This window comes from Oryzomicrobium terrae (assembly GCF_008274805.1).
In the GTDB taxonomy this organism is placed as follows: Bacteria; Pseudomonadota; Gammaproteobacteria; order Burkholderiales; family Rhodocyclaceae; genus Oryzomicrobium; species Oryzomicrobium terrae.
Map to the genome: position 1 here is coordinate 395,502 of NZ_CP022579.1, position 898,769 is coordinate 1,294,270.

The following is an 898,769-nucleotide window of genomic DNA, read 5'->3' on the forward strand; positions in this document are numbered from 1 at the left end:
GCGGATCCAGGGTGGCGGCCGGGGTCAGCGCGGTCAGCGGGGGCGGGGCGGGCTCGTCTGCACCATCGGTGGCGGGGGACTCGTCCGATGGTGCGCTGGCCGCGGCGGTACCCGTTTCATCCTTAGCGCGATCGTCCGCTTCAGTCGCTGCGCCAACCTCCTCGCCAGTGCTTGCTTCCAGGGCAGGTGCCGTGGAGATTGGCGTGGATATTAGCTCTACAGGCAGGGGCTCTGGAGATCCTTTATCGGCGCGGGGAACCAGCACGGTCTCTGCTGCCGGGTCAGGGTCATTGCGGGGCACCAGAACGGTTTCACCGGCCGGGTCCCAGCCCGGTCCGGGGGCGAGCACGGTTTCTCCAGCGGGGTCCCAGGCCTGCTCCGGAGGCGTTGCAGCGGGGGGCTGAGGGATGGCCTCGGGCAGTGCAAATGCGGCGTCGTCCAGTTCGGCGGGCAGTCGCGTCGGCGCGTCCAGGGCCAAGTCGCCCAGGGGCAGGGGCGCTTCCGACGATTCGGGGGGCGAAAGCGGCTCCGGGGACGGGCTGGCGGGCGCGGCTTGCGCCGCCAGGGCCGGCAGGTCCGCCATGTCGATCACGATGGTTTCGGCGTTGGGGTCCGCTTCGAGGTGATCCAGGGCGTTGAAGACGTGCTGGCACTGGCCGCAGCGTACCCGGCCAGCTTTGGCGTTGAGCTGGTCCGGGGTGACGCGGAAGGTGGTCTGGCAAGCGGGGCAGCGGGTCTGCATGGCGAATTCCTGAGGCAGGCCGGGTCAGGTGTCGGCAGGGGGGCGATGGCCGGCCAGGCATACCCAGCCTTCCCGGCTGTCGGCCAGGGTCGTGGGCAGGTAGATGGAATAGAGGGCTACCATTTCCTCGGCCTGTTCGGCCAGGATACCCGACAACACCAGCCAGCCCCCCGGCTTGACGTGGCTGGCGAGGGCCGGAGCGAGCATCTTGAGCGGGTTGGAGAGGATGTTGGCGACGACCACGTCGAATTGGCCTTGTACGGCCTGGGCCGAGTCGTGGAAGTGGGAGACGTCGCTCACAGCGTTGCGCTCGGCATTGGCGATGGCGGCATCGACGGCCTGGGGGTCGATATCCACGCCGACCACTCGGGCGGCGCCCAGCTTGGCGGCGGCAATGGCCAGGATGCCCGAGCCGCAACCGTAGTCGAGCAGGGTCTCGCCGCCCTTCAGGTTGGCTTCCAGCCACTCCAGGCAGAGCCGGGTGGTGGGGTGGGAGCCGGTGCCGAAGGCCATGCCCGGGTCGAGGATGAGGTTCACCGCGGCCGGGTCCGGCGCCTCGTGCCAGGAGGGCACGATCCACAGCCGGCCGGAAATGGGAATGGGGTCGAACTGGCTCTGGGTGAGTTGCACCCAGTTTTGTTCTTCCACCGTCTCGGTGGTAAAGGCGGGCACCGTGTCGAGCCCCGCCTCACCGGCTGCCAGGTCCAGGGTGGTGGCCAGGTCGGCATCGGCGTCGAACAGGGCGACCACCGCCGAGCGCTTCCAGCCCGGCTGGGTGATCATCCCCGGTTCGCCGAATTGGGGCTCCTCGTCCGCGGTGCCGGCGTCGGCATCCTCGATCGAGGCAGTCAGCGCCCCGTGTTCCATCAATGCGTCGGCCAGCGCTTCGGCGCGGGCCGCGTCGGTAATCAGCCGCACCGAAAGCCAGGCCATACCTCAGTCCTTCTTCTTGATTTCGCCCTTGGCGGCGAGTTTTTCTTCCAAGTAGTGGATGCTGGTGCCGCCTTCGACGAAGCGGGCGTCCTGCATCAACTCCTGGTGCAGCGCGATGTTGGTCTTGATGCCGGTGACGGCCATTTCCGACAGAGCAATGCGCATGCGGCGGATGGCCTGCTCCCGGGTTTCCCCGTAAGCGATCACCTTGCCGATCATCGAGTCGTAGTGGGACGGCACCCGGTAGCCGGCGTAGACGTGGGAATCGACGCGGATGCCCGGGCCGCCGGGAGGATGCCAGCCTTCGATGACGCCCGGCGAGGGCACGAAGGTGAACGGGTCTTCGGCATTGATGCGGCACTCGATGGCGTGGCCCTTGAGCACGATGTCGCGCTGCTTGACGCGCAACTTCTCGCCGGCGGCGACGCGGATCTGCTCCTGGACGATGTCGATGCCAGTGATCAACTCGGTGACCGGGTGTTCCACCTGGACCCGGGTGTTCATCTCGATGAAGTAGAACTCGCCGTTCTCGTAGAGGAACTCGAAGGTGCCGGCGCCGCGGTAGCCGATCTTGCGGCAGGCTTCGGCGCAGCGTTCGCCCACCTTGGCGATCAACCGCGGGGGGATGCCCGGGGCCGGGGCCTCTTCGATCACCTTCTGGTGGCGGCGCTGCATCGAGCAGTCGCGTTCGCCCAGATAAACGGCGTTGCCGTGCTGGTCGGCGAGTACCTGGATTTCCACGTGGCGCGGGTTTTCCAGGAACTTCTCCATGTACACCGTCGGGTTGCCGAAGGCGGTTTGGGCCTCCTGGCGGGTCATCTGCACGGCGCTGACCAGGGCGGCCTCGGTGTGCACCACGCGCATGCCGCGGCCACCGCCGCCACCGGCGGCCTTGATGATCACCGGGTAGCCGACGGCGCGGCCGATCTTGACGATTTCCTTGGGGTCTTCGGGCAGGGCGCCGTCAGAGCCGGGCACGCAGGGCACGCCGGCCGCTTTCATGGCGTCCTTGGCCGAGACCTTGTCACCCATCAGACGGATGGTTTCGGCTTTGGGGCCGATGAAGACGAAACCGGAGGATTCGACCCGCTCGGCGAAATCGGCGTTTTCCGAGAGGAAGCCGTAGCCCGGGTGGATGGCCTGGGCGTCGGTGACTTCCGCCGCCGAAATGATGGCGGGGATGTTCAGGTAGCTCTGGGCCGAGGGGGCCGGGCCGATGCACACCGACTCGTCGGCGAGCTTGACGTACTTGGCTTCGCGGTCGGCCTCGGAGTGCACCACTACCGTCTTGATGCCCAGTTCCCGGCAGGCGCGCTGCACGCGCAGCGCGATCTCGCCCCGGTTGGCGATAAGAACCTTGTCAAACATGCTGGCCGGCTCCTTAGCCGATGACGAACAGCGGCTCGCCAAATTCCACCGGCTGGCCGTTTTCGACGAGGATGGCCTTCACGGTACCGGACACTTCGGCCTCGATCTCGTTGAGCAGCTTCATGGCTTCGATGATGCACAGGGTGTCGCCGGCCTTGACCGCCTGGCCGACCTCGACGAAGGCGCTGGCGCCAGGGGAGGGGGAACGGTAGAAGGTGCCGACCATCGGGCTCTTCAGCACGTTGCCTTCGGGCAGGGCGTCTTCTGCCGGGGCGGCGGCTGCGGCGGGGGCAGCGGCGGGGGCAGCGGCCACGGGGGCGGCCGTGGGCATCACGTAGGCCTGGGGAGCGGCAGCCGGGGCGGCCAGATGCTTGGCGATGCGGACTTTTTCTTCGCCTTCGGTCACTTCGAGCTCGGAGATGCCGGATTCTTGCACCAGGTCGATCAGTTTCTTGAGCTTACGCAGATCCATTTTTCATGCTCCCTAGAAAAAAGCGCGCAACGAGGCGCACGGGATGATTTTTGAAGGACGTTTGAACTTGCTTGGACGGCGGCACGCGCCGCCATGGAGAATCGGACCGGGCTGGGGGACGGACTGAGCGATCAGGCCGTATCGCTGGCGACGCGGGCCAGTAGGTATTCCAGGGCCAGCGAGTAGCCCTCGGCCCCCAGGCCGCAGATCACGCCCACGGCCAGGTCGGAGAAATACGAGTGCTGCCGGAAAGGCTCCCGGGCATGCACGTTCGACAGATGCACCTCGATGAAAGGGATCCCGACGCCGGCCAGGGCGTCGCGCAGGGCGACACTGGTATGGGTGTACGCCGCTGGATTGATGATGATGTATGCCACCCCTTCGGCCCGAGCCGCGTGGATGCGCTCGATCAGCGCGCCCTCGTGGTTGCTCTGGAACGACACCAGTTCCACGCCGGCAGCCTCGGCCCGGCGCGCTAGCGCCAGGTTAATGTCGGCCAGGGTGGTGGAACCGTAGATTTGCGGCTCCCGGGTGCCCAGCAGGTTAAGGTTGGGGCCGTGCAAGACCAACAGCCGCGGCGCCAGGGCTTCTGTCGAGGCCTTTGACGCGGATTCTTGGGCGTGGTTGGTTTTGCCGGAGGTGGATTTTCGGCGCTGCATGGCGGCAAGTTTGCCGGAAATCGCCGCAGTTTGTCCAGACGGGTATTACCTAGGGTGGTGTTCCACCCCCGCCTTCATGCCGTTGCGTTGGGTCAAAATCTGCGGGCAAAACAGGGCGCGATCAGGGGTTGGGGCTGTTATCCCTTGCGGGAACTGGGTTTCGAGCCGTAGGGGGCCTGGTCCCTCGGGCGTCATGGAAAGACGGCGGCATGGCGAGTGGCTGGTTGCCCCGCGGGATTAACTTTTTACTTACTCGCCTGTTCGGCGAAGATGGCTGTAATTCGCTTCAAAGTTTCTTGGCGAGCCCAGAGTGCCAGCGTCGCTGGGGCGCTCACCAAGGAACACGGTGCGCGCTCAGATGCTGGCGGCGACCAGCATCTCCACCGTCTCGCGACGGGCCCGCTCCCGTACCCGGCCGTCCCGGGAGCGGAAGGTGATGCGCTCGTCGTCCGGCGGGTAGATCACCAGGTTCACCGGGGCGCCGTGCCAATCGAGTTGCAGTACGGCCTCGACCCGGTCGCTGCGCGGCGCGACGTGTTCGAAGGGAATGTCCCGGTTGAGCAGGTAGATTTCCACGTCCTTGGCCGAATCCGGGTAGAGCAGCAGGTCGATCTCGGCGTAGCGCCCGGCGGTGCCGTCGAGCACCGAACCGGTCAGGTAGGGGCTGAAGCGCTCGAATTCGCGCATCGCCTCCACCGCCACCTGGCGCATGCCCTGCAACCGGTCCCGCTGCTCGTCGCCCTGGTAAAGCGCCTGGTGGGTGCGCAAGGCGGTTTCCACTTCGGCGTTGGTGGGCAGTCCGTCGCCGTCGGACAGGTTGAGTTGGCGTGCCGCCTTGCGCTTGGCCAGCTCGTAGTCGAGGGAACCGTCCTCGGCGATCAGCCGGGCGGCCACCGAGGCGATGGTCTGGCGCTGTACCTCGGCCTGACGGGGGCTGACCGGGTGCTGGCGGCGGGAGGGGGTAGGTGTGTTGCGGCGGGGCATGGCGGTCGGATCGGGGTACGGTGGTGGCCTCGGGTAGAATTCTGTCCAGTCTCGAACCTCGTGGGCTGCGTCTCCTGGCGTTCTCGCCGGCGCAGCCGTCGGATCATTGTATCCCGCGCCCAACCCATTCTCGTTACAACATGCACATTCACATTCTCGGTGTCTGCGGCACCTTCATGGGCGGTATTGCCCAGCTCGCCCGGGCCGCCGGCCACCGGGTCACCGGCTGTGACCTGAACGTCTATCCGCCCATGAGCGACCAGCTCAGCGCCGCCGGGATCGAATTGATCAGCGGCTACGGCGAGGAGCAATTGGCCCTGGCGCCCGACCTGTTCGTGATCGGCAACGCCATTTCCCGGGGTAACCCGCTGCTGGAGGCCATTCTCGACCAGGGGCTGCCCTACGTCTCCGGCCCCCAGTGGTTTGCCGAGCACATCTTGCAAGGCCGCTGGGTGCTGGCGGTGGCCGGCACCCACGGCAAGACCACTACCTCGTCGATGCTGGCCTGGATTCTCGAAGACTGCGGCTACGCCCCGGGTTTCCTGATCGGTGGGGTGCCGCTCAACTTCGGCGTGTCGGCCCGGTTCGGCGAGTCGCCCTTCTTCGTGGTAGAGGCCGACGAGTACGACACGGCCTTCTGCGACAAGCGCTCCAAGTTCATCCACTACCGGCCCAAGACCGCCATCCTCAACAACCTGGAGTTCGATCACGCCGACATCTTCGCCGACCTGGCGGCGATCGAAACCCAGTTTCACCACCTGGTGCGGACCATGCCGCGCATCGGCCAGATCGTCACCAACCGGGGCGAAGCCAGCCTGGAACGGGTGCTGGCCCGGGGCTGCTGGTCCGAGCAGGTGGGCTTCAACGACCCCGCTGGATTTCATGCCAAGGGCGACGATGCCAGCGGTGCTTTCGCCCTCTACGAAGGCGAGCGCCTGGTGGGCGAAACCACCTGGGAGGTGACTGGCGACCACAACCGGGCCAACGCCGTGGCCGCCCTGCTTGCCGCCCGCCACGTCGGCGTGCGTCTGGAGGATGGTCTGGCCGCCCTGTCCCGCTTCAAGAACGTCAAGCGGCGCATGGAAGTGCGCGGTGTGGCCGGTGGCGTGACGGTGGTGGACGACTTCGCCCATCATCCGACCGCCATCGCCACCACCGTGGCCGGCCTGCGCCGCAAGGTGGGGGCGGATACCCGCATCCTGGCGGTGCTTGAGCCCCGCTCCAACACCATGAAGCTGGGGGTGATGAAGGATGCCCTGCCCGGCTCCCTGGTCCAGGCCGACCGGGTGTTCTGCTACGGCGCCAACCTGGGTTGGGACGCCGCCAGCGCCCTGGCGCCCCTCGGCGACAAGGCTGTGGTGCGTGACGACTTGGCGGCCCTGGTGGCTGACGTGGTGGCGGTGGCCCGTCCCGGCGACCAGGTGCTGGTGATGAGCAACGGCGGTTTTGGCGGCATCCACGGCAAGCTGCTCGACGCCCTGGCGGCGCGGGGCTAGTGGTCGTGGGGGCGGCTACAGCCGCCCAGCCGTTCAATAGCCGCGGTAGCTCGGTCCGCGCCGGTTGTCGTATTCCATCTGGCGCAGCAGGGCCTTGTCCCGTTCCAGGCGCATTTGCGCCTCGCGCAGCTGCTCCCGCTCCTGATTGCGCCGCTGCTGCTCCTGGTAGCGGGCTTCCTGGGCCGCTTGGCTGGCCGCCCGTTCCTGGGCGCGCAGGGCGTAGTTGGCCTGGCTGCTGGCCGCTTCGAAATTACGCCGGGATTCGTATTCGGCCTGGGCCTGGCGCCGGGCCTCGGCGGCTTCCTGGGCGATCCGCGCCTTTTCCGTTTCGGCGGCGAGTTCGATTTCCCGGCGCTCCCGGGCTTGCCGCTCGGCTTCCGCCAGAGCCCGGGCTTTCTCGTACTCGAGCTTGCTGTGGTAGTGCCAGCCCCCTCCGGCGGCACCGAGCACCAGTAGGCCGACCAGCCATATCCAGAGCCGAGAAGCTGGCGACGGTGCTGCGTCGGCCTGAGCTTCGGCCGCCAGGCGCTGGTCGTAGCGCTGGCGCAACTCGGGCTGAGCCAGAGTGCGAAAGGCGTCGTTGATGGCCTTGTACAGGTTGAGAGCGTCCGGGTTGTCCTGATTGCCGGGGTGCTGCGGGTGGTATTTCTCGGCGAGGCGCTTGTGTGCTGCAGAAATTGCTTCCGGCGAGGCGCCGGGAGAGACCTCGAGGAGGTCGTAAAGGGTTTTTGCCATGATGGCCGAGGTGCTTGATTAGGTTGTTTTCGTGACGATGACATAAGCGTGGCGGCGAATCAAATTCACGCGGGTTCTCTTGCGGCAGTGCACGAAAAAAACCGTCGGCAGGGTTCTAAGCACATCAGCAAAAGGTATTTGGTTAGGCCCGGCGGGCTGTCCAGAATGAACTCACCTGTTCCTTCTTCGGAGACCCACCATGGCTTCCCTGCGCCTGGGCGACACCGCCCCCGATTTTCAGCAAGATTCTTCCCTCGGCCCGATTCGCTTTCACGAGTGGCTGGGGGACAGCTGGGGCATCTTGTTCTCCCACCCGGCCGATTTCACCCCGGTGTGCACCACCGAGCTGGGCTTTACCGCCAAGCTGGCCGATGAATTCAAGAAGCGCAACGTCAAGGTCATTGCCCTGTCGGTGGACCCGGTGGAGTCCCACAAACGCTGGATCGAGGACATCAACGAGACCCAGAAGACGGTGGTCAACTTCCCCATCATCGCCGACGCCGACCGCAAGGTGTCCGAGCTCTACGACCTGATCCACCCCAATGCCAGCACCACCGCCACGGTGCGCTCCCTGTTCGTCATCGATCCGCAGAAGAAGGTGCGTCTGACCATCACCTACCCGGCCAGCACCGGGCGCAACTTCAACGAAATCCTGCGGGTGGTGGATTCGCTCCAGCTCACCGAGTACCACAGCGTGGCCACCCCGGCGAACTGGCAGGACGGCGACGACGTGGTGATCGTGCCCTCCCTGACCGATCCCGAGGTGCTCAAGGCCAAGTTCCCCAAAGGCTGGAATGCGATCAAGCCCTACCTGCGCCTGACGCCCCAGCCCAACCGCTGATCGCCGGACACTTTCGTCCCACGGAAAAAAGCCCGCTGCGTGCGGGTTTTTGCCGTTATGAGGTGTTTTTGGCGCGATCGGCGGCAAACGTCGGTCAATCGTTGTCGGGATGCGGCGCCATTCACCCGGCTGGATGCAACTGGCGCCAGCCACCGGGCCGGGGTGCCGGTGCGTCCCGATCCCGCCGGGGCGCCCGGGCCAGGCGGTGGCAGAGCGCCAGGGCGCCGGCCAGGAGCAGGGCAGCTCCCGTGTTGTGGGCCACCGCCAGCGGCAGGGGCAAGGTTGCCAGCACGTTGGCGACCCCCAGCCCGGCCTGGAGCAGCGTCAGCCCTGTCACGGTGGCGGCCGCGCCGCGATGGCCCTGGCGCAGCAAGGCCAGGGCCAGGGCTGCGGCGGCGGCCAGCACCGCCAGGGCGCCGGCCCGGTGGGCCAGGTGGATGGCGGTCAGGGCCGCGCCGGGCAGCAGCGCGCCGTCGGCGGTGGCGCCCAGGCTGCGGTCCAGGGTGAAGGCGTGGTGCCAGTCCGCCGCTGGCCAGGTCAGCCCGCCGGTGCAGGCAGGGAAATCGCCGCAGGCCAGGGCCGCGTAGTTGCTGCTCACCCAGCCCCCCAGGGCGATCTGGCCCAGCACCAGCAGCACGAACAGGGCGGCCCCCCGGCGCAGCCCCGGGCTGGCCGCCGGCAGCCGCTCCGGCGCCGGCGTCAGGTTCGGGCGCAGCTGCAGGTTGAGGGCCAGCAGCCCGCCCCAGGTGAGCATGCCGCCCAGCAGGTGGGCGGTGACCACCAGAGGCTTGAGCAGCAGGGTCACGGTCCACATGCCGAGCAGGGCCTGGAACAGCACCAGCCCGACCAGGGCCGTGGGCAGGGCGCGGCGCAGCGGCCCGCGCTCGGTCCACACCCCGCGCCAGGCGCCCACTGCCAGGGCGGCGATGAGCAGGCCCAGGGTGCCGGCGGCGTAGCGGTGGATCATCTCCTTCCATGCCTTGGCCGCTTCCACCGGCCGGTCGGGGAACAGCCGGGCCGCCTGGGCGTGCTCGTGGGGCGCGTCCGGTACCCCCACCAGGTGGCCATAGCAGCCGGGCCAGTCGGGGCAGCCCAGGCCGGCGTCGGACAGGCGCACGTAGGCCCCCAGGGCGACCACCCCCAGGGCGAGGAGGGCGGCGAGCAGGGCGAGGCGGCGGTAGCGGGCGAAGGTCATGATGGGCTCGGGGGGGGAGGGCAAGAATGGGAACAGGGGAGCGGGCGCGGACGCCGTGGCGTTGGCCTGCACCCGGCGGGCCGTGGCGGACAATGTATTAATAAAATTCATGTGTTTTCCTGGCCTTAAATACAAGGTCCGCGCCAGTATTGGAGTTTGGCGATGTGCCCGTTGGGATGCATAAACGAAATTGATATATCGGGGCCGCCGCCTCAGACCGCGCCCGGCAGACCCAGGAAGTGGTCGGCCAGCAGAGCGGCGAACAGGCCGAACAAATAGACGATCGAAGTGCGAAACACCTTGCGTGCCAGGGCGTCGGAATAGGCCCGCCACAGCTGCCAGGTGCGCGCCAGGAACAGGGCGTCGAGGGCCAGCACCGCCGCCAGGTAGAGGCCGCCGGCCATGCCGATGGCCACCGGCAGCAGGCTCACGCCGCACAGGGCGATCACGTACACCAGGCTCTGGGTGCAGGTGTGGGCCACCCCGTGGGTCACCGGCAGCATGGGCAGGCCGGCCCGGGCGTAGTCGTCGCGCCGGTAGCAGGCCAGGGGCCAGAAGTGGGGCGGGGTCCAGGTGAAGACGATGAGGAACAGGGCCAGGGCCTCGGCCCCCACCTGGCCCGTTATCGCCGCCCAGCCGAGCAGGGGCGGCATGGCCCCGGAGGCGCCGCCGATGACGATGTTCATGGGGGTGGCCGGCTTAAGGATGACCGTGTAGATCACCGCGTAGCCGAGAAAGGTGGCCAGGGTCAGCCACATGGTCAGGTCGTTCACCCACAGGTGCAGCACGGTCAGCCCGGTGCCCCCCACCAGGGTGGCCAGGGTGAGGGTTTCGACGGCGCTGATCTCGCCGCGCACCAGGGGGCGGCCTCGGGTGCGGGCCATGCGCGCGTCGATGTGTCGCTCCACCAGACAGTTGATCGCCGCCGCAGCACCCGCCACCAGGGCGATGCCCAGGGAGGCGGCGACGAACCGGCCAAGACTCGGCAGGGTCGGTGTCGCCAGCACCATGCCGATCATGGCGGTGAACACGATCAGGCTGTTCACCCGCGGTTTGCACTCGCGCCAGAAGGCGGCGAGCTTGAGGGAGAGCGGCTGGGTGCGGGCCAGGGTGGCGACGGGCAAACCGGGGCGGGATGGCGCCGGGGCGCCGGGGGTAGGCGTGGCGGTGAGCATGGGGGTCTCCTCCTTTTTTGTCGGGGCCTGGCCGGCAGATGGCCTCAGCCCACCCAGGAATACTTGAGCAATCGTTCCAGGTCCTGGCGTAGATCGTTCCACGGCACGTCGGCCGGGTAGGCGAGGATCAGTCGCCCGGCCGGATCGGCCAGGTAGAAACGGTAAGCGGGGAGCGGCGCACCGGCGGCCGTGCCCGCGGCGCCCGGGGGAAGGGCGGCGACCGGCAGATCCGCCTGCGGCGCGGCCACTTCGCGCAGGGATACCCGGTCGGCGTACTTGCCCAGGGTGGCGCGCAATTGGGTCAGGGCGCGCCGCGCCGCCAGGCAGTCGCTAGCGCAGGGGCCGCGGCCGACCAGCAGTACCTGCCAGCGTCCGCGGGCGTCGTCCGCAGCCAGGGCGGCAGGCAAGGGCTGGGGCGGCTGGAGCAAGGCGCCGTGGGGCTGGCCGGTGGGTTGCCAGCCGAGGAAGAACAATCCCCAGCCCAGGGCCAGGGGTAGCAGGAATACCCCGGCCACCAGCCACAGGGGGCGGCGCGAGGAACGGGCCGGAGCGGGCGTGGTGGGTATGGTGGGTGTGGTGTGAGGCCGGGGCCGGGCCGGTGCCGGACGCAGGGGGATCAGGGTGGCGGTCATGGGCGGCGCCTCAGGTTGAGTCCAAGGTAGAGCGCCGCCAGGGTGGCGGCGAAAGCGAACCATTGCCAGGCGTAGGCCCGGTTGCGGGCCGCACCGTCGTCCGGGGGCAGGGGCGTGACCGGCAGGGGCGTCAGGCGGCTGTTGGCTGCCGCCGCGTCCTGGCGCGGGCCGGTGGTGGCAATCCCGGGGGGCGGGGTATCGGCGGGCAGCGAGCCAGCGGTGCTGGCCGTGGTCGGGGAACCATTGACCGTGTCCCAGGCCGGGGGCGTTGGGGGGGCGCCCACGGCCGCCGGCGACGGCGTGTCGGCGGCCAGGACGAGGAGCACCGGGGCCACGTCGGCGGCTTGGCCGGGGTGCTCCTGGTGGCGCGCGGCGGCGTAGCGCTCCGGCGTGAGGTACTGCCAAACCCCGCGCCAGTGCTCGTTCTCCAGGGAGGCTGCCTCGGGCGCCAATAGGAATGCGGCTTTCAAGGGAGGCTGCCCGGTACCCCGCGCCAGTACTGGGCCTTGGGGCACCGGTATATGGGGGACCAGGCGTCGGTCGGCGGGGGCCGGCACCCAGCCCCGGTTCACCAGGATCTGCCGGGTGCTGCCGGCCAGAGTCAGGGGGGTGATGACGTGGTAGCCGGCCTGGCCGTCCTGCACCTGGTTGTCGAGCAGCATCTGGTGGGCGGCGTCGTAGCGGCCGAGCACGCCCAGATGGCGGTAGGCGAGGGCGTCCGCGGCGGGCCAGGGGGCGCTGCCATCCAGGGACAGTTCGGGCAACTGAGCCTGCTGGGCGAGGGCGGCGCGGCGCGCCTCCTTGGTGGCGGCCCGGTCGAGCTGCCAGACACCGAGGGCAAGCAGCAGGGGCAGCAGCAGGGCGGTGGCCAGGGTGGGCAGCCAGCCGGGACGAAAGACGAGGCGCCCACGGGCGGCGAGGGGCGGCGCCAATGGTGCTGACGATGCCAACGTCACCTGGCCCGCCGGTGCAGCCGGTGCATAATCGTTGCCACAGCCGCGCCCGATGGGGGACGCGGGAGCACAACCGGGAGCTTCGCCCATGGTGTTCAAACTGGTGGTGATCGGCGTGCTGCTGGCCATTGTCGGCAGCCTCTTTTCCGGCCTGTTCTTTCTCTATCGCGACCGGGGCCAGGGTACCCGGGCGGTGCGGGCGCTGACGGTGCGCATCGGCTTGTCCATCGTGCTGTTCCTCCTCTTGCTGGGCGCCTTTCGCCTGGGCTGGCTGCCGGCGTTGCGCTGATCGGGGGGGGCTCAGGGCTGGGCCTGGGGCTTGGGGTCGGGCTGAATGAAGAAGGCGTAGGACAGGGTGACGTCGCGCACGTCCGCGTCCAGGGCCGGCTCGACGATGAAGACCACCGGCAGCTCCCGGGTTTCGCCCGGGGCCAGGGTCTGCTGCTGGAAGCAGAAGCAGTCGAGCTTGGTGAAATACTGGGCGGCGGTGCCCGGCGAAACGCTCGGGATGGCCTGGCCGACAATGGGCCGGTCGGAGCGGTTGTGCACCAGGAAACGGGCTTGATGGACTTCACCCGGATGCAGGTCGAGGCGCCCGGTCAGGGGGCGCACCTCCCAGGGCAGGCCGGGCATGGCGGTGCCGACGAATTCGAGGGAAACGGTGCGCTGCAGATCGACCCGGGAGGCGGGCACGGCGGCGGCCCCGGTGACCACGGAGCGCCCCGGCACGTTGATGGTCTTGCCGTTGATGCCGGTGAGACGGCACAGGGTGTCGTAGAGGGGGACCAGGGCAAAGCCGAAGGCAAAGGCGGCCACCACCAGCCACAGCAGGCGCTTCACCACCCGGCGGTTGGCCTGGGCGGTGGCCGCTCCGGCGTAGGGCACCGGCAGGGGGTTGGTCGGCGGTACAAGCGGAGGCATCATCCCGAACTCCCGGGCAGGAAACCGATGAGGCAGACGAGGCAGGGCGATCGGCAGCCGCTTGGCAGTGTTCGGCCGCGAATCGCTTCGGGGGGTTTGAAGCCGGCAAGGGGCGTTAAGTTTCGTCGCGGCGCCTATGCAACGCGAATTTTTTTGCCGCGATCCGTGCTGCGCTGCAAGGCGATGCTGCCCGGTGGCTGCCGGGATGAGGCGGTGAAACGGCGGCGATCCCCCTATCCATCACTTTCGAGGAAGAGACCAGGCGATGCTGCAACGAACAATGACAGGGATGATCCGCTGGCGCCCCTGGGCCGGGGCGGCGCTGCTGTCCGCGCTGCTGCTTGCCGGGTGCGGCGACGGCGCCCCGCCCCCCCCTCCCTTCCACGCCACCGACATCACCGGCGCCACGGTGGGGCCCGACTTCCCCCGTCCCCTCACCGACAGTCACGGTCAGCCGCGCCGCCTGGCCGACTACCGGGGCAAGGTGGTGGTGCTGTTTTTCGGCTATACCCACTGCCCCGACATCTGCCCCACCGCCCTGAGCCGCTTCGCGGCGGTGATGCAGGCGCTGGGCGACGAGGCGAAGCGGGTCCAGGTGGTGTTCGTCAGCATCGACCCGGCCCGGGATACCCCGGAACAGCTGGCGAGCTACGTGCCCTGGTTCCATCCTGACTTCGTCGGCCTGACCGGCAGCACCGCCGACGTGTCCGCCGCCGCCCAGGCCTTCCGCGTCTATGCGGCGCGCCGCGAAGTGGACGGCAGCATGGGCTACGTGATGGACCATTCCGCCGGCGCCTACGTGCTCGATGGCGCCGGCCGCCCACGCCTGTACGTACGCGACGACGCTAGCGTCGAGGACATCGCCGCCGACCTGCACCGGCTCCTGGCTCGCGGCTAGCCTTCCGTCCCGATCCAGGGCTAATCCACCGCTGATCCGCGGTGACCGCTGCCGCCGCGGCGCCACCTCCGCATCTGCCCGAACCCCCGGTATCCACGGGCCTCGCCGGGCATCGACCCTGTGCCCTGGTCATGCCGTTGGGAACTGTTTGGCTGCAACGTACTCCCATGCCATGAGTTTCGTCGGCTGCGCGGCCTCGGCTGGATGGGCGCCTTCCGGCACGACGAAGCGCCCGCCATGGACCGTCCGCCCGGCCCGTGGCCTCGCCGGGAGTGCGGAGGGCTGACGTTGCGGCCCGTGCCGTTCCTCCCGCCGTTGAGGAGGGGTCGATGAAGAAAAAAGATGGATGGAGACAGGCGATGGATGCGGGGTCGTGCCAGGCATGGCACCGTCTTCGCGTTATCTGCGCCGCTGCGCTTTCTTCCTGCCGGGGCGGGCTTGCGGCCCTGGCCATCGGGTTATTGCCGGGCGGTGCCCGGGCCGAGTTCGGGATCAACCTGCAACCGCCGGCGACGATCATCGCCCGGCAGATCGACGATCTGCACACCACCATCCTGTGGATCTGTGCCGTCATCCTGGTGGTGGTCTTCCTGCCCCTGGTCTATGCCCTGATCCGCTTCCGCCGCTCCCGGGGCGCCCAGGCCAGCACGTTCCACGACAACACGCCCCTGGAGATCGTCTGGACGATCATTCCGGTGGTGATCCTGGTGGCCATGGCCTGGCCGGCTACCGAGACAGTGCTGGCGATGAAGGACACCAGCGCGGCGGACATGACCGTCAAGGTCACCGGCCACCAGTGGAAGTGGGAGTACGAGTACCTGGCACGGGACGGCACCCCGGAAGGCAGCGAACCGGTGCGCTTCTTCAGCAATCTGGCCACGCCCCGGGAACAGATCGGCAACCAGGCGGACAAGGGCGAGCACTACTTGCTCGAAGTGGACAATCCCCTGGTAGTGCCCACGGGCAAGAAGATCCGGGTGGTGCTGACCGCCGCCGACGTGATCCATTCCTGGTGGGTGCCGGCCTTCGGCGTCAAGCAGGACGCCATTCCCGGCTTCATCCGCGACACCTGGTTCAAGGTGGACGAGCCCGGCACCTACCGGGGCCAGTGCGCCGAGCTGTGCGGGGTGAACCATGGCTACATGCCGGTGGTGGTGAAGGCGGTGCCGCCCGCCGAGTTCGATGCCTGGATGGCCGAGCAGAAAGCCCAGCGGGCCATTGCCAAGGCCGCGGCGGCCAAGACCTACACCCTGGCCCAGCTGAAGGATCAGGGCGAGAAACTCTACGCCACCAACTGTGCCGCCTGCCACCAGCCCAACGGCAAGGGGCTGCCCGGCGCTTTCCCGGCCCTGGACGGTTCCAAGGTGGCGACCGGGCCGGTGGACGGGCACCTGGACGTGGTGTTGCACGGCCGTCCCGGCACCGCCATGCAGGCCTTCGGCAAGCAGCTGTCCGATCTGGAAATCGCCGCGATACTGACCTACGAACGCAACGCCTGGGGCAACCGGGCTGGCGACGTGGTGCAACCCGCCATGGTGGCGGCCCGGCGCAATGCCGGTGCCGTGGCTTCCGCCCCGGCAAGCAATTGAGCAGACGACGAGGAGGCTCCATGGACGCCCATTCCGCCAATCCCGCAATTCCAGGCGTTCCCGGCCATCCGCCCCGGGACTACGCCGAGGAGCACCACGGCGCCCCGGGTGGGCTGCGCCGCTGGCTGACGTCCACCAACCACAAGGACATCGGCACCCTCTACCTGTGGTTCTCCTTCGCCATGTTCCTGTTCGCCGGGGCCCTGGCCATGCTGATCCGGGCCGAACTGGCGCGACCGGGCATCCAGCTGGTGGACCCGGCGGTATTCAATCAACTGACCGCCATGCACGGGCTGATCATGATCTTCGGCGCGATCATGCCGGCCTTCGTCGGCTTCGCGAACTGGATGGTGCCGCTACAGATCGGCGCGCCGGACATGGCCTTTCCGCGCATGAACAACTGGAGTTTCTGGCTGCTGCCGGCGGCGGGGACCCTGCTCATCTCGTCCTTCTTCGTTCCCGGCGGGGCGGCCGCGGCGGGGTGGACCATGTACCCGCCCCTCTACATGCAGGGCGGCATCGCCTACGACATGACCATCCTGGCGATTCACATCCTGGGCCTGTCGTCGATCATGGGGGCGATCAACATCATCGTCACCATCCTCAACATGCGGGCCACCGGCATGACCCTGATGAAGATGCCCTTGTTCGTGTGGACCTGGCTGATCACCGCCTACCTGCTGGTGGCGGTGATGCCGGTGCTGGCCTGCGCCATCACCATGATGCTCACCGACCGGCACTTCGGCACCCACTTCTTCTCGGCGGCCGGCGGCGGCGATCCGGTGCTGTTCCAGCACGTCTTCTGGTTCTTCGGCCATCCCGAGGTGTACATCATGATCCTGCCGGCTTTCGGCATCGTCTCGACCATCCTGCCCACTTTCGCGCGCAAGCCCCTGTTTGGCTACACCTCGATGGTCTACGCGGTGGCCTCGATTGCCTTCCTGTCGTTCCTGGTGTGGGCCCACCACATGTTCACCACCGGCATGCCGGCCGCCGGCCAGCTGTTCTTCATGTACACCACCATGCTGATCGCCGTGCCCACCGGGGTGAAGGTGTTCAACTGGGTGGCCACCCTATGGCGCGGCTCCCTGACCTTCGAGACGCCGATGCTGTTCGCCATCGCCTTCGTCTGCCTGTTCACCATCGGCGGCTTCTCCGGGCTGGTGCTGGCCCTGGTGCCGGTGGACATCCAGTTGCAGGACACCTACTACGTGGTGGCCCACTTCCACTATGTGCTGTTCTCCGGGGCAGCCATGAGCATCATGGCGGGGGTCTATTACTGGCTGCCGAAATGGACCGGCCACATGTACAACGAGGCCCTGGGCAAGACCCACTTCTGGCTCACCGCCATTGCCTTCAACGTCACCTTCTTCCCCATGCATTTCCTCGGCCTGGCCGGTATGCCGCGGCGCATTCCCGACTATGCCCTGCAATTCGCCGAGTTCAACCTGATCGCCAGCCTGGGGGCCTTCGTCCTCGGGGCGGCCCAGCTGCTCTTCCTCTATAACGTGATCAGCTGCATCCGCGGCGGCAAGCCCGCCGGGGCCAAACCCTGGGAAGGGGCGGACACCCTGGAGTGGACCCTGTCTTCACCGCCGCCCTACCACTCCTTCACCACCCCACCCACGGTCCGTTAGCCGCTGCTCCTGCCGTTCCCGGAGGCCCGCCATGTCTCAGAACGCTGCTCATACCGCTCCCGGCGGCTATTACACGCCGCCGCCGTCCTGGTGGCCCCTGGTCGGCTCGGTGGCCCTGCTGACCTTGGCGTCGGGCTTCATCCTGCTGCTCGCCAAAGTCGGCATCGGCCCCTGGGTGATGGCGCTGGGCGCCGCCATCCTGGTGTTCATGCTGTTCGGCTGGTTCGGCAACGTGATCCGCGAGAGCCTGGCCGGGCGTTACAACGGCCAGGTGGACCGCTCGTTCCGCTGGGGCATGGTGTGGTTCATCTTCTCCGAAGTGATGTTCTTTGCCGGCTTCTTCGGCGCGCTCTTCTACGTGCGTGAGTTCGCCATTCCCTGGTTGTCCCACACCCCCTTGCTGTGGCCCGGTTACGACGGGGCCTGGCCCACCCAGGGGCCCGGGCTGAAGGAGGCGTTCACCCCCATGGCGGCCTGGGGGCTGCCGGCGATCAACACCTTGATCCTGCTCACGTCCGGGGCCACCGTCACCTGGGCCCACTGGGGGCTGAAGCAGGGGCGGCGCGGCCAGCTCACCTTGGGGCTGCTGCTCACCGTGCTGCTTGGCGCCTTGTTCCTCACCTTCCAGGCCTACGAGTACCACGAGGCCTCGTTCTCGCTGAAGACCGGCATCTACGGCGCCACCTTCTTCATGCTCACCGGCTTCCACGGCCTGCACGTCACCCTGGGGGCGGTGATGCTGACGGTGATCCTGCTGCGCGTGCTGGCCGGCCACTTCACCCCGGACCATCACTTCGCCTTCGAGGCGGTGTCCTGGTATTGGCACTTCGTGGACGTGGTCTGGCTGCTGCTCTTCGTCTTCGTCTATTGGCTGTAGAACGGTCCCGGCTAGTGCTGGTCGAAGTTCTTGTAGTGCTTGGCGGTTATTGCAAAGGGGCTCAGGGAGAAGCTAGCAGTACGCGTTACGCCTGAAAGGAGGCACGTCATGAGTCCGATGATGTTCCCGAAAATGTTGTCGTCCCATGCAGAGGGTTGGGACTGGTTGATGAAGGTCCACCCCTCCGTCACCAAAATGTTCTGGATGTATGTGGTGCCCATGTCCCTGGTGCCCCCGGCAATGTTGCTCTACGCCTGGTCGGCCTACCACGAGACGGTCAACCTGCCGACCATCAGCCGGGAGATGTTGATGGGCATCGTCACCCTGTTCTACGTCACCGAACTGGTGGCGGTCCCGGTGATGGCGCGCATCATCCAGCAACTGGGCGATGTTATCGATGCCCGGCCGCCCTACCAGGATGCCTTTACCCTCGCGGCGGTAGCGCCCACGCCCCTGTGGATCGCGCCGGTGGCCTTCTTCGTGCCCAGCGTGCTGTTCGCCGTGGTGGTGGCCTTGGTGGCCCTGGTGGCGGTGAGCGCGTTGATCTACCAAGGGGTGAACCGGGTCTTCCACATGGGCGACGACGACGGCCATGCCCTGCTGCTGTGGGGCTCGGTGTTGGCCGCCGGCCTGTGCGCCTGGGTGGTGATGATGCTGCTCACCTTTGTCGCCCTGGGCTGGGCGGTGAGTTGATGCGTAGGGCGATCCTGGCGTGACGCCAGGGCGTTCAACCACAAGTTTTCGCCATCACCATGCATCAACGACAACGGCCGGCATGCGTGGGCATGCCGGCCGTTGTTTTGGGGTGCCAGGGCGCTTAGGCGGCGAGCACGCCACGCAAAGATTTCAAGGCCTTGGCCTCGATCTGGCGGATGCGCTCGGCGGAAACGCTGAACTCGGCGGCCAGGTCGTGCAGGGTGGCGCCGCCGTCCTCGGCCAGCCAGCGTGCCTCGATGATGCGGCGGCTGCGCGGGTCCAGAGTGGACAAGGCGGTATGCAGGCCTTCGCTGTGCAGCCGTTCCTCTTCCCGGGCTTCCAACACCCGGGTCGGTTCCAGGCGGCTGTCGGCCAGGGTGGCGATCGGCGCCAGACGGCCTTCCTCGTCGTCCGGGTTGCCTTCCAGGGCCAGGTCGTGGCCGGTCAGGCGGGTTTCCATCTCCACCACTTCCTCGGGCTTTACGCCCAGGGTGGCCGCCACCTCGTTGGCCTGCTCCGGAGTCAGGGTCTCGCTGCCCGGCTTCATGCTGCGCAGGTTGAAGAACAGCTTGCGCTGGGCCTTGGTGGTCGCCACCTTGACCAGCCGCCAGTTCTTCACGATGTATTCGTGGATCTCGGCCTTGATCCAGTGGATGGCAAAGGACACCAGGCGCACGCCCCGTTCCGGGTCGAAACGCTTCACCGCCTTCATCAGGCCGATGTTGCCCTCCTGAATCAGGTCGGCGTGGGGCAGGCCATAGCCCAGGTAGCCCCGGGCGATGGCGATCACCACCCGCAGGTGCGACAGCACCAGATCACGGGCGGCATCAAGGTCGTTGTCGTCGCGGAAACGACGGGCCAAGGCCTTCTCTTCCTCGTCGGAAAGAAGCGGAAAGCGCTGGGCGGTTTGGATGTAGGCGTCCAAATTGCCCATCGCCACCGGTAATTGCATCAGCGAAACGGTTTGGGTCATGGAGGTCCTCCAAAAGGGTTCAAGACAATTTTAGCACTCGTAGCATTGGAGTGCTAAAAGGGGCGGGGAGTTCTGGGAACAGGCGCTCTCCCCGGCAAAGCAAGCCGAGAACCGGGCCAGGGCTGGGGCATCTAATTTAGGAGTAGAGCACCTTTACCGGGTCGACTCTGTATCGAATTGCCCGCGTCCGCTTTGCCGACATGGCTGCGCCTTGTTGGTGGCGGCAGATTTTCCAGTCGGCAGCAAGTTGCAACAGTCGGTAAATCCAGGGGCGGCGGGTCGGCGCGGCGGTGGTTTCGGGCGTTAAATGGACATGCATCACCCCTGCCACTGCTTCCCAGCAAGGAATTGCCATGCGTACCAAACTACTGCTCGTTGCTCTCACTGCCGCCGCGGCCCTGTCGGGCTGTGTGGTCGCTCCGGCCGGCCGCCCCTATTACGGCGGGCCGGTCTATTCAGAACCGGTGATGGTGGCGCCGCCGCCGCCCCGGGTCGAATACGTGGGACCGCCCCCGGTCGTGGGCCAGGTCTGGATCGGCGGTTTCTGGAACTGGACTGGCCAGCGGCACGACTGGGTACCCGGCCACTGGGAGAACCCGCGCCCTGGCTATACCTGGACGCCCCATCGCTGGGAACGGGCCGGTGACGGCTGGCGCCATGCCGGCGGCCACTGGGAGGAAGACCGGGGCCGAGGCGAGCGCCGCGACTGGCGCTGATACATCCACTGTGATGGTGTAGCGCCGTTGCCCGCAAAGGGCCGGCAGCGTGAAGCATTCACGCTGCCGGCCCTTTTCATTTGTTTTGCCCTGCTCTGCCCCGCTTGCGCTGGCCTTGTGCGCTGTCCAGGAAGCGGCCGCTGGCTGTGCCATTCCGTCGTCGGCAGGCCTGTCGAGTCGGTTCGGTGCAGGTTGCAAATTCCCTTAATCGAAACGTGTTGCATATCAAAGAAGCGGTGCTAATATATCAGCCAGCTACACTGAAATATCAGAGTGGCATCCCTAAAAAACAGAGGAGACAAACATGGTTGCTGGTATCAAGGCCCGTCACGGCAGGCTGTTGGGTGCATTGGCCGTTTCCCTGCTGTTCGCCACCGCCGCCCAGGCGGCCGATCCGGACAAGTTCAAGATCGGCGGGGTGGTGTCCCTGTCCGGCACCTACGGCATCTTCGGCGAGGACATGCGCAAGGGCGTCGAGATCGCCATCGAGCAGCGCGGCGGCAAGGTCCTCGGCAAGCCCATCCAGGTGATCTGGGAAGACGACGAGACCAAGCCCCAACCGGCGGTGCAGAAGACCACCCGGCTGATCTCCGAAGGGGTGCAGATGATCTTCGGCGCGGTCAGTTCGGCCTCCAGCATCGCCATCATGAACATCGCCAAGCAGCGCAAGATTCCCCACCTGGTGACCATGTCCGCCGACGACAAGATCACCGTGCCCAACGGCTCTCGCTACACCTTCCGCACCTCCAACACCCTGGGCATGGAACAGCGCATGGCCCTCAGTTTCACCAAGGAGCAGAAGCTCAAGCGCGTCTATGGCGTCACCGCTGACTACCAGGCCACCCGCGACAGCTGGGAGTGGTACCGCCGTGAGGCGGAGAAGGCCGGGGTCGAGATCGTCGGCGCCGACTTTGCCCCCCTGGGCAACCGGGACTACTCCTCGATTGTGGACAAGATCGCCCGTTCCAACGCCGACGGCGTGGCCCTGTTCATGACCGGCTCCGACGCCGTGACCATGGTCAAGCAAGCCGGCCAGGTGGATCTGGGCAAGACGCGCAAGATATTCGGCCCAGTGATCGCCGACGAAACCATGGCGGCGGGGGTGGGCCCCGCCTCCATCGGCGTCTATTCCGGGGTGCGCTACCACTTCAGCGTCGATAACCCGGCCAACCGCAAGTTCGTCGAAGCCTTCCGTAAGAAATACAACGAACTGCCCTCCAGCGCCGCCGGCGAAGCCTACGACGGCATGGCCTGGTGGCTCGACGTCGTCGAGCAGACCGGCTCCTGGGACAAGGAGAAATGGGTCGCGGCCTTCGAGAACAGCGTCCGCGACAACTCGGTGGAAGGGCGCAAGGCCATGCGCGCCTGCGACCACCAGGCCATGCAGGACGGCCTGTGGGGCGTGGTCGAGAAGGGCGTCGCCCCGGCGCCGGCCTACACCATGAAGATCGCCAAGGTGTTCCCGCCCAACGCCGTCTTCGACGCCTGTCAGCCCTGAGCACGCCTGCTGCTCGCCCCCGGGCGGCGCGTCCGGCCTAGCGCCTGACCGTCGCCCCGAGGGGCCGGGTTTCCCGCCGGTGCCGCGCGCACCGGCCGACTGACCGATGGAAGGAGTCCCCCGGAGGCGGCTTGGCCGACCTCCCGGGCGGTGCTCGTCCTTCCGCTGCGGAGATACTCAATGTCCACCCTCATCATCGGGCTCAGCCTGGGGATGCTGCTGTTCCTGCTCGCCTCGGGGCTGACCCTCATCTTCGGCATGCTGGGCGTGATCAACTTCGCTCATGGCGCCCTCTACATGCTCGGGGCCTACATCGCTTTCGACATCGGCCGCCACACCGGCTCCTTCGTCGCCGGGCTGATCGGCGCCACCGTGCTGGTGGCCGTCGCCGGCGCCCTGATCGAGCGCCTGGCCCTGCGTCCGCTCTACAACCGGCCCCACTTCTACCAGTTGATCCTGACCTTCGGCGTGATCCTGGTGATCAGCGAGCTGGTCAAGATCGTCTGGGGCCTGGGCTACCAGGAATCGACCATGCCCGAGGCCCTGGCCGGCACGGTGGAGCTGTTCGGCAGCACCATCCCGGTCTACCGCCTGTTCGTCATCGGTTTCGGCGCCCTGGTCTCCGGCGGCCTGTTCCTGCTCATCGAGAAGAGCACCTTCGGCATGCTGGTGCGGGCCGCCAGCAGCGACGGCGAAATGGTGCGCCTGCTCGGCCTGCCCGTGTCGTCGGTGCGCATGGCCGTGTTCGCCCTCGGCTCGGGGCTGGCCGGCCTGGCCGGCGCCATCGCCGCGCCGCTCTTTCCCATCGAGCTGGGCATGGCCACCAACACCATCATCGACTGCTTCATCGTCGTCATCCTCGGCGGCCTGGGCAACATCCGCGGCGCCGTGGCGGCTTCGCTGCTGATCGGCCTGGTGCGCGCCATCGGTTACTCCTACATGCCGAGCTGGGTGGACATCCTCACCTTCGCCCTGCTCATCGCGACCCTGCTCACCCGGCCCCAGGGCCTCTTCTTCCGCGCAACGAGGTCCGCATGAACGTCTCCCGTTTCGACCTGTGGCTGGGCCTGCCCCTGGCGGCCATCGCCCTGCTGCTGCCGTTCTCCGGCCCGAGCGATTTCGTGCTCAACCTGGCGACCCTGGTGATGATCTGGGCAATCTTCGCCATCGGCTTCGACTTCGTCTTCGGCCTGCTCGGCATGGTCTCCTTCGGCCACGCCAGCTTCCTCGGCCTGGGGGGCTACGCCCTGGCCCTGGCCACCCAGCTGTGGGTGCTGCCCTTCAGCGCCGGCCTGGGCCTGGCGATCGTCGTCGGCGCCTTGTGCGCCTGGTTGTTCAGCTTCTTCGCCCTGCGCGTCTCGGGCATTTTCTTTGCCCTGGTCACCTTGGCCCTGTCCCAGCTGCTCTACATCCTGGCCGACTCCAAGCTGCGCGCCTGGACCGGCGGCGCCGACGGCCTGCCCGGGGTGGAGCGGCCCGGCCTGGGCGGTATCGACTTCTTCGACTCGACCCACTTCTACTGGTACGTGGTGGCGGTGTTCGCCCTGGTCATGGCGGCGGTGGCAGTGCTGCGCCGCTCGCCCTTCGGCCGGGTCATCGCCGGCATCCGCCAGAACGAGACGCGGGCCGAGCAGTTGGGCTTCGACGTGCACCGCTACAAGCAGATCACCTTCATCGTCTCCGGCGGCATCAGCGGCCTGGCCGGAGCCCTGCTGGCCTCCCTGCTGATGTACGTGAACCCGCAGATGCTGCATTGGACCACCTCCGGCGACGTCATCATCATGACCCTGCTCGGCGGCGCCGGCACCCTGTGGGGGCCGGTGGTGGGCGTGCTCGCCTTCGAGGTGCTCAAGGAGTGGCTGAGCGGCTGGACCCAATACTGGTACGGCGTGCTCGGCCTGGTCTTCATCCTCGCCACCCTGTTCTTCCCCAAGGGCATCGTCGGCGAATTGCAGGAGCGCTTTGGGCAATGGCAGGACAAGGCCGCCCGGCGCGACGGGAGGTCCTCATGAACGACATCGCCCTGAAATGCGACGGCGTGACGGTGAGCTACGGCGCCCTCAAGGCTATCGACGGTGTCAGCCATTCGTTCGAGAAGGGCCGCATCTACGGGCTGATCGGCCCCAACGGGGCGGGCAAGACCACCCTGCTCAACGTTCTGGCCGGGCGGCAGATGCGCCATAGCGGCAGCATCCACTGCTTCGGCGCCGACATCACCCGCACCCCGCCCCACGAGCGCGCCCACCTGGGCATCGGCCGCAGCTTCCAGATCACCAAGATCTTTGCCGAGATGACGGTGCTGGACAACCTGCGCATCGCCGCCCAGATCAAGCACTCGCGCTTCCAGCCGTTCTGGATCGCGCCGCGCTACGAGCGGCGCCTGGCCGGCGACATCGACGCCATGCTCGAACTGACCGGGCTCACCGCCCGCCGCGACGCCATCGCCGGGACCCTCTCCTACGGTCTGCAACGGGCCCTGGAATTGGGCATCACCCTGATGCCGGACCCGCGCATCCTGCTCCTCGACGAGCCCCTGGCCGGGGTCGGCCAGCACGAGATCGAAAGCTCGACGCGCCTGATCAAGGCCGTGTCGGCCGGGCGCACCGTGTTGCTGATCGAGCACAACATGGACGCCATCATGTCGCTCTCCGAGGAGATTGTGGTGATGAGCAACGGCCGGGTGATCGCCGTCGGCGCCCCGGAACAGATCCGCAACGACGCCACCGTGCGCTCGGTTTATCTCGGGGAGGATGCATCGTGATCGCACTCGAACACGCCAGCGTCAAGTACGGCCACGCCCTGGCCCTGGAAGACATTTCGATCGAGGTCGGGCTGCACGAGATCGTCGCCATCGTCGGCCGCAACGGCGCCGGCAAATCCACCACCCTCAAGACCCTGGTCGGCCTGCTGCCGCTGGTGGCGGGGCGGCGGGTGTTCGGCGAGCGCGACATCTCGCGCCTGTCGGTGGAGCAGATCGCCCGTCTGGGCATCGCCCTGGTGCCCGACACCCGGCGCATCTTCCCCAACCTGTCGGTGCGCGAAAACCTGCGCATCGGCGCCGTCGCCCACCAGCCCGGCTACTGGACCGAGGCGCGGGTACTGGAGATCTTCCCCCGCCTGGGCGAGCGCATCGACTTCGGCGGCGACCAGTTGTCCGGCGGCGAACAGCAGATGCTGGCGATTGCCCGGGCCCTGCTCGGCAACCCGCGCATCCTGCTCCTCGACGAGCCCACCGAGGGCCTGGCGCCCCTGATCGTGGACCAGCTGGTGGAGGTGTTCGCCCACGTCCACCGCCAGGGCACCGGCATCGTCCTGGTCGAGCAGAACCTCAAGGTGCCGATGAAGCTGGCCCACCGCCAGTACGTGCTCGACCACGGCCAGGTGGTCTGGTCGGGCACCTCGGCCGAACTGCAACAACAGCGGCAACTCGTGGAAAACCTCATCACTACCGGAGCGGCACAATGAGCAAGCAGAACCTCTACATCGTCGGCGTCGGCATCACCCACTTCGCCAAGCACCCGGACAAGACCGTCAAGGACCTGGTCCGCGAGGTCGTCGAGGGCGCCCTCCAGGACGCCGGCTGTGGCCGCGAGCTGATCCAGGCCGCCTACTTCGCCACCGCCGGCCAGGGGGTGATCGAAGGCCAGCACATGGTGGCCGGCGAGGTGGCCCTCAAGGCCATGGGCATCACCGGCATCCCGGTGACCAACGTCGAGAACGCCTGCGCCAGCTCCAGTACCGCCCTCAACGCCGCCCAGCTGTACGTGGCCGCCGGCGCCGGCGACATCTGCCTGGCGGTGGGCGTGGACAAGCTGTTCTCGCCGGACAAGGAAAAGAGCTTCAGCGTCTTCGACGGCGCCTTCGACGTGAACAACCGGGACGGCCAGCTGGCCCTGCTGCACGGCCTGGCGCCGACGATCAAGCCGCCGGCGGGGACCAAGGAAGCGGACCAGCGCAGCATCTTCATGGATATCTACGCCAGCTTGGCGCGGCTGCACATGGAGCGCTTCGGCACCACCCAGCGCCAGATCGCCGCGGTGGCCGCCAAGAACCACGTCCATTCCACCCGCAACCCCCTGGCCCAGTTCCAGTACCCCCTGACCATCGACGAGGTGCTGGCGGCGCGCACCATCGCCTGGCCCCTCACCCTGCCCATGTGCGCCCCCATCGGCGACGGGGCGGCGGCGGCCATCGTCTGCAACGAGGATGGCCTGCGCAAACTTGAGCGCAGCCGCGCCGTGCGTCTCATGGCCAGCGTGCTGCGCACCGCCACCGAGCGGCCCGCCGACCAGTACGAGCGCCACCTCTGCCACCTGGCCGCCTTCGAAGCCTACGAGCGGGCCGGGGTCGGCCCCGAGGACATGTCCCTGGCCGAGGTGCACGACGCCACCGCCTTCGCCGAGATCCAGCAGACCGAGGCCCTGGGCTTCTGTCCCTTTGGCGAGGGCGGCCCGATGGCCGAATCCGGCGCCACCAGCCTGGGCGGGCGCATCCCCATCAACGTCTCCGGCGGCCTGCTCTCCCGCGGCCACCCGATCGGCGCCACCGGCCTCGCCCAGGTCTACGAGATGGTCACCCAGCTGCGCGGCGAGGCCGGCGCCCGCCAGGTGGACAACGCCCGCTTTGCCATCGCCGAGAACGGCGGCGGCTTCAACGGCGTCGAAGAAGCCGTCACCTGCATCACCATCCTGGGCCGCTGATGCGGCGGATCGTCCCTCCGCCCCTTTTCTTGCCGAGAGAGCCATGCATCTGAACCAACTGTTCCAACGCACCGTGCGCCTGCACGGCGACCGCCCCGCCCTGGCCCGCGGCCGGGGCCCGAGCCTGACCTACCGGGAACTGAACCGCCGCGTCGGCGCCCTGGCCGGCTGGCTGCGCCACGACCTGGGCCTGCAACCCGGCGACCGGGTCACCCTGGCGATGAAGAACTGCATCCAGTACGCCGAGGCCCAGCTCGCCATCTGGCACGCCGGCCTGTGCGCCGTGCCGGTCAACGCCAAGCTGCACCCCAACGAGCTGGAATACGTGCTGCAAAATTCCGGCTCTGCCGCCTGCCTGTCCAGCGGTGACCTGTACCAGGGGTTGCTGCCGGTGGCCGAACGCCTGCCCGGCCTGCAGCTGATCGACGTGGAGGCGGCCGACTACGCCGCCGCCCTGGCCCGGGAGCCGATTGCCCCGGTAGCCGGCGACGGCGGCGACATCGCCTGGTTGTTCTACACCAGCGGCACCACCGGGCGGCCGAAGGGGGTGATGCTGACCCACGACAACCTGCTCGCCACCTCTCTCAACTTCTACGCCGACGTCCAGCCTCTCAATGGCGACGACGTGCTGGTGCACGTGGCCCCCATGTCCCACGGCAGCGGCCTGTACGGCGTGCCCTATTTCATCCGCGGCGCCTTGCAGGTGGTGCCCGAGAGCGGTGGCTTCGACGAAGCCGAACTGTTCGAACTGCTCGGCCACTACCGCTCGGCCAGCCTGTTCGCCGCGCCGACCATCGTCCAGCGCATGATCCAGCACGTGGACGCCCACGGCAGCGCCTTCCCCGGCCTGCGTGCCCTGATCGTCGGTGGTGCGCCGTTCTACGTCGAAGACATCAAGGCGGCGGTGGCCTGCTTTGGCCCGCGCATCGCCCAGATCTACGGCCAGGGCGAAAGCCCGATGTCGATCACCGCCCTGTCGGCGGAACAGACCGCCGCCGCCGTGGCCAGCAACGACCTGGCCGTGCTGGCCTCGGTGGGGGCCAGCCAGACCTCGGTGGAGGTGGCGGTGCTCGGCCCCGATGGCCAGCCGGCCCCGGTCGGCACCCTGGGCGAGGTGGTGGCCCGGGGCCCCTCGGTGATGAAGGGCTACTGGAACAACCCGGAGGCCACCCGCCAGACCCTGGCCGGCGGCTGGCTGCACACCGGCGACGTGGGCGTGCTCGACGAGCGCGGCCTGCTCCAGCTTAAAGACCGCTCTAAGGACGTCATCATCAGCGGCGGCACCAACATCTACCCCCGGGAAGTGGAGGAGGTGCTGCTCCAGCACGCCGCGGTCCAGGAGGTGTCGGTGATCGGCGTGGCCGACCGGGAATGGGGCGAGTCGATCGCCGCCTTCGTCGTCTGCCAGGACGGTGTCACGGTCAGCGAGGCCGAACTGGAAGCCCTCTGCCTGCGCTCCATTGCCCGCTTCAAACGGCCGCGTTGGTACTTCTTCGTCGCCGAACTGCCGAAGAACAGCACTGGTAAAGTGCTGAAAACCGAACTGCGCAAACTCGCCACGCCGACCTCATGACCGACGCCGACGCCAATCCCCTCTTTGCCCGCCAGACCGCCAGCCAGACCGAAAAGGCCTATTGCGCCCTCGAAGAGATGGTCGTTACCGGCGAGCTGCCGCCGGGCAGCCAGTGGTCCGAAGCCGCCCTGAGCGAAAAGGTCGGCTTCGGCCGCACCCCCACCCGGGAGGCCCTGCACAAGCTGGCCTACCAGCGCCTGGTGCACATCGCGCCGCGGCAGGGGGTGTTCATCTCCGAGATCGACTACCAGGGCCAGCTTAAGATCATCCAGGCGCGCCGCGAGATCGAGCGCCTGATCGTCGCCCAGGCGGCCCTGTGCGCCAGCGCCGCCGAGCGGGCCGCGTTGCGTCAGCTGGCGAGCGAACTGGAGGGGCTGAAGACCCTCAACGACATGCGGGTCTACATGCGGCTGCACTTCTGCCTCACCAGCCGGCTCGGCGAGGCGGCGCGCAACACCTATGCCGCCGAGTTCTACGCCATGCTGCAGACCCTGGCGCGGCGCTTCCTGTATTTCCACCAGAAGCGCCATTCCAACCTGGTGCAGATCTGCGACCTGCACATCGCCCAGATCAACGCCATCGCCGATGGCGACGCGGAGCGGGCGATGGCGGCGGCCACGGCGCGCAACGATTATGCCGAGCAACTGGCGCGCAACATCCTGATGGAACTGATCGTCACCTCGGCGGTGACGATCAGCCCGGCCGAGCGCTGAGCGGGCTCGGCCAGGTCGCGGAGTGTGCGGGATCTGCGCCTCGACCTGTGCCGAAAGACCGATAACCAACGAGGTGCGCCGCTACCGGCAGGCGTACCCAGGAGACGTTCCATGACCCCACCCCAACCGGGCCGCCGCGCCCTCGTCACCGGCTCGCTGCAAGGCATCGGGCTGGCCATCGCCACCGCCCTGGCCGCAGAGCAATGCCACTTGGTCCTGCACGGGCTGGGGGACGCCGAGCAGCAGGAAAATGCCCGCCAGACGGTGCTTGCCGCCGGCGCCCTGTCGGTCACCGTCCATGGCCACGACCTGAGCGACGCCACCCAGGTCCAGGCCTTGATGGCTGCCGTCCTGGCCGACGGCCCCCTGGACATCCTGGTCAACAACGCCGGCATCCAGCAGACCGTGCCCCTGGCTGAGGTGCCCCTGGAACTGTGGCAGCGCTTTCTGGCGGTGAACCTGTCGGCCGCCTTCCTCACCATGCAGGCCGCCCTGCCGCGCATGGCGGCGCGGGGCTACGGCCGGGTGGTGAACATCGCCTCGGTGCACGGCCTGGTGGCCTCGCCGCACAAGGCGCCTTACGTGGCCTCCAAGTTCGGCCTGGTCGGGGTGAGCAAGGTGGCGGCCCTGGAGTACGCCCGGGCCGGCAGCCGGGAGCAGGGCGGCGTGACGGTCAACTGCATCTGCCCGGGCTGGACCGAGACCACCCTGCTCGAACCCCAGATACTGGACCGGGCCGCCCAAGTCGGTGGCGACCGGGAAGCCGGGGTGCGTTCACTGCTCGCCGAGAAGCAGCCGAGTCAGCGCATGTCGCTGCCGGCCGAGATTGCTCAGCTGGCGGCCTGGCTGTGCCACCCCGTGGCCCACAACATCACCGGGGCGGCGATTCCCGTCGAGGGCGGCTGGACCAGCCAGTAAGCGGGATGGAGCGGCGCCATTGCGCCGCGACCATGAGCGTGCGAGCGGCGCGGGGGGCCCCCTCCCGCCGCCTTACGGCCTGACCGTTACTCAAAGGAAATTTCGCTCGGCTTGACCACCGGGCGGCTGTCCTCTTGCCAGCCCTCGAAGCCCCCCGCCAGGGACACCACGTTCTCGAAACCCATGGCGTGCAGGGCGACCACGGACAGTGCCGCCCGGCCGCTGGTCTTGCAATAGACGATGATCGGACGGGTCACGTCCTGCAGCGCCGGGTCGTTGGAAATCTTGAATTCGAGCATGCCGCGGGGAATGTTCACCGCGCCGGGCAGATGCCCCTGGCGGTACTCGTCGGGCTCCCGGACATCGAGCAGCAAGGTGTCCGGTTCGGACATCCGCGCGTGGATGTCCGCCGGGGAGCATTCCTGGATGGACTTCTTGGCGGCTTGGACCAGGGTATGGGCAGGCGTGAACATGGATGTCTCCAGTAGGGGCAGCGAAAAGCGGTCGAGCCGGGCAGCGGTCGCCCGGAGAATAAGACTTCTCTAATCTAGCATGGCGTGCGGCGCCGTTGCTTCCGGGTTCGATCGGCCGGCCGCCGCGTGGTTGCCGCTTGCACCGACCCGCGCCGGGATTGGCAGGACGGATGGCCGCCTGGCGGGAGTCGGGCGGAGCGGGGCGGTGCCGCGGGCGGTGCCGCGGGCGGACCCGTGGGGGCTCCCTGCCGAATTTACCGATTGCCGCGGCCGGCGCGGGGCCTACACTGGAGGCTCTTTCTTCCCCCTTCGCCGCAATCATCATGACGCGCCGCCCCCCTGCCGACCTGCCCCTGGTCTATTCCTGCTCGGGCTGTTCCAGCGCCGCCCAACTGGCCAACCACATCGCCGTGCGCCTGGACCGGCAGGACGAGGCCGAGATGTCCTGCATCGCCGGGGTCGGCGGCGACGTGCCGCACCTGGTGCGCATCGCCCGTTCCGGCCGGCCGATCCTGGCCCTGGACGGCTGCCCGCTGCAATGCGTCAAACACAGCCTGGCCCAGCGTGGGGTGGTGCCGACCCGTCAGCTGTTGCTCCACGAGTACGGCATCAAGAAGCGCATGCGCACCGATTTCGACCTGGACGATGCCCATCGGTTGCTCGATGTGGCGGTGGCTGCCGCCCGCGCCCTGCGCACTACGGCCCCTGCGGAGTCCGACGCCGGCGCCGCCGCGGTGGATGTGCCCGGCTCCCCCGCTACGGTGGAGGCGTAAATGGCCAAGGTCGCGATCTGGGTCGATGCCGACGCCTGCCCCAAGGTCATCAAGGAAATCCTCTTTCGCGTCGCCACCCGGGCTGAGGTGCTGGTCACCCTGGTGGCCAACCAGCCCCTGTTCGCACCGCCCTCGCCGTTCCTGCGCAGCCTCCAGGTGCCGCGTGGCTTCGACGTGGCCGACCAGGCCATCGTCGAGCGGGTGGCGGCCGGCGACCTGGTGATCACCGCCGACATTCCCCTGGCCGCCGAGGTCATCGCCAAGGGCGCCCGGGTGCTCACGCCCCGGGGCGAACCCTACGGGCCGGACACCATCCAGGCCGCCCTGACCCTGCGCAACTTCATGGACACCCTGCGCTCCTCCGGGGTGGAAACCGGCGGGCCGGCGGCCTTCAGCCTCAATGATCGGCGCGCCTTCGCCCAACAACTGGAGCGCTTCGTCGCCCGGGCCGGGCGCCGGGGGGATTAGCCCGCCATCCCCCGGCATTGCCGTGGCGACGCGCCTGGTGAGGCCTTCCTTATCGCGACCTGCGCCCCTGCCTGCATGAGGGGGCGGGCCTCAGTCGGCGTCGTAGTCCCACAGCCGGTGGGCGTCCAGCTCCAGCCGGTAGCGGGCTTCCAGGGCATCCAGCCGGGTCAGTTCGGCGGCCAGCCGGCCTTCGCCGGCCTGGCGGCGGGCGAGCAGCACTTCGGCCAGTCCGGCTTCGCCCAGGGCCAGGGCTCGGGCGCTCAGGTCGGCGGTGGCTTCCAGCTGGCGGGCCGCCTGGTCGGCCCGTTCCCAGGCGAGCTGGGCGGCGCTGGCGGTGGCGTGGCGACTGGCGATGTCGGCGTTGACCTGCTGGCGCAGGGCCTCTTCCCGGTAGGCGACCGCGTTGGCCCGGGCTGCCTGGCTGCGCGCCGCGGCGCGGCGGGCGTCGCCGGCGAAGGGAATCGACAGGGACACCCCCACCAGTTTTTCCTCCCCCCCCCGGTCGCTGCCGACATGGACGCCGACCACCGGGTCCGGGGTGCGTTCGGCTTCGGCCCGTTGCGCCGCCAGGCGGGCCTGGCGGGTTTCGGCGCCGGCCAGGGCCAGTTCGTGGCTCTTGCTGGCGATGCTGTCCTGCCAGGCGGCCAGGCTGCCGACCAGGGGCTCGGGGGACGGCAGACGCACGTCGTCGGGCTGGGCAATGGCCGGGAAGCGCACGCGCAGCTCCTGGCTGGTCGCCTGCAGACGGGCCTGGGCTTGGCGCCACTGGGCATCGGCCTGGGCGGCAGCGGCATCGGCCTGCATGGCTTCGAGGCGGGCCGCATCTCCCAGCGTGTGGCGGCGGGCGGTGCTGCCGGCCAGCTGGCTGAGCAGCTTGGCCTGGGCCTGGCTCTGGTCGGCAGCGACCCGGGCGCGCAGCCACTGGAACCAGGCGGCGAGCAGCTGCCGGGCGGTTTCGTGCTGGGCGTCCTCCACGGCGATGCGCGCGGTGGTCTCGCCCTGTTCGCCCAGGGCGGCGTCGGCCTCGGCCTTGGCCGGCAGGCGCACCGGCCGTTCCAGGGCGACGCTCCACTCGTTGAAGGGGCCCCGCGGGCCTTCATTGGGGGCATTGCGCAGGCGGCGCTGCTGGTCGCTGAGACGGGTGGTCCATTCGTAGGGGCCGGCGTTGAGCCGTTCCCGGTTGGCGCTTTCCGCCGTCAGTCCAGCCCGGGCGGCGGCCACCAGCGGCGCCGCGGCAATGGCCGCCTTGACCTCGTTGGCCGGGGGCAGGTCCGCCGCACCCCAGGCGGAGCCGGCCAGCAGCGCAGTTACCAGGAATGCCAGGGGGCGTTGCCGCCGGCACAGCGGGAATTCACGGAAGGTCATGACGGTTGCACCACGGAAGAGTTGTTGCCGCCCGCGCTGTCATCGCTCTCGGCGTCCCGGGGGACGCCGAAGCGGCGGTAGAGGATGGGCAGCAGCACCAGGGTGAGCAGGGTCGAGCTGATCAGCCCGCCCACCACGACGATGGCCAGGGGGCGTTGGATTTCCGAGCCGGGGCCACTGGCGAAGAGCAGGGGAACCAGGCCGAAGGCGGTGATCGAGGCGGTCATCAGCACCGGGCGCAGCCGCCGCCGGGCGCCTTCGCGCACCACTTCGTCCAGGGACAGGCCCTGGTCGCGCAGGGTGTTGAAGTAGCTGACCAGCACCACCCCGTTGAGTACGGCGATGCCGAGCAGGGCGATGAAGCCCACCGAGGCCGGTACCGACAGGTATTCGCCGGAGAGGAACAGGCTGATGGCACCGCCCACCAGGGCGAAGGGGATGTTGGCCAGCACCAGGGTGGCCTGGGGCAGGGAACCGAAGGTGACGAAGAGCAGGCCGAAGATCAGCAGCAGGGCCATCGGCACCACCAGGGCCAGGCGTGCCGCGGCGCGCTGCTGGTTCTCGAACTGGCCGCCCCAGGCGATGCGATAGCCGGCGGGCAGCTTGACGTGGGCGGCCACGGCGGCCTTGGCGTCATCGACGAAACCCACCAGGTCCCGGTCGCGCACGTTGCTCTGCACCACCACGTAGCGTTGGGCGTTTTCCCGGTCTACCTTGACCGGGCCTTCCACCCGCTTCAGGGTCGCCACCGCCGATAGGGGCACGGCACGGCCGTCGGGCAGTTGCAGGCGCAGGTCGGCCAGGGCCGGGGTGGCGGTATCGGCGCCGGGGCCGCGCAGCAGCAGGGGCGTGCGCCGTCCCGGTTCCACCACCACCCCCACCGGCGTGCCTTCGATCAGGCGTTTCAGATCCGCTTCCAGGGCATTTACTGCGAAGCCGAGGCGGCCGGCGGCGAGGCGGTCGATGTTCACCGCCAGGTACTGCACCCCCTCGTTCTTCACCGTAATCACGTCCTCGGCCCCGGTGACGCCTTTCACCGCGCCCTGCACCTGGGCGGCCAGGCCGTTGAGGGTGTCCAGATTGGGGCCGTAGATCTTGATCGCCACGTCGCCGCGTACGCCGGTGAGCATTTCCGAGACGCGCATCTCGATGGGCTGGGTGAAGCTGTAGACCACCCCGGGAAACTCGTCGAGAACCTTGCGCAGCTGGTCGGCCAGCCAGGCCTTGTCCGGGGTGCGCCATTCGGCCATGGGCTTGAGCACCAGGAAGGTGTCGGTCTGGTTGAGGCCCATCGGATCCAGTCCCAACTCGTCGGCGCCGGTGCGGGCGACGATGCGCCGGACCTCCGGGATGTCCTTGAGGATCGCCGCCTGGACGCGCTGGTCCAGGGCCGCCGAGGCGGCCAGGCTGATCGAGGGCAGCTTCTCCAGCTGGACGATCATGTCGCCCTCGTCTAGGGTCGGCATGAAGCTCTTGCCCGTGCCCAGGTAGGCGCCCACCGCCAGCACCAGGGAGAGTCCGGCGCCGATCAGCACCGGCTTGGGATTGGCCAGGGCGCGGGGCAGCAGCCGGTCGTACACGGCGTTGAGCTTGCGCACCAGCCAGGGCTCGCCCGTGGCCGGCTTGAGCAACAGCGAGGCGCCCACCGGCACCACGGTGAACGCCAGCAGCAGCGAGGCCACCAGGGCGAAGACGATGGCTAGGGCCACCGGCATGAACAGCTTGCCTTCCAGGCCCTCCAGGGTGAGCAGGGGGAGGAAGACGATGGTGATGATCGCCACGCCGGAGGCCACCGGCGGCGCCACTTCCGCCACCGCCCGGAAAACCAGGGCGAGATTGTCGTGGGCGCTCAGCTTGCCGTGCTGCCCGGCCCGGGCGTGTAGGTGGGCCTCGATGTTCTCGACCACCACCACGGCGCCGTCCACCAGCATGCCGATGGCGATGGCCAGGCCGCCCAGGCTCATCAGGTTGGCCGACAGGCCGTAGTGGTTCATCAGGATGAAGGTGGCCAGGGCCGACAGGGGCAGGATCGCCGCCACCACCACGGCGGCGCGCAGGCTGCCGAGGAAGGCGAACAGCAGCACCGCCACCAGCACCACCGCTTCGAGCAGGGCCTTGGTCACGGTGTGCACCGCCCGCCCCACCAGTTCGCCCCGGTTGTAGAAGGGCACCAGCCGGGTGCCTGCGGGCAGGGTCGGCTCGATCTCGGCCAGTTTGGCCGCCACCGCTTCCACCACCGCCTGGGCGTTGGCGCCGCGCAGGCCGAGCACCAGGCCTTCCACCGCCTCGCCCTGGGCCAGGACATTGTCCTTGTCGTCCGGCGCGTGCTGCGAATGTTGGGTCACCGCGCCGTAGCGGGTCAGGGCGCCGATGCGCACCTCGGCCACGTCGCCGATGCGCACCGGGGTGTTGCCGCGCACCGCCACCACCACGTTGCGCAGGTCGTCCACGTCGCGGATGGCGCCTTCGGCGCGCACCAGCAGGGCCTCCTCCCCCTCGTTGACCCGGCCGGCGCCGTCGTTGCGGTTGTTCTCGGCGAGCGCGTTTTCCAGGTCGGTGAGCGACAGCTGACGGGCATTGAGGGCCGCCACGTCGGGCACCACCTCGAAGGCCCGGGCGTAGCCCCCCAGGGTGTTTACGTCGGCCACGCCGCGCAGGGTGCGCAGCTGGGGACGGATCGTCCAGTCGAGCAGATTGCGCTTCTCTTCCAGCGACAGGGGCCCTTCGACGGTGAACATGAACATCTCGCCCAGGGGCGTGGTGATCGGCGCCAGGCCGCCGGACGCCTGGCTCGGCAAGTCCTTGAGCACGTTGCCGAGGCGCTCGCCGACCTGCTGGCGGGCCCAGTAGATGTCGGTGCCGTCGTCGAAGTCGATGGTGATGTCGGCCAGGGCGTACTTGGAGGTGGAGCGCAGGATGCGCTGCTTGGGAATGCCCAGCATCTCCTGCTCGATCGGCACGGTGATGCGGGTTTCCACCTCTTCCGGGGTCATGCCCGGGGACTTGATGATGATCTTGACCTGGGTGGTGGAAACGTCGGGGAAGGCGTCGATGGGGAGGCTCTGCAGGCTCACCACGCCGTAGCCGGCGAGCAGCAGGGCGGCCACCCCGACCAGCAGGCGCTGGGCCAGGGACAGGGCGACCAGTTGGGAGAAGAAGCGGGCGATCATGGCCGGCGGGCTCCCTTATTCGCCGCTCTGGCCGAGCCAGGCGGCCTTCAGCGCCGCCACTCCGGCTACCGCCACCCGGGCCTTGTCGGCGAAGGGGATGGCGCCGGCCGGCTTGACCAGCCAGCCCCCGGGCAGGGGGCCGAGCACCGTCACCGGAAAGGGCCGGTACAGCCCTTCCTGCTCGTGCACGAACACGTAGGCCGACGTGGCCTGGCCCGCATTGCCGGCGTTGCTTGCCGCGCCGCTGCGGTAGGTGAGGGCCGCGCCGGGGATGCGCACCGCCCCGGCCAGGGCCGCCTGGCCGGCCAGACTGATCTCGGCTTCCACCGCCTGGCCGGGGCGCAGGGGCAGGCTGGCGGCACCGGCACCCGGGCGCTCCAGGCTGGCGCGCACCGCCACGGTCTGGGCGGCGCCGACCTGGCGGCCGACGCTCACCACCTTGCCGCGCAGGGTGCGGCCGTCGGCCAGGATGGTGCGCACCGGGGCGCCGTCCGGCAACAGGGCGGCCAGGCTGGCGGCCACCTGGATTTCCAGCCCCAGGGCGCTGCTGTCGGCCAGTGAGAACAGGGGGGCGGCGGCGTCGACCCGCTGGCCCGGGGTGGCCAGCTGTTCGAGCACGTAGCCGGAGAGCGGCGCTACGAGGGCGGCGGCGCCGCTCGGGCCGCCCTTGGCGGGCAGGCCGGCCACCCCCAGGGCGAGGCGTTTTTCCTCGGCCTGGGCGGCGGCCTGGGCGGCGTTGGCCCGAGTCGCCTCCAGGCGGGCGGCGGCGATGATGCCTTCGGCAAACAGGGCCTCGTCGCGGCGCCGGGCGCTGGCGGCCAGTTCGGCCTGGCTGCGGGCGACGCTGGCTTCCCGTTGCAGGGCGAGCAGCTCCGGGCTGGCGAAGGTGGCCAGCACGTCGCCCTTGCGCACCTGCTGGCCGGGCACCACCTTGACTGTTTCCACCATGCCGGCGGCGGGGGCGGCCACCATGCGCAGCTGGCCGACCGGCACGCTGACCGTGGCCGGCAGATGGGCCAGGGCGGTGCCGCTGCCGGCCGCCGCCGGGACAACCGGTTCGCTGCGCACGCCGAGGGCCTGGACCTGGCTGGCGGAGAGGGGGATCGGGGCCGTGGCGCCGGCCGGTGCTGTCGCGCTGGCCGGGGCGGCCGCGGCGGGCGGGGGGGCGCCGGGGGCGGCCAGGGCCGGTCCGGCGAGCAAGGCGGCGAACAGGACCGCGGGCAGGGCGGCGCTGCGACCCGGCCGTCGTCCGGCCGTGCCTGACGGCATCGTTGCCGGGGTGTCGGGCTGGAGGCCGCGCCAGATCTCGATCTCCAGAGGGGTGCCGTGAAGATCGAGCAGGGGCGCGGGGTTTGGCATGGGGTGGCTCAACGACAAGGCAGGACGCGGGGTTTGGCGCATGGCGGACGGAATACGGCAAAAGGGACAATGACCGACAGGATAGCCGGCCCAGATTAAGGCCGCCTTAAGGCGTAAACGTTGCGCGACGCTGGCCAAGCGGCCGGCGCTGGCGTCATTGGCCGCTCGAGCGACGACATTGCCGGGGGCATGGCGGGTGTTGTCATTGGAATGCCTTCCGGCGGCGTCCCCGTTACAATGCATTTTCGAAAAACCTTATAAAGGGCGCGGCCGCGCTGTGGCCCGCCCGCCATAACCACACTCCCCAGCGACGCACCATGACCCTTGCCGCCACTCCCCCTGCTTCCGCTTCTCCGCAACGCACCCTGGCTTCGGTGCTGTTGTTCGCCGCCCTGATCGTCTGCGTGTCGATGGGCATCCGTCACACCTTTGGCCTGTTCCTCGCCCCCATGACCAGCGCCCACGGCTGGAGCCGGGAGCTGTTCTCCTTCGCCATCGCCGTGCAGAACCTGATGTGGGGCGTCAGCCAGCCCTTCGCCGGCCTGCTCGCCGACCGCTTCGGCGCCAAGCGGGTGCTGTGGGTGGCCAGCCTGCTCTACATGCTCGGCCTGGTGGGCATGGCCTACTCGGCCAGCGGCACCGGCCTGGCCGCCACCGCCGGGGTCTTGATCGGCCTGGCCCAGAGCGGCACCACCTACAGCGTGGTGTTCTCGGCCATGGGCAAGCTGATCGCCCCCAACCGGCGCAGCTGGGCCATGGGCATCGTCGCTGCCGCCGGTTCCTTCGGCCAGTTCCTGATGATTCCGGTGGCCTCCGGGCTGATCGGCGGGCTGGGCTGGTTCGGCACCCTGCTGATCTTCGCCGCCGCCGCCTTCCTGATCGTGCCCCTGGGGGCGTCCCTCACCAAGGGTGTCGCTGCCGGGGCCGGCGCCCATGGCCAGACCGCCGGCGAGGCCTTCCGCGAGGCGATGCGCGAGAAGAGCTTCATCTTCCTCATGCTCGGCTACTTCGTTTGCGGCTTCCAGGTGGTGTTCATCGGCGTGCACCTGCCCACCTACCTGCTCGACAAAGGCCTGCCGGCCTCGGTGGGTATGACCGCCCTGGCCCTGATCGGCCTGTTCAACGTGTTCGGCACCTATACCGTGGGCCACCTGGGCAACCGCTTCCCCAAGCGCTACCTGCTCGCCACCATCTACTTCTGCCGCAGCATCGCCATCAGCCTGTTCCTGCTGGCGCCCCTCACGCCCCTGAGCGTCTATGCCTTCGCCGCGGTGATCGGCTTCCTGTGGCTGTCCACGGTGCCGCCGACCAACGCCATCGTCGCCCAGGTGTTCGGCGTGCGCTTCCTCGGCATGCTCTCCGGCTTCGTCTTCTGCGCCCACCAGATCGGCAGCTTTCTCGGCGTCTGGCTGGGGGGCAAGCTGTTCGACGCCACCGGGTCCTACGACACCGTGTGGGGCATCTGCATCGCCCTCGGGGTGATGGCCGCCCTGATCAACCTGCCCATCGACGAGCGCAGTCTGGAATCGCGCCGCGCTGCGCCGGCGGCGGCCTGAGCCGCGCCATAACACCATGCGCCTACTCCTCGTCGAAGACGATCTGCTGCTCGGCGACGGGTTGTGCGCCGGGCTGAACCACTACGGCTTCCAGGTGGACTGGGTGCGTAGCGTCGCCGCGGCCCTGTCGGCCCTGGCCACCGACACCTACGCCGGCTTGGTGCTCGATCTGGGCCTGCCCGACGGCGACGGCACGGCGGTGCTCGATGCGGCCCGCAACGGCAAGGCCGGCACTGGCGGCAACAGCGCCGTGCCGGTGCTGCTGCTCACCGCCCGGGACGCCAAGGAAGACAAGCTGCGCGCCTTTGCCGCCGGGGCCGACGACTACGTGGTCAAGCCGGTGGATCTGGACGAACTGGCCGCCCGCCTGCGCGCCCTGATCCGGCGCAGCCACGGCCGGGCCGTACCGCGCATTGTCGCCGGTCGCGTCGCCTTCGACCCGGAAGCCCGCCAGGCCTACCTGGACGAGGCGCCTGTGGATCTTTCCGGGCGCGAACTGGCGATTCTTGAACTGCTTCTCGAACGTCTCGGCCGGGTGGTCTCCCGGCCCCAGCTCGAAGCGGCCCTGTACCGCTGGGGCGAGGGGGTGGAGAGCAACGCCATCGAGGTGCACATCCACCACCTGCGCAAGAAGCTCGGCACCGACTTCATCCAGACCCGGCGTGGTCTGGGCTACCTGGTGGAAAAGCCGTGATTCCCCGCTGGCTGGCGTCGCTGCACGGTCGCCTGATCCTGATCGTGCTGGTCTGCGTCACCGGAGTGGACGGTCTCACCGGCCTGCTCGGCTACCGCCAGGCCACCCGGGAAGCCGCCGAACTGATGGACGCCCAGCTGGTGGAAATCGCCCACGTGCTGGCCACCACCGCCGGACGGGCCGCCACTGCCGTGGTCAGCGCCGACGGCACCGCCCGGGAGGCGCACCGCTACCACAAGCGCCTGGTCTTCCAGGTCTGGCAGCCGGCCCCGCGCCCGGGTGGAGCGCCCCAGCTGGTGGCCCGTTCCGATACGGCCCCCGACATCCCCCTGGAGGCTTTGGCAGCCCTCCGTGGCGACGGTTACGTGACCCTGCCCTGGCACGACGGCGACTGGCGTTTCTACGTGGCCGGCAGCGATCCGCAAGGGCTGCGCGTGGTGGTCGGGCAGCAGGGCGTGGTGCGCAACAAGCTGGCCCGGGAAGTGGCCCTCAACGCCCTCTACCCGCACCTGGCCAGTTGGGCGGTGCTGCTCGGCCTGTTGCTGGTGGGCATCCGCCAGGCCCTGACGCCGCTGCGCCAGCTGGCCGAACAGGTGCGCCAGCGCTCCCCCGACCACCTCGTGCCGGTCCAGGTCGAGGCCCCGCCGGCGGAGATCGTGCCGGTGGTGGGGGCGGTAAACACCTTGCTGGTCCGGGTCGAGCAAGCCCTGGAGCGGGAGCGGCGCTTTACTGCCGATGCCGCCCACGAACTGCGCACGCCTCTGGCGGCGCTGAAGATCCAGGCCCAGGTGGCGCATATCGCCGACGACGCGGCGGCCCGCCAGTCGGCCCTGCGCAACGTCATCCGCGGTACCGACCGGCTGGCCCACCTGGTGGAGCAACTGCTCACTCTGGCCCGGGTCGACACCGCCGGTGGCGTGTTCGCTGCGGAACGGGTCGATCTGGCCGCCCTGGCCGGGGAGGTGGTGGCCAGCCAGGCGGGCCTGGCGCAGCGCCGCGAGGTGGCCCTGGAACTGGCGTTGCCGGAGGTGGCAGGGGAGGGGGCCTGGGCGTCGGGCCAGCCCGAGTTGCTCGCCGTCCTGCTGCGCAACCTGGTGGATAACGCCCTGCGCTATACCCCGGCCGGCGGCCGGGTGGTGGTGCGGGTGGCGGCCGAACCCGGGGGCGGCTGGCGGTTGAGCGTGGCCGACGACGGCCCGGGCATTCCTCCCGAGCAGCAGCAGCGCGCCCAGGAGCGTTTCGTCCGGTTGGCCAGTTCGGCCGAGGAACCGGGGGGCGGTAGCGGCCTGGGGCTGTCGATCGCCGGGCGGATCGCCCAATTGCATGGCGCCGCCCTGGCAATGGGGCCAGGGCTGGCCGGCCGTGGCCTGACCATCGGCGTGGTGCTGGGCGCGCCGGGCGGCGCGGTGGCGCGCTAGGCCGACAGGGGGGCGGTCCGCACCGAGGATGGGGCTGCGCTGGATTCGGGATAGGGGCCGTTTATAAGCTCGGCCAGGGGGAGGGGCGGCGAGAGGGCGTAGCCCTGGCTGTAGCCCACCTCCAGGTCGGTCACCCAGCGCAGCACCCCGGGGTTGTGCACGAATTCGGCCACGGTGCCGACGCCCAGGCGGTGGGCCACGCGCACGATCGACGCGACGATCTCCCGATCCACCGGGCTGCTTTCCAGATCCTTGACGAACGACCCGTCGATCTTCACGTAGTCCACCGGAAAGCGTTTCAGGTAGTCGTAGGTGGCCAGGCCGGTGCCGAAGTCGTCCAGGGCGATGCGGCAGCCGAGCGCCTTGAGGCCGAGCAGCAGGTCGCTGGCCGCCTGGTCGTTGAGAATGGCCTGGCTTTCGGTGATCTCGAAGGCGAAGGGCGCCGTGGGCAGGCCGTGGGCGCGCAGACGGTCGCGGATGAAGGGCAGCATGTCCGGATCGGACAGGCTGGCACCGGTCAGGTTGAGGGCGCATTTGCCGACCCGGGCGAGCTGTTCCGGGTGGGCGGCGAAATGGGCGAAGGCGGCCTCGATCACCGCCCGGTCCAGTTCCAGGGCCAGGGGGCGCTGGGTCAGGGCGGCGATGACCTCGGGCATGGGGATGACGTTGCCGCCCTCGTCGAGCACCCGCACCAGTACTTCGAAGTCGTGGCGCAGCGGGGCGCCCGGTGCAGGGGGGCGGTTGGCCACCAGGGGCTGGGCGAGCAGGCGGATGCGTCCTTCGCCGAGGGCGGCACGCACCGCCTCGATGCGCCGGGCGTGGGCGCGGCGGGTGTCGGCCTGGTGGCGCGACACCGGCTCCGGCAGCACCCGCCGGTCGGGCTTGAGGGCCGCCTCGCTCAGGGCTTCGCGCAGGGCGATGAGAATCTCGTCGAGGGTTTCCTGGGCTTGCGCGGGCACGTACAGGCCGGCGCGCAGGGGTTGCAGGCGTAGCGCCGTGCCGTTGCCCGCCAGGTGCAGGGGGCCCCGGCGGAAGCCGGCCTCGACGCGCAGGAAGGCTTCCTCCACCGCCGCCGGGCTGCCGAAGGGCAACAGGGCGGCGAATACCCCGGGCTGGAGCCGGGCCACGGCGCTCAGGTCGTCCGCGGCGCGTAGCCGGGCCGCCAGCTCGCGCTCGAAGTCGGCGATGGTGGCCAGCCCTACCAGATGGCCGGCGGATTCCAGGTTCTCGACGCCGAGGATGAACAGGCCGCGGCCATCGCGGCGTCGCGCCCGTTCCCGGCGGCTGTGCTCCATGGCGGTGAGAAAGCCCCGCTCGTTGAGGCAGTCGGTGACGTTGTCCAGCTCGGCCTGGCGCGCCAGCTTGCGGTAGGCGGCGCGGCGGTCGGCGGCGATGGCCTGGAGAATCTGGCCGAAGGCGGCGGCCACCAGCAGCACCAGGGCGGTCTGGAAAATGGCGAAGCGCAGGGCCTGGGCATCCATGGTGGAGAACGCCTTGGCCGACAGGATCAGGATGGCCGTGGCGATCAGGGTCAGGCCGGTGGTGGCGGCCTCGCGGCGCATGGCGCAGGCGGCGATGGCCGGAAAGTACAGGTAGGCCAGGGCCGTGGCGTAGTCGCTGGCGCCGTTCCAGGTGAGCAGGGTCAGGGCCAGGGCGATGGAGACGGCGGCCACCAGGGTGGGGCGGTCCAGGGCCGCCAGCCACTGCCGGGGGCGGATGTTCTCCTGCCACAGGGTGAGCAGGGCGGGGGCGAACAGGATGCCGCCGATGGCATCGACCAGCCAGTAGGCGAGAAAAACGTCGAGGGCCGAGGCGGCGGGGAACAACCCGCCCAGCTTGAAGCCCAGGGTGCCGATCAGGGCCGACAGGGGGGCGGCGATACCGACCTCGATGCGGTAGAAGGCAAGCAGATCGCGCACCCCGCTGCGCCGTTCCGGCATGGTGACCGGGCTGGCTTGCAGTAGGCGGCGCAGCACCCAGGCGCCCACCGCCGGCCCGGTGCACGAGGCGACGATGGCCAGGGCCGCCACCAGGGGCACCTGGTAGTAAGAGAGCAGGCTCCAGGCCCCCAGCCCCAGGGCCAGGGGCCACAACCCGGGCAGGCCGTAGCGCCACACCAGGGCAAAGCCGATGCCGGCCGGCGGCCAGAACAGGGAGAAGCTGAGGTCGGAGAAGGTGCTGCCGGAAAACGACAACAGGCGGGAGAGCGCGGCGCCGAGGAAGACGGCGACCGCCGTCCACAGGCCCGCCTGGACCGCGAGGCGGGGGCGGGGCAGGGTGCCGGGGCTGAAGATACGGGGCATGTCCGTGGGCAGGCTCGCAAAAGGGGGGAGCAACGGCGGGACGGCAGGCCAGGAGGGCGCTTCGTCCCACCGCGGCGGTGTTGGTCTGACCGGGCCGGCTCCCAGATGTTTCCGGGGCCGGCCCTGGCGGTAATCTTACTGGGGCTGCTGGCGCAGGTAGAGGGCCACCGACAGGCGGGCACCGAGCCAGCCGAGCAGGGCACCGGCGGCGCACAGGGCGCCCACTTCGGCCATACTCGGGCCGCGCAGGCGGAAACCGCTGCCGTAGAGGCGGGTCAGCTCCCCCACCGGCCCGGACAGGAAGAAGAAGGCCAGGGCCACGAGGGCCGCGGCGAGCAGCCCGCCGAGAATACCCTGCAGGGCGCCGTAGTAGGCGTAGGGCCGGGAGACGAAGCCCGGGGTGGCGCCGATCAGCCGGGCCACCTCGATCTCCTGGGCCCGGGCCAGCATCTGCAGGCGGATGGTGTTGAAGGTGGCGGCGATCAGACCGACGCCGAACACCCCGGCGAGCAGCACCACCGCCAGGCGCCCCAGGCGCAGGAAGGCATCGAGGCGGCGCATCCAGGCCGAATCGAACTGGACGTGGGCGACCCGGGGCCATTCGCCGGCAGTCTTGACGAAGCGCTCCACCGCGGTGGCGTCGCGTCCCGCCATGTCGGCGACGAAGGCATCGGGCAGGGGGTTCTTCGGCAGGTTGGCGACCAGGTCGGCCAGCCCTTCCCGGGCTTTCAGCCGTTCCAGGGCGGCGTCCTTGGCAACGAAACGGTAGGGCGCGCCGGCGTCGCGCAGCTTCTGCTCGACGGCCTTCACCTCGTCGCGGCCGGCGCCGGGCTCGAGGAACAGGCTGACTTCGGGCGCCTCGGCCAGACCGCTGGCGGCCAGGCGCACGTTGTCCAGGGCGACCCAGCCGGCAGCGGGCAGGGCCAAGGCGATGCCGATCACCAGCAGCGACAGCAGGGCGTTGAAGGGGGCGTCGCGCAGACGGACCAGGGCGGTGGTCAGGGCCTGGTGGTGGTGGGCGAGGCTCACGAGGCGGCCTCCTCGGTCAGGTTGGCGGGGGGCGACAGGGGGGCGAGCTGGGCCGGCGCCTGCTCAGGCAGGCCTTCATGCAGCTTGCCCTTTTCCAGCCACAGCACCCGGGGGGCGAGCTTGTCCACCCACTGCAGGTCGTGGGTGGCGAGGATGACGGTGACGCCGACCTGGTTGAAGCTCTTGAAGATGGACAGGATCTGGCCGGCCGAAGTGGCGTCCAGGTTGGCGGTGGGCTCGTCAGCGAGCAGGATGGCGGGACGGTTCACCACGGCCCGGGCGATTGCCAGGCGTTGTTGCTCGCCGCCGGACAGGGTGATCGGCAGGGCCTTCTCCCGGTCGAGCAGACCGACCTTGTCGAGGGCCGCCAGGGCGCGTTTGCGGGCTTCCTTGGGCGGAGTGCCGGCGATTTCCAGGGGCAGCAGCACGTTGGCCAGCACCGGGCGGTCGAACAGCAGTTTCTGGTCCTGGAAGACCAGGCCGAAATTGCGCCGCAGGAAGGGCAGGGCGGACGGGCGCAGGGCCGAGAGGTTCTGGCCATTGACGATGATGCCGCCGCTGGTGGGCCGCTCGATGGCGGCCATCAGCTTGACCAGGGTGGTCTTGCCGGCGCCGGAGTGGCCGGTGACGAAGACGAACTCGCCGGCGGTGATGTCCAGACTCACGTCCCGCAGGGCCTCGAACCCGGTGGGGTAGCGCTTGGTGACGTTGGCGAAGGTGATCATGGCGGTCGGGGGGTCAGGCCAGGTTGTCCTGGCCAAACAGGGCGTCGGTGAAGTCCCGGGCCGAGAAGGGGCGCAGGTCGTCGATGGCCTCGCCGACGCCGATGAAGCGCACCGGCTTCGGGCACTGGCGCGAGATGGCCGCCAGCACGCCGCCCTTGGCGGTCCCGTCGAGCTTGGTCACCACCAGGCCGGTGACGCCGATGGCCTTGTCGAAGGCCTTCACCTGGGCGATGGCGTTCTGGCCGATGTTGGCGTCGAGCACCAGCAGCACTTCGTGGGGGCCGCTGGCGTCGGCCTTCTGGATGACGCGGCGCACCTTGGCGATCTCTTCCATCAGGTGCAGCTGGGTGGGCAGGCGGCCGGCGGTGTCGGCCAGCACCACGTCGATGCCCCGGGCGCGGGCGGCGGCGATGGCGTCGAACACCACGGCGGCCGGGTCGCCCGATTCCTGGGCGATGACGGTGACGTTGTTGCGCTCGCCCCAGGTCATCAGCTGTTCCCGGGCGGCGGCGCGGAAGGTGTCGCCGGCGGCCAGCAGCACGCTCTTGCCCTGGCTTTGGAAGTACTTTGCCAGTTTGCCGATGGAGGTGGTCTTACCGGCGCCGTTGACCCCGGCGATCATGATGATGAAGGGCTGGTGGCTGGCCACGTCGAGGGGCACTTCCAGGGGGGCGAGCAGCTCGTAGAGGGTGTCGGACAGGGCCTGCTGGATCGCCTCCGGGGTGTCGAGCTTGTCGCTCTTGGCCTTCTTCTTCAGGGCGTCGAGAAGGTGCTGGGTGGCTTCCACGCCGACGTCGGCGGTGAGCAGCAGGGTTTCCAGTTCCTCGAGCAGCTCGTCGTCTACCTTGCCCCGGGCGAACAAAGACTTGAGGCCGCCGGACAACTGGCTGCGGGTGCGGGTCAGGCCGGCGAACAGACGCTCGCGCCAGGAGCGCTTGGCTTCCGGGGCGGCCGGGATGGGGGCAGAGGCTGGGGCGGCGGCGGGGGGCGCGTCAGTACCGCTCGGGGGGGCGGGCGGGGTGGCCTCGGCCGGCGATTTCTTGAACAAACCAAACATGCGGGAATCCAGTCGTAGCGGGGCATGGCGCCGGGATCGGCGCGGTAGGCGGGCTGCCGGTACTGGCCGTGCGGCGAGGGGCGGAGGTAACATGCAGCCCCACTCACTGGCACCCAATCCCGAGCCCGGGAAGGCTGGATTTTATCCCACCCCGGGCCCGTCCCGTTTTAATTGCCGTTGCCAACCGATTTCCCGCGATATCCATCCTTCCCGCCACCCGTTGAGGATCCCCATGAAACGAATGTTGCGCGGTCTGCTTTGCCTTGCCCTGTCGCTGAATGCCGCCCTGGCCGTGGCGGCCGGCGCTCCCGTGTTCGAAACCCGTCTCGACAACGGCCTCAAGGTGCTGGTCATGGAAGACCGGCGCGCCCCCACCGCCGTGCAGATGGTGTGGTACCGGGTGGGTAGCGTCGATGAGGTCAACGGCACCACCGGCCTGGCCCACGCCCTGGAGCACATGATGTTCAAGGGCACTCCCAAGGTCGGCGTCGGTGGGTTCTCGAAGCGGGTGGCCGCCGCCGGTGGGCGTGAGAATGCCTTTACCAACCGGGACTACACCGCCTACTTCCAGCAGATTCCCAAGGAGCGGCTCCACGAAATGATGGTCCTGGAGGCCGACCGGATGCGCCACCTGAGCCTGGCCCCGGCCGAGTTCGCCAAGGAGATCCAGGTCGTCATGGAAGAGCGCCGCCTGCGCACCGAGGATCAGCCCGGCTCCCTGCTCTATGAGGGATTGAATGCCGCCGCCTTCCAGGCCAGCCCCTACCGGGTGCCGGTGATCGGCTGGATGGACGACCTGAAGCACATGACCGTAGCCGACCTGCGCGCCTTCTACGACCGCTGGTACGTACCCAACAACGCCACCCTGGTGGTGGTGGGGGACGTGGACCACCAGCAGGTGTTCCGCTGGGCCAAGGAAACCTATGGTCCCCTCAAGGCCCGCCCGCTGCCGGTGCGCAAGCCCCAGGACGAGCCGGTTCAGACCGGCATCCGCCGGGTGACGGTGAAGGCTCCGGCCGAGCTGCCCTCGGTGATGCTGGCCTGGAAAGCGCCCAAGGTCACCGGCATGGACGCCAAGGCCCAGGCCCAGGATGGCGATACCTATGCCCTGGATGTGCTGGCGGCCCTGCTCGACGGTTACGACGGCGCGCGCCTGACCACCCGGCTGGTCAAGGAGGCCCGCATCGCCCAGGACGTGGGCGTGGGCTACGACAACGTGGGCCGCGGCCCGGCCCTGTTCATGGTTCAGGCCACCCCAGCCCCGGGCAAGACCCCGGCCGAGGTCGAAGCCGCGGTGCGCGCCGAGATCGCCCGCATCGCCACGGAGGGTGTCAAGGACGAGGAGCTGGTGCGGGCCCGGGCCCAGATGCTGGCCAGCCAGATCTACAAGCGCGACTCGATGTTCGCCCAGGCCATGGAGATGGGCGAGCTGGAAACCGTCGGCCTCGGCTGGCAGGCCAGCGACCGCATGATCGAGCGCCTCAAGGCGGTGACCGCCGCGGACGTGGTGCGGGTGGCCAAGACCTACTTCGGCGACGACACCCTCACCGTCGGTGTGCTCGACCCCCAGCCCCTCAAGGACCGCCCGGCGGCCAAGGCCCGAGGTGATGCCGTGCCCGCCGCCGGCCTGCGCCACTAACCGCTGCCTTCGTTGCCCGCCCTGCTTACGGAGAAGATCATGAGCCTTTCCCTTGCCGCCCTGCGGCGCATCGCCTCCCTCGCCCCCTTGCTGCTGGGCCTGACGGCGGCTTTCCTGCCTCTGGCCGTCGAGGCCGGTCCGCGCATCGATACCTGGACTGCGCCGTCCGGTGCCCGGGTGCTGTTCGTCGAATCCCATGTCCTGCCGGTGGTGGATGTGCAGGTCGATTTCGCTGCCGGCTCGGCCTATGCCCCGGCAGGCAAGGCCGGCGTCGCCGGGCTGACCCGGGGGCTGCTCGCCCAGGGGGCGGGGGAGCTTTCCGAGCAGGCCATCGCCGATCGCCTCGCCGACCTGGGCGCCCAGCTGGGTGGTGGCGTGGATACCGACCGGGCCAGCCTGTCTCTGCGTACCCTGTCCGACGCTCCGACCCGGGACGGCGCCCTGGAGGTGCTGCGCACCGTGCTCGCCGCACCGAGCTTTCCCCCGGCGGTGGTGGCCCGGGAGCGGGACCGGGCGGTGGCCGGCCTGAAGGAGGCCCTGACCCGGCCCGAGACCCTGGCCAGCCGCGCCTTCTGGCAGGGGCTCTACGGCGACCATCCCTACGGCCGCCAGCCCACCCCGGAATCCATCGCCGCCCTGACCCGGGACGACCTGGTCGACTACTGGAAAACCTTCTATTCGGCCAAGCGCGCCACCGTCACCCTGGTGGGGGACCTGACCCGGAGCCAGGCCGAAGCCGTGGCCCAGCAACTGACTGCCGGCCTGCCCGCCGACAGCGGCGCCCCCCTGGCCCTGCCCGCCGTCACGCCGCCGGCCGCCGGTACGGTGTCCATCGCCCACCCGGCCGCCCAGTCCCACCTGTTCATCGGCACCCCCACCTTCAAGCGCGGCGATGCGGACTTCTTCCCCCTGGTGGTGGGCAATTACGTGCTCGGGGGCGGCGGTTTCGTCTCCCGGCTGATGAAGGAAGTGCGCGAGAAGCGCGGCTACGCCTACAGCGTCTATTCCTACTTCCTGCCGCTCAAGGAGGAGGGGCCCTTCCAGATCGGCCTGCAGACCAAGCGGGAGCAAGCCGACGACGCCCTCAAGGTCGTGCGCGAGACCCTGGCCGAATTCGTCGCCAAGGGCCCCAGCGCCGCCGAACTCAAAGCCGCCAAGGACAACCTGGTGGGCGGCTTCCCGCTGCGCCTCGACAGCAACCGCAAGCTGCTCGACCAGGTCGCCACCATCGGCTTCTACGGTCTGCCCCTGGACTGGCTCGACCGCTACACCGAGCGGGTCCAGGCGGTAACCGTGACCCAGATCAAGGATGCCTTCGCCCGCCACGTGCAAGCTGCACGGCTGGTGACGGTGGAAGTGGCAACCGACGGGGCAACCGAAGCAGCCGGCGGCAAGGCTGCGGCGGCACCGGCCAAGTAATGGGGAGCCTGCGCATCATCGGCGGCGCTCATCGCCGTCGGGTATTGAAGTTTCCCGACGTGCCCGGGCTGCGGCCGACACCGGATCGGGTACGCGAAACCCTGTTCAACTGGCTCGGCCAGGACCTGACCGGGCAGACCTGCCTCGATCTGTTCGCCGGCAGCGGCGCCCTGGGGCTGGAAGCGGCCTCCCGGGGGGCGGCGCGGGTGGTGATGGTGGAGCGTTCGCCCCAGGTGGCGGCAGCCCTCAAGGCCAATGCCCGGTTGCTCGGTTTGACCTGTGTGGAGGTGGTGGTCGCGGATGCGCTACAATTCGCGGCCTCCGCCGGGGTGCCCCCGGGCGGGTTCGACGTGGTTTTCCTCGATCCGCCCTACCGACAGGGGTTCCTGGCGCGGTTGGAGACGCACCTGCCGCGCCTTTTGCAGCCGGAGGGAGCGCTCTACGCCGAGGCAGAAGCGCCCTTGGCCGGGCTGGCGGGCTGGACCACGGTCCGCAATGGCCAGGCCGGGCAGGTTTTCTACCACTTGATGCGGCAGGTTGAACACGACGGCGCTTCCGCTGCCTAAGCGGTGGACGTTCCCGTCGGTTTCCGGCCCCTCCTGGAGCTTTGATGGAATTGAGCAAGCGCGTCGCCATCTACCCCGGTACTTTCGATCCGTTCACCAAGGGCCACGAGGACTTGGTGCGGCGGGCCGCCCGGCTCTTCGACCACGTCATCGTGGCGGTGGCCGACAGTCGTTCGAAGCGGCCTTTCTTCCCCATGGCCGAGCGGGTCGAGATCGCCACCCAGGTGGTATCCGCCTACCCGAACGTCGAGGTCAAGGGCTTCTCGTGCCTGCTCATGGAGTTCCTCCATCAGCAAGGCGCCAAGGTCATCCTGCGGGGACTGCGGGCCGTCTCGGATTTCGAGTACGAATTCCAGATGGCCGGCATGAACCGCAACCTCTACCCGGACGTGGAAACCGTGTTTCTCACCCCGGGCGAGCAGTACATGTTCATTTCCGCGACCATGGTCCGGGAAATCGCCCTGCTGGGCGGTGATGTTTCGAAGTTCGTGCAGCCGGCGGTCGCCGAGCGGTTGGCTGCCAAAGTGTCCGAAATTCGGCAAGCAACGAGTGCGTAAGGAAGAGCAGCCATGGCTTTGTGGATTACCGACGAATGCATCAACTGTGACGTTTGCGAGCCGGAGTGCCCGAACGAAGCAATTTCCCAGGGCGCCGAGATCTATGAGATCAATCCGTCCAAGTGCACCGAGTGCGTCGGTCACTACGACACGCCCCAGTGCATGGAAGTGTGTCCGGTGGATTGCATCGGCAAGAGCCCGGAGCATCCGGAAACCAACGATCAGCTGTGGGCCAAGTACGAGCAGCTGACTGGCAACAAGCGCGCCTGATCGCGCCCGGCTGCCCTGCGGGGTGGCCGCCGGCGTGTCTGCGGATGCGCCAAAAACACAGGGCTCCCGGCCGGCAACGGCGGGAGCCCTGTGTTTTTGGGTCGTGCGATTGACCGTGCCGCGCTGAAACCAAGGAAGGGCGCGGTGTTTCAGCGGGGCACCGCGAAACCCCGCGCCAGTCCTAGAGTTTCACGGTGCCTGCCCGGAGCGCCTTTATTGGTGCGGGTTTCCGGTGGGTGGGTGTGGTTCAGGCGGCGCGGGCGCGGGCCACTTCGACCGGTGGGGCGGCGTCGAGCCGCGCATCCAGGCTGGCCTTGAGCTGGGCCAGGGCGTGCAGCTGGGTCTTGAGCTCGCCATCCACGTGGGTCAGTTCGGCGATGCGGTCTTCCAGGGTCTCGGTGGCCTGGTGGATGCGCTTGATGCTTTCCAGGCGCCGCTTGAGCGTGATCTGGTGCTCGCGCACCTGGGTTTCCATGGGCGCCATGACCGCCTTCAACCACAACTCCGCATCCCGATTGGCGTGCTCGAAGGCGCGCCGCACCTGGGTCGCCACTTCCTCGAAGAACTTAGCGATGACGTTGCGCTTCTCGTGGGTGAGCAACTGGCGGGGGGTGTTGAGGTTGTCGTTGCACCAACGCTCCAGGCGCAGGATTTCCTTCTCGTAGCGCTGCAGCGAGAACACCGTGGGCGAGCCGAGCTTGAGGCCGTGCTCGACGCTGAACTGCTTGTACACCGAGCCCATCATCGCGGCGATTTCGCTGACTTCGCCGGAGGACTTGCCCAGGTTGCCACGCACCACGACGAAGAAGCGGGTCATGGCCTCGGACAGGTGCCGGGAGAAGCTGGCTTCCACCATGCTTTCCCGGGTGGCCTGGGTGAGGGTCTTGAGGGCTTCCATGCCCAGGTGGCCGAACAGGTTGTTGGTCAGGGTGGAGAACACGCTGCGCACCGCGTAGTAGCGCTGCAGGCCGGTTTCGAACTCTTCCTTCTCGGCCTGGATCTTGCCCATCATGTACTCGACCACGCCCCGGTTCTTGCCGCGCAGTTCGGTCAGTTCGGTGAGCTGCTCGGTGAGGCCGCTCTGGCGGGCGTCGAGCAGGCGCTGGATGCGCTGGTGCAGTTCGTTCAGTTCGCCGGCGGCGCCGTCGCGGACGATTTCGCGCTTGGCCGGGATCAGCTCGCCGGCCAGGGCCCGCTCCAGGTCGGCCAGCTGGCTGCGTGCGAGGAGCGCCGCGTCGCCGTTGATCTTGGCTACCAGGCCCTTTTGCGCCGAGACCGGGAACACCTGGCCGTCGGGCACACCGAGGATGGCGGCGCAGCTGTGCTGCTGCCGGGCAATCTCGCCGGCCACCTCGGCGTCGCTCTTCAGCTCGTCCCAAAGGCCGTCGATCTTGTTCAGCACCACCAGGCGGCCGCGGCCCGGGGCGCGGGGGCTGCCGGCGGCGCCCTGGCCGATGATGTGCTCCTGCCAGATTTCCAGGTCGGACTGGGTCACGCCGGTGTCGGCGGAGAGGATGAACAGCACCGCGTGGGCATTGGGCAGCAGCGACAGGGTCAGTTCCGGCTCGGCGCCGATGGCGTTGAGCCCCGGGGTGTCGAGGATCACCAGGCCCTGCTGCAGCAAGGGGTGGGGGAAATTGATCAGGGCGTGGCGCCAGCGCGGGATTTCGACCAGGCCGTCGTCGCCGATCCGGTAGGCGCCGTGGCTCTCCTCGCCAAGGGGGAAGCCCAGGGCGGCGGCTTTTTCCGGTGTCACCCGGATCACCTCGGAAACCTGCTTGAGTGCGGCCTGCATGGCCTCGGCGGAGGTGGTGTCGAGGGGCACCCGGTGCCACTCGTCCGGGTAGCGCTTGAGTTCGGCGATGCCGGTGTTGCCTTCCCGGGTGGCGATCGGCAGGAGTTCGATGGCCGGCGCCTTGGCCGGGTCGAACAGCAGCTCGGTCGGGCACATGGTGGTGCGGCCGGCCGAGGAGGGCAGCATGCGGTTGCCGTAGTCGGCGAAGAAGATGGCGTTGATCAGCTCCGACTTGCCCCGGGAGAATTCGGCGACGAAGGCGACGTTGAGCCGGTCTTCCTTGAGGCGTTCGAGCAGGTGCTCGAGCTTCAGCTCGGTCTGGCCGTCGTTCAGCTCGTTGTCGGCAAGCCAGTTGCGGAAGCGCTCGATGCCTTCCCGCAGGCCGGCGCGCCATTGTCCGTAGGCGGCGAAATCCTGGGCGATCGTCATGAAAAGATTCCCCGTGAAATGAGGCGGGCACGTCGTTGAGAGTATGGGGGGCAATGTATCACAGCGGCCCGCCTTTCCCGCGTAGGCGGACCAGCGGCGTCAGCGGGCCTGGCAGTGAGGGCAATAGAAGGTGGAGCGGCCGCCCTGGCGGATCTGCCGGATCGGCGTGGCGCAGACCCGGCAGGGGGCGCCGGCCCGGCCGTAAACGGCGCAGCTGAGTTGATAGCCCCCCATGCCGCCGTCGCTGTGCACGTAATCCCGCACCGAGCTGCCGCCCAGGGCGATGGACTCGGCCAGTACGGCGCGGACCGCGGTGGCGAGCTTGGCGCAGCGGGCCGCCGACAGCCGGCCGGCCGGTGCGGTGGGGGAGATGCCGGCGCGGAACAGGGCTTCGGCCGCGTAAATGTTGCCGACCCCGACCACCAGGTGCGCATCCATCAGGGCCTGCTTGATCGCCACGGTCTTGCCGGCCAGGGCGCGGTGCAGCCAGGGGCCGGTGAAGGTTTCGTCCAGGGGCTCGATGCCGAGCACCGCCAGGCGCGGGTCCCGTTCCGGATGGGGGCCAGCATGCCAGACCATCAGGCCGAAGCGGCGCGGGTCCCGGTAGCGCAGCACGGTGTGGGGAAAACGCAGGTCCACGTGGTCGTGGGGCGCCGCCGGGGTGTCGGCCGCCACCAGGCGCAGGCTGCCGGACATGCCGAGGTGGACGATCAGCCAGCCTTCCTGGTCGCCGGCGATGCCGGCGCGAGGTGTCCATTCGAACAGCAGGTACTTGCCGCGGCGGTGGATGGCGCTCAGCAGGCGGCCTTCGAGCAGGGCGTTGAGGTCGGGCAGGGGCAGGCGCAGCCGGGGCGCCCGGGTTATCGCCCCCAGGCAGGGCATGCCCGGCAGGTGGGGGAGCAGGCCGCGGCGGCTGACTTCGACTTCGGGGAGTTCGGGCATGACAGGAGGAACGGGGTCAGGATAGGGAAGGGGGGCGGGCTGGCGGCGGGGCGGCGTTGTCGGCCCCGGGAAAAGGCCCTACCATCGGGCCCTGCCGCCGGAATAATTGAAAACCGCTACAAAGCAGCCACAAACTATTGCCCGCCAACGGGTTCTAATCAAGCTCTCTCATTTTCCTTCGTCGGCGCCCCGGGAGCCATGGCCCCGCCGGTCGCCGGATTGGATTCTTCTATGCCCTCCGCTCCGTCGAGCCCGCCCCATTCCCGGCCCTTCGCCCCGCCCCGCCCTCCTTTCGCCCTGGCTGCCTGGGCCACCCTGGCGGGGGCCCTCTGCCTGTCGCTGTCGGCACCGCTCTGGGCGGTCGAGCCGGGGGCGGCGGCGCCGAGCGTCGCCCCCAGTGCCCAGGCCAAGCCGCGGGCCGGCAAGGCCGAGCGCAGCGAGGTGCGGGCTGCTCGTCCGGCCGGCGCCGCCAATGCCACTGGCACTCCCGGCGCCGCCAGCGCTGGCGAGGTGTCCGAGGGCCAGGGCGTATATCAATTACTGATCGGCGAATTTGCCGTGCGGCGCGGCCAGGCGGATCTGGCCACCTCGGCCCTGGCCGATCTGGCGGTGCGTACCGGCGACCCCAAGATCCTGGCGCGCACCGTGGAAGTGGCCGGCTACGCCCGGCGCTTCGACGTGGCCCTGGAGGCCGCCCAGCGCTGGGTCGCCCTCCAGCCCGATGCCCTGGAGGCCCGCCAGGCCCTGGTCAGCCTGCTGGTGGTGACCAACCGGTTTGACGAATTGCCGCCCCAGCTGGCCTACCTGCTGGAGCGGGAGAAGGCCCAGCTGCCGGCCAATCTGCTCAGTCTCAACCGCCTCTTTCCCCGCGGCGCGGACCGCCAGGCGGCACTGCGCGTGATCGCCGAGGTTGTGGCGCCTTACAGCACCCTGGCCGAGTCCCACTTCGCCCTGGCCCAGGCGGCGATCAATGCCGGCGACCTGCCCCGCGGCCGGGTCGAGATCGGCCGCGCCCTGGCGATCCGACCCGACTGGGAGAACGCTGCCCTGGTGCGCGCCCAGCTGCTGGCCCGGGAGGATGTCCGGGCATCGCTCGATTCCCAGGCCGAGTTCCTCGACAAGTACCCCAAGGCCAAGGACGTGCGTCTCCATTACGCCCGTCAGCTGGTGTTGGAGCGGCGCTTCGAGGATGCCCAGGTGCAGTTCCGTCAGTTGCTCAAGGACGAGCCCGACCGGGCCGACGTGGTGTACGCCGCCGCCCTCCTGGCCGTGCAGCAGCGTGATTACGCCTTTGCCGAAACCCAATTGAAGCGGTTGCTCGACCTCGGTCCGGCGGACCCGGGTCTGGTCCGCTATCAGCTTGGCCAGTTGGCGGAGGAACAGAAAAAGCCCGAGGCGGCGGTGGGCTGGTATCGCCAGGTGGGTGAGGGGGAGCAGTTCGTGCCGGCCAAGAGCCGGGCGGCCCAGTTGCTCGTGCGCCAGGGCGATGTGGATGGGGCCCTGGCCTTGCTCAAGGCGGCCCGGGTGCAACAACCCAAGGACGAGTTGCCCCTGCTCGCTGCCGAGGCCCAGGTGCTGCGCGACGCCAATCGTGGCGAGGAAGGACTGACCCTGCTCGACCAGGCCCTGGCCCGGGCACCGAACAATCCCGATCTGCTCTACGACTCCGCCCTGCTCGCCGAGCGCATGGGCAAGGTCGAACTGTCCGAGACCCGGCTGAAAAAGCTGATCGCCATCCAGCCGGACCACGCCCATGCCTACAACGCCCTCGGCTATTCCTACGCCGAGCGCAACGTGCGCTTGGGGGAGGCCCGGCGCCTGATCGAAAAGGCGGTGGAGTTGGCCCCGGAAGACCCGTTCATCATCGATAGCCTGGGCTGGGTGCTGTTCCGCCAGGGCGACCTGCCCGGGGCCTTGGTCCAGTTGCAGAAGGCCTATGCCCTGCGTGCCGACCCGGAGATCGCCGCCCACCTCGGCGAAGTGCTGTGGGGGCTGGGACGCCAGGACGAGGCCCGGGGCGTGTGGAAGGAGGCGGCCAGCCGCTTCCCCGACAACGACGCGCTTTCCGCCGTGCAGCGGCGCTTGCAGCCGTGAGGGCGGGGGTGACGCGGGCGAAGCCGTCGCCGTCCCTGCCACGCCGCCGGCTGTTGCAGGCGGCTCTGGGCGCTCCCTTGTTGCTGGCCCTGGCGGCCTGTAGCAGCAAGGCGCCCAAACCCGATCAGACGATTGCCCGGCCGCTGCCGGAGCGGGACGAGCTGACGGCCTTCCTGGTCTCCGGCCGCTTTGCCGTGCGCCATGGCGAGCACAGCGCCGCCGGCGGTTTTTCCTGGCGCCGGGCGCCGGAATGGCGCGGTACGGCGGCGAACGGTGGCCAGTCGAACGTTGCCCAGGATCGGGACCAGGTCTTCTTCTACTCCCCCCTGGGGCAGACCGTGGCCGAATTGGTGATCACCCCGGAAGGGGCGACCCTGGTGGCCGACGGCCGTTCCGAATCGGCGAGCAGCGCCGACACTCTGGTGCAGCGCGCCCTGGGCCTGGAGCTGCCCCTGGCCGGTGGTGCCGACTGGTTGCTCGCCCGGGGCGGCGAGGTGCTGAACCGGGATATCGCCGGCCGGCCGCAGCGCATCGAGGACCGGGGCTGGCGTCTCGACTACGCCTACCCCAACGACCGCCCGGGCGCCTTGCCGGAACGGGTCGTGGCGGTGCGCCTGATGGACGACGTGGAAGTGCGTCTCAAGCTCGACGAATGGGAGGCCCTGGGGCTCGAGGCCTTGACGGGGCGTAAACCGTGACCGGACGCGCCACGGCCCCCGCGCCGGTCTGGGGCTGGGAGAGTGCCTACCCGGCCCCGGCCAAGCTCAACCTGTTCCTGCACTTGGTCGGGCGGCGCGCCGACGGCTATCACCTGCTGCAAACCGTCTTCCGCTTCATCGACCGGGCCGACGTGCTGCGTTTCGCCCCCCGGACCGATGGCCAGGTGGTGTTGGCAACGCCCCTGCCCGACGTACCGGCGGACACGGATCTGACCGTACGGGCCGCCCGCCTGCTGCAGGTCGAGAGCGGCACGGGCCGGGGCGTGACGATCACCCTGGAGAAACGGCTGCCCCTGGGCGGCGGCATCGGCGGCGGCAGTTCCGATGCCGCGACGGTGCTGCTGGCGCTCAATCACTTATGGGGGCTGGGCCTGTCGCGCCAACGCCTGCAGGCGTTGGGGCTGACCCTGGGGGCCGATGTGCCGGTGTTTGTTTATGGCCGGCCGGCGTTCGCCGGCGGCGTAGGGGAAGAGCTCACCCCAGTGGCCGTGCCCGACGAAACCTATCTGGTGGTGGAGTCCCCGGTGGCGGTGCCGACACCGCTGATCTTCTCTGCGCCCGAACTGGTGCGCGACACCCCGGCCATCGACCCGGCCGGCTGGCGTCCCGGCCAGGGGCATAACGATCTGGAGGCGGTGGCTTGCGCGCGCTTCCCGCAGGTGGCCGAGCGCCTGGCCTGGCTCACCGGAGCTGCCCGTGACCACGGCGGCGGGGTGGCCCGGATGACCGGTTCCGGGGCCTGCGTGTTCGCCGGGTTTTCCCGGCGCGATGCCGCAGAGCAAGCATTGGCGCGGCTTCCCGCTGGATGGGTCGGCTGGGTGGCGGCCGGTTTGCAGGACCATCCGCTGCGCGGCCTGCTGGCCGATTGAGGGCGGGGCGGCGGTTTTTTTCGCGGGTTTTTGCAAAAAGTTGGCACAACGGAAAAAATTTCTGTATTATCCGCGCCTCGCCACTGACGCATTGAGCACACAGCCCGATGCGGTCCAGGCACCGAATTCCAGGCTTCTTCGGAAGTCGTGAAAAAGGTCACTGGGGAGTCGCCAAGTTGGTTAAGGCACCGGATTTTGATTCCGGCATGCGAGGGTTCGAGTCCTTCCTCCCCAGCCAAAATTTTGCAAAACACGGGCAGGCTAATCCCTGCCCGTATTGCTTTCCGGGGTCGCCTCATGGCCTACAACAGCCTGATGGTCTTTACCGGCAACGCCAATCCCAAACTGGCGTCCGCCGTCGCGCAAAAGCTCAATATCCAACTCGGCCGGGCCAAGGTGGGCCGCTTTTCCGACGGTGAGGTGAGCGTCGAGCTTGAAGAGCATGTCCGCGGTCGCGACGTGTTCGTGCTGCAACCGACCTGCGCCCCGTCCAACGACAATCTGATGGAACTGCTGGTGATGGTGGACGCGCTCAAGCGCGCTTCCGCCGGCCGCATCACCGCCGCGATCCCCTACTTCGGCTACGCCCGCCAGGATCGCCGCTCCCGCTCCTCCCGGGTGCCCATCGCCGCCAAGCTGGTGGCCAACATGCTCACCGCCGCGGGTGTGGACCGGGTGCTGACCATGGACCTGCATGCCGAGCAGATCCAGGGCTTCTTCGATATCCCCGTCGATAACATCTACGCCCAGCCGATCCTGCTGGACGACATCCAGACCCGTCGCAAGGACTGGGGTGAGGACCTGATGGTCGTTTCCCCCGACCACGGCGGCGTGGTGCGCGCCCGGGCCCTGGCCAAGTGCCTGGAGAGCGACCTGGCGATCATCGACAAGCGCCGTCCCAAGGCCAACGTCTCCGAGGTGATGAACATCATCGGCGACGTGCAGGGCCGCTCCTGCATCATCATGGACGACATCGTCGATACCGCCGGCACCCTGTGCAAGGCCGCCCAGGCCCTCAAGAACCACGGTGCCAAGGCGGTGCGGGCCTACTGTACCCATGCCGTGCTGTCCGGCGCAGCGATCGAGCGGATCAGCGATTCCGAACTCGACGAACTGGTGGTTACCGACACCATTCCCCTGCGCGACGAGGCGGCCGCCTGTTCGCGCATCCGCCAGCTTTCCGCGGCGGACCTGATGGCCGAGACCATCCGCCGCATCAGCTGCGAAGATTCGGTGTCCGAGCTGTTCGACTAAGTTTTTTCAGCCCCCGGTCATTGCCGGGGGTTGTTCCGTCAGCCGCCTGGTCGCGGGCGGCTTAATTTTTGGAGTCATCATGAAAATCGAAATCAACGCCAAAAAGCGTGACGTGCAGGGTTCGAGTGCGAGCCGCCGCCTGCGCCGCGCCTCCCAGGTCCCGGGCATCGTGTACGGTGGCGAAGCCGCTCCCGCATCCATCGTCTTCGACCACAACGAGCTGTACCAGGCCATGCGCAAGGAAGCCTTCCACTCGTCCGTGCTGACCCTGGCCGTCGACGGTGCCAAGGAACTGGTGCTGCTGCGCGACTACCAGATGCACGCTTACAAGCCCCAGATCCTGCACGTGGACTTCCAGCGCGTTGACGCCAAGCAGAAGCTGCACACCAAGGTGCCGTTCCACTTCGTGAACGCCGATCTGGCCCCGGGCGTGAAGCTGTCCGGCGGCATCGTCTCCCACGTCATGAACGAAGTCGAAGTCGAGTGCCTGCCCGCCGACCTGCCCGAGTTCATCGAAGTGGATCTGAAGGACCTGAACGCCGGTCACTCCATCCACGTTTCCGACCTGAAGCTGCCCAAGGGCGTGAAGCCTGTGCTGCACACCGAAAGCAGCCCGGTTGTCGCCACCATCCTCGCCATCCGTGGCGGGGCTGCTGACGAAGCCGCTGCCGAAGCGCCGGCCGCCTAAGCCTGCGCTGGCCGCTGAAGCCGCAGGGAGGGGCGCTGCCTTTCCCTGCGGCTTTTTCCTTTTTATCCGCCCCATTTCGCCATGACCCCTCCGCGCCTCATCGTTGGCCTGGGTAATCCCGGTCCTGACTACGAAGACACCCGCCACAACGCCGGCTTCTGGTTTATCGACCGGCTCGCCGCCGACCTCAAGGTGAGCCTGGCGCCCCAGGCCAAATTCTTCGGCGAGGCAGGGCGGGCCGGTGATGTCTGGCTGCTCAAGCCGGCAACCTTCATGAACCGTTCCGGCCAGGCGGTGGCCGCCCTGGCCCGCTTCTACAAGATCACGCCGGAAGAGGTGCTGGTGGTGCACGACGAACTGGACCTGCTGCCCGGCGCCATCCGCGTCAAGCAAGGCGGCGGCAACGGCGGCCACAATGGCCTGAAGGACATTCAGGCCCAACTCGGCACCCCCAATTTCTGGCGCCTGCGCCTGGGTATCGGCCATCCCCGCTCCCTGGAATTGAAGCAGGAAGTGGTGGATTTTGTGCTGCACCGGCCTCGGGCCGACGAGCAGCGCGCCATCGACGAAGCCATCGACCGCTGCCGCATTGCCTGGCCCAAGTTGGCCGCCGGGGATTACGCGGCCGCTCAACAACAGCTGCATGGGAAGCCCGCCTGATGAGTACCAAGCTACCGCCCTTGATGGGCCGCCTGCTGGCCCTGTTGCCCAGCCGGGGGCTGCGCCTCGAACCCCAGGACGACACGCTGCTGGCTGGCGGCCTGGAGCGGGAGGGGGCCCGTTTCGGCCTGATGCTCGGCACCCGCGAGGATGAGCGTCTGCTCATCGCCCTGGTACATTTTCTCGTCGATATTCCCGATGCCTTGCTGTCCGATTGCGCGCTGCTACTGGCCGGGCTCAACCGGGGCTTGGCCCGGGGGCGCTTCGAGCTGGATCTGGCCGAAGGCCAGGTGCATTACTTCTGGTCTGCCGATTTCGCCGAAACCGAACTGAGCGCCACCCGCCTCGACCGCTTTCTCCTGCCGGTGCTGGAGCAAGGCTTTCGTGCCTGCCCCTTGATCGAAGCCTTCGCCACCGGCCGGTTATCGCTCGACGAGGCCTTTGCACGCATTGCCGACGTGCGGGTGGAACTGGACCAGGTTCCCGGGGTGAGCCTCGGCTGAAAGCCGGTCCGGCCCACCCCCGGTGATACAATCCGGGCGCCCCGCTTGGGTGCCCCTTAAATGTCGCAACGCTAGGAAAACGAGATGAGCCTCAAGTGCGGTATCGTCGGCCTGCCCAACGTGGGCAAGTCCACCCTCTTCAATGCCCTGACCAAGGCCGGCATCGCCGCCGAGAATTACCCCTTCTGCACCATCGAGCCCAACGTGGGCATCGTCGAGGTGCCGGACCCGCGTCTCGATGCCCTGTCCAAGATCGTCAAGCCCCAGCGCATCCAGCCGGCCATCGTCGAGTTCGTGGACATCGCCGGTCTGGTGGCGGGTGCCTCCAAGGGCGAAGGCCTGGGCAACCAGTTCCTGGCCAACATCCGCGAAACCGACGCCATCGTGAACGTGGTGCGCTGTTTCGACGATCCCAATGTGGTGCACGTCTCCGGCCGGGTGGACCCGATCGCCGACATCGAGACCATCGTCACCGAACTGGCCCTGGCCGACCTGGCCGCCGTCGAGCGCACCATCAACCGGGACGGCAAGAAAGCCAAAGCCGGCGACAAGGATGCGCAGAAGCTGGTGGCCGTGCTGGAAAAGCTGCTGCCCCACCTCAACGAAGGCCAGCCGGCCCGCACCGCCGGCCTGTCCGACGACGACAAGGCTCTTCTCAAGCCCCTCTGTCTGCTCACCATCAAGCCGGCCATGTATGTGGGCAACGTGCTTGAAGACGGTTTCGAGAACAACCCCTACCTGGATCGCCTGAAGGAATTTGCCGCCAAGGAGAGCGCTCCGGTGGTGGCCGTGTGCGCCAAGATCGAAGCCGAACTGGCTGATCTTGAAGATGAGGACAAGGCCGCCTTCCTGGCCGATCTGGGCCTGGAAGAGCCGGGCCTGAACCGTCTGATCCGCGCCGGTTATGACCTGCTCGGCCTGCAGACCTACTTCACCGCGGGGGTCAAGGAAGTGCGTGCCTGGACCATCCACAAGGGCGACACTGCGCCCCAGGCCGCCGGCGTGATCCACACCGACTTCGAGAAGGGCTTCATCCGCGCCCAGACCATCTCCTTCGCCGACTTCATCGCCCACGGCGGCGAACAGGGCGCCAAGGAGGCTGGCAAGATGCGCGCCGAAGGCAAGGACTACGTGGTTCAGGACGGCGATGTGCTGAACTTCCTGTTCAACGTCTAAGCGCTGCAGCATCCGCCACGATCGAGCCCCACCATGGTGGGGCTCTTTTTTTGTCGGGGCTCCTGCGGGTTGCTCGTGCTCACCCCGTTGGAGGTTGGTCTTGGCGTGCAGATCTATGCCCTCGGGTTAGCTTTTTGTCATTAATTGGCAATGGCCCCGCCGTTACAATCGCGGGTTTCGATTGCCGTCGTGCGCGGCGTGCGCCGTGGGACTATGGAAATCCTTGCAAGTATCTTTGCCGGTCTGGGCCTGTTCTTCATTGGCATCCGCCTGATCGGCAACCATCTCAAGCAATTGGCCGGGCGCCGGATGCGCGCCCTGATTGCCCGGGCGGTGTCGGGGCGGGGCGCCGTCACCCTGTTCGGTCTTGTCGCCGGTGCGATCATGCAGAGCGTCAATGCCGTGACCTATGTGCTGGTCGCCCTGGTGACGGCCGGAGCGATCGAGAATCGGCGCGCTTTTCCGGTCATCAGCTGGGCCAACATCGGCACGTCGATGCTGGTGATCGTGGCGGCCCTCAACCTGCACCTGCTGGCGCTGTTCCTGGTCGGTGCCATCGGCATCGCCTTCTATCTCAACCTCGACCAGTCGGCGCGCTATCGCCATGCGGTCGGGGCGCTGCTGGGGGTAGGGCTGCTGTTCCTCGGCATCGACCTGATCAAGTCCGGTTCGTCGATCCTCAAACAAGTGGACTGGCTCAAGGACGGCATGCTGTATGCCGCCCACTACCCCGTGCTGAGCTTTGCCATCGGCACCGGAGTCGCCCTGGTGGCGCAATCGTCGTCCACCATCACCATCGTAGCCATGGCCATGGCAACCGCCGGATTGCTCTCCTTCGAGGCCGGGGCCATGGTCGTCATCGGCGCCGGCTGCGGTTCGGCGCTTTCGGCGTGGGCCTTGGCCGGGCGCCTGCAGGGGAGCGCACGGCAGCTGGTGCTGTACCAGATCGTCCTCAAGGGCTTGGGCGTCGCGTCGTTGCTGCTATTGTTCGTTATCGACCAGTTCGAGGGGCAGACCCTGGTTGTGCCGCTGCTGGCGCACTTGAAGCTCTCCCCGGCGGCCCAACTGGCGGCCGTCTATGTCGTGCTGCAACTGGCCTCGGATCTGGCCATGCGGGTGCTGAACCGGCCGGTACTGGCCCTGATCGAGCGGTGTGCGCCGCCCTCGATGGCAGAGGTTCTGGGGCGCCCGCACTACCTGCAGGATGGCGCTCTGGCCGAGTCGGAAAGCGCCCTGCTGCTGGTGGACAAGGAGCAGCAACGGCTGCTGGCCAGTCTGGCGCTCTACCTCGATCCCCTTCGCGCAGAGGGACAGAAAGAGACCTTGCTGCTCGATGCGCGTTACGACGCCGAGCGCAACGTGATGCGCGAGTGCGATCAGTTTCTGACCGAGGTTGCCGACCGCAACCACAGCCGGGAAGTGCTGGAGCAGACCATCGTCTTCCGCGACCGCAACGCCTTGATCGCCTCGCTGCAGGACAGCCTGTTCGAACTGGCCAGCCTGGCGGGCAGCTCCAGCCATGCCCGTGAGGTGCGGGGGTTGATCGACAACCTGGTCGAAAGTCTGCACATGATGCTGGAAGTGCTGGCCGAAGCCGCGGCTTCGCCCGAGGCGGAAGACCTGCACCTGCTGCGTGCCCTGACCCATGACCGCTCGGAGTTGATGGACGGCATCCGCAAACGTTTGCAGGGTGGCGAGGCGGACATCGCGCCCGATGTGCAGCAGGCGGCGTTTGCCGCCACCACCCTGTTCGAGCGCTGCGTCTGGCTGTTGCGCCGCTACGTGCTGCTGCTCGACACCCGGACCGGCGCGGCAGCCGGCCAGGCCTGATGTACCTGGCGGGTGGCGCGGGTTGTCAGGCCTGGAGTTGCGCCAGGGCCAGATCCTGGTTTTCGGCGATATTCAGGATTTTCAGGAAGCCGCTGATCTCGAAGACTTCGCGCACGTGGGGCTGCAGGTTGCACAGGACGAGTTGCCCCTGGCTTTGCTTGGAGCGCTTGGCCGCCATCAGGACCACCCGCAGCCCGGCGCTGGAGATGTAGTCCAGGCCCGAGAAGTCCATGAGCACCCGGCGGGCGGGGTGGAGGAAAAGGTCATGCAGGGTCTTTTCGAAACCGGGGGCGGTGGCGCTGTCGAGGCGGCCGGCGAGGGTGACCGTCTGGGCGATGTCGCCGGCGAGGATGTCGGATTGAAAACTCACGGGTGCTCCTTGCAAAGTAGGGGGCCAAGTAGGCGCGGCGCGCCGGACGAGACGCCCGGGGCGGAAACCGGCAGCGCTTACTGGCGCAGGGTCTTGAGCAGGACGATCAGGTTGCCGCTGCCGTCGTAGTAGGCGCGTACATCGTCCATCATCGTCTTGACCAGATGGACCCCGAGCCCGCCGATCGGACGCGCATCGACGTCGGCCTCGAGTTCGGGGGCGGGGGCTTCGGAGAAGGGGTCGAAGGGCGGCGCATCGTCCTTCAAAAGGATTTCCAGCCACTCGTCGGAGATGCTCAGGCGCACATGGATGCGGCGGTCCTGGGCACCCTGCAGCCCGTGCTGGATGGTGTTGGTCGCCAATTCCTCAAGGCACAGGTTGGCGGCAAAGGCCAGGTCGGGACGCTCTGGGAGCGAACGCTCCACGGCACTGGAAAGGTGGGCAATTTCGTCGAGCTGGCTGGGCAGGTCGTACTCCAGCAGCAGCCTCTTGTTCTTCAGAATGAACGGTGCGCTATCCATGGGGTGGTGTCCCTATTTGCGGCAGAGAATCAGGCTCGTCAGGTCGTCGGAGGCTTCGGCGCCGGCCACGAAGGTTTCGACATCGCGGACCAGGCTGGCAATGATTGTGGCAGCGGCTGTGTCGGGGGCGATACGAGCCAGCCAGGCGTGCAGGCGCGCATCGCCATAGGCCTCGCCGCTGGCGGCAAAGGCTTCGGTGACGCCGTCGGTGTAGAGCAGGAGAGCGTCGCCGCGTTGCAGGGTGACCTGCTGGTCGCTGTAGGCCATGTCCGACATGACGCCCAGCGCCACGTCCATGGGGCTGGGCAGCGCCTCGACAGTGCCCGCGGCCTGGCGCCGCAACGGGGAGGCGTGGCCGGCATTGGCATAGGTGAACAGGCCCGTGACGGGGTCGTAGATGGCATAGCAGGCGGTAACGAACAGCTCCATCGGGTTGCGTTCGCAGAGCAGGTCGTTGGCGTGGGCGAGCACCCAGGATGGAGCGTTACCGGTGACGGCCAGATCGAGCAGGACGGTGTGGGACACCGCCATGAAGAAGGCCGCCCCCACACCCTTGCCCGAGACGTCGGCGATCAGCAGCCCGTAGCGGCCATCCGGCAGGGGGAAACAGTCGTAGAAGTCCCCACCCAGCTCCCGGGCGGGGTACATCGCCGCATGTACCGCCCAGTGCGTTTCGTCGGGGAAGCGTTGCGGCAGGATGGCCCGTTGCATGTTGCGCGCCAGCATCAATTCTTCCTGGACCCGCTCTCCCGCGATGCGCAAGGCCTCGTTCTTCTCGGCCAACTCGCTGGTGCGGGCGGCCACCTGCTCTTCCAGTTCGCGCTGCCGCGATGCGTTCTGCTCGCGGATCACTTCCAGCAGTTGTTCGAACTTGCTCGCCACCGTATTGAAGTTGCGGGCGACAAAGACGAGCTCGTCGCGGGTGTCGAGGCGGATACGGGTATCGAGCCGACCACTGCAGAATGCCTCCGTGCCATCGGCGAGGTGGCGCAGCGAGCCGAGGGTCGACAAGTAGATGCCGGCGAACAGGTAAGCTATGGCGCCGATGGTGCCAACCAGGAGGACGGCAATCAGCAATTGGGAACGTTGCAGGGCGCTGATGCGTGCGCGCAGCGCGTCGTCGGCGTGCTGGATCGTGGCGAACAGCAGGGAGCGGGTGCGGTGCACGTTGCTGTTGGCGAGGGCGCGCAATTCGGCCAGAGCCGTGGGGCTGTCGAGGGTCTGCTCGGCGCTGCTCTGCTGCTCGGCGATGTGCTCCAGCAGCTCCGCCAGTTCCTGTTGCAACGGTGTGGCTTGAGGGTGAACGCGGGTCAGCTGGGTAATGCCGGCCTGAAGGCTGGGGGCCGACTCCGAGAGCACGACCTGGGCGCCCAGCGCGTAGGAGGCCATCTTGCCGTTGGGCCGGGCCCGGGCCTTGGTGCCATAGAGTGTCCGGTAAGAGGTCCCTTGCTGCCCGGCGATGCGTTCCAGCAGGTCGTCGAGGTTTTGCTGCAGGTCGGCGATCTCGGGATGCCCGGCAGCGAGCTTGGCCAGGCCGGCCTGCAGGGCGGCGGCCGAATCGGACAGGGCCTGGGAGCCGAGCGCCGACGAGGCCATCTCCCGTGAGTTGAGGGTCAGGGCGTCCCGTTGCCGTGCCAGGGTTTCCGCCACCTGGGGGAGCCGGGTGGTCAGCATGTCGAAGGTCGCGCCGAGTTCGCCGTCCTGGGGCAGCCGGTAGGCCCGGGAGCTGTCCCGGATCAGTTCGAGCAGGGCGGTGAGGGTGCTGTTGAGGGCTGTGAATCGCCGTGCCTGGTTGGCGTCATCCTTGCCGTTGCCCCGGGCCTGGCGCCAGTCGCTCTGCAGGCGTGCCACCACCGTGCTGCTTTCCTTGGTGGGGAGCTGCGCCCAGTGGTCCTGAAGTGCCACGAACAGGGCATCGACGGTGGCCTGGTTGGCCTGCCCCGCGACCGTTGCGCTGCGTTGTTCGACCAGGGCGAACAGGGTGTCGATCTGCCGGGCGTATTCCTTCAAGCCCTGGCGCTCCGTCTGGGCCTGAAGAATCTCCGTATGCACCTGGCGGAGCAGGGGGACGCTCAGGGCGGTGAGGGCGGACAGCACCACGGCGCCCACCAGCATGTACTTGCGTGAAAAGCTGAGGCGTCCGGACAACCAGATGGTTGGGGCAAGGAAGCGTTGCAAGCGTGATTTTCTGGTGCGGCGGCCGGACTCGCCGGCCGTGCCGGGAAGGGCGACGGATGGCGGTGATGCGGCGTTGGCGGGGGATGAGGTCGATTCGGTCACGTGAAGCTGCTACGGCGGGAGGCGCCAGATTCGGCTGGGCTTCCCGCGCTTTGTTTCCACCGCAAGGACGGAGGCGGCGGGATGTTGTGCAGTGGGAGCCCTTTTTAGGCAGGGCCTGGGGGCTGGTTTGATTCTTTTGGAATAATGCCATTTGTTTATTTCGGCAAGGTTACGGTTTGATGTCGGCGCGCGGGGCGAAGGGGGAGGTATGTGCACCCGGGCGTGGTGTCTGTGCGCCGTGCGCAGCCATGAAGCGCCTGCTTCCTTATGGTTGCGCTGCGTTTTGCATGGCGTACCCCTTTGTCGCCGCACCAGTAAAAAGCCCCGCATTGCGGGGCTGTTTAAGTCGTTCGGGCGGTTTCCCGCCGTGCAGCGGTCGAGCGTGGCGCCGCCATCAGCGGTGCAGGGTGCCGGTAGGAGTGTCCGGAGGCTGCAGACTCCATTCGACGATGCCGACGAAGCCATCCTGGACGGCGATCAACATCTGCATGGCGTTGACGTGGACCAGGGCTCCGGGGCGGAAACTGTGGCTTTCCTCCCAGCCGACCGCCTTGTGGACGTACACGGTGACCTCGTTGACCACGGCCAGGCATTCGATCTGGCCGAAGGCCCGGACCCGGCGCAGGATGGCCGCGACCGGTTGGGTCAGGTCCAGGGTTCGGTCTGCTGTGGTCCATAGTTTGAAATAGGTCCCTTCGCCCTGGGGGCGGGCATTCTGCCAATAATCGGTGAAATTGCCCGCGACATCGGCGGCCAGGGTTCTGGCCGCCATCTGAACCTTCAGGTCGAGGGACTCGTGGCTTTCGTCGGGAGCAAGGGGGAAATTTCGGCTGGCCAGGATTGGGCCGCTGTCGAACTCCGGGTCGAGCCGGTGGCAGGTGACGCCCCAGGTGTCGTAGCCGCCAAGAATGGCCGCAACGATCGGGTAGGCTCCCCGGGCCTGGGGCAGGGGCGAGGGGTGAAAGTTCACCGCGTAGCGCAGGTAAGGGCGCCAGTCGCCGATGCGCCAGCTGTAGCTGGCGACGATCAGTGCATCACAGCCCCGGTGGGCCAGGTCTGCCAGGTCTGCTTCACCGAGAGGCGAGATCTGGGCGTCGATGCCCTGCGCCCGGGCGTAGTTCAGCACTGCCTGGTTATGGTGCAGGCGATTGTCCACCGGCGTGGTGAACAGCTTGACCGGCTCCCAGCCCTGGGCGACGAAGGCTTCCCAAACCCCCAGGTAGCGGTCGCTTGCAGTGATGGCGAATTTCATCGGTGGGGCGTCATGGATTGCGTTGGCTACAACGTGGCGAGTGCCGGGGCGGGCAAGCAATGCTGTTGCGGACTCGGCGGCAGCTACTTTATCCGGGCAAGGTGGCGGGAATGTCTCCGAGCCGTAAGCAAATGTAAGGGCGCTGGCCTGGTGGGAAAGGAGCGCAGCCGCAGCGCTTTCCTGTCGCCGTTGCCGCAGTCGGGTCGGTCTGCAGATGTGTCGTGCTTGGGGACTACGCAGGCAAAGCCGCCGGCCGCCAATCGGTCGCCAAGGCGTCCAACACAAGGCCCGCACTGATACTGGCGTTTTCGTGGCTAGGAGCGGCGGCAAGAGGCAGTAGGGGACGGGAAGGGGGGTTAACGGCCAAGGGCGAGCCGGATGGCTCGCCCTTGGCTATGTCCCGCAGCGGAAACTTAATGCTTTTGGATCAGCTCGATCTTGTAGCCGTCCGGATCCTCGACGAAGGCGATCACCGTGGTGCCGTGCTTCATCGGACCGGCTTCGCGCACCACCTTGCCACCGCGGGCCTTGATCGCCGTGCAGGCGGCGTAGGCGTCGTCCACTTCCAGGGCGATGTGGCCGTAGCCGGTACCCAGGTCATAGGCGGTGGTATCCCAGTTGTGGGTCAGTTCGATCACGGCGCCTTCGCTCTCCGGGCCGTAGCCGACGAAGGCCAGGGTGAAGCGGCCTTCCGGGTAGTCGTGCTTGCGCAGCAGTTGCATGCCCAGCACCTCGGTGTAGAAGGCCAGGGATTGTTCGAGGTTGCCGACGCGGATCATGGTGTGCAGCAGGCGCATGGGAGTCTCCTGAGATATGGGGCCGCAATGCGGCGGAAGGTGGCGGCAAGGTGGAAGCGCCGTCACCGCTTACCAGGTGGGTAAGGTGGCGGAAAGGCGGCGCAGTTCCTCGCGGGCGTGCCGCCAGTCCGGATAGAGGGTTTCGACCACGGCCCAGAAGCGGGGGCTATGGTTCATTTCCCGGGTGTGGGCCAGTTCGTGGGCGACCACGTAGTCGATGATCGCCAGGGGCATGAAGATCAAGCGCCAGTTGAGGCGGATCGCGTATGCCCCGGCCTCGGTGGCGGCTGCAGCCGGGTTGCGGCTGCAGCTGCCCCAGCGGGTGCGCGCCGAGGACAGGGCCAGGGACGGCGGTGCGATGCCTAGCCGGGGGAGGAAATGGGCCAGCCGTTCGGCAAAGACCTCCCGGGCCCGGGCCTGGAGCGCCCGGGTGAGAAGGGTTTCCGGATCGCGCCCGGGCACGGCGAATAAGGTCAGCTGGGGATGGGCGCAGTCGGCGTGCCACACTGCCCGGGCGCGCCGCGTACCGGTGGCCAGGCGTAGGGTCAGGTTGCCGCCGAGCAAGGGCAGGATGGCGCCGTCGGCTACGCGCAGGGGCTCGGGACGGCGGCGGTTGCGCCATTCGTCGAGCTTGGTGAGTACCCACTCGCTGTGATGGCGAAGCGTGGCTTCGATATCGGCAATCGAGGAGCGGGGCGGTGCACCGACGGTCAGGCCGCGATGGTCGATGGTCAGACCGATGGTGCGCCGCCGGCCGCGGCGCAACTGGTAGGGCACGATACGGTCGGCCAGGGCGATGGTGCGGCTATCGGCACCGGGTCGCGGCAGGCTCTCGCCGGGGAGGGAGAGCGCCAGTTGGGGCGAGCGGGACGGCGGGGAACGGCGGGCGTGGGTCAATGCGCGGCTATGGAAAAACGGGCGGGCGAACGCGGCTCAGGCGTCGTTGGCGGCAACCGGGGTGCGGGGGTAGCGGTGGGGAGCGATGCGGGCCATTTCAGCCTCGATCCAGGCTTCCACTCGCCGGTTGACCTCTTCCACCGTCAGGCCGGTGGCGTCGATGGCCGGGCCGAAGCTGATGGTGATGGTGCCGGCCTTCTTGACGAAGGCATTGCGCGGCCACAGTTCGCCGGCGTTGTGGGCCACCGGCACCACCTTGGCGGCGGCCTGCACCGCCAGGTGGGCGCCACCGCCCTTGTAGCGGCGTTTCTGGCCGGGAGGCACCCGGGTGCCTTCGGGGAAGATGATCACGCTGATGCCGTTGCGCAGCCGGTCGGTGCCCTGCTCGGCCACCTGGGCCAGGGCGTCCAGGCCGGCCTTGCGGTCGATGGCGATCATGCCAATGGCGCTGAAGGCCCAACCCAGGATGGGCAGCTTGAGCAGTTCCTTCTTGAGCACGAAGACCATACGCGGAAACCACTGCTGCAGGGCCACCGTCTCCCAGGCCGACTGGTGCTTGGACAACACCACCACGGCCTCGTCGGGGATGTTGTCGGCGCCCCACACCTCGGTGCGGATGCCGAGCACGCCGCGCACCAGCCCCTTCATGAAGCAGAAGCGCCAGGCGTCGATCAGCACGTAGGCCGTCTTGGGCGAGAAGGGAGCGGTGAGAACCACCAGGAGGCCGAAGACGGCGGTGAGCGGGATGGTCAGCAGGAGGAACAGGGTCGAGCGGAGTTGGGCCATGGCAGGTCTCGTCAGCGGGCGGTACGGGGCGGGGCGGCGAGCAGGTGATCCACTGCGGCGGCCAGATCGGGGAAGACCTGGGTGCCTTCGGGCAGTCCGCCGTCGGCCTGGGTCTTCTCCCCCTTGCCGGTGAGCACCAGGTAGGGGGCGCAGCCCTGGGACGTGCCGGCCACCAGGTCGCGCAGGGAGTCGCCGACGGTGGGCACGCCTTCCAGGTCCACGTTGTACACCCCGGCAATGCGCTGGAACATGCCGGGCTTGGGTTTGCGGCAGGCGCAGTCGGAGTCGGCGGCGTGGGGGCAGTAGAAGATGGCGTCGATGCGGCCGCCGGCGGCGGTCACGGTCTTGTGCATCTTGTCGTGGATGGCGTTGAGGGTGTCCATGTCGAACAACCCGCGCCCCACCCCCGACTGGTTGGTCGCCACCACCACCCGGTAGCCCGCCTGGTTCAACTTGGCGATGGCTTCCGGGCTGCCCGGGATGGGCTTCCACTCGGCCGGGCTCTTGATGAACTGGGCCGAGTCGAAGTTGATGACGCCGTCGCGGTCGAGAATGATCAGCTTCATGCCGAGAGCTTGGAGATGTCCGCCACCTGGTTCATGGCCAGGTGCAGGGTGGCCAGCAGGCCGAGGCGGTTGGCGCGCAGGGTCGGGTCTTCGGCATTGACCATGACGTCGGTGAAGAAGGTGTCCACCGGTGCCTTCAGTGCCGCCAGGGATTGCAGCGAAGCGGCGTAGTCGCCCTGGGCGAAGGCTGCGTCGGCGGCCGGTTTCACTTCGGCCAGCGCCTGGGCCAGGGCTACTTCGGCGGCCTCCTTGAGCAGGGCGGCGTCGATCGTGGCAGCGACATCACCTTCCACCTTCTTGAGGATGTTGCCGACGCGCTTGTTGGCGGCGGCCAGGGCGGCGGATTCCGGCAAGGCGGCGAACGAACGCACGGCGGCCAGGCGCTTGGGAATGTCACCCAGGCGCTGGGGCCGTTGGGAGACCACCGCGTCCACTTCCTGGGCGGTGAAGCCCTGGTCGCGCAGGCTGCCGGCGAGGCGCTCGTAGATGAAGTCGGCCAGGGCCCCGGTGTTGGCCTTGAAGCCATCGACGGCGGCGAAGGTGGCGGCGGCAGACGCCAGCAATTGATCCAGGGGCAGGCCCAGGTCGCCCTCGGCCAGCATGCGGATCACGCCCAGGGCGTGGCGACGCAGGGCGAAGGGGTCCTTGTCGCCGGTGGGAATCTGGCCGATGCCGAACAGGCCCACCAGGGTTTCCAGCTTGTCGGCCAGGGCCACGGTGGTGCCCACCGGATTGCGCGGCAACTCGTCGCCGGCGAAGCGGGGCTTGTAGTGGTCCTCGATGGCGTCGGCGATGTCGGTAGAGAGGCCGTCATGCAGCGCGTAGTAGCGGCCCATGATGCCCTGCAGTTCGGGGAACTCGCCCACCATGTCGGTGAGCAGGTCGGCCTTGGCCAGCAGGGCGGCCTGTTCGGCCTGCAACGCCAGGGTTTCGCCCCCGAGTTGCTGGCCGAGTTTTTCACCAATCGCCTTGGCGATGGCGCAGACCCGCTGCACCCGCTCGCCCTGGGTGCCCAGCTTGTTGTGATAGACCACCTTGGCCAGGCCGAGGACGCGGGATTCCAGGGTCTTCTTGCGATCCTGGTCGAAGAAGAACTTGGCGTCGGCCAGACGGGGGCGCACCACCCGCTCGTTGCCGCCGATGACGGCGGACGGATCGGCCGGGGCGATGTTGCTCACCACCAGGAACTGGTTGGTCAGCTTGCCGCTGGCGTCCAGCAGGGGGAAGTACTTCTGGTTGGCCTTCATGGTGAGGATCAGGCATTCCTGGGGCACGGCCAGGAATTCGGCTTCGAACTTGCCGATCAGCACGTTGGGGCGCTCCACCAGTGCGGTGACCTCGTCCAGCAGGGCTTCGTCCTGAATGGGGGTGAGGTTGGGGCCGGCCTTGGCGGCGGCGGCTTCGAGCTGACGCACGATCTCGGCGCGGCGCTCGGCAAAGCTGGCGATGACGGCGCCGTCCCGCTTCAGGGTGTCGGCATAGCTGTCGGCATCGGCGAAGGTCACCACGTCCTTGGCCGCTTCAAAACGGTGGCCCAGGGTGGTATTGCCGGAGGTCAGGCCGAGGATGGACAGGGGCACCACGTCGCTGCCGTGCAGGGCCACCAGGCGGTGGGCGGGACGCACGAAATTGACGCTGGTCCAGCCGTCCTGCAGCTGGTAGGTCATCACCTTGGGGATGGGCAGGGCGGCGAGGGCCGCTTCCAGGGCCTTCTGCAGGCCGGCCGCCAGGGTGGCACCCTTGGCCAGGCTGTCGTAGAACAGCACTTCGGCCTTGCCGTCGTTGACGCGGCGCAGGCTGGGCACCACGGAAGCATCGGCCCCCAGGGCGGCGAGCTTCTTCACCAGGGCCGGAGTGGCGTTGCCGGCCGCATCCAGGCCGACAGCCACGGGCATCAGTTTTTGCTCCACGGGCTTGTCGGCCGCCGCACTCACCACGCCGGTGATGTGGGCCGCCAGGCGGCGGGGAGAGGCGAAGGGGGTGACCACGGCGGCGGCATCGGCCAGGCCGGAGGCCTTGAGGGACTGGGCCAGAGTTTGGGCGAACACGTCGCCCAGCTTCTTCAGGGCCTTGGGCGGCAGTTCCTCGACGAACAGTTCAACGAGCAGATTCTTTGCGGTCATGGTCAGGCGACTTTCTTCTCAATCTGGGCGAGGACTTCGGCCGCCCATTCCTTGGGCGCCATGGGGAAGCCGAGGCGGGCGCGGCTGTCCAGGTAGGCCTGGGCCACGGCGCGGGCCAGGTTGCGGATGCGGCCGATGTAGGCGGCCCGCTCGGTGACGGAAATGGCGCCTCGGGCATCGAGCAGATTGAAGGTGTGAGCGGCTTTGAGCACCTGCTCGTAGGCGGGCAGGGCGAGCTGGGCGGCCATCAGGTGCTGGGCCTGCTTCTCATGGGCACCGAAGGCGGTGAACAGGAAGTCGGCGTCGCTGTGCTCGAAGTTGTAGGTGGATTGCTCCACCTCGTTCTGGTGGTACACGTCGCCGTAGGTGAGGCCCTCGGTCCACTTCAGGTCGTAGACGTTTTCCACGCCCTGCAGGTACATGGAGAGGCGCTCCAGGCCGTAGGTGATCTCGCCGGTGATGGGTTTGCAGTCGATGCCGCCGACCTGTTGGAAGTAGGTGAACTGGGTCACTTCCATGCCGTTCAGCCACACCTCCCAGCCCAGGCCCCAGGCGCCCAGGGTGGGGTTTTCCCAGTCGTCCTCGACGAAGCGGATGTCGTTCTTCTTCAGGTCGAAGCCGAGGGCTTCCAGGGAGCCCAGGTACAACTCCAGGATGTTGTCCGGAGCGGGCTTCAACACCACCTGGAACTGGTAGTAGTGCTGCAGGCGGTTGGGGTTCTCGCCGTAGCGGCCGTCCTTGGGACGACGGGACGGCTGGACGTAGGCGGCCTTCCAGGGCTCGGGGCCGATGGCCCGCAGGAAGGTGGCGGTGTGGCTGGTGCCGGCGCCCACTTCCATGTCGTAGGGTTGCAGGAGGGCGCAGCCCTGTTTGTTCCAGTAGTCCTGCAGGCGCAGGATCACTTCCTGAAAGGTCAGCATGACAGCAATCCGTAAGAGGCGTGAAGAACGCGTGGGAAAACCTTGAATTCTACCGTTTTTCGCCCGCTTTCGCCGACGCCGGCCATGCCGCGCAACGGTGCGGCGGGCTTAGCGGTCCCGTCGCGGCTGTGCCAGAATTTCTCTATCGCTTAAGGAGCAGTTGCCATGCGTCTCGACGACGATACGGAAAGCCAGAACGTGGAAGACCGCCGCAGCGGCGGCATGGGCGGATTGCCCATCGGCCGGGGCGGCCTGGGCGTGGGGACGGTGGTACTGGCCCTGGTGGCCTGGTATTTCGGCATCGATCCGTCGGTGGTGATCAACGGCGCGCGCATGCTTGAGCAGCAGGCGCCGGTGTCGGCGCCGGCAGGCAAGCCCCTGGCCAGCGACGCCCGGGAGGATGCCACCGCCCATTTCGTCGCCAAGGTGCTCAACGACACCGAGAAGACCTGGCACCAGGTTTTCCAGGAAGCCGGACGAACCTACGAGGAGCCCAAGCTGGTGCTGTTCCGCGGCGCCACCCAGACCGCCTGCGGCGCGGGCCAGGCGGCCATGGGGCCGTTCTACTGCCCCCTGGACCGCAAGGTGTACATCGACCTGGCCTTCTACGATGAACTGCGCCAGCATTTCCACGCCCCGGGCGACTTCGCCGAGGCCTATGTGATCGCCCACGAGATCGGCCACCACGTACAGAACCTGCTGGGCATCTCCGAGCGGGTGCATCAGGCCCAGCAACGGGCCTCCAAGACCCAGGCCAACGCCCTGTCGGTGCGCCTCGAATTGCAGGCCGACTGCCTGGCCGGAGTGTGGGCGAGCCGGGCCGATGCGGCGCGCAAGATTCTCGAAACCGGCGACGTGGACGAAGCCCTGCGGGCCGCCACCGCCATCGGCGACGACACCCTGCAAAAGCAGAGCCAGGGCGTGGTGGTGCCGGAATCCTTCACCCACGGCACCTCGGCCCAGCGGGTGCGCTGGTTCCGGCAGGGGCTGGAGAGCGGCAGCGTCGCCCAGTGCGACACCTTCCAGGCGGCGCGGCTGTAGCCCTGGCCTGGACGGCCCGTCAGGCGCCGTTGGGCGCCGGAGCGACGATACGCCGGGCAGCGACGAGCAGGCCCAGGGAGAGCAGGGCGAAGGTCAGGCAGAACAGCAGCACGGCCGGCGCCAGACCGAAATGATCGGCGAGGAAGCCCACCCCCAGCACCGGCAGGATGGTGCCCAGATAGCCCACCGAAAAGAACGACGACAGGATGCCCGCCCGGGTGTGGGGCGTGGTGGCGGCGCTGGCAGTGGCCAGCGCCGCCATGAAGGCCATGCCGTGCCCCGCCCCGGTCACCAGAATGGTGACGATGAACAGTGCGCTGGATTGGGTTTCCAGTGCGGCGGCCAGCAACCCCACTCCCACGCTCAGCCCGGCCAGCCCCTGCACCAGGTTGCGCTGCACCGGGCGGTGGCGCAGGGTGAATTGGATGCCCGCCGAACAGAGCAGGAAGAGGGCCAGGGCGCTGCCGCTGATGGCCGGGCCGTGAAGATGCAGCAGGGCCTTGAGGAAGGACGGCGCCAGGGAACCGAACAGGCTGAAGATGGCGAAGACGCTGAAGGTGGTCAGGGCCGCCACCCAGAACCCGGGCCGGGCCGGCGGGGCCGGCAGGACGAAGCGCGGGCGCAGCGACAGGGGCGGCGGCGAGGCCCGGCGGGTGGCGCGGAAGCCGCACAGGGCCGCCAACACCACCGTCACCAGCAGCATCACCACCACGTAGGATGTCAGCAGGGGCGCCGGGGCAAACTGGGCCATCAGCCCGGCGGCCAGGGGCCCTAGGCCGAAGCCGATGATGCTGGTGATCGATCCGGCCAGGGAGGCGTGGCGCTTGGCCGCCGGCGGCGCAACTTCCACCAGGCCGGCGGTGGCCGAGGCGATGATCAGGCCCGAGGCGATGCCGATCACCGCCCGGCCGGCGAACAGTTCGGCCAGCCCTGCCGCCACATTGGCCGGCCCCGCCATGCCGGCGGCGGCCGACAGCCCCATGCCCGCCAGGATCAGCACCAGGGCGGCGCGCAGCACCGGCAGCGGGCCGAAGCGGTCGGACAGGCGGCCGAGGAAGACGAAGGTGCCCAGCACCGCCACCATGTAGGCGACGAAGATCAGGGTGATGGTGCTGGCCGTCAGGTGCCAGCGCTCCTGGTAGAGCGGATAGAGGGGGCTGGCCAGGGCGGTGCCCATGGTGCCGGCGCACAGGGCTAGGGCGACCCAGCAGAAGAGGGGCCAGCCCGGCGGTGCGGGAGCCAGATCGGGATCAGAGGGCATGGTGGGAAAGCAACTGCGGCCCGGACTGTGCCGGGCCCTTCATGGCGATTGGGGGCGGAACAACAAGGTGGCGTGCAATGGACGCCATGGCGGGGGCGAAGGTTCCAGGGAGGTGCGAACGGGGCGCCCAAGGCCGGAAGCAATCGCCAGGGAACGATTTTACGCCGCGCCCGTGTGTTCGGGAGTGCTGGCCGGGATGGACCTGGGGAGGCGCCGGCCAGGCCATCGTGGCCCAGGCCGGCCGCGGGGCGGCGGCGCTGCCCCTGGGCGTGTTCACGCACAACCCGGCCGATCGGGGAAAATGCTGCGGGCCGCGTCGCAACGCGGCCCGCAGGCAGATCGGCGGTGTCGGTAGGGGGCTAGGGGGCTTACTTTTTCGCCAGCTGTTTTTCCAGCTCGTCCACCCGGCGCTTCAGGGCGTTGATCTGGCCATTGAGCTGGCCGGTCAGGGCGCCGACATTGAGGAAGGTCTCGTTTTCCACCGGCGCCGACAGCTTGGCCGCCCAGCCCAGCCAGGACGAGTCGTACACCTTCACATCCTTGAAGCCCAGGGTTTCCAGCACCGCGGCGGTTTCCGAGGCGCGCACGCCGGACTGGCAATAGACGATGGTTTCCTTGTTGCGGTCCAGGTCCTTGTACAGGGCTTCCAGGGCGGAGCGATCCTTGAGGGCCAGGCCGGCAGTGCTGCTCACTTCCTTGCGGGCCAGCTTCTGCGGCGCCTCCGGGTCCTGCCAGTTCTGCTCCACCGGGATGCTGATGGCGCCGGGGATGTGGCCACCGCGGATGGCGCGGATGTCGTCGCCGGAAAATTCCTTCTTGGTGCGCACGTCGAGTACCTGCACGCCGGGGGCGTTGAAGCGTTTCACCACCTCGTCGGTGGAGGCCGCCAGGGCCGGGGTCGGGGTCAGCTTGAGGGCGATCTTGGCGCGCTGCTGCGGCTCGGTGGTGACCGGCTTGCCCGCCTCCTGCCAGCCTTCGAAACCGTCGTGGAAGACGCTCACGTTGCGGCCGCCGAAGTAGCGCACCGCGTAGCCGCCAAAGTAGGCGTAGGCGTTGCCGCGGCCACCGTAGACGACGATCTCCTGGCGCGGATCGAGGCCCGCCTCGCCGAACAGCTTTTCGATGGCGGCGGTGGGCAGGAAATCCTCTTTCTGCTCGTCGCGCAGCACCTTGCCGGCGTCGCCGAAGTTGATCGCGCCGGGCAGGTGGCCGCGCTTGTAGTCGTCGGCGGAACGCACGTCCCAGACGATGGCGCCGCGGGCGATGGCCGCTTCCACCTGGGCGATGGTCGCGATACCGGTGGCGCTGGCGCTGGCCGGGGCCGGGGCGGCGGCGTGCACCGGGGCGGCGTGCAGGGCCAGTCCGGTCAGGCAGAAGAGGCCGACGGCCAGGGTGCGCAGGGTCTTGGCCGGGGCAACGTCGAGGTGGCGGGTGAGGTGGAGGGCGTACGTCAGAGCGAGCATGGTCGGGCTTTCGGGGCGGGTGACGGGTGGCTGCGATGGGCCCACTGTAGTCCGCGCGTTATGTTCGCAAAAGTCGATTTTCTTCTTCGCTTATGGCTAAAAAGCATGAAGGCGCCCGCCGTTACCGGCGGGCGCCTTCATCGCCAGCAGCCGGCGCCGGGCGCCGGTCTGCCGCGGGTGGGTCAGGAGAACAGGTCGGCGTACATGCCGGTGGCCCAGCCGAAGTCTTCCTTGACCAGCCGGTGGCTGCGTACGTTGTCGTCCACCTGGGTCTGCTGGATGATCCCCTGCTCGTTCACCTTGTAGTCGAAGGTGACCAGCAGGTCTTCCTGGGGGCCGCCGTTCAGGCCGCCGTTGACCATCATGTAGCAGAGGTTGTCGGGCAGGGCGTATTTGGGCGTCTTGCCGGCGGCGCGCTGGGCGATGTAGCCGGCGACGATGCGGCCGAGGCGGTGGGCGACGTGGGCGCTCTTCGGGTAGAAGCCGAAGTGGGGCGAGACGAAGCCGACCGAATCGCCCACCACGTAGGTGTCCGGATCGTCCTTCAGGTTGAGCATGAACTGGTCCACGTTGGCCCAGCCGGTGGGCTTGCCCTCGGCGTTCTTGCCGATGCCGCCGGCCTTCCACACCATGTCGCCGGCCTGGTGCGGGGTCATCAGGATGGCGTGGTCCCACTTGAAGTCGCCGGCCTCGGTGACGATGCGCTTGTTGTACGGGTCCACCGACTGGACCCGGGCGTTGGGCACGTAGGTGACCATGCCCGGATACAGCTCTTCCCAGGCCTCCTTGAAGCCGGGGCCCAGGGGGCGGGGGGAGTCCTTGGGGTCGAGGATGGTGATGTGGCCCTTGACCTTCTTCACCGTGAACATCCAGGCCAGCAGCGTCGCCCGTTCGTAGGGCGAGGGCGGACAGCGGTGGGGCGGCGGGGGCAGGGTCATCACCAGGTCGCCGCCCTTGAATTCCTGAATGCCCTTCTTCAACCGGAACATCTCGTTGTTGGGGATATAGGCCGAGGGGAAATGGGTGCGGGTGTAGTTCGCCGCCGCCACGTCGTCGCCGAACCACGCCTCGAAGTTGTAGCGGATGCCGGCGGCCAGCACCAGGAAGTCGTATTCCAGATAGCCCTGGGCGGTATAGACCCGCTTACGGTCGCGCTCGAAGCCGGTGACTTCGGCCTGGATGAAGCGGTAGCCGTACTTGTCGGCCACCTGCAGGTAGTCGTGCTGGAGGAACTGGGTGTCCACGATGTCCACCAGCCACTTGTTGCTCATCGGGCCGGAGAAGAAGCTCGGATTCTTCTCGAGCAGGATCACCTCCAGGCTGGGGTCGGCCTGGCGCAGGTGCTTGGCGGCGGACAGACCGCCCCAGCCGCCGCCGCAGATCACCACCCGCTTGGCCTTGCCCTTGGGCAGGATCGGCTGCACCGAGGTGGTGATCAGGATCGGCAGTTGCTGGGGAAAGACCGGCTGGGCCGCTGCCGGCGTGGCGCCTTGTGCCAGGGCCGGCGTGGCGGCCAGGGTGGCGGAGGCGGCGGTGGTGGCGCCGGCGGCAGCCAGGAAGCGGCGCCGCGACAGGTGCGGTGTGGAATCGGACATCGGAGTTCTCCCATGGGTATCGTTGCTCGCCCGAGCGGGGATGGCGTCCGGGCGTAGGAATGCCGCCGGGGTGGCCGGCGGCGATGCAAGGGCCGCACACAGGCGGCGGGGGGAGTTTACCCGATGCGGGCGGCGGCCTCTGGGGGACGGTGAGCGCCGTGGCGATGTCGGGACGCTATGCGGCTGCCCGGAGCTGGCCCGGAATTGGCCCGGAGGGCGGCCGCGGGCCGGAGCGGGAAAGGGGCGGGCGTCAGCCCGCCGGAGGGGGCGCCGGGCGGCGGCCGAGAAGGGCCAGGGCGAGGGTGGCCACGGCCAGCAGCAGGGCTGGCAGGTTGCCGAAACGCACGTAGGGCGTGGTGCCGGTGGTGCCGGTGACGGTGGCCACCAGGCCGTCCCGGGTGAACGGGGCGAGCACGTCGGCGACGCGGCCGTCCGGAGTGACGTGGGCGGTCATGCCGGTGTTGGTGGCGCGCAGCATCGGGCGGCCCGTTTCCACGGCGCGCATGCGCGAGATCTGCAAATGCTGGGGCTGGGCCAGGGAATGGCCGAACCAGGCGGTGTTCGACAGGTTCACCAGCACCGTGGCGTCTTGCGCCCCCCGGGCGATCTGGTCGGGGAACAGATCCTCATAGCAGATGTTCACCGCCACCTTCTGCCCGGCCAGGAGCAGGGGGCGTTGGGGATCGGGGCCGGCGTAGAAGTCGCCCATGGGGATCTTCATCAGCTTCAAGAACCAGTCGAAGCCGGGCGGGATGTACTCGCCGAAGGGCACCAGATGGGCCTTGTTGTACCGCTGCTCGGCCTGGCCGTCGGGCCCCAGGGTGAGGGCGCTGTTGGCGTAGCCGCCGGGCTCCCGGGTCGGTGCGCCGACCAGCAGCTCTCCCGGGGCGGCGGCCTGGCGCAGGGTGGCCAGGTAGTCGCCGGGCAGGTGCTCGAAGAGCAGGGGCAGGGCGGTTTCCGGCAGCACGGTGAGGTCGGCGGGGTGTTCCCGGGTCAGGGCCAGATAGGTGACCAGGGAATCGCGCAGGCGCTCCGGTTCCCATTTCAGGGACTGGGGGATGTTGCCTTGCAGGAGGGCCACCCGGATCGGTGCTCCGCTGGGCTGGGTCCAGGAAATGCCCGCCAGGAGCCAACCTCCAAGGAGGGTGCTCGCCAAGGCGCATGAATGCTTGATCGCCAGAGGGTGTGCCCGGAGAACGAGGCTGGACGCGGCGTTCCACAGGAGTGCCCCGCACAGGGCGGCGATGCCCGAGACGCCATAGACGCCGAACAGGGGGGCGAAACCGGCCAGGGGCGAGGGCGGCGTCTGGCTGTAGCCCAGGGCCAGCCAGGGGAAGCCGGTGAGCAGCCAGCCGCGCAGCCATTCGCTCAGGGCGATCAGGGCGGCGAAGACCAGGGCGGCGGCGAAGGGCGCCAGGGGGCGGCGCACGGCGCGACTCAGGACGGCGCAGGCCAGGGCCGGAAACAGGGCCAGGTAGGCGGACAGGGCCAGAGCGGCCAGGGCTGCGATGGGGGCGGGCATGCCGCCCACGTCGTGCATTGACACATAGACCCAGGAGACGCCGCCCAGGTACAGGCCGAGGCCGAAGCACAGGCCGATCAGGGCGGCGCGTCCGGGGCTGGCGGCCAGGCGGACGAGGGCGAACAGGCCGCCCCAGGCGACGAAGGCCAGGGGCCAGCACTCGAACGGGGCGAAGGCCAATACGCCGAGGGCGCCGAGCAACAGGGCGGCGCCCAGGGATTTGCCGCGGCCGAAGTTAGCGGCCGTGGGGGACATCGGGTTGGTCGGTGTCGGCCGTGTCGGCGGAGGCCGGCTGGCGCGGGGCATCCACCAGCAGGGTGTACAGGCGGCGGCTGTCGGCGCGCAGCACCTGGAAGGTGACCGGGCCGATGCGCACGATCTCGTTGCGCTTGGGCACCCGGCCCAGGTGATGCAGCACCAGGCCGCCGATGGTGTCGGACTGCTCGTCGGCCAGGGTGGTGCCGAAGGCTTCGTTGAAGTCCTCCAGCTCGGTCTGGGCCTTGACCCGGTAGCGGCCGGCGGCGTCGAGGCGGATGTGGTCCTCGGTTTCGTCGAAGTCGTACTCGTCCTCGATGTCGCCGACGATCTGCTCCAGTACGTCCTCGATGGTTACCAGGCCGGACACGCCGCCGTACTCGTCCACCACGATAGCCATGTGGTTGCGGCTGACGCGGAACTCGCGCAGCAGCACGTTGAGGCGCTTCGATTCGGGGATGAACACGGCCGGGCGCAGCCAGTCGCGCAGGTTGAAGTTTTCTTCGCTGATGGAGCGCAGCAGATCCTTGGCGAGCAGGATGCCGAGGACGTCGTCCTTGTTCTCTCCGATCACCGGGAAACGGGAGTGGGCGGTGTCGATGACGAAGCGGATCAGGTCCGGCAGCTGGGCGTCGGCCTCCACCACGTCCATCTGGGCGCGGGGAACCATGATGTCGCGCACCGCGGTCTCGGAAGCGGCCAGGGCCCCTTCGATGATGGTCAGGGCGTCGGCGTCGAGCAGGCTTTTTTCGTAGGAGGCGTGGAGCAGGTCGAGCAACTGCTCCCGGTCTTCCGGCTCGCGCAGGAGCAGGGAAGAGAGACGTTCGAGGAAGGAAGGCTTGGGACTACTTGTGGAACTGTCCATTTCGGCGTGGGCAGGATGCAGGAGTCAGGAAGGCCGGCTGGCGCCCTGGGTCGGACGCCCGCCGGCGGTCCTCAGTCGTGAACCCTGGGGGCGGGGGAGTCTTTTTCGGCGGCGTAGGGGTCCGGGTAGCCCAGGCTGGCGAGGATGTCGGTTTCCAGAGCCTCCATGGCCTCGGCCTCGTCGTCGTCCTCGTGGTCGAACCCTTGCAGGTGCAGCATACCATGCACCACCAGGTGGGCATGGTGGTGCTCCAGGGGCTTGCCCTGCGCGACCGCTTCCCGGGCTACCACGGCGGCGCAGACGATCAGGTCGCCCATCACCACCGGTTCGGTATCGTAGGGAAAGGACAGCACGTTGGTGGCGTAGTCCTTGCCCCGGTAGTCCCGGTTCAGCTCCTGGCCCTCGGCGGGTTCGACGAAGCGTACCGTGACCTGGCCGCCGCGTTGGGCGTCCACGGCGTCCAGAGTTGCCCGGGCCCAGCGGCGCACCTGCTCCCGGGAGGGTAGCCCGTCCTTGTTGCAGGCGTATTGCACCGACAGGTTGAGGCGGCGCGATGCCGCCGGAGGCGCGCCGGCGTTCATGCCTCGCTCCCTTCCGGGCCGTGCTGCCCGGCGCCGTGGTGGGCGTTGCGGGCGGCGGCCTGGGCTGCCTTTTGGGCGGTTTCCACGGCCTTGGTGTGGGCCTCGTAGGCGGTGACGATGCGCGCCACCAGCGGGTGGCGCACCACGTCTTCCCGGTTGAAATGGACGAAGGCCAGGCCGCGCACGTCCTTCAATACCTCGGCGGCCTCCTTGAGACCGCTCTTCTGGCCCTTGGGCAGATCCACCTGGGAGGGGTCGCCGGTGACCACCGCCTTGGCGCCGATGCCGATGCGGGTGAGGAACATCTTCATCTGCTCGGGCGTGGTGTTCTGCGCCTCGTCGAGGATGATGAAGGCGTTGTTCAGGGTGCGGCCGCGCATGTAGGCCAGGGGCGCGATCTCGATGTTGCCCTTCTCGAACAGCTTGCCCACCCGGTCGAAGCCCATCAGGTCGTAGAGGGCGTCGTAGAGGGGGCGCAGGTAGGGGTCCACCTTCTGGGCCAGGTCGCCGGGCAGAAAGCCCAGGCGCTCGCCGGCTTCCACCGCCGGGCGGGTCAGGACGATGCGCTCGACCAGCTCCCGCTCGAAGGCGTCCACCGCGCTGGCCACTGCCAGGTAGGTCTTGCCGGTGCCAGCCGGGCCGATGCCGAAGGTGATGTCGTGTTCCTGGATCGCCTTCAGGTAGTCGCCCTGGCGCGGCGTGCGGCCGTGCAGTTCGGCCTTGCGCGTGACCAGCTGCACCGTGGCGGTGTCCTGGGGGCTGACCCGGCGCACCGGTTGGTTGACCAGCTCGATCAGGCCGAGTTGCAGGGTGTCCACGCCGATCGGCTCGCCGGACTTGCCGTAGAAGTAGCGGATGGCGTCCTCGGCGCGGCGCATGGCCTCGATCTCGCCGCGCAGGGTGAAGTGTTCGCCGCGGCGGGCGATGGCCACGTCGAAGGCGGCCTCGATCTGGCGCAGGTTCTCGTCCAGGGCGCCGCACAGGTTGGCCAGGCGCAGGTTGTCGTGGTCGTCCAGGGAAAAGCTGAGGGGGCGCTGCTTGGGGGCGTTCACCTGGATTTACTCCTTGACCACGATTTCGCCGCGCAGGCTGTGGGGCAGGGCGGCGGTGATGGTCACGTCGACAAACTGGTGGATCAGGCGCGGGTTGCCGACGAAGTTCACCACCCGGTTGTTGTCGGTACGGCCGGCCAGCTCGTTGGGGTCTTTCTTCGACAGCCCTTCCACCAGTACCCGCTGCACGGTGCCGACCATGGCCTGGGAGATGGCCTGGGCCTGGTCCTCGATGCGCTTTTGCAGGCGCATCAGGCGCTTCAGCTTGACGTCCTGGGGCGTGGTGTCGGCCAGCTCCACCGCCGGGGTGCCGGGGCGGGGCGAGTAGACGAAGGAGAAGGAGGTGTCGAAGCCCACGTCCTCGATCAGCTTCATGGTCTTCTCGAAGTCTTCCTCGGTCTCGCCGGGGAAGCCGACGATGAAGTCGGAGGACAGGGAAATGTCCGGGCGCGCGGCGCGCAGCTTGCGGATCAGGCTCTTGTATTCGAGCCCGGTGTAGCCGCGCTTCATCGCCGCCAGCACCTGGTCCGAGCCGGCCTGCACCGGCAGGTGCAGGTGGGACACCAGCTTGGGCACCTTGGCGTAGGTGTCGATCAGGCGCTGGGTCATCTCCCGCGGGTGGGAGGTGGTGTAGCGGATGCGCTCGATGCCGGGGATATCGGCGATGTACTCGATCAGCATGGCCAGGTCGGCGATCTCGCTGGAGCCGTCCATGACGCCCCGGTAGGCGTTCACGTTCTGGCCGAGCAGGGTCACTTCCTTGACGCCCTGGTCGGCCAGGCCGGCCACCTCGGTGAGCACGTCGCCGAAGGGGCGCGACACTTCTTCGCCCCGGGTGTAGGGGACGATGCAGAAGGTGCAGTACTTGGAGCAGCCTTCCATGATCGAGACGAAGGCGGTGGCGCCCTCGGTGCGCGCCGGCGGCAGGGCGTCGAACTTCTCGATCTCGGGGAAGGATACGTCCACCGCCGCCTTGCCCTTGCTGCGCCGCTCGGCGATCAACTGGGGCAGCCGGTGCAGGGTCTGGGGGCCGAAGACCACGTCGACGAAGGGCGCCCGGGCGACGATGGCGTCGCCCTCCTGGCTGGCCACGCAGCCGCCGACGCCGATCACCAGGTCCGGGTTCTGCTGCTTCAGGTGGCGCACCCGGCCCAGGTCGTGGAAGACCTTTTCCTGGGCCTTCTCCCGCACCGAGCAGGTGTTGAAGAGGATGATGTCCGCCTCTTCCGGGTTGTCGGTCTTGACCACCCCCTCGGCGGCGTCGAGCACGTCGGCCATCTTGTCCGAGTCGTACTCGTTCATCTGGCAGCCAAAGGTCTTGATGTACAGCTTTTTCACGGCAAACAACCTACACAAAAAAGAGCGCCGGGGCGCGGAAAACGGGGGCGGCATGCGGCCGCCGCGTGCTTACTTGGCCAGGGCCTGGGCTTCATCCTCGGTCAGTAGCCACAGCTTCCAGACCTGACCTTGGGCGTCCCACTGCACCCGCACCGGCTGATCCTTGTACTCCCCCGCCACCGTCATCGGCAGCACGATCAGGTTCTGCCGGTTGCGGATCTGGACGCCGGGGGCCAGGGGGAAATCGGTTTTGCCGATGCGCACCCAGCCCTGGCCGATGGCACTCAGCTTGCCCACTTCGGTATTGGCCGGAAACGTGCGCAATTGGGCCAGGGCCGGCAGACTCGTCCCCCAGGTCGCCAGCACGGCGAAAACGGCCAGCAGGCGGCGCAGGGCGGGGGCGGCGGTCATGGCGGCTCCAGGAACGGTGATCGGACGGTGGGGCGGGATGGATAGGGATGTGGCGGTCGGCCGAAAGTTGCAACGCCACTCCCGTCCGGGGCGCCGTGGCGGGCGACGAGTCTCGACAAATGATGGAGGTTTCGCCCGAATCCCGGCTAAAAACAGCAATTTGCGCAAGTATAGCCGATTCCTGTACAGTGCATCTGTTGACGGCGAGTGGCGTTTTGCCTATTATTTGCGCCCTTCGTGGTGATGTAGCTCAGTCTGGTTAGAGCGGCGGATTCATAACCCGCAGGTCGGCAGTTCGATCCTGCCCATCACCACCAGAATCCCGCAAAAAGCCCGCTGGCGTGTCCAGCGGGCTTTTTTGTTGGTTTTGTCCGGGCGAGCGATCTGGAGTGTGGAAGATGTCCCAGGAAAAATCCCCTGATTTCGACGTGCTCATCGTCGGCGGCGGCCTGGCCGGGCTGAGCCTGGCGGTGGGGCTGCGGGACGCCCGGCTCAAGGTGGCCCTGGTCGAGGCCCAGCCGCCGCGCCGGCCCACCGAGGGCTGGGACGCCCGGATCTACGCGGTGAGCCCGGCCAACGCCCGCTTCCTGCGCCAGCTTGGCGTGTGGGACCGGCTCGATCTCACCCGGGTGGCACCGGTGGAGCGCATGGCGGTGGCCGGCGACGCCGGCGGCCAGCTCGATTTTTCCGCTTACGAAGCCGGTGTCCCGGAGCTGGCCTGGATCGCCGAATCGTCCCTGATCGCCGACGAGCTGTGGCAGACCGCCCTGCGCCAGGCCAACCTGACCCTTTATTCTCCGGCCCGCCCCGCCGCCGTGCGCTGGAACGAGCAGGCCGCCCACCTCACCCTGGACGACGGCCGCGCCCTCTCCGCCCGCCTGCTGGTGGCCGCCGACGGCCGCGATTCCTGGCTGCGCGGCCAGGCCGGACTGCCGGCCCACACCACGCCCTACAACGAGGTCGGGGTGGTGGCCAACTTCGACATCTCCCGTCCCCACCTGGGTGTCGCCCACCAGTGGTTCCGCGACGACGGGGTGCTGGCCTACCTGCCCCTGCCCGGCGACCGCATGTCGATCGTCTGGTCCACCCCGGACGCCCACGCCAAGGAACTGCTGGCCCTGGAGCCGGCGGCCTTCTGCGACACGGTGGCGGCTGCCGGCGGCCGGGTGCTCGGCGAGCTGTCCCTGATCACCCCGCCGGTGGGCTTCCCCCTGCGCCTGATCCGCGTGCCGCGCACCGTGGCGCCGCGCCTGGCCCTGCTCGGCGACGCCGCCCACGGCATTCACCCGCTCTCGGGCCACGGCATCAACCTGGGCTTCCAGGACGCCCGGGCCCTAGCCGAATTGTTGTCCGGCGCCTCGCCGTGGCAGGATGTGGGCGACGAACGTTTCCTCGCCCGATACCAGCGCGCCCGCAAGGAAGAGGTGGTGATGCTGCAGACCGTCACCGACGGCCTGCGCCGCCTGTTCCGCGAACCCATGCCCCTGCTGCGGGCGGTGCGCAACGCCGGCATGTCCCTGACCAACCGGTTGGGCCCGGTCAAGAGCAGCCTGATCCGCTACGCCCTGGAAACCTGAGCGCCCCTTTTCTTCTGGAGTCCCCTATGACCCTGCGTTTTTCCCGCCGTCCCCTCGCCCTGCTGGCCGCCCTGGCCGTGTCCGCCGGCATCGCCGCGATCGGTAGCGCCGCCCTGGCGGCCGACGACGGCCATGCCCGCCTCAAGGCCGACCTGGAGAGCAAGCTCAACATCAAGGTCGACAGCATCACCAAGAGTGGCTACCTGGGCCTCTACGAGGTCTACGCTGACGGCACCCTGTTCTACACCGACGAGAAGGGCAGCGCCTATGTCTTCGGCAACCTGGTGGACGCCAAGACCCGCCAGAGCGTGACCGAGGCGCGTATGGCCAAGCTCAACGCCATCAAGTTCGCCGACCTGCCGCTGGAGTCGGCGGTGAAGCAGGTCAAGGGCAACGGCAGCCGCACCCTGGTGACCTTCGAGGACCCCAACTGCGGCTACTGCAAGCGCCTGGCCAAGGACCTGCAGAAGCTCGACAACGTCACCATCTACACCTTCCTCTACCCGATCCTGTCCCAGGATTCGGTGGATAAGGCCAAGCAGATCTGGTGCTCCGCCGACAAGGCCAAGGCCTGGAACGACCTGATGGTCGACGGCCGCGCCCCCAGCGGTAAGGGCGACTGCGCCACCCCGACGCAGAAGATCGTCGAGCTGGGCCAGAAGTACAACATCCGTGGCACGCCGACCCTGGTGTTCACCGACGGCGAGCGCATTCCCGGCGCCGTGCCCCTGGACCGTATCGAGAAGAAGCTGGCCAGCCTGGGCAAGTAAGCCGGCTGGAAACCTAAGCGGGGCGCGCCTCTCCGGCTGCCCCCTGCGGAGAGGCCCGTCTGACGTGCCTTTCGGAGGACACCCCCTGGAGAACGCCATTTGGCGCGCCTTTCCAGGGGGTGTTGTTTTTGATGGGTAGCGTGGAGGCGGCTGACCCCGCTTGCCGCCGCCGGCGGTGCTTCAGCGCAGCACCGCCGAGACCTTGAACTGGCCCATCAGCCGGTTCAGCGCCTGGGCGGCGCCGCCGGTCTGTTCGGCACTACGGTGAGCCTCCTGGATCGCCGTGCGCACCGAGTCGGCGCTCTCGGCCATGGATTCGATGCGGTTGCCGTTGGTGCGGGTGGCGGCGGCCAGTTCGTCGATGGTGGCGAACAGGCGTTCCAGAATGTCCTGCACCTCCTTCTTGTCGCTGGCCGCGTCCATGGCCAGCTTGAGGCCTTCTTCCAGCTCGTCCATGCCCGAATCCATGGTGCTCACCGCCTCCTCGGCCCGGTTCTGCACCGTGGCGATCATGCCGCCGATCTCCTGGGTGGATTGGGCAGTGCGGTCGGCCAGCTTGCGTACCTCGTCGGCCACCACGGCAAAGCCCCGACCCGCCTCGCCGGCCCGGGCCGCCTCAATGGCTGCGTTGAGCGCCAACAGGTTGGTCTGGCTGGCGATGTCGTTGATCACCGTGACGATGCGGCCGATTTCCGAGGCGCTGTCCTTGAGCTGGCGGATGGTCTGGGTGGCGGCTCCCACCGAATCGCGGATCTGGCCGCTACGCGCCTCCACCCGCTGGAATTGCTCGCGGGCCTCGGCGGTGGCCTGGTGCACCGCCTCGCGCATGGTTTCGACCTCGGCGCTGGCGGCGTCCAGCTCCTCGGCCTGCAGGCGCACGCTGGCCAGGGTGTCCACCAGGGTCTCGTGGAGCTGTCCCGAGGCGCTCATGGTCTTGCGGCTGGTGCCCTGCAGGGCCGCGTTGGCGCGGCCGATCTCCTGGTTGGTGGCGATCACCCGGCCGATCAACTGCTCCAGGTTGTCGATCAGGCTGTTGATCCACTGGGCGATCACCGTCGCCTCGTCGCCCCGGCCCTCCGGGCGGGGCAGGCGCTCCGCCAGGTTGCCGCCCCCCTCGGCGATGGTGCGCAGCACCCGGCTGGTGTCGCGCAGCCGGTGCGACAGTGCGGCCGCCCCCAGGTGCTTGAAGAGGAAGGCACCACCCAGCACCAGGGCTAGTTGGCCGAGCGCCACGGCGGCAAAGGGCAGGTCGGTGAGGCCGTGGATGGCGGCGCCGGCGCCCCACACCCCCAGGGTCATGGCCAGGTACAGGCGCGATAGCTGGTAGCCCAGGCTGCGGTAGCGGTACACCTCTTCCAGGTCGGCCTCGCACATCATCCCCCAGGTGTCCGGGGAGCCGGGCATGGTGAACGTGACCCCCTTGCCGATTACCGGGATGTGCCGGTAGTCCGAATAGCCCGGGTAGGTGACGAACAGGTTCTGTCCCTGGCGGATGGTCTCCCGCACCCCGGGGTGGAGCTGGCCGGTGGCCGGGTCGTTGAAGATCACTTCGAATTCGGTGTGCTCGCGGATCTGCACCGTGCCGAAGTCGGTGCGCACCCCCTGCTTGAGGTTGTCGCCCAGGGAGAAGGTGCTGTCCTCGAAGCGCGAGCGGGACAGGGCGGTGCCCGGCTTGATCGTTGGATCGAAGCGGGACTGGACCATGAACAGGTAGTTGTCCCCGGACTCGTGGAAGATGTGCCCGGCCTCGCGCTGGATCAGGTCGCCCACCACGTCGTTGGGCACCCGGGCCAGCAGGGCGGCCTTGCCCCCGGCCACCGCCAGGGGGCGGTAGAACATCAGGGTCACGCCGTCGTGAAAGGCCGAGGTGGACGGCCCCAAGGCGCGGGTTACCGGATCCACGTAAGGGCCGTGCAGGAAGCGGCCGGCCAGTCCCGCCGCCACCGCCTTGGGGGGCAGGTCCCGGGCGCCGACACGCTCGGCGCGGGTCGAGGTCAGCACCGTGCCGTCGGCGCCGATCACGGCGATCTCGCTGGCGTCGCGTAGCAGCTTCTGCTGGTCGGCGAGCAGGCTGGCCGGTACGCCGGGGAATGCCTGTTCGACCTCCCGGGACAGGGCGTCGAGCTGGTCCCAGACCTGTTCCGCCCAGGATTGCAGGATGCGCATCCGGGTTGCGGCGAAGCCCTCGAAGGCCTGCTCCAGCACCGGGTAGCGGTCCCGGTTGACCCGGGTCGCCCAGCCCATGGCCAGTTTGCCGGTCTTGCCCAGCCAGGGCAGCCAACCTCGCTCGCTGGCGGAAAGTTGCATTGCGTCGCTTTTCAGCATGTTGTCCTCTATTGGAAAGTGTTTATTTTTCTAGTCGGACGATGAGCAAGTGCCGTTCCATCTTTGGGCGTTCTGCCTAACGCATTGATCCAGGAAGGAAATTAACAACATGGAGGGATGCTTCCGTATGCGCTGGGCACTGTTGTGGTGCCAAAGCCAAACGCACGGTCGAACGTCTTTACAGATATGGCACGGTTTTGGTGCATTGGCCGTTCATTGCTGGAGATGAGTGGCAAGTTAAAAGCGATTTTTATTTTGTTTTTTTAAGCCCCGCAAGGTTTTTGACTTTGTTCGCCCCGCACCTAGACTTTCAGTGCGCTGTGAATTTTCCAAGAACAACGGGGGATGCCATGAAAACCATTTCGTTTGCTGCCAGTGCCTTGGTAATTGGCGGCATGATTGCCTTTCCGACTTGTGTCGTGGCGCAGACGCTACATAAAGTCGCGGCGGAAAATAAAATAACCGTGGGTTACCGGGAAGCTGCGGTTCCTTTCAGTTACCTGCTGGGACCACGCAAGGCCGTGGGCTTTTCCGTGGAGTTGACCGAGGCCATTCTCGATGACGTGCGTGCTTGGCTGAAGCGGCCGTACCTGGAGGTGGCCTACATTCCCGTCACGGGTCAGAACCGTATTCCGCTCTTGGTCAATGGCACCTACGATCTGGAGTGCGGGTCGACGACCAATACCTCTGCCCGGGGTAAGGAGGTTGCGTTTTCGGTAAGTTATTTTTATGCCGGCACCCGGCTTTTGACGAAAAATGATTCGGGTGTAAAGGATTATTCCGATCTGACCAACAAAACGGTGGCGACTGCAGCCGGAAGCACCAATGAAAAAGTGATTCGCGCCTATGGCGATTCCCATAATCTCAATCTGAAAATCACCACCGGAAAAGATTATGCCGAGGCGTTTCAATTGCTGGAAAACGGAAGCGCGGCCGCCCTGGCCCTGGATGACATCCTGCTCTTCGGCTTGCGGGCCAATGCCCACAATCCGGGCGAGTTCGCCGTAGTGGGCGATGGGCTGCAGATCGAACCTTACGGCTGCATGGTGCGCAAGGACGACCCCCAGTTCAAGGCGCTGGTGGACGACGCCCTGAAGCGTCTGATGCGTTCCGGCGAGTTCGCCCGGCTCTACACGAAATGGTTCGAACGACCGATTCCGCCCAAGGGCGTCAATCTGGCCATGCCGATGAGTCCCGCCTTGAAAGCCAACCTAAAGGCATTCAGCGACAAGCCGGCCTACTGAGTTCGAAGTTGCCCGCCCCGACCGGAGGCTCGTCCACAAAAGGCCTGATTCCTGGATTGGGCCTTCTTCTTTTGAATGGCTCCCGCTCGATGCCGGTATGGGCTGCCCTTGAAATTGGATGTGGGCAGCGTGCTCATGACCAACGTGCGCCAAATCCAGTTGTATGCGGATGCGTCACTGTGCCGACCGCTATGAGTGAACGCCCCTCTCATTAAAATCATCCAGGCTGTCTTCCACCCGCGGCCCGCAGTGACCTTGCACTGAGCTGGCGGGCGCCCCGCCTTCGCCTGAGGAGCGGCGTGGGCCACACTTTTGCTAAGCTAGCGGCCTTTTCCGGCTGACCTTTTCAGCCTAACCCACGTCAGGAAGCGGCACCTATGGCCTCTTTGCAAGATCAGTTTTTGAAAGCCGGCCTCGTTAGCCAAAAGAAGGTCAAACAGGCCAACCACGAAAAGAGCAAGCAGAAGAAGGACGAGCGCCGCACCGGCGTGCAGGCGGTTGATGACGTGCGCCTGGCGGCCCAGGAAGCCCAGCGCAAGAATGCCGAGCGCGCCCGCGAGCTCAATGCCCAGCGCGCGGCCGCCGCCGCCCAGAATGCCGTTGCGGCGCAGATTGCCCAGATGGTGCAGCAGAGCCGGCAGAGCAAGGGCGGCGGTGACATCGCCTATAACTTCACCTACGGCAACAAGATCGAACGGCTGTACGTGTCGGCCGCGGTTCAGGCCCATCTGACCGCCGGGCGCCTGGTGATCGTCCGCCAGGGAGCATCCTTCGAACTGGTACCCAAGGTGGTCGCCGACAAGATTGCCGAGCGGGACGCCTCCATCGTCGTGCGGGTTAACAAGCCCAGTACCGAGGTGGAGGGAGACGACCCCTACGCCGACTACAAGATCCCGGACGATTTCTCGTGGTAAAGCAGGCGCTTGCCCCCCGTGAGAAAGAAGGCGATAGCCCGTCAGTGCCCTTGAAGGGTCGCTAGGATTTCGGTTGCGCAATGGCTGCTAGGGTTGAACACCACTGCGCCAGAAACACAAAGCCCGGCATTCGCCGGGCTTTGATCATTTACGGTCTGACAGACTTTATTCTTAGCCGACAGACTCTATTGCTTCCTTGTTACCGCACAATACATTATTGAAAGCATGGAAGATCATACACTTGTAGTCGTGGTTTCAGACTATCGGTTCAATTGGTTAAATTTCTCAATGCGGCGTAGAAATGTAACTAACTAATTTTGCTAGCGTTCAAGAAACTATTGGTTAGTAGACGGCTGAGGGAGCTCGTGTAGAGGTCGGATTTCAAGATACTCAAAGGGTGGGAGTGACCTTCGCTAGCCATTCTCGATCATGGCGTTCCAACCACGCCAATCCATTCCCCTCTACTGACTTCAATGTCTTGATTGACGCCCCTTGCATGGTATTGAACAACTCCAGGGCATGAGCTCTATGGTGATCACGAAGCCGTTCAAATCGCCTCACCCTCCAGGCATCCCGCAAGAGCTGATTTGAGGCTGCGAATGCTCGGACAAGGCTCTTCTTCAAACCCGTTTTCTCAGCGATCTGCCCGTAATCGTCGCCGGCAATCAGCATGCTACTGAGCAGCGCTTTGGCTTGGTCGGTCAGAATTCGAGGCCGATGGCCATATGGCACGCCGACCGAATCCAGCCACCTGCATGCTTGGCACAGCGGTATCCCCGTTGCTTTGGCCGCACGAGACACTGACCATTTCTCGAACTCCACGAGCCGTCGCAAAGCCTTGCGGAAGTTTCCAGCCACGGCGTCGGCCTCGTTGGAAATGTCTGTCACCGTAGCAGCTCGATACGCGTCGATGAAATGTGCCACCGAGTCAAACAGGAACGCGATCAGCACAGCATGCTTTACTGGGTGGTGCAGCCCAGGAAAGCGTCGTGTCAACAAACCAATGACACCTGCACCATTGGGGTCCGCATCGGCCAGAAAACTGAACGCTGGCAGGGCCACGAGTTCACCGTAATCGGCTGTAAGGTGTCGCGTCATCGTCAACGTGCGGAGTGACCCGTCAAACGCGGCACATCCCCGATCTCGTGCACCCAGTCGATATGCAATCCTCAGTCGGTCGTCATCAAAAATTGCTGAGATCTGCGCAATGCTCGCGCTTATCGAAGCAATGTGTGCCAGCTTTTCGATTGAAGTTGCTCTGAGTTCCGGCAGACGTTCCCATTCGCCATCGGAATGGTCCTCCGGCATCGTCCAAGCCCGAAGTTCGCGTGGCTGCAAGTGACCTGCCAGGCGCTGGAGCGGGGTGCCGTGGCGCCGGCAAATCCAAACAGAGGGCCACTGATGCTCCAGAATCCATCGAGAAAACCCCAATTCATCCAAGTCGTGTTGTATGCACTCGGGACATGCCTTTAGGGGATGTGACGCACCGACTCGACTGGCCATCAACCCGAGCAGGTGCTTGGGCTCCGCCATTCGCTGACCACAAAGAGCCTCCAACGCCCGCTGGTAACGTGGTGGGGGAATGAATGGCGCATAGTATCCCAGCAGCGTTCGTTCCAATGCCAACGTTTCTGGGGCACCTAAACAGTTACGAGTTCTGTTGCAAAGCTCCGACAGATTCCTTGGGAAATCATGCTTTAGCGCAGGACGATGGGCTCCAAATAATTGGGCACAAGAATGTCCTGCAATCGCATTCCCACTTAGCCGGTGATACCTCGCGCACCAAGAGTACAAGGACTCCCCTTCAACCAACGACGGCAGGTTGATTGGGTGATTGTCGAAGAGGCCGAGGCCGGCTCCCATGAACTTCGCAACCGTAGCTTCCGCTCACGTCTTCCCGGTGAAGTCCGGTGGAGCATAAGCGGTTATTACCCCTGTCTTTTGATAGCCGCGTCCCGCTTTACGATACACCTTTTCCGGGCAAGGGCCTGACCAGTCCCGAGCAATCCCCTTTGCCTCGAGTTGCTTCACAAAAGGGGCAATCGGAACAATGGCCGACGAAACGAGATAGTGATAGACGTCAGTCGCACGGTGATGTTCGAGCCCAGCATCTTCGGTAATGAGGCTTCTGGCGACCGCCTTCCCGTGATAGCGGGCCATCGCCCACATGACGCGCCGTGCATAGAAATGCCACTGCGACTCCTGTAATGTCGCGCACGCGGCGCGGGTAAGCGGGAAGCTGATGGCATCCGGCCAAGTGGCTGGCTGAAATTTCGTATTTCTAACCAACGATGCAATTGAAATTCGCGTCGGCCGGCCGGGCTCGCTAAAGAGACGAGAGGCAGTCTTCTTGATCTCCTCTGCCCAATCAGCATCTTTCGGATGAACCTTCTTAGCCGACGACCGCCCGTGTTTCTTGGCGGACTTCATGCCATTCTGCTCAATCGCTTTCTTCAAGGCTTCAATGCCTGCTTTCGACCCGGAGACGGCAATTCGCTTCATGGCGCCATAGTAGTCGCGCCACAAATCACTGATCTCGAGATTTTCGGCTATCGCGATCGACGTCAGTCGTTCAATGAGAACGTTCACGCCGTTGGTGGTGCGATTCATCTGACTGGGAGAGTGCATGTCATGGGGGGATATCTCTACGGCGGCTACAAACGGGCCCTGTGTTTCAATCTCGGCTAGCTTTGCCAGAAACGCTTCTGCATCTTGAAACAGATAGTTTGCGAGCAATAAATTTCGGTTAAACGGCCCCTCGATAGCCTCTTTCGTCAATCCGAGAAAGTTGAACCAGTTCTTTGTCTTTGCCGTCGCGTACGCTCGATCCAGTCGGGCCAAGAGTGTCGGTGAATAATGGGACTCCATTGCTGCTTTAAGACTTTTCCGGTCGACTTTCTCCTTGCCCCAGCGAAATCCCATCTCGAGAGCCCTGTCGCGGAGGACCCGGGGTAGGTTCTCCGCGAGCATCCTCTCCGGTACATGGGTCAAGACAAGGCTCGCAAACCTCGCGATATCATTTTCTTTACTGGATGCCACATAGTCTGACGGCTCTTGCTCCGCTAGCTCGAATCGGTATCCGCAATAGCACCCTAGCCAGGGGGCGAGTGTCAGATCTTTCGGTGATTCGATTGGGCAGCCGCATTCTGGGCAATGATCCAGCAGTCTCCACCCGTGCTTCCAACAGGCTGTCACAGCTGGAATTTGATGTGACCGGTGAAGATAAACCGTTTCGAATTGGCTTACATCTTCCTTGATACATTGGAGACAGATTCGCGTTGAGCCCGATTCGCCCACACTCCGTCGTACGTAATCAGCCGAAGCCCAAGTTGTCGTGCTGGCGGTGAAGAGCCGAGCAATAGGAAGCAATGTGCCTTCGTGAATTAGTTTCTCTACGTTCGCATGTGGGTTACCGGGCAACCGTTGTGCCAGCGCTTCGATTCGCGGCAGGAACAAGTTTGACAGCGCGAATGGCGATGAGCCGAATAGCTCCTGGTAAGTCTCTCGTGTCTTTGCATTTCCACGTTCGAAGTGGAATCGCGTGACTCGAGACGCCAAGGATTCGTCGGGTAACGACATCGGGAAGAACGGCAGAATCGGCCTTTTTCCGAGGGGCATTGTGGCCACAAAAGCGGATTGATTACTTACATAAGCTGGCCGCATGCGAGCTCCGTTCTATGCGAGTGGTTTAGGCAACGTCTCGGAATGCATCGAAACCATTGATCAGGAATTTCTTCAGCCCATCATTGCGAAGGTCATCGTCGCTGCACTCAGTTTTCACCGCTGCTCTTTTTTTGTCGGCTTTGGCTCGTTTCGTGGCGATTTGCTTTGCGATAGCCTGCTCTCGGGCATGGGGGCTCTTTGCTTGACCAGCTGGGTTCCGGGGCTCTGACTCTGGTTCGGCAGGCTGACGCAACTTACTGCCATAGTGCTCGGCAGCTGGCTCTGGGGAAACGTCCTTCTCCCGGGTCGGTACCAATCCCCATTTACGGGCATAGTGCTCACAGCGAACGTCTTCGAAATCCAGCAGACGCATCGGATCTTGATTGGCGAAACCTTCGATGAGGTCGCGATCCTTTGGCGAGAAATCAGCGCCCTCGTAGGCCTGCTGGAGATGCTCCACGGTGAGTGCACACTCATTCAAGTCGAGCGCCAGCCGTTGCGCGGAATGGCATATCCTGCACGCATAGTCGCGAAACCCGCCGCTGTATTTGAAGAGGATTTCACCCCTTTCATCGCTAAAGGTCATCGGCTTGGGAAGCACGTAGTAGCGCCAGACGCCCGGTGCTATGCATTTGTACCAGTCGAACTCATCCAGCCCGATAGGCTCGAAGTCGAACGATCCGGCAGAACTCGTCCGTCGAACATCCTGAGAATAGCGATCCAGCGCTCCGAGGCCATACGGATTGCCCATCAGTACTATCGGTATCCCAAAGTTCAGCAGACGGAGAAAGAACAGCGCAGCCAGACCTCCATGCGCCATTCCGGAGAAATTGCGCTGTTGAAGTTCGTCAATTACCAGAACGCCAACTGCATGAATTCTGAGAATGATGCCAACGTGGACGGCGAGTTTCTCGTTGCTCAGACGGATTAGAGACGGTTGCGTCGAATAGCTTGTTCCGATTGCTTCGTCGATTGCGCAGAGAATATTAAGCAAGAGTCCGCCAAGAGTTCCGTCATGCGACATGGGGACATACAACCACACTAGTTGTACAAGGTGCGACCAGCCAGCTGCCTTGTTTTCCGGGTGCACGATGCACTGCGGCAGTTGTCGAAGCGCATTCTTAATTTCGTAGCTTTTCCCCGTTCCCGTCTCTCCGGACACGCGGATGCATTGGGCGTAGGTGTCAAATGACGGAAGCTCGGACAGCTGCTTGCCGCCGCATCTGGCCAATGCCATCGTCTCTTTTCGTACGCTTAACTGCCGCGGGTCTCTCGATAAGTAACCGCGACGAATCATGCGGAACAGCCTGGTCGTCAATTCCAAAGTGGCTGTTGTGGGCTCGAACAGTCGTTCCTGCATAAGGTCGAGCAAGACGTGACGCTCGCCGTTGCTCAGGTTCGTCACATCGATTCCATCGAGCGGCGAATACCGGATGCGGGGCAAGATATCGTCCACCCGGAGCGCCGCGGCCAAGGGAGACAAGAGCGGATGACTCTCGTCGGTGAATTGTCCGAGTTCTATCGACATGAGTCAGCGCCCCGTATTCTGAAACTTTGTTAGTCGCTCACTCAGTGCATTTTTCAGTTTTGATGATGAACTGATCGAAACGACGTTACTCGCTGACTGCCCGGCTGCATTGGGATCACTCTGCCGCCATCCCGTGGTTGGTGCAGTAGCTAGGCTTGCGGCTCGTCTTGTGGCTTCGTCGAGTTGCGCACGCTTTTCCTGTCGCTGGTTTTCGCGCACGCTCTCTCGCGAAACTTTGGCTCCAGGTGGACGGCCTGTTGCTTTTGTTTTCTTCTGTCTTGCCCGAGCCTCTTCGACCTCGGTCATCCTGGACATTCTTTGGTCAGACAGTGCCTGATCATCCTCGGACTTCGTTTCGACCCGATTCAATCGATTCGCTTCATTGCTCGCAATCAAGTCCGCAACGTAATACTCACGTACAAGGATTACGTCGCGGGAGATATTGGGAATCGTATGAATCCCCTGCGCATCAACAAGAAGAATCTCAGAAAGGTCGTCTGGGTCGACTCTCACTTCCACGTGCCGGGGCTCGTTGAATGCGAAGTTGTGATACAGACACGACTGCTCGATGTAATCACTGCTGAAAAGCGCATCGTTGAGCAGTTCAACACGATTTTCGGAGCTTGGCCGATGAAGGACCAGCCCGTTCCGCTGGACACTTGCTGTGTAAGTAGGAAGGAGATTAGAGCGCAGATACAGTTCGTTGACCGGCCGCTTATTGACGTATCCTTCTCTCTCGGCCCATCGATAGATTTCAATTCGGGTGGGGTTGTAAGCCTGTCCTGCCAGCGCGCGCTTCATCTCGGTCGGAACCAGATGCGGTACTCGCTGTTTGGTGTTGGCCCAATGCATCCATTGCCACAACAAACGTTCGTAACCGAACAAAGACAGGAGCGCATTGCGGATTGGTAGCGTCTCGCCGCGTTTCGGTAGCCGACCGTAGGTTGTTCCGGGCAGCTTGTGATCGATTCCCGCGTGCCGCGCGTGATGACCGCCTTCTGACGGTGAGTTTCTGTCGGCTCGCCCGCTTTCGACGAACTCGATCGAGACACGGACTTTCTTCGCACATGCTTCTATTCCTCCTATTGCACGAAGTTCCCCGTTGTCGGATAGCAGGCGAGTGAAAAGCAGGCCGGGAAAATCGTCTGGGGGAATGTCGGTTAGCCCGAGTCGATTGAGGACTTTCTCTTTGCTGAGTGCCGCCCGCAGAATGGTCAGGTTGGCGTCTGCTGTGCTGGGGCTGCCAATGACGTTATGTGCGCCGCACCAAAGGCCGAATAAGGCTTCGCGAACAAAGAGACCACGCGGCACACCGATTGGGCGGGTGCTGTCGAAGCAAGCCACCAGATTTACGTCGATCGGCGAGGCATCTATCGATCCGACCTGTCCGACCGCATGTATACCGTCGCGCGCCGAACCAACAAGCGGTCGGAAGTTTTTTGCCCACTCACCTTCCCCCATCATCCGGGCTAAAGTCGCCTCGCGGTCCGAACTATCTGGTCCATGGCAGAAGAACTCGCGCGCGGTGGGACGCTGGTGTGCCGGCAGGAGAAGCGGAAGCCGGCGGCCATTCTCATTCTTGTAACCATCGCTGTAAAAGGTCGAACTGAAAGCAATGAATTGATCGCTTTTTGACACCCCGTGCCGGGCGAATATGAAGTAACCATCACGAATGTTCTGGCGGTCCTGCTCATCGCAGATCTTTCCCGCCAACTCGCTATTTCCGACTTTTTTTGCCTGGTTGGGGGCGCCCAGTCGAACGCCGTTTTTTCCAAAGCGCGGCTTGCCTTTGCCCCCACTATTGGGAGTGTTGGGAAGCAAGGCATCCTTGTTCTGGCCGAAGGCGTAGTAGCGATGCAGCGCATCGTAAATCTTGTTGGCCCCGACCTGGGCTTCTCGTGCTCGCGCGGGAACGTGTGCATCCAGTTCGGCAATACATGGCACCGTCCCCGCTTCTGCCATGGCAACTAGCGGCTCGATCAGGTGCCATTTCATCTCCCGCTTTTGAACCTCAGGAGCGGCCCATTCTTCGCCGATTTTTACCCACCGCCTTCTCGGACAAGAGGCCAGCAACTCTGCATCCGACTTTCCCCACCATGGCAGGATTGGCGGCCCCTCTGACTCGTGTACCTTCCATTCGTCTAGTAGGCCGTTCAGAGTATCTAGGCGTATGTATTGGAATCCCTTTGCGTAGTAGCTTGGCTGCTTCTTTCCAATCTCCCGTGGTGGAGGTGGCTCGGGAATTTGGATGATCACGAGGGGACAATCCGGGCTATCGCTGACGCCCAACTTGTCGATGACTCGATACAGGCCGCGGCAAAGTGGGGCGGAGTCCTGCTGCGCCCTGAAAATGAAGCCGACACCGACAGCCTTCATTTTGCCCTCCCTTCGAAGAGTGAGCGCCGCAGACGTTCGCGTAGCGTCCGACCACTTCTACGCGCAGGGTAGGAGGTCAACAGCGGGGTAGAAAGATCAATGTCGATCGCCTGAGTCCAGGCGCAATGACGAAAAACGGCCCAGCCTTCTTCCAGAGACAGCTGTTGGCTCTCGGAGGCGCGAGCAACGGCGTCGGAGACAGCCAGATTCGGCGCGGATGTGAATTCGCGAGAAAATCCGAGAACGCTTTGGGCGAGGTGTGGGGTGTCGGCGAGACTGGCGCGCTCCATGCACCATTCCAGTTGTCCCGCCATCAAAATTGGGACGAAACGCGAACTGATAATGAGATAGCGGATTCCGTTGCGTTCGGCATAGCGTCGCTCAAGCTCCAAGCGTTCGAGAGTTCGCCACTTAACCTCTTGAGCCGGATCCTCGATCGGTTTGCAGGAAATTGCAACTAGGTCAAAGTCGCTGCCGTCTCGGACGGTGACGAGAAAGTCGATCGTGGCAACATAGGGAATATCGGTTCCCGGGAAGTGACCGTGCTCAATCCCCGCTTCCGCCGCAATGTCAAGGAGACCGGTACAGTAGCCGAGCTGTAGCCCATCTGTTCCCGGGGCACCATACAACGGATGAGGATGAGCAATTGGCCAAAGGGGGTACTGCTCCCGGAGATCATGAATCCCCAGCCATAGGAGTAAGAGCGCGATCTGATATTCCCCTCGGGAAAAGAAATATCCTGGTCGATGCAGCGGATGAAGGTGTGCTGCAACTTGATTGGATTCACGAGACGAATTTTTGCGACGGAGGGTCAGCCATGGCTGATAGTCAGCACCATGTCCCATGCCGTATCCCTGCTGGATACGTGTGTTGAGCTTGTCCCACGTCATTACACGTCGACGCTTTTTCAACGTGCTAGTTGGCGTGTCGATGGTGGCCAGCCAGTGCAGCAGCGTTTCTTTTCTGGACGGACTTTCGAGTGCGGCACGTCGATGCTTGTCGACCAATGTGCCGATATCCCGCTCGATCTGCTCAGCAAGTTCCATTGGCACGCCTCCGAGTATTCGGTTCGGCTGTTCATGCCGCGATGAACGTCCAATTTCGGACGTAGCTACGTCATCAAAATGGCTTAATCCCTAGCGCCATCGAGCCTGAGAACGAAACAGCGTTGAAACCCTCAGGGGGGGGCATAGTCGCTCCGAGAGTGGCCACGGTGTAGCTTTACTACTACAAAACAAAAACGGGACAGGTTCACAAGGCCTGTCCCGTTTCAATTTTTACCTTCTTCTTTTCGGTCCTTATTGCTCATGCGCCGACGAAGGCGCTCTGTGGATGCCGGCTCAACGGCGATTGCCTGCGTGAAATTCAGGGCAACTCGGATCAGTTCGATTTGCGCCGGATGCAGCCGATCTATCTGCTGTCTCAGTTCATTCACCATCCGATAGACGCTTTCCGGGGCATCAGCGGGAATCACGATGCGACGTTGAGATGCGACGTGCGCCTCTCGGAGTCGCTTCTCCCACGCCTCGTCCAGATCGAACACGCGTACGGCGCGTTCAAGAAAAACTTCAGGTGGAGGGCCCTTGATCCCGACCTCCAAAGCCGAGATGTAGGTTTGTTCATAGCCGAGCAGTTCCGCAACTTCGGACTGGCGCAATCTTTTCGTCGCGCGCAGCTCACGTAGCGTCATTGCAAATGGACTCATCAACCCACCTTGGTCGTAATAACATATGACTATAAGTAGGGTAGTAACTTTATTGACATTGTCAAACACGCGAGCTGATGCATATTAGGTGCAAGACGAGCCAGATCGTGGACCGACAGCTACGGTCGAACAGATGCCTCAAGTAGAAGGCAGCGGGCAACGGCAAAGGTCGCTTTATGAACGGCCTTTGTCGTATCTGTATAGGTAGAGAGGGTAATTGTGGCTGGCACCGTCATGACTTTGTGTGGGGTGGAAACGTTAGATCAAACCTAGTAAGGCCGTTTTCTGACGCCACCGTGGCATCTCCCCCATGGGCGTGCATAATCGACTGAGTTATTGCCAACCCTAGGCCTGTTCCATCTCCTGTGCGTTGCCTTGCCGCATCCCCCCGATAGAAGCGATCGAAAAGGCGGGGGCGTTGCTCGGGAGGAATGGTGGGGCCGGTGTTCTCAACAGATAGCATCACTCCATCCCCCCCCCATTTGATGCGGACTACCACCGTCCCGCGCTCGGGGGTATGGCGGATAGCGTTGGACAAGAGGTTGCTAACTGCTCTTCTAAGCATCAACGGATCGCCGATGACAATGCCATCCCCTTCGAGGGAAAGTTCAATATCCTTCTCCTCGGCGAGGATGTTGTAGAACTCCAATAGAGCCTGAACCTCGACTGCCAAATTTACTTCCTTGCTGTTAAGTGAGATCAAGTCGTTGTCGGATTTCGCTAGAAAAAGCATGTCTCCGATCATGCGTGAGAGGCGCTCTAACTCTTCCGAATTGGATGCAAGCACGTCCTGATATTTATTGAGCGTCCTAGTCTTGCTCAGCGTTACCTGAGTCTGCGTAAGCAGATTGCTGACAGGGGTGCGGAGCTCGTGAGCAAGATCGGATGAAAAGTCTGAGAGCCGGCGGAAAGAGCTTTCCAATCGGGCCAGCATGGCATTCAGGGTTTCTGCCACCTCTGCCAGTTCGAGTGGAAAATCATTTGCCGCAAGCCGCTGATTCAGGCGGTCGGCGGTAATGGCAGCCGCACTACGCCGGATATCCTGAAGGGGGGCCAATCCTCTCCATGCGGCCAGCCAACCCAAAAAGCCGGTAAGCAATGCAGCCAACGCCATGACGGTCCAAAGCGTAGTCCGGAATGACTCCATGAAATGCTCATGCATACGCAGCGAGGTGGCTACTACAGCGATGATGGGGGGAGCATCCGCAATGCTGGTCTGGATATCTGCCGAAATACCCCGGTATGACATGTTCGCCTCATCCACCCACAGGTAGGGCTGTTGGTGTGCACGTTGCTCAGGGGTCAAGAGTGCATCAGGTAGCATGGTGCCGCTGGTTAGATAGAGCGGTTTCTTCTCCCCTAGGTAGAGAGCCACCTCAAGACCTGAATGCCCATTCAGTACGTCATTGAGTTTGTGCGGAAGCTCGTTGAGCTCTTTCTGGGTTTTGATGTCACTTAGCGCATGTTTGAGAAACTCTAATTTCCCCGTAAGGACCTCCGTATCCATCTCCTCGAAGTGTTTCTCCACCAGGGTGCCAATGAGCAATCCTAGAAGCAGGAGAACGATCGTTGAGACGGTGGCAAAGAGCAGCGTCAGGCGAAAGGTGAGAGATTTTGGCGCGAGGAAGATCACTCGACGCTCTCCAGAACGTAGCCCATGCCGCGCACTGTCCGGATCAGCTTCAGAGGGAAATCGTCATCTACCTTGGCCCGGAGGCGCCGTACAGCAACCTCGATCACGTTGGTGTCGCTGTCGAAATTCATGTCCCACACCTGGGAGGCGATCAGAGATCGACTTAGTACTTCCCCCTGCCGGCGCAGCAGCAATTCAAGGAGCGCAAATTCCTTGGCCGTCAGATCGATCTTCTGCCCACCCCGGACCACGCGTCGGCGTATCAAATCCAATTCCAGATCGGCGGCTTTGAGTATTTCCGCCTCCCTGTTCTTACTCCCACGCCGGAGCAGGGTTCGAACTCGGGCCAGCAGTTCAGAGAAGGCAAAAGGCTTCACCAAGTAGTCATCAGCACCTAGCTCCAGACCCTTGACCCGGTCGGCGATCTCATCGCGGGCAGTCAGGAACAATACCGGCATTTCCTTGTTTGCACGGCGGGCCCCTTGCAAGATTTGCCATCCGTCAATCCCAGGCAGCATGACGTCAAGAATGATCAAGTCATACGTCCCCGTCAGCACCAGGTGCAAACCATCAAGACCGTCACGCGCCAAGTCCACGATAAACCCTGCCTCCACCAGACCTTGGCGGAGATAGTCACCGGTCTTCAACTCGTCTTCGACCACTAGCACTTTCATAGCCGCACTGCCTTCACTGAACCCAAAGCCTCATTGTCCGTTTTCATATCCGCGCTAGGGACTAGATTACGTAAATGTAATCCTGCGGTCAGTTCTCCGTTAATCCCCCTACGGACAATACCCAGGCTTAGGTAAAACGAGAGGTTGCGATGCGGCAGGTGATCGTGGGGATAGTGCTGGGGCTGGGATTGGTATTGGCAGCGGTTATCGGCGTCGTATGGAGTGGGAGGCTCAACGTGTCAGCGGACGAACCGCACCCATATCCCGTGCTTCGTTTTATTACCTGGGCACGTGAGCGCTCCATCGCAAAGCATGCTGCCGACATCGTTCTGCCTGAGGATTTGTCGGACCATGAGCGCATACGGCGTGGTGCCGGCAACTATGATGCGATGTGTGTGGAGTGTCACCTTCGACCGGGGATGGCATCCAGTGAAATCCGTCGGGGTTTATCCCCCCAGCCCCCGGAACTGGGCTCGCTTGCGCAGGTCGCAACTGGTGATTCCGGAGTTCAGCGCCAGTTTTGGATCATCAAACACGGCATCGTGGGGTCGGCGATGCCCGCCTGGTCTAAGGGAGGTATTGGTGATGAGTCGATCTGGGATCTCGTGGCGTTCCTCAACGCCTTGCCCACACTCAGCCCCTTCCAGTATCGGCAGCTGGTCTCGGCCAGTGATGGGCACACCCACTCAGGTGCAGATGCGCATCAGCATGCCCCCCTCGCCCCAGAGGACCATGGCCGCCATGACCCCCCCCACCCCAACGCTCATCACGCGCATTAGGGCCAATTCAATCAGGGCGAAGATTACAGAAATGTAATCCATGCGTCAGCCTGTTGTTTGGATGCCGCCTCCAGAATTCGTGGACCCTTTTCTCATCCTGGAGTTGTCCATGAAGCGCCTCTTCGCTACCTCCCTTTTCGCATTGGCGTCGGTCGCCGCATTTAACCCCGCACTTGCAGCTGAGCATGGCGATCACGGGATGATGCACTCCCAAGGTACGGGACAAACCCTGGCTGACGCCACGGTAAAGAAGGTCGACCAGGCCGCAGGGAAGATCACCTTGTCTCATGGCCCGCTACCCAACGGCATGCCGGCGATGACTATGTCGTTCCGTTTGAAAGATCCCTCCTGGGCCAACAAGGTGAAAGAAGGGCAAAAAGTCCGCTTTGCCTCGGCTCAGATCGATGGCGCCATGACGGTTACTCGGCTGGAACCCGCTAACTAATGTTCCCGCGCTGCCCGGTGATTCAAGGAAGAAAAATGAAAACCACTGTTCGTCCCCTGGCTCTGGCTGTACTGGTGAGTTTCTGGTGGGCTGCCGCCCAGGCAGAAAGCCAGCCGCCGGGTGCTAGTGTCGATAGCCTGCTGGCCATCGCGAAGGAACAGAACCCTGAATACGCCGGGTTCCGCTATGAGGCGGAGGCTGCGACAGAGCGAGTGGTACCGGCAGGGGCCTTGCCGGATCCCAAGCTGCGGAGCGAGTTTCGGGATATCACCCGGATGGGTGAGCAAAATGCCACGCTTGCACCGACCCGGGTTGGCAGTACCCGGTACCTCCTGATGCAGGATGTCCCCTGGTTCGGTAAGCGCGATCTGAGGCGGGAAATTGCCGAGCTTGAGGCACAAGGAGCCCAAGGGCGTGCGCTCGGTAGCTGGACGGAAATATCGACTAAGGTCAAAACGCTATACGCCCAGTTGTACTACCTCAGCCGCAACGAGCGACTGACTCGGGAAATCCTGGATTTGATGGTCCGTCTGGAGAAAGTAGCCCAGGTTCGATATGCCGGAGGACTTGCGGCCCAGCAGGATGTCGTCCGGGCTCAGGTCGAACAGACGGGTATGCGCAACGAACTGGTAGCGCTGGCTAGTGAACGCCGCCAGCTTCAAGCTCGCCTAAACGCCCTACTTGGCCGGCCAGCCATTGCTCCGCTGGCCGAACCGGAGGCTCTGCGCAAGCTTCCCGCACCAGCCAAGCTTGAATACGCCGCTCTGGAAGATCGGGTAAGGGGGAGGAATCCTTTGCTCTATGCCGCTAATTCGCAGGTCCAGGCGGCTGAAAAATCCCGAGAGTTGACCTACAAGAACCGCTACCCGGACTTCACCCTGGGGGTATCGCCCATCCAATATCAGAACGCGGTCAAGGAATGGGAGGTTATGGTCGAACTCAACATCCCCCTGCAGCAATCGTCCCGACGTGCCCAGGAGCGGGAAGCAGAGGCCATGCTGACCTCGGCCAAGCTGAAACGGGACGCCACTGCCAACCAGGTGCTTGCCGACCTGGCTGAAAACTTATCGGGTATCGACGCAGCCCGCCAAACGGAAACCCTAGTCAACGACAGCCTGTTGCCACAAGCCCAGCTGACCTATCAAGCCGCACTTGCCGGGTACGAGACCGGGAAAGTCGATTTCGCCACGCTCCTCGACGCACAGCGACAGATTCGCGTGGCGAAACAGAATCAGATCAAGGCCCAAGCGGACGGCCAAGTCCGCCTGGCAGAAATCGAGCGTCTTTTGGGAGAGGGGTTATGAAGCAAGGGGGCAAGCTGGTTGCCGGCGTGCTTACAGTTGCCGTATTGGCTGCTGCGACCGGCTATTGGGTTGGTGCACGCAACATGACTGACCACGAAATCGCCGCCGTTGGCCAAGCAGGGGGTGCTGCCGGAGAGTCCAAATCACGCAAGGTCCTCTATTACCGCAATCCCATGGGACTGCCAGATACCTCGCCTGTGCCGAAAAAAGACCCCATGGGGATGGACTACATCCCGGTCTATGAAGGTGAGCAGGATGAGGAACCCTCTGGTGCCAACCAGATACGGATCAGTACGGAGAAGATCCAGAAGCTGGGCGTGCGCACCGAGCCGGCGACATTGCGCACCCTGGAACGCTCGATCCGGGCAGCCGGACGCATCGAGCCGGATGAGCGACGTCTTTATGCCATAACCCCAAAATTCGAAGGTTATGTCGAGCGCCTCCATGTCAGCACGACGGGGCAGCCGGTCGCCAAAGGCCAGCCCCTGTTCGAGGTCTACAGCCCTGAGCTCGTCTCGGCACAACGGGAATATGCCATTGCCGCGCAAGGCGTTCAGGCGCTGAAGGAGGCAAGTGCGGAGACGCAGGCCGGAATGAAACAGCTGGCGGAATCGAGCTTGCTACGCCTTCGCAACTGGGATGTCTCGGAAGAGCAGATCAAGGCCCTGAGCAAATCCGGCGAGGTACGACGGACGCTTACTTTTCGTGCGCCAGTCGGCGGAATCGTGACAGAAAAGAAAGCTGTGCAAGGCATGCGTTTCATGCCGGGCGAGGCTCTCTATCAGGTCGCCGATCTGTCGTCGGTCTGGGTCGTGGCCGACGTGTTCGAGCAGGATATTGGACAAATCACGCAAGGTGCAAAAGCGAAGGTTCGGATTAATTCCTATCCGGACAAAACCTTCGAAGGCTCCATCACCTACGTTTATCCCACTCTCAAGGCGGAAACCCGCACAGTACCGGTACGGATTGAGTTGCCCAACCCGGGCATCCTGCTCAAGCCCGGTATGTTCGCGCAGGTTGAATTGCCGGCTGCTGGCAACTCAGCCAAAACAGCGGTGGTGACAGTCCCACTCTCTGCCGTGATTGACAGCGGTGTGCGCCAGATCGTCCTGGTTGAAGCCAAGGAAGGGCGTTTTGAACCACGCGAGGTCAAGCTTGGCAATCGTGGTAACGATTTTGTCGAGGTTCGCGAAGGCGTTAAGGAAGGGGAGCGCGTTGTCGTTGCCGCCAACTTCCTGATCGATGCAGAAAGCAACCTGAAGGCGGCGGTCGGCAACTTCGGTCACGCGAGCCATGGCGATGCAGGCAAATCCCAAGGTGCTGCATCAACGGGCCATCACGCTACGGGCACCGTAGAAGAGATCGATATGAAGGCTGGAACGGCCAGTGTTAGCCACGGTCCGGTCGAGTCGCTCAAGTGGCCAGCCATGACCATGGAGTTCAAAGTGGCCAATGACGCCCTGCTCCAAACGCTACGTCCTGGCGCAAACATCATCTTCGAGTTTGTCGAGCGGGGGCCAGGCGAATGGGTCATCACCTCAGCCAAGCCGGCAGGCAGCAATACGGTTGGAACTGCTCCCGCCTCTGCCCATCGCGGCCACTGACGGGAATCCGCCATGCTTGCCAAAATCATCGACTGGTCCGGGCGGAACCGTTTCCTGGTTCTACTCGCGGCGCTCTTCATCGTCATCGCAGGCATTGTTGCCGTCCTGCGCACGCCCCTGGATGCCTTGCCTGATCTATCGGACGTCCAGGTCATCGTCTACACGGAGTATCCAGGCCAGGCGCCCCAGGTGGTAGAGGACCAGGTCACCTATCCCCTGACGACAGCCATGCTGTCGGTACCGAAGTCCAAGGTGGTGCGGGGCTTCTCCTTCTTTGGCGCCTCCTTTGTCTACATCATTTTCGAGGACGGCACCGATATCTACTGGGCCCGATCCCGGGTGCTCGAGTACCTGAATTTCGCCTCAGGCCGCATGCCCAAGGGAGTCACACCACAGATTGGTCCCGATGCTACGGGGGTAGGCTGGGTCTACCAGTACGCCCTGCTGGCTAAGGACAAGAATCTGGCTGAATTGCGTACCCTGCAAGACTGGTACGTCCGCTACCAACTCACCAAAGCGCACGGTGTGGCCGAGGTGGCCTCCATTGGCGGCTTTGTACAGACCTACCAGGTCACCGTGGATCCGGTGAAATTACGCGCCTATGGCATTCCCCTGGCCAAGGTGACCCAGGTCATTCGCGACTCGAATCGTGACGTTGGCGGACGTGTCGTTGAAATGGCCGAGACCGAGTACATGGTCCGTGGCAAAGGTTACCTGCGCGGTGCCAGTGACATTGAGAACCTTGTCGTCAAAAGCGATAAGGGCACCCCCGTCTTGATTCGGGATATCGCTCGGGTTGAACTGGCCCCGGACGAGCGGCGCGGCCTGACCGAACTCAACGGTGAAGGCGAAGTAGTGTCTGGGATCGCCATGGCGCGCTACGGCCAGAATGCTCTGGAGGTGATCCACAACCTCAAGGAGAAAATCGGTGAAATCTCCTCTGGGTTGCCCGACGGCGTCAGCATCCAGACGGTCTACGACCGCTCCGACCTTATCCATCGCGCCATCGAGACCCTGAAGCACACTCTGCTTGAGGAAAGCCTGATCGTCGCACTGGTATGCATAGTCTTCCTGTTGCACGTCCGCAGTGCCCTGGTGGCCATCCTGATGCTCCCGGTGGGCGTGCTGATTGCTTTCATCGCCATGCGCTTGCTGGGCATGAATTCCAACCTGATGAGCCTGGGGGGGATCGCCATCGCTATCGGTGCCATGGTCGATGCGGCCATCGTCATGATCGAGAACGCGCACAAGCACCTGGAGCGCCTCAAGGAGGGGGAGTCACGCACTGAGGCGATGATTTCGGCATGCAAGGAAGTGGGCCCCGCCTTGTTCTTCTCGCTGCTGATCATCACTGTCTCATTCCTGCCGGTGTTCACCCTGGAATCTCAGGAGGGTCGCCTGTTCTCGCCGCTGGCCTATACCAAGACCTTCGCCATGGCCGGCGCGGCCTTCCTCTCGGTCACCCTGGTGCCTGTCCTGATGCTGCTGTTCATCCGCGGGCGGATCATGCCGGAGGCCAAGAATCCGGTGAATCGCTTCCTGATCTGGCTGTACCGACCGATCATCGCCGGGGTGATGCAGTGGAAGAAAACCACCATCGCTGTGGCTGTAGGAATCCTGGCATTGTCGATCTACCCGGCGTCCCGCCTGGGCTCTGAGTTCATGCCGACCTTGAATGAGGGCTCGCTCCTTTATATGCCGGCCTCCCTGCCGGGGATGTCGATCACAAAAGCCGCCGAGTTGCTGCAGACTCAGAACAAGCTGATCAAGAGCTTCCCCGAAGTGGAATCGGTCTACGGCAAGGCTGGACGGGCAAATACCGCCACGGACCCCGCGCCGACGGAGATGTTCGAGACTGTGATCAACCTGAAGCCGGAATCGGAATGGCGTAAGGGCATGACCACCGACAAGCTCATCGCGGAAATGGACAAAGCGCTCCAATTCCCCGGCGTCTCCAACGCCTGGACCATGCCGATCAAAGCGCGGATCGATATGCTGTCCACCGGTATCCGCACACCCATTGGCATCAAGGTGTTCGGTAAAGATCTTGCCGAGATGGAGCGTCTGGCTAAGGAAATCGAGGCCGTAGTAAAGACGGTCCCGGGGACTAGCTCCGCGTTTGCCGAGCGGATCACCGGTGGGTACTACCTGAACATCGAACCGGACCGCGAGCAACTGGCCCGCTACGGCCTCGGTGTCGGTGAATTGCAGGACGTGATCGGCACTGCGCTTGGTGGGGAAATGGTCACCACGACGGTCGAAGGCCGGGAGCGTTTCGGGGTGAATGTTCGCTACCCGCGGGAACTACGCTCCGATCCTCAGCAGATCGCCCGGGAAGTGCTGGTGCCAACACCGGATGGCGCCATGGTGCCGTTGGGGCAACTGGCGCGAGTCGAGGTTGCCCAGGGCGCCCCCGGCATTCGGACTGAGAATGCCCTGCTTTCCGCTTACATCTACGTAGATATCCGGGACCGGGATATCGGTAGCTATGTGGCGGAAGCCAGGCGTGTCGTCAATGAACAGGTCAAGTTTCCCGCTGGCTACTACGCGACCTGGAGCGGCCAATTTGAATCCATGGAGCGCGCCATCGAAAAGATGAAGATCGTGGTGCCGGTCACTCTCTTGATCATCTTCCTGCTCCTCTACCTGAACTTCAAACGCCTCACCGAAACCCTGATCGTCATGCTGTCGGTGCCCTTCGCCTTGGTTGGCGGTGTCTGGCTGATGTGGCTGCTTGGCTACAACCTGTCAGTGGCTGTCGCCGTGGGCTTCATCGCCCTGGCGGGGGTTGCCGCCGAAACCGGTGTGGTGATGCTGATCTACCTGGACCACGCCTGGGAAGGGATCAAGGAGCGGAGCCGTCTGGCTGGCCGCACACCAAGTGTTGCCGATCTCTACGAGGCTGTTATGGAAGGTGCCGTGGAGCGGGTCCGCCCTAAGATGATGACGGTGGTCGCCATCATGGCAGGCTTGCTTCCGATCATGTGGAGCACCGGCACGGGATCCGAGGTCATGAGCCGCATTGCAGCCCCCATGGTTGGGGGGATGATTTCCTCCACGGTACTGACCCTGGCCGTAATTCCTGCGTTGTATGCCCTCATTAAGCAGTGGCGCCTGAATCGAGGTATTGAGCAATGACACAGCAACAACATTCCCTCCGCCGGCTACGCTGGTTCAGGCTCGGCCTCCTTCTGATGGCGATGCTGGGACAAGGGGCCTGGGCGCAGTCGTATGCCGTGCCCAAACCTAGCCCAGGATTGATGCCGAACCCCGGAGTGGGGAAAGGGCTTTATGGAAAATTCTGCGCCAGTTGCCATGGCGTCGATTTGCAGGGATCCGCCAAGGGCCCACCGTTTCTGCACAAGATCTACGAGCCCGCGCACCACGGCGATGCAGCGTTCCAACTGGCGGCGAAGAATGGGGTCCGTGCCCATCACTGGACATTTGGTGACATGGCGCCGATCCCTCTAGTTTCTCCAGATGAGGTGGCCCATATCACCGCCTATGTTCGCGTGGAGCAACGCAAGGTAGGTATCCAGTAAGGAGCAGTCATGAGCGCAGACCATGTACACCACGAGGGGCGGCATCATTCACCCCTTCCGTCGAAAGCGGTGATTGATCCGGTTTGCGGCATGACGGTGAAGCCGGAATCGCCTCATGAGTCCTGGTTGGACGGCACGTTGCACCGCTTCTGCAGCAGCAAGTGCAAGGGTAAGTTCGATGCGGACCCCGGGCATTATCTCCACCCGGTGCCGGATGTGGCGGTAGAGAATCTTCCGGCAGGAACCGAGTACGTCTGTCCGATGCACCCGGAGGTCCGCCAGCCGGGACCGGGCACTTGCCCGAAGTGCGGTATGACCTTAGAGCCAGTCCTTCCCAACCTTGAGGAAGGAGAAGACAACGCCGAATACCATGACTTCCGTCGGCGCTTCTGGGCCACCTTGCCCCTGTCCATCATCGTGGTGGCGCTCGCAATGGCCGGGCACCGCCTCGAAATGCTCCCGGTCACCCTAAGGACCTGGGCAGAACTGATCCTCAGCCTCCCCATTGTCCTCTGGGCAGGTAACCCATTCTTCGTCCGTGGTTGGCAGTCCGTTGTTCAGCGCAGCCCAAACATGTGGACCTTGATTGGCCTGGGGACCGGCGCCGCCTTCCTCTACAGCGTGGTGGCCACCTTTGCTCCGGGCATTTTCCCAGAATCATTCCGTGCCCATGGCCGGATTGGCGTTTATTTCGAAGCAGCCGCGGTAATCATCTCCCTCACCCTGCTGGGCCAGATGCTGGAATTGCGAGCTCGCTCGCAGACCTCTGCGGCCATCAAGTCCTTGCTCGGCCTCGCGCCGAAGACGGCGCGGCGGATCAATTCTGATGGCGGAGAAGAAGACATCCCGCTCACGCATGTTCATGTTGGGGATCTCCTGCGTATCCGTCCCGGGGAGAAGGTGCCGGTGGATGGGGTAGTTACCGAAGGCTCCAGCGCCATTGACGAATCGATGCTGACGGGGGAGCCTCTGCCGGTCACCAAACGCCCAGGGGACAAGGTTATCGGCGCCACCATCAACACCTCGGGCAGCCTGGTGATGCGCTCGGAAAAAATCGGCGCCCAAACCATGCTGGCCCAGATTGTCCAGATGGTCGCCCAGGCCCAGCGTTCCAAGGCTCCCATGCAGCGCCTGGCCGACGTGGTGGCGGGCTACTTTGTCGTGGTGGTGGTACTGATCGCCCTAGCGAGCTTCTTGGCCTGGGGGTTGTTGGGCGGTCCGCAGGGCTGGGTGTTCGGCCTGATCAACGGGGTGGCCGTGCTGATCATCGCCTGTCCCTGCGCCTTGGGGTTGGCCACTCCTATGTCGATCATGGTGTCCACGGGCAAAGCCGCCACCCAGGGGGTACTGTTTCGTGACGCCGCCGCCATCGAGCGTCTGCGTGACATCGACACCCTGATCGTGGACAAGACCGGCACCTTGACCGAAGGGCGCCCTGCCTTCCAGACCGCCATCCCAGTCCCGGGCATCGACCGGGACGAGGTACTCCGCCTTGCTGCCAGTCTGGATCAAGGCAGTGAGCATCCCCTGGCCGATGCCATCGTGCGAGCGGCACGAGGGCAAGGGCTCGCCCTCGACAAGGTCGAGGGATTCGAGTCTGCGACAGGAATTGGTGTCCGAGGGGTGGTTGCTGGAAAGCGCTTGGCTCTAGGGAATGGTGCCTTGATGGCACAGGACGGCGTGGTGGTCGAATCGTTGCGGGACGAGGCGGAAACCCTTCGGCGCTCGGGTGCGAGCGTCATGCACCTGGCCGCCGACGGTGTGCTGATGGGGTTGCTTGCCGTTGCTGACCCGGTCAAGTCCAGCACGCCGGAGGCGCTGGCCGTCTTGCGCCAGAGCGGCCTGCGGGTCGTCATGGCAACGGGAGACGGCCTTACCACCGCCCGCGCCGTCGGCGATCAATTGGGCATTGACGAGGTTCACGGCGAAGTGAAGCCTGCAGACAAGCTGGCGCTGGTTGAGCGCCTCCAGGCAGAGGGCCGGGTGGTGGCGATGGCCGGTGATGGCATCAACGACGCTCCGGCCTTGGCCAAGGCTGATGTTGGGATTGCAATGGGAACCGGGACAGATGTGGCGATGAACAGCGCCCAGGTCACCCTGGTGAAGGGGGATTTGCGCGGCATCGCTCGGGCACGCCAACTGTCGACGGCGACAGTGCGCAACATGCGACAAAACCTGGCATTCGCCTTTCTCTATAACGCACTGGGGGTGCCAATCGCGGCGGGCATCCTGTACCCCTCATTCGGTTTGGTGCTTTCTCCCATTATCGCCGCCGCTGCGATGAGCCTTTCTTCGGTGAGTGTCGTGGGAAACGCGTTACGTCTGCGAGGTGTCTGATTATTTCGGGACCCGGACGGTACCGAATTCGTCTGACAGAAATGTAATCGTTGCGTCATGTTTGTGACGGTCAGACGTAACCATGCTTAGTGTGTCTGCCCCTCTTTTACAGAAGGTCAGCGCTCAACTCACCTTGGGAGATCCGTCATGAAACTGTCTGCTACCCTCGCCACTGCTGCCTTTCTTGCTACCTCTGCCATCGCCTTGGGGGCGCACGCCGCCGAAGGCGACAAACCCATGGGAGCCGACGCGCCCATGATGTCTCCAGACAAGGGAATGGACATGAAGCACCACTCCCATGTCGAAGATAAGACGGGTGTGCCGCAGAAGCCGGTCCCCAAACCTGAGGAGCAAAAGCGCAAGACGCCGGCGAAAGACAAGCACTACCACCCGCGCGACGGCAAGTAATGCCTCGAGAGGGGGCTCTGGTATTGCTAGCCCCCTTCCCTGATGCAGACGGCCTCCCGCGTTTATGTACCAGGAGTAGTCATGTCCGGTGAACATGAGTCTCAGCCCAATGGCGATCAGAAGCACGACCATCGGGGAGTCGTATGGGTCTGGTGGGTCTTTGCGGCTATTGCTGCCTTTTACCTATTCACGGAACACCACGCCCATCTTTTCGGCATCTTGCCCTATTTGCTCTTTCTGGCCTGTCCGCTGATGCACTTCTTCATGCATCGCCACCATGGACACCACCCACAAGACTCTCAGAGTTCGAAGAGAGATGATCATGAGCACTGAGACGGGAGACTATGGCTTGTGGGCCCTGGTGGCATTGAATTCGGCGTTTTTTATCTTTTTTGCCGCCAGCTTCTTTAAGCCACGCACGAGCCAGGATTGGCGCACGTTTGGCTTGTTTTCGGCTTTTATCGTGGCGCTCTTTACCGAGATGTACGGTTTCCCGCTGACCATCTATCTGCTGTCAGGTTGGCTGTCCAAGCACTTTCCCGGCATCAACCCATTTTCACATGATGCCGGTCACCTTCTCGAACTGATGTTTGGATGGAAGTCTAACCCCCACTGGGGGCCTTTCCATCTCCTGTCGACACTTTTTATCTTCGGCGGATTCTGGCTACTCGTTAAGGCCTGGCCAGTGCTTTACAGTGCCCAGCGTCACCATTGCATGGCTAATCAGGGACCCTATGCCCGGGTTCGGCACCCTCAATATTTGGCTTTTATTATCATCATGGTGGGGTTTCTCTTGCAATGGCCTACCCTTCTGACACTCATCCTATTTCCAATTCTAGTAATCACATATATGCGCTTGGCAAAAAAGGAAGAGGATGAAGCGTTGAAAGAATTTGGAGAGGAGTATAGGAGTTACATGCAATCCACTCCAGCTTGGTTCCCAAGAAAAGGGCGGCCTCCTTCTGTCGGAATGCAATAAATAAAGATAAAACAATGGGCCTCGTCGGGGCCCATTGTTTTTATACATTCTTGGATTTTTTGAAACCCATTAGCCGCCTTGATAGGCAGGGTTCTCAGCCACATAGACCATAATGTTCTCTGCGCCAGGGATGATTTTGGACAGCGGGAAAACTTGAAGTCCAAGAGTGTCGAAGAACCAGGTCACAGATTTGTCGCCGACCTTGATTTCAACCGTCTCCAAGCGAGTTACGTTCAGGTATTTCGTTTCATCCGTCACCGTCACAGCTCGGTGTGCAGGGGCAGAAACGGCGTAACCCTCGGGTTGTTGCTGGTTAGCTGGGGCTTGGGCGCTCTGCTCGCCGACATGAGATAGCCAATGGAAGGTACTAGCCTCAGAACTATCTTCATGTGCAAGAGCATTGGTGGCCCCCCCAATGGCGAAGATTGCGGTAACTAAATATTTCATTGTTTGAGCTTTCATGGGGGTCTCCATATGAAGTAAGCGTGTGTATGTGAAATTGAATCAACTTGTCACGCACAAATCATAGAAGCCAGCGCCCCACAAAAACATTGCTTAAAAATTACAGTTTGGAAAAAAACAATTGAATCCTAACGGTGGTGTAAGAATTGAATTAACTATTCCATCTTGGCGCAGATTTGATAATGACTTGAATTCCTCGCTTAGATTTACGGCATAGCTATGAATCCAAGCGACAAAAGCTACTGAGCAAGGATCTGCGCTACTTTACAAAGCTGGCGACTACCGGTGGAGACAACGAAGACCACTCAATGAGTGCCCTTCGTCTTGTCAGTGGTGCATCAGCGGATACAGAGCCAGCCCGATGGCGGCGGCCGCTATAACGATGACCGGCTCCTGGAGCTTCTTGAACTTCCACAGCAGGGCCGTGGTGCCGATGGCCAGCAGGGCCGTGGGGAGGTCGGTAATCGAGCGCTGGGCGATGACGATCACGGAGCCCGTGATGGCGCCGACCGCCGCCGCCGTGATGCCATCGACGAAGGCGACGATGCCAGGCCGCTTACCGTACTTCTTGAAATAGGGCGCCGGGATGATGGTGAACAGGTAACACGGCAGGAAGGTTCCCAAGGCCGCCACGCAGGCCCCGGGCAGCCCCGCCACCAGGTACTCCATTGTTTTGATGGAGTTTCAAGACTTTTTGTGTCATTTCAAGAAACTATTGTCCGGAAACATTCCTATCACCGATATCACCATAGGCTTTCCCGTTCCGGGGTGGCGGTGATGTTGTGGATCGACAGGTCGGCGCCGTTATATTCGTCTTCCGGGTCGAGGCGTAGGCCGAGAATGGCGCGCAGGGTGCCATACACGATGGCGGAGCCGGCCAGGGCGACGGCGATGGCGAGCAGGGTCATCAGCAGCTGGGGCAGGAAGGCCACGCCACCGGAGCCGCCCAGGGCATGGCTGCCGAAGATGCCGCAGGCCAGGCCGCCCCAGGCGCCGCACAGGCCGTGCAGGGGCCACACGCCGAGCACGTCGTCGATCTTCCAGCGGTTCTGGGTGAGGGTGAACATGTAGACGAACAGGGCGCCGGCGACCACGCCGGTGACCAGTGCCCCCATCGGGTGCATCACGTCGGAGCCGGCGCAGACGGCCACCAGCCCGGCCAGGGGGCCGTTATGGATGAAGCCCGGGTCATTCTTGCCCACCACCAGGGCGGCGAGAATGCCGCCGACCATGGCCATCAGGGAGTTGATTGCCACCAGGCCGGAAATCTTGTCCAGGGTCTGAGCGCTCATGACGTTGAAGCCGAACCAGCCCACCGCCAGGATCCAGGCGCCCAGGGCGAGGAAGGGGATGGAGGAGGGCGGGTGGGCGGCAATGGCGCCGTCCTTGCTGTAGCGGCCGCGCCGGGCGCCGAGCAGCAGCACCGCCGGCAGGGCCAGCCAGCCGCCCATGGCGTGCACCACCACCGAGCCGGCGAAGTCGTGGAACTCGGCGCCGAAGCTGGCTTTCAGCCATTCCTGAATGCCGAAGGCCTGGTTCCAGGCGATGCCTTCATAGAACGGGTAGACAAAGCCCACCAGGCAGAAGGTGGCGGCCAGCTGGGGGTTGAACTTGGCCCGCTCGGCGATGCCGCCGGAGATGATCGCTGGAATGGCCGCAGCGAAGGTGAGCAGGAAGAAAAATTTGGTCAGTTCGAAGCCGTGGTTGGCCGAGAGCACGTCGGCGCCATGGAAGAAGTGGGTACCGTAGGCGACGCCGTAGCCGATGAAGAAATAGGCGATGGTCGATACGGCGAAGTCGGACAGGATTTTGACCAGGGCATTGACCTGGTTCTTCTTGCGGACGGTGCCCAGTTCGAGAAAGGCGAAGCCGGCGTGCATGGCCAGCACCATGATGGCGCCGAGCAAGACGAAAAGGGTGTCCGAAGCGGACTGATGGTTCTCCATGGTGCCTCCTGAAAACGGATGCACCGCAATTGCAATAGTCGTTCCAGCTTGATGCTGGAAAAAACATTCAACAAATCAGACGATTATGAGTTTGACGCGAGGCTGACAGCCCTAAAGCGGTGCATGCGCCGCATAGGAGAACCAAATCGGTGCGTCCGGCACCGATTTGGTGAGCGTGTCGGCGACAGTTGCGCCGCTCAGCGCGGCCCCACGCCCGGGGGCAACAGCACCCACATGCGGCCCTTTTGCTTCATCCGTCCGGCCAGACTGCCGGCGTCCGGGCCGAAGCCCCAGAAGAAGTCGGCCCGCACCACGCCCTTGATGGCGCCGCCCGTGTCCTGGGCCAGCATCAGGCGGTTGAGGGGGCGCTCCTCGTTGGGCCAGGTGGTGGCGAGGAACACCGGTGCGCCGAGCGGCGTGGTGCGCGGGTCCACCGCCAGGCTGCGGGTGTCGCTCAGGGGCACGCCGAGGGCGCCGATGGGGCCACCCTCGGCGTTCTTCAGTTCACGGAAGAACACGTAGCTGGGGTTCTCGTTGAGCAGGGCCTGGACCTTGGTCGGATTGGCCCGGGCCCAGCCCTGGATGCCCTGCATGCTCGCCTGCTCCGGCTTCAGCTCGCCCCGCTCGATCAACACCCGGCCGATGGACTGGTAGGGGTGGCCGTTCTGGTCGGCGTAGCCGACGCGCAGGAGCGAGCCGTCCGGCAGCTTGACCCGGCCCGAGCCCTGGATTTGCAGGAAAAACAGCTCGATCGGGTCGTCCACCCAGGCGATCGCCTTTTCGCCCAGCTTGGCTTCCCGGGGCGCCAGCTCGGCCCGGGACCAGTAGGGCACCACCTTGTTGCCCTGCAGGCGGCCGCGTAGGCGCAGGTTCTTCAGCTCGGGGAAGAGGTCGGAAAGCTCGATGGTGAGCAGGTCGGCGGGCACCGGCAGCACCGGGTGCTGGGTTGGATTGAGCCGTTGCCGGCTGCCGCTGAGCAGGGGTTCGTAGTAGCCGGTGATCAGGCCGTTGTCGGCGCCGTCCGGATTGACGAGGCGCCAGGGGATCAGGCGGGATTCGAAGAAGCGCCGTGCGGTGGTGCTGTCCGGCGTGCCCAGGGTCGCCGCCTCTTCACAGGTGCCGCGCCACAGGGGCCAGTCGCGGCGCGATTTCATGCCGCGGCAGGAATTGAGAAAGCCCGGCCAGGCAGCGGCGAGATCGTCGTCCTGCCAGCCCGGCAGTTCGTCGAAGCGGGCCGGTTGCAGCGGCGGCGCGGCGGGGGCGGTGGGCGCGGCCGGCTTTTCACCGGGGCAGACCGGACAGGGGGCGGGGGGCCGGGTGGCGCAGCCGGCAGTCACCAGGGCGAGGGCCAGCGCGGCGGCCCCGGCCAGGCGTTGGAGGCGTTGGTGGGGGGCAGGGATTCGGCTAAGGTGTCGCATTCGCAAAGTATACCCCGGGCGAAAAGCTGCCTTCGCCCGGCACCGTCCACCTTACTTGTGTGTTTCTGCCATGGCCCGACTTCCCGCTGCCTCCAAGAAATCCGCTGCACCGGCCCAGCCGGTGTCCCCCGTCGTTGCTGCTGATGCCGCCGATCCCCTGCTGGTCTTCCTTGCCCGGGCCGAAAGCGTTCTGGCCCGGCTGGAGCCCCTGCTGCCGCCGGTGCCCGCTGAGCCCGACTGGGCCGCCCCCGCCTTCCGCTGGGTCAAGACCGGCGGTTTGGGCAACGTGGGCCACACCGGTCGCCTGGTGGCGGTACAACGCCTGGCGCCGATGCGCCTGGCCGACTTGCGCGACATCGACGAGCAGAAGGCCCGGGTGGTCGCCAACACCCGCCAGTTCCTCGCCGGCAAGCCGGCCAACAACGTGCTGATGACCGGCACCCGGGGGTGCGGCAAGTCGTCCCTGGTACGCGCCCTGCTCAACGAGTTTTCCGGCCGCGGCCTGCGTGGCATCGAGGTGGACAAGGCCGACCTGGTGGATCTTCCGGAAATCGTCGCCCGGGTGGCCCACCGCCCCGAGAAGTTCCTGGTGTTCTGCGACGACCTGTCCTTCGAAACCGGCGAAGTCGCCTACAAGGCGCTGAAGTCGGTGCTCGACGGGTCCCTCGCCGACGTGCCGCCCAACGTGCTGATCTATGCCACTTCCAACCGCCGCCATCTGATGCCCGAGTACTTCTCGGAAAACGCCGAAACCAAGGTGGTGGACGGCGAGATCCATCCCGGCGAGGCGGTGGAGGAAAAGGTATCCCTGTCCGAGCGCTTCGGCCTGTGGGTGTCCTTCTACCCCTTCGACCAGGACGCCTACCTGAACATCGTCAACCACTGGCTCGCCCACTTCGGCCTGACCCCGGCGGAAATCGCCGCCGCCGAGCGGGATGCCCTCAACTGGGCCCTGGGCCGCGGCTCCCGCTCCGGCCGGGTGGGCTGGCAGTTCGCCAAGGACTACGCCGCCCAGCGCAAGGCCCCGGTCCCGGCCAAGGCGAAGGTTGCCGCGACGAAGCCGAGCTCCGCGACGACGGCGATCGCAAAGCCGGCAGCCAAGCCTGCTGCGAAGCCCGCTGCCAAGTCTGCGGCAAAGACATCGGCCAAGGCGCCGGCCAAAACCGGTGCAAAGGCTGTGGCCAAGCCGGTGGCGAGCGCACCGTCCACCACCAAGGCGGCTCCGCGCAAGACGGCCACGGCCCGCACCGCCGGGGGGCGCAAGTGAGCGACAACGCCGCAACCACCGCTTGCGCCGATACTGCCGCGCCGCGTCCGGTCACCCACGTGGCGGCGGCGGTGCTGCTGCGCCAGGGGCCGGCCGGCACCGAGTTCCTGCTCGCCCGGCGCCCCGAGGGCAAGGTCTACGCCGGCTGGTGGGAGTTTCCCGGCGGCAAGGTGGAACGGGGCGAAACCGATGCCCAGTGCCTGGTACGGGAGCTGCAGGAGGAGATGGCCATCACCGTCACCGCCGCCACCCCCTGGATCACCCGCCGCTTCGAATATCCCCACGCCTCGGTACGCCTCAAGTTCTTCAAGGTGACCGCCTGGGAGGGGGGCGCCGCCGACGGCGACATCCACGCGGTGGAGCACGACGCGGTGGCCTGGACGCCCCTGGGCGCTCCGGCCGCGGTGGCGCCGGTGCTCCCCGCCAACGGGCCGATCCTGGAGGCCCTGGGACTGCCCGAGGTCTATGCCGTCACCGATGCCGGCGCCCATGGCGTGGCGGCCGAACTGGCCCGCCTCGACGCTGCCTTGGCCGGCGGCCTGCGCCTGGTCCAGGTGCGGGAGAAGGGTGATGGCCTGGATGGCGCGGCGCGGCGCGATTTCGCCGCTGCCGTGGTGGCCCGGGTCCATGCCGTCGGCGGCCGGGTGCTGGTCAACGACGATGTGGAACTGGCCCGGGCGGTGGGGGCCGACGGGGTGCATCTATCCTCGTCCGCCCTGCGCGCTGCCGCCGTCCGGCCGGACATGCCCCTGGTGGCTGCGTCCTGCCACGACGCGGCGGAACTGGATGCGGCCATCGCCCTGGGTTGCCAGTTCGCCGTACTGGGGCCGGTGGCCCCCACTGCCAGCCATCCGGGGACGGCGCCCCTGGGCTGGGGGCGCTTTGCCGAGCTGGTGGAGGAAAGCCCGATCCCGGTCTATGGGTTGGGCGGCTTGAGCGCCGCCGACCTGCCGGCGGCCCGGGCCGCCAACGCCCACGGCGTGGCCGCCCTGCGCGGCTGGTGAGGCGTCGCTCAGGAGGAAGAAGGGCCGCGCTGTCGCGGCCCTTTTCTTTTGTCTGCCGGTACTGCCACCCGAAGGAGCGCAGGCACCGCGCTTTGCGCGCTGTGCGTCGCGGTGAATGCGGGGTGTCGCCTACCGGCTTCCGGTCGGCGCGTCGGCCTGCCATTGCCGGCGCGGCAGACGGTACAGGCAGTGACGCTGCAGGGGATGACCGGCGGGCAGGTCGGGGTGGTCGAAGTCCCCCGCGTCGTCCCGGGCCATGCCCAGCCGCGCCATCAGCGCCCGGGAGCGGGCGTTGGCCAGGGTGGTGAAGGCCACGATCTCGTCCAGGCTGAGTGCGTCGAAGCCGAACCCCAGGGCGGCCCGGGCCCCTTCGCAGGCCAGGCCCTGGCCCCACCAGGCCCGGGCCAGTCGCCAGCTGATCTCGACGCCGGGGGAGAAGGGCAGGGCGGCGGCCGGCACGTGCAGCCCGATCAGGCCGATACAGGTGCCGGCGGCCTTGGCTTCCACCGCCCACAGGCCCCAGCCCCGCGCGGCGATCAGGCTGGTGCAGCGCTCCACGATGGCGTCGCTCTCGGCCCGGGCCAGGGGGGCGGGAAAGCAGGCCATCACCTCGGGGTCGGCGCACAGGGCGGCAAAGGGCGCCCGGTCGGCCTCCCGCCACTGGCGCAGGATCAGGCGGTCGGTTTCGAGGATGGGGAGGGATGGGGTCATGTCGTGGCTGTGGGCACGGTTGGTCTTAGTCGCCGGTGGGCGAGATGCGGAAGGCGCGCACCTGGGGGAGCCGGCGCAGGGCGTCGGCGAGGCGCGAGGTGTTGGTCGGGTCGATGGTGCGAATGACCATGCGGTACTCGAAGGACAGTCCGTCGTCGGATACCCGGTAGCTCATGTTGGCGATGGTGAAGCCGTGGCTTACCAGCAGCGCGCGTACCTCCGCTTCGGGCATGGCCGCGTCCCGGTCGAAGCGCAGGGCGTGGTGGGCGTAGGAATGGGACGGCAGGCGGGCCTCGATCCAGCGGAAGGCGGAGAGGATGCCCAGGGTGAGCAGGGTCGCCAGGATCGCCGGGAAGTAGAAGCCGACGCCGATCAGGATGCCGATGGCGGCGGTGATCCAGATCGAAGCGGCGGTGGTCAGGCCGCGCACGCTTAGGCCTTCCTTGAAGATCACGCCGGCGCCGAGAAAGCCGATGCCGGTCATGATGCCCTGGGCCATCCGGGTCGGGTCGGTGCGCACCGTGTCCAGGGGCACGCCGGGCAGCCACTTCCACTGGTAGAGGGTCACCAGCATCAGCAGGCTGGAGGCGAGGCAGACCAGGGTGTGGGTGCGAAAGCCGGCGGGGCGGGCGTGAAAGCTGCGCTCCAGCCCGATGATGCCGCCGGCGACCAGGGCGCCGATGAGATGGATGGCGATTTCGGGGATGTCCGTGTCCATGGAGCCTCCTGGAAAAACGGGGGGATGTCGCCGCCGCCACGGGAAAGAGCGGCCGCGGCGCGGCGAGCGAGCAATGCCGATGGCATTGGTCGATTGTCCCGACGGGCTGCCGCCCCGGTCAAGGTTCGCAGCAGCATCGGGCAGAAAACGGCGGTGCCTTCACCGGCATGCCGGAAGTCCGCGCCCCTGGCCGAAAAGCAACGGGCCGCTGCGAAGAGCGGCCCTGGGTGCGGAGTTCCAAGGGGGCTGGCTGGAGAGCCGCGCCCCGCTTAGGGTTTAGGCCGACGGTTCGTCGAGCCCCCCGTCGTTTTCGGCCAGCGGCACCCGGTAGCTTTCGGTCGCCCAGGCCCCCAGGTCGATCAGCTTGCAGCGTTCCGAACAGAACGGCCGCCACGGATTTTCCGGGGACCAGGGTTGTTCCTTGCCGCAGGTGGGGCAGGGAACCTTGGGGGCGGTGGACGGTGCGGGGGCGGGCGTGCTCATGGCGCGGATTTTCTCACGCCAGCTTGAAGCGAGCCACCGAGGAACGCAGGGCGTCGGCCAGTTGTTCGAGGGACTGGGCGGTCTGGGCGGTTTCCTTGACCGAACGGTTGTTGTCCTCGGCCATCTGGGCGATGCGTTCCACGTTGCCGGCCACGTCGTTGGCGGCACTGCTCTGCTCCTTGAGCGCCGAGGAGATTTCCTGGACGTGGGAGAGCACCGCCTCGGAGCCTTCGCGGATGCGGGTGATGGCCGAGCCGGCTTCGGCGGCCAGGTCGCGGCCTTCGGTCACCTGGGCCAGGCTGGCCTGCATGTTGGCCACCGCCTGGCGGGTGCCGTTCTGGATCTGGCCGATCATGTCGGCGATCTCGCGGGTCGAGGTGGCGGTGCGTTCGGCCAGCTTGCGCACTTCATCGGCAACCACGGCGAAGCCGCGCCCCTGCTCGCCGGCCCGGGCCGCCTCGATGGCGGCATTGAGCGCCAGCAGATTGGTCTGCTCGGCGATTTCCTGGATCACGCCGACGATCGACGAAATCTCGCCGGAGCGGCGCTCCAGTTCGACGATGTCCTGGGAGGTGGCGGTCACCGTGTCGGCAATCTGCTGAATGCGGCTGACGGTGCGTTCGATCACCGCGCTGCCGGTCTGGGCGATGTTGCCGGATTCGTGGGCGATGGCGGCGGACTCGCCGGCACTGCTGGCGACGTGGTTCACGCTCACAGTGAGCTGCTCCATGCCGGCGGCCATGGCCGAGGAGGCCTCGCTCTGGTTGGCCGAGGACTGTTCCAGGTCGCCGGCGGCGGCGCAGATCTGGCGCGCCGAACTGGCCACCGTAGCGGCGTTGGCGGCGATGTCGGTGAGCATGGTGCGCAGCTGTTGCTGCATGGTGGCGATGGCCTGGAGCAGGGCGCCGATCTCGTCGCCGCCCTCCCGCTGCACCACCATGGTCAGGTCGCCCCGGGCGGTAGCCTCGGCGGCCTGCACGGCGCGGCGCAGGCGTTTGACGATGCTGGCCGACAGGGTCATGGCGACCACGACCGCGATCGCGGCAGCGAGCAGGCCGCTGCCCATCAGGGACCAGTTGGTCAGCTTGCGCAGTTGTTCGAGTTCGGCGGTCTGGTCGGCCAGGCGGCCCCGTTCTTCGTCGGCGATTTCCAGGAGCAGGCTACGCATCGCTTCCAGGCGCTCGCGGCCGCGGCCGGAGGCCACCAGGGCTTCCAGATCGGTCAGCTTGCCGTAGCCCGAGCTGATGTCGTCGCGCATTTCCACCATCGGCGCCACCGCCAGGTTGGACCACTTGATTGCCGAGACCTCCAGGCTGGCCAGGCGGTCCTGCTGCGCGGGATTGTCCTCGGTGAGCTTCTTGGTCTCGTCGATCAGGGTCTTGAAGCGTTCGCGGCCGTGGTTGAGCGGCGTCAGGAACTCCGGCTGGCCGGCCAGGGCGTACCCCTGGGCGCCGGCCTCCATGCTGACCAGGGCTTCCTTGATGCCCTCGACGTTCACGATCACGTTGTAGGTGTGCTCGGTGACCCGGTTGGCCTCTTCGAGGCGGGCCAGGTTGCGCCCGGTGAGGGCGATGATGACGATGAAAATGGCGAGAATGACGCCGAAACCGAGAAAGAGCTTGGTCTTTACGGCCAATTTGCCCATGGTGCAGTCCTCCTTGGGGGATGGAAGAGGTGGAAAGGTTGGTGAATTGTTGTGTGCCCGCCAGGGGGCTTCCGACCTCGGTGCGACCGATGGTAAAGGCCTTTCGGCCTTTTTTCCAGCCTCTTCAACTAGTGGAAATCACTGATATTCCAGAAGAATTTAACCGTTTTTTTGATAGGGGAATGGGGGCTGCCTGCCCACGGTTGGCATAACCAGCCTGGCCGTGCGTCAGGGACCCCGCCCCGGGCCGTGACCCGAACCTCGGCGGCATGGCGATGCCGCAAACGAAAAGCCCCGCGAGGGGCGGGGCTGTGTCGGGGGGCCTGGGAAAGCGGCGAGGCTCAGAGATTGCAGAAGGTCATCTCGAAATCCACGTCCTGGTCGGTGTGCCGGGGACGCAGGCTGCCGTCGGGGCAGGCGAAGCGGACGTTGAGGGCGTACTTGTTGGCGCTGATCTCGGGAATCACCGCCACGGCCAGGGGGAGGCGCAAGCGCACCATCTGGGCCGAACTGCCGCCGAGCATGAGCTGGAAGGCGCCGGACTTGGCGACGAAGTGATCGGGGCGGCCGGAGGCGCGCAGCAGGCGCAGCACGATGGTGAGCGCGTCGCGCAGGGGCAGGAACGGCCGGGTCCAGCCTTCCAGGGCAGCACGCCGGGTTTCCGCCGGGTGATGCAGCCAGAAGTGGTAGGAGGGCACGTCGAACTCACACACCCCACCGGGGATGGCGGCGCGGCTCTTGATGCCCATCAGCCATTCGTTGTCGCGCAGGTGCTGGCCGATGCGGCCGGTCATGGCCAGCAGCGCCGCCGAAGCCTGCTCGATTTCGTAGAGGGCTCCGGACAGGGCCTCTTCGGAAATTTCCGGGTTGTTGCGGAAGGACAGCAGGGTCTGGCGTTGCCGTTCCAGTTCCTGGATCAGGTCGAGCTTGAGGTCGGCCCGGGAGGCGGTTTCCAGGATGTCGAACAGGGTGACCAACGCGACGTGGTGTTCGAGGGGGCCGTCGTGTCCACTGAAGTGGGCGGTTTTCTCGAACAGGTCTTCCAGGCGCAGCAGGGTGCGGATCCGCTCGTTGAAGGGGTATTCGTAGGTGATCACGACCGGAACGGAGCCTGGGAGAGAGTTATCGCTGGTTTTATGCCGAAGAATTCGGGAGGAGGATGGCGCCGCTGGCGCCGGGCCGTTACTCGACGCGGCAGGTTGGTCGAGGAAAAAGTTCCTGAATTCTGGCCCAGTTACGAGGAAATCTCAACACATCGCGCGAAGTTATGCGATGGAAGCCGGTGGTGGGGCTGACGGGAGGTCGGAACCGGCGAGCTCGCGGTAGCGCTGGTCGAGCGCGGCGACCTGCCCATCGAGCTGTTCCAGACGGCCGTCATTGGTGATTACATCGTCGGCGGCAGCCAGCCGTTCCGCCCGGCTGGCCTGGGCGGCGAGGATGGCGCGGACTTCGTCTTCGCTGAGCTGGTTGCGTGCCATCACCCGGGTGATCTGCAGCGCTTCGGGGCAATCCACCACCAGGATGCGCCGGCAGCGTTCCCGGTAACTGCCCGATTCGATCAGTAGAGGCACGGCGAGCAGCACGTACGGATGGCCGGCTGCGGCGGCTTCAGTCTGGCGGGCGCTCTCGGTGCGGATCAGGGGGTGCAGGATGGCTTCCAGGCGTTGCCGCGCCGCCGGATCGGAAAAGGCCAGGCGGCGCATGGCCGGCCGGTCCAGGGCTCCGTCGCCGCGCATCACGCCAGGGCCGAAAGCCGCCGCGATGGCCGCCATGGCGGCGCCGCCGGGGCCGGTCAGGGCGTGGGCGATGGCGTCCGTGTCCACGATTGCCGCGCCCCGGGCGGCAAAGCGCTCGGCCACGGCGCTCTTGCCGCTGCCGATGCCGCCGGTGAGTCCCACGACGAAGGGGGGGGGCATGGTCATGGGGTCAGCCGCAGCTGCCGCTCTGGACCTTGGGCAGGATCTTGGCGGCACTGCCCTTGGCGGCACCGATGGCATCCTGGTCGCCCCGGGCTTGCAGGCTCACCACTTCACCCTTGCCGGCCCGGGGGCCGACCTTGGCGGAGCGCACGCCCTGCGCCCTGAGGTTTTCCAGGTGGTCCTTGGCGCCGTTTTCCGAGGAGAACACGCCAAGGGAAATGGCAAAGTGGTTGGCGCCACTTTCCTGGACGATGAAGAACTCGCTAATGCCCATCTGCTTCAGTTCGCCGGCCTTGCGGTCCACGTCGGCCTTGCTCGGCAGGGGCGGGATGAACACCCACCACTGGCTCACCTCGGCCGGTTGGCTGCGCCGGGTGAGCTTGAGCGGACGGTCCTTGAACAGCCCGGTCAGCCGGTCCGCCTCGGCGACACTGAGGCCGTTCCAGGCCAGACAGACCTCGGGCTTGGCGGAGGCCTTCGCTTCGGCCGGCTTGGGCTCGGCCTTGGTCCCGCTGGCCTTGGCAGGCGCTGCCTTGGCCGGCGCTTCGCTGTCCCGTTCCGGCGGCTGGGCCGGAGCGGGGGCTTTGGCCTCGGCGGCGGCCTTGTTCTCGCTGCTGTCCTTGTCGTTGCCGCTGTTTTCCTTGGCGCTGGCGGGAGGCGCTGGCGGGGTGTCGCCCCGGCCCACCACCCGCAGCTGCTCCGGCGCGACCGGCCGGGGCGGAGGCGTGGTCGAGGCGCTGTTGCCGAAGAAGCCCTGGGTAAAGGCCAGGAAGAGCAGGTTGGCGAGGATCAGCAGGAAAACGGCGATGGGCACGGTGGGGACCTTGGCGGTGAGCGGGGGTTAGCCGACCTTGGGCAGGTGTTCCAGGGAGGCCCGGATGGCATCCGCGGGATAGGCGAAGTCCTCCAGCTGGCCGCTGAAGTAGCGGTCGTAGGAGGTCATGTCGAAATGGCCGTGGCCGGTGAGGTTGAACAGGATCACCTTGGGCTCGCCGCTGGCCTTGGCCGCCAGGGCTTCGTCGATGGCGGCACGGATGGCGTGGCAGGACTCGGGGGCGGGGATGATGCCCTCGCTGCGGGCGAACTGCACCCCGGCGTCGAAGGTGGCCAGCTGGGGCACGGCCAGGGGCTCCACCAGCCCCTCGTGGGTCAGCTGCGACACCAGGGACGAGGCGCCGTGGTAGCGCAGCCCGCCGGCATGAATGCCCGGGGGCATGAAGTCGTGGCCCAGGGTGTACATCTTCATCAGCGGGGTGAAACCGGAGGCGTCGCCGAAGTCGTAGGCGTAGGCGCCCTGGGTCAGGGTCGGGCAGGAGGTGGGTTCCACCGCCACGCAGCGCAGGCGCTCGGCCCGCTTCTCGCCGGCGGCCTTGTCGGCGAGGAAGGGAAAGGCGATGCCGCCGAAGGACGAGCCGCCGCCGCAGGGGCCGACGATCACATCCGGGTAGAGGCCGATCTTGTCGAACTGCGTCTTCGCTTCCAGGCCGATGATGCTCTGGTGCAGCAGCACGTGGTTGAGCACCGAGCCCAGGGTGTAGTTAGTGTCGGCGCGGGAGGCGGCTTCTTCCACCGCTTCCGAGATGGCCAGGCCCAGGGAGCCCGGGTTGTTGGCGTCCTTGGCCAGGGCGTCACGGCCGGTCTGGGTCAACTCGGACGGGCTGGCGAACACCTCGGCCCCCCAGGTCTGCATCATCAGGCGCCGATAGGGCTTCTGGTGGTAGCTGACGTTGACCATGTACACCCGCACGTCCAGGCCGAACATCTGGCCGGCGAAGGAGATGGAGGAGCCCCACTGGCCGGCGCCGGTCTCGGTGGTCAGGCGCTTGATGCCGGCCTGCTTGTTGTAGAAGGCCTGGGGCACGGCGGAGTTGGGCTTGTGGGAGCCGGCGGGGGAGACGCCTTCGTACTTGTAGAAAATTTTGGCCGGGGTGCCCAGGGCCGCTTCCAGGCGGTGGGCGCGCACCAGGGGGCTGGGCCGCCACAGGCGGTAGATGTCGCGAACTTCCTCGGGGATTTCGATCCAGCGCTGGGCGCTCATCTCCTGCTCGATGATCGCATCGGGGAAGATGGCCTGCATCTGCTCGGGCTTGACCACCTCGCCGTCCGGGCCCAGGGGCGGGGCGGGCGGGGTAGGCAGGTCGGCGGCGACGTTGTACCAGTGGGTCGGCATTTCCGCCGGGTCGAGGTAGATGCGGCTGGGTTCGAGGCTGCTCATTGGAAGGTCTCCCTGATTGTGGTTATGTCGTGCGACTAGGGGCGGCGAGGGCGCTACGGTAGCGCAAGCGCCGAATCGGGTCGAGCCGGCGGACTGGTTTCAGCAATGTGGGCCAGGCCGTCGAGCACCAGGCCATGGGCGAGCACTGCCGGCAGATGGCCGAGCAGTGGCGCCAGCCGGTCGGCGTCGCCGCCGGCCAGCAGCACCGGACTGCCGGCGGGCAACTGGCGGGCCATGCGTTCGATGGCGCCGGCCTGGGCGGAGAGGCAGCCGGTGGCGATGGCGTCTTCGGTGAGCCGCGGCAGGGGGGTGAACTGGCCGCCTTCCCCCGGGAGTTGCGCCGTGCCCTGGCCCAGGGCGCGCCGCATGAGGGCATAGCCGGGCAGGATCATGCCGCCGGCGAAGATGCCTTCCCCGTCGCCGGCCTGGAGCACGTCCACGGTGGTGGCGGTGCCGGCACAAACCACCAGGCAGGCGCGCTGCTCCCGGTGCCAGGCGCCGATCAGGGCGGCCCAGCGGTCGGCGCCGAGACGTTCCGGGTGTTGGTAGCTGTTACGCACCCCGTGCGCCTGGGCCGAGGGCTGCAGCCAGCACAGCGGAATGGCGGCCGCGTCGAGGAGGGCCTGGAGCGGGGCGATCTGGGCATCCCCGGCGACCCGGCAGCCAAGGGCCGTGTCGATGCCCGGATGCTGGCGCAGCAGCGCCGCCAGGGCGCCGGCAGCTTCCGCCCAGGGCCAGGCGCCGTAGGCCAGCCAGTGGCCGTGGTCGCGTAGACCCCACTTGAGGCGGCTGTTGCCGGCATCGAGGATCAGCCGGGGGCCGTTGCGCGAGGCGACGGCCGGGCGCAGGGACAGGTCGCCGACCAGGTGGCGCTCTGTTCCGGCGCCGGTTTCGATGAGTAGGGCGCCGCTGTCGTCCACGCCCAGGCAACAGCCTTCCTGGCGGCTGTGCTCGCCGGTCAGGCAGACCCGCTGCTGCTGGTAGGCATGGCGGGCTTCCCAGGCCGGGCGCAACGCCGCGAAGCCGTCCCGGGCGAACGTGTCGAGCACTTGGGCCAGTTCGCTGAGGACGGCGGCCAGTACGGTGTGGCGGTCGGGGGGCGCCGTCCCGGCAGCACGGCAGGCGTCGGCCAGGGCGGCCACGGGCTGGCCGGGATCGGGCGGGGCCTCCAGATTGAGGCCGATGCCGATGATGGCGGCGGCACCGCTACGCTCCAGGCTGGTTTCCACCAGGATGCCGCCGAGCTTGGCCAGGGGCGCGTCGGTGCTTTGCAACAGGATGTCGTTGGGCCATTTCAGGCGCACCCCGGCGATGCCCAGGGATTCCAGGGCTTGGGCGACGGCCAGGCCGACGGCCAGGGATAGCCCGCTGAGCCGTTCCGGCCGGCCGGCTGGACCATTGAATCGCCACAACAGGGAAAACGTCAGGCCGGCACCCGGGGGCGATACCCAGGTCCGGCCACGGCGCCCCCGGCCCGCCGACTGGGCGTCGGCAACCACCACCGTGCCCGATGGCGCCTGGGGGCGCCGCGCTAGCTCCAGGTTGGTCGAGTCACAGTGGTCCAGGGCGTCGACGTCGAAGCGTCCGGCCGCCGGGCCGAGGCAGGCCTTGAGGCGGGTCAGGTCGATTAGGGGAGCGGCCGGGGCGTCCGGCGACAGGGATGGCGGGGGGCGGAGGCTCACGGGTGGAAAGGGCCGGGGGCGGAACGGCCAAAACGGTTAGCCCGTAATTATGACCGATTTGCCCTCGTCCTTTCTGCGCGGCTGGCGTGGCGGCCCATGACCGCTGGTTCCCGCTCGTTCCCGCGATTCTTGCAGATGCTGGCTCAGTCGCCGCTGGCCGCCGCTTCCCGCGGGTTGTCCAGGCCCAGTTCCTGGATCTTGCGGGTGATGGTGTTGCGACCGATGCCCAGGGCGGTGGCGGCCTCGATGCGCCGGCCGGCGGTGTGGGCCAGGGCCCGGTTGATCAGGATGCGCTCGAAGATGCGGGTGAGCTTGTCGTGCACATCGCCACCGCTGCGCGTGAGCAACCGGTCCACCTCGGCGGCCAGGGCTGTTTCCCAGTCGCCGTAGGCACCGCCACTCCCGCTGCTGGCGGCTTCCTCGCGGATTTCCGGGGGAAGGTCGGTGAGCTCCACGGTCTGGCCCGGGGCCATCACGGTCAGCCAGTGGCAGAGGTTTTCCAGCTGGCGCACGTTGCCGGGGAAGTCCAACCCCATCAGGTGCTTGAGAGCGCTGTCGGAGAGGCGCTTGGCCTCCACGCCGAGCTCTTGGGCGCTCTTGGCCAGGAAGTGGCGGGCTAGCAGGGGGATGTCCTCGCGCCGTTCCTTGAGGGACGGCAGGCGGATGCGGATGACGTTGAGGCGGTGGAACAGGTCTTCCCGGAACAACCCTTCCTTGACCCGGGTTTCCAGGTTCTGGTGGGTGGCGGCGATGACCCGCACGTTGGCCTTGAGCGGCTGGTGGCCGCCGACCCGGTAATAGTGGCCGTCGGACAGCACCCGCAGCAGGCGGGTTTGCAGTTCCGGGGGCATGTCGCCGATCTCGTCGAGGAACAGGGTGCCACCGGCGGCTTCCTCGAAGCGGCCGCGACGCTGGGCGGTGGCCCCGGTAAAGGCGCCGCGCTCGTGACCGAACAACTCGGATTCGAGCAGGTCCTTGGGGATGGCGGCGGTGTTGAGGGCGATGAACGGCTTGTCGGCCCTGGGGCTGTGGCGGTGCAGGGCGCGGGCCACCAGCTCCTTGCCGGCGCCGGACTCCCCGGTGATCAGCACCGTGGCGTGGGAATGGGACAGGCGGCCGATGGCGCGGAACACTTCCTGCATCGACGGGGCGGTACCGAGTATCTCCGGCGTCAGGCTGGGTTCCTCGTCTGCACCGCTTTGGTGCATCGACTCATCCACGGCCCGGCGGATCAGTTCGATCGCCTGGTCCACGTCGAAGGGCTTGGGCAGGTATTCGAAGGCGCCGCCCTGAAAGGCTGCCACTGCCGACTCCAGGTCCGAGTAGGCCGTCATGATGATCACCGGCAGGCCAGGCCAGGTGTCCTTGATGCGGGTCAGCAGGTCCAGGCCCGAGGCCCCAGGCATGCGGATGTCGGAGAGCAGCACCTGGGGCGGTTCGGCACCCCGGTCGAGTTCGGTGAGTACTTCGTTGGCCGAAGCGAAGCTGCGGAAGGCGATAGATTCCCGGGCCAGGGCCTTTTCCAGCACCCAGCGGATGGAACGGTCGTCGTCGACGATCCAGACAGGTTTCATGGGGTCTTCCCTGATTTTGTTAGAGGTCCATGGCTGCAATGCAAGGAGCTTGCCAGGGGCCGCGTCGCGCCGTCGTTCAGGCTTCTTCCACCGGCAGGCACAGGGTGAAGCGGGTCTGGCCGGGGCGGCTGTCGCATTCGATGGTGCCTTGGTGCTGCTGGATGAAGCTTTGCGCCAGGGTCAGGCCCAGGCCCGAGCCACCTTCCCGGCCCGAGACCAGGGGGTAGAACATCTTTTCGCGGATGGCGTCGGGAATGCCCGGACCGTTGTCGATGATCTGTACTTCAATGGCCAGGCGGTAGCGCTTCTTGGCCAGGGTGACCTGGCGGATCGCCCGGGTGCGCAGCACGATCTCGCCCTGGCCATCCATGGCCTGGGCGGCATTGCGGGCGATGTTGAGGTGGGCCTGGATCAGCTGTTCCCGGTCGGCCACCACCTCCGGCAGGCTGGTGTCGTAGTCGCGCCGAACCGTCAGGCCGCCCGGGTACTCGGCCAGCAGCAGGCTGCGCACCCGTTCCAGGATTTCGTGGATGTTGGTCGGCCCCGGCTGCATCGGCCGGTGGGGCGAGAGCAGGCGCTGCATCAGATCCTGGAGGCGGTCCGCCTCCTTGATGATGACCTGGGTGTATTCCTTGAGGGCCGGGGCGTTGGGCAGGTCCACCAGTTCCCGTTCGAGCAGCTGGGCGGCGCCGCGGATGCCGCCCAGGGGGTTCTTGATCTCGTGGGCCAGGTTACGGATCAACTCCCGGTTGGCGATCTGCTGCTCGATCAAGCGTTCTTCCCGGTGCGCCTTGAGCTGCTGGTCGATGGGGCGCAATTCCACGAGCAGGCGGGCGGGGGGGAGGTTGGCGGGGGGCTCCACCGGGGTGACGGTACAGTCCACGTGCAGGGTTTCCCGACCCTCGCGCTTCACCTCGATGTTCTGCCCGGTATAGCCCCAGTTGTTGGCGATGGCGTTGGCGAAGGCTGCCTGCAGGCCGGCGCCGAATTGCAATGCGGAGCCCAGGGGGCGCCCGAGCAGGGCGCGGTGGGAGAGGGCGAGCAGGTTTTCCGCCGCCGGGTTGGCGTAGCAAACCCGGCACTCGCCGTCGAGGACGAGGACGGCGGCCGACAGCAGGTCGAGGCCGGGAAAGGTGGGGAGAGGTTCGATGGCGTTGAGTGCCGCGGCGGCGGTGGAGGGCGTCGTGGTGGAGGTCATGTCCCGAGCCGGAGCAAGGAGCGCGCCACCCGTGCGCCTTAGCGCAGGTTGGCCGTTTCCTTGCGAATGGCCTCGATGTTGCGCTCGTGCAGTTGCACCTTGTCCTTGTAGGGCTGCAGGCGGTCGAGCACCTTCTGGTAGTTGCGTTCGTCGCCGTTGCGGATGCCTTCCTGTTCGGCCAGCTCCTTGCGCGCTTCTTCCAGGCTCTTTTGCTCGCTGGCCAGTTCCTGTTCGAGGATGCGGCGACGGTCCCCGTCCCGGGATTTTTGCGTGGCGTCGTCGACCCGGGGGAAGCCGGCCGGGGAGGGCGTGCGCGGGGCGGCGGCGCTCGGCTTGGGCGGCGCGGGCAGGGTGGACACCGGGTCGGTGGCCACTTTCTTGCAATTCTTGCCTTGCTGCACGTTGGAGATGACGGTGTTTCCCTCCGTATCGGTGCAGCGGAAGATCTGGGCCTGGGCGCTGCCGGCGGCAAGCAGCAGGGCGGCGGAAAGGAGCAGGGACGCAGATTTCATGGGGGCCTCGTTACGCATGGGGCAAGTGTAGGGGCGATGCGGAGCGGGGGCAACCGGGAGCCGGTGCGGATCGATGGTAGGCCATGTACTCCGGCGTGTCATGAGCGCAGCGCCCGCCCAAGAAAAAAGGGACGGGTTGCCCCGTCCCTTCTTCATTCTGCGGTCGCGCGATCGCTTAGATGGAGTAGTACAGCTCGAACTCCAGGGGGTGGACCGCCATGCGCAGCTTGGTCACTTCTTCCATCTTCAGGGCGATGTAAGCATCGATCCAGTCGTTGGAGAACACACCGCCGCGGGTCAGGAACTCGCGGTCCTGGTCCAGGGCTTCCAGCGCCTGATCCAGGCTGTGGCAGACGGTCGGGATCTTGGCGTCTTCTTCCGGCGGCAGATCGTACAGGTTCTTGTCCGCAGGCTCGCCCGGGTGGATCTTGTTCTGGATACCGTCCAGACCGGCCATCAGCAGGGCAGCGAAGCACAGGTAGGGGTTGGCACCCGGATCCGGGAAGCGGGTTTCGATACGGCGGGCCTTGGTGGAGGCCACGTGGGGCACGCGGATCGAGGCGGAGCGGTTCTTGGCGGAGTAGGCCAGCTTCACCGGGGCTTCGAAGTGGGGCACCAGGCGCTTGTAGGAGTTGATCAGCGGGTTGGTGATCGCGTTCAGGGCACGGGCGTGCTTGATGATGCCGCCGATGTAGTACAGGGCCATTTCGGACAGGCCGGCGTAGCCGTTACCGGCGAACAGGTTCTGGCCGTCCTTCCAGATGGACTGGTGCACGTGCATGCCGGAACCATTGTCGCCAACCAGGGGCTTGGGCATGAAGGTGGCGGTCTTGCCGTACTGGTAGGCCACGTTGTGGATCACGTACTTCTGGATTTGGGTCCAGTCGGCGCGCTTCACCAGGGTGGAGAACTTGGTGCCGATTTCGCACTGACCGGCGGTGGCCACTTCGTGGTGGTGCACTTCCACGGGCACGCCCAGGGATTCCAGAGCCAGGCACATGGCGGCGCGGATGTCGTTGAGACGGTCAACCGGGGGAACCGGGAAGTAGCCGCCCTTCACCGCGGGGCGGTGGCCGGCGTTGCCGCCTTCGGACTTGTCGTCGGAGGACCAGGGGGCCTCTTCGGAGGAAATCTTGCAGTAGGTGCCGGACATGTCGGTCTTCCACTCGATCGAGTCGAAGATGAAGAACTCGGGTTCCGGGCCGAAGAAGGCGGTGTCGCCGATGCCGGAGGACTTCAGGTAGGCCTCGGCGCGCTTGGCGATGGAGCGGGGGTCGCGGTCGTAGCCCTTGCCGTCGGCCGGTTCCACCACGTCACAGGTCAGCACCAGGGTGGTTTCGTCGAAGAAGGGGTCGATGTAGGCGGTGTCGGCGTCCGGCATCAGCAGCATGTCGGAAGCCTGGATGCCTTTCCAGCCAGCGATGGAGGAGCCGTCGAAGGCGTGGCCTTCTTCGAACTTGCTCTCGTCGAAGTGGCTGATGGGCACGCCGACGTGCTGTTCCTTGCCACGGGTATCGGTGAAGCGGAAATCGACGAATTTAACGTCGTTTTCCTTGACCATCTTGATCACGTCCTGGGGGGTCGTCATGTGCTACATCTCCTAAGCAAGGTGCCGGTGGCCGGCAGAATACAGGAATCCGGGATTTCGTTTGCGGGGCGTAACGAGCACTTTTTGTGCCAGTGCGGCCGGCTAAGCCACGCCATTGTGCCATAACAGAAACCCCACGCAGGGGCTTGCAGATCGCGCACTACAACGGTGCGGCGTTTGGTTTTGGTGCACCAAAATGGTGCAAAAGCGATTGGCGCGCGCATTCTGCACCAAATCGCACCATGGGGCAGTATCGCGGCCCGGGATGCCGGGGCCGCACGGACGAGGTGCTGATTTATACTTGCCTCCCCCTTGTTCGCTTGCCGTGGCGCCCTCATCTAGGGAAAACCGGCAGGCAGAACGGTAGCGGACCGGGCCCGATGGGTTTGCCCCGGGTGGCGCAACCACCCGGACGCGGGCCGGTCCCACTTCCATGACTTTCACTGAACCGCGAGGTTGCCATGGGTCGTTTGAACGAATTGCTGGCGCTGGCCAAGACCCGCGCCCAGGATCAGAATTTTCCCTACGCCGGCTCCCTGACCCCGGCGGAAGCCCACGAGGTGTGGAAGCTGGCTCCCGGGGCGGTGTTGGTGGATGTGCGCACCAAGGCCGAGTGGGACTGGGTGGGGCGGGTTCCCGGTGCGGTGGAGATCGAGTGGAACCTCTACCCGGACGGGGGGCGCAACCCCCATTTTCTCGATCGCCTGAAACGGGAAGTGGATCGGGAAGCCCTGGTGCTTTTCCTCTGCCGCAGCGGCGGCCGCTCCCATGCGGCGGCCACGGCGGCGGCCAACGCGGGCTACACCAGCGCGTGCAACATCCTGGAGGGCTTCGAAGGCGACAAGAACGCCGACGGCCGGCGCAATACCGTCGGCGGCTGGCGCCACGCCGGACTCCCCTGGGTACAGAGCTAATCCAAGAAGCGACAGTTCACATGCAAACCATTGCCTTCAACCCCTCCTTCGACCGTTACAACACCCTGTCCGACGCCGAGTGCGAAGAGCGCATCCGCGCCGCTCGGGCCAAGCTGGGCAAGAAGGCGGTGCTGCTGTGCCACCACTACCAGCGGGCCGACGTGTACCAGCACGCCGACCTGACCGGCGATTCCCTCAAGCTGTCGCGCCTGGCCGCCCAGGCCGAGAGCGACTACATCGTCTTCTGCGGTGTGCACTTCATGGCCGAAGTGGCGGACATCATGTCCAAGCCCAACCAGATCGCCATCCTGCCCGACCTGGCCGCCGGCTGTTCCATGGCCGACATGGCCAATCTGGCCAAGGTCACCCGGGCCTGGCGCGAACTGGGCGAGGTGCTCGGCGAGGACCCGGCCAACCAGGTCACCCCGGTCACCTACATCAACTCGGCGGCCGACCTGAAGGCCTTCTGCGGCGAGCGCGGCGGCATCGTGTGCACCTCGTCGAACGCCCGCACCATCGCCGAATGGGCCTTCGCCCGCCGGCCCAAGGTGCTGTTCTTCCCCGACCAGCACCTGGGCCGCTGGACCGGCCACCAGCTGGGGATGCCCCTCATCGACATGGTGGTGTGGGATCCGGACCTGGAGTACGGCGGCCTCACCCCGGAGCAGATCAAGAACGCCAAGATCCTGCTGTGGAAGGGCCACTGCTCGGTGCACCAGATGTTCCAGAAGAGCCACATCGACGCTTTCCGCGCCAAGCACCCGGAGGGTATCGTCATCGCCCACCCGGAGTGCAACTTCGAGGTGTGCGCCGCTTCCGACCACGTCGGCTCCACCGAGCACATCGTCAAGACCATCAAGGAAGCGCCCAAGGGCACCCGCTGGCTGGTGGGCACCGAGCTCAACCTGGTGGAGCGGCTGGCCCGGGAAGTGGCGCCGGACGACAAGATCGTCCAGTTCATGGCCACCACCATCTGCATGTGCTCGACCATGCAGCGCATCGACCCCCAGCACCTGGCCTGGACCCTGGAAAACCTGGTGGAAGGCAAGGTGGTCAACCGCATTTCAGTGCCGGCCCACGAAGCCGAACTGGCGCGCCTGGCCCTGGACCGCATGCTGGCGGTGTCCTGAGTCCTGAGCGACCCGACAGCTCTCCATCGTTGCCTGCGACCCCCATGCGCCCGCTGCCTGCCGCCGATCGTGCCGTGACCCCCACGCCCGCCGGCGCGGGCGGGCGCCTGGCGCCGATTTCGATCGCCACCTACAACATCCACAAGGGCTTTTCCCAGTTCAACCGGCGCATGATGGTCCACGAGTTGCGCCAGGAACTGCGCGGCCTGGCGCCGGACATCCTGTTCCTGCAGGAGGTGCAGGGCCAGCACCGCCATCACGAGGCGCGTCACGATGCCTGGCCGGCGGCGCCCCAGCACGAGTTCCTGGCCGAGGATATGTGGCAGGAAGCGGCCTACGGGCGCAACGTGGTCTATGACCACGGCCACCACGGCAACGCCGTGCTGTCCCGCTTTCCCATCGTGCACACCCACAACCAGGACGTGACCCATCACCGCTTCGAGCGGCGCGGCTTGCTCCACTGCGAGATCGCCGTGCCCGCCTGGGAGGGGCGCTCGCTGCACTGCGTATGCGTGCACCTCTCGCTGCTCGGCCACTCGCGCCGCCGCCAGCTCGACCTGCTGGCCGGGCGTCTCGAAGAACTGGTGCCGCCCGACGCTCCCCTGATCATCGCCGGCGATTTCAACGACTGGCGCAACCGGGCCAACACCCTGCTGGCCGAGCGCCTCGGTCTGCACGAGGCCTTCGACCAGGGGCGGGGCAAACCGTCGCGCAGCTTCCCGGCGGCCCTGCCCCTGTTCCGCCTCGACCGCATCTACGTGCGCGGTTTCCAGGTGGCCGATGCCCGGGTCCATGCCGGCCGGCCCTGGTCGCGCATTTCCGACCACGCCCTGCTCGCCGCGCGGCTCCAGCCCAACGGGTAGCCGCGGTGCCGATCGAGTTTCAACCCGACAACCGGCTGAAGCTCCTCCAATGCGGGGTGGAATACTTCCCCGCGCTGCTCGCCGCCATCGACGCGGCGGAGCGGGAAATCTTCCTCGAAAGCTACATCTTCGCCGACGACGACGTGGGCCGGGCCGTGGCTGCCGCCCTGGCCCGGGCGGCGCAACGCGGGGTGCTGGTGCAGGTGCTGGTGGATGGCTTCGGCGGCGGCGAATTCCCCCGCACCTTGGCGCCGGAAATGCAGGCCGACGGTGTGCGCGTGCTCATCTATCGGCCCGAGATCGCCAGCCTGCGCGGCCGCTTCCGCCTCAAGCGCCACCGCTTGCGCCGCCTGCACCGCAAGCTGGCGGTGATCGACTGCCAGGTGGCCTTCGTCGGCGGCATCAACATCGAGAGTGACTTCAATGTGCCAGGCCACACCGCGCCGCGCTACGACTTCGCCGTGCAGGTCGAGGGGCCTCTGGTCGCGGCGGTGCGCGGCACCATGGTGCGGGTGTGGGAAATCGTCGTCTGGGCCAACTTCCGCCACCGCTACCGGGTCGGCCAGTTGGATACGCCCGCGCCCGTTGCGTCCACGGCGGCGCCGGGGCAGGGCCAGCGGGCGGCGCTGCTGATCCGCGACAACCTGCGCCATCGCCGCGACATTCCCGAGGCCTACCTGGAGGCCATCGCCGCGGCGCAGCAGGAGGTGGTCATCGCCAACGCCTATTTCCTGCCCGGCCGGCGCTTGCGCCATGCCTTGATGGATGCGGCGCAGCGCGGCGTCAGCGTGATCGTGCTGCTCCAGGGGCGGGTCGAATATCGTCTGCAGCACTATGCCACCCAGGCCCTGTACGGCGCCCTGCTGGCGGCCGGGGTGCGCATCTTCGAATACCGGGCCAGCTTTCTCCACGCCAAGGTCGGCGTGGTGGACGGCGTTTGGGCCACGGTCGGTTCGGCCAACATGGACCCCTTCAGTCTGCTGCTCGCCCGGGAGGCCAACGTGGTGGCGCACGACCGCCCGTTCGCCGCGGAGCTGCGCGAGCGTCTGGGCGAAGCCCTCGGTGAGGACGCCCGGGAGGTGCGGGCCAACGATTGGCGCCGCCTCGGCCTGGTGGCCCGGGGGCTGCGCTGGACGGCCTACTACATGGTGCGCATCGGCCTCTCCCTGGTTGGCTTGGGCGACCGCTACTGACCCCGCGAAACCCTAGGCAGGACGGGCATCTTCACGATGCCTGTCTGGAGCGCCTTATTCCGCGCGCCTTTCCGCGGGTATGTTGTGGAGATTGCCTTCTGGCGCGGGGGTCGGGTCGGTGCCCGTCAATTCTTCCGTCAAGACGAGGTGCCGCCGGGCCGGCACGCGAGCCACCGACCAGTGGCGCCGCGCCCATTGCCAGAGTTCGTCCAGGCGGGCCTCGGCCAGTTCGGCGGGGGGCTGCTGGCCGAGAAAGGCCAGAGCGCGAACCAGTTCGCGGCAACGCTGATCGATGGCCAGGGCCGGGGCCAGGGTCTGCTTGGAGAGCTTTTCCCCGGCGGCGTTGGCTGCCACCGGCAGGTGCAGGTAGGCCGGTGTGGGCAGCCCCAGCGCCCGTTGCAGGGCCACCTGGCGCGGTGTCGAGTCGATCAGGTCGGCGCCGCGCACCACGTCGGTGACCCCCTGGTCGGCATCGTCCACCACCACGGCCAGCTGGTAGGTGTATACCCCGTCGGCCCGCTTCAGCACGAAGTCGCCCACATCCCGGGAGAGGCGCTGGGTGATGGCGCCCTGCAGGCGGTCGAGCACCGTGACCGTATCGGCCGGATCGCCGCTGGCGGGGAGGCGAAAGCGCCAGGCCGCCGGACCGGGGGGCGGCGGGGCATGGCGACAGGTGCCGGGATAGACCGGCGCTCCGTCCACCGACGTGTGCTGCGCGGCGGCGGCGATGGCGCGGCGCGTGCAGCGGCAGGGGTAGGCGCGGCCGGCGGCGATCAGGGCGTCGAGGGCCGCCTGGTAGGCCGCCACCTGGGATGGCGCGCTTTGCCAGCGCACCTCCCCATCCCAGGCGAAGCCGAAGGCTTCCAGGGTGCGCACGATGCCTTCCGCCGCGCCGGGCACGATGCGCGGCGTGTCCACGTCCTCGACGCGCAGCAACCAACGGCCGCCTTGGCTTCGGGCGTCCAGGTAGCTGCCCACGGCCGCCACCAGGGAGCCGAAATGCAGGGGGCCGGTGGGCGATGGGGCAAAGCGCCCGACGTAGGGGCGGGGAGGGGGCGCGGGCGCGATGGGGGCGTCGGCAGTGTCGACGGGAGGGCAGGCGGACGGCATGGGGCGATTTTAGCGCGGCCCCCGGCTTGCCAGGCGCCCCGGCCCGGGGCAGTCTAGGGCGTCGCCCTTGCCTGGAGTGCCCCCATGCGTCCCTTTGCCTTGCGGCTTTGCCCCCTGATGTGCGCGCTGATGCTGGCGGCCTGCGCCGCCGAACCCAACGATGAGGACATCCGCCTCGCCTACGAGCACAGCCTGCAGTCCGCCACCGGCCGTTTCGTCGGCGACCAGCTGGCGCAGAACATCAAGGTGCTGGCGGCCAAGAAGGTGGCCTGCCAGAAGAGCGCCGAGGCGCCGGGTTACGTCTGCGACTTTACCTACCGCAGCGAGTTGCCAGTGGTGGGACAGCGCGACGGTTCGGCCAAGGGGCGCTTCGTCAAAGGCGAGCAGGGCTGGCTGCTGGCCGAGTAGCCGGTTGGGCATGGCTGCCGGTGGTCGGTCCTTGCCGTGGTGGCCGGGCGGCAGCCATGAAAAAGCCCGCGCAGGGCGCGGGCTGGGAAGGTGCTGCGGTGACGGCGTTATTTGCTCTCGCCGTCCTTGCTGTCGCCGCCCTGTAGCTGCTTGAGCAGGGCATTGTCGTCCTGCTGGCCGCCCTGGGCGTTGGGGTCGTCCTCCAGGTTGAGCTGCAGTTCCAGCGGCGCCTCTTCGGTCTGCTTGCTGTGGAACACGTCGTGGCCCTCGCCGTAGCTGGCGATGTTGGGGAAGACGATGATCAGCGCCACCATGATGATCTGGATCAGCACGAAGGGTACGGCACCCCAGTAGATGTCGGTGGTCTTGACCGACTTCGGCGCCACCGAACGCAGGTAGAACAGGGCGAAGCCGAAGGGCGGGTGCATGAACGAGGTCTGCATGTTCACCCCGAGCAGCACGCCGAACCAGATCAGGTCGATGCCCAGCTTTTCCGCCACCGGGCCGAGCAGCGGCACGACGATGAAGGCCAGCTCGAAGAAGTCGAGGAAGAAGGCCAGGAAGAAGACCAGCACGTTCACCACGATCAGGAAGCCGATCTGGCCGCCGGGCAGGTCGGTGAGCAGGTGCTCGACCCAGATGTGGCCATCGACGCCGTAGAAGGTCAGGGAGAACACCCGGGCGCCGACCAGGATGAACACCACGAAGGTGGTCAGGCGGGCGGTGGCTTCCATGGCCTGCTTGAGCAGGGCCCAGGACAGGCGCTTGCGTAGCATGGCCATGATCAGGGCGCCGGCGGCCCCCATGGCGCCGCCCTCGGTGGGGGTGGCGATGCCGAGGAAGATCGTGCCGAGCACCAGGAAGATCAGCAGCAGCGGCGGCACCATCACCAGCATGGCATGCACGAACAGCTTCATGCCGTGCTTGGTGCGGGCTTCCGCCGGCAGGGCCGGGGCGGCGCTGGGCTTGATCAGGGTGACGATCAGCACGTAGCTCACATACAGGCCGGTGAGGACCAGACCCGGGATCAGGGCGGCTTCGTACATGTCGCCCACCGAGCGGCCGAGGGCATCGGCCATCACGATCAGCACCAGGGACGGCGGGATGATCTGAGCCAGGGTGCCCGAGGCGGCGATCACGCCGGAGGCCAGACGGGTGTCGTAGCCGTAGCGCATCATGATCGGCAGGGAGATCAGGCCCATGGAGATCACCGAGGCCGCCACCACGCCGGTGGTCGCCGCCAGCAGGGCGCCGACGAAGATCACCGCGTAGGCCAGGCCGCCGCGGATCGGGCCGAACAGCTGGCCGATGGTGTCGAGCAGATCCTCGGCCATCCCCGAACGCTCCAGGATGAGGCCCATGAAGGTGAAGAACGGGATGGCGAGCAACGTGTCGTTGTTCATGATGCCGAAGATGCGCTCCGGCATGGCTTGGAACAGGGCCGGGTGGAGCAGGCCGAGTTCGATGCCGATCCAGCCGAAGATGATGCCGTTGGCGGCCAGGGCGAAGGCCACCGGGTAGCCGAACAGCATGAACAGCACCAGGCAGCCGAACATGATCGGCGCCATGTTTTGGGCGATGAAGTCCATCAGACGACCTCCCCTTTGGTGGCCTTGATGTGGGCGGCCAATTGTTCTTCGGCGCTGGGGCCTTCATCCTTGGCGTAGGGGTCGTCGACCAGGCCCTGGAGGTAGCCGATGCGCTTGATCAGTTCCGAGACGCCTTGCAGGACCAGGAGGGCGAAACCGAGGGGGACGAGCATCTTCACCGGCCAGCGGATCAGGCCGCCCGGGTTGGACGACATTTCGCCGGTATTGAGCGCAAGCAGGAAGAAGGGCCAGGACAGCCACAGGGTGATCAGTGCCATCGGCATCAGGAAGACGATGGTGCCAATGATGTCGATCCAGGCCTGGGAACGGTGCGAAAAACGCCCGGCGATGACGTCGATACGCACGTGGGCGTTGTGCTTGAGGGCGTAGCCGGCGCAGAGCAGGAACACCGCCGCGAACATGTACCACTGGATTTCCAGCAGCCAGTTCGAGCTGTAGTTGAAGGCCTTGCGGACCACGGCGTTGCCGGCGCTGATGATGACCGAGAGCAGAATCAGCCAGATCATGCTCCGGCCGACACGCTCATTGAGCGCGTCGATCAGACGCGACAGCTTGAGCAGGACGTTCACAGATTTCTCCTCCTAGGGTCTGGGTAGTCTTAGAATATTGGGCTTCTTGGGCCCACTGGATCGGCCTGGCTTGTGGCCGGTTTTTATGTGCGCGGCATGCCAAAATGGCATTGGCTGCTGCTCTCCAAAAAAGCGTGGCCATTATTGCATAAGTTGCTCTAGCCATAATCGCTGTTTCTTATCCGTAATCCCTTGTTCCTGCGTGGCTTGCGCGGGTTTTCCGTCTCTTTTTCGGCGTCTCGAAAAATCGACTTGTCTATGTTTTTAGACGTCAGGCCAAAAACCTCTGGATGAGTTGCATGGTTGCTCCTTTTTTCACTGAGATCTGTGTCGTGCGTCACGGCGAAACCACCTGGAATACGCAAAAGCGTCTCCAGGGCCATCGCGACATTCCCCTCAATGCCACCGGGGAGCAGCAGGCCCGGGCGGCAGGCCGCCATCTGGCGCGCCTGCACGGGGATCGGCCGTTTACCCAATTGATTTCCAGCGACCTGGGGCGTGCGGCGCGCACCGCCGCCCTGATCGGCGAAGCCTTGCCGGGGTTGCCCCAACAGCGCCATGCCGCCCTGCGCGAGCGCTGCTACGGTGCCTTTGAAGGGCTGACCTACGACGAGGCGCGGCTGGCCTATCCGGAGGCCTACCGGGCGTTCGAGCAGCGCCTCCCCGAGGTGGCGATGCCCCAGGGCGGGGAGAGCCTGGTGGACTTCCAGCGGCGGGTGGTGGCCTGCCTGGAACGGCTGGCGGTGGCCCATGCCGGCGAGCGGCTGATCCTGGTCACCCACGGCGGCGTGCTCGACATCCTCAACCGTTTCGCCCGGGGGCTGCCGTTGTCGTCGCCCCGGGATTTCCTCATTCCCAACGCCGGTCTGAACTGGCTGGGCCGCGAGGGGGGCGAAGCAGGGCAATGGCGCATCGGACCGTGGGGCGAGACGGCCCACCTGGCGGCGGTCAGTCTCGACGAACTGCCGGGCTGAAGCCCTTGCGTGCCGGGGCGGCGTGGTACAATTCGTCCCTTTTCTCAATGGTTTGAGGGCTATTCGATGTTCTCCGCGCACGACACCCTGGCGAAAGTGGATCCCGAACTCTGGCAGGCGATTGAAGCTGAAAATCGCCGTCAACAGGACCACATCGAGCTGATTGCTTCTGAAAACTACGTTTCCCACGCGGTGATGGAAGCCCAGGGCTCCCAGCTCACCAACAAGTATGCCGAAGGTTATCCCGGCAAGCGCTACTACGGCGGCTGTGAGTACGTGGACGTGGCCGAGCAGCTCGCCATCGACCGCCTGAAGAAGCTGTTCGGCGCCGAAGCCGCCAACGTGCAGCCCAATTCCGGCTCCCAGGCCAACCAGGCCGTGCTGATGGCCTTCGCCAAGCCCGGCGACACCATCATGGGCATGAGCCTGGCCGAAGGCGGACACCTCACCCACGGCATGGCCCTCAACATGTCCGGCAAGTGGTTCAACGTCGTCTCCTACGGTCTCAACGAGAAGGAAGAGATCGACTACGACAAGATGGAAGCCCTGGCCCGCGAGCACAAGCCGCGCATCATCGTCGCCGGTGCCTCCGCCTACGCCCTGCGCATCGACTTCGAGCGCTTCGCCAAGATCGCCAAGGAAGTCGGCGCCATCTTCTGGGTGGACATGGCCCACTACGCCGGCCTGATCGCCGCCGGCTACTACCCGAACCCGGTGCCCTTCGCCGACGTGGTCACCTCCACCACCCACAAGACCCTGCGCGGTCCCCGTGGCGGTGTGATCCTGATGAAGGCCGAGCACGAAAAGGCCCTCAACTCCGCCATCTTCCCCGGCCTGCAAGGCGGCCCCCTGATGCACGTCATCGCCGCCAAGGCCGTGGCCTTCAAGGAAGCCGCTTCCCCCGAGTTCAAGAAGTACCAGGAGCAGGTGATCAACAACGCCCGCGTCATGGCCAAGGTGCTGGGTGAAGAGCGCGGCCTGCGCATCGTCTCCGGCCGTACCGAGTCCCACGTCTTCCTGATCGACCTGCGCGCCAAGAAGATCACCGGCAAGGAAGCCGAAGCCGCCTTGGGCAAGGCTCACATCACGGTCAACAAGAACGGCATCCCCAACGATCCGGAAAAGCCCTTCGTCACCTCCGGTATCCGCATTGGTTCCCCGGCCATGACCACCCGTGGCTTCACCGAGATCGAAGCCGAGCAGATCGCCCACCTGGTGGCCGACGTGCTCGACGCGCCGAACGACGAAGCGGTGCTGGAGCGGGTGCGCGGCGACGTGGCCAAGCTCTGCGGCAAGTTCCCGGTCTACAGCGCCTGATAGGGCTCTGGGCGGGGAGCGGTGCTTCCCGCCCGGCTGAATCCCGATGAAGTGTCCCTTCTGCGGAGCGCCGGAAACGGCGGTGGTCGATACCCGTCTCAATGAGGACGGGGATCAGGTGCGCCGCCGCCGCCGCTGCCTGACCTGCGACAAGCGTTTCACCACCTTCGAGCGGGCGGATATCCGCATGCCCCAGGTGGTCAAGCGCAACGGCACCCGGGTCGACTACGACCGGGAAAAGCTGGTGGCGAGCATGGCCCTGGCCCTGCGCAAGCGGCCGGTGACCGCCGCCTCGGTGGATGAGGCCATCGCCCGCATCGAAACCCGCCTGCTCGCCTTCGGCGACCGGGAGGTGACCGCCGAGCAACTCGGTGAGATGGTCATGCACGAACTGAAGAAGCTCGACAAGGTGGCCTACATCCGCTTCGCTTCGGTTTATCGTAACTTCGAGGATCTGGGCGAGTTTTCCCGGGTCATCCGCGAAGTCTCCAAGGCCGACCCCAACAACGGCCTGGCCGGCGCCAAGGACGGCGCGCCCAAGCGCACCCGCGAGAACAGCTGAGGGACAGCCGCTGCTAGCGGCGGGCGGCCACCGGTGGCCCGGGTTCGGCTGGTTCGGCGGCGCAGGGCCCATGCGCGGCGCTGCCGCTGGCTGTAGCGCTGGACGCCTGCACGTTCTGGCGCCAGCGCTTAGCCGTCCTCCCCTTCTCTTCCTTTTTCGCGACGCACCACCTGCGCTCATGACGATGCCACCCCCGACGCCCGCTTCCGCCTTTTCCGCCGCCGACCACGCCTACATGGCCCGGGCCTTGCGCTTGGCTGAGCAGGGGCTGTGGACCACCTCGCCCAATCCCCGGGTGGGGTGCGTATTGGTGCGTGACGGTCGCGTGGTGGGCGAAGGCTGGCATCAGCGGGCCGGCGAGCCCCATGCCGAAGTCCATGCCTTGCGCGCCGCCGGGGCCCAGGCCCGGGGCGCCACGGCCTACGTCACCCTGGAGCCCTGTTCCCACCACGGCCGCACCCCGCCCTGTGCCGATGCCCTGGTGGCCGCCGGCGTGGTCCGGGTGGTGGCGGCGATGCGCGACCCCAATCCCCTGGTGGCCGGTCGCGGCCTGCTCCGTTTGCAGGAGGCGGGTATCGCCACCGCGGCCGGCTTGCTCGATGCGGCGGCGCGGGAACTGAACATCGGCTTCGTCGCGCGCATGGAGCGGGGCCGGCCCTGGGTGCGGGTCAAACTGGCGTCCAGCCTGGACGGGCGCACCGCCCTGGCCAATGGCAAAAGCCAGTGGATCACCGGCCCGGAGGCCCGCCGCGACGGCCACCGCTACCGCGCCCGGGCCTGCGCCGTGCTCACCGGCATCGGCACGGTCAAGGACGACGACCCGCGCCTGTCGGTGCGCGACGTGGCCACCTCCCGCCAGCCATGGAAGGTAGTGGTGGACAGTCGCCTGGAGATTTCCCCCCAGGCGGCCCTGTTCGACGGCGGCCCGGTGCTGGTGGCGTGCGCCGTGGATCTGGCGGCCCGCCCCGAAGCGGTGGCGGCGTTGGCGGCAGCGGGCGGCGAGGTGCTCAGCCTGCCCAACGCCGCCGGCAAGGTGGACTTGGCGGCGCTGCTGGACGAACTGGGTCGGCGCGGCGTCAATGAGTTGCACGTGGAATCCGGCTTCAAGCTGGCCGGCTCCTTCGTGCGCGAGGGGCTGGCCGACGAACTGCTCCTCTACCAGGCCCCGACCCTGCTCGGCGACACTGCCAGCGGCCTGCTGACCCTGCCCGAACTCGCCGATCTGGCCGGCCAACGCCGCCTGACGGTGGTGGATCGGCGCCAGGTGGGCGTCGACACGCGCATCCTCGCCCGCTTCGCCTGAGCCGGGGTTGCCCGCCGCCGGTTGAGGCTGGCGCAAGCGTTTTGCCGTGCGGTCGCATCCCCTGGGGGCGGGCCGTGTGTTCGCGGGGCGGGAAAATTTGGAAGCAATGCCGAAGCGGGGGCAACGCCGAAGCGGTGTGACCGGACTGGTGGGTCGGAGCGGCACGATTTCAACCCATGCACCCCGAAGCGCCGCGCCCAGAGCCAATCTTCACTGGGCATGCCTGGAGAGCAAGCATTGGCGCGGGTCTTCAGGTCGATATCGTGAAGATCGTTTGCTGGCGCGCCTTTTCAGGCGGTGCCCGTCAAGGTTATTCCCCGTGCCGGCCGGTGCCGGTGGGTCATCCGCCGCCGGCAGGACTGCGACGCTTGCGGTGCGAATGGCTGGGGGACTCGTATGGTGGGGGCGCCGAAGCGCTGAGGCGGCAGAGGGGCTGGGCGCCCTCAGCGCCCCCGCGGTCCGCACACCGGGCACGCCGGGTCCCGGGGGACGCGCACGGTGCGCCATTGTGAGGTCAGCCCGTCGAAGAGCTGTAATTTACCTACCAGCGGTTCGCCGCAGCCGGCCAGCAGCTTGAGGGCCTCGGCGGCCTGCAGGGTGCCGATGATGCCGGTCAGGGGGGCGAACACCCCCATCACCGCGCAACGTACTTCTTCCACGTCCTCGCCCTCGGGGAACAGGCAGTGATAACAGGGGCTCGCGTCCTGGCGCGGGTCGAACACGCTCAGTTGGCCGTCGAAGCGCACCGCCGCGCCCGAGACCAGCGGCACGCCGGCGGCGACGCAGGCGCGATTGACGGCATGGCGGGTGGCGAAGTTGTCGCAGCAATCGAGCACCACGTCGGCCCGGGCCACTTCGGCGTCCAGAGCTTCGCCGACCAGGCGCTGGTTGAGGGCGCGCAACGCCACGTCCGGGTTGAGGGCGGCCAGGGTCTGCCGGCCGGATTCGGCCTTGGCCTGGCCGACCCGGTCCTCCCGGTGCAGGATCTGGCGCTGCAGGTTGGTCAGGTCCACCGTATCGCCGTCGGCCAGGGTCAGGGTGCCGACACCGGCGGCAGCCAGGTAGAGAGAGGCCGGGCTGCCCAGCCCGCCGGCGCCGACGATCAGCACCTGCCCCTGGCGGATGCGTTCCTGGCCTTCGACGCCGATTTCGTTGAGGAGGATGTGGCGGCTGTAGCGAACGAGTTCGGCGTCGGTCATTGCGGGGTTATTTGTAGTCCCGCCATTCCGGCGGGGTGTCGTCGTGGTCGCCGTGGGCGTGTTGTTCCCAGGCGCGCATGTAGGCCTCGTTGGAGCGTTTGAGCCGCTTTTCCGGTACGCCCAGGTTGTGCAGCTGGGTTTCTTCCACGTAGTAGATCAAGGCCCGCATCAGCTTGCTGAAGAGGGTGTTGTCCAGGTGGAAGCCGCGATCGGCCAGGTCGTCCTCCAACTCACGCAGGGTGTGGTCGGTGAGCTGGTAGCGCACCGCCACGGCGCGCTGCGCCAGGCGGGCTTCGGCGGCCAGGGCGGGCTGGCGGGCCAGGTGGTCCGCCGCCTCGGGTACCTGGCCCGGCGGGAACTTGGCGAACAGGATGTCCCGTTCCTTGTTGAGATCCGGATGTGCGCGGTGCGTGACCATCGTTCCCTCCTTGGCCGTCGTTCCCGGCCCGTTGGCCCCTGGCGGGGCCGTACTTACTGCGTTGCGGTGACGGTGGTGGCCGCCTTGGGCTGCATGATCGCCAGGCCTTTGAGCAGGTTCACCGCCTGGGTCAGCTGCCAGTCGTTCTTACCGCCGAACTCGGACGGGGCCAGGCTCGGTGCATCCTTTTCCTTGGCCGCGTCCTTGCTGTCCTTGGCCTTGGCGGCTTCCTTGGGCGCTTCCTTTTCCTTGTCGTTGATCAGGTGACGCTCCAGGTCGGCCTCGCGGATGCGGTCATGGGATTCGCCGTTGGGCGTTTCCTCGACGATGATGTCCGGCACGATGCCCTTGGCCTGGATCGAGCGGCCCGACGGCGTGTAGTAGCGCGCCGTGGTCAGCTTGATGGCGGCGCCCTGGGGCAGGGGCAGCACGGTCTGGACCGAGCCCTTGCCGAAGGTCTGGGTGCCCATCACCACCGCCCGTTTGTGGTCCTGCAGGGCGCCGGCGACGATTTCCGAGGCCGAGGCCGAGCCGCTGTTGACCAGCACCACCATCGGCACGGTCTTGGCGGCGGCGGGCAGGCCCTTCAGGGCGTCGTCCTTGGTGCCCCGGTTGTAGTCCTCGGAGGCGGCGTAATACTTGTGCTTGGCATCCTCGACCCGGCCATCGGTGGACACCACCAGGGCCTTGGGCGGCAGGAAGGCGGCGGAGACGCCGACGGCGCTGTTGAGCAGGCCGCCCGGGTCGTTGCGCAGGTCGAGCACCAGGCCCTTCAGGTCGCCGGACTTGTTCAGTTCGGCCAGTTGCTTGGCCACCGACTGGGTGGTGTTTTCCTGGAACTGGGTGACGCGGATGTAGCCGTAGCCGTTATCTAGGGCCTTGGCCTTGACGCTCTGCACCTTGATCACTTCGCGGGTCAGGGTGACGACGATCGGCTTCTGCTCACCCTTGCGCACCACGGTCAGGGTGATCGGGGTCTTGGGCTTGCCGCGCATGCGCTTGACCGCCTCGTTCAGGGTCAGGCCCTTCACCGGGGTGTCGTCGAGCTTGACGATCAGGTCGCCGGCGCGCAGCCCGGCACGGGCGGCGGGGGTGTCCTCGATCGGCGAGACGACCTTGACGAAGCCGTCTTCCATGCCGACCTCGATACCCAGGCCGCCGAACTCGCCCTGGGTGCCTACCTGCAATTCCTTGAAGGCTTCTGTATCCAGGTAGGTGGAGTGGGGGTCCAGGTTGGAGAGCATGCCGGAGATGGCATTGGTGATGAGTTTCTTGTCCTCCACCGGCTCGACGTAGCCCTGCTTGATCGCCGAGTACACCTCGGCAAAGGTGCGCAGCTCCTCGACGGGCAGGCCTTCCTTGCCCGACTTGTCGGCCAGGGCGGAGAGATTGAGGCTCAGCAGCGCGCCGGCAACGAAGCCGCCCGCGACCAGTCCCGCCGTTTTCCACCGCTTGCCGCGGACCTGACGGTTGCCATTTGCCTGGGGGATGCCGTTCACCTGCTTCTCCTAACGAAGATTGACCCAGCGCAGCGGGTCCTGGGGTTGCCCCTGATAACGGAGCTCAAAGTATAAACCGGTTTCCGGATTGCCCCCGCTGTTGCCCACGGTGGCGACCGGGTCGCCGCTTTTCACGGCGTCGCCGACCTTTTTCAGGAGGGCTTCGTTGTTGCCATAAATCGTCAGATAGGTGCCGCCGTGATCCACGATCAGCAGGTTGCCGAAGCCGCGCATCCAGTCGGCGAACACTACCCGGCCGGGGGCCACGGCCTTTACCTCGCTACCGCCGCCGGCGCGGATGAACAGGCCTTTCCACGAACCGCCTTCGGGCCGGCTGGCGCCGTAGCGGTTGACCACCGAGCCCCGCACCGGCAGGCGCAGGCTGCCGCGCAGGCTGGCGAAGCTGCCGCTGCCGCCCAGGGCTTCCGGTTCCCGGGTGTTGGCCAGTTCGGCGGCCCGGCGGGGCGGCTTTTCCTCGCTGCTGCCACGGGGGGGGCGGCCAGGGGCGGCGTTGTTCGCCTTGGCGCTGGCGGCGGCCTTGGCCTGCTCGCGCTTGCGCGCTTCTTCCTCGGCCTTGCGCCGCGCCGCTTCCTGGGCGGCCTGCTGGGCGATCACCCGGTTCAGACCGGTGACGAGGCGCGAGAGTTGCTGCTCGTCCCGGGCCAGGCTGCCCAGTTCCTTGCGCCGCGCCGAAACCTTTTGCGCCAGGGCATCCAGCTTGGCCTGCCGTGCCTGCCGTTCCTTGGCCAGCTTGGCTTGCTCTTCCCTTTGGCTGTCTTCGAGCTTGGCAAGTTCCGCCGCCCGCTCGCGGGTGTCGTCGGCCAGGGATTTCTTGCGCTGCAGGGTGCTTTCCATCTGCCCCAGCCAGTCGCGCCGGGCCTGGGCCAGGGCGCCGAGGTAATGGAAATCGCGGGAGAGCTGGTTCGGGTCTTCGCCCCGCAACAACAGGCGCAGCGCGTCGTCGTCGGCCTGCAGCCGGCCGGCCTGATATTCCCGTTGCAGCAAGGTGGCCAGGGCGGCCTGCTGGCGGGTCAAGACGCCTTCCAGATCACGGGATTCCCGCGATAGCGCGGCCAGTTCGCCCTCGACTCGGCTGCGCTGGCTGGCGAGGTCGCGCAGCCGGGCCGACAGCTTGGAGATTTCCTGCTCGGAGGCTTTCAGCTGGTCGGCCACGTCGGCCCGGGATTCTTCGGTCCGGGCCAGGTCCTTTTTCAACCCGTCGATCTTGCCGCGCAAGTCGGAGAGGTCGGCCTGTTTGGCTTCGAGTTCCTTCTGGGGCGCCGCGGCCTTGGCCTTGGTGGCAGGAGCGGCCCCGGCGTCCGGGGCGAGGCCCAGCCCGGTCGCCAGCAGGGCGGCGGCCAGGGAGGGCAGAAATGCGGCCGCCCGCGGGCGCGGGCGGTGGGCGGCGGGGCTCACGGAGTGGCTTACTTGCCCTTGGCCTGATTGGCCACGGCGGCGGCGGCGGCCGCGGCAGCTTCGGCGTCGCCCAGGTAGTAGGAGCGGATCGGCTTCAGGGTGTCGTCGTCCAGTTCATACACGAGGGGAATGCCGGTGGGGATGTTCAACTCGACGATGTCGGCGTCGGAGATGTTGTCCAGGTACTTCACCAGGGCGCGGATGCTGTTGCCGTGGGCGGCGACGATGACGCTCTTGCCGCTCTTGACCACCGGGGCGATGGTGTCTTCCCAGTAGGGGACGAAGCGCGCCACGGTGTCCTTGAGGCACTCGGTCAGCGGCAGGTGCTCCGGCGACATGCCGGAATACTGGGGGGCGTAGCGGGCGTCGAAGCGCGGGTGGCGGGGATCGTCGAATTCCAGGGCCGGGGGCGGCGTGTCGTAGCTGCGGCGCCACACCAGCACCTGGTCGTCGCCGTACTTGGCGGCGGTCTCGGCCTTGTTGAGGCCCTGCAGGGCGCCGTAGTGGCGCTCGTTGAGGCGCCAGGAACGCTGCACCGGAATCCACAGCCGGTCCATCTCTTCCAGGGACAGCCACAGGGTGCGCATGGCGCGCTTGAGCACGGAGGAGAAGGCGATGTCGAAGGCGAAACCGGCTTCCTTCATCAGGCGCCCGGCGTTCTTGGCTTCCTCGATGCCTTTCTCGGTGAGGTCCACGTCGGTCCAGCCGGTGAAGCGGTTTTCCTTGTTCCAGGCGGATTCGCCGTGGCGCAGCAGCACGATTTTTTTCATGGAAGTCCTAAATCGGGTCGAAGGTGAAAATTTGCTGCGTCGGCGCGGTTGTGCCGCGGGAAAACCCGGCGGTGCAAATGCGGTACGGCGCAAAAACGGTTATTTTATAATGCTTCCCTATTCCGCCGCATCTGCGGCACCTTTCCGGAGAGCGTGTCGAGTGGCCACCGTGTTGAGCGTGATCGACAAGGAAGAGCATATCCAGCAGGCGGCGCGCGCCCTGAAGGCCATGTCGCACCCGCTGCGCCTGAAGATTCTGTGCGTCGTCGGCGACAGCGAAGTCTGCGTCCAGGACATCGTCGAGGCCGTGGGAACGTCCCAGAGCAACATCTCCCAGCACCTGGCGATCCTGCGCGAAAAGGGCGTGCTGCTTACCCGCAAGGACGCCAACCGGGTCTATTACCGCATCGGCGATGCCCGTACCCTCCAGCTCATCGACATGATGCGCGAAGTCTTTTGCGGCGAAGCGCCGGCCAAGGGCCGCGCCCGTTCGGCCTGAGTCGGTCCGGCGTTCGCCGTTCTCCCCTTCTGTTTTCTTCACCCCTGTTTTCCGGGAGTTTTCGTGGATCCGTTTTTCAAAGACCCTTACAACCTGGCCATGATGGTGACCGCGGCCGTGGCCGGCGGCATGCTGTTGTCTTCGTTTCTGCGCAAGAGCGGCAGCGAAGTGTCGGCCACCGACGCCACCCTGCTGATCAACCGTGAGGACGCCATCGTCCTCGACGTGCGCGACCCGGCCGAGTTCGCCCAGGGCCATATTCCCAATGCGCGCAACATCCCGGTGGACAAGCTGGCCGAGCGCCTCGGCGAGCTGGACAAGTTCAAGGAACGCACCGTCGTGGCGGTATGCGCCTCTGGCGTACGTTCGGGCAAGGCCTGCGGCGAACTGAAGAAGGCCGGCTTCGCCAAGGTGGTGAACCTGGCCGGCGGCATCGGCGCCTGGACCCAGGCCGGCCTGCCGGTTTCCCGTAAAAAATAACGACTCGCCCCCGGGCGCTGCGGCGCACCGGGTCGGCCTCCCCCGACTGTGAAAGGAATGCCGCATGGCTAAACCCCGTGTGCTGATGTACTCCACCGCCGTTTGTCCCTACTGCGTGCGTGCCGAGCAGCTGCTCACGCAAAAGGGCGTGGTTGATATTGAAAAGGTGCGCGTCGATCTCGAACCGGCCCGGCGCGAGGAAATGATGCAGAAAACCGGCCGGCGCACCGTGCCGCAGATTTACATTGGCGACTTTCACGTCGGCGGTTGCGACGACCTCTATGCCCTTGAGCGGGATGGACGTCTCGACCCGCTGCTGGCGGGTGCCTGACGCTTCGGCGTCGTTCCCTCTTTTACCCATTCCCGTTTCAGGAAAAAATCATGTCCGAACAAGTCCAACCGTCCTTCGCCATCGAAAAACTGTACGTCAAGGACCTCTCCGTCGAGGTGCCCGGCGCGCCCGAAGTGTTCCTCGCCGAGGAAGGCCCCGAGGTCGAAATCAAGCTGCATTCCGAAGGCCGCGGCCTGGGCAACAACTTCTTCGACGTGGCCCTGACCGTCACCGTCACCGCCCGCCGCGACGACAAGACCGCCTTCCTGGTGGAAGTGACCCAGGCCGGCATCTTCCGCATCGAAGGCGTGCCCGAAGACCAGCTGGAGCCCCTGCTGGCCGTGGCCTGCCCGAACATCCTGTTCCCCTACGCCCGGGAAGTGATGTCGGACGCCACCACTCGTGCCGGTTTTGCCCCGGTGATCCTCTCCCCGGTCAACTTCGAAGCCCTCTACATGTCCCGCCTGCAGGAGCAGGCCGAGCAGGGCGAAGGTTCCCTGCAGTAACCGTCGCCTTTCGCGGAGCCCGCTCATGACTACTTCCACCTCTCGTTTCCTGCCGCTGCTGCGCCGTGTTTGCGGCGCTGCGGCCTTGCTGGGCATCGCGGCCGGGCTGGGGGCGCCGGTCATGTCCGCGGCCTCCGCCGCCGAGTTCCGCTCGGTGAGCGAGGCCGGCGTGCTTTACGACGCCCCCTCCGCCAAGGGCAAGCGCTTGTTCGTCATCCGCCGCTACACCCCGGTGGAAGTGGTGGTGAACCTGGAAGGCTGGTCCAAGGTGCGCGACGCCGACGGCGGCCTGGCCTGGATCGAGCGCAAGAACCTGGTGGAGAAGCGCACCGTGCAGGTCACCGCCGACCGGGCCGACGTGCGTGCCGAGGCGGATGCCTCCGCCGCCCTGGTGTTTTCCGCCGAAAAGAAAGTGGCTCTGGAGCTGATTTCCGTCGGCCCCGCCGGCTGGGCCAAGGTGCGCCACCGCGACGGCCAGGAAGGCTTCATCCGCGCCAACCAGGTGTGGGGCCTGTGAGCCCCGGCACCGCCGACTTCGCCGCAATGACTCAAGCAACCAAGATCGCCGTGCTCGGCGCCGGCGCCTGGGGCACCGCCCTGGCCGTGGCCTTCGCCGAGCGCCATGCCGTCTCCCTGTGGGGGCGGGAAACCGACCTGCTGGGCGAAATGGCCCAGTGCCGTGAGAACCGGCGTTTTCTCCCCGGCGTGACCTTGCCCGCCGGGGTTGCGCCGCACATTGATTTCGACCAGGCCCTGGCCGGCGCCGACATCGTCGTGGTGGCCACGCCGGTGGCCGGCTTGCGGCCCACCACGGCGCGCCTGGCCGAGTACTTCGCCGCCCACGGCGCGGCCTGCCCGGTGGTCTGGGTGTGCAAGGGTTTCGAGGCCGGCAGCGGCTTGCTGCCGCACCAGGTGGTGGGGGAAACCCTCGGCCATGCGGCGCCCTGCGCCGTCCTGTCGGGCCCGTCGTTCGCCGACGAGGTGGGCCGCGGCCTGCCCACGGCGGTGGCCCTGGCCAGCAGCGACGAAGCCCTGGCAGCCTACCTGGCCCGGGAGCTGCACGGTTCCCGCTTCCGTATCTACGCCAACGCCGACATGGTCGGGGTGGAGGTGGGGGGCGCAGTGAAGAACGTGCTGGCCATCGCCACCGGCATCAGCGACGGCCTGCACCTGGGCCACAACGCCCGGGCCGCCCTGGTCACCCGCGGGCTGGCCGAGATCACCCGCCTGGGGGCAGCCCTGGGCGCCCAGCGCGACACCTTCATGGGCCTGGCCGGCATGGGCGACATCCTGCTCACCTGCACCGGTGACCTGTCGCGCAACCGCCGCGTCGGCCTGGCGCTCGGCGCCGGCAAGCCCCTGGAAACCATCCTGGCCGAACTGGGCCACGTCGCCGAGGGGGTGCTCACCGCCGCCGAGGTGGCGCGCACCGCCCGTCGCCTGGGCGTGGATATGCCGATCACCTTCGCCGTGGATGCGGTGCTGCGCGGCGAACTGGCGCCGGCCCAGGCCGCCGAAACGCTCCTGGCGCGGGACCCGAAACCGGAAACGCTATAAACGGCCGCTCCCCGGAGCGCCTTTATCCACGCGGGGTTTCAGGGGGTATGCCTGAAGCCCCGCGCCGTTTCTAGGGATTGAAAGGGGCGTTGTTCCGGGTCAGGCGCCCTCGGGAAAGCCGAGTTGCCGCCAGGCCTCGAACAGCATCACCGCCGCCGTGTTGGCCAGGTTCATGCTGCGACTGGTGGCGCGCATGGGCAGGCGCAGGCGCGCCTCGGCGGGGAATTCCGCGAGGATTTCGGCGGGCAGTCCGGCCGATTCGCGGCCGAAGACGAATACGTCCCCCGGGGCGAAAGTCGGCGCATCGTAGCGGCGGCTGCCCTTGGTGGTCAGGGCGAACAGGCGGCGGCCGGCCAGGGCGGCCTTGCACGCAGCCCAGTCCGGGTGGCGTTGCACCCGGGCGTGCTCGTGATAGTCGAGGCCAGCCCGTTGCAGGTCCTTGTCGTTCCAGCGGAAGCCGAGGGGTTCCACCAGGTGCAGCTCGGCACCGGTATTGGCGCACAGGCGGATGATGTTGCCGGTGTTGGGCGGTATTTCCGGCTGGACCAGCACCAGGGCCAGGGGCGCCGCCGGGATCGCCGTGGACGGGTCGGCCGCCGCTTGGGTGATTTTTTTCATAGGGGCGGACTATTACATAGGCAATAATGGCCGCCAAGGTAGGCGTTATGCCGCCGTCACGAACGCGAGAGAGCACGCATGGTGGAAGTCACCGAACGATTCGCCGAACGGCGCATGGCCCGGCCGGAAAAAGTCCGGCTTGGAGAACTGCTGGTGAGCCAGGGATTGCTCACCGAGGAACAACTCAAGTTTGCCCTGGAAGAGCAAAAGCGCACCGGCCGCCAGCTCGGCCGGGTGGTGGTCGAAGCCGCCTTCGTCACCGAAGAGGGCATTTCCCAGGCGCTGGCCAAGCAACTGCGCGCCATCTACGTCGATCTCAAGCAGTTCAGCCCGGACCCAGCCCTGGTGCGCCTGCTGCCCGAGGCCCAGGCGCGCCGCTACCGGGCCATCGTCCTGTCCGATCTGGGCGACCGGCTGCGCGTCGGCTTCGTCAATCCCACCGACCTGCAGGCCTACGATGAGTTGACCCGCATCCTCAAGCGCGACGTGGAGCTGGCGGTGGTCACCGAGGGGGGCTTCCTCGCCGCTATCGACCGCCTCTACCGCCGTACCGAGGAGATCTCCGGCCTGGCCAAGGAGTTGCAGGCTGATCTGGCCGACGGTCCGTCCGACTTCACCGACCTGATCGGCGCCGGTACCGGCGCCGAGGACGCGCCGGTGGTCAAGCTGCTCAATACAGTATTCGAGGAGGCCCTGCGCACTCGGGCCTCCGATATCCACATCGAGCCCCAGGCCGACAAGTTGCGCATCCGTTTTCGCATCGACGGCGTGCTGCACATCCAGACCGAGGCCGACCCCAAGATCGCCACCGCCGTGGCCCTGCGCCTCAAGCTTACCTCGGGCCTGGACATCTCGGAAAAGCGCCTGCCCCAGGACGGCCGCTTCGCCATCAAGGTGCGCAATGCCCAGGTGGACGTGCGGATCTCGACCATGCCGACCCAGTACGGCGAATCGGTGGTGATGCGTCTGCTCAACCAGAACACCGGCCTGCTCGGCCTGGACAACCTGGGCATGCCGCCGGCGGTGGTGCACAAGCTGCGCCGTGCCATCCAGCGCCCCTCCGGCATGATCCTGGTGACCGGCCCCACCGGCTCGGGCAAGACCACTACCCTGTATGCGGCGCTCAACGAGCTGAATACTTCCGATCGCAAGATCATCACTGTGGAAGACCCGGTGGAATACCGGCTCCCGGGTATCAACCAGGTGCAGGTGCACGACAAGATCGACCTGACCTTCGAGCGCGTCCTGCGCTCCGCCCTGCGCCAGGATCCGGACGTGGTGCTGGTGGGCGAAATGCGTGACCAGAACACCGCCGAGATCGGCATGCGCGCCGCCATGACCGGCCACCTGGTGCTGTCCACCCTGCACACCAACGACGCCATCTCCACCCCGGTGCGCCTGATGGACATGGGGGTGCCGCGCTACATGGTGGCCATGTCCCTCAACATGGTGCTGGCCCAGCGCCTGGTGCGGGTGGTGTGCGAATCCTGCGCCACGCCCCACGAGCCGACGCCCGGGGAGCGCGAATGGCTGCGCCTCGAAGAGGGGCGCAATTCCCACAACGGCTACGTCAAGGGGCGCGGCTGTCCCCACTGCAACGGCACCGGCTACCAGGGGCGCACCGGCGTCTACGAGGTGCTGGAAATCACCCAGGAGCTGGTGGATGCCGCCAACTCCGACGACACCGGCGCCTTTGTCCTGGCCGCCCGGCGCCAGCTGGCCGGCGAGACCCTGCGCCACGATGCCCTGCGCCTGGTCCATGCCGGCAGGACCACCCTGGAGGAGGCGATGCGCGTCTCCAACCAGTTCGAGGATTGAGGTAGCGCCGCATCATGGCCAAGTTTGCCTATAAAGCCCGGGCCGCCGGCGGCGAGTTGGTGGAGGGCGTGCTCGAAGCCGCCAGCCCCGCTGCCGTGGCCGACGCCATTGCCGCCGCCGGGCGCATCCCCCTGGAAATCCGTGAATCCGCCGCCGAGGCCCTGGCCTTCAAGCTGCCCAGCCTGTCCTTCGGGCCGAAGGTACGCACCGTCGATCTGCTGCTCTTTTCCCGCCAGATGAACGCCCTGCTCAAGGCCGGCGTGCCGATCATGCGCGCCCTGGCCGGGCTGCAGGAATCGTCCACCAATCCGGCGATGAAGACGGTGCTCCAGGAAGTGCGCGAAAGCCTCGATTCGGGACGCGAACTGTCGGTTTCCCTGGCCCGCCATCCCAAGGCCTTCTCGCCCTTCTACCTGTCGATGATCCGGGTCGGCGAACTGACCGGCCTGCTCGAGGAAATCTTCCAGCGCCTCTACCACCACCTGGATTTCGAGCAGTTCATGCGCCAGCAGGTCAAGTCGGCCCTGCGCTACCCGATGTTCGTGGTCAGCGCCATGGCCGTGGCCATCGTCGTCATCAACCTGTTCGTCATCCCCGCCTTCGCCAAGGTGTTCAAGGGCTTCGGCGCCGAACTGCCGCTGATGACCCGGCTGCTGATCGGCTTTTCCGAGTTCATGGTGCACTGGTGGTGGGCCCTGGCCGCCGCCGCGGTGGGGGGCGTATTCGCCTTCCGCGGCTGGGTCGCCAGCGACGACGGGCGTTTCAAGTGGGATCGCTGGAAACTGCGCATCCCCATCGCCGGCAAGATCGTCCTCAAGGCCACCCTGGCCCGCTTCGCCCGCAGTCTGGCCCTGGCCCTGCGCAGCGGCGTGCCGGTCGTGCAGGCCCTGGGCGTGACTGCCCAGACCGTGGAAAACCGTTTCGTCGCCCACTGCGCCGAACGCATGCGCGATGGTGTGGAGCGCGGCGAAAGCCTGCTGCGCACCGCTTCCGCTGTCGGCGTGTTCACCCCGGTGGTGTTGCAGATGGTCGCCGTCGGTGAAGAATCCGGCTCCCTGGACGACATGCTCCAGGACGTGGCCGAGATGTACCAGAAAGAGGTCGAGTACGAACTCAAGACCCTGTCCCAGCAGATCGAGCCGATCCTGATCGTCTTCCTCGGCATCATGGTGCTGATCCTCGCCCTGGGGGTGTTCCTGCCCATGTGGGACCTGGGCAAGGTCGCGATCAAATGAGGTGGGAAATGAGGCGGGTTGTACCCCTTCGTCCGGCGCGGGGTTTCACCCTGCTCGAACTGCTGGTGGTGGTGGCCATCGTCGCCGTGCTCGGCAGCGTCGGCCTGGACCGCTTCTGGCACCTGCAGGAACAGGCCGAGCGCGCCGCCATGGAGCAGAGCCTGCTCGGCCTCAAGTTCGCCCTGCGCATCCAGATGGCCGCCGCCAGCGCCGCCCAGGACCCGGCCCGGCTGCGTCGGGTGGCGGACGGCAATCCCTTCGACTGGCTCGAAGAACGTCCCGCCAACTACGCTGGTGAAGTTTCCCCGGCCGTGCCGGAGGTTCCACCCGGCAGCTGGATGTTCGACCGGGGCCACGCCGAGGTGCTTTATCGGGCCCGCCGCCATGCCAGCCTGGAGGGGGCGGACGGCGCCGTGCTGCGTTTTCAGTTGCGCCCCCTGGATGCCGCCGGCCGTCCGGTCGCCCAGGGAGCAGGTTTTGCCTCGATGGTCCTGGCGCCCCAGGGGGCCTACCGCTGGTTCGAGCGGAGTTTTTGAGAAAAAAACTGACCTAGATCAGTGAAACCCCTGAAACCGGCATTTGGTCACGGTCTCCGGCTGATTCTTGGGTCATAATCGCAGAACGATTTTTACCGTTGGTCGTGTTGATGACGCCGATTGTCGGTAGTCGTTTGATATGACGCAGGCCAACTCCCCCGGAGCCCTCATGACGAAATCCTCCCTGTCCCGGCGTACCCGCCAACACGGCTTCACCCTGATCGAACTGATCGTGGTGATCATCATCCTCGGCATCCTGGCGGCGGTGGCGCTGCCGCGCTTCATCGACCTGCAGGTCCAGGCGCGCCAGGCCAAGCTCAATGCGGCCATTGGTGCGGTGCGTTCCGGCTCCGTGTTGTTCCATGCCCAGTGTCTGGCGCAAGCGGCGGCCAATCCGCCAGTGGCTTGCCCGGCAACCAACGCCAACGCCACCGTGACTATGGAAGGCGTGGCCGTCAACGGCATCGCCCAGTACCCCGAGGCCACTTTGGCCGGCATCGTTACCGCCGCAGGCCTCCGTGCCGGCACCCAGGCCCAGTACAACGCCAATCCGGGCAATTACGACTACTACTACACCGGTGGTGGCGGTGGCGCCAATGCGGTCTTGACGCTCAACGTGCCGTCGCCGACGGCTGGCTCCTGCGCCTTCACGTACACCGCCGGCAGCGCCGCCGCCGGCGTGATTACCGCCCCGGTGGTAACCACCACTGCCACGGCCTGCAACTGATTTAATCCTTCACTCTAGGAGACTGCTTCCCATGAAACGCATGCAATCCGGCTTCACCCTGGTCGAGCTGATCGTCGTCATCGTGATTCTCGGCATCCTGGCCGCCACGGCGCTGCCGCGGTTTATCAACGTTTCCGCCGATGCACGTATTGCGGCTATGAATGGCATGGTTGGCGCCATGCGTTCAGCGGTTGCCTTGGCACAATCCCGTTATGTGGCGGCAGGTGATTTCACGGCATCCTCGGTGAAAATGGATATGGATGGCGGTAAAACCGTCACTGTGGCTAAGACCACTGGCATTCCAACCGCAGACGATGCTGGCATTGTGGCGGCGCTGCAAGCCACCGATGGGTTTAAGTTTACCCATGCCTCTGGGGTGACCACCGTGACCCGTGCAGATTCCAGTGGCAATGCCGTTGATACCTCCTGCAAAATCACCTACGCAGCAGCTACTGGCACCGTTGATGCTTCAGCTCTGACCGCTGCGAACTGTGGCGGCTAACACTTTCTGCGACTAATGTTCCGCCGCCTTCAACGGCAAACGCTGTGCCACAAAGCCGCCCCGGTGCTTCGCCCCGCGGGCGGCTTTACGCTGGTGGAGCTGGTGATCACCCTGATCCTGGTCGGCATCCTGGCCGCAGTGGCGATCCCGCGCTTCGTCGGCCCCGGCGCCTTCGAATCCCGCAGCGTTTTCGAGCAGACCCGGGCCGCCTTGCAGCTGGCTCAGAAGCTGGCGGTGGCGCGCCGCGGGCAGGTGTTCGTCTGCCTCTCGGGGCCCGGGGCGGTGTATTCCCTGACGGTGGCCAGCGATGCCGCCTGTGCCGCGCCCCTGGCCGATCCGGTGAGTGGCGGGGCGATGGTCTACGCCGGCCAGGCTGGGCGCAGCAGCGTCACCTACGCGACCAATCCGGCGACGCAGGGCTTCTCCTTCAATGGCCTGGGTCAGCCCGTCGGGCTGGCCGGCAGAGTGGCCCTCACGGTGAGCGGCGGCGAGGCCGGGGATGTGGCGCGGACCTTGTTTGTCGAAGCGGAAACCGGCTATGTGCACTCGACGCCTTGAGGGGCGCGCCACGCCGGCGTGGGGCCAGCGCGGCCTGACCCTGGTGGAGTTGATCGTCGCCATGGTCATCATCGCCGTGGCGGTGGGCGGAGTGTTGCTGGCCATCAACCAGGGGGCCTTCGCCAGCGCCGACCCGCTGGTACGCAAACAGGCCCTGGCCATCGCCGAATCCCTGCTCGAAGAAGTGGAGTCGATGCCCTTCACCTACTGCGATCCCGACGATGCGGATGCGGCAACGGCCACCAGCGCGATTGTCGGGGCCGGAGGCTGCCGCACCACGGTGGAGGCCATGGGGCCCGAGGCCGGTGAAGGTCGGGGCAATGCCGGTTCGCCCTTCGACAACGTCAATGATTACAACAATTACCAGACGCCTGCCGCTGGCATCACCGACATCTTCGGTGCTCCGGTGGCCGGACTCGCGGCCTACCAGGCGTCGGTGCGGGTCGCCGATGCCGGCGCTCCCTTCAATGCGGGCGAGGCACTGCGCATCGTCGTGACGGTGAGCGGCCCGGCCAACACCACCGTCACCCTCACCGGCCTGCGCGCCCGTTACGCCCCGAATCCATGAGCGTCATGAACCCCATGCGCGGCCCGCACCCTGTGGGCGGCTTCACCCTGGTGGAGATGGTGGTGGTCATCGCCATCGCCGGGGTCATTGCTGCCGGTGTGGCTATGTTCATCCGCCAGCCGGTCGTCAGCGCCATGGATACGATGCGTCGTGCCGAGTACAGCGACATCGCCGACACGGCCCTGCGCCGCATGGCCCGCGACATCCGCCGGGCCGTGCCGAACAGCGTGCGGGTCAGTCTGGTGGGCAGTACCTACTACCTGGAATTTCTGCAAACCCGCAGCGGCGGGCGCTACCGTCGGGCGCCGGACCCGTCGGTCACCTGCGCCGGGGCCGATGACAGCAAGGCCGGCTGCAACAGCCTGGAGTTCACCCGGGCGGATGCCTCCTTCGAAGTGCTGGGCGGCAGTGTGGCGGTGCGGGGGGGCGACAGCGTCGTGATCTACAACTTGGGCATCGCGGGTGCCGATGCCTACAACGGCGATACCCGGCGGGCGGTCAACTGCGCGGCGACCCCGGGTTGCCCGGGCAACGTCACGGCGCTGGCGCTGACGACCACCGCCCCGTTCCCGCTGGAATCGCCCGATGGCCGCTTCCTGATAGTCGATACCCCGGTGACCTATGTCTGTGCGCCAGGGGCGAACGGCACCCTGACTCGCTATTGGGGCTATGGCATCGCCCTTGCCCAACCTACGGATGCCACTGCCGCGCCCCTGGCCAATGCCAGCCAGGCCCGCCTGGCCGACCGGGTGACGGCCTGCCAGATCACCTATGCCACCGGGACAGAGGCCCAGCGCCATGGTTTGGTCACCCTGCGGCTGACCATTGGCAGCCCCGGCGGCAATGGCGATGCCCCGGTCAACGTCAGCCTCTACCATGCCGTACAGGTGTCCAATGTGCCTTGACCGTTTGCATCGTCCGGGCCGGGGCTTCGCCCTGCCGGCGGCCATCTTCCTGCTAGTGGTGCTGGCACTGCTCGGCGCCTTCGTCATCCGCATAGTCGGGATGCAGCAGCAGGGTTCCCGCCTCGATGTCGAGGGGGCGCGCGCCTATCAGGCGGCCCGGGCCGGGATCGAATGGGGGTTGTTTCGCGTCCTCAGCCCGGCCGCGACGGCGCCCTGCCCGTTTGCCACGAGCAACCAGGCGTTTGGTACGGGGTTCGAAGCTTATACGGTGACGGTGACCTGCAGCAGCGGCGCGGTCACCGAAGGCGGCACAGCCACGACCCTGTACAGCCTGGTGGCGACGGCCTGCAACCAGCCGGCCAATGGCGCCTGCCCGAATCCGAATCCAACGGACGGTTATGTGATGCGGCAGATCGAAGCGGGGACGTCGCGATGAGCGTGCTGCAAACGATGGGAGCTGCCATGGGGCGTCATCTCAACCACATGAAACGACTGCTGTGGGGCGCGGTGGCCCTCTTGGGTCTGGCGGCAGGCCATGCCCAAGGCGCTGCCTGCCAATCGGCCCAGGCGGGCAATTGGAGCGCGCCGGCTACCTGGACGTCATGCAATAACGGCATCCCGCAGAACGGCGATTCGGCGACGATCAATCATGCGGTCACGGTCGACGGTAACGTGGGCAGCGACGGCAACAACGCCCTGTCCGGATTGACGGTTGGAACCAATGGCGTGCTGCAGGGTGGTAGCTACACTCTGGTGCTGAAGGGCAACCTGACGGTGGATGGGCGCATCAACTGGCCGACCGGCACCGTCTCCCTGTATTCCGCCACCTCCCAATGGGGCGGGGGCGCCACCGGCAGCGCCATCATCCTCAGCAGCATCGTCATGCGCTGGAGCGCGGGTCTGACCTTTGCACCCAGCGCCGCTTACACCATCGAGTTGCGCGGCGCGACGCCCCTGGATACCCAGAACGGCAACTTCAACAACAACGGCGCCAATGCCAACAACAAGGTGACCCTCTACTTCAATGGCGCGGGTAACCAGAGCTTCACCAACACCAAGCTGCAATACCCCAACCTGCGCCTGGGCGGCGGCGGCACGAAGACCGACGGGGCGAGCAGCGTCACCGTCCTCGGCAACCTGACCGTCGATGCCGGGACGACCTTCGATGCGTCCAGTGCCACTAGCCAGAACGCCATTGGCGGCGATCTCACCGTCGGCGGCACCTTCAAGGTGTCGCCAGGCAACAACGGGGCCTGGGAGTTCAATGGGACGACGACCCAGACCATCACCGGTGCGGTCTATCTCTACGGGATCATCGTCAGCAACAGCAGTGGCGTTGTGCTGAACGGTGGCGACTTGAGCCTGGGCACGACAAGCTCCGGCCGGCTGCAGTTCACCGCCGGCGGTATCACCACCGGGACCAACAAGGTCATCATCAATACGCCGTGCGACTGGACCAACATCGTTACCGGCGAGGGCACCAACAACAAGTGGATCAACGGCAAGGTTCAGCTGACGTTTTCCGGCTACAAATCCACCTGCACCTTCCCGGTGGGGGACAGCCTGTACTACGCGCCGATCGACCTCTTCATTCCCTATTTCAGCGATGTCGGCAATATCGGGGGCAAGACGCTCACGGGCAGCACCACCCGTACCGAGCACCCGCAGATCGGCACATCAGGACTCAACCCGAACAAGGATGCCAACCGCTACTGGACCCTGGGCGGAACGGGAGATACCTTCGGTTGCGTCCCGCTGGGCTCGGACAAGTGGAACCCCGGCTATTACCTGGCCACCTTCTATTTCAACGACCCGGATCTGGACGTCGGCGCGGCGACGAAGAATTTCCAGGTCGGACGCTATGCCGGAGGGTGGGCGCCGCCGGGCGTCGATACCGCCAAGCCCCACTCCACCAGCATCAAGGTGGACCCGACGGGCCCCGGGGCGACCGATGGTTCGCCGTTCGGCACCTATGCCGTGGGCGAAGTGCTGGGCGCCCCGTCCGGTGGCGGGGCCACCAACAGCTGCGCCAACCCCTGGGGCGGCAGCCAACCCGGCGCCTTCAATGCCTACGAGACGGCGACGGCGCCGGCCACCAGCGCCACCGGCGTGATCAAGACCAAGGTTGCCGGCCAGCCCTACAGCCTGGATGTGGTGGCCCTCAAGACCGACAAGAGCGCCGTCGATACCACCTTCAACGGCGCGGTGGCCATCGATGTGCTGGGGCTGGCGGCCTACAATCCCGCCAGCCCGCCGGCGCTGGATGCCAGTGGTTGCCCGGCAGGGGCAACGGTGCTGGCGTCCCCCTCGGGCACGCCGACGATCAGCAATGGACGCACCACGGTGAGCTTTCCCGCCGAGGCCAATGCCTGGGGCTACGCCAAGGTGCGGATCAAATACACCGCCAACGGTTCGACCCTGACGTCGTGCTCGGGCGATGCCTTTGCCATCCGCCCGAATGTGTTGGGCCTGCTGGCGCAGACCTCGTACAAGCAAAGCGGCGGCGCTTGGGTGACCCTCGCTGCCACGACAACCGCCGGAACCCCGGTGCATCCCGCCGGCCAGCCCTTCCAATTGACCGTGACGGGCTACAACGGGGCGGCTGCGCCGGCCATCACGAGCAACTGGAGCGCTTCGTCCCTGGTGACGGCGGCCGCGGTGGGGGGCGGCATGACCGCCGGCACCTTCGCCACCGGCACCCTGGCGGGCAGCGGTGGCACGGTGGTGTCCGCCTCGGCGACTTATTCCGAAGTGGGGCCGTTTACCGGGCAGCTGTTCGACACGGCGTTTGCCCGGGTGGATAGCGGCGATGGCACCAGCGCCGACTGCTCGGGATGGTGGGTGTGCTCGCCGGCGGTGGCCATCGGCCGCTTCATCCCCGACCACTTCGATCTGAGCAACGGTACCCTGACCAACCGGGGCGACGTGGCGACGTGCGCCGACAATTTCACCTACACCGGCGAACCGTTCCGGCTGGCCTTCACCCTGACCGCCAGGAATGCGGCGGGGGCGACCACCAAGAATTACGACGCTACCGCGGGCTGGGCGCGCCTCGATGGCTCCCAAGGGGCCAAGTGGGTCCAGGGCACAAGCGCGGTCGGCGCGGGCAACATCAACCCCTGGGGCATCAACCTGACCAACAATGCGCCCTTGGCCGCCGGGCGACTGGCCGTGTGGAGCGGAAGCAGTGTGGGTGTCTGCTCCGCCCCGGCAGGGGCCTGGTTCCAGGGGGCCGCCAGTTTTGCCGCATGCCTGAACGTCACCCGTAACGCCACGGCCGAGAACAGCTACGAGCAGTTCCGTCTCGGGGTCGCCCCCGTCGATGAGGATGGCGCCACGCTGGCCACGACGGCGTTCACGCTGGATGCCGACAACTCCGGCAGCAACGAGCGGCTCGCCCTGGGCACGACGCGGCTGCTGCATGGCCGCTTGAGCCTGGATAACGCCTACGGCAGCGAAATCCTGCCCCTGCCGATGCCGATGCAGACCCAGTACTGGATCACCACCTCGGGCAGCGGCTACTGGGCGGCCAACGCCCAGGACAGCTGCACGGCGGTGACGTCTTCGTCCATCAGCCTGACCAACTACGGCCGCAACCTGTCGGCGGGGGAAACCACGCCCTGCCTGCGCCGTCCGGGGGAAACGCTCTGTGCCAGCAGCCAGTCCGCGATGGGCGGCAAGTTCTCCTTGATTCTGGGGGCGCCAGGGACCGGCAACGATGGGTGGGTCACGGTGGGCTATGCCACGGCGACAGCACTGCCCTGGCTTGATCCGGCCCGGCCCGGGAAGGCCACCTTCGGTCCGGCTCGCCGTCCTAAAGTCCAGTACCAGCGTGAAAACTTTGGTTTTAACTTCTGATCGGACTCGGCGAGAATGGCTATCAATTTTTACACTGGCATAAAGGCGTCGCATGTTCGGTAGGCGCATCAAGAAAAATACGGAATGGCTGGCGCTGAATCTTCGTGGTGGAACCGCGGAGGCGATGAGTGTGGTTTACCCCCCGGGCGCACGGCCCAAAGTGGTGCGCGCCGATTTGCTGGAACAACCGGACGGGGATGTGGCCGGCTTGGCGGCCTTGGCCAAGCGGCAAGGCTGGTCCCGCTACCGTTGCACTACCGTCCTCAATCCGGGTGACTATCAATTACTGCAGGCACCGGCGCCGGATGTGGACGAGGCGGAGATCAAGCAGGCGGTGCGTTGGCAGATGGGCGATGCCCTGGAATTCCCGGCGGACAGCGCCACCTTCGACGTGCTGACCATTCCCCAGCCGGGTAACGCCGGCGCCCGGGGGCGCAGCCTGTGGGTGGCCGCCGCGCCCAACGCGGTGGTGCAGCGGGTGATGAACACCTTTGACGGGGCCGGCCTGGAACTGGCCGCCATCGACCTGCCGGAGATGGCGCACCGCAACCTAGCCAACCTGTTCGCCGAGCCCGGCCGGGGAGTGGCCATGCTGCACGTGGGGGAGGAGGGGGCGCTGCTGACCTTCACCTACGACGGCGAGTTGTACGGTGCGCGCCGCATCGACGTCAGCGACGCCCAACTGCGCGACGCCGATGCCGACCGCCGCGCCAGCCTGGTGGAGCGGATCGGCCTGGAGTTGCAGCGCTCCCTGGACAACTTCGAACGGCTGTACACCTTCGTCGGCATCACCCGTCTGCTGCTGGCGCCTTGCGCCGGGGCGGAGACCCTGGCCGACGAGTTGCGCAGCTTTCTTTACATCCCCCTGGAGCTTGCCGACCTGACCCGGGTACTGGATCTCGACGCGGCTCCTGCCCTGGCCGATCCGACCCAGCAGGGGCGCTACTTCGTCACGCTCGGCGCCGCCTTGCGCACCGGGGCCTGATCCTCACCACGGCGACACGCGGACTTCATTCTTCGATGCAGCAGATCAACCTACTCAATCCGGACCTGCGCCCGCGCCGGCAGCGGCTCAACCTGGGGGCCGTCACCCTGGCTCTGCTCCTGGCGACGCTTGGACTGGCCGCCACGGCAGCCTTAACGAGCCGGGACCTGGCCCGGGTGCAACAGCAGGTGCGCGATGCCGAGGCGTTGCAGCAGACGCTGCAAGCCCGGCTCGACCAGCTCCACGCCCTGGCCAAGCGCACTCCGGACCCGCGCCTGGTGGATGAACTGAACCGTACCCAGGACCGCCTCACCGCCACCCAGGAAGTGATGGCCGCGCTGGATTCCGGCGCGGCCGGCGATAGCGCCGGGTTTTCCGTCACCCTGGCCGGCTTGGCCCGCCAGGCCCTCAACGGCGTCTGGCTGACGGGGGTGGTGGCCGCAGGCCCGTCCCTGGATATCCGTGGCCGCCTGGTCAACGCCGAGCTGATGCCCGAGTACTTGCGCCGCCTCAAGGGCGAGTCGGCCTTCGCAGGGCGCCGTTTCGGCGACTTCACCCTGGCCGAGCACCCCGCTGCCAAACCTGGGGAGAGTGCCTCCGGCGACAAAGACGCCCCCGAACCCGGCCCGGCGCGTTACGTCGAGTTCGGTCTGAAAGCCTTCGCATCGCCGGAAGTCAGGGGCGTGGCACCCGCTGCTGCGCCCGCAGCAGCGCCGGCAACGGGAGGTCGGACATGATCTTGCAACGTTTCGTCCCGAACAGGCTGGTGGTCCGCCTGGGCGCCTTGGCTGAGCGCTTCAGCGCCTTGTCGCTGCGCGAGCGGGGGCTGATCGCCGCGGCAGCGGTGGTGGCGCTGATCCTGGTGGGGGATGCCCTGTTTCTGGCGCCGCTGCGCCAGCGCCTGAGCGCCGCAAATGCTCGCCTGGCCGAGCAGGGCGTCAATCTGGTCAAGCTGCAGGAGCAGATCGGCCTCTTGCAGGGGCAGACCCTGGACCCGGATGCCGCCAACCGGGCCGCCCTGGCCGCCCGCCAGGAGGAACTGGCGGCGCTGCAAGCACGTCTGCGCGAGTTCGACAGCACCCTGGTGCCGCCGGAGCGCGCCGCCGCGCTGCTGGAAAATCTGGTCAAGAGCCAGCGCGGCCTGGCCCTGGTCAGCCTGAAGACCCTGGCCCCGGTTCCCCTGGTCGATCGCAGCGCGGCCGCCAAGCCACCGACCGAGGGCGGGCGTGCCCCGGCCCCCGCGCCGGACGGCGTGCCCAACGTGTTCCGCCACGGGCTGGAAATCAAGGTGGCCGGTTCCTACACCGACCTCCAGGGCTACCTGGCCCGCCTCGAAGCGGCGCCGCAGAAGCTGCTGTGGGGCAAGCTCGACCTCAGCGTGGAACGCTACCCGCGCAGTGTCATGACCCTGACCGTCTATACCCTTAGCCTGGATCCCGCATGGCTCGCTTTCTGATTCGGGGTGTGGTGCCCCTGGCCCGCGCCACCGTCGCGGCCACCTTCCTGCTTGCTGTCGGAATGACGTCGGCCCGGGCCGACGACCCGACCCGTCCGCCCAGCGTCAGCGCTGCCGGCGAAGTGACGATGGAGGACAGCGGCCCTCAGCTGCAATCCGTCTTTCTGCCCCAGGGCGGGACCAAGACGGCCCGGCCCGCCGCGCTGATCAGCGGCCAGCGGGTCGAGGTCGGCCAGCGTTTTGGCGAGTGGCGTCTCCTCGCCGTCACCGAATCCACCGCCACCCTGGCAGGCCCCGCCGGCCGCCAGGTGTTGTCGCTTACTCCCGGGGTGGCCAAGTCGCCGCGCAGCAGCGCGAGCGCCAAGGCTCCCCACCATCGTTCCACCGGCCGCCCCGCGCCGGCCTCTGCTCTTCCTTCGACCGGGACCCGCCAACCATGACCTCTCCCGCCCGCTCCCTTTCCCTCCTGGCCGCGGCTGTCGCCGTGACCCTGGCCGTGACGGGTTGTGCCTCCTCCGTGCGCCAACCGCGTGCGACCTACGATCGCATCAACAGCGAGCTCGACCAGGCCCGTGCCTCCTTGGCCAACGGCGGCGAGCGCGGTGCCGCGACCGGCGCGGCCTCCGCCGCCTTGCTGCCGCCCCTGGACCTGAGCCTGCCCAAGGCCGCCGAGATCGAGCCGCGCTTCGACCTGGCCGTGAGCAACGCTCCGGCCCAGAGCGTGTTCGTCGCCCTGGTGTCGGGCACCCGCTACAGCATGCTGGTGTCGCCCGAGGTGAGCGGTACCCTGACCGTGAACCTGAAGGACGTGACGGTGCGGGAGGCCCTGGAGGCCATCCGCGAGATCTACGGCTACGACTTCCGCATCCAGGGCACCCGGGTCTATGTCCACCCCAACACCATGCAGACGCGCCTGTTCAAGGTGAACTACCTGGTGGGGCGGCGGGTGACCACCAGCAACCTGCGCGTCAATTCGACCTCGATCACCACGACACCGACCACCGGCCAGGGCGGGGTGCCCGGCGGGACTTATCCCGGTGCCGCCGGCATCCCCGGGACCAGCGGCATGCCGGGCATCCCCGGCGCGACCGGCACCAGCCAGGTCCAGACCGATGCCGCCCGGGTGCTGACCACCACCGACAACGATTTCTGGAAGGAGCTGAACACGGCGCTGACCACCATCATCGGTAACGAGAATGGCCGCAGCGTGGTGGTCAACGGGGTTTCCGGGGTGGTGCTGGTGCGCGGCATGCCCCAGGACCTGCGCAACGTCGAGCAGTACCTGAAGGCCACCCAGTTGATCATCGAGCGCCAGGTGATGCTCGAAGCCAAGATCATCGACGTGACCCTGTCCGACCAGTCCTCGGCCGGCATCAACTGGTCGGTGTTCGCGGGGGCGGGCTCCCGTCTCAGCTCCTTCGGTGCGGTCAATCCGGGCAATAGCCTGGGGCCGGTGGGCCAGACCCTGTCGGCCGTGGGCCTGGACAAGCTGGCCACCGGCATGGCCAACGGCGTGATCAATCCGACTGCCACCGGCAACGGCTTCTTTGGCCTGGCTTTCCAGACCAAGTCCTTCGCCACCCTGCTCAACTTCCTGGAAAGCCAGGGCGACGTGCAGGTGCTGTCCAGCCCGCGCATCGCCGCGGTGAACAACCAGAAGGCCGTGCTCAAGGTGGGCACCGACGACTACTACGTGACCAACGTCTCCACCACCGTCACCACCTCCGGCAGTGGCAGCAACCTGGTCACCCCGACCATCACCCTGCAGCCCTTCTTCTCCGGCGTGGCGCTCGACGTGATGCCCCAGATCGACGAGGAGAACAACATCCTGCTGCACGTGCACCCCTCGGTGTCCAACGTCTCCGAGAAGGAGAAGGTGGTGGACCTGGGCTCCCAGCTGGGTACCTTCAAGCTGCCCCTGGCGTCGTCCACCATCAACGAGACCGATTCCATCGTCCGCGTCCAGGACGGCAACATTGTCGCCATCGGCGGTCTGATGAGTCAGGCCCAGGCCCAGAGCCGCGCCGGCCTGCCCGGCACGACCGGTTCCAACTGGGGTATGCTGCTCGGCGGCAGCCGCGATTCGGCCATGAAGAAGCGCGAACTGGTGATCCTGATCAAGCCGACCATCATCCAGGACAACGCCGACTGGGCGAAGGATCTGGACGACACCCGCGACCGCATGCGCAGCCTGGACGGCCGCCGCTCCGCGCCGGCCAGCAACGGTGGTTGAGCAGGACGCCGTGCCGGTGGCGCCGCCACCGGCCGATGCCGTGACCGAGGCGACCCTGTTGCGCCGCGACGGCCCCCTCTACCTGGACCACTTCGGCCTGCGCGAGGCGCCGTTCTCGATCACCCCGGACACCGACTTCGTCTTTTCCAGCGCCGGCCACCAGGAAGCCCTGAACACCCTGCTGGTGGCGCTCTCCAGCGGCGAGGGCTTCGTCAAGATCACTGGCGATGTCGGCACTGGCAAGACCCTGCTGTGCCGCCGTCTGCTCGCCACCCTGGACCGGGAGCGCTTCGTCACCGCCTATTTGCCCAACCCGGCCCTGGGGCCTCGCACCCTGCTGCTGGCCCTGGCCGAGGAGTTGGGCATGCCGGTGGCCGAGGCCATGCAGGCCGACGAGTACCACCTGCTGAAAGCACTGCGCCATGCCTTGCTCGATGTGGCCCGCAGCGGGCGCAGCACCGTGGTGTGCCTGGACGAGGCCCAGGCCATGCCCCTGGAAAGCCTGGAAACCCTGCGCCTGGTCTCCAACCTGGAAACCGAGAAGCGCAAGCTGCTGCACCTGGTCATGTTCGGTCAGCCCGAACTGGATGAGCGCCTGGCTGAACCGGGCATCCGCCAGTTGAAGCAGCGTATCTCCTTTCATTACCGTCTGGCGGGCCTGACCCGGCAGGAATTGGCCAACTACGTCGCCCATCGCCTACGCATCGCCGGCCAACGGGACCGGGGCGGTGCCGTGTTCACCGGCCGCGCCGTCACCGGTCTGCACCGGGCCAGCGACGGCATTCCCCGCCTGGCCAACATCCTGGCGCACAAGGCCCTGCTGGCCGCCTTCGGCGAGGGCAGCGACACCGTCGCCTGGCGCCACGTGCGCCGTGCCGCTCGCGATACCGAGGGCGCCCGCGCCCTGTTCTGGTGGTGAGTCGCGCGGTCCCCCCGCGTCGCGCGAGCCAAGCCCTTCACGCAGCGAGTTCGTCATGAGTCTGATCAACCAAATGCTCCAGGACCTGGATGGCCGCCATGCCACCGGTCAGGAACGGGAAGGCCTGCACCGCGATGTGCGCTCGGTGGCGGCCGCCACCGCCCCGCGGCGCCGGCCTGCCCCCCTCGTCTGGGGCGGTCTCGCCCTGGTCGCCGGCATGGGAGGCGCGGCGGCCTGGCTGGCCCTGACCGGCAATCCGGCGGCAACGCCGACGGTGGTGGCGGCCGCTCCGCCCGTGGCCCCGGCCAGTGCGCCGCCCGCCGAGGCAGCTGCGCCAGCAGCCGCTCCGGTGGCCGCGCCGGTCGGCAACATCGATGCCAGTGGCACTGCCGGCGTACCTGCTGCTGCGACACCCGTTGCTCAGGCGGCAGCCGCGACGCCGGCGCCTGGGGGGACGGCTTCCGTGGCGGCGCCTGCGCCGGCGGCCGTCATGCCGCCGCCGGCCAGCACCCCGGCTGCGCTGCCGGCGCCCGTCCGCCCGGCCACCGCCGAGGCCAAGGCCGAACGTAAGGCGGCGATGCCGGCGACCGCCCCGGCAGCGAACGGCGCGGCTTCCGCGCTTGCCACCACCGTACCCGCGGTGGCTCCCAAAGCGGCCTTGCCCGCTTTGCCCCTGGGGGGCGAGCCGGTGCGCACGGCGGACACGTCGGCTTCCCCGGCCCCAGCCGTTCCTGCTGCGACGCTGCCAACCAAGGCCGCCCCCGCAGCGTCGGGCGGTAGCGAAAAGATCGAAAAGAACCTGCGCCTGGCCACCCCTCGGGATCGGGCGGAGCAGGAGTACCGGCTGGCGGTGCAGTCCCTCAACGCCGGCCGGGTGACGGAGGCCCTGGAGCGTCTGCGCGGCGCCTTGCGCCAGGACCCCGGCCACGTCACCTCGCGCCAGTTGCTGGTGCGCCTGCTGCTCGAACAGCGGGCCGGCGACGAGGCGCGCCAGACCTTGGCCGAGGGCCTGGAAATCAACCCCGGCCAGGTGTCTTGGGCGGTGGCCCTGGCGCGCTTGCAGGCGGAGCGCGGCGAGGTCGGCGGGGCCCTGGCGACCTTGCAGAAAGCGGCGGCGGCCGGCCAGGACTACGCCGACTACCAGGGACTCTATGGCAACCTGCTGGCCCGGCAGAATCATCCCCGGGAGGCCGCCGAACGTTACCTGGCCGCCGCCCGCCTCAACCCCGGCGAAGGGCGCTGGTGGCTGGGTCTGGGCTTGGCCCTGGAGGCCGACGGGCGCGGTGGCGAGGCCAAGGACGCCTTTGCCCGGGCCCGCAGTGCCGGCAACCTACCGCCGGACCTGGCGACCCTGGCCGAACAACGGCTGCGCTAGGCCTGCGCCGTGGGCGCCCCGGCGCCGCCGGCGGACGGTTGGCGCCTGTGGCGCTGGTGGGCGGGCGTGCCAAGTGGCGGCAAGTTGAGGCGGCGCGCCGGGTAACGGCGCGGTGGTATGCGGGCGGGGTTGGTGCACCCCGTAGGCTGGAACCTCGCGCCACTACTCGCATGCAGCGATGGGGTCGTGAAGATCGGCGTCTGGCGCGGCTTTCCGGGCAGCGTGCCTGAAGATCGCCTATTCACGCCACTCTCCACGGGGGCGTCCCTGACGTTCAATCTCGCAGGGTGCGTGCCACCACGGCCACCCCCACCGCCGCCACGCCGGCCACCTTGAGGGCGTGGGCGCAGGCGTCCGCTGTGGCGCCGGTGGTCATCACGTCATCGACCAGCAACACCCGCAGTTCGGCCACCTTCTCCGCCGCAACGAAGGCGGTGCGCACCCCCTTGAGTCGTTCTTCCCGGCTTTCCCCCGCCTGGGCCGGGGTGGCGCGCACCCGGTGCAGGGCGTCGTCCCAGAGCGGGCAGCAAAGCAGGCGGGCCAGGGGGCGCGCCAGTTCCTGGGCCTGGTTGTAGCCGCGCTGGCGCAGCCGCTCGCCGTGCAGCGGCACGGGCACCACCACGTCCCAACCGCTGCGGGGCCAGCGGGGCTGCACCGCGGGGTGACACACCTGGTCGTGCAGGGCATGGGCCAGGGGCGTCGCCAGGTCGAGGCGTCCGCCGTACTTGAGGGCCTGGATCAGGCCGTTAACCGGATAGGCGTAAGGCCATACCGCGAAGGTGGTGTCGAATCCCGGGGAGTGGCGCAGGCAGTCGCCGCAGACTTGGTTGTCGGCCGCCGGCATGGCGCACACCGGGCAGCGCGCCTCGGCCAGGCGGGGCAGGTCGGCCTGGCAGCCGGGGCAGAGGGCGGTTGGCTGTTTGCCGGGGACGGCGGCCAGGCCGGCGCCACAGAGCGGGCAGTCGTGGGGCAGGACTGCGTCGAGCAGCAGCTCCAGGGCGGCGCGGGGGGAGGGGAGGCGGATGGGCATGGCGGTTGGGCAGTCCCTGGGCTGGCGCCGGCGGCGGATGGGGCCGTCGCCGTGTTGCGCCACTATGCGCTCGTCAAATCCTTATTGCAAAAGGGGTTTTGTCGCCTGGCCGGTGCCGTGGGGCTGAGGTTTTCGGCGGGTTTGGGTAAAATTGACACCCTTCGGGAAATCGCCGATTATTCATAATTACAGACGGCTCCGCAGCCTGCAGCCCGGCATGATCCGGGCGTGACCACGCGGGGCTTTCGTTTTTTCGGGCGTACGGATGCAGGTTTGCGCCTGCCGGCAGTGCCCCTCTTCTCTGGATCGACCGTCATGCTCACCTCCGTTGCCGAACGCGCCGCCCCGGCCGCCGCCGTTGCTTCCACCCCCTGGACGGTGGATGCCGTGCTGGCCCTCTTCGACCTGCCCTTCATGGATCTGGTGTTCCGGGCGGCCCAGGTGCATCGCGAACACTTCGACCCCAACGCCATCCAGCGTTCCACCCTGTTGTCGGTGAAGACCGGCGGCTGCTCCGAGGATTGCGGCTACTGTTCCCAGTCGGCCCGCTACGAGACCCACGTGGACGCCAAGACCGGCCCGGACCGGATGATGCCCCTGGAGGAAGTGGTGGCCGCGGCCAAGGCCGCCAAGGATGCCGGCGCCTCCCGCTTCTGCATGGGCGCCGCCTGGCGCGGCCCCAAGGACAAGGACCTGGATTCGGTGGTGGAGATGGTCAAGGCGGTCAAATCCCTGGGCCTGCAAACCTGCGTCACCCTGGGCATGCTCAAGGAAGGCCAGGCTGCCCAACTGGCCGAGGCCGGTCTCGACTACTACAACCACAACCTGGATACCGACAAGGAGTTCTACGGCCAGGTGATCAAGTCCCACACCCACGGCGACCGTCTCGACACCCTGGACAAGGTGCGCGACGCCGGCATCCACGTCTGCTCCGGCGGCATCGTCGGCATGGGCGAGACCCGGCGCAACCGGGCCGGCCTGATCGCCCAGCTGGCCAACCTGTCGCCGGCGCCGGAATCGGTGCCCATCAATAACCTGGTGGCAGTGCCCGGCACTCCCATGGCCAACGCCAAGTCGGTGGACGGCATCGAGTTCGTGCGCACCATCGCCGCCGCCCGCATCACCATGCCCACCTCCTTCGTGCGCCTGTCCGCCGGCCGCCGCGAGATGAGCGAAGAGCTGCAGGCCCTGTGCTACCTGGCCGGCGCCAACTCGATCTTCTACGGCGACCAGCTGCTCACTACCGGCAACCCGGACACCGGCCGGGACGACGCACTGTTCGCCAAGCTGGGCCTGAAGGGCGTCTGACCCCTTGCCCGCCGGCCACGCCCCCCGCGCGCCGAAAGCCGCCAGCACCGCTGGCGGCTTTCCCGTTTTCGACACCGCCCGCCAGCGCCGCGCCCAGGCCCGGGCGGCGGCGGGCTACGACACCCACGCCTTCCTGCCCCGGGAGATCGCCGCGCGCATGGCCGAGCGGCTCGACTACGTCACCATCGCCCCGACCCGGGTGGTGGACCTGGGCTGCGGCACCGGCGCCGACCTGGCCATGCTCCAGGCCCGCTACCCGCAAGCGGCAGTGCTCGGTTTGGACGCCTGCCCGGAAATGCTCATGGCTGGCCGTTCTCCAGAGCCCCCCTCGCTAACGGCACGACTGGCGCGCCTCTCCAAGGGTATGCTCGGGAGATCAAGCACTGGCGCGCCTCTCCGGGCAGCGGCCCTGGCCGGGCGGCTGCCCCTGGCAGCCAATTCAACCGGGCTGGTGTGGTCCAACCTACTCCTCGCCGACTTGGCCGACCCGCGCCCGGCCATCGCCGAAACCGCCCGGGTGCTGGAAGTGGGCGGGCTGTGGATGTTCGCCACCCTGGGCCCGGATACCCTGCGCGAGTTGCGCCGCGCCGGTGCGGCGGCGGGCATGCCCACCCTGACCCAGCCCTTCATCGACATGCACGACCTGGGCGACATGCTGGTCAGCGCCGGTTTCGCCGACCCGGTGATGGACATGGAAACCCTCACCCTGACCTACGCCGACCTGGCGGGATTGCTCGGCGAACTGAAGGGGCTGGGCAGCACCTGCGCCCTGGCCGACCGGCGCCGTGGCCTGACCACGGCCCGTCACTGGCAGCGCCTGGCCGACGCCTATCCGCGCCTGGCCGACGGTCGCCTGCCGGCCACGGTGGAGGTGGTCTACGGCCATGCCTGGAAGGCGGAGCGCAAAAAGACCGACGATGGGCGCTCGATCGTGCGCTTCATGGAGCGCCCGGCGGGGGGCTCGCTGAAATGAACAAGGGCGCCGCAGGGCGCCCTTTTTGTTGCGAGTCGTTGCGAACGCCTGGCCGTGGCCAGGAGCGCCGGCCTACTTGGGCCGTTCCATGAAGCGCACCGGCTGCACCGTCACTGTCGGTACCACCCGCGGCATTTCGCCCGGCGCCTCGCCCCGGCCGGCCGGGGTGTAGCGTCGCGCCCGGTCCCAGGCCCGGTAACCGAGCAGCACCACCAGCAGGGCGGCAAAGATCAGCGGCGTGGTCAGGGCGATCTTCTTCACCCCCCACAGGTAATGGGCCATGCCCAGGATGGCCACCGCATACACCAACCGGTGCAGCGCCTGCCAGCGCTTGCCGCCGAGCAGCTTGATCGCCCGGTTGCTGGAAGTGGCCGCCAGGGGCGCCATCAACAGCAGGGTGACGAAGCCGAGCACGGCGAAGGGGCGCTCGGTCAGGTCGTCCAGGATCAGCTCCGTATCGAAGCCCATGTCCAGCCCGAGCCAGTTGGCAAAGTGCAGGCAGCCGTAGAAGAAGGCAAACAGCCCGAGCATGCGGCGTAGCCGCACCAGCCAGTGCTGGCCGGTGAGCTGGCGCAGCGGCGTCACCGCCAGGGTGATCCACAGGAAGGTCAAGGTCCAGAAGCCCAGGGCTTTTTGCAGTTCCTCGATCGGATTGGGGCCCAGGCCGTCGCCGAGAAAGGCGGTGGCCAGGCGCAGGGCCGGGATGAGGCAGACGGCGAACAAGACGATCTTGATCGTGGCGAGCATTCCCCGCCCCGGGGTGTACGGGGGCAGGGGGATCGGTGCGGCGCGGCGCGGGGTGGCTGGGGATGGGTGCATGCTCAGAAATTCTTTTTCAGGTCCATGCCGGCGTACAGGCTGGCCACCTGGTCGGCGTAGCCGTTGAAGGGCAGGGTGGGGCGGCGGCGGAATTCACCCAGGCGCCGCTCGCTCTTCTGGCTCCAGCGCGGATGGGCGACCTCCGGATTGACGTTGGAGTAGAAGCCGTATTCGGAGGGGGCCGCCCGGGTCCAGGTGGAGGTGGGCTGCTCGCGCACGAAACGGATCTTGACGATCGACTTGGCGCTCTTGAAGCCGTACTTCCAGGGTACCACCAGGCGTACCGGGGCGCCGTTCTGGGCCGGCAGGGCCTCGCCATAGAGGCCCAGGCCGAGCAGGGTCAGGGGGTGGCGGGCTTCGTCCAGGCGCAGACCTTCCACGTAGGGCCAGTCGAGCAGGGGGGAGCGCACCCCGGGCATCTGTACCGGGTCGGCCAGGGTGACGAATTCGACGAACTTGGCGTTGCCCGTGGGCTCCACCTTCTTGATGAGTTCGGCCAGAGGGAAACCGACCCAAGGCACCACCATGCTCCAGCCCTCGACGCAGCGCAGCCGGTAGATGCGCTCTTCCAGGGGGGCGAGCTTGAGCAGGTCGTCGATGGCGAAGGTGCGTGGCTTGAGCACCTCGCCCTCCACCGCCACGGTCCAGGGGCGGGTCTTGAGCAGGCCCGGGGCGTACTTGCCCGGGTCGGTCTTGTCCACGCCGTATTCGTAGAAGTTGCCGTAACTGGTGATGGTGCTCTTGGGCGTGAGGGCCTCGTCGCTGAACCAGGGGCTGCCCGGCGCGGCCTTGGCCACCGGGGGGAAGCCGTTGCCGCCGCGCTCCACGCTGGCGGCCAGGGCGCGGCCGGGCAGGCCGAGTCCGCTCAGGGCCGCGCCGGCAGCACCCAGGCCCAGGGCGGCGAGCAGTTCGCGGCGGCGGGCAAAGGTGGCGGGGGAGGTGATTTCCGACGGAAGGACGTCGGCAGGACGGCGAATCAGAATGGACATGACAGTCTCGCGGGAAGGCTCAGAATGGCGCGGGACAACCGGAGTCGGTCGTCGCTGCCCGTGAGTCGTTGCAGGGGCGTATTTCCTGACAGCGGGGAGGCTTAAAATATCCCGCCATGACCGACCGACTTGTAACGGAACGTGATGCCATTACGCCGGCATCGCCCACCTGTTCTCCCGCCATGGGGCTGTTTGCCCGCACCCTGGCGGCGTTGCGCGAACCCGATCCGGACGCCAAGTGCGCCGCCGCCACCGCCCTGTGGGCGGACTGGCAGGCCGGCGGCGTGGCGGTGCTGCGGGACGACGATGCGGCCGTGCCGGTGATCGCCCTGCCCGTGCCTGGGCGGCCGCCGCGCCCGGCGCTGGTACCCCCTGCCCAGGTGCCGTTGCGCGGCGTGGGCACCCGGGAAGGGCGCGGCGCCATGCTCCACGCCGTGGCCCATATCGAGTTCAACGCCATCAACCTGGCGCTGGATGCGGTGTTCCGCTTTCGCGGCCTGCCCGCCGACTACTACGGCGGCTGGTTGCAGGTGGCGGCGGAAGAGGCCCTGCACTTCGGCCTGATCCGGGCGCGCCTGGCCGAACTGGGTTACGACTACGGCGATTTTCCAGCCCACAACGGCCTATGGGAGCTGGCGGTGAAGACCGCCGCCGATCCGTTGGCGCGCATGGCCCTGGTGCCGCGGCTGATGGAAGCCCGCGGCCTGGATGCCACGCCGCCGATCCTGGAGCGCTTTCGTCGCGCGGGCGATGCGGGCACGGTGGCGGCCCTGGAGGTGATCCTGCGCGACGAGGTGGGGCATGTCGCCTTGGGCGACCGCTGGTTCCGCTACCTGTGCGCTCAGGCCGGCCTGCCGGCGGAAGCGACCTACCTGCGCCTGCTCGGGGAATATGGCGCACCCAAGATCAAGCCGCCGTTCAATACCCAAGCCCGGCTGGCCGCCGGGTTTTCCGCCGCAGAGCTGGCCGACCTGACCCGCCTGGCGGAGCAGGCCGCAGCGCCTGCCCGGGGCCGCTAAGGGCGGGGTTGAGCTGGACCGGCCGCGCGGGGAAGACGGCGTAGCCCGCAGGCGGCTACCCGCATCACGGGCTCGGACCGGCACGGCGGTAGCCCCGGGCGCCCCCGCACTTCCTTCGAAGGGTGACGTAACCGCGGTCCATCCGTGCGGGGGGCGTCAGCGGGTGATGTAGCGCTCCAGCTGATCGATGATGAATTCCTGCTCGGAAATCTTGGCCTTGACCAGGTCACCGATCGAGACCAGCCCGATCAACTCGCCGCCTTCCATCACCGGCAGGTGGCGGATGCGCTTGTCGGTCATCAGAGCCAGGCCTTCTTCCACGGTCATGGTCGGCGGGATGTAGATCACCCGGCTGGTCATGATTTCCCGCACCGGGGTTTCACGGGAGGTCTTGCCGTGGAGGATCACCTTGCGGGCGTAGTCGCGTTCGGAAAAGATGCCCACCAGGCGGCCTCCTTCGAGCACCGGCAGGGCGCCGATCTCGAATTCGGCCAGCTTGGCCAAGGCTTCGAACACCGATGCGTCCGGCGTGGTGCTGATGATCCTGTGCGGGTGCTGGTGCAGCAGACGGGCGATGGTTTTCATCCTGTCTCCTCCGTAAAGGCAGCAAAGTCGGCATGTACCCGGCACTCGCGGCGAGGGCCGGGAAGCACCCGTTAGACCAAGCGGGTTGCGGATAATTCCAGCGCGATAGCGCCGTCATGCTGCGGGGGGCGATCGGCCAGCGCCATGAAAAAAGGGCAGCCGAGGCTGCCCTTTTGCTGCAGGCGGTCGGCCCCGTGGGAGGCGACCGTCGCGTTTTCTGCGGTGCTTAACGCAGGCCGGCGGCGTATTCGGAAACCGCGGCGATTTCCTTGTCCGACAGCTTGCCGGCGATGGTGCGCATCACGGCTTCGGCATCGTTGTTGCGCTCTTCGGCACGGAAGGCCTTCAGCTGCGCAGCGGTGTAATCGGCGTACTGGCCACCCAGGCGCGGGTACTGGGCAGGCAGGCCGGCACCGGTGGCGCCGTGGCAGCCGGCACAGGCCGGAATGCCGCGGTTGATGTCGCCGGCACGCCACAGCTTCTTGCCCAGGGCGAGTACCGGAGCGTCGTCCTTGGCCACCTGGGGCTTGAGCTTTTGTTCGCCGAAGTAGGCCGCCAGGTTGCGCATGTCCTCGTCGGACAGGGCGGCGACCATGCCCCCCATGATCGGGTTGTTACGGGCAGCCGGCTTGCCTTCGGCAGCCTTGAAGTTGGTCAGCTGCTTGTAGAGGTAGTCCGGGTGCTGACCGGCCAGGTTCGGGTTGGCAGAAGCCGGGCTGTTGCCATCGGCGCCGTGGCAGGCGACGCAGACGCCTTCGACGATGGGCTTGGCCTTGGCCGGGTCGGCCTTGGGTTTTGCTGCTTCATTGGCCGCGACGGAGGAAATGCTGGCGACAAACAAAAGCACCAGCGCCGAGAGACGCTTCATGTCCGGACTCCTTGATTTTGAAACTGGCGAAATTGGCGTAAGAAATCGTGGCTACAGCGCTGGAAACAGGCCGGAAAATGTTGGACAAAGGCCCTGGAACAGGCTGCAAATCGAGGATTTTGCAAACCTGTTATTCTATAGCACTTTGCTTTTTTCTGGGCGAGCATCATGCCTTTGTTCCAAAAGGCGGTTTTCCTCACCACCGTGGCCAATCTGGCTGATCTTCCCCTCGATGCCGAGCGGGAAGTGGCCTTCGCCGGGCGGTCCAATGCGGGAAAGTCGTCGGCCATCAACACCCTGGCCAACCATACGCGCCTGGCCTACGTCTCCAAGACGCCGGGCCGCACCCAGCACCTCAATTACTTCACTCTGGCACCGGGCAAGTATCTGGTGGACCTGCCGGGCTATGGCTTCGCCAAGGCGCCGGAAGAGATCCGCGCCCAGTGGGATCGGTTGATGGGGCCCTACCTGGCGCGGCGCGAGCAGCTGGCCGGGCTGGTGATCATCATGGACAGCCGCCATCCGTTCACCGAGCTCGATCGGCACATGCTCGACTGGTTCGCCCCCACCGGCAAGCCGGTGCACATCATGCTGTCGAAGGCCGACAAGCTGACCCGGGCCGAGCAGTCCAAGTCCCTGCGGGTGACCCGCGAGGCGGCCAAGGCCTGGGGCGACCGGGTGACGGTGCAGCTGTTCTCCAGCCTGAAGAAGACCGGTATCGAGGAGGCGGAAGCGGTGCTGGCCCCCTGGCTGGGCATCGATCCCGAGGAAGTGCGCGCTGCCGCCGAGGCCAAGAAGGAAGCGGCCGCCGCCGCCGAGAAGCGCCGCCTGGACAAGATCAACAAGGTCAAACGCAATCCCCGGCCGGCAGCGGATAAATCGTCTCCGGACGAGTGAGCGGGGCCGGCGTCGTGTCCGCGGAGATGCGGCGCTCGGCAGCGGGACGGGTGAGTCTGCCCTCGGCAAAAAAAACCCCCGGATAAGGGGGAACCGGGGGTGAAATGCCTTAATGTGATTAAGGCACCCGCTCAGGGAGGTAAAGCGGGAGACGGTGAGAACCATCTGCTGACGTAGAGTTCGCGCCCTTCCGTTTAGTTCCCGGGTTTCGTTAATTTTTTCGAAATTGTTTGCAGGAGTCGTTATGAGCAGTCTGCTTGGGCGTTATCCCACTACCCGGATGCGCCGCATGCGCCGCGACGATTTTTCCCGCCGCCTGATGCGCGAATCGGTGCTCACCGCCGATGACCTGATCTATCCGGTGTTCGTCCTCGAAGGCAGCAACCGCCGCGAAGCCGTGGCGTCCATGCCCGGGATCGAGCGCGAAAGCCTCGATCTGCTGCTGAAGACCGCCGAAAAGGCCCTCAACTTGGGCGTGCCCGCCCTGGCCCTGTTTCCGGTGATCGGCCAGGCGGGCAAGAGCGAGCTGGCCGAGGAGGCCTACAACCCGGAGGGTCTGGTGCCTACCGTGGTGCGCACCCTGAAGAAGGAATTCCCCGAACTCGGCATCATCACCGACGTGGCCCTGGACCCCTACACCAGCCACGGCCAGGACGGGCTGATCGCTCCGAACGATCCGCGTGGCTACGTGATGAACGACGAAACCATCGCGGTGCTGGTCAAGCAGGCCCTTTGCCACGCCGAGGCCGGTGCCGACGTGGTGGCCCCTTCCGACATGATGGACGGTCGCATCGGCGCCATCCGTGCCGCCCTGGACGCCCGGCAACACATCCACACCCGCATTCTGGCCTACTCGGCCAAGTACGCCTCGGCCTTCTACGGCCCGTTCCGCGACGCGGTGGGGTCCGCCGCCAACCTGGGCAAGAGCAACAAGTACACCTATCAAATGGACCCGGGCAATTCCGACGAGGCCCTGCGCGAGGTGGCCCAGGACCTGGACGAGGGCGCCGACATGGTGATGGTCAAGCCCGGCATGCCCTACCTGGACATCGTGCGCCGGGTGAAGGACGAGTTCGGCGTGCCCACCTACGCCTACCAGGTGAGCGGTGAGTACGCCATGCTGCGCGCTGCCATCCAGAACGGCTGGTTGAACGAGCAGGCCTGCGTGCTGGAGGCGCTGCTGTCGTTCAAGCGGGCCGGCGCCGACGGCATTCTCACCTACTTCGCCCTGGACGCCGCTACCTGGCTGAAAGGCTGAAACTGTTTTAGGGGGTGTCCCAAACCCCGCATGAATAAAGGGTCTTGGCGCGGTATGCGCCAAGACCCTTTGTTTTTGCGCCTCTCCGAGGGCATGCCCTGGAGAGTGGCGTGGATACTAGGGGTTACGACGGCGGGGTTGGGAGGGGGCGTCAGCGCCTGCGTCGTTCAGGCCGGCTCGGCCGCAGCGGCGGTGGCCAGGCAGGCCACCTGCAGCAGCGGCCACTGGCTGGCCCACTGGGCCAGGGGCTCCCGGGTGAAGCCGCTCTTGGCGTACTGTTCCCAGCGGCCCACGGCAAAGCACAGCAGCAGGTTGGCCAGGGCCGCCACATCGGCGCTGGCGCCGACCTCGCCCTGGGTGGCGGCGATGCGCAGGGCCTGCTTGAAGGCGGCCTCGACCTTGTCGTGCAGGGCGTTGATGCGGGCTTGCAGGCGCTCGTTCTCGTTGACCAGGGCGTCTCCCACCAGCACCCGGGTCATACCCCGGTTCTTCTGGGCGAAGCGCAGGAGCAGGGCGAGGATCTGCTCCACCTGCGCGAGGCCCCGGGCTTCCTCGGTACCGATCTGGTTGATCACCCCGAACAGGCTGGCCTCGATGAACTCGATCAGTCCTTCGAACATCTGGGCCTTGCTGGCGAAGTGCCGGTACAGGGCGGCCTCGGAGCAATCCAGCCGGGCCGCCAGGGCGGCGGTGGTGATCTTTTCGCCCTTGGGCGTTTCCAGCATTTCCGCCAGGGTCTGCAGGATCTGCAGGCGGCGCTCCCCGGGTTTGGTAGCCATGAGTGAAGTCCCTGAGTGATCTTTGGCCGGGGTGGCGGTGGCGTGCCGCATCCCGTTTATGACGATTATAGCCGCCCGGCGGCGCCCGCCATGATCCGCGGCAGGTCGCAGGCGGAGCGCACGGTGGCGTCCACGTAAGGCGGCTGGCGCGAGCTGGCGCTCACCCACACGGTGCGCATGCCCAGGCGTTTGGCGGTGCGCAGGTTGGCCAGGCTGTCCTCGACCATGATGCAGCGGCGCGGGTCGAGCCGCTCGCTGCGCAGCAGGCGGACAAAGCCGCCCATCATCGGCTTGGGCTGGAAGCGCAGTCGCTCGACGGTGTAGACAGCGTCGAAATAAGGGGCGATGCCGGTCAGATCGAGGATGGCGTCGGTGTAATGGCGCGGCGCGTTTGAAAACAGCACCTTGCGACCGGGCAGGCGTTCCAGGGCGCTCTTCAACTGCTTTTCCACGACCACCATGCGCGCCAGGTCGGGAAACTGATGGGTGTGCCAGAGGAAGTGGTGCGGGTCGGTGCCGTGGTGGCGTATCAGCCCGAGCAGGGTGGCGCCATAGCGCTCCCAGTAGTGCTGGCGCAGCCGGTTGGCCTCGCTCTCGTCCAGGCCCAGGTGCTGCTGCATGTAGGCCGTCATCGAAGCGTTGATGTGGGGGAAGATGTGGGGGCTGGCGTTGTGCAGCGTGTTGTCCAGGTCGAACAGCCAGACCTTGGCGGGGCGGAGTGGGGAAGGCGGAACCATGGGCCGATTCTACTCCGGCGGCCGAAACGGCTGCGCCCCGGGCGCAAGGCGCTGGGGGCGCAGGAGCAGGGGGACTGGCCGGAAGCGGAGGTGCCCGATTCCGGCCGCACTGCTTAGCGCAGTGCCTGGCTGACGGCGGCGAAGAAGTCGTTGTCGCCGACGGTGGCCTTGCCGGTGGGCTTGGGCAGGGCGCTCCACACCACGACGACCACGTTTTCCTTGGGGTTCATGTAGATGTGCTGGCCGAAGATGCCGCGGGCCTCGAAGGCGCCTTCGTTGATGGTGCCGGCGGCGTTCGGGATCGGCCACAGCATGTAGCCGTAGTTCACCTGCTTGCCGTCCACCATCTTCGGGCTGCCCGCTTCCTGGACCCAGCCGTCGGGCAGGACCTGCTCGCCGCCGGCCTTGCCGCCGCCCATCAGGAACAGGCCGAAACGGCCGTAGTCGCGCAGGGTGGCGGACAGGCCGCTGCCGCCCACTTCCAGGCCGTTGGGGGATTCGAGCCACCAGGTGGCGTCGGATTCCATGCCGAACTTGCTCCAGATCTTCTCGGACAGGTACTGGGCCACCGGCTTGCCGACGGCGGCGCGCACCAGGGCGCCGGCCACGTGGGTCTCGCCGGTGCTGTAGTTCCAGCGGGTGCCGGGCTCGGCGGCGCGGGGCAGCTTGGCCATCAGTTCGAGCACGCCGCCGGGCTTTTGGCTGTTCTGCACTTCGAGCATGTGGCGACGGTCGGAATTGGGGTCGGTGTAGGTCTCGTTCCACTTCACCCCGGAGGCCATCTGCAGCAGGTTGCGCACGGTCACGCCGTCGTAGGCGCTGCCGGCCAGCTGGGGCAGGTAGCGGGTGACCGGGTCGTCGATGCTCTTGATGTAGCCGTCCTTGATGGCGGCACCGACCAGGGTGGCGGTGATCGACTTGACCACCGACATGGACATCCAGCGGGTCTTGTCGCTGTTGCCCAGCTGGTAGTTCTCGAAGGCTACCTTGCCGTCCTTGATCACCAGCAGGCCGCTCACCCGGTTGAGGGAGACGTAGTCGTAGAGGTCGTAGTCCTTGCCGTTGGAGGTGAACTTGAAGTTGCCCAGGGGCTTGTCGGCGGCGGGCAGGGGATAGACCTTGGTGCCGTGCTTGACGGTGCGGGTGGAGAACAGGCGGTCGATGTTGCGGAAGGTGTTGACCTGGACATCCGGGAACAGGGCGCCATCGTAGACCTGCTGGACGGTGCCGATCTTCTCCTTGCCGTGCACGTTGACCGGACCCTGGGCCAGGGCGCTGGCGCTGAGGAAGGCCAGGGGGATGAGGAAGCCCAGTTGCTTGAGGCGGGACGGGCGGTGTACGGACGTGGTGCGGGACATGAAGTCTCCTCTCTCTGTTTGTTTTGGGGTTGGGGTACGGCAGCCCACCGGCGTCTCTTCGGTCGCTGCGGCAGGGCCCGGCCACCATACGTGCCCTGGTTTGGTGCAGGTATTGTGGAAATTACGTAGCGAGCTATTGATTTGACTATTCGTAATTTTACGAAGAGGGGATTTCCCTTGCCCGTAGGCAAAAAGAAAGCCCGGCCATGGGCCGGGCTTGGGATGACGCGCAATGCGTAACTGCCGGGGAGGTCAGCGGTTCTTGATCATGGTGCCGACGCCGTGGTCGGTGAGGATTTCCAGGAGCAGGGCGTGCTCTACCCGGCCGTCGATGATGTGCACGCTCTTCACCCCGTTGCGTGCCGCGTCCAGGGCCGAGCCGATCTTGGGCAGCATGCCGCCGGAAAGGGTACCGTCCTCCACCAGGTCGTCGATCTGCTTGGGGGTCAGGCCGGTGAGCAGGTTGCCTTCCTTGTCCAGCACCCCGGGGGTGTTAGTCAGCAGCACCAGCTTCTCCGCCTTGAGGATTTCGGCCAGCTTGCCCGCCACCACGTCAGCGTTGATGTTGTAGGACTCGCCATCTTCGCCGACGCCGATGGGGGCGATCACCGGAATGAACTGGCCCTGGTCGAGGAAGCTGATCAGGGACGGGTCGATCTGGGTGATATCGCCCACCTGGCCCACATCGATCGGGGCGTCCGGGTTGTCCTTGTTGGGCAGCATCAGTTTCTTGGCGCGGATGAAGCCGCCGTCCTTGCCGGTCAGGCCCACGGCCTTGCCGCCGGCCTGGTTGATCAGGTTTACCACGTCCTTGTTCACCTGGCCGCCCAGCACCATTTCGACGATCTCCATGGTCTCGGCGTCGGTGACGCGCATGCCCTGGATGAACTCTCCCTTCTTGCCGACCCGGCCGAGCAGGTTTTCGATCTGGGGGCCGCCGCCATGGACGACGATCACGTTCAGGCCCACCAGCTTGAGCAGCACTACGTCCCGGGCGAAGCACTGTTTGAGCTTCTCGTCGGTCATGGCGTTGCCGCCGTACTTGACCACGATGGTCTTGCCGTGGAATTTGCGGATGTAGGGCAGGGCCTCGGCCAGGATGGCGGCCTTGAAGGCGGGGAGCGACGGTTGGGCGGTGCTGGTCATGGCGGGTTCCGGTAATCGAAGCCCGCGAATTCTACCCGCCGCGTCAGCGAAAGAAAAAGCCGGCCCGCAGGCCGGCCGGGTGGTGGGCTGCCCGTCCCTCAGGCAATGGTCAGTCGCTTGGATGAACTGCCCTGGCGCTTGGGCAGGGCCAGTTCCAGCACGCCATCGCTGAAACGGGCGGTGGCCGCACCCTCGTCAATTTCGTGGGCCAGTTGCACCGAGCGTGAAACCTTGCCGAAATAGCGTTCGGAGCGCAGCACCTGCTCGCCCTCTTTTTCTTCCTTCTCCTGCTTTACTTCCGCGGAGATCGACAGGGTATTGCCGTCGATGGTGACCTGGATGTCTTCTTTCTTGACCCCGGGCAGTTCGGCGTGGACCTGGTAGGCGCCATCGCTTTCCTTCACATCCATGCGCATGGTCGGGGCGGCGGGCTGGTTGGGAAACTCCACCGGACGGACGAAAAAGCCCTTGAACAGATCCTCGAAGGGGTCCGGCAGGCCTGCTGCGGCGGTGGTGCGCGGCGTGGAAAAACGGCTGAGCAGGTTGGTCATGGTGTCCTCCTGAACAAGCGGTGAAATGACAATGAAAACGCCTCCCCCTTTGGCCATGATGGCCATGGGGTCATTCCGGTATAGAAGGCCGATCGGACTTTGCAAGGCACCGGGAGACAGGCCTTGATCTGGGGCAATGCGCCGGGCGGGGGCTCAGGCGTGCGGTAACCCGGCGACTTCGGGCAGCATCAGGATGGCGTCCCGGTTGGTCCAGGAGAAGCAGGCGGCGGCGGCCTCTCGCCAGGGCTGCCAGCGGAAGTCCCGGTGCTCGGCAGGCGCCAGTCGGACCGGCAGGGGCGCGGGGACTTCCAGGGAGAAGACGTGTTCGAGGTTGTGGGTGACGCCAGGGGCGTACCGGTGGCGCCACTCGGCAAAAATCGCGAAACGGTTGGTCAGGCGCCAGTCGCAGAGGCGGTCGAGGGGAGCGGTGATGCCGGTTTCTTCGCCGACCTCGCGGCACGCCGTTTCGATCGACCGCTCATTGCCTTCACGGCTGCCCGTCACCGATTGCCAGAACCCCGGGTGGGCGGCGCGCTCGATCAGCAGGACGTGCAGGTCCGGGGTGTGGATCACCACCAGGACCGATTCCGGGACCTTGTAGGGCACGGATGGGGCGATGCTCAGGCGGGCAAGATGGGCAGGTCCACCAGCCCGTCCGCCGGCAGGTCGAAGAACACCCAGAACGGTACTCCGGCCTCGCGCCAGAACTCCGCGGCGGCAGAAAAAACCGCACACAGGGTGTCGAAGCCTTCCGGATCGGCGCTTTTCAGCGGGTCGGCACCGGCTATGACCAGGACCTGTCCGGCCACCTCGCCCCCCGCCGGGGCCGCCCAGGCTTCGTCGGTCAGGCAGTCGGCCAGGGCGTCGTAGTTGGCGCCGTAGTAATCGGGGAGTTGCAGGTCCCGGCCGAGCAAGGCCAGGACGATGCCCACGTCTTCGCTGTCTTCGCAGTCGGCCACGAGCAGTCGGTGTCCGCAAGCTGCCACGGCGTGCTCGACACCGCCACGTCCCGAAAAGGGCAGGGCATACACGCCACTCAGATTGGAGCGGCGCAGAATGTCGGCGAGACTGGGTTCGTGCACGTCGGGCAGGGCGGCCGTGTCATCGTGGGGGGGCTGGGTCGGGCTCATGGGCGTCTTGCAAAGGGAGCGCGGGGGCTCCTAGTGGCGGATCAGGCGAAAACTGCGGTAGTGATCGTCCGAATAGTAATACTCGCCGGACGTACGCACGTCGCGCCGCGGGCCTTCGCCGGCGATGATGCGGCGGGCACCGCGATTGCGTGCTCCGGGGGTGTCTACCGTGTATTCCCGGTAATAGCCACGGGGCTGCCGGGGCAGGCGCTTTTCGAAATTACCAAAAACGGCGCCATCCTTGGCGTAGGGGAAAGGGCCGCCGGCCTGGATGGCGGCCAAGGTGCGCCGACCTTCCGGAGGAAGTTCAGCGACGGCGATAGTGTCGCCGAGAAAGCTCGTTTCCGCTGGCCGGGGGGCGCGGGCGTCGGCCAGGGAGGGGGCTCCGCCGGCCAGCAACAGGGTGGCCGTCAGCAGGGCGGCGGAGGCGCTTTTTAGTGCGCGGGCAAACAGGGCGGCCATGGAAGTCCTTGTCTGGCGCGGCTGCGTTGTGCAGTCGCGCCAGGGGAGGGGCTGCTGGCGCAGGGCTTAGGCGGCGCCTTCGGCCTTGACCACGTTGCGCAGGCGGATGTGCAGCTCGCGCAGCTGCTTCTCGTCCACTGCCGAGGGAGCGTTGGTGAGCAGGCACTGGGCGCGCTGGGTCTTGGGGAAGGCGATCACGTCCCGGATCGACTCGGCACCGGTCATCATTGTGACGATCCGGTCCAGGCCGAAGGCCAGGCCGCCGTGGGGTGGTGCGCCGTACTTGAGGGCGTCGAGCAGGAAACCGAACTTGAGCTGGGCTTCTTCCTCGTCGATGCCCAGGGCGGCAAAGACCTTCTCCTGCACGTCGGCGCGGTGGATACGCACCGAGCCGCCGCCGATTTCCCAGCCGTTGAGGGCCAGGTCGTAGGCCTTGGCCAGGCACTTGCCGGGATCGCTGGTGAGGAACTCGAGGTGCTCGTCCTTGGGGGCGGTGAACGGGTGGTGACAGGCGGTCCAGCGCTTGTCTTCCTCGTCGTACTCGAACATGGGGAAGTCCACCACCCACAGGGGTTCCCAGGCCTTGCCGTTCACGTAGCCCTTCTCGTGGCCGATCTTGATGCGCAGGGCGCCGAGGGCGTCGTTGACCACCTTGGTCTTGTCGGCGCCGAAGAAGATCAGATCGCCGTTCTGGGCGCCGGTGCGCTCCAGGATGGTCTTCAAGGCCTGCTCGTGCAGGTTTTTGACGATGGGCGACTGGAGGCCGGCCTCGTTGGGCTGGGCCGCGTCGTTCACCTTGATGTAGGCCAGCCCCTTGGCGCCGTAGATGCCGACGAATTGGGTGTAGGCGTCGATCTCGGAGCGGGTCAGGGTGCTGCCGCCGGGGATGCGCAGGGCGGCGACGCGGCCGCCGGAGGTGGCCGGGCCGGAGAAGACCTTGAAAGCCACGTCAGCGACGGCGTCGGTGACGTCCACCAGTTCCAGGGTGACGCGCAGGTCGGGCTTGTCGGAACCGAAGCGGGCCATGGCCTCGCCGTAGGTCATGCGCGGGAACGGGTTGGGCAGTTCCACGTCCATGGCCTCCTTGAACACCACGCGGATCAGCTGCTCCATCAGGGCGGTGATCTCGGCTTCACCCATGAACGAGGTCTCGATATCGACCTGGGTGAACTCGGGCTGGCGGTCGGCGCGCAGGTCCTCGTCGCGGAAGCACTTGGTGATCTGGTAGTAGCGGTCGAAGCCAGCCACCATCAGCAGCTGCTTGAACAACTGGGGCGACTGAGGCAGGGCGAAGAACTGGCCGTCATGGACGCGGGAGGGCACCAGGTAGTCGCGGGCGCCTTCCGGGGTGCTCTTGGTGAGCATCGGGGTTTCCACGTCGATGAAGCCGTTGGCGTCGAGGAAGCGGCGGAAGGCCCGGGCCACGGCGTAGCGCAGCAGCAGGTTCTTCTGCATCTGCGGGCGGCGCAGGTCGATCACCCGGTGGGTCAGGCGCACGTTCTCGGAGAGGTTGTCCTCGTCGAGTTGGAACGGCGGGGTGACCGAGGCGTTCAGCACCTCAATCTCCTGGCAGAGGATTTCGATCTCGCCGGAGGCCAGATTCTTGTTCTCGGTACCGGCCGGGCGCAGGCGCACCTTGCCGGTGATCTTCAGGCAGAACTCATTGCGCACCGACTCTGCGGTGGCGAACATTTCCGGGCGATCCGGATCGCACACCACCTGGGCCATGCCCTCCCGGTCGCGCAGGTCGATGAAAATGACGCCGCCGTGGTCACGGCGACGGTGGGCCCAGCCGCACAGGGTGACGATCTGGCCTTCGAGGGAGGCGTTGAGTTGTCCGCAGTAGTGAGAACGCATGATGACTTGAGAGCTGGTGAAAGGGGGCTGCCCGCGATAGCGCCCGGGTCAGACCTGGGCGGAGCGGGAGATGGTGAGGGTGTTGGCGGTGGCGGTTGCCGCTGGAACCGGCGGGGCGACCACGCCCATGGAGATGATGTACTTCAGTGCGTCGTCCACCGTCATGTCCAGTTCCACTACCTCTGCCCGGGGCATCATCAGAAAGAAGCCCGAGGTCGGGTTGGGGGTGGTGGGGACATAGACGCTGACGAATTCGCCGGTCAGGTGGTTGGCCACATCGCCGCCGGGTTGGCCGGTCTGGAAGGCGATGGTCCAGGAACCTTCGCGGGGATACTGCACTAGCAGGGCCTTGCGGAAGGCCTGTCCGTTGGGCGAGAACAGGGTGTCGGAGATCTGCTTGACACCCTTGTAGATGGAGTTGACCACCGGGATGCGGGCGAGCAGCCCTTCCCACCAGCGCACCAGCTTCTGGCCAATGAAATTAGCCGCGGCCACGCCGGTGAGCAGGATCACCAGCAGGGTGATCAAGGCACCTACGCCGGGTACGTTCACGCCGAGCAGGTTCTGCGGATGGAGCGATTCAGGGAGCAGCCGCAGGGACTGGTCCATGGTGCCGACAATCAGGTTCAGCACCCAGGCGGTGATGGCCAGCGGCACCCAGATCAGAAGGCCGGTGATGAAATAGCGCTTGAAGAATCCAGACCGCATCGGTGTTGAGGCTCGGGTGGCGTGTTTGAGGTGCGAGGGCGCGGCCGCTGGCCGGAGAAGGCGGCAGGTTTAACTGACGCTCGGGCAGGATCCGCTGCCGCCCTGGCAGGGGGGCGGGCCGTCGCTCTTGGCGGCGGAGCAACTGCTGCCGCCTTTGAAGTCGGTGGCATACCAGCCGCTGCCCTTGAGTTGGAAGCCGGCGGCGGAGAGCAGTTTGGAAAACGTTTCCTTGCCACACTCGGGGCAGGTGGTGAGCAGAGGGTCGCTGACTTTTTGCAGGTATTCCTTCTGGAACCCGCAGGTGTCGCAGCGGTATTCATAGATAGGCATGAGGGTCTCCAGCGTGGACCGGAATAGGCAACTACCCAGCAAGACCGGTCCGGAAAACAGGGGATTATAGCTGAAGGCTCGACAAGCCTTCGGCCTGTCGAGCACAGCGGGTGAGATGAGGGCGCGACACCCCTTTTCAAGGGGGCGTGTCGCTACAGAACCAGGGCCAGGTAGTGGTTGGTGAGTGCTTTTCCTGCGTACAGGGCGATCAATCCGGCGGCTGCCAGATAGGGGCCGAACGGAATCGGGACGCTGCGCCCACGCCCGGCGCCCAGGATCAGGGCAATGCCGACGACGGCTCCCACCAGCGACGACAGCAGGATGACCAAGGGCAGCATCTGCCAGCCCATCCAGGCTCCCAGGGCGGCGAGCAGCTTGAAGTCGCCGTAGCCCATGCCTTCCTTGCCCGTCAGCAGCTTGAACAACCAATACACGCTCCAGAGGGACAGATAGCCGGCCATGGCGCCGATGACGGCCGAGGGCAGGTCGGCAAACACGGGAAAGAGGGCGAGGGCGAGTCCCAGCCAGAGCAACGGCAGCGTGATGGAGTCCGGAAGCAGCTGGGTGTCCAGGTCGATTCCAGCCAGGGCGATGAGGGCCCAAGTAAATACGATGGCGCCGGCGGCCATGGCGGTAAAGCCAAAATGCCAGGCAGCCAGACCGGTGAGCAGGCCGGTCAAGGCCTCCACCAGGGGGTAGCGCATCGAAATGGGGGCGGCGCAGGCCGAGCATTTGCCGCGCAACAGCAGCCAGCTGATTATGGGAATGTTTTCCCAGGCGTGGATGCCATGCCCGCAAGACGGGCAGCGGGAACGGGGGCTGGACAGGGTGAGGGAGGGCTGCTCGGGGGCGGTTTCGCCGCGCAGCTCGGCACATTGCACCTGCCAGTCCCGTTCCATCATCAGGGGCAGGCGGTGGATGACGACATTGAGGAAACTGCCGACGAGCAGGCCGAGAACGGTGGCGAATGCGATCCAGGCAGTTGGGGCGTGGGTAAAGAAGGTTGCGATGTCCATGGGGCTTAAACCACCGAGCCCAATTTGAAGATGGGGAGGTACATGGCAACCACCATGCCGCCGATCAGGCCGCCGAGAATCACCATGATCATCGGTTCCATCAGGCTGGACAGCGCTTCCACGGCGTCATCCACTTCCTGCTCGAAGAAGTCGGCGATCTTGCCGAGCATCGAGTCCAGGGCGCCGGATTCTTCACCAATGGCCACCATTTGAATGGCCATGTTGGGGAACAGGTTGGTGTTCTGCATGGAAGAGGTGAGGCTGGTACCGGTGCTGACTTCGTTCTGGATCTGCTTGGTGGCAATCTTGTAAACGTAGTTCCCGGCCGCACCGCCGACCGAGTCGAGGGATTCGACGAGGGGAACGCCGGCGGCAAACATGGTGGATAGGGTGCGGGTCCAGCGCGCGATGACTGATTTACGCACGATGCTGCCAAAAATGGGCAGGCGTAGCATGAAACGGTCCATTACCATTTGCACCTTCTCCGAGCGCTTCCATGCGGCAAAAAATGCGTATATGCCCCCACCGATCAAACCGAATATCGCGTACCAATACTCGACGAAGAAGTCGGAGATGGCCATGACCATAAGTGTTGGGGCTGGTAGGTCGGCGCCAAAGCTCTTGAATACTTCCTTGAAAGCCGGAATAACGAAAATCATGATCACGGCGGTGATCACGAAAGCGACCACGATTACGGCGATCGGGTAAAACAGGGCGGACTTGATCTTGCTCTTGATAGCCAAGATCTTTTCCTTGTAGGTCGCCAAGCGATCGAGCAAGGTTTCCAGGATGCCGGCCTGCTCGCCGGCGGCGATCAGGTTGCAGAACAGCTGATCGAAATACAGCGGGTATTTGCGAAAAGCCTGGGACAGGGAACTGCCGGTTTCCACGTCGGCCTTGATGTCGAGCAGTAACTTGGCCACGGCCGGATTGGAGTGACCCCGGCCGACGATATCGAAGGACTGGAGCAGCGGCACGCCAGATTTCATCATCGTCGCCAGCTGCCGGGTGAACAGGGTGATGTCCTTGTCGGTGACCTTGCCACCCCGTTTGAAGCGTTGTTTGGTGATTTTCGTCACCAGAATGGCTTGCCGTCGCAGCGAGGCGTTGACCACGGTTTCGCTGGGGGCGCGCATTTCCCCGCGGACGATCTTGCCTTCCTTGTTTTTGCCTTCCCACAGGAAAACGCTTTCCTTCAGTTGGGTGGCGGGTTTGCGCGGGGGGCTGGCCATGGTCGATCCTCTGCGGGGATTTAGGCGTTGGTAGTGGACAGGACTTCATCCAGGGACGTGACGCCCTGCTTGGCCTTGAGCAGGCCGGACTGGCGTAGGTCGCGGACCCCGTCCTTCTGAGCCTGGGCGGCGATGTCCAGGGAGTTGCCGTCGGCCATGATAATGCGTTGAATTTCCTCGGATACCGGCATCACCTGGTAGATGCCGACCCGTCCCTTGTAGCCGCTACCCTTGCAGCGGTCGCAACCGCCCGGGCCGTAGAGCGTCCATTCCCCGCGCAGGTAGGCGCTAACCTCGTCGTCGCTGTAGCCAGCATCGCGCAGGGTTTGCTCGGGCACGTCCAGCGGCTTCTTGCAGTTGCACAGGCGGCGCGCCAGTCGCTGGGCGGTGATGAGGATCACCGAGGAGGCGATATTGAACAGGGGGACGCCCATGTTGCGCAGGCGTTCCAGCGTCTGGGGGGCGTCGTTAGTGTGCAGGGTCGAGAGCACCATGTGGCCGGTCTGGGCGGCCTTGATAGCGATCTCGGCGGTTTCCAGGTCGCGCACTTCGCCCACCATGATCACGTCCGGATCCTGGCGGAGGAAGGATTTCAGCGCCGCGGCAAACGTCAGGCCGGCCTTGTCGTCCACGTTGACCTGGTTGATCCCCGCCAGGTTGATTTCCGCCGGGTCCTCCGCGGTGGAAATATTCACGCCGGGCTCGTTGAGGATGTTGAGGCAGGTGTATAGCGATACCGTTTTCCCCGAGCCGGTGGGGCCGGTCACCAGCACCATGCCGTAGGGACGCTGCACGGCATCGAGCAGTTGCGCCTTCTGGTCAGGCTCGTAGCCGAGGGCCTCGATGCCCAGGGTGGCAGAGGTCGGGTCGAGAATACGCAGAACGATCTTTTCGCCGTGAATGGTCGGCAGGGTGCTGACCCGGAAGTCGATGGCGCGGCTCTTCGACAGCACCAGTTTCATCCGGCCATCCTGGGGGATACGCTTTTCGGCGATGTTGAGCCGGGAGATGACCTTGATCCGGGAAGCGATTTTTTCCTTGATAGCCAGGGGTGGCGTGGATACCTCGCGCAGGATGCCGTCTACCCGGAAACGGATGCGGTAATACTTTTCATAGGGCTCGAAATGGATGTCCGAGGCCCCGTCGTTGATCGCGTCGAGGAGGATTTTTTGGATGAATTTGACGACTGGAGCGTCGTCCACATCGGTGGCGGCAGCTTCTTCGTTTGCTGCCGTTGCCTCCTCGTCGGAAAACTCCAGGTTGATGTCGTCACCAACCAGGTTTTTCAGGGTTTCCGATGCGGATTCGGAGAATTCGGTGACCAGCGGCTTGATTGCCGCCTCTTCCACTACCACCGGGTCCACCGTCAGCCCGGTCTGGAAGCGGATTTCATCCAGGGCGCGCAGGTTGGTCGGATCGGCGATGGCAATGGTGATGCGGTTGCCCCGCTTGTTGAGCGGTATGACCTGGTGAGCCGAGATCAACTTGCGGTCGATGGCATCCCGGGGAATGTGGGCCGTATCGTAGGCCCGCAGGTCGAGCAGGGGATAGCCGAAGGTGTCGGCCGCGAACTGGGCGACTTCCAGGGGGGCGAGTTTATTGCTCGCAACCACTTGTTCGATGAACGAGGTCTTGCTCGTGGCCGCCTGGCCGGCCAACGTTTCCGCCTCGGCTTCCTGCAACTTGCCGGCCTGGACGAGGGCGCGGGCTAGCCCGCTGAAGGTGACCTGCAGATTGGCGGCCATGGTCCGTTTGTCAGGAGTGCAGTGAATGGGACGGGTTAAGGGCCATCAGGGCCGTCGTCATCTGGGAGGTGGCCCGAAGGCGCGGAAGGTATGCGGAAAACATGGTTAGCCTTGGATGATGCCCGCCAAGGGCTTCTTTGTAAAGGCGAGAAGCCCCTCGGGGTGGGGGTTTCCAGCGGTTTTCCTGTTTGAGCATGGCATCATTGTGGCGGTTTGAACAGCCGTACGGTCTTGATGCTGCGATCCTGGGTGTGAATGACCTCGATGGGAACGCCGGCGATCTTCAGCCCGACCCCGCTTTCGGGAATGTCCTGAAGGTGCTCGACGATCAGGCCGTTGAGGGTTTTCGGGCCATTCAAGGGGAAGGCCAGTCCCAGTTTGCGGTTGAGTTCACGCAGGCTGCGGCCGCCGTCCACCAGAACTGATCCGTGATCGTTCCAGGCCAGGCGATTCCCGCCGGCAGGTGACGAGGTGGTGAATTCGCCGACGATTTCCTCAATGATGTCGTCGAGGGTCAGCAGTCCATCGATTTCGCCGTACTCATCCACCACCAGGCCCAGTCGCTGGCGATTTTCCTGAAAGAACTGCAACTGGGCGAAGGCCGGGGTGCCGGCCGGGATGAAATAAGGCGACACCAGGCTTTCTTCCAGGGCCTCCGCGGTTAATTGGCCGCGCTGCAACAGGCCGACGACCCGCTTGATGTGCAGGATGCCCACGGTACGGTGGATGTCGCCACGGTACACCGGCAAGCGCGTGTGGTAGCTGGTGGCGATCTGTTCGGTGATCTCCTCCCAGGGGGCCTCCAGGTCGATGGCTTCGATCGACGTGCGTGGTGTCATCACATCGTCTACCGTGATTCGCTCCAGATCGAAGAGATTGACCAGGATGCTTTGATGCTTGCCCGGCAGCAGGTGGCGGGCGCCCAGCACCAGGGAGCGCAGTTCTTCCCGGGACAAGGGGCTGGCTTCGTAGTGACGGGGCTTTAGGCGCAGTAGGGTGAGCAGGCCGTTGGCAAAGAGATTGACGAACCCCACCACGGGGCGGGTCAGCTGCATCACCGGGGTCAGCAACAGGGCAAGGGTCGGGGCGACCCGATCGGCGTAGGCGGCACCGACAATCTTGGGCGACACCTCGGAAATTACCAGGATGCAGAAGGTCACCGCCAGGGTGCCCAGGCCCAGGGCCCACTTGTCGTCGCCCACCAGGGAGATCGTAATGACCGATACCAGGGTGGCGGCGGCGGCATTGACCAGGTTGTTGCCGAGCAGAATGGCGCCGAGCATGCGGTCGGTCTGGGCCAGCAAGCCCAGGACACGGCGGGCGCCTTTGTCGCCGGCTTCGGCCCGGTGGCGCAGCCGGTAGCGGTTGGCGGCCATCAGGGCCGTTTCGGTCATCGAGAAGAAGCCCGAAATGAGCAATAGCACGACCAGAATGCCGAGCAGCGCCAGGAGAGGAATGTCGTCCATTAGCGCGGGCGGAAGGGGGTGGCGTTACACCGCACGGTGCAGAATGACTTCGGCGACGAAGCGACTTCCCACGTAGGCCAGCAGCAGCAAGGCAAAGCCGGCCAGGGTCCAGCGCAAGGCCACCTTGCCGCGCCAGCCGCGGGCCCAGCGGCCGAGCAGCAACCCGGCGAAGATGATCCAGGAGGCAATGGCAAAGACCGTTTTGTGATCGAAGGTCAGGGGGCGGCCAAACACCGTTTCGGAAAAGAGCACGCCGGTGACCAGGGCGGCGGTGAGCAGGACGAAGCCGGCGCCGATCATGCGGAACAGCATGCTTTCCATGGTCATCAGCGGTGGCAGGGAAGCCAGTGCTGGCGACAGATCCTTGCGGTGCAGCTGGCGCTCGGCTACCCCCATGAAGATGGCGTGGAGCGCCGCCAGGGTGAACAGGCTGTAGGCCGCCATGGCCGCGAGGAAATGCAGTTCGAACCCGGCGGAGCCGGCGCGCTGCAACGGGTGAGCCTCGGGAAACAGCACCGGCGCCAGGGCGCACAGCGCGGCAATGAAGAGCAGTAGCGGCTGGCCGCCCAGGCGGGTGCGGAAGCTCTCCAGCCAGTACATCAGCACCGCCATCCAGAGCATCAGGGACAGGGACAGGGCGAAGGAGAACTGCATCGGCCCGCCGCTACCCGGTGTGCCATACAGCCCGACGTAGAGGCCCGCGCCCTGGCTGAGCAGGCCCAGGGGCAGGACGGCGACTAGCCAGCGCGGCGCCGGCTCGGCGGGGGCCAGAGTGTTGCGCCCCAGGGGGCGGCTGCGATAGGCGCGCCAATAGTGCTGCCCGAGCAGGGCATACAGGACGGCGGCAAGCAAATGAGCGATGAGTTGGAAAGCCACGGATCGAAGAGGGGAGGGTGCTCTTGCAGTAAAATGGCGGAATTCGTGTAGTCCGCTCAGTTTACACCAACGGGCTGCCAAGGCTCCCATCGGCTCCGCTCCTGGCGTTGTCCTGGGCCTCACCTTCTTTTTTCAGGGTCTGCCCCGATGCTCGACAACCTCACCCAGCGCCTTGCGCGCGTCATGAAAACCCTCAAGGGCGAGGCGCGCCTCACCGAGTCCAACATTGCCGACGCCTTGCGCGAGGTGCGCATGGCTCTGCTCGAGGCCGACGTAGCCCTGCCGGTGGTCAAGGACTTCATCGCCGCGGTCAAGGAAAAGGCGGTGGGCGAAGAGGTGATCGGCTCCCTCTCCCCGGGCCAAGCGCTGGTCGGCGTGGTGCATCGGGAAATGACCAAGCTGATGGGCGAGGCCCACCAGGGTCTCAACCTGGCGGCTCAGCCGCCGGCCATTGTGCTCATGGCCGGCCTGCAGGGTGCCGGTAAGACCACTACCACTGGCAAACTGGCCAAGCTGCTCAAGGAAACCCAGAAAAAGAAGGTGCTGGTGGTGTCCTGCGACGTCTATCGTCCCGCCGCCATCGAGCAGTTGAAGACCGTGGCCGCCCAGGCCGGGGTCGAATTCTTCCCCTCGTCGCCCTCCGACAAGCCCGAGGCCATCGCGGCGGCGGCAGTGGACTACGCCAAGCGCCACTACTTCGACGTGCTGCTGGTGGATACCGCCGGTCGCCTGGCCATCGACGCCGAGATGATGGACGAGATCAAGCGTCTGCACGCGGCACTCAATCCGGTGGAGACCCTGTTCGTGGTGGACGCCATGCTCGGCCAGGATGCGGTCAATACCGCCCGGGCCTTCGGCGAGGCCCTGCCGCTCACTGGCGTGATCCTGACTAAGCTCGATGGCGACGCTCGGGGCGGTGCCGCCCTGTCGGTGCGCCACGTCACCGGCAAGCCGATCAAGTTTGCCGGCGTGGGCGAAAAGCTGTCCGGCCTGGAAGCCTTCCACCCCGAGCGGATGGCCTCCCGGGTGCTGGGCATGGGCGACATCCTGTCCCTGGTGGAAGAGGCGCGCAAAAGCGTGGACGAGGAGCAGGCCAAGGCCTTCGCCCAGAAGCTCAAGTCCGGCAAGGGCTTTGATCTCAACGACTTCAAGGACCAGATCGGTCAGATGCGCAAGATGGGGGGCATGAGTGCCTTCATGGACAAGCTGCCGGCCCAGTTCGCCCAGGCTGCCAGCCAGCTGGGCGGCGGCGCCGAGGAAAAAATGATCCGCCGCGTCGAAGGCATCATCAATTCCATGACCCCCCTGGAGCGCTCCAAGCCCGAGCTGATCAAGGCCAGCCGCAAGCGGCGCATTGCCGCTGGTGCAGGGGTCCAGGTCCAGGAGGTGAATCGCCTGCTCAACCAGTTCGAACAGACCCAGAAGGTGATGAAGCAGTTCTCCAAGGGCGGCATCGCCAAGCTGATGCGCGGCATGAAGGGCCTGAAGGGGATGATGCCGGGAATGTGATCCGGCAGCCCTACCCCGAGCGGGAGGGGGCTCAAGCTCTAGAGCTGGCGCGGCGCTCCGAGGTGCATCCTCGGAGCGCCGCGTCGTTTATGGGTTGCGTGCCAGGGGGGCTGGCGATTGGCTCTGGGCCTGGCGTCCCGGGGTGCCAGGCGGCACCGGATGGAGCGTCGGGGTGGCCGGTGCCACAGGAGCGGCCGGATTGGCCGGTGCGTTGGCGGGCGGTGACGGGCGGGGCGGTGGCGGGGCGTAATCCCAGTGACCGTGCCAACTCGCCCGTACCAGGTTCGGGTACTCGGGCTTGCCCAGGCTGCCGTTGTAGCGGCCCAGGGCCCGGTACAGGTCGCCGTTCTCGATGTCCAGGTAGTGGCGCAGGATGGTGCAGCCGTAGCGCAGGTTGGTGCGCATCTCGAACAGATTGTCGTCCGGTCGGCCGAGCAGCTTCACCCAGAATGGCATCACCTGCATGTAGCCCCGGGCCCCGGCGGAGGATACGGCGTACTTGCGGAAGCCCGATTCGACCTGCATCAGGCCGAGCACCAGTTGGGGGTCGAGGCCGGCCCGGGTGGCTTCGTAATGGACGCTGCGCAGCAGGTCGAGGCGGTATTCCCGGTCGGGGATGCGGCGGGCCAGGCGCTGCGACATGGCTTCCAGCCAGTCGGCCGCCTCCCGGTAGGAGCGGAACGAGCTGGTGGGCGGCCGGGCATCGGCCACCGACTTGGAGAGGGCCGCCTGGACACTGGCCGAGAGCGGTTCGTACTTCTGTGCTCCGGCCCAGGCGGGGGCTGAGCCAAAAGCGGCAAGGGCCAGGGCGATGCCTGGGAAGCCAAGCAGGGCGCGGAGTTTGCGGTGGGACCTTTGAAACCCCGCGTCCCTATTGGCTTTCCGGGCAGGCATCGTGGAGCGCCTTATTTGGCGAGGCTTTCCAGCAGGTGGGCGACGATGGTGTCCCGCGCCACCATGGTGGCGACCTCGTCGCGGCGGCCCTTGTACTCCACCTGGCCGGCGGCCAGACCCTTCTCGCCGATCACCACCCGGTGCGGAATGCCGATCAGTTCCATGTCGGCGAACATCGAGCCGGGGCGCTCGTTGCGGTCGTCGAGCAGCACATCGATGCCGGCGTTCTGCAACTCCTCGTAGAGGGCGTTGGCGGCGTCGCGAATGTCCTCGGACTTGTGGTAGCCCATGGGCACGATGGCGACGGTAAACGGGGCGATGGCGGCGGGGAAGATGATCCCCTTGTCGTCGTAGTTCTGCTCGATGGCGGCGCCGACGATGCGCGACACGCCGATACCGTAGCAGCCCATCTCCATCACCTGTTCCCGGCCGTTGTCGTCGAGGAACTTGCAGTTGAGCGCTTCGGCGTACTTGGTGCGCAGCTGGAAGATGTGGCCCACCTCGATGCCGCGGCAGATGCCGAGCACGCCCTTGCCGTCCGGGCTGGGGTCGCCGGCCACCACGTTGCGCAGGTCGGCCACCTCGGTCGGTTCGGCCAGGTCGCGGCCGAAGTTGACCCCGGTGAGGTGGAAGCCCGCCTCGTTGGCGCCGCAGACGAAGTCGGCCATGGCGGCCACGGTGCGGTCGGCGATCACCCGCACCTTGCCGGCATCCACGCCCACCGGGCCGATGTAGCCGGGCTGGCAGCCCAGGTATTGTTCGACTTCGGCGTCGCTGGCGAAGCGGAAGTCGGTCAGGCCGGCGAGCTTGCTGGCCTTGATCTCGTTCAGCTCGTGGTCGCCACGCACCAGCAGCAGGGCGAAGTGTGGCTTGCCCTCGTCGTCTTCGCTGACCACGGCGATGGCTTTCACCACCCGGGTCAGGTCGGTCTTGAGGAAGGCGGCCACGTCGGCACAGGCGGTCTGGCCCGGGGTGGCCACCTTGGCCAGGGCCTGGCCGGCGGCCGGGCGGGGCGTGGAGGGGGCCAGGGCTTCGGCCAGTTCCACGTTGGCGGCGTAGTCGGAATCCGGGCAGTAGGCGATGTCGTCCTCGCCGGAGTCGGCCAGTACGTGGAACTCATGGGAGCCGGTGCCGCCGATGGAGCCGGTGTCGGCGGCCACGGCGCGGAATTGCAGGCCCAGGCGGGTGAAAATGCGCGAATAGGTGTCGTACATCACCTGGTACTCGCGCTTCAGATCGTCGAAGCTGGCGTGGAAGGAGTAGCCGTCCTTCATCAGGAATTCACGGCCGCGCATCACGCCGAAGCGGGGGCGGATCTCGTCGCGGAACTTGCTCTGTACCTGATACAGGTGGATCGGCAGCTGGCGGTAGCTCTTCACCTCGCGGCGCACCACGTCGGTGATCACTTCCTCGTGGGTCGGGCCGATGACGAAATCGCGCTGGTGGCGGTCCTTGAAGCGCAGCAGTTCGGGGCCGTACTTCTCCCAGCGACCCGATTCCTGCCACAGCTCGGCCGGCTGCACCGCCGGCATGAGCAGTTCCAGGGCGCCGGAACGGTTCATTTCCTCGCGCACGATGGCCTCGACCTTGCGCAGGGTGCGCAGCCCCAGGGGCATCCAGGTGTAGATGCCGGCGGCGGCCCGCTTGATCAGGCCGGCGCGCAGCATCAGCTTCTGGCTGACGACTTCGGCGTCGGACGGAGCTTCCTTGAGGGTGGACAGGAAAAACTGGGAGGAGCGCATGAAAAAATCCGGTTGGGGCAAAAAACGCCATTTTACTTGACAAGAACGGAGCCGGGGATGTTCCGGGAAAGCCTTGAAAAATCGGCGAAAAGCCCGACAGGGGCGGCTTTCCAAGCGATGGGAAATATGGAAGAATGTCCCTCAACTCAATAGATTTTGCAGGTTTTCTATGCTCGATCGCGAAGGCTATCGCCCGAACGTCGGCATCATCCTCTGTAACGCAAAAAACGAGGTTTTTTGGGGCAAACGCATTCGAGAGCACGCCTGGCAGTTCCCCCAGGGAGGAATCAAGCGGGGCGAGACACCGGAGCAGGCCATGTACCGGGAGCTGCACGAGGAGGTGGGGTTGACCGCCGAGCACGTGCGTATCCTCGGTCGCACCAAGGACTGGTTGCGTTACGATGTGCCGACCCATTGGATCAAACGCGAGTGGCGCGGGTCTTACAAGGGTCAGAAGCAGATCTGGTATCTGCTGCGGTTGGTGGGGCGCGATTCGGACGTTTGTCTGCGCGCGTCTGACCACCCGGAGTTCGATGCTTGGCGCTGGAACGAGTACTGGGTGCCGCTCGACGCGGTGATCGAGTTCAAGCGCGAGGTCTACCGGCTGGCGTTAGTAGAACTGGAGCGCTTCCTCGAGGTCGACCGGACGGTGCGCCGCTCCTGAGCGGTGCTGGGTGTCCGGCGGGTAAGGGGCGCGGCAGTAGGTGTAGGTTGTTGCGTGGTTTTGCAGTCGTCCCAACGTTGTTTATGGAGGGTGTCATGGCTGAACAAAAACAGTACAAACCGCTACCCGTCTCCTCCCTTGCCGGTGGCGCCGGTCTTCATCAGCCGACGATGTTTTCGCCCCAGCTGGTGCAGGTTTCTTCCCCGGCCATCGAAGTGATGACCGATCTCAAGCTGGTGCCCGTGGCCAGCATCGATGCCGAAACCCATATCGACGTGGCGAACCAGGCCATGATCGCCCGCGGGGTGCGCTCCCTGCTGGTGGTCGACCACGCCGGCGAGGTCGTCGGTCTGCTCACCGCCCGGGATGTGCTCGGTGAGCGCCCCATGCAGTGCGTGCAGAAGCGCGGTATCCGCCATGAAGAAATCCGGGTGCGCGACGTGATGACGCCCCAGAGTGATCTGGAGGTGCTGTTGCTCGCCGACGTGCTGCGCGCCCAAGTCGGTCATGTCGTCGAAACCCTGCGGGTCGCCGGCCGCCAGCACGCCATGGTGGTCGATCTCGATCCCCTCAGCGGGCGCCAGATGGTGCGCGGCATCTTCTCCGCATCCCAGATCGCCCGGCAGCTCGGCATTGCGCTGCACACCACCGAGGTGGCCCGCACCTTCGCCGAAATCGAGGCGGTCATCCATCAATCCGTGTGAGGTAGGTTTGTCGCATAACGTTTTCACCACCGGCGGGCTGCAGCTCGCCCGGACGGCGGCGGGGGCTCTCGCCGCCGTCTTGGTTTTCGCCGCGCCGGCCCATGCCGCCGGTAGCGACTGGGAAGAGGAAGAGCAAAAGCCTTGGGAGGAAATCGAGGCGCAGTTGCCGCCTCTACCTCAGGAGGCGAATCTGCGGGAGTTCTATGTGGACCCACGGTCCACCAACCGTTATTACGTCGATGCGGCTTCCATCTCGGTAGGGCAAGATGGGGTGGTGCGTTATTCCCTGGTGATCATCTCGGCTTCCGGAGCTCGTAACATCAGCTACGAGGGATTGCGCTGCGAAACGTCGGAGCGTCGTTTCTACGCGTTTGGTAATAGCAGTGGCACCTGGAGCAAGGCGCGTAGCACCGCCTGGAAGCGGATCAATGACAGCGGGGTGAACCGGCAGCAAGCTGTATTGGCCGAGGAGTACTTCTGTCCGCTGCGTCATCCTGTGCAGACGCCGGATGAGGCTCGGGACGCCCTGCGCCGCGGAGGTCATCCTAATGCTCGCAGCACGAAAGGCCCTTGATGTTCTCTGACCGTTTCATCGCCGAATTCGACAAGGCCCTGCGTACCGTCTTTGCGCCGGCGACCACCTGGCGGGCAATGCCCGGCACCGACCTGCCCGAGGCAGAACTGAGCCCCGAAGAGCGCCGTCGTGTGATCGGCCTGATGCGCGTCAACCACTGTGGCGAGGTCTGTGCCCAGGCGTTGTACCAGGGGCAGGCACTCACCTCCCGGGACCCCTCCATCCGTCAGGCCCTGGAACAGGCTGGCCGGGAGGAGACCGAACACCTGGCCTGGACCGAACGGCGCATGGCCGAGTTGGGGGGGCGCAAGAGTCTGCTCAATCCGCTCTGGTACGCCGGTTCCCTGACCCTGGGGGTGGTGGCGGGCAAGCTTGGGGATGCCTGGAATTTGGGCTTTCTGGCCGAAACCGAGCGCCAGGTTGGCGCCCACCTGGATAGCCACCTGGGTAAGCTGCCGGTTCAGGACAGCCGTTCCCGGGCGATCGTCGAGCAGATGAAAACCGACGAGGCCTCCCACGCCGATACCGCGGTGCACCTTGGTGCCCGCGAGTTGCCTGCGCCGGTCAAGGGGGCGATGCGCCTCATGTCCAAGGTCATGACCGGCACGGCGTACCACGTCTGATGCGCGGCTGGCTGAACGTAGCTAACCACCCATGTAAAAAGGCCGCCCGAGGGCGGCCTTTTTACATGCTGCGGTAAGGCTCAGATGCGTGGCAGGGTGACGCCCACCTGGCCTTGGTATTTGCCGCCCCGATCCTTGTAGGAGGTTTCGCAGACGTCGCCTTCGGCGGCACCGAGGAACAGCACCTGGGCACAGCCTTCCCCCGCATAGATCTTGGCCGGCAGGGGGGTGGTGTTGGAGAACTCCAGGGTCACGTAGCCTTCCCATTCGGGTTCGAAGGGAGTGACGTTCACGATGATGCCGCAGCGGGCGTAGGTGCTCTTGCCCAGGCAGACGGTGAGGACGTCGCGCGGGATGCGGAAATACTCGACGGTGCGCGCCAGGGCGAAGGAGTTGGGGGGGATGATGCAGTAATCCCCTTCGATCTCGACGAAGGACTGGGGATCGAAGTTCTTCGGGTCGACGATAGTGCTGTTGATGTTGGTGAAGACCCGGAATTCGCGGGCGCAGCGGATATCGTAGCCGTAGCTGGATGTGCCGTAGGAGACGATCTTCTGGCCATTCACTTCCCGCACCAGGGAGGGCTCGAAGGGCTCGATCATGCCGTGTTCTTCGGCCATGCGACGGATCCAGCGGTCGGATTTGATGCTCATGGGGGCGGTGGGTGGGGGTGAATAAAGGCGTGATTGTAGCCGCGAAGGCGACGGTGCGCACGGTGGGGCGTCGGGGCCTGAAAGGCGGATTTCCCGATGGTGGCCACGCCATGCCAGCGCCGTCGCGGCACGGCGGTCACCTCCACGGGGCCAGATCAGGTGATGCCGTGGGCCTTGAGAAAAGGCACGTAGGCCCGGTCCACTTCCAGGATGTGGTGGGTGAGCCAGTTCTTGAGGAACTCCAGCGCCTCCACACTGACGGCCTGACCGGATTCGAAGCGCTGCAGCAGATCTAGCGCCCCGGACGTGAAGCGGTTGTGCTCGGCCTGGTGGCCCGGACTCTCCGGATAGCCCAGGCGCTGGAACAACTCTTCCTCAACGATGAAGTGATTCATCGTGTAATCCACCAGCCCTTCGAGAACTTCCCCGATCACGGCGGTGCGCGGTTCGTCGCGCAGGATTTCATCGTGCAGGGTGTTGGTGGCGTTCACCAACCAGTGGTGCTGGGCATCGATGCTGTCGATGCCGATTTTCAGGGCGTCGCCCCAGGGCATGAAGGCCATGCGTGTTACCTCCCGTCATCGTGCCGTGCCCACTGGCCGGCATTTGTTGTCTGGAAAGCATGCCATGGGAATTGGTGCGCGGGTAGTCCGCGACGCTATGTGCAACGAATGGCCGGCATGAACGGCGCCGATTGGGCCGTAAACGCCGACGCCCCCGGCGGGCGGGGGCGTCGATACAAGGGGGCGGCAGGGTCAGGTGTTCTGCACCACGATATTGGGAAACTTGCTGCTCATGTCCTTGGCCTTCTCGGCGATCTGCACCGCCACCTTGCGGGCGATGGCGCGGTAGATCTCGGCGGCCTTGGAGTCGGGGGCGCCCACCACGGTGGGTTTGCCGCCGTCCGCCATGAGGCGGATGTCCATCTCCAGGGGCAAGGCGCCGAGGAAGTCCACGCCGTAGTCGGCACACATCTTCTGGCCGCCGCCTTCGCCGAAGATGTGCTCGACGTGGCCGCAGTTGGTGCACACGTGCATGCTCATGTTCTCGACGATGCCGATGATGGGGATGCCCACCTTCTCGAACATCTTGAGGCCCTTGCGGGCGTCCATCAGGGCGATGTCCTGGGGGGTGGTGACGATCACCGCGCCGGTCACCGGCACCTTCTGGGCCAGGGTCAGCTGGGTGTCGCCGGTGCCCGGAGGCATGTCGATCACCAGGTAGTCCACGTCGCGCCAGTTGGTGTCGTTGAGCAACTGCTCCAGGGCCTGGGTGACCATGGGGCCGCGCCACACCATCGGGGTTTCCACGTCCACCAGGTAGCCGATGGACATGGACTGGATGCCGTAGGCTTCCAGGGGCTCCATGCTCTTGCCGTCCAGGGATTCGGGCTGGCGGCCTTGCAGGCCGAGCATCTGAGGCTGGGATGGGCCGTAGATGTCGGCGTCGAGCAGGCCGACGGTGGCGCCTTCCTGGGCCAGGGCTAGGGCCAGGTTCACGGCGGTGGTGCTCTTGCCCACGCCACCCTTGCCGGAGGACACGGCGATGATGTTCTTCACGCCGGAGAGCAGTTTTACCCCGCGCTGCACGGCGTGGGCGGCGATTTTCACGGTGACGTTGGCGGAGACGTTGTCCACCCCGGGGAGCTGCTTCAGGCGGGCGATGGCGGCCTTGCGCAGAGCGTCGATCTGGGACTTGGCGGGGTAGCCGAGTTCGATGTCGACGGCCACGTCGCCGCCGTCGACACGGATGTTCTTGGCAGCACGGCCGGCGACGAGATCCTTGCCGGTGTTGGGATCGACGACGTCCTTGAGGGCGGTTTGTACGGCTTCGACGGTAAGGGACATGAATACTCCTGGCGGCGGCCTGGTGCGCCGGGTTGGGGGTGCCGACGCAGGCAGGGCGTGGCGGATTGTTGGATTGTTGTCCGGGGCCGCGCGCTGAAGGGCAGCAGCAGGCGGCTATACCCGAGTAATTTTATCAAGTTTAACCGAATTCGTTGTCGTGCTCCAAGGCGGGCAGGGGCGCCGGGGTGGGGTTTGCTAGAATCCCGGTCTTTCCCTGCTTTTCCTCCGGATTGTCCTGCCCGATGAAACCCCGTCAGATTCTCGTAACCTCCGCGCTGCCGTACGCCAACGGCGACATCCACCTGGGCCACCTGGTGGAATATATCCAGACCGATATCTGGGTGCGCTTCCAGAAGATGCGGGGCCACGACTGCTGGTACGTGTGCGCCGACGACACCCACGGCACCCCGGTGATGCTGCGGGCGGAAAAGGAGGGCATCACCCCCGAGGCCCTGATCGCCCGGGTCCACGGCGAGCACCTGCGCGACTTCACTGGCTTCCACGTCGGCTTCGACAACTACTACTCGACCCACTCCGACGAGACCCGGGGCTTCGCCACCGACATTTACGCCAAGCTGCGCGCCGCCGGCCTGATCGAGACCCGGGACATCGAGCAGTACTACGACCCGGTCAAGCAGATGTTCCTGCCCGACCGCTTCATCAAGGGCGAGTGCCCCAAGTGTGGCGCCAAGGATCAATATGGCGACAACTGCGAAGTGTGCGGCGCCGCCTACACCCCCAACGAGTTGAAGAACCCCTACTCGGCAGTGTCCGGCGCCAAACCCGAACTGCGCACCTCGACCCACTACTTCTTCAAGCTCTCCGACCCGCGCTGCCAGAGCTTTTTGCGCCGCTTCACCACCGAGCCCGGGCGGCTCCAGGCCGAATCGGCCAACAAGATGCAGGAATGGCTGGGCAGCGAGGGCGAGCACAAGCTGACCGACTGGGACATCTCCCGGGATGCCCCTTACTTCGGCTTCGAGATTCCGGATGCCCCCGGCAAGTTCTTCTACGTCTGGCTCGATGCGCCCGTCGGCTACATGGGCTCCTTCGCCAACCTGTGCGCCAGGAAAGGCCTGGATTTTTCCGCCTTCTGGAACAAGGATTCCCAGGCCGAGCTGTACCACTTCATCGGCAAGGACATCCTCTACTTCCACGCCCTGTTCTGGCCGGCCATGCTCGAACACGCCGGCTTCCGCGTGCCGACCAAGATCTTCACCCACGGCTTCCTCACCGTCGGCGGTGCCAAGATGTCCAAGTCCCGGGGTACCTTCATCACCGCCCGCTCCTACCTGGACCAGGGCCTCAACCCGGAATGGCTGCGCTACTACTTCGCCGCCAAGCTGGCCGACACCGCCGAGGACGTGGACCTCAACCTGGACGACTTCTCCGCCCGGGTGAACGCCGATCTGGTGGGCAAGTACGTGAACATCGCCAGCCGCTCCGCCGGCTTCCTGGCCAAGCGCTTCGCCGGCCAGCTGGCGGTGGCCGACGAGACCCTGCCGGTGTTCGCCCAGATCCGCGACGCCGCGCCGCGCATCGCCGACCTCTACGAGGCCCGGGAGTACGGCAAGGCCCTGCGCGAGATCATGGCCCTGACCGAGGCGGTCAACCAGTACGTGGACACGGTCAAGCCCTGGGAGCTGGCCAAGCAGGAAGGCAAGGACGCCGAGCTGCACGCCGCCTGCACCAACGCCATCAACCTGTTCCGCCTGCTCACCGTGCTGCTCAAGCCGGTGCTGCCGGCCCTGGCCGACCAGGTGGCGGCCTTCCTCAATGTCGCCCCGTTCGTGTGGGACGACGTGGGCAGCGTGCTCGCCCCGAGCCACGCCATCAACACCTACCAGCACCTGATGACCCGCCTCGACCCCAAGCAGCTCACCGCTCTGGTCGAGGCCAACAAATCCTCCTTGGCCCCGGCCCCCGCTGCCCCGGCCGAGGCCAAGAAAGAAAGCAAACCCGTGGAAAAGACCGCTGCCCCCGCCGCCGAAAGCACCACCATCGGCATCGACGACTTCACCAAGGTGGACCTGCGCATTGCCCGCATCGTCACCGCCGAGCATGTCGAAGGCGCCGAAAAGCTGATCCGCCTGGAGCTCGATATCGGCGAAGAGAAGCCGCGCCAGGTCTTCGCCGGCATCAAGAGCGCCTACGACCCGGCCACCCTGGTGGGCCGCTACACCGTGATGGTGGCCAACCTGGCCCCGCGCAAGATGAAGTTCGGCCTGTCCGAGGGCATGGTGCTGGCCGCCTCCGACGAGACCGGCCAGACCCCGGGGCTGTTCATCCTGTCGCCGGATGCCGGCGCCCAGCCGGGCATGCGGGTCAAGTAAGCGCGGGCGTAGGTGCTCCGAGGCGGCTGTCGGTGCGATGTAAGTCTGCTGTCAGCCCCTCTCTCTAGCCTTTTGTCATCGTGCCGACCATGTCTTTCGCCAACCGCCCCGCCGCCAAATTCCGCCCCCGCCTGACCGTGGCGATGCTGGCCTTTGCCGTCGTTGATGTGGTCGGGCTGCTGTTGTTCGCCGTGGGGTTTGCCTACTTGGCGCGGGGGCCGGGTATTTTCTTTCCGGCCTTCCCCTCGGGGATCGGTGAGGCCGTCGTGCTGACCGCGGTCGGGCTGGTTCTGGTCTTCTGGGCGGCAACACGAATGGTGCGGCAGGTGGTCAAGCAGGCCCCGCCGGACGCCGACAGTCCCCCTTCTTCCGAGCCCACGCACCGGCCATGAGCATCCTGCCTGCCTCCTTCTCCTTCCGACCCAAGCTCGTCGAGTGCCTTTCCGGTTATGAACGCGCCCAGTTCGGCAAGGATGTGGCGGCAGGCATCACGGTCGGTGTGTTGGCGCTGCCGCTGGCCATCGCCTTCGCTATCGCGTCGGGCATGTCGCCTACCGCCGGCTTGTGGACAGCGATCGTCGCCGGTTTTCTGATCTCCGCCCTGGGCGGTTCCCGGGTGCAGATCGGTGGCCCTACCGGGGCCTTCATCCCGATCATTTTCGGCATCGTCACCCAGTATGGGGTGGCCAACCTGCTTATCGCCACGCTGCTGGCCGGTGCCCTGCTGGTGCTGATGGGCCTATTTCGTCTCGGTCAGCTGATCCGCTTCATTCCCATTTCGGTGGTGATCGGTTTTACCAACGGCATCGCCGTGGTGATCTTCCTTTCCCAGGTGAAAGACTTCCTCGGCCTGCCCGGGCCGGCCTTGCCTGCCGAGTTCTTCGCCCGCATCAAGGCGATCGTGCATACTGCTCCCGATGCGGACCTGCCGACCCTGGCCTTCTCAGTGCTGGCCCTGACGCTGCTGCTCGGCTGGAACCGTTACGGCAGCCGCATTCCGCGCATCGGGCGTGTTCCCGGACCGCTGGTGGTCCTGGTGCTGGCGACCCTGGCCCAGGCCCTGTTCGCCTTTCCGGTGGAAACCATCGGCAGCCGCTTCGGCGGCATTCCCCAGGAATTCCCCGCCTTCGCCCTGCCGGCCCTGTCCCTGGAAACCTTGCGTTCCCTGATCGCTCCGGCCATCACCATCGCCCTGCTCGGCGCCATCGAGTCGCTCCTGTCGGCCCGGGTGGCCGATGCCCAGGTGGACGACCGTCACGATCCCAACCAGGAGCTGCTCGCCCAGGGCGTCGCCAACCTGGTGGCGCCACTGTTTGGCGGCTTTGCCGCCACCGGCGCCCTGGCGCGCACCGCCACCAACGTGCGGGTCGGAGGGCGCACCCCGGTGGCCGGCATCATCCATGCCTTGACCCTGCTCATCGTCGTACTGGTGGCGGCCCCCCTGGCCGCCTATGTGCCGTTGCCGGCCCTCTCCGCAATCCTGGTGGTGGTGGCGCTCAACATGGGCGAGTGGCATGCCTTCCGCGAGTTGTCGCGCTATTCCCTCAACTACCGGGTGATCCTGCTCACCACCTTCTTCGTCACCGTCGTCTTCGACCTGACCCTGGCGGTGGAAATCGGCCTGGTGCTGGCTTCCCTGTTCTTCATCACCCGCATGGCCTCCCTGACCCAGGTCGAGCGTCTGGGCGATCCGGAGTGGGTGCGCCGCGAGGGGTTGCCGGTGGTGGGCTACAAGATCTTCGGCTCCCTGTTCTTCGGCTCCGTGGGCAAGCTGCAGACGGTGATCGACCATAACGCCGAGGGGGCCCAGGTGGTGGTGCTCGACCTGCATCAGGTGGTGAATCTGGATACCACCGGCCTCGATACCCTGGAGTCGTTGCTGCGCATTCTGCGCAAACGTGGTGGCAGCCTGATCCTGGCCGGCCTCAATTCCCAGCCCGGTTCCCTGGTGTTTCGCTCCGGCTTTTCCGACCAGATCGGTGACGACAACATCGTTGTCGATCTGGATGAGGCCTGGGCGCGGGCGGCGCGGCTGTTGCCGCCGGTGGAGCAGGGCGCATGAGCGGCGGCGGGGGGGCGCCGAGCGTGCGCCGGCTGCTGGTATCGGGCCGGGTACAAGGGGTCGGCTATCGCCGCGCCACGGTGCGCGCCGCCACCGCTCTGGGCGTGACGGGCTGGGTGCGCAACCTGACCGACGGCCGGGTGGAAGTCCTGGCGCAGGGCCCGGACGACGCTGTGGCGCGTCTGATCGCCTGGGCCCGCCAAGGGCCGCCGGCCGCCTCGGTCGAGGATGTCCTGGTCGAGGAAGGGGCGGTGGGAGTGGCCCCCGCGGTCGGCTTCAGCGAATACCCGACGGCCGACTTCCCCGAACCGCTCTAAGGCACTGGCTGCCGCGCACCTCAGCGCATTTCGAACGCTTCCTGGTGGAAGCGCCGTTCGGATAAACCGAGGGCGCCGAGGCCCTGGCGCAATGCTTGGCCGAAGCTGGCCGGTCCGCAGAACCAGATGTCGCTGTCCTTGAGCGTAGCGACCGTGTCGTTCAGCCGTTCCGAGGTCAGGTAACCGTCCCGCGGGGTGACTAGCAGGTGCAGACGCACCCGGGCCTGTTCGGCCAATTGCCGCAGGTGGGCGATGAAGCCATCGTCCGCTGCCGCCGTGCAATAAAACATGTCTACGGGCTGGGTGCTGCCGCCTTGCGCGGCCAGGGCTTCGAGCCGGGCCAGGAAGGGCGTGATCCCGATTCCGCCGGCGACCCAGACCTGGCGTTCCGCACGGCTGGAAAAGTCGAAGCGGCCGTACGGGCCTTCCACCGTCACCGGAGCGCCGACCTGGAGATGCTGCGGCAAGGTGCGGGTGTAATCCCCCAGGCCCTTGATGGCGAAGGTCAGGATGCCATCGCCGCGCCAGGCGGAGGCAATGGTGTAGGGGTGGGCACCTTCCCGCGGGGACAGGGTGAGGAAGGCGAACTGGCCGGCGACGTGGCCAGGCCAGGCGCTGCCGAGCCGGCAATCCACTTCGAGGACGCCGTTGTCGCGGTGATGGCGCAGGGCGGTGATGGTCCCCGTGGCTTGGCGCTTGCGGCCGATGCGGCCGGCCAGGGAGGTCATGGCGGCGAGGCTGCCCGCGCCCATCAGGACAGCCATGGTCGCGCCCAGGGGCGTCAGCCAGTAGCCGGTCGGCATCAGCACCGCGCCGTGAAACACCAGGATTAGGTAGGTGGCCGCCAGCGCACGGTGCAGGAGGAAGGCGGGGCGGTAGGGAAAGCGTTTCCACAGGGCCAGCAGTACCAGGGCCAGCACCAGGTAGATGCCCCATTCGCCCACCGATTCGGCGGGTTCGCGCAGCAGGGTGAGCAGGTCGGTGGCGCCGCTGCTGCCCTTGCGTGCCGCACGCTCCAGCCAGCCCTGGCTGACCATCCATTTGGGGACGATCTTCAGCATCCAGTGCAGAAAACCCAGCACCGTGGCGCCGATACCCAGCCATTTGTGCAGGCGGTAACTCCGGTCCAAGCCACCCAAGGGGGTTTCCAGCCAGCGTGGCCGCGTGGCAAGGACCAGGGCCACGGACATGAGGCCAAGGGCGCCTATCCCCGTATAATAAATGGCGAGTTTGCGCAGAGCCCAGAAGTCGGCGCTGGCGGCCGGCCAGGCGTCCCCGGGCAGGCTGACGATCCAGAGCCCGGTCAACAGGGCGAGCAGGGCAGTGACATAGGTTTTCATGAAGGTTCTCCAGCAGCCGGCCCGGCATCTGGCTCCCGATGGGGGCGGGCCGGGTGTGGCGATCTGGTCATGATGCGCGGGGTGGCTTAACTCACCCTTAACGTAGGCGGGGGCCCGGCAGTGCCGGGCGTTTGGCGATCTGGAGATCAGGGCATAGGGGGGAGGGACCCCGGGGGCGGTATGTCAATCTCGAAAAACCTCTTTGCGGGCCGTGCCTTTCTCGAGTTCTATGCCTGGGCGGAGGCTGATGGTTCCCTGCCGGGGTGGAGCTTCGAAGGCGGCGGCCCCCATGGCGAGGCCAATGCGCCAACGCCTGCCCAGGATTACTTCGTCGAATACCACCTGGAGTTCTTTCGCCAGCAGGGGTTCAGCCGTTACCCCAGTCGCCTGCATTCCCGCCTGTTGTTCGCCACCCGCGTCGATGCCGAAGCCTTTCAGGAAAAGCACCCGGAGCGCACCTTCGGGCGCCGCCTGATCAAGTTGCGGGCGAGCGGCACCTGCGCCTGCTCGTTTCACGACGGAGCCTGGCTGGACTACCTGCGCCAGCCCTGCACTTTCGATCTGGAGGCCCTGTCCCGGGTGGCCAAGGCCTACTGGTCGGGGCGCACCGTGGAAGAAGCCGACCTACCCTTCCTCGGTCATCCCTGGCGCGAGATTCCTGTAATCGAGGCCCTCGTCCATGGCGACGTGGTACCGGTCCCGACCGCCTTGCCGCGCAGCCTCGATCTGCCCGGCTTTGCCTGAGCGCACTTGCACCGAGCGTCTCGCCGCGGCTTTCGGCCTGCGGCGCGGTCTGCCTCGCGGTCTGCCTGATTCCCTGCAAATTGACGCCCTGACAGGGCTTGGTTAAATTCAGGGGTTCCCCAACGGCACCCGCCACGCCGGTTTTCCGGCCGGTTCGGTGCCTCACTCTCATCTTGAGGAGAAATACAATGGCTGTTCTCGTCGGCAAGCAAGCTCCCGACTTCACCGCTACCGCGGTGCTGGGCAACAACGAAATCAAGGACATCAAGCTGTCCGACTACAAGGGCAAGTACGTGGTGGTGTTCTTCTACCCCCTCGACTTCACCTTCGTCTGTCCCTCCGAACTGATCGCCTTCGATCACCGCCTGGCCGAGTTCAAGGCCCGCAACGTGGAAGTGCTGGGCGTGTCCATCGATTCCCAGTTCACCCACCTGGCCTGGAAGAACACCCCGGTCGAAAAGGGCGGCATCGGCCAAGTCGGCTATCCGATGGTGGCTGACGTGAAGCACGAGATCGCCCGTGCTTTCGACGTGGAATCCGCCGGTGGCGTGGCCTTCCGCGGCTCCTTCCTGATCGACAAGGCTGGCGTGGTCCGCCACCAGGTGGTCAACGACCTGCCCCTGGGCCGCAACGTGGACGAAATGCTGCGCATGGTGGACGCCCTGCAGTTCACCGAAGAGCACGGCGAAGTCTGCCCGGCGGGGTGGAACAAGGGCAAGAAGGGCATGACCGCCAGCCCCGAGGGCGTGGCCAAGTACCTGGCCGAGAACGCCGCCGCCCTGTAAGCCTGACTGGGCGGGGAGGCTGCGGCACCCCGCGACGTCCGGTGATACCGGTAAAACGCCGTCCGTGGCTACGGGCGGCGTTTTTGTTTGCGCGTTTTGGAATAAGCAAATGAGAAACGGAGCTTTGTGCTTCTAAACCCCCCTCGTAAAGTGACGTCATCCAGTTCTTTACGGAGTGCTTATATATGTCCGCCCGTCATTCGCTGCGCCTTGCCACTCTGGCCGCCTCCCTGCTCTTCGCCGTCGGTGTCCATGCTGATACCGTGCTGCTCAACGCTTCCTACGACGTGGCCCGGGACCTCTACAAGGACTTCAATCCGGCCTTCCAGAAGGCTTGGCAGGCCAAGACCGGCGAGAAGGTCGAAATCAAGCAGTCCCACGGCGGTTCGTCCAAGCAGGTGCGTGCCGTGGCCGACGGGCTGGAGGCCGACGTGGTGACCATGAATCAGGCCACCGATGTGGATTTCCTGGCCGACAAGGGCCTGGTGGCCAAGGATTACCACAAGAAATTCCCGACCAACGCCTCGCCCTACACCTCGACCATGGTGTTCATCGTGCGCAAGGGCAACCCGAAAGCGATCAAGGATTGGTCCGACCTGATCAAGTCCGGCGTGCAGGTGATCGTGCCCCACCCCAAGAACACCGGTAACGGCCGCTACACTTACCTGGCCGCCTGGGGCTATGCCCTCAAGCAGCCCGGCGGCAACGACAAGAGTGCCCAGGACTTCGTCGGCAAGCTGCTCAAGAATGCGCCCCTGTTCGGCACCGGCGGTCGCGATGCCACCACCACCTTCATGCAGCGCCGCCTCGGCGACGTTCTGGTCACCTTCGAGTCCGAGGCCGAGCTGATCGCCAAGGAATTCGGCCGCGGCGACTTCGAGGTGGTCTACCCGTCCGTCTCCATCCTCACCGAGTTCCCGGTGGCGGTGGTGGACAAGGTGGTGGACAAGAAGGGTACCCGCAAGCAGGCCCAGGCTTACCTGGAGTACCTGTGGTCCAAGGAGGGGCAGGAGATCATCGCCGAGAACTACCTGCGCCCCCGCGACGCCGAGGTGCTGAAGAAGCACGCTGCCCAATTCCCGGCGATCAAGACCTTCACCGTGGATGAGACCTTCGGCGGCTGGGGCAAGGCGTTCAAGGCCCACTTCGTCGATGGCGGCTCCTTCGACCAGATCTACTCGGTCAAGTAAGCCTTCCACCCCCTGTGGCCGGGCTCGGTGGGAGGCATTCCCCCGGGCCCGCTGCTTTACGACAAGACTTCCATGTCCCGCTCTCCTTCCCGTTCAGTGCTGCCCGGGTTTGGCCTTTCGCTGGGCTACACCCTGGTGTACCTGTCGCTGCTGGTGCTGATCCCCCTGGCCGGATTGCTGGTCAAATCGGCCTCCCTGTCCCTGGCGGACATCTGGGCGATCGCCACCGGCCCCCGGGCCCTGGCCTCGTTTCGTGTCACCTTCGGCGCCTCCTTCGCCGCCGCCTGCATCAACGCCTTCTTCGGCCTGATCGTGGCCTGGGTGCTGGTGCGCTACGACTTCTGGGGCAAGCGCTTCATCGATGCCCTGGTGGACCTGCCCTTCGCCCTGCCCACCGCCGTGGCCGGTATCACCCTGGCCACCCTCTATGCCGAAACCGGCGTGATCGGGGAATGGTTCGCCAAGGCCGGCGTCAAGATCGCCTATACACCCCTGGGCATCGTCGTGGCCCTGACCTTCATCGGCCTGCCCTTTGTGGTGCGCACCCTGCAACCGGTGCTCGAAGACATCGAGCCCGAGGTGGAGGAGGCGGCTGCCTCCCTGGGTGCCTCGCGCTGGCAGACCTTCCGCCGGGTGCTCTTCCCCGCCATCTTTCCGGCGCTGCTGACCGGCTTCACCCTGGCCTTTTCCCGGGCCGTCGGCGAATACGGCTCGGTGATCTTCATCGCCGGCAACATGCCGCTGATTTCCGAGATCACCCCGTTGCTGATCATCTCCAAGCTGGAGCAGTACGACTTCGTCGGCGCCACCGCCCTGGCCTCGGTGATGCTGGTCATCTCCTTCGTCATGCTGCTGGCCATCAACGTGTTGCAGTGGTGGGCCTCCAACCGTCACCGCAGCGGCACGGCCAAAGCCGCGCCGCAGGGAGGTGCGCAATGACCGTGCGTCGCGCCAACAACGAACCCCGCTGGATGCGGGTGCTGCTGCTCGTCGTCGCCCTGGGGTTTCTCGCCCTGTTCCTCGGCTTTCCCCTGGTCACCGTCTTCTACGAAGCGCTGAAGAAGGGCGTGGATGCTTACCTGGCCGGCCTGGCCGACCCCGAGGCCCGTTCCGCCATCTGGCTGACCCTGGGGGTGGCCGCGGCGGCGATTCCCCTCAACATCGCCTTCGGCGTGGCCGCCGCCTGGGCCATCGCCAAGTTCGACTTCCGCGGCAAGAGCCTCTTGATCACCCTGATCGACCTGCCCTTCGCCGTTTCACCGGTGGTGGCCGGCCTGCTCTTCGTGCTCATCTTCGGCTCCCAGGGCTGGATGGGGCCCTGGCTGGCGGAGCACGACATCAAGATCATCTTCGCCATTCCCGGCATCGTCCTCGCCACCCTGTTCGTCACCTTCCCCTTCGTCGCCCGGGAGCTGATCCCGCTGATGCAGGCCCAGGGCAAGGATGAGGAAGAGGCGGCGGTATCCCTGGGCGCATCGGGCTGGCAGATGTTCTGGCGGGTCACTGTGCCCAACATCAAGTGGGGCCTGCTCTACGGGGTGATCCTGGCCAACGCCAGGGCCATGGGCGAGTTCGGCGCGGTGTCGGTGGTCTCCGGCCATATCCGCGGCGAGACCAATACCCTGCCCCTGCATGTCGAGATCCTCTACAACGAGTACCAGTCCGTAGCGGCCTTTGCCGCCGCGTCGATCCTGGCCCTGCTGGCCCTGGTCACCCTGGTGGCCAAGACCGTGGTGGAGTGGCGCATGCGTAAAGAAACCGAAATGCTGACGGCCGACCTGCCGCCGGAGAAAACCGAATGAGCATCGATATCCGCAACATCAGCAAGCGCTTCGGCAATTTCGTCGCGCTCGACAACATCAACCTGGCCATTCCCACCGGCGAACTGGTGGCCTTGCTCGGCCCCTCCGGTTGCGGCAAGACCACCCTGCTGCGCATCATCGCCGGCATGGAAAGCGCCGACGAGGGCCAGGTGCTGTTCGGCGGTGCCGAGGCCACCCACCTGCACGCCCGGGAGCGCCAGGTCGGCTTCGTCTTCCAGCACTACGCCCTGTTCCGGCACATGACCGTGTTCGAGAACGTCGCCTTCGGCCTGCGCGTCAAGCCGCGCAAGGAGCGTCCCGCCGAGGCCGAGATCCGCAAGCGGGTGATGGAGTTGCTTTCCCTGGTCCAACTCGACTGGCTGGCCGACCGTTATCCCTCCCAGTTGTCCGGCGGTCAGCGCCAGCGCATCGCCCTGGCCCGGGCCCTGGCGGTGGAGCCCAAGGTGCTGCTGCTCGACGAGCCCTTCGGCGCCCTCGACACCAAGGTGCGCAAGGAGCTGCGCCGCTGGCTGCGCCGCCTGCACGACGAAATGCACATCTCCTCGGTGTTCGTCACCCACGACCAGGAAGAGGCCCTGGAAGTGGCCGACCGGGTGGTGGTGATGAACAAGGGGCGCATCGAGCAGGTGGGCAGCCCGGACCAGGTCTACTCCAACCCGGCCACTCCCTTCGTTTACCAGTTCCTCGGCAACGTGAACGTCTTTCACAGCCGCCTTCAGGGCAACCTGTGGGCCGAGGTGGCACGGGGCGAGGGCGGGGAGGGCGGCGGTGCCGGCGACAGCCTGGCCTTCGTCCGCCCCCACGACATCGACATCCTGCGCGAGCCGGTCCAGGACGCCTTGGGTGCCGAGGTGCGCTACGTGCATCCGATCGGTCCGGTGGTGCGCGTCGAGCTGGCGCACCAGTCCGAGCTGGTCGAGGTGGAGCTGACCCGGGAGCGCCAGGACGAACTGCAGCTGGCCCCGGGCCAGTCGGTCTGGCTCAAACCGCGCCAGGTGCGGGTTTTCCCCGCCGCCACGGTGGCCGGCGAAGTCATGCAGGATTTCTCCATCTGAGGTAAGCCCCGGGGAGCCGGATGGCTGGCGCCCCCGGCGCCCTCGCGGGCCCCGCGCTGTCCCGTTCGCGCGCTGGCCGCGCCGCCGGATCGCCCGGGGGCGCGGCCGTGTGCTGCTCATAAATTAGGCAAGGGCGACGAGATCGGGTAGAATCCGCCTCCTTCCCGTAGTGTTCCCAGGTCGCCCGCTCGATGCGTCGAGGGCGGCCGTTTGTTTTTCGCGGACCGCCTTTGTCGCGGCGCGCTGCCTTTCGGCAGCTTTTCGGCACCTCTCGGCTCATGGAATTCGTCGGCTACTCCCTCCGCAACAACTTGTTCGTGGCGCCCATGGCGGGCGTGACCGACCGGCCGTTTCGCCAGCTATGCAAGAAGCTCGGCGCCGGGCTGGCGGTATCGGAGATGGTCACCTCCAACTCGCTGCTCTACGGCAGCAAGAAGACCGAGCGGCGCGCCAACCACCAGGGCGAAGTGGCGCCGATCTCGGTGCAGATCGCCGGGGCCGACCCGGCGATGATGGCCGAGGCGGCCAAGTACAACGTGGACCGCGGCGCCCAGATCATCGACATCAACATGGGCTGCCCGGCCAAGAAGGTCTGCAACGTCATGGCCGGCTCGGCCCTGATGCAGGACGAGCCGCTGGTGGCGCGCATTCTGGAAGCGGTGGTGGGGGCCGTGCCGGGCACCCCGGTGACCCTCAAGTTCCGCACCGGCTGGAACCGTCAGAACAAGAACGCACCGACCATCGCCCGCATCGCCGAAGAGTCCGGCATTCGTGCCGTGTCCATCCACGGCCGTACCCGGGCCGACCAGTACACCGGCGAGGCCGAGTACGAAACCATCGCCCTGGTGAAGCGCCTGGTCTCGATTCCGGTGATCGCCAACGGCGATATCACCACGCCGGAAAAAGCCAAGCACGTGCTGGACGTCACCGGCGCCGACGGCGTCATGATCGGCCGGGCCGCCCAGGGGCGCCCCTGGATCTTCCGCGAGATCGAGCACTACCTGAAAACCGGCGCGAAGCTGCCGCCGCCCAAAGTGAGTGAAATCCGCGAGGTGCTCACCGAGCATCTGGAAGACCTCTACGACTTCTATGGCCTGGAGACCGGTGTACGCGTCGCGCGTAAGCACATCTCCTGGTACACCAAGGGGCTACCCGGGTCGGCGGCGTTCCGCTTCACCATGAACCAGTTGCCTTCGGTGGGTGAGCAGCGTGCCGCTATTGCCACGTTTTTCGACCGTCTGGCGGCCGAGCACGACCGTCTGCTCTACGAAGAGGACAATCCCGGGGCCGCTCAGGGGGCGGCAGGTGACAACAACGACAAGAATGAGGAATTGGCAGCATGAGCCAAGGTAGCGACATCTCCTCGTGCGTCTTCGGCGCCCTGGAAAAATATTTTCACGATCTCGACGGCGAGGAGCCGGCGGCGATCTACGACATGGTGCTCAAGAGCGTCGAGCGTCCCATGCTCGAAGTGGTGCTCAAGCAGGCCGGCGGCAACCAGACCGTGGCGGCTCAGATGCTCGGCATCAACCGCAATACCCTGCGCAAGAAGCTCGTCGAGCACGAGTTGATCTGATCCGACGTGACGGTCTGGCGCCACTGCGCTGCTTCACGCACCAGGCCGTTTTTCCCTAGTTTTTCGTTTTCTTTTCTCCCGTTCCCGTCATGAAGATTCGCCAAGCCCTGATCAGCCTCTCCGACAAGCGCGGAGCCTTGGAATTCGCCCGCGGCCTCGCCGCCCAGGGCGTCAAGCTCCTGTCCACCGGCGGTACCGCCAAACTGCTCAAGGAGGCCGGGCTGGACGTGACCGAGATCGGCGACTACACCGGCTTTCCGGAAATGCTCGACGGCCGGGTGAAGACCCTGCATCCCAAGGTGCACGGCGGCATCCTGGCCCGCCGCGACCTGCCCGAGCATCTGGCCACCATCGCCGCCCACGACATCCCTACCATCGACCTGGTGTGCGTGAACCTCTACCCGTTCCGCGAGACCGTGGCCAAGGCCGGCGTGACCCTGGCCGACGCCATCGAGAACATCGACATCGGCGGTCCGGCCATGGTCCGTTCCGCCGCCAAGAACTACGCTGGTGTGGCCATCGTCACCGACCCGGACGACTACGCCCCGCTGCTCGCCGAAATGCAGGCCAACGGCGGCGCCCTGTCCCTGACCACCCGCTTCGGCCTGGCCAAGAAGGCCTTCACCCATACCGCTCGCTACGACTCGGCCATCGCCAACTGGCTGACCGGCCAAGACGATGCCGTGGCCGAGACCCCGGAAGCCGCCGCGCCGGTCCCCGCCGCCTTCCCGCAGAAGCTGCAACTGGCCTTCGATCGGGTCGAGACCCTGCGTTACGGCGAGAATCCGCACCAGCAGGCCGCCTTCTACCGTGACACGGTGGCCACCGCCGGCGCCATCGCCAACTACCACCAGTTGCAGGGCAAGGAACTGTCCTACAACAATATCGCCGATGCCGATGCCGCCTGGGAGTGCGTCAAGACCTTCGACACCCCGGCCTGCGTCATCATCAAGCACGCCAACCCCTGTGGCGTGGCCATCGGCGCTACCGCCCTGGAAGCCTACGACAAGGCCTTCAAGACCGACACCACCTCGGCCTTCGGCGGCATCATCGCCTTCAACCGGGAGCTGGACGGTTCCGCCGCCACCGCCGTGGCCAAGCAGTTCGTCGAAGTGGTGATCGCTCCTTCCTTCTCCTCCGAAGCCCGCCAGATCTTCGCCGCCAAGCAGAACGTGCGCCTGCTCGAAGTGCCCCTGGAGCGCGCCTACCACGCCTTCGAACTGAAGCGCGTCGGCGGCGGCCTGCTGGTGCAGAGCCCGGACATGTTCAACGTCCAGCCCTCCGACCTGAAGGTGGTGACCAAGAAGGCCCCCACCGATGCCCAGCTCGAAGACCTGCTGTTTGCCTACCGCGTCGCCAAGTTCGTCAAGTCCAACGCCATCGTCTTCTGCGGCGGCGGCATGACCCTGGGCGTGGGCGCTGGCCAGATGAGCCGTGTCGATTCGACCCGCATCGCCGCCATCAAGGCCCAGAACGCCGGTCTGTCCCTGGCCGGCTCCGCCGTGGCCTCCGACGCCTTCTTCCCGTTCCGCGACGGGGTGGACGTGCTGGCCGAAGCCGGCGCCGTGGCGGTGATCCAGCCGGGCGGCTCGATGCGCGACGCCGAGGTGATCGCCGCCGCCGACGAGCACGGCCTGGCCATGGTGTTCACCGGCGCCCGCCACTTCCGCCACTAAGAACGCTTAGAACGCTTAGAACGCTTAGAACGCTTGATGCCGCGCCGCTTCGCCTGCTCCCTGGGCGCTGCCCTGGCCCTGTGGGGCGCCCTCCTGGCGTCCCCGGGGGCGGTCCTGGCCGACGATGCCGGTGCTACCGACGTCGCGCCCGCGACCCGGGCGGATGCGGCCGAGGGCTCCTGGCTCGAACGGGCGCGGCAGAAGCTGGCGACCATCTGGAACGATGGGCGCAACGAACTGTATGTGCCCCTGGAAACCTATCACCTGCGTTCGGCCTACACCCGCGAGAAGATCGACAGCTTCAACGAGACGCCCCTGGGCCTCGGTCTGGGGCGCGGCATCTACGATGCCGACGGCGACTGGCACGGCCTTTACGCCATGGGCTTCCAGGACTCCCACTACAAGCCCGAGTACATGGTCGGCTACGGCTACAAGACCTACTGGCGCCTGGCTGGCGAGCTGAAGTTCGGCCTGGGCTACTCCGCCTTCCTCACCGCGCGTGCGGATATCGGCCGCTACACCCCTATTCCCGGCATCCTGCCCCTCGCCTCCCTGGAATACCGCGACGTTTCTTTTGATACGGCTTATGTGCCGGGGGGGCGGGGCAATGGCAACATTCTCTTTTTCTGGGGCAAGGTCCGCTTCTGACGGTCCGGCCCCGCGTCGCACAACATAAGGAACGGTCCTCCATGAAAGTTCTCGTCATCGGTTCCGGCGGCCGCGAACACGCCCTGGCGTGGCGCCTCGCCCAGTCCCCCCGGGTGCACAAGGTCTACGTCGCCCCGGGCAACGCCGGCACCGCCCGGGAAGAGGCCCTGGAAAACCTGCCCATCACCGACCTCAACGCCCTGGCCGATTTCGCCGAGGCGGAAAAGATCCACATGACCGTGGTCGGTCCCGAGGCCCCCCTGGCCGCCGGCGCCGTGAACATCTTCCGCGAGCGCGGCCTGCGCGTCTTTGGCCCGACCAAGGAAGCCGCCCAGCTGGAGTCCTCCAAGGACTTCGCCAAGCGCTTCATGGCCCGCCACAACATCCCCACCGCCGGCTTCGAGACCTTCACCGACGCCGCCGCTGCCCACGCCTACGTGGACCGCCAGGGCGCCCCCATCGTCATCAAGGCCGACGGCCTGGCCGCCGGCAAGGGCGTGGTGGTGGCCATGGACCTGGCCGAGGCCCACGCCGCCATCGACGACATGCTCGGCGGCAACAAGCTCGGCGACGCCGGCGCCCGGGTGGTGATCGAGGACTTCCTCGACGGCGAGGAAGCCAGCTTCATCGTCATGGTGGACGGCAAGAACGTGCTGGCCCTGGCCTCCAGCCAGGACCACAAGCGCATCGGCGACGGCGACACCGGCCCCAACACCGGCGGCATGGGCGCCTATTCCCCGGCCCCGGTGGTGACCCCCCAGGTCCACGCCAAGGTGATGCGCGAGATCATCCTGCCCACGGTGCGCGGCATGGAAGCCGACGGCATCCCCTTCACCGGCTTCCTCTACGCCGGGTTGATGATCGGCAAGGACGGCGCGGTGAAGACCCTGGAGTTCAACTGCCGCATGGGCGACCCGGAAACCCAGCCGATCATGATGCGCCTCAAGTCCGACCTGGTGGCCCTGCTCGAGCACGCCACCAACGGCACCCTGGATCAGGTGGAGGCCGAGTGGGACCGCCGCGTCGCCCTGGGCGTGGTGCTGGCCGCCGCCAACTACCCGGACACCCCGCGCAAGGGCGACGTCATCGTCGGCCTGCCCGAGGGCAACGCTGCTTCTCCTGAGTGCCACGTCTTCCACGCCGGCACCGCCGAGCAGAACGGTCAGGTAGTGGCTTCCGGCGGCCGGGTGCTGTGCGTCACCGCCCTGGGCGAGAACGTCAAGTTGGCCCAGCAGGCCGCCTACGACGCCGTGGCCACCATCCGCTTCGACGGCATGCAGTACCGCCGCGACATTGGCCATCGGGCCGTGGCGCGCTGAGCGTCATCCCGCAGCATCCATAACGACGGGCGGCCATGACCGCCCGTTTTTCCATCCCCAGCGAGACCCCGCCATGGACATTCCCCAGCTCAAAGCCTATTTCACCGGCCTCCAGACGCGCATCGTCGCCGCCCTGGAAGCCTTCGACGGCCACGCCTTCAAGACAGACGCCTGGGAGCGCCCCGAGGGCGGCGGCGGCCTGACCCGGGTGATCGAGGAGGGGGCCTTCTTCGAGCGCGGCGGCGTCAATTTCTCCCATGTCATGGGGGCGCGCATGCCGGCCTCGGCCACTGCCCACCGGCCCGAGCTGGCCGGGCGGCGCTTCGAGGCCATGGGCGTGTCCCTGGTGCTGCACCCGCGTAACCCCTACTGCCCCACCGCCCACATGAACGTGCGCGCCTTCGTCGCCCTGAAGGACGGCGAGGCCCCGGTATGGTGGTTTGGCGGCGGCATGGACATGACCCCCTACTACCCGTGGGAAGAGGACGTGCGCCACTTCCACGGCACCTGCAAGGCGGCCCTGGCCCCCTTCGGCGCCGACGTCTATCCACGCTACAAGACCTGGTGCGACGAGTACTTCTTCCTGAAGCACCGCAACGAGCCCCGCGGCGTCGGCGGCGTGTTCTTCGACGACCTGGGGGCCGACGGCCAGGTGTCCTTCGAGCAGGCCTTCGCCCTCACCCAGGCGGTGGGCGACGCCTTCGTGCCGGCCTACCTGCCGGTGCTGGAAGCGCGCCGCGATGTGCCCTACGGCGAGCGGGAGCGGGACTTCCAGGCCTACCGGCGCGGCCGCTACGTGGAATTCAACCTGGTGTTCGACCGGGGCACCCTGTTCGGCCTGCAATCCGGCGGCCGCACCGAGTCGATCCTGATGTCCCTGCCGCCGGTGGTGAAGTGGCGCTACGACTGGCACCCGGAGCCGGGCAGCCCGGAGGCGAAGCTCTACGACGAGTACCTCCGTCCCCGGGACTGGGCGTAAGACGCGGGGCGGAAAATTTTTGTCCCCTGCCGGGAAGCCGCGCCAATAGTCGATCTCCAGGCATGCCCTTCTGAAAACAAGGCGGGGCGCGGAGTTCCAGCGGGTATGCCTGGAACTCCGCGCCCCGCCTTGCGTTTAGCGCGATGGGTGCAGTGGGGTGGGGCGGCTTATTTCAGCTTGCCGGTCACCACCTTGACCCGGGTCGGGTCCTTGATGGCCAGGCTGCCGCCGCTGCCGGCCAGGTTGCCGCAGGTGCACGCCGATTTGACGTGGGGCACCGAATTGACGATGCCGGTGCAGTCGAGGCACTCGTAGTAGTACTCGGCCCCGCTGGGCAGGGCTTGCGGGCTGGGCGCCGGCTCTACCGGGGTGAAGCGGTAGATTTTGCGCAGGTCGATATTCAACATCACGGTCCCTCCTGAGATTTATGTTTTGGCTGTGACTGCTGACTGCGTGAACGGTGGCGCCGGGGGCGGATCAGGATAAGGCGGGCAGGGCGGCGGCGCGGTAGTGGCGGTTGGCCTGGTCCTGGCGCTCCAGCTGGTCGAACAGCCGGGCCAGTTCCAGGTGGGCGTCACGGGATTCGGCCACCGACAGGGAGGCCTCCAGATAACTCTGGGCCTTGCCCCACAGCTGCTTGCGCTGGCACAGGCGGCCCAGGGCGAGGAGCAGGTCGGCGTCGTCGCTGTGGGCCTTGAGCCACTTTTCGGCCTGGGCGATGCGCGGCGTGGCATCGCCGTCGTCGATCAGGCCGTACAGACGCACCAGGTGCGACGACCATTCCTTGTCCAGGTGGGTTTCCAGGGTGCGCAGGGCTTCCGTCGGCGCGCCCTGGTCGCGCAGGGCCTCGGCCACGGCGTAGGCGGTGCGTGGGTTCATCTCGGCGGCGGGGATCTGGCGGGCGTAGGCGAGGATGGCCCGGGTGTCGCCGGCGCGGCGCTTGAGGGCTTCCCGGTGGGCCAGACTGATGGTCTCCCGGGCCAGCTCCGGCACCAGGGCGTTGCGCTTTTGCAGCAGGCGGGCCAGACGGATCACCTCGTCCCAGTCCTTGCGCCCTTGTTGGGCCTTCAGTTCCAGGCGCAGGGCGGCGATGTGCCGGCCCGACTTGTCGTAGAGGCGGCGCAGCGCCGTGACCGCGTCGTCGAAGCGGCGGGCTTCGAGCAGGCTCTCGGCTTCGTTCATCAGGCAAGCGGCCTCGATGTCCTTGCCCTCTTCCCGGGCGCGGCGCACCCATTCCTGCTCCTTCTCGGGTTCGCGCATGGCCCGGGCGGCCCGGGCGGCCAAGAGGGCCGGCAGGCCGTCGGCGTAGCCGCCCTCATGGGCGTCGGCGGCGCGGCGCAGGGCCTGGCCGTAGCGCCCTTCCAGGTACAGGCGCAGGGCTTCCTGGAAGGTGGCGGCAGACTTGCGGGCGGCGCGGCGGGCGCGGAAGGCGCGCACCCGGCCGGGCAGGCCGGCGGCCACGGCGATGCTGCGCAACAGCAGGTAGAGGACGGCAAAGCCGAACAGCAGGGCGAAGATCAGGAAGTTGAGGCTGACCTCGATCCGCCAAGGCGGAAAGACCAGCAGGGCGTACCCCTCGTCGGCGCGCAGCAGCATGGCGGCACCGACGGCGGCGGCGAACAGGGCGAGAATCCAGAACAGACCTTTCATCGGGCTTTCCTTACTTGCGGTCTTTCTGGGGACCCTGCTTGAGGGCCTTGAGGGCGGCCAGACTGTCGTTGATCTGGGGCAGGTCGATGCTGATCTCGGCCGAGGCCAGCTGCTTCAGGGTGTTCTGGGCGGTGGCGACGTTGCGGTCGCGGCCGTCGAAGAAGCGCGTCAGCCAGTCCTGGCTCACCTTGAGCTCGTTGCGGAAGGTCCACTGGTCGCGGGAGAGCAGCGCCAGCCGGGCGTTGAGCAGGCGCAGCTTGAGGTTCTCGCGCAGGTACAGGGACTGGTCCGGGGCGAGCAGGGCCGGTTCGGGGCGATCGAAGCGCTGGATGCGCACCAGGCCCTTCACCTCGTTCCAGATGTCGCTGCCGAGGCGGGCGAGCAGACCCGGCTCCTCGGCGCCCGCCTTGGCGTCCCTGCCCGGGGCGGTCTTGCTCGGCTCGTCGTTGCGCGGCCGGGTTTCGAAGGCGAGGGGCAGGTTGTCCACCGCCGCCACGGCGTTCTCCAGGCGCAGGCTCATGCCCGGCACATCGGCGTAGGGCAGGGACTTGAGCTTGTCCAGATCCCGGGCGATGGCCTTGCGCAGGGGCACCAGGCGCGGCTGCTCGGCCCGGGCCAGGCGCGCCTCGGCGGCCTGCAGGGCGGTGATGGCGGCCTGAATATTGCCGGCCAGCTGCAGCTGCTGGCTGGCGGCGCTCAGGTTCTGGTCGATCTCGGCGAGGAACTGTTCGTCCCGGTTGCGCGCCAGTTCCTGGTAGAGGTTCTCCAGGGCGGCCTGCTGGCTCTGGGATTCGGCGAGCTTGGCTTCGAGGGCGCCGACCTTGGCGGTCAACTGGGCGGTGGCGTCCTGGGATTGCCGGGCCAGGGTGCGCGCCTCGCGCACCAGGGTGTCGCTATCGGCCAGGCGCTTGGCCACTTCCTGTTGGGTGCCGGTGAGCTTGCCCCGGGTTTCCAGCCACTGCCAGCCGGCCAGGCCGACGGCAGCCAGGGCCACCAGCAGCCAGGGATTGGCCCACACGCCCGGATGGGACTTGGCCTTGGGCGGCAGCGGGGACGCCGCAGGTGCGGCCGGGGCCGGGGCGGCGGCAGGCGCCGGGGAAGCGGGGGGCAGGTCGGGGGTGTCGTTCATGTTGTTGTGGCAGCGTCGGGTGGTCGCGGCCCGGGGCGCGGGCTGCGGGTCGGCCGAGGAAGGGGCCGGGTGGCGGCGTCAGATGCAGCGTGCAGCCGTCGACAGTCCCGATCTCAGCAGCTCTGCGGCCAATTATAGCCGGAGAGGCCCCGCAGCAAGCCGCTGTCGGCGGGCGGGGTGAGGATGATGGCATGGTGGCCGAGCTGTTCGGCGGTTTCGGCGATGCGGGCGTGGGGCACGAAGGTGGGCAGGGCGGCCAGCCGGCCGCGCAAGTCGGCGGGCAGCAGGTCGTGCAGGTGGCGCAGGCCCTCGGAAGAGCTGATGGTCAAGGCGTCGATGCGTCCGGCGGCGAGCGCCTCGGCCAGGGCCCGGCCCCCGTCGGCGGGGCCGCGCCGGGTATAACAGGTGACGTGCTCCACCGTGGCGCCGCGGGTGCGCAGGGTGTCGGCGAGCAGTTCCCGCCCGCCGTCGCCGCGAAAGATCACCACCTGCCAGCCGGCCACGTGCCACAGCTCGGTCATGGCCAGCAGGCCTTCGGAGTCGAAGCGGTCGGCGGGCACCAGCACCCGGGGGGCGCCGTGCTCGCGCAGGGCGGTGGCGGTGGATTCGCCCACTGCCGCAGCGAGCAGGCCGGCGGGCCAGCCGCCCCGGGCGGCCAGGGCCGGGCCGAGGGCCGACCAGGCATGGTGCACGGCGTTGGGGCTGACGAAGGCGGCTAACTGGAAGTCGCCCAGCCGGGCGGCGGCATCCTGCAACGCCCGGGTATCGTCCACTGGCCCGATTTCCAGGGCCGGCAGCACCAGGGCCGTGCCGCCCAGGGCGGTGATGCCGGCGGCCAGATCGGCCGCCTGCTCGCGCGGGCGGGTGACCACCACGGTGCGGCCGGCCAAGGGCAGGGCGGTGGATGCGGTCACGGCGGAGCGCTGGGCTGTAGCTGCGCCGTCAGGCGCAGGCCAGGGCCTGGAGGATGGCGTCGGCGCCGCGGCCGATCAGCTCGCTGGCCAGGGCGTCGCCGAGCTTGGCGGCGTCGGCCAGGGTCGCCACCGAGCCACGGATCTCGCCCTCGATCCACTTGCTGGCGTCCGGGGTGGCGATGAAGCCGCGCAGCCACACCTGGCCGTTGTCCATCAGGGCGTAGCCGCCCAGGGGGATCTGGCAGCTGCCGCCCAGGCGGCGCGAGAAGGCCCGCTCGGCGGTGACGCAGAAGGCGGTGGTCGGATCGTTGAGCGGTGCCACGGCGGCGGCGATTTCCGGCCGGCCGGTGGGCACCTCGATGCCCAGGGCGCCCTGGCCCGGGGCGGGCAGGCTCACTTCCGGTGCCAGCACGGCGCGGATGCGGGATTCGAGGCCGAGACGGATCAGGCCGGCGGCGGCCAGCAGGATGGCGTCGTACTGGCCCTCGTCGAGCTTGCGCAGGCGGGTGTCCAGGTTGCCGCGCAGGCTGTGCACCTTGAGGTGGGGGTAGCGCTTCTTCAGCATCGCTTCGCGGCGCAGGCTGGAGGTGCCGACGACGGCGCCCTCGGGCAGTTCGTCCAGGCTCGCGTAGCGGGGCGAGACGAAGGCGTCGCGGGGATTCTCCCGGGCCGAGATGACCGGCAGGGCGAAGCCCTCGGGCAGCTCCATGGGCACGTCCTTCATGGAGTGCACCGCCAGGTCGGCGCGGCCTTCGGCCATGGCCACTTCCAGTTCCTTGATGAACAGCCCCTTGCCGCCGATGGTGGACAGGGGACGGTCGAGAATCTGGTCGCCCTTGGTGGTCATGCCCAGGATGACGACCTCGGAGGTGGGATATAAACTGCGGAGCCGGTCCCGCACGTGTTCTGCCTGCCACAGGGCAAGGCGCGATTCGCGGGAGGCGATGACCAGTCGGGCGTGGGACACGACAATTCTTCCGAAACGTTGGTAATGACGAAAATTCTAGCATGGGGGCGTGCCGTCGCCGCCGCTCTCACGCCCGTTTCGACGGGGTTTTCGCCCTTTTTCGGGCAACTTTTTCTCACCCCGGATTTGATCGGCGACAAGGCACCGGGGGCCGCGCGCCGCCATCGTGGCGTCCGCTTTGGTGCCGGTCTTGCCGCGGCGCTGTGCGTTTCGGCCTTGGCCGGCGTCGCGGTGGCGGCACCGGCCAGCGCGGCGGTGGACGAATTCGCCCCCCCGGCCGCCGAGGCGCCGCGTCTGCCGGCCAAGCTCACCCCGCTGCCCCGGGCCCGGGACCTGCAAGCCGAGGCGGCCCGTGCCGCCCGGGCCGGCCAGCCCCTGGTGGTGCTCTACAGCCGGCGCGACTGTCCCTGGTGCGAGCAGGTACGGCGCGAGTGGCTCAAGCCCCTGGCCGACCGCCAGACCGATCTGGTGGTGCGCCAGGTGGATCAGGACTCCAACGCCGCCTTGCGCGATTTCGCCGGCCAGGCCACCACCCATGGCGCCTTCGCCAAGGCGCGCCAGGTGACCCTGGTGCCGGTGGTGGCCTTCTACGGCCCCGACGGCCGGGAGCTGACCGCGGCCATCGTCGGCGTGCGCCTGCCCGATTTCTACGCCGCCTACCTGGACGAGTCGCTCAAGGCCGCCCGGGCGGCCCTCCTGGCACCGCCCCGGCGCTGAGCAATTTTCCTGCGCCGGGGGTATTTCTGCGGTATTTTTGCTGTCCAATTTCTGGCCCCCTGTTTTCGACTTTCACCCTTCGACTCTTCGGACCTTCCATGACGTTTTCCGTTGGCCATTCCGCCTACCCCGCCCATGACTCCGTGCCCGACCTGTCCAGCAAGGACAAGCCGCTCCGCGACGACATCCGCCTGCTCGGGCGGCTGATCGGCGACACCGTTCGCGATCAGGAGGGGGCCGAGACCTTCGCCGTGGTCGAAGAGGTTCGCCAGCTGGCGGTGCGTTTCGCCCGGGACGCCGACCAGGAGGCCCGCCAGCAGCTCGAAGCGCGGCTCGACAGCCTGCCCCGGGACACCATGATCTCGGTGGTGCGCGCCTTCACCTACTTCCTGCACCTGGCCAACATCGCCGAGGACCAGCACCACATCCGCCGCCGCCGCGCCCACGACATCGCCGGCTCGAAAGCCCGGGAGGGCGACCTGGCCCACACCCTGGACCGGCTCGCCGCCGAGGGCGTGGCCCCGGAAACCCTGGCCGACTGCCTGGCCAACGCCCTGGTCTCGCCGGTGCTCACCGCCCACCCCACCGAAGTCCAGCGCAAGAGCATCCTGCGCAGCGAGCGGGCCATCGCTCGCCACCTGGATGCCCGCGACCGCACCAAGCTGACCCCGGAAGAGGAGGCGGAGAACGACGAGGCCCTGGCCACCGCCGTGCTCACCCTGTGGCGCACCCGCATGCTGCGTCCCCAGCGCCTGCGCGTGATCGACGAGGTGAAGAACGGCATCGCCTTCTACGACGACACCTTCTTCGCCGAAGTGCCGCGCCTGTATGGCCGACTCGAAGACCTGCTGCAGGCCCGCTACCCGGAGCAGGACTGGAATCTGCCGGCCTTCTTCCGCCTTGGCAGCTGGATCGGCGGCGACCGGGACGGCAACCCCTTCGTCACCGCCGACATCCTGCGCTGGGCCCTGCGCCTGCAATCGTCGGCGGCCCTGGAGCACTACCTGGACGAAGTGCACACCCTGGGCGGCGAGCTGCCCCTGTCGGAAATGCTGGTGCCGGTCAGCGAGCCCCTGCGCGCCCTGGCCGCCCACTCGCCGGACGCCTCGCCGCACCGTCAGGACGAGCCCTACCGGCGCGCCCTGATCGGCATCTACGCCCGCCTGGCGGCCACCTCCCGGGCCCTGGACCACCACGAACCGGTGCGTCATGAGAAAGGCGAGGCCCCGGCCTACGCCAGCCCGGCCGAATTCGAGGCCGACCTGGCGGTGCTGGCCGAATCCCTCAACAGCCACGGCGGCGCCCGCCTCGCCAAGGGGCGCCTGAAGCGGCTGCAGCGGGCCGTGCAGGTGTTCGGCTTCCACCTGGCCCCCATCGACCTGCGCCAGAACTCGGACGTGCACGAGCGCACCGTGGCCGAACTGCTCGCTCTGGCCGGCCGCTGCGAGGACTATTCGTCCCTGACCGAGGACGAGCGCATCGTGCTGCTCGCCAGCGAACTGGAATCGCCGCGCCTGCTGCACTCGCCCTACCTCAACTACGGCGACGAGACCCGGGGCGAGCTGGCCATCTTCTTCGCCGCCCGGGAACTGCGCGAGCGTTACGGCGACGCGGCCCTGCCCAACTGCATCATCTCCAAGACCGACGGCGCTTCCGACCTGCTCGAACTGGCCCTGCTGCTCAAGGAAGCCGGCCTGCTCACCTTCGAGCAGGGCGAGCCGTCCCTGGCGGTGAACATCATTCCGTTGTTCGAGACCATCGGCGACTTGCAGGCCTCCGGTCCGACCATGGCCCGCCTGCTCGACCTGCCGGTGTACCGCCGCCTGGTGGCCTCGCGCCAGGACACCCAGGAAGTGATGCTCGGCTATTCCGATAGCAACAAGGACGGCGGCTTCCTCACCTCCGGCTGGGAGCTGTACAAGGCCGAGACCGCCCTGACCGCAGTGACCGCCGCCCACGGCGTACGCCTGCGCCTGTTCCACGGCCGCGGCGGTTCCGTCGGCCGGGGCGGCGGCCCCAGCTACCAGGCCATCCTGGCCCAGCCCAAGGGCGCGGTGCAGGGGCAGATCCGCATCACCGAGCAGGGCGAGGTGATCGGCGCTAAGTACGCCAACCCGGAAATCGGCCGGCGCAACCTGGAGATCCTGGTGGCTGCCACCCTGGAGGCCTCCCTCCTCGACCCGGAGAAGGAGGCGAGCAGCGACGGCAACGGTGCCCAGGCCTACTACCCGATCATGGAGCGCCTCTCCGACCTGGCTTTCGGCGCCTACCGCAACCTGGTCTACGAGACCCCGGGCTTCGTCCAGTACTTCCGCGAATCGACGCCCATTGCCGAGATCGCCGACCTCAACATCGGCAGCCGCCCGGCCTCGCGCAAGGCGTCCGACCGCATCGAGGATCTGCGCGCCATCCCCTGGGTGTTCTCCTGGTCCCAGTGCCGCCTGATGCTGCCCGGCTGGTACGGCTTTGGTTCGGCGGTGGAACAGTGGCTGACCGAGGTGGGCGAGCCTGCCGGCATAGCCCGCTTGCAGGCCATGTACCGCACCTGGCCGTTCTTCCGTGCCCTGCTCTCGAACATGGACATGGTGTTGGCCAAGACCGACCTGGGCATCGCCTCGCGCTACGCCGGCCTGGTGGCCGACGCCGCGCTGCGCGAGCAGGTGTTCGGCCGCATCGTCGCCGAATGGCAGCGCACCCAGCGGGCGCTGCTGGCCATTGCCGGACAGAGCGAGCTGCTCGCCGACAACCCGCTGCTCAAGCGCTCGATCCGCAACCGCTTCCCCTACATGGACCCGCTCAACCACGTTCAGGTCGAACTGCTGCGCCGCCACCGGGCCGGGGAGACCGACGAGCGGGTGCGCCGCGGCATCCACATCTCGATCAACGGCATCGCCGCCGGCCTGCGCAACAGCGGCTGACGGCGGCGGCCCCGGGGCTCGCTTGCCCGGGGCCGGTCGGGGCATCGTGGGGGGGCCGGATACGGCGGGCGCTCGCTGGACCAAGTCGGCCAGGGGGCGGATAGCCCCGTAGCCCGGCCAGACACCCCTACGAGCTCGGGCGCGCAGAGGATGTCCCTGTCAAACCCTAGAACTGGCGCCATTCTTCAGGTACCCCCTCTGGAGAATGGCGTCTTTATTGATGTCTGGAGGATGTGCCTTGGAAAAGCCCGTGGATAGTGGCGTTCCGCCTAGCGGACAAAAACCCGCCAGCCAGCGGCCGGAAACGCCGGACTTCTGGGACAAGCGCTTCGCCGAAGGGGTGATGCCCTGGGATGCGGGCAGCCTGGAACGGCTGCCGGCCGCCTTCCGCACCTTCTTCGCCGGCCACCCGGCCTGCCGCGTGCTGATCCCCGGTTGCGGCACCGCCTACGAGGCGGGCCACCTGGACGCCGCCGGTCACCGGGTCACCGCCCTGGATTTCTCCCGGGAGGCGGTGCTCAAGGCCGAGGCCCAGCTGGCCGGCTGGGGGGGCAAGCTGTTGTGCGCCGATTTCTTCGCCCACGCGCCGGAGGCGGCCTACGACCTGGTGTTCGAGCGCGCCTTCCTGTGCGCCCTGCCGCGCAAGATGTGGCCCGACTACGCCGCCGCCATGGCCCGCCTGGTGGCGCCGGGCGGCCTGCTGGCCGGGTTCTTCGTGGTCGGCGAGGAAGCGGGGGGGCCGCCCTTCGCCATCGATCCGGCCCGCCTCGAAGCGCTGCTGGCGCCCCACTTCGTGCGCGAGACGGACGACGCCGTGAGCGATTCGCTACCCGTCTTCGCCGGCCGCGAGCGCTGGCAGGTGTGGCGGCGCCGCGATGCCGCGGCTCCGCGCTGATCGAGGTCGGGCGATGAGCGCAGCGCCGTTGCCGGGGCCTCTGCCGCTGCAGATCCGCACCGCCACCCTGGCGGACCTGCCCGCCTTGCAAGCCCTGTACCGGCGCTGCCGCGCCCAGGCCGACTGGCTGCCCGCGGCGTCCAGGGCTACGGCGGATTTCGCCACGGATTCCCTGGGCGAACTGGTCCTGGTGGCGCATTCGCTGCCGAGCGCGGCGCGGGATGGCCACGTGGCCGGCTTTGTCGCGGTATGGGAGCCGGACGCCTTCATCCACCACCTCTACGTGGCGCCGGAATGCCGCCGCCAGGGCGTGGCCGGGCAACTGCTGGCGGCCCTGGCGATCCGGGTGGCGCCGCCCTGGCGCCTCAAGTGCCTGTGCGCCAACCACGGCGCCCTGGCTTTCTATGCCCGGGCCAACGCCCGGGAAGTGGGGCGGGGCGCCGGGGATGACGGTCCCTACGTCGAGCTGGAACTGCCGCCGTCCGCCGCAGCCCTGACCCGCGCCTGAGTCCCGCTTCTGGCGCCTGCGCCGGGGTTGCGCTTTCTGGCGGCGCGCCTCCAGGGGCTAGGGACTAGGGCCGCGGGGGAGGGCTTACAGGCCGAAGAAGGCCTTCACCCGGTCGAGCATGTCGCCCAGGTGGCGCGGCGGGGTCGGCGGTTCGCCGGTGTTGGCGGCGGCGCGTAGCGCGTCGAGCTGCTGCTGGCGGGCCAGCAGCCGGGGGGTGAGGGCCTCCACCAGCTCGGGGCGGCGGTGCAGGATCGCCTCGAAGGTGCTCTTGTCGAGGCGGTAGGCCTCCACGTCGGTCTTGGCCAGCACCGTGTTGGCCCGGGGCACCCCGGTCATTAGGCCCAGCTCGCCGAACACCTGGCCGGCCTCGATGGTCTCGATCAGGATGTGCTCGCCCCGCTCCGACTGGTACCAGGCCTCGGCCGTGCCGCTGATGACGATGTACAGCCAGTGGGCCACGGCGCCCTGGCGGGTCATGGCGTCACCGGCGGCAAAGGGGGCGTACACCAGGCCGTCGGCCACCTGGAGCCGCTCGTCCTCGTTGAGGGGGGCGAACAGGGCCACGTTCTCCAGGGCCTTGATGCGCCGCTGCCGTTCCCGTTCCAGCACGTGGCGGCGGTGCTTGTCGCCTTCCTGTACCACATGCACCACCTGGTCGGGCAGGGCGATGCGCAGGCCCTGGCGCTGCAGGGCGGTAAGGACGTGGCGGCGCACCACGGAATCGGTCGGGTCGTCCTGCAAGGCGTCGGTGAGCCAGTAGCGCAGGGCGTAATGGACGTAGCCGGGGTTGAATTCCATGACCACGCAGGAAGGCGGCGGGGCCTTGGCCACGCAGGGAATGTCGGCCTCGGCGACACTGGCCTCGGCCAGGCGGATCACCTCGGCGCTGGGCACGCTGTAATCCACCGAGAACCACACCCAGCGGCGCCAGCGCACCTCACCCAGTTCCGGGTCGGTGATGAGGATGTACTTGCCCTTCATCAGGTGGCTGTTGGGGATGATCACGGTCTCGCCGTTGCGCGTGCGGATCGAGGTGTAGCGCCACTTGATCTGGGTCACCTGGCCCGATTGGTCGTCTACCTTGATCCAGTCCCCCAGGCGCAGCGAGCTGTCGAATTGCAGGGCCAGGCCGGCCAGGATGTTGCCGAGGGTGTCCTGCATGGCGAAGCCGATCACGGCGGTGAACACCGCCGAGGTGGCGAGCAGGCCGGTCAGGTTGACCCCGCCGGCGGAGAGCCGCGACAGCACCCACAGCAGGTAGCCGAGGAGCACCACCAGGTCCTCGACGATGCGCGGCGAGACCATGCCGAGGCGTTCCAGGGCGAGGCGGAACAGGGTCATGCCGGCCAGGCGGATGACGATGAAACCCTCGGCCAGGATCAGGGTTTCCTGCAGCACCCGGGTGGCCCGGGGGTAGCCGGTGCGTTCCAGCAGCACCGCGACCAGCTCGGCGATGAGGCAGGCGGTAAAGACGATGGCGGTGTTGCGCACCCGCCGCCGCCGCATCGGCAGGCCGACCCAGAGCAGCAGCGAGAGAACCAGGACCGCCCCGGTGACTTCGCTCAGGGGGTCGTGCCACCAGGCGGCGAGCAGGCCGGACAGGGAGGGGGTCATGCCGGTTCCCGCAGCAGGGCCTTCACCTGGGGCCACTGGCGGCGGCTGATGGGCAGGCGCTCGTCGAGCCCGCGCACCAGGGCCACCCAGTGCTCGCCGCCGGCCAGGGCATCGCCCGTATCGCCGGGGGCGCCTTCGCCGCTGCGCGCCCGCTCCACGCCGGTCAGGGCGTTGCGGGCGAGCAGCACGGCCCGGTGCAGGCGGACGAAGCGCTCGGCGAATTCCTGCTCCAGGCGCACCAGGGATTCGTCGAGGAGGAATTCCCGTTCCTGGGTGCGCGCCACCACGTACTTGGTGTCGGCGCGCAGGTAGAGGATGGACTCCACCGGCACCAGCAGGATACGGCCGCGCTCGTGGCAGGAGAGGAAGCGCCGTCCGCCGGCCTGGAGCTTGTCGCGCAGCCCGGCCAGGGTGGCCGGGTCGGAACTGCCGCTGGCGGCCCCGGTCTCGCCGCGCCGCCGCTTAACCTTCTCCAGGGCGGCGGCCAACCGGGCGATGCGCACCGGCTTGACCAGGTAGTCCACCGCGTCCACCTCGAAGGCTTGCAGGGCGTAGTCGTCGAAGGCGGTGGCGAAGATCACCCCCGGGGATTCCTCCGGGCGGCGCACCAGGTGCTGGGCCAGTTCCAGACCGTCCATGCGCGGCATGCGGATGTCGACGATGACCACGTCGGGGCGGTTCTCCGGCGCAGCGCCGACGATCAGGGCCAGGGCGGCTTCGCCGTCCTCGGCCTCGCCGACCACTCGGGTCGGCAGGGTCGGCTCCAGGTCGCTGAGCAGGTTGCGCAGGCGCTCCCGGGCGAGGCTTTCATCGTCGACGAGCAGGATCTTGAGAGTGGCGTCGGTCATGGTGGCGAAGGGTGGAAAGAGGCAGGGCGGTCAGTGGGGGACGGTCACGGGCAGGCGGATGCGCACCACGTAACGGCCGGTTTCAAAGCCGGCGTCGAGCCGGGCTTCCAAATCGAAATGCAGGGACAGGCGTTCGCGCACGTTGGCCAGCGCCATGCGGTTGCCGCTGCTGTGGGCGGCCTGGGGCGTGGCGTCGTTGACGATGGCGATGACGATGGCGTCGTCGTCCCGGGAGAAGGCGATGCGCACTGGCCCCGGGTCGGCGAGGGGCTCGACGCCATGATAGACGGCGTTTTCCACCAGGGGCTGCAACATCAGCGGTGGCACCCGGGTTTCGCCGGGGACGTCGGCGATGTGCCATTCCACCTGCAGGCGCTCGCCCAGGCGCAGTTTTTCCAGGTCCAGGTACTGGCGCGTCAGGGCGATCTCGTCGGACAGGGGCGTCAGTTCCCGGGCGTCGCGCATCAGTACCCGGATCAGGTCGGCCAGTTCTTCCAGGGCGGTTTCGGCCCGCTTGGGGTCGCGGCGGATGGTGCCGAGCACCGCGTTCAGGCTGTTGAATAGGAAGTGGGGACGGATGCGGGCGTTGAGCGCCTGCAGCCGGGCCTCGGCCACGGCCTTGGGAAAGGCCCGGGCGCGCAGTTCGAAGTAGAGCAGCATCACGCCGGTGCCGGCGGCGGCGAGCAGGGAGGCCCGGGCCAGTTCGTCGGCGCGGGCCTCGGTCATGCCGAAGAAGCGCCAGAAATCGAACAGCATCACGGTGAGCATCATCACGCCGAGCAGCACCGCCCCCTGGGCCGCCCGGGGCGGCAGGCGGCGCAGGGCGTCGCGGCCGGTCGCCAGGATCGGCAGGGCGGTGAGCAGCAGAGGTTCGACGAAGGCGGCGAACTGGATGAACACCCAGGGCCAGTCCATCAGGTGATGGGCCTTGATCAGGGCGGCGACCATGGTCAGGGCATTGACCCCGAGCATGATGCGCAGCCACACCCCAAGGTTGCGGGTGTCCGGCAGCAGGGACGAGGCCGGGCTCCCCGGGGGGGAGGGCGGGTTTTGCCGTATACTTTCCGTTTTATCCATGGTTTCCGGACTGCTCCGGGCGGGTTGTGCGCATCGCGTCGATGCGACTGGCCCGCGCATTGTAGTCCATGCATCTACCCATCATGAGCCAATCCCCCACTTCCTCCGCTCCCGCCAACTACACTTGGGCCGGCCGCTTCTCCGAGCCCATGTCCGACCTGGTCAAGCGCTACACCGCCTCGGTCGACTTCGATCAGCGCCTGTGGCGCCAGGATATCCGCGGCTCCCTCGCCCACGCCAAGATGCTGGCCAAGCAGGGCATCATCGCCGCCTCTGACCTGGCCGACATCGAGCGGGGCATGGCCCAGATCGTCAGCGAGATCGAATCCGGCCAGTTCGAATGGCAACTCGATCTGGAGGACGTGCACCTCAACATCGAAAAGCGCCTCACCGCCCTGGTGGGCGACGCCGGCAAGCGCCTGCACACCGGCCGTTCGCGCAACGACCAGGTGGCCACCGACATCCGCCTGTGGCTGCGCGACACCATCGATTCCATCGTCGCCCTGATCCAGCAGTTCCAGACCGCCCTGCTGGTGCTGGCCGAGAAGGAAGCGGCCACGCCGATGCCCGGCTCCACCCACCTGCAAGTGGCTCAGCCGGTCACCTTCGGCCACCACCTGCTGGCCTACTTCGAGATGACCCAGCGCGACAAGGAGCGCTTCCTCGACTGCCGCAAGCGCGTCAGCCGCCTGCCCCTGGGCTCCGCCGCCCTGGCCGGCACCACCTACCCGATCGACCGGGAATTCGTGGCTAAAGAGTTGGGCTTCGACGGCGTCTGCGAGAACTCCCTGGACGCCGTCTCCGACCGGGACTTCGGCATCGAATTCTGCGCCGCCTGTTCCCTGCTGATGACCCACTTCTCGCGCTTGTCTGAGGAGCTGGTGCTGTGGATGAACCCGCGCTTCGGCTTCGTCAAGATCGCCGACCGCTTCTGCACCGGCAGCTCGATCATGCCGCAGAAGAAGAACCCGGACGTGCCCGAACTGGCCCGGGGCAAGACCGGCCGCACCAACGGCAACCTGGTGGCCCTGCTCACCCTGATGAAGGGCCAGCCCCTGGCCTACAACAAGGACAACCAGGAAGACAAGGAACCCCTGTTCGACTCCGCCGATACGGTGATCGACACCCTGCGCATCTTCGCCGACATGATGGCCGGCATCGAAGCCCGCCCCGAGCGCATGCGCGGCGCCCTGGCCGAAGGCTTCGCCACCGCCACCGACCTGGCCGACTACCTGGCCAAGAAGGGCCTGCCCTTCCGCGAAGCCCACGAGGTGGTGGGCCTGGCGGTCAAGGCCGCCGAAGCCCAGGGCAAGGACCTGGCCGACCTGACCCTGGCCGAACTGCAAGCCTTCTCCCCCCTGGTCCAGTCCGACGTGGCCACCTGCCTGACCATCGAAGGGTCGTTGGCGGCGCGCAACCACATCGGCGGGACCGCGCCGGAGCAGGTCAAGGCGGCGGTGGCGCGGGCGAAGAGCCGGGTCTGACGCAGACCGTTGCCGGTAATGAAAAAGCCGCCCCGTGGGGCGGCTTTTTTTATCTGCTGATCGGCGCAATGGCCCTTGGCGTACTCATGTCCGTTGCGGGTTCTGGAAGCTTCGCGATTACCTTGATCTCGAACTGAAAACCCGAGAGCCACGTTACCCCAATACCTGTCAGCGTCGGGTGTGGTGCATCGCCCCAGTACTCGGAGACCACCTTCCAAATTGGTTCGAGCTGCGAAGCGGGATCGACAATGAAGATCGTCACGTCGATCACATCCTGGAACGTGCAATCGGCTGCTGACAGGATCGCATTCAGATTCTCGAACGCAAGCCGGACCTGGGCTTCCAAATTGGGTTCTGGCGAACCGTCTGGCAGGCTCCCAACTTGCCCCGATACAAAAAGAAGGCCATTGGCGCGGATCGCAGGCGAGTACCGATTCTTTTCATATAGCGCTTGACGCCCCGCCGGAAAAACAACGTCGCGTGCAGTCATGGATGGGCTCTTTCACAATGTAATGGATGGGGGGAAGTGGGGGCGGCACCGCGACGACAATGCACGTGATGGCATCCGAAAACGCGCGCGCCGCCAGTGTTTTCTCTGCAACTGAATGGCATATCCCACGAATGGATTTTAAGAGCTCGCGGTTTGAGCAATAAACAAGCAAGACGCACAATCACTGTTTGCGATACCCAAACAATCATCGATGCGTCAGGAGCAAAAATGGATCGTTTCGATGCACTGCAGGCCTTTGTCCGCGTAGTGGAGGCCGGCAGCTTTACCAAGGCAGCGCAGACGCTTGGCATCAGCAAGACCACGGTGACGCAATTGGTGCAACAGTTGGAGGCCAGGCTGTGTGTCAAACTTTTGAATCGCACCACGCGCCAAGTCAGGGTGACCGCCGAGGGGGCGGCCTATTACGGGCGTGTGGTGAGCCTCTTGGCCGACCTTGAAGATGCCGATGCCGGTGTGTCCCATGCCGTGGCAGCCCCTAAGGGGCGTCTCCGCGTGGATGTGCCCAGCCCACTCGCCAGCATGATCCTGATACCGGCGTTACCGATGTTTCATGCGCGCTATCCCGACATCCAGTTCGATATGGGAGTGAGTGACCGGACCGTTGATGTGATCGGCGATAACGTGGATTGCGTTCTCCGTGGCGGGGAGCTTGCCGACTCGTCCTTGATGGCCCGTCGTGTGGGTGAGCTTGAGTTCGGTGTGTATGCCGCTCCCCGTTATTTGGAGCGTGCGGGGGAGCCCTTTCATCCCCGTGAATTGGAAGGTATCGACCACCGTATTGTGGGTTTCTTGCGTGCGACCAGTGGTAAGACGGTTCCGTTATCCATGTGGCGTGATAACGAGCGCATTACTGTGCAAGGCCGTTATGTGGTGGCGGTCGATGACGGTAACGCTTACCTCGCAGCTGGACTTGCCGGGATGGGCATCGTTTGGTTGCCGCATTACATGGCAAATGCACACGTGGCATGCGGTGAGCTGCGAACACTATTCGACGGTTGGCGTGTCGCGACGATGCCGATATATGCGGTTTATCCACCTAACCGACATGTCAGCGCAAAGCTGAGAGTATTCATCGACTGGGTGACAGAGCTCATGGCACAACACGCTCCGGTTGGTGCGGCAGGGCTCGCTGAAATGAAGGTGTGAAGCCGATACGAGACCGCCCCTGAAGCGGAGCCCGGAGACGTGCTTCAGGGGACGGGACGCCTGGCCCAAATAGGTCAGGTGAGAGCTATAACGTCTACCGCTCAGGCCAGATCGAACCGATCGGCGTTCATCACCTTGGTCCAGGCGGCGATGAAGTCGTGGACGAACTTCTCCTTGTTGTCGTCCTGGGCATAGACCTCGGCGTAGGCGCGCAGCACCGAGTTGGAGCCGAACACCAGATCGACCCGGGTCGCGGTCCACTTCACGGTGCCGCTCTTGCGTTCGCGGATTTCGTACAGGTTCCGGCCGGCGGGCTTCCAGGTGTAGGCCATGTCGGTCAGATTGACGAAGAAGTCGTTGGTGAGCGCCCCGACCCGGTCGGTGAACACGCCGTGGCGGCTGCCGCCGTGGTTGGTGCCGAGCACGCGCAGGCCGCCGACCAGGACGGTCATCTCGCGGGCGGTGAGGCGCAGCAGCTGGGCCCGGTCGAGCAGCAGCTCTTCGGGGGTGACCACGTAGTGCTGTTTTTGCCAGTTGCGGAAGCCGTCGGCCAGGGGTTCGAGCACGTCAAAGGATTCGACGTCGGTCATTTCCGCCGTGGCGTCGCCGCGGCCCGGGGCGAAGGGCACCGCCACGTCGACGCCCGCCGCCTTGGCGGCCTGCTCGATGCCGAGGTTGCCGGCCAGGACGATGACGTCGGCGATGCTGGCGCCGGTCTCGGCAGCGATTTTTTCATAGACCGCCAGGGCCTTGGCCAGCCGGGCCGGTTCGTTGCCTTTCCAGTCCTTTTGCGGGGCGAGGCGGATGCGCGCGCCGTTGGCGCCGCCGCGCTTGTCCGAGCCGCGGAAGGTGCGGGCGCTGTCCCAGGCGGTGGCCACCATCTCGGCGATGGAGAGGCCGCTGGCGGCAATCCTGGCCTTCACCGCCGCTACGTCGTAGTCGTTGCGGCCGGCGGGGACCGGGTCTTGCCAGATCAGGTCTTCCTTCGGCACGTCCGGGCCGATGTAGCGGGCCTTGGGGCCCATGTCCCGGTGGGTCAGCTTGAACCAGGCCCGGGCGAAGACCTCCGAGAAATAGGCCTGGTCCTGGGCAAAGCGCTCGGCGATCTTGCGGTATTCCGGGTCGAACTTCATCGCCATGTCGGCGTCGGTCATGATCGGCTTGCGGCGGATCGACGGGTCCTCCACATCCACCGGCATGTCTTCTTCCTTGATGTTGACCGGTTCCCACTGGTGCGCGCCGGCCGGCGACTTTTGCAGCCACCAGTCGTAGCCGAGCAGCAGCTTGAAGTAGCCGTTGTCCCACTGGGTGGGGTGGGTGGTCCAGGCGCCTTCGATGCCGCTGGTCACCGTGTCGCGGCCGACGCCGCGGCCCGTGTGGTTGATCCAGCCCAGGCCCTGTTCTTCCAGTTCGGCCCCTTCGGGCGCCGGGCCCAGATTGGCGGCGCTGCCGTTGCCGTGGGCCTTGCCGACGGTGTGGCCGCCGGCGGTCAGGGCCACGGTCTCCTCGTCGTTCATGGCCATGCGGGCGAAGGTGACGCGGATGTCACGGGCGGTCTTGAGCGGGTCGGGCTGGCCGTCCACGCCTTCCGGGTTCACGTAGATCAGGCCCATCATCACGGCGGCCAGGGGGTTTTCCAGGTCGCGCTCGCCGGAATAGCGGCTGCCCTCGCTGCCGGTGGGGGCCAGCCATTCCTTCTCGGACCCCCAGTAGATGTCCTTTTCCGGGTGCCAGATGTCTTCCCGGCCGAAGCCGAAGCCGAAGGTCTTGAGGCCCATCGACTCGTAGGCCATGGTGCCGGCCAGCACGATCAGGTCGGCCCAGCTCAGCTTGTTGCCGTACTTTTTCTTGATCGGCCAGAGCAGGCGGCGGGCCTTGTCCAGGTTGGCGTTGTCCGGCCAGGAATTGAGCGGGGCGAAGCGCTGGTTGCCGGTGCCGGCGCCGCCGCGGCCGTCGGCGATGCGGTAGGTGCCCGCCGCGTGCCAGGCCATGCGGATCATCAGGCCGCCGTAGTGGCCCCAGTCGGCGGGCCACCAGTCCTGGCTGTCGGTCATCAGCGCCTTCAGGTCGTTCTTCAGGGCGGCCACGTCGAGCTTCTTGACCTCGTCCCGGTAGTTGAAGTCCGGGCCCATCGGGTCGGTCTTGGTGTCGTGCTGGTGCAGGATGTCCAGGTTTAACGCCTTGGGCCACCAGGCCGCGTTCGACATGCTCGCCGAGGTCGTGCTGCCGTGCATGACGGGGCATTGGCCAGCGGGATTAGCAGGGTGCGCGCTCGTGTTCGCCATCTTTCGCTCCTTTTTTTGCGGGATGAGTGGACTGCTTGTGCGACCTTTTAAGCTGCCGGACAGGTGGCCGGGATGGCCGCCGCTCTGGTCACTATAGCCGCGGTGTTGTCATTTTTGTGGTGTGGCGGCGAAAGTGCAAAACAATTAAAGTGATATTGTTGATAGCTAAAAATTATTGATCCCGGGGCGTTTTTTGTGGGGGCGTGTCTCCCTCCTGCCGGGGCTCTTTCGGGGCATAACGTCACACTCCGCGCCTGGCGTGGCTTTCCGGGCAGTGCATCAAATGGTGCGCTAGGCGTGGCGGCGTGGCGCTCCCGGCAGCGCCGAAATCGTGCGCCCGTGTGTTGCCGAGCGCCCCGTGTGCCCTTCTGGCCCGCCGAGCAACGCAGGTCGGGACGGGAAAGGGCGAGGACCGTTTGAGGCCGCAGGCCGAGTTCCGCAGCCCCCGTCCCGGGCGAGTAGCGCAGGGCACCGGTAGGCCAGTTTCACCGGCCTGCCGGCGGGGGCGCGGGCTCGCCGTCCAGGCGAAACACAGCGCTTCCGCTTGCGGCGGCTTCCGGTGAGCGATGGGGGATTGGGGGACGGGGAATAGGGGGGGGCGGATTTTAGGATGCCTCGCTGGAAACCCGCGCCAAATCTTGATCTTCGAGGTGATGCTCTGGAGATCCGCGCCAATGCTCGATCTACAAGGCGCCTGCCAGGAGAACCAATGCTGGCGCGGGGTTTGGTGAGCCAGCAGCCCACCAACCGGCGCCGTGACGATTCCGCTCAGGGGCAGACCACCGCCAGCCGCCGCTCCAGATTCAGGGCGTCCGGTGTGATGGTGGCGGCGTAGGCCAGGGCTTCGACCCCGGCGGCAATCGCTTCCCGCAGGGTGCGGCCGTAGAGCGGGTCGATGTGGTCGGCGGGGCGCACTTCGTTCACGTCGCCGCGCTGCACGCAGAAAAACAGGACGGCACGTTGGCCGGCGGCGGCCACGTCGATCAGTTCGCGCAGGTGCTTGGTGCCGCGCTCGGTCACCGCGTCGGGGAAGAAGCCCAGGCCACGGCTGTGGGGGCCGGGGTCGGCGATGGCGGTGACGTTTTTCACTTCCACGTAGCAGGGCGGGCGGCTGCCGTCGGGGGCTTCGAGTAGCAGGTCGATGCGGCTGCGCTTGCCGCCCCGGCCGTTGTCGCCGCCGTAGGGCACTTCGGCGCGGATGGCGCCGTAGCCGGTGAGTTCGGCGATGCGCCCGGCCTCGATGGCCTCGCGCACCAGGGCGTTGGTGCGGCCGGTGTGCAGGCCCACCAGTACGCCGGGGGCTTCCAGGGGTTCCACCAGTTCCCAGGTCCAGGCCAGCTTGCGCTCCGGGTTGGTCGCCGCCGACAGCCATACCCGGCTGCCCGGGGCCTTGCAGCCGTGCATGGCGCCGGTGTTGGGGCAGTGGGCCTCGACCAGACGGCCGTCGTCGAGGCTCACCTCGGCGACGAAGCGGTTGCGCCGCAGGACGAGGCGGCCGGGGACCAGGGTGGGAGAGAATTCCATGGGGGCGTCGGGTGAGTGCGGGGGGGGCAGGGGGCTGGCGATCGATCAGGGTGACTTAAGCATTGCGCCCGAGCAAGCGGCAAGGTCCGCGACTGGCGCGGACCTTGGGGGGGGCTGCGGGATGCTTCCGTGTTGCTGAAGGATCGACCGGCGGGGCAGGCGAGGCATGAGGGCCATAAGGACCATGCAGCCCGCCGGTCGCGTGACCCGCCGGGTCAGCGGGTCAGGGTGTCAAGCTGGCTCATCAACTGGGCGCAGCGCTTCTCGCCGGGGGCGAGGCGGCGCACGGTGAGCAGGCGCTCGCGGATTTCGTCCACCAGGGCCGGATCCACGGCGGTCTTCTGCATGATGCCGAGGGCCAGGTGGGCGAAGTTGAGCAGCACCCGGACGTTGCTGGGCAGGCGCTCGCAGGCGGTGCGCAGGGCGGCCAGGGCTTCGTCGAACTTGCCGTCCCGCACCAGCAGCACGCCCTGGTTCATCAGCTCCAGGGCTTCCTTGCGCGAGGCTTCGACCAGGGCCGAGCCCTCGGCGCCCATGCTGGCGGTGTCGAACACCTGCTGGACGCGGCCAAGCAGGGTCTTGTCTTCGGGGTTGTTGCGCACCTCGTCCTGAAGCAGGGCGACGGCCTGGCTCTTCTCGCCGGTGACCAGCATCAGCTCGGCCATTTCCAGGGTGGTCGCGCTGTCGGTGCGCACGCCGCTCTGGTTGAGGGCTTCGCCCAGTTGCTGGGCGACCTTGCGCGCGGCGATCGGGTCGCCAGCCTTGTGGTGCACCATGCCTTCGGTGGCCAGGGCCTTGACCTTGACCTCGTCGTCGTTGAACTGCTTGGTCAGGGTGCCGAGCACCTGCAGGGCTTCGTTGGGGTTGTCCTTGGCGCTGCAGGTCTTGGCCAGGCCCAGGTAGGCGTCGGCGGTCTTGAGCACCGAGTGCTCGCCCAGGGCGACGCTCTTGCGGAAGGCCTTTTCGGCGTTGTCGAGCTTGCCCAGTTGCAGGGCCACTTCGCCCAGGATCTTCTGCCGGGTGACCGAGTTGGGCGACAGGCGCGCCGCCTGTTCAAGCACTTCCTCCGCCTTGGTCAGGTCGTCCTGAGCCTTGAGCACCGCCACCAGCCAGTCGTAGGCTTCCAGGAAGGTGCGGTTCTCGGCGACCAGGGCTTCGAGCAGGGCGCGGGCTTCGGCCAGCTCGCCGGCAGCGAACTGGGCCCGGGCCAGGCCGAGCTTGGCCCAGGGCACGTCCCGTTCGGCTAGGATGGCCGAGCACAGGGAGCGCGCCTGCTCGTGCTCGCCGGCGGAGAGCAGCAGCTGGCATTTCAGGCGCAGCAGTTCGCCGGCGTTGCTGCGGTCGGTGGCCAGGCGCTGGTCGCACAGCTTCACGGCGCGCAGGAAGTCCTGCTCCACCACGGCCCGGTCGATGTCGGCGAAGGCTTCCTTCTTGCTCCAGATCTTGTCCAGGCGCAGGCGCAGGGTGGCCTCGGTGATCGGTTTGATCAGGTAGGCGTCGGGCTGATACTCGGCGGCGCCCATGACCACGTCGGTGGTCTTTTCGGCGGTGATCATGATCCAGGCGCAGCCTGGGCCGATCAGGCTGCGGAACTTGGCTTCTTCGAGCACTTGCTGGCCGTTCTTGCCGGCCCCCAGGTTGAAGTCGCAGAGGACGCCGTCGAAGCGGTTCTTTTCCAGCAGGGCGATGGCCTCGCCGCCGTTGGCGGCGGTAGCGATGTTGCGCGGGTTCACCCCGCAGGAGCGCAGGATGTCGCGCAGGATGCTGCGCATGCCGTGGAAGTCGTCGATGATGAGAAAGCTCTTGTCGCCGAAGTCTGCCGGGAGTTGTTGTTGTGGAAGGCTCATTGAGGGTTCCTGACTGGGGGCCGGCGTTAGGGCAGGCAGAGCACGAAGCAGCCGCCGCCCCAGGCGCCGCCGTTTTCGAGGCGGATGCTGCCGGTCTTGCCCTTGTTGCGGTGCAGGCGCGCGACCATGGCCGAGAAGTAGAGGCCCAGGCCGGTGCTGCCGCCCTGGAAATCAACGCCCTGCATGGCGGCCACGCCGTCGTCGAGCATCTTCTGCGGGTAGCCGCGGCCGTCGTCCTCGACGCGCAGCTCCAGTCCTTCGGCAGCGCGCCGGACCACCAGGCGAATGCGGTTCTGGGTGTAGTGGATGGCGTTGTTGAGGGCATGGCCGACCACCCCGCCGACCAGGTCAGCGTCGAAGGGCCAGATCAGGTCAGGCTCGCAGTCCACCTCGAAGGCGATACCCCGGGATTCCAGCAGGGGCTGTTGCTGGGAGAGGGTTTCGTGGATGAAGTCGTCGAGCAGCCAGTCCTCGGGCGAGAACGGGTAGAGATGGTTGCCGAGCTTGTACAGGGTGAGCAGCTGGATCAGGTTGCCATTGATGCGCTTGGTCTCGTACATCATGTGGCTCATGTCCTGATACTCGGGGCTTTCCCGGTCGGCAGCCGCCAGGATTTTCTCCATGCCGCCGATCAGGATGCTGATGGAGTTCTTCATGTCGTGCACCGACGAGGCGAGAAAAGCCGAAATGTCGGGCGTGGGCTCGGGCAGGGTCATGGTCGTCCCTTGAAGGCGGGAGGGTGGTAGGCAACGGGGGGCGTTTTTACCACAGGCAGATGACCGGCGTTTGATTCATGTCAGGCGTGGGTCAGCGCGGCCGCCCCGGGCCGACGGCCGGTCAGTTTTGCGGCGGGACCGGCATCGACTGGCGCCCGGCCAGGGCGGTCCAGCCGCGCACCACCCGGTACAGCACCCAGATGCCGGTCAGGGCGATCACCAGGATGGCGGCCGGAATGCCGATCAGGCTGATGGTCAGCACTCCGGCGATGACCAGCCACAGCAGGGCGAACCAGAAGGTGCGCAGTTGCCAGCGGTAGTGGGTTTCCAGCCAGGTGCCGGCGACTTCGTCGCGCTTCACGTAGTTGAGGATGACGGCGATGATCGAGGGCCAGCCAAAGACGAAGGCGCCGACCACGGTGGCCGAGGACAGCACCCCGCTGATCGCGGAAATGGCATGGAGGGCGTACATGACGTGGCCCCAGGCCTTGGCACCTTCGAGGTCGCGGGTAGCGGGTGAATTTTCCATCGTGTTCTCCGGGAAGGGCGGGGCGGCTGCCGGGCGGTGGCCGGACAGCCGCGCCAAGCAACGAGTCTAACCGAGGCCGGGGGGCGTCCCGGGTAACACTCCTTTACCGCACGGCGCAGCGCCGGGTCACAACGGCTTGTTCAGAAACAGGGCGTTGCCGGCGGCCGGGTCGAGCACGTAGGGGGCGAAGCCGGCGCGGGCGTAGGCGGCCCGGGCCCGGGCGTTGTTGGCCAGCACTTCCAGGGTCAGCTTGCAGCAGCCCAGCTCCCGGGCGCGGGCCTCGGCCCAGGCCAGCAGCAGGCGGCCGATGCCCTGGTCGCGCAGGCCGTCGCGCACCACCACGTCGTGGATGTTGAGCAGGGGCCGGGCGGCGAAGGTGGAAAAGCCGGCGAAGCAGTTGATCAGCCCAACGGCGTGTTCGCCTTGACCAGCGCAGTTGCCGTTTTCACTGCCAGCACCGCTGGTACCGTAGGCATCGCTGGCGTCTCTGGCCTGCCAGGCCAGGGCGCCGTGGAAGTGGGGCAGGCGGCGCAGCTCGCCCACCAGCGCAGCACGTACCGCCGGGGCGAGGCCAGTGCCGCCGCCCATGGGGTCGGCGGCGTAGTGGTCGAGCAGGTCGAGAAAGGCGACGGCCTGGACCGGGTCGTCCAGGTCGAGGGGGCGCACCGTCACGGCGGCCGCCGGGGCGCCGTTCAACGTCCCCTCGTTGGCCGGGTTCCCCGGACGCTGCACGCTCACAGCCCCAGCTCGCCCCACAGGGCGTCCACCCGGGCCTTCACCGCCGCGTCCATGACGATGGGGCGGCCCCATTCGCGCTGGGTCTCGCCCTGCCACTTGTTGGTGGCGTCCAGACCCATCTTGGAGCCCAGGCCGGCCACCGGGGAGGCGAAGTCCAGGTAGTCAATGGGGGTGTTGTCCACCAGGGTGGTGTCCCGGGTGGCGTCCATGCGGGTGGTCAGGGCCCAGATAACTTCCTTCCAGTCCCGGATGTTCACGTCGTCGTCCACCACGATGATGAACTTGGTGTACATGAACTGGCGCAGGAAGCTCCAGATGCCGAACATCACCCGCTTGGCGTGGCCCGGGTACTGTTTCTTGATGCTGACCACGGCCAGCCGGTAGGAGCAGCCTTCCGGCGGCAGGTAGAAGTCCACGATCTCGGGAAACTGCTTTTGCAGCAGCGGCACGAACACCTCGTTGAGCGCCACCCCCAGCACCGCCGGCTCGTCGGGGGGCTTGCCGGTGTAGGTGGAGTGGTAGATCGGGTTCTTGCGGGTGGTGATGCGCTCCACCGTAAATACCGGGAAGTCGGCCTGCTCGTTGTAGTAGCCGGTGTGGTCGCCGTAGGGGCCTTCCAGGGCCGTCTCGCCGGGGTGGATCACCCCTTCCAGGACGATCTCGGCGTAGGCCGGCACTTGCAGGTCGGAGCCGATGCACTTGGTCAGCTCGGTCTTGGAGCCACGCAGCAGCCCGGCGAACTGGTACTCGGACAACGAATCGGGCACCGGGGTGACGGCCCCCAGGATGGTGGCCGGGTCGCAGCCGAGCACCACCGCCACGGGGAAGGGCTCGCCGGGTTTGGCCTGCTGATGGTCGCGGAAGTCCAGGGCGCCGCCCCGGTGGGCCAGCCAGCGCATGATCAGCTTGTTCTTGCCGATCACTTGTTGGCGGTAAATGCCTAGGTTCTGCCGATTCTTGCTCGGCCCCCGGGTGACGGTGAGGCCCCAGGTGACCAGGGGCGCCGCGTCGCCGGGCCAGCAATGTTGGATCGGCAGGCGGGCGAGGTCCACGTCGTCGCCCTCGATCACCACCTCGTGGCAGGGCGCGGAGGAGATCATCTTCGGCGCCATGTTGAGCACCTGCTTCAACACTGGCAGTTTTTCCCAGGCGTCCTTGAGGCCTTTGGGCGGCTCCGGCTCCTTCAGGTAGGCGAGGAGCTTGCCGACCTCGCGCAGGGCGGTGACGGCATCGCCTTCCTCGCCCATGCCCAGGGCGACCCGTTCCACGGTGCCAAACAGGTTGGTCAGCACCGGCATGCCCAGGGGGCGGCCGCCCCGATCCACCGGGTTTTCGAACAGCAGGGCCGGGCCTTCGGCGCGCAACACCCGGTCGCCGATCTCGGTCATTTCCAGGTGGGTGGACACCGGCGCCGTGATGCGCTTGAGCTTGCCCCGGGATTCGAGCTGGTCGATGAATTCGCGCAGGTCGCGGTATTTCACGCGGATACTCCTTTGAGGGTGCCGGCAAAGAACAGGTCAATGACTTCGCGGCGGAGGCGGTCGATGATGGTGGCGTCGCTGGCCGGGGTCAGGGTGTCGTACAACCCGGGCGCGATGCGGGAAAACGTGTCGAGCAGAGTCGGGTCGAAGTGGCGCCCCCGGCCTTCGGCGAGAACCGACAGGGCTGCCTCGCAGCTCATCGGTTCCTTGTAGGGACGGCGCGAGGTGAGGGCGTCGAAGACGTCGGCGATGGCGAACAGGCGGGCATTGAGGGGGATGGCTTCGCCCTGCAGGCCCCGGGGGTAGCCGCTGCCGTCGAACTTCTCGTGATGGCCCTCCACCACGTCGCGCCCGACGTTCAACCAGGTCGACGTCTGAATGATGTCCACGCCCAGGTCGACGTGGGTCTTCATCACCTCGAACTCCTCGGCGCTGAGCTTGCCGGGCTTGAGCAGGATGGCATCGCTGATGCCGATCTTGCCCACGTCGTGGAGAAAGGCGCCCACCACCAGGTGGCGCTGATCGCTTGCCGGCAGACCGGCGGCCTTGGCCAATTCCAGGGCGTACAGGGTGACCCGGTAGTTGTGGATGTTGGTGTCCGAGTCGCGCTTGGCGATGGCGCTGCCGAGCACTTCGAGCATGTCCAGGTTGCCGCGCAGCACCTGGGAGGAAAAGCGCAGCACGTCGCGGTTGAGGGAGATCAGGATCGGATAGAGGGCCAGGCTGGTCACCAGCACGGCGGCCAGCACCACCAGCAGCGAGATCAGCAGGTCGCGGCGGATCTGGGCCCGGGCGGCGGCATCGACCACGTAAACCCCTTCCAGATAGCCCGCCAGGGGGCCGTCGGCAACCCGCAGGGGGACCACCACTTGCACGACCCATTGGTCATCGATCTCGCGGCGGATGTAATGCACCTCGTCGCCGAGGGGGAACGGGTGAGCGTAGGGGCGCAGCGCGTCCTCGATGGCCTGGCTGCCGGGCTGGACCACCTCGGTGATGGTTTCCCGTTGCGGGCCGTACAGCTCGACGATGGCGAAGCGGCCCTTGGTCAGCTCGCGCACGTGCCCTTCAACCGTGGCAACGCTGGTCTGGCCCCGGTTGAAGGCTTCCAGTTCCGCCAGGGGAAAGCGCTGCGCTTCGGTCAGCGCCAGCGATGAGACATAGGCGTCGATCTGCTCCAGTTTGAAGACCACCACGCCGGTGCCGATCAGCAGACTGATGCTGAGCCAGGCCAGGAACAGGCGGGTTGCGGCGCGCCGGTGGAGCGTGTTCATGGCGATGCTCAGCGCAGGGCGTAGTCGGCGGCGACGCCGAGGAAGATCGCGGCCCCGAGCCAGTTGTTGTGCATGAAGGCGCGGAAGCAGGGCATGCGCTCCCGGCCGCGGATCAGGAAGTAGTGGTACACCGCCATGCCGGCGGCCACCGCCAGCCCGGCGTAGAAGAGGAGGCCCATGCCCAGGCCGTAGCCGACCCAGCCGACCAGGCCGAGGGAGACGGCGTAGCAGACCATGACGGCGGCCACGTCGTAGCGGCCGAAGGTGATGGCCGAGGTCTTGATGCCGATCTTCAGGTCGTCGTTGCGGTCCACCATGGCGTATTCGGTGTCGTAGGCCACCGCCCAGAAGACGTTGGCCAGCAGCAGCCACCAGGCCTGGGCCGGTACGGCGTGGGTCTGGGCCGCGTAGGCCATGGGGATGCCGAAGCCGAAGGCGATGCCCAGGTAGGCCTGGGGGATGGCAAAGAAGCGCTTGGTGAACGGGTAGGAGGCGGCGAGGAAGGCGCCGACCACCGCCAGGCCCAGCACCAGCATGTTCTGCAGGGGCAGAATCAGGGCCAGGGCGGCCAGGCACAGGCCGGTGAAGAGGGTCAGGGCCTCCTTGCTCGATACCTTGCGCGCCGCCAGGGGGCGGTCCTTGGTGCGCTCGACGTGGGGGTCGAAGTTGCGGTCGGCGAAGTCGTTGATGACGCAGCCGGCGGAGCGCATGAGCAGGGTGCCGAGAGCGAAGATCCACACCAGCACCCAGGACGGGCGCCCCTGGGCGGCGAACCACAGGGCCCACAGGGTGGGCCAGAGCAGCAGCAGGGTGCCGATCGGTTTGTCCAACCGCATCAGCTTTTCATAGTGGTCGAGCCGTTCGCGCCAGGTGATCGATGACATGTCGCCGGGGAAAAAAAGGGGAAAGGCGGGATTCTACCCTCCCCGGTCGTTTCGCCCGGCTAAGGGCGTACCCGGGGCGGTACGGTAAAATTGGCCTGCTATTCCGGAATCCCCCTGTGCCGACCTCCTCCTCTTCCTCGATTCAGCGCAACGAACGCCGCCGTCTGGCCGAAGCGCGGGCGGTACGCACCGTGTTCGTCAGCACCCTGCTGTTCCTGCTCGGGCTGTGGGGGCTGGTCGCCTATTGGGGGCTGGATTCCTACCGCGAGACCCAGCGCCACAACGAAGACGCCCTGGTCCGCCTGAACCGGGTCACCCAGGCCCAGACCGATGCCTTGTTCAAGATGGCGGAGGTCTTCATGGCGGTGGCGGACCGCTGGCTGGCCGCGCGCCCCGGTATCGATCCGCGCACCGACGCCGATTTCATTGCCCTGGTGGAGGGCTTTCGCCAGCGCAGCAACGGGGTGATCGACATCCGCCTGATCGATGCCCAGGGCGGCCTGTTCTTCGTGCCGTCCCGGGGCACCCTGCCGGTGCGCGACGTGTCCGACCGGGATTATTTCCGCCAGTCCATGGCCGGCGAGCCGGGCAAGATGGTGATCGCCGATCCGGTGGTCAGCCGCCTCAATGGTCACTGGATCATTCCCCTGGCCTGGCGCCTGTCCACCCCGGCGAGCGGGGTGACGGTGCTGTTCGCCAGCATCGAGCACGACGCCCTGGCCCAACTCTACGAGGCTGCGCGCATGCCGGAAGGGGGCAGTATTGCCTTGGTGCGCCGCGACGGCACGCTGCTGGTGCGGGCGCCGTTCAACGAGCAGGTCATCGGCAAGAATTTTTCCGGTAACTACACCTTCACCACCCTGCTGCCCAAGGCGCCGAGCGGATTCGCCATGATTGCGGCGTCGGGTGTGGACGGCCAGCGCCGCCTGATGGCCTATTCGACCCTGCCCGACTATCCCCTGGTGCTGGCCGTCACCAGCGAGTTCCACGCCAGCCTCGCCCCCTGGCGCCGGCATCTGGAAGTGGTGGTGGGCCTGGCCCTGATCCTCAGTTTCGGCGCCCTGTTCTTTGCCTGGCGCCTCGCCCGTTCCCTGGCGGTGCTGGCCCGGCACCATGCCGAGCTGCAGCGTCTGGCCACCACCGATATCCTCACCGGCTGCGCCAACCGGGGCCGCTTCCTCGATCTGCTGGGCAGCGAGTTCGCCCGCGCCAAGCGTTACGGGCAGCCGCTGGCGGTGCTCGTCGCCGACCTCGACTACTTCAAGCGCATCAACGACACCCACGGCCACGCGGCAGGGGACGCTGCCCTGGTGGCCTTCGCAAGGGTGGTGCGGAGCAGCCTGCGCAGCATCGACGTGTTGAGCCGCTTCGGCGGCGAGGAGTTCGCCATCCTGCTGCCCAATACCGATCAGGAGGCGGCGCTGCAGGTGGCCGAGCGGGTGCGCGCCCTGGTCGACGGGATCGTCATCACCCTGCCCGGCGCCAACCTGGGCTTCACCGCCAGCCTCGGCGTGGCCGCCCTTACGCCGGCTGATGCCGATATCGATGCCTTGCTGGCCCGGGCCGACCGGGCCCTCTACGCCGCCAAGGCGGACGGACGCAACTGCGTCCGGGCAGGCTAGGCTCCCGCGTCGCCCCGGGCGCCAGGGGGGGCGGGCTCCGCGCCGCTCAGGCCCGCGCGCCGCGCAATTCCACGACCTTGTCTCGTAGCACATCCGGGCTGGCCTGCTCTGCCGGCAGGGCCGCGCCGCCCACCAGGGCGATGCGCGAGAACAGCCCCCGGCGCAGCGGCCGGCTCATGGCCGGGCCGTCCTTGCGCGAGAAGGTGCTGCCCCACAGACCTTGCAGCGCCAGGGGCACCACCGGCACCGGGGTGTCGCGCAGGATGCGGGCGGTGCCGGGGCGGAAGGGGCCGATCTCGCCGTTGGCGGTGATGCCGCCCTCGGGGAAGATGCCTACCAGTTCGCCGGCGGCCAGGGCTTCGGCCACCTGGGCGAAGGCCTGCTCCTTGAGGGCGGCGTCCTCCTTTTCCGGCGCGATGGGGATCGCCCCGCTGGTGCGGAAGACGAAGTTGAGCACGGGCACCTTGAAGATGCGGTGGTCCATGACGAAGCGGATCGGCCGGGGGCAGGCGGCCATGATCACCAGGGCGTCCACGAAGCTGACGTGGTTGCACACCAGCAGGGCCGGGCCTTCCGCCGGAATGTGCTCCAGACCGCGCTTTTCCAGCCGGTAGACCGTGTGCACCAGCATCCAGACGATGAAGCGCAGCAGGAATTCCGGCACCAACCGGTAGATGTACAGGGCCACGGCGGCGTTGATCGCGGCGGCCAGGGCGAACAGCCGGGGGATGGACAGCCCGGCGCCGAGCAGGGCCGCCGCACCCAGGGCGCCGGCCACCATGAACAGGGCGTTGAGGATGTTGTTGGCGGCGATGATGCGTGCCCGGTGGCCCGGGGCGCTGCGCAGCTGCACCAGGGCATAGAGGGGCACGATGAAGAAGCCACCGAACACCCCGAGCAGCATCAGGTCGATCAGCACCCGCCAGGTACCGGGCACCGCCAGCAGCTCCGCCACGCCCAGAGGTGCGGCATGGCTGGCCAGGCTCAAGGCGTCGGGCGAGGCCCAGGCCAGGTCCAGGCCGAACAGGGTGAGGCCGATGGAGCCGAAGGGCACCAAACCGATCTCCACCTGCTTGGCCGAGAGCCGCTCGCACAGGAGCGAACCCAGGCCGATGCCGACGGTGAAGGTGGCGAGCAGCAAGGTGACCGTGGTTTCGCTGCCCCCCAGCACGTTCTTGGCGTAGGCCGGGAACTGGGCGAGGAACAGGGCGCCGTACAGCCAGAACCAGGAGATGCCGAGAATGGAGAGAAACACCGTGCGGTTCTCCCGGGCGAAGCCGACGTTGCGCCAGGTTTCGGAGAACGGGTTGAGGTTGATCGCCAGATCCGGTTCCGGCGCCGGGGCAGCGGGGATGCCGCGGCTGGTCAGGTAGCCGAGCAGGGCCACGGCCAGACCGGCCCCTGCCACCCACAGCGGGTGCCCGGCGCCGGCCAAGAGCCCGCCGGCCAGGGTGCCCACCAGGATGGCGACGAAGGTGCCCGCCTCCACCAGGGCGTTGCCCCCCACCAGCTCATCCGGGTGCAGGTGCTGGGGCAGGATGGCGTACTTGACCGGGCCGAACAGGGTGGAGTGGCAGCCGAGCAGAAACAGGGCGAAGAGCAGCACCGGCAGGCTGTGCAGCACGAAGCCGGCGCCGGCCAGGGCCATGATGGCCATTTCCAGCACCTTCACCAGCCGGGCCAGGCGGGCCTTGTCGTATTTGTCGGCGAGCTGGCCGGCGGTGGCCGAGAAGATGAAGAAGGGCAGGATGAAGATGCCCGCCGCCAGGTTGGCCAGAATGCCCGGATCGAGGCTGGTCCAGCTGGCCGCCTGGAAGGTGAGCAGCACCACCAGGGCGTTCTTGAACAGGTTGTCGTTGAAGGCGCCGAGGAACTGGGTGCCGAAGAAGGGCAGGAAGCGGCGTTCCTGCAGCAGTTTGAATTGTCCGCTCATGCGGCCTCCGCCATTTTTTTAAGGCTGACGTAATCGGTCTTGCCGGTGCCCAGGAGAGGCAGGGCGTCGATGATAACGATCTTGCGCGGCACCGCCAGTTCCGGGACGCCCTTGTCCCGGGCGGCGGCGAGGAGCTGGTCCCGGGTCAGGGCCGGGTCGGTGGTGAACAGCACCAGGGCTTCGCCCTTGGCTGCGTCGGGCTGGCTGGAGGCGGCGTGGGCGGCGCCCGGGGCGGTGGCGGCAGCGAGCTTTTCCACCACTTCCAGGCTGACCATCTCGCCCGCCACCTTGGCGAAGCGCTTGACCCGGCCGACGATGCGCAGGAAGCCGTCGTCGTCGATCTCGACCACGTCGCCGGTGTCGTACCAGCCCGGGCCAGCCTCGGAGTGGGGCGGCTCGATCACGCCGGGGGCGCTCGCCCGGTAGTAGCCGGACATCAGGTTGGGGCCGCTGACGTGGAGCAGGCCGCCGGCGTCGATGCCCGGCACCGGCACCAGCTTGGCGTGGATGCCCGGCAACAGCTGGCCGACGGTGCCGGTGCGGTAGGCCATGGGGGTGTTCACCGCCAGCACCGGGGCGGTTTCGGTGGCGCCGTAGCCTTCGAAGATGCGGATGCCGAACTTCTCGAACCACAGGGCGCGCACCGGTTCGGCCAGCTTCTCGGCGCCGGCCACCACGTAGCGCAGCCGGTAGAAGTCGTAGGGGTGGGCGAACTTGGCGTAGTTGCCGAGGAAGGTGCTGGTGCCGAACAGCACGGTGCAGTTCCGGTCGTAGGCCAGCTCGGGGATGATCCGGTAGTGCAGGGGCGAGGGGTAGAGGAACAGGCTGGCGCCGGTGAGCACCGGCAGCAGGGTGCCGGCGGTGAGGCCGAAGGAGTGGAACACCGGCAGGGCGTTGAGCACCTTGTCGTCCACCGAGAAATCGATCACCGCCCGCACCTGGGCGATGTTGGCCAGGATCGCCCGATGCGACAGCACCACGCCCTTGGGCTTGCCTTCGGAGCCGGAGGTGAACAGCACCACCGCCGCATCCTCCGGTGAGGCCGGCCGGGCGGTGCAGCGCGGCAGCCACAGGGCGTAGCCGATCAGCCACAGCTTGTCCCACAGGGTGACGCCCTTGCCCAGGTCTTCCAGGTAGACCAGGCGCACGTTGTGGAGCGCCGCCACCTTGTCGGTGAGCTTGGCGGTTTCCAGGAACTGGCGCGAGGTGATGACGGTGCGCACCTGGGCGGCGTCGCAGGCGGCCTGCATGCCCTCGCTGCCGGCGCTGTAGTTGAGCATGGCCGGCACCCGCTTCTGGGCGGTGAGGCCGAGCAGCAGCCCGACGGTGGCGGTCAGGTTGGGCAGCAGCACCCCGACCCGCTCGCCCTCGGTGCTCTCCCGGGCGGCCAGGCGGCCGAGCATCAGGCTCATCTTGAGTAGGTCCTGGTAGGAGTACTCGATCTGCTTCATGTCCTCCAGCACCCGCCGGCGGCGGCCGAAGATCTCGACGGCGTCGCACAGGGCGGCGAACAGGGTCTGGCGCGGGTGCGAGGCGAACAGCATCTCCTGCATCACCCGGCGCATCGCCTCGCCGGCCTTGCGCCGGCGCAGCTTGGCGGTGGGCGCCGCGGGCATGGGGATGACGGTAGCGGGCAGGATGGAGAGGCGGATGTGCGGGAAGAGCTGCTTCGGGTACTTGCCCGACACTCGCGAGAAGTAGCTGCGCGCCGCGCCGTCGAGGCGCACCGGCACCACCGTGGCACCGGTCTTGGCGGCGACGAAGGCCGGGCCGTCGTAGACCTTCATCAGGCTGCCGGTCTGGGTGATGCGCCCCTCGGGAAAGATCACCACCGGGCGGCCGGTTTCCAGCAGCTTGATGACCTTCTTCATGGCCATCGGGCTGGTCGGGTCCACCGCCAGGTAGTCGGTCAGGGACAGCACCAGGCGGAAGTACCAGGAGCGGGCCACCCCGGTGTGCACCACGAACACCGGATTCACCGGCAGGAACAGGCCGAGCAGCAGCCCGTCGAGGAAGGACTCGTGGTTGGCGACGATGAGCAGGCGCTCGGCCGTGAGGGCCGATGGGTCGCCCGTGCAGCGGATGCGGAAGAGCAGGCGGGCCAGCGTCCGCAGCAAGGATTTGAACAGTGTTTTAAACATCGCGGCTCCCAGGAAGGGCGGGATTATGCCATCCCGAATAAATAATCAAATGACTAAGTTTTTCGTTATATAGGGGCAAAAAAAGAGGCCGGGGAATGCCCGGGCCTAGGCCTCGTTACGCACGTAGTCCAGCACGTTGCCCAGGGTTTCCTCCAGGAACGGCCGGTTGATCCAGAAGAACACCTCCTTGCCGACCTTCTCCGAACCCAGCACCTCGGCCTCGCGCAGGATCTTCAGGTGGTGCGAGACAGTGGAGCGGGTCAGGGTGGAGGCTTCGGCGATCTGCCCGACATTGAGCCGCTCGCCCTTCTCGAAGAGCAGCAGCATGCGCTGGCGGTGCTCGTCGCCCAAGGCGGTGAACACCTTGGACATGCCGCGCCATTCGGGGGGGAGGGCCTGAGTGTAGTCGGATTTCATGTCGATGATCTTAGTTGTATCGATGTGTTGGGTCAATACTGGCGGTGATGTCGTCGGGCATGAACGTCGCTGCAGGGCCATCGCTACCGTTCCGACAGGGAGGGCGGCACTGTCGATGCTGCTCGTGTGCCGCTCTCGGCCTGGCCGCCTTCTTTGCGCGGATACGGATTGGGGGCCGCAGAGTAGCGTTTCCGCTCCCACGGCTATCAACCTGGAGGCAGCCCTCGTATGCAGGGGAAATCAGGCTGGCTTGAAACCGGGTTGAGCGCCCAGCCCGCGCCACGCCTTCACCAGCGCTTCGGCAAACGCCTCGGCCAGGGGCGAGGGGGTGGGCGGCAGTGCCAGGGCCGCCTGGGCGGTGGGCGTCCCGTGCGCACCGACCAGGGGGCGCAGCACGGCCCCGGCCGGCAGCAGGGGCGCCATGGCGTCCGGGATCAGGGCGACGCCGAAGCCGGCCGCCACCAGGTGCAGCTGGCTGGTCTTGCGCGAGGTGGCCGCCGCCATTACCGGGGTGAAGCCCGTCTCCAGGCACAGGTCGGTGACCCGCCGGGCGAGGCCGCCCCGCTCCCGATGCACCGCCGAAACGAACGCTTCCCCGGCCAGGTCGGCCAGGGCCAGTTCCTGGCGTGCCGTCAGGGGATGCTCGGCGGGCAGGGCCGCCCACAGCCGTTCTTCGGGCAGGGGGCGCAGGCGCACCGCCGGGTCGCGGCGCAGCAGGGGCAGGCGCACCAGCCCCAGGTCGGCCCGGCCGGCGGCCAGGGCGCCGACCTGCTGTTCGGAGGAAAGCCGGTCCAGATCCACCCGCACCCCGGGGCGGGCGGCGGTGAAGTCGCGCAGGGCCGCGAGCAGGGCGCCGGCCAGGGGCGTCGAACTGGAATGGAGCAGGCGCAGCACGCCCCCTTCACCCTGGGCCAGGCGCCGGGCGTCGTCGGCTGCCGCCTGAAGGCCGTCGGCCATGCCGGCGACCCGCTGGCGGAACAGTTCGCCGGCCGGGGTCAGGCGCACCCCCCGGGGCTCGCGCACGAACAAGGCAAAACCCAGTTCGGCTTCGAGCTGGCCGATCTGGCGGCTCAGGGCCGGCTGGGCGACGAACAGGGCCGCCGCCGCCGGGGTGAAGCCCCCCAGGTCGGCAACGGCGAGGAAATAGCGGATCTGGCGCAGGCTAGGCATGCCGGTTCGTTATGGGTAATGGCGATAAACGGTATTGGTGTTATGGCATATTCGCGGCGATCCTACCAGTACTGCCACCCCGCCCGCGACTGCCGGCGGAGACACCAGGCAGGCCCGGCGCTCCACCGGTATTCCGGTCCGTCGTCTCCGCTTCCCGCTCTCCGCGGTGCGAAGCGCCGGGGATGGGGCGCTGGTCGCCCGTCTCCGCCGCTTCCCGGCCTTTCATCCGTTGTTCGCCGCGCCATGACCCTTCCCTTCGATGCCGCCTTCCTGGGCGGCCCCCTGCAGTCCCCGGCCGCCCTGCTGGTGGCGGCCCTGGCCCTGGTGGCCGCCTACGCCATTTTTACCCTGGTCGGTTTCGGCTCGGCCATGATCGCCGCCACGCCCCTGGCGGCGGTGCTGCCGGTGGCGCGCATCGTGCCGCTGCTGGCCCTGCTCGACTGCGTGGGCGCCTCCGCCCGGGGCTGGCGCGCGCGGCGGCGCATCGACCGGGGCGAGCTGGCCCGGCTGCTGCCGGGCATGGCGGCGGGCCAGGTGCTCGGGGTCACCCTGCTCGCCGGCCTGCCGGCCAACGCCCTGGCCTTGGCTTTGGGGCTGTTCGTCGCCGCGTACGGTGCCTGGGGGCTACGCCCGGCGCGGGGCCCGGCGGCTGGCGCGCCCCTGGGCGGACTGTGGGCCGTGCCCTGTGGCCTGGTGGGCGGGCTGCTCGGCGCCTTGTTCGGCAGCGGCGGCTTTCTCTACGCCGCCTACCTGGGTCGGCGCCTGCCGGAGCGAGACGCCTTCCGCGCCACCCAGGCGGTGCTGATGGCCTTGAGCACCGGATTGCGGGTGGTGCTGTGCGCCCTGGCCGGGCTGATCGACGGTTCCCTGCTGCTGCTCGCCCTGTTGGCCGTCCCGGCCATGTTCGGCGGAATCTGGCTGGGCCACCACCTGGACCTGCGCCTGTCCCGGGAGCGCTTCGCCCGGGTGCTTAACCTGGCCCTGCTGGCGGCGGGACTGGCCCTGGTGGCCAAGGTAGGATGGGCGCCATGACCTCTACTTCCGCCCCATGCCGCCTTGTCCAGGTGCCTGCCGTATCGGCCGACGCGGCCTATACCACTGACGCCGCCGCTGCCACGGCCGCCACGCCGCCTCACCCCTCCGCCGGGCACCCTTCGCCCGATCCCTGGCGCGACTGCCTCGCCGCCGCCCTGGCGGCCCGCGGCTGTATCCCCGATGCCGCGCAGCAGCGGGCGCTGACCCGGCTGGCCTTGCTGGCGGCGGCGGTGGCCGGCTGCGTCGAATCGGCGCCCGGGGCGGCGGGGCCCCGGGGCCTCTTCCTGTGGGGCGGCGTGGGCCGGGGCAAGACCCTGCTGGTGGACCTGCTGGCGGCGTCCCTGCCGCCGGGGACGGTGCTGCGCCGCCACCAGCACGCCTTTCTCGCCGACCTACACCGGGCCATCGCCGCCGCCCGGGAGGGCGGTGCCGACGATGCCTTCGCCCAGGCGGTGGACGACCTGCTGGCCGGCGCCCGACTGCTGGTGCTCGACGAGTTCCACGCCCACGATATCGCCGATGCCCTGATCCTGGGCCGCGCCCTGGCCGCCATCCACGCGGCGGGGGCGGCCCTGGTGTTCACCGCCAACCATCCTCCCGCCGAATTGTGGCCGGATACGGCCTTCCATCAGGCCCAGGCCGACCGCTACCAGCCGGTGGCGGACTTCATCGCCCGGCATTGCGACCTGCTGGAGGTGGATGGAGGGCAGGATTACCGCCTGCAGGGGGCGGCAGCGGCCCCCCGTTGGTGGGTGGGCGCCACGGCGGCGGAGGGTGACACTGCCCTGGCGGATTGGCTGGGGCTGCCGTTCGGCGGCAGGGCGGGGGACGCGGCGGGGGCTGCAAGCAAGGGCGTTGCAAACCCGGGTGGGGAAAAGCTCATCCTTGCCGGTCGGCCGATACCCGTGCGCGCCCGGGCTGGCGCCGGGGAGGGCGGCCTGTGGTTCGACTTTGCCGCCCTGTGCGGCTCGCCCCGCTCCCCCGGGGATTATCTGGCCCTGGCGCTCCAGGCCCCGCGGCTGGCCATCAGCGATGTGCCGCGCTTCGGCCCCCGGGACGGCGATGCCCTGCGCCGCTTCATCTGGCTGATCGACGCCGCCTACGAGGCCGGCGTGGCCCTGGCGGCGACAGCCACCTCACCCTGGGATGAGCTGCTCGATGGGGCGCCGGACCTGGCCCGGCTGCTCGGACGCGACCTGCGCCGCTGCGCCAGCCGGCTGGCGGAAATGACGCGGCGCTCGCCCCGGGTGCCGGACCGCGCCGGCTCCCGGGGCGCCTGAGCCGGGGTCAGCCCCGGCCCAGCACCGCGTGGGCCACGGTCATGTACAGGGGAATACCGACCAGGATGTTGAAGGGGAAGGTGATGCCCAGGGACATGCCCAGGTACAGGGACGGGTTGGCCTCGGGAATCGCGTAGCGCAGCACCGCCGGCACGGCGATGTAGGAGGCGCTGGCGGCCAGCACCATCAGCAGCCCGCCGTTGCCCGGGCCGATGCCGAGCAGCAGGGCCAGGCCCAGGGCCAGGGTGGCGTGGCACAGGGGGGCGAGGATGCCGTAGGCGGCCAGCCAGGGCGACTTGCCCTTCAGCTCGCCCATGCTGCGGGCGGCCATCAGGCCCATGTCGAGCAGGAAGAAGGCCAGCATCCCCTTGAACAGATCCACCGAGAAGGGGGCCATGGCCGCCTTGCCGGCCTCGCCGGTGAGGATGCCGATGGCCATGGCGCCGAGCAGCAGCAGTTGGGCCCCGTCGGTGAACGATTCGTGGAGGATCTTGCCCAGGGGCGTCGGCGCGCTCCGGCCGCCGCTGCCGGGCAGGCCACCCAGGGCCAGGGTGCCGCCGCCGGCATTGACCGCCATGGACGGCGCGGCCAGGGTGACGCCCCGCCGCAGGGAGTTGGCGAACAGCACCGCCATGATGATGGCCGGCGATTCCATCAGGGCCATGGCCGCCGCCATGTGGCCGCCGTAGGGCAGGCCCCGGCTTTCCAGGAACTGGATCGAGGTGATGAAGGTGACGGCGCTCACCGAGCCGTAGGTGGCGGCGATGCTGGCAGCGTCGTAGCCGTTGAGAAAACGCCGCAGCACCTGGTAGCCGAGGGCCGGCACCAGCACCGCCAGGAGCACGGCGCAGCCCAGGGTGGTGGCCACGTCCAGGGTCAGGCCTGAATGGGCCAGGGCGAAACCGCCCTTCAACCCCAGGGCCATCAGCAGGTAGAGGGAGAGAAAACGGGAAATCTGGGGCGGGATTTCCAGGTTGGACTTGAGGGTGCCGGCCAGCACACCGAAGACGAAGAAGAGAATGGCCGGATCGAGGAGGGTTTGCATCGGAATCACGCGCGCATGCGCCGGGTGGAAGAGGACTCCGATGGTAGCGGCGGCGTAGAATATATAAAAATCGATTCTTTTTATTTTATATATAGAGATAAATCTATGAATGTCACCTTCCGCCAGCTGCGCCTCTTTCTCGCCCTGGCCGAGCAGCGCAGCATCACCGCCGCCGCCCGGGCCTGCCACGTCACCCAGCCCACGGTCTCGATGCAGCTCAAGGAGCTGGCCGAGGCGGTGGGCCTGCCCCTCTACGAGCAGATCGGCAAGCGCCTCTACCTGACCGCCGCCGGGGAATCCCTGGCCGAGACGGCCCGGGCCATGGTGGACGAATGGGCCGCCTTCGAGCAGCGCATCGACGCCATGAAGGGCCTCACCCGGGGCCGGCTGCGGGTGGCGGTGGTGAGCACCGCCAAGTACTTCGTGCCGCGCCTCTTGGGCAGCTTCTGCGCCAGCCACCCGGACATCGACATCGCCCTGGAGGTGCAGAACCGGGACGGGGTGGTGGCCCGCCTGCTGGAAAACCGGGACGACCTGTACATCATGTCCATGCCCCCGGCCCACATCGACGTGGAGCGCCACGCCTTCCTGCCCAACCCCCTGGTGGTGATCGCCCCGGAGAACCATCCCCTGGCCGGCACCCCGGCCATCCCCCTGGCGGCCCTGGCCGGCGAGCGCTTCCTGCTGCGCGAGCAGGGCTCCGGTACCCGCCTTGCCTGCGACGCCTTCTTCGCCCAGCAGGGCTTCGCCCCCAACGTGCGGCTGGAACTGGGCAGCAACGAGGCGATCAAGCAGGCGGTGGCCGGCGGCCTGGGCCTGTCGGTGGTGTCCCGCCACGCCCTGGCCGCCCACCTGGCCGAGGACCAGCTGACGGTGCTCGACGTGCAGGGCTTCCCCGTCCTCTCCAACTGGTGGACCCTCTACCCCCGGGGCAAGCGCCTCTCCCCGGTGGCCCAGGTGTTCCTCGACCACCTGGAACGCACCGCCCGGGACTGGCTGGAGCGGCGCGGCGACGAACGCCGGGCGGGGTAGGGGAATGGTTCAGGCGGTGGCCGGAAAGGCGCGCCGATGCTTGTTCTTGGCGGGTATGCCTTGGAGAACCGCGCCAGTGCTTGAGTTTGGCGATGGTGCCGTGAAGATCCGCGCCCTGCCTTGCGTTTGGGCTACCTCATTTTTCACCCTGCCCATCGTTTCCCCGCGTTCACTCGATTAGGTCCGCGTCGGCGAAATAGCGTCGTGGTGACTGGCTGCGCGCAGGCCGCCGTCGGCCATGGGCGGTCATGAGCGGCGATGGTTGCGCCAAGCCCTGCAATTGGCGGTCTATAAATCCGGTTAAGCACCTAACCGGAGGCAAACGATGACTCGCGTTCGTGTTGACGGCTTCACTATCTCCCTCGACGGCTACGGCGCCGGGCCGAATCAGGACATCGACAATCCGCTCGGCGTTGGCGGGACGGATCTGCACCAGTGGCTCGTCCCGACCCGCACCTTCCAGCGGGCCCTGTTCGGCAAGGACGGCGGGGCCACCGGGATCGACGACGATTTCGCCGCCCGCGGCTTTGAGAACGTCGGCGCCTGGATTCTCGGGCGGAACATGTTCGGCCCCATTCGCGGGGAGTGGCCGAACGACAACTGGAAAGGCTGGTGGGGCGACAACCCGCCCTATCACGTGCCCGCCTTCGTCCTGACCCATCACGCCCGCCCCCCCCTTGCCATGGCCGGCGGCACGACCTTCCACTTCATCACCGGCGGCATTGGCGAAGCCCTCGACCGGGCCCGGGAGGCCGCCGCCGGCAAGGACGTGCGCATCGGCGGCGGGCCGAACACCATCCGCCAGTACCTCCGTGCGGGCCTCATCGACGAACTGCACATCGCCATCTCGCCGGTCCTGCTCGGCCGGGGCGAGCCGCTGTTCGAGGGGGTTGATTTACGGGCGCTGGGCTACGACTGCGTGGAATTCGTCGCCTCGGAAAAGGCCACCCATGTCGTCCTGCGCCGCCACGGGCAGACGGACGCCTAACGTTAGCGGTGGCTGGAAAGGCGCGCCAATGCTTGTTCTTGGCGGTGATGCCTTGGAGAGCCGCGCCAGTGCTTGAGGTTGGAGGTGGGCGCGTGAAGAACCGCGTCCTGCCTAGGGTTTGGGCTGCCCCGTTTTTGTCTGCTTTTTAAGGGCTGCGATCGTTCCTCTAAGCACCTCCGCGTATTCTGAAGAGGAATGTCCGAACCGCACGGAGGATGCGACTACCTATGCTCGCGAATTGCCTGGGAGCGCTATCACCAAGGTAGGTTTGTGGGGCCTGCGGTGGGCACCATCCAGCGACAGGGCCGACGTGTACGGTGATACCTGCGGCGTACATCGATTGCTCATAGGGGGAGCCTCGATAAAGAATAAAGTCAGCCGTTTCGGCCAACTTACGGTACAACTCGTTTGCAGTTGCACAGCTGAATAACAGCGCAGCCACAAGACAGCTGTCACCGCTCGTGGCTGTTGCGATCACGTACAAAGCCTCTTTGTCCGGCTCTGTGATGTGGACATTCCATCCGGCATTTCGTAGGGGCCGTACCAAGTCTTTGATTGCGTCTTCCGCTAAGACGGCCTTTCTAAGAGTCACACCGTTATCGGTAGGAAGTTCGGGAACCAACCGACCTTTGGTTTGAAACTCCCCCTGTTCCTGGAGATTCAGTGCCATCTGAATCTGCCCGCGACGCAGCGCCTGCTGCCAGAGCAATGTGCTGTCGTCGTCCATCTCGGGGAAAAGAAGTGGTACGACATTGGTTTCGTCATGCCAGGCTTCGATGACACCCAAGGTGGTGATTGCGACGATCAATCTCGAGAAATTGGATGACAACTGCCATTCGGTCGAGAGTCCGTGTGCAAACAGGTGTCGGTTAAGCCAGGTGATTCCACTGTACTTGTCACTGTCCTGAAAGAAGCATTCCTTAAGCCATCGCCGAAAAGTCTCGAAGACGAATACTCGTTCATCCTGACCAAACAAGTAGTCCACTGTTCGGTATTGGTCCGGCACCCACATACCAGCGAAATGCAAATCAGCAGCTAACCCGATAGCTCGATTGATCACCGCATCGACGGCGTCACCCACCTTCAGCGAAGGCTCTGTGCTCGCGATCCGCTTTACGCCTCCCTCGATAACGGGGATCAGCGCCGCAACGCTTGAGGCACGGTGCCCACTATAGAAGGCAAGGTAGGCCTCTCGGGCTAATGGCGCGAAGCCCGCCATGCTCCGGGTTTTGGGTAGGAGCTGAGCGATGCACACTGCCTGAAACGGCAGGGTATAGGCCGTCGACATGTGATAGTCGAAGTACTGAATCGCTTGCTTGGCGGAGCAATACTGAATGTCTGCAAGAAGCTTTGTGATGTTGCTATGGGAAATCCATAGCGGGCCGAACCATTCGACCTTCTTCCAAAGATTCGCTTGCTTGTCTGCGGCTGCCCGATTCGCTTTCCATTCGGGGCTGTCCATTGAAATCATTGGGAAGCAAGCTTTCGTGCCAGCTAAATCCAGCATTACAGCGGGGATTGGCCGGAAGAGTCCAACTTTGCACTCCTGGGATGAGGAGACAATCAGCCCTCGAGCTTCTGCCCAGGATTGCATGGCTTCAGCCGAGAGAGGCCCCGCGCCAGGAGCTTGTGATCGCTTCCAGAGTCCGCGAAAGTGATCCTCGATGTTGGTCTTCATGGCTGCTCCATTGTGGCTTGGTAATTGGCTAAGAGTTGCCTGTAGAGCACAGAAGCTGGAACGACATGAACCGCCAAGATGTCCACCTGCCATGCGCTTACGAAGGGCCGTCGTCCTGGCCCGTCATCAGCGGCTGCGTCGCCTCCAGTTCCCGGAGTCAAACCTTCAGCAAATCCGCCCGCCCCCCCAGCCAGCGCAGCAGGTGGGCATCGGCGGTAGTCGGCGCATGGGCGATCAGCCAGGCGGCGGTGTCGCGGGCGGCGTCCACCAGGTCGGTGTCCCGCTCTAGGTCGGCGTAGCGCAGCATGGGCACGCCGCTCTGGCGGTGGCCGATGAATTCGCCGGGGCCGCGTAGATGCAGGTCTTCTCGGGCGATGGCGAAGCCGTCGGTGTTTTCAAAAATGACCTTGAGCCGCGCCCGGGCGGTTTCCGATAACGGGTGGCCGAACAGCAGCACGCAGGCCGATTCCGCCGCGCCCCGGCCGACCCGGCCGCGCAGCTGGTGCAGCTGCGACAGGCCGAAGCGTTCGGCGTGCTCGATCACCATCAGGCTGGCGTTGGGCACGTCCACCCCGACCTCGATCACTGTGGTGGCCACCAGCACGTCCAGTTCGTGAGCGGCGAAGGCGGCCATCACGGCGGCCTTTTCGTCGGCTTTCAGGCGCCCGTGCACCAGGCCGATGCGGCGGTGGGGCAGGTCGGTCTTGAGGTGCTCGAAGGTATCCACCGCCGTCTGCAATTGCAGGGCTTCCGATTCCTCGATCAGGGGGCATACCCAGTAGGCCTGGCGGCCGCCTTCGCAGGCCCCGTCCACGGCGGCGATGACCTCGTCGCGGCGGGCGTCGGAGATCAGTTTGGTGCGGATCGGCGTGCGCCCCGGCGGCAGTTCGTCGATCACCGACACGTCCAGGTCGGCGTAGTAGGTCATGGCCAGGGTGCGCGGGATGGGGGTGGCCGACATCATCAGCTGGTGGGGGTTGCCGCCCTTTTGCTTGAGAGCCAGGCGCTGGGCCACGCCGAAGCGGTGCTGCTCGTCCACGATGGCCACGCCCAGGCGGGCGAACTCGACCCCGTCCTGGATCAGGGCGTGGGTGCCCACCACCAGCTGGCCGTCGGTGCCGGCCCGGGCCTGCATCTCGCGCTTGGCCTTGGGCTTGAGGCTGCCGGTGAGCCACAGCACCTCGATGCCGAGGGGGTCGAGCCAGTCGCGCAGCTTCTTGTAGTGCTGCTCGGCGAGGATTTCGGTGGGGGCCATGAAGGCCGCCTGATAGCCCGATTCGATGGCACGCAGGGCGGCCAGGGCGCCGATCACCGTCTTGCCGCTGCCCACGTCGCCTTGCAGCAGGCGCTGCATCGGGTGGCCCTGGGCCAGGTCGGCGGCGATCTCGTCCCACACCCGCCGCTGGGCGCCGGTGAGGGCGAAGGGCAAGCGGCGCAGCAGGGCATCGGTCAGGGTCGGTGCCCCGGTCAAGGCCGGGGAATCCTTGGCCCGGCGCGCCGCGTGGGCGCGGCGCAGGCATAGCTGCTGGGCGAGCAGTTCGTCGAACTGGACCCGGCGCCAGGCCGGGTGGTGCCGGTCGGAGAGTTCTTCGAGCTGGGCGGCGAAGTCGTCTTCCGGCGGCGGGGCGTGCAGCAGGGTCAGGGCCTCGTCCAGGGAGGGCAGGCCCAGGTCGGCGCGCACCGCCTCCGGCAGGGTCTCGGCAAAGCCGCCGGCCTGGCGCAGGGCGGTCAGCGCCACGGCGATGCGCTTGCGCAGCACCGGCTGAGAGATGCCGGCGGTGGTCGGATACACCGGAGTGAGCCGGTCGGGCAGGGCCTCGCCGTCGTCCACCACGCGAATGCGCGGATGGACCAGTTCCGGCCCGAAGAAGCCGGGGCGCACCTCGCCGAAGGCCCGCACCAGGCGGCCGTTGTCCCGGGCGGTCTCGAACTGCTGGGTCTGGCTGCCGTAGAAATTGAGGAAGCGCAGCCAGGCTTCCCGTCCGCCGCTGCCGATCAGCTTCACCACCAGCTGGCGGCGCGGCCGGTACTGGACGTTCACGTCCGCCACCCGGCCTTCCACCACCACCGGTGCGCCCAGGGGCGCCTGGCCGGCCGGGTAGGCCCGGGTCTCGTCCTCGTAGCGGATCGGCAGGTGCAGGGCGAAGTCTTCCAGCCGGGTCAGGCCCAGCTTGGCGAACAGGTCGTCCCGGCCCTTGCCGGCGGCGGGCTTGCCCGGCTTGGCGCCCTTCTTGGCCCCCGCGCCCTTGCCCGCCGCCGGGGCCTTGCGCCCGTCGGGGCCCCGGCCCGGGGGCCGGGCGGCCGCCGTGGCGCCGTCGCTGGAGGCGGCGAGGGGCGTGGGTTTGGCGGCGCGGGGCGGCAAGGGAACGGGGCTAAATCGAGGCGACTTAGCCGATCACCAGCACGGCGTCGGCTTCGACCTGGGCGCCCCGGGGCAGGGAGGCCACGCCGATGGCGGCGCGGGCGGGGAAGGGCTCGGCGAAGTAGCGGGTCATGGCCTCGTTCACCTTGGCGAAGTTGCCCAGGTCGGTGAGGAAGACGTTGACCTTGACCGCGTCGTTGAGGCTGCCGCCGGCGGCTTCGGCCACGGCCTTGAGGTTGTCGAAGACGCGCGCGATCTGGGCGTCGATGCCCTCTTCGAGCTGCATGGTGGCCGGGTTGAGACCGATCTGGCCGGACATGTAGACGGTTTCGCCGACCTTGACGGCCTGGGAATAGGTGCCGATGGCGGCGGGGGCGTTGGGGGTGGCGATGATGGTACGGGCCATGGCGGTCTCCTGGGTCGGGTGGGGATGGGCGCGGGCGCCCGGTAAGGACCGCATGGTAAAGGATGGCGACGCCTGCGGGCGAGTCCGGTCGTGTCCGGGGCCCGCCACCGGCGCGGCAAGACCGGCCGGTGGCGGGACGTAGGGCGGCGCCGGGGTGCGTTGGCGCCCCGTTGTTCGCTGGCGAATGACGCTTTTAGCATCCATCAAAGGCGGAAATGGCCGTCTTTCCTAGAATCCGCCGGCCAGCCCGCCCTTGCTTTTGCAGGGTGCGCCTCTCCTGAATACGCAGAAAGGTCTCTACCGTGAACAAGTCCTCCGCCCTCTCCCTGCTCGCCGCTGCCCTGCTCGCCGTCACCCTGGGTGCCTGCGGCAAGCAGGAAGCCCCCCAGGCCGACGCCGCTCCGGCCCCGGCTCCCGCCGCTGCCGCGCCGGCGCCCCAGGCCGCAGCCCCGGCGGCCGATGCCGGCCACGCCGCCGAAGGCGAGGCGCCTTACAAGCAAGTCTGCATCATGTGCCACGGCGCCGGCGTTGCCGGCGCACCCAAGGTCGGCGACAAGGCCGCCTGGGAACCGCGCATCGCCCAGGGCAAGGACACCCTGTACAAGCACGCCCTGGAAGGCTTCACCGGCCAGGCCGGGATGATGCCGGCCAAGGGCGGCAACCCCTCCCTGTCCGACGACCAGGTCAAGGCGGCGGTGGACTTCCTCGTCTCCAAGGCCCAGTAAGTTCCGTTTCGGTTCAGTTCCGCGCAGTACCGGCGGGGAGGCGAGAGCCTCCCCGTTGTCGTTTACGCCTTCCTTCTTCACCGGCGCCCCTTGGCTGCGGCAGCCGCCGCCGCGGTGCCTCCCCCGGGCCGGCCTGGGGCAGGCCCGCGATCGCCGGTTATGCCATCCCCCATTGCCGGATCCGGCAGACCCGCTAGGTACTTTTACCTAGCCGTACCGGCAGTTGCGCCTAGCTGGCTGCGCTATCCCCACAATTTTCGTAGGGGTATTGCCGGCCTACCCTGACATCGTCCCTTCCTCCTTCCGGAGCGATGTCATGCACGACCTCCCTTGTTCCTCTCCCGGCCCCGGCGGCGATGCCCCGGACTGCCGGCGCCGCGCCTTCCTCAAGGTGCTGCCGGCGATCACCGCCGGCGCGGCTTCCCTGGCGGCCCTGCCCGCCGAAGCGGCCAGCGATAACGCCAAGCCCCACTGGGGCATGCTGGTGGATGCCCGCCAGTGCATCGGCTGCCAGGCCTGCACCGTGGCCTGCATCATGGAAAACGTGGTGCCTGAGGGCAGCTTCCGCACCGTGGTATCAACCTACGCGGTGACCACCGGCGAGGGCGCCGCCGCCGTTACCGGCACCCACGTCCTGCCCCGCCTGTGCAACCACTGCGACAACCCGCCCTGCGTGCCGGTGTGCCCGGTGGGCGCCACCTTCAAGCGCGAAGACGGCGCCGTGCTGGTGGACGGCGAGCGCTGCGTCGGTTGCGCCTACTGCGTCCAGGCCTGCCCCTACGACGCCCGCTTCATCAACCACCACACCGGCAAGGCCGACAAGTGCACCTTCTGCAGCCACCGGGTCGAGGCCGGGCTGCTGCCGGCCTGCGTCGAGACCTGCGTCGGTGGTGCCCGGGTGTTCGGCGACCTGAACGACCCGAAGAGCGAAATCCGCCGCCTGATGGCCGACGCCCAGGACGAGCTGAAGGTGCTCAAGCCCGAACAGGGCACCCGGCCCCAGGTGTTCTATATCGGCCTGGACGACCGCCTGCAAGGCAAGGTGGACGGCACCCAGACCCCGGCCCTGAGCGGGCTCACCTGGCAACCCAAGAGCCACGGAGGCTGACATGACCAACCCGCAAATCGTCGAAGTGGTGAATGTGGCCCGGGACGTGGCCTGGCTGCCCTGGGCGGTCCAGTACTTCTTCCTGATCGGCCTGTCTGCCGGTGCCTTCCTGCTGTCCCTGCCCGGCGAGGTGTTGAAGCGCCCGGGCTGGGCCGGCATTTCCCGGCGCGCCCTGCTCGCCGCCCTGCTGTGCGGCCTGACCGCGCCGGTGGCCCTGCTCGCCGACCTGCACCAGCCGGGGCGCTTCCTCAACTTCTACCTGCATCCCAACTTCGGCTCCTGGATGGCCTGGGGCGCCTTCTTCATTCCCCTCTATCTGGGCGGGCTGATGCTCTACGCCTGGCTGGCCCTGCGGCCGACCCTGCTGCGCCTGGCCGAGGCGCCGGACACCGCGCCGCTGCTCGCGCCCTGGTACCGGCGCTTGGCCTACGGCGGCCTGGAAAGCCCCACGGCCATGGTCGCCGCCGCCCTGCTCACCGGCCTGGGAGCGCTGCTGGTGCTGCTGTACACCGGCATGGAGGTGATGGTGGTGCGCGCCCGGCCGTTGTGGGATACGCCGCTGCTGCCGGTGCAGTTCGCCGTCACCGCTCTGGCCGGCGCCGTGGGCCTGGTGCTGCTGCTGGAGCGGCGCTTCGGCGCGGCACCGGCCGAGACCCTGCCGCGCCTCAACCGGGTGCTCGCTGCCACCCAGGTGGCCGCCCTGGCGGTGGGCGCCCTGTGGCTGGCCCTGGGCCTGTTCGGCCTGTCGCCGAGCCACGCCGAGGCCCTGGCCGAGGTGGCGCCTTCTGCCGCCTGGCGCATCACCGCCCTGTGGGCCGCCGGCTCCGCCGCCGCCACCCTGTGGCTGGCCTGGCGCCGTCCCGCCCACGGTCTGCTGGTGGGGCTGATCGCCCTGCACTCGGCCTGGATGATGCGCTGGACCGTGTTCATTGGCGGCCAGGAGATTCCCAAAATCGGCGCCGGCTACTACCGCTACCAGCTGCCCCTGGGCCACGACGGCCTGCTCGGCATCGTCGGTACCGCCGGCCTGTGGCTGCTGCTCTTCATCCTCCTCACATCCTTTTTGCCCTGGGGCGACGCCAACCGTCGCGCCGGGCGCGCCTGAGCGCTTTTCGAGGGGTTCATCATGAAACTGCCCAAACTTTCCCGTCGCCAGATGCTCGCCGCCGGCGGGGCCACCGCCTTCGCCGCTGGGTTCTCGCAAACCGCCGTGCGCATGGGCGAAAAGGTCCTCGGCCACGACGCGCCCAAGCACAAGACCGCCGGCGAGGCGCCGGAACCCGAGTTCCGCATCGACCCGGCCAGCGGCAAGCTGTGGATCAACCCGGCCCAGCAGGTGAGCTACACCATGTGCACCGGCTGCACCACCTTCTGCGGCGTGCGGGTGCGCATCGACCGGGCCAGCGGCAAGGTGTTGCGCGTTGCCGGCAACCCCTACAGCCCCCTGTCCACCGACCCCCACCTGCCGATGAAGGCCAGTGTGCGCGACAGCTTCGTCGCCCTGTCCCGCTTCAACGAAAAGGGCTTGGCCGGGCGCTCCACCGCCTGCGGCCGGGGCAACGCCGTGTTGCAGCAGATGGATTCGCCCTTCCGCGTGCTCACCCCGTTGAAGCGCGTGGGGCCGCGCAATTCCGGGCGTTGGCAGCCGATCTCGTTTGCCCAGCTGGTCAAGGAAGTGACCGAGGGCGGCGACCTGTTCGGCGAAGGGCCGGTGGCCGGCCTCAAGGCCCTGCGCGACTTCTCGCCGATCGACCCGGAACGCCCCGAGCTGGGCCCCAAGGTGAACCAGGTGGCGGTGCTCAACAGCACCAACGAGGGCCGCGAGAACTTCGCCCGGCGCTTCATGCAGAAGGCCTACGGCACCCTCAACTTCGTCGGCCACGGCTCCTATTGCGGCGGCGCCTACCGCTCCGGTTCCGGCGCGGTGTTCGGCGACATGAAGAAGATGCCCCACGGCAAGCCCGACTTCCAGAACGCCGAGTTCGTGCTGTTCATCGGCACCGCCCCGGGCCAGGCCGGCAACCCGTTCAAGCGCCAGGGCACCCTGATCGCCAAGGCCCGCACCACCGGCGCCATGAACTACGTGGTGGTGGACCCGGTGCTGACCAACGCCGACAACCGGGCCGTGGGCGACCGGGCCCGCTGGGTGCCGATCCGCCCGGGCACCGACGGCGCCCTGGTGATGGGCATGATCCGCTGGATGTTCGATAACGGCCGCATCAACGCCGACTTCCTGGCCCTGCCCAACCAGGCCCTGGCCGAGGCCGCCGGCGAGCCGTCCTTCGCCAACGCCACCCACCTGGTGGTGGCCCAGCCCGGCCACCCCCGGGAAGGGCGCATGCTGCGCGGCTCGGACCTGGGGCTCCCTGTAGAGGAGGCCGACCGCAACAAGGAGGCGGACCCCTTCGTCACCCTGAGCGGCCCCCTCGACGCCGGCGGCAAGCCGGTGCCGATCGGCCAGGCCAAGGGCCCGGCGCCCCTGTTCGTGGACACCGAGATCGAGGTCGGCGGCAAGCCCCTGCGGGTCAAGTCGGCCCTGCAACTGCTCAAGGAAGAGGCCGAGGCCCACACCCTGGCCGACTACGCCCGGGACTGCGGCGTGCCCGAGCACGTCATCGCCGGCTTGGCCGAGGAATTCACCGCCCACGGCCGCAAGGCGGCGGCCATCGCCCACGGCGGCATGATGGCCGGCAACGGCTTCTACAACGCCTTCGGCGTGATCATGCTCAACGTTCTGATCGGCAACGTGAACCGTCCCGGCGGCCTGGTGGCCAACGGCGGCGGCTTCAAGGACGACGGCGAGGGGCCGCGCTACAACCTGGACAGCTTCGCCGGCATGGTCAAGCCCACGGGCATTCCCCTGGGGCGCAACGTGCCCTTCGAGAAGACCAGCGAGTTCGCCAAGAACAAGGCCGCCGGCAAGGCCTATCCGGCCCAGGCCCCCTGGTTCCCCAACGCCCCGGGGCTGGTCACCGAGTGGTTCACCTCGGCCCTGTCCGGCTATCCCTATTCGCTCAAGGCCCTGATCCTGTGGAGCAGCAACCCGCTCTACGGCATCCCCGGCCTGCGTCGCCAGGTGGAAAAGGATCTGGCTGACCCGAAGAAGCTGCCCCTGATCATTTCCATCGACCCCCTGATCAACGAGAGCAACGCCTACGCCGACTACATCGTCCCGGATTCGCTGCTCTACGAGAGCTGGGGCTGGGCCTCGGCCTGGAACGGGGTGCCGACCAAGGCGTGCACCGCCCGCTGGCCGGTGGTGGAGGCTAAGGCGGCCAAGACGCCCGACGGCCAGCCCATCGCCATGGAGAGCTTCTTCATCGCCCTGGCCAAGGCCATGGATCTGCCGGGCTTCGGCGACAAGGCGATCAGCGACGCCGAGGGCAATACCTATCCTCTGAAGCGCGCCGAGGACTGGTACCTGCGCGGCGGCGCCAACATCGCCTGGCTGGGCAAGGAGCCGGTGGCGGACGCCAGCGACGAGGACATCATCCTGGCCGGGGTGGAACGCCTGCGCCCGCTGCTGGAAGCGACCCTCAAGCCCGAGGAGGTGCGCAAGGTGGCCTTCCTGCTCAGCCGGGGCGGCCGTTACCAGCCGGCCAAGGACGTCCGCGACGAGGACAACCCGGAGTGGATGCGCAACCGCCTGAAAGCCATGCTGCACGTGTGGAACGACAACGTGGGCGGCAGCCGCCACAGCATCACCGGCAAGCGCTTCGTCGGCTGTCCGAGCTGGCAGCCGGCCCGCTTCGCCGACGGCACTCCGGTGCGTCAGGTCTATCCGGAGAGCAAGTGGCCGATGCAGCTGATCAGCTTCAAGTCGGCGTTGCAGAACTCCTACTCGATCGCCGCCGACCGGCTGCTCGGGGTCCATCCGGAAAACCCGGTCATCCTCCATCCCCAGGACGCGGAGGCCATCGGCGTGACCACCGGCGACCGGGTGGAGATCCGCACCCCGGGCGGCGCGGTGCGCTCCCGGGTGCTGGTGCACGGCGGGGTGATGCCCGGCGTGGTGGCGGTGGAGCACGGCTTCGGCCACAAGGAGCTGGGGGCCCGCGCCCACCGGATCGGCGACCGGGAGCAGCCCCACAAGCCGCATCTGGCGGCGGGCATCAACCTCAACGACCTGGGGGTACCCGACCCGACCCGCCAGGATCGGGGCCTGTGGGTGGACCCGGTGTCCGGCACCGCCGTGCGCCAGGGCCTGCCGGCCAAGGTGGTGCGGGTGTAACCCGCTAGCCGGGCAAGCGCAGCAGCCAGGGCCGCCGGGGGGCGGCCCTGGCGCAGGCGGCCAGCGTGGATGCCGGTAGGCGTCGCGCTGGCCGTTTGTCATGGTGGTGCCGCATTATTCCGATATCATTTCAGTCATTTCGGCCATCCCGCCCCGAGCGCTACTGCCATGTCCGTAACCCCTGACGCCACCACGCCTCCCGCTGCCACGGGGGCCGGCGCCGATCCCTGGATCCTCCTGGGGGTGCCCCTGGATGCCTCCCCCGATGACATCCGGGCCGCCTATGCCCGCCAGCTGGAGGCTTTGCGCGCTCATGCCGCCACCGGTCATCCCGCTGGTGCCGAGCAGCTGGCGGCGGCGCATCAGGCCTACCGCACCCTGATGGCGCTGGCCGCACCGGCCAGCGCCACGCCGATCGAGGCGGCGTTGCCGCCCTTGGCCCTGGCGGTGAAATTCCAGACCTTCCTGCACCAGGACAACCGCTTCACAGGCAAGGGCACGGTACGGGTCGAGGGGACGCGCTTCGAGGTGGAGGCCCGCCTGCGCCGGCCCTTCGCCTTTGCCCGGCGGCGCTGGAGCTTCGCTCTGGCCGAGGTGCGCAACGCGGCCCGGGACGGGGATCTGGTCACGTTCGTCGTGGTGGGCCAGGGCAAACCCTGGCGGGCAGTGCTGTCCTTTGCCGACGGCCTGGAGGCGGGGCGTTTCTTTGCCCGCCTGCCCGACACCCGGGACGACGGCCTGCTCACCCTGCGCGATTCGCACAAGGACTTTCAGCAACGCCTGGCGGCCCTCGACCGGGGCACCCCGGTGACCTGGGGCCTGCTCGCCGCCAACCTGCTGCTCTACCTGGTGGTGGGGCTGGCTGGGGGCGGCTGGATCACTGCGGCGCCCGAGGTGCTGGCCCGCTTTGGCGGCAACCTGGGGCCCCTCACCACCGACGGCCAGTGGTGGCGTCTGCTCAGTGCCACCTTTCTGCACGGCGGGCTGGGGCATTTGCTGGGCAACATGGTCGCCCTTACCGTGTTCGGCCGTCTGGCCGAGCGCATCTACGGTTCGGCTCCGTTCGCCGCCTGCTACCTGCTGTGCGGCTTGGTCGGCGCGACCGCCACCCTGATCTTCCACGCCGATGCGGTCGGGGTCGGGGCCTCCGGCGCGATCTTCGGGGTGATCGGCCTGCTGCTCGCCTTTCTCGCCGCCGACCGGGAGTTCCTGCCCCCCTCGGCGCGGCGCCAGTTGTTCATCAACTGGGCGATTTTCGCCGGCTACATCTTCATTCAGGGGATGGGCAAGGCCGGTACCGACAACGCCGCCCACGGCGCCGGTCTGGTCGCCGGCCTGGCCCTGGGCTTCATCGTCGGCAATCCGCTGCGCCGGGTCGGCGGCGGTATCCCGCTGCTGTCGGGGCGGATGGGGGCGGGGGCGCTGCTGTGCGGGCTGGTGGTGTTGGCCGGGGTACTGGCGGCGCCACGCCTGGAGGTGGACTACCGGGCGCGGCGCGAACTGGTAGATATCGCCCGGCGCCTTGGCGAGGTGGAAAAACAGCTGGGCGATACCGGTAAGCGCCTGACCGCGCCGGGAGGCGGTGGCACGCCGGCCGAGCTGCTCCAGGCCCTGCGCACCACCCAGGACGGTTATGCCGGGCTGGAGCGGCAAGTCCTCCAGGTGCGCACCCAAGGGAGCGAAATGGCGCGGCGGCGCGACCTGCTGCTGCGGTTCATCCGTCTGCGCCAGGACGGCTTGCGGGCCATCGGCCAGGGGGTCGAGCGCGACGACCAGGCCCTGGTACTGGCCGGCTCCGCCTATCTCAAGGAAGCCACGGCCCTGGTGCCGGAAATCATCCAGCCGATGAACCTGCGGCCGTGAGGGCAGCCGGTGCGCCGTGACTAGTCCAGGCTCTTCGGGTCGGCGGCCAGCATCAGGCGCACCAGGTCGGCGGCAGAGCTGACCCCGGTCTTTTCCATGATGTGCTGGCGGTGGGCGTGCACCGTGCGCTCGCTGATGTCGAGCTTGGACGCCACCCGCTTGTTGGGGTGGCCCAGGGCGAGCAGCCGGGCCACTTCGATTTCCCGGGGGGAGAGGGCCTCCAGGGCGCGGCGGGCGTCCTCGGCGCGCTGGGCGGCGCTGATCAGCTCGCCGCTCTTGCGCACGGCGTGGCCGACGGCGTCGATCAGGGTCTGGTCCTTGAAAGGCTTTTCGATGAAGTCGGCGGCGCCTTGCTTCATCGCCTGCACCGCCAGGGACACGTCGGCATGGCCGGTGATGAACACCACCGGGATGCGGAAGCCCCGGGCCTGCAATTCCTGCTGCAGTTCCAGGCCGCTCATCGAGGGCATGCGGATGTCCACCACCAGGCAGCCCGGCGGGCCGCGCCGGTAGGCGTCGAGCAGGGCTTCGGCGCTGGCGTAGGTGGCGACCCGCCAGCCCACCGATTCGAGCAGGAAGGCGATGGAGCGACGCAGCGCGGCGTCGTCGTCCACCACGTGGATCAGGGCGTCTTCAAGAGGCAAGGTCGTGCTCATGGCAGGGTAGGGTAAAGCAAAGGGCGAGGCCGGTGATATCGGCATTATGACTGCCCGGGAAGGCATTGGCAGCGGATTCGGCCCACAGGTGGCCGCCGTGGGCTTCGATGATCGAATGGCAGATGGCCAGGCCCAGGCCGAGGCCGTCGGGCTTGGTGGTGAAGAAGGGCTCGAACAGGCGGGCGCGCAGTTCCGCCGACAGCCCGGGGCCCTGGTCGATCACCGCCACGCGCACCTTGTCGGCCGGCCGCTCCGGATCGGGGGCGAGGCGCAGGGTGATGGTGCGCCGGGCTGCGGGCAGGCCCTGGGTGGCGTCCACGGCGTTCTTGAGCAGGTTCACCAGCACCTGCTGGATCTGCAACGGATCCATGTCCACCGTGGTTTCCGCCGGCAGCCGGTCGTCCACGACGATTTCGGGGGCGTTGGCCATCATGCCGGTGAGCAGCGCCACCGCTTCGCCGGCCACCTCGCCCGGGGCGCGGGGTTCCCGCACCGCCGCGCGCTTGCGCGAGAAGGCACGGATGCGCTGCATGATCGCCGCCGCCCGGTCGGCCTGGGCGGCGATTTCCTGACTGGCTTCGCTGACGGCTTCGGGGGAGAGGCGTCCGGCTTCCTGGCGGCGGCGCAGGCTGCTGGCGTAGTTGCCGATGGTGGCCAGGGGCTGATTGAGCTCGTGGGCCAGGGTGCTCGACAGTTCGCCCAGGATGGACAGGCGCGACAGGTGCTCGGACTGCTCCTGGTGGTGGCGCATGCGCGCCTCGGCCTCGTCCCGGGCGGCCAGGGCGGCGCGCAGTTCGGCGGTGCGCGCCAGCACCTTGTACTCGACCCGCACCACGTGGATCACCCAGCCGGTCAGGGCGAGAAAGACCAGCACCAGCCAGGGCCAGTAGCGCCGTGCCAGCCCTTGCAGGGTGGTTTCGCGCAGGTAGGCGTAGGGGCCGGTCTGCAGTTCCCGGTACAGCTCGCGCACCGACTGGTAGTCGGCCGGCACGGTCCAGGCCATGCCTTCCGGCGTGGGCGGCATGGAGAGCAGGGCGGTGGCCACCGCCTTGGCCAGTTGGGGCGAGTCGTGAGCGGTGGCGGCGGTGGTGGCGATGGCCCAGTCCGGGTACAGGTCGGACGAAAGCAGGCAGGGGAAGCCCGGCACCTGACGCTTGGCCAACACGCGGAAATCGGCCAGGCGCAACCGGCCGGCCTGGGCCATGCTCTCGAGCAGGCAGGCGCGCACGATGCCGGCGTCCGCGCTGCCGTTGGCCACCGCCTCCACCACCTGGGACATGGGAAAGCCGACGAAGCGCCGTTCGGCGAAGGCGCTTTCGTGGTCGATGCCCTGGCGCTGGAATTCCCGGGCCGCCACCAGGTAGCCGCCGAAGGCGTCCGGCGACACGGCAGCCAGTTTCTTGCCGGCCAGATCGGCCAGGTTGGTGAGGTCGCGGCGCTCGGCGCGGACGATGATCGCCGAGCCGACGGCGGCGGACGAGTCGGCGGAGGGGGCGTCCAGGGTGGCGACGCGGGACACGCCCAGGGCCGCTTCCAGGGTGACGTAGTGGCCGCCGTTGGTGATGACGAATTCCACCTGGGACTGGCGTACCGCTGCGTCGAGCCCGGCGTTGTCGTAGAACTCCAGGACGAAGTGCCGTCCTGGCAGGGCGGCGTTGAGCCGTTCGGCGACGTGAGACCAGTCGTAATGGGCTGCCTCCACCCCCTCGTAGGCGAGCACGCCGATGCGCACCGGGGTGTCGGTGGGGGCGGTCGGTACAGCCGGTGTCGTGGTTGCCGCCGCCGGTGAGGGGGCCGGGGACCGCGCGGTGGGGGTGGCCTGGGCGCCCGGGGCGGCGGCCAGGGCCAGGGCTGCCAGCCCGCCGAGCAGCAGCCTGCGCCAGCGGCGCTCCATCCCGCGGCGATCCCTGGCGCCGATGCGGCTCATCGCCCGGCCACCCAATCCACCACCGCGTCCAGGGCCGGCAGGGCCTGGCGGGCCCGGGGGTGCTGGGCGATGGCCACCACCACCCACCATTTGCCCGTGCGGTCGGGAACGAAGCCGGCCAGGGCGCGCACGTTGTCCAGGCTGCCGGTTTTCAGCCGGGCCCGGCCCCGGGCGGGGGAGTTCTGGAAACGGCGCTTGAGGGTGCCGTCCACCCCGGCTACCGGCAGGGAGGCGAGCAACTCGGGCATTACCGGGCTGCTCCAGGCGCTTTGCAGCAGCCTCGCCAGGGCGGCGGCGGTGACGGTTTCGCTGCGCGACAGGCCGGAGCCGTTGTCCACCGCGATGCTGTCCGCCGCCAGACCCCGGGCGGCGAGCCAGCCGCGTACCTTGTCCCGGGCCTTTTCCTGGGTGCCCGCACCGTCCGGGCTCCCGTTGCGGCCGAGCAGCAGGAACAGCTGGCGGGCCATAACGTTGTTGCTGAACTTGTTGATGTCCCGCACCAACTCGCCGATGGGGGCCGAGTCGATGGCGGCGAGGAGGCGGGCGTCGGCCGGGGCGCTGCCGTCGCGTACCTGGCCGACGATCTCGCCGCCGCTCTCTTCCCACAGGGCTTGGGCCAGGGCTGCGCCGAAGCGTTGTGGCGGCAGGGGCGACAGGTAGAGGCTCTGCTCACCGCATTCGGCGGCGTAGCTGCCGGATAACACCAGGGTGGCGGTGCCTTCGCCGTAGGCCGGCTCGACCTTGCTGCGCCAGTCGCCGCAGGGACCGGCGACCAGTTGCAGGCGCGACAGGACGCGCAGGCCGGCCAGGGGCGTGTCGAGCACGCCGTCCACCGCCTGGTGGGGCGGGTCGGGCACCAGGGTCAGCTTGAGGGCGTGGAAGTTCACCAGCAGGCCGTCCGGGCCGGCGTTGTAGGGACGCAGCCCCTCGCCGTCGAAGGCGTTGGGGTCGTGGGGCGGCGGGGTCAGGGCGGAACGGTCGAGCACCAGGTCGCCGGCGATGCGCCGGATGCCCCGGGCCCGAACGCTGTGGAACAGCCCCCACAGGGCTTCGCTGGTGAGGCGCGGGTCGCCGCCGCCGACCAGCACCAGGTCGCCCTTGAGTACACCATCCTCCACCGGGCCGGTGGCGCGCAGCTCGGTGCGGAAGGTGGCGGCCGGGCCAAGCAGGTCCAGGGCGGCGTAGGTGGTCACCAGCTTCATGGTCGAGGCCGGCTGGATCGGCGCCTCGCCGCGCAGGGCCAGGCGCGGCCGGCCGCCGTCGGCGGGGGCCACCACCACCGCCAAGGCGCTGGTGGGCAGGTCGGTCTGGGCCAGGATCTGGCGGGCTGCCGGCGGTAGCTCGCTGCTCGGGCCGAGCAGGGGGGCGGCCTGGAGGGCCGGGGCTAGGCCGGCCGCCAGGAAAAACGCCGCGGCGGTAAGGCGGCGGCGTTGGAACAGGGGCAAGAAGAGCATCAGGTGCGTCGGTGCAGGGTGAAGCCCTGAAGCATAGCCTTCAAGCGCTCCGCTGTGGCGCGCAGTTCCTCGGTGGCATCGCGAGCCTCCTGGGCGCTGCTGGTGTTCTGCGCGATCAGATCGGCGATGTGCTCCATGTTGCCGGCCACTTCCTCGCTGGCGCTACCCTGCTGGCGCGAGGCATCGGAGATGTGGCTGGCCATGGCCGCCACCTGCTGGGAGGCGCTGGTGATGCCGGCCAGACCGGCGACGCTCTCGCTCAGCATGCCGATGCCGCTGGCCACTTCCTCCTGGGCCTGGTCCATGGTGCGCACCGCTTCGCTGGCGGCGGCCTGGATCTCGCCGATGGTGGCGGCGATGTCGGCGGTGGAGTGGGTGGTGCGCTCGGCCAGCTTGCGCACCTCGTCCGCCACCACGGCGAAGCCGCGCCCCGCTTCGCCGGCCCGGGCCGCCTCGATGGCGGCGTTGAGGGCGAGCAGGTTGGTCTGGGTGGCGATCTCCTGGATCACCTGGGTGATCTGGCCGATCTTGTCGATGGAGCTGCCCAGGGCGTCGATGGTGGCGCTGGAGGCGGTGACCGTGTCCACCACCTTTTGCGTTGCCACCATGCTGGCGTCGATCTGCTGCTGGCTGGTTTCCACCAGTTGGCGCGCGTTGCCGGCGGCGTCGGCCATTTCGGCAGCACTGCCGGCCACTTCCTGGACCGAGTGGCTGAATTGTTCGGTGCCGGCGGCGGCGCTGGCCACCTGGTCGGCCTGGCGGGCCGATTGTTGTTGCACGGCGACCATGCGCTGTTGCAGGTCGGTGCTGCGCGCGTCGATGCCGGCGGCGGCGCTGGCGATCTTGTCGAGCATGGCCTTGAGGTGGGCCTGCATGGTGGCCAGATTGCTGAGCAGACGGCCGGCCTCGTCGCGGCCGTCGATGGCGATGGTATCGGTTAGGTCGCCTTCGGCAATCTTTTCGAAGTGCTGCACCGCCTTGGCCATGGGGCGGACGATGGCCCGGGAGAGCAGCCACCAGCCGGCCAGGGCCGCCAGGATGGCACCGACGATGCCGGCGATGGCCAGCTTCTGGATCAGGGCGGCGCGTTGGTCCGAATTGGCCAGGGCCTCCTGGGCGTCGAGGTGCAGCCGCTCCAGCACCTGGTTGCCGGTGGCGTTGAGCTCGGCGTAGATCGGGTTGAGCTGCTTGAGCAGATGCTCGTTGGCGGCCATGAACTGGCCGGCGGCCAGGGCGTCGATCACCGGGCGCAGCCCTTCCTTGGCGTAGCGCACACGCATGGCCGCCAGCTTGGCGATGGCGTCCCGGGTGGCCGGGGCGACGTCGGCCTTCTGCAACTCGTCGAGCAGGGCGTCGATCTCGGCCCGGTTGGCCTGGATGCGGTCCAGGTGGGTGGCCAGGGGGTGGTCGTGGAGACGGGCGAAGGCGCTGGCCGGGTCGTGCTGCAGGCCGAGCAGGGCCTGGGAGCGGTTTTCCGCGAGCAGGAAGACGAGGCGCTGGGCCTTGGCCGCCGGGGCCTGGATGTGGGCGACCTGGTGGGTGAGGTCGGCATGGGTGCGCTGGATGCCGAACAGCCCCAGGGCGGCGCCGACCACCAGCAGGGCGCTCATGAAGGCGAACATCAGGCCGAGGCGCACTTGCAGCGACAGGGCGGCCAGCCGTCCGGCCAGGCCGGTGCGGGCGATGGTGAAGGGGCGGGGCTTGGCCTTGAGGGAGGCGTAGAGGGCGCTGGCCTCGCTCACCTGGGCACGGCTCGGTTGGGTGCGCACCGAGGTGTAGCCGACGGTTTGGCCGTTCTTCTTGACCGGCATGGCGAAGGCGTCCACCCAGTAGAAGTCGCCGTTCTTGCAGCGGTTCTTGACCACGGCACGCCAGGGCAGGCCCGCCTTGAGGTGGCGCCACATGTCGGCAAAGGCCTCCGGCGGCATGTCCGGGTGGCGCACGATGTTGTGGCTCGCACCGATCAACTCGTCCCGGGAGAAACCACTGATGGCGATGAAGGCCTCGTTGGCGTCGGTGATGACGCCCTTGAGGTCGGTGGTGGAGACGAGGTAGCTGTTGGCGGGGAAGGGGACTTCGTTGGTCGTGATAGGCAGGTTGATCTTCATTTACATCCTATGCAATGCAATTTACTGGACGGCTCCCCCAACGCTGGATAGTACCGAGGTAATGAGTCTTTCTTCTGACATAGGTCAGTCAGATGAGAACTATTTCCTTACGTATATCTACCTATATTCCTCAGTGGCTTATGGAAATGAAAAAGCAGTATTAATGGTTATGCGCGGTCGGCTTACCATCGCCCTATCGTTTTTCTTGCCCGGATAGGATCGTTTCATGAGCTCTTCCCTGTTCTCCCGCCGCCGTTCCCTGCTTTCCCTGGCCCTGGTGTCGGCCCTCGGCGCCGCCCTGCCGCTGAGCAGCACCCTGGCTTACGCCGGCGACGGCAGCGATGCCAAACCGTTCAAGGTCGGCGTCACCGCCGGTCCCCACGCCCAGATCCTGGAGGCGGTTAAGAAGCATGCCGAGAAGGAAGGCTTCAAGATCCAGATCGTCGAATTCACCGACTACGTGCAGCCTAACGCCGCCCTGGCGTCCGGCGACCTGGACGCCAACGTGTTCCAGCACAAGCCCTTTCTCGACGCCTCGATCCGCGACCGGGGCTACAAGCTGGCCGTGGCCGGCGACGCGGTGCTGATGCAGTTCGGCGCCTACTCGAAGAAGGTCAAGCACCTGAAGGACCTGCCCAACGGCGCCAAGGTAGGCATCCCCAACGACCCGTCCAACGGCGCCCGGGGCCTGCTGCTGCTGCAAGACCAGGGGCTGATCAAGCTCAAGGCCGACAAGGGCTCCGCCGTGAGCGTGCTGGACATCGTCGACAACCCCAAGAAGCTCAAGATCGTCGAACTGGAAGCGGCCCAACTGCCCCGCTCCCTGGACGACCTGGACGCGGCCACGGTCAATTCCAACTACGCCCTGCCCGCCGGCCTGGTGCCCAGCCGCGACGCCATCGCCCTGGAAAACCCCAGCACCCCCTTCGCCCGCATCGTCATCGCCGCCCGGGAGCAGGACAAGAACGCGCCGGCGGTGCAGAAGTTCGTCAAGCTGTACCGCTCCGAACCGGTCAAGCAGTTCATCAACGCCACCTTCAAGGGCGCCTACACGGCGTCCTGGTAAGTCGGTAGCGAGAGGCCCCAGCCCATGGCCCGCCTGATCCATCCCGACGGCACCGTGGTCGCCGCCCCGGCGGCGGTGGCTCGGGCCGTGGCGGCCCTGGGCGCCCACCTGGACTGGCGCCCGCCGCCTTCGCGCATCCTCGACCTGCTGGTGAAACCGGTGCTGGCCGAGGCGGAGAAGGCGACGGTGCTGGCGGCGGTGGATGTCCACGTCGCCCCCTGGGTCGAGCGTCTGGTGCGACGCGGGCGGGAGCGGGGCGGACGAGCGCCTGAAACCGACGTCCAGTCCAAATCACAGTCCCAATCTCCGGCCCGGGACCTGGTGGTGCTGCACGACGGCATCGCCAACCTGGCGGCCCTGCGCGAGCAGTTCGCCGCGCCCCATCGCCATGACGACGACGAGGTGCGTTACGTGGTGGACGGGGTCGGCTACTTCGGCTTCGTCGCCGCCGACGGCAGCCAGGTGCTGCTCGAAGTGGCGGCCGGGGATTACCTGGAAGTGCCGGCCGGTGCCGAGCACTGGTTCGCCCTGGGGGCCGACCCGCGCCTCAAGGCGGTGCGCTACTTTCTCGGGGCACCGGCCTGGGAGGCACGCTACACGGGCACTTCCGTGATGCCTGTCCTGAAAGCCGCGCCCCTGGCCGATCTCCAGAGGGCCTAGTCCAAACTCTAGGACTGGCGCGGGGTTTGGGCCGATGCCCCGCAAGCCGGGCCGTCCGGCACGCCGCACTTGCGCAGCACCAGGGCCAGGGGGCAGAAGTTGCTCAGGCTGAACTGGAACAGGTTGGCGCCAACGAAGGCGGTCAGCCAAAGAAAGTAGGACGACACGTACAGCGGGCTGGCCGGGGCGCCCAGGGCCAGACTGATCAGGATCATCAGGCCGGCAAAGAAGCGGATGGCACGTTCAACGGTCATGGCGGTTTCCTTTACGCAAGGTGGGGGTTACAGCCGCCCGCCGCGCTGGCGGTAGGCGACGAAATAGAGCAGCGGGATCACCACCAGGGTGAGCAGGGTGGAGACGAGAATCCCGAAGATCAGCGAAATGGCGAGCCCGTTGAAGATCGGGTCGTCGAGGATGAAGAAGGCGCCGGTCATGGCCGCCAGGGCGGTCAGGGCAATGGGCTGGGCCCGGGTGGCGGCGGAGCGCACGATGGCGTCCTTGAAGGGCACCCCGGCCTCCACTTCGAGCCGGATGAAATCCACCAGCAGGATCGAGTTGCGCACGATGATGCCGGCCAGGGCGATCATGCCGATCATGGAGGTGGCGGTGAACGGCGCGCCGAGCAGGGCATGGCCGGGCATCACGCCGATCAAGGTGAGGGGGATCGGCGCCATGATCACCAGGGGCGCCAGGTAGGAGCCGAAGTGGGCCACCACCAGCAGGTAGATGAGGATCAGCCCGACGGCGTAGGCGGCGCCCATGTCGCGGAAGGTCTCGTAGGTGATCTGCCATTCCCCGTCCCACTTCAGGCCGTAGCCCCGGTAGGCGTCGTCGGCCTGGCGGATGAAGGTCTCGGTGACCGGGCCGCCGTCCGGGGCGACGATTTTTCCAATGCCCGAACGCAGGGCGAACATGCCGTAGAGGGGGCTGTCCGGCAGGCCGGCGCGGGTGTGGCCATCACCATAGTCGGAGACGTCGCCCATCACGTAGGTCACCGGCAGGCCGTCCTTGCGGTAGCGGGCCTCGTCCACCGTGGCGGGGCGGGCGCTGACCAGCTCGCGGATCGGCACCAGGGCGCCGCCGGCGCCGCGCACGGTGAGGGCGAGCAGGGCCTGGTCGTTGCCCCGGGATGAATCGGGCAGGCGCAGTTGCAGGGGCACCGGGTACTTGGCGCCGTCGCGCAGGTAGGTCACGTCCTCGCCGGCCAGGCCCGCCGCCAGGGTGGCGACGATGGCCTGCTGGCTGACTCCAGCCCGGGTCGCCTTGTCCTTGTCCACCACCAGCAGGGTCTTGGGCGCCGGGGCGTTGTGGGTGCCGTCCACGTCCACTACCCCGCTCGTCTGCTGGAACACCCGGCGCACCGCTTCGGCTAATTGGTTACGTCCGGCCTCGCTCGGCCCGGTGATCTCGGCGACGATGGGCGAGAGCACCGGCGGGCCCGGCGGCACTTCCACCACCTTGACCCGGGCGCCGTAGCTGGCGCCGATGGCAGCCAACGCCGGGCGTACCCGCTGGGCGATGGCATGGCTCTGGGCGCTGCGGTGGTGCTTGTCGGCCAGGTTGACCTGGATGTCGCCCACCTCGCCGCCGTCGCGCAGGTAGTACTGGCGCACCAGGCCGTTGAAGTTGATCGGCGCGCCGGTGCCGGCGTAGGCCTGGTAGTCGGCCACCTCGGGCACCGTGGCCAGGTAGGCGGTCATCTCGCTAAGGGCCGCGGCGGTGGTTTCCAGGGGCGTGCCGTTGGGCATATCCACCACCACTTGGAACTCGGACTTGTTGTCGAAGGGCAGCATCTTCAGCACCACCCACTGCAGCACCGGCAGGGCCAGGGAGAGGGCGATCAGCCCGGCCACGGCCAGCCCCAGGCGGCGGCGCTGGCGCGGCCCCCGGGCGTCGTCGAGGAAGGGGGCGAAGACGCGGGCGGCGAGCGGCTGCAACCTGGCCGCCAGACCGTCGTGGTGGGCCGCCTGCTTGGGCAGCCAGCGCGCCGCCAGCCAGGGGGTGACGACGAAGGCCACGGCCAGGGAGATCACCATGCCCATGGAGGCATTGATCGGGATCGGGCTCATGTAGGGGCCCATCAGGCCGCTGACGAAGGCCATCGGCAAGAGCGCGGCGATCACCGTCAGGGTGGCCAGGATGGTGGGGCCGCCCACCTCGTCCACCGCCCGGGGGATGAGGGCCAGGAGCGGCGCGCCCGGGTCGAGCAGGCGGTGGCGGTGGATGTTCTCCACCACCACGATGGCGTCGTCCACCAGGATGCCGATGGAAAAGATCAGGGCGAACAGGGACACCCGGTTGAGGGTGAAGCCCCAGGCCCAGGAGGCGAACAGGGTGGCCATCAGGGTGAGGATCACCGCCAGGCCAACGATGCCCGCCTCGCGCCGGCCCAGGGCCAGGGCCACCAGGGCCACCACCGAGGCGGTGGCGAAGAGCAGCTTGTGGATCAGCTTCTGGGCCTTGTCGTTGGCCGTCTCGCCGTAGTTGCGCGTGACCGCCACTTCCACGCCCTCGGGCAGCAGGGTGTTGTGCAGGGCGTCGACGCGGCGGAGCAGGGCATCGGCCACCTCCACCGCGTTCTCGCCGGGCTTCTTGGTGATGGCCAGGGTGACGGCGGGATGGTCGGCGCCCGGCGCGATGGTCGTATTGCTGGCGGCGGCTTCAGTACCGGCCTCGTTCCGGGCCTGGGCCGCCGCCGGCCCGGTGCCGTGCCAGACGTAGCGGGTCGCCGGGGCCGGGCCGTCGCTGAGGGTGGCCACGTCGCGCAGGAACACCGGCTTGCCGCCATGGACGCCCACCACCACCTCGCCCACGGCGGCGGCACTGTCGAGGAAGGGACCCACCTCGACGGCCAGACGCTGGGCGCCTTTCTCGGTGGGCACCAGCAGGTCGCCGGCGGGCAGGTTGGCGTTGGCCCCGGCCATGGCCTGGCGCAGGTCGGCCACGGTGAGCCCCTGGGCGGCCAGGCGCTGGGGGTCGAGCGCGATGCCGATGGTGCGGCGCGGGCCGCCGTAGGTGGTCACTTCCCGGGTGCCGGGCACCCGCTTCAGTTCCGCTTCCAGGCTGTGGGCCACCTGCTCCAGCACCAGGGGCGAGGCCGTGGCGCTCTGTCCGCCTTGGGCATCCTTGGCGAACAGGGTGAGGGTGACGATGGGCACGTCGTCGATGCCTTTGGGTTTGATCAGGGGCGGCAGGGTGCCCAGGTTGGCGGGCAGCCAGTCGCCGTGGGAGTGGATGGTGTCGTAGAGGCGCACCAGGGCCTCGGTGCGCGGCACCCCCACCTGGAACTGCACGGTAAGCACCGCCAACCCGGGGCGGGAGACGGCGTAGAGGTGGTCGATGCCGGCCATCTGGCCGAGCACCTGCTCCGCCGGCTGGGCCACCTGGGCCTCCACGTCGGCGGCGCTGGCGCCGGGGAAGGGCACCAGCACGTTGGCCATGGTGACGTTGATCTGGGGCTCTTCCTCCCGGGGCGTCACCAGCACGGCGAACAGGCCGAGCAGCAGCGCGGTGAGGGCGATCAGCGGGGTGATGCGGGCGTCCTGGAAGTAGGCGGCCAGCCGCCCGGCCAGGCCCAGATGTTCGTGAGGCCCGGTAGCGCGGGGAGTGCTCATCGCGATGCCCCCATCGGGGCCTGGCGGGTGGCGGCTTCGGGATCGAGGGCGACCCGCTCGCCGGCCTTCAGGCCGGCCAGGATCGGCACGCTGCCATCGGCCAGGGCGACGCCGGGGCGGACATAGCGCAGCCGGGGGCGCTGGGTGGCGTCGAGCACATACACGGCGGTCAGTTCGCCACGCCGCACCAGGGCCTTGCCCGGCACTGTGAGGGGGGCGGCCTCGGCCTTGCCGGCGGCCAGGGGAAAGGCGACCCGGGCGAAGGTGCCGGGGGGCAGCCGCTGCACCTCGGTGCTGGCGGGCAGATCGAGGCGCACGGTGCGGGTCTGGGCCAGGGGATCGGTGCTGGGCAGCCAGGTGATCTTGCTCGGGGTCAGGCGTAGCGGGGCGGCGCCGTCCGGGGCGATGGTGATCTCGGGCAGGGCGTCGCGCCGTACCCGCTCGGCCACCGTGGCCGGCACCGTGGCGGTGACGCGCAGGGCAGAGGGGTCGTAGACCGTGAGCAGGGGCTTGCCGGGCACCGCTACGTCGCCCCGCTCCGTATCCACCTGCGACACCCAGCCGGCAAACGGGGCGGTGAGGCGGTACAGCCCGGCCTGGGCGGCGGCGGCGCTGGCCGAGGCGATCTGGGCGCGGGCCTGGGCCTCGGCGCTGCGGAACTTGGCTTCGGCCTGATCCAGGGCGGCGGTGGAGAGGAACTTCTGGGCCGCCAGGGCCTGGGCCCGGGCGTACTCCTGACGGGCCTGGACCCGCTGGGCCTCGGCGGCGGCGATCTGGGCGTGGGCGGCGGCGGCCTGGTCGGCGGCGGCCTTGCCCTCGACCTGCAGCAGCATCTGCCCGGCTGCCACCCGGTCGCCGGCCAACACCTTGAGTTCAGTCACGGCGCCGGCTACCGGCACCGCCAGGGCCGCCTGGCGCACCGCCTCGACCCGGCCTTCGGCCTGATAGGCGGCGGCCTCCAGCCGGCTGCCCACGGTGATGGCGGCCAGGGCCGGGGGCGTGGCCTCGGCGGCCTGGGCCGGCACGGCCAGAGGCGTGGTCAGGAGCGCCGCCAGCAGGGCAAGGCGAAAGGCGGCGGGGCGGCGGGAGGGCTGGATGGGCATGGGCGGCGTGAATGGCTTGGGTCTGCCCCCGTCTGCGCCGGGTGGGGCGTCGGCGCGGTCGGAGGGGTTATGCGAACGCGAGGGCAGGGCGCTCAGACGGCGAACTCTTCGTAGGCCTTGAGGGCGTGGGCGGCGTACATCAGGGACGGGCCGCCGCCCATGTACACCGCGGTGCCCAGTACTTCTTCCAGCTCGGCCCGGGTGGCGCCGAGCTTGACCAGGGTCTGGACGTGGAAGCCGATGCAGTCGTCGCAGCGGCTGGCCACGGCGATGCCCAGGGCGACGAATTCCTTGGTCTTCTTCTCCAGGGCGCCGTCCTTGATGGCGGCTTGGGCCAGCTGGGAGAAACCGGCCATCACCTCGGACTGGCTCTGGCGCAGCTTGGCGAGTTGGGCGGACACGTCCTGGGTGAGGGATTTGTAGGACTGGATCGACATGGCAGGCTCCTGGGGAGAAAGGTACGGGACGAAAGAACAGGGCTTAGGCGCCGCAGGAGCGCTTGAGCACGTAGAGGATGTCGGCCACGTCGGGGCGGGCCAGGGAATAGAAGACGGTCTGGGCTTCCTTGCGGCTGGTCACCAGCCCCTCGCCGCGCAGCACCGTCAGGTGCTGGGAAAAGGCCGACTGGCTGAGGGCGGAATCCCGCGCCAGCTCGCCCGCCGAGCACTCCCCGGCGAGCAGGCGGCACAGGATCAGCAGCCGCTCCTCATGGGCCATGGCCTTGAGCAGCCGCACCGCCAACGCCGCATGGGGGCGCAGGTCGTGCAGCAGGTCGCTGGGGGCGGCCGCCTCCTCGGGCTGGTCGCGGGAAGTTTCATTGGAAGATCGCATTTTTCTAATTTAGATTTTTCTAAATTAGAAGTCAATGATATTTCAAGGCGGTCCGCTGGAGCCGTGGTCTGGGCATGGACGTCCGTGGGAAGCGCTGCGGGAGGGCCGCCTTCGGGGCGCTTCCCTCATCGCCTGTTTCCCTCCGGGGATGGGGGCTGGCACGGCGCGGACGGAGGCGTCCGGTGCATGCAATCCGCCCAGCTGTGTCTGTGCTGTTTAGCCTGGCAGGGCCAGGGGAAGGGATGCGCAGGCCCGTGTGTGGGGGCTCGCGGATCCGGACGCAGTGTCGGTGTGCGGCAAGGCCGGGCCGGCAGGCGAGGCGGTCAGGTAGCGGTGCCGCGCCCGGAGCGGCCAAGGAGGAGGGCGCGGGGTTGGTCCCGCAAACAAGAAGCCCCTCACCTGGCGGAGAGGGGCTTCTCTTGTCGAGGGCGCCGGGCAGTGTCGCGCTGGCGCCTGGGTGGCTTAGCGGGGGCTTACTTGTAGTCGAACTTCATCTGTTCGGAAATCAGATGATCCCGGCTGGTCTGTTCGCACAGCCCTGCATAAGAGGTCAGCGGCGGCGGCAGCGCCATGCCTTCGGCGAGCAGGCGTTGGTTGTCGAACAGCATTTCCATGGCGGCGAAGTCGCCGTAGGCGCGGATGGCGCGCAGGACGATGCGGCGGTTGCACGGCCCCAGCAGTTCCTTGAATTGCCCCTGCATCTTGGCGATTTCCTCGAAGGGCAGGGCCTTGTAGGTCTTCGTCATGGGCGTTTGCCCGGTGGCGTTGGCAATGGCGATGTCGATCTCGCCGAAGCTGCAGGAGCGCTTTTCACCCGCCGTGATGTGGTAGGCCGTGTGCTGCAGCGTGGGCTTTTCCAGCAACAGCTGCAGGGCTTCGGCGCAGTAGTCGACGGGAATCACGTCGATTTTCTGGTCGAGGCCGCAGGGGAAGCATTGCAGGGCCCGGGCGATGCGGAACACCCAGAAAATGCTGCCGGACGGGGCGCAGCCCAGGCGGCTGTGACCCACCACGATCGATGGGCGGGCCACGATCAGGGGCAGGTCCGGCAACTCCTCGCGCATGCGGTGCTCGGCTTCGTACTTGCTGGCCGTGTATTCCAGGAAGTGCTCGGTTTCCTCCCCCGCGTCGTAGCCCTCGGGCACCGGGACGGGGGCTTGCCGGCCGCAGGCCATGGCCGTGCCGATCTGCAGGAAACGGCGCAGGGTGCAGCGCTTGCTGAGGGCATGGGCCATGGCCAGCACGCCATCGACGTTGGTGGGCCAGATCGAGGGGTGGTTGCCGAAGGAGGCGACGGCCGCCGAGCTGACCACGTCCACGATGGACGGCAGGCGCGGGTCGTCCTGCCATTCGGCGACGTTGTTGAGCCCGCCGCACAGGATTTGGTCGAGGTGCAGGCGATCGAGCAGGTGTTCGGGGGTGCCGTGGTCGCGCAGGACGTGGGCGATCCGGGCCAGGCCATCTTCGCGGTGGTCGGCGCGGACGAGAAACAGGCAGTCATCCCAGCGGTCGGTTTGGATCAGTCGGGAGGCCAGGGCGGCGCCAATGAAGCCGGTGCCACCGGTAATCAGTAAACGAGGTGAGTAGGTCAAAACGATCTGCGCAAATGTAAGCAAATTGTTACTTATACGCGCTGACGCTTCCATGAACCTGACTGGAGGAGGGCGATTGCGCGGGCTACGGGGTTTTTTGGCAATTTATGCAGTCATATGCCTTTGTACTCGTTGCCGTCAAGCGCGCAGGGGGGGGGCGTGGCAGCGGCTGGCCGTGGCGCGAGGGATGGACACACGAGGTGGGGCGCCGAATGGCGCGGGAGATCGCTCCCCCTCGTCAGGGAGCATACGGTTGCAGTCGCCAGGCTCAGGACGGCAGGGAGCTCGCCCGCGCGCGCGCCTGGCCGGCCAGGGGCAGGGAGGGATGCAATCGTCAGGGCCGTGGCACGGTGTCCCCTAAGCCATTGATTGAACAGGCGACTGCGTTGGGCCCGGGGGGTTGGGGCCCCGCCGTGGTGCCGGCGGCTAACAAAAACTGAGGGGCCGCCCTTGAAAACCGCTTGGGCCGTCCCTATTATTAGCACTCGTCACGGGTGAGTGCTAACAGCCTCTGTGGCTGGCTCGTCCGGTCCGGCAGGCGAGCGCAGGGTGAGCTCGGCTCCCCGCGCCAACTGCCCGCTATTTCGTGTCTTTGTCTGTAACTTTGTCAGGAGCTCACTCCATGAAAATCCGTCCCTTGCACGACCGTGTGATCGTCAAGCGCGTCGAAGCCGAACGCACCACCGCCTCCGGTATCGTTATTCCCGATTCCGCCGGTGAGAAGCCGGACCAGGGTGAAATCCTTGCCGTCGGTAACGGCAAGGTCCTCGAAGACGGCAAGGTCCGTGCCCTCGAAGTGAAGGTGGGCGACCGCGTCCTGTTCGGCAAGTACGCCGGCCAGACCGTCAAGGTGGATGGCCAGGAACTGCTGGTCATGCGCGAAGAAGACATCATGGGCGTGGTGGAAGCCTAAGGCTTTCAGACCCCTCTCATCCTTCCCAGAATTCAGGAGTAAAGAATGGCTGCTAAAGAAGTCAAATTCGGTGACGTCGCCCGCGAGCGCATGGTTGCCGGCATCAACATCCTCGCCAACGCCGTCAAGGTGACCCTGGGCCCGAAAGGCCGCAACGTGGTGCTCGAGCGCTCCTTCGGCGCCCCCACCGTGACCAAGGACGGTGTGTCCGTCGCCAAGGAAATCGAACTGAAGGATAAGTTCGAGAACATGGGCGCCCAGATGGTCAAGGAAGTCGCTTCCAAGACCTCCGACGTGGCCGGTGACGGCACCACCACCGCCACCGTGCTGGCCCAGGCCATCGTCCGCGAAGGCATGAAGTACGTGGCCGCCGGCATGAACCCGATGGACCTGAAGCGCGGTATCGACAAGACCGTCGCCGCCCTGACCGACGAACTGCGCAAGATTTCCAAGCCCTGTTCCACCACCAAGGAAATCGCCCAGGTCGGCTCCATCTCCGCCAACTCCGACACCAACATCGGCGACATCATCGCCAATGCCATGGACAAGGTCGGCAAGGAAGGCGTGATCACCGTCGAAGACGGCAAGTCCCTGGACAACGAACTGGACGTCGTCGAAGGCATGCAGTTCGACCGCGGCTACCTGTCCCCCTACTTCATCAACAACCCGGACAAGCAGATTGCCGCCCTGGACAATCCCTTCGTCCTGCTGTTCGACAAGAAGATCTCCAACATCCGCGACCTGCTGCCGGTGCTCGAGCAAGTGGCCAAGGCCGGCCGCCCGCTGCTGATCATCGCCGAAGACGTGGACGGTGAAGCCCTGGCCACCCTGGTGGTGAACAACCTGCGCGGCATCCTCAAGACCTGCGCCGTCAAGGCTCCGGGCTTCGGCGACCGTCGCAAGGCCATGCTGGAAGACATCGCCATCCTGACCGGCGGTACCGTGATCGCCGAAGAAGTCGGCCTGTCCCTGGAAAAGGCCACCCTGGCCGAGCTGGGCCAAGCCAAGCGCATCGAGATCGGCAAGGAAAACACCACCATCATCGACGGCGCCGGCGATGCCGCCACCATCGAAGCTCGCGTCGGCACCATCCGCAAGCAGATCGAGGAAGCCACCTCCGACTACGACCGTGAGAAGCTGCAAGAGCGCGTGGCCAAGCTGGCCGGCGGCGTTGCCGTGATCAAGGTCGGTGCCGCCACCGAAGTCGAAATGAAGGAAAAGAAGGCCCGCGTCGAAGACGCCCTGCACGCCACCCGCGCTGCCGTTGAAGAAGGCATCGTCGCCGGCGGCGGCGTGGCCCTGCTGCGCGCCCGCGCTGCCGTTTCCGTCAAGGGTGACAACCCCGACCAGGAAGCCGGCATCAAGATCGTGCTGCGCGCCATCGAAGAGCCCCTGCGCCAGATCGTCGCCAACGCCGGTGACGAGCCCTCCGTGGTGGTCTCCAAGGTCCTGGAAGGCAAGGGCAACTTCGGCTACAACGCCGGCTCCGGCGTGTACGGCGACATGGTGGAAATGGGCGTGCTCGACCCCACCAAGGTGACCCGCACCGCGCTGCAGAACGCCGCCTCCGTGGCCGGCCTGATGCTCACCACCGACTGCATGGTCGGCGAGCTGCCCGAAGACAAGCCCGCCATGCCCGGCGGCATGGGCGACATGGGTGGTATGGGCGGCATGGGCATGGGCATGTAACACCGCCCGGCCGTCCGGGACCCGTTCCCGGCGCCCTGCCGGCCGGCCTGTCGGCGATTCGCCGCTGGCCGGCCCGAAAAACCCCGCACTCCGGTGCGGGGTTTTTCTTTACCCCTCTGGAAAGCCACGCCAGGCGCGGACTTTCACGGTGCCATCGTGGAGAGCCGCGCCAATGCTTGATCTCGGAGGCATCTTCTTGGAGAGCCATATCTGGTGCAGGGATTGGGCGAGTCTACTTTTTTTGGCGTTGGCCATAGAATCAATATGGCTTTGCAAATAGCCATTCCGTATAGAGCCGTTATAAACGGATCGTTTAGCATGGCCGCCATTCGTGAAGGGGCAACGGCGTGGAACTCGGATTCGTGGTGGCGGGATTGGCAGTGGGCTGCGTGGTCGGCCTCACCGGCGTGGGCGGCGGCTCCCTGATGACGCCTATCCTGCTCTGGTTCGGCATCACCCCGGCCACCGCCGTCGGCACCGACCTGCTCTACGCAGCCCTGACCAAGGCCGGCGGCGTGGTGGTGCACCACCGCCAGCGGCACGTGGATTGGCGCCTGGTCGGTTGGCTGGCCGCCGGCAGCGTGCCGGCTTCCCTGCTCACCCTGGCCCTGCTCTCTCGCCTGGGCCCCTCCCAGGCCCTGGACGGCGTGTTCCGCTTCATGCTCGGCGTGGCCCTGCTCCTCACCGCCACCGCCATCCTCGGCAAACCCTGGTTGCTGCGCCACGTGCCGTCCCGCTGGCGCGATGCCCCCTTCGCCGCCATGCGTCCGGCCCTGTGGGCCACCGGTGCGGTGCTTGGCGTGCTGGTCACCTTGAGTTCGATCGGCGCCGGCGCCCTGGGCACCCTGGCCCTGTTCCTCATCCTGCCGGCCCTGCCCACCACCCGCCTGGTGGGCAGCGAGATCGCCCACGCCGTGCCCCTCACCCTGGTGGCGGGCATCGGCCACGCCGGCCTGGGGCACATCGACTGGAGCCTGCTGGTCAACCTGCTGGCCGGTTCCCTGCCCGGTATCTGGCTCGGCAGCCACCTCAGCCACCGCCTCCACGACGGCTGGCTGCGCCCGGCCCTGGCAGTGATGCTGGCCTTCATCGGCGCCCGGCTGGTGGTTTGAGCCCCGTGCCACCGTTTCAGGCGGCGTCGTTTTCCCCGCCCACTGCCGGCAGGTGCACCGTTACCCGTAGGCCCCGTCCCTCGGGGCCGTCGTCCAGGCCCACCTCGCCGCCGTGGCGGCGGGCAATGGCGCGCACGATGGCCAGCCCCAGGCCGTTGCCCGGCGCGCTGCTGCCGGCCGGGCGATAGAAGCGGTCGAATACCCGCTCCCGCTCGTCGACGCCTATCCCCGGACCGCTGTCGTCCACGCGCAGGACGACCGCCTTGTCGGCATTCGTGGCGGTTTTCCGCTCCACGCTCACCTCCACCGTCACAACCCCGCCTGCCGGCGTGTAGCGCAGGGCGTTGTCGATCAGGTTGGCCACCAATTCCCGTAGCAGTACCTCGTCGCCGCGCACCGGGCAGGGCACCTCGCCGGCAAACCCCAGGTCGATGCGCCGCGCCAGGGCCTGGGGCAGCCAGTCGAAGGTCACCTGGCGGGCCAGCTCGGTCAGGTTTAGCACCTGGCTGGCCGGCGGCGCCGCGTCGCTGCGCGCCAGGGTGAGCAGTTGCTGCACCAGCCGGGCCGTGGCGGTGGCGGTCTGGCCGATGTCGCCGACCATGCGTTGCAGGCGCAGCGGGTCGGTTTCGCGCTGGGCCAGATCGGCCTGGGATTTGATAATCGCCAGGGGCGTCTTCAGCTGGTGGGCGGCGTCGTCGATGAACTGGCGCTGGGCGTCGGTGAGCTGACGCACCCGGGCGGTATGGGCGTTGACCGCATCCACCAGGGGTGTCACTTCGCTGGGCACGTTGTCGGCGGCCAGGGGCGACAGGTCGAGCGGGTCCCGGGCGGCCACCTCGTGGCGCAGGCGGCGCAGCGGTCCCAGGGCGTGCAGCACACCGAAGGCGATGAGCAGGGCGGCGAAGACGATCAGGACGCCTTCCTTGACCAGGGATTCGAGCAGCAGCTGGCGGGCCAACTGGTTGCGCGCCCCCTGGGTTTCACCGATCTGGATCAACAGGGGGCCGCGGATGCCCGGGTAGAACAGGGGGCGCCACTGGGCGGCGATGCGCAGGTGTTCGCCGTGGTAGGCGGTTTCGTAGAAGAAAGGTTTGCGGTTGTGCACCTCGTCGCTGGAGGCTTCGCCGGAAATTGCCCGGCTGATGCCGAAGCGCTTGCCCGGCAGGGGCTCGGGCAGGTCCGGGTAGCCGGTGATCTCGCCCTGCTCCGGATGGCTGACCCGGTAGTAAATGCGGTCCTGGAAATCGTTTTCGAGCATTTCCAGGGCCGAGTAGGGCAGGTCGATGCGGATCAGCCCGTCGTCCACCGTGACCCGTTCCGAGATCGCCAGCAGGGCGCCCTGGAGCGTCCGGTCGTAGGCCTGGTTGGCCGAGTCCAGGGCGGTGCGGTACGTCACCGCGGTATTCACCGCCAGGGCGGCGCCCAGGGGGGCCAGCAGGTAGATCAGCAGGGTGCGGCGCAGGCTGCGCCGGCGCCGTGGCGGAGCCGTGCCCTCCGGTTCGGCATCCGGCGGCGCAGCGGAGACGCCGCTCGGGTCAGTCAGGTCGGCCCGGTCAGGCATCGCCGACCTCGGTTTCGAGCAGGTAGCCCAGGCCGCGCAGGGTACGGATCGCCAGGGTGGAGCCAGCCAGTTTTTTGCGCAGGCGGTGCACGTAGATTTCCACCGCATCCGGGGTCACCGCATCGTCCAGGTTGCACAGGCGGTCGCACAGGGCCTGCTTGGCCACCGGCTGACCGGCCTTGAGCAGCAGGGCTTCGAGCACCGCGTGCTCCCGGGGCGTCACCTCCAGGGGCGCCTCACCGAGCTGGTAGCGGCGGCTCACCGTGTCGTAACGCAGCGGCCCCAGTTGCAGCACCGGCGTCGGGCGTCCGTAGCGGCGCCGCACCAGGGCCTTGATGCGGGCTTCCACCTCGGCCAGTTCGAAGGGCTTGGCCAGGTAGTCGTCGGCGCCTTCGTTGAGGCCCTGGACCCGGTCCAGGGTGCTGCCCCGGGCGGTGAGCACCAGCACCGGCACGTCGTCGCCCCGGGCGCGCAGGCGGCGCAGCACTTCCAGACCGTCGAGGCGGGGCAGGCTGAGGTCGAGCAGTACCGCGTCGAAGCGTTCGCTGCGCAGCAACTGGTCGGCGTGCAGGCCGTCGCCCACCACGTCGGCGACGAGGCCGGATTTCTTCAGCCCCTCGGCCAGGGCCCGGGCCAGTTGGGGAGTGTCTTCGACGATGAGCAGGCGCACGGTCCACCCGAAAAAAATTGAAAGCAATCTGAAAGCTAGGCGCCCCTAGTGTAGCGACCACACGGGGATGCGGTGGCCGCCACGGTCTGCACCGCCCCCCGCGAAACCCTACAACGATATCGAGGAGACAGCCATGCAACGCTGGTTTCGCACCTTAACCATCACCGCCGCCGCCGCCCTGACGCCCTTGCTGTCCGCTCCCGCCGCCGCCCAGGTGCCCGCCGGCTACCCAGCCGACTACGCCAACCTGGTCGCCGCCGCCCGCAAGGAGGGCAAGGTGATCGTTTACGGCGCCACCGACACCAATGCGGTGAGCCCGCTGATCAAGGACTTCGAGGCCCTCTATCCGGGCATTCGGGTCGAATACAACGACATGAACACCACCGAGTTGTACAACCGGGTGGTGAGCGAGAAAGCCGCCGGCGGTTCGTCGGCCGACGTGCTGTGGAGTTCGGCCATGGACCTGCAGATCAAGCTGGTCAACGACGGCCTGGCCCTGGCCTACAAGTCCCCCGAGACGCCTAAGCTGCCCGACTGGTCGGTGTGGAAGGGTGAGGCCTACGGGGTGACCTACGAGCCCATCGTGTTCGTCTATAACAAGCGCCTGCTCAAGGCTGATGAGATTCCCCACAGCCACGCCGACTTTGCCCGCTTGCTGCGCGAGAAGGGCGAGCGCTTCAAGGGCAAGGTGACGTCCTACGACATCGAGAAGTCGGGCGTCGGCTTCATGCTGATCACCCAGGACAGCAAGGTGAATCCGGGCTTTTGGGACTTGGCCAAGGCCGTGGGCGGTGTCAGCCCGCGCTTCCAGTCGAGTAGCGGCACGATGATGGAGCGCATCGGCTCCGGCGAGAACCTGCTCGGCTACAACGTCTTTGGCTCCTACGCCATGCTGCGCGCCAAGAAGGACCCGGGCATCGGCTGGGTAGTGCCCAGCGACTACGTGCTGGTCATGTCCCGGGTGATGTTCATCGCCAAGACCGCCAAGAACCCGAGCGCCGCCAAGCTATGGCTCGACTACATCCTCTCCAAGCGCGGCCAGACCATCATCGCCAACCAGTCCGAACTGGGCTCGGTGCGCGCCGACGTGGAAGGCGAACTGACCGCCGCCGGCCTGGCCAAGACCCACGGCAACGCCTTGAAGCCGATCCCGGTCGGCCCCAGCCTGCTGACCTTCCTCGACCAGAACAAGCGCCTGGAATTCATCAAGCAGTGGCAGCAGGCCATGGGCGCGCGCAAGTAAGCGCCGGCGCCGCGATCCTTCCGGAGCATTGCCGTGACGACTCCCGTCTCCTCCCTTGCCGCCACCTCGGTGTGGCGGTTTTTTCCCACCCGGGGGCTGGTGATCGCGTTGACCGCGCTCACCGTGCTGGTCCCCCTGGGTCTGATCTTCTACCAGAGCCTGCTCAACGCCCCGTTCTTCGATAGCCAGGCATCGCCGGGGCTGGCGGCCTATGCCTTCATCTTCGACGACCCGGATTTCTGGGACGCGACAAAGAACTCCCTGCTCATCGCCGGCAGCATGGCCCTGATCGCCGTGCCCCTGGGCGGGGCGCTGGCCTTCATCATGGCCCGCACCGACCTGCCCGGGCGGCGCTGGATCGAGCCCTTGCTGCTGGTGCCGGTGTTCGTCTCGCCGATGGTGCTGTCCTTCGGTTACGTGGTGGCCGCCGGACCGGTGGGCTTCTATTCGGTGTGGGTCAGCCAGCTGTTCGGCACCGTGCCCTGGAACGTCTATTCCCTGCCCAGCATCGCCATCATCGCCGGCCTGACCCACGTGCCCCACGTGTACCTCTACTCGTCGGCGGCGCTGAAGAGCCTGGGCTCGGACATCGAGGAGGCGGCGCGCATGAGCGGCGCCGGCCCCCTGCGGGTGGCCCTGGACGTGAGCCTGCCGATGATCACCCCGGCCCTGCTGTATTCGGGCGTGCTGGTCTTCTTCCTCGGCTTCGAGATCTTCGCCCTGGCCCTGGTGCTGGGCGATCCGGAAGGCCACCTGGTGCTGGCCACCTATCTGTTCAAGCTGACCAACAAGCTGGGTACCCCGTCCTACCACCTGATGGCGGCGGTGGCGGTGTGCATCATCGGCATCACCTTCCCCCTGGTGATGCTGCAGCGGTTGCTAATGAAGAACGCCAGCCGCTTTGTCGCGGTCAAGGGCAAGGCCGGCCGACAGCGGCCTCTGGCACTGGGGTCGTGGCGCTGGCTGGCCATCGCCCTGATCGGCCTGTGGCTGTTCGTCTCGGTGTTCGTGCCCCTGTCCGGTGTCGCCCTGCGCGCTTTCGTCACCTACTGGGGGGAGGGCATCCAGCTGTCCGAGGTACTCACCCTGGAGCATTTCCGCACCGTGTTCGACCAGCCGGCCCTGCTGCGCGGCATCTTCAACACCATCGCCATCGGTGTCGTCGGCGGCCTGCTGTCGGTGGCCTGCTACGCCGCCATCGGCCTGGCCATGCACCGGCGCAACGACCGCTGGAGCCGCTTCATCGACTACCTGGCCCTGGTGCCCCGGGCGGTACCGGGACTGCTCGCCGGCCTGGCCTTCCTCTGGGTGTTCCTGTTCTTCCCGCCCCTGGCGCCGTTGCGCACCACCATCTTCGCGGTATGGCTGGCCTACACCGTGGTCTGGCTGGCCTACGGCATGCGCCTGATCCAGAGCTCCCTGCTCCAGGTGGGGCCGGAACTGGAGGAGGCGGCACGCAGCATTGGCGCCAGCGCCGCCCGCACCAGCCGGGACGTGACCCTGCCCCTGATCCGCCACGGCCTGCTGGCCAGCTGGCTGCTGGTGTTCATGATCTTCGAGCGGGAGTACTCCACCGGCGTGTACCTGCTCAACCCGGGCACCGAGGTGATCGGCTCCCTGCTGGTCTCCCTGTGGGCCACCGGCGGCGCCGATATGGTGGCCGCCCTTTCCCTGATCAACGTGGTGCTGGTGGGCTGCGGCCTGGCCATCGCCCTTCGCTTCGGAGTGAAACTCCATGATTAAGCTCGACGTTTCCGACCTGCACCTGTCCTACGGCGCCAACCCGATCCTGAAGGGGGTGTCGATGCAGCTCAACCAGGGCGAGGTGGTGTCCCTGCTCGGCCCCTCGGGCAGCGGCAAGACCACCCTGCTGCGCGCCGTGGCCGGGCTGGAGCAGCCGCACCAGGGCAGCATCCGCATCGGCGAGCGGATTGTTTTCGATGGCGCCGGAAAGGTGGAGGTGCCTGCCGAGGGGCGCAATCTCGGGCTGGTGTTCCAGTCCTACGCCCTGTGGCCGCACAAGACCGTGGCCGACAACGTGGCCTACGGTCTCAAGCTGCGCAAGGTGGCTTCCGCTGAAGTGGCTCAGCGGGTCAACGCGGCCCTCGGTCAACTCGGTCTGGGCCACCTGGCCGATCGCTATCCGCACCAGCTGTCCGGCGGCCAGCAGCAGCGCGTGGCGATCGCCCGGGCCCTGGTCTACAACCCGCCGGTGATCCTGCTCGACGAGCCTCTCTCCAACCTGGATGCCAAGATGCGCGAGGAGGCCCGGGCCTGGCTGCGCGAACTGATCCTCAAGCTGCAGCTGTCGGCCCTGGTGGTGACCCACGACCAGGCCGAGGCCATGGCCATGTCCGACCGCATCCTGCTGCTGTCGCAAGGGCGCATCGAGCAGCAGGGCACGCCCCAGGAGATGTACGGCCAGCCGGCCTCGCTGTTTGCCGCCGAGTTCATGGGCAGCAACAACCGCCTGGCCGGCAAGGTGGTGGAGCGGCGTGGCGAGGCGGTTTGTGTGGCCGGGGAGGGCTGGCGCCTGTGGGGTTCTTGCCGTGACGGCGCGGCATTGGAGCCGGGCAGTGCGGCCACGGCCGTGATCCGCCTGGAGCGGATGCGTCTGGCCGAGGTCGGTCAGGCGGACAATTGCCTGGAGGCGGAGTTGTCCACCTCGATGTACCTGGGCGACCGTTGGGAGCACCTGTTCCATGTCGGCGCCCAGGCCTTGCGCACCCATACCGCCGGCCCGGCCGGTGCCGGGCGCAGCCGTCTGCACCTGCCGGTCCAGGATTTGTGGGTGTTTGCCGGCTGAGACGCCCTTACCGCCCCATCAACGCAAAACGGGCCAGGATTTCTCCTGGCCCGTTTTGTTTGGCCGACGCGCCAGGCTGGATCAGCGTACGCAGTCGACGAAGTAGCGGCTCTTGCCATCTTCGCCCACTTCCTTGACCAGGCCGTGGATGTCGGTCTCGAAGCCAGGGAAGCGCTCGTTGAACTCCCGGGCGAACTGCAGGTACTGGACGATGGTGGCGTTGAAGCGCTCGCCGGGGATGAGCAGGGGGATGCCCGGCGGGTAGGGGGTGAGCAGCACGCTGGTGATGCGCCCTTCGAGCTGGTCGATGGCGACCCGCTCGATCTCCCGGTGGGCCATCTTGGCGAAGGCATCCGCCGGGCGCATCGCCGGCACCATGTCCGAGAGGTACATCTCGGTGGTCAGGCGGGCCACATCCTTGGCCCGGTAGACGGCGTGGATCTCCTTGCACAGGTCGCGCAGGCCGACCCGCTCGTAGCGCGGGTTCTTGGCCACGAACTCGGGGAGCACGCGCCACAGGGGCTGGTTCTTGTCGTAGTCGTCCTTGAACTGCTGCAGCTCGGTCACCATGGTGTTCCAGCGGCCCTTGGTGATGCCGATGGTAAACATGATGAAGAACGAGTAGAGGCCGCACTTTTCCACGATCACGCCGTGCTCGGCCAGGTACTTGGTGACGATGGCCGCCGGGATGCCACGCTCGGCGAACTCGCCGTCCACGTCCAGACCCGGGGTGATGATGGTGGCCTTGATCGGGTCGAGCATGTTGAAGCCTTCGGCCAGGTCGCCGAAGCCGTGCCAGCGCTCGCCAGCCTTCAGCATCCAGGCGTCGCGCTCCTCGATGCCTTCCTCGGACAGGTCGTCCGGGCCCCACACCTTGAACCACCAGTGGCCGTTGGCTTCGCCGGCCCATTCCTCACCCACCTTGCGCATGGCGCGGCGGAAGTCGAGGGCCTCGGAGATGGATTCTTCCACCAGGGCGGTGCCCCCCGGGGCTTCCATCATCGCCGCCGCCACGTCGCAGGAGGCGATGATCGAGTACTGGGGCGAGGTCGAGGTGTGCATCAAGTACGCCTCGTTGAACACGTCGCGGTCGAGCTTGTTGTTCTCGGCATCTTGCACCAGGATCTGGGAGGCCTGGGACAGGCCGGCCAGGAGCTTGTGGGTGGACTGGGTGGAGAACACCATGGACTGCTGGCAGCGCGGCCGGTCTTCGCCGATGGCGTGGTAGTCGCCGTAGAAGTCGTGGAAGGCGGCGTGGGGCAGCCAGGCCTCGTCGAAGTGCAGGGTGTCGATCTTGCCGTCCAGCTCGGCCTTGATCGCTTCCACGTTGTAGAGCACACCGTCGTAGGTGGACTGGGTGATGGTCAGCACCCGAGGCTTGCCCTGGCTGTCCTTGGCGAAGGGGTGGGCGGCGATTTTCTTCTGGATGTTCTCCCAGGCGAATTCACTCTTGGGGATCGGTCCGATGATGCCGTAGTGGTTGCGCGTCGGCATCAGGAACACCGGGATCGCCCCGGTCATCATGATCGCGTGCAGGATCGACTTGTGGCAGTTGCGGTCCACGATGACGATGTCGCCGGGAGCCACGGTGGAGTGCCAGACGATCTTGTTCGAGGTGGAGGTGCCGTTGGTGACGAAGTACAAGTGGTCACAGTTGAAGATGCGCGCCGCGTTGCGTTCCGAGGCGGCCACCGGGCCGGTGTGATCGAGCAGCTGACCCAGCTCTTCCACGGCGTTGCAGACGTCGGCGCGTAGCATGTTCTCGCCGAAGAACTGGTGGAACATCTGGCCCACCGGGCTCTTCAGGAAGGCGACGCCGCCGGAATGCCCCGGGCAGTGCCAGGAATAGGAGCCGTCGGAAGCGTAATGGGTCAGGGCGCGGAAGAACGGCGGCGGCAGGGAATCCAGGTAGGCCTTGGCTTCGCGCACCACGCTGCGGGCGATGAACTCCGGGGTGTCTTCATACATATGGATGAAGCCATGCAGTTCGCGCAGCACATCGTTGGGGATATGCCGCGAAGTGCGGGTCTCGCCATGCAGGAAGATGGGGATCTCGCTGTTGCGCAGACGGATCTCGCTGACGAAGGCGCGCAGTTCGGCGATGGCTTTGTCGGCGGCGGCCGGGGAGGAGAACTCCTCATCGTCGATCGACAGAATGAATACCGAGGCCCGGCTCTGCTGTTGGGCGAACGAAGCGAGGTCGCCGTAGCTGGTGACCCCCAGCACCTCCATACCCTCGGCCTCGATAGCGTCAGCCAGGGCGCGGATGCCCAAACCCGAGGCGTTCTCGGAACGGAAATCTTCGTCGATGATGACGACGGGGAAGCGGAACTTCATCGGGCGCTCCTCAAAGCAAAGGGAGTTTCCGCACCGTGCCGGGGAAGGCGGGATGAGCTGCCATCGAGCGGAGGGCGCGAGGGTGGCAAATCGGTTGCCGAGACTGGCGTGGCGGGGTGTGGCCGGGGTTGAAAAGAAGCCGGATTATACGCACACCCCGGCCCAGGTGGCGGCGACAAAATGGTGCTGGCTTTTCCTCGGTTTTCCCCCGTCCCATCAGGGGCATGCGCACATGCTTGCGTAACGGGGCGGCCAGGGCTTACAGGCGTTGACTCGTGGGTGGGGAAGCTCGGTTCGGTATCGGGAGAAGCGGCGGAGCGCGAGCACAACAGCCTGCTGCCCTGCGCTCCGCAGCGTACTGGCCTCTGCATATTAGATATGGCGTTTCAACGTGTGGCGCCAACGCTTCTCCGCCCTAAAGCGAAACGAGGAGAGGGCGTCAGTATCACGGCCATGTCTTACGGTTTGAAGACGTTGTTGCCTGTAGCGGCTGGCTTGGCGGTGGGGCTGGTTGCTTGCCTGCGCCATTTGGGAATGTGGTGCTTGCCGGTTGGGCGGCGGTTGCGGCGGGGGGGGGGGCGATGTGGGTGCGGGGTCGCGCGGAGCCGCTCGTTTCCTGGGCTCCGCGCGAGGAGCTTAGGCCGCGTCCACGATTTCGATGCTGTGGGTGATTTCAGCCGTCTTGCCCAGCATGATCGAGGCCGAGCAGTACTTTTCCTTGGATAGCTTCACCGCACGCTCTACGACATCAGCCTTGAGGTTGCGCCCGGTCACCCGGTAGTGGAAGTTGATGCGCGTGAATACTTTGGGGTCGGTGTCGGCGCGGTCCGCCTTGAGGGTCACTTCGCAGTTGGTCACCTCATGCCGGCCTTTCTGCAGAATCATCACCACATCGAATGCGGTGCAACCGCCGGTTCCTGCTAGCACCATTTCCATGGGGCGCGGCGCCAGGTTGCGGCCGCCGGCATCCGGCGGGCCATCCATCACGATGGTGTGATTGCTGCCGGTTTCGGCCAGAAACGACATGCCGTCGCCGGTCCAGCGTACTTTGCATTCCATATATGAGGCTCCTTGGATGAAGTTGGGCAATTGTACTTGCTCCCTTTCTGGGGGCGGCATCCCTTGTCATGAACGAGGTTTGTGCGGCGCAACATATTGTTACGATTTGTGTCGATTGGGAGGGAGTCGGGTTTTTGTTATCTTATGGTAGATGAGTTACGATAGTAGATATTTTTTGTTTTAAAAACAATTGATTGTAATTTTTTTCGTTTCGTTTTTTTAACGAAACCTGCTGTTTTTCTTGAGGTAAAAAATCTCTTGCGCTGCACAATCTTTTGTCCCATAATGCACTCAACCCAGCGATATCGCGTGGGCCGTGAGTACCCGGTCTGATATCGCTACGATGTCTCCTCCACCCTCCTCCTTTGGTGTGGATTTAGCGCGACTCTCGCGAGTCGCGCTTTTTTTTGCCCGCTCCGATTGCTCGCGGCGATAGCGGGGATTGCGTTCGCGTTGACTGCGGACGTTGACTTGACATAGAATCCGCGGCTTTCCGTAATTAGGCTCACAAGGACGGCGCAGAATGAAAACCTTTTCCGCCAAACCGCATGAGGTGAAGCGCGAGTGGTTTGTGGTGGATGCCACGGACAAAGTGCTCGGTCGCCTCGCTAGCGAAATCGCACGCCGCTTGCGCGGCAAGCATAAGCCCGAGTTCACCCCGCACGTGGATACGGGTGACTTCATTGTGGTCGTGAACGTCGAGAAGCTTCGCGTCACCGGCAACAAGGCTGAAGACAAGAAGTACTACCGGCACTCCGGCTACCCGGGCGGCATCTACGAGACCAACTTCCTCAAGATGCAGCAGCGCTTCCCCGGCCGTGCCCTCGAAAAGGCTGTGAAGGGCATGCTGCCGAAAGGCCCGCTCGGCTACGCCATGATCAAAAAGCTGAAGTGCTACGCTGGCGATGCCCATCCGCATACTGCCCAGCAGCCCAAGGCTCTGGAAATCTAAGGGACTGACATGGCTGAAAACTTCTTCTACGGCACCGGCCGCCGCAAGAGCGCCGTTGCTCGCGTCTTCATCAAGCGTGGTTCTGGCGCCATCGTGGTGAATGACAAGCCCCTCGACGAATACTTCTCCCGTGAAACTGGTCGCATGGTCGTGCGTCAGCCGCTGGAGCTGGTCGAGCACCTGAGCACCTTCGATATCCGCGTGAATGTCGCTGGTGGTGGTGAGTCCGGCCAAGCCGGTGCCGTTCGCCACGGCATCACCCGCGCGCTGATCGAATACGATGCTGCCCTCAAGTCCGCCCTGTCGGCTGCTGGCTTCGTTACTCGTGATGCTCGTGAAGTTGAACGTAAGAAAGTCGGTCTGCACAAGGCCCGTCGTCGCAAGCAATTCTCCAAGCGCTAAGCGTACGACATCCAAGAAAAAGCCGGCCTTGTGCCGGCTTTTTTCTTGGGTCAATTTGCCCGTTGCGGCGCAATTGCTCACAATGGGGCGCTGCATTTGATTTGCCCGGGCGTGGGTGGTTTTGTGCCTGGCCCTTGTTGCATATGCGGGAGCGCATATTCCCGATGTGCAACGGCTTTTGAGCATCCTCTGCGGGTGCGGCCCAACATATTCAAACGACGAGATTGACGACCGATGGCCCTAGCCGGTGCTGCTTTAATTCGCCGCCGCCTGAGGGAGCGCTTTTCCATTACCGCTCCCCGGGTGGCAGTCCGCCCCCATTTGCCATGGCCGTGGCGCATAGGCGGCTTGCTGGTGGCGTTTATCGTAGGTGTGGCTGGTGGCGCCTGGGGGTATGCCTGGCATTCGACGCCACGCACCCCCGCCGTTGCTTTGGCGTCTGATCTGCAGGCGTGGCAGGCTCGGGTTACGGAGCTGGAGGCTGAAGTGGCAACCTTGCGCCAATCTTCCGGCACGGCAGAAAGTAGCCTCAATATCGAGCGCGGAGCCCAGGTGCAACTTGCTCAGCAACTGCGCAATGCAGAGCGGGAGAATGCGGGGCTCAAGGAGGATTTGGCTTTTTTCGAAGGGTTGGTGCCCGGTGCCGGAGGGGCCGAAGGCGGTCCGACGCGTATAACCAGGCTCAAGGTGGAGCGGGATGGTGCTACCAATCAGTACCGCTTTAGGATGCTGATCGCTGTTCAGACAGGGCGTGGCCAAGCGCCATTCAAGGGTACCTTGGAAATGTCGGTGCAGACTCGCCAGGGAGATCGGGATGTTATGATTAAAGTCCCTTCCAGCGATGCTCCCGATGTTGCCAAGTACCGCTTGGAGATCAGGAACTTTCTCCGTAAAGAAGGTGTGTTTTCCGTTCCGCCAGGGGCTGTGGTGACCAAGGTCGAGGCCCGGCTGGTGCAGGATGGTGCCATCAAGGCGCAGCAAGAATTCACCCTCTGACACCTCTCTTCAGCCCGATTGGCAAGAGGCGACAACGTTTTGGAGCTCGTATGTTTTCCAGCAAGCGCAAGAGTGGCAAGCCGCAAAACCGGATCGATAGTCTGATTGGTGCTGGTACCCGCATCGAAGGCGATGTCCGTTTCTCGGGGGGGTTGCGTATCGATGGTGAAGTGAAGGGCAATGTCTACGCCGATAAGAGCGTCGACAGCACCCTGGTTATCAGCGAACAGGCACAGGTTGAAGGCGAGATCAGTGTGGCCCACGTCGTCATCAATGGGACGGTGATCGGCCCCGTTTTCGCTGCAGAAACTTTGGAACTTCAGCCGAACGCAAAGGTCACCGGAGATGTCGAATACACAACGCTAGAAATGCAGCAGGGGGCGGTGGTTCAGGGGCGCCTGATTCACCAGGCCGGCAAGGCTGTTGAACTCAAGCTGGCGACATCTGCCGCTGGTTGAGTGCACCTGCTGGAATCCGCCTGAGGCGCCCGTTTTTTGATTGAAGGAGTTTTTGTATGAATGCTGTTACCGAGATGCCCGTCCCCCTCAACTTTACCGATGCTGCGGCCTCCAAAGTGAAGGAGCTGATCGATGAAGAGGGCAACCAGGCGCTGAAGTTGCGCGTGTTCGTCACCGGCGGTGGTTGTTCCGGCTTTCAGTACGGTTTCACCTTTGATGAAGTCACCAATGATGACGACACCGCGATGGAAAAGAACGGTGTGACGCTGCTCATCGACCCAATGAGCTACCAGTACCTGGTCGGCGCCGAGATTGATTACACCGAGGGGCTCGAAGGCTCCCAGTTTGTGATCAAGAACCCGAACGCAACGTCGACCTGCGGTTGCGGATCCTCTTTTTCTGTGTGAGGCAGCGTTGTGAGAATAAAAAAACGGCCGGGGTTACCCGGCCGTTTTTTTTGCTCTCGTCGCGGCGCCTGCGGCGTTATGGGCCTGGCGACGGGGAGCCCCGCTGTTGGCGTTAACGTGAAGCGGTGACGGTTGCCCCACTGTTGTCGCGCTTGATGAGGGCAAGTTGTTGTTGCAATGCGGCGGTTGTGCTGCGGAATCGTGCCAAATCGGCGGCGGCCAAGGGGGGCGTGCCGGGCAGGGCGATGGTGAGCGGATTTACCTGGTTGCCATCAATGCGGAATTCGTAGTGGAGGTGCGGGCCGGTGGCCCAGCCCGTCTGGCCGGTAAAGGCAATCACGTCGCCTTGACTGACCCGGCTCCCTACCTTGATTCCGGGGGCGAAGCCGCTGAGGTGGCCGTAAGCCGTACTGTAGCGGCCGGCATGGCGTACCACGACGATATTGCCGTAGCCGCCTTGCCGACCGGCGATTTCGACGACTCCGTCGCCAACGGCTCTGACGCGGGTACCAATGGGTGCGCCGTAATCAACCCCTTTATGGGCGCGCATCTGGTGGAACACCGGGTGCAGGCGAGCATTTGAAAAACCAGAGGTGACCCGGGAAAATTCAAGAGGCGAGCGAAGGAAGGCTTTGCGCAGACTGCGGCCATCTGGCGTGTAGTAGCCACCCTTGGTGTCGCCGGACGGTTTGTAGAAGACAGCGCTGTAGCGCTTGCCGTCGTTGGTGAATTCGGCGGCCAAAATACGGCCGGCACGCACAGGTTGGCCTTGGTGGTAAAGCATTTCGTACACCAGGTGAAAGCGGTCGCCGCGGCGCAGGTCACGGTGGAAATCCACCTCGCCGCCAAAAATATCGGCTAGCTGGCTGGCGATTGCGTCGGGGATATCGGCGGCATCGGCGGCTGCAAATAGTGAGCTGCGAATCTCACCGGAACCGTGCTGAACCCGGGTGCTGAGTTGTAGTACTTCGTGGTGGGTGACGAAATGTTCTCCCCGTCGCTCGACGACGAGTACCTGGTCCGCTGTGTTCAGGGGAAAGATCAAGGCAAGTAGACGCCCATTCGCATCGCTGCGGGCGCTGACAACTTTGCCGGGAGCGAGCTGTCGGTGGATGGGGGCCGCTTCTGCGGCAGTGCGCAGATATACCGCGGCATCACTGTCATCAAGCCCCAGGCGCATCATGAGTGCAGCGATCGAATCGCCGCGCTGTACCCGCTCCTCGCGTAGGTACCCCCACTCGCCCGTGTCGACGATCTGATTGGCCTGGATGGCGAGCTGCTCCACGACCGTCTGTTGCAGGACGGGGGTATTGTCCTCGCCTGTTGCCAAGGCGAAAACCGTCGCGGCGGTCGTTAAGAAAATTGCCCCGATTGCCGCGGTAATACGCGGGTGGCGGGGGGGGCGGACCCTTAGGCGGGCATGTGTGAGAAGGCTTTGCGCTAGAATGCGGCTCTTTTGCAGGGACATCGTAGGAGCTTGGAAGGTCGATTAATTGGCCGTCAGTATACCCAAGCACGCGCTGTCCCCAAGTTTGTTTTCCGCCTGTCCATTCAAGGACTTCCGGAGTGCGAGAGAGTGCTATGAGTCATCACGTTGAAGAGAGTCTGGGATTGATCAAGCGCGGCAGCGACGAGCTGCTGGTGGAGTCCGAGCTGGTTGAAAAGCTCAAGACTGGGCGCCCCTTGCGCATCAAGGCTGGCTTCGATCCCACGGCTCCTGATCTTCACTTAGGGCACACGGTGCTCATCAACAAACTGCGGCACTTTCAGGATCTGGGGCATCACATCACCTTCCTGATTGGTGACTTCACAGGAATGATCGGGGACCCTACCGGCAAGAACACCACGCGCCCACCGCTCTCGCGCGAACAGGTCTTGGAGAATGCGAAAACCTACCAAGCTCAGGTGTTCAAGATTCTTGATCCGGCCAAAACCGAAGTGGCTTTCAATTCGGTCTGGTTTAACGACCTTGGCGCGGCAGGCATGATCAAACTGGCGGCGCACTACACGGTGGCCCGCATGCTGGAGCGGGATGACTTTTCGAAGCGGTACTCGGGGGGGCAGCCCATCGCGGTCCACGAATTCCTGTACCCCCTGTGCCAGGGCTACGACTCGGTTGCGCTCAAGTCTGATGTGGAGCTTGGTGGTACGGACCAGAAATTCAACTTACTGGTCGGTCGCGAGCTACAAAAGCACTACGGACAGGCTCCCCAATGCGTTCTCACCATGCCATTGCTGGAGGGGCTGGATGGCGTCAACAAGATGTCCAAGTCCCTGGGCAACTATGTTGGCATCACTGATGCGCCGCGAGACATGTTTGGCAAGCTCATGTCCATTTCCGATGTCTTGATGTGGCGCTACTTTGATCTGCTTTCCTTCCGTAGCAATGCCGAGATCGCCGCGCTCAAGCGCCAGGCCGAGGAAGGGCGCAATCCGCGCGATATCAAGGTCGAGTTGGCGCAAGAAATCGTTGCGCGCTTTCATAGTGCGGCAGCGGCCGAAGAGGCGTTGGTGGAGTTTGAATCGCGCTTCCGCCAGGGGGTGCTGCCGGAAGACATGCCGGAGGTTAAGCTCGCCTGTGGGGCGGATGGCCTGTCGATTGCCCAGCTCTTGAAGCAGGCCAACCTGACGGCCTCTACTTCTGAGGCGCTGCGCATGATCGAGCAGGGAGCGGTGAAGATTGATGGTCAGCGCATTGACGACAAGAGCTTGCACATCAGCGGCGCTGCTTCTTTTGTTGTGCAAGTTGGAAAACGCAAGTTTGCTCGAGTGGTGTGCGCCTAGGAATGGCGGGGTTTCCGGCAGTAATTTTAGAAAAATAGGGTGAAGTAGTTGACGCGGTGATTTGTATCCGTATAATTCGCCCTCTCGCTGCTGCAGCGGGAAAGTTGGTTCGGTAAAACGTGTTTCTGATCAATGAGTTAGAAAGCAATTTTCCGAATTGGCTGCAAGTCAAAACGTTTTGAAATGTTTTAAAAAACGAGTTGACAGCGAATTAGATGTCTGTATAATTCGCTCCTCGCTGCAGACAACGCAGCGAAATGCAACAAAGCAGCAACAAGCCGGAAACGGCAAGCTCTTTAAAAATTGAACAGCCGATAGGTGTAGGTGCTTGGCTAAGTGGAGACCGACTTCGGTTGGTTAAAGTTAGTAAGGCGCTTGCACATAGATAGGTAGTTTTCGAATTACCAATTCTTGTCAAGCCAGCGAGAGATTGAACTGAAGAGTTTGATCCTGGCTCAGAATGAACGCTGGCGGCATGCCTTACACATGCAAGTCGAACGGCAGCATGACCTAGCTTGCTAGGTTGATGGCGAGTGGCGAACGGGTGAGTAATGCATCGGAACGTGCCTTTTAGTGGGGGATAACGTAGCGAAAGTTACGCTAATACCGCATATTCTCCGAGGAGGAAAGCAGGGGACCTTCGGGCCTTGCGCTAGAAGAGCGGCCGATGTCGGATTAGCTAGTTGGTGAGGTAAAGGCTCACCAAGGCAACGATCCGTAGCGGGTCTGAGAGGATGATCCGCCACACTGGGACTGAGACACGGCCCAGACTCCTACGGGAGGCAGCAGTGGGGAATTTTGGACAATGGGCGAAAGCCTGATCCAGCCATGCCGCGTGAGTGAAGAAGGCCTTCGGGTTGTAAAGCTCTTTCGGCCGGGACGAAATCGCATTCTCTAATACAGGATGTGGATGACGGTACCGGAATAAGAAGCACCGGCTAACTACGTGCCAGCAGCCGCGGTAATACGTAGGGTGCGAGCGTTATTCGGAATTACTGGGCGTAAAGCGTGCGCAGGCGGTTGTGTAAGACAGACGTGAAATCCCCGGGCTCAACCTGGGAACTGCGTTTGTGACTGCACGGCTAGAGTACGGCAGAGGGGGGTGGAATTCCACGTGTAGCAGTGAAATGCGTAGAGATGTGGAGGAACACCGATGGCGAAGGCAGCCCCCTGGGCCAGTACTGACGCTCATGCACGAAAGCGTGGGGAGCAAACAGGATTAGATACCCTGGTAGTCCACGCCCTAAACGATGTCAACTAGCTGTTGGTGGGGTTAAACCCATTAGTAGCGTAGCTAACGCGTGAAGTTGACCGCCTGGGGAGTACGGCCGCAAGGTTAAAACTCAAAGGAATTGACGGGGACCCGCACAAGCGGTGGATGATGTGGATTAATTCGATGCAACGCGAAAAACCTTACCTACCCTTGACATGCCAGGAACTTGCCAGAGATGGCTTGGTGCCCGAAAGGGAGCCTGGACACAGGTGCTGCATGGCTGTCGTCAGCTCGTGTCGTGAGATGTTGGGTTAAGTCCCGCAACGAGCGCAACCCTTGTCATTAGTTGCCATCATTCAGTTGGGCACTCTAATGAGACTGCCGGTGACAAACCGGAGGAAGGTGGGGATGACGTCAAGTCCTCATGGCCCTTATGGGTAGGGCTTCACACGTCATACAATGGTCGGTCCAGAGGGTTGCCAACCCGCGAGGGGGAGCTAATCCCAGAAAGCCGATCGTAGTCCGGATCGCAGTCTGCAACTCGACTGCGTGAAGTCGGAATCGCTAGTAATCGCGGATCAGCATGCCGCGGTGAATACGTTCCCGGGTCTTGTACACACCGCCCGTCACACCATGGGAGCGGGTTCCGCCAGAAGTAGGTAGCCTAACCGCAAGGAGGGCGCTTACCACGGCGGGGTTCGTGACTGGGGTGAAGTCGTAACAAGGTAGCCGTAGGGGAACCTGCGGCTGGATCACCTCCTTTCTAGAGTAAATACTGCTTGGTCAAGTACCTACAGCCTATCGGTTGTTCAAGTTAGCTGCACAGACGGAGGGTCTGTAGCTCAGTCGGTTAGAGCACCGTCTTGATAAGGCGGGGGTCGTTGGTTCGATTCCAACCAGACCCACCAACGTTTGAACCTGTTCATCGTTGGCTTATCAAGATGGGGGATTAGCTCAGCTGGGAGAGCACCTGCTTTGCAAGCAGGGGGTCGTCGGTTCGATCCCGTCATCCTCCACCACGCACTCGCGTGTCTGATCGGCTGTTCAGGATGAAATCCGAAACAACAAATGGTAAGCAATTGCCGGTTGCTGTTTCTGGTTTTAACCAGACTGTGCTCTTTAACAATACGGAAGTAGGTTGTATCTCTGGTTGCCGACAACCAAGACCAGAGATACGGTTGTGATTGCATCGTGCGTACCGGCAAGTCAGCCCGGTACGTCACAAGCTGAGTATGCTTCCTGTGACGCGTCTCGTAAGAGATCTTAGCGTTATAGGATCAAGCGACTAAGTGCATGTGGTGGATGCCTTGGCGATCACAGGCGATGAAGGACGTGCAAGCCTGCGAAAAGCTCCGGGGAGCTGGCAATGAAGCTTTGATCCGGAGATGTCCGAATGGGGAAACCCACTCCGCAAGGAGTATCCCAGACTGAATACATAGGTCTGTGGAAGCGAACCCGGCGAACTGAAACATCTAAGTAGCCGGAGGAAAAGAAATCAACCGAGATTCCCAAAGTAGTGGCGAGCGAAATGGGACCAGCCTGCACGATATAGCATCTACGTTAGAAAAACGGAATGGAAAGTCCGGCCACAGAGGGTGATAGCCCCGTATTCGAAAACCTGGGTGTGGAACTAAGCGTGCGACAAGTAGGGCGGGACACGTGAAATCCTGTCTGAAGATGGGGGGACCATCCTCCAAGGCTAAATACTCGTGATCGACCGATAGTGAACCAGTACCGTGAGGGAAAGGCGAAAAGAACCCCGGGAGGGGAGTGAAATAGATCCTGAAACCGCATGCATACAAACAGTGGGAGCCCCCTCGTGGGGTGACTGCGTACCTTTTGTATAATGGGTCAGCGACTTACGTTCAGTAGCGAGCTTAACCGAATAGGGGAGGCGTAGGGAAACCGAGTCCGAATAGGGCGTCTTAGTTGCTGGGCGTAGACCCGAAACCAGGTGATCTATCCATGGCCAGGATGAAGGTGCGGTAACACGCACTGGAGGTCCGAACCCACTAACGTTGAAAAGTTAGGGGATGAGCTGTGGATAGGGGTGAAAGGCTAAACAAACCTGGAAATAGCTGGTTCTCCCCGAAAACTATTTAGGTAGTGCCTCAAGTATCACTCTCGGGGGTAGAGCACTGTAATCGTTGGGGGGGTCATTGCGATCTACCCCGCGATAGCAAACTCCGAATACCGAGAAGTGCCAGCTTGGGAGACAGACATCGGGTGCTAACGTCCGGTGTCAAGAGGGAAACAACCCAGACCGCCAGCTAAGGTCCCAAATGATATGCTAAGTGGGAAACGAAGTGGGAAGGCATAGACAGCCAGGAGGTTGGCTTAGAAGCAGCCATCCTTTAAAGAAAGCGTAATAGCTCACTGGTCGAGTCGTCCTGCGCGGAAGATGTAACGGGGCTCAAGCATATAACCGAAGCTGCGGATGTCCTTGTGACATGGTAGGGGAGCGTTCTGTAAGCCTGCGAAGGTGTCTCGTAAGGGATGCTGGAGGTATCAGAAGTGCGAATGCTGACATGAGTAGCGATAAAGCGGGTGAAAAGCCCGCTCGCCGAAAGCCCAAGGTTTCCTACGCAACGTTCATCGGCGTAGGGTGAGTCGGCCCCTAAGGCGAGGCTGAAAAGCGTAGTCGATGGGAAACAGGTCAATATTCCTGTACCTCGCTGTAATGCGATGGGGGGACGGAGAAGGTTAGGCCAGCCATCTGTTGGAATAGGTGGTTTAAGCGTGTAGGGAGATCCTCTAGGCAAATCCGGAGGGTCAATCCTGAGGCGTGATGACGAGTCTGCTTGCAGACGAAGTGGTTGATACCCAGCTTCCAAGAAAAGCCTCTAAGCTTCAGTTACAGCGGGACCGTACCGCAAACCGACACAGGTGGGCAGGATGAAAATTCTAAGGCGCTTGAGAGAACTCAGCAGAAGGAACTCGGCAAATTTGCACCGTAACTTCGGGAGAAGGTGCGCCTCAATAAGGTGTAGTCCCTCGCGGGCGAAGCCGTAAGAGGTTGCAGTGAAATGGTGGCTGCGACTGTTTAATAAAAACACAGCACTCTGCAAACACGAAAGTGGACGTATAGGGTGTGACGCCTGCCCGGTGCCGGAAGGTTAAGTGATGGGGTGCAAGCTCTTGATCGAAGCCCCGGTAAACGGCGGCCGTAACTATAACGGTCCTAAGGTAGCGAAATTCCTTGTCGGGTAAGTTCCGACCTGCACGAATGGCGTAACGATGGCCACACTGTCTCCTGCTGAGACTCAGCGAAATTGAAATGTTTGTGAAGATGCAATCTCCCCGCGGCTAGACGGAAAGACCCCATGAACCTTTACTGTAGCTTTGCATTGGACTGTGAACCGATCTGTGTAGGATAGGTGGGAGGCTATGAAACCAGGACGCTAGTTCTGGTGGAGCCGTCCTTGAAATACCACCCTGGTTTGTTTGCGGTTCTAACCTAGGCCCCTGAATCGGGGTCGGGGACAGTGCATGGTGGGCAGTTTGACTGGGGCGGTCTCCTCCTAAAGGGTAACGGAGGAGTACGAAGGTACGCTTAGAACGGTCGGAAATCGTTCGCAAAGTGCAATGGCAAAAGCGTGCTTGACTGCGAGACCCACAAGTCGAGCAGGTGCGAAAGCAGGTCATAGTGATCCGGTGGTTCTGTATGGAAGGGCCATCGCTCAACGGATAAAAGGTACTCTGGGGATAACAGGCTGATACCGCCCAAGAGTTCATATCGACGGCGGTGTTTGGCACCTCGATGTCGGCTCATCTCATCCTGGGGCTGTAGCCGGTCCCAAGGGTATGGCTGTTCGCCATTTAAAGAGGTACGTGAGCTGGGTTTAAAACGTCGTGAGACAGTTTGGTCCCTATCTGCCGTGGGCGCTGGAAGTTTGAGAGGGCCTGCTCCTAGTACGAGAGGACCGGAGTGGACATTCCTCTGGTGTACCGGTTGTGACGCCAGTCGCATCGCCGGGTAGCTAAGAATGGAAGAGATAACCGCTGAAAGCATCTAAGCGGGAAACTCGCCTCAAGATGAGACTTCCCTGGAGACTCGATCTCCCTCAAGGGTCGTTCAAGACCAGGACGTTGATAGGCTGGGTGTGGAAGCGCAGTAATGCGTTAAGCTAACCAGTACTAATTGCCCGTGAGGCTTGATCCTATAACCCTAAGATTCACAGCGGCATACCAGCACGCAATCACAACAACCAACCTACTCCCGTATATCGGCCGACTGCATCCACAGTCGCCCCAAGCTTCGCTTGGCGGCCATAGCATCTTGGACCCACCCCTTCCCATCCCGAACAGGACCGTGAAACGAGATCGCGCCAATGATAGTGAGCTTCCGCTCGCGAAAGTAGGTCACCGCCAGGCTCCCCATAAAAACCCCTGTTAGCAACCGCTAACAGGGGTTTTTTACTTTCATCCCCCCCCAATCCCCAGACCCCACGAGAGAAATCCTCTCCCTAGTCCCGCACCCCGGTCGGGAACCCCCTGCGCCGGGGACACGCTTGCATAAACACAGGCTAACGTCGTGCACTCAAGACTTACGACTCCCGGCAGAAGCACGCGCCAAGGCTTCCTCCCTAACCAGTTGCCCCACACCGCAGATCAAGTGGGCGAGCGGCCCCCTGGCTCACGGAACAGCAGCGGCCCTGTCTGATCAAGCACGCTCAACGCGCTGATTCCAGACGCGCTCTGATAAACCGAGAATCCCAAAGTCAGAATCCCCCCCTCTCTCTGTGCGCCTGTGCGGGCGTAACAAGGGCTGCAACGCGTCAGCACGGCTGACGATCTCCTCTATCCTTGATACCCCACAAACAGCATCAAATTACGTACCGCGGAGGGTGCTCATCTGATCGTACTGGAACAAAATTCCATGGCGCAAATACAAGAAGAGGTGCTCTGCATGGTATAGTTCGGCGTGGCGGGTCTCCCCGCATTGCAGGGTGGTCAATCTGGTCAGGTCCGGAAGGAAGCAGCCACAGCCGCTTACTGCAAGTGCCGGGGGTTAGGCTCGCCACCCTCATTTCTCAGGACGCAACTCTGCGGCCTGTCTTTTCTGCCCGGACCCGATCACGTCGGGGGCCGCAAGCGGCGGGCGAAACTCCCCTTCTGTTAGAATCCGGTCCATGAGCTACCAGGTCCTGGCGCGCAAGTGGCGCCCCAAAAGCTTTCAGACCCTCGTCGGGCAAGAGCACGTCGTTCGTGCCTTGACGCATGCCCTGACCGAGGGGCGCTTGCACCACGCCTACCTGTTCACCGGTACGCGGGGCGTGGGCAAAACCACGATCGCCCGCATTCTGGCCAAGTCGCTGAACTGCGAAAGCGGCGTGACGGCAACCCCCTGCGGCCAGTGCGCCGCGTGCAGCGAAATCGATGCCGGGCGCTTTGTGGACCTGCTCGAGGTGGATGCCGCCACCAACACCCGGGTGGATGAGATGCGGCAGCTGCTGGAAAACGCGGTGTACGCGCCGACCCGTGGCCGCTTCAAGGTCTATGTGATCGACGAAGTGCACATGCTGTCCAACTCGGCCTTCAACGCCATGTTGAAGACCCTGGAGGAGCCGCCGGAGCACGTCAAGTTCATCTTGGCCACCACCGACCCGCAAAAAATCCCGGTCACCGTGCTGTCGCGCTGCTTGCAGTTCAACCTGAAGCAGATGTCGCCGCCCAACATCGTCTCGCACCTGACTCGCATCCTTGAGGCCGAGACGGTGGCGTTTGAGCCGCCGGCCTTGGCGCTGCTTGCCCGCTCGGCCAACGGCAGCATGCGCGATGCCTTGTCCCTGCTCGACCAAGCTATTGCCCATGGCGCCGGCCGGGTTGAAGAAGCGGGGGTGCGGGACATGCTCGGCACCGTGGATCAGGACCACCTGTTCACCGTGTTGGACGCCCTGATCGCCGAATCCCCGGCGGATCTCGTGGCGGTGGCCGATACCATGGCTGGGCGCAGCCTGTCCTTCGACAGCGCCCTGGCTGAATTAGCGACCCTGCTGACCCAGATCCAGATTGAACAGATGGCGCCCGGGGCCCTGGGCGACACCCTGCTGGAACGGGAGCGCGTGACCGCCACGGCCACGGCCATGGCCCCCGAGTTCGTTCAGCTTGCCTACCAGATCGCCCTGAAGGGGCGCGAGGAATTGCCGCTGGCGCCAGATGCCCACGCCGGGTTCCTGATGACCCTGCTGCGCATGCACGCCTTCCGCCCGGCGGGATCGTCGGCCGGTAGTGCCGCTCCTGCCGCCGGTGGTGGCTCGGCCCGCCGTCCTTCCCTTCCTGCCGCTGCTGCGCCTCGGGTAGCCGCACCTGCCGTGAGTGCCACGCCTGCTGCGACTGGGCGGGATGCGGCCCCGGCTTTCTCCGCCTCTCCCGCCCAGGCAGTGCCCGAGGCCGCGGCTGTGGTGGCGCCACCGCCTGCTTCTGCTGCACAAGAGCCCGCGCCCCTAATGGCCAGCGCATCGGACAATGGACTGCCCCCCTGGGGCGATCTGCTCGCTCGGGCGCGGCTGAGTGGCATGGCCCGGGAGCTGGCGTATCACTGCGAATTGCGCGGTAGTGACGGCGGCACCATTGCCTTGCGCCTGCCGCCGGCCCACCGCCACCTGCTGATCAAGCCTGCCCAGGATCGCCTGGTGCAAGCCCTGGGCGAAGCCCTGGGGCGTGCCGTGCAAGTGCGCATCGAACTTGCCGATACCGAGAGCGAAACCCCGGCGGCCGTGGCCAAGCGCGAGCGCCAGGAACGCCAGGACGACGCCGTCTCGGCAATCGAGGCCGACCCCTTCGTGCGCGAGGTGATCGACACCTTCGACGCCACCTTGATCGAAGCCTCGATCAAGCCGCTCTGATTTTCGCCGTACCGTTTTTTTACCGATCATCGACGTAGAAAGGACTCCCATGCTCCGTGGTGGCATCGCCGGCCTGATGAAGCAGGCCCAGCAAATGCAGGAAAACATGAAGAAGGCCCAGGACGAACTCGCCCTGGTCGAAGTCGAAGGCCAGGCCGGTGCCGGCATGGTCAAGGTGCAGATGACCTGTGGCCACGCGGTCAAGCGCGTCACCATCGACCCGTCGGTGATGGACGACAAGGAGATGCTCGAGGACCTGATCGCCGCCGCCGTGAACGACGCCGTGCGCCGTGGTGAAGAGGTGACCAAGGAGCGCATGGCCGGTTTTACCGCCGGCCTCAACCTGCCGCCGGGCATGAAGCTGCCGTTCTAACCGGTTCACGTATCGCCGGCCCGACGGGCGGAGCCTGCTTCCTTGAGGTAAGGCGCCGCCCGTCGTGCTTTTCACTGACCTTTGGTACTCCGCTCATGAATCCCGGTAGCCTCGACGCCCTCATCGACGCCCTCAAATGCCTGCCCGGGGTCGGCCCGAAATCGGCCCAGCGCATGGCCTACCATCTGCTGCAGCGCGACCGCAAAGGTGCCCAGAAACTGGGTGAGTCCCTGCTCAATGCCTTGACTGCCCTGCGTCCCTGCGCCCGCTGCAACACCTTCACCGAGGCCGAGGTGTGCGAGCGCTGCCTGTCGCCCAAGCGGGACGCCACCTCCCTGTGCGTGGTGGAAACGCCGGTGGACATGAACATGATGGAGCAGACTCAGGCCTTCAACGGCCTGTATTACGTGCTCATGGGCCGGATCTCGCCCCTCGATGGTCAGGGGCCAACCCAGCTCGGGCTGGACAAGCTGCTCAAGCGGGTGGACGACGGGGTGGTGCAGGAAGTGATTCTGGCCACCAACTACACCAACGAGGGCGAGGCCACCGCCCACTACCTGTCCGAACTGCTCAAGGCCCGGGGCATCAAGGTCAGCCGCATCGCCCGGGGGATCCCGGTTGGCGGGGAACTGGAGTACGTGGATGCCGGCACCCTGGCCCAGGCCCTGCGCGAGCGACGGGGCATCGAAGGTTAAACTCCGGCTCCCCGCGCCGGTCTGATCTTACCCCTTCTTCTCGCAAGGCCCGCCCATGGATACCCCGTCCCCCGCAGCGTCGTCGTCGGCACCGCGGCAAGAACCCGCCATCCTTGGCGGCGGCTGCTTCTGGTGCCTCGAAGCGGTATTCCAGGAGTTGGCGGCAGTCAGCGCCGTGACCTCCGGCTACTGCGGCGGCAGCGTGGCCGCCCCCAGCTACGAGGCCGTGTGTGGTGACGGCACCGGCCATGCCGAAGTGGTGAAGATCGTGTTCGATCCGGCCGCCCTGCCGTTCGCCACCCTGCTCGACGTCTTCTTCGCCATCCACGACCCCACCACCCTCAACCGTCAGGGTAACGACGTGGGCACCCAGTACCGCTCCGTCATCTTCTGCCAGAGCGAGGCCCAGCACGATGCCGCACTGGCGGCCGTGGCCCGGGCCGAGGCTCACTGGGGGCGCCCGGTGGTCACCGAGATCGTCGCCCCCGTTCCGGCCCAGCCCTTCTGGCCGGCGGAGGACTACCACCGGGACTACTTCCGCCTTCACGGCCACCAGCCCTATTGCGCCTTCGTCGTCGCCCCCAAGGTGGCCAAGGCGCGCCAGGCTTTCGCCCACCTCCTGGCCCGCTGACGCGGGGGCGCCCTCGATCTATTAATTTTCTTCAAGTATCGGAATTGGCGCGTTGCCAAACTCCAATGCTGGCGCGGACCTTTGGTTTTTGCCCATGCCGATGTATGAATTTTTTTAATACATCGCCCGGCGTGGGCGCTTGGGGCTGACCCGCCCGCTGGGCCCCGGGGACGGACCCCGCGGAAGCGGACCTGGGCGTGGCCTTCTCGCGCCCCGGCCCTGGATTAGGCCTACGCCAGCCGGCCCATACCCCACTGGATCAGCCACAGCGCCACCATGCCGCCGGCGATGGTGGCGGTGACGTTGCGGGTGCGCCAGGCCACCAGCAGGGCCGCGATGCCGGCCCACAGGCGCGGATTGTCGACGGCCAGGCTGACTTGGCCGGCCACGGTCAGGGTGCCCGGAATGGCGATGGCCGCCAGCACCGCCGCCGGCACGAAGGCCAGGGCGCGGCGGAACCAGCCGGGAAAACTGGCCCGGCCGTGCAGCACGATGAAGATGGCCCGGGTCGCCAGGGCGATCAGGGCCACGGCGGCGAAGACCAGCCACAGCTGGGCGGGCGTCCAGGCGCTCATGGCCGGCCTCCCGTTGATTGCCCAGGAGGCGCCCCATGGGCCTGGCGCGCCTCCCGGGCCGACCACAGGCCCCCGGCGGCGATGCCGGCCACGGAGGCGACGATCAGCCCGAGGCGGAAGGGCAGGCCGGCGGCCGTCAGCGCCACCACCCCGCCGGCCACCGCTGCAACCAGGGTGCCCCGGTTGCGCACCGCCGGCACCAGCATGGCCAGGAAGGACAAGGGCACGGCAAAGTCCAGGGACCAGGCGGCCGGCACCTGGGCACCGAGCAGGGCCCCCAGCGCCACCCCGGCCTGCCACAGGGTCCATTGCATCAGGCCGCCGCCCAGGTGGTACCAGGCCCGGCCCGTGGCGTCGGTGCCCACGCCGCGCCCCTCGGTGAAGTGCTGCAGGCTGGCGGCGAAGCCCTGGTCGGTGGTCAGGTAGGACAACCCCAGCTTCCAGCGCAGGGGCAGGTGGCCCAGGTGGGGCGCCAGGGCGGCGCTGTACATGAGAAAGCGCAGGCTCACCACCAGGGTGGCGAGCAGGATCACCGCCACCGGGCTGGCGATGGCCAGCAGCTGACACACCATCAGCTGGGCGATGCCGGAAAAGGTCAGCAGCGACAGGCCGATGGTCTGCCACGGCGTGAGGCCCACGCCGGTGCCGGCCACCCCGGCGATCAGGGCGAAGGGCACCAGCCCGACCAGGGTGGGCGACAAGGCCCCCATGCCGGCGACGAAGGCGGGACGGTCGAAAGAAAGGGCGGGCAAGGCGGACACGGCTGGCGCGGGCAAAGGGGCCATTGTAGGGGCAAACCCGCGTTGCCCGGCGCGGGCGGGCGACGGCGCGAAAACGTGTCCGTCCGCTGCCTTAGAGATCGTCCAGTCGGGCCAGCATGGCCTCTCCCGCCGCGCGCAGGGCCGCCCGTTCTTCCGGGCTGCGCCGCGCCAGGTTCCGGTAGGCCAGGGCCAGGCGCGGGTTGCCGCCGAGCCGGTCCTCGTTGCGGTCGAGAAAGTGCCAGTACAGGGCGGTGAACGGGCAGGCCCGGGGGCCGTGGGCCTGGTCGGGGCGGTAGCGGCAGCCGGCGCAGTAGTTGGACATGCGCTTGAGGTAGGCGCCGGAAGCGCAGTAGGGCTTGCTGGTCATGACCGGGCCGAGGGCGAAGAGGGCCATGCCCAGGGTGTTGGGTTCCTCGACCCAGGCCACCGCGTCCACGTACGCCGCCAGGTACCAGTCCGCCACGGCCCGGGGCGAAAGCCCGGCCAGGAGGGCGAAATTGCCCGTCACCATCAGGCGCTGGATATGGTGGGCGTACCCCAGCGCCAGGGTTTGGCGGATCGTCTGGGCCAGGCAGTTGGCCTGGGCCTGCCCGGTCCAGAACCAGGCCGGTAGCGGGCGCTCGGCCCCCAGATGATTGCTGTGGGCAAACCCCGCGTCGCCGCGCCGGCGGCTTTCGCGCATGTACATCCCGCGCACGAATTCGCGCCAGCCGAGGATCTGGCGGATGAACCCCTCGGCCGCCGCCAGGGGGACGCGCCCCTCCCGCCAAGTGGTTTCGGCGGCGTCCACCACCTCGCGCGGGTCGAGCAGCTTGAGGTTGAGGGCGGCCGCCAGCAGCGAGTGCCAGAGCACCGGTTCCCCCTGCCACATGGCGTCCTGGTAGCGGCCAAAGTAGGGGAGCCGGTCGGCGATGAAGCGCTCCAGCAGCACCCGGGCTTGGGCCGGGGTGACCGGCCAGGCGAAGCCTTCAAGGCCCCCGGGGTGGTCGGCAAAGGTGGCCGCCACCTCGTCGAGCACGTCCCGGGTCGTCCCGTCCGGGGCGAAGCGGGGCACCGGGGGCAGGGGGCCCGGACCGTCCGGGGGAAAGGCGTCCCGGTTGTCGCCGTCGAAGTTCCAGCGGTCCCCGGCCGGCGCGCCGGCGGTAGTCATCAGCACCCCGTGGCGGCGGCGCATCCAGCGGTAGAAGAACTCCATGCGCAGCTGGGGCTTGTCGCCGGCCCAGGCGGCAAAATCGTCGCCGGTGCAGAAAAAGTGGGGGTCGGGGCGCACCTCCAGGGCCACGCCGGCCTGGCGGCAGGCAGCGGCCAGGCCCGACAGCACGCGCCGGTCCCCCGGTTCCAGCACCGTCACCCGGGCGATGCCCCCACCCTGGCGCGCCAGGGTGTCGGCCAAGGCGGCCTCAAGGGTGGGGTAGCGGCCGAGGCGGTGGTAGTCCAGGGGCACCCCGGCCTCGCGCAGCGTGGCGGCGAAGTGGCGCATGGCCGCCAGGAAGAGGGCGATGCGGGCCTTATGGCTCCAGACGTGGCGGGCTTCCCCGTCCGCCTCGGCCATCCAGACCCGATCCCGGGCCGGGTCCAGGTCGGCGAGCAGGGGATGGGGGCGGTGTGGGGTGTGGGGATGGAGCTGGTCGCCCAGGATCAGGCGCAGGGTGCCGCCGGTAAGACGGGGGTCAGCCATCGGCCCCTGGCTCCGATGCCGATTTGCGGCGACGGCAGGCGTCGCTGCAATACTTGACCGTCTCCCAGGTACGCGCCCACTTGCGCCGCCAGCTCATCGGCCGGCCGCAGACGGCGCAGGGCTTGGTCGGCAAGGCCCGTTTGAAGCCGGGCAAGCCACGGGCCATGGCGCTTCTCCTGCCGGATCAGGAGGCCGCGCCGGCGCGCCAGTCGCGCAGGGCCTGGACCGCTTCTTCGAGGCGGCCGAAGCAGCGTACCCCGGGCAGGGGGGAGAGGCGTTCCACCCCCGCGCCGCCGGCCCAGATGGCGACCTGGGGCGGCAGCAATTCGCGCAGTTGCGCCAGCAGGGGCGCCACCTGGCGCTGCGGAAAGGCGGACGAGAAGGACAGGGCCACCACATCGGCCGCCTGGGCATTGGCCGCCAGGCGAATGTCGTAGAGCGGGGTCTGGGTGCCGAGGGAGACGCAGCTCACCCCTTCCATGGCGAACAGGGCCTCCACCATCAGCAGGCCGAGGATGTGGTGTTCGTCCGGCACCGTGGTCAGCAGCACCCGGGGGCGTCCGCTGGCCGGCGGCAGGGAGGCGATGGCCTGGCGCAGCAGGGCTTGCATCTGCTCGGTGTACAGATGCTCTTCGAAGACCTGGAAATCGCCGCTCATCCAGGCATTGCCCACGGCGTCGTTGAGGGGCGCCACCGTATCCAGGACAAAACGCCCCAGCCCCTGGCGGATCATCGCCTGGTGCAGGGCGTGGCGCAGCGCCGGCACGTCGTGCTGGCGCACCAGTTCCAGCACCTGGCGGCAGAGCCCCCCCGTGTCCGGCGCCACCGGACGGGAGGCCGCGCCCCCGGCCCGCTTGCTGGGACTGCTCCCCCCGGGCTCTTCCGCCGGAGTGGCCAGGGCGGCCAGATCCCCGTCGGGGATGGTCATCAGCCGGCCGGGACGAAAACCCCGATCCATCAGGCGCTTGACCAGGCGGAGTTTGTCCACCTGTTCCGGCGCATAGATGCGTTCTCCGTTGCTGTCCCGCTCCGGCGTGGGGAATCCATAACGTCGTTCCCACACCCGCAGGGTGTCCTTGGAAACGCCGGTTTCCCGCTCGACGGCGGCGATGGTCATGTATGGCCTGTTCATTATTTGTCCAAGACAATATTGCGTCAAAAGGTTGACTCTTGGTTTTTGTCAGCCTATCTTAGGGGCGAGATTCAATTTTGTCTAGGACAATCATGCGCACCGTGATGCACGCTTACACCACCTTGGCTGCTCCGTCGGCCGGTCCGTCCCGTCTCCGGGCGGTGCGTTGCGCCGGGCTGGTCGGGGTGCTGCTGGCGTCGCTAGGGAGCGCCAATGGCGCCGAGATGGCGGCCCACGCCCGCGCCGGCGGCGTGGCGGACCCGGCGCGGGCGACAGCCCCGGCAAATGCTGACGGCACAGGGGCGCTCGTTAGCCGGGAGGAACCCGAAGCCGAACAGGCTGTCTTGGACAATAGTGGGGCGCGGGGTTTGCCGGGGACTACTTCGCCACCGTCGGCCGCGCTGCTCCCTGTTCCCTTCCCGTCCGCCGCTGTGCTGCTGCGCCTGCATGGCCTGGCGGCAGCGGCCTGGACCCCCGCGGGGCGAGGCGATCTGCGGGCCGGTCGGCCATTCGTCCTCGTCAAACCCGCCCCGACAGCGCAAAAGGCCGGCGGCTGAGCCAGCCCGGCCGCGGAGATTTGCCATGATCAAACGCTTTCTTCTTCCCCTGGCTGCCCTGGTGCTGCCGCTGGCCGATGCCGCCGCGGCACCCGGCGCCGGCGTCCCCGGCGATTGTCCGGCGCTGCTGCACCAGACCTTTCCCGGCCTGCAGGACGGCAAGCCGCGCAGCCTGTGCGAGTACCGCGGCAAGGTGCTGCTGGTGGTCAATACCGCCAGCTACTGCGGCTTCACCTCCCAGTACGACGGCCTGGAAAAGCTCTACGCCAAGCTCAAGGACAAGGGCTTGGTGGTGGTGGGCTTCCCCTCCAACGACTTCGGCCAGCAGGAGCCGGGCTCCGACAAGGAGATCGCCGATTTCTGCCGCCTCACCTACGACGTCAAGTTCCCCATGTTCAGCAAGACCAGCGTCGCCGGAGCCCGGGCCAACCCCTTTTACCGCGACCTGGCCCAGCGCACCGGCAAGACGCCCCAGTGGAACTTCCACAAGTATCTGATCGACCGCAGCGGCCAGCAGGTGCTGTCCTTCGACAGCCGGGTGGCCCCCGACGACCCCGCCTTGCAGGCGCGCATCGCCGAATTCATCGCCGCGGCCCGCTGAGCGGCGCCCGTTCTTTGCCGTCCCATCCTGAATCCTCCCTTTCCCCAGGAGAACCCTGATGAACGCCCCGGACAAGATCTTCCTCCCCGACATCCAATCCACCCCCGATACCCGCCAGCTGGCCATCCAGCAGGTGGGGGTGAAGGGCCTGCGCTACCCCCTGCTCCTGCGCACCCCGGCCGGCGAGCGGGCCACCGTGGCCGAGTTCGCCATGACCGTGGCCCTGCCGCCCGAGGTCAAGGGCACCCATATGTCGCGCTTCGTCGAAATCCTCGAGCGGCCCCGGGCGGCCCTGGCCCCGGCGGATTTTCTCGCCGTGCTGGGTGACACCCTGGTGCGTCTGGACGCCCGCAGCGGCCGCATCGAAGCCCGCTTCCCCTACTTCATCGAGAAGCGCGCCCCGGTGTCCGGCGTCGCCAGCCTGCTCGACTACGACGTGGCCATCGTCGCCGAACAGCTGCCCGATGCCGCGCCGCGCCTGACCCTGGAAATCACCGCCGCGGCCACCAGCCTGTGCCCCTGCTCGAAGAAGATTTCCGCCTATGGCGCCCACAACCAGCGTTCCCACCTGACCCTGCGCGCCCAGTTGCGCCCGGGCCAGGAAGATCGGCTGTCGATCGAGGCTCTGGTGCGCCTGGCCGAGGAGGAGGCTTCCTGCGAGGTGTTCGGCCTGCTGAAGCGCCCCGACGAGAAGTGGGTCACCGAGCGGGCCTACGACAACCCCAAGTTCGTCGAGGACCTGGTGCGCGACATCGCCCTGCGCCTGATGGCCGAGCCCGCCGTGGCGGCCTGGACGGTGGCCTCGGAGAACTTCGAGTCGATCCACAACCACTCGGCCTACGCCGAACTGCACGGGGTCAATGCCTGAGCCTGCGGCTCGGCCGCCCCGCGCCCCTCGCGCCGCCCACACCGATAACTCCGATAACACCAACAACGCAACCTTTGCCCGGGATCACGGCACCATGCTCAGCTTCGCCACTTCCTCCCCCTCTGTCTCCCGCCCGCTGCCGCCCGACGCCCGGGTGGCGGTGGTCGGCTCCGGTATCTCCGGCCTGGCCGCCGCCTGGCTGCTCGGCCAGCGCCACCACGTCACCCTGTTCGAGGCCGACACCCGCCTGGGCGGCCACACCAATACCGTGGATGTCGCGGTGGACGGGGTCAGCGCGCCGGTGGATACGGGCTTCCTCGTCTTCAACCACCACACCTACCCCAACCTCACCGCCCTGTTCGCCCACCTGGGGGTGGCTTCCTCCGCCACCGACATGTCGTTCGCGGTGAGTTTCCGCGAGACCGGGCTGGAATGGGCCGGCACCAACCTCAACACCGTCTTCGGCCAGCGCCGCAACCTGCTCAAGCCGGCTTTCTGGCGCATGCTGCGCGACATCCTGCGCTTCAACCGGGAGGCCCCGGCCTGGCTCGACGCCCAGCCCCACGACCCGCGCTCCCTGGGGGTCTACCTGGCGGACAACGGTTATTCCCGGGAATTTTCCGAGTGGTACCTGCTGCCCATGGCGGCGGCCATCTGGTCCTGCCCCACCGGCAAGATGCTCGACTACCCCCTCGCCACCTTCGTGCGCTTCTGCCGCAACCACGGCCTGCTCCAGGTGGCGGACCGGCCCCAGTGGCGCACCGTGCTCGGCGGCGGCCGGGAATACGTGGCCAAGCTGGCCCTGGGCATCGACACCATCCACCTGTCCACCCCGGTGCGGGGCGTCGAACGCCAGGCCGACGGCCGGGTGCGGCTCCACGCCGGCAGCGGCGATACCACCCTGGGCGAGGTGTTCGACGCGGTGGTGCTGGCCTGCCATTCCGACCAGGCCCTGGCCATCCTCGGTGACGGCGCCCGGGCGGAGGAAAAGCGCCTGCTCGGCGCCCTGCGCTACGAGCCCAACGTGGCCTGGCTGCACACCGACCCGGCCCTGCTGCCGCGCCGGCGCAGCCTGTGGTCGGCGTGGAACTACGTGGCCGACCGGCCCGGGCTGGACGCCCGGCCGGTGGGGGTCTCCTACCTGATCAACCAGCTCCAGCCGCTGCCCTTCGCAACCCCGGTGGTGGTCACCCTCAACCCGGACAGGCTGCCCCGGGACGAGCACGTGCTGGCCCGCTTCGACTACGCCCACCCCCTCTTCGACGGCCCGGCCATCGCTGCCCAGGCCCGGCTGGCGACGCTCCAGGGCCAGGACGGGGTGTGGTTCTGCGGCGCCTGGGGCGGCTACGGCTTCCACGATGATGGCCTCAAGTCGGCTCTGGCCGTGGCCAACGCCCTGGGCTGTCGCGCCCCCTGGCAGGGCCAGCCGCAAGCCGCGCCGGCCGGTGCGCCGTCCCAGGCCCCTGCCTGGAACCCCGCGCCAGTCCTCGACCTTCAAGGGGGTGGCCTGCAAAGCCGCGCCCAGAGCCGAGTTTGAGGCAGGCCATGTCGAACTCCGCGCCCCTCCTGGCTTTCGGCCAGGTCATGCACCGGCGCCTGGCGCCCCGGGGGCACCGTTTTGCCTACCCGGTGTTCTACGCCCTGCTGCCCATGCACCGGCTCGACGACTGGGCCGCGGGCTACGGCCGGGCCTTCGCGGTGAACCGGGCCGGACTGCTGTCGCTGCGCTTTGCCGACTACGGCCGGCGCGACGGCAGCGACCCGCGCAGCTGGGTGCGCGAACTGCTCGCCGCCCACGGCCTGGCCGCCGCCACCGCCGGCGGCGCCCTGTGGCTGCAAACCTTTCCGCGCATGGTCGGCTACGTCTTCAACCCGGTCAGCTTCTGGTACTGCTTCGACCCCGCCGGGGCCTTGCGCGCCGTGGTCTGCGAGGTGTCCAACACCTTCGGCGAGCGCCACAACTACCTGGCCGCCCGCCCCGACCATGGGCCGATCGCCCCGGGCGAAACCCTGGCGGCGACCAAGGTGTTCCACGTCTCGCCCTTTTTCCCGGTGAGCGGCGGCTACCGCTTCCGCTTCCACTTCCCCGCCGTCGCCGGCGACGGGGCGGGGGAGGGGCGCTGGCTGAGCCGCATCGAGTATTTCGACGCGGCGGCGCCGGCCGACGGCGACGCCGCCACCGCCACCGCCGCTTCGGTTGCGGTGGCCGATGCCGCCGCCGACCCCGGGGCCACGGCCGATCGGCTCCACGCCGCCCTGTCGGGCCAGGCCCGGCCCCTGAGCCAGGGCCTCGCCCTGAGCGCTTTCCTGCGTTATCCCGCCCAGACCCTGGGAGTGATGGCGCGCATCCACTGGCATGCCCTGCAACTTTGGCTGAAGGGCGTGCCGTTCTTCAAGAAGCCGCTTCCGCCCCCTACGGAGACGACGCGATGACTCGCCTGGAAACCACCCTCGACCGCCTGTCCGGCCTCGACCGCCTCAACGCCGCGCCCCTGGCCGGGCGCATGGAGGAGGTGCTCGACACCGTCCTGGACAACGTGCGCGACCATGCCGGTAGCGCCAGCGACGCCCGGCGCAGCCCGGCCATCGGCGCCTCCCGCGCCACGGTGCGCCACCTGCCCCGGGACGCGGCCCTGCTCCTCGACATCCTGGCCGAGCTGCACGGCGGCGTGCTCACCGTGCGCCTGCCCGACGGCGCCAGCCTGTGGTTGGGCGACGACCAGGCCGGGCCGGCGGTGGATCTGCATATCCACGACTGGAGCGTGTTCGCCCGGGTGCTGGCCCGGGGCGACATCGGCTTTGCCGAGGCCTACCTGGACGGCCAGGTCGACAGCTCCGACCTGGCGGCCCTGCTGACCCGCCTCAACGCCAACCGGGCGGTGCTGGAAAAGGCGGTGTACGGCCACTGGCGCGGCCTGCTCGCCGCGCGTCTGCGCCACCTGTTCAACGCCAACACCCGGGCCGGCAGCAAGCGCAACATCCTGGCCCACTACGACCTGGGCAACGACTTCTACCGGCTGTGGCTGGACGAGTCCATGACCTACTCGGCGGGGCTTTTTTCCGGCGACCCGGCCCGCTCCCTGGCCGCCGCCCAGGACGCCAAGTACCGGCGCATCCTGCGCAAGCTCGGCGCCCGGCCCGAGCAGATCGTGCTGGAGATCGGCTGCGGCTGGGGCGGCTTCGCCGAACTGGCGGCCCGGGAGGCCGGAGTGCGGGTCGAGGGCGTCACCCTGTCCCCCGCCCAGCTCGCCTACGCCCAGGAGCGCCTGGCCCGGGCCGGCCTGGACGAGCGCGCCCACCTGATGCTGCGCGACTACCGGGACATCCGCGGCCAGTACGATCACATCGTCTCCATCGAGATGTTCGAGGCCGTGGGCGAGCGCTATTGGCCGTCCTACTTCCGCACCGTCAAGCGCGCCCTGGCGCCGGAGGGGCGGGCCTTGGTGCAGAGCATCGTCATCCGCGACGACCTGTTCGCCCGCTACCGGCGCGGCACCGACTTCATCCAGCAGTACGTCTTCCCCGGCGGCATGCTGCCCTCGCCGGGGGAATTCGGCCGCCGCGCCGCCCGGGCCGGGCTGGCGGTGACGGACCAGTTCTCCTTCGGCCCCGACTACGCCCGCACCCTGGCCCTGTGGCGCGAACGCTTCGAAGCCGCCTGGCCGCGCATCGCGCCCCTCGGTTTCGACGAACGCTTCCGCCGCCTGTGGCGTTTCTACCTGGCCTATTGCGAGGCCGGCTTCGCCACCGGCTCGGTGGACGTGGTCCAGTTCGAGTTGCGCCATGGCTGAGCGCCGCCGCATCCTGGCGGCCCTGGCCGGTCTCGGCGCGGCGGCCCTGCTCGGGCCCTGGGCGGTGACGGCCCGGGCCGCCAGCCTGGCCGGAAGCGACGGCCCAGGCTCGCACCCGGCCCCGGCGCTGCCCGAGCCCCTGCGCGGCCTGGGCAACGGCTGGCGCCCCTGGGGCAGCGGCGACATGCGCTGGTTCGGCCTGCGCCTGTACAACGCGGTGCTCTGGGTGGCCGGCGACAGCCTGGGGGACGACACCGCCTACGCCCTGCAACTCACCTACCAGCGCGACATCGCCAAGAGCCGCCTGGTGGGCGCCACCCTGGACGAACTGAAGCGCCTCGGCGAGCAGGACGAGGTCCGCTTGGCACGCTGGCAGGCGGCCTTGGAGCAGGTCTTTCCCGACGTGCGCCAGGGCGACCAGATCACCGGTGCCCACCTGCCCGGCAGCGGCGCCCGCTTCTACCTGAACGGCCGGCTCACCGGCGCCGTGGCCGACGAGCGCTTCGCCCGGGCCTTCTTCGCCATCTGGCTGTCGCCCCAGACCCGGGAACCGGCCCTGCGCCAGGCGCTGCTCAAGCGCGCCGGCGGCTAGGCCCCCTCGTGACGGTGACGGCCATGGGCGCACCTCCTTCCCTCACCCTGCGGGCGCCGCCGCGCCCCTGGGCCTATGGCCTGCTCGGCCTGCCCCTGGCCATGGCCATGCTGCCGGTGTACGTGCATGTGCCCGCCCTCTACGCCGGGCGCGGCGTCGATCTGGCCCTGCTCGGCATGGTGTTGCTGGTCGCCCGTCTGGCCGATGCCCTGACCGATCCCTGGTTCGGCTGGCTGTCCGACGGCCTGCCGCGCCGCCGCCTGATGCTGCTCGCCCTGCCGTTCCTCGGCGTCGGCCTGATGGCCCTGCTCAACCCGGCCTGGGCGGTGGGCCGCGGCGTGGCACCGGTGGGCTGGCTGGTGCTGTGGCTGGGCACCGCCTACGCCGGCTTGAGCCTGGCCAGCATCGCCTACCAGGCCTGGGGCGCCGAACTCGGCCGGGACCGGGGCGAGCGCACCCGGCTGACCGCCTGGCGCGAAGGCTTCGGCCTGGTCGGGGTGGTGCTGGCCGCCGTCCTGCCCAGCCTGCTGGGGGTGCCGGGGGGAGAGGGCGGCGCCCAGGGCATGGCCGGCAGCCGCGCCCTGGCCCTGCTCGGCCTGGTTTTTCCCCTGTTGCTGGCCCTGTGCGCCGCGCCCACCTTGCTCTGGTCCGGCGCCGACCGGGTCCGCCCCCGGGCCGAGGCGCGCTTTCGCGATTCCCTGGGCGATGCCTGGCGCGACCGGGCCTTTCGCCGCCTGCTCGCCCTGTTCATGCTCAACGGCGTGGCCAACGCCCTGCCGGCCACCCTGGTGATGTTCTTCATCGCCGACGTGATCCACGCCCCGGCCGCCGCCGGCCTGTTCCTCGCCACCTACTTCGCCGCCGGGGTGCTGGCCCTGCCCCTGTGGGTGCGCCTGGCCCGCCGCCGCGGCCCGATACGGGCCTGGTGCCTGAGCATGGTTGTGGCGGTGCTGGTGTTCGCCTGGGCCTTTTGGCTCGGCGCCGGCGACGTGCTGCCCTACGGCCTGGTCTGCCTGGCCTCCGGCGCCGCCCTGGGGGCCGACCTGGCGATTCCCGCCGGGTTGCTCGCCGACCTGGCCGAAAGCGGCGCCCGGCGCGGCCACCGCCCGGGCCAGGATGCCCGGGCTGGCAGCTACTTCGGCCTGTGGAACCTGGCCACCAAGCTCAACCTGGCCTTGGCCGCAGGCCTGGCCCTGCCCCTGCTGGCCGTCCTCGGCTACCGCCCCGGCGGCGGTGCCCCGGCGGCCAGCGTGCTGTCGGCGGTGTATTGCCTGCTGCCGGTGCTGTTCAAGCTGGCCGCCCTGGCCTTGGCGCTCCTCTGGCGCGCCCGTCTCGAAACGTCCCTTTCCCTGGAGAGAACCCCATGAAACCCGCAGCAGCCGCCCTGGCGGCCATCCTCGGCGTCGGCGCCACCCTGGGTCTGACCGGCTGCGCCGGCACCGGCGTGGAAAAATACAAGGACGCCACCCCGGAACTCGACCTGAAGACCTATTTCAACGGCCCCCTGGAGGCCTGGGGCATGTTCCAGGACCGGGGCGGCGAGGTGGTCAAGCGCTTCCATGTGCGCATCCAGGCCGACTGGCAGGGCGACACCGGCACCCTGGACGAGCGCTTCACCTGGGCCGACGGCACCACCAGCCGCCGGGTGTGGACCGTGGTCCAGCAACCCCCGGGCCCCGACGGGCGCAAGCGCTACGTGGGCACCGCCGGCGACGTGGTCGGCGAGGCCCAGGGCGAGGCCATGGGCAACGCCCTGCGTTGGCGCTACGTGTTGGAACTGCCGGTGGACGGCAAGACCTACCACGTGGACTTCGACGACTGGATGTTCCTCCAGGACGGCCGGGTGATGCTCAATCGCTCGGTGATGAGCAAGTGGGGCTTCCGCCTCGGCGAGGTGTTCCTGTCCTTCGACCGGCCGCCCCTACCCGTCGCGGCGGCGCGCTGAGCGGAGGCGCCATGGCCTGCAATCCACGCCTGCGCGACTGGCGCGGCAAGACCGTCTGGCTGCTCGGGGCCTCGTCCGGCATCGGCGCCGCCCTGGCCCGGCAGCTGGCCTTGGCCGGGGCCCGGGTGGCGATTTCCGGGCGCCGCGCCGAGGCGCTGGAGGCCGTCGCCGCGCCGCTCCAGGCCCAGGGGCTGACGGTCCTGCCGGTGGCCGCCGATGCGGCCGACGCGGCCGGGCTGGCCACGGCCCGGGACCGGGTGGAGGCGGCCCTGGGGCCCATCGACCTGGGCATTTACCTGGCCGGCGATTACGTCCCGCTGCGCGCCTGGGAGCTGGGAGCGGCCGCCCCAGTTGGCGCGATCAGCGCGGGCGCCGGGCCGGCGGCGCCCGCCGACCCGGCCCTGGCCCAGGTCGAGCGCCTGGCCCGGGTGAACTACCTGGGGGCGGCGGCCTTCGCCGCCTGTCTGGTGCCCGGCTTGCTTGGCGCGGCGCGGGGCGCGACAGGCCGGGCAGATGCGGCGGGCGGGGAAGGGCAGACCGCCCTGGCGGGGGCCGCCGGGGCACCTCCGGTGCGCGGGCTGGTGCTGGTGGGCAGCGTCGCCGGCTACCGGGGGTTGCCCAAGGCCCTGGGCTACGGGGCGGCCAAGGCGGCCCTGATCCATTTCGCCGAGGGGCTCTACCTGGACCTGGTGCGGCCGGAGCACCCCGGCCTGGGGGTGTGGCTGGTCAGCCCGGGCTTTGTCGCCACCCGGCTCACCGCCGGCAACGACTTTGCCATGCCGGCCCTGATCGGCGAGGACGAGGCCGCCCGGGCCATCGTCGCCGGGCTGGCCTCCGGCGCCTTCGACATCCACTTTCCCAAGCGCTTCACCGGCTGGCTCAAGTTCGCCCGGCTGCTGCCCTACCGGTTGTACTTTCCCTTCATCCGCCGGGTGACCGGGGAATGAGGGGCGGCACGCCCCCGCTCCCCCGCGCCCGCCTTGCCACGCTTTTGCCAGGATTGCCCGACCTGCCATGACCGAATCCGCTACTACAGCCTCTACCGCTACTGCTGCCGTCGACACGGCCGGCCCGAGCGCCGCACCCGCCCACGACGCCGCCGCCTTCGACCGCCTGGTCGCCTTTTACGAGCATCTGTCCGAAGCCGGGGTGGGGCGCTTTGCCGAGTTCTACAGCCCGGATGCCTACTTCAAGGACCCGTTCAACGAAGTGCGGGGCATCGGCGCCATCCAGCGCATCTTCCAGCACATGTTCCGCCAGGTGCAGGGGCCGCGCTTCGTCGTCACCCAGCGCTTTTGCGGCAGCGACGGCGTCATGCTGATCTGGCAACTGCGCTACCGCACCCGCTGGCTGAAACCGGCGGACCAGGTGATGCACGGCAGCACCCACCTGCGCTTCGCCCCGGACGGCAAGGTCTGCTACCACCGGGACTACTGGGATACCGGCGAGGAGCTGTACGCCCGGGTGCCCTTGGTGGGCTGCATCGTGCGCGGCGTGGCCCGGGCCCTGGCGGCCTGATACGGCGGCGCCGGAGCCGCGCTACCGCGGGGCCGCGCCGTGCCACGGCCCGCGACGCCGGGCGCCGCGGGCTACCCCGTCGGCGCGAGGCCGCTTCAGGCCGCCCCGGTGAAGGCCAGCAGGTCGGCGACGAAGCGGTCGCGCTGCCACTGGTGGGGCGAGTGGTCGGTGCCCTCGTAGATGTGCAGTACCGCGTTGGCGATGCGCGAGGCCACCAGGCGGGCGGTCTCGGTGCGGTAGAAGTTGCTCTCGCCGCCGTAGATGAGCAGGGCGGGCAGGGTGATGGTGGCGAGCACGTCCCGGTAGTCGGCCTCGGTCAGGCTCTGCCAGCAGTCGATCAGGGGGCCGGCGGGCAGGGTCTGCAGCCACTGGCGCGATTTCTCCCAGCCCCGGGCGTTCTCCTCGTACTTTTCCCGGGCCCGGCTGTTCAGGCCGTAGGCCCCCAGGCGCAGCACCGATTCGGCGAAGTCGTCGCGCAGCTGTTCGAGGAAGGCGGCGGAGCGCTGTTCGTCGAAATCGCCGTAGATGCCGTGCTCCCAGTCCGGGCCGGTCACCAGCCGGGGCGACTGGTCGATGAAGCCGACCCGGGCCAGGCGCGCTTCGCCGAAGTCGCGCAGGTACTGCCACAGGGTCAGGGCCCCCATGGAGTGGCCGATCACGGTGGCGCCGTGGAGGTCGAAGTGCTCCAGCAGGTTGTGCAGGTCCCGGGCCATGCGCGTCACCGTCGGGGCGTTGCCCGAGGCGACCAGGTGGCCGGCGTGGCCCCGGGCGTCCCAGCGGTACACCCGGTGGTGCCTGGTCAGGGCGGCGAGGAAGGGAAACCACTCCTGGTGGCTGGCGGTCCAGCCGTGCAGCAGCACCAGGGGTGGGCCGTCGCCGGCCACGTGCAGGTGGATGATCTCGCCGTCGTCGGCGCGGAACTGGGTGGGGGAGGTCATGGCGCGATGGTGGGTAAAAGCATAGGGAGGCTGCGGGAGCCGGGATTCGAACGATTCTAACCCGCCTATAATGCGGCCTCCCCTAGGAGGAAGACCGACATGCTCATCGACTACAACAAGAACGGCGCGACCGGCATTTACGCCCTCGATTCCGGCTATCACCGGCCCCTCATGGCGGCCATCCACTTCATCGTCGACAGCGGCCGGGTGGCCATCGTCGATACCGCCAGCAACGATTCCCTGCCCCGGGTCGAGGCCGCCCTGGCCGAACTGGGCCTGGGGCCCGAGGCGGTGGATTGGGTGGTGCTCACCCACATCCACCTGGACCACGCCGGCGGCGCCGGCGCCTACCTGCGCCGCTTTGCCAACGCCCGCCTGGTGGTGCACCCCAAGGGCGCCCGGCACATGGCCGATCCGACCAAGCTGATGGCCGGGGTCGAAGCGGTCTATGGCAAGGACGAAGCCCGCCGCCTCTACGGCGAGCTGGTGCCCATCGACCCGGCCCGCATCGACGAGGGCGGCGAAGGCCATGCGTTCATGCTGGGCGCGCGTCGCCTGGTCTGCCTGGATACCCCGGGCCACGCCCGCCACCACCTGAGCCTGTGGGACGAGACCGGCAAGGCGGTGTTCACCGGCGACACCTTCGGCTTCTCCTACCGGGAGTTCGACGTGGACGGCCGGCCCTTCATCTTCCCCACCACCTCGCCGGTGGCCTTCGAGCCGGACGCCATGCACGAGTCGGTATCGCGCATCGCCGCCCTGGGCGCCGAGGGCGCCTACCTGACCCACTACAGCCAGGTCACCGACCTGCCTGCCCGGGCCGCCACCCTGCACCGGCTGATCGACGCCCACGTGGCCAGCGCCCGGGCCCACGCCGACGCCGGCGCGGACCGGGAAGCCCGCATCCTGGCCGATTTGCAGGCCCTCACCCTGGCCGAGCTGCGCGCCCATGGCTCTACCCTGTCCGCCGAGCGCAGCCTGGAGCTGATGGGCGTGGACCTGCGCCTCAACGCCCAGGGCCTGGTGGTATGGCTCGACGGCGAAGCCAAGCGTGCCGCCCAGGCCGCCGCCGCTACATCTGCACCGGTGGCGGCGTGAGCGACCTGCCCTCTGCCATGACCGGGGACGCCCCCGACCTGGCCCGCCGCTTCGGTGGCGTCGCCCGGCTCTACGGCCAGGCCGCCCTGGAGCGCTTCCGCGGCGCCCACGTGGCGGTGGTCGGGGTGGGCGGCGTCGGCTCCTGGGTGGTGGAGGCCCTGACCCGCTCCGCCGTCGGCCGGCTGACCCTGATCGACCTGGACAACGTGGCCGAGTCCAACATCAACCGCCAGCTCCAGGCCACCGACGCCACCCTGGGCATGGCCAAGGTGGAGGCCCTGCGCCAGCGCATCGCCACCATCAACCCGGCCTGCGTCGTCACCTGCGTCGAGGAATTCGTCGATCCCGACAACGTCGCCGACATGCTCGCCGGGCCCTTCGACGCGGTGGTGGACGCCATCGACCAGGTGCGCGCCAAGGTCGCCATCGCCGCCCACTGCGCCCGGCAACGCCTGCCCCTGGTGGTGGTGGGCGGGGCCGGCGGCCAGCTCGACCCGACCCGGCTGCGGGTGGACGACCTGTCGCGCACCGTGCAGGACCCGCTGCTCTCCAAAGTGCGCGCCAAGCTGCGCAAGGAACACGGTTTCCCCCGGGACGCCAAGAAGAAGTTCGGCATCCCCGCCGTCTATTCCGACGAACCCCTGCGCTACCCGGAAGCCGCCTGCGCGGTGGAGGAGGGCGTGGCAGGGGAAGCGGGCGGGGAAGCGGGCGGCACTGCCCCGGCCGGACCGGGCCTGGTCACCGGGCCCCAAGGGCTCAACTGCGCCGGCTTCGGCTCGTCGGTATGCGTCACCGCCCCCTTCGGCTTCGCCGCCGCCGCCGCCACCCTGCGCCTGCTGGCGCCCTGAAGTGCAGCCCTTCCTGCGTGCAGCGGCGCCCCTTGAGGGCGCCGCGTCTTTTTGTGGGGCGCCGCCGGCCACCCCGTGAAAGTCCGCGCCAGTAGCCGAGTTTCACGGGGTAGGTCTGGAACGCCGCGCCAATACTTGGTTTCAGAGATGCATGCTCGGAGCGCCTTTATTGGCGCGGGGTTTGGCGGGGCAAGGTTGTTGCAGGCGAGTGCCTCTGCATGGCTGCGCCTGCGCAGCGCCGGGGCGTCTCCTGGCTGGCGCAGCCATGTGCCCTGTCCTGGGCCACCCGTTTCCACTCGTGACGGCTCCGGCCAAACGCGCCGATTGCCACCACTCGACTTTGGTGCCCAGGCCGCATTGCCGGAGCTAGGCAATGATTACTGATTGTCCTGCTGCTTTGCCTGATTCTGGCCAAGAGCTGCCTCTTAACGATTTTTCCTAAAACAGACATTCGCATAGATGGCAATTGAATAACTGGCGCAAGTACAATCGCAAGCTAACCGGTTTCAATTTATTGCTGATATTTCATATGCCAATCTGCAAAATTTGCTTGAGGGATTTTAAGAGTCTTCGATTTAAATCGTCCCGTGTCTGCGTTTGTGGTCGATGTACGAATGATCTGAATAGTTATAAAGAAGTCGCGGAATTTTCCTATCAAGCTGTACGTGAATTGCTACTCAGAGGGGTTCTGCGCAGAGCAACTATGGATGTTAGCTCAACAGCTACCCCGCAATGGAAGCAGAATGCCGCGGAGCGAATTCTAGGTAATCTTGAAGCGGAGGTTGATCGTGCATTGCCGCAGTGGCTCAACAAACTCTTGGCGGATGGGTCAAATAGAGACAAGGTATTTAAAATCATCCGTGCACATCGCCGCGGTCTTCTTCACTTTGATCGACCGCATCGCTGGGGCTACCCAAATAACTGGAAAGATGTAGCTCATGGAATTAGGAAGCTAGATAGATTTTCTTGCGTTTCCTGCTCGGCAAGTAATGTAGAACTGCATGTGCATCACATTGTGTATGCATCGAATTTTGGAACACATCAGAAGACGAACCTTGTGACCTTGTGCCGAAAATGCCATGAGAAAGAGCATGAGCGAGTTTTCGACTTTGGAGAAAACATGTCGTCATCCGATGAAATTCCAAAAGCCTAACTGTTCGTTCGAGGCTACCTGCAGGAAAGCTGTGCAGATGCCTTAACTAGCCATTGAATAGCAGCTTTTTCCGTAAGCGAACTTTCGCTTTGGATCGAATCCAGCCATCGCTCAGAGCCCCAAACCAACAACGCCCGCCGGGATGCGGCGGGCGTTGTCGAGCGAGCGTGGGGCTAGCGGGCTGGCCCGCCTACTCCCCCGGCCGTTCCAGGCGGCGGCGCATCACCCGGTTGAAGGGGGCGATGAATTCCGGGGCGAACTGGTTTTCGCAGGCGTTGATTTCGGCCACGGCGCGCAGGGTCGAGCGGGCCAGGCCCCGATCCTTGTGTTTGAGCATGACCGCCTCGAAGGCGTCCACGATGGCCAGGATCTTGGCGCCGGGGGCGATGGCGCCGTTCTTCAGGCCGTGGGGGTAGCCGCGCCCGTCGGGCATCTCGTGGTGCTGGGCGACGATCTCGGCCGCCGCCTGCCAGCCGGGCATGCGCGCCAGTAGGCCGGCGCCGTCTTCCGGGTGGCGCATCAGGGCCTGCCGTTCGGTGTCGGTCAGACTGCCCGGGCGCAGCCACAGGGGGTCGGGCAGCAGCATCATGCCCAGGTCGTGCAGGTACACCGCCGCTTCCAGCTGGGCCGGGGGCACGGGCTGGCCGGCGTCGGCGTTGATGTCCAGGGCCAGGTCGCGCTGCCGCTCGGTGCGCCCGGCGTAGCGCGGCGAGCGGGCTTCGAAGCGGTCCGCCAGGGAGCGGAAGAACTGCAGGTCGTCCTGTTGCGGCCCGGCGGGGGCGGCGGGAACGGTGGGAGTTCGGGGCGCCGGCGGCTCGTCGCCGTCGTCGAGGTGGGTGGGGCGAAAGCCGGTGACCTGTTCGATCACTTCCAGGGCGAGGGCCGGGATCTGGGCGGGGGGCGCGCCGGCCAGGCGTTCCAGTCCGGCGATCAGGGCGGGCAGGCGCAGGTTGCCCGGGGCCGTCTGGGTGTCACCCCGGACGAGGGCTTCCACCGTCAGTTCGAGCCGGTCCAGGGCGAGCAGGACGGTTTCGGCCATAGCGCCGTCGAAGGGCATTTCCTTGGCGCGCACCCGGGCGAGCAGGGTTTCCAGGGGGTGGGCGATGGCGACCCCGGGAGCGAAACGGCAGAGGGCCGCATCGCCCTTGAGGTTGTGCAGGGCGCGGAACAGGCTGGCGACTTCGCCCGCATCGTCCGGTGCCCGGCGCAGCCGGTGCACGTTGCCTTCCACCGCCGGCACCAGATCGGTCAGGGCGTCGGCGAAATCGTGGAACGAGGACTCGTCCGGCGGTAGGGCAAACAGGGCATCGGCAGCAAACATGGGGCGCACCAGGTGGGAGCATGACGGCAGAGCGGCGGAGCGGCCAGTCTAGGCGATTGTCATCGCCACAGCAAAACCTGGGGGCCGGCGGTCGGCCGCCGGGGATGAAAGGGGCCCCGACCCGGGGCGGGTCAGAATCCCGCCGGATGGTCGGCGAGAAAGGCGGCCTCTTCCGCCGTGGTGGTGCGTCCCAGGGCGGCGTTGCGGTGGGGGAAGCGGCCGAAGCGCAGGATCACCGCCCGGTGGCGCCGGGCGTAGTCCAGATAGCTGTCCAGGGCCGGGTCGGCGGCGGCCAGCGCGGTAAACAGGGCCTCGGCCCGGGCTTGATCGGCGGCGTCTTCGCTGTGCTCGAAGGGCAGGTAGAGAAAAGCGCGGGCCACCGGGGCCAGGCACTGATCCTCGCCGGCGGCCAGGGCCGCCTCGGCGACCCGGCGCGCCGCTGCGTCGCTGGCGAAGGCCCGGGCATCGCCGCGGAAGAAGTTGCGCGACAGCTGGTCGAGCACGATCACCAGGGCCAGCCGGCCTTGGGCCGTGGCGTTCCAGGCCGCCAGTTCGCCGCGGACCGCGGCCTCCCAAACGGGCAGGAAGCGCGCCCGCAGCGCCGCGTCGAAGTCCGCCCTGCCCATGAACCAGGCGCGCCGCGGCTGGCGACGCTGCGGATCGTCCCGGGGGCCGAACCAGGCGTCGAGCACCTCGTCGGGGTGGAAAGGGGGGCGGCAGGGCGTGGTGGGAAAGTGCGGGTGGGCGAGGGCCGGGGGCGGTGTCTGGGGAGGTGTGAAGGCGTCGTTCATGGGTCCTGTGCGCCCTGGCACCAGCGAGGTGCAGAAGCGGTCCTTGTGTCGTCCTTAACTTGGATCAAGTTAGGCGATGGCGGTTCGGTAGGAAAATTAGCACTGGTTAATACAGCTCTGGAGCCGCCGTCCCGGTTGGCTCCCGGAGATGCCCGGATTGGCGTCTCCGCCAGGCCCCGGGCATTTGCCCACGGGGGGCGGAGGCGGCGTTGCGCAACAGACAATATTGAGGAGTTTGGCATGGAAACCCTGGCCCCAGAGTCCCTAGCGGCCATCCCGTCGGCCCCGTCCGCCGCGACGGCACCGACCGGCATGGCCTGGCAGGACCGCTATCTGTTGCAGCTTGCTCCCATGGATGACATCCACCGGGAGTTCGTCTCCCTGGTCAACGCCCTGCTGGTCGCCCCGCTGGAGGCCGACCTGCTGCCCTTGATGGATGCCCTGGTCGAGCATACCGAGCGGCACTTCGCCATGGAGCAGCGCTGGATGGAGGAATCCCACTTTCCCCCCACGGCCTGCCACGAGGACGAGCATACCAAGTCCCTGGCCGTGGTGACGGCGGTGCGCGACAAGGTCGCCGCCGGCGACGCCGCCCTGGGTCGTACCCTGGCCCGGGAACTGGTGCCCTGGTTCGACAACCACGTGGCCAGCATGGACTGGGCCCTGGCCACCTGGATCGCCCGCACCGGCTACGCCGCTGCCGCATAAACATCCTGCAACAATTTGTAGGCCGCCGGTCACCGGGGGGCACAACAGGCAACGGGCAGGGCCGCTAGACTCGATGTCATTCCATAGACAACCCGAGGTCTGCCATGTCGTCCCTGTTCGTTTCCCGCTTCCTTGCCGTTTCCTGCGCCGCCCTGGGGCTGGCGGCAGGGACGGTTCACGCCGATAACGTCCGCTCCGCCGTTGGCGGCGGCTTGGGTGGCGCCGCCGGTGCGGCGGTGGGCCAGGCTGTCGGCGGTTCCACGGGCGCGGTGCTCGGCGGCGCGGTCGGCGGTGCCGCGGGCGGTGCCATCGCCACCCCGGGCCGTCATCAGACCGGCGCCGCCATTGGCGGTGCCGTGGGCGGCGCCAGCGGCGCGGCCGTGGGCAATTCGGTGGGTGGCAAGGGCGGTGCCATTGTCGGCGCCGGGATCGGCGGTGCCGCCGGTACGGTGGTCGGCCGCGAGGTCTCGGCCAACAGCCAGGGCTACCGGGGCGACGACGGTTACTACCGGGGTAAGGGCAAGAAGGGCAAGCACCGCCACGGCCACGCCCATGGCCGGCACTGAACGGTTTTCACCCCGCTACCGGCCCCGCCCCCGTGGCGGGGTTTTCGTTGCGGGTTCGGGCGTCGCTACGTTTCTCCCCGCCGGGAGAGTACACTGCCAGCCCTTTTCCCTTTTTAGCGGAGTCCGCCATGTCTGAAACTGGCCTGATCATCGACGAACTGACCCTGGGTACTGGCGCCACGGCCAAGGCCGGCAACATGGTGGTGGTGCATTACACCGGTTGGCTGACCGACGGCACCAAGTTCGATTCGAGCAAGGACCGCAACGAGCCCTTCCAGTTTCCCCTTGGCCAGCGCTACGTCATCTCCGGTTGGGATGAAGGCGTCCAGGGCATGAAGGTGGGCGGCGTGCGCAAGCTGACCATTCCGCCCGAGATGGGCTACGGCGCCCGTGGCGCCGGCGGCGTGATCCCGCCCAATGCCACCCTGGTATTCGAGGTGGAACTGCTGGCGGTAGCCTAAGTCCCACGTTGCACCCTCCATCCCCTTTGAAAGCATAGTCATGAACGATACTAAACGGCCGGGCGCCTGGAAGCGCGGCGGTTCCGGCCGCACCGGTAGCGGCACGCGCGGTGGCGCCTCCCTGGGCGGCTGGCCGGTGAAGGGGCTGGAGCGTCCCGGCAGCGATAGCGGCGGCCCCCGTGGCCCCCGCGACGACCGCCCGCCCCGCGGCGACTTCGGTGATCGTCCGCGTCGCGATTTCGCCGACCGTGGCGACCGGCCGAACCGGCCCTACGGCGAACGGGACGACCGCGGCGACCGTGGCCAACGCTCCCCGCGCCCGGAAGGAGATCGGCCGCGCAGCTTCGGCGACCGCCCGCCCCGGGGGGATTTTGGTGACCGTCCGCGTCGGGATTTTGCCGACCGTGGTGACCGGCCGAACCGGCCCTATGGCGAACGGGGTGATCGTCCTCCGCGCCCGGAAGGGGATCGGCCGCGCAGCTTTGGCGACCGCCCGCCCCGGGGCGACTTCGGTGACCGTCCGCGCCGGGATTTTGCCGACCGTGGCGACCGGCCGAACCGGCCCTACGGCGAACGGGGTGACCGTCCTCCGCGCCCGGAGGGGGATCGGCCGCGCAGCTTCGGCGACCGTCCGCCCCGGGGTGATTTTGGCGACCGTCCGCGCCGTGATTTTGCCGACCGTGGTGACCGGCCGAACCGGCCCTACGGCGAACGGGGTGACCGTCCTCCGCGCCCGGAAGGGGATCGCCCGCGCAGCTTTGGCGACCGCCCGCCGCGGGGCGACTTCGGTGACCGTCCCCGCCGTCCCTTCGACGACCGCCCGCGCCGCGACTTTGCCGAGCGCGGTGGCGACCGTCCGTCGCGCCAGGGCGAGGAGCGGCCGCGTGGTTTTGGCGACCGTCCCGCCCGGGGCGAATACGTGGAGCGCCCGCGCCGGGAGTTTTCCGACCGGGGCGAGCGGCCGAACCGGCCCTATGGGGACCGGGGTGATCGTCCTCCGCGCCCGGAAGGCGACCGCCCGCGCAATTTCGGCGACCGTCCGCCCCGGGGCGATTTCGCTGACCGCCCCCGTCGCGATTTTTCCGACCGCCCTGACCGGGGTGACCGTCCCCCGCGGGACGTTGCCGATCGCCCCCGCCGCGATACCCGGGGTGACTTCCGGGACGACCGTGGCTATGGCGACCGGGCCGAGCGTGGGCCGCGTGGTGAATTCGGCAGTCGTCCGGAACGGGCGCCGCGCCACGAGTTCCGCGATGCCCCCCTGGAAAGCCGCGCCCCGCTTGAATCTCCCGAGCGGGTCTTTGAAGATGAAGGACTGGTGCGGGTTTCCAAGCTGATGGCCGAGCGGGGCATCTGCTCCCGCCGCGAAGCCGACGCCTACATCGAGCGCGGTTGGGTGTTCGTCAACGGCGAGCGGGTGGCCGAGCTGGGCACCCGGGCCGATCCCAACGCCGAGATCACCCTGTCCAAGGAAGCCCGGCGCAACCAGGAGCAACAAGTCACCGTGCTGCTCAACAAGCCGGTGGGCTACGTCTCCGGCCAGGCCGAGGACGGCTACGAGCCGGCCATCGTGCTGATCCGCCCGGAAAATCGCTGGTCCGAATCCGGCGGCCCGGCCTTCTCGCCGGCCCACCTGCGCGGCATGGCGCCGGCGGGGCGGCTGGATATCGATTCGGTGGGCCTGTTGGTGCTGACCCAGGACGGCCGCGTCGCCCGGCGCATCATCGGCGCCGATTCCGAGGTGGACAAGGAGTACCTGGTGCGGGTCGAGGGGCAACTCATCGACAACGGCCTGGCCCTGCTCAACCACGGCCTGGAACTGGACGGCGACCCGCTGGAACCGGCCCAGGTGGAATGGATCAACGACGACCAGCTGCGCTTTGTCCTGCGCGAAGGCAAGAAGCGCCAGATCCGCCGTATGTGCGAGCTGGTGGGCCTGAAGGTGGTGGGCCTGAAGCGGGTGCGCATCGGTGGCGTCAAGCTCGGCAACCTGCCGCCGGGGCAGTGGCGCTACCTGGAGGAAGGCGAGGCCTTCTAAGCCCAGTCTTCACCGGCGCGCAGCACAAGCCGCAAAGTAGAACGGGGAGCCCTAGGGCTCCCCGTTCTGCTTTGCCCGCACCGGTGGCCGGTGCGGGCGTTCTGCTAGGTGCAGAGACTTAGTACACGTCGTGCTGGGTGTTGAAGACGTTGAACTTGCCGGTGGGGGTGATCAGCTTGGGATCCTTGATCACGGCCTTCAGCTTGCGCGTCTTGTCGTCCACCACCACGATCGCCGACTGCTGGTTCTTGGCCGACCACACCGAGAACCACACTTCGTCGCCGGCCTGGTTGTACTCCGGCTGAACCACCCGCTTGGCGCCTTCGCCCAGGCCCGCCCATTCGGCGATGGGCAGGGTTTGGAAGCCCTTGTCCGGGTTGGTGGTGTCGAACACGGCGATGGACTGGCTGTTGGCGGCGTCCGGGTTGAGGGCGGTATCCACCCACAGGTTCTTCGACTTGGGATGGGTCTTCACGAACAGCGAACCGCCGCCCTGGCCCTTGAGGGAATCCACCACCTTCCAGGCGTACTGCTTGTGCTTGACCGGGTCGGTGCCGATCAGGGCGATGGATTCGTCGCCCAGGTGACCGGTGGCCCAGACGGGACCGTACTTGGGATGGACGAAGTTGGCGCCGCGGCCCGGGTGGGGGATCTTGCCCACATCGACGATGGCCACCCGCTTGTCGGTCTTGGTGTCCACCACCACCACCTTGTTCGACTGGTTGGCAGCGGTGAGGAAGTAGCGGTGGGTCGAGTCCATGCCGCCGTCGTGGAGGAAGCGGGCAGCGGGAATCTCGGTGGTGGTCAGGTTCTCGATGTCCTTGTAGTTCACCACCAGGATCTTGCCGGTCTCCTTCACGTTAACCACGAACTCGGGGTTGAAGTGGGAGGCGACGATGGCGGCCACGCGGGGTTCCGGGTGGTACTCCTGGGTGTCCACGGTCATGCCGCGGGTGCCGACGATCTTGAGAGGCTCCAGGGTGTCGCCCTTCATGATCACGTACTGGGGCGGCCAGTAGGAGCCGGCGATGGCGTACTTGTCCTCAAAGCCCTTGTACTTGGAGGTTTCCACCGAGCGGGCTTCCAGGCCGACACGGATCTCGGCCACGTTGTCGGGCTTTTCCATCCACAGGTCGATCAGGTTGATCTTGGCGTCGCGGCCGATCACGAACAGGTAGCGCCCGGAGGACGACATGCGCGAGATGTGCACCGCGTAGCCGGTCTTGACGATGTTGATGATCTTCTTGGTGTCGCCGTCGATCAGGGCCACCTCGCCGGTGTCGCGCAGGGTGGTGGAGAAGATGTTGTTGATGTTGTAGCTGTTCATCTTCTTGGTGGGCCGTTTTTCCGGCGGCACCAGTACCTTCCAGGTGCCCTTCATTTCGGGCATGCCGAATTCGGGCGGCTGCGGCGGGGTCTGCTGCACGTAGCGGGCCATCAGGTCCACTTCGTCGTCGGTCAATTCGCCCGAGGTGCCCCAGTTGGGCATGCCGGCGGGGGAGCCGTACTTGATGAACACCTTCAGGTATTCGGAACCCTTTTCCAGGGTGATGTCCGGGGTCAGGGGCTTGCCGGTGGCACCCTTGCGCAGCACGCCGTGACAGCCGGCGCAGCGCTCGAAGTAGATCTTGCGGGCCTTGTCGAACTCGGCCTTGCTCATCGGCGGGGCCTTGGGATTGATGTCCTGGTACATCTCCACGTTGGCCAGGGGCGAACTGCCGGCGTGGTAGCGCACGTCAGCCGGGTCCATTTTCGGGTCGGCGGCCTGGGCGGTGCAGGAGAAGGCGGCGGAGATGGCCAGGGTCAAGGCCAGCGACGGGGCACGGAAATGCGTCATGGAGGACTCCTCTTGTAAGTTTTGGAGTGATTGCCCGGTCCGTGGATGATGGGCCGGTGGTATGACTGCTGTGCGGCGAAGTGCGTTTTTATGTGCCATGCCATGGCCATGGTCGGCAATGTCAGGCGGATGGAGCGAAATGCAGAACCGTTATAGCCCTTTGTCCCCTCCCTTGCCAAGCGCTGTTCTACCTAGTGGGCGATGAGGCGCGCCAGAAGGAGGCCGGCCGCCAGGGTGACGGCAAAGCCCAGTTGCAGCCGGGCCGTGGCGCCGAGCAGCCGGTTGTAGACCGGGCCCGGCGGGGTTCGGCGGATTTCGCCGAGCAGGCGCAGGGCCTGGGGGAATTGCAGCCAGGGCAGCAGCAGCCACAGGCTGGGCTGCCCTGTCAGGGGCATCATCAAGGGCAGCAGGGCAAACGGCGTCAGCATGAGGGCGCCCAGTACCGCCAGGCCAAGGCGGCGGCCGCCGGCCACCACCAGGGTGCGCTTGCCGGAGCGGCGGTCCTCGGCCTCGTCGCGCAGGTTGTTCACCGTGATCACCGCCGCCGCCAGGGTGCCGAGCAGGTGGGCCGCCAGCCAGGCGGCGGCCGGGATGTGGTCGAGTTGCAGGTACACCGTGCCGCCCACCGCCGCCAGACCGAAGAACAGCCAGACGAATACTTCGCCGGTGGGCGAATAGGCGATCGGCCGGGGGCCGTCGGTGTACGCCCAGCCGGCGACCAGGGAGGCCAGACCGAGGGCGACGATGGGCCAGCCGCCGACGGCGACCAGGTAGATGCCGACGAGAAAGGCCAGGGCGAAGGCGCCCCAGGCGGCGTTGCGCACCTGGCGGGCGGTGAGCCAACCCTGGGCGCAGGCGCGGGGCGGTCCGAGGCGTGCGCTGGTGTCGGCGCCGCGCAGGAAATCGCCGGCGTCGTTGTGCAGGTTGGTGCCGATCTGGATCAGCAGCGCTCCCAGCAGGCAGGCCAGGGCGGGCAGGGGCCGCCAGCTGCCGGTCACGGCCCAGGCCAAGGCCACGCCGAGCAGCACCGGGGACAGGGAAACCGTCAGGGTGCGCGGGCGGAGCGTCGCCCACCAGCGGGCGAGGGGATGGAGGCGGGAAGCGGCGGCGGGTGGGGCGGTGACGGACATGGGGCGAAGGGTAGAGTGCCCGACAGGGGCGTGATCTGGCACGATGGCGGCCTAGGCGAAGAAGAAAAGGAGATTGCCATGAAATCTGCCCTCGTTGCGGCATCCTTCACCTTGCTGGCCTTGGGCGGCTGTGCCGCGAGCGGCCGCGGGGCGCCCGATGGCGATGTCCTGCCCCCGCCGGCCGGGCTGATGGAAACCTACTGGAAGGCCGTAGAACTGGACGGCGCGCCGGTTCCCCCCGCCGACGGCCAGCGCGAAGCCCATCTGGTGCTGCGCGCCGAGGCGGCGCCCGGGGAACGGGGCGCTAAGGACGGCGTGCTGCCGGCCCAGGGCAGCACCGGCTGCAACCGGCTGGTGGCGACCTATACGGCCGATGAGCGCAACCTGCGTTTTACCCCCGGGGCCACGACCCGCATGGCGTGCCTGCCCGGCAACCCGGAGCCGGCCTTCCTCAAGGCCATCGCGGCGACCCGCCAGTACCGCATCGGCCTCCGCCAGAGCGACGAGCTGGAACTGCTCGACGCCAGCGGTCGCGTGGTGGCCCGTTTTCGCGCCACGGCCCTGCATTGAGTCGGTGTGGAGCCGCGCGGTAGATTGATAAGGAGCTGCAATGTCGTTGGATCGTTCTCTCAAGCGCGGCTTGGCCGCCGTTGTCCTGCCTGTGCTGCTGGCGGCATGCGGGGTATCGGAAACGGCATCGACCGCCGCCACCGTGGCCAAGCTGAAGGCTCAGGAAGCACAGCAGGCAGCCCAGACCCAGGCCCAGCTGCAGCAGCAACTGGGCGATGCCGAGCGCCAGGCGCGGGAGCGCCTGGAGAGTGCCGAAGCGGCGGCGACGACGCCACCGGCCGGCGACGACAAGGCGCGTTAGGACAGAGGGAGATGCGCGCGACGGCGGGCGGCGCCTAGGTGGGCCGGTAGCAGAAGCAGTCGGTGGTGTGGTCGTTCACCACGCCCACGGCTTGCAGGTAGGCGTAGCAGATGGTGGAGCCGACGAACTTGAAGCCGCGCTTCTGCAGGTCCTTGGCCAGGCGGTCAGAGAGTTCGGTGCGGACCGGTACCTGGCGGATCGAGGGCCAGGCGTTGCGGATCGGTTGGCCATTCACGTAGCGCCACAGATAGGTGGCGAAGCCGCCGCATTCGTCCTGCACGCGCAGGAACGCCTGGGCGTTGCCCACCGTCGCGGCGATCTTGCCGCGGTGGCGGATGATGCCCGGATCGGCGAGCAGCCGTTCCTGATCGGCGGCAGTAAAGCGCGCCACCGCCTGGGGATCGAACCCGGCAAACACTTCCCGGTAGCGTTCCCGCTTGCGCAGCACGGTGAGCCACGACAATCCGGCCTGAGCGCCTTCAAGGGTGAGGAATTCGAACAGGCGGTGCTCGTCGTGCACCGGCACGCCCCATTCCTGGTCGTGGTAGGTCTGGTAGAGCGGGTCGTCGCTGACCCAGGCGCAGCGGATCGGGGTGTCGGGGGCGTGGCTCATGGCATGGTCCGTGGTGCGGTCTATGACGGCGAGGACCGTACTCTAGCCCGCCGGGTCGGATCGGTCAGCCCGCCCCCGGGGGATCAGCGGTATTCCAGGGCGGTGTGCTTGCCGTCCACGGCATGACCGGCGGATAGGGACATCATCAGCAGGGCGATGCGCTCGTGCAGGATCAGGGTATGGCTGTTATTGGAGTCGATCATGTGCTGGCGCAGGGTTTCGCGCACCTTGGGGGCGCCGGTCACGTCGATGATGATGTCCACCTGCTCGCCCTGGGCGGCCAGATCCATGAAATTGGTGGTCACCGGCACGTTCTTTTCCCGGGCCAGGGCAATGCCTGGCTGGTTGAGGTCCAGATCGGCCACGCCCAGCACCTGGACGAAGGGAGCAGCCAGCAGTTGCTTGAGCAGCGGGGTGCCGGTTTCACCGGCGCCGATCACGGCGATACGGAAGGTCGAGGTCATTGTTGTCGTCTCCGAGCGGGAAAGGGCTTCACTTTACGGGCAGCCTTGGGTTCGTCGCTTGACCTGGGTCAATGAGGTTTTTCCGCAGTCCTGTTGCGTACCGCTGTGGTGCTGGGTCTATCGGATGGGACGGATGGGTGGAGCCCGTTGGCTGCTCCTGCTACCATTCGTTTGAATTGTGTTCGGATTTCAAATGTGAGCGAGCAAGGCGAAGGGGGCAACAAGCGCGGCGGTGTCCGCGCCGGGGCCGGGCGCAAGCCCGGGGGCGGGGCCTTTGGCGAACCGACGGTGCCGGTACGGGTGCCGCAAAGCCAGGCACCCCTAGTGCTCGACTGGCTGGCCCATTTCAAACGTCGGCGTGAATCGGGCCTGATCGCCGGGGATCGAGCCGGGGAGGTCCGTCCGGTGCAGGCCGGCCCTGCCCAGACCGTTCCGTTGTTCGCCTCCCGGGTGCCAGCCGGGTTCCCCTCGCCGGCGGACGACTACGTGGACCGGGGGATTGATCTCAACGAGCATCTCATCATCCACCGCGACAGTACCTTCATCCTGCGCGTTTCGGGGTGGTCGATGCGCGACGCCGGCATCTTTGACGGCGACGAGATCATCGTGGACCGGGCCCTGCCGCCCCGGGACGGCGCGGTGGTCGTGGCGGTGGTGGATGGGGAGCTGACGGTCAAGCGCCTGCGTCGCGGGCCGGACGGGGTGCGGTTGTGCGCCGAGAATCCGGACTACCCGGACCTGGTCTTCCGCGACGGCCAGGAAGTGACCATCTGGGGGGTGGTTACCCGCGCCCTGCACCGCCTCTAGGCCGTTGCCATGACCCGCGCCATCGCCCTGGTGGATGTGAACAACTGCTACGTCTCCTGTGAGCGGCTGTTCCGCCCGGACCTGGCTACCCGGCCGGTGGTGGTGCTGTCGAACAACGACGGCTGCGTCGTCTCACGCAGTGCCGAAGCCAAGGCCCTGGGGATTCCCATGGGCGCCCCCTGGTTCAAGATCCGTGGCCTGGCCAGCAAGCAGGGGGTCACCGCGTTCTCATCCAACTACGCCCTCTATGCCGACATGAGCAATCGCTTCATGTCGATCCTGGCGCGTTTTTCCCCGGAGCGGGAGGCCTACTCCATCGATGAGTGCTTCCTCGATCTTGGCGGCCAAGCAGAGCGGGTCGCCCTGGGGCGGCGCATTCGCCAGACCGTGCAACGGGAGATCGGCCTGCCGGTATGTGTCGGCATCGCCCCAACCAAGACCCTGGCCAAGCTGGCCAACCATTTGGCCAAGAAGCAATCGGCCTGGGGCGGCGTGTGCGATTTTGGCGCTCTGCCGGAAGGTCGCCAGGAGGCGCTGCTGCGCGGTATCGAGGTGGGCGAAGTGTGGGGTGTCGGCTGGCGCTTGCGCGAGGCTTTGGAGCGGCGCGGCATCCGCACGGTATGGGACCTGCGCCAGGCCGATGCGGAAACCCTGCGCCAGCGCTTTTCAGTGATTCTGGAGCGCACCGTGCGCGAACTGCGCGGTACGCCCTGTCTTGGGCTGGAGCAGGCGGTGGCGGACAAGCAGCAGATTCTGTCCTCCCGCTCCTTTGGCCGCCCGGTGGCGTCCTGCGAGGATCTGGCGGCCGCCGTGGCGGCCTATGCCGCCCGGGCAGCAGAAAAGCTGCGCCGCCAGGATTCCCTGGCCGGGGCGGTGGGCGTCTATATCCGCACCTATCGGCACCGGGAGGATGAGCGGCCTTATTACGGCCAACTGGTTCTGCCCCTGGCGGAAGCCAGCGACGACAGCCTGGAACTGATCCGGGTGGCCCGGCTGGCGCTGCAGCGCATCTACCGGCCTGGGGTGCGCTATGCCAAGGCCGGCGTCATGCTGCTCGGCCTGGTGCCGCGCAGCGGGCGCCAGGCGGACTTGTTCACGCCGCCGGAGGTGGTGGTTCGGCAACAGCGCCGGGAGGGGGTGATGCAAGTGCTCGACCAGGTCAACCGGCGCTGGGGCGGCGGCACTCTGGGGCCGGGCGCCGCGGGCCTCAAGCACGGTGTGGCCTGGGCGATGCGGCGGGACCATGTTTCCCCTGCCTACACCACGGCTTGGCGGGATCTGGCGCGGGTCAAGGCCTGAGCTCCGGTGGGCCAGGCGTTGCTCGTCTGGCGCCGATGGGGAGGCAGGCGTGGCTGGTAGGCAAAAAACGGGCAAGAAAAAACCCGCCGAGCTTGCGCTTGGCGGGTTTCAGGGGAACCGGCTGAAGCGGAGTGGCGTTGCCATCACTTCAGCTTGGTTTCCTTGTACATCACGTGCTTGCGAGCCTTGGGATCGTACTTCTTGATCTCAAGCTTTTCCGGCGTGGTGCGCTTGTTCTTGGTGGTGGTGTAGAAGTGGCCGGTGCCGGCGGAGGATTCGAGCTTGATCTTTTCGCGCATTGTTTAATGCTCCAGCTTAGATCTCGCCACGAGCACGCAGCTCGCCGAGAACGACATCGATGCCCTTCTTGTCGATGACTCGCAGGCCGGCGTTGGAAACACGCAGGCGCACGAAGCGGTTCTCGCTCTCCACCCAGAAACGGCGGTAGTGCAAGTTCGGCAGGAAGCGGCGCTTGGTTTTGTTGTTGGCGTGGGAAACGTTGTTCCCCACCATCGGGGCTTTCCCCGTCACTTGGCAGACACGCGCCATGTCAGTGCTCCAAAATCACAGAAGAGAAAGCCGGCGATTGTAGCGTAAGTGATAGAGAAATATCAAGTATTTCCGCACGTTGGCGGGAGGAGCGCTCAGGCGATGATTTCGTAGCGTGCCTGCAGGCAGTCGAGCAGGCGTTGCTCGCCGTTGTCCTTGAACTGTTCGAAGCGGATGCCGAGACGAAAGCAGTCGTGGGTATTGGACAGCACCGTGTAGGCCATCTTAGCGCGGACCTCGATCAGCGGCTGGCGATGGTCCGGGTAGAGCGGCGGCACCGAGATGAGCAGGGTGACGGTGCCGGGAACGAACAGGTTGCGCTCGGACAATATGGCGGCTCCCCCCAGGGACAAGTCCCAGGTCAATCCCCGATAGGTGGAGCGTTCGGCCGCGTGGTCAAAGACGATGGCCACGGGCCAGCGCACGGGAAAGCGCCGATGCATGCGGTGTTCGATCATGGTTGTGCCGATTATACCGGCTCGCCATCCCGTGGTTGGAGAAATGAATGTCATGCAATGTTTCGTCGCCCCGGCTCAGAGCAAGCCCCGTTCTGCCAGGGACTGGGGAGGGCCGGCGGAGGGGACGATGAAGTGGTCGAGCAGGCGCACGTCCACCAGGGCCAGGGCATCGCGCAGGGCCCGGGTCAGGCTTTCGTCGGCGGCCGAGGGCTCGGCGGCGCCGGAAGGGTGGTTGTGGGCGACGATTACCGCTGCGGCGTTGTGGCTGAGCGCCCGTTTGACCACCTCGCGGGGATACACCGCCGTCTGGGTCAGGGTGCCGTGGAACAGGGGCTCGCTGGTGATCAGGCGGTGACGGGCGTCGAGCCACAGGGCGAGAAAGACTTCCCGGGGCTCCCGGGCCAGGGTCAGGCGCAGGTAATCGGCCACCGCCCGGGGCGAGGTGAAGATGGGCAGTTCGCGCACCTCTTCACCCAAGGCGCGTCGGGCCATTTCGAGAATGGCCTGCAGTTGGGCGTATTTGGCCTCGCCCATGCCGGGGATGGCGGCCAGTTGCGCCGCGTCGGCGGAAAACAGGCGGGTCAGGGTGCCGAAGTGGCTGAGCAGGTCCCGGGCCAAGTCCACCGCGCTTTTACCGCGGATGCCGACGCGCAGGAAGATGGCCAGCAGTTCCGCATCGGTCAGGGCGTGGGCACCCTGGGCCAGGAGCTTTTCGCGGGGACGGTCGGCGGCGGGCCAATCGGTGATGGCCATGGCGGAGGACTCCAACGGGTTGTGCCGGGCTGCAGCGGGGTGGGGCGACGGCGCCCCGGGCTGAGGCTAGAATGGCGGCGCCCCTTCGTTACCGCTGCATTCTACCGACATGACAATGGCGTTGCCTGAGCAATTCGCGCACTCTACTGCCCCTTCTGCATCGACGGATGGGCTCGAACTGGCCGGCCGGCGCATCCTGCTCGGCGTGACCGGCGGAGTGGCCGCCTACAAGGCCGCCGAGCTGACCCGCCAGTTGATCAAGGCCGGCGCCACGGTGCGGGTGGCGATGACCGAGGCGGCTACCCGCTTCGTCGCCCCGGCCACCTTCCAGGCCCTGTCCGGGCAGAGCGTCTTCGTCGATGCCTGGGATGCGCGGGTGCCCAACTTGATGCCCCATATCGAACTTTCCCGGGAGGCGGATGTGGTGCTGGTGGCCCCGGCTACCGCCGATTTCCTGGCCAAGGTGGTGCAGGGGCGGGCCGACGATCTGCTGTCCACCCTGGTGCTGGCCCGGGATTGCCCCTTGCTGGTGGCGCCGGCCATGAACAAGCAGATGTGGGACAACCCGGCCACCCAGCGCAATGTCGCCCAGCTGGCCGCCGATGACATCTCCATGCTCGGCCCGGACGAAGGCGTCCAGGCCTGCGGTGAGACCGGCTTCGGCCGCATGCTGGAGCCCGAGGTGCTGGTGGAAGAGGTGATCGCCTTTTTTACCCCCAAGGTGCTGGCCGGCAAACAGGTGCTACTCACCGCCGGTCCGACCTTCGAAGCCATCGACCCGGTGCGCGGCATCACCAACCTGTCGTCGGGGCGCATGGGCTACGCCCTGGCCCGGGCGGCGCGCCAGGCCGGCGCCGCGGTGACCCTGGTGAGCGGCCCCACCGGCCTGCCCTGCCCGGTGGGGGTGGCGCGCATCGACGTCACCAGCGCCCTGGAGATGCACGGCGCGGTGCTGAGCCGGGCGGCAGCGTCCGACGTGTTCATCGCCGTGGCGGCGGTGGCTGACTACCGGCCGGCGGCCCCCGAGACCCGGAAGATCAAGAAGACCGCTGCCGGTGGCGAGGCCATGACCTTGGCGCTAACGCGCAACCCGGACATCCTCTCCGACGTGGCGGCGCTGCCGGCGCCTCCCTACTGTGTCGGCTTTGCCGCTGAGAGCCACGACTTGGCCCAGTACGCTGAGGCGAAGCGGGTGAACAAGAAGCTGCCCCTAGTGGTGGGCAATCTGATCGGCGACGGTTTCGGCGGCGACAGCAACAAGGTCATCCTGTTCGATGCCAGCGGCGCCCATCCCCTCGCCACCACCAGCAAGCACGGCATCGCCCGGGACATCGTGGCGCGCATCGCCGCCGCCCTGGCCGGCTGACCTATCCGACTGCTCCGCCAAAGGAACCGCCATGCACCACATCGACATCAAGCTGCTCGACAACCGGCTACGCGAAATGCCGCCCCAGTACGCCACGCCGGGAGCGGCGGGGCTGGACCTGCGCGCCTGTATCGAGGCCCCGGTCCATGTCAAACCCGGGGACACCACCCTGATCCCTTCGGGGATCGCCATCCACCTAGCCGATCCGGGCCTGGCCGCCATCGTCCTGCCCCGCTCCGGGCTGGGCCACAAGCACGGCGTGGTCCTGGGCAATCTGGTGGGGCTGATCGACAGCGATTACCAGGGCGAAATCCTCATTTCGGTATGGAACCGGGGCAAGGATGCCTTCACCATCAATCCCCTCGACCGCATCGCCCAGCTGGTGGTGGTGCCGGTGGTGCAGGTGGGCTTCAACGTGGTGGAGGAATTCCCCGCCACCGACCGGGGCGAAGCCGGTTTCGGTAGCACCGGCAAGCACTGAGGCGCGGTTTTTCGGGGGGCGCCGTGGCGCGGCGTCGGCCCGCGCTCTGCCCCTGCTCATGCCGCCTGTCGTGCCCGCTGCGCTTGTAGCGTTCAGTCCGGCTCAATTACTATTTCATGACATTCTGAAATAGCGCTCGATCGGCCAGGGGCCTGCCTGGGCCAGAATCGGGTGGTACAACACCAATAAGGGAGCGAGACATGAGCAAGACCAAGATGCTGGGTGCAGCGGTGCTGCTGGCGATGAGCGGTGTGGTTCACGCCGCCGGGCCGGCCAAGCCGGACCTGGCCCGGGCCGAGGAGATCGTTGGCGGGCGCTGTTTCCTCTGCCACGGCGCCGAGGGCGAGTCGTCCAGCCCGATCTTCCCCCGCCTGGCCGGGCAGAACGCGGATTACGTCGCCAAGCAATTGGCCGATTTCCAGAGCGGCCGGCGCAAGAGCGACACCATGCAGTCCCAAGTGCAGGAACTGACGGCGGATGAAATGACGGCCCTGGGCCTCTTCTTCGCCGCCAAGAAGCCGGCGCCCCATCGCCCCCGGGATGTGGATCTGGCTGGGGTCGGTCGTTACATCTTCACCAAGGGCAATCCCTTCGCCGGGGTGGCGGCCTGCTCTAGCTGCCATGGCGCCAAGGGTTATGGCACCACCCAACTGCCCCGCCTGGCGGGCCAGCATCCGCTCTACATCGAGGAGCAGCTCAAGCAGTTCAACAAGCGCGAGCGCACCAACGACAACGCGGTGATGCACGCGGTGGCGTCCAAGCTCACCGAGCTGGAGGTCAAGGCCGTGGCGGAATACATCGGCGCACTGGACTGAGCGGGTGGCGGACGCCGGCCCGTCCGGCGCTCTGCCCTTCGTCAAACTCCGCATGAACAAAGGCCCGCCGGGGACGCTCCCCGGCGGGCCTTTGTTTTCGGGCATCTCCAGGCAGGGTGCCCGGAGATGCCCTACTGGCGCGGGGTTTCAAATGGCGCCAGGTTGCGGTGCGGCTCAGGTCAGCATGTCGGCCCAGATGTTCTTGGCCCAGCCCAGGGCGATCTTCGCCTCCAGCTCGTTGCGCGCCGCCGAGACGCCACCGGCCCCGGCCACCGGCATCGGCTGCTTCTTCTCCGCGTCGTAGCGGTGCACCGAGGAGACGTGGATGACGCTCTTTTCGGCGACGAAGCTGTAGCAGGTGTTCATCACCACCGGCTCCGGATTGGGTTCCAGGCCGGACTGCAAGTTGATGATGGCGGCGGCGGCCACCTTGGCGTGCTGGTTGGCCATGTGTCCGGACTTGGGCATGGTGGGCGCCGGGAAGATGGCGTCGCCCAGGACATGGACCCCCGGGGTGTTGGTGGACTCCATGGTCAGCCAGTTGACGTCCACCCAGCGGTTGTTGATCAGCTTGAGGCCGGCCTTGGCAGCGATCTCGCCGGTGCGCTGGGGCGGGATGACGTTGAGCACGTCGGCCTTGACCTTGTCGAACTCGAGCAGGGCGGTCTTGCCGGCCACGTCCACGTCGGTGAGCTGGCTGTTCGGCCGGTACTCGACGATGCCCTTGTACAGGTCGTCCCAGGCTTTCATGAAGAGGCCCTTCTTCGAGGTCACCTCTTCGTTGGCGTCGAGGATCAGCACCTTGGATTTGGGCTTCTTCGCCTTCAGGTAGGCGGCCACTACGCTGGCACGCTCGTAGGGCCCGGGAGGGCAACGGTAGGGGGCCTTGGGGATGGAGATGGCGAACACGCCACCGTCCTTCATGTCCTCCAGCTGCTTGCGCAAGGCAACGGTCTGGGGGCCGGCCTTCCAGGCGTGCAGGATCTTGCCCTGGGCGTCGGCGTTGTTGAGGGCCGGTACCTGGTCCCATTGGAAGTCCACGCCGGGGGAGAGCACCAGCCGGTCGTAGGACAGGGTGCCGCCCTGGGCCAGGGTGACGGTGCGCTTGGCGGTATCCACCGCAGTCACTTCGTCCTTGATGACCCGCACGCCCCAGTGGGTCTTGAGGCCCTCGTAGGAGACGGTGATGTCCTCCAGGCCCTTGTAGCCGGCCACCACCAGGTTGGAGATGGGGCACGAGACGAAGTTGGCGTTGCGCTCCACCAGGGTCACATCGATGCCCCGGTCGCTCCACATGCGCAGGTACTTGGCCACGGTGGCGCCGCCATAGCCGCCGCCCACCACCACCACGTGGCCGCGGGCCTTGCTGGCACCGCCGGCGCAGGCCGTCAGGCCAAGGGTCGAGCCGGCCACGGAGGCGGCACCGGCTGCCTTGAGGAAGTCGCGTCGATTGAGTTGGTTCAGATTCGGCATGGTCGCTCCCCCTTATTTCTGTGCGGCAAAGTAGTCGGCGATCAGGCTCAGTTGCTCGTCGGTGTAGCCCTTGCTGATCTGGTGCATGATCGTGGCCGGCTTCACGCCGGTCTTGAAGTCGTTGAGTTTCTGCAGGAGCTTGTCCCGGGGCGTGCCGGCCAGGGCGTCCAGGCCGGAGCCGGGCACGGCGTTGCCGTTGGTGCCGTGGCAGTTGGCGCAGGTCGCCGCCAGGTTGCGGCCCAGGTTCGGATCCTTGGCCAGGGCGCTGCCGCTGGCGCCGGCAAGGGCGGTGGCGGCGATCAGGGCCAGGGCCCATCGGTGCGACGAACGAATCATGTTTCCTCCTTGAAAGCTGGTTTTCCCGCAGGGAATGGTGCGCCGCATTCGGCGGCCCGGGAGGGCGCCTCGCGCCGGCGCGGGTAACGACAGCCTGTTCTCTTCCTCGTGCTCCCGCGATTTTCCCGGTTTCATGGGAAAAAACGGGGATGCCGCGGACATGGTTTTATGCTGCGGTACAGCATGCAGCGTTATTGACTATATAACTACATAGTTATAGATTTAACGCACCAATCAACGAAGCACGTTATTCGGACTCTACGCTGTCATGGACGAAGTCGACAAGGTGTTCGATGTAGTGGCTGAGTATTTCAGCCTGCTTTCGGACCCGACCCGTCTGCGGATTCTTCACTGCCTGTGCAACAGCGAAAAGCCGGTGCACGAAGTGGTGGATGCCATCGGTCTGACCCAGGCCAACGTCTCGCGGCACCTCAGCCTGCTCTATCGAGCCGGTGTGGTGGACCGCCGCCGGGACGGTAACGAGGTGTTCTACCGGGTGGTGGACCAGAATTTCGTAGACCTGTGCCGCACCGTGTGCGTGTCGGTGGCCAGCCGGGCTGACCGGCTGCCGGCCGACGGCGCCGGCCTGTTCCCGGCGAGCGACGCCTAACGGGCGAAAGCCCGGCCCGCGGCGCGATGCCTGCGCGACGTCCTGATAATCGCTTTATTCGAATATTCCAATGAACACGCCATCCATGAGGGGAGACTGCATGAGTGAGCATCCGACACGGCCCGAAGGCGCCGGTCAGCGCCTGGGCAAGGTGCGCCCGGCCCCCGAGGGCTTTCTGAGCCAGGACGATATCGCCGCGGTCAAGGCCGGCCGCCGGGATTTCCTGCGCGGCAGCTTTTCCGCCGCCGTGGCTGCCATGGGTGCCGGCGCCGCTGGCTTTTCCGGCCTGGCCCGGGCCGCCGAGGAGGGCGACTCCGCCATCCTCACCCTGCCGCCCTGGAGCACCAGCCTGGGCCAAGGGGTCGCCACCCGTCCCTACGGCCTGCCCAGCCAGTACGAAAAAGGCTTGATCCGCCGCGAATCGCCGGGCCTGACCCGGGTGTCCGGCTCGTCCGTGGCCTTCACCCCGTTGCAGGGCCTGTTCGGCATCATCACCCCCTCGGGCCTGCACTTCGAGCGCCACCACCAGGGCTGGCAGGACATCGATCCGTCGCGCCACCGCCTGATGATCAACGGCTCCGATCCCTCCATGGTCAAGCGGCCCAAGGTCTACACCATGGACGACATCCTGCGCATGCCGCCGGTGTCGCGCATCCACTTCATCGAATGCGGCGCCAACACCGGCATGGAGTGGGGCAACGTGGCGGTGCCCACCGTTCAGTACTCCCACGGCATGCTGTCCTGCTCCGAATTCACCGGGGTTCCCCTGCGCTGGATCCTGGAGGACTGCGGCGCCGACCTGAAGAAGGGCAAGTACATTCTGGCCGAGGGGGCCGACGGCTCGTCCATGACCCGCACCATCCCCATGGAACTGGTGCTGTCCGACGAGGTGCTGGTGGCCTACGGCCAGAACGGCGAAATGCTGCGCCCCGAGAACGGCTACCCGCTGCGCCTGGTGGTCCCGGGCGTCCAGGGCGTGTCCTGGGTCAAGTGGTTGCGCCGCATCGAGGTGGGCGATCAGCCTTACGCCACCAAGGACGAGGCGGTGCACTACATCGACCTGATGCCTAACGGCCAGCATCGCCAGTACTCCTCCATCCAGGAGGCCAAGTCGGTCATCACCAGCCCCTCCGGTGGCCAGATGCTGCTCGACAAGGGCTTCTACAACGTCACCGGTCTGGCCTGGTCCGGCAGGGGCAAGGTCAAGAAGGTGGATGTCTCCTTCGACGGCGGCATCAACTGGAAGGAAGCGCGCCTGGAGGGCCCGATCCATTCCAAGGCCCTGGCCCGCTTCAACATCGGCTGGGTGTGGGATGGCAAGCCGGCGATCCTGCAATCCCGGGTCACCGACGAAACCGGCTACGTCCAGCCGTCCTACGGCCAGCTGCGCGCCGTGCGCGGCACCAAGTCGATCTATCACAACAACGCCATTCAATCCTGGAAAGTGGCCGAGAGCGGGGAGGTGTCCAATGTCCAGGTTCTCTAAGCTCGCCTGTGTTGCCCTGATCGGCGCCCTGGGTGCCACCTCGGCCCTGGCCGCCGGCAAGGGTGCGGCACCTGCTGCGCCGGTGCTCGAAGGCCTTGGCCGTCCCGCCACCCCGGCCGAGATCCGCGCCTGGGACATCGACGTGCGTCCCGACTTCAAGGGCCTGCCCAAGGGCCAGGGCTCGGTGGATCAGGGGCAGGAAGTGTGGGAGGCCAAGTGCGCCACCTGCCACGGCACCTTCGGCGAGTCGAACGAGGTGTTCACCCCGATCGCCGGCGGTACCACCGCCGACGACATCAAGACCGGTCATGTCAAGAATCTGGGCCCCGGCTCCAGCTTCCCCCAGCGCACCACGCTGATGAAGGTGGCCACCCTGTCGACCCTGTGGGACTACATCAACCGGGCCATGCCGTGGACCGCGCCGAAGTCCCTCAAGACCGACGAGGTGTATGCGGTGCTCGCCTACATCCTCAACCTGGGTGAGATCGTGCCGGCCGACTTCGTGCTCTCCGACGCCAACATCGCCGAAGTGCAAAAGCGCATGCCCAACCGCAACGGCATGACCACCGATCACGGCCTGTGGCCGGGCAAGGGCATCGGCACCGGCAAGCCGGACGTGAAGGCTGTGGCCTGCATGACCAACTGCAAGACCGAGGTGAAGATCGGCTCGACCCTGCCCGACTATGCGGAAGCCGCCCACGGCAACCTGGCCGAGCAGAACCGCACCGTCGGCGCCACCCGGGGCAAGGACATCAATGCCGCCAAGGGGCAGCCCGCCGCCGCGGCGGACAAGCCCTCGGCCAACGCCCTGACCAGCCAACTGGCCCAGACCGCCGGCTGCACCGCCTGCCACGGCCTGACCAACAAGGTCGTCGGCCCGGGCTTCAACGAGGTGGCGGCCAAGTACAAGGGCAAGGCCGATGCGGAAGGTAAACTGGTCGCCAAGGTGAAGCAGGGTGGCGCCGGCGTGTGGGGGCAGATCCCGATGCCGCCGCAATCCCTCAAGGACGAGGAAATCAAGTCCCTGGTGCAGTGGATCCTGTCGGGCACCCCGGCAAAGTAACCGTAGCGCATGAAAGATCACGCGGCGTCGCAGGACGCCATTTAGAGGAGACTGACTGATGAGCATGAACGAGATGAACGCCCGCCGCGATGCCATGAAGAAGATGGGTGGCATGGGTTTCCTGGGCCTGCTGGCTGCCGCCGGCATGATCACCCCGCAGATGGCCCTGGCCGCCTGGAACAAGGGCGCCTTCGAAGCCAAGACCCTGGCCGACACCCTGAAGGCTCTGGGCGCCGGTACCCCGGTGGAATCCAAGGACGTGGTGCTGAACGCCCCGGACATCGCTGAAAACGGCGCCGTGGTGCCGGTCTCCGTCACCAGCAACCTGCCCAAGAGCCAGCAGGTGGCGATCCTGGTGGAAAAGAACCCGAACGCCCTGACCGCCCAGTTCACCATCCCGGAAGGCACCGAAGCCAGCATCACCACCCGGGTGAAGATGGGCCAGACCTCCGACGTCTACGCCCTGGTCAAGTCCGACGGCAAGTTCTACATCGCCAAGAAAGAAATCAAGGTCACCCTGGGCGGCTGCGGCGGCTAAGTGCTGACCTTGCCAAGCCCCATCCCCAGGCCCAACCACCGTATTAAGACAGGAGTCACACCATGGCTGATCCGATGAAAATCCGCGCCGCCAACAAGGACGGCGTCACCGAAGTGAAGATCCTCATGAGCCACGAAATGGAAACCGGCCAGCGCAAGGACGCGTCCGGCGCCATCGTGCCTGCCCACTTCATCACCGAAGTCACCGCCAGCTGGAACGGCAAGGTCGTGCTGCAGGGCGAATTCGGCCCGGCCGTGTCCAAGAACCCCTACCTGTCCTTCAAGTTCAAGGGCGGCGCCAAGGGTGAAAAGGTCACCGTGTCCTGGGTGGACAACAAGGGTGACAAGCGCAGCGACGAAGGCGTCATCGCTTAAGCAGTACCGCCGTAGCCGGGCTGGCCGCCGTGGCCGGTCCGGGTTGTACCCATACCAATAAGCGCCCGGCTCCATGCATCCTGCATGGGCACGGGGTTCGCCCAATCCTTGATGGAGGAGAGTCATGCGTAACCAACGCCCTGGCACCCCGAATGCTGCCCGCGCCTGGCTGATGGCCGGCAGCCTTGCCTTCCTGGCCACCGGCTCCGCCCTCGCCCAGGACAAATCCATGGACGAGATCGCCAAGTACCGCGAGATGCTCGCCGACGGCAACCCGGCCGAGCTGATCGAAATGCGCGGCGAAGAGTTGTGGAAGACCCCGCGCGGCCCCAAGAACGTCAGCCTCGAACAATGCGACCTGGGCCTCGGCCCGGGCAAGGTCGAAGGTGCTTACGCCCAGCTGCCGCGCTACTTTGCCGATACCGGCAAGGTGATGGACGTGGAGTCCCGCCTGGTGCACTGCATGCAGACCCTGCAGGGTTATTCCTTCGCCGAGGCGACCAAGAACTGGTATTCCAAGCCGGGCAAGGAATCGGACCTGGTGGCCCTGGTCACCTGGATCGGCGGCCAGAGCAACGGCCAAAAGATCAGCGTGCCGGCCAAGCACCCCAAGGAAGCCGAGATGGTGAAGATCGGCGAGTACATCTTCCATCGCCGCTCCGGTCCCCAGGATTTCGGCTGCGCCATCTGCCACGGCCAGGACGGTGTGCGCATCCGCCTCCAGGACCTGGACAACCTGTCCCAGCCCAAGGGCGCCCAGAAGGCCATGCGTACCTGGCCCTCCTACCGGGTGTCTCAGGGCACCGTGTGGACCATGCAGCGCCGCCTGATCGACTGCATGCGCCAGGCCCGCTGGCCGGAGCAGAAGTTCCCCTCCGACGCCGTGGTCGCCCTGGAAATGTACCTGCAGAACAAGGCTACCGGCGGGGTCCTCGAATCCCCGGGAATCAAGCGCTGAGGAGACGAACATGAGCCATCACACCCTGCGACTCCTGGCCGCCGCCGTGGCCGTCAGCACCATCCTGCCCCTGGCCGCCCACGCTGCGGATAAGGCCCCGGCCGCCGCCAAGCCGGCCAAGGCCGATCCCGCCCTGGTCGCCAAGGCCGAAAAGCTGTACCTGGATTCCTTCGACCCGGACCAGCCGCGCACCCACCTGGACCGCCTCAAGCAGGACGAGGCCATGGCCCTGTGCAGCCAGTACAAGGACAATCCCCCGGCAGCCGTGCGCGCCAAGATCGAAAAGGCCCAGCTGGAGACCATCCGCTTCCCGGTGGAAGGCCGCCTGGTGGGCGACTGGAAGAAGGGCGAGGAACTCGCCTCCTCCGGCCGCGGCGGGCACATCGGCAAGATCCAGCCCGACCCCAAGGGCACGGCCCGGGGCGGCAACTGCTATGCCTGCCACCAGCTGGCGACCAAGGAAGTGGCCTACGGCACCATCGGCCCCTCCCTGCACAACTTCGCCAAGGTGCGCGGCTACGGCGAGGACATCGCCCGCTACGCCTACATGAAGGTGTACAACGCCCAGGCCTTCTCCGCCTGCACCAACATGCCGCGCTTTGGCTACCACGCCTGGCTGACGCCGGAGCAGATCGCCGACATCGTCGCCTTCCTGATGGACCCGGAATCCCCGGTCAACAAGGACTGAGGCCGGAACCGCGTACCCCCTTGGCCCGAACGGCACCGTCGCTCGGGCTTTTTTTTACGAATTGAGTTGGAAGGGACCGTTTCATGAGCATGAACCGCCGTGAATTCCTCAACATGCTGGCGGTAGCCGCCGCCGGCGGCTTCGCCTTGCACAGCGACTTCGCCCTGGCCGAAAAATCGGCGGCGAAGATGTACGACCTGCCGCGCTTCGGCAACGTGTCGCTGCTGCACATGACCGACTGCCATGCCCAGCTGAAGCCGATCTACTTCCGCGAGCCCAACGTCAATCTGGGCCTGGGCGGCCAACTCGGCCGGGTGCCGCACCTGGTGGGCGAATCCCTGCTCAAGCACTTCGGCATCCGCCCCGGCACCCTGGATGCCCACGCCTTCACCTACCTGGACTTCGAAAAGGCCGCCCGCACCTACGGCAAGGTCGGCGGCTTCGCCCACCTGGCGACCCTGGTCAAGCGCATGAAGGCCAACCGCCCCGGCGCCCTGCTGCTCGACGGCGGCGACACCTGGCAAGGCTCCGGCACCGCCCTGTGGACCAATGCCCAGGACATGGTCGATGCCTGCAAGGCCCTTGGCGTGGACATCATGACCCTGCATTGGGAATGCACCTACGGCATGGAGCGCCTCAAGGAGATCGAGGAGAAGGACTTCGCCGGCAAGATCGACATCGTCGCCCAGAACGTCAAGACCAACGACTTCGGCGACCCGGTGTTCAAGCCCTACGTCATCAAGCAGATCAACGGCGTGCCGGTGGCCATCATCGGCCAGGCCTTCCCCTACACCCCCATCGCCAACCCGCGCTACATGGTGGCCGACTGGACCTTCGGCATCCAGGACGACAACATGCAGAAGGTGGTGGACGAGGCCCGCGGCCAGGGCGCCCAGGTGGTGGTGGTGCTCTCCCACAACGGCATGGACGTGGACCTCAAGATGGCCTCCCGGGTGCGCGGCATCGACGCCATCCTGGGCGGCCACACCCACGACGGCGTGCCTGCCCCGGTCAAGGTCAGCAACGCCGGCGGCGTCACCCTGGTCACCAACGCCGGCTCCAACGGCAAGTACCTGGGCGTGCTCGACTTCGACGTCAAGAACGGCAAGGTCGCCGACTTCCGCTACAAGCTGCTCCCCGTGTTCGCCAACCTGATCCCGGCGGACAAGGCCATGGACGACCTGATCGCCAAGATCCGCGCGCCCTACGAGAGCAAGCTCGGCGAGCAGCTGGCCGTCACCGAAGGCCTGCTCTACCGCCGCGGCAACTTCAACGGCACCTTCGACCAGGTCATCCTGGACGCCCTGATGAAGGTCAAGGACGCCGAGATCGCCTTCTCCCCCGGTTTCCGCTGGGGCACCTCGCTGCTGCCCGGTCAGGCCATCACCATGGAGCACGTGCTCGACCAGACCGCCATCACCTACCCCTACACCACCGTCACCAACATGACCGGGGAGATGATCAAGACCGTGCTCGAAGACGTCTGCGACAACCTCTTCAACCCGGACCCTTACTACCAGCAGGGCGGCGACATGGTGCGGGTGGGCGGCCTGCAATACACCTGCGACCCCACCGCCAAGATGGGCGGCCGCATCCAGGACATGCGCCTCAACGGCAAGCCCATCGACCCGGCCAAGACCTACAAGGTCGCCGGTTGGGCCCCGGTGGCCGAAGAAGCCAAGGCCGCCGGCGGCGAACCGATCTGGGACGTGGTGGCCGGCTACCTGCGCAGCATCAAGACCGTGAAACCCGTGGCCCTCAACCTGCCCAAGCTGAAGGGCGTGGACGGCAACCCGGGGATGGTGGGTTGATGGTTTAACCCTCTAGCCACTGATAACACAACGCCCCGTCGCTACCGGCTGCTGCCGGTGGTGGCGGGGCGTTGTGCTTTGGGGGGTGGGGGGCGTCGGCTCCTCACCTCGAACGTTGTGCGAGCACCAAACGTCAAGCCCCAGGCACTACCAAAACAAAAACGGCCCGTCCGGCGAGACCACCGCCGGACGGGCCGTTTGCATTGCGACTCCCGGCGGCCTGCCGGGACGTACCGATCAGCCTTGCAGCACCGCCGCCATGGCTTCGGCCACGTAGTTCACGTTGCCGGTGTTGAGGCCGGCCACGCACATGCGGCCGGAGCGCACCAGGTACACGCCGAATTCCAGCCGCAGGCGGTCCACCTGCTCGGGGGAGAGACCGGTGTAGCTGAACATGCCGCGCTGCTTGAGGAAGTAGGAGAAATCCTTGCCCGGCACCCGGGCGGTCAGCACTTCATAGAGCTTCTGGCGCATGGCCTGGATGCGCACCCGCATCTCGTCCACTTCCTTGACCCACTGGGCGTGCAGGGCGGTGTCGTTCATCACCTTGGTGGTGACCTTCTCGCCGTGGATGGGGGGGCTGGAGTAGTTGCGGCGCACGGTGAATTTCAGCTGGCCCAGGATGCGGCCGGCTTCCTCGGCATCCTTGCAGACCACGGACAGGCCGCCCACCCGCTCGCCGTAGAAGGAGAGGTTCTTGGAGAAGGAGTTGCTGACCAGGAAGGGCAGCTTGGCCGCAGCCAGGGCGCGGATGGCGTAGGCGTCTTCTTCCAGGCCGTCGCCGAAGCCCTGGTAGGCGATGTCGAGGAAGGGGATCAGGTTGCGCTCGGCGACGATGGCGATGACCTGCTGCCATTGTTCCTGGGAGAGATCCACGCCGGTGGGGTTGTGGCAGCAGGGGTGCAGCAGGACGATGCTCTGCTCGGGCAGGCCCTTGAGGCAGGCGACCATGCCGGCGAAGTCCACGCCGCCGGTCTTGGCGTCGTAGTAGGGGTAGTCGTGCACGGCGATGCCGGCGCCTTCGAAGATGGAGCGGTGGTTGTCCCAGGTGGGATTGCTGACCCAGGCTTCGCTCTTGGGGAAGTAGCGCTTGAGCAGGTCGGCGCCCACCTTGAGGGCGCCGGAGCCGCCCAGGGTCTGGATGGTGGCGATGCGGCCGGCCTTCAGGGCCTCGCTGTCGGCACCGAAGAGCAGCTTCTGCACCACGGCCCGGTAGTCGGCGGCGCCTTCCATGGGCAGGTAGGAGCGGGGGCCGGATTCGGCGGCGATGGCAGCCTCGGCAGCCTTCACGGAAGCCAGCAGGGGGATGTTGCCGGCCTCGTCGTAATAGAGACCGATGCCCAGGTTCACCTTCTTCGGGTTGGAGTCCTTGTGGAAGGTTTCCACCAGGGTGAGGATGGGGTCGCCAGCGTAGGCATCGACGTGTTCGAACATGCAGGAATCCTTGCGTGGTGCGGGGAGCGGCGCCGGGCGCGGGCCCGGCGGGGCCGTCAATCGGTAGTCGGGGCGGGGCCGCACCGCGGCGCGGTCCCGGAGGCGGCATAGTGCCCCAGGACGGGGCGCGGCTCAATGCCCGGCAGCCTGCCGTTCCGGGCGCCGTGCTGACTGCGTCGCACGCATGAGGTCAGGCGGCGGTACGCAGTGTGCCGTGTTCAGTGCTGGTGGTCAGGCGAAGAAGCGGCTCCACAGGGCCGAGCAGGGCATCGCCAGCACCAGGGCGGGCAGCATGTTCACCACCGGAAACAGCTTGATGCCGCAGATGCGTAGGCCAGTGGCGAGCATCACCAGGCCGCCGCAGGCGGAAAAGTCGGCCAGCATGGTCGGGGTGGTCAGGGGCACCAGCAGGCTGGCGCTGGCGTAGAGGGCGCCCTGGATGAGCATCTGGGGCACGGCGATGAGGGCCACGGCCACCCCCAGCTCGGCGGCGAAGATGGTGGCGGTGAACAGGTCGAGCACCGACTTGGCGATGAGAATCTGGGCCTCGCCGGTCATGCCCTCGTGGGTGGCGCCGAAGATGCCCATGCCGCTGGCGCAGAAGAGCACCAGGATGGTCACGTACTTGGCGACGAAGCCTTCCACCTTGGGGTTGCCCTTGTCCCCGGGCAGCAGCCGTTCGGCCTGCTTCTGGGCCCAGCCGATGGCCAGCTCCAACCCCCGTTCGAGGCACAGCAGTTCGCCGATCAGCGCCCCGCCCAGCAGCGCCAGGGCCAGGGGCGGAATGGCATGGACCTTGGCCATCAGGGTGGTGCCGATGCCGGCGGCGAGGATGCCGCAGGTGAGCGGCAGGGCCTGGGTGACCCGCACCGGGATGCGCCGGCCCAGCACCGCGCCGGAAATGCCGCCCACGATCAGGACGGCGCTATTGACCAGGGGACCCAGCATTGCACGCTCGCTTTCTTCCGCGTTGCCTTGTCCGCCTCGGCACGGCAGCCGGGGCCGGAGGACCGGGGCCCACCCCCGGTCCGCGGCCGGCCTGGTAGCGTGGCTACAGGGCAACGTGGTCCAGCAAGGCAACTTTTACGATATGAAGACGAAAGTGTATTGAGTGAAGGTCCGCGTGGATAATATCGTTTGAATTTGCATCAATATCGAAACGATATGGAAAGCCCCAGGGTGACGCCATGGACCTGAAGCGCCTGCACTACTTCTGCACCATTGCCGACCAGGGCCAGATCAGCCGGGCGGCCCGGGTACTGCATATGGCCCAGCCGCCCTTGAGCCAGCGCCTGCGCGAACTGGAAGAAGAGCTGGGCACGCCCCTGTTCCTGCGCCAGGGCCGCGAGCTGCAACTGACCGACGCCGGCCGGCTGCTCTACCGCCGCGCCCGGGACATCCTGCGCAGCGTGGACGCCACCAAGGAAGAGGTGATCCGCGCCGCCACCCAGGCCGGGCCGACCCTGCGCATCGGCCTCACCCCCACCTCCCGGGCCCTCTGGCTGTCGCGCTTCGAGACCCTGCGGGCGCTCTTCCAGGACCGGCAGATCGGCCTGGTGGTGGGGGATTCGAGCTACCTGGAGCACCTGCTCGAAACCGGCCAGATCGACGCCGCCTTCATGCAGCCGCCCCTGCACCCGGAAAACTTCCGCATCCAGCGCCTGGCCAGCAGCCCGCCGGTGGCAGTGCTGCCGCGCCGCCTGCACGGCACCGTGCCGCCGCGCCTTACCCTGGCCGACCTGGCGCCCCATCCCCTGCTGCTGCTGCGCCGCTCCTTCGGCGTGAGCACCTACGAGCGCCTGCTGCGCAGCTTCCACGAACTGGGGCTGACCCCCAACGTGGCCCTCTACAGTTCCGACGTGTCCCTGCTGCTGGAGTTGATGCGCCGGGGTTTTGCCGGCATCGCCGTGGTGCCCGAGTCCGAGGCGGGGGACATGGGCGAGGACTACTGGATCCGCCCCCTGGAGGCGGATCTGCCGGACTACCACCTGTCCCTGGTGTGCCGCAGCGGCGAGCAGGATGCGGCCCTGGTGGAACGGCTGCTGGCCTTCTGGGCCGATTGACCCGGCTGCACCGCAGCGCCAGCGCAAGGGGGAGGGCGCCCGAAGAGGGCCTGAGCGTATCTGGATGCGTCCGGCCCGGAGCACCGGGATCGGCCGCCGCGCCGCGACGCCCGGGGCGGCCGCCTTACGCCGCCGGGTCCGGAGCGTCGGGAAACGTCAGGGTGAAGCGCAGCCGCGACCCGGTTTGCGCCACCTGGGCCTGCCCGCCGTGCAGGGCCATGATCGAGCGCACGATCGCCAGGCCCAGGCCACTGGAGCGCGCCGAATCGGAGCGGGCCGTGTCGGCGCGATAAAAGCGGTCGAACAGGCGGGCGAGTACCGCCTCGGGCAGCGGCGCACCGTCGTTTTCCACCGCAAGGTGCCAGACGCTTCCGTCGTGGCGCGCCGAGAGCTCGATGGTGCTGCCCGGCGTGGCGTGGCGCACCGCATTGGCCACCAGGTTGCCCAGGGCGCGGCGCAGCAGGGCCGGATCGGCGCGCAGGGTGCCGTCGCCCCGGGTGCGGATGGTCACCCCCCGCTCCTCGGCCAAGCCCTCGAAGTACTCGGCCTGCCGTGTCAGCTCGGCGGCGATCGACAGGGGCTGCCTGTCGAGGGCCTGTCCGGCGTGATCGGCCCGGGCGAGGAACAGCATGTTGTCGATCATGCGCGCCAGCCGTTCCAGTTCCTCGATGTTGGATTCCAGCAGCGCCTGGTAGTCGCTTTCCGCCCGGGGGCGGGCGAGCATCACCTGGCTCTGGCCGAGCAGGTTGCCCACCGGGGTGCGGAATTCGTGGGCCAGGTCGGCGGCGAACTGGGACAGGCGCGCAAAGCCGTCTTCGAGGCGGGCCAGCATGGTGTTCAGCGCCGTGGCCAGGCGGGCGATCTCGGGCGGGGCGTCCCGGGCGTCGAGCCGGGTGGACAGGCGGTTGACGGTGATGTCCCCGGCGACACGGCTCAAGCGGCGCAGCGGCGCCAGGGCGCGCCACACCACCCCGGCGGCGAGCAGGGCGGCCAGCGCGGCGGCCAGGGCGGCGGCCAGGCCGATGCGCCAGCGGTAGGCGGCCAGCAGCGCGGCCCGGTCCGGGTAGGCCCGGGCCACCGTGACGACCACCGGCCGGCCGTCGGGCTGCCCCAGCCGGGCCACGCCGGCCACCGCCGCGGCGGGGCTGCTGTCCCGGGTGTGCCAGCGCACCAGGGCGGCGGGGGCCGGCTCCTCGTTTTCGGCCAGGGGGGCGGGGCTGGGCAGGGCCTCGCGGCGCGGGTTGATGGTCAGCAGGACCTCGCCGTCCAGGGCGCGCACGTCGATCAGGGCGTTGCTCTCGCCGCTCATCGTGTCGCGCAGGTACTGGGGGCGCGTCAGCAGCAGCTCGGGGGTGGCCGCGTCGGCGAGCTGCTGGCGCAGTTGGCGCAGCTTGCCGAGCAGTTGCACGTCGTCGCGCCATTCGAGCTGGCCGGCGAAGGAGTGGTAGAGGTAAAAGCCCAGGCCGCTGCTGGCGACGGCGACCACCGCGGCGAACAAGAGCGCCAGCCGGACGCTCAGGGACAGGCGGGGCGTCACGGGCGCCATTCGCACACGTAGCCCATGCCGCGCACCGCGTGGATCAGGCGCCCCGGCACCGGGTCGCCGATCTTTTGCCGCAGGCGCCGGATCGCCACGTCCACCACGTTGGTGTCGCTGTCGAAGTTCATGTCCCACACCTGGGAGGCGATCTGGCTGCGGGAGAGCACCTCGCCCTGGCGGCGCAGCAGCAGGTGCAGCAGGGCGAATTCCCGCGGCGTCAGATGAATGCGCTCACCGCCCCGGGTGACGCGGCGCGCCGGCACGTCCATGCAGAGGTCGTCGATGGCCAGCTGGTCCGCCTCGCGCAGGGGGCCGCGCCGCAGCAGGGTGCGGATGCGCGCCACCAGCTCGGCGAAGGCGAAGGGCTTGACCAGGTAGTCGTCGGCCCCCAGCTCCAGCCCCTTGATCCGGTCGTCCAGGCCGTCCCGGGCGGTCAGGAAGATCACCGGCGTGCCCTGGCCCTCGCGCAGCCGGCGCAGCACCTGCCAGCCGTCCAGCCCGGGCAGCATCACGTCGAGCACGATCAGGTCGTACCCCCCTTCCTCGGCAAGGTGCAGCCCCTCCCGGCCGTCCCGGGCCAGGTCGACGACAAAGCCCGATTCGGTCAGCCCCTTCTTCAAGTAGTCGCCGGTCTTCGGCTCGTCTTCCACCACCAGTATCCGCACGCTTGCGCCTCCTAATCGAGCTCCGGATGGTAGCCATGGCGGGCGCGGCGGTGGATGACAATTTTGTCATCGGGCCGCCACCGTTCCGCCAGCCCCCGCCCGCTATCGTGGCCGTTCTCGCTACCACGGAGACTGCCCCATGGCCCGTAAATTCCTTTTCCCCCTGATGCTCGCCACGACGGCCGTCCAGGCCGCCCCTCTGCCGGTGGCGCCCCAGCTCACCCTGTCCGCAGCGGAACAGCTGGCCGTCTCGGCCCGGGAAGCCTGCGCGGCTCGGGGCAAGGCGGTCACCATCGCCGTGCTCGATGCCGGCGGCCAGACCGTGCTGCTCGGCCGGGGCGACGGCGTCGGCCCCCACAACACGGAGGCGGCGCGCCGCAAGGCCTACAGCGCCCTGTCGACCAAAACCGCCACCCTGCACTTGGGGCGGGCCGCCCGGGCCAACCCCGACACGGCCAACCTCGCGAACCTGCCCGAACTGCTGTTGCTCGGCGGCGGCGTGCCGCTGTGGCAGGGCGACACCCTGGTGGGCGCCATCGGCGTGGCGGGGGGCGGCGGCCCCGAGGGCGACGACACCTGCGCCCGAGCCGCCCTGGCCGGCCGCCCCGACCTGCAAACCCGTTGAATCCCTTTTTTCAAGGAGGATAGTTCCATGTTGCAACCGATCCGCACCCTGGCCCTCGCCGGCCTGCTTTCCCTCGCCAGCCACGCCGCCCTCGCCGCCGGCAATCCGCTGAGCGTCCACATCCTGGACCTGCAAAGCGGCCAGCCCACCCCGGGCGTGACCGTCGATCTCGAGCAAAAGACCGCCGCCGGCTGGCGCGCCCTCGGCTCGGCCGTGACCGACGCCCAGGGCCGCATCCGTGAGATGTTCCCGGCCAAGGAACGCTTCGCCGCCGGCGAGTACCGGGTGGTGTTCCATACCGGCGAGCACTTCGCCAAGATCAAGCAGCCGACCTTCTTCCCCGAGATCCCGGTGCCTTTCACCGTCGAGGATGCGGCGCAGCACTACCATATCCCCCTGCTGCTCAGCCCCTACGGCTATTCCACCTACCGGGGCAATTAAGCCCCGCGCTGGCAAAAAAACCCCGCCCGGCATGTGCCCGGCGGGGTTTTTTTGTCGGGCCGGGTTGGCGTCGCCCCGGGCCGGGGAGGGGCCTGGCCGGTCAGCCTGCCAGATGCAGGGCCAGGGCGGTCAGGGCCCCGCCGCCCGCCACCAGCCACAGGGCCAGCAGGCCGGCCAGCAGCAGGGGCCGGGGGCCGGCGCGGCGGATGGCGGAAAAGCGGGTGGTCAGGCCCAGGGCGCCCATGGCGGTGGCCAGCAGCAGGTCGTCGGCGACGATCAGGCCGCCCTTCACGGTGGCGGGCAACAGGTCCAGGGAGTTGAAGCCGGCCAGGGCGACGAAGCCCAGGGCGAACCAGGGGAAGGCGCGCAGCACCGCTGCGCCCCGGCCGCCGGCGTTGCCGCTATCCGTGTTGGCGCCGCCGGCGAACAGCCCGGCCAGGATCACTAAAAAGGGCGCCAGCATCATCACCCGCAGCATCTTGGCGATCACCGCCGTGGCCGCCGCGTCCGGGCCGATGGCGCGGCCGGCGGCCACCACCTGGGCCACCTCGTGCACCGTGGCGCCGGTGTACAGGCCGAAGGCCTCCGGCGACACGGCCCAGCCCCAGTGGGCCAGGGCGGCGTAGAGAGCCGGGTAGGCAAACATCGCCAGGGTGCCGAACACCACCACCGTGGCCACCGCCACCGCCACCTGGTCGGCCAGGGGGCTTTCGTGGGGGCTGGCGCCATGGGCCTCATCCTGGGCCGTGTGGGCGGAGGCCACCACCGGCGCCGTGGCCAGCACCGCCGCCGCGCCGCAGATGGCGCTGCCGGCGCCGATCAGGGCCGCCTGGCGGCGGTTCAGGCCCAGCCAGCGGGTGCCCAGTTGCAGGGCCAGGGCGAAGGTGAGCGCCACCACCAGGGCATCCACTACCAGCCCGGCGGTGCCCACCGCGGCGATGTCCTGAAAGGTCAGGCGCAGGCCGTAGAGCACGATGCCGGCGCGCAGCAGGGTCTGCTTTGCGACCCCCACGCCCGGGGCGGCGAGCCGTTCCACCGGGGCGAACACGGTGTTGCCGATGAAGATGCCGGCGACGATGGCCAGGGTCAGGGCCGACAGGCCCCAGCCCTGCACCGCCGGCTGGCGGGCGAGCAGCAGGGCGCCCAGGCCCAGGGCCAGGGTCAGGGCCAGTCCGGGGATGGCGGCCAGGGAACGGGCGGCCCGGGATGCCGGGGCGACGGAAACGGAAGAATTGGCAGGGGCGGACATGGGGGCGTGGCGCGCAGTGGTGCGCGAATGGGCAAAAGGGCCCGAAAGGGCGCAAAAAACGTAAGCGGAAACAGATGCTGGCCAGGTCCGTGGCCGATGCGCGGACCGGGCCGTGGCGCGATGACGCTACCCTACCGGCTTGCCATTGATCGGTAAAACGAATAAAAAACGTTAGATCGACCTGTTTTATAGGTAACTGTGTGCTCCACCTGACCCTGCGCCAACTCGAAGTCTTCGTCGCCATCGCCCGCCACGGCACCACCGGGCGGGGGGCGGAGGCCGCCGCCCTGTCCCAGTCCGCTGCCTCCGCCGCCTTGGCGGAGCTGGAGCGCCAGCTGGGCTCCGCCCTGTTCGACCGCATCGGCCGCCAGCTGCGCCTTAATGAGTCGGGCCGCCTGCTGCTGCCCCGGGCCACTGCCCTGCTCGAACAGGCCGCCGACATCGGCCGGCTGTTCGCCGGCGAGGCGGCCTCCCTGCGCCTGGGGGCCAGCACCACCGTCGGCAACTACCTGCTGCCGCCCCAGATCGCCGCCTTCCACCGCGACAACCCCCAAGCCCGGCTGCGCCTGGACGTGGCCAACACCGCCGACATCGTCGCCGCGGTGGCCGAATTCGCCGTGGACGGCGGCTTCATCGAGGGCATGTGCCGTCATCCGGACCTGGTGGTGGCGCCGTGGCAGGAGGACGAGCTGGTGGTCTTTGCCGGCCGGGACCATCCCCTGGCCCGGGCCGCGGGGGCCGGAACCCTGACCCGGGAGGCCCTGGCCGGGGCCGACTGGGTACTGCGCGAAACCGGTTCGGGTACCCGGGAGGTGCTGGAGCAGTTGCTGCTGCCGCTGCTCGGCCACCTCAAGGTGACCCTGGCCCTGGGCAATTCGGAGGCGATCAAGCGCACCGTGGCCGCCGGCCTGGGGGTCTCCTGCCTGTCGCGCCACGTGGTGGCGGACCTGTTGCAGCGGGGCGACGTGGTGGATCTGGCTGCTTCGGCCGGCCTGCCCGAGGAATTGGCGGGCCTGGCAGGCCTCTCCCGGCCCCTGTATTTCATCCGCCACCGGCAAAAGCCCCTGCAAGGCGGCCTGGCCCGCTTTCTGGCGGCGTCCCTGGCGGGGTAGGCGCGCAGGGGAGTCGGGGTGGGGACTTAACCTCTTTCGACACGGAGGGCGCAGAGCCGCAGAGGCCGCGGCGACAAGGCAATCAACGGCAATGCTTGAATTTTTTTAATACATTCTGGCAGGTCAATCGGAAAACCCGGCGACTGGCGCGGATCTTGAGTTTTTCACCGGGTCGATACATTAATTTTTTTAATGGATCGCCCCGGGGTTGTGGTGATTTTCTGCATTTCCGCGCGCTCTGCTTCGCTGCGTCTTTGCGCCATCTGCGTTGCGAGCGGCACGACAGGCACCGCCCTAGGGCTGCTGTTCGCAGCGCTCGATGCCGTGGTTGCCGCCCTTGAATTCGGGCTCGTAGTAGAACTTGGTGAAGCTCCAGCGGCCGCTGCGGCCCGGAGCGAAGGTGGCGATGCCGGTGCCGAAGTCCCGGGGGGCCGGGTCGGTGTTGGCAAAGTAGATCGCCATGGTGGCACCCTTGGCGGCAGCGTGGCCCGGATAGGTGCCAAAGCCCGGCACATCCAGGGTGAAGGCGTAGGCGCCGTACTTGCCGGTACTGTGCTCGGGCACCAATTCCAGGGTCACCGTGGCGCTGTAGGCCCCTTCCTTGGCGTCGTCGCCGGTACAGGCGTAGCGGCCGCTGTAGTCGGGACCGGAGAACGCCGGCTGGGCGGCCTGGGCGCCGTTGGCAAAAGCGCCCAGGGGGGCGAGGATGGCGAAGGCCACAAGGGCAAACGGGCGGATGAGCATCGGTGGACTCTCGAGGACGGGGGGCGGCCGGGCGGCCGGCTCCGGAAAAAACGCCATTGTCGCGGATCAGCCCCCCTCCAGGCGAGGTGGGGGGCTTCAGGGGGCAGGCAGCGCCTCGGCCTCGGCCTGCGGTTGAGCGCTACGGTTGCTGGCCACGCCCATGGTGGTAGTCCAGACCACGACGCGGTTGCGGCCCCGGTGCTTGGCTTCGTACTGGGCCGCATCGGCCCGGGCCAGGCAATCCTCGGGGCTGTCGACAGGGGGGCGGAGCAGGGTGATGCCCAGGCTGGCCGTGACGTGGACAGGGCCGGCGTCGGTATTTACCGGGGTCCTCTCCAGGTCCGCGCGCAGGCGCTCGGCCAGGACGCTCCCGCCCTCCAGGTCGCAGCGGGACAGCAGGATGGCGAACTCTTCGCCGCCCAGGCGCCCGGCCAGATCGTCGCGGCGCAGGTCCGCCTGCATCAGGCCGGCCAGATGCTGCAGCACCTGATCCCCCGCGGCGTGGCCATAGGTGTCGTTGACCCGCTTGAAATGGTCCAGGTCGAGCATCACCAGCACGCTCGGTTCGTCCCGGCCGCGGCGTTGTTCGCTCAGTTCGTCGTGCATGCGCGCCATGAAGGTGCGGCGGTTGGCCAGACCGGTCAGAGGGTCGGTGGCCGCCAGGGCGGCCAGGGCCGTTTCACGCCGCTTGTGTTCGGAAATATCGCGGATGAACCAGAACAGGCCGATGGGGGCGCCGGCCCCTTGGAGCGTGATGCGTTCCACGGCCAGGCTGCGACCATCGGCGAGGCTCCATTCCCATTCCACCGCGTCCGTCGGCGCGTCCTCGTCGGAGGCGGGCGGGGCCAGCAGGCCGGTGGGCAGTTGTGCGGCGAGTTCGGCGTGGGGGCGCCCGACCAGTTCCTGAGGTGTCGTTCCCGTGCCACTAAGCGCGCAGAACGCCTGGTTGGCGATGATGATGCGCTGCTCGCCCTGGTCTTCCACCAGCACGCCGCCGGGAAACTGCTCGATGATCGCTGTCAGGCGCTGCCGGGCCAGGGCCAGGGCGTCCATGGCCCGGTGCTGGGCATCGGTGTCCAGCAAGGTCCAGATCACGTTGCCGTTGGGGGCGTCCTCGTCGAGCAGCGAGCCTCGGGCGCTGAACCAGCGCAGCTGGCCCCGGTTGTCGCGCAGGCACCACTCCAGCCGGATCGAGCCGGCTTGGCGCAGGGTCTGGTAATGCGCGCTGAAGGCGGCAAACGAGGCGTCGTCGGGATGGAGGGTGCGGAAGCTCCGGCCCACCAGAGTTTGGTCGTCGGGGGCGAACAGTTCGAGGGCCCGGGCGTTGGCGTGGGAAATCCGCCGGTCCGGGGTGGCCAGGAAGATGGCCGCCGCGCTCTGGTCGAGCAGGGCGCGGCGTACCTGGGCCTGGGTGACCCGCTCGCTGATGTCCGAGAGGGTGCCCAGCATGCGGGCCGGGCGATGTTCGCTCCGGGACAGCAACTGGCCCCGGGATTCGACCCACAGCCAGTCGCCGTCGGCACGGCGCAGGCGGAATTCGGTACGGTAGATCTGCCCGGGGGCGAGGTGCTGGGCCTGATCGATGCGGCAGCGTTCCAGGTCCAGGGGATGCACCAGGTCGAAGAATGCCCCCAGCCCCATGGGGAAAGCCTGGTCCGGGTAGCCGAGCAACTCGTAGCAGCGACGGTCCCAGTGCAGGGTGCCCTGGGCCGAATCCCATTCCCACAGGCCATCCTGGACCGCGTCCAGGGTGAGGCGCAGCCGCTCCTCGCTTTCCTGCAGCGCTTGCTGGATGGTGTGCTCCGCCGTGATGTCGTGCAGGTAGCCGTGCCACAGGATGCTACCGTCCGGCTGTCGCTCCGGCTGGGCGAAGCCATGCAGCCAGCGGATGCCGCCGAGGTTGGTCGTCACCCGGTACTTGTCGTCCCAGGGCGTCAGATGCTGGGCCGAGGCGCCGATGGAGGCGCTCACCTGCGCCAGGTCGTCCGGGTGAATGCGCTCGAACACCCGGGCGGCGCTCACGGCCAGCTCGGCGGGGTCCAGTTCGTAGATGTCGGCAATGCCCGGGCTGGCGTAGGGGAAACAGGAACTACCGTCGGGGTCCAGCCGGTACTGGTAGATGGCGCCGGGCACCTGGGTCACCAGCTTGTGCAGGCGCTCGTCCTTGGCCCGTAGCTGGGCCTTGGCCCGCAGGCGGAACAGGAGCAGCCAGGCGATGGCCAAGGTGCCGGCCAGCACCGCGGCGGTACCCACCAGGTTGCGCAGCCGGCCGGTGCGGATCGTCTGGCGTACGCCGGCCAGGGCGGCTTCCTTGTCCAGGCCGACATTGACGATCAAGGGGTAGGCCCGGGCCCGGGTCCAGGCGTAGTAGCGGACGATCCCATCCGTCCGCGCCGCCACTTCGTAGCTCCCCTGGGACTGGTCCTTCAGTTGCAGATAGTTGCGTTGCGGGGCCGTTTTCCCCATCACCTCGTCTTCATCCTTGGAACGGGCCAGGAAGCTGCCGTCCTGGCGCAGCAGGACCACCACATCATTGCCGCTGCCGAATACGGAACGGAAGAAGTTGGAGATGTGGCCCGGTGAGAGGGAGATGACCACCACGCCATCGAAAGCGCCGTTCCGGTGCATGGGGCGGGACAGTTGAATGCTCCACTGGTGCGAGAGCCGCCCCAGCACCGGTTTGCTGATGAACAGGGTGCCGGGGCCGCCGTCGGCATGGACGCGGAAATGCTCCCGGTCGGCGATGTTCGTGGGGTGGCCGGGGGAGCTTGGCAGGGTGGAATAGAGCACCTGGCCGGTCTTGCCGACCACGCTGATCTGGAGAATGGCACCGGGGGGGTAGGCAGCGACGACCGTCTGGGCGGCCTTGTCGAAGCTGGCGGGCGTCTGGTTCTCGTAATCGACGGCCAGTTTTTGGGCCACCACGTCCAGGCCTGTCATCAGGCTTTCCACCTGGGCCAGCAGCGCCTGCGATGTCTGGGTGGCGCGTAGCTGGGTCTGGTGCTCGATATCGTTGACCTGGTGGCGGTAGGTGTCGGTCAACAGCAGCCAGTAGAGGATGCAGCCCAGGAGAACGGCGGCGACCCCCGCCGCGATGCCTGCCAGCGCCGGTCGATCGTTGGGGCGGACAAGGGGGGGCGGGGCAGGGGGCGTGGGAGCGTTCGGAGGCATGGCAAGGTCAGGCGGGTATTCGCGGCGCAGCGAATATTAGTGAAATATAACTTTCGTTATGTCTCTTGGATATCGGAAATTTCACGTTCCGCGGCGGGTGAACCCGTCGGGCCGGACTGTTCGCGTCGCACCGGGCGCCATGGGGAGGGGGGAGGTATGATCTGCGCCTTTACCCCTCTTACCTTTCCGGAGCCTGCCATGATCGTGCGCGACGCCTTCTACATCGACGGACGCTGGGTGCCCCCGTCCGGGAGCGGCACCCAGGAGGTGGTCAATCCGGCCACCGAGCAGCCCCTGGGCCGGGTGCCCCTGGGCGATGCCGCCGATGCCGACGCGGCGGTGCGCGCCGCCCGGGCCGCCTTCCCCGCCTGGAGCCGCACCGCCCCGGCCGAGCGGGGCGCCCTGCTGGCCAAGGTGGCCGCCGGGCTGAAGGCCCGCCAGCAGGAAATCGGCGAACTGATCGCCCGGGAGGTGGGCATGCCCCTCAAGCTGGCGGTGCGCATCCAGGCCGGCAACCCCATCGCCTCCTTCGAGGCCTGCGCCGCCATTGCCGCCGAGGGCTTCGCCGACGAGGTGATCGGCCATTCCCGGGTCGCCTACCTGCCGGTGGGGGTGGTGGCCGCCATCACCCCGTGGAACTACCCCTTGCATCAGATTGCCGCCAAGGTGGCGGCGGCCCTGGCGGCGGGCTGCACCGTGGTGCTCAAGCCCTCGGAAGTGGCGCCCCTCAATGCCTTCGTCCTGGCCGAGGTGATGGCCGAGGCGGGCGTGCCCGCCGGCGTGTTCAACCTGGTCACCGGCCTGGGGCCGGTGGTAGGCGAGGCCCTGGCCGCCCACCCGGTGGTGGACGCGGTGTCGTTCACCGGCTCGACCCGGGCCGGCAAACGGGTGGCGGCCCTGGCCGCCGAGACGGTCAAGCGCGTCTCCCTGGAACTGGGCGGCAAGTCGGCCTCGGTGATCCTGCCCGAGGCGGCGGCCGACGCGGCACTGCTCGCCCAGGCGGTGAAGGGCACGGTGGGGGCCTGCTTCCTCAACTCCGGCCAGACCTGCTCGGCCCTGACCCGGCTGCTGGTGCCGGCGGCCCAGCACGACGCGGCGGCCGAACTGGCGGTGGCGGCGGCCCAGGCCTACGCGCCGGGGGACCCCTTCGCCGAGGCTACCCGCCTCGGCCCCCTGGTCACTCGGGCCCAGCGCGAGCGGGTGCGGGACTTCATCTGCCAAGGGGTGGCCGATGGGGCAACCCTGCTCACCGGCGGCCCCGAGGCGCCGGAAGGATTGGAAACTGGCTGGTACGTGCGCCCCACCGTGTTCGGCGACGTGCGCTCCACCATGACCATCGCCAGGGAAGAGATCTTCGGCCCGGTGCTGGCCATCCTGCCCTACCGGGACGAAGCGGAAGCCCTGCAACTGGCCAACGACACCGCCTACGGCCTGGGCGGCGCGGTGTGGTGCCCGGACGGCGACAAGGCCCTGGCCTTCGCCCGGCAGATGCGCACCGGCCAGGTGGACATCAACGGCGCCTTCTTCAACTTCCAGGCCCCCTTCGGCGGCTTCAAACAGTCCGGCTACGGCCGCGAGCTGGGCCGCCACGGCGTGATGGAGTTCCTGGAACCCCAGTCGGTGCAACTCAAGGCCTGACGCGGCTCTCCAGATGGCATGCCTGGAGATCGGCCACTGGCGCGGGGTTTGAAGGTGGGTTGCTGGAGATTGGCTATTGGCGCGGGGTTCGGGCTGCCCGTGTCACGCCGCCCGGTGCCGGCGCTGCTGTTCCGCCGGCCCGGGATAGTGCCCGGGGCCTGGGGGTCGGGCGGGCGGCGAGGCATAATGGCCTGCTTTTTTAGCGGGAACGACAAATGATGCGCGTGCAGAAAAACGAAGGCGATATCGGGCGCTGTGGTTGCGGCCGCCGCGAGTACTGCGATGGCAGCCACGGGCTGAGCGAGGCGCAGTGGCAGGAGCGGCTGGCGCAAGAGAAAGCAGCCGCCCAGCAGAACACCCCCACCCCCAGTCCCGCGCCGCAAAGCGCCAAATGATCGTGGCCCGTCGGCGGATTGGGAGGGCTGCCATCCGCCGATGGGTGTGCGACGGGCTCCGCCGCGCTGCTCGCGCCGTTCCGCTTGGACCGTTGCCCCTCCGCTGACGTATCCCGCCCCGGCGACCGCCCCGCGGCACCGGGCCGACAGAAAACGCGGGAAGAGGGCGGCCCCGGGCGGCCCCGTTCCGTTCCTTACCCTGCCTGGAGTGCTTCGTGACCACCGCCTCGTCCGGCCCCGCCGCTGCCGCTGAATCCCCTGCCGCCGCTGACCTGACCCCGCGCCCCCTCGACGGGGTCAAAGTGCTCGAACTGGGTACCCTGATCGCCGGGCCGTTCTGCTCCCGCATCCTGGCCGACTTCGGCGCCGAGGTGGTCAAGGTGGAGTCGCCCGACGGCGGCGACCCGCTGCGCCGCTGGCGCCAGCTGTACCAGGGCACTTCGCTGTGGTGGTACGTGCAGTCGCGCAACAAGCAGTCGGTGACGGTGAATCTCAAGCACCCGGAAGGGGCCGCCATCGTCCGCCAGTTGGCCCGGGAGGCGGACATCGTGGTGGAGAACTTCCGCCCTGGCGTGCTGGAAAAGCTCGGCCTGGGCTGGGAAGCCCTGCGCGCCGAGAACCCGGGGCTGGTCATGGTGCGCCTGTCCGGCTTCGGCCAGACCGGGCCGAACCGGGATCAGCCGGGCTTTGGCGCCATCGGCGAGAGCATGGGCGGGCTGCGCTACGTCACCGGCTTCGAGGACCGGCCGCCGGTGCGCACCGGCATTTCCATCGGCGACGCCTTGGCTTCGCTGTGGGGCGCCATCGGTGCCCTGATGGCATTGCGTCACAAGGAAGTGGGGGGCGGCGCCGGCCAGGTGGTGGACGTGGCCCTCTACGAGGCGGTGTTCGCCATGATGGAATCCCTAGTGCCCGAGTTCGACGTGTTCGGCTTCGTGCGTGAACGCAGCGGCAACATCATGAAGGGCATCACGCCCTCCAACACCCACACCACCCGGGACGGGCGGCACATCACCATCGGCGCCAACGGCGACGCCATCTTTGGCCGCCTGATGCGGGCCATCGGCCGCCCCGACCTGGCGGATGACCCGGCCCTGGCCGACAACGCCGGGCGCGACGCCCGCCGCGATGAGTTGTACGCGGTGATCGACGCCTGGGCCGCCGCCCACGACCACGACGCCGTGCTGGCCACCCTGGCGGATGCCGAGGTGCCGGCGTCCCGCGTCTATTCGGTGGCCGACATGTTCGCCGACCCGCAATTCCTCGCCCGGGGCATGCTCCAGGCCGCCACCCTGCCGGACGGCAAGCCGTTCACCATCCCCGGCGTGGTGCCCACCCTCACCGCCACCCCGGGGCGCACCGACTGGCTCGGCCCGACCCTGGGCGAGCACACCGACGCCGTGCTCGGCCGCCTCGGCTTTACCCCGGCGGACATCGCCCGGCTGCGCGCCGCCGGGGCGATCTAAGCCGGCCCGGCCGGGCCGCGTAAGCCGGCGGGGCTGTGGCCGGCGTCCGGTTGCGGATTCCCGATCCCCGATTCCCCATTCCTGCCGGAGGTCGCCGCCTGTCGGCCCGGCCCATCCCGGTTTTTTGGCGCCGGTCCCGGGGCTTGGGGGGAACCCCGGGCCGGGGTAGAATGGGGCATCCGCACCGCAATGGTGCATTTTTGAGTCCGTCACTTTCCGACCATGCCCGTTCCTGCCTTTTCGATTGCCCGCGACCTGCCGCGCGCCCCTACCGGGGACCGGGTCGTCCGGGGGAGTCGCCGAGCCGGCATGGGTCGTCACCGACTGGCCGCCTGCCTCTCCCCCGCCCGGCAGCGGCCCGACCCGAGGGCCTGAGCAGCAGCTGCGCCTGGCGCAGCCCGCCCGCCACTCCGCCGTTGAGGCGGCCAGCACGCTCCCCGGGTCGAAGCGCGGCGTCCTGACCCGCACCATCCGTCAGTCGTCCCGCGCCCCATCCCCTGCCGGGCAGCCGCTGCGATGGCGCCCCGTTGGCGCCGGCCTTTCCCTTGTTCCCCGTTTTTGTTTGTTGCCCGATCCCGGCCTTGCGGCCACCGGGCCAGGAGTCCTGCCATGACCCAAGCTTCGCAACCCTGCATTTCCGCCGTCGACCAGGCCCGCCTGGTGGTGCTGATCGAGACCCGCTTCCAGCGCGGCCAGGGCGTTTCCGATGCCGCCTCCCGGGTGCTGGCCCGGTTGCGCGCGGCCCAGGTGGTGCCGCCGGACGGCATTCCCGCGGACCAGGTGACCATGAACTCCACCGTGGTGCTCGAAGGCGCCGACGGCGCCAAGCGCGAGCTGACCCTGGTCTATCCCGAGGATCACGACCCGGAAGAAGAATGCTGGTCGATCCTCCACCCGGTCGGCGCCGCACTGTTCGGCGCCCGGGTCGGCGAGACCATCGAACTGCCCGAAGCCGAAGGCAGCGGGGCGGCGGCCACCTGGACCCTGGCGGCCCTGCCGTTCCAGCCCGAGGCCCGGGGCTGGGTCGCCCTGTAGGACCGCGTCCGCCACCCTCGCGGCCTTAGCCCCGGCCCATTGCGGGTGCGGGCTTCCGACGCGGGATGGAATAGTGGCTGGCTGAAACGCCGCGCCAGTGCTTGATCTTGGCCATGGGGCCGCGAAGATCGGCCATGGGCGCGGCGTTTGCCCATGGGCCTCTGGAGATTGGCTCTCCGCCTTGGGGTCCGGGCAGGTGCATTGCATCCCGCCTTGGGCGATCATCCGGGTTTTACCCCTAGCCGATCGGCCTGATCCCATGACGTCCATGACCCTGGAAGAGCTGCGCAGCCTGGTGCGCGATTTTGTCGAAGAGCGGGAATGGACGCCCTTCCACACCCCCAAGAACCTGGCCATGACCCTGTCGGTGGAAGCTGCCGAAGTGCTCGAACACTTCCTCTGGCTGACCCCGGAAGAAAGCGCCGCCCTGCCGGCGGACAAGCGCGAGGCGGTGGCCCACGAGCTGGCCGACGTCCTGCTGGTACTGACCCGCCTGGCCGACCGCCTCGACGTGGACCTGGCCCAGGCCTTCCGCGACAAGATGGTGCTCAACCGGGCCAAGTATCCGGTGGAGAAGGCGCGGGGCAAGGCGCTCAAGTACACCGAGCTGTAGGGCACCCGCGCTTTGGGACGTTGCTGGAGAAGCGTGTTATGCGGTTTTCATTGCGCTTCAATGGCTAGTCTGCAATCCAGGGGACTTTCACTCCCTGAATAACGATCTCCATCCCAGGCAGAGCGGTTGTTTTCGCCAATGAGAAAAATTCCTGTAGCAATCAGACTGGCTGCAGCCTTGATCCCTGCGATCGGGGGTGTGGCTAACTGGTTTTTCGGCTTCGCGGAAACCTGGCTTGTGTGCTTGGGGGTGTTGCTCTCAGGCCTGTTTGTCTATGCGGTGATTCGGAGTAGATCTGCCCGGTGAGAAATGCACGAACTGGGCGTGCCGCGTGAGGCTTCGACTCCCGCGGTCAGGCCACGCAGCCCATGATTCGCTGCCCCGCGAGGGGCAGCAACAGACACGCCTCAATCCTCCAGCCGCACCTGCTTCGTCTCCGGCAGGAAGCGCAATCCCACCAGGAAGGCCACACCGAGCAGCAGCACCGGGTACCACAGGCCGGCGGTGCCGTCGCCGTAGCGCACGTTGAGCAGGGTGACGACGAAGGGCGACAGGCCGCCGATCCAGCCGGCCGAGAGGTTGTGGGGCAGGGCCACCGCCGAGTAGCGGGTGCGGGCCGGGAAGAGTTCGGCCAGCACCGCGGTCTGGGGGCCGGTGATCAGCGCCACGGCGACGATCGGCACCAGGAGCAGCAGTACCAGGGTCAGGCGGTCCACCTGGGCCGGGTCGGCCCGGCCGGGCCAGCCGGCGGCCTCCAGTACCGGGGCCAGGGCGGCGGCGTCGTGGGCCGCTACCGGGGCGGCGGCGCCGACCTGCAAGGAGGTCGGCGTACCGGCCGGCTGGTCGCGGCGGGTGTAGGCCACCCCCTGCTTGACCAGCCATTCCTGAGCCCGGGCGCAGTCGCTGGCCGGGGTGGCGAAGGGCGAATAGGAGCAGTCGCTGCCCGCCAGCACCACCGGCACGTCGCGCTGGAAGCGGGCCATGGCCGGGTTGCCGGCGGGGATGAAGGCCTGGAACACTGGCAGCAGGGTGAGCGCCCCGACCAAGAGGCCGGCGAGCAGCACCGGACGGCGGCCGATGCGGTCCGACAGGGCGCCGGCGGCCAGGGTCAGGGGGAACAGGGCGACGGTGGCCACCATCACCAGCTGGCTGGCGGTCTTGGCCTCCAGCTTGACCACGCTCTTGAGAAACACCGTGGTGTAGACCTGGGCGGAGAAGAACAGCAACGAGCCGCCGGCGGAGATGCACAGGGCCAGCACCCCCATGCGCGCCAGGGTGGTGCGGTCGCGGAAGCAGTCCCGTAGCGGCGTGGCCGACAGGGCCTTCTTCTCCTGCAACTGGCGGAACACCGGCGACTCGTGCAGGGCCACCCGGCTCTTCAGCGACACCGCCAGCAGCAGCGCCGACACCAGGAACGGCACGCGCCAGCCCCAGGTGGCGAAGTCGCTTTCCGACAGCCAGGATTGCAGCAGTACCACCTGGGCGGCGGAAGCCATCATGCCCAGGGGCCCCATCAATTGCAGCACGCTGGTGAACAGCCCGCGCCGGCCGTTGGGCGCGTGCTCGGTCAGGTACACCGCCGAGCCGCCGATCTCCCCCCCCACCGACAGGCCTTGCAGCAAGCGCAGGGCCAGCAGCAGGGCCGGGGCGAGCAGGCCGACCTGGGCGTAGGTGGGCAGCAGGCCCACGCCCACGGTGGCGATGCCCATTAGCACGATGGTGACGATGAACACCCGGCGCCGGCCGATGCGGTCACCCAGGGAGCCGAACAGGGCCGCCCCCAGGGGGCGCACCACCATGCCGGCGCCGAAGGTGGCCAGACTGGCCAGCAGCCCGGCCACCGGGTTTTCCGGCGGAAAGAAGAGGGGGCCGAAGTAGGTGGCCAGGGTGGCGAAGGTGAGAAAGTCGTACCACTCCAGGAAGGTGCCGAAACAGGCGGCCACCGCCACCTGGCGTTGCAGACGGGGGGATTCGGCGGATGTAGCGGCAGATACGGCTGGGGTGGCGTCGGTCATGGGAGGTGGGGCGATGAAGGCGGCGGCGCCGCCAAGGGCCGCCATTATCGGCGATGGCGGCCGCATTGCGCATGGGGCGTTCTTTACCTTCCCCGTGGCCGATGGGCCGGGCGGCACTGCGGCTCCGAGGCGCTGGCCAGGGGGGCGGGGGCCTAGATCTTGTAGGTGATGTAACGGCCCCGGCCCGCCTTCTTGGCCTGGTACATGCCCCGGTCCGCCGCCAGCAGCAGGGTATCGGCGGAAACGTCGCCGTAGCCCACGGCAATGCCGATCGATACGCCCATGGTGCAGGTCGTCTCGCCGATGGCGAAGGGCGGCTTGAGCACCTCGATGCACTTCACCGCCACGGTGCTGGCGGCTGTTTCAGCGTCGTCCCCCAGGTCGCACAGCAGCAGGACGAACTCGTCGCCGCCGACCCGGGCCAGGGTGTCGGCCTGGCGCACGATCTGGGACAGGCGCTGGGTCACCTGGCGCAGGGCTTCGTCGCCGGCCTTGTGGCCCAGGGTGTCGTTGATTTGCTTGAAGCCGTCCAGGTCCATGAACAGCAGGCCGACCTGGTTCCCCTTGCGCTGGGCCTGGGCCAGGGCCAGGCGCAGCCGGTCCGAAAGCAGGGCGCGGTTGGGCAGTCCGGTGAGGGGGTCGTGGTGGGCAATGCGGGCCAGCTCGGCCTGTTGTTCGTCGAGCTTCATCAGCAGCCGGTTGAAGGCGCGGATGAGGTAGCCCACCTCGTCGTTGCGCGACACCGGCAGGGGCGCCAGGGGGAGCTCACCCCGGGTCATGCGGTCGGCGTGGTCGGCGGCGCGAAACAGGGGGCGCAATACGAAATACATGCCGCAGGAGGCGAGCAGGGCAAAAATCGAAATGCCCACCACGGCGTTCTTGAGCAGGAAGGACTGGGTCCGGGCCACGGTGGCGAAGGCCTCCCCGCTGGGCAGCCGGGCGACCACGAACCAGCCGGTGCTGGGCACCGTGACCATGGCCGAGACTTCCTCGACGCCCTTGGCGTTGATCGTGATGCCGGTGCCCCGGTAGCCGCCCATGGCCCGGTCGTGCAGGGTGTTGATCCCGGGCGGCGGCGTGGGCTTGAACACCATGTCCGGCTCCGAGGCGGCGACGAACAGCTTGTCCCGGGGAGAAATGAGCAGGAAGCCGCCGGTACTCTTGCCGATGCGGCTCTTCTGCAGCAGATCGAGGAAGCCCGGCGCGGCCAGGGCGGTGATGCCCACCAGCACGCCGCGGATTTCGCCCTTGTCGTTCTTGAGGGGCACGGCCATGGGCAGGACCGGTTCCTTGGCGGCCCGGCCCATGATTGGGCTGCCGATGGACGCCTGGCCGGCGAGGGCGGCCTGGATGTAATCCCGGTCGGCGTAATTGCCGCCGACCCGGTCGGGCAGCGCCGGGTAATCGGCGATGGCCAGGCCCCGGGTGTCGGCAATGAACAGCCCGGCGGAAAAGAGCGGCTGGTAGTCGTAACGTTCCTTCAGCCATTCCCGCAAGGCCCTTGGCCGGTCGAGCAGCTCCCGGGGTAGTGCCGTGGCCAGGCGCTCGAGGAGCTGCCGGCGCTGGACGATCTTGTCGTCGATGTCCCGGGCCACGTAGGTGGCCAGGGCGTACTGCTGGGCCTCGACCACCGCCCCCAGGTCCTCGCGCAGGAAGTTGCTGAAGGTGTAGTAGCGCGCAACGATACCGATCAGGACGATGCACAGCCCGAGCAGCATCAGGCGGGTGATGACGCTGTCAAAGAGGCGGCGGGGTCGGCGAAAAGTCATAGTTCATAATCATAATCCCTCGCCATGACAGCTGTGACACATGGGAGATGGACGGTCGGTGAAAATCGGCCGGCGTAGCGCAGGGGATGGCGATGAGCGGGGAGGCCAGGATGCGATCCGGCACCCCACGGTCGCTGCCCGCGTGCCGGTCGTCTCCTGGCCGCTCTGCTCCGGCGCTATCGTGACAAGATGGCATCCAGTCGGATCGGAGGAAGCGCCCCGTAACGGGGCTGGCAGTGGGGCTGGCATGGCGCCCGCGGCGCCCAACGTCCTGTCCGTTGTCTTGTTAACCCGCCTGCACCCTTACCGGTGTGCGATTGGCGGCATCCAGGAGTTGTCATGAAAATCAAGATTTGCGTATTGGCGGCGCTGTTCGCGCTGCTGGGTGGCTGTGCGGTCTACACCCCGGCTGGCGCCGTAGTCGTCGATCCGGCGCCGGCCCATCAGGGTGGCGGTGGCTTCTGTCCGCCGGGTCAGGCCAAGAAGGGTAATTGTTGAGGTACTACTCCCGGGCGCTTGCCGTCCCTCTGGACGGAGCGTTCCCGGGCGCCGCCGCAAGGGCGGACGAAAGGCTGTGGCACGGCGGGGTTGACCGCCGTCCGGCCCTTCGGTTAGGGTTGCTGTCATGAACACCCAGCAGACCCCCATGATCGAGCGCAACGCTCCGATCGCTGTCTTCGCCCTGGACCAGCTCTCCCTGGACCTGGGTCTGCTGCTGCGCGTCTAGCGCACACTTACTTTCCCCCCTCCTGTTGAAACCGCCTCCTCCAGCCTCCGGGCCGGATCGGGCGAGATGCGTCAGCCCCGTCGCTCGGCGCGTCGCCATCCTCCTTTTTCCCGTTGTCGTTTTTCTCCCTCGGAGACTGTCATGACCTCCCTGCACCTGCTGCTACTGCCCGCCTTCTCCATCCTGCGACTGCCGTCCGGTTGCCAGGCCGCGAACCATGTCCGCGACACCGCCGGACAGCCTGGCAGCCCCATGCGTGCCCCTTCTTTCCGTTATCGACCGCATTGGAGTAGATCATCATGTTGAAGAACCCCGCCGCCAAATACCGTCCTTTCACCCCGGTGCATGTCACCGACCCCACCTTCGCGCGGACCTGGCCCGACCAGGTGATCGCCCGCCCGCCGATCTGGATGAGCACCGATCTGCGGGACGGCAACCAGGCACTCTTCGAGCCCATGGATGCCGAGCGCAAGATGCGCATGTTCAAGACCCTCGTGGCCATCGGTTTCAAGGAAATCGAGGTCGCCTTCCCCTCCGCCTCCCAGACCGACTTCGACTTCGTCCGTGAATTGATCGAAGGCGGCCACATCCCGGACGACGTGACCATCGAGGTCCTCACCCAGGCCCGGGACCACCTTATCCGCCGCACCTTCGAATCGTTGCGGGGCGCCCGCCGGGCCATCGTGCATCTCTACAACGCCACGGCCCCCAACTTCCGCCGCATCGTCTTCGACACCGACCAGGCCGGGGTCAAGGCCATCGCCATCGAGCATGCCCGCCTGATCCGCGATTGCGCCGCCACCCAGCCCGACACCGAGTGGGTGTTCCAGTACAGCCCCGAAGTGTTCACCGGCACCGAGCTCGATTTTGCCCGGGAGGTCTGCGACGCCGTCACCGAGGTCTGGCAGCCCACCCCGGAACGCAAGTGCATCATCAACCTGCCGGCCACGGTGGAGATGGGCACTCCCAACTACTACGCCGACCAGATCGAGTGGATGCACACCCGCCTGGCCCGGCGCGATTCGATCATCCTCTCGGTGCACCCCCACAACGACCGGGGCTGCGCCGTGGCCGCCGCCGAGCTGGCGGTGATGGCCGGCGCCGACCGGGTCGAAGGCTGCCTGTTCGGCAACGGCGAGCGCACCGGCAACGTGGACGTGGTGACCCTCGCTCTCAACCTCTACTCCCAGGGCGTGGACCCGGGCCTCGACTTCTCCCGCATCAACGACGTGGCCCGCACCGTCGAGCACTGCACCCAGTTGCCGATCCACCCGCGCCACCCCTACGTCGGCGACCTCGTGTTCACCGCCTTCTCCGGCTCCCACCAGGACGCCATCAAGAAGGGCCTGGCCGTCCAGCAGGCGGACGCCATCTGGGAAGTACCTTATCTCCCCATCGATCCGGCCGACGTGGGCCGCACCTACGATTCGATCATTCGCGTCAACAGCCAGTCCGGCAAGGGCGGCATCGCCTACCTGCTCGAAACTGAGGTGGGCCTCGTCATGCCGCGCCGCCTCCAGGTGGAATTCTCCGGTGCCGTGCAGCGGATCACCGACGCCACCGGCGGCGAGATGACCGCCAGCGCCCTCTGGCAGGTGTTCAGCCGCGAATACCTGGAAGCCACCGCCCCGGTGCGCTACGTCGGCCACCACCTGTTCGAGGCCGCCCAGGAGCGCCAAGGCATCGCCCTCACCGTGGACATCGGCGGCGCCACCCGGGAGTTGCGCGGCGAAGGCAACGGCCCCATCGACGCCACGGTGGACGCCCTGCGCCAGGCCGGCTTCGACGCCGCCGTGCAGCACTACGAGGAGCACTCCCTCGGCAAGGGCGCCGACGCCCGGGCCGTGGCCTACGTGGAGATGACCGTGCCCGGCCGCCCCGGCGCCACCTTCGGCGTCGGCGTGCACGGCAACATCATCACCGCCTCGGTGCTGGCCGTGGTTTCGGGCATCAACCGTAGCCAGGCTGGCGCGGCAGTGCCGGCCGCCGCCCAGGCATCTGCCCCCTGACCGGGATAGCCCCGGGGGCAGCCTGGGGTCGCCCCCGGGCGCTGGCGTGACCCGGCCGAGGCTGATCCCGGGGCGCCCGCCGGCGGAGCGGACGGGGTAGGCCGCCGCGCTACGCTTCCGGCATGGTTGCGGACGTGGGGCCGGCGGCGCTTCGATGGTTGAGCGGTTGAGCGATTCCCGCCACCACCTTTTCGCCATCATCTCCAGCCATCGTCTACGGCGATGGCTCTTTTTTACCCCCGTGGAACTCAAGAACTGGCGCGGGGTTTTGGCAGGGTGTGAAATTGCCATCGCGGTTGACGATGGCATGCGGCTCGCCTTGTCGGCCTGGTAGCCCTCGGCACGGAGGGGCACCGCTGGGGGGAAGGTGCGGTCGACTGTCGTCGTGGCGGCTGTCCGCCACCGCGTCTTGGCGTGCTTTGCTGCGGTGAGATTGCCGCCGGACGGCGGCACTCGGTGCCCGGCTTTCGGCTTTCGGCTTTCAGCTTTCGGCACCCTGGGGCGCGGGCCTTGGCCTGTGACCCCCGTTCCTGGTCCGGCCCCGGCCCCCGTTGTCGTTCGGCCGGGCACCCGTCAGCGGGGCATCCCCGCCCTCAGGTCTCGGCCGCCCCCTCCCGCCCCGCCAGCAGGGCAGCCTCCCTCATCACCAGTTCGGCGATGGCGTCGGCCACCGCCCGCACCCGGGGCGAGCGGCGCAGGTCCGGATGCAGCACCAGCCACAGCTTGCGCCGGGTCGGGCAGTCGTAAGCGGGTAGACGCACCAGTACATCGTCCCGGTTGCCGAGGAAGTAGGGCAGGGCGGTCACACCCAGGCCGGCCCGGGCCGCCTGGTAGAGACCGCCCAGGTCGTTGCTGCGCAACACCGTGGGGCGCCCGGCGGTGAGACTGTCGAGCCATTGCTGCTGGGGCACCTGGCGCAGGCTCTCGTCGTAGCCGACGAATTCCCACTCTGTCGCCGGCCGGGCCGCCCACTCGGGCGTGGCGAACAGGCCGTAGCCCATTTCCGCCAGGGGCCGGGCCACCAGGCCGGGAGCGCTGGGGCGGGAGAGGCGCAGGGCCAGGTCGGCCTCGCGCCGGGTCAGGTTGGCCTCCCGGGCCTCGCCCACCACTTCCAGGCGGATGTCCGGCCAGCGCTGGCGCAGGGGCCCCAGGCGCGGGACGAGAAAGTGGCTGGCCACCACCGGCGGGGCGGAGAGACGCACCGTGCCGGACAGGGTGGCCACCCCCAGGGCGGCGCGGCCGAAGGCCAGGGCCTCGTCCTCCATGCGCTGGGCGTGCTGGGCCAGGGCCTCCCCTTCCGGGGTGAGGCGCCAGCCCCGGGGCAGCCGGTCGAACAGGCGCAGCTTGAGGGCCTGCTCCAGGGCATCGACGCGCCGGGCCACGGTGGAGTGCTCCACCTTGAGGGCACGGGCGGCGCCGGACAGGCTGCCTTCCCGGGCCAGGGCGAGAAAGTGGCGCACGTCGTCCCATTGCAGGGGGGCGTTCAGGTCTGGTGAATTTTGCACAGTCAATGTGTGTTCATTGGGAATTTTCGGGCGATTTTGAACGGATTACAGTGGCCCGGCAATGCGCTTCCGGGGCAACAGCGCCGCGCCGACAACACGGTGCGATGCCCGGGGCTGCTGGACGTTTTTCCGAGGCTTCCGGCAGTCCGCCCCGGGGGCGTCATTTTTCCCGTCATCCATTTCGAGAGGTCGCCATGTCAACCCTTGCCCCGTCCGCCGCCGTTGCGACGCCCCACGCGCCCCTGACCCACGCCACCGAAGTCCGCCTGCACCGCCCCGGCGATGCCACGGCCCTCCAGGTCGAGCGCCGCCCCCTGCCCGCCCCCGGTCCCGGGGAAGTGCAGATCCGCCACCGCGCCATCGGCGTCAATTTCGTCGATATCTACCACCGCACCGGCCTTTACGCCCTGCCCTCCCTGCCCGCCACCCTGGGGGTGGAAGGGGTGGGGGAAATCGTCGCCCTGGGGGCCGGTGCCGCCGAGCAGTACGGCCTGGCCCTGGGCCAGCGGGTGGCCTACGCCGGGCCGCCGGCGGGCAGCTATGCCAGCGCGCGCAACTTCCCCGCCGCCCGGGCGGTGCCCCTGCCCGACGGGGTGTCCGACGCCAGCGCCGCCGGGGCCATGCTGCGCGGCATCACCGCCCATATGCTGTTCGCCCACGTGCGGCCCCTGCGGCCCGGCGACACGGTGCTGGTCCATGCCGCCGCCGGCGGGCTGGGGCTGGTGCTGACCCAGTGGGCCAAGGCCCTGGGGGCCACGGTGATCGGCACCGTGGGCAGCGCCGCCAAGGCCGAGCTGGCGGCCGCCCACGGCCTGGACCACGCCATCCTCTACAAGGATGAGGACTTCGTCGCGGCGGTGAAGGAGCTGACCGACGGCCAGGGTGTGCACTACGCCATCGACGGCATCGGCGGCGCCACCCTGGCCCGCACCCTGGAGGCGGTCCGCCCCTACGGCATGGCGGCGTCCATCGGCCAGGTGGCCGGTGACATCGGCCTCGTCGATCCGGCCCTGCTCGGCCCGGCCCGCTCCATCGCCCTGTCCCGCCCCGGGGTGTTCCGCTTCATGACCGACCTGGCGCGCTACCGGGAAGGGGCGGCGGCCACCCTGGCGCGCCTGGCTGCGGGCCTCAAGGTGGAAGTGGGGGGCACCTTGCCTCTGGAGCAGGCCGCCGAGGCCCATCGCCGGCTGGAGGCGGGCGAGACCTCCGGGTCGTTGCTGCTCATCCCCTGAGGCGGGGACAACGCCTTGTCGGGGGCGGGCATTGCACCTGCCCCTTTCCCCGCTGTGCAGCGGGGAGGATTTCGTTGACTCCGTTGATTCCGTTGATTCCCCATTCCCATTGCATCGTTGGAGATCATGCTCATGTTGTACGTCGTGCTACTGCGCTACATTCGTTCCCTGGCTGAAGTGGAGGCCCATCTGGAGGCTCACCGCGACTACCTGTATCGCCAGTTCGGCGCCGGCCGCTTCATCGCTTCCGGCCCTCAGGAGCCGCGCCAGGGCGGCGTCATCCTGGCCCGGGCGCCCTCCCGGGAGGCGCTGCTCGGCTGGCTGGCGGAAGATCCCTTTTCCCAGGCCGGGGTGGCCGCCTTCGAGGTGGTGGCCTTCCATGCCACGCTGCGGGCCTCCGAACTGCCGGCGTCCCTGGCGCCGGACAGCGCAGCCGTGCCGCGGCTGGCGGCCTGAGGGGCCGGGTAACTACCGGTGCCACCGGGATGGCAGGAGCGTCCCGGTGGCACCGTCAATTTCGTGAAAGGACGCACCATGCCCGACCATGTTGTTCCCATCGTCACCCTGGCGGACCTGCCGTTGACCGAGCACGGCAACGGCGCACGCTACCAGGCCCGCGCCGCCCAGATAGCCGGTCGGCTCGGCCTGAAGGGCCTGGGCGCCCGGCTGGTGGAGTTGCCGCCGGGCAAACGGGCCTGGCCGCGCCATCACCACTATGCCAACGAGGAGTTGGTGGTGATCCTGGAAGGGCAGGGGCTCTGGCGCTTCGGCGCCGAGTCCCGCCCGGTTCGGGCCGGTGACGTGCTCGGCGCCCCGGCGGGTGGGCCGGAAACGGCTCATCAACTGGAGAACGATTCGGATGCTCCGCTGCGTTACCTGGTGGTCAGCACCATGCATGCGCCGGACGTGATGGGCTACCCGGATTCGGGCAAGGTGGCGATCTTTGCCGGTGCCCCACCGGGGGGCGACAAAGCCGCCCGCACCCTGGAGTACGTGGGCCGCCTGGGGCCGACGGCGGGGTATTGGGAGGGCGAGGCGTAACCGGGGGCGGCTGCCGGGGGGAGACCGTGAGCGGTGGCCTCTGCCGTTCGGTGTGGGCCATCCGGCCGATGCATTTCGAAGCGCTCGGATGGCGGGCGCCCGGGTATTGGCGCTGCGGTGGTGCCAATACCCGTTTGTGACTATGGGCGACTGAATGGGCTGGTGCGTCGATATCGTGGCCATCCTCAGATTTGATTCGGCGCGCATATGCCGGCCAGGCATCATGCTCGTGCCGCAGCCCCTTTGGGGCCAGTAAATGCCCCGGGGTGCCGTTCGTCCGCTTGTCTAGTGAAGTTGCATAGCCGAGCGGCGCTGTGCTGTTGAAAAGAGTCAATACATTGCAATATCATGCGAGTTAAATCGTCACCGTACGCAGGCGGCTGGAGGGGCGCCGCCAACGACGCGTCGGACGACGGATCCGCTGTACCGGTACCTCGTACCACCAGGCCCTGAGAGTGCCTCGCCGCGCGCCGGACAGGGCGGTCTGGTTCTAACAACAAGCAGCACTACGGAGAATCGTCGCCACCCTGGTTGCCGTCCGACCGATATTGCGTCCGGCAGGCTCCCCGGAGGGTGAAAGGAATGCGGCATGAGAAGAACCGGGTTCACCCTGATCGAGCTTCTGATCACGATCGCCATCATCGGGATCCTGGCCTCCGTCGCCTACCCTGCCTACACCAGTTACGTCCAGCGCGGCCGCATCGCCGAAGCGATGAACCAGCTGGCAACCATGCGCGTCCAGCTTGAGCAGTACTACCAGGACAACCGCAACTACGGTTCCACGGCCGCCGCCTGCGGCAACAACATCGGCACCCTGGACGGGGATGCGTTCACGTTCTCCTGCAATTACGGCACGGTCGCCACCAATCAGGGCTTCCTCATTACGGCAACGGGCAAGGCGGGACGCGGGATGAACGGTTTCACCTTCACCATCGACCAGGACAACGCCCGCCAGACCACGGCCTTTCCCAATGCCAGTGGGCTGCCGCGTAATTGCTGGATGAGCCGGGCGGGCGATACATGCTGACCCCGTTCATGGCGCCTCGCCGCAACGCCGGCTTCACCCTGATCGAAGCCATGATCGTGGTGCTGATCATGGCCATCCTGGCGGGGTTGGCGGCGCCGTCCTTCCGCCAGATGATCACCAACTACCGGGTGCGCACCACGGCGGATGCCATCATGAACGGCCTGCAATTGGCCCGCGCCGAGGCGATTCGGCTCAATACCGGGGTGACGTTCACCCTGGCGGCCAGCGGCGGCTGGACCGTGGCCGTGCCGTTGCCCGCCCAGACTCTGCAGACCCGCCCGGCCGGCGAGAGCGGCGGAACGATGCAGATTGCCAGCACCAACGATCAACTCAGCCTGACCTTTACCTCCACCGGGCGCGTGCTCAATTTTTCCCCGGCCACCAATCTGTCCCGGGTGACGGTGACCGCTGCCGGAAGTGGAATCGATACCCTGCAGATCGACGTCTTTGCCGGTGGGCAGAGCCGCATGTGCAATCCGGCGATCACCGCCGCCAACGATCCGAGGAAATGCTGATGGGTGCGTCCTCTGCCACACAGCGCGGTTTCACCCTGATCGAGGGCTTGATCGCCCTCCTGATCTTTTCCCTGGGCATCCTGGGATTGGTGGCCATGCAGGCCAACGCCATCAACATGAGCACCGAGGCCCGGTACCGCGCCGACGCCGCCTTCCTCGCCGACCAGCTGTTCGGCTTGCTGTCCGTCGCCGACCCTGCCCAACTGGCAAGCTTTGCCCACCGCTCCACGGGGGGCAACCTGTGCGCTCCCGGTGGCAACGACACCACGGCCGCCGTCGTCACCGACTGGCTGACCCAGGTTAACGGGATGCTGCCCAACGCCCCGGCAAGCAAACAGCAAATCGTGGTTAACGCCGCCGACCGCACGGTGACCGTGACGCTGTGCTGGCAAGCGGTCCAGGGCGTACCCCACCATCACACCGTGACATCCCAACTGCAATGGCAATGATCATGGCGGTTTCTCCTTGTTCCGCACCCACCGCCCGCCGGTGGCGGCAGCGCGGTATTTCCCTGGTGGAATTGATGGTCGGTCTGGTGATCGGCATGCTCGTCGTTCTGGCCGTGACCGGCTCGGTGGCGGTGCTCAACCAGCAGCGCAAGACCACCATTTCCGGCGGGGATGCCCAGGAAAGCGCCCGCACCGCCCTCGGCGTGATCGACCGGGCCGCCCGCCTGGCCGGGGCTGGCTTGTTCAACAACGGCCAGCTGCTGTGCAGCAGCATCAACATCTATTACGACGGCACCACCCTGGCCAACGGCGCACCGTTGCTGCCGATCAAGATCACCGATGGCGGTGCGGGCGGGTCGGACAAGATCACCGTGACCTACGCCGATGCCAAGGGGGGTAGTGGCGTGGTCAACGTGGTGGAAGACATGCCAAACACCTCGGCCAACTTCGTCGTCAATCACCAGGGCAGTCTGCAGGTCGGCGACCTGGCTGTCGTCGGCGTACCGGGCAGCAACCGGCCGTGCACCCTGTTCCAGATTACCGATTTCCCCCCGGGGGGCGGTACCTGTGGTGGGGTGACGACCTCGTGTCTGAAAGTGCAGCACAACCCGGGCAGCACCGGAAAATACAACCCGGCCAATCCCAACACCGCCTTTGCCGATGCGCCGCGCTATGGCTACGTCAACGCGCCGCCCACCGTCATCGGCCCGGCCATCATTGCCCGCCTGGGCAAGCTGGTCCAGGACACGTATGCCGTGATGTGCAATTCCCTGGTGTCCTACGACGCCACCATGGCCGGGGTGAATGCCCCGTCGTGCACGGCCTCGCCGGCCGCCTTCGCCAACGTCATCCCCCAGGTGGGCGACGTGGTGCAGATCCAGGCCCAGTATGGTATTTCCGCCAGCGCCAACAGCGATGTGGTGACGTCCTGGGTCGACGCTACCGGGGCCACTTGGGCGGCCCCCACCAGTGCCGACGCGATGCGCATCAAAGCGGTGCGCATCGCCGTCGTGGCGCGGGGGCGGGAGCCGGCTTCGGGGAACGTGACGGCAGCCGTATCCAGTGGATTTCCCGATGCCGCCGCGCCGGCGATCGATCTGAGCACGGTTACCGTTCCCGCCGGCAAGACTTGGCAGAACTATCGTTACCGGGTCTACCAGAGCGTGATCCCCCTGAGGAACGTGGCATGGAATCAGTAAAACCCATGGCCGGTGGCCTGGTTAGGGCCCGGCGGCGCGAGCGGGGGGCGGCCCTGTTCGTCACCCTGATCGTGTTGGTACTGCTGACCCTGGCCGGCATCGCGGCGATGCGGTCGGCCGACACCAACAACGTCATTGCCGGCAACTTCGCCTTCAAGCAGGCGGCCATGCAGGCCTCCGACCGGGCGATCACCGATGCCATGAACAACCTGGCCAACATCACGGTGGGTGGTGGCGGCAATGCTGACGTCAACAACCGCTATTTCAGTGTTCGCCAAGCGGCCATGGACAGCCTGGGCGTGCCGACGGGCGTTAACTGGAGCCAGGTGGCCTGCACCGACGAGACGGGGGCAGCGGTGGCGAATTGCGATACCAGCACCGGCAGCTACCGGATCCAGTACTACCTGGAACGGCAATGCGATGCCAACCCGACGCTCACCGACCTGAAAGACATCAAGACCCACTGCGACTACGAGGTGCGCGCAACCGCGCCCAGCGAGCAGTTGGCCATTCGCTATCGCGTCATCATCCGGGTGCGTGGTCCGCGCAATGCCACTGGCCTGTATGAAGTAATGATCAGCGGTCCGGCCACGAGCTGACCAGGGGGAGAAACCATGCAACGTCACGTCCTGAGGCGCCTGGCCCGCTACTCGGCCCTGTTTTTGGCCCTGGTAGGCTCCCTGGCGCTGGCCGGTACCGATATCGCCGACACCCCGATGGCGGTGAAGAACAACGTCGCGCCGAACTTCATGTTCATGGTCGACAGCTCCGGGTCGATGCGCAACATCGTGCCCGAGGCCCCCTACAGCCCGACGGCCACGTATCTGGCCAGCTGCCCGAACGGCAACCGCCAGGTGCCAGCCGGCACCTCCGTGGATCTGCGCATCACCGGCGGCGTGCCGAAGATCTATTACGGCAACAACAGCTATACCCTGGGGAGTGCCAGCAACTCCCAGCGCTGTTTTGACAATAACGCCACCTACAGCGCCCGCCTACTGGCCGATCAACCGTGCGGCGGTGGCACCACTTGTCCCACCTCCCTGGATGCCGTCTATACCGGCCATTACCTGAACTGGTTTTTCGGCAATTACGACGGGCCCCTTACTGGCTGGGTGGACCGCAAGAAACTGAGTAACGCCAGCTACGCCGTGCATACCCGGCTGGAAATCGCCCAGATTGCCGCCAAGGCGACCCTGGATGCCCTGCCGTTGCCCACCAGCGGCTCGACCCAGGCCAAGGTGCGGGTTGGCCTGAGCGCTTACAACAGCTCGGATGGTGGCTCGCTGCTGCGTGGCATCGCCGACCTGACGACCACCAACCTGGCGGCGATGAAGACCGCCATCGACGGCCTGGATGCTTCCGGCAGCACCCCCCTGTCCGAGACCCTGGCCGATATCGGCCAGTACTTCACCATCCCCTATACCGGCAACCTGACCCTGCATCCGAATGGCACACCGTCGATTGCCAGCGTTGCCAGTACGTTCAAGCAGGGAACGAGCTCGCCGCACAAGCTGGCTGGCGCGCCCAGCACGTGCTCCGGTACGTCTTGCCCGGTGCAGTACTGGTGCCAGCGCTCCTATGCGATCCTGCTCACCGATGGCCGTCCGCAGAACGACATCGGCTTGGCGAACAACGCTAACCTGTGCGACTACGCCGGGGTCATCGGTTCCTGCCCCACCACGGGGAAAAACCAGTATGGCCAGAAGACCACCACCACCCATATCGGCCATTTGGGCGGGGCACACAGTTATGAAAGCGGCGGCAGCGACTATCTGGATGACGTTGCCCAGGCGCTCTATGAGATAGACCTGCGGCCGGACCTGGCGGCGCCGGCGGGCCGCAGCAAAAAGAATAACGTCCGTACCTACACCGTCGGTTTTGCCGACGCCCAGGCGAAGGACGATCCCTTGCTGCAGGAGACCGCGGCGGAAGGCGGCGGCCTGTTCCTCACCGCCGACGACACCACCACCCTGACCACGGCGTTCAAGAAGGCCATGGACGATGCCCTGTCCAAGGACGGTGCCTCTTCGGCGGTGGCGGTGGTCAACACCCAGATCACCGTGGACAACACGGCCTATGCTTCCAAGTACAGTTCGGGCGACTGGAGCGGCGACCTGGAGGCCTTTTCCCTCAACACCACCACCGGCCTGCCCATCACCCCGAGCGTCTGGTCGGCCCAGGCCAAGCTCGATGCGCGTACTGCGGCCAACCGCAACATCGTCACCTATTCGGGCACTGGCGGGGCGGTCTTTTCGGCCGCCTCCACCGGCCTTGCCGCGCCCCTGGTGAACTACCTGCGCGGTGACCGCAGCCTGGAAGGCTCCACCTACCGCCGCCGCGGCCATCTGCTCGGCGACATCGTCAATGCCGAACCGGTGGTGGTGAAATACGGCGACACCCCGGTCATTTTCCAGGGCGCCAACGACGGCATGCTGCACGTCTTCAACGGCAGCATCAGCGCCTCCGACACCCAGCAGGGACAGGAGCTGTGGGCCTACGTGCCGCGCCTGCTGCTCAACAAGCTGAGCACCCTGGCCGATCCCAACTACGCCCACCAGTTCTACGTGGATGCCACGCCGGCGATTGCCGACGTGCCGGGGGCGAGCAGCACGACCAAGGTGCTGGTCGGCGGATTGGGCAAGGGCGGGCGCGGCTATTACGCCCTCGACATTACCAGCGGCACTGCCGCCTCGGAATCGGCCTACGCCGCCAAGGTGTTGTGGGAGGCCTTGGGCAGCGACAGCCGCATGGGCTACAGCTACGGCACGCCGCTGATCATCAACACGCCGTCCGGCTGGCGCGTGCTGGTGGCCTCGGGCTACAACAACGGTTCCGATACCTCCGGCGACGGCCACGGCCGGGTGTTCGTGCTCAATCCCACCACCGGCGCGGTGACCAACGTGATCGATACCGGCGTCGGCAATGCCGCCACGCCGGCCGGTCTGACCTACCTGGCCAAGCCCAACGGGGCCCTGGCCACGGACGTGATTTCCTACGTCTATGGTGGCGATCTGCTGGGCAACGTCTGGCGCTTCAACCTCAACGACTGGTCGGCGGTCCACATCGCCACCCTGACCGACGGGGCCGGCAACGCCCAGGCGATTACGTCGGCGCCGGTGGTCGGGCCGGTCAATGCATCGGCCAGCAAGTACTTCGTCTATGTCGGTACCGGCCAGTATCTGGGCGACAGCGACGTGCCCGGCAATACCCCGCAAAACGCCCATGCGACCCAGACCCAGTCGGTCTACGGCATCATCGACGACACCAGCGTCGTGTCGCCCCCTCTGCCCAACATTCGCGGTGGCAACGGTTCCACCTGCCCGTCCGGCGGCGGCACCGGCGCCTTCGTTTGCCAGAACCCCGGCACGGCACAGAACAACAACACCGAGTACACCAACACGACCTATGGCTTGAGCGCCACCCAGACCGGCTGGTACTTCGACCTGCCCATCGCCAACGCCCGGGTCGTCACCCATCCCCAGCTGAGCTCCGGCGGTGCCCTGGTGATCACGGTCAACGTGCCAACCAACACCACCTGCGATCCGGGGGGCTCCAGCTGGTTCGTCAACGTCGATGCCGCCAATGGCGGCGCCATTCCCACGACCTACAACGGCAATACCTACTGGCCGTCCTTCTCCTTCCAGGGCTACGCCTTGTCCAGCCGGGCGGTGATCGTGGAAACGGCCGACGGCAAGCGGGCGGTGATCCGTTTCTCCGATCAGACCTTCAAGTCCCCCGCGGTGCGCGAGCCGCCCAAACCCCCCGGTGCGGCTCCGGCGGTGTGGCGTCGCATATACTGGCGCGAATTGATGTAATGCCACCCCGGGCCACCGGGGACGAAATGCACGCCCGCTTACCGCTTTGCCTGGCCCTCTCCGCGGCCGCCCACCTGCTGTTGCTTGTTGTCGCACCGAGCGAGGCGCGCCCGGAGCGTTACGGGCCGCCGCTCCAGGCTCTGCTCGCGGCGCCCGGAAGTGCCGCTCCGGCCGCCGCTGATCCCCTTCCCGCTGTGGATGACACCCCCCAGGCGCAACCCGCGACGGACCTTGCCGCCGAATCCACGGCGGCTCTTTCCCCGCTGGCCGAAACAGCCCCCGGCGCGACTCAACCGGCGCCTGCTGCCTCGCCTGGACAGGCTGTTCCAGCCTATTTCGCTCCCACGGAGTTGGATCGCCGGGCCAGCGTCAGCGCTGCACCCGACCTGCCCCTGCCGACCGAAGAAGTCCCCCCGGGCCATGTGCGCCTGCGCCTCTTCCTCAACGAGCGAGGTAGCGTGGACCGAGTCGAGGTGGAGGAGAGCACCCTGCCTGCCGGCTTCACCGATCAACTGCGTGGCGAATATGCCCGGTTGAAGTTCACCCCCGCCCAGCGCCAGGGGCTGCCGGTGCCGAGTTGGCTGCGTTTCGAGGTCGTCTACGAAGCGCATCCGGCTCCATGACGCCGCCGCGGCCTCGTCATTTCCGGAAAAAAAGAAAGGGGCCGCAAACGGTTGCGGCCCCGTGGTGCACGGTTTTGCAATTGGCGCTCGGCCGGTGCTAATGCCATCGCCCCTGGGGTGATGGCGCGGTGGGAGCATGAACCCCCGCGGCTGATGTAGCGATCAGACCAGTGTGTTGTCCGCCATGCAGGTAGGCGATGGCATGGACCCGGAGGTCACCCTGTCCATACTCGCACCCAGGGCAGAATCACCGGCAGCAGCAGGGCGGTGAGGGCGCCGTTCAGGCCCATGGCCAGGGCCGAGAAGGCGCCGGCCTGCTCGCTGGATTGAAAGGCCCGGGCGGTACCGATACCGTGGGCTGCCACGCCGATGGCGAAGCCGCGCACCGCCGGGTCCTTGAGGCCCATGGCGTTGAACAGGTATGGCGCGGTCACCGCACCGAGGATGCCGGTGACCATCACCAGCACCGCCGCCAGGGAGGGCAGGCCGCCGTTGCGCTCGGCGATGCCCATGGCGATGGGCATGGTCACCGACTTGGGGGCCAGGGACATCAGGGTGGCGGTGCTGGCACCGAACAGGTGGCCGATGACGATGGCGGAGAGAGCGGCCACCAGGCAGCCCACCACCAGGGCCACCAGTACCGGGACGATCATCGACCACACCTTCTTGAGCTGGGCGTGCAGCGGCAGGGCCAGGGCCACGGTGGCCGGGCCGAGCAGGAAGTGCACGAACTGGGCGCCGTCGAAGTAGCGCTGGTAGGGCACACCGGTGACGGTGAGCAGGGTCACCAGGGTGACCACGGCGAGCAGCACCGGGTTGGCCAGAGGATGGAAGCCGGCCCGCTTGTACACCCAGAAGGCGCCCTGGTAGGCGAGCAGGGTGACGGTGAGGCCCATCAGGGGCGAGGCCGACAGGTACACCCAGATGGCGGACAGGGGCTGGGGGGTAATGAGGCTGGGCATCACACACCCTCCCCGCGGGGCGCCGCCGGGGCGCCCGGCCCGCGCCGCGCCGCCACGGCCTTCATCACCAGGGCGGTTACCGCCAGGGTGAGCAGGGTGCTGACCACCAGGGAAAGGACGATGGGCAGCCATTCCGCCTCCAGGCGGTGGAAATGCACCATCACCCCGGTGCCGGCGGGCACGAACAGCAGGGAGAGGTGTTGCAGGATGCCCTGGGAGGTGGATTGCAATTCGTGGCTGGGGCCGTCGCCGAGCACCAGGGTGGCGAACAGCAGCAGCATGCCGATCACCGGGCCCGGCACCGGCAGGTCGAGCCAGCGGGCGAGCACCTCGCCGATCAGCTGGAAGATGAGGAGTTGGGTCAGGGCAGCGAGCATGGATGGGGCCTCCAAAAGCAATGACCGCCACGCCTCGGTCCCGGAGGGCGAGGGGCGGCGGTAGATCGTTGGTACTGGGTTGCAATAATAATCCGAACTAGATCGGCCATTACATACCTGGGGTCACATCTGCTGTGACCGCGGTTCGTCGACGCCACCCCTTCGTCGGCGCCACCCCAGCGGCGCGCTCCGTTCGGGCCACCCGTTGCATCCGGGCCGCCCGGGCCACCCAGGCCGCCAGGGGATGGAGGGTTGCGCCGCCCGGAAGTTTCAGCCCCGGGCCAGGTTCAGCCCCGTAGTTCGCCGGGCGTGGTGCCGAAGAAAACGCGGAAGGCAGCGGTGAACGCCGAGGGCGAGTCGTAGCCGTGGGACAGGGCCACGGCGGTGACGCTCTCGCCCGCCTCCAGGGCGGCCAGGGACATGAGCAAGCGCAGGCGCTGGCGCCATTCGCGGAAGGTCAGCCCGGTGTCCTGGAGGAAGCGCCGCGCCAGGGTGCGCTCCGAGGCGCCGGCCTCGGCCGCCCAGTCGGCCAGGGTGCGGCGGTCGTCCGGATCGGCCTGGAGCGCCGCGCACAGCGCCGCCAGCCGCCCGTCCGCCGGCAGGGGCAGGGTGAAGGCGGCGGCGGGCAGGCGGGCCAGTTGGTCGATCAGCACCTGGACCAGGCGGCCGTCCTCGCCGGCCGGGTCGTACTCCACCGGCAACGCTGCCACGGCGCGGATCAGCTCCCGGGCTAGGGGCGTCACCTCCAGCACCCGGCACTCGGCGGGCATGCGGGCGGCCACCTCGGGGGTCAGGTACAGGCTGCGCATCTCGGTGGGGCGGTGGGATTCCACCTGATGGTCCACCCCGGGCGGAATCCACACCCCGTAGCGGGGCAGGGCCACGTGGTTACCGGCGGGGGTGCGCACCCCGAGCACGCCGCTGATGGCGTAGGAGAACTGGCACCAGGGGTGGCGGTGCACCTCGGTCCACGACCCGTCGGGCAGGGATTCGCTGCGGTTGTAGAGGGGCCGGGGCAGGGCGGCGAGGGTGGGAACGGGGCGTTTCATAGATTTGTCCGGTTGGCGATGATGGTTGGCAGACCGTCGAAAGTCGGACAAGCGGGATGGGCGTAGAGTTTCCTCCTGCGCGGGTGTCCGCGCAATCGGCGCCGTCGCTGTCGTCATTGGCCGCCGCCTTTACCGGAGTGCTCCCCATGCCCGCCTTCTCCCTCGGCCAGACCCTCTGGCGCACCTTCAACCGGGTCATCCGCGACTGGTTCCTGGTCGGCATGCTCGGCGCCGTGGCCCTGGCCAGCCTGTTTCCCAGCCTGGGCAAGAGCGGCGGCCTGCTGCACATCGACCAGGTCACCGACGTGGGCATCGCCCTGGTGTTTTTCCTTCACGGCCTGGGGCTGTCCATGACCAGCCTGCGCGACGGCCTGCTGCGCTGGCGGGTGCATGTGCTGGTGCAGCTATTCACCTTCGCCGTCTTTCCGCTCCTGTGGTGGCTTGCCAACGCCGCCCTGGGCGACCGGGTGTCGCCCGGGCTGGTGCTGGGCTTTTGCTACCTGTGCGCCCTGCCGTCCACCATCTCGTCGTCGGTGGCCATGACCGGCCTGGCCCGGGGCAACGTGCCGGCGGCGATCTTCAACGCCACCCTGTCCACCCTGCTCGGCGTCGTCATGACCCCCCTGCTCATCACCCTGCTGGTGGGCAACATGCTCGATGGCGGCAACGGTGCCGGCGGCCACGCTCATTCCCTGACCGACGCTTCGCTGGCCATCGCCCGCCTGCTGCTCCTGCCCCTGGTGGCGGGCATGGCGCTACGCCCGGCGCTGCACAAATGGCACGTCCGGTTCAAGCGCTACACCAACCTGCTCGACCGCTTCGTCATCCTGCTGCTGGTGTTCGGCGCCTTCTGCAACTCGGTGGCTTCCGGCGTGTGGCGCGACCAGGGGCTGGAGGTGCTGGGCGAGACCCTGGCCGGCGTGGCGGTGCTGCTCGCCATCGTCCTCGCCCTCACCACCTGGACCGCCCGGCGCCTGGGCTTCGCCACCGAGGACGAAATTACCGCCGTGTTCTGCGGCTCGAAAAAGACCCTGGCCTCCGGCGTGCCCATGGCCAAGCTGCTGTTCGGCGCCCACCCGGCCCTGGGGCTGATCGTGCTGCCGATCATGCTCTACCACCAGCTGCAGTTGTTCGTCTGCTCGGTGCTCGCCTCCCGCTACGGCGCGCGGGAGAGGTGAGCGGTCCGGGGGGCAGGGGGCTTACTTCGCCAGCAGCGGCCGCAGCATCCCGATCATCCGGTCGATCTCTTCCCGGGTGACGTTGAGGGCCGGCATGAAGCGCAGCAGGTGGGGGCGGGGGGCGTTGAGCAGCAGGCCTTCGGGGGCCAGGTTGCGGGCGGCTTCCACCACCGCCGGGCCGCGTTCGTCGGCGAGCAGCAGGGCACGCAGCAGGCCCTGGCCGCGCTCGCCGTTCAGGCCCAATTCGTCGGACAGCTCACGCAGCTTGACGCCCAGGTAGTCGCCCAGGGCGGCGACTTCGGCGAGGAAGCCCGGGGCGGTGAGGGTGTCGAGCACGGCCACGCCCACTGCGGCCATCAGCGGGTTGCCGTTGTAGGTGCCGCCCTGGTCGCCGGCCTCGAAGCAGCACACGGCTTCCTTGGCGAGTAGGGCCGACAGGGGCACGCCGCCGCCGATGCCCTTGCCCAGGGTCATGATGTCCGGCTCGATACCGGCGTGCTGGTGGGCGAACAGGGCGCCGGTGCGACCCATGCCGGTCTGCACCTCGTCCACGATCAGCAGCAGGCCGCGCTCGGTAGTGAGGTGGCGCAGGGCCTGGAGGAATTCGGTGGTGGCGGGCACCACGCCGCCTTCGCCCTGGACCGGCTCCAGCATCACCGCCACGGTGTTGGGGCCGATCAGGGCTTCGACCGAAGCCAGGTCGTTGAGGGTGGCCTTGGGGAAACCGGGCACCTGGGGGGCGAACAGGGTGTCCCAGCCGGGCTTGCCCGAGGCGGACATGGTGGCGAGGGTGCGGCCGTGGAAGCTGCCGGTGAAGGTGATGATTTCGAAGGCGCCACCCTTGTGCACCTTGCCCCATTTGCGCGCCAGCTTGATGGCGCCCTCGTTGGCCTCGGCCCCGGTGCTGGCGAAGAACACCCGGTCGAAGCCGGAGTGCTCGGTGAGGCCCCGGGCGAGCTTGAGCGACGGTTCGTTGTAGAAGGCCGGGCTGGGGTTGATCAGCTTGCCGGCCTGGGCGGCCAGGGCGTCAACGATGGCCGGGTGGCCGTGGCCCAGGCAGTTCACCGCCCAGCCCTGGACGAAGTCCAGGTAACGCTTGCCCCGGTGATCGGTGAGCCAGGAGCCTCGTCCCTCGACGAACACCAGGTCGGGGCGGGCGGTGATCCACATCAGGGGCTGGGCGTCGGCGGGGGAAAAATCCATGGAAGTCTCCATCAATGAAAAAGGCCACGGGAATGCCGTGGCCTGGGGGGAAAGCGGGCAAACCCTCAACGGGGGACGAGCGGCGGGCGACGGCCGCCATGGGGGCGGCGGCGTCGTTCGGCGGGCAACGGCAGTCCGGTGAGGTGAGTGCGGGTCATGCCGTGCACTTTGCCATAGTTTGCCCTGCCGGGATGACGGTTTTGCATCCGCCCGGCCCTGGCTCCCCGCGGCAGGGATGCCGTGGCTCCTCGCCGTGGACCTGGCGGTATTCCGCCAGCAGGGCGCTGGTCAGCAGGGGGAAACCGGGGGCTGCTGCTTAGTGGCGCTCAGGCGAGCAGGATGTGGCCGGCGGTGCGCAGCAGGATGCCGATGCAGCCCCCCAGCACGGCGGGCTTCCACACCGCGGCGACGCGCTTGCCGGCGGAGATGAGGATGGCCACCCCGGCCACGTCCAGGGGGTTGATGAGGAAGCCGGCGCCCTGGTTGAGCAGCAGCACGCTGGCGTGGCCCTGGCGCAGCATCTCGTCCATCACCCCCATCATGGCCGTGCCGCCGGCCAGCACCTTGGTCAGGGTGAGCAGGATCAGGGCCGGGTCCAGGTGCAGGGCGGCCATGGCCGGGCCGAGCAGGGCGGTGAGCAGGTCGATGGCGCCGAAGGCGCGCAGCAGCATCACCACGGTGAGCGACAGCACCAGCATGGGGATCGAGCCCACGGCGATCTTGAAGGCCTCGGCACCGGCATGGTTGATCACGTCCAGCACCCCCTTGGCGTCCTCGGCGGTGCGGTGGTGCAGGGTTTCGTCCAGGGGCGCCTCGGCGCTGCTCAGGTGGCGGCCGAAGCCGTAGTAGGTGACGGCCGCCGCCGCCAGTCCGCCCAGCACCGAGAGTAGCAGGGTGGGGGTGTAGCTCAGGCCCAGGGCGGCCAGGGGAAAAGTGGTGTTGGCCTGGGCCATGGCCATCACCATGGCCAGGGTGGCAGCCAGGTGGCGCGGCGAGGCGCCGCGCTGGTCCATCATGGTCAGGGTGGCCACCGGGGCGGCGAAGCTGACGAAGTTGATCTGCAGGGCGGCGAATACGCCCAGGCCGGTCAGGCCCACGGGTTTCAGCAGCGGGGCAATGCGCGCCACGGCCCAGTCGAGTACGCCCTTGGCTTCGAGCAGGCGCATCAGGGAGAGCATCACCACCATCACCGGCAGCAGGATGAAGAGGGACAGTTCGACGGCGGAGCGGCCAGCCTTGAGGATGGCGTCGATGAGCAGTTCCATGGCGGAGGCGGAAAAAGGGAGGGGCGGCGGTAGCGCCGGGGCGGCCGCAATTATGCCCATTCGCCGGCCTGGCCGGCTATGCGGTGGTGGCAACGGTAGCGGGATTCTCCGGTGTGTAGCGCTCAGGAGCGGTGCGGCGCTGATACCAATCGTGACAAAACTTGCCGAACCGGGGGGTGGGAGGGGCGGTCAATCAAGCGGCAGTTAGGGGCCGGCTCCGCGCATCTGCGGTGTGTGTGGCTCTGTGACGATCCGGGCGCCCGGGGTTTCCGTCGATCGGTTATTCCCGGCGCGGTGCATCCACCAGTGAGGTTTTCATGGGCAGGCAGACGGTACTCCCCGTGGCGGGAAGAGGGCAAGACAGCGGGCAGCGATGCCCTGGCAAGAGGTGCTTGGAGGGATGGTCATGGCCGATCTAAGCGCATTCTCTGTACTATCCGCCCTGGACTTGGCCCGGCTCCAGTTCGCCTTCACCGTTTCGTTCCACATCCTCTTTCCCGCCATCACCATCGGCATGGCCAGCTACCTGGTGGTGCTGGAGGCCTGCTGGCTGCGCACCAAGCAGCCGGTGTACCGGGATCTGTACCACTTCTGGTCGAAAATCTTCGCCGTTAACTTCGGCATGGGGGTGGTGTCGGGGCTGGTCATGGCCTACCAGTTCGGCACCAACTGGAGCGGCTTTTCCCAGTTCGCCGGGGGCATCACCGGCCCCTTGCTGGCCTACGAGGTGATGACCGCCTTCTTCCTCGAAGCCGGCTTCCTCGGCGTCATGTTGTTCGGCTGGAACAAGGTCGGACCGGGGTTGCACTTCCTTTCCACCGCCATGGTGGCCCTGGGCACCCTGGTGTCCACCACCTGGATCCTGGCCTCCAACAGCTGGATGCAGACGCCCCAGGGCTACGCCATCCTGGACGGTCGGGTGGTGCCTACGGACTGGCTGGCAGTGATCTTCAACCCCTCCTTTCCCTACCGGCTGCTGCACATGAGCGTGGCCGCCTTTCTCGCCACCGCCCTGTTCGTCGCCGCCTCGGCGGCCTGGCACCTGCTGCGCGGCCAGGACAACCCGGCCCTGCGCAAGATGCTGTCGATGGCCTTGGGGCTGCTGGTGGTGGTGGCGCCGGTCCAGGCGGTGATCGGCGACATGCACGGGCTCAACACCCTGGAGCACCAGCCGGCCAAGATCGCCGCCTTGGAAGGGCACTGGGAAAACCGGGGCGACGAGGCCCTGCCCCTGATCGCCTTCGGCTGGCCCGACATGGCCCGGGAAGAGACCCGCTACGCCGTCGAGATCCCTCACCTGGGCAGCCTGATCCTGACCCACACCTGGGGCGGCCAGATCAAGGGACTGAAGGAATTTCCGCCGGAAGACCGGCCCAACGCCACTCTGCTGTTCTGGTCGTTCCGCGTCATGGTCGGGCTGGGGCTACTGATGATCCTGCTCGGCCTGTGGGGGCTGGTGCTGCGCCGGGGCGGCGGCCTGTACCGTTCCCGGGCCTTTTTGCGCGCCGTGCTGTGGATGGGGCCGAGCGGGCTGGTGGCCCTGCTCGCCGGCTGGATCACCACCGAGGCCGGGCGCCAGCCCTGGGTGGTCTACGGGGTGCTGCGCACCGCCGACGCGGTGACGCCCCACGGCGTGCCGGAGCTGGCCCTGTCCCTGGCCCTGTTCGTGGCCACCTATTTCTTCGTCTTCGGCGTGGGCATCGCCTACATGTTCCGCCTGGTGCGCAAGGGGCCCCAACCCCACGAGGGCGACCCGCACCCGGAGAGCGGGCCCGGCCTGGAGCGCACCCCGGCCCGACCCCTGTCGGCGGTGGGCGACGATGAGGCCCGGGCGCCCCTGTCTTCTGGCGCCGCGGCGGGGAGGAACTGAGTCATGGGCATCGATCTTTCCTTGCTGTGGGCCGGCATCATCCTGTTCGGCGTGATGATGTACGTGATCATGGACGGCTTCGACCTGGGCATCGGCCTGCTCTACCCCTTCGTCCCCGACCGGCACGACCGGGACGTGATGATGAACACGGTGGCGCCGGTCTGGGACGGCAACGAGACCTGGCTGGTGATGGGCGGCGCCGGCCTGCTGGCGGCCTTTCCCCTGGTCTACGCGGTAGTGTTGAGCGCCCTCTACCTGCCCTTGGTGTTCATGCTGCTCGGGCTGATCTTCCGCGGCGTGGCCTTCGAGTTCCGCTTCAAGGCCAACGACCGGGAGCGCCACGTCTGGGACAAGGCTTTCATCGGCGGTTCCCTGGTGGCCGCGTTCTTCCAGGGCGTGGTGCTGGGGGCCTACATCGACGGCATCAAGATGGACGGCCGCGCCTTTGCCGGCGGCCCTTTGGACTGGCTGGCGCCCTTTCCGCTGTTCTGCGGCATTGGGGTGGTGGCGGCCTACGCCCTGCTCGGCAGCACCTGGCTGATCATGAAGACCGAGGGCGATCTGCACCGCCACATGTTGGCCCTGACCCGGCCCCTGGTGGGGCTGCTGCTGGCGGCCATCGTGGCGATCAGCGTGTGGACGCCCCTGGCCCAGCCCCACATTGCCGAGCGCTGGTTCAGTTGGCCCAACCTGGCCTGGTTCGCCCCGGTGCCGCTGCTGGTGGTCCTGGCCATGGTCGGCCTGGTGCGTTCCCTCGATCGGGCGCCGGTTGCCGCGCCATTTCTCTACGCCCTGGGGCTGGTGTTCCTCGGCTACAGCGGCCTGGCCATCAGCGTCTGGCCGAACATCCTGCCCGGCATCAGCATCTGGCAGGCGGCGGCGCCGCCCCAGAGCCAGGGCTTCGCCCTGGTGGGGGCCCTGTTCATCATCCCCTTCATCCTGATGTACACCGTCTGGTCCTACTACGTCTTCCGCGGCAAGGTCCGACACGGCGAGGGCTACCACTGATGACCCGGGGGGAAGGGAGCGGCCGCTCCCCGTGGGGACGGCGGCTCGGCTGGCTGGTGTTGATCTGGGCGGCCAGCGTGGCCACGCTGGCCGTAGCTGCCTGGCTGCTACGTCTGTTGATGCAGGCTGCCGGCTTTAATTCCTGAGCGTTGCGGTGGGGGGGGCTGCGCATGAACGTGCCGCGGGATGGTGAAAAAACGTTGCCCGCGTAGCGTATTTATTCCCGGAGTGCGAGAGAAGTCATTGTAAAATATGACTTTAGATATAAATAAAATAAATATTTCGTGCTTTCCGGAATTAACGAAAAGTCTCTTCCCCGACTTCAGCTATTTGGCATGCTTGCCCTGGTCCTGGTGTTTACCCTGGGACTCGGGGTGTATTTCACTTGGCAGCACATCCGCGATTTCGAAGCCGGTCTGGCTGATCTCGAGCGGGAAACCCTCGCCCGTCAGCAGAGCTTGCTTGCCGCCGAACTGGATTCGAGCAGCAACTACCTGGAATTCGTCCGCTCCCGCACCGAGGCCGTGCTCAAGGAGGCCCTCAAGGCCGAGGTCGATCAGGCCTACCAGGTGGTCGAGGCCATCTACCGGCAGGAAAAGGGGCGCCGTCCCGAGGCCGAGATCCGCCGACTGGCGAGCGAGGCCCTGCGGCCAATGCGTTTCTTCGACGGCCGCGGCTATTTCTTCATCGATGACCGGGCCGGCAACTGCGTCCTGCTGCCCATTTCGCCGGAGCGCGAGGGCTCGTCCCTGCTCGACAACCGGGACGATACCGGCCACTACATCATGCGCGGCCTGATCGAGGCGGCCAAGGACGGCCAGGGTTATTCGCGCTACCGCTGGTACGCCCCGGGCAATTCCCGGGAAATGGCCGACAAGATCGCCTACGTGCGCAACTTCGAGCCCTTCGGCTGGATCATCGGCGCCGGCGACTACCTGTCCAACATGGAACAGCAGCTGAGCCAGGAAGCCCTGGTGCGGCTGCGCTCGGTGCGCTTCGGCAAGGACGGCTACCTGGCGGTGCTGCACCGCGACGGCAGGGTGCTGGTGTCGCCCTCACGCCCGAACTCCGAGGGCGTCGAGGTTGCCCATCTGCCGTCGGAGGCGGAGCGCCGGGTGGTTCGCCAGCTCCTCGACCTGGCCAGGCAGGGGGGTGGGGTGGCGCGCTACGATTGGCTGCATCCGGAACGCAACCAGATGTCGTCCAAGTTCTCGATGGTGCGCGCGGTGGATTCCTGGGGCTGGGTGCTGGTGGCGGGGGTGTATCTGGACGACCTGGACACGGTCCTGAAAAACGGCCAGTCAGAACTGGCCGCCGGGGTGCGCAGCCACATCGTGACCACCGTCCTGGTGCTGGCCCTGGCCGCAGCGGCGACCTTCGCCTTTTCCCTACTCTTCTCTCGCTGGCTCGGCCGCATTCTCCATGCCTACCGGGACGACATCGAAACCCGCAACGCCCAACTGATCGAGAATGCCCAGCAGCTGCGGCTGGCCGCCCAGGTGTTCGAAAGCGGCAACGAAGGCATCGTCATTACCGACCCGAGCAACCGCATCCTCACGGTGAACCGGGCCTTTTCCGCCATAACCGGCTACGCCGCCGACGAGGTGGTCGGCCAGAACCCGAGCCTGTTCTCTTCCGGCCGGCATTCGGCCGAGTTCTATGCCGCCATGTGGCGGGAACTGAACGAGCGCGGCACCTGGGCCGGTGAAATCTGGAACCGGCGCAAGGATGGCACCCCATTCCCCGAGTGGCTCAACATCAGCGCGGTCAAGAACGACCGTGGCGAGGTGACCCACTACATCGCCGCCTTTTCCGACATTACTGAGCGCAAGGCAGCCGAGGCCCAGGTGCGCCACATGGCCGAGTACGACGCCCTGACCAACCTGCCCAACCGGGTGCTGCTGCAGGACCGGCTCGGCCAGGCCATTGCCGCCGCTCAGCGTGGGGGCGGCCGCATGGCCCTGATCTTCATCGACCTGGACCGTTTCAAGAACATTAACGATTCCCTGGGGCATGCGATCGGGGACCAGGTGCTGTGCCAGGTCGGGGCACGGCTTGCCGACACGGTGCGCGCCAGCGACACCGTCAGCCGCCTCGGCGGCGACGAGTTCGTGGTGCTGCTGCCCGAACTGGATGCGCCGAACCAGGCGGCCAGCGTGGCGGAAAAGCTGCTGGTGGCACTGAGCCAGCCCTTGCAGGCGGATGGGCACGAGTTGGCCGTGACCCCCAGCATCGGCATCGCCGTCTTCCCCGAGGACGGCCAGGACGGCTCAACCCTGCTGAAGAACGCCGACGCGGCCATGTATTACGCCAAGGACAACGGACGCAACAATTTTCAGTTCTTCACCCCGGAAATGAATGCCCGGGTGTCCGAGCGTCTGGCCCTGGAGAACAACCTGCGCCAAGCCATCGCCCGCAACGAGCTGTTCCTTCACTATCAGCCCCAGTTCGACCTGCAGACCGGCGAGCTCACCGGCTGCGAAGCCCTGGTGCGTTGGCAGCACCCGGAGTTGGGCCTGATTCCCCCATCCCGTTTCATCCCGGTGGCCGAAGATTCGGGCTTGATCCTGCCCCTCGGCCACTGGGTGCTGCGCGAAGCCTGTCGCCAGGCTAAGGCTTGGCAGGACGCTGGCCTGCGGCCGATTCCAGTGGCGGTCAACCTCTCCGCCGTGCAATTCCGCCAGGCCCGGCTCGCCACGATGATCGCCGACGTCCTGGCCGAAAGCGGACTGGCGCCGCGCTGGCTGGAACTGGAACTGACTGAGTCGATGCTGATGGAAGACGGCGAGCGCCACACCACCGCCCTGGCCGATCTGAAAGCTCTCGGCGTGGGGCTGGCCCTGGACGACTTCGGCACCGGCTATTCGAGCCTGTCGTACCTGAAGCGTTTCGACCTGGATACCCTGAAGATCGACCGCTCCTTCGTCCAATCCCTCCCCGACGACAGCGAGGACGCAGCCCTGACCACCGCCATCATCGGCATCGCCCGCCAGTTTGGCCTCAAGACCGTCGCCGAAGGCGTAGAAACCGAGGCCCAGCGCGCCTTCCTCGCCGCCCAGGGTTGCACCCTGATGCAGGGCTTCTTGCTGGCCCGACCGATGGCGGGGGCGGAGCTGGCGGAGTTGCTGGAGACGGTTCCCGCCTGAGTCTGCTCGCTGCTCCTCGACGTGCCCAATGAAAAACGGCGCCAGGTCTCCCTGGCGCCGTTTTCATTCCTGCTGACAAGCGCTCTGCGCTTATTCCATCGCCTCGTACAGCGGCAGGGTCAGGAATTCCGGGTAGTCCGGGGTCAGGGACATCTTGTCGAAGATTTCCGCGGCCTGGTCGTAGGTCTCGGTCTTCTCGCCCTGGGCGGTGACGGTGGCCTTCACCTTGGCCAGTTCTTCGGCAATCATCGGGCGCACCATGTCCACGGTGACCTTGCGGCCGTCGTCGAGCTTGCCTTTGGGGCTGACCACCCACTGCCACACCTGGGAGCGGGAGATTTCGGCGGTGGCGGCATCTTCCATCAGGTTGTGGATGGGCACGCAGCCGTTGCCGGCCAGCCAGGAACCCAGGTAGTGGATGCCGACGTTGATGTTGTTGCGCAGGCCGGCTTCGGTGATGGGCTGCTCGGGCTGGAAGTTGAGCCAGTCCTTGGGACCGAAGGTACCTTCGACCTGCTTGCCGAACTGGTTCGGCTTGTCGCCCAGGACCTTGACGAACTCTTCCATGGCGATGGGCACCAGGCCCGGGTGGGCCACCCAGCCGCCGTCGTAGCCGTCGTTGGCGTCGCGGCGCTTGTCGTGGCGGATGCCGGCCAGGGCCTTCTCGTTGGCTTCCGGATCGTTCTTGATCGGGATCAGGGCGCTCATGCCGCCCATGGCCGGGGCGCCGCGCTTGTGGCAGGCCTGCACCAGGGCCAGGGCGTAGGAGCGCATGAAGGGCACTTCCATGGTGATGGCGCCCCGGTTGGCCAGGCAGAAGTCCTTGTTCTTCTTGAACTTCTTGATGCAGGAGAAGATGTAGTCCCAGCGTCCGGCGTTCAGGCCGGCGGAGTGCTCGCGCAGCTCATAGAGGATCTCTTCCATCTCAAAGGTGGCGAGGATGGTTTCCACCAGCACAGTGGCCTTGATGGTGCCCTGGGGCAGGCCGATGTGGTCCTGGGCCATGACGAAGATGTCGTTCCACAGGCGGGCTTCCAGGTGGGATTCCATCTTGGGCAGGTAGAAGAAGGGGCCGGCGCCGCGGGCCACCTGTTCCTTGGCGTTGTGGAAAAACACCAGGGCGAAGTCGAAGATACCGCCGGAGACGCGCTGGCCGTCCACGGTCACGTGCTTCTCATCCAGGTGCCAGCCGCGGGGGCGGATCTGCAGGGTGGCGATCTTGTCGTTGAGTTTGTAGACCTTGCCCGCTTCGTTGGTGAAGGTCAGCTTGCGGCGGATGGCGTCGAAGAGGTTCACCTGGCCCTGGATCTGGTTGAACCAGTTGGGGCTGTTGGAATCCTCGAAGTCGGTCATGTAGGAATCAGCGCCGGAGTTGAAGGCGTTGATGATCATCTTGGCTTCCACCGGGCCGGTGATCTCGACGCGGCGGCACTGCAGTGCGGGGGGCACCGGGGCAACCTTCCAGTCGCCTTCGCGGATGTGCTTGGTTTCCGGCAGGAAGTCGGGCATTTCGCCGGCGTCGATGCGGGCCTGGCGGGCGACGCGGGCTTTCAGCAGTTCCTGGCGGCGGCCTTCGAAGGCGCGATGCAGCTTGGCGACCAGGGCCAGGGCGTCGTGGGTCAGGATTTCGTCGAAGCGGGGGTGCAGCGGGGCGTTGATGGCGACGCCTTGGGGCAGGTTGAGGCTCATGGATGCTCCTTGGAGGATGGTGGCAGGCAAAGCAAAAAATCGGCGATAGGCGGCAAGTGGCTAGGCCGTCTTGTAAAAGTAGTACGCGGTGAGCAGGCTGCCCACGGCAATGATCACCCGCTTCAGCCACAGGGCGGGAATGCGGCGGGCCACGGCCGCGCCGGCATAGCCCCCCACGGTGCCGGTGATCAGCATCACCGCCGTATGCGGCCAGGAAACCGCGTTGGCGATGACGAAGGTGCCCACGGCCACGCTGTAAATGACCGCGGACAACCAGTTCTTCAGGGCGTTGATCTCGTGGACATCCTTGAAGCCCTGAATGGCCAGGGCCGCCAGCATGAGGATGCCCATGCCTGCCCCGAAGAAGCCGCCGTAGATGGAGACGGCCAGTTGAAAGAGATAGCCCCCCGGGCCCACATGGCGCTCGCCGTCATGACCGGGGGCGGCGGGCTTGAAGCGGGCCACCAGCCGGGAGAGCTGGGCGCTGAAGGCGAACAGCACGGTAGCTACCAGCAGCAGCCAGGGGATCAGCTTGGCGAAGGCGGCGTTGCTGGTGGCGAGCAGCAACAGGCCGCCGCCGATGCCGCCGAAGAAGGCCACCACCGAGAGCAGCGGCAGGGTACGCTTGAAACGGGCCAGTTCGCGACGGAACGCCCAGGCGCCGGCCAGGCTGCCTGGCCACAGGGCCACCGAGTTGCTGGCGTTGGCCACCACCGGCGGGACCCCTACGGCGAGCAGGGCCGGGAAAGAGAAGAAGGTGCCGCCGCCGGCCACCGAGTTGACCGCGCCGGCGGCGAAGGCGGCGATGCCGATGAGCAGGATGTGGGTCAGTTCCATGGCGCCGTGGGGTCTCAGGCCTTGCCGCCGGCCTGGCGGGCGCGGACGAAGGCCACCAGGTCGTTGAGGCTGGAGCCGCTGGCGCTGGGGACCACGCCCAGCTCTTCCGGCGGCTGGCCGGCCCGGTTGACCCAGAAGGTGGTGTAGCCGAACCAGGTGGCGCCGCAGGCGTCCCAGCCGTTCGACGAGACGAACAGCAGGTCCTTGGCCGGAGCGTCGAAGGTATCCGGCCCCAGCTGGTAAGCCTCGGGGGCCGTCTTGTAGCACTGCACGGCGTGGGTCGACAGCAGGTGGTCGAACAGGCCGGCCATGCCGGCACTCTTGACGGCGATGTCGAGCATGGCCGGGGTGCCGTTGGACAGGATCGCCAGGGGCAGGCCCAGGGCCTTGAGCGCCTTCAGCGCCGGCAGGTTCTCGGGAAAGGGGGACAGGCAGGCGTACTGGGCCATCAGGCGGCGGCGCTGCTCGGCGGAGAGCGGCAGGCCGAGGCGGGCGCAGGCGAAGGTCAGGGCGTCGTCGGTGATCTCGTAGAACGGCCGGTACTGGCCGCTCATGGTGCGGATACGGGAATAGTCGATCTGCCGCTCGCGCCACAACTGGGACAGGGCGGCGCCCTGGCCGGGGTACAGCTGCTCGGCCAGCGACGTCACCGAATGGACGTCGAACAGGGTGCCGTAGGCGTCGAACAGGATGGCGCGGAACATGACCGATCAGGATTCCCCGAAGACAATGACGCTAGTCTATTCAACATTGAGGATCGTGATAACGGCCTTTTTGTCTTCTATATTTTTTACTTTTAGTAAAGAATGGCGCAAAAGAAAACCCCGCCACGGGGGCGGGGTGAAATGCGCTATGCGCACGGGGGGTGATCGATCCGCCCCTCAGGGGAAAAGGGCGGGGAGAACAATTGACCTGCCGCCTCGCCGGGAGAGTGGCGAGCGGCGACGCCATCGTAGCGCCGCACCCGGCCTCCCGGTATCCGCAAAACTGACCAGTGGCGGGCTGGGGCGCGCCTGCCGGTTTCTCTGGCGGAGGCCTTGCCTGCCGCGCGCCACTGGCGTGGTCGGCGCCCTGGCGCCGTCGCTGGCCGGCCACCGGATATATCTCTCTTCGTCCCCCCCGTTCCTTTCGATTACGGCCCGCTCTCATGGACACCTTCAAGCAGATCACCGCCTTCGTCGCTTCCGCTACCCGGGGCAGCCTGTCCGCCGCTGCTGCCGCCGAGGGCGTTACCCCGGCCATCATCGGCCGGCGCATCGATGCCCTGGAAGGGCGGCTCGGGGTCAAGCTGCTGCTGCGCACCACCCGCCGCCTGTCCCTGACCTTCGAAGGCCAGGCCTTCCTGGAGGATTGCCAGCGCATCCTCAACGACCTGTCCAATGCCGAGGCCTCGGTGTCCCTGGGTGGGGTCAAGGCCAGCGGCCACCTGCGCCTGTCGGCGCCGGCCGGCTTTGGGCGCAAGCACGTGGCGCCCCTGGTGGCCGAGTTTCTGGCCGGCCACAGCGAAGTGACCGCCAACCTGGATTTGTCCGACCGGCTGGTGGACGTGGTCAACGAGGGCATCGATTGCGCCATCCGTATCGGCGAGCTGACCGATTCCAGCCTGGTCAGCGTCAAGCTCGGGGAGATGCGCCGGGTGGTAGTGGCCAGTCCGGTCTACCTGGCGGCCCGGGGGGCACCGGCCACCCCGGACGATCTGGCGGGCCACGATTGCCTGTCCCTGGGTCCCCAGCGCGGGTGGCTGTTTGCCGACCTGGAACGGGCGAGCGAGCGCCCCGGGGCCACGCTCACGGTCAAGGTGAGTGGCCGTTTCGAATGCAACGACGGGGCGGTGCTGCACGAGTGGGCCCTGGCCGGGCACGGCCTCGCCTGGCGTTCGTTATGGGAAGTGGGGGGGGATCTGGCAGCGGGGCGCCTGCGCACGGTGCTGGACGACTACGCGGCGCCGCCCATGGGCATCTACGCGGTGTTCCCGCAGCGCCGCCACCTGCCGCTGCGGGTGCGGCTGTTCATCGACTACCTGAAGAACACCTACAGCAACCCGGCCTACTGGCGCTAGGCGGGGGGGGATGCTGCTGCTGCCGCTGCTGTCGTGGCGCCCCCGGCCGCCGGGTGGCAAGGGCGGGGGCGGCCATGCCGAGGCGGCGCCCAGGGCATCAGGTCTGGTTAAAGGGAGGTGGCGATGTGCTCGAAATCGTCCAGTTCGCGCTCGAACTGGCTCAGCTCGCTGCCCAGGGCGTCGCGCACCGAGACCATACCCACCGGGCGGCCGTTGTCCACCACCGGCAGGTGGCGGAAGCCGCCGGTGTGCATCAGGTGCAAGGCGTAGCCGAGGGGGCGTTCGGGGCTGACGGTGCGCGGTTCCGGGGTCATCACCAGGGTGATCGGCGTGGTGTCCGGGTCCAGGCCCGGGGCCAAAACCCGGTTGAGGGCGTCGCGCTCGGTGAAGATACCCACCAGCAGGCCGCCGCGGATCACCATGATGGCGCCGACCCGGGTGTCGGCCATGCGCCGCACCGCCTGGCGCACGGTGCTCTCTTCACTGGTGGTGAGTATGTGCTGGTCGCGAATGACGTCGCGGATGGTGCGTTGGGGCATGGCAGTCTCCTTGGGCGCGGGCCCGTCTACAACTGACAGTGGGGATGCCAGTGTATTTGAAAGGGAGGGACTGTGCTGCCCCGGCCAGGTTCCCCGCCGCGGCCGGTCGGCGGCCGGGGCGGCGGGCCTGCCCCGGGCTGGGGCCGGAAGCTATTCCCAGCGCTTCTGGTAGGAGAAGGTGGGCAGCTTCCAGCCGCGCCAGATGGCCAGCAGGCGCAGGGTCAGGCCGGCGGCGAAGCTGATCAGGGTGTTGGCCTCGGTGGGCACGCCGAACTTGCGCAGCACCAGGTAGAGGATGCACACCGCCAGGGAGACGCTGGCGTACAGCTCGTGGCGGAACACTACCGGCACCTGGTTGCACAGCACGTCGCGCAGCACGCCGCCGAAAATGCCGGTGATCATGCCGGCCATGATCACCACCACCGTGGGGTAGCCCATGCCCAGGGCCACTTCGCAGCCGATCAGGGAAAAGGCGATCAATCCCAGGGCGTCGAGTACCAGGAAGACCATTTTCAAGTGGTGCATGTAGCGGGCCAGGACGGTGGTCAGCAGGCCGGCGGAGATCACCAGGTAGATGTAATCCGGGTGTTGGGTCCAGCCGATGGGGAAGTGGCCGAGCACCATGTCGCGGATGGTGCCGCCCCCCAGGGCGGTGACGAAGGCAATCACGGCGACGCCGAAGATGTCCATGTTGCGCCGCCCGGCGGCCAGGGCTCCGGACATGGCTTCGGCGGTGATGGCGATCAGGTAGATGGTGATCAGCACGGGGCCACCTCGCTGAAAGCAAGGCGGGGTGCGGTGTTCCAGAGGGTATGCCTGGAGATTGGCGTGGATGCTGGGTTTTGCAGGGGCATGGCTGGAGATCCAATAGGGGCGCGGGGTTTGGCCCGGGCCATGACTGGCTTCGGGCAAACGGTTCCGTGCAGCGCCTCTCCCCCTGTCCTTTTACCTGAGAGTTTCGGCCCGGCCGCCTGCGGCGTCCGGCCTGCCCCTTCGGTGGATCGCCCGCGGCCTTGCGGCATGGCGGCGACCGCTCTCCAGTCGGCTGAATGAACCCCGCAGTTCCCGGTGCCTGAGCGATTATGGGAGCTTGCGCCTTCGGCGGGGGGCGCCTGACGGCGCCTCCTCTCTCCTGCAGGGTAGGCGGATTATCCGGGGGATGGTGGGGCGAGGCAACCCGCCGCCACGCTGCGGCCCGGCCGTTGCGCCTACCGGTGGCGGCAGCTTGGCAGGAGGTGGGGCGGGGGGAGGGGCGGAACTAGGCCGCGTCCGCCACCAAGCGGCCCAGGGCGGCCACCGCAGTGTCCAGGCGCTCGTCCCAGGGGTGGCCGAAGTTGAGGCGCAGGCAGTTCCGGTACTCGCGCTTGGCCGAGAAGATCGGCCCCGGGGCGATGCTGATGCCCTGGGCCAGCGCGCGCCGGTGCAGGACCAGGGTGTCGGTGCCCTCGGGCAGCTCCAGCCACAGGAAATAGCCCCCCTCGGGGCGGCTGACCCGGGTCTCGGCCGGGAAGTGGCGCGCCACCGCCTCCATCAGTTGGGCCTGCTGCTGCGCCAGGGCGCGCCGCAGGCGGCGCAGGTGGGGCTCGAAGCCACCTTGCTGCAGGTAGTCGGCCAGGGCGATCTGGGTCGGGATGTTGCTGGCCAGGGAGGTCATGAACTTCAGCCGCTCGACGCTGCGGGTGTAGCGCCCGGCGGCCACCCAGCCGACCCGGTAGCCCGGCGCCAGACACTTGGCGAAGGAGCCGCAGTGGAGCACCCGGCCGGCCCCGTCCAGGGTCTTGCTGGAGAGCAGCTCGCCGTCGAAGTGCAACTCGGCATAGACGTCGTCCTCGATCAGGGGCACGTCGTGGCGGGCGAGCAGGGCCAGCAGCTCCCGCCGCTTGTCCTCCGGCACCCGGCTGCCCAGGGGATTCTGGAAGTTGAGCATGAGCAGGCAGGCTTTCACTGGCTGCTGCTCCAGAACCTTGGCCAGGGCGGTGAGGCTCACCCCTTCCCGGGGATGGGTGGGGATTTCCACCGCCTTCAATTGCAGGCGCTCGATGGCCTGCAGGCTGGCGTAGAAGGTGGGGGATTCCACCGCCACCAGGTCGCCGGGCTGGGCCACGGCCTGCAGGCACAGGTTGAGGGCTTCCATGGCGCCGTTGGTGATGACGATTTCCTGGGGGCTGACCGGGGCGCCGGCCGCCAGGTAGCGCAGGGCGATCTGGCGGCGCAGGGCGTCGTTGCCGGGCGGCAGGTCGCGCACCGTGGCCCAGGCGTCCATGTGCCGGGCGGCGGCCCCCAGGTGGCGGGCGAGCTTGTCCAGGGGAAACAGCTCCGGGCTGGGAAAGCCCGAGCCGAGGGGCACCACGCTCTGGTCGCGGCTGGCGTAGAGCACGTCGAAAACGAAATCGCTGATGTCCACCTGGGTCGATTCCGAGGTGGGCCGGGTCTGACGCGGCTCGGGCAGGTGGCGGGCGGGGCGGGGACGCACGTAGTAGCCGGATTTGGGCCTGGCTTCCACCAGACCGCGCCGTTCCAGCAGGTAGTAGGCTTGCAGCACCGTGGCCGGGCTCAGGGTATGGCTCCGGCAGGTGGCGCGCACCGAGGGCAGCCGGTCGCCGGCGCGCAGCACGCCATTGGCGATCAGCAGGAGCAGTTCGTTGGCGAGGGATTCGTAGCGGGGCGCGCTCATGGGGCTATCTGTGCTGGTTGTTTTTCATAATATCTGAATCTGTTACCGGCAGGCGCTAAACGGTTTACTCCGTGCTGTATCCCGGTACCCGATCCTTGCCGCCTGGGCAGAGGGTCGGGACGGTCATGACTGACCGATGCCGGGCGCTTATCGGAGTGTTCCATGTCTGTCCCCCAATCCCTTGCCATCCCCGCCGCTGACCCGGCGGTCTCTGTCCACACCCAGCCCATTTCGCCGCCCCGGCCTGGCCGCCGCGGCAAGCAGGGCAAGATCTACACCCGGGAGACCTCCGGGCGCTTTAACCGCCTGCGCTGGGGCATGGTGATCGTCACCCAGCTGATTTTCTACGGTCTCTGCTGGTTGCCCTGGGATGGCCGCCAGGCAGTGCTGTTCGATCTGGGCGACTACAAGTTTCATATCTTCGGCCTGGTGCTGTGGCCCCAGGACGCCCTGTACATGGCCATCGTGCTGGTGGTGGCGGCCCTGGCCCTGTTCTGGGTGACGGCCCTGGCCGGCCGGGTGTTCTGCGGCTTTGCCTGTCCCCAGACGGTCTACACCGAGATGTTCATGTGGATCGAGAACCGCATCGAGGGTGATCGGGTGGCCCGCATGCGCCGCGACAGCGCGCCGTCCACCCCTGCCGGTCTGGCCCTCAAGGCGGCCAAGCACGGCGCCTGGTGGATGCTGGCGCTGTGGACCGGTGTCACCTTCGTTGGCTATTTCACTCCGGTGCGCGAGGTGGTGACGGGGGCCTTTCAGGGCCAACTGGGGCCGTGGGAATGGTTCTGGCTGTTCTTCTACGCCACCTTCACCTACCTGCAGGCCGGCCTGTTGCGGGAAAAGGTGTGCCAGCACATGTGCCCCTACTCGCGCTTCCAGACGGCGATGTTCGATGACCGGACCAAGGTGGTGGCCTACGACGTGGCCCGGGGCGAGCCCCGTGGCGCCCTGCGCAGCGCGGCAAATAGCGGCGATTGCGTCGATTGCAGCGTGTGCGTGCAGGTTTGTCCCACCGGCATCGACATCCGCCAGGGGTTGCAGTACCCGTGCATCAACTGCGGACTGTGCATCGACGGCTGCGATCAGATCATGGACAAGCTGGGCCGGCCCCGGGGCTTGATCCGCTTTGCTGCCGAGAGCGCCGGGCAACCGCTGGCGGTGACATCGGGCGCGGCCACGACGGCGCGGTCGACGACGAAATCCATGCCGACCACGACGGCCAAGGGCTGGCATCCCCGGCTGTGGGTCTATGGGGCCCTGATGGTGTTCTTCACCGGCCTGGGCATTTACGTCCTGCTGCACCGGGTGCCGTTGCAGGTGGATGTGCTGCGCGACCGGGGGGCCCTGTTCCGCGAAGTCGAGGACGGTCGGGTGGAGAATGCCTACCGCCTGCACATCCTCAACATGGACCAGATTCCCCACCGCTTCCGCGTTACGGTGGAGGGGCTGCCGTCCGCCCGGGTGGTGGCCGGCGAAGTGCTGGACGTGGCCGGCGGGAGCACCGCCAGCCTGCCGGTGACCGTGCAGGCCGAGGCCGCTGCGGGCCGGGCCGGGGCCAATCCGGTGCAATTCACCATCAGCAGCGAAGAAGCGGCCGATGGCCGCGACCAAAACCTGCAGGTGAGGGAAAATAGCGTTTTCATGCTTCCCTGATCGTTCGCCATGCCTGCCTCGCCCCTGATCCGTTTCGAAGACCTGCCTGCCAGCACCGGGGTGGGGGGCGGGGGGGCTGGCGAGGTGGTATTGGTGCTGTGCGCCGCCTGGTGCGGCACTTGCCGCGGCTTCGAGACGATCGCCAAGACCGTCGCCGAACGTAGCAGCTGTGGCGCCTGGGCCTGGATCGACATCGAGGATGCGGCGGACGCCCTGCCCAGCCTGGATGTGGAAACCTTCCCGTCCCTGGCGGTGGTGCGGGGTGGTGAATTGCGCTTCTACGGCCCGATCCTGCCGGATGCCACGGTGCTCGACCGGACGGTGCGTGCCGCCCTGGAAGGCGGCGGCGCGCCGGTGCTGCCCGACGGCCATGCCGTGGAAGAGGGCGAGGAGTTGGTCGGCCTGGCCCGGCGGGTGGAGGCCTGGCGCCAGGGCTAGCGCTGTTATCGCGCAAGCCAGGACGCGCGGGTAGGGCGTACTGAAGGCGAATGAATAGGGGGCAGCCAGGCTGCCCCTTTTTCGTATTCGCCACCGAGAGGCGCTCTGACGGATGGGGCGGTGGCCTGCTTGCCGAAAGCGCAGCCGGTTTCGGCGGCGGCGTCATCACGCGCGCGGCGGTGATGAATCGCCAGGACAAAAAAAGGCCGCGCTCTGGAAACCAGGCGCGGCCAAACTCAAGCAAGAATCTGTAGGACGGGCACTCCGGAGAGTGGTGCCCGCCGCCACCTTGCGGCTTAGTGGAACTGTTCTTCTTCGGTGGAACCGGTCAGGGCCTTCACGGAGGAAGAGCCACCCTGGATCACGGTGGTCACGTCGTCGAAGTAGCCAGCGCCCACTTCCTGCTGGTGGGAAACGAAGGTGTAACCCTGTTCGCGAGCGGCGAATTCGGGCTCTTGAACCATTTCCACGTAGTGCTTCATGCCTTCGCCGCCAGCGTAGGCCTTGGCGAACTTGAAGGTGTTGTACCAATTGACGTGGATACCGGCCAGGGTGATGAACTGGTACTTGTAGCCCAGGGCGGACAGCTCGTCCTGGAACTTGGCGATGGTCTTGTCGTCCAGGTTCTTCTTCCAGTTGAAGGAAGGCGAGCAGTTGTAGGACAGCAGCTTGCCCGGGCAGGCGGCATGCACGGCCTGGGCGAACTCGCGGGCAAAGCCCAGGTCCGGGGTACCGGTCTCACACCACACCAGGTCGGCGTAGGGGGCGTAGGCGACACCGCGGGAGATGGCCTGTTCCAGACCGTTCTTGACGCGGTAGAAGCCTTCCTGGGTGCGCTCACCGGTGCAGAAGGGCTTGTCGTTGGCGTCGTGGTCGGAGGTCAGCAGGTTGGCGGCCTCGGCATCGGTACGGGCCAGGATCAGGGTGGGGACACCCATCACGTCGGCGGCGAAACGAGCGGAGATCAGCTTTTCGATGGCTTCCTGGGTCGGCACGAGCACCTTGCCACCCATGTGGCCGCACTTCTTCACGGCTGCCAGCTGGTCTTCGAAGTGCACACCGGCAGCACCGGCGGCGATCATGTTCTTCATCAGCTCGAAGGCGTTCAGCACGCCGCCGAAACCGGCTTCAGCGTCAGCCACGATCGGCAGGAAGTAGTCGATGAATTCCTTGGAACCCGGCTCGATACCGCGAGAGCACTGGATTTCGTCGGCACGCTTGAAGGTGTTGTTGATGCGACGAACCATGGTGGGGACAGAGTCGTAGGCGTACAGCGACTGGTCCGGGTACATGGTTTCGGAGGTGTTGCCGTCGGCGGCAACCTGCCAGCCGGACAGATACACGGCTTCCAGGCCAGCCTTGGCCTGTTGCATGGCTTGGCCGGCGGTGATGGCGCCGAACGCGTTCACGTAGCCCTTCTTGGCACCGCCGTTGACCTTTTCCCACAGCTTTTCAGCACCGCGCTTTGCCAGGGTGTATTCGATTTGCAGGGAACCGCGCAGGCGCACCACGTCGGCAGCGCTGTAACCACGCTTGATGCCCTTCCAACGGGGGTTTTCGGCCCATTCCTTGGCCAGCTTTTGAGCTTCGAGTTCGCGAGACGACATGGAGATTCCTCTTCGGGTCAAAACGTGTTTCGGAAGGTGTGGGGTTTCATCGGGAAACCACCTTGGCGCCTTCGATCATGTGTCAGACACAAAACCGTGGCGACATGGGAGGGGAGTATAGGCCTCGTTTTGCGAAGCAACAATGGTTTTTCGAAAGTTGCGTGTAAATTTAAAACAACAAAAAATCAATGTGTTGTGCGTTTTAAACCGGATTGCGAAACGCGTTTCACGAGTGCGAAACGGGGGGTTTTGCTGCTTCGCACAACACTCTTATATAAGACAACTGATATTAAACATGTTTTTTCTTGTTGCGACGCACCATATACCCTCGTCATCCAAGTGCTGGCAAGGCTTTGCAACGGATTTCTCATTTATTAAATCGAGTTGCTAGAATCCCCGGCACGATATGCCGTACGTGATGCCCGAGCAGCCAAAGAGTGGGCCCCGATGTCCACCAACCCTTGGAGGAGAGATGAAAACGTTCTGGCAACTGTATGACTGGGTCGAGCGAACCTTCTGGAATACGCTGACCAAAAAGCTGATGAGCTTCTTGTTGCTGTTCCTGCTCAATCTCTTCTATCTGGGGGTCTATCTTTATCAGCAGCACGCGGTGGAGGCGGCGCTGCAGTCCGCAGCTGTGGCGCCCGAGGTGCTGCGGGGCGTATCGGCGGCCTTCGACCAGGGCTGGTGGGTGATGTTGGCGGTAACGGCGGTGGCGCTGGTCTGGAACGTGCTGCAGATTGCTTATCTGCGCTACCTGATCGTGCGTCCGATTCGCACCACGACCCAGATCTTTGATGAGATCGGGCGTGGCGAAGGGGATTTTTCCCGGGATCTGCCGGTAACCACCCACGACGAATTGCGCGAGCTGTCGGAGAGCTACAACCGCTTTGCCGACAAGATGCGGCAGATCATCAGCGAAGTGCGCAAGATGAGCGTCAATATCGCCCGGGAGGCGGTGGTGGTGCGCAAGAGCATGGGGGAAACCGCCCAGGGCGCCGTTCGCCAGGGCGAGATCACCGAGCAGGTGTTCGATTCGAGCAGCGAGGCGATCCGGGCGATCCAGGAGGTGACGGCCTCGGCGGAATTGATCTCGCGCTCCACCGACACCAACTTGCAGAGTGCCCGGGGGTCCCTGGGGGAGATGCTGGAGATCGTCGGCAAGGTGCAGGGCGTGAGCGACAAGCTAATGCGCTTCAACGACACCGTGGGCAATCTCAGCCAGCGCTCCGACAGCATTCGCCAGATCGCCGCGCTGATCAAGGAGATCGCCGATCAGACCAACCTGCTGGCGCTCAACGCCGCCATCGAGGCCGCCCGGGCCGGGGAAGCCGGGCGTGGCTTTGCCGTGGTGGCCGATGAAGTGCGCAAACTGGCTGAGCGGGTCAATGTGGCGACCCAGGAAATCACCCAGAACATCAACGACATGATCGGCCTGGTCAAGGAAACCCAGGTCGAAAACGAAGTCATCAACAGCGATATCGGCCAGACCCGGGCCGTGGTGGAGCGCTCGTCGGAGCAGTTCCGCGGCATGGTGCAGGATTTCGAGCACACCAGTGACCAGCTCAACCAGATCGCCGCGGCCATGGAGCAGCTCTCGGCGACCAATGCCCAGGTGCATGGCAATGTCACCCAGATTCATACCCTGTCCGCCGATGTTTCGCGCCACATGAGCGACTCCGAACGCTCCGCGGTGGAGTTGATGCAAGCCACCGAAGGGGTGCAGGAACTGGTCTCCCGCTTCAAGATCGGCCGCGGCACTTTCGACTACAACGTCGAGCAGGTGCGGGCCTTCCGCGACCGCATCCAGGCAGCTCTGGAGGCGATGCGTCAGCGTGGCATCGATGTTTTCGATCGAAACTACCGGGCCGTGGCCGGCACCAATCCGCAGAAATACCGGGTCGCATACGACGAGGATTTCATGCGCGATTGCCAGGGGTTGCTCGATGACGCACTGGCGAACATCAAGGGCGGGGCCTTTGCCGTGGCGGTGGACACGAACGGCTACCTTACCGCGCACAACGCCAAGTTCTCCAACCCCCTGACCGGCGATTATCAGACCGACCTGGTGGGCAACCGCACCCGGCGCAAATTCGAATCGCCCACCGAACTGCGGGCGGCGCGCAACACCAATCCGATGCTGCTGCAGACCTATATCCGCGATACGGGCGAACTGCTGTGCGATATTGCCATGCCGGTGATGGTCGATGGCCGGCACTGGGGCAACGTGCGCGTCGGCTGTAACAGCAACGTACTGCTCGACGCTTGAGGGACAGGCTCGGGGCCGGCGTGTCCGGCGCCCGAGTCTGCGCAGTGATTAGGCCAGGGGCTTGGCTGCCACCACGATGCCGTCCTGATCGGCGTAGAGCCATTGGCCAGGGACGAAGGTCACCCCGCCAAAGGTGACCGGCTGATTCCGGTCGCCGGCGCCTTTCTTGACGCTCTTTTTCGGGTGGGTGTTGAGGGCGCGCAGCCCCAGGTCCATGGCGGCCATGTCCGGCGTGTCGCGAATGCAGCCATAGACGACGATCCCGGCCCAGCCGTTCTTCACCGCCAGGGCGGCCAGCTGGTCGCCCACCAGGGCGCAGCGCAGGCTGCCGCCGCCATCGACCACCAATACCTTGCCTTGGCCGTCTTCGCCAAGCGCTTCGCGCACCAGGGAGTTGTCCTCGAACAGTTTCAGGGTGGCGATCTGGCCGGCAAAGGCGGGGCGTCCGCCGTAAGTGCGGAACAGCGGGTCGACGACGCGCAATTCGGCACTGGCATCGTTTTCGAAATCGTCACACAGGTCAGGGGTCTTGAAGCTCACGGTGTCTCCTCAGGCAGAGCGGAACAATGACTGGTGCATCGGGCGGCTAGTGTAGGGGCGGCGCCATGAAATAAAAAGGCCGCGCCGAAAAACTGGCGCGGCCCGGGAAGAGGCTGAATGGGGTAGAGAGGATCAGACCACCGCTTCGGCCTCTTCGGCGAAACGCAGTTTGACTTTGCGCTCCCCGTTCTTTTCCAGGTCCACCGTCACCCGGCCGCCATTGGCCAGCCGGCCGAACAGCAGCTCGTCGGCCAGGGCCGCACGGATCGTATCCTGGATCAGGCGTGCCATGGGGCGCGCGCCCATCAGCGGATCGAACCCCTTCTCAGCCAGGAACTCCTTGAGGGCGTCGGTGAAGATGGCTTCCACCTTCTTCTCGTGGAGCTGTTCTTCGAGTTGCATGAGGAACTTGTCCACCACCCGCAGGATGATGTCGTGGTCGAGAGGCTTGAACGAGATCACCGCGTCGAGCCGGTTGCGGAACTCCGGGGTGAACAGACGCTTGATCTCGATCATCTCGTCGCCCACCTCCTTGTTCGACGTGAAGCCCATCGCCGGTTTTTGCAGGTCGGCCGCCCCCGCGTTGGTGGTCATGATGATGATCACGTTGCGGAAGTCGGTCTTGCGCCCGTTGTTGTCGGTCAGGGTGCCGTGGTCCATCACCTGCAACAGGATGTTGTAGATGTCCGGGTGGGCCTTCTCGATCTCGTCGAGGAGCAGCACCGCGTGGGGCTTCTTGTTGATGGCCTCGGTGAGCTGGCCGCCCTGGTCGAAACCGACGTAGCCCGGGGGCGCGCCGATCAGGCGCGACACGGCGTGACGCTCCATGTACTCGGACATGTCGAAGCGCACCAGTTCGATACCCAGGCTGTAGGCCAGTTGCCGGGCCACCTCGGTCTTGCCGACACCGGTGGGGCCGGAGAAGAGGAAGGCGCCGATCGGTTTGCCCGGGCTGCCCAGGCCGGAGCGGGCCATCTTGATGGACTTGGCCAGGGCGTCGATGGCCGGATCCTGGCCGAACACCACGGCGCGCAAATCCCGGTCCAGGTTCTTCAGCACGGCCCGGTCGTCACTCGACACGTGAGTCGGCGGGATGCGGGCGATCTTGGCAACGATGTCCTCGATCTCGTTCTTGCCGATCAGCTTCTTCTGCCGCGATTTGGGCAGGATACGCTGGGCGGCGCCGGCCTCGTCGATCACATCGATGGCCTTGTCCGGCAGGTGCCGGTCGTTGATGAACTTGGCCGATAACTCCACCGCCGAGGTCAGGGCGGCGTTGGAGTACTTGATGCCGTGGTGGCTTTCGAAGCGCGACTTGAGGCCCTTGAGGATCTCAATGGTCTCGGCCACCGAAGGTTCGGGCACATCCACCTTCTGGAAGCGCCGCGACAGGGCATGGTCCTTCTCGAAAATACCCCGGTACTCGGTGTAGGTCGTGGCACCGATGCACTTCAGCTGACCGTTGGCCAGGGCCGGCTTGAGCAGGTTGGAGGCATCCAGGGTGCCACCCGAGGCCGAGCCGGCCCCGATCAGGGTATGAATCTCGTCGATGAACAGGATCGAGTGGGGCGTGTCCTGCAATTGCTTGAGCACGCCCTTGAGGCGCTGCTCGAAGTCACCGCGATATTTGGTTCCCGCCAGAAGGGCGCCCATGTCCAGGGCGTAGACGTGGGCCTCGGACAGCACTTCGGGAACTTCGCCCTCGACAATGCGCCGGGCCAGGCCTTCGGCGATGGCAGTCTTGCCCACGCCCGCCTCGCCCACCAGCAAGGGATTGTTCTTGCGCCGGCGGCACAGGGTCTGGATGACCCGCTCCAACTCCTTGTCACGGCCGATCAGGGGATCGATCTTGCCCTGCAGCGCCTGGGCGTTGAGGTTGATGGTGAAGTTTTCCAGGGGGCCGGAGCCGCTGCGCTCCTCACCTTCGCCCTCATGCTCGGATTCGCTCTTGGGGGCAGAGGAGGGTTGGGGCACCTTGGCCACGCCGTGGGAGATGAAATTGACCACATCCAAGCGCGAGACGCTCTGTTTCTGCAGGAAGTACACCGCGTGGGAGTCCTTCTCGCCAAAGATGGCGACCAGGACGTTGGCGCCGTTGACCTCCTTCTTGCCCGAGGACTGGACGTGCAGAATCGCCCGCTGGATAACGCGCTGGAAACCCAGGGTTGGCTGGGTGTCGATATCCGCATCGCCAGAAACGGTGGGGGTGTGTTCGGTGACGAAATCGGTCAGATCATGCCGCAGTTGGTCCAGATTGGCACCGCAGGCACGTAAGGCTTCCGCCGCCGACGGATTGTCCAACAGCGCGAGCAGCAGATGCTCCACGGTGATGAACTCGTGACGCTTCTGCCGGGCCTCCACAAACGCCATGTGGAGGCTGACTTCGAGTTCCTGAGCGATCATTTAGTTTTCCTCCATGATGCAGGCCAGCGGGTGCTGGTGCTGACGGGCGAATGACGTGACTTGTTCCACTTTGGTCGCCGCGATGTCCCGCGGGTAAACCCCGCAGACACCCCGTCCGTCGTTATGAACTTGGAGCATGATTCGGGTCGCTTGTTCTCGGTTGAGCGAAAAAAAACGCTCGAGAACCTCCACCACGAAATCCATTGGCGTGAAGTCGTCGTTGAGGATAACTACTTTATAGAGAGGGGGGGGCGATACGCGGGTTTTGACCGCTTCGAGGGATTCGCCGCCGGAAGTGCGTGTACGTGTTGCCATGCAATGGATTCTAAGCGTTCGCAACGATTCTGCAACGTCGCGGAATAAGCACCAAACAGGGGTTCAAAAAATGCTTGACGGATAGCGAGAAACCATCGTAAAAAAGCGGTGATGTTCGATTCTGCGGGTCCCGGGGGGCTTTTTTACAATCCTCGTTCCGCGCCGACAGCGCCCACCGCTGACGTGAATCAGACATTATGTGGGCACGCGGGGATATAACCCGGGGCTTTTGAGATTTAAGTAGAAAGGAAGTAGTAGACATGGCAACTGGTACCGTTAAATGGTTCAACGATGCTAAGGGCTTCGGCTTCATCACCCCGGACGACGGCGGTGAAGATCTGTTTGCCCACTTCTCGGCGATCACGATGAACGGTTTCAAGACGCTGAAGGAGGGGGAGAAGGTGTCCTTCGATGTGACCCAAGGTCCGAAGGGCAAGCAAGCGTCGAACATCCAGCGCGCCTAAGTTTTTAGGCGAGCAGGAATGCAAAAGCCCGCCAGTCGGCAAGACTGGCGGGCTTTTGTTTTGGCGGTTTGGCTATGCCCCCCGGGTAGGGCGCCGTACAGCGGGATTCAGGTTGCTTCGGGCCGATTCAGGCTGTTTCCGCTTGCCAGTGGCCGGATTTCCCACCTTCCTTCTCCAGCAGCCGGACCGATTCGATCTCCATGCCCCGGTCGGCCGCCTTGCACATGTCGTAAATGGTGAGCAGGCCGACGCTGGCAGCCGTCAGCGCCTCCATTTCCACTCCGGTGCGGCCATGGCATTCGGCGGTGGCCGAGCAGGTAACCGTGTGGGCGCTTTCGTCCAGGCTGAATTCCACGGCGACCCGGGTGAGGGCGATCGGGTGGCACAGGGGGATCAGGTCGGCGGTGCGTTTGGCGCCTTGAATGGCGGCGATGCGGGCGATGCCCAGGACATCGCCTTTCTTGGCGTTGCCTTCGCGGATCAGGGCCAGGGTTTCAGGACGCATGCGGATGCGCCCGACGGCGACGGCGCGGCGGGCAGTTTCCTGCTTGGCGCCGACGTCCACCATGTGGGCCTGGCCCTGGGGATCGAAGTGGGTGAGGGGGGAGGCGGGCGGATGGGCCATGAGTCAGATCGTCGCAAAGCACAGAGAAAAGGTTGGCTTTCCGCCTGTCAGGTGTTGGACAAGTCCGGAAAAAGCGTCGCTGATATTATAGCGTCCATGGTTCGAGCCCCCTTTTTCCGTCGCCCCTTGGCGGCGATCCTCGCGGTGCTGCTGGCCCTTGGGCCGGGCGGTTCCGTTTACGCCGAAGGTTTGCCCGATCTGGGCGATGCAGCCCAGTCCGACATTTCGCCCCTGGTGGAGAAAAAAGTCGGCGAGCAGATTTTCAACGATATCCGCCGCGACCCGGACTACCTCAACGACCCCGAGGTGACCGACTACCTGGAGCGGCTCGGCGGGCGCCTCACGGCGGCCAGCCCGGACCCGGCCTTCGGCTACACCTTCTTCGCCATCAAGGATCCGACGATCAACGCCTTTGCCACCTTCGGTGGCTACGTGGCGGTCAACACCGGGCTGCTGACGGCGGCTCAGACCGAATCCGAACTGGCCGGGGTGCTCGCCCACGAAATTTCCCACGTCACCCAGCATCACTTGGCCCGCGGCATCGCCAAGGAAAAGCAGAATTCGATCGCCGCCATGATCACCATGGCCCTGGCCATGCTGGCGGCCCGCTCCAATTCCCAGGTGGCCGGGGCTGCCATGGCCTCGGCCCAGGCCGGGGCGATCCAGTCGTCCCTGGCCTTTTCCCGGGAGTTTGAGCGGGAGGCCGACCGCATCGGCTTCCAGACCCTGCAGAAGGCCGGTTTCGACCCCCACGGCATGGCCGACTTCTTTGCCCGGCTGCAAAAGGCCACACGCCTCTACGAGAACAACGCGCCGGTGTACCTGCGTACCCACCCCCTGACGGTGGAGCGGATTTCCGACATGCAGAACCGGGTGCAGAACGTGCCTTACCGGCAGGTGCCCGATACGGCGGATTTCCAGTTGGTGCGGGCCAAGCTGCGGGCCATGGAAGGGACGCCCAAGGAGGCCGTCGCCCACTTCGAGGAAGTGTTGCGCGAGCGCAAGTTCGTCAATGAAGCCTCGGCCCACCTGGGCTTGGCCCGGGCGGCGCTGCGCGCCAAGGACGTGGCCACGGCGGAGCGGGAGTTGCAGGTGTTGCGCCGGGCCAAGGTCAATTCGGCCCTGGTGGAAAGCCTCGCCGCGGAAACTCGCCTGGCCGCGGGGGATCTGGTTGGTGCCGAGGCCGCCTACCGGGATGGCTTGAAGCGCTTTCCCTTCGCCAAGGGGCTGATCTACGGCCTGGGCGACACGATTTTTGTCGCCGGCCGCTACACCGAAGCCGTGGCCTTTGCCGAAGCCCAGAGCCAGGCCTATCCCCAGGACCCGACCTTCTATCTGCTCCTGGCCAAGAGCCACGCCGCTCTGGGCCACCGCCTGCCCCAGCACCGTGCCCTGGCGGAAGCCTATGCCTTGCAGGGGAAGACCGCCGAGGCGGTGGAGCAACTCAACCTGGCCCAGCGGGCCGGCGATGGCAACTTCTACGAACAGTCGGTGGTCGATGCCCGCCTCAAGGCCTTGAAGGCCCGTCAGGCCGAGGAGCAGCGGCGCTGACCGCCTCCTGACGCTGGGCTCAGATACGTTAGAATGCGTCGATGGTGGCGTGGCCTCGGTCGCGCCGCCGATATCGCCGATATCGCCGATTTTTCCGGGCGCTGTTCCGACACTTCCTGCCCCCACCTGCCGCCTTGGCCAATTACCCCAGCGACGCCATGACTACTCCCGCCTTCGACCGCGAGCTCGACGTTAAGGGCCTCAACTGCCCGCTCCCCATCCTGCGCACCAAGAAAACCCTGGCGGAAATGAGCTCGGGCCAGGTGCTCAAGGTGCTCGCTACCGACCCGGGCTCGGTCAAGGATTTCCAGGCATTCGCCCGGCAGACCGGCAACGAGCTGCTCGGTGCGAACGAAGACAGCCAGGTCTACGCCTTCTTCCTCAAGCGCAAGTAAGCCCCACCGCGGGGCTTGCGGCCGTGCCTTCCGCCCCGCTTCGGCCGTGTCCTCGTCCTTTTCTTTACCCCCGCTGCCCGATGGCGTTGTACGCGAACCCTTTGCCGTCCTCGATGACGGCGCGGGGGGCGCCTGGTACTACCATGGGCTGATCGACGCACTGAGCGTGGCCGATGCCGCGGCCTGGATGCCGGCACTGCGCCACGTCGAGGCCTGGAGCGCTGCCGGGCAGTATGTGGTGGTCGCCTTGGCCTACGAGCTGGGGGGCGTGCTCGAACCGGCCCTGGCCACGCTGGCGCCAGCCGCCGATCCTTCTCCAGATGCACCGCTGGCGCGCTTCTGGTGCTTTGCCCAGCGTGACCACCTCGATGGAAAGGCACGCCTGGCGTGGCTTTCCAGGTGGCAGTCCTCAAACCCCGCGCTGGTGGCCGATCTCCAGCCAGGCATGGCGGAGATGCCCTATTGGCGCGGGGTTCAGCGCATCCGTGAGTACATTGCCGCCGGTGACTGCTACCAGGTCAATTTCACCTTTCCCTACACGGGCCGGTTGATCGGCCACCCCTTGCGCCTCTACGCCGACCTGTGTGCCCGCCAACCGGTGGGCTGTGGCGGGGTGGTGATGCACGACGCGGGTGCCATCCTGTCCCTGTCGCCGGAGCTGTTTCTGGAACGGCAGGGCGAGCGGATCGTCTCCCGGCCGATGAAAGGCACCGCCCCCCGGGGCGCGACCGGCGCTGAGGATGCGCTGGCCCGGGACGCCCTGGCCGCCTCGGCCAAGGACCGGGCCGAGAACGTGATGATCGTGGACCTGATCCGCAACGACCTGGCCCGGGTGGCGCAAACTGGCTCGGTTGCGGTCGAGCGCCTGTTCGACATCGAAACCTATCCGACCGTGCTGCAAATGACCTCCGCGGTGGCTGCTCGCCTGCGTCCCGAAGCAGGCCTGGCCGATATCCTCGCGGCACTCTTTCCCTGCGGCTCGATCACAGGCGCCCCCAAGGTGCGTGCCATGCAGATCATCCGGGAACTGGAGGCGGCACCGCGCGGGTTGTACACCGGCAGCCTGGGTTGGATCGCACCGGGGGGCGACTTCCGCTTCAACGTAGCGATTCGCACCGTGGACGTGGCCGGCGACGGTGCCCTGCGCCTGGGGGTGGGCAGCGGCATCACCTACGCCTCGGAGCCCGCGGCGGAATACCGGGAATGCCTGCTCAAGGCACGCTTTCTCTGCGACCTGGCGGATGACGCGCAGGGTGTACTGCTGATCGAAACCCTGCGCCTGGACGTCGACGAGCGCGGCTACAACTATCCGCGCCGGGCCGGCCACCGCCGCCGCCTGGCCCGTTCCGCCGCCACCCTGGGCTTTGCCTTCGATGTCGCGGCCTTCGACCAGGTCCTGGCGGACGCTGGTAACGATGCCACCCGCCACCCCGCCGGTGCGTGGCGGGTACGCCTGACCCTGGCGCGCAACGGCGCCGTGGCCACCACCGTGGCTCCTCTCGACCCGCTGCCGGCAGGCCCCCTGGAGGTGATGCTGTCCCCTCTGGTCATCGCGTCCGACGACCCCTGGTTGGCGCACAAGACTACGGTGCGCCAGCGCTACGATGCCGAACTGGCGCGGGTCACGCAGATCCCGGGCGTGTTCGACGTCCTGTTCCTCAACGAGCGGGGCGAGATTGGCGAAGGCGCGCGCAGCAACCTGTTCGCCCATATCGACGGCCGCTTGGTTACGCCCTCCTTGCGCTGCGGTGCCCTACCCGGCGTGCTGCGTGCCGAACTGCTGGAGAAGGGCGAGGCGGTGGAAGGCGTGCTGCGCCTGGACGACCTCCGGCGGGCCGAGACCCTCTATTGCGGCAACGCCCTGCGCGGCTTGCAGGCCGTGACCTTGCGTGCCTGAGGCGTGCCGTACGTGGTCAAGGTGTGGCGCGTTGCTGCGGTACGGTCAGGAATGGGGCGGAGTACCGTTGGTGCATCGCCCCGTTCGGTAAGGGCAGGAGCAATGCGTAGCGCTGTGTAGAATGAAAAAGCCGCCCGAGGGCGGCTTTTTCATTGGCATTGCCGGCAGGGTCGGCACCGGTGCTCTGGATCAGCCGCCCAGCTTGGCCAGTTGCGGCTTGAGCTGCTCCAGGGTGGCAGAGAAGTCGGCCAGCCGTTTCTTTTCCTGCTCCACCACCGCCGCCGGGGCCCGGGCGACGAAGCTCTCGTTACCAAGCTTGGCCGAGGCTCGGGAAATCTCGCCTTCGAGGCGGGCGATTTCCTTGGCCAGGCGCTCTTTCTCAGCCGCCACGTCGATCTCCACCTGCAGCATCAGGCGGGTCTCGCCGGCCACCGCCACCGGGGCCAGGCTGTCGGCGGGCAGGTCGTCCACCACGGTGATCTCGGAGAGGCGCGCCAGGGCGGCCAGGTAGGGCAGGTGCGGCGCCAGTTCGGCGGCATCGCCCGCCACCACCAGGGGCGCCTTCACCGACGGGGAGATGGTCATCTCGCCACGCAGGTTGCGGCAGGCCGAGATCAGGGCCTTGAGGCGCTCCACCTTGGCTTCGGACTCCGGGTCGATGCGGGCCGGGTTGGCCTCCGGGTAGGGGGCGAGCATGATCGACGGGTGGGTCTTGCGCCCGGCGATGGGGGCCACGGTCTGCCACAGCTCTTCGGTGATGAAGGGCAGCAGCGGGTGGGCCAGGCGCAGGATGGTTTCCAGCACCCGCACCAGGGTGCGCCGGGCGCCCCGGGCCAGGGCGTCGTCGCTGCCGTTGATCTGCACCTTGGCCAGTTCCACGTACCAGTCGCAGAACTCGTCCCAGACGAAGCGGTAGATGGCCTGGGCAAGCAGGTCGAAGCGGTAGTCGGTGAAGTACTGGGCGACTTCCTGCTCCAGCCGCTGCAGCTGGCTGACGATCCAGCGGTCGGCGAAGCTGAACTGAAGCGGCGCAGCGCCCGGGGTGGCCGGGCAGGATCCGTCGGCGGCCTGGCTGTGCTCGAGGGCCAGGTCGTGGCCTTCCACGTTCATCAGCACGAAGCGGGTGGCGTTCCACAGCTTGTTGCAGAAGTTGCGGTAGCCCTCGCAGCGGTTCAGGTCGAACTTGATGTCCCGGCCCGGGCTGGCGAGCGATGCGAAGGTGAAGCGCAGGGCGTCGGTGCCGAAGGCGGGGATGCCGTCGGGGAATTCCTTGCGGGTCTTCTTCTCGATCTGGGCGGCCTGCTTGGGGTTCATCAGGCCGAAGGTGCGCTTCTTGACCAGGTCTTCGATGCCGATGCCGTCGATGAGGTCGATGGGGTCCAGCACGTTGCCCTTGGACTTGGACATTTTCTGGCCTTCGCCGTCCCGGATCAGGCCGTGCACATAGACGTGCTTGAAGGGGATCTTGCCGGTGATGTGCTTGGTCATCATGACCATGCGTGCCACCCAGAAGAAGATGATGTCAAAGCCCGTGACCAGCACGGAGGAGGGCAGGTAGAGGTCCAGGGCCGGGTTGGACTTGGCCGGGTACTCGGGCGTCCAGTCCAGGGTGGAGAAGGGCCACAGGGCGGAGGAGTACCAGGTGTCGAGCACGTCCGCATCCCGGGTCAGTTGGCCGGCGTAACCGGCGGCGTCGGCCTGGGCCCGGGCTTCTTCCTCGTTGTGGGCGACGAAGACTTCGCCGTTCACGCCGTACCAGGCGGGAATCTGGTGGCCCCACCACAGCTGGCGAGAGATGCACCAGTCCTGGATGTTGTTGAGCCACTGGTTGTAGGTGTTCACCCAGTTTTCCGGGTAGAACTTGATCTCGCCGGATTGCACCACGTCCAGGGCCTTCTCGGTGATGGACTTGCCGTCCTCGCCGGGCTTGCTCATGGCGACGAACCACTGGTCGGTGAGCATGGGCTCGATGACCACGCCGGTACGGTCGCCGCGGGGCACCTTGAGCTTGTGCTTGTCGGTCTTTTCCAGGATGCCCAGGGCTTCCAGGTCGGCCACCACGGCCTTGCGGGCGTCGAAACGGTCCAGGCCCCGGTACTTCTCGGGGGCGTGGTCGTTGATTTTGCCGTCCAGGGTCAGGATGGAGATGAGGGGCAGGTTGTGGCGCTGGCCCACGGCGTAGTCGTTGAAGTCGTGGGCCGGGGTGACTTTCACCACGCCGGTGCCGAATTCCATGTCCACATAGGCGTCGGCGATGACCGGGATTTCCCGGTCGGTCAGGGGCAGCTTCACCAGCTTGCCGATGAGGTGCTTGTAGCGCTCATCTTCCGGGTGGACCATGACGGCGGTGTCGCCCAGCATGGTCTCGGGCCGGGTGGTGGCCACGGTGAGCGTCGCACTGCCGTCCGCCAGGGGGTAGCGGATGTGCCACATGAAACCGTCTTCCTCCTCCTGCACCACTTCCAGGTCGGAGACGGCAGTGTGCAGCTTCGGGTCCCAGTTCACCAGGCGCTTGCCGCGGTAGATGAGGCCTTCCTTGTAGAGGCGGACGAAGGATTCGGTGACGATCTTGTTGAGGCCGGCGTCCATGGTGAAGCGTTCCCGCTTCCAGTCCGGGCTGGTGCCCAGACGACGCATCTGGCGGGTGATGGTGCCGCCGGAGTATTCCTTCCACTCCCACACCTTCTCCAGGAATTTCTCCCGGCCCAGGTCGTGGCGGGAAATGCCCTGGGCGTCCAGCTGGCGCTCCACCACGATCTGGGTGGCGATGCCGGCGTGGTCGGTGCCCGGCTGCCACAGGGTGTTGTGGCCCTTCATCCGGTAGTAGCGGGTGAGGGCGTCCATGATGGTCTGGTTGAAGCCGTGGCCCATGTGCAGGGTGCCGGTGACGTTGGGCGGCGGCAGCAGGATGCAGAAGGACTGATCGGCAGGCTTGCTGGTGTCCAGGCCGGCGGCGAAGTAGCCGTTCTCTTCCCAGGTGGGGTACCAGCGGCCCTCGATGGCGGCGGGTTCAAAGCTCTTGGCGAGTTCCATGACGATGCGGAGGCAAAAGATGAAATCTGCTGGCGGCGGCTGGCTCGGGACAAACGAGCGGCGCGGGCCAGGGGGCAGGAAAACCAGAAATTATACCCGACCACCCCCATCGACCTGGCGGGCGACAGTGCTGGCGTGAGGGTCAGGTGGGCTGCGGATCGTTGGGCAGGGGCGGAGCGGCGCGCAACAGATCGGCGAGGGCGCCCTCGATGGCCGCCTGGGTGGCCAGCTCGATGCGTTGGTGGAGGACGGCCAGGGCGGCGTCCTGGGCTGCCTCGATGATTTGTGGCAGAGCATCTGCCAGGCGTGCCTCAAGGGCCCGGGCCAGGTCGGCGGACAGCGGGGTGGCCAACGAGGTCAGTGGGGCGGGGGCGGCCGTCTCGGCGAGGTGCGGTGGGAGTTGTCGCGGAACGGAGAGGGCTTCGGCCTTGGGCTTGGCCGGAGCGGGGCTCACCACTTCGGTGAGCAGGGGGAAGTCGTCATCCACCGCCGGGGCAGGGGCGCGGTGCGGCTCGTTGGCCGCTTCCGGCAGCGGAACTGAGGGCGCCGCAGCGAGAAAGCGGCGTCGCTTCGGCGCATTGCCGTCGCCATTGCCGGGCGGGGGAGGGGGCGGAATCAGCGTCACGGGGCGATAGTGGAATCGGAGGGAGCGGGGGGGAGGTGCCGGGATGCCCGGCAGCCGAGGTTTGGGTTGGGCGTTAGTTTGCCCGCTGCTGCCCCAGATCGTGGAAGTTCACCGTGCAACCAGCCTGCTTGTAGTGGCCTACCCGTTCGCGCCCCGGCAGCCGCTCGTCGGCATCCTGGCCGATGATTTCCAGGATACGCTCGAAACGTTCGTACCCTTCCGGTACCGCCTGCCCCAGGTTGAGCAGCAGGGAGGCGCGCAGGTGGGCCGGCAATTCGCCCAGGTGGCGGGCGATGATGATCGGGGTTTCGCTCGCCAGAGGGGATTCGGCGCGGCAATGGGGGGTGAAAGCGAGGGGCGGCAGGGACCACAGCTGCCGGTCGAAGGCCTGTGCCTGGCGTTCCTCGGGCGCAATCACCACCAGTGCCAGGCGATTGGCGAAGCTCTTGTGCGCAAGCTTCACCGCCACCGCCAGGCGATCTGGGGCGTTGTGGTAGAAATCCACCCGAGGCATGGCCATGGGTCAGTCGATCTTGCCGGCCCGCTTGAGCAGGAAATGGGCGAGCATGGGCACTGGCCGGCCAGTGCCGCCTTTGTCGGCGCCGGACTTCCAGGCGGTGCCGGCGATATCCAGGTGCGCCCAGTCGTATTTCTTGGTGAAACGGGACAGGAAGCAGGCGGCTGTGATGGCACCACCGGGGCGGCCGCCGATGTTGGCCATGTCGGCGAAGGGGCTCTTCAGTTGTTCCTGATAGTCGTCCCACAGCGGCATGTGCCAGGCACGGTCGAAAGCCTCCTCACCGGCGGTGAGCAGTTCCCGCGCCAGGGTCTCGTTGTTCGAGAAAAGGCCGGTGGCGATATGTCCCAGGGCGATGACGCAGGCGCCGGTGAGGGTGGCCACGTCCACCACCACTTCGGGCTCGTAGCGCTCGGCGTAGGTTAGGGCGTCACACAGGATCAGGCGGCCTTCGGCGTCGGTGTTGAGAACCTCGATGGTCTGGCCGGACAGGGACGTGACGATGTCGCCGGGCTTGGTGGCGGCTCCGCCGGGCATGTTTTCGGTGGTGGGGACGAGCACGACCAGATTGACCGGCAGCTTCATCATGGCGGTGGCACGGATGGTGCCGAGCACGCTGGCGGCGCCGCACATGTCGTACTTCATCTCATCCATTTCCGCCCCGGGCTTGAGCGAAATGCCGCCGGTGTCGAATGTGACACCCTTGCCAACCAGGACGATGGGCTTCTGGCTGGCATCCGCCCCTTTGTGCTGGAGCACGATGAACTTGGGCGGCTGGTGACTGCCCTTGGCTACGGACAGGAACGCCCCCATACCCAAGGCTTCCAGATCGCTACGTTCCAGTACTTGGCAGTCCAGGCCAAGCTCTTTGGCCATTTCCAAGGCCTGCTCGGCCAGGTAAGTGGGGGTGCACACATTGCCGGGCATGTTGCCCAGGTTCTTGGCGTAGGACACCCCCTCGGCAATAGCCAGGCCTTGGGCCAGGGCTTCTTCGGCGGGCGTCAGTTCGTTGCGCCGCTCGACGGCAAAGGTCAGCTTGCGTAGCGGGCGGCGGACGTCGTCCTTCTTGCTCTTGAAGCGGTCGAAGCGATAGACGGTTTCCTGGGCCACCAGGGTGGCCTGGCGGATGCGCCAACCGACGTCGCGGCGCTTGACGCCGGTTTCGGTGAGAAACACCACGCCGTCGAAGGAACCGGTCTCGTTGAGGGTTTTAACGGCGGCGCGCAGTGCGGAGCAGTATTCCTTCTCGCGGAATTCCTTTTCCTTGCCGAGGCCCACTAACAGTACGCGGTCGCACAGGGTTCCAGGGACATTGTGTAGAAGGAGGGTGGAACCGAGCTTGCCCTCCATGTCGCCCCGACGAATGATGTCCGACAGGTAGCCGCGGGCCGCATTGTCAATGAGTTCGGCAGGAAGCGTCAGCTTGCGGGGTTCGAAAACACCGACCACCACACAGGCGCTGCGCTGTTTTTCCGGGCTGCCGCTTTTTATGCTAAATTCCATGACCTGCTCCTTACGGGGCGAATTTTCACAAATCCGGCGAAAAATTCATTATCGCCACCTTTCTCCGCAAAAGTCAAAGCATGGTGTTCGCGCGCGCCGCCCGGCGTGAGTTCGGTCAGAACGCGGCAGCCATTTTCGTGGCGCTCTTCGCGATTCTCATCACCACCCAGCTGATCCGTCTCCTCGGGCAGGCGGCAGGGGGGCAGGTTGCGCCTTCTGCGGTTGCCGCGCTGATGGGCTTTGGCGCGCTTTCCTACCTCCACGTACTGTTGTCGCTGACGGTCTTCATCGCCGTGTTGATGGCAGTTTCGCGCAGTTATCGCGATTCCGAGATGGTGGTGTGGTTTTCTTCCGGGCATTCCCTGGTTGGATGGATTCGACCGGTGCTTTCCTTTGCGGTGCCACTGGTGGTTCTGGTAGCAGTTACTGCCATTTTTCTTACTCCTTGGTCTCTGGCTCAGAGTGCGGATTATCGGCAAAAAGTATCGGAGCGACAGGAGGCTGAACAGGTCTCCCCGGGGGCGTTCCGTGAAATACGTTCGGGCAGCACCGTAGTGTTCGTCGAATCCCTCGGGGCAAACGAGTCCAGTATTGGCCAGGTATTCGTTGCCTCTCTGCAGCACGGCCGCCAGGGAGTGGTGGTGGCCCGCCAGGGGCGGCAGGAATATGCGCCCAACGGTGATCGTTTCGTGGTGCTGGAGAATGGCCGCCGTTATGACGTGGAGCCGGGGGCGGCCGATGCCCGTATCCTGGATTTTGAGCGCTACGCTGTAAGAGTGGAGACTGGCGAGTCCCGAGGTGTTGAACAGACGCCGTCGCGGGCATTCATCACCGATTTGCTGCGTCAACGCAGCGCTGCCAACGATGCCGAGCTGTTTTGGCGCCTTTCCCAGCCCTTGTCCATGGCGGTGCTGGCCTTCTTGGCCATCCCGCTAGGCTACGTCAATCCTCGCTCCGGGCGGTCAGGCAACCTGTTGCTGGCATTGCTCACCTTTGCCATTTATCTCAACCTGAACTCGGTCGTGCAAGCCTGGGTCGCCCAGGGCAAGATCGATCTGCTGCCTGCCCTGTTGCTATTGCACGGCGGGATGGCGGCGTTCATTCCGGTGCTGTTCTACCAGCGTATTGCGGTTAAACCCTTGCTGCGCTTCCGCTCATGATCCATCGCCGCCATTTGCAGCGCGAAGTGATAGCCGCCAGTTTGCTGATTCTGGCCGGGTTTATCGCGCTCTTCGGGTTTTTCGATCTACTGGGTGAATTGCGGGATGTGGGTAAGGGCAGCTATCGCCTGACTCAGGCGGTGCTGTATACGCTGCTCATCCTGCCTGGGCGGGTGTATGAATTGATGCCGGTGGCAGTGTTGATCGGCACTCTCTATGCCTTGTCGACCCTGGCGCGTCACTCCGAAATCACCGTGTTGCGGGCTTCGGGGCTGTCGACCTGGAAATTGCTGCTGATCCTGTTCCGTGCAGCCGGATGGTTCGCCTTGGCGGCCTTTCTCATCGGTGAGTTCGTTGCCCCCGCGGCGGAACAGGCTGCCCAGACCCTGAGAGTCAAGTCGATCAGCGGCGTGGTTGCGCAGGATTTTCGCTCCGGATTATGGGTCAAGGATGGCCCGAGCTTCGTCAATGTGAAACAAGTCATGCCTGACGGTACCCTTCGCGGAGTGCGGATTTACCGGTTTGACGCCGATTTGAATTTGCTTGCCGTCAGCGATGCGGCTCATGGTGAGCATTTGGATGGGGCCAATGAGGAAGCCAACTGGCGCCTCGATGAGGTGGTCAGCACTCGTTTTAGCAATGGGCGCGCCTCGGTCGAGAAGCTGCCTTCGATGCTTTGGCGTTCGGCCCTATCGCCAGAAATCCTCGCTGTACTGCTGATCAAGCCGGACCGAATGTCGGTAATGAGCTTGGTGACGTACATTCGCCATCAGGCCGAGAACGGCTTGCGTACCGACCAATACCAGATCGCGCTATGGAAAAAGCTGGCTTATCCGTTTGCGTCGCTGGTGATGGTGGCGCTGGCCTTACCCTTCGGTTACACCCATAGCCGGGTGAGTGGGGTGGCGCTGAAGTTGTTCGGTGGAGTCATGCTCGGGGTGTTTTTCCATATGCTGAACGGCCTCTTTTCCAGCTTGGGGGTGATTAATAGCTGGTCTCCGCTGGCAAGTGCTTTCGCTCCGGCAATCCTGTTTATGCTGGCGGCTGCCGGCATGCTGTGGTGGGTGGAGCGGCGCTAACCCGTCGGCCGTACATCGCACTTAACACGGCAAAAGCCCATGAAAAAGCGCCCAACCGGGCGCTTTTTCATGGGCTTCTGTTTGTCGCAAGTAGCTAGCGTGGCAGGGCTACAACGCGTGTGCCGGCCAGGCGGTCATGGAGAAATTGGCGGTCCCGGTCGATCAGGCTCCAGAGTAGCCCAACAATGAGAAGGGTGCTTGGCCACGCTGCGAGATAGCGAATTAGAGCCTGAAATGGTGTCACCGGGTATCCCCGGTTGTCTTCAAGCCGTACGCGCCACGTCTTCATGGCCAGGGTTTGGCCGCCATGCAGCCAGAACCACAGGAAGTAAAGTGCTAGCAAGAGGAACAGGTGCGCCCAGAGGAGGCCAGGGCTGGCGACGCGGTGCAGCAGGGCGCCAACCAGTAGGTGGGGGGTGATGAAGCCTACGGCAAGTACGCCTGCCAGCAACAGGCTTTCATAGGCCATCGCCAGCAGTCTGCGAGAGAGTGCCGCGGGCGGATGGTGGGGGTTTTGAGACGCGCGGGGCTGGTAAGTGTGGGTCAAGGAGTGTAGGGCGAAAGTAAATTTCGGAACGATTTTACCGAACCTTCTTGGGCGGCGGCGGGGGGCGGTGCTGGCTCAGTATTGGGGGGGGCGGTGGGGGGAGGGGGCGCTTCCGTTGCGGGCGGGCTCGCTTGAGGGGCTGGCGAAGCGATGCGTGGCGGAGTGCTGGTGCTGCCTGGGCGACGCGGAAGAGCGGAATTACTTTTGGCTGTGCTGGCCTGTTTAGCCTTGGCGGCTTGGGTCAGGCGTTCTTTTTCTTCTTCCGGCAGGTTTTCATATTCCTGCCATTTTTGCAGCACCGCTTCCCTTTTTTCAGGAGGGAGGCGGCTGAGCGAGGCGAACTTGTTGCGGGCGTCCCGTCGTTGCTGGGGGGTGAGTTCCACCCACTCGCGCATCCGGGCCTGGACGCGTTCTTGCTCTTTGGTGCTCATACGTGCATAGCGTTCGGCAATGCCGAGCCATTTTTTACGCCGCACGTTCTCCATCGCGTCCCATTCGTTGACCAGCGGCGCCAGGATACGGTGCTGCTCCGCGCTGAGCTGCCCCCAGGTGGGTTGGCTGGGGGTGACAACACCCGCCGCCGGCGAGGCATTAGTCACGGCCGGTACGCTTTGCGGCACAGGAGGTACTGCTTCCTTGTGTCGGATTCCCCATGTCACCAGGCCGGCCACGCCGGCGGCGATACAGGCGCCGATTACTGCTCGCTTGAACTGCCGTGAAGCCATGCGTCGAAACCCTTGTCGAGGTAGGCGCTAACGGGCAGGTCGTCGGCCAGCAGGGCGCTGTCCACGTCTTCCAGGTCGCTTAGGGAGTTCTGGGCCTGCCAGTAGAAACCGGTGGCCAGGACGAGCAGCAACACCAGGGCGGCTAGCCAGGGGGCGAGCTGTGCCTTGTTGTCGTTGAATACGCCAGCCAAGCCGGCGAGCCGGCTCGCTTGTACGGTGACCCGCTTTTGCCGGGCAAGGGCTTGGTGGCGCATAGCGCTCAAGCGGGAGGCGGTGGTAGGGTCGAATTGGCGCAGCCCGCCGTCCAGCGTCTGGGCGACGCGACGGGCAAATTGTGTTTCATTCATAAGGTGATTCCTTTGGCCTTGAGAGCGGCCGCCAGGGTATGGGTGGCGCGGGAACAGTGGGTTTTGACGCTTCCTTCGGAGCAGCCCATGGCGGCGGCGGTTTCGGCAACATCTAACTCCTCCCAGTAACGCATGAGGAAGGCTTCCCGTTGACGTGGCGGTAGCTTGGCCAATTCAGCTTCGATGGCGGCGATGACCTGGCCTTGGGTGAAGCGGCTTTCGGGGGTTTCCTGGGTGTTCGCCCCGCTATTGCCACCCATGGTTTCCAAGGGGTCACTGCCTTCGTCGTCGGGCGCCAGGGACGACAGCAGGGTGGTCCAAGTGTTGCGTACCTTGGAGCGACGGAAATAATCGCGGATGCCGTTCTGCAGAATGCGTTGGAAGAGCATAGGCAGCTCTTCCGCGGGGCGGTCGCCGTAACTTTCCGCCAGTTTAAGCATGGCGTCCTGAACGAGGTCGAGGGCCGTTTCCTCATTCTGGGTGCCGAACAGGGCCTGCTTGAAGGCCCGGCGCTCCACCGAAGCGAGAAAGTCGGACAGTTCCTGTGGGGTGGCCAGAAGATACCTCGAAGTGGGACGGAAGGCGGTGGGGCAGATTGGTCGCGCGGAGGCTTGCGGCGAGGCCCGGGGCTCCCCCCTTAAGCCTTGACCAATCGCGGGGGAGTCAGTAATTTAGCGGACTTTTCCGCCCTTGCCGAGCGCATCTGTGCAGGGGCGGATGGATGAGACGAATGTTGCACGCGGCGTGGCATGCCTGCTGCGGACAAAATGCTCGTTTTCTCTTCCCGCCCGGACTGTGCTCGCTTGTTGGCAGCAGCCGGGCGGCGACCAGCTCCATCAAACCGTCCGTTGCGCGGGCGTTGTGGTTGCTGGTCCGCAAGGCAGGCTGCGCGCGACGGGTGAATCGGATTCCCGGCTCGCATGGCATATAGAACACAGGCAACAGGCACTCAGGGTAAGGCAATGCAAATCACCGGCGCGGAAATTGTAATCAGGTGCCTCCAGGAAGAAAAGGTCGAGCATGTGTTCGGCTATCCCGGCGGCGCGGTGCTTCACCTCTATGACGCCCTGTTCCAGCAGGATCAGGTCAAGCACATTCTGGTGCGCCACGAGCAGGCTGCGGTACATGCGGCCGATGCCTATTCACGCTCGTCCCAGAAGGTCGGCGTGGCCCTGGTGACCTCGGGCCCGGGTGCGACCAATGCCGTGACCGGCATTGCCACGGCCTATATGGATTCGATCCCCCTGGTGATCATCTCCGGTCAGGTGCCTACTGCGGCGATCGGTCTGGATGCCTTCCAGGAAGTGGATACCGTCGGTATCACCCGGCCCTGCGTCAAGCACAATTTCCTGGTCAAGGACGTGCGCGACATCGCCGATACCATCAAGAAGGCCTTCTATCTGGCCCGTACCGGCCGTCCCGGCCCGGTGTTGGTGGATATCCCCAAGGACATCACGGCCCAGAGTGCCGAGTTCGAGTATCCGAAGTCGGTGCAGATGCGCTCCTACAATCCGATTGTCAAAGGCCATCTGGGGCAGATCAAGAAGGCAGCGCAATTGCTGCTCGAAGCCAAGCGGCCGATGATCTACGTGGGCGGCGGGGTGATCCTGTCCGATTCTGCGGCCAAGCTGACGTCCCTGGCCAAACGCCTCGGTTTCCCAGTGACCCAGACCCTGATGGGGTTGGGCTCCTTCCCGGCTTCCGATGCCCAGAATCTGGGCATGCTCGGCATGCACGGCACCTACGAAGCCAACATGGCGATGCAGCACTGTGACGTGCTGCTCGCTGTCGGCGCCCGTTTCGACGATCGGGTGATCGGCAATCCGGCGCACTTTTCCCAGGTGCCGCGCAAGATCGTGCACATCGACATCGACCCCTCGTCGATCTCGAAGCGGGTCAAGGTGGATGTCCCCATCGTCGGCAATGTGCCCGATGTGCTCGATGAGTTGCACAAGCTTCTCGACGAGCAGGACAAGGCTGGTGCCAAGACCGACCCGGCTGTGGCCGAGTGGTGGAAAACCATCGCCGAATGGCGCGCCCGGGACTGCATGAGCTACAAGCCGAACGGTGCTGCGATCATGCCCCAGTCGGTGATCCAGGCTCTGCATCAGGTCACCCGGGGTGAGGCCTTCGTCACCTCCGACGTGGGCCAGCACCAGATGTGGGCGGCCCAGTACTACAAGTTCGACCAACCGCGGCGCTGGATCAACTCCGGTGGCCTGGGCACCATGGGCGTGGGCCTGCCCTACGCTATGGGCGTTTCCTTCGCCCATCCGGGGGCCACGGTGGCCTGTGTCACCGGCGAGGCGTCGATCCAGATGAACATTCAGGAACTGTCGACGTGCAAGCAGTTCCGCCTGCCGATCAAGGTGGTGAACCTCAATAACCGCTATCTGGGCATGGTCCGCCAGTGGCAGGAGATGTTCCACGGCAGCCGCTACTCCGAGTCCTACATGGATTCACTGCCCGACTTCGTCAAGCTGGCCGAGGCCTATGGCCACGTCGGCCTGCGCGTTGAGCGGCCGGAAGACCTGATGCCGGCCATGGAGTTAGCCTTCTCCGACAAGCACAAGAACGACTTCGTCTTCCTCGACGTGCTGACCGACCAGACCGCCAACGTGTTCCCCATGATCGCCGCGGGCAAGGGCCTGTCGGAAATGATCCTGGCCGAAGACCTGTAAGGGGAACCCCATGCGACACATCATTTCCATCCTGCTGGAAAACGAAGCCGGGGCCCTGTCCCGGGTGGCTGGGCTGTTCTCCGCCCGGGCCTACAACATCGAATCCCTGACGGTGGCGCCGACGGAAGATCCGTCCCTGTCGCGCATGACCATCGTCACGTCCGGTTCGGACGACGTACTCGAACAGATCACCAAGCAGCTCAACAAGCTGGTGGACGTGGTGAAAGTGGTGGATCTGTCCGAGGCCGCGCATATCGAGCGCGAGCTGATGCTCATCAAGGTCCGGGCCACCGGCAAGGACCGTGAGGAAATGAAGCGGATGGCGGATATCTTCCGTGGCCGCATCATCGACGTCACCGAATCCACCTATGTCATCGAACTGACGGGGGCGAGCTCCAAGCTCGACGCCTTCATCGAGGCCCTCGACCACGGCCTCATTCTCGAGACGGTACGTACCGGCGTTTGCGGCATCGGCCGCGGCGACCGGATTCTGAAAGTTTGATTGCGCTTTATTCGCCAAATCTCCGGCCAGCTGCACCGGCTGGTCTTCATCTCGCCAAGGGGTTGATATGAAAGTCTATTACGACAAGGACGCCGACCTTTCCCTGATCAAGGGCAAGAAGGTCACCATCGTGGGTTACGGTTCCCAGGGCCACGCTCACGCCCAGAACCTGAAGGATTCCGGCGTCAAGGTCACCGTTGGCCTGCGCAAGGGCGGTGCTTCCTGGGCCAAGGCCGAGAAGGCCGGCCTCAAGGTCGAAGAGATCGCCAAGGCCGTCAAGGGCGCCGACGTGGTGATGATCCTCCTGCCGGACGAGAACATCCCCGCCGTGTACTACAGCGAAGTCGAGCCGAACATCAAGAAGGGTGCCGCCCTGGCCTTCGCCCACGGCTTCAACGTGCATTACAACCAGGTGGTGCCCCGTGCCGACCTGGACGTGATCATGGTCGCCCCCAAGGGCCCCGGCCATACCGTGCGCTCCGAGTACCTCAAGGGCGGCGGTGTGCCGTCCCTGATCGCCGTGTATCAGGACGTTTCCAAGAAGGCCAAGGACATCGCTCTGTCTTACGCCGCTGCCAACGGCGGCACCAAGGGTGGCGTGATTGAGACCAACTTCCGCGAAGAGACCGAAACCGACCTGTTCGGCGAACAGGCCGTGCTCTGTGGTGGCGCCGTGGAATTGGTCAAGATGGGCTTCGAAACCCTGGTGGAAGCCGGCTACGCGCCCGAAATGGCCTACTTCGAGTGTCTGCACGAACTGAAGCTGATCGTGGACCTGATGTACGAAGGCGGCATTGCCAACATGAACTACTCCATCTCCAACAACGCGGAGTATGGCGAGTACGTGACCGGCCCCGAGGTCATCAACGAAGAGTCCCGCTACGCCATGCGCGAAGCCCTGAAGCGCATCCAGACCGGCGAGTACGCCAAGATGTTCATTCAGGAAGGCAAGACCAACTACCCGAGCATGACGGCTCGCCGTCGTCTCACCGCCGAGCATCCGATCGAGCAGGTTGGTGAGAAGCTGCGCGACATGATGCCGTGGATCAAGAAGAACAAGCTCGTCGACCAGTCCAAGAACTGATCAACGGGCATCGCGCCGCCAGGATGTATCCTGGCGGCGCCCTTGCCTTGGGCGGCGTCGGCAGCGACCCGCCCAATTCGTTTTTGTGGATATTGAAATGAACAACTACCCCCACCCCCTCATCGCCCGTGAAGGTTGGCCCTTCCTTGCCGGCATCGTCATCATTTCCGTGGTGGCCACCGTTTTTGCCGGTTTTGCCTGGGCGATCCCGCTGTGGATCCTGTCGCTCTTCGTCCTCCAGTTCTTCCGTGATCCCGCCCGTGCCATCGCCGGCGGCGACAACAGCAAGACCGTGGTGGCGCCCGCCGACGGCCGCATCGTGGCGGTGGAAAAGGTGCAGGACCCCTACCTGAACCGGGAAGCCCTCAAAGTCTCCGTGTTCATGAACGTCTTCAACGTCCATTCCAACCGCAGCCCGGTGGATGGCGACGTGCAGCGCAAGTGGTATAACCCGGGCGCGTTCGTGAACGCCGCCCTGGACAAGGCCTCGGTGGAAAACGAACGCTGCGCCCTGCACATTCGTACCAAGACTGGCCAGGACGTGACCTGCGTACAGGTGGCCGGCCTGGTGGCGCGGCGCATTCTCAACTACGTGGATAGCGGCAAGACCCTTGCCCGCGGCGAGCGTTACGGCTTCATCCGTTTCGGCTCCCGGGTCGATGTCTACCTGCCCCTGGACGCCCGGGTGAAGGCGGTCATCGGCGAAAAAGTGTATGCTTCCTCCACCGTTCTCGCAGAGCTGGCCTGACCGGTCGCCGGTCAGCACCGCCGTATAAGATCCATGCCTGACATCAAACCGCGCAAGACGCTCTTCAATCCCGAGCTGAAGCGCCGCGGTATCTACGTCCTCCCCAACCTGTTTACCACTGCCGCGCTGTTCGCCGGCTTCTACGCCATCGTCCAGGCCATGAACGGCCAATTCGAACAGGCGTCCATGGCCATCTTCATCGCCATGGTGCTGGATGGGCTGGATGGCCGGGTGGCGCGCCTGACCCGCACCCAGAGCGCTTTCGGCGCCGAGTACGACTCCCTCTCCGACATGGTCTCCTTCGGCGTCGCTCCGGCGCTGGTGGCCTATGAGTGGGCGCTGCGCCCCCTGGGCAAGTGGGGCTGGATCGCCGCCTTCGTCTATTGCGTCGGCGCCGCCCTGCGCCTGGCCCGCTTCAACACCACCCTGGAAGTGATCGACAAGCGCTACTTCCAGGGGCTGCCCTCGCCGGCGGCGGCGGCCCTGGTGGCGGGCTTTGTCTGGCTGATGATCGACATCGGCGTTGATCCGGCCAGCCTGCGCTGGGTGGCCTTGGTCATTACCGCCTTTGCCGGCCTGACCATGATCTCCAACTTCCGCTACTACAGCTTCAAGGACATCAACCTGCGCAAGAGCGTGCCGTTCATCGTCATCGCCGCCATTGCCCTGGGTTTTGTCCTGGTCTCAAGCTATCCTCCGGGAGTGCTGTTCGCCCTCTTCGTCGTCTATGCGCTGTCGGGCTACGTGCTCGCCTGCGGGCGCCTAATCCGGCGCTGACCGTGCCGCGGCGGGTGTGCCTGGGCATGCCTGCTGTGCGCTGTTTCACTTACCCGCGTTTGTCCCCAGCGCAGCGGCGGATGCTCCACACCCTGCGTATCCTGTAAATCCTGGGCGGCCTCGCCGCCTCCGTATCACCCGCTGCCGGACCGGCACGGCCCTGCCATTGCCCCCTTGCCCGGGCATGGGCGAGGGCCATATGCCGTACCGGCTTGCCGGCGGGCTTCTGCGGCATCTCAGTGTGCCGTTCCCGAGCGTTTTCATGCGCTCCAGCCTGCCGGCTCCCACCTGACAATCGCCCTGCTGCCTGGGGCCGGAAGGTTCGCCCTTCCGTCACCTGTTCAAGGAGGAGAGGTCATGAACGGCACTTTCTTGTCCCCCCTGCTGGCCGACGGCCTGGCCTGGTTCGAGGCCCCCGATCCGGTCATCCTGTTTGCCCTGACCCTGGTCTTTGCCGGGCTCGCCGGCGAATTCGTCTTCCGCTGGCTGCGCCTGCCGCGCATCACTGGCTATGCCTTGATCGGCATTCTGATGGGAACCTCGGGTCTGGCGGAGGCCAATCCCCTCGACAGTGCTGCCCAAAACATCGTCACCGACATCGCCCTGGGCATCCTGCTCTTCGAACTGGGGAGCCGGGTGCGCCTGGCCTGGTTGCGCGCCAATCCCTGGCTGTTCGCCACCAGCCTGGCCGAGGCCGGGCTCACCGCCGTGGCCGTCCAGGCCGGCCTGGTCTGGTTTGGGGTGCCGGCGCCGGCGGCTGTCGCGGCCGGCTTGATCGCCATGTCCACTTCCCCGGCGGTGGTGATGCAGGTCACCGCCGAGATCCGCTCCCAGGGCCAGGTCACCGAGCGTCTCTATGTGCTGACCGCGCTCAATGCCATCTACGCCGTGCTGGCGATGAAGTTCCTGGCCGGTTGGTGGGGCTTCGATACCTTCCACGACGGCGGCCGGGCCTTGCTCACCACCCTCTACCTGATTTCCGGCTCGCTGCTGATGGCAGCCCTGCTCGCCTGGGCGGTGCACCGCCTGACCCGGGCCCTGGATTTGCGCGAGGAACCCGGGGCCGCCGTGCTGTTCGGCCTGTTGCTGCTGACCTTTGCGGCCCTGCATCTGCTCGGCCTGCCGGCAGTGCTGGCGCCGCTGTTGGCCGGCATCCTGCTCAAGAACGTCGATCCCCGGCCGTGGCTGTGGCCGCGCCACTTCGGTACCGCCGGCGGCGTGTTGGTGCTGCTGCTGTTCGTGCTCGGCGGCGCCAACCTGCGTTGGGAGGATTTCTTTGCCGGCGGGCTGGCCGGCCTGGCCCTGGTGGGGGTGCGGGTGCTGGCCAAGGTGGTCGGGGTTTCCCTGTTTGCCCGGCCGAGCGGCCTGGGGCTGCGCCAATGTCTCGCTCTGGGAGTGGCGTTGAGCCCCTTCTCGGCCGTGGCCTTGGCCCTGGTGCTCGATTTTCGCGTCAGTCATCCGGACCTGGGGGCGGCCCTGGCGCCAGTGCTGCTGTCGGCCATGGCGGTGATGGAACTGCTCGGGCCCATTGCCACCCAGTGGTCCCTGCGTCTGGCCGGTGAAGTGCGGCGCTGAGTTCCGGTGCTTGATCTGCTACCAGCTTCGGCCCGCCCGACCGTTTCACTTCGCCGCCATCGTCCACGCCCCGCCGCTTCGAGGAGAACGCCATGAGCGCCAGCGACGCTGCCAATGCCTTGGGCTGTTTCGCCCAATCGCGACCCCTGACCCTGGGGGTCGAACTGGAGTTGCAGATCGTCAATACCCACGACTACGATCTGGCGCCCTGCGCCGAGGATCTGCTGCGGGTGATCAAGCAACAAGGGGTGGCCGGCGACATCAAGCCGGAAATCACCGCCAGCATGATCGAGATCGCCACCGGCATCTGCGCCGACCATAGCCAGGTGCTCGCCGAGCTGGGCACTCTGCGCGACGGACTGGTGGCGGCGGCACGCAAGCTCAACGTGGGGCTGTGCGGCGGCGGTACCCACGCCTTTCAGGACTGGAGCGAGCGGCGCATTTTCGATACGCCCCGCTTCCACCAGATTTCCGAGTTGTACGGCTACCTGGCCAAGCAGTTCACCGTCTTCGGCCAGCACGTGCACATCGGCTGCCCGGGGCCGGACGAGGCCCTGGTGCTGCTCCACGGGCTGTCCCGCTACATCCCCCACTTCATCGCCCTGTCGGCCTCGTCGCCCTTCGTCCAGGGCCACGACACCGGCTTTCATTCGGCCCGCCTCAACTCGGTGTTCGCCTTTCCCCTGAGCGGCCGGGCGCCCTTCGTGCTGACCTGGGATGAGTTTTCCACCTTCTTCGCCAAGATGGCCGACACCCGGGTGGTGGCGAGCATGAAGGACTTCTACTGGGACATTCGCCCCAAGCCCGAGTACGGCACCATCGAGGTCCGGGTGATGGACACGCCCCTGTCGATCGAGCGCGCCGCCATGCTGGCCGCCTACATCCAGTGCGTGGCCCGCTACCTGATGATCGAAAAACCCTTCCGTCCCGCCGAGGACGACTACCTGGTCTACACCTTCAACCGCTTCCAGGCCTGTCGCTTCGGCCTGGAGGGCACCTTCGTGGACCCCAAGAGCGGCGAACACCGCACCGTGCGCGACGACATCCTGGCCACTCTGGCGGCCCTGGAAACCCACGCCATGGAACTCAAGGCCGAGCAAGCCTGCCGTGAGGCCCGCCAGGTGGCCGAGAGCGGCGAGAACGACGCCACCTGGCTGCGCCGGGTGCTGGAGCATGAAGGCCAACTGCCGGAGATGGTGCGCCAGCAGTGCCTGCGCTGGCGCTGAGGGCGGCGTCATGAGCCATTCGCCAGCCACCGACCGGGCCCTGCGCATCGGTTTGTCGGCCCGGCTGATGCATCAGCCGCCGGCGGAACTGGGCTTTCCCGGCAAGACCCTGCAATACCTGGAGCAGTCGATCGCCCATTGGGTCATGTCCCGGGGTGCCGTCGCCCTGATGGTGCCGACCCTGGAGGCGGGCGGCGGCCTGGCGCGGCGCGGCATCTCGGTGGCCAAGGTCGTGGCCGCCCTGGACGGGTTGGTGCTGCAGGGCGGCACCGACGTCAGCCCGATCAGCTACGGTGAGGATCCCATTTCGCCGCTGTGGCCGGGCGACCGGGTGCGCGACCTGTACGAGATCGAACTGCTCTGGGAATTCATCATCCAGGGCAAACCGGTGCTGGGCATCTGCCGCGGCTGTCAGCTGATCAACGTGGCCATGGGCGGCACCCTGTATCAGGACATCGGCCTGCAGCATCCGGGGGCCCGGGACCACGTTGACGCGGGACTCTACGACCGCCTCGCCCACACCGTTGAAATCATGCCCGAATCGCGTCTGGCCGCGCTCTATGGCGGGCAGACCCAGGGGCGGGTGAACAGCATCCATCACCAGGCGGTCAACCGCCTCGGCAACGATCTGGTGGTGGAGGCCCGTTGTCCCGACGACGGCATCGTCGAAGCCATCCGCTGGAAGGGGGCCGGCTACGTGGCCGGCTTCCAGTGGCACCCGGAATTCCACGCCGCCGCGCCGGACTTGCTCGACAACGGTCCGATCCTGCTCGATTTTCTCGCGGCCGCCGCAGGCGGCGACCCGGAACGCTTGGGGGAGGGGGCTAAACCCTAGGCGGGGCGCGGAGTTTCAGAGGGTATGGCTGGAAAGGCTCGCCAATAAAGGCGCTCCAGCATGGCATCGTGGAGATGCCCTAGGGGCGCGGGGTTTCGCGGGGTAGGGCGGTGGAGGGCGCCAGGGGCAAGACGACGGTGAAGCGTGCGCCGCCCCCCGGTGCATCGCCCAGACGGACGTCGCCCCCGTGCTGCCGGGCGATCTCGCGGACGATGGCCAGGCCCAGGCCGCAGCCGTCGCCGGGGCTCCCGGCGACCCGGTGGAAGCGGTTGAACACGGCCTCCCGGTCCGCCGGCGCCACGCCGGGGCCGTCGTCGTCCACGCCGAGGAACGCCTGGCCATCGATCACGCCGCAGCGCACGGTGACGGTGCCGCCGCCCGGGGTGTAGCGGATGGCGTTGTCCACCAGATTGCCGAGCAGTTCCTGCAGCAGCAGGGGTGAGCCCTGCACGGTGGCCGGCTCCAGTTCGAACCCGAGGTCGATGCCCTTTTTCAGTGCCGCCGGCAGCCAGATTTCGGCGCACTGGTGGGCAATGTCGGGCAGGGACAGGGGTTCGCTGGTCGAGAGCCCGCCCGGCTCGGCCCGGGCCAGGGCGAGCAGTTGGTGGGCGAGGTGGGACAGGCGGGCGGTGGCCACCCGGATCTGGTCGAGCTGGCGCCGCCGGGTCTCCGGGTTGCCCTCGTCCAGGGCCAGTTCCACCTGGGCCTGCAGGGCGGCGATCGGGGTGCGCAACTGGTGGGCGGCGTCGGAGACGAAGCTGCGCTGGGAGGCCAGGGACAGATCGAGGCGGGCGAGCAGTTGGTTGACCTCGTTGATCACCGGCTGCAATTCCACCGGTACCGGGGTTTCCACCGGGCGCAGGTCATGGTGCGAGCGTTGCGCCAGTTCTTCACGCAGGGCCTCCAGGGGGCGCAGGCCGGCACGGATGCCATACCAGACAAAACCCAGGGTCATCAGCAGCAGGGCCCCCACCGGCAACAACATGCCGAGCAGAATTTCCCGGGCCAGGCTGCCGCGCTTGGTGTCGGTTTCGGCCGCCAGCACCAGTACCGGGATGCCGTCCTTGGTCAAGGCCAGGGCGGCCACCCGTACTTGCTCGCCACCGTACCAGCCGTCGTAATAGACGCGGTCATCCTCGACCATCGGGTCGGTGGGGCGGGGGAGGCCGCGGTGGCCCGAGACGAATTCGCCCCCCGGGCCGACCACCTCGTAGAACACCCGGTCGTAGCGGTCGGTGAGCAGGATTTGTTGGGCCTGGCGGGTCAGGGTGACGTAGGGCTGACCTTCGAATACCCGCACCTGTTCGGACAGGGCCAGGGCGGTATCGAGCAGGGCCCGGTCGTAGGCGTGGGAGGCGCTGGTGAACGCGATGCCGTACGCGGTAAGGGCCGCGGCGCCGGAAAACAGCACCGTGGCCGGCAGCAGCCAGCGCAGCAGCAGACCCCGCAGGCTGGCGGGACGCTTCATGACGCCGGGTCGAGGTCCGGTGAAACGGTGGTGCTTTCGGGGTCGCCGGTTTCGCTCGGCTTTTCCAAGTAGTAGCCGAGGCCACGCACGGTGCGGATGGGGATGCCCTCGGGATCAAGCTTGGTACGCAGGCGGGAAATGAACTTTTCCACCGCATTGGGAGTGATATCCTCGTCCCAGCCGTACAAGGATTGCATGATCTGCTCTTTGCTGACGATGCGCCCGGCCCGGCTGGCGAGGAATTCTAGGGCCGCCCACTCCCGGGCGGTCAGCTCCAGGGGGGCCTCGCCGACGAAGGCACGGCGGCCGACGGTGTCGAGGCGCAACCGGCCCAGGCGCAGCTCCGGTTCCGGCGCGGCGCGGCCGCGGCGGATCAGGGCGCGGATGCGGGCCACCAACTCGGTCAGGGCCACCGGTTTGACCAGGTAGTCGTCGGCTCCTAGGTCGAGCATCTTGACCCGTTCTTCCAGGGCTTCCCGGGCCGATAGGATCAGTACCGGGGTGCGCTGGCGGCGTTCGCGCAGGCGGGCCAGGACGGCGGCGCCGTCCAGCCCGGGCAGACCCAGGTCGAGGATGGCCAGCTCGTACTCCTGGTCGGTCAGCCAGCGATCGGCGTCACGGCCGTTTTTCACCCAGTCCACCACGAAACCGGCGGATTTGAGGGCTTGGGTGAGGCCATCGGCCAACAGGCAATCGTCTTCTACAAGCAGTAGGCGCATGACGGGAGCAAGCGTGAGGAAGATACAGGACAGAATCGGCGACGGCGGTATCCTCGCGGAATGCCGACAGGACGGCAGTTTCGCACAGGTCGACCGTGCTTCGGCAGGGGTCAGCACTGGGTCAGCGACCCTCCCTACCATACCACCCTGCCTTAAAGCCTGTCACCGGATACCCCCCGTTGTGAATCCTCCTCTGCCGCACCGCCTGGCCGTCCCCCCCCGTTTGTCACGCTGGTTGTCGCCGCTGCTGTTCGTGCTGCTGGCATCCGCTCTGCCGAGTGCGCTCTGGTCCGGCACGGCGTGGGCCGCGGACAGCATGGCCGTTCAGGAACCGCGCCTGGCCCTGAGTCTCGCCGACGCCCGCCGTCTGTGGCAGGAGCACAGCCGCGAGTTGCGCCTGTCGCGCATCGCCGTGAGCGGCGCCGATGCCGATCGCATCACCGCCGGCCAGGCGCCCAACCCCCAGCTGTCGGTCAACGTCGGTTCCGTCAGCCCCTGGGAGGGGGTCGGTGCCGGCAGTCTGCGCAACAAGCGCATGGATTCGGTGTTCCGCCTGGAACAGCTGGTGGAGCGCGGCAACAAGCGTGAACTGCGCACCAAGGTGGCCGAAGCTCAACTCGAAGCCACTCGCCGCCTGGCCGACGACGTGGCGCGACAGCAATACCAGACCCTGATCGGCGCCTATTACGACCTCAAGCTGGCTGAAAGTCGCCTGCAGGTGCTGAGCGAAACCGCCCAGCTCTACCGTGAGGGCGTGACCGCCTCCGAACGCCGCCTCAAGGCGGGCGACATCGCCCGCTCCGAACTGGCGCGCTTCTCGGTGGAAGCCGTCAAGGCCGAGAACGATCGGCGCCAGGCCGAAGCCGACCGGGCGGCCGCCCAGGTGGCCCTGGCCTATCTGATCGGCCGCGATGCCGAGGCGGCCCAACTGCGTACCGCCGACGACTGGCCGCCACTCGGTCAGCCCCTGCCGACGGCGGATGCCGCCACCCTGGCCGCCCGCCCCGACGTGGCCGCCGCCCGCGCCCGGAGCGAGGCCGCCGAGCAGGCCCGGGAGCTGGCCCGTTCGCTGCGCACCCGCGATGTCACCGTCGGCGTGCAGTTCGAGCACAACGTCACCAACCCGCCCCTCAACAGCTACGGCGTCGGGGTCAGCGTGCCGCTGTTCCTGCGCTACTCCTACGAGGGCGAGATCGCCCGGGCCGAAGCCGACCTGTCGGCCGCCCGGGAAGACCAGGCCCGTATCGAGGCCACCGCCCTGGGTGAGGTGAATACCGCCCGGGCTGCCGCCCTCAGCGCCGAAGCCCGGCGCAGCGCGGCCGAAGCGGCCCTGCTGCCGGATGCGGAGCGGGTCGCCAAGGCGGCTGAATATGCCTACAAACGCGGTGCCGCCGGCCTGATCGACCTGCTCGATGCGCGGCGCACCCTGCGCCAGTCGCAGCAGGATGTGCTGCAAGCGCGTAACGACCACGCCCGGGCCCTGGCGGCTTACCGGGCCGCCCTGGGGCAGGGCGCTGCGGAAGCCGGGCGTAATGCACCCGCCGCCGCGGCTACCGCCTCCGGCACCCAACCGTAAGGATTTCGAGGTTATGGACAGCAAGGATCAGCGTTCCCAAAGCGGCGATGCCGCAACGTCCCCCCCGGCCGCGCGCCGCGCCGCTCCTGCGCGTCGCCTGTGGCTGCTCGGCGGCGCCTTGGTGCTGGTGGCCGGTGGCCTGGGCGTCTGGTGGAACAGCCATGGCGGCAACGCCGCGCCGCAGCCCGTGGCGGCGCCGGTGCCCCAGCCGTCCGCCGAAGGGCACCGCACCCTGACCTTCCCGCCGGGAGCCCCGCAGCTGTCGTACCTGCGCATCGAACCGGTCAAGGCCGAGCCCGTGCCCCTGATCGAGCCGATCCCCGGCCGCCTGACCTACGACGACGACGTCACCGCCCGGGTGTTCGCCCCGGTGGCCCTGCGCATCGTCCAGCCCCTGGCCCAGGTGGGCGACAAGGTGGCGGTCGGCGCGCCCCTGGCCCGGGTCGACGTGCCCGATGTGGCCGACCTGACCCGCGCCCAGGCCGATCTGCGCGCCAAGACGGCGGCCTTCGAGCGAAGCAAGGACTTGTACGCCGCCGAGGTGCTGGCCAAGAAGGACCTGGAAGCGGCGGAGAACGATTACCGCGCCGCCGAGGCCGAAGCGGCCCGGGCCGGCACCCGGCTGCGCTGGCTGGGCAGCACCGCCAAAAACGGTGGCGGCCAGGCGCTGCAGTCGCCCCGCGCCGGGGTGATTACCGAGCGTCGGGTCAGCCCGGGGCTGGAAGCCCGGCCCGATTCGACCGACCCCCTGTACGTGGTGAGCGATCCGACCCGGCTGTGGGCCCTGGCCGACCTGCCCGAGAAGGATCTGGCCAAGGTCCATGCCGGCGAAGAGGTGGTGCTGCTGGTCGATGCCTGGCCCAACGAACACTTCACCGGCAAGGTCACGGCGGTGGCCGACGTGCTCGACCCCCAGACGCGCCGCGTCCAGGTGCGCCTGTCGGTGCCCAACCCGGAGCGCAAGCTCAAGCCGGAAATGTTCGTCCGAGTGGTGCCCTCCCATAGCGATCAAGTGCTGCCCCGGGTGCCCAATACCGCCCTGGTGACCGAAGGACTGGCCACTTACCTGTTCGTCGAGACCGCCCCCGGCGCCATCGAGCGGCGCGAGGTGCAGCTGGCCTTCCGTGGCGTCGAATTCAGTTCCGTGGCCAAGGGCCTGTCCGCCGGCGAGCGGGTGGTCACCGTTGGCGCCGTGCTGCTCAACGCCGAACTGGCCGGCCACTAAGGAACGGGGCGCCACGCGATGCTGGAACGTCTCATCACCTTTGCCCTCGCCCAGCGGGTCTTCGTCCTCGCCGCGGTGGGGGTGCTCTTCGTCTTCGGCCTGTATGCCGTGGACAACGTGCCCATCGAGGCCTTCCCCGACGTCCAGGACGTGCAGGTGTCGATCGTCACCCAGGCCACCGGCCTGGCGCCGGAGGAGGTGGAGCGCTCCATCTCCCTGCCCATCGAGCGAGAGATGAACGGCGTGCCGCGCATGATCCAGCTGCGCTCGGTGTCGATCACCGGCCTGTCGGTGGTGACCCTGACCTTCGCCGACCGTACCGACGACTACTTCGCCCGTCAGCAGGTGCTCGAGCGCCTGCAGAACGTGAACCTGCCGCCCGGGGCCCAGCCCCAGTTGGCGCCGCTCACCACCGCCGTGGGCGAGATCTTCCGCTACGCCCTGGACGTGCCCCCCGACATGCCCCTCTACCAGGTGCGCACCCTACAGGACTGGGTGATCCGCCCCGCCCTGCGCCGGGTGTCCGGAGTGGCTGACGTGGTCAGCTTTGGCGGTGCGCCCAAGGAATACCAGGTGCGGGTCGATCCGATGCGCCTGCGCCGTTACGGGGTATCCATCGACCAGGTGGCCCAGGCGCTCACCAACAACAACGCCAATGCCGGCGGTGGCCTGCTCCACCGCGGCGACGAGGCACTGGTGGTGCGCGCCATCGGCCTGTTCTCCCGGGTCGAGGACGTGGCCCGGGTGGCGGTGACGGTCAAGGACGGCAAGCCAGTGCTGGTGGGCGACGTGGCCGAGGTTCAGGTCGGCCCGCGCACCCGCTCCGGGGTGGTGGCCTTCAATGAGCGCAACGATGTGGTCCAGGGCATCGTGCAGATGATCAAGGCGCAGAACGCTACCAAGGTCGCCGCCGAGGTCAAGCAGGCCCTCAACGACGTCCAGGCCAAGCTGCCGCCCGGGGTGAAGATCATCCCCATCTACGACCGGACCGACCTGGTGCGCCACACGGTGCACACGGTGAGCGAGAACCTAGTGGTGGGGGCGGTGCTGGTCACCGCCATCCTGGTGATCTTCCTGCGCTCCTGGTTTGCCGCGGCCATCGTCGCCCTGGTGATTCCCCTGTCGCTGCTGGCGGCCTTCGTCATGATGCATTTGAAGGGGGTGGCGGCAAACCTGATCTCCCTCGGGGCGGTGGACTTCGGCATCATCATCGACGGCGCCGTGGTGCTGGTGGAGGCCCTGATGGTGCGCTACGCCACCGGTGGCGGGAACCCGCAGCACAACACCCTGCAGTGGCGCATGAGCACCCTCAAGCACACCACCGTGGAAATGGGCCGGCCGATCCTCTTCGCCAAGGCGATCATCATTCTCGCCTTCCTGCCGATCTTCACCTTCGAGCGGGTGGAAGGGAAGATCTTCTCGCCCATGACCTACACCCTGTCCTTTGCCATTCTCGGGGCGATCCTGCTCACCCTGACCCTGGTGCCGGCGCTGATCTCGTACTACGTCAAGAACCGGGAACTGAAGGAAGTGCACACCCCGTGGATCGAGCGCATGCAGCACGGTTACGGCCGGCTGTTGGAGCGCTTCTCTGCCAAGGCGGGGCGCCTCACCCTGATCAGCCTGGCGGTGCTCGCCCTGGCCCTGGCCCTGGTGCCGCGCCTGGGGAGCGAATTTCTGCCCAAGCTCGACGAGGGCAACATCTGGTTGACCATCACCCTGCCGCCGGCGACCCACCTGCAAAAGACCAAGGAGGTGGAGCAGGAGGTGCGTGGCATCCTGCGCAGCTACCCGGAGGTGAAGAACGTCATCACCCAGCTCGGCCGGCCCGACGACGGCACCGATCCAAAGGGGCCGAACAACCTGGAGATCCTTGCCGACCTGCAGCCCCGCGACCAGTGGCGCTTTGCCGACAAGGAAGATCTGATCGCCGACATGACGCGCAAGATCACCGCCATCCCCGGCGTGCCGACCAACTTCTCGCAAGTGATCCAGGACAACGTCGAAGAGTCGATTTCCGGCGTGAAGGGTGAAATCGCGGTGAAGATCTTTGGCTCCGACCTGGACATCCTGGAGGACAAGGCCAGCCAGGTGGCGTCGATCCTGGCCAACATCCAGGGCGCCACCGACGTGGCGGCGATCAAGGTAAGCGGCCAGACCGAGCTCGACATCGCCCTGGACCGTACCCGCATGTCGCGTTACGGCATCAACGCGGCCGATGTAAACGCCACGGTGCAGACGGCCCTGGCCGGCACCGCCGTGTCCGCCTTCTATGAGCAGGACCGCCGCTTCGACTTGACGGTGCGTCTGGCCAAGCCCTACCGAGATGCGGTGGATGACGTGGCCGAACTGCCGGTCGCCCTGCCCGACGGCGGCACCATCCCCTTGGCGTCGATTGCCGATATCGAGGTCAAGCAGGGGCCGGCGCGTATCTCCCGGGAGGCTGGCGGCCGCTATGTGGCGGTCAAGGCCAACCTGCTCGGCCGCGACCAGGGCAGCTTCGTCGCCGAGGCCCAGCAAAAGGTGAAGGCCCAGGTGCGTCTGCCTGAGGGCTACGTGATGACCTGGGGCGGCCAGTTCGAGAACCAGCAGCGCGCCCTGAAGCGCCTGGCGGTGATCGTGCCCCTGTCGGTGCTGGGTATCTTCGTCCTGCTCTTCTGGGCCTTCCGCTCGATGCAGTTCGCCGGACTGGTGCTATTCATGGTGCCCTTCACCTGGATCGGCGGCATCGCCGGCCTGGCTCTGGCCGGGCTGCACCTGTCGGTGTCCTCGGCGGTGGGCTTCATCGCCGTGGCCGGTATTTCGGTGCAGAACGGGGTGATCATGCTCGAACAGTTCCTCGAAGGCATCCGCAACGGCCTGCCGGTTACCCAGGCGGTGCGCGAGGGCGCCGTGGCGCGTCTGCGTCCGGTGCTGATGACCGCCCTGATGGCCGGCCTGGGCCTCTTGCCGGCGGCCCTCTCCCACGGCATCGGCTCGGAAACCCAGCGCCCCTTCGCCGTGGTGATCGTCGGCGGTATCGTTTCCGCCACCTTCTTCACCCTGCTGCTTTTGCCGCTGCTCTTCCCGCGCCTGGTGCGTTTCCCCGAGCGGCGCCATCACGACCGCTGAGCGTTAGCCTGAGGGGCCTGCCGCGGCAGGTCCCGTGTTGCGGGGGGCTGCGAAAAAATTTATAGTCGGCCGCATGCCTAAAGCGTTTCTCAGCGCCGGTCGTCACGAGCCGCCGGTCGCCCTTTCCACGGAAAGCGAGCTCCTCAGCCGCCTTCTGTCGCTGCGTGGGCACCTTGGTGCCCGCCCGCTGCTACGCATCGCGCGCTAAAACGACTTCTTCCCCCAATTCGATCGTTGTCCTGCCTCCCTTGCGGCGGCAGCGACAGCCGTGCCGCAAAACGGCTGCCGGGTAGCCGATACCCGCCGCCGACGGAGCCTGACCATGAAACAACCCCTCGTTATTTTCGACACCACCCTGCGCGACGGCGAACAGAGCCCTGGCGCCTCCATGACCAAGGACGAGAAGCTGCGGGTGGCCCGCCAGCTGGAGCGGATGCGCGTGGACGTGATCGAGGCCGGCTTCGCCGCCGCCTCCCCCGGCGATTTCGATGCGATCCACAGCATTGCCGAAATCATCAAGGATTCCACCGTCTGTTCCCTGGCCCGGGCCAACGAGAACGACATCCGCCGTGCCGGCGAGGCGATCAAGCCCGCTGCCCGGGGGCGCATCCATACCTTCATCGCCACCAGCCCGATCCACATGGAGAAGAAGCTGCGCATGTCCCCGGACCAGGTGGTCGAGCAGGCGGTCAAGGCGGTGGGCTGGGCGCGCCAGTTCACCGACGACGTGGAGTTCTCCGCCGAGGACGCTGGCCGTTCCGAGCTGGATTTCCTCTGCCGCATCTTCGAAGAGGTGATCAAGGCCGGCGCCAAGACCATCAACGTGCCCGACACGGTGGGCTACAACCTGCCCAGCCAGTTCGCCGAGACCCTGCGCCAGGTGATCGCCCGGGTGCCCAACTCGGACAAGGTGGTGTGGTCGGTGCACTGCCACAACGACCTGGGCTTGGCTGTGGCCAACTCCCTGGCTGCCGTGCTGGCCGGTGCCCGCCAGGTGGAATGCACCATCAACGGCCTGGGTGAGCGGGCCGGCAACGCCTCCCTCGAAGAGGTGGTGATGGCGGTGAAGACCCGGGCCGACATCTTCCCGGTGGAAACCCGCATCGACACCACCCAGATCGTGCCGGCCTCCAAGCTGATCTCCCAGATCACCGGCTACCCGGTGCAGCCGAACAAGGCCATCGTCGGCGCCAACGCCTTCGCCCACGAATCGGGCATCCACCAGGACGGCGTGCTCAAGCACCGCGAGACCTACGAGATCATGCGCGCCGAGGACGTGGGTTGGACCCAGAACAAACTGGTGCTGGGCAAGCACTCCGGTCGCAATGCCTTCAAGACCCGGCTGACCGAGCTGGGCATCGTCTTCGACTCCGACGAGGCCCTCAATTCCGCCTTCGCCCGCTTCAAGGAACTGGCCGACAAGAAGCATGAGATCTTCGACGAGGACCTCCAGGCCCTGGTCTCCGACGAGGTGGTGTCGGCCGAGACCGAGCACTACAAGCTGGTCTATTCCCACGTCTGCTCCGAGACCGGCGAGACGCCGGAATGCAGCCTGACCCTGTCCGTGGGCGGCGCCGAGCGCAAGGCCCAGGCGTCCGGCAGCGGCCCGGTGGATGCGGCCTTCTCGGCCATCGAGCAGATCGCGGCGAGCGGCTCCGAACTGCTGCTGTACTCGGTGAACGCCATCACCACCGGCACCGACGCCCAGGGCGAGGTCACCGTGCGCCTGTCCAAGGGCGGCCGCATCGTCAATGGCCAGGGGGCCGATACCGACATCGTCATCGCCTCGGCCAAGGCCTACCTGAACGCCCTGAACAAGCTTGAATCCTGTCCGGGCAAAGTCAATCCGCAAGGCGACGTGTAACGCGCGTAACGAGCGGTGGCTGCTTTCGCCCGCAAAGAAAAACGCCGCATCCTAGGATGCGGCGTTTTGCGTTTTATCCAGCCACCCTTGGTGGGGAGCGGCGGGCGATGGGGGCGGGTAATGGAGCGAGATGGAGCGAGATCCGGCGCCGGTGGCCAGCATTTTTATCCCGGGCCGCTAGCCGGCCTTGGCCGGTTTGAGTGGTTTAGGCCCCCGGGTCAGGCGGGCGTAGGCCACGGCGCCGCCGAAGTACAGGCAGGCCAGCACCACCTCGCCCCAGGCGAAGGCCCGGGAGGTCGGGCTCTGGTCGCTGGTGGCGCGCACCAGGCCTTCCATCAGGTAGAGCAGGGCGAGCAGGGAACTCCACTGGTAGGTGTAGCGCTTGCCGCGCAGGATGCCGAACACGGCGAAGAGCAGGGGGGCCACCTTGAGCACCATCCACGAGCCGCCCGGGTGGATCGGCGCGCCGGCCATCTCCCAGTAGAGGCCAAGAAAGATCAGGCCGATCAGGCCCACGCTGGCGGCCAGGCTGGAGAGCCGCACCGATGCTTGTTGTTGAGGGGTCATGCCTTGAGAGCCAATAGGGACGCGGTGTTTGCCAGGCGCTGGCCGAGGATGAAGGCCAGGCGCGCCTCGTCGGGGTGGAGGGAGGGATCGCCGCCGCTGCCGGCGACGTGGCTGGCACCGTAGGGGGTGCCGCCGGCTGGGGTGGCGGACAGCTCCGGGGCGCTGTAGGGCAGGCCGAGCAGCAGCATGCCGTGGTGGAAGAGGGGCAGCATCATCGACAGCAGGGTCGTCTCCTGGCCGCCGTGCTGGCTGCCGGTGGAGGTGAACACCGCCGCCGGCTTGCCTTCCAGGTGGCCCTGGGTCCAGGCCGGGATGGTGCCGTCCCAGAAATACTTCATCGGCGCGGCCATGTTGCCGAAGCGGGTCGGGCTGCCCAGGGCCAGGCCAACGCAGTCGGCCAGGTCGGTGGGCTCTACATAGGGTGGGCCATCGTCGGGAATGGCCGGGGCGCTGGCTTCGCTCACCGGCGAGACTTTGGGCACGGTGCGCAGCCGGGCGCTCATGCCCGGCACCGATTCGATACCGCGGGCCACCTGGCGCGCCAAGGCGGCCACTGAGCCGCGGTGGCTGTAGTAGAGAACGAGGATGTCGGCCATGGGCGAGGAAGGTGCGATCGTCGTTGGTCGGGCGGGAGCGCGCGGGAGTGTTGGGAGTGTTGGGAGTGTTGGTTGGGCGCCGCGCCGGCGTCCTAGGCGTATGGCATGGTCCGGGCGGCTGGATGCTGCGGGCAATCCGCTATTATAGCGGCCCCATGTCCCATTACCGCTCCCGCTCCCCGCGCCGCGCCGCTGCTGCCGGCGGCCCGTCCAACCCGCTGCGCTTCGTTGTCCGGGTGGCCCGCCGCTACCGCCAGGAGCATTTCGCCCAGCTCTCCGCCAGCCTGGCCTACACCACCCTGCTGTCCCTGGTACCCCTGGTGACCATCGCCCTGGTGGTGGTGTCATCCCTGCCGTTCTATTCGACCCTGCTGGCCGACGTGCAGAAGGTGCTGTTCGCCAACCTGCTGCCGGACAAGGCCGGGGTGGTGGTGACCAAGTACGCCCTGCTGTTTTCCCAGAAGGCCACCAAGTTGACCCTGGTGGGCCTGGGCTTCCTGCTGCTCACCACCCTGCTGCTGGCGGTGAGCATCGAGCGGGCCTTCAATCACGTCTGGCGGGTTGGCAAGGGGCGCTCCCTGGCGGGCCGGGTCAAGCTGTTCGGGGCCATGCTGATCCTGGGGCCGGCAGCCCTGACGCTGGGCTTCGGCGTCGTCACCTTCGCCCTGTCCTTGTCGCTGGGGTGGTTCAGCGAGGGGCGCTGGCTGCGCCAGTGGTTGTTCAGTCTGCTCGCCTGGGCCGCGCCGGTGGGGATGTTCTTCCTGCTCTATTGGCGGGTACCCAACGCACCGGTGCGCTGGGTCGATGCTCTGTTCGGCGCTGTGGCGGCGACCCTGGGACTGGCCCTGCTGCAACGTCTGTTCGCCTGGTACCTGGCCTCGTTTCCGTCCTACACCCTGGTCTACGGCGCTTTTGCCGCCGTGCCGATCTTCTTGCTCTGGTTGTACCTGACCTGGAACCTGGTGCTGATCGGTGCCCTGGTGGCGGCAACCCGCGGTGGTGTGGGCGAGGGGGCGCGGGCGGACTGAGTGCGACAGCCTTCCTAGGGGCGTTCCTAGGCGGCGCGATCGTCGCCGGCCAGTTGCAGTACGGTGACCGCCGGCGTGCTTTCCAGGCGGCTGCTGGGGCGCGTTTCGAGGATGTCCGCTTTGGCGTTGTCGGCCGGCTCCAGTACTACCATCAGCCGTTGACTGGTTTCGTCCAGGGTGCCGGCGGGAACGATCAGGGCCGGCATCGGCCGCAGGCCCGGTACGCCGGGCAGGAACAGCGCCGGCGTCTCGCTGCTGCGCCCCAACTTGGGGTCGATGGCCCGGGAGGCCAGGGCTCGGGGGGCGGCTAGCTGCAAGCCCAACTCCAGGTGCTCCGGGTTTTCGGAAATGACCCAGCGCACCAGCGCCACGTCCCAGCGGTGCGATTTTTCACCCTTGATCGCCACCACTTCGCCGGGCCGGACCGGTTCGGTGCGGCCGGACAGGTGCATGGCCGCGTAGCCGTCCGGACTCTCGTTGGTGATCATCCAGTTGGAAACGTGTTCGCCGCTGCCATCGGCCGGGACCTTGCCGGCCAGGAGGGCCCAGGTGGCCGGCAGGCCGATGCACAGCTGGGCGCGGTAGTTTTGGCGGCGGCGGGGGAAACGGCGCTTCGAGGGGGAGCCCCACAGCCCGGCCAGTTGCTCCAGGGTCGGCTGATTCTGCTGCACCAGGAGGGTGCCGTTGGCGCCGGCGAAGCCGAGTTGCGCGGCCTGGCCGCTGGCGCTCAGCTGGATCAGGCGCCGGGCGGCCCGGTCGCCGGCAACCCAGCGCACCGGCGTTTCCGGCGGCGGCGGGCGGCGGGTCAGGGCGACCGGCGGGGCGTCACGGCTGGGGTCGATCCAGAACAGGCCGCGGCGCCGTTCGTCCGGGCTGGGCAAAAACTCCAGTTGTTCGGTCAGGGCGCCGCTGATGCGGCACGCCAGGGCAAAGGCGCTGGTGGACAAGGCGCCAGCAGGGATCAGGCCGAGCAGCAGGGCCTGGGCGTATTCCTGGCGGGCGGTGTGCTCGCCCCGGCTGCCCGCGCTGTCGGCCAGGCCTTCCCGTTCCGCTGCATCGTAGGCGGCGTGCAGGTTGGTCCACACGTCGTGGGAGGGCGGGGTGGCGGCGAGGCCGGCGATCTCCAGGTGGGTGCGCAGCAGCAGCAAGGTGCGCTGGCAGATCTGGGCGCGTTGCGGCGCCAATTGAGCGGCGGCGTCGGGGCTGGTCGCCAGGGCGCGAAAATCCTCGGCAAGGCCGGCGCTGAGGTCAAGCAGGATGCGGGCCAGGGCCCGGGATTTGCGCGGCAGCGGGAGCGGCAGATCGCTCAGCTGCGGCAGGGCGTGGTTGAGGGTGACAAACGTGCGCGCCGCGATCCGGTTGAGTGCCTGCAAACGCTCCTGGCCGGTTAGCGCCAGAGTGCGGAGAGCGGTACGCAGCTGGTCCAGGGCCGCCAGGTCGGCGGCAGCGTCCGGCAATGGTGGCTGGCTCAGCCACTCCAGGGTGGCGGCAAGGCTGGGAGCGTCGGCAAGGGGGGCGGACATGGCGTCGTTGATTCGCAGGAGGCGGGCTAAACGGGGCGCGCAAATAGGCCGCCATGGCACGGGCGGGCGGCATTGGCGCCCGGTGGCAGCGGCCTCGGCCGCTCCAACCTGCGCGGGCCGGCGCGTTAACGTGCGGAGCATAGCGCAAATCGGCCCTTCCGGGCGGCGGGCGTCCATGACCGGGAGCGCGGAGCATGGATGGAAAAAAAGTCCGGTCGGCCTTGTTTAAGTCCTCGATCTTGTTATAATTTCCGGCTTTTTCCACAATCCTTAACCGGGAAGAACAACGATGGTTGTGATTCGTCTCGCCCGCGGTGGCGCGAAAAAACGTCCTTTTTACACTCTGGTGGTGGCCGATTCCCGTAATCGTCGCGACGGCCGTTTCATCGAGCGTATCGGCTTCTACAACCCCGTGGCTGCTGCCAGCGAAGAAGGTCTGCGCATCGCCATGGACCGTCTGCAATACTGGACCGGCAACGGCGCCCAGCTGTCCCCGACCGTGGCCCGCCTGGCCAAGCAGTACGCCGCCAAAGTCGCTGCCTGAGCTTCGCTCGGGAAGTGAGTTTGCTGGATTTACCTCGTTCCGGTTCCATGACTGACGCTGCTGGCCCTACCGAGCAAGCAGCCCCGGTCATCGTTCTGGGGCGTATCACGGATGCCTACGGCGTTCGTGGCTGGGTGCGTATCCACCCCTTTGGGGATGACCCCCTCGAGTGGGGCAAGATGCTCCACTGGTGGGTGGGCTCCGAGGAGTCCGGCTGGAAGGTCCTGCCCCTGGCGGGGTGCAAGTGGCACGGTGATGGTCTGGTGGCCCAGTTTGTCGGGGTTGCCGACCGGAGCGGAGCCGAAGCCCTCAAAGGCGCCTACATCGGTGCGCCCCGCGAGGAAATGCCCCGCCCCGAGCCGGATGCCTACTACTGGAACGATCTGATCGGTCTTCCGGTACAGAACCTCGAGGGTGAATCGTTCGGGACCGTGGTCGGCCTGCTGGCCACCGGCGCCAACGACGTGCTCCAGGTGCGGGAAGACGACGATGGGACTGCCGCCCCCGGCAAGAAACCGCTGGAACGGCTGCTGCCTTTCGTCGAGCAGGTAGTACGGGAGGTGATCCTCCCGGCCAAGGGTGCCCCCGGCGTGATCCGGGTGGACTGGCAGAAAGACTGGTAAGGCCCAGGTGTCGGATGTTGCTGACGCAGGGATGATGCCGGAGCATCCCCTGGCCTTCGACGTGGTGACCATTTTTCCGGAAATGTTCGCCGCCGTCGGTCAGTACGGGGTGACCCGCCGCGGCCTGGAAGAAGGCCGCTGGACGCTGAACTGCTGGAACCCGCGCGACTTCACGGCGGACAATTATCGCCGGGTGGACGACCGGCCTTTCGGCGGCGGTCCGGGCATGGTGATGCAGCCGGCCCCCCTGGAAGCGGCGATTGCCGCGGCCAAGGCGCGTCAGCGCCAGGCCGGCGCAGCACGCAGCCGGGTGATCTACCTGTCGCCGCAAGGCGCGCCCCTGACCCACGAGCGGGTCATGGCGCTGAAGGATGAACCTGGGCTGGTGCTGCTGTGCGGGCGCTACGAAGGGGTCGACGAACGGCTGCTTGAACGTTGTGTCGACGAAGAGATTTCGTTGGGGGATTTCGTCCTGTCTGGCGGCGAGATCCCGGCGATGGCCCTGATCGACGCCGTCGTCCGGCAACTGCCGGGGGTGCTGAACGATGCCGCTTCCGCCGTGGAAGACTCGTTCGTCACGGGGCTGCTGGATTGCCCCCACTACACCCGCCCCGAGGTGTACGAAGAGATGCCGGTGCCGGCGGTGCTGCTGTCCGGCAACCACAAGGAAATTCGCCGCTGGCGCCTGAAAATGGCGCTCAAGCGAACCCGGGAACGCCGCCCGGAGCTTCTCGCGAAGCTGAAGGCAAGTCGGCCGCTTTCGGCCGAAGAAGCGCATCTGCTCGCAGAAATCGAGCGGGAGGCCGCCCAGGCGGAATCCCCCTCGGCGTAAGGCGAGCAGCTCTGCGGTCGATACAAACGGGTCGTATCACAGCAGTCTTCCCGTCCAACAAGGAGTTCGACATGAACCTGATCCAGCAACTGGAACAAGAAGAAATCGCCCGTCTGGGCAAGACCATCCCCAACTACGCTCCCGGCGACACCGTGATCGTCCAGGTGAAGGTCAAGGAAGGTAACCGCGAGCGTCTGCAGGCTTACGAAGGCGTGGTTATCGCCAAGCGTAACCGCGGCCTCAACTCCTCCGTCATCGTCCGTAAGATCTCTTCCGGCGAAGGCGTGGAGCGGACGTTCCAGATCTACTCCCCCCTGGTCGCTTCGATTGAAGTGAAGCGCCGCGGTGATGTGCGTCGCGCCAAGCTGTACTACCTGCGCGACCGCTCCGGCAAGTCTGCCCGGATCAAGGAAAAGCTCGAGCGTCGCCAGGGCTGATGCCCCGCAGCCAGGCCCCGGATTCGTTCCGGCGGCCCGGCTGCGACGACGTGACGGGGCCCCCGGGAAACCGGGGGCCCTGTTTTTTTTGTCCGTCGCCCTCAGCGACCAACCTGGCGCCTGGTCCACAACCGGTCATGCTGGGCGATCGTCCCCGACGCTGGCTAGTGTTCGCCGGGGTGACCTGCGACAACATGTCGCCCCGGGTTGCGGCCCTGTGTCGCAGGGCCGGGCCGGCGCTTCTTCCTATACTCCGCCCCTTGTTTTCACGACAAGGGAGCGAGGATATGACCCCATTACACGGGACCCGGCGACACGGGCCCACCCGGATCGCCCTGGCGGTGGCCCTGGCCTGCGCCGCGCCGGCCCTGCTGGCGCAGACGGTGGCGAGCCAGCAGCAGACCGTGGCGGCCGCCGACAAGGCGGCCACCCTGGACGAAGTGGTGGTGACCGCCGAGCGCATGGATACGCCGCTCACCGTGGTCACCGATCCCCGGGCGCCGCGCCAGCCGGTACCGGCCCAGGACGGCGCCGACATCCTCAAGACCATCCCCGGCTTCTCGGTGATCCGCAAGGGCGGCACCGACGGCGACCCGGTGCTGCGCGGCCTGGCCGGCTCGCGCCTGAACATCCTGCTCGACGGCGAGCAGATCCTGGGCGGCTGCGGCGGGCGCATGGACCCGCCCACGGCCTACGTCTTCCCCGAGTCCTACGACAGCTTGCGCGTCATCAAGGGGCCCCAGACGGTGCAATGGGGGCCGGGCAATGCGGCCGGGACGGTGCTGTTCGAACGCAACTGGCCGCGCTGGCCCGCCGCCGGCGCCAAGTTCTACGGTAGCGCCCTGGTGGGCAGCTTCGGCCGCAACGACGAGATGGCCGATTTCCAGATCGGCAACACCCAGGCCTACGCCAAGGTGGTGGGCACCCACACCCAGGCGAGCGACTACCGCGACGGCAGCGGCACCACGGTCCATTCCAAGTACAACCGCTGGAGCGGATACGGCGCCGTGGGCCTGACCCCGGACGCCGATACCCGCATCGAGCTGTCCACCGCCGCCAGCGATGGCGAGGCGGCCTACGCCGACCGGGGCATGGACGGCACCAAGTTCAGCCGGCAGAACGCCACCCTCAAGTTCGAGAAGCGCAACCTCTCGCCGGTGGTGCAGAAGGTCGAGGCGATCGCCTACTGGAACTACATCGACCACATCATGGACAACTACAGCCTGCGCACTGCCACGGGCACCAAGATGTTGAGCAACCCGGATCGGGAAACCTATGGCGGGCGGGCGGCAGCCACCCTGCGCCTGGGGGAGCTGACCCAGCTGGTGCTGGGGGCGGACCATGCCACCAACATCCACACCCTGCGCACGGCCATGGGCAACGGCGTGTACGCCGTTGGCGGCGTGCCCCGGGTGGAGGACGCGCGCTTCGAGCAGACCGGCGTGTTCGGCGAGTTGACCCACTACCTGGGCGAGAAGCAGCGCCTGATCGGCGGCCTGCGCAGCGACTTCTGGTCGGGCACGGATCACTTCAAGGTAAACGGTGCGCCCCGGGCCAGTTACGGCCAGACGCGGCGCGACACCCTGACCAGCGGCTTTTTTCGCTACGAGCAGGACTTTGCCGCCGGCCAGACCGCCTACGCCGGCCTGGGTTACGTCGAGCGTTTCCCCGACTACTGGGAGCTGGCCAAGCAGAGCCAGAACAGCAACAGCGCCTGGAACACCCGGCCGGAAAAGACCGCTCAGTTCGACACCGGCGTGCTGTGGCGCCACGGCGACTGGGACGCCACCGTGGCCGCGTTCTACGGCAAGACCGACGATTACATCCTGATCCAGAACGTCGGCAGCGGCATGGCCGCGCGCACCCTCAGCCGCAATGTGGACGCCACCCGCTACGGCGGCGAGGCCAGTCTGGGCTACCGCTTCACGTCGTCCTGGCGCAGCGACCTGACCCTGGCCTGGGTGCGCGGCAGCAACGACACCGACGACCGCCCCCTGGCCCAGACGCCGCCCCTGGAGGCGCGCTGGAGCGTCGGCTTCGACAACGGCGTGTGGAGCGCCGGCACCCTGACCCGGCTGGTGGCCCGCCAGGACCGTGTGGCCATCGGCCAGGGCAACATCGTCGGCCAGGACATCGGCGAGGCCGGCGGCTTTGCCGTGTTCTCGGTCAATGCCGGCTGGAAACCGAGCAAGAAGCTGCGCCTGACCGCCGGGGTGGACAACCTGTTCAACCGCACCTACGCCGAGGCCATCAGCCGGGCTGGCGCCATGGTGGCCGGCTACGGCCAGACCACCCGGGTCAACGAGCCGGGACGCACCGGCTGGCTCAAGCTGACGATCGCTCTGGAATAAGGGCGAAACAAGGCCGGGTAAAGAGCGCTGGCGAGCACTGGCCTAAACCCCGCGCCAATAGGCGATCTTCGAGGTGGTGCCTCGGAGAACAAGGATTGGCGCGGTGTTTCAGGCATATGCCGTGAAGAACGCCTATTGGCGCGGGGTTTGGCTGGGTACTGCCTCAGCCGCCCCGCATTGGCGGGCGGCGACGGAGGGGGCGGGCAACCATTTCGGTGTCCATGGTGCTACTAGCTGCGCTTCTGCGGACCGCCGGGACGGATCGCGGTCGATTCGATACCCGTGCCGGCCGCGTTGTTTGCGCAGATCCTGGCAACAAAAAACCCAGCCACCGGGCTGGGTTTTTTGTGGGCTGCCGCCGCTGCGGCCAGGGGCGAACTCAGCCCTGGCGCTTGTCGCGCTCGATCAGGGCGTAGGCCGAGTGGTTGTGGATCGACTCGAAGTTCTCCGATTCGGCCACGTAGGCCACCACGCGGGGTTCGGCGTTGAGGCGGGCGGCCACGTCGCGAACCATGTCCTCGACGAACTTCGGGTTGTCGTAGGCGCGCTCGGTGACGAACTTCTCGTCCGGGCGCTTCAGCAGGCCGTACAGCTCGCAGGAAGCCTCATCCTCCACCAGGCGCACCAGTTCCTCGATCCACAGGTGGCCGTCCAGCTCGGCGGTGATGGTGACGTGGGAGCGCTGGTTGTGGGCGCCGTAGTCGGAAATCTTCTTCGAGCAGGGGCACAGGCTGGTCACCGGCACCACCACCTTGAGCGAGAACGACACCTGGCCGTTACGGATGTCGCCGATGAAGGTGACGTCGTAGTCGAGCAGGCTCTGCACGCCGGATACTGGCGCGGTCTTGTTGATGAAGTAGGGGAAGTTCATCTCGATGTGGCCGGTTTCGGCCTCGAGACGCTGGACCATGTCGCGCAGCATGGCCGGAAAGGATTCCACCGAGATCTCGCGCTCGCGGGAGTTGAGGATCTCCACGAAGCGGGACATGTGGGTGCCCTTGAAGTTGTGTGGCAGGCCCACGTACATGTTGAAGGTGGCCACGGTGTGCTGCACGTCGCCGCTGCGGTCGCTGATCTGGACCGGGTGGCGGATCGACTTGATGCCGACCTTGTTGATCGCCAGCTGCCGGGTGTCGGCGGAAGACTGGACGTCGGGGATGGCGAGATGCTGGGGGGTAGAAGTCATTTTTTTAACCTAACGGCCTATGTTAGTGAAGGCTAACATGGGGAGTGTAAATACCGAAGCAAATTACTCAACTATTGCCGCCATGGCGCCAGGCTATCGGCGGGCGAGCCAAAGGGTCATGCGCCTTTCAGCGCGGCGACGATGCCCTGGGCGTCGAGGCCGATTTCAGCCAGCAACTGGCTCTGGTCGCCATGGTCGATGAAGCGGTCGGGCAGGCCGAGGCGGGTCAGGGGCACGTTCAGGCCGCGCTCCTCCAGCACCCGGGCCACTTCGCTGCCGGCCCCGCCAATGGTGGCGTTCTCTTCCAGCACCACCAGCCGCGCGTGGCTGCGCGCCAGTTGTTCGACCAGGTCGGCGTCGAGGGGCTTGATGAAGCGCATGTTGGCCACGGTGGCATCCAGTTCCTCGGCGGCTGCGAGCGCCGGGCCGACCAGGCTGCCGAAAGCGAGCAGGGCGATGTCGCGGCCCTGGCGGCGGATCTCGCCCTTGCCCAGGGGCAGGGTGGCCAGGTCGCCGCCCGGGGCCACGCCCAGGCCGCTGCCGCGCGGGTAGCGCACCGCCGCCGGCCCCGGGTATTGGTAGGCGGTGGTGAGCATGGCGCGGCACTCGGCCTCGTCGGCCGGAGCCATCACCACCATGTTGGGGATGCAGGCCAGGAACGACAGGTCGAAGGCGCCGTGGTGGGTCGCGCCGTCGGCACCGACCAGGCCGCCCCGGTCGATGGCGAAGGTGACGTCCAGGTTCTGCAGGGCCACGTCGTGGACCAGCTGGTCGTAGGCGCGCTGCAGGAAGGTGGAGTAGATCGCCACCACCGGCTTGAGACCCTCGCAGGCCAGACCGGCGGCGAAGGTCACGGCGTGCTGTTCGGCGATGCCGACATCGAAATAGCGCTGCGGATACTGCTCGGCGAACTTGACCAGGCCCGAGCCCTCGCGCATCGCCGGGGTAATGCCCACCAGGCGTTCGTCGGAGGCCGCCATGTCGCATAGCCAGGTGCCGAAGATCGAGGTGTAGGTCGGCTTGCCGCCGCCCTTGCCGCCCTGGATGCCGTTTTCGGTGTCGAACTTGGAAACGCCGTGGTAGAGCACCGGATCGGCTTCGGCCAGCTTGTAGCCCTGGCCCTTCCGCGTCACCACGTGAAGGAAGATCGGCCCGGTCAGGCTCTTCAGGTTCTCCAGGGTGGGGATCAGGGCGTCCAGGTCGTGGCCGTCGATGGGGCCGAAGTAGGTGAAGCCGAATTCCTCGAACAGGGTGCCCGGGTTGAGCATGCCCTTCATGTGCTCTTCGGCGCGGCGCGCCAGTTCGAGCAGGGGCGGAGCTACGCCGAGGACCTTTTCAGCGCCGCGCCGGGCGGCGTTGTAGGTGCGGCCGGAGAGCAGGCGCACCAGGTACTTGTTGAGCGCCCCCACCGGCGGCGAGATCGACATCTCGTTGTCGTTGAGGATGACCAGCAGGTTGGCGTCGGTGACCCCGGCGTTGTTGAGCGCCTCGAAGGCCTGGCCGGCGCTCATGGCGCCATCGCCGATGATCGCCACGGTGCGCCGTTCCTCGCCCTTGAGCTTGGCCGCCAGGGCCATGCCCAGGGCGGCGGAGATCGAGGTGGAGGAGTGGCCGACGCCGAAGGTGTCGTACTCGCTCTCGCAGCGCTTGGGAAAGCCCGACAGCCCGTGGTACTGGCGCAAGGTAGCCATGCGCTCGCGGCGGCCGGTGAGGATCTTGTGCGGGTAGGTCTGATGGCCCACGTCCCACACCAGCCGGTCCTCCGGGGTATTGAACACGGCGTGCAGGGCGATGGTCAGCTCCACCGTGCCCAGGTTGGACGACAGGTGGCCGCCGGTGCGCGACACCGAGTCGAGGAGGTAGGCCCGCAGTTCGTCGGCGAGGCTTTTCAGCTGCTTGCGATCGAGCCGGCGCAGGTCGGCGGGCTGGTCGATGGTGGGAAGGAGGGGGGTGGTCATGACCGCAGGACTACAGCGTGGCGCACGTGGCGGGCGTCGGGGAGGCCCGCCTCAATAGCGACGGTGGGTGATGAACCCGGTGAGCTGGCGCAGCCGTTCGGCCCGTTCGCCGAAGGGTTCGAGCGCCGCCAGGGCATCGGATTGCAGGGATTCGGCCAGGTCCTGGGCGCCGCTCAGGCCGAGCAGGCTGACGTAGGTCGGTTTTTCGGCGGCGGCATCCTTGCCCGCCGTCTTGCCCAGGGTGGCGGTGCTGGCGGTGCAGTCGAGGATGTCGTCCACTACCTGGAAGAGCAGTCCGGCGCGCTTGGCGAAGTGGTCGAGACGCTGCCGGTCGGCGGCGTCCATGGGCGCGCCGGCCAGGGCGCCGAGCAGCACGGCGGCGCGGATCAGGGCACCGGTCTTCAACACGTGCATCAGTTCCAGCTCGGGCTGGGTCAGGGGCTTGCCCACCGAGGCCAGGTCGATGGCCTGGCCGCCGGCCATGCCCTGGGAGCCGGAGGCGTGGGCGAGCAGGGCGACCATCTCCAGCTGCACCGCCGGAGGGGCGATGGGCTCCCGGGCGAGCAGTTCGAAGGCCAGGGTCTGCAGGGCGTCGCCCACCAGCAGGGCGGTGGGCTCGTCGTATTCGACGTGGCAGGTGGGACGGCCGCGGCGCAGCACGTCGTCGTCCATGCACGGCAAATCGTCATGGACCAGAGAATAGGCGTGGATCAGTTCGACGGCGCTGGCCGCGACCTCCAGGGCGTCTACCGGGGCGCCGCTGATCTCGCCGGCGGCAAAGGCGAGCAGGGGGCGCACCCGTTTGCCGCCGCCCAGGACGGCGTAGCGCATGGCGTCGTGCAGCCGGGCCGGCGTCTGGCCGGCGCCGGGCAGCAGGCGGGCCAGGGCGTGCTCGGTGCGTGCCTGCACCGCGGCCATCCAGTCGGGGAAGGGCGTGGGGGGGGCGAGGTGGGGCGTGCTCATGCCGGGGTGCCTGTGGGCGGCGCCAGGTCGCGCAGGGCGCCGGCTTCGAGCACCTGGATGCGCTGTTCGGCGTCCGCCAGTTGGCCTTGGCAGTGCTTGAGCAACTCCATGCCGCGGCGATAGGCTTCGAGGGATTCTTCCAGCGGCAATTGGCCGCCTTCCATACCCTGGACCAGTCGTTCCAGCTCGGCCAGGGCGTCCTCGAATTTCGGCGGAGCGGCAGGGGCCGAGGCCGCCGGGTCGGGCGACTTCGCTGCTTTCCGAGGGGGGGTGCCGGTTTGATCCATATCAACAGGGTCGGGGAAACGCGGAAACGTACCGTAAAAAAAGGCTTTTGGTCAAATTGGAACCCGGCTAAAATCCCGCCTCCCTGTTGTTTTCACAGATTTTTTCGGCATTTCATTTTGTTTGTGCCCAGGGCTGATTCTGGAGGTCCGGCTATGTCCGACATCGCTACCCGCATGCAACTTGCACCGGCAGTCTCCCAACTGCCGGTGGACTGGTATTTCGACGAGAAGCTTTTCGAATTGGAGAAAAAGCTGCTCTTCGATGCCGGTCCGGGGTACGTCGGTCACCAGCTGATGGTGCCGGAAGCGGGCAACTACCGTTCCCTGGAATGGGCCGACCACGGCCGCATGCTGGTCAACAACGCCGACCAGGGCACCTGGCTGATGTCCAACATCTGCCGCCACCGCCAGGCGATCATGCTGCAGGGGTCGGGCACCCTCGATTCGACCATCGTCTGCCCGATCCACCGCTGGACCTACGACCGCCAGGGTGAGCTGATCGGCGCCCCGCACTTTCCTCAGAACCCCTGCCTGAACCTGAACAAGGTGCAGCTGCAGAACTGGAACGGCCTGCTCTTCCAGGGCCCCCGCGACGTAGCCGCCGACCTGGCGGGCATGAAGGTGGCCGGTGAATTCGATTTTTCCGGCTACAAGCTCGACCGGGTCGAGTTGCACGAGTGCAACTACAACTGGAAGACCTTCATCGAGGTGTACCTGGAGGACTACCACGTCGCCCCCTACCACCCGGGCCTGGGCAACTTCGTCACCTGCGACGACCTGACCTGGCAGTTCGGCGACTGGTACTCGGTGCAGAAGGTGGGCATCACCTCCCTGCTCAAGGAAGGCTCGCCGGTCTATGGCCGCTGGCAAAAGGCGGTGCGCGACTACTACGCCGACCGGGGTGAGACGCCGCGCCAGGGGGCGGTGTGGCTGACCTACTTCCCCAATATCATGGTCGAGTGGTACCCCCACGTGCTGGTGGTATCCCAGCTGATTCCCCAGGACGTGAACAAGACCCTCAACGTGGTGGAGTTCTACTACCCGGAGGAGATCGTCGATTTCGAGCGCGAGTTCATCGAGGCCGAGCAGGCCGCCTACATGGAAACCGCCATCGAGGACGACGACATCGGCGAGCGCATGGACCGGGGCCGCTACGCCCTGATGAAGGAAGGGCGCAACGAAGTCGGTCCCTACCAGAGTCCGATGGAAGACGGCATGCAGCACTTCCACGAGTTCTACCGCCAGCTGATCGTCCCCCACCTGTAAGCCGCGTGGGCGGGGGCGGCGCTTGCCGCCGCTCCCGCCCTTGCGCGCATACGCCACGGGGCGCCGGTGTTGTGGCCAGGCAGTGCGCTGGCCGTACAATCCGGCGCCCCGTTTCATTTTTGGAGTCCGCCCGTGCAATCCCTGTGGATGCTGGCCGCCAGCCTGCTGTTCGCCTGCATGGGCGTGTGCGTCAAGCTCGCCAGCAGCGCCCACAGCGCCGCCGAGATCGTCTTCTGGCGCTCCCTGTTGTCGTTCCTCTTCATCTACGCCTATGCGCGTAGCCGCGGGCTGTCGCTGACCACGCCCCACTGGCGCTTCCAGCTGCAACGCGCGGTGTCCGGGCTGCTGTCGCTGATGCTCTATTTCTACGGCATCGTGATGCTGCCCCTGGCCACCGCCGTCACCCTCAACTACACCTCGCCCCTGTTCCTCGCCCTGTTCCTGGTGGTGCTGGCCGGGCACCGTCCGCCGTTGATGCTGTGGCTGTCCCTGGGGCTGGGGTTTGTCGGCGTGATCTTGCTGCTGCATCCGGTGTTTTCCGGCGACCAGTGGCTGGCCGGGGCGCTGGCCCTGGGTTCCGGCGTGCTGGCCGGATTGGCCTACTACAACGTCAAGGAACTGGGCGCCCTGGGGGAGTCGGAGTGGCGCACCGTGCTGTACTTCTCCGGCCTGTCCACCGTCGGCGCCGGTCTGTGGCTGCTGGTCAGCGGCGAAGGGCTGGGGGCGTTCACCCTGCGCGGCGGGGTGCCGACCTTGCAACTGCTCGGCGTCGGCGGTTTCGCCACCCTGGCCCAGCTGGCCATGACCCGGGCCTACAAGCGCGGCCGCACCTTCCTTTCGGCCAGCCTGGCCTATTCGACGGTGGTGTTTGCCAGCCTGTTCGGCGCCGTGCTGTGGGACGAGACCATCGCCGCCGAAGGCTGGCTGGCGATCCTCCTGATCGCCGCCAGCGGCCTGCTCGCCAGCCGCTACAGCCGGGCGCCGACCCGGCCCGCCGCCACCCCCTGAGCGTGGCGGAGAACAAGTCCTGACGCCGGTGATAGACTGGTTCCATCCAATCACAACAAGCGGAGGGCTCCATGATCGTCACCGACCATCAACCTGGGCGGGTTACCGTTAACGTCTATGGCGAATTCACCCTGGCGGACTACCGGGAGCTGGAAGAGCTGGTCAATTTCAAGGTGCAGTTCGAAGGCCCGGTGGACCTGCTGCTCAACCTGAGCGAGATGGCGGGCTTCACCCTCGATCTGGCCTGGGAAGAAGTGAAGTTCGCCCGCCAGCACGCCGCCGATTTCCGCCGCATCGCCGTGGTGTCGTCCAGCCAGTGGGTGGCCTGGAGCGCCTGGCTGAACCGAACCTTCGTCGAAGCCGAAATCGCCGTCTTCGATAGCGCCAGCGACGCCAACATCTGGCTGGGCGAGGCCGACGAAGTATGAGCGGGACGGTGCCGTCCTCTCCCCTGCTGAGTGTGGCCGGCCTGGCTGCACAACTGTCCGATCCGGCCCTGCGGGTGGTGGATTGCCGTCACGACCTGGCCAACCCCGCCGCCGGCGAAGCGGCCTACGGTGTCGGTCATATTCCTGGCGCCGTGTTCGCCCACCTCGACCGGGATCTGTCCGGGGCCATGAACGGCCGCAACGGCCGCCATCCCCTGCCCGAGGCGGCCACGCTGGCCGCCCGCCTGGGGCTGTTGGGCATCGGCCCGGAAACCCGAGTGGTGGCTTACGACGACGGCCCCGGCATGTTCGCGGCACGCCTATGGTGGCTGTTGCGCTGGCTTGGCCACGACCGGGTGGCGGTGCTCGACGGCGGCCTGGCAGCGTGGAAGTCGGCGGGGCACCCCCTTGAAACGCCGCGCCCAGAGCCAATCTCCGAGCACCTACCGTGGAGATCGGCCATGGACGTGGTTTCCGCGGGGGAGGTGCTGGAGAACCTTGATCGGCGCGCCTTTCAGCTGGTCGATGCCCGAGCTCCCGACCGCTTTCGCGGTGAAAACGAAACCCTCGACCCGGTCGGCGGCCACATCCCCGGGGCGATCAACCGCTTTTTCCGCGACAACCTGGCCCCTGACGGCACCTTCAAGCCGGCGGCTCGGTTGCGCCAGGAGTGGCAAACGCTGCTGGCCGGGCGCGATCCCGCCCGCGTGGTGCACCAGTGCGGCTCCGGCGTTACCGCCTGCCACAATTTGCTGGCCATGGAAGTGGCCGGTCTGGCGGGCTCGCGCCTCTATGCCGGGTCCTGGAGCGAATGGGTGAGCGACCCGGCGCGACCGGTGGCTCGCTGACGCCAGTCTGACGGCATAAAAGTTGTGATTTTGCCGTCAACCGGCGACGATGTGGCTGCGTTGTAGACCCTAACCGGCTCTGGCGAGCCGGCGTGTTGCGCACTCTCTCTCGCTTGCCAAAAAAGGATCTGCCATGAAATTCGCTCCCCTGCTCCTCACCGCCCTGTTCGCCTCCGCCGCCATGGCGGCCGATGCGCCCGCGCCTGCCGCCCCGGCTGCTGACGCGCCCAAGGCCGAAATGGCCAAGCCTGCCAAGCCGGCCAAGCATGTGAAGAAGCACCACAAGGCGCACAAGGCTGCCAAGCCGGCCGCCGCTGCCGGCGCCGAAGCCGCTCCGGCCAAATAAGCCGGGCGGTACGGCAGCCCACGGCTGCTGTGTCGTGGAAGACCAAAGCAAACGGGCGACTCCGCAACGAGTCGCCCGTTTGCTTTGCCGGCGGCGTCTACTGGCCGTGGCGGCGCAAGGCCCAGGTCACGTGTTCGCGCACCAGTTCGGCGGGATGGTCGCGCCGACTGACCAGGGCAGCGATCACCTCGGGGCTGGTCGGTGCGTTGCCCAGGGCCACGGCGATGTTGCGCAGCCACCGTTCCCAGCCGATGCGGCGGATCGGGCTACCGGCCAGGCGCTGCTCGAAGTCTTCGGCGCTCCAGGCGAACAGCTGGGCCAGGGTGCTGCCGTCCAGGCCGTTGCGCGGCGCGAAGTCCGGGTCGCCGGGGTGGGCGAAGCGGTTCCACGGGCAAGCCAGCTGGCAGTCGTCGCAACCGTAGATGCGGTTGCCCATCAGGGGGCGCAGGTCTTCCGGAATGGCGCCGTGCAGTTCGATGGTCAGGTAGGAAATGCAGCGCCGCGCATCCATCTGGTACGGCGCGGTGATGGCGCCGGTGGGGCAGGCCGGCAGACAGCGCTGGCAATCGCCGCAGTGGCCGCCGTGGCCGGCTGGGCTGTCGGGGTCGTCCCCCTCGTTGTTGTCCGGCGGCGGGTCGATGGGCAGGGGCAGGTCGGTGAGAATTTCGCCGAGGAAGTGGTACGAGCCCTGGCGGGTCAGCAACAGGGTGTGCTTGCCACGCCAGCCCAGGCCGTTCTTGCTCGCCAGTTCCACCTCCATCACCGGCGCCGAGTCGGAAAACACCCGGTAACCGTGGGGGCCGACGGCGGCGGCGATGCGGTCGGCCAGCTTCTGCAGGCGGTTACGCACCACCTTGTGGTAGTCCCGGCCCAGGGCGTAGCGCGACACGTAGGCGAGGTGGGGCGATGTGAGCGCCTGCTCCGCTGGAAGAACCGGCCGTCCCTCGCCTTCGGGCCAGTAGGGCAGGCGCACCGAGATCACCGACAGGGCGCCGGGTACCAGGGTGTCGGGAGCGGCGCGCAGGTCGGCGTGGCGCGCCATATAATCCATCTCCCCGTGGCACCCGGCGGCCAGCCAGGCGGTCAGCTTGGCCTGGGCGGCCGGCGAAATCCTCGCCCGGCCGATGTGGGCGGAGGCAAAGCCCAGTTCCCCGGCCCAGCCGCGAATCTGCCCGGGCAGCCCGGCCAGGGCGTCCGGCGTCCGTGGGTGATCCGGTGCCGCACCACCTGCCACGGCCGTGGGGGCGCCGACGCCGTCCGGGGAGGATGGTGCGTCGCGGTCATCCAATCGAATTTGATCCGAAGAAGGGGAGTGTTGCCCGTGCATAGCCAAGAGTTTAGCGAGTCCCCACTTACCCTGCATCTGGCCCGTGAAGCGGATACCGTCGCCCTGGGGGCCGCCTTGGCTCCGGCCCTGGCGCCCGGTCTGGTGATTCACCTGGACGGGGACCTGGGGGCCGGCAAAACCACCCTGACCCGGGCTCTGCTGCGCGCCCTGGGCCACGCGGGTCCGGTCAAGAGTCCCACGTACGCGCTGGTTGAAGTTTATAAACTTTTGAACTTATACTTGTATCACTTTGATTTTTATCGCTTCGAATACCCGGAAGAGTTTCTTGAAGCCGGCTTGGCCGACTATTTCCGCGATGACAGCGTTTGCATCGTCGAATGGCCGGACAAGGCCGCAGGCGTGGCGCCGCCGCCGGACCTGCGGATCGGCCTGCGTCACGAGGGCGACGGCCGCCGGGTGGAGCTCGTCCCTGTCAGTAAAAAGGGGGCACTATGTCTGACCAGAATCGACCCCGCACAGCTCTCTCCCTTCCGGACGAAGTGACTCCTTCGCCCGCGCGTCGCCGCGTCGTTGCCGGCGGCGTTTCCCTGCTCCTGCTCTGCTCGCCCTGGGCGCGGGCCGCCACCCGCTCGACGGCGCCGTCGATCCTGGCGGTGCGCGTTTGGCCGGCGGCCGACTACACCCGGGTGACCCTGGAGCTCGACGCCCCCCTCAAATACACCTATTTCGCAGTCAAGAACCCGGACCGCCTGGTGGTGGACATCGAGGGCATCGAGCTCAACGCCGCCCTGAAGAGCCTGGCCAACAAGATCGGCGCCGACGATCCCTACATCAAGCTGCTGCGCGCCGGCAATTTCAAGCCCGGCGTGGTGCGGCTGGTGATGGACCTGAAGACCGAGGTGGCGCCCCAGGTGTTCGCCCTCAAACCGGTGGGCGAGTACGGCCACCGGCTGGTGCTGGACATCTACCCGGCGGTGCCTGCCGATCCACTCATGTCCCTGCTCGACAAGCGCGAGGTAACGGGCGATCCGATGCAGGCCGCCGTCCGCGGCGAGCTCAAGCCCGAGCCGATGGAGCGGAGTGAGACCAGGATCGAGGCGCGCAAGCCTGCCGAGGCGGCGCCGGAGGCCCAGCCGAGCCAGGTGGCGCGGGAGAGCCGCGAGATCAAGGAGGCTCCGCGCAAGGGCAAACCGATCGTCGATCGGCTCGTCACCATCACCCTTGATCCCGGCCATGGCGGCGAGGATCCGGGGGCGGTGGGGCAGCGCGGTAGCCAGGAGAAGGTGGTCACCCTGGCCATCGCCAAGCGCCTCAAGGCCAAACTCGACGCCGAGCCGAACATGCGCGCCGTGCTCACCCGGGACTCGGATTTCTTCGTCCCCCTCGGCACCCGGGTGCAGAAGGCGCGCCGCCTGCAGGCCGACCTGTTCGTCTCGATCCATGCCGATGCCTGGGTCAAGCCCGATGCCCGGGGCTCGTCCGTGTTCGTCCTCTCGGAGCGGGGCGCCTCCAGCGCTGCGGCCCGCTACCTGGCGCAGAAGGAAAACGATGCCGACCTGGTGGGCGGCGTCAACTTCGGGGTCAAGGACGTGCATCTCGCCCAGACCCTGCTCGACCTGTCCCAGACCGCCACCAACAATGACAGTCTGAAGCTGGCCAAGTCGGTGTTGAAGGAGATGGGCGGCATCAACACCCTGCACAAGGCCGGGGTGGAACAGGCCGGCTTCGCCGTGCTGAAGGCGCCGGACATCCCCTCGATCCTGGTGGAAACTGCCTTCATCTCCAACCCGGAGGAAGAGCGGCGCCTAGTGGACGAGGGCTACCAGGATCAGGTGGCCGAGGCCATCCTGCGCGGCATCAAGGCCTACTTCGCCAAGAACCCGCCCCTGGCCAAGTCCCGCCTGGCCCGACTCGACTGAGGAACGAGCCGGCGCTGCCGCGCTGCTCCGGTCTTGCCCGGCGCCGCCCAAAAGGCGGCGCTTTCCTTTACAATTCAAGGTTTTTTGCAGCCTGGACAGGCTTTCCGCCCCTTCCCATTTCTCCCCATGCTGGTCCTGCGCGGTATCTCTCCCCCTTCGCCTACGGCAACGGTGCTCACCATCGGCAACTTCGACGGCGTGCACCGGGGCCATCGCGCCTTGCTCGCTCGCCTGCGCGCTGCGGCGGACCAGGCCGGCCTGCCGGCGGCGGTGCTGACTTTCGAGCCCCATCCCCGGGAATTCTTTACCCCGGCATCGGCGCCGGCGCGCTTGTCCACCCTGCGGGAAAAGCTGGAACTGTTGGCCGAGGCCGGGGTGGATCTGGTGTCCGTGTGCCGCTTCAATGCGTCTTTTGCCGCCCTGAGCGCCGACCAGTTCATCGAGAAGGTGCTGGTCCAGGGGCTCAAGGCGCGCCACCTGCTGATCGGCGACGATTTCCGCTTCGGCGCCAAGCGCGGCGGCGACTTCGCCCTGCTGCAACAGGCCGGGGCAAGCTGGGGCTTCGGCGTCGAAGCCATGGGCAGCGTGGTGCACGACGGCGAGCGGGTGTCCAGTTCGGCGGTGCGTGCCGCCCTGGCCGAGGGCGACATGGCCCATGCCGCCCGTTTGCTCAGCCGCCCCTATTCGATCGATGGCCGGGTGGTGCTTGGCCAGCAACTGGGGCGCCAGTTGGGCTTTCCCACCGCCAACATCCGCATCAAGCACGATCCCTTGCCCCTGTGCGGCGTCTTTGCCGTGGAAGTGGCCGGGCTGGGGGCCGCCGGCGCTCCCTTGGCCACCGGCGTGGCCAACCTGGGGGTGCGTCCTACCGTGGATGGCACCCGCCGGCCGCTCCTGGAGGTGCACCTGTTCGACTTTTCCGGCGACATTTACGGTCGCCACCTGTCGGTGCGCTTCGTCAAGAAACTGCGCGATGAGATGCGTTTTGCCGGCCTGGATGCCCTGAAGGCCCAGATCGCGCAGGATGCCCGGGATGCCCGGGCCTTCTTCGCATCCCGGGGACACCCCTGAGCGCGCCTGACCGTACCGCCCCAGACCGTTCCACCGATTCCCGCCCCGAATTTTCCGATTTCAAGATTTCAGATTCCCGCCCAAGAGCTACGAGATTCCCGAGACTGCGCCATGGCTGACTACAAAGACACGCTGAACCTTCCCGACACGCCGTTCCCGATGCGCGGCGACCTGCCCAAGCGCGAGCCCCAGTGGGTCGGCCAATGGCAGGAGAAGCAGCTCTACCGCCGCATCCGCGAGATCAGCGCCGGTCGGCCCAAGTTCATCCTGCACGACGGCCCCCCCTACGCCAACGGCGACATCCACATCGGCCACGCGGTGAACAAGATCCTCAAGGACATCATCGTCCGCTCCCGCACCCTGTCGGGCTTCGACGCCCCCTACGTGCCGGGCTGGGACTGTCACGGCATGCCCATCGAGATCCAGATCGAGAAGCAGCACGGCAAGCAGATCCCCCGGGAAAAGGTCCAGGAGCTGGCCCGGGCCTACGCTGCCGAGCAGATCGAGCGGCAGAAGAAGGACTTCATCCGCCTCGGCGTGCTGGGCGATTGGGACAACCCCTACAAGACGATGAACTTCAAGACCGAGGCCGACGAGATTCGCGCCCTGGCCGCGATGATGCAGAAGGGCTTCGTCTACCGGGGCCTGAAGCCGGTCAACTGGTGCTTCGACTGCGGCTCCGCCCTGGCCGAGGCCGAGGTGGAATACCAGGACAAGAAGTCCCCGGCCATCGACGTGGCCTTCGCCTGCGCCGAGCGGGACAAGCTGGCCGCTGCCTTCGGCCTGGCCGCCCTGCCCGACGGTGACGCCTATGCGGTGATCTGGACCACCACCCCGTGGACCATTCCGGGCAACCAGGCGCTCAACGTGCACCCGGAGATCGACTACCACCTGGTGCAGACCGAGATCAACGGCAAGCCGGCCAGCCTGATCCTGGCCGCCGACCTGCAGGAGGCCTGCCTCACACGCTATGCCCTGCAAGGAGCCACCGTGGCCACCTGCAAGGGCGCCGCCCTGGAGCTGATCGCCTTCCGTCACCCCTTCTACGACCGCCTCTCCCCGGTGTACCTGGGCGAATACGTGGAACTGGGCACCGGTACCGGCATCGTGCACTCCGCCCCGGCCTACGGCCTGGAGGACTTTGCCTCGTGCAAGCACTACGGCATGCACAACGACGCCATCCTGACCCCGGTCCAGGGCGACGGCACCTTCGCCGCCGACCTGCCCTTCTTCGGCGGCATGAACGTGTGGAAGGCCAACCCGGCCATCGTCGAGAAGCTGGGCGAAGTGGGCGCGCTGCTCAAGGCTGCCACCATCGAGCACAGCTACATGCACTGCTGGCGCCACAAGACGCCGCTGATCTACCGCGCCACCAGCCAGTGGTTCGTGCGCATGGACGCCCCGGACAGCGACACCAAGGGCGTGGCCGCCACCGAAACCGTGGCCACGTCGCTGCGCGAATCGGCTCTGGCAGCGGTGGAGGCCACCGCCTTCTTCCCCGCTTGGGGCAAGAACCGGCTGCACGCCATGATCGCCAACCGGCCCGATTGGTGCATCTCGCGCCAGCGCAACTGGGGCGTGCCCCTGCCGTTCTTCACCCACAAGGTGACGGGCGAGCTGCACCCGCGCACCCTGGAGTTGATGGAAGCGGTGGCCCAGAAGGTGGAAGCGGGCGGCATCGAGGCCTGGACCAAGCTCGATCCGGCGGAGTTGCTCGGCAATGATGCGGCCGACTACGACAAGGTAAATGACATCCTCGACGTGTGGTTCGATTCCGGCACCACCCACATGAGCGTCATCCGCGGCTCCCACAAGGACGAGCTGATCTGGCCCGCCGACCTGTACCTGGAAGGCTCGGACCAGCACCGCGGCTGGTTCCACTCGTCGCTGTTGACCGGTTCGGCCATCGACGGCCGGGCGCCCTACAACGCCCTGCTCACCCACGGCTTCGTGGTGGACGGCAAGGGCCACAAGATGTCCAAGTCCAAGGGCAACGTGATCGCTCCCCAGCAGGTTTCCGACAAGCTGGGCGCCGAGATCCTGCGCCTGTGGGTGGCCGCCACCGACTACTCCGGCGAGCTGTCGATCTCCGACGAAATCTTGAAGCGCGTGGTCGAGTCATACCGCCGCATCCGCAACACGGTGCGCTTCCTGCTCGCCAACACCGCCGACTTCGACATCGCCACCAACGGCGTGACCGCCGACCGGCTGTTCGAGATCGACCGCTACGCCCTGGCCCTGACCGCCCAGCTGCAATCCCTGTGCGAGGCCGAGTACGAAGGCTACGAGTTCCACAAGGTGGTCCAGGCCCTGCAGACCTTCTGCTCCGAGGATCTGGGCGCCTTCTACCTGGACGTGCTCAAGGACCGGCTGTACACCACCGGCGCCGATTCCCTGGCCCGCCGCTCGGCCCAGACCGCCCTGTGGCACATCCTCCAGGCCCTGACCCGGCTGATGGCGCCGATCCTGTCGTTCACCGCCGAGGAAATCTGGTCGGTGCTGTCCGGCAAGGCCGACGACTCGGTGATGTTCACCACCTGGCACCAGTTGCCGGTGGGCGGCGACAGCGCGGCCCTGCTGACCAAATGGGCGGCCCTGCGCGAGGTGCGCGGCGAGGTGATGAAGGAACTGGAGGCCCTGCGCGTCGCCGGTTCCATCGGTTCGTCCTTGCAGGCCGAGGTGGAAATCCACTGCGACGGCGAGAAGTACGCGCGCCTGGCCTCCCTGGGCGACGACCTGAAGTTCGTCCTCATTTGCTCCAAGGCTGCGGTGGTGAAGTCGGCGGAAGACAAGCTGGTGGCCACGCCGAGCGGCCACGGCAAGTGCGAGCGCTGCTGGCACGTGCGCGAGGACGTGGGCGCCAACGCCGAGCATCCGACCCTGTGCGGCCGCTGCGTCGAAAATCTCTACGGCGCCGGCGAAACCCGGACCCATGCCTGAGTTGGGCACGGCACGATGAGCGGCGTGACGACGGCCCAGGACGATGCCCCCGCCCCGGCGGCGGTCTGGCTGAAATGGTTGGCCGTGGCCGTGGCGGTGATCGTCCTCGACCAGGCTTCCAAGCTGTGGGTGCTGGACCTGTTCGCCCTGGGCGAATCCCGGCCGGTGACCGGCTTCTTCAACCTGGTGCTGGTGTACAACCCGGGGGCGGCGTTCAGCTTCCTGGCGGCGGCCGGCGGCTGGCAGCGCTGGTTCTTCGTCGTGCTGGCGGCGGCCGTGTCGTTGTGGATGGGCACCATGTTGCGCCGCCACGCCGGGCAGCCCGGCCATCGCGGCTTGTGCTGGGGGCTGACCCTGGTGATGGGCGGGGCAATCGGCAACGTCATCGACCGGTTTGCCTACGGGGCGGTGGTGGATTTTCTCGATGTGCACGCCTTGGGCTGGCACTGGCCGGCCTTCAATCTGGCCGACTCGGCGATCTGCCTGGGGGTGGCGCTGCTGGCCTGGCACGAGTTGCGCCAGGGCAAGGGAGAAAAACCGGACGGACGCGGTCAAAGCTGATCCCGGCTTCCGCCTGTTTGATCACCGACGAATTGCCATGACCGATTCCCGCCCCTCCCATCTGCGCATCCCTCCCGGGCAGCATCAGGTTCAGGACTTTCCCGTCCTCGACCTGGGCATCCGTCCCGGTTTGACCCACGACGACTGGCGCCTGCGCCTGTTCGGCGAGGTGGCCCAGGAGGTGGTGCTCGACTGGGGCCAGTTGCTGACCTTGCCGCAGACCAAGGTCGTGATCGATTTTCACTGCGTCACCACCTGGACCCGTCTCGACATGGCCTGGGAAGGCGTCCTGGCCCGGGACGTGATTGCCCTGGCGTCTCCCACCCCGGCGGCGCGCCACGTGGTGCTGCACAGCGCCGACGGCTACACCACCAATCTGCCCCTGGCGGCGCTCTTGGACGACGACGTGCTGGTGGCCCATTCGGTGGAGGATGCGCCCCTGTCCGACGACCACGGTGGCCCCGTGCGTCTGCTTGTGCCCAAACGCTACGGCTGGAAGAGCGCCAAGTGGCTGACCGGCATCGAATTCACCCGGGACGACCACCCCGGCTACTGGGAAGTGCGCGGCTACCACAACGAAGCCGACCCCTGGAAAGAGGAGCGCTACGGCGACTGAGCCGCCGCCGCGTTTCTGCACGTCCCGACCCATTCATCCGATCCACCCGCAACCTGCGACCCGAACCGACCATGTCCGCTTCCTCCGCCACCGAACCGGTGGTCACCCCCTCCAGCTTCCTCACCCTGCACTACCGGGTGTCCACCAGCGACGGCACCGAGGTGATCAGCACCTTCGACATGAGCCCGGCCACCCTGCAGATGGGCGGCGGCCAGCTCGCCCCGACCCTGGAAAACAAGCTCCTCGGCTTGTCCGCCGGCGCCCGCCAGACCTTCGAACTGGCCCCGGGTGAGGCTTTCGGCGAGCACAACCCGCGGTTGGTCGAACGCATCCTGCGCAGCGCCCTGCCGGACGGTCTGGAGCTCAAGGAGAATGCGGTGGTTGAATTCGCCACCCCGGAAGGGGCCGAGTTCGCCGGCTTCGTGCGCGAGCTTAGCGACAGCCACGCCCTGATCGACTTCAACCACCCTCTTGCCGGCAAGTCGGTGCGCTTCGACGTGCACCTGATCGGCGTGCTGTAAGCGGGGGCTGAAACCCCCCGCGGGCTGAAACCCCGCGCCCCGTGGGCATCTCCACGGGGTATGCCCGGAGATGCCCGTCCCTATTGGCTCTTGGGCCTGCCTGCCCGGAGCGCCTTATTCCACGCGCCTTTCGAGATACCCCCCCATGCAAGTCATCCTCGCCACCCCCCGCGGTTTCTGTGCCGGCGTCGAGCGCGCCATCGCCATCGTCGAACGCGCCCTGGAACTGTTCGGCGCCCCGATCTACGTGCGCCACGAGGTGGTGCACAACCGCTTCGTGGTGGACGGCCTCAAGGCCAAGGGCGCCGTGTTCGTCGAGGAATTGGACGAGGTGCCGGACGGCGCCACGGTGATCTTCTCCGCTCACGGCGTGGCCAAGGCGGTGCGCAGCGAGGCCGAGGCTCGGGGCCTCAAGGTGTTCGACGCCACCTGCCCCCTGGTGACCAAGGTGCATCTGGAAGTGGCGCGCATGCGCAAGGACGGCCGCGAAATCATCATGATCGGCCACAAGGGCCACCCGGAAGTGGAAGGCACCATGGGCCAGGCCGAGGGCGGCATGTACCTGGTGGAAACCCCGGCCGACGTGGCCGCCCTGGCGGTGCGCGATCCGGCCAAGCTGGCCTACGTGACCCAGACCACCCTGTCGGTGGACGACGCCGCCGTGGTGGTCAGCGCCCTGCGCGAGCGCTTCCCCGAGATCGTCGGGCCGAAGAAGGACGACATTTGCTACGCGACGCAGAACCGCCAGGATGCGGTCAAGCAGCTGGCCGGCCAATCCCAGGTGGTGATCGTGGTGGGCAGCCCGAACAGCTCCAATTCCAACCGGCTGCGCGAAGTCGCCGAGTTGAAGGGGGTCCCCGCCTACATGGTCGACCGGGCCGATCAGATCGATCCGGCCTGGATCGCCGGCAAGGACAACGTCGGTGTCACCGCCGGGGCCTCGGCGCCGGAAGTGCTGGTGGATGAGGTCGTCCAGCGCCTGCGCGACCAGGGGGCCGACGCGGTGCGCCTGGCCGAAGGCGCCGTCGAAAACACCGTTTTTCCCCTGCCCAAGGAACTGAGCGCCTGAGACCGGCGGGCCGGTCAGCGTTTTCTCGCCAGCGCCAAAAACAAACGGGGCAGACCGCCAGGTCTGCCCCGTTTGTTTTACCCCCGGCCTGCTGCTCGCCGGGGCGCCCGCTTATTTGTCGATGTTCTGATAGCGGTACACCTGCTTGCGCTTGGTGATGATGTTGAGCTTGACCTTCTGCGGGTCCAGGGCCGAGCCGCCGCTGTCGTTGGGCCGGCCGCCGATCAGGAACGGGTACTTGTTGTCGCCGATCTGTACCACCCCGGCCACGGCCGAGGGCGGAATGCCGCCGCCGGCAAAGGTGGCCGAACGGATGCCGTCCCCGGCGCGCAGGCTGCCGTCGAGGAAGTTCACCGCGTAGCCGCGCCCGGTGCCCAGGTTGCTGCAGGTGGCGCTGGGGCTGGTGTGGTCGGTGGCCTGGAAGGTGCTGAAGTAGGTGTAACCCCCGGTGGTAACCGGGGTGGTGACCACTTGCTCGGTGGGCGAGGTGACGGTGGAGTCGAGTTCGATGTACCAGCCTTTGGACGAGACCAGGGCGGTGCGGTAGTCGGGGGTGATGCCGCCGATCGAGGTGCTGGTGGTATTGACCAGATCGCAGCCGGTATCGAGGGTGGTGTTCCCCTTGGTGTCGCAGTCCAAGCCGTTGGTGGTGGTGGCAATGGCACTGGCGTAGAAGTCCTTGAAGCCGTAGAAGCGGTTGAGCACCTTGGCGGCCTTGGAGGTGTCCAGGGGCTGCTCCCGGTCGCCAGAGCCGACCAGCACCATGTTCAGGGCGCCCAGGGTGACCACGTCGGGGGCGTACATGAACTTGCGCGACTGGGTGCCGTAGCTGCTCCAGTCGGACACTTTGGCGAGGCGGTAGGTGTTCGTCTGCCACTGGGTGGCGTCGTAGCCGGTGTAGCCGCTGGACGGATTGCTCAGGTTGGTGCGCCAGACATTGCCCCGGGTATCGACGGCATAGAGTACGTCGGTGTAGCCGTCGCCATTGACGTCGATGGCGCTGATGTCGGCAATGACGCGGCCGGCCGCGCTATTGACGCTGGTCAGGTCGATATAGGCCACCTCGTTGCCGTTCTCGGCGTTGAGAATGAAGATGCCCTGGCCTTTGGTCGTGCTGCCGCACAGGGTGGTCTCACTGTCTTCGCACTTGTCGTAGCCGCCGCCGAACACCACGTAGTTACTGGCCGCCCCCTTGACGCGCAGGATGTGCGGCGTGGACCAGGTCTGGCCGATCTTGGTGACGTTGCTGCCCCGGGCCGTCGTGCAGTTGTTATCGTCGCCGTCGTTGGGGCAGCCGTATTTCCACAGCAGGGTGGGGTTGGCGGAGGAGGAGGGGCGGTTGGTGACGTTGAAAGCGTACAGGGTGCGGCCACCTCGGCGCATCGAGGCATAGAGGTGGAGCTTGGTGATGTTGTCGTTGGCGTCCCGCTCCTGGTAGGCGCTGATCGATCCGTCGAAGAAGTAGTCCTTGGGAATCGGCGTCGGGGTCTCGGTGCTGGATACGGTGGGGTATTTGATCTTCGGCTCGTTCTCGCGCAGCCGGTTGAACTTGGCAAAGAATTCCGGGGCGACGAACGACCACAGTTCGCTGCCGCCGGCGCTGGTGGTCTGGTTGCCGTCCACCGCCCGCAGCATGCCGTCGCCGCTACCGTAGAAGACCACGACGTCGTTGTTGCTGGCAGTGCCGTAGTTGATCGCCAGGGGGCGGGAATGGACCACGTCGCCATGGATGGTCGGACGCATCAGGTTGGGTGAGGGCGGCGTGTTGCCGCTGGCATCCTTGTACAACTGGTAGCTGCCGGAAACGTCCGTGGGGCCATCGCCGACGTTGATCCCCCGCACCCAGTTCACCAGCGTGGAACTGAGGGTGGATGAGGAAATCTGGGTGGTGTTGAAATCCACCAGGCTGGTGCAGGCGAGGGTGGCGCAGGTCTTGATGTTGCGGGTGTCCGTAGTCAGGGCGCGCAGCTTTTCGGCAATGGCCCCCCGTTCGACGATGTTGCCGTCGGGTAGGTCGGAATAAACCGAGATTCCCGAGGGTAGGGTCGGGCAGGCCGTCAGCGGCGTTTGCGCTTCTGGCACCCGCTGCCAGTAGGTGCCCGAGTCGGTGGTCCAGAAACTGGTGGCGCAAGCCTTGATGAAGCCCGTGTTGGCGCTGTCCACCGCGGCAGTGCCGGCCTTGTCGGCGAGGAACAGGGAGGTGTTGGCCCCTGTGCCGCTGACCGCGAATTGGTATTGCTTCAGGTTGCCCGCCCAGCGCGGCCGGGCCGAGCCGTCGGGACGGAACATGCCGATGAACACCTGGTTCAGGTAGGTGCCCTGGGTGTTGACGCTGACGGGCAGGGACGCCGAAGCGAACACGCTGTTGACGGCAGCGATCTGGGTGAAGATGTCCTTGAAGGCGTCGATCAAGCTCTTCAGGTCACCATTGATTTGATAATAGCCACTGGTGCCGGTGCCGCCGTTGAGGGCCATGGAACGGAGCAGCTGGCCTTGGTCGGCGTCCGGGCTGCCGTTGAAAATGTCGAGGGTGTAGGTATAGACCGGCTGCTGCCCGGCGGCACTGCTGACGTCGGTGGTGGCGAGGAACTGGGACCATTCGTCGGCGAAGCGGATCGACGATTTGTTGCTGACGCTGTACAGCTGGTTGGGCGAGTAGCCCAGGCCGGTCAGGGTGCTGTTGGTGGGCGGGGTGGCGTTCTGGTTGGTGCCGTATTCCTGGTTGGGGAACTTGTTGCCGATCAGGACGATGTAGTTCTTGCCGCAGCTGTTGGCGCTGGAAATGGGGCTTTTGTAGGTGCTCTTGCCGTTGTCGGTGAAGGCGCTGGCGTCTTCCAGGGTCGTGGGTTGCGAGTTGCGGATCGGGCCGAAGGCCGTGGCGCTGGCCGGGGTGCCTGCCGTACCGGTATTGGCATTGGCCGGGTTGGTGTAGCCACCGAAGTATTTGAATGCCTCGAACAGCGGTGCGCCGTATTCTGCCGACGAGGGCCCCTTGAAGTCCGGGGTGGTGATGTTGGTGGCGATGTTTTCCAGGTCGCTGGTCAGGCTGGCGCAGTAGGTGCTATCCAGACCCTTGATGGCGTGGCGGATATAGCCGGTGGTCACGCTGTTGGATGAAACCGTGCCTGCAGTGTTGTACAGCATTACCCCGGCATTGATGTTCAATTTGGTGCCTGTTCCGCACACCAGCTCGTTGATGACCAGCTTGAGGGCACGCATTTCCACCTGGCCCTGCTTGAGCGAGGAGTCGCTGCCGAACACCTGGGAGACGTAATTCTGGCAGGTGGTATCGGTCCCGCACTTGGCCAGAACGCCGGCCTTGGTCCAGGCCTGGTTGTTGGCCGACCAGTTGGATGAGTTGTCCACGAAGAACAGCACGTTGGGCGCGTTCAGGCTGGTGTTGCCCGAGGTGTACAGGTCGATGTCCTCGGCCCAGGCCGGGGCAGCGAGCAAGGCGATGGCAAGGGACAGCAGGGTCGGGCGTGAGGGAAAGGTCATGGCGGGCTCCTGATCAGCCGGTTACTTGCACTTGTTCTCTGCGTCGGTGTAGTCCATCCGGGCTTCGATACCCTGGCTGTGGGTCGCCTGGGCGCCGGTGGCGGGGTCGGTCACCACGGCCTGGACGTCGAACAGGGCGGTGGCGCACAGCGAGTTGTCGTTGAGGTTGCCCATGCCCGGGGTCACGATCACCACCCCGGATGAGGATTGGCCGGTGAAGCAGGCAGCATCGGTGGCGGCTACCGTGGGCGTGCCGGAGACGGTGGTGACCAATTCACTCTTCTTGATGTAGCGGTAGCGTTTGCATTTGGGCGCCTTGACCGTGACTTGGAGCGCCTTGGCGTCGGTGGAGGGGTCGTCCTGGGCCAGGCTCACCTGGGTGGTCGTGTCGGCGGTATTGGCGAGGAAGGTGCTGCTGTTCATGGCCTGGCCGAGGGCGTAGTTGGCGGCAGCGTCGGCTTCGGCGCGAAACTGCTGGTTGTTGACCAGTTGCAGGTTGGTGGTGGCCAGGCGCATGGCGGCCAGGGCCAGCAGGGTCACCAGGATCAGCATGATCAGGGCGATGAACAGTACCGCGCCGCGCTGTGCGGTCGAACGGGGGGAGGCGGTGGCCGGGATCATTGCCGTCTGCCTTGGGGATTGACGAAGTTGATGTAGGTGGTGAATACCCGGCGCTTGTAAGCATCGCCCGGTGCCGTGGTCAGCACCCAGTCGGCCATGGCGTAGGTCTTGTCGTTCACGTAACCGCTGGTCGCCTGGGTGGCGATACCCAGCAGGTGCAGTCGGGCTCCGACGATGTTGGGCCCTTGGTTCTGCCAGTTCGGGTTGGGGGGCGCGGTGTTCTGGGTGGCGGGGGGCCAGACGGTGGCCGAACAGGCGATGCTGTCGGTGGACACGCCGGAGTTGTAGATGAAGCAGTCCGGGCTGCCATCGCCGGTGGTGTCGATGCCGTATTCGATCTGCATGTTCTCGATGCCGTCGGCGATCAACTGCGGTGTGCCGACGGCTCCGTTGCCGATATCCACCTGCATCAACTGGTTACTGGTGTTGATGTAGAAAATGCGGCGGACATAGCTGCGGATCGGGGCCGCGGTGGTGCAATTCTTGGCACGCAGGGTAAAGGGCGAGGTGGCAGCATAGGCTGCCAGGACGGAGGGCGTAGTGGAATACTCGTCGCCGCATTCGGAAACCTGGAGGTACACCCTGCCCACAGTCAGGGTTTCGCAGTCGCTGGAGGTGCCGCCGGTCGTGCAGGTGGCGGCGCGCTGGACCAGGACGGCGTCGGTGTTGCTCTTGCGGTTGGTGGTGCAGCTGCTGAACGGATCGGGGGTGTCGGTCTGGTTGCTGCCCCGCACGAACAGGCCCATGGAGCCGTTCCAGTCGGCGAGGGATGTGGAGCAAGGGGCGTCGGTACTGCCGCTGACTGTGGCCAGGGTGCCATAGAAGCCCGCCAGGGACAGTTCGTCACGCAGCAGGTTGAGCGCGTAATTGCCGTTTTCCAGCACATCGGCGGAACGGTCCAGCTCGCGCCGGGTGCTGCTGTTGTTGACGAACAGTGCCACCAGGGCGCCCAGGACGATCAGACCGATGACCAGGGAGATCATCAGTTCGACCAGGGAAAAGCCGACCTGGGAGCGTCGTGCTGCCTTTGAAAAAAAGAAATGTGGCCCCATGGTTCAGCCTGTCAGTTGGGGGATCAGGACCCGGGTGGTGACGGAGCGGCGCAGACCGGCACCGAAATCGTTGTTGGCGGCACAGCGCCCGCCCGGCGAGGTGCTGGCGGGCTCGGCCTCGGGGCCGATGCCCTGCCAGACGACCACGATGAAGAAATCGGCCACGGCGCTGCTGGGATTGCTGGTGGCGATGATGCAGCCCCGGGCGCCGATCATGGCGCCGACGTTCTGGCCACCGCGGGTTTCCGAGGCTCCCTTGAGGGCGAGGCTCCAATTGCAGACGCTGCGTGAGGCGCCAGAGAGCGCAGTACAGGAAGTATAGGAATCCCCGGTGCCATAGACCGTGGGGCTCGTCCCGCTGCCGGCCAGGGTGAGGTAGCCGGCGGCGCCACTGACCGGGTCATCGTTGAGCAGCCCTCGGCCCGAGGCGATGTTGTCCTCCATTTCCCGGGCCAGGGCCAGGGCATTGGCGCGCTGGTACGACTCCATTTCGGCAATGGAGGCCTTGGATTGAAGGCCCGCCAAACCGAGCAGGCCGATGATCAGGATGACGATGGTGACCAGTACCTCGATCATTCCCACGCCGCGCATAGCGCGCCGGGAAGGTCCTGCCAGCAGCGGGTACATGGCCGGGCTCATGGGCAGGCTCCATCGCTGATCTGGGGGCGTCCCACCGTGTCCACGGTGACGCAACGCGTTTTGCTGCTGCCCCGGGCGGTCACCGTGATCTTGGTGTTGGCCCCGGCGCTGAGACGGCCAAAGCCGTTGTAGCTGATCGTGGGGGCGGCAGGGTTGAATGTCAGCCCCGGGGTAGCGGGCTCACTGCGCAGCGTAACGTCATTGTTGCTGGCGTCCTTATAAATGATCGTCCAGCCGGCCGCCAGGTCCGTGGTCTTCAAACTGACGCTGATGTTGCGCTTGATCGCTTCGCTGCGAGCCAGCATCAGTCCGTCGTGCAGCGCCGAGGTCGCCGCCCGGGCCCGTTGACTGGCGATCAGCTCGGAAAAGGACGGCACGCCTATTCCGATCAGAATGGCCAGCACGGCCAGCGCCACCATCATCTCGATGAGGGTGAAACCGGCGCGGGCGCGGCGGGCAGCGGTGGCGTGCATCACCGGCTCCAGTACTGGGCTGGGGTCTTGGCGCCGGTTTGATCCACCGTCAGCGTTACGTCGCCCGCCATCGAACCTTTGGGCGTTGCCGAAACGGTAAAGGTGGGAGGAGAGGCTGAGTTGCTCCCCGCCACGGAGAAGGTGTAATCCCCCTGGATTTCCGTGGGGACCGTGACCTTGATATCGGTTTGCGTTGTGGCGGTGAGGTCGGTGAAGAAGGCGTAGGTGCGATTGACCAGCAGGAAGTTGTGTTCCTTGGCTGCGATGTCCATCAGTACCGCCTGGGCAGAGGCCCGCTTGCCCTTCTTGATGTAATCCCGGTAAGAGGGATAGGCCACTGCAGCCAGGATGGCCACGATAGCGACGGTGATCATCAATTCCATCAAGGTAAAACCCCGGATGGCACGAGGGGAGGTCTGGGCTGTCATGGGTAGGTGCGACGTTGGCCTGGGGGAAAAGGATCGAGGCGGGATTATCGCCCGGGAACTGCGAATAAGATGCTGTTTCAATCTTTGCGTCATGGTAGAAGCTGCGTCCTCCCCCGGGTGAAAGTGGCGACCAGTGGCCCGTTGTCCGGATTGGACGGTCAGCAATGTTTTCGTGTTGTCAGATTGTTGTTTTACACGGCCGGGTGGTCGCGATAGAATTCGGGCCCCGCTGCATCGGGTCTGCTTGCTTTGTACAGAAGCTAGGCCCGCCGGGTGTGCCGGCGTAGCTCAGTTGGTAGAGCAGCGCATTCGTAATGCGAAGGTCGGGGGTTCGACTCCTCTCGCCGGCACCATCCATTCCTTGCCGCTCGTGAAAAGCCGCCTTGTGCGGCTTTTTGCTTTTGGGCTGTTGGGGCGGAGCGGCGGGAGGTGGGGACGGTGTTATCCTCTTGCCTTTTGCCCGCCCACGCGGGTGATCGACTGCGATGTGTGCGCTATGAGCCAGGGAGCCTGTTACCACTGCGGCCTGCCGATTCCCGAGGATGTCCATCTCTCGGTAGTTGTCGGGGGCGCCGAGCGTGCCTTGTGCTGCAACGGCTGTCAGGCAGTCGCCGAGGCGATCGTTGCCAACGGCCTGGATGACTACTACCGTCACCGCGATTCCCTGCCCGAATCGCCCCGTGAGGCGATGCCGGCAGTCGTCGGGGAGCTGAAGCTCTACGATCACGACGATTTTCAGAAGAGCTTCGTCCGGGCCCTGGGGGAGGATGAAAAGGAAGCCTCCCTGATGCTTGAGGGCATCACTTGCGCAGCGTGTGTCTGGCTCAACGAGCAGCACGTGGCCAAGCTATCCGGGGTGACCGGGGTCGACATCAACTACGCAACCCGCCGTGCCCGGGTGCGCTGGGACGACCGGAAGGTGCACCTTTCCGACATTCTGGCGGCCATCCGGGCGATCGGCTACCGGGCCCATCCCTACGATGCTGCGCGGCATGAGGAAATTGCCCGCCGCGAGCGCAAGGACATGCTGTGGCGCCTGTGGGTGGCCGGTTTCGGCATGATGCAGGTCATGATGTACGCCATTCCGGTCTACATCGCCGGCGACGGCGACATGAGCAAGGACATGGAAGGCCTGATGCGCTGGGCCAGCCTCCTGCTGACCCTACCGGTGGTGATCTATTCCTCGGCCCCCTTCTTCCGTAACGCCTGGCGGGACTTCCGCTTCCGCCGTGTCGGCATGGATGTGCCGGTGGCCATCGGGGTCGGCGTGGCCTTTACTGCCAGCGTCTGGGCCACCATTTCCGGCAGTGGCGAGGTGTATTTCGATTCGGTCACCATGTTTGTGTTCTTCCTGCTGGGGGGGCGCTTCTTGGAAATGGTGGCGCGCCAGAAGGCGGTGAGCGTGACCGAGGCCTTGGCCAAGCTGATGCCCGCCTTGGCCCTGCGTTTGCCCGCCGGAGCCAGTGCTGGCGGAGCAACCGAGCAGGTGCTGGTTTCGGATCTGCATCCAGGCGACCGGGTTCTGGTGAAGCCGGGGGAAACCATCCCGGCCGACGGGCGGGTGGTCGAGGGGGTTAGCGCCGCCGATGAGGCCCTTTTGAGCGGCGAAAGCAGGCCAGTGGCCAAGCGCCCGGGTGATCTGGTTACCGGCGGTGCCCAGAATGTGGAAAGTCCCCTGGTGGTCGAGGTCGAGGAGGTGGGAGAGGGGACTCGCCTGTCTGCAATCGTTCGCTTGATGGAGCGGGCCGCGGCGGAAAAGCCGCGTCTGGTGGAAATCGCCGACCGGGTGGCGGGACGCTTCATCGGCGCGATTCTGCCCATTGCTGCGGCAACGGCCCTGGGCTGGGCTTGGTACGATCCTTCTCAAGCATTGTGGATCAGTGTTTCGGTGCTGGTGGTGACCTGTCCTTGTGCATTGTCCTTGGCGACGCCGATAGCCCTGACTGTGGCCAGTGGCGCCTTGGCGCGTCATGGCGTGTTGGTGACCAGGGGGCATGCCATCGAGACCCTGGCCCGGGCTACCTGCTTCGTATTCGACAAGACCGGCACCCTGACCTTGGGGCAGATGCGGGTCGAGGGTGTGCACACCGAGGGGGGCGTCTCGGCGAAGGACGCCTTGCGCCTGGCGGCCTCCCTGGAACAGGCCTCGGCCCACCCGATTGCCCGGGCGCTGGAGCGGGCTGCCGAAGCTCAGGGGCTGGTGCTGGCGTCGGTCGATGGTGCCTCGGCCATGGCCGGTCGCGGCGTGGCCGGCAGGATCGACGGGGGCGAACTGCGCTGTGGCCGGCCCGATTATGTGGCCGAGCTGCATGGTCAGGCGCTACCGGCGCATATCCTGGCGGGCAGTGGCGCTTCTGGGACTCGGGTGGCCTTGGGCGATGGCCGGGGCTGGCTCGCCTTCTTTGACCTCGATGACGATATTCGGCCGGGAGCGGCGGAGTTGGTTGCCAGCCTGCGTTCCGATGGGTGCCGGGTTGTGCTGCTGTCGGGCGATGCGCCGGAGGCGGCGCAGCGGGTTGCCGATACGCTCGGTATTGTCGATGTCCGCGCTGGTGTGTCGCCCCAGGGTAAGCACGATGCGGTGGCGGAGCTGCAGGGCACCGGCGAGGTGGTGGCGATGGTTGGTGATGGGGTCAATGACGCGCCGGTGTTGGCCCAAGCCCAGGTGTCGATCGCCATGGGCGGTGGTGCTCCCTTGGCTCGGACGCAGGCGGATTTGGTGTTGCTTTCCGATAGCTTGGTCCATCTGCGTTTCGCCGTGGGGTTGGTGCGTAAGGCTTTACGCATCATCCGGGAAAACCTGTGGTGGTCGGTTGGCTACAACGTCGTCGCGGTTCCCCTGGCGATCTCCGGTCATGTCACTCCTTGGTTGGCCGGGATCGTCATGTCGGCCAGTTCCCTGCTGGTGGTCCTCAATTCCCTGCGGTTGCAGCGTCAGCCGCGCGTATCCGCTTGATCCCGGAGTCTCCATGGAAAGTCTTTATCTGCTGATCCCTCTCTCCGTGGTCCTGGTGTTCCTGATCGCCGTGGTTTTCTGGTGGTCGGTAAAGAGCGGTCAGTTCGAGGATCTCGAGGGGCCAGCCTACCGAATCCTGATGGACAAGGAGCCGGATGAGGGGCGTGTTACGCCGACGGCAAATGACAAGTCTGAAATGAAAGGCGGGAGCTAAGGCTATGTCGATCCCGCGTTTCTTCTCTTTTTAAGCGCTTGTCCTGGGCTGCTGGCGGTTTGATCTGGGTCAAAATCGATTCGTAGACCCTCGGCCATAATTCGCCTTGATCGCTGCCGCTATGCGGGGGCGGTCAGATTTGTTTCTCTGTTGGGGTTGGGGTGCGTGGAAACGCACCCTTTTTTTGTCTACTTTTTCCATCCCGGCCCCAGGATGTCTGAAACCCTAGTATCGGCGCGGGTTTTGTTCCCCGTAGCACCTGAATTGACCCAGATCAATAGCAGGTTGACCTATGTCAAAAAGCTCCCCGGGACCGTAAAATAGCATTCGCGATAGCTGCCAAAAGTGGGGGATGTACTACGGCCGTTTCATGGCTTGTAGTCCATTCATCAGGGAGGCGGCGCAAGATTTTTACTTTCTAAAAACTGAGGTGGGTCCATGTCGGAAACGCAAACCACATACAACTATAAGGTTGTACGGCAATTTGCCATCATGGCCGTCATCTGGGGCATCGTAGGTATGGCCGTCGGTGTCTTCATCGCGGCTCAGCTTGTCTGGCCCGATTTGACGTACGGCATTCCTTGGCTGTCCTATGGCCGTCTGCGCCCGTTGCACACTAACGCGGTTATCTTCGCGTTTGGTGGCTCGGCACTTTTTGCCACGTCCTACTACGTGGTTCAACGCACCAGTCACGTCCGTCTGTTCTCCGACGGTCTGGCCGCCTTCACCTTCTGGGGCTGGCAACTGGTGATCCTGCTCGCCGCCATTTCCCTGCCCCTGGGTTTCACTACCGGCAAGGAATACGCCGAGCTGGAATGGCCGATCGATATCCTGATCACCCTGGTGTGGGTTTCCTACGCCGTCGTGTTCTTCGGGACCATCGCCAAGCGTACCGTTTCCCACATCTACGTCGCCAACTGGTTCTATGGCGCCTTCATTCTGGCGGTCGCCCTGCTGCACCTGGTGAACTCCGCTGAAGTGCCGGTGACCCTGACCAAGTCCTACTCCGCCTACGCTGGCGTGCAGGATGCAATGGTGCAGTGGTGGTATGGCCACAACGCCGTGGGCTTCTTCCTGACCGCTGGCTTCCTGGGCATGATGTACTACTTCGTGCCGAAGCAGGCCGAGCGTCCGGTGTACTCCTACCGCCTGTCGGTGGTGCACTTCTGGGCCCTGATCTTCACCTACATGTGGGCGGGTCCTCACCACCTGCACTACACCGCGCTGCCCGACTGGACCCAGTCTGTCGGCATGATCTTCTCGCTGATTCTGCTGGCTCCCTCCTGGGGCGGCATGATCAACGGCATCATGACCCTGTCCGGTGCCTGGCATAAGCTGCGTGACGATCCGGTGCTGAAGTTCCTGGTCACTTCCCTGTCCTTCTACGGCATGTCCACCTTTGAAGGTCCGATGATGTCCGTGAAGACGGTGAACGCCCTGTCTCACTACACCGACTGGACCGTGGGTCACGTGCACTCCGGTGCTCTGGGCTGGGTGGCCATGGTGTCGATCGGCTCGATCTACTACCTCATCCCGCGCATGTTCGGCCGCAAGGAAATGTTCAGCATCAAGCTGATCACCGTGCACTTCTGGCTGGCGACCATCGGCGTGGTGCTCTATATCGCCTCGCTGTGGATCTCCGGCGTGATGCAGGGCCTGATGTGGCGCGCTGTCAATGCCGACGGCACCCTCACCTACAGCTTCGTCGAAGCGGTGAAGAGCTCCTATCCGTTCTGGGCTATCCGTTTCATCGGCGGTCTGCTGTTCCTCGGCGGCATGTTCGTCATGCTCTTCAACGTGCTCAAGACGGCATCCGGCAACAAGGCGGTGGAAGCCCCCGTGCTGACCCCGGCCGCTCACCACGCCTGATCTGAGGGAGGATCACCATGGTTTCGCAAGATAAAGTTGAAAAGAGCGTAGGCTGGCTCATCGTCCTCACCCTGTTGGTGGTGAGCGTCGGCGGCCTGCTGGAAATCGTTCCCCTGTTCTTCCAGAAGTCCACCACGACCCCGGTCGAAGGCGTCAAGCCTTACGACGCGGTGCGTCTGGTTGGTCGGGACATCTATATCCGGGAAGGCTGCTACAACTGCCACTCCCAGATGATCCGTCCGTTCCGCGCCGAGACCGAGCGCTATGGCCACTACTCGGTGGCGGGTGAGTACGTGTATGACCACCCGTTCCAGTGGGGCTCCAAGCGTACCGGTCCCGACCTGCACCGGGTGGGCGGCCGCTATTCCGACGAATGGCACCGCGCTCACCTGAACCAGCCCCGCGACGTGGTTCCCGAGTCCAACATGCCTGCCTACCCCTGGCTCGACAAGACCCCGGCGATCAATACCGTCGGTGCCGATGTGGAAGCCAAGATGAAGGCGCTGCGCAAGGTTGGCGTTCCCTATAGCGATGAAGAAATCGCCGGTGCCAAACAGGCCATCGAAGGGAAGAGCGAACTGGACGTCCTGATCGCCTACTTGCAAGGTATGGGCCTCGCGCTCAAGAACACCAAGTAAGGGGTCCTATGGACATCAATGATCTGCGATCCATCATGACCGTCGTGTCGCTTGCGACCTTCGTCGGTATCTTTTGGTGGGCTTATGGCAAGGGACGCAAGTCTCGTTTTGATGAGGCAGCGAACCTGCCGTTCGCAGATAAAGACGTGGATGAGGCGGAAACCCGCCTCGCCCGTCGGGACTAAAGGAATGGAATCATGAGCGATTTCGTTAGCGAGTTTTGGAATTTTTATGTGGTGGGCATCGTCCTGGCGAGCGTGATCGCCTGCGGCGTCGTCCTCTGGAGCCAGAGCAAGGTTAAGGTTGCTGGCGGCAAGGTCGAGACCACCGGTCACGTTTGGGATGAAACTCTTGAGGAGTACAACAACCCGCTGCCCCGTTGGTGGATGTGGCTGTTCTACATCACCGTGGTGTTTGCCCTGGTCTATCTGGTGCTCTACCCGGGTCTGGGCCGTTTCCAGGGCATCCTGGGCTGGTCTTCCGTCGGTCAGTACAAGACTGAAGTGCAAAAGGCGGATGCCCAGTACGGTCCGATCTACGACAAGTTCGCCAAGATGTCTCTCAATGAAGTGGCTGGCAACAAGGAAGCCATGGAAATGGGTAAGCGTCTGTTCCTGACCTACTGCATGCAGTGCCACGGTTCGGATGCGCGCGGCTCCAAGGGCTTCCCCAACCTGACCGATGCTGATTGGCAGTGGGGTGGTGATCACGAAACGATCAAGACGACCATCGCCGAAGGCCGTGTCGCCATGATGCCCGCCTACGGTGGTCAGCCTGATGTGATCGGTGGCGAAGCTGGTGCCAAGGAAGTGGCCAACTACGTCCGCTCCCTGTCTGGCCTGTCTAACGACTCCGCCTTGGCCGCCAAGGGCAAGGAGAAGTTCGAGAAGGTCTGCGTGGCTTGCCACGGTGCCGATGGCAAAGGCATGACCGCCCTGGGTGCTCCCAACCTGACCGACAAGGTCTGGCTGTACGGCAGCTCCGAAGCCACCATCGTTGAGACCATCACCAAGGGTCGCGCCAACCGCATGCCCGCCTGGAAGGAATTCCTCGGCGATGCCAAGGTGCACATCCTGACCGCCTACGTGCTGAGCCAGTCTGGCAACGCCGGCGAGAAGAAGTAAGAAGTAGTTGGCAGTAAGCCCGGTGCTGCCGTAGCGACGGCACACCGCGGATGCACGGGGTGAGGCTCCTCACCCCGTGCCATAACAAGAAGCGATACAAGCACGGACTTGTATCAAAATCGCACGGGTGGATTGATCCTCGCCAGAACCGCTGGCGAAGTCCGGTGATGTGTGATTCTGAAACAAGGCAGTGTTCTCAATGACTTCTCCCCTCGAAAAGGTCTCGGTCTCCGCCGACACCAAGTCCCCCGCCGCTCCGGCAGCCGCGTCTGAAACCTCCAGCCGCAGCCTCTATCAGAAGCACATCAAGATTTACGCGCGGCCAATCGCCGGTCATTTCAACACCACCCGTTGGGCTATGGTGTTCCTGACCCAGGCGATCTTCTACGGCCTCTGCTGGTTCGACTGGAATGGCCGCCAGGCCGTGCTGTTCGATATTCTTAACCGCAAGTTCTTCATGTTCGGCCTGGTTTTCTGGCCTCAGGACGTGATCTACCTTGCTGGCCTGCTGATCGTTTCTGCATACGCCTTGTTCCTGTTCACGGCAATGGCGGGGCGGTTGTTTTGTGGTTATGCCTGTCCCCAGACGGTCTACACCGAGCTGTTCATGTGGATCGAGAACAAGATCGAAGGCGACCGCAATGCGCGCATAAAACTCGACGCCCAGCCGATGAGCGCGCGCAAGCTACGCATCAAGGCGACAAAATTCCTGGTATGGGGGCTGCTGGCGTTCTGGACTGGCTTTACCTTCGTCGGCTATTTCACACCCATCAAGGAATTGGCTCACAGCCTGACGAGCTTCACCCTGGGGCCCTGGGAGGGCTTCTGGATGTTCTTCTATGCCGGCTTCACCTTGATGCAGGCCGGCTTCCTGCGTGAGCAGGTGTGCAAGTACATGTGCCCTTATGCCCGCTTCCAGGGGGTAATGTTCGATCCGGATACCCTGGTCGTGACCTACGACGAGGAGCGCGGCGAACCCCGTGGCGGCCGGCGCAAGGGGGTTGAACCCAAGTCGCAAGGTCTGGGGGACTGCGTCGATTGCGGGGTTTGCGTCCAGGTCTGTCTGACCGGCATCGATATCCGCAAGGGGCTGCAGTACGAGTGCATCGGCTGCGGTCTGTGTGTCGATGGCTGCAACCAGATCATGGACAAGATGAACTACCCGCGCGGTCTCATCCGCTATTCCACGGAAAAGGCGGTTGCCGAGCATTACACCCGGAGCCAGATGCTGGCGCATGTGCTGCGCCCCCGGGTTCTGCTCTATTCGAGCATCCTGGTGGTGATCATCATCGCCATGGGCTGGTCCATTGCTACTCGCATTCCGCTCAAGGTGGACGTCCTGCGCGACCGTGCCGTGCTCAGCCGCGAAGCCGAGGATGGCCGGATCGAAAACGGCTACATCCTGCGCATCATCAATGCGGCCGAGCAGAAGCGCCATTTCGAGATCGACGTGAGCGGTATCGAGGGGGCTGAAGTCGCCGGCCGCCGATCGTTGGAGATGGAACCGGCTCAGGTCGCGGAATTGACCGTAACGGTGCAAGCCCCGGCCGAGTCGCTCAAGCGTGGCTCCAATCAGCTCTTTTTCGACATCAAAGCAGCCGATGACAAGGCCGTGGCGGTCCACGAAAAAACCACTTTCCTCATGCAATAAAGGCAATCTCTGTGAGCGAACTCTCTTTGCGTACGTCCGGCAAACCCTGGTTTCGCGAGCCCTGGCCGTGGCTGCTGATGGCCGGCCCGCTGTTGGTGATCGTGGCTGGGGTGATCACCGTCTGGCTGGCGATCAAATCCGATGATGGCTTGGTTGCCGACGATTACTACAAGCGCGGCTTGGCGGTGAACCAGGACATCGGACGCGACCGCCGCGCCGGCGAACTTGGCCTGAACGCCGAGGTGGCCTTTTCGGAAGACCGCCTACGCCTTCATGTACGTCTGGCGCAGCGGGCGAACGAGGTGCTGCCGCCCAGTATCAACCTGACCCTGGTTCACCCGACCCGTCGGGGCCAGGATCAGTTGGTTCCCCTGACCCTCGAAAGTAAAGGGACTTACGTAGGGTCGCTCCAGGAGGCCATCGCTCCGGCCAGTGGCAAGCGCCATCTGACGCTGGAAGATCCCGAGGCCAGTTGGCGCCTGGTTGGCGAGTGGGATACCGACACAATGTCCGCAAACCTGCAGTCCGAGCCGCAAAAACAATAAGCAGGACGGCCCCGGGTTTTTTCAACAACAGGGAGGTGAGTTATGGCTTGGCAAGTACTGTTGGGTACCGACGTTGGTCTGCTCAGTCTGGCGGTGATCGTCGGCGTTATCCTGATGTCGGGGTACTTTGCTTGGTATTTCAATAAGAAAGTGAATGAAGAGTCCCGTACGAAAGGCGGGCTCTGACATTCGCGTATAAATAAAAAAGGGGCCTTCGGGCCCCTTTTTTGATGGTGCAGTGACTTCGCGCTCAGCGATATACCAGTACCGGGATCGTCGAGTGGGTGAGCACCTTGTTGGTCTCGCTGCCGAGCAGCAGGCCGGAGATGCCGCGGCGGCCGTGGGAAGCCATGAAGATCAGGTCGCAGCCGCTATCCTGGGCCGTGGCGATGATCGCCTCGTAGGGGACGTCGCTGGTGACGGCCACTGTCTTGCACGTCACGCCTTGAGCCTGGGCGAGTTCGGCTACGCCGGCGAGAAATTCCTTGGCCTGCTGCTCCGCCAGTTCGGCGAATTTTTCCGGCGTAGTGGGGTCGATCAGAGCGCCTTCACCGTAGTAGGTGATCGGGTATTCGGGCTTGGCGTAGAACGCCGTGACTTGGGCGCCGATTTCCTTGGCGAAACCGATGGCGCGCTTGGCGGCCTCTTGGGACAGCTCGGAACCGTCCGTGGGGACCAGAATGTGTTTGAACATGGTGCCTCCGCAAAATGACTTATTCGGGGTTATTCGCCTTCTATCGTACGCCCTTCGCCCCTGGGCGAAAAGCGTTGAAACGGGCCAAACTCCGCGCTGGGCGCGGGGCTTGGCGTGATGCAGGCTAAAGCCATGGCGCTAGCATGGATTTATGGTATATCCACCTGCTGCCTTCCATTTTAGATAGAGAACCGCTATCGGCCAGACCGATTGCCGAATCGGCGCGGCCGTCTGCGCGGAGCATAACGATGACCACTCCCAAACCTTCCTCCCAGAAACACTGCACGGTGGATTTGCGCGGGCTCAGTCCTTTTGAGACGCTGAGTGAAAAGCTCGCGCAGCAGTTCGATCCTTTTGGCGTGACCACCTCGCTGCTCAATGCCCAGATCGCCTGGTGGTTGCATCCCCAGGAGTTGACCCGGGTGCTGACCTGCCTTTCCGGCGATGCCCTGGCGCTACAGGCCCACATCATGCGCCGTGCCTGGGGGCTGCCATCCACCGACGTGGTAACGCCGGAGCCGGGCGATGCCCGCTTTGCCGACCCGGCCTGGGCCGAGGTGCCGACCTGGGATATCGCCAAGGAAACCTACCTGGCCATCACTCACCGTCTCCAGGACATGTACTTCGAGACGCCGGGGCTGTCGGACAAGGAGCGCCGCCGGGCCGCATTCTGGTTGCGCAAGTGGCTCAATGCCATGGCGCCGACCAATTTCTTCTGGACCAACCCGGTAGCCCTGCGCAAGTTTGCCGAGACGAATGGCGAGAGTGTGGCGCGCGGCTTCCAGCATTACTTAGAGGATATCCGGGCGGGCAATATCCGCATGGTGGACGAGGACGCCTTTGCCGTGGGCAAGGATTTGGCCACGACCCCTGGGCAGGTGGTGTTCCGCAACCGTCTAGTGGAGGTGATCCAGTACACCCCGACCACCGACAAGGTGCGCGCCATCCCCCTGGTGATCTTTCCCCCCTGGATCAACAAGTTCTACATCCTCGACCTGAACGCCAAGAAAAGCCTGGTCAGCTATCTGGTGGGCCAGGGCTTCACGGTCTTCCTGGCCAGCTGGAAGAATCCCACGCCCGAGATGGCCGAGGTCAGCTTCGACGATTACCTGCAAGAGGGCTACCAGAAGGTCATCGAGGCGGCGACCGCCATTGCCAAAGTGCCTCAGGTGCACGCCATCGGTTATTGCATCGGCGGCACCGGCCTGACCGCCTACCTGGCCTGGGCGAACCGCCATTATGGGGACCCCGCCAAGGTGCCGGTCGCCCACTGGACTACCCTCACCACCTTGACCGACTTCGCCCGTCCCGGCGATATCGAAGTATTCCTCGACGAGGGGGCCGTGGAGTGGCTGGAGCAGAAAATGGCCAAGCAGGGTTACCTGGATGGCAAGGACATGGCCTCCTCGTTCCGCATGCTGCGCTCCAACAGCCTGATCTGGCATTACTGGGTGCACAGCTACCTCTACGGCGAGCCGCTGCCGCCCTTTGACGTGCTGTTCTGGAACAGCGACACCACGCGCATGCCGCGGGCCATGCACAGCTACTACCTGCGCGAGATGTACCTGAAGAACAACCTGATCAAGAAGGACGCCATGACTCTGTCCGGCGAGCCCCTCGACATGACGCGCATCGTCCAGCCCCTGTTCGCAGTGACCGCCGAGGACGACCACATCGCCCCGTGGCGGCAGTGCTTCCACATCCGGCGCCACATTCCGGCGCCGATGCGCTTTGTCCTGTCCACCTCCGGCCACATCCTGGGCATCGTCAATCCGCCGGTGGATCCCCCCAAACGAGCCTACTGGATGGGCGACGTCGGCCACGGCCAGTCCAGCGAAGCTTGGCAGGAGGGGGTGAGCCGCCAGGAAGGCAGCTGGTGGCCGGCCTGGGTGGCCTGGCTGGACGAGCGTTGCGGCGAACGCGTGGCCCCGCCCAAGCCGCACCGGGCCTATCCTGCCCTGGGGGCGGCCCCGGGTACTTACGTGCTGGAATCCTGAATCCGGCGGATTCAGACCGCCGCCGCGCCCGTTTCTGCAAGGGCCGGCCGGCGGGGCGTTGGCCCGCACCGCACGTGGTGCAGCCCTTGGCCAACAGGGATTCCGACCAGGATTAACCTAGGTCAAAGGGGGGCTGGGGGGCTGTGCTATCGTCGCCGCTCTTCATCGGCCGGTCCCTGTCATGTCCCTGCATTCCCCTTCCCTCAAGATCCGCGGCAAATCCCTGCTCCCTGTCGTCCAGGGGGGCATGGGGGTGGGGATCTCCGCCCATCGCCTGGCTGGGGCGGTGGCCCGGGAGAATGCGGTGGGCACCATCGCCAGCGTCGACCTGCGCCGCCATCATCCCGACTTGATGGAAGAAACCGGGCGCTGCCGCGACAAGGCTCGGATCGACCGGGCCAACCTGATCGCCCTTGACCGGGAGATCCAGGCCGCCAAGGAAATGGCCCGGGGCGTCGGCCTGGTTGCGGTCAACGTCATGCGCGCCGTGTCCGAATACGCGGCCTGCATCCGCCAGTCCTGCGAGTCCGGCGCCGACGCCATCGTCATGGGCGCCGGCCTGCCCCTGGAACTGCCCGAGCTGACCCGGGACCATCCCACCGTGGCCCTGCTGCCGATCCTCTCCGATGTGCGCGGGGTGGCCCTGGTGCTCAAGAAATGGATGCGCAAGAACGTTCTGCCCGACGCCATCGTCATCGAGCATCCGGCCCATGCTGCCGGCCACCTAGGGGCGGCGCGCCAGGCCGACCTGGGCGATCCCCGCTTCGCCTTCGAAACCGTGATTCCCGGCGTGCTGCAGACCTACAAGGAACTGGGCATCGAATCGGAAAACATCCCGGTGATACCTGCCGGTGGCATCAACAGCCACGAGAAGGTGCGGCACCTGTTCGCCCTCGGCGCCTCCGCCGTGCAGCTCGGCTCGGCCTTTGCCGTGACCGAGGAGGGCGACGCGGACCTCGCCTTCAAGCAGGTGCTGGCCGGGGCCCGGCCCGAGGACGTGGTCGAGTTCATGAGCTGCGCCGGGCTGCCGGCCCGGGCGGTGCGCACCCCCTGGCTGGACAAGTACCTGAAGCGCGAAGAGAAGCTCCAGGCCGCCGCCAGCGGCGAGCACAAGTGCACCCTGGCCTGGGATTGCCTGGTGCAATGTGGCTTGCGCGACGGTCTCGCCAAGTTCGGCCAGTTCTGCATCGACAGCCAGCTGGCGGCCGCAATGCGCGGCGATGTGCAGAAGGGGCTATTCTTCCGCGGCGCCGACAGCCTGCCCTTCGGCGACAAGATCCGTTCGGTGAAGGAACTGATCCACTACCTGATGACCGGCGAGCGTCCCATCCTGGCGGCCTGAAGCGCCCGGCACACGGACTTCCGCTTCCTTGGCGCGGGCCGGCGGGGGCCTGGGGCGCGGCTTTTCTCACGGCTGCCTGCCTGAAACCCCGCGTCCCTATTGGTTTTTCAGCCGGTATGCCTGAAACGCGAGGCTGGGCGCGGTTCTCCAGCATGGCCTCGTGGAAATGCGCGCCACGCCTTGGTCTTGGCCGGGTAGAGCGCCTGGCCCTCGGGCTTTTGACAGCTATCAAGGCGCGGGGGGCGGGGCCTGTCGAGAATCCGTGGCATGTTTTCTAGCCAGGTAACCGAGATGTCCGCCACCCCATCGTTTGTTCCCGCCGCTCCAGGGAGTGCCGCCGCGACTTCCCTGTCCGGGCTGTTTACCAGCCACCACCGGCATTGCGACGAAGCCTTCGCGGTCGCCGAAAAAGCCGCCGCCGCAGGCGATTGGCCGGCTGCCGAAGCCGCCTTCGATACCTTTTCCACCGACCTGCTGGCGCACTTCGCCACCGAGGAAGAGCAGCTCTTCCCTGCTTTCGAGAGCGCTACCGGCATGACCGGCGGTCCGACGGCGGTGATGCGCCACGAGCACGTGCAGATGCGTGGCCTGGTGGCCAACGCCCGCCAGGCCCTGGCCGACCACGACGGCGATGCGTTTCTCGGCGAGGCCGACACCCTGCTGATCCTCATGGAGCAGCACAACCTCAAGGAAGAGAACATCCTCTATCCGATGTGCGATGCCCAACTGGCCGGGCAAGCCGCGGAACTGCTGCCGCGTTGCACGGCCTCATTGCAGAGTGGCGCGTAAGCGCCTGCACCCGGCACAATCCCGGTTTCCTTCTTTTTCCCCAACCTGGGGCCTTGCCATGAAATTGAACCTCGAAGCCCTCGACGGGCCGGTCATCGACGCCCGCGACCTGGAACCCCCCGAACCCTTCGTCCGCACCATGGCGGCCCTGGATGACATCGGGCCGGGCCAGTCCCTGCACCTGGTATTGCCCCGGGAGCCCTATCCCCTTTACAACGCCCTGGCCATGAACGGCTTCACCCACGACACCAGTTATAGCGACGATGGTTTCGTGGTGGTGCGCATCTTCCGCAAGTGATCGGATAACCCGGGTGGCCCGTTCCCCTGCCAACGTCCTGTCGTACGACCAGGCGCCGCCGCTGCACCTGCCGTTGCGCTTTTTCCTCACGGCGCCCCTGTTCGGCATGCTGGCCGGGGTGCTGATGCTGGTGAGAGGGGGGGGCGTGCTCGCGTCGCGCTGGACCGGCGAGGCCCTGGCAGTGACTCACTGTCTGACCGCGGGCTTCATGCTGCAGGTGATGCTCGGTGCCCTGGTGCAGTTCCTGCCGGTAGGCGCCGGGGTGGCGCTGCCCGGACAACGGCGCCTGGTGCCCCTGGTGCACGGGATCATCACCCTGGGGGCCCTGTCGCTGGTGGCGGCGTTTCTCAATGCGGGCACATGGGCCTTTCTGGTGGCCGGCATCTGTCTCGCCCTGGGCGTCGGCGCCTTCGCCGTGGCGGGGTTGATCGCCTTGCGCCAGCGCCTTGCCCTGGTGGGCACGGTGGGGGCGCTGCATCTGACCCTGCCTGCGTTGGTCGTGACCCTGGTGCTGGGCGTGTGGCTGGTGAGTGGCCTGGCCGGCCTGGCCAGCCCGCCGGTAATTCTGGTGACGACCTTGCACGCCGGCTGGGGGCTGTTCGGCTGGGCCGGCGGGTTGCTGGTCGGGGTTTCCCTGGTAGTGGTGCCGATGTTCCAACTGACCCCGAGCTATCCTTCCTGGATCGTCCGAGGTCTGGCGCCGCTGCTTACCGTTCTGCTGCTGGCCTGGACCGGCCGGGTGGTGTGGGGTGACGCCGAGGCCGGCCAAGGGGCGGGGGCGATCTTCGCCTTGCTGCTCGGTGCCGCGGCCCTCGGCTTTTGCCTGGCCACCCTCGGCTTGCAGCGGCGCAGTCGCCGCCCCTGGGGCGATCCGACTCAGCGCTTCTGGCGTCTTGGTCTGCTTGGCCTGGCCCTGGCCGCGGCCCTGTGGGGCGTGGGCGAGGCGACTGGCCTGGGGCGGGAACGGCTACCGCTGTGGGTCGGCATCCTGGCCCTGGCGGGGGGCTTCGTCCCGGTGATTTGCGGCATGCTCTACAAGATCGTGCCCTTCCTGATCTGGCTTGATCTGCAGAACCGGGGGCGTGGCCGGGTGATTCCGCCCAACATGAAGCGCCTGCTGCCGGAGTCCGGCATGCTGCGCCATCTCAACGTCCATCTGGTCGCCCTGGCGTTGCTGCTGATGGCTCCGCTGCAACCCCAGTGGCTGGCACTGCCGGCCGGCGCCCTGTTGCTGGCGGCGTTTGCCGTGCTCGCCCTGAACCTCCTGGGGGCGTTGCGGCTGTACCGCAGCGAACGCCGCCGCATGGACGAAACCCTTGCCGCCACCTAACCATGCCGACCGCCTACCTGATCCTGAAACACCTGCATGTCACCTGCGTGGCTCTGTCCGGTCTCGGCTTCCTGTTGCGCGGCGGGCTCATGCTGGCCGATTCGCCCCTGCTTCAGGCCCGGTTGCTGCGCATCCTTCCCCATGTCGTCGACACCCTGCTGCTCGCCAGCGCCTTGAGCCTGGCGGCGCTGCTTGGCCAGTACCCCTTCGTCGCCGGCTGGCTCACCGCCAAGGTGCTGGGGCTCATCGCCTACATCCTGTGCGGCACGGTGGCCTTGAAACGGGGGCGAACCAAGGCGGTACGGGTGCTGTTCCTGATTCTCGCCCTGGGCTGCTTCGCCTACATCGTCTCGGTGGCGCTCAGCCGCAATCCCTGGGGCTTTTTCCTGTTTCTGTCCTGAAAGTGCGTTCCATGTCCGCTTCCCTTCTCGGTCCGGCTGCTCCGGCCTTTGACGAACCCCTGGAAATGCTCGATGCCTGCCACGGCCGCATCGAGGCCCAGTTGAAGACCCTGGAACGGCTGGTCGAGCACCTGCCCCGGCATGGGGTGGATGCGGCGGCACGCCAGGCCATCGAGGGGGTGGTGCGCTATTTCACCGTGGCCGCCCCCCATCACCACGAAGACGAGGAGGTGGATCTGTTTCCCGCCCTGCACGCGGCAGTGGCCGGCCGAACCGGCGAGGATGACGAGGTGGCGGCGCTGGTGACACGCTTGCTGGCGGACCATCGGCGCATGGACGTGGCCCGGGACGCGATGCTCGACCATCTGGGCAAGTTGCTGGCCGGCGGAGCGGCGGACTTGTCGGCGGAGTCGGTGGCTGCCCTGGCGGCCCTCTACCGGGAGCACATCGCCCTGGAAACCGAGCAGTTGCTACCCCTGGCCAAGCGGGTGCTGCCGGCGGCGGTGGCGCGGGGGCTGGGCGAACGGATGGCGACCCGGCGCGGCGCCCCCATGCCGGGGTGAGCCCGGGCAGGCGATGAACGGCCGGGGCCGGGGTCAGCCCTGGCCGTGGTTCATCAGGCGCTTGAGGCCCGGGATGTCGAGGATGCGGATGTGCTTCTGCTGCACCGCGATCAGCCCTTCTTCCTGGAACTTGGAGAAGGAGCGGGAGACGGTTTCGAGCTTGAGGCCCAGGTAGCTGCCGATTTCTTCCCGGGTCATGCGCAGGTAGAACTCGGCAGGGGAATAACCTCGGGCGACGAAGCGCTGCGACAGGTTGAGCAGGAACGCGGCCAGACGTTCCTCGGCACGCATGGTGCCGAGCAGCATCATCACCCCGTGGTCGCGCACGATTTCCCGGCTCATCACCTTGTGAAAGTGGTTCTGCAGGGTCGGCACCTGGCGTGACAGGCGTTCCAAGTGGTCGAAGGGGATCAGGCAGACTTCGCTGTCTTCCAGGGCGATGGCGTTACAGGAGTGGTTTTCGTTGCTGATGCCGTCCAGCCCGAGCAACTCGCCGGACATCTGAAAACCGGTGACCTGATCCCGGCCATCCTCCATGATCACGTCGGTCTTGAAGAAGCCGCTGCGAATCGCATAGAGTGCCTCGAAGGGCTCGCCGGCGCGGTAGAGCAGGTCGCCGCGCTTGACCCGCTTGCGGTTCGAGACGATCTCCTCCAGCTTGGCCATCTCCAGCGAATTCAGCCCGAGCGGCAGACACAACTCGCGGAGATTGCAGTTGGAACAAGCGGTCTTGATGACCGAAAGATTGACGGTTTTCAAAGCCCGGTTTTCGGACATATCCAGTACTTTGCCCCTAGGCAATTTGCGGTTTGATCCAGGTCAACGTGAATCTGTTCCATACAATGAATACTACGGAACAACCCTCATCTTACCCTGCAATGGCGCCCCCGCTCTCCCCAACTTCCAACGCGTCCAACGTCGTCTTCGATCCTGAGATCATTCAGCGCTTCGATATCAGCGGGCCGCGTTATACGTCGTATCCGACGGCCGACCGTTTTGTTGAAGCCTTTGACGCCGATGCGCTCAAAGCGTGGCTGGGGAAGCGCGAGATCGGTGGTGTGGGCGGCCCGATGAGCGCGGCCGGACGTGCGCTGTCATTATACTTCCACCTCCCCTTCTGCAATACCATCTGCTACTACTGCGCCTGTAACAAGATCATCACCAAGGATCACGGGCGTAGCGCCAAGTACATCAAGTACCTGGGCAAGGAGCTGGCCCTCCAGGCCGAATACCTGGACGGCAGCCGTGACGTGGCCCAGTTGCATTGGGGTGGCGGTACGCCAACCTTCCTCTCCCACGACGAAATGCGCCAGTTGATGGGGCTGACGCGCAAGTACTTCAAACTACTCGACGGCGGCGAGTTCTCCATCGAGGTGGACCCGCGCAAGGTGGATGCAGAAACCGTCGCTGTGCTCGGCGAACTGGGCTTCAATCGCATGAGCATCGGCGTGCAGGACTTCGACGAGCGCGTCCAAGTGGCGGTGAACCGGGTCCAGTCCGAGGAAGAAACGGCCAACGTGGTCAGCGCGGCCCGAGCCAACGGCTTCCAGTCGATTTCCATGGACCTCATCTACGGCCTGCCGCACCAGACCGTGATGGGCTTCAACCGCACCCTGGAGCGGGTCCTGGCGATGAGCCCGGACCGCCTGTCGATCTACAACTACGCCCACCTGCCGCACCACTTCAAGCCGCAGCGGCGCATTCTCGAAGCCGATCTGCCCAGCGCCGATGCCAAGCTGCAGATCCTGCAACTGGCGATCAAGAAGCTCACCGAGGCCGGCTATGTCTTCATCGGCATGGACCACTTCGCCAAGCCCGATGACGAGCTGGCGGTGGCCCAGCGCCAGGGGCGGCTGCATCGCAACTTCCAGGGCTATTCGACCCATGCGGACTGCGACATGCTGTCCTTCGGCATCTCGTCGATCGCCAAGGTGGGGCCCACCTATAGCCAGAACGTGCGTACCCTGGACGAGTACTACGACCGCCTCGATGCCGGCCAGTTGCCGGTGTTGCGCGGCCTGGAATTGAGCGCCGACGACATCCTGCGCCGCTCGATCATCCAGGCCCTGATGTGCCACTTCGAGCTGTCCCTGGAGTCGATCGAGATTGCCCACCTGATCGATTTTCGTAAGTACTTTGCCGCCGAACTTGACGACCTCAAGGAAATGGAAGAAGCGGGTCTGGTCAAGGTGGACGACAAGTGGATCACCGTCTTGCCCCCGGGGCGCATGCTGGTCCGGGTGATCGCCATGGTGTTCGACCGCTACCTGCGTGCCGACCGGCAGCGCACCCGCTACTCCAAAGTCATCTGAGCGGTTCGCTCGGCAAGCACCTACGCGGACGGGGCGGCTTAGCCGCCCTGTTGCTTTACGACGTTGCTCCTTGGGCGCGTCGACACCTCTGTGCACGCAGCCGTTCCTGCCCCCGCCGCGGGCGTGGCTACATTGACGCACTTGTCACGAGTGACATCGGCCTGGCGCACCACCGGTAGTAAACTGTTTCCGTGGATTCCTTGACCCCCGCTTCCCTGCTGCCTTTCGTCCTCGTCGGCTTTCTTGGCGGGCCCCACTGCGTCGGCATGTGTGGAGGTATCGTCGCCGCCTTGGCCGCGGGCAGCGCTCCGGGGCGGCGGGGCGGTTTGCATCTTGCCTATAACCTGGGGCGGATCAGTGCCTATGTGGCTGCCGGTGCGCTTCTGGGCGCCCTGGGCGGCTGGCTCGGGGCCGGTGGGCAGTCGGCCATTGCCGCCCAGTGGCCGGTACGCACGGTCCTGTTCCTGCTGGCCAACCTGCTGCTGGTGGGCATGGGCCTGTACCTGCTCGGTCTGCCCCAATTGCTGCTGCCGCTGGAGCGGGGCGGGCAGCGTCTGTGGCGGCGTATCCAGCCCCTGACCCGACATTTTCTCCCGGTACGCTCGCCGCTTCAGGCGTTGCCCCTGGGCTTCCTCTGGGGATTCCTGCCCTGCGGTCTGGTCTATAGCGCCCTAGCGTCGGCCCTGGCATCCGGTTCGGCGGCAGGCGGTGCGGCCATCCTGCTGGCCTTCGGTCTGGGGACGTTGCCCAATTTGCTGGCGATCGGCTTGCTGGCGGTGCGTCTCAAGGAATGGGCACGCCACCCGGTGGTGCGGCGCGTGGCGGGCAGCCTGGTGCTGGCCTACGGGGCCTGGGGCTTGTTCGCTGCCGTGCGTCTGCTGGCAGGCTGATCCCGACCGGCCGCACCGGGGAGCGGTAAGCGACGAACGGAATGAAACCGTGAAAAGACAACGGGGCACCCTTGGGTGCCCCGTTGGCATTGCAGCGCAGCCCGGCGGCTGCACGCAGTGTTAGACCTGGGCCGAGGGGGCGTGCCGGGTCGGCTGGGACAGTTTGTCCCGCACCACCAGTGCCACGAACCAGAGCAGGGGTACGACCACCAGGGAATAAGTGATCCACTGGCCGTACTGGCCTTCCGGGCCCCAGGGCTCGGTGACGACGTGCCAGTAGTCGTTGTCGATGGGCAGCAGGCCGGTTTCGGTGTACTCGTGGAAGGCGTAGAAGACCAGCTGCAGGGCGAACAGGACGAGGAACACCGAGGTCACCTTGAAGAAGCGGTCGAGGCGGATACGGCTGCCGAAGCGTCCCCAGCCCCAGGCCACCAGGGCGGCAAGCAGCACGCCGAGGATACAGCCGATGGCCAGGTCCTCCATGCCCGAGCTGAACAACACGGCAGAGAGCATCAGGGCGGTTTCCATGCCTTCCCGGGTGATCATCAGCAGGACGAAGGCGAATACGCCGATCCAGGCGCCGGTGCCGGATTTGAGGCTGGCCGCTTCGATCCGGGCGGCGATGTTGGCCCGCATGTGCTTGGCGGCGGAGAGCATGTACACCACCATCGAAATCACCAGCACCGCGGCGATGGCCGCCAGGGTGCCTTCCCAGAAGGGCTGGCTCTCTGCCTTGCCGAAGAAGTAACCAGCGATGGACGAAGCGACCACCCCGGCACCGGTGCCCCAATACACCGCCGTGGTGAGGGGATGGCGGTTTGTCTGGCGCAGGTAGGCAAGGGTGATGGCCACGATCAGAAAAGCCTCCAGGCCTTCCCGCAGGGCGATGACAAGGGCTTGCATCATGGAACGTGTTCTCCGGAGCGTGCGGTGTCGTCCCGGGCCATGGGCCTGGGACGACACCAATACGACCAGTCTAGCCCAACACGGCGCAAATGAGAATGGTTCTCGGCGTCTTGTTCGATAACGGCTTCGTCCCAACTGGAGGGCGCTTTTGGACTGGGCGTACCGTGCTGCCGGTTCACGCAGCCAGCAAGGCGCGCCAGGGGCTGGCGTTGCATACCGCAGTGGGCCGTTAAGGGGGACCCATTCCGCGGATGGCACGCTTATGCTTGCGTTTTTAATGAGAATAATTATCATTTGTTTGCCGGGGGCCTAGCGTTTCCCGGCTGCCTGCAGATCCCACCTGGAGAACCACCATGAACGCCCTTGCCCAACCGCTGACCCAAGACGATGAAGCCGCCAGCATGGCGGCCAGCCTGCTCTACCTGATGAGCGAATACGCCGCCGAGGACAATCCCCTGCTGGCCGCCCTGGTGGCAGGCGAGCTGGCCGCCTTGGGCCGCCTGGTCGATCCCCGTTCGCCCCTGGCCTACATGGTTCAGCGCATGACCCGGCGCTGGCGGGCCCTCGCCCAGAGTCGCAGCGCCGAGGCCTTGCAGCGCGCCAGCGCGCCGCTGCCGGCGTAAGGAGCGGCCATGCCGATCCGCTTTCCCCTTGCCGCTACGCCCGCCAAGCCGGGGCCGGTCTTTGCCTTGGGCAGGGATGCGTCTGGCTTGTCCGAGAGCGGGATACCCGTCGCCGCGGACAGCGCCGGTTCGCGCCGCCGCCGCTTGTGGGAGGTCAAGCACCAGTACCACTGCCCGGTGATCGGCACCTGCCTGCCCATGGACGTGCTGCGCCGCCTGGCGGAAAAGGCCCGGGTGAGCGTGGAAGGCCTGTCCGACTTTGCCCTGCACACCCAGGCGGTGGGCCACGCGGAAAACCGCACGGCCTTTGCCGACCTGATGCAACGCGAGCTGGAGCGGCGCCACGCTCTGGCGGTGAAGCGGTTTGCCCCGGCCCGGGACGAAGCCGCCCTGTGGCAGCTGTGGTGCGACGCCGTGGCCCGAGGCGACGTGCCCGGCGCCCTGTGGGCGGTCTGGACCCATCCCCGTTGCGGCGCCGACCTGGCCCACCGCATCTATGGCGAGATCCACATGATCTCCCACCAGACGGGCGCCGGGCAGAATGCCGACCTGCAGCGCCTGGCCAGCCTGGCCGCCACCGTGGCCGACCTGCGCGGCAAGCTCGACAGCCTGACCGAACGGGCCGCCGAGCGCCTGGCAGAAAAGGTCGGCGAACTGGAAATCGTGCGCGGCCAGTTGGCGGGCCTCGAATCCGCCCTGGCCGAGCGGGACGCCCTGCGCCGCCGGGTCGCTGCCCTGGAGGCAGCCGCCGCCACGGCGGGGGCACGGGAAGACGGCTGGCGTTGCCAGGCCCAAGGCCAGGCACGACGGGCCGAAGCCGCCGAAGGGCAGGTGCGGGCGCTGGCCCGGGCCCTGGCCGAAACCCGGGAGGAACTGGCCGACATCCGCGCCGAAGCCCATGCCGCCGCCACCGCCCTCGACGCCTGGAGCAGTGCCGACACCCGCCCCTGTGGGGCGGCCTGCAATGCGGCGGCACCGGACCTGTCCGGCCGTGCGGTGCTGTGCGTCGGCGGCATTCCCGCCCTGACCGAGGCCTACCGGCTGATCGTGGAAAAGGCCGGTGGCCGCTTCGTGCATCACGACGGCGGCCTGGAGGACAACCCGAAAGCCCTGGACGGCACCCTGGCCGCCGCCGACGCGGTGATCTGCCAGGCCGGCTGCATCAGCCACGGCGCCTACTGGCGCCTCAAGGACCACTGCAAGCGCACCGGCAAGCCCTGCGCTTACCTCAAGCGGGCCAGCGTCACCAGCTTCGTACGCGGCGTGGTCCAGGTCGCCGAAGGCGCTGCCGAGACCGGGGCCGGTGCGGATGAGAAGGCCTATCGCTAACGAAATCGGCCGGTGACGTTGAAAAGGCCGGGGGGAGCATCCAGAATGGAGGACTGGACCGCCAGGCACCGCGGCGGTCGCCCCTGTGGCGTGACGCAGCTCGTACCCTCCCCGTAGTGGCGGCGCCCACCAGCCCCACTAATCCCATTAGTCCCCTTCCCCCACCTCAAGACACGGAGCCTGCCCATGAAAGGCGACAAGAAGATCATCACCCAGCTGAACAGCCTGCTCGCCGGCGAACTCACCGCTATCGACCAGTACTTCATCCACGCCGAGATGTACAAGGACTGGGGCCTCAACGCCCTGTTCGAGCGCATCAACCACGAGATGGAAGACGAGCGCGAGCACGCCCGCCAGCTGATCGCCCGCATCCTCTTCCTCGAAGGCACCCCGGACCTGAGCAAGCGCGAGCCGCTCAATATCGGCAAGGACACCCCGTCCATGCTGGAAAACGACCTGGCCCTGGAATATTCGGTGGTCAAGCACCTCAAGGAAGTCATCGCCGAGTGCGAAAAGGCCCAGGACTACGTCACCCGCGAACTGCTGGTGACCATGCTCGACGACACCGAGGAAGACCACGCCCACTGGCTGGAAAAGCAGCTGCGCCTGATCAAGCTCACCGGCCTGCAGAATTACCTGCAGTCCCAGATGAGCGGCGCCGCCTAAGCCTTTCAGGCTTTCGCCGCCGCGCCCCAAGCCCCCGCGATGCGGGGGCTTTTTGTTGGTTGTGGACGTGACCATTGGGTGGGGGCGCCTGATCGGCCACCGGGTTGGCCATTTCAGCTACTGCCCGGAAAGCCACGTCCCTGGACGATCTCCGAGTGGTGTGTCTGTAGATCAAGGACTGGCGCGGCGTTTCACGATACCAACGTGGAGATCGGCTACTGGCGCGGGGTTTCGCAGGGGAGGCAAATACGTTTGGGGAATTCGGGTACGGTGCGTGCCGTACCCGGAGCAGCCGGACTCAGTCGGCACAGTCGGCACAGTCGGCACAGTCGGCACAGTCGGCACAGTCGGCACAGTCGGCACAGTCGGCACAGTCGGCCGAGCCCGTGGCCGTGGCCGAGGCGTCGGCGCCGGCCTCGGGCACGTACACGATCGAGCCGTCCTGCATCCGGTAGGCGGTGCCGGCCTTGGCCCCCTGGCCTTCGCCGATGGCGCCGCTGGCCTTGTACTTCTCGCCCTTCTTCACCACCACCTCCATGGAGGGCTTGCCCGGATCGGTGATCACCGTCACGTCCTGGTGCGAGAAGGGATTCATCAGCGGGTTCTTGGCCACGGTGATGAGCAGGGCGGCGATCACCACCAGGAAGATGTCGATCAGGTTCACCACCGACAGGATCGGATCTTCGGTTTCCGGTTCGTGCAGGAGCTTCAAGGCCATCACGCCACCTCCTGGACCGGGTAGGTGGGCAGGGGATGGCCGTGCTCGGCGTGGCCGTCCCGCTTCAGGGCGGCAATCTCCAGCAGTTCCTCGGTCAGCCAGCGGCGGCGCACGTTCACCGCTCAGTGGGTGATCGAGGCGGCAATCAAGGCCAGGATCACGGCGGAAAAGGCCACCGTCAGGTTTTCCGAGACCTGGGCCAGGTTGCCGTCGGACAGGGATTTCAACGCCGGGCCCATGGGGATCATGGTCGCTAACGGGCTCGCCATCAGGCCGAGCATGGGGGCAGGCTGGCGATGCGGGCGTCCTCCAGGGCCTTGTGGGTGGCCAGGTCGAGCTCGTCCTCGCTCAGGCCGGGCTGGTCCGGCACGGCGGTGCCGATGCGGTGCACCAGGGCAGGGGGCAGGTGCCGAAGCTGCACGCGGGGCGCTGTGGCGGGCGGCACCACGCTGCCGGCAAGGCACGGCCCGGGTTGTCAGCGGCGAAGGGGCGACCCGGGCGCTCGGCGGAGCGGGGTCGAAAAGGAGGGCTGGCTGCCGACGCTGGAACCGCCGTGAGGGAAGCGGCGGGCGAGTGGGTTGCTGGCGCAAATCCGTCGGGAACCGCAAGGTTCGGGACGGCGGGTACTGCAACGGAAAGCTAACGGCAGGAAGGCCTGGCGGCCGGGTGGCTGGCGTGGCCCGGGTTTGGGGCCGTGCTGGCTGGCTGCTGCCCGCGGGGCAGCGAGCACCCGGCGGCGGGCCGGATCAGGCGCGGGGCCTGGTCGGGGTGCTACGGGCTACTTGGTCAGGATCAGCTTGTTTTCCCGCGTCAGGCGCAGGATGTAGGACTGGCCGGCGTGCTCGATGCGCACCGTCTTGCTGCCTTGGAACAGCTGGCTGCTGGACAGGACCGGGGCGCCGGCCTTGGCGCCGGGGGCGCCTCCGGTCGAGGCGCTCCGGCCGCCAGCCGCGCAGTCGTTAGCGGTGGTTGCCATGGGTGTCTCCGGGGAGGGTGATGAAACCGAGTTTGACCAGTCCGGCTTCCCGGGCCGCGCCCATCACCTCGGCGACACGCTGGTAGCGGGTCTCCCGGTCGGCGGACAGGTGCAGTTCGGGCTGGGGGGTCTGGGTGGCGGCGGCGGCCATCTTGGCGCGCAGGGCGGCGTCGTCCACCGGCTGGTCGTTCCAGTACAGCTTGCCGGCGCCGTCCAGGGCGACCCGCACCGTTTTCGGCTTGGCGTCGGTGGGCTGGGCGGCCACGTTGGGCAGGTCCACCTTGATCGCCTGGGTCATCAGCGGCGCGGTGACGATGAAGATGATGAGCAGCACCAGCATCACGTCCACCAGCGGCGTGGTGTTGATTTCCGCCATGGGGGCCTTGCTGCCCCCGGAAAAGGAGCCGAAGGCCATTTACGCGGCCTCCGCCAGGGGGCGGCCGGCGGCATTGACCGGGGCGGCGTGGCTGGTGCCGGTGTGGGGTTCGCCGCCAGAGAGCGGCTTGCCGGTAGTGAAGAAGGCGTGCAGGTCGTGGGCGAAGGCGTCCAGGTCGGCCTCGATGACGCGCACGGCGCGGGTCAGGGCGTTGTAGGCGAGCACCGCGGGAATGGCCACGAACAGGCCGGCGGCGGTCATGATCAGGGCCTCGCCCACCGGGCCGGCGACTTTGTCCAGGCTGGCCTGGCCGGTGGCGCCGATCATCGCCAGGGCGTGATAGATGCCCCACACGGTGCCGAACAGGCCGATGAAGGGGGCGGTGGAGCCCACCGAGGCGAGCAGGGTCAGTCCGTTTTCGAGGCGGGCGCTGGTCTGGGTCAGGCCGGAACGCAGGGCCTGGGTGATGAACTCGGCGCCGGACAGGCTGGCGGCCAGGGAGCCGCTGCCGTGGTGGCGCTGGTAGTGGTTGGCGGCCTGCTCGGCGCGGCGGGCCAGCAGGGCGAAGGCCCGGGCGTTGCCGGCTTCGAGCTCGGCGATGGCGTTGGGTACGCTGCGCGCCTGCCAGAAGGCGGCCAGGGCCGGCGTGGTGGCGCGGCGCAGGTTCCAGACGCGCCAGCCCTTGGCCAGGATGACGGTCCAGCTGCCGATCGAGAGCACCACCAGCAGCACGGCGACGGCGTGGGACACGAAGTCGCCGGCGGCCCAGAAGCCGGCCAGGTTCATGTGGGTTTCCGGTTGCATCTCAATTCTCCAAACTGAAAGTGATCGGTATTTGCACCCAGGCAGCGACCAGTTCGCTGCCCTGGCGGGCGGGAACGAATTTCCATTTGCGCACCGCGTCGAGGGCGGCGTTATCCAGGCGGCTGCTGCCCGAGGTGGTCTTGACCACAACCTCGTCGGCACTGCCGTTGGGCAGCACGTGGGCGCGCAGCATGACCTTGCCCTGTTCGCCCATGCGGCGGGACAGGGGCGGGTAGGCCGGTGCAGGGTTGCTCAGGTAGTCGGCGTCGAAGCGCGGTGCACTGACCGGGGCAGGGTTGCCGGCGGGGGCGCTCGGTGCGGCAGGAGCGGCTGCCGCCGGTGCGGCGGGGGTGGCCGGGGTCGAGGGTTGCGGTGCGGCGGCGATAGGGGAGGGGGCGGGCATCGCCGGTGCCGGAGCCGGCTTCGGCTTGGCCGGGGCCGGCTTGACCAGCGGCTTCGGCTCGGATTTGGCGGTTGGGGTGGCGGGGGCAGGAGGCGTCGGCGCGCTGGGGGCCGGCGGCAGGATGGAGACCATCAGCGGCGCCGGCGGTTGAAGCGGTGCCGCCGCCGGCGCCAGGGTAATGGCGGCGAGCAGCGCGCCATGAACGACCACCGCGGCACCGATCCAGCCCAGGTTGGTGCCGCGCCACAGCCGGTCGCTGTCGGCGACGACATACGGCTGGGGGGCGGAAGTGGGCAGTGCGGCGGTAGCGGTCATGGCAAGCCGGCTGGAGTTGAATAAATAAGAACGGTTCGCATTATCGAATTCACCTGACGCATTGTCAAGAAATGTTGCGACCTGCCCACGCTAAGGGGGGTGGGCGGTTTCGGCCTTGATACAGGTGGCCTTTTACTCTTTCCTGGGCCCCTTGCCCTGTGACCTGATGCCGCAGGGCAAGGGCGGTGCGCGGCGTTTCACCGCCAGTATTTTTTGTCGAACAGGATGTTTGCCGCCGCGTTGATGCGGGCCGTCCTGTGGAACTGCCACCAGGCCGACAGGAGGGCGACGCCGTAGCCCTGGAGGCGGAGGCCGTCGCTCAGCATCTGCCGCCGGTTGTCCTCGATGCCGAGGATGTGGCCACTGCCGAAGCGGCCCCTGCCGCCGGATCAATCCGCCACGAGATCGCCCCAACGCACGGATGGCGACGACGCTATAATTACGGGCTGTCCAAAATTCAACGACCACTTTCAACGCAATCGGGAGCTTCACGCATGAACGTCAACGCCCTGTCCGCCGGCAAGGACCTGCCCAACGATATCAACGTGGTGATCGAAATCCCCGCCAACCAGCCCGGCATCAAGTTCGAGCTGGACAAGGATTCCGGCGCCATCGTGGTGGACCGGTTCATGGCCACCCCCATGCACTACCCCTGCAACTACGGCTTCGTGCCCAACACCCTGTCCGACGACGGCGATCCCACCGACGTGCTGGTGGTGGCCCCGGTGGCCCTGCCGGCCGGCTCCGTGATCCGTTGCCGTCCCGTGGGCGTGCTGCAGATGGAAGACGAAGCGGGCATGGACGCCAAGGTGGTGGCGGTTCCCCACTCCAAGCTGACCCCGCTGTACGACCACGTGAAGAGCATCAATGACCTGCCCGAGCTGCTGGTCAAGCAGATCACCCACTTCTTCGAGCACTACAAGGATCTGGAGCCGGGCAAGTGGGTCAAGGTCTCCGGCTGGGGCGACGTGGACGCCGCCCGTGCCGAGATCGTCGCCAGCGCCGCTCGCGCCCAGGCCAAGTAAGCACGTAACAGCGCCGACTTCGCCGAAAGCGGCATAGAATCGGCCGGGCCGCCGGAGTCGCAAGACCCGGTGGCCCTTTTCATTGCTCCCGTCCCTGATCCGAACCCCGACATGGCTTCCCTCCGTCTTGCCATCGCCCAGCTCAACATCACCCTGGGCGACCTCGCCGGCAATGCCGAGCGCATCCTCGCGGCCGCCCGGCGCGCGGCCGACCAGGGCGTGCGCCTGGTGCTCACCCCCGAGCTGTCCCTGACCGGCTATCCGCCCGAAGACCTGCTGTTGCGCCCCGACTTTTACCGGGCCTGCGACCGGGCCGTGGCCGACCTGGCCGCCCGGCTGCCCGCCGGCGTGGCGGTGGTGGTGGGCCATCCGGTCGAGATTCGGGGCGAGCGCTTCAACGCCGCCTCCATCGTCGACCGCGGCGCCCTGCGCGCCACCTACCTGAAGCGCCGCCTGCCCAACAGCACGGTGTTCGACGAGGTGCGCTACTTCAGCCCCGGCCCAGGCCCCCTGGTGGCCGACATCGACGGGGTCAAGGTCGGTCTGGCGATCTGCGAGGACGTCTGGTTCCCCGAGCCCTGCGCCGACCTGGCCGCCGCCGGGGCCGAACTGATCCTGGTGCCTAACGCCTCGCCCTACCACCTGGGCAAGGGCGCCGAGCGCCTGGACGTGATTGCCGCCCGGGCCCGGGAAACCGATCTGCCCCTGGTTTACGCCAACCTGGTGGGCGGTCAGGACGAGCTGGTTTTCGACGGCGGTTCCTGGGCCGTCCAGGCGGACGGTACCGCCGCCGCCCGGGCCCCCCAGTTCGAGGAAGACCTGCTGGTGCTCGACTACGCCGCCGGCCGTCTGACGGCGCCGCCGCCCCTGCCCGACCTGAGCCTGGAGGACGAGGTCTACCGGGCCCTGGTGCTCGGCGTGCGCGACTACCTGGGCAAGAACGGCTTCCCCGGCGCCATCATCGGCCTTTCCGGGGGCATCGATTCGGCCCTCACCCTGTGCGTCGCCGTGGACGCCCTGGGGGCGGACAAGGTCCGCGCGGTGATGATGCCCTCGCCCTACACCGCCGACATCAGCCTGGAAGACTCCCGCGCCCTGGTGCGCACTCTGGGTGTGCAGTACGACGAAATCCCCATCGCCCCGGCCATGGCTACCATGGAAGGGCTGCTGGCGCCGCTGTTCGCCGGCCTGGCGGCGGACACCACCGAAGAGAACATCCAGGCGCGCATTCGCGGCAACCTGCTGATGGCCCTGTCCAACAAGACCGGGCGGCTGGTGCTCACCACCGGCAACAAGTCGGAGATGGCGGTAGGCTACTGCACTCTCTATGGCGACATGGCCGGCGGCTTCGCCGTCATCAAGGACATCGCCAAGACCCTGGTCTACCGACTGTGCCGCTGGATCAACCGGGAGCGGGAGATCATTCCCACCCGCATCATCACCCGGCCGCCCTCCGCCGAGCTCAAGCCCAACCAGCTCGACCAGGATTCCCTGCCGCCCTACGAGGTGCTCGACGCCATCATCGAGGCCTACGTCGAGAACAACCGCTCGCCCCGGGAAATCATCGCCGCCGGCTATGCCGAGGCCGACGTGCGCCGGGTGGTGCGCTTGCTCAAGATCGCCGAATACAAGCGCCGCCAGTCTCCGCTCGGCATCCGCGTCACGCGGCGCGGCTTCGGCAAGGACTGGCGCGTCCCCATCACCAACCGTTATGCTGACGAATACTAAAATCCACTACCTAAGCGGGACCCGAGGAAGCGATCATGAAAAAAGTTGAAGCCATCATCAAACCCTTCAAGCTCGACGAAGTGCGTGAAGGCCTGTCCGAAATCGGCGTGACCGGCCTGACTGTCACCGAGGTCAAGGGGTTTGGCCGGCAGAAGGGCCACACCGAGCTGTACCGCGGTGCCGAGTACGTGGTCGACTTCCTGCCTAAGATCAAGGTCGAGATCGTGGTTGCCGACAACCAGGTCGATAGCGTCATCGAAGCCATCATCAAGGCCTCCCGCACCGGCAAGATCGGCGACGGCAAGATCTTCGTCTCCCCGGTGGAGCAGGTGGTGCGCATCCGCACCGGCGAAACCGACGAAGCCGCGGTCTGAACGCGGCGGGGCGTCGGGGTGGGCTAACCCGCCCCCGCCCCTTGGCCTCGTCGCCCAATGCAAACGCCCCGCAGCTGCGGGGCGTTTGCATTGGAGCGCCGACGGGGCGTTTTAACAGCCGAGGGAAAAGCGCGCGTCGGTCTTTTCCTTGCGCTGGGCCGTCCACCAATCCCCCTGGCTGGCCGAATGGGGCTGGCGCAACTGGCCGTCGATCCAGGCGATCTCCTGCAGCAAGGCCTCGCAGCGGGCCGTGTTGTCGGCAGCAACGGTCGTTCGGCGCGGGGCTGCCCGGGCGGCGGCGGCCTCCCGGGCGCGGCGCTCGTCGGCCATTTCGGCTACCCGGGCCTTGAGCCGCGCCAGTTCAGCCTGGGCGGCCGCGGGATCGCCCGTTGGGCTCGGGCGGGTGACGGCCAGCACCTGCTCGCCGGGCTGGCAACCCTGATCCCGGTAGGCGGTGCCGCCGCTGCCGCGGCACTTGTAGAGCAACCCGGCCGGAGGCGGCGCTTCCTCAGTGGCGACCTGGCGTCGCGGGGGAGAGCGAGACGGCTCCGGGGCCGCTGCCGCTGGGTCGTGGGGACCCGGGGCGGGCGGCGTTGCGCGGGGCGGCTCGCCGCGGACGACGAGCAGCGCGGCGCCCGCCATGACGCTCAGGGCGAGGATCAGGGACAACACGCGGGCGGTGAAAGTATCCATCGGGAAAAGCCAAAGGAATATGTCCGGAGTATAAATGCAGGGCTGTCCGGAACGCCCCGCCGCTCCCAATGTCTCTTAGGTTTCAGTCGTTCCCGCAGCGTCCGCCGCGTGCGTCGCGGCCCATCCTCAAGGAGTCCGTCATGAAGCGAATCACCCTGATTGCCTGTTCCCTTGCCACCGTCCTGACCGCGGCCTGCGCCTCGACCCCGCCCGACGGCAGCGCCCGCGCCGTGCTGGCGCCCAGCTCCGGCAGCAAGGTGAGCGGCGAGGTGGTGTTCACCTCGATTTCCGGCGGGGTGCGGGTCGAGGCCCGGGCCACCGGCCTGACCCCCGGCGAGCACGGCTTCCACGTCCATGAAGTGGGCGATTGCAGCGCCCCGGACGGCACCAGCGCCAAGGGTCACTTCAACCCCACGGGCAAGGCCCACGGCAATTCCACCATGGGCGAGCACCACGCCGGCGATATCCCCAACCTGGTGGCCGACGGCAGCGGCGTGGTCCGGCAGCGCATGGACGTGATGGGCATGAGCCTGGAAGGGCCCACCGGCATCATGGGCCGCGCCATCGTCATCCACGCCGACCCGGACGACTACAAGTCCCAGCCCGCCGGCAATTCCGGCAAGCGGGTGGCCTGCGGCGTGATCCGCTGAGCCTTCGCCGGCCGAGGTTGCGCCCCGGCTGGGACTGGCGTGCAGGCCAAAAAAAAGCCCCGGGGCCGAAGCACCGGGGCGGACGAATTTACGACTGAGGTGGAGTTCCGGGCCTGGCTGGGCCGGGGAACACCTGCAGTCTAGGCAGGGCGGGGCGGCGGCGGAAGTGACCGGATGCCGCGCGGCGGAAGGTCGCAGGGGCGCCGGAGCGCTAACACTAGCCCTTTGGTGCCCGCAGCAGGATCAGCAGGGCACCTTCGCCACCGTCCTGGGGCTTGGCCTGGCAGTAGGCGAGGATTTCCTCGCGCTGGGCCAGCCAGCTGCGCGACAGGTGCTTCAACACCGGCTCCCGGTTGGGGGAGCCCAGGCCCTTGCCGTGGATCAGGCGCAGGCAGCGCCGGCCGGCCTCCAGGCTGTCGGCGAGGAAGCGGCGCAGGGCCTCCCGGGCCTCGTCCCGGGTCAGGCCGTGCAGGTCCAGCTCGGCCTGCACCACCCAGCGGCCGCGGCGCAGGTCGGTGAGCACCTTGCGCGCCAGGCCGTCCCGCAGGAAGGCCGGCTCCACCCCCATGTCGAGGCGGTCCTCGAAGGACAGGGGCGATTGCAGGGCCTCGGCCAGCACCGCCCGGTCGTCCTCTTCACGCTTGATTGGTCGGGGCGGCGGCAGGGGCTTCTGCACGTCGGCCAATCCTTTGTCCTTGAGCGGGGCCACGGCGCCCACGGCGTGGGCGAAGAGGGCGCCCGGATCGTTGCCGACGGTGGCGGCCAGGTGGTCGAAGATGGCCGCATCGCCAAGCGGGGCGCCATTCTCCAGGGGGGTATCGCCGAGCGCCTTATCTGGCGCGGCTCTCCGGCCGTCCCGGTCGAAGATCAAGGCGTGGCGCGGGGTTTGGCGATGGCCAATATCCGCGCGGCCCGAATCCTTGAGGGGCGTGACCTCGCCCACCAGGGCGCGGAAGAGGTCAGGCGAATCGTCCGCCGGCAGGGGGCGGGATGGCGCCGTGGCGGGCGTCTCCACGTCCTTGAAGGTCGGCTGGACGATGGGCCGGGGGGCCGGCTTGGCCCGTTCCAGCGCGGCCCGGTTGCGGGCCCGGGCCAGGGTCGGGCTGGTGTCGGTGGCGCCCACGGCGGCGCGGAACAGGGCGGCAGGGTCGTTCTCCGCAGGGGCGGCAACCCGGGCCGCCGGCTTGGGCGCGGCCGGGCGGACCGGTGCGTCGGTCGGCGGCAGCCGGTTCTTGAGCTTTTCCAGGGCGGAAAAACCAACGCCCGTCGCGAGACGGGCGTGGTTCTTGGCCGCCGGGCCTTTTTTTGCCATGGCAGATCCCAGGTCGGGCGGCGGGGCTTACTGGCCCAGGCTGTCCAGGTAGCGCTCGGCGTCCAGGGCGGCCATGCAGCCGGTCCCGGCGGAGGTCACCGCCTGGCGGTAGACGTGGTCCTGCACGTCGCCGGCGGCGAACACGCCGGGAATGCTGGTCTGGGTGGCGTTGCCCTCGCGGCCGCCCTGGGTGATCAGGTAGCCGGTGTCGTCCATCTCCAGCTGGCCCTTGAAGATGTCGGTGTTGGGCTTGTGGCCGATGGCGATGAACACGCCCATCACGTCGATATCCTCGGTGGCGCCGGTCTTGGTGCTCTTCAGGCGCAGGCCGGTCACGCCAGAATCGTCGCCCAGCACCTCGTCCAGGGTGGTGTCGAACTTGATGGTCATCTTGCCTTCCTCGACCTTCTTGAACACCTTGTCCTGCATGATCTTTTCGGCGCGGAACTTGTCGCGGCGGTGGATCAGGGTGACGTGGCTGGCGATGTTGGCCAGGTAGAGTGCCTCTTCCACGGCAGTGTTGCCGCCGCCGACCACGGCGACCTTCTGGTTGCGGTAGAAGAAACCGTCACAGGTGGCGCAGGCGGACACGCCCTTGCCGGCGAACTTCTCTTCCGAGGGCAGACCCAGGTACATAGCCGAGGCGCCGGTGGCGATGATCAGGGCGTCGCAGGTGTATTCACCGGCGTCGCCGATCAGGCGGAAGGGCTTTTCCTGCAGCTTGGTGGTGTGGATGTGGTCGAAGATCATCTCGGTCTCGAAGCGCTCGGCGTGCTTCTGAAAGCGCGCCATCAGCTCCGGACCCTGCACCCCGTCCGCGTCCGCCGGCCAGTTGTCCACCTCGGTGGTGGTCATCAGCTGGCCGCCCTGGGCGAGACCGGTGATGAGCACGGGCTTGAGGTTGGCCCGGGCCGCGTAGACCGCAGCCGAGTACCCGGCGGGGCCGGAACCGAGGATCAACAGGGGGCAGTGACGGGTTTTGCTCATGGGGGGCTCGCTTTCTTCTCGGTAGGGTCGTTGAATGGGGGCGATTATACCCGCCTCCCTTTACGGCTTTTTTGATCGGATCGATAGGGGCGGGCTATGGTCGCCCCGGGGATCTCCCGCCACCGCAAAAACAGGCCGCGGGGCCAGGGCTGGCCGGCACCGGAAGCGGCGGCGTTTGCGGCGAGTTCCTCTATAATCGGGAAATATTTCACGTTTTCGGTCATTTCATTCCGCTGGGGAGTGTGCACACGATGGAACCTCGCAGTTCGACACCTGCTGCATCCCTGAGTCCCTTCGTCCTGCGCCGGGTCAACCTGTTCTCGCGCCTGACCGACGAAGAGTTGTCCCGCATCGCCCGCAACGCCCAGCGCCGCTCCGTCACCCGCGGTACTGTGGTGGTGCGCTCCGGCGATCCCACCGATTCCCTGTACATCCTGCTCACCGGCTCCGCCAAGGTCACCAACACCGACGATGAGGGCCGGGAAGTGATCCTGTCCCTGCTCGCCCCCGGCGACTTCTTCGGCGAAATGGGCCTGATCGACGGCAGCCCCCGCTCCGCCGACGTGGTGGCCCTGGAATCCTGCGAGCTGCTGCAGATTTCCCAGCCCGAATTCCAGCGCTGCATCGTCGACCACTTCGACGTCGCCCTGTCGCTGATGCGCGGCCTGGTGCAGCGCCTGCGCGTGGCCGACCGCAAGATCGAAAGCCTGGCGTTGCTCGACGTCTATGGCCGGGTCGCCCGGCTGCTGATCGATTTTTCCGAGGAAGAGGAGGGCCAGCGGGTGATCACCCGCAAGCTCTCCAAGCAGGACATCGCCAAGATGATCGGCGCCTCCCGGGAGATGGTCAGCCGCGTCATGAAAGATCTGGAAACCACCGGCTACATCCGCTGCGAGCCGGGCCGCATCATCCTCAACGCCGCCTGAGCCCCGGGGCGCTGGCCCCGGTCTGGCGGCGGAACGGGCCGGCCCCCTGCCCGGCCGGCGGGAAACGTCCCGCCGCGACGGGTCGTATAATGGCCCGCCAGACCCTTCTGAACGAGAGACCTCCGTTCCCGCTCCATGGCCCTTGCCTCAAAGACTGCTGCGCTCAATGACCGGGATGCGCCCCTGCCCGACAAGGTAGGCGGCCTGCTCCAGGAATTCCGCTGGCTGCTGCTGGTTCCCCTCTGCGCTTTTCTCGCCATCGCCCTGTGGGGCTTCGACGCCGGCGACCCCGGCTGGTCCCACGCCATCGGCAACACGGTGGTGCGCAACCCGGCCGGCCGCTTCGGCGCCTGGCTGTCCGACCTGCTCCTCTACCTGTTCGGCGTTTCCGCCTGGTGGTGGGTCGGCCTGATGGTGCTATTCATGATTCGCGGCTACCGCCGCCTCGGCGAAGTGGAGGCCGAGGCCGTTCCGCACCGTCCCCTGGCCCTTGCCGCCGTCGGCTTTCTCGTCCTGCTGGTGGCCAGCAGCGGCATCGAATCCCTGCGCTTCCATTCCCTGACCTCGCCCCTGCCCCTGGTGGCCGGCGGCATGTTCGGCGTCGAGCTGGCGGCCTGGGCCGAGCGCGCCCTCGGCTTCACCGGCGCCACCCTGGTGCTGATGGCCACCCTTGTGCTGGGCTGGAGCCTGTTTACCGGCATGAGCTGGCTCAACTTCTTCGAACGCTTCGGCGCCCTGCTCGAAGGCGCCTGGTTCGGCAGCCGGGGCCTGGTCGAGCGCTGGCAGGACCGGCGTATCGGCCGCGAAGTGGCCCGGGAGCGTGAAGCGGTGGTGGAAGTGGAACGGGAGAAGTTCGAGGACCACGAGCCGATCCTGATCGAACTGCCCCCCGAGCCGGAGGAAAAACCCTCCCCCCGCCTGGCCAAGCGCAAGGAGAAGGAACGCCAGCCGGCCCTCTTCCCCGAAGCGGTGGTGGGCGGACGCCTGCCCCCCCTGCACCTGCTCGACGCCCCGGCGGCGAGCAACGACCTGCCCGCTGCCGACACCCTGGAATTCACCTCGCGCCTGATCGAGCGCAAGCTGGCCGAATTCGGCGTGCAGGTGAAGGTGCTGGCCGCCTACCCGGGGCCGGTCATCACCCGCTACGAGATCGAACCGGCGGTGGGGGTCAAGGGCGCCCAGATCGTCAACCTGGCCCGGGACCTGGCCCGGGCCCTGGCCCTGGTGTCGATCCGGGTGGTGGAAACGGTACCCGGCAAGTCCTGCATGGCCCTGGAACTGCCCAACCCGAAACGCCAGGCGGTGCGCATTTCCGAGATCTTCTCGTCCCGGGCCTACAACGAAATGACCTCGGCCCTGACCGTGGCCCTGGGCAAGGACATCGGCGGCCAGCCGGTGGTGGCCGACCTGGCCAAGATGCCCCACCTGCTGGTGGCCGGCACCACCGGCTCGGGCAAGTCGGTGGGCATCAACGCCATGATCCTGTCCCTGCTCTACAAGAGCGAGCCGGAGGACGTGCGCCTGATCCTGGTGGATCCGAAGATGCTCGAACTGTCGGTCTACGAGGGCATCCCCCACCTGCTCGCGCCGGTGGTCACCGACATGCGCCAGGCGGCCAACGCGCTGCACTGGTGCGTCGGCGAGATGGAAAAGCGCTACAAGCTGATGAGTGCCCTGGGCGTGCGCAACCTGGCCGGCTTCAACGCCCGCATCAAGGAGGCGGAAAAGGACGGCAGCAGCATCCCCAACCCGCTCTCCCTCACGCCCGAAGCTCCCGAGCCCCTGCGCCAGCTGCCCTTCATCGTGGTGGTGATCGACGAACTGGCCGACCTGATGATGGTGGTGGGCAAGAAGGTCGAAGAGCTGATCGCCCGCCTGGCGCAAAAGGCCCGGGCCGCCGGCATCCACCTGATCCTCGCCACCCAGCGCCCGAGCGTCGATGTGATCACCGGCCTGATCAAGGCCAACATCCCGACCCGCATGTCGTTCCAGGTCTCGTCCAAGATCGACTCGCGCACCATCCTCGACCAGATGGGCGCCGAGGCCCTGCTCGGCCAGGGCGACATGCTCTACCTGCCGCCGGGCACCGGCTACCCGCAGCGGGTGCACGGCGCCTTTGTCGCCGACGACGAGGTGCACCGCGTCGTCCAGCACCTCAAGAGCCTGGGCAGCCCCGAATATGAGGAAGGCGTGCTCACCGGCGCCGGCGCCGACGGCGACGACGGCATGGGGGGCGGCGACGGCGGCGAGGGCGACGATCCCGAGAACGACGGCCTCTACGACCAGGCCGTGGAAGTGGTGCTCAAGACCCGCCGCGCCTCCATTTCCCTGGTGCAGCGCAACCTGCGCATCGGCTACAACCGAGCCTCCCGCCTCATCGAGGCCATGGAAAAGGCCGGCCTGGTCTCGGCCATGGACGCTCGGGGCGGCCGCGAGGTGCTGGCGCCCAAGCGGGAGGAATAACGGTGCCGGCGCCGCCGTGTCGTGCGGCGCCGCCCGTGGCCTGTGCTTCCCTGACCGACGCCGATTGCCGCCGCCCGTTTTTCCCGCCACCGCCGCGCTCCTGCCGACCTCCCATCTTTTTTCGCGCCACACGATTCGCCTCATCCGGCCCTATCGTCCTAATTCGCCTCAATTAGCCCCGCTTCCTGAATCCTCACCGTGTGCGCCGTCCGCGCCGCTCCGCTTTCCGCGGGGCCGGGCGGCCCGCCTCCTTCCAGGACCTGCCATGACCTCCCGCCTCTTTGCCTCGCGCCGCCTGTCCCTGTGGACCCTGGGTGCTGCCCTGGCCTTGCCCTGCCTGCTCCAGACCGCCCCGGCCTTTGCCGGCGGGGTGGAAAAATTAAAGAGCTTTCTCGAATCGACCCACACCCTGCGGGCCGATTTCAGCCAGACCGTCACCACCCGCTCCGGGCGCAAGCCCCAGGTGACCACCGGCCAGCTGCTCCTGTCGCGCCCGGGCAAGTTCCGCTGGGACCAGCAGAAGCCCTATCCCCAGCTGCTGGTGGGCGACGGCGAGAAGATCTGGCTGTACGACCCGGAGCTGAAGCAGGTGACGGTGAAGAAATTCACCCAGGCCCTGTCCGGCACTCCGGCGGCCTTGCTGGCCGGCGACAACAACGTGGAAAAGCGCTTCACCCTCACCGACCTGGGCGAGCGCGACGGTCTGGCCTGGGTCGAGGCCGTGCCCAAGCAGACCGACGGTGGCTTCGAGCGCATCCGCCTCGGCTTTGCCGGGGACACCCTGCGCGCTATGGAGCTGACCGACAGCTTCGGCCAGACCACCAGCCTCACCTTCCCCAAGCTGGAGCGCAATCCCAGCCTGCCGCCCGCCACCTTCCGCTTCACCCCGCCGCCGGGGGCGGACGTGGCCGGGGAATAAGCTGCTGCGCTTTGACGGCTGTGGCCGCCGCTCCGGGGCCATCCCGGGCCGGCGGCCGTCATCGAACTGCCATATTCGCCCGCTAGACTGGCGCCCGCCTGGGGCGCCTATTTTTTTGCCCGGGCTTCGGCCGAGCCCGGATGCTCCCTGGCCTTGCCCCGGGTTTCGGCCGGCTGCCGGTTGGCTCCAGGCCGGTTTCTGGTTTCCGGTCTGCGCCTGGCCAACTGCTGGCCTGCCGCTTTTTGACCCGCTTTTGACCCGCTGTTGACTGTTTCCCGGCCACTTGTCGTTTTTCCACGTTCGTTCGCCGCCGCGCAGGGCCCGGGTTGGGCCGCTGCGGCGCTTGCCTGAGGATGTTGCCGTGCCCTTGATCGCCGTTTCCCGCCTGGCCGCCCTGGCCACGCTGCTGCTCGCCTCGACGGGGCTGTGGGCGGCCGAGCCCATGAGCGGCGCCGGCTCCTCCGCGGCCCACCCGGTCTATCGCATCTGGGCCGAGCAGTTCAAGAAGGCCGGCGGCGCCGAGCTGGCCTACGACCCGGCCGGCTCGTCCGCCGGCCTGCAGAAGATCCGCGCCCGCCAGGTGGATTTCGGCGCCACCGACGTGGCCCCCAAGAGCGAGGAACTGGCCCGGGACAACTTGGTGCTGTTCCCCACGGTCATCAGTGGCGTGGTGCCGGTGGTGAACCTGCCCAAGGTCGAAGGCGGCAAGCTGGTGCTCACCGGCGAGGTCTTGGCGCGCATCTTCGCCGGCGAGATCGGCCATTGGGACGCCGCCGACATCCGCGCCCTCAACCCCGGCCTGGCCCTGCCGGCCAAGCCGATTGCCGTGGTGGTACGCTCCGACGGTTCCGGCACCACCTACAACTTCACCGACTACCTGGCCAAGGTCAGCCCGGCCTGGAAGCAGAAGATGGGGGTGGGCACTGCCATGAAATGGCCCGAGGGCGTTGTCGCGGCCAAGGGCAGCAAGGGCGTGGTCGAGGCCGTGCAGGCCACCGCCGGCAGCATCGGCTACGTGGATTACAACTACGTGGTCGAGCACAAGCTGAAAGCCGTGGCCCTGAAGAACGCCGAGGGCGCCGTGGTCGAGCCGGGCCCCCAATCCTTCCAGAACGCCCTGCTGCAAAGCCCGTGGATGCAGGGCGGCGACTTCACCCAGACCCTCACCAACCAGCCCGGCCGCGACAGCTGGCCGATCACCATGGGCACCTTCGTGGTCATGCCCCGGGTGGCGGACCGCCCCGAGCGCGCCGTGCCGGTGATCCGCTTCTTCACCTGGGCCTTCATCCACGGCGACGATCTGGCCAAGAAGGTCAATTTCGTGCGCCTGCCCAACTCGATCCAGGCCAAATCGTTCCGTGCCATCGCCAGCATCGTCGATCGCCGCGGTACCCCCATCGGCGTCGATTCCCTGCACTAGGCCCGCAGGCGCCCCTGGCGGGCGGCGCGGTGCCGCCCCTGCCGCTGCTCCTGCCACGGCCACGGCCACGGCCACTACCGGCGCCGCCGTCCGTCCCAATTTCGCGCCGATTTTGCCCTGATTTTCCTCAACTCCCGCGCCCCGCCCGGCTAAACCCTAGGCGGGGCGCGGCGTTTCAGAGGGTGTGCCTGGAAACCCGCGTGGATAGTGGCGATCCGAGCATATGTCTTGGAGAACCAATAGGGACGCGGCGTTCCAGCAGGGGGCCTCAGTGCTGCGGCGGCGGTTCGGGAAAGCGCACCACCGGGCCGACGGGCTCCCGCTCCGGCGGCACGAAGTCCGGCGCCGGCGGCCCGGCCGGACCCAAGGTGCGGATGAAGTGGTACACCGCCCGGCGGTCCTGGCGGCTCATGCGCTGCAGGGTGAACCAGGGCATGGGCGGCCGGCTCACCTTGCTGCCGGAAACCTCCAGCCACTCGGCCTCGCTGATCTGCTGCATGTAGTGGCGCAGATTGACCGGGTAGGTGGTGCCCCAGGGGCCGCGCCAGCCGAGCCGGTCGCCGATCAGCCAGTGCTGCTCGGGCACCTGGCCGCCGCTCACGGCGTAGCCCGGGGTGTGGCAATCGTTGCAGCCGGCAATCGTCACCACGTAGCGGCCCCGCTCGATCAGGGCGGCGGTGGCGGTCTTGCCGCCGCTGCTTTGCGCCATGGCGGCCGTGGCCAGCAACAGGGCCGCCACGACTACCGCCGCCACGATGACCTGCCGCTGCCAGGCGGGCATGTGCTGGTGATGGGGGGCGCTGGCCGCGGTCGCGGCGTGAAGATGGACGCGGGGAATCATCGGATTGCCTCCACGGGGCCGGGGGATACCGGGGTTCTGCTACCGGGATAGCCAGCGGCGGGCCGGGCGGCAAGGCCATGCCGTTAGTCCGTTCGGATCGGCTCCCGTGGGCTGGGTGTCAGGGGTGGCCTGTGCGCTTTCGCACGGCATAAATTTTTAACCCTTGTGCATAATGTCAGGCGACTGACAACAACCGGCCGGCACAGCACCGGCCTGCCCGGGAGGCGCTGTAACGCTTATGGCAACCCTGATTCCCGCCTATTCCACCTGCGCCGCGCGCATGACGTCGGGCGAAAAGCGCCTGGCCCAGCGGCTCGAAGCCAAGCTCGAAGACGACTACCTGCTCTGGTACGACGTGCCCGTGGGCCCGGCCAACCTGCACCCGGACTTCATCGTCTTCAACCCGCGCCGGGGCATCCTGGTGCTGGAGGTCAAGGACTGGAAGCTGGACACCCTTCAGGCCATGGACCGGGATCACGCCACCCTGGTCACCGCCGACGGGGTCAAGCAGGTGCTCAACCCCCTGGAGCAGGCCCGCCACTACGCCCATGCCGTGGCCGACCTGCTCAAGCGCGACCCCCAGCTGACGTTTTCGTCCGGGCGCGAGCAGGGCAACCTGTACTTCCCCTGGGGCTACGGCGTGGTGCTCGCCAACATCACCCGCAAGCAGTTCGACGCCACCGACCTGGGCGAGGTGATCGCCCCCCACCGGGTGATCTGCCGCGACGAGATGGAAGAGGGCGTCGATGCCGAGGCCTTCCAGCAGCGCCTGTGGGCCATGTTCCCCTTCAGCCGCAGCACTGCCCTGTCCCTGCCCCAGATCGACCGCATCCGCTGGCACCTTTTCCCCGAAATCCGCATCAACGCCCCGCTCCAGGGCAAGCTCTTCGCCGACCCGGACGTGGCGGACATCCCCGACATCGTGCGGGTCATGGACTTGCAGCAGGAACAGCTCGCCCGCAGCCTGGGCGAGGGCCATCGGGTCATCCACGGGGTGGCCGGCAGCGGCAAGACCCTCATCCTCGGCTACCGGGCCGAGCACCTGGCCCAGGTCTGCCAAAAGCCCATTCTGGTGCTTTGCTACAACCGCACCCTGGCCCACCGCCTCGCTCAGGTCATGGCCGCCAAGGGCCTGGCCGGCAAGGTGCTGGTGCACACCTTCCACCAGTGGTGCCGCGCCCAACTGGTGGCCTACAACGCCGGCCTGCCGGAAAAAGGCAACGAGAAAGACGGCGACCAGAGCGCCTACTTCGCCGCCATGGTCGAGCGGGTCATCGGCGGCGTGGACCGGGGCCTCATCCCCGGCGGCCAGTACGACGCCGTGCTCATCGACGAAGGCCACGACTTCGAGCCCGCCTGGCTCAAGCTCGTCACCCAGATGGTCAACCCGGACACCAACTCCCTGCTGGTGCTCTACGACGACGCCCAGGACATCTACGCCCGGGGCAAAAAGCAGAAATTCAGCTTCAAGAGCGTCGGCATCCAGGCCCAGGGCCGCACCACCATCCTCAAGATCAACTACCGCAACACCCACGAAATCCTGCAACTGGCCGCCAGCTTCGCCAAAGACCTGCTTCAGCCCGCCAGCGCTACGGCCAACGGCGCAGCGGACGAGGACGGCGTGCCCCGCCTCGCCCCCATCAGCGGCGGCCGCCACGGCCCCGAACCCCAGGTGATCCGCCTGCCCACCATCAAGGACGAGGCCGAGCACATCGCCGACCGCCTGAAAGCCGCCCACCAGACCGGCATCCCCTGGAACGACATGGCCGTGATCTACCACGACTACGCCAAGGTGGGGAAAGCGGTGATGGACGTGCTCGCCGCCAAACGCATCCCCTACACTTTCCACAAAAAAGCCACCTTCGCCCCGGACGAACACACGGTAAAGGTGCTCACCATGCACAGCTGCAAGGGCCTGGAATTTCCCCTGGTGGCGATCCCCGGCGTGGGGATCATGGAGCAGGAGGACGAAAAGCGCGATGAATATGCCCGGCTGCTTTATGTGGCGATGACCCGGGCGACACAGGAGTTGGTGGTGGCGGGGTGAGGGGAATTAGAAGTTAATTATGGCGATAAGACGCGGTATTTTACTAATTCCAAATACAGTTATGAGTCTGAAATTAATAGTTAAAATATTGAAAATGGTGATAACAAATGCATAAAGACTATGAGGAAGTGTGCAAAGCACTGGATGAACTGGCGGCCGTGATAAAGAATGGTTGGTCTGGTGATCAAACCTTTTGTGAAGCTTGGGGCTGGAACTGCCCTTCTGTAACACGCCATGATATGGCTGGGCTGGCCTCAAAGTTGGCGCAAGATATCAGAAATTCAAAGCCTGACACTGTTTCCCCAGCTCTGCAAACTTTTATTGCCGATATTCCAAGACGGCTTCAACTACTACGGAATCAAACCGTTCCGCAGTTTTGGGGAGGGAATAATGGACCGGCTGTTTCAGCTTATACGGCGACTCTGTCTTCACTTCGTGAGTCACTGATGCCAGTAATCGGTTGGCAACTGATCCCTGACATTAAGGTTATGCCCGGACATCTTGCTCGACGCCTGCGTTCGATTCAGGCTGAGCTGGACCAACTACTACCCAACAAAGAGAAAGTTGCAACTCAGCTAGCAGAAATCGATAGCGCCCATGCAGCAGCTGAATCATTACCATTGGACCTCAAAGCGTTAGCAGATGCGCGCGAGGCAACGTTAGCAAGTGCTGCTCAAGCGACCGCATCGTCTGAAAAAGCCCAAACCTGCGCGAAGGATGGAGAAGGCGAGCTTGTAAAACTGAAGTTGATGAGTGATGAGGCCAAAAAACTCGTCGCTCAGTGTGAAGAAGCATACCGAATTACTACAACGAAGGGCCTTGCTGCTGCCTTCGATCAACGCGCAATACTTCTTGCTCGATCCATGTGGGTCTGGGTCATAGGTTTGCTCGGTGCTCTTGCTGCTGGTACCTATCTTGGCGCTGAGCGTTTCCGTCTTCTATCTCAAGCCCTTGCATCTCCGGAGACTCCTTGGGGTCACCTGTTTCTCCAATTTTTATTGTCAGGTTTGGCTGTTGCCGCACCCGTTTGGTTTGCTTGGGTTGCAACAAAGCAAATTGGGCAGAGATTTCGACTCGCTGAAGACTACGGGTTTAAAGCGTCGGTTGCTAAGGCTTATGAAGGTTATCGTCGAGAAGCAGCCAGAATCGATGAGGAATTTGAATATCGGCTCTTTGGATCTGCATTAACTCGTCTAGAGGAGCCACCGCTTCGCTTGGTTGAGGCCGAAAATCACGGAAGTCCTTGGGGTGAATTTACGAGCTCTCCTGCCTTTAAGGCAGCACTTGAGAAAATGCCAGATCTACGAGCCACATTCGATAAGATATTCAAACGTGCGCAGCAAGGAAAGTCTTCATCCAAAGATGAGTCGATTGAATCCATGAAAAAAGCCCATGCTGATGCATGATTTTCGTATTCGTGGCATGGATAATATGTCCAGGGATTAGATTGTTCGACCTTTTGTCTAACTCTTTGGCTATAACTGGTAAAGGGCTATAAATCCGAAGAGGTTCTTCTATAGTTGTTTATCACTCCCAGTGATAGCGTGCTATGAGAGGATAGGTCTTCTCTCCACCCGCGCTATCATTCGCTCCATGAGCGACCTGTTTTCTTCCCTGGAGCCGCCCGTCCCTGAGGGCGGCTCCGTGCCTTCCGGGGTGGATGCCCCGCCGCCGCCCCTGGCGGAGCAGTTGCGGCCCAAGACCGTGGCCGAGGTGATCGGCCAGCAGCACCTGCTCGGGCCGGGCAAGCCCCTGGCGCTGGCGTTTGCCTCGGGCGAGCCCCATTCGATGATCTTCTGGGGGCCGCCGGGGGTGGGCAAGACCACCCTGGCGCGGCTGATGGCGGATGCCTTCGACGCCGACTTCATCGCCCTCTCGGCAGTGTTCTCCGGCATCAAGGACATCCGCGAGGCCATGGCCCGGGCCGAGGCGGCGCGGGCCCGGGGGCGGCGCACCATCCTCTTCGTCGACGAGGTGCACCGTTTCAACAAGGGCCAGCAGGACGCCTTTTTGCCCTACGTGGAATCGGGCACCGTCACCTTCGTCGGCGCCACCACCGAGAACCCGTCCTTCGAGGTCAATTCGGCCCTGCTCTCCCGGGCCTCGGTGTATGTGCTGCAATCCCTCACCGCCGAGGAGATGGGCCAGTTGTTCGCCCGGGCCCGGGAAAAGGCCTTCCCCGAGCTGACCTTCGACGAGCAGGCCCAGGAGCGGCTGATCGGCGTGGCCGACGGCGACGCCCGCAAGCTGCTCAACCTGCTGGAGCAGATCCGCACCGCCGCCCGCACGGCCAAGACCGCCACGGTGGACGGCGACTTCATCAACGCCGCCCTGGCCCAGCAGCTGCGCCGTTTCGACAAGGGCGGCGAGGCGTTCTACGACCAGATTTCGGCCCTGCACAAGTCGGTGCGCGGCTCCAACCCGGACGCCGCCCTGTACTGGCTGGTGCGCATGCTCGACGGCGGCGCCGACCCGCGCTACCTGTCGCGCCGCCTGATCCGCATGGCCTGGGAGGACATCGGCCTGGCCGATCCCCGTGCCGCCGAGATCGCCACCAGCGCCGCCGACACCTATGAGCGCCTCGGTTCCCCCGAGGGCGAGCTGGCCCTGGCCCAGGCGGTGATCTACCTGGCGGTGGCGGCCAAGAGCAACGCCGGCTACATGGCCTACAACCAGGCCCGGGCCTTCGTGCAGCGGGACGTGTCCCGGCCGGTGCCGATCCACCTGCGCAACGCCCCGACCAAGCTGATGAAGGAACTGGGCTACGGCAAGGAATACCGCTACGCCCACGACGAGCCCAACGCCTACGCCGCCGGCGAAACCTACCTGCCCGACGGCATGGCCGAACCCGGCTGGTACCAGCCCGTGCCCCGGGGCATGGAGGCCAAGATCGGCGAAAAGCTGGCCTGGCTGCGGGGGCTGGACGAGGAAGCGCGGCAAGAGGCCCGGGCCGCCGAACGCGCCCGGCGCGGCGGTGCGGCGCATTCTGCCAATGCCCCCACCCCTGGCGTGGCCCCGGCCGCTAAGCCCGCTAAGCCCGCCATCCCCGCCATCCCCGCCAAACCCCCCAAGCCGCAAAGCGAGGATTGAGGCTGGTGGGCCGGCGATACATGAATTTTTTTAATATTTCCCGCAGGTAGGGCCGCGAAGGTCTAATACTGGCGCGGACCTTTGGTTTTAGCCGCGCCTGAAACATTAATTTTTTTCATGTATTGCCGGCGATCAGCGTCCTGGCGGTGCGCCCAGGTGCCGTCGTCAACGCGGCCGGCCTGGCCGCCACGGCCAGCGAAGCCGCCTTCTTCTCGGCTTATAATCTGCGCATTACGCAAATTCCTGTGCCACGCCGGCCCGCCGGGTTGTCGTGGCCTTTCATTTTCAGCCCACACCGCCATGCTCGACATCCAACTTCTCCGTTCCAACCTCGACCTCGTCAAAGAGCGCCTGGCCACCCGCGGCAAGGCCTTCGACCTGTCCGACTTCGCCACTCTGGAAGCCGAGCGCAAGTCGCTCCAGGCCCGCACCCAGGAGCTGCAGGCGGCCCGCAACAGCCTCTCCAAGCAGATCGGCATGTTGAAGGGCAAGGGCGAGGACGCCTCCGCGGTGATGGCCGAAGTGGGCAAGATCGGCGACGAACTGAAAGCCTCCGAAGCCCGCCTCAACGAGCTGCTGCCCAAGCTCGAAGGCATCGTCGCCGCCCTGCCCAACCTGCCCGCCGAATCGGTGCCGGTGGGCAAGGACGAGGCCGCCAACGTGGAGATCAAGCGCTGGGGCACCCCGCGCAGCTTCGATTTCGAGGTGCAGGACCACGTGGCCGTGGGCGAAAAGCTCGGCGGCCTGGATTTCGAGCGGGCGGTGAAGATCACCGGCAGCCGCTTCACCCTGATGAAGGGCGGCGTCGCCCGCCTGCACCGGGCCCTTGCCCAGTTCATGCTCGACACCCACACCCGGGACCACGGCTACACCGAGGTCTACACCCCCTACCTGGTGAACGCCGACAGCCTGTTCGGCACCGGCCAGCTGCCCAAATTCGAGGAAGACCTGTTCAAGATCCCCGCCGCCAGCGGTTCCGACGGCCAGGCCGAGGGCGCCGGGCGGGACTACTACCTGATCCCCACCGCCGAGGTGCCGGTGACCAACATCGTGCGCGACGAAATCCTCGCCGCCGACGCGGTGCCCCTCAAGATGGTCTGCCACACCCCCTGCTTCCGTTCCGAGGCCGGCTCCTACGGCCGCGACACCCGGGGCATGATCCGCCAGCACCAGTTCGACAAGGTGGAGTTGGTGCAGATCGTCACCCCCGAGGCCAGCGAGGCCGCCCACGAGGAGCTGACCCGCCACGCCGAGACCATCCTGGAAGCGCTGGAACTGCCCTACCGCCGCATCGTGCTGTGCACCGGCGACATGGGTTTTTCCGCCGCCAAGACCTACGACCTGGAAGTGTGGCTGCCGGCCCAGAACACCTACCGGGAGATTTCCTCCTGCTCCAACTTCGAGGCCTTCCAGGCCCGGCGCATGAAGGCCCGCTTCCGCAACGCCCAGGGCAAGCCGGAACTGCTGCACACCCTGAACGGCTCCGGCCTGGCGGTGGGCCGCACCCTGGTGGCGATCCTGGAAAACAACCAGCAGGCCGACGGCTCGGTGACCGTGCCCAAGGCCCTGGTGCCCTACATGGGCGGCCTGGAAGTGCTGACCCCGGCGGCCTGATCGCCGGAGCGGCGCCGGGCGTGGCGCTCATCGCCCGGCACCGCCCCGGCCGCCGATGCCGCGCAGTTGTGTTCCGCGCCCCGCGCCCCGCACCGGTAACTGCGTACCGCAATAAAAAACCCGCCAGTACTGGCGGGTTTTTTTATGACCTGGCCGGAAAGGCGCGTGGAATAAGGCGCTGCGGGCAGGCTACCTGGAGATCAAGGCAGGGTGCGGGTCTTCAGGGTGGCATCGCCAAGATCAAGTATTGGTGCGGTGTTTGTGGCGGTTGCTCTGCGGCGGCGCCTGGGGCGCCCCGGTGGGGCGGACCCTGATCGCGCCCCTATTCCCCGCTGCCGGCCGCCGTCTGCACCGTGCGGCCTCGCCCGGCGGCTGGTGCGGGTCGGGCGTGGGTCGGGCGTGGGTCGGGCGTGGGTCGGGCGTGGGTCGGACGTGGGTCGGACGTGGGTCGGACGTGGGGCGGGGCTGCGAGGGCGGCCCCGGGCTGGGCTTAGCGCTTCTTCGTTCCGCCCTTCCTGGCCACCGGCGCCAGGGGCACGTAGGCCTCGGCGTGGCGTTGCAGGATGTCGTAGAAGATGCGCACGTTTTCCACCAGGATCACCGCTTCGCCGCCCCGGGCGCGGCCGGACTTGAGGCGGCTGTAGTACTCGGGCCGGGAGAGCAGGGGCAGCACCTTCTTCATCTCGAACCACTGAGTCGGGTCGGCCCCGGTGGAAGGGGCGATGGCCCGGGCGCCGTTCATGTGGCCCATGCCCAGGTTGTAGGCGGCCAGGGCCATCCAGGTGCGGTCCGGTTCCTTGACCTCGCTGGGCAGCTGGTCACGCAGGTCGGCCAGGTAGCGGCTGCCGGCGCGGATGCTCTCTGCGGCGTTGAGGCGGTTTTTCACCCCCAGGTGGTCGGCGGTGTCCTCGGTGATCATCATGATCCCGCGCACGCCGGTGGGGCTGGTGGCGAGGGGATTCCACTTCGATTCCTGGTAGGACAGGGCGGCCAGCAGCCGCCAGTCGATGCCGGTGATGACCTGGCCGCGCTTGAAGTCCTGCTCGTAATCCGGCAGCACCGAGTGGATCGCCTCCAGGTAGGTGATTACGTCGGCGCGTTCAAGCCGGCGGATGTGGCCGAAGTAGCGGTCGATCAGCCGGGCCAGGGTGCCGTCGCGCTGGCTCTCGTCGAGAAAGGCGTTGGCCCGGGCGAGCAGGTCCGGGTCGCCGTCGGCGGGAAACAGCCAGGACACCGGCTTTTCCTCGCCAACGGTCAGGGTGGTCTGCAGGGTGGGGTAGTAGTTGCTCGCCACCTCCATCACCCGCGAATCGGTCAGGGCGTACTCGATGCGCTGGTCGGATACCGCCGCCACCAGGTCGAATTCGTCCCATTCCTTGTGCTCGATGATGGTGGGCGGCGGTTCGAGGCCGGTGATGGCCTTCAACCGGTCCACGTGCTTGGAGCCTTCGACCACGTGGATGGTCTTGCCCGCCAGGTCGGCCAGCTCGGTCAGCGGCAGGGAGGCTTCGTTCTGCACGATCACCTGGCGGTTCTTGCCGTAGGGCGTGGCCTGGACGAAGGAGTCGGCGTCCAGGTCGGGCAGGGGCAGCCAGCCGGCGCCGAAATGGGCCTCGCCGTCCTTGAGCTTTTCGTAGAGCTCCTGGTCGCTCTGGGCGATGATCAGGCGCACCGGCTTGCCGAGGCTGGCGGCGAACTGCTCCACCAGATCGGATTCGAAGCCCCGGCTGCCGATCTTGTCGGCACGCTGTTCCTGCTCGTGGGTGGTCAGCCGGTCCCGGATCACCACCACCAGTTCGTTGCTCGTCGCCAGCCGTTCCGGCACCCGGTCGCCGCACGCCACCACCCCGGCCGCCAGGGCGGCCGTCACCAGCACCCGGGCCATGCGGGCCAGGCGTAGCAACCAGGATGAGGGACGGACGGCGGGGCGGGCCCCGAGGGGGATGCATCCGGTCCGGTACGGGCGGCTCGGCATTGAGCGGCGACTCCTCCAGAAAGGAAGTGGGGACATGCGGGAAGGGCGCCATGATAACAGGCCCGATTTTTCACCCCGGCGCCCCCCGGCGGGGGGTGCAAGGCGAGGACGGTTAGGCTATACTGCGCGCCTTCCGGCAACGCACCCGCTGCGGCCGGGAAGTCTGCCCCCGGGGTCACCCGGGTTCCGGCAGCGCGCGGAGAGGTACCGAAGTGGTCATAACGGCGCCGACTCGAAATCGGATGGTCAGGGAAACCTGGCACAAGGGTTCGAATCCCTTCCTCTCCGCCACTCTTTCCCTACCCCCTATTGTTTCCCCTGCCGCCGGTAACGGCAGCACCGCCCATCGCTAGGCGCATTGCGTCCATCGGCGCGCCCGCTCGCGCGGCGCATGGTGCCGGCGGGCGGGCCTGCGGCTAGCTTGCCCTTGGGGTCAGTCCGCGCTGAGGCCCGCGGCCAGGGTCGCGGCGATGCGCGAGGCATAGTCGCGGCGGTAGAGCACGATCACCACCACCACCGTCGAGAACAGGAACAGCCAGGGGCTGACCACCCAGGTGAGGGCGGTCAGGCCGAAGTAGTAGGCGCGGATGCCCCGGTTGAATTCGTCGCCGGCCAGGGAATTGACCTCTGCCAGGCGGCGGGCGTCCTGTTCGCGCTTGGCCGGGTCGCCGGGGCTGGAAGGGGAAGGGGCGGCGCCGAGCAGGATCGAGAGCAGGTTGAACTGGCGCAGGGACCAGGTGAACTTGAAGTAGGCCACCACGAACACGCCGAAGAGCAGCAGCAACTTGAATTCGAGCAGGTCCCGTGAGGTGTGGGTGGCAAACGGCAGGTCGGCGGTGAAGGTGATCAGCTTGTCCAGGGTGCCGAGCACGGCGAACAGGCCGGCGATGATGTAGATGGTGGTGTTGGCGTAGAACGAGACGCTGGTCTGCAGGTTGCCGATCAGGCTGGCGTCCATGATGCGCACTTCCCGGGTGAGCAACTGGCGCGCCCAGTGCAGCCGGTATTGGTGGCCCAGGCCGACCAGGCCCTGGCGGGCGCGCTGGCCGTATTCGGAATAAAAGGCGTAGCCGAACCAGGCGGCGGCGAAGGCGAGCAGGGCGAGCCAGTCGGGCCAGGCGATTTCGGTGATCAGGCCTTTGAGCATGCCACCCATCCTTGGTAAAAATCGGCTGGCGATTCTGCCATAGTTCGGAGCGCTAAGCCGCCACGGGGCGGGGCGCTGCGGGGGCGAGCATCAGGCCGCCCACTGGGGCGCGGCCAGGGGATCGGCGTGCAGGCGGCTCTTGGCCGGGACGTGGCGGGCGAGAAAATCCATCTGATCGGCCAGGATGTGGCGGTTGCAGAGGATCAGGAATTCGGCCCGGTTGGGTATGTAGGGGGCGTAGAGCAGCTGCATGCGGGCTTCTTCCGGGGTCCGCCCGCCCTTCTTCTGGTTGCAGTTGCGGCAGGCGGTGACCACGTTCATCCACACATCGCGCCCGCCCCGGGAGACCGGGGTGATATGGTCGCGGGTGAGGCGGAAGCCCGAGCCCTGGTGGCCGCAATAGGCGCAGATGTGGCGGTCGCGGTGGAACAGTTCCCGGTTGTTGAGGGGCGGCACCCGGGCAAAGTCCAGGTGGCCCCGGGCCTGGCCGCGCAGGGCGATGATGCTGTTGGCGATAATGCGGGAGCGTTCCCCGGTCAACCGGGAAATGCCGCCGTGGAAGGTGAAGTCATGGTCGCCGGCGACCCAGGCCACCAGGTTGCGGGCGTAATAGAAGCAGGCCGTTTGCCAGTGGATCCAGCGTTGCGGCACGCCGTTCTGGTCCAGGGCAAGAATCAGGGGCAGGGCGGCCGGATCGAAGTCGGCAGGAAGCGAGGGAGAGTGCGGTTCCATGATGGCTGTCGTCGCGGAAAAAGGTCGCGCCGTGCCTTGCCGGGCAGGGAGCGCCGGGTGATTCATGGTCGTGCAAATTAGACCGGCGAATCGTCCGGGCGTTTCCGTATCCCGGGAGGGGGGGCGGGAATTCCCGGAGGGGCTGCCCGCCGCCCGCCCCAACGCGCATCCCAGGCCGGCCGCCGCGGTGCCGGCCTGGCGCTCCCTGGTCGTGCCCCTGCTGCTCTCGCTGGCCATGCATGGCCTGGCGTTGCTGGAGTCGCTGCGCCCTCCCGAACTGGCACCGGTCGCCCTGCCGCTACAGGCGCGGCTGGTGGCCGCCGAGGGGCGCCAGCCGGATCGGCCCGCGGCGCAGCCGCCATTGCCGCTATCGCCACCATCGCCGCCGTCATCACCCCGGCCGGCGCCACCGGCCACCCGCGCCAAGGCGCCTCCGCTGCCGGCCGTAGCGCCGCTTCCCCGGTTGGCACTTGCTACCCCGGCCACTCCCGCCACTTCGGCCACTCCGGCTCCGGCCAGTGCGCCCCCCGCTTCTCCCCCGCCGGCGGTCGCGCCTGCCGGGTCGGGCCCCGCCACGCCGAGCCCTCCCGGGGCTCGTCCGGACAGCGGGACCGGGGGGGCGAGGGAGGGGGCGCCGGCAGAAAACGCCGTGTCGCCCGATACCTTGCGTGCCTACACCATCGCCCTGGGGGCGTCGGCCGGGCGTCTGCGCCGCTATCCGGCCTTGGCGCGGGAGCGGGGCTGGGAGGGGCGGGTGGAAGTGGTGGTGGCACTGCTGCCCGGCATGGCTCAGCCACGGGTCAGCCTGAAGCAGTCCAGCGGTCACGAACTGCTCGACGAGCAGGCGCTGCGCATGGTGCGGGGGGCGGTGGATAACGTGCCGCTGCCCGAGGGCTTGCGCGGCCGGACGATCACCGTGCGCTTGCCGGTGGAGTTCTCCTTGGCCGCCGAATGAGTGGGGCCGGGCAGTGCGGCCGGGTCAGAAGGGTTCCGGCGGGGGCGGCAGGTCGCAGGAGTGGAGGCCGAAGCTACCGCGCCGGCGGTCGGCCAGGTAGGCCTCCAGGCAAAAGCGCACGCTACGGAAGGCCAGTTCCGGCCAGGGGATGTCGCTTTCGGCGAACAGGGCGGTTTCCAGGCTTTCTTCACCGGGGGCAAAGCGCCCCTCGTGCAGGCGGCCCCGGTAGAACATGTGCACCTGGTGGATGTGGGGCACGTTGACCAGGGCGAACAGGGGCAGGTCGGCGACCGAGCCGGGTTCCCCCGCCGGGGTCGGATCGCCGACCACGGTGGCGCAGGCTTCTTCCAGGGTTTCCCGGGCGGCGGCTTGGGCGGTGGTTTCGCCGTTTTCCATGAATCCGGCGGGCAGTGTCCATTTGCCGTAACGCGGCTCGATGGCGCGCCGGCAGAGCAGGATGCGTCCTTCCCACTCGACCACGCAGCCGGCCACGATCTTGGGATTCTGATAGTGGATGGTGCCGCAGTTGTCGCAGACGTGCCGATGCACCCGATCCCCTTCGGGAATGCGCAGGGTGACGGGGGCGCCGCAGTGGGAACAATAATTCATGGTGGACAGGTTGCCGCGGGTAAAGGAAGGGCGGGAAGGGCGGAAAAGGGGGCGAATCGATCAGGATCGGTCAATCCTGCAGTGTAGCGGAGATTGCCGGGGGCTTCGCGGGGCGCCAATTTCGTCACGGCTACCCGGCTGTTTTTGCCGGAAAGACGCGAAATATGACTTCGGATTTTGCCGCCCGGCCCAGGCTCCAGCTAGAATGCTGCCAACCAAGGCTGCGTTGTCACGAGTGACCCGGCCCCTCGAACGACAAACCGGTACCCGACACGAACGGGGCCGCCCCAGGGGATTTCATGTTTCTGATCATCGGCTATGTAGTCGTCCTCGGTTCCGTGCTGGGCGGTTTCATGCTGGCCGGCGGCCATCTGGGCGCGCTGATCCAACCGACCGAGTTGATCATCATTGCCGGCGCGGCTGGCGGCGCCTTCTTCGTCGCCAACCCGCCCAAGGCAGTCAAAGCGGTGTTCAAGGCCCTGCCTTCGGCCTTCAAAGGCTCGCGCTACACCAAGGCCCTTTACATGGACCTGCTGGCGCTGCTCTTCGAACTGCTCGCCAAGGTGCGCAAGGAAGGCTTGATGTCGATCGAGGCCGACGTGGAAAACCCCGAGCAGAGCCCGATCTTCGCCAAGTACCCTAGCATTACCGCCGATCACCACGCGGTGGAGTTCCTGACCGACTACCTGCGCATGATGGTGGGGGGCAACCTCAACGCCTTCGAGATCGAAAACCTGATGGACAACGAGATCGAAACCCACCACCACGAGGCAGAGGTCCCGATCTCCGCGGTCAACAAGCTGGCCGACGGCATGCCTGCATTCGGTATCGTGGCTTGTGTGATGGGGGTGGTGCACACCATGGAGTCGGTGGGTATTCCCCCGGCCGAACTGGGCAAGCTGATCGCCGCCGCCCTGGTCGGTACCTTCCTCGGTATCTTGCTGGCCTACGGTTTCGTCGGTCCGGTGGGCAGCCTGCTCGAGCATAAGGCCCAGGAAGAAACCAAGATGTACCAGTGCATGAAGGTGGTGCTGCTGGCGTCCATGTCGGGTTATGCCCCCCAGGTGGCCATCGAGTTCGGCCGCAAGGTGCTGTTCTCCAGCGAGCGGCCGACCTTCCGCGAGCTGGAAGACGAAATCAAGGCCCGCAAGGGCAAGTAAGCCGGGCTAAGGATATTTAGGTGAGCGACGACTCCCAGCGCCCGATTATCGTCAAGCGCATCAAGAAGGGTGGCCACGGCCATCACGGTGGTGCGTGGAAGATCGCCTATGCCGACTTCGTGACGGCGATGATGGCCTTCTTCCTGCTCATGTGGCTGCTCGGTTCGACGGCCAAGGGCGATTTCGACGGTATTTCCGAGTACTTCAAGACCCCGCTCAAGGTGGCGTTGTCGGGGGGCGAGAACGGTACCGGCGATTCGTCGTCGGTGATCAAGGGCGGTGGCAAGGACCTGACCCGTTCCGCCGGCCAGGTGAAAAAGGGCGAGATCGAGGCCAAGAGCAAATCCTTCACGATGAAGGAGGCCACCATGGAGTTCGAGCGCAAGGAAAAGATGATCCTTGGCGAACTGAAGAACCGCATCGAGGAGATGATCGACAAGTCGCCCTCGCTCAAGCAGTTCAAGAGCCAGTTGTTGCTCGACATCACCAGCGAGGGCCTGCGCATCCAGATCGTGGACGAGCAGAACCGCCCCATGTTCGACCTGTCCAGTGCCGAATTGAAACCCTATACCCGGGACCTGCTGCGCGAGATCGCCAAGATCCTCGAACAGGTGCCTAACAAGGTCAGTATTTCCGGCCACACCGATGCGGCCCAGTATTCCGGCGGCGCCCGGGGATTCTCCAACTGGGAACTCTCGTCGATGCGCGCCAACGCCTGCCGCCGCGAACTGGTGAACGGCGGCATGAACGACAGCAAGGTGCTGCGGGTGGTGGGCATGTCGTCGATCGTCATGTTCGACAAGAACGACCCGCTCAATCCGGTGAATCGCCGCATCAGTATCGTGGTGCTGAACAAGAAAACCGAAGAAGCCTTCCTGCGCGAGGGTGACCCCGAAGTCGATTTGCCGGCCGTCCCGGCGGAAAGCCTGGTGGGCACCTCCCTGGTGCCCGGTCGCTGATAGGGGGGAGCGGGCGGCGCTGCCGCTCCCGCGCGAAATCCGGCTCCCCGTCGGGTCACGGGAAGGGGGCTTGTTATGAGGTATCGTCCCGACCATGACTGACAGCAAGAAACCACCCATTGGCGGGATTCGCCCCTTAGGCTCGCTGCCCGGCAGCCACGGCAGTTCATTGTCCCGCCCGAGTTCCCCGACGAGTGCGCCGCGGCCGGCGGCTTCTACGCCCACTACTGCCACACCCCGTCCCGGCCTGGGGCGCCCTTTGGTTTCCCCTGCGACTTCTGCTCCCGGCGCCATTCCTGCCGCCAAGCCTCTGGGCAGCCGCCCGGCGTTGACCGGGCTTGGCGTCTTGCCCCCCCTGCCGCCCCGGGGCGAGGCCGGTTCCCAGTTGCGCGAGTTCGAATTCACCGCGGCCGATTTCGAGCGGGTGCGCAAACTGATCCATCAGTACGCGGGCATCTCCCTGTCGCCGATCAAGCAGGACATGGTCTATTCCCGCCTGGCGCGGCGCTTGCGCGCCACCGGCAAGCGCACCTTCGCCGATTACCTGGCCATCCTGGAAAGTGGCGATCGGGAAGAATGGGAGCGGTTCGTCAATTCACTCACCACCAACCTGACCTCGTTCTTCCGCGAGCCGCACCACTTTCCCATCCTGGCTGACCACCTGCGCAAGATCGGGGCCGGCCGGCCGATCAAGATCTGGTGCAGCGCCGCGTCCACCGGCGAGGAGCCCTATTCGATCGCCATGACGGTGGTGGAGGCCTTCGGCACGGCGGATGTGCCGGTGTCGATCCTGGCCACCGATCTGGATACCAACGTGCTGGCCACGGCGCAAAAAGGGGTCTATCCGGCGGAGCGGGTGGACAAGATGTCGCCGGAGCGGATCAAGCGCTTCTTCCTCAAGGGTACGGGCAGCCAGGAAGGGCAGCTGTGCGTGCGGCCCGAGCTGCGCAAGCTCATCACCTTCCAGCGGATCAACCTGCTCGAACCCAACTGGCCCGTCAAAGGTCCGCTGGATGCCCTGTTCTGCCGCAACGTGATGATCTACTTCGATAAACCGACCCAGTACAAGATCCTCTCCCGCTTTGCGCCCCTGATGCACCCCCTGGGATTGTTGTTTGCCGGCCACTCGGAGAGCTTCCTCCATGCGGCCGACCTGTTTCGCTCCCAGGGCAAGACCGTCTACGAGCTGGCGCGCCGCGCAACCGCCGGTTGATGGTCGGAAGCGCCTTTTCTGGGGGGAACCAGGCGCGCATCGGGGAGGTGCCCCGGCGGGATCGACCCCAGGGTGGGGATATAAAAATGACAAAAACGCGAGTGTTGGTCGTTGATGATTCCTTGGTCATGCGGCGCCTGCTGTCTGACCTTATCGCAGCTCCGGATTTGGAGGTGGTCGGCTCTGCCGCCGATGCTCAGACGGCCCAGGCCCGCATCAAGACCCTGGCGCCCGATGTGCTGACCCTGGATGTCGCCATGCCCGGCATCGACGGGCTGGCCTTTCTCGAACGCCTGATGCGTCTGTCGCCCTTGCCGGTAGTGGTGGTCTCCTCCCTGGCCGGCGAAGGGTCGGAAACCAACCTGCGCGCCCTGGAGCTGGGGGCTGTCGATGTGATCGGCAAGCCGCGCCAGGACGGCGCCGGAGGCTTTTCTGCCTATGCGGAAGAACTCCGCGAAAAAATCCGCACCGCCCGAGGGGTGCGGCTGAAGAAGCCGTCCGGTACGCCCCATCCGGCGGTATCGCCAGCGGCCCCTGGCCCAGGCCGTTTTTCCACCGGAACGGGCAAGGTGCTGTTCGTGGGGGCTTCGACCGGAGGTACCGAGGCGATCAAGACCTTTCTCTCCGGAATGCCTGCGGACTGTCCGCCCACTCTGGTGGTGCAGCACATGCCCGAGTCCTTTACCGGCTCCTTCGCCCGGCGCCTCGACAGCCTGTGCGCCCCCCGGGTGGTGGAGGCCCAGGGTAACGAGCGCCTGGAAGCCGGGCACGTCTTCATTGCTCCCGGCCATTCCCATCTGCTGGTCAAACGGACCCCTGCCGGACTGGTAACCGAATTGTCCCGGGCCGCACCGGTCAATCGCCATCGCCCGTCCGTCGACGTGCTGTTTGCTTCCGCTGCCGAAGTCGTGGGGCGCAATGCCATCGGTGTGATCCTGACCGGCATGGGCAAGGATGGCGCTCAAGGGTTGTTGGCCATGCGCCAGGCTGGTGCCCACACCTACGGGCAGGACGAAGCTTCATGCGTGGTGTACGGCATGCCGCGCGAGGCGGCGGCCCTTGGCGGGGTGGAAGAGGTGGCCTGCCTGAGCGAGATGGCGAGACGGGTTCTGGCCGGGCTGCATCGCGTCTAGGCCGGTGATACGGTAGCGGTACGGGATTGCGTGGCGAATGGGTATTTTTACCCCGGTGTTACAGCGAGGCCCAAGTATCATGCGGAGATAACCGTAGGCGCTTGGCCGAAAGCTGGGCGACCCGATAAAAGCATGTGGCCGGCATGACCGGTACGGCACTGGCGGAGGAGATGAACGAGATGAAAATAGGGACCAAGATTTCCCTGGCATTGGTGTTCGCCGTTGTGTTGGCCTTGGGGGTGGGTTATTGGCTCGGTCAAGGCGCTGTCCCGTTGGTGGCGTGGCTGGGCGGAGGGCTGGGGCTGGCAGTGGTGGCCTGGGGCGGCGGCGTTGTCCTGGCTCGTTCCCTGCTGACACCGGTGCGGGCGTTGCAGCTTGCCCTGGAAAAAACCTACGCCGATGGCGATCTGACCCGTCGGGCGCCGACGGATGGCGCTGCCGATCTCGTGGCCGCGGCCCAGGCCTACAACCGCCTGGTGGGGAGCATCCAGACCATCATCGGCAAGGTCTTCTTCAACTCCCGCGAAGTGGGGCGGGCGGCCCGGCAATTGGTGCAGGAGGCGAATCAGGTGGCGACCGGCTCGGCCCGGCAGCATGATGCGGCTCAGGCATCGGCGGGGGCGATGAACGTGTTGTCGGAGCGCATGGGCGAAGTCAGCCACCGTGCCGGCGAGACGGCTGAAATCGCCGAAACGGCCACCCAGCTCTCGGCGGAAGGCGAAGGTATCGTGGCCAACGCCTCCCGGGAAATGGAGCGGATTTCGGCCTCGGTGGAGCAGTCGGCCCAGGTCGTTCAGGCTCTGGGAGAGCGCTCTGAAGCGATTTCGGGGATCGTCCGGACGATTCGCGAGATTGCCGATCAGACCAACCTGCTGGCGCTCAATGCCGCGATCGAAGCGGCTCGGGCCGGCGAGGCGGGCCGCGGTTTTGCCGTGGTGGCCGACGAGGTACGCAAGCTGGCTGAGCGCACGTCGCTGGCCACCGGCGAAATTACCGGGATGATCGGTGCGATCCAGAGCGAAACCCGTTCGGCCATCGCCAGCATCGGCGCCGGTACCGAGCAGGCGACCCAGGGAGCGGCCCTGGCCCGCCAGGCGGCGGAATCCCTGGCGCGCATCAACGCAGGTGCCCGGGAAACCCAGGACAAGGTGCGTTCCATCGCCGCCACGATCGACGAGCAGAGCCGCAGTGGCCTGGAAATCGCCGCCCATGTGAGTGAAATCATGTCGATGGTCGAAGGCAACAGCGCTGCCTCGGAGGCGACCTTGCGCGAAGCCCGGCACTTGGAATACCTGTCGGCCAACCTGAATGAAATCGGCGATGTTTTCCGCCTCGGCGAGGCGGGTGACAAGGCCTTGGCGATCCACTCGGCCATGCCCGGGGTGGTCGAAAATGCGGCAAAAAGTGTTTCGGCGGCGTTTTCCCAGGCCGTGGCCAAAGGACGGGTGCGTCTGGAGGACTTGTTCGATGAGCAGTACCAGCCGATTCCAGGGACGCGGCCGCAAAAGTTCAAGACCCGTTTCGACGAGTTTGCCGATTCGGTCCTGCCGGCACTACAAGAGCCGCTGTTGCAGCAGCATCCGGAAATTGTTTATGCCATCGCCTGCGACGCCCGAGGCTACGTACCGACGCATAACCAGCGCTTTTCCCTGCCGCTTACCGGCGATGAAAAGAAGGATTTTGTCGGTAATCGCACCAAGCGTATTTTTGACGATCCGGTGGGCAAGCGCTGCGGTGCCCATACACAACCGTTCTTGCTGCAAACCTACCGGCGCGACACAGGGGAAATCATGCACGACATCTCTGCGCCGCTCGTCGTCGATGGGCGGCATTGGGGCGGTTTTCGCATCGGTTACCGCACGGAAGCATGACGCCGCTGCAATACAGAATGACGAAAATTGCGTGTATGCTCCGATTGAGCGGCTTTTCGTCTGAATCCGTTACAATTCGCCGCCCGCGCATCGCTGAATCACTGATTCCGAATATCCCGCGGCCTGGGAGAAACAATGTCTGAACTGCTGAAGAGCATCGACGCCCGGACCAAACTGGCCGGCACGAACAAATTGGAAATCCTCCTGTTTACCTTGGGAGAAGATGCCCGCAACGGCCGCAAGGAAACGTTCGGCATCAACGTCTTCAAGGTGCGGGAGGTCATGCGTACGCCGCCGATCACCTCCGCTCCCGAGATGCCGTCGTCGGTGGAGGGCATGGTCAGCCTGCGGGGCGCCCTGGTGCCGGTGGTGGATCTGGCCAAGTACGCCGGCGTCCAGACCGACTCCCCGCGCGACATCATGATCGTCACCGAGTACAACGGCCACACGCAGGGTTTCCTGGTGGAAGCCGTGGATACGATCCTGCGCCTCGACTGGAGCCAGATGCGGGTTCCGCCGGAAATGCTGGTGGCCGAAATGGGAGGCCTGGTTACCGCGGTGACCGAGCTGCAGGATGGCCGCCTGGTGATGATGATGGACGTGGAGAAGGTGCTGTCGGAGACGACGCGCTACGACGACGAATTCCAGTTCCGCACCATCCGTCCCATCGACAAGCCCAACTGTACCGTTCTCTTTGCCGACGATTCGATCGTCGCTCGCAAACAGATCGAACGCACCCTCGATGCCATGGGCGTGCGTTATGTGGCGGCCATCAACGGTCGCCAGGCCCTGACCGAGCTGGATAAGCTGGCGGCCTATGCTCAGGCCCTGGGCAAACCGGCCAGCGACGTGGTGAGTCTGGTGCTGACCGATATCGAGATGCCCGAGCTGGACGGTTACATGCTGACCAAGCAGATCAAGACCGATCCGCGCTTTGCCAACATTCCGGTGATCATGCATTCCTCGTTGTCGGGGATGTCCAATCAAAAGCTCGGTTTGTCGGTCGGGGTGGACGAGTATGTGGCCAAGTTCGAGCCGCAACGTCTTGCGGAAACCCTGGCGCGCCGCCTTGGCGCCGCACTGCCCGTTGAGACGGAATAAGGTTCGCAGGGGACGATGACCATGAATTTTGCTGAAAAGAAGAATCTGCTGGAAAGCGTCGATGCCCGCACCAAGCTGGCCGGCTCGAACCAGATGGAAATCCTGCTGTTTTCCCTGGGAACCCGGGAAACCTTTGGGATCAACGTCTTCAAGGTGCGTGAAGTGGGGCGTACCCCGCACATCACCAAAACTCCGAACATGCCCCGCGGCGTGGAGGGGCTGATCTCCCTGCGCGGCAATGTCATCCCCGTGCTGTCCCTGTCTTCCTTCCTGCAACTCGAAGGTGAAGTCCCGCCCATCGGCAAGTCGATGATGGTGGCCGAGTACAGCCGGCGCACCCTGGGCTTCCTGGTGGACGAAGTGGATCGCATCATCCGTGTCGACTGGGAAAAGGTGAAAGCTCCGGAATCCGTTCTGGTGGCGAACCAGGGACTGATTTCCGCCGTGATCGAACTTGGCGGCGGACACTTGGTGTCGATCCTGGACGTGGAGCAGATTCTGGCCAACGCCTTCGGCGAGGCAGTGGTGGTGGATATCCAGCCCGCCCGCGTCGAAGAGGACACCACCGTGTTCTTCGTGGATGACTCCATCGTCGCCCGGAAGAAAATTGCGGAAGTGCTCGACAAACTCGGCGTCAAGCACAAGCACGCTACCAACGGCGTCGAGGCCCTGACCCGCCTGCAGGCCATTGCCGCCCATTGCCAGCAAATCAACAAGCCGGTTCGCGACGAGATTCGCCTCATCCTGGTCGACGCCGAGATGCCCGAGATGGATGGCTATGTGCTGACCAAGAACATCAAGGCCGATCCGCGCTTCGACGGCGTACCGGTCGTCATGCACTCCTCCTTGTCCTCCGAAGCCAACCGGGCCATGGGCAAGGCTGTTGGGGTGGATGCCTACGTCGGGAAGTTCGACTCCGAAATCCTGGCCGACACCCTACGCCCCCTCGTGGAACGTTGATTCCTCCCGCCCGCCAGAGACTTATCTCCAAGAATTAGAACCGGAGTCACGCCATGTCCGATCCCAAGATGAAATTTCTGGTGGTGGACGATTTCTCGACCATGCGTCGTATCGTCCGCAACCTGCTCAAGGAACTCGGTTTCACCAATGTTGACGAAGCCGAGGACGGCGCCATCGCCCTGCAGAAACTTCAGGCAGGGGGTTTCGATTTCGTTGTGACCGACTGGAACATGCCCAACATGGACGGTCTCACGCTGCTGCAGACCATCCGTGCGACGCCAACGCTGAAACATCTGCCTGTGCTCATGATTACTGCCGAAGCCAAGCGCGAGAACATCATCGCCGCTGCCCAAGCCGGCGCGAGCGGCTATATCGTCAAGCCGTTCACGTCGGCGGTGTTGAGCGAAAAGCTACAAAAGATTTTTGAGAAATTGGGGGGCTGAGCCATGAGCAATCCCGCCAATTTTGGTGAAGCCGGCGACAACGCCGAACTTGAAGCGCTGTTCGATAGCATCGCCGCTTCCAGCGGTGCCCCTGCAGCTGCAGCACCGCCTCCGGCTGCTCCTGCTCCCGCACCGTCCGCAATTCCCGGTACGGGGGATTCGGATGAGTTGCAGGCATTGTTCGATTCGGTGGCTGCAACCGCGCCTGCCGCAGCCCCCGTCCCTGCGGCTTCCACCGCTGCTCCGGTTCTTGCCCAGGAGTCCATGGAAGAGGCCGCACTCCTCGAAGTTCCGAAGGCCCTGATTGCCGTGGCTGGAGCAGGCGAGTCCTGGCCGGGGCAGGACCGGGTGTTCAACCGCATCGGCCAGATGGCCCGCCAGTTGCACGACACCCTGCGCGAGCTGGGTTATGACAAGCTGCTGGAAAACACCATGTCGGTTCTGCCGGATGCAAAGGATCGGCTGGCTTATGTAGCCAACCTGACCGAGCAGGCGGCGTGCCGGGTCCTCAATGCCACGGATATCGCCAAGCCGCTGCAGGATGACCTGCAGTCGAGTGCCGAGGCATTGGGCGGGCGCTGGGATCGCCTCTACGCCAAGGAAATGTCGGTTGAGGAGTTCAAAACCCTGGCGGCGGAAACCCGGGACTTCCTCAAGACGCAGGTGCCGCAAAAGGCGGCCGCGACCAATGACCAGCTGATGGAAATCATGATGGCTCAGGATTTCCAGGATCTGACTGGTCAGGTCATCAAGAAGATTGTCAGCCTCTCCCAGGAACTGGAAAGCGGGCTGATGAAGGTGCTGGTGGAAGCCATGCCTGAAGCTCGGCGCAACGACGAGGTTGATAGCCTGCTTAACGGCCCCGTGATCAATCCCGAGGGCCGGAGCGATGTGGTTGGGAACCAGCGGCAGGTGGATGACCTGCTGGAAAGCCTCGGATTCTAGGAGCAACAACGATGAGCGATTTCGCCGGGATGGAGGACCTCCTGCAGGATTTCTTGCAGGAAGCCCATGATCTCCTGTCCGATGTGGACAACAAGCTGGTCGATCTGGAAAAGAACCCGGATGACCGGGGGCTGCTGAACGACATCTTTCGTGGCTTTCACACCATCAAAGGTGGTGCTGGATTCCTCAACGCCACCGAACTGGTGACGCTCTGTCACCTGACCGAGAACCTCTTCGACCGGCTGCGCAACGCCGAGATGCATCTGTCGCCGGAACTCATGGACCTGATCATGGCGGCGACCAAGGGCGTTCGCGATATGTTCGGCGAGCTCTCCGGTGGCGTGCAGCCCCGCCCGGCGGAAGAAGGGTTGATCGGAGCGCTTCGTACCACCCTGGAAACTGGCCTGGTACCTGGCGCCCCGGTGGTTGCCGCCCCGGTTGCCGCTGCCGCGCCAGCCGCGGCTCCGGTTGCGGCGACCGGCTCTGGCACGATTCCGGCCGGCCCTGATGGTGGCCCCGACTGGTCCGTCTTGCATGCAGCGATTACCGGCGTTCCCGCCGTTGTTCCGCCCCAGGCTCCGGCCGCCGCTCCCGTTGCGGATCCGGCTGCTGGCACCACGATGACCCCGGTCCCGCCGGCCTACGGTCGTCGCGCCGCCGACAAGCCCGGTACGCCGGCTCCTGCGGGACGGCGCGTTGAGGAGCGGGTGCGGGAAAACACCATCCGGGTCGATACCGCCCGCCTCGACCAGGTGCTCAACCTGTCCGGCGAAATCGGTCTGACCAAGAACCGGCTGACCAGCCTGCGCGTGGATATCCTGGCCGGCAAGAACGATGCGGACACCCTGCACGCCCTTGATCAGGCCGTCTCCCAGTTGGATCTGCTGGTTTCGGATCTGCAGAACGCGGTGATGAAGACCCGCATGCAACCGATCGGTCGCCTCTTCCAGAAGTATCCCCGTATCGCCCGCGACTTGGCCCGGCAATTGGGCAAGGACGTGGAGCTGGTCTTGGCCGGTGAGGAAACCGAGGTGGACAAGACCATGATCGAGGATCTGGCCGACCCCCTCATCCACCTCATCCGCAATGCTGTGGACCACGGTGTGGAAAATCCGGAAGACCGCGCCGCCGCTGGGAAATCGGCCAAGAGCCTGGTTCGTCTGGAAGCGCGCCAGGAAGGAGATCACATTCTCCTCATCATTGCCGATGACGGCCGCGGCATGAGCGCAGAACGCATCCGTGCCAAGGCAGTGGAGAAGGGGCTGATTTCCGAGGAAGAGGCCAATACCCTGGATGAGCGCCAGAGCCTCAACCTGATTTTTCTGCCGGGTTTCTCCACCAAGACCCAGGTGTCCGACGTGTCGGGCCGTGGTGTCGGCATGGATGTTGTCAAGACCAACATCCAGAAGCTCAACGGTTCCATCGAGATCCGCTCCGAACCGGGCAAGGGGTCGGTGTTCATCATCTCTCTCCCGCTGACCCTGGCGATTCTGCCCGTGCTGCTGGTGCTGCTGGGTGATCAGCCCTTTGCTCTGCCGCTGTCGTTGGTGCGGGAAATCCTGCCGGTGGATCGCACCAAGATCCAAGAAGTAGGCGGCAAGGAAACGCTGGTGGTGCGCGGCGAGATTTTGCCCGTGGTTTCCCTGGCCAAACTGCTGGGCTGGCCGCAGGAGCGCCCCGCCGAATATGGCGTGTTGATGCAGACGGCCGAGAAGAGCTTCATCCTTGGTGTGGACAACTTTGCGGGTCGCGACGACGCTGTGATCAAGTCCTTGGAGGACTTCCGTCCTCGTGGGGTGGCGGGTGTGACGACCCTGTCCAACGGTCAGATCGTGTTGATTCTCGACATGAAGGAATTGCTGGCCGATCTGGGGCAGCATCTGGAAGCGGATCCCCGCAACCTGCGTGCCCTGGAAATGCACTGATCGCGCTAATCGCTGCGAAGTAAAAAAAGCGGGGCGTATGCCCCGCTTTTTTCGTTATGAGCAAGCAGAATTGGATTATTGATAGGGGTGCTTGACAGCCGTTTTGTTTTATTTTTCCCATTAAAATAAATTGCTTAGCTATTTAATTTCCTGGTTTTTTTCTATAATGCCGGGAACCTAAAACGCACCCGGTATGGCTGAAGATAGCGATCTCGAACGAACAGAGCAGCCAACAGGCAGGCGGCTCGAACAGGCCCGGGAAGAGGGGCAGGTCCCCCAGTCACGAGAGCTGGGGGCTTTTCTCGTCCTCATCACCGGTGCATCGACGGTGTGGTTCATGGGGGGGTATTTCGTTGACCGCATGCTCAAGGTCTTCAAAAAGGGCATCGCCTGGGATCGTCAGCTCGCTACCGACTCCAATGTTTTGCTGGTTCGCTTGGCGGATGTGGCGACCGATGCTGTTTTCGCTCTCTGGCCTCTGTTTTTGGTGTTGATCATCGCTGCCGTCGCTTCTCCGTTTTTCCTCAACGCCTGGAATTTCTCCTCCAAGGCCTTCTCTCCGAATCTCAATCGCCTGAATCCCATGAGCGGGATGGGGCGCATTTTTTCCTGGAATGGCCTGGTCGAGTTGGCCAAGGCGGTCGTCAAGGCGGGGCTGGTCGGTGGCGTCGCCATCTGGGTCATCTGGCGTGAGATCGATCAGCTGCTGGGCCTGTCGTCCCAATCGCTGGAAGCGGGCCTGGCCGATGCCGGCCACCTGATGGCCTGGAGCTTCCTGGTGATTGCGGCGGCCATGGTGCTGATCGTTGCGGCGGACGTGCCGTTTCAGCTGTGGCAGTACTACGACAAGCTGAAAATGACCAAGGAAGAGGTCAAACAGGAAATGAAGGAAATGGAGGGTAGTCCCGAGGTCAAGGGGCGTATCCGTCAGTTGATGCGTGAAGCCGCTCGCAAGCGCATGATGTCCGCCATTCCCAAGGCCGATGTGATCGTTACCAACCCGACCCACTTTGCCGTGGCCCTGGCCTATCAGAGCGGCATGAAAGCTCCCAAGGTGGTGGCCAAGGGGATGGGGGTGATTGCCTTGAAGATCCGGGAGATCGGCACTGAGCACGGCGTGGCATTCCTGGAGGCCCCGCCCCTGGCTCGGGCCTTGTACAAACACGTCGAACTCGAAGCGGAAATTCCCGGTACTTTGTACAACGCCGTCGCCGAAGTGCTGGCCTATGTGTATCAACTGCGCCGCTACCGAAGCGAGGGGGGCGATTATCCGGTGCCGCCGCGGGATCTGCCGATTCCGCCGGAACTGGTGCCGCCGGCTCCGGCCGAACCGGCCTTGGCTGGAGCGCTAAATGGCTGACGCCACCGCAGCCCTGCGCGGCCTGTTCGGTCGCATGTCGCCTCAGCAGTTGGCGGGGCCGATCCTGATTCTGATGATCCTGGCGATGATGGTGCTGCCGCTGCCCGCCTTCGCCCTGGATATTTTCTTCACCTTCAATATCGCCCTGTCGATCATCGTCTTGCTGGCGGCGATCAATACCCAGAAGCCCCTGGAATTCTCGGTTTTTCCAACCCTGCTGCTGGTCACGACCCTGCTGCGCCTGTCGCTCAACGTGGCGTCGACCCGGGTTGTGCTGTTGCACGGTCATGAAGGGCCCGATGCTGCCGGCAAGGTGATCGAGGCATTCGGCCACTTTCTGGTGGGGGGCAACTACGCTATCGGCCTGATCGTCTTCCTGATTCTGGTGGTGATCAACTTCGTGGTGATCACCAAGGGTGCCGGCCGGGTCGCCGAAGTGTCGGCGCGCTTTACCCTGGACGCCATGCCGGGCAAGCAGATGGCCATCGATGCCGACCTCAACGCCGGCCTGATCGGCGAGGACGATGCCCGCAAGCGCCGCTCTGAAATCGCCATGGAAGCCGACTTCTACGGTTCCATGGACGGTTCGTCGAAATTCGTCCGTGGCGATGCCGTTGCCGGTATCGTGATCATGCTGATCAACGTCATCGGCGGCTTGATCATCGGCGTGCTGCAGCACAACATGGATGCCGCTACCGCCATGAAGCAGTATGTGCTGCTGACCATCGGCGACGGCTTGGTGGCTCAGATCCCGGCACTGATGATTTCCATTGCCGCCGGTATGGTGGTGACCCGGGTGGGCGATACCGAACCGATCGCCCAGCAGTTCCTCAGCCAATTGCTTTCCAACAGCCGCGTGATGGGCGTGACGGCCGTGATCGTCGGCGGCTTGGGCATCATCCCGGGCATGCCCAACCTGGTCTTCCTGCTCTTCGCCGGTGTGTTGGGCTACTACTCCTGGCGGCTGTCGAAGAAAAGCGAGGAGGTGGTCAAGAGCAAGCCTGTGCCGGTGCAGCCCAAAGCAGCGCCGGAGTCCCAGGAAGCGTCCTGGAACGACGTCTTGCCAGTGGATGTGTTGGGCCTGGAAGTGGGCTACCGTCTTATCCCGCTGGTCGACAAAGGGCAGGATGGCGAATTGCTCAAGCGCATTCGCGGTATCCGCAAGAAATTTGCCCAGGAAATCGGTTTTCTCGTTCCTTCGGTGCATATTCGCGACAATCTGGAGCTCAAGCCCAACACCTACCGTATCCAACTCAAGGGCGTGGAGATCGGTAGCGGTGATGCCTTCCCGGGCCAGTTCCTAGCGATCAATCCGGGGCGCGTCGCTGCCGAAGTCCCGGGTAACAAGACCATCGATCCTGCGTTTGGGTTGCCGGCGGTATGGGTCGATGCCACCCTCAAGGATCAGGCCCAGGCCTTCGGTTACACGGTGGTGGACGCCAGCACCGTGGTGGCTACTCACCTCAACCACCTGATCATGTCCCATGCCGCCGAGTTGCTCGGCCGCCAGGAAACCCAGGCCCTGGTGGATTACGTCAGCAAGGAAGCGCCCAAGCTCACCGAAGATCTGGTGCCGAAGGTCCTGCCGCTGGGCACCCTGCAGAAGGTCCTGCAAAACCTGTTGGACGAGGGGATCACGATCCGCGACATGCGAACCATCCTGGAAACCCTGGCCGAGCAGGCGCCGCGCAATACCGATGCGGACGCCCTCACTGCCCAGGTGCGCCAGTCGATGGGCCGTGCGATCATCCAGCAACTTTATCCCGGGGGGGCGGACATGCAGGTCATGGCCCTCGATCCGCAGTTGGAACGCATCCTCGTTCAGGCCGTGTCCGGCTCTGGCGAAGGAGCGACCATCGAGCCCGGCCTCGCCGATACCCTGGTGCGCGAAACCGCCACGGCGGCGCAGCGTCAGGAAGAACTTGGCCTGCCCGCCGTGCTGCTGGTACCCGGCAGCATTCGAGCCCTCCTGTCCCGTTTCCTCCGTCGCTCGGTACCCCAGTTGAAAGTCATTGCCCATTCGGAAGTGCCTGAGACCAAGATCATCAAGGTGACCTCGATCATCGGAGGTAGGTCATGAACGTCAAGAAATTCATTGCGGCCAACGCCCGGGAGGCGTTGCGCAAGGTCAAGGAAACCCTCGGGGCCGATGCCATCATCCTCTCCAATCGCGGTGTCGCGGGCGGGGTCGAAATCATGGCGGTGGCTGCTCGGGACATGGCGGCCATTGCGCCGGGGGCGTCCCGGGACGAGCAGGGCTTGTCCCGTCCTAACGTGATGCCGCGTGAACTGGAAAACAGCGACGATTACTCGGTCAGCCTGTCCGCCGCCCGCAAGGCAGCGACGGCACCGGTGCGGCCGACGCCGATGCCGTTGGCCGATCTGGCCGGTGGCGCGCCCCCCGCGCCGGAGCAACGTCCGGCGCCTGCCCGTAGTCTTGCTCCGGAGGCGGCGTATGCCCCATTCCGGCAGATTCGCCAGGAAAATCGCCAGGACCATGGTCCTGCGTCCCGAAATGCCGAACTTCCTCGTGCGCCGCAACCTTCCCACGAGCCCGCTGCCGCCAGCGAACTGCGCCGCGCGATTCGCCCCGAGGCGGCGCCGCGGATGGAGGAACCGGCGGTATCCCACGCCGTGATGGACGAACTGCGCGCATTGCGCAAGGTGGTGGAGCAGCACCTGGCGGGCTTCAGCTGGGCGGAGACCGGGCGTACCGAGCCGGGCAAGACCCAGGCGCTGGCCCAGCTTCTTGATGCCGGCTTTTCGCCACAATTTGCCCGTGATTTATTGTCCGGACTTCCCTCCGGGCTGGATGCCACCCAGGCCATGATGTGGGTCAAGGGAGCGGCGGACCGGTCTTTGATGACGCTGTCGTCCGACGCCGACATCATCGAGCAGGGGGGGGTCTATGCCTTGGTCGGTCCAACCGGTGTGGGCAAGACCACCACGACTGCCAAGCTTGCAGCCCGTTGCGTGGTGCGCCATGGTGCAGCCAAAGTCGCGTTGGTAACCACCGACGGTTACCGGATCGGGGCCCACGAGCAACTGCGCATTTATGGCCGCATTCTGGGGGTGTCGGTACATCTGGTCCGCGATGCTGCCGACCTGCGCCAGACCCTGGCGGAGCTTTCCCACAAGCACATGGTGTTGATCGACACCATGGGGATGAGCCAGAAAGACAAGCATGTACAAGAACAGATCGCCATGCTGGTATCCGGCGGCAGCGTACGCCGTCTGTTGCTGCTTTCCGCGACCAGCCGGGGCGATACCCTGGATGATGTGATCCGCGCCTATCGGGGGGAACAGCCAGGGGATGGCGTGGCGGGGTGCATCCTGACCAAGGTGGATGAAGCAGCCAGCCTGGCGACTTCCCTGGACGCGGTAATCCGTCATGGCCTGTCCCTGCATTACGTCTCCAATGGTCAGCGGGTGCCTGAGGATCTCCATCTGCCCAATCGCAACTACCTGCTGCACCGTGCTTTTCGTGATGTGCCTGGTACCTCGCCGCACCGCTATTCCGGGGTGGAATCGACCCTGGTGATGGCCAATGCCGGCTTGTCCACCACGGGTGGCGGCCATGGCTGATTTCTACGTCGACCAAGCTGCCGGATTGCGCCGCCTGTTCGGCCAGGAGCCGGTTCGGGTCGTCAATTTCATCGCGGGGCGGACAGGCGTTGGGAGGACCGTCGCCTTGGCCCAACTGGCCGCAACCCTGGCGCGCCAGGGTCAGGAAGTGCTGGTGCTTGATGAAAACATCCGCAAGCCTGTGGCCGATTTGTTTGGGGTTCCGCACCGCGCCGACCTGTTCCAGGTGATGAATGGCCATGTGGCGATGGCCGAAGCTCTGTTGCCCGTTTGTGCGGGTGTGACCGTGCTGCCGGTGGCCCGGGCGATCCGCGCCATGGCTGGCTTCAACCCGGCGCAGCAGCGCGCCCTGGTCGGCGCCTTGGAGCAGATCGACCGTCCAGTAGATGTGATCCTGGTGGATAGCGCCCAGGATAATCCGGCCGGGGTGTCTCCCCTGGGGTTGGCTGCCAGCGAAACGATGGTCGTGGTATCCGGGGATACCGCGGCCATTACCGAGGCCTATGCCTTGATCAAGCGGATGAGCATGACTTATGGGCGCCGGCATTTTCGTGCCCTGCTCAACAATATCCGCCTTCCGGAAGAAGCGGCGGCGATCTTCGACAACATGGCCCAAGTGGCTGCCAGCCGCTTGGGGGTGCGTGTGGACCTGGCGGCAACCTTGCCCCACGACGAGGCCTTGCGGCGCGCTGTGCAGGTTGCCCAACCGGTCATCGGCGCCTATCCCGATAGTCCGGTTGCTTATGCTCTGCGGATGTTGGCTGCCGACCTGATGACTTGGCCTGTCGCCGATTCCCAAGGACCGGGCGGGCTCGGACAGTTCACCCAACAGCTGTTACACTTGAGCCAACGCATAACGCCTGCCGCCGTCCACGCCGGATAGCCAGTACCAGAGCCGATGTATACCCCCGCCGGACAGCTGGACAGGGAGCAGCTGATCCAGCATTTTGCCCCGCTCGTCAAACGTATCGCCCATCACCTGATGGCGCGGTTGCCTGCGAGCGTGCAGGTGGATGACCTGGTCCAAAACGGCATGATCGGCCTGCTCGATGCCATCGGCCGCTACGAGAGCGGACTCGGCGCCCAGTTCGAAACCTATGCCACCCAGCGCATTCGCGGTGCCATGCTTGATGGCTTGCGCGAGAACGATTGGCTGCCGCGGGGAATCCGGCGTGAGTTACGCCGCGTCGAAAAGGCGCTACATCAGTTGGAACATGCCCAGGGGCGTTCCCCGACGGAGCTGGAACTGGCCGAGGCCTTAGGTATGCCCTTGGCGGACTACCAGCGTCTGCTCCTGGAGGCACGGGGGCATCAGATCCTCTATTTCGAGGATTTCTCCGAAGAAGAAGGCGAGTCGTTCCTCGATCGCCACGTCAGCGACGACGACACCACGCCGTTGCAACAGCTGGAAGAGCAGGCCCTGCGGCAAGCCCTGGTCGAAGGAATCGATGCGCTCCCGGAGCGGGAAAAGCTGGTGATGGCGCTGTACTACGAAGAAGAACTAAATCTGCGCGAGATCGGTGAAGTCCTCGGAGTCACCGAATCGCGCGTCTGCCAGCTGCACAGCCAGGCGATTGCCCGGCTGCGTGCCCGAGTCCTGGGCGAGGAGGGGAAAGTGAAGAAAACCAAGAAGGGGCGTCATGGATAAGATCAGCCTGATCGGCTTGGTGGTAGGTATAACCGCGATCGTCGGGGGACAAATTTTTGAAGGCGGGCACATTGGCTCTCTCATCCAGCCGACGGCCTTTGTCATCGTGATCGGCGGTACCTTGGGCGCCATTCTTCTGCAAAGCCCCTCGGCCACCTTCACCCGGGCGGTGCGTATGCTCAAGTGGGTGGTGTTTCCCCCCCAGGTGGAGTCGAAGCGTTTGATCGACCAGGTCGCGAACTGGAGCCAGATTTCCCGTCGTGAAGGTTTGCTCGCCCTTGAAGGGTTTATTGCCGCCCAGACCGACCCTTTTTATCGCAAAGGCCTGCAACTGCTGGTGGATGGCGCCGAGCCGGAGCGGCTGCGTGAAGTGCTCGAAGTCGAGATCGGCGCTTATGAAAACGATCTCAAGCTGGCGGCAAAAGTGTGGGAATCGGCAGGTGGCTATTCGCCCACCATCGGCATTCTTGGCGCAGTGATGGGCTTGATCCACGTGATGGAAAACCTGACCGACCCCTCCAAGCTTGGGGCCGGTATCGCTGTGGCCTTTGTTGCCACGATTTACGGGGTTGGCATGGCTAACCTGGTCTTGATCCCCATGTCGAAAAAACTGCTGGCCTATGTCGGCCGCCTGGTGACCGCGCGGGAAATGTTCGTGGACGGCCTAGTGGGGATCGCCAACGGGGATAATCCGCGCATCATCGAAGGCCGCATGCGCGGCTACTTGGGCTGACGGTCATGGCACGGCGGCGGCGTGGCCACGAGGAGGAGCACGAGAATCTCGAACGCTGGCTCGTTTCCTACGCAGACTTCATCACCTTGCTGTTTGCCTTCTTCGTGGTGATGTATGCCATTTCCTCGGTGAACGAGGGTAAGTACCGGGTTTTATCCGACTCTCTGGTCTCGGCCTTCCGCAACGTTCAAGTAGTCGGTGCAGGGCAGATGAACATCGTTACGCCGCCCAACGCCTCGATCAAGCAGATCGTGGTCAAACAGGATCCGCAGACTGCTGCGCGTCGGCAAGCCCAGCGCGACAAGATGCGCAACGTGGCCCAGGACATCTTCCGGGCTCTAGCCCCCTTGGTTCGACAGGGCAAGGTTCGGCTGGTGGAAACCGACAAGGGGGTGACCATCGAAATCGCCGACAGCGTGCTGTTTTCCCCAGGGCAGGCGCAACTGGAGCCGACGTCGGCCCAGGCGTTGCGCATGGTTGGCGAAGTGCTGGCACCGACCGAGTTTCCAATCGTGGTCGAGGGGCATACCGACAATGTGCCGATCCGCACGGCCTTGTATCCCTCCAACTGGGAATTGTCGGCGGTGCGTGCCACCACGGTGCTGCGCCTCTTTGCTGATGCCGGGGTGTCGCCCCAGCGGCTGACGGCCATTGGCTACGGCGAGCACCGGCCAGTCGAGGGCAATGACACTCAAGAGGGGCGGGCACGTAATCGGCGGGTTTCCATCTTGATCGAATCGGCAATTCCCGCCGAGCCAGAAGTGCCACCGCCGGCTGCGCCGCCCTCTGCCCCGGTTAGCGGCGATGGCGTGACCCCGTCCCCGGCGGCGGCTTCGGCAGTGGGCGCGGCCCTTGACGGCGGTGCCGGGAGCGGGGGACGCTAGGTCTTCTTTATGGGATAAAACAGAACGCCCTCCAGTGGAGGCGTTCTGTTTTTGTATTCGAGAGATGAGGCGTCAGACCGAATCAATCAGGCGGCTGCCGGTCCCGCCACCCCCGAGCCTTTGGCCGTCCGGACCATAAACGTCTGCGGCGGGGGCTTGGTTGCGTTGGAGGAGTACCTGTAATGCGCCGCTGGTGTTTTGCATGCGTAGGGCGATCAACTGCCCGTTCTGCTCGTTGAGTTGCTTGGCCCGTTGCGCCTGGTGTTGCAGTTGTGCCCAGGTATGGCGTATTGCCGGTGTTCCGTGGGCAGCAAGCCAGGCGTCGATTCCCTCGCGATCTGCCGTGTACCCCTGGGATTGAATCAGGCGGTTACGTTGTTCCGCGAATTGGTTGAGCTGTTGGACCAGCAGTGCTTTGGCGGCAACGATATCTTCCAATGCATCCACACGCCCGGCGCTCAGATCGGCCTGCTCGCTCTCGAGCAAGGCGGCAAACTGCGTTACGGCTGCCACTTCTTGGGAGAGCGTGCTGGCAAAGGTGTCGGCAGCGGAAGATGGTGGAAGCAGTCCCATGGCGATGGAGGATGGCAGCGCGGCTTGGCGCTAGTCAGGCCTGGCGACCACTCGCCCGTCCCGGGCTGCCTTGAATCAGTTCCCGGGCGGTGTCCAGCAGTCGGTCGGCAATGGCGCCGGAATTGATCGAAAAGCGACCTTCGCTGATGGCTTGGCGGATCGCCGCAATTCGGCCTGCATCGAAGGGTGAGTCGGTTTGTGCCGTATCCTCGCTGCGCGACAGGCTGACCCGAACGTCCTCGCCCGAAGAGGCTTCGGCGGTGCGGGTCTGTTGCCGGGTGCGCACATCGGTAGCGGCGTAGCCACTAGAGGTGCTGGCGGGAGGAGTGGCAGAGGGTGAGATTTTCACGGTAGGCCTCTGAAAATAGTTTCCTTGCAAATTCTATCGGCAAAAAAGCGAGAAACTTGAGGCCCATCGAACATATTCCGATGCCGAACACGGCAACCGGTAACGAACCCGCTGTAATTGTAGCGGATTACGGGGCAGGCGGGCCGGTCGCTTGTCGGGCCCGATCTGCAATCAGTAACTGAGTTCTACGATGCCGCCTTCTCGGGCGATGCCGCTGACGGTTTGACCGTTGCCTGTCCGTACTTGTGCCATCTGCCCCTCGGCAGCGTTGGAGAGCGCTGTGCCGTCGGCGCTGGCGGAAAATCCCGCGCCTTGGGAGATCAATTTGACGGGTTGGCCTTGGCGTACAACCAGTGGAGCGATTAACTGGTCGCCACGAATCGGCTGACCTGCGGCGATGCTGTTGCGTAAGCTTTTACCCGCCAATTGATTGACGTCGGTGATGACGCCTGCGGGCAAGGCGGCCAGATCGCCACTGGCCAAGGCCACGTCCGCAGCCTGCAGGGGCTGATTGGGTGCCAGGGGCCGTGCGGCCACCAGGTAGTTGCCGGCCACGCTCACGGTAACCGGGACAAAGACGGTCCATCCTGCTGGAGCGTTGCAGCGTACCCCCACGGTGCTGCGCCCCCAGAGGCGGGCTCCATTCGGTAAAAATGCCTCAACTGTCGGGCATGGGCTCAGCTGAGTACGAGGATCGAGCGCGCCGATACGGGTGGTGACTCGGCCTGGCAGGCCCTGTGTCTGGGTCGCCAGGAACCGGTCGACAGCGTTGATCACCACGGCCTCCATACCCGTGTTTTGGGCGTGGGCAGGTGTCGAGGCTAGAACTGGCAGGGCGGTGAACAGCAAGGCAAGCAAGCGGCGCATAACGGAGGCAGGAGGGTGGGGGCAAGGGGCATTGTGCCCCAGCAATCCCGTTCCCGGCAAAACTTGCCGCCGGTAAGGTGGCGGAGAATGGTTTGCCGATTTGCAGGGATAAGCAGGAGGCTTGCGGCGGCCTGGGGCGCAAGGCTGGAGGGCGGTAGCACGGCAAGGAATGGGGCTGGCATGAAATCCGCTTAAGGAGAGTCAGTCAAATTTCTCCGCGAGGGTACCGTGGCCAATAAGCTCGATCAGCTCATCAACGTCCAGCGCCAGGCGCTCGGCGTGCGCGCCCAGCGCCAGCAGATCCTGGCGGCCAACATCGCCAACGCGGATACCCCCCACTACAAGGCGCGGGACATCGATTTTCAGTCGGTTCTGGCGGACTCCCTGGCGGGCAAGAATCAGAGCAGCGGCGTCGATCTGTCCCGCACCAATGCGCGCCATCTGGCCGGCACCGGTACGCCCTCACCGTTCCCGGTGCTGTACCGCCGCGATACCCAGTCGAGTGTGGATGGGAATACCGTCGATATGGATACCGAGCGCGCCGCTTTTGCCGACAACTCGCTGCACTACGAGGCGGCCGTGACCTTCCTTACCGGCCAGTTCCGCACCATGCAGACCGCCGTGCAAAGCAACAACGGCTGATCCGGCGCGCCCGGACGACGAACAGGAATCTGAATCATGAGCATGTTGAGCGTTTTCAATATTGCCGGCAGCGCACTCACTGCCCAGTCGATGCGGCTTAATACCGTGGCCAGTAACCTGGCCAACGCCGATTCCCTGGTGTCCGCCGATGGCCAGCCCTACAAGGCCAAGCAGGTGGTGTTCGAGGCCACTCCGATGGGGACGACCCAGGCGTCCATGGGGGTCAAGGTGCAACAGGTCGTGGATAGCGCAGCGCCGCACCGGCTCGTCTACGACCCGCGCAGCCCAGCGGCCAATGCCGATGGCTACGTGACCATGCCCAATGTGGATGTGGTCGAAGAAATGACCAACATGATTTCTGCTTCGCGCTCCTACCAGACCAATACCGAAGTCATGAATACGGCCAAGACCTTGCTGCTGCGCACCCTGACCCTGGGCCAGTAAGGCCGCCGACTCTTCGATAGGAATTCATCATGGCAACCGTGCAAAACTCCACCAGCCAGACGGACGACGTCCTGGCGGCTTACCGCCAGTCCACCTCGTCGACGAAGAAAAGCGCCACTGAGGAAATGCAGGACCGCTTTCTCAAGCTGCTCGTCACCCAGTTGCAGAACCAGGATCCGATGAATCCCCTGGACAATGCCCAGATGACCCAGCAACTGGCGCAAATCAACACGGTCAGCGGTATCGAAAAGCTCAATACCACCATGACCCAGATGATGGGGTTGTATAACTCGGCGCAGGCCATGCAGAGCGCCTCGTTGCTCGGGCGGCATGTACTGGTGCCGGGCTCCGATCTGGCCCTGGGCGAGAAGGGGGCGATGGGGGGGGTGGAGTTGGGCGCTGCTGCCGATGCCGTGACGGTTTCGATCAAGAACGCCGCGGGTGAAGTGGTGGCAACCGAGCAGCTGGGAGCCAACTCCGCCGGCAGCTTTGCCTTTATCTGGGATGGCAAGAATAGCGATGGTGAGGCCCTGCCTCAGGGGAACTATACCTTCGAGGTGAGTGCGACCCAGGGTGGCAACAAAGTGACCGCGAATGCGCTGGGACTTGGCACGGTAAGTGCTCTTGTTCGTGGAACCAATGGCGGCTTCCAGCTCGATCTTGGCAGCGGTCTCGTTAATTTTGAAGACGTGCGCCAGATCCTCTGAGTCCGGTTGCAGCAACAGAACAGCAAATAACAGGTTAAGGAGCCAAGCATGGCATTCCAGCAAGGTTTGAGCGGACTCGGCGCTTCGTCCAAGGCCCTCGATGTGATCGGCAACAACGTCGCCAACGCCAGCACCGTGGGATTTAAATCGGCCAGTGCGCATTTTGCCGACGTCTTTGCCAATTCCCTGTCCGGTTCCGGCGCCTTGCAGGTGGGTATCGGTACTGCCCTGGCCTCGGTGGCCCAGCAATTCACTCAGGGCAATATCACCACGACCAACAATCCCCTGGATATCTCGATCAACGGCCAGGGGTTCTTCCGCATGAGCCAGAACGGCTCTATCTCCTATACCCGCAACGGCCAGTTCCACCTGGACAAGTCCGGCTACATCATCAATGACCAGTCCCTCAAGCTGACCGGCTACCCGGCGGACCCGAACGGGGTGATCGTGCCTTCCACTCCCCAGGAATTGCAGATCAGCTCGGCCAACCTGTCGCCGGTGGCGACGGGGGCGAGCGTGGGTGCCGCTTTCAAAGGGGTGTCGATCAACGGTCTCAACCTGGATTCGCGTGCGGAGTTGCCGGCAGCCTGGTCCAGCACCGTCTCCCCGGCGCCGGTGCCTCCCGCAACGCCGGTTGGTCTGGAAACGGTGGATCCAAAGTCGTACAACTACTCGACTGCTGTGTCGATCTACGACTCCCTGGGTAACCCCCACACCATGACCTATTACTTCCGCAAGACTGCCACGCCGGGGCAATGGGAAGTACGGGCCAACGTCGATACCACCCGGTTTGCCAACGTGGACCTCGGTGCTGGCGCGGGGGTCCCCATCAATCTGCAGTTCGATAGCAACGGCAAGCTGACGTCGACGATGCCGATTGCCGCCGTAACGATCGATCTTGCCGGTCTCTCTGCCGACCAGATCGCTGCGGGCATCAACAAGCCGAATAGCGCTACCACGCCGCTCAAGTTCGGCCTCGATTTCACCGGCTCGACACAATACGGTGCTACTTCCGGCGGTGGTCGCCTGGAGCAGGACGGCTACACCTCGGGGCGCCTCAACGGGATTTCTGTGGGTGAGGACGGTGTTATCCAGGGGCGCTACAGCAACGGCCAGGCACGCAACCTGGGACAGGTGGTGCTGGCCAACTTCCAGAACCCCAATGGTTTGACTAGCCTGGGCGGCAATCAGTGGGCCGAAACCTCTGTGTCCGGTCAGCCGACCGTTGGAGCTCCCAACTCGGGCAGTCTGGGGACGCTGCAATCCAATTCCGTCGAGGAATCCAACGTGGATCTCACTGCGGAGTTGGTGAACATGATCACCCAGCAGCGTAACTACCAGGCCAATGCCCAGACCATCAAGACTCAGGACACCATCATGAACACTCTGGTGAACCTGCGCTAACGTCCGCTAACTTCGATCCGACTGCGACATCACGATGGACCGCCTGATTTATACGGCCATGACCGGCGCCAAGCATGCCTTCCTGAGGCAGGCTGGGGTTGCGCACAACCTGGCCAACGCATCGACCACCGGCTATCGCAGCCAGGAACACCAGTTCCGCGCGGTGCCGATCCAGGGCGAAGGCATGCCGACTCGGGCGTTCGTGGTGGATGCAGCGGTCAAGGATGTGCTGGACCAGGGGCCGATGAGCTTTACCGGCCGTGCCCTCGACGTCGCCATCAAGGGGCAGGGCTGGATCGCCGTTCAAACTCCCAACGGCCAGGAAGCGTATACCCGGGCCGGCAACCTGCAGGTCAGTGCCAATGGCCAGCTGCAGACCCCCGAGGGTTACGCGGTGCTGTCCAACAGCGGTCCGATCGCCGTGCCCCCGGACAACCGGGTGTCGATCGCTCCGGACGGCACCGTGTCGGTGGTGCCTCTCTTCGGCACCCCCAACGTTACCGATGCGGTCGGGCAGATCAAACTGGTGAACCCGGACCCGGCCAGCCTGGAACGCAGTGCCGACGGCCTGTTCCGCCAGAAAAACGGCCAGCCGGCCGATGCCGACCCCAATGTGCGTCTGGCCACCGAAACCCTGGAAGGCAGCAACGTGAACGTGGTGGATACCATGGTGAGCATGATCTCCATTGCCCGTCAGTTCGAGATGCAGGTGAAGATGCTGCAAACCGCCGATACCAACGCCCGGAGCGCCGACCAAGTGCTCGGCGTGAACAGCTAACCGACTAGAACAATAAGGATCGGCCCCCATGATTCGTTCGCTATGGATCGCCCGTACCGGCCTCGACGCCCAGCAGATGCAGCTGGACGTGATCGCCAACAACCTGGCCAATACCAGCACTAACGGCTTCAAACGGTCCCGGGCGGTCTTCGAGGATCTGCTCTACCAGACCCTGCGCCAGCCCGGAGCCCAGTCGTCGCAGCAGACCCAGGTGCCTTCCGGTCTGCAGCTCGGCACCGGGGTAAAGCCGGTATCCACGGCGCGCATCTTCACCCAGGGCAACCTGCAGAACACCGGCAACTCCCTGGATGTGGCGATCAACGGCAACGGCTTCTTCCAGATCCTGATGCCTGACGGCACCATCGGTTATACCCGGGACGGTTCGTTCCAGCGTGACAACCAGGGGCAGTTGGTCACCTCCAGCGGCTATCCGCTGCAGCCCAACATCACCATCCCGCAGAACGCCCTGACCATCACCATCGCCAAGGACGGCGTGGTCAGCGTCACCCTGCCGGGTACACCCAACCCGCAGCAGCTGGGTCAAATCCAGCTGGCCAGCTTCATCAACCCGGGTGGCCTGCAGAGCCAGGGCGAGAACCTGTTCCTGGAGACCGCCGCCAGTGGCGCCCCCCAGCCGAACATTCCGGGGACCAATGGCCTGGGGGTGCTCAACCAGAATTATGTGGAAACCTCCAACGTGAACGTGGCCGAGGAACTGGTGACCATGATCCAGACCCAGCGCGCCTACGAACTCAATTCTAAGGTGGTGTCCACGTCCGACCAGATGCTGGCCCGGCTGACACAGCTCTAAAGTAAGGCGCCAGGGCTAGCAAGGAGGCTGTGATGAATGCTCTTACTCGATTGCATGGATGGGTGATGCCGGTCTTGGCCGGTGCGTTGGCCATCCTGAGCGGTTGTACCTCGGTGCCGCCGACCAACGTGCATCAACCGATGACGGCCCGTCCCCAGGCGCGACCGGAAATTGTTGCCGGTAACGGCAGTATTTTCCAGAACGCCAACTTCCGCCCCCTGTTCGAGGACCGGCGTGCCCGTTTCGTGGGCGATACCATCACGATCAGCATCACCGAGAACACCAACGCGTCGACCAACCAGGCGACCAAGGCCTCGCGGGATGGCAGCATCAAGGCGGCGGTGCCGACGTTGAGCGGGTTGCCCGGCAAGAGTTTCCTCGGCATGGGGCTGGATGCCTCGTCCAATACGTCCCTGGATGGCAAGGGTCAGTCCAACAACACCAACGTGTTCTCCGGGACCATTACCGCCACGGTGATCGAGGTGCTGCCCAATGGCAACCTGCTCGTGTCCGGCGAAAAGCAGGTGTCGGTGGGGGCACAACAGGAGTTCGTTCGCCTGTCCGGCGTGATCAATCCGCTCTTTGTCGGCCCCAACAACACCATCGCCTCGTCCCAGGTGGCCGATGCGCGGATCGAGTACAAATCCGCTGGTTTCATCAGCGAAGCTCAGGTTATGGGCTGGTTGGCACGATTCTTCCTTACAGTTCTCCCGTTCTAAGTCGATTTCTCGGGAGGGGCCATGACCGGTCCTCGTAAGTCTGTTCGTGGTGCGGCGGCGATGCTGTGCCTTGCCGCCGTGGTTGCCCTGGTCGCCTCGACGCCGGCGCGTGCCGAACGTATCAAGGATCTGGCCTCGGTGCAGGGGGTGCGCAGCAACCAGCTGCTTGGCTACGGCCTGGTGGTGGGCCTGGATGGTAGCGGTGACCAGACGACTCAGACCCCGTTTACCGTTCAGAGTCTGACCAATCTCCTTTCCCAACTTGGCATCAACTTGCCGGCCAACGGGCAGCCTCCCCAACTGCGCAACGTGGCGGCGGTGATGGTGACGGCCGCGTTGCCGGCCTATGCCAAACCGGGGCAGCAAATCGACGTTACCGTCTCGTCCATGGGCAATGCCAAGAGCCTGCGGGGCGGTACCCTGCTGATGACGCCGCTCAAGGGGGCCGATGGCCAGGTCTATGCCATGGCACAGGGCAACCTGTCGGTTGGCGGGGTTGGTGCGACCGCTTCCGGCTCCAGCGCCCAGATCAACCACCTCTCTGCCGGGCGGATTCCGGCCGGGGCGACGGTGGAGCGCGAAGTGCCGACGGCGGTCGGTCAGGGCGGCTATATCCATTACGAATTGAATACGGCGGATTTCGATACCGCTCGGCGCATCGTCGACGCCATCAACCGGGAGGTCGGACCGGTGGCTCAGGCCGTCGATGGCCGCCAGATCCGGGTGGCGGCGCCGGACGATCCGAATGCCCGCATCGCCTTCCTCGGTCGCCTTGAAGGCATCGACGTCAAGCCGGCCATGCTTCCCGCCAAGGTCATCCTCAATTCCCGTACCGGCTCGGTGGTGATGAATCAGACTGTGCGGGTCGATCCCTGCGCCGTGGCCCACGGCAACCTGTCGGTGGTGATTGGCAGCCAGAATGCGATCAGCCAGCCCAATGCCTTCTCGCAAGGGCAAACCGCGGCCACCAGCAACGCGGATATCCAGATCAAGCAGGACGGCACCGCCTTGATGAACGTCCGCGCCGGGGCCAACCTGGCAGATGTGGTCAAGGCGCTCAATACCCTGGGGGCCAAGCCCCAGGATATGGTGGCGATCCTCCAGGCGATGAAGGCGGCAGGCGCCCTGCGTGCCGAACTGGAAGTGATCTGATCCGGAGTACACTGGCGTGATGAAGGCTTACGACCCCTCCACCCAGCGACTGGCCGGCGATCTCCGCACCTCTGCGGACATCAAGGCCAAGATGGCCACCGACCCCAAGGGGGCGCTGAAAGAAGCTGCGCAGCAGTTCGAGGCCCTGTTCCTGCAACAGGTGTTGAAAAGCATGCGTGACACCGTTCCCCAGGACGGTCCCTTCGATAGCGAGGCCACCCGCTTTTACACCGGCATGCTCGATCAGCAGTTGGCGACACGCTTGGCCAGTTCCGGCCGGGTTGGGCTGGCCAAACTGATCGAACAGCAGTTGGGGCGCAACATGGGTCTCTCTCCCGATGTTGTCGCAGCGGGTGCGGCTAAGGATGCGGCACAGCCTGACGTGGCTACGCCGACCCCGGAGCAGTTGCTCAACGGGCTGCGGTCAAATTTGCCGGAGGGCATGGAGACGCTGCCCCCTGGCCTGCAAACCAAGGTGGCTGCTGCGCTTCAGTCCCTGGCGAGCGAGCAGCAGCGGGCCAAGGTGATGGAAGCCGGTCGGGCGGCAAACCTTGCCACCTCTTCCGTGGCGGTGGCGCCGGCTGGTGGTGATGGACGCAGCGATGGCAGTCCGGCGCGTGATTTCGTCAGCCGGATTTGGCCTCATGCGGTGGAAGCTTCGCGCAGTACCGGGATTCCGGCCCAGTTCCTGGTGGCACATGCCGCTCTGGAGTCGGGGTGGGGGAAGAGTGAGATTCGCCGCGGTGACGGCTCTTCTTCCTACAACCTGTTTGGGATCAAGGCCGGCCGCAGCTGGCAGGGCGGGGCTGTGGAGGCCGCAACCACCGAGTACGTAGGGGGCGTCGCCCAGCCCAGTCGCGAGAAATTCCGCGCGTACGGCTCCTATGCCGAGGCGTTTCGCGACTACGCGAGCCTGCTGCAGCGCCCGCGCTTTGCCGGCGCGCTTAATTCAACCGATGGCACGGAGTTTGCTCGATCTCTGCAGCAAGCCGGTTATGCCACGGATCCGATGTACGCGGACAAGCTTTCCCGCATCATCAACGGCGCCACCCTGCGCCAGGCACTCTCGGGCTGAGAACCCACGTTGTAAGGACGTTTTCGCCTGATGCAGCTGTTCCCGTTGGCTGACCCCGGCTCAACTTTTTCTGATTGCGGCCGTAGACAAGGCCAGTCGGGAGCATCAAATGACGGGCATATTCAGCATCGGGGTCTCGGGCATCAGCGCTGCCCAGTACGGACTTCTCACCACTTCGCACAACATCACCAACGCCAACACGGCGGGGTACAACCGGCAGGTCATTTCTCAGGCCACCAACGTTCCCCTGCCCACCGGCGCCGGTTTTGTCGGCCAGGGTACCCATGTGCAGACGGTTCGCCGCATGTACAACGAGTACCTGTCGCAGCAGGTGGCCCAGTCCCAGACCTCGGCCAGCGAGCTGGATACCTATTACAAGCAGATCTCCCAGATCGACAACCTGTTGGCGGATTCCAATGGCGGGCTTTCCCCGGCCCTGCAGGAATTCTTCAAGGGGGTCCAGCAGGTGGCGGCGAACCCGGCCAACGAAACGGCCAGGGGAACCATGGCGTCCACGGCGGTGACCCTGGCAGCCCGCTTCCGCTCCATGGAAGACAAGCTGACCAAGATCTACGAGGGAACCAACCAGCAGATCACCAGCACGGTTTCCCTGATCAACTCCTATGCCAAGCAGATCGCTCAGATCAACCAGCGCATCATCGAGGCCGAGGCGGCGACTAACCAGCCGGCCAACGACTTGCGTGATCAGCGCGACCAGTTGGTGTCCGATCTGAACAAGGAAGTCCGGGTGACCACGCTCACCCAGTCCGACGGCAGCTTCTCGGTGTTCATCGGCTCCGGCCAGCAGCTGGTGGTGGGCCCCCAGGTCAATCAACTGGGTACCCAGCCCTCGGCTGCCGATCCGTCCCGTATCGCCGTGACCCTCACGACTGGCAACGTCGCCCAGGAAATGCCGGAGTCGATCCTCAGCGGCGGCAATCTGGGGGGCTATCTGACTTTCCGCTCCGAATCCCTGGACGGGGCGCGCAATACCCTGGGCCAGATGGCGGCTTCGGTGGCGCTCACTTTCAATGCCCAGCAGTCCTTGGGCCAGGATCTGCTCGGCAACGTGGCCGGCGATACCGGCTTTGCTTCCCAGCTGTTCCAGATTTCCCAGCCCAAGGTCATCCGTAACGCCACGGCGACTAACACCGCCTCGTTCACGGCCAGCCTGCAGCAGCCCCAGTCCAACGGCAACTTCAATACCCTGCTGACCAACAGCGATTACGAGCTGCAGTTCGGTGCCGGTGGCGCCTACAACGTGGTGCGGCTGTCGGATAACCAGAGCGTGGCCAGCGGCACGGTGGCGAGTGTGCCGCCCGCCACCACCACGGTCAGCTTCGACGGGGTGCAACTGGATATCAGCACCGCCGGTGCCAACGGCGATCGCTTCACCATCCAGCCGACCAAGGAAGTGGCTCGCAACTTCAACGTGAACTCGGCGGTTTCCGGCGATCCGCGGCTGATTGCTGCCGCCACTCCGATCCGCGCCAGCGCTGCAACGGCCAACCAGGGCGATGCCACGATCACCCAAGGGACGGTGGGTTCCGGTTACCTGCTGCCGGCCACCCCCTTGACCTTGACGTACACGACCTCTGCCATCGCGCCGCCGAGCCCGTCCAGTACTGGCCTGAGGGGCTTCCCGGTAGGGGCAACAGTGGTCGTGACCAATGCTAGTGGCGTGGCCACTAGCACCACCATCGCGGCGGCCGGTGATGCGGTTGCCTTCAACTCCGGCGATACCATCACCATCAACGGGCCCACGGTCAATAACGTCAGCTTCAGCATCAGCGGTACCCCCAAAGCGGGCGATACCTTCACGCTGGCGAAGAACACCGCCGGAACCACCGACGGCCGTAACGCCAACCTGATGGGCTTGCTGCAGACACAGAAAACCATGGCCGGCAACACTGGCACCGGCCAGGGAACATCGACCTTCCAGGATGTGTATGGCTCCCTGGTGGGGCGTATCGGCAACAAGACCCGGGAGGTTCAGGTCAATGGCGATGCCCAAAAAGCTCAGCTGGAGCAGGCCACGGCCTCCCAGCAGGCACTTTCCGGGGTGAACCTGGATGAAGAAGCGGCCAACCTGATCAAGTACCAGTACATGTACCAGGCGTCGGCCAAGATGCTGCAGGTTGGATCGACCATCTTCGACACCATCCTGTCCATCGGCCGCTAAGACGGCGGATAGCCGAGCAAACAGCCCGTAGCCGTTTAAGTAACAGTGGCCCGCGATAAATCGGCGCCAGCGAGGAGAACACCATGCGCGTAAGCACCGCCCAAATTTACGACACCGGGATCTTCGGTCTCCAGCGCAATCAGTCGAACCTGTTGAGCACCCACAACCAGCTGTCGACCGGCAAGCGGGTGATCAATCCGTCCGACGATCCGGTGGCCTCGGCCCGGGCCCTGGTGCTGGATCAGTCCAGGAGCGTCAACAGCCTGTACCTGGACAACCAGAAGACGGCCAATAACAACCTGAAGCTGGTCGAGGGCACCATGAGCTCGGTCAACGACCTGCTTCAGCTGGTGCGTGACCGGGCGGTAGCCGCGGGCAACCCGTCTCTGACCGAAAAAGAGCGGACCGACATGGCCACCGAGCTGGAGTCCCGCTTCCAGGATCTGGTCGGTATCGCCAATTCCCAGGATGGCACCGGCCAGTACCTGTTCGCCGGCTTCCAGGGGGGAAACAAGCCCTTCATCGTCAATTCCGCCGGTGGCGTGCAGTACCAGGGGGACGATGGCCAGATCGAACTGCAGGTCGAAGCCTCGCGCAAGATTGCCATTACCGACTCCGGCAACGACATTTTCATGCGCATCCGGGACGGTAACGGCAACTTCACCGTCAATACCGGCGGTAACGCCCTGAATCCCCCTTCCGGCCTGAACATGGGCACCGGGGTGATCGACAAGGGAGCGGTGACCGATCCGTCCAAGTGGAATGCCGCCGGCAATTCCGGCAACTTCACCATCAAGTTTGCCCGGGACTACACGGCCAATCCGCCCACCACCACTTACGACATTGTCGACAACGTCAGCGGCAACTCCTTGTTCACCGGGGCACCTCCTGCGGCCGCCGGCCCCCTGCCGGGTGGCGCTTTCATCCCCGGGCAGACCATCAAGCTCGCCGGCGGAGCCTTCGATTCCGGCGGTCAGGTGACCATCACCGGCCAGCCCGAAGACGGCGACAGCTTTACCGTGGCACCGAGCAAAAGCAATCAGGACATGTTCCAGACCATGCGTGACCTGATCAATTTGCTCAAGAGCCCGCCGGTGCAGACGGCCGGGCAGAAGATGACCCACAGCAACCTGGGGGCTGCCGCCACCAACTACACCAGCGAGGGGGCCGGCAATACCGAGATGGCCAACAAGCTGGGCGCCATCATCACCAATCTCGATCAGTCCCTCGACAAGGTGAACAAGGTGCGGGCCTCCCAGGGGGCGCGCATGAATGAACTGGACTCCCTGACCACCGCTGGGCAAGCCCTGGACGTGCAATACCAGTCGTCGATCTCCGATCTGGTGGACGTGGATTACTACGACGCCATCTCCAAGCTGTCCAAACAGTCGGTACAGTTGGAAGCGGCACAGAAGTCCTTTGTGCAGATCACCGGCCTCGGACTGTTCAAGATTCTCTGATGCCCTCGATCCTTCTCCGCTCGCCTGGCGGGCGTCGTCCTGGCGTTCGGGCCGGCACGCTGACGCTGTGTGGGGCGGCGCTATCCCTGGTGGCGGGGTGCTCCAATTTGGATGGCACCTATCCCAGCACGTCGTCGGTGATTCCCAACGCCAAGGTGCAGTTGACCGCGGCCAAGGCATATACCTTCGAGCAGATCGCCCTGACAGCAGGGGCGGGGGCCATTCTTTACCTGGTCTACGATCCGCTGGCGCCCAATTGGAGCATCCAGGAAGTGCGCCTCGACGATCGCACCTACCGCATGGCGCTCAAGCTCAAGCGCTTCCATATCGGTGGCTCGGGCGAGGCCTCCCAGATCTTCCGCCGACGCGCCGAACAATTGCGCCGCGAAACCGGCGCCGCCTCCTACCGGGTGCTGGAATACACCGAAGGGGTCGAATCGGGCACGCCCCAAGCGCAGCGGGTGGCCGAAGGGGCTGTGGAACTGGTGGCGGGGGCCTTCCCCCTGGCCGAGCCGGTGTCGGCGCCGACCACGCCCCGTTCCAACTTCTACCGCGACTAGCGCGCGCCGCTCCGCACGCCCGTCAGGGCTTGAAGATCAGCAACGAGGCATTGATCGACTGATCGATCAACTGGCTCAACGGCGCCACCATCGAGGGCAGGGACAGGGATATCAGCACCATGCCCATGGCCAGGGTGATGGGAAAGCCGACGGCGATCAGGTTGAGCTGGGGGGCAGCCCGGGACAGGACCGCCAGGGCGATGTTGGTGATCGACAGCGCCACCACCACCGGCAGCGCCAGCAGTAATCCCCCCGAGAACATCAGGGCCGAGAAGCGGACCAGGTTGAACCAGGAGTCCGGGTGCGGGAAGGGCGAAAACACCGGAATCAGGCGAAAGCTCTCCGCCACGGTGGCGATGATCGTCAGATGGCCGTTGAGCGAGAGAAACACCAGCAGGGCGAACAGGTTGATGAATTCGGTGACGACGGCCGTGTTCGCCGAGGAGTGCGGATCGTAGAAGGTGGCGAAGGACAGGCCCATCTGAAAACCGATGAATTCACCGGCCACTGAGATGGCGGCAAACGCGATGCGCATGGCGTAGCCCATGGCCACGCCGATGACGATCTGCTGGCCGAGGAGGAGCAGTACCACCAGGGAGTTCGGCTCCAGGGGCGCCGGCGGGGGCGGCAGCAGGGGGTGCAGCCCCAGGGTGACCGCCAGGCCGAACAGTAGTCGCACCCGGCGCGGTAAGGCCGTGCTGGAGAAGACCGGGGCGACGGTGATCAGCGACAGTACCCGGACCAGGGGCAGAAAAAACGACAGGATGAAGGCGTTGAAGTCGCCGCTGGAGATCGAGAACATGGCGCTCGGGGCGTTCGCCTGGGCGGCCTTTTAGCCGATCAACTGGGGAATGGCGGTAAACAGCCGGGTGATGAAATCCACCGCGGTCTGGATCATCCACGGACCGGCGATGATCAGGGTGGCGAACATGGCCAGCACCTTGGGTACGAACGACAGGGTCGCCTCGTTGAGCGAGGTGGCGGCCTGAAAGATGCTGATGAGCAGACCCACCACCAGGGCGACCGCGAGCATCGGCCCGGACAGGAGAATGGTGGCCTCTACGGCCTGGCGGCCGATTTCGACGACGGTACCGGTATTCATGGTGCAAAGCTCTGTACGAGGGAACCCAGGACCAGGTGCCAGCCATCGGCCAGCACGAACAGCATCATCTTGAAGGGCAGCGCCACCATCACCGGCGACATCATCATCATGCCCATGGACATCAGGGTGGCGCCCACCACCATGTCGATCACCAGGAAGGGAATGAAGATGATGAAGCCGATCTGGAAGGCGGTCTTCAACTCGCTGGTGACGTAGGCGGGCACCAGGATGCGCATCGGCACGTCCTCGGGCTTTTCGATGCGGTCCACCTTGGCGAAGCGCGCGAACAGGGCGATGTCGGCCTCCCGGGTCTGGCGCAGCATGAACTGCTTCATCGGCACCGAGGCCCGTTCGATGGCCTGGGGAAAGGTGATCTTGTTTTCCGACAGGGGCTGGTAGGCGTCCTGGTAGACCTTTTCCAGGGTCGGCGCCATGACGAAGAAAGTCATGAACAGGGAGAGACCGATCACCACCTGGTTGGGCGGCGCCATTTGCAGGCCGATCGCCTGGCGCAGCATCGACAGCACGATGACGATGCGGGTGAACGCCGTCATCATCAGCAGCGCTGCCGGGATGAAGGTCAGGGAGGTGAGGAACAGCAGCGTCTGGATCGACAGCGTGTAGTTGGTGCTGCCACCGGGGCCCGGGGTGCTGTTAAAGGCTGGCACGCTCTGAGCCAGCACTGGTGCGGCACTCAGGGCAAGCAGGCCGAAGATGCCCGCCAATAGGGCTTTTCCAGGCAGGCCCCGTGAAGATGGCCGACTGGCGCGGGGTTCCGCGAGGTGGTGATCAGGAACGGACGGAGCCATGACGGCGATCGATGAATTCTTTGAGTTTGTCGGCAAAGGGCGTGAGCAGCTCCGCCGGCGGCGGTGCTTCACCCTTGGGCAGGGTGTGCAGCGGCGTGATGCCTTGGGCGGTGATGCCCAGTACAAGCCAGGTATCGCCCACCTCGACGATGACGATGCGTTCCCGGGTGCCCAGGGGCAGGGCGGCCACTACCCGCATCAGTCCGCCTCCTAAGCCCCGCTGGCCTTGAACTTTGCGCAACCAGTACGCAGCGGCCATGAGCAGGATGAGGACCAGGATCAGGCCGAGCAGGGCTTGCAGAAGGCTGCCGGCGGCGAGCGGTGCTGCGGTACCGATGGCGGTGGCCGCATTTGCCGCCGTACCCGGAGGCGTTGCCGTGGCCCCGGCGGCCATATTCTCCCCTTCTGCCCGGGCCAGGGGCGCGGCCAGTAGCAAGGGCAGGCAAAGGCGGGAAAAGCGCCAGAAAAGGGAAAGGGGCATGAGGCTCGGGGACGCGTGCTTGAGGCGGGGAGATAAACCGCCCTATGGTAATCGAAGCCAGGGCAAATAAAAAACCGCCCGAAGGCGGTTGGACGGTACGTGGCACCCGTGAAAGGGCGGCCGGGCCGCGGCAGTGGCGCTTATCGGCCCAGCTTACGCATCCGCTCTGACGGGGTGATGATGTCGGTGAGGCGAATACCGAACTTGTCGTTCACCACCACCACCTCGCCCTGGGCGATCAGGGTGCCGTTGACCAGCACGTCCATGGGTTCGCCGGCCAGGGCGTCGAGTTCCACCACCGAACCGTGGGCCAGTTGCAGCAGGTTCTTGATGGTGATCTTGGTGCGGCCGAGTTCGACGGTGAGCTGGACGGGGATGTCCAGAATCATGTCGAGCTCTTTCATCATGCCGTTCTTGGACGATTCCTCGCCGAAGGACGGAAAGATGGCGGCAGGCTGGGCGGCCGGAGCGCTGCTGCTGGCAGCCTCGTCGGAGACGGCCTGCTCGGCCATCGCGGCGGCCCAGTCGTCTTCGCTGATTTGATCCTCGCCGCCGGTGTTGGGATTTTCCTGATTGCTATCCACGTTGTTTTCCAAGTCAGCCATGCTGCTCTCCCGTGTCGATCGGGGTGGGCGCGGGAGGGTCGAGCAGGTCGGCGTTAACGAAGCCCTCGACCTTCAGGGCGTACTGCCCGCCTTGCTGGCCGTAGCGGCAGGTCATGACCGGCACGCCGTCCACCGAGGCGGTGAGTTTTTCCGGGATGGTGACGCCGATGACGTCACCGGCTTTCATGTTGAGCACCTGACGCAGGGACACGGTGGCCTGGGCCAGGTTGGCGACGAGCTCCAGTTCCGCCCCTTGCAACTGGCGGCGCAGGGTGGCGACCCAGCGCTTGTCGGTGGACAGGTGGTCGCTCTGCATGGTGCTGTAGAGCAGATCGCGGATCGGCTCCAGCATCGAATAGGGGAAGCAGATATGCATATCCGCCGCCGCACCGCCGAATTCCAGGGTGAAGGTGGTGGACACCACGATCTCCGAGGGGGTGGCGATGTTGGCGAACTGGGAGTTCATTTCCGAGCGCACATACTCGAACTTGAGTTCCTGCACCGGCTTCCACGACCGTTCGTATTCGCTGAACACCACGCCGAGCATGCCCTGGATGATGCGCTGCTCGGTGGGGGTGAAGTCGCGCCCTTCCACCCGGGTGTGGAAGCGCCCATCGCCGCCGAACATGTTGTCCACCACCAGGAACACCAGGTTCGGATCGAACACCACCAAGGCCGTGCCGCGCAGGGGTTTGGCGATGATCAGGTTGAGGTTGGTCGGCACCACCAGGTTGCGGATGAATTCGCTGTACTTCTGCACCCGGATCGGCCCCACCGACACCTCGGCGTTGCGGTGCATGTAGTTGAACAGGCCGATGCGCAGGTAGCGGGCAAAACGCTCATTGACCAGTTCCAGGGTGGGCATCCGCCCGCGGACGATGCGCTCCTGGGTGCCCAGGTTGTACGCACTTACCCCGCCCGTGGCGGCGACTTCGGCCTCGGGCTCGTCAGTTTCCCCGGTGACGCCTTTGAGTAGGGCGTCAACCTCTTCCTGAGAGAGGAAATCCTGGGCCATGGGGTGGGTGTCCGGTTAAGGGGCGGTTGCGGGGTTACTGGATGATGAACGAGGTGAACAGGACTTCCTTGACCGGGCTCTCGGCTTTCTTGCCCTTGGGCGGCGGATCGAGGGTCACGTTGATGGTTTCGCGCAGTTCTTCGGCCAGTTTTTCCTTGCCTTCCTTGCTGGTGAGCTCGGAGGCCTTTTTCGACGACAGCAACAGGGTGATCTGGTTGCGCAGCTTGGGCATGAAGACCTTGAGCTTCTCGCCATCGGTCACGTCTTCCAGCTCAACCGAAATACCGACTTGCAGATACTGATCCCCCTGCTCGGGCACCAGGTTGACCGTAAAAGTTTCCAGGGCCTGGAACACGGGAGCATGCGCTTCCTTCTTCTTTTTCTTCGGCTTTTCCTGCTGGACCACGTCCTCGTCCTCGTCAGCGTGATCTGACTGCTTGAGCAGCAGGAAAGCGCCGCCGGCCAGGACGACGAGCAGAATGACGGACAGCAGGATGATCAGTAGCTTGGCGTTGCTTTTCTTCGGCGCGGCTTCGGCGGCCTTGGCTTCGGTCTTGGCCATGCACTCTCCCTAGAGGTAGTTGTTTGCGGTGGGGCGGGAACCGCGAGACCTGGATCGGACGACCCGGGCAGGCCAGTGTGCCATGTCGGTCATAACGGCCCGGAAGGGCCGGGACTGTATGGCTGGCGAGCAGAAAAGTCTCAAACGATTCGGATCAAACGGTGCCCTTACGCAAATGTGTCTACCAGACCAACACCTTGCCGGATCGGGCCCGAACGTCCGGATACCCCGTCGGCGCCTAGTATAGCAGTGGCCTCACCGCCACCTCCCTCGCCGCCCTGGCCCTTGCCGGCGCTACCCTGGCTGAACGAGCGGGGGTTCTGCTGTTGCTGTGCCATTTGCTGCTGTTGCGCCATGGATTCGCTGCCGACGTTGGTCTGGCCCAGGGATACCCCGGCGGTGGCCATCATGTCACGCAGGCGCGGCAGTGCGGCCTCGATGGCTTCCCGGACCTCGGCATGGGGAGAAATGAAGGTGGCGCTGGCTTTGGCGTCAGGTCCCACGTGGATGGTGACCTCCACCGGCCCGAGCTGGGGTGGGTTGAGCGTCAACTGGGCGCTCTGCTGGTCCTGCTTCACCATCCAGACCACTTTTTGGTTGAATTCTTCGCCCCAGCGGGCGTCGCGCACTGGAGTCTGGACGGTGGTGTCGTCGGTGGCAACTTGGTGGGGCTGGGCGTGGGTGGCACTGGGATTGGTCAGGGGCGTCGGCGGAGCGTCCGTGGCGGCAAGCTTGACGTCGGCATCCTTCAAGGCGGCATCGAAGCCGGCAGTTTTTGCCGCTTTGCCGCCATCTGCCGCCAGGCCCAGCAGCGGCGATTCTTCGCTGGGTGTCGCCATGGCTTCGCTCGGGGTGCCGGTGGTGATGGCAATGCTCGGCTCGGCCTTGTCGCCGGCGCCTGCCGCCGGAGCCACTTTGGTGGCGGGCTGCGGGGCGAGGTTGAAGGCCGCTTGCAGTCCAGCCATGAAGGCCGCGGGATCGGTCAGTTCGCTGTCCTCACCGACCGCGGGCTCGGCTTTGCCCTTGTCGCTGCCACCGGGCACGACGATCTCCTGGGTGCCGCTGCCGCGCAACTGGGCGAGCAGGGCCGCCATGAAATCCCCTTTGCTGGTCGGGGCGGTCTCGTTCGCGTCGCTGGCGTTGCTGTTGTTAACGCCAGCATTGGCCGAGGCCTGGGCAGGTGGCGGCACCACCTTGGCGATGGCAGAAGCAGTAGCGGCAGAAATTCCCATGAGGCCCTCGTGCACAAGCAGGCGAAGTTTTTGTCATGGGGTCTTTAGCAAGGGATATGCCAGTAGCCGGTGGCAGTGGCCGGAATGACCGGGTAGTAGTCTGTTTCAACCCGTATGCGCAGGTAGAGCTGCCGGGTGTGGTGACCTATTCCGGCTTGAAGCGGCGCGCGGCAAATTCGTCCTGGAATTTCTGGTCGCGCTTGTTTTCCACTAGGCGCTCGCCTTCCTGACGCTTGTGGAAGAGGGTGTCGATGGCTTTCAGCTTGTTGCGCTGGTGTAGCCACTCGGCCTGACCTTCGGCGGTGCGCAGCTCCGATGCGGCGACGGCGGCCCGCTGCTGTGCGATGGCCTGGTCGATGCGGTCGATGAATACCTGGTAGTTACGCCATACTGCCAGGGAAACGCCCTGGGTGCCGGCGTCGTGGAAGCGTGCCACGTATTCCTCCCGGTACTGGACGAGGAGTTGCAGCTTTGATTTGGCGTCCTGTTCGGCCGATACCAGAGCACCTAGGGCGCGGGTGGCATCGTCGACGCGATCTTGCATCAAATCGATGAGGGGTTGGAGCGATGCGGCCTTGGCCATGGATGACAGACGGGATTGTTGGTGGCGTATTCTGGACCTCAAGCAGACAGCTTAGTCCGACTGACGCCAAGGTCAAACGCCGCCGGGGCTAAACAGCTGCTCCAGTTGGGCAATGCTGTCCGGATAGGTGGAGCGCTCCCCCAGGTTTTGCACGAGAAAGGCTTCGAGCCGGGGAAAAGCACTGACCGCCTGGTCGAGCAGGGGGTCCGATCCGGGCGCATAGGCACCGACGGCGATCAGGTCGCGGGAGCGCTGATAGCGCGAGAAGAGTTGCTTAAAGCGGCGCACGTGGTCGAACTGTCCCGGGGTGATGAGGTTCACCATGGCCCGGGAGATCGACTGCTCGATGTCGATGGCCGGATAGTGGCCGGCATCCGCCAGGGAGCGGTTGAGCACGATGTGACCGTCGAGGATGGCTCGGGCCGAGTCGGCAATGGGGTCTTGCTGGTCATCGCCCTCGGCCAGCACGGTGTAGAACGCCGTGATCGAGCCGCCGCCGTCCGGTCCGTTGCCGGCCCGCTCCACGAGTTGGGGCAGTCGGGCGAAGACCGAAGGGGGATAGCCCCGGGTGACCGGCGGTTCGCCGATGGCCAGGGCGATTTCGCGCTGGGCCATGGCGTAGCGGGTCAGGGAATCCATGATCAGCAGCACCTGGTGGCCCTGGTCGCGGAAGTATTCGGCCAGGGTGGTGGCGTAGGACGCGCCCTGCAGGCGCATCAATGGACTGGTGTCGGCGGGGGCGGCGACCACCACCGCACGGGCCAGACCCTCCTCGCCAAGGATCTGCTCGATGAACTCCTTGACTTCCCGGCCCCGCTCGCCGATCAGGCCGACGACGATGATCTCGGCCTCGGTGTAACGGGCCATCATCCCTAGTAGCACCGATTTACCCACGCCGGAGCCGGCGAACAGGCCCATACGCTGGCCCCGACCGACGGTGAGCATGCCGTTGATGGCGCGCACGCCCACGTCCAGGGTCTGGGCGATCGGCGCCCGGGACATTGGGTTGACCGGTCGGGAGTGTAGCGGACGCATTGCCTCGGCATGGAGTGGCCCGTGGTTGTCCAAGGGGCGCCCGGCGCCATCCACAACCCGGCCGAGCATGGATTCGCCAACCGGGACCAGCTTGGTCCGGTCGGCGGCACGGCGGCGCATCAGGCGAGGCTGGTCGAGGCGCGGTTCGGCAACCGTGCTCTCGTAGGGGGCGACCCGGGCCCCCGGCGAGAGCCCGTAGATATCGTCCGACGGCATCAGAAAGAGCTTTTCACCGTGGAAACCGACCACTTCAGCTTCCACCGGCGCGCCGCCAACCGGCATGATTTTGGCCGAACTGCCAAGCGGGAGTTTCAGGCCGGCAGCCTCCATGACCAGACCGTTGATGCGGGTGAGCTTGCCAGAAACCAGTAGCGGCGCGGCGCTATCCAGGCCCTCGCGGCACTGGGACAACAAGGTCTTTAGCTTGGCGTGCCGGTTGACCGGCTGCGGGGCGCCGCTATCGACCGGCGTTTCGATATCCGGAGCAGGGGGGGCTGCCGGCTGAATTTGATCGGGTTCCACGCCAGGTTATTCCAGCCAATCCTGGTGGAGGCCGATGGCGTCCAGGGTGCGTTTCCAGCGTGAGGCCAGGGTGCCGTCCACTTCACTACTGCCGGCTTCGACACGACAGCCTCCCGGCGGCACGGACATGTCCTCCACCACCCGCCAGCCGGCGTGCTGGATCTGCTCGCCCAGGTGCTCGCGCACCAGCGTTGCATCGTCCGGGTGCAGGTAGAGCAGGGGGCGCTCGGCATGGGGCAGGGCAACCAGGGCCTCCCGGACCACTGCCAGCAGTAGCTCGGGCTTGACTCGCAGAGCCTGGCGAATGACCTGGCGGGCCACTTCCAAGGCGAGGGCCAGCACGTCGTCGGCCACGGTTTGATCGAGGTGGCGCGCAGCCCCGTCGAGTTGTTCGGCCAGGGCCGCCAGCCGGGCGGCTTGGGCATGTACCTCGGCCAGGCCTTCATCGCGGCCGGCGGCATGGCCCTCGGTATAGCCCTGGTTGTAGCCCTGCTCACGGCCTTCGGCATAGCCGGCGTTATGACCGGCTTGGCGCGCCTCCTCGTGGATATGCTCAAGCTCCTCCGCCGTGGGCAGGGGCGTCACCGGCAACTGGGAATCGGGGAGTTCGTGAGATTCCACCGTGGCTGGCGGCGGTTCCGGGGGGGCATCGAAAGCTGCCAGCTCGTACCGTTCGTAGGCAGTGAGCTTTTCTTTGGGAATGTAGTTCTCGGCCATGGATCAAAAATGCGCTAACACCAGGGGGCAGGGGGTCAGACGAACTGGTCGTCGCCCTTGCCACCCATGACGATCTGGCCTTCGTCGGCAAGGCGCCGGACGATCTTGAGGATTTCCTTCTGCTCTGCTTCCACTTCGGACAACCGCACCGGGCCCTTGGCTTCCAGGTCTTCGCGCAGCATTTCGGCGGCACGCTGGGACATATTCTTGAAGATCTTCTCGCGCAGCCCTTCGGAGGCGCCCTTGAGCGCCAGGATGAGGGAATCGGACTGGATTTCGCGCAGCAGCAGCTGTACCGAGCGGTCGTCCAGATCGTTGAGGTTCTCGAAGACGAACATCTCGTCGAGGATCTTCTGGGCCAGGTCAGGATCGTACTCGCGGATCGAGTCGATGACCGATGTCTCGTTGGCGGTACCCATGAAGTTGAGGATTTCGGCCACGGTGCGTACGCCACCCATGGCGGCCTTCTTGACGTTGGCCGAACCGGAGATGAGGCCGAGCATGACGTCGTTGAGTTCTTTCAGGGCCGCCGGTTGGACGCCTTCCAGCGTGGCAACGCGCAGCACCACGTCGTTGCGCAGGCGGTCGGTGAAGTAGGAGAGGATTTCGCTGGCGTGGTCGTGCTCCAGGTGTACCAGGATGGTGGCAATGATCTGGGGGTGCTCGTTCTTGATCAGATCGGCCACCGTCGGGGCGTCCATCCACTTCAGGCCTTCGATGCCGTTGGTCTCGCCGCCTTGGAGGATGCGCGAGATCAGGTTGGTGGCCTTGTCGTCGCCCAGGGCCTTGGTCAGCACGCTGCGGATGTAGGCATCGGTATCGACGTGCAGCGATGCTTGTTCCGAGACGATGGCGTGAAACTCTTCGAGCACCTGCTCGATGCGCGCCCGGGGCACGGATTTGAGGCCGGCCATGGCGTGGCCAAGCTTTTGCACCTCCCGCGGGCCGAGGTGCTTGAGTACTTCCGCGGCATTTTCCTCGCCCAGGGCGATGAGCAGGATGGCGCTCTTTTCAACGGCTTCGTCAGTGGCTGCCATGGGGCGTTACCAGGAGGAGTGCTGCGCCGATCAGGCGCCGCCGTCCATCCAGTCCTTGATGATGTTGGCCACGGCCTTGGGGTTCTCCTTGGCCAGTTCCCGGGCTTCGGCAAGCTTCTGCTCGAAGGGGTTGATATGGAGGATGGTGCCGTCCTCGTCCTCGATGGTTTCCATACCGGGTTCCTCTTCCTCCTCTTCTTCCTCGGGAGGGGGGAACATGGTCTTCAGCGCCGGGCGGATCACCATCATGATGATCAGCATGACGATGCCGGCCACCGCCAACCACTTCAGCAGTTCCTTGCCGAACTCGATGGCCTCAGGCTGCTTCCACAACGGAATTTCCAGGGTCGTCTTGTCGCCCAGGTTGAACGGTGCGTTGGCTACCGACAGGGTGTCGCCCCGGTCCTTGTTGTAGCCCATGGCCTCACGCACCAGATCGTTGATCTGTTTGATCTCCTGCTCGTTCAAGGCCCGTTCGATCACCTTGCCGGTCTTGTCCTTGTCCGGCCGGTTGTTGACCACCACCGCCACCGACAGGCGGCGGATGTTACCGATCGAGCCCTTGGTGTGGCGGATGGTACGGTCCACCTCGTAGTTGATGGTGGAGTCCTTGCGGGTGTTGACTGGCTGGCCGGCGGAATAGATCGGTGCGGTCACGCCGGCGGCGTCGATCTTGCCCGGTGGCGGAGGTTGCTGTCCGGGGGCAAGAGGCTGGGCACCGGTGCCGCCCACGTTGGGTTGGGTCAGGGGGGCGGTGGCCGGTACCGGCGGCTGGTTGCTCAAGGCGCCGGGAACGCCCTGGGCCGGTGGGTTGACGTTGGCCGTTTCGGAAATCTGCTGGCTGCGGATGGAAATATCGGGTGGCGAGCCGTTGGGGCGATAGCTTTCGGCGGTCTGCTCGTTCTGCGAAAAATCCACGTCGGCAGCCACCTGAACTCGGGCGTTGCCAGGGCCGACCACCGGTGCCAGGATGTCGTCGATGCGCTTGATCACCGAGGCTTCGACCTCGCCGACGTACTTGAGCTGGGTGGGGTCGAGGCCGGCTTCGATCAACTTGCTCTTGAGTTGGGAGAGCAGGTTGCCCTGCTGGTCGATGACCGTGACGTTGGCGATTGGCAGTTGCGGTACGCTGGAAGCGACCAGGTGCTGGATGCCCGCCACCTGGGCCGGCTCCAGGGCCCGCCCCGGGTAGAGATGCACCATCACGCTGGCGGTGGGCTTCTGCTCTTCGCGGACGAACACCGACGGTTTGGGAATGGCCAGGTGTACCCGGGCGTTCTCGACCGTGGCCACTGACTGGATGGTGCGGGACAGTTCGCCCTCCAGGGCGCGCTGATAGTTGACCTGTTCGGCAAACTGGCTGATGCCGAATTTCTGGTTCTCCATCAGCTCGAAGCCCACCAGTCCGCCTTTCGGCAGCCCCTGGGAAGCGAGGCGCAGGCGGACTTCGTGAACCTTGTCGCTGGGGACCAGAATGGCGCCGCTACCGTCGGAGAAACGGTAGGGAACGTTCATCTGCTCAAGGCTGGCGATGATGGTGCCGCCATCTTTCTCCGACAGATTGGAGAACAGCACCTTGTAGTCGGGCTGGCGGCTGGCCAGCACGGCACCGACAATCAGCGCGACCACGGCGGCCAGCGCCACCATGAGGATGATCTTTTGCTGGTTGGTGAGCCGGTTCACCCCTTCCCGGAGACGGTCCAGGGGCTTGGTCGCAGGCGGCGGAGCCTGCACGGCATCGGCTGAGGTGTCGGTGGCGGCCGCCATGTTAGGTGATTAGGTCTCGGTGAGAGGTCGCGCTAGCGGAGTCGGATGAAAAGGGCCGCAAGGCCGGGAAAATGTCCAGCCCGGGCGATTTTGCCGGGTGGGCTCCGAAAAGCGAAAAAATTCCGTGAAATATTCTACTATGGCGGCCGTAAACAAGGGCCAGTTCTTGCTGGTCGTGATATCGCCCCGCGAGGTTCTGTTGTGACCGATGCCGATCGCATGACGGAGGTGAAGGCCGAGGAATTGCAACGGGCCTTCTCCGTTTTCAACCAGGTTTCCCAGGAGCTGACCCAGGCCTACGAGGCGCTTCAGGGGCAGGTGGTGCGCCTGACGTCTGAACTGGAAGTGGCCAACGGTAAATTGCGTCGCCAGTACCAGGAAAAGGAAGCCTTGTCCGAGCGCCTCTCCCTGCTGCTCAATGCCTTGCCGGCGGGGGTGGTGGCGGTGGATGGGGCCGGAGTGGTGACCAGCACCAACCCCGCGGCCCAGGAAATGCTCGGTCGCGACCCGGTCGGTCTGGAGTGGCGCCAGGTGTCGAAAGAGGTGCTGCGGCCTTCCGCTACGCCGGACGAGTGGTGCCACGGCGAACGGCGCCTCTCCACGGCGGAAAGCCCCCTGGATTCATCGGGAGGGCGGATCGTCCTGCTGCACGACATCACCTCCGCCCACGCCATGAAGGCCAGCCTGGAGCGCAGCCAGCGCCTGGCGGCGATGGGCGAGATGGCCGCGTCCCTGGCCCACCAGTTGCGTACCCCTCTGGCCACGGCGCTGCTCTATAGCAGCAACCTGGGGACCCCCGACCTGGCCGATGATGCGCGCATGCGCTTCGCCGACAAGGCGACCACCCAACTCAAGCGGCTGGAGCGCCTGATCCAGGACGTGCTGCTGTTCGCCCGGGGTGAGAGCATCGGCCGGGAGGTGGTCTCGCTGGACGGGTTGATGCTGGAAGCGTCCCTGGCCGTCGAGGCGCTGATGCGCCGCCAGGGGGTCGAGTTCATCGTCGAGGGCGCGGCGCCGGGGCTGGTCGTGGTCGGCGACCACAAGGCCCTCTCCGGGGCCCTGATCAACCTGCTTGAAAATGCCTTGCAAGCTTGCGAGCAGCGCAGCGCGGCCGGAATCGCCCCGGCGGTGCACCTTGCCTTGACGGTGTCCGGAGGGAGGGCGTACATCGCCGTGCGCGATACAGGCCCGGGTCTTGCTCCGGAAATGGTTGCGCGTATTTTTGAGCCCTTTTTCACCACCCGGGGACAAGGCACCGGTCTCGGCCTGGCCATCGCCCTCGGCGTGGCCCGGGCCCATGGCGGTACCATCGATGTCCGCTCCACCCCGGGCGAGGGCGCCGAGTTCATCCTCGAACTGCCCGCCGGCACGGCGCCGGCGGCGAATCCGGCGTCACCCCCCGAATACTGATTGCTTTCACTGTCATGACCACCCTGCCCATCCTGGTTGTAGAAGACGACCCCAATCTGCGTGAAGCCATTTGCGACACCCTCGAACTGGCGGGGGAGCCACTGGTCGCCGTGGATTCTGGTCCGGCGGCGATGGCGGTGCTCGATTCCCGACCGGTGGGCATCGTCGTCTCCGATGTGCGCATGGAGCCGATGGATGGCATCACCTTGCTCAAATCGATCCGCAGCCGCTGGCCGCACCTGCCGGTGGTACTGATGACCGCCTTTGCCGACGTGGATCGGGCAGTGGAGGCCATGCGCGCTGGGGCCTGTGACTTCCTCATGAAGCCCTTCGAGCCCCAGGCCCTGCTCGCCCACATCGCCCGCTACCGGCTGCCTGACATGGCCGGCGATGCCGGTGTGGTGGCCGCCGATGCGGCCTCGCGCAACCTCTTCTCCCTGGCAGCCCGGGTGGCCCAGACCGACGCCACGGTGTTGCTCACCGGCGAATCCGGCGTGGGCAAGGAAGTTGTCGCCCGCTACATCCACCGCAACTCGGCGCGCCGCGACGGCCCCTTCGTTGCCATCAACTGTGCGGCGATTCCCGATAGCCTGCTCGAAGCCACCCTGTTCGGCTACGAGAAGGGCGCCTTCACCGGCGCTACCCAGGCCCAGGCGGGCAAGTTCGAGCAGGCCCAGAACGGCACCCTGCTCCTCGACGAAGTGACCGAAATGCCCCTGTCGCTGCAAGCCAAGCTGCTGCGCGTGCTGCAGGAACGGGAGGTGGAACGGGTCGGCGGCAAGAAGCCGGTGTCCCTGGACATCCGCGTTGTCGCCACCTCCAACCGGGACATGGCCGAGGCCGTCGCCAAGGGTATCTTCCGCGAGGACTTGTATTACCGCCTCAATGTCTTCCCCTTGCCGATTCCGTCGCTGCGGCAACGGCGTGCCGATATCGTGCCCCTGGCCCGGCACTTTCTTGCCGACCGGGGCGGCAAAATCGGCCGGCCGGGCTTGTCCCTGACACCGGCCGCAGAGCACACCCTGACGGTTCACGACTGGCCGGGCAACATCCGCGAGCTGGAAAACGTCATGCAGCGGGCGATGATCCTGGCACCGGCCGACCGGGTCGATGCCGAGCATCTGCATCTGCCGGCTCGGCCTGGTGGCATGGTGACACCGCCAATGGCCGCGCCGGTACAGCCGACGGTGTCGGACTTTTCCCCAATGCCCGTCCAAACTCCGCACGGGGAGCCATTCTTCAGTGGTGTCCCCTTGGGAACCAATATCCACGCGCCTTCCAGCCTCCCCCCCGTGGAGATGCCCGCCCAGCCTGCCTTTGCGGCCGCCTCGGTTGCTGGTGATATGTCGCTTGGCTCGCCGCGCCGTACCGAGAACATGCGGGATCTGGAGCGAGAGCACATCCTGGAAACCCTGCGCGCCGTCGGCGGTTCTCGCAAGCTGGCCGTGGAGCGTTTGGGAATTTCCGAGCGTACTTTGCGTCATAAGCTCAAGCAGTACCGGGAAGCGGGGTTTCTCAAAGAGTGATGTCCCTACAGCCCAGCTGCCACTGGCCGTTAATGGTGAGAGGCCGCTTGTGAGATGGGTGGAAGAAATGCCGAGCGTTGGCTACTTCTGGCAGTTGGCCCCTGGTAGTTGGCCCATTTCCTGCTAAAGTGAGGGAAGATTTTAGGAAGACCTATGGACAGCAACGGAATCAATGACCTTCTCGGCCAGATGCGCGCCACTGCCGCCCTGGCCGCCGGCAAGCCGGCCCAGGCCGGAGCGGATGCCGCCGCTCCGGGCGGGGTTGATTTCGCCCAGGTTCTGCAAAATTCGATCAATCAGGTCAACCAGACTCAGCAGCAGGCGCAATCCATGGCGGAGAACTTCTCTGGAGGTGATCCCAACGCCAACCTGCACGAGGTCATGATTGCCCTGCAAAAGGCCAACGTTTCCTTCCAGGAAATGGTTCAGGTACGTAATCGCCTCGTGGCGGCCTATCAGGACGTGATGAACATGCAGGTGTAAGGCCTGTTTGCAGCGAGTACGGAAAAAAGGCCGGTATCGTCAGATACCGGCCTTTTTCGTTGTTTCGTTGCTATCTGCGGTATTCCCTTGCGTTACAGCATGCCGCTTTCCCGCGCCTTGCGTTCCCGTTCGATGCGGGTGATGTAGCGCTGAATGGCGGAAAGGCGAGCACCGGAGAGGTTGTCGAATTCGCAACCGATACGCAGGTAACTATTGCCGCTTTTGTTGGTGAGGAAAAATGCGTTGCGCACGATCATGTTGAAATTGATCGTACCTTCCTCCGGCAATTCTAGGCGGCAGTTGCTAAACGCGCTGTCGACCGGAAAGTCCTTGCGGTCTGCGGGCAGCATCAAGCCGATCCCGCCGCCGCTGATGTCGAGCACCGTAGTTTCCAGAATGCCTTCCTCGGTCGGAATGAAGCATTTGAGGGGGCTCGCCAATGGCGTGGAAAGGCGGAAATACTCCCGTCGTTGCAGGCGCAGGATCGATTCGGGGATGGCGCCGGAAAACGCTGGCCGTCCTTCGTAGGTCGTTGCGCTCAGGCCGGGCAGGGAAAACTGGACTTTTACCTTGTCCAGGGACGAGGTGAATACCACCTTGTCGGCCCCCTGGACCTTGCGGTTCATTTCGTCGTTGCTGCCGTAATCAAACACGAGCTCATCCCCATCCACCTCGATCAGGGAGGTGAGGAAAAAGGAGTTGCCGTGGTCGAAATGGGCGGTGACCATGCAGCCCTTTTGTTGGAGCGCACGGAGCAGGAACAGCATTTCACTGCGGGAGAACAGCAGGTACTTGCTGTAATGGTCTGATTCTTCGAGATCGAAGGGCGAGGTCAGATTTTCTGCTCCCTGCGCCTGTTCGTTATCGGGCATGTTGTATCTCGTGGGCCAGCGGGCAAATGGTGGTGCGGATGGTGCGATCCCTCAGTCTTTGACATGAGCGGCATGAGACTGGGTGCCCTGATTTGCGGCAGAAGTTTAATCCATCCACGGCGGGATCGGCGCGAAAAAAGTCCGTGTTACGGCGAATTCACGGCCTGGTCAGGTCGTATTGGGTGGGCCGGACCTTTGAACAGCGGGGGCGTTTCGTTGGATCCGCCGCTTTCGATGCGATACAGCCAGGCAAGCAGTTCGGCAACGGCCACGTAGAGCTGGGGGGGGATGCGGTCATCAAGATCGACCTGCATCAGTAAGGCCACCAACTCTGGTGATTCATGCACGTAGACGCCATGTTCCCGGGCACGGGAAATGATTTCCTCGGCAATCACGCCCCGTCCCTTGGCGACGACCCGGGGCGCAACGTCCGCCTCGAGATAGGCCAGGGCGACCGCGCTCTTGAGGTTGTCAGCCTTGGTCATGGCGCTGGATATCGACGGCGGTGAGGGCCAGCCCGGCATCGGCCAGGGCCTGGTGCAGGGCCGGGGTGGCGTTTTGCAGTCGCTCGCTGGTTTCGGCCGGCGCCGTCATGTGCAAGGTAAGGTTGCTGCCCTGGAGGCGTAGTTCGGCGTCAATGCCTCCCAGGGAGGGCAGCTGCAGGTGCAGGCTGGTCTGCCAGCGGGGGGCTTCCTCCCCACCACTGCTCCGTTGCTTTTCCTCTTCGCTGATTTCCCAGCGCATATCCTGCCCCGGCCAAACCTGGCCCTGCCAGGCAAATACCTGATTGGCCAGGGCGGCGAGCTGTTGCTGCACTAGCTGCGTGGCTTCGGGGGCTACGGCCGGGGTGCCCGCGCCTGGCAGACTGGCGGGCGGTGGTAAGGGGGATTGGGCGGCCGATGCTGCGCTTTCGTTTCGCGAGGAGGTCAATAGCGGTGCGTCGGCTGGCCCGGCGGGGGACGTTGCGGCGGTGGAGGGTAATGTCAGCAGTCGCGATAGCTTCCCCTGGGGTTCGGCCAGGAGCGCTTCCCGCGGCATTTGACCTCCGATCCACTTGCCTTGATGGGATTCATAGAACATCCCACTGGTGCCAACCGCCTGCTGCAGCGCGCGGGCAAGCTGTGGCGTTGCCGTATCGTCGTTGGGGGGGGTGGCGAGAATTGGTGCGCCGCTATTGAGGATTGCCCCCTTGTTCTGGGCTTGGGAGTTGTCCCCACTCAACAGCGTGCTGATCAGCTTGCCGGCTTGGCTCAGACTGGCGGTAACGCCAGAAGGCGGTGCCTGTTCTTTTTCGCCAACCTTGGTGAGGAGAGCGAGGGCCAGTCGGCCGTCGTTTTCCACCACCTCCAGTTCGAGGGAGTCCCCTGACTTGGCTGAAAACGGTAGGGCGAGTACTAACTCCCGCTGTGCCACCATCGCCCGGTAAGCCCCGTTCGGCAACTGTGCCTGAATCTCGGCCAAAACCCGTTGCCCAGGAACGAGATCGGACAGCTTGTCCGAAATCTCGCTTGCCGGGGTAAGGGGCTGAACCGTGCTCTCGCTGAGCAGCCTCAGTCGAGAAGCCAGGTCGGCGGGGATCATGCTCATGATGGCGCGACCGGAGTGGTGTCAGTCAGAACGGCGACGTGCAAACCGCCGCTGGATAGGGCTCAGGAGGGGAGTGCGCCCCAGCTTTTCAGTAACTTGCCTGCATGGGTCAGCCAGGGACCGACACGTTCTTGGACTTCGCGATCCAGATCGAGCACCCGGCGAAAGATTTCCTGCTGGCGCGGGCTGAGCGGCTGGCGCGGACCATCCAGCGCACGCAGACGCCGGATCTCGGATTCCCACTGGCTGCGCTGCTCCATCAAGGTGGTGAGGGTGTCCCACTCTTGTTTGACGGCAGCAGCAAACATTTCCTCCGAACAGCTGAGGAAAGCCTCATAGGGGTCTGATGATCCCGTGGCAGTGATGGACATAGGGTTGTGACGTTGGTGCTATCGGGCGGCGGGGGCGGTTTCGGGGCGGTCGCCGATTTCTTCCCAGGCCGAGTGGATTTGGGCGAGCAGCCCCAGTACTTCGTCCAGTGCGGCTGGCTCGTTCTTCAGGTTGGCAAAGAGCAGACGATCCGACATGTATTCGTACAACGCTTGGAGCTGTACAGCCAGGCTGCCGCCGGCCTCAAGATCAAGGCTGGCCTTGAGCCCATTGTTGATGATGTCGATGGCTTTGGAAATGGAGGCGCCTTTGGCGGCAATTTCCCCATTCGACATCTGTAACTTGGCGGCAAGAATTGCCGCTTTGGCGCCTTCAAACAGCAGCAGAATCAGCTTGTGCGGGCTGGCCGATTCCACCGATGTTTCCACGCCCACCGTTGCATAGGCGGCAATGGGGTTGCGGCTAACAAACATGTAAGTCCTTTGGGCCCGCCTTACTTGCTCAGGCTGGCCAGTTGCTGGGTCAGGTAGGTGCTGGTCTGGTTCATTTTCGACAAGAGCGTATCCAGCGCCGTGTATTGTGCCCGATAGCGCGCTTCAAGAGCGGTCAGGCGGGTACTCAGTTCGTCGCGGCGCTTGCCGATATCCTTGATCGTGGCGTTGATGCCGTCCGTTTTGGCGTTGAAAATGCCCTTCGAATCCAGCAGGCCGGTCAATACCTGATCAAGGTGCTGAGCGAAACCCCGGTCGAAGGTGACCGTGCCGCGGTCGCCAAGCGTATCGCCCTTGATGGTCAATTTCAGCCCGTCTGCCCCGCCGGAGCTGCCGGTCAAATCCTGGCCACTGCCCAAGGCGGGGTTGCCGCCAATGGTGCCGGCAACGTTTACACCGACAGTGTTGGTCCGGGAGGCGCCAAACAGGCTGGAAGCGCCGTCACCCGAGACGGTTACATCGGACGTGGAGCCGTACTTGTTTGACGTGATCTTCAGCGCCCCCGAGCCCGTGCCGCTGGCCGTGGTGGTGGTGCCAAATAGCGCGCTGGCTCCGGCGCCTGCCAAGGTAATCTGGGATGTTGAACCGTAAGAGGGAGAGGTCAGTGAGAGCACGCCATCCTTGACGTCGACCTGTATTTTGCCGGCACCGAAGGCGGTGTTGATCTTGCTCTGCAGGTCATTGACCAGATCGCCTGGATTGGCGTAGCTGGCAGCCAGGGTAATGTCCTGTCCGGTGCCCCCGTCCAGGCCGATGTTCAGCGTGGTTCCGCCGGCGGCGGCCAGGTTGGCTGCCGTGCTACCGGTAAGCTTGGCCTGGGTACCGTCGAAGCCTACCGCCACACTGCTGCCGGCGCTGCTGATGGCTCCAGCGCCATTGACCTTGGACTGAATCTCGGCGATCAGTTGCTTGGGGGAATAGTTGCCGGTCGCCAGGGTGACCGTTGCCGAGATGCCGTCAACCTTGAAAGTCAGTGTCTTGTTGCTATCGTCGATAGTGTAGGTCGGTGCGGCACTGCCAATCAGTTTGCCCTGGGTGGCCAGTTGGGTGATGTTTACCGCGTAGCTGCCCGGTTGTGCATTCTTGTTCGCGGAAGTGAACGAAACCAGGCTGTCAGTGGACTTGCCCATGCTGGCAAAGAGGGCTGCCACATCTTTGGTGGTGTCGCTGAAAGCGTTACCCAACTTGGTCGAATCGATCGCCAAGGTGCCATTCTGTTGCTGCGTGATGCCAATATCCGAGAGGCGGCGGAAGCCGCCGGCAGCAGCCGTCAAGGGGGTGCTGATGGCAGTACGCAACTGGGAGATGGCCGTGCGCACGGTAGCGTCGCCTTGCAGGATGGCTGATGTCTTGGTACTGGCGTCGTACTTGGATGCGTCGCCTAGGGCCTTGATTGCATCGTTGTAGGCCTTGACGAAGCTTTCCACCGCCTTGCGACCGTCGCTGTTGTCGCGGTTGACCGTTACCGTGGTGGTCTTGCCGACCTCGGCCTTGGTCAGGTTGAGGGAAACACCCTCGATCGCATCGGTAATCAAGTTGGAAGACTTGGTGATCGGAATACCATCGATCACAGCCTTGGCATCCTGGGCCGACAGGGTTTCCGTCATGTTCTTGCCGCTGCCGGCAGCTTTGGTCTGGTCAAAGGCGATTTGCGACAAACCGGTACCATCGTCGTTGTTGCCGTCGCTATCTTCTACCGTGATTTTCAGGCTGTTGGCGGTGCCGCTGTCCTTGGACGAAATGATCAGCCGGTTACCGCTGCCGTCGTTGATGATGGACGCGTTGACGCCAGCGTTTGCCCGGTTGATGGCATCGCGAATGCCTGCCAGGCTGCTGTCGGCAGGGTTGATGGTGATGGTGGTGGGGCTTTTGTTGGGGTTGGCCGAGAACGTGTTGCTGGTGCTGTCGTAGGTGCCGAACTGGATGGTGACCTTGCCTTGCCCAACCGCCGTATTCGTATTGGTGAACAGGCCAGACTTGACCTTCTGCGCTTGGGCGAGCGCCTGGACTTCCACGGAGAAGCTACCCGTCGCCGCAGTGGCTGAGGCGGTTGCCGTCAGATAGTCGCTGGTGCTGGTGGTGGCCTTGAGCGTCGAGAACTTTGAGGCATCCTTGAGGCCGGCCAGAGCGTTTTGGAGTGAGGCCAGAGAACCCTTCAGAGAACCATAGGCAGAAATCTGCGCCTGGTAACTGGCTTCCTTTGTGTTGAGCGCCTGCAGCGGTTGCTGCTCGATGGCCATCAGTTTGCTGACAATGCCATTGACGTCGAGACCGGAGCCAATGCCGGGAGAGGTGATTGCCATAGTTGAACTCCTTTACGCTCAAAACCCGTACGCAAGCAGTACGGGGGCGGGGTCAGGCCTTTTGATTCACCAGCAACCCCTGAATGCGGTCCAATGCCTTGGCAATGGCCAGCATTTCTTCGGATGGGATCTGGCGGATGACGTCCTTGGTGGTGGCGTCTACTACCTTGACGACCATTTCACCAGTGTCATCATCCACCTGAAAACTCAGATTGCTGTTAATCGTGTTGACGAATTTCTGCACATTCTCTGCCGCATCGTTCAATTCAGCCTTGGAGGCCGGCTGACCGGGCGCAGCATTCGAATTGGTGTTAGCAGAACTCGTGCCATCCTGTAGTGCCGCTTTTTGCGCCGCGCTTCCGGCGGCAGGTGCGACTTGGGGCATGGCACCCGTATTTTGCATCCCTGTTGCTTGAACGTTCATGGCAAACCTCCTGAATTCTCAAGGAGAGAGGGCGCGGGAGCGTTGCCGCTACCGCGCCCCTTAGGCTGAACTAGCCTTTCAGCTTATCGCAGGAGCGACAGCACTTGGTTGGGCAGCGCGTTGGCCTGGGACAGCATTGCCGTACCCGCCTGTTGCAGGATCTGGCCACGGGTCAGGTTGGCGGTTTCTGCCGCGAAGTCTGCATCGCGGGTCCGAGAGCGGGAGGCCGACATGTTCTCGGAGGTGGATTGCAGGTTGGCGATGGTGGTTTCGAAGCGAGACTGGAGAGCACCGAACTTGGCGCGCTGACCATTCACTGCAGACATCGCTGCATCCACGATTGCCAGGGTGCGCTGGGCGGCATCCACCGAACTGACGTCAAGATCGCTGACCTTCTGCAACTGAGCCGATGCAGTGGTGCCGGTGAAGAAGGTAGTGGCCGCAGTGGTCGCAGTGGTGGTGATACTGAAGCTCTTATCAGAGTCCAGGGTCAGCTGACCATTCACCGTAGTGCCTTGGTTGGCGCCAACAGCCTGAGTGCCGACGTTGATGGATGCCGCTGCACCAGAGGAGGCGTTGCCGATGGCGATGCTTTCGCCGGAGGAGTTAAGCAGGGTGATGCCGTTACCGGCATCGTTCACCCGAGCGGTGACGCCAGTCTTGGAGGAGACGTCGTTGAAAGCGTTGACCGCTGCAGACAGACCATCGGCATTCACTGCGGAACCCACGGTGAAGGAGATCGTAGAGGCAGTGGTGTTGTCCGAGTAGACATCCAGCTTGTAGGAGGCCCCTGCCGTGAGACCGGTCATATCGATTTCGGTCTTGGCAGAAGCAGTAACGCCAGTGTTACCGGTAGCCTTGTTGATATTGGCGGCTACAGTCTTGGCGCTGTCGCCGGCGCTGACAGTCACAGTCTTGCTGCCCACGGCGCCGTTAATCGTAACGGTATCTGCGGCGATGGCGCTGGTCGGTTCCGTGCCGGCAACATAGGCCACGGCAGTCTTGGCGGTGGAGACCGCAGTACCCAGGGACGAATTGGCAGTCAGATCGCCACGGCTATTGGTGGCAGTGGCAGCTTGGGAACCGATCCGGTAGTTACCGTACTGATTGGTCTGGAAGTTGGCAGTGGTGGCCTGGATCGACTGACCAGCATTGGCGCCGACCTGGAAGGTGGCGGTGCCGAAGGAACCGTCGAGCAGCTTCTGGCCGTTGAACTCGGTGGTGCCGGCGATGCGGTTCAGTTCCGAGGTCAGCTGACCAACTTCGGCGTTCAGGGCCTGACGGTCGGAAGCGGAGTTGGTGGCGTTGGAGGATTGCACTGCCAGTTCGCGGATACGCTGCAGAATGTCGCCGGAGGACTGCAGGGCGCCTTCAGCCGTTTGCGACATGGAAATGCCGTCGTTGGCGTTGCGCTGAGCCTGGCTCAGACCGCGGATCTGGGCGGTGAAGCGCTCGGAAATGGCCAAGCCGGCGGCGTCATCCTTGGCGCTGTTGATGCGCAGGCCGGAAGACAGACGCTGCAGGGAGGTCTGCAGGGAGCTTTGCGAGGTGTTCAGGTTCCGCTGTGCGTTGAGCGAGGAAACGTTGGTATTGATGACGGAAGGCATGACTTTCTCCTTAAGAACTCGAAACCGGCTCGGCACCTACCACGCACTGACCGGGATTGCTTTCGGGTAACTACCCTTGTGTCCTTTTACGGCGTGGTGCAGGGGAAACTTTAGAGGGTTTAGCTATTTTTTTTTCTGGTCAGGGAGTCCTGCTGTAATCCCTGGCCAGCGCAGTCCCTTATCCGTTCCGACTTGCCCCTTCCCCTTGGGCAGAAAGGGGGCGGATTGGGGACGTAGTGGTTTGGACTGTCGCATCAGTCCGGTAACCAGGCCCGGGTCCAGTCATCAAGGTGCTCCTCAAGGAGGTAGTGGGTACGAATGTGGGCTTGCAGTGCATCGCCCTCTGCGGCACTCCGCTGTGGGTCATGGGCAAGCTCACGAATCGCTTTGATCCAGTCTTGGGCTCGGTTTCGCAGGCGAGTGACCGGGAAGGTGCCTTGGTATGGCGTGATGTCAGTGCAAATGACCGGGTAACCGAGAATTCCGTACTCAAGGAGCTTGAGCGAACTCTTCGCCTCATTGAAGGAGTTGATCTCCAGCGGGGCGATGGCCACATCGAGGTTCAGGCGGGCCAGCGCCGCCGGATAGGCGTGCATCGATACAGGGGCGTGGATTTCACGCAGATGGCGGTGTAGCGAGGCCGGGGGCGTGCCCAGAAAGATCCAGTCCACCTCATCGGACAAGGCTTCAATCACTTCGCTAATCATTGCGAGATCGCCCTCATGGCCGAGCGCCCCCGCCCACCCGACCCGTGCCTTGCCGGAGCTGCGACGGGTGGGCGTCAGATCGCGCCAGAGTTCGCCGAGCAGCCGGTTGGTGGCGACACGAATATCGTCGTGCCAATGGCGAAACGCCTGGGCCAGGGGAGGGGTGGAGACCACCAGTCGATCGCAGAGAGTGGCCGCGCGCTTAAGCCGGGCTTCCAGATCCGCCGGGAACCGACCGCGGTGGATGCTCTGCAGCGGGATCTGGGTCATCAGGTCGTCCATATCGAATAGACGTATGCCTTTCCCGTATTGTTTGCTTTTCTCTAGTTGATCAAGCTGCAAGTCCGTATAGGGGTGCTGAAAAACGAACACGTCAGGTGAAAGGCGCTCGATTTCAACCGGGTTATAAAAGGTGGTGCTATTGCAACCTTGTACCCGTCCTGCTGAGGCGAGCGCTTGCAGGGGGGCTGCTACTCGATAGTGCCCGCATCCTTGTTGATCGGCCGGCTGGGCCAAAACCAAAGGAACAGGGCGCCAGGGCAGGGGGTTGTGCGCTAACCATTGGTCCTCGTTGGGGCGATAGGCGGGCGTCGTCATGCTGTGCAGACTGTTGTAATACGGGTCCCGTGCTAGGTGATGGCGCCATTGGGCCAACAGGTTTTCCTGCTCTTGGGACCATTGAGTCGCTCTGGCGCTAGGTTCGAGTGGTGCTGCGCGGACACCGGAGGCAAGCCGAGATGGGCCATCGTGAAGTAATGTTGCCTGGGGCGTCCAAACGATGCGCCATTTTGCTTCGCGCAGGCGTAGGCAAAAATCGACCTCCGGAAGGAATACCGGGTAATGCACTTCATCGAAACCGCCCAGGTTGTCGAATATGTCCCGGCGGATTAGCAAGCATGCGGCGCTGGCCGCTGATACTTCCTGGTCAAGCGCGTAACGACCGAGATAGCCGGGATCTTCAAGGACAGCCCCTTCACCGATGAGTTCTGCGCTGCCGGACAGACCGAGTGCAATCCCCGCATGCTGGAGTCGCCCGTCAGCACTGAGCAAGCGTGCGCTTACCGCACCGATTTCGGGGCGCTCGATATGGGCGACCATACGCACCAGCCAGTCCGGGTGAAGGGCTGCGACATCGTCATGCATGAACAACAGATGCTGGCCTGATGCGTGGCGCGCGCCAAGGTTGAAGAGCGCAGTCAGCGTTGCATCCTGAGGTGCGGCGACTACCCGAAGGCCTGCGTTCCCCATGGCCTGCAATCCATCCAGAAAATTTCGTGCGTCCGGGCTGCTACTGGCATGGTCGATGACGAGGATTTCCAAGTTTGAGTAAGTCGTCTTGCCAAGTAAGGATTCGATGCAGCGGCTGAGTTGTGCGAGTCGGTTGCGGGTCGGAACAATGATGGAAACCAATGGCTGGCTTGCCAGCTGGTATTCGAGACGGAAACTGCCGGGTAGTGCGCCGGGAGTGAGTGTTGCGGATGTGTTGGTACGCGCCAGATGTTTTTCGACGGTCCGCCGGACACTTTCAAGGTCCACCGGGCGGCTATCCTGCCGGTGGAGCTGAGGCGCATTCAGGTGCCCCACAGCACTGACCTTGAAGCGCTCGGCAATCTTGAAGAGCAGATCAACGTCGGGATTGTCGCCGAGTTCAGGATCGAAACCGCCGGTGGCCATGAATGCATCCCAGCGTGCCAGAACAAGGCCCTCGACATAGGGTTGGCTGCAGGCCAACGTGGGGTCGAAGTCTGGCTTTAAGCGTGGTGAGTGTAGCTGCCCGTCTTCGGCGATGAGATCGTCATCGCTAAAGAGCACTCGCCAAAGCGGATTGCGCCGAACGGATTCAGCAGCTACCAGCAGGGCCGACGGGGTCAGCCGGTCTCCACAGCGAATAAGCCCAACCCAGTGTGTATCCTCTTGAATCAGCGCCTGATTGGCTGCTTGCAGCGGAGCGTTGTCAGCCCGTATCCAATGGAGTCGGCTGCTTTCGAGTCCGGGTGGTGCATCGGCAGGAGCGACAATCGTGAGCAGGAGGTTGTCGTAGAGCTGGCTGGTCAGTGAATTGAGTGTTGCCACCAGCGCATTTTCTTCACCGGGTTTGAGCAGGGCGACGAGGTGAAAGCGGGTTGTGAGTTTGCCCTCTCTGAGCAAGTGGTCGTAGTGCTGCGCATCGAGCTTCGAGAGCGCGAGTGAATCAAGCCAGGTTTGGTAGTCGTTAATGACTGCCTTATCCCCTGTGATGGCTTCCTCATTGGCGACGACTTGGGCTGGCGTAGCAGTTTGGATCTGGTTGGCCAGTTCACCAAGGGTGATGGATTTCCCCCCGGCGGCGCGGGGCGTGTCACCCAGTGCTGTGTAGATACGCGACAGTAATTGGCGCGCAGCGTCGTTGCCGGGGTCGTTCTGCAGTGCGTCCAGAGCGAAGCCATGGGCAGCGGCGATCGCAATTTTGGGGGACGGGAGATTCATCTTCTCCATTTGTCCAAAAAAGCGTGCTTCCAAGGCGAGGCAGGTCTCGGCCAATCGCACCTGGACCGCGGCGCTTTCCTTGCGATGTTCCGGTGTTCCAGGGCGGTGCCGGAAAACAGCCAATTTTTCCAGCGGCCAGCGATGCATGGCGCGGATGGCTACGCTGGCTGTTTCGTAGAGAGGGCCGAAGCGTTGTGCCTCTGGACTGGCGGCATAACTGAGGTTGTCCCCGTGAACCCGGTAGTCCAGCCATACATCGTCGACACGTAGTAGTTCGTGGCGGTCGAGCAGACGCAACCATAAATCGTAATCTTCGACGTAGTTGAGACTACGGTTGAAGCCGCCAATTGCATCAAGCGCCGCGCGGCGGAGCAGGACCGAAGGACCGCACAAAAAATTGCCCTGCAGTAACTGCCAACGTAAGTCCACAATTTCTTGGTTAAAAAAGTCGTGGCCTGGCCGAGGAGCGAGGGGGCGTCCTGCACTGTCAATGTAGCTGGCACGGGAGAATACAGCCGCGAGCTCGGGAGTTTTGCGTAGTTGAGCGACGGCTTGTTCAAGATGTTTCGGGCGGGTGATGTCATCGGCCCCTAGCATCGAGACGAATTCCCCTTGAGCTTGGCCCAAGGCAACATTGACGGCAGCAGCCTGCCCCCCGTTTTCTGACAAAAAAATCGCCTTGATCCGCTCGGGATATCGTTGCCGATAACGTTCAATCAGGGCCGGGCTATCGTCCTGCGATGCGTCGTCCACTATGATCAGTTCCCAGTGAGGATAGGTCTGGGCGAGTACTGAATCGATGGTGGCGCTGAGAAAGCGGGCGTAGTTGTAGGAAGGAACAATGACGCTGACGAGATTGTTTTGCAAAACTATCCCCAAACTCAATTGGTCGTGCTGACAAAGAAGCTGCGCACGGCAGCGCTGACAAATTCACAGGGTACCCCAGGCCACATCGGTAAACTTAAAGTTTGCCGTGCCCAGGATTCGCTGATGGGGAAACTGCCCGCACCCCAGCCCAGGTCGCGATAAGCCCCCTGAAGGTGCGGAGGGGTTGGATAGTGAACCAATGTTTCCACACCGTTACGCTTCAAGTGGGCTTGGAGAGTGTCGCGCTGCGGGGTACGGATGGTAAACAGATGCCATACGGGTGATGCCCACGCTGGCGTAGTTGGCAGGATCAGCCCGGGCAGCCCGGCGAGAGCCGCTAAGTAGTGGTTGGCTGCCACTTGGCGGGCTTGATTGTCAGTGTCCAACAGGGGGAGCTTGCAGCGTAGAAAGGCAGCCTGTAATTCGTCTAGGCGCGAGTTCCAGCCCTGTTTTTCATGCTGATACTTGGCGACTGCGCCGTAATTGCGTAGTTGGCGAAGGCCATGAATCAACTGAGGATCATTGCTAACAATTGCGCCTCCGTCACCCAATGCGCCAAGATTCTTGCCTGGATAAAAACTGAAGGCAGCAGCATCCCCCAGGCTTCCGATCCGGGATCCGTTCACGCGAGCGCCGTGGGCCTGGGCCGCATCCTCGATCAGACGGATGTGCCGCCCGCCGATCACTTGACGAATTGCGACAATGTCTGCGGGTTGTCCATGCAAGTGAACCGCAATGACCGCTCGCGTTTTGCTTGTGATGGCCGCTGCTACGCGTGTGGGGTCGATGTTTCCCGTGAGCGGGTCAGGCTCGACGGGTACCGGTCGGGCGCCGCTGTAGGTCACCGCCAACCAGGTGGCGATAAAGGTATGGGCGGGAACGATCACTTCGTCTCCTGCGCCGATACCGTATCCCCTCAGGATCAGATGCAGTGCGTCCAGTCCATTGCCCACCCCCAGGCAATGCTTCGCTTCACAATAGGCAGCAAATTCCTGTTCGAAGGCTTCAACTTCCGGTCCTAGAACAAACCAATTGGAATCGAGTACCCGCATGGCGGCCGCATCCAATTGGTGGCGTAAGGGGCGATGGATTGCTGCAAGATCAAGAAATGGAACTACGCTGCTCATCGCAGGCCTTTCGCCAACTGGAGAGCCGCTGCGGAGAAGTCGTTGTAATTGCGGAAATAGTCAGCCTCATCATAGATATCCGAGGCCAAAACCATGCATACGGAGCCTGACGAAAAATTATCGATCTCCCGCCACATCATCGGGGCGATATAGAGCCCGTAGTAGGATCGGTTGAGGTGATGGCGTCGTTTGTGGGTGCCGTCATCCAGAACGATGTCAAAGCTGCCGGACATAGCAATCACTACCTGGTGCAGGTTGCGGTGTGCATGCCCACCGCGTTGAGCACCACCTGGAACGTCATACAGGTAATAAACCCGCTTGATGTCGAAGGGGATGTGATGACCGCCCTCAACAAAAGTAAGGTTGCCGCGAGGGTCGTGGATGATCGGAAATTCAATGATTTCGCATTGTTCAATACCCATGGCCGCTCCATCGATTAGGGGGGATTTACCCATAGCTGCGACGGTGTGTCAGGGCTAGGGTTTTCAGTACGGGGTGGATGATATAGAACGTGGTGCCCTCCTCTGGTTGTTTTTCTCCGGTGGGTAGGGCAAGGGTGTCAACGTAACGACTCAGGGCTTTGATCAGTACAGCGGCCCGCAGTGTGTTGTCGTAGACGTAGTCCACGTCGCAGCCTGGTGGAGGGGGCGGATATTGGACTCGCTCTAGCAACTGGCCCGTATCGAGCCCCGCATCCAGGCGCATTAGGGAGGCACCTGGGGGCTCGCCCATGAGTAGGGAGTAGTAGACCGTGGTGCTGCCGCGGTAATCCGGCAGCCAACCGCCATGTACATGGAGCACTGGCGCCAAGTCGAGAATTGATTGTGGAACCAGCTGTCCCGGGTAACCCGAAAACACGATACCTGCTATCGGTTTTTGGTTCTCCAGCGTTGCATGCAGGGGAAGTGAGGCAATGTCCGGGCTGTCTACGCTATGCCATGCCCAACCATTGTTGAGCAATGCTTGCTCCAGGGAAATTCTGGCATCCGGCCATGCGTTGCCGAGAATGGGATTTCCCACGCCGAGTGCTGTTTCGGGAACGGGCTGGGCGTCTGTGTCGGTTCCATAGACGACAACTTCCGCAGGCCGTAGGCCGGCTGATCCGAGTGCCTGTACGTAGACGCTGCTCCTGGCTGTTCGGGCCAGGAGTAAGGTGATATGTGGCAGGAGCGTCATTGGTACTCTGTTTTGCTGCGGAGTTCGGCTTCAAGGGTGGCAACGCACTCGGCTTCGTCGTGGATACGCTGGGTGAGTGTGAGGTGTTGTTCTGTTGTCATGTCTTCCGCATAGGCACAAAGCAGATCCAGAACCTTGAGCAAGGCGTTTAGATAGGTGAGTCGTCGTTGGCAGCGCCATGCACGGGTGAGGAGCAAGGCAAAAGCCAGATACCGATCCAAGTTGCGATAGTCGCTACTTCGTACCCCGCGTCCATGTGGGTCGAGATAAGCGTAAAGACGGTGACCCGCCTCAAAGCGTTGGACAAGATTGTCGATTGCGGGCCAGAGGGGGGTGAGGGTAGGTGAGGTCGTTGCAAGTAACTGACAGCAGTTATCGATCACCTCGTCAGTACTCTGCCAGTCAGGTTCCGGGGATGGGGCCGGAGGGTCGATTGCGGGCGAGAGCGTGCCACGGCAAGAGGATGTAAGGGCTTTACGCCGACTTTCCCGCCACAAAACCAAATATGAGTCGTCCGAAACTGCAAGGTAATCGTAGCGAGGGCGATCATCGAGCGGATTGCCGCATGAAAAGGGATAACCGTTCACCAAAGGTCGTTTCCGGAAAGAGCTTGCATGATTTGTTCGGCGTGAAGCTCCGGTGGCTCATGGGTACGCCCGGTGTCAAAGATGAAATCCGGCGTTGATGGGGGGGGGAAGGGAATGTGCACGCCTACCACATTTGCCATGCGTCCTTCTGCTGCCGCTTGGTAGAGCCCTTTCGTATCCCGTGTCCGTAAAACGGCCTGTGAGGGGTTTAGGAATACTTCCCTATAGCTGGAGTAGCGCGTGCGATTAGCCAACAGAATGTCGGGAAATATTGCCAGTATGCTGCATACAACATTGATTTTTTGGGCGTCGAGCCAGGCGCAGATGGCGGCGATACGTTCGGCATTGCGCCTCCGTCCGTCCAGGGAATAGGCATTGGGATCGCCAGCGTCGTTGCAGAAGGCGCGGATTATGTCGCCATCGACATGGACGACGCCCTTGCCTTCCTGGCGTAGACGAGTGCAGAGGGCTGCTCCGAGGGTGCTTTTCCCCGAACCGGAGAGACCTACCAGCCAGATAACCATTCAGATTTCCGATAGATGCAATGATTTTGTGATGTGCTCGATATTTTGCAGGATGTCGGCAACGACTTTCGAGGAAAAGCCGTAGTACGGAGCAAAGAAGATTTTACGTAGTTGGGCCCTGATGCGGCGCTGCTCTTCCCAAAGGGTGGCATTGTGTAAAGTTCTACGAATGATTTGGGTATCTGGGGTGCTGACATGGGGCAACACGGCGCGCAACTCCGCATCGGCCGAAGCCGTCCCGACAAGAGGATCGTTAACAGCTCCCGGCAGATCGAGGAGAAGGATGCTTTTATCGACGTAAATACCGCCAAACATGGGGCCGCCGTAATCACAAAGCAGGTAGTCGGCAGCTACGTAGCACATCACATTGTCGATTGGGGTGTCGATTACGGCAGTGAATGGCAATTGGCGGAGAAAGGCGGCAGCCCCCGGATCCGATTCGTCGAGCAGGGGGTGCAGCTTGACGACGACGTTGTATTCATCGGTTAGTGCGGAGATCGCTTGCCCGTACTGACGTATCGACGCTAGTTCTCCCCAAGTCGGGAGCCAGACGATGGTTTGTCGATCGGGGATGCAGGCGAATTCACGCAGGACAGTGGCTTTGTCGAATTCCCCATTGAAAAACCCATCAAAGCGGGGGTATCCCACTTCCAGCTTGAGGGTGTTTTCGCAGTAGGCGAGGCGTTCGGCTTGGAAGGGGCCGAAGCAGAGGATGAGGTCGTACAGCTTGTTCCAGTCGGCGAAATTCCACTGGGCTTTGCCCAAGGCGTACATCATCCGGATATTGTAGTCGCCCAGCTCCTGCAGGATATTCGGATCACCGGCAGAAAAAGGGTGGTTGGACACGAGGTGGCTGAAGTGGCGCCCCTGTTGTCGTGCTACCTCCACCGGAATGGCGTCAATTCCGTGCGCCTGATAGAAACGACAGAGTGATTGCGGATCTTCGTGGACGTTGCCGACGATTACGGTGTAAGTGCCGCTGCCCAACTGCTTCCAGATGCGGTGATAGTGGTTGTATAGATCAGCGCTGTGCACCATGAAGCCCACGCTGGCAAGCTTGCCGGAAACCCGGTGGGTTGGTGCCGATGGTGAGGTTGTACGGGGAGACGTGCCAGTACACAATTGCTGCCAGGCTACGGGCGTTAAGCGGGAGAGGATTCGCGGGGCTAGGGTTGTCATCTCCGCCGGTGGCGGTGATGGCGTGGCTTCTACTTGCTCACGCTCAAGCTCTGCACATTTCTGCTCCAATACTGCGATTCTGGCTTCGTATTCCTGGTTTAGCTGAGCTAGGGGGGAGTTGCTGCGAAGGTCTTTTAGCAGGCGTGCCCAGACGATTGGAGAAAGACATGTGTGCCGTTCCAAAATGTCGCGGATGGCGAATATGGCATCTGGGTCGGCAGAGTCTAGGTGCAGGATTTGCCCGTACAGTTCGAGGGCCCGATCCAGGTTGGCTTGTGCATGATGTATGGGGGCGAGCAGCCGCAGCGTGGCGATATCGCATGCGTTTTGCTGGCTTGCTTTGATCAGCGCAGTTTCAAGCAAATCCTGAGCCGCTACGGTGTCCCCTTGGTCTAAGGCATAGTGGCCAAGATCACGGTAGGCTGCCCAGCAATCAGAGTCGCTTTCCGCGAGTCGAAGCAACGCTTCAATCCCTGCCTGGACGTTTCCGGCGGCGAGCTGCGCCTTGGCTTCTTGGTAGCATTTTTCGTCGTTGGCAGACATGCGAGGGGCGCTTCAGGTTAGGTTGGTGTTATTCAAAAAATGACATCATCCCAGTGACGGGCTTAGGCATGGATGGGCAGTGTCAAAGTCGGGTCCCCGTCGTAGAGAGCCAGGTCCTGAGCCGAATCGACCTCGCCCCAAGGCATCTCATTCCGTGCGAGGGCGATGGGGGCGCCGCAGGCGAGAAGCCTCGAGAGCAAGCTAGTCATGTCCAGCTTCTTGGCTGTTTCCATCGGAAGCCCCTCCAACAAGGTTTCCACTTGTGCCCAGCCGTGGGGGGTGAAGTGCAGCAGCCCCATGTACTGTCCGGCGACCTCTTCCGAAGTGCTAGGACGTTGGCCAATCTCAAGAAGAATGTTTCGGGTGCTATCGAAGCGGAAGGTTTCGGCGTCCTCTAGAGGATCGCTGAAGCGTCGGCACCATAACTCCAACCAAGCCGGGTCATAGGCGATTCCGATGTCGGCTCGGCTCGCTATCAAAGCTCGCACTGGCTGGGAGCTGTAAAAGATATCCGAGTAGCTGACGATGCAGGGTGAGGTTCGCAGCCATTGGCTGGCCTGCGTCAGGGAGTGGAGCATATTGGTGTGCTGCCAGTCCGGATTATGGAAAATTGGCAAACCGTAGCTTGTCAAGCGTTCGGCCCGGTAGCCGCTGACCAGCCCGATTTCTTCAATACCTGCATCCCGCAGGGCTTCCAGTTGCCAATCGATCAAGGGGCGACCTTTGAGGCGGACGAGTCCCTTGGGAGTTTCGTTGGTGAGGTTACCCATTCGACTGCCTCGGCCGGCAGCAAGAATGATTGCTTTCATAGTCGGTTTTGAATCAGTAGTTTTGTTGCCCGTGCCAAGTCATCTGGGGCAAAGGGCGCTTGTCGCTCGGGGTGCCACATCCAGCCTTCCCAAGGCAAGTCGAGGTGGCCTATGGCTTCGATTGTGCCATCAGGCGCTCGGGCCAGGATGCGGTAGGTGTCCGGTGCTGTCGCGAGCCCCCAAGCATGGTAGCTGTTCACTATTTGGGTAATTTCGCCACGGATTGGGTGGTGGTGGGCGACGTGTCCTGCCACCTTAATAAGAGGAGCTCCGGCGTTGGTTGCCATCATCTGCATGCCGCGGCAGATGCCAAGGAGGGGAAGGGAATGTTCTTGGGCGTATTTGAGTAGTCCCTGCTCTGTATGGTCACGGTCAGGTACTGCACCAAGGTCGTTGCCGCCGGAAAGAACGATGGCATCCGGGCGCAGGTGGGCGAGCCAGGCTGGCAGCGCCTCCGGATAGTTAGGAACCGGGATGCCTAGGCCGCCGATGGCTTCAATGAACTGCACAAGGCGCCGATCGAGGGCGTCGCGGATTTCCTGGCGTTCAGGATAGTGGTCGCAGCGCTGGCTGACGGCAACCAATTTCATGGCAGCACGACGACACGCCGGGAGGCGCAGTCAAGAACTAATTGTCGAGCTTGGCTCCACTGAGCGAACAAGCGCTCTCCTGCACCGATAACGGCAGGCAGCCCCATTTCACCGGCCCGTATGGCCATGTGGGAATTAACACCGCCGTAGGCCGTAATCAGTCCGGCGATATCGTGCGAGAAGAGCCAATCAAAACCGGGATCGGCACTGGGAATGGCGACGATGGCACCACGCAGTGCCGTGCTATTTTCCGGGGTGACGACCGGCGCAGTCACCGATTTTTGTGTGATGAAGTTCGGCTCGGTCTCCGGCAAGTGAAAGCTCCATACATCCTGCGGGGAGGTAATCAGGGGAGGGAGCCATAAGCGGCGCGTTTTTTCGTAGCGGGTACGTCCTTGGGCGATACTGTGTGCGAGCAATTCCCGTGCGTCGCCGCAGCCAGTGTGCAACTCACTAAAGACGGCAGCATCGGCAAACGACATGTCCTCGACCGAGAAGCCAAGTTCAGTCCCGAGTCCACGCATCAAGGCCATGGCATCGCTCAGGTTGCGGGTGAACACGAACTTGGCGTACTCGCGCAGTTCGATACCCGCCTGAAGGAAATCGAATAGTCCGACCACATCGATTTCCAGGCCGTGGTCCTCCAGTAAGCGGTCAATACGGCGGATTTGATCTAGCTGAAGAGAAAAGGGGCGACGTTCTCCCGAAGGGGGCTGCGCGTCATGTCGCCAAGAGAAATAATCATCCGGGGCTTCATCGTAGCGCGCCGAGAGAATATCGTAGGTGCCTGGACGCAGATGGCCATATTTTGCGAGGAAAGTGGTTCGCTCGAGGTTGGTGGTGTCCCGAGCTAATTGTCCGCTGACCGTATTTAGGCTGCTCATGAAGCCGTCGTAATCATCCTGGGAAAACACGCCGGTGCTGACCAGTGATTTGAGCATCTGCACAGCGATGAACCCTGCCCGTGCCAACCCAGCGAAGGGAAGGGTGCCGTACCGTTTGCAGTCTTCGAGAAGCCAGTAAATCCTGGTAATGGAAGGAACATCTGCAGCAAGAATTTTCTCTCGTCTCTGGGTCAAGGTTGCCAGTTTGTGCTGATCGGTACGCCACAGGCCCGTGGTGGGATGGATGATCTGGTTGGTTAGTCGGCGCAGACTATTGGTCAGGGTTTCCTGTTCTTGGGCAGAAAAACCGTGCTCACTGAGTTTGGACAAGCGCTGGGGCAGGTCAAGGGTATAGCAAGAAAAGACAATTTCGAACTCGACCTTGTCATGGAGCGTTGGTGCAGCCAGCAGTCGATCCATGTAGTAATCAACTAGGCGATCGGCTAGGCCACCTTCAATATCGCGTGGTATGAAGGAATTGAAACTGACTCGGACATCGATATAAGGCTGTCCGTGCAGATGCACCATTAGCGGGAAACTGCGCAGATTCTTGTAGCCGTAGTTGTGGCGCTGATAAGCCCAAGTCGCATCAGTGATCAACGTACGGTAAAGGGAGAGCGCTAGCGGGCGAGGGCGGGTGCCGATGATCTCAGCTGGATTCCAGTCGGGCATTACGCCAAAGACGTTAGAGCGGCCGTGCAGGAAGGGGTGAGGCTTTAATCCCTGAGCGACTTTGGTTTCGATCAGGGCTAAATCATGAAAATGGATATCTGCTGAAACTGGTGAGGTGGACAGTACGAGAGGCCTGACCTGCAGCAAATATAAGCATTCCCTTTCATCGTTTTGTGTTACTGCGAATTCAATATCAAGAGGTTGGCCGGAGAAATAACCTTCCAACTCGTCAAGTAAGGCCAATATCGGCGCCATCTTGGTTGGCGGTTGGACTTTTGTCCCTTGTGCGTGGACGAAAGTGATACCACTGCTGCCACCTGTAATGGCTGCAGTATCACTGCCTTCAACGTAATTGACGATTCGGTAGGGGGCTCCGCTCTGAGGGTCGCAGGTAAAAGCGACGCCGGTACGTATCACCCTGCTGAGCATCGGTTGAACTAGAACCTCGTCATTAGCACTTTCTGCGGTACCGTAAGAGGCCAGCACATCATCTATAGCCTGTTGCAAGGTCTTGGGTTCGAGAACATCGCGAATACTTATAAAACGACCCGCGTTGGACGCAGTCCTCTGATCTTCTTGGAGGGAACTGGATCGGACAATCAGGGGGATATTGCCGAATATTTCGCTGAGGTGCTTCTGAATAACTGCCCGATTATTCTTCCAGTCATTTGCTGTAAAGAAGCTAATGGGGGCGATTTTTGCTATTTTCAGCACTCCTTCGAGTGCTGCTAGTGTTCTAGCTTTTGTACTTAACGGAATTGCCATTCAAGTCACTTGTTAGATTGTTGATCGCCACATCATAAGCAATATCTAATCATTTTCTCTTATGGCGGGAACGGAGGCTAAGATATAAATCTCACCTGCAATATCGGGATAGCGTTCGCCAAGCTGCATGAAGGCTTCCAGCATCTCTGGTGTCCAATGTTGTTCAATTTGTCGGTTGGACACTGGCTTCATCCAGTAACCACCAAATACTTCAATGTTGAGTCCTGCCTGGTAGAAAGCGCTGCGGAAGGTTTCCGGAGTAAAAACCCGGCGATGGCCATGGTGGTGATCCATCTCGTTTAGGGCGTCTTCCTGGGGTAGAAGGCCCATGATTACTGCTGCCTGACGGTGTATGGAACGGGCATTGGGGACGGCAGCAAAGAGGCGACCGCTATCTGGCTTTAACCATTGCTTGGCCCGGGTCAGAATATCAACTGGATTCTGAACATGTTCAAGCACATGCCCTAAGATGATGTTGTCGTATTGCTCTGCAGGGGAAAAGTCCTCAAACAAGGAGTGCACAACTTGTGCTTGAGGAAAACGTTTCCGCAGATCGTCACAAAATAGGCGCGAACCTTCAACCAGGGTGAGGCTTTGGCCGGTAGTAGCGAGGAGCTCGGTCATCACACCTTCGGCTGGCCCCATCTCAAGAAGGGAGGATCCCGTCAGGTAACGCTGGGCGATGTGAAAAGAATGCTTGATGGTCGCCGCATTGGCGCCAGCGGCATATAGCGAAACGTTTGAAATGCGTTCCAGATGGTCTTGCTCGTCGTGGGGCACTTGGAGTTCCTCGAGGAAATTTTGATATTTGACGCTATTTATTGGTGAGAGATGAATTCCAGCATCAACCCGTTTCTGAACATGACGAAGCTGATATTGCGCCCACCGAAGGCGATGGCCGAAACCGGCGCCACGGTTATGCGAGCTCGCTGGTTGCGTGCCCAGGCTAACGCTTCCTGCAGGTCTCCAACCTGATAAGCAAAGTGATACATCTTGATTCCCGCATTGAGCCAGGGGGTTAGGGTAGTTGCCCCAGGGAGATTTTCCAGTAGCTCGATGCGTGGGCCGGGCCCCGTGAGAAAACAACCGGCCACGCCCTGAATGGTGTCGGCAAATGTTTCACCTTCTTGACGGTAGCCGAGTAGGGTAAAAAGACCTCGTTCCTTTGCCAAAGATGTGGTCGCGTAGCCGATGTGGTGAAATTCGAAGTCGGTCGGCAACTCAGGCACCGACGAGGTTTCAAGCACGTTGTAGCCTCCGGGCGGTCATCTGAGCTAATTTCTCCAGTTGGGGGGCGATGTACTCCCAAGATGAGAGGTCTGTCTGGTGTTCTACGGCGTCGACACGGCGGTCGCCAAGGTTGAAATGGCCAGGCAGGAGTCGGCGAGCGGTAATGCCGCACGAGTCATGGAAAGACACCACCTTAATGTTGTCCGCCATCGTCCGGCAGAACACGCGCTCCAGTTTTAGCTGTTCAAAGGCGCACCGGTAGATCAACCAGGCACTCTCAACCGCAGCCAAGGAGGTGGGCTTGAGAATCCAGCGCCCCCATTCGCCACAGGCAGCGTTGGAGTCAATGTCGTAGATAGAAATCAGCCCTTCCGCCGCGCCTGTTACGCGGCTCTCCACCACGAAGTAATAGTCGCCGGGGCGGGTGTAGTAACGCTTCAGCCAGGCCAATTGATCATCCAGACTTGGCGAGGTGGCGTGCAGGTAACGGTTTAACGCTGAATTGTTGCGCAACTCCAGCACCAGTAGCGCATCTTCGTCTGTAATCGGGCGCAGTCGGAAGGCAGGCCCAGACAGGGAAATGTCATGCCGCATGCCGGGCCAGTGCTCTGTCTACAATGTGGCTCACGCTATCGAGACCGGGGAGTTCCTCTTCTGAGAATTGCAGGCCAAGTTCGTCCTCCACGGCAAAGATGACCTCGATGTGCTTGAGAGAATCCCACTGGGGGGTGTTTTTGCGCGTGCTGTTGGGATGTACAGGGCACTTTAGCACTGTAGAAAGTACCGTCAGCACGACGGCTTCAATCTGCTGGCTATCCATATTCGGTAGGGATTCCTTGCTTATGCTTGGGTTAGAGTGACCCCCGCAGCGGGGATGAAGTCGATCAAGCGCTGCGCTGGGATGAGGTGGTGGCCGGGGTCGGGGGGGGCCTTCAACTCGAGCAGTTGCGCCAACCAGTTCAGGGCTGGCTGATTGCGGGGACCATGCTCGACCCGAAATATGACTTCCTGGCAACCTACGAAAATTGGCATGCCTCGCAGTGCGGGAAGAATGATGCTGTCTTCCAGATTACGGCCCATGGCCCGGCAACTAACGCAGAGTTCTTCCACCACCAGTTGTGCGCCCCGGCGCTCAGCGACAATTACTGCAATGACACCGCTGTCCGACAGGCGGTCAGTGAGTTGGACACTGGTCACGCAGGCATTGCTCCCTCCCAGCCGCTGGGCCAGATCAGACTGGTTCAAGCGGCGCAGGGCGAGATTAAACTGATTGGTTTTGTGGCATAGATCCGCCAGCCGGGTCAGCTGTTCCACAGGGTCGTGCCGGTAGAGCAGAGTAACCTGGAGGCTCCGAAAATATTCTGCAGGGTCGGTAATGCTCTTGGCCAGTGCTTCTCGTTCGGCACCTGCCTGTAGGTCGGCAATGCGTTTGGTATCGTCGCTTTCCACCTTCCAGCGCCACAGGCCCGGGTAGAAATGAATTGCTTGGAGAGTCTGGTTGGCCTCCGGGGGCGCATAGACCGTATGTGTCTGAGGATGTTGGCGGGTGACGCTGGCCAGTTCCCCCGGATTGTCATCTACGAACAGCACAGCGTCAGGTGCGATGCGCAGGGTCTGGGTGATGCGGGTGATTGCTGCGGCTTTGTCGCCCCAGGAAACCTCAATAGCGGAAAAGTCATCCCATCGCAGCGGGTAGTCCGGGCGTTGGGCGAAGAGTGCTTCCACGTCGGGACGCTCGTTTCGGGAAACCAGGGCAATGAAAATCCCCCGTTTTTGCAAGGACTTGATGTAGCGCTGCAGTGCGGCATGGCCAGGCGTCAGTTGTACTCCGTCGATGCCATCTTCACCGAGGACCCCCGCGTGCAGGGTATTGTCCAGGTCCAGAGCCACGGCCTTGATTGGCGGCCGCAGGGCTCCAGGTAGCCAGTGACAGGCTAGTTTTCTGGCCAGGATTACTTGGGCAGCGTTGCTGAGAGGCGAGCCAGTTAGGCCAGAAGAGCGCTTATCCAGCAATGGCACCTTGGCGTCGGAGCAGGCGGCAGCCAAGTCTGCAAAATAAACGGCGGGAATACTGTCAGACAGGGTCTGAAGTACTGCCCCGTTTTTTGGGTCTGCACACCAGGTAGCAAGCAGGATGGGGGCTGTGGTGGCGGCACGCAGGACCCGAATCCTCCCCTCGAGCCAAGTGCACCAGTCGGCGAAAGGTAGGGTGATGCGGCTGCTATCTAGCCATAGCAGTTCAGCATCCGCAGGCCTATGCTCTGTAAAAGTCAATATATCATCATAGTCGCTAATACGAAATTCCGCCCGACCACCGCCAAAGGAAAAATAGGGTGCTGCAAGCGGGACCAAGGATTCAAAACCATGGTTACGCCAAACATTGACCGTTACCAGTGGGGCGTCAGTGCCAATCTCTGGTTGACCCAGAAGAGTGAGACGAGACGGCCGGGAGGCGAACAAGGCTGCTTGGGACTCGAATCGCTGAATGGTATTCATGGCGGAGGTATGAGTAATGCCGGGGGCTTGATTCGTTTTGTGATTACCGAGCGAGAAAGTTTGCGATAGCGGATGTTGCCAAAGCGGTGGGGACGGTGAAATCAGACTGGTACTCGTAGCCCCGCAAGGCGAAGTTTTTCAGCAAGTCGCCAACGACATAGGCTAATTCCTGTCGGTTGATTTTGGCCAGGTTGTTGAAGTAGTTGTAATTGATATGGGGATGGTAAACGGTGAAGAGCAGGATTTTGGCCCCGGGTGGTGCAAAGACCATGTTTGCCATGCCAGCTCCGGTCCCGCCCGCAATCATTTCGGCCGTGGAGAATGTCCGGATTTGCTCGGCAAAGCTCATTTTTTCCGGATAAACCAATTCGAACCCGTGTGCGCAGAAAATCGTTTCTATTTCCTCCTCGTTGAGAAAACGCCGGTACTTGGTCTGATTCTTTCGGGAAATCCAAAGGCGGCGCTGCTTGCTTTCGGTTGCGGCAAATTGTTCCAGTAGTTTGCCGCGGAAGTGGGCAATGGCGGCAGGCTGAAAGGTGGCTTCTGCCGGGGCAGGTGATTTACCTGGCCCCAGCTTGTTCTGGAAATAGCTGATCGGAGTGCTGGGGAAATAGAGGTGATCGACACGATGTAGTGACGTGCTGCTCAAGGGGATGATCGGGCGCTGCTTTCCGGCTAAGGCCTGCAACGAATCGATTTGTTGGGGGTAGAGATTGTCGTTGACCAGCAAGGGGGTCTGTTCTGGCAGATTAGCCTGGTCTATGGCATGAAATCGTGTCAGAACCTCGGTGACCCAATGTGCGTAGTTTTGCGGAGAGTCCGAGAGCATGTAGATCCCGGTGTCGATGGTTTTCTGCGAAATTGAGAGGTCGGCGATTGTCAGGGTGTTATTGGCAGCAAAAGGAAGGCTATTGTCCTTGCTGATGGAGTCGCCCCGACGGAGTGCGGCCAAGCAGTTATAAATAGCCGTTTTCTGATCGTTAACCAGGATGACCTCACGCCGTGGAAAGACCAAGGTGTTTTTCAGTTGGGTAAAATAAGCATGGGGGATTCTGACCTGTGCAAACTGGGCGTCGCTCGTGTGACCGAAAAAAAGTGGCGGAGCAACTTCCCACTCCTGTTCCGGGAGGGTTTCAACCGGTGGGGAGCCGTTGTCGTTTGCCCATTGCTCGGCAGAGCGGACATCACATAGGGTGCGGATTGGCTGCGCGGGTTTGTTTTGCCGGGCCCGGAGCTCTTGTGCTGTGTTGTAGGTGTTCTCCGCCTCTTGGTAACGATCCTGGGCGAACAAAATCTTGGCCAGCAGTTCTGGATACATGGCTTGGCTTGAGGATGAGGCAATTGCTTGCAGGCAGGCTTCTTCGGCAGCAGCAAGATCGTTCAGGCTGAAAAACAGCTCGCTCAATGCGTGAAATGTGTCGCTATGACGAGGATTGATGGCGAGAGCCAGTTCAAAGGCCTGGGCTGCCGATTGGTAGTCCTCAAGCTGCATATGGCATAACCCGATCCGGTAGTGAATGTCGGCATTGCGCGGATCAATTGCGGCAGCCTGGGAAATGACCTCCAGCGCTTTTGTCGGATAGCCTTGGCGAAGCAATGCCTTGCACAGATAAAGATAGGGGCGGCTATCCGTAGGCGCGAGTCTGACCGCTTGCTCGGCATAATGGACTGCATCTTGTTCTCTGGCAGCCTGGGTTTCGACTGCAGAGCAAAGGTTCAGCCACGCGGTCACTTGCTGAGGCTCGATGGCCAGGGAGCGATGGAGTAATTCCTCTGCTTCGGTCAGGCGATGTTGCTCGCTGTAAATCACCGCTAGGTTGTTCAGTGCATTGAGGTGCTGGGGATGGTCTACCAGGATCGCTGCGTAGATTCGGGCAGCATCGGCGGATCTGCCTTGCTGATAGAGCGCATAGCCTTTCTCATCCAGATAATTGCTATTGGTTGGCGAGCAATCCAGCGCATATTCCAGATGCAGCAGCACCTCATCCCAGTCTCTGTTCTTTCTGGCTATCAGGGCGCGCACGTACTGCAGAGTGCCATCATCGTCGACATAGCCAGGCTGCAGGCACAACGCTTCAGCTGCACTCAGGTTGTTCGATCGGATCAGTAGCATTACTTCGTCGCGTCGTGTTGAACTCTGCTTGATGGGGGCGACATCTGTCATGATCGTGATGTATATGCGCGGATGGGAGTGGGCCTGAAATTAATAAAAAACGCTCACCGAAGTGAGCGTTTTTTATTCAGTTTGACCATATTAGCCGAGAAGTTTCAAAACGTTCTGCGGCAACTGGTTGGCTTGGGCCAGCATCGCGGTACCGGCTTGCTGCAGGATCTGGCCCCGGGTCAGGTTGGCCGTTTCTGCGGCGAAGTCTGCGTCACGGATACGAGAGCGGGATGCGCTCAGGTTTTCCGAGGATACCTGCAGGTTTGCGATGGTGTTCTCGAAGCGTGCTTGCAAGGCACCGAACTTGGCGCGTTGTCCGTTGGCGGTAGATAAGGCTGCATCGACGATCGCTAGAGTTCGCTGTGCGGCATCCACCGAACTTACGTCCAAATCACTCACCTTCTGCAGTTGGCTGGATGCGACCGTGCCAGTGAAGTAGGTGGTTGGGCCGGCGGCAACACTAGATTCGACGCTGAAGCTCTTGTCCGAGTCCAGGGTGAGTTGGCCTGCAACCGAAGTGCCATTGCCTGCCGCCACGGTTTGGGTGCCCACGTTGATGGAGGACCCGGACGAGGCGTTGCCGATGGCAATGCTTTCTCCAGTGGAGTTGAGCAGGGTGATGCCGTTGCCGGTGTCGTTGATTCGCGCCGTGATGCCAGTTTTTGACGAGACGTCGTTGAAGGCGTTGACTGCTGCGGATAGACCGTCCGAGTTGACGCCCGCGCCAACAGTGAAAGACACCGTGACGGCGGTGGTGTTGTCGGAGAACACATCCAGCTTGTACGACGAGCCGGCGGTAAATGCACTCAGATCAATCTCGGTTTTCGCCGTCGCCGTTACACCGGTATTGCCGGTTTGCTTGTTGATGTTGGTGGCGACGGTTTTAGCACTGTCGCCGGCCGTGATGGCAATCGCCTGGCTGCCAATAGAGCCATTGACCGTTAGGGTGTCACCCACAATTGCGCTGCTCGGAGCCGTCCCGGCAACATAGGCAACAGCCGTCTTGGCGGCAGAGATTGCAGTACCCGGGGTCGACCCCATGGTCAGGTCGCCCTTGGGGTTGGTCGCCGTAGCGGCGACGGCGCCGATCCGGTAATTGCCGTATTGATTGGTGGAAAAGTTTGCCGTGGTCGCCTGGATGGTCTGGCCGGCGTTGGCGCCGACCTGGAAGGTCGCGGTGCCAAAGGTGCCGTCCAGCAGCTTCTGACCGTTGAATTCAGTGGTCTTGGCGATCCGGTCGAGTTCGGATGTGAGCTGACCGACTTCGGCATTGAGCGCTTGGCGGTCAGAGGCGGAGTTGGTGGCGTTGGACGATTGCACCGCCAATTCGCGGATCCGCTGCAGGATGTCGCCAGCGGACTGGAGGGCGCCCTCGGCCGTTTGGGAGAGCGAGATGCCGTCGTTGGCGTTGCGCCGGGCCTGGTCCTGGCCACGAATCTGGGACGTCATCCGCTCGGAAATCGCAAGGCCGGCGGCGTCGTCTTTGGCGCTGTTGATGCGCAGACCCGACGACAGACGCTGCAGCGAGGTCGACAGGGAGCTCTGGGACGTATTCAGGTTCCGTTGCGCATTGAGCGACGGAATATTGGTGTTGATGATTTGCGGCATCGTGATCTCCTCGTCGGGGCTGCGCCCCAATACAAGCCGGACAGTGTGCTGGTGAAGGCCGGAACCAAGCCGGCACGCATGTCCGACTTTGACGAGGAGGATTTAGCATCTACTGTGCCAACCTTGATTTTCCCTGGCAGGAAAAGGGTTGGCAGGGGGGGCGGCGGTGGTAGGGCAAAGGCGGGGCGGCAAGAATTGCCGCCTGCTTGCCGGGAGGGGGCGGCAAGTGGATCGCTAGTCTGGCGTATTGCTGGTGGGGAGGGCGGCCAGGCCGTCCAGTTACCTTCTGGCTGTCGGTCCAGCAGACGATTTCTGCGGGAACATCGCCAAGAACAAGGCGGGGTGCGGGGGGGCGATCAGCCCTCGATCACCCGGTTCTTGCCGGTCTGCTTGGCTTCGTACATGGCGGCGTCGGCGCGGGCCAGGGCAGTTTCCTCATTGTCCCGGTCGTTGAGTTCGGTGACGCCGGCACTGAAGGTAATGAGCAGCTTCTGGTTGTTGTGCAGGAAGAAGCGCCGGGTCAGCTCCCGTTGCAGGCGCTGTACGGTCTGTACGGCCTCGTGCCGGGTGGTGTTGGGCAGCAGCAGGAGAAACTCTTCGCCGCCGTAGCGGGCTACCGAATCCTGAGGGCGCAGGCCGTCGCGGATCACCTGGGTGAGGTGGATCAGGGCTGCGTCGCCGGCCTGGTGGCCGAGGGAGTCGTTGAGCTTCTTGAAGTTGTCCACATCGAGCAGGCCAATGCACAGGGGGGCCCGGTAGCGGCGGCTGCGGGCCATCTCCTTTTCCAGGGCCTCGTCCAGGCCGCGCCGGTTGAGGGTACCGGTGAGCTGGTCGTGGCGCACCATGGCGCTGGTGCGGTCCAGTTCAGCCTGGAGTTGGGCAATGTGGGCTTCCGCCTGTTCCACCCGGGAGCGGGCCGCGTGCAGTTCGTCGCGGGTACGCTGGGTGTTGAGTTGGGCGACCCGGGTCTGGCGCATCACTTCGTCGAGTACCGAACCCAGCTCGGCCAGGCTGTTGGCCGAGGAAATCTTGCCGGCAAAGGCCTCCAGCTTGTCGTGGTATTCCGAGGTGCTCTCGGAAAAGTCGGCCAGGTGGTCGACGAAGCCAGCGAGCATCTGCTTCAGGGCTTCCTTGGCCTCCTGCAGGCTCTGCTTGAGCTGGCTCTGCTTGAAGATCACTTCCTTGAGACGCCGCTCGGCATCTTCCAGGGCGCGGATGTCGAGAGGACGGGCCACCAGGTCGCGCACGATTTCCATCTGGCCGTGCAGCCACTGGTCGTCGAGGACCAACTCGCCGACGTTTTCCACCAGCAGGCCGAACAGGCGCAGCAGTTCGGTGCGGATCTCGGCCTGCTCGCCGGTGAGAATCTCCATCTTGAAGGCCAGGTGTTTGACCTTGGTGGTCAGGGTGCGCAGTACCTTGACCGACTTGGCGGCACGCATGGCGACGGCCAGTTCGTCCAATTGCTCTGCCACGGCCGTATCGCGTACCACTGGCGCCAGGGCCGTCTCCAGGGACGTGGCAAGTAGTTCGCGCAGATCGGCAAAGGCTTCCAGATCCTCGTCCGGAGCGCTGCCGCCGAAGAATTGGGAAATGCTGCCAAAACCTCCCATGAACTGGGAGCCGGTCAGGCCGGTGCGGCTGGTCGTGGCGGCATCGGGCATGGCCTCCGCCTCATTGGCCGGAGCAAGGTCGCCCATGGCGTCCGGGCTGTCGAGCCCGGCGCTGGCGTCGCCCCAGCCCTTGATCAGGCCCTGCAGGCGCGGATACAAGGTGTCGTCGTCCTGGCTGGCCAGCACCCGCTGCAGGCCTTCGCGCTTGCGGGCCGGGGTCAGGCCAGGTTGGCGCAGTTCCCACAGGCGCAGCAGTTCACTGATCAAATTCCCCCAGCCGGCCCGGTCCTCCAACGTTCGGGCGTGCTGGGCCAAGCCGTCGCGCAGGCCGTTCCAGCCGCTTTTCTGCACGCCGTCCTCGAGCAGGCGAGCCAGACGCAGCTGTGCCGGGGTGGCACGGGGCAGGGCTGCCACCAGAGAGCGCAGCACCGCGTCAGGCAGGGCGTCGCTGCCGTCGTCCTGGGTGCCGGCGATCTCGTGGTAGAGCGCGCGGTAGTTGGCGGGCGTTGGGGGGATGCGGCGCGTTGCCAGACGCAGCAAGGCTTCGCGGGCAATTTCCAGGGGGTTGGTGTCGGCGTTCGCCATGATGAACAGGAGGTGAAAATGGGGAGGATGCCGGGGAGCCGGGCAGTGCTCAATGCGAGGATTGTACGGCCGAGACCGGGATTCCGTAGCGACGTAGTGCGCACCTCGGCCGTGTTGCACGTGCTTGGGCTATAATCCGCCCGCTGCGGTTTTGCCGGTATAGCTCAGTTGGTAGAGCACCTGCCTTGTAAGCAGGGGGTCTCGGGTTCGATTCCTGATGCCGGCACCAGATTTCTGGCGGAACACCGTTGCCGTTGTACCCCGAGTTGTACCCGTATTGCGAAAAACGCCCGGTGCTTTTGGCCCCGGGCGTTTTTTGTTTCTGCACCCCACTGCCTTTGCCTTGGGCGGGGCCTACACGGTGATGAACTGGAAGCTCAGCCCACTACCCAGTAAGGTGAACGGCCCGCGCCGCGCCTGATTCACCGGCGGCCCCGTGCCCGCCGGTATCTGGTATCCAGCGCCCCGCGGCCGCCACCATCCCTTGCCTCGCTTCCACCCACTTCCATGAGTTCCGCCGCTGTGCCCGCCTCTCCGCTCTCCCCGTCCTCCCTGCCCGCCGTCACCATCCTGTGCCGTCGCATCCGCGTGCGCGGCCTGGTCCAAGGGGTGGGCTACCGCCCCTTTGTCTACCGCCTGGCCTTCGAGCTGGGGTTGGCCGGCTGGGTGCGCAACGACGCCGAGGGCGTGGACATCGAGGCTCGGGGCGCGGCGCCGTTGGTGGAGCGCTTCGTCGCCCGGCTGCGGGCCGAGGCGCCGGAGTTGGCCCGGGTTGAGGCGGTGGAAGTGCGCGAGGCCGCGCCGGAGCGGGGCCTGCCCGGCTTTTTGATCGTCGAGAGCCGGGGCGGCCAGGGCACCAGCACCCGCATCGGCCCGGACAGCGCCCTGTGTCATGACTGCCTGGTGGACCTGTTCACCCCGGGCAACCGCCGCCAGGGCTACGCCTTCACCCACTGCACCCACTGCGGACCGCGCTACTCGATCACCCGGGAATTGCCCTACGACCGGGCCCGCACCAGCCTGGCGCCCTTCGCCCAGTGCCCAGCCTGCCTGGCCGAATACACCGATCCCCGGGACCGGCGCTTCCACGCCGAGGCCAACTGCTGCCCGGCCTGCGGCCCCCAACTGGCCCTGCTCGGCGCCGACGGGACGCCCCTGGCGGACGGCATCGACGACCCGGTGGCCGGTGCGGTGCGCCTGCTTCGGGCCGGCGGCATCGTCGCCATCAAGGGCTACGGCGGCTTCCACCTGGCCTGCGACGCCCGCAATCCGGCCGCCGTGGCCGAGCTGCGCCGGCGCAAGCACCGGGAAGAGAAACCCTTCGCCGTGATGGTCGCCAACGTGGCCAGCGCCGCCGCCGTGGCCGACCTGTCCGGCCCCCTGGGGGCCGAGGCCGCCGGCCTGCTGGAACTGCCGGAGCGCTCCGTGGTGCTGCTGCGCAAGGGGGCGGGCACCGATTCCGCCCTGCCCGGGGTGGCCCCGGGCCTGGCCTGGATCGGCGCCATGCTGCCCTACGCGCCGCTCCACTACCTGCTCTTTCACGCCGCCGCCGGCCGGCCCGCCGGGCTCGACTGGCTGGGGGCGGCCCAATCCTTGGTGCTGGTGATGACCAGCGCCAACCCCCACGGCGAGCCCCTGGTCACCGGCAACGCCGAGGCGGTGCAACGCTTGGCCGGCATCGCCGACGCCTTCCTGCTCCACGACCGGGACATCGTCATCCGTAGCGACGATTCGGTGATCCGCCTCGACGGCGGCGGCGTCCAGTTCGTGCGCCGCGGCCGGGGCCAGACGCCGCGGCCGATCAAGCTCAAGGACGACGGGCCGACGGTGCTGGCCTTCGGCGGCTACCTGAAGAACACGGTGTGCGTGATGAAGGGCCGCGAGGCGATCCTCTCCCAGCACGTCGGCGACCTGGACAGCCCGTCCACCGTGGCCTTCCTCGAAGAAACCGTGGACCACCTGCTGCACGTTCTCGACGCCACGCCCGATCGGGTGGCCCACGACCGGCACCCGGACTTCCCCTCCACCCGGCTGGCCCAGGCCTTCGCCGCCGCCCGGGGCATCCCGGCGCTGGCGGTGGGTCACCACCATGCCCACATCGCCGCCGTGCTGGCCGAGAGCGGCACCCCGGCCGACCACCCGGTGCTCGGCCTGGCCCTGGACGGGGTGGGGCTGGGGGATGACGGCGGCCTGTGGGGCGGCGAACTGCTGGAAGTGTCCGGCGCCGGCTGCACTCGCCTCGCCGGCCTGACGCCCCTGCTTCTACCCGGCGGCGACAAGGCCGCCCGGGAACCCTGGCGCCTCGCCGCCAGCGCCCTGTATCGCCTGGGGCGCGGGAACGAAATCGCAGCCTTCGTCGCCCGTCGCTATCCCGGTCAGGAAAAGGTCGAGGGGGCGGCGGTGATCGCCCGGATGCTCGGCCAGGGCGTCAATTGCCCGCCCACCTCCAGCCTGGGCCGCCTGTTCGACGCCGCCGCCGGCCTGCTCGGCCTGCGCGCCGTGCAGCGCTTCGAGGCCCAGGCCGCCATGGAACTGGAAGGCCGGGCCGACCGGCAGCGCCGCCAGGCCGGCCACGCTGCCGCGCCCCTGGCAGGCGGCTGGCGCATCGATGCCGCCGATGCCACTGGCGCCCTGGATTTCGCCCCCCTGCTGGCGGCCCTGGCCGACTGGCCGGTGGAAGCGGGCGAGCGGGAAGGTGCCCTGGACGCCGCCGCCGACCTGTTCCACGCCACCGTCGCCGCCGGCCTGGCGGACTGGGCGGCCCAAGCGGCCAAGGCCCGGGGCCTGGGCTCCGTCGCCCTGGGCGGCGGCTGCTGCCTCAACGCCCTGCTCGTCGCGGACCTGCGCGCCCACCTCAACAACCACGGCCTGGCGGTGCTCGAAGCCCGCCAGGCCCCGCCCAACGACGGCGGCCTGGCCCTCGGCCAGGCCTGGGCCGTCCGCCATCACATCCATGACTGATCCGACCCTCGCCCCCTACCTGGCCGCCTCGCCGATCATCGACGCCGACCATCCGGACATCCGCCGGGTGGCCCGGGAACTTGCCGCCGGGACTGACGCAGACGGCGATGCCACCCCCCTGGCCGTGGCCCAACGCTGTTTCGAATTCGTGCGCGACCGCATCCGCCATAGCTGGGACTACCGCAACGACGCCGACAACCCGCTCACCTGCACCGCCTCCGACGTGCTGCGCCAGCGCACCGGCTACTGCTACGCCAAGAGCCACCTGCTGGCGGCCCTGCTGCGCGCCAACGGCATTCCCGCCGCCCTGTGCTACCAGCGCCTGACCCTGGTGCCGGGGGGCGAGCGCTACTGCCTGCACGGCCTCAACGCCGTCCATCTGCCCGGCCACGGCTGGTACCGCATCGACGCCCGGGGCAATAAGCCCGGGGTGGAGGCCCGCTTCACCCCGCCGCTGGAGCGGCTGGCCTTCGCCCTGGACTACCCGGGGGAGGTGGATTTCCCCGGCCTGTGGGCCGAGCCGGTGGCGGCGGTGACCGAGGTGCTGCAAGGCTGCGCCAGCGTGGCCGAGGCCATGGAGCGCCTTCCCGATGCGGCCGTGCTGCCGGCGGCGCCCTTGTCCCTGACCCTATCCCTTTCCCTGGCCCAATCGCGCCAACCCGCTTTCAAGGACGCCTGACCCATGTGCCTGGCCATCCCCGCAAAGATCGTCGATCTCCTGCCCGACGACGGCGCCCGCATCGAGCTGGGCGGCGTGCGCAAGGAAATTTCCCTGGCCCTGGTGGAGGGCGTGGCGGTGGGCGACTACGTGATCGTCCACGTCGGCTACGCCCTGACCCGGCTCGACCCGGACGAGGCGGAAAAGACCCTGGCGCTGTTCGCCGAACTGGACGACGAACAGCGCCAGGAGGCCCTAGCCGCCAGCCTGGCCAACGCGTAAGGAGGCCGGGATGAAATACGTGGACGAATACCGGGACGGGGCGCTGGCCAAGGGGCTGGCCGCCGCCATCGCCCGGGAGGCCGACCCGGCGCGGTGCTACCACTTCATGGAGTTCTGCGGCGGGCACACCCACGCCATTTCCCGCTACGGCGTCGCCGACCTGCTGCCGGCCAACGTGCGCATGATCCACGGCCCGGGCTGCCCGGTGTGCGTGCTGCCCATCGGCCGGGTGGACCAGGCCATCCGCCTGGCCCTCGACGTAGGCGCCATGGTCTGCACCTACGGCGACTGCCTGCGGGTGCCGGCCTCCGGCGGCCTGTCGCTGCTCAAGGCCAAGGCCCGGGGCGGCGACGTACGCATGGTCTATTCCAGCCAGGACGCGGTGAACCTGGCCCGGCAGCACCCGGACCGGCAGGTGGTGTTCTTCGCCATCGGCTTCGAGACCACCACCCCGCCCACGGCGGTGGCGATCCAGCAGGCCAAGGCCCTGGGGCTGACCAATTTCTCGGTGCTGTGCTGCCACGTGCTTACCCCCTCGGCCATCTCCAGCATCCTCGAATCTCCCGAGGTGCGCCGCCTCGGCCTGGTCAAACTGGACGGCTTCATCGGCCCGGCCCACGTTTCCACCATCATCGGCAGCCGGCCCTACGAGTTCTTCGCCGAGGAATACCGCAAGCCGGTGGTGATCGCCGGCTTCGAGCCCCTGGATGTGATGCAGGCCATCCGCATGCTGGTGCGCCAGGTGAACGAGGGCCGCGCCGAGGTCGAGAACGAATTCACCCGGGCCGTCACCCGGGACGGCAACCGCAAGGCCCAGGCCCTGGTGGCCGAGGTCTTCGAGCTGCGCCGCGAGTTCGAATGGCGCGGCCTGTCGGTGGTGCCCTACAGCGCCCTGAAGATCCGCGCCGCCTACGCCGGGTTCGATGCGGAAAAACGCTTCGCCCTGAGCTACGCTCCGGTGCCCGACCACAAGGCCTGCGAGTGTGGCGCCATCCTGCGCGGGGTCAAGCGTCCCCAGGACTGCAAGCTGTTCGCCACCGTATGCACGCCGGAAAATCCCATGGGGTCGTGCATGGTCAGTTCGGAAGGGGCCTGCGCCGCCCATTACACTTATGGTCGTTTCCGTGACTATTCCCGCGACCATGCGGCGCCGGCCCCCGCCCCCGAGGGCGTGCCGGCCTGACCGGCACCGCTGCCGCCCACCGCCATGAACCTGCTCACTGCCGCCCAACTGGGCATCCTCGACGATTCCGGCGCCGCCATCCTGACCCTGACCGAGGGGCTGGAGGAGGCGGACTTCTTCGCCACCCGCCTGACCCGGGAGGAGGTGGTGCGCCACCTGACGGCCATGACCCAGACCGTGGCCAACATCCCCGCCGAGGTGCGCGAGCACATGCCCGAGGTGAACTGGGAAGGCTGGACCATGCTGGGCTGGGAGTTGAAGGGCCAGCGCCGCGACGACCGGGGCAGCGTCTGGTTCGGCGTGCGTTCCCTGGTGCCCGCCACCCTGCTGTGGCTGCGCCTCTATCGGCAGAGCCGGCCCGAGCTGTTCGAATTCTTCGCCGGGGCCGACGCCGCCGGCCTTGGCAACCTCAACAATCCCGATAATCCTGACAGCGACTCTCCGCGGAATTGAGCCGATGAAACGCAACTACGTGCGCCCCCTGGACCTGAAGAATGGCCGCGTCGACATGACCCACGGCGCCGGCGGCCGGGCCTCGGCCCAGTTGATCGCCGAGCTGTTCGCCCCGGCCTTCGACAACCCGGCCCTGCGCCGCGGCGACGACGGCGCCGTGCTCTGCGAGCTGGCCGGCCTGCCCCTGGGCGCCCGCCTGGTGATGGCCACCGACGCCCACGTGGTGTCGCCCCTGTTCTTCCCCGGCGGCGACATCGGCGCCCTGGCAGTGCACGGCACGGTCAACGACGTTGCGGTGATGGGCGCCGAGCCGCGCTGGCTGTCGGCCAGCTTCATCCTCGAAGAAGGCTTTCCTTTCGCCGAGCTGAAATGCATCGTGGACAGCATGGCCGCCGCCGCCCGCAGCGCCGGGGTGCACATCGTCACCGGCGACACCAAGGTGGTGGAACAGGGCAAGGGCGACGGGGTGTTCATCTCCACCACCGGGGTCGGCGTGCGCCGACCGGGGGTGGAACTGAGCGGCGCCAACGCCCGGGTGGGTGACAGTGTGTTCGTCTCCGGCCCGGTGGGCGACCACGGCGTGGCCATCCTCTCCTGCCGCGAGGAACTGGCCTTCGATTCCCCCATCGTCTCCGATAGCGCCGCCCTGCACGGCCTGATCGCCGACCTGCTGGCGGCGGTGCCCCAGGTGCGGGTGCTGCGCGATCCGACCCGGGGCGGCCTGGCTACCACCTTGAACGAGATCGCCGCCCAGTCCGGGGTCGGCATCGCCTTGGACGAATCCGCCATCCCGGTGCGCCCGGCGGTGGCCGCCGCCTGCGAATTCCTCGGCCTGGACCCGCTCTACGCCGCCTGCGAGGGCCGGGTCATCGTCATCGCCCCGGCCGAGGCCGACGCCCTGGTGCTGGCGGCCCTGCGCGCCCATCCCCAGGGCCGGGAGGCGGCACGCATCGGCAGCATCATCGAGGACCCGCATCACTTCGTGCAGATGACCACCGCCTTCGGCGGCACGCGCATCGTGGACTGGCTCACCGGCGAGCAGCTGCCGCGCATCTGCTGAGAGTAGTTTATGGAAAACGGCGCTTATTTGATAAGACCCGCAAATGAAAGCGCATTCTCGCAGTACAGGATGGTCGGTTAGACCTGGCAGGCATCGGCAAGACGACTTCCAGTGGCACATTGCCCTGACGACCCGGTTCTAGGCCACGGCGCCACGCAGAAACAACAAGGCCCGGCGGATCTGGCGATCCCCGGGCCTTGTGCTTGGTGCGCACTGCTTCAGGGGGCTGTGCTGGTATGGCCGAGCAGGCTCGACAGCTGATCTGCTGCCGCCTTGAGGGCGGTGATCGGGGCGCTGTCCATGCGGCTGTCGAGGTGACCGATGGCTCCCAGGGTGGTGATCGCCGCCACCATTTCACCGGTGTAGTCGAAGACCGGGGCGCTGAAACCATTGACTCCAGGGGAGAGGCTGCCGCTGACGTGGCCGACCCCGTTGGCCCGGGCTTCGATTTGGCTGGCCTCGAAGTCACGCTTCAATTCCGCCAGGGACGTGCCGGAGTTGAGGGCCAGATTCTTCATTTCATCCTCGGCAATACGCTTCAGGGCCGGGCTGCGCAGAAAACTGGCAAAGGTGCGGCCGGTGGCCGAGGTTGTCAGGGGTAGAACCGTCCCGGCACGCAAGGTGACGGTGATCGGACCTGGGGGTTCGGTGAGGCGGACGATGGTGGGGCCCCGGTTGCCCCAGACGGCCAGGGCCACGGTTTCGTGGATGGCTTCGCACAGTTCGTCGAGGATCGGACCGGCGATACGAACCGGGTCGAGTCGCCCCAGGCAGGCCAGCCCCAGTTCCAGGGCGAAGGGGCCGAGAGCATAGCGGCTGCTGGCCGGGTCCTGTTCCACCAGGCCCATGCGTACGAAGCTGACCAAGTAGCGGTGCGCTTTGGCCGCCGGCATGCCGGCATCCCGGGCCAGGTCACGCAACATGGTGGGCCGCCCCGAGGTGGCCAGGGCGCGCAGCAGGCGGGCGCCGACTTCAATGGATTGAATGCCCTGGCGTGGTTTGTCGAGGTCGTTGGACATGGTGAGAATCGATTATGAAATGCTTAATTGTAGCGCCGGCGTGGCGGTAAGACGAAGCTATAATCAATGATCGTATGCGAGCGGGCTGTCAGCAACCTTCCGCAGCATCAAAAAACATAAACGAGGAGACAACCGATGGCTTCGTCCCACCTTCCCCCGGCCGGCCGGGGACGGCGCATTATCCTCCAACAATTCTCACTCATGGGTACCGCCGCCTTGCTCGGTTCGTTGCCTGGCTTGGGGCGGGCGGCGGAAGGTCTAGAGAAACCCAGGCTGACCATCGCCGTAGGCGGTAAGGGGTTGTTCTACTACTTGCCACTGACCATTGCCGAGCGTCTGGGGTATTTCAAGGAGGAGGGGCTTGCCGTGGAGATCGTCGATTTTCCCGGTGGGGCCAAGGCCCTCCAGGCCCTAATGGGCGGAAGCGCCGATCTGGTCTCCGGTTCGTTCGAGCACACGATCGGGTTACAAGCCAAGGGACAGTCGATCAAGGCCGTGGCCTTGGAGGGGCGTATGGCCGGCATCGTCTTGGCGATGCGCAAGGACAAAGCAGCTACCTTCAAGTCCCCGAAGGATCTGAAGGGCATGAAAATCGGCGTGACGGCGCCGGGATCGAGCACCAACATGTTCGTCAACACGCTGCTGGCCAAGGATGGGCTCAAACCCGATGCGGTGTCGATTATCGGCGTGGGCGCTGGAGCCGGGGCTGTGGCTGCCATCAAGCGCGGCGATATCGATGCAGTCGCCAACCTGGATCCGGTGATCAGCATCCTGGAAGTTGGAGGCGATGCCCAGCCGGTCGTGGATACCCGCACCGAGGCGGGCATGCAATATGTGTACGGTGGTGCCTACGCTGCTGGCTGCATCTATGGAACCCATGAGTTCATCGGCCATAACCCGCGCACCACCCAGGCGGTGGTCAACGCCATGGTCCGCGCGGTGCGCTGGCTGCAAAAAGCCACCCCGGAGCAGGTGGTCGCTACGGTGCCGCCCGAGTTCTATGGCAACGACCGGGGGTTGTACAAGGTTTCGCTGATGAAGAATACGGCGGCGTTCTCACCGGACGGCGCCATCAGTGCGGAGGCAGTGCAGAACGTCTATAAGGTGTTGCGCAGCTTCGATCCCACCGTTGCCGGTGCGAAGATCGATCTGAGCAAGACTTACGACAACAGCTTCGTGCTGCAGGCCCTCAAGAAATACAAATAGGCCTAAAGCGCAGCGCCGCAGCCATCCCGCGCCGTGGCGTGGGGTTCTCACCATATTAGAAGAACGCCATGCACCAGCCTGCTCTATCCCTGGCGGCGGTCAGTGCCGCCTTTGCCTCCCCCGGTGGTGGCCGCTACACGGCCGTTGCCGAGGTGTCCCTTGATATTGCCCCAGGCGAATTTGTTTCGGTGGTCGGCCCTACGGGCTGTGGAAAATCCACGCTGCTCAATATGGCGGCAGGGCTGCTGGCGCCCTCGACCGGCGTGGTTCGCGTGTTCGGCGACGTATTGCAGGGGATCAATCTGCACGCTGGTTATATGTTCCAGGCCGATAGCCTGATGCCCTGGAAGAGTGCTCTGGATAACGTCATGGCCGGCCTGATCTTTCGCGGCATTAACGAGGCGGACGCCCGCGAACAGGCGCGCTACTGGCTCCAGCGCGTCGGGCTCGCGCAGCACGGTGCCCGTTACCCCCACCAATTATCTGGTGGCATGAAGAAGCGGGTGGCTCTCGCGCAGATGCTGATTCTCGACCCCGAAATCATCCTCATGGATGAACCGTTTTCGGCATTGGATATCCAGACGCGCCAATTGATGGAAAACGAACTGCTGGATCTATGGTCGGCCGATCGCAAGTCGGTACTCTTCATTACCCACGATCTGGAAGAAGCGATCGCCATGTCGGATCGGGTGGTGGTGCTGTCGGCGGGGCCGGAATCCCACCCTATCGGCGAATTTGCCATCGACCTGCCGCGCCCCAGGGATGTGGCGGAAATTCGCCTGACGCCTCGATTCATCGAATTGCACACGCGAATCTGGGGAGCAATGAAGGACGAGGTGCTGAAAGGCTATGCTCAAACACAGGGGGCGATCGTGTCGGTCGAAAGTGGGCGGCGCCATGTATAACGCCAAGAAGGTTCCGAGTGGGTGGCGGCTGCGCATTTATCAGGCCCTGGTACTGCTTGCGCTGTTCTTCCTGTGGTGGGGACTCACCTCTAGTGGCGTGCTCCCCCCATTCTTCTTTGGTGAACCCGTGCGGGTTTTGGTGCGAATCGGCGAGTGGTTCGTGAGCGGCGATATCTTTCCCCATCTTGCGGTCACATTGGTGGAAACGGTCTTGGCGTTTGTTTTTGGTACCGGCCTCGGATTGCTGGTGGGGTTGTGGCTGGCCTTGTCACCAACCGCGGCAGTCCTGGCTGATCCTTATATCAAGGCTGCCAACGCCATGCCCCGAGTGATCCTGGCTCCTATTTTTGCCGTGTGGTTCGGTTTGGGCATTGCTTCCAAGGTTGCCCTCGGCATCACCCTGGTGTTCTTCATCGTTTTCTTCAATGTGTACCAGGGTATCCGTGAGGTCAGCCCTGTGGTGTTGGCCAACGCGAGAATGCTGGGGGCGAGCCGAGCCCAGTTGCTGCGCCATGTGTACCTACCTTCGGCGATGAGCTGGGTTTTCTCCAGCTTGCACACCTCGGTGGGTATGGCGTTTGTCGGTGCGGTAGTAGGGGAATACCTGGGGTCGGCCAAAGGCGTGGGCTACCTGATCCTGCAGGCCGAGGGAACGTTCGACATCAACACCGTGTTTGCCGGTATTCTTGTGCTAACGACATTTGCCTTGATCCTTGACGGGCTGGTCAGCCAAGTGGAGCGTAGGCTCCTGGTATGGCAGCCGCGCCAGGGGGAAACCGAGAAAATCTAAGCAGGGCGCCCAGCGCCCTTCATCGTTTGCAAAGGGGATTGAGGATGCGTGCAGTGATGGTGGCCAACCCGAAGGGCGGGGCAGGCAAAACGACGCTTGCCACCAATCTGGCGGGGCATTTCGCCAACGAAGGCAACAAGGTGACGCTCTGCGATCTGGATCGACAGCAGTCATCCCTGCGCTGGCTGGCCTTTCGCGATGGGGCGCATCCGCCCATCAACGGTGTGTTCGCTGGCAACCAATTGGGCTTCTCGCCTCCCTCTGGTCAGGACTGGGTGATCCTCGATGCGCCAGCCGGACTGCAGGGCTACAAACTTAGCGATTACCTGCGCAGCGTCGATAAGGTCATCGTTCCTGTCGTGCCTTCAGTATTCGACATGGCGGCAACGGAGGATTTTCTCAACTCGCTCCGCTCGGACCTGCGTGGCCGGCGTGGTGTGGTGGGGATCGTGGCGATGCGTGTCGATCCTCGTACCAAGGCGGCCGCCATGCTGGAAGAATTTCTTAAGCACTTCGATCTCCCGCTGTTGGCCTACCTGCGCAATACCCAGAACTACGTCAATGTTGCAGCAGCAGGGGCGTCACTGTTCGATCCCCCCCGGGCCAAGAACAAAAAAGATATCGAGCAATGGCAAGGGGTGTTGCAATGGCTAAGCGCCTAGCGTATAGTTCGCCCCTCTTCGCAACGCCTTGTCGTTTCGATGCCACACAGCAGCAACGGCGGCGAAATAAAAAAACAACAGGGGGTTGACGAACTTCTGAGAAGTGTTTAATATTTCGCTTCTCTGATCGATGCAACGACGATTCAAAACAACGTTGCAGCGGGCGCGGGGTGGAGCAGTCTGGCAGCTCGTCGGGCTCATAACCCGAAGGTCGTAGGTTCAAATCCTACCCCCGCAACCAATTGATCTTTAAAAATTGAACAGCCGATAGGTGTAGGTGCTTGGCTAAGTGGAGACCGACTTCGGTTGGTTAAAGTTAGTAAGGCGCTTGCACATAGATAGGTAGTTTTCGAATTACCAATTCTTGTCAAGCCAGCGAGAGATTGAACTGAAGAGTTTGATCCTGGCTCAGAATGAACGCTGGCGGCATGCCTTACACATGCAAGTCGAACGGCAGCATGACCTAGCTTGCTAGGTTGATGGCGAGTGGCGAACGGGTGAGTAATGCATCGGAACGTGCCTTTTAGTGGGGGATAACGTAGCGAAAGTTACGCTAATACCGCATATTCTCCGAGGAGGAAAGCAGGGGACCTTCGGGCCTTGCGCTAGAAGAGCGGCCGATGTCGGATTAGCTAGTTGGTGAGGTAAAGGCTCACCAAGGCAACGATCCGTAGCGGGTCTGAGAGGATGATCCGCCACACTGGGACTGAGACACGGCCCAGACTCCTACGGGAGGCAGCAGTGGGGAATTTTGGACAATGGGCGAAAGCCTGATCCAGCCATGCCGCGTGAGTGAAGAAGGCCTTCGGGTTGTAAAGCTCTTTCGGCCGGGACGAAATCGCATTCTCTAATACAGGATGTGGATGACGGTACCGGAATAAGAAGCACCGGCTAACTACGTGCCAGCAGCCGCGGTAATACGTAGGGTGCGAGCGTTATTCGGAATTACTGGGCGTAAAGCGTGCGCAGGCGGTTGTGTAAGACAGACGTGAAATCCCCGGGCTCAACCTGGGAACTGCGTTTGTGACTGCACGGCTAGAGTACGGCAGAGGGGGGTGGAATTCCACGTGTAGCAGTGAAATGCGTAGAGATGTGGAGGAACACCGATGGCGAAGGCAGCCCCCTGGGCCAGTACTGACGCTCATGCACGAAAGCGTGGGGAGCAAACAGGATTAGATACCCTGGTAGTCCACGCCCTAAACGATGTCAACTAGCTGTTGGTGGGGTTAAACCCATTAGTAGCGTAGCTAACGCGTGAAGTTGACCGCCTGGGGAGTACGGCCGCAAGGTTAAAACTCAAAGGAATTGACGGGGACCCGCACAAGCGGTGGATGATGTGGATTAATTCGATGCAACGCGAAAAACCTTACCTACCCTTGACATGCCAGGAACTTGCCAGAGATGGCTTGGTGCCCGAAAGGGAGCCTGGACACAGGTGCTGCATGGCTGTCGTCAGCTCGTGTCGTGAGATGTTGGGTTAAGTCCCGCAACGAGCGCAACCCTTGTCATTAGTTGCCATCATTCAGTTGGGCACTCTAATGAGACTGCCGGTGACAAACCGGAGGAAGGTGGGGATGACGTCAAGTCCTCATGGCCCTTATGGGTAGGGCTTCACACGTCATACAATGGTCGGTCCAGAGGGTTGCCAACCCGCGAGGGGGAGCTAATCCCAGAAAGCCGATCGTAGTCCGGATCGCAGTCTGCAACTCGACTGCGTGAAGTCGGAATCGCTAGTAATCGCGGATCAGCATGCCGCGGTGAATACGTTCCCGGGTCTTGTACACACCGCCCGTCACACCATGGGAGCGGGTTCCGCCAGAAGTAGGTAGCCTAACCGCAAGGAGGGCGCTTACCACGGCGGGGTTCGTGACTGGGGTGAAGTCGTAACAAGGTAGCCGTAGGGGAACCTGCGGCTGGATCACCTCCTTTCTAGAGTAAATACTGCTTGGTCAAGTACCTACAGCCTATCGGTTGTTCAAGTTAGCTGCACAGACGGAGGGTCTGTAGCTCAGTCGGTTAGAGCACCGTCTTGATAAGGCGGGGGTCGTTGGTTCGATTCCAACCAGACCCACCAACGTTTGAACCTGTTCATCGTTGGCTTATCAAGATGGGGGATTAGCTCAGCTGGGAGAGCACCTGCTTTGCAAGCAGGGGGTCGTCGGTTCGATCCCGTCATCCTCCACCACGCACTCGCGTGTCTGATCGGCTGTTCAGGATGAAATCCGAAACAACAAATGGTAAGCAATTGCCGGTTGCTGTTTCTGGTTTTAACCAGACTGTGCTCTTTAACAATACGGAAGTAGGTTGTATCTCTGGTTGCCGACAACCAAGACCAGAGATACGGTTGTGATTGCATCGTGCGTACCGGCAAGTCAGCCCGGTACGTCACAAGCTGAGTATGCTTCCTGTGACGCGTCTCGTAAGAGATCTTAGCGTTATAGGATCAAGCGACTAAGTGCATGTGGTGGATGCCTTGGCGATCACAGGCGATGAAGGACGTGCAAGCCTGCGAAAAGCTCCGGGGAGCTGGCAATGAAGCTTTGATCCGGAGATGTCCGAATGGGGAAACCCACTCCGCAAGGAGTATCCCAGACTGAATACATAGGTCTGTGGAAGCGAACCCGGCGAACTGAAACATCTAAGTAGCCGGAGGAAAAGAAATCAACCGAGATTCCCAAAGTAGTGGCGAGCGAAATGGGACCAGCCTGCACGATATAGCATCTACGTTAGAAAAACGGAATGGAAAGTCCGGCCACAGAGGGTGATAGCCCCGTATTCGAAAACCTGGGTGTGGAACTAAGCGTGCGACAAGTAGGGCGGGACACGTGAAATCCTGTCTGAAGATGGGGGGACCATCCTCCAAGGCTAAATACTCGTGATCGACCGATAGTGAACCAGTACCGTGAGGGAAAGGCGAAAAGAACCCCGGGAGGGGAGTGAAATAGATCCTGAAACCGCATGCATACAAACAGTGGGAGCCCCCTCGTGGGGTGACTGCGTACCTTTTGTATAATGGGTCAGCGACTTACGTTCAGTAGCGAGCTTAACCGAATAGGGGAGGCGTAGGGAAACCGAGTCCGAATAGGGCGTCTTAGTTGCTGGGCGTAGACCCGAAACCAGGTGATCTATCCATGGCCAGGATGAAGGTGCGGTAACACGCACTGGAGGTCCGAACCCACTAACGTTGAAAAGTTAGGGGATGAGCTGTGGATAGGGGTGAAAGGCTAAACAAACCTGGAAATAGCTGGTTCTCCCCGAAAACTATTTAGGTAGTGCCTCAAGTATCACTCTCGGGGGTAGAGCACTGTAATCGTTGGGGGGGTCATTGCGATCTACCCCGCGATAGCAAACTCCGAATACCGAGAAGTGCCAGCTTGGGAGACAGACATCGGGTGCTAACGTCCGGTGTCAAGAGGGAAACAACCCAGACCGCCAGCTAAGGTCCCAAATGATATGCTAAGTGGGAAACGAAGTGGGAAGGCATAGACAGCCAGGAGGTTGGCTTAGAAGCAGCCATCCTTTAAAGAAAGCGTAATAGCTCACTGGTCGAGTCGTCCTGCGCGGAAGATGTAACGGGGCTCAAGCATATAACCGAAGCTGCGGATGTCCTTGTGACATGGTAGGGGAGCGTTCTGTAAGCCTGCGAAGGTGTCTCGTAAGGGATGCTGGAGGTATCAGAAGTGCGAATGCTGACATGAGTAGCGATAAAGCGGGTGAAAAGCCCGCTCGCCGAAAGCCCAAGGTTTCCTACGCAACGTTCATCGGCGTAGGGTGAGTCGGCCCCTAAGGCGAGGCTGAAAAGCGTAGTCGATGGGAAACAGGTCAATATTCCTGTACCTCGCTGTAATGCGATGGGGGGACGGAGAAGGTTAGGCCAGCCATCTGTTGGAATAGGTGGTTTAAGCGTGTAGGGAGATCCTCTAGGCAAATCCGGAGGGTCAATCCTGAGGCGTGATGACGAGTCTGCTTGCAGACGAAGTGGTTGATACCCAGCTTCCAAGAAAAGCCTCTAAGCTTCAGTTACAGCGGGACCGTACCGCAAACCGACACAGGTGGGCAGGATGAAAATTCTAAGGCGCTTGAGAGAACTCAGCAGAAGGAACTCGGCAAATTTGCACCGTAACTTCGGGAGAAGGTGCGCCTCAATAAGGTGTAGTCCCTCGCGGGCGAAGCCGTAAGAGGTTGCAGTGAAATGGTGGCTGCGACTGTTTAATAAAAACACAGCACTCTGCAAACACGAAAGTGGACGTATAGGGTGTGACGCCTGCCCGGTGCCGGAAGGTTAAGTGATGGGGTGCAAGCTCTTGATCGAAGCCCCGGTAAACGGCGGCCGTAACTATAACGGTCCTAAGGTAGCGAAATTCCTTGTCGGGTAAGTTCCGACCTGCACGAATGGCGTAACGATGGCCACACTGTCTCCTGCTGAGACTCAGCGAAATTGAAATGTTTGTGAAGATGCAATCTCCCCGCGGCTAGACGGAAAGACCCCATGAACCTTTACTGTAGCTTTGCATTGGACTGTGAACCGATCTGTGTAGGATAGGTGGGAGGCTATGAAACCAGGACGCTAGTTCTGGTGGAGCCGTCCTTGAAATACCACCCTGGTTTGTTTGCGGTTCTAACCTAGGCCCCTGAATCGGGGTCGGGGACAGTGCATGGTGGGCAGTTTGACTGGGGCGGTCTCCTCCTAAAGGGTAACGGAGGAGTACGAAGGTACGCTTAGAACGGTCGGAAATCGTTCGCAAAGTGCAATGGCAAAAGCGTGCTTGACTGCGAGACCCACAAGTCGAGCAGGTGCGAAAGCAGGTCATAGTGATCCGGTGGTTCTGTATGGAAGGGCCATCGCTCAACGGATAAAAGGTACTCTGGGGATAACAGGCTGATACCGCCCAAGAGTTCATATCGACGGCGGTGTTTGGCACCTCGATGTCGGCTCATCTCATCCTGGGGCTGTAGCCGGTCCCAAGGGTATGGCTGTTCGCCATTTAAAGAGGTACGTGAGCTGGGTTTAAAACGTCGTGAGACAGTTTGGTCCCTATCTGCCGTGGGCGCTGGAAGTTTGAGAGGGCCTGCTCCTAGTACGAGAGGACCGGAGTGGACATTCCTCTGGTGTACCGGTTGTGACGCCAGTCGCATCGCCGGGTAGCTAAGAATGGAAGAGATAACCGCTGAAAGCATCTAAGCGGGAAACTCGCCTCAAGATGAGACTTCCCTGGAGACTCGATCTCCCTCAAGGGTCGTTCAAGACCAGGACGTTGATAGGCTGGGTGTGGAAGCGCAGTAATGCGTTAAGCTAACCAGTACTAATTGCCCGTGAGGCTTGATCCTATAACCCTAAGATTCACAGCGGCATACCAGCACGCAATCACAACAACCAACCTACTCCCGTATATCGGCCGACTGCATCCACAGTCGCCCCAAGCTTCGCTTGGCGGCCATAGCATCTTGGACCCACCCCTTCCCATCCCGAACAGGACCGTGAAACGAGATCGCGCCAATGATAGTGAGCTTCCGCTCGCGAAAGTAGGTCACCGCCAGGCTCCCCATAAAAACCCCTGTTAGCAACCGCTAACAGGGGTTTTTTACTTTCATCCCCCCCCAATCCCCAGACCCCACGAGAGAAATCCTCTCCCTAGTCCCGCACCCCGGTCGGGAACCCCCTGCGCCGGGGACACGCTTGCATAAACACAGGCTAACGTCGTGCACTCAAGACTTACGACTCCCGGCAGAAGCACGCGCCAAGGCTTCCTCCCTAACCAGTTGCCCCACACCGCAGATCAAGTGGGCGAGCGGCCCCCTGGCTCACGGAACAGCAGCGGCCCTGTCTGATCAAGCACGCTCAACGCGCTGATTCCAGACGCGCTCTGATAAACCGAGAATCCCAAAGTCAGAATCCCCCCCTCTCTCTGTGCGCCTGTGCGGGCGTAACAAGGGCTGCAACGCGTCAGCACGGCTGACGATCTCCTCTATCCTTGATACCCCACAAACAGCATCAAATTACGTACCGCGGAGGGTGCTTTCATGCGGTGTGTGGAATCCTTTATAATCCCAGGGTTTTGAGTCTTTCATTTCCATTTAGGGACCAGCGTTATGAGCAACGAGCAGAAAGTGGACTGCGGAAGGCGGCGGCTAGTCGTCACCACCGCGGCCGTGGGCGGTGTGGGGGCGTTGACGGCGCTCGTGCCGTTCGTCTCCAGCATGCTGCCCTCCGAACGGGCGAAAGCTGCCGGCGCGCCTGTCGAGGTGGACATCAGCAAGCTTGAGCCAGGCCAGATGATGACTGTGGAGTGGCGGGGTAAGCCGGTGTGGATCATCAATCGCACCAAGGACATGCTCGAGACCCTGCCGAAGCTGGACGAGGCTGTGAGCGATCCCAAGTCCGACAAGGTTCAACAGCCCGAGTATTGCAAGAACGAAACCCGTTCGATCAAGCCCGAGCTCCTCGTCGCTGTCGGCATCTGTACGCACCTCGGCTGCTCGCCATCCTCCAAGTTCAAGCACGGTGCCGAAGAAGGCATGGGGGCTGATTGGCTGGGGGGGTTCCTCTGCCCGTGTCACGGTTCCACCTTCGACCTGGCTGGCCGCGTTTTCAAGAACAAGCCGGCGCCGGATAACCTGGTGATTCCGCCGCACATGTATCTGTCTGACACTCGCCTGATTATCGGCAAAGACGAGAAGGGGGCATAAGTCATGGGTGCCAATACCAACTTCGAAAAATACAAATCGGACGGCTCCCTGGCTGGGAATGTCCTGGAGTGGGTCGATGCGCGCTTCCCGGCAACTGCCATGTGGAAGGGCCACCTGTCCGAGTACTACGCTCCGAAGAACTTCAACTTCTGGTATTTCTTTGGCTCCCTAGCCCTGCTGGTGCTGGTGATCCAGATCGTTACCGGCATCTTCCTAGTGATGCACTACAAGCCGGATGCCTCGATCAACGCCAACGGCATTCCCGTGGCGTTCGCCTCGGTCGAGTACATCATGCGCGATGTGCCCTGGGGCTGGTTGATCCGCTACATGCACTCCACCGGTGCGTCGGCGTTCTTCATCGTCGTCTACCTGCACATGTTCCGCGGCCTGCTTTACGGTTCCTACCGGCAGCCCCGCGAACTGATCTGGGTGTTCGGTGTGCTGATCTTCCTGTGCCTGATGGCTGAGGCCTTCATGGGGTATCTGCTGCCCTGGGGCCAGATGTCCTTCTGGGGCGCCCAGGTGATCGTGAACCTGTTCTCCGCCATTCCGCTGATCGGTGAACCGCTGTCCGTGTGGATTCGCGGTGACTTCGTGGTGGGCGACGCGACCCTGAACCGCTTCTTCTCCTTCCACGTGATCGCCGTGCCCCTGGTGTTGATCGGCCTGGTGGCTGCTCATATCCTGGCCCTGCACGAAGTCGGTTCGAACAACCCGGACGGCGTGGAGATCAAGAAGCACAAGGACGCCAACGGCATTCCTCTCGACGGCATTCCCTTCCACCCGTACTACACGGTGAAGGACATCGTCGGCGTTGTGGTGTTCCTGATGGTCTTCTCCTGCGTGGTGTTCTTCGCTCCCGAAGGCGGCGGCTACTTCCTGGAGTTCAACAACTTCATCCCGGCTGACCCCCTGAAGACCCCGCCGCACATTGCGCCGGTGTGGTACTTCACCCCGTTCTACTCCCTGCTGCGTGCGATGGTGTGGCCGATCCTTGGTCTTGACGCCAAGTTCTGGGGGGTGGTTGCCATGGGCGCCGGTGTGGTCATCCTGGCCTTCCTGCCCTGGCTTGATCGCAGCCCGGTCAAATCGATCCGTTACCGTGGCCCGATCTTCAAGACTCTGCTGACGATTTTCGTGATCGCCTTCGGCATTCTTGGCTTCCTCGGTACCCAGCCGCCGTCCTACGCGTTCTTCGGCGTGATCCCGGGCGCTCCTGTCGCTCAGATCCTCAGCCTGTACTACTTCCTGTTCTTCCTCACCATGCCCTGGTGGTCGAAGATCGACAAGTACAGCCCCGAACCGGACCGTGTGACGAAGTAACCGGGATGCACACCATGAAAAAACTTCTTACTGCATTGCTATTCGTTCCCCTTCTCGCTTTTGCTAGCGGCGGGGAAGTCCATCTCGACAAGGCTCCCGATGTTCAGGGAGACAAGGCGGCGCTGCAAAACGGTGCCAAGCTGTTCGTGAACTACTGCCTGAACTGCCATGGTGCGTCCTACGTCCGCTACAACCGTCTGACCGAACTCGGTCTGACCGAAGAGCAGATCAAGGACAACCTGATGTTCACCGCCGAGAAGATCGGTGAGCCGATGCGTGTCGGTATCCGTCCGGACGAAGCCAAGAAGTGGTTTGGCGCAACTCCGCCGGATCTGTCCGTGATTGCACGGGCCCGCGCTTCTGAGCATGGTTCCGGTGCCGACTGGCTGTACACCTACCTGCGTTCTTTCTACCGGGATGAGAACCGTCCCACCGGCTGGAACAACGTGGTGTTCGAGAACGTCGGCATGCCGCACATCCTCTACGAACTGCAAGGTACCCAGGTGCTGAACGCCGAGCACAAGCTCGAACTGGCTGTACCGGGTAAGCTGGCTGCGGCCGATTACGACAAGCAGGTTGCCGACCTGGTCGGTTTCCTGGTGTGGATGGGTGAGCCCCAGGCTCAATTCCGCAAGCAGCTCGGTCTCGGCGTGCTGGCCTTCCTGGCCGTACTGTTCGTTGCGGCCTACGCCCTTAAGCGTGAGTACTGGAAAGACGTGCACTAAGCTGTAAAAGGCACAGCCAGGGAAGCAGTTTCTCCCTGGTCTTCGGCATCGGCGGTAACGGTGATCTTCAGATCGCCAAACCGTCGGTGCCGTTTCCGTTTTGATGGGGGGGAGCGCTGATAGCTGCCCATCCAGTCGTTTGTTGATCGCCGGTTCGTGTCAGTGACGGATCGGCCCAAGAAAAGTGAGGGCTTGAAACATGATGAACCTTTATTCGGGAACCACTTGCCCCTTCAGCCACCGTTGCCGGATTGTGCTGTACGAAAAAGGCATGGACTTCCAGGTCATCGACGTGGACCTTTTCAACAAGCCGGAAGACATCGCCGTCATCAACCCCTACGGCCGCGTTCCGGTGCTCGTTGAACGGGATCTCATCCTCTACGAGCCGAACATCATCAACGAGTACATCGACGAGCGCTTTCCGCACCCGCAGCTGATGCCGGCCGACCCGATCCAGCGTGCCCGCTCGCGCCAACTGCTGTCCGGCATGGAGCGCGAGATCTTCGTGCACATGGAAGTGCTGGAAAAGAGCAACGCCAAGGCCGCGGAGAAGGACAAGGCCCGGAACGAGATCCGTAACCGTCTGACCGAACTGGCCCCCATGTTCACCAAGCAGAAGCACATGCTCGGCGACGAGTTTTCCATGCTTGACGTGGCGATCGCCCCCCTGCTGTGGCGTCTTGACCACTACGGCATCGAGTTGGGCAAGACGGCGGCGCCGCTGATGAAGTACGCCGAGCGCATCTTCAGCCGCCAGGGCTTCATCGATGCCCTGACGCCGCCGGAAAAGGTGATGCGCAAGTAAGGCTGGCTCGACCGGCCTCCGGTACGGGGCGAGATTTCTCCGTACCACAGGAGACAGACATGCAAGACGATCAGTACGACGACGAGCAGGGGGAACCTCTGCCGTCCACCAAGCCTTACCTGTTGCGTGCCCTCTACGAGTGGTGCTGCGACAACGGCTTTACGCCCTATCTGGCTGTGGCAGTGGACCGTCGCAGCCGGGTGCCGATGGAATTTGTGCGCGACGGGCAGATCGTCCTGAACATCAGCCCGGACGCCACCAACCGTCTGCAGATGGGCAACGATCTGGTGACCTTCCAGGCACGCTTCGGTGGTCAAGCCCGGGATATCTCTGTCGCCGTGGAGTGCGTGGCGGCGATCTACGCTCGGGAAAACGGTGCCGGCATGGCCTTTGAAGTCGACGAGCTGGATGACCAGAACGCCGGTCAGGGTCAGGACGCGCCGGCGGTGGCTCAGGATGTCGAGCCCGAGCCGCCGGCTAACCCACCGGCCAAGCCGGGTCGCCCTCATTTGCAGCGGATCAAGTAAGTCCCGTACAAGTCTGGGTGGATTGCACCACCATGAAGCGCCCCGTGCCCTTGGCCGGGGCGTTTTTTTTGCACAATCCGGCCCACTCCCAGGTTTTATGGCATGGCACGGCTGTTGCAATGCCGATGCAGGAGACTGCCATGACCCATGAAACCCGATCTACCTGTTGCTACTGCGGCGTCGGCTGTGGTGTTCTGATCGCGCATGACCAGGAACGCATTACCGGTGTGCGGGGCGATCCGGACCATCCCGCCAACTTCGGCCGCTTGTGTACCAAGGGCGCCAGCCTGCATTTGTCGGCCCGTCCCGAGAGCAGGCTGCTGCACCCGCAACTGCGATCCCGTGCTCAGGACGGAAGACGGGGAGCACCTCGCCGGGTGCTGTGGGATGAGGCCCTCGACCATACCGCGCAGCGCTTCGCCGAGATCGTCCGGGCCCATGGTCCGGACAGCGTGGCTTTCTACCTGTCCGGGCAATTGCTCACCGAGGACTACTACGTCTTCAACAAGCTGGCCAAGGCCCTGATCACCACCAACAACGTCGATACCAACTCGCGCCTGTGCATGTCTTCGGCCGCGGCCGGCTACAAGCTCACCCTGGGGGTAGATGCCCCCCCCTGCAGCTACGAGGACATGGCGCTGGCCGACTGTCTGTTCATTGCCGGTGCCAATCCGGCGGTGGCCCACCCGATCCTCTATCGGCGCATCGAGGATGCCCGGGCGGCCAATCCCAAGCTCAAGGTCATCGTCGCCGACCCGCGGCGCAGCGAAACCGCTGCCCAGGCCGACCTGCACCTGGCCCTCAAGCCCGGCACCGACATCGCCCTCTACCACGGCATGCTGCACGTGATGATCGCGGAAGGATTGTTGGATGAGGCCTATATCGAATCCCACACCGAAGGCTTCGACGCCCTGCGCAAGATCGTGCGCGAGTATGCCCCGGATACTGCCGCCGTCCTCACCGGTGTGCCCACCGCCGACATCGTCACCGCTGCCCGCTGGTTCGCCCAGGCCGGCGCCGCTCTCTCCCTGTATTGCCAGGGCCTCAACCAGTCGACCCACGGCAGTCACAACAATGTCGCCCTGATCCACTTGCACCTGGCCACCGGCCAGATCGGTCGGGCCGGTGCCGGTCCCTTTTCCCTTACCGGGCAGCCCAACGCCATGGGCGGGCGCGAAGTGGGGGGGATGGCCCACCTGCTGCCCGGCCACCGTGAGGTGGCCAACCCGGACCATCGGGCCGAAATCGCCAGGTTCTGGGGTGTTCCCTGGCTGTCACCCCGGCCAGGGCTGAAGGCCATCGACCTGTTCGCCGGCTTGAAGAGGGGTCACGTGAAGGCGGTGTGGATCGCCTGCACTAACCCGGCCCAATCCCTGCCGCACCAGGCCGAGGTGCGCCAGGCCCTGGCTGCGGCTGAATTGGTGGTGGTCCAGGAGGCCTTTGCCGACGCCGAGACGCTGCGTTACGCGGACGTGATCCTGCCCGCTTCGACCTGGGGGGAGAAAGAAGGAACAGTGACCAATTCGGAGCGCCGCATCAGCCGGGTCCGTGCTGCCGTACCGCCGGCCGGCGAGGCCCGCGCCGATTGGGCCATCGCCTGCGATTTCGCTCGGCGTCTCGGGCGTGAACTGGGCCTGCTGGCAGCCGATGCCCTGTTTGACTACCCGGACCCGGAAGCCATCTTCGACGAACACCGCCGTAGTACCGAGGGGCGCGATCTCGATATTGGCGGCCTCAGTTACGCCACCCTGGAGCGGCAAGGCCCCCAGCAATGGCCTTACCGCGTCGGCGCCAGCGGCGGCACGGCAAGGCTCTATACCGATGGGCGGTTCGAGACGCCCTCCGGGCGAGCCCGCTTCGTGCCTTGCCGCCACCAAGGCACGGCGGATCGAACCGATACCGCCTTTCCCTTTGCCTTGCTATCCGGCCGCATGCGCGACCAGTGGCACGGTATGACCCGCACCGGTACGGTACCGCGCCTCTTCAACCAGGAAGCAGAAGCCCTGCTGCGCCTACATCCCGCCGACCTGCGTCAGATCGGTCTTGACGAAGGGGGATTGGCCCGGGTCGCCAACGGTCGGGGCAGCATCATCGTGCGGGTCAAGGGCGATGCCGGCATGCGCCCAGGGAGCGCCTGGCTGCCCATGCATTGGGGCGAGCGCTTCATGTCCAGCGCCGGGGCCAACGTCCTGACGCCAGCCAGCGTCGATCCCATTTCCGGCCAACCGGAACTCAAGCACGCTGCGGTGCGCATCGAGGCCGCGGCCTTGCCCTGGCAGCTGGCGGTGATCCAGCGGGTCAGCGATGCCACGGCCGCCGCCGCGCTGGCCCAGGCGCGTCAATGGCTCGGCCGTTTCTCCTACGCCGCGGTGTCCTTCCATGGCGGCAAGCGGCCGGTAGTCATCCTGCGCGCCGCTGCAGAGGCGGCTGCGTCGCCCGAAATGCTGGCCGAGCTTGATCAGGCCTTCGGCCTCGAGCGTCCGGGAGGGCTGTCCTACGCGGACCCGGCCCGGGGCGTGGCCAAGCGAGCTGCCCTCGACAATGGCGAATTGACGGCGATCCGCTTGGCCGGAGAAACCCTGGCTAGTGCCTGGCTGCCGGAAACCCTGGCGGGGGCGGGGTTGGATGCGGCCAAACTGCGCTTCGCCCTGGCGCCCATCGCCACACCGCCGGCCGACCTGGGCCCCCCCCGGGAAATCGTCTGCAAGTGCGCCGATGTGGACCGCCAGACCCTGGTCGCGGCATTTGCCGCCGGCGAAAGCGTGGCCATGGTGCAGGAACGGCTAAAATGCGGAGGCTACTGCGGCGGTTGCGTGCCCGATCTGCGTCGCCTGCACGGGGCCGCTCAGGCACCCGCTGTCGGCCAGGCGGCCTGAAGCAAAACGACAACAAGGAGACGCCATGAATTTCGCGCAGTTCATCAAGGAAATCGGTCGGGGTGCCGAAGGCTCCAAGGATCTGACCCGTGAAGAAGCCCGCCAGCTCTACGGCGCCATGCTCGATGGCGGCGTACCCGACCTGGAGTTGGGGGCGATCCTCATCGCACTGCGCATGAAAGGCGAGTCCAGCGAGGAAATGACTGGCTTTCTCGGGGCGGTCCATGAGCGCCTGCCGGCGCTGCATGCCCCGGCCGGGCGTATCCGTCCGGTGGTCATTCCCAGCTACAACGGCGCCCGCAAAGGGGCCAACCTGACGCCCCTGCTGGCCCTGCTGCTGACCCGCTTCGGCGTGCCGGTGCTGGTTCACGGTGTCCTTGAAGGCTATTCCCGGGTGACCACGGGGCACGTCTTCCGTGAACTGGGCATCATGCCCTCCACGTCCCTGGTGCAAGCCCAGCAGGCCCTCGATGAGCGCCATCTGGCCTTTGCGCCGGTGGCGCTGTTTTCACCGGGCCTGGCCAATCTGCTGTCGGCCCGGGGCCGGCTCGGTGTGCGCAATAGCGCCCACAGCCTGGTGAAGATGCTCGATCCCTTCCGTGGCGCCGGAGTGCTCCTGGTGGCGGCCACTCACCCGCCCTACATGGATATGATGCGCGAGGTGATTCTGGCGTTCGAGAGCCGTGCCCTACTGTTGCGCGCCACCGAAGGCGAGCCGTTCGCCAATCCGAAGCGCCGACCGCGTATCGAGTATCTGCACGAGGGGATGAGCGACATCCTGTTCGAGGCCGAGCACGAAAGCCTCAAGTCACTGCCCCAACTGCCCGAGGCGGCGGATGCCAAGACCACGGCACAATGGATCCGCAAGACCCTCGACGGGCATGGCCCGCTGCCTTTGCCGATCCTGCACCAGTTGGCATGCTGCCTCTACGCCAGCGGCTACGCCGAGGACTTCAATCAGGCCAAGGCCATCGTTGCGGTGGAAGGGCTGCCAGTCGGCCAGTTGTAACCCGCTAATCAGACCGCTCCGCCGCCTGGCACATCGTCAGGCGGCTCGTGGTAGGTGCGCAGTTCGTCGCGGCCGGCCTGCTTGGCCTGGTACATGGCGGCGTCGGCGTGGCAGAGCAGTTCCTCGACATCGCGGCCATGGTTGGGGAAGAGGGCAATGCCGATGCTGGCGGTCACGCTCATGGCGGCAACGCCCAGTTCGAAGGGCTTTTCGAAGGCAATCAGGATCTTCTCCGCCACTATCCGGACGTCCTCTTCGCTTTCCACCTCGGGCAGCAGCACCACGAATTCGTCGCCCCCGAAGCGGCATACCGTATCCATCTGCCGCAGACAGTCGGTGAGACGCACCGCCGCCTCCTTGAGCACGGTGTCGCCTGCGGCGTGGCCTAGCTGATCGTTGACCGCCTTGAAACGGTCCAGGTCGATGAACAGGATACCGACCATGCGGTGCATGCGTCCCGCCACCACTAGCGCCTGCTCAGCCCGGTCGATGAACACCGGGCGGGTCGGCAGCCCGGTCAGGTTGTCGTACTTGGCGGCACGCTCCAGCAATTCCTGCAGGGCCTTGCGCTCCGAGATGTCGCGGGCTTGGATGAGCAGCAGGGGACGGCCGCGCAAGTGGACGGTGCTGGTGCGCACTTCGACCGGGAACTCCTCGCCACCGGCACGGCGGTAATGGGCCTCCGTGGTCGAAATCGCGGGCGGTCGCCCCTCCGGCGCCAGGGGCTCCGGTGCGGCGCTGCTCACCGAGATTTCGATCTGGTCCATATTGGTCGCCAGCAGAGCCTCACGGGTATAACCCAGGCCGATGCAAGCCTGCTGGTTGGCCTCGATGATCTTTCCTGTCTCGTCGAGCACCAGGAGGATGTCGGCGCCATGCTCGACCAGGTGGTGAAAGCGTTCCTCGCTGGCGGCCAGTGCCGCGGCCTGCCGTTCCATCTGCAGCAGTTGGCGATTGATCACCGAGAGCAGACCACCAATCAGGCCGATGCTTACGGCGGCGGCCAGTCCGATACGCCAGGCGTTGAGCCGCCAGGGACTCAGCAGTTCATGCTTGTCCAGTGAAACGGTGCTGATGATGGGGAAACGCTGTCCGGCGCGGAAGCTCACCAGCCGTTGGCGATGGTCGATGGAACTGGTGGCCTCGTAGGTGCCCTGGTATTCCTGCTGGTCGATCTGGGTAAACAGTTCGCTGCTGCGAAAATCCCGGTCGAAGGCGGCCTCCACCCGGGGCGCCCGCACCAACAGATGCCCATCGCGGCGCAGCAGGATGGCGGTGCTACCTTTGAGGGGAAGCACCGCGTTGAAAAAGCTTTCGAAGTAGTTGATGTCGATGGAGGCGACGACGACGCCGAGAAACTTGCCGTTGCTGCTTTCCATACGCCGGCTCAGGGCGATCTGCCAGCGCTGGCTGATGCGGCCGATGTGGGCCGTCGAGATGTACAGCCCGGTATCGCGGCGCATGGCCTGGGCGAGAAAGTAATCCCGATCGCTGATATTGATCTGGCGTGCCTGGGCAAAGCCGGAATAGGCCTGCATGTCGCCCCGATCGTCGGTCACGTATAGCGCGCTGATGCTCGGCACCCCGATGCGGTGGTCGCGCAGCATGTCTTCCAGGCGCTCGGGATCCTGGCGGTAGCTGGCCAGCCCCTGGCGGGCCAGGTTGTCCTTGGCCCCCTTCAGGGCCAGATCCACCGCCTCAAGGGTCAGCTCGATCTGTTCGCTCAAGGCCAGGTTGACCACTTCGGCCGTTTTTCTGCCGGCTTCCATGGTTTCCATGCGCAACGAGATCAGGGTGTACAGCGCCAGACCAACGGCTGCGACCAATAACACCCCTCCCATCCCCCATAGGGTATGGCTCGGGTGTTCTCCGTTGTGCAAATGGCACGTCGCCCCGTCCGTTGGGGGGACGGGGGCAGAGAGCGGGGGCGGCTGATCAGGCGGGGCGTTCATTCGGTAATGGTCCCTGTCTGCTTGTTTTAGTCCATTGGCGTATCAAGCGCTCGTCCGTTTATCGCGCTGATCCCGGCCCTTGTCGTTCTCATGGGGTAAAAACAGTGGCACTGCTCTGGTGCGTTGCCCCGGTGCTAGCGTTGGTGTCGGGCGTTTTCTTGGTGCACGGGCATCGGCCGTTGTGCTGGTTTTATACAAAAACCCTTTAAAAACATATGGGTGTATTCTGGTACGGGGTTTGCTAAATAGCCAGTAGCAGCCCACTCGCGATCAACGGCGACCGCGACGTCCCCGACGTGACACCGATGTCATGTGCTGAAACGGATTTTTCGGTTTCAACCGCCCCCTTGCGGGGCCGCACCAGGAGTCGCCGCCATGAACGCGCCCGCCCCGTCGTCCGCCGCAGTTCCCGCTTCCGCCGCCTCGTCCCGTTTCGCATCGCACTTCCCCGTGCACAAGCCCCGCCTGGTCATGGTTGGCAACGGCATGGCCGGTTGCCGCACCCTGGAAGAGCTGCTCAAGATCGCCCCGGACCACTACGACATCACCGTGTTTGGCGCCGAGCCCCACCCCAACTACAACCGCATCCTGCTCTCGCCGGTGCTGGCCGGGGAGATGACGCTCGACGAGATCGTCCTCAACGACCTGGCCTGGTACGCCGACAACGGCATCGCCCTGCACGTGAACAAGAAGGTGGTGCAGATCGACCGGGCCAGGCGCCTCGTGATCGCCGAGGACGGCACCACCGTCCCCTACGACCGGCTGCTGCTGGCCACCGGCTCCACCCCCTTCATCCTGCCGGTGCCGGGCAACGCGTTGGACGGGGTGATCGCCTACCGGGACATCGCTGACACCGATGCCATGATCAACGCGGCCCGGACCCACCGCCACGCGGTGGTCATCGGCGGCGGCCTGCTCGGCCTGGAGGCGGCCAACGGCCTCAAGTTGCGCGGCATGGACGTGACCGTGGTGCACATCGGCCCCTGGTTGCTGGAGCGCCAGCTCGACGAGGTGGCCGGGCGCATGCTGCAGCAGTCCCTGGAAGCGCGCGGCCTGACGTTTCTTCTGCAGGCCCAGACCGAGGCCCTGGTCGCCGATGCGGCCGGCACCCGGGTGCGGGCCGTCCGCTTCAAGGACGGGCTGGAGATTCCCGCCGACCTGGTGGTGATGGCCGTGGGCATCCGCCCCAACACCGCCCTGGCCGAATCCGCCGGCATCCATTGCAACCGGGGCATCGTCGTTTCCGACACCCTGCAGACCTTCGACCCGCGCATTTACGCCGTGGGCGAGTGCGTCAGCCACCGCGGCATCGCCTACGGCCTGGTGGCGCCCCTGTTCGAGCAGGCCAAGGTGTGCGCCAACCACCTGGCCCACCACGGCATCGGCCGCTACCAGGGCTCGGTGACCTCCACCAAGCTCAAGGTCACCGGCATCGACCTGTTTTCCGCCGGCGACTTCATGGGCGGCGAGGGCACCGAGGAAATCGTCCTGCACGACCCGGCCGGCGGCGTCTACAAGAAGCTGGTGCTCAAGGACAACAAGCTGGTGGGCGGCGTGATGTACGGCGACACCGCCGACGGCCCCTGGTACTTCCAGCTGCTCAAGGACGGCCGCGACGTGCACGAGCAGCGCGACCGGCTGATCTTCGGCCAGTCCCTGGCCGGCGACGTGGGCCACCAGGGCCAGAACAGTGCCGCGGCCATGGCCGACGACGCCGAGGTGTGCGGCTGCAACGGCATCACCAAGGGCACCATCGTCAAGGCCATCAAGGAGCAGGGCCTGTTCACCCTGGACGAGGTGCGCAAGTGCACCAAGGCCTCGGGTTCCTGCGGTTCCTGCACCGGCCTGGTGGAGCAGATCATCGCTTCCACCATCGGCGGCGCCTACACCCCGGCGGCCTCGGACAAGAAGCCCATGTGCCAGTGCACCGACCATGGCCACGAGGCGGTGCGCCGAGCGATCCGCGAGCAGCACCTGACCAGCGGCGCCGCCGTCCGCCACTTCCTGGAGTGGAAGACTCCCGACGGCTGCGAGAAGTGCCGTCCAGCCCTCAACTACTACCTGATCTCCACCTGGCCCCACGAGGCCAAGGACGACCCCCAGAGCCGCTTCATCAACGAGCGGGCCCACGCCAACATCCAGAAGGACGGCACCTACTCGGTGGTGCCGCGCATGTGGGGCGGGCTAACCACCCCGGCCGAACTGCGCGCCATCGCCGACGCGGCGGAAAAGTACGCCGTGCCGACCCTCAAGGTCACCGGCGGCCAGCGCATCGACCTGCTCGGGGTGAAGAAGGACGACCTGCCCAAAATGTGGGCCGACTTCGCCGCCGCCGGCATGGTCTCGGGCCACGCCTACGGCAAGTCGATCCGCACCGTGAAGACCTGCGTCGGCTCCGAGCACTGCCGCTTCGGCACCCAGAAGTCGATGGACATGGGGATCAAGCTCGAACGCATGCTGTTCGGCATGTGGAGCCCGCACAAGGTCAAGCTGGCCGTTTCCGGCTGCCCGCGCAACTGCGCCGAGGCTGGCATCAAGGACGTGGGGGTGATCGGCGTCGATTCCGGCTACGAGCTGTATGTGGCCGGTAACGGCGGCATCAAGACCGAGGTGGCCGAGTTCCTGGTCAAAGTGAAGAGCGACGAGGAGGTCAAGGAATACGCCGGCGCCTTCCTCCAGCTCTACCGGGAAGAGGGCTTCTACCTGGAGCGCACCGTCCATTACGTGCAGCGGGTCGGCCTGGACTACGTCAAGCGCCGCGTCGTCGAGGACGGCGAAGGCCGCCGCCAGCTCCACGCCCGCCTGATCGACGCCCTCAAGGACGTGCCCGACCCCTGGCTGGAGCGGGTGCAGGGCGCCGAGCGGCACGAATTTGCCACCATCGAGGTCTGAGGAGAGCCCCATGAGCAGCGACGCCATGATCGCCGTCATTCCCGCCCCGGCCGCGGCCACTGGCCAGGCGGCCCCGGAGTGGAAACGCATCTGCCGAATCGACGAGATTCCGCCCCTCGGCAGCCGGGTGGTCAAGCCCCAGGGCAAGCCCGCCATCGCCGTGTTCCGCACCGCCGACGACCGGGTCTTCGCCCTGCACGACCACTGCCCCCACAAGGGCGGGCCCCTGTCCCAGGGCATCGTCCACGGCACCCGGGTGACCTGCCCGCTGCACGGCTGGAACATCGGCCTGGACGACGGCCAGGCGGTGGCACCGGACGTGGGCCACTGCGGCAGCTTTGCGGTGAAGGTGGAAGCGGGCGTGGTCTGGCTGGCCGTCTGAAGCCACGCCAAGCCGAAAAAAGGGGGCCATGAAAGCATCCACGTTGCCGGAGCGGCGCCATTGGTTGGCGGGGGGTACGCTAGCCCTGGCGCTGCCCCTGGGGGCTGTCGGTGCAGCGGAGGCATGGTGCTATTCCTGGGGCTCGGTGCGATCAACCTGACGGGCCGCCAGCCCATGCTCTGATAGCGCTGCCCCACGCGCATCGGCCAATTGCGGCAATCGCTGCAATTGCTGCCGTGGGGCGGCCCGATATTCGCGCCAGCGCCTGGATGCTTCCCTGGGACAGTTCGGCTGTCCTCGACTACCGGCTGGGGATGGCCTGCGACACTGGTGTCGCCGTCCTCTCGCTGCTCTTGAACCCTTGAACCCTTGAACCTTCTCCCGACAATCCGGTTCTTAGCCAGGTAACACGAGAACGCTCTCCACAATGCTATCCTCGCTTTCCTTATGACCGCTCCTGCAGCCCTCATCCTCTTTGCCCACGGCGCCCGCGATCCGGACTGGGCCCTGCCCATGCACCAGGTGCGTGCAGCGCTGCTGGCCCGTGCCCCCGACACCCGGGTCGAACTGGCCTTTCTCGAATTCATGACGCCGGAACTGGTGCCTTGCGTCGAGGGCCTGGTCGCCGAGGGGGTCCGCCACATCGCCGTGGTGCCCCTGTTCATCGCCCAGGGCGGCCACCTCAAGCGCGACCTCCCCCTGCTCCTTGAGCAACTGCGCGCCCGCCATCCCGGCTTGCGCCTCGACCTGAGCCCGCCGGTGGGCGAGGCGCCGGCGGTAGTCGCGGCCATGGCCGACTACGCCCTCGGCCAGCTGCCGGCCCAAGCCCGTTCCTGACGCGTCACTCCTGCGCTAAGGCGCCGACGGCCCATGGCAGGGCAGGGCGAGGTGCTGGCGCACTGCCGTGGTGCGGCCGGCGGGCAGCACGGCTGGGTATTCCCTTGATCATTCGGCTAGGTCGTTGATTTTCAACGAATCGATTTCCTGGCCCGGGAATTGCTGAACGGACGTCATTGCTTCTCCTTGCGACGCCCAGCTCCTGCTGACCCGGCCATGACGTATTCCTCCGCTTCCTCTCCGACCGCCCTGCGGGTGCTGGTGATCGACGAATCGCAACGGCGCGGTTCCGATCTCTGCGCCGGCCTGGCCCTGGCCGGTTGCCAGGTCGCGGCAGTGCTCGCCGGGGCCGGCGACCTGCCGCGCCAGGTGGAGGCGGTGAAGCCCGATGTGATCCTGATCGGCACGGACAACCCATCCCGGGACACCCTGGAGCACCTGGCGGCAATGAACCGGGAGATGCCGCGACCGGTGGTGATCTTTGCCGACGAGGGGGACCAGGTCTGCATCCGCAACGCCATGAAGGCCGGTGTCGCCTCCTACGTGGTGGATGGCCTGGAGCCGGCCCGGGTGAAGCCGGTGATCGACGTCGCCCTGGCCCGCTTCGAAGCCGACCAGGCTTTGAAGCGGGAGCTGGAAACCACCCAGAAGAAACTTTCCGAACGGCGCCTGGTGGAACAAGCCAAGGGGCTGCTCATGAAGCTCAAGGGCCTCGATGAAGACGAGGCCTACAAGCTGCTCCGCAAGCTGGCCATGGATCGTGGCCAGCCGATCGGAACAGTGGCGCAGAACGTGCTGGAAACGGCGCGGTTGTTGTTGTGACGCGGTCTTCGCGTATCGATCTCCTCTTGCATCAACTTGACCGGGCTCCCTTGGGAGCCCGTTTTTTTTGCCAAGGCGCTTGGGGCTGTGGTGATGACCGGCTGGAAAGGCGCGCCAGTTCTCGTGATCCAGGTAGGTGCCGCTGAAAGCAAGAACTGGCGCGGAGTTCCACGAGGTATGCCTGGAGATCCTTTGCTGGCGCGGTGATTGGGCAGGGGGCCAACGAAAAGCCATCAGATCGATGCCCTTGCGGCCCGGTGCCGCCAATCCCCTCTTTTGTGCGCTGTGCAATGCAAAAGGCACGCTTCCAGTGCCCAGCGCGTTGTTTTGGTTTGGCCTGTAAATTTGGTTTATTTGCTTTAAAACAATGGGTTATTCCTGATTTTTGAGGGTGGCACGGCGGTTGCTAAACGGTAAGTGACCGTGCCAAGGGCGGCGCGGTCGAGTGGCATGGACAACGGCGTCCATCCCGACGGGTTCCTCCTCCTCCCGTCGGGGTGAGACGCCGTTTTTTTCGCCCAGGAATTCCGCGTGGCCGTTGCGTTGTTTGTTCCGTTTGCTTCGTCTGCGCCGTCAGTTTCGATCGTTTTGCCGACTTGTCCGGGAGCCGCACATGAACCGCCTGAACCCTTTTACCTGTTCCTCTTCCGCCATTTCTGCTCCGGGAGCTCCCCATGACGCATCCGCCGACCCGGTGGGCGTCGATGCCCAGCGCCGTTCCTTCCTCACCGCCGGGCTGCGCCTGTCCGCCGGTGCCGGCGTGCTGGGGATGGGTGTGAGCGCCGGGGTGGGCAGCCTGGTGCCGGGCGAGGCCCGGGCCGCCGGGCCCGCTCCCGGGGCGGCCAACGCACCGGAAAAGAAGGAGGTGCGCATCGGCTTCATCCCCCTCACCGACTGCGCCTCGGTGGTGATGGCGGCGGTCAACAAGTTCGACGAGAAGTACGGCATCAAGATCATCCCGAGCAAGGAGGCCTCCTGGGCCGCGGTGCGCGACAAGCTGGTCAACGGCGAGCTGGATGCCGCTCACGTCCTTTACGGCCTGGTCTATGGCGTACAGATGGGTATCGGCGGGCCGAAGAAGGACATGGCGGTGCTGATGGGCCTCAACCAGAACGGCCAGGCCATCACCCTGGCCAACAAGCTGCGCGACCTGGGCGTCACCGACGGGGCCGGCCTGAAGAAGCTGATCGCCAGCAAGCCCGGGGCCGGCGCCGAACTCACCTTCGCCCAGACCTTTCCCACCGGCACCCACGCCATGTGGCTGTACTACTGGCTGGCGGCCCACGACATCAACCCGCTGAAGGACGTCAAGACCATCACCGTGCCGCCGCCGCAGATGGTGGCCAACATGCGGGTGGGCAACATGGACGGCTTTTGCGTCGGCGAGCCGTGGAACAACCGGGCGATCATGGACAAGATCGGCTTTACCGCCGTGACCACCCAGGAGGTGTGGGTGGATCACCCGGAGAAGGTGCTGGGCACCACCGCCGACTTCGCCAGCAAGCACCCCAACACCAGCCGGGCGATGATCGCCGCCATTCTTGACGCCAGCCGCTGGATCGACGGGTCGCTGGCCAACCGGCGCGCCACCGCCGAGACCATCGCCCAGAAGTCCTACGTGAACACCGACCCCGAGGTGATCCTGGAACGCATGCTGGGCCGCTACAGCAATGGCCTGGGCAAGAGCTGGGACGACAAGAACCACATGAAATTCTTCAACGACGGGACGGTGAACTTCCCCTACCTGTCCGACGGCATGTGGTTCCTTACCCAGCACAAGCGCTGGGGCCTGCTCAAGGAGCACCCGGATTACCTGGCGGTGGCCAGGAAGGTGAACCGCATCGACCTCTACACCCTGGGCGCCCAGGCCGCCGGCGTGGCCCTGCCCAAGAGCGAGATGCGCACCTCCAAGCTGATCGACGGGGTGGTCTGGGACGGCAAGGACCCGAAGAAGTACGCCGACGGTTTCAAGGTCCACGCCTGACTGCGATGCGACCTGCCCGCCCCGCGCAGCCCCACCGAATTGATTGCATGAGAAGGAGTCTGCCATGACCACCTGCAGCGCCACCGCCGACGACCTGCCCCTGGGCGGTCCGGCCGCCGCCACGCCGACGACAACCCCCTCTGCTCTGGAAGCGAGGCTGGACGCCAATCTTCAGGCATCCCCATTGGAGAACCGCGTGGAATCTCGCGCTCCAGCCACCCCCTCTGAAACCCCGCGCCCCGCCTTGCTTTCCGGCAAGGGGGGGAGGGGAGGCCAGGGTGGCGACGCCCTCCTGCGTCTGACCAAGGCGGTGCTGCCGCCCCTGCTCGGCCTGGCTGCCTTCGTCGCCATCTGGTACGTCGCCACCCTCTCGGGCGGCAGCGGCATTCCCGGCCCGGTGGCCACCTGGCAGGAAGCGGTCAAGCTGTTTGCCGACCCCTTCTACCGCAACACCCCAAACGACCAGGGCATCGGCTGGAACGTGCTGGCCTCGCTGCAACGGGTCGGCATCGGCTTTGGCATCGCCGCGGCGGTGGGCATCCCCCTCGGCTTTCTGATCGGCCGCTTCGACTTCCTGGCGCGCATGCTCTCGCCCATCATCAGCCTGCTGCGCCCGGTGTCGCCGCTCGCCTGGCTGCCCATCGGCCTGCTGGTGTTCAAGAAGGCCGACCCGGCGGCGACCTGGACCCTGTTCATCTGCTCGATCTGGCCGATGATCCTCAACACCGCCGCCGGGGTGAAGCAGGTGCCCCAGGATTACCTGAACGTGGCCCGGGTGCTGGCCCTGTCCGAGTGGCAGGTGTTCACCCGCATCCTTTTGCCGGCGGTGCTGCCCGCCGTCCTCACCGGGGTGCGCCTGTCCATCGGTGTGGCCTGGCTGGTGATCGTCGCCGCGGAAATGCTCACCGGCGGCGTCGGCATCGGCTTCTGGGTGTGGGACGAGTGGAACAACCTCAACGTCGCCCACATCCTCATCGCCATCGGCGTCATCGGCATCGTCGGCCTGCTGCTCGACCAGGGCCTGATGCTGCTGGCCAAGCGCTTCACCTTCGAATCCCGCTGATCCCCCCTTTCAGGAGATACCGCCATGGCTAGCGCAACACCCATTGACCGCCACGCTGACAAGTTCGTCGATATCCAGGGGGTGGAACAGGCCTTCGCCACCAAGCAGGGCCGCTTCGTCGCCCTGCGCGACATCGACCTGGCCATCGCCAAGGGCGAGTTCATCACCCTGATCGGCCACTCCGGCTGCGGCAAATCGACCCTGCTCAACCTGATCGCCGGCCTGACCACGCCCACCGCCGGCGCCCTGATCTGCGACGGCCGCGAGATCGCCAAGCCCGGCCCGGAACGGGCGGTGGTGTTCCAGAACCATTCCCTGCTGCCCTGGCTGACCTGCTTCGACAACATCCACCTGGCGGTGGAGAAGGTATTCGGCGCCAAGGAGGGCAAGGCCAAGCTCAAGGCCCGCACCGACGCCGCCCTGGAACTGGTGGGCCTGACCCATGCCGCCGCCAAGTACCCTCACGAGATTTCCGGGGGCATGAAGCAGCGGGTCGGCATCGCCAGGGCCCTGTCCATGGAACCCAAGGTGCTGCTCATGGACGAGCCCTTCGGCGCCCTGGACGCCCTGACCCGAGCCAAGTTGCAGGATGAGCTGCTGAAGATCTGCGAGGCCACCCGGGCCACGGTGGTGATGGTCACCCACGACGTGGACGAGGCGGTGCTGCTGGCCGACCGGGTGGTGATGCTCAATAACGGTCCGGCGGCCACTATCGGCGAAATCCTGCCGGTGCCCCTGGCCCGCCCCCGGGACCGGCTGGCCCTGGCCGCCGATCCGGCCTACCTGGCCTGCCGCCAGGCGGTGCTCACCTTCCTCTACGAAAAGCAGCGCCACCCCCAGCCCCTGGCGGCATAGGGGCTGGCACGCGAACGGGAATACGTCGGTACGGGGCGCGAAAAACGGGAGCGGCGGCCGGGCGAGGAGCCCGCGCCGCCGCTGCTCAGCCGGCAGGAGGCCGGCCTAAACCCCCTCATCCAGAGGGGTCGGAGGGACTGGTACGGATGGAAACGAATTCCGGGAACGGGGGGCGTTCCCGCATGCCCGCCACCCCCGCCTCCCGTAGGAGTCGGGGCGGCGGGCGTTACAACGCGATTCGGTATTCCTTACGGCAAGGGATGGCGGTGGCAGAACTGCTGGTAGTGGCTTACCAACTCCCGGGCGAGATCGAAATCCTTATGGTTCAAGGCACTTTCGATATCGTCCAGCATCATCGTGTGCAAACAACACAGACCTTCAGTGGATTGCAGCATCTCACTGGCCATTTCCGTCGCCACGATATCGGGCACATGCTCGTGCTGGGCAACGGTGGCAATTTCATCGACGTCCAGGTCGGTGAATTCCATACATTCCTTCAAAGACAGCATCTCGACCTCCTCGGAAGGGTTCCCGCACGCCCCAAGTGGGCCGGGCCTCGTTCCGCAATAAATTAAAAGAACCGCCCGGAGCAGAATCTCCGGATCGGCGGGTCGGCCAGCAGGGAGGATTTATGGGTATTGTAGGAGGTGCCTCTTTGTCGCGGTGTTATTGGTGAGGTCACTCATTTTTTATAGTGGTGGATACCGGGTATTGCAAGCTACGTGTTATCCACAGGTTTTTCGGTAAAAATCACGGTGCGCCATTAATATTTTGATTAGAAACGTTTTTTTGTGATTCGAGGCGTGGTTTTTATGCCCCGAAATGGTGCGTTGACACAATGTTTAACCAAGTTGGCGATAGCGGTTGTGGTCACCCCATGATCTGTGAATAATTCGCAAAAAGTCGCGCCAAAGCGACGGACTTCATGCGCATAAAAAGGGATGGCCATGGATCGGATCGCGGATAGCGCAGTCGACGTGGGCGGGGTGGAAAAGGGGATGCAGGGCATGCATTCGAAAATGCATTCGGCTGCGGCGACCTTGCCTGGTGAAGGGGCCGCCGTCTTCAGCCATGAAACCCTGATGGACGTCGTGCACGATCCGGTGCCACTCAATCTGCGCCTGCGCCGTCTCCATGCCCTGGTGCAAGAGCGCTACGACTTCATCGAGCGCATCGCCGTGGTGTCCTACGAAGCCCAGACCGACCGGCTCAAGACCTTCGTCCATTCCTCCGGCGGCGACGAGCCCTTGTCGTTCTACGAGAGCCGCCTCGCCGCTTCCAGTTCCCTTTCCCAGATCGCCGCGACCCGCAAGCCGCGGGTGGTCCAGGACCTGGGGGTCGCCTACGGCCGACGGAGCGGTGAGCACAGTCTGCGCATCCGCGGCACTGGCTACGCCGCCAGCTACACCATGCCCGTGATGAACCACGGCACCCTGGCGGGCTTTCTCTTCTTCAACTCGCGCACACCGTGGGTGTTCACCACCCCGGTCCTCGACTACCTCAACCTGGTGGGGCATGTGCTCTCGCTGATGGTGGTCAACGAACTGGTCTGCGTCGGCACCCTGCTCTCGGCGGTGCGCACCATCACCCATATCGCCCAGTGCCGCGATTTCGAAACCGGCAGCCACCTGGAGCGCATGGCCCACTATTCCCGCGTGATCGCCCTGGCCGTGGCGCCGCAGCGACAGCGGGACGATGCCTTCGTCGAGCATGTCTTCCGCTTTGCCCCGCTCCACGATATCGGCAAGATCGCCGTGCCCGACGACCTGTTGCAAAAGCCGGGGCGGCTGACCGACGAGGAGTTCAAGGCAATCCAGGCCCATACGGTGAAGGGCGTCGAGATCATCGACACCATGCTGGATCAGTTCGGCCTCTCCGGCGTGCCCCACACCGACATGCTGCGCAACATCGCCCTGCACCACCATGAAACTCCGGATGGTCTGGGCTACCCCCACGGCCTGGCCGGCGAAGACATTCCCCTCGAAGCCCGCATCTGTGCCGTGGCCGACGTTTTCGATGCCCTGACCAGCAAGCGCCCCTACAAGGACGCCTGGAGCAACGAGCAGGCTTTCGAGTTGCTGCAACGCCAGGCCGGACCCAAGTTCGACCCGGACTGCGTGGCGGCGCTGCTGGCCCAGCGCGAGGAGGTGGCCCGCATCCAGGCTGAGTTCGGTGAAGACCGGCTAGGCTAGGGAGCCGCTCGCGTGGGCTCCAGGCCGCGCTAGTGCCTGGGGCTTAAAACACCAGGGCGTCGCCTACCAGGCTGCCGGCCTGTTCGAGCCGGGTCAGCGTGGGCAGTAAATCGAGCCCGGTGGCGGTCTTCAAGGATTGGGCGCGCTGGCGCAGATCGGCCATGGCCTCGGCGAGAGGCTCACCGGTGGCGGCAAAGGCCACCGCGTTGCCGCTGTCGCAGGACGGAAAGACCAGGGCGCGCCCCGCGCTGGCGTTGCGCAGCCGCTCGACACTGCCCATGAAGCCCCTATTGCGCCCGAGCAGGTTCACCGTGAGCAGGCCGCGCCGGGTCAGGCGCTTCATGCAGCCGGCGAAAAAGCTCTCGTCGCCGAGCCGGCCGGTGCGGGCGTCCGGGTCGAAGCCGTCCACCAGAATCCAGTCCCAGGCCCGGGTGGCCTCGGCGATGAAGTCGGCGCCGTCGGCGATGACGATCTCCAGCCGCTCCGATTCCTCCGGCAGTTTGAACAGGTGCGCCGCCATGGCCACCACCCGCGGGTTGATCTCCACCACGGTCAGCTTGGCCCCCGGCACGTGGTGATGCAGCCAGCGGGTCAGGGAGCCGGCACCGAGGCCGATCTGCAGCACCGAGCGGGGCCAGCCCCCGGCCGTGTCCGGACAGGTTTCGCCTTCGCCGCGCAACAACAGGCCCGCCATCATTTCCCGGGTATAGGCCAGCTCCAGATCGTAGGGGCGGCGGATGCGCATGGCGCCCTGAACCCAGTCCGAACCGAAGTGGAGGTAGCGGACTCCGGCGGTTTCACTTACGTCGATGGGGTGGTTCAGGTCGTAGTCAGGGGAACGGCGCAGCATGGCAGGAAAGGAAGGAGCGGTGAGACGGAACCAGGACTTTCCCCTGGCAGGCAGGGCAGCATTGTCCCATAGGTTTTTTTCACCGAGATTGTGGGAAGAAAAGTCAGAATCTCTGACAAAAGTCATAGAATTCGTGCCTGCTCTTTTAGGGGCACAAAATAACTCAGAGGGATGGATTGAGCCGAGGCCAATGATGACTATCAAACAGAAATTACTTTTACTTATCGTCAGTGGCGTATTGGCGCTGGTGTTGGTGGGGGGGACCGGTCTGTACGGGACCAAGCAGACCGAGAATGGCTTGCAGGAAGTGGCGAGCAACTACATGCCCTCGGCCATTCAGTTGCTGGTGGCCAGCGAGGCCCAGACCGATATTTCCCGGCGCGCTGTCGAAGCGTCCGGTTGGGAGCGGGAGTTTTCCGACCGTGCGCGCGAGGGAATCGCCAAGTCCCTTGAAATGAAAAAAGCGGCGTGGAAGCGTGCCGAGGATGCGCTGGCCAAGTATGCGGCCCTGCCCATGACCGACGAGGAGCGCAAGACCTGGGACAGTTTCCGTGCTAGCTGGAATACCTGGAAGGCCGGTGGCGAGAAGCGCGATGTGATTCTGGATGCGCTGTCCAAGAGCACCAGCGAGGCCGAGTACAGGGCCCTGTTTGCCGATTTCCACAAGCTTGGGGTAGGTCAGGGCAAGCTCTACCTGGAGGCGGAAGAAAAGCTGAACGCCCTGGTGAAGATCAACGTGAACAACGCCGAGGCTCAGGGTAAGGCGGCCGAAGAAATGGCGGCGCGGATGCAGACCACCGATATCGTGGTGGTGACCGTCGGGATCGTGATCCTGCTGCTGGTCAGCTTCTCGGTGTTCCGCGCCATCATGGGCCCGCTCAAGGCGACCCAGGAGGTGGTGGAAAGCATTTCCGCCAACAACGACTTCACCCGTCGTATCCCGGTCAGCAGCCAGGACGAGATCGGCGTCATGGTTGGCGCCTTCAACAAGCTGATCGGCAACGTTCAGGAGTCCTTGCGCGAGATCCAGAGCCACGTCGGCGAGATCCGCGGCTCGGTCAGCACCGTGGCCAACGCCGCCCATGAAGTGGCCCTCAGCTCCGCCAACCAGAGCAGCTCCACGTCGAGCATGGCCGCGGCGGTGGAGGAAATGACCGTCTCGATCAACCTGGTGGCCGACAATTCCGGCGCCGCCATGGACCTGGCGCGCAAGTCCGGCGACATCTCCAACGAGGGCGGCCGCATCATCGATGAAACCGTGGCTGGCATGCAGGGCATCGCCGCATCGGTGGGCGAGGCCGCCCGGGTGATCGAAACCCTGGGACAGGAATCCCAGCAGATTTCCGCGGTGGTCCAGGTGATCAAGGAAATCGCCGACCAGACCAACTTGCTGGCCCTCAACGCCGCCATCGAGGCGGCCCGAGCCGGTGAGGCCGGGCGCGGCTTCGCCGTGGTGGCCGACGAGGTACGCCAACTGGCCGAACGCACCACCAAGTCCACCGGCGACATCGGTCAGCTGATCGGCAAGATCCAGATGGCCGCCAACGGCGCGGTGAGCGAGATGCAACAGGTGGTCAGCCAGGTCAATGAGGGCCAGACCCTGGCCAACGACGCCGGCAGTCGCATCGCCGAGATCCGCGAGGCGGTGCAGAAGGTGGTGGATGCGGTCACCGAGATCAGCAACGCCCTCAAGGAGCAGGGCGCCGCCAGCCAGGAAATCGCCAAGCACGTCGAGTCCATCGCCCAGATGACCGACGAGAACCACGCCGCCAGCGAGAACACCTCCACCGGCGCGCAGCAGCTCGATCACCTGGCCGAGGAAGTCAGCCAGACCATCGCCCGCTTCAAGGTCTGAGGATTGTTCTCACGACGTACGCATCAGGCGGTGATGCAACAACCGGCCGGTGGCAGTTCGCCCCGGCCGCAATGAAAAACGGGGGCCGAGGCCCCCGTTTTTCATTGGTTGTTCCGCGCCGTGGCCGGCCTAGCGCTTGGTGCCGTCATTCGTTGCCGGCCTGGGCATGATGAAGGCGGCGCAGGGATCGGAGCGTTCCTCCCGAGGGGAAAACCAGACCACGTCGTAGCGTTCCGGGCGGGCTTCCGGATAGTCGGCCAGGGCGTTGGCGCCGTCACGCCATTCGATCTGGCCCACGGCCAGGACCGCGGTTGCGGGCAGGCCCCGGGCGACGATCCGGGTCGGCACCCCCAGGTCGCGCCGGGCGTGGCCGTTGCCCAGGATGGCGACGGCACCGCCTTCGTCGGCGGGGCTGTCGAGCAGGGCATCGGCCAGCATGCCGTCGCGCCAGCGTTGCACCGCCGCCAGACGGCCCGCCAGTTGCCGGCCGGCTTCGCTGTCGAGCTGGCCGCAATGGCCATCGGCGACCTCCTGCCGTTGGGCCTGCTCCTGGCTGGGGCTCCAGCCCGTTTCCAGCGCCAGGAGTTGGCGTTCTTCCTTGGGAATGGCGGCAAAGCCCTGGCGGGTCACCGGTTTGGCCCGCTCCCGGGAAACGTTGCCGGCCCGGATCGGCAGGCGGTGATCCAGGGCCAGGGCCACCAGGGGGGCATAGTCGTGCCAGGACCAACCGGGCGACCAGTGGCCGGCTGCGCGTAGCGACTCGGCGCTGACCCCGGGGCGTTGCTGGATGGCGTTGAGGGCTGGCTGATGCTCGCTGTCGAACTGCTCCATCACCAGGGCCGGACGGCGTCCGGCCGCCACCATGGTGGCCAGCAGATCACGCTGGCGGCGGTGCTGCTCCCGGTTGTCGTGAACCTCGCCGAGCAGTACGTAGGGGCTGCGGACCAGCAGGGCGTCGAGCTCGGCCCGGCTGAGGGCGCGGCGGGCCCGGGTATCCCAGATCAGCTCGGGGCCGACCTGGGGGGCGCCGGCCTGGGGCGTGGCCGCCGCCGCTCCGCCGGCGGCCTGACTGGCTGGGGCCGGCAGGAGAAAGGCTACGCCCAGGGCCGCCAGCAGGGCGAAGCACTGGATTTTTTCTGCCCCGCGGATGGGAACTGGTCGGCGCAGGGGGCTGGCGCGGAGGGCGGGGTGGTGAGCGGGCATCGGAGACCTGGCGAAGAAGGGCGGCGGTGGCGCGAGCAAAACCCCGATGTGCGGTACGGCGGGGCGCGTGAGCAGATTCTAAGCCGGGCCCTGGCGGGCGGGGGCGCTGTTTTGTCACGGCGCCGTAACCCGCGCCGGGCAAGATGCGGGGCCCCCGACCGCGTTGCCGGTTCTTCGAGGAATGCCCCTCATGGTCTTTCGCCCCGCCCACCTGCTCGGCAAGTACCGGGACCTGATGCTCGCCGTGACCCTGTTCCTGATCCTGGACATGGGGGTGCTGGCCTTCAACGTGGTCACCTCGCGCCAGATCGAGGAAGACGCCGCCCGCATCAACACCGCTGGCGAACTGCGCATGCTGTCGCAGCAATTGACCAAGGCGCTGCTCACTCTGCAGCAGGAAACCCGGGACGAACTGCCGACCCAGACCAGCCTGGCGCAACTGTCCGAATCCCGGGAGGCGTTCAATGCCGCCTTGGCCAAGCTGGTGGCGGGCCAATCCGCCGGGGAGGGGAGCGCCGCCAGCGAAGGGCGGGAACTGCTCGATGCTCTGGAAAAGACCTGGCGCCCGATCGACCGGGAAGTGGCGCCGGTGCTGGGCAGCCTTGCACCCGGCATGAACGACATCGCCCCGGCCGCCACCATGGCCGTGGCACGCAACACCCGGCTGATGCAGCAGGCCGCCGACCTGACCGAATACCTGGAACAGACCGCCCTGACCAAGGCGGCCCAGATGCGCCAGATTCAGATCGTCGCCATCGGCCTGGCCTTCCTCAATTTCCTGTTCATCGTCTTCAAGTTCCTGCGCCGCTTGAATGCCAGCGACCGGCAGGCCGAGGCGGCCCGCCAGGAGACGGCGGAAATCCTCCAGACCGTGCGCGAAGGCCTGTTCCTGCTCTCCCGCGACGGTCGGGTCGGCAGCCAGCGCTCTGCCTCCTTGCCGACCCTGCTCGGCCGTCCCCTCGATGGCGGCGAGGATTTCGCCGCCCTGCTCGGCCAGCTGGTGGACGCCAAGCATGCCGAGGCGGCCCGGGATTTCATCGACCTGCTCTTCAACAAGAAGGTCAAACCCTCCCTGGTGGCCCAGCTCAACCCGCTGCACGAGGTGGAGGTGCGCGACCTGGGCGGCCAGCGCCGCGGCCCCCGCTTCCTCACCTTCGAGTTCGACCAGGTGCGTGCCGGCGAGCACGTCGGCGCCCTGCTGGTGACGGTTTTCGACGTGACGCAAAAGGTGCTGCTGGCCCGGGAACTGGCCGGGGCCGAGGCCCGCGCCGAGAGCGAGATCGGCCTGCTGTTGCAGGTGCTCGACCAGGACCCGGCCCAGGTGGCGGATTTCCTGGGGGTGGCCCGGGAACGTATCGATACCATCAACCGGGAGCTCCAGGGCGTGCGTCCGACGGCGCCGGCCTACGGCCAACTGGCCGGGCAGATCGCTCGTCTGGTGCATACCCTCAAGGGTGAGGCCGGGGCCCTGGGCCTGGCCACCGTGGAACGCCAGGCACATGCCTTCGAGGACGTGCTGGCCGACCTGCGTGGCCGCCGCGACTTGGCCGGCGACGACCTGATCCCGGTGGCGGTGGCGGTCGGCGAGCTGCTCGAACAGGTCACCCGGGTCGAGGCGATCCTGGCGCGGGTGCGCCGCTTTGCCCGGCCGGAAGCGAGCGGGACGGAACGGACCGCGGCCCCGGTGTCCCTCGCGAGGCTGCTCCAGCCCATCGAAGGCCTGGCCTTGCGTATCGCCGAGGATCTCAACCGCAAGGTGCGCCTGGAAGTGGCGGCGGCGCCCCTGCCGTCGATTCCCACCGCCCTGCGCCGGCTATTGGCGGAAGTGCTGCCCCAGCTGGTGCGCAACGCGGTGGTGCACGGCATCGAACCCGAGGATGAACGCAGCCAGGCGGGCAAGGCGCCCCACGGCACGATCCGCATCGAGGTGGCGGCCAGCGCGGGGGGCGAGGGCGGCGCCGGGGACTACACCGTCACGGTGCGCGACGACGGCCGCGGCCTGTCGCCCGAGCGGCTGCGCCGCCGCTTGGTGGAAACGGGGCTGAAGACCCCCCAGGAGGCAGCGGCGATGCGCGACGACGCGGTGCTGGCGATGATCTTCCAGCCGGGTTTCTCGTCCCTGGACGCAGCCCACCTGCATGCCGGGCGCGGTGATGGCCTGGCGGCGGTGCGCGATTCCCTCACGGCCCTGGGCGGGCGGCTGCGCATCAGCTCCCGGCCCAACGCCTTCACCGAATTCACCCTGCTGCTGAAAGCCCCATGCCCCGTCAACTGATGATCGTGGATGACTCGATGATCGTCCGCAACCGCATCGCCCGCCTGTGCAGCGACGGCCGCCTGGCTGGCCTGGCCATCGTCGCCCTGGCCGGCGACGGCGCCCAGGCCCTGGAGCTGGCCCGGGCCAAGCGCCCCGATCTGGTCACCATGGACCTGACCATGCCGCACATGGACGGCGAGGCCTGCATCGAGGCCATTGCTGCCGAGTTGCCGGACACCCGCATCCTGGTGGTCTCCGCCCTCTCCGACAAGGCCACGGCGCTGCGCGCCCTGCTCAAGGGCGCCCACGGCTTTCTGCACAAACCCTTCAAGGACGAGGATCTCGTCTGCGCCCTGACGGAGTTGATGGATTGATGCTGCACCGCGACCTGAAAGCGGAGGACATCGAGGTGTTCTCCCAGGCCCTCGTCGAGTATTTCCAGGTCACCACCGGCGAGGCTGCCCTGGTGCGCTCGGCCTACCTGCTCGATTCGGGCGAGCCGGCCCTGTGGAACGACTTCAACGGCCTGATCAACGTGACCGGCGGCTACAGGGGCTCGGTGTGTTTTTCTGCCCCCCGGGAAATGCTCTCCCACGTGCTGCTCCTGGCCGGCGAGCAGGTGTTTACCGACGAGCGCCATTCCGACATCGTCGGCGAAATCGCCAATACCCTATCGGGCCGCGCCCGGCGGCACTTTGGCGAAGGCCTGGAGATCTCCGTGCCGATCGCCTTTCCCGGCCGGGTAGCCACCGCTCCTTCGGCGGAAACCTTCACCAGCCTGCCTTTTGCCATTCCCCTGGCCTGGTACGGCTACCAGGCCGACCTGGTGGTGCGCCTCGACCGGCGCAGCTAGCGGATCCCGGCCATCGGGGCGGCGGGCCGCCGCCGTTGCAGCAGCGCCCACACCAGGTAGGCCACCACGATCAGGTTGGCCGCCAGGGTGACGAGTTTCAGCGACGACACCCCGTGGACCAGCTCATAGACCTCGATCGGCACGTATATGGCGCCGCTCACCGCGCCCAGCCATTCGGCCCAGGCCCGACCGCGCCACAGCCCGTAGGCTTCGGTAAAGCGCAGGCCGGCGTAGGCGCTGGCCAGACTGGCCAGGCCCCACAGGCGCTGGTCGGTGAGATCGGCGGCCAGGGCGAGAAAGATCCGGGGCGTGCCCCGGGCCGGGTTGAGGTGCAGATGCCCGACCAGCGCCTCGGCCAGGGCCTGGGCATCGCGATGCACCAGGGCAAGCAGTCCAAAACCGGCCAGCAGCACCAGGGCGCCCTTGAACGCTTCCATGGCGGCGATGGCGCGCAGGCCGCGCGGCAGGGGGCTCTCCATGGAGGGGCTCAATCGCGGCGCCTGGCCATGTGCAGCATATGCAGGGTGATCTTGCGCACCTCCTGCTTGCTCAGATCGATGTGGGCCTTGATCAGGTACTCGGCATCGGCGGCACGACGTTGAAGCACGGCGCGCAGGATGGCACCGTGCTCGTCGTAGGTGGCGGCAATGCGCGGCTCCTGGGTGAAGTCGAGGCGACGGATGATGCGGATCTTGTCGGTCACCTCGCGGTGGATGCGCGCCAACTCCGGGTTGCCGACGGCGGCCACCAGGCCGCTGTGGAAAGCCTCGTCCAGGTCGGCTACCGCCTGGTGGTCGTCGAGGCGTTCCTCGGGCGGCACCAGCCAGGCGGCCTTGAGGCTGTCCAGCGCGGCCGGGTCGGCAGGCCCGGCCTGGTCGCACAGGCGGCGCAGGGCCGCCTGTTCGAGAATGATGCGTACGTCGTAGAGTGCGTCGAAGTGGTCGAAGTCGAGAGGGCGCACCTGCCAGCCGCTACGGAAATGCACGGCGAGGAGGCCTTCCCGCTCCAGGCGGTAGAGGGCCTGGCGCACTGGGGTGCGGCTGGCGCCGGTACGGGCGGCCACCTCGCTTTCGGTAAAGCGGTCGCCTGGGAGCAGGCGAAAGTCGGCGATGTCGTCCTTGATCCGGGCATACACCCGCTCGGCCAGGTTCTCCGGGCGGGGACGCGGGCCGGTGGCCGCGGGGCGGGATGTCGTCTCTTCCATGGTTGGATTCCGGGCAATGGGTCGGGCAATGCCTGAGGGCTGGCAGCGTCTTGGTGCGATGCCTTTGGGGTAAGCCTACGCCAACCCGGCGTAGCGGGGGAGGCAGTACGAGCCGGCCTCCCCGCGCCGCCGCCGGATCAGGCGTTCATCTCGCGCTTGAATACCTCCAGGGTGTGGGCCTTGACCCGGACGAACTCGGGGTGGCTCATCACCTCGGCGCTGCGCGGCCGGGGCAGGTCGAAGGGCACGATCTCGGCGATGCTGGTGGGCCGGCGGGTCAGCAACAGAATCTGGTCGGCGAGAAACACCGCATCCTCCAGGTCGTGGGAGACGATCAGCATGGTCACCCCGGTAGCCAGCTGGACTTCCTGCAGCTTGTCGCGGATGAACAGGGTCATCTCGAAGTCCAGGGCCGAGAAGGGCTCGTCGAGGAACATCACCTCCGGCTTGGGCGCCAGGGCACGCATGATGCACACCGTTTGCTGCTGCCCGCCTGACAGCTCGTAGGGATAGCGGGACAGGTCGAAGCGGATCTCGAACTGGGCGATCAACTCCTCGACCCGGGCCTCCACCTCGGCCTTCTTCATGCCGCGCCGGATCAGCGGGTAGGCGATGTTGTCCCGGGCGGTCAGCCAGGGGAACAGGGCGTCCCGGTAGTTCTGGAAGACGTAGCCGATGGTGGTGTCCTTGAGCAGCTTGCCGTCGAACAGGATTTCGCCGTCGTCGATGGGGATCAGGCCGGCGACCATGTTCATCAGGGTCGATTTGCCGCAGCCGTTGGGGCCGAATACCGAGACGATGCGTCCCCGGGGCAGGTCCAGGTCGAGACCGGAGTAGAGGGGGTGGCCGGCGAAGGACTTCTTCAGACCACGGATGGTGACGTGGGTGCCGGGGGCTGCGGGCTGCACCGCCAGGGGCGCCAGCGCAGGGGCTGGTGCGAAGGGATGGACGAGCTGGTTCATGCTTTTCCGCTCCAGTGGACGATCTTCTTTTCGATCAGCAGGAAGCCCAGGTTGAGGAAGTACCCCAGGGCGCCGGTGACTAGGATGGAGGTGTACATGTCCTTGACGTTGAACACCTGCTGGGCGTCGATGATGCGGTGGCCCAGGCCGGTCTCGGAGCCGATGAACATCTCGGCGACGATGACGATCACCAAGGCCATGGATACTCCGGTACGCAGACCGACGAAGGTCTGGGCCAGGCTCTCCATGAGCATCACGTCCTTGAACACGTGCCAGGACGAGACCCCCATCACCTGGGCCGCCATGACCCGGGTCTTCTTGGCGTTCATCACCCCGTAGGCGCTGTTGAACAGGATCACCAGCACAGCCGCGAAGGCAGCGATGGCGATCTTGTTCACGTCGGTGATGCCGAAGATCAGCAAGAACAGCGGGATCAGGGCCGACGAGGGGGTGGAACGGAAGAAGTCGATGACGAACTCGACGCTGCGGTAGAGCCGTTCGCTGCTGCCCAGGGCCACTCCCAGGGGCACCCCGATCACCGCGGCGATACCGAAGGAGACCAGGGTGCGGTACACCGTCGCCCCCAGGTCCGGGGTCAGGCTGTTGTTGCCGAGGATGGTCACCAGGTGGCCGAGGGTGTCGCCGGGAGGCGGCAGGAGGATCGGGTTGATCCACTTGGCGCTGACGGCCAGTTGCCAGACGGCAAACAGCAGGAGCGGCCCGATCACGGGCAACAGCCGTTGGCGCAGGGGCGATGTCATGAGGGTCATGATGGTTCTCACAGGTAATGGGGGCGGGACGGCGGGGGCGGCCTCAACCCTGGTAGATGAGGGGCTTCACCGCCAGCGGGGCCGAGAAGATCTTGCGTTCGGCCAGCACGTCGAAGTACTTCTGGAAGTAATCGAGGTCGCTCGGCTTGAACTGGTTGTGCATGACGAAGCCGGGCAGGGGCACTTCCTTGACCAGGGCCTCCTCGATGCCGGTGAAACCGTCCAGGTGCTGGCGCACTTCCGCCGGCTTGGCCAGGATCAGTTCCACCGCTTTTGCGTAGGCCGCCACGTACTTGCGTGCTTCCGCCGGACGCTCCTTGAGGAAGGCGGTGGTGAGAGTGGCTGCGCCACCAAACCAGGGCGCCTCGGCATTGCCCAGCACGTACTTCGAGATCACCCCGGTTTCCAGGGTGCGGGCCATGCCCTTCAGCCGGCCGATGGTGCCGGTGGGTTCCAGGGCATAGACCCCGTCCACCTGCCCCGCCGCCAGAGCGGCCAGGTGCTGGCCGACGGGCAACTCGGTGACCTTGGCGTTGGGATAACCGTTCTTCTCGAGAATGATCTTGGTCAGGGTCACGTTCTGAATGCCCGGGCCCGTGGCGATGCGTTTGCCCGCCAGGTCGGCGATGCTTTTGGCCGGGCTGTTCATGGGTACTAGGAACTCGTCGAGCACCAGCTTGTGGTTGGATGGGTTGGAGCAAATGATCTTGAGCAGGTTGGGGGAGGTCAGCTCGGCCAGCCCGAGGATGCCGGTGGCGGTACCGTTGGCCGAGCCCTGGATGCGGCCGGCCACCATGGCCTCGCCGATCTGCTGCGGGCTGGCGAACTTGACCCCCTCGACGTTGAGCCCGGCTTCCTTGAAGAAGCCCCGTTCCAGGGCCACGTACAGGGGCAGGCCGCCGACGATCGGGTAATAGCCGATGGTGATCTTGTCGCCGGGGGCCGCCAGGGCCGGGGTGGACAGGCTCAGGCCGCTGGCGGCCAGGGCCGACAGGGCAGCGGCCTGGCCGAGGAAGCGGCGGCGGCCAGGCTGGAGCGGCGTGGCGGCATCCAGGTCGAGGGCCAGATTGGCAGCGGGGGAGGCAATGGTCTTCATGGTCGTTCCTTTCGGGAGAGAGGCGAAGGTGAAAGCGGGAAAGGGGTCAGGCAGCGAGTGAAGCCGCTGGCGCCGCAGTGGCCGTGCCGGCTAGGAAGGCACGCCAACCGCCGTAGGCGGTGATGTCGCGGGCCCCGGCCAGGGCCCAGGGTTCGCAGATGAAGCCCTTCACCTGGCGGCCGTCTTCCAGGGTCAGGGTGCCGATGCCCAGGGGCGGTGGCACCTCGGCGACGAAGGTGGCGAAGCCGGCGATGGGCACGTCCCACAGCTCCACCTCGATCGCAGCCCCGCCACCGGCCTCAGTACGCGCCAGGCCCGGCTTGGCCGGCACGGTGTCGGCCAGGGCATAGAGGCGGTAGTCGGGGGCGGTGCGGCAGCGTTCCGCCAGGGTGGCGCCCCGGCTGGTCAGCTGGGGGTTGAGGGGCATGCCCGACAGATGGGCGCCGACCACCGCCAGGCGGATGGTGGCCGGGGCGGCGGGGGGCAACGGGAGGCGCTCGGCCGGCAGGGGGCGTCCGGTGGCGCCCAGGGGCAAAGCTAACCCGGCCTGCCAGCGGGCACCCAGGCGGGCCAGGGCATGGTCGCACCAGGCCAGGCCGATCAGGCTGATGCCGGCGGGCAGGCCGTCGTCGCGCAGGGCCGCGGGCAGGGCCAGGGCCGCCAGGTCGGCCAGGTTGGTGAAGTTGGTGTAGATGCCGAGGCGCGAGTTGAGGGCCACCGGGTCGGCCTCCACCGCGGCGATGGTGTAGTGGGTCGGAGCGGTCGGCACCAGCAGGGCGTCGAAACCGGCCAGGGCGTCCTGGATGGTGCGGGCCAGTTCGGCGCGCCGGTATTCGGCCTTGAAGGCGTCGGCGGCGGAGTAGCGCACCGCTCCTTCGAGGATGCCCCGTACTACCGGGTGCACCGCCTCGGGACGGGAGGCGAGCAGGATCTCGGCGGCGGCGAAGCGCTCCGCCACCCAGGGGCCCTGATAAAGCAGGGCGGCCAGTTCGCTGAAGGGGGCAAAGTCGATCGGCACTATCTCGGCTCCCAGCTCCTGCCAGCGCGCCATGGCGGCGCGGAAGGCGGCCTCAGCCCGGGCATCGCCGAAGAACTCCAGGGTGTCGGGCACGGCCAGGCGGATCGGGGCGGCGGCGGCCGCTGCGGCTGCCAGGGCCGGGCGGGAGTAGGCATCGGCCGCGTCGTAGCCCCCGGCAATATCGGCCACCAGCAGGGCGTCCTCCACCGTCAGGGCGAACACCGAAACGCAATCCACGGTGCGGCAGGCCGGTACTACGCCGTGACTGCTTAGCCAGCCCCGGGTCGGCTTGAGGCCGACGATGTTGTTGAACGAGGCCGGCACCCGGCCGGAGCCGGCGGTATCGGTGCCCAGGGCGAAGGGCACCAGCCCCCGGGCCACCACCGAAGCCGAGCCGGAGCTGGAGCCGCCGCTGACATAGCGCGAATCGAAGGCGCAGGGCACCGCGCCGTGGGGCGAGCGGGTGCCCACCAGACCCGTGGCGAACTGGTCCAGGTTGGTCTTGCCCACCACCAGGGCCCCGGCGGCGCGCAGCCGGGCCACTACGGTGGCATCGGTGGCGGGTTGGTAGGCAAACTCCGGACAGGCGGCGGTGGTCGGCCAGCCGGCCACATCAATGTTGTCTTTGGCAGCGAAGGGAATGCCGTACAGCGGCAAGCGGCTCAGATCCCCGTCCACCGCGGCGAGCCGGGCGTCGAGGTCGGTGAGCAGGGCGTCGCTGCGGGCGGCATCCAGGCGGCTGATCCAGGCCGTATCGGCGGCCCCCTTGGCATGTGCGGCCACCAGGGCGGTCAGGACATCCCGGGCCTGCAGGCGGCCGCTGCGGTAGGCGGCTTGCCAGTCGGTGATGGTCCAGCCGGGCGAGGGGAAGCAGGTAGTGGACATGTGTGAATCCTCACTTGGATACAAGATCGTGAGGAACACACAGCAAACCGGATGCCAGGTTGCGGTCAGGAAAGTAAGCTGGACCGGCTTCTGCCTTTATTTCATATGGTTATGTTTTTTAAAAACCATTCGGCATGGTTTGGAATGCTGGTGGCCATTGTGGGCAAGGGGGCCCACCGACGTCGCGGGCGCACCGACATGGTGCCTTGAGGCGTGGGGCGGCACAGCCGTGAGGCGCGGGACGGGGTAATGCGGGGGGGGGGGAGGCGGATGAGGTGTGGGGTAGGGGCGTGGTCTCCCCGACAGGAATCGAACCTGTATTTAGCGCTTAGGAGGCGCTCGTTCTATCCATTGAACTACGGAGAGGGAAGCCGGAGACCGACGCGGCGCGTATTGTAGCCGCGCGGGGCAGCCGGGCAAAATGCCGCGGCCGGGGAACCGGCGGGGGTGGCACCGGTCCTTTCTTGGAGACGACCGCGAACCGCCCCCGAACCGCCCTTGAACCTTTTCACCGCTGACCGGACTTTGTCATGAAACCCCTCATTCTTGCCCTGGTCGTTCTGGCCGGCGTCTTCCTCGCCTTTCGCGTCGCCGCAGCCGACAAGGCGCCCCGTGCGCCGGAAAGTGGCGATCCAGCGCCGGACTTCATCCTGCCCGATGCCGCGGGGACCCCGGTGGCGTTGCAGAGCTTCCGCGGCCGTTGGGTGGTGCTCTACTTCTATCCCAAGGACGACACCCCGGGCTGCACCGAGGAGGCCTGCCAGTTTCGCGACGACTGGGCCCAATTGCAGGCCCTGGGTGTTCAGGTGCTGGGGGTGAGCGTGGACGATTCGGCCTCCCACGCCGCCTTTGCCAAGAAGCACGGGCTGCCTTTTCCTTTGCTCGCCGACGTCGGCGGCACCGTGGCCAAGGCCTATGGCGCTTACGCCGACTGGGTGGTGTTCAAGTTTGCCAAGCGCTACACCTTCCTAATTTCCCCCGACGGGCGCATCGCCCGGACCTACCTCAAGGTCGATACCTCGAAGCACAGCACCGAGGTGATCGCCGACCTCAAGCAATTGACCGGGCGCAACTGAGGCGCCGTCTTCCATTTCGTTGCCATCCCACGCCCCCAGGGCACCTTCGGGTGCCCTTTTGTTTGGTGAAAGACGCTGTTAATGGTCTAAAAATAAGTTGAATCAGCTTTGATTTGGAAAAAACGCAGCGATAGATTTTGAGTGCGACACGGGCGCGATTTTTCCGGGATTTCCCGCCCAATCGCGGCCCTGTTACTGGGCCCCGCGCCGATGCTCGATCGCCCTCCATCCATGGTCGTCACCTCCTGCCCATGACCCGATTCGACACTATCGACCTCGCCATCCTGGACGCCCTGCAACAGGATGGGCGCATCACCAACGTGGCCCTGGCCAAGAAGGTGGGCCTCAGTCCGACGCCCTGCGTCGAACGGGTGAAGACCCTCGAAGCCGCCGGGGTGATCGCCGGCTATGCCGCCCGGCTGAGCGCCGAGCCGCTCGGCCTGGGCCTGCTGGTGTACATCGAGATTTCCATCGACCGCACCTCCCAGCGCGCCTTCGAGGACTTCCGCCGCGCCGTGGTAACGATTCCCGAAGTGCAGGAATGCCACATGGTGGCCGGTAGCTTCGATTACCTGCTCAAGGTGCGGGTGCCCGACATGGCTGCCTACCGCATCTTCCTGGGCGATGTCCTGTCGCGCCTGCCGGGCATCCGCGAAACCCACAGCTACCCGGTCATGGAGGTGGTCAAGGAATCGTCCCTGCTCGGCCTGAACCCCCTCAAGGCCCAGGCCCGTCGCGGCACCTGAGGTTGCTCCCGGGCCCAACTCCTTCCACGCCGACCACCGCCATCCACTCTCGTCGCTGCCACCGAGACCGCCATGCCTGCCGACCCTTCCCCGCCCCCGGCCGCCACGCCCCAAACGGCGCCTTCGTCCCCCGACCTGGAGCGCTTGCGCCAGGCCATCGCCGCCCTGCACCGTCGCGACGAGGCGGCCTGCGTCGCCGCCCTGGCTGCCGAGGCCGGCCCGGTGTTCGCGCCCCTGCGCCCGGCCATCGCGGTGGCGGCCGAGGCCCTGGTGACGGCGGTGCGTGCCCAGCGCAGCGGTGCCAGCGGGGTGGACAGCCTGATGCAGGAGTTCTCCCTGTCGAGCCAGGAAGGCATCGCCCTGATGTGCCTGGCCGAGGCCTTGCTGCGCATCCCCGACCAAGCCACCGCCGACCGCCTCGTCCGCGACAAGATCGGCCGGGGCGACTGGCAGGCCCATCTGGGCCACAGCCCGTCCCTGTTCGTCAATGCCGCGGCCTGGGGGCTGATGATCACCGGCAAGCTGATTGCCCCGGTCGGCACCGGGGCGCTCAGCGGCGCCCTGACCCGTTTGATCGCCCGGGGCGGCGAGCCCCTCGTTCGCCGCGGTGTCGATTTCGCCATGCGCCTGCTCGGCCAGCAGTTCGTCCTTGGCTGCACCATCGCCGAGGCCCTGGAGCGCAGCCGCGAAGCCCAGGGGCGCGGCTATGCCCACTCCTACGACATGCTCGGCGAAGCCGCCCTGACCGCCGCCGATGCCGGGCGCTACACCGCCGCCTACACCGCCGCCATCCACGCCATCGGCCGCGCCGCCCAGGCCCATGGGCCCCGCGGCGCCACGGCCGGGCCGGGCATCTCGATCAAGCTCTCGGCCCTGCACCCCCGTTACACCACCCTCCAGCGCGACCGGGTGATGGCCGAATTGCTGCCCCGGCTGCGCGACCTGGCTGCCCTGGCGCGCCACTACGACCTGGGCCTCAACATCGACGCCGAAGAGGCGGACCGGCTCGACCTGTCCCTCGACCTGTTCACCGCCCTGGCCGCCGACCCGGCCCTGGCCGACTGGGACGGCCTGGGCTTTGTCGTCCAGGCCTACCAGAAACGGGCCCCGGCAGTGGTCGACTACCTCATCCAGCTGGCCCGCCACCACGGCCGGCGGCTGATGGTGCGCCTGGTCAAGGGGGCCTACTGGGACAGCGAGATCAAGCGCGCCCAGGTCGACGGCCTGGCCGACTACCCGGTCTATACGCGCAAGGCCCACACCGACCTGGCCTACCTGGCCTGCGCCCGGCGCCTGCTTGTCGCCGCCGCCGAGGGGCGGATCTATCCCCAGTTCGCCACCCACAACGCCCATACCGTGGCCGCCGTGGCGGCCCTGGCCGAGCGGCTGCAGGTGAGCGATCGGGACGACTACGAATTCCAGTGCCTGCACGGCATGGGCGAGACCCTCTACGACCGGGTGGCCGGGGCGGCGCGCCGTTGCCGCATCTACGCCCCGGTGGGCAGCCACGAGACCCTGTTGCCCTACCTGGTGCGGCGCCTGCTGGAAAACGGCGCCAATTCGTCGTTCGTGCACCGCCTGGTGGACGAGGCGGTGAGCGTGGCCGAGCTGGTGGCGGACCCGTTGCTCGCGGTTCAGACCACCGGGGGCTTGCCCCATCCCGGGGTGGTGGCGCCGGCGGCCCTGTTTGCCGGCTTGGCCCATCGCCGGGGCAATTCGGCCGGGCTGGACCTGGCCAGTCCCTGGGAGCTGGCCGCCACCGCCCTGGCCCAGCGCCAGCTGGAAAGCCGGCGCTGGCAGGCCGCGCCCTGCCTGGCGGAGAAAGGCGCGCCCCCGGGTCCCGTGCACCTAGTGCGCAACCCGGCCCGCCGCGACGAGGTCGTCGGCGAGGTGCGGGAGGCCAGCGCTGCCGAGGTGGAACGGGCCCTGGCCACCGCCACTGCTGCGGCCCCGAGGTGGCGCGGGACCGCTCCGGCGGCCCGGGACATCCTGCTCGACCGGGCCGCCGACCTGCTCGAAGCCGAGCGCCCCGCCTTGTTTTCCCTGGCCGTGCGGGAAGCCGGCAAGACCTGGGGCAACGCCGTCGCCGAGGTGCGCGAGGCAGTGGATTTCTGCCGCTACTACGCCGCCGAATTGCGCGGCGGAGCCGTTGCCGCCGAGGCCTGGGCGCCCTACGGGGCGGGGCCGGTGGTGTGCATCAGCCCGTGGAATTTCCCTCTGGCGATCTTCGTCGGCCAGATCAGCGCGGCCCTGGCCGCCGGCCATCCGGTCATCGCCAAACCGGCCGAGCAGACCCCCCTGATGGCTGCGGCGGCAGTGGCGTTGCTGCACCGGGCCGGCATCCCCCGGGACGTGCTGCAACTGCTGCCGGGCCCCGGCGAAACCGTCGGGGCGGCCCTGGTGGCCGATCCCCGGGTGGCCGGGGTGGTGTTCACCGGCTCCACCGAGGTGGCCCGCCTGATCCAGGCCAGCCTGGCCCGGCGCGGTGGCGGGGGCGAGGTGCCCCTGATCGCCGAAACCGGCGGGCAGAACGCCCTGATCGTCGATTCCTCGGCCCTGCCCGAACAGGTGGTGCAGGATGTGCTCGCTTCGGCCTTCGACAGCGCCGGGCAGCGCTGTTCGGCCCTGCGCGTGCTGTGCCTGCAGGACGAGATCGCCACGCCGCTGCTGGCCATGCTCACGGGCGCCCTGCAGGAGCTGGCCTGCGGCGATCCGGCCGACCCGGCCCGGGACATCGGCCCGGTCATCGACGCCGAGGCCCAAGCGCGGCTGGAGGCCCACGTCGCCGCACTGGCCGCCGCCGGCTGCCCGGTCGTGCGCCTGCCCCTCGCCCCGGAATGTGCCGCCGGTACCTTCGTCGCGCCGACCCTGATCGAGATCGACCGCCTCGACCGGTTGCCTGGCGAAGTGTTCGGCCCGGTGCTGCACGTGCTGCGCTACCGGGCGGCGGAACTGCCCCAGCTGGTGGCCGCCATCAACGCCACCGGCTACGGCTTGACCTTCGGCCTGCACAGCCGCATCGACGCCACCGTGGCGACGCTGACCCGTCAGGTGCGCGCCGGCAACCACTACGTCAATCGCAACATCGTCGGCGCCGTGGTCGGGGTCCAGCCCTTCGGCGGCGAAGGGCTCTCCGGCACCGGCCCCAAGGCGGGCGGGCCGTTGTACCTGCAGCGGCTGGGCGGCGCCCGCCAGGTGGCGCCCAGCCTGCTCCACGGCGCGGCGGTGCGGGTCACGCGCCGGGACGATTCCGCCCTGGCGCCGTGCCAGGCGCTGGCGGCCTGGGGACAGTCCCTTCTGCCGGCGGAGCCGGCAGGGGGGGCTGGGGGGAGGGAAGGGCTCATCGGCGCAGATGGTGCGGACAGTGCGGACAGTGCCGAGCATCCGGACGCCGCGGTTGCGGAAACCTTGCCTGCGCGCTGCCGCCGCTACCTGGCGCTGTCGCTGCTGCCGTGGCGCCTGGAGCTGCCCGGCCCCACCGGCGAAGCCAATACGTTGAGCTTTGTCCCCCGGGGCCGGGTCGGCTGCGTGGCGGCCACGGCGGATGGCCTGCTCGTTCAACTGGCGGCGGTGCTGGCCACGGGCAACGTCGCGGTGCTGGCGGACAACGCCCCGGCCCGGGCCCTGCGCCCGCGCTTGCCCGCCGCGTTGCTGGCCCGGGTGGAGGTGGCGACGCTGGAGCCCTCGGCAGCATTGGAACCCCAGGCATCTCCGGCGATGGCCGGCCAAGCGCCAGGACTGGCCGCCCTGTTGGTTGAGGGCCCCCCGGAATTCCTGGGCGCCTGGCGCCGGACCGTGGCGGCCTGGCCGGGGGCCATCGTGCCGGTGCTGGGGCCGGACGAGGCGGGCGACTATCCGCTCTACCGGCTGGTGACCGAGCGGGTGGTGAGCATCAACACCGCCGCCGCCGGGGGCAACGCCGCCCTGATGGCCCTGGGGGCGTGAGCCTTACGTCCGCGGCCCGCTGCCGGCCGGTGGCAGGGATGGCGGAGCCGCAACGGACTCGTGCCGGGGCGAGCCCGGGAGGAGGCGGTGATGCGCATGGACAAAATGTCTCACCCCATGCTTGAATCCTTCCCCCCTGCCTGCCTTCTCCCCGATCCTCGCCATGAACGCCGATTCCCTCGCTCCTGCCGCCGCGCCGCCTCTGCTCCCCCCGGCGGCGCCCTGGTCCGGCTTTTCCGTCCTGGTGGTCGATGACGAGGCCGGCATGCGCGCCTTTCTCGAGCGGGCGCTGACCGCCCGGGGCTGCAATTTCGCCGCCGCCGGCAGCGCCGAGGAGGGGGCCGAGCTGATTGCCCGGCAGCACTACGACGTGCTGGTGCTGGACATCTCCCTGCCGGGCAAGACCGGCATCGACTGGTTGAAGGAGCTGAAAGCCCCGGGCAACCCCCAGTTCGCCGGCGACGTGATCCTGATCACCGCTTTCGCCGACATGGAAACCGCCATCAACGCCCTGCGCGCCGGGGCGGCGGATTTCATCCTCAAACCCTTCCGCCTCGACCAGATGGTCAATGCCCTGCGCCGCTGCTTCGAGCGCACCAAGCTGACCCGGGAAAATTTCGTGTTGCGCCGCGAACTGCGCGAGCGGGCCGACGTTTCCGGCGAACTCGACGGCATGGTCGGTGATTCCGCCGTGGTGCGGGAGTTGAAAGCCCTCATCCACCGGGTCGCGCCCCTGCCGTCCACCGTGCTGATCCAGGGCGAATCCGGGGTAGGCAAGGAAGTAGCGGCTCGGGCCCTGCACAATCTGTCGCCCCGGGCGAGCGGCCCCTTCGTGCCGGTGAACTGCGGTGCCATCGCCGCCGAGCTGATCGAATCCGAATTGTTCGGCCACGTCCGGGGCGCCTTCACCGGGGCCAAGGAGAACCGCAACGGCCTGTTCTACTACGCCCACGGCGGCACCATCTTCCTCGACGAGATCGGCGAACTGTCGCCGGCGGCCCAGACCAAGCTGCTGCGCGTGCTCGAAGAACGCATGGTGCGGCCGGTGGGCTCGGAGCGGGAGCTGCCGGTGGATGTGCGGGTGATTGCCGCCACCAACCAGGACTTGTCCGCCGAGGTCAGTGCCGGGCGCTTCCGTCCCGACCTGTTCTACCGGCTCGAAGTGATGACCCTGAACATCGCGCCGCTGCGCAGCCGGGCGTCGGACATCGGCCTGCTGACCCGCCACTTCCTCGCCTACTACGCCCTGCAGTTGGGCCTGCCCCGGCTGGAGGTGAGCGCCGAGGTGGCGGCGGCCCTGGCGGCCTACCCCTGGCCGGGCAACGTGCGCGAGCTGAAGAACTTCGTGCAGCGCTCCCTCATCCTCGGCGCCTTTCCCCTGGAAACCCTGGGGGGCCACGGTACGCCGGCCGCTACCGCCGCCCGGGCCGGCGGCCCGGCGGCCAGCAGCGCACCGCTGGTGGGGGAGGGGGAATCCCTGACCCTGGAAGCGGTGGAAAAGCGCCATATCCTGGCCGTGCTCGCCCAGTGCGACGGCAACAAGTCCCAGGCCGCCCGGGTGCTGGAAGTGTCGCGCAAGACCCTGGAACGCAAGTGCGCCGCCTGGGGCGTGTGACCGTGCCGGGACGGTGCGGCCGCGCCACCGCCCGGGAGTCGGCATGGTGATCCGCACCCTGTGCGCCTGGTGCCGGCGCGGTCGCACCCTGTTCCGTCAGTCGGTACGGGCCAAGCTGATGTTCATGGTGATGGCCCCCCTGTTCCTCGGGGTGCCGACCCTGCTGGTGCTGGTGTGGATGTGGGGGGCCGAGACCTACCACCGCCTGCTCACCTTCAAGATCGGCTCGGACCTGGTGATCGCCCACGAGTACTTCGACCGGGTCAAGCAGGGCACCGGCAACGACCTGGCGGCCATCGCCCTGTCGTCCCGGCTGCAGACGGCCCTGCGCGGCGAGCGGGTGGCTGCCGGCCTGGTTCACGAGTCGCCCCTGGTCACCTACCTGGATGCGATCAAGCGCCAGTACGGCTTCGATTTCCTGTTCTTTCTCGACACCGACGGCTACGTGCGTACCGTGCCCCGGGATTCGTCGATCGCCGGCAGTCGGGCCCGCTGGCCGGTGGTCTCGGCGGCGGTGAGCGGCACGGCCCAGGTGGCCATCGATGTGATCGACGCCGCCGAGCTGGGGCGCATCGATCCGGCCCTCAAGGCCCGCGCCCATTTGCCCCTGGTCAACACCCCGGCGGCCGCCCCGGACAAGCGCCAGGAGGAAACCCGCGGTCTGGTGATCCACGCCGCGGTGCCGGTGTACGACGCCGACCACCATTTCGTCGGCGTGCTCGAAGGCGGCATGTTGCTCAACGGCAACCTGGGCATGGTGGACCGCATCAACGGCATCGTCTACCGCGAAGGCTCCCTGCCCATGGGCAGCCAGGGCACCGCCACCCTGTTCCTGGGCGACACCCGCATCGCCACCAACGTCCATCTCTTCGAAGGCCGCCGGGCCCTCGGTACCCGGGTCTCCAAGGCGGTGCGCGACAAGGTGCTGGGCCAGGGCGAAACCTGGCTGGACCGGGCCTTCGTGGTCAACGACTACTACGTGTCGGGCTACGAACCGCTCCACGACAGCTTCGGCGAACGGGTCGGGATGCTCTATGTGGGCTTCCTGGAAGCCCCGTTCCGCATCGCCAAATGGGTGGCGATGATCACCCTGTTCGTCTTCTTCGCCGTGATCTCCATCGCTGGGGCGGTGCTGTCGCTTAGTTGGGCCAAGGGCATCTTCGAGCCGATCGAGCGCATGAACCGCACCATCCAGAAGATCGAGGCCGGCGACGGGGCGGCCCGGGTCGGCCCGGTGGACAGCGAGGACGAGATCGGCCGCCTGGCCGGGGAGTTCGACCACCTGCTCGATTCCCTGTCGCACCAGCGCGACGCCCTGAAGCGCTTCGCCGACGACCTGGACCGCAAGGTGGCCGAGCGCACCCTGGCCCTGGAAGAGGCCAACGCCACCCTGCGCCAGGCCCAGGCCCAGCTGGTGATGTCGGAGAAGATGGTCGCCCTGGGCGAGCTGACCGCCGGGGTGGCCCACGAGATCAACAACCCGGTGGCGGTGATCCAGGGCAACCTGGACGTGCTGCACGAAATCCTCGGCCCTGGTGCCGAGCCGGTGCTGCAGGAAATCCACCTGATCGACGCCCAGGTGCGGCGCATCCAGCAGATCGTCACCCGTCTGCTGCACTTCGCCCGTCCCGCCGATTTCGCCGGCCAGGAGGAGGTGGTGGACCCTAACGCGGTGATCGCCGACTGCCTGGTGCTGACCCGGCACAACCTGCAAAAGCGCGCCATCGCCGTCGAGCAAAACTTCGCCACCCGGCGCCAGGTCACCTTCAACCGCAACGAACTGCAGCAGGTGATGGTGAACCTGATCGTCAACGCCGTGCAGGCCATGCCCGAGGGCGGCACCCTGCGGTTGTCCACCGCCGACTGGAACGACGCCGACGGCAGCGCCGCCGGCGTCACCCTGAGCGTGCGCGACAGCGGCGCCGGCATGGCCCCCGAGGTGCTGTCGCGCATCTTCGACCCCTTCTTCACCACCAAGAAGGCCGAGGGCACCGGCCTCGGCCTGTCCATCACCTACGCCATCCTGGAGCGCCACGGCGGCCGCATCACGGTCAACAGCGAACCCGGCCAAGGCAGCGAGTTCGTCGTCTGGCTGCCCTGCGGCCTGGCCTGCTACGACCCCCAGCGCCTGGCGGCCGGCCCCGTCGATGACGCCGAAACAAAATTGACCTCCCCGGAACGCTAGAGCTGGCGCGGTTCTCCACGGTGTATTCCTGGAGAACGAGCATTGGCGCGGCGTTCAGCGATGCCATGCCGAAAGTCCGCGTCCCTATTGGCTTTCCGGCGCATGCCTGTTTTTTGTGCGACGCGTCATGTGCTTGAGACACCAGGCTTTTTACGTTTTATCCACAGCCCTGTCCCCAGTTTCTGGGGAAAGTGGGCGCATTCGGGCCGGGGTGCCGGGCACTTTTTGCGCCGGCGCCTGTCCATCCCACGTCCCACCCGCGGGGATAGCCATTCCAACAACAGGAGAAACAACCATGACGATCAAGGTCGGCGACCGCCTGCCCGCAGGCACCCTCAACGAGTTCATTTCGGTGGAGACCGAAGGCTGCGCCCTGGGTCCCAATACCTTCAAGGTCGAGGACCTGGTCAAGGGCAAGAAGATCGTTGTCTTCGCCGTGCCCGGCGCCTTCACCCCCACCTGCTCCAACCAGCACCTGCCCGGTTACCTGGCCCACTACGATGCCTTCAAGGCCAAGGGCGTGGACGAGATCTGGTGCCTGGCCGCCAACGACGCCTTTGTCATGGGCGCCTGGGGCAAGGACCAGCAGGTGGGCAGCAAGGTGCGCATGATGGCCGACGGTAGCGCCGAATACGTGGGCAAGCTGGGCCTGCAATTGGACCTCACCGCCCGGGGCATGGGCCTGCGCGCCCAGCGCTTCGCCATGGTGGTGGAGGACGGCGTGGTCAAGGCCCTAGCCGTGGAAGCCCCGGGCAAGTTCGAGGTGAGCAGCGCCGAGGCGGTGCTGAAGAGCCTCTAAGCACGAGGCTGGCACTGCTGGCGTCCGATGGCCGTTGATGTCGGCGCTATGCCGGCCTGGTCCGCCGATCAGGTCGGGGTGCCAATACGAGTTTGGGGCCAATAAAAAAGCCCGCCACGCGTGTTGCGTGGCGGGCTTTTTTTATCGTGGGGCCGTCTGGCGTCGGAGCCGTCGTGGTGTCGGGACTACCCGGTGGGAGTCGGGGTGGGGCGCCGCTTACAGGCCGCCGAAGACCTTCTTCAGCAGGGCGCTGCCAGTACCCACCGGATCTTTGCGGATGGCCTTTTCCTGCTCGGCGATCATCAGGAACAGGCCGTCCAGGGCCTTGCGCGTCACGTAGTCGTCCAGGCTGGCGTCCTTGGCATCGACCAGGCCCAGGCCCGCAGCGCGGCCGGCCAGTGCGTCGTACTGGGGTTTGACCTGGAGCCGGTCGGTGGCTTTTTTGACGATGGGCAGGAATTTCTGCGTCAGTTCGCCGGAGGTGGTCTGGCGGAAGTAGTCGGTGGCGGCGTGGTCGCCGCCGGTCAAGACGCCCTGGGCATCCTGCACCGACATGCCCTTGACCGCCTTGAGCAGTACCGGCTTGGCTTCGACCACTGCCTGTTCGGCGGCGTGGTTCATGGCGTCCACCACCTCGTCGGCCTGCTTGCCCATACCGGCCATGCGCAGCATGCCCTCGGCCTGGGCCAGGGCGCCGGGCAGGGGAATCTTCACCCGAGAGTCGCCGAGAAAGCCGTTGGTCTTGCCCAACTGGCCGACCGCCACCTCGGCGCCGCGGGAGAGGGCTTCCTTCAAGCCGGCCACCGCGTCGCTATTGCTCACGGCGTTGGCCAGGGGCGCGGCCAGGGCGAGCACCAGGCCAAGGACGGCGGGGGAAAGGAACGAGCGGGGCAGGCGGATCATGGCCGAATCTCCGAAAGGGGGTGTGCCATGGTGGCAAGAAAGGCCCGGAGCGGCAATGCCGGAGTAAGCGGCCTTGCTGCCGCCGGGGTGCGGCCCCAGGCTCAGGCGGCGGGCGGCGCGTTGCCGGGGCGGTGCAGCAGGATGGCGTTCATGCGCGGTGCATCGGGCACCAGGTCGGCCAGGGTGTAGTCGTCGAAGGTGGCGTAGAGGGCGGCAAAGGCTTTTTCCACCACGCTGCTCAGGCGGCAGACCGGGGCGATGCGGCAGCTGCAGGGCTCGTCCGCCAGGCACTCCACCAGGGGGGCGCTGCCCTCGCTGGCGCGCACGATCTCCCCCAGGCGGATGTCGCCGGGCTCCCGGGCCAGGCGGATGCCGCCGCCCTTGCCGCGCACCGATTCGATCACCCCGCTGCGGGCGAGCTGGTGCACCACCTTCATCAGGTGGTTCTCGGAAATGCCGTAGGCCGCGGCGATCTCGGGAATGGTGACGAGCCGGCTGCGCTCCATGGCGAGGAACATCAGCACCCGCATGGTGTAGTCGGAAAAGGCGGTGAGCTTCATGGCCGGCGGCCCTTATTAAGATGTAAAAAAAATATTGCTTTTAAAAACGACGGGGCTTACGATAAAGCTGTATTTATTTTACAGCTTTAAACCGACCTGACCAGCGCCGTTGCCGTACCAGCCGGAAACCGCGTTCATCCTTCAAGGAGCCTCGCCATGAGCACTACCGTCATCGACAAGACCACCATCGACGTGCGCGAGATCGCACCACGCCTGCGCCATCCGCTGATCTTCGACACCTTCGACGCCCTGGCGACGGGAGAAGCCCTGTTGCTGGTCAATGACCACGATCCCAAGCCGCTCTTCTACCAGTTCCAGGCCGAATCCCCGGGCGAGTTCACCTGGGAGTACCTGGAAAGCGGCCCGGACGTCTGGCGGGTGCGCATCGGCAAAGCCCAGGCCGGTACCGCTCCGGCACGGGCGTGCGGGCACTGACCGCCGCCCGCGCTGACGAAGCCGGGCGGACCGGATGGTTCAACGCGACCGCCTGAACTTCACCGCCGTAGCCGCTGTCACGACCCAACACAAGGAGGCTGCCATGGACTACGACCCTGAACCGGACCCTCGCGGCTGTGCCGTGCCTTCCGCTGCAGCGGGGGCGCAGGCATCGGGAGGCAGCGTCGATCGCAACGATGGCGAGCAGGAAAAATGGACTTACGAGCGGGTGCTCTCGCTGCGTTCCTGGACGCCGCGCCAGCTGTCGTTCCGCACCACCCGCAGCCCGAGCTTCCGCTTCACCCCGGGCCACTACGCCCGCCTAGGGCTGACGGGGCCGGACGGCAACGTGGTATGGCGCCCCTACTCGGTGGTATCGGCCGCCTACGACGAGTACCTGGAGTTCCTGGCCATTCTCGTGCCCGAGGGAGCCTTCTCGACCGGGCTGGAGAAGCTGCGGGTCGGCGATGCCCTGCAGGTGGATAAGGCCAGCTACGGCTTTCTCACCGTCGATCACCTGGCCCCGGGGCGCGATCTGTGGCTGATCGCCAGTGGCACCGGCCTCGGGCCGTTTCTCTCGATCCTGCGCGACCCGGCGGTGTGGCAGCGCTTTGAACGCCTGGTCGTGGTGCACAGCGTGCGCCAGGCCGCCGAACTGGCCTACCGGGACGAGATCGCCGCCCTGCCGCAGCATCCGTTACTCGCCGAGGGCCGGGCCGAGCTCGTTTATCTGCCGGTGGTCACCCGGGAACCGGGCGCCACGGTGCTGACGGCGCGCATTCCCCAACTGGCCAGCGATGGCCGGTTGGAAGCGGCGGCCGGCGTGCCCCTCGATGTGGCCACGGCCCGGGTGATGGTCTGCGGCAATCCGGAGATGGCTCAGGCCATGCGCCAGTTGCTGCGCGAACGGGGATTCGCCACCGGCCGCCGCGGCATCCTCGGCCAGATGGCCTTCGAAAACTACTGGTAGCCCGGCCGCTACCCCCCCTTCTCATAGGATTTCGATTATGACAGCCCGCCTTTCCCTCGATAAAGACAAGGTCAAATTCGTGCTGCTCGAAGGCATTCACGCTTCGGCGGTGGAGGCCCTCCATCACGACGGCTATGGCCAGGTGGTCAGCCACGGCAAGGCCCTCACCGACGCCGACCTGGTTGAGGCCATTGCCGACGCCCATTTCGTCGGCATCCGTTCGCGCACCCAGCTTACCGCCGAGGTGTTGGCCCAGGCGCCCAAGCTGGTGGGTATCGGCTGCTTCTGCATCGGTACCAACCAGGTGGATCTGCTTGCCGCGGCCCGCCAGGGGGTGCCGGTGTTCAACGCCCCGTTTTCCAACACCCGCAGCGTCGCCGAGCTGGTGCTGGGCGAGATCATCATGCTGATGCGCGGCATCCCGGAAAAGAACGCCATCCTGCACCGGGGGGGCTGGGTCAAGAGCGCTGCCAACTCCTACGAGGTGCGCGGCAAGACCCTGGGCATCGTCGGCTACGGCCATATCGGTACCCAGATCGGCGTACTGGCCGAGCAACTGGGCATGTCGGTGCTGTTCTACGACATCGAGACCAAGCTGGCCCTGGGCAACGCCCGGCCGACGATCAGTCTGGAGGAGCTGCTGGCCAGCGCCGACGTGGTCAGCCTGCATGTGCCGGAGACCCCGGCGACGCAGAACATGATCGGTGTCGACCAGCTGGCGCGCATGAAGCCGGGCGCGACCCTGATCAACGCTTCCCGCGGTACCGTGGTGGATATCGATGCCCTGGTGGCGGCCTTGGAGTCCGGACATCTGCACGGCGCGGCCATCGACGTTTTCCCCGAGGAGCCGAAGGGCAACGACGCCACCTTCGTCTCGCCCCTGATCCACTTCGAGAACGTGCTGCTGACGCCCCATATCGGCGGTTCGACCTCGGAAGCCCAGGCCAGCATCGGCCGGGAAGTGGCGGCCAAGCTGATCCGCTACAGCAACAACGGCTCCACCGCCTCGGCGGTCAATTTCCCCGAGGTTTCCCTGCCCGAGCACACCGGCAAGTGCCGCCTGCTGCACATCCATCGCAATGTCCCCGGGGTGCTGGCCCGGATCAACGAACGCTTCTCCCGGGTCGGCATCAACATCGCCGCCCAGTTCCTGCAGACCACCGCCGAAGTCGGCTACGTGGTCATCGACGTGGATGCCACCGCCAGCCAGATCGCCCTGGACGAGCTCAACGCCATCGACGGCACCATCCGCTGCCGGCTGCTCTACTGACATGAAGCGCCATCCAGCCTTGTTGATCCTGTCGCGGGAGCACCACGCCGCCCTGTCCCTTGCCCTCGCCGCCAAGCGGGCGGTCCAGGTGGGGGAGGGGGAGGTCCGGGCCGTGGCCCGGCGCGCCCTGGCGTGCTATCGGGACGAGTTGCTGCCCCATTTCGCCGTCGAGGAGGAAACCCTGCTGCCCCTCCTGGAGCAAGCCGGGGAGGTTCAGCTGGTGCGGCGAACCCTGGACGAGCATCGCCAGCTTCACGAACTGGCGGCGACCTTGGCTTCGCCCGTGGTGGATGGGGAAGTGCTGCGCCGCTTCGGCGAATTGTTGGCCGACCACGTGCGCTTCGAGGAGCGTGAACTGTTCGACGCGGCCCAGGCGCGCGGCGTGGCCGATGGACTGCCCGCTGTGGAATCACGTTCAGCTGCGGCTTCGTCCTGCCGGCTGGCCTGACGGGGGGGCGGCGGCCTTACGCTTTGCCTGTCAGCCCCTTGGCGGGGGTGGCCAAGCCCCGTTCGTACCAATCTCGGCTGGCATTGACCGTCCGCACCACCAGCAGCATCGCCGGCACCTCGATCAGCACTCCCACCACCGTGGCCAGGGCGGCGCCCGAATCAAAGCCGAACAGGCTGATGGCGGTGGCCACTGCCAGCTCGAAGAAGTTGCTCGCCCCGATCAGGCACGACGGGCACGCCACGGCGTGGCTTTCGCCGACCCGACGGTTGAGCCAGTAGGCCAGTCCGGCGTTGACGGCCACCTGGATGACGATGGGCACGGCGAGCAGGGCGATCACCAGGGGCTGGGCCAGGATTGCCTGGCCCTGGAAGGCGAACAACAGCACCAGAGTGGCAAGCAGGGCGGCGATGGAGGCCGGCTGCAATCGGGCCAGGGCCCCATCGAGCCGGCTGGCACCGCTGGCCAGCAGGTGGCGCCGCGCCAGTTGGGCGAGGATCACCGGGATGACGATGTACAGCCCCACCGATACCGCCAGAGTGTCCCAGGGCACGGTGATCGCCGACAGGCCGAGCAGCAGCCCCACCAGGGGCGCGAAGGCCACTACCATGATCAGATCGTTGAGGGCCACCTGGCTCAGGGTGAAGTAGGGGTCGCCGTGGGATAGCCGGCTCCACACGAACACCATGGCGGTGCATGGCGCCCCCGCCAGCAGGATCAGGCCGGCCACGTAGCTATCGAGTTGGTCCGCCGGCAGCCAGGAGGAAAACAGCTGGCGCACGAACAGCCAGCCGAGGAAAGCCATGGAAAAGGGTTTGACCAGCCAGTTCACCGCCAGGGTGACGGCGATGCCCCGGCCGTGGGCCTTTACCTGGCCCAGGGCGGAAAAATCGATGCGCATCAGCATCGGTACGATCATCACCCAGATCAGCAGCCCCACCGGCAGGTTGACCCGGGCGATTTCCCAGCCGCTCACGGTCTGGGCGACTCCCGGTGCCAACTGTCCAAGGCCGATGCCGGTAACGATGCACAGGCCTACCCACAGGCTCAGGTAGCGCTCGAAGACGCTCATGGAGGCGGTCAGCGATGGTTGGGTAGATGGCTTCATGCGGCGATCTCCGTGCCGATGCGGTTCAACTGTCGGGCCAGTTCGGCGCGATTTCCCACGGTGAAGCTGCCGGCGGGCAAGGACAGCAGGGCATCGATGCGTTGGCTCAGGGTCGTCCAGGTGGCGGCGAAGGCGGCACGGCGGGTGGCGTCGTCACCGGCGACGGCGGCCGGATCGGGCTGCCCCCAGTGGGCCCGTGCCGGTGCTCCGGGCCAGATTGGGCAGGCTTCGTCGGCGGCATTGGCGCAGACCGTGATCACCAGGTCGATGGCCGGTGCGTCGGGACGATCGGCGGCGAATTCATCCCAGGACTTGCTGCGCAGACCGCCCGTTGCCATCGCCCGATCGGCCAGAAAGGCCAGGGCATCCGGATTGACCCGGCCGGTCGGCCGACTACCGGCGCTGTAGGCGTGGAAGGTGACGCCGTCGGATCGGCCCGGCGCCGCTCCTCGACTGGCGAGCAGCACCTCGGCCAGGATCGAGCGGGCCGAGTTGCCGGTGCACAGGAACAGTACGTTGAATGGCGAGGGCCGGAGGCTGGAACAGGAACTGAGGGGCGGGTTACCTACCTCGCAGGACGATGCGCCGCCCGGGGTTCCGGCGCAGCATTCGGCCGTGAGAAACGCCACCAGTCCGCCAATCTCGGCGAGGCAGGGCCGGTAGCGGACGTAACGCCCCTCCGGGAGGGCGGCCACCAACCCGGCTTCGGCCAGGGTGCGCAAATGAAACGACAGGGTGTTGGGCGCCACCGCCAGGGCGCTGGCCACTTCGCCGGCAGTCAGCCCCTCCGGCGCGTGGCGGATGAGCAGGCGGTACAGGTCGAGGCGGGTGCCTTGGGCGAGGGCGGCCAGGGCACGGGTAGCGGTTGTTGTGTCCATGCTTCGATATTTCAACAAGTGTCGAAATATTCTTGGGCAAAATCCCCTCTTTGACAACCGGCAGCCGTTCGCACCACGCCGTGTTAGCGCAGCCCGGACAGATGGCGGGTGTGCTCCGAGACGGCGGTCTGGGCCGGGCGCTGTCCCTGGCGGATTTCGTCGGCCTGTTCTTCGAGCCGGGCAGTGAGGAAGTCGAGGAACACCCGTACCCGGGCCGGCATGCGCCGCGAGGGCAACAGGGCATAGGCCGGCATCGGCGGCATGTTCCAGTCCGCCAGTACCGGCACCAGTTGGCCGCTGAGCAGGTCGTCCTGAACCAGGGGCAGGGGCAGCACGGCGATGCCCAGGCCCTCCAGGCATAAGCGGCGCACCATGCTGATGTTGTTCATGGTGCAGCGCCCGCCGATGCCTACGGTCGTCCGTTCCCCCTCCCGGCACAGGCTCCAGGTGGTCTCCGGGCGGACCAGGGTGATGCGCAGGCACTCGTGCAGCGCCAGTTCAGCCGGGTGGGCCGGGGTGCCGCGCTCGGCCAGGTAGGCCGGGCTGGCGTAGAGGGCGCGGCCAACGGCGGCGAGCTGACGCACCACCAGGTTGGCATCCGAAGGCAGGCCCATGCGGATCGCCACGTCGAAGTGCTCTTCCATGCCGTCGGTACGCCGCGGCGACAGGTCCAGGTCGAAGGTGATGTCCGGGTAGCGCTGGGCGAAGGCGGCGATATAGGGCGCCATCCACAACACGCCGAACTCCACCGGCATCGACACGCGCAGTTGGCCCCGGGGCGAGTCGCGCAGATCCTGGAGCTGGGCGTGGGCGGCCTGGGCCTCGTCCACCAGGCGGCTGGCCCGCTCGAAGTAGTCGCTGCCGGCCAAGGTCAGGTCGATGCGCCGGGTGGTACGGGTCAGGAGCTGGACCCCGACCTCCCGTTCCAGGGCGGTGATGCGCCGCGACAGCGTGGACTTGGGCAGGCGCAGGGCGGCGGCCGCCGCGGTAAAGCTCTTCTGCCGTGCCACCTCGACGAACAGGGCCATGTCACGCAGCAGGTCGGTGTTGGGCGAGGGCAAAAACGCCGGTGGAATGGGGGAGGTGGGGGAGGGCATTGTTGCTCCAATGAAACAATGTGTCCCATATTGGTGGCTTTATCGGCCCTAGTAAAGGGGGGATCATGGCCCCTCGTTTTTACTCGAGGGCCGCCATGATCACCTTGCGCCCAGCCCAGGAAAGGGGCCATGCCAACCACGGCTGGCTCGATTCCTGGCACAGCTTTTCCTTCGCCGACTACTTCGACCCGGCCCACATGGGCTGGGGGCCGCTGCGCGTCATCAACGACGACACCGTGGCGCCTGACCAGGGGTTTTCCACCCACGGCCACCGGGACATGGAGATCATCAGCTACGTCCTCGATGGTGCCCTGGAACACCGGGACAGCCTGGGCACCGGCTCGGTGATCCGTCCTGGCGAGGTGCAGCGCATGAGCGCCGGCCGGGGCATCTTGCACAGCGAGTACAACCCTTCTTCAGTAGAACCGGTGCATTTCCTGCAGATCTGGATCGAGCCGGCGGTGCGCGGCATCGCCCCCGATTACGAGCAAGTGGCCCTGGCCCCGCCGGGCGAGGGCGGCGGGCTACAACTGGTGGCCTCGCCCCAGGGCGGCAACGGGACGGTGCGCCTGCACCAGGACGTGCGCCTCTACGCCGCCCACCTGGGGGGCGGCCAGTCAGACTCCCTGAGCCTGCTGCCGGGGCGGCTGGCCTACGTCCATGTCGCCCGGGGTTCCCTGGTCCTGAATGGCCTGGCCCTGGGGGATGGCGATGGGGCTCGCATTGGTGATGAATCCCTCCTGGAACTGAGCGCCACCGGGACGGGGGCCGAGGTACTGGTGTTCGACCTGCCGCCGGGCGACTGATCCGCCAACAACGGCCGTCCGGTCTTTGCCGGCACGGCCCTCTTTGATTCTTCCGGAGTTCTCGACGCCATGAATCGTCATTCCTCTCCGTTCCCGCCGCGCCTCCTGGCGGCGGCCGTGGCCCTGGCCGGGGCGGCCAGCCTCACCGGGTGCGCCGTAGTTGCCCCGGGACCGGTGCCATTGGCCTATGCGCCGGAGGCCCTGGAACAGGCCGCTGCCCAGCCGGCGCGGCCCTGGCCCCAGGCCGGCTGGTGGCACGGCTACGGCGATCCCCAGTTGGACCGCTTGATCGACACCGCTCTAGCCGGCAACCCCAGCCTGGAGGCGGCCCGTGCTCGGGTCGAACAGGCCCGCCGCCAGGCCGATGTCCTGGCCGGGCGCGACAGCCTGCAGGTGGGGGCCCAGGCCTCCACCGACCGGATCAAATATTCCGAGACCTACATCATCCCGCCGGCAGTGGCCAAGAACCTGCAGACCGACAGCCTGCTCGCCCTTAGCCTGTCCTGGGACCTGGACCTGTGGGGGCGCAATCGGGAGGCCGTGGCCGCCCGGCTCGGCCTGGCCCGGGCTGCCGAGGCGGATGCCCACCTGGCGGCCCTGGCGTTGTCGTCCCGGGTCGCGGCGGTCTACTTCGACCTGCTCGCCGCCTGGCAGGAGCAGGGCCTGGTCGAGTCTCGCCAGGGGCTGGTGGCCGATCTTTCCGCCGCCGCCGGCCGCCGTGTCGCCGCCGGCCTGTCGCCGGCCACCGAGCGCCTGCTGCGCGAAACCAGCCAGGAGCAGGATGCCGCCCGCCGCGCCGCCCTGGCCGCGCGCATCCAGACCGATCTGGCGGTGCTCGCCGAGCTGAGCGCCAGCGGCCGCCCAGCCGCAGCGGATGCGCCGACGTTGCGCCTGCAACCCCGCCCCCTGCCGGTGGCCGACCGGGCCGGGCTGCCCGCCGACCTGTCGGCGGAACTGCTGTTGCGCCGCCCCGACCTGGCGGCCCTGGAGGCGCGCTGGCAGGCGGCCGTTCATGCCAAGGCCTCGGCCCGGGCCGACCGGCTGCCCCAGTTGTCCCTGTCGGCCCTGCTCGGTTTCCAGACCCTGACCTTCGACAAGCTGCTCAATGGCGCCAGCGGCACCTATTCCCTGGGGCCGGCCTTGTCCCTGCCGATTCTCGACGGCGGCGCCCGAGCGGCCACGGTGGCCCTGCGCGACGCGGAAATCGACGAGGCCCTGGCGACCCTCCGTCAGGGCGCTGCCGCCGCCCTGCGCGAAGCGGTCAGTGCTGCCGCCAGCGTTGCCAGCGAGAGCCAGCAATCCCTTGCCCTGGCCGGCGCCGCGGCCCGCCAAGCTGAGGTGGCCCAGCGCACCGAGCGGCGTGTCGCCGCCGGCCTCGATCCGGCGCCGGCCGCCTGGGACGCCCGCTACCGGGCGCTCCAGGCCGAGCAGGAGCGCCTCGCCGCCGACACCCGGCGCCTTGCCGCCGATGTGGCCCTGGTGCGCGCCCTGGGGGGCGGTTACCGGCAGTCGGCCGAGGCCGCGCCAGTGTCGCCTGCCACCGCCACCACCAACGCTCCGGCAGGCGCATCCTCCTTTTCCAGCCCCGCGGGTAGCCTGATCCGCCCGGTGGGCCTTGCCTCCCCCAAGGAAACAAACCATGGCTGAACAAAACAATAATTCCTCCAACGGCGCGTCCTCGTCCCGTAACGGCGGCGCCACCAGCCCGGCCCGCAAGCGCGGCCTGCGTCTGGTGGCGGGGCTCTTCCTAATTGGTGTGGCGGCCTTTGTCGTGTGGTACCTGACCGTCAGCCGTTACCGGGAAAGCACCGACAACGCCTACGTGGCTGCCGATTCGGTGACCGTGGCGTCGCGCATTGCCGGCACGGTCCAGGCCGTGGCCGTGGGCGAGACCGACGGGGTGCAGCCCGGCCAGTGGCTGGTCCGCATCGACGACCGGGACGCCCGGGTGGCCCTGGCCCGGGCCCGGGCCGAACTCCTGGAAACGGTGCGTGACCTGGCCCAGTTGCGGGAACGGGAAAAGAGCCTGGGCGCCCAACTGGCGGCGCGCAACCTGGAGCTGGCCGAGTCCCGCGACAACCTGGCCCGGCGCGAGCCCCTGGCCGCCGACCGCACGGTGTCCGCCGAGGAACTGGCCCACGCCAAGTCGGCGGTACAACTGGCCGAAGCCCGCGCCCAATCCGCCGAACGCGAGCGTGCTGCGGTGAGCGCCGCCCTGGGCGAGGGCTCCCTGTCGGCCCACCCCCGGGTGGATGCGGCGGTGGCCCGCTACACCCAGGCAGCCCTGAATGCCTCCTACACCACCATCGCCGCTCCGCTGGCCGGGGTGGTGGCCAAGAAGGCGGTGCAGCCTGGCCAGGTGGTGGCTCCCAACCAGCCCCTGCTGACCCTGACCCCCCTGGGGGGCGCCTGGGTCGAGGCCAACTTCAAGGAAAGCCAGCTGAAGAATGTGCGCATCGGCCAGCCGGTGACCCTGGAAGCGGACGTCTACGGCAGCAGCGTCGAGTATGAAGGCACCGTGGTCGGTATCGGCGCCGGGACTGGCGCGGCCTTTGCCCTGCTGCCGGCGCAGAACGCCACCGGCAACTGGATCAAGGTGACCCAGCGAGTGCCGGTGCGTATCGCTCTCAAGCCCGATACCGTGGCCAAGTACCCGCTGCGGGTGGGGCTGTCGATGGACGTGACGGTCAACACCAAGGATCGTAGCGGCGCTCTGCTGCCCACCGCCAGCCCGGCCCAGGCGCCCCAGGCCGCGGCCAACGACGAGGCGGTGCTGAAGTCGGCCGAGGACGAGGCCCGGGGGTGGGTGCGTACGGCGCTGGGCGAATCCGCCGAGCGCGGTGAGCGCAACGTGTCGAGTGCCGCGCCAGCCGCGAAGGCGAAAGGCTGACATGGGGGCCGCCCACCACGATGACCGGCCGCCCCTGGAAGGGGCGGAACGCCGGCTCATCACCTTCTCCCTCTCTCTGGCGGTGTTCATGCAGGTGCTCGACACCACCATCGCTAACGTCGCCGTGCCCACCTTGGCCGGCGATCTGGGGGTGAGTGCCTCCCAGGGCACCTGGGTGATCACCTCCTTTGGCGTCGCCAACGCCATCGCCCTGCCGCTGACCGGCTGGCTGGCGCGGCGCTTCGGCGAGGTGCGCATGTTCACCCTGGCGACCCTGGCCTTCGTCGCCGCCTCGCTGCTGTGCGGCTTTTCCCAGAGCCTGGAATTCCTCATCTTCGCCCGGGTGTTGCAGGGGTTAGCCGCCGGGCCCATGTTCCCCCTGGCCCAGAGCCTCATGCTCGGCGCCTACCCGCCCCACCAGCGTGGCATGGCCATGGCCATCTCGATGATGGTGGCGGTGGTCGGGCCGATCGCCGGTCCCCTGCTCGGTGGCTGGATCACCGATAGCTTCCACTGGTCCTGGATCTTCTTCATCAACGTGCCCGTCGGCATCCTGGCCGTGGCCCTGTCCTGGCCGGTGCTGAAAGCCCGGGAAAGCCGCACCGCCCAGGTGCCTATCGACCGCATCGGCCTGGCCCTGCTGGTGATCGGCGTCGGCGCCCTGCAGCTGATGCTCGACAAGGGAAACGAGCTGGACTGGTTCGAATCCCCCGAGGTGATCGTTCTGGGCGTGATTGCCGCCCTGGGCCTGGCGCTGCTGGTGGTGTGGGAGCTGACCGACGAACACCCGGTGGTGGACCTGCGCCTGTTCGGCGAAGCCAACTTCGCCTTCGGCACCCTGGCCATCAGCCTCGGCTACATGACCTTCATGGGCGGGGTGGTGCTGTTCCCCCTGTGGTTGCAGACCACCCTGGGCTACACCGCCACCTGGGCCGGGATCGTGTCGGCACCCATCGGCGTGCTGCCGGTGATCCTGGCGCCCCTGATCGGCAAGAACATGGCTCGCCTAAACCTGCGCTGGGTGGTGACCCTGGCCTTTGCCGTATTCGCCTTCACCTTCTGGTGGCAGAGCCACCTGACGCCGGGCGTCGATCCCTGGCACCTGGCCCAGCCGCGCTTCGTCCAGGGCATTGCCCTGGCCTGCTTCTTCGCGCCGCTCACCACCATCATTGTCTCCCGGGTGCCGCCCGGCCACATGGCCTCGGCCATGGGCCTGGCCACCTTCCTGCGGGTGCTGGGGGGCAGCTTCGGCACCTCGCTGACGGTGGCCTACTGGGATCACAAGACGGCGGTACACCACTCGGAACTGGCCGAGCGCATGACCATCGCCAACGATCCCTTCAACAGTGCCCTGGCCGGTCTGCAAAGCCTGGGCATGAATGCAACCCAGGCTCTCGGCACGGTGGAGCGCCTGCTCAACCAGCAGGCAGTGACCAAGGCCACCCTGGATGCCTTCACCCTGGCGGCGCTGATGTTCGTCGGCTTGTCGCTGCTGGTCTGGCTGACCAAGCCGGTGAAGGCGGTGGGAGCGCCTCCGCCGATGGAATGAGAGAGCTGTACGGTTTTCGTTCTTGCCTCTCCCGTTGGCCCGCGTGGAAATTGCCGTTCCGCCGGGCCAACGGCGTTATTGCTCTCGTTATTTGTCAGGTTGTCTGCTAAGTTGCGATTAGGACAAAAAGTCACGCATTGCGACATTTTGTCTCGGACACTTTGTCCAGTAGTACCTATGATTCCGGCATCCGACTGATTTGTCGGTCTTTTGCCGGGGCGTGGTGGGCGGCACGGTTGTTGCAGTTGAGTGACTGTTTCATTCGTTGTTTACGACCCAAAAGGAGGGGAAATGCAACTCTCAAGGCGCCAGTTCTTCAAGGTCTGCGCCGCGGGTGTGAGCGGATCCTCCATGGCCGTGCTGGGCTTTTCGCCCACCGCCGCCGTGGCTGAGACCCGCCACTTCAAACTCGCCCGGACCACGGAGGTCCGCAACACCTGTCCGTATTGCTCGGTGGGTTGCGGCATCATCTTGTACAGCTTGGGGGATCGGGCCAAGAACGCCCACGCCGAGCTGATCCACATCGAAGGGGACCCGGATCACCCGGTGAACCGCGGCACCCTGTGCCCCAAGGGGGCCGGCCTGCTCGACTTCGTCAAGAGCAAGAACCGCCTGAAGTTCCCCGAAGTGCGCGAGGCCGGTTCCGATCAGTGGAAGCGCATCTCCTGGGACGAAGCGTTCACCCGCATCGCCAAGCTGATGAAGGCCGACCGGGATGCCAACTTCGTCGCCAAGACCGCTGACGGCTTGACCGTCAACCGCTGGCTGACCACCGGTTTCCTCGCCGCCTCCGCCTCCAGCAACGAATCCGGCTACCTGACCCACAAAGTGGTCCGTAGCCTGGGGATGCTCGCGTTCGACAATCAGGCTCGCGTTTGACACGGCCCCACGGTGGCAAGTCTTGCCCCGACGTTTGGCCGCGGCGCGATGACCAATCATTGGACGGACATCAAGAACGCTGACGTTGTGCTCATCATGGGCGGCAACGCCGCCGAGGCGCACCCCTGCGGTTTCAAGTGGGTGGTGGAAGCCAAGCAGCACAACAAAGCCAAGCTGGTGGTGGTGGACCCGCGCTTCAACCGCTCGGCGTCCCAGGCGGATTTCTACGCCCCCATCCGCACCGGCACCGACATCGCCTTCCTGGGCGGCGTCATCAACTATCTGATCGCCAACGACAAGATTCACCACGAATACGTCAAGTCGTACACCGACATGACCTTCATCGTGCGTGAGGACTACGCCTTCGAGAACGGCATCTTCTCCGGCTACGACGAGGCGAAGCGCAAGTACGACAAGAGCTCCTGGGAATACGAGATCGGCAAGGACGGCTACGTCGCCACCGACCCGACCCTCCAGCACCCGCGCTGCGTCTTCAACCTGATGAAGGCCCATTACTCCCGCTACACGCCGGAGATGGTGGAAAAGATCTGCGGCACGCCGAAGGACAAGTTCCTCAAGGTGTGCGAGATGATCAGTTCCACCTCGGCGCCGAACCGGGTGATGACCATCATGTACGCCCTGGGTTGGACCCAGCACTCCACCGGCTCCCAGATGATCCGGACCGGTGCCATGGTGCAACTGCTGCTGGGCAACATCGGCAAGGCGGGCGGCGGCATGAACGCCCTGCGCGGTCACTCCAACATCCAGGGCCTGACCGACCTGGGGCTGCTCTCCAACCTGCTGCCGGGCTACATGACCCTGGCCGGCGAGAAGGAGCAGGACTTCCAGGCCTACCTCAATGCCCGCACGCAGAAGCAGATGCGCCCGGGGCAGCTGAGCTACTGGCAGAACTTCCCCAAGTTCCTCGTCAGCAACCTCAAGGCCTGGTACGGCAACGCGGCGACCAAGGAAAACAACTACGCCTACGACTACCTGCCCAAGCTGGACAAGACCTACGACGTGCTGCAGGTCATGGAGCTGATGCACCAGGGCAAGATGACCGGCTACGTCGCCCAGGGCTTCAACCCCCTGGCCTCGTTCCCGAACAAGGCCAAGGTGGGCGCTGCCCTGGCCAAGCTCAAGTTCCTGGTAATCATCGACCCGTTGGCCACCGATACCTCCGAGTTCTGGAAGAACTACGGCGAGTTCAACAACGTGAACAGCGCCGAGATCCAGACCGAGGTGTTCCGCCTGCCCTCTACGTGTTTTGCCGAGGAAGACGGGTCCATCACCAACTCGGGCCGCTGGCTGCAGTGGCACTGGAAGGGCGCCGAGCCTCCGGGTGAAGCGCGTACCGACCAGGAAATCATGGCCGGCCTGTTCCTCAAGCTGAAGGAGATGTACAAGAAGGACGGCGGCGCTTTCCCCGACCCGATCCTCAACCTCACCTGGGGCTACAAGATTCCGGATTCCCCCAGCCCCGAGGAGTTGGCCAAGGAGTACAACGGCAAGGCGCTGACCGATCTGCTCGATCCCAAGGACTCGACCAAGGTGATCAAGAAGGCCGGCGAGTTGCTCGATGGCTTCGCCCAGTTGCGCGATGACGGCTCCACCGCCTGCGGTTGCTGGATCTTCTCCGGCGCCTGGACGGAAAAGGGCAACATGATGGCCCGCCGCGATAACTCCGATCCGTGGGGTAATGGCCAGACCCTCAACTGGTCCTTCGCCTGGCCGGCCAACCGTCGCATCATCTACAACCGCGCCTCCGCCGACCCCTCCGGCAAGCCCTTCGATCCGAAGCGCAAGCAGGTGTGGTGGGACGGCACCAAGTGGACCGGCTCCGACGTGCCCGACTTCAAGGTCGACTCGGCCCCCGAAGACGGCATGGGTCCCTTCATCATGAACCCCGAGGGCGTGGCCCGCTTCTTCGCCCGGGGCGGCATGAACGAAGGCCCGTTCCCCGAGCACTACGAGCCGTTCGAGTCGCCCCTCGAGGTGAACCTGATGCACCCGAACAACCCCAAGGCCCGCAACAATCCGGCTGCCCGGGTGTTCAAGGGCGACATGGAAGCGTTCGGCAAGGCCAAGGAGTTCCCCTACCCGGCGACCACCTACCGTCTCACCGAGCACTTCCACTACTGGACCAAGCAGGTGGAGTCCAACGCCGTGATCCAGCCGGAACAATTCGTCGAAATCGGCGAGGGCCTGGCCAAGGAGAAGGGCATCGTGGCCGGCGACCGCGTCAAGGTCAGCTCCAACCGCGGCTACATCAAGGCCGTGGCGGTGGTGACCAAGCGCATCATGCCGATCACGGTGGACGGCAAGACCGTGCATCAGGTGGGCATTCCCATCCACTGGGGCTTCAAGGGGGTGGCCAAGAACGGCTACATCGCCAACACCCTGACCCCGTTCGTGGGCGATGCCAACAGCCAGACGCCGGAATTCAAGTCGTTCCTGGTGAACGTCGAGAAGATCTGAGGAGACCGCCATGCCTTTGCAATCACTAGACATCGCGGCCCGTTCGGCGACCACCACACCGCCGCCCGGCATCCGCAAGACCCTCGAAGTCGCCAAGCTCATCGACGTCACCAAGTGCATCGGCTGCAAGGCCTGCCAAGTGGCGTGCATGCAGTGGAACGACATCCGTGACGAAGTGGGTGAGAACCACGGCACCTACGACAACCCCCGGGACCTCACCGCAAAATCCTGGACGGTGATGCGCTACAGCGAGGTCGAATCGCAGGAACGGGGCCTCGAGTGGCTGATCCGCAAGGACGGCTGCATGCACTGCGAGGACCCGGGCTGCCTCAAGGCCTGCCCGTCCCCCGGTGCCATCATCAAGTACGCCAACGGCATCGTCGATATGCAGCAGGAAAACTGCATCGGCTGCGGCTACTGCATCACCGGTTGCCCGTTCAACGTGCCGCGCATCTCCGAAAAGGACAACAAGGCGTACAAGTGCACCCTGTGTTCCGATCGGGTGGCGGTGGGCCTGGAGCCGGCCTGCGTCAAGGTCTGCCCCACCGGCTGTATTTCCTTCGGGTCCAAGGAGGACATGAAGGACATCGCCGAGGAGCGGGTGGTCGAGCTCAAGGAACGGGGCTACGGTAACGCCGGGTTGTACGACCCGCAAGGTGTGGGCGGCACCCACGTGATGTACGTGCTGCACCACGCCGACAAGCCGGAGCTGTACAACAACCTGCCGCCCGACCCGGCCATCAGCCCGATGGTTTCCCTGTGGAAGGGGGTCACCAAGCCCCTCGCCACCCTGGGCCTGGCCGCCGTGGCGATCGGTAGCCTCTTCCACTACGTCACCAAGGGCCCCAACGAGGTGTCCAAGGAAACGGAGAAGGAAGTCGAGAAGGAACTGGAAGAGGAGGGCAAGCAATGAAGCGCGATCCCAACGACCTGCAGCGTTACACCGCCTCCGAGCGGGCCAACCACTGGGTGGTGGGGATCAGCTTCATCCTGATCGCCCTGTCCGGCCTGGCGCTGTTCCACCCGGCCTTCTGGCCCCTGTCCATGCTGTTCGGCGGCGGCGTGTGGACCCGCATCATCCACCCCTTCCTCGGGGTGCTGATGGTGGTGTCCTTCGCCGCCATGGCGGTGCGCTTCTGGAAGCTCAACGTCATGACCCCGACCGATTGGGAGTGGCTCAAGCGGGCCAAGGAAATGGTCAACGGCGACGACCACAACATGCCGATCATGGGTAAGTACAACGGCGGTCAGAAGATGCTTTTCTGGGCGCTGGTGGTCTGCATGGCGCTGTTGTTCGTCTCCGGCATCCTGATCTGGCGCGCCTACTTCTCCGGGTTCTTCCCCGTGGGCGTGGTGCGTCTCGGGGCCGTGGTGCACGCGGCGGTGGCGGCGGTGATGATCGCCCTCATCTTCGTCCACGTGTATGCCGCCATCTGGGTCAAAGGCACCATCCGGGCCATGTGGTACGGTACCGTGACCCGCCCCTGGGCCAAGCAGCACCACCGTGCCTGGTACAAGGAAATGACCGGCAAGTAAGCCGCGCCGGTCGTGCCGCCTGCCGCCGGGGTTCCGCTGGCAGGCGGTTGTTTTTCCACCACGGCGCGGAGCTTCCGCGCCGTGGTGTTTTCCGACGATAACGATAGCGATCCCCGACACTCCGCCATGACTGCCCCGATCATCCCCATCAAGTCCGTTCTCTCGGCGGAAGAAATCGCCGCCCAGGGGGCGCCGGTCCCCGATACCCTGCGCCTGCCCGCTGCCGATCTGTTCGTCGCGCGGGCCGCTCGCCTCAAGTCCCTGGCCAATGGTCATGCCATGGCCGAATTCCTCAATTTCTGCGCCGGCCTGATCGATGCCCAGCAACAGGCCCTGGCTGCCCTGACCCCGGCGGCTCGCCCCGACGAGGCGCGCATCGCCCTGTGCCGCAGTCACGACATGCCCCTGCTCGACGCCCAGGGCGGCGAGCTGGATGCATCGCCGAACGGCGTCTTCGGCCAGGCCCTGGCGACCCTGCTCAAGGCTGCCCAAGGTTTCGCCCCGGCGCCGGCCCGGGACATCATCGCCCGTCTGCAGGCCCTGCCCGCCGATCAGGTGGCCAAGGAAGCTCGCCTGATCCTCAAGGCCGAATCCGGTTTCGACACCGGTTACGCCCCCTTCCTTGGCGCCGCCTTGCAGGTGGACTGGACCCATCGCGCCCTGGCCCTGACCAAGGGCGATGTGTTCGTGCGCGAAGAGGGCAGCCTGTGTCCGGTGTGCGGCAGCCACCCGGTCGCCTCCGTCGTGCGCATCGGCGAAGGCGGTCACGGCGTGCGCTACGCAGTATGCGGCCTGTGCGCCAGCGAGTGGCACGTCACCCGCATCAAGTGCGTGCCCTGCATGAACACCAAGGGCATCGCCTATTCCGCCCTGGAAGGCGAGGGCGCCGAGCGCTTCAAGGCCGTCCAGGTGGAAACCTGCGACGAGTGCAAGTCGGCCCTGAAGCTGGTGTCCCTGGAAAAAGACCACAACGCCGAGCCCTTCGCCGACGACCTGGCCACCCTCATGCTCGACATGCTGGTGGACGACGCCGGCTATCATCGTGCCGGGCGCAACCTGTTCTACTTCGCGCCCTGATTTTTTCATCTTCCTTTCCACTTTCCCTTTAAGGATTCCCCCATGACGTCCATGGTCCATGGCCGTGGGGAAGGGCAGCCGGCGGCGGACAACGCTTCCGCCGCCGCCGCCCTCCGCGCCCTGCCTTCCACCGACCAGCTGCTGGCCGCCGCCGACGATCTCCTCGAGGCCCACGGCCGCCAGGAAACCACCGCGGCCCTACGCGCCGCCCTGGAATCCGCCCGGGAGCGCATCCGGGCCGGCGCCGCTGTTGCCGTCACCTCTGCCGAACTCCTCGCCGAAGCCCGGGGCCGCCTGGTCGCCCGGGCCACGCCCCACCTGCGCCCGGTGTTCAACCTCACCGGCACGGTGCTGCACACCAACCTGGGCCGGGCCCTCTTTCCCGAGTCGGCCATCGCCGCCCTGACCGAGGCCCTGATCCACCCCGCCGCCCTGGAGTACGACCTGGCCAGCGGTGGTCGTGGCGACCGGGACGACCTGGTCAATCCGCTCATCCAGGAACTCACCGGTGCCGAGGCGGTGACGGTGGTCAACAACAACGCCGCCGCCGTGCTGCTGCTGCTCAACACCCTGGCCAAAGGCAAGGAAGTGATCGTCTCCCGGGGCGAGCTGGTGGAGATCGGCGGCGCCTTCCGCGTGCCGGACATCATGAAGCGGGCCGGCGCCAAGCTGATCGAGGTGGGCACCACCAACCGCACCCACCTGGCCGACTACGAGGCGGCGATCACGCCGCGCACCGGCCTGATCATGAAGATCCACACCAGCAACTACGCCGTGGTGGGCTTCACCAAGAGCGTCGGCACTTTGGAGCTGGCCGCCCTGGCCCACCGCCACGGCCTGCCCTTCGCCGAGGACCTGGGCAGCGGCGCCCTGACCGACATGACCCGCCTGGGCCTGCCCAAGGAGCCCCTGCCGCAAGAAGCCCTGGCCGACGGCGCCGACCTGGTCACCTTCTCCGGCGACAAGCTGCTCGGCGGCCCCCAGGCCGGCCTGATCGTCGGCCGCCGCGACCTGGTGGCCAAGATCAAGAAAAACCCCCTCAAGCGCTGCCTGCGCGTCGGCAAGCTGACCCTGGCGGCCCTGGAATCGGTGCTGCGCCTGTACCGGGATCCGGACCGGCTCACCGCCACCCTGCCCACCCTGCGTCTGCTCGCCCGCCCCGCCGCCGACATCCGCGCCCAGGCCGAGCGCTTGCGCGCTGCCCTGGCCCCTGCCCTGGAAGGCGCATGGATGCTTGATCTGCGCGATACCGCCTCCCAGATCGGCTCCGGCTCCTTGCCGGTGGAGCGCCTGCCGTCCACCGCCCTGGTGATCGCTCCGGCCGAGAAGAAAGGTGCCGGCGGCCGCCTCAAACGCTTCGAAGCCGCCTTGCGCGGCCTGCCCCAGCCGGTCGTCGGCCGCCTCCAGGACGATGCCCTGTGGCTTGACCTGCGCTGTTTGCGTCCGGAGGACGAGGCCCGCTTCGTCGCACAATTCATCGCGCAATTCGCCCCAGGAAAGTAACCCGCCATGCTGATCGGCACCGCCGGCCACATCGACCACGGCAAGACCACCCTGATCCGTGCCCTGACCGGCGTCGACACCGACCGGCTGCCCGAGGAAAAACGCCGCGGCATCTCCATCCAGCTCGGCTACGCCTACCTGCCGGACGGGGCGGCGGGGGAGGGGGCTGGTACAGGTAGCGCCGCCGACTTCGGCTTCATCGATGTGCCGGGCCACGAGAAATTTATCCCCACCATGCTCGCCGGCGCCGCAGGCATTGACCTGGCCCTGCTGGTGGTGGCCGCCGATGACGGGGTGATGCCCCAGACCCGGGAGCACCTGGCCATCCTCACCCTGCTCGGCATCGCCCAGGGCGGCGTTGCCATCACCAAGTGCGACCGGGCGGACGCTGCCCGCATCGCCCAGGTGGAGCGAGAGGTGGCCGCCCTGCTGGCGGGCACGCCCCTGGCCGGCTCGCCCTGCTTCCCGGTGGCCGCCGCCAACGGCCCGGCCGACCCGGGCGTGGCGACCCTCAAGACCTGGCTGCTGGCCCAAGGTGGCGATACCGGCGCGGCGCGGGACAAGGTGGATGGCCGGGGCTTTCGCCTCGCCATCGACCGCAGCTTCGCCCTGGCCGGCGCCGGCACCGTGGTCACCGGCACCGCCTTCGCCGGCCGGGTGCAGGTCGGCGACAAGCTCACCGTGTTCGCCCCGGAGCGAGGGGTGGCGGCAACGGTGCGGGTGCGCAGCCTGCATGCCAACAACCGGCCGGCCGACGCCGGCCATGCCGGCCAGCGCCTGGCTCTGGCCCTGGTGGGCATCGACCACGGCGCCGTGGAACGGGGCGACTGGCTGGTGGCGGACTTCCTCGCCCGCCCCGCCGAGCGCACCCGGGTGGACGTGCGGCTCTCCCTGCTCGCCGACGCCCCCCGGCCCCTGACCCACTGGAGTGCGGTGCATCTGCACCATGGCGCCGCCCAAGTCACCGCCCGGGTGGCCCTGCTCAACGAAACCGGTACCCTGGCGCCCGGCGATTCCGGTTACGCCCAGTTGGTGCTCGACCGGCCCCTGGCGGTGTGTCACGGCGACCGGCTGGTGCTGCGCGACGGCGCCGCCCAAGCCACCCTGGCCGGGGCGGTGGCCCTGGACCCCTTTGGCCCGGCGCGGCGGCGCAAGAGCCCGGAGCGCCTGGCCCTGCTTGCCACCCTGGAAGTCGCCGATCCGCAGCGGCGCCTGCACGCCTTGATCGATGCGGCCCCCTGGGGCGTGGATTTGGCCGAACTGGCCTGCGCCCACAACCTGGCCGCTGCCGCCCACGTGCCGTCCGACCTGGCCTTGCCGCCCGGCGCCGTGCTGGCGCCCCGCGCCGGACGGGTCTTTTCCGCGACCCGCTGGCAGGCGTTGCAGGACGTGGTGGCGGCCCGCCTGGCCGCGCACCACGAGGCCTTTGCCGATGAAGTGGGGGTGGAGCGGGAGCGCCTGCGCCGCATGGCCTTGCCCCAGCTGGCATCGACGGCCTTCTTCGACCTGCTCGAAGCGCTGCGCGATGCGGGCCGCATTGTCCTTTCCGGGGCCGCCTGGCACCTGCCCGAACATACGGTGGAGCTGGATGCCCGGGAACGCCTGCGGGCCGAAAAGCTGCTGCCCTGGCTACGGGACGAACCCTTCGACCCGCCCTGGGTGCGCGACATTGCCCAACGCCTGGGCGAACCGGAAAGCGAAACCCGGCGGCTCCTCAAGAAGCTGGCGGCCCGGGGTGAGGCCTACCAGGTGGTGAAAGACCTGTTCTATGCGCCCGAGGCCCTGAGCCGCCTGGTGGCGATCGTCGCCAGCCTGGCCGGTGCGGGGGAAGAGGGCAGTGAACCGGGCCGGCTCGGGCTGGTCAAGGCCGCCGATTTCCGCGATGCCACGGGGCTCGGCCGCAAGCGAGCGATCCAGATCCTCGAATATTTCGACCGGGTGGGCTATACCCGGCGCATCGGTAGTGGCGCCGCCCAGGCCCATGGGCTTCGGGGCGAGCCGCCGGTCAGGTAGAATCCGCCCACCCGAGGCCGGCTGCAGCGGCGCCGGGGCGTTGTTTGTGTGTTTCTCGTCAGTGCGGAAGGGCGGCGTTCCCCGGTGGGGCGGCCGGTCTTCAAAACCGGAGGGGGCCGTCAGTCGGTCCCCGGTGGGTTCGACTCCCATTCCCTTCCGCCAGTCCCCCGCCGTAATAATCCGTGCCGGGAGGCAAGGAGGCCGTGATGAGTAAAACCGCGCTGAATATCCACGAGGCTGCCCAGGTGCTGGTCCAGGCGGCATTCTCGACCCACGATGCGGAAGTCGCGCTGGCCCAGGCGATCGAGCACGGGGAGTTGCACGCCAACGTCAAGCGCTGGGCGTCGGAACAGTGGGCCGGTAAGCAATTGCCGGGCAACATCGTCCCCGTGGAAACCTTCATCGAGCGAACCGACTTGAACGCCTGGTTGGCCGCCAAAGGATTGGGCGTCCGCGCCGATTGACGGCGCGACCCTGCAGAGGCCGCACCCGTAGCCGTAGGCCTATTGTCCGCACCGACGCCGGTCTGGCGGGCCCCGCGCGGGCGTAGGCGACGTGGCCGCTCCAGGGCTGCATTTCCTGGCTTTTGCCGGCCAGCCTGCCGGGGATGCTTTGCCTATCACTTGTCCACTACCACCCCAGATGCGCGTGCTAGCTCCCGCTTGAGATGAAACTCCCGCTCGAACGACTCATTCTCTCGGCCTTCGCCATCGGCTTCGCGGTGTTCGTTGCCGCGGCCTGGTTGGCGATCAAGGACGGGCGCGCCTACCTGGAGAGCGAGCAGCGCATCTTGCGCATCAACGAAACCCTGCTGGCCTTGGAGCAAGTGCTGGGCAACCTGCGCGATGCCGAAACCGGCCAGCGCGGCTACCTGCTGACCGGTGAGGCCGGTTACCTGGAGCCCTATTTTCGTGCCAATCGGCGCCAGGATCAGTTGCTCGCTTACTTGCGCGAGCGACTCGACGACGACCCCCAGTGGGCACCCCTGCTCGACGAAATGGAAACCCTGCGTCGGGAGAAGATGACCGAGCTGGCCTTCACTATCCACTTGCGCAACACCAAGGGCCTGGAGGCGGCCATGCGCGTGGTGGATAGTGGCCAGGGCAAGGAAACCATGGACCGGCTGCGGGTGGTCATCGATTTGCCCTACCACACCAAGCAGGACGAATTGCGCCAGGAAGTGGCCGACAGCAAGGAGCGGGCGCGCCAGTCACGCTTCAGCCTGATGTTCTTCGGCGGTATCACCCTGCTCGGCCTGATCGGCACCTACTGGGCGGTGGCCGAGGATATCCGGGGCAAGCGCCTGCTGCGCGAGCGGCTTGCCCATGAGGCCACCCACGATGCGCTCACCGGGCTGCCCAATCGCCGCTATTTCATGGACTGGCTGACCCGCCTGGTGGCCCAGGCAGAGCGGCGCGGCCGGCCGGTGGCCCTGCTGTTCATCGACCTGGACGGTTTCAAGAGCGTGAACGACCGCTTCGGCCACGAGGTCGGCGATGCCCTGCTCCAGGAGGTGGCCAATCGCTTCCAGCGCCTGGTGCGGGAAAGCGATGTGCTGGCACGCTTGGCCGGCGACGAATTCGCCGTGTTGATGCCCGAAGTGGCTTCCCCATCGGATGCGGAGCACCTGGCCCGGCGCCTGATCGCTGGACTCGATCCGGCCGCCAACCGGCCGTTGCTGCGGGCCCAGCCCGAAGCCTCGGTCGGCGCCAGCATCGGTATCGCCCTGGCCAGCGGCGGTAATCCGGATATGCTGGTGGCCGAGGCCGACGAGGCCATGTACGCGGCCAAGGCGGCCGGCAAGAACTGCTTCCGCCTGGCGCCGCCCCGGCCGGTTGCGGCCGCTGCCGCCACCCTGCCCGACGCCTGATTGTTGAGGCGTTGCGGCGTTTTTCTGTCCCTTCCCGAATCCTGCAACCCATGTCCGAACTGCGCGGCTGCTCCTTCCCCGACGACCTGCTCTACTGGCCGGAAAACCACCTGTGGTTTCGCCGCGACGGTGACGGCCTGCTGACCGTCGGCATCACACCCCTGGGCCTGGCCCTGTCCGGCGAGATCATCCTGTACTCGCCCAAGCCCCTGGGGGTGGAGCTGGATCCGGGGCGTTCCTTCGCCCTGCTCGAAGCGGGTAAGACCGTTTTTCCGATCAAGACGCCCCTGACGGTGCGCATGGCGGCGGCCAACCCGGCTCTCGATCCCGTCGCCACACCACTGAACAAGGACCCCTACGGCGTCTGGCTGGCCCGTCTTGCCCCACTCAAATGGGACGAGGAGCAGGGCGCCCTGCATCCCTTTCCTGCCGCCCGAGCCGAATTCGAACGGATCATGGACGTGTATGCCTTTAGCGATCCGGCCAGCTTCACGCCGCCCCTGACCCTGGAGCACCTGCGTGACTACTGAGGCAAGCGCACCGCCCCTGGCCACCCGCCTGGCGATCCTGGTCTGGGGGGCCGACCCCGAGGCGCCGCAGCGCTGCGCCACCCCCTTCTATTTCGCTGCCACGGCGGCGGCCTTCGACGCCGAGGTGGAGATGTACTTCACCGCCCGGGCCGTGGAGCTGCTGCGCGCCGGCGTGGCCGAAACCCTTCGGGCGGCCGAAGGCGACGCCAACGCCGCGGGCAAGACGGTTGCCCACTTCCTGCGCGAGGCCGCGGCCCTGGGCGTGAAAATGTTCGCCTGCCCCACGGCCATGGCCGCCCAGGGACTGCCCGCCGCCGAACTGCGCCGCGAAGTCACCGGCCAGGCGGGGGCGGCGGCCTACATCGGCCGCACCCTGGATCCGGCCTGGCGGACATTGACCTTCTAGCAACAGGGATGGGGTTGCCGGTCAAAATTGGCCATCGTACCGATGCGGTGGGGCGGCGAGCTGGGGTATAGTCCGCACATAACTCAACCTTTGGCGATACTCTCGGGAGAACGGTCATGACTTTTGTCGTCACCGACAACTGCATCAAGTGCAAATACACCGACTGCGTGGATGTCTGTCCTGTCGATTGCTTCCACGAAGGCCCCAACTTCCTGGTGATCGACCCGGACGAGTGCATCGACTGCTCGATCTGCGTGCCCGAGTGCCCGGCCGAGGCCATCTACGCCGAGGACGACGTGCCCCAGGCCCAGATCCAGTTCATCGCCCTCAACGCCGAGCTGGCCAAGCAGTGGCCGGTGCTGGCCGAGAAGAAGGATTCCCTGCCCGACGCCGACGACTGGAACGGCACCCCGGATAAGCTCAAGCACCTGGAGCGCTGACCGCTTGACCCTGCGCGATACCGCTCCCACGCTCCACACCCTGCCGCCCGGCCCGGACTTTCTGGACCGGGCGGCGGTCTTTGTGCTGGACGCCTTTGCCGCCGCCGGCTGCGATCCCGGCCAGGGCTGGGTGATCGCCCCCAACCTGCATCTGGCCGGGGAACTGCGCCGGGCCATTGCCCGGGCCGCCGGGCGCCCCATCCTGCTGCCGCGTTGCGACACCCTGGTGCGCCTGGCCGCCGCCCAGCCCTTGCCGCCGGGCTGCCCCGATCCCCTGCCGGATTCTGCCCGCCTGCTGCTGCTGCGCCAGGCCCTGGCCGGCCGGCCCTGGTTTCACGACCGGGCCCTGTGGCACGTCGCCGCCGAACTGCTCAACCTGTTCGACGAACTGACCGCCCACGCGGTGCGCCTGCCTGGCAGCGCCGAGGATTTTGTTGCCCGCCTGGAAGCCGCCTACCGCCTCACCGCCAGCCAGCCCCTGGCCATGGAAGCCCGCCTGGTGCACGAGCTGTGGCGGGTGCTGAGCGACGATCCCCGTCCCGACAGTGCCGCCGCCCATGCCCTGCGCCTGGGCGCCCTGGCCGAATCCGCCAACCGCCCCCTGGTGGTGGTGTGCGAACGTCCCTGGGAAGGCGCCGAGGCCGAGTTCCTCGCCGCCTATGCTCGCCATGCGCCCCTCACCGTGATCCACCCAGCGGAACGGGCTGCCGTGGCCGCGCCCCTACCCCGGGTTCTCGCCGCCGCCTGGCCGGCGGCCCGGAACGGCGATGGTGCCGGCGAACGGTCCGTGCCACCCCTGGCCGAACGGGCCCGGGCTGTGGCGGCGGAGCTGGCGGCCGCATCGGGCGTGGTCACGGCCGCCAGCCAGGCGGAACCGGAGGTCGACACGGCGGCAACCCCGTCGCCCGCTGCAGCTTCCCGCCCCTCCGATGCTCCTCTGTCCGACCGGCTCGCCCTGATCCCCGCCCGGGGCCGGGAAGCCGAGGCCCGGGCCGCTACCGCCCAGGTGCTGGCCTGGCTGGGGGAGGGCCGTACCCGCCTGGCCCTGATCGCCCAGGACCGTCTCACCGCCCGCCGGGTGCGCGCCCTGCTGGAGCGCTACGGCGTGCGCGTCGCCGACGAGACCGGCTGGAAACTCTCCACGGCCCGGGCCGCCACCCTCACCGACAGTCTGCTCGAAGTGGCCCTTGGCCAGGCCGGGCGTCACCGCAGCGAGGCCGGTGGCGGGCAGGGCGGCGCCTACCACCGGGACGTCCTCGACCTGGCCAAGTCGCCCTTTGCCCTGGCCGACTGGCCGGCCGGCCGCCGCGAGGCCGCCGCCACCGCCTTGGAAAAGGCCGTCGCCCGAGCCAACGTGCGCACGGGCCTGGACCGCTTCCGCCGCGCCCTGGCCCAGGAGGCGGAACGCCTCGGCCGGGAAGGGGCTGCGCCGGCCCCTTCCGCCGAGGAGCAGGCCCTGGCAGCCGCCCAGGATCTGCTCGCCCGCATCGAGGAGGCGATCAACCGCCTCGGCCGCCGCGCCGCGCCCCTGCCCGAATGGATCGGCCGTCTGACCTGGGCCCTGGAAGGGTTGGCCGCCCTGGAACCGTTGTCCGGCGACGCCGCTGGCGAAGCCCTGTTGACCCTGCTTGCCACCCGGGCCGAGGAACTGGCCGGGGAGACCCTGCCGTTCACCCTGGCCGACTTCCGCCAATGGCTCGACCGGGAATGCGAGGCCGAGACCTTCCGCGACCGCACCATCGTCAGCCCGGTGGTCATGACCCACCTGGCCGCCGCTTTGCTGCGCCCCTTCGACGGCGCCCTGATTCTCGGCGGCGATGCCGAACAACTGGCACCGCCCCGGCCCGAATCGGCCTATTTCAACCAGACGGTGCGCCGCGAATTGGGTTTGCCCGCCCCGGACGGCGCCGCCCGGCTGGAGGCCGATCTGTCCCTTTTGATCGCCACCGTGCCCCGGGTGACCGTGACTTGGCAGGAGGAGCGGGACGGCGAGGCCCGCCTGCTTGCGCCGCCCCTGGACCGCCTCTCCCTGCTGCACCGCCTGGCCTGGGGCGACGACCTGAAGCGCTCGCCCCTGGGGCTGCCCGAGGCGCCGCCCCCGGCCACGTTGGCCGACCTGCCCCTGGTTCCCTTGCCAGCACCCCTGGCCCAGGCCGCCCCGGTGCTTACCCCGGGCGACCTGCCCGAGGCGCTGACGGTAAGCGCCCTGGCCGACCTGGTGGCCTGCCCCTACCGCTTCTTCGCCCGCCGCGTGCTACGCCTCGGCGAGGCCGACGAGGTGGCCGAAGGCCTGGACAAGGCCGGCTATGGCGAATTGATCCACGGTGTGCTGGAACGCTTCCACGGCGCCCATCCGGTCATTGCCGCCCTGGCGCCAGAAGCGGCCCTGGCCGAACTCCAGGCGGCGGTGGACGAAGCCTTCCGCCCGGTGGTGGGCGACCACTACCTGTCGATCGCCTGGCGCCTGCGCTGGGAGGCCCGCCTCACCGCCTATTTGGACTGGCAGCGGCAGCGGGAAGCCGCCGGTTGGCGCTGGCAGGCCGGCGAACAGGCCTTCGCCCGGGCGCTGCCCCTGGCCGACGGCGGCGTGGTGACCCTGAAGGGGCGCATCGACCGTATCGACGTGCACCCGGACGAAGGCACCGCCCTGTTCGACTACAAGCTGAAGCGCATCGACGCCCTGAAGAAGGCCTTGCCCGAGGACGTGCAGCTGCCCGCCTATGGCTGGATGGCCGCCGAGGGCCTGGCGGCCCAGGGGCTGGCCGAGGTCGGCCAGGCGGCCTACGTGGCCCTGGACGACGCCAGCGTCGGCCAGGTGTCGGTGGAGGGCGACCCCGCCGCTGCCGGCCTGGCCCAGGCCGAGCGCTTGGCACGGGCCTATGCCGACATGCGCGCCGGCACGCCGCTGCCCGCCCACGGCAGCCTCAACGCCTGCGCCTGGTGCGAGGCCGCCGGGCTGTGCCGCACCCCGCACCGGGAGTAAGGGCCTGACTTCGGCGCCGACGCGCACCCTCGCTTGCTCCCCGTCTTCTGCCCAGACCTGCCCTGCCAACTCCCCTTGCTTCCCGTCCATTTCCCTTTTTTGCCGCGCCCCCGCCCATGACCACCGACGATCTGATCCGCCAAGCTCTCGATCCGCGCCGTTCAGTGGTGGTGGAAGCCTGCGCCGGCAGTGGCAAGACCTGGCTGCTCGCCTCGCGCATCCTGCGTCTGCTGTTGGCCGGGGTGGCGCCCTCCGAGATCCTGGCCATCACCTTCACCCGCAAGGCCGCCCGGGAGATCGAGGAACGGGTGCGCGGCTGGCTGCGCGACATGGCGGTGGCCGACGACGCGACCCTGGCCCGCTTCCTGGCTGAGCGGGCGGTGCCCATTCCCGCGGCCGACCAGCAGCAGGCCCAGGCCGATGCCCTGCTCAGCCGCGCCCGGGGCCTCTACGAGGCGGTGCTGGCCGCCGAGCCGGGGCTGTCGGTGCATACTTTTCACGGCTGGTTCCTGCAATTGGCCGCCAGCGCGCCGCTGACCGCCGGCTGCGCCGGCGTCTCCCTGGCGGACGCCCCAGCCCGGCTGCTGGCCGAGGTCTGGGAAGCCTTCGCCGAAGAGCAAGGGGCGGCCCCGGATACCCCGGTGGCCCAGGCCTTCCTGCGCCTCCTGGCCGAACAGGGGGGGGAGGGGGCTTACGCCCTGATGGCCGATCTGGCGGGCCGCCGCGCCGAGTGGATGACCCTGGTGGGCGAGGATGAGGACGAGTCGCTGGCGGAGGGTGACCCCGACGGCGGGGCGCCCCTGGCGGCTGAGCGGGCGCTCACCGCCCTGCTGCCGGCCCTGAATCTGGATCAGCCGCCAGCACCGGACGATGCCTATGCCGCCCTGTTTGCCCCGGGCTGGAATCTGGAGTGGCAGGCTCTGCTCGGTGCCCTGGAAGCGGGGACGGCCAAGGAACAGGACCAGGCGGCGGTATTGCGCCAGGCCCTGGAAGAATGCGACCCGGCGCGCCGCTTCGAGCTGCTCTGCGCCATGAGCCTGACCAAGGAAGGAGCGCCTCTGGCGCGCAAACCCAGCGCCGCATCGGCCAAGCGCCTGGGCAGCGAGGCGGCGGCCGAGGCCTTCGTCGCTCGTCATTACCGCCTGTGCGAGGACTTGCTCGCCTGCCGTGCCCGGCTGGCCAACGCTGCCTGCTACGCCTTCAACAGCGACGTGGCCCTGGTCGGCGCCGCCTTCCTCGACGCCCTGGAGCGGCACAAGGCTGCCCGGGGGGTGATCGACTTCGTCGATGCCGAATGGCGTGTGGCCAAACTGCTCGCCGACGACACCCAGGCCGCCTTCCTCCAGGCGCGCCTGGACGCCCGCTACCGCCACATCCTGCTCGACGAGTTCCAGGACACCAACCCGCTGCAATGGGCCATCCTGCGCGGCTGGCTGGCGGCCTATCCGGAAGGGGAGGTGGCGCCCCAGGTATTCCTGGTGGGGGACCCGAAGCAGTCGATCTACCGCTTCCGCCGCGCCGAGCCACGCCTCTTCGCCGCCGCCGCCGATTTCCTCGAACAGCACTTCCATGCCGTCCGCCTGGCCCAGGACCGCACCCGGCGCAACGCCCCGGCTATCATCGCCGGGGTCAATGCCCTGTTTGCCGCCGAGCCCCTGTTCACCCCCTTCCGCGACCAGGAATCCCTGGCCGGCGCCCTGCCCGGACGTATCGAGCTGCTGCCCCTGGTAGCTGACGAGGCTGCAGAGGCTGAGGGGGGCGAGCAGGGCGGTGAAGGCGTGGGGAGCGCCGCGAATGCGACGGCCGGAGCTCCGCCCCTGCGCGACCCGCTGCGTCAGCCCGAGGAGTTGGTCGAGGATTCCCGCCGCGAGCGCGAGGCACGGCTGCTGGCCGCCACCATCGCCCAGGCGGCGGGCCGCTGGGCGGTCTACCCCCAGGGCGCCGGCGGTCCGGTGCGGTCGGCCCGTTACGGCGACTTCCTCATCCTGTCCCGCACCCGGCGGGGTTTTGCCCCGGTGGAAGCGGCCCTGCGCGCCGCCGGCATCCCCTATGTGGCCGCCTCCCGGGGCGGTCTGCTCGGCACCCTGGAAGCCCGGGACCTGGCGGCCCTGATCGCTTTTCTGGTGCTGCCCGCCGACGACCTGGCCCTGGCCCAGGTGCTGCGCTCGCCGTTGTTCGACTTTTCCGACGCCGACCTGCTGGCGGTGAGCCGGACCGGAGGCGGCCCCTGGTGGCTGCGCTTGAAGCGACTGGTCCAGGGCGAGGCGGGGGATGTGCCGGGGGACGCCGGGCGGGATGGACGGGAGGAAAGCGCCCCCGCCGATGCTGCCGCCCTGCCGCGCCGCCGTCGCGCTGTGGTCCTGCTCGGCCGCTGGCGTCGTGCCGCCCTGGAACTGCCCGCCCACGACTTGCTCGACCGGATCTTCCACGAAGGGGAAGTGTTGACTCGCTACCGGGCTTGCGTCGGTGAGGCGGCCTACGGCGCCGTCGCCGCCAACCTCCAGGCGGTGCTGCAGCTGGCCCTGGACCAGGGCGGCGGCCGCTACCCGAGTCTCCCCCGTTTTCTCGACGCCCTGCGCGAACTGGCCGAGGCCGATCCAGAAGAGGCCCCGGACGAGGGCGAGCTGGACGAGGCCAACGGCACCGGCAACACCGGCACTGACGGCGGCCGGGTACGCCTGCTCACGGTGCACGCCGCCAAGGGCCTGGAAGCGCCCTTCGTCTGGCTGGTGGACGCCAACGCCCCTGGGGGCGGCCGCGCCAATTCCGCCGGCTGGGCGGTGGAATGGCCGCCGGAAGCCGAGGCCCCGGCCTGGCTGGCGGCCTGGCGCAGCGACGACCGCAAGCATTCGGCCCTGACCGCCTGGTTCGACCAGGAAAAGGCCCTGGCTGAGCGGGAGGCCCTCAACCTGCTCTACGTCGCCATCACCCGGGCCAAGCAGGGCTTCTTCGCCAGCGGCATCGTGCCCAAGCGGACGGTGAACGCGCCCACCCCCTACAGTCGCATCGAAGGTGCCCTACGCCGTCTCGGCGCCCTGGCGGAAGAGGCAGAGGCCGGGCAGGGGGCTGCCTACGGCGCCGCGCTGGACGGGGACTTCGCAACCCCATCCCCGGAACCCCGCGCCCCTATTGGCTCTCCGGGCAGCCCCCTTGAAGATGCCCGTCCTGCCTTGCTCTCCACGGTGCCCCTTCCTGCCGCCCCCATCGGTGAGCGGCGCGCCGAGCAGGGTGAGGCCGAGCGTTACGGCACGGCCCTGCATGCCGCCCTGGAGGCCCTCTCCGACGGCCTGCCCCTGCCCCAGTCGGCCGATCCGTTGTTGGCCCGGGCCTACGCCGCCGGGGCCAAGCTGTTTGCCCACCCGGATCTGGCCCCCTTCTTCGACCCGGCCCGCTACAAGCGCGCCTGGAACGAGCTGGAGATGGGCCTGCCCGACGGTTCGGTATTGCGCGCCGACCGGGTGGTGGAAACCAGCGATACGGTGTGGGTGGTGGATTACAAGTCAGGCACGGCGGATACGCCCCGGCTGGCCGATTACCGAGCCCAGGTGCGCGGCTACTGCTCTACCCTGGCAGCCCTGTTTCCCCTGCCGGTGCGCGGTGCCCTGATCTTTGCCGATGCAACGGTGGTGGAGGTCTGAGCGCCGCGGTGCGACGGGTGTGATTTTTCTGGCGTGCGTCAGCGTGGCGGGGGCAGAATTACTCTTCCCCAAAATGGGGTGATGCTCTACCATCCCGGCATCAAATTTTTAGCAACGGATGGCCCGGCGTTCGCAGCAGAAGCCGGCGAAATCCGATAAGGGGAAGACAATGCAAGTCCGGGAAATTCTGCGTATCAAGGGATCGGTGCTGTTCACCGCCATGCCCCAGCAGACCCTCGATGGCGCGGTGGAAGTGATGGCGGACCACGACGTGGGCTCCCTGGTGGTGATGGGCGGCGGCAAGATGGTGGGCATGCTCACCTTCCGCGAAGTGCTCAAGGCCGTGGCCAGCCGTGCCACCAACTACTGTGGCGGTGCCCTCGACCAGGTCAAGGTCGAAGAGGTGATGATCCGCAACCCGGCCTTCGCCACCCCGGACATGGACGTCAACGACCTGCGCCGCCTGATGATCGACCAGCACCAGCGCTACCTGCCGGTGATGGACGGCGAACTGCTGATGGGCGTGGTGTCCTTCCTCGACGTGGCCAAGTCGGTGCTCGAAGAGCAGAGCTTCGAGAACAAGATGCTCAAGAGCTACATCAAGAACTGGCCCGAGGGCGAAAGCGGCCCAGCGGCCTGAGGACGGCGCTGCCAGGCTCCACGACAAGACGGTCACCCACGGGTGGCCGTTTTTCATTGGTACGTCGCCTCCCCTTCGGGCAGGGTGATCATGGTGTTTTGCGGGGGTGTTCCCGTTCGGCAAAAAATCGGTAGAATCGATGACATCAAACGATCGTTTGAATTAACCGCCCCGGAACCGACATGCCCGGCCGAGGGCTGCAGCCGTCGCTTCGAACGGTCCACCAAAAACCAAGGCATCCCATTGGAGGAGAACACATGGAACACCTGGATCAGGCCGACCGGCCATGGCTGAAGAGCTATCCGCCGGGAGTCCCGGCTGAGATCGACGTCAATGAATTCGCCTCCCTGGGCGAACTGTTTGAAAAGAGTTGCGCCAAGTACGCCGACCGGGTGGCCTACCTGAACATGGGCGTGGGCATTACTTACCGGGAACTGGAACAACGCTCCCGGGACTTTGCTGCCTATCTTCAGGACGTCATCAAACTGCCCAAGGGCGCCCGGGTGGCGCTGATGATGCCCAACGTGCTGCAGTACCCGGTGTGCATGTTCGGCATCCTGCGCGCCGGCTATGCCGTGGTGAACTGCAACCCCCTGTACACCCACCGCGAACTGGAGCACCAGCTGGCCGATTCCGGCGCCGAGGCCATCGTCGTGGTGGACAATTTCGCCCACACCCTGCAAGAGGCCCTGCCCAATACGCCGGCCCTGAAGCACGTGCTGATCACCGGCCTGGGCGACTTCTTTCCGGCGGTCAAGCGCACCCTGGTGAACTTCGTCGTGCGCCGCGTCAAGAAGATGGTGCCTGCTTGGTCGATCCCCCGCGCCGTGCCGCTCAACCGGGCCATGGCCCAGGGCGCGGCGGCCCGCTTCACTCCGGTTCAGGTGGTCCACGACGACATCGCCTACCTGCAATACACCGGCGGCACCACCGGGGTGGCCAAGGGTGCCATGCTCACCCACCGCAACATCATCGCCAACGTGCAGCAGGCCCACGCCTGGATCGAGCCCTTCCTCCAGGGCGAACACCAGCTGGTGATCACCGCCCTGCCGCTCTACCACATCTTCGCCCTGACAGCGAATTGCCTGACCTTCATCAAGGAGGGGGCGACCAACGTGCTCATCACCAACCCGCGGGATATCCCCGGCTTCGTCAAGGAACTGGGCAAGTACCCGTTCACCGTCATCACCGGGGTGAACACCCTGTTCAACGCCCTGCTCAACAACCCGGACTTCGCGGCGCTCGACTTCAGCCACCTGCGTGCCACCCTGGGTGGCGGCATGGCGGTGCAGAAAGCGGTGGCGGAGAAGTGGAAGAAGGTCACCGGCCGCGCTCTGGTGGAGGCCTACGGCCTCACCGAAACCTCGCCGGCGGCGACCATCAACCCCCTCGACATGACCGAGTTCAACGGCGCCATCGGCCTGCCCATCTCCAGCACCGAGGCCTCTATCCGCGACGACAACGGCAACCCCCTGCCCATCGGCCAGCCGGGCGAGCTGTGCATCCGCGGGCCCCAGGTGATGAAGGGCTACTGGCAGCGCCCCGACGAGACCGCCGGGGTGTTCTGGGCCGACGGCTTCCTGCGCACCGGCGATGTGGGGGTGATGGACGAGCAGGGCTTCGTGCGCATCGTGGATCGCAAGAAGGACATGATCCTGGTGTCCGGCTTCAACGTGTATCCCAACGAGGTCGAGGCGGTGGTGGCGATGCATCCCGGGGTGATGGAAGTGGCCGCCGTGGGCGTGCCCGACGAGCGTTCCGGCGAGGCGGTGAAGATCTACGTGGTGAAAAAGGACCCGGCCCTCACCGCCGAGGCCCTGATCGCCCACTGTCGCGACAACATGACCGCCTACAAGGTGCCGCACCTGGTGGAGTTCCGTGACGAACTGCCCAAGACCAACGTGGGCAAGATCCTGCGCCGCGCCTTGAAGGACGAGGCCAGGCAGGAGGCCGAGGCGCGCAAGGTGGCCTGAAGCGGCGCCGGTCTGGTTCTTCCGCTGCCCGTACTGTCGGCGTTTGTCGGACGGTGCGCGTGGCGCGAGTGGCGATTGGTCGCCCACCCAACGAAAAAGCGCCCCATGGGGCGCTTTTTCGTTGGGGCCGGACCCGGCTACGGCCAGGGCGACGGAGAGCGTCGGCGTCTTACAGCACCATGGCCGCGATCCAGCCGGCGGCCAGCACCGGCAGGTTGTAGTGCATAAAGGTGGGCACCACCGTGTCCCACATGTGGTCGTGCTGGCCGTCCACGTTGAGGCCGGCGGTGGGGCCCAGGGTCGAGTCCGAGGCCGGGCTGCCCGCGTCCCCCAGAGCGCCGGCGGTGCCCACCAGGCAGACCACGGCGGCCGGGGAAAAGCCCAGTTGCAGGGCGAAGGGCACGTACAGGGTGGCGATGATCGGCACGGTAGAGAACGACGAGCCGATGCCCAGGGTGACGATCAGCCCCACCACCAGCATCAGCAGGGCGCCGACGGCCTTGCTGCCGGCCACCAGTTGCACCGAGTTCTCCACCAGGGACGCCACGTGGCCGGTGGCCTTCATCACCTCGGCGAAGCCGGCGGCGGCGATCATGATCAGGCCGATGGTGGCCATCATGCGCATGCCGTCGGCGAATACCGTGTCGGCGCGCTTGAGCGGCACGGCCCCGCCGGCCACGCACAGGGCAAAGCCGGCCAGGGCGCCGAGCAGCATGGAATCGGCCCACAGCTGCACGGCAAAGGTGACGGCCACCGCCAGCCCGGCCACCGTCAGGGAGCGGGGCGTGTAGGGCGTGGATTCCCGCTCCACTGCATCGATAGCCGCCAGGTCGTAGCGACGCGGCCGGCGATAACTGACGAACACCGCCAGCAGCAGGCCGGCGAGCATGCCCAGGGCGGGAATGGTCATGATGCCGCTCACGTCCAGGCGGGCGATGACGTCGGCGCTCAGACCAGCCTTCTCCACGTTGCCGAGCAGGATCTGCTTGAGAAAGATTTCGCCGAAGCCCACTGGAAACCACATGTACGGGGTGATCAGGCCGAAGGTGAGCAGGCAGGCCACCAGGCGCCGGTCCACCTGCAATCCGGCCAGGGTGTGCAGCAGGGGCGGCACCACCAGGGGGATGAAGGCGATGTGGATGGGCAGCAGGTTCTGGGAGGAGATCGCCAACAGCAGCAGGGAGGCGAGGATGGCCCACTTGATCCGTCCGGCGTTGCGCCCCGGTGCGGCGGCCAGCCGTCGTTCGAGGACGTCGGCCAGGGCGTGGGGCAAGCCCGATTCGGCCAAGGCCAGGGCGAAGGCGCCGAGCAGGGCGTAGGACAGGGCCACCCCGGCGCCGCCGCCCAGGCCGTTGTTGAAGGCGGCGAGGGTGGCTTTCAGGTCGAGCCCGCCGATCAGACCGCCGGCCACGGCCGAGAGCAACAGGGCGATGACCACATGGACCCGGGCCAGGGAAAGGCCCAGCATCAGGGCGACAGCGATGAGGACGGCGTTCATGGGGAAAGTGTTTTCAAAACAATGGCATGGCCGGTTGGCCAGGAAAGGCGCGCACCTTACCGGATGGGGGCGGGCTTGGCTACCGGCCGCCACCGGCTCCGTGAAAAATTTTCTTGCACCGCCGCAATTTTTGGTCGAAACTTTGCGCTTATCCGCAGTTTTGCGTGGATGGTTATCCTCCGTCCTCGCGGTTTGATTCAGACGTTACCCACGTTGCTCCCAGCCGTCCCATCGGGCGGTTGCTGTAGCGGCTTATTGCCTCCGTCGTTCCCTCGACCTTTTGACTTTTTCGACCGCCAAAATCATGTTCCGCACCCTGGTCGTAGTCCCCGTCGTAGTCGTCGTAGGCGTAGTCGTTACTACGCCGGCGCGGGGTTGCGCGAACTGAACGAAGCGGTCCAAGACCGAACCGAATCCAGAAACCCCCGCCGGCGACACCGGCGGGGGTTTTGCTTTTGGCGGACTCCTTGCCGGTGACGAACCGATAGCCCAGCGACCTGGACGCGGCGATCCGAACCCGAGAATCTCAAGGAGCCTCCATGACCACCCCGACGACCCCTAGCACCGGCAGCGGCAAGACCCTGACCATGACCGGCGCCCAACTGACCGTGCGCCTGCTCGAACGCCAGGGCGTGCGCATCGTTTCCGGCATCCCCGGCGGCGCCATCCTGCCCTTCTATGACGCCCTGTCCCAGTCCAAGGCGATTCGCCACGTACTCGCCCGCCACGAGCAGGGGGCCGGTTTCATCGCCCAGGGCATGGCCCGGGCCACCGGCGTTCCGGCGGTGTGCGTGGCCTCGTCCGGCCCTGGCGCCACCAACTTGCTGACGGCGATTGCCGACGCCAAGCTCGACTCCATTCCCATGGTGGCCATTACCGGCCAAGTGCCCCAGAGCATGATCGGCACCGATGCTTTCCAGGAAGTGGATACCTACGGCCTGACCATCCCCATCACCAAGCACAACCTGATGGTTGGCTCGGCCCACGAACTGCTCGACGCCATTCCCCGCGCCTTCCGCCTGGCTGCTTCGGGCCGTCCCGGCCCGGTGCTGGTGGATATTCCCAAGGATGTCCAGGCCCAGACCATCGAACTGCCCGCCGACGAATCCGCCTGGCCGGCCCCGGGTGTGGCCGATCCCCTGCCGGAAGTGCCGGCAGAACCCCTGGCCACGGCGGCCGAGATGATCAACAGCGCCAAGCGGCCGATCCTCTACCTGGGCGGCGGCGTGGTGCACTCCGGTGCCTCGCTGTTGGCCACGGCCCTGGCCGAAAAGGCCTCCCTGCCCACGGTGATGACCCTGATGGCCCTGGGCGCCATGCCGGTGGATCACCCCCTGTCCCTGTCCATGCTCGGCATGCACGCGGCGCGCTGCACCAACCTGGCCCTGGAAGAGTGCGACCTGCTGATCGCCGTGGGTGCCCGCTTCGACGACCGGGCCACCGGCAAGCTGGCCCAGTTCTGCCCCCAGGCCCAGATCATCCACGTGGACATCGACCCCTCCGAGCTGGACAAGCTCAAGGCCGCCCATGTCGGCCTGCACGGCGACGTGGGCCAGGTGCTGAAGGGCCTGCTGCCCCTGATCAAGCCGGTGATCCGCGAAGAGTGGCTGGGCCGCGTCGCCCAGCTCAAGCGTGATTTCCCCCTGGCCATGCCCAAGGTCGAGGATCCCCGCAGCCACTACGGCCTGGTCAAGGCCGTGGCCGACGCCCTGGACGATTCGGCGGCCATCGCCACCGACGTGGGCCAGCATCAGATGTGGGTGGCCCAGGCCTACCCGCTGCGCCGGCCGCGCCAGTGGCTGACCTCCGGCGGCCTCGGCACCATGGGCTTTGGCGTGCCTGCCGCCCTGGGCGCCGCACTGGCCGAGCCGGAGCGCACCGTGGTGTGCTTCACCGGCGACGGCAGCCTGCTGATGAACATCCAGGAATTCGCCACCCTGGCCGAGGAAGACGCCAACGTGAAGGTGGTGTTGATGAACAACGCCTCCCTGGGCCTGGTGTACCAGCAGCAGACCCTGTTCTACGGCGAGCGCACCTTCGCCTCCAAGTACAAGGGCATCCCCGACTTCATGGCCCTGGCCAAGGCCTTCGGCCTGGATGCGGTGGATCTGGACGAGGCAGCCGACGACGACGGCGCCCGGGCCATGCTCGGCGAGGCCCTCAACCGCCGCGGCCCCTGCCTGATCCACGTCAGCATCGACGTGGCCGAGAAGGTGTTCCCCATGGTGCCCCCGGGCGCCGCCAACAAGGAAATGATCGGCTAAGCCCCGGGAAATGGAGACCAACATGAACGCAAGCACTCAATCCGAACGCCAAGCGCTGGCCTGCACCGTGCTCGAACTCGACGTGAACAACCACGCCGGGGTGATGAGCCACGTCGTCGGCCTGTTCTCCCGCCGCGCCTACAACGTCGAAGGCATCGTCGTGCTGCCCCAGGGCGATGGCGCCACCAGCCGCATCTGGCTGCAGGTGAACGAGGACGCCCGCCTCGACCAGATGGTCAAGCAGGTGGAAAAGCTCGAAGACGTGCTGGCCATCCGCCGCCACGGCGCCCAGCATCCGGTGTTCGAGCGGCTGGCGGAATTCTCCCGCGCCTGAGCGGGCCCGCCTCTGGCGGTTGCCGGCCAAGCCAACGGGCCACCTGCGGGTGGCCCGTTGGCGTGATGGGGAGGCGTTGTGCTTGCTGCCGGCGGCGCTGGCCAAGCCCCGGCCGCGGCCTACCTCCGCCCGGTCTTCCCCGCTGGACGGAACAGTGGTGAGCGTCCATCCTGAGGCCATTGCCACCGCTTTTCTCCGTTTCCCATGCTCAAGCTCAAACGTGCCTACGAACCTGCCGGTCCCGACGACGGATGCCGGGTACTGGTGGACCGCCTCTGGCCCCGGGGGGTGACCAAGGCCCAGGCCCACCTCGATCTTTGGCTCAAGGACGTGGCGCCGAGCACCGGACTGCGCCAGTGGTTCGGCCACGATCCGGCCAAGTGGGACGAATTCCGTCGCCGCTACCTGGCCGAGCTGGCCGAGCCCGGCCCGGCCGCTGCCCTGGCCGAATTGCAGCGCCTTGCCGCCGACGGCCCCCTGACGCTGGTCTACAGCACCCGGGAGGAGGCGCGCAACCACGCGATCGTGCTGCGTGAGGTGCTGCAGAGGCGCCGCGGCCAGGACGGCCGTTAGCGCCTCGCCCAGACGGCGGGGGCGGTGGCCGACGGAGAGGGGGGGGTACGCCGGGGGCGTTGCCCTGGCGCAGATGCCGCAAGCGCAGCGCAGAGTCACCGGGACCGGAACCGCTTCCCGATCCGGTGCGGCAGCCGCCGCTCCGCCAGCGAAACACGGGGCAGCACGCCACAAAAAAGCCACCGGCGGAACGGTGGCTTTTTTGTGGTGCATGGCTAAACCCAAGGAAGCACGGGCATCTTCACGGTGCCACTCTGGAAAGCCGCGTCCCTATTGGCTTTCCAGAGGGTCTGGTTGAAGGTCCGCGCCCCTATTGGGTTTCCGGGCAGCGTCCGATGGACTCAGTCGTTGGCCGCAGCGCCGGCGATAGCCTGGTCCATGGCCTGGCGCAGAACCTCCGGGCTCTGGGCACCGGAGACGCCGAGGCGGCCGCCGAAGATGAAGAACGGCACGCTGGACACGCCCATCTGCTGCACCCGCTCGGCCAGGGCCTGGACCTCTTCTTCCTCGGCGTCGCCGGCGAGAAAGTCCAGGGCGCTCTGGTAGTCCCACCCGGCCGCATCGGCGATGCGCGCCAGCACCTCGTGGTCGCCCAGGTTGCGCGGTTCGACGAAGCTGACCATGAACAGGCCTTCCACCAGATCGCGGGTGGCCTGGGGCAGGGTGCGCTGCACATGGTGGATCAGACGGTGGGCGGCCAGGGTGTTGGCCCGCACTTCGATGCGCTCGAAGGCGAAGGGAATGCCCACCTGGTTGCCTGCCTCCTTGATCCGGGCCCAAGTCTCGGCCAGCTTTTCCGGGCCGCCGAACTTGGCTTCGAGGAAGGGGCGGTAGGGCTCGCCCTGGGGCGGCGTATCCGGGTTGAGGAAGTAAGGCAGCCAGCGGATGGCCACCGGCAGCTCGGGGCGGTCGCGGCGCAGCTCGGCCAGGGCCGCTTCGAGGCGGCGTTTGCCGATGTAGCACCAGGGGCAGACCACGTCGGAGACGATGTCGATGGTAAGCATGGGAGGTCTCGTAATTCGCGAATCGGGCGGGGGGAACCCGGAATGGCCCGCGGGAGGGCCCGGAGTCACGCCGCGGCGGTTGGGTGCGCAATCCTACGCCAGTCGGCGGCCAAACGACAAAGCCCCGCCGAAGCGGGGCCGGGGTGACGCGCGGGCCGGCCTACTGGAGTTGATCCTTGACCTTTTCCAGGGCGGCCTGGGCGCACTGGTCGTCCAAGTGGCCGCCGGGGGCCCCGCCGATGCCGACCGCGCCGATCACCTCGTTACCCACCCTGACCGGCACACCGCCGCCCAGGAGCAGAAAGCCGGGAATGTGCACCAGATTGGCGGCCCCGGGGGACTTCTGGCTGCCTTCCATCATGGCCTGGGTGGCGTTCTTGGCCGATGCCGAGGTGTAGGCTTTTTTCAGGCTCGCTTCCAGAGTGTGGGGGCCGGCGTTGTCGGCACGTTGCACTGCCTTCACCTGGCCGGCCCGGTCCACCACGGTGGCGGCCACGGCATAGCCTTTTTCCTGGCAAGCGGCGACGCTGGCAGCGGCTATCTGGTTGGCCAGCGCCAGGGACATATTCTTCTCGCTGCGCACCTGGGCCTGGGCCGGGGCGGCAAAACAGGCGGCGGTGAGGGCAAGCAACAGGGTGGGGGCGAAGCGCATGGCAGGTCTCCTCGAGTGGGCGGATCGGGGCGCGATTGCTCCGACAAACGCTTATCCAGTCTAGGAAAGCGCGGCCGTCGTCGCCATGGGACGATTGGCCAGGGCAGCCTGGCAGCGGCCGATAGGGGCGCAGGGCGTGTCAAGCATGCCGGCATGGCCCGGCGCGACGCCTCATTGCCCTGTGATACACTCGAAAACCCTTACGGCGCTTGAATTCAACGGGTTTTTTCATGTCCGGCAACACCTTTGGCACCCTCTTTACCGTCACCTCCTTCGGCGAATCCCACGGGCCCGGCATCGGCTGCGTGGTGGACGGCTGTCCCCCGGGCTTGTCCCTGACCGAGGCCGATATCCAGACCGACCTGGACCGGCGCAAGCCCGGCACTTCGCGCCATGTCACCCAGCGCCGCGAGCCGGACGAGGTGGAGATCCTCTCCGGGGTGTTCGAGGGCAAGACTACCGGCACGCCCATCGCCCTGTTGATCCGCAACACCGACCAGCGCAGCAAGGACTACGGCAACATCGCCCAGCAGTTCCGCCCTGGCCACGCCGACTACGCCTACACGCAAAAATACGGCTTCCGCGACTACCGCGGCGGCGGCCGCTCCTCGGCCCGGGAAACCGCGGTGCGCGTGGCGGCCGGGGCGATTGCCCGCAAGTGGCTGTTCGAGCGCTACGGCGTCTCCATCCGCGGCTGGATGCACCAGCTCGGCCCCATCGCCATTCCCTTCGAGTCCGCCGAAGAAATCGGCCAGAACCCGTTCTTCGCTCCCAACGCCGCCATCGTCCCCGAGCTGGAGGCCTACATGGACCAGCTGCGCAAGGACGGCGACTCGGTGGGTGCCGGCATCACCGTCACCGCCACCGGCCTGCCGCCGGGCTGGGGCGAACCGGTGTTCGACCGGCTCGACGCCGACATCGCCTACGCCCTGATGAGCATCAACGCGGTCAAGGGCGTGGAGATCGGCGCCGGCTTCGCCAGCATCGCCCAGCGGGGCACCGAGCACGGCGACGCCATGTCGCCCCAGGGCTTCCTCTCCAACAACGCCGGCGGCGTGCTGGGGGGCATTTCCACCGGTCAGGACATCGTCGCCCGCATCGCCATCAAGCCCACCTCCAGCATCCGCACCCCGCGCCAGTCGGTGGACGTGGCCGGCAACCCGGTGATGGTGGAAACCTTCGGCCGCCACGACCCCTGCGTCGGCATCCGCGCCACCCCCATCGCCGAGGCCATGCTGGCCCTGACCCTGATCGACCATGCCCTGCGCCACCGCGCCCAGTGCGGCGACGTGGTGTGCGCCACGCCGCGCATTCCCGGGGCCGTCTGAGCCCCGTGCGGGGTAACGCTTCGCCTGTAGTGCCTGCCACCGTATCCATCCATGCCAAGGGAGCTAACAAAATGGTGATCGACCCCCACGACCTGCATCATGAATTTCCCGAGTACCGGGACGTCATCCACAGCCTGAAGGTGTCCAACACCCACTTCGCCCGCCTGTTCGGCGAATACCACGTGGTCAACAACGAGGTGGTGAAGGCGGAAGAGGGCAGCACCCTGCTCGGCGATGCCGAGCTGGAAGCCCTGAAGAAGCAGCGCCTCAAGCTCAAGGACGATCTCTACGACATGCTCAAGAGCCACGTGCCGGCCTGATTCCGGACGTGCCGCAACGCGGGGGGCCTGGCCCCCCGCAGTCGTTTGGTCCTCCCGCCCTTTCGCTGCACCATCGCCTTCGCATTCCGCCGCCCGCGCTTTCCGCTTCCGACACCGTTCCATGCCCCTCGCTCCCGGGCTGCCTTACTGGCGCCTTTCCGGCTACTACTTCTTCTACTTCGCCTACGTCGGGGCGTTCTCCCCCTATTTCGGCCTGTACCTGCAGTCCCTCGGCCTGACGGCCTGGGATATCGGCCTGCTGATGACCCAATCCCAGGTGATGCGCCTGTTTGCCCCGGCCCTGTGGGGCTGGTTCGCCGATCGCACCGGCAAGCGCCTGCCGGTGGTGCGCTGGACCTCGGTGGCGGCGGTGCTGGGCTTTTGCGGCTTCTTCTTCGCCGAGCGTTTCGCCACCCTGATGGCGGCCATGATCGGCATGGCCTTCTTCTGGAGCGCGGCCCTGCCCCTGGTGGAATCCCTGACCTTCGACCACCTCAAGAGCGAGGCGGGGCGCTACAGCCGCATCCGCATGTGGGGCTCGGTGGGCTTCATCATCGCCGTCGCCGCCGGTGGAGCGCTGCTTGACCGCCTGCCCATCGCCGCCATCGTGCCGATCGTGGCCACGGTGCTGGCGGGGATCTCGGCCCTGGCCTTTACCTTGCCCGAAACCCGTGGTGGGCTGCACCATGAGGCCGCGCCCGGCGGGCTGCGCCAGATCCTGCGCCAGCCCCGGGTGCTGGCTCTGTTGGCAGCCTGCTTCTGCATGTCGGCCACCCATGGCGCCCTGTATGTCTTCTATTCGATCTACCTGTCCGACTATGGCTACAGCAAGGCCATGGTGGGGGGCATGTGGTGCCTGGGGGTGCTGGCGGAGATCGCCGTGTTCTTCTACATGGCCCGGCTGATGCGCCGTTTTACCCTGCGCCAGATCCTGCTCGCCAGCCTGGCGGCGGCGGTCCTGCGTTTCGTCATGATCGGCTGGGGCATTGGTTCCCTTACCGTGCTGGTGGCGGCCCAGTTGCTCCACGGCATCACCTTCGGTGCCTACCACGCCGCCGCCATCGCCGCGGTCAACCGCTGGTTCCCCGGACGCACTCAGGCGCGGGGGCAGGCGCTTTATTCGAGCCTGTCGTTCGGGGCCGGGGGGCTGGTTGGCGGTATGATTTCCGGATACCTATGGGACGAGATCGGCCCCGCCTGGGTCTACACCCTGAGCGCCGGTTTTGCCGTGATCGGCTGGCTCCTCGCCGCCCGCTGGGTGCGCGAGGAGCCGCCCGAAGTCACGCCGTCCGCCTCTATCAAGGGAGAAACTGCATGAAATCGATGTGGGGCCTAACGGCTCTGGCGGTGCTGATGGCGGCCTGCCAGACCGTGCCGCTGACCGGCCGCAGCCAGCTACTGCTGACCAGCGAATCCGAGGAAACCAAGCTGGGCCTGAGTTCCTATCAGGAAGTGCTGCAGAAGGAAAAAATCTCCACCGATCCGGCAGCCAACGCCCTGGTGCAGAAGGTGGGGCGGCGCATCGCCGAGGCTACCGGCAAGACCTCCTACCAGTGGGAGTTCAAGGTCATCGACAACGACAAGACCCTTAACGCCTTCTGTCTGCCTGGTGGCAAGGTAGCGGTCTATACCGGCATCCTCAAGGTGACCCAGGACGAGGCCGGGCTGGCCACGGTGATCGGCCACGAGGTGGCCCACGCCATCGCCCGCCACGGCGGCGAGCGCATGAGCCAGCAGATGGTGGTGAGCGGCCTGACCGCCGCTGCCGCCCTGTCAACCAGCGACTCCAGCCGGCGCAACCTGTACCTGGGGCTGCTCGGCGCCGGGGCCACGGTGGGGGTGCTGCTGCCCTATTCGCGCCTGCAGGAGTCCGAGGCCGATCGTATGGGCCTGATCTACATGGCCAAGGCCGGCTACGACCCCCGGGCCGCGGTGGCCTTCTGGCAACGCATGAGCGAAGCGGGCAAGGACCAGGCCAAGCCGCCGGAACTGCTGTCCACCCATCCGGCCGACGCGACGCGCATCCGCCAGCTCGAAGCCCTGATCCCCGAAGCCCAGACCTACTACCGGCCGCGTTGAGCGGACCTGCCGCTTCTCACGGACCTGCCCCGACCCATGGAATCCCGTATCCGCTTCGATTGGCGCGACCTGGAGCTGTTCGTCGCCGTGGCCGAGACCGGCAGCATCGCCCGGGCGGCGGAGCGCAGCCATACCGTGGCCTCGGCCGTCAGCAAGCGTCTGGCTGACCTGGAACGGGAGCTGGAAACCCCGTTGCTGGAGCGGCACAGCAAAGGGGTCGGCCTGACAGCTGCCGGTGCAGCCCTGCTCGGCCGTGCCCGCGGCTTGATCGAGCAGGCCCGCCAGGTGGAGCAGGAGGTGCGCGGCTACGGTACCGGCCTGTCGGGCATGGTGCGCCTCTACGCCAATATTTCGGCCATCGTCGAATTCCTTCCGGCGGCCCTGGCCAGTTTCGGCCGGGAGCATCCGGGCATCCGGGTGCACCTGGAAGAGCACGTCAGCGACGCTATCGCCCGGGCGGTGGTGGAGCAGGTGGCCGATCTGGGTATCGTCAGCGACCAGCCCCAGCGCGATGGCCTGGAGCTGGTGCCCTTCCGCACCGACCGGCTGCAACTGCTGGTCACCCCGGACCATCCCCTGGCCGGGCGCGGCAGGGTGCGCTTTGCCGAATCCCTGGATTACCCGCTGGTGGGGCTGCCTGCGACCAGCGCGTTGCATGCCCGATTGCAGCGCGAGGCCGCCGATTCCGGGCGGGAACTGCACCTGCCGATCCGGGTATCGAGCTTCGATGCCGTGTGCGCCATGGTCGCCGCCGGCCTAGGAGTCGGCGTGGTGCCCCAGGCCGCCACCACCCCCTATATCGCGTCTCTGGGGCTGGTGGCCCTGAGCCTGGACGAGGACTGGGCCCTGCGCCAGCTATTTCTCTGCCGACGGGCCGGTGAGCCGTTATCGCCGGCGGCCCAGCGCCTGTTCGCCCACCTCTGCCAGGCGTGATTGCCAAAAAGCGGCGCCCTTTCGGCGCGCGCGAGGGGGTAATTTGCCATCGTTTGTGGCGATGGCAAGTTCGTAATCCATCGCTACCAAAGACGGCTTCGCCCGGGCATTCTAGCCGGACGTGAGGGCATGGCCTTGGTGTAAGATTTTGCCCTCTCCGCTTCCGCCCAGCGCCTCCCTTGGTGCGGCCGGGAGCCTTTCGGAGACGTTTTTTCGAGGAAGCAGGCATGGCGCAGACGCTCTACGACAAACTCTGGAACAGCCACGTCGTCCACCAGGAAGCGGACGGCACGGCAATTCTCTACATCGACCGCCACCTGGTGCACGAAGTCACCAGCCCCCAGGCCTTCGAGGGCCTCAAGCTGGCCGGCCGCAAGCCCTGGCGGATTTCCTCCATCGTCGCCACGGCGGACCACAACACCCCCACCGAAGGCTGGGACCCGGCCCGGGGCACGGCCACCATTGCCGACCCGATCTCGCGCCAGCAGGTGGAAACCCTGGACGCCAACATCAAGAGCGTCGGCGCCCTGGCCTACTTCCCCTTCATGCACGAGCGCCAAGGCATCGTGCATGTCATCGGCCCGGAAAATGGCGCCACCCTGCCCGGCATGACCGTGGTCTGCGGTGACTCCCACACCTCTACCCATGGGGCCTTCGCCGCCCTGTCCTTCGGCATCGGCACCTCCGAGGTGGAGCACGTGCTCGCCACCCAGACCCTGCTGATGAAGAAGTCCAAGGCGATGCTGGTCAAGGTCGAGGGCACCCTCGGCGCCGGCGTCACCGCCAAGGACATCGTGCTCGCCATCATCGGCAAGATCGGCACCGCCGGCGGCACCGGCTACGCCATCGAATTCGCCGGCTCGGCGATCCGCGGCCTGACCATGGAAGGGCGCATGACCGTGTGCAACATGGCCATCGAGGCCGGTGCCCGCGCCGGCATGGTGGCCGCCGACGAGACCACCTGCGCCTACCTCAAGGACCGCATGTTGTCGCCCAAGGGTGCCGAGTGGGATGCCGCCGTGGCTTACTGGAAGACCCTGCACAGCGACGAAGGCGCCCAGTTCGACCGGGTGGTGGAGTTGCGCGCCGAGGACATCCAGCCCCAGGTGACCTGGGGTACCTCGCCGGAAATGGTGGTGGGGGTCAATGGCCGGGTGCCCGACCCCGCCGCCGAGACCGATCCGACCCGCCGTGCCGGCATGGAACGGGCCCTCCAGTACATGGGCCTAGCCGCCAATACCCCGATCAGCGAGATCCCGGTGGATGTGGTGTTCATCGGTTCCTGCACCAATTCCCGCATCGAGGACCTGCGGGCTGCCGCGTCCGTGGCCAAGGGCCGCCAGAAGGCCGCTTCGGTCAAACGCGTGCTGGTGGTGCCGGGGTCCGGTCTGGTCAAGCACCAGGCCGAGGCCGAAGGGCTGGACAAGGTTTTTCTCGCCGCCGGCTTCGAGTGGCGCGAACCGGGCTGTTCCATGTGCCTGGCGATGAATGCCGACAAGCTGGAGCCACAGGAACGCTGCGCCTCCACCTCGAACCGCAACTTCGAGGGCCGCCAGGGACCCAACAGCCGCACCCACCTGGTGAGCCCGGCCATGGCCGCTGCTGCCGCCGTGACCGGCCATTTCACCGACGTTCGCCAATTCAGCTGAGCGGGAGCACGCACATGCAGGCATTCACCCTTCTCGACGGTCTCGTCGCCCCCCTCGACCGGTCCAATGTGGACACCGACGCGATCATTCCCAAGCAGTTCCTGAAGTCGATCAGGCGTTCCGGCTTCGGCCCCAACTGTTTCGACGAGTGGCGCTACCTGGATCATGGCGAACCTGGCGTGGATTGCGCCACCCGCCCTAAGAATCCGGACTTCGTGCTCAACCAGCCGCGCTATGCCGGTGCCGAAATCCTGCTGGTGCGGGCCAACTTCGGTTGCGGTTCGAGCCGCGAGCACGCCCCCTGGGCGTTGCTCGACATGGGGTACAAGGCGATCCTGGGCGAGTCTTTCGCCGACATTTTCTTCAACAACTGCTTCAAGAACGGCATCCTGCCGATCGTACTGCCCAAGGCCGAGCTGGACGAGCTGTTCGCCCAGGTGGACGCCGCGCCGGGCTACAAGCTGGTGATCGACCTGGCCGCCCAGACCGTGACCCGGCCCGACGGCAAGGCGATTGCCTTCCAGATCGACCCGTTCCGCAAGGAATGCCTGCTCAACGGCTGGGACGACATCGGCCTGACCCTGCGCCACGCCGACAAGATCCAGGCTTTCGAAGCCAAACGCCGCGCCGAACAGCCCTGGTTGTTCGCCTGATTCACGGGCCCTGTGCGGCCTGTCTGTGGAAATTCCGAAGCCCCGCCCTCCCGGCGGGGCTTCGGCTTGACTAGAGAAACGACATGACGAAGAAAATCTGCGTACTGCCGGGTGACGGCATCGGTCCGGAAATCACCGCCGAAGCGGTCAAGGTGTTGCAAGCCCTCAATCTGGGCCTGGAAATGGAAGAGGGCCTGCTCGGCGGCTGCGCCGTGGACGCCACCGGCAACCCCTATCCGGAGGCCACGCAAAAACTGGCTCAGGAAGCGGACGCAGTGCTGCTCGGCGCCGTCGGCGGCCCCAAGTGGGACAACCTGCCCCGGGAACAGCGCCCCGAGCGCGGTCTGCTCGGCATCCGCAAACAGCTGGGCCTGTTCGCCAACCTGCGCCCGGCCATCCTCTATCCGGAACTGGCCAACGCCTCGACCCTCAAGCCCGAAGTGGTGGCCGGCCTGGATATCCTGATCGTCCGCGAACTGACCGGCGACATCTACTTCGGCCAGCCCCGTGGCATCGAAGTGCGCGACGTGGACGGCCAGCAGCAGCGCTTTGGCTTCAACACCATGCACTACACCGAGTCGGAAATCCGCCGTATCGGCCGGGTTGCCTTCGAGGCCGCGCGTAAGCGCAACAAGAAGTTGTGCTCGGTGGACAAGATGAACGTGCTGGAAACCACCCAGCTGTGGCGCGACGTGATGAACGAGCTGGCGCCCGAATATCCGGACGTGGAATTGACCCACATGTTGGTGGACAACGCCGCCATGCAGCTGGTCAAGGCCCCCAAGCAGTTCGACGTGATGGTCACCGGCAACATGTTCGGCGACATCCTGTCCGACGAAGCCTCCATGCTCACCGGCTCCATCGGCATGCTGCCCTCGGCCTCCCTGGACGCCAACAACAAGGGCCTCTACGAGCCGTCCCACGGTTCCGCCCCGGACATCGCCGGCAAGGGCGTGGCCAACCCCCTGGCCACCATCCTCTCCGCCGCCATGATGCTGCGCTACACCTTCAACCTCGAAGAGGCTGCGCTGACGGTGGAGAACGCGGTGAAGCGCGTGTTGGCGCAGGGCTACCGCACCGGCGATATCTACGAAACCGGTACGAAACGCGTTGGTACCCGGGAAATGGGCGACGCGGTGCTGGCCGCGCTCTAAGGGCGAACAACGCGGGCACGCGCGCGCTGTGCGCGCGAGTGCCCGCTAACGTGCTAATGTTTGGTTTGTTACGGTCGTAATCCGGTTACAGGTTTTTTCGTTATCAAGGTTGGCATCATGAAAAAGGTTGGTCTGGTTGGTTGGCGGGGGATGGTCGGTTCCGTCCTCATGCAACGCATGCAGGAAGAAAACGACTTCGCGCTCATCGAGCCCGTGTATTTCTCTACCTCGGCGGCGGGCGGCAAGGCCCCGGTCTTTGGTGGCAAGGAAGCGGGCACCCTGAAGGATGCGAATTCCATCGACGAACTGAAGAAGATGGATATCGTCATCACCTGCCAGGGCGGCGACTACACCAAGGAAGTCTTTCCCAAGCTGCGTGCTGCCGGCTGGAACGGCCACTGGATCGATGCGGCCTCTTCGCTGCGCATGGCCGACGACGCGGTGATCGTGCTCGACCCGGTCAACCTGGACGTGATCAAGAACGCCCTGGCCAAGGGCGGCAAGAACTGGATCGGCGGCAACTGCACCGTGTCGCTGATGCTGATGGGCCTGGGCGGCCTGTTCAAGGCCGACCTGGTGGAGTGGGTGTCCGCCATGACCTACCAGGCCGCCTCCGGCGCCGGCGCCCAGAACATGCGCGAGTTGCTCGCCCAGATGGGTGCCCTGCACGACGCGGTCAAGGGCGACCTGGCCGATCCGGCCTCCGCCATCCTCGACATCGATCGTAAGGTGGCCGAGACCATGCGCTCGTCCGCTTTCCCGACCAAGAACTTCCGCAACACCCCGCTCGCCGGCAGCCTGATCCCCTGGATCGACGTGCCCGTCGATAACGGCCAGTCCAAGGAGGAATGGAAGGGCGGCGCCGAGTGCAACAAGATCCTCGGCAAGCCGGCTTTCCGCTCCGCCGGCAGCATTCCCATCGACGGCCTGTGCGTGCGCATCGGCGCCATGCGCTGCCACTCCCAGGGCCTTACCATCAAGCTGAAGAAGGACGTGCCTCTGGACGAGGTGAGCGAGATCATCGGTACCGCCAACGACTGGGTGAAAGTGGTGCCCAACGAGCGCGAGATCACCGAGCGCGAGCTGACTCCCACCGCCGTCACCGGCACCCTGACCGTTCCCGTCGGCCGCCTGCACAAGCTGGCCATGGGTCCGGACTACCTGGGCGCCTTCACCGTCGGCGACCAGCTGTTGTGGGGCGCCGCCGAGCCGCTGCGCCGCATGCTGCGCATCCTGCTCGACGCCTGACCGGAGGGGCGGGCGGAGTAATCGCCCGCTCTTTCAACGCTTAGCAAAAAGCCGGGAAAACAAAGGGTTGTTGTTCCCCGGCTTTTTTGTTTGCGTATCTGTGGTACCCGGCATACGAACATGCCGAAGATATATTGTCACAAAGAGGTTTAGCTTGATTGGCTAACTTCATGATGTTATTTTAAATATTCCAATTTCGACGCTCAGGGGTGGCGCCGTGAAAAAAGAACGTCATATGACCTTTCCTCTTCGCACCGGCCTGCGTGCTGGTGTCGTGGCAGTTTCTCTGGCCATTTCCCTGGGCATGGCCCCCCTGGCAGCTGAAGCGGCCGGGCTTGGCAAGCTCAAGGTTTACTCGGCCCTCGGCCAGCCCCTGCGGGCGGAAATCGAACTCAACGCCACCAAGGACGAGCTGTCCGGCATGGCAGCTCGCCTGGCGTCCCAAGAGACCTTCAAGCAGGCCGGGATCGATTACGCCACGACCCTGCTGGGCATCCGCTTCGCCATCGACAAGAAGGACGCTTCCCGGCCCGTGATCCGACTGAGTTCGGATCGGCCGATCAACGACCCCTTCGTGGACATGCTGCTCGAGATCGACTGGCCAGCCGGGCGCCTGGTACGCGAATACACCTTCCTCCTCGATCCGCCGGAAATTTCCAGCAAGGCGGCCCAGGTTGCTCCGGTGGAAGCCAAGACCTTGCCTGGAGTGGCAGCGGCCGAAGGCCCCGTGGTGGCCAAGGAACCGCGCAGCATCAAGGCCGCTCCCCGAGTACGCGAACGCGCCGAGCCGGTGCCTGCGCCCAAGTCCGGCGAGCCGGCCGACACCCATCTGGTCAAGAAGGGCGAGACCCTGCGCCAGATCGCCGCAGCCGAGCAGGTGGAAGGCGTCACCCTAGAGCAGATGCTGGTGGGGCTGTATCGCGCCAACCGCGACGCCTTCGACGGCAACAACATGAACCGGTTGCGCGCCGGCCGCATCCTGGCTGTGCCGGACAAGGATGCCCTGGCGGCGGTCAGCCCGAGCGAAGCCAAGAAAATTGTCGTCGCCCAGTCCGCCGACTGGAATGCCTATCGCCGCCGCCTGGCCGGCCTCGCCGCTGAAAGTCCGGCTCGCGAGGAAAGCGGCCGGCAAGCTGCGTCGGGCAAGGTTTCTGCCCGGGTGGACGATAAGGCCGCTCCCGTCAGCGAGGCCAAAGACCAGGTCCGCGTCTCCCGTACCGAAACGGCCAAGGGGGGCAAAGGGGGCAAGGCGGGTGCTGGCGTGCAGGAAGAGGATCTGATCGCCAAGGAAAAGGCGCTCAAGGACGCCAATGAGCGCGTCGCCCTGCTGGAAAAGAATGTCAACGACCTGCAGAAGGCCCTGGAGCTGAAGAGCCAGAATCTGGCCGATCTGCAGAAGCAGGCTGCGGGCAAGTCCCCGGCCGTCGCTCCGGCTGCTCCGACGCCGGTCAAGCCTGCCGAAGCGGTACCGGCCACCGCCGCGGCGCCGACCCCGGCGGCCCAGCCGTCCGAAGCGCCTGCCGCTGCCCCGAGTGTAGAAACGCCCAAGGTCGAGGAAAAACCGGCAGAGCAGCCTGAGCAGGCGAAGCCGGAAGAGGCCGCCAAGCCGCCGGCACCGCCTGTCGAGCCGAAGCCGGCCGCCAAGCCTGCTCCAGTGGCTCCGCCTCCTGTGGAAGAGCCGAGCCTGGTGGACGATCTGCTCGACAATCCGACCCTGCTCGCAGGCGGAGGTGGGGTGATCGCCCTGCTGCTCGGCCTGGTGGCTTACCGGCGGCGCAAGGCGGCGCAGGTCTCGTCCCATTCCGACACCATGCCGATGACCACCAGCATGCCCAGCCAGCCGAGCCTGGGGGCAAACTCGGTGTTCAAGAGTACCGGTGGCCAGAGCGTCGATACTTCCAATACCCCGGTGACCGATTTCAGCCAGGCAGGTCCGGGCACCATCGACACCGACGAAGTGGATCCGGTAGCCGAGGCCGATGTTTACATGGCCTACGGTCGCGATGCCCAGGCCGAGGAAATCCTCATCGAGGCCCTGCAGAAGGACCCGAAGCGCACTGCCATCCACCTCAAGCTGCTCGAGATCTATTCCAACCGCAAGAGCGTGAAGCAGTTTGAAACCCTGGCCTCCGAGCTCTACGCCATTACCGGCGGCGCCGGCAGCGATTGGGAGAAGGCGGCCGCCCTGGGGGCCACGCTGGATCCGGGCAACCCGCTGTTCGCCACCCGGGGCGCTGCGGCCGCACCGGCTGCCGACCGCGGTGAATCGGCACGCAGCCCAGCCCTGCCAGGCGCCATGGCGGAAGTGGCGGCAGCAGCAACTGCCGCTACCGCTGCGGTGACCCTGGCCGAGCCGTCCACAGCTTCCGCGGCTGAAGCGCCCAAGCCTGCTGCCGATGAAGGCTTGGCCGACCTGCTGGCCTCCCATGGCGTCGAGCCTCTGGCTCTCGATTTCGATCTGGGCAACGCCCTGGACTCGGCTCCTGCGCCTGCTGCCACGGGGGGGCTGGAGGGTCTAGACGTGCCGGCTGAGCCTTTGCCGGAACTGTCCCTGCCGGAAATGGGCCTGGGCAGCATGGCAGAAGCGCCTGTCCTGGAAATGCCCAAGTCCGATCTGGAACGGACCATGACTCAGCCGGAAGCGGCGCCCATGGACTTCTCTCTGGATGAGGCCTTACAAGGTGAAACAGAGAGCATCGATCTGGATCTGCCGGTCGTTTCGGACGAGGCCTCGGCAGAGCATTCCCTGGATTTCGAGCTGGATCTTGGTCCGGCCGACACGGCGGCGGCTCCGGCGGATGCGCCGCTTGAGGAACTGGTGGTTCCTCCCGCCGCTGAGCCGGCGGTGGCGCCGAAACCGGCGACAGGCGAAGAGGGCGGTGACAGCGGCTTGGAATTCGATGTCCAGCTGACCGAGTCCACCGTGCTGGGCGATGCCCTTCAGGCCCGCTCGTTCGATCTTTCTTCGATCAGCCTGGATCTGGACCAGCCGGTGCGCAGCGATGCGACGCCCGAAGAAACCGTGATCATGGCTCCGGCTGAGACCCCGATCGATTTCGGTGCTGAAGGCGCCGATGCGCCCCTCGACCTGCCGCCCGAGCCGGCGGCCAATGATGAAGCGCGTTGGCAGGAAGTGGCCACCAAGCTTGATCTGGCCAAGGCCTACGAAGAAATGGGCGACGTGGAAGGGGCGCGGGAACTGCTCCAGGAAGTGCTGGCCGAAGGCAATGCCGCCCAGCAGGAGCAGGCCACGGCCATCATCGCGCGCATGGGGGGCTGAGCCGCCTTCCTGCCGCACGCTACTCGCCGCCAATCCCGGGCGCTACAATGCGCCCAACCCGAAGCGTCGCCGACCCCCTGGGGCCTGCGACGCTTCGTTTTTGCCAACCCGGACTACCCGCCTGCACCTTGTGAGCCGGGCTGTGCCGAGGCGTAATCCGGCCCTGTTCGCCGTTTTTCCTCCTCACCTTGCTTCCTCACACAGTGCTCCTCTTCCGCCACCCAGCCCTTCGCTTGGCGACCTGTATCGTCCTGCTGCTAGCGATCCAGTTGGCCTGGGGACCCTGGCTGGTCCTGCTGGTGGTGCCGCTGGCCCTGTGGGGTGGTGCGGCAGCGGATTTTCGCCGGCTGCTGCGGCGCACTCGCTGGCTGCTGCTGTCGCTCTTTGCCGTATTTGCCCTGGGTACGCCGGGGAGTGTCTGGTGGTCGCCGTTAGGGATGTGGGTGACTCGGGAGGGAATGGGTCTGGCGCTGGAACATAGCGCCCGGCTGGTCGCGGTGCTGGCGGTTGTGGCTGGGCTGCTGGCCAGCACGGCGCCTCAGGCGTTGGCGGCAGGGTTGCTGACCCTGTTGTCCCCCTTGGGGAGGCTTGGCCTGCCGGTCAACCGGGCGGTGGCCCGGCTGGTGCTGGTGTTGCAAGCGATCGATAGCGTGCCCCGCCGGGCCGGGCAGAGCGAGCTTGCGGGCACCTGGCGGTTCAGTCTGGCATCGCTGGTGGGGATGCTCCCAAGTGACGGAGCCGGAGAAGCGGGCCGGGCCGAGGTGCTGGTCATTCCTCAGCGTCCGATGGCCGTGGGCGAGCGTTGGGGACTGGCCGTGCTGGGGCTGGTGGCCATGGTGCTGGCGATAAGTTTGATCGGAGAGGCTGCGTGAGGATAGTGCTGGGGCTGGAGTACGACGGCCGGGGATTTTCGGGCTGGCAAACCCAGCCGGCGGGGACCGGACTGCAGGATGCCCTGGAGGCGGCCTTGTCGCGCATCGCCGGTCATGCCGTGGCGACGATCTGTGCCGGGCGCACCGATGCCGGCGTCCATGCCACGCACCAGGTGGTGCATTTCGACACTGCCGTGCAACGTCCTGATTCGGCCTGGGTGCGCGGGGTCAATACCTACCTGCCGCCGACCGTGGCGGTGCGTTGGGCGACCCCCGTAACCGACGATTTCCATGCCCGCTTTTCCGCTACCGGGCGGCGCTATCGCTATTTGCTGCTCAACCGGGCACAGCGTCCGGGGCTGGCCCGGGGGCGGGCCGGCTGGTTCCACCATCCGCTCGATGTGGCGGCCATGGCCGAGGCGGCGACCGTGCTGCTGGGTAGCCATGATTTTTCCGCCTTTCGCGCTGCCGAATGCCAGGCTAATTCGCCGGTGCGTACCATCACCCGGGCCGAGGTGCGCCGTCACGGCGAGTGGCTGGTGTTCGATTTTGCCGCCAATGCCTTTTTGCACCACATGATCCGCAATCTGGTGGGCAGTCTGGTCTATATCGGCAAAGGGGCCCATCCGCCGGCCTGGATGGGGGAGTTGCTGGCGGCCCGCAATCGGACTCTGGCCGCCCCAACCTTCTCACCCGATGGCCTGTACCTGGCCGGGGTCGATTACCCCGCTGAATTCGCCCTGCCCGCCGCGCCCGAAGCGGGCGAGGCATTTCCCTGGATCACCCCATGACTCGCTCCTTTTCTGCCGTAACGCCGCGTATCAAGATCTGTGGCCTGACTCGGGAGGCCGACGTCGATGCCGCCGTTGCCGCCGGTGCGGATGCCCTGGGTTTCGTCTTCTACGCCAAGAGCCCCCGGGCGGTGACGGCCGCCCGGGCCGCCGAATTGGTGCGCCGGGTGCCGCCTTTCGTTACGGTGGTCGGATTGTTCGTCAATCCAGCGCCGGACGAGGTGGAAGGGGTGCTCGACCATGTTCCGCTCAACCTGCTCCAGTTTCACGGCGACGAGGGTGAAGCCGACTGCCGCCGCTACCGCCGTCCCTACCTCAAGGCGGCGCGGATGAAGGCTGGAGTCGATCTGCTAAAATACGCGGCTGACTTTCCTTCGGCCCGCGGCCTGCTGCTCGATACCTTCGTCGACGGCTACGGTGGCAGCGGGCAGACCTTCGACTGGTCCCTGATTCCGGCGCCGGCCGAACGGGACTTTTCCATCGTGTTGTCCGGTGGGTTGGATGCCGGCAACGTGGCCGAAGCCATTCGGGCGATCCGGCCGGCTGCGGTGGATGTGTCGTCCGGCGTGGAGCTTCACGTCGATGGCAAGGCAGTCAAGGGCATCAAGGATCCGCAGCGGATCCAGGAATTTATCGCCGCGGTGCGCGGAGCCTGAAGAGGCTGTGTCAGCGTGCTTGCGGCAAGGAGTTGGGCATTTCTCATGAGGACGTCGATGCGTAAGACCCCCGGGGGGCAAAGCCGCCGCGCTTGGCGTTGCTTCCTGGCCAACCACACCTGACCGGAGCGGCTTCAGGCCTTGGCCTGAACACCGTTTGCCCGGCCGGGCGCCTGCGTGTGCGGCCCGCCGGTTCTGCTCCCCCGTCCTTGTCAGGAGAACACCATGACTGCTCCGAACGTGAATCCCGCTACCACCGATTTTTCCAATTACGACTTGCCTGACGCCCGCGGCCATTTCGGTCCTTACGGCGGCGTGTTCGTCTCCGAAACCCTGATCGCCGCCCTGGAAGAGCTCAAGGAAGCCTACGCCGAGGCCCAGCGCGATCCGGAATTCCGCGCCGAGTTTGAGTACGAGCTCAAACACTACGTCGGTCGGCCCAGCCCGATCTACCACGCCCGCCACTGGTCCGAGAAGTTGGGTGGCGCCCAGATCTACTTCAAGCGCGAAGACCTCAACCATACCGGCGCCCACAAGGTGAACAACTGCATCGGTCAGGCCCTGCTCGCCCGGCGCATGGGCAAGCCCCGGGTGATCGCCGAAACCGGCGCGGGGCAGCACGGCGTGGCCACCGCCACCGTGGCCGCCCGCTACGGCATGGAGTGCGTGGTGTACATGGGCTCCGAGGACGTCAAGCGCCAGGCCGCCAACGTCTATCGCATGAAGCTGCTGGGCGCCACCGTGGTCCCCGTGGAGTCCGGTTCCAAGACCCTCAAGGACGCCCTCAACGAGGCCATGCGCGACTGGGTGACCAACGTCGGCAATACCTTCTACATCATCGGCACCGTGGCCGGCCCTCACCCCTACCCGATGCTGGTGCGCGACTTCCAGTCGGTGATCGGCACCGAGGCCATCGGCCAGATGCAGGAGCAGGTGGGCCGCCAGCCCGATTACGTGATCGCCTGCGTCGGCGGCGGCTCCAACGCCATGGGTATCTTCCACCCCTACATCCCGGTCAAGGGCGTTGAGCTGATCGGCGTCGAGGCGGCGGGGGAGGGCATGGACACCGACCGCCACGCCGCCAGCCTGCAAAAGGGCCGTCCCGGCGTGCTGCACGGCAACCGCACCTATCTGCTCCAGGATGCCAACGGCCAGATCATCGAGACCCACTCGGTCTCCGCCGGCCTCGACTACCCGGGCGTCGGCCCCGAGCACGCCTGGCTCAAGGATTCCGGCCGGGCCAGCTACGTCGGCATCAGCGACCACGAGGCCCTGCAGGCCTTCCATGACTGCTGCCGGCTCGAAGGCATCATCCCCGCCCTGGAGTCGTCCCATGCCCTGGCCTACGCCGCCAAGCTGGCGCCGACCCTGCCCAAGGACAAGGTGCTGCTGGTGAACCTGTCCGGCCGGGGCGACAAGGACATGCATACCGTGGCCGAAAAATCCGGCATCCAGTTCTGACCGAATGCCGAGGAGGGTTTGACCATGTCCCGTATCGCTACCGTTTTTTCCCAGCTCCAGGCCGCCGGCAAGAAGGCCCTGATCCCCTTCGTCACCGCCGGCGATCCCGATCCTGCGCAAACCCTGCCGGTGCTCAACGCCCTGGTGGAGGCTGGCGCCGACGTGATCGAGCTGGGGGTGCCGTTCTCCGACCCGATGGCCGACGGCCCCACCATCCAGCGCGCTTCCGAGCGGGCCCTGGCCAAGGGCATGACCCTGGCCAAGGTGTTCGAGATGGTGCGCGCCTTCCGGGCCGGCAACGCCACCACGCCCATCGTCCTGATGGGCTACGCCAACCCGATCGAGGCCATGGGCCTGGAGGCTTTTGCCCAGGCCGCCGCTGCCGCCGGCGTCGACGGCGTGCTGGTGGTGGATTACCCGCCCGAGGAGTCCGCCGAGTTCGCCGCCGCCATGCGGGCGGTGGATATCGATCCCATCTTCCTGCTCGCCCCCACCTCCACCGATGCGCGCATCGCCCAGGTGGCCGAGGTGGCCAGCGGTTACGTCTATTACGTCTCGATCAAGGGCGTGACCGGCTCCGCCACCCTCAATCTGGCCGAAGTGGCCGCCCGCATCCCCCTGATCCGCCAACGCACCGGCCTGCCGGTGGGCGTGGGCTTCGGCATCCGCGATGCCGAGACCGCCCGGGGCATTGCCGCCATCGCCGACGCGGTAGTGGTGGGCAGCCGCCTGATCGAGGAGATGGAGCGCCATCCCGCCGCTCAGGCGGCCGAGGCGGTGCGCGCCGTGGCCACCGACATCCGCCGCGGCATCGACGCGGCCTGACCCTTTCAACGAATTCCCTTTGCTGGAGACCCCGAGTCCATGTCCTGGCTGAACAAGCTCCTGCCGCCCAAGATCAAGCGTGAAGGCGGCCCGCGCAAGAACTCGCCCCTGCCCGAAGGCCTGTGGCGCAAGTGCCCCTCCTGCGAGGCGGTGCTCTACGCCACCGACCTGGAGAGCAATCTTCACGTCTGCCCCAAGTGCGGCCACCACAACCGCATCAACTCGCGCCAGCGTCTCGACCTGCTGCTCGACACCGAGGGACGCTTCGAGATCGGCGCCGAGGTGCTGCCGGTGGATAGCCTCAAGTTCAAGGACAGCAAGCGCTATCCGGACCGCTTGGCGGATGCCATGGAAGACACCGGCGAGACCGACTCCCTGGTGGTCATGCAAGGCGCCATCAAGACCCTACCCGTGGTGGTCGCCTGCTTCGAATTCGACTTCATGGGCGGCTCCATGGGCTCGGTCCTGGGCGAGCGCTTCGTGCGCGGCGTCAAGGCGGCCATCGAGCAGCAGGTGCCTTTCATCTGCATCACTGCCTCCGGCGGCGCGCGCATGCAGGAAGGCCTGTTCTCCCTGATGCAGATGGCCAAGACCACCGCGGCCCTGACCAAGTTGTCGGATGCCCAGCTGCCCTTCGTCTCGATCCTCACCGACCCGACCATGGGCGGCGTGTCCGCTTCCTTCGCCTTCGTCGGCGACGTGGTGATCGCCGAGCCGAAGGCCCTGATCGGCTTCGCCGGTCCCCGGGTGATCGAGCAGACGGTGCGCGAGAAGCTGCCCGAAGGCTTCCAGCGCTCCGAGTTCTTGCTGGAGAAGGGCGCCATCGACCTGATCGTGGACCGTCGCGAAATGCGCGACAAACTGGCCCAGCTCATCTCCATGCTGCAAAAGCTGCCTGCGGCGGCTTGAGCGCGTCCCTCCTTCTGGCTTCACCCGCCGGGCCGTTGCCGGTCCGGCGGCGAGAAATGGCAATGTCCGACCGTTCCCTCTCCGCCTGGCTCACCCACCTCGAATCCCTCCATCCCCGCGGCATCGCCGGCATCGAACTGGGGCTGGAGCGAGTCGCCCGGGTCAAAGCCGCTCTCGGCCAGCATGAAACCGTGCCGGTCATCACCGTCGCCGGCACCAACGGCAAGGGCTCGGTGTGCGCCTATCTCGCCACCATCCTCGATCGGGCCGGCTACAAGGTGGGCTGCTACACCTCGCCTCACCTGGTGGCCTACAACGAGCGGGTCACCCTCAATGGCGTGCCCGTCGACGACGCGGCCCTGTGCCGCGCCTTCGCCCGGGTCGAGGCGGCTCGCGGTGGCGAGGCCCTGACCTATTTCGAGTTCGGCACCCTGGCGGCATGGGAAGTGTTCGCCGAGGCCGGGGTGGACGTGGTGGTCCTGGAAGTCGGCCTGGGTGGCCGGCTCGACGCGGTCAACGTCTATGAACCGGACGTGGCGGTGGTCACCGGCATCGCCCTGGATCACCAGGATTTCCTCGGCCCGGATCGGGAGGCCATCGGCCGCGAAAAAGCCGGCATCTACCGGGCCGGCAAGCCCGCCCTGTGCGCCGATCCCAAGCCCCCCCAGTCCCTGCTCGACGCGGCGGCCAGTGTGGGCGCCGACCTACGCCTGCTCGGCCGTGATTTCGGCTTCGAGCGCAGCGCCGAGGACCGGCAGCAATGGCGCTTCTGGTGCCGCAGCGGCGCCGAGGTGCTGCGCCGTTCCCTGGCCTATCCGGGCCTGCGCGGCGCTACCCAGTTGCGCAATGCCTGTGTTGCCCTGGCCGCCCTGGATACCCTCAAACTACGCCTGCCGGTGGCCATGGGGGCGATCCGCCGCGGCCTGATGGAAACCGAACTGGCCGGCCGCTTCCAGGTGCTGCCCGGCCGTCCCGCCGTGGTTCTGGACGTGGCCCACAACCCGGATGCGGCCAAGGTGCTGGCCGACAACCTGGGGGGCATGGGCTTCTTCGACCGTACCTACGCGGTGCTGGGTATGCTCGGCGACAAGGACATTGCCGGCACCCTGGCCCCCCTCAAGGGCAAGGTCGATTATTGGTTGCTGGCCGATCTGGCGGTGCCCCGTGGTGCCACGGCGGCAACCCTGGCCGAGGCAATCGAGCGCCACGGCCTGGGCGGTACGGTGGAAACCTTCGCCACCCCGTCGGATGCCTTTGCCGCCGCCGCGAAGCGGGCAGGGGAGAGTGATAGAATTGTCACCTTTGGATCGTTCTACACCGTGGCCGACGTGCTGGCCCGGGTGCGACCGGCCCGCCAGGCGCACTGATCCTATCCGTCCGCCGCTTTCCCCCTTCTTTCACTTGCTCTGGATTCCCTTCCGCCTACCGGCATGACCGACAACGACGCGCAACTCCTCCTCAAGAAGCGCGCCCGCCGCCGCCTCGTGGGTGCCGTGGCGTTTGCCTCCCTGGCCGCCGTGATCCTGCCGATGGTTATGGACGAAGCGCCACCGCCGCCGGCCACCGACGTGCAGATCGTCATCCCCGAACGGGACATGCCGAGCAAGCCGTCGACTGCTCCCAAAGTGCCGGAGTCCGTCGCCGAGCCGGTTCCCGCCACGCCGGCTCCGGCCAGCGCGCCCGCCCCGGCCCCGCTGCCGGCGGTGTCCGTTGCGCCGCCGCCGGTGGCCGCCGTGATTCCGGCGGAACGCCCGGCCGCGCCGCCGGTCGAACCCAAGCCCGTGGATACCAAGCCTGCCAAGGCGGCTGAAAAGCCCGCCGAAAAGCCCGCGGCCAAGCCTGCCGAGAAGCCGGTGGAAAAACCCGCAGCCAAGACCGCCGAGAAACCGCTGGAAAAGGCCGCGGAAAAATCCGCCGACAAGCTCAAGGCCGACGCCCGCAACGACGCCGATGCCCGCCGGGCCGCCGACCTGCTCTCGGGCAAGTCCGCTGCCAAGGCCGAACCGGCCGGTGGGGGGGGCGCCTACGTGATCCTCATCGGCGCCTACGCCAACCCGGCCAACGTCAAACAGCTGCGCGCCAAGTTGGACGAAGTCGGGGTGAAAACCTATACCGAAAACCTGGAGTCGCCCCAGGGCGCCAAGACCCGGGTGCGGGCCGGCCCCTTCGCCAACAAGGACGCAGCCGACAAGGCCCTGGACAAGATGAAGCGCATCGGCGTTTCCGGTGTGGTGGCCCCCAAGCCGTGATGCATTGCGATGATTCGCTGCGCATGACTTCCGGCGGGCTGGTGCTGTGACTTACTTCGACTACGCTGTTATCGCCATCCTGCTCTGCTCGGTCCTGCTTGGTGCCTGGCGGGGCGTGGTCGGCGAAGTGATCGCTTTAGTTGCCTGGGTGCTGGCCTTCTTCGCCGCCCGGGCCTTCGGCGATGAGGTGGGGGCGACCTTCCTGGCCAAGGTCATCGCCGATCCGTTCTGGCGTACCGTGGCCGGTTGGGTGCTCGTCTTTTTCGCCGTGCTGGCCCTGATGGCCTTGGCACGGCTGGCGGCCCAGGGGCTGCTGAAAGCCCTCGGGCTGGGATTTACCGATCGGGCGCTGGGGGTGCTGTTCGGCCTGCTGCGCGGCGCCCTGATCGTCTTCGTACTGGTGCTGCTGGGCGGGATGACGTCCCTGCCGAAGCAGTCCTGGTGGGCCAACGCCCAGTTTGCAGCTCCCTTCGAGACGGCGGTGCTGGCTTCGCGCCCGTGGCTACCGTCCGAAGTCTCGAAACGAATTCGCTTCAAGTAAGGTGCTTTATGTGCGGGATCATCGGCGTAGTCGCCACCTCTCCGGTTAACCAGCTGCTCTACGACGGCCTGATGGTGCTCCAGCACCGCGGCCAGGACGCAGCGGGTATCGCCACGGCGGAAGGCAATACCTTCCACATGCACAAGGGCCCGGGCCTGGTGCGCGACGTGTTCCGCACCCGCAACATGCGGGCGCTGCCCGGCAACTGGGGCATCGGCCACTGTCGCTACCCCACCGCCGGTTCAGCCTGGAACTACGCCGAGGCTCAGCCATTCTACGTGAACTCGCCCTTCGGCATCATGCTGGCGCACAACGGCAACCTGACCAATGCCCCCATGCTCAAGGAGCAGATGTTCGTCCAGGATCGCCGCCACGTGAACACCAACTCGGACTCCGAGGTGCTGCTCAACGTGCTGGCCCACGAACTGGCCGCCGCCGCGCCGGGCATCCGCCTCGATGCCGCTGCCGTGTTCAAGGCAGTCGAAGGCGTGCATCGCCGCGTCAAGGGCGCCTACGCCGTGGTGGCGATGATCGCCGGCGTTGGCCTGGTGGCCTTCCGCGACCCCTACGGCATCCGCCCCCTGGTGCTCGGCCGCAACGAGAGCGAGGGCGGCACCGAATGGATGGTGGCGTCCGAATCCGTGGCCATGGATACCCAGGGCTTCGAAGTGGTGGGCGACGTGGCCCCGGGCGAAGCGGTGTTCATCGACCTGGAGCGCAACCTGTCCCGCGCCCCCTGCAGCCTGCAGGTGACCCCGGCCCCCTGCATTTTTGAGTACGTCTATCTGGCCCGCCCGGATTCGGTACTGGACGGCATCTCGGTCTATGAGACCCGCCTCAACATGGGCGAGAAGCTGGCCGCCAAGGTGCGCCAGACGATCGACCCGGCCGAGATCGACGTGGTCATCCCCATTCCCGATTCTTCCCGCCCCTCGGCCATGCAACTGGCCGAAGCCCTGGGCATTCCCTACCGGGAAGGCTTCGTCAAGAACCGCTACATCGGCCGCACCTTCATCATGCCCGGCCAGGCCACGCGCAAAAAGTCGGTGCGCCAGAAGCTCAACACCGTGGCCCAGGAATTCAAGGGCAAGCGGGTGATGCTGGTGGACGACTCGATCGTGCGCGGCACCACCTCCCGCGAGATCGTCGAGATGGCCCGGGCCGCCGGCGCCCTCAAGGTGTACTTCGCCTCGGCCTCGCCCCCGGTGCGCTTCCCCAACGTCTACGGCATCGACATGCCGACCCGGGGCGAGCTGATCGCCACCGGCCGTACCGACGCCGAGATCGCCCAGGTGATCGGCGCCGACGCCCTGGTCTACCAGGACCTGGAAGCGATGAAGGAGTCGGTCACCCAGTGCAATCCGGCCATCACCCGCTTTGATGCGTCCTGCTTCGACGGCATCTACGTCACCGGCGACATCGACGCCGCCTACCTGGACGGAGTCGAGCAGAACCGGGGCAAGCACGACAGCAAAAAGACCAGCGAGGACGATTCCAACGAGTCCCAGCAGGTCGAACTGACCGTGGTCGCCACCGCCTCGGACCTCTGATCATGAGCCTGCCCCCCGATCTGCAACTGGATACCCTGGCGGTGCGCGCCGGTCAGGAGCGCAGCCAGTTCAACGAGCACGCCGAGGCCCTCTATCTGACCTCCAGCTTCGTCTTCGAGAGCGCCGCCCAGGCGGCAGCGCGCTTTGCCGGGGAAGAAGAAGGCAACGTCTACTCGCGCTTCTCCAACCCCACCGTCACCGTTTTCCAGGAGCGCCTCGCCGCCCTGGAAGGGGCTGAGGGCTGCGTCGCCACCGCTTCGGGCATGGCGGCGATCCTGGCCCTGGTGATGGGGCTGCTCAAGGCCGGCGACCACATCGTTGCCTCCCAGGGGTTGTTCGGCGCAACGATCCAGCTGCTCACCAACATCCTGCCGCGCTTCGGCATCCAGACCACCCTGGTGCCCCAGACCGACGCCGCCGCCTGGGCGGCCGCCGTGCGGCCGGAAACCAAGCTGCTGTTCGCCGAGACCCCGTCCAACCCCCTTACCGAGGTGGCCGACATTCGCGCCCTGGCGCAGATCGCCCATGCCCACGGTGCTCTGCTGGCAGTGGATAACTGCTTCTGCACCCCGGTGCTGCAACGTCCCCTGGACCTGGGGGCCGACCTGGTGGTCCATTCCGCCACCAAGTACCTGGACGGCCAAGGCCGCGTTCTGGGCGGCGCCGTGTGCGGCCGCAAGGCCCTGACCGACGAGGTGCTGAAATTCCTGCGCACCGCCGGTCCGTCCCTGGCGCCGTTCAACGCCTGGGTGCTGCTCAAGGGACTGGAAACCCTGAAGATCCGCATGATGGCCCAGTCCGCCGCCGCCCTGGAGCTGGCCACCTGGCTGGAAGCCCACCCCGGCGTCGCCCGGGTGTTCTACCCCGGCCTGCCGTCCCACCCCCAGCACGCCCTGGCCATGGCCCAGCAGAAGACCGGCGGGGCCATCGTCTCCTTCGAGGTCAAGGGCGGCCGTGCCGAAGCCTGGAAGGTGGTGGACGCCTGCAAGCTGCTGTCGATTACCGCCAACCTGGGCGACACCAAGACCACCCTGACCCACCCGGCCTCCACCACCCACGGCCGCATCAGCCCGGAAGCCCGGGCCGCCGCCGGGGTCAGCGAGGGCCTGCTGCGCGTCGCCGTCGGTCTGGAAGCCGTGGCCGACCTGCAGGCCGATCTGGATCGGGGGTTGTCAGGACGCTAAGGGCTGGCAGCCGCGCCGCGGCCGGAGTGCTGGGTACGCACTGCGGGTCTGGCCTGGCGCCCCTCCCGTTCGACCGCACCGCCTGACCCCCAACGATCACGCCGCCTTCGGGCGGCGTGATCGTTGGGGCCCGAGCCTCCTGGCGTGGAGTGAAAACGGGGCCGATCGCCGTGCCGTGGAGCAGAGTGGGGAAGGGGCTGGCAGGGGAACGTGTTACACTCGTCCTCCCTGATTGGCCCCGCGGCACCGCCGTGGATCGCCAGCCTTTCCGGGCCGTGTACCAGTCTGACGGCCCGTCCCGACGAGCGATGTCGCTCTCCCGGTAGTTTTCTCCCTCCCTGACGAGCTTCCCCAGACTGACCTGCCGTTTCTCAACGCGCAGGTGGTGGGCTCCCGGAGCACTATTCCATGCAGTTTACCGACCTGGGCCTGGCGGCCCCGATCCTGCGCGCCATCGAGGCCCAGGGCTACACCACGCCCACCCCCATCCAGCAGCAGGCCATTCCCGTGGTGCTGGCCGGCCGGGACCTGATGGCCTGCGCCCAGACCGGCACCGGCAAGACCGCCGGCTTCACCCTGCCGATCCTGCACCTCCTGAGCCAGAAGCTCGGCGCCGCCGAGAAGAGCCCCCTGTCCAAGAGCCTCAAGCGCCCCCGCGCCCTGATCCTCACCCCGACCCGGGAGTTGGCCGCCCAGGTGGAAGAGAGCGTGCGCACTTACGGCGCCCACCTGCCCCTCAAATCCCTGGCCATGTTCGGCGGCGTCGGCATGAACCCGCAGATCCAAGCCCTGCGCAACGGCATCGACATCCTGGTGGCCTGCCCGGGTCGCCTGCTCGACCACGTGCAGCAGCGCACCGTGGACCTGTCCGGCGTCGAAATCCTGGTGCTCGACGAAGCCGACCGCATGCTCGACATGGGCTTCATCCGCGACATCCGCAAGATCATGGCCCTGCTGCCCCCTGCCGGCACCCGTCAGAACCTGCTGTTCTCGGCCACTTTCTCCGACGAGATCAAGGAGCTGGCCCGGGGCTTCCTGCACAACCCGGAATCGGTGGAGGTGGTGCGCCGCAACACCCCGGCCGAAGCCGTGGCCCAGACCGTCATTCCGGTGGACAAGGACCGCAAGAAGGACGCCCTCTTGCACCTGTTCGAGAACCGGGGTTGGCACCAGGTGCTGGTGTTCACCCGCACCAAGCACGGCGCCGACGCCCTGGCCCGGCGCCTCGACAAGGAAGGCATCAAGTCCGCCGCCATCCACGGCAACAAGACCCAGGGCGCCCGCACTCGGGCCCTGGCCGAATTCAAGTCCGGCAAGCTGGTGGCCCTGGTGGCCACCGACATCGCTGCCCGGGGCATCGACATCGACCAGCTGCCCTACGTGGTGAACTACGAGCTGCCCAACGTCCCCGAGGACTACGTGCACCGCATCGGTCGCACCGGCCGGGCCGGTGCGGAAGGGGAAGCCTATTCCCTGGTCTGTGCCGACGAGCGCACCTATTTGCGCGACATCGAGCGCCTGATCAAGCGCGACCTGGAACGGCTGGTGCTGCCCGGCTTCGAGCCCACCGAAGGCCCGTCCAGCGCACCCGCCAACCCGCAGCGCCAGGGCCGGGGCGGCCAGCCCGGCGGCCGCGGCAACGGCGGTGGTAATGGTGGCAACGGCGGCCGTGGCGCCCCGCGGGGCCAGGCCCCGCAACGTGCTTCGGGCAATGGCCGCCAGGAACAAGGCGGGGCGCGGCGTTCCGAAGGGGGCGGCCCGCGCGCCAATGCTGGCGCGCCTTCCCAGGGACGAGGTCAAGCCAATCCCAACGGCCACGCTGGCGCACCGCGCCGCGAGGCCCGTCCGGACGATGGCCGCAGCCGCGCCGGCACCCCGGCGGAACCCCGGGGCGAACGCCATCCCGAGCGCAGCCACGACCAGCACCCGGAACGGCGCGGCGGCAACGGCGGCCGGGCAGCCCTGCTCGGCGGCGGTCCGGGCCACCGCAACGGCAGCCGGGGGCGCTGAGCGGTTGCAGCCGACTTGATTGCCGCGCCGGCTTCGGCGCTATAATCGACGCCACTGCATAAGGGCGGGAAGACGCGAGTCTTCCCGCCCTTTTGTTGGTCCCGAGATTCGTGTTTCGTGAATGAATCGCCCCGGAACTGGTAGACACCTCTGAGCCTTAAACTTAAGGCTCATAGGGAGGTGTCATGAGCAGCAAGCGCTACACAGAAGAATTCAAGGTTGAGGCGGTCAAGCAGGTCACTGAGCGGGGCCATCCGGTGGTCGAGGTGGCGAGCCGGATCGGAGTGTCACAGCACAGCCTGTATGCGTGGCTCAAGCAATACAGCCTGCCGGCAGAAGCTCCGCAAGAGCAGCAGAGTCAGTCTGCCGAAATCCGGCACCTGAAAGCCGAACTGAAACGGGTCACCGAGGAGCGCGACATCCTAAAACAGGCCGCGGCGTACTTTCCCAAGGAGTCCTGGTAAGGTACGCGTTCATCCAGAGTCAGGAAGCCACGCACTCGGTGCGGTGCCTTTGCCAGATGATGGCGGTCCATCCCAGCGGCTACTACGCCTGGCGGGCTGAGCCTCTATCCCGGCGGCAGAAGGATGACCAACGCGTCGGCGGTCTCATCAAGCAGTCCTGGCTGGAGAGCCGGCGGCGTTTATGGCTACCGGAAGATTGCCCAGGACCTGCGGGACCTGGGCGAACGCTGCGGCAAGCACCGGGTCTATCGCCTGATGAAGCAGGAAGGACTGCGTTCGCAGACCGGCTATAGGCGGCGGACAGGCAAGCATGACAGACCTTCCGCCGTGGCGCCCAATCGGCTAGAGCAGCAGTTCAAGGTGCAGGCCCCCAACCAAGTCTGGGTCACCGACATCACCTACATCCGAACCTACGAGGGTTGGCTTTATCTTGCCGTGGTCCTGGACCCGTTCTCCCGCCAAGTCATCGGCTGGTCCATGCAGTCCCGGATGGAGGCTGGGCTGGCCATTGATGCCTTGCTGATGGCGGTCTGGCGGCGCCAACCCAAAGGCGAGGTCACCATCCACTCAGACCAAGGGAGCCAGTTCAGCCGCTTGGAGTGGCGGTCCTTCCTGAAAGCCCACAACCTGGTGGCCAGCATGAGCCGACGGGGCAACTGCGACGACAATGCCGTGGCCGAGAGCTTCTTCCAGCTCCTCAAACGGGAGCGGATACGCCGGAAAATCTACACGAATCGGGAATACGCCCGGCGGGACATCTTTGACTACATCGAGCTTTTTTATAACCCAAAACGTCGCCATGGCCACGCCAATGGCCTGGCTCCAGTAGAGTTCGAGAAGCAGTATTTCAGCAAGCTCGGGAGTGTCTACTAAAGCCGGGGCGATTTCAGTCCATTTGGCGCCATGGTGTTCAGAAACGCCCACTGATGCTGAAGTTTAACGATTGTGACGTGGTCACCGCATTGGCGGCGTTGTGGGTGTATAGCAACATTATGGACAGGCCATTCTTTAGCAGCAGACGTCCGCCCAGCGTCAACAACCATTGCTTGCTTTCTTGCACACCGTCGCTGAAGCTGTAGATCGGGCTGGACAGGCGGGGGTCGGCATAGGTCATCGTGGCCTCGCCTGCGCCCTGCAGATTGCGCTGGTAGGCCACACGTGCCTGCGGCGTCAGTAGGCCGACCGGTACAGCTATGTCGAACTGGCCGCGCAGGCCGAGGTAGGCGGTATCGTTGCGCACGGACTGACTGAAGTAAGTGAGAGCCCCGGGGCCGCCGCTTTCGGTGTAACGGCCGAGCGTGGCGCGCGCCAGATCTAGCCGCACGTAGGGGGCGACCAGCCAGTCCTTGCCGCGCCACTCATAACCCACGGTCGTCGAGCCAAATACCTGATGGCCCTTGCGCGAGCCAGATGCGACCACACCCGTATCGGTGATGCGCCGTGTCAGATCGAAGTGCAGTGCGCCATAGCCGGCCAGTACATCGATGTACAGGTGGTCGAGCGGTCGCACACTGGCATAGGCCACTCCCATGATGCCCTGGCCGTTGCTGCTGGCGCTGTCGTCATCGGCAAGATAGGTGTTGCGGCTGTAGCCTGCGCCCAGGCCGGCGGTGATCATGCGACTGAAGCGATAGTCGCCGCCGAAGCTCACGCCCGACGTGGATAGGCGCGAACCACTCTGGACGGCGCTGCCCTTCTGACTGGCCAGGTCGAGTACGCCACTGATCCACCAGGCGATGTCGCGGCGGACGCTGGCGCCGGTCGCCTGCGGCAGATCGGGCATTTTGTCATTCTGTCCGCTGGTGGCTGTCGGCGCGCTGGACGCGCCCAGCGCCGTCTTACGCAGGCCGGCGCGCAGGTAGGCCAGTTCACTGCCCTGGTAGCTCACGATATCGCCAACGTGCGCCCAGGTAGTGGGCTCGCGAAGTGGATCGTTAGTCTGGCCGAAGCTCAGGCCGAATGAGGACTGCGCACCGCTATCACCGTGCAGGCTCTCCAACCGCTGCGTGAAGTTAGCCAGATGCGCCGTCGCGAAGCGCTGCACCGCTTGGTTTTGCGCGCGGACGATGGACCTGACGGCGGCGTTTTGGGCTGGATCGGCCAGGGCCGCATAGGTAAAGCCGGCGGTGACCGTGGCCGTGCCGCTGGCGGCGACCACCACGATGTCCACCGAGCCTGGAGCATGGGCGCTGGTGATGACCACCAGTTCGGTATCACTGTTGGAGATGATGCGGGCGGCTGCACCACCGAAGCTCACCGAGCTCGCGCCGGCTAGGCGTGCTCCGCTGATGGTCACGCGGGTATTGCCCAGCGCACTGCCGGTGGCTGGCGAGACGCTACCGGCCGTCGGTCGGATACTGGCCACCGAGACGCTCACGCTGCTCGAGATGAGACTGTTGTTGCTGCTGTCGCCGTTGTAGACGGCCGACAAGTTATGGCTGCCGACTGCCAGCGTGGACAGCGTGAGGCTGGCGCTCGGCCCCGATAGCGGGACGGTACCCAGTGTGCTGGCTCCGTCCATGAAGCTCACGGTACCGGTGGGCGAGGCGCCACCCGCCAGGGTTGCGGTCAGCGTCAATGGGGCCTGTTCGTTGAGGGTGGCTGCTGAACTCGCTAGGGATAAGGTTGGCGTCGCCTTTCCCATGCTGACCGTCACTGCTGCGGAGGTGGCCGCTGTGTTATTGCTGTCGCCGCTGTACTGGGCGCTGATGTTGTGGCTGCCGATGGCCAGGGTGGAGGTGCTGAAGCTAGCCGTGCCGGAGGCCACAGCGACCGTAGCTAGGGTGGCTCCCCCATCGCGAAAGATGACGGTGCCGCTGGGGGTGCTGCCGGTGATGGTGGCGGTGAGCGTCACGTTGCTGCCTAGGCTGGCGCTGGTTGGCGACGCACTCAGGGCCACAGCCGCGGCGACCTTGCCGACGGTGACGGTCACGGCGCTGCTGTTGGAAGCGGCGTTGTAGGTGTCGCCTGAATAGTTAGCGGTGATTGTATGGGTGCCGCTGGGGAGCGTGTTGATGGCAAGCGATGCCGAGCCACCCGAGATGCTGGCCGTGCCGAGTGTGGTGCCGCCGTCCATGAAGGTCACCGTTCCCGTGGCGGAGGCACCTCCTGTGAGCGTGGCGCTCAGGGTAACCATGGTGCCGTAAGTCACTGAGGTGGAAGAGGTCGACAGCACAAGTGAGGGTGTCAATTGCGTGATCGCGACGGTGGCGATGGACGAAGTAACGGCGGCATTGATGCTGTCGCCGCTGTATTCAGCGCTCAGGCTGTGCGTACCAATGGTCAGGGTGTTGGTGGTGAAAGTGGCGGTGCCACCGGAAACGCCGATCGTGCCCAGCGTGGTGCTGCCATCCTTGAAAGTGACGGTGCCGCCGGGCGCCGCGCCGCTCACGCTGGCAGTGAGCGTGATCGTGCTGCCGTAGGCGGCGCTGGCGCTCGAAGGATTGAGTACCACGGTCGGCGTTAGTTTCGTCACGACCAGTGTCGTCGATGGCGAAGTCGCACTGTTGTTGTAACTGTCACCGGCAAACACGGCACTGATTGAGTGGCTACCCACCGATAGTCCCGAGAGGACGTAGCTCGCACTGTTGCCAGATAGCGTTGCAGACCCCAATGTGATCCCGCCATCCTTGAAGGTGACGTTACCGGTGGCGGAGAGACTGCCGCTGAGCGTGGCCGTTACGACCGGCATAGCACCGTAGACGACTGAACTGTCCGACGTGCTGACCGAGAGCGTAGGGCTGTTGAGGGCGATGATCAGCGAGGATGCCGAGGAAGTGGCCGCGGCGTTGCTGCTGTCCCCCGAATAGATCGCTGTGATGGTATGCGTACCGACCGACAGATTGTTGATGGAGAAGGTGGCCGCGCCGCCGGACAGTGTACTGGTCCCGATGGTGCTTGTGCCATCCTTAAACGTGACGCTGCCGGTGGGGGAATAGCCGTTGCTGACCGATGCCGTAAAGGTGACGTTGCTGCCGTAGGTCGTCGACGAAGTGGAGTTTGTCAGCGTGATGGTGGGTGTGGCCGAGGCGACCGTGACGGTCAGCGGAGACGAGGTAGTGCCATCGCCATTGAAGACTGCCGTCAGCGAGTGGGTACCAGGTGCCAGGCTGCTGATGGACAGGCTGGCGCGGTAAGAGGAGATGCTGATCGTGCCCAAGTTCGTGGAACCGTCCTTGAAGGTCACCGTGCCGCTACCGGAAAAGGTTCCTGCCAGGTTGGCGGTCAGCGTCACGGCATCGCCATATGATGGGCTAGCCGATGAACTGCTCAAGGAGATGGAGGTCGGCGTGGCTGCTACTGCCGTGACGGACCACTTTTCGGATCCCAGCACATTATTGCTACTGTCGTAGGAGGTGATTGTCAGAGTAGAGGTTCCGGCCTTTGTAGGCGTTCCTGATATGACTACATCGTAAATATTTCCTCCTGAGTCCGTTGTAAGTCCATTATCCCAATTCTCATAGGAGTAGTCCTGCATGTAGCAGTTACTGCAGCTCGGCGTGATGGTGGCGCTGTAGGCAACGCCAATCGTCGCGTTGGGCAACGCTGTTACCGTCTGGGCCTTGGCCTCTTGCAGGCATCCAAGCAGCAGAAATAGGATGGCGACTATCCATAAAAATTCCGGCTGCTGGTAAATTCTTCGTCGGGTTTGAATTTGCTCGGCCGGTGTAGACGGGCGGTCCGATACTACGTCTTTTTCGAGACTCATTTTTCTAATTTCTGGCAACGCCGCCGTCAGTTCCAAGCGAGAGCAGGAGTCTCGTTCCCGGCGCAAAGACGAGTGGGCGCCCGGCTGCCATGACGGCAGGGCATGAATGCATTCGTTGCTTGAGCAAATGGGCGAAGAGGGGGCTGAGGAGGAAGAGGCAATGATGGCTTGCGATACGCATGCGCATTACCCTGTCAGCGCGAATGCGAGGCGAATATACTTAAAATGGGTGCAGAAAAAAATAGTACAAATGGAGTAGGTAGGAGCGGAGTTGCATTGCCTGGGCTGGTGCCTGGCGAAGCGCTACAGCCCCAAAATGCACGCGGTTCTATCAGACTTTTTCGACCCTGGATGGTAGGTGCGATTCTGTGATCCAAAGGCTTATCCATTCCGAAGTGGCACGGTTATAGTTTTAGGTACAGCCTTTCCCAGCGTTTCCACCGTTCCGCCCTGCCGCAAACGATCATGGCTCCCAGGCAACCCGCGCACCCCCAGTACGCTGCACAACGCGCCATCCCCACCGAGGACGGCCGGGTCTTCTACGACATGGCCGACCGCGACAATCCCTGTGCCGGTTGCGGCGCCTGCTGCCGGCACTACCGGGTGTCGTTCTACCAGGGCGAAACCGACGATTACCCGGGGGGCCAGGTGCCCGCCACCCTGACGGTGCCGGTCACCCCGTTCCGGGTCGCCATGCGCGGCACCGAAACCGGGGGCGGGCCCTGCGTCGCCTATGGCGCAGACGGCCGCTGTGGCATCTACGCCCAGCGCCCCTCGCCGTGCCGCGAGTTTCCGGCGTTCCTGGACGACGGTTCCTGGAATCCGGAATGCCTGCGCCTACGTGCCCTGCTCGGCATTCCCCTGCCGGCGGAGGAGCAAGAGAGCACCGCGACGCCTGCTGGCGTTGTGGCCGCGTCCGACCCGGAGCCAGTGCATCTGCCAATGGTCGAGCTGCCGCCCCGGCGTGCGGCTGCTCCGTCCGACACGTCCCGGGACGTTGCTTCCAGCGCCCAAATCCTGCCCTGGCCGGGTGCTGCGCTCACCACTACGCCGGATTCCCCTGACTCCCCGGGTTCCCCGGACGAGGAGCCGCCCAATAGTCCTCCCCTGGCGGCCTGAATTCCTCCCCGGCGGGGGAGCGCACGCGCCAGCAATGGCGGAAGGGGGCGCAGGGGCGCGGCTGCCGCGCCTCCTGACTGCCGTGCTTCCGGGCGCTAAGGTGTTACCTTCCAGGCACGTTATCCGATGCCCGGCCCACCCTTCCTGAGATTTCCTGCCATGACCGTTGCCGCCCCTTCCCACCCTGTCGCCACGGATGCCCTGGTGGCGGCCCTGTGCCAGGCCCGTCGTAGCAACCAGACCGTGACGGCGGCGCCCCTGGCCGCCACCCTGGCCGATCTGGCACAGGCTTACCGGGTCCAGGACGAGGTGGCGCGGCAGCTCGGCTGGTGGCAGACGCGGGCCGCCGTCGCCCACTGGAAGGCCGGCGGGCCAAACACCGCCACGCCGCCCAGCTACGCCCCCCTGCCGCCCGCCGGGGTCTGGCAGGCCCGTGCCGGGGCCGCGGCAGACGCGACCGGCCAGGGCTTCCATCTGATCGGTGTCGAGGCCGAACTAGCGTTCCGTCTCGGCCGCCCGGTGAGCGCGGCCGAGGCCGCCGCCCTCGATGCCAGCGCGGACCTGGGCGGCTTGCTCGACGGCCTGTGCGTCTCCATCGAACTGGTGGATTCCCGCTGGCAGGAAGCCCTGGCCGCGCCCGACCTGCTCAAGGCCGCCGACCTGCTTTGCCACGGCGGCCTGGTGCTGGGCGAATGGCAGCCCTACCAGCCCTGGTCGGGTCATGACTGGGCGGCCCAGAGGTGCGCCCTGGAGGTGGATGGGCGCGTGGTGGCGGAAGGGGCGGGCGGCCATCCCTGCGGCTCGCCGACCTGGGTGATTGCCCACTGGCTGCGCCACGCCACCGCCGGCGGCGCCACCCTGGCCAAGGGCAGCGTGGTCACCACCGGCGCCTGGCTGGGGGTGCATTGGGCCGCGCCGGGGCAAACCCTGACGGTGCGCTTCGACGGCATCGGCACGGTGAGCGTGCGGGTCTGATCGACGGGCACGCCAGTGCCCGCCGTCCGGTGGATCGGGCGAGGTTGCTTCGCCGGACGATAGATCAGAAAAACTGATGCAATCGGCCGGTGGAAAAGTAAAGGTCCGCGCCAGTCTTTGCGTTCGGCGATGGGCCGGTCGGAATGCTTCAAGAAAATTAAAGCATTGGGGCCGCCCCGAAACATCAGGACACTGCGGCGGGCGGGCGCATTCCGTTGTCCGGGGGGGACGTGCCGGGTCGGGCAAGGGCGGCGTGACGGTGCGTGGGACAGCGTTGTCGCCGCGACGCCAGCGCGGGGTCTTGCGCCAGCAATGCTCCCGGCAATGTCAGCGGCCTGCGCTCGGGTCTGGGTGGCGTGGGGTGAAAAGGGCGAAGCGGCACCTGGGCGGGGCCGCTGCGGCGCTAGTGCCGATGCCGGCCGTGCCGCCGTGGCCATGCCCGCCACCGCCGCTTTCTGCTCTCCGCCCTCGGCTTTTACTCCGCCCGCCGGATCACCGACAGGATCTGGTCGCCGTAGCGGTCGATCTTGGCTGCGCCGACCCCGGGCACCTGGGCCAGGTGGCCCCGGGAGGTGGGGCGCATCTCGGCGATTTCGCGCAGGGTCTTGTCGTGGAAGATGACGTAGGCCGGCACGCCCTGTTCCTTGGCCGCCTCGAAGCGCCACTGGCGCAACTGCTCGAACAGGGGCGCGGCTTCCGGCGACAGGTCCTGGCTGGCCTTGAGGCGCGAGCCGCTGCCGCTGGAGCTGGACTTGGCGCGCACCGTGGCGCGGCGCATCTCCACCGTCCGCTCGCCCTTCAACACCGGCCGGGCAGCCTCGGTGAGCTTTAGGGCGCCGTGTTCTGCCAGCTCGGCGCGCAGGTAGCCGCCGGCCACCAGCTGGCGGGCCACCGACTTCCAGACAGCCTCGTCCAGGTCCTTGCCGACGCCGAAGGTGGGCAGCTGGTCGTGGCCGTATTCCTTGATCTTGGGGTTGGCCTTGCCCCGCACCACGTCGATCAGGTGGGTGGCGCCGAAGCGCTGGCCGGTGCGGTAGGCGGCCGAGAGCAGCTTGCGCGCCGCGTCGGTGCCGTCCCACAGGGTGGGCGGATCGAGGCACACGTCGCAGTTGCCGCAGGGCTGGCTCGCCTCGCCGAAGTAGTCGAGCAGCACCACCCGGCGGCAGCGCGGCGTTTCGCAGTAGGCGAGCAGGGCGTTGAGCTTCTGGGCCTCCAGGCGCTTCTGCTCCTCGGGGGCGGTGGAATCGTCGATGCGCGAACGTTGCAGCACCACGTCCTGCAAGCCGTAGGTCATCCAGGCCTCGGCGGGCTCGCCGTCGCGGCCGGCCCGGCCGGTTTCCTGGTAGTAGGCCTCCAGGCTCTTGGGCAGGTCCAGGTGGGCGACGAAGCGCACGTCGGGTTTGTCGATGCCCATGCCGAAGGCGATGGTGGCGACCATGATCAGCCCGTCCTCGCGCAGGAAGCGGCGCTGGTTGGCGGCGCGCACCTCGGTGCCCAGGCCGGCGTGGTAGGGCAGGGCGGCAAAGCCTTCGCCACTCAGCCACTCGGCGGTTTCCTCGACCTTCTTGCGCGACAGGCAGTAAATGATGCCGGCCTCGACGCCGTACTCCTTGCGCCGTCCGCTGAGGAAGGCGAGCAACTGGCGCTTGGGCGTGTCCTTTTCCACCACCGTGTAGCGGATGTTGGGCCGGTCGAAGCTGGAGACGAACACCCGGGCCTCGCCGAGGCCCAGGCGGGCGATCATCTCGTCCCGGGTGGCGTGGTCGGCGGTAGCGGTGAGGGCGATGCGCGGCACCGCCGGGTAGCGCTCGTGCAGGGCCGAGAGCTGCAGGTATTCGGGACGGAAGTCGTGGCCCCACTGGCTGACGCAGTGGGCCTCGTCGATGGCGAACAGGGCCAGCTTGCCGGTCTCCTCCAACCGGTCGAGCAGGCTCCAGGAGCGGTCGGTCATCAACCGTTCCGGGGCGATGTAGAGCATGTCCAGCTCGCCAGTGAACAGCTGCCGCTCGATCTGCTGCACCGTGGAAAAATCCAGGGTCGAGTTCAGGTAGGCGGCCTTCACCCCCGCCTGGGTGAGGGTCTCCACCTGGTCTTGCATCAGGGCGATCAGGGGCGAGATGACGATGCCGACGCCGTGGCGCAGCAGGGCCGGAATCTGGTAGCACAGGGACTTGCCGCCGCCGGTGGGCATCAGCACCAGCGCGTCGCCGCCGCCGGCCACGTGGCTGACGATCTCGCCCTGGCGGCCGCGGAAGGCCGGGTAGCCGAAGATGTGCTGGAGCACATGCAGGGCCTGGTCGGCCAGGGCGCCGCTGGCGGGAGTGGAAACGTCGAGGGCGGGGGGAGCGTCGGAGACGTCGGAAACGTCGGAAACGTCAGAAATGGCGGCAGACACGGGAAGGGGACGTTGGCGGAAAAACGGCGGAAAGCAGGACAGGTCGGCGGACCGGGCCGGCGGGCGGGTCCGGTGGCGGCACCCGTTGGCCCCAGGCGGCGTGGTATGGCCGCTGCGGCCGGCGCGGCCAGACTCGGGTGGCGAATGCGCTATTCTACCCGCCCCGACCCCCTCCCTTGCCCGCCATGCGCCGTTTTCATCGCCTCGCCGTCATGCTGCCCGTGCTGTCCCTCCTGCTCCTGGCCGGCTGCGCCGCCCTGATGGGCTATGCGCACAAGCCCGAGGTGTCCCTGTCGTCCCTGCAGGTGGAAGGCATCACGCTGTTCGAGCAGCGCTTCCGCTTGCTGCTGCGGGTGCGCAACCCCAACGACCGGGACCTGGCCGTCGATGGCCTGGAATTCACCCTCGACCTGAACGGCGAGCCCCTCGCCCGGGGCCTGTCGGCGGAGGCGGTGACCGTGCCGCGCCTGGGTGAGGCCACCGTCACCGTGTTCGCCACCAGCGACCTGAACGGCTGGCTCAAGCAGTTCCGCAAACTCAAGCGTGACGGCGACGGCAATCTGCCGGAACGCCTGCCCTACCGGCTGAAAGGCACGGTCAGCAGCGGCAGCCTGGGGCGCATTCCGTTCACCCAGGACGGCGAGGTGCCGGTAGCCGCCCTGCTCAACGGGACGAAGCGCTAGGCCCGCTCCCTGCGCCACCGATCCAGGCGGCAATGGCGCCCACCACCTCGGCTTCCTTGCCGTTGTAGCCGTGGTAGGCCCAGGCTTCGCATGGGTCGCCCTGGCTGGAGCCGCCCTCCACCAGCAGCAGTTCGTGGCGTGGCGTGGCGCCGAGCTTGTCCATCAGGCGCGGCAGGTAGCCCGGGCTGCACAGCTTGCAGCCGTCGTCGCGGTGATGCACCACCAGCACCGGAATGGCCAGGGTGGACAGGTCCAGTTCCGGCACCGCCTGGCCGCGGGGATCGGTGAGGATCGACGAGGTCAGCACCAGCCCGTCCGGCCCGTCCGGTGGCGCCAGCCGGGTGGCCACGTAGGCGGCGGACTGGGTCCCCCGGCTGGTGCCCACCAGCCACACCGGCACCGGGCTGTGCCGGCGCAGCCAGGCGATCACCGCCCGGACGTCGGCGACGTGCTCGGCCGTTTGGCGAAAGCCCGTGAGAAACGGCGCCGACTGCCGGTCGGAAGGGGCGTCGAGCACCGCCACGTTGAAGCCCTGGGCGACAAACTGCGCCCGGGTGCGCACCAGGAAATTGCCGTTGCCCCATTTCATGCTGCCGTCGTCCAGCAGCTGCAGGCCGCCGTGGCCGCCGGCGAAGAGGATCACCGTGGCCCGGGCCTGGGCTGCGGGCAGGTAGAGAAATTTTTCGCTGACGCCGTCGCGGCTGGGAATTTCCACCACCGGCCCGGGGGGCGCGCTGGTCTGGGCGTGGAGGGGCGCAGCGGCGCCGAGCAGGGCGGCCAGGAGTACGCCGAGGCGAGGGGCAAGGACGGAGCGCAGCAGGGTGGGCAGAGGGGACATGGCGGCGGTCGGGCGGCGATGAGGCGGGACGCAGCGGAGAAGGGCGGAACGATGGATGCGGCGGAAGGTACAGAACCTTCTGGATAGGCACAATGCGCCGCCGCGGCGCCAACGGTCATGCGGGCATGATACGGTGTGCCACATACCTCGGCCCGAGCACATGGCATGGCCAAAGTCCGCGCCAGTATTGGATCTCCACGATACCCCCCTGGAAAACCGCGCCCCTGCTTGTTTTGCGGGCAGGCTGTCATGTGATTGAATAAACAAGCGGTTTTTCGTCTTATCCACAGGGTTGCCCACGGTTTTTGGGGACAAGCCCCGCCAGCCAGGAGAATCGTCCCATGCCGGACGCCGCCCCGCCCGAAACGCTTGCCACGCCCGCCACGCCCTCCCCGCTTTCCGGGCCGGCCCACGCCGCCACGGCCGAAGCGGTGCTGGCGGCCCTGGCCAGCGATCCGGCCCGGGGCCTGACGGCCGCCGAGGTCGAACTCCGGCGCACCCGTTTCGGCCCCAACCTGCTGCCCGAGGCGCCGCCCCTGCCCGCCTGGCGGCGCTTTCTCGCCCAATTCAACCAACCCCTGGTGCTGATCCTGATCGCCTCGGGGACCGTCACCGCCTTTCTCGGCGAATGGGTCGATTCCGGCGTGATTTTCGGCGTGGTGCTGGTCAACGCCATCGTCGGCTACCTGCAGGAAGCCAAGGCGGTGGATGCCCTGGCCGCCCTGCGCCGCCTGCTGGCGGCCCACGCCCGGGTGGTGCGCGACGGCGTGCGGACCACCGTGGCCGGCGCCGATCTGGTGCCCGGCGACATCGTCCTGCTCGACGCTGGCGACAAGGTGCCGGCGGACCTACGCCTGATCGCCTGCCACGAGCTACACATCAACGAGGCCATGCTCACCGGCGAATCCCTGCCGGCGGCCAAGCACCCCGCCCCCCTGGCGGCGGACACCGGCCTGGCCGACCGCCTCAATCTGGCCTATTCCGGCACCCTGGTGACCCGGGGCACGGGACGCGGCGTGGTGGTGGCCACCGGCCGGGCCACCGAGACCGGCCGCATCTCCACCCTGGTGGCCGAGGCCGAGAGCCTGGACACCCCGTTCACACGCAAGATCGCCCGCTTCAGCACCCGTCTGCTGTGGTTGATCCTGGCCCTGGCCGGGCTGACCTTCGCCGTCGGCGTGGCCCGGGGCCAGCCGGCGGTGGACATGTTCATGGCCGCCGTGGCCCTGGCCGTGGGCGCCATTCCCGAAGGCCTGCCGGCGGCGGTCACCGTGGTGCTGGCCATCGGCGTCAAGCGCATGGCGGCGCGCCGGGCCATCGTGCGCAAGCTGCCGGCGGTGGAAACCCTGGGCGGCGTCACCGTCATCTGCTCGGACAAGACCGGCACCCTGACCCAGAACGCCATGACCGTCCAGGCCATCTGGGCCGGGCGGCGCTTCTACGCGGTGAGCGGCGGCGGTTACGCGCCCCACGGCGACATCCGTCCGGATGAGGCGGGGGATGCCGCCCCGCCACCCGCCGCCTCCGCCGACCCCATCGCTCCCGCCGCCGCAACTCCGCTCTCGCTGCCACTGCCGCTCCCGGGCGCCCTCGGCCAGACCCTGCTCGCCGGCCTGCTTTGCAACGACGCCACCCTGGCCGAGGTGGACGGTCGCTGGCAGGTAAACGGCGACCCCACCGAAGGGGCGCTCCTCGCCGCCGCCGGCAAGGCCGGCCTGGGGGCGGCGGAACTGCGCCGCCACCCGCGCCGCGACGTGCTGCCCTTCGATTCCCAGCGCCAGTACATGGCTACCCTGCACCCGGTGGCGGGGGAGCATGAGGGGCACGACGGCCATGGCCGCCATGCCCTGTACGTGAAGGGCGCGGCGGAGCGCCTCGCGCCCCATTTCACCGCCTGGCTCGACCCCGACGGCAATGAGCGGCCCTGGGACGCCGCCGCCGCTCGGAACTTTGCCGCCGCCCTGGCCCGGCTGGCCGGCCAGGGCCTGCGGGTGCTGGCCTTTGCGCGCAAGGCCCATGACCTCGGCGATGCGGTGGGGGAGGTCGGCCCTGCCCTGGACCATCGCCAGGTGGCCGGCGGGCTGGTGCTGCTGGGCCTGCAAGGCATGATGGACCCGCCCCGGCCCGAGGCGGCCCGGGCCGTGGCCGCCTGCCGCCAGGCCGGGGTCCAGGTGAAGATGATCACCGGCGACCACGCCCTGACCGCCGCGGCCATTGCCCGCCGGCTCGGTCTGACGGTGCCGGAAGAGGAGGCGACAGGGGCAGCGGTAGGGGATTCCGCACCGGGCGAGGCGCCCCGCCAGGCCTACAGCGGGGCCGAATTGGCGGCCCTGGACGACGCCGCCTTCGCCCAGGCGGCGCGGCAGTGCCACGTCTTCGCCCGGGTCGAGCCGGCCCAGAAGGTGCGCCTGGTAACGGCCCTGCAAGCGGCCGGCGAGGTGGTAGCGATGACCGGCGACGGGGTCAACGACGCCCCGGCGCTGAAGGCAGCCGACATCGGCGTGGCCATGGGTGAGGGCGGCACCGAGACCGCCCGGGACGCCGCCGACATGGTGCTCACCGACGACAACTTCGCCACCATCGTGGCGGCGGTGGAAGAGGGCCGGGGCGTGTTCGACAACCTGACCAAGTTCGTGGTGTGGACCCTGCCCACCAACCTGGGCGAAGGCCTGGTACTGGTGGTGGCCATCGTCGCCGGCCTGGCCATTCCCATCACCCCCCTGCAGATCCTGTGGATCAACATGACCACGGCGGTGCTGCTCGGCCTGACCCTGGCCTTCGAACCCATCGAGGCCGGGGTGATGGCCCGCCCGCCGCGCCACCCGGAGCGGGGGCTGGTGGACCGGGTGCTGGTGGTGCGTATCCTGGTGGTGGGGCTGCTGCTGGTGGCGGGCAGCTTCCTCGTCTTCAACGGGAAGCTGGCCTCCGGCGGCACCCTGGCCGAGGCCCGCACCCTGGCGGCCAACCTGTTCGTGCTGGGTGAAACGGCCTACCTGTTCAACTGCCGCTCCCTGCATCAGGCCCCCTGGCGGGTGCCCCTGTTCGGCAACCCCTGGTTGTGGGCCGGCGTCGGGCTGATGCTCGCCCTCCAGGCCGCCTTCACCCACCTGCCGCTGATGAACCGCCTGTTCGGCACGGCCCCCCTGTCCCTGGCCGAATGGGGCCTGGTGGCCGGCCTGTCCCTGGTCGTGTTCGTGGTGGTGCTGGGGGAGCGCTGGTGGGGGCGGCTGGGGACGGCCAAGGGCGGGGCGTAATCCCGATTTTCGGGGTGGGGCGCGTCCGGCCCCCCCCGCCGTTACTGCTTTAGCGGTACACCGGATGGCGCCGGCACAGGGCCACCACCTGCTCCCGCACCCGGGGCGCCACCTGGGCGCTGGTGCCGCATTCCAGGGCGTCCAGCACGTCGCACAGCCAGCCCGCCAACTGCTCGCATTCCGCCACGCCGAAGCCCCGGGTGGTGACGGCCGGGGTGCCGATGCGCAGCCCGGAGGTGACGAAGGGGGAGCGCGGGTCGTTGGGCACCGAGTTCTTGTTGGCGGTGATCCAGGCTTCGCTGAGGGCCGCGTCCGCGTCCTTGCCGGTGTAGGGCTTGGCCGACAGGTCGATCAGCATCAGGTGGTTGTCGGTGCCGCCGGAGACGATCCCGTAGCCGCGCCGTTGCAGCACGGCGGCCATGGCCCGGGCATTGGTCACCACCTGGCGCTGGTAGGCGGTGAACTCGGGGGCCAGGGCTTCCTTGAAGGCCACCGCCTTGGCGGCGATGACGTGCATCAGCGGGCCGCCCTGGATGCCGGGGAACACCGCCGAGTCGAGCTTCTTGTAGAACTCCTCGCCCTGACCCTGAGACAGGATGAGGCCGCCCCGGGGGCCCCGCAGAGTCTTGTGGGTGGTGCTGGTGACCACGTGGGCGTGGGGCAGGGGATCGGGGTATTCGTCGGCCGCCACCAGCCCCGCCACGTGGGCCATGTCCACCCAGAAGAGGGCGCCGGCCTTGTCGGCGATGGCGCGCATGCGCGCCCAGTCCTTGTGCCGGGAGTAGGCGGAAAAGCCGCCGATGAGCAGCTTGGGCCGGGTCTTCAGGGCGATGCGCTCCATCTCGTCGTAGTCGATCAGCCCGGTGGCCGGGTCGAGACCGTAGGGGACGATGCGGTAGTGGCGGCCGGAGAAGTTGGACGGGTTGCCGTGGGTCAGGTGCCCGCCCTGGGCCAGGTTCATGCCCATCACCGTGTCGCCCGGATTGACCAGGGCGAGAAAGACCGCGGCGTTGGCCTGGGCGCCGGCATGGGGCTGGACGTTGGCGTAGTCGCAGCCGAACAGGGCCTTGGCCCGTTCGACGGCCAGGCGCTCGGCCACGTCCACGTGGGCGCAACCGCTGTAGTAGCGCTTGCCCGGGTAGCCCTCGGCGTACTTGTTGGTGAACACCGAGTCCTGCACGGCCATCACCAATGGGCTGGCGTAGTTCTCGGAGGCGATCAGTTCGGCGTGGTCTTCCTGGCGGCGGGCTTCGCCGGCGATGGCCTCGGCCAGTTCGGCGTCGAAGTCCTTGAGTTCAGCCAGGATGGCGGAGTGGTCGTGCATGGTGATGCTCCCTGAAGTGTCGGGATGGTCGGATGGTTTATGCGCCGGCAACGGGGTCGGTGCGGCGGGTGGGGAAGGTCGGGGCCGGCATCCGCTCACGGGACGCCATTGGTAGGCCAGTAGTGGCTGTCCGGCAGAGTGCGGGCGCCGAAGATGGCCTGGCCGATGCGTACCACGGTGGCGCCTTCCTCGATGGCGATCTCGAAGTCGCCGGACATGCCCATGGACAGCTCGTCCAGGCCGATGCCGGCGGGGGCGTCCTGGCGCAGCAGGTCGCGCAGCTGGCGCAGCAGCGCGAAGCAGGCGCGCACCCGGGCCGCTTCGGCCGAGAACAGGGCCAGGGTCATCAGGCCACGCACGCGCAGGGCGCCAAAGGCGGGCAGGGCGCGCAGGAAAGCGGCGGCCTCCTGCGGCGCCAGGCCGTACTTGCTGGCCTCGCCGGAGGTGTTGATCTGAACGAACACGTCCAGCCCGCGCCCCTCGGCTTGCAGGCGACGGTCCAGGGCCTCGGCCAGGCGCAGGCTGTCCAGGGCTTGGAATTCGCTGGCGAAGCGCGCCACCCGCCGGGCCTTGTTGGTCTGCAGGTGGCCGATGACCGACCCGCGCAGGTCCGCCAGGTCGGCCAGGGCTTCCCATTTACACTGGGCTTCCTGCACCTTGTTTTCGCCGAGCTGGCGGCAGCCCGCGGCGTAGGCCAGACGCAGGTGGGCTGCGTCGAAGGTCTTGCTCACCGGCAGCAGGCGCACCTCACCGGGGTCGCGGCCGGCGCGCCGGCAGGCGGCGGCGATGCGCTCCCGGACCGCCGCCAGGTTGTGCTTAAAGTCGGCGACGCTGTCGGCCCTGGGGTAGCGGCCGTGCCGCTCGTGCCAGGTCGGCGTACTGGACGTTGCAGGCGCTCCGGACGTTACCGACGTATCGGGCGGCGCAGGCCGCGGGGTGGGCATCACTTGACCCTCCCGCCGCTGGCGGCAGGTTCGGCAACGAGTGGCATGGCTGGTCCGGCCGCCGGTTTGTGGTTCGGTTGATGGCCCGGCGGGCGGCGCGGCAGGCTGCCGTTGAGCGCCGCGTAGGCAACCAGGCCGATCAGCAGCCCCCAGAAGGCGCCGCCGATGCCGAGCAGCTTGATGTTGGCGGCAGCGGCCAGGAAGGTGATCAGGGCGGCTTCCCGAGACTTGGCGTCGGCCATGGCGTTGGCCAGGCTGCCGCCGATGGTGCCGAGCAGGGCGAGCCCGGCCAGGGTGGTGATGAAGGTGGCGGGAAAGGCCATGAACACGGCGGCCAGGGTGACGCCGAAGACCCCGACCAGGATGTAGAAGGTGCCCGCGGCGATACCGGCGATCCAGCGCTTGGCCGGGTCTTCGTGGGCCTCCTTGCCGGTGCAGATCGCCGCCGTGATCGCGGCGATGTTGAAGGCGTGGGAGCCGAACGGCGCCATGAGCAGGGAGCCCAGGCCGGTGACGGTGACGATCGGGTTGGCGCTGGTCGTGAAGCCGTCGTTGCGCAGCACCAGCATGCCGGGCATGTATTGCCCGGTCAGGGTGATCAGGAACAGGGGCAGGGCGACGCTGAGCAGGGCGTTGAGGGAGAAGGCCGGGACGGTGAACACCGGGGCGGCGAGGCGCAGTTCCAGGCCCGATAGGTCGACGCGTCCCTGAAGGAGCAGGAAGGCCAGCCCCAGGGTGAGGATGCCCACTACGGCGTAGCGGGCGGTGAAGCGCTTGAGGACGACGTAGGCGACGATCAGTAGGCCGGCGAGCAGCGGGTCCACGCTCATGCCGCCGAAGGCGCTGATGCCGAATTGCAGCAAGATGCCCGCCAGCAGCCCCGCGGCGATGCCCGGCGGGATCAGTCGGATGACCTTCTCGAAATAGCCCGACAGGCCGAGCAGGACGAAGGCGGCGGCCGAGATCAGGTAGGCACCCACCGCCTCGGCGTAGGGCGTGGTGGCCAGGGCTGTGACCAGGAAGGCGGCGGCAGGCGTGGACCAGGCGGTGATGATCGGCTCCCGGGCCACCCAGCTGAGGAAGAGGCCCGTGATCCCCACGCCGATCGACACCGACCACACCCACGAGGCGGTCAGTTCCGGGCTCAGGCCGGCCACCTTGGCGGCCTGGAAGACCAGGATGAAGGTGCCGCCGTAATTGACGATGACCGAGATCAGGCCGGCCACGACCGGGTGGGTGAGATCGCCGAGGCGCAGGGAGGGAGGTGGGTGGGAGGACGGCATGGGTAGGCTCCTTGAAGGCCCGGCGCTTGACCTGGGCTTGAAGCCGATTTATACGGCGTAAATGGCCGGATGTTCCCCGCCACTTTTTTCAAGGTGTACCTGCCAATTGTTCAAGCATTCCCAGCTCGAATCGGTCAAAGCCTGGCTGGCCGACCCCGCCCAGGCGGCGTTGCCGCTGCACGCCCGCATCCAGCGCGCCATCCGCCAGTTGATCCTGGACGGCGCTCTCGGCGTGGGCAAGCCGCTGCCGGCTTCCCGCGCCCTGGCGGCGTCCCTGGGCGTCTCCCGTGACACGGTGGAGGCGGCCTACGGCCAGTTGCACGCCGAAGGCTTCATCGAGCGGCGGGTAGGCAGCGGCAGCTTCGTTTCGGAAATGGCCCAGCGCGCACCCAGCCGGGGGCAATTGCGCCGCCGCGAGTCGTCGCACGTCCAGGGGCCAACGCTCAGCCAGCGCGGCGCCGCCATGTTCAAGGGCGGCGGCGTGCGTGACTTTCTGGCACCGCGCCCGTTCGCCCCTGGCGTGCCGGAGACCCGCAGTTTTCCCTTGTCGACCTGGGAGCGCCTGGAGCGGCAGGTGTTGAAGGAATATGGCTATCGGGCCCTGCAGCATAGCGATCCCCAGGGCATGGCGCCGTTGCGGCGGGCCATCGCCGACTACGTCAACCTGGAGCGCGGCGCCCATGCCAGCGCCGAGCGGGTGCTGGTGCTGACCAGCTCGCAGCAGGCCATGACGCTATGCGCCAACGTGCTGTTCGATGCCGGCGACCGCATCTTCATCGAGGATCCGGGCTACCACGGGGCGCGCCGGGCCTTCGATGCGGCTGGTCTGGAGTGCGTGCCCATCCCGCTCGACGCCCAGGGCATCCTGGTCGAGCGTTTGCGCGCCGATCCCCGTTCGGCCAAGGCCGTCTCCCTGACGCCCTCGCACCAGTTCCCCACCGGTGCCACCCTGGCGCTGGATCGGCGCCTGGCGTTGATCGACTGGGCGGAGCGGCAGCAGGCCTGGATTATCGAGGACGACTACGACAGCGAGTTCCACTACGCCGGCAAACCGACGGCTTGCGTGCAGGGGCTGGACCCCCACGAGCGGACGATCTACATCGGCACCTTCACCAAGTCCCTGTTCCCTGGGCTGCGCATCGGCTACCTGGTCTTGCCGCGTGCCCTGGTGGCGCCGATGACCGTGGCGCGCACCCTGCTCGACGGGCACAGCGCCTCGATCGCCCAGTTGACCCTGGCCCGTTTCATCGACGGCGGTCACTTCGGTGCCCACGTGCGCGCCATGCGCAGCGTCTATGGCGAACGGCTGGCGACGCTGGTCCGCCTGGTGCGTACCCATCTGGCCGGCTACGTCGAACCCCGGGTGCCCATTGGCGGTTTGCAGATGCCTTGCGTGCTGACCTGCGACATTCCGGAGCAGGAGGTCATCAGTGCCGCACGCCGGGTTGGCCTTGATTTGATGGGGCTGACCGGGCTCCATGCGGCGGAGCCCCGGCAGGCCGGCTTCCTGCTGGGATTTGCAGCCTATACCCCCGATGAGCTGGAAGCGGCAGTCAAAACCCTGATCGGTGTGTTCCAAGCGATGCAACGTTGATGCGCCGTTGGTGGCACGGCACATAGTGTTGGCGCAACGGCGAATCGACTAATCGACTAATTCCCGGCGCTCCCGGAGCGCAGCGATCGGAATGCCCGTCGGAGGCTGCTGTTCCGGAGCTGAGTGCGGAATGCGGGGCGACGCCCATGGCGCGGCCGGCGGTTCAGTTCACTGCGGGGATTCCGTGGTGCCGTTGTCTGCGGGCTTGACCGCACCGTCATCCAACTCGATACCCCAGTCACCGTGCAGGTACCAGTCGTCGCCGATCATCTCGGCCGGATGCAGGGTCCGCCCTGAGCCGTTGCCGCATTGCAGTGAGTCGGCCGGGCAGTATTTGTCGCAGCCCCAACAGATCCGCTCCGGGTGCTTGGGGTGCAGGGGGAATTTCTTGGCCATGGTCAGGCCTCCATCATGGAGGGCGTCGCTTTTGGCGGCGCCACGCAAGATCAAGCCGAACCAGCGCCGGGGGAACCTTCAGGTAGCGCCGCGCGGCGTTGGACGGTATATACCTGAGCAGATTACTCGGCTATTGCCCCAAGCGTTTGATGGCGATCAAAAACGTGCCATTGCGCCTGTCACTTTCGCTCGCAAGGGCGTGGTGGGCGGGCAAAAAAAAGAGGCGGGGGAGCGTCCCCCGCCTCTGGCGGCTTGATCAGGCTACAGGCTCGGGCAATGTGCCCCAGGTCTCAGTGCTTGGCCGGTGTGTGGCTCTTGGCCGGAATGAGCAGGCTGGCGATCACCGACAGGACGAGTAGGCCGCCCACGGCGCCCAGGGACAGGGCCACCGGCATGTGGAAGAAGTCGACGATCAGCATCTTCACGCCGATGAAGGCGAGCACCGCGGCCAGGCCGTACTTGAGCAGGTGGAAGCGGGCGGCCATGTCAGCGAGCAGGAAGTACAGCGCCCGCAGACCGAGGATGGCGAAGATGTTGGAGGTCATGACGATGAACGGGTCGGTGGTGATGGCGAAGATGGCCGGAATCGAATCCACGGCGAAGATCACGTCGGTGATGCCGATCAGCACCACCACCACGAACAGGGGCGTGAACCAGCGTTCGCCGTTCCTGGTCACCGCCAGCTTGGCACCGTCGTACTGGGGCAGCAGCTTGAGGTGGCCGCGCATCCAGCGCAGGATCGGGTTCTTTTCCAGGTCCGGCTCGTGCTCGCCGCCGAAGGCCATCTTGGCGCCGGTAAACAGCAGGAAGGCGCCGAAAACGTAGAGGATCCAGCTGAACCGGGCGATCAGCCAGGCGCCCACCAGGATCATGATGGCGCGCAGCACCACCGCGCCGATGACGCCCAGGATGAGGGCCTTCTTCTGCTGTTCCGCCGGTACGGCGAAGGCCGTGAACAACATGAGGAAGACGAAGATGTTGTCCACCGACAGGGATTTTTCGATCAGGTAGCCGGTGAGGAATTCACCGGCCTTCTGGTTCGCCAGTTCCCGGCCGCCGTGGGTGTCCAGCCAGAACCAGAGGAAGGCGCAAAAGGCCATCGCCAGGCCGACCCACAGGGCGGACCAGGCCAGGGCCTGCTTGATGGTGACGGCGCGGGAGCCTTTGCGCTCGACCGCCAGCAGGTCCACTAGGATGGCGACGATGACGAAGACGACGAAGCCGCTCCACCACCAGACGTTGCCGATGCTCGTTTCCATGATTGTGCTTTCGGAATGTGGGCGAAAATTAGGGGAGGGTTACCAGTGGCTGCGCGGATCGTCGATGCGGCGGGCGTCGCCGTCGATGACCCGGCTCCGCGGCGCGCCGCTGGCTGCGTTACCCGTCGGAGTGCCCCGGCGGGCGCGGGCCATGGCCGGCTCGGCGCCATGGGGCGTGGTCACCACCGGGGTGAGGCGGCGCAGGAGCGAGACGATCAGCTTGCTGGCCAGGCGCAGCGAAGCGCGGGTTAGGGCAGAGCGCAGGGGGCGCAGGAGGGTATGGAGGGAGAACATGGGCTTCCTTTCGCAAGTGAGTCGGAGCGACCCTGCCGGCCTGGGATCGGGAGATCCGAATGGTCAACGAAAAAGACCTTTGCCGGGCGGCAAAGGTCTCGCTTGCGAAGGGCCGGGGCAAGGTTGGACTGGTGTTACCAGTTACTTGTCGCGACTCGCCCGCCGGGCCGGGCATCTGACGGGTCAGATGCCGTATTGACGACTTCGGCGGTACAGCTACTCCCCTTTGTGGGTTGCGGAGCTAACTGTACGGGCCGCCGTCGCTGCGGTCAAGCCCGGGTCAGGGAGTGCTGGCTGGGCGGTCGTCCGGCGCGCTGCCCGTGCCACCTCAAACGGTCTGCTGCAGCGGGTGGCGGGCCAGGGCTTCGCCGTCCCAGGTCAGGTACTCGCCCCGGGCCGTGCCGTCGGCCTCGTGCCAGTCGGCCAGCACCCAGCGTTGGGTGTGGATGCCGTCCACGATGTGGTCGTGGGTGGCGGGGCGATGGGTATGGCCGTGGATCACCGTGGCGTAGCCGTGGCTGCGGATGAAGTCGTCGGTGGCGCCCGGATTCACGTCCATCAGGTATTCGGCGCTGGTGCCGGCCTTTTCCGCCTTGCCGGCCTCGCTCTGGGCGCGCAGCCCCATGGCGATGGCGATGCGCTCCTGCAAGGGCTTGGCCAGGAAGGCGGCTTGCCATTGCGGGTTGCGCACCTGGGCGCGGAAGGCCTGGTAGGGCAGGTCGTCGGTGCACAGGGCGTCGCCGTGGGTGAGCACGAACTGCCATTCCGGGGTGGACAGCACGTAGGGGTCGGGCAGCAGGGTCACCCCGGTTTCCGCGGCGAAGACCTCGCCCACCAGGAAGTCCCGGTTGCCGTGGAGGAAAGCGATGGCCAGGCCGGCGTCGCTGGCCGCGCGCAGCCAGGCTTTCACCTGGCGGCTGACCGGGTCCATGCCGCCGTCGTCGCCGACCCAGGCTTCGAAGAAGTCGCCCAGGATGAACAGGCGCTCGGCCTGCCGCGCCGGGCCGTTCAGGTAGTCGCCGAAGAGGCGGACCAGGCCGGGGGTGGCGGGGGAGAGGTGCAGGTCGGAGATGAAGTGGAGCATGGCGGCGGATGCGGGATCGGGTAGTTGGGGTCTGGATGGAAAAACGCTCCCGGCCGAGTGCCTCGGGGCGGGAGCGTCGCGTCTTGCGGTGAAGCCGGGGCTTAGACCACTTCGGCCTTGGTGATCACCACGTCTTCCACCGGCACGTCCTGGTGGAAGCCGGAGCGGCCGGTCTTGACGCCCTTGATCTGATCCACCACGTCGGTGCCTTCGACCACCTTGCCGAACACGGCGTAGCCCCAGCCGTTGGCGTTGGGGGCGGTGTGGTTGAGGAAGTCGTTGTCGGCAACGTTGATGAAGAACTGGGCGGTGGCGGAATGGGGATCGCTGGTGCGGGCCATGGCCAGGGTGTACTTGTCGTTCTTCAGGCCGTTCTGGGCTTCGTTCTGGATCGGGGCCTGGGTCGGCTTCTGCTTCATGCCCGGCTCGAAACCGCCGCCCTGGATCATGAAGCCGTTGATGACGCGGTGGAAGATGGTGTTGTCGTAGTGACCGGATTCCACGTAGGCGATGAAGTTCTTGGCGGATTCGGGGGCCTTTTCCGCGTCGAGTTCGATGCCGATGACGCCGAAATTGGTGTGCAGCTTGATCATGGTGGTCCTTTCGGGGTGGGGCGGGCCCTGGCCGGTGGCGGCCGTGGGGGCGTCGCCCCGAGTGGGGTTGGAATTGTTGTGTGTTTGGTTGTGTGTTCGGTGGGGGGTTACTTCTTGGCCGGCGGAGCATCGGCCGGGGCCGGCAGCACCTTGACCGACTGGATCACCACCGGCTGCAGCGGCACGTCCTGGAAGTAGCCCTTGTTGCCGGTCTGCACCTTGGCGATCTTCTGCACCACGTCCAGGCCCTGGGTCACCTTGCCGAATACAGCGTAGCCCCAGCCGTCGCGGCTCGGGTAGTTGAGGGGAGCATTGTCCACCAGGTTGATGAAGAACTGGGCGGTGGCCGAATGGGGGTCATTGGTGCGGGCCATGGCCAGGGTGCCGACGGTGTTCTTCAGGCCGTTCTTGGCCTCGTTCTCGATCGGTGCCCGGGTCGGTTTCTGGCTCATTTCCGGGGTGAAGCCGCCGCCCTGGATCATGAAGCCGTCGATGACGCGGTGGAAGACGGTGCCGTTGTAGAAACCGTCGTTGGCGTACTGGAGGAAGTTGGCCGTCGATTTGGGCGCCTTGTCGGCGTACAACTCGGCGACGATCTTGCCCTGGTTGGTCTGAATTTCGACGAAGGGATTGGCGGCGAGGGCGGCCACGGAAACCAGGGTGGCGGCAACGCCAAGCAGGATGCGCTTCATCAGGGACTACCTCCGGAGAGTAAGGCGGGATGCGGGGTTTGCGGGGCCCTGCCTGGAGATCAAGGCAGGGCGCGGGGTTTGGCTAGGGGAGTGGCTGCCGATGGTTCAGGCAGCCCCTTCGTAGATGATCTTCCAGGCCCCGTCCTCGCGGATCCAGTACTGGCGCTTGCGCGAGGTCTGGTTCACGTTGTTGCTGCGGTAGTCCTGGGCAAAGGTCACCACCACCATCTCGTCCTTGCCCGGGTTGCGGAACATGGAAACGTTGGAAATGCCGACCTTGATCCACTCCTTGCTCTCGTTGACCTGGCGCTTTTGCTGGGCGAAGGCAGCGTAGCTCTGGCCATCGCCCTGGAAGCGGCGCGAGTAGTGGCGCAGGAAACGCTCGGTGTCGCGGCTTTCCCAGTCGTTGCGCCAGGAGTCCATGGTGCGGTTGAGTTCGGAGCGTTCCTTGGCCCAGTCGTCGATGGAGGTCCATTCCACCGAGGGGCTGATGATCACCGGCGTCAGGCCGATCTGCAGGTTCTTGGCCAACTGGTTGAGGTCGGTGTTGGCCAGCACCACGCAGCCGTCGGAAGCCTTGGGCGGGCGGGAGAAGGTGTCGGACGGCGTGCCGTGCAGCCAGATGCCGTGGCCGCTTTTGCCGTTGCGCTTGTCCCACTCGTTCGGGTAGTTGATCGGGAAGGCGCCGCTGCCGTAGAAATCGCCGATCTTGCGCGGCTCCAGGGACGAGGTGACGTGATAGACGCCGATCGGGGTCTTCTTGTCGCCTTCCTTGCTCTTCTCGGCGCCGAGCTTGCCCTGGGTGATGTAGTAGTCGGCGACGAAGTGGGGACGGCCCGACTTGGCGTCGTTCTCGTACAGGTAGAGGCGCGACTTCTGGGTATCGACGACGATGGCGTAGCGCTGATCCGACTGCAATTGCAGCAGGTAGCGCGGCACCACGTCGGCGTTGGGCTTTTGCCGGTAGGCCTTGAGCCGGGCGATGGCCTCGGCGCGCAGGTCGGCCACCTTGTCCGGCGGAGCGTTGCTGGCAGCGCCGAAGGCGTTGATCGGCCGGGTCCGGGCGAGCAGCAGGTCACCCTTGATCAGGTGGCCGAGGCGGAAATTGGGGTATTGCTTGAGCAGCACATCGGTCTGCTCCAGCGCCGCATCCAGCTTGCGCTGCTCGATGGCGGCGAAGATGCGGTTGAGCAGGGGCTCGGGGCCGGAATCCGAATAGCTGGGCGAATCGCTCGGCACGGCCTCGGCAGCGGAGGCTGCTTTCGTGGCGGCAGGGGCCGCCGGCTTGTCGGCGCGGTGGGACGGGGCGGCATCGACGCTGGCGGACAGCAGTTGGGCAGCGAGCAGGGCGGCGCCGACGAGGGGCACCGCCAAGGGGTGAGGCGTGAAACGACGTGCAGGACGTACAGCTGGGGAGGACATTAGCTACCTACGCGCTCCTGTTGGATCAACCAGCGGCTGCCGCTCTTGGTCAGGACCAGAACCTTGGCGGCGGAGGACTTGAGGGTGGCCGACTTGTAGTTCTGGCGGAAGCGCACGGTGGCCTTGTCGCCCTGGAAGGACACTTTGATGTCGTCGACACCGACCTGGATCTGGCCGGGTTTGTTGATGCGGCTGGCGCGCTCGGCTTCCCAGTCCTTGCGTTTTTGCCCGTTCGGCACCTGGAAGTCGCTGGCGTAGGCGGCCAGGTAGCCCTTCACGTCCTTGCGGCTCCAGGCGCTTGCCCAGGCTTGCACGGCCTTGGTCACGGCGGCTTCGTCGCCGCCGGCCTTGGGTTCGTCGGCCTTCTTCTCTTCGGCCTTGGCCGGCTTGGCTTCAACCGGCTTTTCCACTTTTTCCGCCTTCTCTGCCGGCTTTTCCAGCACCTTCGGGGGCGGCGCGACCGGAGCCGTAGCGACCGGGGCAGGCGCCACGGCGGGCTTGGCCGGTTCAGGGGCGCGGGCATTTACCGTCGGTGCGGCGCCGGTGGTGGCCGAAACGGCCGGGGCGGCGGTAGCGGCAGGGGCTGCCGCCGGGGCGGGACGACTGCCCGGGCGACCCGAGGTGCTGATCAGTTCGCGGATCAGGGACAGCTTGGTCTGGGCGCCGGCATTGGACGAATCCAGCTGCAGGGCCTTGTCGTAGGCCTGGCTGGCCAGTTTGGAATAGACGTCACCCAGGTTCTCGTGGGCGGTGGCGTAGGCCGGGTGGGTGCGGATCGCCATTTCCAGGGCGGTGCGGGCCTTGTCGTACTGCTTCTGCTGGGCGTACAGCACCGCCAGGTTGTTGTAGGGCTCGGGCAACTCCGGGTAATCCTCGGTGAGGCGCTGGAAGACGACGATGGCGTCGGCCGGGCGGTTCATCTCGGTCAGGATCAGGCCCTTAGTGAAACGGCCCTGGGCATCCTTGGGGCGGGTGGCGATGTAGGCATCGACCCGTTCCAGGGCTTGGGAATACTGCCCCTGCTTGATCAGGCGCTGGATATCCGGCAGCGAATCCGCACCGGTCGGCCCGTTTGCCCAAGCCTGGGGCATGGCGACGCAGAGGGAAGCGGCGATGGCCAGGGTCGACAGAACCGGGCGCAGGGAGGCTGAGATACGGAGCGGGGAAAAGCGCTGAAGGCCAGTAGTGGCACGGGTTTGCGAGGGATGGAGGCGCATCGTTGTGCTATACTCGGCGGGTTTCTCGTTGAATGGGTGCCGCAGTCGGCAGACGTTCGGCCACGCTGGGGCGAACGCTCAAAAAAATCCCGCCGATTTTACCAAGAAAACGATTGCCGAGGGCGCCCCGGGACAGCGGGGAGCCGCCCCGGGTTCCCGTGTATTGCCGGCTTTCTTCCGCCGCTGCCGTTTTTTTGCCACACCTGGCTTTTTAAGGTCCGTCCATGCTGAAAATCTACAACTCCCTCGTCCGGGAAAAGCAGGAATTTCACCCCATCGAACCCGGCAAGGTGAGGATGTACGTCTGTGGCATGACCGTCTATGACTACTGCCACCTGGGCCACGCCCGGGTGCTGGTGGTGTTCGACATGGTGCGGCGCTGGCTGCGCGCGTCGGGCTACGACGTGACCTACGTGCGCAACATCACCGATATCGACGACAAGATCATCAAGCGGGCGGTGGAGAACGGCGAGACCATCCGCCAGCTCACCGACCGCTTCATCGCCTACATGCACGAGGACGCCGATGCCCTGGGGGTGGAGCGTCCCGACCACGAACCCCGCGCCACCCAGTTCGTGCCTCAGATGCTGTCGATGATCGGCACTCTGGAAGAAAAGGGGCTGGCCTACCAGGCCAGCGGCGGCGACGTGAACTACGCAGTGCGCAAGTTCCCCGGCTACGGCAAGCTGTCCGGCAAGTCCCTGGACGATCTGCGCGCCGGCGAACGGGTCGAGGTGCAGGCCGACAGCGGCAAGCACGATCCCCTCGACTTCGTGTTGTGGAAGCACGCCAAGGCCGAGGAACCGGCCGAGGTGAAGTGGGCCTCCCCCTGGGGCGAGGGCCGTCCTGGCTGGCACATCGAGTGTTCGGCGATGAGCTCGTCCCTGCTCGGTACCCACATCGACATCCACGGCGGCGGCCAGGACCTGCAGTTCCCCCACCACGAGAACGAGATCGCCCAGAGCGAGGGCGCCCACGGCCACGGCTTCGTCAATTACTGGATCCACAACGGCTTTGTGCGGGTGGACGACGAGAAGATGTCCAAGTCCCTGGGCAACTTCTTCACCATCCGCCAGGTGCTGGAGCAGTACGACCCGGAAGTGGTGCGCTTCTTCATCCTGCGCGCCCACTACCGCAGCCCGCTCAATTACTCCGACGCCCACCTGGACGATGCCCGGGGCGCCCTGACCCGGCTGTACACCGCCCTGCGTGGGGTGGAGGCGGCCGCCGGCGGGGTGGATTGGAACGAGGCCCACGCCCAGCGTTTCAAGGCGTCCCTGGATGATGACTTCGGCACCGCCGAGGCCATGGCCGTGCTGTTCGACCTGGCCAACGAGCTGAACAAGACTCGGTCCCCCGAAACCGCACGCCAGCTGAAGGGTTTGGGCGCCGTGCTCGGCCTGCTGCAGCGCGATCCGCTGGAATTCCTGCAAGGCGGCCCGGTGGCCGAGGAAGGCTACGCCGCCGAGCGCATCGAGGCCCTCATCCAGGCCCGGGCCGAGGCGAAGAAAGCGAAGAACTTTGCCGAGTCCGACCGCATCCGCGACGAACTGAAGGCGGCCGGCGTGCTGCTTGAAGACGGCCCCGGGGGGACTACCTGGCGCCGCGCCTGACGCATCGCCAGACGACAGTAACGACAACGGCCCCGCAGTGGCACTGACACTGCGGGGCCGTTTCGTTGACCGATGATGGGCCGGTCGTGTTGTCCGGGGGGGCGATTACTGAATGAACTGGCCGTCGCCGCGCAGGATCGACAGGTCGATGAAGGCTGAGCCGCTGTGCTGGCCGGGGCGGAAGTCGATGGTGTAATCGCCCAGGTCGAATTGGCGCAGGTTCTCCAGGGCCGCGATGAACTTGCCGCGGGTCAGGTCCTTGCCGCTGCGGCGCAGGCCTTCGACCAGCACCCGGGCGGCGATGTAGCCCTCCAGGGAGGCGTGGTGGGGTTCGCCATTACCCAGGGCGTCCCGGTACTGGCGAACTACGCCGCTGCCCCGGCTCCAGGGTGAGGGCACCACCTGGGCGATGACGATGCCGGCGGCGTTGCCGCCCAGCTCACGGCGCAGCAGGGCGGCGCTCGCCACCGACAGGCCAAAGAATTGGGGCGGATTACCAGCCTTCTGGTATTCGCGCACCACCGCCACGGTCCCCTGGCCTGCTGTGGCCAGCACCACTGCGGCCGGATCGGTCAGGCGCAGCGCGGCCACCGTGGCCCGGGCGTCGAGATTGATCGGGTCGATCGCCGCCACGGCCGTGGGTTTGAGCTTGAAGCGGGCCATGGCGTCTTCGAAGCTCTTCTGTCCGGCCTTGCCGAAGTTGTCGTTCTGGTAGGCGAGGGCAATACGCTGGATGCCCAGGGTGACCAGATGCTCGACGATCTTGTTCATTTCGTTGCCGTAGCTGGGGCGCAGGTGAAACAGCACCGGGCTTGGCTTGCTGCGCAGGACGTCAGCGCCGCTATAGGGGGCGAGGAAGGGGCTGCCGGCCTTTTCCGCCAGGGGCAGGGCGGCCAGGGTCGAGCCGGTACCGGCATAACCGAACAGGGCGAAGGCCTGGTGCTCCTGCAGCAGCTTGCGGGTGTTCTCCTCGGCCCGTTTCGGGTCGTAGGCATCGTCCAGGGTGACCAGTTGGATGCGCCGTCCGTTCACACCCCCTTTGCCATTGACCTGGTCCAGGTAGAGCCGGATGCCCCTCGTGTACTGGATGCCGTTTTCCTCCATGGGGCCGGACAGCACTACCGATTGACCGATGACGACGGTGTCGGTGCCGACACCCGGTTCTGCCGCAGCATGCAGTGGCAACAGCGTGGACATCAGCAGTACGGCCAGACCGACCCGCTGGAAAAAGCCGGGGGGGTGAGAATTTTGGGCAAATAACGACATGTTTCCTCCTCTGACTATTCTTCTCCCGGCCGGAAACGGCCGGGGTGGGCCCTAGCTAGTTTACTTAAAATTCTTAAATATAGAATTTATTTTGTATTGAGGAATTTTGGTTAAATACTTGGCGAAACCGGGCGGCGAAAAAAAACCGCCGCACCAGGGTGCGGCGGTTTCAGGAGGCGTGTGGGGGTTAGCGCAACACCCGGCCACCACTGCCGATCACGGTCAGGTCCACATAGCGCGAGCCGCCGTGGTCGTTGGGGGAAAACCCGACCCGATAGCCGCCCAGATCGTAGTTGCCCAGGCTTTCCAGGGTGGTCACCAGCTTTTCCCGGGTCAGATCCTTGCCTTGCTTGCGCAGTGTTTCCACCAGCAGCTTGGCGGTGATGTAGGCCTCGATGCCGTAATAGGAATACTTGGCCTGTTGTTTGCCCATCAGGCGCTGGTACTCGCGCACCACCGGGGTGGCTTCGTTCCACGGATAGGGCATCACCTGGGAAATGCCGATGCCCCGGGCGTCGTTGCCCAGTTCTTGCACCAGCAGATCGGCCCCTACCGGCGAGAGGGTCATGAACTGGGGGTTCTGGTCGATCTTGCGCATCTGCCGGACGAATTCGGCGGTGGGCTTGTACAGGGTCACCATCACCACGGCCTGGGCGCCGACCTTGGAAATGGCCTGGACAGCCTTGCTTACGTCCACCGAGTTGCGCTCCACCGTGCCCACCGCCGACGGGGTCAGCTTGTGCTTCTTCAAGGCGGCGATCACCCCGTCCAGTCCGGACTTGCCGAAACCGTCGTTCTGGTAGAACACGGCGATGTTGGTCAGGCCCAGGGAGACCAGTTGGGTGACGATGGCCTCGGTTTCCTGGGCGTAGCTGGCTCGCACGTTGAACATGTAGCGATTCACCGGGGTGCGCAGGGAGTCGGCGCCGGAGATGGTGCCGATCAGGGGCACCTTGGCGGCGGAAAACACCTCCATGGCGGCGGTGGTCGGCGACGAGCCGTAGAAGCCGAGCAAGGCGAAGACCTTCTTGTCGTCGATCAGGGCGCGGGTATTGGCCACCGCCCGGTCGGTTTCGTAGCCATCGTCCAGGGCCACCAGTTCGAGCTTGCGGCCACCGACGCCGCCCGCCTTGTTCACCTGGTCGAAATAGGCTGAGATGGTTTCGCGCATCTCCTGACCGTAGGCGCCGTTCGGGCCGGAAAAGGGCGAGGACATGCCAAGCAGGATCGAGGTATCGGTGACCCCGGTTTCCGCCACCGCGGCGGTGCCGGCCAGGGTGGCGAACAGACAGCCGACGAGTGATGCCGCCGTGCGAAGCCATTTCATGAGGTTGTCTCCCGAGTGTAATTGACCGCTAATGGAAGCGGGCAGAATGGGCGTCGCACCTGACGCGGAGCTTACAAGGGCGGGGGCGCGGTCGGGCGGCCGCCGGCGCCGGATTCGAGGGACGGTGCCTCCGGCCATCGAAGACGCAGCGCTGCGGGCGCTGGGGATAAAAGAAAAACCGGCCGCGAGGGCCGGTTTTCAGATGCTGCAGTAGGGTAGGGCTTGGGGGCGGACTTACTCGCTGAAGAAAGCCTTGACCTTGTCCATCCACGACTTGGTACGTGGATTGTGTTTGTCGCCACCTTCGCCCATGGTCCCTTCGAACTCCTTGAGCAGTTCCTTCTGCTTGTCGGTCAGGTTCACCGGGGTTTCCACCACCACATGGCACATCAGGTCGCCGTGAGCGTGGCTACGCACCCCCTTGATGCCCTTACCGCGCAGGCGGAACACCTTGCCGGTCTGGGTCTCGGCGGGGATCTTGATCTTGGCCGCCCCGTCCAGGGTGGGGATCTCGATTTCGCCGCCCAAGGCCGCGGTGGTGAACGAGATCGGCATTTCGCAATGCAGGTCGTCATGGTCGCGCTGGAACACCGGGTGGGCCTTGAGGTGGATCTGCACGTACAGATCCCCCGGGGGGCCACCGTTGACGCCGTGCTCGCCCTCGCCGGAGAGGCGGATACGGTCGCCCTCGTCCACGCCGGCGGGGATTTTCACCGCCAGGGTCTTGTGCTTCTTCACCCGACCGGCGCCGTGGCAGTCGTTGCACGGATCGGCGATGTAGCGGCCGGTGCCGTGGCACTTCGGGCAGGTCTGCTGGATGGAGAAGAAGCCCTGCTGCAGACGCACCTGGCCGCTGCCCTGGCAGGTGGGGCAGGTCTGGGGCTGGGTGCCCTTCTTGGCGCCGGAGCCGTGGCAGGTGTCGCATTCCTCCATGGTGGGGATGCGGATCTTGGTTTCGGTGCCGTGGGCGGCCTGCTCCAGGGAGATTTCCAGGTTGTAGCGCAGGTCGGCGCCGCGGTAGATGTTGGAACGGCCACCGCCGCCGCCTCGGCCACCGCCAAAGATCTCGTCGAAGATGCCGCCGAAGGCATCGCCGAAGCCGCCGAAGCCGGCTCCGCCGCCGCCCATGCCGGCCTGGGGATCGACCCCGGCGTGGCCATACTGGTCGTAGGCGGCACGCTTTTGCGCGTCGGAGAGGATTTCGTAGGCCTCCTTGGCCTCCTTGAATTTTTCTTCCGCCGATTTATCGTCCGGGTTGCGGTCCGGATGGTGCTTCATGGCCAGCTTGCGGTAGGCCTTCTTGATCTCGTCGTCGGACGCATCGCGGTTGACGCCGAGGATCTCGTAAAAATCGCGTTTGGACATGGCGGTCTGAGCAGTCAGAGGTAAGCGGCAATAAAGAGAGCCGGGGAACGGGACTGAAAGTAACGGCGAAGGGTGAGGGGGAGGGAATGCCCCTCGCGCCTCACCCTCCTGATCTCAGCGGATCGAGGTTACTTCTTGTCCTTCACCTCGGTGTACTCGGCGTCCACCACGTCGCCTTCGACCGTCTTTTCCTGCTGGGCGCCGGGCTGAGCACCGGCTGCACCTGCGGCACCCGCTTCACCCTGCTGCTGGGCGTACATCTTTTCGCCCAGTTTCTGGGAGGCTGCTGCCAGGGCCTGGGTCTTGGCTTCGATTTCGGCCTGGTCGCCACCCTTGATTGCGCCCTCGACTTCGCCGATGGCCTTCTCGATGGCTTCCTTCTCGCTGGCGTCGAGCTTGTCGCCGTACTCGGTGAGGGACTTCTTCACCATGTGCACCATGGAGTCGGCCTGGTTGCGGGCATCCGCCAGCTCATGGGCCTTCTTGTCTTCCTCGGCGTGGGCCTCGGCGTCCTTCACCATGCGCTGGATTTCCTCCTCGGACAGACCCGAGTTGGCCTTGATGGTGATCTTGTTCTCCTTGCCGGTGGCCTTGTCCTTGGCGGACACGTGCAGGATGCCGTTGGCATCGATGTCGAAGGTCACCTCGATCTGCGGCGTGCCGCGGGGCGCCGGGGGGATGCCTTCCAGGTTGAACTGGCCCAGGCTCTTGTTGCCGGCGGCCATTTCGCGCTCGCCCTGCAGCACGTGGATGGTCACGGCGCCCTGGTTGTCGTCGGCGGTGGAGAACACTTGGCTGGCCTTGGTCGGGATGGTGGTGTTCTTCTGGATCAGCTTGGTCATGACGCTGCCCAGGGTTTCGATACCCAGGGACAAGGGGGTCACGTCGAGCAGCAGCACGTCCTTGACGTCGCCTTTCAGCACACCGCCCTGGATGGCGGCGCCCACGGCCACGGCCTCGTCCGGGTTCACGTCACGGCGCGGTTCCTGACCGAAGAATTCCTTCACCTTGTCCTGGACCTTGGGCATGCGGGTCATGCCGCCCACCAGGATCACGTCGTGGATGTCGCTAACCTTGAGGCCGGCGTCCTTGAGGGCGACGCGGCAGGGCTCGATGGTGCGCTCGACCAGATCGTCCACCAGGGATTCCAGCTTGGCCCGGGTAAGCTTCATGGTCAGGTGCTTCGGGCCGGTGGCCGGGTCGAAGGCGATGAACGGCTCGTTGATCTCGGTCTGCTGGGAGGAGGACAGTTCCTTCTTGGCCTTTTCCGCGGCGGACTTGAGGCGCTGCAGGGCGAGCACGTCCTTGGACAGGTCCACGCCCTGTTCCTTCTTGAACTCGCCGACGATGTAGTCGATCAGGCGCTGGTCGAAGTCTTCGCCGCCCAGGAAAGTGTCGCCGTTGGTGGCCAGCACTTCGAACTGCATTTCGCCGTCGATGTCGGCGATCTCGATGATGGAGATGTCGAAGGTGCCGCCGCCCAGGTCATACACGGCGATCTTGGAGTCCTTGCCGCCGGCCTTGTCCATGCCGTAGGCCAGGGCGGCCGCGGTGGGCTCGTTGATGATGCGCTTGACTTCCAGGCCGGCGATGCGGCCGGCGTCCTTGGTGGCCTGGCGCTGGCTGTCGTTGAAGTAGGCGGGCACGGTGATGACGGCCTCGGTCACTTCTTCTCCCAGGTAGTCCTCGGCGGTCTTCTTCATCTTGCGCAGCACTTCGGCGGAAATCTGCGGCGGGGCCAGCTTCTGGTCGCGCACTTCGACCCAGGCGTCGCCGTTGTCGGCCTTCATGATCTTGTAGGGCATCAGGTTGATGTCCTTCTGCACTTCTTTTTCTTCGAAGCGGCGGCCGATCAGGCGCTTGACGGCGAACAGGGTGTTCTTGGGGTTGGTGACGGCCTGGCGCTTGGCCGGATCACCGCACAGAATCTCGCCTTCCTCGGTGTAGGCGACGATGGAGGGGGTGGTGCGCGCGCCTTCGGAGTTCTCGATGACCTTGGGGGTGCCGCCTTCCATGATGGCGACGCAGGAGTTGGTGGTACCCAGGTCGATACCGATGATCTTGCCCATGTTGGTTCCTTTCAATGAGGGGCGCGGTGTAGGCGGGGCGTGGGCCCTGGTGTTACACGCACGCGGTCAATACGATTTCTGATTCTTAGATAGGGGCCGGCGGCAGGATTTCAAGCCCCCGCAACGGCAATTCTTGGCGGGCCGTTCAGCCCTGGGCCACGGTGACCATGGCCGGGCGCAGCACCCGGTCGTTGAGCACGTAGCCCTTTTGCAGCACGGTCACCACGGTGTTCGGCTCCTGGTCGGCGGGCACCATGCCCACGGCCTGGTGGCGATGCGGGTCGAACTTCTCGCCGGCTGGATTCACCTCGGCCACCCCGGCCTTGTCGAAAGCGCTGGCCAGTTGCTTGAGGGTCAGTTCGACGCCGGAGGTGAGGTTTTCCAGACTGGCGTTGGCGGTGTTGGCGGCAATGGCCGCTTCCAGGCTGTCCTTGACGGCCACCAGGTCGAGGGAGAACTTCTCCACGGCGAACTTGCCGGCCTTGAGCACTTCCTCGGCAGAGCGGCGGCGGATGTTGTCGGCCTCGGCCACGGCGCGCAACCAGGCATCGTGCTTGGCGGCCAGTTCGGCTTCCAGTTCGGCAACGCGGGCGGCAAGGGCAGCCGGGTCTTGAGAGACGGCATCGCCGAGAGGCGCGTCGATAGTGGCTTCCGGGGCAGGGGCTGCGGAGGTGTCCGCCTGGTGCGGATCCTGGGGCAGGGGAGTCTCGGACATGGTTCGGGGTCTCCAGACGACTAGATGAACAATTTCTTCCAGTTGGGGTGCCTTTGCCGCATTTCAAGCCCCGCCAGGAAAAAAAGAGCGTGCTTCTGCTAGCATGCTTGCTCCCGAGCCCGCATTCGCATCCAGGCGTTTCTCGCCCCGGAGCGGCGGGTGGTCAAGATTCCAGTGGGCGGGGCCGCACCCGCCACGACAAGAGGCGCAACTACCGTGGCAGGCGCAGCCAATCAGCCAAAGAACATCGGTCGCTACGAGGTGCTCCGCGAACTGGGCAAGGGGGCCACGGCCACTGTCTATCTGGCCCGGGACCCGGACAGCGGCCGCGAAGTGGCGATCAAGTACGTGCGCTTCGGCGGTGCCGGTGGCGCCGCCCTGTCGCGCCGGCTGCTCAAGCTGTTCAATACCGAGCATGGAGTCGGCCAGCGCCTCGACCATCCCAACATCGTCAAGATCTACGACGCGGTGGTGGAGAGCACCGGCAAGGAACCCCGCGCTTACCTGGTGATGGAATTCGTCGATGGCACGGCCCTCGACCAGTACATCCACATCGACCGGCTGCTGCCCTTCCACAAGGTGGTGGGCATCATCTTCAAGTGCTGCCTGGCCCTCGATCATGCCGCCCGCCAGGGGGTGGTGCATCGGGACATCAAGCCGGCCAACATCCTCATCGACAAGGAGGGCAACCCGAAAATCACCGACTTCGGCCTGGCCCTCAATCTGCAGAAGGACAAGGACCGGGATTCGACCTTCGTCATGGGGGTCGGCTCCCCGGCCTACATGTCGCCGGAGCAGGTCAAGGGCTATCCGCTCAATCATAAGACCGACCTGTATTCCCTGGGCGTGCTGCTCTTCCAGTTGCTCACCGGGCGCCTGCCGTTCCGTGCCGACAACCCGGCCTCCCTGGTCTATAAGATCGTGAACATGGAGCCCCCCGCCGTGTGCGCTCTCAACCCGGCGATCCCGGCGGGGATGGACCCGATCCTCAAAAAGGCCCTGGAAAAGGACCTCTACAACCGTTATCGCAGTGGCGCCGATTTCGCCAAGGATCTGTCCTCGGTGCGCTACCAGATCCTCGACGACGAGGACGATGTGGCGGAACGGGACCGCAAGCGCTTCATGACCCTGCGTGGCCTGCCGTTCTTCCGCCGCTTCGAGGACGTGGAATTGTGGGAGATCCTGCGCATTTCCACCTGGCAGGAGGTGCCAGAAAAAGTCGCCCTGATCCGCGAACTGACCCTGGACAAGGTGTTCGGCGTGATCGTCTCCGGCCAGGTCGAAGTTTCTTACCAGGGGCGCAGCCTGGCCCGCCTGGAAAGTGGCGAGGTGGTCGGGGAGATGGCCTACCTGGACCCGGAGCAGGGGCCGCGCAGTGCCACGGTGGTTACCCTGGCGCCAACCGTTTTTCTGGAAATCAGCGCCGCTGCCATGGCCCTGTCCTCCGATGAATTGCAGGAGCGCTTTCACCGGGCCATCACCGGCATCCTGATTACCCGCCTGCGCCAGGCCAACAAGTCCCTGGCCAAGCTCGGGGCGGTCGCGGTGCGGGGCAGCGCGCCCGCGCCCAAGGCCGCCCCGGGGGGGCTGGCCCTGCTCGACTGACGGTTGGGGCAGGTTGCGCGAGGGTTCGAGGCACGGATGGCCCGGCCGGCCGGGAGTGCCGGCGCATGCTTACCTTGTCGGGCACAGGGCTGATGCCACAACTCCTGGCCGACCACAGGGGGGCTGTTGGCGTTGTTGTTGTGCCACCGGCCAACGCCCGCATGTCCTGCCCGGCCTACGTTTGCAGACGGTGCCGGGTGCGCTTGTAACATGCCAGACAACTAATGGCGTTAGGCTTCCGGAGCCGCTGCCTGCCGCGCGGCGGCGCTATGCCGGGCTGGGCATGGCCGTCTCAATGCCGTGAAGGTGATCCGTCATGCAAGTGCTTATCCGCCGTAACGGCAAACTGGTCTTTCTCACCATCGTTTGGCTGGCCGTATTCCTGCTCGCGCTGCTGCTCAGCCTGCTGCTCGATCTGGCGGAACAGACGCTGCCCTTGAATCTGGTGGTTCGTACCGGGGTGAGTACCGCCATCATCGTGCTGGCCTTGAACCTGTTCCTGGTGCCGCGGTTACGCGCGCTGCTTGGCGAGGGCTAATCGGCTGGCGAAGGGATAGGTACCAGGAGGCTCGGGGACGGTGCCGATGCTGATTGCCGCCGGCTCGCGCAACTCGCGGCCACCTCTGCTGACCGGGCGTTACGCCGTGGGGTAGGGTCGAGGACGCGATGCGCGGTGGGCGTTCTGTCTCCGCATGGGCCGGACCAAAACAAAGGGCACCCGCAGGTGCCCTTTGTCGTTACCACTCCGGCTATCGATCAGGTGCGGAAGCGGCCCACCGCGCCCTGCAGCGAATCGGCCAGGGCTTCCAGGGCCTGGGCGGCCTGGGCGGTTTCTTCCACGGCGCCATTGTTCTCCTGGGCCATGGCGGCGATGGCGGCGATATTTTCGGCCACGTCGCCGCTCACCCGGCGCTGCTGCTCGGTGGCGGCGGCGATGGTGTCCAGGCCGTGGCCGACTTCGGTAACCGAGCCGTTGGTGGCCTGCAGGATGTTGGCCACCCCTTCCACCGAATGCTGGCTGGCAGCCAGGTTGGTCAGGCCCGATTCGATGGCGGTGCGCACCTGGACCGACTGGGCCGACAGGCTGTCGGTGATCGAATCGATTTCGCTGGCGGAACGGGACGACTTCTCGGCCAGCTTGCGCACTTCGTCGGCGACCACGGCGAAGCCGCGGCCGGCCTCGCCGGCCCGGGCAGCCTCGATGGCGGCGTTGAGGGCCAGCAGGTTGGTCTGCTCGGCGATGTCCTTGACCTCCTGGGTCATGCGGGTGATGGCGTCGGTACTGCGCACGAATTCGGTGACCGTGTCGGCCATGGTACGCACATTGTGTTCGACACCCTTCATCTCGCCGAGCAGCTGGTTCAGGCTGCGATTGCCTTCGTCGGCCCGGGCCAGACTCTCCTGGGATTGCTGCTGGACGTGGCTGGCGCTATCCGAGATCGAGACGATGCTTTCCACCAGTTGCTCGACCGCGCTGGCGGCCTGGACCGACTGCTCGTTCTGCCGGTGGGAGCTGGCCGCTACCCGGCCGGCGGACTGGGACAGGTCGTGGGCCTTGCCCGACACCTGGCCGGCGGCGGTGCTGACCTGGCGCACCAGATTGGCGAAGTTTTCCATCAGCTGGTTGAAGACGCCGGCGGCCTCGCCGATTTCGTCTTTGCCCTTGACCGGCAGGCGCCGGGTCAGGTCGCCGTCGCCCTCGGCGATGTCGCGTAGGCCGCGGGTCAGCTGGCCGATCGGCTCGGTGACGAAGTGGCGGGTGAACAGGTAGATCACCAGCAGCAGGCCGATCACCACCGCCACGGCGGTGGCGGCGATCTTGACACCGAAGCTGTTGACCGCGGCATCGACGTCGGACAGCGAGACCTTCATGCTGACCACGCCGAGCACGGTGCCTTCCGGCACCTGGTGGCACATGATGCAGTTCTTGCCCAGGTAGTTGGTGGAGGCCAGGGTCGGGTTCACCACGCGCAGGTAGCGGCCGTCGCCGTCGTCGCCTACGGCGACGAAGGGCTTGCCGCTGCCCATCACCTGTTTTTCCACATCGTCGAGGGGGCGGGTGGATTTGGTGTCCGGACCGAACACCTTGGAGACGGCTTCGCCGCGCACCACGTGCAGGTCCTTGATGATCGACAGCTGCTTGATCTGGTCGAGGAACACCTCGCGCTGCCCCACGGTGCCGGTGATCATCATGCCGGTGAGGCCGGCCATGGTCATCTCGTGGATGCTCTTGGCGAAGCTTTCCGCTTGATTGACGGCGGTATCGCGGGTGACTGCGGTTTCCCAGACGATCATGCCGCTCCAGGCGGCCACCAGCACCAGCCAGATCGCGGCGGTCAGACGAACCCAGATGCTCCAGTCGGCGATACGCTTCATGAGACCCGTTACCTCCCAATGGCCATGGCCCGCGAACGGGTGGCCTTGTTTTTAGTAGGCCTGGGGCGGGTGTTCGAGCCCGCCGCCGGCAGGGGCGTGTCGCCCGATTTGCTTCAGGCAGCCACGTCTATCTGTTGGATTGTGCCAGCCGCTCCCGACTCGTGCAAAAACACGCCGGTGGCGCGGATCTGCGCCTGGAGCCGGTTGGCGCTGTCCTTGAGGTCGAAAGGGGTGGCCTGGCCGGTGGTGGAAAGAGCGCCGATGCCTTGGTCGGCAAGGGATTTGAACACCGGGCCGTTGGCGCCGAGGGTCCAGGTACCGAGGTGGGGGAAGGCTGGGTCGGCCTCGTCGATCCAGCCGTTGCCGTCCGCATCGAGGGCGGCCAGTTCGGCAAAACCGTTGCCGCTGGTCGGACCGAATAGCTCGCGGCCGTCGTTCACCTGACCGTCGCCGTTGCGGTCGAAGGCGAGAAAAGCGCTGCCGCTGGCGACAAAGGGCAGGCTTTCCTTCTGTCCATCGCCATTCAGGTCGAAGGCGACCTTCAGGTCCGACAACTGGGCGGCGTTACCGTTGAAGTTGAGCACCAGCGGGTCCCGCATCTTGGCGTCACCCAGGCGCAGGCGTTCGCTGTAGGTGGCCTCGAACTGGCGGCTCATGGTCAGGGATGCCTGGAAGTTGATTTCCCGGCCGTCGGCGGTGCGCACCACGCCGTTGGCGGCGAAGGTGGTGGTCTCGCTCTCCCGTACCGTTTCCTTGTAGTCGTACTCGACGCCGAAACCGGCCCGTTGCGCGGCGGCATTGCCGGCCTGGGCGTTGCCGTTCGGATCGGGTGGGGCAGACACGTCCGTCGCGGCCGGGGCGCTGATGTCGCGGGCGTTGAAGAGTTGAATGGTCTGGCCCGTGAGCATTTCGATCACGGCTTTGAGCAGCTTCATGCGCGGGTCCAGGCCGTTGTCGCCGTTCGGGTCGCTGGCGGCGACGGCCTGGCCCACGGGATTCTGGTTGGCTGCATTGGCGCTGTCGTTTTGCTGGGCCGCCAGGGCCGCCTGGGAAAGTTCCACCAGGGGGCGCAGCGCGTCCGGCACGCCCGAGGCGCCGTTGCCCGAATTGATTGCACCGGCCGCGCCGGTCTGGTTGGTCGGGGCGCTCTGGCCTTCGAAATCGGGGCGGCGGTCGCCAACCCAGGCGCGCAGGCTTTCGCTGACCTCCCGCTGGGATTGGGCGGCGTGGCTGGAGCGTTGCTCCAGGATGGACTGGGTGATGTGCATGGGTGGGCTCCGGGCGCGGTTACCCATGCGTTAACGGCCAAGATGACGAAAGCTTAACCTGGGCCAAGACCTAGGATTGGCGCGGGTCTTCACGGCATGTGCCTGGAAGTCCGCGCCAGTCCTCGCGCTCCGGGCAGGTATCGTGAAGATGCCCGCCCCTTCTAGGGGTTGGCCCGATGCTTGGCCCTAAACTGGGCCGACACCTGGCCCCATTACTCCCGGGCGCCGAGCAACCGCGCCCGGGCCACGGACTCGGCCAGGCCCTGGTCGTCCCGGGGCGCTTTGGTTGGCCAGCCGGCCAACTGGCGCTCGGCCAGGTCGGCCAGGGCGGCGATCCAGTCGGGGCGCTCGTTGAGGCAGGGCAGGTAGTGGAAGACCTGGCCGCCGGCATTGAGGAAGTCGGCCTTCACCTCCTGGGCGATCTCCTCCAGGGTTTCCAGGCAGTCGGCGACGAAGCCCGGGCAGAGCACGTCCACCCGGGTCACCCCGTCCTGGGGCAGCTTGGTCAGGGTCGGTGCGGTGTAGGGCTGCAGCCACTCGGCCTTGCCGAAGCGGGACTGGAAGGTGGTGAGCACCTGCTGTTCGGGCAGCCCTAGGGCCCGGGCGAGCAGCCGGGCGGTCTTGTGGCATTCGCAGTGGTAGGGGTCGCCCAGATCCAGGGTGCGCTTGGGCACGCCGTGAAAGCTCATTACCAGCCGGTAGGACGGGTCGTTCTCGGCGGGCTTGCCGTGGGCCTGCCAGTGCTCGCGCACGCTGGCGGCCAGGGCGGCGATGTAACCGGGATCGTCGGCAAAGCTGCGCTGGCTGCGCAGCTCGGGCTGGTTGCGCAGGCCGGCGAGCCACTGGCCGGCCTGGTCGAGCACGGTGGCGGTGGTGCTGGCCGAATACTGGGGGTAGGCGGGCAGCAGCAGGATGCGGGTGTGGTTCTCGGCTTTGAGCCGGTCGAGTACCTCGGGCAGGGCCGGGCTGCCATAGCGCATCGCCCAGGTGACCGTGACCCGGTGGCCGCGCTCGCCGAGCAGGCCTTTCAGCAGCTTGGCCTGGCGCTCGGTGTGCACCTTGAGGGGCGAGCCTTCCGGGGTCCAGATGGTGGCGTACTTGGCGGCGGACTGCTTGGGCCGGGTGTTGAGAATGATGCCGTTGAGGATCGGCCACCACACTGCCTTGGGGATTTCCACCACCCGGGGGTCGGAGAGGAATTCCTTGAGGTAGCGGCGCACCGCTTCGGGGGTGGGGGAGTCGGGGGAACCGAGGTTGACCAGCACTACGGCGGTTTGGGGCGGGGTACCGTGCTTGAACGGGGGCTCGGGCTGGAAGCGGGGCATGGCGGTCCTGTGGCGGATTCTGGTTCTAGGGAAACTGGTCTCAGCGGTGGCGCCGAGAAGCGGGATTGCAGAGCGGTTCTGGGCAACCGGCGCAGGCGCTGCCGGCCGGTGCCGGCAGGGTCAGGCGGTGGCCTGGTAGGTGAGGGCGGAAGAGAGCAGCCGGGCGGTGATGTCCACGATCGGGATGACCCGCTCGTAGGCCATGCGGGTCGGGCCGATCACCCCCACCGAGCCGATCACCTGGCCGTTGGCCTCGTAGGGCGCGGTGACTACGCTGCACTCGTCCAGGGGGGCGATGCCCGATTCGTTGCCGATGTAGATCTGCACCCCATCGGCCTTGTTCGACAGGTCGAGCAGGCGTACCAGGCCGGTCTTGTGCTCGAACAGGTCGAACAGCTCGCGCAGGCGGCGCACGTTGGACGAGAGGTCGTCCACGTCGAGCAGGTTGCGCTCGCCGGAGATCACGTAGCGTTCGCTGCTTTCGCCCAGGGTCTGGTCGCCGACGGCCAGCACCGCGCTCATCAGCCGCTGCAGGTCGGACTTGAGTTCGCGCAGTTCGGCGTCGAGGCGGCCGCGTACCTGATCGAAATCCAGGCCGGCGCAGTGCTGGTTGAAGTAGTTGGCGGCGGTGACCAGTTCCGAGGGCGAATAGGCCGTCTCGGTGAACAGGATGCGGTTCTGCACCTCGCCGTCCGAGGTGACGAGGATCAGCAGAATGCGTTTTTCCGACAGGCTGAGGAACTCGATCTGCTTGATGCGCGGCGCCTGGCGGCGCGGTGCCACCACCACTCCGGCAAAATGGGACAGGTCGGACAGGATGCGCGAGGCCGAAGAGAGCAATTGTTGGGGCTGGCCCGGGTCGAGCTGGTGCTCCAGGGCGGCGATCTGGCCCTTTTCCAGGGGTTGCACGGTGAGCAGGGAATCGACGAACAGCCGGTAGCCCCGCGGCGTCGGTACCCGGCCGGCGGAGGTATGGGGGCTGGCAACGAAGCCGGCCTCCTCCAGGTCGGCCATCACGTTGCGGACCGTGGCGGGGGAGAGGTCGAGGCCGGAATACCGGGACAGGGCGCGGGAGCCGATGGGCTCGCCTTCGGCGATGTACCGTTCGACCAGGGTCTTGAGTAGGATGCGGGCGCGTTCGTCGAGCATGGCCTGCTAATGTTACCGAAAAGGGAGCCAACAATAATGCCGCGTACTAAAACCGGGGGCCGTCAGGTGGGGCGAGTCCGGCGGCGGCGATGTTTTGTGGTTTAATTTTGCCATGCCACAGTCGTTCAGCACTCCCCGCACCGTCGCCCTCATCGGCAAGTACCACAGTCCCGAGGTGGCCGACACCTTGCTGGCCCTGGCTCAGGCCTTGAGCGACCGGGGCGTCAGGGTTCTGGTGGAAGCCGATACTGCCGACAACATCGCCGGCTTCGGTGCCGCCAGCGGCCACGGCCTGGCGACCCATCACACCCTGGGCGGCCTGGCCGCCTTCGAGGCCGTGGATTTCTCGGTGATCGGCGATCGGGCCAACGTGGCCATCGTCGTCGGCGGCGACGGCACCATGCTCAACGCCGCCCGCAAACTGGCCCGCTACAAGGTGCCGCTGGTGGGGGTCAATCAGGGCCGCCTGGGCTTCATGACCGACATCGCTCGTTCCGACATGCTGTCGTGCCTGGACGATCTGCTCGAAGGCCGCTTTACCCCGGAAAACCGCCTGCTGCTCGGGAGCGAGGTGATCCGCGGCGGCGAGGTCGTATCCGCCAATGTGGCCCTCAACGACGTAGTGGTGGACAAGGGAGCCATCTCCCGCCTTATCGAATTCGAGTTGTTCATCGACGGCGAGTTCATTTACAGCCTGCGCGCCGACGGCCTGATCGTGTCCACCCCGACCGGCTCCACCGCCTACTCGCTGTCGGCCAACGGGCCGATCCTGCATCCGACCCTGGGCGGTATCGCCCTGGTACCCCTCTGCCCCCACGCCCTGACCAACCGGCCAATCACCATTCCGGATTCGGCCGCCATCGAAATCCGCATCCTCTCGGCCGACGATTCCCGGGTGCACTTCGACGGCCAGGTGACCCAGACCTTGTGCCGCTACGACAGCGTCCGCCTGTTCCGCTCCGAACACAGCGTCTGTTTCCTGCACCCCCCGGGCTACAGCTATTTCGCCATGCTGCGGCAAAAGCTGCAGTGGAGCGAAAAGCCCAAGGGCACCTGATTCTTTCCCTTCTTTTGAGACCTTCGCGCCCATCATGCTGCTGCGCCTGACCATTCGCGATTTCGTCATCGTCGACCGCCTCGAACTCGAGTTTGCCCAGGGATTCGGCGCCTTCACCGGGGAAACCGGGGCGGGCAAGTCGATCCTGGTGGATGCGCTGGCCTTTGTCCTCGGCGAGCGGGCCGATAGCGGCCTGGTGCGTGCCGGTGCCGCCCGGGCCGAAGTCACCGCCGCCTTTGAGATCGCCGCCCTGCCGGAAATCCGCCAGTGGCTGGCGGAGCAGGATCTGGCCAGCGCCGACGGCGACGACGAGTTGCTGCTGCGCCGTGTGCTGGAAGCCGGCGGCCGGTCTCGCGCCTACATCAACGGTAGCCCCGCCACCCTGCAGCAACTGAAGGCCGTGGCCGAAGGCCTGGTGGATATCCACGGTCAGCACGCCCACCAGTCGCTGCTGCGCGGCGATGCCCAGCGGGCCTTGCTCGATGGTCAGGCCGGGCTGCGCGACGAGGTGCGGGCCGTGGGCGATGCGTGGCGGGCCTGGCAGGACGCTCGGGAATTGCTTGATGCCGCCAGTCGCGACGGTGCCCAATTGGCTGAGGAGCGGGAGCGGCTGTCCTGGGAAGTGCAGGAACTGGAAACCCTGGGCTTGTCCGCCGACGAATGGGAAGGCCTCAACCTCGAACACAAGCGCCTGGCCCATGCCGCCAGCCTGATCGAAGGCGCGCGTTTTTCCCTGAGTGCCCTGGCTGATGCCGATGGCGCTTGCGAAGAACAGCTCGACGGGGTGCTCACCCGGCTTGACGACCTGAGTGCCTTCGATCCGACCCTGGCGCCGGTGGCGGAACTGGTTCGCTCCGCGCAGACCGAGCTGGCTGAGGCAGTTTCGGAGCTGCGCCGCTACGCCGACCGGGTCGAACTGGACCCGGACCGGCTGGTGGAGGCCGAGCGGCGTATCGATGCCGTGTTGTCCTGTGCGCGTAAGTACCGGGAAACCCCGGAAACCCTGCCTGCCCGCCTGGAATCCGCCCGGCAGCGGCTTGCCCAGCTCGGCGACGCCAGCGACCTGGAGGCTCTGGCTGCCCGGGTGGCGACGGCGGAAGCCCGCTACCGCAGCTTGGCCCAGGCCCTGTCGAAGAAGCGGGCCAAGGCGGCGGAGGTGTTGGGCAAGGACGTGTCTGCCGTGATGCAGGAACTGGCTCTGTCCGGTGGCAAGTTCCAGATCGGGCTGGTGCCCCTGGAAGGGGGCAGTGCCCATGGCTTGGAACAGGTCGAATTTCGCATTGCCGGGTTGTCCGGCAGCACTGCCAAGCCCCTGGCCAAAGTAGCCTCCGGTGGCGAACTGTCGCGCATCAGCCTGGCCATCCAGGTGGTGACGACCCGGCAGGCTAAAGTGCCCACCCTGGTTTTCGACGAGGTGGACGTGGGGATCGGCGGCGGCGTGGCCGAAGTGGTGGGGCGCCTGTTGCACCGTCTCGGCCACGACCGGCAGGTGCTGTGCGTCACCCACCTGCCCCAGGTGGCGGCCCGGGCCGACCATCAATGGCAGGTGGCCAAGTCGCAAAAGGGCGGCGAGGTGCTCAGCCGGGTGGCATCCCTGGATGAGCAGGGACGAGTCGAGGAAATCGCCCGCATGCTCGGCGGAGTGGAGATCACTGCGACAACCCGGCGCCACGCCGAAGAAATGCTGGCGGCCGGCTGAGGCCGTTTTTCACGGTGGGGGTAGGGCGATGGCCGCCGGCGGAAAGCCCACTCCCGTCACATCGTCAAGCCGTATTCGCCATGAAAAAACGCCGCATTAATGCGGCGTTTTTTCATGGTTGGACGGGCTGTCCGCGCTGGCTTACTCGCTGCCGCGCTGGAACTTCTCTTCTTCGGCCTGCTTGCCCGGGCAGTCGCCCTTGAGGCATTCGACGTAGAGGTACAGGGCGTGGTCCTGCAGGGAGTAGCCCCGTTCTTCGGCGATTTTTTGCTGGCGCCGTTCGATTTCTTCGTCGTAGAACTCTTCGACCTTGCCGCACTGTACGCACACCAGGTGGTCATGGTGACGGCCGGCGTTGAGTTCAAAGACCGCCTTGCCTGATTCGAAATGGTGCCGCTCCAGGATGCCGGCCTGCTCAAACTGGGTCAGTACCCGGTAGACCGTGGCCAGGCCGATATCCATGTCCTCAGCGATGAGCAGGCGATAAACGTCCTCGGCCGTCAGGTGGCGCACGGAGCTTTTCTCGAACAGTTCGAGAATCTTCATGCGCGGAAAGGTTGCCTTGAGGCCGATGCTCTTGAGGCTTTGGGACGAATTCATGGGCGGTCTCGGGGTAAAAATTTCAATGTGGGGCGGGGGAGGGCTGTGTTGCCCGGCGTGGGGCCGCCCGAAGTGGGGGATGCGGACGTGGCGCATTCTCCTTTTGGGCTATGATATACCGTTTCGCTGGCCCGGGAAAAAGCCGGGTGCCTGTGTTTTCGGGTGATTCCGGCGGCAATTGCCAAATTTTCCAGTGTTATCGTCACCATTCTTCACCATCAAGTCTTCCATGTCCCGACACCTGCTTAGTGGTCTGTGCGTCCTTTCCGTCGTTGCTCTGGCGGCCTGCTCCCCGCCCAAGCTGATCACCGAATACCGGATCGACGTGCAGCAGGGCAATGCCCTGACCCAGGATCAGGTCGCCCAACTGCGCCCTGGCCTGAGCAAGGATCAGGTGCGCTACATCCTGGGTACGGCCCTGCTGGCCGATGCTTTTCACGCGGATCGCTGGGATTACGTGTACCGGTTGCAAAAGGGCTCGACCCGGGAAATTGAGTCCCGCCGCCTGACCATCTTCTTCCAGGACGGCAAACTGACCCGGGTGGCTGGCGATGTCGTGCCGGCCAAGGACGGCCAGGCTGTCGGCGATGCCGGCGTGGACGCTCCGGAAGAAAAGACCCGGGTAATCGATCTCGGTTCCCTGCCCGCCGATGGCAAACCTCTGCCTCCGGTCGAGAACGAGCGCGGTTTCTTCGGTCGAATGCTCGAAAAGGTCGGTCTGTAACCCTCGCGGCAAGGCTGGGCTGTGCGCCCCGGCCTTTGCTGGTGCTCCAGAATTGTCCTAGATGTCGATGCCGGCGCGGGTGTTGCCCCGTCCGGGTGTGTTTTACAAGGAATTGTCATGAATCGTCTCAATATCGCTATTGCCGGCGCCTCCGGTCGTATGGGCAAGATGCTCATCGAAGCCACCCTCAACGACGGTGAGGCCGCACTCACGGCAGCGCTGGATCGTCCGGGCAGCGCCGGCATCGGTAAAAACGCCGGTGAACTGGTGGGGTTGGCCTCCGACGTAGTGGTGACGTCCGATCTCAAGGAGGGCTTGTCCCGCTCGGGCTGTCTAATCGACTTCACCCGCCCCGAAGGTACTCTGGAGCACCTGGCCCTGTGCCGTGAGCTCGGCGTGGCCATGGTGATCGGTACCACCGGCTTCGACGAGGCGGGTAAGGCGGCCATCGCCGAGGCCGCCAAAGACATCCCCATCGTCTTTGCGCCGAACATGGCGGTGGGCGTGAACGTGGTGTTCAAGCTGCTTGAAACTGCCGCTCGCATCCTCAATCAGGGCTACGACATCGAAATCGTCGAGGCTCACCACCGCCACAAGGTGGATGCCCCATCCGGTACCGCCCTGCGCATGGGCGAAGTGGTGGCCGCCGGTGTCGGCCGCGATCTCAAGGAGTGCGCCATCTACGGCCGTGAAGGTGTCACCGGCGAGCGGGATCCGTCCACCATCGGTTTTGCCACGGTCCGTGGCGGCGATATCGTCGGTGACCACGTGGTGATGTTCTGCGGTACCGGCGAGCGGGTCGAGATCGCTCACAAGGCGGGCAGCCGCATGCCCTATGCCCTGGGCTCCCTGCGTGCTGCTCGTTTCCTGGCGAGCCGTTCCAATGGCCTCTACGACATGCAGGACGTGCTCGGGCTGCGTTGAGCGGCTGGTGCACGAAAACGGTGCGCGAAGCGTGTTGAGTCGGTCTGGCGAAATCCATGGGCTGGCCTTGCATTCGATGTCGTGACACCACGCGGATTTGCCGGGGAGGGGGGTAATCCGCTACAATAGAAGGGTTTAGCAAATTCAATTGCCGAGGCGGGAGGGACCACCAGTCCGTCCCGCTTCGCGTATCTAGTTCCGGAGTTTTTCGTGTCGCCCTCCACGACCCAAGCTGCCTCCCCCCTGTTTCCTCCCTATCCGCCCGCCGTTCTGGTGCTGGCCGATGGCACCGTGTTTCGCGGTTATTCCATCGGTGCCGACGGCTCCACCTCCGGTGAGGTGGTCTTCAATACGGCGCTGACCGGCTACCAGGAAATCCTTACCGATCCTTCCTACTGCCGCCAGATCGTCACCCTGACCTACCCGCATATTGGCAACGTCGGCTGCAATGCCGGTGACTTCGAGTCCCGCGCCAACTTCGCCGCAGGCCTGGTGATCCGCGATCTGCCGGTCCGTGCCGAAAACTGGCGTCTCGAAGAGACCCTGCCCGACTATCTTAAGAAGCACGGCATTGTCGCCATTGCCGGCATCGATACCCGCAAGCTGACCCGCATCCTGCGCGAAAAGGGCGCCCAGTCCGGCGCCATCGTCGCCGGCACGGTGGATGAAGCCCGCGCCCTGGCTGAGGCCAATGCCTTCCCCGGCCTGGCTGGCATGGATCTGGCCAAGGTCGTGTCCGCCGACGCCGCCTACGAGTGGAGCGAAGGCGAATGGACGCTGAAGGGCTTTAGTGAGCCTGCCGCGCCGCGCTTCAATGTGGTGGCCTACGATTACGGCATCAAGCGCAACATCCTGCGCATGCTGGCTTCCCGCGGCTGCAAGGTTACCGTGGTGCCGGCCCAGACTCCGGCTGCCGAGGTGTTCAAGCTCAACCCGGACGGTGTGTTCCTGTCCAACGGTCCTGGCGATCCGGAGCCCTGCGACTACGCCATTGCCGCCATCCAGGAAATCCTGGCCAAGCGCATCCCCACCTACGGCATCTGCCTCGGCCACCAGTTGCTCGGCCTGGCCTCCGGCGCCAAGACGGTGAAGATGAAGTTCGGCCACCATGGCGCCAACCACCCGGTCAAGGATGTGGAAACCGGTCAGGTGCTGATCACCAGCCAGAACCACGGCTTCGCGGTGGATGGCGATACCCTGCCGGCCAACGTCAAGGTGACTCACGTCTCCCTGTTCGACGGCTCCCTGCAAGGCATCGCCCGCACCGACGTGCCGGCCTTCTCGTTCCAGGGGCACCCCGAGGCGAGCCCGGGCCCCCACGACGTGGCCTACCTTTTCGACCGCTTCGTGCGGATGATGGAAGAACACCAAGCGGCCCGCTAAGGCGTCGCGAGCAGACAAGGCGCACCCATGCCGAAGCGTACAGACATCAAGAGCATCCTCATCATTGGCGCCGGCCCGATCGTCATCGGGCAGGCGTGCGAGTTCGACTACTCCGGTGCCCAGGCCTGCAAGGCCCTGCGGCAGGAGGGCTACAAGGTCATCCTGGTGAACTCCAACCCGGCCACCATCATGACCGACCCGGAGATGGCCGACGTCACCTACATTGAGCCGATCACCTGGCAGGTGGTGGCCAAGATCATCGAGAAGGAGCGCCCCGACGCGCTGCTGCCCACCATGGGCGGCCAGACCGCGCTCAACTGCGCCCTCGACCTGGCCAAGCACGGCGTGCTGGACAAGTTCGGCGTGGAAATGATCGGCGCCTCCAAGGAAGCCATTGACAAGGCTGAGGACCGGGAGAAGTTCAAGGCCGCCATGACCAAGATCGGTCTTGGCTCCGCCCGTTCCGCCGTGGCCCACTCCATGGAAGAGGCCTACCAGGTCCAGGCGATGATCGGCTTTCCGGCCATCATCCGCCCGTCCTTCACCCTGGGCGGCACCGGCGGTGGCATCGCCTACAACATGGAAGAGTTCGAAACCATCTGCAAGCGTGGTCTCGAAGCCTCCCCCACCAGCGAACTGCTGATCGAGGAATCCCTGATCGGCTGGAAAGAGTTCGAGATGGAGGTGGTGCGCGATCACAAGGACAACTGCATCATCGTCTGCGCCATCGAGAACCTGGACCCGATGGGGGTGCACACCGGCGACTCGATCACCGTCGCCCCGGCCCAGACCCTGACGGACAAGGAATACCAGATCATGCGCAACGCCTCGATCGCGGTGCTGCGCGAGATCGGGGTGGATACGGGCGGTTCCAACGTCCAGTTCTCGATCAGCCCGTTCGACGGCCGCATGATCGTCATCGAGATGAACCCCCGGGTGTCCCGTTCCTCGGCCCTGGCCTCCAAGGCCACCGGCTTCCCCATCGCCAAGGTGGCGGCCAAGCTGGCCGTGGGCTACACCCTGGACGAACTGGCCAACGAGATCACCGGCGGCAAGACCCCGGCCTCGTTCGAGCCCTCGATCGACTACGTGGTCACCAAGGTGCCCCGTTTCGCCTTCGAGAAATTCCCCACCGCCGATTCCCGCTTGACCACCCAGATGAAGTCGGTGGGCGAGGTGATGGCCATCGGCCGCACCTTCCAGGAATCCCTGCAGAAGGCCCTGCGCGGCCTGGAAGTGGGCGTGGACGGCTTCGACGAGAAGACCACCGACCGGGAAGAGATCGAAAAGCAGCTGGCCGAAGCCGGTCCGGACCGCCTGTGGTACGTGGCCGATGCCTTCCGCGCCGGCCTGTCCCTGGAGGACATCCAGCGCCTGACCCACATCGACCCCTGGTTCCTGGCCCAGATCGAAGATCTGTACCTGAAGGCCAAGTCCCTGGAAGGCCGCACCCTGGAATCCCTGTCCAAGGACGAGTTGCTGGCCCTCAAGCGCGCCGGCTTCGCCGACAAGCGCCTGGCCAAGCTGCTCGGCACTACCCAGACTGCCGTGCGCGAGTACCGCCACGCCCAGTCGGTACGCCCGGTGTTCAAGCGTGTCGATACCTGCGCCGCCGAGTTCGCTACCAACACCGCCTACATGTACTCGACCTACGAGGAAGAGTGCGAAGCGGCGCCCACCGACAAGAAGAAGATCATGGTCCTGGGCGGCGGTCCGAACCGCATCGGCCAGGGCATCGAGTTCGACTACTGCTGCGTGCATGCCGCCATGGCCATGCGCGAAGACGGGTACGAGACCATCATGGTCAACTGCAACCCGGAAACCGTGTCCACCGACTACGACACCTCCGACCGCCTGTATTTCGAGCCGCTGACGCTCGAAGACGTGCTGGAAATCGTCAATGTCGAGAAGCCCGTGGGCGTGATCGTCCAGTACGGCGGCCAGACCCCGCTGAAACTGGCTCGGGATCTGGAAGCCAACGGCGTGCCCATCATCGGTACCAGCCCGGACATGATCGACGCTGCCGAGGACCGGGAACGCTTCCAGAAGCTGCTCAACGACCTCGGCTTGCGCCAGCCGCCCAACCGCACCGCCCGCAACGAGACCGACGCCCTGCGTCTGGCCGCCGAGATCGGCTACCCACTGGTGGTCCGCCCCTCCTACGTGCTGGGCGGCCGGGCCATGGAGATCGTGCACCAGCAAGCCGACCTGGAGCGCTACATGCGCGAGGCGGTCAAGGTGTCCAACGATTCGCCGGTGCTGCTCGACCGCTTCCTCAACGACGCCATCGAAGTGGACGTGGATGCCCTGTCCGACGGCAAGGAAGTGATCATCGGCGGCGTCATGGAACACATCGAGCAGGCTGGGGTGCACTCCGGCGACTCAGCCTGTTCCCTGCCGCCCTATTCGATCTCCCCGGCTCTGGTGGACGAGTTGCGCCGTCAGACCATCGCCATGGCCAAGGCCCTCAACGTCTGCGGCCTGATGAACGTCCAGTTCGCCATCCAGGGTGAGACGGTCTATGTGCTGGAAGTGAACCCCCGGGCCTCGCGCACCGTGCCGTTCGTCTCCAAGGCTACCGGTCTGCAGCTGGCCAAGATCGCTGCCCGCTGCATGGCCGGCCAGAGCCTGGCCAGCCAGGGCGTCACCCACGAGGTGATTCCGCCGTACTTCTCGGTGAAGGAAGCGGTCTTCCCCTTCGCCAAGTTCCCCGGTGTGGATACCCTGTTGGGACCGGAAATGAAGTCCACTGGCGAAGTGATGGGCGTGGGCGAAACCTTCGCCGAAGCCTTCGTCAAGAGCCAGCTGGCTGCCGGCGTCAAGTTGCCGGCTTCCGGCAAGGTCTTCATCAGCGTCAAGGATTCGGACAAGACCAAGGCCGTGGAAGTGGCCAAGGACTTGGCCGCCTGTGGTTTCACCATTCTCGCCACCCGGGGTACCGGCGCGGCAATCCAGGCGGCCGGCGTGCCGGTGACCCTGGTGAACAAGGTGGCCGAGGGCCGTCCCCATATCGTGGACATGATCAAGAACAACGAGATCAGCCTGATCATCAACACTGCCGACGAAAAACGGCAGGCGATCGCTGATTCCCGTTCGATCCGCACCTCCGGCCTGGCGGCGCGGGTGACCATGTACACCACCATCTGGGGTGCCGAGGCAGCGGCCGAGGGGATGAAGAACCGGGGTGACCTGGTGGTTTATCCCATCCAGACCCTGCACAGCCGCATTCACTAAACCCATAAAAAGCCGCCGGGGTCGCCCGTTTGCCGGGCGCCGGCGGTTTTGCTTTACCTAATCGACCAAGACCGATCTATCGGGGAACTCCCATGAGCAAGATACCGCTGACCGTGGCCGGGGCCGAGAAACTGCGCACCGAATTGCACCACCTCAAGACCGTCGAGCGCCCGGCTGTGATCCAGGCCATTTCCGAAGCGCGCGCCCAGGGCGACCTGTCGGAAAACGCCGAGTACGATGCCGCCAAGGAAAAGCAGGGCTTTATCGAAGGCCGCATCCAGGAACTGGAAGGCAAGCTGTCCAACGCCCAGATCATCGATCCCAAGCTGCTTGATGCGGATGGCCGCTGCGTGTTCGGCGCCACCGTGGAGCTGGAAGATCAGGATTCCGGCGACCAGGTGATCTACCAGATCGTCGGCGAGGACGAGGCCGACATCAAGGAGCGCAAGATTTCCGTCTCTTCGCCCCTGGCCCGCGCCGTGATCGGCAAGTATGCCGGTGACGTCGCCCAGGTTCAGGCGCCGGGTGGCATCCGCGAGTACGAGATCCTCGACGTCCGCTACGAATAAGCTTTTCCGGCAGGGAGGGGCGAAAAGCCGCGCCAAATAAGGCGCTCCGGGCAGCCCCTCTCAAGAACCACTATCCATGCGCCTTTCGGCCATGCCGTCCACCAAGAACCTGCTCAAATCCCTCGCCGATTCCCTTCACGCCAGCGCCCTGGTGCTCTGGGTGGGGAGTCTGTGGACCCTCGGCTACCTGGTTGCTCCCGTGCTCTTTGCCACCTTGGCCGACAAGACCCTGGCGGGCAACCTGGCCGGCAAGATGTTCCAGGTGGGCGGTTGGCTCGGTTTGGGGTGTTTCGTCCTGCTGACAGTGTTGAGGCTGGCCCGGGAGGGTGGGGCCTTCCTGCGCCGCTTGGACTTTTGGTTGCTGCTGCTGATGGCGCTCATCGCCGCTGCCAACCTGTTTGGCATCCAACCCCTGATGGCCGCCATGAAGGCCGATGCCTGGCCGCGAGACGTGATGCAGTCGGTGATGCGTGAGCGCTTTGCCGCTTGGCACGGCGTGTCCAGCATTCTTTATCTGGTACAGAGCCTGTGCGGACTGGTGCTTGCCGCACGTCTGGTGCGGCGATAAAAAAAGCCGCCGGAAGGCGGCTTTTTTCAGGAAGATGCTTTATTCCTTCTCGCTGCTCCCCTGGAAGCTGCGTTTGGTGCGACGGGGTTGGCGGCGGCCGTTGCGCCGGGCCGGAGCGCCGGAGCTACCGCCGGTTTCATCCTCGGGGGCCGGGCGGTACAGTACCAGCAGCTTGCCGATGTGCTGGATCGGTGCGGCGTCGAGGCGCTCGCACAGTTCGGCCAGGAACGCTTCGCGCTCGTCCCGGTCGTCGTTGTAGACCCGCACCTTGATCAGCTCGTGGGCCTTCAGGGCGGCATCGGCTTCATGCGCCACGGCGTCGGTCAGCCCCTTTTGGGCAATCGACACCACCGGGTGCAGGCTGTGGGCACGGGCCCGAAGCGCCCGGCGTTGGGCGGCAGTAATGACCAGCATTGGTAAGTAAACCTTAGAAAAAACACGGATTTTAGCGAATGGCACGATCCAAGACCAGCAGCGCCTGGCTCAACGAACACGTTCACGACCACTGGGTGCAACGCGCCAAGGCCGAGGGCTATCGGGCCCGGGCGGCCTTCAAGTTGCTCGAAATCGACGAGAAGGACCGCCTGCTCAAGTCCGGCGAGGTGGTGGTGGATCTGGGGGCAGCGCCAGGTAGCTGGAGCCAGGTGGCGGCGGCCAAGGTCGGCCCCAAGGGCAAGGTGTTCGCCCTGGACCTGCTTGACATGGATCCGCTACCCGGCGTGCGCTTTCTCCAAGGCGACTTCCGTGAGGAGAGTGTGCTCGCCGAACTGGAACGGCGCCTGGAAGGGGCGCCGGTAGGCTTGGTGCTGTCCGACATGGCGCCCAACACTTCGGGCATGGCGTCCATCGATCAGCCACGCATGATGGATCTGGTCGAGTTGGCCCTGGATTTTGCCCGCAACCACTTGAAACCCGAGGGGGCTTTCCTGGTCAAATGTTTCCAGGGATCGGGCTACCCTGAATTCCTCAAAGCCATGCGCGAGACGTTCGTCACGGTGGCGACCCGCAAGCCCAAGGCATCCCGGGATCGCAGCGTGGAAATCTACCTGCTCGGCAAGGGGCTCAAACGCTAGAGTGGGGCTGTTTTTTCGCACAGTCTGTCACGGTCACGCGGGGCAGCGATGGTTTAGAATGCGGAATCCCACTGGAGGACGCCGGTAGCGGCGCGAAAAGGAGTCACCTTGAACAACATGTTCAAAAATTTGGCGATCTGGTTGGTCATCGGCCTGGTACTGATGACCGTCTTCAACCAGTTCAACGGCCGTCAGGTTGCCCAGAACTCCATGGACTATTCCCAGTTCATCGAGGAAGTGAAACAGGGCCGCATCACCAAGGTGGTGATGGAGGGGCGCACCCTCAAGGCCACCACTTCGGAAGGCAAGAAGATTTCCACCTTTGCTCCGCCCGACTTGTGGCTGGTTTCCGACCTGCTCAAGAACGGCGTCAAGATCGAAGCCAAGCCCGAGGAAGAGCCCTCGGTGCTGATGAACATTTTCGTCAGCTGGTTCCCCATGCTGCTCCTGATCGGCGTCTGGGTGTTCTTCATGCGCCAGATGCAGGGCGGTGGCAAGGGCGGTGCGTTCTCCTTCGGCAAGTCCAAGGCTCGCATGCTCGACGAAGCCAGTAACTCGATTACCTTCGCCGATGTGGCCGGCTGCGACGAGGCCAAGGAAGAAGTCTCCGAACTGGTCGAATTCCTGCGCGACCCCTCCAAGTTCCAGAAGCTCGGGGGCCGTATCCCCAAGGGTGTGCTGATGGTGGGCAGCCCGGGTACCGGTAAGACCCTGCTGGCCAAGGCCATCGCCGGCGAGGCCAAGGTGCCGTTCTTCTCGATCTCCGGTTCCGACTTCGTCGAAATGTTCGTTGGCGTGGGTGCCGCCCGGGTGCGCGACATGTTCGAGCAGGCCAAGAAGCACGCCCCGTGCATTATTTTCATCGACGAAATCGACGCCGTAGGCCGCCACCGTGGTGCCGGTCTGGGTGGCGGCAATGACGAGCGCGAGCAGACCCTCAACCAACTGCTGGTGGAAATGGATGGTTTCGAAGGCCACTCCGGCATCATCGTCATCGCCGCTTCCAACCGCCCCGACATCCTCGACCCGGCCCTGATGCGTCCGGGCCGTTTCGACCGCCAGGTGGTGGTGCCGCTGCCCGATATCCGTGGCCGCGAGGAAATCCTCAAGGTGCACATGCGCAAGGTGCCGGTGGCTGCCGACATCAAGGCCGACATCATCGCCCGCGGTACCCCCGGCTTCTCCGGTGCCGATCTGGCCAACCTGGTGAATGAGGCCGCCCTGTTCGCCGCTCGTGCCAACAAGCGCCTGGTGGACATGGATGACTTCGAGAAGGCCAAGGACAAAATCATGATGGGCGCTGAGCGCCGCAGCATGGTAATGACCGAGGAAGAGAAGAAGAACACCGCCTACCACGAGTCCGGCCACGCGGTGGTGGCGAAGATGCTGCCCAAGTCCGACCCGGTGCACAAGGTCACCATCATCCCCCGCGGCCGTGCCCTGGGCGTGACCATGCAGTTGCCGGAGCAGGACCGCTACGCCTACGACCGCGGTTACCTGCTCGACCGCATCGCCGTGCTGTTCGGTGGGCGCATCGCCGAAGAGTTGTTCATGAACCAGATGACCACCGGCGCTTCCAACGATTTCGAGCGGGCGACCCAGATGGCCCGGGACATGGTGACCCGTTACGGCATGTCCGATGCCCTGGGGCCCATGGTCTATGGCGAGAACGAGGGCGAAGTGTTTCTTGGCCGTTCCATCACCACCCACAAGAACGTTTCCGAGGCCACCTTGCAGAAGGTCGACGGGGAAATCCGCCGTATCATCGACGAGCAGTACGCCCTGGCGCGCAAGATCCTCGACGATAACCGGGATAAGGTGCATGCCATGGCCAATGCCCTGCTCGAACTGGAAACCATCGACGCCGAGCAGATCGATGACATCATGGCCGGCAAGCCGCCGCGTCCGCACCGTCGTTCCAGCACCACGCCGACGCCTTCCCAGGACGATTCGCCGGGGGCCGCCCCCAGTGCTGCCGCCACGGTCTAACACCGTAGGCAGGCCTGCTTCTCCACGGGCCGGGTTTTTCCCGGCCCGTTTTGTTTTTGTTCATTTGTTGTGGCTGTCATGAAATACCTGCACTGCGCTGCCTACCGCCTCCCACTCGATCGTCCCCTGGTAATGGGAATTGTCAATCTCACCCCGGATTCCTTCACCGGGGACGGTGTGGCCGGAGGAGGCCAGGCCAGCGTGGTGGAGGGGGCCATCGCCCATGCCCGGGCACAGTGGGAGGCGGGGGCGGATATCCTCGACCTGGGGGCGGAATCTTCCCGCCCCGGTGCGATAGCGACGCCGCTCCAGGAGGAGCTGGACCGGTTGCTGCCGGTCCTCGAAGCCATTGTCGGCTGGGGCGTGCCGATCTCGATCGACACCTATAAGCCCGAAGTGATGCGTGCCGCCATTGCGGCGGGCGCAGCCATGATCAACGATATCTGCGGCCTTACCCGTCCGGGCGCAATTGATGCGGTAGCCTCGTCGGATGTGGGCGTATGCCTGATGCACATGCAGGGCGAGCCCGGCACGATGCAGGCGGCTCCCCACTACCAGGATGTGGTGGGGGAGGTGACCGCCTTTCTGCAAGACCAAGTGGCGGCGTGTCGGGGGGCTGGTATCGCCGATGAACGCATCGTGCTCGATCCCGGCTTCGGTTTCGGCAAAACCCTGGAGCACAATCTCGCCCTGCTGCGTGATCTGCCGGCCACCTCGCCGGAGGGGCTTCCCATTCTCGCTGGCATGTCACGCAAGACCATGATCGGCCAGATGACCGGCCGGCCGGTCGAGCAGCGCCTACCCGGGAGCCTGGCCGCGGCCTTGCTGGCTGCCGAAGGTGGCGCGAAAATCATCCGTGTTCATGACGTGGCCGCCACCCGGGATGTACTGACCGTGTGGCAGGCCGTGCGCCAGTCATAGTCCTCGCCTCAGCGACGACATCTAACAATATCAAGGGGGTTTCTTCATGAGCCGTAAATATTTCGGCACGGACGGCGTGCGTGGCCGGGTTGGGACTTTTCCCATCACTCCGGATTTCGTGATGCGGCTGGGCTATGCTGCCGGGCAGGCACTGATGGAGCGATGGGAGAGCGGCAAGGCTGGAGCTGAGCGGCCGGCGGTACTGATCGGTAAAGACACGCGGATTTCCGGCTACATGCTCGAAGCTGCCCTGGAGGCCGGTTTTTCCGCCGCAGGGGTGGATACCTGCCTGACCGGCCCCTTGCCAACCCCGGCGATTGCCTACCTGACCCGCGCCCTACGGCTTCAGGCCGGTGTGGTGATTTCTGCGTCGCACAATCCGTACTACGACAACGGAATCAAGTTCTTTTCGGCCTACGGTACCAAGTTCCCCGATGAAGTGGAGAGCAACATCGAAAGCCGCCTGGAAGCAGCGGTCGGCCCCCTGTCGTGCGTGCCTTCCGCCCAGCTGGGCCGGGCGCGACGTATTAACGATGCGGCTGGCCGGTACATCGAATTCTGCAAGAGCACCTTCCCTTCGGATCTGGATCTGCGTGGCTTGAAGATCGTGGTGGACTGCGCTCACGGTGCTGCCTATCACGTGGCGCCGCCGGTGCTCCATGAACTGGGGGCGGAAGTGGTATCGGTAGGAGCCGCTCCCAACGGTCTCAATATCAATGATGGCGTCGGCGCCACGGCGCCACGCTGTCTGGCTGAAGTGGTTTTGGCTAACCGGGCTGACCTCGGCGTGGCCCTGGATGGCGATGGCGACCGTCTGGTCATGGTCGATGCCCAGGGCAATGCCTACGATGGCGACCAACTGCTTTACGCCATCGTGCGCAGCCGTTTGAAACAAGGGCCGGTGGCCGGTGTCGCCGGAACCCTGATGACCAACCTGGCCCTGGAGCATGCGCTGCAAAAGCTGGAAATTCCGTTCGTGCGGGCCAAGGTGGGGGACCGTTACGTGGTCGAGGCTCTCAATCAGCGCGGTTGGCTCTATGGGGGGGAAAACTCAGGTCACATCCTATGCCTCGATCGCCATTCAACCGGCGACGGACTGGTCTCCGCCCTACAAGTGCTGGCGGCGCTGCGGCAGCAGGGGGGCACCTTAGCCGAGTTGCTGGGTGGCCTGGCCTTGTACCCCCAGGTGCTGGTCAACGTGCGATTTGCCAAGGGAACGGCATGGCAGGGCCATCCGGCCATCGAGGCGGCACAGCGGGCGGTTGAGGCCGAGCTGGATGGCGAGGGGAGGGTGCTGCTGCGTGCCTCGGGAACCGAGCCGCTGCTGCGGGTGATGGTGGAAGGCCGGGATGCGGCGCAAGTGGATCGCCTTGCGCATCAGCTGGCCGATGCGGTGCGTCAGGCCGTCGGCGGCGAGGAGCACGACGCCCATTGAGGCGGGGCCGGGGCGTCAGGAGGGTGGCGGGTTTATTACAGGGATGTCACGGCGCTGTAACAATCCGCCCCTAGACTGCCGTTCGTAGTGGTTACCCTGCCACTCATCGAACATTCCAGGACCCCCTAGGAGATACCCCGCATGAAACTGGTCAAGATCGCCGCCGCTCTCGGCTTTGCGTTTGTTGGCGCCGCTTCGGTTGGCGTTGCCCATGCCCAGTCCGCCGTTGTGAAGGTGGATGGTTCTTCCACTGTGTATCCCATCACCGAGGCTGTCGCCGAGGACTTCCAGAAAGCCAAGAAGAACGCCGTCAAGGTAACCGTGGGTATCTCCGGTACTGGTGGCGGTTTCAAGAAATTCTGCCGCGGAGAAACCGACATCTCCGACGCTTCCCGTCCCATCCTGAAGAAGGAGATGGATGCCTGTAAGGAAGCCGGTATCGCTTACTACGAACTGCCGATCGCCTACGATGCGCTGACCGTCATCGTTAACCCGCAGAACACCTTTGCCTCCACCCTGTCCGTTGCCGATCTGAAGAAGATCTGGGAGCCGGCCGCCCAGGGCAAGATCACCAACTGGAACCAGGTGAACCCTTCCTTCCCCGACATGCCGCTGAAGCTCTACGGCGCGGGTTCCGATTCCGGCACCTTTGATTACTTCACCGAAGCGATCGTCGGCAAGGCCAAGTCCTCCCGTGGCGATTACACCGCCTCCGAAGACGACAACGTGCTGGTTCAGGGCGTGGCCCGCGACAAGGGCGGCCTGGGCTACTTCGGCTTTGCCTACTATGTGGAAAACCAGAAGAAGTTGAAGGCCGTGGCTATCGACGGCGGCAAGGGTGGCGTGCTGCCCTCTCCCCAGGCAGTGGAAAACGGTACCTACAGCCCTCTCTCCCGGCCGATCTTCATCTACGTGAATGCCAAGTCCCTGGACAAGCCGGAGGTGAAGGAGTTCGTCGATTTCTATCTGAAGAATGCGCCCAAGCTGGTCAAGGAAGTGAAGTACGTGCCGTTGCCCTCCAAGGTCTATGAGGCCAATACCGAGCGTCTGACCAAGAAGAAGGTCGGCACCGTGTTCGGCGGCGAAGAAGCCGTCGGCATGAAGATTGAAGAGCTGGTGCACCGCGAAGCCAAGCTGTAGCCTTTTTTAGGTAACGCATGCGGCCCGCCCCCAGGGGCAACCTGACGGGCGGGCCGCGGTCGTTTGTGCTGTCGCCGTCTTGTTTTTTTACGCTCGCTTCACTTTCCTTTCATAATTCCGGGCGCGCCTCATGTCTTCGATCATCCTTGCGGAATCTTCTCCGGCCATGCCCCTCGATTACGTCAGCGACCGCCTTGCCCGGCGGCGTACCCGTCACTTGCGCGAAACCATCATCGAATTGCTGCTGTTGGCGGCAGCGCTGGTTTCGGTGGCAACGACCCTCGGTATCGTGTTCATCCTCGTCAAAGAGTCCCTCGTGTTCTTTGAGCACGTTTCTCTGTGGGACTTTCTGACCGATACACAATGGACCCCCCTGTTCGACGATGCACACTTCGGCATCCTGCCCCTGGTGTCCGGTACTTTGGTGAGTTCCGGGGTTGCTCTGTTGGTGGCGATTCCGCTCGGGACGATCATCGCCATCTACCTGTCGGAATTCGCTCCGTTCAAGGTGCGCGAGATCGCCAAGCCTTTCCTCGAGCTGCTCGGTGGGGTGCCGACGATCATCTATGGTTACTTTGCGCTGTTGTTCGTTACCCCCCTGCTGCAGCTTCTGATTCCCGAATTGCCGGGTTTCAACCTGCTCTCGGCGGGTTTGGTGATGGGCATCATGATCGTGCCCTACGTCAGTTCAGTGGCTGAGGATGCCATGCGTGCCGTGCCCATGAGCCTGCGCGAGGGGTCCTACGCCATGGGCGCGACCCGCTACCAGACGGCGGTCAAGGTAGTGGCGCCGGCGGCGATTTCCGGGCTGGCGGCGGCATACATCCTGGGGATTTCCCGGGCAGTGGGCGAGACCATGATCCTGGCAGTGGCGGCTGGTATGCAGCCGAATCTGACGTGGAACCCCCTGGAGCCGGCTGAAACCATTACCGCCTACATCGTGCAAGTAGCCCTGGGCGATCTGCCCCATGGTTCGGTGGGCTACCAGACTATTTTCGCTGCGGGCCTGACGCTGATGCTGATCACGCTGTGCTTTAACGTCATCGGCCACCTGATGCGCAAGAAATTCCGCGAGGTTTACTAAGATGACCGCTATTTCCGCAAATCTTCAGGAAATCCGGACGATCATCGCGCGCCACAAGCGCTGGGATCTTCTCTTTTCCCTGCTTGGCTTGGCCGCCTTGATGATCGGGGTACTGACCTTTCTGACCCTGTTTGGCCAGATGGTCATCGAAGGGGCTGGGCGGTTGAGCCTCGATTTCTTCCTCAATTTTCCGTCCCGTCGTCCCGAGCAGGCAGGCATCCTGTCCGCCTGGGTGGGGTCCACCCTGGTGATGGTAGTGACGGCCCTGGTGGCGGTGCCGGTCGGAGTTGCCGCCGGGGTGTATCTGGAAGAGTACGCCCCCAAGAATCTGCTCACAGACATCATCGAGATCAATGTCACCAACCTGGCTGGCGTTCCCTCGATCGTTTATGGCCTGCTGGCTCTGGGCATCTTTGTGTATCAGTTCGGTTTTGGCCAGAGCATTCTGTCCGCAGGTCTGACCCTGGCCCTGCTGATCCTGCCGGTGGTGATCGTTGCTACCAGGGAGGCCATCCGGGCGATTCCCATTCACATCCGGGAAGGGGCCTACGCCTGTGGGGCGACCCAGTGGCAGACGGTGCGCGACCATATTTTGCCGTACTCTTCGGCAGGGATTCTTACCGGTGTGATCATCGGCATGGCCCGAGCCATCGGTGAAACTGCTCCCATCATCACCATCGGTGCCCTGACTTTTATCGCCTTTCTGCCGCCGCTGCCCTTTACCGGCGAACCTACGGCGGGGCTGTTCGATTGGCTGACCTCCCCCTTTACCGTGATGCCCATCCAGATGTTCAACTGGACGTCTCGCCCCGAGGAAGCCTTTCATGAAAACGCCGCTGCTGCTGGCTTCGTCCTGGTTTTGATGACCTTGACCATGAACGGCATGGCCATCTGGCTGCGTTATCGCCTGCGCAAGAACATCAAGTGGTAACCGGTAGCAGCGCCGCTGCCGCCGTTACCCCAACTCGACACGACCGACGACCGTTCAGGATTCATACAATGACCACTCCCACGATCAAGGCAGAAGCCAAGGACCTCAATTTTTTCTACGGTGGTTTCCATGCCCTCAAAGGGCTCAACATGCCGGTTTATGAGAAGAAGGTAACGGCGTTGATCGGACCTTCCGGCTGTGGGAAATCCACCTTCTTGCGCTGCTTTAACCGGATGCACGATCTTTACCCGGGTAACCGCTATCAAGGGGCGATTAATTTCTATCCGGATCAAACCAACCTGCTGGCAGAGAAGGTGGACCCCATCGAAGTGCGCATGCGCATCAGCATGGTGTTCCAGAAGCCCAACCCCTTTCCCAAATCGATTTACGAGAACGTGGCGTACGGTCTGCGCGTACGCGGCGAAAAAAAACGTACGGTAATCGACGACAAGGTGGAGGAAGCGCTGCGCGGCGCTGCCCTATGGGATGAGGTCAAAGACCGGCTCGATGACCTGGCCTTCAATCTTTCCGGCGGTCAGCAGCAGCGTCTGTGCATCGCCCGGGCGCTCGCGACCGATCCTGAACTCTTGCTGTTTGATGAGCCGACTTCCGCTCTCGACCCGATCGCCACTGCCAGCATCGAAGAACTGGTATCGGAACTGAAGGACAAAGTCACCATCCTGATTGTGACCCACAACATGCAGCAGGCGGCCCGGGTGTCGGATTTCACGGCCTACATGTATCTGGGCGAGTTGATCGAGTTCGGTGTTACCGATGAGATTTTCATCAAGCCGAAGAAAAAACAGACCGAGGACTACATCACCGGTCGCTTCGGCTAAGCGATGCGTTCCTTCGCGCAAAAGGCCGCATTCATGCGGCCTTTTGCGTGTCAGTCAGGGTAGGGGAAGCGGCTCTGGATTGACCTTGGTCTTGTAAATGAGCTAACATTCGGCGGTTTTGTAGGCCCCGATAGCCTTGGTGACCAAAAGTTCCCAGGGGGGTTTTTCAAGCTTATAAAGTTTCTTATGCGCACCAAGCTCGTTGTTGGCAACTGGAAGATGCACGGCTCCCTGGAGGGGAACCGCCAGTTGCTCGGCACGGTGCGCAGCGGCTTGCCAAGCGGCATGGCGTGCGCAGTATGCCCGCCTTTCCCCTATCTCGCGCAGGCTCAGTCCGAACTGGCTGGTTCGGAGGTGGCGATTGGGGCGCAAACGGTGAGTGAGCATGCTGCCGGTGCGTATACCGGTGAAGTCAGTTTGTCCATGCTCAAGGAATTTGGCTGTCGCTACGTCATTGTTGGGCATTCCGAACGGCGCTCGCTTTACGGCGAGTCCGATGAGGTGGTGGCGGAGAAGTTTGCAGCAACGGTTGCTGCAGGTCTGGTGCCGATCCTTTGTGTGGGTGAGGTGCTGGAAGAGCGTGAGTCCGGGGCGACTGCCCGGGTTGTCGAGCGGCAATTGCAGGTCGTGCTGGATAAGGTTGGTGTTGCGGCTTTTGCCGGTGCTGTTGTGGCCTATGAACCCGTATGGGCAATCGGCACGGGCAAAACTGCCACGCCGATGCAGGCGCAAGAAGTGCACGCCGCAATTCGCGCCCAGGTGGCGCGTCTGGATTCGGTGATTGCCGAGCGGCTGCAGGTGCTTTATGGCGGCAGTGTCAAGCCGGGTAACGCGGCGGAACTGTTTGGGCAGCCTGATATTGACGGTGGTTTGATTGGCGGTGCTGCCCTGGTGGCAGATGATTTTCTGGCGATTTGCCGGGCTGCGGCCTGTTGAGTCGTCGAAAAGGACAATAATGGGTTTCTGGCTTTCGTTGATCGTCGTTGTTCATATCCTGGTGGGGTTGGCCATTATCGGGCTGGTGCTGATGCAGCACGGCAAAGGGGCCGATATGGGGGCTGCTTTCGGCAGTGGTGCATCCGGTAGCCTGTTTGGCGCATCGGGTTCGGCCAACTTCCTTTCCCGTGCCACGGCGATCCTCGCTGCAGTGTTTTTCTCGACGAGCCTTGCGCTCGCTTACGTTGCTTTCAGCAAGCCGAAAGGGGTTGATAGCGTGATGAAGAGTGTTGTAGAATCTAATTCTTCTTCCGCTCCTGCCGCAACCGGCGCAGTTACTGGATCGACGCCGGCGAGTGGTGAGTCAAAAGCTAAAGATATCCCCCGCTAAATTTGGGGTTTATCGAGTTGCTGACTGAGTTTTTTCCCTTGAAAAGTCAGTAACTCGCTTAGTAGTGCCGACGTGGTGAAATTGGTAGACACGCTATCTTGAGGGGGTAGTGGCGAAAGCCGTGCGAGTTCGAGTCTCGCCGTCGGCACCAGCAGATCGTCGAGCTCCGCATTTTTCACGGTTGTGAGTTGTGCGGGGCTCTTTTTGCAAATACGGTCATTAGACGTCACGTGGCAGCGGATCATGCTGGAAAATTACCTCCCGGTCCTTCTCTTTATCTTCGTGGGTATCGCCTTTGGCGTTCTGCCCATTCTTGCTGGCTGGTTGTTGGCTCCCAATCGACCTGACAGTGAAAAGCTCTCTCCCTACGAGTGCGGTTTTGAGGCGTTCGAGGATGCGCGTATGAAGTTCGATGTGCGCTATTACCTCGTCGCCATTCTCTTCATTCTGTTCGACCTGGAAATTGCCTTCCTTTTCCCTTGGGCCATTGTGCTGAAGGAAATTGGGTTGTTCGGGTTCGTGGCGATGATGATTTTCCTCGGAATTCTGGTGGTCGGCTTCATCTACGAGTGGATGAAGGGCGCCCTGGAGTGGGAGTAAGCGCATGGGTATCGAAGGCGTTCTGCAAGAAGGGTTTGTGACCACCACCGCGGACAAGCTTATTAACTATGTCCGTACGGGTTCGCTGTGGCCCATGACTTTTGGTCTGGCTTGCTGTGCCGTGGAGATGATCCACGCTGGCTGTTCCCGTTATGACCTTGATCGTTTCGGCATCATCTTCCGCCCGAGCCCCCGTCAATCCGATGTGATGATCGTGGCGGGTACCCTGACCAACAAGATGGGGGCGGCGCTGCGCAAGGTCTATGACCAGATGCCCGAGCCTCGTTGGGTGATCTCCATGGGCTCCTGCGCCAACGGTGGCGGCTACTACCACTATTCCTACTCGGTTGTGCGCGGCTGTGATCGCATCGTTCCGGTGGATATCTACGTCCCGGGCTGTCCGCCGACGGCCGAGGCCTTGCTCTACGGCATCATCCAGCTGCAGAACAAGATCCGCCGCACCAACACCATCGCCCGCTAATACAGGTCCCTATCATGTCTGCAAAGCTCGAGACCCTGAGCCAGAACCTGCAAAGCCATCTGGGTGAGCGGCTCAAGTCCCTGAAGGTCGCCTTGGGCGAAATCACTATCGAAGTGGCGGCTGGCGATTACCTGGAGGTGATGAAGACCCTCCGTGATGAGCCGGCCTTGGGCTTCGAAGAACTGATCGACCTGTGCGGCGTGGATTACCTGGGATATGCCGACGGCCGCGAAGATGTTCCTGGTGCGGGCAAGCGTTTCGCTGTCGTCGTGCATCTGCTGTCAGTTGCCAACAACTGGCGTCTGCGGGTGCGTACCTTCGCGGAAGACAATGTCTTCCCGGTGGTGGCCTCGGTGGTGGATGTCTGGAATGGTGCCAATTGGTTCGAACGCGAGGCTTTCGATCTGTTCGGCCTGGTTTTCCCTGGGCACCCTGACCTGCGCCGCATTCTCACCGACTATGGGTTTGTCGGCCATCCCTTCCGTAAGGACTTTCCCATCTCCGGCTATGTGGAAATGCGCTACGACCCGGAAGAGGGGCGTGTCATCTATCAGCCGGTCACCATCGAGCCGCGTGAGAACACGCCGCGCATCGTGCGCGAAGAGAGCTACGGCGATTCGGTCTGACTGTCCCGGCCCTAGATAACCGCATACACCTGCAACACAAACGGATTCGCAAACATGGCGGAAATTCGTAACTACACGATGAACTTCGGTCCTCAGCACCCGGCTGCGCACGGTGTGCTGCGCCTCGTGCTGGAGTTGGACGGTGAAGTCGTACAGCGCGCCGATCCCCATATCGGCCTGCTGCACCGTGCCACCGAGAAGCTGGCCGAGCAGAAGACCTGGATTCAGTCGGTGCCCTACATGGACCGGCTTGATTACGTTTCCACCATGTGTAACGAACATGCCTACTGCATGGCGGTGGAAAAGCTCTTGGGCGTCGAAGTGCCTGAGCGGGGCCAGTACATCCGGGTGATGTTCGACGAAGTGACCCGTATCCTCAACCACTTGTTGTGGATCGGCTGTCACGGCTTGGACGTGGGCGCCATGGCCATGGCCCTGTACTGCTTCCGCGAGCGTGAAGATCTGATGGACTGCTACGAAGCGGTTTCGGGTGCGCGTTTGCATGCGGCCTACTACCGCCCGGGAGGCGTTTATCGCGATTTGCCGGACGCCATGCCCCAGTACCAGGAATCCCGTTGGAAGAAGCCGGACGAGGTGAAGCGCCTCAATGAGGCCCGTTCTGGCTCCCTGCTCGACTTCCTTGACGATTTCACGCAGCGTTTTCCCAAGATTCTCGACGAATACCACACGCTGCTTACCGACAACCGGATCTGGAAGCAACGCCTGGTAGACGTGGGTATCGTTTCGCCCGAGCGGGCCCTGCAACTCGGTTTCACCGGCGCCATGCTGCGTGGTTCGGGCATCGCTTGGGATGTGCGTAAGAAACAGCCCTACGAAGTCTATGACCGCCTGGATTTCGATATCCCTGTTGGCAAAAACGGCGATTCCTACGACCGCTATTTGGTGCGCATGGAGGAAATGGCCCAGTCGAACCGGATCATTCGCCAGTGCATCGATTGGCTGCGCAAGAATCCCGGTCCGGTCATCTCTGATAACCATAAGGTTGCCCCCCCGTCACGGGAAGGGATGAAGTCGAACATGGAAGAGCTGATCCACCACTTCAAGCTCTTTACTGAAGGGATGCACGTTCCGGAAGGCGAAGCCTATGCGGCCATCGAGCATCCCAAGGGCGAGTTCGGTATCTACTTCATCTCCGACGGCGCCAACAAGCCGTACCGCATGAAGATCCGCGCCCCTGGTTTTGCCCACCTGGCAGCCATGGACGAAATGGCCCGAGGCCACATGATCGCCGACGTGGTGACGATCATCGGCACCCAAGACATCGTGTTTGGTGAGATTGACCGCTGATGCTTTCCCAAGACTCCCTCACCCAGATCGACCGCGAGGTCGCCAAGTATCCGGCGGATCAGAAACAATCCGCCGTGATGGCCGCCCTGGCCATTGCCCAAGCTGAAAAGGGCTGGCTGGCTCCGGAAACGATCGAGTTCGTCGCCAACTACCTGGAAATGCCGCCGATCGCGGCCATGGAAGTGGCGACTTTCTACAACATGTACGACCTCAAGCCGGTCGGCAAGTACAAGCTCACGGTGTGCACCAACCTGCCGTGTGCCTTGTCTGGCGGCTATCATGCGGCGGACTACCTGAAGCAGAAGCTCGGTGTGGATTTCAACGAAACCACCGCCGACGGCAAGTTCACCCTGAAAGAGGGCGAATGCATGGGCGCCTGCGGGGACGCTCCGGTGATGCTGGTGAATAACCGCTCGATGTGCAGCCACATGCTGCCTGAGCAGATCGACAAACTCTTGTCGGAGCTCGAATAATGGCCATCCTGGGTGCAATTTCTCCCACCATGACCGCCGGCTGGTCGCCGGTGTCGGAACGTTTTGCCGACGACAAGGGCTGGCGGCTCGCGGATTACGTGGCCCGTGGCGGTTATTCCGCGTTGAAGAAAATCCTGGCCGAAAAGGCACCTCAGGATCAGGTCATCAACGAAGTGAAGAAATCGGTGCTGCGCGGCCGTGGCGGTGCAGGCTTTCCTACCGGCTTGAAGTGGAGCTTCATGCCCCGCTCCTTCCCCGGCGACAAGTACGTAGTCTGCAACTCGGACGAAGGCGAGCCTGGCACCTTCAAGGACCGGGATATCCTGCGTCTCGACCCCCACTCTGTGATTGAGGGCATGGCCATCGCCGCGTATGCCATGGGCGCTACCCGTGGCTACAACTACATCCACGGCGAAGTCTGGGAAGTGTACAAGCGCTTCGAGGAAGCCCTGGCTGAAGCCCGGGCTGCCGGTCTGATCGGCCAAAACATCCAGGGCTCCGGCTTCAACTTTGAACTGTTCGCCCACCACGGCTACGGCGCCTACATTTGCGGCGAAGAAACCGCTCTGCTCGAATCGATCGAGGGTAAGAAGGGCCAGCCCCGGTTCAAACCACCGTTCCCAGCCTCCTTCGGTCTGTACGGTAAGCCGACCACCATCAACAACACCGAAACCTTTGCCTCCATCCCGTTCATCATGCGCATGGGCGGTGAGCAGTTCCTTGGCCTGGGCAAAGAGAACAACGGCGGCACCAAGCTGTTCTCGGTGTCCGGCCACGTCCAGCGTCCCGGCAACTACGAGATCCCGCTCGGCACCTCCTTTGCCGAGTTGCTTGAAATGTGCGGCGGCATGCGCGAAGGGCGCAAGCTCAAGGCAGTGATTCCAGGCGGTTCGTCCTCTCCGGTTCTGCCGGCAAGCATCATGATGGACTGCACCATGGACTACGACTCGATTTCCAAAGCGGGGTCGATGCTCGGTTCCGGCGCGGTGATCGTCATGGACGAGACCACCTGCATGGTCAAAGCCCTGGAGCGCCTCTCTTACTTCTATTACGAAGAGTCCTGTGGCCAATGCACCCCCTGCCGTGAAGGTACCGGCTGGTTGTACAAGGTGGTGCATCGCATCGAAAACGGTCAGGGCCGCATCGAGGATCTGGACCTGCTCAACAGCGTCACCGCCAACATTATGGGTCGCACCATCTGTGCCCTGGGCGATGCTGCATCGATGCCGGTGCAGAGCTTCATCAAGCATTTCCGGGACGAATTCCTCCACCACATCGAGCACAAGACCTGCGTCGTGCCCAAGGATGTGCAGTGGGCGGGCAGCGGCTTCCACCGCAATCCGGGCTGAAAGCGCCCAGCCCCGTAGTACCCCGCGAACTCAGGTAGGGATCAGGTAGGAATAAGGTAGCGACATGCTAGAAATCGAAATCGACGGCAAGAAGGTAGAAGTACCCGACGGCAGCACGATCATGGATGCGGCTCATCAGGTAGGGGCCTACATTCCCCACTTCTGCTATCACAAGAAGCTGTCCATTGCCGCCAACTGCCGGATGTGTCTGGTGCAGGTGGAAAAGGCGCCCAAGCCCCTGCCGGCCTGCGCCACCCCGGTTACCAACGGCATGAAGGTGTTCACCCACTCCGACCTGGCGGTCAAGGCCCAGAAGGGGGTGATGGAGTTCCTGCTCATCAACCACCCGCTGGATTGCCCGATCTGCGACCAGGGCGGCGAGTGTCAGTTGCAGGATTTGTCGGTGGGCTACGGCGGCGTGAAGAGCCGCTACACCGAGGAAAAGCGGGTGGTGTTCCACAAGAACGTGGGCCCCCTGATCTCCATGGAGGAGATGTCCCGCTGCATCCACTGCACCCGCTGCGTGCGCTTCGGCCAGGAAATTGCCGGGGTGATGGAACTGGGCATGGCCAACCGGACCATGTATTCCGAGATCACCGCCTTCGTCGGGAAGACCGTCGATTCCGAACTGTCGGGCAACATGATCGACCTCTGCCCGGTCGGCGCGCTGACCTCCAAGCCGTTCCGTTACGCTGCCCGCACCTGGGAGTTGCAGCGCCGTAAGTCGGTGTCGCCCCACGATTCGGTTGGTGCCAACCTGCAGATTCAGGTCAAGAACAATGCGGTGATGCGCGTCCTTCCCCGTGAGAACGAGGAAGTGAACGAGTGTTGGATCTCCGACAAGGATCGTTTCTCCTACGAAGCCCTCAATTCCTCCGAGCGCCTCATCAAACCGATGGTGAAGCAGGGTGGCGAATGGAAGGAAGTGGACTGGAACGTGGCGCTCGACTATGTCGCACACGGCCTCAAGGACATCGCCCGTAATGCAGGTGGCGATGCCCTGGGCTTCCTGGTGTCGCCCCATGCCACCCTGGAAGAATTGGCCCTGGCGCGCAAGCTGGCCGATGGCCTGGGTTGCGGCAATATCGATTTTCGCCTGCGCCAGAACGATTTCTCCGCTGATGGCAAGGAAGCCGGCACCCCCTGGCTGGGCATGAAGCTGGCCGAACTGAACGAACTGGACGGGGCGCTGGTGGTCGGTAGCTTCCTGCGCAAGGATCACCCCCTGATCGCCCAGCGCCTCCGCCAGGCTGCCAAGCAGGGCACCCAGGTGTCCGTGCTGCACGTCGCCGGCGACGACAATCTGATCAAGCTGGCTGCGCAGCGCGTGGTGGCACCCTCCGACCTGGTCGCCGCTCTGGCTGCCGTGGTCAAGGCTGCCGCTGAAGCCAAGGGTATTGCCGTTCCTGCCGGCCTGGACGGCGTGGCGGTGTGCGATGGCGCCAAGGCTCTTGCCGCCACGCTGCTTGAGGGCGAGAAAAAAGCAATCTTCCTCGGCAACACGGCTCGCCAGCATCCCCAGGCCGTGCAACTGCAACTGCTGGCGCTGGAACTGGGCAAGCTCACCGGCGCCACCGTCGGTGTGCTCGGCGAAGCGGCCAACAGCGTCGGCGGCTATATCGCCGGCGCGAAGGCCAAACAGCTCAATGCCCGTCAGATGCTCGAACAGCCCCGTCAAGGCTATGTGCTGATCGGTGCCGAGCCCGAATACGATTTTGCCGATGCGCAGCGTACTCTGGCTGCCCTCAAGCAGGCCAAGCTGGTGGTCTTCATGTCTGCTTTCCAGCACGGTCCGGCCCTGCAGTACGCCGACGCCATGCTGCCGATCGCACCCTACACTGAAACCTCCGGCACCTTCGTCAATACCGAGGGTCGCGTGCAGAGCTTCAACGGCGTCGTGCGCCCCCTGGGCGATGCTCGTCCGGCCTGGAAGGTGCTGCGCGTGCTGGGCAACGTCCTGACTCTCCCGGGGTTCGACTACGAATCCTCCGAAGCGGTGCGCGATGAGGTGCTGGGCGGCGTGGCTGAGTTTGTTGCCGCCGACAAGCTCTCCAATGCCCTCAATGGCGTCGCCTTGGAGTTGTCTGCTGGCGAGAAACCTGCGCTGCAGCGGATCGCCGATGTACCCATCCACTTTGCCGACCCGATTGCCCGGCGTGCTCCGGCTCTGCAACAGACGGTCGACGGCAAGGTTCCGGCCGCTCGTGCTGCCGCGGCGACCCTGGCCAGTTTGGGCGTTGCCGCAGGGGATTCGGTAAAGGTCAAACAGGGTGACGGCGTGGCTGTCCTCGTGGCCCAGGCCGACGAAACCGTGCCCGTTGGTTGCTTGCGGGTGGCCGCGGCTCACCCCGCCACTGCCGGCCTGGGTAACCTGTGCGGTGCCATTTCCGTGGAGCGTGCGTAATGGAAGCGCTGACTCAATTCTTGCAAGGCGTGTTCGGCGCCAGCTTCCCCGGCGTCTGGGCGTTGCTCAAGATCGTCGTGATCCTGGTTCCGCTGATGCTCTGCGTGGCCTATCTGACTTACGCCGAGCGCAAGGTGATCGGTTTCATGCACGTGCGGATCGGCCCGAACCGGGTCGGTCCCCTCGGCTTGATCCAGCCGCTGGCGGATGCCGGCAAGCTGCTGCTCAAGGAAATCATCATCCCCTCCGGCGCGAACAAGACCCTGTTCCTGCTGGCGCCGATGCTTTCGATCATGCCGGCATTGGCGGCGTGGGCGGTGATTCCCTTTGTCGATGGCACCGTGCTGGCCAATATCGACGCGGGCCTGCTCTACGTGATGGCGATCACGTCCCTCGGTGTGTACGGCATCATCCTGGCCGGTTGGGCCTCCAACTCGAAGTACGCCTTCCTCGGCGCCCTACGTTCCGCGGCCCAGATGGTGTCCTACGAAATTGCCATGGGCTTTGCCCTGGTCACCGTGCTGCTGGTATCCCAGAGCCTCAACCTGACCGATATCGTCAAGGTTCAGGAAAAGGGCGTGTTCGCCGACATGGGGCTTGGTTTCCTCTCCTGGAACTGGCTGCCGCTGCTGCCGATGTTCGTGGTGTACATGATCGCCGGCGTGGCTGAGACCAACCGGGCTCCGTTTGACGTGGCCGAAGGTGAATCGGAAATCGTTGCCGGCTTCCACGTCGAATACTCGGGCATGGCCTTCGCGGTGTTCTTCCTTGCCGAATACGCCAACATGATCCTGGTGTCGGCCTTGACCGCCATCATGTTCCTCGGTGGCTGGCTGTCGCCGGTGGCCTTCCTGCCGGATGGCTTCTTCTGGCTGGCGGTAAAGATTGCGTTCATCCTGCTGTTCTTCCTGTGGTTCCGGGCGACGTTCCCCCGCTATCGCTACGACCAGATCATGCGTCTTGGCTGGAAGGTGTTCATTCCGCTGACGATTATCTGGCTGGTGGTGGTGTCGGGTTGGATGGTCTCTCCCTGGAACATCTGGAAGTAAGGAGTTGGCCATGGGTGCCATGAAAGAAGTGTTCAACAGCCTGCTCCTCAAGGAGTTGCTGAAAGGCTTGGCGGTCACCGGGCGGTATTTCTTCGCCCGCAAGATCACCGTCCAGTATCCGGAAGAGAAGACTCCCCAGAGCTTCCGCTTCCGCGGCCTCCACGCCCTGCGGCGCTACCCCAACGGGGAAGAGCGTTGCATCGCCTGCAAGCTGTGTGAGGCGGTGTGCCCGGCGATGGCGATCACCATCGAGTCCGATCAACGGGATGACGGTACGCGCCGCACCACCCGTTACGACATCGACCTGACCAAGTGCATTTTCTGCGGCTTCTGCGAAGAGGCCTGCCCGGTCGATGCCATCGTCGAAACCCGCGTCTTCGAGTACCACGGCGAAAAGCGCGGCGATCTCTATTACACCAAGCAGATGCTGCTCGCCAATGGCGACCGCTACGAGGCCCAGATCGCGAAGGATCGCGAGATGGATGCCCAGTATCGCTGACCGGGACGACTCGTATGGAATTCAAGACCTTCGTCTTCTACCTGTTCTCCACGATCCTCGTGCTCGCGGGGCTGCGTGTGATCACTGCCCGTAACCCGGTGCATGCCGCCCTGTTCCTCGTCCTTGCCTTCTTCACCGCCTCGGGCGTGTGGATGTTGCTGCAGGCCGAATTCCTCGCCATTTCCCTGGTGCTGGTCTATGTCGGCGCGGTGATGGTGCTGTTCCTGTTTGTGGTGATGATGCTCGACGTCAACCTCGAGAAGCTCAAGAAAGGCTTCTGGAGCTACCTGCCTCTTGGCGCCCTGGTCGGCCTGTTGATGATGGCCGAGATGGGCGTGGTTCTCGGCGGCCAGTATATGGGCGTGATGGATGCACCGCTGCCGCAAGGCGTCGCTGCCGTCTCCAACACCAAGGAGCTGGGCCGGGTCATCTACACCGACTACGTCTATCCGTTCGAGATCGCTGCCGTGATCCTACTGGTGGCGATTGTGGCGGCGATTGCGCTGACCCACCGCGGCCTGAAGAAGACCAAGTACGCCGATCCTGCCAAGCAGGTCCGGGTCAAGGCTTCCGATCGCCTGCGTGTGCTGCAGATGCCGGCCGAAAAGTCCGAATAAAGCAGTACCTGAATTGCTAGCCGGCGTCCCTGGGACGCCGGTTCCAAGAAAGAACACTCCGGGTCGGCGCAGGCGCGTCGTTCCGGTCGTAAGAAGGACGAAGGGAGTCACCTTGCTCACGCTTGCCCATTTCCTGATCCTCGGCGCGATCCTGTTTGCCATCGCCGTCGTGGGCATCTTCCTCAACCGGAAGAACCTGCTGGTTCTGCTCATGGCCATCGAGCTCATGCTGCTGGCGGTGAATACCAACTTCATCGCCTTCTCCCATTACCTGCAGGATCTCTCCGGTCAGGTCTTCGTCTTCTTCATCCTCACAGTGGCCGCTGCCGAGTCCGCTATCGGTCTGGCGATCCTGGTGGTGCTCTTCCGTAACCTCTCCACCATCGATGTGGAAGAGCTCGACAGCCTCAAGGGTTAAGCGCAAATGGACAAGATGAGTCTTTATCTCACGATTCCCCTCGCTCCGTTGGCGGGGGCCATCATTGCCGGCTTGTTCTGCCGCATCATCCCGCGCACCCTGGCCCACCTGGCGACCATCGCCGGCGTGGCTGTGGCTTTCGTCTGCTCCGTACTGGTCTTCCAGGACGTGATGGCCGGCAATACCTTCAATGGCACGGTCTACACCTGGCTGACCACCGATTCGATCAACATCCAGGTCGGCTTCCTGATCGACAGTCTGACCGCGACGATGATGCTGGTGGTGACCTTCGTCTCCCTGATGGTGCACCTCTACACCATCGGTTACATGCGTGACGATCCGGGTTACAGCCGCTTCTTCTCCTATATCTCGCTCTTCACCTTCTCCATGCTGATGCTGGTGATGAGCAATAACTTCATGCAGTTGTTCTTCGGCTGGGAAGCCGTGGGCCTGGTGTCGTATTTGCTGATCGGTTTCTGGTACACCCGCCCCACCGCCATCTTCGCCAACATGAAGGCCTTCCTGGTGAACCGGGTTGGCGACTTCGGCTTCATCCTCGGCATCGGCCTGATCCTGGCCCACTTCGGCAGCCTCAACTACGCCGACGTGTTTGCCAAGGCTCCCGAACTGGCAGGCAAGACCATCAACATCTGGGGGTCTGCCGACTGGTCGCTGATGACCGTGGCCTGCATTTGCCTATTTATTGGCGCCATGGGCAAGTCGGCCCAGGTTCCCCTGCACGTCTGGCTGCCCGATTCCATGGAAGGCCCGACCCCGATCTCCGCGCTGATCCACGCGGCGACCATGGTGACCGCCGGCATCTTCATGGTGGCGCGCATGTCACCCCTGTTCGAGCTGTCTACCACGGCCCTGTCCTTCGTCCTGGTCATTGGTGCCACCACCGCCCTGTTCATGGGCTTCCTGGGCATCATCCAGAACGACATCAAGCGCGTGGTGGCCTACTCGACCCTGTCCCAACTCGGCTACATGACCGTGGCCTTGGGTGCCTCTGCCTACTCGGTGGCGATCTTCCACCTGATGACCCATGCTTTCTTCAAGGCCCTGCTGTTCCTGGCCGCGGGCTCGGTCATCATCGGTATGCACCACGATCAGGACATCCGCAACATGGGCGGCCTGCGTAAGTACATGCCGATCACCTGGCTCACCAGCCTGATCGGTTCCCTGGCCCTGATCGGTACTCCGTTCTTCTCTGGTTTCTATTCCAAGGACTCGATCATCGAGGCGGTGGCTCTGTCCGACATTCCGGGCTCCGGTTACGCCTACTTCGCCGTCCTGGCCGGTGTGTTCGTCACCGCCTTCTACTCCTTCCGCATGTACTTCCTGGTGTTCCACGGGGAAGAGCGGTTCGGCAAGGCTAACCACGACCACCACCATGAGCACGAAGGCGATCACGACGACGAGGAGGTCGCCCACGATCATCACCACGGCCTGGCTCCTGGACAGAAGCCGCATGAGTCTCCCTGGGTGGTGACCGTGCCCCTGATCGCCCTGGCTATTCCTTCCCTGGTGATCGGCTACATCGGCATCGAGCCGATGCTGTTCGGCGACTATTTCAAGGGTGTCATCCACGTCAATGCTGAAGCCCACCCGGTGATGGAGCATCTGGCTCACCACTTCCACGGTGCCGTGGCCATGGGCCTGCACGCCGTGACTACTCCGGTGTTCTGGCTGGCGCTTTCCGGCGTGGTGGTCTCCTGGTTCTTCTACATGAAGCGCCCGGACATTCCTGCCGCGATTCATGCTCGCTTTAAGGGCATCAACACGGTGCTGGAAAACAAGTACTACTTCGACAAGATCAACGAGACGGTATTTGCCGGCGGCTCCCGCCTGTTGGGCAAGGTCCTGTGGAAAGCGGGCGACCAGGCCATCATCGACGGCGTGCTGGTGAATGGCACTGCCCGGGTCGTGGGCTGGATTGCCTCCTTGGTACGCCTGTTCCAGTCCGGGTTCATCTACCAGTACGCCTTCACCATGATCATCGGGGTGTTCGTGCTGCTGACCCTCTGGATCAAACTCGCCTAAGACCGAATGCACGAATAAGACTGGGAACAATATGTCTGGCCACCTGCTCTCCCTTGCCATCTGGGTTCCGATTTTTGCCGGTTTCTTGGTACTGGCGTTCGGTTCCGACAAGAACGCGCCCGTTGCCCGGGCCCTGTCTCTTGCCGGCGCCGTCCTCGGCCTCCTGGTAACCCTGCCTCTTTTCACCGGTTTCGACCGTGCCAGCGCCGACATGCAATTCGTCGAACTGGCAACCTGGATTCCGCGCTTCAATATCAATTACCACCTGGGGGTGGACGGCATCTCCATGCTGTTTGTCATCCTCAACGCCTTCATCACCGTGATGGTGGTGCTGGCCGGCTGGCAGGTGGTAGAGAAGAAGGTCGCCCAGTACAACGCCGCCTTCCTGATCATGTCCGGTTTGCTCAACGGCATCTTCTCCTCTCTGGACGGAGTGCTGTTCTACGTCTTCTTTGAAGCGTCCCTGATTCCCCTGTACCTGATCATCGGTGTCTGGGGCGGCCCGAACCGGGTGTACGCGGCGATCAAGTTCTTCCTCTATACGCTGCTCGGCTCGCTGCTGTTCCTGCTGGCGCTGCTCTATCTGTTCGTCCAGTCCGGTGGCAGCTTCGAGATCCTTGATTGGCACGATCTGCCCCTGGGCCTCTCCACGCAAATCTGGTTGTTCCTGGCTTTCTTGGTGGCCTTCGCGGTTAAGGTGCCGATGTGGCCGGTGCATACCTGGCTGCCCGATGCCCACGTCGAAGCCCCTACTGGCGGTTCCGTGGTGCTGGCGGCCATCGCTCTGAAGCTTGGCGCCTACGGTTTCCTGCGGTTCTCTCTGCCGATCGCTCCGGACGCCGCCCATGAACTGACCGGCGTGATGATTGCGCTGTCCCTGATCGCCGTGATCTACATCGGTTTCGTCGCCCTGGTTCAGCAGGATATGAAGAAACTGGTGGCCTACTCGTCGATTTCACACATGGGCTTCGTCACCCTGGGCTTCTTCCTCTTCAATTCCATGGGTATCGAAGGCGCCCTGGTGCAGATGATCTCTCACGGTTTCGTCTCCGGCGCCATGTTCCTGTGTATCGGTGTCCTTTACGACCGCATGCACTCCCGCCAGATCGCCGACTACGGTGGTGTGGTCAATACCATGCCCAAGTTCGCTGCTTTCTTCATGCTGTTCGCCATGGCCAACTCGGGTCTCCCCGCCACCTCCGGTTTCGTCGGTGAGTTCATGGTGATCCTGGCGGCAGTCAAAGTGAATTTCTGGGTTGGGTTTGCCGCCGCCACCACTATGATCGTCGGTGCGGCTTACACCCTGTGGATGTACAAGCGCGTCGTCTTCGGCGACGTGGCAAACTCCCACGTGGCTGAACTGACCGATATCAACCTCCGCGAATTCTTCATTCTCGGGGTACTGGCACTGTGTGTTCTGGGCATGGGTCTCTACCCGCTGCCCTTTACCGAGGTGATGCACGCCTCGGTGGCCGACCTGCTCAAGCACGTGGCCGAAAGCAAGATCCAATAAGGGGCTTCAGAAGATGAATTTCAACGTGACTGACCTGGTCCCGGCTGCCGCCGAGATCTGGATGCTGGCCATGGCTTGCGTGGTGCTGGTGGCCGACGTTTTCGTCAAGGGCCAGGCCCGTACCGCCACGTTTGCCCTGACTTTGGTAACCCTGCTCGGGGCGGCGCTGCTGACCTTCCTCACCGCCGACGGCGAAATCACCTACGCATTCACCGGCACCTTCGTCGGTGACTTGATGGGCAGCCTGCTCAAGCTGATGCTGTACCTGACCGTGATCATGGTGCTGTTCTATTCCCGCGGCTACATCCAGGCCCGCGGCCCCCTGGGGCGTGGCGAGTTCTACGTGCTCGTGCTGTTCGCCACCCTGGGCATGATGATCATGATCTCGTCCAACCATTTCCTGACCCTGTACCTGGGCCTGGAAATGCTGTCCCTGTCGCTCTATGCGCTGGTGGCGTTGAATCGGGATTCGGCAGTGTCCACCGAGGCGGCGATGAAGTACTTCGTCCTTGGTGCCCTGGCTTCCGGTGTGCTGCTCTACGGCATGTCGATGATTTATGGCGCTACCGGCAGCCTCGATATCACCCGGGTGGCCGAAGCCATCTACCTGAAGTCTGCCAATACCACCGTGCTGGTGTTCGGTTTGGTCTTCCTGGTCTCTGGCCTGGCCTTCAAACTCGGTGTGGTGCCGTTCCACATGTGGATCCCCGATGTCTACCAAGGCGCGCCCACCGCGGTGACCCTGTTCATCGGTTCCGCACCGAAGCTGGCGGCCTTCGCCATGACCATGCGCCTGCTGGTCAACGGCCTGCTGCCCCTGGCCCAGGACTGGCAGACGATGCTGATCATCATGTCGGTGTTGTCCATGGCCATCGGTAACCTGGCGGCTATTGCCCAGACCAACATCAAGCGCATGCTGGCTTACTCCACCATCTCGCACATGGGCTTCATGCTGCTGGGCGTGGTGGCCGGTGTGGTCGGCGGCGATGCCCGCTACGCGCTCAACGCCTACAGCTCGGCCATGTTCTACGTGGTCTCCTACGTGCTGATGAGCCTGGGCGGCTTCGGCATGATCATCCTGCTCTCCCGTGCCGGGTTCGAGGCCGAGAAGCTGGAAGACTTCAAGGGCCTCAACAAGCGCAGCCCCTGGTTCGCCGGCGTGATGCTGATGGTGATGTTTTCGATGGCCGGTATCCCGTTCTTCGTCGGCTTCTTCGCCAAGTTCTCGGTGCTGCAGGCCGTGGTTGCCGCCGGCTACTACTGGCTGGCCATCGTCGCCGTGGCCTTCTCCCTGATTGGCGCCTTCTACTACCTGCGCGTCGTCAAGGTGATGTACTTCGACGAGCCTGCCGACACCGCTCCGCTGGAGGCAGGTGGCGACATCCGCGTGCTGCTGTCGGTCAATGGCCTGGCAGTGGCTTTGCTGGGGATCTTCCCCCAGACCCTGATGTCGTTGTGTGCCTTTGCCCTGCTGCGTTCCCTGTAACGCAAGCATAGTGCGGCACTAACGAAAAAGGCTCCTGCGGGAGCCTTTTTCGTTATCCAGGTGGGCGCTGTGCTTGTGGCGCGTTTTATCATGGCAGCTCTGCCCGTGCGACTTTTCCGAATCCACTCCCCTATGTCTTCCCCATTGTCCGATCCCCACCTGACCGAAACCACCCTAGACAGCGAGCAGGTTTTTCTTGGCAAGCTGTTGCATGTGCGCCGCGATCGCGTCCGTCTGCCCAATGGCGGCGAAGCCGTACGCGAGTATGTGCGCCACCCCGGTGCGGTGGTGATCATTCCCGTATTGCCCAATGGCCGCCTGATCTTCGAACGCCAGTTCCGCTACCCGGTCGGTAAGGTGTTCCTCGAATTACCGGCGGGCAAGATTGACGCGGGCGAGGACATCCGCCTGACGGCGGAGCGGGAGCTTCATGAGGAAACGGGCTACATCGCGGCCCGCTGGCGCCACCTGGGGGTGATGCACCCCTGTATCGGCTATGCCGACGAGCGGATCGAAATCTTTCTTGCCGAAGGTCTGGAGGAACACCACACCGGCCAGCGCCTTGATGAGGAAGAGTTCCTCGACCTGCTCGAGTTGAGTCTGGAAGAGGCCGTGGAGGCCGTGCGCCAGGGAGAAATCACCGATGCCAAGACGATCACGGCACTTTTTTGGGCAGAAAAGGCACTGACTGCCGGCTGGTAGCCCTGTCCCGCGCTGGTCGTGGGGGCGGGCAATCCTCCCCACTCAGTCCTGGGGAGCGTCGGCGGCGAGATCGTGGACGACGATGCGGTTGCGCCCCGACTGCTTCGCCAGGTACATGCGCCGGTCGGCAATCTCGATCAGCTGCTCCCACTGGGACGCCTTGTCGTGGATGCGTTCGGCAATGCCGACGCTGGCCGTCAGCAGGGTACCGTCGGGGCGCCGCCCCAAACCCTGGCCGGTGAGTCGCTCCAAGGCTGCCTGGGCATCGGGTAGACGGGTATTGGGCATGATCAGGAGGAACTCTTCACCACCCCAGCGGGTGAGGATGTCGCCGCTGCGCAGGGATTCGTTGATCGCCTTCGAGGCGCGGCGTAGCGCCCGGTCACCCTCGTCGTGGCCGTAGCGGTCGTTGATGCTCTTGAAGTTGTCCAGGTCGATGAAGGCCACCGACAGCGGCGTCTCGGCCCGGTTGGCCACGCTGCCGTAGAGTTCCAGGATCTCTTCGGCGCTGCGCCGTGAGTGCACGCCGGTGAGCGGATCGCGGATGGCCTGGCGTACCAGGGCCACCATGAACGCGAGCTGGCTCATTCCCGCCAGGTTGGCAACCCCGGCGATCAGCGCCATCAACCAGAAGGCGCCGGCGAAGGAGGGCCAGTTGAGCTGCCCCCAGGACAGGATCTGCGCCAGCACCTGGGAAAGCAGCATCGGGGCGATGAAGGCCAGGTTTTCCAGGAAGGTCAGGGGAAAGATTGCCAGCCCGGCCAGCAGCACAAACGGCAGGAAGGCGTAGCCGGCGCCGATGGCTGCCGACATGCCGGTCAGGTCGAAGGAGGTCAGTACCTGGTGCGACACCACGTAGAAAACCGTGGGAATGGCGAACAGCAAGGCCATCGCCCGATAGGCGTTGAGCAGGTTGCCGGAGGGCTTGTAACAGATCACCAGGGCGGCGAAGGCTCCCGCCGCCACTAGGCGCATCCCGGCGAGAAAGAACCACAGCGGGAAGGGAAAGACCACGTAGTCCACGATGCTCCACAGCGGGGTGAGCACGGCGAACAGGAAGGCGAACAGACGCACCCGGTTCACGACGACCATGGCCCGGCGCCGTGCCAGCAAGGGGGACTGCTGGTGCGGCGAAATCAGCCAGAGGACTTCGTTGGCATCGAGCTCGCCGGGCATGAGCCCGGTGAGACGGTGCCAGATGATGTGGGCGAGACGGTTCATGAGGCCAAACGGGACTTTCTGAAAAAATTCGGATTTACAGCGAGTTAGAGTGAGATTTTAGGGGCTTCCTCAAGCATGCGCTTGATCAGGCGCAAGCTCCTGAGACTCTTTTCGCGTCCACCGATCCAGATACAGGTAAACCACCGGGGTCAGGTACAGGGTCAGGAATTGGGACAACACCAGGCCGCCCACCACCGCCAGGCCCAGAGGGCGGCGCACTTCGGCCCCGGCGCCGATGCCCAGGGCGATCGGCAGGGTGCCCACCAGGGCCGCCATGGTGGTCATCATGATCGGCCGGAAGCGGGTCAGGCAGGCTTCGAAAATGGCCTCCGCAGCGGCCAGCCCGGCGTGGCGCTGCTTCTCCAGGGCGAAGTCGATCATCATGATGGCGTTCTTCTTGACGATGCCAACCAGCATGATCACGCCGACGAAGGCATAGAGGCTCAGGTCCACCTTGAAGATCATCAGCGTCAGCAGCGCTCCTAGGCCCGCCGAGGGCAAGCCGGAGAGGATGGTCAGGGGGTGGATGAAGCTCTCGTAGAGAATCCCCAGGACGATATAGACCACTACCACGGCGATCAGCAGCAGCACGCCCAATCCCTGGAGGGAGGCCTGGAAGGCCTGAGCGGTGCCCTGCAGGCTGGTGGTCAGGGAAACCGGCGGACGCAGTTCAGCCTCCAGGGCCTTGATGCGGTCCACCGCCTCGCCCAGGGAGGTGCCCGGCAACAGGTTGAAGGAAATGGTCACCGAGGGGAGCTGGGCCTGGTGGTTCACCGTCAGTGCCTGGGTCTTGCGTGTGACCCGGGCCACCGTATCCAGGGGGACCAGCCGGCCGCTGGCGGCGCGCACGTAGAGGCGCGACAGGGTGTTGGGGTCGGCCTGGAACTGGGGGGAAAGCTCCAGGATCACCTGGTACTGGTTGGTGGAGCCGTAGATGGTGGACACCTGGCGGGCCGAGAAGGCGCTCTGCAGGGCGTCCTCAACCTGGGCAAAGGTCAGTCCGAGGGACGACAGCTTGTCCCGATCCACGTCCAGGGCCATGACCGGGCTCTGGTTGTTGAGGTTGCTGGTGACATCGATGAAGCCCGGCAGCTTGCGGATACGGCCGAGCAGGGTGTCGGTCCACTGGTACAGCTCGCCCAGGTCGGTGTCCTGCAGGGTGTACTGGTACTGGGCCGATGTCACCTGGCCGCCGATGCGGATCGACGGCGGGTTCTGCAGATAGACCTTGATGCCCGGCACCACCGCCAGTTTTGGGCGCAGTTCCTGGATGATCTCGTCGGCGCTCAGGCGGCGCTCATGGGCGTCCTTGAGACGGATGAAGATGGTGCCCGTATTGGTGGTGGGACGGGCTCCGCCTGCTCCCACGGTGGAGTTGAACACCGCCACGTTGGGATCTTCGGCCAGAATGGCGGCTACTGCCCGCTGGCGCTCGGCCATGGCCTGGAACGAGGCGTCCTGGCCGCCCTCGGTGAAGGCGATGATCTGGCCGGTATCGCTGCTCGGCAGAAAATCCTTGGGGATGGACACAAACAGGCCGGCAGTTAGGGCCAGGGTCAGGAAGAAGCTGGCGATGACCCAGCCGCGCCGGGCCAGGGCCCAGGTCAGGGACGCCCGGTAACCGGCCAGCAAGGCGTCGAAAAAGCGCTCGAACGCCTGGTAGACCCGGTTATGCGGCGTTGCTTCGCCGGGGGCATGGCCTTTCAGGTAGCGGCTGCACAGCATCGGCGTCAGGGTCAGGGAGACGAAACCCGATACCAGGATTGCGGCACAGATGGTCACGGCGAATTCATGCAGCAACCGGCCGACGATGCCGCCCATGAACAGCACCGGAATAAACACGGCGATCAACGAGATGGTCATCGAGATGATGGTGAAGCCGATCTCCCGGGCCCCCTTGATCGCTGCCTGAAAGGGCCGTTCGCCGGCTTCGACGTGGCGGACGATGTTCTCCAGCATGACGATGGCGTCATCCACGACGAAGCCCACCGCCAGAGTCAGGGCCAGCAGCGACAGGTTGTCCAGGCTGTAGCCGAGCAGCTGCATCACCGCGAAGGTGCCGATCACCGAAATCGGCAGGGCCAGACTAGGAATCACCGTGGCCGAGAGGTTGCGCAAGAAGAGCAGGATCACCAGGATCACCAGCACCCCGGCCAGCACCAGGGTGAACTGCACGTCATCGATGGACTCGCGGATCGATACGCTGCGGTCGAACAGCACGGTCATCTCGATGGATGCCGGCAGCTTGGCCTGGAAGGCGGGCAGAGTGGCCTTGATGGCGTCCACCGTGGCGATGGTGTTGGCGCCGGGCTGGCGCTGGATGGCCAGCATGATCGAGCGCTGGTGGCTGGAGCCGTCGAAGAACCAGCTGGCGATCTTGGCGTTCTCGACGCTGTCGATCGGCGTCGCCACGTCTTCCAGGCGCACCGGCGCACCGTTGCGGTAGGCCACGATCAGGGGGCGGTAGGCGTTGGCGTTTTCCAGCTGGCCGTTGGTCTTGAGGGCGAAGCTCTGTTGGGCCCCGTCGATGGAGCCGACCGGCTGCTTGACGTTGCCGCCGCGGATGGCCTGCTGCAACTCATCCAGGCCCACGCCCCGGGCGGCCAGCTGGTCCGGATCGGCCTGGACGCGCACGGCGAACTTCTGGGAGCCATAGACCTGCACCTGGGCGACCCCAGGCAGGGTGGACAGACGCTGGGCGAGCAGGGTCTCGGCATACTCGTTCACCGTCGGCAGGGGCAGGGTGCGCGAGCGCATCGAGATGTAGAAGATCGGCGAATCCGCCGGGTTCACCTTGCGGAACGAGGGCGGCGTCGGCATGTCCGGCGGCAGCTTGCGTTGCGCGGCGGCAATGGACGACTGCACGTCCTGGGCGGCGGCATCGATGTCCCGCTCCAGGGAAAACTGCAGGGTGATGGTGGTGGAGCCCTGGGCGCTGGTGGACGTCATCGAGTCCAGGCCGGCGATGGTCGAGAACTGGGCCTCCAGGGGCGTGGCCACCGAGGCCGCCATGGTTTCCGGCGAGGCCCCGGGCAGGGAGGCGGTGACCGAGATGGTCGGGAAGTCCACGCTCGGCAGTTCGGAAACGGGCAGGGCGCGGTAGGCCAGCAGGCCGAAGACGAGCAGCGCTGCCATCAGCAGCGTGGTCATCACCGGGCGGCGGATGCAAAGCTCGGGCAGTTGCACGGTGAAGACTCCTCAGCGGCCGGTGGCGGGCACGGCCGGCGCTTCGCCCTTGGCGCCGCCGCCGGCGACCGCCGGCGTTGCGACTGGGGCGGCCTCCGCGGCCTCCATGCCGTTTGCGGCATTCGTGGGCTTGGCGGCCGGCTTGACCTGGATGCGCGCCCCCGGGGTCAGGCGCAGCTGGCCGTCGGTGACCACCGTCTCGTTGCCTTGCAGGCCCTGGCCGATCACCGCCAGGCCCGCCTGGGTGGTGATGCCCGCCAGCTTGCGCAATTCCACCGTGTCGTTGGGGCCGACGACAAAAACGTAGGCGCCGTTGGGCCCCTGCTGGACCGCCTCGCTGGGGATCACCACCGCGTTCTTTTCGGTTCCCAGCACCAGGCTGACGTTGACGAACTGGCCGGGCATCAGCCGGCTCTCGTCATTGCTCACGGTGGCCTTCATCTGCACCGTGCCGGTGGTGTTGTCCACTGCGTTGTCGATGAAGCGGGCCTGGCCGGCGAAGTGCGGCGCGTTCGGGCCGGGCAGGGAAATGTCCACCGCCAGGGGGCCGTGGGCGAGGGCGTCCTTGACGCGCAGCAACTGGCTTTCCGGCACGGCAAAGCTGACGTACAGGGGCTTCACCCGGTTGACCACCGCCAGCACCGTGTCGTTGGTCTTCACCCCGGCGCCGGGGAACACCAGTTTGGCGCCGACCACACCGCCGAAGGGGGCGCGGATCTCGGTGTAGGCCAGCTGCAGGCGGGCGAGTTCGGCGGCTGCCCGGTCGGCGCGTACCGTGGCGGCCATAGCTTGGGCGGTGCTGCGCACCTCCGCCACTTTTTCTTCCGAAACAAAGCCCTTGGCCTTCAACGCCACATAGCGTTCCACATCGGCTTCGGCCTTGGCCAGCTGGGCCTGGTCCCGGGCTTGGGCCGCCTCGGCCTGGGCCAGGCGGGCCTGGTAGTCGGCCGGGTCGAGGCGCACCAGCAGGTCGCCGGTCTTGACCGTCTGTCCTTCGGTAAACGGCACCGCCAGCACCTGGCCATCGACCCGGGCGCGCAGGGATACGGTTTCAAAGGCTTCGCCGCGGCCGACCACCTCGAGGCGGCGGGGCATGTCGCGGATCTGGGCGGTGGCCACGGTGACGGGCACCGGCGGCATCGGCTTGGCTGCCGTGCTCTTGGCGGCATCCGGACGCTGGCTGACCCATACGCCCACGGCGGCCACCGCCACTACGGCTGCCGTGGCAGTTCCTACGCGCAATGCTTTTGTTGTTTTCATGCCGGTATTCGGTCTGAGAGGGGTCGATAAAGCCGGGGCAGTCGCGGGCTGCCCCACAAGACAGCGCCACCCGAAGGTGGCGCGAGACCCTTATTTTCCCTGAACGGGCCGGGTTTGGGGGGAAGAATCGGTTGGGAATCGGGCGTTTTTTCAAGGCATTGGCCGGGTTTTTCGCCCATATGCTTATCAAAAAACCATCGTTCGATGGATCGGTGCCGCCGCCTACACTTTGCCTCGTGAAATTCCCCCATTCCGCCATGACCCCCAGCGATCCGGCCGATGCGGCCTTTTTAGGGCACGGCGCTGCCCGGGCGACCGAGGACGGCAGTGCCGTGCCGGTGCTACCGACCCTGCAACGCAACGCCCTGCGCAAGCTGCTCGACCGGCCCGACTTCACCCCTGCCGAGGTGGCCGCGTTGGGCTTTCGCCGTCTGCAATTGACCCGGGGCCTGGGGCGCAAGGGGCTGGACAACGTCTTGGCCTGGCTGCGCCATCACGGCCATGACCTGGAACCCCTGCCGACCCGCTGCGCCGATGGGGTGCGACGCAACCAGCGCATCGAGCGGGCCATCCACCTGCTCGAATCCCAGGGCTTCGTGGTGCTGCCCTGTTCCCCGTCGGCGGGCAGCGAGACTGGCGGCACCGGTCCGGCCGAGTCCTGAAACGAAGGGAGGAAGAGTGAAAATTCGTTTATATCTAAATTGAATTTGTTTTTAGGTATTCAGTATTTCAGTTCATAAGCAAGCCTCCCTAGACTCCTTGCCAATGACCTTTTAATGGGATTGGAGTCCGTCATGTTGCAACGTATTTCCACCGGGCCCGTACCCGGCGCGGGGGAGGCGCGATGAACTTTCAGCAACTGCGCATCATCCGTGAAACCCTGCGCCAGGATTTCAACCTGACCGAGGTGGCCAACGCCCTGTACACCTCCCAGCCCGGCGTCAGCAAGCACATCAAGGATCTGGAAGACGAGCTCGGCGTCGAGATCTTCGTCCGCCGCGGCAAGCGCCTGCTCGGCCTGACCGAGCCGGGCAAGGAACTGGCGGTGGTAGTGGAGCGGATGCTGATCGACGCCCAGAACCTGCGCCGCATCGCCGATCACTTCGCCAGCCGCGAAACCGGCCACTTCGTCGTCGCCACCACCCACACCCAGGCCCGCTACGCCCTGCCGCAGATCATCAAGTGGTTCAAGGCCGACTACCCCAAGGTGCACCTCACCCTGCTCCAGGGCAGCCCCCGGGAAATCGCCGAGATGCTGGTGGCCGGCGAGGCCGACATCGGCATCGCCACCGAAGGGCTGAACAAGTTTCCCGAACTGGTCACCTTTCCCTGCTACACCTGGAGCCACGCGGTGATCGTGCCCCACGGCCACCCCTTGCTGGATCTGCCGGAAATCACCCTGGAGGCCCTGGGCGACTACCCGATCATCACCTACCACGAAGGCTTCACTGGCCGCGCCCACATCGACCAGGCCTTCGCCGCCGCCGGGGTGGTGCCGGACATCGTGCTCTCGGCCATCGACGCCGACGTGATCAAGACCTACGTGGGCCTGGACCTGGGGGTGGGCATCGTCGCCTCCATGGCCTACGACGCCGAGCGGGACCGCAACCTGGTGATGATCCCGGTGCCCGGCCTGTTCCCGGCCAACACCACCCGGCTGGCGGTGCGACGCGGCGCCTACCTGCGCAGCTACGCCCATGCCTTCATCGAGAAGGTGTCGCCGGACCTGGGCGAGGAGGTAGTCAAATCGGCCCTCAAGCAGCCCGCCGGGGCGGAGGCCTGAGATGGGGGGCGCTCTGCAAAATACGTCCCCCGCCCTGGGCGCCACTGGCTTCAACGACGCCGAAATCGAGCGCACCGCCCGGGTCTTTCAGGCCATCGCCCACCCGCTGCGGCTGTCCATTGTCTGCGTCCTGGCCGAGGGCGAGGCCTGCGTCCAGGACATCCTGGCGTCGCTGCGCCAGTGCGGTGTCCATACCTCCCAGCCGAACATCTCCCAGCACCTGGCGATGCTCTACGACCGGGGCATCCTGGCCTCGCGCAAGGAGGCCAACCGGGTCATCTACGGCGTCCGCGATACGCGCCTGCTCGACTTCATGGGACTGATGCGCGACGTCTATTGCCCCTGAGGCTGTCCCAAGAGCAAGGCGGGGCGCGGTTTTCCAGAGGGTATGCCTGGAATGCCGCGCCCCATAACGATCTCCAGCTTGCCTGCCCGAAGAGCCAATGCTGACGAGGGGTTCCGGGCAGGCTGTTTTTATTTCTCCGACGCGAAGGCGAGGGAGGCGGCAGGCGGAATGAACCTTCCCGCCGTGCCGCCCTCAATTCGCAGGTGCTGCAGCATCCGCACCCCCAACATCATCCGGAGAAAAAAATGAAAACTCGCGAAGCCCTGACCCTGGACGACGTCAAGAAGATTGCCGCCGCCGCCGAGGCTGAAGCGCTCAAGCACCACTGGCCGGTGACCATCGCCATCTGCGACGATGGCGGCCACCTGCTGTGGCTGCAGCGCCTCGACGGCGCCGCGCCGGTAAGCAGCGAGGTGGCGCCCGGCAAGGCCCGCGCCGCCGCCATCGGGCGCAAGCCGAGCAAGGCCTTCGAGGACATGATCAACGGCGGCCGCTTCGCCGCCCTGAACATGCCGGTGATGCCCCTGGAAGGGGGCGAAATGATCGTGGTGAACGGCACCGTCATCGGCGCCGTCGGTGTCTCCGGCGTCAAGGCGGCGGAAGATGCCCAAGTGGCCCGGGCCGGCGTTGCCGCCATCGGTGCCCAGGTCAGCCTGTAAGCTGTCAGCGCCGCGCCGAGGCCTCCCACGCGCCGCCGCTCCCGCCTGGGGCGGCGGCGCGCAGCGTTTAACCCCGGCTCCGGTGGCCGGTCGGCCGTGTTCGGCATGAGGTGCCGAAGCGCGTCAGCAAATCCGTTCCCACAGGCAGGTCTCGTCTTCCAGGCGGTCCAGTTCCAGACCCTTGAAGTCGCCTCGGGAGACGATGCCGAGCACCTTGCCGTCAGCGACGATGGGCAGGTGGCGGTAGCCGCCGTCGCTCATCATGCGCAAGGCATCGATCGCGGTGCGCTCGGGAGCGATGGTGTCCGGCTCGGCGGTCATCACCGCCGCCAGGATGGTTTCGGCCGGATCGCGCCCTTCGGCCAGGGCGCGCACCGCATCCCGCCCGGTAAAGATGCCCACCAGCTTGCCGCTCTTAACCACCAGCACCGCGCCGACGCGGCGCTCCCACATGCGCTTGCAGGCATGCTGAACCGATTCCCCCGGCGCCAGCGTGAGCGGCTCCTGATCCTTGACGATGTACGCCAAGCAACGGTTGGTCATGATTGCCCCCTTCCCGATGAAATTGGTAGATAACCCATTTCACTATAGGGCGGCCTTCAGGCCGGGAAAGACCTTTCGGATGAAAGGGGCAAGGCGGCGAGGAAAGGTGGGGAAAGGTGAAATAACGGGGGGGGTGGGGGCGGGTGATAACGTCCGAATAAGCGGCGCAGGCAGGGGCTCCCCCCGCAGATCCGGTGCGGAGTCGGAGCCGCCCAGCGTTTTAGCCGAGCAGGCCCTTGAGGCCGGTGTAGATCGACAGGGCGGTGGTGCCGATGGCCACCAGTGAACTGCTCACCTCATTGATCTTGCGCACGCTGTCCTGGATCTTCTCGATGCTCGGCGGCCCGCTGACCAGGTGGCGGGCCAGGGCCAGGGTCAGCCCGTTGCCCTGCAGTTCAGCCTCGGCCAGCACCACCGGCCGGTTTGCCCGCAGGCGTCCGAGCAGCATGCCGGTGAGGTAGCTGAAGCCGACGCTGGCCGCGTACTCGGCGAATTCGCGCCACTCGACCCGGCCCTGGGGCAGCCAGGGGACGCCATCGGTGTAGGCCACCACGCCGCTCATGCCCAGCACCGCCAGGGCCGCCATGGCAAAGGCCGCCAGGGCGCCCTTGACCAGGGAGCGGGGGGCGTTGCGCAGGAGCAGAAAGCCGAAGGGCAGGGGGATGAGCAGGGACACCAGGCGCAGGTACAGGGTGTTCAGGTCGAACAGCACCACGATCAGGCCATGGGCCACCAGCAGAAGCAGCAGGGGCATGCCCCAATAGCGCAGCCAGTCGCCGGCACCGATCGTGGCCGGCGCGGCGGGGGAGGGCGCCAGCGGCGCTGCGTCTGCCGTGCCGCCCTGGCCTTCCAGCGCCCGCAGGCGCGCCTGCAAGTCGGCGATTGCGGGCTGGTCGGCCAGTTGGGCTTCCAGCTCGGCGATGCGCGCCAGGAGGGGTTTGAAGAGGAACAGGTCGCGGCGGCAGACCGGGCAGACCAGGGCCTCCCGGGCGATTTCCGAGGTGCAGTAGGGGCACTTCATCGGCGCTTACTTGGCCACGTTGAGCTGCAGCACGGTGGAGGTCTGGCGCCCTTCGCTGTCCTGGACGGTGACCCGGATCTGGTGCTCGCCGGGAGGCACCTCGGCGCCACTGAGATCGATGCCGCCGGCGCTCAGGCCGGGTTTCACCCGGGGCAACAGATCCACTGGGGTGGCCTTCAGGTAGGTGACGGAAACCGTGGCCGGGTCGATCTTGGCGCCGCCCCGGGGCTCGAAAGCCACCTTGAAGGCGAACGGCGATTTGACCGCGCCAGCCGCCGGGTCGGGAGACAGCAGCTTGACCCCGGGCCCCCGGGTGATGCCCCGGGTGGTGAGGCCCCCGGCCGCCGCCGGCAGGCGGGCCTCGTCCTCTTTGATCAGGGTCACGGCGAAGGCGCTGGCGCTGCAGGCCAGCAGCACGGCGCCGAGGGTCAGGATTCGGGACATCGTTTTCATTGCATTTCTCCTGGCATCAATCGCCCACCACGACAAAAGGCGCCCAGAACAAGGGATGGGCGTAACTGAAATTGGTCTTGCCGGTCTTGGCATCGACGCTGCCCGGGCCATCGCGCAGGGCGGCCATGGCCTGGCGCAGGGCTTCGGCCTTGGCCAGGCCGGGGGTGTGCACCTGGCGCTTGAACAGGTCGGTCATGATCAGCCGGGCGGCCACGGTTTCCACCGGCCAGTTGGACACCAGCAGGGCCCGGGCGCCAGCGTAGAAGAAGGCCCGGCCCAGGCCGGACACCGCTTCGGCGCCGTTGCCGTCCCCGGCGGCGGTATTGCAGGCGGAGAGTACCACCCAATCGGCATTGAGCTTGAGGCCGAGGATCTCGTCCAGGGTGAGCAGGCCGTCGCCCTGGCCGCCGCTCACCTCCGGCGCGCTCAGGGCCAGGGCCGGCTCGTCCAGGCCGTTCAGGTCGCCGGGCACCAGCCCGTGGGTGGCGAACATCACCACCCGCCGGTTGGCCAGGTCGGCGGCCAAGACCGACTGCTCGCTGGCCCGGCTTTGCAGGTAGATGTCGCCGTCGCCGGCGGCGCCGAGCACCTGGGCGATCTCGCGGATTTCGCTGCCGGTGTCGGGCAGGCGCGGCAACTGGGCCAGCTCGGCCGAATCGACGCCACTGGTCTTGGGGGTGTTGCGCCGCTTGAGCGGCACGCCCCGGGTGGCCATGCCCGCGGCCGGGGCGGCTGCCGCCAGCCTGGCCTGCTCGGTGCTGAACAGGGGGTCGCCGAACCCGATGAAGGGGCGGCGCTGGGCCGGCCCCGGCTTGAGGGCGCGCAGGCTGGCCAGGGCCGTGACCGAGGGCAGCTGGGCAATGGCCGCCTGCTTGGCCAGCCAGGGCAGGTCCCGGTAGCCGGCGAAGGGCACGCCGCTCTTGGCGGGCTGGGGCGCGGCGTCGGTGAGCAGCACGCTCAGGGGCAGCTGGCCGAGTTCGCCGTGGGGCACGGCCAGGATCACCTGGGCGCCCTGCCAGGCCGCCTGCACCGGCTGGAGGAGGTGCTGGTAGAGGCGGTAGGCGGCCGCCACGTCGAAGGCGGGGATTTCCTCGATGGTGCTGGCCGCCGGGTCCAGGGCGCGGCGCAGCGTGGCCACTTCGCCAGCCATGGCGCGGCGGGACAGGGCCACCGGGGCGAAGCGGGCCTGGCCCTGGGCGGGTAGGGCCCAGACTTGGCCCCCTTCCTCGCCGAAGTACCAGGCCACCAGCACTTCGCCCGGGTGTAGGCGGCGGCGCGCTTCTTCCAGGGTGACCGGCTTCGGGTCCACCAGCTGGGCGTAGTCGGGGAAGCGCTTGACGATCTCCTGGCGGTAGCCTTCCCGCTGGCGGCGCAGGGTGGCGATGTCGCTGCGGATGTTGTCCTGGATCTTGGGCAGCTGCTGGTCCGGCGGAGCGGAGAGGAGCTGGGTGAGCAGGTTGTTGAGGGAATTGACCCGCCGCTGGGCGTCCTGCTCCTGGCGGGCCAGGTCGGCCAGGACCGGATCGTCGATGCGGGCCCGGGCGGCGCTGGCGGTCAGGGCCCGTTGCACGCCGCTGGAACGGGCGATGTCGGCCAGGCGGAAGGATTCGGCGGCGATATCGAACCCGGGGGGCAGGTTGTGCGGCGTCTGGGGCAGCTGACCGAGCAGGTGCAGGTAGCTTTCCAGCACCAGCAGCAGGCGACGCTGCCGTTTCAGGCTGCCGGTCTCGGCTTCGCTGTCGCTGCGCGCCTGGTCGAGCAGGACGGGAACGGCCTGGGAAAAGGCGGCAAAGGCCCGGGCATGGTCGCCCAGGGCTGCCAGGGCCATGGCGTGGAAGCCGCGCACCTCGGCGGTCCGGGCGGCGTTGTCGCCAAATTTGCGGCTGGCCGTGGCGAGCATGGTGGCGGCCATCCGTTCCGCCCCCGGGGCCTTGCCGGTGCGCAGCAGGGCCAGCACCCAGTCCAGGTCGCCGGAATCCGCCTTGGCCAGGAGGTCCGGGTCGCTGGCGATGCCGGCGCGCATGGCGTCGAACACGGCGATCGCCTCCGGGTAACGGCCCTGGGCCACCAGGGCGCTGCCCAGGACGCGCCGGCCATCGGCCAGGGTGAGGGAATCGGGGGCCGTGCCGGCGCTCTCGAAGGCCTCCAGGGAGGCCTGGGCCAGGCGGGTCGCTTCGGCGTAGCGTCCTTCCTCGGCAATGATCGCCGCCAGCAGGCGCAGATCCCGGGCGGTGTCGATCGAATCCCGCCCGACCCGTTCCAGTGAGTCGCGCAGGGCCTGGCGGGCCCAGATTTCCGCCTCCGTCGTCCTGCCCTGGGAGAGCAGGGTCCCGGCCAGGTTGCGCTTGATCGCTTCCCGGGCCTGCAGCACGGAATTGCGCGAGGGCAGATCCTGCTCCACCGATGACACCTCGGGCAGGGTCGTGAAGAACAGTTCGTTTTCCTTGAGGGCCTGGCGATAGGCCCGTTCCGCCTCGACGAAGCGTCCTTCGGCGACGAACAGTTCGCCCCGGGCCCGCTCGTAATTGGCCGTCCAGGCGTGGCCATAGTTGGGCCAGTTCCTCGTGCGTTTGAGGAGGGCGAGGACGTCGTCCAGGTCGCGCAGGCGTGCCCGGGCACCGTCGAAGTCCCCCAGGCGGGTGAGCAGGTGGGCCGCCAGCTGGTAGGCGCCGGTGAGCTTGCCTTTCTGGTTCTGGTTGGCCCGGATCGCCTCTTCGCAATAGCGCAGCGCGGTGAGCAGGTTGCCGCCGGCCGATTCGGCCGCACCCAGTTCGCGCAGGGCGCGCAGGTGGCCGGGACTACCCGGGGCGGCCAGCTCCCGGGCCTGACGTAGATCCTCGATCTGCTGGCGGATGCGCCCGACCTGGCCGGCGGCCCGGCCCCGTTGCCAGTAGAACTCGAACAGGGCGGTCCGGTCCGCGGTGGCCGGGGGCGGCGCATCGGCGGCGCGCAGGGCCTGGGCGGCCACCGCCGGATCGGGCTTGTAGTGGTCGAGCAGGCGGGTGATGTCTTCGATGGTGCGCGGCGGCAGGGTCAGCTTTAGCTCGTCGCTGGCCAAGGGCGCGTCGGCCGCCCGGGTGGCTGGCGCCCACTGGCCCAGGGCGATGCCCAGGACCAGGCAGGCCGGGACGATCCGGCGCTTGAACTGGTGTGCTGCCACGGTCCCATCCCCCGCATATCTGGCTGTCGCGATGGCGCGCGCGGTCAGTCAGAGTGGCTGCGGCGGCCGTTTATGCCGAGATGGTAGCAAGGGAAAGCTGACCGGAAACCGCCAAAACCGGCCGGGCGGGAAGCCCACTTGTTCTCCGCCGAAGCACGGGGAGGCGCCGCAAGTCATCGCCTCCCCGCCTCCCCCGCTTAGCCGATGAAGCTGGGGATGGGGAAAAACTCGGTGAGGGGGCGCTCGCCGTCTCCTTGCTCCAGGCGGGCCAGGGCCACGTCGTTGGACTTGAACACCGCCAGCACCGGCGCTCCCACCTCCAGGGGGTGCTCGGCCAGGGAGCGGGTGGAGATGGCCGCCACCACCGGGCCGTGCCGGGTGTCGATGCGCACCTCGGAGAGCACCGGGTCGAGCCGGATCTCGGCCACCGTGCCGCGGATCTGGTTGCGCGCATTGAGGGCCTCGACACTCATCAGGCGCTTGAGCACCCGGCCTTCCAGGGTGGCGAAACCGGCCTCGCCCCGCTCCCGGGGGCGGGGCAGGGCCACCGGGGCGTCCAGGGCCAGCTGGCCGTCCTCGATCAGCACGATGCGGTCGGCCAGGGCCACCGCTTCGGCCACGTCGTGGGTCACCAGCACGGCGGTGAAGCCGTGCTCCTGCCACAGCCGCTCGATCAGGCGCTGCATCTCGATGCGGGTCAGGGCGTCCAGGGCGCCCAGAGGCTCGTCGAGCAGCAACAGGCGCGGCCGGTGCACCAGGGCCCGGGCCAGGGCCACCCGCTGGCGCTGGCCGCCGGACAGGCGCGCCGGCCATTCGTTAGCCCGGTCGGCCAGGCCCACCTCGGCCAGGGCCTGGCGGGCCCTGGCTTCGGCCGCCTGGCGTGGTCCGGGCAGGCCCAGGGTGACGTTGCCCAGCACGGTCTGCCAGGGCAGCAGGCGGGCGTCCTGGAACATGATGCGCACGTCCGGGTGCAAGCCCCGGGCCGGCTGGCCGTCCAGGGCGATGGCGCCGGCGGAAGGGGCATCCAGGCCGGCGAGCAGGCGCAGCAAGGTGCTCTTGCCGCAGCCGCTGCGGCCGACGATGGCGACAAACTCGCCCGGGGCGATGGCGAGGTCGATGCCGGCCAGCACCGGCCGCTCGCCGAAGCGCTTGGCCACGCCCTCGACCCGGACGGCCAGGCCCGCCTCGGCGGGGGTGGTGGGGAGGGTGGTTGGGGCGGCAGTACTGGGTGCAGCATCCGGCGCAGTCTGGTTGGCCCGGGCATCCACCTCGGACAGGTATTGGTTTTCGTGATGGTTGAAGCGCATGGGGAATCCTCGCTAATGGGGGCTAGCTGGCGTAGGCCGCGTTCCAGGCCAGCCAGCGCCGCTCCAGGGCGCGGGCGGCTACGTCGGCGAGCTTGCCGAGCAGGGCGTAGAGCAGGATCGCCAGCACCACCACGTCGGTTTGCAGGAATTCCCGGGCGTTCATGGCCATGTAGCCGATGCCGCTGCTGGACGAAATGGTTTCGGCGACGATCAGGGTCAGCCACATGAAGCCCAGGGCGAAGCGCACCCCGACCAGGATCGACGGCAGGGCGCCGGGCAGGATCACCCGGGTAAACAGCTGCCAGCGCGACAGGCCGTAGGAGCGGCCCATCTCCACCAGCCCCGAGTCCACCGTGCGGATGCCGTGGAAGGTGTTCAGGTAAACGGGGAAGAACACCCCCAGGGCCACCAGGAACAGCTTGCCTTCCTCGCCGATGCCGAACCACAGGATGACCAGGGGGATGAGGGCCAGGTGGGGTACGTTGCGCACCATCTGCAGGCTGGTGTCGAACAGGGTCTCGGCCACCTTGAAGCCGCCGTTCAACAGCCCGAACAGCAGGCCGATACCGCCGCCGATGAGCAGGCCGCTGGCGGCGCGCTTGAAGCTCGCCGCCAGGTGGGTCAGCAGCTCGCCGGAGACGGCCAGCTCGTAGCCGGCGGAAAGCACCGCCAGGGGCGCCGGCAGGATGCGGGTGGACAGCCAGCCGGCTTGGGCGGCGAGCTGCCAGACGGCCAGGATCAGGGCCGGCACCAGCCAGGGAGCGAGGCGCCGGGCCAGGGTGGCCAGGGGCGTGGAGGTAGGCGTGCTCATGTCAGCCCCGCGGCTTCCACAGGGCCACGTCGCTGGCCGTCACCTTCTTCGGCAGCAGCTTCTCGGCGAAGAAGGCGTCGGCGATGCGCTGCTGCTCGCCCAGGTCGTCTGGGCGCACCGGACGCACCTCGTAGCTGCGCCGGGCGTTGGCCTGTTCCACGGTCTCGGCATCCAGGCCCCACACCGGCGCCAGCAGGGCGGCGGCCTCCTTGGGGTGGGCCTTGACCCAGCGGCCAGTGTGGCGCAACTCGTCGAAGAGGATCTGCAACACGTCCGGGCGGGTCTGGGCGTAGTCGCTGGAGGCCAGGTAGTAGCGCTTGTAGTCGGCCACCGGCTTGCCCTCGGTGAGCAGGCGCACCTTGGACTGGCGCTGCACCCCGGCCAGGAACGGATCCCAGATCACCCAGGCGTCGATGGCGCCGCGCTCGAAGGCGGCGCGGCCGTCGGCCGGGGTCAGGTAGGCCGGCTCGATGTCCTTGGCCGACAGGCCGGCTTTCTCCAGGGCGGCGAGCAGCAGGTAGTGGCTGCCGGCAGCCTTGGCCACGCCCACCTTCTTGCCCTTCAGCTCGGCCACGGTGCGGATCGGCGAGTCTTCCTTGACGACGATGGCCTGGGCGGTGGGCGACGGAGCCTCCTGGGCCACGTAGGTGAGGCGCGCCCCGGCGGCCTGGGCGAATACCGGCACCGTGTCGGCCACGTCGGCGCTGAAATCGACGCTGCCGATATTGAGGGCTTCGAGGAGTGGTAGGCCGCTGGTGAATTCGAACCAGCTGACCTTCACGCCCAGGGGCGCCAGGCGCTTTTCCAGGGTGCCCTGGGACTTGAGCAGGGCGGTCAGGGTGGAGGACTTCTGGTAGCCGATGCGCAGCTGCTTGCCGTCCACGGCGGCCCGGGCCGGCAGGGCGGAAAAGGGCAGGGCCAGGGCCGCCGCGATGGCGCCGAGGCGGCCGATCGCCTGGCGACGCGGGGGAGAGTGCGGGGGGCGGGGGAGATGGGGCATGGAAACCTCGTGATGCAAAAGCGGGTGAAACAAAGGGCTGGGTGCGGGGTGCCGTGAAATGACACAACCCGGCCGTACTGCCCGGGGCAGCACGGCCGGACGCGGCGCATCAGCTCGCCGAGACTTGGGGCTGGGCCTGGGGCAGGTGGTGGTTGCCCACCACCTCGCCGAAGGGGCTGACCAGGTTGGCGCTTTCTGGGGCGGCGGTATGGCGCTGGATGCCGACGTGGGGGAAGACCAGTTCGGCGAAGCGGTAGGCCTCTTCCAGGTGCGGGTAGCCGGACAGGACGAAGGTTTCCACCCCCAGGTCGGCGTATTCCTTGAGGCGGCGGGCGATGGTCTCGCCGTCCCCCACCAGGGCGGTGCCGGCTCCGCCCCGCACCAGGCCGACCCCGGCCCACAGGTTGGGGCTGATCTCCAGACGTTCGCGGTTGCCGCCGTGCAGGGCGGTCATGCGTTTTTGGCCTTCCGAATCCATGCGGGCGAAGGCCTTTTGCGCCTGGGCCACGGTTTCTTCATCCACGTACTTGATCAGCTCGTCGGCGGCCTTCCAGGCCTCCTCGTTGGTGTCCCGGGCGATCACATGCAGGCGCACGCCGAACTTCACCTCGCGGCCCTGTTTGGCGGCCCGGGCGCGCACGTCGGCGATCTTCTTCTCCACCTCGGCCGGGGGCTCGCCCCAGGTCAGGTACAGCTCGACATGCTTTGCCGCCAGGTCGTGGGCGGCGTCGGACGAGCCGCCGAAGTAGAGGGGCGGATGGGGTTTTTGCACCGGCGGGAAGAGCTGCTTGGCGCCCTTCACCTGGTAATGCTTGCCGTCGAAGTTCACCTCCTTGCCCGAGAGCAGGTCGCGCCAGATGGTGAGGAACTCGTCGGCGGCCTCGTAGCGTTCGTCGTGGGACAGCCAGGTGCCGTCGGCCTCCAGGTCCACCGGGTCGCCGCCGGCCACCACGTTCACCAGCAGGCGGCCTTCGGACAGCCGGTCCAGGGTGGCGGCCACCCGGGCCGAGACGGTGGGGGAGATGGTGGAGGGGCGCAGGGCCACCAGGAACTTGAGGCGGCGGGTCACCGGGATCAGGCTGGAGGCCACGGTCCACGAATCCTCGCAGGAGCGGCCGGTGGGGATCAGCACGCCGCCGTAGCCCAGTTCGTCGGCGGCCTGGGCGATCTGCTTCAGGTAGTGGTGGTCCACCGCCCGGGCCTGGTGGGTGGTGCCCAGGTAGCGGCCGTCACCGTGGGTGGGGAGAAACCAGAAAATGTTCATGCCGTGCTCCGGAATAAGGGAATGGAAGGGAACGGTTGGGGAGCGGTCGTTATTTTTTCGGCTGCCACACCACGTCGCTGATGCGGATCGGCTTGGGGATCAGCTTCAGCTCGTGGAAGACGTCGGCCACCTTCTGCTGCTGGGCCACCACCTCGTCGCTGATCGGGTGCACGCCGTAGCTGTAGCGGCGCACCGCCAGGTCGACGATGGCGGCGTCCAGGCCGAGCTGGGGCGCCAGCAGGGCGGTCACCTCGGCCGGGTTCTTCTTGCCCCACTGGTCCACCTTGTCCAGCTCGTCGAGGACGATCTTCACGACGTCGGGGCGGGCCTCGGCGTAGGGCCGGGCGGCCAGGTAGAACTGGTGGTTGGGCACCACGCCGCTGCCGTCGGCCACCACCTTGGCGCCGATCTGCTTCTCGGCGGCGGCGAGGAACGGGTCCCAGATGGCCCAGGCATCCACCTGGCGGGCCTCGAAGGCGGCCCGGGCGTCGGCCGGGGGCAGGAAGGCGACCTGCACGTCGGAATACTTGAGGCCGGCCTTTTCCAGCAGCTTGACCAGCAGGTAGTGGGTGTTGGAGCCCTTGTTGAGCACCACCTTCTTGCCCTTCAGGTCGGCCACGGTCTTCACCGGCGACTCCTTGGGCACGATCAGGGCCTCGGCCACCGGCGCCGGCGGCTCGTTGCCCACGTACACCAGGTTGGCCCCGGCGGCCTGGGCGAAGATCGGCGGCGCCTCGCCGGTGGTGCCGAAGTCAATGCTGCCGACGTTGAGCCCTTCGAGCAGTTGGGGCCCGGCCGGGAACTCGGTCCACTTCACCGCCACCCCCAGGGGCGCCAGGCGTTTTTCCAGGCTGCCCTTGGCCTTGAGGATCACCAGGGTGCCGTACTTCTGGTAGCCGATGCGCAACTCCTTGGCGGCGCTGGCTGGTGCGGTGGTCTGGGCCAGGGCGGCCGGAGCGTGGGCGAGGGCGGTGCCCAGGACCAGGACGGCGGGGGCGAGGGCTTTGCCCAGGCGGCGGGCAAGCCGGGTCAGGCGTTGACGCGACGGGATGGTAGGACGGGTCATGGAGGCTCCGTTTGTGAGGGCGGGCGTTTGTGGGAAAAACAGGACGGCAGGGGGCGGGCGGCCAGGCTCAGGTCGCCAGGGCAAACTCCGGCTCGGAGGCTGCGGGGAGGGGAGCTTGGTGCCACCGGGGCGAGGCGGCAGCCGGAGCCGAGGCCGGGGCGGGGCGACCCCAGGCGAGGGCCTCGGCAAAGTGCCGCTGGGCCTCGTCGAGACGCTCGGCCAGAGCGGCTTCCAGGTGTAGCGCACCGTCGAGGACCCGTAGCTGGACGTCTTCGGCAAACACGCCGGCGACCGCGATGCGGGCGCCCAAGGTGGTCAGCACCGGGCGCAGGGCGTAGTCGATGGCCAGGGCGTGGGCCAGGGAGCCGCCGGAGGCCACCGGCAGGATCGCCTTGCCCTCGAACGCCTTCTGCGGCAGCAGGTCGAGAAAGGTCTTGAGCAGGCCGGAATAGGCCGCCTTGTAGACCGGAGTGGCGATCACCAGGCCGTCGGCGGCGGCGATCTCGGCCAGGGCGGCCTGGATCGCCTCGCCGTCGCTGCGCCCGGCGATGAGATCCCCGGCGGGCAGGTGGCGCACCGGGATCACCGACCAGGTATGGCCGTCTTCCGCCAGGCGCTGGCCGATGTGGCCGAGCAGGGCGGTGGAGCGGGACGAGCCGGAGGGGCTGCCGGCGATGCCGACGATCTTCATGGCGGCGGCCCCTTACAGCTTGGCGATGGACACTTCGGTGGCCTTGACCACGGCCAGCACCTCGACGCCGGGCTTGAGGTCCAGCTCCTTGACCGAACGGGTGGTGATCACCGAGGTGACGGTGCCGAAGGGGGTTTCCACGTCGACTTCGGAAACCACCGGGCCTTCGATGATTTCCCGCACCTTGCCGCGGAACTGGTTGCGGGAGTTGATGGATTGGATGGACATGGGGCGCTCCTTGCGATCGGTCGATGAATCCGTGGGCCCCGGATGGGGCTGGGTGGAGCGATTCTGGAGAGGGCCTGGCCGGGCGGGAACGACGGTTTTTTTCTTTGGTTATGAAGCCGCGCTGAATATCGATGTGCATGAAAAAGCCCCCGCAAGGCGGGGGCCGGAAGGCACGACGGGAACGTCGGAGCGCTGGAATTTCGGGGCGGTGGCTGGCTCAGGCCGCGGCTTGAGCCAGCCACCAGTAGCCCAGCCCGCCCAGGGCGGCGAGCCAGAGGACCACGATGCACAGGGCCGCCGTCCGGCTGGTGGGCCGCTCGGCCAGGGCGGCGGCGCGCTGCCGGCTGGCGGCGAGGATCTCGGCCGGCACCAGCTTGAGGATGAGCCAGATGGCCAGGGGCAGCAGGAGCAGGTCGTCGACGTAACCGAGCACCGGTATGAAGTCCGGGATCAGGTCGATGGGGCTGGCGGCATAGGCCGCCACCGCCAGGGCGAGCAGGCGCACCAGCCAGGGGGTACGCGGGTCCCGGGCGATGAAATAGACGGTCAGGGCCTCCTGCTTGAGCCGGCGGGCAGCGTTGCGAAGGGCGGGGAGGATGGACATGGCGACCGGCAAGGTGGTGCTGGAGACGGATGGCGCTGGAGGCGAACCCGGGCCGTCCATCATAGCCTGGCGCTGGCGCGGGGCTTGGGGGGGCAGGCTTGAGGACGGGGCGTCGGCCCGGGCGCGCCGTGGCGCGATGCCCGGGCGATGCCCGTGTTGTGCCGGCAGCAGGGGGTACCGGCTGTCGCTCCAGTCAGCGTGCCAGGAAGTTCATCTGTTAACATTACGCCCGTATTACAGGACGGGCGGCAGCTGCTGGGGAGAGCGGCGTACGCCCCCGCCCTGGCACCGTAGAACAATTCCAAGAACAAGGTGCTGCGAAGCATGGCGCCCCGAAGCCGATGGCATACGGGCGCCGCTTGAACAGGGCTGGGCCTCCATCACCCGACGGCTCCTGCGGATCGCAGCCAATGAGCATTGATGAGTATGGCATCCCTGTTTTCACAGCCTGCGGCCGCGAACGAGCCGCTGCGCCTGGTGGTTGAAGTCAACGAAGGCGTCCGCCAGGTGATCGGCGTTTCCCGCCGGGTGAACCTGGTGGCGATCAACGCCATGATCGTGGCCAAGCAGGCCGGCAGGCAGGCCAGCGGTTTCCAGGTGGTTTCGGCCGAACTACGCCGTTTCAGCGGTCAGCTCGACCTGCAGATGCAGGATCTGGACCGCTTCATTGCGTCCCTGGTGCACACCGTCGCCGGGTCGGCGCGGGTACGGCGCCACCGCGCCCATCTGGACGCCATCGACCCCAAGTCCCCGGCCTCCGCCGCCATTGCCGACGCCAAGCAGCGGATCGATACCGCGCGGCGGCGGATCGACGATGAAAGCGCCGAACGTTGGTGCGACCTGCGCAAGCACCTGGACCAGGCCCTGCGCCTGTGCGGCACCGGCGTCGCCCTGTCCCGGGCGGCCAAGATCGAGGCGGTCTACGCCAGCACCCTGGGGGGCGACCTGCGCCAGGTGGCGGACGAGATCGAAGCGGCCATCCTGTCCATTCTCGGCATCCTGAAAACCCTGCGCAGCGATGTCGCCCGCTGACGCACCACGACACACCACCCGCCCTGGGAGCAGAACCATGAAAAAAACCACCGTGATCTATCAGGAGGGCAGCCATCAGTGGGCCGTGGTGGCCCGGGATCCGGAACGCCCCAACTACCTGATCGATACCAACGAATACCTGATCTCGGACGGGGACCGCTCCCTGCTCACCGATCCGGGCGGCTCGGAAATCTTCGCCGCGGTGTTCTCGGCCCTGACCATGCACACGGACCCCCAGTGCATCGAGGCCATCTTCGCCTCCCACCAGGACCCGGACATCATTTCCTCCCTGGCCCTGTGGCTGGAGTTCAATCCGGCCCTGAAGTGCCACCTGAGCTGGCTGTGGTCCGAGTTCGTGCCCCACTTCGGCGGCACCGACCAGACCTTCGTCAACATCCCGGACGAAGGCGAGACGATCCGCCTGGGCAGCCTGGCCCTGGAGGCCTTGCCGGCCCACTACCTGCACTCCTCGGGCAACTTCCACCTCTACGACCGCAAGGCCAAGCTTCTGTTCACCGGCGACGTGGGCGCCGCCCTGCTGCCACCCGGCAGCGATCTCTACGTGCGCGATTTCGACCGCCACATCCCCCATGCCCAGGGCTTCCACCAGCGCTGGATGGGCTCCAACGAGGCCAAGCTCGACTGGTGCGAACGGGTCAGCCGCTTGCCCATCGACATGCTCTGCCCGCAGCATGGCGCCATCTACCAGGGGGCCGACGTGATGCGCTTCATCAACTGGTTCGCCGAACTGCCGGTGGGTACCGGCGTGCGGCGCTAGCTGTCGCCCCGGTTTCGCCGGGGCCGGCCCGGCCCTGCACCCCTCGTCGGAGGATCGCTATGAAAAAACGCTACTGGATCGCCCTCGTCCTGCTCTTTCTCGTCGGCCTGGACTGGTACATCCGGGCCCCCGATTCCCACTCCCGGGAGCTGACCCGGGCGATCGAGACCCAGGGCAGCGAGGCCCTCAAGGCCTATCCCTACCAGTTCCGGGTCTTGAAAGTGGTGGGTGACACCGCCTACCTGAGCACCCCGCGCAACACCGAAGTGCCGGCGTTCAAGGCCCTGGGCGTGCTGTTTCCCGAGCTGAACACGAAAGACCCGAACAACCCCGCCTTCATCTCCGCCCAGCAGCGCTTGGGCGCGGTCCAGTCCGAAGCCCGCGCCATTGTCCTCGCCCAGCCGGGCATCAAGGATGTGCGCTGGGAATTGGACCGGGAATGGCTGGCTTCCCATTACATCGAGGTCCCCGGGCGGAACTGATCCCGCTGGCTTGGTGGTATGGGTTTTTGTGTTGGTGGTTTCGCCGAACGTGAGTGCTGGTGTTGGCGCTGCCTTTCGCCCTGACGGCGAGTGACTTTCTTTTGGGTCGCCAAAAGAAAGTCACCAAAGAAAAGGCGACCCCTGCGCCCCCGCCGCCGGGCCGATGAAGCTGGCCCGGCGGTACCCTGCGCTGCTCGCCGTTCCGGGGCGGCTGCGGAACTCGGCCTACGGCCTCAGACAGTCCTCGCCGACATCCCCCCGGGCCGGCTGCGCTGCTCGGCGGGGGCGAAGGGGGAATGGGGCCGTGCCGGGGATTGGGGCGGCAGTTTAGGAGGCGCTTGAAGAGGGCAGTTGAGTGGTGGTGGAGGGCGCACGCTGCACTCTCATCTTCGCGCCTCCTTGGTCATATTCCCTTGCGCATAGCCTGGAAACCCGCGTCAATACTATATCTACAAGGAGCATGCCCGGAAACCAAGTACCGGAGCGGTCCTACAAAGGCATGCCTCCAAACGCCTCACCAGACGTGGCTTCTCGGGCAGTGCTTCAAGTTGAGTACCCCTTTGTGCCCTTCTCCGCCGCCGAGCAACGCCGGCCGGGACGGAAAAGGGCGAGGACTGTTTGAGGCCGCAGGCCGAGTTCCGCAGCCCCCGTCCCGGGCGAGTAGCGCAGGGAACCGGCAGACCGGTTGTTTGGTCTGCCGGCGGGGGAGCGGGCACGGCGTTCTTTGGCCACTTTCTGTCGCCGGACAGAAAGTGGCTCGCCGTCCAGGCGAAACGCAGCGTTTCCGCTTGCGGCAGCGCTCGGTGAGGGATGTGGTTTTGAGTGCCGGCGATTCTGCCAGGCGTATGTGCTGGTGTTGGCGCTGTGTTTCGCCCTGACGGCGAGTGACTTTCTTTTGCGTCGCCAAAAGAAAGTCACCAAAGAAAAGGCGACCCCTGCGCCCCCGCCGCCGGGCCGATAAGGCTGGCCCGCCGGTGCCCTGCGCTGCTCTCCACCCCGGGGCGGCTGCGGAACTCGGCCTGCGGCCTCGGACAGTCCTCGCCGACATCCCCCCGGGCAGGCTGCGCTGCTCGGCGGGAGCGAAGGGGGAGAGGGGCCGTGCCTGCGTTATGGCAGGTGCGTTTTACCTTGGGGCTGGCGGCCGCCCGCAAAGCGGCGCCAGCAGCTTAAAAGCTGAGCTGATGCTTCAGGCCCACACCCCACTACGCCGATCCTCCACACGCTTGGCCTTGTGGGTCGCCCGGGGCAGGGTGTCCGGGGGGAGGATGGTGACCGCCGGCAGCACGCCGGTAACCGACTTGAGGTGCTTGGCGAAGCGCTCGGCCAGGTTGGTGTCGCTGCCTTTGTAGCTGGCGGCCCGCTCCACTTCCACGGTCAGGTGGTCCAGGTGGTCGATGCGCTCCACCACCAGCTTGTATTCGCCGGTCAGGTCGTGGTCTTTGCGGGCGACGGCTTCCACGTCGCTGGGGAAGAGGTTCACGCCCTTGATGATGAGCATGTCGTCGAGCCGGCCGTGGACGCCGAGCAGGCGCTGGGAGGTGCGGCCGCAGGCGCAGGGCTCGCTGGTGAACGAGACGATGTCGCCGCTGCGGAAGCGGACCATGGGGCGGGCGCTCTTCTTCAACGTGGTGAGCACCAGCTCGCCGCGCTCGCCCTCGGCCACCGGCTCGCCGGTTTCCGGGTCGAGCACTTCGGCCAGGATGTGGTCCTCGGCCCAGTGCAGGCCGTGCTTTTCCTCGCACATGCCGGCGCAGGAACCGAAGATGTCGGAGAGGCCGTAGTAGTCATAGACCGAGGCGCCCCACAGTTCTTCGATGCGGTTGCGGGTTTCGGGGATCGAGCCGCCGGGCTCGCCGGCGACGAAGATGCGTTTGATCGCCAGATCCTTCTTCGGGTCGATGCCTTCCTTCTTGGCCGTCTCGCCCAGGTACCAGGCGTAGGAGGGAGTGGTCCAGATGGCGGTGGCCTGGAACTGGCGGGCGATGGTCAGCAGCCGCTCGCTGGGCACGGTGCCGGCGTGGATGGAGAGGGCGCCGAGCTTTTGCGCGCCGAGCACGCAGGGGCCGCCGACGAACAGCGAGAAGTTGAGGGAGTGGCAGTAGCGGTCTTCCGGGCGCAGGCCGGAGGACCAGAACTGGCGCGCCTCGTAGTCCATCCAGTCGTCGAAATCCCGGGCGGTGAACGGGGAGGCGGTGGGGATGCCGGTGGAGCCGCTGGAGGCGGAGATGTACACGATGTCGCGCTCGGGCACCGCCACCAGGTCGCCGAAGGGCGGGGCGGCGAGCTGGCGCTCGCGCAGGGTCTGCTTGGTGATGAAGGGAAAGCGGCGGATGTCGTCTAGGCTTTTCACCTGGTCCGGGTGCACCCCGGCGGCGTCCCAGGCGGCCCGGTAGTAGGGCGAACCGGCGTAGGCGTGGCGCAGGTGACGCTGCAACAGGTCGAGCTTGAGAGCGTCCCAATTGGCCCGGGATTGGGTTTCCAGGGCAGCATCCCAGTAGGGGGCGTCGGAGGCGGGGACGGACGAGGGGGACAGATGGCGGTCGGCGTGGCCCATGGCGGGGGAAAACTCCAGAAAAACTCCAGATTGTTCGGGGCGGCGGTCGGGGCGGGCCTGGTCCGGGCCGTGTTCACCGGGCCAGGCGGCGGGGGCGCCAAGCGAGGCGGTGAGTATGGGCGCCGGGGTAGGGCGGGCCAACGAACATTTATCTCCTAGCATATGAGCGCCTGGAATAAGGGCTGGCCTACGCTTTGTTACAGCGGGGCCGGTCATCGTGTTTTATTCTCCATCTGTCATGATCGCCGCGCGCCCTGCGCCCCCCTGTGGGCGGAATGCCAGGCCGGGCGGCGGTCGCCGTGTGCCTGCACGGTTTTCGCGAGGGTCGTTCGCCGCCGCCAGTCCTTCCACCGTTTTCCCCCACCTTATCCCGACGATGCACGATTTCCCGATACTCATCACGCTATCCGGCGGTCTCGCCCTGGCCCTCGTTTTCGGCTGGATCACCCAGCGCCTGGGGCTTTCCACCCTGGTGGGCTACATGATCGCCGGCATCATCGCCGGCCCTCATACCCCGGGTTTCGTGGCCGATACCAAGCTGGCTACCGAGATGGCGGAAATCGGTGTGATCCTGCTGATGTTCGGCGTGGGCATGCACTTCCATCCCCAGGAGCTGATCCGGGTGTGGCGCATCGCCGTGCCCGGGGCGGTGGTGCAGAGCACCGTGGCCACCGTGGCCGGCTGGGCCCTGGCACGGTCCTTCGGCTGGGATCACAGCGCCGGCCTGGTGTTCGGCATGGCCCTGTCGGTGGCCAGTACGGTGGTGCTGATGCGCATGCTGGTGGATCAGAACCGCCTGTCCAGCCGCGACGGCCACGTGGCCGTGGGCTGGCTGATCGTGGAAGACCTGTTCACCGTGGTGGCCCTGGTGGTGCTGCCGGCCCTGGCGGTGGAGCAGACCTCGGCCGGCGCCGTGTTCGCCTCCCTGGGGCTGGCCCTGGGCAAGGCCGCCCTGTTCGCCGCCCTGGTCTGGCTGGTGGGCAACCGCTTCGTCTCGCCGATCATGGAGCGCATCGCCCGCGCCCATTCCACCGAGTTGTTCACCCTCACCGTGTTCGTCATCGCCCTGGGCGTGGCCATGCTCGCCGCCGAGGTGTTCCACGTCTCGGTGGCCCTGGGCGCCTTCTTCGCCGGCCTGGTGGTGGGGCAGTCCCGCTTCGGCCCCCAGGCCACCGCCGACATGGCGCCGTTCCGCGACGTGTTCTCGGCCCTGTTCTTCGTTTCCATCGGCATGCTGTTCGACCCCAGGGTGGTGCTGGAGCAGCCGTGGATCCTGCTCGCTTCCCTGGGCATCGTGCTGATCGCCAAGCCCCTGGCCGCCCTGGCCATCGTCGCCCTGCTGCGCGACACCCGGCGCACGGCGCTGACCGTGGCGGTGGGCCTGTCCCAGATCGGCGAGTTCTCCTTCATCCTCGCCTCCCTGGGCCGCGCCCTGGGGGTGCTGCCCGACGAGGGCCTCGGCATCCTGGTGGTGGCGGCGATCCTGTCGATCGCCCTCAACCCCTTGCTGTTCCGCATAACCCCCTGGATCGAGGCGCGCCTCGACGCCCGCCGTGCTGCCCGGGGCCTGGCCCCGGTGGAGGAGTCGCCGCGGGTGGCCGCGCCGCCGCCGGTATCCGCCGAACCCCACGGCGAGGGGCCCATCGTCATCGTCACCGGCCTGGGCAAGGTGGGCGGCCGCTTCGTGCGCCGCTGCGCCGAGGCCGGCCTGCCGTTGAGCGCCATCGACCAGGCGGTGGAGCGGGTCGAGGAGGTGCGCGGGCTGGACAACCCGGACATCAGCGCCGTCTATGGCGACGCCGGCCGGGAGGACGTGCTGGCCGCCGCCGGCGTGGCCGAGGCCCGGGTGCTGGTTGTGACCAACACCGCCCTGCCGGACAAAATGCGCATCTGCATGACCGCCCGGGCCATCAACCCGCGCATTGCCATCATCGCCACCGCCAACACGCCGGCGGAACGGGGCTGGCTGCAAGAATTCGGCGCTACCTCGGTGTGCGACCTGTACGACGAGATGAGCGAGGCTTTGCTGCGCTCGGTGCGCACCAGCCTGTAGTTTTTCCCGCTTGCCTGGGGTGCCCTGACCGGAAAGCAAGGCTGGGCGCCATTCTTCACGAGGTTGCCTTGGAGATCCGCGCCATTGCTTGATCTTGGGCATGAAGGTCTGGAGATTGGCTCTGGGCGCGGTGTTTCGAGTAGCCATGTTCGCCGGTCCGCCGGACATACGCGCGCCCAGGGCAGTGGAGTGCCCCAGGCCGAACCCGAAACAAAAAGGCCCTTGCCGGTTTGCCGGCAAGGGCCTTTTTGTTGGTCTGCTGTACGTCTGCAGGCGCTTACCGACGGATTACCGACGCCGCTGCGGCGGGCGTGCCGCCGGGGCCCCGGGGGCGCGGCCGGGCAGGTGGCGGAAGGTGATGCGGCCCTTGCTCAGGTCGTAGGCCGACATTTCCAGGGTCACGGCGTCGCCGGCGATGATGCGGATGTGGTTCTTCTTCATCTTGCCGCCAGCGTAGGCGATAAGGTTGTGGCCGTTTTCCAGGGTCACGCGGTAGCGGCCGTCGGGCAGCACCTCGGTGACGGCGCCTTCCATTTCGATCAGTTCTTCCTTAGCCATGTTCGGGCTCCTTGTCGTTGTGCCAGCACCGTGCGGGTAGCACCGGGCTGGACGGGCCTGCCTCCGCCATGGCAAGCAGTGAGCCGGCTGGCCGGAGGCGCAAGGGGCGCCTGGGACGGGCTGGCATGATCGGCGCGAGATGCGGCGGGCCGAAAGAGGATGTGGGTGGCGCGCCTGACAACAGGCGTGAGCGGCGCGAGAGATGCAGGGTGGCGCGCTGCGTTGCGGGCAGCCGCGCTCGGGGCGCGACCGCAAACGGGGCAAGAGGTGGACCGGCAAGTAACCGGGCGGGTTGCGGCGAGCGGCTGGAAACGAAAATAGCCAGACCGCAGCCTGGCTATTCCCTTTGTATTCTTGGTGGGTCGGGCGATATTCGAACGGGCGACCAACGGATCAAAAAGCCTTTCATCCAGCAGCTCTCAAGAACCTGCGGCTCTTGCTAAGCCGTTAACTATCGGGGGCGGCGGGCTTGCTGTCAAGCAGCATGATGGCAAAACCCGGCTGGAATAGGGCGGTCACGGGGATGGCAAGGCCCGGAAAGGCTGGCTGCTGCTGCGTTGCAGCACGTGGCGCCCAGCGGCGCGGTTCCGCGTGTTCAGCCTGACGTTTTCCTGCTCACCATCCCGGACGATGCGGAGGGCTGGCAGCGGTGGGGGGCAACGTTGCTTCACGGCCGGATGCGCGCTACGCCGGCGGGGCTGGGTCATCCGGCCGGATAGCCGGTGCGGGCCGGCACAGGGGTACGCGACGCGGGCGGCCCCGGGCATAAAATGCGTGCCTTACCCCAGGGCGTGCGGAACTGTTCGCCCTGTCACGACTCAGCCGTAAATTCGGGGCATTCCTTGGCGACCGACGTCGCGGCGCGGCCCATGCCGTACGCCGTCGCGCGCCCCGGTATGTCGCGGTCTCCCCCGCCTTTTCCTTTTTCGGGCCCCACGCCATGACCGACGCTTCTTCTCCTTCCCCGTCCGCGCCGCTGCGCCTTTCCATTCTCGACCTGGCCCCGGTGGTGGCCGGCAGCACGCCGGCCCAGGCCCTGCGCAATACCCGGGATCTGGCCCAGCATGCCGAGGGCTGGGGTTACCTGCGCTACTGGCTGGCGGAGCACCACAACATGGCCGGCATCGCCAGCGCCGCCACCGCGGTGGCGATCGGCCACGTGGCGGCGGCCACCACCACCCTGCGGGTCGGGGCCGGCGGCATCATGCTGCCCAACCACGCCCCCCTGGTCATTGCCGAGCAGTTCGGCACCCTGGAATCCCTCTACCCGGGGCGCATCGACCTGGGCCTGGGGCGCGCGCCGGGCACCGATCAACTCACCGCCCGGGCCCTGCGCCGCAACCTGGTTGGCAGCGACGAGACGTTTCCCCAGGACGTGCTCGAACTCCAGTCCTACTTTCAGCCGGCCAGTCCCGACCAGCCAGTACGGGCCGTGCCCGGCGCCGGGTTGAACGTGCCGATCTGGCTGCTCGGCTCCAGCCTCTACAGCGCCGGACTGGCCGCCCGGCTGGGGCTGCCCTTCGCCTTTGCCTCCCACTTCGCGCCGCGCTTCCTGCTCCGTGCCGTGGATCTCTACCGGGAGCAGTTCCAGCCCTCGGCGGTGCTGGAGCAGCCCTACGTGATGGTGGGGGCCAACGCCATCGCCGCCGATACGGACGCGGAGGCCCATTTCCTGTTCAGCTCGTTGCGCACCCGCTTCGCCAACATGGCCCGGGGCGTGCGCGGCCTGCTCGAACCGCCGGGCGATTTCGACGAGTCGCGCTGGACCCCGGGGGAGCTGGCCTTCGCCAACGAATCCCTGTCCTGCTCGGTGGTCGGCGATGCCGCCACGGTGCGGGCCGGTCTGGACGACCTGATCGCCCAGACCGGGGCCGACGAGGTGATGGTCACGGCCCAGATCTACGACCACGCCGCCCGGCTGCGCTCCTTCGAGATCGTCGCCCAGGCCGGCGGGCTCGCCGCACCGCGGTCGGATCTGGCGGTTTCCGGCTGACTGCGCCGCTTGGCCGACAAATCTTACTGCGTGGCCCGGGGGCGGTGCGCGTTGCCATACCAGCGGTAAAAACCGCGCTTGGCCAGTTCGACGATAGCCAGATAGGCGAACACCATGGCGCCGAGGATGGCGTAGAACATGGCAGGGGGCGGCACGAACCCGAAATAGGTGCCGAGCGGGGTGAACGGCAGCAGTATGGCGCTGCCCACCACCGCCAGGGAGGTGGCCGTGAGCAGGGGGTGGGCCCGACTCTTCAGGGGATTGCCCCGGGTGCGGATGACGAAGATCACCAGCACCTGGGTGCATAGCGACTCGACGAACCAGCCGGTGTGGAACAGCGCTTCGTCGGCCTGCAGCACCGCCAGCATGACGTAGAAGGTGAGGAAGTCGAACAGGGAGCTGATCGGGCCGATCACCAGCATGAAGTTGCGGATGAACGCCAGGTCGAGCACCCGGGGATGGCTGATTTCCGCCGCATCGACCTTGTCCAGGGGGATCGGCACCTCGGAGACGTCGTAGAGGATGTTGTTGAGCAGGATCTGGGTCGGCAGCATCGGCAGGAAGGGCAGGAACAGGGCGGCGCCGGCCATGCTGAACATGTTGCCGAAGTTGGAGCTGGTACCCATCATGATGTACTTCATGATGTTGCCGAAGGTGCGCCGGCCTTCCAGCACGGCCTCGTGGAGCACCTGCAGGTCCTGCTTGAGCAGGATCATGTCGGCCGCCTCCTTGGCCACGTCCACCGCCGAATCCACCGACAGGCCCACGTCCGCCGAATGCAGGGGCGGGGCGTCGTTGATGCCGTCGCCCAGGTAGCCGACCACGTGGCCCCGGGCCTTGAGGGCCTGGATCACCCGGTTCTTCTGGGCCGGATTGACCCGGCAGAAGAGGTTGGCGGTGTCGACCCGGGCGCCCAGGGCGTGGTCGTCCAATTGGGCGATGTCCTTGCCGGTGAGCAGCCCGGTGACCGGAATCCCCAGCTGGGTGCAGACGTGCCGGGTGACCAGGTCGCTATCGCCGGTGACGATCTTGATCGCCACGCCGGCCTGCTTGAGCGCCCCCAGCGCCGCCGCCGCGCTGGCCTTGGGCGGATCGAGAAAGGCGGCGAAGCCGGCCAGTACCAGTTCGCTTTCGTCGTCCACCACGGCGTGGGGATGGTCCAGGGGCACCGGGCGCCAGGCGATGCCCAGAACCCGGAAGCCTTCCGCCTCCAAACCACTGTACTGGGCATGGATGGCCGCCTGGGCGGCCTCGTCCAGGCGGCATTGCAGTTCGGCGCCTTCCGCCTCGTAGCGCGTGCAGAGCCCGACGATCTCGTCCGGCGCGCCCTTCACCACCAGCCAGCGGCTGGTGCCGTTGTCGATCAGCACGGAAACGCGGCGACGCTCGAAGTCGAAGGGCACCTCGTCGATTTTTTTCCAGGCGCCAAGCTCGATGTGCCGGTGGGCCAGGATGGCTTCGTCCAGGGGGCTTTTCAGTCCCGTTTCGTAGAAGCTGTTGAAGTAGGCCAATTCCAGCACCCGGTCGCTGGGCTGGCCCGCCGTATCCACGTGCCGTTCGAGGCGGATCTTGGCCTCGGTCAGGGTGCCGGTCTTGTCGGTGCATAGCACGTCCATGGAGCCCAGGTCCTGGATGGCGGACAGCCTTTTGACGATCATCTGCTTGCCCGCCATGCGCAGGGCGCCCCGGGCCAGGGTCACCGAAACCACCATCGGCAGCAGCTCCGGCGTCAGCCCGACGGCCAGGGCCACGGCGAACAGGAACGATTCGAGCAGGGGCCGGTGGAACCAGGCGTTCACCAGCAGCACGAACATCACCATCAACACCGTCAGGCGCATGATCAGCATGCCGAAGCGGCGGGTGCCAAGCTCGAAGGAGGTCGGCGCCGCCGGCCGGGAAATGCTGTCGGCGATGGCGCCGATGGCGGTGGCGGCGCCGGTCTGCACCACCTGCATCCGGGCGCTGCCGCTGATGACCGAGGTGCCCATGAACACCGCGTTGGTCGCTTCGTCCAGGTCGGTGGCCGATTTCGCCGGCATGCCCGGCCGTTTTTCCACGGGATAGGATTCCCCCGTCAGCAGCGCCTGCTTGACGAAGAAATCCCGGGCATCGAGAACGATGCCGTCGGCCGGAATCAGATCGCCGGCGGCGAGCAGCACCACGTCCCCGGGCACCACCTCGGTGGCGGCGATATCCCGGGTCTGGCCGGCGCGGATGACGGTGGCCCGCACCGAAACCGAATGGCGCAATTTTTCCGCCGCCGCGTTGGCGCGGTACTCCTGGACGAAGTCCAGGGTGACGCTCAGCAGGACGATGCAGCCGATGATCAGGAAATTGGTGACTTCCCCGGTGAACGCCGACACGGCGCTGGCCATCAGCAGGATCAGCACCAGGGGATTCTTGAAGCGGCTCAGGTATTGGCGTAGCAGGGACTTGCGCTGGCGCTCGCGAAACAGGTTGGGGCCGAAGCGTTCCAGCCGCTCGGCGGCTTCGCTTGGCGAAAGCCCGGTGGGATTGCCGGCCTGGTCGGCATTGCCCGGGGGGTGGGGCTCAAGCCACCAGGGGTGGGCTGCGGCAGGGGGCGGCACGTCCCGGGTTCCGTTCAGTCGGCGGCGGGAAAGTGGTAATGGTGCAAATTCAGGTAGTGCGCCACGTCGGCGACATCGTCCTCACTCCATTCCAGGTGGGCGTTGTCCTGCCAGCGTTGCACTTCGGCCAACAGGCTGGCCTGATCGACGACGCGGCGTTGGTCGCGCCAATGGACCTGCACGTTGTGGCAGGCGATGCAGTGCGTCGCGTAGAGCAACTCGCCGTGTCCGGCATCGAGTTGGGGCTGGGCCGACGTGGCGGCGACAAGGCCGAGCCAGGCCAATGGAATCACCAGGATCAAGTGCCGCACCATGACGCCTCCCTATGGGCTTACCTCACACGAGTATAGGCGCAGGCAACGGGAGCGGCCGGAAAAGGCGCCGATAAAGGGCCTGGGCGATGTCGTGGGAGCGTCGAATCCAACAGGCGGCCGGCGGTCATGGGCTATCGGCCGCCCCGGATCGCGTTCGTCCTCGGGGGCTGGCCGGTCGAGGCCGCAGCGGCTGGCGATGCGGATTGTTAGCCCGGGCTGAATGGGGCGGACAGCCGTGGCTTGGCGGGGCGCCGGTCCGGCGTTACGCCAAGCCCGGCCAGACCCTATTTGAGCCGCATGTCGTTCTTGACCGATTTCACCCCCTTGACGCCGCGGGTGACCTCGAGCGCCTTGCTGATATCGGCCTGGGTGCTGACGAAGCCGCTCAACTGGACGATGCCCTTGTAGGTTTCGACGTTGATCTCGAAGGATTTCAAGGCAGGTTCGGCCAGCAGGGCGGCTTTGACCTTGGTGGTGATGTACGAATCTTCGAAGTATTCGCCCGTGCCTTCCTGCTTCGCCGTCGAGGCACAGCCGAACATGAACGCCATGCCCAGGGCGAACAGGAAAGTGGAAAAACGCTGCAGTCGTGTCATGGCCATGTACTCCGGTGATCGGGACGATCGGTGCGCTCCGGCGTTTCAACATAGCCAAGGGAGAGGGGCGGTGCAAACGCCATTCGGCCTATGGCCTTTTCCCCCGAATGGGCGGGCGCCCCAGGCACCTGGATGCCCGGGGCGCTTTACGAAACTCAGCAGTATTGCGCGATGGCCTGCAGCGACCGCGAGTAGGTATGGAAAAGCTGGGCATCGCTGTAGCGATGTTCGCTGCCCACCGGGCAACTGATCCGGGCCAGACAGGTAGTGCGACAGAGGGAATCGGCCTGCCTGCGGTAGGCAATACACTTGGGCAGGGAGAATTCCCCGTCCTGCAGGGCGTCTGCGGGGCAGGCGGCGATGCAGGCCTGGCTTTGGCAGCTGGCGCAGGGGGATGGGCGCTGTTCGGGGCGTGAGGGCTCCAGATCGCTGTCCGCCAGCACCACGACGCGGTAGGCGTACCAGGTGCCCCAGCGTTCGTTGATGCCGATGCGCAACGGCGAGGGATGATGCCAGCCCGCCAGGGCGCCCAGGGCCTGCAGGCCGATGGGGGCATCGCTCGGGTAGATGACTTGCTGGTCCAGCCCGGGGAACTGGGCGGCCAGGCATTGGGTGACGGTGGCGGCGCTGAAGTCGTCGATCGGGTTGTCCGAAGCGATCCCCGAGGCCTGGACCGCATCCCACAGGGTTTTTCCGCCGTGGCCGATCAGGATCAGCTGGCGATAGCGGCGGGCCGGATCGAAGCGCTCGCGCAGCATCGCGGCCATGTCGGCAGGCAGGGCGTCGAGGTTGAAAACGGCCTGCAGGTTCAAGCCGGCCCGGTCCAGGGCGGTGGTGTCCAAAGGGGTCATGGGGTGTCGATCTGGCGCAGTGCCGCGGCGATGGCCTCGGCATCGCCGGGGCGGACCAGGCGGGCGATCTCCTGGCCGTGGTGCATGAATATCAGGGTAGGCCACAGGGTGACCTGGAACGAGCGCCCCAGCCGGCGCCCCGGACCGTCTTCGATCTTCAGGTGGCGTACCTGGTGATGCCCGGCGAAGGCGGTGGCGATCAGGGCTTGGGCGGCACGGCAGTGGCCGCACCAGGGGGCGCCGAACTCGATGACGAGGGGACCGTCGTGGGCATCGACCTCGGCGCGCGAGGGGGCGTTGGTGGTGTAGTCGGCAGTCACTTCCATCGTCTCTCCGGGGTGGTTGCGCCAGGGGCGCCAGGGCGCCGCCGCACGGCGGAAGGATAGCGCACCCGACGGGCGGTGGCGGTGTCGGCGCGCATTCATCATTCGCGCGCCCACCATGGTGGGATAACGGGGCGGGGCGGTATGGGGTGGCCAGCTTGCCGCCACTCCCGGGGTGTGGTGCCAATAAAAAACCGGGCGCAGGGCCCGGTTTTTCGTCTTGCGGCGTCATGCCACCCGCGGTGGTCGGGGGCCTCAGCGCTCCATGACCGGCAGCGGGATCAATTGCGACGGGCACAGTCCCGCCAGCTCACCAACCACGCGGTTGATGCCCTTGCCGACCAGCCACCAGGCATTGCCGTAGGGGACGATCGCTACGCCTGCCTGGGCGCACAGTTTCTTTGCTTCACTTCTGAGCTTTTCGAGTTGATTTTCCATTGCTTGCTTACTAATTGAATTTGCAGATTGGTTTGCTCCCTAACGCCGGTTTTCAATGAGTCTTGAAGGTCGTGGCATGCCTGGCACCGGGGCTCGCCATTCCCGCTACCGTTGTCGCCGTGCGCAGAAGTGCGGCAGGCGTGGTAGTCGAGCGGGGGGCGATAACCGGGGGCTGCCGGGTTATGCGGTAGGGGGTGACAGGTGGGTCACGATGCCGGAACGATCCGGACCTGGCGCGGCCGGCGAATCTCGCCGTCCTGCTGACCCTGCGGGTCGGAGAAAGCGCCGGGAACGGCGGATTTCTCGCGGGCAGTGTTTTGGAGCCCTGGGGCCGGTGTGCGGAGCTGGAGGGGGAGACGACAAACCATCGTCGTCATTCACACCAATACCGCCGAAACGCGTGGGTTATGCGCGCCGCTTTACCGTTGTTGTTGGCCTGTCCGGCCATTGCCTGGGTGGGGCAATGAGATGTCCTGGATCGGGAACCAGGATCGGGCAGCGGGGTAAACCGGGGGAGTGTTCGCGAAGGTTCGCAGAGGTGCGGGCCACAACCCGCTGGCGAAAAATCGGAAAACAGCAGAACTACTTAAAAAACACTGGGTTGCACTGTGCCTCATATCGGGACTAATAGCAAACGATAAATGCCGTCAAGCCCGGGCCGCGTTGTCGTCCGGCCCTCGCCGTCGAAGCCGAGGGAGGCCGGGAAGGGGGCTGCGGGGTGGTGTCGCATGAATCGTCGTGGCAAAAAAAACCGCACGGCGGACCGTGCGGCGGTGGATGCGGAGATGCGGCACTCCGTTTCCGCAAGGACCGTCCCTGCCGGGCGCGGTCAAGAGGAAGAGAACAGAACGTCCGATGAACGCGGGGTCCATCCCGCGGCGCCAGGCCGAGACCTTACGCCGCACCGCCAGGGTAGGCCGGCGCCGCCGGTGGGATGAAATCATTATTTTCGATAAGCATAGAGGCCCCCGGGGCTGGTGCGACGGCGGGAGCGCCGAGGTCGGCCGCGCGGCGCCGGGAGTGGGCGATCCACTCCAGGGGCAGCGTCCAGGGGCCGAAGCCGGCAGCGACGTTGATGTGGCCGGCACCGTCCAGCACCTGCAGGCGAGTGCCCCAGGCGTCGGCCAGCCAGGCGGCGTCGGCGGTGCTCATCCACGGATCGTTGGTGCTGGCGATCAGGTCGCTGCGCAGCCCGTGGCGGGGCAGGGGCCAGGCCAGGACGGGGCGGGCAATGGCGAAGCGGGCCGGGTTGGCCGGGGCTACGTACAGCCCGGCCGCGATCGGTGCGTTCAGGTGCAAGGCCGCATAGGCGCTGGCCAGGCAGCCGAAGCTGTGGGCCACCACCAGGGGAGCGGCGCCGTGCTGCTCGGCCAGTTGGCGGGCGCGCCGGGCGATGCGTTCGGCCCAGGCGGCCAGGTCCGGGGCGTTCCAGTCCGGCTGCTCGACGCGATGGCAGCCGCCCACTTGCTGTTCCAGCCAGCTTTGCCAGTGGGCAGGTTCGCTGCCGCCCTTGCCGGGCACGATCAGGACCGGGAGTGGAGTGGTTTCGCTCATGGGCGCCCCTTCAAGTGAATGCCACGGATAGTGTCGAGTCCTGAGCCTAGCAGGCGGGAGCAGGGCGCCAAAGCCGCGTTGCGCATAAGCAAATACCCTTTTTGTTCCGTGGCCTGGGCGCGCGGCGGAGGCGCCGGGGCAGGCATTGCCCCGAGGATGTAGAGGTCGGGGCCGGGGCGGCGGTGCCCCGTGGCTATGTGTCGCAGGGTTATAAACAAATCGCCATTTATTCGTATGCGTTATGAACGGATGTCCCTAGAGTCCGGGCCGTGGATTTCCCCGCCTTCCCGATTCGAAAGGACGTTTCATGACGCTTGCCTGCACCCTGCGCTCCCGGTTGCGCCAGCTTTCCCTGGCCGTTTCCGTCGGCTCCGCCGCTGCCCTCGCCCTGGGCGTGGCGCCCCTGGCCGCCCAGGCCGATACCGCCGTCAAGGTGGGCTACCTGCCGGTGACCGGCCACGCCAAGTTCTTCGTCGCCAAGGAACAGGGCTTCTTCAAGAAGGAAGGCCTGGACGTGGACCTGGTGGAGTTCCAGAACTCCGCCGACGGCATCAACGCCGTGGTGGCGGGCAAGCTGGACGTGGGCGCCTTCGGCACCACCGCGCCCCTGGTGTTCTACTCCAAGGGCTCCGACCTGAAGATCATCGGCGGCATCATGGGCCAGGACGCGGCCCTGGTGGTCAAGCCCGAGCTGGCCGGCACCATCCGTAGCATCAACGACCTGAAGGGCAAGAAGGTGGCCACGGTGCGCATGGCCTCCGGCGATGCGGTGCTGCGCGGCGCCCTCAAGGACGCCAAGATCAACTGGAAGAACGACCTGCACATCTTCGAACTGAAGAACCCGCCGGCGGTGATCGAGGCGGTCAAGTCCGGCCAGGTGGATGCCGGCCTGGTGTGGGGCCCCCACGACCTGCGTGCCGAGCAGCAGGGCCTCAAGATCGTGGTGCGCTCCGGGGACCTGTCCCCGGGCCACCCCTGCTGCCGCCTGGTGGTGACCTCGGCCAAGCTCAAGGATGAAGCCGTGGTCCAGGGCTTCCTGCGCGCCATCCTCAAGGCCGAGAAGTTCGCCGCCGAGAACCGCAAGGAAACCATCGACGCCATCGCCAAGTACATCAAGCTCGACCGCGCCCTGCTGGAAAAGGGCTACTACTCGCCCAACCTGGAGCAGGGCTCCGACCCCAACGTGAAGGGCGTGCAGAAGTTCTGGCTGACCATGGTCGGGTCCGAGTTCATCGAGGGCAAGCGCGCCCTGGACCCGATCTTCGAGGTCGGCCCCTACAAGAAGGCCCTCGACTCCCTGGCCAAGGAAAGCCCCAAGGACCCGTTCTGGCAGGCCCGCCTGAAGGAGTTCAAGGAAAGGGACGTGCTGTGAGTGTGAGCGTTGCCCCCGCGCGTGCGCCGGCGGTGGCCGGCACCGCCCCGGCCGGCCTGTCCATCGCCGACGTCTCATTCGCCTACGCCGCCGGGGAAACCACCCTGCGGCGGGTGAGCCTGGAGGTGCCGGAAGGCACCTTCCTCACCCTGCTCGGGCCGAGCGGCTCGGGCAAATCGACCTTGCTGCGCCTGATCGCCGGACTGGAAGCGCCCAGCGACGGGCGCCTGGCCTGGAACGGCGTGACCATCGACGGCCCCGGCATCGACCGGGCCGTAGTGTTTCAGAACTACGCCCTGTTCCCCTGGTACACCGTGGTGGACAACGTCGCCCTGGCGGTGGCCAAGGCCCACCCCCAGGCCCGCCGCGCCGAGCGCCGCGAGCGGGCCCGGGAGTATCTGGCCAAGGTCGGCCTGAGCGATGCCGCCGGCAAGTACCCGTTCCAGCTGTCCGGCGGCATGCAGCAGCGCGCCGCCATCGCCCGGGCCCTGGCCCTGGAAGCGCCGGTACTGCTCATGGACGAGCCCTTCGGCGCCCTGGACCCGATCAACCGGGGCAAGTTGCAGGACCTGTTGCTCGACGTGTGGCAGAGCACCAGTCCGCGCCGCACCATCGTTTTCGTCACCCACGACGTGGACGAGGCCCTCTACCTGGGCGACCAGGTGGCGGTGCTGGGCGCATCGCCGGGGCGGTTGCTGGCCCAGGTGGCCGTGCCCTTCCCCCGGCCGCGCCAGCGCGCCCAGTTGTTCGCCTCCGCCGAATTCCACGCCCGCCGCGAGGAAATCGCCGAGCTGCTCGATGCCGACGTGCTCCAGGGCCTGTCCGGCCAGGCGGCCTGATCCAGTGCCGCCGCCGCAGTCACCGCAGTCACCGCAGTCACCGCAGTCGCTGTAAAGGAAACACCATGTCCCAATCCATCACCCTGGCGGCGGAAGCGCCCGATGCCGCCGTGGCCGCTGTAACGGCTGCGGCCACCGAGACCCGCGCCCCGGCCTTCGCCCTGTCGGCACCGTTCCGCGCCCCGTCCTTGGCCGCATCCCTGGCCCGCTTCCTGCCGGCCTGGGAATCCCTGCTGCTGTGGGCCGTGTTGATCGCCGCCTGGCAGATCTCCAGCTACTTCATCGACCAGACCACCAACCCCCTGCTGCCGGCCCCGCGCATCGTGCTGGACGCCCTGTGGGATTCCCTGCCCGAGCTGTGGAAGGGCACCGTCTCGTCCTTCTTCATCCTGGTGCCGGGCTATGCCCTGGCGGTGGCCCTGGGCGTGCTGCTCGGGCTCCTGGCCGGGTTGATCCCGGGCCTGGGCCGGGCGGCCTTTCCCTTCGCCAAGGTGGTGGCCCCGGTGCCGCCCACGGTGTACATCCCCTACGCCATCGCCGTGCTGCCCACCTTCCACCTGTCCGCCACCTTCGTGGTCTTCATCGGCGCCTTCTGGCCCGTGTTCCAGAACGCCGCCGCCGGCGCCCACGCCGTGGAGAAACGCTACCGGGACAACGCCCGGGTGCTCGGCTTCTCGCGCCTGGAAACCCTGGTGCGGGTGATCTTTCCCGCCAGCCTGCCGCACATCTTCTCCGGCATGGCGGTGGGCCTGGGCTTCTCCTTCATCCTCCTCACCGTGGCCGAGCTGTTCGGTGCCAACGCCGGCCTGGGCCGCTTCGTCCAGTACTACGCCGACTTCGCCGACTACCCGCGCATGGTGGCCGGCATCCTGTACACCGGCCTGGTCACCTGGCTGGCCATGACCGGCCTGGACAAGCTGCGCCACCGCGCCCTGTTCTGGCTGCGCTGAGCGGGGCGGCGCCATGGCAGTTGCGACAGGCTGGGCCTGGGCCCGGCCGATAAACGAGGGCTCGCCTTGCCGCCCGGCGCCGGCCGGGCTGGAAACCTGGCTGCGCCGCCAGCCGTGGCTGGCGGCGGGGCTGCTGGTCGCCAGCCTGGCCCTGGCTGCCCTGGCCTGGAGCGGGCCGGTCCACGCAGGGTCGGCCGGCCCCGGCGGTGAAGGGGAGGGTGCCTCCGCCCTGTTCGCGGCCCCCGCGGTGACGCCGGCCGCGCCCCTGGACCTGGCTAGGGAAGCGGCGGCGGCCAAGGCCGAGGGCAAGCGGCTGGCCCTCTATTTCGAATTGCCCGACTGCCCCGGCTGCGCCCGGATGAAGCGGGAGGTGTTCCCCAATGCCGCGGTGCTGGCCGATTTCGGCCGGCGCTACCGCACGATCAAGGTCGATCTGGCGGAACGGGACGGGCACAGCGCGCCCCTGGTCGATCCCCAGGGCCAGCGGACGAGCGCTGCCCAACTGGCGGACCGCTACCGGGTGCTGGGCACCCCGGGGTTTCTCTTTTTCGACGGCCCCGATTTTCGCTACCGCCACGTCGGCCCCCTGGATGCGGTCGATTTCCGCGCCCTGGGCCGCTTCGTCACGGCTGGCGCCTTCGAGCAACAGCCCTTCGCCGACTACCGCCTGAAGCACCGGGCCCGCCTGCTGGCCGAGGGTACGGGGGCAGGGGCGCGGGCGGGCGTCCAGCCGTTGCCCACGGCGGTGCTCAACGCCGCCCCGGCGCCGGAGGTCCGCTACGCCTTCACCTTGAACGACGTTGCCGGCCCGCGGCCCCGGGAACGTCGCCTGGCCGACTACCGGGGCAAGGTGGTGGCTCTGGCGGTGGGCTACACCCAGTGCCCGGACGTGTGCCCCACCACCCTGGCCGAACTGAAGGCGGCCCTGGCCGTATTGCCCGGATTGTCAGGGTTGGGGACGGCGGCCCAGGACGTGCAGGTGCTGTTCGCCACCCTGGACCCGGAACGGGACACCCCGGCCCTGCTCGGGGAATACGTCGGCGCCTTCGACAAGCGCTTTGCCGCCCTGCGCGGCGACGCCCGGCAGACCGCCGCCTTCATCCGCGACTTTGGCCTGGTGGCCGACAAGCAGCCGTCGGATGCCCTCGGCTACACCCTGGATCACACCGCCGGGGTCTTCCTCATCGACCGCCAGGGCCGGGTGCGCGGCCTGTCGCCCTACGGCCAGCCGGTGGATCTGCTCGCCGCCGATCTGGCGGCCCTGGTCAAGGAAGGGCGGGGGAGGTCGAGGCCGGCGAGGCCTGCGATGCCTGCGATGTCGGCGATGCCAGCGCCCCTGGCGCCGCCAGCCACTTTGCGTTGAGCACCAAACGAGGGATTGCTGCGTAGCATCGCCCCAAACCCCGCGCCAGTGGCCGATCTTCAGAGGGTATGCCAGCAGCGCCTTTATTGGCGCGCATCTTCAGGGGTATGCCCTGGAGATCGGCTACTGGCGCGGGGTTTGGCCAGGTATCAGATCACGTTGTGGTGCCTGGGTGGCGGCGCTGGCCGCCTCGGGGAGCGGGACGAACGTGGGATGGCCTTGGCCTGTGCGGGCTTCGGCCTCGGCCTTGGCCTAGTTGCTGCTCGGTTCGATGATGTACAGGCGCACCTCGTTACGCTCCCGGGCAGCGGCGGTGCCGGCCCGGTCGCCGACCATGGTGGTCTCGATGCGGAAGGCGCGGATGCCCTGGGCGATCAGGCGCGCCCGCACGGTCTGCAGGCTCTTCTCGGCCATGGCGATTTCCCAGGCGTTGCTGCCCCGCTCCGGGGAATAGGCTTCGAGGCGGATGCGCAGCTGCTCGTTGGGTTTGACCCGCTGCAACACCCGGTCGAGCCGGGACTCCATTTCCGGCGAAAGGGTGGTTTCGCCCGGGGCGATGCGGATCGTCTCGTCGGGGGTAGGAGCCGGCGCCTCGACGCTGGCCGGCGCGCCGGTGGCCCGGGGCGCGCTGCGCAGCTTCGTATCCACCTTGGGGCGCGCTTGGGGGGCGGACTGGCGCTCGGTGGTGGCGCCGGCAGGCGCATCGGGCACGGTCTGGCATGCGGCCAGGGCGAGGCTCAGGGCCAGCAGCAGCGCCACGGGCGCCGCGCTGGGGCGGGAGGCAATGGTGTGGGTGGCGCGGCGGGCGGGCTGGGCGCCACGGGTTTGGGCAAGCATGGACGAACGTGTTTCAAGAACCCCGGGGGGCCGTAAACTAGTGCATCGGGCCGGGGTTGTCACGGTGCCGGGGCGGGTTTTTTGCCGGTGCGCCACCCCCGCCGCCGCCAGGATTGCCGCGTACAATCGCGCCCGCCCGCCGTCCCGGGGCCGGTGCCGGATCGAGGTTTGCCGTATCAACGTTCAAGGATTTTGCATGAGTGACATCGCCACCCTGCGCCGGGTGTTGCAGCAGACCCGCAGCATCGCCGTGGTCGGCCTTTCCGCCGACTGGTCGCGCCCCTCCAACTTCGCCGCCAAGTACATGCTGGAGCACGGCTACCGCATCATCCCGGTCAATCCGCGCTACGACGAAATCCTCGGCCAAAAGTGCTACCCGGACCTGGCCGCGATCCCGGAGCCGGTGGACATGGTGGACGTCTTCCGCAAGCCCGCCGACTGCGTGGCCATCGCCGAGCAGGCGGTGGCCATCGGCGCCAAGACCCTGTGGCTGCAACTGGGGGTGGTCAACGACGAGGCGGCGCGCATCGCCCGGGCCGCCGGCCTGACGGTGGTGCAGGACCGCTGCGTCAAGATCGAGTACGCCCGCCTGTTCGGCGGCCTGCACTGGTTCGGCGTGAATACCCGGGTGATCTCCGCCCGCCGCCCGACCGGGCTGCCCCGGCCGAACCTGGTATAGCCGGGCGCGCCGTAACGGGATCGGGCCGGCCCCGCGCCTTACACCCCTGCACCTTGCCCCCAACGCCCCCGCTTCGGTCGGGGCCAGTGCCGGTTTCGTGCGCCGGGCTTCAGGGCCAGGCACGCCGCGATCCCATATCCATAACGATACCGAGACAGATTCCATGACCGACCGCACCTTCGGCTTCGACACCCTGGCGCTCCACGCCGGCCAGATTCCCGACGCCGAGACCGGCAGCCGCGCCGCGCCGATCTACCAGACCACCTCCTACGTGTTCGATTCCCCCGAGCACGCCGCCAGCCTCTTCAACCTGCAGACCTTCGGCAACGTCTATTCGCGCCTCTCCAACCCCACCGTGGCGGTGTTCGAGGAACGGGTGGCGGCCCTCGAAGGCGGCCGGGCGGCGGTGGCGGTGGCTTCCGGCATGGCCGCCCAGATGATCGCCATCCTCAACCTGTGCCAGGCCGGTGACCAGATCGTGGCGGCCCGCACCCTGTACGGCGGCACCCACACCCAGCTCGACGTGAACTTCCGCAAGCTGGGCATCGACACCGTGTTCGTGGACCCGGACGACCCGGAAAACTTCGCCCGGGCCATCACCCCCAAGACCAAGCTGCTCTACGCCGAAACCCTGGGCAACCCGTCCCTCAACGTGCTCGACCTGGAAAATGTCGGCAAGATCGCCGCCCAGGCTGGCCTGCCCCTGTTCATCGACAACACCTTCGCCAGCCCCTACCTGTGCCGCCCCGGCGAGTGGGGGGCGGAGGTGGTGATGCACTCCGCCACCAAGTTCCTCGGCGGCCACGGCACCACCATGGGCGGGGTGATCGTCGAATCGGGCAAGTTCGACTGGTCCGTCGGCGACGGCCGCTTCGCCACCATGACCGAGCCCTCGGACGGCTACCACGGCGTGCGCTTCTTTGAAACCTTCGGCAACTTCGGCTTCACCATGAAGTGCCGCATGGAAGGCCTGCGCACCTTCGGCCCGGCCCTCTCGCCCCTTTCCGCTTTCTTGCTCCTGCAAGGCGTCGAAACCCTATCCCTGCGCATGGAGCGCCACTGCGCCAACGCCCTGGCCGTGGCCCGCCACCTGGAGGCCCACCCCCAGGTGGCATGGGTCAATTACCCCGGCCTGGCCTCCAGCCGCTACCACGACCTGGCGCAAAAGTACCTGCCCAGGGGCGCCGGCGCGGTGCTCAGCTTCGGCATCAAAGGCGGGAGTCAAGCTGGTGCGGCCGCCGGCGCTCGCTTCATCGACAGCGTCGAATTCCTCTCCCACCTGGCCAACATCGGCGACGCCAAGACCCTGGTGATCCACCCGGCCTCCACCACCCACCGCCAGATGAGCGAGGAACAGCAGCGCGCCGCCGGCGTGCCGCCGGACCTGATCCGTCTTTCGGTGGGCCTGGAGACCCTGGACGACATCCTGTGGGACATCGACCAGGCGTTGGAGAAGGCCTGCGCCTGAGGCCTGGAAGCTGAGGCATGGCCGGGGTCGTCCGTCAGCGACCCCGGACCGCCTCTGAGCAAACCGCCCCACCCGGAACATCGGGCCGGGCGGTTTTTTACGCCTCACGCCGCCTGCCGGGCAGGGGATGGTCCAGCGCGGGAGTCGGCGTTGAGGCCTGGGCTGTCCGGCTCCAGGGCCGTCGAGGGCGTTCGGTTCAGCCGGCCCTCCACCAGCCAGGCCAGGGAGTCCGGCCACAGGGTGGCGCGAAAACGGTCGTTGAACCAGGCGAAGTGGCCAATCCCCGGCACGCCGACATCGGCCGGCTTCAGATATAAATGGTGGCGCCGACTGTGGCGGTAATAGCCGAGCAGGCGCTCGATGGCTGCCGGGGTGCCGAAGGGGTCGTCGCTGAGGCTGACAGCCAGCAGGTCGCCTCTCATGGCGGCGAAATGGGCCAGGGGATCGTCGCCGTGGCGGCGCAGGTGGCGGTAGGCGGCTTCCAGGGTGGCGGGGCGGAAGGCCCATTCGTAGGCGGCGCCGGCCGGCAGATCCTCGTGCCAGCCCAGGCGGCGGGCGGGGAAGTAGCCGAGCAGGGCGGTCAGCGCCGGCATCAGCAGGTGCCAGCGCAGCCACATGCGCGCCTTGCCCGGGCCGTAGTCGGGCCAGTAGGCGTATTGGGCGCCGACAGTGAAGGCCCGGGCGACGACCCCGGCGTGGGGCGCCAGCCCGAGCAGCAGGCCGCCGATGCTGTGGCCCACCAAATGTACCGGTGCGTCCGGATAGGCGGTGCGGGCCCAGGCCAGGGCGGCGTCGCAGTCGTAGCGGCCCCAGTCGAGCTTGGTGATGTGCCGCCAGCGGCGCAGGCTGCCCTGGCGCGAGGCGCCGATGCCCCGGTAGTCGTAGGTCAGCGCCGCCAGGCCGTGCTCGGCCAGGTAGCGGGCGTAGCGGTGGTAGTAGTCGGCCTTCACCGCCGTAGCCGGGTTGATCACCACCACGCCCTGAGCCGCGCTGGCGGGGCGCCAGTGGTGGGCGGCCAGGGGATAGCCGTCCCGGGCGGTGAGGGTGAGGGGGGCCGGGGGCGGCAGCCCGTCGGTGATGTGCAGGGGCGCCGTCATTGCGGGGCGTCTCCCTGGGTCGGTAGGCCGCCGCTCAGGTGGGCGAGGCGCAGCCAGCCGGCCAATCCGCCGTGGCCGGACCGGTGCGCCAGGGTGAGGGGGGCGCTGGCGCCATCCACCTGGATGCGGGCGGCCTGGCAGGCGGAAACCACCAGATTGCCCGGGAAACGGACGGTGTAGGTCTGCCCGGCCTGGAGGAACAAGTCCCGGCCGGCGTCTTCCTCGGTGATCCACAGTTCGCCGCTCTGGCAGGTCACGGTCTGGCCCCGGGCGTCGGCCAGGGCCAGCACCTCGTGCCGGGGCAGTTCCAGGAGCAGGCCGGGTGCTGCGGCCCCCGGGTGGTGCCGCGCTTGCAGGATTGGGTGCATTTTCCTATCCTCCATTCATGCGTTTTTTATATGGTCCGCACTTGGGCGGACCGCCATGCACGAAGTATGGAAAGGCGCAGCGCTGGATACAAACGGAAAATCCGCATTGCATTAATGTTGAAAACGCATAAATAAATGGCCCCTGCCAATCTCCGCCAGTTACCCACCCTGGATAATCTCAAGGGCTTCGTCGCCGCCGCCCGGCACCTGTCGTTCACCAAGGCGGCCCTGGAACTATCCCTGTCCCAGTCGGCGGTCAGCCGCCAGGTCCAGGGGCTGGAGGAGCAGCTTGGCACGGCCCTGTTCCTGCGCACCACCCGGCAATTGCGCCTCACCCCGGCAGGGGAGCTGCTCTACCGCAACGCCAGCGACATGCTCGCCCGGCTGGCGGCGGTGGTGGACGACATCGCCAGCGCTGGCCAGCGTCCCCGGGTCACGGTGTCCGCCTCGATCGGCTTTTCCGCCCTGTGGCTGGTGCCCCGGCTGTCCGATTTCCAGGGGCTCCATCCCGATATCGGCGTGCGCCTTTCCGCCGACAACCGGCGGGTGGATCTGGAGGCCGAGGATGTGGATGTGGCGATCCGCTACTGCACGGCGGTCAACGCCCCGGCGGGTAGCCTCAAGTTGTTCGACGAGGTGCTGCTGCCGGTGGCCAGCCCGGCCCTGGCGGCGAGCCTGCCGGCCGGCCCGGCCCTGAACGGCGCGAATCTGCCGTCCCTCACTCTGCTGGCCCTGGAGGACGGCAGTGACTACCCGGGTTTGCGTTGGGAAAACTGGCTCGACCCCCTGGGACTGAGCGCGACCCAGGCCAAGGGGCTGCTCCAGTTCAACCACTACGACCAGTGCATTGCCGCCGCCCTGGCTGGCCACGGTGCTGCCCTGGGGCGCCTGCCCCTGATCCGCGACCGCCTCGGCGAAGGTCGCCTGGTGCCCCTGGCGCCGCCCCGGGATTCCGCCGACGGCCATGGTTATTACCTGTTGCGCGCCCCGGGCGGCCAGCGGCCCGAGGTGGCCCGCTTCGTCGCCTGGCTGCAAGCCGTGGCCACCCGGGAAAGCAGCGCCGACGCCATCATCCCCGACCATGCGTGACCTGCCGCCGCTCCACACCCTGCCGGCCTTCGAGGCCGCCGCCCGCCTGGGCAGCTTCCAGGCCGCGGCCGAGGCCCTCAACCTGACCCCGTCGGCGGTCAGCCACCGCATCCGCCTGCTCGAAGACTACCTGGGCCAGCCCCTGTTCGAGCGCTTGCACCGGGCCATCGCCCTCACCGCCGCCGGCCGCCGCTACCTGCCGGTGGTGCGCGAGGCCCTGTTGCGCCTCGACGAGGCCAGCGCGGGTCTGCGCGCACCCCACCAGGAGCGGTTGCGTATTTCCGTGGCGCCGGCCCTGGGCAGCAAGTGGCTGGTGGCGCGCCTCGCCGAGTATCAGGAAACCCACCCGGACATCGAGTTCAGCCTGGGCACCGCCACCAGCCTGGCGCCGCTCTTGGCCGGCGAGGCCGACCTGGGACTGCGTTACGGGGAAGAGGAATGGCCCGGCCTGCTCGCCTGGAAACTGTTCGAGGAGCGGGTTTTCCCCGTGTGCAGCCCGGCCCTGGCGGCGGGGCTGAAGACCCCGGCGGACCTGGACCGCAGCCGCCTGCTGCGCCATCCGCTGCTTTCCTGGCAGCGCTGGTTCGCCGCCGCCGGCATGGCTCATCCGGAGCCGGCCGAGGGCCCCCGTTACGACGACGCCCTGCTCATGCTCGAAGCCGCCGTGGCCGGCCACGGGGTGGCCCTGATGGTCGAAACCCTGGCCGCCCCCTACCTGGCCGAAGGCCGCCTGGTGCGGCCCTTCCCCCAGGATTGCCCGGACCACAGCTTCTATGTGGTCGCCCCGCCGAACATCGAGGAGCGGCGCGGCGCCATGGACTTCATCCGCTGGCTGGTGCGCTCGGCCCGCCGCGACGGCCTGGGGCGTCAGGCGCGGCCCGAATGAAAAACCCCGCCCGAGGGCGGGGTGGCATTCAGCCGGCCTAGCGTCGCTGGATCAGCTGGTGGTGCTGACCAGACCGCCCACGGCCGCCGCCGGGGTGGAGGCGTGGTTTTGCAGGGTCTGCTGCAGGGCCTGGAGGAAGGATTGCAGGGTCGGCTGACTGCCGCCTGCGGCACCACTCGATGCGCTGGCCGAGGTCGCTTGCCCCTGGGTGGCGCTCAACAGGTTCTGGAAGTCGCCCTGCAGGGTGGAGAGGGCGCTGTTGCCGGACGCGCTGCCGCTGCTGCCCAACTGGTCGATCAGGCTTTGCAGACCGCTGGCGAAGTTGGCGTAACCGGCCTGTACGCCGGAGGCAGCATTGCTGCCCTTGCCGCCGTTGTCGTCGCCATCGCCGTCGTTACCGGAGGCGTTGCTCCCGCCCTGGGATTGATGCAAGGCGGTGAACAGGTCGTGCATCAGCTTGTGCATGTCCTGACCCACGGACTGGGTGCCGGAGGCGGAAGTGGCGCCATCGTCGCCATCCCCGTCGCCCCCCTTGCCGCCTCGGGAACCCCGGCTTCCTTGGCCGGCGGGCAGGGAAATACCCAACTGGCTGAAGGCTTGCTGCACTGCGTTCATGAATTCGCCACCGCCGCCGCGATGATGATGGTGCTTTTCCGTTGCCTGGGCAGAGGAGGTGGCACTGGCGCCAGCAGCGCTGGTGCTGCTGGTCGAGGTCATCTGGTTGGTATAAAGCGAACTGCTATCGACACCAGAAATACTCATTTCCTGCTCCTTTTTTCGTTCTGAAATATGGCCGACTTGAAGGATGAAATCCTCCCCGGTTTTCAGGGAAGGGATTCAAGACGAAACGAGACGAAAAAATAATGACAGCTTGACGTCAGAATTTCTCCACCTCCCGGGGGCTTGCCTAGGCAATATTTCGGCCAGAAAGAAAAGAACTGGAGCTGCCGTTTTGCGGCGGTTTGTAATCAAATGTTAATGGGTGGCAATGAAGGCATTCTCATTTGCGATGCGTGGTTTTGGTATTGAATCATTTGGCATTTTGTATCGATTTTGATACGTATGAGGCATGGTTCCAGGGCAATATTTTCCTGTTTTACTGTTCTTGTATCACCCTGTTTTGTATTTGTTTTTATAAGTACAAATGAATATTGCCGGCGGGTTCGGCAATATTTGCCATGCTGGTTTTGGGTTGTTTGAATAAATGCACCAATTGGGTGCGAATCAGGTGCGAATTCGTTTTTTGATCGGGTGTTTTTTCGCGTTATCGTCAAGTTTTACAATTTTGACGTTGATCTGACATGCATTGCTTGCTGCAAATTGTGGTTGCAGCGAAATACTTCCACGACGGAACCAGGGGGATGGAGATAGGGCGACCGACGCACCCAGGTATGGCTTCGCCCTGGTGTGGCGCATGAGTGGTGCATGAGGGACCAGGCTCACCGCTGGGAGGTGGCCCAGGGCAGGGCTAGTTTGGCCTCCTCGGCGACCACGATTTGCCCATGCTTGCGCCTATCCCCGAGATGTTCCGCGTCAAGCTGGGGCTGGAGCTGTCGGGCTATCGGATGTTTCCGGAGGGGCTGTGGCGCCGGACGCGCCTAGTCGGGGAAGGCTTGCAGGTAGGCGGCCACGGCCCGCATGTCGACAGCGCTCAGGCCATGGGCAACGGTCTTCATGACGCTGCCCTCGGGACGTTCGTCAGTGCGCTGGAACACCATGAGCTGCTTGTAGAGATAGTCGGCGTGCTGGTAGGCCAGGCGCGGAAAGGTGGCGTTGCCTTCGCCACGTTCGCCGTGGCACGAGGCGCAGGGCGGGGTGTTGCTGTCCGGCAGACCGTCTCGGAAGATGCGCTGGCCCGCCTGTGCCAGGTCCGAGGCGACGGGGCCGGGGGAGCGGGGGCGCTGGCCAGTGAAGTAGTCGGCCAACCCCTCGATCTGGGCGTCGGTGAGCTTGCGGCTCAGCCCCCACATGTACTCGAAGCCGGCCGGGTCGAGGCGATTGTGGCTGCGGAACTGGCGCAGCTGGGCTTCCAGGTAGGCTTTCTGCTGGCCGGCCAGGCTGGGAAAGTTGGGGGAACGGGCGTTGCCATCGAGCCCATGGCAGTTCGAGCAGACCTGGGCCGCCAGGGTGGCGGCGGGAACGTTGGGATTCCCCAGGTCCCGGGAGCGTTCCAGGTTGACGCAGCCCCCTGTCGTCAGAAGGAGGGCGGCGGTCGCAAGGGCGGGTAGGGCATTCATGGTGTGCCTCCAGGCATCTGCTGCGTTCGTCCGGTGCCGTGGGCTCCGGCGGGCGGAATGTGGCGGGGCGGAGGGTCAGTACGCCGCCCAGAGGTAGAGGAAGGATAGGTTGTTGTCCTTGGCGCTGCGGCTGGAAACTCCGTCGTAGCCGGTCGTCCCGCCCATGAACTGGGTGTACTTGTAGTACTGGAAGCCGATGCGCACATACTGGAGCGGAGTCCAGAAGACCTCCGGTACCCACACCCGGGTGCCGGGCCGGTTGTTGGCCGAACCGGTGATCGGGTTGGCGGCATAGAGAATGGCGTCCTTGGACCCCTGGGAACTTACGTAGGACAGGCTGGCGCCATACTTGGCCTGGTAAATGTAGGTGGTGTTGAGCTTCAGCAGATCGATGGTGTTCGATGAGTTGGCGTAGGTGCCGGTGTAGGACGGATTGTTGCTGTTCCACAGGGCGTCGTCGTAGCTCTGCTGCTCTCGGGTGTAGGAGAACTGGGCAGAGAATGTGTGGGGATCGAGGATGCGCTGGAACTGGCCGTCGATGCCGACATCGTTGTTACGGACCAAGGGGGAGTGGGAGTCGGCAGGATCGGAATAGACCCGAGCGTTCAAGCCATGCAGGCCGATCATGGCGCTGTTGGGGCCCCAGTCGTGATTGAGCGCCAGCCGCCAGTACGGGTTATACCCTTTCAGCGTTGTCGTGCTGTCGCTGTTAACCCCTTGGCTCATGATCGAAAAAATGCCGTTGGCGTTGCGATAGAGGCCCGCCTCCGCATAGAGGGTGTTGTTCCAGAATGCATAAATATTGAGTCCGGCATTCTGGTTGCCTTGGGTCAGCATCGGGCTGAACTGGGGGCCGGTGAAGGCATTGGCCTGCAATCCCGCCGGACCGATCGGTGTCGGCACCATCTGGAAAGGGTTGTTGAAGGTGTTCCAGACGTCGGTGGTGCCGATGTTGTTGTTGAGGCTGGCGCCGAGGATCAGGTCGTGGTCGGCGTTGATGAAGCGGTCCGCATAGCGCAGATCGAACTGATCGGTGGCGCTGTGGCTGATCCACTTGCTATGGTCGTTCTGGTGGTCGTAGGGATTGAGGGTCCATTGCCCGAACAGACCCAGGTTGTCGGTAATCTTGCCACCGGCAAAGAGGCTGACCTGGGAAACGCTCACCAGCCCATCCCGAGGATAGTTGTCCGCAGGCATGGCGCCGTTGCCGCCGCTGCCGTTGGGGTCGAGCAGGGAACCGTTGGTCGTGTTGGCCACTTTGGTCATGCCGGCCTGGATCATGACGGAAATAGGGATGTTGTTGCGCACCCCGATCGTATAGCCGGTCAGTTTGAATATCCGACCATAAGGCGTCAGTGCCGGAAACTGTCCGCCAGCATGGCAAGCGACGCAGTTTTGTCCGGTTTGGCGGGCAAACAAAGGCAGCGCCGAAGCTTCGCCGGGAATGAGAAAGATTGGGATGGAAAGCAGGGCAGTGAAAACGGCTGCCGCCCGGCGCAGGAATCGATGGGATAAATCACCAAAACGTGCCATGGCCGCTCTCCCCAGATGGGTTGCTAAATGATTAAAACCCACCTTAGTTCATGGCGTGCGATTATTCAAAAGTCTTGAAAAATATATCAGGCAACGAGTTTGACTCTTGTTTCCAAAAATTGGCTTTGCATTTGTTTGTTTTTAATGGGGTTTGTTGGTTATTGACGGTAAGCTGACAAAATGGCCGTCTGGACGATTGCTTCCCAAGCAATTGCTACCTGAAAATTCACCCCGGTGTTTGGCCGCATTCCTGCTACAGCCCCGGCTGCTTCATTTTTTTTCTTTTGTTCATACCATGGCCCGCATTCAGATCGACCTACCCGAGCAGTACCTGTTTTCCACCGAACTGCCCCTCTACATCGGCCACATCAACTATGGCGGCCACCTGGACAACGGCCTGTTGCTGACCCTGGTGTCCGAGGCCCGGGTGCGCTTCTACAAGCACTTCGGCTATTCGGAGCTGGACGTGGAGGGGCTGGGCACGGTGGTGGCCGACGCGGCGGTGCAGTACAAGTCCGAGGCCTTCCACGGCGAGACCATGGTGGTGGAGATCGCCACCGCCGACCCGCACAAGTACGGCCTGGACCTGGTGTGGCGCATGAGCGACCAGGCCACCGGCCGGGAAGTGGCCCGGGGCAAGACCGGGGTGGTGTTCTTCGACTACGGCCAGCGCAAGATTGCGCGCATGCCCGAGGCCTTCGTCGCACGCCTGCAGCAGCCGGCCTGAGGGTTTACCGCGATGGGGGGCGCCGGCCCCTGCGGGCCGGCGCGGGGTGATGGGTTGGGTGATCGTCCCATTCCAGGGCTGTAACTTTTTTCTCCGCGGTTTCGTCCAATGGGCAAACACGCGGAGAAGCCCATGACCCATCACCCTGTTGCCGCTGCCGCCGAGCGCCAGAAAACCGAGGCGGCGTTGGTGGGGAGCATTCTGGCCGGAGACGCCCAGGCGTTCGAGAGCCTGATGCGCCAGCACAATCGCCGCCTGTTCCGGGTGGCGCGCAGCATCGTGCACGACGACGGCGAGGCCGAGGATGTGGTGCAGGAAGGCTACGTGCGCGCCTACAAGGGGCTGGCCGGCTTTCGCGGCGAGGCTCGTCTGTCCACCTGGCTGACCCGCATCGTCGTCAATCTGGCCATCGAGCACCGCCGCCACCCGCACCTTCCCGAGGCCGATGCCGGAGGTGGCGATTCCCCGGGTCAAGCGGGGGAGGCGGGCGCGATGGGCGCCGCGGCGTCCTTTGCCGAAACCCCGGAAACCCTGGCCATGCGCGGCGAACTGCGCCGCCTCATCGAGGCCTCGGTGGATGCCCTGCCCGAGGCCTACCGCAGCGTGTTCATCCTGCGCGCCGTGGAAGGCCTGAGCGTCGAGGAAACCGCGGCATCCCTGGGCATTTCCGAAGCCAACACCAAGACCCGCCTGCTGCGGGCCCGGGCCCAGTTGCGCCGCTCCCTGGGGCAGTGCCTGGGGCCCTTGCTGGAAAACGTCTTCGCCTTCGCAGGCAGCCGCTGCGACAGCATCGTGGCGCAGGTCTGCGCCCGCCTGGGGCTGGCTACCCCATCCCTGTCGCCCCCCGCGCCGTCCCTCCCGCCATCTCGGGAAGCGCCCGCCGCCCGGGGCTGAAGGAGAGCGTCATGCTTGTCCAAATCAATCCCTTTGCCTCCCTGGAGCAACTCAGCCGCCGCCGTTTTCTCGTCGGTTCGGGGGCCCTGCTGTCCGCCAGCACGGTGGCCCTGCTCGCCAATCGCCCGGCCCTGGCCGCCCAGTACGCCAAGAAGGGCGGCGACAAGGGCGATGCCGCCGCCGATGTGCGCATCCTCAACACCGCCCTGGGGGCCGAGCTGGAAGCCATCGCCGCCTACAGTGTCGGCGCCGGCAGCGGCCTGTTGCAAAAGCCGGTGCTCGACCTGGCGCTCCAGTTCCAGGGGCAGCACAAGGAGCACGCCGAGGTGCTGGCCAAGACCGTCGCCAAGCTGGGCGGCAAGCCCGCCGAGGCCAAGGCCCAGTACAGCTTTCCGACTGAAAAACTGAAAACCCAGAACGACGTGCTGGCCTTTGCCGCCGGCCTGGAGCAGGGGGCCGTCAGCGCCTACCTGGGGGCCGTGCCCCTGTTCCACGAGCGCGAACTGGCCAAGGCCGCCGCCAGCATCCTGGGCGACGAGGCCATGCACTGGGCCATCCTGCGCCAGGCCATCGGTCAGAACCCGGTGCCGGCCGCCTTCGTCTCATGACCCGGCGTGGCCGTGCCGCCGGCCTCGGTGTTGCCCTCTGCGTTCTGGTGGTTGCGGCCGCCGTCGCCGCCGGGGCGGCGCCTGGGGTGGGAGATCCGGCCCGGGGCGAGGCCATCTACGCCCGCTGCCAGGCCTGCCATGCCCTGGCCTACGACCGCACCGGGCCGCACCATTGCGGCCTGTTCGGCCGCCGCGCCGGGAGTGTGCCGGGCTTTACCTACTCGCCGGCCATGGTCCGCTCCGGCATCGTCTGGAATGGGTCGACCCTGGATCGCTTCCTCACCAACCCGACCCGCATGGTGCCCGGCACCCTGATGGGCTACGCCGGCATTGCCGATCCCCAGGAGCGGGCCGACCTGATCGCCTGGTTGCGCCAGGCGACGGTGAGCGGCGAGTGCGCCCACTGACCGCCGCCCCCTGGCCGGGTGCCGGGGGGCGGGCGATTCTTGGGTGAAATATATTCACCTCACACCCAGTTGTTTCGTTTGAGCGGCGTCCCGTGCCGTTCCATGCTGTCTTCACCGCCTCCTGCGGCTTGCCACCTGGCCCCACCGGGCTCTTCGGGTGTGTGCCGCCCCCGCCCGTTCCACCCTCGCTCGGATGTCCGCGCCCGCCATACCCCCGGTGGGCCTTTTTCGGCCGGACCGATGCGCCGGTCTTTGCGAACGCTGCGATTGAGGAGGATTTTCCATGTCCATGGAAGACCGTGACGGTTTCATCTGGCTCGACGGCCAGTGGTTGCCTTGGCGCGACGCCAGGGTGCACGTGCTCACCCACACCCTGCATTACGGCTACGGCTGCTTTGAAGGCATCCGCGCCTATGCCACCCCCCAGGGCCCGGCTCTGTTCCGCCTGCCCGAACACCTGCGCCGGCTCAAGGATTCGGCCCACATCCTGGCTCTGGACATGCCCTGGGACAGCGAGGCCCTGGCCGACATCTGCTGCGAGGCCGTGGCTCGTAACGGATTGGAATCGGCCTACATCCGCCCCCTGGTCTTTCTCGGCGCCGAAAAGGCCGGGGTGGACCCGGCCGGGGCGTCCACCCACGTCATGGTCGCCGCCTGGCTCTGGGGCGCCTACCTGGGCGAGGGCGCCCTGGAGCGGGGCATCAAGGTGCGCGTCTCCAGCTACGCCCGCCACCACCCCAACGTGCAGATGTGCCGGGCCAAGGCCATCTCCACCTACAGCAACTCCATTCTGGCGGTGCGGGAAGCCCGCCGCGACGGCTACGACGAGGCCCTGCTGCTCGACACCGACGGCTTCATCGCCGAAGGGTCGGGGGAGAACGTGTTCATGGTGCGCGACGGCCAGCTCTACGAGCCGGAGACCACCGCCGCCCTGGATGGCGTGACCCGCCGCACGGTGCACGTGCTGGCCCGGGAGATGGGCCTGACCGTGACCCCCAAGCGCATCACCCGGGACGAGCTGTACTGCGCCGACGAGGTGTTCCTCACTGGCACCGCCGCCGAGATCACCCCGGTGGTGGCCGTGGATGCCCGGCGCATCGGCGCCGGCACGCCGGGGCCGGTGGCCCGGGAGCTGCAACGGCGCTACTTCGCCTGCGTGCGTGGCGAGGATGAGCGCCACGCCGACTGGTTGCGCCTGGCTCGGGGCTGACCCGCTCCAGGCCGCCTTGTCGCCTGCGGAAACGATAAAACCGCCCCGGCGTGCCTGCCGCACTCCGGGGCGGTTTTTCTGTCTACGTTCATGGGCCGGCGTGGCCCGGACAAGAAAGGACGCTCATCATGAACGCTTGTTGCTGCCGTGCGCTGCCCGTGGTGGGGCGGATACTGCTGGCCCTGATCTTCGTCTGGTCCGGCTACGGCAAGATCACCGGATTCGAGGGGACGGTCGGCTACATCGCCAGCAAGGGTTTGCCCCTGCCCAGCCTGGCGGCCGCTGCCGCGGCGGCGGTGGAACTGGGCGGCGGCATCCTGCTCATCGTCGGCTGGAAGGCCCGCTGGGCGGCGGCGGCCATCGCCCTGTTCTCCCTGGCGGCGGCGTTCCTCTTCCACAACTTCTGGGCCGTGCCGCCGGAGATGGCGCAGAACCAGATGATCCACTTCATGAAGAACATCGCCATGGTCGGCGGCCTGCTCTACGTGGTGGCCCACGGCGCGGGGCCATGGAGCGTCGATGGGGAAGGGCAGGGCCGGTGCTGACGGTGCCGCCCGCCGGCCAGCGACGGGTGCGGTTGGGCAAGCACGCTTCGCCGCGCCATTTAATCCCTCATCCGTAACGACAACGGCCTCCCGAGGGAGGCCGTTGTCGCTGCCGGGGGAACCTGGGAGGCTCAAGCGGCGAGGAAATCCACCAGGGCCTGGGTGAAGGCCTCGGCCTGCTCCCAGTTGGAGATGTGGGAGGCGTCCAGTTCGACGTAGCGGGCGTCGGGGACGGCGGCTGCCAGTTCCTGGCCTTGCTGCGGCGTGGCCGCCAGGTCGTGGGTGCCGGCGATGACCAGGGTGGGGGCGGCGATGCGGCCCACCTGGTCGCGCAGGTCGGCGTCGCGCAGGGCGGCGCAGTTGCCGTTGTAGCCGGCCTCCGGGGTACGGCGCAGCATGTCCACCAGCTGGCGGGTCTGCACCGGCGCCCGGGCGCGGAAATCGGCGGTGAGCCAGCGTTCCACCAGGGCCGGGGCCATGGCGTCCAGGCCGTTCTCGCCCACGGCGGCGATGCGGGTCGCCCAGCCGTCGGCGGAGCCGATGCGGGCGGCGGTATTGCACAGCACCAGCTTGTTCACCCGCTGCGGGTGGGCCAGGGCCAGTTGCATGCCGGTGGGGCCGCCCATGGAGAGGCCGCAGAAGTGGGCCCGTTCGATCTTCAGGTGGTCGAGCAGGCCGGCCACGTCGTCGGCCAGCTGGGCGAAGGTGTACTCGCCGGCGGGGATCGACGACTTGCCGTGGCCCCGGGTGTCATAGCGCACCACCCGGAAGCGTTCGGCCAGGGCCGGCAGCTGGGGCGCCCACATGTCGGCGTTGGTACCCAGGGAATTGGACAGGACGAGGGCGGGGGCGTCGGCCGGGCCGTCCTCCACGTAGTAGAGGCGCGTTGCGCCGAGGTCTGCGTAGGGCATGGAATTCCTTGGCGGGTCAGAGGTAGCAGCGGCCGTCGACGTAGGCCTTGCGCCAGCGGGTGATGGTCACCCGGGCGAACAGGTCCGCCGCCGAGAAGGGGTCGGCGGCGATCAGCCGTTCCGCCGCTTCCCGGCTGTCCACATCGACCACGTACAGGCCGCCGCCGGCATCGCTGCCGTCGTCGTTGAGCTTCGCGCCACAGGACAGCAGCAGATGCTTGTGGCGGTCGAGGAACTCCAGGTGGGCCGGGCGGTGCTGCTGGCGCACCTGGGCGTGGCCCGGCTTGTCCCAGGTTTCGATGATATAGGGCATGGCGGACGTCTCCGGCAGCAGGTCAAAGGGGTCAGATGGCCGAGGGGTGGCGGGCCAGGGGGGTGACCTTGATGTCCATGTAGGGGAACAGGGGCAGGGCCGAGAGCAGGTCGTGCAGCTCGTCGTTGCTGGCTACGTCGAAGATGCTGACGTTGGCGTATTCGCCGACCACGCGCCAGATGTGGGCCCAGCGGCCGTCGCGCTGCAGGGATTGGGAGTAGGCCTTTTCCTCGGCCTTGATCCGGGCGGCTTCGGCCGGGTCCATGTCGGTCGGCAGATTCACTTGCATGTGCACCATGTACAGCATGGGAGGTCCTTTCGGGGAGGGAAGGGCGCCGGGGCCCGGGTCGGGGACTTTACGCCCTGGCGGGGGCGGCGGCAGACAGGAAATCGGGGAAGGGAAAAAAACAGGCGCCGGCCGGCGCCGGATACCGCGTCAGTGGCCGAGGAAACCCCAGGCGAGCACGGCGACGATGTAGATGGCACCCACCCACAGCATCATGATCACGGTGTAACCCATGATGTCGCGCAGCTTGAGCTTGGACAGGGCCAGGGCCGGCAGGATCCAGAAGGGCTGCACCAGGTCGTTCCAGGCGTTGCCCAGCATCACCGACATGGCGGTCTGGTTGAGGGAGCTGCCGATCTCCTTGGCAGCGTCGATCATGAACGGGCCCTGAAGCATCCAGTGGCCGCCGCCGGAGGGGGCGAAGAAGTTGATCAGGAACGAGCTGATCAGGCCCCAGAAGGGCAGGCTCTGCGGCGTCGAGATGTCCACGAACACCTGGGAGATGGTGGTCACCAGCCCGGAACCGGCCATGATCGCCATGATGCCGGCGTAGAAGGGGAACTGCAGGATGATGCCGGAGATGGTCTTCACCCCTTCGTTGAGGCGCGCCATGTAGGCGGCGGGGGTGCCCAGCAGCAGGATGCCGACGAACAGGATCGTGAAGTTGATCATGTTCAGGTCCAGGTTGCCGCCCTTGCTGAAGTGCAGGCCGATGTAGCCCAGGCCGAACAGGCCGATCAAGAGGCTGAGCAGCCGGCTGTTGTTGAGCTTGCTTGCCAGGGTGTTCTCGGCCAGCAGACCGTCGCCGCCGCCTTCATGGCTTTCCTGGGCCTTGTCGATGTCCGGATTGACCTCCACCACGGCGTCGCCGGCCTTGGGGTGCAGCCAGGCGTTGAGCAGGGGCAGGGTGACGATCACGGCCAGGCTGGTGAGCAGCATGGGCAGGGTGAAGATGGTCTGGCTGAGGGGGATCAGGCCCATCTGTTTTTCCATCGGGTGGCCGGCGGTGGAGATCAGCACCGGGATGCTGGCGGACAGGCCCAGGCCGTACAGGGTGAAGCCGCTGTAGGCCGAGGCGATGATCAGCGGGTAGTGCACGCCCTTGACCTTGAGGGCCAGCTTCTTGGCGACGATGCCGCCGATGACCAGGCCGAAGCCCCAGTTCAGGTAGCTGCCGATGCCCCCCACCAGGGTGGCGACGATGATGGCGGTGCGCGGGTTGTGCACCTTGCCGACGATGCGGTTGAGCAGGCGGTCGGTAAGCGGCGCGGTGGCCAGCACGTAGCCCATGGCCAGGATCACCGCCATCTGGGTGGTGAAGGCGAGCAGGCTCCAGAAGCCCTTGCCCCAGGCGATGGTGAGAGCTTCCAGGCCCTGGCCCTCGATGGTCATGGCCATCACTGCGGTGAGCAGGGTGAGGCCAATGGCGAAGACGAAGGGGTCGGGCAGGTACTTGCGCATCAGCTCGGTGAAAAATGAGGCC

808 protein-coding genes, 13 tRNA genes, 6 rRNA genes, 1 other RNA gene, 6 pseudogenes and 1 riboswitch (2 of these 835 cut by a window edge) are annotated in these 898,769 nt (G+C 66.1%); of the genes and pseudogenes, 478 read left to right on the forward strand and 356 right to left on the reverse strand.

Annotated features, from left to right (window positions below):
• The 6 genes from OTERR_RS01790 to OTERR_RS01815 form a co-directional block, all read right to left on the reverse strand.
• On the reverse strand, positions 1–742 hold the 5' portion of the coding sequence (locus OTERR_RS01790; protein ID WP_149424672.1) for a DUF3426 domain-containing protein. Its footprint begins 566 nt before the window's first position; 742 of the gene's 1,308 nt are visible here — the first part of the coding sequence; it begins with the start codon at positions 740–742; the stop codon falls past the left edge of the window.
• A 24-nt stretch (positions 743–766) separates the two neighbouring features.
• Positions 767–1,675 (reverse strand): 50S ribosomal protein L11 methyltransferase, encoded by a 909-nt coding sequence (gene prmA / locus OTERR_RS01795; RefSeq protein WP_149424673.1) that lies wholly within the window; start codon positions 1,673–1,675, stop codon positions 767–769.
• A 3-nt stretch (positions 1,676–1,678) separates the two neighbouring features.
• Positions 1,679–3,043 (reverse strand): acetyl-CoA carboxylase biotin carboxylase subunit, encoded by a 1,365-nt coding sequence (accC, locus tag OTERR_RS01800; RefSeq protein ID WP_149424674.1) that lies wholly within the window; start codon positions 3,041–3,043, stop codon positions 1,679–1,681.
• Positions 3,044–3,056: 13 nt separating this feature from the next.
• Positions 3,057–3,515, reverse strand: coding sequence for an acetyl-CoA carboxylase biotin carboxyl carrier protein (gene accB / locus OTERR_RS01805; RefSeq protein WP_054620266.1), 459 nt, complete (start codon positions 3,513–3,515; stop codon positions 3,057–3,059).
• 131 nt (positions 3,516–3,646) lie between these two features.
• Entirely contained in the window at positions 3,647–4,174 is a 528-nt protein-coding gene (gene aroQ, locus OTERR_RS01810; RefSeq protein ID WP_082396587.1) for a type II 3-dehydroquinate dehydratase, read from the reverse strand.
• Between the two features lie 354 nt (positions 4,175–4,528).
• Positions 4,529–5,158, reverse strand: coding sequence for a hypothetical protein (locus OTERR_RS01815; RefSeq protein ID WP_246154264.1), 630 nt, complete (start codon positions 5,156–5,158; stop codon positions 4,529–4,531).
• 140 nt (positions 5,159–5,298) lie between these two features.
• Between OTERR_RS01815 and mpl the strand changes: the two genes are divergently transcribed.
• On the forward strand, positions 5,299–6,654 hold the full coding sequence (gene mpl, locus OTERR_RS01820) for a UDP-N-acetylmuramate:L-alanyl-gamma-D-glutamyl-meso-diaminopimelate ligase (protein ID WP_054620265.1): 1,356 nt from the start codon (positions 5,299–5,301) through the stop codon (positions 6,652–6,654).
• Positions 6,655–6,687: 33 nt separating this feature from the next.
• On the opposite strand, the gene OTERR_RS01825 is transcribed toward mpl, so the two are convergent.
• Positions 6,688–7,389, reverse strand: a complete 702-nt coding sequence (locus tag OTERR_RS01825; RefSeq protein ID WP_149424675.1) for a DnaJ domain-containing protein — start codon at positions 7,387–7,389, stop codon at positions 6,688–6,690.
• Between the two features lie 199 nt (positions 7,390–7,588).
• Between OTERR_RS01825 and OTERR_RS01830 the strand changes: the two genes are divergently transcribed.
• Positions 7,589–8,230, forward strand: a complete 642-nt coding sequence (locus OTERR_RS01830; RefSeq protein WP_149424676.1) for a peroxiredoxin — start codon at positions 7,589–7,591, stop codon at positions 8,228–8,230.
• A gap of 121 nt (positions 8,231–8,351) precedes the next feature.
• Here the strand turns inward: OTERR_RS01830 and OTERR_RS01835 are convergent, their stop codons facing one another.
• The 4 genes from OTERR_RS01835 to OTERR_RS01850 all read right to left on the reverse strand — a co-directional run bounded on the left by OTERR_RS01835 (position 8,352) and on the right by OTERR_RS01850 (position 12,164).
• Positions 8,352–9,425: a COX15/CtaA family protein gene (locus tag OTERR_RS01835; RefSeq protein WP_149424677.1), complete on the reverse strand. Its 1,074-nt coding sequence runs from the start codon at positions 9,423–9,425 to the stop codon at positions 8,352–8,354.
• A 212-nt stretch (positions 9,426–9,637) separates the two neighbouring features.
• Positions 9,638–10,600, reverse strand: coding sequence for a heme o synthase (locus OTERR_RS01840; RefSeq protein WP_149424678.1), 963 nt, complete (start codon positions 10,598–10,600; stop codon positions 9,638–9,640).
• A 44-nt stretch (positions 10,601–10,644) separates the two neighbouring features.
• Positions 10,645–11,232: a hypothetical protein gene (locus OTERR_RS01845; RefSeq protein WP_149424679.1), complete on the reverse strand. Its 588-nt coding sequence runs from the start codon at positions 11,230–11,232 to the stop codon at positions 10,645–10,647.
• Positions 11,229–12,164 carry an SURF1 family protein gene (locus tag OTERR_RS01850; protein WP_187775281.1) on the reverse strand — a complete coding sequence of 312 codons (936 nt, stop codon included), beginning with the start codon at positions 12,162–12,164 and terminating at the stop codon, positions 11,229–11,231. Before OTERR_RS01850 ends, OTERR_RS01845 begins: the two co-directional genes overlap by 4 nt.
• Before the next feature lie 109 nt (positions 12,165–12,273).
• Between OTERR_RS01850 and OTERR_RS01855 the strand changes: the two genes are divergently transcribed.
• Complete coding sequence (locus tag OTERR_RS01855) at positions 12,274–12,474, forward strand: twin transmembrane helix small protein (RefSeq protein WP_054620259.1); 201 nt, start codon at positions 12,274–12,276, stop codon at positions 12,472–12,474.
• Between the two features lie 11 nt (positions 12,475–12,485).
• On the opposite strand, the gene OTERR_RS01860 is transcribed toward OTERR_RS01855, so the two are convergent.
• Positions 12,486–13,109, reverse strand: coding sequence for a cytochrome c oxidase assembly protein (locus tag OTERR_RS01860; protein WP_246154266.1), 624 nt, complete (start codon positions 13,107–13,109; stop codon positions 12,486–12,488).
• A 277-nt stretch (positions 13,110–13,386) separates the two neighbouring features.
• Between OTERR_RS01860 and OTERR_RS01865 the strand changes: the two genes are divergently transcribed.
• The 5 genes from OTERR_RS01865 to OTERR_RS01885 all read left to right on the forward strand — a co-directional run bounded on the left by OTERR_RS01865 (position 13,387) and on the right by OTERR_RS01885 (position 18,800).
• Entirely contained in the window at positions 13,387–14,004 is a 618-nt protein-coding gene (locus OTERR_RS01865; protein ID WP_246154268.1) for an SCO family protein, read from the forward strand.
• Between the two features lie 329 nt (positions 14,005–14,333).
• Positions 14,334–15,593, forward strand: a complete 1,260-nt coding sequence (gene coxB / locus OTERR_RS01870; protein WP_246154270.1) for a cytochrome c oxidase subunit II — start codon at positions 14,334–14,336, stop codon at positions 15,591–15,593.
• A gap of 20 nt (positions 15,594–15,613) precedes the next feature.
• The gene (gene ctaD / locus OTERR_RS01875) at positions 15,614–17,230 is read left to right on the forward strand and encodes a cytochrome c oxidase subunit I (RefSeq protein ID WP_149424681.1); all 1,617 of its coding nucleotides are present in this window, start codon (positions 15,614–15,616) and stop codon (positions 17,228–17,230) included.
• A 31-nt stretch (positions 17,231–17,261) separates the two neighbouring features.
• The gene (locus tag OTERR_RS01880) at positions 17,262–18,107 is read left to right on the forward strand and encodes a cytochrome c oxidase subunit 3 (protein WP_149424682.1); all 846 of its coding nucleotides are present in this window, start codon (positions 17,262–17,264) and stop codon (positions 18,105–18,107) included.
• A 108-nt stretch (positions 18,108–18,215) separates the two neighbouring features.
• Positions 18,216–18,800, forward strand: coding sequence for a Yip1 family protein (locus OTERR_RS01885; protein ID WP_054620021.1), 585 nt, complete (start codon positions 18,216–18,218; stop codon positions 18,798–18,800).
• A 124-nt stretch (positions 18,801–18,924) separates the two neighbouring features.
• On the opposite strand, the gene rpoH is transcribed toward OTERR_RS01885, so the two are convergent.
• Positions 18,925–19,776, reverse strand: coding sequence for an RNA polymerase sigma factor RpoH (gene rpoH / locus OTERR_RS01890; RefSeq protein ID WP_149424683.1), 852 nt, complete (start codon positions 19,774–19,776; stop codon positions 18,925–18,927).
• A 353-nt stretch (positions 19,777–20,129) separates the two neighbouring features.
• Between rpoH and OTERR_RS01895 the strand changes: the two genes are divergently transcribed.
• The 10 genes from OTERR_RS01895 to OTERR_RS01940 all read left to right on the forward strand — a co-directional run bounded on the left by OTERR_RS01895 (position 20,130) and on the right by OTERR_RS01940 (position 29,894).
• The gene (locus OTERR_RS01895; RefSeq protein WP_054620019.1) at positions 20,130–20,492 is read left to right on the forward strand and encodes a YXWGXW repeat-containing protein; all 363 of its coding nucleotides are present in this window, start codon (positions 20,130–20,132) and stop codon (positions 20,490–20,492) included.
• A 304-nt stretch (positions 20,493–20,796) separates the two neighbouring features.
• The gene (locus tag OTERR_RS01900) at positions 20,797–21,990 is read left to right on the forward strand and encodes an ABC transporter substrate-binding protein (RefSeq protein WP_149424684.1); all 1,194 of its coding nucleotides are present in this window, start codon (positions 20,797–20,799) and stop codon (positions 21,988–21,990) included.
• Between the two features lie 180 nt (positions 21,991–22,170).
• Positions 22,171–23,028, forward strand: a complete 858-nt coding sequence (locus OTERR_RS01905) for a branched-chain amino acid ABC transporter permease (RefSeq protein ID WP_054620017.1) — start codon at positions 22,171–22,173, stop codon at positions 23,026–23,028.
• Positions 23,025–24,002 (forward strand): branched-chain amino acid ABC transporter permease, encoded by a 978-nt coding sequence (locus tag OTERR_RS01910; RefSeq protein WP_149424685.1) that lies wholly within the window; start codon positions 23,025–23,027, stop codon positions 24,000–24,002. Before OTERR_RS01905 ends, OTERR_RS01910 begins: the two co-directional genes overlap by 4 nt.
• A complete protein-coding gene (locus OTERR_RS01915; RefSeq protein ID WP_149424686.1) occupies positions 23,999–24,751 on the forward strand; it encodes an ABC transporter ATP-binding protein in 753 nt (250 codons plus the stop codon). The genes OTERR_RS01910 and OTERR_RS01915 overlap by 4 nt, the downstream gene beginning before the upstream one ends.
• Positions 24,748–25,455: an ABC transporter ATP-binding protein gene (locus OTERR_RS01920; protein ID WP_054620014.1), complete on the forward strand. Its 708-nt coding sequence runs from the start codon at positions 24,748–24,750 to the stop codon at positions 25,453–25,455. Before OTERR_RS01915 ends, OTERR_RS01920 begins: the two co-directional genes overlap by 4 nt.
• Positions 25,452–26,690, forward strand: coding sequence for a thiolase family protein (locus OTERR_RS01925; RefSeq protein WP_149424687.1), 1,239 nt, complete (start codon positions 25,452–25,454; stop codon positions 26,688–26,690). Before OTERR_RS01920 ends, OTERR_RS01925 begins: the two co-directional genes overlap by 4 nt.
• Before the next feature lie 43 nt (positions 26,691–26,733).
• A complete protein-coding gene (locus tag OTERR_RS01930) occupies positions 26,734–28,263 on the forward strand; it encodes an AMP-binding protein (RefSeq protein ID WP_149424688.1) in 1,530 nt (509 codons plus the stop codon).
• Entirely contained in the window at positions 28,260–28,976 is a 717-nt protein-coding gene (locus OTERR_RS01935; protein ID WP_149424689.1) for a GntR family transcriptional regulator, read from the forward strand. Before OTERR_RS01930 ends, OTERR_RS01935 begins: the two co-directional genes overlap by 4 nt.
• A gap of 111 nt (positions 28,977–29,087) precedes the next feature.
• A complete protein-coding gene (locus OTERR_RS01940) occupies positions 29,088–29,894 on the forward strand; it encodes an SDR family NAD(P)-dependent oxidoreductase (RefSeq protein ID WP_149424690.1) in 807 nt (268 codons plus the stop codon).
• An 86-nt stretch (positions 29,895–29,980) separates the two neighbouring features.
• Here the strand turns inward: OTERR_RS01940 and OTERR_RS01945 are convergent, their stop codons facing one another.
• Positions 29,981–30,367: a rhodanese-like domain-containing protein gene (locus tag OTERR_RS01945; RefSeq protein WP_054620009.1), complete on the reverse strand. Its 387-nt coding sequence runs from the start codon at positions 30,365–30,367 to the stop codon at positions 29,981–29,983.
• Between the two features lie 323 nt (positions 30,368–30,690).
• On the opposite strand from OTERR_RS01945, the gene OTERR_RS01950 reads away from it, so the two are divergent.
• Together OTERR_RS01950 and OTERR_RS01955 are read left to right on the forward strand one after the other, a co-directional pair.
• On the forward strand, positions 30,691–31,140 hold the full coding sequence (locus tag OTERR_RS01950) for a putative zinc-binding protein (RefSeq protein WP_149424691.1): 450 nt from the start codon (positions 30,691–30,693) through the stop codon (positions 31,138–31,140).
• A complete protein-coding gene (locus OTERR_RS01955; protein ID WP_149424692.1) occupies positions 31,141–31,608 on the forward strand; it encodes a YaiI/YqxD family protein in 468 nt (155 codons plus the stop codon).
• Positions 31,609–31,698: 90 nt separating this feature from the next.
• Here the strand turns inward: OTERR_RS01955 and OTERR_RS01960 are convergent, their stop codons facing one another.
• The 3 genes from OTERR_RS01960 to OTERR_RS01970 are packed head-to-tail and all read right to left on the reverse strand — an operon-like array spanning position 31,699 to position 37,502.
• Positions 31,699–32,973: a TolC family protein gene (locus OTERR_RS01960; protein WP_149424693.1), complete on the reverse strand. Its 1,275-nt coding sequence runs from the start codon at positions 32,971–32,973 to the stop codon at positions 31,699–31,701.
• Complete coding sequence (locus OTERR_RS01965; RefSeq protein WP_054620005.1) at positions 32,970–36,143, reverse strand: efflux RND transporter permease subunit; 3,174 nt, start codon at positions 36,141–36,143, stop codon at positions 32,970–32,972. Before OTERR_RS01965 ends, OTERR_RS01960 begins: the two co-directional genes overlap by 4 nt.
• Positions 36,144–36,158: 15 nt before the next feature.
• Positions 36,159–37,502, reverse strand: a complete 1,344-nt coding sequence (locus OTERR_RS01970) for an efflux RND transporter periplasmic adaptor subunit (protein WP_149424694.1) — start codon at positions 37,500–37,502, stop codon at positions 36,159–36,161.
• Between the two features lie 317 nt (positions 37,503–37,819).
• On the opposite strand from OTERR_RS01970, the gene OTERR_RS01975 reads away from it, so the two are divergent.
• Genes OTERR_RS01975 through OTERR_RS16505 form a run of 3 tightly spaced genes read left to right on the forward strand, consistent with a single transcriptional unit; the run spans position 37,820 to position 41,170 of the window.
• Entirely contained in the window at positions 37,820–39,058 is a 1,239-nt protein-coding gene (locus tag OTERR_RS01975) for an MFS transporter (RefSeq protein ID WP_149424695.1), read from the forward strand.
• A gap of 16 nt (positions 39,059–39,074) precedes the next feature.
• Positions 39,075–39,752, forward strand: a complete 678-nt coding sequence (locus OTERR_RS01980) for a winged helix-turn-helix domain-containing protein (protein WP_149424696.1) — start codon at positions 39,075–39,077, stop codon at positions 39,750–39,752.
• Positions 39,749–41,170: an ATP-binding protein gene (locus OTERR_RS16505; protein ID WP_149424697.1), complete on the forward strand. Its 1,422-nt coding sequence runs from the start codon at positions 39,749–39,751 to the stop codon at positions 41,168–41,170. Before OTERR_RS01980 ends, OTERR_RS16505 begins: the two co-directional genes overlap by 4 nt.
• Here the strand turns inward: OTERR_RS16505 and OTERR_RS01990 are convergent.
• The 4 genes from OTERR_RS01990 to ftsY form a co-directional block, all read right to left on the reverse strand.
• Entirely contained in the window at positions 41,167–43,473 is a 2,307-nt protein-coding gene (locus OTERR_RS01990; RefSeq protein WP_149424698.1) for a sensor domain-containing phosphodiesterase, read from the reverse strand. The two genes, OTERR_RS16505 and OTERR_RS01990, sit on opposite strands and share 4 nt — an antisense overlap.
• 135 nt (positions 43,474–43,608) lie before the next feature.
• Entirely contained in the window at positions 43,609–44,502 is an 894-nt protein-coding gene (locus OTERR_RS01995) for a cell division protein FtsX (RefSeq protein ID WP_149424699.1), read from the reverse strand.
• On the reverse strand, positions 44,499–45,227 hold the full coding sequence (gene ftsE, locus OTERR_RS02000) for a cell division ATP-binding protein FtsE (protein WP_149424700.1): 729 nt from the start codon (positions 45,225–45,227) through the stop codon (positions 44,499–44,501). Before ftsE ends, OTERR_RS01995 begins: the two co-directional genes overlap by 4 nt.
• Positions 45,228–45,240: 13 nt before the next feature.
• The gene (gene ftsY / locus OTERR_RS02005; RefSeq protein ID WP_054621922.1) at positions 45,241–46,284 is read right to left on the reverse strand and encodes a signal recognition particle-docking protein FtsY; all 1,044 of its coding nucleotides are present in this window, start codon (positions 46,282–46,284) and stop codon (positions 45,241–45,243) included.
• A 232-nt stretch (positions 46,285–46,516) separates the two neighbouring features.
• Here ftsY and OTERR_RS02010 point away from each other — a divergent pair, with 232 nt between their 5' ends.
• The 5 genes from OTERR_RS02010 to OTERR_RS02030 are packed head-to-tail and all read left to right on the forward strand — an operon-like array spanning position 46,517 to position 50,735.
• Positions 46,517–47,923, forward strand: coding sequence for a M16 family metallopeptidase (locus OTERR_RS02010; protein WP_149424701.1), 1,407 nt, complete (start codon positions 46,517–46,519; stop codon positions 47,921–47,923).
• Positions 47,924–47,962: 39 nt separating this feature from the next.
• A complete protein-coding gene (locus OTERR_RS02015) occupies positions 47,963–49,342 on the forward strand; it encodes a M16 family metallopeptidase (protein ID WP_149424702.1) in 1,380 nt (459 codons plus the stop codon).
• Positions 49,342–49,908 (forward strand): 16S rRNA (guanine(966)-N(2))-methyltransferase RsmD, encoded by a 567-nt coding sequence (rsmD, locus tag OTERR_RS02020; RefSeq protein ID WP_054621924.1) that lies wholly within the window; start codon positions 49,342–49,344, stop codon positions 49,906–49,908. The genes OTERR_RS02015 and rsmD overlap by 1 nt, the downstream gene beginning before the upstream one ends.
• Before the next feature lie 44 nt (positions 49,909–49,952).
• On the forward strand, positions 49,953–50,465 hold the full coding sequence (coaD, locus tag OTERR_RS02025; protein WP_425466021.1) for a pantetheine-phosphate adenylyltransferase: 513 nt from the start codon (positions 49,953–49,955) through the stop codon (positions 50,463–50,465).
• A gap of 12 nt (positions 50,466–50,477) precedes the next feature.
• Positions 50,478–50,735 (forward strand): YfhL family 4Fe-4S dicluster ferredoxin, encoded by a 258-nt coding sequence (locus tag OTERR_RS02030; protein WP_054621925.1) that lies wholly within the window; start codon positions 50,478–50,480, stop codon positions 50,733–50,735.
• Positions 50,736–50,982: 247 nt separating this feature from the next.
• On the opposite strand, the gene OTERR_RS02035 is transcribed toward OTERR_RS02030, so the two are convergent.
• Complete coding sequence (locus tag OTERR_RS02035; RefSeq protein WP_149424703.1) at positions 50,983–52,959, reverse strand: dynamin family protein; 1,977 nt, start codon at positions 52,957–52,959, stop codon at positions 50,983–50,985.
• A gap of 99 nt (positions 52,960–53,058) precedes the next feature.
• Entirely contained in the window at positions 53,059–53,901 is an 843-nt protein-coding gene (gene mutM, locus OTERR_RS02040; protein WP_149424704.1) for a bifunctional DNA-formamidopyrimidine glycosylase/DNA-(apurinic or apyrimidinic site) lyase, read from the reverse strand.
• Between the two features lie 231 nt (positions 53,902–54,132).
• On the opposite strand from mutM, the gene OTERR_RS02045 reads away from it, so the two are divergent.
• The 10 genes from OTERR_RS02045 (at position 54,133) to OTERR_RS02090 (ending at position 63,694) form a co-directional block, all read left to right on the forward strand.
• Positions 54,133–55,995, forward strand: a complete 1,863-nt coding sequence (locus tag OTERR_RS02045) for a tetratricopeptide repeat protein (RefSeq protein WP_082397175.1) — start codon at positions 54,133–54,135, stop codon at positions 55,993–55,995.
• 8 nt (positions 55,996–56,003) lie between these two features.
• Positions 56,004–56,693: an outer membrane lipoprotein LolB gene (locus tag OTERR_RS02050; RefSeq protein ID WP_187775282.1), complete on the forward strand. Its 690-nt coding sequence runs from the start codon at positions 56,004–56,006 to the stop codon at positions 56,691–56,693.
• Complete coding sequence (gene ispE / locus OTERR_RS02055; RefSeq protein ID WP_149424706.1) at positions 56,690–57,583, forward strand: 4-(cytidine 5'-diphospho)-2-C-methyl-D-erythritol kinase; 894 nt, start codon at positions 56,690–56,692, stop codon at positions 57,581–57,583. The genes OTERR_RS02050 and ispE overlap by 4 nt, the downstream gene beginning before the upstream one ends.
• 161 nt (positions 57,584–57,744) lie before the next feature.
• Positions 57,745–57,821: transfer RNA gene (locus OTERR_RS02060), tRNA-Gln, on the forward strand.
• Between the two features lie 59 nt (positions 57,822–57,880).
• Positions 57,881–58,837: a ribose-phosphate pyrophosphokinase gene (locus OTERR_RS02065; RefSeq protein WP_054621930.1), complete on the forward strand. Its 957-nt coding sequence runs from the start codon at positions 57,881–57,883 to the stop codon at positions 58,835–58,837.
• A 79-nt stretch (positions 58,838–58,916) separates the two neighbouring features.
• Positions 58,917–59,525 (forward strand): 50S ribosomal protein L25/general stress protein Ctc, encoded by a 609-nt coding sequence (locus tag OTERR_RS02070; protein WP_054621931.1) that lies wholly within the window; start codon positions 58,917–58,919, stop codon positions 59,523–59,525.
• Positions 59,526–59,606: 81 nt separating this feature from the next.
• Positions 59,607–60,185 (forward strand): aminoacyl-tRNA hydrolase, encoded by a 579-nt coding sequence (pth, locus tag OTERR_RS02075; protein ID WP_054621932.1) that lies wholly within the window; start codon positions 59,607–59,609, stop codon positions 60,183–60,185.
• Complete coding sequence (locus OTERR_RS02080) at positions 60,185–60,688, forward strand: type III secretion system chaperone family protein (protein ID WP_149424707.1); 504 nt, start codon at positions 60,185–60,187, stop codon at positions 60,686–60,688. The genes pth and OTERR_RS02080 overlap by 1 nt, the downstream gene beginning before the upstream one ends.
• Positions 60,689–60,772: 84 nt before the next feature.
• On the forward strand, positions 60,773–61,864 hold the full coding sequence (gene ychF / locus OTERR_RS02085; protein ID WP_054621934.1) for a redox-regulated ATPase YchF: 1,092 nt from the start codon (positions 60,773–60,775) through the stop codon (positions 61,862–61,864).
• Between the two features lie 213 nt (positions 61,865–62,077).
• Positions 62,078–63,694 carry a Na/Pi symporter gene (locus tag OTERR_RS02090; RefSeq protein WP_187775283.1) on the forward strand — a complete coding sequence of 539 codons (1,617 nt, stop codon included), beginning with the start codon at positions 62,078–62,080 and terminating at the stop codon, positions 63,692–63,694.
• Between the two features lie 25 nt (positions 63,695–63,719).
• Here the strand turns inward: OTERR_RS02090 and OTERR_RS02095 are convergent, their stop codons facing one another.
• The 10 genes from OTERR_RS02095 to glyQ all read right to left on the reverse strand — a co-directional run bounded on the left by OTERR_RS02095 (position 63,720) and on the right by glyQ (position 74,206).
• Complete coding sequence (locus OTERR_RS02095) at positions 63,720–64,064, reverse strand: STAS domain-containing protein (RefSeq protein ID WP_082397191.1); 345 nt, start codon at positions 64,062–64,064, stop codon at positions 63,720–63,722.
• 77 nt (positions 64,065–64,141) lie between these two features.
• Complete coding sequence (locus OTERR_RS02100) at positions 64,142–64,585, reverse strand: ATP-binding protein (protein WP_054621945.1); 444 nt, start codon at positions 64,583–64,585, stop codon at positions 64,142–64,144.
• Between the two features lie 12 nt (positions 64,586–64,597).
• Positions 64,598–66,865, reverse strand: coding sequence for a SpoIIE family protein phosphatase (locus OTERR_RS02105; protein WP_149424709.1), 2,268 nt, complete (start codon positions 66,863–66,865; stop codon positions 64,598–64,600).
• Between the two features lie 394 nt (positions 66,866–67,259).
• Positions 67,260–68,117, reverse strand: a complete 858-nt coding sequence (locus tag OTERR_RS02110; RefSeq protein ID WP_149424710.1) for a methionyl-tRNA formyltransferase — start codon at positions 68,115–68,117, stop codon at positions 67,260–67,262.
• Positions 68,118–68,530: 413 nt separating this feature from the next.
• On the reverse strand, positions 68,531–68,914 hold the full coding sequence (gene gloA, locus OTERR_RS02115) for a lactoylglutathione lyase (RefSeq protein WP_149424711.1): 384 nt from the start codon (positions 68,912–68,914) through the stop codon (positions 68,531–68,533).
• Between the two features lie 69 nt (positions 68,915–68,983).
• Positions 68,984–69,811 carry a M48 family metallopeptidase gene (locus tag OTERR_RS02120; RefSeq protein WP_082397193.1) on the reverse strand — a complete coding sequence of 276 codons (828 nt, stop codon included), beginning with the start codon at positions 69,809–69,811 and terminating at the stop codon, positions 68,984–68,986.
• 36 nt (positions 69,812–69,847) lie between these two features.
• Positions 69,848–70,597 (reverse strand): lysophospholipid acyltransferase family protein, encoded by a 750-nt coding sequence (locus OTERR_RS02125; protein ID WP_149424712.1) that lies wholly within the window; start codon positions 70,595–70,597, stop codon positions 69,848–69,850.
• Positions 70,598–70,608: 11 nt separating this feature from the next.
• Positions 70,609–71,163, reverse strand: coding sequence for a D-glycero-beta-D-manno-heptose 1,7-bisphosphate 7-phosphatase (gmhB, locus tag OTERR_RS02130; RefSeq protein ID WP_054621950.1), 555 nt, complete (start codon positions 71,161–71,163; stop codon positions 70,609–70,611).
• On the reverse strand, positions 71,160–73,286 hold the full coding sequence (gene glyS, locus OTERR_RS02135) for a glycine--tRNA ligase subunit beta (protein ID WP_149424713.1): 2,127 nt from the start codon (positions 73,284–73,286) through the stop codon (positions 71,160–71,162). The genes gmhB and glyS overlap by 4 nt, the downstream gene beginning before the upstream one ends.
• A gap of 2 nt (positions 73,287–73,288) precedes the next feature.
• Entirely contained in the window at positions 73,289–74,206 is a 918-nt protein-coding gene (gene glyQ / locus OTERR_RS02140; protein WP_054621952.1) for a glycine--tRNA ligase subunit alpha, read from the reverse strand.
• Between the two features lie 165 nt (positions 74,207–74,371).
• Between glyQ and ypfJ the strand changes: the two genes are divergently transcribed.
• Positions 74,372–75,247 carry a KPN_02809 family neutral zinc metallopeptidase gene (gene ypfJ / locus OTERR_RS02145; protein WP_149424714.1) on the forward strand — a complete coding sequence of 292 codons (876 nt, stop codon included), beginning with the start codon at positions 74,372–74,374 and terminating at the stop codon, positions 75,245–75,247.
• Between the two features lie 19 nt (positions 75,248–75,266).
• Here ypfJ and OTERR_RS02150 read toward each other — a convergent pair whose 3' ends face one another.
• From OTERR_RS02150 to OTERR_RS02190, 9 genes are all read right to left on the reverse strand, one after another.
• Entirely contained in the window at positions 75,267–76,508 is a 1,242-nt protein-coding gene (locus OTERR_RS02150; RefSeq protein WP_149424715.1) for an MFS transporter, read from the reverse strand.
• 368 nt (positions 76,509–76,876) lie between these two features.
• Entirely contained in the window at positions 76,877–77,971 is a 1,095-nt protein-coding gene (locus OTERR_RS02155; protein WP_149424716.1) for a sulfurtransferase, read from the reverse strand.
• A 182-nt stretch (positions 77,972–78,153) separates the two neighbouring features.
• On the reverse strand, positions 78,154–79,566 hold the full coding sequence (locus OTERR_RS02160) for an NAD(P)/FAD-dependent oxidoreductase (RefSeq protein ID WP_149424717.1): 1,413 nt from the start codon (positions 79,564–79,566) through the stop codon (positions 78,154–78,156).
• Positions 79,567–79,816: 250 nt separating this feature from the next.
• A complete protein-coding gene (lnt, locus tag OTERR_RS02165; protein WP_149424718.1) occupies positions 79,817–81,343 on the reverse strand; it encodes an apolipoprotein N-acyltransferase in 1,527 nt (508 codons plus the stop codon).
• Positions 81,324–82,208: a CorC family transporter gene (locus OTERR_RS02170; RefSeq protein WP_054620162.1), complete on the reverse strand. Its 885-nt coding sequence runs from the start codon at positions 82,206–82,208 to the stop codon at positions 81,324–81,326. Before OTERR_RS02170 ends, lnt begins: the two co-directional genes overlap by 20 nt.
• A gap of 71 nt (positions 82,209–82,279) precedes the next feature.
• Positions 82,280–82,789 (reverse strand): rRNA maturation RNase YbeY, encoded by a 510-nt coding sequence (gene ybeY / locus OTERR_RS02175; protein ID WP_149424719.1) that lies wholly within the window; start codon positions 82,787–82,789, stop codon positions 82,280–82,282.
• A complete protein-coding gene (locus OTERR_RS02180) occupies positions 82,786–83,841 on the reverse strand; it encodes a PhoH family protein (protein WP_187775284.1) in 1,056 nt (351 codons plus the stop codon). The genes ybeY and OTERR_RS02180 overlap by 4 nt, the downstream gene beginning before the upstream one ends.
• A 6-nt stretch (positions 83,842–83,847) precedes the next feature.
• On the reverse strand, positions 83,848–85,179 hold the full coding sequence (gene miaB, locus OTERR_RS02185) for a tRNA (N6-isopentenyl adenosine(37)-C2)-methylthiotransferase MiaB (protein WP_223115984.1): 1,332 nt from the start codon (positions 85,177–85,179) through the stop codon (positions 83,848–83,850).
• A gap of 69 nt (positions 85,180–85,248) precedes the next feature.
• Complete coding sequence (locus OTERR_RS02190; protein ID WP_149424721.1) at positions 85,249–85,590, reverse strand: hypothetical protein; 342 nt, start codon at positions 85,588–85,590, stop codon at positions 85,249–85,251.
• A 239-nt stretch (positions 85,591–85,829) separates the two neighbouring features.
• Here OTERR_RS02190 and OTERR_RS02195 point away from each other — a divergent pair.
• From OTERR_RS02195 to OTERR_RS02205, 3 genes are all read left to right on the forward strand, one after another.
• A tRNA-Met gene (locus tag OTERR_RS02195) sits at positions 85,830–85,907 on the forward strand.
• An 81-nt stretch (positions 85,908–85,988) separates the two neighbouring features.
• Positions 85,989–87,167 carry a UbiH/UbiF family hydroxylase gene (locus OTERR_RS02200; RefSeq protein WP_149424722.1) on the forward strand — a complete coding sequence of 393 codons (1,179 nt, stop codon included), beginning with the start codon at positions 85,989–85,991 and terminating at the stop codon, positions 87,165–87,167.
• A gap of 26 nt (positions 87,168–87,193) precedes the next feature.
• The gene (locus tag OTERR_RS02205; RefSeq protein WP_149424723.1) at positions 87,194–87,937 is read left to right on the forward strand and encodes a DsbC family protein; all 744 of its coding nucleotides are present in this window, start codon (positions 87,194–87,196) and stop codon (positions 87,935–87,937) included.
• 180 nt (positions 87,938–88,117) lie between these two features.
• Here OTERR_RS02205 and OTERR_RS16510 read toward each other — a convergent pair whose 3' ends face one another.
• Positions 88,118–90,262 (reverse strand): methyl-accepting chemotaxis protein, encoded by a 2,145-nt coding sequence (locus tag OTERR_RS16510; RefSeq protein ID WP_149424724.1) that lies wholly within the window; start codon positions 90,260–90,262, stop codon positions 88,118–88,120.
• A 350-nt stretch (positions 90,263–90,612) separates the two neighbouring features.
• Between OTERR_RS16510 and OTERR_RS02215 the strand changes: the two genes are divergently transcribed.
• Both OTERR_RS02215 and OTERR_RS02220 read left to right on the forward strand, forming a co-directional pair.
• Positions 90,613–91,506 carry a transporter substrate-binding domain-containing protein gene (locus OTERR_RS02215; protein ID WP_149424725.1) on the forward strand — a complete coding sequence of 298 codons (894 nt, stop codon included), beginning with the start codon at positions 90,613–90,615 and terminating at the stop codon, positions 91,504–91,506.
• A gap of 377 nt (positions 91,507–91,883) precedes the next feature.
• On the forward strand, positions 91,884–92,420 hold the full coding sequence (locus tag OTERR_RS02220; protein WP_149424726.1) for a DUF2058 domain-containing protein: 537 nt from the start codon (positions 91,884–91,886) through the stop codon (positions 92,418–92,420).
• 390 nt (positions 92,421–92,810) lie between these two features.
• On the opposite strand, the gene OTERR_RS16235 is transcribed toward OTERR_RS02220, so the two are convergent.
• From OTERR_RS16235 to OTERR_RS02260, 10 genes and pseudogenes are all read right to left on the reverse strand, one after another.
• On the reverse strand, positions 92,811–93,728 hold the full coding sequence (locus OTERR_RS16235) for a TnsD family Tn7-like transposition protein (RefSeq protein ID WP_246154272.1): 918 nt from the start codon (positions 93,726–93,728) through the stop codon (positions 92,811–92,813).
• 108 nt (positions 93,729–93,836) lie between these two features.
• Positions 93,837–94,283, reverse strand: a pseudogene (locus OTERR_RS16680) (TniQ family protein); the annotation flags it as partial.
• 24 nt (positions 94,284–94,307) lie between these two features.
• The gene (locus tag OTERR_RS16240; RefSeq protein WP_246154274.1) at positions 94,308–95,342 is read right to left on the reverse strand and encodes a hypothetical protein; all 1,035 of its coding nucleotides are present in this window, start codon (positions 95,340–95,342) and stop codon (positions 94,308–94,310) included.
• Between the two features lie 300 nt (positions 95,343–95,642).
• A pseudogene (locus tag OTERR_RS16685) lies at positions 95,643–96,083 on the reverse strand (TniQ family protein); the annotation flags it as partial.
• A 25-nt stretch (positions 96,084–96,108) separates the two neighbouring features.
• Complete coding sequence (locus tag OTERR_RS02235) at positions 96,109–97,611, reverse strand: AAA family ATPase (RefSeq protein ID WP_149424729.1); 1,503 nt, start codon at positions 97,609–97,611, stop codon at positions 96,109–96,111.
• Positions 97,612–97,614: 3 nt separating this feature from the next.
• Entirely contained in the window at positions 97,615–99,987 is a 2,373-nt protein-coding gene (locus OTERR_RS02240; RefSeq protein WP_149424730.1) for a hypothetical protein, read from the reverse strand.
• Entirely contained in the window at positions 99,984–101,033 is a 1,050-nt protein-coding gene (locus OTERR_RS02245) for a TnsA endonuclease N-terminal domain-containing protein (protein ID WP_149424731.1), read from the reverse strand. The genes OTERR_RS02240 and OTERR_RS02245 overlap by 4 nt, the downstream gene beginning before the upstream one ends.
• A gap of 224 nt (positions 101,034–101,257) precedes the next feature.
• Entirely contained in the window at positions 101,258–101,692 is a 435-nt protein-coding gene (locus OTERR_RS02250; RefSeq protein ID WP_149424732.1) for a helix-turn-helix domain-containing protein, read from the reverse strand.
• 232 nt (positions 101,693–101,924) lie between these two features.
• Entirely contained in the window at positions 101,925–103,325 is a 1,401-nt protein-coding gene (locus OTERR_RS02255; protein WP_149424733.1) for a heavy metal sensor histidine kinase, read from the reverse strand.
• Positions 103,322–103,999 (reverse strand): heavy metal response regulator transcription factor, encoded by a 678-nt coding sequence (locus OTERR_RS02260; protein WP_054620146.1) that lies wholly within the window; start codon positions 103,997–103,999, stop codon positions 103,322–103,324. Before OTERR_RS02260 ends, OTERR_RS02255 begins: the two co-directional genes overlap by 4 nt.
• Positions 104,000–104,388: 389 nt before the next feature.
• On the opposite strand from OTERR_RS02260, the pseudogene OTERR_RS16690 reads away from it, so the two are divergent.
• Positions 104,389–104,556 (forward strand): annotated as a pseudogene (locus OTERR_RS16690) (c-type cytochrome); the annotation flags it as partial.
• A gap of 129 nt (positions 104,557–104,685) precedes the next feature.
• Here the strand turns inward: OTERR_RS16690 and OTERR_RS16515 are convergent.
• Complete coding sequence (locus tag OTERR_RS16515; protein ID WP_281290340.1) at positions 104,686–104,820, reverse strand: hypothetical protein; 135 nt, start codon at positions 104,818–104,820, stop codon at positions 104,686–104,688.
• A 67-nt stretch (positions 104,821–104,887) separates the two neighbouring features.
• On the opposite strand from OTERR_RS16515, the gene OTERR_RS02270 reads away from it, so the two are divergent.
• From OTERR_RS02270 to OTERR_RS02310, 9 genes are all read left to right on the forward strand, one after another.
• On the forward strand, positions 104,888–105,223 hold the full coding sequence (locus OTERR_RS02270; RefSeq protein WP_054620182.1) for a copper-binding protein: 336 nt from the start codon (positions 104,888–104,890) through the stop codon (positions 105,221–105,223).
• A gap of 35 nt (positions 105,224–105,258) precedes the next feature.
• The gene (locus OTERR_RS02275; RefSeq protein WP_054620145.1) at positions 105,259–106,527 is read left to right on the forward strand and encodes a TolC family protein; all 1,269 of its coding nucleotides are present in this window, start codon (positions 105,259–105,261) and stop codon (positions 106,525–106,527) included.
• Positions 106,524–108,131 (forward strand): efflux RND transporter periplasmic adaptor subunit, encoded by a 1,608-nt coding sequence (locus OTERR_RS02280; protein ID WP_054620144.1) that lies wholly within the window; start codon positions 106,524–106,526, stop codon positions 108,129–108,131. The genes OTERR_RS02275 and OTERR_RS02280 overlap by 4 nt, the downstream gene beginning before the upstream one ends.
• A 12-nt stretch (positions 108,132–108,143) precedes the next feature.
• Positions 108,144–111,269: an efflux RND transporter permease subunit gene (locus OTERR_RS02285; RefSeq protein WP_149424735.1), complete on the forward strand. Its 3,126-nt coding sequence runs from the start codon at positions 108,144–108,146 to the stop codon at positions 111,267–111,269.
• Positions 111,266–111,673: a c-type cytochrome gene (locus OTERR_RS02290; protein WP_054620142.1), complete on the forward strand. Its 408-nt coding sequence runs from the start codon at positions 111,266–111,268 to the stop codon at positions 111,671–111,673. Before OTERR_RS02285 ends, OTERR_RS02290 begins: the two co-directional genes overlap by 4 nt.
• 9 nt (positions 111,674–111,682) lie before the next feature.
• A complete protein-coding gene (locus OTERR_RS02295; protein WP_149424736.1) occupies positions 111,683–114,010 on the forward strand; it encodes a heavy metal translocating P-type ATPase in 2,328 nt (775 codons plus the stop codon).
• Positions 114,011–114,157: 147 nt separating this feature from the next.
• Complete coding sequence (locus OTERR_RS02300) at positions 114,158–114,418, forward strand: hypothetical protein (RefSeq protein WP_149424737.1); 261 nt, start codon at positions 114,158–114,160, stop codon at positions 114,416–114,418.
• Between the two features lie 81 nt (positions 114,419–114,499).
• Positions 114,500–114,751, forward strand: a complete 252-nt coding sequence (locus OTERR_RS02305; protein ID WP_054620139.1) for a DUF2933 domain-containing protein — start codon at positions 114,500–114,502, stop codon at positions 114,749–114,751.
• The gene (locus tag OTERR_RS02310) at positions 114,741–115,397 is read left to right on the forward strand and encodes a methyltransferase family protein (RefSeq protein ID WP_082396574.1); all 657 of its coding nucleotides are present in this window, start codon (positions 114,741–114,743) and stop codon (positions 115,395–115,397) included. The genes OTERR_RS02305 and OTERR_RS02310 overlap by 11 nt, the downstream gene beginning before the upstream one ends.
• A gap of 69 nt (positions 115,398–115,466) precedes the next feature.
• On the opposite strand, the gene OTERR_RS02315 is transcribed toward OTERR_RS02310, so the two are convergent.
• The 4 genes from OTERR_RS02315 to mltA all read right to left on the reverse strand — a co-directional run bounded on the left by OTERR_RS02315 (position 115,467) and on the right by mltA (position 119,223).
• Complete coding sequence (locus OTERR_RS02315; protein ID WP_149424738.1) at positions 115,467–115,859, reverse strand: CzcE family metal-binding protein; 393 nt, start codon at positions 115,857–115,859, stop codon at positions 115,467–115,469.
• Positions 115,860–116,186: 327 nt separating this feature from the next.
• Positions 116,187–116,516: a chromate transporter gene (locus tag OTERR_RS02320; protein WP_223115985.1), complete on the reverse strand. Its 330-nt coding sequence runs from the start codon at positions 116,514–116,516 to the stop codon at positions 116,187–116,189.
• Between the two features lie 86 nt (positions 116,517–116,602).
• Complete coding sequence (locus OTERR_RS02325) at positions 116,603–117,805, reverse strand: ammonium transporter (protein ID WP_054620109.1); 1,203 nt, start codon at positions 117,803–117,805, stop codon at positions 116,603–116,605.
• Between the two features lie 197 nt (positions 117,806–118,002).
• Complete coding sequence (mltA, locus tag OTERR_RS02330) at positions 118,003–119,223, reverse strand: murein transglycosylase A (protein ID WP_187775285.1); 1,221 nt, start codon at positions 119,221–119,223, stop codon at positions 118,003–118,005.
• A gap of 157 nt (positions 119,224–119,380) precedes the next feature.
• On the opposite strand from mltA, the pseudogene OTERR_RS02335 reads away from it, so the two are divergent.
• Both OTERR_RS02335 and OTERR_RS02340 read left to right on the forward strand, forming a co-directional pair.
• Positions 119,381–120,238, forward strand: a pseudogene (locus tag OTERR_RS02335) (ATP-binding protein); the annotation flags it as partial.
• Positions 120,239–120,486: 248 nt separating this feature from the next.
• Positions 120,487–121,494: a Nudix family hydrolase gene (locus tag OTERR_RS02340; protein ID WP_342780110.1), complete on the forward strand. Its 1,008-nt coding sequence runs from the start codon at positions 120,487–120,489 to the stop codon at positions 121,492–121,494.
• 129 nt (positions 121,495–121,623) lie between these two features.
• On the opposite strand, the gene OTERR_RS02345 is transcribed toward OTERR_RS02340, so the two are convergent.
• The 13 genes from OTERR_RS02345 to glnA all read right to left on the reverse strand — a co-directional run bounded on the left by OTERR_RS02345 (position 121,624) and on the right by glnA (position 135,739).
• Complete coding sequence (locus OTERR_RS02345; RefSeq protein WP_149424740.1) at positions 121,624–122,205, reverse strand: GNAT family N-acetyltransferase; 582 nt, start codon at positions 122,203–122,205, stop codon at positions 121,624–121,626.
• A gap of 25 nt (positions 122,206–122,230) precedes the next feature.
• Positions 122,231–122,923 carry an MgtC/SapB family protein gene (locus OTERR_RS02350; RefSeq protein ID WP_054620108.1) on the reverse strand — a complete coding sequence of 231 codons (693 nt, stop codon included), beginning with the start codon at positions 122,921–122,923 and terminating at the stop codon, positions 122,231–122,233.
• Positions 122,924–123,199: 276 nt separating this feature from the next.
• Positions 123,200–123,406, reverse strand: coding sequence for a DNA gyrase inhibitor YacG (locus OTERR_RS02355; RefSeq protein WP_054620107.1), 207 nt, complete (start codon positions 123,404–123,406; stop codon positions 123,200–123,202).
• A gap of 13 nt (positions 123,407–123,419) precedes the next feature.
• A complete protein-coding gene (locus OTERR_RS02360; RefSeq protein ID WP_149424741.1) occupies positions 123,420–125,051 on the reverse strand; it encodes a methyl-accepting chemotaxis protein in 1,632 nt (543 codons plus the stop codon).
• Between the two features lie 341 nt (positions 125,052–125,392).
• Positions 125,393–126,148, reverse strand: coding sequence for a cell division protein ZapD (gene zapD / locus OTERR_RS02365; RefSeq protein ID WP_054620105.1), 756 nt, complete (start codon positions 126,146–126,148; stop codon positions 125,393–125,395).
• 168 nt (positions 126,149–126,316) lie between these two features.
• Positions 126,317–126,973 (reverse strand): dephospho-CoA kinase, encoded by a 657-nt coding sequence (coaE, locus tag OTERR_RS02370; protein WP_149424742.1) that lies wholly within the window; start codon positions 126,971–126,973, stop codon positions 126,317–126,319.
• 4 nt (positions 126,974–126,977) lie between these two features.
• Positions 126,978–127,784: an SPOR domain-containing protein gene (locus OTERR_RS02375; RefSeq protein ID WP_149424743.1), complete on the reverse strand. Its 807-nt coding sequence runs from the start codon at positions 127,782–127,784 to the stop codon at positions 126,978–126,980.
• 27 nt (positions 127,785–127,811) lie between these two features.
• Positions 127,812–129,185, reverse strand: coding sequence for a TrpB-like pyridoxal phosphate-dependent enzyme (locus OTERR_RS02380; protein ID WP_054620102.1), 1,374 nt, complete (start codon positions 129,183–129,185; stop codon positions 127,812–127,814).
• A gap of 53 nt (positions 129,186–129,238) precedes the next feature.
• The gene (locus tag OTERR_RS16245) at positions 129,239–130,867 is read right to left on the reverse strand and encodes a biotin--[acetyl-CoA-carboxylase] ligase (protein ID WP_149424744.1); all 1,629 of its coding nucleotides are present in this window, start codon (positions 130,865–130,867) and stop codon (positions 129,239–129,241) included.
• Between the two features lie 143 nt (positions 130,868–131,010).
• Complete coding sequence (gene ntrC / locus OTERR_RS02390; protein WP_054620101.1) at positions 131,011–132,441, reverse strand: nitrogen regulation protein NR(I); 1,431 nt, start codon at positions 132,439–132,441, stop codon at positions 131,011–131,013.
• 76 nt (positions 132,442–132,517) lie between these two features.
• Positions 132,518–133,639, reverse strand: coding sequence for a nitrogen regulation protein NR(II) (gene glnL, locus OTERR_RS02395; protein ID WP_082396559.1), 1,122 nt, complete (start codon positions 133,637–133,639; stop codon positions 132,518–132,520).
• Between the two features lie 38 nt (positions 133,640–133,677).
• Complete coding sequence (locus tag OTERR_RS02400; RefSeq protein WP_149424745.1) at positions 133,678–134,151, reverse strand: DUF4124 domain-containing protein; 474 nt, start codon at positions 134,149–134,151, stop codon at positions 133,678–133,680.
• Positions 134,152–134,326: 175 nt separating this feature from the next.
• Positions 134,327–135,739: a type I glutamate--ammonia ligase gene (gene glnA / locus OTERR_RS02405; protein WP_054620099.1), complete on the reverse strand. Its 1,413-nt coding sequence runs from the start codon at positions 135,737–135,739 to the stop codon at positions 134,327–134,329.
• Between the two features lie 461 nt (positions 135,740–136,200).
• Here glnA and OTERR_RS02410 point away from each other — a divergent pair, with 461 nt between their 5' ends.
• The 4 genes from OTERR_RS02410 to clsB all read left to right on the forward strand — a co-directional run bounded on the left by OTERR_RS02410 (position 136,201) and on the right by clsB (position 139,839).
• The gene (locus OTERR_RS02410; protein WP_149424746.1) at positions 136,201–136,653 is read left to right on the forward strand and encodes a rhodanese-like domain-containing protein; all 453 of its coding nucleotides are present in this window, start codon (positions 136,201–136,203) and stop codon (positions 136,651–136,653) included.
• Positions 136,654–136,673: 20 nt separating this feature from the next.
• Complete coding sequence (gene nadA, locus OTERR_RS02415) at positions 136,674–137,783, forward strand: quinolinate synthase NadA (protein ID WP_149424747.1); 1,110 nt, start codon at positions 136,674–136,676, stop codon at positions 137,781–137,783.
• 170 nt (positions 137,784–137,953) lie between these two features.
• On the forward strand, positions 137,954–138,646 hold the full coding sequence (locus OTERR_RS02420) for an endonuclease/exonuclease/phosphatase family protein (protein ID WP_246154427.1): 693 nt from the start codon (positions 137,954–137,956) through the stop codon (positions 138,644–138,646).
• A gap of 11 nt (positions 138,647–138,657) precedes the next feature.
• Complete coding sequence (gene clsB / locus OTERR_RS02425) at positions 138,658–139,839, forward strand: cardiolipin synthase ClsB (protein WP_149426402.1); 1,182 nt, start codon at positions 138,658–138,660, stop codon at positions 139,837–139,839.
• A gap of 54 nt (positions 139,840–139,893) precedes the next feature.
• Here the strand turns inward: clsB and gluQRS are convergent, their stop codons facing one another.
• Positions 139,894–140,949 carry a tRNA glutamyl-Q(34) synthetase GluQRS gene (gene gluQRS / locus OTERR_RS02430; RefSeq protein ID WP_149424749.1) on the reverse strand — a complete coding sequence of 352 codons (1,056 nt, stop codon included), beginning with the start codon at positions 140,947–140,949 and terminating at the stop codon, positions 139,894–139,896.
• Positions 140,950–141,033: 84 nt separating this feature from the next.
• Here gluQRS and OTERR_RS02435 point away from each other — a divergent pair, with 84 nt between their 5' ends.
• On the forward strand, positions 141,034–141,357 hold the full coding sequence (locus OTERR_RS02435; RefSeq protein ID WP_149424750.1) for a hypothetical protein: 324 nt from the start codon (positions 141,034–141,036) through the stop codon (positions 141,355–141,357).
• A 107-nt stretch (positions 141,358–141,464) separates the two neighbouring features.
• Here OTERR_RS02435 and OTERR_RS02440 read toward each other — a convergent pair whose 3' ends face one another.
• A complete protein-coding gene (locus OTERR_RS02440; protein ID WP_223116029.1) occupies positions 141,465–142,949 on the reverse strand; it encodes a TRAP transporter large permease in 1,485 nt (494 codons plus the stop codon).
• On the reverse strand, positions 142,946–143,536 hold the full coding sequence (locus OTERR_RS02445; RefSeq protein ID WP_054620094.1) for a TRAP transporter small permease subunit: 591 nt from the start codon (positions 143,534–143,536) through the stop codon (positions 142,946–142,948). Before OTERR_RS02445 ends, OTERR_RS02440 begins: the two co-directional genes overlap by 4 nt.
• Before the next feature lie 299 nt (positions 143,537–143,835).
• On the opposite strand from OTERR_RS02445, the gene OTERR_RS02450 reads away from it, so the two are divergent.
• From OTERR_RS02450 to ribD, 4 genes are all read left to right on the forward strand, one after another.
• Positions 143,836–144,510, forward strand: a complete 675-nt coding sequence (locus OTERR_RS02450; RefSeq protein WP_149424751.1) for a histidine phosphatase family protein — start codon at positions 143,836–143,838, stop codon at positions 144,508–144,510.
• Between the two features lie 66 nt (positions 144,511–144,576).
• Positions 144,577–145,827: a serine hydroxymethyltransferase gene (gene glyA / locus OTERR_RS02455; RefSeq protein WP_149424752.1), complete on the forward strand. Its 1,251-nt coding sequence runs from the start codon at positions 144,577–144,579 to the stop codon at positions 145,825–145,827.
• 46 nt (positions 145,828–145,873) lie between these two features.
• Positions 145,874–146,389, forward strand: coding sequence for a transcriptional regulator NrdR (gene nrdR, locus OTERR_RS02460; protein WP_054620091.1), 516 nt, complete (start codon positions 145,874–145,876; stop codon positions 146,387–146,389).
• 178 nt (positions 146,390–146,567) lie between these two features.
• On the forward strand, positions 146,568–147,692 hold the full coding sequence (gene ribD / locus OTERR_RS02465) for a bifunctional diaminohydroxyphosphoribosylaminopyrimidine deaminase/5-amino-6-(5-phosphoribosylamino)uracil reductase RibD (RefSeq protein ID WP_246154276.1): 1,125 nt from the start codon (positions 146,568–146,570) through the stop codon (positions 147,690–147,692).
• 443 nt (positions 147,693–148,135) lie between these two features.
• Here the strand turns inward: ribD and OTERR_RS02470 are convergent, their stop codons facing one another.
• Genes OTERR_RS02470 through gpmA form a run of 5 tightly spaced genes read right to left on the reverse strand, consistent with a single transcriptional unit; the run spans position 148,136 to position 152,994 of the window.
• Positions 148,136–148,891, reverse strand: coding sequence for a HesA/MoeB/ThiF family protein (locus tag OTERR_RS02470; protein ID WP_149424753.1), 756 nt, complete (start codon positions 148,889–148,891; stop codon positions 148,136–148,138).
• A 7-nt stretch (positions 148,892–148,898) separates the two neighbouring features.
• Positions 148,899–149,309, reverse strand: coding sequence for a hypothetical protein (locus OTERR_RS02475; protein ID WP_149424754.1), 411 nt, complete (start codon positions 149,307–149,309; stop codon positions 148,899–148,901).
• Between the two features lie 53 nt (positions 149,310–149,362).
• The gene (locus OTERR_RS02480) at positions 149,363–150,808 is read right to left on the reverse strand and encodes a S41 family peptidase (RefSeq protein WP_425466022.1); all 1,446 of its coding nucleotides are present in this window, start codon (positions 150,806–150,808) and stop codon (positions 149,363–149,365) included.
• 9 nt (positions 150,809–150,817) lie between these two features.
• Positions 150,818–152,224, reverse strand: a complete 1,407-nt coding sequence (locus tag OTERR_RS02485; protein ID WP_149424755.1) for a murein hydrolase activator EnvC family protein — start codon at positions 152,222–152,224, stop codon at positions 150,818–150,820.
• A gap of 8 nt (positions 152,225–152,232) precedes the next feature.
• Positions 152,233–152,994 carry a 2,3-diphosphoglycerate-dependent phosphoglycerate mutase gene (gene gpmA / locus OTERR_RS02490; RefSeq protein ID WP_054620086.1) on the reverse strand — a complete coding sequence of 254 codons (762 nt, stop codon included), beginning with the start codon at positions 152,992–152,994 and terminating at the stop codon, positions 152,233–152,235.
• A gap of 229 nt (positions 152,995–153,223) precedes the next feature.
• Between gpmA and OTERR_RS02495 the strand changes: the two genes are divergently transcribed.
• From OTERR_RS02495 to OTERR_RS02520, 6 genes are all read left to right on the forward strand, one after another.
• A complete protein-coding gene (locus OTERR_RS02495) occupies positions 153,224–153,493 on the forward strand; it encodes an ArsR/SmtB family transcription factor (RefSeq protein ID WP_246154429.1) in 270 nt (89 codons plus the stop codon).
• 63 nt (positions 153,494–153,556) lie between these two features.
• Entirely contained in the window at positions 153,557–153,973 is a 417-nt protein-coding gene (locus OTERR_RS02500) for a rhodanese-like domain-containing protein (RefSeq protein ID WP_246154278.1), read from the forward strand.
• A 64-nt stretch (positions 153,974–154,037) separates the two neighbouring features.
• Positions 154,038–154,304, forward strand: a complete 267-nt coding sequence (gene grxC / locus OTERR_RS02505) for a glutaredoxin 3 (protein ID WP_149424756.1) — start codon at positions 154,038–154,040, stop codon at positions 154,302–154,304.
• 50 nt (positions 154,305–154,354) lie between these two features.
• The gene (secB, locus tag OTERR_RS02510) at positions 154,355–154,810 is read left to right on the forward strand and encodes a protein-export chaperone SecB (RefSeq protein WP_054620083.1); all 456 of its coding nucleotides are present in this window, start codon (positions 154,355–154,357) and stop codon (positions 154,808–154,810) included.
• A 25-nt stretch (positions 154,811–154,835) separates the two neighbouring features.
• Positions 154,836–155,327: an SH3 domain-containing protein gene (locus OTERR_RS02515; RefSeq protein WP_054620082.1), complete on the forward strand. Its 492-nt coding sequence runs from the start codon at positions 154,836–154,838 to the stop codon at positions 155,325–155,327.
• Positions 155,328–155,353: 26 nt separating this feature from the next.
• Positions 155,354–156,367 (forward strand): NAD(P)H-dependent glycerol-3-phosphate dehydrogenase, encoded by a 1,014-nt coding sequence (locus OTERR_RS02520; RefSeq protein WP_149426405.1) that lies wholly within the window; start codon positions 155,354–155,356, stop codon positions 156,365–156,367.
• 99 nt (positions 156,368–156,466) lie between these two features.
• Here the strand turns inward: OTERR_RS02520 and OTERR_RS02525 are convergent, their stop codons facing one another.
• Positions 156,467–156,985 carry a tRNA (cytidine(34)-2'-O)-methyltransferase gene (locus OTERR_RS02525; RefSeq protein WP_082396555.1) on the reverse strand — a complete coding sequence of 173 codons (519 nt, stop codon included), beginning with the start codon at positions 156,983–156,985 and terminating at the stop codon, positions 156,467–156,469.
• Positions 156,986–157,063: 78 nt separating this feature from the next.
• Between OTERR_RS02525 and OTERR_RS02530 the strand changes: the two genes are divergently transcribed.
• The 17 genes from OTERR_RS02530 to OTERR_RS02610 all read left to right on the forward strand — a co-directional run bounded on the left by OTERR_RS02530 (position 157,064) and on the right by OTERR_RS02610 (position 174,660).
• Positions 157,064–158,803, forward strand: a complete 1,740-nt coding sequence (locus OTERR_RS02530) for a GspE/PulE family protein (RefSeq protein ID WP_246154280.1) — start codon at positions 157,064–157,066, stop codon at positions 158,801–158,803.
• A 14-nt stretch (positions 158,804–158,817) separates the two neighbouring features.
• Entirely contained in the window at positions 158,818–160,038 is a 1,221-nt protein-coding gene (locus OTERR_RS02535; RefSeq protein ID WP_149424757.1) for a type II secretion system F family protein, read from the forward strand.
• Between the two features lie 8 nt (positions 160,039–160,046).
• Positions 160,047–160,574, forward strand: coding sequence for a prepilin-type N-terminal cleavage/methylation domain-containing protein (locus OTERR_RS02540; RefSeq protein WP_223115986.1), 528 nt, complete (start codon positions 160,047–160,049; stop codon positions 160,572–160,574).
• Positions 160,575–160,743: 169 nt separating this feature from the next.
• Positions 160,744–161,301, forward strand: coding sequence for a prepilin-type N-terminal cleavage/methylation domain-containing protein (locus tag OTERR_RS16520; protein ID WP_187775286.1), 558 nt, complete (start codon positions 160,744–160,746; stop codon positions 161,299–161,301).
• 31 nt (positions 161,302–161,332) lie between these two features.
• Positions 161,333–161,803 (forward strand): pilin, encoded by a 471-nt coding sequence (locus OTERR_RS16525; protein ID WP_149424760.1) that lies wholly within the window; start codon positions 161,333–161,335, stop codon positions 161,801–161,803.
• 63 nt (positions 161,804–161,866) lie between these two features.
• Positions 161,867–162,361 carry a GspH/FimT family pseudopilin gene (locus OTERR_RS02555; RefSeq protein WP_187775287.1) on the forward strand — a complete coding sequence of 165 codons (495 nt, stop codon included), beginning with the start codon at positions 161,867–161,869 and terminating at the stop codon, positions 162,359–162,361.
• The gene (locus OTERR_RS02560) at positions 162,342–162,929 is read left to right on the forward strand and encodes a prepilin-type N-terminal cleavage/methylation domain-containing protein (RefSeq protein ID WP_149424762.1); all 588 of its coding nucleotides are present in this window, start codon (positions 162,342–162,344) and stop codon (positions 162,927–162,929) included. The genes OTERR_RS02555 and OTERR_RS02560 overlap by 20 nt, the downstream gene beginning before the upstream one ends.
• Positions 162,926–163,834: a PulJ/GspJ family protein gene (locus tag OTERR_RS02565; RefSeq protein WP_149424763.1), complete on the forward strand. Its 909-nt coding sequence runs from the start codon at positions 162,926–162,928 to the stop codon at positions 163,832–163,834. Before OTERR_RS02560 ends, OTERR_RS02565 begins: the two co-directional genes overlap by 4 nt.
• Positions 163,824–164,270 (forward strand): agglutinin biogenesis protein MshP, encoded by a 447-nt coding sequence (locus OTERR_RS02570; protein ID WP_149424764.1) that lies wholly within the window; start codon positions 163,824–163,826, stop codon positions 164,268–164,270. The genes OTERR_RS02565 and OTERR_RS02570 overlap by 11 nt, the downstream gene beginning before the upstream one ends.
• A 26-nt stretch (positions 164,271–164,296) precedes the next feature.
• Positions 164,297–167,692: a DUF6701 domain-containing protein gene (locus OTERR_RS02575; protein WP_149424765.1), complete on the forward strand. Its 3,396-nt coding sequence runs from the start codon at positions 164,297–164,299 to the stop codon at positions 167,690–167,692.
• 130 nt (positions 167,693–167,822) lie between these two features.
• Entirely contained in the window at positions 167,823–168,677 is an 855-nt protein-coding gene (locus OTERR_RS02580) for a type IV pilus biogenesis protein PilM (RefSeq protein ID WP_149424766.1), read from the forward strand.
• A gap of 35 nt (positions 168,678–168,712) precedes the next feature.
• The gene (locus OTERR_RS02585; RefSeq protein ID WP_149424767.1) at positions 168,713–169,414 is read left to right on the forward strand and encodes a hypothetical protein; all 702 of its coding nucleotides are present in this window, start codon (positions 168,713–168,715) and stop codon (positions 169,412–169,414) included.
• Positions 169,411–170,133, forward strand: coding sequence for a hypothetical protein (locus OTERR_RS02590; RefSeq protein WP_149424768.1), 723 nt, complete (start codon positions 169,411–169,413; stop codon positions 170,131–170,133). The genes OTERR_RS02585 and OTERR_RS02590 overlap by 4 nt, the downstream gene beginning before the upstream one ends.
• Positions 170,118–170,573 (forward strand): hypothetical protein, encoded by a 456-nt coding sequence (locus tag OTERR_RS02595; RefSeq protein WP_149424769.1) that lies wholly within the window; start codon positions 170,118–170,120, stop codon positions 170,571–170,573. The genes OTERR_RS02590 and OTERR_RS02595 overlap by 16 nt, the downstream gene beginning before the upstream one ends.
• Entirely contained in the window at positions 170,570–172,366 is a 1,797-nt protein-coding gene (locus OTERR_RS02600) for a pilus (MSHA type) biogenesis protein MshL (protein WP_149424770.1), read from the forward strand. Before OTERR_RS02595 ends, OTERR_RS02600 begins: the two co-directional genes overlap by 4 nt.
• Entirely contained in the window at positions 172,359–173,285 is a 927-nt protein-coding gene (locus OTERR_RS02605; RefSeq protein WP_246154282.1) for an ExeA family protein, read from the forward strand. Before OTERR_RS02600 ends, OTERR_RS02605 begins: the two co-directional genes overlap by 8 nt.
• Positions 173,286–173,340: 55 nt before the next feature.
• The gene (locus tag OTERR_RS02610) at positions 173,341–174,660 is read left to right on the forward strand and encodes a tetratricopeptide repeat protein (RefSeq protein ID WP_149424771.1); all 1,320 of its coding nucleotides are present in this window, start codon (positions 173,341–173,343) and stop codon (positions 174,658–174,660) included.
• Between the two features lie 274 nt (positions 174,661–174,934).
• On the opposite strand, the gene OTERR_RS02615 is transcribed toward OTERR_RS02610, so the two are convergent.
• Positions 174,935–175,690, reverse strand: coding sequence for a ComF family protein (locus OTERR_RS02615; RefSeq protein ID WP_149424772.1), 756 nt, complete (start codon positions 175,688–175,690; stop codon positions 174,935–174,937).
• Positions 175,691–176,005: 315 nt separating this feature from the next.
• Between OTERR_RS02615 and bioB the strand changes: the two genes are divergently transcribed.
• Positions 176,006–176,998, forward strand: coding sequence for a biotin synthase BioB (gene bioB / locus OTERR_RS02620; RefSeq protein ID WP_149424773.1), 993 nt, complete (start codon positions 176,006–176,008; stop codon positions 176,996–176,998).
• Positions 176,999–177,002: 4 nt separating this feature from the next.
• Positions 177,003–177,971 (forward strand): methyltransferase domain-containing protein, encoded by a 969-nt coding sequence (locus OTERR_RS02625; protein WP_246154284.1) that lies wholly within the window; start codon positions 177,003–177,005, stop codon positions 177,969–177,971.
• A gap of 72 nt (positions 177,972–178,043) precedes the next feature.
• Here the strand turns inward: OTERR_RS02625 and OTERR_RS02630 are convergent, their stop codons facing one another.
• Both OTERR_RS02630 and msrP read right to left on the reverse strand, forming a co-directional pair.
• Positions 178,044–178,790, reverse strand: a complete 747-nt coding sequence (locus OTERR_RS02630) for a protein-methionine-sulfoxide reductase heme-binding subunit MsrQ (protein WP_223115987.1) — start codon at positions 178,788–178,790, stop codon at positions 178,044–178,046.
• 2 nt (positions 178,791–178,792) lie between these two features.
• On the reverse strand, positions 178,793–179,773 hold the full coding sequence (gene msrP / locus OTERR_RS02635; protein ID WP_223116032.1) for a protein-methionine-sulfoxide reductase catalytic subunit MsrP: 981 nt from the start codon (positions 179,771–179,773) through the stop codon (positions 178,793–178,795).
• Between the two features lie 122 nt (positions 179,774–179,895).
• Here msrP and OTERR_RS02640 point away from each other — a divergent pair, with 122 nt between their 5' ends.
• Positions 179,896–180,798: a ferritin-like domain-containing protein gene (locus OTERR_RS02640; protein ID WP_246154287.1), complete on the forward strand. Its 903-nt coding sequence runs from the start codon at positions 179,896–179,898 to the stop codon at positions 180,796–180,798.
• 156 nt (positions 180,799–180,954) lie between these two features.
• Here OTERR_RS02640 and OTERR_RS02645 read toward each other — a convergent pair whose 3' ends face one another.
• Together OTERR_RS02645 and OTERR_RS02650 are read right to left on the reverse strand one after the other, a co-directional pair.
• Complete coding sequence (locus OTERR_RS02645; RefSeq protein ID WP_054620062.1) at positions 180,955–181,383, reverse strand: CBS domain-containing protein; 429 nt, start codon at positions 181,381–181,383, stop codon at positions 180,955–180,957.
• Between the two features lie 226 nt (positions 181,384–181,609).
• Positions 181,610–182,251: a c-type cytochrome gene (locus OTERR_RS02650; RefSeq protein ID WP_054620061.1), complete on the reverse strand. Its 642-nt coding sequence runs from the start codon at positions 182,249–182,251 to the stop codon at positions 181,610–181,612.
• Positions 182,252–182,419: 168 nt separating this feature from the next.
• Here OTERR_RS02650 and yihA point away from each other — a divergent pair, with 168 nt between their 5' ends.
• Complete coding sequence (gene yihA / locus OTERR_RS02655; RefSeq protein WP_149424774.1) at positions 182,420–183,148, forward strand: ribosome biogenesis GTP-binding protein YihA/YsxC; 729 nt, start codon at positions 182,420–182,422, stop codon at positions 183,146–183,148.
• A 244-nt stretch (positions 183,149–183,392) separates the two neighbouring features.
• Complete coding sequence (gene hemB, locus OTERR_RS02660; protein WP_149424775.1) at positions 183,393–184,406, forward strand: porphobilinogen synthase; 1,014 nt, start codon at positions 183,393–183,395, stop codon at positions 184,404–184,406.
• Between the two features lie 167 nt (positions 184,407–184,573).
• Here hemB and slmA read toward each other — a convergent pair whose 3' ends face one another.
• From slmA to OTERR_RS02740, 16 genes are all read right to left on the reverse strand, one after another.
• A complete protein-coding gene (gene slmA / locus OTERR_RS02665) occupies positions 184,574–185,185 on the reverse strand; it encodes a nucleoid occlusion factor SlmA (RefSeq protein ID WP_149424776.1) in 612 nt (203 codons plus the stop codon).
• A 65-nt stretch (positions 185,186–185,250) separates the two neighbouring features.
• Positions 185,251–185,922, reverse strand: coding sequence for a pyrimidine 5'-nucleotidase (locus tag OTERR_RS02670; protein WP_149424777.1), 672 nt, complete (start codon positions 185,920–185,922; stop codon positions 185,251–185,253).
• A gap of 113 nt (positions 185,923–186,035) precedes the next feature.
• Positions 186,036–187,280, reverse strand: coding sequence for a serine hydrolase domain-containing protein (locus OTERR_RS02675; protein ID WP_149424778.1), 1,245 nt, complete (start codon positions 187,278–187,280; stop codon positions 186,036–186,038).
• A 252-nt stretch (positions 187,281–187,532) separates the two neighbouring features.
• Positions 187,533–188,426: an acetylglutamate kinase gene (gene argB / locus OTERR_RS02680; protein ID WP_054620056.1), complete on the reverse strand. Its 894-nt coding sequence runs from the start codon at positions 188,424–188,426 to the stop codon at positions 187,533–187,535.
• A gap of 98 nt (positions 188,427–188,524) precedes the next feature.
• Entirely contained in the window at positions 188,525–188,977 is a 453-nt protein-coding gene (locus OTERR_RS02685; RefSeq protein ID WP_054620167.1) for an Hsp20/alpha crystallin family protein, read from the reverse strand.
• A 153-nt stretch (positions 188,978–189,130) separates the two neighbouring features.
• Positions 189,131–189,583 (reverse strand): dihydroneopterin triphosphate diphosphatase, encoded by a 453-nt coding sequence (gene nudB, locus OTERR_RS02690; RefSeq protein ID WP_223115988.1) that lies wholly within the window; start codon positions 189,581–189,583, stop codon positions 189,131–189,133.
• A gap of 14 nt (positions 189,584–189,597) precedes the next feature.
• Positions 189,598–190,107 carry a barstar family protein gene (locus OTERR_RS02695; protein WP_149424779.1) on the reverse strand — a complete coding sequence of 170 codons (510 nt, stop codon included), beginning with the start codon at positions 190,105–190,107 and terminating at the stop codon, positions 189,598–189,600.
• A 30-nt stretch (positions 190,108–190,137) separates the two neighbouring features.
• On the reverse strand, positions 190,138–190,569 hold the full coding sequence (locus OTERR_RS02700) for a guanyl-specific ribonuclease (RefSeq protein WP_082396550.1): 432 nt from the start codon (positions 190,567–190,569) through the stop codon (positions 190,138–190,140).
• Positions 190,570–190,635: 66 nt separating this feature from the next.
• A complete protein-coding gene (gene aspS, locus OTERR_RS02705; RefSeq protein ID WP_149424780.1) occupies positions 190,636–192,426 on the reverse strand; it encodes an aspartate--tRNA ligase in 1,791 nt (596 codons plus the stop codon).
• 48 nt (positions 192,427–192,474) lie between these two features.
• A complete protein-coding gene (locus tag OTERR_RS02710) occupies positions 192,475–193,134 on the reverse strand; it encodes a DUF502 domain-containing protein (RefSeq protein WP_149424781.1) in 660 nt (219 codons plus the stop codon).
• A 69-nt stretch (positions 193,135–193,203) separates the two neighbouring features.
• Complete coding sequence (locus tag OTERR_RS02715) at positions 193,204–193,464, reverse strand: FmdB family zinc ribbon protein (protein WP_054620053.1); 261 nt, start codon at positions 193,462–193,464, stop codon at positions 193,204–193,206.
• Between the two features lie 152 nt (positions 193,465–193,616).
• Positions 193,617–194,480, reverse strand: coding sequence for a prepilin peptidase (locus OTERR_RS02720; RefSeq protein WP_149424782.1), 864 nt, complete (start codon positions 194,478–194,480; stop codon positions 193,617–193,619).
• Positions 194,481–194,485: 5 nt separating this feature from the next.
• On the reverse strand, positions 194,486–195,712 hold the full coding sequence (locus OTERR_RS02725) for a type II secretion system F family protein (protein ID WP_149424783.1): 1,227 nt from the start codon (positions 195,710–195,712) through the stop codon (positions 194,486–194,488).
• A gap of 20 nt (positions 195,713–195,732) precedes the next feature.
• Complete coding sequence (pilB, locus tag OTERR_RS02730; protein ID WP_149424784.1) at positions 195,733–197,457, reverse strand: type IV-A pilus assembly ATPase PilB; 1,725 nt, start codon at positions 197,455–197,457, stop codon at positions 195,733–195,735.
• A 200-nt stretch (positions 197,458–197,657) separates the two neighbouring features.
• Complete coding sequence (locus OTERR_RS02735; protein WP_149424785.1) at positions 197,658–198,923, reverse strand: HlyC/CorC family transporter; 1,266 nt, start codon at positions 198,921–198,923, stop codon at positions 197,658–197,660.
• 24 nt (positions 198,924–198,947) lie between these two features.
• Entirely contained in the window at positions 198,948–199,799 is an 852-nt protein-coding gene (locus OTERR_RS02740; protein WP_246154290.1) for a cytochrome C assembly family protein, read from the reverse strand.
• Positions 199,800–199,946: 147 nt separating this feature from the next.
• Here OTERR_RS02740 and ffh point away from each other — a divergent pair, with 147 nt between their 5' ends.
• The gene (gene ffh / locus OTERR_RS02745) at positions 199,947–201,308 is read left to right on the forward strand and encodes a signal recognition particle protein (RefSeq protein WP_054620047.1); all 1,362 of its coding nucleotides are present in this window, start codon (positions 199,947–199,949) and stop codon (positions 201,306–201,308) included.
• Between the two features lie 240 nt (positions 201,309–201,548).
• Here ffh and OTERR_RS02750 read toward each other — a convergent pair.
• Together OTERR_RS02750 and OTERR_RS02755 are read right to left on the reverse strand one after the other, a co-directional pair.
• Positions 201,549–202,202 (reverse strand): annotated as a pseudogene (locus OTERR_RS02750) (lytic transglycosylase domain-containing protein); the annotation flags it as partial.
• Positions 202,203–202,213: 11 nt separating this feature from the next.
• Complete coding sequence (locus OTERR_RS02755; protein WP_149424788.1) at positions 202,214–203,944, reverse strand: proline--tRNA ligase; 1,731 nt, start codon at positions 203,942–203,944, stop codon at positions 202,214–202,216.
• A 169-nt stretch (positions 203,945–204,113) separates the two neighbouring features.
• Between OTERR_RS02755 and OTERR_RS02760 the strand changes: the two genes are divergently transcribed.
• The 4 genes from OTERR_RS02760 to coq7 all read left to right on the forward strand — a co-directional run bounded on the left by OTERR_RS02760 (position 204,114) and on the right by coq7 (position 206,509).
• Positions 204,114–204,608 carry an RNA pyrophosphohydrolase gene (locus OTERR_RS02760; protein WP_054620045.1) on the forward strand — a complete coding sequence of 165 codons (495 nt, stop codon included), beginning with the start codon at positions 204,114–204,116 and terminating at the stop codon, positions 204,606–204,608.
• Between the two features lie 95 nt (positions 204,609–204,703).
• Positions 204,704–205,312: a CBS domain-containing protein gene (locus OTERR_RS02765; protein WP_054620044.1), complete on the forward strand. Its 609-nt coding sequence runs from the start codon at positions 204,704–204,706 to the stop codon at positions 205,310–205,312.
• Between the two features lie 7 nt (positions 205,313–205,319).
• Complete coding sequence (locus OTERR_RS02770) at positions 205,320–205,886, forward strand: CNP1-like family protein (protein ID WP_246154292.1); 567 nt, start codon at positions 205,320–205,322, stop codon at positions 205,884–205,886.
• On the forward strand, positions 205,886–206,509 hold the full coding sequence (gene coq7 / locus OTERR_RS02775) for a 2-polyprenyl-3-methyl-6-methoxy-1,4-benzoquinone monooxygenase (protein WP_149424789.1): 624 nt from the start codon (positions 205,886–205,888) through the stop codon (positions 206,507–206,509). Before OTERR_RS02770 ends, coq7 begins: the two co-directional genes overlap by 1 nt.
• Positions 206,510–206,589: 80 nt before the next feature.
• On the opposite strand, the gene dcd is transcribed toward coq7, so the two are convergent.
• The 3 genes from dcd to apbC form a co-directional block, all read right to left on the reverse strand.
• Positions 206,590–207,162 carry a dCTP deaminase gene (gene dcd / locus OTERR_RS02780; RefSeq protein ID WP_054620042.1) on the reverse strand — a complete coding sequence of 191 codons (573 nt, stop codon included), beginning with the start codon at positions 207,160–207,162 and terminating at the stop codon, positions 206,590–206,592.
• Between the two features lie 155 nt (positions 207,163–207,317).
• Entirely contained in the window at positions 207,318–207,725 is a 408-nt protein-coding gene (locus tag OTERR_RS02785; RefSeq protein WP_149424790.1) for a bacteriohemerythrin, read from the reverse strand.
• Positions 207,726–207,917: 192 nt separating this feature from the next.
• A complete protein-coding gene (gene apbC, locus OTERR_RS02790; RefSeq protein WP_149424791.1) occupies positions 207,918–209,009 on the reverse strand; it encodes an iron-sulfur cluster carrier protein ApbC in 1,092 nt (363 codons plus the stop codon).
• A 242-nt stretch (positions 209,010–209,251) separates the two neighbouring features.
• Here apbC and metG point away from each other — a divergent pair, with 242 nt between their 5' ends.
• The 4 genes from metG (at position 209,252) to OTERR_RS02810 (ending at position 213,721) form a co-directional block, all read left to right on the forward strand.
• Positions 209,252–211,342, forward strand: a complete 2,091-nt coding sequence (gene metG, locus OTERR_RS02795) for a methionine--tRNA ligase (protein ID WP_149424792.1) — start codon at positions 209,252–209,254, stop codon at positions 211,340–211,342.
• An 89-nt stretch (positions 211,343–211,431) separates the two neighbouring features.
• Positions 211,432–211,734 carry a hypothetical protein gene (locus OTERR_RS02800; RefSeq protein ID WP_149424793.1) on the forward strand — a complete coding sequence of 101 codons (303 nt, stop codon included), beginning with the start codon at positions 211,432–211,434 and terminating at the stop codon, positions 211,732–211,734.
• A complete protein-coding gene (locus OTERR_RS02805; RefSeq protein WP_149424794.1) occupies positions 211,731–213,404 on the forward strand; it encodes a SulP family inorganic anion transporter in 1,674 nt (557 codons plus the stop codon). The genes OTERR_RS02800 and OTERR_RS02805 overlap by 4 nt, the downstream gene beginning before the upstream one ends.
• On the forward strand, positions 213,401–213,721 hold the full coding sequence (locus tag OTERR_RS02810; protein WP_149424795.1) for an acylphosphatase: 321 nt from the start codon (positions 213,401–213,403) through the stop codon (positions 213,719–213,721). Before OTERR_RS02805 ends, OTERR_RS02810 begins: the two co-directional genes overlap by 4 nt.
• 20 nt (positions 213,722–213,741) lie before the next feature.
• Here OTERR_RS02810 and OTERR_RS02815 read toward each other — a convergent pair whose 3' ends face one another.
• Entirely contained in the window at positions 213,742–215,061 is a 1,320-nt protein-coding gene (locus OTERR_RS02815; protein ID WP_149424796.1) for a ferredoxin reductase family protein, read from the reverse strand.
• 180 nt (positions 215,062–215,241) lie between these two features.
• Here OTERR_RS02815 and OTERR_RS02820 point away from each other — a divergent pair, with 180 nt between their 5' ends.
• From OTERR_RS02820 to hemF, 12 genes are all read left to right on the forward strand, one after another.
• On the forward strand, positions 215,242–215,805 hold the full coding sequence (locus OTERR_RS02820) for a hypothetical protein (protein WP_054620034.1): 564 nt from the start codon (positions 215,242–215,244) through the stop codon (positions 215,803–215,805).
• A gap of 188 nt (positions 215,806–215,993) precedes the next feature.
• Positions 215,994–216,590, forward strand: a complete 597-nt coding sequence (locus OTERR_RS02825; RefSeq protein WP_054620033.1) for a peroxiredoxin — start codon at positions 215,994–215,996, stop codon at positions 216,588–216,590.
• A 185-nt stretch (positions 216,591–216,775) separates the two neighbouring features.
• The gene (locus tag OTERR_RS02830; RefSeq protein WP_054620032.1) at positions 216,776–217,780 is read left to right on the forward strand and encodes a sulfate ABC transporter substrate-binding protein; all 1,005 of its coding nucleotides are present in this window, start codon (positions 216,776–216,778) and stop codon (positions 217,778–217,780) included.
• A gap of 72 nt (positions 217,781–217,852) precedes the next feature.
• Positions 217,853–218,719, forward strand: a complete 867-nt coding sequence (gene cysT, locus OTERR_RS02835; RefSeq protein ID WP_054620031.1) for a sulfate ABC transporter permease subunit CysT — start codon at positions 217,853–217,855, stop codon at positions 218,717–218,719.
• Positions 218,716–219,582 carry a sulfate ABC transporter permease subunit CysW gene (gene cysW / locus OTERR_RS02840; RefSeq protein WP_149424797.1) on the forward strand — a complete coding sequence of 289 codons (867 nt, stop codon included), beginning with the start codon at positions 218,716–218,718 and terminating at the stop codon, positions 219,580–219,582. The genes cysT and cysW overlap by 4 nt, the downstream gene beginning before the upstream one ends.
• Positions 219,579–220,658, forward strand: coding sequence for a sulfate/molybdate ABC transporter ATP-binding protein (locus tag OTERR_RS02845; protein ID WP_149424798.1), 1,080 nt, complete (start codon positions 219,579–219,581; stop codon positions 220,656–220,658). The genes cysW and OTERR_RS02845 overlap by 4 nt, the downstream gene beginning before the upstream one ends.
• 278 nt (positions 220,659–220,936) lie before the next feature.
• Positions 220,937–222,001, forward strand: coding sequence for a tRNA dihydrouridine synthase DusB (dusB, locus tag OTERR_RS02850; protein ID WP_149424799.1), 1,065 nt, complete (start codon positions 220,937–220,939; stop codon positions 221,999–222,001).
• Positions 221,998–222,234, forward strand: coding sequence for a helix-turn-helix domain-containing protein (locus OTERR_RS02855; protein WP_054620027.1), 237 nt, complete (start codon positions 221,998–222,000; stop codon positions 222,232–222,234). Before dusB ends, OTERR_RS02855 begins: the two co-directional genes overlap by 4 nt.
• Positions 222,235–222,323: 89 nt before the next feature.
• Positions 222,324–223,910, forward strand: a complete 1,587-nt coding sequence (gene purH / locus OTERR_RS02860) for a bifunctional phosphoribosylaminoimidazolecarboxamide formyltransferase/IMP cyclohydrolase (RefSeq protein ID WP_054620026.1) — start codon at positions 222,324–222,326, stop codon at positions 223,908–223,910.
• Positions 223,911–223,946: 36 nt separating this feature from the next.
• The gene (pagP, locus tag OTERR_RS02865) at positions 223,947–224,558 is read left to right on the forward strand and encodes a lipid IV(A) palmitoyltransferase PagP (protein ID WP_149424800.1); all 612 of its coding nucleotides are present in this window, start codon (positions 223,947–223,949) and stop codon (positions 224,556–224,558) included.
• Between the two features lie 41 nt (positions 224,559–224,599).
• Positions 224,600–225,877 (forward strand): phosphoribosylamine--glycine ligase, encoded by a 1,278-nt coding sequence (purD, locus tag OTERR_RS02870; RefSeq protein WP_149424801.1) that lies wholly within the window; start codon positions 224,600–224,602, stop codon positions 225,875–225,877.
• A 73-nt stretch (positions 225,878–225,950) separates the two neighbouring features.
• Positions 225,951–226,856, forward strand: a complete 906-nt coding sequence (gene hemF, locus OTERR_RS02875; RefSeq protein WP_149424802.1) for an oxygen-dependent coproporphyrinogen oxidase — start codon at positions 225,951–225,953, stop codon at positions 226,854–226,856.
• A 167-nt stretch (positions 226,857–227,023) separates the two neighbouring features.
• Here hemF and OTERR_RS02880 read toward each other — a convergent pair whose 3' ends face one another.
• From OTERR_RS02880 to hemC, 5 genes are all read right to left on the reverse strand, one after another.
• Entirely contained in the window at positions 227,024–227,263 is a 240-nt protein-coding gene (locus OTERR_RS02880; protein ID WP_054621017.1) for a hypothetical protein, read from the reverse strand.
• Between the two features lie 70 nt (positions 227,264–227,333).
• A complete protein-coding gene (locus OTERR_RS02885; RefSeq protein ID WP_054621018.1) occupies positions 227,334–228,506 on the reverse strand; it encodes a heme biosynthesis HemY N-terminal domain-containing protein in 1,173 nt (390 codons plus the stop codon).
• 10 nt (positions 228,507–228,516) lie between these two features.
• On the reverse strand, positions 228,517–229,635 hold the full coding sequence (locus OTERR_RS02890; protein ID WP_054621019.1) for a uroporphyrinogen-III C-methyltransferase: 1,119 nt from the start codon (positions 229,633–229,635) through the stop codon (positions 228,517–228,519).
• Positions 229,636–229,748: 113 nt separating this feature from the next.
• The gene (locus tag OTERR_RS02895; protein WP_082396849.1) at positions 229,749–230,549 is read right to left on the reverse strand and encodes a uroporphyrinogen-III synthase; all 801 of its coding nucleotides are present in this window, start codon (positions 230,547–230,549) and stop codon (positions 229,749–229,751) included.
• Between the two features lie 28 nt (positions 230,550–230,577).
• Positions 230,578–231,516, reverse strand: a complete 939-nt coding sequence (gene hemC, locus OTERR_RS02900; RefSeq protein WP_054621020.1) for a hydroxymethylbilane synthase — start codon at positions 231,514–231,516, stop codon at positions 230,578–230,580.
• A 126-nt stretch (positions 231,517–231,642) separates the two neighbouring features.
• Between hemC and OTERR_RS02905 the strand changes: the two genes are divergently transcribed.
• The 4 genes from OTERR_RS02905 to OTERR_RS02920 all read left to right on the forward strand — a co-directional run bounded on the left by OTERR_RS02905 (position 231,643) and on the right by OTERR_RS02920 (position 236,554).
• Positions 231,643–232,233: a thioredoxin fold domain-containing protein gene (locus OTERR_RS02905; protein WP_149424803.1), complete on the forward strand. Its 591-nt coding sequence runs from the start codon at positions 231,643–231,645 to the stop codon at positions 232,231–232,233.
• Positions 232,234–232,331: 98 nt separating this feature from the next.
• Entirely contained in the window at positions 232,332–235,151 is a 2,820-nt protein-coding gene (ppc, locus tag OTERR_RS02910) for a phosphoenolpyruvate carboxylase (RefSeq protein WP_149424804.1), read from the forward strand.
• Between the two features lie 250 nt (positions 235,152–235,401).
• Positions 235,402–236,046 carry a methyltransferase domain-containing protein gene (locus OTERR_RS02915; protein ID WP_054621074.1) on the forward strand — a complete coding sequence of 215 codons (645 nt, stop codon included), beginning with the start codon at positions 235,402–235,404 and terminating at the stop codon, positions 236,044–236,046.
• 13 nt (positions 236,047–236,059) lie between these two features.
• Positions 236,060–236,554, forward strand: coding sequence for a GNAT family N-acetyltransferase (locus OTERR_RS02920; protein ID WP_187775288.1), 495 nt, complete (start codon positions 236,060–236,062; stop codon positions 236,552–236,554).
• 84 nt (positions 236,555–236,638) lie between these two features.
• Here the strand turns inward: OTERR_RS02920 and OTERR_RS02925 are convergent, their stop codons facing one another.
• Genes OTERR_RS02925 through OTERR_RS02935 form a run of 3 tightly spaced genes read right to left on the reverse strand, consistent with a single transcriptional unit; the run spans position 236,639 to position 240,093 of the window.
• Positions 236,639–238,168: a mechanosensitive ion channel family protein gene (locus tag OTERR_RS02925; protein WP_149424806.1), complete on the reverse strand. Its 1,530-nt coding sequence runs from the start codon at positions 238,166–238,168 to the stop codon at positions 236,639–236,641.
• Positions 238,165–239,016 (reverse strand): LytR/AlgR family response regulator transcription factor, encoded by an 852-nt coding sequence (locus tag OTERR_RS02930; RefSeq protein WP_054621024.1) that lies wholly within the window; start codon positions 239,014–239,016, stop codon positions 238,165–238,167. Before OTERR_RS02930 ends, OTERR_RS02925 begins: the two co-directional genes overlap by 4 nt.
• A 30-nt stretch (positions 239,017–239,046) precedes the next feature.
• A complete protein-coding gene (locus OTERR_RS02935) occupies positions 239,047–240,093 on the reverse strand; it encodes a sensor histidine kinase (protein WP_054621025.1) in 1,047 nt (348 codons plus the stop codon).
• 83 nt (positions 240,094–240,176) lie between these two features.
• On the opposite strand from OTERR_RS02935, the gene argH reads away from it, so the two are divergent.
• Positions 240,177–241,577, forward strand: coding sequence for an argininosuccinate lyase (argH, locus tag OTERR_RS02940; protein WP_149424807.1), 1,401 nt, complete (start codon positions 240,177–240,179; stop codon positions 241,575–241,577).
• Between the two features lie 49 nt (positions 241,578–241,626).
• On the opposite strand, the gene OTERR_RS02945 is transcribed toward argH, so the two are convergent.
• A complete protein-coding gene (locus OTERR_RS02945) occupies positions 241,627–242,067 on the reverse strand; it encodes a RidA family protein (protein WP_054621027.1) in 441 nt (146 codons plus the stop codon).
• Positions 242,068–242,295: 228 nt separating this feature from the next.
• Here OTERR_RS02945 and OTERR_RS02950 point away from each other — a divergent pair, with 228 nt between their 5' ends.
• The gene (locus tag OTERR_RS02950; protein ID WP_149424808.1) at positions 242,296–243,234 is read left to right on the forward strand and encodes a LysR family transcriptional regulator; all 939 of its coding nucleotides are present in this window, start codon (positions 242,296–242,298) and stop codon (positions 243,232–243,234) included.
• A 101-nt stretch (positions 243,235–243,335) separates the two neighbouring features.
• Here OTERR_RS02950 and katG read toward each other — a convergent pair whose 3' ends face one another.
• From katG to ubiA, 9 genes are all read right to left on the reverse strand, one after another.
• The gene (gene katG, locus OTERR_RS02955; RefSeq protein WP_246154294.1) at positions 243,336–245,468 is read right to left on the reverse strand and encodes a catalase/peroxidase HPI; all 2,133 of its coding nucleotides are present in this window, start codon (positions 245,466–245,468) and stop codon (positions 243,336–243,338) included.
• 819 nt (positions 245,469–246,287) lie between these two features.
• A complete protein-coding gene (sfsA, locus tag OTERR_RS02960; RefSeq protein WP_054621030.1) occupies positions 246,288–247,043 on the reverse strand; it encodes a DNA/RNA nuclease SfsA in 756 nt (251 codons plus the stop codon).
• A 215-nt stretch (positions 247,044–247,258) separates the two neighbouring features.
• Entirely contained in the window at positions 247,259–248,890 is a 1,632-nt protein-coding gene (locus tag OTERR_RS02965; protein WP_149424810.1) for a tetratricopeptide repeat-containing response regulator, read from the reverse strand.
• A gap of 26 nt (positions 248,891–248,916) precedes the next feature.
• Positions 248,917–249,606, reverse strand: a complete 690-nt coding sequence (locus OTERR_RS02970; RefSeq protein ID WP_054621032.1) for a sensor histidine kinase — start codon at positions 249,604–249,606, stop codon at positions 248,917–248,919.
• A 121-nt stretch (positions 249,607–249,727) separates the two neighbouring features.
• Positions 249,728–250,135, reverse strand: coding sequence for a DUF4870 family protein (locus tag OTERR_RS02975; protein ID WP_054621033.1), 408 nt, complete (start codon positions 250,133–250,135; stop codon positions 249,728–249,730).
• A 126-nt stretch (positions 250,136–250,261) separates the two neighbouring features.
• Entirely contained in the window at positions 250,262–250,873 is a 612-nt protein-coding gene (locus tag OTERR_RS02980) for a GNAT family N-acetyltransferase (RefSeq protein ID WP_246154300.1), read from the reverse strand.
• Complete coding sequence (ubiD, locus tag OTERR_RS02985; protein ID WP_149424812.1) at positions 250,870–252,354, reverse strand: 4-hydroxy-3-polyprenylbenzoate decarboxylase; 1,485 nt, start codon at positions 252,352–252,354, stop codon at positions 250,870–250,872. The genes OTERR_RS02980 and ubiD overlap by 4 nt, the downstream gene beginning before the upstream one ends.
• The gene (locus OTERR_RS02990; RefSeq protein ID WP_223115989.1) at positions 252,351–253,628 is read right to left on the reverse strand and encodes an HD-GYP domain-containing protein; all 1,278 of its coding nucleotides are present in this window, start codon (positions 253,626–253,628) and stop codon (positions 252,351–252,353) included. Before OTERR_RS02990 ends, ubiD begins: the two co-directional genes overlap by 4 nt.
• A gap of 8 nt (positions 253,629–253,636) precedes the next feature.
• On the reverse strand, positions 253,637–254,512 hold the full coding sequence (gene ubiA, locus OTERR_RS02995; RefSeq protein WP_054621037.1) for a 4-hydroxybenzoate octaprenyltransferase: 876 nt from the start codon (positions 254,510–254,512) through the stop codon (positions 253,637–253,639).
• 116 nt (positions 254,513–254,628) lie between these two features.
• Between ubiA and OTERR_RS03000 the strand changes: the two genes are divergently transcribed.
• Positions 254,629–256,134, forward strand: coding sequence for a sensor domain-containing diguanylate cyclase (locus OTERR_RS03000; protein WP_054621038.1), 1,506 nt, complete (start codon positions 254,629–254,631; stop codon positions 256,132–256,134).
• Between the two features lie 46 nt (positions 256,135–256,180).
• Here OTERR_RS03000 and OTERR_RS03005 read toward each other — a convergent pair whose 3' ends face one another.
• From OTERR_RS03005 to OTERR_RS03020, 4 genes are all read right to left on the reverse strand, one after another.
• A complete protein-coding gene (locus OTERR_RS03005; RefSeq protein WP_149424813.1) occupies positions 256,181–258,067 on the reverse strand; it encodes an MFS transporter in 1,887 nt (628 codons plus the stop codon).
• Positions 258,064–260,208: a bifunctional acyl-ACP--phospholipid O-acyltransferase/long-chain-fatty-acid--ACP ligase gene (gene aas, locus OTERR_RS03010; protein WP_149424814.1), complete on the reverse strand. Its 2,145-nt coding sequence runs from the start codon at positions 260,206–260,208 to the stop codon at positions 258,064–258,066. Before aas ends, OTERR_RS03005 begins: the two co-directional genes overlap by 4 nt.
• A gap of 105 nt (positions 260,209–260,313) precedes the next feature.
• Positions 260,314–260,625 (reverse strand): ArsR/SmtB family transcription factor, encoded by a 312-nt coding sequence (locus tag OTERR_RS03015; RefSeq protein WP_149424815.1) that lies wholly within the window; start codon positions 260,623–260,625, stop codon positions 260,314–260,316.
• A 240-nt stretch (positions 260,626–260,865) separates the two neighbouring features.
• On the reverse strand, positions 260,866–261,795 hold the full coding sequence (locus OTERR_RS03020) for a LysR family transcriptional regulator (protein ID WP_149424816.1): 930 nt from the start codon (positions 261,793–261,795) through the stop codon (positions 260,866–260,868).
• 243 nt (positions 261,796–262,038) lie between these two features.
• Here OTERR_RS03020 and OTERR_RS03025 point away from each other — a divergent pair, with 243 nt between their 5' ends.
• Both OTERR_RS03025 and zapE read left to right on the forward strand, forming a co-directional pair.
• Positions 262,039–262,827 (forward strand): TSUP family transporter, encoded by a 789-nt coding sequence (locus OTERR_RS03025; protein WP_149424817.1) that lies wholly within the window; start codon positions 262,039–262,041, stop codon positions 262,825–262,827.
• The gene (gene zapE / locus OTERR_RS03030; protein WP_149424818.1) at positions 262,824–264,110 is read left to right on the forward strand and encodes a cell division protein ZapE; all 1,287 of its coding nucleotides are present in this window, start codon (positions 262,824–262,826) and stop codon (positions 264,108–264,110) included. The genes OTERR_RS03025 and zapE overlap by 4 nt, the downstream gene beginning before the upstream one ends.
• A gap of 7 nt (positions 264,111–264,117) precedes the next feature.
• Here zapE and OTERR_RS03035 read toward each other — a convergent pair whose 3' ends face one another.
• Positions 264,118–265,155 carry a sodium-dependent bicarbonate transport family permease gene (locus OTERR_RS03035; protein ID WP_149424819.1) on the reverse strand — a complete coding sequence of 346 codons (1,038 nt, stop codon included), beginning with the start codon at positions 265,153–265,155 and terminating at the stop codon, positions 264,118–264,120.
• 105 nt (positions 265,156–265,260) lie between these two features.
• Here OTERR_RS03035 and OTERR_RS03040 point away from each other — a divergent pair, with 105 nt between their 5' ends.
• Together OTERR_RS03040 and OTERR_RS03045 are read left to right on the forward strand one after the other, a co-directional pair.
• Positions 265,261–266,187, forward strand: a complete 927-nt coding sequence (locus OTERR_RS03040; RefSeq protein ID WP_054621045.1) for a LysR family transcriptional regulator — start codon at positions 265,261–265,263, stop codon at positions 266,185–266,187.
• Positions 266,188–266,512: 325 nt separating this feature from the next.
• Positions 266,513–267,175, forward strand: a complete 663-nt coding sequence (locus OTERR_RS03045) for a dihydrofolate reductase family protein (RefSeq protein WP_149424820.1) — start codon at positions 266,513–266,515, stop codon at positions 267,173–267,175.
• Between the two features lie 166 nt (positions 267,176–267,341).
• Here the strand turns inward: OTERR_RS03045 and OTERR_RS03050 are convergent, their stop codons facing one another.
• From OTERR_RS03050 to OTERR_RS03060, 3 genes are all read right to left on the reverse strand, one after another.
• Complete coding sequence (locus tag OTERR_RS03050; protein ID WP_149424821.1) at positions 267,342–268,853, reverse strand: hypothetical protein; 1,512 nt, start codon at positions 268,851–268,853, stop codon at positions 267,342–267,344.
• 157 nt (positions 268,854–269,010) lie between these two features.
• On the reverse strand, positions 269,011–271,035 hold the full coding sequence (recG, locus tag OTERR_RS03055; protein WP_246154431.1) for an ATP-dependent DNA helicase RecG: 2,025 nt from the start codon (positions 271,033–271,035) through the stop codon (positions 269,011–269,013).
• Between the two features lie 205 nt (positions 271,036–271,240).
• Positions 271,241–271,621 (reverse strand): RidA family protein, encoded by a 381-nt coding sequence (locus OTERR_RS03060; protein WP_149424823.1) that lies wholly within the window; start codon positions 271,619–271,621, stop codon positions 271,241–271,243.
• A 302-nt stretch (positions 271,622–271,923) separates the two neighbouring features.
• Between OTERR_RS03060 and OTERR_RS03065 the strand changes: the two genes are divergently transcribed.
• The 5 genes from OTERR_RS03065 (at position 271,924) to OTERR_RS03085 (ending at position 279,548) form a co-directional block, all read left to right on the forward strand.
• Positions 271,924–272,346, forward strand: a complete 423-nt coding sequence (locus tag OTERR_RS03065) for a c-type cytochrome (RefSeq protein WP_054621048.1) — start codon at positions 271,924–271,926, stop codon at positions 272,344–272,346.
• Positions 272,347–272,662: 316 nt separating this feature from the next.
• A complete protein-coding gene (gene dsrO / locus OTERR_RS03070; protein ID WP_054621049.1) occupies positions 272,663–273,454 on the forward strand; it encodes a sulfate reduction electron transfer complex DsrMKJOP subunit DsrO in 792 nt (263 codons plus the stop codon).
• Position 273,455: 1 nt separating this feature from the next.
• Entirely contained in the window at positions 273,456–274,559 is a 1,104-nt protein-coding gene (gene nrfD / locus OTERR_RS03075) for an NrfD/PsrC family molybdoenzyme membrane anchor subunit (RefSeq protein ID WP_149424824.1), read from the forward strand.
• A gap of 21 nt (positions 274,560–274,580) precedes the next feature.
• Complete coding sequence (locus OTERR_RS03080) at positions 274,581–277,685, forward strand: molybdopterin dinucleotide binding domain-containing protein (protein WP_149424825.1); 3,105 nt, start codon at positions 274,581–274,583, stop codon at positions 277,683–277,685.
• A 168-nt stretch (positions 277,686–277,853) separates the two neighbouring features.
• On the forward strand, positions 277,854–279,548 hold the full coding sequence (locus OTERR_RS03085) for a rhomboid family intramembrane serine protease (protein WP_187775289.1): 1,695 nt from the start codon (positions 277,854–277,856) through the stop codon (positions 279,546–279,548).
• Between the two features lie 20 nt (positions 279,549–279,568).
• Here OTERR_RS03085 and OTERR_RS03090 read toward each other — a convergent pair whose 3' ends face one another.
• The 4 genes from OTERR_RS03090 to OTERR_RS03105 are packed head-to-tail and all read right to left on the reverse strand — an operon-like array spanning position 279,569 to position 285,693.
• Positions 279,569–280,204 (reverse strand): response regulator transcription factor, encoded by a 636-nt coding sequence (locus OTERR_RS03090; protein WP_054621053.1) that lies wholly within the window; start codon positions 280,202–280,204, stop codon positions 279,569–279,571.
• Positions 280,182–282,098: a sensor histidine kinase gene (locus OTERR_RS03095; protein ID WP_149426412.1), complete on the reverse strand. Its 1,917-nt coding sequence runs from the start codon at positions 282,096–282,098 to the stop codon at positions 280,182–280,184. Before OTERR_RS03095 ends, OTERR_RS03090 begins: the two co-directional genes overlap by 23 nt.
• Positions 282,099–282,127: 29 nt before the next feature.
• Positions 282,128–283,585 (reverse strand): D-alanyl-D-alanine carboxypeptidase/D-alanyl-D-alanine endopeptidase, encoded by a 1,458-nt coding sequence (dacB, locus tag OTERR_RS03100; protein WP_149424827.1) that lies wholly within the window; start codon positions 283,583–283,585, stop codon positions 282,128–282,130.
• Entirely contained in the window at positions 283,585–285,693 is a 2,109-nt protein-coding gene (locus OTERR_RS03105; RefSeq protein WP_149424828.1) for a methyl-accepting chemotaxis protein, read from the reverse strand. Before OTERR_RS03105 ends, dacB begins: the two co-directional genes overlap by 1 nt.
• A 226-nt stretch (positions 285,694–285,919) precedes the next feature.
• On the opposite strand from OTERR_RS03105, the gene OTERR_RS03110 reads away from it, so the two are divergent.
• A complete protein-coding gene (locus tag OTERR_RS03110; RefSeq protein WP_054621055.1) occupies positions 285,920–286,759 on the forward strand; it encodes a MetQ/NlpA family ABC transporter substrate-binding protein in 840 nt (279 codons plus the stop codon).
• Between the two features lie 24 nt (positions 286,760–286,783).
• Complete coding sequence (locus OTERR_RS03115; RefSeq protein WP_149424829.1) at positions 286,784–287,419, forward strand: cupin domain-containing protein; 636 nt, start codon at positions 286,784–286,786, stop codon at positions 287,417–287,419.
• A gap of 8 nt (positions 287,420–287,427) precedes the next feature.
• Here OTERR_RS03115 and OTERR_RS03120 read toward each other — a convergent pair whose 3' ends face one another.
• From OTERR_RS03120 to OTERR_RS03145, 6 genes are all read right to left on the reverse strand, one after another.
• Positions 287,428–287,673: a YgaP family membrane protein gene (locus OTERR_RS03120; protein WP_149424830.1), complete on the reverse strand. Its 246-nt coding sequence runs from the start codon at positions 287,671–287,673 to the stop codon at positions 287,428–287,430.
• Between the two features lie 27 nt (positions 287,674–287,700).
• On the reverse strand, positions 287,701–291,033 hold the full coding sequence (locus tag OTERR_RS03125; protein WP_149424831.1) for an efflux RND transporter permease subunit: 3,333 nt from the start codon (positions 291,031–291,033) through the stop codon (positions 287,701–287,703).
• The gene (locus OTERR_RS03130; protein WP_149424832.1) at positions 291,030–292,136 is read right to left on the reverse strand and encodes an efflux RND transporter periplasmic adaptor subunit; all 1,107 of its coding nucleotides are present in this window, start codon (positions 292,134–292,136) and stop codon (positions 291,030–291,032) included. The genes OTERR_RS03125 and OTERR_RS03130 overlap by 4 nt, the downstream gene beginning before the upstream one ends.
• 92 nt (positions 292,137–292,228) lie before the next feature.
• Positions 292,229–292,573: a carboxymuconolactone decarboxylase family protein gene (locus OTERR_RS03135; RefSeq protein ID WP_054621060.1), complete on the reverse strand. Its 345-nt coding sequence runs from the start codon at positions 292,571–292,573 to the stop codon at positions 292,229–292,231.
• Positions 292,574–292,616: 43 nt separating this feature from the next.
• Positions 292,617–292,967, reverse strand: coding sequence for an ArsR/SmtB family transcription factor (locus OTERR_RS03140; protein ID WP_149424833.1), 351 nt, complete (start codon positions 292,965–292,967; stop codon positions 292,617–292,619).
• A gap of 473 nt (positions 292,968–293,440) precedes the next feature.
• Positions 293,441–294,559, reverse strand: coding sequence for an SDR family oxidoreductase (locus tag OTERR_RS03145; RefSeq protein ID WP_187775290.1), 1,119 nt, complete (start codon positions 294,557–294,559; stop codon positions 293,441–293,443).
• A gap of 622 nt (positions 294,560–295,181) precedes the next feature.
• On the opposite strand from OTERR_RS03145, the gene groES reads away from it, so the two are divergent.
• The 3 genes from groES to OTERR_RS03160 all read left to right on the forward strand — a co-directional run bounded on the left by groES (position 295,182) and on the right by OTERR_RS03160 (position 298,273).
• Complete coding sequence (gene groES / locus OTERR_RS03150; protein WP_054621063.1) at positions 295,182–295,472, forward strand: co-chaperone GroES; 291 nt, start codon at positions 295,182–295,184, stop codon at positions 295,470–295,472.
• A gap of 45 nt (positions 295,473–295,517) precedes the next feature.
• A complete protein-coding gene (gene groL / locus OTERR_RS03155) occupies positions 295,518–297,161 on the forward strand; it encodes a chaperonin GroEL (RefSeq protein ID WP_149424835.1) in 1,644 nt (547 codons plus the stop codon).
• Between the two features lie 347 nt (positions 297,162–297,508).
• Positions 297,509–298,273: a sulfite exporter TauE/SafE family protein gene (locus tag OTERR_RS03160; protein ID WP_149424836.1), complete on the forward strand. Its 765-nt coding sequence runs from the start codon at positions 297,509–297,511 to the stop codon at positions 298,271–298,273.
• 16 nt (positions 298,274–298,289) lie between these two features.
• On the opposite strand, the gene OTERR_RS03165 is transcribed toward OTERR_RS03160, so the two are convergent.
• Both OTERR_RS03165 and OTERR_RS03170 read right to left on the reverse strand, forming a co-directional pair.
• Positions 298,290–299,834: a sensor histidine kinase gene (locus OTERR_RS03165; protein WP_187775291.1), complete on the reverse strand. Its 1,545-nt coding sequence runs from the start codon at positions 299,832–299,834 to the stop codon at positions 298,290–298,292.
• Positions 299,827–300,504 carry a response regulator gene (locus tag OTERR_RS03170; RefSeq protein ID WP_149424838.1) on the reverse strand — a complete coding sequence of 226 codons (678 nt, stop codon included), beginning with the start codon at positions 300,502–300,504 and terminating at the stop codon, positions 299,827–299,829. The genes OTERR_RS03165 and OTERR_RS03170 overlap by 8 nt, the downstream gene beginning before the upstream one ends.
• A 133-nt stretch (positions 300,505–300,637) precedes the next feature.
• Between OTERR_RS03170 and OTERR_RS03175 the strand changes: the two genes are divergently transcribed.
• From OTERR_RS03175 to OTERR_RS03185, 3 genes are read left to right on the forward strand one after another with little or no spacing between them, the layout of a single operon-like run.
• Complete coding sequence (locus OTERR_RS03175) at positions 300,638–301,747, forward strand: ABC transporter substrate-binding protein (RefSeq protein ID WP_149424839.1); 1,110 nt, start codon at positions 300,638–300,640, stop codon at positions 301,745–301,747.
• A gap of 33 nt (positions 301,748–301,780) precedes the next feature.
• The gene (locus OTERR_RS03180; protein WP_246154303.1) at positions 301,781–303,490 is read left to right on the forward strand and encodes an ABC transporter permease; all 1,710 of its coding nucleotides are present in this window, start codon (positions 301,781–301,783) and stop codon (positions 303,488–303,490) included.
• A complete protein-coding gene (locus OTERR_RS03185) occupies positions 303,483–304,553 on the forward strand; it encodes an ABC transporter ATP-binding protein (RefSeq protein WP_149424841.1) in 1,071 nt (356 codons plus the stop codon). The genes OTERR_RS03180 and OTERR_RS03185 overlap by 8 nt, the downstream gene beginning before the upstream one ends.
• An 81-nt stretch (positions 304,554–304,634) precedes the next feature.
• Here the strand turns inward: OTERR_RS03185 and OTERR_RS03190 are convergent, their stop codons facing one another.
• Both OTERR_RS03190 and OTERR_RS03195 read right to left on the reverse strand, forming a co-directional pair.
• Positions 304,635–306,890 carry an arginine/lysine/ornithine decarboxylase gene (locus tag OTERR_RS03190; RefSeq protein ID WP_054621071.1) on the reverse strand — a complete coding sequence of 752 codons (2,256 nt, stop codon included), beginning with the start codon at positions 306,888–306,890 and terminating at the stop codon, positions 304,635–304,637.
• A gap of 636 nt (positions 306,891–307,526) precedes the next feature.
• Positions 307,527–307,949 (reverse strand): OsmC family protein, encoded by a 423-nt coding sequence (locus OTERR_RS03195; protein ID WP_149424842.1) that lies wholly within the window; start codon positions 307,947–307,949, stop codon positions 307,527–307,529.
• 523 nt (positions 307,950–308,472) lie between these two features.
• Between OTERR_RS03195 and rplM the strand changes: the two genes are divergently transcribed.
• From rplM to erpA, 5 genes are all read left to right on the forward strand, one after another.
• Positions 308,473–308,901: a 50S ribosomal protein L13 gene (gene rplM / locus OTERR_RS03200; protein ID WP_054621915.1), complete on the forward strand. Its 429-nt coding sequence runs from the start codon at positions 308,473–308,475 to the stop codon at positions 308,899–308,901.
• A 9-nt stretch (positions 308,902–308,910) separates the two neighbouring features.
• Positions 308,911–309,303 (forward strand): 30S ribosomal protein S9, encoded by a 393-nt coding sequence (gene rpsI, locus OTERR_RS03205; protein WP_149424843.1) that lies wholly within the window; start codon positions 308,911–308,913, stop codon positions 309,301–309,303.
• Between the two features lie 486 nt (positions 309,304–309,789).
• Complete coding sequence (locus OTERR_RS03210) at positions 309,790–310,299, forward strand: DUF6776 family protein (RefSeq protein ID WP_149424844.1); 510 nt, start codon at positions 309,790–309,792, stop codon at positions 310,297–310,299.
• 50 nt (positions 310,300–310,349) lie between these two features.
• Positions 310,350–310,757, forward strand: coding sequence for a bactofilin family protein (locus OTERR_RS03215; protein ID WP_149424845.1), 408 nt, complete (start codon positions 310,350–310,352; stop codon positions 310,755–310,757).
• A 56-nt stretch (positions 310,758–310,813) separates the two neighbouring features.
• Positions 310,814–311,164 (forward strand): iron-sulfur cluster insertion protein ErpA, encoded by a 351-nt coding sequence (gene erpA, locus OTERR_RS03220; protein WP_054621911.1) that lies wholly within the window; start codon positions 310,814–310,816, stop codon positions 311,162–311,164.
• Between the two features lie 112 nt (positions 311,165–311,276).
• Here erpA and OTERR_RS03225 read toward each other — a convergent pair whose 3' ends face one another.
• Positions 311,277–312,632, reverse strand: a complete 1,356-nt coding sequence (locus tag OTERR_RS03225; protein WP_149424846.1) for a peptidoglycan DD-metalloendopeptidase family protein — start codon at positions 312,630–312,632, stop codon at positions 311,277–311,279.
• A 113-nt stretch (positions 312,633–312,745) separates the two neighbouring features.
• On the opposite strand from OTERR_RS03225, the gene tyrS reads away from it, so the two are divergent.
• From tyrS to msrA, 11 genes are all read left to right on the forward strand, one after another.
• Complete coding sequence (gene tyrS / locus OTERR_RS03230) at positions 312,746–313,948, forward strand: tyrosine--tRNA ligase (RefSeq protein WP_149424847.1); 1,203 nt, start codon at positions 312,746–312,748, stop codon at positions 313,946–313,948.
• 432 nt (positions 313,949–314,380) lie between these two features.
• Positions 314,381–315,924: ribosomal RNA gene (locus OTERR_RS03235) — 16S ribosomal RNA — on the forward strand.
• Positions 315,925–315,992: 68 nt separating this feature from the next.
• Positions 315,993–316,069, forward strand: a tRNA-Ile gene (locus tag OTERR_RS03240).
• Positions 316,070–316,104: 35 nt separating this feature from the next.
• A tRNA-Ala gene (locus OTERR_RS03245) sits at positions 316,105–316,180 on the forward strand.
• 256 nt (positions 316,181–316,436) lie between these two features.
• Positions 316,437–319,323: ribosomal RNA gene (locus OTERR_RS03250) — 23S ribosomal RNA — on the forward strand.
• A gap of 99 nt (positions 319,324–319,422) precedes the next feature.
• A 5S ribosomal RNA gene (gene rrf, locus OTERR_RS03255) occupies positions 319,423–319,535 on the forward strand.
• Together the 16S, 23S and 5S rRNA genes with 2 tRNA genes alongside form the textbook arrangement of a ribosomal RNA operon.
• 552 nt (positions 319,536–320,087) lie before the next feature.
• Positions 320,088–320,186, forward strand: an RNA gene (gene ffs, locus OTERR_RS03260) — signal recognition particle sRNA small type.
• Between the two features lie 107 nt (positions 320,187–320,293).
• Positions 320,294–322,009: a DNA polymerase III subunit gamma/tau gene (gene dnaX, locus OTERR_RS03265; RefSeq protein WP_149424848.1), complete on the forward strand. Its 1,716-nt coding sequence runs from the start codon at positions 320,294–320,296 to the stop codon at positions 322,007–322,009.
• A gap of 49 nt (positions 322,010–322,058) precedes the next feature.
• A complete protein-coding gene (locus OTERR_RS03270) occupies positions 322,059–322,382 on the forward strand; it encodes a YbaB/EbfC family nucleoid-associated protein (RefSeq protein WP_054621652.1) in 324 nt (107 codons plus the stop codon).
• A 95-nt stretch (positions 322,383–322,477) separates the two neighbouring features.
• On the forward strand, positions 322,478–323,077 hold the full coding sequence (gene recR / locus OTERR_RS03275; protein ID WP_149424849.1) for a recombination mediator RecR: 600 nt from the start codon (positions 322,478–322,480) through the stop codon (positions 323,075–323,077).
• A gap of 55 nt (positions 323,078–323,132) precedes the next feature.
• Positions 323,133–323,708 (forward strand): peptide-methionine (S)-S-oxide reductase MsrA, encoded by a 576-nt coding sequence (msrA, locus tag OTERR_RS03280; protein WP_149424850.1) that lies wholly within the window; start codon positions 323,133–323,135, stop codon positions 323,706–323,708.
• 230 nt (positions 323,709–323,938) lie between these two features.
• Here the strand turns inward: msrA and OTERR_RS03285 are convergent, their stop codons facing one another.
• The 5 genes from OTERR_RS03285 to OTERR_RS03305 all read right to left on the reverse strand — a co-directional run bounded on the left by OTERR_RS03285 (position 323,939) and on the right by OTERR_RS03305 (position 327,839).
• Positions 323,939–324,283: an AzlD domain-containing protein gene (locus tag OTERR_RS03285; RefSeq protein ID WP_149424851.1), complete on the reverse strand. Its 345-nt coding sequence runs from the start codon at positions 324,281–324,283 to the stop codon at positions 323,939–323,941.
• The gene (locus OTERR_RS03290) at positions 324,280–325,044 is read right to left on the reverse strand and encodes an AzlC family ABC transporter permease (protein ID WP_223115990.1); all 765 of its coding nucleotides are present in this window, start codon (positions 325,042–325,044) and stop codon (positions 324,280–324,282) included. Before OTERR_RS03290 ends, OTERR_RS03285 begins: the two co-directional genes overlap by 4 nt.
• Positions 325,045–325,135: 91 nt before the next feature.
• The gene (locus tag OTERR_RS03295; protein WP_149424852.1) at positions 325,136–326,722 is read right to left on the reverse strand and encodes a cryptochrome/photolyase family protein; all 1,587 of its coding nucleotides are present in this window, start codon (positions 326,720–326,722) and stop codon (positions 325,136–325,138) included.
• Positions 326,715–326,888 carry a DUF2256 domain-containing protein gene (locus tag OTERR_RS03300; protein ID WP_082397094.1) on the reverse strand — a complete coding sequence of 58 codons (174 nt, stop codon included), beginning with the start codon at positions 326,886–326,888 and terminating at the stop codon, positions 326,715–326,717. Before OTERR_RS03300 ends, OTERR_RS03295 begins: the two co-directional genes overlap by 8 nt.
• Positions 326,889–326,906: 18 nt before the next feature.
• Positions 326,907–327,839 carry a MerR family transcriptional regulator gene (locus OTERR_RS03305; RefSeq protein WP_246154305.1) on the reverse strand — a complete coding sequence of 311 codons (933 nt, stop codon included), beginning with the start codon at positions 327,837–327,839 and terminating at the stop codon, positions 326,907–326,909.
• 597 nt (positions 327,840–328,436) lie between these two features.
• Here OTERR_RS03305 and OTERR_RS03310 point away from each other — a divergent pair.
• The 10 genes from OTERR_RS03310 (at position 328,437) to OTERR_RS03355 (ending at position 337,726) form a co-directional block, all read left to right on the forward strand.
• A complete protein-coding gene (locus tag OTERR_RS03310; RefSeq protein WP_149424854.1) occupies positions 328,437–329,012 on the forward strand; it encodes a glutathione peroxidase in 576 nt (191 codons plus the stop codon).
• Positions 329,013–329,070: 58 nt separating this feature from the next.
• Positions 329,071–329,880 carry a GTP cyclohydrolase FolE2 gene (gene folE2, locus OTERR_RS03315; protein WP_149424855.1) on the forward strand — a complete coding sequence of 270 codons (810 nt, stop codon included), beginning with the start codon at positions 329,071–329,073 and terminating at the stop codon, positions 329,878–329,880.
• A complete protein-coding gene (locus OTERR_RS03320; RefSeq protein WP_425466023.1) occupies positions 329,873–331,417 on the forward strand; it encodes an NAD(P)/FAD-dependent oxidoreductase in 1,545 nt (514 codons plus the stop codon). Before folE2 (OTERR_RS03315) ends, OTERR_RS03320 begins: the two co-directional genes overlap by 8 nt.
• An 8-nt stretch (positions 331,418–331,425) precedes the next feature.
• Positions 331,426–332,313 (forward strand): DUF1365 domain-containing protein, encoded by an 888-nt coding sequence (locus tag OTERR_RS03325; RefSeq protein ID WP_149424856.1) that lies wholly within the window; start codon positions 331,426–331,428, stop codon positions 332,311–332,313.
• Complete coding sequence (locus tag OTERR_RS03330) at positions 332,310–333,671, forward strand: SAM-dependent methyltransferase (RefSeq protein WP_246154308.1); 1,362 nt, start codon at positions 332,310–332,312, stop codon at positions 333,669–333,671. Before OTERR_RS03325 ends, OTERR_RS03330 begins: the two co-directional genes overlap by 4 nt.
• A complete protein-coding gene (locus OTERR_RS03335) occupies positions 333,664–334,263 on the forward strand; it encodes a chalcone isomerase family protein (RefSeq protein WP_223115991.1) in 600 nt (199 codons plus the stop codon). The genes OTERR_RS03330 and OTERR_RS03335 overlap by 8 nt, the downstream gene beginning before the upstream one ends.
• Before the next feature lie 23 nt (positions 334,264–334,286).
• Positions 334,287–335,630, forward strand: a complete 1,344-nt coding sequence (locus OTERR_RS03340; protein WP_149424857.1) for an MFS transporter — start codon at positions 334,287–334,289, stop codon at positions 335,628–335,630.
• Positions 335,627–336,208: a DUF3833 domain-containing protein gene (locus tag OTERR_RS03345; RefSeq protein WP_054621640.1), complete on the forward strand. Its 582-nt coding sequence runs from the start codon at positions 335,627–335,629 to the stop codon at positions 336,206–336,208. The genes OTERR_RS03340 and OTERR_RS03345 overlap by 4 nt, the downstream gene beginning before the upstream one ends.
• A gap of 11 nt (positions 336,209–336,219) precedes the next feature.
• Complete coding sequence (locus OTERR_RS03350) at positions 336,220–337,155, forward strand: SDR family NAD(P)-dependent oxidoreductase (RefSeq protein WP_149424858.1); 936 nt, start codon at positions 336,220–336,222, stop codon at positions 337,153–337,155.
• 67 nt (positions 337,156–337,222) lie between these two features.
• Positions 337,223–337,726, forward strand: a complete 504-nt coding sequence (locus OTERR_RS03355) for a nuclear transport factor 2 family protein (protein ID WP_149424859.1) — start codon at positions 337,223–337,225, stop codon at positions 337,724–337,726.
• A gap of 95 nt (positions 337,727–337,821) precedes the next feature.
• On the opposite strand, the gene OTERR_RS03360 is transcribed toward OTERR_RS03355, so the two are convergent.
• Positions 337,822–338,664 (reverse strand): alpha/beta fold hydrolase, encoded by an 843-nt coding sequence (locus OTERR_RS03360; protein ID WP_149424860.1) that lies wholly within the window; start codon positions 338,662–338,664, stop codon positions 337,822–337,824.
• A 99-nt stretch (positions 338,665–338,763) separates the two neighbouring features.
• Here OTERR_RS03360 and OTERR_RS03365 point away from each other — a divergent pair, with 99 nt between their 5' ends.
• The 3 genes from OTERR_RS03365 (at position 338,764) to OTERR_RS03375 (ending at position 341,763) form a co-directional block, all read left to right on the forward strand.
• Entirely contained in the window at positions 338,764–339,762 is a 999-nt protein-coding gene (locus OTERR_RS03365) for an MBL fold metallo-hydrolase (RefSeq protein WP_149424861.1), read from the forward strand.
• A gap of 17 nt (positions 339,763–339,779) precedes the next feature.
• Positions 339,780–340,610 carry a tRNA threonylcarbamoyladenosine dehydratase gene (locus OTERR_RS03370; RefSeq protein WP_223116034.1) on the forward strand — a complete coding sequence of 277 codons (831 nt, stop codon included), beginning with the start codon at positions 339,780–339,782 and terminating at the stop codon, positions 340,608–340,610.
• A 466-nt stretch (positions 340,611–341,076) separates the two neighbouring features.
• Positions 341,077–341,763, forward strand: a complete 687-nt coding sequence (locus OTERR_RS03375) for an HNH endonuclease (protein WP_149424863.1) — start codon at positions 341,077–341,079, stop codon at positions 341,761–341,763.
• A 190-nt stretch (positions 341,764–341,953) separates the two neighbouring features.
• On the opposite strand, the gene OTERR_RS03380 is transcribed toward OTERR_RS03375, so the two are convergent.
• Entirely contained in the window at positions 341,954–343,084 is a 1,131-nt protein-coding gene (locus OTERR_RS03380) for an HD-GYP domain-containing protein (RefSeq protein WP_149424864.1), read from the reverse strand.
• A 131-nt stretch (positions 343,085–343,215) separates the two neighbouring features.
• Positions 343,216–343,875, reverse strand: coding sequence for a DUF924 family protein (locus OTERR_RS03385; RefSeq protein WP_149424865.1), 660 nt, complete (start codon positions 343,873–343,875; stop codon positions 343,216–343,218).
• Positions 343,876–344,115: 240 nt separating this feature from the next.
• On the opposite strand from OTERR_RS03385, the gene OTERR_RS03390 reads away from it, so the two are divergent.
• From OTERR_RS03390 to OTERR_RS16260, 4 genes are all read left to right on the forward strand, one after another.
• The gene (locus OTERR_RS03390; RefSeq protein WP_223115992.1) at positions 344,116–344,583 is read left to right on the forward strand and encodes a hemerythrin domain-containing protein; all 468 of its coding nucleotides are present in this window, start codon (positions 344,116–344,118) and stop codon (positions 344,581–344,583) included.
• A gap of 104 nt (positions 344,584–344,687) precedes the next feature.
• Positions 344,688–345,149, forward strand: coding sequence for a glycine zipper domain-containing protein (locus OTERR_RS03395; RefSeq protein WP_149424866.1), 462 nt, complete (start codon positions 344,688–344,690; stop codon positions 345,147–345,149).
• A 128-nt stretch (positions 345,150–345,277) separates the two neighbouring features.
• Complete coding sequence (locus OTERR_RS03400) at positions 345,278–345,610, forward strand: FKBP-type peptidyl-prolyl cis-trans isomerase (RefSeq protein WP_054621631.1); 333 nt, start codon at positions 345,278–345,280, stop codon at positions 345,608–345,610.
• Between the two features lie 40 nt (positions 345,611–345,650).
• Positions 345,651–347,648, forward strand: a complete 1,998-nt coding sequence (locus OTERR_RS16260; RefSeq protein ID WP_149424867.1) for a pseudouridine synthase — start codon at positions 345,651–345,653, stop codon at positions 347,646–347,648.
• Positions 347,649–347,766: 118 nt separating this feature from the next.
• On the opposite strand, the gene OTERR_RS03410 is transcribed toward OTERR_RS16260, so the two are convergent.
• Both OTERR_RS03410 and menA read right to left on the reverse strand, forming a co-directional pair.
• On the reverse strand, positions 347,767–349,485 hold the full coding sequence (locus tag OTERR_RS03410; protein WP_149424868.1) for a nitrite reductase: 1,719 nt from the start codon (positions 349,483–349,485) through the stop codon (positions 347,767–347,769).
• 191 nt (positions 349,486–349,676) lie between these two features.
• Positions 349,677–350,615, reverse strand: a complete 939-nt coding sequence (gene menA, locus OTERR_RS03415; protein WP_149424869.1) for a 1,4-dihydroxy-2-naphthoate octaprenyltransferase — start codon at positions 350,613–350,615, stop codon at positions 349,677–349,679.
• Positions 350,616–350,693: 78 nt separating this feature from the next.
• Between menA and OTERR_RS03420 the strand changes: the two genes are divergently transcribed.
• Both OTERR_RS03420 and OTERR_RS03425 read left to right on the forward strand, forming a co-directional pair.
• Entirely contained in the window at positions 350,694–351,185 is a 492-nt protein-coding gene (locus OTERR_RS03420; protein WP_187775292.1) for an META domain-containing protein, read from the forward strand.
• Positions 351,186–351,225: 40 nt separating this feature from the next.
• The gene (locus tag OTERR_RS03425) at positions 351,226–351,486 is read left to right on the forward strand and encodes a hypothetical protein (protein WP_054621627.1); all 261 of its coding nucleotides are present in this window, start codon (positions 351,226–351,228) and stop codon (positions 351,484–351,486) included.
• A 34-nt stretch (positions 351,487–351,520) separates the two neighbouring features.
• Here OTERR_RS03425 and OTERR_RS03430 read toward each other — a convergent pair whose 3' ends face one another.
• Positions 351,521–352,099 carry a DNA-3-methyladenine glycosylase I gene (locus OTERR_RS03430; RefSeq protein WP_149424871.1) on the reverse strand — a complete coding sequence of 193 codons (579 nt, stop codon included), beginning with the start codon at positions 352,097–352,099 and terminating at the stop codon, positions 351,521–351,523.
• Between the two features lie 83 nt (positions 352,100–352,182).
• On the reverse strand, positions 352,183–352,563 hold the full coding sequence (locus OTERR_RS03435; RefSeq protein ID WP_054621625.1) for an oxidoreductase: 381 nt from the start codon (positions 352,561–352,563) through the stop codon (positions 352,183–352,185).
• A 195-nt stretch (positions 352,564–352,758) separates the two neighbouring features.
• Between OTERR_RS03435 and OTERR_RS03440 the strand changes: the two genes are divergently transcribed.
• Together OTERR_RS03440 and OTERR_RS03445 are read left to right on the forward strand one after the other, a co-directional pair.
• The gene (locus tag OTERR_RS03440) at positions 352,759–353,370 is read left to right on the forward strand and encodes a LexA family protein (protein WP_246154310.1); all 612 of its coding nucleotides are present in this window, start codon (positions 352,759–352,761) and stop codon (positions 353,368–353,370) included.
• Positions 353,371–353,379: 9 nt separating this feature from the next.
• Positions 353,380–354,669 carry a Y-family DNA polymerase gene (locus OTERR_RS03445; protein WP_149424872.1) on the forward strand — a complete coding sequence of 430 codons (1,290 nt, stop codon included), beginning with the start codon at positions 353,380–353,382 and terminating at the stop codon, positions 354,667–354,669.
• A gap of 143 nt (positions 354,670–354,812) precedes the next feature.
• Here the strand turns inward: OTERR_RS03445 and rpmG are convergent, their stop codons facing one another.
• The 4 genes from rpmG to radC all read right to left on the reverse strand — a co-directional run bounded on the left by rpmG (position 354,813) and on the right by radC (position 356,429).
• Positions 354,813–354,968: a 50S ribosomal protein L33 gene (gene rpmG, locus OTERR_RS03450; RefSeq protein ID WP_054621622.1), complete on the reverse strand. Its 156-nt coding sequence runs from the start codon at positions 354,966–354,968 to the stop codon at positions 354,813–354,815.
• A gap of 16 nt (positions 354,969–354,984) precedes the next feature.
• On the reverse strand, positions 354,985–355,218 hold the full coding sequence (rpmB, locus tag OTERR_RS03455) for a 50S ribosomal protein L28 (RefSeq protein WP_054621621.1): 234 nt from the start codon (positions 355,216–355,218) through the stop codon (positions 354,985–354,987).
• A gap of 95 nt (positions 355,219–355,313) precedes the next feature.
• The gene (locus OTERR_RS03460) at positions 355,314–355,676 is read right to left on the reverse strand and encodes a PilZ domain-containing protein (protein WP_054621620.1); all 363 of its coding nucleotides are present in this window, start codon (positions 355,674–355,676) and stop codon (positions 355,314–355,316) included.
• A gap of 75 nt (positions 355,677–355,751) precedes the next feature.
• A complete protein-coding gene (gene radC, locus OTERR_RS03465) occupies positions 355,752–356,429 on the reverse strand; it encodes a RadC family protein (protein ID WP_149424873.1) in 678 nt (225 codons plus the stop codon).
• Positions 356,430–356,550: 121 nt separating this feature from the next.
• Here radC and coaBC point away from each other — a divergent pair, with 121 nt between their 5' ends.
• The 3 genes from coaBC to OTERR_RS03480 all read left to right on the forward strand — a co-directional run bounded on the left by coaBC (position 356,551) and on the right by OTERR_RS03480 (position 359,091).
• Entirely contained in the window at positions 356,551–357,795 is a 1,245-nt protein-coding gene (gene coaBC, locus OTERR_RS03470; protein WP_246154312.1) for a bifunctional phosphopantothenoylcysteine decarboxylase/phosphopantothenate--cysteine ligase CoaBC, read from the forward strand.
• Between the two features lie 31 nt (positions 357,796–357,826).
• On the forward strand, positions 357,827–358,276 hold the full coding sequence (gene dut, locus OTERR_RS03475) for a dUTP diphosphatase (RefSeq protein ID WP_054621617.1): 450 nt from the start codon (positions 357,827–357,829) through the stop codon (positions 358,274–358,276).
• A gap of 200 nt (positions 358,277–358,476) precedes the next feature.
• Positions 358,477–359,091 carry a c-type cytochrome gene (locus OTERR_RS03480; RefSeq protein WP_054621616.1) on the forward strand — a complete coding sequence of 205 codons (615 nt, stop codon included), beginning with the start codon at positions 358,477–358,479 and terminating at the stop codon, positions 359,089–359,091.
• Positions 359,092–359,265: 174 nt separating this feature from the next.
• On the opposite strand, the gene OTERR_RS03485 is transcribed toward OTERR_RS03480, so the two are convergent.
• A complete protein-coding gene (locus tag OTERR_RS03485) occupies positions 359,266–360,564 on the reverse strand; it encodes an NAD(P)/FAD-dependent oxidoreductase (protein ID WP_149424875.1) in 1,299 nt (432 codons plus the stop codon).
• 12 nt (positions 360,565–360,576) lie between these two features.
• Positions 360,577–360,900, reverse strand: coding sequence for a c-type cytochrome (locus OTERR_RS03490; protein WP_054621614.1), 324 nt, complete (start codon positions 360,898–360,900; stop codon positions 360,577–360,579).
• 268 nt (positions 360,901–361,168) lie between these two features.
• Between OTERR_RS03490 and OTERR_RS03495 the strand changes: the two genes are divergently transcribed.
• The 8 genes from OTERR_RS03495 to soxB all read left to right on the forward strand — a co-directional run bounded on the left by OTERR_RS03495 (position 361,169) and on the right by soxB (position 368,428).
• Positions 361,169–361,510 carry an ArsR/SmtB family transcription factor gene (locus OTERR_RS03495; protein WP_054621613.1) on the forward strand — a complete coding sequence of 114 codons (342 nt, stop codon included), beginning with the start codon at positions 361,169–361,171 and terminating at the stop codon, positions 361,508–361,510.
• 100 nt (positions 361,511–361,610) lie between these two features.
• On the forward strand, positions 361,611–362,996 hold the full coding sequence (soxC, locus tag OTERR_RS03500; RefSeq protein ID WP_054621612.1) for a sulfite dehydrogenase: 1,386 nt from the start codon (positions 361,611–361,613) through the stop codon (positions 362,994–362,996).
• A complete protein-coding gene (locus OTERR_RS03505; RefSeq protein ID WP_054621611.1) occupies positions 362,980–364,059 on the forward strand; it encodes a c-type cytochrome in 1,080 nt (359 codons plus the stop codon). The genes soxC and OTERR_RS03505 overlap by 17 nt, the downstream gene beginning before the upstream one ends.
• A gap of 58 nt (positions 364,060–364,117) precedes the next feature.
• The gene (soxY, locus tag OTERR_RS03510) at positions 364,118–364,597 is read left to right on the forward strand and encodes a thiosulfate oxidation carrier protein SoxY (protein WP_342780112.1); all 480 of its coding nucleotides are present in this window, start codon (positions 364,118–364,120) and stop codon (positions 364,595–364,597) included.
• Positions 364,598–364,659: 62 nt separating this feature from the next.
• Entirely contained in the window at positions 364,660–364,971 is a 312-nt protein-coding gene (gene soxZ / locus OTERR_RS03515; protein ID WP_054621610.1) for a thiosulfate oxidation carrier complex protein SoxZ, read from the forward strand.
• 124 nt (positions 364,972–365,095) lie between these two features.
• On the forward strand, positions 365,096–365,929 hold the full coding sequence (gene soxA / locus OTERR_RS03520) for a sulfur oxidation c-type cytochrome SoxA (protein ID WP_054621609.1): 834 nt from the start codon (positions 365,096–365,098) through the stop codon (positions 365,927–365,929).
• 10 nt (positions 365,930–365,939) lie between these two features.
• A complete protein-coding gene (gene soxX, locus OTERR_RS03525; RefSeq protein WP_082397082.1) occupies positions 365,940–366,617 on the forward strand; it encodes a sulfur oxidation c-type cytochrome SoxX in 678 nt (225 codons plus the stop codon).
• Positions 366,618–366,700: 83 nt separating this feature from the next.
• Positions 366,701–368,428: a thiosulfohydrolase SoxB gene (gene soxB / locus OTERR_RS03530; protein WP_054621608.1), complete on the forward strand. Its 1,728-nt coding sequence runs from the start codon at positions 366,701–366,703 to the stop codon at positions 368,426–368,428.
• 237 nt (positions 368,429–368,665) lie between these two features.
• On the opposite strand, the gene OTERR_RS03535 is transcribed toward soxB, so the two are convergent.
• On the reverse strand, positions 368,666–369,862 hold the full coding sequence (locus tag OTERR_RS03535) for an amino acid aminotransferase (protein ID WP_149424876.1): 1,197 nt from the start codon (positions 369,860–369,862) through the stop codon (positions 368,666–368,668).
• A gap of 231 nt (positions 369,863–370,093) precedes the next feature.
• Entirely contained in the window at positions 370,094–370,810 is a 717-nt protein-coding gene (locus tag OTERR_RS03540; protein ID WP_149424877.1) for a DUF554 domain-containing protein, read from the reverse strand.
• Positions 370,811–371,049: 239 nt separating this feature from the next.
• Between OTERR_RS03540 and OTERR_RS03545 the strand changes: the two genes are divergently transcribed.
• On the forward strand, positions 371,050–371,925 hold the full coding sequence (locus tag OTERR_RS03545) for a LysR family transcriptional regulator (RefSeq protein WP_149424878.1): 876 nt from the start codon (positions 371,050–371,052) through the stop codon (positions 371,923–371,925).
• A 124-nt stretch (positions 371,926–372,049) separates the two neighbouring features.
• Here OTERR_RS03545 and OTERR_RS03550 read toward each other — a convergent pair whose 3' ends face one another.
• Positions 372,050–373,462 carry a heavy metal sensor histidine kinase gene (locus OTERR_RS03550; protein WP_223115993.1) on the reverse strand — a complete coding sequence of 471 codons (1,413 nt, stop codon included), beginning with the start codon at positions 373,460–373,462 and terminating at the stop codon, positions 372,050–372,052.
• On the reverse strand, positions 373,459–374,130 hold the full coding sequence (locus OTERR_RS03555) for a heavy metal response regulator transcription factor (RefSeq protein ID WP_149424880.1): 672 nt from the start codon (positions 374,128–374,130) through the stop codon (positions 373,459–373,461). Before OTERR_RS03555 ends, OTERR_RS03550 begins: the two co-directional genes overlap by 4 nt.
• 139 nt (positions 374,131–374,269) lie before the next feature.
• On the opposite strand from OTERR_RS03555, the gene OTERR_RS03560 reads away from it, so the two are divergent.
• Both OTERR_RS03560 and uraH read left to right on the forward strand, forming a co-directional pair.
• Positions 374,270–374,755, forward strand: coding sequence for a GlcG/HbpS family heme-binding protein (locus tag OTERR_RS03560; protein WP_054621602.1), 486 nt, complete (start codon positions 374,270–374,272; stop codon positions 374,753–374,755).
• Positions 374,756–374,782: 27 nt separating this feature from the next.
• On the forward strand, positions 374,783–375,196 hold the full coding sequence (gene uraH / locus OTERR_RS03565) for a hydroxyisourate hydrolase (RefSeq protein WP_149424881.1): 414 nt from the start codon (positions 374,783–374,785) through the stop codon (positions 375,194–375,196).
• Between the two features lie 100 nt (positions 375,197–375,296).
• Here uraH and OTERR_RS03570 read toward each other — a convergent pair whose 3' ends face one another.
• Positions 375,297–376,445 carry a YeiH family protein gene (locus OTERR_RS03570; protein ID WP_149424882.1) on the reverse strand — a complete coding sequence of 383 codons (1,149 nt, stop codon included), beginning with the start codon at positions 376,443–376,445 and terminating at the stop codon, positions 375,297–375,299.
• Between the two features lie 200 nt (positions 376,446–376,645).
• Here OTERR_RS03570 and OTERR_RS03575 point away from each other — a divergent pair, with 200 nt between their 5' ends.
• Positions 376,646–377,557 (forward strand): LysR family transcriptional regulator, encoded by a 912-nt coding sequence (locus OTERR_RS03575; RefSeq protein WP_149424883.1) that lies wholly within the window; start codon positions 376,646–376,648, stop codon positions 377,555–377,557.
• A gap of 294 nt (positions 377,558–377,851) precedes the next feature.
• Here the strand turns inward: OTERR_RS03575 and OTERR_RS03580 are convergent, their stop codons facing one another.
• Positions 377,852–378,301, reverse strand: a complete 450-nt coding sequence (locus OTERR_RS03580; RefSeq protein ID WP_246154315.1) for a hypothetical protein — start codon at positions 378,299–378,301, stop codon at positions 377,852–377,854.
• A gap of 96 nt (positions 378,302–378,397) precedes the next feature.
• Positions 378,398–381,472, reverse strand: a complete 3,075-nt coding sequence (locus tag OTERR_RS03585) for a diguanylate cyclase (protein WP_149424884.1) — start codon at positions 381,470–381,472, stop codon at positions 378,398–378,400.
• 198 nt (positions 381,473–381,670) lie between these two features.
• On the opposite strand from OTERR_RS03585, the gene OTERR_RS03590 reads away from it, so the two are divergent.
• The 5 genes from OTERR_RS03590 (at position 381,671) to OTERR_RS03610 (ending at position 386,619) form a co-directional block, all read left to right on the forward strand.
• Positions 381,671–383,110, forward strand: a complete 1,440-nt coding sequence (locus OTERR_RS03590; RefSeq protein WP_149424885.1) for an aldehyde dehydrogenase family protein — start codon at positions 381,671–381,673, stop codon at positions 383,108–383,110.
• A 215-nt stretch (positions 383,111–383,325) separates the two neighbouring features.
• A complete protein-coding gene (locus tag OTERR_RS03595; RefSeq protein ID WP_149424886.1) occupies positions 383,326–383,505 on the forward strand; it encodes a hypothetical protein in 180 nt (59 codons plus the stop codon).
• Positions 383,506–383,777: 272 nt separating this feature from the next.
• A complete protein-coding gene (locus tag OTERR_RS03600) occupies positions 383,778–384,971 on the forward strand; it encodes a CaiB/BaiF CoA transferase family protein (protein WP_054621661.1) in 1,194 nt (397 codons plus the stop codon).
• 609 nt (positions 384,972–385,580) lie between these two features.
• On the forward strand, positions 385,581–386,006 hold the full coding sequence (locus OTERR_RS03605) for a GreA/GreB family elongation factor (protein ID WP_054621595.1): 426 nt from the start codon (positions 385,581–385,583) through the stop codon (positions 386,004–386,006).
• A gap of 259 nt (positions 386,007–386,265) precedes the next feature.
• Positions 386,266–386,619, forward strand: coding sequence for a nucleotide pyrophosphohydrolase (locus OTERR_RS03610; protein WP_054621594.1), 354 nt, complete (start codon positions 386,266–386,268; stop codon positions 386,617–386,619).
• Between the two features lie 407 nt (positions 386,620–387,026).
• On the opposite strand, the gene OTERR_RS03615 is transcribed toward OTERR_RS03610, so the two are convergent.
• Both OTERR_RS03615 and OTERR_RS03620 read right to left on the reverse strand, forming a co-directional pair.
• On the reverse strand, positions 387,027–388,634 hold the full coding sequence (locus OTERR_RS03615; protein WP_149424887.1) for an MFS transporter: 1,608 nt from the start codon (positions 388,632–388,634) through the stop codon (positions 387,027–387,029).
• 152 nt (positions 388,635–388,786) lie between these two features.
• The gene (locus OTERR_RS03620) at positions 388,787–390,403 is read right to left on the reverse strand and encodes a diguanylate cyclase domain-containing protein (RefSeq protein ID WP_149424888.1); all 1,617 of its coding nucleotides are present in this window, start codon (positions 390,401–390,403) and stop codon (positions 388,787–388,789) included.
• A 339-nt stretch (positions 390,404–390,742) separates the two neighbouring features.
• Here OTERR_RS03620 and OTERR_RS15965 point away from each other — a divergent pair, with 339 nt between their 5' ends.
• Together OTERR_RS15965 and leuA are read left to right on the forward strand one after the other, a co-directional pair.
• A complete protein-coding gene (locus OTERR_RS15965) occupies positions 390,743–390,901 on the forward strand; it encodes a hypothetical protein (protein ID WP_187775293.1) in 159 nt (52 codons plus the stop codon).
• A gap of 528 nt (positions 390,902–391,429) precedes the next feature.
• Positions 391,430–393,139, forward strand: a complete 1,710-nt coding sequence (leuA, locus tag OTERR_RS03625; protein WP_149424889.1) for a 2-isopropylmalate synthase — start codon at positions 391,430–391,432, stop codon at positions 393,137–393,139.
• A 593-nt stretch (positions 393,140–393,732) separates the two neighbouring features.
• Here leuA and OTERR_RS03630 read toward each other — a convergent pair.
• Positions 393,733–394,644, reverse strand: coding sequence for a LysR family transcriptional regulator (locus OTERR_RS03630; protein ID WP_246154317.1), 912 nt, complete (start codon positions 394,642–394,644; stop codon positions 393,733–393,735).
• A gap of 194 nt (positions 394,645–394,838) precedes the next feature.
• Between OTERR_RS03630 and OTERR_RS03635 the strand changes: the two genes are divergently transcribed.
• The 10 genes from OTERR_RS03635 to OTERR_RS16110 all read left to right on the forward strand — a co-directional run bounded on the left by OTERR_RS03635 (position 394,839) and on the right by OTERR_RS16110 (position 404,545).
• Positions 394,839–395,876 carry a quinone oxidoreductase family protein gene (locus OTERR_RS03635; protein ID WP_149424890.1) on the forward strand — a complete coding sequence of 346 codons (1,038 nt, stop codon included), beginning with the start codon at positions 394,839–394,841 and terminating at the stop codon, positions 395,874–395,876.
• A gap of 126 nt (positions 395,877–396,002) precedes the next feature.
• The gene (locus OTERR_RS03640; RefSeq protein ID WP_223115996.1) at positions 396,003–396,332 is read left to right on the forward strand and encodes a YciI family protein; all 330 of its coding nucleotides are present in this window, start codon (positions 396,003–396,005) and stop codon (positions 396,330–396,332) included.
• Positions 396,333–396,410: 78 nt separating this feature from the next.
• On the forward strand, positions 396,411–396,917 hold the full coding sequence (locus OTERR_RS03645) for a cupin domain-containing protein (RefSeq protein ID WP_149424891.1): 507 nt from the start codon (positions 396,411–396,413) through the stop codon (positions 396,915–396,917).
• A 589-nt stretch (positions 396,918–397,506) separates the two neighbouring features.
• Positions 397,507–397,944 carry a type IV pilin protein gene (locus OTERR_RS03650; protein ID WP_054621590.1) on the forward strand — a complete coding sequence of 146 codons (438 nt, stop codon included), beginning with the start codon at positions 397,507–397,509 and terminating at the stop codon, positions 397,942–397,944.
• Positions 397,938–398,459, forward strand: a complete 522-nt coding sequence (locus OTERR_RS03655) for a GspH/FimT family pseudopilin (protein WP_054621589.1) — start codon at positions 397,938–397,940, stop codon at positions 398,457–398,459. The genes OTERR_RS03650 and OTERR_RS03655 overlap by 7 nt, the downstream gene beginning before the upstream one ends.
• A complete protein-coding gene (gene pilV, locus OTERR_RS03660) occupies positions 398,459–398,908 on the forward strand; it encodes a type IV pilus modification protein PilV (protein WP_054621588.1) in 450 nt (149 codons plus the stop codon). The genes OTERR_RS03655 and pilV (OTERR_RS03660) overlap by 1 nt, the downstream gene beginning before the upstream one ends.
• A gap of 2 nt (positions 398,909–398,910) precedes the next feature.
• Positions 398,911–400,107, forward strand: coding sequence for a PilW family protein (locus OTERR_RS03665; RefSeq protein WP_187775294.1), 1,197 nt, complete (start codon positions 398,911–398,913; stop codon positions 400,105–400,107).
• Positions 400,095–400,706, forward strand: coding sequence for a hypothetical protein (locus OTERR_RS03670; protein ID WP_149424893.1), 612 nt, complete (start codon positions 400,095–400,097; stop codon positions 400,704–400,706). Before OTERR_RS03665 ends, OTERR_RS03670 begins: the two co-directional genes overlap by 13 nt.
• A gap of 15 nt (positions 400,707–400,721) precedes the next feature.
• On the forward strand, positions 400,722–403,922 hold the full coding sequence (locus OTERR_RS03675; RefSeq protein ID WP_149424894.1) for a pilus assembly protein: 3,201 nt from the start codon (positions 400,722–400,724) through the stop codon (positions 403,920–403,922).
• A gap of 26 nt (positions 403,923–403,948) precedes the next feature.
• Positions 403,949–404,545 carry an energy transducer TonB gene (locus tag OTERR_RS16110; protein ID WP_149424895.1) on the forward strand — a complete coding sequence of 199 codons (597 nt, stop codon included), beginning with the start codon at positions 403,949–403,951 and terminating at the stop codon, positions 404,543–404,545.
• A gap of 215 nt (positions 404,546–404,760) precedes the next feature.
• On the opposite strand, the gene OTERR_RS03685 is transcribed toward OTERR_RS16110, so the two are convergent.
• The 3 genes from OTERR_RS03685 to OTERR_RS03695 form a co-directional block, all read right to left on the reverse strand.
• Positions 404,761–405,507: an LrgB family protein gene (locus OTERR_RS03685; RefSeq protein ID WP_187775296.1), complete on the reverse strand. Its 747-nt coding sequence runs from the start codon at positions 405,505–405,507 to the stop codon at positions 404,761–404,763.
• A complete protein-coding gene (locus OTERR_RS03690; RefSeq protein ID WP_149424896.1) occupies positions 405,507–405,884 on the reverse strand; it encodes a CidA/LrgA family protein in 378 nt (125 codons plus the stop codon). Before OTERR_RS03690 ends, OTERR_RS03685 begins: the two co-directional genes overlap by 1 nt.
• A 287-nt stretch (positions 405,885–406,171) precedes the next feature.
• The gene (locus OTERR_RS03695; RefSeq protein ID WP_149424897.1) at positions 406,172–406,933 is read right to left on the reverse strand and encodes an AraC family transcriptional regulator; all 762 of its coding nucleotides are present in this window, start codon (positions 406,931–406,933) and stop codon (positions 406,172–406,174) included.
• A 146-nt stretch (positions 406,934–407,079) separates the two neighbouring features.
• Between OTERR_RS03695 and OTERR_RS03700 the strand changes: the two genes are divergently transcribed.
• Positions 407,080–408,111, forward strand: coding sequence for a bile acid:sodium symporter family protein (locus OTERR_RS03700; protein ID WP_054621581.1), 1,032 nt, complete (start codon positions 407,080–407,082; stop codon positions 408,109–408,111).
• A gap of 21 nt (positions 408,112–408,132) precedes the next feature.
• Here the strand turns inward: OTERR_RS03700 and OTERR_RS03705 are convergent, their stop codons facing one another.
• The gene (locus tag OTERR_RS03705; RefSeq protein ID WP_149424899.1) at positions 408,133–409,314 is read right to left on the reverse strand and encodes an acetylornithine transaminase; all 1,182 of its coding nucleotides are present in this window, start codon (positions 409,312–409,314) and stop codon (positions 408,133–408,135) included.
• 326 nt (positions 409,315–409,640) lie between these two features.
• The gene (locus OTERR_RS03710) at positions 409,641–410,579 is read right to left on the reverse strand and encodes a nucleoside recognition family protein (protein ID WP_149424900.1); all 939 of its coding nucleotides are present in this window, start codon (positions 410,577–410,579) and stop codon (positions 409,641–409,643) included.
• Positions 410,580–410,985: 406 nt separating this feature from the next.
• On the opposite strand from OTERR_RS03710, the gene OTERR_RS03715 reads away from it, so the two are divergent.
• The 4 genes from OTERR_RS03715 to OTERR_RS03730 all read left to right on the forward strand — a co-directional run bounded on the left by OTERR_RS03715 (position 410,986) and on the right by OTERR_RS03730 (position 416,603).
• Positions 410,986–412,449, forward strand: a complete 1,464-nt coding sequence (locus OTERR_RS03715; protein WP_149424901.1) for a cytochrome ubiquinol oxidase subunit I — start codon at positions 410,986–410,988, stop codon at positions 412,447–412,449.
• Between the two features lie 3 nt (positions 412,450–412,452).
• Positions 412,453–413,457: a cytochrome d ubiquinol oxidase subunit II gene (gene cydB / locus OTERR_RS03720; RefSeq protein ID WP_149424902.1), complete on the forward strand. Its 1,005-nt coding sequence runs from the start codon at positions 412,453–412,455 to the stop codon at positions 413,455–413,457.
• On the forward strand, positions 413,457–413,603 hold the full coding sequence (locus OTERR_RS16630; RefSeq protein ID WP_149424903.1) for a DUF2474 domain-containing protein: 147 nt from the start codon (positions 413,457–413,459) through the stop codon (positions 413,601–413,603). The genes cydB and OTERR_RS16630 overlap by 1 nt, the downstream gene beginning before the upstream one ends.
• 189 nt (positions 413,604–413,792) lie before the next feature.
• Complete coding sequence (locus OTERR_RS03730) at positions 413,793–416,603, forward strand: bifunctional diguanylate cyclase/phosphodiesterase (protein ID WP_149424904.1); 2,811 nt, start codon at positions 413,793–413,795, stop codon at positions 416,601–416,603.
• Between the two features lie 90 nt (positions 416,604–416,693).
• Here OTERR_RS03730 and aceB read toward each other — a convergent pair whose 3' ends face one another.
• From aceB to OTERR_RS03745, 3 genes are read right to left on the reverse strand one after another with little or no spacing between them, the layout of a single operon-like run.
• Positions 416,694–418,292, reverse strand: a complete 1,599-nt coding sequence (aceB, locus tag OTERR_RS03735) for a malate synthase A (RefSeq protein WP_149424905.1) — start codon at positions 418,290–418,292, stop codon at positions 416,694–416,696.
• A 60-nt stretch (positions 418,293–418,352) separates the two neighbouring features.
• Positions 418,353–419,129 carry a sulfite exporter TauE/SafE family protein gene (locus OTERR_RS03740; RefSeq protein ID WP_149424906.1) on the reverse strand — a complete coding sequence of 259 codons (777 nt, stop codon included), beginning with the start codon at positions 419,127–419,129 and terminating at the stop codon, positions 418,353–418,355.
• Between the two features lie 14 nt (positions 419,130–419,143).
• Positions 419,144–419,833, reverse strand: coding sequence for a haloacid dehalogenase type II (locus OTERR_RS03745; protein WP_149424907.1), 690 nt, complete (start codon positions 419,831–419,833; stop codon positions 419,144–419,146).
• 443 nt (positions 419,834–420,276) lie between these two features.
• Between OTERR_RS03745 and OTERR_RS03750 the strand changes: the two genes are divergently transcribed.
• Entirely contained in the window at positions 420,277–421,188 is a 912-nt protein-coding gene (locus OTERR_RS03750; RefSeq protein WP_149424908.1) for a LysR family transcriptional regulator, read from the forward strand.
• 107 nt (positions 421,189–421,295) lie between these two features.
• On the opposite strand, the gene OTERR_RS03755 is transcribed toward OTERR_RS03750, so the two are convergent.
• The 3 genes from OTERR_RS03755 to OTERR_RS03765 all read right to left on the reverse strand — a co-directional run bounded on the left by OTERR_RS03755 (position 421,296) and on the right by OTERR_RS03765 (position 424,401).
• Positions 421,296–421,727, reverse strand: coding sequence for a CBS domain-containing protein (locus OTERR_RS03755; RefSeq protein ID WP_054621571.1), 432 nt, complete (start codon positions 421,725–421,727; stop codon positions 421,296–421,298).
• A gap of 150 nt (positions 421,728–421,877) precedes the next feature.
• The gene (locus OTERR_RS03760; RefSeq protein ID WP_082397066.1) at positions 421,878–422,492 is read right to left on the reverse strand and encodes a trimeric intracellular cation channel family protein; all 615 of its coding nucleotides are present in this window, start codon (positions 422,490–422,492) and stop codon (positions 421,878–421,880) included.
• A 284-nt stretch (positions 422,493–422,776) separates the two neighbouring features.
• Positions 422,777–422,872: riboswitch (glycine riboswitch) on the reverse strand.
• Between the two features lie 113 nt (positions 422,873–422,985).
• Positions 422,986–424,401 carry an aminotransferase-like domain-containing protein gene (locus OTERR_RS03765; protein ID WP_149424909.1) on the reverse strand — a complete coding sequence of 472 codons (1,416 nt, stop codon included), beginning with the start codon at positions 424,399–424,401 and terminating at the stop codon, positions 422,986–422,988.
• Between the two features lie 162 nt (positions 424,402–424,563).
• On the opposite strand from OTERR_RS03765, the gene ccoG (OTERR_RS03770) reads away from it, so the two are divergent.
• Together ccoG (OTERR_RS03770) and OTERR_RS03775 are read left to right on the forward strand one after the other, a co-directional pair.
• Complete coding sequence (ccoG, locus tag OTERR_RS03770; RefSeq protein ID WP_149424910.1) at positions 424,564–426,054, forward strand: cytochrome c oxidase accessory protein CcoG; 1,491 nt, start codon at positions 424,564–424,566, stop codon at positions 426,052–426,054.
• Positions 426,055–426,063: 9 nt separating this feature from the next.
• Positions 426,064–426,492, forward strand: a complete 429-nt coding sequence (locus OTERR_RS03775) for a thioredoxin family protein (protein WP_149424911.1) — start codon at positions 426,064–426,066, stop codon at positions 426,490–426,492.
• Between the two features lie 296 nt (positions 426,493–426,788).
• Here OTERR_RS03775 and aceA read toward each other — a convergent pair whose 3' ends face one another.
• Positions 426,789–428,099, reverse strand: coding sequence for an isocitrate lyase (gene aceA / locus OTERR_RS03780; protein WP_054621568.1), 1,311 nt, complete (start codon positions 428,097–428,099; stop codon positions 426,789–426,791).
• A gap of 472 nt (positions 428,100–428,571) precedes the next feature.
• Here aceA and OTERR_RS03785 point away from each other — a divergent pair, with 472 nt between their 5' ends.
• Entirely contained in the window at positions 428,572–430,368 is a 1,797-nt protein-coding gene (locus OTERR_RS03785) for a methyl-accepting chemotaxis protein (RefSeq protein WP_149424912.1), read from the forward strand.
• A gap of 48 nt (positions 430,369–430,416) precedes the next feature.
• Here OTERR_RS03785 and rraA read toward each other — a convergent pair whose 3' ends face one another.
• From rraA to clpS, 3 genes are all read right to left on the reverse strand, one after another.
• Positions 430,417–430,908, reverse strand: a complete 492-nt coding sequence (gene rraA / locus OTERR_RS03790) for a ribonuclease E activity regulator RraA (RefSeq protein WP_149424913.1) — start codon at positions 430,906–430,908, stop codon at positions 430,417–430,419.
• Positions 430,909–431,040: 132 nt separating this feature from the next.
• Entirely contained in the window at positions 431,041–433,311 is a 2,271-nt protein-coding gene (gene clpA / locus OTERR_RS03795) for an ATP-dependent Clp protease ATP-binding subunit ClpA (protein WP_149424914.1), read from the reverse strand.
• The gene (gene clpS, locus OTERR_RS03800) at positions 433,312–433,626 is read right to left on the reverse strand and encodes an ATP-dependent Clp protease adapter ClpS (RefSeq protein ID WP_054621564.1); all 315 of its coding nucleotides are present in this window, start codon (positions 433,624–433,626) and stop codon (positions 433,312–433,314) included.
• A gap of 260 nt (positions 433,627–433,886) precedes the next feature.
• On the opposite strand from clpS, the gene OTERR_RS03805 reads away from it, so the two are divergent.
• The gene (locus tag OTERR_RS03805) at positions 433,887–434,090 is read left to right on the forward strand and encodes a cold-shock protein (protein ID WP_054621563.1); all 204 of its coding nucleotides are present in this window, start codon (positions 433,887–433,889) and stop codon (positions 434,088–434,090) included.
• A 127-nt stretch (positions 434,091–434,217) separates the two neighbouring features.
• Here OTERR_RS03805 and moaC read toward each other — a convergent pair whose 3' ends face one another.
• Positions 434,218–434,715, reverse strand: a complete 498-nt coding sequence (gene moaC, locus OTERR_RS03810; RefSeq protein ID WP_149424915.1) for a cyclic pyranopterin monophosphate synthase MoaC — start codon at positions 434,713–434,715, stop codon at positions 434,218–434,220.
• Between the two features lie 96 nt (positions 434,716–434,811).
• Here moaC and OTERR_RS03815 point away from each other — a divergent pair, with 96 nt between their 5' ends.
• From OTERR_RS03815 to pabB, 3 genes are all read left to right on the forward strand, one after another.
• The gene (locus OTERR_RS03815; protein ID WP_149424916.1) at positions 434,812–436,266 is read left to right on the forward strand and encodes a M48 family metalloprotease; all 1,455 of its coding nucleotides are present in this window, start codon (positions 434,812–434,814) and stop codon (positions 436,264–436,266) included.
• Positions 436,267–436,424: 158 nt separating this feature from the next.
• Positions 436,425–436,661, forward strand: coding sequence for a sulfurtransferase TusA family protein (locus OTERR_RS03820; protein ID WP_054621654.1), 237 nt, complete (start codon positions 436,425–436,427; stop codon positions 436,659–436,661).
• Positions 436,662–436,707: 46 nt separating this feature from the next.
• Positions 436,708–438,558 (forward strand): aminodeoxychorismate synthase component I, encoded by a 1,851-nt coding sequence (gene pabB / locus OTERR_RS03825; protein ID WP_149424917.1) that lies wholly within the window; start codon positions 436,708–436,710, stop codon positions 438,556–438,558.
• A gap of 189 nt (positions 438,559–438,747) precedes the next feature.
• On the opposite strand, the gene OTERR_RS03830 is transcribed toward pabB, so the two are convergent.
• The 4 genes from OTERR_RS03830 to OTERR_RS03845 form a co-directional block, all read right to left on the reverse strand.
• Positions 438,748–441,591, reverse strand: a complete 2,844-nt coding sequence (locus tag OTERR_RS03830) for a valine--tRNA ligase (protein WP_149424918.1) — start codon at positions 441,589–441,591, stop codon at positions 438,748–438,750.
• A 142-nt stretch (positions 441,592–441,733) separates the two neighbouring features.
• Positions 441,734–442,216 carry a hypothetical protein gene (locus OTERR_RS03835; protein WP_149424919.1) on the reverse strand — a complete coding sequence of 161 codons (483 nt, stop codon included), beginning with the start codon at positions 442,214–442,216 and terminating at the stop codon, positions 441,734–441,736.
• Between the two features lie 73 nt (positions 442,217–442,289).
• Positions 442,290–442,736, reverse strand: coding sequence for a DNA polymerase III subunit chi (locus tag OTERR_RS03840; protein ID WP_223115997.1), 447 nt, complete (start codon positions 442,734–442,736; stop codon positions 442,290–442,292).
• A gap of 3 nt (positions 442,737–442,739) precedes the next feature.
• Positions 442,740–444,236: a leucyl aminopeptidase gene (locus tag OTERR_RS03845; RefSeq protein WP_054621556.1), complete on the reverse strand. Its 1,497-nt coding sequence runs from the start codon at positions 444,234–444,236 to the stop codon at positions 442,740–442,742.
• An 80-nt stretch (positions 444,237–444,316) separates the two neighbouring features.
• On the opposite strand from OTERR_RS03845, the gene lptF reads away from it, so the two are divergent.
• Entirely contained in the window at positions 444,317–445,396 is a 1,080-nt protein-coding gene (gene lptF / locus OTERR_RS03850) for an LPS export ABC transporter permease LptF (protein WP_149424920.1), read from the forward strand.
• Positions 445,393–446,475, forward strand: a complete 1,083-nt coding sequence (gene lptG / locus OTERR_RS03855; protein ID WP_149424921.1) for an LPS export ABC transporter permease LptG — start codon at positions 445,393–445,395, stop codon at positions 446,473–446,475. Before lptF ends, lptG begins: the two co-directional genes overlap by 4 nt.
• A gap of 94 nt (positions 446,476–446,569) precedes the next feature.
• Here the strand turns inward: lptG and OTERR_RS03860 are convergent, their stop codons facing one another.
• The 4 genes from OTERR_RS03860 to OTERR_RS03875 form a co-directional block, all read right to left on the reverse strand.
• Positions 446,570–446,944: an RDD family protein gene (locus OTERR_RS03860; RefSeq protein ID WP_149424922.1), complete on the reverse strand. Its 375-nt coding sequence runs from the start codon at positions 446,942–446,944 to the stop codon at positions 446,570–446,572.
• A gap of 74 nt (positions 446,945–447,018) precedes the next feature.
• Positions 447,019–447,747 (reverse strand): DUF3106 domain-containing protein, encoded by a 729-nt coding sequence (locus OTERR_RS03865; protein WP_149424923.1) that lies wholly within the window; start codon positions 447,745–447,747, stop codon positions 447,019–447,021.
• On the reverse strand, positions 447,717–448,094 hold the full coding sequence (locus OTERR_RS03870) for a DUF3619 family protein (RefSeq protein ID WP_054621964.1): 378 nt from the start codon (positions 448,092–448,094) through the stop codon (positions 447,717–447,719). The genes OTERR_RS03865 and OTERR_RS03870 overlap by 31 nt, the downstream gene beginning before the upstream one ends.
• Entirely contained in the window at positions 448,091–448,612 is a 522-nt protein-coding gene (locus OTERR_RS03875; RefSeq protein ID WP_246154321.1) for an RNA polymerase sigma factor, read from the reverse strand. The genes OTERR_RS03870 and OTERR_RS03875 overlap by 4 nt, the downstream gene beginning before the upstream one ends.
• A 444-nt stretch (positions 448,613–449,056) precedes the next feature.
• Between OTERR_RS03875 and ilvB (OTERR_RS03880) the strand changes: the two genes are divergently transcribed.
• From ilvB (OTERR_RS03880) to OTERR_RS03915, 8 genes are all read left to right on the forward strand, one after another.
• Entirely contained in the window at positions 449,057–450,775 is a 1,719-nt protein-coding gene (gene ilvB, locus OTERR_RS03880) for a biosynthetic-type acetolactate synthase large subunit (protein ID WP_149424924.1), read from the forward strand.
• A gap of 10 nt (positions 450,776–450,785) precedes the next feature.
• A complete protein-coding gene (gene ilvN / locus OTERR_RS03885) occupies positions 450,786–451,277 on the forward strand; it encodes an acetolactate synthase small subunit (RefSeq protein WP_054621967.1) in 492 nt (163 codons plus the stop codon).
• A 67-nt stretch (positions 451,278–451,344) separates the two neighbouring features.
• Positions 451,345–452,361 carry a ketol-acid reductoisomerase gene (gene ilvC / locus OTERR_RS03890; protein ID WP_054621968.1) on the forward strand — a complete coding sequence of 339 codons (1,017 nt, stop codon included), beginning with the start codon at positions 451,345–451,347 and terminating at the stop codon, positions 452,359–452,361.
• A gap of 97 nt (positions 452,362–452,458) precedes the next feature.
• Positions 452,459–453,109, forward strand: a complete 651-nt coding sequence (locus tag OTERR_RS03895; protein ID WP_149424925.1) for a phosphatidylserine decarboxylase — start codon at positions 452,459–452,461, stop codon at positions 453,107–453,109.
• 33 nt (positions 453,110–453,142) lie between these two features.
• Complete coding sequence (gene pssA, locus OTERR_RS03900; RefSeq protein WP_054621970.1) at positions 453,143–453,886, forward strand: CDP-diacylglycerol--serine O-phosphatidyltransferase; 744 nt, start codon at positions 453,143–453,145, stop codon at positions 453,884–453,886.
• A 357-nt stretch (positions 453,887–454,243) separates the two neighbouring features.
• Positions 454,244–455,461 carry a cation:proton antiporter gene (locus OTERR_RS03905; RefSeq protein WP_149424926.1) on the forward strand — a complete coding sequence of 406 codons (1,218 nt, stop codon included), beginning with the start codon at positions 454,244–454,246 and terminating at the stop codon, positions 455,459–455,461.
• Between the two features lie 92 nt (positions 455,462–455,553).
• Positions 455,554–456,687, forward strand: coding sequence for a YbdK family carboxylate-amine ligase (locus OTERR_RS03910; protein WP_149424927.1), 1,134 nt, complete (start codon positions 455,554–455,556; stop codon positions 456,685–456,687).
• 10 nt (positions 456,688–456,697) lie between these two features.
• A complete protein-coding gene (locus OTERR_RS03915; protein WP_054621973.1) occupies positions 456,698–457,522 on the forward strand; it encodes a gamma-glutamyl-gamma-aminobutyrate hydrolase family protein in 825 nt (274 codons plus the stop codon).
• A gap of 79 nt (positions 457,523–457,601) precedes the next feature.
• Here the strand turns inward: OTERR_RS03915 and OTERR_RS03920 are convergent, their stop codons facing one another.
• Together OTERR_RS03920 and OTERR_RS03925 are read right to left on the reverse strand one after the other, a co-directional pair.
• Complete coding sequence (locus OTERR_RS03920; protein ID WP_082397195.1) at positions 457,602–458,990, reverse strand: sensor histidine kinase; 1,389 nt, start codon at positions 458,988–458,990, stop codon at positions 457,602–457,604.
• On the reverse strand, positions 458,987–459,709 hold the full coding sequence (locus OTERR_RS03925) for a response regulator (protein ID WP_149424928.1): 723 nt from the start codon (positions 459,707–459,709) through the stop codon (positions 458,987–458,989). The genes OTERR_RS03920 and OTERR_RS03925 overlap by 4 nt, the downstream gene beginning before the upstream one ends.
• A 316-nt stretch (positions 459,710–460,025) precedes the next feature.
• On the opposite strand from OTERR_RS03925, the gene OTERR_RS03930 reads away from it, so the two are divergent.
• The 4 genes from OTERR_RS03930 to OTERR_RS03945 all read left to right on the forward strand — a co-directional run bounded on the left by OTERR_RS03930 (position 460,026) and on the right by OTERR_RS03945 (position 467,485).
• The gene (locus OTERR_RS03930) at positions 460,026–461,285 is read left to right on the forward strand and encodes a TolC family protein (RefSeq protein ID WP_149424929.1); all 1,260 of its coding nucleotides are present in this window, start codon (positions 460,026–460,028) and stop codon (positions 461,283–461,285) included.
• A 13-nt stretch (positions 461,286–461,298) separates the two neighbouring features.
• A complete protein-coding gene (locus OTERR_RS03935) occupies positions 461,299–462,510 on the forward strand; it encodes an efflux RND transporter periplasmic adaptor subunit (protein WP_187775297.1) in 1,212 nt (403 codons plus the stop codon).
• An 18-nt stretch (positions 462,511–462,528) separates the two neighbouring features.
• Positions 462,529–465,621, forward strand: a complete 3,093-nt coding sequence (locus OTERR_RS03940) for an efflux RND transporter permease subunit (protein WP_149424931.1) — start codon at positions 462,529–462,531, stop codon at positions 465,619–465,621.
• A gap of 322 nt (positions 465,622–465,943) precedes the next feature.
• Positions 465,944–467,485 (forward strand): 2-isopropylmalate synthase, encoded by a 1,542-nt coding sequence (locus OTERR_RS03945; RefSeq protein ID WP_149424932.1) that lies wholly within the window; start codon positions 465,944–465,946, stop codon positions 467,483–467,485.
• Between the two features lie 177 nt (positions 467,486–467,662).
• On the opposite strand, the gene OTERR_RS03950 is transcribed toward OTERR_RS03945, so the two are convergent.
• On the reverse strand, positions 467,663–468,052 hold the full coding sequence (locus OTERR_RS03950) for a DUF2069 domain-containing protein (RefSeq protein WP_149424933.1): 390 nt from the start codon (positions 468,050–468,052) through the stop codon (positions 467,663–467,665).
• Entirely contained in the window at positions 468,049–468,648 is a 600-nt protein-coding gene (gene wrbA / locus OTERR_RS03955) for an NAD(P)H:quinone oxidoreductase (RefSeq protein ID WP_149424934.1), read from the reverse strand. The genes OTERR_RS03950 and wrbA overlap by 4 nt, the downstream gene beginning before the upstream one ends.
• A gap of 155 nt (positions 468,649–468,803) precedes the next feature.
• Here wrbA and OTERR_RS03960 point away from each other — a divergent pair, with 155 nt between their 5' ends.
• Entirely contained in the window at positions 468,804–469,676 is an 873-nt protein-coding gene (locus tag OTERR_RS03960) for a YihY family inner membrane protein (protein WP_187775298.1), read from the forward strand.
• Positions 469,677–469,702: 26 nt separating this feature from the next.
• Here OTERR_RS03960 and OTERR_RS03965 read toward each other — a convergent pair whose 3' ends face one another.
• On the reverse strand, positions 469,703–471,199 hold the full coding sequence (locus tag OTERR_RS03965; RefSeq protein ID WP_149424936.1) for a hypothetical protein: 1,497 nt from the start codon (positions 471,197–471,199) through the stop codon (positions 469,703–469,705).
• A gap of 289 nt (positions 471,200–471,488) precedes the next feature.
• On the opposite strand from OTERR_RS03965, the gene rpsP reads away from it, so the two are divergent.
• The 5 genes from rpsP (at position 471,489) to OTERR_RS03990 (ending at position 475,986) form a co-directional block, all read left to right on the forward strand.
• A complete protein-coding gene (rpsP, locus tag OTERR_RS03970) occupies positions 471,489–471,743 on the forward strand; it encodes a 30S ribosomal protein S16 (protein ID WP_054621981.1) in 255 nt (84 codons plus the stop codon).
• A 47-nt stretch (positions 471,744–471,790) separates the two neighbouring features.
• Positions 471,791–472,366, forward strand: a complete 576-nt coding sequence (gene rimM / locus OTERR_RS03975) for a ribosome maturation factor RimM (protein WP_054621982.1) — start codon at positions 471,791–471,793, stop codon at positions 472,364–472,366.
• A 34-nt stretch (positions 472,367–472,400) separates the two neighbouring features.
• Positions 472,401–473,198: a tRNA (guanosine(37)-N1)-methyltransferase TrmD gene (gene trmD, locus OTERR_RS03980; RefSeq protein WP_223115998.1), complete on the forward strand. Its 798-nt coding sequence runs from the start codon at positions 472,401–472,403 to the stop codon at positions 473,196–473,198.
• Between the two features lie 71 nt (positions 473,199–473,269).
• The gene (gene rplS, locus OTERR_RS03985; RefSeq protein ID WP_054621984.1) at positions 473,270–473,635 is read left to right on the forward strand and encodes a 50S ribosomal protein L19; all 366 of its coding nucleotides are present in this window, start codon (positions 473,270–473,272) and stop codon (positions 473,633–473,635) included.
• 287 nt (positions 473,636–473,922) lie between these two features.
• Positions 473,923–475,986: a TonB-dependent copper receptor gene (locus tag OTERR_RS03990; RefSeq protein WP_149424937.1), complete on the forward strand. Its 2,064-nt coding sequence runs from the start codon at positions 473,923–473,925 to the stop codon at positions 475,984–475,986.
• A 379-nt stretch (positions 475,987–476,365) separates the two neighbouring features.
• Here the strand turns inward: OTERR_RS03990 and folE2 (OTERR_RS03995) are convergent, their stop codons facing one another.
• From folE2 (OTERR_RS03995) to OTERR_RS04010, 4 genes are all read right to left on the reverse strand, one after another.
• Positions 476,366–477,172 (reverse strand): GTP cyclohydrolase FolE2, encoded by an 807-nt coding sequence (gene folE2 / locus OTERR_RS03995; RefSeq protein ID WP_054621986.1) that lies wholly within the window; start codon positions 477,170–477,172, stop codon positions 476,366–476,368.
• Positions 477,173–477,288: 116 nt separating this feature from the next.
• The gene (gene dxs / locus OTERR_RS04000; protein ID WP_149424938.1) at positions 477,289–479,130 is read right to left on the reverse strand and encodes a 1-deoxy-D-xylulose-5-phosphate synthase; all 1,842 of its coding nucleotides are present in this window, start codon (positions 479,128–479,130) and stop codon (positions 477,289–477,291) included.
• Positions 479,131–479,181: 51 nt separating this feature from the next.
• On the reverse strand, positions 479,182–480,093 hold the full coding sequence (locus OTERR_RS04005; RefSeq protein ID WP_054621988.1) for a polyprenyl synthetase family protein: 912 nt from the start codon (positions 480,091–480,093) through the stop codon (positions 479,182–479,184).
• The gene (locus OTERR_RS04010) at positions 480,090–480,380 is read right to left on the reverse strand and encodes an exodeoxyribonuclease VII small subunit (protein WP_149424939.1); all 291 of its coding nucleotides are present in this window, start codon (positions 480,378–480,380) and stop codon (positions 480,090–480,092) included. Before OTERR_RS04010 ends, OTERR_RS04005 begins: the two co-directional genes overlap by 4 nt.
• A gap of 153 nt (positions 480,381–480,533) precedes the next feature.
• Between OTERR_RS04010 and OTERR_RS04015 the strand changes: the two genes are divergently transcribed.
• From OTERR_RS04015 to OTERR_RS04035, 5 genes are all read left to right on the forward strand, one after another.
• Positions 480,534–481,646 (forward strand): aromatic ring-hydroxylating oxygenase subunit alpha, encoded by a 1,113-nt coding sequence (locus OTERR_RS04015; RefSeq protein WP_149424940.1) that lies wholly within the window; start codon positions 480,534–480,536, stop codon positions 481,644–481,646.
• Positions 481,647–481,778: 132 nt separating this feature from the next.
• Complete coding sequence (locus tag OTERR_RS04020; protein WP_054621991.1) at positions 481,779–482,654, forward strand: DMT family transporter; 876 nt, start codon at positions 481,779–481,781, stop codon at positions 482,652–482,654.
• Between the two features lie 71 nt (positions 482,655–482,725).
• On the forward strand, positions 482,726–483,082 hold the full coding sequence (locus OTERR_RS04025) for a SpoIIAA family protein (protein ID WP_054621992.1): 357 nt from the start codon (positions 482,726–482,728) through the stop codon (positions 483,080–483,082).
• Positions 483,079–483,930: a sulfurtransferase gene (locus tag OTERR_RS04030; protein WP_149424941.1), complete on the forward strand. Its 852-nt coding sequence runs from the start codon at positions 483,079–483,081 to the stop codon at positions 483,928–483,930. Before OTERR_RS04025 ends, OTERR_RS04030 begins: the two co-directional genes overlap by 4 nt.
• 133 nt (positions 483,931–484,063) lie before the next feature.
• Positions 484,064–484,276 (forward strand): hypothetical protein, encoded by a 213-nt coding sequence (locus OTERR_RS04035; RefSeq protein ID WP_149424942.1) that lies wholly within the window; start codon positions 484,064–484,066, stop codon positions 484,274–484,276.
• A gap of 97 nt (positions 484,277–484,373) precedes the next feature.
• Here the strand turns inward: OTERR_RS04035 and queG are convergent, their stop codons facing one another.
• Positions 484,374–485,510 carry a tRNA epoxyqueuosine(34) reductase QueG gene (gene queG / locus OTERR_RS04040; RefSeq protein ID WP_425466029.1) on the reverse strand — a complete coding sequence of 379 codons (1,137 nt, stop codon included), beginning with the start codon at positions 485,508–485,510 and terminating at the stop codon, positions 484,374–484,376.
• An 87-nt stretch (positions 485,511–485,597) separates the two neighbouring features.
• On the opposite strand from queG, the gene tsaE reads away from it, so the two are divergent.
• The 8 genes from tsaE (at position 485,598) to ispH (ending at position 494,261) form a co-directional block, all read left to right on the forward strand.
• Entirely contained in the window at positions 485,598–486,107 is a 510-nt protein-coding gene (gene tsaE, locus OTERR_RS04045) for a tRNA (adenosine(37)-N6)-threonylcarbamoyltransferase complex ATPase subunit type 1 TsaE (RefSeq protein ID WP_425466024.1), read from the forward strand.
• Positions 486,104–487,483: an N-acetylmuramoyl-L-alanine amidase gene (locus tag OTERR_RS04050; protein WP_054621995.1), complete on the forward strand. Its 1,380-nt coding sequence runs from the start codon at positions 486,104–486,106 to the stop codon at positions 487,481–487,483. The genes tsaE and OTERR_RS04050 overlap by 4 nt, the downstream gene beginning before the upstream one ends.
• A 126-nt stretch (positions 487,484–487,609) precedes the next feature.
• Positions 487,610–488,554, forward strand: coding sequence for a bifunctional riboflavin kinase/FAD synthetase (locus OTERR_RS04055; RefSeq protein WP_149424945.1), 945 nt, complete (start codon positions 487,610–487,612; stop codon positions 488,552–488,554).
• A 111-nt stretch (positions 488,555–488,665) separates the two neighbouring features.
• On the forward strand, positions 488,666–491,494 hold the full coding sequence (gene ileS / locus OTERR_RS04060) for an isoleucine--tRNA ligase (protein WP_149424946.1): 2,829 nt from the start codon (positions 488,666–488,668) through the stop codon (positions 491,492–491,494).
• A 24-nt stretch (positions 491,495–491,518) separates the two neighbouring features.
• Complete coding sequence (gene lspA, locus OTERR_RS04065; protein ID WP_246154324.1) at positions 491,519–492,055, forward strand: signal peptidase II; 537 nt, start codon at positions 491,519–491,521, stop codon at positions 492,053–492,055.
• A 37-nt stretch (positions 492,056–492,092) separates the two neighbouring features.
• Positions 492,093–492,671: a sulfite oxidase-like oxidoreductase gene (locus OTERR_RS04070; RefSeq protein WP_149424948.1), complete on the forward strand. Its 579-nt coding sequence runs from the start codon at positions 492,093–492,095 to the stop codon at positions 492,669–492,671.
• Positions 492,672–492,742: 71 nt separating this feature from the next.
• Positions 492,743–493,192, forward strand: a complete 450-nt coding sequence (locus tag OTERR_RS04075; RefSeq protein WP_149424949.1) for an FKBP-type peptidyl-prolyl cis-trans isomerase — start codon at positions 492,743–492,745, stop codon at positions 493,190–493,192.
• A 145-nt stretch (positions 493,193–493,337) separates the two neighbouring features.
• Positions 493,338–494,261 (forward strand): 4-hydroxy-3-methylbut-2-enyl diphosphate reductase, encoded by a 924-nt coding sequence (gene ispH, locus OTERR_RS04080; RefSeq protein WP_054622001.1) that lies wholly within the window; start codon positions 493,338–493,340, stop codon positions 494,259–494,261.
• 111 nt (positions 494,262–494,372) lie between these two features.
• On the opposite strand, the gene OTERR_RS04085 is transcribed toward ispH, so the two are convergent.
• From OTERR_RS04085 to OTERR_RS16530, 6 genes are read right to left on the reverse strand one after another with little or no spacing between them, the layout of a single operon-like run.
• Complete coding sequence (locus tag OTERR_RS04085; protein WP_149424950.1) at positions 494,373–497,759, reverse strand: pilus assembly protein; 3,387 nt, start codon at positions 497,757–497,759, stop codon at positions 494,373–494,375.
• A gap of 21 nt (positions 497,760–497,780) precedes the next feature.
• A complete protein-coding gene (locus OTERR_RS04090) occupies positions 497,781–498,380 on the reverse strand; it encodes a hypothetical protein (protein ID WP_054621110.1) in 600 nt (199 codons plus the stop codon).
• The gene (locus OTERR_RS04095) at positions 498,377–499,432 is read right to left on the reverse strand and encodes a PilW family protein (RefSeq protein WP_149424951.1); all 1,056 of its coding nucleotides are present in this window, start codon (positions 499,430–499,432) and stop codon (positions 498,377–498,379) included. Before OTERR_RS04095 ends, OTERR_RS04090 begins: the two co-directional genes overlap by 4 nt.
• A gap of 3 nt (positions 499,433–499,435) precedes the next feature.
• Complete coding sequence (gene pilV / locus OTERR_RS04100; protein ID WP_246154326.1) at positions 499,436–500,071, reverse strand: type IV pilus modification protein PilV; 636 nt, start codon at positions 500,069–500,071, stop codon at positions 499,436–499,438.
• Positions 500,068–500,544, reverse strand: a complete 477-nt coding sequence (locus OTERR_RS04105) for a GspH/FimT family pseudopilin (RefSeq protein ID WP_054621112.1) — start codon at positions 500,542–500,544, stop codon at positions 500,068–500,070. The genes pilV (OTERR_RS04100) and OTERR_RS04105 overlap by 4 nt, the downstream gene beginning before the upstream one ends.
• Positions 500,544–500,972, reverse strand: a complete 429-nt coding sequence (locus tag OTERR_RS16530) for a type IV pilin protein (RefSeq protein WP_054621113.1) — start codon at positions 500,970–500,972, stop codon at positions 500,544–500,546. Before OTERR_RS16530 ends, OTERR_RS04105 begins: the two co-directional genes overlap by 1 nt.
• Before the next feature lie 277 nt (positions 500,973–501,249).
• On the opposite strand from OTERR_RS16530, the gene OTERR_RS04115 reads away from it, so the two are divergent.
• The 10 genes from OTERR_RS04115 to OTERR_RS04160 all read left to right on the forward strand — a co-directional run bounded on the left by OTERR_RS04115 (position 501,250) and on the right by OTERR_RS04160 (position 510,155).
• Positions 501,250–501,325: transfer RNA gene (locus OTERR_RS04115), tRNA-Thr, on the forward strand.
• A gap of 143 nt (positions 501,326–501,468) precedes the next feature.
• The gene (locus OTERR_RS04120; RefSeq protein WP_149424952.1) at positions 501,469–503,928 is read left to right on the forward strand and encodes a heavy metal translocating P-type ATPase; all 2,460 of its coding nucleotides are present in this window, start codon (positions 501,469–501,471) and stop codon (positions 503,926–503,928) included.
• Between the two features lie 13 nt (positions 503,929–503,941).
• Positions 503,942–504,142, forward strand: coding sequence for a cbb3-type cytochrome oxidase assembly protein CcoS (gene ccoS, locus OTERR_RS04125; RefSeq protein WP_054621115.1), 201 nt, complete (start codon positions 503,942–503,944; stop codon positions 504,140–504,142).
• Between the two features lie 438 nt (positions 504,143–504,580).
• Positions 504,581–506,011 (forward strand): cytochrome-c oxidase, cbb3-type subunit I, encoded by a 1,431-nt coding sequence (gene ccoN / locus OTERR_RS04130; RefSeq protein WP_054621116.1) that lies wholly within the window; start codon positions 504,581–504,583, stop codon positions 506,009–506,011.
• 17 nt (positions 506,012–506,028) lie between these two features.
• Complete coding sequence (ccoO, locus tag OTERR_RS04135) at positions 506,029–506,649, forward strand: cytochrome-c oxidase, cbb3-type subunit II (protein ID WP_054621117.1); 621 nt, start codon at positions 506,029–506,031, stop codon at positions 506,647–506,649.
• Positions 506,650–506,657: 8 nt separating this feature from the next.
• Entirely contained in the window at positions 506,658–506,834 is a 177-nt protein-coding gene (locus OTERR_RS04140) for a cbb3-type cytochrome oxidase subunit 3 (RefSeq protein WP_082396886.1), read from the forward strand.
• Positions 506,835–506,846: 12 nt separating this feature from the next.
• Positions 506,847–507,773: a cytochrome-c oxidase, cbb3-type subunit III gene (gene ccoP, locus OTERR_RS04145; protein WP_149424953.1), complete on the forward strand. Its 927-nt coding sequence runs from the start codon at positions 506,847–506,849 to the stop codon at positions 507,771–507,773.
• A gap of 199 nt (positions 507,774–507,972) precedes the next feature.
• Positions 507,973–509,424: a cytochrome c oxidase accessory protein CcoG gene (gene ccoG / locus OTERR_RS04150; protein WP_149424954.1), complete on the forward strand. Its 1,452-nt coding sequence runs from the start codon at positions 507,973–507,975 to the stop codon at positions 509,422–509,424.
• 11 nt (positions 509,425–509,435) lie between these two features.
• Positions 509,436–509,969 carry a FixH family protein gene (locus OTERR_RS04155; protein WP_246154328.1) on the forward strand — a complete coding sequence of 178 codons (534 nt, stop codon included), beginning with the start codon at positions 509,436–509,438 and terminating at the stop codon, positions 509,967–509,969.
• 42 nt (positions 509,970–510,011) lie between these two features.
• Positions 510,012–510,155 carry a DUF3149 domain-containing protein gene (locus tag OTERR_RS04160; RefSeq protein WP_082396890.1) on the forward strand — a complete coding sequence of 48 codons (144 nt, stop codon included), beginning with the start codon at positions 510,012–510,014 and terminating at the stop codon, positions 510,153–510,155.
• A gap of 64 nt (positions 510,156–510,219) precedes the next feature.
• Here the strand turns inward: OTERR_RS04160 and OTERR_RS04165 are convergent, their stop codons facing one another.
• Complete coding sequence (locus OTERR_RS04165) at positions 510,220–510,663, reverse strand: universal stress protein (protein ID WP_054621120.1); 444 nt, start codon at positions 510,661–510,663, stop codon at positions 510,220–510,222.
• Positions 510,664–510,911: 248 nt separating this feature from the next.
• Between OTERR_RS04165 and OTERR_RS04170 the strand changes: the two genes are divergently transcribed.
• From OTERR_RS04170 to OTERR_RS04200, 7 genes are all read left to right on the forward strand, one after another.
• The gene (locus OTERR_RS04170) at positions 510,912–512,660 is read left to right on the forward strand and encodes a PHA/PHB synthase family protein (protein ID WP_149424955.1); all 1,749 of its coding nucleotides are present in this window, start codon (positions 510,912–510,914) and stop codon (positions 512,658–512,660) included.
• A gap of 181 nt (positions 512,661–512,841) precedes the next feature.
• On the forward strand, positions 512,842–514,002 hold the full coding sequence (locus OTERR_RS04175; protein ID WP_149424956.1) for an NAD(P)H-dependent flavin oxidoreductase: 1,161 nt from the start codon (positions 512,842–512,844) through the stop codon (positions 514,000–514,002).
• 291 nt (positions 514,003–514,293) lie between these two features.
• The gene (locus OTERR_RS04180) at positions 514,294–514,791 is read left to right on the forward strand and encodes a hemerythrin domain-containing protein (RefSeq protein WP_054621148.1); all 498 of its coding nucleotides are present in this window, start codon (positions 514,294–514,296) and stop codon (positions 514,789–514,791) included.
• Positions 514,792–514,849: 58 nt separating this feature from the next.
• Complete coding sequence (locus OTERR_RS04185; protein ID WP_054621122.1) at positions 514,850–515,089, forward strand: DUF2249 domain-containing protein; 240 nt, start codon at positions 514,850–514,852, stop codon at positions 515,087–515,089.
• Positions 515,090–515,102: 13 nt separating this feature from the next.
• A complete protein-coding gene (locus OTERR_RS04190) occupies positions 515,103–516,419 on the forward strand; it encodes a hypothetical protein (protein ID WP_149424957.1) in 1,317 nt (438 codons plus the stop codon).
• A 2-nt stretch (positions 516,420–516,421) separates the two neighbouring features.
• The gene (locus OTERR_RS04195; RefSeq protein ID WP_149424958.1) at positions 516,422–516,820 is read left to right on the forward strand and encodes a SirB2 family protein; all 399 of its coding nucleotides are present in this window, start codon (positions 516,422–516,424) and stop codon (positions 516,818–516,820) included.
• An 11-nt stretch (positions 516,821–516,831) separates the two neighbouring features.
• Entirely contained in the window at positions 516,832–517,383 is a 552-nt protein-coding gene (locus tag OTERR_RS04200) for a hemerythrin domain-containing protein (RefSeq protein ID WP_149424959.1), read from the forward strand.
• Between the two features lie 33 nt (positions 517,384–517,416).
• On the opposite strand, the gene fnr is transcribed toward OTERR_RS04200, so the two are convergent.
• Positions 517,417–518,160, reverse strand: a complete 744-nt coding sequence (gene fnr, locus OTERR_RS04205; protein WP_054621126.1) for a fumarate/nitrate reduction transcriptional regulator Fnr — start codon at positions 518,158–518,160, stop codon at positions 517,417–517,419.
• Positions 518,161–518,261: 101 nt separating this feature from the next.
• On the opposite strand from fnr, the gene hemN reads away from it, so the two are divergent.
• Together hemN and OTERR_RS04215 are read left to right on the forward strand one after the other, a co-directional pair.
• Positions 518,262–519,695 carry an oxygen-independent coproporphyrinogen III oxidase gene (gene hemN, locus OTERR_RS04210; protein ID WP_149424960.1) on the forward strand — a complete coding sequence of 478 codons (1,434 nt, stop codon included), beginning with the start codon at positions 518,262–518,264 and terminating at the stop codon, positions 519,693–519,695.
• A gap of 200 nt (positions 519,696–519,895) precedes the next feature.
• A complete protein-coding gene (locus tag OTERR_RS04215; RefSeq protein ID WP_149424961.1) occupies positions 519,896–520,585 on the forward strand; it encodes a sulfite exporter TauE/SafE family protein in 690 nt (229 codons plus the stop codon).
• A 120-nt stretch (positions 520,586–520,705) separates the two neighbouring features.
• Here the strand turns inward: OTERR_RS04215 and OTERR_RS04220 are convergent, their stop codons facing one another.
• Positions 520,706–521,491, reverse strand: coding sequence for an FTR1 family iron permease (locus OTERR_RS04220; protein WP_187775299.1), 786 nt, complete (start codon positions 521,489–521,491; stop codon positions 520,706–520,708).
• Positions 521,492–521,844: 353 nt separating this feature from the next.
• Here OTERR_RS04220 and OTERR_RS04225 point away from each other — a divergent pair, with 353 nt between their 5' ends.
• From OTERR_RS04225 to bfr, 3 genes are all read left to right on the forward strand, one after another.
• On the forward strand, positions 521,845–522,114 hold the full coding sequence (locus tag OTERR_RS04225) for a hypothetical protein (RefSeq protein ID WP_149424963.1): 270 nt from the start codon (positions 521,845–521,847) through the stop codon (positions 522,112–522,114).
• 9 nt (positions 522,115–522,123) lie between these two features.
• Positions 522,124–523,443: a DUF2325 domain-containing protein gene (locus tag OTERR_RS04230; protein ID WP_149424964.1), complete on the forward strand. Its 1,320-nt coding sequence runs from the start codon at positions 522,124–522,126 to the stop codon at positions 523,441–523,443.
• Between the two features lie 186 nt (positions 523,444–523,629).
• Complete coding sequence (bfr, locus tag OTERR_RS04235) at positions 523,630–524,109, forward strand: bacterioferritin (protein ID WP_149424965.1); 480 nt, start codon at positions 523,630–523,632, stop codon at positions 524,107–524,109.
• 298 nt (positions 524,110–524,407) lie between these two features.
• On the opposite strand, the gene OTERR_RS04240 is transcribed toward bfr, so the two are convergent.
• From OTERR_RS04240 to OTERR_RS16540, 8 genes are all read right to left on the reverse strand, one after another.
• Positions 524,408–524,827, reverse strand: coding sequence for a DUF2149 domain-containing protein (locus tag OTERR_RS04240; RefSeq protein ID WP_187775300.1), 420 nt, complete (start codon positions 524,825–524,827; stop codon positions 524,408–524,410).
• A 122-nt stretch (positions 524,828–524,949) separates the two neighbouring features.
• On the reverse strand, positions 524,950–525,096 hold the full coding sequence (locus OTERR_RS16115; protein WP_223115999.1) for a hypothetical protein: 147 nt from the start codon (positions 525,094–525,096) through the stop codon (positions 524,950–524,952).
• On the reverse strand, positions 525,096–525,248 hold the full coding sequence (locus OTERR_RS16120; RefSeq protein ID WP_223116000.1) for a hypothetical protein: 153 nt from the start codon (positions 525,246–525,248) through the stop codon (positions 525,096–525,098). The genes OTERR_RS16115 and OTERR_RS16120 overlap by 1 nt, the downstream gene beginning before the upstream one ends.
• A gap of 357 nt (positions 525,249–525,605) precedes the next feature.
• Entirely contained in the window at positions 525,606–525,803 is a 198-nt protein-coding gene (locus OTERR_RS16695; protein WP_149424966.1) for a hemin uptake protein HemP, read from the reverse strand.
• On the reverse strand, positions 525,787–526,218 hold the full coding sequence (locus tag OTERR_RS04255; protein ID WP_054621134.1) for an ExbD/TolR family protein: 432 nt from the start codon (positions 526,216–526,218) through the stop codon (positions 525,787–525,789). Before OTERR_RS04255 ends, OTERR_RS16695 begins: the two co-directional genes overlap by 17 nt.
• Positions 526,219–526,983, reverse strand: coding sequence for a MotA/TolQ/ExbB proton channel family protein (locus OTERR_RS04260; protein WP_187775301.1), 765 nt, complete (start codon positions 526,981–526,983; stop codon positions 526,219–526,221).
• A 1-nt stretch (position 526,984) separates the two neighbouring features.
• The gene (locus OTERR_RS16535) at positions 526,985–527,701 is read right to left on the reverse strand and encodes an energy transducer TonB (RefSeq protein WP_149424967.1); all 717 of its coding nucleotides are present in this window, start codon (positions 527,699–527,701) and stop codon (positions 526,985–526,987) included.
• Between the two features lie 197 nt (positions 527,702–527,898).
• On the reverse strand, positions 527,899–528,027 hold the full coding sequence (locus OTERR_RS16540; protein WP_281290347.1) for a hypothetical protein: 129 nt from the start codon (positions 528,025–528,027) through the stop codon (positions 527,899–527,901).
• 168 nt (positions 528,028–528,195) lie between these two features.
• Here OTERR_RS16540 and ppa point away from each other — a divergent pair, with 168 nt between their 5' ends.
• The 3 genes from ppa (at position 528,196) to OTERR_RS04280 (ending at position 530,828) form a co-directional block, all read left to right on the forward strand.
• Positions 528,196–528,726: an inorganic diphosphatase gene (gene ppa / locus OTERR_RS04270; protein WP_054621136.1), complete on the forward strand. Its 531-nt coding sequence runs from the start codon at positions 528,196–528,198 to the stop codon at positions 528,724–528,726.
• 111 nt (positions 528,727–528,837) lie between these two features.
• Positions 528,838–530,454, forward strand: coding sequence for an NAD+ synthase (locus tag OTERR_RS04275; protein ID WP_149424968.1), 1,617 nt, complete (start codon positions 528,838–528,840; stop codon positions 530,452–530,454).
• A 35-nt stretch (positions 530,455–530,489) separates the two neighbouring features.
• Positions 530,490–530,828 carry a P-II family nitrogen regulator gene (locus tag OTERR_RS04280; protein WP_054621138.1) on the forward strand — a complete coding sequence of 113 codons (339 nt, stop codon included), beginning with the start codon at positions 530,490–530,492 and terminating at the stop codon, positions 530,826–530,828.
• Between the two features lie 111 nt (positions 530,829–530,939).
• On the opposite strand, the gene OTERR_RS04285 is transcribed toward OTERR_RS04280, so the two are convergent.
• Positions 530,940–531,521, reverse strand: coding sequence for a hypothetical protein (locus OTERR_RS04285; RefSeq protein ID WP_149424969.1), 582 nt, complete (start codon positions 531,519–531,521; stop codon positions 530,940–530,942).
• 140 nt (positions 531,522–531,661) lie between these two features.
• Between OTERR_RS04285 and OTERR_RS04290 the strand changes: the two genes are divergently transcribed.
• Entirely contained in the window at positions 531,662–532,171 is a 510-nt protein-coding gene (locus OTERR_RS04290) for a superoxide dismutase family protein (RefSeq protein ID WP_149424970.1), read from the forward strand.
• A gap of 217 nt (positions 532,172–532,388) precedes the next feature.
• Here OTERR_RS04290 and OTERR_RS04295 read toward each other — a convergent pair whose 3' ends face one another.
• On the reverse strand, positions 532,389–533,483 hold the full coding sequence (locus tag OTERR_RS04295) for a Smr/MutS family protein (protein WP_149424971.1): 1,095 nt from the start codon (positions 533,481–533,483) through the stop codon (positions 532,389–532,391).
• 27 nt (positions 533,484–533,510) lie between these two features.
• Entirely contained in the window at positions 533,511–534,470 is a 960-nt protein-coding gene (gene trxB / locus OTERR_RS04300) for a thioredoxin-disulfide reductase (protein ID WP_054621141.1), read from the reverse strand.
• Positions 534,471–534,721: 251 nt separating this feature from the next.
• Between trxB and OTERR_RS04305 the strand changes: the two genes are divergently transcribed.
• The 4 genes from OTERR_RS04305 (at position 534,722) to pstS (ending at position 540,198) form a co-directional block, all read left to right on the forward strand.
• Complete coding sequence (locus OTERR_RS04305) at positions 534,722–535,396, forward strand: Crp/Fnr family transcriptional regulator (RefSeq protein WP_149424972.1); 675 nt, start codon at positions 534,722–534,724, stop codon at positions 535,394–535,396.
• Between the two features lie 135 nt (positions 535,397–535,531).
• Positions 535,532–537,859, forward strand: coding sequence for a DNA translocase FtsK (locus OTERR_RS04310; RefSeq protein WP_149424973.1), 2,328 nt, complete (start codon positions 535,532–535,534; stop codon positions 537,857–537,859).
• A 265-nt stretch (positions 537,860–538,124) separates the two neighbouring features.
• Positions 538,125–538,778 carry an outer membrane lipoprotein periplasmic chaperone LolA gene (gene lolA / locus OTERR_RS04315; RefSeq protein ID WP_082396898.1) on the forward strand — a complete coding sequence of 218 codons (654 nt, stop codon included), beginning with the start codon at positions 538,125–538,127 and terminating at the stop codon, positions 538,776–538,778.
• Positions 538,779–539,139: 361 nt separating this feature from the next.
• Positions 539,140–540,198 carry a phosphate ABC transporter substrate-binding protein PstS gene (gene pstS / locus OTERR_RS04320; protein WP_246154330.1) on the forward strand — a complete coding sequence of 353 codons (1,059 nt, stop codon included), beginning with the start codon at positions 539,140–539,142 and terminating at the stop codon, positions 540,196–540,198.
• A 268-nt stretch (positions 540,199–540,466) separates the two neighbouring features.
• Here the strand turns inward: pstS and OTERR_RS04325 are convergent, their stop codons facing one another.
• Positions 540,467–541,039 carry a c-type cytochrome gene (locus tag OTERR_RS04325; protein WP_223116001.1) on the reverse strand — a complete coding sequence of 191 codons (573 nt, stop codon included), beginning with the start codon at positions 541,037–541,039 and terminating at the stop codon, positions 540,467–540,469.
• A gap of 238 nt (positions 541,040–541,277) precedes the next feature.
• Between OTERR_RS04325 and OTERR_RS04330 the strand changes: the two genes are divergently transcribed.
• The 4 genes from OTERR_RS04330 (at position 541,278) to serS (ending at position 547,790) form a co-directional block, all read left to right on the forward strand.
• A complete protein-coding gene (locus OTERR_RS04330) occupies positions 541,278–543,086 on the forward strand; it encodes a DEAD/DEAH box helicase (RefSeq protein WP_149424974.1) in 1,809 nt (602 codons plus the stop codon).
• Positions 543,087–543,193: 107 nt separating this feature from the next.
• Positions 543,194–544,492: a hypothetical protein gene (locus tag OTERR_RS04335; protein WP_149424975.1), complete on the forward strand. Its 1,299-nt coding sequence runs from the start codon at positions 543,194–543,196 to the stop codon at positions 544,490–544,492.
• A 187-nt stretch (positions 544,493–544,679) separates the two neighbouring features.
• Positions 544,680–546,176 (forward strand): replication-associated recombination protein A, encoded by a 1,497-nt coding sequence (locus OTERR_RS04340; protein WP_149424976.1) that lies wholly within the window; start codon positions 544,680–544,682, stop codon positions 546,174–546,176.
• Between the two features lie 300 nt (positions 546,177–546,476).
• On the forward strand, positions 546,477–547,790 hold the full coding sequence (gene serS / locus OTERR_RS04345; protein ID WP_149424977.1) for a serine--tRNA ligase: 1,314 nt from the start codon (positions 546,477–546,479) through the stop codon (positions 547,788–547,790).
• Between the two features lie 490 nt (positions 547,791–548,280).
• Here the strand turns inward: serS and mltF are convergent, their stop codons facing one another.
• Positions 548,281–549,765 (reverse strand): membrane-bound lytic murein transglycosylase MltF, encoded by a 1,485-nt coding sequence (mltF, locus tag OTERR_RS04355; protein ID WP_187775302.1) that lies wholly within the window; start codon positions 549,763–549,765, stop codon positions 548,281–548,283.
• A 198-nt stretch (positions 549,766–549,963) separates the two neighbouring features.
• Between mltF and OTERR_RS04360 the strand changes: the two genes are divergently transcribed.
• Positions 549,964–550,056, forward strand: a tRNA-Ser gene (locus tag OTERR_RS04360).
• A gap of 142 nt (positions 550,057–550,198) precedes the next feature.
• On the opposite strand, the gene OTERR_RS04365 is transcribed toward OTERR_RS04360, so the two are convergent.
• A complete protein-coding gene (locus OTERR_RS04365) occupies positions 550,199–550,912 on the reverse strand; it encodes a DUF599 domain-containing protein (RefSeq protein ID WP_054620523.1) in 714 nt (237 codons plus the stop codon).
• 90 nt (positions 550,913–551,002) lie between these two features.
• Positions 551,003–551,644 (reverse strand): HNH endonuclease, encoded by a 642-nt coding sequence (locus OTERR_RS04370; protein WP_054620522.1) that lies wholly within the window; start codon positions 551,642–551,644, stop codon positions 551,003–551,005.
• A 649-nt stretch (positions 551,645–552,293) separates the two neighbouring features.
• Between OTERR_RS04370 and OTERR_RS15975 the strand changes: the two genes are divergently transcribed.
• Positions 552,294–552,599, forward strand: a complete 306-nt coding sequence (locus OTERR_RS15975; RefSeq protein WP_187775303.1) for an energy transducer TonB — start codon at positions 552,294–552,296, stop codon at positions 552,597–552,599.
• Between the two features lie 24 nt (positions 552,600–552,623).
• On the opposite strand, the gene OTERR_RS04380 is transcribed toward OTERR_RS15975, so the two are convergent.
• Complete coding sequence (locus OTERR_RS04380; RefSeq protein WP_054620520.1) at positions 552,624–553,208, reverse strand: NUDIX hydrolase; 585 nt, start codon at positions 553,206–553,208, stop codon at positions 552,624–552,626.
• Positions 553,209–553,507: 299 nt separating this feature from the next.
• On the opposite strand from OTERR_RS04380, the gene motA reads away from it, so the two are divergent.
• From motA to motD, 17 genes are all read left to right on the forward strand, one after another.
• The gene (motA, locus tag OTERR_RS04385) at positions 553,508–554,368 is read left to right on the forward strand and encodes a flagellar motor stator protein MotA (protein WP_054620519.1); all 861 of its coding nucleotides are present in this window, start codon (positions 553,508–553,510) and stop codon (positions 554,366–554,368) included.
• 20 nt (positions 554,369–554,388) lie between these two features.
• Complete coding sequence (motB, locus tag OTERR_RS04390) at positions 554,389–555,327, forward strand: flagellar motor protein MotB (protein ID WP_149424979.1); 939 nt, start codon at positions 554,389–554,391, stop codon at positions 555,325–555,327.
• Between the two features lie 346 nt (positions 555,328–555,673).
• Entirely contained in the window at positions 555,674–556,540 is an 867-nt protein-coding gene (locus OTERR_RS04395) for a CheR family methyltransferase (RefSeq protein WP_246154447.1), read from the forward strand.
• Between the two features lie 128 nt (positions 556,541–556,668).
• Positions 556,669–557,673 (forward strand): protein-glutamate methylesterase/protein-glutamine glutaminase, encoded by a 1,005-nt coding sequence (locus tag OTERR_RS04400; protein ID WP_425466030.1) that lies wholly within the window; start codon positions 556,669–556,671, stop codon positions 557,671–557,673.
• A gap of 143 nt (positions 557,674–557,816) precedes the next feature.
• Positions 557,817–559,544 carry a methyl-accepting chemotaxis protein gene (locus tag OTERR_RS04405; protein ID WP_149424981.1) on the forward strand — a complete coding sequence of 576 codons (1,728 nt, stop codon included), beginning with the start codon at positions 557,817–557,819 and terminating at the stop codon, positions 559,542–559,544.
• A 135-nt stretch (positions 559,545–559,679) separates the two neighbouring features.
• On the forward strand, positions 559,680–560,645 hold the full coding sequence (locus tag OTERR_RS04410; RefSeq protein WP_054620517.1) for a chemotaxis protein: 966 nt from the start codon (positions 559,680–559,682) through the stop codon (positions 560,643–560,645).
• 21 nt (positions 560,646–560,666) lie between these two features.
• Positions 560,667–561,605, forward strand: coding sequence for a chemotaxis protein (locus OTERR_RS04415; RefSeq protein ID WP_054620532.1), 939 nt, complete (start codon positions 560,667–560,669; stop codon positions 561,603–561,605).
• 53 nt (positions 561,606–561,658) lie between these two features.
• Complete coding sequence (gene cheY, locus OTERR_RS04420) at positions 561,659–562,048, forward strand: chemotaxis response regulator CheY (protein WP_054620516.1); 390 nt, start codon at positions 561,659–561,661, stop codon at positions 562,046–562,048.
• A gap of 3 nt (positions 562,049–562,051) precedes the next feature.
• Entirely contained in the window at positions 562,052–562,993 is a 942-nt protein-coding gene (cheZ, locus tag OTERR_RS04425) for a protein phosphatase CheZ (RefSeq protein WP_149424982.1), read from the forward strand.
• Positions 562,994–563,004: 11 nt separating this feature from the next.
• Positions 563,005–564,918: a chemotaxis protein CheA gene (locus OTERR_RS04430; protein WP_187775305.1), complete on the forward strand. Its 1,914-nt coding sequence runs from the start codon at positions 563,005–563,007 to the stop codon at positions 564,916–564,918.
• 193 nt (positions 564,919–565,111) lie between these two features.
• On the forward strand, positions 565,112–566,278 hold the full coding sequence (gene flhB / locus OTERR_RS04435) for a flagellar biosynthesis protein FlhB (protein WP_054620515.1): 1,167 nt from the start codon (positions 565,112–565,114) through the stop codon (positions 566,276–566,278).
• Positions 566,271–568,358: a flagellar biosynthesis protein FlhA gene (flhA, locus tag OTERR_RS04440; RefSeq protein ID WP_054620514.1), complete on the forward strand. Its 2,088-nt coding sequence runs from the start codon at positions 566,271–566,273 to the stop codon at positions 568,356–568,358. Before flhB ends, flhA begins: the two co-directional genes overlap by 8 nt.
• Positions 568,355–569,863 carry a flagellar biosynthesis GTPase FlhF gene (flhF, locus tag OTERR_RS04445; protein WP_054620513.1) on the forward strand — a complete coding sequence of 503 codons (1,509 nt, stop codon included), beginning with the start codon at positions 568,355–568,357 and terminating at the stop codon, positions 569,861–569,863. The genes flhA and flhF overlap by 4 nt, the downstream gene beginning before the upstream one ends.
• On the forward strand, positions 569,856–570,746 hold the full coding sequence (locus tag OTERR_RS04450) for a MinD/ParA family ATP-binding protein (protein WP_149424983.1): 891 nt from the start codon (positions 569,856–569,858) through the stop codon (positions 570,744–570,746). Before flhF ends, OTERR_RS04450 begins: the two co-directional genes overlap by 8 nt.
• A gap of 15 nt (positions 570,747–570,761) precedes the next feature.
• Positions 570,762–571,511: an RNA polymerase sigma factor FliA gene (locus OTERR_RS04455; protein ID WP_054620511.1), complete on the forward strand. Its 750-nt coding sequence runs from the start codon at positions 570,762–570,764 to the stop codon at positions 571,509–571,511.
• On the forward strand, positions 571,504–572,244 hold the full coding sequence (locus OTERR_RS04460) for a flagellar motor protein (RefSeq protein WP_054620510.1): 741 nt from the start codon (positions 571,504–571,506) through the stop codon (positions 572,242–572,244). Before OTERR_RS04455 ends, OTERR_RS04460 begins: the two co-directional genes overlap by 8 nt.
• A gap of 5 nt (positions 572,245–572,249) precedes the next feature.
• Positions 572,250–573,128, forward strand: coding sequence for a flagellar motor protein MotD (gene motD, locus OTERR_RS04465; RefSeq protein WP_149424984.1), 879 nt, complete (start codon positions 572,250–572,252; stop codon positions 573,126–573,128).
• A 72-nt stretch (positions 573,129–573,200) separates the two neighbouring features.
• Here motD and OTERR_RS04470 read toward each other — a convergent pair whose 3' ends face one another.
• From OTERR_RS04470 to flgA, 3 genes are all read right to left on the reverse strand, one after another.
• Positions 573,201–573,701 carry a flagella synthesis protein FlgN gene (locus OTERR_RS04470; RefSeq protein WP_149424985.1) on the reverse strand — a complete coding sequence of 167 codons (501 nt, stop codon included), beginning with the start codon at positions 573,699–573,701 and terminating at the stop codon, positions 573,201–573,203.
• Between the two features lie 34 nt (positions 573,702–573,735).
• Positions 573,736–574,050 (reverse strand): flagellar biosynthesis anti-sigma factor FlgM, encoded by a 315-nt coding sequence (gene flgM / locus OTERR_RS04475; RefSeq protein WP_082396662.1) that lies wholly within the window; start codon positions 574,048–574,050, stop codon positions 573,736–573,738.
• A 171-nt stretch (positions 574,051–574,221) separates the two neighbouring features.
• Positions 574,222–574,827 (reverse strand): flagellar basal body P-ring formation chaperone FlgA, encoded by a 606-nt coding sequence (gene flgA, locus OTERR_RS04480; RefSeq protein WP_281290348.1) that lies wholly within the window; start codon positions 574,825–574,827, stop codon positions 574,222–574,224.
• A 318-nt stretch (positions 574,828–575,145) separates the two neighbouring features.
• On the opposite strand from flgA, the gene flgB reads away from it, so the two are divergent.
• The 12 genes from flgB to OTERR_RS04540 all read left to right on the forward strand — a co-directional run bounded on the left by flgB (position 575,146) and on the right by OTERR_RS04540 (position 586,851).
• Complete coding sequence (gene flgB, locus OTERR_RS04485) at positions 575,146–575,559, forward strand: flagellar basal body rod protein FlgB (protein WP_054620506.1); 414 nt, start codon at positions 575,146–575,148, stop codon at positions 575,557–575,559.
• A 36-nt stretch (positions 575,560–575,595) separates the two neighbouring features.
• Positions 575,596–576,003, forward strand: coding sequence for a flagellar basal body rod protein FlgC (gene flgC, locus OTERR_RS04490; RefSeq protein ID WP_054620505.1), 408 nt, complete (start codon positions 575,596–575,598; stop codon positions 576,001–576,003).
• 29 nt (positions 576,004–576,032) lie between these two features.
• Positions 576,033–576,710, forward strand: coding sequence for a flagellar hook assembly protein FlgD (locus OTERR_RS04495; RefSeq protein ID WP_149424987.1), 678 nt, complete (start codon positions 576,033–576,035; stop codon positions 576,708–576,710).
• A 48-nt stretch (positions 576,711–576,758) separates the two neighbouring features.
• On the forward strand, positions 576,759–578,114 hold the full coding sequence (flgE, locus tag OTERR_RS04500) for a flagellar hook protein FlgE (protein WP_054620503.1): 1,356 nt from the start codon (positions 576,759–576,761) through the stop codon (positions 578,112–578,114).
• A gap of 34 nt (positions 578,115–578,148) precedes the next feature.
• Positions 578,149–578,892, forward strand: a complete 744-nt coding sequence (flgF, locus tag OTERR_RS04505) for a flagellar basal-body rod protein FlgF (RefSeq protein WP_054620502.1) — start codon at positions 578,149–578,151, stop codon at positions 578,890–578,892.
• 28 nt (positions 578,893–578,920) lie between these two features.
• Entirely contained in the window at positions 578,921–579,703 is a 783-nt protein-coding gene (flgG, locus tag OTERR_RS04510; RefSeq protein WP_054620501.1) for a flagellar basal-body rod protein FlgG, read from the forward strand.
• Positions 579,704–579,735: 32 nt separating this feature from the next.
• Positions 579,736–580,422 carry a flagellar basal body L-ring protein FlgH gene (locus tag OTERR_RS04515; protein WP_246154333.1) on the forward strand — a complete coding sequence of 229 codons (687 nt, stop codon included), beginning with the start codon at positions 579,736–579,738 and terminating at the stop codon, positions 580,420–580,422.
• A gap of 21 nt (positions 580,423–580,443) precedes the next feature.
• The gene (locus tag OTERR_RS04520) at positions 580,444–581,574 is read left to right on the forward strand and encodes a flagellar basal body P-ring protein FlgI (RefSeq protein WP_425466025.1); all 1,131 of its coding nucleotides are present in this window, start codon (positions 580,444–580,446) and stop codon (positions 581,572–581,574) included.
• A 19-nt stretch (positions 581,575–581,593) separates the two neighbouring features.
• Positions 581,594–582,649, forward strand: coding sequence for a flagellar assembly peptidoglycan hydrolase FlgJ (flgJ, locus tag OTERR_RS04525; RefSeq protein ID WP_149424988.1), 1,056 nt, complete (start codon positions 581,594–581,596; stop codon positions 582,647–582,649).
• A 109-nt stretch (positions 582,650–582,758) separates the two neighbouring features.
• Complete coding sequence (gene flgK / locus OTERR_RS04530; RefSeq protein ID WP_149424989.1) at positions 582,759–584,831, forward strand: flagellar hook-associated protein FlgK; 2,073 nt, start codon at positions 582,759–582,761, stop codon at positions 584,829–584,831.
• Between the two features lie 83 nt (positions 584,832–584,914).
• Positions 584,915–586,291, forward strand: coding sequence for a flagellar hook-associated protein FlgL (gene flgL, locus OTERR_RS04535; RefSeq protein ID WP_054620496.1), 1,377 nt, complete (start codon positions 584,915–584,917; stop codon positions 586,289–586,291).
• Positions 586,291–586,851: a hypothetical protein gene (locus OTERR_RS04540; protein WP_187775306.1), complete on the forward strand. Its 561-nt coding sequence runs from the start codon at positions 586,291–586,293 to the stop codon at positions 586,849–586,851. Before flgL ends, OTERR_RS04540 begins: the two co-directional genes overlap by 1 nt.
• A gap of 22 nt (positions 586,852–586,873) precedes the next feature.
• Here OTERR_RS04540 and fliR read toward each other — a convergent pair whose 3' ends face one another.
• From fliR to fliF, 13 genes are all read right to left on the reverse strand, one after another.
• Complete coding sequence (gene fliR / locus OTERR_RS04545) at positions 586,874–587,653, reverse strand: flagellar biosynthetic protein FliR (protein ID WP_149424990.1); 780 nt, start codon at positions 587,651–587,653, stop codon at positions 586,874–586,876.
• A gap of 30 nt (positions 587,654–587,683) precedes the next feature.
• Positions 587,684–587,953 (reverse strand): flagellar biosynthesis protein FliQ, encoded by a 270-nt coding sequence (gene fliQ, locus OTERR_RS04550; protein ID WP_054620493.1) that lies wholly within the window; start codon positions 587,951–587,953, stop codon positions 587,684–587,686.
• On the reverse strand, positions 587,950–588,678 hold the full coding sequence (gene fliP / locus OTERR_RS04555) for a flagellar type III secretion system pore protein FliP (RefSeq protein ID WP_281290349.1): 729 nt from the start codon (positions 588,676–588,678) through the stop codon (positions 587,950–587,952). The genes fliQ and fliP overlap by 4 nt, the downstream gene beginning before the upstream one ends.
• Positions 588,679–588,742: 64 nt before the next feature.
• Positions 588,743–589,243 (reverse strand): flagellar biosynthetic protein FliO, encoded by a 501-nt coding sequence (fliO, locus tag OTERR_RS04560; RefSeq protein WP_149424991.1) that lies wholly within the window; start codon positions 589,241–589,243, stop codon positions 588,743–588,745.
• A gap of 140 nt (positions 589,244–589,383) precedes the next feature.
• Positions 589,384–589,848: a flagellar motor switch protein FliN gene (gene fliN, locus OTERR_RS04565; RefSeq protein WP_149424992.1), complete on the reverse strand. Its 465-nt coding sequence runs from the start codon at positions 589,846–589,848 to the stop codon at positions 589,384–589,386.
• On the reverse strand, positions 589,841–590,863 hold the full coding sequence (fliM, locus tag OTERR_RS04570; RefSeq protein ID WP_054620490.1) for a flagellar motor switch protein FliM: 1,023 nt from the start codon (positions 590,861–590,863) through the stop codon (positions 589,841–589,843). Before fliM ends, fliN begins: the two co-directional genes overlap by 8 nt.
• 34 nt (positions 590,864–590,897) lie before the next feature.
• Positions 590,898–591,425, reverse strand: coding sequence for a flagellar basal body-associated protein FliL (gene fliL, locus OTERR_RS04575; RefSeq protein ID WP_149424993.1), 528 nt, complete (start codon positions 591,423–591,425; stop codon positions 590,898–590,900).
• A gap of 167 nt (positions 591,426–591,592) precedes the next feature.
• Positions 591,593–592,657, reverse strand: a complete 1,065-nt coding sequence (locus tag OTERR_RS04580) for a flagellar hook-length control protein FliK (RefSeq protein WP_149424994.1) — start codon at positions 592,655–592,657, stop codon at positions 591,593–591,595.
• A gap of 145 nt (positions 592,658–592,802) precedes the next feature.
• Entirely contained in the window at positions 592,803–593,201 is a 399-nt protein-coding gene (gene fliJ / locus OTERR_RS04585; protein WP_246154334.1) for a flagellar export protein FliJ, read from the reverse strand.
• Positions 593,202–593,312: 111 nt separating this feature from the next.
• Positions 593,313–594,689 carry a flagellar protein export ATPase FliI gene (gene fliI, locus OTERR_RS04590; RefSeq protein ID WP_246154454.1) on the reverse strand — a complete coding sequence of 459 codons (1,377 nt, stop codon included), beginning with the start codon at positions 594,687–594,689 and terminating at the stop codon, positions 593,313–593,315.
• Between the two features lie 114 nt (positions 594,690–594,803).
• On the reverse strand, positions 594,804–595,514 hold the full coding sequence (gene fliH / locus OTERR_RS04595) for a flagellar assembly protein FliH (protein WP_149424995.1): 711 nt from the start codon (positions 595,512–595,514) through the stop codon (positions 594,804–594,806).
• Positions 595,515–595,549: 35 nt separating this feature from the next.
• Positions 595,550–596,551 (reverse strand): flagellar motor switch protein FliG, encoded by a 1,002-nt coding sequence (fliG, locus tag OTERR_RS04600; RefSeq protein ID WP_054620485.1) that lies wholly within the window; start codon positions 596,549–596,551, stop codon positions 595,550–595,552.
• Positions 596,552–596,581: 30 nt separating this feature from the next.
• The gene (gene fliF / locus OTERR_RS04605) at positions 596,582–598,318 is read right to left on the reverse strand and encodes a flagellar basal-body MS-ring/collar protein FliF (RefSeq protein ID WP_149424996.1); all 1,737 of its coding nucleotides are present in this window, start codon (positions 598,316–598,318) and stop codon (positions 596,582–596,584) included.
• A 201-nt stretch (positions 598,319–598,519) separates the two neighbouring features.
• On the opposite strand from fliF, the gene OTERR_RS04610 reads away from it, so the two are divergent.
• The 3 genes from OTERR_RS04610 to fliE all read left to right on the forward strand — a co-directional run bounded on the left by OTERR_RS04610 (position 598,520) and on the right by fliE (position 601,737).
• On the forward strand, positions 598,520–599,728 hold the full coding sequence (locus OTERR_RS04610) for a sensor histidine kinase (protein WP_342780113.1): 1,209 nt from the start codon (positions 598,520–598,522) through the stop codon (positions 599,726–599,728).
• A 14-nt stretch (positions 599,729–599,742) separates the two neighbouring features.
• Positions 599,743–601,254 carry a sigma-54-dependent transcriptional regulator gene (locus OTERR_RS04615; RefSeq protein WP_054620483.1) on the forward strand — a complete coding sequence of 504 codons (1,512 nt, stop codon included), beginning with the start codon at positions 599,743–599,745 and terminating at the stop codon, positions 601,252–601,254.
• A gap of 153 nt (positions 601,255–601,407) precedes the next feature.
• Complete coding sequence (gene fliE / locus OTERR_RS04620) at positions 601,408–601,737, forward strand: flagellar hook-basal body complex protein FliE (protein WP_054620482.1); 330 nt, start codon at positions 601,408–601,410, stop codon at positions 601,735–601,737.
• 92 nt (positions 601,738–601,829) lie between these two features.
• Here the strand turns inward: fliE and OTERR_RS04625 are convergent, their stop codons facing one another.
• From OTERR_RS04625 to OTERR_RS04750, 26 genes are all read right to left on the reverse strand, one after another.
• Positions 601,830–602,609: a flagellar brake protein gene (locus OTERR_RS04625; RefSeq protein WP_054620481.1), complete on the reverse strand. Its 780-nt coding sequence runs from the start codon at positions 602,607–602,609 to the stop codon at positions 601,830–601,832.
• Positions 602,610–602,755: 146 nt separating this feature from the next.
• Complete coding sequence (locus OTERR_RS04630) at positions 602,756–603,094, reverse strand: EscU/YscU/HrcU family type III secretion system export apparatus switch protein (RefSeq protein WP_149424997.1); 339 nt, start codon at positions 603,092–603,094, stop codon at positions 602,756–602,758.
• Positions 603,081–604,190 carry a flagellar hook-length control protein FliK gene (gene fliK / locus OTERR_RS04635; RefSeq protein WP_187775307.1) on the reverse strand — a complete coding sequence of 370 codons (1,110 nt, stop codon included), beginning with the start codon at positions 604,188–604,190 and terminating at the stop codon, positions 603,081–603,083. Before fliK ends, OTERR_RS04630 begins: the two co-directional genes overlap by 14 nt.
• Positions 604,191–604,258: 68 nt before the next feature.
• On the reverse strand, positions 604,259–604,567 hold the full coding sequence (locus OTERR_RS04640; protein WP_149424999.1) for a flagellar protein FliT: 309 nt from the start codon (positions 604,565–604,567) through the stop codon (positions 604,259–604,261).
• A gap of 18 nt (positions 604,568–604,585) precedes the next feature.
• Entirely contained in the window at positions 604,586–604,999 is a 414-nt protein-coding gene (gene fliS, locus OTERR_RS04645; protein ID WP_149425000.1) for a flagellar export chaperone FliS, read from the reverse strand.
• A gap of 20 nt (positions 605,000–605,019) precedes the next feature.
• Positions 605,020–607,320 (reverse strand): flagellar filament capping protein FliD, encoded by a 2,301-nt coding sequence (gene fliD / locus OTERR_RS04650; protein WP_149425001.1) that lies wholly within the window; start codon positions 607,318–607,320, stop codon positions 605,020–605,022.
• A 52-nt stretch (positions 607,321–607,372) separates the two neighbouring features.
• The gene (locus OTERR_RS04655) at positions 607,373–607,744 is read right to left on the reverse strand and encodes a flagellar protein FlaG (RefSeq protein ID WP_246154335.1); all 372 of its coding nucleotides are present in this window, start codon (positions 607,742–607,744) and stop codon (positions 607,373–607,375) included.
• Positions 607,745–607,827: 83 nt separating this feature from the next.
• Complete coding sequence (locus OTERR_RS04660; protein WP_149425002.1) at positions 607,828–609,351, reverse strand: flagellin N-terminal helical domain-containing protein; 1,524 nt, start codon at positions 609,349–609,351, stop codon at positions 607,828–607,830.
• Between the two features lie 254 nt (positions 609,352–609,605).
• A complete protein-coding gene (locus tag OTERR_RS04665; protein WP_149425003.1) occupies positions 609,606–613,391 on the reverse strand; it encodes a glycosyltransferase in 3,786 nt (1,261 codons plus the stop codon).
• 14 nt (positions 613,392–613,405) lie between these two features.
• Positions 613,406–614,443, reverse strand: a complete 1,038-nt coding sequence (locus tag OTERR_RS04670; protein WP_246154336.1) for a DegT/DnrJ/EryC1/StrS family aminotransferase — start codon at positions 614,441–614,443, stop codon at positions 613,406–613,408.
• Between the two features lie 71 nt (positions 614,444–614,514).
• The gene (locus OTERR_RS04675; RefSeq protein WP_149425005.1) at positions 614,515–614,940 is read right to left on the reverse strand and encodes a sugar 3,4-ketoisomerase; all 426 of its coding nucleotides are present in this window, start codon (positions 614,938–614,940) and stop codon (positions 614,515–614,517) included.
• A gap of 25 nt (positions 614,941–614,965) precedes the next feature.
• Positions 614,966–615,694: a formyltransferase family protein gene (locus tag OTERR_RS04680; RefSeq protein ID WP_149425006.1), complete on the reverse strand. Its 729-nt coding sequence runs from the start codon at positions 615,692–615,694 to the stop codon at positions 614,966–614,968.
• Complete coding sequence (locus tag OTERR_RS04685) at positions 615,691–616,281, reverse strand: hypothetical protein (RefSeq protein WP_149425007.1); 591 nt, start codon at positions 616,279–616,281, stop codon at positions 615,691–615,693. The genes OTERR_RS04680 and OTERR_RS04685 overlap by 4 nt, the downstream gene beginning before the upstream one ends.
• Complete coding sequence (locus OTERR_RS04690) at positions 616,278–616,805, reverse strand: adenylyl-sulfate kinase (RefSeq protein ID WP_149425008.1); 528 nt, start codon at positions 616,803–616,805, stop codon at positions 616,278–616,280. The genes OTERR_RS04685 and OTERR_RS04690 overlap by 4 nt, the downstream gene beginning before the upstream one ends.
• Positions 616,806–618,527 carry a CDP-glycerol glycerophosphotransferase family protein gene (locus OTERR_RS04695; RefSeq protein WP_149425009.1) on the reverse strand — a complete coding sequence of 574 codons (1,722 nt, stop codon included), beginning with the start codon at positions 618,525–618,527 and terminating at the stop codon, positions 616,806–616,808.
• A gap of 62 nt (positions 618,528–618,589) precedes the next feature.
• A complete protein-coding gene (locus OTERR_RS04700; protein WP_223116002.1) occupies positions 618,590–619,297 on the reverse strand; it encodes a phosphocholine cytidylyltransferase family protein in 708 nt (235 codons plus the stop codon).
• Positions 619,298–619,332: 35 nt separating this feature from the next.
• On the reverse strand, positions 619,333–619,926 hold the full coding sequence (locus OTERR_RS04705) for a gamma-glutamyl-gamma-aminobutyrate hydrolase family protein (RefSeq protein ID WP_149425011.1): 594 nt from the start codon (positions 619,924–619,926) through the stop codon (positions 619,333–619,335).
• Complete coding sequence (locus OTERR_RS04710; RefSeq protein WP_149425012.1) at positions 619,923–622,247, reverse strand: PEP/pyruvate-binding domain-containing protein; 2,325 nt, start codon at positions 622,245–622,247, stop codon at positions 619,923–619,925. The genes OTERR_RS04705 and OTERR_RS04710 overlap by 4 nt, the downstream gene beginning before the upstream one ends.
• Positions 622,248–622,292: 45 nt before the next feature.
• Positions 622,293–623,027 (reverse strand): class I SAM-dependent methyltransferase, encoded by a 735-nt coding sequence (locus OTERR_RS04715; protein ID WP_149425013.1) that lies wholly within the window; start codon positions 623,025–623,027, stop codon positions 622,293–622,295.
• Between the two features lie 38 nt (positions 623,028–623,065).
• A complete protein-coding gene (locus tag OTERR_RS04720; protein ID WP_149425014.1) occupies positions 623,066–623,494 on the reverse strand; it encodes a VOC family protein in 429 nt (142 codons plus the stop codon).
• Complete coding sequence (locus tag OTERR_RS04725; protein WP_149425015.1) at positions 623,487–624,071, reverse strand: GNAT family N-acetyltransferase; 585 nt, start codon at positions 624,069–624,071, stop codon at positions 623,487–623,489. Before OTERR_RS04725 ends, OTERR_RS04720 begins: the two co-directional genes overlap by 8 nt.
• A complete protein-coding gene (locus tag OTERR_RS04730) occupies positions 624,061–624,297 on the reverse strand; it encodes an acyl carrier protein (protein WP_149425016.1) in 237 nt (78 codons plus the stop codon). The genes OTERR_RS04725 and OTERR_RS04730 overlap by 11 nt, the downstream gene beginning before the upstream one ends.
• A 20-nt stretch (positions 624,298–624,317) precedes the next feature.
• Positions 624,318–625,973: an HAD-IIIC family phosphatase gene (locus tag OTERR_RS04735; protein ID WP_149425017.1), complete on the reverse strand. Its 1,656-nt coding sequence runs from the start codon at positions 625,971–625,973 to the stop codon at positions 624,318–624,320.
• Between the two features lie 43 nt (positions 625,974–626,016).
• On the reverse strand, positions 626,017–628,137 hold the full coding sequence (locus OTERR_RS04740; RefSeq protein WP_149425018.1) for a tetratricopeptide repeat protein: 2,121 nt from the start codon (positions 628,135–628,137) through the stop codon (positions 626,017–626,019).
• A 90-nt stretch (positions 628,138–628,227) separates the two neighbouring features.
• Positions 628,228–629,745 carry a flagellin N-terminal helical domain-containing protein gene (locus OTERR_RS04745; protein ID WP_054620465.1) on the reverse strand — a complete coding sequence of 506 codons (1,518 nt, stop codon included), beginning with the start codon at positions 629,743–629,745 and terminating at the stop codon, positions 628,228–628,230.
• Positions 629,746–630,101: 356 nt separating this feature from the next.
• Positions 630,102–631,943: a GGDEF domain-containing protein gene (locus OTERR_RS04750; RefSeq protein ID WP_149425019.1), complete on the reverse strand. Its 1,842-nt coding sequence runs from the start codon at positions 631,941–631,943 to the stop codon at positions 630,102–630,104.
• A 153-nt stretch (positions 631,944–632,096) separates the two neighbouring features.
• On the opposite strand from OTERR_RS04750, the gene OTERR_RS04755 reads away from it, so the two are divergent.
• The 7 genes from OTERR_RS04755 (at position 632,097) to hypE (ending at position 638,540) form a co-directional block, all read left to right on the forward strand.
• A tRNA-Thr gene (locus OTERR_RS04755) sits at positions 632,097–632,172 on the forward strand.
• A gap of 278 nt (positions 632,173–632,450) precedes the next feature.
• A complete protein-coding gene (hypF, locus tag OTERR_RS04760; RefSeq protein ID WP_149425020.1) occupies positions 632,451–634,904 on the forward strand; it encodes a carbamoyltransferase HypF in 2,454 nt (817 codons plus the stop codon).
• Complete coding sequence (locus OTERR_RS04765; RefSeq protein WP_149425021.1) at positions 634,897–635,583, forward strand: transglutaminase-like domain-containing protein; 687 nt, start codon at positions 634,897–634,899, stop codon at positions 635,581–635,583. Before hypF ends, OTERR_RS04765 begins: the two co-directional genes overlap by 8 nt.
• 3 nt (positions 635,584–635,586) lie before the next feature.
• Positions 635,587–635,844, forward strand: coding sequence for a HypC/HybG/HupF family hydrogenase formation chaperone (locus tag OTERR_RS04770; RefSeq protein ID WP_149425022.1), 258 nt, complete (start codon positions 635,587–635,589; stop codon positions 635,842–635,844).
• Positions 635,845–635,854: 10 nt separating this feature from the next.
• Positions 635,855–637,027 carry a hydrogenase formation protein HypD gene (gene hypD / locus OTERR_RS04775; protein ID WP_149425023.1) on the forward strand — a complete coding sequence of 391 codons (1,173 nt, stop codon included), beginning with the start codon at positions 635,855–635,857 and terminating at the stop codon, positions 637,025–637,027.
• 24 nt (positions 637,028–637,051) lie between these two features.
• The gene (locus OTERR_RS04780) at positions 637,052–637,480 is read left to right on the forward strand and encodes a ribonuclease HepT family protein (protein WP_149425024.1); all 429 of its coding nucleotides are present in this window, start codon (positions 637,052–637,054) and stop codon (positions 637,478–637,480) included.
• 4 nt (positions 637,481–637,484) lie between these two features.
• On the forward strand, positions 637,485–638,540 hold the full coding sequence (hypE, locus tag OTERR_RS04785; protein WP_149425025.1) for a hydrogenase expression/formation protein HypE: 1,056 nt from the start codon (positions 637,485–637,487) through the stop codon (positions 638,538–638,540).
• A 218-nt stretch (positions 638,541–638,758) separates the two neighbouring features.
• Here the strand turns inward: hypE and OTERR_RS04790 are convergent, their stop codons facing one another.
• Positions 638,759–639,559, reverse strand: a complete 801-nt coding sequence (locus OTERR_RS04790) for an IclR family transcriptional regulator (RefSeq protein ID WP_054620458.1) — start codon at positions 639,557–639,559, stop codon at positions 638,759–638,761.
• 201 nt (positions 639,560–639,760) lie between these two features.
• Here OTERR_RS04790 and OTERR_RS04795 point away from each other — a divergent pair, with 201 nt between their 5' ends.
• From OTERR_RS04795 to ybiB, 17 genes are all read left to right on the forward strand, one after another.
• On the forward strand, positions 639,761–640,765 hold the full coding sequence (locus tag OTERR_RS04795) for an ABC transporter substrate-binding protein (RefSeq protein ID WP_149425026.1): 1,005 nt from the start codon (positions 639,761–639,763) through the stop codon (positions 640,763–640,765).
• Positions 640,766–640,833: 68 nt separating this feature from the next.
• A complete protein-coding gene (locus OTERR_RS04800) occupies positions 640,834–641,670 on the forward strand; it encodes an ABC transporter ATP-binding protein (RefSeq protein WP_149425027.1) in 837 nt (278 codons plus the stop codon).
• Positions 641,663–642,460 carry an ABC transporter permease gene (locus OTERR_RS04805; protein ID WP_054620525.1) on the forward strand — a complete coding sequence of 266 codons (798 nt, stop codon included), beginning with the start codon at positions 641,663–641,665 and terminating at the stop codon, positions 642,458–642,460. Before OTERR_RS04800 ends, OTERR_RS04805 begins: the two co-directional genes overlap by 8 nt.
• A 56-nt stretch (positions 642,461–642,516) precedes the next feature.
• Positions 642,517–643,122: a ParA family protein gene (locus OTERR_RS04810; protein WP_246154456.1), complete on the forward strand. Its 606-nt coding sequence runs from the start codon at positions 642,517–642,519 to the stop codon at positions 643,120–643,122.
• Between the two features lie 164 nt (positions 643,123–643,286).
• Positions 643,287–643,363: transfer RNA gene (locus OTERR_RS04815), tRNA-Met, on the forward strand.
• Positions 643,364–643,507: 144 nt separating this feature from the next.
• Positions 643,508–645,051 (forward strand): 16S ribosomal RNA (locus OTERR_RS04820).
• 68 nt (positions 645,052–645,119) lie between these two features.
• Positions 645,120–645,196, forward strand: a tRNA-Ile gene (locus tag OTERR_RS04825).
• Positions 645,197–645,231: 35 nt separating this feature from the next.
• Positions 645,232–645,307 (forward strand) — tRNA-Ala (locus OTERR_RS04830).
• A 256-nt stretch (positions 645,308–645,563) separates the two neighbouring features.
• Positions 645,564–648,450, forward strand: a 23S ribosomal RNA gene (locus OTERR_RS04835).
• A 99-nt stretch (positions 648,451–648,549) separates the two neighbouring features.
• A 5S ribosomal RNA gene (gene rrf, locus OTERR_RS04840) occupies positions 648,550–648,662 on the forward strand.
• A gap of 550 nt (positions 648,663–649,212) precedes the next feature.
• Positions 649,213–649,809 carry a ubiquinol-cytochrome c reductase iron-sulfur subunit gene (gene petA / locus OTERR_RS04845; protein WP_054621844.1) on the forward strand — a complete coding sequence of 199 codons (597 nt, stop codon included), beginning with the start codon at positions 649,213–649,215 and terminating at the stop codon, positions 649,807–649,809.
• Positions 649,810–649,812: 3 nt separating this feature from the next.
• A complete protein-coding gene (locus tag OTERR_RS04850; RefSeq protein WP_054621845.1) occupies positions 649,813–651,132 on the forward strand; it encodes a cytochrome b in 1,320 nt (439 codons plus the stop codon).
• Between the two features lie 14 nt (positions 651,133–651,146).
• Positions 651,147–651,857, forward strand: a complete 711-nt coding sequence (locus OTERR_RS04855; protein WP_054621857.1) for a cytochrome c1 — start codon at positions 651,147–651,149, stop codon at positions 651,855–651,857.
• 199 nt (positions 651,858–652,056) lie between these two features.
• Complete coding sequence (locus OTERR_RS04860) at positions 652,057–652,662, forward strand: glutathione S-transferase N-terminal domain-containing protein (RefSeq protein WP_054621846.1); 606 nt, start codon at positions 652,057–652,059, stop codon at positions 652,660–652,662.
• Positions 652,663–652,721: 59 nt separating this feature from the next.
• Positions 652,722–653,189, forward strand: coding sequence for a ClpXP protease specificity-enhancing factor (locus tag OTERR_RS04865; RefSeq protein WP_149425029.1), 468 nt, complete (start codon positions 652,722–652,724; stop codon positions 653,187–653,189).
• Positions 653,190–653,329: 140 nt separating this feature from the next.
• Positions 653,330–656,065, forward strand: coding sequence for a nitrate reductase (locus OTERR_RS04870; protein WP_149425030.1), 2,736 nt, complete (start codon positions 653,330–653,332; stop codon positions 656,063–656,065).
• 25 nt (positions 656,066–656,090) lie between these two features.
• A complete protein-coding gene (ybiB, locus tag OTERR_RS04875; RefSeq protein ID WP_149425031.1) occupies positions 656,091–657,074 on the forward strand; it encodes a DNA-binding protein YbiB in 984 nt (327 codons plus the stop codon).
• An 8-nt stretch (positions 657,075–657,082) separates the two neighbouring features.
• Here the strand turns inward: ybiB and OTERR_RS04880 are convergent, their stop codons facing one another.
• The gene (locus OTERR_RS04880; protein ID WP_187775308.1) at positions 657,083–658,906 is read right to left on the reverse strand and encodes a sensor domain-containing diguanylate cyclase; all 1,824 of its coding nucleotides are present in this window, start codon (positions 658,904–658,906) and stop codon (positions 657,083–657,085) included.
• Positions 658,907–659,476: 570 nt separating this feature from the next.
• Here OTERR_RS04880 and nirB point away from each other — a divergent pair.
• From nirB to OTERR_RS04915, 7 genes are all read left to right on the forward strand, one after another.
• The gene (nirB, locus tag OTERR_RS04885; protein WP_149426432.1) at positions 659,477–661,918 is read left to right on the forward strand and encodes a nitrite reductase large subunit NirB; all 2,442 of its coding nucleotides are present in this window, start codon (positions 659,477–659,479) and stop codon (positions 661,916–661,918) included.
• A 25-nt stretch (positions 661,919–661,943) separates the two neighbouring features.
• Complete coding sequence (gene nirD / locus OTERR_RS04890) at positions 661,944–662,300, forward strand: nitrite reductase small subunit NirD (protein WP_149426433.1); 357 nt, start codon at positions 661,944–661,946, stop codon at positions 662,298–662,300.
• Positions 662,301–662,747: 447 nt separating this feature from the next.
• A complete protein-coding gene (locus OTERR_RS04895; protein ID WP_149425032.1) occupies positions 662,748–663,137 on the forward strand; it encodes a sirohydrochlorin chelatase in 390 nt (129 codons plus the stop codon).
• Positions 663,138–663,353: 216 nt separating this feature from the next.
• Positions 663,354–663,959 (forward strand): ANTAR domain-containing response regulator, encoded by a 606-nt coding sequence (locus OTERR_RS04900; RefSeq protein WP_149425033.1) that lies wholly within the window; start codon positions 663,354–663,356, stop codon positions 663,957–663,959.
• A 769-nt stretch (positions 663,960–664,728) separates the two neighbouring features.
• Positions 664,729–665,943, forward strand: a complete 1,215-nt coding sequence (locus OTERR_RS04905; protein WP_149426434.1) for a CmpA/NrtA family ABC transporter substrate-binding protein — start codon at positions 664,729–664,731, stop codon at positions 665,941–665,943.
• A gap of 64 nt (positions 665,944–666,007) precedes the next feature.
• Complete coding sequence (gene ntrB / locus OTERR_RS04910) at positions 666,008–667,006, forward strand: nitrate ABC transporter permease (protein ID WP_149425034.1); 999 nt, start codon at positions 666,008–666,010, stop codon at positions 667,004–667,006.
• Between the two features lie 24 nt (positions 667,007–667,030).
• Positions 667,031–667,861: an ABC transporter ATP-binding protein gene (locus OTERR_RS04915; protein WP_149425035.1), complete on the forward strand. Its 831-nt coding sequence runs from the start codon at positions 667,031–667,033 to the stop codon at positions 667,859–667,861.
• Between the two features lie 248 nt (positions 667,862–668,109).
• Here the strand turns inward: OTERR_RS04915 and OTERR_RS04920 are convergent, their stop codons facing one another.
• Positions 668,110–668,349 (reverse strand): hypothetical protein, encoded by a 240-nt coding sequence (locus tag OTERR_RS04920; protein ID WP_149425036.1) that lies wholly within the window; start codon positions 668,347–668,349, stop codon positions 668,110–668,112.
• A 459-nt stretch (positions 668,350–668,808) separates the two neighbouring features.
• Here OTERR_RS04920 and OTERR_RS04925 point away from each other — a divergent pair, with 459 nt between their 5' ends.
• On the forward strand, positions 668,809–670,053 hold the full coding sequence (locus tag OTERR_RS04925) for an HD-GYP domain-containing protein (RefSeq protein WP_246154337.1): 1,245 nt from the start codon (positions 668,809–668,811) through the stop codon (positions 670,051–670,053).
• 43 nt (positions 670,054–670,096) lie between these two features.
• On the opposite strand, the gene OTERR_RS04930 is transcribed toward OTERR_RS04925, so the two are convergent.
• Complete coding sequence (locus OTERR_RS04930) at positions 670,097–670,876, reverse strand: spermine/spermidine synthase domain-containing protein (RefSeq protein ID WP_149426436.1); 780 nt, start codon at positions 670,874–670,876, stop codon at positions 670,097–670,099.
• A gap of 217 nt (positions 670,877–671,093) precedes the next feature.
• On the opposite strand from OTERR_RS04930, the gene OTERR_RS04935 reads away from it, so the two are divergent.
• Positions 671,094–672,758 (forward strand): methyl-accepting chemotaxis protein, encoded by a 1,665-nt coding sequence (locus tag OTERR_RS04935; protein ID WP_187775309.1) that lies wholly within the window; start codon positions 671,094–671,096, stop codon positions 672,756–672,758.
• Between the two features lie 129 nt (positions 672,759–672,887).
• On the opposite strand, the gene OTERR_RS04940 is transcribed toward OTERR_RS04935, so the two are convergent.
• A complete protein-coding gene (locus tag OTERR_RS04940) occupies positions 672,888–673,961 on the reverse strand; it encodes a ChaN family lipoprotein (RefSeq protein ID WP_149425038.1) in 1,074 nt (357 codons plus the stop codon).
• 190 nt (positions 673,962–674,151) lie between these two features.
• Here OTERR_RS04940 and OTERR_RS04945 point away from each other — a divergent pair, with 190 nt between their 5' ends.
• From OTERR_RS04945 to OTERR_RS04955, 3 genes are read left to right on the forward strand one after another with little or no spacing between them, the layout of a single operon-like run.
• Positions 674,152–676,236 carry a type IV pili methyl-accepting chemotaxis transducer N-terminal domain-containing protein gene (locus OTERR_RS04945; RefSeq protein WP_187775310.1) on the forward strand — a complete coding sequence of 695 codons (2,085 nt, stop codon included), beginning with the start codon at positions 674,152–674,154 and terminating at the stop codon, positions 676,234–676,236.
• The gene (locus OTERR_RS04950) at positions 676,221–676,592 is read left to right on the forward strand and encodes a response regulator transcription factor (protein ID WP_149425040.1); all 372 of its coding nucleotides are present in this window, start codon (positions 676,221–676,223) and stop codon (positions 676,590–676,592) included. Before OTERR_RS04945 ends, OTERR_RS04950 begins: the two co-directional genes overlap by 16 nt.
• Positions 676,592–677,071, forward strand: a complete 480-nt coding sequence (locus tag OTERR_RS04955) for a chemotaxis protein CheX (RefSeq protein WP_149425041.1) — start codon at positions 676,592–676,594, stop codon at positions 677,069–677,071. The genes OTERR_RS04950 and OTERR_RS04955 overlap by 1 nt, the downstream gene beginning before the upstream one ends.
• Here the strand turns inward: OTERR_RS04955 and OTERR_RS04960 are convergent.
• From OTERR_RS04960 to OTERR_RS04990, 7 genes are all read right to left on the reverse strand, one after another.
• Positions 677,068–677,550, reverse strand: a complete 483-nt coding sequence (locus tag OTERR_RS04960) for a DUF2127 domain-containing protein (RefSeq protein WP_149425042.1) — start codon at positions 677,548–677,550, stop codon at positions 677,068–677,070. The genes OTERR_RS04955 and OTERR_RS04960 overlap by 4 nt on opposite strands.
• Before the next feature lie 8 nt (positions 677,551–677,558).
• Positions 677,559–678,275 carry a GntR family transcriptional regulator gene (locus OTERR_RS04965; RefSeq protein ID WP_149425043.1) on the reverse strand — a complete coding sequence of 239 codons (717 nt, stop codon included), beginning with the start codon at positions 678,273–678,275 and terminating at the stop codon, positions 677,559–677,561.
• A gap of 137 nt (positions 678,276–678,412) precedes the next feature.
• Positions 678,413–679,237, reverse strand: coding sequence for an ABC transporter ATP-binding protein (locus OTERR_RS04970; protein ID WP_054622293.1), 825 nt, complete (start codon positions 679,235–679,237; stop codon positions 678,413–678,415).
• A complete protein-coding gene (locus tag OTERR_RS04975; protein WP_223116003.1) occupies positions 679,234–680,007 on the reverse strand; it encodes an ABC transporter permease in 774 nt (257 codons plus the stop codon). The genes OTERR_RS04970 and OTERR_RS04975 overlap by 4 nt, the downstream gene beginning before the upstream one ends.
• A gap of 43 nt (positions 680,008–680,050) precedes the next feature.
• Entirely contained in the window at positions 680,051–681,103 is a 1,053-nt protein-coding gene (locus tag OTERR_RS04980; protein WP_082397286.1) for an ABC transporter substrate-binding protein, read from the reverse strand.
• Positions 681,104–681,149: 46 nt separating this feature from the next.
• Positions 681,150–683,006, reverse strand: a complete 1,857-nt coding sequence (atzF, locus tag OTERR_RS04985; protein ID WP_149425044.1) for an allophanate hydrolase — start codon at positions 683,004–683,006, stop codon at positions 681,150–681,152.
• Between the two features lie 291 nt (positions 683,007–683,297).
• Positions 683,298–683,372: transfer RNA gene (locus OTERR_RS04990), tRNA-Arg, on the reverse strand.
• A 164-nt stretch (positions 683,373–683,536) separates the two neighbouring features.
• Here OTERR_RS04990 and OTERR_RS04995 point away from each other — a divergent pair.
• From OTERR_RS04995 to OTERR_RS05020, 6 genes are all read left to right on the forward strand, one after another.
• Entirely contained in the window at positions 683,537–684,082 is a 546-nt protein-coding gene (locus OTERR_RS04995; RefSeq protein WP_054622295.1) for a peroxiredoxin, read from the forward strand.
• Positions 684,083–684,333: 251 nt separating this feature from the next.
• On the forward strand, positions 684,334–684,828 hold the full coding sequence (locus OTERR_RS05000; protein ID WP_149425045.1) for an Lrp/AsnC ligand binding domain-containing protein: 495 nt from the start codon (positions 684,334–684,336) through the stop codon (positions 684,826–684,828).
• A gap of 72 nt (positions 684,829–684,900) precedes the next feature.
• Positions 684,901–688,773: a bifunctional proline dehydrogenase/L-glutamate gamma-semialdehyde dehydrogenase PutA gene (gene putA, locus OTERR_RS05005; protein WP_149425046.1), complete on the forward strand. Its 3,873-nt coding sequence runs from the start codon at positions 684,901–684,903 to the stop codon at positions 688,771–688,773.
• A gap of 163 nt (positions 688,774–688,936) precedes the next feature.
• Complete coding sequence (locus tag OTERR_RS05010) at positions 688,937–690,388, forward strand: sigma-54-dependent transcriptional regulator (RefSeq protein WP_054622016.1); 1,452 nt, start codon at positions 688,937–688,939, stop codon at positions 690,386–690,388.
• A gap of 43 nt (positions 690,389–690,431) precedes the next feature.
• Positions 690,432–692,573, forward strand: a complete 2,142-nt coding sequence (locus OTERR_RS05015) for a sensor histidine kinase (RefSeq protein WP_149425047.1) — start codon at positions 690,432–690,434, stop codon at positions 692,571–692,573.
• Positions 692,574–692,868: 295 nt separating this feature from the next.
• Positions 692,869–693,372, forward strand: coding sequence for a peroxiredoxin (locus OTERR_RS05020; RefSeq protein ID WP_054622015.1), 504 nt, complete (start codon positions 692,869–692,871; stop codon positions 693,370–693,372).
• A gap of 216 nt (positions 693,373–693,588) precedes the next feature.
• On the opposite strand, the gene OTERR_RS05025 is transcribed toward OTERR_RS05020, so the two are convergent.
• Both OTERR_RS05025 and OTERR_RS05030 read right to left on the reverse strand, forming a co-directional pair.
• Positions 693,589–694,275: a DUF4197 domain-containing protein gene (locus OTERR_RS05025; protein ID WP_149425048.1), complete on the reverse strand. Its 687-nt coding sequence runs from the start codon at positions 694,273–694,275 to the stop codon at positions 693,589–693,591.
• 101 nt (positions 694,276–694,376) lie between these two features.
• Positions 694,377–694,835 (reverse strand): RrF2 family transcriptional regulator, encoded by a 459-nt coding sequence (locus OTERR_RS05030; protein WP_149425049.1) that lies wholly within the window; start codon positions 694,833–694,835, stop codon positions 694,377–694,379.
• Positions 694,836–694,991: 156 nt separating this feature from the next.
• Here OTERR_RS05030 and OTERR_RS05035 point away from each other — a divergent pair, with 156 nt between their 5' ends.
• Genes OTERR_RS05035 through OTERR_RS05050 form a run of 4 tightly spaced genes read left to right on the forward strand, consistent with a single transcriptional unit; the run spans position 694,992 to position 697,958 of the window.
• The gene (locus tag OTERR_RS05035) at positions 694,992–695,270 is read left to right on the forward strand and encodes a DUF2249 domain-containing protein (protein ID WP_054622320.1); all 279 of its coding nucleotides are present in this window, start codon (positions 694,992–694,994) and stop codon (positions 695,268–695,270) included.
• A gap of 34 nt (positions 695,271–695,304) precedes the next feature.
• Positions 695,305–696,240 carry a ferredoxin--NADP reductase gene (locus tag OTERR_RS05040; RefSeq protein ID WP_246154338.1) on the forward strand — a complete coding sequence of 312 codons (936 nt, stop codon included), beginning with the start codon at positions 695,305–695,307 and terminating at the stop codon, positions 696,238–696,240.
• 37 nt (positions 696,241–696,277) lie between these two features.
• The gene (gene serA / locus OTERR_RS05045) at positions 696,278–697,510 is read left to right on the forward strand and encodes a phosphoglycerate dehydrogenase (protein ID WP_054622321.1); all 1,233 of its coding nucleotides are present in this window, start codon (positions 696,278–696,280) and stop codon (positions 697,508–697,510) included.
• 1 nt (position 697,511) lies between these two features.
• Positions 697,512–697,958 (forward strand): hemerythrin domain-containing protein, encoded by a 447-nt coding sequence (locus OTERR_RS05050; protein WP_082397296.1) that lies wholly within the window; start codon positions 697,512–697,514, stop codon positions 697,956–697,958.
• 16 nt (positions 697,959–697,974) lie between these two features.
• Here the strand turns inward: OTERR_RS05050 and arsB are convergent, their stop codons facing one another.
• The 3 genes from arsB to OTERR_RS05065 form a co-directional block, all read right to left on the reverse strand.
• Positions 697,975–699,066, reverse strand: a complete 1,092-nt coding sequence (gene arsB, locus OTERR_RS05055; protein WP_149425050.1) for an ACR3 family arsenite efflux transporter — start codon at positions 699,064–699,066, stop codon at positions 697,975–697,977.
• Positions 699,063–699,944 (reverse strand): helix-turn-helix domain-containing protein, encoded by an 882-nt coding sequence (locus tag OTERR_RS16700; protein WP_054622323.1) that lies wholly within the window; start codon positions 699,942–699,944, stop codon positions 699,063–699,065. Before OTERR_RS16700 ends, arsB begins: the two co-directional genes overlap by 4 nt.
• An 83-nt stretch (positions 699,945–700,027) precedes the next feature.
• Positions 700,028–701,041 carry a LysR family transcriptional regulator gene (locus OTERR_RS05065; protein ID WP_082397298.1) on the reverse strand — a complete coding sequence of 338 codons (1,014 nt, stop codon included), beginning with the start codon at positions 701,039–701,041 and terminating at the stop codon, positions 700,028–700,030.
• 95 nt (positions 701,042–701,136) lie between these two features.
• Here OTERR_RS05065 and OTERR_RS05070 point away from each other — a divergent pair, with 95 nt between their 5' ends.
• From OTERR_RS05070 to fadD, 20 genes are all read left to right on the forward strand, one after another.
• Entirely contained in the window at positions 701,137–701,847 is a 711-nt protein-coding gene (locus OTERR_RS05070) for a pirin family protein (RefSeq protein ID WP_149425051.1), read from the forward strand.
• Between the two features lie 69 nt (positions 701,848–701,916).
• Positions 701,917–703,494, forward strand: coding sequence for an efflux transporter outer membrane subunit (locus OTERR_RS05075; RefSeq protein ID WP_149425052.1), 1,578 nt, complete (start codon positions 701,917–701,919; stop codon positions 703,492–703,494).
• Positions 703,487–704,737: an HlyD/EmrA/EmrK family protein gene (locus tag OTERR_RS05080; RefSeq protein ID WP_149425053.1), complete on the forward strand. Its 1,251-nt coding sequence runs from the start codon at positions 703,487–703,489 to the stop codon at positions 704,735–704,737. Before OTERR_RS05075 ends, OTERR_RS05080 begins: the two co-directional genes overlap by 8 nt.
• Before the next feature lies 1 nt (position 704,738).
• Positions 704,739–706,286, forward strand: a complete 1,548-nt coding sequence (locus OTERR_RS05085) for a DHA2 family efflux MFS transporter permease subunit (protein WP_149425054.1) — start codon at positions 704,739–704,741, stop codon at positions 706,284–706,286.
• Positions 706,287–706,577: 291 nt separating this feature from the next.
• Positions 706,578–709,643, forward strand: coding sequence for a formate dehydrogenase-N subunit alpha (gene fdnG / locus OTERR_RS05090; RefSeq protein ID WP_149425055.1), 3,066 nt, complete (start codon positions 706,578–706,580; stop codon positions 709,641–709,643).
• A 10-nt stretch (positions 709,644–709,653) separates the two neighbouring features.
• A complete protein-coding gene (gene fdxH / locus OTERR_RS05095) occupies positions 709,654–710,556 on the forward strand; it encodes a formate dehydrogenase subunit beta (protein ID WP_054622330.1) in 903 nt (300 codons plus the stop codon).
• Positions 710,553–711,179 carry a formate dehydrogenase subunit gamma gene (locus OTERR_RS05100; protein ID WP_054622331.1) on the forward strand — a complete coding sequence of 209 codons (627 nt, stop codon included), beginning with the start codon at positions 710,553–710,555 and terminating at the stop codon, positions 711,177–711,179. The genes fdxH and OTERR_RS05100 overlap by 4 nt, the downstream gene beginning before the upstream one ends.
• A 126-nt stretch (positions 711,180–711,305) precedes the next feature.
• Positions 711,306–712,256 carry a formate dehydrogenase accessory protein FdhE gene (gene fdhE, locus OTERR_RS05105; protein WP_149425056.1) on the forward strand — a complete coding sequence of 317 codons (951 nt, stop codon included), beginning with the start codon at positions 711,306–711,308 and terminating at the stop codon, positions 712,254–712,256.
• A gap of 42 nt (positions 712,257–712,298) precedes the next feature.
• The gene (gene selA / locus OTERR_RS05110; RefSeq protein WP_246154339.1) at positions 712,299–713,759 is read left to right on the forward strand and encodes an L-seryl-tRNA(Sec) selenium transferase; all 1,461 of its coding nucleotides are present in this window, start codon (positions 712,299–712,301) and stop codon (positions 713,757–713,759) included.
• Between the two features lie 6 nt (positions 713,760–713,765).
• Positions 713,766–715,772, forward strand: a complete 2,007-nt coding sequence (gene selB, locus OTERR_RS05115) for a selenocysteine-specific translation elongation factor (protein WP_149425057.1) — start codon at positions 713,766–713,768, stop codon at positions 715,770–715,772.
• 65 nt (positions 715,773–715,837) lie between these two features.
• Positions 715,838–715,934 (forward strand) — tRNA-Sec (locus OTERR_RS05120).
• A 44-nt stretch (positions 715,935–715,978) separates the two neighbouring features.
• Entirely contained in the window at positions 715,979–716,236 is a 258-nt protein-coding gene (locus tag OTERR_RS05125; RefSeq protein WP_054622334.1) for a hypothetical protein, read from the forward strand.
• A gap of 203 nt (positions 716,237–716,439) precedes the next feature.
• The gene (locus tag OTERR_RS05130; protein WP_149425058.1) at positions 716,440–717,642 is read left to right on the forward strand and encodes a diguanylate cyclase domain-containing protein; all 1,203 of its coding nucleotides are present in this window, start codon (positions 716,440–716,442) and stop codon (positions 717,640–717,642) included.
• Positions 717,643–717,692: 50 nt separating this feature from the next.
• Positions 717,693–718,172 carry a biotin/lipoyl attachment domain-containing protein gene (locus OTERR_RS05135; RefSeq protein WP_149425059.1) on the forward strand — a complete coding sequence of 160 codons (480 nt, stop codon included), beginning with the start codon at positions 717,693–717,695 and terminating at the stop codon, positions 718,170–718,172.
• Positions 718,162–718,578, forward strand: coding sequence for a DsrE family protein (locus tag OTERR_RS05140; RefSeq protein WP_054622337.1), 417 nt, complete (start codon positions 718,162–718,164; stop codon positions 718,576–718,578). Before OTERR_RS05135 ends, OTERR_RS05140 begins: the two co-directional genes overlap by 11 nt.
• Before the next feature lie 116 nt (positions 718,579–718,694).
• On the forward strand, positions 718,695–719,018 hold the full coding sequence (gene fdxA, locus OTERR_RS05145; protein ID WP_054622338.1) for a ferredoxin FdxA: 324 nt from the start codon (positions 718,695–718,697) through the stop codon (positions 719,016–719,018).
• Positions 719,019–719,022: 4 nt separating this feature from the next.
• A complete protein-coding gene (locus OTERR_RS05150; RefSeq protein ID WP_246154342.1) occupies positions 719,023–722,001 on the forward strand; it encodes a PD-(D/E)XK nuclease family protein in 2,979 nt (992 codons plus the stop codon).
• Between the two features lie 116 nt (positions 722,002–722,117).
• Positions 722,118–725,639: a UvrD-helicase domain-containing protein gene (locus OTERR_RS05155; RefSeq protein ID WP_149425060.1), complete on the forward strand. Its 3,522-nt coding sequence runs from the start codon at positions 722,118–722,120 to the stop codon at positions 725,637–725,639.
• 169 nt (positions 725,640–725,808) lie between these two features.
• On the forward strand, positions 725,809–726,279 hold the full coding sequence (locus OTERR_RS05160; RefSeq protein ID WP_054622341.1) for a CBS domain-containing protein: 471 nt from the start codon (positions 725,809–725,811) through the stop codon (positions 726,277–726,279).
• A 257-nt stretch (positions 726,280–726,536) separates the two neighbouring features.
• Positions 726,537–728,252, forward strand: coding sequence for a long-chain-fatty-acid--CoA ligase FadD (gene fadD / locus OTERR_RS05165; protein WP_149425061.1), 1,716 nt, complete (start codon positions 726,537–726,539; stop codon positions 728,250–728,252).
• A gap of 169 nt (positions 728,253–728,421) precedes the next feature.
• Here the strand turns inward: fadD and OTERR_RS05170 are convergent, their stop codons facing one another.
• Positions 728,422–729,750, reverse strand: a complete 1,329-nt coding sequence (locus OTERR_RS05170; protein ID WP_149425062.1) for a Na+/H+ antiporter family protein — start codon at positions 729,748–729,750, stop codon at positions 728,422–728,424.
• A gap of 539 nt (positions 729,751–730,289) precedes the next feature.
• Between OTERR_RS05170 and ilvB (OTERR_RS05175) the strand changes: the two genes are divergently transcribed.
• The 3 genes from ilvB (OTERR_RS05175) (at position 730,290) to OTERR_RS05185 (ending at position 732,921) form a co-directional block, all read left to right on the forward strand.
• Positions 730,290–732,014 carry an acetolactate synthase large subunit gene (ilvB, locus tag OTERR_RS05175; RefSeq protein ID WP_187775311.1) on the forward strand — a complete coding sequence of 575 codons (1,725 nt, stop codon included), beginning with the start codon at positions 730,290–730,292 and terminating at the stop codon, positions 732,012–732,014.
• Positions 732,015–732,036: 22 nt separating this feature from the next.
• Positions 732,037–732,348 (forward strand): acetolactate synthase small subunit, encoded by a 312-nt coding sequence (gene ilvN / locus OTERR_RS05180; protein ID WP_054622530.1) that lies wholly within the window; start codon positions 732,037–732,039, stop codon positions 732,346–732,348.
• A 204-nt stretch (positions 732,349–732,552) separates the two neighbouring features.
• Positions 732,553–732,921: a DUF488 domain-containing protein gene (locus OTERR_RS05185; RefSeq protein ID WP_149425063.1), complete on the forward strand. Its 369-nt coding sequence runs from the start codon at positions 732,553–732,555 to the stop codon at positions 732,919–732,921.
• 341 nt (positions 732,922–733,262) lie between these two features.
• Here OTERR_RS05185 and OTERR_RS05190 read toward each other — a convergent pair whose 3' ends face one another.
• Both OTERR_RS05190 and OTERR_RS05195 read right to left on the reverse strand, forming a co-directional pair.
• Positions 733,263–733,925: a DsbA family oxidoreductase gene (locus tag OTERR_RS05190; RefSeq protein WP_054622345.1), complete on the reverse strand. Its 663-nt coding sequence runs from the start codon at positions 733,923–733,925 to the stop codon at positions 733,263–733,265.
• A 160-nt stretch (positions 733,926–734,085) separates the two neighbouring features.
• On the reverse strand, positions 734,086–734,577 hold the full coding sequence (locus OTERR_RS05195) for a GlcG/HbpS family heme-binding protein (protein ID WP_149425064.1): 492 nt from the start codon (positions 734,575–734,577) through the stop codon (positions 734,086–734,088).
• A gap of 230 nt (positions 734,578–734,807) precedes the next feature.
• Between OTERR_RS05195 and aroC the strand changes: the two genes are divergently transcribed.
• The 23 genes and pseudogenes from aroC to OTERR_RS05310 all read left to right on the forward strand — a co-directional run bounded on the left by aroC (position 734,808) and on the right by OTERR_RS05310 (position 761,606).
• Positions 734,808–735,905: a chorismate synthase gene (gene aroC / locus OTERR_RS05200; RefSeq protein ID WP_054622347.1), complete on the forward strand. Its 1,098-nt coding sequence runs from the start codon at positions 734,808–734,810 to the stop codon at positions 735,903–735,905.
• Positions 735,906–735,976: 71 nt separating this feature from the next.
• Positions 735,977–736,225 (forward strand): HP1242/YdcH family protein, encoded by a 249-nt coding sequence (locus OTERR_RS05205; RefSeq protein ID WP_054622348.1) that lies wholly within the window; start codon positions 735,977–735,979, stop codon positions 736,223–736,225.
• A gap of 121 nt (positions 736,226–736,346) precedes the next feature.
• The gene (locus OTERR_RS05210) at positions 736,347–737,543 is read left to right on the forward strand and encodes an MFS transporter (RefSeq protein WP_054622349.1); all 1,197 of its coding nucleotides are present in this window, start codon (positions 736,347–736,349) and stop codon (positions 737,541–737,543) included.
• Positions 737,540–738,304: a M48 family metallopeptidase gene (locus OTERR_RS05215; protein ID WP_054622350.1), complete on the forward strand. Its 765-nt coding sequence runs from the start codon at positions 737,540–737,542 to the stop codon at positions 738,302–738,304. The genes OTERR_RS05210 and OTERR_RS05215 overlap by 4 nt, the downstream gene beginning before the upstream one ends.
• A gap of 36 nt (positions 738,305–738,340) precedes the next feature.
• Positions 738,341–739,237, forward strand: a complete 897-nt coding sequence (locus OTERR_RS05220) for a LysR family transcriptional regulator (protein WP_223116004.1) — start codon at positions 738,341–738,343, stop codon at positions 739,235–739,237.
• A 227-nt stretch (positions 739,238–739,464) separates the two neighbouring features.
• Positions 739,465–740,886 carry a 3-isopropylmalate dehydratase large subunit gene (gene leuC, locus OTERR_RS05225; RefSeq protein WP_149425065.1) on the forward strand — a complete coding sequence of 474 codons (1,422 nt, stop codon included), beginning with the start codon at positions 739,465–739,467 and terminating at the stop codon, positions 740,884–740,886.
• Between the two features lie 14 nt (positions 740,887–740,900).
• Positions 740,901–741,539: a 3-isopropylmalate dehydratase small subunit gene (gene leuD, locus OTERR_RS05230; protein ID WP_054622352.1), complete on the forward strand. Its 639-nt coding sequence runs from the start codon at positions 740,901–740,903 to the stop codon at positions 741,537–741,539.
• Between the two features lie 83 nt (positions 741,540–741,622).
• Complete coding sequence (gene leuB / locus OTERR_RS05235) at positions 741,623–742,693, forward strand: 3-isopropylmalate dehydrogenase (RefSeq protein WP_149425066.1); 1,071 nt, start codon at positions 741,623–741,625, stop codon at positions 742,691–742,693.
• Positions 742,694–742,810: 117 nt separating this feature from the next.
• Positions 742,811–743,941 (forward strand): aspartate-semialdehyde dehydrogenase, encoded by a 1,131-nt coding sequence (gene asd / locus OTERR_RS05240; protein ID WP_054622354.1) that lies wholly within the window; start codon positions 742,811–742,813, stop codon positions 743,939–743,941.
• Between the two features lie 235 nt (positions 743,942–744,176).
• Positions 744,177–747,221 (forward strand): motility hub landmark protein FimV, encoded by a 3,045-nt coding sequence (locus OTERR_RS16545; RefSeq protein ID WP_281290350.1) that lies wholly within the window; start codon positions 744,177–744,179, stop codon positions 747,219–747,221.
• A 188-nt stretch (positions 747,222–747,409) separates the two neighbouring features.
• Complete coding sequence (locus tag OTERR_RS05250; RefSeq protein WP_187775312.1) at positions 747,410–748,093, forward strand: CbiQ family ECF transporter T component; 684 nt, start codon at positions 747,410–747,412, stop codon at positions 748,091–748,093.
• The gene (gene truA / locus OTERR_RS05255; protein WP_149425068.1) at positions 748,090–748,884 is read left to right on the forward strand and encodes a tRNA pseudouridine(38-40) synthase TruA; all 795 of its coding nucleotides are present in this window, start codon (positions 748,090–748,092) and stop codon (positions 748,882–748,884) included. Before OTERR_RS05250 ends, truA begins: the two co-directional genes overlap by 4 nt.
• On the forward strand, positions 748,881–749,540 hold the full coding sequence (locus tag OTERR_RS05260; protein ID WP_149425069.1) for a phosphoribosylanthranilate isomerase: 660 nt from the start codon (positions 748,881–748,883) through the stop codon (positions 749,538–749,540). Before truA ends, OTERR_RS05260 begins: the two co-directional genes overlap by 4 nt.
• 225 nt (positions 749,541–749,765) lie before the next feature.
• Positions 749,766–751,001, forward strand: a complete 1,236-nt coding sequence (gene trpB / locus OTERR_RS05265; protein ID WP_149425070.1) for a tryptophan synthase subunit beta — start codon at positions 749,766–749,768, stop codon at positions 750,999–751,001.
• Positions 751,002–751,025: 24 nt separating this feature from the next.
• Positions 751,026–751,826: a tryptophan synthase subunit alpha gene (trpA, locus tag OTERR_RS05270; RefSeq protein WP_054622360.1), complete on the forward strand. Its 801-nt coding sequence runs from the start codon at positions 751,026–751,028 to the stop codon at positions 751,824–751,826.
• Between the two features lie 39 nt (positions 751,827–751,865).
• Complete coding sequence (gene accD, locus OTERR_RS05275) at positions 751,866–752,735, forward strand: acetyl-CoA carboxylase, carboxyltransferase subunit beta (protein ID WP_054622361.1); 870 nt, start codon at positions 751,866–751,868, stop codon at positions 752,733–752,735.
• A gap of 56 nt (positions 752,736–752,791) precedes the next feature.
• A complete protein-coding gene (gene folC / locus OTERR_RS05280) occupies positions 752,792–754,102 on the forward strand; it encodes a bifunctional tetrahydrofolate synthase/dihydrofolate synthase (protein ID WP_149425071.1) in 1,311 nt (436 codons plus the stop codon).
• 63 nt (positions 754,103–754,165) lie between these two features.
• Entirely contained in the window at positions 754,166–754,984 is an 819-nt protein-coding gene (locus OTERR_RS16550) for an SPOR domain-containing protein (RefSeq protein WP_149425072.1), read from the forward strand.
• A gap of 46 nt (positions 754,985–755,030) precedes the next feature.
• Positions 755,031–755,525 carry a CvpA family protein gene (locus OTERR_RS05290; RefSeq protein ID WP_054622364.1) on the forward strand — a complete coding sequence of 165 codons (495 nt, stop codon included), beginning with the start codon at positions 755,031–755,033 and terminating at the stop codon, positions 755,523–755,525.
• An 8-nt stretch (positions 755,526–755,533) separates the two neighbouring features.
• Positions 755,534–757,075, forward strand: coding sequence for an amidophosphoribosyltransferase (purF, locus tag OTERR_RS05295; RefSeq protein ID WP_054622365.1), 1,542 nt, complete (start codon positions 755,534–755,536; stop codon positions 757,073–757,075).
• A 2-nt stretch (positions 757,076–757,077) separates the two neighbouring features.
• Complete coding sequence (locus OTERR_RS05300; protein WP_149425073.1) at positions 757,078–758,259, forward strand: O-succinylhomoserine sulfhydrylase; 1,182 nt, start codon at positions 757,078–757,080, stop codon at positions 758,257–758,259.
• 408 nt (positions 758,260–758,667) lie between these two features.
• On the forward strand, positions 758,668–760,269 hold the full coding sequence (locus tag OTERR_RS05305) for a DEAD/DEAH box helicase (RefSeq protein WP_149425074.1): 1,602 nt from the start codon (positions 758,668–758,670) through the stop codon (positions 760,267–760,269).
• A gap of 185 nt (positions 760,270–760,454) precedes the next feature.
• Positions 760,455–761,606 (forward strand): annotated as a pseudogene (locus OTERR_RS05310) (IS3 family transposase).
• 37 nt (positions 761,607–761,643) lie between these two features.
• Here the strand turns inward: OTERR_RS05310 and OTERR_RS05315 are convergent.
• Positions 761,644–765,441, reverse strand: a complete 3,798-nt coding sequence (locus tag OTERR_RS05315) for an Ig-like domain repeat protein (RefSeq protein WP_149425075.1) — start codon at positions 765,439–765,441, stop codon at positions 761,644–761,646.
• A gap of 465 nt (positions 765,442–765,906) precedes the next feature.
• On the opposite strand from OTERR_RS05315, the gene OTERR_RS05320 reads away from it, so the two are divergent.
• Together OTERR_RS05320 and OTERR_RS05325 are read left to right on the forward strand one after the other, a co-directional pair.
• Positions 765,907–766,560: a YkgJ family cysteine cluster protein gene (locus OTERR_RS05320; RefSeq protein WP_149425076.1), complete on the forward strand. Its 654-nt coding sequence runs from the start codon at positions 765,907–765,909 to the stop codon at positions 766,558–766,560.
• Positions 766,561–766,719: 159 nt separating this feature from the next.
• The gene (locus OTERR_RS05325) at positions 766,720–767,535 is read left to right on the forward strand and encodes a fumarylacetoacetate hydrolase family protein (protein WP_149425077.1); all 816 of its coding nucleotides are present in this window, start codon (positions 766,720–766,722) and stop codon (positions 767,533–767,535) included.
• 475 nt (positions 767,536–768,010) lie between these two features.
• Here OTERR_RS05325 and recQ read toward each other — a convergent pair whose 3' ends face one another.
• Positions 768,011–769,930: a DNA helicase RecQ gene (recQ, locus tag OTERR_RS05330; protein WP_425466026.1), complete on the reverse strand. Its 1,920-nt coding sequence runs from the start codon at positions 769,928–769,930 to the stop codon at positions 768,011–768,013.
• A gap of 185 nt (positions 769,931–770,115) precedes the next feature.
• Here recQ and OTERR_RS05335 point away from each other — a divergent pair, with 185 nt between their 5' ends.
• Positions 770,116–770,613, forward strand: a complete 498-nt coding sequence (locus OTERR_RS05335; protein ID WP_246154462.1) for an LEA/WHy family protein — start codon at positions 770,116–770,118, stop codon at positions 770,611–770,613.
• Here OTERR_RS05335 and OTERR_RS05340 read toward each other — a convergent pair.
• Positions 770,594–771,451, reverse strand: a complete 858-nt coding sequence (locus tag OTERR_RS05340; protein ID WP_149425079.1) for an alpha/beta hydrolase — start codon at positions 771,449–771,451, stop codon at positions 770,594–770,596. The genes OTERR_RS05335 and OTERR_RS05340 overlap by 20 nt on opposite strands.
• Before the next feature lie 341 nt (positions 771,452–771,792).
• On the opposite strand from OTERR_RS05340, the gene OTERR_RS05345 reads away from it, so the two are divergent.
• A complete protein-coding gene (locus tag OTERR_RS05345) occupies positions 771,793–774,705 on the forward strand; it encodes an HAD-IC family P-type ATPase (protein ID WP_149425080.1) in 2,913 nt (970 codons plus the stop codon).
• 49 nt (positions 774,706–774,754) lie between these two features.
• On the opposite strand, the gene glyA (OTERR_RS05350) is transcribed toward OTERR_RS05345, so the two are convergent.
• The 3 genes from glyA (OTERR_RS05350) to OTERR_RS05360 form a co-directional block, all read right to left on the reverse strand.
• Positions 774,755–776,029, reverse strand: coding sequence for a serine hydroxymethyltransferase (gene glyA, locus OTERR_RS05350; RefSeq protein ID WP_149425081.1), 1,275 nt, complete (start codon positions 776,027–776,029; stop codon positions 774,755–774,757).
• Between the two features lie 95 nt (positions 776,030–776,124).
• On the reverse strand, positions 776,125–776,973 hold the full coding sequence (locus OTERR_RS05355) for a YggS family pyridoxal phosphate-dependent enzyme (protein ID WP_149425082.1): 849 nt from the start codon (positions 776,971–776,973) through the stop codon (positions 776,125–776,127).
• Complete coding sequence (locus OTERR_RS05360; protein ID WP_223116006.1) at positions 776,973–778,256, reverse strand: benzoate/H(+) symporter BenE family transporter; 1,284 nt, start codon at positions 778,254–778,256, stop codon at positions 776,973–776,975. The genes OTERR_RS05355 and OTERR_RS05360 overlap by 1 nt, the downstream gene beginning before the upstream one ends.
• Before the next feature lie 106 nt (positions 778,257–778,362).
• Between OTERR_RS05360 and pdxR the strand changes: the two genes are divergently transcribed.
• Complete coding sequence (gene pdxR / locus OTERR_RS05365; RefSeq protein WP_149425083.1) at positions 778,363–779,850, forward strand: MocR-like pyridoxine biosynthesis transcription factor PdxR; 1,488 nt, start codon at positions 778,363–778,365, stop codon at positions 779,848–779,850.
• Positions 779,851–780,018: 168 nt separating this feature from the next.
• Here pdxR and OTERR_RS05370 read toward each other — a convergent pair whose 3' ends face one another.
• From OTERR_RS05370 to OTERR_RS05405, 8 genes are all read right to left on the reverse strand, one after another.
• A complete protein-coding gene (locus tag OTERR_RS05370) occupies positions 780,019–780,246 on the reverse strand; it encodes a DUF3079 domain-containing protein (RefSeq protein ID WP_054622376.1) in 228 nt (75 codons plus the stop codon).
• Between the two features lie 290 nt (positions 780,247–780,536).
• Positions 780,537–781,505, reverse strand: a complete 969-nt coding sequence (locus tag OTERR_RS05375) for a TerC family protein (RefSeq protein WP_054622377.1) — start codon at positions 781,503–781,505, stop codon at positions 780,537–780,539.
• Between the two features lie 39 nt (positions 781,506–781,544).
• Complete coding sequence (locus OTERR_RS05380) at positions 781,545–781,799, reverse strand: hypothetical protein (RefSeq protein WP_149425084.1); 255 nt, start codon at positions 781,797–781,799, stop codon at positions 781,545–781,547.
• Positions 781,800–782,127: 328 nt separating this feature from the next.
• Complete coding sequence (locus OTERR_RS05385) at positions 782,128–782,883, reverse strand: UDP-2,3-diacylglucosamine diphosphatase (RefSeq protein ID WP_149425085.1); 756 nt, start codon at positions 782,881–782,883, stop codon at positions 782,128–782,130.
• Positions 782,884–782,984: 101 nt separating this feature from the next.
• Positions 782,985–783,476, reverse strand: coding sequence for a peptidylprolyl isomerase (locus OTERR_RS05390; protein ID WP_054622380.1), 492 nt, complete (start codon positions 783,474–783,476; stop codon positions 782,985–782,987).
• A 107-nt stretch (positions 783,477–783,583) separates the two neighbouring features.
• Positions 783,584–784,168: a peptidylprolyl isomerase gene (locus tag OTERR_RS05395; protein WP_054622381.1), complete on the reverse strand. Its 585-nt coding sequence runs from the start codon at positions 784,166–784,168 to the stop codon at positions 783,584–783,586.
• A gap of 105 nt (positions 784,169–784,273) precedes the next feature.
• Positions 784,274–785,590 carry a L,D-transpeptidase family protein gene (locus OTERR_RS05400; protein WP_149425086.1) on the reverse strand — a complete coding sequence of 439 codons (1,317 nt, stop codon included), beginning with the start codon at positions 785,588–785,590 and terminating at the stop codon, positions 784,274–784,276.
• Positions 785,590–786,807, reverse strand: coding sequence for a nuclear transport factor 2 family protein (locus OTERR_RS05405; protein WP_246154345.1), 1,218 nt, complete (start codon positions 786,805–786,807; stop codon positions 785,590–785,592). The genes OTERR_RS05400 and OTERR_RS05405 overlap by 1 nt, the downstream gene beginning before the upstream one ends.
• 224 nt (positions 786,808–787,031) lie before the next feature.
• Between OTERR_RS05405 and cysS the strand changes: the two genes are divergently transcribed.
• Complete coding sequence (gene cysS, locus OTERR_RS05410) at positions 787,032–788,420, forward strand: cysteine--tRNA ligase (protein ID WP_149425087.1); 1,389 nt, start codon at positions 787,032–787,034, stop codon at positions 788,418–788,420.
• Between the two features lie 105 nt (positions 788,421–788,525).
• Here the strand turns inward: cysS and OTERR_RS05415 are convergent, their stop codons facing one another.
• The 5 genes from OTERR_RS05415 to grpE all read right to left on the reverse strand — a co-directional run bounded on the left by OTERR_RS05415 (position 788,526) and on the right by grpE (position 795,162).
• Positions 788,526–789,617, reverse strand: coding sequence for an ABC transporter substrate-binding protein (locus OTERR_RS05415; RefSeq protein WP_187775313.1), 1,092 nt, complete (start codon positions 789,615–789,617; stop codon positions 788,526–788,528).
• 256 nt (positions 789,618–789,873) lie between these two features.
• Positions 789,874–791,013 carry an ABC transporter substrate-binding protein gene (locus tag OTERR_RS05420; protein WP_149425089.1) on the reverse strand — a complete coding sequence of 380 codons (1,140 nt, stop codon included), beginning with the start codon at positions 791,011–791,013 and terminating at the stop codon, positions 789,874–789,876.
• Positions 791,014–791,247: 234 nt separating this feature from the next.
• The gene (dnaJ, locus tag OTERR_RS05425) at positions 791,248–792,378 is read right to left on the reverse strand and encodes a molecular chaperone DnaJ (RefSeq protein WP_054622386.1); all 1,131 of its coding nucleotides are present in this window, start codon (positions 792,376–792,378) and stop codon (positions 791,248–791,250) included.
• A gap of 128 nt (positions 792,379–792,506) precedes the next feature.
• Positions 792,507–794,447 (reverse strand): molecular chaperone DnaK, encoded by a 1,941-nt coding sequence (gene dnaK, locus OTERR_RS05430; RefSeq protein ID WP_149425090.1) that lies wholly within the window; start codon positions 794,445–794,447, stop codon positions 792,507–792,509.
• A gap of 145 nt (positions 794,448–794,592) precedes the next feature.
• The gene (grpE, locus tag OTERR_RS05435; RefSeq protein WP_149425091.1) at positions 794,593–795,162 is read right to left on the reverse strand and encodes a nucleotide exchange factor GrpE; all 570 of its coding nucleotides are present in this window, start codon (positions 795,160–795,162) and stop codon (positions 794,593–794,595) included.
• A 216-nt stretch (positions 795,163–795,378) separates the two neighbouring features.
• On the opposite strand from grpE, the gene OTERR_RS05440 reads away from it, so the two are divergent.
• Positions 795,379–796,767 (forward strand): protein kinase domain-containing protein, encoded by a 1,389-nt coding sequence (locus OTERR_RS05440; RefSeq protein ID WP_149425092.1) that lies wholly within the window; start codon positions 795,379–795,381, stop codon positions 796,765–796,767.
• Positions 796,768–797,083: 316 nt separating this feature from the next.
• Positions 797,084–797,305 carry a hypothetical protein gene (locus OTERR_RS05445; protein WP_054622390.1) on the forward strand — a complete coding sequence of 74 codons (222 nt, stop codon included), beginning with the start codon at positions 797,084–797,086 and terminating at the stop codon, positions 797,303–797,305.
• Positions 797,306–797,523: 218 nt separating this feature from the next.
• Here the strand turns inward: OTERR_RS05445 and OTERR_RS05450 are convergent, their stop codons facing one another.
• The 4 genes from OTERR_RS05450 to hrcA all read right to left on the reverse strand — a co-directional run bounded on the left by OTERR_RS05450 (position 797,524) and on the right by hrcA (position 802,885).
• Entirely contained in the window at positions 797,524–799,143 is a 1,620-nt protein-coding gene (locus tag OTERR_RS05450) for a methyl-accepting chemotaxis protein (protein ID WP_054622391.1), read from the reverse strand.
• Positions 799,144–799,256: 113 nt separating this feature from the next.
• Entirely contained in the window at positions 799,257–800,411 is a 1,155-nt protein-coding gene (locus tag OTERR_RS05455) for a VCBS repeat-containing protein (protein WP_149425093.1), read from the reverse strand.
• Between the two features lie 212 nt (positions 800,412–800,623).
• Positions 800,624–801,736, reverse strand: coding sequence for a ferrochelatase (gene hemH, locus OTERR_RS05460; protein WP_054622393.1), 1,113 nt, complete (start codon positions 801,734–801,736; stop codon positions 800,624–800,626).
• A 120-nt stretch (positions 801,737–801,856) separates the two neighbouring features.
• Positions 801,857–802,885: a heat-inducible transcriptional repressor HrcA gene (hrcA, locus tag OTERR_RS05465; RefSeq protein ID WP_054622394.1), complete on the reverse strand. Its 1,029-nt coding sequence runs from the start codon at positions 802,883–802,885 to the stop codon at positions 801,857–801,859.
• A gap of 112 nt (positions 802,886–802,997) precedes the next feature.
• Between hrcA and OTERR_RS05470 the strand changes: the two genes are divergently transcribed.
• Both OTERR_RS05470 and recN read left to right on the forward strand, forming a co-directional pair.
• Positions 802,998–803,942, forward strand: a complete 945-nt coding sequence (locus OTERR_RS05470; protein ID WP_054622395.1) for an NAD(+)/NADH kinase — start codon at positions 802,998–803,000, stop codon at positions 803,940–803,942.
• A 34-nt stretch (positions 803,943–803,976) separates the two neighbouring features.
• Complete coding sequence (gene recN, locus OTERR_RS05475) at positions 803,977–805,641, forward strand: DNA repair protein RecN (protein ID WP_149425094.1); 1,665 nt, start codon at positions 803,977–803,979, stop codon at positions 805,639–805,641.
• 141 nt (positions 805,642–805,782) lie between these two features.
• Here the strand turns inward: recN and fur are convergent, their stop codons facing one another.
• The gene (fur, locus tag OTERR_RS05480) at positions 805,783–806,241 is read right to left on the reverse strand and encodes a ferric iron uptake transcriptional regulator (RefSeq protein WP_054622397.1); all 459 of its coding nucleotides are present in this window, start codon (positions 806,239–806,241) and stop codon (positions 805,783–805,785) included.
• Between the two features lie 229 nt (positions 806,242–806,470).
• On the opposite strand from fur, the gene OTERR_RS05485 reads away from it, so the two are divergent.
• From OTERR_RS05485 to OTERR_RS05510, 6 genes are all read left to right on the forward strand, one after another.
• Complete coding sequence (locus OTERR_RS05485) at positions 806,471–806,965, forward strand: outer membrane protein assembly factor BamE (protein WP_054622398.1); 495 nt, start codon at positions 806,471–806,473, stop codon at positions 806,963–806,965.
• Between the two features lie 117 nt (positions 806,966–807,082).
• A complete protein-coding gene (gene dapB, locus OTERR_RS05490) occupies positions 807,083–807,889 on the forward strand; it encodes a 4-hydroxy-tetrahydrodipicolinate reductase (protein WP_149425095.1) in 807 nt (268 codons plus the stop codon).
• Positions 807,890–808,099: 210 nt separating this feature from the next.
• Complete coding sequence (carA, locus tag OTERR_RS05495) at positions 808,100–809,272, forward strand: glutamine-hydrolyzing carbamoyl-phosphate synthase small subunit (protein WP_246154349.1); 1,173 nt, start codon at positions 808,100–808,102, stop codon at positions 809,270–809,272.
• 27 nt (positions 809,273–809,299) lie between these two features.
• Entirely contained in the window at positions 809,300–812,506 is a 3,207-nt protein-coding gene (carB, locus tag OTERR_RS05500) for a carbamoyl-phosphate synthase large subunit (RefSeq protein WP_054622400.1), read from the forward strand.
• 92 nt (positions 812,507–812,598) lie between these two features.
• The gene (greA, locus tag OTERR_RS05505) at positions 812,599–813,075 is read left to right on the forward strand and encodes a transcription elongation factor GreA (protein ID WP_054622401.1); all 477 of its coding nucleotides are present in this window, start codon (positions 812,599–812,601) and stop codon (positions 813,073–813,075) included.
• Between the two features lie 76 nt (positions 813,076–813,151).
• Complete coding sequence (locus OTERR_RS05510; RefSeq protein ID WP_246154351.1) at positions 813,152–813,643, forward strand: DUF4149 domain-containing protein; 492 nt, start codon at positions 813,152–813,154, stop codon at positions 813,641–813,643.
• A gap of 39 nt (positions 813,644–813,682) precedes the next feature.
• Here the strand turns inward: OTERR_RS05510 and OTERR_RS05515 are convergent, their stop codons facing one another.
• Positions 813,683–814,057, reverse strand: a complete 375-nt coding sequence (locus OTERR_RS05515) for a YhbY family RNA-binding protein (RefSeq protein WP_054622402.1) — start codon at positions 814,055–814,057, stop codon at positions 813,683–813,685.
• 38 nt (positions 814,058–814,095) lie between these two features.
• Between OTERR_RS05515 and rlmE the strand changes: the two genes are divergently transcribed.
• The 26 genes from rlmE (at position 814,096) to OTERR_RS05645 (ending at position 839,950) form a co-directional block, all read left to right on the forward strand.
• Entirely contained in the window at positions 814,096–814,716 is a 621-nt protein-coding gene (gene rlmE, locus OTERR_RS05520) for a 23S rRNA (uridine(2552)-2'-O)-methyltransferase RlmE (protein ID WP_054622403.1), read from the forward strand.
• 108 nt (positions 814,717–814,824) lie between these two features.
• Positions 814,825–816,705 (forward strand): ATP-dependent zinc metalloprotease FtsH, encoded by a 1,881-nt coding sequence (gene ftsH, locus OTERR_RS05525; protein ID WP_054622404.1) that lies wholly within the window; start codon positions 814,825–814,827, stop codon positions 816,703–816,705.
• A 78-nt stretch (positions 816,706–816,783) separates the two neighbouring features.
• Positions 816,784–817,626, forward strand: a complete 843-nt coding sequence (folP, locus tag OTERR_RS05530) for a dihydropteroate synthase (protein WP_149425096.1) — start codon at positions 816,784–816,786, stop codon at positions 817,624–817,626.
• A 46-nt stretch (positions 817,627–817,672) separates the two neighbouring features.
• A complete protein-coding gene (gene glmM, locus OTERR_RS05535; RefSeq protein ID WP_149425097.1) occupies positions 817,673–819,061 on the forward strand; it encodes a phosphoglucosamine mutase in 1,389 nt (462 codons plus the stop codon).
• 141 nt (positions 819,062–819,202) lie between these two features.
• Positions 819,203–820,201, forward strand: a complete 999-nt coding sequence (locus tag OTERR_RS05540) for a PstS family phosphate ABC transporter substrate-binding protein (RefSeq protein WP_149425098.1) — start codon at positions 819,203–819,205, stop codon at positions 820,199–820,201.
• 130 nt (positions 820,202–820,331) lie between these two features.
• Positions 820,332–821,285 carry a phosphate ABC transporter permease subunit PstC gene (gene pstC / locus OTERR_RS05545; protein ID WP_054622408.1) on the forward strand — a complete coding sequence of 318 codons (954 nt, stop codon included), beginning with the start codon at positions 820,332–820,334 and terminating at the stop codon, positions 821,283–821,285.
• A 1-nt stretch (position 821,286) separates the two neighbouring features.
• Positions 821,287–822,216 (forward strand): phosphate ABC transporter permease PstA, encoded by a 930-nt coding sequence (gene pstA / locus OTERR_RS05550; protein WP_054622409.1) that lies wholly within the window; start codon positions 821,287–821,289, stop codon positions 822,214–822,216.
• A 68-nt stretch (positions 822,217–822,284) separates the two neighbouring features.
• Positions 822,285–823,055, forward strand: coding sequence for a phosphate ABC transporter ATP-binding protein PstB (pstB, locus tag OTERR_RS05555; protein ID WP_054622410.1), 771 nt, complete (start codon positions 822,285–822,287; stop codon positions 823,053–823,055).
• A gap of 186 nt (positions 823,056–823,241) precedes the next feature.
• Positions 823,242–823,991, forward strand: a complete 750-nt coding sequence (gene tpiA / locus OTERR_RS05560; RefSeq protein ID WP_149425099.1) for a triose-phosphate isomerase — start codon at positions 823,242–823,244, stop codon at positions 823,989–823,991.
• Positions 823,992–824,010: 19 nt separating this feature from the next.
• A complete protein-coding gene (gene secG, locus OTERR_RS05565; RefSeq protein ID WP_082397309.1) occupies positions 824,011–824,382 on the forward strand; it encodes a preprotein translocase subunit SecG in 372 nt (123 codons plus the stop codon).
• Between the two features lie 66 nt (positions 824,383–824,448).
• Positions 824,449–824,533: transfer RNA gene (locus OTERR_RS05570), tRNA-Leu, on the forward strand.
• Between the two features lie 92 nt (positions 824,534–824,625).
• The gene (locus OTERR_RS05575) at positions 824,626–824,982 is read left to right on the forward strand and encodes an NADH-quinone oxidoreductase subunit A (protein WP_054622412.1); all 357 of its coding nucleotides are present in this window, start codon (positions 824,626–824,628) and stop codon (positions 824,980–824,982) included.
• A gap of 4 nt (positions 824,983–824,986) precedes the next feature.
• Positions 824,987–825,463: a NuoB/complex I 20 kDa subunit family protein gene (locus tag OTERR_RS05580; RefSeq protein ID WP_054622413.1), complete on the forward strand. Its 477-nt coding sequence runs from the start codon at positions 824,987–824,989 to the stop codon at positions 825,461–825,463.
• Between the two features lie 14 nt (positions 825,464–825,477).
• A complete protein-coding gene (locus OTERR_RS05585; protein ID WP_149425100.1) occupies positions 825,478–826,089 on the forward strand; it encodes an NADH-quinone oxidoreductase subunit C in 612 nt (203 codons plus the stop codon).
• A 54-nt stretch (positions 826,090–826,143) separates the two neighbouring features.
• Positions 826,144–827,397, forward strand: a complete 1,254-nt coding sequence (locus OTERR_RS05590; protein ID WP_054622415.1) for an NADH-quinone oxidoreductase subunit D — start codon at positions 826,144–826,146, stop codon at positions 827,395–827,397.
• Positions 827,397–827,870 carry an NADH-quinone oxidoreductase subunit NuoE gene (gene nuoE, locus OTERR_RS05595; protein WP_054622416.1) on the forward strand — a complete coding sequence of 158 codons (474 nt, stop codon included), beginning with the start codon at positions 827,397–827,399 and terminating at the stop codon, positions 827,868–827,870. The genes OTERR_RS05590 and nuoE overlap by 1 nt, the downstream gene beginning before the upstream one ends.
• 29 nt (positions 827,871–827,899) lie before the next feature.
• The gene (gene nuoF / locus OTERR_RS05600) at positions 827,900–829,219 is read left to right on the forward strand and encodes an NADH-quinone oxidoreductase subunit NuoF (RefSeq protein WP_054622536.1); all 1,320 of its coding nucleotides are present in this window, start codon (positions 827,900–827,902) and stop codon (positions 829,217–829,219) included.
• A gap of 64 nt (positions 829,220–829,283) precedes the next feature.
• Positions 829,284–831,623, forward strand: coding sequence for an NADH-quinone oxidoreductase subunit NuoG (nuoG, locus tag OTERR_RS05605; RefSeq protein WP_149425101.1), 2,340 nt, complete (start codon positions 829,284–829,286; stop codon positions 831,621–831,623).
• The gene (gene nuoH, locus OTERR_RS05610; RefSeq protein ID WP_054622418.1) at positions 831,623–832,672 is read left to right on the forward strand and encodes an NADH-quinone oxidoreductase subunit NuoH; all 1,050 of its coding nucleotides are present in this window, start codon (positions 831,623–831,625) and stop codon (positions 832,670–832,672) included. The genes nuoG and nuoH overlap by 1 nt, the downstream gene beginning before the upstream one ends.
• Positions 832,673–832,682: 10 nt before the next feature.
• Positions 832,683–833,171: an NADH-quinone oxidoreductase subunit NuoI gene (gene nuoI / locus OTERR_RS05615; RefSeq protein WP_054622419.1), complete on the forward strand. Its 489-nt coding sequence runs from the start codon at positions 832,683–832,685 to the stop codon at positions 833,169–833,171.
• Positions 833,172–833,185: 14 nt separating this feature from the next.
• Positions 833,186–833,788, forward strand: coding sequence for an NADH-quinone oxidoreductase subunit J (locus OTERR_RS05620; RefSeq protein WP_054622420.1), 603 nt, complete (start codon positions 833,186–833,188; stop codon positions 833,786–833,788).
• Positions 833,789–833,900: 112 nt separating this feature from the next.
• Entirely contained in the window at positions 833,901–834,206 is a 306-nt protein-coding gene (nuoK, locus tag OTERR_RS05625; protein ID WP_054622421.1) for an NADH-quinone oxidoreductase subunit NuoK, read from the forward strand.
• A 6-nt stretch (positions 834,207–834,212) separates the two neighbouring features.
• Entirely contained in the window at positions 834,213–836,249 is a 2,037-nt protein-coding gene (nuoL, locus tag OTERR_RS05630; RefSeq protein WP_149425102.1) for an NADH-quinone oxidoreductase subunit L, read from the forward strand.
• 31 nt (positions 836,250–836,280) lie between these two features.
• Positions 836,281–837,762: an NADH-quinone oxidoreductase subunit M gene (locus tag OTERR_RS05635; RefSeq protein WP_054622423.1), complete on the forward strand. Its 1,482-nt coding sequence runs from the start codon at positions 836,281–836,283 to the stop codon at positions 837,760–837,762.
• 13 nt (positions 837,763–837,775) lie between these two features.
• The gene (gene nuoN / locus OTERR_RS05640; protein ID WP_054622424.1) at positions 837,776–839,248 is read left to right on the forward strand and encodes an NADH-quinone oxidoreductase subunit NuoN; all 1,473 of its coding nucleotides are present in this window, start codon (positions 837,776–837,778) and stop codon (positions 839,246–839,248) included.
• A 132-nt stretch (positions 839,249–839,380) separates the two neighbouring features.
• The gene (locus tag OTERR_RS05645; RefSeq protein ID WP_054622425.1) at positions 839,381–839,950 is read left to right on the forward strand and encodes an NUDIX domain-containing protein; all 570 of its coding nucleotides are present in this window, start codon (positions 839,381–839,383) and stop codon (positions 839,948–839,950) included.
• A gap of 42 nt (positions 839,951–839,992) precedes the next feature.
• On the opposite strand, the gene OTERR_RS05650 is transcribed toward OTERR_RS05645, so the two are convergent.
• The 3 genes from OTERR_RS05650 to OTERR_RS05660 all read right to left on the reverse strand — a co-directional run bounded on the left by OTERR_RS05650 (position 839,993) and on the right by OTERR_RS05660 (position 845,617).
• Positions 839,993–841,171, reverse strand: coding sequence for a GGDEF domain-containing protein (locus OTERR_RS05650; RefSeq protein ID WP_149425103.1), 1,179 nt, complete (start codon positions 841,169–841,171; stop codon positions 839,993–839,995).
• Positions 841,172–841,240: 69 nt separating this feature from the next.
• Positions 841,241–844,357: an efflux RND transporter permease subunit gene (locus OTERR_RS05655; protein ID WP_149425104.1), complete on the reverse strand. Its 3,117-nt coding sequence runs from the start codon at positions 844,355–844,357 to the stop codon at positions 841,241–841,243.
• 12 nt (positions 844,358–844,369) lie between these two features.
• Entirely contained in the window at positions 844,370–845,617 is a 1,248-nt protein-coding gene (locus OTERR_RS05660) for an efflux RND transporter periplasmic adaptor subunit (RefSeq protein ID WP_246154354.1), read from the reverse strand.
• 257 nt (positions 845,618–845,874) lie between these two features.
• Here OTERR_RS05660 and OTERR_RS05665 point away from each other — a divergent pair, with 257 nt between their 5' ends.
• The 4 genes from OTERR_RS05665 (at position 845,875) to OTERR_RS05680 (ending at position 848,405) form a co-directional block, all read left to right on the forward strand.
• Positions 845,875–846,279: a hypothetical protein gene (locus tag OTERR_RS05665; protein ID WP_149425105.1), complete on the forward strand. Its 405-nt coding sequence runs from the start codon at positions 845,875–845,877 to the stop codon at positions 846,277–846,279.
• A 182-nt stretch (positions 846,280–846,461) separates the two neighbouring features.
• Positions 846,462–847,400, forward strand: coding sequence for a CysB family HTH-type transcriptional regulator (locus tag OTERR_RS05670; protein WP_054622430.1), 939 nt, complete (start codon positions 846,462–846,464; stop codon positions 847,398–847,400).
• Between the two features lies 1 nt (position 847,401).
• Entirely contained in the window at positions 847,402–847,746 is a 345-nt protein-coding gene (locus tag OTERR_RS05675; protein ID WP_082397313.1) for an ArsR/SmtB family transcription factor, read from the forward strand.
• Positions 847,747–847,991: 245 nt separating this feature from the next.
• Entirely contained in the window at positions 847,992–848,405 is a 414-nt protein-coding gene (locus OTERR_RS05680) for a GlcG/HbpS family heme-binding protein (protein WP_054622431.1), read from the forward strand.
• Positions 848,406–848,528: 123 nt separating this feature from the next.
• Here OTERR_RS05680 and OTERR_RS05685 read toward each other — a convergent pair whose 3' ends face one another.
• The 12 genes from OTERR_RS05685 to OTERR_RS05740 form a co-directional block, all read right to left on the reverse strand.
• Complete coding sequence (locus OTERR_RS05685; RefSeq protein ID WP_054622432.1) at positions 848,529–848,948, reverse strand: CBS domain-containing protein; 420 nt, start codon at positions 848,946–848,948, stop codon at positions 848,529–848,531.
• A 220-nt stretch (positions 848,949–849,168) separates the two neighbouring features.
• Positions 849,169–849,969, reverse strand: coding sequence for a hypothetical protein (locus OTERR_RS05690; RefSeq protein ID WP_054622433.1), 801 nt, complete (start codon positions 849,967–849,969; stop codon positions 849,169–849,171).
• Positions 849,970–849,975: 6 nt separating this feature from the next.
• On the reverse strand, positions 849,976–850,422 hold the full coding sequence (locus tag OTERR_RS05695) for a hypothetical protein (protein ID WP_054622434.1): 447 nt from the start codon (positions 850,420–850,422) through the stop codon (positions 849,976–849,978).
• A gap of 16 nt (positions 850,423–850,438) precedes the next feature.
• Positions 850,439–853,582 (reverse strand): CHAT domain-containing tetratricopeptide repeat protein, encoded by a 3,144-nt coding sequence (locus OTERR_RS05700; RefSeq protein ID WP_054622435.1) that lies wholly within the window; start codon positions 853,580–853,582, stop codon positions 850,439–850,441.
• 197 nt (positions 853,583–853,779) lie between these two features.
• Positions 853,780–854,889, reverse strand: a complete 1,110-nt coding sequence (locus tag OTERR_RS05705; protein ID WP_082397315.1) for an ATP-binding cassette domain-containing protein — start codon at positions 854,887–854,889, stop codon at positions 853,780–853,782.
• Between the two features lie 22 nt (positions 854,890–854,911).
• Positions 854,912–855,700 (reverse strand): aliphatic sulfonate ABC transporter permease SsuC, encoded by a 789-nt coding sequence (ssuC, locus tag OTERR_RS05710; RefSeq protein WP_054622436.1) that lies wholly within the window; start codon positions 855,698–855,700, stop codon positions 854,912–854,914.
• 1 nt (position 855,701) lies between these two features.
• Positions 855,702–856,700 carry an aliphatic sulfonate ABC transporter substrate-binding protein gene (locus OTERR_RS05715; RefSeq protein WP_082397317.1) on the reverse strand — a complete coding sequence of 333 codons (999 nt, stop codon included), beginning with the start codon at positions 856,698–856,700 and terminating at the stop codon, positions 855,702–855,704.
• Between the two features lie 109 nt (positions 856,701–856,809).
• Positions 856,810–857,964 carry an FMNH2-dependent alkanesulfonate monooxygenase gene (ssuD, locus tag OTERR_RS05720; RefSeq protein ID WP_054622437.1) on the reverse strand — a complete coding sequence of 385 codons (1,155 nt, stop codon included), beginning with the start codon at positions 857,962–857,964 and terminating at the stop codon, positions 856,810–856,812.
• 49 nt (positions 857,965–858,013) lie between these two features.
• A complete protein-coding gene (locus OTERR_RS05725) occupies positions 858,014–859,030 on the reverse strand; it encodes a sulfonate ABC transporter substrate-binding protein (RefSeq protein ID WP_054622438.1) in 1,017 nt (338 codons plus the stop codon).
• A 67-nt stretch (positions 859,031–859,097) separates the two neighbouring features.
• Positions 859,098–859,721, reverse strand: a complete 624-nt coding sequence (ssuE, locus tag OTERR_RS05730; RefSeq protein WP_149425106.1) for an NADPH-dependent FMN reductase — start codon at positions 859,719–859,721, stop codon at positions 859,098–859,100.
• 12 nt (positions 859,722–859,733) lie between these two features.
• Positions 859,734–859,949 (reverse strand): TOBE domain-containing protein, encoded by a 216-nt coding sequence (locus OTERR_RS05735; protein ID WP_054622439.1) that lies wholly within the window; start codon positions 859,947–859,949, stop codon positions 859,734–859,736.
• 217 nt (positions 859,950–860,166) lie between these two features.
• Entirely contained in the window at positions 860,167–860,553 is a 387-nt protein-coding gene (locus OTERR_RS05740) for a YkvA family protein (RefSeq protein ID WP_149425107.1), read from the reverse strand.
• Positions 860,554–860,973: 420 nt separating this feature from the next.
• On the opposite strand from OTERR_RS05740, the gene OTERR_RS05745 reads away from it, so the two are divergent.
• From OTERR_RS05745 to OTERR_RS05755, 3 genes are read left to right on the forward strand one after another with little or no spacing between them, the layout of a single operon-like run.
• On the forward strand, positions 860,974–861,585 hold the full coding sequence (locus tag OTERR_RS05745; RefSeq protein ID WP_149425108.1) for a hypothetical protein: 612 nt from the start codon (positions 860,974–860,976) through the stop codon (positions 861,583–861,585).
• A 37-nt stretch (positions 861,586–861,622) separates the two neighbouring features.
• On the forward strand, positions 861,623–862,363 hold the full coding sequence (locus OTERR_RS05750; protein WP_054622442.1) for an oxygen-binding di-iron domain-containing protein: 741 nt from the start codon (positions 861,623–861,625) through the stop codon (positions 862,361–862,363).
• Positions 862,364–862,422: 59 nt separating this feature from the next.
• A complete protein-coding gene (locus OTERR_RS05755) occupies positions 862,423–862,845 on the forward strand; it encodes a hypothetical protein (RefSeq protein ID WP_054622443.1) in 423 nt (140 codons plus the stop codon).
• Positions 862,846–864,031: 1,186 nt separating this feature from the next.
• Here OTERR_RS05755 and OTERR_RS05760 read toward each other — a convergent pair.
• Positions 864,032–865,399: a phenylacetate--CoA ligase family protein gene (locus tag OTERR_RS05760; RefSeq protein ID WP_054622444.1), complete on the reverse strand. Its 1,368-nt coding sequence runs from the start codon at positions 865,397–865,399 to the stop codon at positions 864,032–864,034.
• 376 nt (positions 865,400–865,775) lie between these two features.
• Here OTERR_RS05760 and OTERR_RS05765 point away from each other — a divergent pair, with 376 nt between their 5' ends.
• Complete coding sequence (locus tag OTERR_RS05765) at positions 865,776–867,452, forward strand: cation:proton antiporter (RefSeq protein WP_187775316.1); 1,677 nt, start codon at positions 865,776–865,778, stop codon at positions 867,450–867,452.
• A 288-nt stretch (positions 867,453–867,740) separates the two neighbouring features.
• Here OTERR_RS05765 and infA read toward each other — a convergent pair whose 3' ends face one another.
• Positions 867,741–868,010: a translation initiation factor IF-1 gene (infA, locus tag OTERR_RS05770; protein WP_054622446.1), complete on the reverse strand. Its 270-nt coding sequence runs from the start codon at positions 868,008–868,010 to the stop codon at positions 867,741–867,743.
• A 940-nt stretch (positions 868,011–868,950) separates the two neighbouring features.
• Between infA and OTERR_RS05775 the strand changes: the two genes are divergently transcribed.
• Positions 868,951–870,003, forward strand: a complete 1,053-nt coding sequence (locus tag OTERR_RS05775) for an LLM class flavin-dependent oxidoreductase (RefSeq protein WP_149425110.1) — start codon at positions 868,951–868,953, stop codon at positions 870,001–870,003.
• 23 nt (positions 870,004–870,026) lie between these two features.
• Here OTERR_RS05775 and mgtA read toward each other — a convergent pair whose 3' ends face one another.
• The 7 genes from mgtA to OTERR_RS05810 form a co-directional block, all read right to left on the reverse strand.
• On the reverse strand, positions 870,027–872,591 hold the full coding sequence (gene mgtA / locus OTERR_RS05780; RefSeq protein WP_149425111.1) for a magnesium-translocating P-type ATPase: 2,565 nt from the start codon (positions 872,589–872,591) through the stop codon (positions 870,027–870,029).
• Positions 872,592–872,605: 14 nt separating this feature from the next.
• Entirely contained in the window at positions 872,606–872,905 is a 300-nt protein-coding gene (locus tag OTERR_RS05785; protein WP_149425112.1) for a cytochrome c, read from the reverse strand.
• A 284-nt stretch (positions 872,906–873,189) separates the two neighbouring features.
• Positions 873,190–873,501 carry a BON domain-containing protein gene (locus OTERR_RS05790; RefSeq protein WP_054622539.1) on the reverse strand — a complete coding sequence of 104 codons (312 nt, stop codon included), beginning with the start codon at positions 873,499–873,501 and terminating at the stop codon, positions 873,190–873,192.
• 155 nt (positions 873,502–873,656) lie between these two features.
• Entirely contained in the window at positions 873,657–874,352 is a 696-nt protein-coding gene (locus OTERR_RS05795) for a hypothetical protein (protein ID WP_054622450.1), read from the reverse strand.
• Positions 874,349–874,678 (reverse strand): thioredoxin family protein, encoded by a 330-nt coding sequence (locus OTERR_RS05800; RefSeq protein ID WP_149425113.1) that lies wholly within the window; start codon positions 874,676–874,678, stop codon positions 874,349–874,351. Before OTERR_RS05800 ends, OTERR_RS05795 begins: the two co-directional genes overlap by 4 nt.
• 252 nt (positions 874,679–874,930) lie before the next feature.
• Complete coding sequence (locus tag OTERR_RS05805) at positions 874,931–875,113, reverse strand: hypothetical protein (RefSeq protein ID WP_054622452.1); 183 nt, start codon at positions 875,111–875,113, stop codon at positions 874,931–874,933.
• Positions 875,114–876,007: 894 nt separating this feature from the next.
• Positions 876,008–876,667, reverse strand: a complete 660-nt coding sequence (locus OTERR_RS05810; protein ID WP_149425114.1) for an RBBP9/YdeN family alpha/beta hydrolase — start codon at positions 876,665–876,667, stop codon at positions 876,008–876,010.
• A gap of 307 nt (positions 876,668–876,974) precedes the next feature.
• On the opposite strand from OTERR_RS05810, the gene OTERR_RS05815 reads away from it, so the two are divergent.
• From OTERR_RS05815 to OTERR_RS05830, 4 genes are all read left to right on the forward strand, one after another.
• Positions 876,975–878,039 (forward strand): ABC transporter substrate-binding protein, encoded by a 1,065-nt coding sequence (locus OTERR_RS05815; protein WP_149425115.1) that lies wholly within the window; start codon positions 876,975–876,977, stop codon positions 878,037–878,039.
• A 2-nt stretch (positions 878,040–878,041) separates the two neighbouring features.
• The gene (locus tag OTERR_RS05820) at positions 878,042–878,878 is read left to right on the forward strand and encodes an ABC transporter ATP-binding protein (protein WP_246154357.1); all 837 of its coding nucleotides are present in this window, start codon (positions 878,042–878,044) and stop codon (positions 878,876–878,878) included.
• A 65-nt stretch (positions 878,879–878,943) separates the two neighbouring features.
• Complete coding sequence (locus OTERR_RS05825) at positions 878,944–879,828, forward strand: ABC transporter permease (RefSeq protein WP_149425116.1); 885 nt, start codon at positions 878,944–878,946, stop codon at positions 879,826–879,828.
• 13 nt (positions 879,829–879,841) lie between these two features.
• Positions 879,842–881,191, forward strand: a complete 1,350-nt coding sequence (locus OTERR_RS05830) for an SCO family protein (protein WP_149425117.1) — start codon at positions 879,842–879,844, stop codon at positions 881,189–881,191.
• Positions 881,192–881,443: 252 nt separating this feature from the next.
• On the opposite strand, the gene OTERR_RS05835 is transcribed toward OTERR_RS05830, so the two are convergent.
• Positions 881,444–882,028 carry an OmpA family protein gene (locus OTERR_RS05835; protein ID WP_149425118.1) on the reverse strand — a complete coding sequence of 195 codons (585 nt, stop codon included), beginning with the start codon at positions 882,026–882,028 and terminating at the stop codon, positions 881,444–881,446.
• Between the two features lie 196 nt (positions 882,029–882,224).
• Between OTERR_RS05835 and OTERR_RS05840 the strand changes: the two genes are divergently transcribed.
• Together OTERR_RS05840 and OTERR_RS05845 are read left to right on the forward strand one after the other, a co-directional pair.
• Positions 882,225–882,707: a CoA-binding protein gene (locus OTERR_RS05840; protein WP_149425119.1), complete on the forward strand. Its 483-nt coding sequence runs from the start codon at positions 882,225–882,227 to the stop codon at positions 882,705–882,707.
• 163 nt (positions 882,708–882,870) lie between these two features.
• Positions 882,871–884,175, forward strand: coding sequence for an O-acetylhomoserine aminocarboxypropyltransferase/cysteine synthase family protein (locus OTERR_RS05845; protein WP_149425120.1), 1,305 nt, complete (start codon positions 882,871–882,873; stop codon positions 884,173–884,175).
• A 104-nt stretch (positions 884,176–884,279) separates the two neighbouring features.
• Here the strand turns inward: OTERR_RS05845 and OTERR_RS05850 are convergent, their stop codons facing one another.
• Together OTERR_RS05850 and OTERR_RS05855 are read right to left on the reverse strand one after the other, a co-directional pair.
• A complete protein-coding gene (locus OTERR_RS05850; protein WP_149425121.1) occupies positions 884,280–885,272 on the reverse strand; it encodes an alpha/beta hydrolase family protein in 993 nt (330 codons plus the stop codon).
• Complete coding sequence (locus tag OTERR_RS05855) at positions 885,269–885,640, reverse strand: DUF2917 domain-containing protein (protein WP_187775317.1); 372 nt, start codon at positions 885,638–885,640, stop codon at positions 885,269–885,271. Before OTERR_RS05855 ends, OTERR_RS05850 begins: the two co-directional genes overlap by 4 nt.
• 135 nt (positions 885,641–885,775) lie before the next feature.
• On the opposite strand from OTERR_RS05855, the gene OTERR_RS05860 reads away from it, so the two are divergent.
• Together OTERR_RS05860 and OTERR_RS05865 are read left to right on the forward strand one after the other, a co-directional pair.
• Positions 885,776–886,729 carry a LysR substrate-binding domain-containing protein gene (locus OTERR_RS05860; RefSeq protein ID WP_149425123.1) on the forward strand — a complete coding sequence of 318 codons (954 nt, stop codon included), beginning with the start codon at positions 885,776–885,778 and terminating at the stop codon, positions 886,727–886,729.
• A complete protein-coding gene (locus OTERR_RS05865) occupies positions 886,722–887,615 on the forward strand; it encodes a LysR substrate-binding domain-containing protein (RefSeq protein WP_149425124.1) in 894 nt (297 codons plus the stop codon). The genes OTERR_RS05860 and OTERR_RS05865 overlap by 8 nt, the downstream gene beginning before the upstream one ends.
• 51 nt (positions 887,616–887,666) lie before the next feature.
• Here the strand turns inward: OTERR_RS05865 and OTERR_RS05870 are convergent, their stop codons facing one another.
• The 3 genes from OTERR_RS05870 to OTERR_RS05880 form a co-directional block, all read right to left on the reverse strand.
• Positions 887,667–888,377 carry a hypothetical protein gene (locus OTERR_RS05870; protein WP_149425125.1) on the reverse strand — a complete coding sequence of 237 codons (711 nt, stop codon included), beginning with the start codon at positions 888,375–888,377 and terminating at the stop codon, positions 887,667–887,669.
• Positions 888,378–889,213: 836 nt separating this feature from the next.
• Positions 889,214–889,852, reverse strand: a complete 639-nt coding sequence (locus OTERR_RS05875) for a c-type cytochrome (RefSeq protein ID WP_149425126.1) — start codon at positions 889,850–889,852, stop codon at positions 889,214–889,216.
• A gap of 75 nt (positions 889,853–889,927) precedes the next feature.
• Positions 889,928–891,160, reverse strand: a complete 1,233-nt coding sequence (locus OTERR_RS05880) for a cytochrome C (RefSeq protein ID WP_149425127.1) — start codon at positions 891,158–891,160, stop codon at positions 889,928–889,930.
• Positions 891,161–891,680: 520 nt separating this feature from the next.
• On the opposite strand from OTERR_RS05880, the gene OTERR_RS05885 reads away from it, so the two are divergent.
• From OTERR_RS05885 to OTERR_RS05910, 6 genes are all read left to right on the forward strand, one after another.
• Positions 891,681–892,112, forward strand: a complete 432-nt coding sequence (locus tag OTERR_RS05885; RefSeq protein ID WP_149425128.1) for an acyl-CoA thioesterase — start codon at positions 891,681–891,683, stop codon at positions 892,110–892,112.
• Between the two features lie 132 nt (positions 892,113–892,244).
• A complete protein-coding gene (locus OTERR_RS05890; RefSeq protein WP_149425129.1) occupies positions 892,245–893,006 on the forward strand; it encodes an RNA polymerase sigma factor in 762 nt (253 codons plus the stop codon).
• Between the two features lie 11 nt (positions 893,007–893,017).
• Positions 893,018–893,614, forward strand: coding sequence for a ferritin-like domain-containing protein (locus tag OTERR_RS05895; RefSeq protein WP_054622471.1), 597 nt, complete (start codon positions 893,018–893,020; stop codon positions 893,612–893,614).
• A complete protein-coding gene (locus OTERR_RS05900) occupies positions 893,611–894,021 on the forward strand; it encodes a c-type cytochrome (RefSeq protein WP_149425130.1) in 411 nt (136 codons plus the stop codon). The genes OTERR_RS05895 and OTERR_RS05900 overlap by 4 nt, the downstream gene beginning before the upstream one ends.
• A gap of 283 nt (positions 894,022–894,304) precedes the next feature.
• On the forward strand, positions 894,305–895,231 hold the full coding sequence (locus OTERR_RS05905) for a branched-chain amino acid transaminase (RefSeq protein WP_149425131.1): 927 nt from the start codon (positions 894,305–894,307) through the stop codon (positions 895,229–895,231).
• Between the two features lie 128 nt (positions 895,232–895,359).
• A complete protein-coding gene (locus OTERR_RS05910) occupies positions 895,360–895,776 on the forward strand; it encodes a DoxX family protein (RefSeq protein ID WP_054622474.1) in 417 nt (138 codons plus the stop codon).
• Positions 895,777–895,907: 131 nt separating this feature from the next.
• Here the strand turns inward: OTERR_RS05910 and pcaD are convergent, their stop codons facing one another.
• The 4 genes from pcaD to OTERR_RS05930 form a co-directional block, all read right to left on the reverse strand.
• Positions 895,908–896,687, reverse strand: coding sequence for a 3-oxoadipate enol-lactonase (gene pcaD, locus OTERR_RS05915; protein ID WP_149425132.1), 780 nt, complete (start codon positions 896,685–896,687; stop codon positions 895,908–895,910).
• A gap of 16 nt (positions 896,688–896,703) precedes the next feature.
• Positions 896,704–897,000, reverse strand: a complete 297-nt coding sequence (locus OTERR_RS05920) for a YciI family protein (protein ID WP_054622476.1) — start codon at positions 896,998–897,000, stop codon at positions 896,704–896,706.
• Between the two features lie 31 nt (positions 897,001–897,031).
• Positions 897,032–897,307, reverse strand: a complete 276-nt coding sequence (catC, locus tag OTERR_RS05925) for a muconolactone Delta-isomerase (protein WP_054622477.1) — start codon at positions 897,305–897,307, stop codon at positions 897,032–897,034.
• 129 nt (positions 897,308–897,436) lie between these two features.
• Positions 897,437–898,769, reverse strand: partial view of a short-chain fatty acid transporter gene (locus OTERR_RS05930; RefSeq protein WP_054622478.1) — the 3' portion only. The gene runs 11 nt beyond the window's last position; 1,333 of the gene's 1,344 nt are visible here — the last part of the coding sequence; the start codon falls outside the window, past its right edge; the stop codon is at positions 897,437–897,439.

What these genes read in the sequence shown, in the direction of transcription:
- prmA (WP_149424673.1), bottom strand. Translation starts at nt 1,675, where the DNA reads ATGGCCTGGCTTTCGGTGCGGCTGATTACCGACGCGGCCCGCGCCGAA.
- accC (WP_149424674.1), bottom strand. Translation starts at nt 3,043, where the DNA reads ATGTTTGACAAGGTTCTTATCGCCAACCGGGGCGAGATCGCGCTGCGC.
- accB (WP_054620266.1), bottom strand. Translation starts at nt 3,515, where the DNA reads ATGGATCTGCGTAAGCTCAAGAAACTGATCGACCTGGTGCAAGAATCC.
- aroQ (WP_082396587.1), bottom strand. Translation starts at nt 4,174, where the DNA reads ATGCAGCGCCGAAAATCCACCTCCGGCAAAACCAACCACGCCCAAGAA.
- OTERR_RS01815 (WP_246154264.1), bottom strand. Translation starts at nt 5,158, where the DNA reads ATGCCCCGCCGCAACACACCTACCCCCTCCCGCCGCCAGCACCCGGTC.
- mpl (WP_054620265.1), top strand. Translation starts at nt 5,299, where the DNA reads ATGCACATTCACATTCTCGGTGTCTGCGGCACCTTCATGGGCGGTATT.
- OTERR_RS01825 (WP_149424675.1), bottom strand. Translation starts at nt 7,389, where the DNA reads ATGGCAAAAACCCTTTACGACCTCCTCGAGGTCTCTCCCGGCGCCTCG.
- OTERR_RS01830 (WP_149424676.1), top strand. Translation starts at nt 7,589, where the DNA reads ATGGCTTCCCTGCGCCTGGGCGACACCGCCCCCGATTTTCAGCAAGAT.
- OTERR_RS01835 (WP_149424677.1), bottom strand. Translation starts at nt 9,425, where the DNA reads ATGACCTTCGCCCGCTACCGCCGCCTCGCCCTGCTCGCCGCCCTCCTC.
- OTERR_RS01840 (WP_149424678.1), bottom strand. Translation starts at nt 10,600, where the DNA reads ATGCTCACCGCCACGCCTACCCCCGGCGCCCCGGCGCCATCCCGCCCC.
- OTERR_RS01845 (WP_149424679.1), bottom strand. Translation starts at nt 11,232, where the DNA reads ATGACCGCCACCCTGATCCCCCTGCGTCCGGCACCGGCCCGGCCCCGG.
- OTERR_RS01855 (WP_054620259.1), top strand. Translation starts at nt 12,274, where the DNA reads ATGGTGTTCAAACTGGTGGTGATCGGCGTGCTGCTGGCCATTGTCGGC.
- OTERR_RS01860 (WP_246154266.1), bottom strand. Translation starts at nt 13,109, where the DNA reads ATGATGCCTCCGCTTGTACCGCCGACCAACCCCCTGCCGGTGCCCTAC.
- OTERR_RS01865 (WP_246154268.1), top strand. Translation starts at nt 13,387, where the DNA reads ATGACAGGGATGATCCGCTGGCGCCCCTGGGCCGGGGCGGCGCTGCTG.
- coxB (WP_246154270.1), top strand. Translation starts at nt 14,334, where the DNA reads ATGAAGAAAAAAGATGGATGGAGACAGGCGATGGATGCGGGGTCGTGC.
- ctaD (WP_149424681.1), top strand. Translation starts at nt 15,614, where the DNA reads ATGGACGCCCATTCCGCCAATCCCGCAATTCCAGGCGTTCCCGGCCAT.
- OTERR_RS01880 (WP_149424682.1), top strand. Translation starts at nt 17,262, where the DNA reads ATGTCTCAGAACGCTGCTCATACCGCTCCCGGCGGCTATTACACGCCG.
- OTERR_RS01885 (WP_054620021.1), top strand. Translation starts at nt 18,216, where the DNA reads ATGAGTCCGATGATGTTCCCGAAAATGTTGTCGTCCCATGCAGAGGGT.
- rpoH (WP_149424683.1), bottom strand. Translation starts at nt 19,776, where the DNA reads ATGACCCAAACCGTTTCGCTGATGCAATTACCGGTGGCGATGGGCAAT.
- OTERR_RS01895 (WP_054620019.1), top strand. Translation starts at nt 20,130, where the DNA reads ATGCGTACCAAACTACTGCTCGTTGCTCTCACTGCCGCCGCGGCCCTG.
- OTERR_RS01900 (WP_149424684.1), top strand. Translation starts at nt 20,797, where the DNA reads ATGGTTGCTGGTATCAAGGCCCGTCACGGCAGGCTGTTGGGTGCATTG.
- OTERR_RS01905 (WP_054620017.1), top strand. Translation starts at nt 22,171, where the DNA reads ATGTCCACCCTCATCATCGGGCTCAGCCTGGGGATGCTGCTGTTCCTG.
- OTERR_RS01910 (WP_149424685.1), top strand. Translation starts at nt 23,025, where the DNA reads ATGAACGTCTCCCGTTTCGACCTGTGGCTGGGCCTGCCCCTGGCGGCC.
- OTERR_RS01915 (WP_149424686.1), top strand. Translation starts at nt 23,999, where the DNA reads ATGAACGACATCGCCCTGAAATGCGACGGCGTGACGGTGAGCTACGGC.
- OTERR_RS01925 (WP_149424687.1), top strand. Translation starts at nt 25,452, where the DNA reads ATGAGCAAGCAGAACCTCTACATCGTCGGCGTCGGCATCACCCACTTC.
- OTERR_RS01930 (WP_149424688.1), top strand. Translation starts at nt 26,734, where the DNA reads ATGCATCTGAACCAACTGTTCCAACGCACCGTGCGCCTGCACGGCGAC.
- OTERR_RS01935 (WP_149424689.1), top strand. Translation starts at nt 28,260, where the DNA reads ATGACCGACGCCGACGCCAATCCCCTCTTTGCCCGCCAGACCGCCAGC.
- OTERR_RS01940 (WP_149424690.1), top strand. Translation starts at nt 29,088, where the DNA reads ATGACCCCACCCCAACCGGGCCGCCGCGCCCTCGTCACCGGCTCGCTG.
- OTERR_RS01945 (WP_054620009.1), bottom strand. Translation starts at nt 30,367, where the DNA reads ATGTTCACGCCTGCCCATACCCTGGTCCAAGCCGCCAAGAAGTCCATC.
- OTERR_RS01950 (WP_149424691.1), top strand. Translation starts at nt 30,691, where the DNA reads ATGACGCGCCGCCCCCCTGCCGACCTGCCCCTGGTCTATTCCTGCTCG.
- OTERR_RS01955 (WP_149424692.1), top strand. Translation starts at nt 31,141, where the DNA reads ATGGCCAAGGTCGCGATCTGGGTCGATGCCGACGCCTGCCCCAAGGTC.
- OTERR_RS01960 (WP_149424693.1), bottom strand. Translation starts at nt 32,973, where the DNA reads ATGACCTTCCGTGAATTCCCGCTGTGCCGGCGGCAACGCCCCCTGGCA.
- OTERR_RS01965 (WP_054620005.1), bottom strand. Translation starts at nt 36,143, where the DNA reads ATGATCGCCCGCTTCTTCTCCCAACTGGTCGCCCTGTCCCTGGCCCAG.
- OTERR_RS01970 (WP_149424694.1), bottom strand. Translation starts at nt 37,502, where the DNA reads ATGCCAAACCCCGCGCCCCTGCTCGATCTTCACGGCACCCCTCTGGAG.
- OTERR_RS01975 (WP_149424695.1), top strand. Translation starts at nt 37,820, where the DNA reads ATGACCCTTGCCGCCACTCCCCCTGCTTCCGCTTCTCCGCAACGCACC.
- OTERR_RS01980 (WP_149424696.1), top strand. Translation starts at nt 39,075, where the DNA reads ATGCGCCTACTCCTCGTCGAAGACGATCTGCTGCTCGGCGACGGGTTG.
- OTERR_RS01990 (WP_149424698.1), bottom strand. Translation starts at nt 43,473, where the DNA reads ATGCCCCGTATCTTCAGCCCCGGCACCCTGCCCCGCCCCCGCCTCGCG.
- ftsE (WP_149424700.1), bottom strand. Translation starts at nt 45,227, where the DNA reads ATGATCACCTTCGCCAACGTCACCAAGCGCTACCCCACCGGGTTCGAG.
- ftsY (WP_054621922.1), bottom strand. Translation starts at nt 46,284, where the DNA reads ATGTTTGGTTTGTTCAAGAAATCGCCGGCCGAGGCCACCCCGCCCGCC.
- OTERR_RS02010 (WP_149424701.1), top strand. Translation starts at nt 46,517, where the DNA reads ATGAAACGAATGTTGCGCGGTCTGCTTTGCCTTGCCCTGTCGCTGAAT.
- OTERR_RS02015 (WP_149424702.1), top strand. Translation starts at nt 47,963, where the DNA reads ATGAGCCTTTCCCTTGCCGCCCTGCGGCGCATCGCCTCCCTCGCCCCC.
- rsmD (WP_054621924.1), top strand. Translation starts at nt 49,342, where the DNA reads ATGGGGAGCCTGCGCATCATCGGCGGCGCTCATCGCCGTCGGGTATTG.
- coaD (WP_425466021.1), top strand. Translation starts at nt 49,953, where the DNA reads ATGGAATTGAGCAAGCGCGTCGCCATCTACCCCGGTACTTTCGATCCG.
- OTERR_RS02030 (WP_054621925.1), top strand. Translation starts at nt 50,478, where the DNA reads ATGGCTTTGTGGATTACCGACGAATGCATCAACTGTGACGTTTGCGAG.
- OTERR_RS02035 (WP_149424703.1), bottom strand. Translation starts at nt 52,959, where the DNA reads ATGACGATCGCCCAGGATTTCGCCGCCTACGGACAATGGCGCGCCGGC.
- mutM (WP_149424704.1), bottom strand. Translation starts at nt 53,901, where the DNA reads ATGCCCGAACTCCCCGAAGTCGAAGTCAGCCGCCGCGGCCTGCTCCCC.
- OTERR_RS02045 (WP_082397175.1), top strand. Translation starts at nt 54,133, where the DNA reads ATGCCCTCCGCTCCGTCGAGCCCGCCCCATTCCCGGCCCTTCGCCCCG.
- OTERR_RS02065 (WP_054621930.1), top strand. Translation starts at nt 57,881, where the DNA reads ATGGCCTACAACAGCCTGATGGTCTTTACCGGCAACGCCAATCCCAAA.
- OTERR_RS02070 (WP_054621931.1), top strand. Translation starts at nt 58,917, where the DNA reads ATGAAAATCGAAATCAACGCCAAAAAGCGTGACGTGCAGGGTTCGAGT.
- pth (WP_054621932.1), top strand. Translation starts at nt 59,607, where the DNA reads ATGACCCCTCCGCGCCTCATCGTTGGCCTGGGTAATCCCGGTCCTGAC.
- OTERR_RS02080 (WP_149424707.1), top strand. Translation starts at nt 60,185, where the DNA reads ATGAGTACCAAGCTACCGCCCTTGATGGGCCGCCTGCTGGCCCTGTTG.
- ychF (WP_054621934.1), top strand. Translation starts at nt 60,773, where the DNA reads ATGAGCCTCAAGTGCGGTATCGTCGGCCTGCCCAACGTGGGCAAGTCC.
- OTERR_RS02090 (WP_187775283.1), top strand. Translation starts at nt 62,078, where the DNA reads ATGGAAATCCTTGCAAGTATCTTTGCCGGTCTGGGCCTGTTCTTCATT.
- OTERR_RS02100 (WP_054621945.1), bottom strand. Translation starts at nt 64,585, where the DNA reads ATGGATAGCGCACCGTTCATTCTGAAGAACAAGAGGCTGCTGCTGGAG.
- OTERR_RS02110 (WP_149424710.1), bottom strand. Translation starts at nt 68,117, where the DNA reads ATGAAATTCGCCATCACTGCAAGCGACCGCTACCTGGGGGTTTGGGAA.
- gloA (WP_149424711.1), bottom strand. Translation starts at nt 68,914, where the DNA reads ATGCGCCTGCTGCACACCATGATCCGCGTCGGCAACCTCGAACAATCC.
- OTERR_RS02125 (WP_149424712.1), bottom strand. Translation starts at nt 70,597, where the DNA reads ATGGCCCAACTCCGCTCGACCCTGTTCCTCCTGCTGACCATCCCGCTC.
- gmhB (WP_054621950.1), bottom strand. Translation starts at nt 71,163, where the DNA reads ATGAAGCTGATCATTCTCGACCGCGACGGCGTCATCAACTTCGACTCG.
- glyS (WP_149424713.1), bottom strand. Translation starts at nt 73,286, where the DNA reads ATGACCGCAAAGAATCTGCTCGTTGAACTGTTCGTCGAGGAACTGCCG.
- glyQ (WP_054621952.1), bottom strand. Translation starts at nt 74,206, where the DNA reads ATGCTGACCTTTCAGGAAGTGATCCTGCGCCTGCAGGACTACTGGAAC.
- ypfJ (WP_149424714.1), top strand. Translation starts at nt 74,372, where the DNA reads ATGCGTCTCGACGACGATACGGAAAGCCAGAACGTGGAAGACCGCCGC.
- OTERR_RS02150 (WP_149424715.1), bottom strand. Translation starts at nt 76,508, where the DNA reads ATGCCCTCTGATCCCGATCTGGCTCCCGCACCGCCGGGCTGGCCCCTC.
- OTERR_RS02155 (WP_149424716.1), bottom strand. Translation starts at nt 77,971, where the DNA reads ATGCTCGCTCTGACGTACGCCCTCCACCTCACCCGCCACCTCGACGTT.
- OTERR_RS02160 (WP_149424717.1), bottom strand. Translation starts at nt 79,566, where the DNA reads ATGTCCGATTCCACACCGCACCTGTCGCGGCGCCGCTTCCTGGCTGCC.
- lnt (WP_149424718.1), bottom strand. Translation starts at nt 81,343, where the DNA reads ATGTCCCCCACGGCCGCTAACTTCGGCCGCGGCAAATCCCTGGGCGCC.
- OTERR_RS02170 (WP_054620162.1), bottom strand. Translation starts at nt 82,208, where the DNA reads ATGGACAGTTCCACAAGTAGTCCCAAGCCTTCCTTCCTCGAACGTCTC.
- ybeY (WP_149424719.1), bottom strand. Translation starts at nt 82,789, where the DNA reads ATGAACGCCGGCGCGCCTCCGGCGGCATCGCGCCGCCTCAACCTGTCG.
- OTERR_RS02190 (WP_149424721.1), bottom strand. Translation starts at nt 85,590, where the DNA reads ATGACCGCCGCCCCCGCCCTGCGCCGCCTGCTGGCCGTTTTCGCCGTG.
- OTERR_RS02200 (WP_149424722.1), top strand. Translation starts at nt 85,989, where the DNA reads ATGTCCCAGGAAAAATCCCCTGATTTCGACGTGCTCATCGTCGGCGGC.
- OTERR_RS02205 (WP_149424723.1), top strand. Translation starts at nt 87,194, where the DNA reads ATGACCCTGCGTTTTTCCCGCCGTCCCCTCGCCCTGCTGGCCGCCCTG.
- OTERR_RS16510 (WP_149424724.1), bottom strand. Translation starts at nt 90,262, where the DNA reads ATGCTGAAAAGCGACGCAATGCAACTTTCCGCCAGCGAGCGAGGTTGG.
- OTERR_RS02215 (WP_149424725.1), top strand. Translation starts at nt 90,613, where the DNA reads ATGAAAACCATTTCGTTTGCTGCCAGTGCCTTGGTAATTGGCGGCATG.
- OTERR_RS02220 (WP_149424726.1), top strand. Translation starts at nt 91,884, where the DNA reads ATGGCCTCTTTGCAAGATCAGTTTTTGAAAGCCGGCCTCGTTAGCCAA.
- OTERR_RS16235 (WP_246154272.1), bottom strand. Translation starts at nt 93,728, where the DNA reads ATGCCGGAGGACCATTCCGATGGCGAATGGGAACGTCTGCCGGAACTC.
- OTERR_RS16240 (WP_246154274.1), bottom strand. Translation starts at nt 95,342, where the DNA reads ATGGGATTTCGCTGGGGCAAGGAGAAAGTCGACCGGAAAAGTCTTAAA.
- OTERR_RS02235 (WP_149424729.1), bottom strand. Translation starts at nt 97,611, where the DNA reads ATGTCGATAGAACTCGGACAATTCACCGACGAGAGTCATCCGCTCTTG.
- OTERR_RS02240 (WP_149424730.1), bottom strand. Translation starts at nt 99,987, where the DNA reads ATGAAGGCTGTCGGTGTCGGCTTCATTTTCAGGGCGCAGCAGGACTCC.
- OTERR_RS02245 (WP_149424731.1), bottom strand. Translation starts at nt 101,033, where the DNA reads ATGGAACTTGCTGAGCAGATCGAGCGGGATATCGGCACATTGGTCGAC.
- OTERR_RS02250 (WP_149424732.1), bottom strand. Translation starts at nt 101,692, where the DNA reads ATGAGTCCATTTGCAATGACGCTACGTGAGCTGCGCGCGACGAAAAGA.
- OTERR_RS02260 (WP_054620146.1), bottom strand. Translation starts at nt 103,999, where the DNA reads ATGAAAGTGCTAGTGGTCGAAGACGAGTTGAAGACCGGTGACTATCTC.
- OTERR_RS16515 (WP_281290340.1), bottom strand. Translation starts at nt 104,820, where the DNA reads ATGGATTACATTTCTGTAATCTTCGCCCTGATTGAATTGGCCCTAATG.
- OTERR_RS02270 (WP_054620182.1), top strand. Translation starts at nt 104,888, where the DNA reads ATGAAGCGCCTCTTCGCTACCTCCCTTTTCGCATTGGCGTCGGTCGCC.
- OTERR_RS02275 (WP_054620145.1), top strand. Translation starts at nt 105,259, where the DNA reads ATGAAAACCACTGTTCGTCCCCTGGCTCTGGCTGTACTGGTGAGTTTC.
- OTERR_RS02280 (WP_054620144.1), top strand. Translation starts at nt 106,524, where the DNA reads ATGAAGCAAGGGGGCAAGCTGGTTGCCGGCGTGCTTACAGTTGCCGTA.
- OTERR_RS02285 (WP_149424735.1), top strand. Translation starts at nt 108,144, where the DNA reads ATGCTTGCCAAAATCATCGACTGGTCCGGGCGGAACCGTTTCCTGGTT.
- OTERR_RS02290 (WP_054620142.1), top strand. Translation starts at nt 111,266, where the DNA reads ATGACACAGCAACAACATTCCCTCCGCCGGCTACGCTGGTTCAGGCTC.
- OTERR_RS02295 (WP_149424736.1), top strand. Translation starts at nt 111,683, where the DNA reads ATGAGCGCAGACCATGTACACCACGAGGGGCGGCATCATTCACCCCTT.
- OTERR_RS02300 (WP_149424737.1), top strand. Translation starts at nt 114,158, where the DNA reads ATGAAACTGTCTGCTACCCTCGCCACTGCTGCCTTTCTTGCTACCTCT.
- OTERR_RS02305 (WP_054620139.1), top strand. Translation starts at nt 114,500, where the DNA reads ATGTCCGGTGAACATGAGTCTCAGCCCAATGGCGATCAGAAGCACGAC.
- OTERR_RS02310 (WP_082396574.1), top strand. Translation starts at nt 114,741, where the DNA reads ATGAGCACTGAGACGGGAGACTATGGCTTGTGGGCCCTGGTGGCATTG.
- OTERR_RS02315 (WP_149424738.1), bottom strand. Translation starts at nt 115,859, where the DNA reads ATGAAAGCTCAAACAATGAAATATTTAGTTACCGCAATCTTCGCCATT.
- OTERR_RS02325 (WP_054620109.1), bottom strand. Translation starts at nt 117,805, where the DNA reads ATGGAGAACCATCAGTCCGCTTCGGACACCCTTTTCGTCTTGCTCGGC.
- mltA (WP_187775285.1), bottom strand. Translation starts at nt 119,223, where the DNA reads ATGCGACACCTTAGCCGAATCCCTGCCCCCCACCAACGCCTCCAACGC.
- OTERR_RS02345 (WP_149424740.1), bottom strand. Translation starts at nt 122,205, where the DNA reads ATGACCCCATCCCTCCCCATCCTCGAAACCGACCGCCTGATCCTGCGC.
- OTERR_RS02350 (WP_054620108.1), bottom strand. Translation starts at nt 122,923, where the DNA reads ATGGACACGGACATCCCCGAAATCGCCATCCATCTCATCGGCGCCCTG.
- OTERR_RS02355 (WP_054620107.1), bottom strand. Translation starts at nt 123,406, where the DNA reads ATGAGCACGCCCGCCCCCGCACCGTCCACCGCCCCCAAGGTTCCCTGC.
- OTERR_RS02360 (WP_149424741.1), bottom strand. Translation starts at nt 125,051, where the DNA reads ATGGGCAAATTGGCCGTAAAGACCAAGCTCTTTCTCGGTTTCGGCGTC.
- coaE (WP_149424742.1), bottom strand. Translation starts at nt 126,973, where the DNA reads ATGACCATGCCCCCCCCCTTCGTCGTGGGACTCACCGGCGGCATCGGC.
- OTERR_RS02380 (WP_054620102.1), bottom strand. Translation starts at nt 129,185, where the DNA reads ATGAGCAGCCTCGAACCCAGCCGCATCTACCTCGACCCGGCGGAAATG.
- ntrC (WP_054620101.1), bottom strand. Translation starts at nt 132,441, where the DNA reads ATGAAACCTGTCTGGATCGTCGACGACGACCGTTCCATCCGCTGGGTG.
- glnL (WP_082396559.1), bottom strand. Translation starts at nt 133,639, where the DNA reads ATGACCTCCACCACGACGCCCTCCACCGCCGCCGCGGCACTCAACGCC.
- OTERR_RS02400 (WP_149424745.1), bottom strand. Translation starts at nt 134,151, where the DNA reads ATGAAATCTGCGTCCCTGCTCCTTTCCGCCGCCCTGCTGCTTGCCGCC.
- glnA (WP_054620099.1), bottom strand. Translation starts at nt 135,739, where the DNA reads ATGACGACCCCCCAGGACGTGATCAAGATGGTCAAGGAAAACGACGTT.
- OTERR_RS02410 (WP_149424746.1), top strand. Translation starts at nt 136,201, where the DNA reads ATGGGTCGTTTGAACGAATTGCTGGCGCTGGCCAAGACCCGCGCCCAG.
- nadA (WP_149424747.1), top strand. Translation starts at nt 136,674, where the DNA reads ATGCAAACCATTGCCTTCAACCCCTCCTTCGACCGTTACAACACCCTG.
- OTERR_RS02420 (WP_246154427.1), top strand. Translation starts at nt 137,954, where the DNA reads ATGATGGTCCACGAGTTGCGCCAGGAACTGCGCGGCCTGGCGCCGGAC.
- gluQRS (WP_149424749.1), bottom strand. Translation starts at nt 140,949, where the DNA reads ATGCCGTCCGCCTGCCCTCCCGTCGACACTGCCGACGCCCCCATCGCG.
- OTERR_RS02435 (WP_149424750.1), top strand. Translation starts at nt 141,034, where the DNA reads ATGCGTCCCTTTGCCTTGCGGCTTTGCCCCCTGATGTGCGCGCTGATG.
- OTERR_RS02450 (WP_149424751.1), top strand. Translation starts at nt 143,836, where the DNA reads ATGGTTGCTCCTTTTTTCACTGAGATCTGTGTCGTGCGTCACGGCGAA.
- glyA (WP_149424752.1), top strand. Translation starts at nt 144,577, where the DNA reads ATGTTCTCCGCGCACGACACCCTGGCGAAAGTGGATCCCGAACTCTGG.
- nrdR (WP_054620091.1), top strand. Translation starts at nt 145,874, where the DNA reads ATGAAGTGTCCCTTCTGCGGAGCGCCGGAAACGGCGGTGGTCGATACC.
- ribD (WP_246154276.1), top strand. Translation starts at nt 146,568, where the DNA reads ATGACGATGCCACCCCCGACGCCCGCTTCCGCCTTTTCCGCCGCCGAC.
- OTERR_RS02470 (WP_149424753.1), bottom strand. Translation starts at nt 148,891, where the DNA reads ATGACCGACGCCGAACTCGTTCGCTACAGCCGCCACATCCTCCTCAAC.
- OTERR_RS02475 (WP_149424754.1), bottom strand. Translation starts at nt 149,309, where the DNA reads ATGGTCACGCACCGCGCACATCCGGATCTCAACAAGGAACGGGACATC.
- gpmA (WP_054620086.1), bottom strand. Translation starts at nt 152,994, where the DNA reads ATGAAAAAAATCGTGCTGCTGCGCCACGGCGAATCCGCCTGGAACAAG.
- OTERR_RS02495 (WP_246154429.1), top strand. Translation starts at nt 153,224, where the DNA reads ATGTCGCACCCGCTGCGCCTGAAGATTCTGTGCGTCGTCGGCGACAGC.
- grxC (WP_149424756.1), top strand. Translation starts at nt 154,038, where the DNA reads ATGGCTAAACCCCGTGTGCTGATGTACTCCACCGCCGTTTGTCCCTAC.
- secB (WP_054620083.1), top strand. Translation starts at nt 154,355, where the DNA reads ATGTCCGAACAAGTCCAACCGTCCTTCGCCATCGAAAAACTGTACGTC.
- OTERR_RS02515 (WP_054620082.1), top strand. Translation starts at nt 154,836, where the DNA reads ATGACTACTTCCACCTCTCGTTTCCTGCCGCTGCTGCGCCGTGTTTGC.
- OTERR_RS02520 (WP_149426405.1), top strand. Translation starts at nt 155,354, where the DNA reads ATGACTCAAGCAACCAAGATCGCCGTGCTCGGCGCCGGCGCCTGGGGC.
- OTERR_RS02525 (WP_082396555.1), bottom strand. Translation starts at nt 156,985, where the DNA reads ATGAAAAAAATCACCCAAGCGGCGGCCGACCCGTCCACGGCGATCCCG.
- OTERR_RS02530 (WP_246154280.1), top strand. Translation starts at nt 157,064, where the DNA reads ATGGTGGAAGTCACCGAACGATTCGCCGAACGGCGCATGGCCCGGCCG.
- OTERR_RS02535 (WP_149424757.1), top strand. Translation starts at nt 158,818, where the DNA reads ATGGCCAAGTTTGCCTATAAAGCCCGGGCCGCCGGCGGCGAGTTGGTG.
- OTERR_RS02540 (WP_223115986.1), top strand. Translation starts at nt 160,047, where the DNA reads ATGAGGCGGGTTGTACCCCTTCGTCCGGCGCGGGGTTTCACCCTGCTC.
- OTERR_RS16520 (WP_187775286.1), top strand. Translation starts at nt 160,744, where the DNA reads ATGACGAAATCCTCCCTGTCCCGGCGTACCCGCCAACACGGCTTCACC.
- OTERR_RS16525 (WP_149424760.1), top strand. Translation starts at nt 161,333, where the DNA reads ATGAAACGCATGCAATCCGGCTTCACCCTGGTCGAGCTGATCGTCGTC.
- OTERR_RS02560 (WP_149424762.1), top strand. Translation starts at nt 162,342, where the DNA reads ATGTGCACTCGACGCCTTGAGGGGCGCGCCACGCCGGCGTGGGGCCAG.
- OTERR_RS02565 (WP_149424763.1), top strand. Translation starts at nt 162,926, where the DNA reads ATGAGCGTCATGAACCCCATGCGCGGCCCGCACCCTGTGGGCGGCTTC.
- OTERR_RS02570 (WP_149424764.1), top strand. Translation starts at nt 163,824, where the DNA reads ATGTGCCTTGACCGTTTGCATCGTCCGGGCCGGGGCTTCGCCCTGCCG.
- OTERR_RS02575 (WP_149424765.1), top strand. Translation starts at nt 164,297, where the DNA reads ATGGGGCGTCATCTCAACCACATGAAACGACTGCTGTGGGGCGCGGTG.
- OTERR_RS02585 (WP_149424767.1), top strand. Translation starts at nt 168,713, where the DNA reads ATGCAGCAGATCAACCTACTCAATCCGGACCTGCGCCCGCGCCGGCAG.
- OTERR_RS02590 (WP_149424768.1), top strand. Translation starts at nt 169,411, where the DNA reads ATGATCTTGCAACGTTTCGTCCCGAACAGGCTGGTGGTCCGCCTGGGC.
- OTERR_RS02595 (WP_149424769.1), top strand. Translation starts at nt 170,118, where the DNA reads ATGGCTCGCTTTCTGATTCGGGGTGTGGTGCCCCTGGCCCGCGCCACC.
- OTERR_RS02600 (WP_149424770.1), top strand. Translation starts at nt 170,570, where the DNA reads ATGACCTCTCCCGCCCGCTCCCTTTCCCTCCTGGCCGCGGCTGTCGCC.
- OTERR_RS02610 (WP_149424771.1), top strand. Translation starts at nt 173,341, where the DNA reads ATGAGTCTGATCAACCAAATGCTCCAGGACCTGGATGGCCGCCATGCC.
- OTERR_RS02615 (WP_149424772.1), bottom strand. Translation starts at nt 175,690, where the DNA reads ATGCCCATCCGCCTCCCCTCCCCCCGCGCCGCCCTGGAGCTGCTGCTC.
- bioB (WP_149424773.1), top strand. Translation starts at nt 176,006, where the DNA reads ATGCTCACCTCCGTTGCCGAACGCGCCGCCCCGGCCGCCGCCGTTGCT.
- OTERR_RS02630 (WP_223115987.1), bottom strand. Translation starts at nt 178,790, where the DNA reads ATGCACCCATCCCCAGCCACCCCGCGCCGCGCCGCACCGATCCCCCTG.
- OTERR_RS02640 (WP_246154287.1), top strand. Translation starts at nt 179,896, where the DNA reads ATGACCGACCGACTTGTAACGGAACGTGATGCCATTACGCCGGCATCG.
- OTERR_RS02645 (WP_054620062.1), bottom strand. Translation starts at nt 181,383, where the DNA reads ATGAAAACCATCGCCCGTCTGCTGCACCAGCACCCGCACAGGATCATC.
- OTERR_RS02650 (WP_054620061.1), bottom strand. Translation starts at nt 182,251, where the DNA reads ATGAAGCGTCTCTCGGCGCTGGTGCTTTTGTTTGTCGCCAGCATTTCC.
- yihA (WP_149424774.1), top strand. Translation starts at nt 182,420, where the DNA reads ATGCCTTTGTTCCAAAAGGCGGTTTTCCTCACCACCGTGGCCAATCTG.
- hemB (WP_149424775.1), top strand. Translation starts at nt 183,393, where the DNA reads ATGAGCAGTCTGCTTGGGCGTTATCCCACTACCCGGATGCGCCGCATG.
- slmA (WP_149424776.1), bottom strand. Translation starts at nt 185,185, where the DNA reads ATGGCTACCAAACCCGGGGAGCGCCGCCTGCAGATCCTGCAGACCCTG.
- OTERR_RS02670 (WP_149424777.1), bottom strand. Translation starts at nt 185,922, where the DNA reads ATGGTTCCGCCTTCCCCACTCCGCCCCGCCAAGGTCTGGCTGTTCGAC.
- OTERR_RS02675 (WP_149424778.1), bottom strand. Translation starts at nt 187,280, where the DNA reads ATGTCCCGCACCACGTCCGTACACCGCCCGTCCCGCCTCAAGCAACTG.
- argB (WP_054620056.1), bottom strand. Translation starts at nt 188,426, where the DNA reads ATGACCAGCACCGCCCAACCGTCGCTCCCCGCCTTCAAGGCCGCCATC.
- OTERR_RS02685 (WP_054620167.1), bottom strand. Translation starts at nt 188,977, where the DNA reads ATGACCAACCTGCTCAGCCGTTTTTCCACGCCGCGCACCACCGCCGCA.
- OTERR_RS02695 (WP_149424779.1), bottom strand. Translation starts at nt 190,107, where the DNA reads ATGAGCCCGACCCAGCCCCCCCACGATGACACGGCCGCCCTGCCCGAC.
- OTERR_RS02700 (WP_082396550.1), bottom strand. Translation starts at nt 190,569, where the DNA reads ATGGCCGCCCTGTTTGCCCGCGCACTAAAAAGCGCCTCCGCCGCCCTG.
- aspS (WP_149424780.1), bottom strand. Translation starts at nt 192,426, where the DNA reads ATGCGTTCTCACTACTGCGGACAACTCAACGCCTCCCTCGAAGGCCAG.
- OTERR_RS02710 (WP_149424781.1), bottom strand. Translation starts at nt 193,134, where the DNA reads ATGCGGTCTGGATTCTTCAAGCGCTATTTCATCACCGGCCTTCTGATC.
- OTERR_RS02715 (WP_054620053.1), bottom strand. Translation starts at nt 193,464, where the DNA reads ATGCCTATCTATGAATACCGCTGCGACACCTGCGGGTTCCAGAAGGAA.
- OTERR_RS02720 (WP_149424782.1), bottom strand. Translation starts at nt 194,480, where the DNA reads ATGGACATCGCAACCTTCTTTACCCACGCCCCAACTGCCTGGATCGCA.
- OTERR_RS02725 (WP_149424783.1), bottom strand. Translation starts at nt 195,712, where the DNA reads ATGGCCAGCCCCCCGCGCAAACCCGCCACCCAACTGAAGGAAAGCGTT.
- pilB (WP_149424784.1), bottom strand. Translation starts at nt 197,457, where the DNA reads ATGGCCGCCAATCTGCAGGTCACCTTCAGCGGGCTAGCCCGCGCCCTC.
- OTERR_RS02735 (WP_149424785.1), bottom strand. Translation starts at nt 198,923, where the DNA reads ATGGACGACATTCCTCTCCTGGCGCTGCTCGGCATTCTGGTCGTGCTA.
- ffh (WP_054620047.1), top strand. Translation starts at nt 199,947, where the DNA reads ATGCTCGACAACCTCACCCAGCGCCTTGCGCGCGTCATGAAAACCCTC.
- OTERR_RS02755 (WP_149424788.1), bottom strand. Translation starts at nt 203,944, where the DNA reads ATGCGCTCCTCCCAGTTTTTCCTGTCCACCCTCAAGGAAGCTCCGTCC.
- OTERR_RS02760 (WP_054620045.1), top strand. Translation starts at nt 204,114, where the DNA reads ATGCTCGATCGCGAAGGCTATCGCCCGAACGTCGGCATCATCCTCTGT.
- OTERR_RS02765 (WP_054620044.1), top strand. Translation starts at nt 204,704, where the DNA reads ATGGCTGAACAAAAACAGTACAAACCGCTACCCGTCTCCTCCCTTGCC.
- coq7 (WP_149424789.1), top strand. Translation starts at nt 205,886, where the DNA reads ATGTTCTCTGACCGTTTCATCGCCGAATTCGACAAGGCCCTGCGTACC.
- dcd (WP_054620042.1), bottom strand. Translation starts at nt 207,162, where the DNA reads ATGAGCATCAAATCCGACCGCTGGATCCGTCGCATGGCCGAAGAACAC.
- OTERR_RS02785 (WP_149424790.1), bottom strand. Translation starts at nt 207,725, where the DNA reads ATGGCCTTCATGCCCTGGGGCGACGCCCTGAAAATCGGCATCGACAGC.
- apbC (WP_149424791.1), bottom strand. Translation starts at nt 209,009, where the DNA reads ATGTCCCTTACCGTCGAAGCCGTACAAACCGCCCTCAAGGACGTCGTC.
- metG (WP_149424792.1), top strand. Translation starts at nt 209,252, where the DNA reads ATGAAACCCCGTCAGATTCTCGTAACCTCCGCGCTGCCGTACGCCAAC.
- OTERR_RS02800 (WP_149424793.1), top strand. Translation starts at nt 211,432, where the DNA reads ATGTCTTTCGCCAACCGCCCCGCCGCCAAATTCCGCCCCCGCCTGACC.
- OTERR_RS02805 (WP_149424794.1), top strand. Translation starts at nt 211,731, where the DNA reads ATGAGCATCCTGCCTGCCTCCTTCTCCTTCCGACCCAAGCTCGTCGAG.
- OTERR_RS02810 (WP_149424795.1), top strand. Translation starts at nt 213,401, where the DNA reads ATGAGCGGCGGCGGGGGGGCGCCGAGCGTGCGCCGGCTGCTGGTATCG.
- OTERR_RS02815 (WP_149424796.1), bottom strand. Translation starts at nt 215,061, where the DNA reads ATGAAAACCTATGTCACTGCCCTGCTCGCCCTGTTGACCGGGCTCTGG.
- OTERR_RS02820 (WP_054620034.1), top strand. Translation starts at nt 215,242, where the DNA reads ATGTCAATCTCGAAAAACCTCTTTGCGGGCCGTGCCTTTCTCGAGTTC.
- OTERR_RS02825 (WP_054620033.1), top strand. Translation starts at nt 215,994, where the DNA reads ATGGCTGTTCTCGTCGGCAAGCAAGCTCCCGACTTCACCGCTACCGCG.
- OTERR_RS02830 (WP_054620032.1), top strand. Translation starts at nt 216,776, where the DNA reads ATGTCCGCCCGTCATTCGCTGCGCCTTGCCACTCTGGCCGCCTCCCTG.
- cysT (WP_054620031.1), top strand. Translation starts at nt 217,853, where the DNA reads ATGTCCCGCTCTCCTTCCCGTTCAGTGCTGCCCGGGTTTGGCCTTTCG.
- cysW (WP_149424797.1), top strand. Translation starts at nt 218,716, where the DNA reads ATGACCGTGCGTCGCGCCAACAACGAACCCCGCTGGATGCGGGTGCTG.
- OTERR_RS02845 (WP_149424798.1), top strand. Translation starts at nt 219,579, where the DNA reads ATGAGCATCGATATCCGCAACATCAGCAAGCGCTTCGGCAATTTCGTC.
- dusB (WP_149424799.1), top strand. Translation starts at nt 220,937, where the DNA reads ATGGAATTCGTCGGCTACTCCCTCCGCAACAACTTGTTCGTGGCGCCC.
- OTERR_RS02855 (WP_054620027.1), top strand. Translation starts at nt 221,998, where the DNA reads ATGAGCCAAGGTAGCGACATCTCCTCGTGCGTCTTCGGCGCCCTGGAA.
- purH (WP_054620026.1), top strand. Translation starts at nt 222,324, where the DNA reads ATGAAGATTCGCCAAGCCCTGATCAGCCTCTCCGACAAGCGCGGAGCC.
- pagP (WP_149424800.1), top strand. Translation starts at nt 223,947, where the DNA reads ATGCCGCGCCGCTTCGCCTGCTCCCTGGGCGCTGCCCTGGCCCTGTGG.
- purD (WP_149424801.1), top strand. Translation starts at nt 224,600, where the DNA reads ATGAAAGTTCTCGTCATCGGTTCCGGCGGCCGCGAACACGCCCTGGCG.
- hemF (WP_149424802.1), top strand. Translation starts at nt 225,951, where the DNA reads ATGGACATTCCCCAGCTCAAAGCCTATTTCACCGGCCTCCAGACGCGC.
- OTERR_RS02880 (WP_054621017.1), bottom strand. Translation starts at nt 227,263, where the DNA reads ATGTTGAATATCGACCTGCGCAAAATCTACCGCTTCACCCCGGTAGAG.
- OTERR_RS02885 (WP_054621018.1), bottom strand. Translation starts at nt 228,506, where the DNA reads ATGAAAGGTCTGTTCTGGATTCTCGCCCTGTTCGCCGCCGCCGTCGGT.
- OTERR_RS02890 (WP_054621019.1), bottom strand. Translation starts at nt 229,635, where the DNA reads ATGAACGACACCCCCGACCTGCCCCCCGCTTCCCCGGCGCCTGCCGCC.
- ppc (WP_149424804.1), top strand. Translation starts at nt 232,332, where the DNA reads ATGACGTTTTCCGTTGGCCATTCCGCCTACCCCGCCCATGACTCCGTG.
- OTERR_RS02920 (WP_187775288.1), top strand. Translation starts at nt 236,060, where the DNA reads ATGAGCGCAGCGCCGTTGCCGGGGCCTCTGCCGCTGCAGATCCGCACC.
- OTERR_RS02925 (WP_149424806.1), bottom strand. Translation starts at nt 238,168, where the DNA reads ATGACCCCCTCCCTGTCCGGCCTGCTCGCCGCCTGGTGGCACGACCCC.
- OTERR_RS02930 (WP_054621024.1), bottom strand. Translation starts at nt 239,016, where the DNA reads ATGACCGACGCCACTCTCAAGATCCTGCTCGTCGACGATGAAAGCCTC.
- OTERR_RS02935 (WP_054621025.1), bottom strand. Translation starts at nt 240,093, where the DNA reads ATGGATAAAACGGAAAGTATACGGCAAAACCCGCCCTCCCCCCCGGGG.
- argH (WP_149424807.1), top strand. Translation starts at nt 240,177, where the DNA reads ATGAGCCAATCCCCCACTTCCTCCGCTCCCGCCAACTACACTTGGGCC.
- OTERR_RS02945 (WP_054621027.1), bottom strand. Translation starts at nt 242,067, where the DNA reads ATGACTGCACGCGACGTTGTTTTTCCGGCGGGGCGTCAAGCGCTATAT.
- OTERR_RS02950 (WP_149424808.1), top strand. Translation starts at nt 242,296, where the DNA reads ATGGATCGTTTCGATGCACTGCAGGCCTTTGTCCGCGTAGTGGAGGCC.
- katG (WP_246154294.1), bottom strand. Translation starts at nt 245,468, where the DNA reads ATGCACGGCAGCACGACCTCGGCGAGCATGTCGAACGCGGCCTGGTGG.
- sfsA (WP_054621030.1), bottom strand. Translation starts at nt 247,043, where the DNA reads ATGGAATTCTCTCCCACCCTGGTCCCCGGCCGCCTCGTCCTGCGGCGC.
- OTERR_RS02965 (WP_149424810.1), bottom strand. Translation starts at nt 248,890, where the DNA reads ATGAGCCTTCCACAACAACAACTCCCGGCAGACTTCGGCGACAAGAGC.
- OTERR_RS02970 (WP_054621032.1), bottom strand. Translation starts at nt 249,606, where the DNA reads ATGACCCTGCCCGAGCCCACGCCCGACATTTCGGCTTTTCTCGCCTCG.
- OTERR_RS02975 (WP_054621033.1), bottom strand. Translation starts at nt 250,135, where the DNA reads ATGGAAAATTCACCCGCTACCCGCGACCTCGAAGGTGCCAAGGCCTGG.
- OTERR_RS02990 (WP_223115989.1), bottom strand. Translation starts at nt 253,628, where the DNA reads ATGAACACGCTCCACCGGCGCGCCGCAACCCGCCTGTTCCTGGCCTGG.
- ubiA (WP_054621037.1), bottom strand. Translation starts at nt 254,512, where the DNA reads ATGTCATCGATCACCTGGCGCGAACGGCTCGACCACTATGAAAAGCTG.
- OTERR_RS03005 (WP_149424813.1), bottom strand. Translation starts at nt 258,067, where the DNA reads ATGAGCGGACAATTCAAACTGCTGCAGGAACGCCGCTTCCTGCCCTTC.
- aas (WP_149424814.1), bottom strand. Translation starts at nt 260,208, where the DNA reads ATGTTTAAAACACTGTTCAAATCCTTGCTGCGGACGCTGGCCCGCCTG.
- OTERR_RS03015 (WP_149424815.1), bottom strand. Translation starts at nt 260,625, where the DNA reads ATGAAATCCGACTACACTCAGGCCCTCCCCCCCGAATGGCGCGGCATG.
- OTERR_RS03020 (WP_149424816.1), bottom strand. Translation starts at nt 261,795, where the DNA reads ATGCCTAGCCTGCGCCAGATCCGCTATTTCCTCGCCGTTGCCGACCTG.
- OTERR_RS03025 (WP_149424817.1), top strand. Translation starts at nt 262,039, where the DNA reads ATGACCCTTCCCTTCGATGCCGCCTTCCTGGGCGGCCCCCTGCAGTCC.
- zapE (WP_149424818.1), top strand. Translation starts at nt 262,824, where the DNA reads ATGACCTCTACTTCCGCCCCATGCCGCCTTGTCCAGGTGCCTGCCGTA.
- OTERR_RS03035 (WP_149424819.1), bottom strand. Translation starts at nt 265,155, where the DNA reads ATGCAAACCCTCCTCGATCCGGCCATTCTCTTCTTCGTCTTCGGTGTG.
- OTERR_RS03040 (WP_054621045.1), top strand. Translation starts at nt 265,261, where the DNA reads ATGAATGTCACCTTCCGCCAGCTGCGCCTCTTTCTCGCCCTGGCCGAG.
- OTERR_RS03045 (WP_149424820.1), top strand. Translation starts at nt 266,513, where the DNA reads ATGACTCGCGTTCGTGTTGACGGCTTCACTATCTCCCTCGACGGCTAC.
- OTERR_RS03050 (WP_149424821.1), bottom strand. Translation starts at nt 268,853, where the DNA reads ATGAAGACCAACATCGAGGATCACTTTCGCGGACTCTGGAAGCGATCA.
- OTERR_RS03060 (WP_149424823.1), bottom strand. Translation starts at nt 271,621, where the DNA reads ATGGCCCGTACCATCATCGCCACCCCCAACGCCCCCGCCGCCATCGGC.
- dsrO (WP_054621049.1), top strand. Translation starts at nt 272,663, where the DNA reads ATGCACGACCTCCCTTGTTCCTCTCCCGGCCCCGGCGGCGATGCCCCG.
- nrfD (WP_149424824.1), top strand. Translation starts at nt 273,456, where the DNA reads ATGACCAACCCGCAAATCGTCGAAGTGGTGAATGTGGCCCGGGACGTG.
- OTERR_RS03080 (WP_149424825.1), top strand. Translation starts at nt 274,581, where the DNA reads ATGAAACTGCCCAAACTTTCCCGTCGCCAGATGCTCGCCGCCGGCGGG.
- OTERR_RS03085 (WP_187775289.1), top strand. Translation starts at nt 277,854, where the DNA reads ATGTCCGTAACCCCTGACGCCACCACGCCTCCCGCTGCCACGGGGGCC.
- OTERR_RS03090 (WP_054621053.1), bottom strand. Translation starts at nt 280,204, where the DNA reads ATGAGCACGACCTTGCCTCTTGAAGACGCCCTGATCCACGTGGTGGAC.
- OTERR_RS03095 (WP_149426412.1), bottom strand. Translation starts at nt 282,098, where the DNA reads ATGGAGCGCCGCTGGCGCAGGCTGCTGCTCGGCGGGCTGGCAGCCCTG.
- dacB (WP_149424827.1), bottom strand. Translation starts at nt 283,585, where the DNA reads ATGCTCTTCTTGCCCCTGTTCCAACGCCGCCGCCTTACCGCCGCGGCG.
- OTERR_RS03105 (WP_149424828.1), bottom strand. Translation starts at nt 285,693, where the DNA reads ATGAAGATCAACCTGCCTATCACGACCAACGAAGTCCCCTTCCCCGCC.
- OTERR_RS03110 (WP_054621055.1), top strand. Translation starts at nt 285,920, where the DNA reads ATGAGCTCTTCCCTGTTCTCCCGCCGCCGTTCCCTGCTTTCCCTGGCC.
- OTERR_RS03115 (WP_149424829.1), top strand. Translation starts at nt 286,784, where the DNA reads ATGGCCCGCCTGATCCATCCCGACGGCACCGTGGTCGCCGCCCCGGCG.
- OTERR_RS03120 (WP_149424830.1), bottom strand. Translation starts at nt 287,673, where the DNA reads ATGACCGTTGAACGTGCCATCCGCTTCTTTGCCGGCCTGATGATCCTG.
- OTERR_RS03125 (WP_149424831.1), bottom strand. Translation starts at nt 291,033, where the DNA reads ATGAGCACTCCCCGCGCTACCGGGCCTCACGAACATCTGGGCCTGGCC.
- OTERR_RS03130 (WP_149424832.1), bottom strand. Translation starts at nt 292,136, where the DNA reads ATGCCCATCCAGCCCTCCCGCCGCCCCGCCGCCTTTCGCCTTGCCCTG.
- OTERR_RS03135 (WP_054621060.1), bottom strand. Translation starts at nt 292,573, where the DNA reads ATGTCGATCCAGTCCTACAAATCCCTCACCCAGGACGTGTCCGCCCAA.
- OTERR_RS03140 (WP_149424833.1), bottom strand. Translation starts at nt 292,967, where the DNA reads ATGCGATCTTCCAATGAAACTTCCCGCGACCAGCCCGAGGAGGCGGCC.
- groES (WP_054621063.1), top strand. Translation starts at nt 295,182, where the DNA reads ATGAAAATCCGTCCCTTGCACGACCGTGTGATCGTCAAGCGCGTCGAA.
- groL (WP_149424835.1), top strand. Translation starts at nt 295,518, where the DNA reads ATGGCTGCTAAAGAAGTCAAATTCGGTGACGTCGCCCGCGAGCGCATG.
- OTERR_RS03165 (WP_187775291.1), bottom strand. Translation starts at nt 299,834, where the DNA reads ATGCCTGACCGGGCCGACCTGACTGACCCGAGCGGCGTCTCCGCTGCG.
- OTERR_RS03175 (WP_149424839.1), top strand. Translation starts at nt 300,638, where the DNA reads ATGCAACGCTGGTTTCGCACCTTAACCATCACCGCCGCCGCCGCCCTG.
- OTERR_RS03185 (WP_149424841.1), top strand. Translation starts at nt 303,483, where the DNA reads ATGATTAAGCTCGACGTTTCCGACCTGCACCTGTCCTACGGCGCCAAC.
- OTERR_RS03190 (WP_054621071.1), bottom strand. Translation starts at nt 306,890, where the DNA reads ATGAAGTTCCGCTTCCCCGTCGTCATCATCGACGAAGATTTCCGTTCC.
- OTERR_RS03195 (WP_149424842.1), bottom strand. Translation starts at nt 307,949, where the DNA reads ATGGAATGCAAAGTACGCTGGACCGGCGACGGCATGTCGTTTCTGGCC.
- rplM (WP_054621915.1), top strand. Translation starts at nt 308,473, where the DNA reads ATGAAAACCTTTTCCGCCAAACCGCATGAGGTGAAGCGCGAGTGGTTT.
- rpsI (WP_149424843.1), top strand. Translation starts at nt 308,911, where the DNA reads ATGGCTGAAAACTTCTTCTACGGCACCGGCCGCCGCAAGAGCGCCGTT.
- OTERR_RS03215 (WP_149424845.1), top strand. Translation starts at nt 310,350, where the DNA reads ATGTTTTCCAGCAAGCGCAAGAGTGGCAAGCCGCAAAACCGGATCGAT.
- erpA (WP_054621911.1), top strand. Translation starts at nt 310,814, where the DNA reads ATGAATGCTGTTACCGAGATGCCCGTCCCCCTCAACTTTACCGATGCT.
- OTERR_RS03225 (WP_149424846.1), bottom strand. Translation starts at nt 312,632, where the DNA reads ATGTCCCTGCAAAAGAGCCGCATTCTAGCGCAAAGCCTTCTCACACAT.
- tyrS (WP_149424847.1), top strand. Translation starts at nt 312,746, where the DNA reads ATGAGTCATCACGTTGAAGAGAGTCTGGGATTGATCAAGCGCGGCAGC.
- dnaX (WP_149424848.1), top strand. Translation starts at nt 320,294, where the DNA reads ATGAGCTACCAGGTCCTGGCGCGCAAGTGGCGCCCCAAAAGCTTTCAG.
- OTERR_RS03270 (WP_054621652.1), top strand. Translation starts at nt 322,059, where the DNA reads ATGCTCCGTGGTGGCATCGCCGGCCTGATGAAGCAGGCCCAGCAAATG.
- recR (WP_149424849.1), top strand. Translation starts at nt 322,478, where the DNA reads ATGAATCCCGGTAGCCTCGACGCCCTCATCGACGCCCTCAAATGCCTG.
- msrA (WP_149424850.1), top strand. Translation starts at nt 323,133, where the DNA reads ATGGATACCCCGTCCCCCGCAGCGTCGTCGTCGGCACCGCGGCAAGAA.
- OTERR_RS03285 (WP_149424851.1), bottom strand. Translation starts at nt 324,283, where the DNA reads ATGAGCGCCTGGACGCCCGCCCAGCTGTGGCTGGTCTTCGCCGCCGTG.
- OTERR_RS03295 (WP_149424852.1), bottom strand. Translation starts at nt 326,722, where the DNA reads ATGGCTGACCCCCGTCTTACCGGCGGCACCCTGCGCCTGATCCTGGGC.
- OTERR_RS03300 (WP_082397094.1), bottom strand. Translation starts at nt 326,888, where the DNA reads ATGGCCCGTGGCTTGCCCGGCTTCAAACGGGCCTTGCCGACCAAGCCC.
- OTERR_RS03305 (WP_246154305.1), bottom strand. Translation starts at nt 327,839, where the DNA reads ATGACCATCGCCGCCGTCGAGCGGGAAACCGGCGTTTCCAAGGACACC.
- OTERR_RS03310 (WP_149424854.1), top strand. Translation starts at nt 328,437, where the DNA reads ATGATCAAACGCTTTCTTCTTCCCCTGGCTGCCCTGGTGCTGCCGCTG.
- folE2 (WP_149424855.1), top strand. Translation starts at nt 329,071, where the DNA reads ATGAACGCCCCGGACAAGATCTTCCTCCCCGACATCCAATCCACCCCC.
- OTERR_RS03320 (WP_425466023.1), top strand. Translation starts at nt 329,873, where the DNA reads ATGCCTGAGCCTGCGGCTCGGCCGCCCCGCGCCCCTCGCGCCGCCCAC.
- OTERR_RS03325 (WP_149424856.1), top strand. Translation starts at nt 331,426, where the DNA reads ATGTCGAACTCCGCGCCCCTCCTGGCTTTCGGCCAGGTCATGCACCGG.
- OTERR_RS03330 (WP_246154308.1), top strand. Translation starts at nt 332,310, where the DNA reads ATGACTCGCCTGGAAACCACCCTCGACCGCCTGTCCGGCCTCGACCGC.
- OTERR_RS03335 (WP_223115991.1), top strand. Translation starts at nt 333,664, where the DNA reads ATGGCTGAGCGCCGCCGCATCCTGGCGGCCCTGGCCGGTCTCGGCGCG.
- OTERR_RS03340 (WP_149424857.1), top strand. Translation starts at nt 334,287, where the DNA reads ATGGGCGCACCTCCTTCCCTCACCCTGCGGGCGCCGCCGCGCCCCTGG.
- OTERR_RS03345 (WP_054621640.1), top strand. Translation starts at nt 335,627, where the DNA reads ATGAAACCCGCAGCAGCCGCCCTGGCGGCCATCCTCGGCGTCGGCGCC.
- OTERR_RS03350 (WP_149424858.1), top strand. Translation starts at nt 336,220, where the DNA reads ATGGCCTGCAATCCACGCCTGCGCGACTGGCGCGGCAAGACCGTCTGG.
- OTERR_RS03355 (WP_149424859.1), top strand. Translation starts at nt 337,223, where the DNA reads ATGACCGAATCCGCTACTACAGCCTCTACCGCTACTGCTGCCGTCGAC.
- OTERR_RS03360 (WP_149424860.1), bottom strand. Translation starts at nt 338,664, where the DNA reads ATGACCTCCCCCACCCAGTTCCGCGCCGACGACGGCGAGATCATCCAC.
- OTERR_RS03365 (WP_149424861.1), top strand. Translation starts at nt 338,764, where the DNA reads ATGCTCATCGACTACAACAAGAACGGCGCGACCGGCATTTACGCCCTC.
- OTERR_RS03370 (WP_223116034.1), top strand. Translation starts at nt 339,780, where the DNA reads ATGACCGGGGACGCCCCCGACCTGGCCCGCCGCTTCGGTGGCGTCGCC.
- OTERR_RS03380 (WP_149424864.1), bottom strand. Translation starts at nt 343,084, where the DNA reads ATGTTTGCTGCCGATGCCCTGTTTGCCCTACCGCCGGACGAGTCCTCG.
- OTERR_RS03385 (WP_149424865.1), bottom strand. Translation starts at nt 343,875, where the DNA reads ATGAACGACGCCTTCACACCTCCCCAGACACCGCCCCCGGCCCTCGCC.
- OTERR_RS03390 (WP_223115992.1), top strand. Translation starts at nt 344,116, where the DNA reads ATGGAAACCCTGGCCCCAGAGTCCCTAGCGGCCATCCCGTCGGCCCCG.
- OTERR_RS03395 (WP_149424866.1), top strand. Translation starts at nt 344,688, where the DNA reads ATGTCGTCCCTGTTCGTTTCCCGCTTCCTTGCCGTTTCCTGCGCCGCC.
- OTERR_RS03400 (WP_054621631.1), top strand. Translation starts at nt 345,278, where the DNA reads ATGTCTGAAACTGGCCTGATCATCGACGAACTGACCCTGGGTACTGGC.
- OTERR_RS16260 (WP_149424867.1), top strand. Translation starts at nt 345,651, where the DNA reads ATGAACGATACTAAACGGCCGGGCGCCTGGAAGCGCGGCGGTTCCGGC.
- OTERR_RS03410 (WP_149424868.1), bottom strand. Translation starts at nt 349,485, where the DNA reads ATGACGCATTTCCGTGCCCCGTCGCTGGCCTTGACCCTGGCCATCTCC.
- menA (WP_149424869.1), bottom strand. Translation starts at nt 350,615, where the DNA reads ATGTCCGTCACCGCCCCACCCGCCGCCGCTTCCCGCCTCCATCCCCTC.
- OTERR_RS03420 (WP_187775292.1), top strand. Translation starts at nt 350,694, where the DNA reads ATGAAATCTGCCCTCGTTGCGGCATCCTTCACCTTGCTGGCCTTGGGC.
- OTERR_RS03425 (WP_054621627.1), top strand. Translation starts at nt 351,226, where the DNA reads ATGTCGTTGGATCGTTCTCTCAAGCGCGGCTTGGCCGCCGTTGTCCTG.
- OTERR_RS03430 (WP_149424871.1), bottom strand. Translation starts at nt 352,099, where the DNA reads ATGAGCCACGCCCCCGACACCCCGATCCGCTGCGCCTGGGTCAGCGAC.
- OTERR_RS03435 (WP_054621625.1), bottom strand. Translation starts at nt 352,563, where the DNA reads ATGACCTCGACCTTCCGTATCGCCGTGATCGGCGCCGGTGAAACCGGC.
- OTERR_RS03445 (WP_149424872.1), top strand. Translation starts at nt 353,380, where the DNA reads ATGACCCGCGCCATCGCCCTGGTGGATGTGAACAACTGCTACGTCTCC.
- rpmG (WP_054621622.1), bottom strand. Translation starts at nt 354,968, where the DNA reads ATGCGCGAAAAGATCAAGCTCGAATCCTCCGCCGGCACCGGCCACTTC.
- rpmB (WP_054621621.1), bottom strand. Translation starts at nt 355,218, where the DNA reads ATGGCGCGTGTCTGCCAAGTGACGGGGAAAGCCCCGATGGTGGGGAAC.
- OTERR_RS03460 (WP_054621620.1), bottom strand. Translation starts at nt 355,676, where the DNA reads ATGATCGAACACCGCATGCATCGGCGCTTTCCCGTGCGCTGGCCCGTG.
- radC (WP_149424873.1), bottom strand. Translation starts at nt 356,429, where the DNA reads ATGGCCATCACCGATTGGCCCGCCGCCGACCGTCCCCGCGAAAAGCTC.
- dut (WP_054621617.1), top strand. Translation starts at nt 357,827, where the DNA reads ATGCACCACATCGACATCAAGCTGCTCGACAACCGGCTACGCGAAATG.
- OTERR_RS03480 (WP_054621616.1), top strand. Translation starts at nt 358,477, where the DNA reads ATGAGCAAGACCAAGATGCTGGGTGCAGCGGTGCTGCTGGCGATGAGC.
- OTERR_RS03485 (WP_149424875.1), bottom strand. Translation starts at nt 360,564, where the DNA reads ATGCCGAATCTGAACCAACTCAATCGACGCGACTTCCTCAAGGCAGCC.
- OTERR_RS03490 (WP_054621614.1), bottom strand. Translation starts at nt 360,900, where the DNA reads ATGATTCGTTCGTCGCACCGATGGGCCCTGGCCCTGATCGCCGCCACC.
- OTERR_RS03495 (WP_054621613.1), top strand. Translation starts at nt 361,169, where the DNA reads ATGGACGAAGTCGACAAGGTGTTCGATGTAGTGGCTGAGTATTTCAGC.
- soxC (WP_054621612.1), top strand. Translation starts at nt 361,611, where the DNA reads ATGAGTGAGCATCCGACACGGCCCGAAGGCGCCGGTCAGCGCCTGGGC.
- OTERR_RS03505 (WP_054621611.1), top strand. Translation starts at nt 362,980, where the DNA reads ATGTCCAGGTTCTCTAAGCTCGCCTGTGTTGCCCTGATCGGCGCCCTG.
- soxY (WP_342780112.1), top strand. Translation starts at nt 364,118, where the DNA reads ATGAGCATGAACGAGATGAACGCCCGCCGCGATGCCATGAAGAAGATG.
- soxZ (WP_054621610.1), top strand. Translation starts at nt 364,660, where the DNA reads ATGGCTGATCCGATGAAAATCCGCGCCGCCAACAAGGACGGCGTCACC.
- soxA (WP_054621609.1), top strand. Translation starts at nt 365,096, where the DNA reads ATGCGTAACCAACGCCCTGGCACCCCGAATGCTGCCCGCGCCTGGCTG.
- soxX (WP_082397082.1), top strand. Translation starts at nt 365,940, where the DNA reads ATGAGCCATCACACCCTGCGACTCCTGGCCGCCGCCGTGGCCGTCAGC.
- soxB (WP_054621608.1), top strand. Translation starts at nt 366,701, where the DNA reads ATGAGCATGAACCGCCGTGAATTCCTCAACATGCTGGCGGTAGCCGCC.
- OTERR_RS03535 (WP_149424876.1), bottom strand. Translation starts at nt 369,862, where the DNA reads ATGTTCGAACACGTCGATGCCTACGCTGGCGACCCCATCCTCACCCTG.
- OTERR_RS03540 (WP_149424877.1), bottom strand. Translation starts at nt 370,810, where the DNA reads ATGCTGGGTCCCCTGGTCAATAGCGCCGTCCTGATCGTGGGCGGCATT.
- OTERR_RS03545 (WP_149424878.1), top strand. Translation starts at nt 371,050, where the DNA reads ATGGACCTGAAGCGCCTGCACTACTTCTGCACCATTGCCGACCAGGGC.
- OTERR_RS03560 (WP_054621602.1), top strand. Translation starts at nt 374,270, where the DNA reads ATGGCCCGTAAATTCCTTTTCCCCCTGATGCTCGCCACGACGGCCGTC.
- uraH (WP_149424881.1), top strand. Translation starts at nt 374,783, where the DNA reads ATGTTGCAACCGATCCGCACCCTGGCCCTCGCCGGCCTGCTTTCCCTC.
- OTERR_RS03570 (WP_149424882.1), bottom strand. Translation starts at nt 376,445, where the DNA reads ATGTCCGCCCCTGCCAATTCTTCCGTTTCCGTCGCCCCGGCATCCCGG.
- OTERR_RS03580 (WP_246154315.1), bottom strand. Translation starts at nt 378,301, where the DNA reads ATGCTCATCCGCCCGTTTGCCCTTGTGGCCTTCGCCATCCTCGCCCCC.
- OTERR_RS03585 (WP_149424884.1), bottom strand. Translation starts at nt 381,472, where the DNA reads ATGCCTCCGAACGCTCCCACGCCCCCTGCCCCGCCCCCCCTTGTCCGC.
- OTERR_RS03590 (WP_149424885.1), top strand. Translation starts at nt 381,671, where the DNA reads ATGATCGTGCGCGACGCCTTCTACATCGACGGACGCTGGGTGCCCCCG.
- OTERR_RS03595 (WP_149424886.1), top strand. Translation starts at nt 383,326, where the DNA reads ATGATGCGCGTGCAGAAAAACGAAGGCGATATCGGGCGCTGTGGTTGC.
- OTERR_RS03605 (WP_054621595.1), top strand. Translation starts at nt 385,581, where the DNA reads ATGACCCAAGCTTCGCAACCCTGCATTTCCGCCGTCGACCAGGCCCGC.
- OTERR_RS03610 (WP_054621594.1), top strand. Translation starts at nt 386,266, where the DNA reads ATGACGTCCATGACCCTGGAAGAGCTGCGCAGCCTGGTGCGCGATTTT.
- OTERR_RS03615 (WP_149424887.1), bottom strand. Translation starts at nt 388,634, where the DNA reads ATGACCGACGCCACCCCAGCCGTATCTGCCGCTACATCCGCCGAATCC.
- OTERR_RS03620 (WP_149424888.1), bottom strand. Translation starts at nt 390,403, where the DNA reads ATGACTTTTCGCCGACCCCGCCGCCTCTTTGACAGCGTCATCACCCGC.
- OTERR_RS15965 (WP_187775293.1), top strand. Translation starts at nt 390,743, where the DNA reads ATGAAAATCAAGATTTGCGTATTGGCGGCGCTGTTCGCGCTGCTGGGT.
- leuA (WP_149424889.1), top strand. Translation starts at nt 391,430, where the DNA reads ATGTTGAAGAACCCCGCCGCCAAATACCGTCCTTTCACCCCGGTGCAT.
- OTERR_RS03635 (WP_149424890.1), top strand. Translation starts at nt 394,839, where the DNA reads ATGTCAACCCTTGCCCCGTCCGCCGCCGTTGCGACGCCCCACGCGCCC.
- OTERR_RS03640 (WP_223115996.1), top strand. Translation starts at nt 396,003, where the DNA reads ATGCTCATGTTGTACGTCGTGCTACTGCGCTACATTCGTTCCCTGGCT.
- OTERR_RS03645 (WP_149424891.1), top strand. Translation starts at nt 396,411, where the DNA reads ATGCCCGACCATGTTGTTCCCATCGTCACCCTGGCGGACCTGCCGTTG.
- OTERR_RS03650 (WP_054621590.1), top strand. Translation starts at nt 397,507, where the DNA reads ATGAGAAGAACCGGGTTCACCCTGATCGAGCTTCTGATCACGATCGCC.
- OTERR_RS03655 (WP_054621589.1), top strand. Translation starts at nt 397,938, where the DNA reads ATGCTGACCCCGTTCATGGCGCCTCGCCGCAACGCCGGCTTCACCCTG.
- pilV (WP_054621588.1), top strand. Translation starts at nt 398,459, where the DNA reads ATGGGTGCGTCCTCTGCCACACAGCGCGGTTTCACCCTGATCGAGGGC.
- OTERR_RS03665 (WP_187775294.1), top strand. Translation starts at nt 398,911, where the DNA reads ATGGCGGTTTCTCCTTGTTCCGCACCCACCGCCCGCCGGTGGCGGCAG.
- OTERR_RS03670 (WP_149424893.1), top strand. Translation starts at nt 400,095, where the DNA reads ATGGAATCAGTAAAACCCATGGCCGGTGGCCTGGTTAGGGCCCGGCGG.
- OTERR_RS03675 (WP_149424894.1), top strand. Translation starts at nt 400,722, where the DNA reads ATGCAACGTCACGTCCTGAGGCGCCTGGCCCGCTACTCGGCCCTGTTT.
- OTERR_RS16110 (WP_149424895.1), top strand. Translation starts at nt 403,949, where the DNA reads ATGCACGCCCGCTTACCGCTTTGCCTGGCCCTCTCCGCGGCCGCCCAC.
- OTERR_RS03685 (WP_187775296.1), bottom strand. Translation starts at nt 405,507, where the DNA reads ATGCCCAGCCTCATTACCCCCCAGCCCCTGTCCGCCATCTGGGTGTAC.
- OTERR_RS03690 (WP_149424896.1), bottom strand. Translation starts at nt 405,884, where the DNA reads ATGCTCGCTGCCCTGACCCAACTCCTCATCTTCCAGCTGATCGGCGAG.
- OTERR_RS03695 (WP_149424897.1), bottom strand. Translation starts at nt 406,933, where the DNA reads ATGAAACGCCCCGTTCCCACCCTCGCCGCCCTGCCCCGGCCCCTCTAC.
- OTERR_RS03700 (WP_054621581.1), top strand. Translation starts at nt 407,080, where the DNA reads ATGCCCGCCTTCTCCCTCGGCCAGACCCTCTGGCGCACCTTCAACCGG.
- OTERR_RS03705 (WP_149424899.1), bottom strand. Translation starts at nt 409,314, where the DNA reads ATGGATTTTTCCCCCGCCGACGCCCAGCCCCTGATGTGGATCACCGCC.
- OTERR_RS03710 (WP_149424900.1), bottom strand. Translation starts at nt 410,579, where the DNA reads ATGGAACTGCTCATCGACGCCATCCTCAAGGCTGGCCGCTCCGCCGTC.
- OTERR_RS03715 (WP_149424901.1), top strand. Translation starts at nt 410,986, where the DNA reads ATGGCCGATCTAAGCGCATTCTCTGTACTATCCGCCCTGGACTTGGCC.
- cydB (WP_149424902.1), top strand. Translation starts at nt 412,453, where the DNA reads ATGGGCATCGATCTTTCCTTGCTGTGGGCCGGCATCATCCTGTTCGGC.
- OTERR_RS16630 (WP_149424903.1), top strand. Translation starts at nt 413,457, where the DNA reads ATGACCCGGGGGGAAGGGAGCGGCCGCTCCCCGTGGGGACGGCGGCTC.
- OTERR_RS03730 (WP_149424904.1), top strand. Translation starts at nt 413,793, where the DNA reads ATGCTTGCCCTGGTCCTGGTGTTTACCCTGGGACTCGGGGTGTATTTC.
- aceB (WP_149424905.1), bottom strand. Translation starts at nt 418,292, where the DNA reads ATGAGCCTCAACCTGCCCCAAGGCGTCGCCATCAACGCCCCGCTGCAC.
- OTERR_RS03740 (WP_149424906.1), bottom strand. Translation starts at nt 419,129, where the DNA reads ATGGAACTGACCCACATCCTGCTCATCGGCATCGCCGCCTTCGCCGCC.
- OTERR_RS03745 (WP_149424907.1), bottom strand. Translation starts at nt 419,833, where the DNA reads ATGTTCCGCGCCATCCTGTTCGACGCCTACGGCACCCTGTTCGACGTC.
- OTERR_RS03750 (WP_149424908.1), top strand. Translation starts at nt 420,277, where the DNA reads ATGGACACCTTCAAGCAGATCACCGCCTTCGTCGCTTCCGCTACCCGG.
- OTERR_RS03755 (WP_054621571.1), bottom strand. Translation starts at nt 421,727, where the DNA reads ATGCCCCAACGCACCATCCGCGACGTCATTCGCGACCAGCACATACTC.
- OTERR_RS03765 (WP_149424909.1), bottom strand. Translation starts at nt 424,401, where the DNA reads ATGAGCGCGCCCCGCTACGAATCCCTCGCCAACGAACTGCTCCTGCTG.
- ccoG (WP_149424910.1), top strand. Translation starts at nt 424,564, where the DNA reads ATGTCTGTCCCCCAATCCCTTGCCATCCCCGCCGCTGACCCGGCGGTC.
- OTERR_RS03775 (WP_149424911.1), top strand. Translation starts at nt 426,064, where the DNA reads ATGCCTGCCTCGCCCCTGATCCGTTTCGAAGACCTGCCTGCCAGCACC.
- aceA (WP_054621568.1), bottom strand. Translation starts at nt 428,099, where the DNA reads ATGTCGTCTCGCGAACTCGAAGCTCAAAAGCTGGCCAAGGAATGGGCC.
- OTERR_RS03785 (WP_149424912.1), top strand. Translation starts at nt 428,572, where the DNA reads ATGAAAACGTTCTGGCAACTGTATGACTGGGTCGAGCGAACCTTCTGG.
- clpA (WP_149424914.1), bottom strand. Translation starts at nt 433,311, where the DNA reads ATGATCGCTCAGGAACTCGAAGTCAGCCTCCACATGGCGTTTGTGGAG.
- clpS (WP_054621564.1), bottom strand. Translation starts at nt 433,626, where the DNA reads ATGGCAACACGTACACGCACTTCCGGCGGCGAATCCCTCGAAGCGGTC.
- OTERR_RS03805 (WP_054621563.1), top strand. Translation starts at nt 433,887, where the DNA reads ATGGCAACTGGTACCGTTAAATGGTTCAACGATGCTAAGGGCTTCGGC.
- moaC (WP_149424915.1), bottom strand. Translation starts at nt 434,715, where the DNA reads ATGGCCCATCCGCCCGCCTCCCCCCTCACCCACTTCGATCCCCAGGGC.
- OTERR_RS03815 (WP_149424916.1), top strand. Translation starts at nt 434,812, where the DNA reads ATGGTTCGAGCCCCCTTTTTCCGTCGCCCCTTGGCGGCGATCCTCGCG.
- OTERR_RS03820 (WP_054621654.1), top strand. Translation starts at nt 436,425, where the DNA reads ATGACTACTCCCGCCTTCGACCGCGAGCTCGACGTTAAGGGCCTCAAC.
- OTERR_RS03830 (WP_149424918.1), bottom strand. Translation starts at nt 441,591, where the DNA reads ATGGAACTCGCCAAGAGCTTTGAACCCGCCGCCATCGAGGGCCGCTGG.
- OTERR_RS03840 (WP_223115997.1), bottom strand. Translation starts at nt 442,736, where the DNA reads ATGGCCATGCCTCGGGTGGATTTCTACCACAACGCCCCAGATCGCCTG.
- OTERR_RS03845 (WP_054621556.1), bottom strand. Translation starts at nt 444,236, where the DNA reads ATGGAATTTAGCATAAAAAGCGGCAGCCCGGAAAAACAGCGCAGCGCC.
- lptF (WP_149424920.1), top strand. Translation starts at nt 444,317, where the DNA reads ATGGTGTTCGCGCGCGCCGCCCGGCGTGAGTTCGGTCAGAACGCGGCA.
- lptG (WP_149424921.1), top strand. Translation starts at nt 445,393, where the DNA reads ATGATCCATCGCCGCCATTTGCAGCGCGAAGTGATAGCCGCCAGTTTG.
- OTERR_RS03860 (WP_149424922.1), bottom strand. Translation starts at nt 446,944, where the DNA reads ATGGCCTATGAAAGCCTGTTGCTGGCAGGCGTACTTGCCGTAGGCTTC.
- OTERR_RS03865 (WP_149424923.1), bottom strand. Translation starts at nt 447,747, where the DNA reads ATGGCTTCACGGCAGTTCAAGCGAGCAGTAATCGGCGCCTGTATCGCC.
- OTERR_RS03870 (WP_054621964.1), bottom strand. Translation starts at nt 448,094, where the DNA reads ATGAATGAAACACAATTTGCCCGTCGCGTCGCCCAGACGCTGGACGGC.
- ilvB (WP_149424924.1), top strand. Translation starts at nt 449,057, where the DNA reads ATGCAAATCACCGGCGCGGAAATTGTAATCAGGTGCCTCCAGGAAGAA.
- ilvN (WP_054621967.1), top strand. Translation starts at nt 450,786, where the DNA reads ATGCGACACATCATTTCCATCCTGCTGGAAAACGAAGCCGGGGCCCTG.
- ilvC (WP_054621968.1), top strand. Translation starts at nt 451,345, where the DNA reads ATGAAAGTCTATTACGACAAGGACGCCGACCTTTCCCTGATCAAGGGC.
- OTERR_RS03895 (WP_149424925.1), top strand. Translation starts at nt 452,459, where the DNA reads ATGAACAACTACCCCCACCCCCTCATCGCCCGTGAAGGTTGGCCCTTC.
- pssA (WP_054621970.1), top strand. Translation starts at nt 453,143, where the DNA reads ATGCCTGACATCAAACCGCGCAAGACGCTCTTCAATCCCGAGCTGAAG.
- OTERR_RS03905 (WP_149424926.1), top strand. Translation starts at nt 454,244, where the DNA reads ATGAACGGCACTTTCTTGTCCCCCCTGCTGGCCGACGGCCTGGCCTGG.
- OTERR_RS03910 (WP_149424927.1), top strand. Translation starts at nt 455,554, where the DNA reads ATGAGCGCCAGCGACGCTGCCAATGCCTTGGGCTGTTTCGCCCAATCG.
- OTERR_RS03915 (WP_054621973.1), top strand. Translation starts at nt 456,698, where the DNA reads ATGAGCCATTCGCCAGCCACCGACCGGGCCCTGCGCATCGGTTTGTCG.
- OTERR_RS03920 (WP_082397195.1), bottom strand. Translation starts at nt 458,990, where the DNA reads ATGAAGCGTCCCGCCAGCCTGCGGGGTCTGCTGCTGCGCTGGCTGCTG.
- OTERR_RS03925 (WP_149424928.1), bottom strand. Translation starts at nt 459,709, where the DNA reads ATGCGCCTACTGCTTGTAGAAGACGATTGCCTGTTGGCCGATGGCCTC.
- OTERR_RS03930 (WP_149424929.1), top strand. Translation starts at nt 460,026, where the DNA reads ATGGCCGTTCAGGAACCGCGCCTGGCCCTGAGTCTCGCCGACGCCCGC.
- OTERR_RS03935 (WP_187775297.1), top strand. Translation starts at nt 461,299, where the DNA reads ATGGACAGCAAGGATCAGCGTTCCCAAAGCGGCGATGCCGCAACGTCC.
- OTERR_RS03940 (WP_149424931.1), top strand. Translation starts at nt 462,529, where the DNA reads ATGCTGGAACGTCTCATCACCTTTGCCCTCGCCCAGCGGGTCTTCGTC.
- OTERR_RS03945 (WP_149424932.1), top strand. Translation starts at nt 465,944, where the DNA reads ATGAAACAACCCCTCGTTATTTTCGACACCACCCTGCGCGACGGCGAA.
- OTERR_RS03950 (WP_149424933.1), bottom strand. Translation starts at nt 468,052, where the DNA reads ATGACCCCTCAACAACAAGCATCGGTGCGGCTCTCCAGCCTGGCCGCC.
- wrbA (WP_149424934.1), bottom strand. Translation starts at nt 468,648, where the DNA reads ATGGCCGACATCCTCGTTCTCTACTACAGCCACCGCGGCTCAGTGGCC.
- OTERR_RS03960 (WP_187775298.1), top strand. Translation starts at nt 468,804, where the DNA reads ATGTCCCATTACCGCTCCCGCTCCCCGCGCCGCGCCGCTGCTGCCGGC.
- OTERR_RS03965 (WP_149424936.1), bottom strand. Translation starts at nt 471,199, where the DNA reads ATGTCCGCCCCCCTTGCCGACGCTCCCAGCCTTGCCGCCACCCTGGAG.
- rpsP (WP_054621981.1), top strand. Translation starts at nt 471,489, where the DNA reads ATGGTTGTGATTCGTCTCGCCCGCGGTGGCGCGAAAAAACGTCCTTTT.
- rimM (WP_054621982.1), top strand. Translation starts at nt 471,791, where the DNA reads ATGACTGACGCTGCTGGCCCTACCGAGCAAGCAGCCCCGGTCATCGTT.
- trmD (WP_223115998.1), top strand. Translation starts at nt 472,401, where the DNA reads ATGCCGGAGCATCCCCTGGCCTTCGACGTGGTGACCATTTTTCCGGAA.
- rplS (WP_054621984.1), top strand. Translation starts at nt 473,270, where the DNA reads ATGAACCTGATCCAGCAACTGGAACAAGAAGAAATCGCCCGTCTGGGC.
- OTERR_RS03990 (WP_149424937.1), top strand. Translation starts at nt 473,923, where the DNA reads ATGACCCCATTACACGGGACCCGGCGACACGGGCCCACCCGGATCGCC.
- folE2 (WP_054621986.1), bottom strand. Translation starts at nt 477,172, where the DNA reads ATGACTTCTACCCCCCAGCATCTCGCCATCCCCGACGTCCAGTCTTCC.
- dxs (WP_149424938.1), bottom strand. Translation starts at nt 479,130, where the DNA reads ATGACCACCCCCCTCCTTCCCACCATCGACCAGCCCGCCGACCTGCGC.
- OTERR_RS04005 (WP_054621988.1), bottom strand. Translation starts at nt 480,093, where the DNA reads ATGAGCACGCCCCACCTCGCCCCCCCCACGCCCTTCCCCGACTGGATG.
- OTERR_RS04010 (WP_149424939.1), bottom strand. Translation starts at nt 480,380, where the DNA reads ATGGATCAAACCGGCACCCCCCCTCGGAAAGCAGCGAAGTCGCCCGAC.
- OTERR_RS04015 (WP_149424940.1), top strand. Translation starts at nt 480,534, where the DNA reads ATGTCCGACATCGCTACCCGCATGCAACTTGCACCGGCAGTCTCCCAA.
- OTERR_RS04025 (WP_054621992.1), top strand. Translation starts at nt 482,726, where the DNA reads ATGATCGTCACCGACCATCAACCTGGGCGGGTTACCGTTAACGTCTAT.
- OTERR_RS04030 (WP_149424941.1), top strand. Translation starts at nt 483,079, where the DNA reads ATGAGCGGGACGGTGCCGTCCTCTCCCCTGCTGAGTGTGGCCGGCCTG.
- OTERR_RS04035 (WP_149424942.1), top strand. Translation starts at nt 484,064, where the DNA reads ATGAAATTCGCTCCCCTGCTCCTCACCGCCCTGTTCGCCTCCGCCGCC.
- OTERR_RS04055 (WP_149424945.1), top strand. Translation starts at nt 487,610, where the DNA reads ATGCTGGTCCTGCGCGGTATCTCTCCCCCTTCGCCTACGGCAACGGTG.
- ileS (WP_149424946.1), top strand. Translation starts at nt 488,666, where the DNA reads ATGGCTGACTACAAAGACACGCTGAACCTTCCCGACACGCCGTTCCCG.
- OTERR_RS04070 (WP_149424948.1), top strand. Translation starts at nt 492,093, where the DNA reads ATGACCGATTCCCGCCCCTCCCATCTGCGCATCCCTCCCGGGCAGCAT.
- OTERR_RS04075 (WP_149424949.1), top strand. Translation starts at nt 492,743, where the DNA reads ATGTCCGCTTCCTCCGCCACCGAACCGGTGGTCACCCCCTCCAGCTTC.
- ispH (WP_054622001.1), top strand. Translation starts at nt 493,338, where the DNA reads ATGCAAGTCATCCTCGCCACCCCCCGCGGTTTCTGTGCCGGCGTCGAG.
- OTERR_RS04085 (WP_149424950.1), bottom strand. Translation starts at nt 497,759, where the DNA reads ATGACCTTTCCCTCACGCCCGACCCTGCTGTCCCTTGCCATCGCCTTG.
- OTERR_RS04090 (WP_054621110.1), bottom strand. Translation starts at nt 498,380, where the DNA reads ATGATCCCGGCCACCGCCTCCCCCCGTTCGACCGCACAGCGCGGCGCG.
- OTERR_RS04095 (WP_149424951.1), bottom strand. Translation starts at nt 499,432, where the DNA reads ATGGGGCCACATTTCTTTTTTTCAAAGGCAGCACGACGCTCCCAGGTC.
- pilV (WP_246154326.1), bottom strand. Translation starts at nt 500,071, where the DNA reads ATGAGCCCGGCCATGTACCCGCTGCTGGCAGGACCTTCCCGGCGCGCT.
- OTERR_RS04105 (WP_054621112.1), bottom strand. Translation starts at nt 500,544, where the DNA reads ATGCACGCCACCGCTGCCCGCCGCGCCCGCGCCGGTTTCACCCTCATC.
- OTERR_RS16530 (WP_054621113.1), bottom strand. Translation starts at nt 500,972, where the DNA reads ATGACAGCCCAGACCTCCCCTCGTGCCATCCGGGGTTTTACCTTGATG.
- OTERR_RS04120 (WP_149424952.1), top strand. Translation starts at nt 501,469, where the DNA reads ATGAGCCAGGGAGCCTGTTACCACTGCGGCCTGCCGATTCCCGAGGAT.
- ccoS (WP_054621115.1), top strand. Translation starts at nt 503,942, where the DNA reads ATGGAAAGTCTTTATCTGCTGATCCCTCTCTCCGTGGTCCTGGTGTTC.
- ccoN (WP_054621116.1), top strand. Translation starts at nt 504,581, where the DNA reads ATGTCGGAAACGCAAACCACATACAACTATAAGGTTGTACGGCAATTT.
- ccoO (WP_054621117.1), top strand. Translation starts at nt 506,029, where the DNA reads ATGGTTTCGCAAGATAAAGTTGAAAAGAGCGTAGGCTGGCTCATCGTC.
- OTERR_RS04140 (WP_082396886.1), top strand. Translation starts at nt 506,658, where the DNA reads ATGGACATCAATGATCTGCGATCCATCATGACCGTCGTGTCGCTTGCG.
- ccoP (WP_149424953.1), top strand. Translation starts at nt 506,847, where the DNA reads ATGAGCGATTTCGTTAGCGAGTTTTGGAATTTTTATGTGGTGGGCATC.
- ccoG (WP_149424954.1), top strand. Translation starts at nt 507,973, where the DNA reads ATGACTTCTCCCCTCGAAAAGGTCTCGGTCTCCGCCGACACCAAGTCC.
- OTERR_RS04160 (WP_082396890.1), top strand. Translation starts at nt 510,012, where the DNA reads ATGGCTTGGCAAGTACTGTTGGGTACCGACGTTGGTCTGCTCAGTCTG.
- OTERR_RS04165 (WP_054621120.1), bottom strand. Translation starts at nt 510,663, where the DNA reads ATGTTCAAACACATTCTGGTCCCCACGGACGGTTCCGAGCTGTCCCAA.
- OTERR_RS04170 (WP_149424955.1), top strand. Translation starts at nt 510,912, where the DNA reads ATGACCACTCCCAAACCTTCCTCCCAGAAACACTGCACGGTGGATTTG.
- OTERR_RS04175 (WP_149424956.1), top strand. Translation starts at nt 512,842, where the DNA reads ATGTCCCTGCATTCCCCTTCCCTCAAGATCCGCGGCAAATCCCTGCTC.
- OTERR_RS04180 (WP_054621148.1), top strand. Translation starts at nt 514,294, where the DNA reads ATGTCCGCCACCCCATCGTTTGTTCCCGCCGCTCCAGGGAGTGCCGCC.
- OTERR_RS04185 (WP_054621122.1), top strand. Translation starts at nt 514,850, where the DNA reads ATGAAATTGAACCTCGAAGCCCTCGACGGGCCGGTCATCGACGCCCGC.
- OTERR_RS04195 (WP_149424958.1), top strand. Translation starts at nt 516,422, where the DNA reads ATGCCGACCGCCTACCTGATCCTGAAACACCTGCATGTCACCTGCGTG.
- OTERR_RS04200 (WP_149424959.1), top strand. Translation starts at nt 516,832, where the DNA reads ATGTCCGCTTCCCTTCTCGGTCCGGCTGCTCCGGCCTTTGACGAACCC.
- fnr (WP_054621126.1), bottom strand. Translation starts at nt 518,160, where the DNA reads ATGTCCGAAAACCGGGCTTTGAAAACCGTCAATCTTTCGGTCATCAAG.
- hemN (WP_149424960.1), top strand. Translation starts at nt 518,262, where the DNA reads ATGGCGCCCCCGCTCTCCCCAACTTCCAACGCGTCCAACGTCGTCTTC.
- OTERR_RS04220 (WP_187775299.1), bottom strand. Translation starts at nt 521,491, where the DNA reads ATGATGCAAGCCCTTGTCATCGCCCTGCGGGAAGGCCTGGAGGCTTTT.
- OTERR_RS04225 (WP_149424963.1), top strand. Translation starts at nt 521,845, where the DNA reads ATGAACGCCCTTGCCCAACCGCTGACCCAAGACGATGAAGCCGCCAGC.
- OTERR_RS04230 (WP_149424964.1), top strand. Translation starts at nt 522,124, where the DNA reads ATGCCGATCCGCTTTCCCCTTGCCGCTACGCCCGCCAAGCCGGGGCCG.
- bfr (WP_149424965.1), top strand. Translation starts at nt 523,630, where the DNA reads ATGAAAGGCGACAAGAAGATCATCACCCAGCTGAACAGCCTGCTCGCC.
- OTERR_RS04240 (WP_187775300.1), bottom strand. Translation starts at nt 524,827, where the DNA reads ATGGCCTTGAAGCTCCTGCACGAACCGGAAACCGAAGATCCGATCCTG.
- OTERR_RS16115 (WP_223115999.1), bottom strand. Translation starts at nt 525,096, where the DNA reads ATGGCGAGCCCGTTAGCGACCATGATCCCCATGGGCCCGGCGTTGAAA.
- OTERR_RS16695 (WP_149424966.1), bottom strand. Translation starts at nt 525,803, where the DNA reads ATGGCAACCACCGCTAACGACTGCGCGGCTGGCGGCCGGAGCGCCTCG.
- OTERR_RS04255 (WP_054621134.1), bottom strand. Translation starts at nt 526,218, where the DNA reads ATGGCCTTCGGCTCCTTTTCCGGGGGCAGCAAGGCCCCCATGGCGGAA.
- OTERR_RS04260 (WP_187775301.1), bottom strand. Translation starts at nt 526,983, where the DNA reads ATGCAACCGGAAACCCACATGAACCTGGCCGGCTTCTGGGCCGCCGGC.
- OTERR_RS16535 (WP_149424967.1), bottom strand. Translation starts at nt 527,701, where the DNA reads ATGACCGCTACCGCCGCACTGCCCACTTCCGCCCCCCAGCCGTATGTC.
- OTERR_RS16540 (WP_281290347.1), bottom strand. Translation starts at nt 528,027, where the DNA reads ATGCTGAGCGACGGCCTCCGCCTCCAGGGCTACGGCGTCGCCCTCCTG.
- ppa (WP_054621136.1), top strand. Translation starts at nt 528,196, where the DNA reads ATGAACGTCAACGCCCTGTCCGCCGGCAAGGACCTGCCCAACGATATC.
- OTERR_RS04275 (WP_149424968.1), top strand. Translation starts at nt 528,838, where the DNA reads ATGGCTTCCCTCCGTCTTGCCATCGCCCAGCTCAACATCACCCTGGGC.
- OTERR_RS04280 (WP_054621138.1), top strand. Translation starts at nt 530,490, where the DNA reads ATGAAAAAAGTTGAAGCCATCATCAAACCCTTCAAGCTCGACGAAGTG.
- OTERR_RS04285 (WP_149424969.1), bottom strand. Translation starts at nt 531,521, where the DNA reads ATGGATACTTTCACCGCCCGCGTGTTGTCCCTGATCCTCGCCCTGAGC.
- OTERR_RS04290 (WP_149424970.1), top strand. Translation starts at nt 531,662, where the DNA reads ATGAAGCGAATCACCCTGATTGCCTGTTCCCTTGCCACCGTCCTGACC.
- OTERR_RS04295 (WP_149424971.1), bottom strand. Translation starts at nt 533,483, where the DNA reads ATGGCAAAAAAAGGCCCGGCGGCCAAGAACCACGCCCGTCTCGCGACG.
- trxB (WP_054621141.1), bottom strand. Translation starts at nt 534,470, where the DNA reads ATGAGCAAAACCCGTCACTGCCCCCTGTTGATCCTCGGTTCCGGCCCC.
- OTERR_RS04305 (WP_149424972.1), top strand. Translation starts at nt 534,722, where the DNA reads ATGGAACCTCGCAGTTCGACACCTGCTGCATCCCTGAGTCCCTTCGTC.
- OTERR_RS04310 (WP_149424973.1), top strand. Translation starts at nt 535,532, where the DNA reads ATGGCCCTTGCCTCAAAGACTGCTGCGCTCAATGACCGGGATGCGCCC.
- lolA (WP_082396898.1), top strand. Translation starts at nt 538,125, where the DNA reads ATGACCTCCCGCCTCTTTGCCTCGCGCCGCCTGTCCCTGTGGACCCTG.
- OTERR_RS04325 (WP_223116001.1), bottom strand. Translation starts at nt 541,039, where the DNA reads ATGATTCCCCGCGTCCATCTTCACGCCGCGACCGCGGCCAGCGCCCCC.
- OTERR_RS04330 (WP_149424974.1), top strand. Translation starts at nt 541,278, where the DNA reads ATGGCAACCCTGATTCCCGCCTATTCCACCTGCGCCGCGCGCATGACG.
- OTERR_RS04335 (WP_149424975.1), top strand. Translation starts at nt 543,194, where the DNA reads ATGCATAAAGACTATGAGGAAGTGTGCAAAGCACTGGATGAACTGGCG.
- OTERR_RS04340 (WP_149424976.1), top strand. Translation starts at nt 544,680, where the DNA reads ATGAGCGACCTGTTTTCTTCCCTGGAGCCGCCCGTCCCTGAGGGCGGC.
- serS (WP_149424977.1), top strand. Translation starts at nt 546,477, where the DNA reads ATGCTCGACATCCAACTTCTCCGTTCCAACCTCGACCTCGTCAAAGAG.
- mltF (WP_187775302.1), bottom strand. Translation starts at nt 549,765, where the DNA reads ATGCCGAGCCGCCCGTACCGGACCGGATGCATCCCCCTCGGGGCCCGC.
- OTERR_RS04365 (WP_054620523.1), bottom strand. Translation starts at nt 550,912, where the DNA reads ATGCTCAAAGGCCTGATCACCGAAATCGCCTGGCCCGACTGGCTCGCC.
- OTERR_RS04370 (WP_054620522.1), bottom strand. Translation starts at nt 551,644, where the DNA reads ATGGAACCGCACTCTCCCTCGCTTCCTGCCGACTTCGATCCGGCCGCC.
- OTERR_RS04380 (WP_054620520.1), bottom strand. Translation starts at nt 553,208, where the DNA reads ATGAATTATTGTTCCCACTGCGGCGCCCCCGTCACCCTGCGCATTCCC.
- motA (WP_054620519.1), top strand. Translation starts at nt 553,508, where the DNA reads ATGTTTCTGATCATCGGCTATGTAGTCGTCCTCGGTTCCGTGCTGGGC.
- OTERR_RS04400 (WP_425466030.1), top strand. Translation starts at nt 556,669, where the DNA reads ATGCGGCGCCTGCTGTCTGACCTTATCGCAGCTCCGGATTTGGAGGTG.
- OTERR_RS04405 (WP_149424981.1), top strand. Translation starts at nt 557,817, where the DNA reads ATGACCGGTACGGCACTGGCGGAGGAGATGAACGAGATGAAAATAGGG.
- OTERR_RS04410 (WP_054620517.1), top strand. Translation starts at nt 559,680, where the DNA reads ATGTCTGAACTGCTGAAGAGCATCGACGCCCGGACCAAACTGGCCGGC.
- OTERR_RS04415 (WP_054620532.1), top strand. Translation starts at nt 560,667, where the DNA reads ATGAATTTTGCTGAAAAGAAGAATCTGCTGGAAAGCGTCGATGCCCGC.
- cheY (WP_054620516.1), top strand. Translation starts at nt 561,659, where the DNA reads ATGTCCGATCCCAAGATGAAATTTCTGGTGGTGGACGATTTCTCGACC.
- cheZ (WP_149424982.1), top strand. Translation starts at nt 562,052, where the DNA reads ATGAGCAATCCCGCCAATTTTGGTGAAGCCGGCGACAACGCCGAACTT.
- OTERR_RS04430 (WP_187775305.1), top strand. Translation starts at nt 563,005, where the DNA reads ATGAGCGATTTCGCCGGGATGGAGGACCTCCTGCAGGATTTCTTGCAG.
- flhB (WP_054620515.1), top strand. Translation starts at nt 565,112, where the DNA reads ATGGCTGAAGATAGCGATCTCGAACGAACAGAGCAGCCAACAGGCAGG.
- flhA (WP_054620514.1), top strand. Translation starts at nt 566,271, where the DNA reads ATGGCTGACGCCACCGCAGCCCTGCGCGGCCTGTTCGGTCGCATGTCG.
- flhF (WP_054620513.1), top strand. Translation starts at nt 568,355, where the DNA reads ATGAACGTCAAGAAATTCATTGCGGCCAACGCCCGGGAGGCGTTGCGC.
- OTERR_RS04450 (WP_149424983.1), top strand. Translation starts at nt 569,856, where the DNA reads ATGGCTGATTTCTACGTCGACCAAGCTGCCGGATTGCGCCGCCTGTTC.
- OTERR_RS04455 (WP_054620511.1), top strand. Translation starts at nt 570,762, where the DNA reads ATGTATACCCCCGCCGGACAGCTGGACAGGGAGCAGCTGATCCAGCAT.
- OTERR_RS04460 (WP_054620510.1), top strand. Translation starts at nt 571,504, where the DNA reads ATGGATAAGATCAGCCTGATCGGCTTGGTGGTAGGTATAACCGCGATC.
- motD (WP_149424984.1), top strand. Translation starts at nt 572,250, where the DNA reads ATGGCACGGCGGCGGCGTGGCCACGAGGAGGAGCACGAGAATCTCGAA.
- OTERR_RS04470 (WP_149424985.1), bottom strand. Translation starts at nt 573,701, where the DNA reads ATGGGACTGCTTCCACCATCTTCCGCTGCCGACACCTTTGCCAGCACG.
- flgC (WP_054620505.1), top strand. Translation starts at nt 575,596, where the DNA reads ATGAGCATGTTGAGCGTTTTCAATATTGCCGGCAGCGCACTCACTGCC.
- OTERR_RS04495 (WP_149424987.1), top strand. Translation starts at nt 576,033, where the DNA reads ATGGCAACCGTGCAAAACTCCACCAGCCAGACGGACGACGTCCTGGCG.
- flgE (WP_054620503.1), top strand. Translation starts at nt 576,759, where the DNA reads ATGGCATTCCAGCAAGGTTTGAGCGGACTCGGCGCTTCGTCCAAGGCC.
- flgF (WP_054620502.1), top strand. Translation starts at nt 578,149, where the DNA reads ATGGACCGCCTGATTTATACGGCCATGACCGGCGCCAAGCATGCCTTC.
- flgG (WP_054620501.1), top strand. Translation starts at nt 578,921, where the DNA reads ATGATTCGTTCGCTATGGATCGCCCGTACCGGCCTCGACGCCCAGCAG.
- OTERR_RS04515 (WP_246154333.1), top strand. Translation starts at nt 579,736, where the DNA reads ATGAATGCTCTTACTCGATTGCATGGATGGGTGATGCCGGTCTTGGCC.
- OTERR_RS04520 (WP_425466025.1), top strand. Translation starts at nt 580,444, where the DNA reads ATGACCGGTCCTCGTAAGTCTGTTCGTGGTGCGGCGGCGATGCTGTGC.
- flgJ (WP_149424988.1), top strand. Translation starts at nt 581,594, where the DNA reads ATGAAGGCTTACGACCCCTCCACCCAGCGACTGGCCGGCGATCTCCGC.
- flgK (WP_149424989.1), top strand. Translation starts at nt 582,759, where the DNA reads ATGACGGGCATATTCAGCATCGGGGTCTCGGGCATCAGCGCTGCCCAG.
- flgL (WP_054620496.1), top strand. Translation starts at nt 584,915, where the DNA reads ATGCGCGTAAGCACCGCCCAAATTTACGACACCGGGATCTTCGGTCTC.
- OTERR_RS04540 (WP_187775306.1), top strand. Translation starts at nt 586,291, where the DNA reads ATGCCCTCGATCCTTCTCCGCTCGCCTGGCGGGCGTCGTCCTGGCGTT.
- fliR (WP_149424990.1), bottom strand. Translation starts at nt 587,653, where the DNA reads ATGTTCTCGATCTCCAGCGGCGACTTCAACGCCTTCATCCTGTCGTTT.
- fliQ (WP_054620493.1), bottom strand. Translation starts at nt 587,953, where the DNA reads ATGAATACCGGTACCGTCGTCGAAATCGGCCGCCAGGCCGTAGAGGCC.
- fliO (WP_149424991.1), bottom strand. Translation starts at nt 589,243, where the DNA reads ATGCCCCTTTCCCTTTTCTGGCGCTTTTCCCGCCTTTGCCTGCCCTTG.
- fliN (WP_149424992.1), bottom strand. Translation starts at nt 589,848, where the DNA reads ATGGCTGACTTGGAAAACAACGTGGATAGCAATCAGGAAAATCCCAAC.
- fliM (WP_054620490.1), bottom strand. Translation starts at nt 590,863, where the DNA reads ATGGCCCAGGATTTCCTCTCTCAGGAAGAGGTTGACGCCCTACTCAAA.
- fliL (WP_149424993.1), bottom strand. Translation starts at nt 591,425, where the DNA reads ATGGCCAAGACCGAAGCCAAGGCCGCCGAAGCCGCGCCGAAGAAAAGC.
- OTERR_RS04580 (WP_149424994.1), bottom strand. Translation starts at nt 592,657, where the DNA reads ATGGGAATTTCTGCCGCTACTGCTTCTGCCATCGCCAAGGTGGTGCCG.
- fliJ (WP_246154334.1), bottom strand. Translation starts at nt 593,201, where the DNA reads ATGCAAGATCGCGTCGACGATGCCACCCGCGCCCTAGGTGCTCTGGTA.
- fliH (WP_149424995.1), bottom strand. Translation starts at nt 595,514, where the DNA reads ATGGCCGAGAACTACATTCCCAAAGAAAAGCTCACTGCCTACGAACGG.
- fliG (WP_054620485.1), bottom strand. Translation starts at nt 596,551, where the DNA reads ATGGCAGCCACTGACGAAGCCGTTGAAAAGAGCGCCATCCTGCTCATC.
- fliF (WP_149424996.1), bottom strand. Translation starts at nt 598,318, where the DNA reads ATGGCGGCCGCCACCGACACCTCAGCCGATGCCGTGCAGGCTCCGCCG.
- OTERR_RS04615 (WP_054620483.1), top strand. Translation starts at nt 599,743, where the DNA reads ATGACCACCCTGCCCATCCTGGTTGTAGAAGACGACCCCAATCTGCGT.
- fliE (WP_054620482.1), top strand. Translation starts at nt 601,408, where the DNA reads ATGGACAGCAACGGAATCAATGACCTTCTCGGCCAGATGCGCGCCACT.
- OTERR_RS04625 (WP_054620481.1), bottom strand. Translation starts at nt 602,609, where the DNA reads ATGCCCGATAACGAACAGGCGCAGGGAGCAGAAAATCTGACCTCGCCC.
- OTERR_RS04630 (WP_149424997.1), bottom strand. Translation starts at nt 603,094, where the DNA reads ATGACCAAGGCTGACAACCTCAAGAGCGCGGTCGCCCTGGCCTATCTC.
- fliK (WP_187775307.1), bottom strand. Translation starts at nt 604,190, where the DNA reads ATGATCCCCGCCGACCTGGCTTCTCGACTGAGGCTGCTCAGCGAGAGC.
- OTERR_RS04640 (WP_149424999.1), bottom strand. Translation starts at nt 604,567, where the DNA reads ATGTCCATCACTGCCACGGGATCATCAGACCCCTATGAGGCTTTCCTC.
- fliS (WP_149425000.1), bottom strand. Translation starts at nt 604,999, where the DNA reads ATGTTTGTTAGCCGCAACCCCATTGCCGCCTATGCAACGGTGGGCGTG.
- fliD (WP_149425001.1), bottom strand. Translation starts at nt 607,320, where the DNA reads ATGGCAATCACCTCTCCCGGCATTGGCTCCGGTCTCGACGTCAATGGC.
- OTERR_RS04655 (WP_246154335.1), bottom strand. Translation starts at nt 607,744, where the DNA reads ATGAACGTTCAAGCAACAGGGATGCAAAATACGGGTGCCATGCCCCAA.
- OTERR_RS04660 (WP_149425002.1), bottom strand. Translation starts at nt 609,351, where the DNA reads ATGCCTTCCGTCATCAATACCAACGTTTCCTCGCTCAACGCACAGCGG.
- OTERR_RS04670 (WP_246154336.1), bottom strand. Translation starts at nt 614,443, where the DNA reads ATGCGGGTACTCGATTCCAATTGGTTTGTTCTAGGACCGGAAGTTGAA.
- OTERR_RS04675 (WP_149425005.1), bottom strand. Translation starts at nt 614,940, where the DNA reads ATGGGTATTGAACAATGCGAAATCATTGAATTTCCGATCATCCACGAC.
- OTERR_RS04680 (WP_149425006.1), bottom strand. Translation starts at nt 615,694, where the DNA reads ATGACGCTCCTGCCACATATCACCTTACTCCTGGCCCGAACAGCCAGG.
- OTERR_RS04690 (WP_149425008.1), bottom strand. Translation starts at nt 616,805, where the DNA reads ATGGTTATCTGGCTGGTAGGTCTCTCCGGTTCGGGGAAAAGCACCCTC.
- OTERR_RS04695 (WP_149425009.1), bottom strand. Translation starts at nt 618,527, where the DNA reads ATGTCTGCCAACGACGAAAAATGCTACCAAGAAGCCAAGGCGCAGCTC.
- OTERR_RS04700 (WP_223116002.1), bottom strand. Translation starts at nt 619,297, where the DNA reads ATGGGTAACCTCACCAACGAAACTCCCAAGGGACTCGTCCGCCTCAAA.
- OTERR_RS04705 (WP_149425011.1), bottom strand. Translation starts at nt 619,926, where the DNA reads ATGAAATTGGTTGCCGTCAGCCAGCGCTGCGACCACTATCCTGAACGC.
- OTERR_RS04710 (WP_149425012.1), bottom strand. Translation starts at nt 622,247, where the DNA reads ATGGCAATTCCGTTAAGTACAAAAGCTAGAACACTAGCAGCACTCGAA.
- OTERR_RS04725 (WP_149425015.1), bottom strand. Translation starts at nt 624,071, where the DNA reads ATGCGGCATGACATTTCCCTGTCTGGGCCTGCCTTCCGACTGCGCCCG.
- OTERR_RS04730 (WP_149425016.1), bottom strand. Translation starts at nt 624,297, where the DNA reads ATGGATAGCCAGCAGATTGAAGCCGTCGTGCTGACGGTACTTTCTACA.
- OTERR_RS04735 (WP_149425017.1), bottom strand. Translation starts at nt 625,973, where the DNA reads ATGAATACCATTCAGCGATTCGAGTCCCAAGCAGCCTTGTTCGCCTCC.
- OTERR_RS04740 (WP_149425018.1), bottom strand. Translation starts at nt 628,137, where the DNA reads ATGACAGATGTCGCCCCCATCAAGCAGAGTTCAACACGACGCGACGAA.
- OTERR_RS04745 (WP_054620465.1), bottom strand. Translation starts at nt 629,745, where the DNA reads ATGCCGCAAATCATCAACACCAATATTCCGTCGCTCAATGCGCAACGG.
- OTERR_RS04750 (WP_149425019.1), bottom strand. Translation starts at nt 631,943, where the DNA reads ATGGCGAACGCCGACACCAACCCCCTGGAAATTGCCCGCGAAGCCTTG.
- hypF (WP_149425020.1), top strand. Translation starts at nt 632,451, where the DNA reads ATGAGTTCCGCCGCTGTGCCCGCCTCTCCGCTCTCCCCGTCCTCCCTG.
- OTERR_RS04765 (WP_149425021.1), top strand. Translation starts at nt 634,897, where the DNA reads ATGACTGATCCGACCCTCGCCCCCTACCTGGCCGCCTCGCCGATCATC.
- OTERR_RS04770 (WP_149425022.1), top strand. Translation starts at nt 635,587, where the DNA reads ATGTGCCTGGCCATCCCCGCAAAGATCGTCGATCTCCTGCCCGACGAC.
- hypD (WP_149425023.1), top strand. Translation starts at nt 635,855, where the DNA reads ATGAAATACGTGGACGAATACCGGGACGGGGCGCTGGCCAAGGGGCTG.
- OTERR_RS04780 (WP_149425024.1), top strand. Translation starts at nt 637,052, where the DNA reads ATGAACCTGCTCACTGCCGCCCAACTGGGCATCCTCGACGATTCCGGC.
- hypE (WP_149425025.1), top strand. Translation starts at nt 637,485, where the DNA reads ATGAAACGCAACTACGTGCGCCCCCTGGACCTGAAGAATGGCCGCGTC.
- OTERR_RS04790 (WP_054620458.1), bottom strand. Translation starts at nt 639,559, where the DNA reads ATGTCCAACGACCTCGACAAACCACGCCAGGGCATTCAATCCATTGAA.
- OTERR_RS04795 (WP_149425026.1), top strand. Translation starts at nt 639,761, where the DNA reads ATGGGTACCGCCGCCTTGCTCGGTTCGTTGCCTGGCTTGGGGCGGGCG.
- OTERR_RS04800 (WP_149425027.1), top strand. Translation starts at nt 640,834, where the DNA reads ATGCACCAGCCTGCTCTATCCCTGGCGGCGGTCAGTGCCGCCTTTGCC.
- OTERR_RS04805 (WP_054620525.1), top strand. Translation starts at nt 641,663, where the DNA reads ATGTATAACGCCAAGAAGGTTCCGAGTGGGTGGCGGCTGCGCATTTAT.
- OTERR_RS04810 (WP_246154456.1), top strand. Translation starts at nt 642,517, where the DNA reads ATGGTGGCCAACCCGAAGGGCGGGGCAGGCAAAACGACGCTTGCCACC.
- petA (WP_054621844.1), top strand. Translation starts at nt 649,213, where the DNA reads ATGAGCAACGAGCAGAAAGTGGACTGCGGAAGGCGGCGGCTAGTCGTC.
- OTERR_RS04850 (WP_054621845.1), top strand. Translation starts at nt 649,813, where the DNA reads ATGGGTGCCAATACCAACTTCGAAAAATACAAATCGGACGGCTCCCTG.
- OTERR_RS04855 (WP_054621857.1), top strand. Translation starts at nt 651,147, where the DNA reads ATGAAAAAACTTCTTACTGCATTGCTATTCGTTCCCCTTCTCGCTTTT.
- OTERR_RS04860 (WP_054621846.1), top strand. Translation starts at nt 652,057, where the DNA reads ATGATGAACCTTTATTCGGGAACCACTTGCCCCTTCAGCCACCGTTGC.
- OTERR_RS04865 (WP_149425029.1), top strand. Translation starts at nt 652,722, where the DNA reads ATGCAAGACGATCAGTACGACGACGAGCAGGGGGAACCTCTGCCGTCC.
- OTERR_RS04870 (WP_149425030.1), top strand. Translation starts at nt 653,330, where the DNA reads ATGACCCATGAAACCCGATCTACCTGTTGCTACTGCGGCGTCGGCTGT.
- ybiB (WP_149425031.1), top strand. Translation starts at nt 656,091, where the DNA reads ATGAATTTCGCGCAGTTCATCAAGGAAATCGGTCGGGGTGCCGAAGGC.
- nirD (WP_149426433.1), top strand. Translation starts at nt 661,944, where the DNA reads ATGATCGCCGTCATTCCCGCCCCGGCCGCGGCCACTGGCCAGGCGGCC.
- OTERR_RS04895 (WP_149425032.1), top strand. Translation starts at nt 662,748, where the DNA reads ATGACCGCTCCTGCAGCCCTCATCCTCTTTGCCCACGGCGCCCGCGAT.
- OTERR_RS04900 (WP_149425033.1), top strand. Translation starts at nt 663,354, where the DNA reads ATGACGTATTCCTCCGCTTCCTCTCCGACCGCCCTGCGGGTGCTGGTG.
- OTERR_RS04905 (WP_149426434.1), top strand. Translation starts at nt 664,729, where the DNA reads ATGGGTGTGAGCGCCGGGGTGGGCAGCCTGGTGCCGGGCGAGGCCCGG.
- ntrB (WP_149425034.1), top strand. Translation starts at nt 666,008, where the DNA reads ATGACCACCTGCAGCGCCACCGCCGACGACCTGCCCCTGGGCGGTCCG.
- OTERR_RS04915 (WP_149425035.1), top strand. Translation starts at nt 667,031, where the DNA reads ATGGCTAGCGCAACACCCATTGACCGCCACGCTGACAAGTTCGTCGAT.
- OTERR_RS04920 (WP_149425036.1), bottom strand. Translation starts at nt 668,349, where the DNA reads ATGGAATTCACCGACCTGGACGTCGATGAAATTGCCACCGTTGCCCAG.
- OTERR_RS04925 (WP_246154337.1), top strand. Translation starts at nt 668,809, where the DNA reads ATGGATCGGATCGCGGATAGCGCAGTCGACGTGGGCGGGGTGGAAAAG.
- OTERR_RS04935 (WP_187775309.1), top strand. Translation starts at nt 671,094, where the DNA reads ATGATGACTATCAAACAGAAATTACTTTTACTTATCGTCAGTGGCGTA.
- OTERR_RS04940 (WP_149425038.1), bottom strand. Translation starts at nt 673,961, where the DNA reads ATGCCCGCTCACCACCCCGCCCTCCGCGCCAGCCCCCTGCGCCGACCA.
- OTERR_RS04945 (WP_187775310.1), top strand. Translation starts at nt 674,152, where the DNA reads ATGGTCTTTCGCCCCGCCCACCTGCTCGGCAAGTACCGGGACCTGATG.
- OTERR_RS04950 (WP_149425040.1), top strand. Translation starts at nt 676,221, where the DNA reads ATGCCCCGTCAACTGATGATCGTGGATGACTCGATGATCGTCCGCAAC.
- OTERR_RS04955 (WP_149425041.1), top strand. Translation starts at nt 676,592, where the DNA reads ATGCTGCACCGCGACCTGAAAGCGGAGGACATCGAGGTGTTCTCCCAG.
- OTERR_RS04960 (WP_149425042.1), bottom strand. Translation starts at nt 677,550, where the DNA reads ATGGAGAGCCCCCTGCCGCGCGGCCTGCGCGCCATCGCCGCCATGGAA.
- OTERR_RS04965 (WP_149425043.1), bottom strand. Translation starts at nt 678,275, where the DNA reads ATGGAAGAGACGACATCCCGCCCCGCGGCCACCGGCCCGCGTCCCCGC.
- OTERR_RS04970 (WP_054622293.1), bottom strand. Translation starts at nt 679,237, where the DNA reads ATGAACCAGCTCGTCCATCCCTTCGCACCAGCCCCTGCGCTGGCGCCC.
- OTERR_RS04975 (WP_223116003.1), bottom strand. Translation starts at nt 680,007, where the DNA reads ATGACCCTCATGACATCGCCCCTGCGCCAACGGCTGTTGCCCGTGATC.
- OTERR_RS04980 (WP_082397286.1), bottom strand. Translation starts at nt 681,103, where the DNA reads ATGAAGACCATTGCCTCCCCCGCTGCCAATCTGGCCCTCGACCTGGAT.
- atzF (WP_149425044.1), bottom strand. Translation starts at nt 683,006, where the DNA reads ATGTCCACTACCTGCTTCCCCTCGCCCGGCTGGACCATCACCGACTGG.
- OTERR_RS04995 (WP_054622295.1), top strand. Translation starts at nt 683,537, where the DNA reads ATGAAACCCCTCATTCTTGCCCTGGTCGTTCTGGCCGGCGTCTTCCTC.
- OTERR_RS05000 (WP_149425045.1), top strand. Translation starts at nt 684,334, where the DNA reads ATGACCCGATTCGACACTATCGACCTCGCCATCCTGGACGCCCTGCAA.
- putA (WP_149425046.1), top strand. Translation starts at nt 684,901, where the DNA reads ATGCCTGCCGACCCTTCCCCGCCCCCGGCCGCCACGCCCCAAACGGCG.
- OTERR_RS05010 (WP_054622016.1), top strand. Translation starts at nt 688,937, where the DNA reads ATGAACGCCGATTCCCTCGCTCCTGCCGCCGCGCCGCCTCTGCTCCCC.
- OTERR_RS05015 (WP_149425047.1), top strand. Translation starts at nt 690,432, where the DNA reads ATGGTGATCCGCACCCTGTGCGCCTGGTGCCGGCGCGGTCGCACCCTG.
- OTERR_RS05020 (WP_054622015.1), top strand. Translation starts at nt 692,869, where the DNA reads ATGACGATCAAGGTCGGCGACCGCCTGCCCGCAGGCACCCTCAACGAG.
- OTERR_RS05025 (WP_149425048.1), bottom strand. Translation starts at nt 694,275, where the DNA reads ATGATCCGCCTGCCCCGCTCGTTCCTTTCCCCCGCCGTCCTTGGCCTG.
- OTERR_RS05030 (WP_149425049.1), bottom strand. Translation starts at nt 694,835, where the DNA reads ATGAAGCTCACCGCCTTTTCCGACTACACCATGCGGGTGCTGATGTTC.
- OTERR_RS05035 (WP_054622320.1), top strand. Translation starts at nt 694,992, where the DNA reads ATGAGCACTACCGTCATCGACAAGACCACCATCGACGTGCGCGAGATC.
- OTERR_RS05040 (WP_246154338.1), top strand. Translation starts at nt 695,305, where the DNA reads ATGGTTCAACGCGACCGCCTGAACTTCACCGCCGTAGCCGCTGTCACG.
- serA (WP_054622321.1), top strand. Translation starts at nt 696,278, where the DNA reads ATGACAGCCCGCCTTTCCCTCGATAAAGACAAGGTCAAATTCGTGCTG.
- OTERR_RS05050 (WP_082397296.1), top strand. Translation starts at nt 697,512, where the DNA reads ATGAAGCGCCATCCAGCCTTGTTGATCCTGTCGCGGGAGCACCACGCC.
- arsB (WP_149425050.1), bottom strand. Translation starts at nt 699,066, where the DNA reads ATGAAGCCATCTACCCAACCATCGCTGACCGCCTCCATGAGCGTCTTC.
- OTERR_RS16700 (WP_054622323.1), bottom strand. Translation starts at nt 699,944, where the DNA reads ATGGACACAACAACCGCTACCCGTGCCCTGGCCGCCCTCGCCCAAGGC.
- OTERR_RS05065 (WP_082397298.1), bottom strand. Translation starts at nt 701,041, where the DNA reads ATGCCCTCCCCCACCTCCCCCATTCCACCGGCGTTTTTGCCCTCGCCC.
- OTERR_RS05070 (WP_149425051.1), top strand. Translation starts at nt 701,137, where the DNA reads ATGATCACCTTGCGCCCAGCCCAGGAAAGGGGCCATGCCAACCACGGC.
- OTERR_RS05075 (WP_149425052.1), top strand. Translation starts at nt 701,917, where the DNA reads ATGAATCGTCATTCCTCTCCGTTCCCGCCGCGCCTCCTGGCGGCGGCC.
- OTERR_RS05080 (WP_149425053.1), top strand. Translation starts at nt 703,487, where the DNA reads ATGGCTGAACAAAACAATAATTCCTCCAACGGCGCGTCCTCGTCCCGT.
- OTERR_RS05085 (WP_149425054.1), top strand. Translation starts at nt 704,739, where the DNA reads ATGGGGGCCGCCCACCACGATGACCGGCCGCCCCTGGAAGGGGCGGAA.
- fdxH (WP_054622330.1), top strand. Translation starts at nt 709,654, where the DNA reads ATGCCTTTGCAATCACTAGACATCGCGGCCCGTTCGGCGACCACCACA.
- OTERR_RS05100 (WP_054622331.1), top strand. Translation starts at nt 710,553, where the DNA reads ATGAAGCGCGATCCCAACGACCTGCAGCGTTACACCGCCTCCGAGCGG.
- fdhE (WP_149425056.1), top strand. Translation starts at nt 711,306, where the DNA reads ATGACTGCCCCGATCATCCCCATCAAGTCCGTTCTCTCGGCGGAAGAA.
- selA (WP_246154339.1), top strand. Translation starts at nt 712,299, where the DNA reads ATGACGTCCATGGTCCATGGCCGTGGGGAAGGGCAGCCGGCGGCGGAC.
- selB (WP_149425057.1), top strand. Translation starts at nt 713,766, where the DNA reads ATGCTGATCGGCACCGCCGGCCACATCGACCACGGCAAGACCACCCTG.
- OTERR_RS05125 (WP_054622334.1), top strand. Translation starts at nt 715,979, where the DNA reads ATGAGTAAAACCGCGCTGAATATCCACGAGGCTGCCCAGGTGCTGGTC.
- OTERR_RS05130 (WP_149425058.1), top strand. Translation starts at nt 716,440, where the DNA reads ATGAAACTCCCGCTCGAACGACTCATTCTCTCGGCCTTCGCCATCGGC.
- OTERR_RS05135 (WP_149425059.1), top strand. Translation starts at nt 717,693, where the DNA reads ATGTCCGAACTGCGCGGCTGCTCCTTCCCCGACGACCTGCTCTACTGG.
- fdxA (WP_054622338.1), top strand. Translation starts at nt 718,695, where the DNA reads ATGACTTTTGTCGTCACCGACAACTGCATCAAGTGCAAATACACCGAC.
- OTERR_RS05155 (WP_149425060.1), top strand. Translation starts at nt 722,118, where the DNA reads ATGACCACCGACGATCTGATCCGCCAAGCTCTCGATCCGCGCCGTTCA.
- OTERR_RS05160 (WP_054622341.1), top strand. Translation starts at nt 725,809, where the DNA reads ATGCAAGTCCGGGAAATTCTGCGTATCAAGGGATCGGTGCTGTTCACC.
- fadD (WP_149425061.1), top strand. Translation starts at nt 726,537, where the DNA reads ATGGAACACCTGGATCAGGCCGACCGGCCATGGCTGAAGAGCTATCCG.
- OTERR_RS05170 (WP_149425062.1), bottom strand. Translation starts at nt 729,750, where the DNA reads ATGAACGCCGTCCTCATCGCTGTCGCCCTGATGCTGGGCCTTTCCCTG.
- ilvB (WP_187775311.1), top strand. Translation starts at nt 730,290, where the DNA reads ATGACCACCCCGACGACCCCTAGCACCGGCAGCGGCAAGACCCTGACC.
- ilvN (WP_054622530.1), top strand. Translation starts at nt 732,037, where the DNA reads ATGAACGCAAGCACTCAATCCGAACGCCAAGCGCTGGCCTGCACCGTG.
- OTERR_RS05185 (WP_149425063.1), top strand. Translation starts at nt 732,553, where the DNA reads ATGCTCAAGCTCAAACGTGCCTACGAACCTGCCGGTCCCGACGACGGA.
- OTERR_RS05190 (WP_054622345.1), bottom strand. Translation starts at nt 733,925, where the DNA reads ATGCTTACCATCGACATCGTCTCCGACGTGGTCTGCCCCTGGTGCTAC.
- OTERR_RS05195 (WP_149425064.1), bottom strand. Translation starts at nt 734,577, where the DNA reads ATGCGCTTCGCCCCCACCCTGTTGCTTGCCCTCACCGCCGCCTGTTTT.
- aroC (WP_054622347.1), top strand. Translation starts at nt 734,808, where the DNA reads ATGTCCGGCAACACCTTTGGCACCCTCTTTACCGTCACCTCCTTCGGC.
- OTERR_RS05205 (WP_054622348.1), top strand. Translation starts at nt 735,977, where the DNA reads ATGGTGATCGACCCCCACGACCTGCATCATGAATTTCCCGAGTACCGG.
- OTERR_RS05210 (WP_054622349.1), top strand. Translation starts at nt 736,347, where the DNA reads ATGCCCCTCGCTCCCGGGCTGCCTTACTGGCGCCTTTCCGGCTACTAC.
- OTERR_RS05215 (WP_054622350.1), top strand. Translation starts at nt 737,540, where the DNA reads ATGAAATCGATGTGGGGCCTAACGGCTCTGGCGGTGCTGATGGCGGCC.
- OTERR_RS05220 (WP_223116004.1), top strand. Translation starts at nt 738,341, where the DNA reads ATGGAATCCCGTATCCGCTTCGATTGGCGCGACCTGGAGCTGTTCGTC.
- leuC (WP_149425065.1), top strand. Translation starts at nt 739,465, where the DNA reads ATGGCGCAGACGCTCTACGACAAACTCTGGAACAGCCACGTCGTCCAC.
- leuD (WP_054622352.1), top strand. Translation starts at nt 740,901, where the DNA reads ATGCAGGCATTCACCCTTCTCGACGGTCTCGTCGCCCCCCTCGACCGG.
- leuB (WP_149425066.1), top strand. Translation starts at nt 741,623, where the DNA reads ATGACGAAGAAAATCTGCGTACTGCCGGGTGACGGCATCGGTCCGGAA.
- asd (WP_054622354.1), top strand. Translation starts at nt 742,811, where the DNA reads ATGAAAAAGGTTGGTCTGGTTGGTTGGCGGGGGATGGTCGGTTCCGTC.
- OTERR_RS16545 (WP_281290350.1), top strand. Translation starts at nt 744,177, where the DNA reads ATGACCTTTCCTCTTCGCACCGGCCTGCGTGCTGGTGTCGTGGCAGTT.
- OTERR_RS05260 (WP_149425069.1), top strand. Translation starts at nt 748,881, where the DNA reads ATGACTCGCTCCTTTTCTGCCGTAACGCCGCGTATCAAGATCTGTGGC.
- trpB (WP_149425070.1), top strand. Translation starts at nt 749,766, where the DNA reads ATGACTGCTCCGAACGTGAATCCCGCTACCACCGATTTTTCCAATTAC.
- trpA (WP_054622360.1), top strand. Translation starts at nt 751,026, where the DNA reads ATGTCCCGTATCGCTACCGTTTTTTCCCAGCTCCAGGCCGCCGGCAAG.
- accD (WP_054622361.1), top strand. Translation starts at nt 751,866, where the DNA reads ATGTCCTGGCTGAACAAGCTCCTGCCGCCCAAGATCAAGCGTGAAGGC.
- folC (WP_149425071.1), top strand. Translation starts at nt 752,792, where the DNA reads ATGGCAATGTCCGACCGTTCCCTCTCCGCCTGGCTCACCCACCTCGAA.
- OTERR_RS16550 (WP_149425072.1), top strand. Translation starts at nt 754,166, where the DNA reads ATGACCGACAACGACGCGCAACTCCTCCTCAAGAAGCGCGCCCGCCGC.
- purF (WP_054622365.1), top strand. Translation starts at nt 755,534, where the DNA reads ATGTGCGGGATCATCGGCGTAGTCGCCACCTCTCCGGTTAACCAGCTG.
- OTERR_RS05300 (WP_149425073.1), top strand. Translation starts at nt 757,078, where the DNA reads ATGAGCCTGCCCCCCGATCTGCAACTGGATACCCTGGCGGTGCGCGCC.
- OTERR_RS05305 (WP_149425074.1), top strand. Translation starts at nt 758,668, where the DNA reads ATGCAGTTTACCGACCTGGGCCTGGCGGCCCCGATCCTGCGCGCCATC.
- OTERR_RS05315 (WP_149425075.1), bottom strand. Translation starts at nt 765,441, where the DNA reads ATGAGTCTCGAAAAAGACGTAGTATCGGACCGCCCGTCTACACCGGCC.
- OTERR_RS05320 (WP_149425076.1), top strand. Translation starts at nt 765,907, where the DNA reads ATGGCTCCCAGGCAACCCGCGCACCCCCAGTACGCTGCACAACGCGCC.
- OTERR_RS05325 (WP_149425077.1), top strand. Translation starts at nt 766,720, where the DNA reads ATGACCGTTGCCGCCCCTTCCCACCCTGTCGCCACGGATGCCCTGGTG.
- OTERR_RS05335 (WP_246154462.1), top strand. Translation starts at nt 770,116, where the DNA reads ATGCGCCGTTTTCATCGCCTCGCCGTCATGCTGCCCGTGCTGTCCCTC.
- OTERR_RS05340 (WP_149425079.1), bottom strand. Translation starts at nt 771,451, where the DNA reads ATGTCCCCTCTGCCCACCCTGCTGCGCTCCGTCCTTGCCCCTCGCCTC.
- OTERR_RS05345 (WP_149425080.1), top strand. Translation starts at nt 771,793, where the DNA reads ATGCCGGACGCCGCCCCGCCCGAAACGCTTGCCACGCCCGCCACGCCC.
- glyA (WP_149425081.1), bottom strand. Translation starts at nt 776,029, where the DNA reads ATGCACGACCACTCCGCCATCCTGGCTGAACTCAAGGACTTCGACGCC.
- OTERR_RS05355 (WP_149425082.1), bottom strand. Translation starts at nt 776,973, where the DNA reads ATGCCCACCCCGCGGCCTGCGCCGCCCGATACGTCGGTAACGTCCGGA.
- OTERR_RS05360 (WP_223116006.1), bottom strand. Translation starts at nt 778,256, where the DNA reads ATGCCGTCCTCCCACCCACCTCCCTCCCTGCGCCTCGGCGATCTCACC.
- OTERR_RS05370 (WP_054622376.1), bottom strand. Translation starts at nt 780,246, where the DNA reads ATGGCCAAGAAATTCCCCCTGCACCCCAAGCACCCGGAGCGGATCTGT.
- OTERR_RS05375 (WP_054622377.1), bottom strand. Translation starts at nt 781,505, where the DNA reads ATGGAAACGAGCATCGGCAACGTCTGGTGGTGGAGCGGCTTCGTCGTC.
- OTERR_RS05380 (WP_149425084.1), bottom strand. Translation starts at nt 781,799, where the DNA reads ATGTTCTCCCTCCATACCCTCCTGCGCCCCCTGCGCTCTGCCCTAACC.
- OTERR_RS05385 (WP_149425085.1), bottom strand. Translation starts at nt 782,883, where the DNA reads ATGCTCCACTTCATCTCCGACCTGCACCTCTCCCCCGCCACCCCCGGC.
- OTERR_RS05390 (WP_054622380.1), bottom strand. Translation starts at nt 783,476, where the DNA reads ATGATCAAGCTGCACACCAATTTCGGCGTCATCGGCATCGAACTCGAC.
- OTERR_RS05395 (WP_054622381.1), bottom strand. Translation starts at nt 784,168, where the DNA reads ATGAAGCGCATCCTGCTTGGCGTTGCCGCCACCCTGGTTTCCGTGGCC.
- OTERR_RS05400 (WP_149425086.1), bottom strand. Translation starts at nt 785,590, where the DNA reads ATGTCCTCCCCAGCTGTACGTCCTGCACGTCGTTTCACGCCTCACCCC.
- OTERR_RS05405 (WP_246154345.1), bottom strand. Translation starts at nt 786,807, where the DNA reads ATGCGCCTCCATCCCTCGCAAACCCGTGCCACTACTGGCCTTCAGCGC.
- cysS (WP_149425087.1), top strand. Translation starts at nt 787,032, where the DNA reads ATGCTGAAAATCTACAACTCCCTCGTCCGGGAAAAGCAGGAATTTCAC.
- OTERR_RS05415 (WP_187775313.1), bottom strand. Translation starts at nt 789,617, where the DNA reads ATGTCCACGCTGTTGCCACTGCATGCTGCGGCAGAACCGGGTGTCGGC.
- OTERR_RS05420 (WP_149425089.1), bottom strand. Translation starts at nt 791,013, where the DNA reads ATGAAATGGCTTCGCACGGCGGCATCACTCGTCGGCTGTCTGTTCGCC.
- dnaJ (WP_054622386.1), bottom strand. Translation starts at nt 792,378, where the DNA reads ATGTCCAAACGCGATTTTTACGAGATCCTCGGCGTCAACCGCGATGCG.
- dnaK (WP_149425090.1), bottom strand. Translation starts at nt 794,447, where the DNA reads ATGGGCAAGATCATCGGTATCGACCTGGGTACCACCAACTCCTGCGTC.
- grpE (WP_149425091.1), bottom strand. Translation starts at nt 795,162, where the DNA reads ATGTCCGAGACTCCCCTGCCCCAGGATCCGCACCAGGCGGACACCTCC.
- OTERR_RS05445 (WP_054622390.1), top strand. Translation starts at nt 797,084, where the DNA reads ATGCAAGTGCTTATCCGCCGTAACGGCAAACTGGTCTTTCTCACCATC.
- OTERR_RS05450 (WP_054622391.1), bottom strand. Translation starts at nt 799,143, where the DNA reads ATGAAGCGTATCGCCGACTGGAGCATCTGGGTTCGTCTGACCGCCGCG.
- OTERR_RS05455 (WP_149425093.1), bottom strand. Translation starts at nt 800,411, where the DNA reads ATGCACATCACCCAGTCCATCCTGGAGCAACGCTCCAGCCACGCCGCC.
- hemH (WP_054622393.1), bottom strand. Translation starts at nt 801,736, where the DNA reads ATGCCCCGCTTCCAGCCCGAGCCCCCGTTCAAGCACGGTACCCCGCCC.
- hrcA (WP_054622394.1), bottom strand. Translation starts at nt 802,885, where the DNA reads ATGCTCGACGAACGCGCCCGCATCCTACTCAAGACCCTGGTCGAACGG.
- OTERR_RS05470 (WP_054622395.1), top strand. Translation starts at nt 802,998, where the DNA reads ATGCCACAGTCGTTCAGCACTCCCCGCACCGTCGCCCTCATCGGCAAG.
- recN (WP_149425094.1), top strand. Translation starts at nt 803,977, where the DNA reads ATGCTGCTGCGCCTGACCATTCGCGATTTCGTCATCGTCGACCGCCTC.
- fur (WP_054622397.1), bottom strand. Translation starts at nt 806,241, where the DNA reads ATGAATTCGTCCCAAAGCCTCAAGAGCATCGGCCTCAAGGCAACCTTT.
- OTERR_RS05485 (WP_054622398.1), top strand. Translation starts at nt 806,471, where the DNA reads ATGTCCCGACACCTGCTTAGTGGTCTGTGCGTCCTTTCCGTCGTTGCT.
- dapB (WP_149425095.1), top strand. Translation starts at nt 807,083, where the DNA reads ATGAATCGTCTCAATATCGCTATTGCCGGCGCCTCCGGTCGTATGGGC.
- carB (WP_054622400.1), top strand. Translation starts at nt 809,300, where the DNA reads ATGCCGAAGCGTACAGACATCAAGAGCATCCTCATCATTGGCGCCGGC.
- greA (WP_054622401.1), top strand. Translation starts at nt 812,599, where the DNA reads ATGAGCAAGATACCGCTGACCGTGGCCGGGGCCGAGAAACTGCGCACC.
- OTERR_RS05510 (WP_246154351.1), top strand. Translation starts at nt 813,152, where the DNA reads ATGCGCCTTTCGGCCATGCCGTCCACCAAGAACCTGCTCAAATCCCTC.
- OTERR_RS05515 (WP_054622402.1), bottom strand. Translation starts at nt 814,057, where the DNA reads ATGCTGGTCATTACTGCCGCCCAACGCCGGGCGCTTCGGGCCCGTGCC.
- rlmE (WP_054622403.1), top strand. Translation starts at nt 814,096, where the DNA reads ATGGCACGATCCAAGACCAGCAGCGCCTGGCTCAACGAACACGTTCAC.
- folP (WP_149425096.1), top strand. Translation starts at nt 816,784, where the DNA reads ATGAAATACCTGCACTGCGCTGCCTACCGCCTCCCACTCGATCGTCCC.
- glmM (WP_149425097.1), top strand. Translation starts at nt 817,673, where the DNA reads ATGAGCCGTAAATATTTCGGCACGGACGGCGTGCGTGGCCGGGTTGGG.
- OTERR_RS05540 (WP_149425098.1), top strand. Translation starts at nt 819,203, where the DNA reads ATGAAACTGGTCAAGATCGCCGCCGCTCTCGGCTTTGCGTTTGTTGGC.
- pstC (WP_054622408.1), top strand. Translation starts at nt 820,332, where the DNA reads ATGTCTTCGATCATCCTTGCGGAATCTTCTCCGGCCATGCCCCTCGAT.
- pstA (WP_054622409.1), top strand. Translation starts at nt 821,287, where the DNA reads ATGACCGCTATTTCCGCAAATCTTCAGGAAATCCGGACGATCATCGCG.
- pstB (WP_054622410.1), top strand. Translation starts at nt 822,285, where the DNA reads ATGACCACTCCCACGATCAAGGCAGAAGCCAAGGACCTCAATTTTTTC.
- tpiA (WP_149425099.1), top strand. Translation starts at nt 823,242, where the DNA reads ATGCGCACCAAGCTCGTTGTTGGCAACTGGAAGATGCACGGCTCCCTG.
- secG (WP_082397309.1), top strand. Translation starts at nt 824,011, where the DNA reads ATGGGTTTCTGGCTTTCGTTGATCGTCGTTGTTCATATCCTGGTGGGG.
- OTERR_RS05575 (WP_054622412.1), top strand. Translation starts at nt 824,626, where the DNA reads ATGCTGGAAAATTACCTCCCGGTCCTTCTCTTTATCTTCGTGGGTATC.
- OTERR_RS05580 (WP_054622413.1), top strand. Translation starts at nt 824,987, where the DNA reads ATGGGTATCGAAGGCGTTCTGCAAGAAGGGTTTGTGACCACCACCGCG.
- OTERR_RS05585 (WP_149425100.1), top strand. Translation starts at nt 825,478, where the DNA reads ATGTCTGCAAAGCTCGAGACCCTGAGCCAGAACCTGCAAAGCCATCTG.
- OTERR_RS05590 (WP_054622415.1), top strand. Translation starts at nt 826,144, where the DNA reads ATGGCGGAAATTCGTAACTACACGATGAACTTCGGTCCTCAGCACCCG.
- nuoE (WP_054622416.1), top strand. Translation starts at nt 827,397, where the DNA reads ATGCTTTCCCAAGACTCCCTCACCCAGATCGACCGCGAGGTCGCCAAG.
- nuoF (WP_054622536.1), top strand. Translation starts at nt 827,900, where the DNA reads ATGACCGCCGGCTGGTCGCCGGTGTCGGAACGTTTTGCCGACGACAAG.
- nuoG (WP_149425101.1), top strand. Translation starts at nt 829,284, where the DNA reads ATGCTAGAAATCGAAATCGACGGCAAGAAGGTAGAAGTACCCGACGGC.
- nuoH (WP_054622418.1), top strand. Translation starts at nt 831,623, where the DNA reads ATGGAAGCGCTGACTCAATTCTTGCAAGGCGTGTTCGGCGCCAGCTTC.
- nuoI (WP_054622419.1), top strand. Translation starts at nt 832,683, where the DNA reads ATGGGTGCCATGAAAGAAGTGTTCAACAGCCTGCTCCTCAAGGAGTTG.
- OTERR_RS05620 (WP_054622420.1), top strand. Translation starts at nt 833,186, where the DNA reads ATGGAATTCAAGACCTTCGTCTTCTACCTGTTCTCCACGATCCTCGTG.
- nuoL (WP_149425102.1), top strand. Translation starts at nt 834,213, where the DNA reads ATGGACAAGATGAGTCTTTATCTCACGATTCCCCTCGCTCCGTTGGCG.
- OTERR_RS05635 (WP_054622423.1), top strand. Translation starts at nt 836,281, where the DNA reads ATGTCTGGCCACCTGCTCTCCCTTGCCATCTGGGTTCCGATTTTTGCC.
- nuoN (WP_054622424.1), top strand. Translation starts at nt 837,776, where the DNA reads ATGAATTTCAACGTGACTGACCTGGTCCCGGCTGCCGCCGAGATCTGG.
- OTERR_RS05645 (WP_054622425.1), top strand. Translation starts at nt 839,381, where the DNA reads ATGTCTTCCCCATTGTCCGATCCCCACCTGACCGAAACCACCCTAGAC.
- OTERR_RS05650 (WP_149425103.1), bottom strand. Translation starts at nt 841,171, where the DNA reads ATGAACCGTCTCGCCCACATCATCTGGCACCGTCTCACCGGGCTCATG.
- OTERR_RS05660 (WP_246154354.1), bottom strand. Translation starts at nt 845,617, where the DNA reads ATGAAAACAACAAAAGCATTGCGCGTAGGAACTGCCACGGCAGCCGTA.
- OTERR_RS05665 (WP_149425105.1), top strand. Translation starts at nt 845,875, where the DNA reads ATGACCCCCAGCGATCCGGCCGATGCGGCCTTTTTAGGGCACGGCGCT.
- OTERR_RS05670 (WP_054622430.1), top strand. Translation starts at nt 846,462, where the DNA reads ATGAACTTTCAGCAACTGCGCATCATCCGTGAAACCCTGCGCCAGGAT.
- OTERR_RS05675 (WP_082397313.1), top strand. Translation starts at nt 847,402, where the DNA reads ATGGGGGGCGCTCTGCAAAATACGTCCCCCGCCCTGGGCGCCACTGGC.
- OTERR_RS05680 (WP_054622431.1), top strand. Translation starts at nt 847,992, where the DNA reads ATGAAAACTCGCGAAGCCCTGACCCTGGACGACGTCAAGAAGATTGCC.
- OTERR_RS05685 (WP_054622432.1), bottom strand. Translation starts at nt 848,948, where the DNA reads ATGACCAACCGTTGCTTGGCGTACATCGTCAAGGATCAGGAGCCGCTC.
- OTERR_RS05690 (WP_054622433.1), bottom strand. Translation starts at nt 849,969, where the DNA reads ATGAAGTGCCCCTACTGCACCTCGGAAATCGCCCGGGAGGCCCTGGTC.
- OTERR_RS05695 (WP_054622434.1), bottom strand. Translation starts at nt 850,422, where the DNA reads ATGAAAACGATGTCCCGAATCCTGACCCTCGGCGCCGTGCTGCTGGCC.
- OTERR_RS05705 (WP_082397315.1), bottom strand. Translation starts at nt 854,889, where the DNA reads ATGCGCTTCAACCATCACGAAAACCAATACCTGTCCGAGGTGGATGCC.
- ssuC (WP_054622436.1), bottom strand. Translation starts at nt 855,700, where the DNA reads ATGAGCACGCCTACCTCCACGCCCCTGGCCACCCTGGCCCGGCGCCTC.
- OTERR_RS05715 (WP_082397317.1), bottom strand. Translation starts at nt 856,700, where the DNA reads ATGCCCCATCTCCCCCGCCCCCCGCACTCTCCCCCGCGTCGCCAGGCG.
- ssuD (WP_054622437.1), bottom strand. Translation starts at nt 857,964, where the DNA reads ATGAACATTTTCTGGTTTCTCCCCACCCACGGTGACGGCCGCTACCTG.
- OTERR_RS05725 (WP_054622438.1), bottom strand. Translation starts at nt 859,030, where the DNA reads ATGACCCGTCCTACCATCCCGTCGCGTCAACGCCTGACCCGGCTTGCC.
- ssuE (WP_149425106.1), bottom strand. Translation starts at nt 859,721, where the DNA reads ATGAAGATCGTCGGCATCGCCGGCAGCCCCTCCGGCTCGTCCCGCTCC.
- OTERR_RS05735 (WP_054622439.1), bottom strand. Translation starts at nt 859,949, where the DNA reads ATGTCCATCCAATCCATCAACTCCCGCAACCAGTTCCGCGGCAAGGTG.
- OTERR_RS05740 (WP_149425107.1), bottom strand. Translation starts at nt 860,553, where the DNA reads ATGTCCATCCTCCCCGCCCTTCGCAACGCTGCCCGCCGGCTCAAGCAG.
- OTERR_RS05745 (WP_149425108.1), top strand. Translation starts at nt 860,974, where the DNA reads ATGAGTATGGCATCCCTGTTTTCACAGCCTGCGGCCGCGAACGAGCCG.
- OTERR_RS05750 (WP_054622442.1), top strand. Translation starts at nt 861,623, where the DNA reads ATGAAAAAAACCACCGTGATCTATCAGGAGGGCAGCCATCAGTGGGCC.
- OTERR_RS05755 (WP_054622443.1), top strand. Translation starts at nt 862,423, where the DNA reads ATGAAAAAACGCTACTGGATCGCCCTCGTCCTGCTCTTTCTCGTCGGC.
- OTERR_RS05760 (WP_054622444.1), bottom strand. Translation starts at nt 865,399, where the DNA reads ATGGGCCACGCCGACCGCCATCTGTCCCCCTCGTCCGTCCCCGCCTCC.
- OTERR_RS05765 (WP_187775316.1), top strand. Translation starts at nt 865,776, where the DNA reads ATGCACGATTTCCCGATACTCATCACGCTATCCGGCGGTCTCGCCCTG.
- infA (WP_054622446.1), bottom strand. Translation starts at nt 868,010, where the DNA reads ATGGCTAAGGAAGAACTGATCGAAATGGAAGGCGCCGTCACCGAGGTG.
- OTERR_RS05775 (WP_149425110.1), top strand. Translation starts at nt 868,951, where the DNA reads ATGACCGACGCTTCTTCTCCTTCCCCGTCCGCGCCGCTGCGCCTTTCC.
- OTERR_RS05785 (WP_149425112.1), bottom strand. Translation starts at nt 872,905, where the DNA reads ATGGTGCGGCACTTGATCCTGGTGATTCCATTGGCCTGGCTCGGCCTT.
- OTERR_RS05790 (WP_054622539.1), bottom strand. Translation starts at nt 873,501, where the DNA reads ATGACACGACTGCAGCGTTTTTCCACTTTCCTGTTCGCCCTGGGCATG.
- OTERR_RS05795 (WP_054622450.1), bottom strand. Translation starts at nt 874,352, where the DNA reads ATGACCCCTTTGGACACCACCGCCCTGGACCGGGCCGGCTTGAACCTG.
- OTERR_RS05800 (WP_149425113.1), bottom strand. Translation starts at nt 874,678, where the DNA reads ATGGAAGTGACTGCCGACTACACCACCAACGCCCCCTCGCGCGCCGAG.
- OTERR_RS05805 (WP_054622452.1), bottom strand. Translation starts at nt 875,113, where the DNA reads ATGGAAAATCAACTCGAAAAGCTCAGAAGTGAAGCAAAGAAACTGTGC.
- OTERR_RS05810 (WP_149425114.1), bottom strand. Translation starts at nt 876,667, where the DNA reads ATGAGCGAAACCACTCCACTCCCGGTCCTGATCGTGCCCGGCAAGGGC.
- OTERR_RS05815 (WP_149425115.1), top strand. Translation starts at nt 876,975, where the DNA reads ATGACGCTTGCCTGCACCCTGCGCTCCCGGTTGCGCCAGCTTTCCCTG.
- OTERR_RS05825 (WP_149425116.1), top strand. Translation starts at nt 878,944, where the DNA reads ATGTCCCAATCCATCACCCTGGCGGCGGAAGCGCCCGATGCCGCCGTG.
- OTERR_RS05830 (WP_149425117.1), top strand. Translation starts at nt 879,842, where the DNA reads ATGGCAGTTGCGACAGGCTGGGCCTGGGCCCGGCCGATAAACGAGGGC.
- OTERR_RS05835 (WP_149425118.1), bottom strand. Translation starts at nt 882,028, where the DNA reads ATGCTTGCCCAAACCCGTGGCGCCCAGCCCGCCCGCCGCGCCACCCAC.
- OTERR_RS05840 (WP_149425119.1), top strand. Translation starts at nt 882,225, where the DNA reads ATGAGTGACATCGCCACCCTGCGCCGGGTGTTGCAGCAGACCCGCAGC.
- OTERR_RS05845 (WP_149425120.1), top strand. Translation starts at nt 882,871, where the DNA reads ATGACCGACCGCACCTTCGGCTTCGACACCCTGGCGCTCCACGCCGGC.
- OTERR_RS05850 (WP_149425121.1), bottom strand. Translation starts at nt 885,272, where the DNA reads ATGACGGCGCCCCTGCACATCACCGACGGGCTGCCGCCCCCGGCCCCC.
- OTERR_RS05855 (WP_187775317.1), bottom strand. Translation starts at nt 885,640, where the DNA reads ATGCACCCAATCCTGCAAGCGCGGCACCACCCGGGGGCCGCAGCACCC.
- OTERR_RS05860 (WP_149425123.1), top strand. Translation starts at nt 885,776, where the DNA reads ATGGCCCCTGCCAATCTCCGCCAGTTACCCACCCTGGATAATCTCAAG.
- OTERR_RS05865 (WP_149425124.1), top strand. Translation starts at nt 886,722, where the DNA reads ATGCGTGACCTGCCGCCGCTCCACACCCTGCCGGCCTTCGAGGCCGCC.
- OTERR_RS05870 (WP_149425125.1), bottom strand. Translation starts at nt 888,377, where the DNA reads ATGAGTATTTCTGGTGTCGATAGCAGTTCGCTTTATACCAACCAGATG.
- OTERR_RS05875 (WP_149425126.1), bottom strand. Translation starts at nt 889,852, where the DNA reads ATGAATGCCCTACCCGCCCTTGCGACCGCCGCCCTCCTTCTGACGACA.
- OTERR_RS05885 (WP_149425128.1), top strand. Translation starts at nt 891,681, where the DNA reads ATGGCCCGCATTCAGATCGACCTACCCGAGCAGTACCTGTTTTCCACC.
- OTERR_RS05890 (WP_149425129.1), top strand. Translation starts at nt 892,245, where the DNA reads ATGACCCATCACCCTGTTGCCGCTGCCGCCGAGCGCCAGAAAACCGAG.
- OTERR_RS05895 (WP_054622471.1), top strand. Translation starts at nt 893,018, where the DNA reads ATGCTTGTCCAAATCAATCCCTTTGCCTCCCTGGAGCAACTCAGCCGC.
- OTERR_RS05900 (WP_149425130.1), top strand. Translation starts at nt 893,611, where the DNA reads ATGACCCGGCGTGGCCGTGCCGCCGGCCTCGGTGTTGCCCTCTGCGTT.
- OTERR_RS05905 (WP_149425131.1), top strand. Translation starts at nt 894,305, where the DNA reads ATGTCCATGGAAGACCGTGACGGTTTCATCTGGCTCGACGGCCAGTGG.
- OTERR_RS05910 (WP_054622474.1), top strand. Translation starts at nt 895,360, where the DNA reads ATGAACGCTTGTTGCTGCCGTGCGCTGCCCGTGGTGGGGCGGATACTG.
- pcaD (WP_149425132.1), bottom strand. Translation starts at nt 896,687, where the DNA reads ATGCCCTACGCAGACCTCGGCGCAACGCGCCTCTACTACGTGGAGGAC.
- OTERR_RS05920 (WP_054622476.1), bottom strand. Translation starts at nt 897,000, where the DNA reads ATGCCCTATATCATCGAAACCTGGGACAAGCCGGGCCACGCCCAGGTG.
- catC (WP_054622477.1), bottom strand. Translation starts at nt 897,307, where the DNA reads ATGCTGTACATGGTGCACATGCAAGTGAATCTGCCGACCGACATGGAC.